This is a genomic window from Paenibacillus sepulcri (assembly GCF_042647105.1).
In the GTDB taxonomy this organism is placed as follows: Bacteria; Bacillota; Bacilli; order Paenibacillales; family Paenibacillaceae; genus Paenibacillus_Z; species Paenibacillus_Z sepulcri.
Genome location: NZ_JBHRUP010000001.1, coordinates 2,945,024 through 3,800,000 on the forward strand (window position 1 = coordinate 2,945,024; position 854,977 = coordinate 3,800,000).

The window sequence follows — 854,977 nt, forward strand, 5'->3', positions numbered from 1 at the left end:
TTCAGGGGAAGGCCATTCTGGTCGTTCAAACGAAGCTGACCGATTGTGGTCACCGCGTTAGCGTCAGGCGCTGTATCCACGCGGGTATAAGCACTTTCCCTTATGGCATCCGTATGCGTCAAATAGACATAAGAATGATTGCCGGCATCGTTGAAGGTCAGAGCAAAGGAACCGTCTGCAGACGCAGTCGTTGTTCCGGCAGATGTGATGGCACCATCATCAACAACATATGCTTTAACGTTTGACGATCCAGGTACGGACCCTGCCGCTCCTGCTGCGGTCGCTGTTCCGCCCGCATTCGCAAATGAGATTTTGGCGGAATCGGGCTGCGCCATATACTTCGAGTTTCTAATAATAATCTCTTTCGGGTCTTTGGAATTGCCTGGAATGTTCATGACAAAATTCTTGGAATTATCCTTCGTGAAATAAGTGTCATTCAATCCCAGAGCGCCGCGCGGATCAGATCCGATTTCCGTCTTGCGCAGCATTGAACCGCTGGCGATCAATGATGTGAAGAACGGGGTTCCCCAATGCGATGTATCCAGCTTGAACGTTGAAGTACCGTTTCCGAATACGGCAAGATCTATCAAATCAGGATCCGTATCGCTTGTAACTGCCGTCGTCTTGTGGGCCAGAATAAGATGCCCCCCGGCGGTCGCGCTTGGTCCAAGAGATGAAGACTGATCTGCGGGCACAGGCAGATCAAGCGGAGCAGCTGCCGTGGTTGATCCTGAAATCAAATAATATCCATGTGCCTTGATAACCCCCGTCAGTGGAGTCGTATTGCTGGCAAAAGAAGTTGCAGTCGCAGAGCTGTACGCCAGGCTCCACTGTCCGCCAAAGTTAATATCATGATCGGTTGTATTGTAAAGCTCAAAAAACTTCTGCTTGTAAATGGCGGAGGCGGTCCCATTCACATAAATCTGGCTGAAAATGACGTCGCCCGGATTGTATACGGTGCCGTCAGCCATATTAACGATCGTCTTGTCGCTCTCCAATTTGCCCATTTGCTTATCGGTAACGCTGATTTGAGAATCATGGCCGGCATTGGATATCGTCAGCTCAAAAGCCCCATCAGCTCCGGCCGCGGTGGTGCCTGCAGCAGTGCCGTCATTGTAATAGGCGTAAACCGCCGAATTCGCGGGTGCCGCGCCCGGCAGTCCCGTTACCTTCGTATAATCGGTGAACGAGATTTTGGATGCATCCGGCTTGGTGCTCTTCGGAATAGAGACCGTAATCTTATCGCTCTCCTCTTTCGCCGCATCCTTAGCCGAAATCCGGATGCTGGTGTTGTGGTTCGGGTTCTCGATGCTCAATCCGAACGCGCCCAATTCATTTGCATTAACCGTACCAGCCGAAGTGCCGTCTGTGTAATAGGCATATACCGCCGCACTGACAGATACTGCTCCGGCCGCTCCGGTTACTGTTGTGTAATCGTCGCTGAAGGTGATTGCGGACGTATTTGGAGTGGCCGTCTTGCCTTCCGATGGATCGGGATCCGGTTCCGTGGTGCCGTCGGTAGGATCGCCCATCACCACGATATCCGCGATTCTGCTATTTCCTCCAGACCCAGTTGTCGCACCGCTGATGGACGCCGCAGAATAATTCAGCCATCTGATGTATACAACAGGCTGATTATCGACTGCACTTGTCAAAGAAAGACCATTAACCGCAGATGCAATCGAGGTCGTTTGAACAAATGTCCCATTGGGAACATCCGTGAAGTTCTGCCCGTCCAGACTGTATTGAATTTTAAAGTCTCTTGGACCGGTACCTGTCCCATAGTTTTTAGAGGAGAGAGTCAGATTGGTGAAGCCTGTGGCATTGATTTCCGCCTGCCAGTAACCTAGTGGATTATCCCAGCCATTTGTATAGATCGTATTGCCGGTTGTACTGTAAGTTGCTGTCCGGCCACCGCTTAGAGTCAACTTGCCATTGCTTAAATTGTCGGCAGTTCCGCTGGTTGCAGGGAAAGAGTTCCCAGTTGCTGTAAAAGACCATCCGGCAACGGTTTGCGAAGCCGCATATGCTTTGTCAATCAAGCCGGATGGGACAACCAGCGTAATCAGGATGACCGCAGCCACGGCCATACTGACCCATTTCTTATATTTTCCATACCATTTTTGCACGCAGTATACCTCCATAAATACAATTCTTAAGACTTTCTCGTTCCTCATTGCTCTTCCATAGAAAAATTGCTAAAGTTAACTGATGACCATCTTATTGAATGGGAAATAAACCCAATCACAAGGTTGTCGCACAACAAGCCGTCTATTCATGCGCCTCGCCAAAAGCCATAGAATAGACGGTATTTATTTGTAGTCTTCTATTTCATAGATCCCCACCTTTACTGATGCATCTCTCTTGGGCTATCAATTATTTAAAAAAATGTCGCATTTGCACGGAATCAGCTTTAAAAAATGGACATTTGTTCAAATTGATGTGAACAAAAAGAAAAATATGCCTGTACTGGTTACTATAACATCGGTTTGTTTTGCCACTGTAAAGCGGTCCAAAATATTTCTGAAGGCGAAACACACACTTCCATCTCAGTCGCGGTGCGAAGCGTAAACAAACCTGATTGACTTGTTCCTGCTCCTCATTCGGCAGCTTGCGCTCATGAATCCTTCACTGCAAACCTCACTCATCGTATGGGTGCAGGCATACACAAATAAGGGGAATGCCTGTTATCCAGGCACTCCCCTTTCTACTAAAACTATTGCCGCTCCGCTTTCTCAATCACAATCAAGCATGTACTGTCCGGCAGCGGAACCGCATTGCCGTGCTCATCCGAAATCTCGACTTTGCCCGCCAATGCCTCCGTATATCCCTCCTGCAGGTAACTGCGGCGTTTCAGAATGACCGCCTCTTCTCCCAGCTCCGCTGCAATAAATCCGGTATATTCAGATAGCGTGAAATAACCGAATTGTTCCTGAATCTCATGTACATAGGCCTCTTCTCCCCATGTATAGGTATACAGAAACTCCATCGCATCGTTTACCGGCAGAAGCGCCTTATCCCCGGCAAGCTTCTCGAACTGGATCCGGCGTCCCGCAAAATCCTTGCTGTACCGCTCCAGCCACTGCATCCCGTCCTCCCTCAGAAAACGGATGATCCGCTTCTGCTCCGCTGGCTCCGTCATGATGCCGTCCCGGATAATGATGCGCCCGCCCTCTGACAGCACATCGAATGCGCTGCGCAGGGCCGCTGCGATCGTATCCCGGTTAAATTTGCGGCCACCCATCGGAATATAGGAATACAGCTCGTGAAGGATTGAGGAGAAAATAACCGTATCGATGGTGCCCGGCTCCACATATTCCTTGAGATTCAGCGCATCGCCCTGCATAACCTCCCAGCGGCGGCTCTCCAGCTGCTTCTTGCGGTTTAAGGCTTCTACGACATTCGTGGAAATATCGATGCCGACCGGCTTCACGTCCGGCAGTCGCTCTTCTATCAGATCCAGCAGCACACCCCCGCCCGGTCCAATATCCAGCAGCCGTTCTCCGACGATATCCTCCAGAATCACGCTTTTGTAACCGGCTGTCCGATTCATATCGCTCAGATAAACATCCTCATTATGAAAACGGTCATACGCGTCGCGGCGCAGCCCGAACAGATCAAACAACAGCAGCACAGCCTGCTCGTAAATGGCCGACTTCTCCGCCTCCACGCAAAATTCAATCAGCTTCCCGGCTGCAGGAGAAAATACGAATTCAAAGAAAACCGTATCCGGTATCCCCTTCTTCCTCCCCGCATGATGCGCCAGATGAGGATTATCCAGGGTGCAGTGTCCGCTTTGGAGCTCTGTCCACTCCAGCCCGCTCAGGTATTTCTCAATAATACGCTTCTTGTAAATATTGATTTTCTTGGCGCCTTTATAGTCGTAATACATAGCATTCATCAGCTTCTCGAAGCTGATATGCTTCACATCCCCATGCTTGCCCGCAGGCAAGGTGAGCGCCATTACTTTCAGAAACTGCTCCAGCGAGAAATCCTGCAGCGCTGGCTCCGCATACCAGAAGGTCGTACCGGAGAGAGGAGAGAACAGCGCATCAAGATCATACAAGCCCGCAAGCTTGTCATATTCCGTATCAAAGTCTTCGCCGCGCCCGATGGACAAGGACCTCATCCGTCTGAGCCGGTCGGCAAAGACGGCTTCCCCGTTCATATAATTGTATGCCACCTGATGGATGCGCTGCTTCACCTCATCCTCCACCTCTCTCCAGAGCGGCAGGGAAACAGCGCCAATGACGCAGGCATTCAAAGTGACCAACAGGCTTTGCAGCTCCTCGCCCGTGATCCAATCCCCGTTCACGAGGCTGGACAGCAGCACGCTTTCGGAATCCGGCACTTCGCCCCGTATTTGCTGGCCGATCAGCCCATGCCCCTCAATAAGCCGGTGAATGACAATGGTTCTGCTGTCGGCCGGATTGACTGGGTCATGGCCGGAATCGGAGTGATGCCGCAGATACAGCTGCGCGCTGCCAATGTTGTGGACGTAGCAGTTGATCCCCTCGGACTGCCAGCGGATACGCTCGCGGGACGTTCCCCCTTTGGCCGTCTCGGACCAGATCAGGACTTCCTCCAGCACATCCTTCATCCAGAAGGAAACTCCCGATGCGTCCAGCAGGCGAAGGCTTCTCTCCACATAATCCAGCACGGGATTGGCATGCGTCAGCTCCTCCAGCGAATCAATCCGTTCCATATTGACGATCCGCTCTTCGGCCGAGACGATATAATGCAGCCACGGATAATCCTCCGGATCAATCATCTTATCCTGGCGGTAGTTTTCAATAGCGAGCAGTGATTTGAGCATGCCGGACCTCCTGTTAGCAGGTTGTAAATAGACGTATATCTATATAATGAACATACCGTTTGGCGTTTTATGGGTATTTCTATAATCAAATGGGAGAGATGCAAATAATGTCATTTGGTAACACCTTTAATGTTCAACTTCCACGATACATGGATGAGTGGTGCGCTCCCGTGCTGCCGAATAAATCGAATGCTGATTATTGAATATATAGACATCCTTCTGCCAGACAAATCCAAGCTTCTCCGCAACCCGGATCGAAGCCGTATTACGGGGGTGAATAATGCTGATCAGCCGCGGAAGCCCCAAATGCCCAAAGCCGTAATCCCGGCAAGCCAGGGCTGCCTCCGTCGCATACCCTTGCGACCATAATCCCCGCTTGATATGATAGCCGATCTCCACTTCAGGTCTGCCATCAATTTGCTGGGCAACCAGGCCGCAGTCGCCAATGCAGGCGTTGGTCTCCTTCAGGCAGACTGCCCATAGCCCGTAACCATCCTTAAGATAACGGGTCTGATTGCGTTCAATCCAGCTCCTGGTCTGACTCCTTGTGAAAGGAGCCGGATAGAAGCTCATCATGCCCGGCTCCGCGAATATATCATGCAGTGCAGGCAGATCCTCATCCTGATAACATCTAAGAACCAAACGCTCTGTTTCGAGAATGACCGCACCGGCATCGCCCACGCTTTCCACCCTCTCTTCCTCATTCGGATTATCCGAATCCGCCCATAAAGACAAAAAGACCAAGGATTTCCCCTGATCTTGTATCCTGCTTCATCCAACACTGGAAAACAAACCGTTAAATAACCCAATCGGCGATGAATTCCTGAATAAATTCCCGCGGCGTATGGCCTTTAAAGACCAGCTCCGGATTCTTCACGCTAACCCGGGTCCCCACCGGAACTGATGTGGTAATGAATACATTACTGCCGATAAGCACGCCTTTGCCGATTACGGTCTCTCCGCCCAGGATCGAAGCGCCGGAGTAAACCGTTACCTCATCCTCGAGCGTAGGGTGCCGTTTGACGCCGCGAAGGGTCTGCCCGCCTCTGGTTGACAGAGCGCCGAGGGTAACCCCCTGATATATCTTCACGTGATTGCCGATCGTTGTCGTTTCCCCGATAACCACGCCAGTCCCGTGATCGATGAAGAAATAACTGCCGATCGTGGCTCCTGCATGAATATCAATTCCGGTTACGCTGTGCGCATACTCCGTCATAATTCTTGGCAGAAGCGGAACGGAAAGCAAATATAACTCATGGGCCATACGGTAGATGCTTACAGCCAGAATCCCCGGATAAGAAAAAATGATTTCGTTGGTATCCTTGGCGGAAGGGTCGCCGTCGAAGGCTGCCTGGACATCCGTGGCCAATACGGTCCGCAGCTCCGGGATTTTGCTCAGGAACGCATAGATGATCTCATCTGATTTTTTCCCGATATCCGGGCACAAGTCGCCATCCTGGCTCTCCTGCAGCTTAAGGACGCAGCTTAGCTGTTCATGAAGCTTCTCGTGAATATTAATCAGCATATCGCCAATATGGTATTCAATCGTAGCGTCACTAAGCTTCTGCTTGCCAAAATAGCCCGGGAACAACAAGCCTCTGAGCAGGTGGATAATCTCAATAATGCTGTCTCTATTGGGAAGGTCAGCCGAATCAAGCGAAATGGTCTGGGGGTGCTCTCGATGACTGGCAACAATATCTTTGACTAGACTGTCGATCTGTTTATGAAATATTTGGCTCATGATATCTCCCTCTATAATGAGTGCGTAAGCTTCCAAATTGAATGTAACAGGGCCGCGCATGGGCGTTGAAAAAACCGGCAACCCCTGTTTGCCTAGTTTATTCCCTATTGCTTCAGTTGTAAAGCATGTTTGGATGCATCATTTAGATGGAGGGGGTGAAAAGGGATTTATGGCTGCAAACCGGCAGTCCGAAGATAATGCCGGTATTCCTCAGGGGTATCGATGTCCCGGGGCGCATCCTCTGGCGTATCGACATATACTACCTGCTCCTTGTATTTGCGGAGCAGGGATTTGGCTCCGATATCCTCATTGAGGGCCAATAGCTCCGGGAACAGAGACGCATCGAACAGAACGGGATGTGCGGGCCGGTTCACGTAACGGGCCTGGACAATCAACCCGCCGTTTTCCCGGTAAACCTCGCCGACCCTTCTGATCATATCGCTCTTCATGTCAGGCTGGTCGGCAAGCAGGACGATAAGGCCCTTGGGTGCATGCTTCGCTGCCAGAATTCCCAGTCCGGCGGCTAGCGAAGCGCCCAGACCCAGATGCGAGCGGTCGGTCTCCAGCCATTCAACAGGCAGATCCCCCGCATGCTCCCGTTTCACCGGGCCATGCTTCGCCGCAATGACGGCTATCCGGCAGTTTCCCGCTGCACGTGCCCGAAGGACGGCCTGCTTGAGCAGACTGCCCTCAACAGCCGGAAGAAGAAGCTTGGGTTCGCCCATCCGTCTCGAAGCGCCGGCGGCAAGAATCAATGCCCATATCTGCTCAGACATGATGGGACTCCTTCACCGGGAGAATGGGCGGGAAATGATGGGCAGCGGCGGACAGCCCCAACCCCTTGCTGCTTCGCAGGGATCCGCCGGATCGGCCTTTGCGGCAGGCCGTGACCTCTGCCATGATGCTCATGGCGATCTCCTGCGGCGTCTCCGCCCCGATATCAAGGCCCACCGGCGAATACAGCTTGTCGAGCAGTCCGCTGTCAAAATTCCGATCCTGCGCCCGTATATGCGCAAGTATATGCTCCAGCCGGTATTTGGAGCCCACAAGCCCCAAATAGACCACATCCCCAGTCAGCAGCTTCCTTACCGCCTCGCGGTCCAGTTCAAGATTATGGCTCATGACCACGACATATTTCCCTCTGATATCCGCCTGTTCAAAGCCCAGCCGCGGAATGATCCGGATGTCATCCGCTTCCGGGAATCTCTCTTTGCTTGCTTTGTCGGTCAAGTGGTACAGAATGCTGACGCGCCATTGAAGCATCGCCGCCATGCTGCACAGGAGCCGGGCATCGTCGCCAACCCCGACAATGATCAGCTCCGGGCGCGGCGTGATGGCTTCAACCAGCAGCTCCAGCCGAACGCCATTCAGTGATACGGGCACAACCCCTGCCTTGCGTCCTTCGCCCAGAGGATTGTCGGCCGTTCCATCGGGACGGGTCCAACGTGTGCCCGGAGGGCAGAGCTGCGGATCGGATGAGGTTACAACCGTTACGGCTTCATAGGGCAGCCGCGTCTCCGCGCGCTTCTGCAGGTCCTCCAGCAGATCGCGGGCTGCATCCGGATAACGGATGGGATCGAATGATTCGAGCCAAACGGTTATGGCCCCGTTGCAGCCGATGCCGGTTCCCCAGACATCGTCTTCCCCCGCGCGGAAATCGTAATAGACTTTGCGCGACACGCCGGTTCGCATGACTTCGCCGGCATAGCCGCGCAGGTCCTCCTCGATACAGCCGCCGCTGAGAATGCCCGTCACTTCCCCTTCCTCCATGATCAGGCATCTTGCGCCTTCCCGGCGGTACGCGGAGCCTTCCACATCAATCACAGTCGCCACCACGCACGATCTGCCCTCCGCCTGATAATTCAGGAGAGTACGGTGGATCTCCTCCATGTCCGTTGTCACCTCCGCCCCTTGTCTTGTCTTCTCCTGCTGCCCGGCGTGCGCGAGGGCTGGAGAGAATAACGTCACCTAAGAATGCAGCGATCTCCAGACCCGTTCCGCCGATAACGGCAGCGCATAACCGCGTTTGCCCGTTGCATGGGCAATGGCGTTGGCAATCGCCCCGGGCACAGGGTCCAGCGCCACTTCGCCCAGCGATTTGGCGCCCAGCGGTCCATGAGGGTCTGCATCCTCGATAAAAGCAACCTCGATCTGCGGAATGTCCTTCGCCCCCGGCATCCGGTAATCCATCATCGACGGATTCATCACGCGGCCTTCCTTCACAATCAGATCCTCCATCGTCACCCAGCCGATGCCCTGGGCTACTGCCCCAAGCACCTGCCCCTTGGCCATTACCTCGTGGATAATCGTCCCGGAGTCATGAACAGCCCAATAACCGACAACCTTGGTCCGGCCGGTATCAGGGTCCACTTCCACCTCCGCGACATGCGCGGCGAAGGGGTAGTTCGGTGATGGATGTCCGTAATAAGTGGCGTCCGGCATCTCCGTATCCGGGATATAGGTTTCTCTGACGGCCATTTCCTCGCCGGCGTGGCGGGCGCGGTACCAGGCCGATATTTCGCTCAGTGGGTAAATGCGCCCATCATGGATTACGGAGCCGCCTTCGAATACCGCTCCTTCTCCAAGAACCGTCCTTGCCAAGTCGGCAATCTGCTTCAATAAGGACTCGGCCGCCTTGTTCACGGCATTGCCGCCGATAACGGTGCTCCGGGAGGCCAGAGTTCCAATGCCGAACGGATAACGTCCCGTATCCCCCGATTTGATCAGGATCTCCGTCTCGGGGATGCCCAGCGTACGGCTCGCAATCCGGGCATAGGACAGCGACATGCCCTGGCCAAGCTCAATCTCGCCGGTCTCGATCTCCACCTGCCCGTCGGACTTCAGGCGGGCAACGGCTGTTGAGCCGTCAAATCGGGGATCTATGGCGCGGAATCCGGACACATGGTTCGCTACCCCCAGCCCCAATCCCCGGTAAGGCGGCAGCTCGCTGCGCCGGCTCCAGCCGGATATCTCCTTCACCTTCTCGATGCACTGCTCCAATTTGCATGTATCGAGGCGGTAGCCGTGGATCGTCGTATCGCCTTCGTGAACGATATTTTTCAGGCGAAGCTCGGCGGGGTCCATGCCCAGCTCCAGCGCGATTTCATCGATGACGCTTTCCACCGCGAACAGCATCTCGGCATTGCCGAATCCCCGCATGCAGGTCGTCGGGCTGTTGTTGGTATAGCACAGATACCCTGCCGACTTCACATTTTGAAAATGATAGATGTTATCCGCCCGCGTGCACGCCGTCGAGATCACATTGGGACTCCAGTATACCCTCGCCCCGGCATCGGCATATACAGTCAGGTCTTTGTATACAAAATGGCCTTCCTCATCCGCCCCGATTTCGATATCAAAGGTCAATGGAACGCGGGGATGCGCAGTAATCATATCCTCGTAACGGTCAAGAATTATCTTGACGGGCCGATTGGCCGCCATTGCAAGCGCCGCAGCGATAACATGCACCTTGAGCACATATTTGGAGCCGAACGATCCACCAATCGGCGGCACAATAATGCGCACCTTGTCCTCAGGCAGTCCGAATCCGGCCGCGTAAGTCTCTCTGGCCCGGTACGGAATATGAGAGGGCGCCCAGATCGTGATGCCTTCCTCCTCCGACCAGCTGGCAAGGACGCCAATCGGCTCCAGATGCCCCTGATAAATGCGGTTCGACAGATAGCGGCCGCCTTTAACGACCGCAGCCCGCCGCTTCCCGTCCTCTATATCTCCCCGTTCCAGTGCGATCTGCATGGGACGGTTGAATTCCACATCGTCATGCAGCAGAATAGCCTCCGCTTTCATCGCTTCCTCGGGATCGAACACGCCGGGCAGCTGCTCGAATTCCACCTCGATCGCAGCCAGCGCCCGCTGCGCAGCTTCCCTGCTCTCAGCGGCTACCGCGGCAATCTCGTCGCCGATAAACAGCACACGGTCCTTCGCAAGAATATTCCAGTCCTTGAATTTGGTCGGACCGTATTGGTGATGAGGAACATCATCAGCCGTGATTACCGCTACGACTCCCTCAACTTCCCTTGCCCGGTCCACATTGATCCGGGTAATCCGGGCGTGAGGGTAAGGGCTGCGGTAGATGGCCCCGATCAGCTGGCCGGGAAAATTCATATCATGCACATATTTCGTATGTCCTTCAAGCTTCAATTTCAAATCGGCGGGAGACTTCTTCATGGCTGGCTTGACAGTGTTCATCGCGCCGCTCCTCTCGCTGCTACGACCTGCTCCGCTGCGTTGATGATGCCAAGATAACCGGTACAGCGGCATAAATTGTTCTTCAGCGCGGCTCCCACATCTCCGCCAAACAGCCCGGGATTCTGCATCCATGCCCATAAGGTCACCATAACCCCCGGGGTGCAAAAGCCGCACTGGACGCCGCCGTTGTCCTGCATGGATTGCACCAATGACTGGAATTCACTCTTCAGCGACAAGCCTTCGATCGTTTCGATCTTCTGCCCCTGGGCGGAAGCGGCGGGAATCAGGCAGGATACGACCGGCTGGCCGTCCAGCAGAACGGTGCAGGCTCCGCATTCACCGGTGCGGCAGCCTATCTTGGTTCCAGTGAGTCCCTGGCCTTCGCGGATCACATCCGCAAGCGAATCTGTCGCCTCTCCGTGCCAGACGGTATCTTGTTCGTTAATCGTCAACTTAATCGGGCTATCGGTTCCACCATTCATTCTGACGCGCACCTCTTCCCATCCTTATGTGTCCAGTACGGATGCATGGAAAACCTCTTCCAATGACAGATCCCGCTTCAGAAGACCGTCTTCCTGCAAATAAGTAATGAATTGCCGGATCTGTCCCCAATTCTTGTCCGTACCGTAGGGCCAGATATCTCCGTTCATAAGCTCCATGGATTGCTCAACTGATTCCCAGACAAACGGATTCGATGTATTGTTCTTGATCGTCTCCAGGAGTCCGCCAATCCCCTCGTTCTTGATTTCCTGCATCAGCTCGTACAGCTGCCGGGGCAGTTCAGGGTGACGGGTGCTTGTTTCCTCCTTCATCGAGACCAGGTGCATAATTGGAAAAATCCCGGTGCGCCCGTAATACTCCCGCTCCACATCCCATACGTCAGGTATCAGGCGGCGAAGAACTCCCCCTTCTCCGGAAGCGGCAAACAGCTTCGCGGGAGGACGGCGGGCCGACATAATCGCATCGACCTTTCCTTCCGCCAGCGCCTCGAATATATCCCCTTCCGTCAATACAGCCGGAATGTCGACAGGAACGCGCTCCGGACGGAAGGTGAACCACTGGATATCCTCATTGCCGATGCCCCACTCATGTCTGAACATGCCTCTGACCCAAACAGCGGCGGTCATTTGAAATTCGGGGAAACCGAAGCGGCGGCCTTTCAGCTCGGAGGGATGCTTGTACGGGCTGTCCGAACGGACATAAATCGCATTGTGCCGGAATGAACGCGACAGAAATACGGGAATGGCTGTCAGCCGGGTGTCCCCTCCGCCCTTGGCAATCAGATAAGATGCCAGCGAAAGCTCGGACACATCGTATACAGCCCGGGATATCTGATTGACGAATATATCCTCGATGCTTTCCTGCTTGACCTCCAGGTCAAAACCCGGTATGCGCTTGGCTCCGGTCAACAGCTTAAGGGTACGGTCGCTCTCGGACATCGCTATCGTTAATTTGTTCTCTGTCATCCTTTTTCTCCTCCCACCTATATCTACAGGTTCCCTGCCAGCAAACGGGCAGCCCGTTTAATATGCGTTCCAACCAATGAGCGGCGGTATTCCGCGCTTGCTCTTATATCCGTAATCGGCGAGCTGCGGCGCGAATACAAATCGCCAAGCTGCTCCAGCTTGTCCTCATTCAGCTCCCCGTTCCACAAATGCTCTTCTTCGGCATTCAAGGTGAACGGCTTGGGCGCTGCTGCGCCAATGGCGGCAGTAGCCCACTCGACCTGTCCTGCGCTGCCCTGAAGCACCAGCGCTACGGAGACGATTGAGATATCGGTCGCCGCACGCTGATCATAGCGCAGAAAAATCTGCGGAATACCCAGCATCCTCTCCGGAATGAACAGGGAAGTGATGATCTCCCCCTTGCGCAGTCCGGTCTGCTTCGGTCCGGTTATAAATTCCTCAACCGGCACGCTGCGGGAGCCGTCAGCTCCAGCCAGCCTTACCTCGGCCCGGTATGCAACCAGCGGCACCACCATGTCGGCTGCGGGTGAAGCATTAGCTACATTGCCGGCCAGCGAGGCCCGGTTCTGGATCTGCCAGCCGCCGACGATCTGTGCGGCCTGCTGCAATGCCGGAACGATGCTGAACGTATCGCTGCCCCATATCTCGGCAGCTGTAACGGCTGCGCCGATCTCCAGGCCGTCCTCATGACGGCTGACCTCTCTCAGCTCGGCCACATTCCGCAAATCCAGCCAATCCATCCCCGTCCTCTCGGACTCTCTTCTCTGCCCGTTAACAAACAGATCTGTTCCCCCGCATGCGATGCGGGGCTTGCGCTCCTGAAGCTGCTCCAACGCTTCGGTCAAGCTGCGGGGCTGAAGCCAGGCCATAGTTTTCCTCCTCAACGTATGATGAATGCACGGTTGACGGCAGCCTCGCCGGAAAACCCGGCAAGAGTCCGGCTATTCCAGCGAAGTAGCCAAATCCTTGATCCACGGGAGTGCAGCCAAGGGCTCAATCGTGACCTCGCTGCCCGGCACCGCGCGGATGCTGCAGAGATAGCCCGCCTTGCCGCCCACAATCGCCGAGCATTCCTTGCAGGCATTGGCGGAGCGGCAGGAATACCTTACGGAGAGGGAAGGATCCTTATGCTCCCGTATCCAGAAAATCGCATCCAGCAGGCTCATTCCCTCCCGATAAGGGACCTCGAAATGCTCCAGGGAAGCCCCTGTTGCGGCATCGCCCCGGACCACGTTCAAACTGACAATCGACATGTGATTTCTCCTCTCATGTTATTCAAGCTTTAACAGGCAGTTCAATTTGCCCGATTACCCATTCCCCGTCCCCATCCAAAGTGAAGGTGGAGCTGAAGGGAACGTCCAGCATATCTTCAAAATCCAGGCGGACGTGAGCGCCGCGGGATTCTTTTCTGTCCAATGCGCCCATAATGATCGACTCGCCGATTTTCAGCAAATTGGCAGCCTCCAGCTTCTCGACCAGCGTCAGGGCATATGTCTGCTGTTTGGCCAGCGAAATCGCCTGCAGCTCGGCGCGCAGCCCGCGGACCTGCTCCAGCGCTTCAAGCAATCCGCTTTCCGTACGCAGCGGACCTGCTCCCTTCCACATCACCTGCTGCAGCTTGCGCTTGAAAGCCTGCAGCGAAGCGGTGTCCCGCTCCACCGGATGCGGATGCCAAAATTGCGCCAGACGCGCAAGCTCCGTATCCAACGCCTGCCTGACAGCGGCCGGATTCGTGCCGCCCCGTTCGCGTGCTGCCGTCTCTCCGGCGATGCGCCCTGTGACAAGCGCTTCCGTGATGGCATTGCCCGAGAGACGGTTCGCGCCATGCATGCCATAAATCAGCTCGCCTGAGGCAAGAAGACCCGGGACGCGGGTTCTCATGCTGTCGTCGACCTGAATCCCGCCCAGCATGAAATGCGCCATCGGCGCCACCTCAACCATATCCTTGGTCAGGTCCACACCCTGATCCGCCAAAATGCCGATGACCGGCCCGAAGGCTTCCCTCAGCTTTTCCTCGGGCACCATGCGGAAATCAAGGTAGGCTCCGCCATGCGGAGTTCCCCTTCCCGCTTCAACCTCCCGGAAAATCGCCAGCGTCGTCTGATCGCGCGCGGCGGTATATTTTCCGGCAACCTCGCCGTTGTACTTGTCCATGAACTCTTCGCCGTTCCCGTTCAGGAGCCGTCCCCCCAGCTTGTAGCGGAAAGGATCCCACATGATAGGGTCGATTCCGACAAGCGGCGGAAACAGATGCGCAATCGGGAAGAACTGCACCATCTCCATATCTCGCGCTTCGGCTCCCGCCTCTACGGCGAGAATGTACCCGTCTCCGGTCATATTGGTGGAGGCGCTGTTGCGTTCATACACTTCCGTCAGACCGCCGGTTGCCAGAATGACGGATGAAGCCGCGATGCTTACCGGACGGTAATTCTCCATTTCAAAACCGACTGTCCCGACCGCGCGTCCCTCTTCAATGACGATCTTCGTAATCATGATGTTCTTCAGCCGCTTGATCTTCGCGTCCTTCCAGATCGCTTTCTTCAATCCGGCAGAAGTCGCTCCGCCCGTATTGAGAATATCCACATAGACGCAGCGGGCTTTGGAATGGCCCGGAGCGAATGCCTGCGAATGCTTGCCATCCGGCGTTCTGGCCCATTTCACGCCATAACGCTCCGCTTCCAGGATGACCTCCGGCCCTCTGTCCACAATCGCGCGGACGATCGCCGGGTCAGCCATTCCACGGCTGCCCTTCATCGTATCCTCGAAATGAACATCAGGATTGTCTTCCTCGGCTTCCCCCAAAGCAACAGCTACGGTCATCTGGGCCAGTATGGTGGCACCGCCCCGGCCGATCAGGCTTTTATCCGTCAGAATGACGTCGGCGCCTTCATCGGCCGCCGCTCTTGCCGCCATCATGCCGGCTGCGCCGGCCCCGATAATCAGCACATCCGTTTGTAAATGCAATGTTTCCACTTGCGATTTGCTCCTCTCTGTCTGCTTAAGCTCACCGGCTCGGCGTTGCTCCCGGCGGCTGGACGGTTATGCCCGCTGCCGTTAATGAACGGTTGATTTTCTCGGCAAATTCTACAGCATGGATGCCATCCCCATGAACGCAGATCGTATCCGCCTGTATGGCAACATCGGTCTTCTGCTGGGAAAGCACCTTCCCCTCGGATACCATCCGGATCACCTGATTGAGCGACCGCTCGTCGTCGGTGATGACCGAATCAGGAAGCCTTCTGGAGGTCAGCGAACCGTCAGCCTGGTAGGTGCGGTCCGAGAATACCTCGCTCGCCGTCTGCAGCCCCGCCTTGCGGCCGGCTGTGATCAGCTCGCTGCCTGCAAGCCCGAACAAAATAAGCTCAGGATCGACTTTGTATACCGCTTCGGCAATCGCCTCCGCCAGTGCGGCATTGCGGACCGCCATATTATATAAAGAGCCATGCGCCTTCACATGCTGAAGCTTTGTGCCTTCCGCCCGAACGAAGCCCCATAATGCGCCAATTTGGTAAACGACGATATCATAGGCTTCTTCCGGCGAAATATCCATGTCCCTGCGTCCGAAGCCGATCAGGTCCTGAAGTCCCGGATGAGCGCCGATGGCTACGCCATGCTCCAGACACAGCTTGACCGTGCGGCGCATGGTGGCCGCATCGCCGGCATGAAATCCGCAGGCGATATTCGCCGAGGTTACAAATTTGAGCACCTCGGCGTCTCTTCCCAGCTTGTATGCGCCGAAGCTCTCCCCCATATCGCAGTTCAAATCCACAACCTTCATTGTTTCTTCCTCCCCGTTCTTTTGTCAGTTTGCGTTCCGCCCGCATGAAACAGGGCAGCCTCAAACGCATTCGGCAGAACCGGATAACAGCCGGTCCGCCGCGTCGTTTGAGGCCTAATAAAGCTTATATTGCAGCTGAATGCCTTACAGCCACTTGTCTTTCTCTTCCTTGTTCAGCTCGCGCAGAGCCTGCAGATCGGCAAGCTCCACCTGCTCCCGCGGCACAACCGCCCGTTTGGGGAATATGACCGGTGGGGCCGGCTTGGTTGCATCGACGATGACCGCGCTGGACATGCGCGGGGTATTCTTGCCCTCCGCGTTATAATCCCAGTTCGTCGGCAGCAGGCCGCCCGGGCCGTTCCATTTGGGAATGACCAGCAGGTCGCGCTCCGCGTCAAAACGGGTTCCGATGGCCCAGGCCACTTCCTCGCCGTTGAAGACGTCAATATCCTCGTCCACGACGACAATATGCCGCAGATTCTCCGGCTCGGTATTCAGGGCGGCGAACGCCGCCTTTTTCACGTCCGCATCCCTCTCTTTATGTAAAGAGATATAGCAGTTCATCCGGCTGTAGAACGGTACGTTGACGGTTTTCAGGCTGGGTACAACCTCTTTGACCGTCTGATAAATACTTCCGGAGCGGGGCACTCCGCCCACGACAAGATGCTCGCGGCTGGACGCGACGATATCCTGGAAAATCGCATTTTTCCGGTGCGTGATGCGGGTAATGCGGATCGTCGGCACCGAACCGCCGCCCAGATAGTGGCCCGGCCATTCGCCGAACGGTCCTTCTTTGTGATCCTCATCCGGAAGAATGACGCCTTCCAGTATGATTTCCGCATGCGCAGGCACAAGCAGATCAGAGGTTTCGGCCTGAACCAGCTCCAGAGCCTCGCCCATAAGCGCGCCCGCCGCTTCATATTCGCCGCCGATCCCTTGTACGCGGGAAACGGAGCCCATGACGAAGCCGGGATGATGGCCAATCGCGATCGCGATCGGTGCAGGCTTGCCCTGCTTCTTGTACTTCTTGTAAATCAACCCGCCGTGATGAGCGCCGAGGAACCATACGCCCATATCGCGTTCATTGAAGATTTGGTGGCGGTAAATTCCCGCATTGATAAGTCCGGTGTCCGGGTCGCGAATAATCATGACGCCGGCTGATAAGTAAGGTCCGCCATCCATCTCGTTGTGGACAGGGATCGGAAGCTTGGAGAGATCCACTTCCTCCTCGGAAATGATGGTTTCTTTGACCTTCGCCCGGGAACGGTCAATCTCGACGGGATCAATCGGCTTTTGCAGCTTCTCGCCGTAGACGCGCGGAATATCCTGCACCTCGCAGCCCAGATACAAGGCAATGCGCTCGTAAGAGGTCAGCAGGTTCGAGACGCAGGAAAGACCGGAGCCCTTGACCTGGTCGAACAGCAGAGCCGAATAGTCGCCTTTCTCCGCCAGCGCCGCAGCATACGCGGTTATCCCGAATTTCGGGTCCACTTCCTTGTCCACTACGCGAATGCTTTGGGAATCGTATTCCGATAGCTGTCCCAAATATGTTCGTAAGTCTTTAGCCATTTCAATTACCTTCTTTCTGCTCGAACTTATTAAGCTTTTCTTTTAAGGGGTTGTTGTTGGAAGCAAAGACATATCCACCGCTTGTTCGAATGGAATCTTCTCGGTAAGAATGCCTTGATCAAGCTGGGTTTGCTGTACGATTTCCGCACCTGCCTCGGAGACCTTCAAGCCTGCGGGAACCTTCGCCAATTGATTTTTGACCGCAGACTGCATGACATCCTCCGGTATTTGATCAAATGTTTTCAGCATGGCCGCTACAGCAATGGATGGATCTTTTTGCACACGTTCATTAATTTCATTGTTGACTGCCAGGAAACGCTTCATGGTTTCCGTGTTCTTCTCTACCCAATCCGTCTTGGCTGTAATGATAATGCCTGCGTATTCGAACGGCGGATCATACAGGACCCGGTATTCGCCTGTAGCGAGCATTTGGGATATCGTCGGCTCCGACACCATTCCCCCGGCGACCTTGCCGCTCTGGATTGCCGCAAGCATCGTTGCCCCGCTGCCTCCGTTAATGATTTGAACGTCTTTGTCCGCATCGATATTGGCCTGCTTCAGACCTTCGCGAAGTCCCGTGTCCGACAGACTGCCTACCTTGGTGACGGCAAGCGTCGTGCCTTTCAAATCCTCCAGCGATTGATACTTGGAATCCTTCTTCACAATCAGGGTGTAGCCGACGCCATTAAAAATCTCGCCGTAGGCTTTAACATCCAGACCGTTCTTTTGCTGTCTTAAAATATGCTCGTAGGATCCCAGGGTAATATCCAGGCTTCCTCCTACCAGGGCTTGGACCATATCGGCGCCAGCTGTGAAATCCTTCTCTTCAATGTGGATGCCCGCTTTCTCGAAGGAGCCGTCGCTGATGCCGATTTGCGTAATAATCGGAGTCATCCCGCCGCCTACAAGGCCCAGACGGATCGTGACATCCTCCTGTGGAGCGTTGGCACCGGTATTCCCGCCTTCGCTTCCTGTGTTGTTTGTTCCTGAACCGGCATTATCGGCCGGAGCATTATTCTCTGGCGCATTATTGCCGCCGCAGGCGCTCAATACGATCATGATCAGAACGAGCAGTGCGGGTATTGCAAATTTTGATCTTTTCACAGCTGTTTCCTCCCCTTTACGGTTAAGTTATATTTGAATCCCCAATCTGTCCTCTAGGATTTGATTGGATCGTGATGCCTAACGGTATTTCAGCAAACGCCGCTCAAGCTGGATAATAATCTGCTCGAGCACTACGGCGATGATCATAATGAGCACGAGTCCGGTGAAAATCCCCGTCGTATCCAGCATGTTCGACGAGTAGGAGATATAGAAGCCCAGACCTCTGTTTGCCCCTACCAGCTCGGCAATGACGGAACCAATCAAGGCCATTCCGATATTCAGCCTTAAACTGGTCAATATCCAGACGGTAATGGAGGGAAACACCACCCATTTGAGCTTGTGGTTCCATCTGCCCTTGAATGTACTCATCATGTCCAGAAGGTCCTTGTCAATATTCCTTACCCCTTCATAGGCGTTATAGAAAGCCACGAAGATGACCATGGCGACAACCATCAGGATTTTGGAGGACATGCCGATGCCGAACCATACGATGAAGAGCGGGGCAAGCGACACCCGGGGCAGGCTGTATAAGGCCATGACATAAGGATAAATCCATTTTTGAAAAATACCGCTGAAGGAAATGAGAATACCGAGCAGCGTTCCTCCAACCATCCCGATCAGAAGTCCGACAATCGATTCCTGCAGCGTGACGCTCATATGGAACCATAAATCACCGTCGACCGTCATATCATAAATCCGCTTGATTATAAGCGAAGGCTTGCTGACCCAGAAGGAATTGAAGGCTCTGCCTGACAGAAGCTCCCATAGACCCACAGTCACGATGAATACTGCGATTCTCCCCAGCCAAATGGCGGTATTGCCAGCCTCGCCGCGCCTTGACGAGCGGGGTCCGGGAGTAACGACTTTGGATTTTGATGACATGTTCAAAGCCTCCTAAAAATTTTACGTAGCTTGACTTGCATTCCCGGTAGCGAGGCTTATATTTCGTTGGACATTTGATTCCAGATTTCCCTCTGCAGCTCCTTGAATACGGGATCGAAGCGGATATCGTAAAAAGGGCGGGGGCGCTTCAGATTGATTTTGAACTCGGCCTTGATGCGTCCGGGACGGGCAGACATGACGATGACCCGGTCGGATAATGCGATGGCTTCCTCAATATCATGGGTAATAAACAATACGCTTTTGCCGACCTTCTCCCATATCTTCAGAAATTCTTCCCCGATCTTGACGCGCGTCTGCGCATCCAGAGGGCCGAACGGCTCGTCCATCAAATAAATATCCGGATCATAAGCAAAGGTGCGGGCCAGCGCCACCCGCTTCCTCATACCGCCCGACAGCTGCTTGGGATGATAGTCCCGGAATCCTTCCAGTCCGACCATCTTAAGCAGGCGCTCCGCCTCCCTGATCTGCTCGTCCCTTGGCAATCCTTTGATTTCCAGCGGAAGCCGGACATTGTCAAAAGCCGTCTTCCATGGCAGCAGGGCGTCGTTCTGAAACACCATCCCCACTTGATCGGGAACACCCTGAACCATCTGACCGTCAATGTAGGCCGCTCCCTCAGCCGGCTGGAGCAGGCCGGATACAACCTTGAGCAGCGTTGATTTGCCGCAGCCGCTGGGTCCTACCACCGAGACGAATTCCCCGTCCGCCACCGACAGCTGAACCTTCTCCAGAGCAACTGTGGTTTGGGTTTTTGTATAATATTCTACCTTTAAATCCCGAATCTCAAGTTTCGGACGATTGCTGTTCTCCATGCGTGATGACCTTCTCCCCTACTGATTTCTCTACCCTTGCCGGTCCCTGAGGGGACTGCAGTTGCTCCAGTCCGCTGCGCAGCGTCTGGATAGCAAGCTCGCGAAGCCTGTATTGTTTCTGCGCTTCTCTTAGCGAAATCGCCTGAAAACGCACCCTGCCGCCAGGATTGACCTGGGCCAGCAGCGGCAGATCTGTAGAGATGACCTGCGCGATCTTCGGATAACCTCCGGTCGTTTGGCGATCGGCCATTAGCACAATCGGATTCCCATCCGGCGGCACCTGAACCGTTCCGAACGTTACGGCTGCGGATATCATCTCCGCCTTATTCTTAAGCTCCAGCTTGCTTCCTGCAAAACGGTAGCCCATCCGGTCGGATTGCGGCTGAACCGCATAGGGCTCGCTGAAGAAATTGGACAAGCTCTCTCCTGTGAACAACTGGTATTCCTCCCCGACGATCACCTGCACCGTCGGATCCGGGGAATAAGGCGGGAGGATATCCGGCGTCACCGACCAATGGCTGACAGCGCCGGATTCGTCCGCTTTGGGCGCCAGCAGGTCCAGCATGCTCAAACTGCGGGCGGACATGCTGCCAATGGGAAGCTCGTCTCCCAGGCGAAGCGCGCGGCCTTGGAAGCCGCCGATTCCCGCCCGCAGATAAGTCGAACGGCTGTTCATCTCAAGCGGCACATCCAGTCCTCCGCCAACCGCGAGATAGGCGCGGCAGCCCCGACTCATCCTGCCGAACTTCAGACGGCTTCCCTCCGGCGCGTATATCGTTCTCCACAATGGAAGGGGCGTGCCATTCAGCGTTGGGGACAAATCGCCGCCGCATATGGAGATCAGAGCCGGACCTTCAAATCGGATTTCCGGACCGATTATAGTAATCTCCAGACCCGCGTCCGTCTCCTCGTTGCCCACCAGCAGGTTGGCCACCCTCAGGGCGAAGGAATCCATGGCCCCGCCTACGACAACGCCGTATTTTTGAACGCCGAATCTGCCGGAATCCTGAACCGTAGTCAACAGCCCGGGTTTGTTTATCAACAGACTCATGACTTATGTTCCTCCCATTGATCGAACTCCATGCGCGGAATCGGATAAAAGCGGACGATGTCACCCGCTTTTAACAAGGTTGGCGGCATAAGCTCCGGAAGAAACAATCGTGTAGGGGTTCTGCCGATCAGCTGCCAGCCTCCCGGCGTTTCTATGGGGTAAACCCCTGTCTGGTCTCCCGCGATTCCTACGGTTCCAACCGGTATCGACAGTCGCGGGGTTGACCTGCGCGGGGTTGCGATCCGTTCCGACATGCCGCCCAGATAAGCAAAGCCCGGGGCAAAACCGAGCATGTACACCAGATAATCCGCAGATGTATGAATGCTTATCACCTCTTCGGGCAATAATCCATTATGATCTGCCACCGCATCCAGATCCGGTCCAAGATCGCCGCCGTAGCATACCGGTATATTGACAATCCTCTCCGGCTCGTCGGAAATATCCTTCAGCTGCAAGATAATGTTATTCATTAATGCGGCAGCGATTTGAAAGGGGAAATCCCTATCTTCCTGCCCCACCTCATCCGCATATTCCGTCATCAGCGTCAAGCCTTCGTAATAGATGGTAACCGACGTGAACGCCGGCACGTATTCAATCAGCCCGTTAAAAGGATGGCGCTCCAGATAGTCGGATAGCTGTCTGACCCGTTTGTGGGTCTCCAGACTTATGACATCCCCTAATTTAACAATCAGCCCGGAATCGCCGAGCGGAACGATCTTTACTTCCCCTGAAGGGGTCAGTCCGCTGTTCATCATGCCGGAACGACACCTCTTCGCATATTAAACCCATCCTTGCCGGTCGGGAATAATGCCCTGCCCGGCAGCATCGGTGATAATCTCAATGATTCATAACGATTAGTGTTGTATGTCATGAACAACCTCCTGAAGATTGAAAGCAAAAAGATAATCGTAACTCTCTTCCAATTCACCGCCTTTTGTCATTCGGGTAGCCATATTATATAATTAAATTCCGAATTTCGGTATCTTATATCCGAATTTTGAAACCCGATATATACGATCATTATAGTAGGTAATCAGCAAAAATCAAGAGGAAATTAATTTTTTGTCGATTTATGTTATGTCAACCAGGCATGATTCATTCTCCCAGCCATTTTGGTGTATACTGGATAGGCGATATTTTGAATATGGAAATGAATAAGCAGCGCGCAGCACAGGAGGAAAAAGTGTTAAATAAAAACAAAACCATCATCCGGTCCATGGATCTGCTTAATCTTTTTTTGACCCATACGAGACTGACCATTAATGAAATCTCGCAGCACTCCGGCGTGCCCAAAACATCCGTCCACCGGATGATCGGATCGCTTGAAGAGATGGGATTTCTGCATAAAGATAAGAACGGACAATACTCACTTGGCCTTATGTTTCTGCAGTTCGGGAATTTGGTCGCGGAACGGCTGGACATCCGGCATATTGCCCTGCCGGTCATGCAGAAGCTGCGCGACGATGTTGAAGAAGCGGTCCATCTCATCCTGAAGGATGGCCATGAGTCCATCTATATCGAGAAGCTGGATACGGATCATCCCGTCAGACTGTTCACAAAAATTGGCAGGAAGGCTCCACTGTATGCGGGGGCGTCCTCGCGGATTTTTCTAGCTTTTATGCCGGAGAATGAGAGAGAGGCGTATCTGGAAGAGGTCGAGCTGAAGCCGATCGGCTCAGGAACTATCCTGAGCAAGGAGAAGCTGCGCGAAGCGCTGGAGCTGTCCAGACTGACAGGCTACAGCTTCAGCCGCTCCGAGCTTGAGAACTATACGGCAGAGCTGAGCGCGCCTATCTTCGACCATTCGGATCAAATCGTGGCGGCGATCAGTATCGCGGGGCTTAATGTACGGTTCGGGGAAGAGCAAATGCCCGCCCTGATCCTCAAGGTGAAGCATGCAGCGGATGAAGTGTCCCGCAGGCTTGGCTGCACGACTCCTGTTGGCCTTACCCGATAGCGGATTCATTGAACAGCAGAAAAAGAGGATGGCCCGCGCCGTCCTCTTTTTGCTTAGGAGTATGTTCGATAGAGCCAATTAATCGGATCAGCTCAGAATAGGATCGGACCATTCATTGAATAGGAATGCCTGCAGCTAGTCGCGGGTCGAATAATGATAATCTCTGTATTCCTGAGGCGTGCAGCCGACCCATTTTTTAAACAAGTAGATGAAATAGGCCGAGGTTTGAATGCCGACCCTCTCCGTGACCTCATACACCTTGATACCGGGATCCTGCAGCAGCTCCTTGGCAAGCTGGATGCGGGTTTCCTGGACAAAATCGGAGATGGTCTTGCCCATTTCCTTTTTGAACAATACGCTGAGATAGCTGGCGTTCAGATTGAATTGCTCGGCAAGCTGCTTGACGGTCCAATTCTCCTGCACCCGTTCCCCGATAAAGCTGGCTACCTTCCGGATCAGGTTGTGCTGCTGGTTGCTGTGCTCCTTCTTGTCGATCAGCATATATCGGTCCACATGCTCGATCAGAAGCTCGATAATCTGCCCTGTGCTGCTGCAGTCCAGCAGCCGGCGCCACATCAGAATATTCAATTCCCCGTCGGATCCGCTGGTTGGCTTAAGGGTCCGAACGAGCTCGCTGAGAAAATTCATGCCAAACGCCTGCACATAAGAGAAGGAAAACGTCTCCTGGGCCTGCAGCAGATCAAAGATCTGATTCATATAATCGCCGACCGCCTTCACGTCGCCCGATTCCATGAGTTTGACGACATTGGGCATAAACTCCTCGCGCAGGCGGAAGTCCTTGAATTCAGTCGAATCCCTGTTCTCATGCCGGATAATTTGTCCGTCTTCAATAAGACGCGCCTGCGCCATCATGAACTTGACTTCCTTGTAGAACAGCGGCACCTCGTTCCACTGGCTCCCCATCCGGCTGCAGCCGATCGTAACCGTGGAGCTGTACTGCTCCAGCATCATTTTCTGGATAAACTGCAGCTGCCTCTCTACCCGCACACGCGCCTCTGGAGTCGGATTCAAATGCAGGACGGCTATTTCATCCGGGGCAATCTGCGCCATGTAGAGCTGCTCCAGATCGGACAATCCAACGTCTACGGTTTTTCTGAAGCCGCTTCCAAGAAGCACTCTGTCTTTGGCTTCCTTGCCTGAAGACAGAAAATAATCAAGTCCGATAACCATGATCCATAGACCCCGGATTCTTCCCGGCAGCTCCATGAGGCTGCTCCAGGAAGAGAGCATTTCCTCGGTCTGGGGGATCTCCGCAATCAAATCGCTGACGAAGCGCTCCTTCACCAGCCGGAGACTTCCCGATACCTTTTTCTCCAGATCGCTGGTCTGCTCGACAACACTCCGCATCTTATCCAATGTGATCTTAAGCGCAGTCAGCCGGCTTGACACTTCATCAAGCTTGAGCGGCTTTAACACATACGCCTGCGCGCCGACATGAATGGCATCCTGGACAAATTCGAATTCATTATAGCCGCTGATCATCAGAACCTGAATTTGCGGATAAAGCGTCTTGGCCTTCGCTACCAGCTCAATGCCGTTCATACCGGGCATCGACACATCGGAAATAAGCACATCGAAGGACGATTCGCCCATCAGCTCCAGCGCCTCTTCCCCCGATTCCGCCGAAACGGGATCGTCATAGCCCAGCTCCTGCCATTTGATATAGCGGACAAGCCCTATAATATTAGAAGGCTCATCATCGACAATCAGCACTTTGAGCAATTTACTGTTCCCTCCTGATGATCGGCTGCTCCGGGCAAACCGGAAATACGATAGAAACCAAGGTCCACTCGCCTGCCGCGCTTTCCATAGTGAACGTTCCGTTTTCCCCGAAATAGAGAGCAAGCCTTTCCTTGATGTTGGACGTCCCGAACCCGTTGCCCTTCCCTACATGCGTTCCCTCTTCAATCGCGCTCAGGATATCCCCGGGAATGCCCTGGCCGTTATCATAGACGGACATCCGGATATTCCCGCCTTCTCTTGAAACGGAAATGCGAATGACCGCATTCTTCCTGCGTGTAATGGCCCCGTGCAAGTAACAGTTCTCCACAATCGGCTGCAGCACCGTCTTGATCGTATAGAAGTCAAGCACAGAGCTGTCGATATCCCATTCGATCTGAATCCGGTCCGGGTACCGGAGCTGCTGAATATCCAGGTAAGCTTTGACATGCTCCAGCTCTTCGCGGATCCGGATGACGCTGATCTTGTTATTCAAGGCCAGCCGGTAAAAGGTCGTCAGCGCGTCGATGATCACAATTTGCTCGGAATCCTGCACATCGAGCGCCCGCCAGCGGATCAGGCTGAGCGAATTGTAGATGAAGTGGGGATTGACCTGCGCCTGCAGCGCCTTAAAGGCCTGCTCCTTCTCCTTCAACCCGGCCCGCGTGATGCCCTCCACCAGCTTCCCGAGCCGCTCCGACATGGAATTGAACATATTCTCCAATTCGCCTACCTCATCTTTCTCATGATTGCGGACGTTCACTTCAAATTCGCCCCGGGAAAGATCGCTCATCCGGCTGCCCAGCTTGCGGATGCGCCGGACGATGTTTTTGACAATGGTCATCATGAGGAAGATCGACAGCAGCAGGAAAAAGAGCGTGATGCCGACAATCAGATACAGCACCGTCCTGTTCTGACTGCCCATATATTTCATATGAACTAATGCCACCACGTTCCAGTGGGAGGAGAGGGGCTTGGTAATCAGCAGCTCCTTGACCTGGGTCAAATCATAAACACCCGCCTCATCCCCATCCTCTCCGGCGTCCGGCCATTCTTTTGACAACATAAGGCTGCCGATCCTTGCCTTGTCCGACGCTGCGAGAATCCTCCGCGATTCATCCACAATGTACAGGCTCCCGTCGCCATTGAAGGGATGGTCAAGCAGTTCGCCGAAAACGGCATCATAATTAAGCAGAATATAGACCATCCCGAGCACATTCCCCGAGGCGCTGATGATTTTGCGCGTAATGACGATCTGCTTCGGATTATCGCGTGCATTGCTCCATTGAAGCGGACTCGACGATTTCATTGCGTCGTTGTACCACGAACGCTCGTCTCTGCCTGCCAGCATTCTCTCCTCCGGCCGCCACAGCAGCTGCCCGTCCTGGACCAGCGTCTCATTGGTATGATAAATGCGGAAATCAGCGATACCGGGCAAATATCTGCTCGTAATCAGGAATGTGCGGTCCACATAATTGACCGTATCCACAATCTCGGGCATATCCATATATTCCCGTTCGAGCCGGGCGATCAGCTCGCCGTCGGTGGCCGTGCGGACGGCAAGCAAATCATAGCTTTGCTTGGCGAAATCGACATTGCGGGCGGTTTGCCGGACTGTCTCGTCGAGCGTAACCAGATAGCTGTGATGGAAGCTGCGGATCACCAAATAGATAGCGCCGCCGCCAAGGACAAGTGTGGGCAGCAGCAGGATCAGGCCGTACAGGATTAAAATTTTGCTGCGCAGATTCATCCCGCGGGTGAACCCGATGATCATTCTTTCCAACCACAATTTCAAAGCACTGCACTCCTTTCACATGCACCAACCATATCATATGCATGGTGAAGCACGCATAAACGGGAGCCGTCCTTGTTGGACGGTTCCCGTTTCCTGATGAGCTAAAATGATGTCCGAGCTTCATCGGAAGCAGCCCTTCAAGACTGCTTCCCTTATTTCAACCGGACCTTTTGCGCTAGGCTTTTGCTGTTTCCTGCAGCGTCTGGTTCCATTCTTCCTTGAGCTCGCTCCAGTGCGCGCGCTTCTCGATGGCGGCCTGGAAATCCTTCCAGGCTGACTCGAATGCGGCGTCGTCCTTGGCCATGATCAACTTGGCCTTAAACTCCTTGCGCACATTTTCCAGCTCAGGCAGGTATTTCTCCCATAGGCCTCCCGCCTTCGCCTTCACCATATCCTGCGGCTCGGCGATGCGGATTCCGCCCATCTTGCCGATTTGCTCAGAGAAGTCGATTGTTTTCTGACGGCCCTTCGGCTCGGTTACGCCGTAGTTCCACCACGGATACCATTCATTGCTGTAGGAAGAGGCCATATACAGACCGGGATTCGTGCTCGCGACCTTCGCCGCGTCCCCGGAATCGTGCAGCTCCTGGTAGTTTTTATCGGTGAAAACCCATAGTCCGAGCGGCTTATCCACCCAGTCCCAGAATACGCCGGCTGGTCCTTCGGCGGCAACCTGCTGCTGCTCGGGATTTTGCGTCAGCGTATAATCGAAGAATTTCAGAATGGCTTCCAGGTTTTTCGTGTCTTTATTAATAAATACATCATCGGCCGGATACGGATTGACGATCTGATTGGCGCCGATGGCGCTCACCCCGTCGACCTGCGGGTATGGAACGGCCTCATAGTACCATGCCGGCTCCGTCGGTCCATCCAGAACCTCCCACAAATGCGCGTCCATATTGAAGAATCCGCCGGCGTTCATCGCGATGCGTCCCGTTTTGTTTTTCTCCTTGTAGCGCTCGCTCTTGTCCGTGATCGCCTCGTGATCCAGAAGATTCGCACGGTACATCTTGTTCATCCATTGGTAGGCGGCTTTATATTGGGGATTATCATAAATAAATTCGTAGCCGTCACCCTTTTTCTGAACCGGAATGACGCCTCCCGCAGTGGCGGTCGACACCCCGAACGTACTCAGAATCACGTTCTCGTCATTCGCATCCGAGAGGAAGCTCAGCGGAATGAGCGGCTTGCCCGATTCATCCGTCTGCTTCGCCGCGAGTTCCAGATATTTCTCCACGCCGCCGATCGTTTTGAGATCGTCTACGGTCAGACCGGTTTTCTCCAATACGTCGGAGCGGACGAACCAGCCAAGGGAGGCCCAGCCCGGCCACGGATCTTCGGGATTCTGGTCGAACCATGTCGGAATCGACCAGATATGGCCGTCCTTATCCTTCATCGCGTCCAGATACAGCTTGGGGATCGCCGCGAGTCCGGGATATTTGTCAGGCATATCAAAATATTGCTCAAGCGGAAGAACCGTGTTTGAGCGGATCATGGCCGACGTAACCACATCGCCGCGGGCAAAAATTGCCGCGTCATCAAAGCCTCCGGTGTTCAGCTTCAGATTAAGCGCTGTCATGGCATCGCCCTGCGTAGCCTCCAGCTGCACGTCGATGCCCGGCTCATTCTCTCTCCAGTAAGTTTGTACCTTACTGTCATTGTTGATCGTTGCCGTCCAGCCGAGCCACAGCTTGAAGGCTTTGGACCCGCCGGCTCCCTCAGCGGCATTCGTTCCGCCGTCAGCGGCTGAGCCGCTGCCGGAGTCTGCATTGCCATTCGAACCTCCGCTGCCGTTCGAGCATGCCGCCACCAGAAACATAAGCAGCGCAAGGGTCATGACCCCCAGCCATCTTGCTCTCTTTTTACGTATAATCATGAATTGCTTCCCCTTCCCTTTTCTCGTTTGGTATTTGATGTTTCCTTATACCCGCCGCTTTTCTCTTACCCTTTGACAGAGCCGATCAGGACTCCTTTGACAAAATACTTCTGCAAAAACGGATAGATACAAAGAATCGGAAGCGCGCTGACCATGACGGTTGCCATTTTGATGGACATCAAGGTGACATTGGAAATCATCGAGCCTCTGGCCAGCGCCTCCTGATTATTATTCGAGCCAAGAACCGCCGATATGTCCTGCGCGGACAAAAGCTGCTGCAGAAACGTCTGGACGGGGATGAGATTCTGGTCCGAGACGTAGAAGGCCCCGGCGAACCAGTCATTCCAGTGCCAGACTGCGGTGAACAATCCGAGTGCCGCCAGCATGGGCTTGGAGAGCGGTAAAATAATGATAAGCAGAATCCGGAAGGGATTCGCGCCGTCAATTTCCGCCGATTCGGTCAGCGCTTCGGGAATGCCCTGAATGAATTTCATCATGACGAACATATTCCAGGCTGAGAACGCGGATGGAATAATGTACACCCAGAACGAGTTGAGCAAAGACAAATCGTTAAGCTGGATATATAAAGGGATCAATCCGCCGCTAAACAGCATCGTGATCAGGATATAGCTGAGAATAACCTGCCGAAACGGCAGCTGCCGGTAAGACAAGCCGAACGCGACCAGAATCGTTACGAGCAGTCCAATGATCGTTCCAATAATGGTACGGGCGATCGTAATCAGATAGGCATGCTGGATGACGGAATTGCCGAGAACCACCTCGAAGTTATAAAGCGTAAATTTCCGCGGCCACAGATAAACGCCGCCTTTGGCCGCATCACTCCCCACATTAAGAGCAATGGAAAGCATGGACATGAAGGGATAGATGACCGATGCACACAATAGAAGCATCAGCGCAATGATAATAATCTGGCTGATCTTGTCGCCTGCTGAACGTTTCATTCCTTACCAAAGCCCCTCCCCGTTGAATTTCCGTGACAGCTGATTCGTACAGAGCACCAGGATCAAGCTGACGATGGAGGAAAGCAGCCCGACTGCCGTTGCCATACCGAAATAACCTTGCTGCAGGCCGCTGCGCAGAATGTACGTGTCCAGCACATCCGCTACCGGCTGATTGGCCGGATTCATAAGCGGATAGATCTGATCCATCCCGACGGCTATGAGACTTGGCATACTCAGGATCAGTACGATGGAGATCGTGGGCAGAATGCCGGGCAAGGTAATGCTGCGCATTTGCGCCAGCTTGCCGGCTCCCTCTACCTTGGCCGCTTCATAGAGCTGCGGATCGATCGTGGTGATGGCCGCCAGGTACAGAATCGTATTCCAGCCGACTTCCTTCCACAAGCCGCTCGCCACGATCATCGGACGAAACCATTCCGTCGATCCGAGGAAGAAGACCGGCTCGCCGCCCATATTGACAATCAGCTGGTTGACGATCCCTCCGTCCAGAGTAAGCAGGGATTGCAGCATATAGGCGACGACGATCCAGGAGAAAAAGTGGGGCAGATAGCTGACAGACTGGACGAACCGCTTGAAGCCGGTATGTCTCAACTCATTAATGAGGAGCGCTAGAATAATGGGTGCAGGGAAACCGAAAACAAATTTGAGCACGGCGATATAAAGCGTGTTGCCTACCACAACCCAGAACTGGTCATCCTGCAAAAAAGAAAAGTTTTCAAATCCGACCCATGGACTGTTCCACATCGTAAGGCCGATATGAAAATCTTTGAACGCTACTTGAATGCCGACCATCGGAACATAGCTGAACAAGAACAGCAGGACAACGGCCGGTACAATCATCGTGTACTGCCAGCGGTATTTTGTCAGTCTCGCAAACATTATGTCACCCCTTTGCACTCATTATAGGGTTTGAATGTAAGCAGTTCCATATCACAACGATTGGATTTCCATCGTTTTGATTGGAGAAAAAAGCAGGCAAGGAAATCGCATAGGGCAGCTGTCTGAGGAAAAAGCTCTCTATTTGGCTTTGGGTGCTGCAGAGTTTTTTCGGGGAATGCTATCCTTTTTACTATAGGATTCTGTTCCAAAGGTTTGCCTAAAACAAACCGTTTTGGTAAGTTTAAATCTACTTATACCTCGGGGAGGTCGGGATATGCGCTACTATAAGCCCCATGAGATTGCCAGAGAGCTTCATATCAGTACGAGCGCTTTGCGCCATTATGAATCCTGGGGAGTGGTGCCGATCCCCGAACGAGCCGCGAATGGTTATCGGCTTTATACGGTGGTGCATCTGGCTTATTTCCGCTGTCTCCGCACCATGTTCGCCGGCTTTGGCGTTGCCGTCACCTGTGACGTGCTGCGCCATATTCAGAAATCGGATATGGACTCCGCCTTCTGGCTGGTCAACAAGGAACAGGCAAGTCTGCATCATGAAAAAGAAGTAGCCGACCAGACGCTTGCGCTGCTGCAGGATTCCGAGCTCGCCATCCTGGCCGGCAAGAAGCTGAAAAACAGGATGAACATCGGCGAGGCTGCCGCTCTAACCGATGTGCAGGCCTCGGCTATCCGGCACTGGGAGAAGGAAGGGCTGCTGACGCCGGACCGGGATCCCGAGAACGGTTACCGGGTTTTTACGTCCACGCATATCAGACAAATTCTGCTCATCCGCACCTTGAGGCGGACCGTCTATTTTCTGGATAATATGAGGGAAATTGTTCAGGCTGTGGAGCATCATAGCATGGAGAAAGCCAAAAGAGTCACAGAGGATGCCCTGTTAAGCATCCATGAGCGCAACCGCCGGCAAATCTATGGGGTTCATCAATTGGTAGAGCTTTGCAAAGAGGCAGGGTTGGAAACGCAGAGGTAATGCTACTCTTTCATAGCTACAAGGCAAGAAGAGTCGGAACGTACGGACTTTCCTTATTTTCTGCTGATCAAGCGGGCTGTGCGATGCGGTCAAGCCTTCGCATTATTCAATTATTGTCAGAATACTTGTGAGCTTATATTTTTTCATTTTCATCTAAATTATATATTTTATGTAAATATATTACTATTATTCGGATATTCGGGGAAAGCTTAGAAAATCTGATCCTGTAATCCGGCTCATGTTTCATATTACTAGTTGGAATTATCTTCTGTGAATGTTTGAGCCGGCCTGTCGGTTCGTAACTGCCTTACTGGAGCGTTCCTCGGCACCGGATGGGCGCTGCAGCGAGCTTTTTCCGGCTTGCGTGCCCGGAAGTGTGTTAAGTGGTAGTTGACTAATAGGCAACTGCAGTTGCCCCTGAAGTGAATAATAATTGAACATAGTAGAAAGACAAACAAAGCACCTTCAGAACCACTACTGAGTGGGGTCTGAAGATGCCTTGTTTTCATAAAATGATGACAGGGCAGGGGCTGAAAACCATCTTTTGAAATGGCCCCTTTCCTTATTTAAAAGTTAACAGGGCATCAAACCCGCCGAAGCGTTCGGCAAGTTCCAAGGTTTCTCGCGTTAGCTTGTTCTAATATGAACGCCAAAGTACTGCATTGGCGTTCATGATCGAATAAAGCGATCGCTGGTTCCCCATGGCCAACAAGGGATCTTCCATCAGCTTTAAGCCGAGCCATTCACTATTAATCTTAAAAGTTGATTTTTTCCTTTTTTTGATGAAGTTCTGCTTTTAGCCTGGCCGCTGCTATAGCGCCGTAAGCGCCGGCCTCATTCCCAAGTGTCGCCAGTACGATATTCACCGGCAGCGGCGTCAGCTTGGAGGCTCTGTCTCTTACTTCGTTCACATAATAATCCCCGGAGTCTACCACCCCGCCCCCGAGTACGACAACCTCGGGATTGAGCAAAGAAACGGCATTTGCGATTCCTACAGCCATATAATTGAGCGGTCTGTCCATAATCTTCTTCGCAGTCTCATCGCCCTCTGCTGCTGCAGTCACAACATGCTTGGCCTCGATCCGCTCCAGTATTCCGCCTGCCATTTCGAGGATCTTCGATTTGCGGCCGCCTTGACTGAGATAATCGCGCGCCGCAATGCCGATTCCCGTACCGGAGGTGGCCTCTTCGAAGGGGCCGAATTTCTCTCCTTTTCCATGATCATTGTTGATCAAGCAGGAATCGACCACCCAATTCCCGATTTCGCCGGCTGCATTATTTGCTCCTTTATACAGCTCCCCGTTGAAAATAAACGCGCTTCCGATTCCGGTGCCGATAGTTATCATCATCACATGTCGCTTGCCCTGGGCAGCGCCCATCCAATTCTCGCCCCAGGCCGCCATGTTGACATCATTGTCCAAATAAACAGAGCCTGTATAATATTTGAGGATAATCGGCCTTACGTCAATGGCAGGCCATCTAAAGGCAGGCGCATTCGTCAGAATGCCCGCGTTATCTCCAATAACTCCCGGAAATCCAACTCCGATGCCGGAAAGATCATATACTTGCAAACCCCGTTCAACCAACAAAAGAGCAAGCTCTTCGAACAGCCAGCGAAAAAAACTCTCGGGATCAGATTCTGTTGGGGTGCGAAGTTTACTTTTAATAACCGGATTGCCTTGAGGGTCGGCTACACAAACAAATACCTTCGTCCCCCCAACGTCAATTCCTGCCGTATATCCGCTCTCTTGTGTTCTACTCATGGTCATACCTCCATACCGAATCTTACAAATCTTTCAAACTATCCGGGCAACCGTCAGCTTCCCCCTACTCCATCAGCAACTATATCCCCCAACTTCACTTCATCCTCCCTTATTTCACAGTGACAGCCCCGTGATCGGGTCTCCGGGGCCTCACTGTTCATATTTTTTTAAATTTTCAATCCAGAATTACTCTGCGACCATAAGATCGATCAGATTCAACAATGCTTGTGCGGCTTCCGCACGGGTAGTGTTTGATTTCGGAGCAAAGTTTGCAGCCGATTGACCGCGCATTAGCTCAAGCTCAAGCGCTTTGCTAATGTCTGCTTCTGCCCATGACGATACCTGATTATGATCTTTGAAGTCTGCAAGACTGCTGGCATCCATCTGTTTCTTACCGTTCTTATACTCATAAGCACGAACGATCAATACAGCCATTTGTTCCCGCGTAATTGTCGCATTAGGCGCAAATTCCGTGTCCGACAGGCCTTGAATCAAGCCTGCGTCGAAAGCTGCTGCCACATCGGCTGCAAACCAGTCCGATGCCGTCACATCCGCGAAAGCGGTGCTGCTGCCAGTCGCGTCAAGACCAATCGCTCTTACCAATAATGCGGCAAATTCAGCGCGCGTCGTCAGAGCGGACGGCTTGAACTGCGTATCGGACACTCCGTTAATCAGATGCTTGGCCGATAGGATCTGCAGTGACCTGTAAACCCAATGCTTGGATGGGACATCTATGAACGTTTTATCATACTGCATCACTGCATAGGTACCAAGATGAGATACTTTCACGGCTGCGGTATCGTTCGTTATATCGATATCGCCGCCGACGTAATCCCATTTGCCGGTTGTTTCATTGAACGTATAAACTCCCAGCAAGGCTTCATCAAGATCGGATGGATAAGACAATACGATCTCTGCCTGTTCCGTCAATGATGCAAGCTTGCTTTCTTTGCCGTCTTGATCCACGAGAACGAGCTCCAGGTTGTAGGACGATCCGCCAAGCTTGTAGCCTGAGTCAACCTGACCCTTCTCTTCCGGATTCATTCTTACGATAATCTGAGCCTTATCAGATTGACCCTCCAGCTGACCGGCCAATTTCTGAATGACTGCTGCCGGAATCGTCAGCGTTACGCCGGATGCCTGAACCTCCAACGCATTTCCAGCCAGAAGCTCTCCTGCGTTAATCGGGAGCACAGCTTCCGTTTTGCCGTCTTTCAATTCCAGTTTCACTTTGCCGTCCTGTACATGGGCCAGCTCTTCTTTGCTGAATGATTGCTGTGATTCCTTCCCGTCTGTACCAGGAGTCGAAACTGGAGGTGCAGGATAGTAAGGGATTGAAGTATTCTGCCCGCTAATCGCGATCTTCAGTTCTCCCACGACGCCTGAACCGTCATTTGCCGCTGCTTTCACGAGTACATCGCCATCGCCGGCTGCCGTGAGCAGCCCTGTCTCGCTGATTGATGCCGAACCGCCCATTCCAGAGACCGACCAGGTTACTGAAGGATCGCTCGCATACGACGGCGTTACCTCGGCAGTTAACTGAAGTGTGCCTTGGTAGCTCATAATCGAGGTACCATCGCCATCCGCTTTAATGACGATGCCTGTTACCGGGCTAGCCACTTTGTTCGACAGAACAATACCTTCTGAAGCGGAGCCATTCCCGTTTAACGCCGATATTCGGAGACTATAGCTGTCGCCGGAGTTCAATCCGCCGAGAACGAAGGATTGCACGCCTTTGTCCACAATAACCGGTTCAATATTCGCCGGGGTATCTACTGTAATCTTGACTTTACTGAATACAATGTCATCCGGATCCTTCCAGGTCACCTTCAATTGCTTTCCTTCGCCGTCATATTCCGCTTTGGCATTTTGAACCTCGGCAGAATCACGGAGCACCAGCTTCACAGCCTGATTTTTAACTTCAGGGGCTGAGACGAGACTTGGTGACGGGAAGCTTAATGACGCCCCAGTCAGCGTAAATTCTGCATTCCCGTTGTCAATTGAAGCAACATCCTTGGCTTTGAACTGAAGCTTCACGATCGTATCGCTCAAGCTCGTTCTCGGACCTGAGGCCGCCAGCTTCAACTTAACTGTGCCTGGAACGCTTTTATCCACTTTCGATACGGACACTGTTTTTTCTGCAGATACGGCAGATACGAAGTCAAACTTCGTGCTGTCGTAGTTGACATTGACATCTTCCCCGAATACGGAGCTTGTCACGTTCTGCAGTCCCAGATCCAATGAATACGTGCTGCCGGTTGTTGCAGATGCATCTCCGGTCAGTGTTGCTGCCGGTCCATACAGCTCGAATGCGGCAAGATTGAAGCTCGTTGCCGGGTTCGTTGCTGCAAGGCCGGTTACGCCTTGACCCGTCCCTCCGGAACCGATCTGAGGACTGCCCGGACGTTTGCCTTCCATCGTAACGCGGATATACCGCTTGGTGACGGGAGCAAACTGCAAATCGTTCATGGCTGAACCATTGCTGTTTGTTGCGATAAGAACCTTTTTCCAGTTCGTATTGTCATCAGATACTTCAACAGTCAAATTCTGCGCATAATTCGCATAATCCCATCTCATGACTGCCCGGCTGAAGGTTGTGGGTGCTCCCAGATCAACCTTGTACCACTGCGGGTCGGCTCCGGTTGCAGCATTCGTGGAGCTCTGCCATTTGGTAGTCAATGAGCTGCTGTCCAGCGCATTATTCGCGTTATTCGAGCCTTGTGTTGTGGACGCTGTTGCGGTTGTCTTTTTGAATACAAGATTCGTAGAAGTCGGAAGCCCTTTCTGCGGTACAACGATATTGTTGTAGCTGCTGATCTCAACGACAGGAGCAGCATTCCCCAGATCCGACACCTTGTATTGGGCGGTAAGGGTTCTCTCTTCTCCAGGCAGCAGCATGAAGTAGTTATCATCCATCCGCACCGGAGCAACCAGATCCCCGCCCTCGCCTTTCCTGATTTTGGCGAATACCGAATAAGCGATGTTGCTGCCATCATTCTTGATGGTATAGGTGAGCGTCTCCTCAGCGCCGTTAGTTACAGCAGCAGGTGTGCCTGCAATCGACAGCTCAGCCGGTCCCAGCTTCTGAAGATCCGTATAATCCGCATACTGATTTTGCGGGGTTGCATTCCAGTTGTGGCTTGAGTATTTGACCACATCCTTCTTCAGCGATTCCGCATAGGAGTTCACGCTCACAAGATTTCCTGCGTCGTCCCTGAGCTCCAAGCGGATAAAGTAAGTCGGCGATAGGGTGAAATCAGCCTCGTCGATCTGATCAACCGTTGTAATGCCATAAGCCTCGTTGATCTTCCCTCCGAAATCAATATCCTGATAGCCGACCGTTTTCGGAGCCCCGCCCTCGGCTGGTGCAGCCCCGTCTGGCGTAACTGCCAATTGGTTGAAGGTTTTATCATATACTTTCTTGCTGTCAATATTGTAGATTTGCACTTTCGCATTCAATCCGGAATAGGCAGTTTGCGTGCTGTTGACGATCTTGACCTGCTTGGTGCCGTAATCAAATAGAATATGAAGCGGCTCGTTGGCGATCTTTGTTCCGAAATAAGAGCTGTTCGGGTTCAGATAGTAGTCGAACATATTCCAGTACAAGCTCGGCCATGCATTGTTGAGCATCCACTGCACCCAGCCGGACGCATTGGTGTACTTGTTCACCTGGAGCGCTTCATACTGCGCCCGGAATGCGTCGTACTGCTGAACCTGGGCCTTGATATTGAATTCTTCAAGACTGTTGGACTCCCCGTAGTGATTGTCCAAAGCTCTGTTGAAATTCGCAAGATCCTTGAAGCTTCCTCTGGCCGTATGGTAATTCCATTGGGCGAAATTGTCGCCGCCCACATTGTAAGGCCACAGCGTATTCGCCGGCAAAATCTTCTTCATCGTCTCGATCACCGGAATACTCGGGCCCGGACCCGCTTCCGAAGTAAAGCCGAATGCGCCGCCGTCATTCATATCCTCGAAATACATCGCTGGCGGAGCGTAATCATACGTGGCATCCATATGCATGCCGCTGTACGTACCCGTCAATTCCGCCTTCTTGGCGGAGCCGCTGGAAATAATGGCACCATATTCATCCCAATGGATTTTATGCTCCAGATCCAGGAATGCCTGTTCGACCTGCTTGCCCCGTTCGATCGTTCCACCATTTGGCAGATCGTCTCCATAAGAAGGAGGATTGTCGCTTCCGTTCAGCCAGGCAATCATGCTTGGATGAACGCGGGCATTTTGAATTTGCGCCTGCAAGGAATCTTTTACAATATCCAGCTCTGCATCGCTGTAGGCTGCCGGCTGCTGCCATCTGCTGCAGCATACCCAGCCGGTCATGTAGAGAATCCCCTTCTCATCCAGAAGGTCGAGCAGCCGATCATCGAAGAACATGCCTTCGTCGCGGATCGCGTTGAGTCCCATATCGTCAATGTACTGCATGATGGCAACGTTGTTCTCCTGATTGCGGCGGAGTAACAGATCCGTAGGGGAATAACCTCCCGCTTTAATCAGAATCGGCTTATGATTGACATAAAATTGCACCATATCCTTAAGACTGTTTTCATCGGAAGGCGAAACGTTCATCTCCGTATTAATTTCACGAATCCCGAATTTTTGCTTGATCACGTCTGTGACCACATTGTTGGAAGTGAATTTGAATTCAATGGAATACATCGGCTGACCGCCCATATCCTTCGGCCACCAAAGCTGAGGATTTGCGATGTTCAATTCGGCATACTTATCAGAGCCAAAATTAAACTCCTGATCCTCCACCCCTGCGCCCAGCGTAACAGGCTGCGAAACAGCCGCTACCGGTGCACCGCCGGGATCTGTAATCGTTGCAGATAAGGTTCCTTCGATCTCGGAGCTTGTCTTGTTGCTCAGATCGACATAGGCGTTGAGGCTCGCCAGGTTCAGCTCATTATTCACCTTGGAACCGACATATGGGTTGCGCACCTCAACCGAATCGGTCGTGGTAATGAAAACATCCCGCCAAAGTCCCATATTATTGTCGGCCGGTCTTGGCACCCAATCCACCCAGTAGATGGAAAAATCTTTTCCGTAGTCGGATCGCTCTACTGATACGGCAAGGGTATTTTTCGTCACGCCGTCGGCAGTGACATAATCGGTAATATCCAGCTCATACGTCCGGAAGCTGCCTACAATGTTGGAGGAGTCGGCAATCTGATGGCCATTGACCCAGATATTCCCTTTGTACGCAATACCCTGAAAGTTTACGATGATTCTTTTACCCTGCTCCGATTGGGGCAATGTAAAATCTGTGCGGTACCACCAAGGTACTTTAAACTGTTCTTCGTCGATTTTGGACATTCCATCCCCGATATACGGATCTGCTGGAATACCTGGAACACTTCCGTCATTCACGAGGGCGCCCAGTACGGTGCTCGGTACCTGAGTATCGTACCAGCCTGAGGTATCATAACCCGTCGTGGAGATATTTCCGCCGTATGCCGCCTGAATGACGGTTGTACCGTAGGTCGCCTTGGTGGCCGACTGGATTTTCCAGTTGTCTTTGAGCGGATAGACATTGCTTAACGTGACGGCCTTGCTCGAAGAGCCTGGCAAAGGGCCATTATCAACCACTGGTGCTGCATTAACCTTCGTGCTGAGCGGATTGTTAAAGCCGGTAAATATAAGCAATACAGCCATTACAATGTGGTAAGCCTGCTTGAATGATTTGCTTTTTACCATTTCCTGCTTCCTCCTCATTATGGTTCGTGCAAGAGTGCCAAGCCTGCATGCGGGATTATTCCTTCACTCCGCCCGCCGTCATCCCGGTTACGATATGCTTCTGGAAAATGAATGAGATCAGAATTGGCGGCAGGCAAGCCAGCACCCCGCCGGTTGCGATCATTCCATAGTCCACTCCGTTTTTCCCGCTGAATTCAGCAATGGCCACGGGCACGGTTTTGGCATCGAGACTGGACGTAAACAACAGTGCAAAGAAAAATTCATCCCATGCCAGCAGAAACGCGAATATGCAGGTGGACAAGACGCCGGGACGAATAATCGGAAAAATAATAAGCCTGATGGTCTGGAACCGGCTGCAACCGTCCATATACGCAGCTTCATAGAAATCATTTGACAGAAATTTCAAATAACTCTGCATAACCCAAATGACATAAGGAATGACAAAGGTTAAATCCAATAGAATCAAGGTCCATCTGGAATCCATCATGCCGAATTTATTCAGCATCGAAAACAACGGAATCACGATAACGACGGACGGGATCATGTAAGAGAACAGGAACAGGTACAGCATCTTCTGCTTGAATCTGAACCGGTATCTCGCGAAGCTGTGCGCAGCCAGTCCTCCGATAATCAAGGCAAGCAGTGTTGTGCATAAGGCGACAATCAGACTATTGCCCATGGAAAGCCGGAACGTGTACGCCATATCGTTGTCCGAATTTACGAAGATATCGATATATCGCTGAAACGTGACATGGCTTGGAATCCAACGCAGCGGCACCGCTGTCAGATCGACCTGATATGAGATGCTGGAGATAAACAGCCAGAGAAAGGGAGCCAGCGTGCAGAAAGCAACCAGGATCCCGAAAAGATACTGCACCAGCCTGAATCGTTTGCCGCTCCTCATGCCGACTCCTCCTCTGCCTTCAGCACCTTGACGTAGACAAAGGTGATAATGCCGATAATCAATGCAATGAGGAACGAGATCGTCGCGCCTTGTGAAAAATGCATGTTGTTGAATGCTTTGATATAGGCTTGATAGGTGAGCACCTTGGTTCCGTCCGAAGGTCCTCCCATAGTCAAAGCATAGATCAGGTCGAACACCTTGAACGATTCCATCGTCCTCATGACGATCAGGACGAGTATAGTCGGCTTCAGATGGGGAAGCGTCAGAACGAAAAACCGCTGCAGCCGCCCCGCTCCATCCACGCTTGCCGCCTCATACACGGATTTGTTGCTCATTTGCAGCGATGCCAATAGAAAGATTACGACAAGCGGCGTCATCTTCCAGACATCGGCCAGAATGACCATGTTCATCGCAAGCCAGGGCTTGCTGAGCCAGGATTGATAATGCGGAATAAGGTGCAGCTGCGTCAGAAAAGCATTCAATGCCCCGTATTCCGGCTGATAAATCCATTTCCACATCGCCCCGTTCACAATCGTCGGCACGGCCCAGGGCAGGATGATGATGGTGCGCAGGAAAGCAATTCCCCGGATCGGCTCGTTCAGCAGCAGCGCAATCAGCATGCCAAACACCATCTCAAAGCTGATCGAAACGAAAGAGAAATAGAATGTTCTGCCTGCGGATTCCCAGAAACTCTTATCTGTAAGAATCTCGTAGTAGTTTTTCAATCCTACATAATCGCCCATCGATTCAACATTTAACGACATATCATGAAAGCTTAGGATGAACGTATAAATCAATGGGAAGAGAATAATACCGAATACCGCCAGAACAGCGGGAGTGATATTAAGCCAGACGTAGGTTGTATCACTCATTCTTCTCATGGCATTGCCCTTTCTTGACAAATATTAACTCTCTTGAGAAATATCAGTGGCTTTTTTCTGCAATTCATCCAATGCGCTTTGCGCCGTTTTCGACCCGTTCAAGGCCTCGCTCACCGCAACCTGGGCTTCTGTGGAGAATTCTCCGTACCAAGGTACGATTGCACGGTTGACCAGATAGTTGTATTGCGTTTTTGCCAAATTAACAAGCTCAGGATTGGTTGCAACGACATCTTGATCTTCATAGAGAGATTTCCAGATCGGCAGTGCATCCTTGGCATATTTCTTCTGGAAGTCTTTATCCGCGAGGAATTGAATGTACTTCCAGGCCGCATCGGCATTTTTACTGCCTTTGGTTACCGCAAGCCCCATGCCGCCATTTACCGTCGCACTTACCGCTTTGGAAGTTCCCGGGCTGAGCGCAATGCCAACCTTGCCGACAACCTGCGATTTTTCCGTATCATTGTTCGCTGCGTTAAACATATAGGTCCAGTTCAAGGCAAAGGCCGCTTTGCCGCTTGAGAACACGCCTGTTACGTCATCCTCCAAATATTCGAGCGAGTTCGGATTCGTCAAACCGTCTTTAATCGATTGCGCCATAAAATTAATAGCATCCACATTGGCCGGATCGTTAATCGTAATATTTCCGTCTTTTACCAGATGTCCGCCGAACGATTCCGTAATCGAAGTCACGTCGCACACCAGCGCTTCGGATTGCTTCCAGGTTGCAACGAGCGGATAATCCACGATCCCTTTCTCTTTCAGAACTTTGGCCTGGGCCAATAATTCATCCCATGTTGCAGGAGGTGCATCGAAGCCTGCTTTCTGCAGCATTTCTTTGTTATAGAACAGGTAACGGGTATCATTCAGCCACGGCATTCCGTACAATTCATTCTTGTAGGTTACGGAGTCTAGCGCCCCTTGGAAAATATCTGACCGTTCTTCAGCCGGGAGCTTGTCCGAAACGTTCTTGATGATTCCCGCTTCCGCGAATTTCGCAGTCCATGGAGCGTCAATCAGGACGACATCATAGCTGCTTCCGCCGGTAATGATTTTCTGCTCAAGAGATTCATAGGCAACGAAGGTTGGCTCTACCTTGATCGTCGGATTCAATTTCATGAACTCATCCGTCGCTTCCTGAGTCGCCTCCTCGCTGTATCCGGCTTGCTTCATGAAAATGGCCTTCAGTGTGACTGGCTTGTCTGAACTCCCCTCATTGCTGCCTGCATTGGTGCTGGTGTTGTTGGTTCCAGTTGCGGCCGTATTGTCTGCGCTGTTGTTGCCGCTGCTGGAGCATCCGCTTAAAATCCCCACACCTAACATGATTGCGGTTAAAGCGATACCAAGCTTCCTCTTCATCTGACTTCCTCCTCTATTCATTTCCTTGTATTTGTTGAAAAGCGTAAGCGATCGCACCCATCGCACAGGCTTCCTTACCCAGGAGAGCCAGTTCTATCGTGGTCTCAATCGGTGTGGAGATGCTCACTCTTTTCTTGATACCGGGCAAAAAAGGACTTAACCATTCGGAAATTTCTCCCCCAATGATCACTTTCTCAGGATTCATGAAGCTTACAATATTGGAAATGACCGCAGACAAATGCACCATGAAATCATCCACGATCGGAATCACCCGTGTATCGCCGTTAGCATACAGGCTGAAGATCTCCTCTGCGCCATATCCGCTCTTGGCAAGTGCGGTTCCGGAAACTTTATGCTCCAAAGTTCCGAACTTCTCCGCTTCGTTTATCACACCGCTTCTCACTTCGTCCGGCGTAATGAAATAGCCAATTTCACCTGCTGAGAACCGGTGTCCGGTAATAATCGTGCCATTGGCAATAATCGCGCTGCCGAGCCCGTCTCCAATGGAGATGAAGACGATATTGCTTTCATTGGCCCCGGAGCCTGACGCGCTTTCTCCGAACGCTGCGCAATTGACATCATTGTTGAAATACAGCGGGAAAGAAAAATGCGGCTGGAATACCTGCTTCAAATTGACATTCTTATATCCGAGCGCAGGCGAGTCATTGATAAGAATTCCGTTCTCGGCGTCAACCGTACCCGGCAGACCCACTCCCATGCCGATAATTTCATCCTGGCTGATATGCGATCTGTCAATGCACGCCTGAATGAGAGCGACGATCTCCGGAAGCTGCTTCGGAACCGGATGATCTTCTTTGAAGACGATCTCCCCATCCAGATCCGTTATGCGAAGGAGACACTTGGAGCCGCCAATCTCAACCCCGACCCCATACGCCGATTTAGGATTAAATCCAAGCTTCATGCCCCGCCGTCCGCCCTCGCTGGTCGAGCTGCTTAAGCCAAGCTCCGTGACAAATTTCTTATGTATCAGCTCCTCCACGATCAGAGATACGGTGGAACGGCTCAAGCTCAATACCTGTGCTATTTTCGCCCGGGTAATTGGCTGCTTCTCACGAATAAGATTGAGCACAAGCGAGCTATTCACCTGTTTGATCATCTCTAGATTCCCTTTTTTTACCATATGCATCCCCTTTTTATTTGTTAGTTCGTTTGTTTGTTCGATGACAAAACTAACTGGTGACATCAGTATAAAGTCAAATCAAGGAAAGTGTCAACAGAAATTTCGTTTGTTTGTTATGTTTAATAACATCAATCCGAGGATCCAATGAATCATTGCGTAAGAAAAACTAACACCAAATACGACATTAGGCTAAAATATGACAAATCGAAGAGAGCCACCCGCCGTCCTTGGGCAAAAATGGAGGTGGCAACTAATCTATTAGATATCCATTTTTAACTTGTATTTATGTTCATAATTTCATATAATCAGAATGTCGTTTTTTGACATATTTTGTCGCAGTTGATGGTTACATCCATTTCACCCATCAAATTTGTTCGGAGATTTCATGGCATAATTTTTCGCCTGAATATAAATAAATAATCAGGATGGTGTGTAATGGTTACTCAGAGAAGTGTCGGATTGGCAGTTATTTTGTCATTGATCACATGCGGGATCTATGCAATCTACTGGTTTATTGTTTTGACCAATGAAGCGGGCGAACTAAGCGGAGATTCCTCGTTTACAGGGGGCAAGCATTTTCTTCTTAGCCTGGTGACTTGCGGAATTTGGAGCTTCGTCTGGGCCTATCAGGTAGGCAAGCAGGTCGGAGAAGCGCAGCGGCAGCGCGGCTTGATGGTTTCGGATAATTCGCTTATTTATCTGATTCTCACATTTGTCGGCTTGGGAATCGTAGTCTATGCTTTGGTGCAATCCGATGTTAATAAAATGGCATATCGGGCTTAATCCGACAAGGTATCCCAAACTTGCGTGGGGTGCCTTGCTTGGCGCCGGGGGATTTATCTACCTGAAGATATGGCTGCCTGCGACAAATCTCGGGGTCCCGTGCGTATTTCACGAGCTGACGGGGCAGTATTGTCCGGGATGCGGAATAACGAGGAGTGCACTATCCTTGCTGCAATTGGACTTTAATCAGTCTTTCAGATACAACCCCTTGATTTATTTCATTATGCCTCTGTATGCGGCTTATTTGGTCGCAAACAAGAAACAAAAGCCCCGGATAAGCAAGACAATAATGACTGTTATGCTTACGGTAACTGTGGCTTTTGGTATAGTAAGGAATATCCCTCTATTCGATTGGCTGGCCCCAACGGAAGTTTGATGAACATCTTAAAAAGAAAAATAGAAGCTGCTCTTAAGTCATGAATGACTTACGGGCAGCTTCTTCAATTAATCTCTTAAATGGCAGCACCTGTTTCAACTATTTAATCTCCGCGGCACCGCTGGACTTACTTGTGCAAAAATTATTCACTCAATGTGAAACTGGCATTATCGAAATTTCCGATGTACTTAAAGGTCGAACTTCCCGTACCGGTAAGTACAAGATAGACATTTTGAAGTCCGCTCAGCGTTTGGGTCAGCTTGCCTGTTACGGTCTGATACGTGCCCCATCCGTTCGCTGTCGGAGGTGTTGCGATCTTGCCCACTAAAGTACCGTTGGGTCCACCCAGGCGAACTTCAACTGCCGCGTCAGCCGGGCAGCTCGCACTGTTGCCCGAATACTCGACGGACAACTGATTGACGCCCTCGCTGCCGAAATCCATTCGCTTGTAGGCCAGCCATGCGCCATTGAACGTATTGGCGACCTGCTTTCCCAGTCCGCCTTTACCATTTTCCGTTTTCAGCGGCGTGTTGTTATTAAACGTATTGGTTGCCGTTGTCCACTCGTCGTAGCTCTCCAGCTCCAGCTGGGCAAAGTCCGCTCGCGTACTCAACGAAAAGCTGGCATTGTCGAAATTCCCGATGTACTTAAAGGTCGAACTTCCCGTACCGGTAAATACAAGATAGACATCCTGAAGTCCGCTCAGCGTTTGGGTCAGCTTGCCTGTTACGGTCTGATACGTGCCCCATCCGTTCGCTGTCGGAGGTGTTGCGATCTTGCCCACTAAAGTACCGTTGGGTCCACCCAGGCGAACTTCAACTGCCGCGTCAGCCGGGCAGCTCGCACTGTTGCCCGAATACTCGACGGACAACTGATTGACGCCCTCGCTGCCGAAATCCATTCGCTTGTAGGCCAGCCATGCGCCATTGAACGTATTGGCGACCTGCTTTCCCAGTCCGCCTTTACCATTTTCCGTTTTCAGCGGCGTGTTGTTATTAAACGTATTGGTTGCCGTTGTCCACTCGTCGTAGCTCTCCAGCTCCAGCTGGGCAAAGTCCGCTCGCGTACTCAACGAAAAGCTGGCATTGTCGAAATTCCCGATGTACTTAAAGGTCGAACTTCCCGTACCGGTAAATACAAGATAGACATCCTGAAGTCCGCTCAACGTTTGGGTCAGCTTGCCTGTTACGGTCTGATACGTGCCCCATCCGTTCGCTGTCGGAGGTGTTGCGATCTTGCCCACTAAAGTACCGTTGGGTCCACCCAAGCGAACTTCAACTGCCGCGTCAGCCGGGCAGCTCGCACTGTTGCCCGAATACTCGATGGACAACTGATTGACGCCCTCGCTGCCGAAATCCATTCGCTTGTAGGCCAACCATGCGCCATTGAACGTATTGGCGACCTGCTTCCCCAGTCCGCCTTTACCATTTTCCGTTTTAAGCGGCGTGTTGTTGTTAAACGTATTGGTTGCCGTTGTCCACTCGTCATAGCTTTCCAATTCCAGCTTGGCAAAGTCGGTTCTAACGGGTTCATCTCCTGGCTCATCCGGTTCACCGGCACTTAACGTAAAACTGGCATTATCGAAATTGCCCAGGTACGTATAAGTGCCATCGGTCGTGCCGGTAAGTACGAGATAAACGTCTTGAAGACCGGTAAACGTCTGGGTCAAGTCGCCTGTTGCCGTTTTGTAGGTACCCCAGCCGCTAGCTGTCGGAGGTACGGCGATGGTACCGACTAATGTGCCCTCTTTGCTGCCCAAACGAACTTCAACAGCTGAGTCGGGCGCGCAGTTTAAGCTGTTGCTTGAATACTCGATGGACAGTTGATTGACTCCCTCGCTGCCGAAGTCCATCTTCTTGTAGGCCAGCCATGCTCCATTGAAGGTATTCGCAACCTGCTGTCCGCTTTTTCCGCCTTCTGTTTTCAGCGGACTGTTCTTAGCCGGATTAAGTTCCGTCGACCATTCATCATAAGTCTCCAGCTCCAGCTTGGCAAAGTCGTTTCTAATCTTCACGTAATCAAACGTAAAACGGTCGAAGTTGCCGATGTAAGGAAGTGATTGGGTCGTATTTCCATTCATGACAATATACAGATTCTGCTTGCCGGTTAACGTTTTGTTCAATTGCGCATCCGTTGTTTTGTAGGTTCCCCAGCCGCTGCCCGTATTCGGCAGATTGACCGTTCCGACCAGTTCGCCATCTTTAGCTCCCAATCGGATATCAAGCGTGCTGCCTGCAGGTACTTTCGTCGAAGGAGCATCATACTCAACGGTAATGTGATTGGCACCTTCGGTTCCAAAATCGACATTGTCATAAGCGAGCCATGCTCCGGTGAACGTGTTGCTGACAGTCGTGCCTCCATTGTTTTGTTCGGTTTTTAACGGACCCTGGTTAAATTGATTCAGCTCCGACGACCGATCCGTGCTGCCTTCGAACTGAATCGTCAGTCCGTCCTCACCAGGCTCTTCGGGCTCATCCGGTACGTCCGGTTCATCCGTCGGCAGCGGAATCGGCTCCGGAAGCGGTTCTTCTTCGCCCGGCGGCTTCGGATCCGGATCGGTCACCGGCTCCGGCTTCGATTCAATCGGCTCCGCCAACCATAGCGAATTGTAGATGTTGCCGTCGTACGCATCTACCAGGTAGACATTCACCTGATATTTGCTTGCATTGACGTTGAAAATATTCGAAAGCTCGAAGCTTCCGGTGTCCACAGGCACAGCGCTGGACATCAGGGCCTTCTCATCCTGATCCATCAATTGAAAGACCGCAACTGCCGAATCGGCATAGCCGCCCTTCAATGTGCCTTTAATATCTACAACCATGTTTCCGTCCCGTTTGATATCGGCCTGGAGATCAAAAACATCCCACTTGACGTCAGAAGTATAGGCGGCGTCCGATACCAGCACTTGTCCGGCCGTTTGACCCAGGTCTTTATTGGCCTTGACTCTTACCTGAATCTTGCCTGCCTCGAAATCCAGCGGACCTACGGTCAATGGATTCGCAGCAGCCTGTTTCCAGGTTAAGCCTCCGTCGGTGCTGTATTCGTAATCGCCTGCCTGTTCGAATCCAGGAACAAACGTCCATCCGAAGGTATTGGCTTTATCGTCCACTACAGGAGCGGTCGGCGCAGCCGGCTTCGCCATTTGCTTAGCCGCATCGAGACTGAATTCGAATGCGATATCCGAGCTGTTCGCAGCAGCCTGGTGAACCTCTGCGGTCAATACATTTGTACCCTCCACCAGATAGGACGGATCTATGATATAGCTGTTCCGGTCCCGTTCGTCATTGACGGTCGCATTCGCTATGGTGCCGTATGTCGCATCGCCCAGCGGCATATTCGTCCGGATAATTTCATGTCCATTCAAATATACAACAGCTCCGTCATCGCGGATGAGACTGGCATCCAGTTCGGTGATATCCTTCACATCTGAAGCCTCAAAGGTTTTGCGGAAGTACGTGGTCGTATACTTGTTGTTCGTATCCGGACCGTAGCTTACCTTGGTCTTCACTTTATTGTAGTTATCGTAACCGAGCATCGCCGGCCCGGAAGCCCAGGCGCTGTCGTCATAAGCCGCAGTTGTCCAGCCATTGCCGGCATACTGGCCTTGATCGTAATACTTCCATTCCGATCCCTCGGAAATGAGCTCTTGATGAGTCAGCGTATCATCAATATCTGCCGAGAAATCCGTTGTCGGCGGAGCTGCGCTGGCTACAGCGCCCCAGCTCATATTCGGCTGCGAACCCATTTGGAATTCAAGGGTGCCGCCTGCCATAATATCATCGTAGTTGATCCAGGCTTGATTGAAGTTCTTGCCGCCAAGCGCAGCGGACTGGATAAAACGATTGTCGCTGGACACATTGTTGGCCTTGATCGTAAAGCTTTTGCCATTGTCCAGATGCAGTGTCATCTCGGAGAATATAGGCGAACCGATCAAGTAATACGGGTCTCCCGGATTTCCGGGGTACAAGCCCATGGCGCTGTACACGAACCAGGAAGCCATTGCTCCTGCATCATCATCCATTGATTGGATATACCCTTCCGGATCATCGCGGTAAATACGGGTATTCATCGGATAAGCGTACAACCCGTGGTTATGGTATTTCTGGGTAACCACTTCCGTCGTATATTCTCTCGCATAATATTGGGTCAGATAAGGATAACCCAGATAATCGAACATATACGGCACATTCAAATCCGTTTCATTGACAGCCATGTATTCATCGATGTCGAAGAAGTGCTTCAGCTCCTTCGCCATCTCCGTCTTGTCGCCGATCAGATCGGCGAGCCCGTTGAAATCCTGCGGAACAAACCAGCGGTATGTCCAGAGATTCCCTTGGTAGGCATATTTGTCAACCTGGGTAATATCCCCTTTGTTGACCGTTGTCGCGTTAGGCGTGAAGAAACCGCGTTTAACGCCTTTCTCGTCCACTTGATCCGGATTCCAGAGATCCTTGTAGGACAAGGCAATATCCTTATATTTCTCATACGTTTTCTTATCTCCGGTCATGGCGGCAAGCTTCATCGGGAAAGAAGCGCTGAACGCTTTTTCCATTCCGCTGGAAATATCACCGTTGTTTACCGCGTAGTTGTCGGTATCCACCGCCATTCCTTTAAGCGCTTTGGACACGTCGAAATCATCAAGACCTTTCGAGTAGGCATCGAGGATTACGGCGCCGTTGAACTCGTTTCGTACAGTCGGACTCGGCCAGTATCCGTCACCCCACTGCGTATAGGAGCCCCTTGTATCGTACACATCCACCATGGACTTCACCATGTTCTGATATTTCTGCGGGTCAAGCAGCGAATACAGGGAATATTTGCGGAAATCATCCCAGGTGGACCAGCCGTTGTAGTATTCGAAGTCGTCGCCGAGCTCCGACGCCTGGCGGATCGTGTTCTCATCCCTTCCCGCACGGAATGTTCCATCCGAGCTGGTTACATTATTCGGGTGAAGGAAAGAGTGGTACAGCTGGGTATAAAATACCGTTTTGTTCTCTTCATTGGAGTCCGTGATTTCAACCTTGTTCAGCACGTCGCTCCAAATGTTTCGGGCTTTCTCATGCTGGGCATCGAAATCCCAGCCTTCAACATCGTGATCGCGTTCGTATTTGGCCTGATCGACACTGATCGTCGACAGACCTACTTTCGCTTGAACCACTTTGTTGTCTGCCGTATTGAAGTTCACCCAAACTCCGCTGTTCGAACCGGTGCGCGTAGGCACGGCTCCCGTCGCGTCGCCCTGCCAGGACGTGTAGGAGTCAAAATCGTGATCGAACTGAATGGAATAATACATGGTGTAATACCCATGTCCGCACACATTCTTCGATTGGATCATACCGGAAATCTCGTTGTTGCTCGTAACGGTCAGGTTGGCATCTACCATCCCGGCATAAGAGTTTGAGAGGTCAACCAGCACAGAGCCGGTATTGTTCTCAGGAAACGTATAACGGTGAAAGCCGACGTTTTGCGATGCAGTGAGTTGAACGTCAATTCCGGACCCAAGCTTCACGGCATAGTAGCCGGGAGAAGCTTCCTCGCTGCTTTTATCATACGGCTGTTTATACTGATTGCTGTCTTTCGTAAAAGCCCTTGTTTCCGGCATCATCAGGATATTGCCTCCTGCGCCGCTGCAGCCTACTCCGCTGAAGCGAAGGTGCGAGAATCCTTTGATAGCTTTATCCTGATAGTAGTATCCGCTGAACGCTCCTCCATCACTGTCAGGGCCCAGCGAAACCAGACCGAAAGGAGTGGTTGGACCCGGATTCGTCTGTCCGTTGTCGCCCAGTGTGTTAATGAAGGGGTCCACGTAATCCACAGGCTTGAGGTTAGTCGCAGGATACGCGGGCGACTGTCCGGATTCCACCCCGTATACTTCCAGTTCATACAACCGGACTGTGTTATTGTCATATGCCGCCTTATCGATATAAAGTCTGACGTACTGGGCAGAGAACGCCTGCTCTCCCGGTAAATACCGGTCGACGATCGTCTGCACATTGCCCGTCACGACATCAACATCTTCCCAGGTCTCGCCGTCCGTACTCTTCTGCAGACGAAAATCCTTCGTATTCCAGAACGGGCTGTTGGTATTCTCGCTGATTCCGGCGTTCTTCATCACCCATTCGTTAATCGTATAGACCTGGCCCAAATCCAGCTCCAGCCATTTCTTGGCCGTTGTGGAATTGTCGCACCACTTCGTGTTCGCCTTGCCGTCGACAGCGAAGCTTGCAGCCTCATTAGCGTTGCACTGCCCTGAAGATGTGGCGGTCGCATTCAAAGCCACGTTCCTGGTCTCAACTGCCTGCGCATCAACAGGCGCCGCCGAAACGGCGCTCCAGGTTAACGGCTCCAGCATGCCATACAGGAACAACGCCGTCATTACAATTGAAATAAGCTTTTTCCACATTGCGATTGGGTCCTCCCGCTTTCGTTTTATAAAGAACCGTTCGGCAGCAGCCGATTGATCATGACCGCCACTTCAGCACGAGTTACCGATTTCCTCGGATTGAAATGAGAGCCGTCTCCCTGGATCAATCCTTTCGACCAGGCTTCATTAACAGAAGCAGCGGCCCAAGCGGCGATCCCGTTCACATCCGTAAAGGAAGGCTTTCCTTTGTCCGATCCGGCAAGGTCAAAATACTTGGCCGCACGAACAAGCGCTACAACCGCTTCCTGACGCGTAATCTTTGCATCCGGTCTGAATGCTCCGCCATAACCCTCGACAATGCCAAGCGATGCCGCGTTTGCAATCGGTTCGCTGTAGTATTGATTGGCTGCCACATCCGTGAACGGATTGGCTTCGGCTTTGACCGTCACTTTGCCCGTCCACTCAATCTCCCTCATAATCATGGTGGCGAACTCTGCGCGGGTGATGCTCCGGTTCGGCTCATAATGGTGCTCGTCCACACCATTGACAATATGCTTGGCAGTGAGCGACTTTACAGCTTGCTCCGCCCAATGCCCCGCCAAATCCAAAAAGATTTTGTTATATTCAAGAATCGTATAATACGAGAAATGCTCTGCCGTGAACGTGAACATGCCGCTGCTGAGGGTGCCCCCCACATATTCAGCTTGATCGCCATTCACATAATAGACGCCGGCAAGATCGGAAGAGATCGATTTCGCCTGTTCGTCCGTCAGCTTCATCGTGACGACAGCAGGCTTGTCCAGGTCATGAATATCGACGACCTTCCCTCCGGAAATCACTTCAATTTCGACGGAGATGACAGCTCCAGTCGAAGTATAGTCAGGATTGGACTGAAGCGACTGTTTAATCATGTTTTTAGCCTCATCCGTCTCAACCGTGTTCAGCACAATGCGGACCCGCGACAGCAGCTCGTTCGAAGCCGCTATGGAGCCGGCCGGGAAACGGACCGTACGGTTGCCGGATATGACGATCAAATCCAGGTTTTTATCCTTCAGATCCTGTAAGGATCTTGCAGGAAACTCCAGAGCACTGCCGGCTTCACCGGCCGATGCTGGCAGCTGGATCGTTACAGAGTCAGCTGCCTGCTGTATCGCTTTGGTCATTGTATCGCTGCCAACCACATAGCGCCCGTCTTTATCCAGCACCGGTTGAACGGTGGAGCCAGCCGCAGTGCCTGCATCGGACGGGATAGTAGCACCCGTCGGAGCGGTACTGCCATTTGAGCCGCTTCCCTGATTTCCGTTATCCGGTCCTTCAGGGTCGCTCGGTCCTTCAGGGTCGCTCGGTCCTTCAGGATCGCTCGGTCCTTCGGGATCATCCGGTTCATTTGGATCACCAGTTCCATCCCCAAGCTTCTCGACTACCGAGAACGTCTTGGTTTCCGTCAGGCCGCCGCTGCCGGCAACTGCCTTATAGACGCCAAATGGAGCAAGATCCGCGTCCTTGGGAATCGCCACCTTGACGGAATAGCTGCCATTCACAGGAGTTATAACATCAATATAAAATACCGTCTGATTGGGAGTTACTATCTTAACCACAACATCGTTCGCATTGCTCGAAGCCATCCCGGAAAGCGTGATTTCACCGCCGCGAAGGACTTCATTCCCGCTCAAGTTGAGCGAGAATGAAGCCGCTGCGTAGCCTGAAACCGGTGAGAGCGCGAAGAACAACGCCACAATGGCCGCCAAATATCTTTTCACCGTATCCAGTCCTCTCTATTCTATCCGTTATTGAAGCACAAGAGGCTTCGCCAATCGTTCCGGTTTGGCAAGATCACTGTTGAATTGATTAAATACAAATACCTTCACCTTATATTCCGATCCGGTTTTGTTGAAGTATTGGGAAATTGTCGACTTGGTCTGCTTAAGCGGGACGGCATTGATCAGAACCGGCGTTTCTCCATTTAGCAGCTCAAACACCACATAAGCGTCCCCGCTGTACTCGGCCACCTTCTCCACCTCAACGCTGACCTGAATTTGATCCCCGGTTCTCTTGGTGTCGCCTGTCAGTGTATAGGTGCCCTCCATGCTGCTTACCGTGAACGGCTTATTCGAAGCAAGCGTCAGACCCGCGGCAGTGCCTGCGGCTTCGTCCGCCGCAACGCGCACCACTACCGAGCCCGCGGCATAATCATGATCTCCAACCGGCTGCGGATTTGCAGCTGCAGGCTGCCAGCTTGCTCCGGCATCCACACTGTATTCGTAATCTGCCGGTTCGGCAAATCCGGGGACGTTCGTCCAGCCGAATGTATTATTTAAGTCATCCACCACCGGAGTAGTCGGTGCCATCGGCGTCTGGCTTACGATGCTTGCTTCCGAATTATCCCGCTTGTCGACAGCGGTCACTGCGAACTTGTAGACTTGTCCCGGATCTGTGCCCTCTACCGCATATTGATAGCTTTCCTGGCCATCAACCGCCGGAATGTAAACACTCCAGTTCCCCAGCTTGCCGTCGGCCTCATAAATTCTGTAGCCTCTGACCGCGTCCTCCGCGCTCACATTCTTCGGTTTGTCCCAGGAGAGGACCGTCTTCCCGTCATCGTTCTTGACCGCGGTCAATTTCTCGACCGGATCAGGTCTGCCGTCATTCCGGACAATGGTATACGTATCGAACGGGTTGTCCTCGCCGGATTTGTAGGAATCGATGGTGATGCTGTTCTCTGTCATCCGGATGCCCGAATAGATCGCGATTCTCGGCTGCTCAAACTTCGCCGCGTAATAGCGGTCAACATTTGGCATGACATCGTAAAACTTGGTAGCCGCGGAATTGTTGATCATATACAGCGTACCGCCTGGATTCAACGGGTTGCCATTCTCGTCCATATCAATATCCGCAACGGGCTTGTCCCCGTACATCTGATAGGATCTCATGAAAGTATGGTCATGCCCCTGAAGAACCACATCGATCCCGAGCTCGTCGAAGACAGGGTAGAGCATCTTTCTCATCTCCAGAATATCGCTGTCTTTCGCGTGGTTGCCGACCGAATAGATCGCTTTATGGAAGGTTACGATCTTCCATTTTTTATCTGTTTCGGCCACTTCTTTTTTCAGCCATTCCAATTCCTGCCGGAACGACTCCTTCTGCCTGTCATCCCAGGCGATATCCATCGTGTTGAGCACCATGATGTGGGCGTCGCCGTAGTCGTACGAATACACGCTGCCCGGCGGCAATGGATTTTTGATCGAATCGTTCGGATAATTGAAGTGATAGTAATAGTTATCGTTATAAGGCCCTTCGTGGTTGCCCACCGCAGCCATCAACGGCAAATTCATCAGCATATCCTGCGGCTTTCCAAAATAATCGAGCCACTGGGATTCCAGGGAGCCGGCATCCACCTGATCGCCGGTCATCACCAGAAACTTCGCATTCGGGAAATCCTCCAGGCCATTCTTTAAGGTGTTGGCCCAGACTGTATAATCCTGCGAGTTGGAGCCTTGCGAATCTGTCATATACAGAAATTCATAGCTGTTCTCGTTATCCCCTTCGGTCGTGAAGGTTCCGGCCGCGCTCCAGTTGCCGTCGCTTCCCACCCGGTACTTATAGGCCGTTCCCGGGGTCAGGCCGTCCGCCAGCACCTTGTGGCTGATAAACGAGCCGTTCGTCGAATTGGTGATTTTAAGATTCAAGGCTTTGGTTTCCTCCGGCTTGCCGGTGAAACGGAGCGCCTTGGCCGAGTCGAAATCCTGATCGGCCGGCACAACCTCCACAATGCTGTCCATAATGTTGGCCGGCGCGTTTTGCGGTACCTCATAGCTCGTATACCAGGCAAAAGCGCGGTTCGTCATCGGACTTCCATTGAATGACATCGCGATGGCGATCGGCGAATAATCCACCAGCTCGGACAGATTGACCGGAGCAAGCTTGAAGCTTCCGGCAGCCGTTCCATCGGCGTATTGCAAGCCGCCTTGTCCGTCATACTCCAGGCTCACGGCCTGATTGGGCTTGATCGCTTCCGCCAGATGCAGCCTCAGCTCGGACGGATCCGCCCCCTGCTCCGCGCTTTGAATCGGAATGGGCTGACCGTCGGCCGTTGCAGTAAAGTGCTGCGGCAATGCGCCAGGAAGTGCATTCAAATTCGAGCTCATGGAAAGCAAAATGTCGAGACCGTCCTTGGAGACGCTGGCCGCTGCCGGTCCCGTGTAATCCGCCGGCAGATAGAACGCCGAGCTTGGCACAATATCCTTGGCCATGCCTGGCGCGGACCAGCGCAGATACAGATTGGAACCGCCCGAGTATTCGAAATACTCGATTTTAAAATTGTATTTCTTCCCGCCTTCCAGCGATATTGGAGTGCCCGTCTGCTCCAGATCCCAATCATTGACCCAGTGATCAATAACAAGCTGATCGTCGACCCACAGACGGAAGCCATTGTCGCCGATCATGTAGAACGTATAGTCGCCCGTTTGCGGCGGCATAATTTGGCCCGTCCAGCGGGCATTGGAATGATCCGCCTGTCCGGTCCAGTTCTGCAGCACCGGATCCAGATTGGTAAAGTTGATCTGCGGGTCTATCGTCTTCGCCTTCAGATCCTTGAAGCTGAAATCTTCGTTGCCTGTATAATATTCACCGATCAAGCCATGATTTTCACCAGCGGCAAGCGGCGCAGCCTCGGCAGCGGCAGGTTCGGAACCCGTGTGCCCAATGGCCTGAAATTCATAGATATTGGCGGCATAGAGAGCGGTCGACGAATCCGCCTCTCCCGGATCGGTGATGCTCAGCTTGAAATATCTTGCCGTAACCGGAACATCCAGATCATGAGTCGTCATGCCGTATGTATTATCTGTAACGGTTACTGCAGGAGTCCAGCTCTCATCGTCATCACTGGTCTCAATTGTATAATCCCGTGTATTGTAGCTGTCCGGTTCTCCTGCCGCGCCCGCATGGGCGAGTACAAACTGATGAACCGTCACTTCTGCGCCAGCGTCAATTTTCAGCCAATAAGGGTTTGCCTCACCGGGCAGATTCTTGTCACCCTCGAACATCCATTTGCCGCTCTCCATATCGCCGTCAATTGCACGGGATGGTGCGACCTCCTCCGACATGTATCCATTCGCGGTTGCCGTTACCCCGGCTTCAGCAAAGACATTCGTTGAGGAAGGCTCCGCATTTGCCGGGCCATACAGAAAATAGCCTGCGGAGAACAACGAAGTACAAAGCATGATGGCTGCAAGCACGCGGGTTGTCAGCGCGAAACTCCTTTTCACTTCTCTTTCCCTCCCAATAAAAATATATTGATTCCAATAGATCAATATAGGGATTCATACCGATACTTTCAATTCATGTTGTGTTAAGCGAAAGTCAATTCTATGTAAACTGGGGAAGCTCCATCTCCCGCAGATTGTAAATTTTTTCTTGCTGACAACCGCCTCATGGCCTCAATTCTCCTTATATTTGTAAGAAAGAAAATTCTTTTGTATAAATAGTCCCACCCCTGCGGGCTTTGTGGTATTTCTATTGCTTTCAGTCGCGCGGGCAATGGTATCGCTTTACCGAAATCTTGCGAAGGATGCGTCAGGAAATTAATGGTTGTCCGGGTTTTGTTAGCTCTGTGTAAAAATTAACTGGAATTTACCCCCTTTTTTGGAGGCTCGCCAGCAGAAAAATATGATTTTATTTTTGTAAATATATCGTTTTTGTGAATTAAATGATCATAAAAAAGACATTTTTAATCAAATCGGATTGAAAGTCTCTTTATAGTTGGATTGCGGGAAGAATCGGCTATCATCCTCCCGGCGCCTTTTGCATAGCAAAAGCAGGCATCTTTTGCACCAGATAAGTGTGCAAAAGATGCCTGCTTGATTTCGTTCCTTCCCGAAATCCTGCCAATGCCGGGAGGACACTTTATAAGCGCCCCAGCTTATCCGGGTTGCGGATCATATAAATATTGCGGATCAAATTACCCACGACATGCATAAGTCCAACGGCTTCGATGCCTTCGCCAGAATGGACAACAAGCCCTGTTTGGCCGTTGATATCCCTTATCTCGATACGCATGCCTCCCTCATAATGGGGAGCCTTGCGAATGAGACCGAGAAGGAATCTTGCGACAAAATCGCTTGATGCGATCGGGTGGACGGCGGCGAACGCTTTTCCTCCGCCATCGGAAACCAGCACGACATCCTTGGCGAGCATGGCTATGACCGAATCCACATTATTCTGCTCGAGGGCCTCCAGAAACTGGCGGACCCACTCTTCGCCTGCAGCTTCAGAATGGACCGTCTCATCCGGACCTATTCCCATCTTGCCGCGCGCACGGCTGAGCAGCTTGCGGCAGTTCGCATCGCTTTTGCCCACAATCCCGGCAATATCGGGATATCCGAGGCCGAGCGCTTCACGAAGCACGAACACCGCCCGCTCCGACGGAGACAGCTTTTCAAGCAGCACCAGCATGGCATAAGATAACAGCTCACCGCGGACAACCGATTCGAACATTTCATCGTCTGTAGGAATGGGCTCAGGGAGCCATTCTCCAAAATACCGCTCCCGCCGCTTGCGGGCCGACTTGTTCAAATCGCGGGCTCGGTTCGTTACCATTTTGCACAGATAAGCTTTCGGCTCCTCAGCCAAACCTTCCGGCTTCACGTCATACACCTTCACGAATACATCCTGCACAACGTCCTCCGCATCGGAAGCCGATCCGGTCAGCTGATAAGCAAGCGCAAACAGCAGCCCTTTATACTGCGCATATAACTCCTGCACCTTACCACTTCCAATCTGGTCCTCTACAGCTGATTGCCTTATTTTATCACTCGCCGAATCCGAAGTGAATGTTCTCATGGGCCAGCCAAGCTTTGCCGATCAGAATCACCTTAAATCAGTTTGCATACACAACGATTTACGGTTTTTTTTGTGACAGTCTTTCATTGGTAAGGACCGCCGCGTCGAATCTACAGTTTGAACGTCCAATATGGTAAGATTGTGCTATCCGCAACTTCCCCCCTGATTCGACTTTTTCAGCCCTGCCAATAAACTATAATGATAATGGGGAAAAAGATTATGGGATCCCAAATTACGATGTATATTTCGTTGATCGCGACTTCGGGCGTACTTTGCATTTTTCTAGGCTTCTATGCGTTTTTCAAAAAACAGGAAATACCCGGTGCGCGTACGTTTATCATCTATATGACGGTACAGGCCATTTATATATTCGCTTACGCCTTCCAGATGTCAAGCACCACGCTCGCAGCGATCAAAGGGTGGACGATTGTAGAGTATATCGGAATCTCGTTCGCCCCTGTGATTGGCCTGATGCTTATCCTGCGATACATAGACAGGCCGATTTCACGCATGACCGCGGCGCTGCTGTTCGTTATTCCCGTCATTACGCTTGGGATGGTGGCAACCAACGACTTCCACCATTTATTCTATAAATCTCTGGAGCTCAGAGCAGGTTCTCCGCTTCACGCAACCGATGTGGTCATCGGAGAGTGGTATATTGTGCATGGGGCTTTCACATTCGGATGCTTGCTCGCCGGAGTCGTGCTGCTTGCCAGGGAATGGAAAGCAACCAAGAAAGCCTACCGCAAGCAGCTGGCGACGCTCATCTGCGGACAGTTCATCCCCATGATATCCGCTTTCATCTATCTTATGGGGCTGACGCCCGAGGGCATGGACCCTGTACCTCTCGTTGTCTGCATCACGTCCTCGATGTACATATGGGCGATCGTAACGACGAGGATGCTGACAATTGTGCCGATTGCCAAGGAAAGCATTTTTGAAAGTATGCGGGAAGGGGTAATCGTTCTGGATTCAGCGGAGCGGCTTATCGATTTCAATGGCGCCGTAAGCCGAATGCTTCCGGGGCTGAGCATCGGGATGATCGGCAGAAAGCTGGATGAAGGCTGGACGCGGCTGACAGGCTCGCCTTTTCCGGATATACAAAGCACGGACAGTGTGCAGGAAGCCAGCATCAGGACGGAGGACGGCACAACCGCTTACTACCAGATCCGCTCCTCCGTGGTCAGAAGCCGCGGCGGCGAACGGGCGGGAAGCCTGCTCATGCTGATCGATGTGACAGAACAACGGCTGCTCCAGGACCAGCTCAAGCAGCTCGCTTACTACGATGGCTTGACCAGAATCTATAACCGCACGCACTTTATCCAGCAAAGCAAGGAAATCCTGCTGCAGGCCCATCTCCAGGATCAGCCCGCGTCATTTATATTGTTTGACATCGACCACTTCAAGCAGGTCAACGACACCTATGGACATGAAACCGGCGATCAGGTGATCGTGCATATGGTGACGGTCTGCCGGCGGGTGATCACGCAGGATATGCTGTTCGCCCGTTACGGGGGCGAAGAATTCGTGCTGGCTCTGCCCTCCTCTACCCTTCAGGAAGCCGGCTGGCTGGCAGAGCTGGTCCGGACCAGTCTGGAGAACGAGCCCCTGGTCACGAATCACGGGACGATTACGGTGACCGCCAGCTTCGGCGCCGCGCAATCCTTCGAGCACGGCGATACGCTCGAATCGCTGCTCAGGGCCGCGGACGCGGCGTTGTACGAAGCCAAAAGAGGCGGACGCAACCGGGTAGAATTGGCGCAGCAATCCTCCCCCGTGTCACTCTGGTAGATTGGCTGTAGCCGTTCGTTCAGATGCATCTCCCCTGGCAATCCGGGTGCGACGCTCGTTCCATGGCTCATTCTATGCTGATGCGAGATCACAGCAGATCCACATATCGATCTTATCCGAAGCTTGGGTTTCCACAACCAAAACGCCATATGCGATCCAGTGCTCCGCTCCGCGGGATATTCAAGCTGTCCACACTGATCATGGAAGCTGGATCTGCCCCGTGCTGCGGGTGGCCGCCACGATCTGCCATATTGATACGATCCGGCAATCGCGAAGCGTTCATGCCGCTTAGAATAATGATTGCGAGCAAGGCGGCAATGGACAGACTTACGATTGCCGTTCTCACAAGCCTCTGGCGATGCGATTGGATTGGCGGGAATGCTCCACTTGCGGCTATACGTTCATAGACTCTCGATTTCTTATACCATAGAATGGCAGCACAGACCCCGAATCCGCTCCATATCAAAAACAATGTTCCAAACCGGAGCGGCGATTGCGAGAAGAGCAGCATATGCAGGCAGTTGACGACAGAGGCTATAAAAGCCGCGGCGAACGGAATGGTAATAACCGGATCGAAAAGCCGCAAACGAAGGTTTCCCGGCAGCAGCCCTTCCATGGACGGGGCGGAGTCGGCAGCCGCTGCATTAATGAACGGCAGCGAGAATGTGAAAATGGCGGCAATGGATAACAGAAACAGCGGAAGCTGGATCATAATTTTATCCTCCACGTATGCCCAATCCGTCGACCACAGCATAATGGCCGCCCCCGCTTTGATCCCGGTCATCGCGATCGCCGTGTACAGCCATAGATGGACCTTTCGGATATTGGAGCGCAAAGCGGCCTCTGTTTGCGAACGAAGCAAGCCTTTGGCTTTTGCATAAGCCATCCACCAAAAAAACACAAGTAAAAAAGTCATCTCATATTCAATCAGCAGCCAGATTCTCATAGCGGTTGTTCTCCTTCGTTTCGGTTTGATCATTAGTGTACGAGACGAATGTGTAGAACAGTTGGAGAACTCATGCTTTTTGTATGGAGGGACCGTATTAGACCGTTTCTATCGCGTTGGCACGAGAGAACGGAAGTCGTCAGGAGCGGGACTTAAGTCTTGCGATTGCCCGGCAAATCGTGATTGCCCACGGAGGGGGGATTGAAGTCAAGAACGCCGTCGGAGGCGGCGCTGAATTTGCGGTGTTGCTTCCGGAGAAAGTCTGCTTTGTCACAATCAGGCTTTAATTAAACCAGGGATGCGGCACTCCCAATATAACGACCAAATCGTGACGGCCGAGAGTCAATGGTCCATTCATGCACCGGCACTTCGTCTCAGCCTGCTTTCGGCAGAAGAATAATAATCTCTGTCCCAATGTTTTTCTCGCTGGTTACCCGAACTTTGCCGTGAAAGGACCGGATTATTTGAAAACTGATCATCATGCCTAATCCTGTTCCGCTTTTTTTCAGGGAATAAAAGGGTGAACCAAGCCTGTCAATCTCCTGTTTTGTCATACCGATCCCTTGGTCTTTAATGCTGATTTGTATCTGTCCATCGCCCGTTGGGGCACAGCTTGCCCAGACCGTTCCCCCATTGGGCATGGACTCAATGGCATTTTTCAAGATATTGACCAAGCATTGATTCAATTTTTGGGGAACCGCATTTGTCCAGCAATCATCATTGATATCCGTAGTGACCGCAACATTTTGAGATGTCGTGTAGCTGTCGAGTATATTCAGGATACGCTGCAGCAGATTTCCCACATTTACTCTTTCCGTGCAGTTTGTTGAGGGTTTTCCGAATAACAGCAGGTCATTGATAATTTCGTTCGCACGGTCCAATTCTTCAATGGATAACCGGATATATTTCTTCTTTTGATCCGTTAGATCAGGCTCGTTCAGAAGCTGAAGAAAACCGCGGGTAACCTGCATGGGGTTCCTTATTTCATGTGCGAAAACACTGGTTAAATCACTGATGACCTGCAGCTTCCCCGCGTTTTGCACCTCTAATCGGAGCTGATGAATCTCTTTCATATTTTCGTTCAAGGTGGTGAAGAACCAGATCACGAGCAATATAAAAGCTAGGTGAACAGCCTGTACGCCAAGGCTTTCCCACGAAACATTTCTAAGCGTACAAAACCAGGTAATGCCAACAAGCGTATAGAAAAGAGAAAGAAATATGGCAATTTTGACCTTCTTGGCTTTTTTTGCTTTTTCAAAGGGCTTTTGGAAATATAATATGACCGGCATAGTGGTTAGCAGAGCAAGAACTGTCGTATAAAACCCGGTGTCAAATCCAATATAAAGCCGATATAGGATGACAAGAACTGCCAGGATTACACCTGTTCCAAATCCACCGTATAACGTCCCCATCAGCAGAGGAACGATCCTTAGGTCCAATCGGTAATTTGAAGCAATCGCGGGAAAGGACATGCAAAATATAAGCGAGAGTCCCCATAAAGCTGACAATACCAACCTCTGAGTTTTATCATTCTTTAGCCTGTCGTTGACAAATGTATGGTAAATAAACATAGGCAGTGCTATAAGCGTCAGCTGCAGCACAAAATCCTTTATTATCGTCATGTTCTTTACCTGCCATATTCTCGAGTAATAAAACTCAGTTCTTCTATCTAAGTTTAGATTTTCAACATAAAGAGGCATATCTCCTGCATTTACAGGCGTAAAACTATCAATTCTATAAGGTCAAAAAAAATGCCCATCAGGTCGATCAAGACCTGACGGGCAGCCTCTGCTCCTCATCATCAATTTAACGCGGCATACTGCCGTCCCACGGCAGCCCGAATAATGCGGTAAGTGCCGGCAGCAGCTCATAGAACTCCGATTATCGATGTCTGTCTTAAGCCCCTCATATCCGGACAGAAATGAAACCCATGACAGATAATGGTGCACTTCCTCTGGCAAAGGCAAGCCCGTTCAGTCATACCGCTTCTCATACTTGCTGAATTCTCCCATGGAATTGGAGGCCAGCCCTATATATTCATAACCGCAGCTCCGGTAGAACCGGTTCAGCACCGGATTATTCGCGATGCAGTCCAGTCGGATACGGTCCTTGCCCGCAAAATGAATGCCGGAGCCGGCCCAGCGTACGATAGCTTCGCCCAGATTAGTACCCGCAGCTTCCCGATTGATATTAAGGCGGTGCAGATAGACGGAGGATTCATGACCCTCCTCCCCCCACAGCTCCCGGTCCCAGGCGCTCTCCTTCAGCATAAGCATGACCATGCCCGCCAATACTTCTCCCTGCATGAAAATATAAACCTCGCCGCGCTTGATAGCCTCCGGTGTCCGGTGGGAATCCTCGCCCTGCAGCAAGCCGCTCCACTGCGTGGAATTTTTGCTGCGCAGCCATTCGGCCGTGCGGACGAGCAGCTGCAATACATCCTCCGTATCCTCCGATTTGGCCTGGAAAACATTGATGTTCCCTTGAATGACTCCGATTGAATCCGTACGCGCAAATGATGGCACCGTCATATTCCTCCTCTTAAAGCAAGCCTGATTATGGCTTCAGTTTATCAAAATAAACAGGTTTGCGTAATGCTCTGTCCTTACCATTTATCCCCTCTGCCCAATCATCCTGTCGAACCGGAGTTCCTCCAGCAAAAAAAAGAGCGAATTGCAGCACTGATTCCGTCAAGCATGACGGGCAAAGACAAATAAAAGCCGGACATCAGGCTGCCGCAGCAGTCCAAGTCCAGCTCTAATGGTTAACTCCAATTCTACTCTATCAGTTGACCATCTATCTTCCGGACCGTTTCCAGGAGCGTTCGGTCATCCCCTACGTTTCCAGGGAAGACGATATAAGGGACTCCGGAAAATTTCGCTTCTTCACCGGTCAGCCAGACCGGCACGCCCGCAGACACTTGACCGAGCACTCTCGCTTTGCGGATGTTCAATCCTTTCGTCGCGACATCGCTTGCTGTAATCCCGCCTTTTGCGATGATGAATTTGGGGATGACCTGCAGGGAGCGCACGATCTCCACGAGGGCCGCGGATACCGCCTGGCTGATTTTCAGGTTCTCCGCCTTGTTGCCCGCTGCTACGAGTTTGCGGCTGCTGTATACCGCGACATTTTGCCCCTGAGCCAGCCGCTGGTTCGCCTCGGAAATCAGCCGGCCCAATTCGCCCACCCGCTCACGAGGCTGCAAAATCCGCCCCACTTCCATTTCCAACGGGAATATGTCGGTGCCGCTCAGCAATTGCACCAGCTGGCGCGTGGTCTTCTGCACATAGGACCCGACAACAACCAACCCGCCACGGGATTCCTGTCCCTTCGCCGTCAGCCGCTCTCTTGGCAGATAGTCCAGATGCCCGATGCCCCCGTACGATTTAACGAAAGAGGCTCCGGTCCGGAAGATGAACCTTTTCCCCTGCTTCTCTGCCTGCAAGAGCGCCACGGAAAGAACATCGAGATCCTCATAGGACATGCAGTTGATGATCACCGGCACATTTCCTTCAACCCGGAGAAGAATCTCTTCTACTGCGGCGGGCCCCCGGCGAAGCTGCTCCAAGGTGATGACCGTACAATCCTCCGGCTGAATCCGTCCCTCTGTTTTTTCCGCGACCCATTCCGTCAAATCCCCATGTTCATAGCCAAAGACCTTGTCTTGGGCAAACTCGGTTTGATGAACCGGAATCAGCGTGTCACCTTCCAGAAGGAAATGGGTATTCTGATAGGTTACGCGCCCGCCCTCGAAAAAGGCCGGAACCAGCAGATGTCCATCATAAGCTTTGCCCGTTAAGCGGTGTATCTCCGAAGATAAAACATCGATCTCCAAGGGGTAATATCCGCGCAGGGTGGAGTCGCTCCGGCTGACGAAAACAAAACCCTTTCCCGTTTCATCCGCCACCTCCTGCACATGCCGGGCAATTTCGCGGTTTATTCGCTCCGCTTCGCTCGCTTCTACGCCGCGTGTATTGGTCAGGATATAAAAGACCGTCTCGGGATTATTAAACGCCTCGCGCAGCAGAGCCTTGTCCCACTTCGTCAGGACGTCAATATTATGAACGGTTTGAACGCCTGTCGGATCGTCATCCAATACAATAATCTTCCGATTGCCGGATTGATTGGCCTGCATGATTTGCTCCCGAAGATTATCCCCCTGCCATACCGGCGGCAGCTGCGAGTGGATCGTGGAATAGGACAACCCGTTACCCTCTATCCTCATTGCCGCTCCTCCGTACCGCTTACGGTGACGTTCGCCAATCTCTCATAATACTGCACGATGCCCCCATGATCATGATGGGCTTTGCCATCGACCTTTAAGGCATGGAAGATCTCCAAAAGCTGACCTGTCAGGGGCAGCGGAACACCAATTTCATGGGCGGTTTCCATCACATTGGCGATATCCTTCAAATTAATATCGATTCTTCCGCCTGCAACGAAATTCCTCTCCAGAATCAGCGGCAGCTTCGCATCCAGGACAGCGCTTCCAGCAAGTCCTCCTCTAATGGCCTGATACATTTTATTGATATCGATTCCGGCTTTTGCAGCCAGCACGAGGGCTTCGGACATGGCGGCAATATTCAAATTCACCATGACTTGATTCGCCAGCTTCGCCGTTGCGCCCGCACCGTTCCCGCCTACCAGAATCACATCTCGTCCCATCACGTTCAACACATCTTTTACATTCTCGAAAATATCCTCCCGGCCGCCCACCATAATGGCCAAGGTTCCATCTATCGCTTTCGGTTCCCCGCCGCTCACCGGCGCGTCCAGCATATGCAGGCCGCTCCCGGCCGCCTCGCCGGCAATTTCCCGGGAAGCAACGGGCGTAATCGAGCTCATGTCAATGATGACCGCTCCTGCCTTCGCTCCCTTGATAACCCCGTTATCCCCCAGCACCACTTCTCTGACATGCCCCGAGTTTGGAACCATGGTAATGATAATATCGCTGTTTTCGCCAACCTCTTGGGGAGAATCCGCCGCCGCGGCGCCGGCAAGAACCAATTGATCTATCGCTTCCTGATTAATATCATATACAGTCAACTGATAGCCTGCCTTGATCAAGTTCAGGGACATCGGCCTGCCCATAATGCCTAATCCGATAAAACCAATCCGCTTGTTCATTATGCTTCCTCCCTCAGACGATCACTTTTGCACCTTCGTACGATTCATCGCAGCCCGGATCTGTTCAAGAAACCCGCGGACTTGATCATAAGGAGGCCCGGAGAGCGCTTTGGGATGATTCGCATCCGAGTTCGCCCATATCGTCTCCAATGGAATATGGCCTCTATAACCGCTGAACCGGATTCGGGTAAAAAGCTCGTCCAAATCCGTCACGGTCTCCGTATGAAGTCCGCCGGGCAATTTCTTGACCTGGAAGTTATACGTGTAGGGGAGAACGGCTTCAATGTCATCATACCAGGCATAGCCTTCACCGGTGGGTGCTCCGAACGTTTTGTAGCAGCCCGTATCGTTAACCACACCCAGATTGGGGAGATTGGCCCACTGCAGAATCCGGATGACCTGATCGGCAGTCGAGGTGATATCTCCATGATTTTGCATACCGATCCTGATTCCCCGCTGCGCACCGTATTCGGCACACTCAATCAGAGCAGGGACAATTCTTTCCTTTGCAACCGCTTCCCAATCCGTGCTTAGAATATCTGCGGGGATTTCACCGTTGAACACACGCATGACAGGCGCCCCCATCACGACCGCCACATCCATCCAATATTTGATGCGCTCAATGTCCATAGCCCGTCTCTCGGCGCTGGGATCGGCAAAATCGTTCTTGATTCCCGTACCGCTTATTTCAAGGCCCAGCTCATCGCATAGCTTTCTAATAGTTCGGGCATATTCATAGATTTCCTCATCCGGTCTGGATGGCAGCGTGAAATTCTCATAGCCGGGGATGAAGTAGCAGGTGATATCCACCGAGTCGAAGCCCGCCTCTTTGGCATACCGAATCAGCGACATTGTATCGACGGGAGGCGCGCCATCCGTCTTGCCCTGCAGCCATGAAAACAAATTATGGCTGAAGCTGTATAAGTTAAGGCCCAGCTTGTAATCTCCTGTGTAATACGGCCCTTTATGACACTCTGTCAAATAGTGGCTGGTTGGAATTTGTTCGTATACCTTGGTTAGCGATTGTTCATTGATTTGGACGTTACTCATTGACTTGGCTCCTCTCAGGCAGGCACCTTTAGAAAAATGTAGGGCACCCGAGGGTACCCTGATTCAGGAAACTAAATCTTACTAGTTCACGCGCAATTCACACTTCTGTTCCGGCACGGTATGCTTCAAAACGGAGGCGAGTAGATAAAATCTTTGCTTATATCATCGAGCGCTTGCAGAACGTCCGCAGAGAGATCGAGGTTTACCGCGTTCAAATTCTCGTCGATTTGCGATTCACGGGTCGCGCCGGCAATGACGGTGCTTACCGCAGGCTGGTGCATCAGCCAGGCCAGCGAGAGCGCTGTTGCAGATGTTCCGATCTCCGCCGCGATCTTGGCCACCTGCTCGCCTAGCTGCACCCGTGCGGAGCTTACCCGCCCTGCAAAGTTTGGATTCTTGTCCAGCTGCGAGCCGTCTGGAACGGAGCCTCCCGAATATTTGCCGGTCAGAATTCCACCTGCCAGCGGAAAATAAGGAATGACCCCGATTCCCTGATCCACGCAGAACGGAATCAGCTCCCGCTCCACGCCGCGGTCTGCCAGCGAATAGCCGGGTTGAACCGATATATACTTGATCAGATGCTGACTTTCGCTGATCGCCAGGGATTTCATCATTTGCCACGCGGCATAATTCGAAGCCCCGACGTATCTCACTTTTCCGGATGTAACCAGATCATCCAGAGCGCGGAGCGTTTCGTCAAGCGGAGTCTTCGGATCAAAAACATGGATCTGGTACAAATCCAGGTAGTCCGTCCGCAAGCGGCGCAGGCTTTCTTCAAGTTCCTTGAAAATATGCTGACGCGAAGAACCCCTGGTGTTCGGACCTTCTCCGCGCTTGATGCCCACTTTGGTCGTAAGGATCACCTCATGGCGCCGTCCTTCGAACGCTTCGCCGATAATCTCTTCCGATTTGGTGCCTGTATAGATGTTGGCGGTATCAATAAACGAGATCCCGTTGTCAACAGCGTGATGCAGCACCCGAACCGATGTTTCCTTGTCTGCCCGTCCACCGAATGCATTCGTTCCCAATCCCAGCACCGAAACTTCCAATCCGCTTGTTCCCAAATTCCGATATCGCATACCATATTCCTCCAATCTATTCATTTTCCCGATTAGTATAGCATGGAAAGTTCTTTTACGCTGTCGAATAGAGTCAAAAGCTTGCTCCTTAAAGCCCGGTGAAAAAGACAGGCTGCGCATGGGAAACGTCTTTTCGATATTTTGCAATTGCTACAAGCAAGCTAGTGCGTTGTCATTTGTCGAGGAAGCTGTTGTGTTTTTTTGTCTTATTGAACGAGCTTTGCGCCCCGAACCATCGCGGGAATAACGCGAAGCCAGCCGGCTATCTATTCGTAAGAATGCCATTTTTCCCCTCTCTTGATAATTAGACTAAGGTCCTTTTCTTTGTTAGAAATTGTCGTAAAATAAACGTTTTAGTCACACGACATAAAAAGCCACTCTGTATGAGCGGCCCCAATTATACGTATGCGTTATTTTTTAACAGGCACCTCATTTATCCAAAATACATAGTTTTTTTCCTTACTGAAGTCCTGCTCTGCTGGTTCAATCCAAAAGTAAGCTGTTTTGCCAGGCCTTATTGTTATCGGACTAGCGGGACCATCATTTGGGCCAAGTGATTTTTTATAAACATATTGACCTTCTTTGTCGGGTTCAACCAATAAATCCCCCAATCGTCCATCAGGCAATTGATAATAATCAACTGAAGCAATGTCCATATCATATTGTAGGCCAGACGGAGAATACAGCCATGGTTCGATTGCAATATCATGATCTGTATTGTTCGTCCATATAAATGAATCGACATCCCAATAAAAACCAAGATAACCCATAAAGAATTCATTCGACTTAATATGATACCCATAACCAATAAAGTAATGAACATCTGTCGTTTCGAGAGTTGAAGCAGGAGCTGCAGATACTGACTGTGAAGCAAAGAGTATTGATACAACTATAGCCATTGCAATGATAGATTTCCGAATCCGCATAAATGAATCCCTCCAATTTTTTCGAGATAGCGATTCGTATCCATCATGCCATGGTTCCCTCATTTTGCCAATACTTTATTACCCGAGCCCTGATCATGCAACTGGCGTTTTTAGTGAAGGCGGCATATTCCGGTGTCCTGCTTTCTTAATCGCCGCCAGCGCCGCGGATGCTTTCCAGTTTAAGATCGCTACCCGCTAATTCCGATCACTCAAATCACATCATCGTAGGCTTGCTCAAGAATATGCAGGTAGTCCCCGGCGCCAATCGGGCGGATATTGCTGGGCGTTGAATTATTCTGCACAGCCAGCTCGACGATTCGGGGAAAATCCTCTCTCCGCACGCCCGGCAGGTCCTTCAGCTTCGGAATTTCGAGCTTAGCCGTAAACTCCCGGATTCCGGCAATCATTTTATCAATGGCGGCCTCGTCATTATCCGACTCTGCGGCAAACCTCATGATACGCGCCAGCGAGGCATGGATCGGCTTCTCTTCCTGCGTGTTGAACTTCAGCACATACGGCAAAAATACCGCGTTCGCCACCCCATGAGGGGTATCGTACAATCCGCCAAGCGCCTCGGCCAGGCAGTGGACAGCCGCAACATCGCTGGAGCCAAAGGACAATCCCGCGAGCAGACTGCCCTCCAGCATGCTATAACGGGCCTGTTCATGTGCCGGATCGCTGAAGGCGGTCGGCAGAGCAGCAACAATCGTCTGCATCGCCCTTGCGCCAAGCGCCTGCGAGATCGGATTGGTCACTTTGCATGTATAGCCTTCAATCGCATGAACCAAGGCATCAACACCCGTTGCCGCAGTGACGGACTTCGGCACAGTGAAGGTCAATTGCGGATCAAGAACCGCAAGCAGCGGCCGCAGCGAGGCATGCTTAAGCGTGAGCTTGCGATGCGTGGAAGACTCGGTAATGACCGAGGAACGCGTCACTTCCGATCCGGTGCCTGCCGTGGTCGGGATACAGATGATCGGGGCGATATTGGTGTAAGCCCGTCTTCCCTCACAATAGTCAACCGGGGTGCCTCCATTCGGACCCAGCAGGGCAATCGCTTTGGCCGTATCCATCGCGCTCCCGCCGCCAATGGCAACGACAGCATCCATGCCCTGCTCAGCGAACAGCCTGGCCCCGGCAAGACATTCCGTATCCCTTGGATTTTGCGAGAGGGAATCGAACAGAACAACCCGGTATCCTGACGCTTCCAGCGCATTTTGAATCGGTGCGGATAATCCCGCCCTCACGACGCCCGGATCACTGACCAGCAGAATGGATGAACCGATCTGCAAGGATTGCAGCAGCTCGGGCAGCTGGCCGGATTTGCCCATCCCCATCTCGATTCTCGTATTACAATAGTAGCTATAATCCGTCATCAATGCTTCCCCTATCCTTCTAAAGCTTTGATCATCGAGCCTCTCGCTTTCTCCCGGTACAGCACAATTCCGATCATGAGCAAGGATAGAGCTACCAGAGCGCTCGGTATGAAGAAAATGTCCGGCGTTATGCCCTCAATGAACAACGGCAGGAAATATCCAATGAGAGACGCCGTCTGTGAGATGAACACGTACAAGCTTGCCCCGAAGCCTGTCCGGCTTAGGAACATCCGCTGCACATATCCCATGGCCACCCCGTACAGAATGGATACGAAGAATGAATAGAGCGGCTGTACGGCAAAGAAAACAGGAAGCGCGGAGCTGCCCGTATAAATCAAATAAGTGGCGAGCGCGAAGCAGCCGCCGACAAAAATAATTTTCTTACTGCCGTACCGTGCCGCCCAATATCCGCCCAGTGTCATGAACAACAGCTCGAATACCGCCTGTGCGCTCCATATGTAGGACATGATCTCCGGCTTGCCGAACAGCTTGAGTACGACAAGCTGCAAATATAATCCGCGGATGGCATCGGCGCAGGAGAGCATCAATAGGGCAATCAGCATAATCAGGGAGAACGGTTCTCCCTTGACCACATGTTTTACTCCCGGTTCTTCTGTCGTTTCCTTAAACAACAGCAGCAGAACCACCAGACACACATAGCCTGCCAAATTGCCCCACAGCACGCCTTTAAACGTGGCAATGAGGAAGATGTTCGCTCCGAGCAGCAGCCCCGCAAAAAATCCAACGCTGTAGGAGGCCCGAAGCCACAACTGGGCCATCTCCACAATGTCGCCGGCAGTGCGGGAGAAATGATTGCGGGCCATGCCAAAAAGCTGCCCCATGATCAATCCCGATGGTGCGACCGTAATCGTCATGCCGATGAGCGCACTCCGGAAGTCCGTGGCGTTCATATAGATGAACAGCCCGATCATGCACAGGAAAGCCGCCAATACCGGGAGCCGCTTCTTGTTCTTCAGACGGTCGCTGATCCAGCCGACTGTAATGGTGATAGCCATGTTGCAGAACAGGGATACCGCGAAGACGGCAACGATCTGTACTTTGGAAAGCCCGATGCTCTCGTCAAGATATACAGCGTTCATGGGAGCCAAAATGCCGGTTCCTATACCGTAGAGAAACAACATGGTGAGCAGCGTCCCCGCTCCGGGGATCACAACAAACTTGCGGACGTCACGAATGATTTGCATGGATACCTCTCGTTATTCCTGTCATATCTATTACAATACCATAGATTCATACAGCTGCATCTGTTGATTTATAGAGCTGACAATGGGAACTAGTAGAAAGATCCTGAAATAACGTGCTTAAGCCCCAGCCCGAGGATTAACGGGAATTCCGGCTCAAAACCGATATCGGTGCTTGACCAGAGGAGTAGATGCGAGTGCATAAAAGCGGGCGAAAAATCTAATGGTTGTGAGCGACACTTTTTGGGTGAAAATAGAGATTTACAAAATGTAACGGTTGCCAGCGGGCCTATTTCCCCTTTTTTCGTAGGCAGAGGGGCTGTTTCGTCCAAATAAGCGCGCATACAACCGTTAGAGAAGAAACCTCCGTTTTTTGGGCCGATTAAGCGCTATGACAACCGTTAGCTTAGCAATGTTCCAAACAGGTCACTCGTTCGAGGCTAACCCGTTGGTCAAGCACCGATTTCCAGGTTGAGCCGGAAATTCTCCAGCTGATCTCTTGTTATTCGCAAGCCGATGTTTTATATTGACATAATAGTAGGTCAAAAATAAAAGAGGTGAACGGACGAGATGACTCCACGCACGAAGGAACAAAACGAAGATATCCGGCTGCGGCGTCTGGCGCAAATCCGTAAAGCCGCTGCCGATGTGTTTTTGAATAAAGGGCCTTTACTGGAAATCCGCGATGTGGCCGCGCAGGCGGGACTCGGCTATGGCACGGTATACCATTATTACAGCAATAAGGGCGATTTGCTCCACGATCTGTTATGGGATGCGTTGGAGCGGGCCGGGGAATGGCTGGAGGCCCCGCTGGAGGTCCCGCGCGCTTCGGCTTCGGGGGAGGTGCCGGCGGGCGGGCATTTCGGCTTGGCTGCTGCGGCGGACACCGGGAACTCGGCTGCCGCGGATTCCCGAAGCGGAAGCCGCGAAACGGCCGCTGCCGCAGAGCTTGGCCCCGCCGCCGCCGCCGCCCGGCTGCTGCAGCTTTGGGCGGAGGACCACGCCCTGTACCTGCTGCATAAGCTGGCCGGTGAGGGCTTTGCCTCGCTGCCTGAAGCTCGCTCGACCCCGCTCTCGGACGCCTTTCGCAGGGAGGTGCTCGCGCCGCTTGCCGCGCTGCTGGAAACCGGGCGTGCGGCGGAGCCGCCGTATCGGCTACAGCGCGCGGAAATGCTGCTGGCCGCCTTGGTCGGCTGCGCCTCGCTTTCGCTTCGCCGCGGAAAGCTGCACGAGGAGGCCAGGGATATCGTCCGGTTTTTAAAATTATAGAATTAATAAGGAGCGAATAAACAAAAGATGATCATTTTAAAATCACCTAGGGAAATCGAAGAGATGAAGCCTGCGAGCCAAATCGTTGCGGACTGCTACCGCGAGGTGGCCAAACTGATCAAGCCTGGGATCACCACCCGGGAAATCAATGACTTTGTTGCCAGACACATCACCAAGCTGGGCGGCAAGCAGTTTACGAAAGGGTACAACGGTTTCCCCGCCGAAACCTGCACTTCGGTCAACGATGTGGTGGCCCACGGCATTCCTTCGAACCGGGCGCTTATGGACGGCGACTTGCTGAAGCTCGACATCGTCGTGGAATACGGCGGATGGTTCGGCGATTCGTGCTGGTGCTATGCGGTGGGCAATATCCGGCCGGAGGCGCAAAAATTAATGAAGGTGACAAAGGAATGCTTGGATCTGGGGATCGCCCGGGCGCTCCCCGGGGGCCGGCTCGGGGACATAACGTCGGCGATTCAACAGCATGCGGAAGCGAACGGGTTTTCGGTCGTACGCGATCTGCTGGCGCACGGGATCGGGCGGAGCCTGCACGAGGAGCCGAACTACGAGCATATCGGCGTAGCCGGCAAAGGCATTCGGTTAAAGGAAGGCATGGTGTTTACGATTGAACCGATGGTCAACGAAGGTACGTTCCGTATCACGATCGACGACGATCAGTGGACGGCGAGAACGGCCGACGGCAAGTTGTCGGCGCAATATGAGCATACGATCGCAATCACGCCGGACAGACCGCTGATTTTAACTGCCTAATAAGAATAGAGGCGAAAACGGACAGGAATGCGTCATTTTAGGAAATAAGTCGCCAACCCGGCCTGCTTGGCCTGACGAAAGTTCGTAATCCGAAACGACGAAAAGCGCTGAGCCCAGCCTGGGACCAGGGAAGCTTTTTTTACATGGTTTGCAACTTTACAGATTTACGAAAAAGCGCGTTGTTATGCGGTTTTTTATTATGAATTTGGTATCAAATTTGTAACCTTTATGGAAAAGGGTGTAAAAGTCGAACGAATCTTAGTGCACAATTCATCCACGCTTTTGCCTGATGCCGATCTGGAATGATAGAGGCTTTACTTGACGACAAACGGGCCGTTGTCCCGGGGTTCGGGTCAACGGCCATTCTTTATCGGATATTTATAAGTCAATGCTCACAAGGACGATCAACGGGTTGCCTGGAAGGAATCCAGCGTTGTCCAGCCGTCCTTTCTTGCGCCTTCAACAGCCAAGCTAACGCCCGGAAGTCCGGTGTCCGGATCGAGAATTGCGATGGCCAATGTGTATTTTCCCGGATGCAGATTACGCGGCAGTGTATAGCTGACATTAACATCGCGACGACCCGGGAGCCATTCGGTCACGTCCTCCGACCCCACTCGCTGAATGCTGCCCGATACCAGCTTTCCTTTGGAATCGACAAGCGCGAGCGCAAGCGGCCATTCAAAGTAAAACGGAGCCACTCCCTTGTTGTTCCATTTCATGCGGATTCCCAAGGATTTACCGGCCTTGGCTTTCTTGTCATGAGCGACCGATTCAAGCACAAACCTGTACCCCATGGTGTTATGCATCAAATCGATATTGGCTTGTTGGCCTTCCGTTATGTCCTCGCCAAGCTGATACCTGGCTGGTGAAGAAGGTCCCAACCAGGAGGTATGGCTTGCCCTTGTTTCACGCAATGTCTCCATGATTGTATCATCGCCCAGGGACAATAACGGATTTCCGTTATAAAATTCCCCGCCGGAATAACCGTGTTTCCAGAAATCCGGCATCTTCGATGCGGCTTGCACAGCAGCCGGATCTTCGCCTTCCTCCACATACGGAGCGATCTCATTCCAGCCGTCGACGGTCCAATTCACCCAGGTGTCGGTTGCCCCTTTGCTGCCGAACACATCGTTGAACAGTCCAAGCTGATTGGAGGCGGCGATTGGGTATGGCTTTCGCATGCCGATTTTCTTATGAGGGAACGCGTCGATGTATTGCTGCACATATTGATCCGACACCTTCACGCTCGGAAATTTACCGGATACTTCTTCCGGCCAGTTGTGAAATTCCCCCCAATGGCCGAGACTCCCAATCACAATAAATGCGATAGTCGGGTCATTATCGTAGCGTTTGCCCCATTCCTGGAGAACCCGTCCATGCTCTTGAATGAGCAGCGGACTGCTGTAGTTTGGCGCAAACCCTTTACCGACCACAGAAGACGGAGTATCGTACCATTTGCCGGCGCCGCTCTCGCCTTCCGCTTGAACCAATTCGTCATACAGCCATTGCGGAATATCCATCTCCGGATCGTTGCCGGGATCGTCCAGCACGAGTCTTAGTATCAACCGGTCGCCCTCGGCGCGCCACTTGGCGAATTGGAACTTTTGCTCCACCCCGACCCAATCGAAGGTGCCTTTCACCGGTTCCAAATCCCGCCAGTTAATGTTCGCGTACACGAGCTTGTGTGGCTGTGGCAGGGGCTCCGAAGTATCGCCCCATCCGGCCCAGCCCATGAAGGGGTTATCCAGGACATCGAAACGCTCCTGTGGCACAAAGTCATCGTTATGCTTCTTGACCGGTATCTCCTCTTTAAGGGCAAGAGAGTGGCCTCCCGCTGCGGGAAGATGATAGACTTCCTTGCCGGTATAGCCCATTTTCAAAGGCTTGGCACTTTTTCTTCCAATTTGATCCTGATAGAAGTAAATAAGAGCGTAGCTGTCGTTTATCTCCGCACGCACGGGACCGGCGTCGTTCCATTGCCCGTTCTTCTTGTTGTACAGGTACAGCTTGTTATACATGATTTTGGCGTCTGCCCCCAGATCATCCCAGCCTGTTCCGCGGAAGCCTGTTGCAGCGTTATTGTCGGTATCCAGATAAAACATGTTCCGGGTATCCACGGCATCGTTGTCAATGAGCAGGTAAACCTTGGAATCATCCTGAGCCACTTTTGCTTCCAGGGATTCACCCGTTCCGGCAACTGAATTATCAATGGATGCCCAATCGCTTGCCTCGCCGTCGATCACGATCGGCGCGCCGCTGCCGCCGGAAGCCAGAGCATACTCGCCATCGGAAGATTTGGACGGCGCATAGTTCTCACCGACGCCTATCGCCACACGCATCGATTTGCCGGCATTGGGATATGCGGACAGGTCGGCGTGAGCTTCCAGGCTACGGAATCCTGAAGCGTCAGCCGTATCCGACACTTTCCAGTCCACCTGACCGATCTCTTCCCATGTCCAGCCTGGGCCGGCGCTGCGAAGCAGCTTGCCGTTCTGAATCAGATAGTCGGCCCCGGTGCGTTTGAACTCCCAGCCGAGGTATCCGGTATCCGGATCATTATCGCTATTAATGAATACGTTCGTTTCCACATCGAAGGATGTGGCCTGGGCCAATACATACAATTGCTGGTCCTTCACAAACGCCTTCATCGCGGAGACAGATGCTTCCCCCTGGGCCGTCACAGGCAGTAAACTCCACTCTTCGGAGCTGCCGTCCACCGTTATTTTGGGAATCGGAGGGGCCACAAGCGGGGCCAGAAGAGTTCTGTCCGGTACCGTGATGTCATTGGACGTAAAACCAATCGAGAATGCCTTGGGCCCTGTCAATCCGATATTCGTAAACGGAATGCGGTACTCCACCGTCTTGATCCCGTTCTCATCCTTCTGCTTGTACTCCAGAACCGCGTCGTTGACTGGCGCCCAGTTCCAGCCTGCTCCTGTGCTTTGGAACAGCGCACCGTTCTCAATCAGCCAATTGCCGCCAAATTCAGGCCATCCCACGTCGGTGTATCCGGTGTCCGCACTGCGGTCGGTATCCAGATAAATGTCGTTGAATTCCGCCATGTTGCCTGTCACCAGCAGCACCAGACTATTGGCATCTTCTGCCGCGTACAGCGAAGTTAGGCCGTCAGCGGACATGGCGGCTGGCTCTACACCCGACCAATCCGATGCATCCGCATCGACCGTCACGTTCACATCCGGTCCGAACACGTTGCCGGACGGCGGCGGAACAGTCAGCATCAGTTTCCCTGGAGCCGGCAAGTATTGATCGCCTGCCAAGGCGAAGCCTACCCTTATATTAGCGGGTACTCCATCGCCCAGAACGCTCAATTCAGCCTCTGTTTCCAAGACATCGCCTTTTACAGTTTGCTGAACCGTTCCGACCTCATTCCAGCTCCCGTCAACGGCACGCCATATCTTTCCTTCCGAAATTTTCGCATCGATTCCGAAGCTGTTGTTCCATATCGAAACGGCCGATCCGGTCTTGTCGTTGCCATCCGTATCGATATACCAGACGCTCTGGCCCTCCAATCCGGGCCCTTGCACCAGCAATTGCAGCTTTCCATCCTGTTGTACAGCTTTAATCTCTTGCAAGGATTGCGTTAAACTCGTGGAAGCATGAGGCACGCCTGCCCATTGTTCCGGTCTTCCCTCAAAACCTGTACCAGCTCCGGCCGAAGCATCGGGGGCTTGCGCCCAAACTCCTGTAACAGCCAGAGAAGACACGAGAACAGCCGCTAATGTTGAGCCTAGCCACCGCCGTACGTGGATCGTTGTGAACATTGTCATAGCCTCCCTTAACCTCCCATTCGATGTAAGCGTACTCAATTCTGCGAATCGACAAACGTTGGCTTGCTCTAGCTGTCTTCTACTTATGTAAGTGTCCTCGCCTGTTGGTGTTATTTGTTATTGGGTGGGTAGTGAATATCTATTAGAGCGTATCTCCTCCTTCCGGATTTGCGTGCTGCTTGGCGGGAACGGCTTATGGGAATTCCATGCCTCCGACGCTGGCAATAACCAAATCCATACGCTTGGCCTTGCTGCTGCTTCAACTCGTTTGTGCAAATTGTTAATATTTGCAGCAAATTCTGTTCTCAATTTACGCAATTTTCCGCAAATTGTCAACGATTAATTTGCGCAAAACTTCCGACTTAATTGAATATTTGCCGCAAATAATGATTGCCGCGCATACCCATGACTGTGAAGACAAATAAAAGCTGGACAAAAGGCTATGTGATAGCCCCAAGTCCAGCTCTTATCGTTCATCCCATTCTACTCTGACAGCTTCTTAACAAACTTAATATCCGCGGGGGCAAAAGTAAACTCCTGCAGTTGGCTAGGTATCACCCAGTAATACTCGTCGTGATCCACAAGCCGGATCTCCCCGCTCACGAGCCTCGCCCGATAAGCTATCAACCGGATATGCGTCTGACCATACCAATGTTCATTCTCGTTAAAATACAAATACGGCTCAATCTCAATATTCATCTCTTCCCGAAGCTCCCGCCTTAGGCACTCCTCGGCGCTCTCATCAAGCTCCAGCTTCCCGCCCGGAAACTCCCACAGGCCCTCCTGGGATTTCCCCTGCTTCCTTCTGGCTATCATGATCTGGCCATGTTCATTCTCAATAATCGCTGCGGCTACTCTGATCATATGCTCACGTCCTATACAATAACCTTGTTTGCTGCCGGGACCAAGGATGGCGGCATTTCTTCCTTCAAGCGCCATACGAAGCTCATCGGTTTATGGCCTTCATGCTTCACATATTCAGCTTCACCCAGGAATATAAAAGGCGACGTATAGTTATTCTCGTCCTTGTATTCGCGAACGAATAAGACGATGCGGTTCCCGGTCTGCCGATGATGGATATACCTCTGCGCGGTGTTGGTTTCTTCGCCAATCCGGCTTTGCGTCTGCCAGTGGAACAAGCGCTCATTGACCGCATAATCCTCATACAGCGTGGAAGGCGAGAAATCCTTGTCCGATTTGTTCAAGGTAATGAAGAAAATGTCCGTCTTCTTATCCTCGAAGTACTTAACTCCTCGCGGAAAGCCGGGGCCTTCTCCCCATTCCAGAACCCGAAAGCCGCCAGAATCTGATCCGTAGAGTACTTGCAATGGACATCCAGCGGACATGAATAAGGAAGGAGAGGGTGGCTTAATACTTTGAGAATCAATTAGAACAGGTGCATACTTGTTGATATAAATTGTCAACAAATCAAATCAATAAGGTTGAATATACAGGAGTAGAAAACAGTCTCCTCATTCGAAATAAGATTGTAATGCCGAAATGGGCTTTGCCCTGTCCGACATTAAAAATATTCTTTTCCGCATTATGATATTTGCTTAATTCGTTTCACCAATATTTTTTCGATTTCTCCCGTATCCAATGTATCTAAAAGCGTAACACCACCGATATTGTTCAGATGCTGGAGTAAAGGGCGGTAGATCTTCCGATTGTTTATCGGTTTTCCCTTGCGCTCCATCTCAGCGATCACATTAATGATCCCGCGGGTTACGTTTGGATTCCAGGACAAACTGCGTTCAAGCACGTTATGTGCGAGGTCTTGCCTGGAAACCAGATACTTGGTCAGCTCAAATCGGTCCTTACGGTTCTCATCGTAAGTGAGATAGCCGAACCACCATAGTCTGGCAATGCCATTACGTGTTTCGGGTTTGTTTTTGATAAAGAAACGATCATAAGGATCTTTTGCTCTGAAGATTGTACGTTCGGGAGGCCATCTCTCCTTCATATACTGCCAGCATGTGAAATGAGTCAGATAAGCCCAGAAACCTTCTTCTACGGCTTGTGCCGGCGTTAAATCCTGCAGAGCTGTGTAGATATGAGTCGCGTTTTCGACATCGAAATTTTGACGACTACTGACGGGCATCTTGAGGTTAATATCTTCTCTAAGCGGCACCCGGGACGGAGCTGCCCATGAATCATGCCCGAAGTATTCGCTCAGCCAAGGTTTATCTTTTTGATACCACTCCGCATTGTGTAGTAGGTTGTGTTTTAATTGGCTGAGTGCGGTTTCTTTAATGAAGAATGTTTTCATGCCGTAACCTCGCCTTCTTCGGAAGTGGTTTCTGTAGCCAAAAGTCTGGATAGCGAGAGAGTCAGCGGATCGCCTATTAGCTCCTGTGCGATGGCAACAACGCCTTTTTCATACTCCTCTAGCTTGCTCATGTCGTAATTTTTTGCTTTCATCCGTGCTTTGAGCGATTTATACCAACGTTTATCTTCATAGAGCACAAAATCACCATAGCTGTTCTTAATCTTCTCAAGCAGGGAACTGAGTACTGGGGTAATAATGAGGGCGGCAAGGACATATTCATAACCGCCTGCACGCCTCATTCCGTTATAATTGTCGAAGTTTTCCCGGGATAATCTTATGACGATTTTGTCTTCGGAATAAAGATAGTCAAGTGCAGGAGCTTTTCTATCATCATTTCTGATTACCTGAAAGATGGAGGATATATGCCCGACAGGCTGGATTTTTTTGATTGCATGGAACTCTTTTTCCAGCGCGATAGCAAGTATATCGCCTTTGATAACCTTGAAGCTGAATCCTTCATAGTCCGTGTGGAAATTTGTGTTGCTGTAGTGGTCCATAGTAGCATTGGCTAAAATGAAAAACCTGATAACTACTCTTCCGTTAACGAAATCTCCTGGGATATCCACAGTAAACTGCTCGTCAGTTGTGGTGAGCATATTACGATATCGCGTCTCAGAGCACTCGAAATGAGCCGCATAGAATGCTTGTTGCGAAGAGACTAAAGCCCTGAGTTCGTCATTATTCGTTGAAAAGTGAATCTTGAAGCTGTAGCTACCAGCACCACTTGAAGATACCGATTCCATTACTGCAATAAATTCACTTTCTGTAAAGTTATCGTTCAGGTGATACAGTACAGGGTGCGGAAAATGCCTTGAATTAAGCTTCATGAATAGAAACCTCCAGAGCATAACGGTATTTGTCTTTCAGTTCGATTTGTAGCAGGCTCTTTTCGCCTGCTTTCATGGTAATCGGTCCTATAATTCCGTCTGCACGGACTGGAACCTTTGCTCCGTTGCTCTTCATGACCGCCGACTGGATTTCAGCCGCATCTGCTTCATCTTCTCCCACGATACCAATTTTGAGCATCACTTCGCCATCCCCGTCCGGGATAACCGAGACTTGATAAGTTCCTGTGTCGGGGTTTGTACAGAATGCCCGGGATTCTTTCAACTTAACAGGCTTTCTTTGGCTTACCTGCTGGCTTCTGAATCCTGCAGGGTTATCCGCGGGGGCCTGTCCTGGATTTGGTGCATTACCCAGCCTGCTACCGGGCTTGTCATTAGGCTTTGGTTCTCCTTCTTCCGGACGGTCTTCACCATCAGGCCACTCAGAGCTCGGCTTTTCACCGGGTCTCGGTTCTCCTTCATCTGGGCGATCTTCACCGTCTGGTCGCTCAGAGCCCGGCTTGTTTTTCTCATCCGCAACAGACGACTCAAAACCGGTTGCCACTTCCTGCACGGCGTAGGAGACAGGATCTAACGGTTTACGGACAATGTCCTTAATGTTAACCGGCAAGGGGTCCGTCTTTTCGCCGTCGGAACCGCCTGCTGCATCTGGTGCTTGTTCCTGATCTTCATCTGGAAGAAACTGATTCATCAGGTCGACATCCAGTGCCTCGGATGTTTCTAGTGAAAGCAGTTTATTCACGTTTTCGTTGATCCATTTGAAAATTGCATCTTTAACTTTTTTCGCAAGTTTCGGATCTACCTCGTAAAGGTCAGGGACCCAGTTGCGGTGATCCGGGGGTTCCATCCCACGAAGTATTTCATTGAGTCTACCGCCTTCGGCAACAAAAATGCCGGCAAACTTAATCGGGATTTGAAAACCTCCCTTGTCGAATATCTTCATCCCTGTTTTCCGGACCATTGCTACTCTCTTGGGGAATTCTTTTCCCTCGAGAAGGTGGAGGCGCACTTGGCCCATATTCATAATGTCATTCTTGATGACTAAGGGGGAGCTCAAAGCTTTGTAGTAATGATACGCATAGTATTTGGCATTCCCCTTTAAGTGCTTTTCCAGGAGATAAGGAAGCGAATTCGCATCGATCAGCGTATCTTCAACCTTTACTACCAGTCGGTTATCTGCGATCGCCAGGAAAAAGTTCTCCAGAACGGAATTAATAACTTCTTCGATCCAGTCGAGTTCATAGGAAAACCCCGCGATATATAGATCAGTTCCCGGTTCATTTCGGTTGTATAAGGGTGGCAGTTCGGAAAGGCATAGAGGAAGATTATCCTGCGCATTGTGGTACCATCCCGTGCCTCTCGTTAATTCCCCTTGTTCATTTCGATGCGAGACGAGCATCGATACCCCTTGGAAGGCAGTTACATTTTCTTTTTCAGAAAGAGTTCCGTAAAATACACAATGTAGATCGGAACAAGCGAAGGGAGCATGCTTGCCGATTCCGTATGAACCGCCGTCACCACTCGGCTTATTAGAGACCCCCGTTGATTTTACAAGCGAATCCCAGTCACCGTCCTCGATAGTTGAACCATCAACTCCTTTTGTGCCGTAGTCGCTGATTTTCAGCATCTTGATTTCGGCACCAGCGATGGTCTGCAGTGATTTTTCGAAGAATCTTAATGCTTTTGCGTTATTAAGACAAGCTGCCTTACATTGTTCCAGAATGCATTCAAACTCATCTCTTCTCGGAAATTCTGAGGCAGGCAGAGTGTGCATTTTGAATTCAACCCTAACTGGCCCATCAATATTTGGGTTCTTGGCATCTGTTGAATTTTGTATGGTTTCCCGGGCTAAAGAGTCCCATTTTGAGGTTTTAAAATGATACATCCCCGGGTTATTAAAGCCGTCTTTTGAACCGCCATTATTCAAAGGAAAGTTCCAGTTCACTGATGAATTGTAGGCCACGATTTTTTCCTCCTATCGATTTTTTTTGAAAGAGAATGAATACTGCTCTGAAGATGATTCTTCTTTAAAGCGACCCTTTAAAGACCGCAGTTCTAGATCCAAAGTATCCAGAATTTGTTTCACATGCTCGTCTGTGTAATCATAGTTGTTTTTGTTAGCGAGGTTACCTATCAAACGCAACTTATGAATGACATCAGTTACTCTTTTTTCAGCGAGCCTTTCGAAGCGTTCTCTTTTTTCTTCCAAGGACTGTTCCTCCTACCAAGTTTCCTTTTCCTTACTATAATTCCATATCGATTTATAGTCAATATATTTATAAAATATAGTACTATATATTAAAAATGTAGTTAATTTTTATTGCGTATGATTCATTAGATAAAATTAAAAAAGGGATATTCATTTTCAATGTAAATTAGGTTAATTATTATTCAAATATATTTAATATAGAGCAATAATCTTTAAAAGGCTAAACAGACTGCCGTAGTAATTCGGCAGTCTGTTTAGCCTCTGAGCAGAGAGGGGGAAGACATTTTAACCGACACTTCGGTAATGAGTCCCCCAGCGTTCTCATATTGGAAGTCAGTGTCATTTATATTCAGAAGTGCCCACGAAAATGTGTAGGAATTCTTGCATATGATCGACAAAGGATTGTAAACGTTCTTGTTCATATTGAAAGGACAGTTGCTTTCCCATTTCGCCAAGTGTATTATTCCTATTTTTCAATTAGGGCCATCCATTTATAACATCGGAAACCAATGTTTGGTAGTTTCCCCTTGGCTTATATCCTTCTATATACGGTAAGCCCTTCTCAATCATAGCTGCACTGATATTACAGTGTTTAAATTCAATTGATCCTTGAACGATCGGATAACATTGGCTTAAGACTATCGGCATTTACCGTTTTATTATAAGTTTCCCTTTTAGTTCTGAGATCAGCATACTCATATAGTCTGTAACTATACTTCATTTTTAGACCAGTCTTTCAGCAAGATGAACGCTCCAATACTTATTTATGTGACGAATTGTCAATCTAAGTTCGACAGTTCACCCACGAAAGATTCGTAAGCACACTTCCACCCATGGCATTTACAAGATTGATGAGGCGGACGGCCTCCGCCAGTTCCTCGTCCGAAACCGCAGCCAAATCATAACCCTTGGGAAAAAATTCCGCAGGAGGCCATTTCCGTTCTCGTTAGAAACTCGCAGCTAAGAGGAATACGGGTCTGCAAAATAAACCTTGATGCAGTGAACGTTCTCTAGCGAATCATAACAGGCAAATTCTTTCCGCGATCAGTTGTTGCCGTCTGAAAGTGAAACTCAAACTCTCTTCTCATTCGTTTCCAATCATTACCAGATAATGATGATATGGCCTGGCCTTTACAGATAAATCTTAAGCCAAAAATATCCAATCAAAGCTTAGACATTAAATCTTTAGTATTATAATTTCCTCTTCAATTTTATTTTGTGGTAATATTCTGGATCCTTGTTGCTAAACACAGTGCCTTAACAAGCTCCAACTTTAACATTCCTATCCCGTCACCCAGCATGCAAAATATTGGCTCCGGCTCAGATACGGTATAGATATTTATTCTTGATGAATTTACTGCAATACAATTGTCAAAGCAACAGCTACTGTATAATCTATGTCTCTCAAAGATTTGATAAAATTCTTAGGATTAACTATTTCGGTGTCCATTAACTGCCCCTCATCTTTTTCTACATTTTCGAATATAAGTTATTTATCCTATTTATTCGACATATATTACAATTCCCTGCGAAATAGAAACTGTTAACTGAATCTTCCAGTAAATTAATTGACCTCAACAGCTTCTAATTTAAAGCTCTTTCTCTTAAAATAAAATGTATCAATAAGATATAATGCTAATACAAATAGCAAGGTTGTGACATCATGAATAAAGCAACTGATTTCTTTTGGGTTACCTTAATGAAATGGTTTAATAAGAATCAAAGATCCTATCCTTGGCGTTTTTCAGATGACCCCTACCATATTTTAATTGCTGAGTTTTTACTCCAACAAACACATGTTAGAAAAGTAGAATCTATTTATCATCTGATGCTGACTACATTCCCAACAATCGAAAAACTTGCGGGTTCACCTGAATCCAAAGTTGTTGATATTATTACTCCAATTGGATTAACTTACCGAGCGGAACGCTTAAAGAAAACAGCTCAAACCATACTCACTAGCTATAACGGCAAGGTTCCCGTTTATTACGATGAGTTAATCAAACTATCAGGTGTTGGAGACTACATCGCTAATGCAGTCCTTTGCTATGGATATCTTCAAAGGACAATTCCCATCGATACCAATGTAATTAGATTATTTTGTCGATATTTCGGTTTGACGTCTGATAATCCACGCCCTAGAACTGATAAACTTCTTGCTTCCCGCATTAGAGAACATTTCCTACCGGAACTACAATATAAAGAAGCAAATCTTGCAGTTCTCGATTTTGCCGGTTTGATATGTACTGCAAATAGACCTAAGTGCTTTGAATGTAATCTAAATGATCAGTGCTTGTATAATAACAAATAGCCTCTTACTCATAGTGAGTAGAGGCTATTTTTGCTTTAAGAATATAGAATTATTTCCTGTGGTTTAACAATACTCTCCAACTGTTCATTGATTGGAGAATTAAGATATTTTAACACTTGCTCAGCTACTGCCCTTCCCAAAAGAGGAGGTACCGCATTGCCAATCTGCTGGTACTGTGAGTCTTTAGAGCCTTCAAACACAAAATCATCAGGGAAAGTTTGTAGCCGCGCCGCTTCTCTAATACTTATAGCTCGATTTTTATGGGGGTGTATCCACATTGACTTCCTAACGTTCAAAACAGTTCCGGAAGGAGTATTGTAATTAAGCCTCAGATATACAGTATTTTGAGTTCTACCCGGATTAGAATATGTTTGTTTATGCGACTCATCTAGATGATGAAAGTTCTGACCTGGTTCTAAAACCTTGAATCTTTCTAAAGCTGTCGGAGTTGTCTCTGTCATAACGTGATTCTCAACTCTTTCAACATTTCCACTTAGATATTGAAGAAGTGGATTATTATTATATTTAAATAATGGTTTAATAATAGGCAGATTAACTTCCATTGATGTGAATGGTTCAATTTCTTCAAGATCCTCAATCGCATGTTTTACAGTATAAAATTGATTTGGATCTTTAATAATCGATTCTGGTAGTTCTACAGAGTTGTCCCCCACGAACTCTTTCTTGACTCCAATTAGAATGAGACGTTCTCGAAGTTGGGGTGCACCAAAATGTGCTGCATTTAAGATATGTTCTTCGTTAATAGTATAACCAAGCTTTTTAAACTTTGAAATTAAAAAATCCAGAACTCCATATGTCTGTACTTCAATATATACATTCTTATGCTCATATCCAATATTAGTTATCTCAATGTTATTTGCTTTAATTTCATTCATTCTCATTAATATCTTTTGGATCTCTATAATTTCATTTAAACTTTTGAAAAGAATTGCTTTCGATGAGTCGGTGTGATCTTTCATTTTTATCAGATCCCCGAGCCTCATCCATTTTTCTTGATAACTTTCATTCAAATAAACCTCATGCTGCTCCATCCAAGTAGAAAGGTACTTTTGTAAAGCTTTTTCAGCTTTAACGAGATATACATGAGCTTCTTTCTCTTTTCTGCAAACATGACTTAACTTAGAAAATAAATTTTTATCGGTTATTGTATATGCAGAGAGCTCAGCGTGTTGAGGTGATTCTTGTAGAAAAAGAATCAAATCATCAGCCAGATCCGTTGTTTTTCCTAATATAATTTTCTCAGGTAAAAGATTAAGTCCTAGTTCCTCCACTACTTCTTGGTGATCTTTGGATGAATAGAAGAATTTATGTTTGGATGATTTCATTGCTTTGACATTTTCCATTACAAAGGCTTTTGGGTCCAATTCCCTTATTGCTCTTACATATTCTTTGACCAGCTGGTTATTAGTTGAAATGAGTTCACTCTTTTGCCGGTTTGCATTTGAGAAACCCTGACACGGAGGTCCTCCAAAAACGAGATCTATTTTCTTGAAATCCTTGATTATTTGCTCCTTAAAGTCTAGTTCTTTAATGTCATCAAAATATTTTATATTTTGGCTGCTCTCTCTCTTATAACGTTCATGATTTCTTTTATAGGTTCTTTGAGCAGATTCATTATTCTCTACCGCGGCTGCAATTTCTACCTGCCCAGTTTGTAAAAATCCTAAACTTAATCCTCCGGCTCCGGAAAACAAATCAACCGCTAAAAGCTTTCTGTTGCTCATTATTTATCCACCCCTTGCCTACGAACATTCGTTCCTTATATAAGCAGCTTAACATCTCTTAATATAATTTTCAAGTGCTTCGTCGTAAATTACTAGACTACTACATTTCAACAGAACATGCTATAGAAAAAATAATAATCCCACCCATTTTGGGATGAGTGGGATTATTATCAAGCCAACACTTCAATTTTTTTCCTAACAAGCTCCTCCAGATCCTCTCGATCCAAGGTATCTAATATTGTCACTCCTCCAAGCTGATTGATGTACATCATCAGACTCCTAAAGTTTTCACGATCAATAAAGGAAGAATCTTGTTCTTTTTGTTTTAATACGGAAAGAACCGCTTTCGTTATATCAGGATTTCTGGAAAAACTTCTTTCAAGAAGGCTTTGGGCAATGTCAAGTTTAGAGAGGAGCACCTTAGTTAGTTCAAAGGGATCTTCTCTATTTTCATCATAAGAAACATATCCGTACCACCATAATCGTGCAATACCGTTTCGTATCAAAGCTCTATCACGATTGGCCATGAAGAAATATCGTTCTTTAATTGTATCTACCGGTTTGTCCTTTTCTAAATATGACTCTACAGGCCATCTTTTTCTCATATAATTCCAGAAGGTGGTATGAGTTAAATAAGTCCATAATCTTTCGTCAGTAGCTTGTATAACCGAAAGTCCCTTTAGTGAAGTATATATTTTTTTTGTGTTCTCGAAATCAAAATGAAGTGTACTGCTCTGTGGCATATGTAGATCTATGTTCTCAATTCTAATGTTTGATGTGAAACTCCATGCACTTCCTCCAAAGAATCGATCAAGCCAAACCCCATCTGATTTATACTTATCGAGGTTGCTTAAAATATTAACCTTTAACTCTTCAAGTGAACTTTCGTTAATATAATTTAATTCCACAACCATACACCTCAGTCTTCATCCTCAAAATTTACAAGAGCTAAAAGCGATACAGTTAGCGGATCCCCGATAAGCTTTTGTGCAATAGCTAGAGTAGAGTCGGAAAATGTGTTTTTATTTTCAACATCAATTCCTAACTCCTTAAGTCTGACTTTAATTACTTGATACCATCTGCATTCTTCAGGATCAAAATCCTGATCTTCTGCATTCTTGATAATTTCTAATATGGATACTAACGCCGGCATAATAATTAATGAGGATAGCAATGGCTGTAAATTTTGATTTAATGAAATTGTCTTGTAATGCTCAAAATTATCTTCAGAGAGCTTAATGACAATCTTATGACCCGAAGAGTCCATGTCGAAGGGCAGTGCATTCTCATTGCGATTAGGTTGAACAGAAAAAATAGAAGGTATCCTTTTTAAAGGATCAATCTCTTTTTCAGCAAAAAATGTTCTTTCCGCATCTATAGCTAATACATCACCCTTCTTTATAATAAAGGAGTGACCTTCATAGTCTGGGTGAAACTCAGGTAATGAGTAATTATCTATATTTTCTGCAGCTAAAATAAAAGAACATATCTGCACTTTCCCCTCTATTGAATCAGCAGGGAGCTGAAAAGTAAAATTAGATTCAAATGAGGCAAATACTTTACGAAAGCGAGTTGTTGAACATTCAAAATGAAGGGCAAAGCGGGCCTTTTTTTCTGCTATAAGCTGATTGATCCCATCGCAGCTAGTTACACAGTAGGTCTCAAAAATATAAGTATTTTGGGTTTTAGTGCTTTTAAGTGATGCCTGAAAATCACTATCAATAACATCATCAGCGAAATATGATAGAACCGGATGTGGGTACTGACGATAGTTAATTTGCATGAATCGCAACCTCCAAAGCACACCGAAGTGGTTCATTCAACGTGACTATTAAATCGCATTTTTTGTCTTTATAAAAAGATATCGGTCCGATCCTTCCATTTCTCCCTAGAGATACACTCTCTCCGGTTTGCTGAATGGCAACAAATCGAACAGGAGCTGCTTCACCGCCTACTTCGCCTATGACTTTAATCCCGATATATCCTTCGCCATCAACATCTGTTTGCATTGATACTTTGTAAGTTCCAGCAGTAGGATCAATACAGAATATACGCGAGCGTACCAATTGCAATTTTCTTCCCGGTGTAGGAGTATTATTATTTTTACCTTTAGTCGAATTTCCTTCCCCGGAATCAGTTTGATCATTCTTATCATTTCTGTCTGGTGTCCTATCGCTTCCTCCGCCAGATCCCTTTTCTGTCCCTTCAGCCCCACCGTCTTCGCTTCCATGTGATTCATCTTCTGATCCAGTGGCAGTTTCCTGATAAACAGCAGCGCCTTCATTAACTCCAACAACTGTCGTTGGCTTCATTCTTCGATGATTAATTTCTATTTCAATATCTTCGTGAGCTGTCTTTTCACCTTCTAAACTGTTTTGAGCGAGCTCCAGCCGAGCCTCAACTTCTACCGAAGCATCGTAATTATCAGGTAGATATTGACTTAATCCCTCTACGTCCAATTCCTCTACATTATCAGTAATTGAAATGGTACGAACTTTTTCGTTTATCCAGGCATAAAGTTTTCTTATGATGCCTCTAGCGTCTTCCGGATTCTCGTGTCGTTCCGGTTCCCAAGCGCTGTGTGTAGGGGGCTCGATTTTTCTTAAAAAATCGTTTAACTCTTCCCCCCTGGCAATCATTACACCTGCAAATTTAAACGGTGTGCGGAAATTCCCTTTATCATAAATTTTCATACCAGTCCCTCTGACCATAGCTACACGTTTAGGAAGGGCTTTTCCCGAGAGTACAAACAAGTCAATTTCACCAAGCCCCAAAAAGTCATTTTGAGAAAAATGGTGTCTGTTGGAGAGAGTATAAGCCTCATAATAATGATAAGAAAGGCAATCAGGATCATCTTTTGTATATTTTTCTAACAGACCCGATAATGAATTAGCATTAATGCTTGTTTCCCCTACTTTGACAATCAACTTTTCATTTAATATAGCAATAAAGAAATTCTCAAGAACAGATTTAATTACTCTTTCTTCCCACCCGTTTTTTTCATTAAAACCAGCAACGTATATATCTGTCCCAACATTTGTTCTTCTGAATTGCTCATATACATCCTCTACTGCTAATATCGGTTTGTTTTTCTCAACTTCACCAAAATAGCCTGTGCCCTGAGTAGGTTCCCCGTTTTCATTAGGATGAGTTACCAGCTTAGCCACACCTTGAAATGCCTCTGCTCCATTTCCTACTTCTTTTGTTCCGTAAAACACCGTCCTGAGGTCAGAACATGCAAAAGGAGCGTGCTTACCAATTCCAAAAGATCCCCCTGACTGTGAATCCTTATCCGATGATCCAACTGATTTTATCAGATTATGCCATCCACCTCTCTGTTCATCAACTGCGCCTGTTAATCCAGTTGTATTATAATCACTAATTTTTAGAAATGGGATTTGATTTAATTCCATAGTTGAGAGTGCATTGTCAAAAAATCGTGCAGTTTTACTATTATCTTTCCAGTATTCCTGGCAGGATTTAAGAATGCTTATAAAACTATCTTTTTTCGGAAAATGGTTAGAGGGAATATAGTTTAATTTAAAATGAACCTCTACCGGTCCAAGGTTATCTTTATCTTTTGCATCGCAAGAATTTTGGATGATTTCCCTTGCCAAAGAATCCAAAGGATTCCCACGAAACGTTTCAATTCCTGCATCGTTTAATCCTGTTACCTGGCCATAGTTATTAGATGGAAAATTCCAATTAATCATAACGCTCTCCTCATTTTTGTAAGCTGTCTAATTTTTTCAGACATTCTGCTGCTAGCTTTTGTACAAGATCGACCGTAACAGCATTGCCGATCTGCTTATACTGTTTCGATTTTGGCATCCCTTCCGGAAATGAAAATTGTTGATCTTTAAAACCTTGAAGACGGACACATTCTCTGGGTGTCAGTTTTCTTATCCCCCAATCATCCTGTATAACAGGAACGTTATGGCCACCTTCACCCATGTTTGCTGTAAGCGTAAAAGTACAATCACTTTTATTCTCTCTGACGTATGCTCTCCGCAATAAATAGACGGAATCTCTATTACCTTCTGCCATTTTTTCCACAAACATTTTACCGTATTTAGAATTCACATCGAAGTAGAAATCAGGATCTGCCTCGAAATCCAAATCTAAAAACTCCCTGACATCTCTTAGCCCTGATTCAGACTCTGGGAACTTAAATTTGTTGACTTTGAAAAAATCCTGAGAAAAAGCAACCATATATAGTCTTTCTCGGTTTTGAGGTATATCTGTATGTTCCCTAGTATTAAGTATCACTGCATTGCTTTTATCCGATATTAGATTTCCTTTATTGTCTAAGGGAACCCTGAACCAATATCCTGCTCTCTTTATTTCTTCTTCAATAGTATTAATTGTCTGCTTATTATTGTGGTAAATTAAGTTTTTTACATTTTCAAGAACAAGTATCTTAGGTCTATTTCTTCCGAACTCTTTAAGCAATCTTATTATTTCAAAAACAAGTTTACCTCTCGGGTCTTCAAAACCCAGTTTATTTCCTGCAAGAGAAAAAGATTGACAGGGGAACCCCGCAGTAAGGATATCTACCGGTTCCAATCCATCGCTTTTAACCGATAAGTCCTCAATAGATTTCTCATAAAGTTTCGTCTCTGGATAATTATGTCTGTATGTATCACAGGCATGAGGATCTAATTCATTCGCCCATTCCACTTTAAAACCTTCATTTTTAAATGCTCTACAAAAGCCACCAATTCCTGCAAATAGACTTCCTATCGTATATGTATGCTGAATATTATCTCGATTCAATTTCTTCCAACTCCATAGGTACTATCTAAAGTACGGATTATCTAAAATATTCGCAATAATGTTGTTATTATCTCTATAATTATATTTCGACGAAAACTGACGGACTCCTTCATATTCACCTTCAGCCATCATGCATTTTCATGAACATTAGGACCTAGTCATTCCTCATGTACCCTCTTTGCAGTTAAAGCACTTCATTTAATGTTTGGTGCAATTTATCAACCGACTTTCCCGATACCGGGATAACAATGGAACCAATCATTCCCAATGGTTTTAACACACGTAATGTCGAATCAAACAACCAAGCTTTGTTCAGATTGACTATGGTCCCCCGGTCCACCCGCAAGAAGCCCACCTTATGCAGTAATGAGGCCCACTCCTCTACCCTCCGGATCGATTGATATGCCCCATGATCCGTATGGAATAGAAGGTTCCCACTTTGATCGGTCTGCATAAACAACGTGTCCTGAGAAACATGGAGTAATTGAATATTTCCTTCCGCGTCTTTAACAGGAATGTACATGTTTAACCCCTTAATATTGGCAAAATTTATTATAGAACAGAATTATACGGAACCGCGCCAGCCTCCACCACTCTTGGTGATAGTTGACATAAGAAGAAATCTGATTTGCCAAACAAAATTTTTGTCTGTTCCTCAGAAGATTCATAAGTCATTTTCATATCGGATGTATGGTATTGCAAACAAATGGCGTTTGGGCACCTATAAATACCTGCGTTTATATTAGCAAGTAAGTGGGCATTACTTATCCAGACATCGGATATATGTGGAATTTCCGGGAGAATACCGTTCTCCTTTAAATAAAAAGCTTTGAGCATCGCATTTACAGCCATACCTGCAACTGACTCACATTGCTCATACATTCCATGATTCAAAAAAATTGCAGCCGAATCCATGTATCTTTGAGAGATGTCATGCCAATATTGAGGGCTTAATAACAAGCTTTGTGATAAGGAAAACCATTCATCCAATCGTTCCATCCTACAGCCTCTTTTCGCCAGTCGCTTATAGTAAGGAAATGAACTCTTCTACCATCGGATAGACTGATTGCTCAAATGAAACTGAACTGTTCCGGTTCTAGCTTAGGAGACACATTTTCATCTGAAGTTCTTAACAATAACATGCACGTTTTGTTGTTAGTGACCTGAATGGTCTATACGAAACCAATCAAAGCTCCCATAACCCTTGAAATAAAATGTTATTTTATTACTTTTTGTTGAATACTTTATCTGTTCTAGCTAGTATAGCAGATTGATAATGATCTTAAAAGGAGTAATTTTCCTTGAGCGAACAGCCCATTATCATTAAACAAATCATCGGAAAAACCGTTAAAGCCATACGTATGAAGCAAGGATTAAGTCAAGAGGATTTGGCATATGAATGCGATGTAGATCGTTCCTATATCTCAATGATTGAAGTCGGTCGTAACGAACCTTCTGTTACGAAAATATTCGACTTGTGTAAAGGCCTCAAAATAAAGCCCTCAGACTTTTTTAAGATAGTAGAAGGTGAATATCAGAGGACATTTGAACAGAGCTAATAAAAAATAAGAGCGGGACGCAGGCTTCTCCAGCCTGGTCCCGCTCTATTGTTGATACTTCATTCAGGGAGACGCGAAAAGATCACACTAACTCCCCCGGATACCCGCAATATGCAATTGATCATTGTCCCTATGAGGAGCAGAGGCAGATAAGATAATACCGTACAGCACAAGACAAGCAATAGTAACCAACGCTATACCATATAATACACAATAGACGCTTTTCGGCTTGCTAGGTTCCTGGAACTCAGTTAATGCCCCCTCTACCCCCTAACCCCATCCCCCCACACAATCCGCAGAACCCGCTCCGGATAATTCGTCGTAATCCTCATCCCCGGATACTCCCTAATAATCCGCTCGAGAATCTCCGGCTCATCCACCGTCCACACACCCATATCAATTCCTAGCCCAGCCATCTCGTCCACGAGCTCCCGCGTCACAAAAGCATAATGCATTGACACGATCGACGCCCCCGTATAACGAAGCTGCTCTGCAAGCAGTGTCGGCTTGCCCAGGAAGATCAATCCCGTCGGGATGGAGGGGTCGATCTCGTGCGCCCGCTTCATGGAATCGTGATTGAAGGAGGAGAGCACGACCTCCTCCTGCATGCCATGCTGCTGAATCAATGAGATAACCTTCTCCTCAATGCCCTCATATTCATCGCCAAGCATCTTCAGCTCCACATGCAGCTTGCAGCGACCTTTCGCAAGCTCCAGCACTTCGTCAAGCGTCGGGATCACCTCCGCCGCGAACTCGGGAGCGAACTTGCTGCCCGCATCGAATTGGCGCAGCTCCGCAAGCGTGTAAGCGCGGATCATGCCTGTCCCGCTTGTCGTCCGGTCCAGTGTATGGTCGTGAATAACGACAGGAACTCCGTCTCTGGACAGGTGCACGTCAAGCTCAATAATCGCAATATCCGGCTCGGCCAGAGCCAGCTTGAACGCCGCCATCGTATTCTCGGGCGCGTCTCCCGAACAGCCGCGGTGTGCCACGATCGTAATCATCGTTTCATCCATCCCTTCGGTTCTATTATTTCACTCCGTTATACACGAACGCCTTGATAATCTGCCGCTGCGATAAGAAGAACACAACCAGGATCGGCGCGACCAGAATCAGGTTGCCGGCCATCAGGATATTCCAGGTCGCGACGCCTTCCACTTCGCGGATCTTGGCGATGCCGAGCGGCAGCGTTCTCGCGGTTTCGTTGGTGGTCATGACGAGCGGCCAGAAGTAGTCGTTCCAATGGGCAATGAAGCTGAACAAGGCGAAGGTGACCAGCACCGGCTTCACGAGCGGCACCATGATCCGCAGGATGATTTTCCACTCGGCCGCCTGATCCAGTCGCGCCGCTTCGAGCAGCTCATCGGAGATCTGCATGAACGCCTGCCGCAGCAGGAAGATGCCGAAGGCGCTGGACGCGAATGGCAGGATAAGGCCTAGATGCGTATTGAGCAGCTTGAACGCGCTCAGCTCCAGGTAAACAGGCAGGAAGATCAGCTGGGCGGGAATCATCAGCGTCACCATGACGATGCCGAACAGGAAGCCCGAGCCGATGAATCTGTACCGGGCAAAAGCATACGCGGCCGGAATAATCGTCAGCATCTGCAGGATCAGGATGCCGACTGCAATGATGATGCTGTTTGTGAAATAACTGAGAAACGGTCCCGTATTCCAGGCATCCGCGTAATTCTGCCAGACGGGATTCGTCGGAATCCACACCGGCGGGAAAATCATCGTCTCCGGCAGCGTCTTGAGCGATGTGGAGACCATCCAGATGAACGGCAAAGCGAAGATCAGCACCAGCGCCAGCATGCCGGCAATATTGAATACGCTCAGTATGGCGGATATCACCTTCTTGATCGTCGTTTTGCGGGTACGGACATGGCTCAACTGGCTGCCGGCAGTGGCAGTCCCAATCGGGGCTCCGCCGATCGTATTGTCTACAGCTTTCAAGAGCTTCACCTCTTCCTAACGGTAATGAACGCGATTCGACAGCAGTTTGAAGTAGATAATCGTAAGTACGCCGACAATGACCAGCAGGATAACGCCTGCCGCGGAGGCATAGCCGATCTTGAAGAACCGGAAGCCGTATTCATAGATGTAATACACCAGGGTGTTGGTGGAATTGACCGGACCGCCCTGGGTCATGATTGCGATGGTCTCGAATACCTGGAACGATCCGATCATGTTGATGACCACCAGGAAGAAGATCGAGGGCGACAGCATGGGCAGGATCAGCTTCGTGAAGGTCGTCCAAGGCTTGGAACGGTCCAGGGAAGCCGCTTCGTAGATATCTGACGGGATGCTCTGCAGCCCCGCGATGAACACAAGAGCGTTATACCCGAGCCCTTTCCATACGGCCACAATGACCAGCGAGATGAGCGAGGTGCTCGGATGGGACAGCCAGTCCAGCTTGCCGAAGCCCACGAGCCCGATCACCCAGTTGAGCAGCCCGTATTCGGGATCCATCAGCCAGCTCCACAGCAGCGAGATGGACACGAGCGAAATAATATGCGGACTGAAGATCGCCCCCTGCACGAAGCCGTGAAAGAAGCTTTTGCGGTTCAGCCACAGCGCGAGCAGCAAGGAGATTCCGGTCGTCAGCGTCACCGTGAGCAGGGTGTAGATGGTCGTATTGGTGAGCACCTGCCGGAAATCCGGCTCTGTCAGCAGGTCCTTGAAATTCTGGAAGCCCACGAACGTCTTGGTCGGGCTGACAAAATTCCAGTCGAACATGCTCAGGTAGATCATATAGAAGATCGGATAGATGAAGAACAGGGAGAAAATGATAATGGCCGGAGCGACCATGCTGTACGGACGCAGCTTTTCCCATACGGTCATGTCATCTTCCTCCAGCCGCCACAAGACGCTTCGAGCTTGCCTCGACGCCGCGCAGCCTTTCCCCGTTCAGCCCGAAATAATAGAGCTGGTCATGCGGAATCGTCACCTTCACGCGCTCGGCCGTCTCCAGAGGCGCAAGGAAGGTCTTGACGAAGAAGACGCCGGTCCGCGACTGGATCTGATAAATATTTTCCGCTCCCAGACTCTCGCGGGTCAGAATCTCGCCTTCTATGTCATACCCTTCGACTTCTGCTCCTACGCCAATAAGCGCCTGCTCCGGACGGAACCCTACATAGCCGATAGTGGCGGCTGACCGGATATCCATCCCCTGCACATCCCGCATATTCATCATGTTCATGGCCGGTGTTCCGATGAACTCCGCAGTGAACTGGTTGGCCGGATCGTGATAAAGCTTCATCGGCGTATCCGCCTGCTGGATGACACCCTTGTTCATGACGACGATCTCATCGCCCATCGACATGGCTTCGACCTGATCATGCGTAACGTAGACGAAGGTGGTTCCAAGACGCTTGTGAAGCTGGATCAGCTCCGTTCTCATCTGGTTGCGCAGCTTGGCGTCCAGATTGGACAACGGCTCGTCGAGAATGAACACCTTCGGCTTCTTCACCATCGCCCGTGCGAGCGCCACCCGCTGACGCTGTCCGCCGGACAGATTCTGCGGCTTCTTGTTCAGATGCGGCGTCAAGCCGACAATCTCGGAAATATCCGTGATCAGCTTCTCGCGCTCGCTCTTGGCAATGCCTCTGTTCTTGAGCCCGAATTCAATATTGCCGCGGACGGTCATGGTTGGATACAAGGCATAGTTCTGAAACACCATCGCGACATCCCGCAATCCGGGGGCCGTATCGTTCACGCATTTGTCATCGATCCATATCTCGCCGCTCGTCACCTTCTCAAGCCCGGCTACCATGCGCAGTGTCGTGGATTTGCCGCAGCCCGACGGTCCGACAAGAACGGTGAACGAACCGTCCTTGATGGTCAGGTTCAAGTTCTCAATAATGGTCTCATCCTTGAATTTCTTGCTTATATGCTTCAGCTCGATCTTCGCCATCCGATATGTTCCTCCTTGTGATGGATTCCTGAATCGCACGCATGAGCTGCTCCAGCTCTTCCAGATGGTTAAGCCGCAAATCCCAGACCTCCGGATCGCTGCTCGGGTAAGGGGAAATAAAGCAGGTTCTGCCGCCCAGCCTCTTGGCCGGATGCAGATCATTCCACGGGTTATCCCCGATCGACAGAATTTCATGAGCCTGGTAACCTTGCGCAAGCAGCGATGTGAAATACGACTGGAGGCCAAAAGGCTTATTCGCGCCGTAAACCACATCCTCGAACAAATGGCGGATCTGCATGTAGCTCATGAACTCGACGCCGGATTCGAGGTGGGTGTTGGTCATGAGGCTTTTTTTCTCGACAGCAGTAAGCTCTTCAATGGCCCGGAACAGGTCGCTGTGGCATTCGAATTGATAGGGGGTGAGGACCATCTCCTTGCGGACACGATCGAACGCCGATCTTAATTTCTGCTCGGTAAGCTTGTATTTGTGGCTGAGAACCGTCGCAATTCCCCACGGGTCGCCAATATGAATCAGATGGGGCGCCTGGGAGGATAAAGGTCCATAAGCGCAGGCATGTTCATCGATTGCAGCCCCATCCCAGGTAAAGCCCTGGACGAAACGGTCCCCCTCGCGCACCAATCCGAGATCATCCTCTGTATGATAGAAATGGCCGAATTGGATCGCATGCTCTCCTGCCAGAATGGCTCTTCCTATGCTCATAGCCGCTTCGGTTTCCCCTTCGTGCTCCGTTTCCTCCAGCAGATAACGGATATACCGCTCGAGGAAGGTATCTTCCTGGTAGAGCGTTCCGTCCATATCGAAAATAATAACTTTGATCGCGGACAACCAATTCTCGTTGTACATAGGGTGTAACCTCTCAGCTCTTATGATTGGAAGGAGAAGACTTCCGACTTCCGATGAAGCGGAAGCTCCTCCATGTTTAAACAGTTACTTCAGTATTCAATAGCTCCCAGCCTATACTAGTGATGGTGCATGATGCAGTCGAAGCGTATGGCGGGATGTGCAAAAAATTATTTGCTAAGCAGCTTGTTGGCTTTCTCCGCCGCTTGATTGAGCGAATCCTGCGGAGACACCTTCGGATCCAGAATCGCCTTCTCAATGGCTTCCTTGATGATCTTCGCCACTTCCGGATACGCATTCTCCATCGGACGCGGTCTTGCAAATTCCAATTGATCGACGGCTACCTTGAACTGCGGGAACTCGGCAAAATGCGCCTTCAACTCATCGCTCTCTACGGCAGACAGACGGGTCGGCAGGTAACCGACATGCTTATGCTGGTAAATCGTGTTTTCCTTCGACGTCATCCATTTGAGGAATTCCCAAGCCGCTTGCTTCTCTTCATCGCTGCTCTTCGACGTAATGACAAGCTGACAGCCGCCTGTCGGAACGCCATAGCTTACGTTGGAAGGCATGAACGACGTTTCCATTTCAAAACCATTGCCTTTGGCAATTTCCAGGCTTCCGGTTACGCCGGCCGTGGAAGCGAATTTGAAGGCCGACAGCTGGTTGGACCAGTCTTTATCCGCGGTTGGTCCCGCTTCGTCGCCCATCGGGATCTTGATCAGTCCTTCGCTGGACAGCTTCTTCCAGAACTCTACCGGCGCCACGCCCTCAGGCGAATTGAACGCAGCCGATTTGCCGTCCTCGCTCAGCATTTGGCCGCCGCTCTGGGCAACGAGACCTTCGTAGAACCAGATATCTATGGGCACGGTCATGCCGACTTTGCCCTTCTCCTTCAGGACGCGGGAATATTGCTCCAGCTCATCCCATGTCTTCGGACCAGCCGGGTCGAGGCCGGCATCCTTGAGCATGGTGACATTTTTGTACAAGATCGGGGTGCTGCGCATGAAAGGAAGGCCGTACAGCTTGCCGTCCACATAGGCATTTCCCATCAGGCCGGGATTGAAGTCATCAATCTGCAGCTGATCCTTGTCGCGCTCCGCATAGGTCGTCAGCTCTTCCAGCATGCCCGAGCGTGCGAATACGCCGGTTGATGCGATCTCGAGGTCGGTTACCGCAGGTGCGTCTCCGGCTGCGAATGCCGCCTGTACTTTGGCGTGAAGGTCGTCGTAGTTGCCTTGGTGCTCGGCCACCACTTCGATTTTGTCCTGTGACTCATTGAATTCCTTGACCATGTGCAGCTTCGCTTCCTCAATCTTCTCACCGAACGCGTACCAGTACTTGATGACAACCTTCTTGGATGCGTCGGCTTCTGCCGGCTCGGCTGCAGCCCCGGTTGTTGCGTTGTCCGTGCCTGTGTTTGCGTTCGTGCCGGTGTTGTTCGTGTTCGCGCCGCCCGCTCCGCAAGCCGAGAGCACCCCCGTCATGAAAATCGCCAGCGTTAATGCAGTAAGCTTCTTAACCATTGTCTGATCCTCCACCTTTTCTTTTCCTGAGTTACAACCGGGGCGCAAAAAAAGAAACCTTAATCCTGCCGAGGACATTTCATGTCCTCCAGCGGATAAGGTTTCTCCAATACTCCAACCGATTGCTATTTACTTTTCATATCGAATGATACGTGATGTTTATTAAATCTATGTTATCTGATTGCTAAGATTATATGAATTTTCATAGATTCGTGCGGAGAATAAAAGCAGGCTGCGCAGGCGGAAACGTCTTCCGATACTCGCAAGTGTTACAAGCGAGTTAGCCGCTTGTCACTTGTCGAGGAGCTGTTGTACCCCTGAATTTTTTTTATTTTGGATACCTTTGGTGCAAAGCGATCCACAATCAACATCGTGAATCGCTTTGTCACCTGTATCTGATAAATTCGGGGTACAAAGGTCGTAAGTAGATGCTTCCGAAGCAGCTTTCTTACGAAAGCTTTCAGCTTACGCTTCTCCAGACTATTTCCGCCTGCTCCGCCGGTTAGTCACCGGCTTACTATTCAGGAGGGGGAGGAGCCTAAATAACCTGCCGGTCCTTGGACTTGTCAGACAAGGGGCCCGCGCCTCTTCACTGCTCGGGCTTGGCGGTAAAATTCGATGCAGCTTTTCAGCTTACGCTTCTACAGACTATTTCCGCCTGCTCCGCCAGTTAGTCACCGTCCATTAGATTCACTAATAGAATGACTTATCATATAACCTGCCGGTCCTTGGACTTGTCCGACGAGGGGCCTGCCCCTCTCCACAGCTCGGGCTTGGACGTGGAGATTGCTGTCGCTCCGTACCTGAGGCATTCCTCCGCCTGGCTCTGCTCGTACAACAACCCCCCTGTAATGATAGGCAGCGAGGTGAATGCCTTCACCTTGCCGATCATGTCCGGGATGCGGGCAGGCATGACTTCGATGATATCCGGCTCGCTCTGGCAGAGGCTCTTGGCGATGTTGTCCAGGCCTTCGCTGTCGACGAGGAAGAAGCGCTGAATAGTGATCAGACCCATTTTTTTTGCGGTTTTCACCACATTCGTTTTCGTCGAAATAATGCCGGTCGGCTTGATCACCTTCGCCAAATAATCCAGACCGTAATTGTCCGTGCTGAGGCCGCCCATCTTCTCCAGATGCAGGAAGACCGGGAGCTGATGCTCCTTGAACACGTCCACGTAACCCTTCACAACGCCGATGTGGCCGGTCAGCAAGAAGATGCCGCTCAACTGGCCGCGCAGCGACAGGGCGATCTCAATATGCCTCGGATCCTTGATCGAAGCGATCAATCTGTGCGCGGCGAGACCCTTCAGGAACGCGGCATGGTTTACGTCGTTCTTCATTCCTCTAACCTCCACTATTGGGGCTGTGCCGCTGTCGGCAAGGAAATTTCGAACTGTCGGTCGGCGTCTAGGCCGCGAGCGTTGGGATTGTGGTGAAAATGCGACATATGCCGGTGCATCGTAGAAGCATGCTCCAGCATGGCTTCGTCCATCATATCCACAGCGGAGATGCGGATCTTCTCGCCCTCAAGCTCAATAATCCGGAAGCCGGGTTGATCCAGACAGGCGGCAAGCTGTACGAAGGTCCAGTTATTCTGGGCCACAATCGAATTCACATGCGTATGACCATTGAAATAGACGCCTGCCCCGTTTTTCCGGTTCAGAATGCGCCACATGTCGATGCTCGGATGAATGGAGCCTTTGTCCATCTCCGATCTTGCCGTCGTCTGATAGACGGGGTGGTGGCCGAAGACGAGCAGCGGCTTCGTACCGGACTCCTCCACCATGGCCTCCAGCCAATGCAGCTGCTCTTCGTCGATCCAGCCGCTCCAATCGGCGGTGTCCATCTCCCTGGCCGTATCCAGAAAGACCAGGAAGGCCGAGTCCGTGTCAATCGCGTGATAGCGCTGCTGCCCTGTAATCTCCAGCACTTGATTGCGTGTCTGCGAGTAGACATCATGGTTGCCCAGCACGTGAATGAATGTCCGTTCCTCACGATGCAGCAGCTCATAAACCTCCTGCAGCTCCGAGGGTGATCCAAAATTTGTCAGGTCTCCGAGCGATATATGCAAATCGGCATCCGTATTCAGAAAATGTTCCAGCAAGGTGTGATAGAAAGCAGTCCTAGCCTCCGGCAGTCCCGGAATCGTTGCATCAATCTCGTGATAATGCAAGTCGCCCATCAGAACCAATCTCATTACTTTTCTCCTCCTGGCTTAAACCAAATTTGTAACTCACTCCCTCATGCTATAGAGCAAGTATTGATTATCCGTTAAATAGGGATGGAGTTTTTGTAAAGGTATATGAAAACCGTAAGAGAGATTATGCCGAGAAATTGCTGTCAGCCACAACCCCGGACTCCGGTTTCCGCTTCAGATTATACCGCCGGTTGATCAGATACCCGAACAGCGAAGCTAGCGATTGCTGGAACAGCATCCCGAGCACGACAGGAAGGGCGACCGGTGCGGCAAAATACGACACGGCCATTACGGCTCCGGCGCTAATATTGCGCATGCCCCCGTTGAAGGTGAGGGCAATGACCAGATCCTTCTCCCAGCCCAGCAGCCTGGCTATGAGCCAGCCGAGTATGTAGCCCAAGCTGGCCAGGACAAGCGTCGTGCAGGCAATCCCCAGGATTTTGGCGTTGAAGTGACGCAGATAGGGGGATACGACCGAGCTGTTGATCGCGACGACGATGCCCATCGCGATTTTCGAGAAAGGGCTCAGGCGCGGTCCCCAGTGATCCCGGATGCCGCCACCCGTCCATTGATTCAGCAGCATTCCCAGCATGGACGGCAGTACAATCATCAGCAGGAGCCCCCGCATCATGGCATAGGTGTCCATCTCGACCTGGGTTCCGACAAGAAGCGACAGCGTGTAAGGTACGACCAGCGGCGACAGAATCGTATCGATGAGAATAATCGACAAAGTAAGCGCTGTATTTCCTTTGTAAATGGCGACCCACACGAAGCTTGAAATACCGGTCGGGATCGCCATGGCCAGAATGAAGCCAGTCATGGTAAACGCGTCCTGCGCGTAAAACAGATGCCCCGCTCCCAGGGCGACCAGCGGCATAATGATATGGAGAATGAGCAGCGTAATGAACAGTGGAACGGGCTGCGTCAGTACTTTAATAAATTCCTTGAAGCTGGAGCTGATGCTCCCCGAGAAGGTCATGAAGGCGAAGATCCAGGTGGACAAGAAAGTAAAACCCGACAAATGATTCCCCAGCAGCACTCCGATCAGGACACTGGTAGGTGTAAGCAGCGGCAAGAAACGCTCTAAGCGGCGGTTAAACTGCTGAAGCATGGTCACAGGACTCCCTTTTTTTCACTCCAAGCACCACATGGCAGGTGGAATTCTATACTCGTATTCTACCAGATGCCTGCCGTACTTACATCCTATTAAGTGGATTTTCTCTTTCGTTGCGGCGGGAATTATCTCAAGTCCGGGTATCCATTCGGTGTGAAATATATCGATTTCGATTATAAACATGTGGATAGAGAGCGATTCTTGGAATTGGAAAGTCGTAAAAAAAACAGCCGCTGCCGGCATGAAGCGGCAGTGGCTGTTCTGGTGTGCTAGTCGATCAGCTTCGTTTCTTTGAGCAGTCTTTCCATCAGTGCAGCCGTTTCCGCGCGCGTCATCGTCGCTTGCGGATTGAGGTGCTGTCCGTCCATCCCTTGCAGGATGCCGTCCTTGATGAGCAAAGCTGCGGACTCTCTTGCATATCCGGAGAATTTCGCCGAATCGCCGTAAGGAGCGAGGATCTGACTGATCTCCGACTCACTCAGAGCGATTTGCGGCGCAATCAGATTGTAGGCACGGGCTATCATCGCGATGCCCTGTTCTCTCGTAATCTGCTGCTCGCCGCGGAACGAGTCGTCATCATAACCTTTAATGATGCCAAACTCACTCGCAATTGTGACGGCATCGTGATACCAGATCGTGGATGCCACATCACCATAAGGACTTTCCGTCACACCCTGACGCATCAGGCCGAGTCCGGAAGCCACAATCGCAGCAAATTCGGAACGGTTGATATTGCGGCTTGGAGAGAAGGTGTTATTGCCGGTTCCTTCAAGCTGCAGTCTGGCCGCAATATTGTTGACGCTCTCCTGTGCCCAATGGCCCTTCACATCATCAAAGTCCTGCGGATCCCAGATGACGGAATAGCTTCCCTGGCTGCGCAGGTCGTTGATTAGTGCAAAATACCGGTTGTTGATCTGGGTCACAACCGTCGGCACATGGAACACGGTGCCATCCGGGTTGACTACGACTCCGGTCGTAATCTTGTTTGGATCAATGCCTTCCGGCAGGGCGATATACCGCGGTGCGTAGCCCGTCAATTGATCGGGCGCAACCGTTTGGTCTTGATACGTGAAGCTGAGGGACAGATCAACCGGGTTCACCAGCAATTCATAACCAGCTTTTGCCGCCTGTTCGCCGGCAGCGGTTTTCAATGCATCCGGGGAATGCTTGATGTCGATATTAACCGCAATATCGCCAAGCGGAGCGCCGTTCCACTGCGACGTAATCGAACCCAGGTCCAGCTGTTCTCCAGGAATCGGATAAATCGCCAGCAGATTCTCGATATTCAGCGTGGAGCCGGTATCCGCCAGCTGCTTCACCGTTGCTGCGGTCAGACCTTCAACCTTGATGCTGCCTTCGCCCGGCACACGGACGTTCAACTGCTGTCCGTCTTCCCTGGCAAGTATCTCCGACAATTGATCGTTGTCAATGGTTACTGTCGTACCCGCATCCGTTGTCGTTCCGCTGGCGAACGTGCTGTCCGCATCATTCACAGTCGTTTCGATAGCCGATGGCGGTGTAGGAGTATCGCCGCCGCCCCACCCGTATCCAGAGGCATCGCGGGTAACGGTGATAGTGTATTCCTTCACTTGACCGTCCGCATCAGTGACTCTGACCGTAACCGTGTTCGTTCCGACATTAAGCGGCAATTCAGGGCTGATCGCTCCGCTGGCTGTTTGCTGCCAGCTGCTGCCATTGACGCTGAATTCGATTTTCGCATTCGGATCGAGAGCGGTCGGCGTCCATTGGATGTTCGAAACGCCGTTGCTCACGCTGAGCGAGTAAGCCGTTGTATCCGAATCAAAAGCCGGGCTCAGGCTTCCCGAGGAAGACGCGAGGCCAACCAGCTTGTTCGTCGTGCGGATAATCTCGATTTCATATTCATTCAGAAGCGTTCCGTCCTTGGCATAGACGCCGACTTTAATCAGGTTTCGGCCCTCGACAAGCGGCAGGCTGTCCCAATCGGACGGATCGATCTGTTCGCCGTTCAATGTCACCTTGACATCCGTATCTTCCGAGACGAATGCGGCCGGAGCAATGGACAGGCTATACGTAGCGCTTGTTACAGTTGCTTTATAAAGCGAATATACATCCGGCGAGAACGCCGGAGCCAAGTCAATGGCTGCATCTCCGTCAGGAGTGTGGCCCGCGAGGTCAAGATCAGCCAGCTGGCCTCCCGCTTCTGTCTGAACCTTGAGCGTCTTGCTCTGGGTCGTGGTACGGCCATCCTTCTCAGAGATCACGTCCACCGTATAGGTTCCGTCGGTCAGGACCGCATCCGGTGTAAAGCTCCAGCTGCCTTCTTCGTCCACTATTGCTGTCCCTCTAGCGATCGTATCTCCATTTTTATTCTTAATGGTATACGAGATAGCAGCGCCGGGTGTCGTCGTACCTTCGAATGTCGGCTGCGTGATGTTCACTACGCTGCCGGCCGGCTGCACGATGGCCAGCTCCGGATCCGAAACGGTCACCAAACCGTCTGCAGCTGTTGTCAGCGCCGCCAAAGCAGCATCCACTTCTTCTTGCGTTGCGTCTGGTCTATTCAGCACGTCTTGTGCAGCGTCCAGCGCGTTTTCAAATGCCTGCCAGCTGTCCGGCTTGTAATCGCCGGCGTTCAGGCTCTCAGCCTCAGCCGCTTTTTCCGCCAGGGCCGATTTGTCTACTAACCCGTCATATGCAGCTTCCAGTGCTGTCAACGCAGCATCGATGTCCGCTTGCGTTACAGCCGGATTATCCAACACGGCTTGAGCATCCTGCCGCTTCTCCAGATAAGCTGCCCAGCTTGCCGGCGTGTAATCGTCTTCGTTCAAGCCTTCGCTCTCATCTGCTTTGTCTTGAAGCAGCGTCTTGTCGAAGAAATCGAAGGTGAAGCTGTCGACAAAAGTATCATTCGTTCCTTGCAAGTCGCCTTTGTCTGCATCGTATGCTACTGAAACCTTATGAGCATCCGTCAGATCGATCTCGTCCGGCAATTTAAGCGTCACTTTCGTACCGTTCACTGAAACCGCGTCACTCGTCAGTTCAAAAGTTTCCCCATCTATTGTGACGGTGAATCCGTCACTTGGGTTCTGAACCGCTCTATCGAATGTGAGTGTAATCGTATTCCCGTCCTCTTCACTGCTCCCAAGCGCTGCACTTGCAAGCTCAGGACTTGGCAGGACGACGGCAACCGTCTTGGCTGCACTAATGTTGATCGTTTGATCATCAGCAGCCAATCCGCCGTATTCGACGACGTAACCGCGAACGGTATTATTAGTCGGAGAGTAATCATTCCATTGTCCCGCTGTGCTCCCTGGTCCAAAAATATGCGCGACGTATTCTCCGTTGCTGTTATTCGGTTCTCCGGTAACCCAGTTCGAATACCCGCCGTCTACCGTTCCAGCATCTGCAGAAGTTGATCCCGATGTGTAGCCTTTCCAGAATGGCGTGCCATTCCCAGCATCCTCCGTTCCTTCAGGTCCTGTCACCCAACGCCAGTCTCCAGTGACGATAGGCTCTCCATTTTTCCGTTCAATATCTTGCGCGCCAATCCAGCCAAGACCCTGTGTTTTTTGTGCCACAAAGTCATTTTCCTGTTCGTCCATTATGGTTACGAGATAGCCTTGGCGACCGAAATAGTCCCGCAATTCGGCTTCAGCCTTTGCTGCGTTCCATGTAAGGTTTGAAGCTTTGACGATATATTCATAAAAATGGCCATTACTATAAGGCAGGGCGCTGCCAAGTGTAAATGAAATGTCTCTGTCGCCCGCCAAGTTAACGGATGTAGTTGAAAACTGAACGCTTCTTAGCGCTTCTTCGTAGTCTGCAACAGACGCCTCGCCGGTTAGTGTTAAAACGCCATTAGCGGAATTATAGCTTCCAGTAATGCCATTCTGATTAACAAAGTGGAGCGCATCGCCATTTTGCAATCCGCTGTTAATGACAACCGTGGCGCCATTTATTGTTTCATAGTCAATAAGGTCAATAATGTTTAAGTTCTCATCAACCTTTACGAGGGATCCGTCATTCGATGTTGTATCATCGGAAGAAGTAAATAATCCACGCGAACCTGCCTCGGGCTTCACACGCGCAAATGTGAAGTAGTCGCCGTCATTCAATGTGACATTATCAGCCACATAACTGCCAGATTCATGCTGCATATCCGTTAATGTGTAGTCGCTGAATGCCGGGTCGTGACTGACAATCAGTTTTGCATCATCCGCAACAGCTTCATCCGGAACGGAAATTTGCACAGCGCCGACGCCGTTCGTATTCTGTACATTCCAGACCCGCTGCGCGCGGTAAACATTGCCGGCAACGGATTGGTCAATGGTCTCAGGCGAGAGCTGCTGCCCATTGTCTCCCCAGATCAGGTATTGATTGTCCTGCGTGAACGCAGCCTGGTTCCGGGAATTTGTTTCCTCAATGCTGCCCAGGCCGACAGCAATCTGCGGTATGCCTGAATTTACGCTGCGGCTCTGTTTCTGGTTCAAACCACCTGCGTCATCGCGGGCAATACCGGCGATATTGTTGGAATAAAGTTGGTTATCTTCGTTCGTATCCCATACAATATTACCGTTCGAAGACAGATAATTGCTGTTTGCGCCTTGCTGTGCATCAATCGTATAGCCGTATTTGAGCGCAAGGTAAGTGCTGATCCTCTGACGCTCTTCCGGCATAAGCTCACGATTGTATACAATGACGTCCTCGATCTTGCCATTCCAATATGAATCTTCAATTTGCTGGGGGGTTCCAACTACACTTCCAATTCTGGCACCATTATCCTGGCCGGTATCCCAGTTCTTTGGAACATCTTGTCCCCATGTGCTGTCCTGCACTTGTTTCATTTTGCTGAATAAATGGGCAGCATTATTGGTCGCTCCGCCCCAATTAATAAACAGCTCGAACGGATCGGTTGTGTTCACCAATCCATCGGGACTATACATCGTCTGGCTCTGAGTGCCATTCGCAGGGGTTAAGCCCCCCCTGGTTCCATTTTGAATCATACTCATGTTGGAGAAAGCATTTGTATCATTTGTGCCCCATGAAATAATATACCGGGTGGAGTGTGCTGCTTGGGCCACTCCGTCTATGTTGGATTTGGCCACTGTAATAATGGATCTTGGGCTCGTATTTTGCGGTAGATGACTTACATCGAGATCAAGATACGTTTCTTTGGGAACATTGGGTTCGGCTTGATGATCCAGCTGGGTTCCGTAAAACTCCACTACCGGATTAAAATTGATGTTATGCTCGGCGTCATCCCAATAGGCGGGCTGATTGTCCACGTTGCCCTGGGTTGCCTTATTCGGGTTTCCGCTCTGGCTTTGATCTGCCCATTCGGACACTTTACTTCCACTGGTTGGATCATTCACGCCTGCATCGGGACGCAACCACAAAACGGCACCGGCAACCCCGCCGGGACCTACTGCCCCGCCCGGACCTGGATCAGCATTTACGGGCTTGGCATAGCCTGCTCCGGCAATAGCGGAGAACACTAGCGCGGTGCTCAGCGCTTTCGCTATCCCGGAACGAATCTGTCTGTTCATTAGTAACATTCTGAAATCCTCCTCATATCTTCGAATCGTTCCTGAATGCTCAAATTTGCCTAGTGAACGATGGATGTCCAGCCTCTTGGATGGATTCGTTTCCTCGAAATCCTCTCTACCAATTCACAAGCCAGACTGCTTCCATACATGTATCATCATTTGAACAGGAACAATTAGATTAATTTTACATTTCAAATCTATACAAAATCTGAACATTGCTATAAATAAGATTAAAAAAACACTTAAGCACTCCGTTATTTAGCGGAATACATAAGTGTTTTCACTTCCAAAGTCTGTTATAGAAATTTTATTCTCTATTTTAAATTTATTTCGTCTATTCCAATACTATAATTTACATTAATAAGTGTTTAGCGATCAGACGGACATCTTCTGTAAATACGCTTCGAGCCGGTCAAGATTTTGCTCGTTGGCTGGAAATGCGATTTTCTTGACCACAATGTACTTTCGCGCTCCCCGCTACCGAATAGCCAGTCCCAATTCCTCCGCCCGCTTCAGCGACTCGGGAGTGAACTTGTTCTTCCTGTACTTCGTCTCGATCTCTTCCCTGGTCACGGGAATCCATTTAAAATCCTTGTTGATATAGATCATCGTCTTGTTGCCCCAATCCACATGCACCGTCCGGCCCGTTACTTTCTTGACCTGGCCGATTCGGGAGACGGCATAGCCGATCATCACGATGCAATATTTGTCCAGAATGCTGTTGTTCAATTCTTCACTCCTTAGAGCCCTGCCCGATGGAACCAACGCTCATATTTTTGCCGTAGAAAATTTCGTCCATCTCCATCTTCAACTGCTCCGTAATCTCCTGCTCTTCCCCCGGGCCCAGCTTGTCCTTGGTGTAGCCGAACAAATAATTGTTGAGATCGAACTGCTTGAGCTTGCATTTGGTATGGAAAATATTCTCCTGATAGACATTGACATCAATCATATCATACATGCTCTTGATTTGATCCGGAATATAATTCTGAATCGAGCTGATATCGTGGTCTATAAACAATTTATGGCCGTGGATGTCGCGGGTAAAGCCGCGCACGCGATAATCGATCGTCATGATGTCGGTATCGAAGGAATGAATGAGATAATTCAGCGCCTTCAGCGGAGAAATCTCGCCGCAGGTCGACACGTCCACATCCGCGCGGAAGGTGCTGATGCCTTCGTCCGGATGGTATTCGGGGTAAGTATGGACCGTAATATGGCTTTTATTCAAATGCATCACCACGGATTTGGGCAGCGGCCCAGGAGACTGCTCGAACGATTCGGTCGGAGCCTCCTCCACAGGACCCTCGGAAATCAGGAAGGTGACGCTGGCCCCTTGCGGAATATAGTCCTGCTTGGCGATATTGAGCACATGGGCGCCTATGATATCGGTAACAGATTGCAGAATCCCCGTCAGCCGGTCGGAGTTGTACTGCTCGTCGATATATTCAATGTAGGCCTCTCGTTCTTCCTTGGTCTTGGTATAGCAAACATCGTACATATTGAAGCTCAGGGATTTAGTCAGATTGTTAAAACCGTGCAGCGTGATGAGCTGCTCTGGTGTCAATTTCATCGTGGAATACCTCTCTTTTGATGGTTTCAGAGCCGTTCTTCCTCCGGCAGCACCCTTATTCTTCTAATATATTACCCATTAATCCATAACTAAAGCCAAGTGATGAACCCCGCCCCTCATCCCAAGCCGTCCCTAGCATTATCTCAGATTCGTTCTATTCAGGCTTGAGTCCGCAAATAAATCTTTTGTAAATAAAATCCATTCACGCGCGGCACGCGACAAATAGCCTTCCCGCCTCCATACCATAGCCAGCTGCCAAGGGATGACGGGACTGACAAGCGGAACCGAGCATATCTTGTCCTTATCAAAGAACCGGCAAATCGTATCCGGCAGCATGGCGATACCCAGATTCGCCGCTACCATTTCCCCGATGAAATCCCACTGCGTGCTTTCATATTCAATGCGCGGCGTATAACCGACCGCGCGGCATTCCGCAATAATGCGGTTATGCAGGGCAAAATCGCTGTTGAACAGAATAAACCTCTCCTCAGCCAATTCGGCAAGCTCCACCCGCTGCTTTCCAGCAAGCGCATTGGACGGGTGCATGATCACCCTAAGCTCCTCCTCAATGACGGGGAAGGATTCAAACAGCTCATCATCGACCGGGGTCAGCACGACGCCAACATCCAGCTCTCCGCTTGCGACGCTCTCTTCCACTTTAACGGAACCCTCCTCCACCATCCGGATGGCAATCCCGGGGTAAGTCTCCTGGAAGCTTTTGATTACAGAGGGAAAGAAATTCGCCCCTGCCATAGGCGGCAGACCCAGCGAGATATGCCCCTTGTTCAAATAGGTCAGATCATGAAGCTCCGACTGCAGCTGATCGAACAGCTTAAGAATGGGACCGGTATAATTCATGATGGCCTGTCCCGCATCCGTCAGCTTTATAGCCTTGCCGTCACGGACGAACACTTCAACGTTCAGTTCGTTCTCCAAATTCTTGATGGTCTTGCTGATGGTCGGCTGCGTGAGATGAAGCGTTTCGGCGGCTCTGGTGAAGCTCTTCTGGCGTACAATTTCGGCGACGACCTGCAAATGGCGAATTTCCATGATAGCTATAGCCCCTGCCCCTTCTCACATAGACGAATGGAATGTAAACAATTCATTATATTCATTTTACTCATGAAAGGTGACTTCGTATACTAGCATTACAAACGAAGGAGAGAGAAGGCCATGAAATCATTATTTAACCTGATTCTGCAGATCCTGTTCTTCATATTAATGGCTCAAATCGCGGATCATCTCGTGGAATGGCTAAATCTTCCTGTCCCTGGCAGCATTGCGGGCATCCTGCTCACACTCGCTCTGCTCAAGCTGAAGCTCGTCCGCCTGAACTGGATTGAACGGGGCTCCAGGTGGCTGCTTGCAGAGATGCTGCTGTTCTTCATTCCGGCCACGGTGGGGATTATGAATTATACAAGTCTGATCGTGCACAGCGGCTTCGTCATCATGCTTACGATCGCCGCGAGCACAATTGCCGTTATGCTGTTCAGCGGACTGATCGGTCAATGGATATCCGGGAGGCAAAAGAGGGAGGGGATGAGCTGATGGAGGCATTATTCTGGCTTGGCTGCACGATTGCCATCTATTGGGCAGCGAAACGGTTCTACCGTACGTTCAACAAAACGTATCTGACGCCGCTGCTCATTACGCCGATTATCGTCATCGCGGTTATCTGCTTAAGCGGCGTCACCTATGCGGACTATGATCAAGGCGCGGGCCTTCTCTCCGATATGGTGGAGCCTGCTGCGATTGCGCTTGCCGTCATCCTCTACAAGAATGTTGATCTATTAAAAAAGAACGCCGCGGTCATCCTCGCCAGTGTCGGATGCGGCGCTCTTGCTGCGATTGTGACTTCTGCGGGGCTCGCCCATTTGTTCGGACTGTCTGATGAAATCGCCAGCAGCCTCGCGCCGCGCTCGGCAACGACTCCGATTGCCGTCTCGGTGTCCTCGATGATCGGAGGGGTCCCCGCCATTACGGCTGCCGCTACGGTCATTACGGGACTTGTGGGAATGATTATGGGGCCGCTGCTTGTCAAATGGCTCCGCATAAGGCATCCCATTGCCCGGGGACTGCTGCTTGGTACCGGTGCCCACGCGGCCGGAATCAGCAAAGCATTGGAGTACGGTGCGGTATCCGGCTCGGTGGCCGGAATTGCGATGATTTGCACCGCCTTCATTACCTTATGCGCAGCTCCCTGGCTCATGGGTTTATTTCAATAAGGTCGGTGTTGCCGCCATAGACGAACTGCTCAATTAGCGACAGTCTCTCATGATCCAATGATGCGGAATTGTCATAATGAAGCACGGACGAAGCTGGCAGCCTCCAGCGGGTATGGCGGGGAGCAAGAGACTGGCTGAACGCGCTCCAGTTCGCAAGCTTCCAGGCATCCAGAATGGAGCCTCTGCGCTGGATCCGCTGGCGATAGAGCTCCTCATTCTGCAGCTCAACGAAGATGACCTTGACCTCCACATCCTGAAGCGCCGCTCCAATGCCGGCAAGCTCCCGCTCCAGCCACAGCGGATCTTCGGTCTCCTTGGTGAAGGGTCCGATCACATAAGCGTCGCTGCCCAGATCCACATTCTCCAGCGCGGCGTCCATCGTGATTCTGTACCCCAGATCGCGGCAGAGCGTCTTGTAAACAGGGGAATCGCGGTCGTTCGGGTCAAGGCCGGAAAGCCTCATAATCGCCTCGGACGCCGGCCTCGACAACGTATCCATATCGAATAAGGGTGCATGCCGCCTGGCCGCCAAAGCTTTGGCCACCGTTGTTTTCCCCGCCCCGGCGCCCCCGATAAAAAAGACCAGCTTGCGCATATTTTGTTCCTCCATCCTGTATTCATGTCTATCCTGTATTCATCGTCTCTCCAAACACGATCTCGATTCCAATTGAAGCGTAATTGCTACTCCTATTTAAATACGCGCAGAAGGAAAAGACAAGGCTGCGGGAGAGAAGCATCCCTTTCACCTTGTCTTTGAATACCGCAATTCGAGCTAATTTTCCTTGCGGCTGCAGCAGCCGGCAGGGACTTGATCGGCCAGCCAGACTCCGCTGCCCGCATAATAGAATACGACTAACGTAAAAAAGCTGCGGACCGTCTTGCCAGGGTCCACAGCTTCACAAGCAGCTTCATTATCTAAGCTTCACCGTTCATACGCGTAAAATCTTCTTTAATGCCCACAGAGCCCGTCAGAGGGCCGTGAATGGACTTCCCTTGCCTATTTGTATAAAACGGTTGGTATGCGGTCATATTCATCGGCCTCCTCTCATTAATTTTGTCTATCATAATGCCGTCACCCAGCATTTGTCAACGTATTCTTTCTGTACCGGCCGCATATAGCGTCGCCTGAATTCAGCTATCGTCAGAGCACCGCCCTGTTTTGCATAATCCTGTACCAATATGGTTAAGCTTGTTTGAGTATCAGCGCGCCGAATACAAGCACCGGAAGCCCTAATTCCGTCTAAACCGATAAACTTTATATAAGGAGAATCAGCCGGCATGGAAGCGAAAAAGAAATGGGATTTGCTCTCGATAGCTTCAATTCCCTTAACCATGACACTGGCCAACTCCATGCTCATTCCCATTCTTCCCGCTATGCAGAAGGCTTTGGGCATCAGTGCATTCCGGGCCAGTCTGATCATCACTGTCTACGCGGCGGTGGCCATTCTGTTCATTCCGCTGGCAGGCTATTTATCAGACCGGTTCAGCCGCAAAGCGGTTATTCTTCCCGGCCTTATTCTGGTCTCGGCTGCCGGCGTGGGAGCTGGCCTCGCGGCATTGTGGGCCAATCACCCCTACGGGCTGATCATCGTGGCTCGTCTGGTCCAGGGACTCGGTTCTGCAGGATGTTTTCCGGTTGTCATTCCGCTGGTCGGAGATCTGTTCAAGAAGAAAGAAGATGTCAGCAGCGGGCTGGGTGTGGTGGAGACCTCCAATACCTTCGGCAAGGTGCTTAGCCCTATTCTGGGCGCATCACTGGCGATTTGGGCATGGTATATTCCCTTTTTCGCGATTCCATTATTCAGTATGATTTCATTCGTGCTGGTCCTTCTTCTGGTCAAATCCCCTTCCAAAGAGCGGGAAACAGCCGACACCGGCCTGAGGACCTTCCTGAAAACCACCGGCTCCCTGCTGCGGTCGAAGGGCAAATGGCTGTACGGCATCTTCGCGATTGGCGGCATCTGCATGTTTGTCATCTTTGGCAGCCTGTTTTATTTGTCGGAGACCCTGGAGGACCGGGGGCTGAATTCAATCATCAAAGGGCTGGTGCTCGCTGTTCCGCTCGCCTGCCTTTGCCTGACTTCGTATCTGAGCGGCAAATGGATCGGCGAGAATAAAGTTGTTATGAAATGGTCGTGCTTCACCGGATTGGTTGTTGCGGCCGCAAGTCTGTATATACTCGGATGGCTGCAGTGGAGTCATACGTGGTGGATGGTCGCTATGCTGGGTGTCTCCTCGACCGGAATCGGCGCTGCGCTGCCAAGCCTGGATGCCCTGATCACGGAAGGCATAGAAAAGGAACAAAGAGGTACAGTGACCTCTTTGTACAGCAGCATGCGGTTTATCGGGGTTGCGGCAGGACCGCCGGCAAGCGCACTACTGATGGACCGGTCGATGGTACTGCTTTTTACCATTATCGCATCGACGGCGCTCGCCTCCGCTGTCATCACGCTCATTACGATTCGCCCCGGGGCGAAGAGTCGGCCAAACGGCTCGAGGAGTGGCGCTGGGCGGCGTTCGCCAGCGCGTTGAGCTGTTCGAGCAGATTGCCTCCTCCTGTCAGCGAGATCGTTCCGACCTTCTCGCAGATCTTTTCCAGAAATTCAAGCTCCTTCAGACGGTAGAGCGTGTGGTTCTCATCCATGAGCTTCGCCGTATTCAAGAGGCTGCGGGTCGACGCGGTCTCTTCCCGGCGGGTGATAATCATGGCCTGCGCCTTCTTCTCCGCAAGCAGAACCGTGTTCATGATATCCCGGATCTCGCCGGGCAATATGATATCCTTCACACCGGCCGAGATAAACTGCACGCCGTACTGGCCGCTTTTCTCGTTCAGGCGGGCAAGCACGAATGCGGCAATTTCCTGCTTCATCCGGAGCAGCTCATCCAGCTTCAGCGTGCCGACGTATTCACGCAGAATGAGCTGCAGCACAATATAAATCTGGTCATCGAAGGACTTGATGGCCATGATTTTCAGCGGATCCACGATCCGGTATTGGCAAACAAAATTAAGCCGCAGCGTCACCTTATCCTCCGTCAGCATCTCCTGCCCGGTCATATCCAACTGCTGCTGCCGCAGATCTGCCGGCTTCGCCGTAACGGCAACGGGGCCGCGCCAGAAATAATATTTGCCTGGATGCAGCTCCCGCTGCAGGACATTGTTGAAGTAAAGCAGCGCTGATTCGTAGCTCGCAACTTCAATCGTCTGCACATACCCGTTCAGCCTGGGCAGAATGGCGGCATCCACCTCGCCCGTTATTTCCGGCTTTCCAGTATCCACATGCGTAAAGCTGTGTTTCTTCCATGCCTTCCAGTAGGCGTATACGCCTGGTTTCAGGATAGATATGAACTTGCCGTCCGCGTAATGCAGCGCGTATTCATGATCCGCCACATCCACGACCGCCAATTCCTCAACAAGCTGGCTATCCTGCAAAAACAGCTGCAGCTCCTTGCCTGCCACATCAAATGGCTTCGCCACATTCATAATCGTTATGGTATCGTCGGAAAAGACGGATGTCCGGTATGTACCGGGCTGAAGATGTTTGGCATAGCTGCCTTTGCGAAACAGCAATCCCCGCTCATCCGCTTTTATGATCACTTTTTTCAACATGTTTGTTTGCACCTCTTTTTTCGTTTGTTGCCTTTACGCTTGGGAAGCCTCCTGCAGCTTAGACGGAATCGGGCTTGAGAACAGCGCCCTCCTCGGGTTCGGTGTCTTGTCAAACTGCCGTTTACTTGCGATGGTTCCGCCTGCTCCCCGCACCCTGTCCTGACAGCCGGGACCTAGAGAATGGCCGCTGGTTCGGTATCCGCCCCATTGCATAGCCGCTGCCGCAGCGACAGGGCACGAATGCCCGCCATGAGACTTCCTCCTTGGTAAAAGCTTCAGATTTGCAGTTCTCGATCCTCAGTCGAGTGCTCTACCACTTGAGCTTAATCGCCCAGTTGGGGACGATAGGGGATTCGAACCCCTACAGATGGTGGGATCCGCGCCGGTACGGTCGTACAGCATACAAGCACATAGCATGTGCAGGCACTGCGGGATGAATGAGACATCCCAGCCAAGGTACGCCGCCCATTTCACGAATCCAATCTATTATTGATATTATCTTTAATAGCGCTGATGATTGATGCTGTTAGCTGCATCTAAAGTCAAATGCCTTTGATAGCCGCCATCGGCTTGCATACGGCGACCACCTCGGCAAGGGATGCCCCGACGATGCTGTCGATGATTTGATCCACATCCTTGTAGGCTTGCGGGCATTCGTCCAGAATCGTCTGCAGGGATGGATGGTTGACCAGAATCTCTTCCTCTGTCCCTACCTTCAGGGACTGCTGGAATTGATCGACCGTGACCAGCTCCTTCGTCGCCTTCCGCGATCTTGCCCGCCCTGCGCCGTGGCAGATGGAGTAGAAGTTCTTCAGGCCTTCCTCTTTTCCCACCATGATATAGGAGGAGGTTCCCATGGAGCCCGGGATAAGGGCGGGATGGCCCGTAGCCTTGTAGGCCGGCGCATTCATAAAATGCTTCGGCGGCAGCGCCCGGGTCGCCCCTTTGCGGTGGACAAGCATGGGCTGGTTGCGGTGAAATTCCTGCAGCGCATAATTATGCATCAGATCATAGAGAACGGGCATCTGCAGGCCCGACCCGAACACCTCCCGGAAACCCTCCTGTACGCCGAAAGCAATCATATGCCGGTTGCTGACAGCAAAGTTCAGAGCGGAGTACATCAGGTTCAAATAGGTTTGCCCTTCTTGGCTTGCGATCGGCGCATAGATCAGATTCGGATCGGGATTGCTGACTCCCCACAAATGCATCGCCTGCTTGAGAATCCGGTTGTATTCCCGTCCAAGCATCGCACCCCAGGCCCGGGAGCCGGAATGGATCATCACAACCACCTGTCCGTCGAACAACCCCCACTGGGCAGCAAGGTGCTTTTGGGACCCGCTAATTTCCAGGACCTGAATTTCTATGAAATGGTTGCCTCCGCCAAGAGAACCCAGCTGCCCGTGGGCGTTTCTGCGGATTTTCGGGGGAAGCTGCTCCAGATAAGCATGATCGTATGAAAAGGTGGACTCCTCCACATGCGTCAACCACTGCGCATCGGGAATATATCGGGCCGGCAGCCCCTTCAGACCGTTGCGGACCACGTTCATAATTTCGATATCCGCATAATTCGTGTTGGTGCGTTCATTGGTGGGCACATATTTCTCGATAGCGGCAATCAAGTCGCGGCGGACCGCTTTATCCTGAATATCCTGCTTGCGCAGCTGCGTCGTATGGACGCGCATGCCGCAGCCGATGTCATCCCCGACAATGGAAGGGGAAACGCAGCCATCTCTCATATTCCATACCGCCGTTGTTCCAATGCATGTTCCAACGCCAATATGCGCATCCGGCGTATAGCTCATATATTGATTGCGCGGGATGCGCAGATTATTATCCGCCATCTCATACATATTCGAATGGAAAGATTGAAAAATCTCTTCATTGGCATAGACATGAAGCTTGCCGTGCGCAAGCTCCATTTCGTGATGATTGTTTCCGTGAAAGCTATAATTCCTATTCATGATTTGCTTGATCCTCCAATGTTCTCATGCTTCAAGTTCAGCGCCCCGCGCTCTCTCTGATGTGTCTTATCTTCGCTTATTACAGCGTGTGCGAACATGGTGAAAGTATGGCGACAAGGAGAAATTTGAGAAAAATGGACACTCATGGAGCTGACTGTTGGGCCTCAAGCGGCCCGCATCTGCGCTGCAGCAAGGTTTATCCGGTTTACAGCGCCGGATACCGGTGCTGGCGAGCATGTAAGCCGATTTTTCCTTGCTGGGGATGAATTTCGGGCCTCGAGCGGCCCACATCTGCGCTGCAGCAAGGTTTTTTCGGTTTACAGCGCCGGATACAGGTGCTGTGGCGCTTGTAAACCGATTTTTCCTTGCTGGGGATGACTTTTGGGCCTCGAACGGACCCATCTACGCTGCAGCAAGGTTTTTCCGGTTTACAGCGCCGGATGCCGGTGCTGGCGAGCGTGTAAACCGATTTTACCTTGTTGGAGCTGACTATTGGGCCTCGAGCGGCCCCGATCTGCGCTGCAGCAAGGTTTTTCCTGGTTTTCCGGCTTTCATCGCCGAATGCCCAGAACCCCGTCAAAATAATTCCAGTCTAAACCTATATTTCTAAAAACAGGACGGGGTATTGCCATCTTGGCCCAAACCAGGTGAACAACCTGTAAACCAAGCACCCTAAGGGTCAACGCAATTACACATGAAAAAAAGACTGGGCGGCACATTTTCAGTTGTGCTCCCAGTCTTTTTGTGTTGTAAATCCCTAATTCCAAATTTTTAATTATATTTATTATAATTTAATATTAGTTTTATATTGATAATTATTATCATATAATTTATAGTTAAAAACATAATCAAACAGAAGAGGTGATTGAACGATGACCACAGATAAAAATAAGCTTACCACAAGCTGGGGCGCTCCGGTTGGAGATAATCAGAACTCCATTACGGCAGGCTCCCGCGGACCGACTCTGATCCAGGATGTCCACCTGCTCGAGAAGCTGGCTCATTTCAACAGAGAGCGCGTTCCGGAGCGGGTCGTTCATGCCAAAGGCGCAGGTGCGCACGGTTACTTCGAGGTTACAGCGGATGTTTCGAAATATACGAAAGCAAGCTTTCTGTCCCAGGTGGGAAAACGCACCCCCATGTTCGCCCGGTTCTCTACCGTTGCCGGCGAGAACGGCTCTGCCGATTCCGTGCGGGATCCGCGCGGCTTTGCCCTGAAATTTTATACCGAAGACGGCAATTATGATCTGGTCGGCAATAATACACCGGTTTTCTTCATTCGCGACGCCATCAAGTTCCCGGACTTTATCCATACGCAAAAGCGCCACCCTGCCACACATCTGAAAAATCCGAACGCGGTATGGGATTTCTGGTCCCTCTCCCCGGAATCGCTGCACCAGGTCACGATTCTGATGTCGGACCGCGGCATTCCCGCCACCTACCGTCATATGCACGGCTTCTCCAGCCACACCTTCAAATGGGTGAATCAGGAGGGAAACGCCGTTTGGGTGAAATACCATTTCAAGACGGAGCAGGGCATCCGCAATCTGACCGAGGAGGTCGGCACCCAAATAGCGGGAGAAAATCCCGATCATCATACCGAGGATTTGTTTAACGCCATTAAGAACGGGGATTTCCCGGCATGGAAATTATTCGTGCAGATTATGCCGCTTGAAGATGCGGATACGTACCGCTTCGACCCCTTCGACGTGACGAAGGTATGGTCGCAAAAGGATTATCCGCTCATAGAAGTCGGGCGGATGGTTCTCGACCGGAATCCGGATAATTATTTTGCCGAGGTGGAGCAGGCTACCTTCTCGCCGGGCACGCTCGTGCCGGGCATCGATGTTTCGCCTGACAAAATGCTTCAGGGCCGCTTGTTCGCTTATGCGGATGCGCATCGTTATCGTGTAGGCGCCAACCATCAGGCGCTGCCGATCAATCGGCCGCGCAATGAGGTGAACAACTACCAGCGTGACGGCCAAATGCGGTTTGACAGCAATGGCGGAGGCTCCGTCTACTATGAGCCCAACAGCTATGGCGGACCTGCAGAGTCCCCGGAAAGCAAGCAAGCCGCGTACCCCGTATCCGGCCTCGCGGCAAGCGTCGCTTATAATGAGCATGATCATTATACGCAGCCGGGAGACCTGTACCGCCTGCTGAGCGAAGAGGAACGGGCACGCCTCATCAAGAACATCGTCGGCGCCATGGCTCCCGTTGAGAAGGACGAGATCAAGCTCCGCCAGATCGGCCACTTCTACAAAGCGGATCCGGAATACGGAAGACGCGTTGCAGAGGGGCTTGGACTGGAAGTTCCGCCGGGGCTTTAAGAGCTGTAAGAAGCTTGGCTGAAGCGAAGAATGAGACTAATCAAGTGCTGTCAGTTCAGGAAGATACACCTTACGTATCTGGCTTATAGAAGCGAAATATATATGTTCTAAAAGGTCGGAAGAGCCGGCTCTAGCCTTCCTCCGTCGGCAAAGCCAGTTTCTTCGCTTACCCTTAATGGCAATTATAAAGGTGAAACTTATATATGCTGTAAAGTTAAAAAAATACTCTTTCCCCTTATGGGCGAAAGAGTATTTTTTGCATATTTACACACAAATTCACTCCTTTACATGCGCACATCCCAGGTTGGGTATAATGTCCGTTGGCCGGCATCTATCAACGATCCGATCACATTCCCCGCTTTTTCTCCAGGCGCAATTTTTCTATTCAACCAACCTCTTACGAAGGTTGGCTCAAAAGCTGCGGGAGCATGGCCAGCAGCATGTCCCTTGTAATCGGATCATCGAAATTCCATTTGGCATCCGTCACATGGTACCGGGCGGCTTGGACGGCAGGCAGCTCCTGCCAGAGCCTGCTGCCAGTCAGCTTGCGTGCCTCGCTCTGCGACAGCCCGTCTTCGCCGATCAGAAGAAATATCCGATCCCCGGCGTAAGCCGGCAGATCCGCAGCCGCTATCGCGAGAAAGGGAATCCCGTCCCCGATCATAGTTTCCACTTCTTTGGCCGGTCTGAATGTCAACGGGTGATAAAGCGTTAACGCGATTCCGCGGTTCCCCATTACAAAAAGCTGCTCCTGCAGCTGCAAAATAACGGCTGCCGTTTCCCTGACCGTTCTGCCTGAATCGTAATTCCTCCAAAAGTCGTTTTCTTTGCTCTCGTATCGGGCAATCCAATTCTCCGCCTGCCGCTTCTTCCCGAATAATTCCGCCGTCAGCCGCAGCCGGTCAAATAAGTTTTCACTCCTGCGGATACTCACCGTCGGCGCAATATCCGAGAAAATTTCAAGCGATTCATTCAGATCGCTGCTGTGCAGAATCAGATCAGGCTGAAGCTCGCGAATGCGTTTGGGATCTCCCACAGTGCCCACATCCGAAATGCTGCCCAGCTTGTTCCGATAGACTACCTGCCGTCCGATAACGGTCAGATCCGCGCCCAGCGGCTTGATGCCCAGGGCAATCATCTCCCCGAGCGCATAGCCGATGGCGACTACCCGTGCGGGGTGGAGAGGAATTTCGATTTCCCGGCCGCGCCAGTCTTCTCTTCTGACGCCATGATTATATGCACGCGCATACTGCTTCGGCGGGAATCCCATCGTTTGGCGGAAACGCCGGTTGAAGTAGTATTCATCCTTGAAGCCGCTGCTGCGGGCAATTTCCCTCAGCGGATCATTGGAGAGCAGCAGCAGCTCCTTGGCCCGCTTCATCCGCAGCTCCGTCAAATAATCAAGCGGCTTGCGCCCCGTCAGCGTCTGAAATATGGAGGTATACTGCCAGCGCTTCAATCCTGCTGAACGAGCCAGCTTCTCTACTGTGAGGTCCTCCCGGTAATTCTCCACCATATAGGCAACCGTCTGCTGAACGGCCGCTTCCTTGTCCAATCGGTCAGGGTTGGAGCGGCGGCTTTCGAGCAGAAATACAAGCAGCTCCTGAAGGGCAATCTGCTGTTTGAAACGGTTCAAGTCAGCACTGCCCGGCTGCACATCTTCCTGATTCATCATCCGCTCCAGATAATCGTGAAGCCTGGAGAAGGGAGCTGCCGCAACGGGTTCGCCATATGGAAGTAGTTCATGGAACTGGACCGGCCTGCCCTCCCCGATACGATAGATACTGAATGTGATTTGATAGCCACTGGTTGCTCCGCTTACACTGCTGATCCATGCCGCGCCGCTGCCCGGCTTCATGAAGAAGCCGGTTCCCTGCCGGTAAGGAAGCGATTCGCCGTCTATCGTTATCATCCCTTCCCCACAGGTAATCGCGAGGATCGAATGAGTAGAAGCTATTTGGATTTTCTTCGTCTCTCCTGCCGGCAACCCGCTGAGCTTGTTAATGGCTTCGATGGAAAAAAGCAGCGAGTGAAGCACGGAGTCCTGCGGATTATGCGTGTTCAACAGCTTTCCCCCCAGCATATGCAGATAAATGAGAATGATTATCAATATAATCCTTTTTATTGTAATCAAAAAAAAGAAGCTTATCAACGTATTGTTGAAAGCCTCTTTTCTCACCGGGTGTGCAGTAGACCATCCCAGTCATTTTTTCATGATAACAGGGAGTTCTGTCAATAGACGTTTCTTCGTCTCGGGATCGTCGAAATTCCATTTGGTGCTGACATAAAATACTTGTCCGTTCTTGACGGCGGGAATCGATTTCCATAACGCGCTTGCGGCGAAGGAATCAGCCTTGGCTCTTGCCGCATCGTCTTCATCGGTCAGGACATACAGCCGATCACCCATAAAATCAGCCATCACCTCATCCGATATTTGGGCGAAACGCTCATTCTTGTCGATCAAATCCGATTTCACCCTCGCCGACGGCTGAAACTTGAAATTCTCATAAAGCGTCGCGGCAAAACCGCTGTTGCCCATGACGTATAGTTCTTTGCCCAGCTGCAGGAGAACGGTCGCCGTCTCGCCTGACTTGACCCCGATCGCGCTGGTTACCTTCCCGACTTCAGCATTATAGGAACTGATCCACTCCTCGGCCTCCTGCTGCTTGCCGAGAATCTCGCCGAACACGGTCAGCCGTTCATTCGTTGATAATCTGTCATAAGCGACTGTCGGCGCAATTTTGGCCAGCAGATCGTAATCGCCATCCTCGTAATAACTGCCCCCCGCATCCATGAGAATCAGATCCGGCTCAAGCGATGCTATTTTCTCGGGATTGCCCATCAGGTCGCCCACATCCCCAATACCGTCAAGAAGCTCCGGATAGGCAACCTGATCTTTGATGACGCCAAGCGCCGCGCCAACGGGCTTAACGCCCAATGCCAACAGGTCTCCGGGCTCGCCTCCGGTGTAAATAATCCGCTGGGGGTGAACCGGAATCTCGACCGAATGGCCTTTGGAATCCGTATAAGAGCGGGATGCCGGTTCTTCGGCAGTGTCTGCACTTGCTTGCTGCTCTTTTTCCGGCTGAACGCTGGCTGTCCCCGCTGAACCTTCTGTTTCATTCTTGCCTGACCCGCAAGCCGCAAGCAATGTCCCCATCAATGCCATTATGCCTGCCATCATAAAAAATTTCTGCCACGTCTTCATAGCCTGTTCTTTTCCTCCAGCATCATAGCCATATTCGATAATGATTATCATTATCGTTATAGCTATAATAATGGAGATTCGTGTTTCTAACAATGGAGAAACGTCAGGCGGATTTGGGACAAACCGCCGAAGCCATCACCGGGAAGCCGGATAATCCACCTGGAATTGCGCGGATTCCACCCAACTGCCTGATGCGAAGTCCCGGCCTTTCACCAGCACCTTATCTGCGAATACTTCCACGTAATAGCCTTGACTGCCCGCAAGATGCTCGTCCTCATCCGTCCAGAGATAGGCGACCGAGGCCGCATTAAACATGGTTGCCGCAGCCCCCCGGCCATCGAACATCGTATGTCCGGCTTCCAGCTGCCAATGCGTATGCCCGCTGAACATAATCGCTTGCGGATGCTTGCCCAGCACCTGCTTCAGCTCGCTGTCCTGCACAACGCCGTACCACCCCTGAGCCTGCAAAGAGCCTGCCACCGTGTCCATAAGCGGCTGGTGCAGGAAAACAAATACCGGCCGGTCCGCGGAGGCTTCCTCGCCCAGCTTCATATCGAGCCACTCCAGCTGCTCCTGCGTCAGATGACAGAAGTCCTTCAGCCCCTGCTCCGTCCCCAGAAAGATAAAATGATACCCGTCAATCCAGTGATCATGATAGGCGCCCGTCATACCGCTGTATGCGGTGTAATTCCCTAGCCTCGAAGCCCATTCGCCAAAAGCGACATCGTGATTGCCCGCCGCAAACCGGATTGCGGGGAGCCCTTCTTTATTCGCTTCTATGATTTGGTTCAGCTGCTCGTATTCCTTTATAAAACCGTGATCCGTCAGATCGCCGACATGCATAATACCGCTGCTGCCCATACTATTGGCAATAATATCCTTCAGCGCTCTGTCCAAATTCCGGTTGTGTTCATGATCGGCATCTGCAGTCACATGAGTGTCTGTTATGACCTGGAAGGTAACCAGCGGCTTCCCCGCTTCGTTATGATCGTTTCGCCTCATTGGAATGCCCGCACTCCTTTTCAAATAGGCTGCTTTGCGGATGTGCATCTTTCGCATTAGCTGCTTTTCATGTGTGCATCTTATTGCATAAGCTGCTCACTTCGAATATGTCCCTGTATATTTACCGCCGTTAATGAACCTTGGAGCTGATATTTAATCCGATTACACCAATGACAATTACAATAATCCATATAATAGAGGAAAGCGGAAGCTGCTCATTGAACAGCTTCACGCCCGCAAGCGAAATCAGGACGATGCCGATACCGGACCAAATCGCATAGGCAACGCTCATATTCATGTAATGCAGCGCATAATTCAGGAACGTAAAGCTCGCACCGTAGAAGAGGAACATCAGCACGGAAGGCCACAGCCGGGTGAACCCTTCGGACATTTTCATCGATATCGTGCCTGACAGCTCCAAAGCAATCGCCAGGGCAAGAAACAGCCAGCCTATACTGCTCTCCGTCTTCATGCTGCTCCTCCCCCCGGCCGAAGCTCCCTATAATCGCCAATGATGATATCCGCATCGGGAAAATCGTCAGCCCGCGCATTCTCGGAACCGGCTTCGCCAAGCCCAATGCAGAGCCTTGCTCCTGCGGCCCGGCCCATCCGCATATCGCCGTTCGTGTCGCCAATCAGCGCCGCTCCCCGGGTGTCAATGGATAGCTTGCGGCAGGCAAGCTCCATCATATCCGGGAAAGGCTTGCCCCGCTCCACTTGATCCGTGCCGACTACAGCGCCGAAGTATTGCCGGATGCCCAGCCAATCCAGATGCTTCTCCGCCGCCTGTGTTTCATCGGCGGTTACCACGCCAAGCGGGATACCCTCCGCATGGCATGCCGCAAGAAATTCCACAATCCCGGCGATCGGCCGGGCGGGACGAACCCGCTCCAGCTCCTCGTCCGCATCCAAGCGGCATAATTCAACCAACTCCTTGGACTTCGCCCATGACAGGCCGAGGCGGTAGCCCTGCCAGATCAGCAGGGCAAACAGCTCCTGCATCGTCCCCATGGCCAGTGGGCCGCCCCGGTCATAGCCGCTGATCGAGCCATCCGGCCTGTGGATCGTCCCCCACAGGGAGGGCTCGATCGCCGGCAGCTCCAGGCCCTGCTCCGCAAGCCGTCTTCTGAAGCTGTCCATCATATGCCCGCTCCAGCCGCCCCACATGGATATGAAGTCCAGCAGGGTTCCATCCTTATCGAATAAAATGCCCGTTATACCATAGCTGCGATGATGGATCATGAGTTCAGGCATTTTACAAGTCACTCCTATTTCAAATTATCCAGCGCTTTCTGCGCGGTTTCCTTCGCTTCCTTAAGCGCCTTCTCCGCCGGTACATTCTCGATCTGCACCTTGTCGGCCGCAATCTTCAGCGCATCGTTGATTTTGCCTCCCGTTGGATCCTGGAAAGGAGCGGAGCCATGCGACGCCTGCATCAGCGGGATTTTGCTTTGCGGATTCTGCTCGCTGTAGGCCACAAAATCGGGATCGTTAAGCGCAGATTGACGGACGGCGATGTAGCCGGTGTTCATCGACCAGAATGCCGTGTTTTTGGCATTGTTGAAGAACGCGAACCATTTGAACGCCGCCTGCTGCTCTTCCGGGCTTGCTTTTGCCGGAATGCCTGCCATAATCGCATTCGCTACAGGCTTGCCTTCGCCAACGCCCGCCCAGCCCGGCTGCTCCATTGCCCCAAGCTGCGCAAAGTCGAGATCGCCCTGGTCGCCGCTTGAACCGGTATAGCCGGCCGCCTGGCTTTTCATCACATCGTCGATCGTCTTGTACCAATATTCCCAGCCTTGTCCGCCGGAGTGAATGCTCATAATGCCGTCCTCATGAATCCACTTGCCGAACAATGACCAGGTATCCACCCATTCCGGGGAATCGATCATAACCGTCTTGCCGTCCTCGCTGAGAATGCGTCCGCCCTTGCTTAATACGGCATCAAGCATATTCTCGTAGCCCCACATCGGCTCCCAGCCGTATACGGTTGTTTTGCCATCCGCCTTTTGCGTCATTTTCGCGGCTGCGGCTGCAAGGTCTTCCCAGGTCTTGACTTCCTCGGGCTTAATGCCCGCCTTCTCGAACATATCCTTGCGGTAGTACATGACCTGGGTTGTGCCGTACATCGGAATGAAATACTGCTTGCCGTCCACCTGTCCCTGCGTCAGGAAGGTCTGCACGAAATCCTCTTTGTTATAATCCGGATACTGGGCGATCATATCGTCCATCGGGGCAAAATAACCTTTGCGCGCCCAATCTACATTGGAAGCCAGAACGGCGGCCGGCACCTTGCCTGCGGCGATGGCAGCCTGAAGCTTCTGCTCGGTCTCCGCGTAATCGGCCTGGACGATTCCCTTCACAATGACTTCCTGCTGGGACGCGTTGAACTCGTCGATGAGCGTCTTCATATGTTCGCCCAGCTTGCCGCCCAGCCCGTACCAGAACTCGATGGTAACCGGCTCCTTGACTTCCGGTTCCTCCGGCGCTGCAGGCTCGGTGTTCACCGCTGTCTCTGCCTCATTCCCGGCCGCTGTATTGGCCGTATTATTCGTTTTTTCCCCACCGGTACCGCATGCCGCAAGCAGGATAAAGCTCATTACCATCGTGAACAGCAGACCCTTTTTGAATACTATCATGTTCATTTCCCCCACTCCATTCGTTTTGTTAACCCTTGTTGACTCCCGCGGATAAATTCACACTTTGCATAATCGTCTTCTGCGTCAGCAGAAACAGCAGCAGTAACGGCGCAATCGTGAATGAGCTGGCTGCCATAATCAGCGGCCATTTCAAGCCATAAGCACCCCCCTCCACGAAGAAGCTGCGCAGACCCGCCGATACCAGCTGCAGATCCGGATTCTTGGTGATGAGCATGGGCCAGAAATAATTGTTGTACTGCTCAATGAACGTGATGAGCACCAGTACCGCAAACGAGGAACGCACAAGCGGAATAAGAAGGGTCCACAATATGCGCGAATGCCCTGCCCCGTCGATTTGCCCGGCCTCTACGATCTCATGGGATACCTGCAGGAAAGCCTGTCTGATCAGAAAGATCGAGAACACGCTGACGCAGTTGGACAAAATCATGCCTGCGTAGGAATCAAGCAGATTCAGCTTGGCCAGCACGATGTAGCTGGGCAGATATACGGCGGTGCTCGGCACCATATAACCAAGCAGGATCACGGCGGTCAAGAGACCCTTCAGCCGGAATTTCATATGGGTCAGCGCGTAGGCCATCATGCCGGAATTGATCACCTGAATGAATGCGATCGCACAGGCCACGCCGATGCTGTTGGTCATATAACGCCAGAAGGGCGCCGCCTCCCAGGCCTCCAGGAAATTGCCCCATTTGGGGGCATCCGGCCAGAAGGTTGGCGGGAACTGCCAGATCTCGTCATTGGTCTTGAGACCGCTCGTAACCATCCAGTAGAAAGGAAAGGCCATTACGGCGCCGACCAGCACCAGCAGCAGATGCCTTGTGAGGGCAGGCATTGTTTTTCTCTCAGTCATGGGTGTGCTCTCTCCTTCTCCCTTGATTATTAATGGTAATGCACGCTTCGCCGGCTGACTGTGAACGAAGCCAGCGAGAGCAGCACGCAGCCGATGACAAGCACCACCGCTACAGAGGACGCTTCGCCAATATTGTAGGATTCGAACGCCGATTGATAATACATGTACAATAAGGTCCGCGTGGATCCGGAAGGTCCGCCCTGCGTCATGACATTAATCTGATCGTAGGCCTGCACGGACTGGATAATCAGAACAATCGACAGGAAGAAGGTAGTGGGAGAGATGAGCGGCACCGTAACATGGATGAATCTGCGCCAGCTTCCCGCTCCGTCAATCCCGGCCGCCTCCAGCAGATCCGGCGGAACATTGCGCAGCGCCACGAGATAGAAGACCATCGCCCAGCCGACAGCTTTCCAGATCGTAACGATCAGGATGCCGGCGAGCGCCCAATCGGGATCATTCAGCCAGCCGATGCCATCCGAGCCGAATACCCGCAGCACATTGTTGGCAAGACCGACCTCCGGCTCGAAAATCCACGACCATACTATGGAGACCGCGACAGTCGGCGTCACCCACGGGGAGAAGATAAGCGCCCGGTACAGACCCGAGAACCGCAGCTTGCTATTCAGCAGCATCGCAAAGGCAAGTCCGCCGATCAGGGTCGGCACCACGCTTCCGGCACAGAACAGCAGCGTTACCCCTAGCGCCTTGTAGAAGAGCGGATTGCTGATCAGCTCCGTGTAATTATCAAGGCCGACGAACAGCTTGTCCGGGCTCATGAAGTCCCACTCGGTGAAGCTCAGGTAGAAGGCGTACACAAGCGGACCGAGCCAGAAAACCGTGAGCGGAACCATCGCCGGCAGGGTGAAGAGCAGTGCCTTTCCGTCTGCGGCAAGTTTCGATTGTTTCAAATCTGCCCCTCCTAATCGTTCAATATATTTTTAACATTAACAAGTAACTTTCTCGTTTTTCCCCCTCACTCCGCATAATCAAGTGGGTTCGTTCAAAATTTATTGTACAGTTAAAAGTGTAGAGTTTGGTTTTCTTAGTGTAAAATAGAATTTAAGATCATGTAAAAAAGGATAAATGCCGCATGTTCATTCCTGTGCTTAAAACGTATAATGATACAAGGAGAACCATGATGAATTCAATGCGATTGCAGGTGAACTTATGAAACAAACGGCTTCGGATGGGGAAGAGCGCTCGCCGCTGCAGCGCGGGGAGCTTCGCCGCAAGGTCATTGATGCGATAGCGGATACCATGGATTTGTATGGCGCTACCCATTCATTCGGCGAGCTGTATGGCATTATGTATTTCGAGGACAAGCCCATGACACTCGAAGAGATGAAGACCCATATGAATATGAGCAAAAGCAATATGAGCTATGCGGTCCGTTCGCTGATGGCCTCCAAAATGGTTACCAAGCTGGATGAGAAAGAGGACCGCAAAGATTTGTATCTTGCGGAGACTGATTTCTTCCTCGCGTTCCAGAACTTCTTTACGACCAAGCTGCAGCGCGAAGTGGATGTGATGACGGAGGCGATCAACGGGGTTCTTCCGGATCTGACGGAGCTGATTCTGGCGATGGATACGCCGGAGGAGGAGCGTCAGCTGTGCCTGAAGGATCTGCACAAGCTTCGGCATGGGCTCAGCTATTACACATGGCTGCAGGAATTCGTCAACAATCTCCAGGCCGGGCGGTATTTTAGCGAGTGACCGGGGGCGATGACGGAATGCTGCCTGCCGCGGCATTAATTGAAGCTGACGCGGTTATTCCTAATGCGCGCCTTCTACGGCGTTTCGTCCCGGGCGGCCACACAGCGGGCGGGTTAGAAGCTGTTGCTGTTGAATCCGGCAAATAGGGAAGATCCCGGAGGTTTCCAGTAGGGTGGGATCCCGCAGAAACTGCAATATGGTAAATGCTTGAAAAGGCCCTGATCAGTCCGCCGACCAGGGCCTTTTCGTATGGACACAGCGCTTCACGTGCAGGTTCTTAATCCAGGTCTATAAACCGGACCAAACATTGCGGGAAACGGCAAAAACCAACCGCCCTTCAAGAGGGAGGTTGGTTTTTGGTGGTCTTTCTTTTACTTATTCAACATCATCCGCGATGTTTTTCTCCCAGGTTTCGCTTCCGTCTGAATTCCGGACGGATTCATGAGATACTGTCGCTTCCTGCACATCTCCGAACGCCCAATGGCTCTCCGGTACATCCGGGAACATGGCACCCAGGCCGTTCAAAGGTCCGCGATACAGCATGCGGTTAATCAAGGTAACCGCTTCGGAACGGATAATGCTGTTGCGGGGCTTGAACGATCCATCCGGATAACCAGCGACGAAATTGCTGCGATACAATTCTTCGATCGCAGACGCCGCCCAGTGGCCAATAACATCGTTGAAATGCAATTCCCCAGGCTTGCTTACATCAAGCTTGAGGAAGCGCACCATAACCGATGCCAGTTCCCCTCTTGTTACAGCAGCGTCCGGACGGAATGTGCCGTCTTCGAAACCGCTGAAGTAGCCGTGCTTCGTTGCAATTTTAATATAGTTTGCCGCCCAGTAATCGGCCGGCACATCGGTAAAGCTGAGCGTATCCTCCAGCTGATTGTTTTCCGTCAGACGGGCAACGATCGCCGCAAGCTCCGCACGTGTAAGCGAGCGGTTCGGTTTGAACAGCCCATCCGGGTAGCCCAGAATGTAACGCTGATGCTCCAGCTTTTCAATGGAGAATACTTGAATTTTCACAGCCGATTGCGCCTTTACAGGAGCGGCTGAATTATTGTTCACAGTAAACTCGCCCGATACGTCGAATGACGCGTCCTTCGCATCCAGCTGAGGCCATTTCACAACGATCTTGAAGCTTCCCGTTCCTCCTGCCGCAAGCTCCTTAACCGGCCAAGTAATCGTGCTGCCTTCTACTTTGCCGCCACTTGCATCAATAATTTCCACGCCCTCGGGAAGCGTTACTTTAATTTCTCCCGCAGCCAGTTGGGCTGTGGATTGATTTTTGTAATCGACTGTAATCGTCGATTGGCCGCCTGCTTCCACAAGGTTCTTGTCCACGGAAAAATTCAGCGTTACATCAGGTGCGGCCGGCGGAATGTAGACAGGCCCAGGCCCTGGGGTAACCGGAGCCAATTGCAGATCATGCTTCACGATATCCCGTTCAACCGAGATTGTTGGGCTTGTATAGCTGTCGTAGCCGTCTTTTGTAACGGTCAGATAATAATCCGTCTCCGGGAATACCATGTACGCATAGAAGCCATGCTCATCGCTGAGCTGTTCCGGGCTCGCGTTGTCGTTCGGATCGAAGCCCACAAGGAGAGGCAGTGTAACCTCGCCATTCGGCGTTCTGCCCTTGTCTTTGTTGCGCTGCGTGTCCGCAAAATGCAGAACGACTTTTGCACCTTCAATCTTGGCTCCTGTCACCGCATCCGTGATCGTACCGTACGGATCGACCAGTTCCTCGGTAATGTTCATTTCGCCGTTGGCCTTAACGCCTACAGTGCCGCGGCTGATAATGATTTCCTGGCCTGGAGCAAGCTCGTAGCTGACTTCCAGCGTGTAGTCGCCTACCGCCAACCCATCTGCATTAAACAGACCTTGGGCTTGCAGCTCGAATGCTTTGGGAACGCCATTCTCGGAAACGTAATTTCCGGCGGCATCCTTAAGATATACTTTCGTTTTGCCCAGCATTTCATCGCTGATCAGGCTGGTTTTGCCATCCGGCTTCTGGAACAAAACGATACCGGTTACGGTCTTCTCGGAATCGAAGCTCTCATCCTCACTGCCGGTAACCGTACCGACATGAGCTTTCTGATTAAAGGTTACCGGCGTCTCAACACCGCCGACAATCACGGTTTGCGTAACCTCCAGATCGTATTCCGCATCGCCCTTGGGAACAGGAATCGAATAAGCGCCGTTGGCGTCGGTTACGACCGTTCCGTCAAAGTCGACGCCGGCTTCGATCTTGCCGTCTCCGTTCAGATCAAGCGTCACTCTCACACTGGCGCCGGGAACAGGCTCGTTCGTATCGCCTTTGGTGATGACCCCTTTGATCGTAGCGGGCTGGAAGGTCACCATAATTTTTTCTTGGCCGCTCAAGCCCTTTTCTGGATCATAGACTGTAGCCGTAACCGGAATCTGCTGCTCGTCGATGCCGGTAATTTTGGCCGACTTGTAGGTTACGACAGCTTTACCCTGCTCATCCGTAACGGCTTTATTGGATCCGACAAACTCTCCGATTGGTGCGTTGAATTCCACCTCAACGCCGGAAAGCGGATTGCCGTCTGCATCCTTAAGCACAGCGGTCAGCTCGGTAGTCGACTTGCCGTCTCCCACGATTTTATCCGGGTTTGCGGTTAGCGCAAGATCCACTCCGACAACCTCGAACTTATTGTCGGCCAGCTTGTTCTCCGGCTCGGCCGGCAGCAGGGAATCATCGGATTTTCTCGCCTCGAAGGCTACCGTGTATACGCCGGTTGCCGTCTCGGACGGGAGAACGAAATTGTTATCCATCCATGACTTAAAACCATCCAGAAGGTACGTTTCGGGGTTCGCGAGTGTCAGCTCAACGGGCTGTCCATTCACAATCGCTGTTACCGAATCAGCCAGCAGCGAGCTTACCGCTGACAGCAGAAGCGGCTCCCCGGGAATCGCCTTAACGACGTTCGGGTCCCCCAGCCCCTTGAAGCCAACCCAACCGTCAAGAGCCCGGTGAATCTTGATGGTGACTTCGGCAGGGGAGCTTACCTGATGATAAGTATCGTCCGTTACTGTAAATGAGAATGCGTCTTCTCCCCATTTAAAGCCTTCATTCGGCGTATAGATCCAATGTCCGGAATCTATCTGCTGCAGTCCGCCTTTGTCCGGATCAACCGTAATACTATAAGTCAAAGGCGAATTTTCCGCATCTTCCCCGATCAGCTCAATCGGAATGGACAGCGTGCCTTCTTCCACATTTACTGTTTGCGGTTTGGCGATCGGGATACCGTCATAAGTAATGACAATTGCGGCAGGTGCTTCGGAATATTGCTTGCCGTCATACCCTTCCCACTCAAAAGTAACCAGCTCATCAATAGTCAATCCCGGATCCGGAATAAAAATCAGATTGTTCAATTCATTGAAATCAATTTCATTATTAACCGGAATGTCGATATACGTTGCATCAGTGACCGTATTATACTTCAGCGTTCCCTTGTCACTGCTTGGACCTGTTATACGGATTTTGGTCAATACATCGCCGTCATTGTCCACATAACCCAAATCGTTCTTCGCAATGGCAACATTTTGCCCTTCAAGTCCCGTTTCAGCTACTGCATTAACGACCGGCGGCGTGTTGATTTTGATGGTGACCGTCGCAGGTGTCTGCGCGTACTGCGTTCCATCCGATCCATTCCATTCGAAGGTTACCGTTCCGGATTGGCCTTCGTCCGGAATGAATTTCAGAGATTCCAGCTCGTCTGCAGAAATAATATCTCCGTCTGTGACAACCTTTTCTTCTGTATCTCCATCAGGAAGATATACCAATTTGCCGGACGTCGGCACATGGACGATCTTCACTTGTTCCAGAGGTTCGTCAGGAACAGTAGGATCGGCATAAGCATCTGAAATATTTTCACCCAAAGGAATTTCTTCAGTACCCTTGTTGACCGGTATTACCGTATTATCAACCGTTGGCGCCAGATTAGGCGTGATGGTAACATCAGCGTCGAATTGGGCGTATTTCCCTTGATCAGGGTCATACCCATTCCATTTGAATGTGACCGGCTCATCGAAGCTGCCATTCGAATTGGGGATAAACTGCAGCTCGTCCAATTGGTCATAGTCGATATCCATTCCCTCGGTGACAGTCGCTGCTCCAAGCTTGAGGACGCCAAGTCCCGGGTCCGGCAGCGTAACGATTTTCACCTTTTCCAGATCGTTGTCTGTGGCGCCATTAATTTTGGAGAATTTGCTTTTGAATTCCTCTTTGGCAAATGCAGTCGGCTCATACTGGCTGCCGGATTTCGCTATGTTCGACACCATTGGATCAAAGGTCGACAGCGAGTAAATATGCTCCGCCTTGCCGGGGTCGAAGCTTTCGTCATCCCTGTTATCGAACAAAATAATATTTACGGTATATTCTTTACTTGGATCAATATTTGGATTTGAAAGCGCAATAGGCTGGTTGGGGGATTCAGGTTGACCTTGCTCTGCATCCGGGAAAAATTCCTGCCCCGTTACAAGATTCTGCTCAACGGTATCTCCACCATTTGTTACTTCTTCAATAACGTTGATTTCCATTGCAAAATCGCCGTTATTCTTCGGCAAAAATTCCGGGTCGACAGTGATCTTGCCATTTTCAACCTTGACAATTGCACTTGTTATTTCCCCGGTAGTGCGGGATCCGCCGTCAATTACAAGCTGGCCCCAGTCAACATTAACGATCCACGATGAGAAAGTAGTTTCTGCCCAAAGATAGTGATGGGTGGAAATGCCAACAAAGTTATCTCCCGTTTGAATCTTACCAAAATCGTCGGGATCAATTTTCAGCACTGTTGTATTCCACTTATCGTTGTTACCGGAAAGAGCTCCCACATAAGCATTCTGATTGAACTCTCTTTTATAAGTCGCATTTTGACCTTTCAAGCTGCTGTTCGGACTTTGGTTCCAATCGGTGTACGGGGTTCCAAGAACAATTTCCCCGGGATCGGAAGATAAATAGGCACGATCCCATTCCCCCGTACCGCTGTTACCATCATACTCGTCCACATCAAGAGCACGAATTAACAGATAGGCGCTTTTTGCCGGAAGCTGATCAACATCTTCAATCTTGAATTCAATGGGATATTTGGCATCGCCATTTCCAATTTTAGAAGGAAAATCAAGATCCGCGTCGACGGCATTATCGCTGCCTTCGGAATCCAGTCCACCCCAATTGTCAGTGTCGGTAAAATAAGTAGCACCGCCGGAAACCTCAGGTACTCCTCCCTCCGCCGCAAATGAAGGCGTGACCGCTCCCAGCAGCAGAAACAAGGCCATTACAAGCGAGACTATACGTTTGCTCGTTGTTCTCTTTCTCAAAATTTGTTTTCTCCTCTCGGTTGACTTTAATTGAATATATGACATCAAACAGTGAAACCTTCTCTACCAGAAGCAGCCTCGCTACCTCCGCCTCCTCATGCAATCCCTCCATGTCGATTCTGATAGACATAGTTCTTTAAACCTAGTCTTACAGAATCATTTTATTCTAAATCATCTGAACTTTTTCTTATAAACTCACAAAAAAACAACTACTTCGACAATCCATTTTCAAAAAGAATAGAAAAAGATGACGAAACAGAATGTTTTATAGGTACATCGGTTCAGATGTTCAAAACTATCATACAGGTACATTCTGAACAAAATCTGAACTTGATGGAGCGCATCCAAAGCATGCGCCAGCCCATATCAATTTCAGACAAAAACATGCCGGTTGCAACCATTTCCACAAGACGGATTTGCAGGTATCGTAAAGAGGCAAGACTAATCCGATATAAGGGAGTGTGCCTGCATGAATATGTCCACATCGACTGACCGCTTGACCCCGCTTACCCGGGAACAGCTTCAATTTTATAAGGATAACGGCTATCTCATCCTGCGCAAAAGCGCCAGCGACGATTTGATCGACGCCTTCAATGCTCATATCCGGAGCATCCGCCTGTCTGAGGATATGCCGGAATGGGCAAAGCCCAGGAGGGGACAGGATGTTGTGGAAGACAAGGACCGTTTTTCCCTGCGTCTCTTTAATCCTCATCTGCACGATGGTTTCGCCAAGCAGATGATGAAGCTTCCTGTTATCCGCGGCGCTCTTGCCCAGCTTCTCGGGGATGAGGCGGCCGGCGTTCAGAGCATGTATTTCTACAAGGAGCCCGGAGCGCCCGGTCAGGCCGCCCATCAGGATTATTACTATATCCGCAACGAACCCAATTCGCTCACGGCCGCTTGGGTGGCGATGGAATACACGGACGAGGAGAACGGCTGCCTCTACGTCATCCCCGGCTCGCACAAGATCGGCATTCTTCCGCATGGCAAGGTGAAGAATCTGGAGGAGCACGAGGCCTGGACGGACGAGGTCGAAGGCGTTGACCTGAGCCGGGAGGCTGCCGTCGTGCTGGATAAAGGGGATATCCTGTTCTTCGACAGCCTGCTGATCCATTCGTCGACCCGCAACCGCTCTAAGCGCTGGCGGCGTTCCTATGTCTGCCATTATATCCGCCATGATTCCAAAATTGAGCGGGAGGATTTGAAGAAAAAATATTCTCTTGAATAGGATGAGCGTTATTGAGCCACGATGAAATGCCGACCGCTTCATGGTTTGACGTCCGCCGTGCTGCTGCGGGTTCTGTCACCTACGCGCCCGGCGGCACCTTCGGCCCGCGCGTGCAGCAGGATCTCCAGCTGGTGCTGGTGATTACCGGCTCCATGACCGTGTCGATCGATGGCCGTCCTTATGCGGTACCTGCAGGCCACACCGCCTTGCTGAAGCCGAACCACCATGAAGCTTTTCAATTCGATACCCATCGGAATACCCTGCATCTATGGATCAACGTCAGTCCTGACGGTCTGCCTCCTTCCCTGCTGGACGGCTTCAACGCGCTGCCGTTAGCCCTGCCGCTGTCCGATGAAATGAACCGGCTGGCGGAGCTGATGCTCGCCCTGCAGCGCAGCGGCTCCGCTCCGGAGGCGGACGTGATCCGCACGCTGGGATGGGCCGCCATGCAGCTCTTCCTGGAGGAGCATAGGCGCATTAGCGCCAATGTCCGGAAGCATCCCTCGGTATTGGTGACGAAGGATGAAATCCGCATCCGATACGCAGATAATCTGAGCTTGAATGACCTCGCCCGCGCCGCAGGCCTGTCGCCGGAGCATCTGATCCGGCTGTTTCGCCGGGACGAAGGGGTAACGCCGATTCAGTACCTGTGGCGCTACAGGCTGCAGCAGGGACTGGGCCTGCTGCGCAGCACGGGTCTGTCGATCAGCGAGGTATCCGGGCAGGCCGGATTCAAGACGGTCTACCATTTCACCCGGATGATCAAACGGCAGACCGGCATGACACCAAGCGAGATCAGGCGGGAAGCCCTGTTACATGAATAGAAAAAAGGCGTCCGCCAAGCCAGAATCCGACTTGGTGGCGCCTTTTGCTGCCTGCTTTTGCCTTAATTGACCGTAAAATCTTTCACGCCTATTGCCAGATTAAACTGCCTGATTCTTGCAAGAGGCCTTTCCTTAAAGGGGAAGCTCCTTAAGCCGCCGAACGTGAGCGCCCCGGCAAGCGGTTCATGCCTGCTTATTTCATCGACAGCCGCCAGTCTGAGCCTTGCCGTTATCTCAGGATACAGATCCGCCAGCTGGTTCAGCTCGTTGGGGTCTTCCGTGAGATGGAACAGCTGCTCACGTCCGCCGTTCGACATGTAGATGTACTTATAATCCTGATCCCTGACCATGACTTTAAAGTTCGGGGTTCCCGGCTTGCCGTACCAGCCGAACAGCAATTCCCGGGGAGCCGCCTTGCCGGTTACGCTTCCCAGCACATCGACCCCGTCCCTCGTCTGAAGGTCCCCGCCCGCATGCGTGACGATGGAGAACAGGTCCGTAAGGCAGACGAGCTCATCTCTTCGTTCCCCCTTCGGCAGCCGCGCCGGCCAACTGACCATGAACGGCACGCGGGCCGACGCTTCGAAGAAGCTTTCCTTCTGCCAGGCATGATGGTCGCCCATATGGTCGCCATGGTCGCTGTAAAAGCAAATAAGCGTTTCATCCGCATCGGGTCTGCTCTCTACAGCATCGAGGATCCTGCCCAGACATTGATCGATGTAGGTAATCTCCCCGTAATAACGCGCCTTCAGCGCCCTGGCGCGCGGATCGTCGATATTCTCCGCCCAGATAAGATGATTCATCCAGCTGAGCTGCTCGTCCATGAAATCCGTCTCCAGATCCCCGCGGATAGGACTTGGCATCGCGTCGGGATTGTACATGCGATTGAACGGAACGGGAGGAGCGAGCGGCGGATGCGGGCCGATGAACGAAACGTACCCGAAATAGGGCCGTTCGTCCGCTTCTGCCTGCAATAGCTCAACCGCCCGGTCCGCTACCCAAGCCTCCACCGTCAGCTCAGCCGGAAGCGGACTGGTCTGGGGCATGTAGTACATTTCGGTCCTTTCGCCGTGCAGCTGCTCGATATGACTGTACTCCGGATGCTGCTCGGCGATAAATCTGGCGTAGTCGTCTCCCCGCAGCTGATCCTCGGTGTCCATCAGCTCTTCGGTTCGCAGCTGAACCTCATACCCCAGATCTTCATTCCATGGATCCGTATGAAACTTGCCGACACCAAACGTCCTGTAGCCCATGGCTTTCATCGTGCGCGGCAAGTAATCCCCGCAGCGCTCCTCGGGGCCCCGGGGCTGGCGGTCCGAAAGATGCAGACCGCCGTTATCGTAATACCCGGTATGGTAAGGCTCCCTTCCCGTCTGGATCGTATACCGCGCGGGCACACAGACCGGACAGGTGGAATAGGCTTTGTCGTAGGTAAGTCCGCGTGCAACCAGCCGGTCCATATTTGGGGTCTTCACAATGCCGTCCCCGAGCGCGCCGATGGCATCCGCACGCAGCTGATCGCACATGATCAGCAGAATATTGGGTTGTTTCATTAGATCCGCTCCCGCCTTGCGCTCCTGCGCTATTCGGCCTTTTTCATGCCGTAATCGTTCTCTTTCGTCCAATCATTTGTCGTCTTCGCGTTGTCCATGCCTTTTTTCCACTCCATATTCAGTTCCGTCGTCAGCTTGGCAACATCTACCGAACCGCCCAGATAAAGCTGCAGCGATTTCACCAGGAAATCGGAAAATTCCTTGATTGTGGCAGGTCCGGTGTAATTCGCCCTGCGGATGTCTTCATTCTGCATCACGAAGCCCTGCAGCTTCTCAGGCAGATTGGCATTGTTGATCGTCGGCAGGTAGCTCAAGGTTTCTCCAAGCTTGCCCTGAATTTCCGGCGATGTCAGGTACATGATCAGATCTGCGGCTGCGTCCAGCTTCTCGTCCTTGGCGCTGCTGGAGATTGCCCACGATTCGTTCGCGGCTCCGCCCAGCATAACGGATTTGCCCATCGCTTCCGGGAACTGCTCCTTCGTGATAACCGGAATCGGCATGCCGCCATATTCGAAATTCCGGCCTTCCATATCTTCCACAAGCGACAGATCGGCGGAATTCAGCGGAAGCATAGCGGCTTTGCCTGTCAGCCAAAGCTGCTGGGCCGTTTTCTCGTCGATGCCGTTAAAATCCGTATTCCAGTACTGCGAGAAGTCCTTGAACAGCTCAAGTCCGTCCTTGAACGGATATTTCGTATAGTCGACCAGGCCTTCGTCCGTAGCGCGCGCCAGTTCGTTTTTGATAACCTGGTTGTCTCCGTCCGTGTCCATTTTTTTGCGGAGCTGCTCATCAAGCTGACCGAATATTGAGGTTAAGAACCAGCTCATATGGCTGTTGGATTGTCCCGACATCGCCATCGGAGTAATGCCCGCTTCCTGGAGCTTTTTGCATGCGTCAATGAATTCTGTCCAGGTTTCCGGAGCTTTGGCAATTCCCGCCTGCTCGAACAGTTCCTTGTTATACAGGATCCGGATCATGGCAGTAAACGCCGGAGCGGAGTTGATGATCCCGTTAGCCGGGTTGATGCTGTCTTTGTAAAAGGACGGGAGGAACGTTTCTTTCCATGGCTTCCCCGGATTGTACGGCGATTCCTTGTCCATATAAGGCGTCAAATCCAGAACCTGCTGCTTGGCAAAGTCTTCCCAGACCCATGCCATCCGGGTCAGGACCACCTCCGGCATGCTGTTGGCAGCCTGCTGCGTAACCATCCACGTTCTGTAGTTGTTGTCCGGAATGAAGGTGAATTCCACCTCTGTGCCCGTTTTCGCTTTGTATTCGTCGAATATTTCTTTGTACGTCTCTTCGACCTTCTGCGCGGTGGCGAATTCGGCGCCCCAATAGGCCACGGTGATTTTGGCTGCTTCGCCGCCCGTGTTCTTTGCTTCCCCGGCTGTCGAAGCTTCAGAAGAATTCACGTTGGCATTGTTCCCTCCGCATGCCGATAATGCGGTTAGCGCGATGATGAGGCTCACCGCCAGAAGACCCGACTTTAGTTTTTTATGCATCCTGCAATACCCCTCCTGATGATCATGATTCAATTTGGATGGTGATTATATATAAGCCTTTCCCGGAGGTTGACCTCTCGGGCAGGGTTATTTGGCTAACCTTTCACGGCTCCCTGGGTAAGACCGGACACGAACGGCTTCGTGGCCGCGAAGAACAGGATCAGGAGCGGCAGCGATGCGATGATATAACCGGCCAGCTTCACTCCGTCGCCTTGATTTACGCCTCCCGCAATTGTGGTAATCGCCAGAATAACCGGCTTGACGCTGTCGCCCGAGGTCACAACCAGGGACCATACAAAGTTGTTCCAGATCTGCAGACCCGACATAATGGCAACGGTTGCGAGAATGGGCTTGGAGAGCGGGATGACGATTTGCGTGAATATCCGGACATCCCTGGCTCCTTCCATTTCAGCAGCCTCGTACAGGCTTTTGGACAGACCCTCGAAGAAGGTGCGCATCAGCAGGACCCCCATCGCCGTATAGCTCGCTGCCGGCGGAAGCGCCTGGCCGATCAGCGTATTGTACATGCCCAGATTCTTGATATTGATAAACTGCGGAACCAGGATAACGAAGCCCGGAATCATCAGCAGCATCACGATGAAGGTATAGAAGAAATTTTTGAACGGGAATGAAAATTTGGCAAATGCATAGGCAGCCGTCGATGACGCGGTCAGCGTAACGACGATGCCGATGAGCGTGATGATGACCGAGTTAACGATCGGACGCGAAATTTGCTCAAACGCGCTCGAGAAATTATCCATATGCAGCGGCATCGAGAAAAACCAGGGATTCTCGTAAATTTGCATCTGATGCTTGAATGCCGAGACCAGCATCACGAAGAACGGATATAGAGACAGAACGAGAATGGCAACGGCGGTCAGGTTGATTCCCAAGCTTCCTTTTTTCATGCTGCACCCTCTAATCGATTTTTTCTGTATTTTTGATAAGCTTCTGAATGACGAAGGTCAGAATAAGCAGCACCGCGAACAGCAGCACCCCTATGCTCGAAGCATAGCCGAACCGGCCGTAGTTGAAGGCCTGGTCATAGATATGCAGGGATGGCGTGATGGTGGAGATCCCCGGCCCCCCGTTCGTCAGGATGTAAGGAGCTTCGAATACCTGGAAGGCCTGAATGAGCGAATACATGAGCACAAGCCGGATCTGACTGGCCATGAGCGGAAGCTCGATAGAGAAGAACCTCTTGATCGGGCTTGCCCCCTCGATCCGGGAGACTTCGAACAGATCCTCCGATATCCCCTGCAGACCTGCCAGGTAAAGAAGGAAAGGCAGCCCGGCAACCCAGGGGAACCCAACAAATACGATGGCCCAGAGCGCGGTTGAGGGATCTCCCAGCCAGGAATGCTTCAGGCTTTCGAGTCCCACGGTATCCAGCAGCTGATTGATCATTCCAAAATCGCCGGAATACATCCACCTCCACAGCAGGACGAGCACCATCATCGGGACGACAAGCGGCACGATGAAGCCGATTTTGAGGAAATTCTGCAGGGCAGCGTGCTTCACGCGAAACACAAGCAGGGCGACGATCATCGGAATCGTCAGATTAACCAGGATGGTGGCGATCGAAATTTTGAATACATTCGCGAAGGCGACCCTTATTTTCTCGTCCCTGAGCAGTTCGGCATAGTTTCCGAAGCCGATGAATTTATTGATATTAACTCCGTTCCATTCGAACAGGGATTCAAATATGGCTGTGAAGAAGGGATAATACTTAATCGAGGAAAGCAGCAGTAAAGCGGGTATGAGGAAGATATAAGCGGTTCTGTGTTTCCATATCCGGTGGAATAACCCTTTCCCGCGAGGCTTGCTGTAAGCGAATTCATTCATGGGTGCCAGTCCCTTCTATATCCAAACTCTTCTGAGTTTATTATAGAAGGGGCCGGGATTCCCGGGCAATGCGACAGATTTATGCGCTTGGGTGTACTTTTTTACTCTGAGACTGCGGGGATGCGGACGATGACCTCCGTTCCGCTTCCCTCTACGCTGCTGAGCGTAATTCCGTAATGGTCCCCGTAATAAAACCGGATCCGGTCATGCACATTCTTGATTCCTACTTTGCCGGAAGCGTGGTCGGACTGGTCCAGACTGGAATGGTCAGCCAGACGTTTGTTCAGAGCGGCAAGCTGTCCGGTTGTCATGCCTACCCCGTCGTCCCGTATGGAGAAGACGAGATCCTCCCCTTCTTTGCGCGCCCCGATGATGAGCTCGCCCTTGCCCCGCTTCACTTCGATGCCGTGAAATACGGCATTCTCCATAATCGGCTGAAATACCAGCTTGATCATTTTATAGGCAAGCAGCTGCTCGGGAATATCCAGCCGGAATGAAAGTTTATCCTCAAAACGGATCGACACAATATCCAGATAATTCCTTATATGCCTGATCTCTTCAGCCACGTCAACCTTAATACCCCCGGCCTTCGTGCTGTAGCGGAACATATCCGACAAAGCCCTGGCGATTTCGCTCACCTTGGGCACGCCTTCTACGGCGGCAATACTGTTGATGGTCTCCAGCGTATTGTACAGAAAATGAGGATTGATCTGCGCCTGCAGCGCGTTCAGCTTCGCTTCCCGCTCATGCAGCTCCGCCTGATACACCTGCTCGATCAAATATTTGATCCGGCTGATCATCTCATTGAAGTACCGTCCGAGCTCCCCGATCTCGTCCTGGGACAGCCTGCTTGTCTGTACGCTCAGATAGCCCTGGCTTACTTTCAGCATGGCGTTCTTCAGGCGCTTAATGGGCGTGACCAGGCCGACGGACAGAAACTGCGAGACGACTACAGCCAGACCGAAGCTTGCCAGCACGAACAGCAGCGTGATATCCCGCATCCTGCGGCTGTCCGACAGCAGAATGGCGAGGTCATTCTTGCAGTAGACGTTCCAATCGACCATTTTGAGCGAGGAAGCGGTAACCAGATATTTCTTGCCGTTCTCCGGCACGACCATATAACCCTCCTTATTGTCATCCGAAACGCTAAGCGCGGCGGATATCGGACGTCCGATCTGCCGGGAGTCGGTATCGTAAACGATTTTTCCCTCCCCGTCCGCGATGATCATGGAGCCTGAGGAGTCGAGCATAAGCGGCTCAAGAAATTTTTGCACTTCCTTCAGGCTGAAGTGGAGCATGATGTACCCGAGAGCCTCCTGCGGCCTTTGTAGATCCGAAACCTTTCTTATATAGGTCAAATGAAAGTCCTCGACGTCCTTCTCCTCCGGGACAAGACTCTCGGGCAGCCATGCCTGCGTTAAATACGGACCGATCAGCTTATCGCTGCTGCGTCCGCCGCGCATTTCCAAGAACCATGGCTCATTGCCGAAAGGATAGGTGGGATCTACCGTTTCCTTGTTCTGATAGAATACGTAGCCCTGTTCATTCAGCAGCGTGACCGATTGGATGATTCCGCGAAAATTATAAAATTCCTCCTGCCTCAGAAACAGGGCATTCATCTCCAGCTGATTGCGGATCCTGCCAAAATTATCCGCGGTCCGGCTTGCTTTCCAGAGCTCCTGAAAATTATCCTGATAGGCCGTATACGAGTACTGCTCAATCTGAATAAGCAGCTGGTCCATATCCGCCGTGACCGTCTGCATCAATTTGGCGTTATATTCCGCTGTCCGGTTCTCCACCAGATCGGCATACCAGCTGTATGAGAACCAGCCCAGCAGCGCAAGAGGAATGAGGCTGACCGTCATAAAGCTGAGCAGCATCTTGGTCTGGATGCTCCTGCGGAACGCGGGCAGCCGTATCATGCTTCGTGCTGTCCGTCTGCCGGTGAAGCCGGAGGGCTCTGCCGGTACTCAGACGGCATCTGTCCCGTGTGCTTCCTGAACAGCCTGCTGAAATAACGGCTGTCCGCATAACCGACCCTCTCGCCGACCTCAGCGATCTTCATGCCGGAATCCGTCAAATATTCCTTCGCTTTCTCCATCCTGGCACCGGTAAGGTACTCGATGAAATTCTCCCCGATAATTTCTTTGAACATGCTGCTGAAATAACTGGAGGTCACATGGAATTGTGTTGACACGGAATTCAGGCTGATCTCTTCCGCAAAATGCTCCCGGATGTACTCGGCTGCAAGCAGGACGCTCCGGTGGACATCGCCCTGGGAGGAGCCAGCCATGAAATCGCTGATTTTCCCCAGGAAGCCTCTGAGCCATCCGGTCATCCCGGGCAAATCGTCATAGCTGTCTATCCCCAGGCAGAAGTCGAAGCCGGCCTTGACGATATTCTCATCGAATGAAGGCTTGGTCAGCATAAGCTTGACGGCATCCGACACAACGGACAGGAAAAAACTGCGCGCATGCTTGAGGGAAGCCCCTTCCGTGTGCAGGTAGTACCCTTCGATGTCGGCGATAATGCCCTCATAGGCGTCCGTGTCATCCCGGATCAAAGCCTCGTTCAGCTTCTTCTGAAGATGCAGCGGATATTTGTAGGAGAGCTGCTCTTCCTCCTCCCGCGAATACGGGATAATATCCTCCGGCTTGCTGAAGGCATGCCTCTCCGATACGCTAAGCGCCTCTTGATAGGAGCGGCTGATCAACTGCATATCCGAGAGCGGGACATGATGGCCGAGAGCGCCCCAAATGCCGGAGACGTTTTGCTTTTTGAGCGCCCACCAGATGTTTTTGGCATACTTGTGGACAGCCGTTCCATTCTCGCCAAGAACGACTGCGCTCAGCCGCTGGGGACTCCGTTCCCATATAATAAGACGCCTGCCGGCCGTGCCCCAGGCAGCTGCGGCCCGTTCTAACAGACCCGTTATCGCCTGTACGTCATATTGATCCTCGTCATAATGGATCAACAGCGCCGCCGCTTCTCCCGGCTCAATGCCCTGCAGCTTCAGCGCTTCGCAGAACTTCCGGGCAGAGGGCAGGTCGCCGCAGCGGCAGATATCCCCTGCAAGTCTCTCGAGGACGACCGCTAAATGGCCGCTTGCCGTTTTCTCCTGCATTTCTAAGCTCAGCTTCGCGGCTGCCTTCTCGATCGTCTTGTTAAGCTCCGCAGGGTTGATCGGCTTCAGAATATAATCAATCGCATCCAGCTGGATGGCTCGTTTGGCATATTGGAAATCGCTATACCCGCTTACGATAATTACCTTGAGGCGGGGAGCGATTCTGAGCATTTTCTCCGCCAGGCGCAGCCCGTCGATCCCCGGCATCCGGATGTCCGTAATCAGAATATCGGGCATGCGCTCCTCTGCCATTTGAAGCGCTTCCAGTCCGTCGACCGCCTCGCTGTCGCATTCCAGATTCAAGCGCTCCCACTCGATCATGGCTTTTAAACCTTTGCGGATCCAGGACTCGTCGTCCGCGATCATCACTTTAAACAAGGGGTTCACCTCCGGCCGTTGTATTTCCTATTATAGTCAATATGAGGAAATAATCACGAAATAGATTGAACGCCAAGCGATAGATTCCTAGAGCCAGCTCAGAGAAAAGACGACCGTTCCTCTGATGATTATCAGGAGCGCGGTCCTACGCTGTATTTGATTTTTTGTACTGCCGGTATTGGTGGGTGCGATAATGCATGAACAGCAAGAAACCCTGTTATGGATGAGGGATCCATAACAGGGTTTCTTTATGCCAATATGCGCTTAATTATTCAGTGCGGCCTGCTGCTGCAGCTCCCGCCACACGGTTTTATTGCTGTAGCGTTTGCTCTGGCTGATATCTTCGCCGAACCAATCCGGAGCCTCAAACTGCAGCGCTTCTTCGATGGAGTCGAATTCGACTTCTACCACCAGCAGCTCCAGCTGATCATACTCGTCGATTTCGATAACATTCGATCCCAAGTCGGCCGTTGTCCGCTCTTTCGTTAGCGGAACCGCTAGAAAGGCTTGGGTGAGCTGCTCATACAGGCCCTCCGATATGGAATATTCAATCTCCTCGCGGCTAATCCCATGCCCCCGCTTGAACGTTTGCGTATATTCAACGTCACCGGTGACCAGATCGGTAATTCTTCTGACCCTCAGCTCCTGCGTGTCCTCAATCGCCAGATAGGTCTGCTCGATCCGCCTTCGGGATCGTACGGCAAGCTCCCCGCTCTTGATAAGAGCTTGCGGATACTCATGAAGCAGAAACTTTCGCTCAATTTCCAAAGCCATAGGATTGATTCTCCTCTATATGTAAGGGTCCTTTTCAAGACCATCATATCACAATCATTCCCGGTTTCTAAATTCAAACAATTATTTACAAAAGCTCCAGAACAACTGCGGATTTATCGTCCGATATCTTATGCCGCGGATATTTCAAGCATAAGACATCAAACTCTTCCTGCAGGGTAAGCTGGTCCATAAAGGATTCAATCCCTTGTTCCTCCAGCTGTACTGCAAATTTCTGCCACTTGTCCGGATCATCGTCATTTTCGATAAAATGGAACATGCCATCGGAAACAGCATAGATTTTATGTATGTCGCCCTTGGGAAAACGGCCCGACTCCATACAATCTGCAAGTGCCGGATCTCCATTCATGACGGAGTAGCCGTCCGGAGTATTGGCTTTATTCCGGTTCTTCTTGAACAGCGGCTGCAGCTGCTGAACGATTTCCTCATCCGTCAGCCTACCGGATTCCGCCAGCTGCCGTTTGGCATCCAGCGTGATCCGGTCGAATGCGGCCACTTGATTGCGGGTAAAGGCCCGCACGCCGCCATCCCGGTATTTAGCCAGCAGCATGCAGTCTCCGCTTTGTACGAATTCAATTTCGCTATCGTGGATTTTGATGACGGCAAAGACAGCCCCCCACAATGCCCATTTGTCCGACAAACCGATGCAGGCTTCCCGCATCCGTTTATTCAACTGCGCGTTAGCCTTGAGAACCGTCTCCTTCAAATTCAAATCCGGACTCCCGGTCTGCAGCACTTCCGCGAGCAGTTGGGCTGCGAGGTAGCCTCCGGTAAATCCCAGATCGCTCTGATAGGAAGCCAAGGCGGATACTCCGTCAATAACGCCATAGACATCATCGGAAGGATTGAAGACAAGCGCGTCTTCATTCATCTTCAACGGATTTCCCGGTCTTGTGCCGGCTTGTACATCAATATAGGCGTCACGATGATGAATCGCGTACATCTCATCAGCTCCCTTCTCCAAATGTTAAACGCAAGCTGCGGTAGACGTGCCTCCATCGTTCCTGAAGCTCCGCTGTTCCGGCTTCGGGATGAAATCCCAGCTTCAGGTAAGTCTTGATCGCTGGAATCCGAAAATCGTCGGTCTCCAGAACGACCTCCTGCCTGCCGTCTTCACGCATTTGCAGCATAGCCGCAAGGCTGACCGCATACCCCAGGCCCTGCCCGGCATACCATGAGTATGCGCCGACCATATGCAGATAACCGCAAGCTTCCCCCCACTCCGGCTTATACCAGGCTCCGGCAGTCGCGATTGGTGTTTCCCCGTCGCAAACAAACCACACCCTCTCCGGTTTAAAATACGGATGCGATGACATATGTTGCTGAAAGTTCCGCTGCCATCCGAAGGCCTGATCCACAATGGACTCCCACTGATCCTCGTCTCCAGGCTTGAAATGCCGCAGCTGGAGGTTTTCAGGCAGAACGACCTCAGGCAAATCGGACAAAGCCGGCCTTCGCATAACCAATTGGGGCAGCTTTCTGTCTTCTGTCATCGCAGGGCCCTCCGAAAGTCTGGAAATACGACAGGCTGTCCGTTTCTCGCGGCGGACTCCATAGATAAGGGAAAAATACTGCTCCAGGCGGCCGCATCATAGACATCAATGAGCGGTTTCCTCTTGCCGCGCACTGCCGCGGCGAATTCCTCCAGCACCAGAAAATCCCCTCCTCCGTGACCGGATGCATACGCCTGCTGCCCCCACTGCTTCCAGACGGGGTGATCATACCTGGGCTGATAACGGCTGAGCGGTTCCCACATTTCCTCAACCTCGCCGTCAGACGGCTGTCCGGGTATAGCCTCCTTGAATGGGGACCTGCCCTTGATCCAGAGCAAATCATCCTCCCCGTCGAAGCGGCCGGACAGGTAGGCGCCTTCCGTCCCTTGGAGCGCATAGTGGCGCATATTATGCGGACGCGCTGAGGTCCAGTCCACACGCAGCACAATGAGCACGCCCCTGCGGGTTGTAATGGTCGTAACAGCCGAATCGCCCTGCTTCCAGTATCCTTCCTGCGCGGCGGGATGGCCGGTTCCGAACATATCAGCAAAATAATGGCGCAGCGAGCGGGAATTTGAAACAAAGGTGGACATCCGCTCCATCCGGTCTCCGCCTTCTTCGTTCAGACCCAGCCACTTCGCAATCGGGCCGATGGAATGCGTCGGATAATTCATCCCGTTATAGGTATGATGAAGGTCACCCCGCCATGTCGGGGAACCATCCTTGTGATGAACGCTATGCCGCAAATCGTGGATATATCCCCCTTCCGCGTAGGTGATTTCTCCGAACAGCCTTTGTTCTGCCATATGCTTCACCGTGAGGCTGGAACGTTCGAAGCAGTAGTTCTCGGCCATCATGTAGACCATGCCCGTCTTCTCAACAGTCTCGACGAGCTCCCAGGCATCTTCCACCGTGTGTGCTGCAATGACCTCGCTGAGCACATGCTTGCCGGCACGCAGAGCGTCAATCGACTGGCGTGCGTGAAGCAGCATGGGACTTGCCAGCAATACCGCATCAATCGTTGAGTTCTGAAGCAGCTGCCCGTAATCCCGATACAGCTCGATCCCCGGGTAATCCTGCTTCCATTGATGGAGCATTTCTTCGTTAATATCGCAAATAGCCGTCAGCTGAATATGTTCAGCCAGCGCAGACAATGTTTGCTTGAACCGGCTTCCCCGATTCCCGCCTACAATGGCGAGGCGCAGCGGTTGATGAGTCATTGGAAGCACCTCCGGATTTCTGATTGATTTTATTTGACCGAACCGATGACAAGTCCTTTTCTGATATAGCCCTGCAGCGCGATATAAATGATGATCGGCGGAACCGAGGTCATGAACAGCCCGGCAAGCAGCAGGGGATAATCGGTATCGAACCGTTTGAGAATCGTAGCCACCGCCAGAGTCATCGTCTTCATCTCGTCGGACTGCAAAAATATGAGCGGCGTAAACAAATCATTCCACCAGCCTGTAGTATTGAAAATGGCCAAGGTGATAATGCCGGGCACCGACAAAGGAATGACAATGCGGCTGATGGTCTGAAAATAGCCGATGCCGTCGATTCTGGACGCCTCCAGAATTTCGCCCGGAATGCCCCGCATCAGCGATACAAGCAAAAAAACATTGGATGGAATGCTTGTAATGGCCCACATCAGGATGACAGAGCCCAAATGATCCACGAGTCCCAGATGGGACATCAAGAGAAAATTCGGAACAATAAACGTAATGCTCGGTATCGCCATCGTGGCAATAATAAGCATCAGCAAAGCGGAGCGGAGAGGAAATCTCAGCTTGGCGAACGCATAGGAGGCCGGTATGGAGATTGCCATCGTCAGCAGAAAAGAAGCAATAGCGCTAAACAATGTATTGCCGAGCAGGCGAAGCACATCAAACCGCAAGTACAAAGCCTTGAAATTAATAAAATCCCAATGCCGGGGTAAACCGCCGGGGTTTTTGAAGAAATCGACGGCGGACCGGGAGCTGTTCAGAGCCATATAGACAACCGGATAGAAGTCGATAATGGCAATGGCGATAAGAATGATATAAACGATGCTCTTTGCCATAAGCGATTTTTTATTAGCCATAGCGTAAACGCCTCATTCCTGAAATCGGTTGGACAAGATGAGCTGAACCCAAGAAACCAGAAGCACAATGACGAACAGCACAATCGATAATGCGCTGGCGTAGCCGAGCTGGTCGGGCGATTGAAAAGCTTTGATATAAATCATATAGTCGATCGGTGTCGTCTCAAGCCCTGGCCCTCCCGCTGTCACGGAGTAAACGAGCGAAAATAATCCGATGAAGCAGTACACCGTATTGGTTATCGTAAAGTACACAATGGCAGGAATGAGAGACGGGATCGTAATATGGAACAGACGCTGCCACCAATTGGCCCCGTCAATGCTTGCTGATTCAAAAATTTCCGTTGAAATGGAAGAAAGGCCGGACAGAAAAATAAGCGCGCCTTGTCCGAGCGTTTGCCAATAGAAGCAAAAAATCAATACCATAAAGGCAGTTGGCGTCTGCGAGAGCCATTCCGTCTTTCCGCTTGACAGTCCAAGCGTATGCAGGAACTGATTGACCACGCCCGACTGGGCGAACATCGTTTTCATTAATAAGCCAACTACGACGGAAGACAGAATCGTCGGAATATAATAGAGCGACCGGAAGAAACGCCAGCCGGGAACTTCTTCAAACAGCAGCACAGACACGATCAGCGAAAGCAGCAGGATGCCCGGAATCGACAGCAGAAAGATGATATTGTTGCGGATAAGCGTCCATAACTCGCCATTGGTAAATATGAAGCTGTAATTTCTCAGGCCGATCCAGTGCGAAACAGCGCCGTCCCACTTGGTAAAGCTGTGATAGAAGGTACCTGCCATGGGGTAAAACACAATCACGGTCAAAGCGAGGAACGCCGGCAGAATGGACAGGTAGCCTGCAATCATTTCTCTGGTACGGTAATGCATGGAGATATCCCTCTCCTTAACTTGGAAAATAAGGCCTTCACAGGGGATGCCTATGAAGGCCTGCGGAACTTGAGATTACTTCTGGGCCAATATTTCATCGCGTTTCTGGTCCAGCTTGGACAGAAAATCCTGGGTGGAAAGCTGCTGCTTGATGACCAGCGTATTCATGGAACTGATATAGCTGGACAGCTCCGACGGATAGATATTGTCAGGCCAGAAGATCGTGCTTGGCTCGCTGGCCCACTCCTGCTGCTTCACGATAAGCGGATCCTCCGTCAGGCTGCCTACGTCGGCATCCTTCATATTAAGCAGTTTGCCGTAGCCGTCCTTGAATCGTGCGCTTTGTTCTTCTTCGCTGACCAGGAAGAGAATGAATTTCACCGCTTCCTCTGGATGTTCGGAGGATTTGGAGACGACGAAATCCGCTCCGGTTCCTCCCACTCCTCCGCCTTTCACCATGACAGAATCGTTAAAGTCGGGAATTTTGATCATCCCGAGGTCGTCTCCAAGCGCAGCGCGCGCATCGTTGATGTAGCCGAACCCGCCGAAGATCATCGCCACCTTGCCGTTATAAAACTGCGTCTGCGGCTGATCGTTCAAGACATACCCGTCCCTATACAGCTGCAGGTAGCCGTTCATAACATCAAGCAGCTGGGGGGTATTGAAGTTCATCTTTCCGTTCACGATATCGTTAATGCCTGCCGTTCCGACTGTCTGCGCAAACCAGTAGTCGAGGAAATAAACGAAGTCTCCATCCTCCTCCGACCCGATCGGCGTCACGCCGGTTGCCTTGATTTCCCCCAGCATATCCATGAATTCCTGCGCGTTCCGGGGAGGGCTCTGCTCGGGATCGACGCCTGCGGCGGCAAGCAGCTTCTTGTTGTACAGAATGCCGATCGTACCGTCGCTGCCGTCGGGAATTCCATAGATCGTGCCTTGATCGGCAAAATTCTCCGTCACGGAGTTCCACCCCGTCGTGGCATCGATGGCGCTTTGATCCAGATACGAATTAAGCGGCTGGATGTACGATTTCAGATCAAGCGTATAATTTCCCGACCACAGATTGGTAATGTCCGGGCCGTTATTGGCGATGCCGGCCGTTTGAAACTTCGTCATAGCATTCGCCCCGTCCGGAATATCCTGAATATCGATCGTCACATTGGGGTTGGCTTCTTCATACCGCTTGATCGCCTTGTAGATATAGAAATCTTCTTTTTTCTTCGTTTTGTCGTTCTCGTCGATGGTCGGATAAGACGTATTCCAGAATACCAGCTTGATCTTCTTGTCCGGACTGCTGTCGTTTGCGGCGGCGGATGACCCATTGTTCGTATTGCCGCTTGAGCATGCAGCCAGCAGCCCAACGCAGAGAGCCAGCGTCAGTGCGGCCCATGTTTTTTTTATTGCCATCTGATTCACTCCTTGGTTTGTCTTCATATGTCATTTGCAAGCATCGCCGGACCTGCCGGATCTACTCTCCTTGCAGCATGCCGTAATAACGTCCCATCCAATAGGGCAGCGTGAACCATGTTCCGCTCTGGATCGAACCTGAGCTGTAATCGACATTGTTATAAGCGGTAGGATTCACCTTATCGTTCGTGCCTGTATGGGCCGTGAACGGATTGGAATTGAATTTGATGTTCAGACTCTCGTCAAAGGGGAGCGCCCGGTTTACAGATTTTGAACCTTTATCGCGGTAATTGAAGTAATCGATCAGGAACAGGTCCTTGCGGCTGGAATTGTTCACCGGAAAGTTGATCCGGTACTGCGGCATGCGCTCCAGCATCCAGGCTGCCGAGCTCAGGTCGACGTCCGTCTTCTGCGGATTGGCATACTGGTACAGGAACGTATAGAACGGATTGTTCTCGCGCTTCATGTTCGTCCACCACTGCTCAAGCACGCCTCTCAACGCTGCAACTCTGTCGGAGTTCGGGTTTTCCTGCATTTCGATATCAATGAGCGGCAGGAAGGACATGGCGAACAGATTCTCATCGGAATAGTTGACGACCAGCGTCCAGTCTCCGCTTGCATGAATGATGCTGTTGATGTCCTGATAATCGTCGAAGTCGCTGGAGATAACCTCTTTCTTGCGCTTGATGTATTCCTCCATCACGTGAATATAGCCTTTGCCATTTTCTGAATCGTCATAAATGCCCTTCCATTCGCCCCACATATCCTCATAGACGCCTTGGAATAGCGCATGGTCCTCGCTGTAGGCGGCATCCAGCGACGTCAAGTACGCCGCCACTTTCACGAAGCTCATGATTTCTGCGGCATTGAGCGTCGCATCCTCATATCCGCCGGTATATTCGCCCGGAGGATTTCCGTTTACGTTCAGCGTAGGATCAATCGACTCCGCAAAATAAGAAGCGTACCATCTGGCCCATTTGGTCGCATTGCCGTGCGCATCGACGAAGCGGAAGCCGTTGGTTACGATATGCTTCACCAGCTTGTCGCCAAGCTTGATGGCCAGCGCCTTCAGCTGCCCATCCTCAGTCCCCGTACCGTCAAATAAATACTTGGCCGCAAAATACAGCAGCGACATTTGTCCCGTCACTTCATCGGAGGACGTGTCCGCTTTGTAGATCACGTCGGAATCCGTATAACCCATATCCGTATACAACGAGGCAAGGAGCGGATCCACATCCTCATGAATGACGGATTTCAGACGCCAGACGGCGTTCGAGGGATTTTGCTTGTCCAGCACAACAGGGTACACATCAACAATCGGCGCTCCGTCCGTGTCGAGAACGGGATTGTTGTCGTCATCCTTTTCGCCAAAATCGCCGCCCCAATCCGTATCGTAGCTCCTGCCGGTTGCCGCCACATAAGCAGCCTTGGCTTCGGCAATCTGCGCGGGATCCCGGACAATAAAGTTATCTTTCTTGCCCGTGGAGGCGTCTCCCGTATTAACCGCCAGCGCATATTTATTCCCATCCGCGTCCACACCCGGCTGTTTCTCGAACCATAAACCGTTAGGCTGGCTCTCAACGCCCTTCAAAATATAGGAGCGCGCCAGAAATCCGTCTCCGCGGCCGGAAATTTGCGCAAGCAGCATGACTGCTTTCGCCGCATGGGTCGCATCCGTCTTGGCAGCAGCCATTTCGGCTGTGTCTCCCGTTTGCTTGGCTGCCAGATAGCGGTAAATTTCTCCCAATGCATACTCACCCGTCCACAAGCCGTCATTGTCGTTTGATTGCGGATTTCCCGTATACTGACCGTCTGCAAGACTGTAACCGATATCCTCGGCAACCATGCCCCGGCGCTCGTTCACGCTCTGCGTCATCTGCTCGTAAGTATCTGCCTTTTGCTTCAGCGTCTTAGCAGTCATGATAATATGAACGATACCCTTGCTGTTCTCCACCCACACGCCGTTGTCGCCGTCAGCATATAGACCGGTTACCTGATCGTCTCCGTTATACAGATAGCGTGGGCCTGCCAGATACTCCGTATAGTTGCGGGGATCCTTCTCCTTCAGATTAACGCGCTGAAGCCCTGACTTGGTTCCGATCCACAGCGTATCCCTTTCGCGGGTAAAAGCCGTTACATTGTCAGCTCCAATAACATTCAATAATTCCATATCTCCCGGAATGGTTCTTGAAGCTGCCAGTCCAGCCTGAATGGCTGTTTTCTGATCGTCCGTCAGATCGGCAGCGGAGGCAAACTGACTGGAAGCGTAATAGACCATTTGTTTCTGGAAAGCCGCCTCAAGGGCGACAGGCGCATAAGCTGTCTGCACCGGGTTGATGGAATCCGCGAATACCTGCAGCGGCGAGCCGATTGCGACCAACAAGGCAAGCGGAACGATTTTCATAACCTTCTTCACTGTAAACATCGCCATCCTCCTGATTCCTCGCGATTATTGGTAACGGATCCGGGATACGCTTTGGTCAGTCAAGACCCACATATATCCGCCGTCCACCAGCAGAGCTTTGATTTGTCCTTTAACATATGTCTCCTGGGCAAATAGTTCGGTTTGGCTTTTATCCATCGAATACGCGTCAAAGCGTTTGAGCTCCGTACCCGATCCCACCCACATTTTGCCGGCCTGGTCGAAGCAGGAGACAATGCCTCCGCTGCCTACGGCCAATACCGAAGCCCGCATCGTAAACGCGGCGTCGATTTTCTTGGTTCCGGCCAAAATCTGGTCGTAATCGCCCAGTACCTGCGGGATCGATGCGTCGTTCTTCGAATAGAACACGACGCTGCCAACCCCTCCGTTATCCGGGCCGTCACCATTATCCCCAGTACCGCCGCCGTTATCCGGGCCGTTACCGTTATCCCCAGTGCCGCCGCCATTATCCGGGCCGTCACCGTTATCCCCAGTACCGCCGCCGTTATCCGGGGCGTCACCGTTATCCCCTGTGCCGCCGCCATTATCCGGGCCGTCACCGCTATCCCCTGTGCCGCCACCGTTGTCGCCCGTGCTGCCACCGTAATTGGAAGCGGGCGCTTGTGAGGACGTATCTACAGTCTGAACAGGCTGCTTCTCGAACGATGTGCCTTTCGCATGTTCGCTCAAGGTCGCTTTCTCAATCATGCCCTGGCCCAATACCTTGACGATCGCGTCAAGAACCATGGATACGATCTTCGCATCCGTTCCGACGTTGAGTGACAAGCCCTGCGCCTGGCTTCCTGCCGTCAGCTGGTCAATCGAGCCTTGCGGCACGCTGACTTCGATTTGGCTGGAGGCAATCGTAACGGAATCGAATTTCCCCTTCAGTGTTACCGCAGAATGGGCAGGCAAAGCATTGGCAAGACTGACGGCAGTGAATCCCGCGCCTGACAGACCGGCTGCTTCCTCCAGCACAGCCGGGGATTGAATATCGACAGCGGCAGCGCTAGTCGATCCTTCAACGACGATTCGGACCGTACCGGTCTTCTTGTCGATGATAATCCTGGCCATAACAGAATCAGCGATATGAATGCTGTGTTCTCCGCCGCCTTGGACCCTCGTATCACCTTGAACGGTCACATGGTTCAGGACTACGTCCCCCTCTCCGATGCCTTCCGCCAAAATCAGCTTTCCTTTAATGTTCATATTCTGCAGCGTAACACCTGCCGCATTAATCACAACATCGCCCTCAAGGGCGGTCATTTCATTAACGCTGCCATAGATACCCGGCTTGTCATAAACGGCCGGGGCCGCAGAGTGCAACGTCTTCATCGCATTGTCCAGCATTACAACCGCTTCCGCCCGCGTGACAAAGGCTTTCGGCTTGAACGTGCCGTCGGGATAACCGGCAATGAGATTGCCGCCAACGAGAGCACTCACGGCCGCCCTGCTCCAGCCCGCAATCGAAGCTGTATCCGTAAAGCGGCTTGCGGCAGCTCCATCTGCCTTGGAATCCAGCCCGAACATACGGACGAGCATAACGGCCGCTTCCTGTCTGGATATGCTGCTTCCAGAACGGATCGTTCCGTCCCCGTAGCCGATTATGTATCCGGCCTTCACCGCTTTCCGAGCATCCTCATACTCCCAGGCCGAAGGGGATAAATCCGAAAAAGCAATGTCGCTCGTCGCGCTGTAACCTTGAGCCCTATTGGCAAGAGCCATCCATTCTGCTCTCGTCAGCAGCCGGTCGGGCTCCACCCTTCCGTCCGGATAGCCTGTAAGCAGCCCGTCCTTCAGCCACTGCTCCAATTGCGGCTCCGCCCAATGACCGACCAGGTCGGACGGTGCCCCGGCAGCCGATCCGAAGGCATAATTACCCGCCCCAAGGCCGATCAAGGCTATCAAGAGTACAGCAGTGATTACAACCCTCACGTTGTGCATGGCAAATCTGCCGACATTCATTTCCATTCCTCCCGCTTCCTAAGGTCTTATATCTCCTGCTTTTTAAGAATAGAAGATGGGACGGTTACCGGACACTACAGGATTTGACCATAAGTTTATCTTTCGCGTCCTCATATGTCGGTATTGAAAACAAAAAAGCCGGCTCTGTTAGCGAATTGTTAATTCGCCGCCGGCTTTTATCTGATTGTATCTTACGGTTTATCATTGGATACCGGATTAACTTCATACTGAATCCAAATAACGGGATGGCGAAGCTCCACGGACCTTCTTGAACATGCGGGTAAACGAGCTCAGATTCAAATAGCCCAGCTTCTCGGAGATTTCAGTCAGGCTTTTGCCGTTCTTCATCATCACGATGGCCAGCTCCGTTTTCTCGTACAGCACAAATTCGGTGAAGCTCATGCTGCTGACCTCCTTGAAGAGCCGGCTCAAGTAATTGCTGCTTATATAGAAGGTATCCGCAACCTCCTGCAGGGTAATTTCCTGCTGCAAGTGGGTCTTGATATATTGCGTAATGAGGACAATAATTTTGCTTTTGTCTTCCAGGGTATGGGTTAACGAGGAGAATCTGTCCATCTCCTGAATGATCAGGGAAACCGTCTGCACGAGCCTCCGCGTCGTGTACAGCTGATCGACCAGCTGATGGTTGGCCGTCTGCTTGCCGCCCTCCAGCTCTTCGCAGGCCGTCCACGTGCGGAACAGAAATTCCGTCAGCATATTTTTGACAACGCTTGGATGAAGGCGGGGCAGGCGCTTCAATTCATCCTGCATGTCCCTGATCTTCTGTTTGGCTGCAGCGAACTGGAGCGATTCGATGCAGTCGAAGATGTCCTTTTTCAGTTTTTGCACCGCTGGCGGCATTGCCTCCTGAATCTCGTGAAGCTGATTTCCGGCAAAATAAATGCCGCTCTCTTCATCGTAATAGTGATGCTGGAGAATCTCCGCGGCTTTCCGGTCATTTAACGCCCATTCATGGGGCTCGGAGAATGGGGCGCTTACGGCCAGAGTCACCGGCATTCCGGCGCGGCCGGCTATCGCTCGGAGCCAATGCAGGAGCTGCGGCTGCGCAGAATCGCCGGAGAGAATGAAGTGCCACCGCCGGTTCCCCGCATCCTCCACCCCGCCGATCATGAAGGGACTGTCATCTTGCGACATAGGCGGAGACTCTGACTCCAGATCCAACTGAAGGACACAGGCCTGATAGCGGCCTGCTTCCGCCATTCCCATTCTTGCAAGCTGATGGCGAATTTGATTGGAATCCATGGCACCGCTCTGCCAGTTCCTCATAAACTCCTGCATGGTCAGATCCACCGGTATGCTGAGCAGCTTCTTTTTCTCCGCGTCGCCCCGCTCAACCGCCATCGCAAAGGAAATATTTTGCAGGATATCGCATAATTCCTTCATGTCCAGCGTCGACTTCAATAGAAAGTCGCTCACCTGAAGTTGAATGGCTTCCCGCGTATATTTCATATCCTGATGGCAGGTCAGCACAATGAAGCGCGACTCGGACCGATGGGATTTGGCAAAGCGGATAAATTTCAGCCCATCCATTTTGGGGAGCTCAATATCCACCAGCACAATATCGGGGAGATGCTGCTTGAACATTTCGTAAGCTTCGGCCCCGTCCTTTGCTTCGCAGACCAGCTCCATCCCCAGACTTGTCCATGGAATGGCCTTTCTGAGACCAAGCCTCACCAGAATTTCATCCTCGACAATCATCACCTTCATGACGCATTCCCTTCTTTCTCGTTGTCTGCCGTTTGATAGGGGAGGATAATTGTAATTTCCGTGAATTGCGCAGGCTCGCTTTCAATTGAAATGCCGTAAGGCTCCCCGTATTCCAGCAGGAACCGCTGCTGCAAATTGATCAGGCTGAGTCCGGAAGACTGCCGGGTCTGCCTCTGCCTGCGGTGGAACAGCTTGCCAAGAGCAGCGGAATCGATTCCGTTCCCATTGTCCGTTATGCTGACGATCAACCGGCGATCTTGAAGACGTGCCGTGATGCGAACCAGCGGTTCTCCCTCGAACGGAGAGGCGAATCCATGCATAATCGCATTTTCCACAAGCGGCTGAATAGTAAACTTCGGAATGAGCGCATCGAGCGACAGCTCGTCCAGATCCAGATCAACCCGAATCCGCTGCATGGACCGGATCTCCTGGAAGCGGACATAGCTCATCGCGTAGTCCTTCTCGCCCTCCAGCGTGCTGTACAGCACCTCGGCGTTTTTAAGCGTGTAGTCCAGCATCTTAGACAGAGAAAGAATGGCTTCCGACATCGTATGGTCACCATGCAGAACAGCCAGAAACCGCAGGGAATTCAACGAGTTATGCCAAAAATGCGGCCGCATCTGTTCCTGCAGCATGTGGAGCTCCAGCCTCATCTTTTCGCCTTCTCCCCGTTTAATCGTCTGCACCTGCTGCTGAATTTCGTCAATAAACTGAAAAATCCCCAAATTCAAGGTTTCAATTTCCTTAAAACCTTTGTACGAATATCTGATGGGGGGCCGGCCATCCCCTGCGCTGCGCACGATTCTCGACAAATGCTGAACCGGAAGTGTGACCTTCGTATACAGAATGAAAAAAAATAAAAGGATGAACAAAAAGGATACTCCCATCATAATGGCGGTGATCCGCCAAATGCCCGTGCTGCCGGAATGCAGCAAATACGAGGGAATGAGGGACACCATCGTCCAGGGCGTCGATGATACCTGCTTGTACAGAAGGCGGTAATTCTGCCCCGACAGCTGGATGTCCATCGACCCGGCATCCTGATTCTGAAGCTTTAATTTCATCTCCTGATAGTCATCGCGGAGCGGACCCGAATCCTCGCTCAGAGGAGAGGGCACATGATCGCTGTGAAACAGCGTCTGCATGTCACCGGAAAAGATGAAGATCGGATTCTTGTCGTCAATCCGGGCCCGGTTCAGCATCCGTTCGATGGATGTTCCGTTCAGCTCCATGACGAGCAGACCAAGCGAATGATCGTTCAGGATGATGTTTTTACTCACATAAAGAACATTTGAAGAGGATTGATTGTGAAAATCCGGAGCTACGTTCCAGTGCAGAAAGCTGTTGTCCAATACGATCCGTTGCTCGAACCACGGGAACGTCGAAACCGCCGCCTTCAAGCTGCTCTCTTCCGACAGATTCAGGGAGGGATAGGCAAATATATCGTCCTGGTCGTTGAAAACCTGAATATTCAAGGGGAGCCGCAGATGGTAATATTCCGAGAAAAGCCGAATCTGTTCTTCCGTCTTCTGTTTGGTGCCGGTATCATGATGCTGCAGCACATTCAGCAGATCGGGGTTATTGGACAGCGTTCGGGCAAAATCATCAATATAGTTCAAATAATTCGACAAGTTGACCGAAATGGAATTCATATTTTCAACAATGGTCTGATAATATTGCCCTTCGATCGTTTTGGTCGATTCCTTGCTGACAACATAACCCTGGAAAGAAAGCAGAAATAAAATCAGCAGCGAAATCAATATGAACATCAATAGCTTCCACCTGGTGAATATGGGATTTATTCTGTCTTTCCAGCGCATATGGGCATTCTCCCAATCTATGATTACAAAATAAAGTAAGAAGCATGCTCATTATAGTCCCGCTTTATTTTCGTCATATTAAAAAGGATTTGGAAGAAATTTATATGGGAAACAAAAAATCCTCTGAACGTTAAAACTCTCTCATATCGTTGACAGTAAATCCCTCTCTCCCTTATCATTTCTATGACGGCTCAATGCAGACTAATTCAGTCTGCTTTAAACCCGACTGAATCAGTCATAATTGAAAAAGGAGAGAAATGATGAAAATTTCCTCAAGAGGGGAATACGCGCTGCGGGCGTTGATTGTATTAGGCCAAAGCTATCCCCATCTGTATGCGATCAGCGAGCTTTCACAAAAAACGCTCGTAACGGAGAACTATCTGGAGAAGATTTTGCTACAAATCAAAGGTTTGGGTTATGTGGAAAGCAAAAGAGGCCATCAGGGCGGCTATCAGCTGGCCCTTCACCCCAGGGATATTGTCGTCGGGGATGTGATCCGCAAGCTGGAGGGGCCTCTGGCGCCGATGGGCTGCGCAAGTGTTACGGCCTATGAGCCATGCGAGCTCGAAGGGAGCTGCATGCTGAAGCCATTGTGGGTGCTGATTCGCGAGGTCATCGCTTTCGTTCTGGAGCAAACGACTCTGGAGGATCTGATTACAGGCAATCTGAAGAAACCAGGCAGCTTTCATTCTATAAGCGGGGATGTGGCTTTAACATGACCAGAGGCTCAGCTTTTCTGAACAGCCTGAACGATAACCGGAACGTCTGGATGAATGGAGAACGGATCGAGGTGGGCAGCCATCCCGCATTCCGGGGAACGCTTGCTACCATTCGTGAGCTGTTCGATATGGCGGATCATCCCGATACCCGGGAGCAGCTCGCCCATTACGATTCGTCGACGGATAGCTATGTACATCACGCTTTTCTGGTGCCCCATAATAAAGAGGATCTGGACAAAAGGTCCGCCGCCGCCCGAATCTGGTCGGAAAGCACGTTCGGAGTCATGAGCCGCCTGTCGGATTATGCCCGCTCCCGCTTGACAGGCTGGTATGCGACACGTCAGAGCTACACTTCCTTCGACAAGCAGTTCGATGGGAAGATCGCAGCCTATTATACGGAAGCCAAGGCCAGGGATCTGTTTCTTACCGCTGTCCAGCGGGAACCGCAGACCGACCGGTCGAAAGCGCTCGGCGAGGATCCCGACGCCATTCTGCGCATTATCAGGAAAACCTCGGAGGGCGTAATCATCCGCGGAGCCAAAATGATCGCGACAGCCGGGCCATACGCCAACGACTTTATCGTCTACCCTGTCCAGAAAATCCCGCAGTCGCATCCGGAATGCGCCAACATGCTGATTGTTCCGGCAAGCTCGGCCGGGCTGCATATTTTATGCCGGGAATCCTTTGCCGAGAATCATCCCAATGAGGATCACCCGCTGGGCTCCCGGTTCGACGAGATGGATGCGATCCTGTTCTTCGACGATGTCCTTGTCCCATGGGAAAGAGTTCTCCTGTATGACAATCCGGAAGCGTTGTGGAAAATAAGGACGAACCAGGCTTCGAACAGCCTCGCCTATCACCAATCGATTGTCCGCTTGCAGACCAAGCTGGAGTTTGTCGCTGGCATCACGTTCTTCATTGCCCGCGAGATTGGCGTGGACGGCTATATTAATGTGCAGGAGAAGCTGGGCGAGCTTGTCTCGCAGATCGAATCGATCAAAGCGCTCATCATCGCCTCCGAGGTGGAAGCCAGGCTGGACGAATTCGGGAATCTGATTCCCAAATTCAGCTACATTGAAACGGCGAGAAACCTTGGCACCCGCTATTATCCCCGGGCCATTGAAATTCTGAAAACAATCGGCGCGGGCGGCTTCATCCAGGTCCCATCCAGCTGTGCGGATCTCGAGAGTCCCATTGCCCACCTGATCCGGAAGTATCTGAACGGCACAACGGTCAATGCAGATCAGCGGGTGCGGCTGTTCAAGCTTGCCTGGGATTTGATCGGCAGCCAGCTGGGCGCCCGCCATGAGCTGTATGAGCGCTTCTACGCTGGAGATCCCACGCGGAATTTTGCCAATCAATATGTGAATTTTGATAAAACGGGGTTATATGCGAAGGTCTCCGCTTTCCTGGATCGAACGGACAAGCTTAGGGCGCAGCCATCACTGTAGAGGTTCTGAAGACAACAAAAAAAACCTTGCAGATACAAGGAATTTTGGTTATTGCATTATGGTCGGGATGACACGATTTGAACATGCGACCCCCTGGTCCCAAACCAGGTGCTCTACCAAGCTGAGCTACATCCCGTTATGATGGCGCGCCCTGAGAGATTCGAACTCCCGGCCTTTTGATTCGAAGTCAAACGCTCTATCCAGCTGAGCTAAGGGCGCAACCTGATTGGTGCGGACAATGGGCACGGTGCCCATAACCCTCTTCTTGCTTCAAATACAATCATGGTGCCGTCGAGAGGACTTGAACCCCCAACCTACTGATTACAAGTCAGTTGCTCTACCAATTGAGCTACAACGGCACAGTTGTTAAGGCGTGAATATTTAGGGCCTAGAACAAGAATATAACATGTCTCCAGCTATTTTGACAAGCCCTCTTCAGAAAAAAATTTGGACATGTAGTTACCTTCAGAAGCAGCGGGAAATCCCCGGCTGCTTCTTTGTCGTTTTGTGTATTTATTTCCGCTTCATCACGAAGAACTTTTCTATAATCCTTCATGATGTCAATCATTCTCTATTCGTCCTCGCTTTTCAAAAGCATATGATCCTCTTCATTGTCGCGGATTGTTTTTTGCAGCACCAGGCAGGCAACGATCAGGAAGGCGCCGCCGATGGCATAGTAGCCTTTCACATGGAAGGGTTCTTCCAGCGTATACAGCCCGATATACTCAGCCAGGATGGCGATTATGAAACCGGCCCAGGCCATAAAGGTAAAGGCGGAGGTGTTGCGGCTTCTGTAATTTGGCGATTGATCCTTCAGAAATTTATCCTCATCGTTATCTCTGGCAACCTTCTGGAGAAGGAACGAGGTGATGATGATCAGAAACCCGGTAACCGCATAATAGCCTTGTACCGACAGCGGTTGCTTCAAGGTATAGATCCCGACGAACTCGAAGCCGCATGCCAGCAGGAATGCCGACCAGGCCATAAAGGTATACGTGGGTGTATTGCGTCTGCGGTAAAAATTCATCGTTTTCCGTGATTGTGTCTGTGCTTGCGGCTGCTGCTGCATGGTCTCCATGTGAAGCCCTCCCGTTTGTTGACTCGTTATTCTTGATGTCCTTATCTTATAAGGAATACCATGATTGCATAAGTACCATCTTTTTATAGTACCTGCTCTTAATTCCCATCGAATGCTTCAAGTCCATCATCCCATCAGTTTCAAGACAGCACAAAGAAAAAGCCCGGCTACTTCCGGACGGATCCGGATGAAGCCAGGCTTTTGGACAATCAGGTATGGGTTGCAACCTCGTCCCACTCCTGATCCATATAGGTCGTGAGCCAGTTCAAGGCGCGGTGCCTCTCATAGACGACGCTGCTGTCCAGACCGGCCGGGACCGGTTTGTTATGGAGCCGGGCGTCCACACATGCCCAGTCAATCCTGTAGATAAGATCGGCCGCATCCAGAATCTCGCTTTTCGGCCGCATCCTTGCATCTGCCAGAAAAGCGTCATAGTTATCGTATCGGTGCAAAATCGACACGGCAGCCTCTACATCGCATATGCCGGTAGGCGTATCCAACTGATCCACATACCCCAGAGCCCACAGCATGACCCAAAATCCTTCATAGCACCAGGCGAACTGCACAATCTCCGTTTGATCCGGATGATCCTTCCCGATGAACAGGCTCTCCCGGGGGGAGAAGCAGGATGAAGCATTAAACTGATTCATCACCTGATTGATCAGCGAGCGAGTCTCCTCAGGCGTATAATCAGTGCCGCAGCACTCTCCCTTCAAGGCGACAATGCACAGTGCGATCGCACGTCTGGCGGTTTCTTCTCTGCTTCGGAGCATGACAGCGTCTTCAGACGCAAAGACCGGCAGGCTTTTATTGAACGGTATGCCCTTTTGCGTGAGCAGTCTTTCGGATTGTTTCTTGCGCTGCAGCGCGGGATCCGTAACGTGAAGGTCGTTGTGCAGATAGCTGGTGTGAGCGGTTACTGGCATGTCCTCGATTTGGGAGCGGCCGTCGATATCCATAATGAGTTCTCCCTTTTCATTCAACAGTCTGCGGTCATCCATCAGGATCATGCCGTTTAACTGCTGCGTGATGTGGAGGAGCTCCGAGTAGAACGGCTCCGCTATCTTCTTCTCGGCTTTGACGCCAATGACCATATTAAGCGATGAGATCTGTAGCAGCAGCTTCTTATGAAGCGTTTCATTCCCGGCTCTGATCCTGCTGAAGAAATATCCGATTTCATCGACCATTACAGTAAATGCTTCCGGGTCGGCCCGGCTGGTCAGCACCGTAAACGTATTTTCAGTTTTACTGAGCCATGTTTTATGCAAAACTTTGATTTCCGTCTTATCCACATTCATTTGTATAGACGCCTTTGGATATAGACTCTCGATGATGCCGGCAACCTGATCCACATTAAACTGAGTACTGTATATGGCACAATTTTTCACAAATGATCACCTTCTTTTGTTGTGTGGGGGGTGATCACAATTATATTTGCTTTTTACGATTCCTTAAAGTTAATTTTTTGCAATATTGCTGCCAAGGCATCTGCTGCTGGTTCCGATGACAGTTATCTGGTAGGATAGAATGAAAAAAACGAGGTGGAGCCAAGTGGCGAAGAAAAATAAAACAAAGCCGACCCCCAAGGCGGAGGCCCAGGATAAACCGGCAACGCTGAGGGATCTGCTGCGCCCGGATGTTCTGGAGCAATTAAAAGCGCAAAGCGATGCTTTGAAGGCCGATGAGGCCAAGGCGAAGGAAGAGCAGCGGCTCCGGGCGGAGGAAGCGGCCAATGCCGAGAAGAAACGGCTGGAGAATGATTTTGGACATCTGCTGAAGAACAGCAGCATGGACTGGCGGAAGCACAAATAAGCGATGGAGGCCTGTCCTCCACCGCTCACTGCTTATGACCGTTCAAGACGAATGCAATCCATTGGCTGCAGAACGTTACGCGCCGAAAGGCTGTCCCGTTGGAGCCGGACGATTGGACATTCTGGCCGGCAGCTGCCATGCCGTCAGCACCGCAAGCAAGACAAAAACAATATCCATCCCGCCGAAGAACTCAGCGAAATGTTCACTGAATAAGGTAATCACCTCATTATCGAACATTCCGATCACGCCGCCATTGATCATGTAGCCGAACATAAAATATTTGCCCAGCAAAATCCCGGCCAAGCTGCCGATAACCGCAATTGCCTGATGTCCCCGATTCGCTTGTCTGCCTGCAAACAAGGTTACCCAATACCCGGCCAAGCCTCCGATAGCCCATGCGACAAGGCCAATTTCATAGTCCGTGAGCACCACGATAACCGCCCACAGCACCCCTCCGATGACGGCAGCCAGCAATGCGCCTGTCAGAGGCAGTATGATTCTGTTGTTCTCCACTCGCAATCCCCCTATAACTGCTATTATTCTCTCTATTTCTTGACTTTAATTCATTTATATTATCATAGAATATTCCTGTTTTCGACATATTTTACTAAATGTTTAAAGAGGGGCCAGACCGGCTGCATGATATTCGAAGGCAGGATTTGTTTGCACCCGGAACGTTTATTATAATAGGTCTAATAAACCGAAGGGGCGTTAAGCGTTGAAGAATCTTCTGGTGACCGGCTACCGCGCGCATGAACTGAATATTTTCAACCAAAAGCATGTGGGCATTCCCTATATCCAAAAAGCCCTGACCCGGCGCCTCTTCCCTCTTGTTGAAGAAGGGCTGGAATGGGTCATTACACCCGGCCAGTACGGTGTGGATTTGTGGGCCTGCGAGGTCGTGATCGCATTGAAGCATACCTATCCGCAGCTGAAATTATCCATTATCGCGGCCTTTCAGAATCCCGAGGAGAAATGGAACGACGCCAAGAAGGAATATTACAATGAAATCCTTAAGGGCGTGGATCATTACGCCAGCGTCAGCAATCAACCGTACAGCGGCACCTGGCAGTTCGCCGCCAGAGACGATCTGTTATTCCGCAAAACAGACGGCATCCTGCTGGTCTATGACGAGGATGCCGGCGAAGGAAGCCCCCGCTTCTACAAGGAACGGGCGCTGAAGAAGCAGCAGGCGGAGGGCTACCGCTATATCAACGTCAGCTCGGAGGAGATCCAGGATATCGCCAATGAAGAGAGCTACGAGGACTCTTCTTGGAATGGAATGGCTTGAGCCGGGTCAGCGATTGACCGGCCGGGAGGACAGCCCGGAAGCAAAAAAAGAAACCTGCCCTGCCGCCTGCAGCGGCGGAGCAAGTTTCTTTTTTTACATCAAAGCAGGATGTTCATCCTCGACAGCGCTCCCTCGAATGAGACATCAATGGTGTCGTCACCCGTAACATAGCGCCACAGCTTCGCCCGCGCCACATGATCGAGACGCCCTTCGTTGCCCTGCCAGATCTCATAGCCTCTATAGATGATGTTGGATACTTCCTCGTCCCGGTAGCCCTCCGTATTGAACAGCCCCCGCTGCTCCTGGCCGGGGCGCAGCCGCAGCTTGAACACATAACGAGTGTCGTCCGTATGGTTCGGCTGGGCGCAGTGCCAGATTCCTTCGTGAACGAAGAACATGGTGCCTGCCTTGGATACCATCCGCTTCTGTCCGACGATGTTCTTGTACCGTCCGATGCTGGAGGTGTTGACCCGCCGCAGATGCGAACCCGGCAGCACCAGGGTCGGCCCCATCTCGTCAGGCGCATCGTGGGCAAAGTAGAACGCCTGAATGTCAAAGCCGTACTTGCGCGTGTTGATGATCGAATCGGCATGCCATTCCTGCGCCTTGAGATGCTTCGGCTGCACGATATGCAGGGCGGAATGGTCATAAACCGGATAATGGCCGACCAGGCTTTGGATAATCCCCTTCACCTGCGGCAGGTTGAATACCTGCTGCATGTACTGGGAATTCTGCCAATACCCCCGCTGCTTGACGCGTCCGCTGCGCTGCTCCTCATCCACCAGCCTGTTCAGCTCATCCGGCACAAGGTTCTCAATATGCAAATAACCGTCGGTGACGAAGGAGGCCATTTGCCTGGCTGTCAGCAGATGCTCCAGGCCCACGGGCTGCGGCTTCTGCTCAGACTTCAGCTCGCTTCCAATGATGTTCATGATACTGCAACTCTCCTCTCAAGCACATATTCATAGGGCAGATGACCGCTCTCATGCTCCGCTCCCCTTAGATAAGTGGGGGCAGGAGCCAACTGAATGACAAACCAGCCGTTTCTCATGGCATCAATGACCGATTTATAGGGAGGCTCATTCTGATCCCCCGTATTCATCTGCAGCTGGCCGGCAGGCAGCGCGCCGTCGTATAACGCCCAGGCCACCGTATGGGAATCCAGATCGGGCATAGCAAGATGAAGAATCAACAACTGTTGTCTTTCATTGGCCATAATGTGTATATCCTCCTCTATGGGCAATCCCCAGGCATGGGGGACTGCCGCCTTATTCAAGTTGCAATTATGCAAAAAATGATCTTGTAACGATCATATGCCTGCACTTCTGGTTGTATCCTTATTTCGTGCCTTCGTAAGCGGTCTGCATAAGCTCGAGGTAGCGCTTCAGGTTCAAGTTGTCCAAGCCTTTGACGTAAGCATCCCAATCCTTGTCGAGATCCTTGGCTCCCGTGACGAATTGCAGGGCGTTCTGATCGATATAATCCTTAATGTTCGTCTTCATCATCGCCACTTCATCGGCTGTCGCGGGATCGATCCAGATTGCCCAATGCGGGAACAGATTCTCCGGCTGCTTGCCGTCGTAGAGTTCTGTCGCCTGCTGCAATCTGCGCTCATAGCCTTCGGAGGAATAGATATCATCGGCAGCTACCCAGCTGTCCCTGTACTCCTTCGGATTGTAGTACTGCGCCATCGCACCCCAGTTGGTGTTATGCGGCTTCTCATCCTTCTTGAGCGGAATGGTGGTGAAGTAAGGAGCAACTGCATCATTAATGGCTTTCTCGCTCTCGGCAGGCTTTCTCCAATCCACCCCTTCCTCGCCAAAGTTGGCACGAAGATTCCCTTCCGGCGTCATCATGTAATCGACTAATTTAATCGCCGCGATCTGGGCTTCTTCGCTTGCCTTGTTCGTCAGCACGAAGGTTGCGCCGGGATCGCTCGGATAGTTGTAGGTGGCAAAAGAAGCTTTGGGTCCCTGCAGCGGTGCCACCGGATCGTAATCCGCGCCGTAAGGGGCATCGTTGCCCGTGGTCACGAAGATGCCCGGATGCATCGCCTCACCGGCGCCAAGGATTTGAATCTCCGCATTGTCGCCGATTTTTTTGTAGGCTTCGCCATTCTGCGTAAAGGCTCCCGGATCGATCAGACCCTCGTCATACATCGACTTGACGAAAGCAAGGCCTTCCTTCCACTCGGGCTTGTTGGCCGCAATATCCACTTTGTCGTTGTCCAGCAGCAGATAGGTTCTGTCGTCGTCATAGATGAAGCCGTTCATAAAGTAAGGAATAATATGCTCGCCGGACTCTCCGTTGGCGCCGCTAAGCGGCACTTCATCCGCCTTGCCGTTGCCATTGGGATCCTGCGTTTTGAACGCTTTCAGCACGGCCTTGAACTCTTCGGAGGTCGTCGGCATCTCAAGGCCAAGCTTATCCAGCCATTTGGTATTCAGCCACATTTTGTTCGGGAAGGAACAGTGGTAGCATTCGATCAGCTGGGAAAGTCCGTAAATATTGCCGTCCGGCGCAGTATTCATCGCCTTGTAGAACGGATATTTATCCATAGCCGCTTTGATATTCGGGGCATATTTGTCAATCAGATCGTTGAGCGGGAGAACGACGCCCTGCTGGGCGAAACGAAGCAGGTCCGTCTGCGAGAAGCGGTCTACCCACGGAATCAGCATGTACAGGTCGGGATAGTCGCCGCTGGCAAGCGAGATTTGCCTTTTCTCAGCCGCACCGTCATACGGAATGGTCTGCCATTCAAACTGGATGTTGAACTGCTTTTCCGCTTCTTTGGTGAAGGAATTGGTTGTGAAATCCGTTTCGGGGTTTTGTTGGGCGAAAATCGAAATCTTTACCGGAGCCGCCGCCGCATCGCCACTGCCGGTATTCGCATTGCCTTCCGCAGCCGTACCGCCTGCATTGGCGCCATTTCCGTTATTGGCGGCGCCACCGCCGTTTTCCTTGGAGCAAGCAGCCAGCACCAGCGTACAGACAAGCATGAGTGACACGATCAAAGCCATCTTCTTTTTCAATCTAATCCCTCCCGTTTGTGTAATCATAAGTCCCCCTTTACACTTACATACAAACTCCCCCTCTCAAGGCCATTCGCCTGATTCGTCAGCCCTTAACGGAGCCGATCAGCATGCCCTGCACAAAGTAGCGCTGAACGAACGGATAGATGATGAGCACGGGCAGGCTGGCGACGACAATCAGGGAATATTTCATCAAATCCGCCATCTGCTGGCGTTTGAGCATTTCCGAAGCCTCCATATTGCCGGTAGCGGTATTAAGGATCAGAATGTTGCGCAGCACCAGCTGCAGCGGATGAAGCGCTTGCGACTTCAAATAGATCAGGGCGTCGAAGTAAGCATTCCATTGACCCACGGCATACATCAGCACCAGCACCGCAATGATGGGCTTCGACAGCGGGATGACAATACTCCACATAAACCTCAGATCGCTGCAGCCATCCATCTCGCTCGCTTCCACCAGCTCGTCCGGGATGGAGGATTGGAAGAACGTCCGGGTTATAATGACCTGCCACACCCAGATGGCCTGGGGAATAAGCAGCGCCCATCGGGTATCGATCATGCCGAGCTGCTTGACCACCAGATACATCGGGATCAGTCCGCCGGAGAAAAGCATGGTGAACACAATGAAAATCATCAGCGCATTGCGCCCGAAGAACGATCTGCGCGACAGCGGATATGCCAGAACAACCGTGAGCGACACGCTTATGAGCGTCCCCGCGATGACATAGAACAGGGAATTCCCATAGCCCGTAAGCACCTGGGAGTTCTCCAGAACCGCCTTGTAGCCGACCAGGGAAAAGTCAATCGGGAACAGCCATACGCGGCCGGACGATACGGCATTCGGACTGCTGAGCGATGAGCTGAAGATATAAATAAGCGGATACAACACAACGAGCAGTACGGCTATCAGCAGGATATAGACGATTGTCAGAAAGATCCGGTCCCCTAGAGATTCCCGGATGCGGACTCGGCTGGTTTGCATCTTTGGATACTCCTCTCTCTTACCAGAGACTATTATTGGATATACGCCGTGCCAGTGCATTGACCAGCACAAGCAGTATAAGATTGATGACGGAGTTGAATAATCCGACTGCGGTAGCGAAGCTGAAGTTGGCATTGAGCAGCCCGATTTTGTACACATAGGTGGCGATGATCTCGGATGTGCTGGTGTTGAGCGGATTTTGCAGCAAATAGATTTTCTCGAAGCCGATCGCCATAATATTGCCGACGGACAGGATCAGGATAATGACAGCCGCCGGCAGCAGCCCCGGAATGTCGATATGAAGGATTTTCTGCATCCTGGACGCGCCGTCAACCCGGGCAGCCTCGTAGAGCGCAGGGTCCACACCCGCAAGCGCCGCCATATAGATGACTGCGGAATAACCGGCCGTTTGCCATACATCCGACCATACATACACCGACCGGAAAATCCCGGGATCACCCAGAAAGTTGACCGGCTCCATTCCCATGTTCTGCATGAGTATATTGAGAATGCCAAGCCGCGGGGATGTCAGAAGCATAATAATAGAGACCATCACGACGGTAGAAATAAAATAAGGCGCATACGTTACCAGCTGCACGGCGCGCTTGAAGAAGCCGCTGCGAATTTCATTAAGCCCCAGCGCCAGCAGAATGGGAATCGGGAAGGCAACAACCAGATGATAAAGGCTTATAATCAGCGTGTTTCGGATCAGCACCCAGAAGACCGGATTGTCAAAAAACAGCCTGAAATGCTTGAACCCGGCCCATGGGCTTCCCCAGATTCCTTTAACAATGCTGTAATCCTTGAAAGCAATGACCGCATTAAGCATGGGGACGTACTTGAATATGATGAAGAAAAGTACAGGGGGGATAATGAGCAGGTAAAACTGCCAATGTCTTCTAAAGCTTCTTCTGGCGTCAGCACGAAGCTTTGCCCCTCTTAAGGCGGTCGTTTTTTTTCCAGGCTGCACAGCCCTAACCGTTTCCATGGATTCCCTCCTCATCGTCTTTTTCGTCATCGTGCATACCGTTTTTCATAGATAATGGCGGGCAGTTGGAAGGCATGCTGCAACCCGCAATTCCAATCGAAATGGTAGCGCTTTCTTTACGCAAATATTACGGGTTAGCAAGCACCTGCGTAAAGGTACAGTTGAGAAATCGGGGTACAGCAGCATACTGTACCCTGATTTTTCCAGTGTACGTATTGCTGAAAGATGCGGCTGCAGTCTGCCATGGCGGCACATGACCAGACTTGTGACGGACCGCATGCCGATGAATGGGGTCATGGGCAAGACCATCACGTGGAGCCGGAATACCCACTGTTAACCGGATGAGGCTTGAGGCTTCATCCAATTGAGAAGCAGGCATATAAACCATTCGGAGCTTTGCAGGCGGGCATTGGCAATAAGTCAATCTTGCAGCGCTGCAGCACGGTTTTTCCTGCTTGCGGGGCCCTCAGCCCGGGCAGGGGGACATGCAAGCAGGTTTTTTCTTGCTGGGGCAGCCGTTTAGGCCTGGCTGGTTCCGGATCCGCGCCGCAGCACGGTTTTTCCTGCTTGCGGGGCCTTCAACCGGGGCAGGGGGACATGCAAGCAGGTTTTTCCTTGCTGGGGCAGCCCGTTTAGGCCTGGCTGGCTCCGGATCTGCGCCGCAGCACGGTTTTTACTGCCGTACGATCATCAATGCAGTGGGTTCATTCTTAACCGTTTAAGAAAAAAGCCCGACCTGATGGGGTCGGGCTCGCGATAAGGAATGGTTATTCATTTGTGGATTTGCGGTATAGACTGGGGGAAACGCCCAGAACGCGCTTGAACGCCCTGCGAAAGGAGTGAGAGCTGTTATAGCCGACCTGAGCAGCAATCTCATCAATTGTCAAATTGGAGTCAAACAGCAGGCCGGAAGCATGCTTGATCCGGACTTTCTCCAGATAATCCGAGATAGGCTCACCGGTCTGCTCTTTATAGAGCTGGGAAATATATTTCTCCGGCCTGCCAACCGAGTCGGCGATCTGGTATAGTGACAGATTGGCGTCTCCGTACCTTGCTTCAACGGATTTTCTTATTTTGTCCACCGTTTCATTTTCTTTTTCGGTCTTCTTCCTTACGATGAGCTCGCAGATTTGTTCAATAATTTCTTCCAGCTCGCTGCGCACCTGCTCGACGCCTTCCGACAGCATGATCTGAACAGTCCGGTTCTTCAGGTGCTCGGATTCATCCGGATCCTGAATCACCTTCTGATCGATCAGCTTCAGTATCGTTCCTTTGATCTCCCCGATGAGCTGCTGCGACATTTCCGCGGACAAGCCGCGCTCGGCGAAGTTCTGTACGAAGATCTGATCCACGATCCGCTTGGCTTCCAGGGTTTCCCCAACCTTCAAGGCGCTCAAGAGACGCATTTCCTGATCAATCGGATAATAATAGGTTGTGGTTTCCTTCCAGGTCTCGTGATACCAGGTAATGCTGCCGTCACTGCTTGCGGCGGCCCCGTAATCCATCGCCCGTCTTGCCTCCTCGAACGACCGGCTGATATCGGAGAGGCTGTGGAAGGAGGAGCCTACGGAAACCGAGATGGATATGCGGTATTCCGTTTCCAGAATCGCTCTGAGCCCGGCGATCTTCTTCTCGTAATCCTTCCGCTGCTCCGTGCCCGGCTCCGAGGCAAATGTGCTGATCACCGCGATTTTGTCGGAATCCATATCGGTTATGGCTGCTGCGGCATCAATCGTACGCATGGTTTGTGTAATCAGGAGACGTGCGGCCTGCAGCTCATTAAGAATCTCTTCCGTATTCATGCCGCTGTAGCCGTTAATCCGGATCATGCCGACATAACCGTAATCGCCTTGAAATTCCGTGCCCGACTGCGAAGAGGCGGCCCGGATTTCGTGCAGCGAATGGAATTCTCCCCGGAGAATCCGCTTCATGAAGGCATCCCGCACAAGCGGAATCTGCCGGTTCAATTCTGTCTCCAGCAGCCGGTTGTCGCTTATCAGACTCGATATATTGCCGTGCAGGAAATCATAATCATTGTAAGCGACATACGAGTCTTGACCGATTTGCTCCCGCACAATGCGGACGAGCCGGTTGATGGGCGTGCTGTTGCGGTAAGCCAGGAGCAGACAGATCAATAGACCAATCACAAGCGCGACAACCGTAACCGTCCACGTAATATGCTGAATCTTGTCGGCCTGCTCCATCAGAGCCTTTCGCGGAATGCCGGCAACGTAGACCCAGCCGTTGCTCTCCGAGCGGACGGTTATCCGCAGCGTATCATCGATGAATTCCTGGGTCTCCATCTCCTCAGGCGTCGTCTTTAGCCCCAACTGGTCAATCTGCTCATTGTCGATTCCCGCCGAAGCGAGCGGCTTCCCATCCTTGTCCGTTATATACGCCCAACCGCCGTATTGGCTGGAGAAGCTCATCAGCATGCTGCTGATCTTGGACTCATCGATGACCACCACTACCGTTCCGCTCGGTTTGGTGAAGCTGTTCAGCGGGAGGGATTGAATATAAGTCATGACGAAGGATTCCGTCTTGTTGCGGATATACGAGCGCAGAGGCAGAATCGTATCCTGATGGCTTGTCTGAATGATCGTCTTCTTCCAATCATCGAACGAGAGACCGCTGTAATAATTTTGCTCATAATAATGAAGCGGACGGTAATAGATGGTTGCCGGGGTCAGCACAACGTCATAATTGTTCAGATAAATATAATAGTTTTGCAGAAAATCATTGGTCTTATCGTAATAGGATACATCCCGCCAGGTCTTCCATAACCCATAAATATTATAAGAGTCCTTCTTTACATTTTCATTCATGATCAGCGCGATATCCTGGTTGATGGCCAGCTGTCTGGTGAAATTCTGCACCTCGGCCATCCGTCTCTCCAAAATATCCTTGCTTTGCTTGAGCAGCAGCAGGCTCGTGTCAATTGAATTCTTCTCAGCGGCGTCAATAGAAGTCCGATACGTGATATATCCCGCTATATTCGGAATGATCAGAATGATGAGATAGGATAACAGAAATCTTCTGAACGTTTTGGAAAACCTGGTTTTCATCATTTAGCCGCCCCTTATTTTTGAAAGCGATTCCATTTTCATGGTCAATGGTGGGTCTTCCCCGCGAGGTTATAAATTTACTTTACAACAGGTTACGGAGCTAGGCAAATACGGCTTAACCCCGCCACGCAGCGCCGCATCATGCTCCTGCAGCTGAATTTCTGGCATCGTCTGGCTGGCGCATAAGAAAAACTCCCCCGGCCAGGAGGAGGTTGAGTCAGTAACCTTTCATCCTACACGGTCAGCACAAGCTTGCCGATGTTCTTGTTCTCTTCCATACGCCGGTGGGCTTCGCCAACCTCCTCCAGCGGATAAACGGTGTCAATAATGGGTTTCAGACTCCCGTCGGCAAAAGCAGGCAGGGCATCCCGGACAAAATCGCGCGTTAGCTGCGTCTTATATTCGACGCTCCGCGTGGAGAGCAGCGTTCCGATGATGGTGATCCGCTTGGCGTAAATCGCCGCCAGGTCTACATTCTCCACCTTGGAGCCGCCAAGCGAGCTGATCAGCACCATCCGGCTGTCGACAGCAAGGCTGGCGATATTCCGCTCCCAGTAGGAAGCGCCGATAAAATCAAGAATGAGCTGGACTCCCTGTCCCCCTGTTGCCCGCTTAACTTCCTCGTCAAAGGAAGATTGCTTGTAGTTAACCGCAATGTCGGCGCCCAGGCTCCGGCAGACCGCCAGCTTCTCGTCGGTTCCCGCAGTGACAATGACCTTGGCCCCCTTATGCTTGGCCAGCTGAATGGCAGCCGTCCCCACTCCGCTTGCTCCTGCATGAATCAGCACCCATTGACCGGCCGCAAGCCCGCCCTGCCAGAACAGGGTTTGATAGGCCGTCAGGAATACTTCGGGAATGGCCGCCGCTTCCTCGAAGGACAGCCTGTCAGGGATGCGCATCGCCATCTCCCCTGGAATGACGGCATATTCCGCATATCCTCCGCCGGGAAGCAGCCCGAATACGCGGTCGCCAGCCTTCCAGCCTTCGCAGGCTGCTCCCGCCTGCTCAACTACCCCCGACATTTCCAGACCCAGAATCGGGCTTGCGCCTGCAGCTGCCGGATAAAGTCCCCTGCGCTTGAGAATATCCGCCCGGTTGATGGCCGTGGCTTTTACGCGGACCAATAGCTCGCGATCCGCGGGAACCGGCTTCGGGTACTCCCCTGCCTTCAATTGTTCGATCCCTCCGGGCTGTTCAACTATTATTGCTCTCAATAGGACATCCTCCTTGATTCATAATCGGGACATATCGATGCGTTATCCCCCGTGTCGAGCCTCATCGTGCTTGAGTGTTTTCTTTTTTAGTTTAGCACTCAAGTATCGACGACTCAATTTTCCCTGGGAAACTTGACCGCCCCTGACGGACGGGCAAATCTTCATCAAACAAGAAGAAACGGCCTGAGCAGGAAGAGAATCATCTCCCGCTCAAACCGTTTCTTTGATTAACGTGATTGACTATTAAGACCTTGAATGATTTCTTTGTTAAGCCAGGACAACAGCTTTATCTGAATATCCGGCTGCACGTCGACGGAAGTTGGACCGTCTGGAAGGGCTCACCCCAGCTCTTGATAAAATTTCCTGAATTTCCCTGGAGGACAGCCTACCTGGCGGCGAAATAAACTGGAAAAGAATGTAGGGTCCTCATAGCCCACCAGAATCGCAATCTGAATGACCTTCTCATCGCTTTCCATCAAATATTGTTTGGCCCGGTTAATGCGGATTTCATGCACACGCTCCGTGAGCGTCTGTCCTGTTTCTCTTTTGAAAATACGATTCATTTGGCGCGTGCTTATATTAAATAGTTCGCATATGGAGGATATGGACAATTTTTCGGCATAGTGATGCTCGAGAAAGCCGTTAACCCGGCGTGTTAATATCCGGTTGTGACTACTCCGCTGGAGCCGGGGTTCCGGCTGGAAGGATGTATTCTGGCTTTTGTAGCGCGACAACAGCACCAGAAGCTCCAGCACCAGAATTTTAATCAGGGTATGATGGTTGGCTTGCTTGAATTTCCACTCCAGCTGTATGCAATTCAGCAGTGATATGGCGCGCATGCTATCCTGCTTTTTGAGATTCAACCGATTATAGCGGCGCTCCCCTTTGTTCAACAAGGAGTGAACATATGAACCGTCCATTAAGGTTGTGATTTCCAGCTGCCGCAATAAACTCTCCTGGATGAACTCCGAGTTAAACTGGCATTTGATCATTTCAAATGGTTTGCCGTGCCCTACCTCATACCTGTGAGTTTCACCCGGATTGATAATAATGACATCACGAGTATGGATATCATAACATTCCCCTTCACAAATATACCTTGCATCGCCCTGTACGATAAAAACCAGCTCAACACAATCATGCTCCTGCATCGATGGACTATTATGTTGGTCCAGAAAAACACGGGAGATCGAGAAGGGTAATTTATGTTCATCCAAATATGAATGATTCGAGTAATTGAGCATGCCAACTCCCCTTTGCATAAGTATGCTGAAGTTTGAGTAGTGAACACTCACCCGGATTGTACGATCACTCCATTAATTGAATGACTTGAATCTGCTTGCCTCTTAGTTGATTTATTATATCCGGACTGGTCTTGGCATCGGTGATCAGATGATGAATACCCTGCCAGCCGTTTACAGAAACGAAGGACTGAATGTCGAATTTGCTGTAGTCTGCCAATACATACACTTCTTCTGCCATCTGCATCATTTTTTTCTTGATCCTCGCCTGCATTTCATTGGATTCGCTGATCCCGCGTTCCAGATGCACACCCTTGCAGGAGATAAAGGCCTTATTCACATGGAAATCATCCACTGTTTTTTCAGCGATCGGACCTACGAAGGACAACGAATGCGAGAGCATAGTACCGCCTGTATTGAAGACCTGAATATTCTTCTTCATGCTGAGCTCCAGACTCACCTTGAGCGAGTTGGTGATGACGGTTAACGGAATGTCAGGCAGCTTCGATGACATGTACCAAGCCGTTGTGCTCGCATCCAGAACGATTCGCTCATGAGGTGCGATGTGCTGGATAGCCGCTTCGGCAATTTTGCTTTTTTCCTTGATATTGGTTATCTCCCGTTCCTTGTAGGAGATTTCCGGCGTATACGTTCGAATGCCAAGCGCTCCCCCGAAGCTGCGGTAGAGTCTGCCTTCGCTTTCCAATCTGCCCAAATCCCTGCGGATCGTTTCCTCCGTTACCTGGCATAATTGGCTGAGCTCCGTTACCCGGACACTCCCGCGCTCATTGACCAGGTCGACAATCCGCTGGTATCTCACAGCAGCAAGCATGATTTCATCACCCCTTGATCTCCTCTGCATTCATGGCCGTCCGCTTATTTCTGGTGTAATAAATCAGGGATATCCCGACACCTCCAATGCAGATCAGGATAGTCCAGCCCAGCGCATCCATTATCACGGATCGAACAAGGACGGAAATCAGCCGAATAACAGACCATATGAGCATCTGGATGCCGATCACGAGACAAACGCGGCGGAACAGGCAGCCTGCCAGGTAGCTCTTGTGATAGACATGCTGCACAAAGAATACGCATGCGAGCCATAGAATACCCAACAAAAGAAAGGAAAAGTTGTCAATAGCACGCCATGCTGAAGGATTGATATTGAAGACGATCAGCAAACTGGAAATCAAATCACGCAGCTCGAACCACAGATAAATCCCCAGAGCACTTGTCGCGAAGGACAGCAAATAAGAATAAATGCCCGCCTTTGCCTGCCTGTTACTCCTTTTCAAAAACTCATCCATGGGAGGATTGATCCTCCCACTTCATTCTGACCGAATCGAGCAGCGTAAGCGTATAGGCTCTTGTTTCTTCACTATCGACAAGCCGTGTTTTTCTTAAATACAGGGAAAGCCGCCTCAGTCTTCTTACATAACTTCTTTTTGCCGCCTCCTGCAGCTTCCGGGATTTCACATGGTCCCCTCGCTGATGCAGCTTCATAATCCGTTCGTTATACTTCGCCTTCCATTGCTCAGGAATATCATTCAGCGTTGCTATCCGCTCCAGCTGCTTATGCTTGCTGACGACGAGCACGCCGGTTATGGCTCTGAGGTACCATAGCAAACCTGCCATGGTCAGTCCCAGAAGAATAAGAAAGCCAAGGATGGTAATTAGAATTGGCGTCATAAATGATCAACTCCCCTCAAGCTGAGTTCTCCAGCGAAATGACAGGCGGAGTAATGACCCTCATCCACCTTGACCCAGGGCGGACTTTCCTTCTTGCAAACATCCTGGGCATAGGGGCAGCGCGGATGAAAGTAACAGCCGGACGGAGGATTGGCGGGATTAGCCACTTCCCCTGCAAGGATAATCCGGTTGGATTTCTTCCGGGGATCCGGTATCGGTTTGGACGACAAGAGCGCTTCCGTGTAGGGATGCATGGGACGGTTGAACAGCTCCCTGGTGCCGGCTGTTTCCACCATCTTGCCGACATACATGACGCCGACCCGATTGGAAATATGCTGAATGACACCAAGATCATGGGAAATAAACAAATAGCTTAAATTCAGTTTGGCTTGCAGATCCTGCAGCAAATTAATGATTTGAGCCTGTACGGATACATCAAGGGCGGATACCGCTTCATCACACACGATAAACTTGGGATTCGTCGCCAATGCACGGGCAATACCGATCCGCTGCCTTTGCCCTCCGCTGAAAGCGTGGGGATATCTCTCCATGTGGCGGCTGTTTAGCCCGACAAGCTCCATCAGCTCACGAACGCGTTCCTTCAGTTCGTCTCCGCTGGCCAGGTTATTGCATACCAGGGGCTCCCCTACGATATTCAGCACGGTCATTCTTGGATTAAGCGAAGAATAGGGATCCTGGAAGATAAGCTGCATATCTCTTCGTATCGCACGCAGGCTCTTGGTATCGAGCTTTGTAATATCGACCATTTGCCCATTGCGCTTTTGAAACTGCGCTTCGCCCGAGGTCGGTTCAATAGCCCGCAAAATACAACGGCCCAGGGTTGTTTTACCACAGCCCGACTCCCCGACCAAACCAAAGGTTTCCCCGGGACCTATAGACACGCTCACATCGTCAACCGCTTTGACATAGCCGACAGTCCGCTGAAAAAAGCCTTTTGTAATCGGAAAATACTTCTTCATCCCCTTGACGTCCAGAACCCGTTCCAATGTTTCCACAGCTGCCTCATCTCCTTTATTCCAGGTTTACTTCAGCCAGCACACATCTGACGCGATGCCCTTCCTTCACTTCAATCAAGGGAATGTCCTCCCGATTGCATACCCCATCGATCGCATGCTTGCACCGTGTATAAAAACCGCATCCCGCCGGAAGATTCATCGGAAAAGGTACCGTTCCTTCGATGGATTCAAGCCTCTCATTTACTCTATTAATGGTTGGTATGGAATGAAGCAGGGCCTTTGTATACGGATGCTGCGCTCCATGGAATAAGGTATCGACATCTGTATATTCCACAACCTTGCCCAGATACATGACCGCCACATCATCCGACATCTCGGCAATGACCCCAAGATCATGCGTGATGAAGACGACAGACATATTATTCCTGGCTTTAAGCTCATTAATTAAATACAGAACCTGCGCCTGTACAGTCACATCCAGCGCAGTTGTAGGCTCATCGGCGATCAATATCGAGGGCTTGCAGGAGAGCGCCATCGCGATCATCGCCCGCTGCCTCATTCCTCCTGATAATTGATGGGGATATTCGTTCATCCGCTGCTCCGCATTGGACATCCCGACATTTTTCAGGGTCTGAATAGCAATTTCTTTAGCTTCCTCCTCATTATTGGTAATATGAAGCTTTATGGCTTCCATAATCTGATTCCCAATCGTATGAATGGGCGAGAACGCCTTCATCGGTTCCTGAAAAATCATAGCAATTTCGCCGCCCCGAATATCGCGGATATCCTTTCCCACGGGATCAAGCTTGACCAGATCCGTAACTCTGGCCTGATCATGATCCTTCTTCCTGTTCAGCAGAATTTGTCCTTCTACTTTTCCCGGCTTGGGTACAATGCGTAATAATGCCTGGGAGGTCACGCTTTTCCCGCAGCCGCTTTCACCGACGATCCCGAGCGTTTTCCCCCGCTTAATCGTTAAATCCACGCCATCCACTGCTTTCAGAATACCCTCATCCAGATGAAAATGTGTGGTAAGATCCTTCACTTCCAGAACGATATCTCCGCTAACAACCATGGAAAGCCTCCTCTACTTGTAGGGATCTGCCGCATCACGCAGTCCGTCACCCAGAAAATTGAACATTAGTACGGCAATGACAATGAAGATAGCGGGTATCAGCAGCCATGGATGATGCGCAAGCGTCTCCAGGTTCTGCGAGTCCTGCAGCAGCACGCCCCAGCTGACGACTGGCGCCTGAAGCCCCAATCCCAGAAAGCTAAGCGATGTTTCCCCGATAATCGTCGCAGGAATCGATAGCGTTGTACTGACAATAATATAACTGGCAAAGGACGGAAGAAGATGCTTGCGGATAATGCGTAAATCCGTAGCGCCCGAGAGCCGGGCCGCCATTGTAAAATCCTCTTCGCGCAGGGATAGAATTTTCCCCCGCACCACCCGGGCAAGACCCGTCCAGCCGATAACGGAGAAGATGATGATCATCCCGAAGTAAATTTGCAGCGCTGTCCAATCCCTCGGCAGCGCCGCAGCGAGCGTCATCCATAAGGGAATGGTGGGAATACAGATTAACAAGTCAATCGTCCGCTGAATGATGGTGTCGGTAACCCCGCCCAAATAACCGGAGAATCCGCCCAGGAGCAGCCCCAGGATAAGGGTAAATACAATACCCAGCAGTCCGAAGGAAAGAGAAATTCTGGATCCATAAATAATCCGCGACAACATATCCCGGCCAAGCTGATCTGTACCAAGCGGAATGAATGCCTCGTTGGAATCCTGAAGGCCGACCAGATGAATATCCGATTGAATAAACCCCCACATTTTATAAGGCTCGCCTTTGACAAAGAAGGAAATCGGGTACTTCCGCGATGTATCCTCAACAAAGGTGCGGCGGAAGGTTTCCACATTCATTTCTTCTTTGAGACCATAGACGAAGGGCTGCAGGCTGAAGCCTTCCCGCTTATCGGTGAAATGGATTTTTTGCGGCGGAGCATTTTTATATTCAGGATACCGTAAGGCCGGAACGCCTGGCGCCAGGAATTCACAGAAGATGGCTGCCAAATAAAAGAGCAGAAGAATAATAGCTGCAGCGACCGCCATTTTATGCTTTTTAAATTTCCACCACATCAGCTGCCATTGAGAGGCTACTTCCACATTTTCAAGCCTGCTTTTTTTGTCGGGCCTTGGCTTCCTGTTCCTCCGAAATCTGCTCGATAGCTGGGTGATCGCGCTCATTCAGTGCCTCCTCCATATCTAATCCTCGGATCCAACGCCGCCAGCAGAATATCCGAGAGAAGCGTCCCAATTACGGTCAATACACTAATAATGAGCAGGAAGCTGCCGGCCAGATACATGTCCTGGAACATCAGCGCCTTGAGCAGCATCGGTCCTGTTGTAGGCATATTGAGCACGATGGAGACAATCGCTTCACCGGAAATCAGCGCGGGAAGAGTCCATCCTATGGTACTGATTAAGGGATTAACCGCCATACGGACTGGATATTTAAACAGCAGTTTACGTTCAGAGACGCCTTTTGCCCTGGCTGTGATCACATACTGCTTGCTGAGCTCATCGAGCAGCATTCCCCGGGTGACACGGATGAGGCCTGCTGTTCCGCTCATCCCGATTACAACGACGGGCAGCGCGAGTCTTGGGAGCATATTCAACACTTTATCGATACTCCAGGGCGCATCCTGATACTCCGGCGAGAACAACCCCGTTATGGATATCCCGGTCTGGGCAAAAACCGCATAAACAATGATCAAGGCGATAAGAAAACCGGGAACGGCAAGACCGATAAAGCCGATAAACGTAAATATATAATCCATAACCGAATATTGCCTTGTTGCTGAATAAATGCCAATCGGTATGGCGAGGATCCACACGAAAATAAGCGAAATAATGGATATGGTCATGGTCAGGGCCAACCGCTCGCCGATCACCTCCGTTACCGGCATGTTCCATTGGAAGGACCGCCCTAAATCTCCGTGCAGAATGATATTCTTCACCCATACCAGATACTGCATGTACATAGGCTCATCAAGACCATACTGCAGCTTCAAATTAAGAATGGCACTGTCATTCACATCCGTACCGGACAGCTTTAAATTGGCAATGTATGTGGTCAGGAAATCGCCCGGCGGCAGTTGAATGATGACAAAAACAATAATACTGATGGCGACCAGCAGCGGAATAAGTTGAAGAACCCGATAACCGATATAATTTAACAAGCACTTTCCTCCTTCATGCCAAGCATTCCTGCCTCTTGTTATTCCAGGTAAATGTTTGAGAGAACCCAGCCCCTACTAAAACCCGCCGGGCTCTCTCATGCGGACATCTGCCTAGTTGCCGAACCAGAACTGCTCCCCGCTAAAGTTTGCGGCAATAGCAAAGGACTCCTCGGTTGGAATATTATGCAGCTTGTCATTGACGATCAATGGCTGCTTCACTTCTTCAATCGGGATGAAATACCAGTTCTTCTCAACAAAGTCCGCCTTGATTTGCGCAAAAACTTTCTGTGCCTCTGCCGGCGCAGCGGCCGCCGCGGTATCAATTTGAGTGAATAGGGCTTTTACTTCGGCCGGCGGCTCCACACCCTCCTTGCCGCCAGTTGTCCGCCATCTTTCCCAGGCTGGCGCCCAGTTTCCGATACCCCAGTCGCCCATATACCACAGGGGGGTATGCGTCCAGATCATGGTCGCCCGAAGCTCATTTGCAGTGTTGCGGGTGGTCCAGAGGGCTTGGTCTATGGTTTTCATCGTTACATTCAACCCCAGCGCCTTCCACATTTCTACAACAAGCTGTGTCATGGGAACGATATCCGGAGCCTGTGCCCCTACCTCAAAGGGAATCGTAAATTTCTTGCCGTCCGGGGCCGTGCGGATTCCGTCAGCACCCTTCTTCATCCCCATCTCATCAAGCAGTTTATTTGCTTCATCGACATTGAAGGTTGGATCAGCGATAACGGACGGTGCGGCAAAGCCATAATAGATGGCATCGATAATCTCATCCCGGTCCAGAGCCATATTGAGCGCTTTGCGGAAACGTACATCCTGCACAACGCTCTGCCAGGATTTATCATCGAAGGTCATGTTAAGGAAAATATCCGTTGGCGTGACATGCATATTGGCAAGTAAAGCCTTGTAGCCGCTCTTTTCATTTTCCTTATACAAGGGCATTTTGACCAATGCAGCCGATTCACGGGAAAAATCCACTTCGCCGGCAATGGTTTTCAATGAGACCATTTCAATATCCTGCACCATGGTGCTCACAATCTTATCGATGTATGGAAGCTGATTCCCTGCCGTATCTACTTTGAAATAATAAGGATTTCTCTCGAAAGTAGCGGTTGTCTCAGTACTTTTCACAAAAACCCACGGATACAAGACAGGAAAGCCGATGGCCTTCTTGCTAGTCAGCTCCCCGCTGGTAATGTCCTTTTCATTGAAAAGCTTCGCCCACTCGCCAGGCTGGAATCCCGCTTTTTTAATTAAGGGCTCCAATTTATCAAGCGGTGTGTATTTGGTATGGAACTGCTTCAGATAATGTGCCGGCTGCAGCAGTTCGGAGTAGCCTCTCCAGCCCTGAATGGCAAGACGGATTGCAAGACCGCCATAAGGCCTGTCAAAAACCAGCTTGAAGTTATATTGGTCCGCAATCTCAAGCTTGAACGGCGCGCCTTCGGGAACACCGCCCCCACGAAGATAAACCGGAAAGATGGGTGTTATGTCCGTATTCAACAGAACATCCTCAACTGTGAATTTGACATCATCCGTTGTAACGGGCTGGCCATCCGACCACTTGAGTCCCTCACGCATAACAAAGCTGAACGTCTTTTGGTCTTCGCTCATCTTGAAGTCCTTCACCACATTGCCTGTTATTTCTTCTCCAAGGATACCGGGCGTGTTGATGAGAGGCTCGTCATTCATAACAAAAACATCGGCATCCCAGTCTACGGCAGAGGTAATGGTTCTTAAAGTGCCGCCATAGGTGCCATTCTCATATTTCAGCAGGCCTGCCGGCATCTCATTGGTAATCTTGTAATCCTTGGGAAGGCGGTCTTTGACAGGCGGCAGGGATTTGTCATTCAGAAAAGGAGATTGGTTGAACTCGGTAATCTCCTTCAATTCAGCCGTCTCTGCCGGTTCTGTCGCTACAGGTGTCTGTTCCGTGTCGGCATTGTCTGAGGGGGTCTTGTTCTCTTCGGCTGCTGGGGTATTGACAGTCGTTGCAGAATCCTCACAACCAGCTAATAATACAATAGCCGCGAGTATTATTGAGAGGATGATCAAACTCGTTTTCCTCATCTTTTGCCCTCCATTTTTGAAAATGTTTGAGTTTTTTTATTGCAGCCTTACACTATTCCACTATAAAATTTGATTATTTATCCTTCTTCAACCTCCCTCCATTCTCCTAAAATAAGTATAAATTTACATGTAAACGTTTTCTTTTTGCCTATTTTAGAATAAGGGGTTGAAACGTATCTGACATCGTCTACTAAGACATTTTTATAGTCTATTGAGACAACTTTTAACATTTGTCTTGTCCCATAAACGGAAATAATCGGATATAATCGGAATCCGCAGAAGGATACCTTGAGCTTGGGGTCATGGATACGAGGCTCCTGAGGGGGGAGGAACAATGGCATTTCATTGAAACTTATAAATTTTATAAGGATAAAAAAAGCCCATGGGACGGTGTCATCATGACAACCATTCCATGGGAGAATCAAACGATGGAGTACAACAGTTAAGCTAAACACGGTGAAACGTTATTATGGGGGAAGTGCATCCGCATGAACCGCTCCATCCTCGCAAGCGCCTCATTCAGCTTCGGCAGTGAAACCGAGTAGGAACAGCGGATGAAGCCTTCCCCTCCCGGTCCGAACACGCCGCCTCCTACGGATGCAACTCCGGCTTCCTTCAGCAGACGCAGGGCAAACTGCTCCGAGGTGAGTCCCGTGTGTTTAATAGAAGGAAAAGCATAGAAGGCACCCTGCGGTTCATGACAAGGCAGTCCAATCTCCCGCAGCCCCTGGACGAACAAGCCCCGCCGCTCCTTGAACGAGCTGATCATGCGGTCCTTCTCCGCTAGGCCGCTGCGCAGCGATTCGATTGCGGCAATCTGCCCCAGCACAGGTGCGCACATGGCGGTGTACTGATGGATCTTGAGCATGGCGGCAATAAGCTCCCGGTTGCCGCAGGCATATCCAACCCGCCAGCCGGTCATTGCAAATGCCTTGGAGAATCCGCTGATCACGATCGTCCGATCCTTCATTCCCGGGAGCGATGCGATGCTGAAGTGCTGCCGGTCATAGGTCAGCTCCGCATAGATTTCATCGGAGATGACAATCAGATTGTTCGCGATCGCAAGCTTCGCAATGGGCAGCCAATCCTCCCTGGACATGACGGCTCCGGTGGGATTGTTCGGGAAGTTCACGATGAGCACCTTGGAACGGGGCGTAATCCGCTCCTGCAGAGCCTCCGCCGTCAGCTTGAACTGCCGCTCGGCCGATGTCTCCACCTCGACGACGACTCCGCCATGCAGACTGGCAATCGGCGAATACGCAATATAGCTGGGGGCGCTGAGAAGAACCTCATCGCCGGCACCGATCAATGTCCGCAGGGCCAAATCAACCGCTTCACTGCTTCCAACCGTCACCAGCACCTCGCTCGCGGGGTCATACCGAAGCTGAAAGCTGCTGCCCAGATAACCGGCTATTTCCTCGCGCAGCTCCAGGAGACCGGCATTGGGCGTATACATCGTTCGGCCTTCCGCCAATGCCCGCATGCAGGCCTCTCTGACATGCAGAGGCGTTACAAAATCCGGTTCCCCCACGCCAAGCGATATCGTATCGCTGCCTGCCTCCAGTTCAAAAAACTTGCGGATCCCCGAAAGGGGTATATCCCGTACATGCGGCGTGATAAAATCATTCATGCTCATCGTGTTAACTTCCATTCTCAAACGCTCCCCTTCAGCTCATCATTTGTTTGGCCGTCCCGCCGATCATCCGGATTCCCCTGCCGATATCCTCATCGGATACCCGGGAGAATCCGATCCTCATCGTATTCTGCCCTCCGCCGTCCGTGAAGAAAATATCGCCCGGCGTAAAGATAACGCCCTGCTTCCGGCATGCATCCAGCAGCTCCCTTGTGCTGAAGCCCTCCGGGAATGTGACAAACAGGTGCAGCCCCCCGTCTCCGGAAAGCGAGGTATAGGGAATATGCTCCCGGCAGCAGTGCATCGTCCATTCGTATTTGCGTTTATACTCGGCTCTCGCTTTCTTCAAATACTTCTCCAGATTGCCGTTGTACAGATACTGGTACAGAATCGACTGATCCAGCGTAGAGGTATGAATGCTGCGGGCCCGCTTGACGCTTTCCAAATAATAGATCAGCTCCCGGTCAGCCAGCACCCAGCCTACGCGCAGTCCCGGAAACAGCACCTTGGAGAAGCTGCCGATATAAACCACATTGTTGCCCTGGCCGGCCGCTGCAATGAGCGGCGACACATGAGAGCCCGAGTAGCGCAGCTCCTCGTTGAAGCCATCCTCTATAATCGGAATCTGATAGCGCTCCATCAGCTTCATCAGCGCAAGCCTTTTCTCCGGCGACATCACAATGCCCGTGGGATTATGATAAGACGGAACGAAATACGCGCAATCATAGGCACGCTGCGCAAGCGCCTGCTCCAGCTCCCCGAGGTGGATCCCGTCCCGCTCCATTGCGATCCCGGTTATGTCGAACCCGTGCAGCTTGAGGTTCTTGAGCGCCGTATGGTGAGTCGGATTCTCGCAGATTACGGAGCCGCCCGGCCTGCTCAGGGCCGATAATACAATGTCGAAGCCCTCCGTAAACCCGTTCGTGATGAGAATATCCTTGCCTTTCAGATCGACTCCCTTATGATCCATGTAGCGGAGCAAATAGTCCATCAGGGGCTTGTAGCCTTTGGCATAACCGTAATTCAGCAGCACATTGCCCTCCACTGACATCCGGTCCAGAAAAGCCCGCTTCACATTATCCAGATCAAACAGCTTCTCGTCGGGCGCAATGCTGGTGAAGGAAATCGTTCCCCTGTCCGCCCGTATGCCGTGCTTCATCAGATCCAGCTCCTCGGCCAGCCGGGCATTCCCGTTCAACCGGGCCGTCCAGTCCATCTGCCAGGATGGAGCTGCCGCACTGGCGTTATCGGCAAGCGCTGCCACGTAGCTGCCTTTGCCCTGGAGCACATAGACGAAGCCGTCCGCCTCCAGATCCGCATAGACCGCCATCACCGTATTGCGGCTGACCTTCAGCAGCCCGCCAAGCTCGCGCGTGGACGGAAGCTTCTGCCCCGCCTGCAGGGCGCCTTTTATTATTAATCGTTTCATGTAGTCCTTTACTTGAATGGCTACCGGACGTTCATCTATGAGTTTAAAATCCTTAAACACGGTTCATCGCCCCCATAGCTATCATGGCACAGAAGGAGGGTTAAAAAAAGAACCACGGCCCTGGATTTTTAATCCGGTCGTGGTTCATGCGGTTTGTCTTGCTGTATCAACGATAATTGTGCGAGCTCCGCTTGCGCAAACGTCTTCCGATGCTTCGCAGGTGTTACAAGCGGGTTATCTGCTTGTCACTTGTTGAAGAAGCTGTTATACCCAGCTCTGCCGGTTATTCGCCATTATAGCGAAATAACATAGCCTGAACCGCTGGCAGTCGGGAAGGACAGCGTATCTCCCGATAACTCATATTCGACCTGCGAGCCTGTCGACTGATCGGTGACAGATGGTTGGCGATGTGCAAAAGAAGGATGCTGAATAATCGCCAGCTGCCCTTTCCTTGAGCGGATTACCGCTTGCTTCAGCGTCCCCTGCTCCCACTCCATATCAATTACGAAGCCGCCCCGGGCTGCCAGACCATGCACATGCCCGCTTGGCCAGGCGTCCGGAAGAGCCGGCAGGAGCTGTACCGCATGCAGATGGCTTTGCATCAGCAGCTCGTTGACAGCCGAGACCGCCCCGAAGTTGCCGTCGATCTGAAAAGGCGGGTGGGCGTCGAACAAATTCGCATAGACGCCGCCCTGGCTGGCATCCATCGTCACCTCGGATACCGTGGTCACTCTCAAGGCATGGGTCAACAGCCGGTAGGCCCGGTTTCCGTCCAATAGACGCGCCCAGAGATTCATTTTCCAGGCAATGCTCCAGCCGGTCGAGAAGTCGCCCCGCGCCTCCAGCGAAACCTTGGCCGCATCCGACAAAGCGGGATCCAGCGAAGGAGATATCTGCCTGCCGGGGAATACGCCCATCAGGTGGGACACATGGCGGTGCGAGTTGTCCGGATCGTCCTCCGTCATCCTCCACTCCCGCAGCTGCCCCCAGCTGCCAACCTTCACGCCGGGATCCAGCTTGCCCAGCTTCGTCTCCAGCGATTCCCGGAATGCCGCATCCTCATCCAGCGCCTTGCTTGCCTCAATCGTATTGCTCAGCAGATCCCAGATCAGCTGCTGCGCATAGGCGACGCCATCCTCGTCAGGGCCATGCTCCGGCGACCATTCCATCGGCGCCACCCAGCTGCCGTCCGGAGCGAGGACCAGGCGGTCAAGCCAGAATTCGCAAGCGCTCTTCATGACGGGATAGGCGGTACGCGCCAGATAATCACGGTCAAGCGTATACCGGTAATGCTCCCACAGCTGCATGCACATCCATGCGTTGGCGGGATTATTCAACCGCCAATCGGAGTAGCCGAAAATGTTCATCTGCGTATAAACGGTCCAGCCCCTTGCGCCCATCGACTGCGCCGTGCTGCGCCATACAGGCTGAACAATGGCCTGATTATAGATAAAGTCCAGGTAAGGCTTGTCCATCTCGGACAGATTCGCGGATTCGGAAGGCCAATAATTCATCTGTACATTAATATTCGTATGGATATCGCTTTGCCATGGCGGCGTGTTGGAGTTATTCCAGATTCCCTGCAGGTTCGCGGGAAGCGGCAGCCCCCGGGAAGAGCTGATCAGCAAATAACGCCCGTACTGGTAATAGAGTACTTCCAATGCGGGATTAAGCTTGCCTGCGGAATATCCGGCCAGCAGCTCGTCTGTCGGAATTTCCGGTTTCTGTTCATTCAGACTGAGCTGAACCCTGCCGAACAGCGCCTGGTAATCGTCCCTATGCCGCTCTAATAGCAGCTCGTACGACTTGGAAGCAGCTTCATTGATTTTCTCCGTAAGCGCTGTGGATAGTCCCGTTCCCGTATAACTTGGGGAATGGGGGTCATAATCGGTTCCCGCCGCCGCCAGAATCGTAACGGCATTGGCATTGCTTACGATAATTCCATTCTCGTCTGAAGTAATGGAACCGCCTTCACTTTGGATGAGAAACTGTGCTTCATAGGAAAGAACCGTCAGTTTCCCTGTCAGCGAGGCCCGGTTTCCCGAATAGGCAATAATTCCATCCCGGCTGTCAACCAGCTTGAAGACAAAACTTATTTTATTCGCTTCGCTGCTTGTAAACCGGGCCACAATCACATCATCCGGGCTGCTGCTGAAATATTCCCGCTTGAACCGCGCTGCTCCGATGCGGTAGCTGACGCGGGACACGGCCTGTGCAAGGTCCAGCTCCCTCCGGTATTCCGCTGCCTCTTCCGCATACGGGAACGCCAGATAGATATCCCCGAAGCTCTGGTAATTGCCCAATGATTCCGCCGACCCCGTCCAGAGGGTCTTATGGTTGAACTGGATATGCTCCCGCTGCATTCCACCGAAGATCATGGCTCCCAGCATCCCGTTGCCGACCGGCAGCGCCTGCTGCATCCAATCCTCAGCCGGCTGTCTGTACCACAGGCAAAGCCTGCTATCGGGGGCACCGGATAATTCTCCTGCTTGTTCCCCCGGATTATTGATACGATTTTCCATCATTTTGACCACCTTTCTAACGCCGTTCCTTGGCTCCTGAAGCAGGTTTCTTCATCTTCGTATGATTTGGATAAAAAGCCCTCCCTTGACAAGAGCGGGAGGACTTACGATTTAAAGGATATCATATGGGATGTGATCATGGAAGCAGAGGCTTCATATTGAAACAAAGCCCCCGCTCCGCAAATGAAAGCTTATTTAAATGAAGCGTCATACGCCTTTTGCATGATTTCCAGATAACGGCCAACCTTCAAATCTTCCAGCCCTTTGACATAGGAATCCCAGTCTTTGTCCAGATCCTTGTTGCCGGTGATGAACTGAAGCGCGCTCTGATCGACATAGCTCTTGATGTTCGTCTGCAGAATGCTCGCTTCATCCGCATCCGCCGCATCTACCCACAGTGCCCAAATCGGGAAGAGCTCCTTCGGCTCCTTGCCTTCGTACAGCAGCGTCGCATTGTACAGTCTGCGTTCATAACCGTCCGGCGCATAAATATCCGTGCCTTGTACGAAGCTGTCACGGTATTCTTTGGGCTGGTAGAAATGTCCCATGCCGCTCCAGCCCGCATTGGAAGGAGCAGCTCCCTCTACCGCAGGAATCAGCGTAAATTGAGGCTTCACATCCTTGCCCAGCGCCTGCTCGCCTTCCACCGGATCCTTCCAGCCGATGCCCTTCATACCGTTTGATGCATTGGTTTCGCCTTCCGGCGTGAACATGTAATCAACCATCTTGATTAAAGCGATTTGCGCTTCCTTGCTGGCCTTGTTCGTAATGACGAATTTCGCGCCAGATGAAACGCCGCCGCCATCATGAGTCGCATAGGAAGCATGAGGTCCGGTCAGCGGAGGAATCGCATCGTAATCGCTGCCATTCTTATTGCCCGCATCGGTATTCACGAAGATCGCCGGATGCATGGCTGCCGCCGCACCCAGAATTTGCGCGTCGGCATTCTCGCCGATTTTCTTGAGCGTGTCGGCATTTTGCGTAAACGCGCCCGGATCGATCAAGCCCTCGTCGAACAGGGATTTAATATAAGCCAGGCCTTCCTTCCACTCCGGCTTGTTAGCCACCGTGTCCACTTTTCCGCTGGCAAGACTCAGGTAATTCCGGTCGTCGTCATAAATGAATCCATTCATCAGATAAGGGATGACGTGAACGCCGAAATCCTCTTTCGATCCGCTAAGCGGCACTTCGTCCGCTTTGCCGTTGCCGTTTGGATCGTTATTTTTAAACGCTTCCAACACTTTTTTGAAATCCTCGGTCGTTTTTGGCGTTTCCAGGTTCAACTGCTTCATCCATTTGCTGTTCAGCCACATCTTGTTGGGATATGAACAGTGAAAGCATTGGGTGAAAGCAACAAGTCCATAAATATTGCCGTCAGGCGCTGTGTTATACGCTTTCAAATCAGGGTATTTTTCCATGGCTGCTTTAATATTCGGCGCATACTGGTCAATCAGATCGTTCAAGGGAATAAGCACGCCCTGTTTGCCATACTTCAGAACATCGCCTTGCGAGAATTGGTCGATGTAAGCCGTCAGCATATACGCTTCCGGATAGTCTCCGCTGGCAAGGGAGATTTGACGTTTTTCTTTGGCGCCATCGTAAGGGATGATCTCCCAGTTGAATTTGGCGTTGAATTTCTCTTCAAGAAATTGCGTAAATTTATTCGTCTTGAGATCCGTGCCCTGCTCCTGCTGGGCAAATAAGCTGATCTCTACCGGCTTCGCGCCCGCTTCCCCTGTCCCCGCTCCGGCTGCGGCATTGGATGCCGTTCCTGTTGTATTATTCTTCTCCGAGCATGCTGCCAGGAACATGCTGACCATCGTGACGATGATGAATAAGCTTACCAATCTCTTTTTCAACTTATTTCCTCCCCTATGAATAAGTAGCCTGAAAATACTAAAAGCTCATGATTATGGTTGTTTTGGCTCGGGTTCTATACTACATAAAAATCACCCCTTTCATCAATGGGGATAAACCCCAGTTATTATCCCTTAACCGAACCCACCAGCATCCCCTGGACGAAAAAGCGCTGCACGAACGGGTAGATGATCAGAACAGGCAGCGTTGCTACGACAATCAACGAATATTTGAGGAGCTCGGCGAGCTGCTGTCTCTCGACCATTTTCATCGCGTCCATGGAGCTTGCGCTGTTGTTCAGCACGATGATGCTTCTGAGGATCAGCTGCAGCGGGAACAGCTCCGCCGATTTGAGGTAAATCAGAGCGTCAAAATAAGCGTTCCATTGGCCGACGGCATACATCAGCACGAGCACGGCAATGATCGGCTTCGAGAGCGGGACGACTACGCTGCGCATGAAGCGCAGATCGCTGCAGCCGTCGATTTCGCTGGCCTCCACCAGCTCATCCGGAATGGAGGATTGAAAGAATGACCTGGTAATAATGACCTGCCACACCCAGATGGCGTTCGGAATGAGCAGAGCCCACCGTGAATCGATCATTCCCATTTCTTTTACAACCATGTACGTCGGAATCAAGCCGCCGCTGAAAAGCATCGTGAACGTAATCAGCATCATGAGCACATTGCGCCCGTAGAAGGTTTTGCGCGATAACGGATAGGCAATCATGATGGTCAGCAATACGCTGATCAACGTTCCCGCTAACGTATAAAACAGGGAATTGCCATAGCCCTGCATGATTTGCGGGGTATGGAACAAGGTCTCATACCCCTTGAGCGAAAAATCGACGGGCCACAGCCAGACGCGCCCGGATGTGACGGCCGACGGGCTGCTGAACGAGCTGCTTACGATATAGATGAGCGGATATAAGACAATTACCAGCACAAAAGCCAATGCGACATAAATCGCTGTCAAAAATATTTTATCGCCTGTTGAATCCCTGATCGCTGTTTTCATAGCCGACATAGCTGCACTCCCTTTTTACCAGATACTGTTGTTGGATACCCGTTTCGCAATCCCGTTGACGACTACCAGCAGAATAAGATTGATGAATGAGTTGAACAGGCCGACCGCAGTCGCAAAGCTGTAGTTCGCATTAAGCAGCCCGACCTTATACACATAGGTCGCAATAATTTCCGAAGTGGATGTAGTAAGCGGATTCTGCAGCAGATAGATCTTCTCGAAACCAATCGCCATAATGCTTCCCACATTCAAAATGAGCACAATCGTGATCGTGGGCAGTATCCCGGGCAGATCCACATTCAGTATCTTCTGGAAACGCGTCGCTCCGTCTACCTTGGCCGCCTCGTACAGCACGGGATCAATGCCGGCCAGCGCCGCCAGGTAGATGACGGCCGAGTAACCGGCTGTCTGCCAGATATCGGACCACACATAGATGGAGCGGAACATTCCCGGTTCGCCGAGGAAATTGATGGAATCCATGCCCATGGCATTCATCGCTATATTGACAAAACCCAGTCGCGGAGCCAGAAACAGCATAATGATGGAGACCATGACAACCGTAGAGATGAAATAAGGCGCGAAGGAAACGAGCTGGACAAGCCGCTTGAACCTTCCGACACGTATTTCGTTCAGGCCCAGGGCCAGCAGAATGGGAATCGGGAATCCGGCGAGCAATTGATAGCCGCTGATGAGAATCGTGTTCTTGATCAGCGTCCAGAACATCGGATTATCAAAAAACAGTCTGAAATTGTCGAATCCGACCCACGGGCTGCCCCATATGCCCTTCATTACGTTGTATTCCTTGAAGGCAAGAACCGCGTTGAGCATCGGGTAATACTTGAATATAAGGAAGAACAAAGCCGGCGGAAGCACGATCATATACAGCTGCCAATGCTTCTTCAGGCTCTTCCCCGCGGCTTCCGCGAAGCCTGCCCTGCCGCTTCGCGGAAGCGTCCTTTGATTGGTTAGTGTGTCCGTATCCAAAACAATACCCCCTAATGTATCGATGCCTTATGAAAGGTGACAGCGCTTTCTACACCACTGATTGTATGTGATTATTCCGGGCAATGAATAGGTACATCTGGGGCGTTTTGCGTACAGATTTCCTTGTTTCGGAGGTCCATTTGTCCGCAGCAGCGTCCTCTAATCCCTTGTATATCAAGGAGAAAGGGCATCTGCGCCTTTTCGCGAAGCGGGATTTGGGAGGTACCGGGCATTCAAGGGAGCAGCAGCGTCAGGAGGATGTATTCGTCTGCGCAATCGTTAGAAAAAAATCCCGGCTGCACGAGGCAGTCGGGATTTTCATTCACCGGCAGATTGTCTGTACGAGCTTGGGGAGACTCCCATGACCCGTTTGAACGCTCTGCGGAAGGAATGCGAGCTGTTATAGCCGACACGGGAAGCGATATCGTCGACGGTGTAATCGTTCTTCTTTAATAATACGGCAGCATGATCCATCCGCACCTTCTCCAGATGATCCGATAAATTCGTTCCCGTCACATCCTTGAACAGCTGGGAGATATATTTCTCGGGACGCTCCACCTTCTCGGCAATGCGGTAGAGATTCAGATCCGGGTCCATGTACGTCTTGGCAATGTACAGCGTAATCTGCTCGATGGTTCTGGTGTGGACATCATTCCTCTTGCTTGTGATAACCCCGCACAGGGCTTCCATAATGCCATCGATCTCGCGTGTAACCGGCTCGATCGCTTCCTTGGCCTGAATGCCGATAATCCGATTCTTGACATTCTCGAACACCTCGGACTCCATGAAGGACTTCTGATCCAGCAGCTTAAGCAGCGTTCCCTTCAATTCCTCGATCAGCTGCTGCTTCATATCGATGGAAAGCTCCCTGTTCTCCACATTCTGCGAGATGACAGAGGCGACAATCCGCCTGGCTTCCTCGATATCCCCGCTGCTGATCGTGCTGATAAGGCGCAGCTCAATATCCAGCGGATAATAATAGGTCGCACTCTCCATCCGGGTATCGCTGAACCACAAAATCCCTTTCCGGTTCATATAGGCCGCATACTCCAGCGCCTGCTTGGCCTGCTCGAAGGAATGGCTGGCCTCCATGACGGAAGGAAAGCTATCGCCCAGGGCGACGGTTACGGTAATGCGGTATTCCTGAAGCACGAAGTCAGCAAGCTGTTCCAAAAGGTGCTGGATCTTGGCTCTGCGGCTCTCTTCGCCCGGCTCCTCTTCCCCCGATGTGAAAACAAGCACCATGCGGTCGGAGCCCAGATCCGTCATCTGGATATCGCTGCCGCTGTCTTGCAGAGCCTGCTTGAGCAGCAGCCTGGCGGCGCTGAGCTCGTTCAGGATTTCCACGCTGTCCATGCCGGAGTAGCCGTGAATCTGCAGAATGCCGGCATAGCCGCTGTTCATGCTCAGACCGGTGTCTGCCTGACCGGCCGCAGCGATAATTTCCTCCCGCGATTGGAATTCGCCGGCGATCAGCCGTTTGAGAAAAGCGTCCCTGACCAGGGGCATCTGGCGGCTCAGCTCGGTCTCCAGACGCTTGTTATTGATCAGCATATTGGATATATTTCCCTGCAGAAAATCATATTCATTGCGGCCGGCCGGAACTTCATCCTTGCCGAAATTCTCCTTCATGATCCCCAGCAGCCGGTTGATCGGCGCGCTGTTGCGGTAAGAGAGCAGCAGCCCGACCAGCAGCCCGAGCACCAGCGCAATGCCGGTGACCCACCAGGTAATAAGCTTGATCTTGTTGGCATTCTCCATCAGAACATGACGGGGGATTCCCGCCTGATAGACCCAGCCGTTTGTTTTGGAACGGATCGTGATGACCAGATCGTCATTATAGAATTGATTGACCTTGGATTCATCGAACTTGGGATCCGCCGCTAAAGTGTCGATTTCCTGCTCCTTGATCCCTTGTATGCTGATCGTCTGTCCATCCGCATCGCTGATATGAGCCCAGCCGTTATAACGCTCAGTCACGCCTGACAGCAGGCTGTTGATCAGCTTCTGGTCAATGGTAATCACCACGGTCGCCGGCGAAGAATCGCTGAAGCTATCCAGTGGCAGCGATTGCATATAGGAGATGACGGAGGTCTGCGCGCCGTTATCCATATAGGAGCGAAGCGGCATGATCTGACTTCGATGCGTTTCCCCGAGCACCGTCTTCTTCCATTCCTCCAGAGACATATCGGTATAATGAGAGGTCTCATAGTAGTATTCCGGCCGAAAATAGGACGAACCCAGCGTCAGGATCGCATTGTAGTTTTTCAGATAAATGAAAAAATGCTGCAGGAAATCATTGGTCTGGCTGACCGCCATCACATCCCGCATGACCTTCCATACCCCGTATACATTCGTCTTGTCGCCTTTCATATCCTCATTCATCAAGACGTTCAAGTCCTGGTTCAAAGCCAGCTGTCTCGTATAGCCCTCGACCTCAGCCATTCTGCGCTCCAGAATCTCCTTGCTCTTCTGAAGCTGCATGACGCTGTTATCGATGGATATCGACTGCGTAACATTGATGGAAGTGCGATAGGACATATAGCCGGCCGCACTTGGAATAATCAGAATGACAATATAAGAAATCAGAAATCTGCGAAATATTCTTGAATGCTTAAGCACCAGCCCGCTTTCTCCCTTCCAATAATGACAGCGCATTCAAGTTGACAGCTTGAATGCGCTGAAGTGAGTTCCTTTAATCATAAACGATTTTACGCTTCCATGTTTCTTGTTTTTGTGAACTCAGGATGGCGATTTAAGGCGTTTGCCTATCAGGCCTGCTCTCCCTGCACGAAAGGAATGGTCAGCGGCCCCTGCGGCATCACGGCCACCGTCATCTCCTGGCCGTATTTAGCCGTCAAGCCCTGCAAGGCGGCATCCACGCTGTCCGTCGGGGTCATCATGGCAGCCCGCACATCCTCTTCAGACAGTGTCGAGTATACTATAATATCGGCCCAGACTTGAATGACCGCCTGCTTCTGCACCTGCCATTGATCGAACAGACGGAACTTGGGATCATTAATCATGTCCAGGATCTCCCGGGGCGTTGGACGCATCCGCAGGATATCGGCGTAGTTCCCATGAGACGGAATCCCGTCGGAGCATTCCGCCGCACAGATGATGGTTCCCCCCTGCTTGACGATTTTGTGGGCGGCGCTCATCCCCTTGACCGCCTGGTATAAATTCTGATCGAGCGGATAGCCGGAATTGGAGGTGATGACCACGTCGAAGCGCTCCTTGACCGGCACCATCGTGTGCTCCGTCACATAGGCGCAGCCTATTGCGTGGGCAGCGAACAGCTCGCCGGCGAACACCGCGGTAATCGCCTTCTCCTTGTTCAACGTAACATTCAGCATAAAATGCGGCGGGCACATCCGGTTTACCTCCGACGTCATTTCCTGCAGCGGATTTTGGACCATATTGCCCCATGTCGACCGGGGATCGCCGATCATTCTCGCGTTATGAAAGGTCATTATCGTTTCGATACCGGCTATTCCCGGCATAATGCCCTTGGGCCCTCCGGAAAATCCGGCAAAGAAGTGCGGCTCTATGAAACCGGTTACAATTCGGAAATCAGCCTCCACATATTCCTTGTTCAGCCATACCTCACAGCCGAAGGAGCTCGTACCGACATGGGTCAGCTCCTCCTTCTCATGGCAGTGATGATTGATGATCCGAATCCGGTTCACCACATCCTCCCCCAGCATCCGGACAAACTCCTCGCGGGTCTGGTCCCGGTGGGTTCCCGTTCCGTTGATAATGACGAACTGCGCCTCCGGTACAAAAGACAGCTCCTCCAGTATCCAGGGAATCAGCTTCTCATTGGGGGTAGGTCTTGTGATGTCGCTGATTACGATGGCAATCCGGTCAGTTGGCCGGACCAGCTCCCGGAGCGGAGGCAGACCTTCCGGTCTGCGCAGCGCCTCCGTCACGGCTCCCTTCTCATCGGCAAGTCCAGCCTGGGCCGCCGGCTCAATAATGACCGCATGGTCCGGGACCTCGATGCTCAATCCGCTTTTGCCGTAAAGCAGCTCCGCTCTCATTTTCTTTCGCCCCCTGAACTATTCATATAATTTATAGAGTGCCTGCGTCCCGCTGTTCTCCTCGCCGGATGCGGCCAGCCGCTCATACAGCGACTTGGCAAGGCTGAGGCCATGCGCCTGCAATCCCATCGCTTCCGCCGATTCCAGGGCGATCCCCATATCCTTGATAAAATGCTTCACATAAAAGCCCGGATCGAAGTCTCCCTTAATCATCCGCGGCGCCAAATTGCTGAGCGACCAGCTGCCTGCCGCTCCGCTTCCGATGCTTTTCAGAACGGTATCGGGATCAAGCCCCGCCTTCTCCGCATAACGGATGGCCTCGGTCACCCCGAGCATGTTGGAGGCAATGGCGATCTGGTTGCACATCTTCGTATGCTGTCCCGAGCCCGCCGGTCCCTGATACACAATATTCGTGCCGATCGCTTCGAAAATAGGGCTGATGCGCTGGAATACCTCTTCTTCCCCGCCGACCATAATGGACAGCCGGGCTTCACGCGCGCCGATATCTCCGCCCGATACGGGGGCATCCAGACTGAAGCACTCCTGCCCGCGGGCAGATTCCTCCAGCCGCTTGGCCAGCTCCGGACTTGAGGTGGTCAAGTCCACCAGCACCGTGCCCGGCTTGGCGTGCTTCAGCAGCCCTTGTTCGCCGTAGTAAACTTCTTCGACATCATGCGGGTAGCCCAGCATCGTCATCACCACATCGGAATGCTGCGCCAATTCCGCCGGATTATCATGCCAACGGGCGCCTTCCTCCAGGATGTCCTCCGCCTTGGACTTGGTCCGGCTGTACACATGCAGCGAATACCCGGCTTTCATTAAATTGCGTACAATGCTTTTCCCCATCACGCCGATCCCGATAAAACCGATGGCTGGCTTAACCTGATTTGAGCTCATTATTATTCCTCCCGCTTATTCGTACTTGGCTTCATTGTAAACAATTCCGTCCCGGCAATAAACAGAAAATATTTGTGCTAGCTTATTTATACCGCTCTCCGGAGGGGATGGCAAGAAGCGGCCATGCCTGTCCGGCATGTTTCAACCGCCATCTTGCAACGCCGCACCGCGCGCTGGCAGCTAGTTCGCAGTGCGAAATAGACACGCGAACGCCAGAGCAATCCCCGCCGCGGCCCGCCATGGATAAACGGGGGATATTCCTTGCAGGATACGCTTGCCGCATTGTCGAAAGGACATAGAACAGATAGGCGTTGGCGGAAGGGAGTCGTACAGATGGCTGAATTGACTGAGCTCAAACGGGTGAATATCTATCTGGTGGCGGGCATTCGTACGGCGGAGCCGGTGTTCCGGCCGCTCGCGGATGCGCTGCGCAACCGATTCGGGCAGGAAAATCTGAATGTGACCATTCGCATTCTGTTTCCGTATGGAGGCGAGCATAACAGCACCATGAAGCAGATCCGGTCGGCGCGCCGGGATGTCCGGCTCTATCCCGAGCAGGTGCAGCAATCTGCCGGGGGACAGCAGGTCAGAACGCTTGTGCGGACGCTTGGCGCACGCGATCCCATTCTGCTTATCGGCTACGGCATCGGAGGAGCCGCGGCCTATCATGCCGCCGAGCTGCTGGAGCAGGATGGCTGCGATATCCGCTTCATTGCCCAGGTGGGATCGCCAAAGGTGCCGATCGGCAGACATTTTCAGGGGAGAGTCGGCTACATCGTCAAGAAGGGAGCGTGGCTGGAAGGCGATCCCCTGGCCTGGCAGGGGAGCTGGTCCCATGCCAAGTACCGCTTCGCCTCGCACCGATACCCCGGCCTGCTGTATAACTCGCAGGAGAAGGGGCGCCGCTATTACGCGCCAGACAATGTCGCCATGCTGGATATGGAAGGACAATCGCCGAACTATTTCTCCCCCAGAGCGGGGAGAGGCGCCGTATCGAATCTCGCGAAGACGATGAATATGATCTGGAATTGGTTCTATGCCTCTTCTGCCGTCCGCTAACAGTCCAGTGAAAAAAATCCGGCTGCGCCTGTTCATCACCGGACTTCTGGATTACGCTAAAACGCCCGGAAGCGAAGCCTGTCAGGGGGCTGCTTTCCGGGCGTTTATTTAAAGCGTTGCAGCGTTAAAGCATCAGGACGGGTATATCCGCTCAATTTCGACGGGACCGTCTTTACATGCCAACCGGTTTGACCTCCTCCGCGGGCGGCGCGTGGCCGTTCGCGCGCTCCTTGCCGATTGCCGTCCCTTTATTATCAGAGCCGCGCGTCCGCAGCTTCCATTTCATCGAGGTATAGGCGGAGAAGCCGAGCATTGTCGCAACCAGGAAGCCCCCGCCGGCGTAGAAGGCGATCGTCAAGCCGAACCACTGGCCGAGCACCCCGAACATCGCGGGACTTAGAATTTGCGAGAAGCGGTTCATGATCAGCCGCAGCCCCATGATTTTTCCGCGGTCGGAATCCTTCGTATCGTTAACCACAATCATAATGCTGACAGGCAGATTGATGCCTACCGCACCGCCCATTACGAGAACTAATATAATCACTCCCGCGATATGAAAACCGGCAATCGGCGTAAACACGACACATACAGCAGCGGTCAGACCGGCGATCAGCAGAATCCGCTCCATATGCGTCCTGGCCATCAGCCAGCCGAGACCGTAGCGCGACAGCATGCCAGCCAGTCCATTGATTGAAATAATGATAGAAATCAGCAGGGTCGTGTAGCCCAGCTCATTCAGATAAATCGGCATAAAACTCATATACAGCGACTGAATGTACATAATGAGGAACGTTCCGATCAGTCCGAACTGGACGGAGCGGATTTTGGTCAAATGGAAGCCGCTCGCATAGCTGTCAGCGATGCCTTTTATCTTGAGCAGCTCTTTGGGATGCGCAGCTCCGTCATAGGACGTGTTCCGGTAACCTCTGGCTGTGACCATCAGCACAATGAAGAAGAGAAGAGAGGCGGCGCAGGCCACCCCGAAGGAAAACTTGTAGCCGAACAGGGCATTGGCGAAGAGGGAAGTCAGTCCGCCGCCGATAAGCGGTCCCAGCATCCCGCCGCCCGACATCCACATGGAGTATTTCTTGATGCTCTCGTTCCGCTCTGTTTTCTCCCCCTCCGATACCAGCACCTGAAAGGAGGAAGCCATGATGATGACGCATGCGCCCATGAAAATCTGCGACAGGCTCAGCATCCACAAGCCCGTAGCCATCGTATTGATGAATAGCGATAGAATGAGCAGCACGCTGCCGTATTTGAGCATCCGGATGGGACCGATGGAATCGATGAGCTGGCCGATCGGCATAGCGATGAAGATGGGAAGCAGCGACCGCAGCGTCACCATGAAGCCGATCGCTGCGGTCGAGGCGCCAATTTCCTGCGCATAAAGCGTAAAGAACGGCTGCGCCATTCCCGTAATCGTGAAGAAGAGTCCCCCGCCATAGATGCCGAATTTCCGGTAAAACTCAGGAGACAGCATGGCAGGCGACCTCCCGGCGCTGCATATGCCCTTTCAGCTTCGGCTTGGCCGAGGTGCACACATCGGTCGCATGCGGACACCGGGAGCTGAAGGCGCATCCGGACGGCGGATTGGCGGGACTTGGCAGCTCCCCTTTGAGCAGCTCGATGCTTCTGGCTCCTTCAATTTCCGGATCGGGAACCGGCACGGCGGCAAGCAGCGCCTGCGTATACGGATGCGCCGGGCTGACGAATATCTCCTCCGCCGGGCCGTATTCCACAATCTCGCCCAGATACATCACCGCAATCGTATCGGAAATATAGCGGACGGTGGACAGATCATGTGAAATAAATACGAAGCTCAGGCCCAGCTCTTCCTTCAAATCGCACAGCAGGTTGATGATCTGTGCGCGCACGGACACGTCGAGCGCCGAGGTCGGTTCATCGGCCACCACGACGGAAGGGTTCAGAGAGAGCGCCCTGGCGACGCCGACACGCTGGCGCTGCCCGCCGCTCAGCTGGCTCGGATATCTGTCGAGATAAGACGGGTCCAGCCCTACCTTCAGAATCAGCTCCCTTACCCGCTGCTTCCGCTCCTCGCGTGTGCCGATCTTGCGGACATGCAGCGGTTCGGCAATAATATCCGCGATTTTCATCTTCGGATTGAAGGAAGAATACGGATCCTGAAACACGATCTGGATACTGCCGTTCCTGTCGATCCGGCCGCTTGTCGGTTCATCCAGCTGCAGCAGCATGCGGGCGGTCGTGCTTTTGCCGCAGCCGCTTTCCCCCACGATCCCGATGGTCTCGCCGCGCTGCAGCTTGAAGCTGATGCCGTTGACGGCCCGGATTTCCGAATCCTTCTTCCACGGCAGCATCGAGGTTTTGGTGAAATGCTTATGCAAATCGGTAATTTCCAGCACAACATCGGAAGCAGCTGCAGAAGCTGTATCGCCTGGGGCTGCTTCGAAGGTCATAGCTCCGCTGCCGGGTTCCGCTTCGCCGCGAATGACAGCATTCATGGATCCGGAATCTGCAGCAGCCGCTGCCGTCGGTGCAGCCGCCTTATCGGCAGGCGCAGGCTTCTCCCCCCTGCTGAGCATGGCGGTGATGCTCTCGTATCCTTCGGTCATAAGCCCTTCCTCCAGCCAGCAGGCTGCTGCCTGCTGGCCCTGACGGGGCATTAATTCCGGCGCATCCAGGTAACAGCGCTCCGATGCGGCAGGGCAGCGCTCCTTGTAGGAGCAGCCCTTGACGGGAAGCTTCATATCCGGCGGAAAGCCCTGGATTTGGAGAAGCCGCCTCCGCTTCTCGCCGCTGATGCTCGGAATGGTCATCAGCAGGCTTTGGGTATACGGATGCCTGGGCGAGCCGAAGATTTCGCCGACCGTGCCGAATTCGACGATTTTGCCCGCATACATGACTGCGACCTTCTGGGCAAACCGGGCGACAAGTCCAAGATCATGCGTTATAAACATCATCGCGCTGCCGGTCGTTTCCGTCAGCGTCTTCAGCAGCTCGACGATTTGCGCCTGGATCGTCACGTCCAGCGCTGTTGTCGGCTCATCGGCCAATATCAGCTTCGGATTGCAGGAGAGCGCCATCGCAATCATGATCCGCTGCCGCATGCCGCCGCTCATTTCAAACGGATAGGAGGAAATCCGTTTGGCCGCATCGGGGATTCCCACCCGGCTCAGAAGATCCACCGCATGGCTGCGCGCTTCTTTGGGTCCAAGCTTCAGATGCATGCGGATAGGCATCATCATCTGGTCTTCAATGCGCATGACAGGGTCCAGCGAGGACATCGGGTCCTGGAATACGGTTCCGATGGCGCTGCCTCTAAGCTTGTTGAGCTCCGGCTCGCCTAAGCCGACGAGCTCCCTGCCATCCAGCTGCACGCTGCCGGACACAAGCTTGCCGGGATAGGAAATGAGTTGAATGAGCGACATGGCCATTGCGCTTTTGCCGGAGCCGCTTTCGCCTACGATCGCCAGCCGTTCTCCGCGCTGAAGCTCGAAGCTGACGCCGTTGACGGCTTTCACGACGCCGGAGTTGGTGAAGAAATGGGTGTGCAGGTCGCGGACCTGCAGCAAGGGCTGAGAAGGTGAAGCCGTAATGTCGCTTGGGCGGTTTAGCGTACCCGCTGCTGCCCCGTTATTCATGGCTGTCAGCTCCTTTTACATGGTTGAAGTCATCGCAGCATACCGAATGTAAACAGCTACTTGCGGGCTCTTGGATCAAGCGCTTCGCGAATGCCGTCGGACAGGAAGTGAAGGGAAATGGCGATGAGGAGAATAACGACTCCAGGCAGCGTGGAAATCCACCATGCCTGCTGCAGATACATCTGGCCATCCTTGATTATGTTGCCCAGCGACGGCTCGGGGGGCAGAATACCCAGACCCAGGAAGCTCAGGCTCGCTTCGATCAGAATGGCGTTGGCGGCGGCAATACTGGCGGCGACGAGCAGCGGAGCGATGGTGTTGGGCACAATATGCTTGGCCATCAGCCACAGCTGGGGAGCCTGCACCGTTCGGGCGGCGTCGATGAAGGTCCGGGATTTCAGACTCAGCACGAGCGACCGCTGCAGCCGGATAAAGCGCGGCACGTCGGCCAGCGCAATCGCACAGATGACCGGCACCGTTCCCGCGCCAAGTATCGCAACCAGGCCGATAGCGAGCAGCAGCGACGGGAACGCCAGGAAAATATCGACGACACCCATAATGATGCGATCGGCAGCTTTTCCGAAAAATCCGGATATTGTGCCAAGCACAATGCCGAACACCAGGGCGATCAGCGCGACCGTGAAGCCCACGAGCAGCGACACCTGAATGCCGGACAGCGTACGGCTGAGGACATCGCGGCCCAGCTTGTCGGTGCCGAATGGGTGATCCAGCGATGGAGGGTTCAGGCTTACCCGGATATTGCTCACAAGCGGCGCAGGCAGCGGAAGCACCGGCGCCAGAAAGGTCAACAGCAGAATGGGCAGCAGGATGATCATCGCCCATTTGGCATTTTTGTTGACATAGAGAAAGCGCAAATAAGGGAGCTGGATCCGGGTTCGCGGCGGTGCCGCTGCAACCGGCTGCCGGGCCGCACTGACTACAGCATCTTGTTCCACGTTTCATCACTCCTAAGGTTTTTGCGATACTTCATATTCAGATTCGGTCGCCCATGCTTTGTGCTTTCGATGCACCGCAAGCAACCGAGCTTTAGAACTGGACGCGCGGATCAACCTTTTTGTAGACCATATCCGTAATGAAATTAATGGCGACAAAGACGAACGCGTAGAATAAAATGACATTTTGCACAAGCGGGTAATCGCGGCTGTTGATGCCGTAAACCAGCAGTGTGCCGATGCCCGGAATAGAGAAAATAAATTCAACGATGACGGTGCCGTTAAGCAGATTGCCGAAGCTCAGTCCGACGACGGTAATGATCGGGAGCATGGCGTTCTTGAGCGCATGGCGGAACACGACCACGATCTCGGACATTCCAAGCGACCGCGCGGTGCGCACATAGTCCTCGTTCAGCACTTCAAGCACAGCTGTCCGCGTGATGCGCGCAAGCGTCGCGACCTGGGAGATGGCCAGCACGATTACAGGCAGCGCAATGCGCCTCAGCATAAGCGCCGGATCGTCGAAGGAAACCGCTCCGCTTGCCGGAAGCAGCCCCAGATTAAGAGACAGGAACAGCATCAGGAGAAGAGCCGTCCAGAAGGCCGGCATCAGATCGACGATCATCGCCGTCCAGGTGATGGCGTTATCGAGCGTTTTCCTGCCTTTGTTCGCCAGAAATGCAGCCAGCGTTCCAAGCGGTATGGCCAGCACCACCGCAAGCAGTACCGTCAGTCCCGCAACCATAAGCGTAATCGGCAGCGCCTTGAACATGAGACCCGCAATCGGCAGCGATGTGGTAATCGTGCTGCCAAAGTCGAAGCGGACCACACTGAGGAGATAATCCGTATACTGCTGCCAGAGGGGGGCGTCAAGCCCCAGCCTCTGGCGGAATTCTTCAAGCGCGGCGCCGGACAGATTATCGCCGGCCATCGCCGCCGCAGGATCGCCAGGGATCATGCGGATGGCGAAGAATACAAGCGTAACGACGCCAAACATGGTGACAACCAGCTGCAAAATCCGTTTCATCGTATAGCTCAGCATCGCGTTTCACCTCCACTATCGTGCTTTATCAAAAATGGAGTTGCCCGTTATTTGATATCAACGCCGTAGAAATTGACCTGCGCCAGCTTGTTGATGACAATGCCCTCAATGTTCGCCTTGCTCGGCCAATAGACGTTGCTCGCGTATGTCGGCAGGTAGGGCAGGTCGTTCATGACAATCTGCTGCACCTCTTCATACAGCTTCAACCGTTTCGCCGAATCCGTCTCGGCACGGGCAGCTTCAAGCTTCTGCGTCAGCTCGGGATTGTTGTAACGGGCGCCGTTCAGCCCCTTCGGAGCAATATTGTCGGGATGCAGGTAGCTGAACAAAATCGTGTCCGGGTTCACCGCAGGCAGCAGCCGTCCGGATACATCGAAATCCCCGCTGTTGCGCTTCTCGTTGTAGGTCGGCGTGTCGACCAGATCAAATTCCAGATTGATGCCGACGGCTTTGAGGTATTCCTGCTCCAGCTGCATCTGCTCGGTAACCCCTGTCGCCGAAGTGCCGTCCTGCTTGATCGTAAAGCCGTCCGGGTAACCGGCTTCCGCCAGCAGCTGCTTGGCCTTCTCCGGGTCATAGCTGTACTGCGTCGCGTTCTCGCTGTAGCCCTCCATCCAGTCCAGCAGGATGCTCTTGGCTCCCTTCTGCAGCCGGGGGGATACGCCTTCAGAGATGGCATCGAAGTCCACAGCATAGGCCCAGGCCTGACGGACCTTCAGATTGGCCAGAATCGGATTGTCCAGATTGAAGACCTTTAATGAAACCGCATAATTGTCCACATGATTCAGTTTGAAGCCGGCTTTCTCCAGGATATCCAGATTTTCCTCGCGGTTGGCGCGCATAATGACATCGATCTCGCCGTTCTGAAGCGCGATGTTGGCTGTCGCTTCATCCTTGATGATGCTGAAGATAATCTTCTGAATCGGCGCCGGGCCCTGATAATATGCTTCATGCCGGACGAGAATGATTTCCGAGCTCGGATCGATTTTCTCCACTTCGAACGGCCCGGTTCCGACCGGATTCCATTTGACCTGATCTCCGAATTTCTCAATGGCTTCCTTCTTCACGATCTGTCCCTGATGATAGTTCGCCACCTGATGCAGGAAGTTGCCGTCCGGCGTTTTGAGCTTGATCACCACGGTGTATTTATCAGGCGCTTCGATGCTGTCCACGTTATTGAACTCGGCAGCGTATGGCGAAGCGGTGGCCGGATCGAGAATCCGGTTGTACGAATACAGCACGTCGGCGGAGGTGAACTCCCCATAGCCCTTCTGCCACTGGACACCCTGCCGCAGCTTGAAGGTCCAGACTTTGTTGCCTTCGGTCTCCCAAGATTCCGCGAGATCCGGTATGATTTCCCCCGTATCGGAGGCGTAGCTGGTGAGTCCGCTGAAAATATTAAAGGCGATGTTCTCGTTCTCGATGCGGAAAATATTGGCCGGATCAAATCCCGCGGGATCATCGTAGAACCGGACCTTGAGCACCTTGGGCTCACCGGCTGCGGCCGTGGCGGTATCGGCATTCCCGCTTGCTTCATCCCCGGAGGCGGAGGCATCGGCGGGCGGCGCATTGTCCGCAGATGGATCTGCGCTGTTGGAGCAAGCAGATAACAGAAGTACAAAAGCGATCCAAATGCCTAGATTCAGCTTCCATTGTTTTTTCATATGGTTTCTCCCCCTGTGATCATACATTTACCGGCAGCAGCGTTATCCTTTTTTACGCTACGCGTGGATTTTCTGTTTATTGGCCGCTCCGATGCCGTTAAAATACGCCTTGGCATCTTCCAGGAACACGACATCGGCATATTTGTTATGCATATCGTACAGGTTCATATAATGGGAAGACTCTGTCCGGTCGAAAACGCATTCCGAGACGACGCCCATCCGGAACCGCTGGGTAGCTCCATCTACGACAGATGCGCGGACACAGCCGCTCGTGGTTTCCCCTGCCACAATAACCGTATCGATGCCGAGGCTGACCAGCTGAAAGGTTAGCGGCGTGCCGTGGAATGCGCTCGGCGCAGCTTTTTCGATCACAAGCTCATTATCCAGAGGCTTCACCTCGTCGACGATTTGCGTGCCCCGATGCCGCATTTCCGGCGACATCTCCACCTGCTTGCGTCTTCTCCTGCCCCAGTGGTTCACTCCGCTATGCAGTCCTTTGACATGAATGACCGGAATGCCATTCTCGCGGGCTACCGCCAGCAGCTCAGCCGTTTTATCGACCGCCTCCCAGCCTTCCAGCCCCGTACTGCTTGGCCACATCTGCATGGATTCGAAGATCGGCTCCCGCGTGAGGCCCAATACACTGTAGTAAATATCGATCAAAACCAGAGCGGGCTTGCTTCCGAAGCCATACAACTCCTTCTTGCCCCATAGCTTGTCGTGTTCCTTGTCCCGCTCGCTTAAATACGTTTCCCATCCATACATGTCCATGACCTCCTGAAATTTGATTTTCGTTTTACGCTCTGCACTTGGCTTTGATTAATAGTGGTCATCATTTGGCACCTAAACCGTTACCTTGGCGCCCACCTTGCGGAAGTAGTCTTTGACGGAATCCAGCATCACGACATCGGCATATTTCTGATTCAGGTCGTACAGATTCATCCAGTGGGAGGCTTCCGTCCGGTCGAACACACACTCCTCAACGACACCCATCCGGAACCGGTGCGTGGCGCCATCCACGACGGAAGCTCTGACGCAGCCGCTGGTCGTTTCGCCGCAGCAGATGACCGTATCGATGCCGAGGCTGATTAACTGAAACAGGAGAGGCGTGCCCTGAAATGCGCTCGGAGCCGTTTTCTCAATGACCAGCTCGCCGCTGGCCGGCTTTACCTCGTCCACAATCTCGAATCCTATGCTGCGCTGCTCCTCCGTTTGGGCCGATGGACGGGATTTGCGGTGAATCCACGGGGTGATGCCGCTCTGCATCCCTTTCACATGGATGACCGGTATTCCGGCCTCCCGGGCTACAGCTACAAGCTCCGCGGTTTTGTCCACGGCGGCCCAGCCTTCCAGCCCTGTGCTGCCCGGCCAGGAGCTCATCGATTCAAAGATCGGTTCTCTCTTCGTTCCCAGCACGCTGTAATAAATGTCGATCAGCAGCAGCGCCGGTTTCTCCCCGAAGCCAGCCGGTTCCTTCTTGCCTGTCAGTCGATTGTGCTGCTTGTCACGCTCCGAAAAATACTTTTCCCACCCTTTTGAATTCATTCCTACTCCTCCTCTTAATTTTACGGCTATCCTCATCAAACATTTTGCGTTATAAAATCTAACTCGAAACTAACTTCTCTCTTATTCGTTCTTGTGATGACCTCATCATACAGTTGATTATTGGAGGGGTAAATAATCGGTTTTGAATGGTTTTATTCATAAAACGAATGATAGCGGATACATAAACGAATTTTCTGACTATTATACAGTGAATTCCATTGTTTATATGTTGTAATTTTGTTAGACTTGCGTTAAGAATACTAACAATAAAATACAGGAGGAATCCGGGATCATGAACTTGGAGCAAATCTCAACGTTTCTGACAGTCTATCAAAGCGGAAGCTACAAGAAGGCAGCGGAATTGTTGTATCTGCCTCAACCGACTGTTTCCCACCGGATCAACCAGTTGGAGAAGGAGCTGGGCAAGTCGCTGCTCATTCGCGGCAAAGGCAAGGTCAGGCTGACAGAGGAAGGCAAGGCATTCCTGCCTTACGCGCGGCGTATTCTGGGGACGTTGAAGGAAGGACAGGAAGCCGTGGAACGGGTTGGCGAAGGATTGAAGGGCAAGCTGTCCATTGGCTGCAACAATTCCTTCGCCGCTTACATTTTGCCCGATGTGATGGAATCCTTCAGCAAGGATTATCCCCATGTATCCATTAAGGTGTACACCTATGCCTCCAGCGAGCTGGTCCGGCTAATGAAAAACCAGCATTTTCAGCTGGGCATCACCCGTTACACAAGCAATGACAGCAACTTGACGTACCGTCCGGTCCTGAGCGAGAAGGCGATGCTGTTCGTGTCGCCGGAGCACCGGTTTGCCAAGCGCAAGTCGGTTACGCTGGAGGAGATTCTGCAGGAGCCGATACTGACTTATCCGAAGGAAACCCAGTACCGCAACATGATCGATGTGACGCTGAACCAGTTTAATCTGACTTATCAGGCGAAGCTGGAAACAAACAACCTTCAGCTCATCAAGCATTTTCTCAAACGCAATGCAGGCGTGTTTCTGTCCGGCAGCGCTTATATGCTGCAGGAGATTAACGACAAGGAGCTGGTCCAGCTGGAAATTGAAGACAATCCTTTCCCGCTCAGCCAGGTGTTTGTCACCTACCGCGAGAATGAGCTTCACAGTCTGGATTATTTGTTCATCAAGCATTTCGAGGACCGGATCAACTGGAAGCCCCAGACAAGCGCCGCTCTCGCGGCTTTCCACAAGACAGGCGCAAGCTGAAGCTTGCGGTCAACGCTCCGGCGCCTGCCCCCGTGAAGCTATGCGCTCAATCGCATCAAGCTGCGCGCCTGACAGCCTGGTATCGGCATACTGAACAGCCTGCCGGATATGCTCCGGCCTGGATGCCCCCACAATCGCAGCCGCGACTCCCTTCCGGGCAAGAACCCATGCGAGCGCCAGCTGCGGCAGGCTCATATTCTCCAGTTCCGCATAGGCCTGCAGCTCTTCGACAATACGGAAATTCTCCGGCTCATCCAGCAGCCGCATGAGCGCACGATCCCCCGCCGCCGCTCTCGTTCCGGATGCAGCCTCCTGGCCCTGTTGGTATTTGCCGGTCAGGAGGCCGCGGGCCAGCGGACTGTATACGATTGCGCCGACGCCTTCCGAGGCGCAGAACGGAAGTAGCTCCTCTTCGATACCGCGGCTGAGCAAGCTGTATGGTGGCTGAACAGAAATGAATCGATGCCAGCGATGCACGGCGCTGATGCCATGCGCTTTGGCTATTTGCCAGGCGGCATAATTGGAGCAGCCGATATAGCGCACCTTGCCCTGCGCGATCAAATCATGCAAGGCGCCCAATGTCTCTTCAAGCGGGGTATGCGGGTCAAAGCGGTGCACTTGGTACAAATCGATATAATCCGTCCGCAGCCGCCGAAGGCTTGCCTCAATGGCGCGAAAGATGTGAAACCGGCTCAGTCCAGCATCATTAACCCCTATGCCGGTACGGCCGTTCACCTTCGTGGCGAGCAGGATCTGCGGTCTGCGGCCCTTCAATATGCGGCCTAAAATCGTCTCCGATTCCCCCGAATCAAGCGGGTTGCCGTTGTCCATCCCTTTGCCGTAAATATCCGCCGTATCGAATAGCGTAACACCCACCTCGATCGCTTCATCCATTACCGCTTCGGATTCCTTCTCTCCGATCCAGCGACCGAAGGCCATGCATCCCAGCGAAATTTGCGACACGCGCAAGCCGCTGTTCCCAAGCTGCCGATGCTCCATTGCTGTTCCCGCCCCTCTGAAAGTCCCTAAAATACCCAAAGGGACGCACCCATCCTGCCCAAGGATGAAGCACGCCCCTTTCTTCAAGCTTACACTGCGAATCAGGCCGTAACGGTTTGTTCGCTCCGGCTGCCGATCGTATCGAAATATTGGGTGGCATAGCCAAGATCCACGACATCCGCATATTTCTGGTGCATATCATACAAATTCATATAATGCGAGGATTGCGTCCGGTCGAACACGCACTCTTCCACAACGCCCATCTTAAACCGGTAGGTGGCACCATCTACCACCGAAGCTCTTACGCAGCCGCTTGTCGTCTCGCCGCAGGCGATAACCGTATCGATGCCGAGGCTGACCAGCTGAAACAGCAGAGGCGTTCCGTGAAAGGCGCTCGCAGCCGCCTTCTCGATGACAAGCTCTCCCGGCAGCGGCTTGACCTCTTCGACGATCTCCCGTCCCTTGATCATCATTTCCTCCGTCAGCTTGGAGAAATCGCGGCGTTTCTTGCCGCCCCGCGACCAGGTGTTGACGCCGGTATGCAGACCCTTCACATGAATGACGGGAATGCCATTCTTGCGCGCCGATGCCAGCAGTGTGACCGTCCGGTCCACCGCTTCCCAGCCCTCGAGGCCCGTGCTCATCGGCCATGTCTGTACGGACTCCATAATCGGCAGCCGCTGAAAACCAAGCACGCTGTAATAGATGTCGATCAGCACCAATGCCGGCGTCTCGCCGAATCCGGCGAGCTCTTTCTTGCCGAGAAGCTCATCATGTGCTTTGTCCTGCTCGGTCATAAAATCGTACCAACTTAACTTGGTCATTACGCATCCCTCCGAGTCATTTAGTTTCAGCTTTATCGTAATCGACTGGAAAAAGCGTGTAAATGTGCGGATTTGAATGTGGTTTGCGGTTTTTTGAATGAAAGCGAATTCATATTCGTTATTTCAGCTGATTAAATAACATAGAGCTCAAGCCGAATCCGGCTTGAGCTCTTGTTTTTGCGTCAAATAATCCCTCGCCGGCACTTACCTAAAGGCAGCGGCCTGACCATTATTATACAGCAGCATGCGCGCGCACCGGGAGTGATGCGCGCTCGCGAATGCCGGCTATTTTCCCTACAGCGAAGACGTGCGCAGCTCCAGCTCCGGCAATGGATCCGGCTCCTTGTTCATATTCGCATGAATATAGAACATGAGCAGCGCGGCAATGGAAGCGATGGTGCCGATCAGGAACACCGGAACGATTCCCCATAAATCGAACGCATGGCCGAACATCAGCGGACCGACCATACGCCCCAGATTGGCGAAGCCTCCGGCCAAGCCCATATAGAACGGCGCGTAAGCTCCCGTCCGCTCCGAGAAGAAGGTCGGGATGGTGGGCAGCAGCATCATTTCTCCCAAAGTGGCCAGAATCATGCCGACGACCAGATAAATATAGTATTCGTGGAAGACGAGCACAAACGAGAAAGCCGACACGGTAAATATGGCGCTGATGACCATCTGCCTCACGATATCCGGGGCAGCATGCTTCTTGATCCAGCTGGTGAGCGGCTGACCCACCAGGATGACGACGCCGTTGATCGTCCAGAGCAGGCTGTAATACTTCAGATCCAGCCCTTTCTGGTCGATATAAGGAGCCACTCCGGTCGACCACTGGGTGAACGACAGCCAGAAGAACATCGACCCGAAGGCCAGAAACAAATAGATCCGGAAATTTTTGAGCAGCTTTATCCGATCCATCTCAATCGGGCCGGATGAAGCGCGACGCGATCTCCGCCCGGGCTTACCGCCATCTCCCGCATCGGCAAGCAGGTCAGCCGGAGCGCTTTCTTTCATAAAGAAGAACAGAAACACAGCGAACAGAAACGTCGTGCCTCCCGTCAGCATGTAGGTGAAGGAGAAGGAAATCGAGGCAATCAGCCCGCCGACCATCGCGCCGATCGATAAGCCGAAATTATTGCACACGTACATGACATTATAGAGCTTGCGCCGATGCTCCTTCCAGCGGAACCCCACATAGGCGTTCATAGAGGGCATGGAGATCCCGTTGGATATGCCAAGCAGGCAGACAAGCACCATATAGAGAGGCCAGTTATGTGTAAAGGCAATTGTAAACAAGGCTGCTGAGGAAACGGTGAAGGCTGCCGTGATCAGCGTTTTGGGCCCGACGCGGTAATACAAATTGCCGCCGATGAATTCTCCGACTACACTTGCCAGCGCCTGATACAGCAGGATCAAACCCGCTTCCCCGTACGACTTGCCCATGACATTATGCACGTACAGGGTGGTGAGCGGCCACATAATGGCCTTTCCGGTCGAATTGACGAAGCTTGCCATGAGGAAGAACAAGGCATCTCTCGGGAATGTCCGCAGGACGGACAAGGATTGAAACATTAGCAGGTTAGGCTTCATGTTGGACCACCATTTTTAGAATTTAAGGTTATTTTCACCCCGTATTAAGCGTTGATTTTCTTCGGGTCCATGGCATCGCGGATGCCGTCGCCTATGAAATTGATCGAGAGCACCGAAATCACAATAATCACACCTGGCGGAATCCACAGCCAGGGCTGGCTCTGCAGGGCCGTGATGGATTGGGCGGCATTGAGCATATTGCCCCAGCTTGCAGTGGGAGGCTGAACCCCCATGCCCAGGAAGCTTAGCGAGGATTCGGACAAAATGGCCGCTGCCGCGCCAAACGTCGCATTGACCAGAATCGGCCCCATCGCATTCGGAAGAATATGACCGAAGATAAGCCGCGGCGTGTTCAGCCCCAGCGCAACGCCGGCCTTGACGAATTCCGTCTGCCGCAAGGAGAGCACGCTGCCCCTGACAAGCCTCGCTACAGCCGGCCAACCAAGCAAAGCGAGTACAATAATAATATTGGACAAGCCCGTACCCAGGACCGTAACCAGCACCAATATGACCATCAGGCTGGGGAAAGACATAAACACATCGATGATCCGGTTGATCACCATATCCACCCATCCGCCCACATAGCCGGCAATCGCACCGATAATAATCCCGACCGCCATATAGATGGCAACGGTAACTACACCCACTGTCAGAGATACCCGCGTCGCATAAATGAGACGGCTGAGCACATCGCGTCCTACCTGATCCGTTCCGAGCAAGTGTGCTGCGGATGGAGCGGCAGAGAAGGCATTGCCGATTATATTGGGATCATGAGGCGCGATCCAGGGAGCGAAGATGCCGATCAGAATCAACAGGGCGAATACGACAAGCCCGGCTACGGCCATTTTATGCCGGACGAACCGCCTTGCAATCAGCTTCATATAACTGTCGGACTTATACACGACCGGCTCGGGCTTCAGAAAGGCGAGCAGAGAATCCGGCGCGTTCATTTCCTTTTGCAGCTCAGGCGTCATTTTGTTTTCCTCCCTTCGCGTGAGAATTAATCGTATTTGATTCGCGGGTCTACGACCGCATACATCACATCCGACCATAGATTGGCGGTAAGCACCGTCAGAGCCGCAAGCATATTAACCCCCATCAGCAGCGGGAAATCGCGGGAGAAAATCGCCTGGATGGTCAGCTGCCCCATTCCATTCCATTGAAAAATGCTTTCCGTAATCACGGCGCCGCCAATCAGAATCGGAATATCCAGTCCTGCGATCGTAATGACGGGGATGAGGGCATTCTTGAGCGCATGCTTGTTAATGACCTTAAATGCGCTGACTCCCTTGGCCCTTGCCGTCCGGAGATAATCCTGCCCCAGCACCTCCATGACGCTTGAGCGGACATACCTGACCATCCCCCCGGCTATGCCGGTTCCAAGCGTGACCGTCGGGAGAATCAGATGCTTGAGCGAATCCCAGAAGCCGCCCGTTCCGCCCATGGTATTCATCCCTCCGGTCGGCAGCACGCCAAGCTGGACGCCGAATACATAAATCAGGCCAAGCCCCAGGAAGAAGCTCGGAATCGATACGCCCATGAAGGAACCGGCGGACATGAGATAATCAAACTTTGTATTCTGCTTGACCGCGCAGTAGATTCCAATCGGAATGGCGATCAAATAACCGAACAGGATGGATGCTCCCATCAAAATCAGTGTCGGCAGAAGACGCTCGGCGATCATCTGGGTGACCGGCTGAAACGAGCTGAAGGAATGTCCGAGATCCCCGTGGACCAGCAGCCACAGCCATTTGACATAACGCAGCATAAAAGGATCATTCAGTCCGAGCGCCGCCCGGCGGATCTCCTTATCCGCTTCCGATACATCCGGATTGACATACATGTCGACGGGGTCTCCTGGCGCCATATTAATGAGGACAAAATTCAGGAAGGTAACACCAAGCAGTACCGGAATCGAGATCAGCAGCCGGCGGATAATATAATTAACCATGGGCAGCAGCTGCAATCCGGACGGCAGCATCATCCATTAGCGGATAGTGGCAGGCGACAAGCTCCTGTTGTCCTGTCAAAGCGGGCTCCTGCTCTCTGCACTGCTGCGTAGCCATCGGGCAGCGGGTGTGGAAGCTGCAGCCGCTTGGCGGGGAGGCCGGACTTGGCACATCTCCCTCCAGAACGATGCGCGGCTTGTTTCTTGAATGCGGGTCAGGCACGGGATAGGCATCCAGCAGCGCTCTTGTATAGGGATGCTTAGGCGCGTTAAATATCATTTCCGTCGGGGCAAGCTCGACGATCTTCCCCAGATACATCACGGCAATCCGGTCGCTCATATATTTAACCGCCCCCAGTCCATGGCCGATAAACAGGTACGTGAGATGGAACTGCTTCTGCAGGTCCTTCAACAGATTCAGAATTTGCGCCTGAATGGACACATCAAGCGCGGATACCGGCTCATCGCATACAATCAGCTTCGGCTTCAGCCCCACCGCCCTTGCGATGCCGATGCGCTGACGCTGGCCGCCGGAGAATTCATGCGGGTATTTGCCCAGGCTCTGGGCGGACAATCCCACAACCTCCATGAGCTCGGCCGCCTGGCGCACGGCGCCCGATTCACTGAGGCCAAGCAGCAATTTCATCGGCTCGGTCATCAGATCCACAATCCGTTTGCGCGGGTTCAAGGATGAATAAGGGTCCTGAAAGATCATTTGAATGTCCGTGCGCAGACTGCGCATTTGCGACATGCTCATGGGCGCCAGATTTTGCCCCTGATAGAGAACGCGGCCCTCCGTTAATTCCTCCAGCTTGATAATGCTCCGCCCAAGGGTCGATTTGCCGCAGCCCGACTCCCCGACAAGCCCTACGGTTTCACCGGGATAGATGTTCAGATCGATGCCGTCCACCGCTTTGATCTGGCCAACCGTCCTTGAGAACACGCCCTTCTTGATGGGGTAATATTTCCTCACGCCCTCGAGCTTCAAAAGAGGCTCTGACAAAGCCATTTCCGGTCTTATCGTCGTCAGCATCGCAATTCCCCTTTTCCCGTTAAAGTTGTACGACCTGCTTGAAGTCGTGATGCGTCTTCTTCCCGTTTGCGAACCAACAGCGTACCTTATGTCCTTCCCTCACCTCGACAAGAGGCGGGGCCTCCCCGCATTTCTCGGCTGCCATCGGGCATCTCGCCTGATAACGGCAGCCGGCCGGCATGTCGCGCAGCGAAGGAACCGTTCCTGGTATGGAGCTCAGCTTCTCATCGCTTAACTCTATATGCGGAATGGAGCCCATCAATCCAACGGTGTAGGGATGCTTGGGCCGGTCGAAAAGCTCGAATACATCCGCCTCCTCCACCACCTGGCCGGCATACATGACAATGACCCTGTCCGCCATCTCGGCAACGACTCCCAGATCATGCGTGATGAGCATAATGGAAGTGTTCGCGTCCTTGCGGATCGTGTTGATGAGCTCCAGAATCTGGGCCTGGATCGTAACGTCCAGGGCGGTTGTCGGCTCGTCGGCAATGAGCAACTTGGGCCGGCAGGCCAGCGCGATGGCGATCATGACACGCTGCTTCATCCCGCCGGAGAGCGTATGGGGATACTGCCCCATCAGCTCCTCCGCCCTTGCGAATCCCACTTTCTTCAGAAGCTCTACAGCCAGCTTCCTGGTTTCCTTGCGGTCAAGCCCCAGATGCAGCCGGATCGACTCCGTCAGCTGATTGCCGATCGTGTATACCGGATTCAGCGAAGACATCGGATCCTGGAAGATCATCGCAATATCCTTGCCGCGGATCGCTTCCAGCTCCTTCTCGGACAAAGCCGCAAGGTCCTGGCCCTGGAACATGACCGATCCGCTCTTGATGTAACCGTTGCGTCCGAGCAGCTTCAGAATGGACAGCGAGGTCACGCTTTTGCCGCAGCCGGATTCCCCTACGATTCCCAGAATTTCACCCTGCTCGAGGGAAAAGCTCACATCATCCACCGAGGTCACTTCCCCGTCCTCCGTGCGAAAGGCCGTTCGAAGCTGCCTGACTTCCAAGAGATTGCCCATTTGCCTCACCCTGTTTTCGTTATTGGTTTAACGGGACCATTCATTCACGTCATAATGCATGCCGTCCACGACGCCACCCTTGCCTTGAACATCCTTAGACAGCGCCATGAGATTAAATTCCGAATAGATCGTGATAAGCGGCACTTCTTCCTGAATCAGATTTTGCAGCTCGGAGTACAGCTTGAAGCGCGTGTCTTTATCCGTCTCTTTCATCCCCAGATTGAACAGCTCATCCACCCGTGCATTCTTAAATCTCATATCGTTCAGAGCTGCTGTCGAGCGGTAGACGGTAGCGGGTCCATCCGGGTCCATGATGCTCCCGAAGCTGCTGAGCGTCAGATCGAATTCACCCTTGATCAGATAGGAAACTGTCGTCGGAAAATCATAATTGGTCTGTTTCACCTTAAGCCCGATTGCCTGCAAATTCTGCTGTATGATATTTCCCGCCATTTCGCGTGTACGGTCGCCGGTAGGCACGATCAGCTCGATCTGCTTCTTCATATCAAAGCCCGCTTCCGCCAGCAGCTGCTTCGCTTTCTCGGGATCATACCCGTAGCTCTTCACATTCTTGTCGTGATACGGATGGGAATTCGCGTACGGACCGTCCTGAAGCTCGCCGGCTTCCGGCATTAACTGGTCCACGATCATCTGGCGGTCGATTGCGTAAGCAAGCGCCTGTCGGACCTTCTTATCCGGGAAGCGCTCCGTATTGATCTCGATGGAGTTGTAGCGCCGCGTCTGTTCCTCGCTTGTTTTGAGGTTCGCGAAGGTCTTCACCGTCTTCCATTCCGCGGCCGGAATATTCCCGGTTCCCTGCGCGGCGTTCATATCCAGCTCGCCGGACTGAAGCTGGGCGACGATGTTCGCTGCCGGCATAATTTTGATGAACACCTTCTCGATTTTCGGCGCGCCTCTGTAGTAATCCGCATTGGCAGCCAGCTCGACATAAGCCTTATTCTCATATTTCACGAATTTATAAGCGCCCGATGTGACGTTCGGATTCCTCCAGAACGGATTCTGGTTCAGCTGGGCCGGATCGACATTCTCCAATACATGCTTCGGAACGATTAACACATCGGAGAACCGCTCATAAATCAGATTAGGATCGACCGGACTCGCCGTCTTGATCTCCAGATGCTTGTCGTCAATGACCTTAACCGAGCTCAGCTTCTCTTGGCCTTCCGGCAGCATCCCCTTCTCATTAAGTCCATCCAATGCGAAGATTGCAGAACGCTGTGTCGTGATGGTAGCGGGATTGGCAATCAGATTCAATGTAAATTCAACGTCATAAGCCGTTACCGGCTTGCCGTCCGTCCAGTTCGCATTCGGATTAATCGCGATGCTGAAGGTCTGATCGTCCTTGGTGTCAAAGGATTCAGCCAGCATCATCTTGAAATCGAGCGGCCCGACGGTCTTGACCAGGGAATCGAAGAAGTAACGGTACGCGAACACCGCTCCGCTCGAGCCGCTGCCGTCCGAATCAATCGGGTTGAACATAAGCGGGGGATTGGTAATCCCGATATTCAATTGGTTTTTGACTGCGGCTGCTGTACCGCCGGCATTACCCGCGGCGGGCGCAGTTCCTTCAGTCTTACTGCCGCCTGAACTGCAGCCGGTGACCAGCAATGCAGTCAATAGCGATAACACGGCCCATTGTTTATATAGTCTCCTCATCCATCTATCCCCTTTTGTGTGTGAACTGCCTCACCTGATCCGGAAGGCCCCCGCGAATACCCGAAGACGGATACGCGCGGGCTGCCAGGCTTTTCACCGGTCTTCTACACCGTAATCCCGCTTTGCAGTTCAGTCATGCTGTCCATGCGCCGCCTGACTGCCAGGAGGCTTACAAACTCAAACGCAATATTAGCCGCATTCAAGGCTGTAATCTGATTCGAATCCCTATCCGGCAGCACCTCCACCAGATCAAAGCCGATAAAGTCCAGACCAGCCAGACCCCGCAGCATCTGCTGCGCTTCATAGGTTGTGAATCCGCCGACCTCCGGCGTACCTGTACCCGGAGCATAGACAGGATCAAGGAAATCAATATCAAAGGTCAGGAACACCGGCCTGTCGCCCACACGCTGCTTAATTTTCTCGCACAGCTCCGGTATGCTGAGCTGCCGGACATCGTCGGTCGTCATTACCTCGAAGCCCATCTCTCTCGCATCGTCCAGCCCGCTTGCCTTGAAGGTGCTTCCCCGCATGCCCATCTGGATGGAATGCTGGGCATCAATTAATCCCTCGTCAACGGCGTAGCTGAATACCGCGCCATGCGACCACATCCGCTCAGGGAACTTGGAGCGTCCCGTATCGGAATGGGAGTCAAAGTGGACCAGACATACCGGACCATGCTTCTTCGCAGCCGCCCGCAGATGAGGCAAGGAGATCGAATGGTCGCCGCCGAGCATGATCGGCACAATGCCTTTTTCGAAGATAGGAGTCAGCTGTTCTTCTATAATTTGATAGGATTGTTCAATGTACCCCGGATACACCTTCAGGTCTCCATAGTCGATACCCGAGAGGTAATCGGAAATATTAATGTCATGAACGACCGATATCGGCCGGATCCGCTGCGACATGGTGCGGATCGAGGAAGGGCCGAAGCGGGCGCCTACTGCATAGCTCACGCCGGTGTCGAACGGCACGCCGATTACTGCAAAATCTACATTTTCCAAGGTCTGTATATGAGGCAAATGCATAAAAGTATGAATGCCGGCGAACAACGGTCTACCCATTTCAATTTGAGGACGATACAAGTGGATCCTCTCCCTTATGTTTTTTTGGATCATGCATGTGATTCGACTTTCGCTTGCTATAGGGCCGGGGCTTCCTCCTGAATCCCCGAAGCCCCCTCAAGGCGCCGTCTGACTGCCAGCAGACTGACAAACTCAAACGCAATATTAGCGGCATTAAGCGCCGTGACGCTGCTGGAATCCCGGTCCGGCAGCACTTCTACCAGATCGAAGCCAATGAAGTTGATCCCTGCCAGGCCCCGCAGCATTTGCTGCGCTTCGTAGGTGGTGAACCCGCCAACCTCCGGCGTGCCCGTTCCCGGTGCATACACCGGATCGAGGAAGTCGATGTCGAAGGTGAGGAATACGGGCCGATCCCCAACCCGCTGCTTGACCTTCTCGCAGAGCTCCGGAATGCTGATGGCACGCACATCATCTGTCGTCATGACCTCGAAGCCCATCTTCCGGGCTTCATCCAGATTGCCTGCCCGATACGCCGTACCCCTCATTCCCATCTGAATGGAGTGCTCGGCATCGAGCAGCCCCTCGTCCACGGCATAGCTGAACACCGCGCCATGCGACCACATCCGTTCGGGTGTATCCGAGCGCCCCGTATCCGAGTGGGAGTCAAAATGAACCAGACATACCGGACCATGGGCGGCAGCGGCAGCTCTCAGATGGGGCAATGAAATCGAATGGTCGCCGCCAAGCAGGATCGGGACGATTCCCGCTTCGAAGACCGGCTTCAGCTGTTCTTCAATAATCGTGTAGGATTGTTCGATATAAGCCGGGTAGACCTTAAGATCACCATAATCGATACCCGACAGATAGTCGGAGGTATTAATCTGATGATGCCTGGATATCGGCATAATCCGCTGCGACATGGTGCGTATGGCGGAAGGACCGAAGCGGGCGCCGACCGCATAGCTGACGCCCGTATCGAACGGCACGCCAATTACTGCGTAATCTACATTCTCCAGCGTTTGAACATGCGGCAGGTGCATAAACGTATAAATCCCTGCGAACTGCGGCTTACCTGTACCAATCTCGATTTGCGGGCGGTACTTCATCCCCATCACTCCATCCTTGTTTTCGCAATATTCAGAAAGGTTAAGATGCAGCCTCACCCTTCTGATGTTTTCGTGTGGAAGAAATCTGCTTTAACAGTCAGAGGACCGCGTCAGCCGTTTCTTCTAATAAAAGACAAAAAGAGGCCCTTCTTTGAGAAGTGGCCTCTTTGCCTTTACAAATCCCCACCGGGCGGGAATTTGTGATATGCAGTTGTTTGATATGGCTAGTATAGGAGATTTTTTTGGTAATGTCAACATATTTAACATATAAATTACGCCGTTAATGGAATCAAACTTTCCCAGCTGCATAATATTACATCGATGTTGACATTCCTATAGAAAATGGTCGATACTTAACACATATATAACTCGTTTATTATTATCCTATGCCCGAGGTGATGATTACGATGAAGACTAGAGTGCTGCATGTACATGATATCCCGACCCCCAAGTGCCGGGTTGATCAGAAATTGAAGGAACTGAATTACAGGGTATCCTCTATTGAAGCAAATGCGATGGATACATTAAAATCAACCCGGTTCGAATTCATGGTGCTCGACGTCCCGGCCTGCCGGCTCAAACAGTGGCTTTATGAGGCCAATAATCACTATAATGTGCCGCTTGTATGGTGGTGCGAGGAGAGGAAGCCTGCAACAGCCGTTCCCCATGACAAGATCGACGGGGTGCTCTGCTGCGGCATGAACGATAACGAGCTTCAATGGTCGCTGCTGGTCAGCATCAAAAACTACCAACGGCGGCTTCATCTCGAGCGGGAATATTCCTTCCTGGCTACCAAGTTCGAGGAGCGCAAGGTGGTAGACAATGCCAAGATCATGCTTAGCACCATTAATAATATGAGCGAAACCAAGGCCTACGAGATGATGCGCACCCAAGCTATGGCAGAAAGAAGAAAGCTCGTGGATGTGGCCCAATCCGTTCTGGCAGGCGTTCAGGACAGCCGGCGTCCCATGGAGCGGACACCCTCGCGAAGGAATGGCTAGCATCCCTATTAACCCGTTCAGGAGGGAGACCCTTTGCAGCTAATCGCAGAATCCCCATACTTGTCCCATTATGTAGAGGAATCAGAAGAAGTCGATTATCATCACCCTGAGATTGAACGATTAGTCAGCAAATTGCATGCAAACGGGGATGAGGATGAATACTCCCGGATCAGGACCGCTTATGAATTCGTGAGGGACGAAGTCTCGCATTCCTGGGATATCCAGAGCAGCCGCATCACCAGGAAGGCTTCGGAGGTATTGTTCCACCGGGAGGGCATCTGTTACGCAAAATCGAATCTGCTGGCCGCACTGCTCCGGCTGCAGGGGATTCCGGCAGGTTTCTGCTATCAGAAGCTGACGATTGGCGATACGCCGGAGACCGGGTATTGTATCCATGCCCTGAACGGCGTATATCTTACGGCGCAGCAGCGATGGATTCGTCTGGACGCCCGCGGCAATAAGGCTGGCGTCCATGCTGCATTTTCCATTACGGAAGAAAAGCTGGCCTTCCCAGTCCGGGCGGAATATGGCGAGGAAGATTATCCGTTCCTGTTTGCAGTGCCCAACCGGAAAACGATGGATGCCCTGAAGAGGAATACGGATTGCTTGCGGATGTATCTTTATGATTTGCCGGTAGAGCTGTGATCGTCCCGGCGCCTCTTGGCCCATGAACCCATTGTTAATCCTATCAAGAATCTGCTAAATTAAAGAACGCTGCAATAAAGGAACGATGAACGTTTTGTACGCTTCTGCTTGTACCTTCAACTGCGGACGGACATGCCACATATGAATACTGTCAACATTGTCATTCCGGTGTTTACCAATCCTTGGAATACCGGATTTTTCCACGCTTAACAAGTCGAATACCTCCCGCTTTCTTTTATTCAGCAAGCTATGTTCCTTCAGTGACCAGCCAACCCAATTGCAAACGTAAGTTCCGGCCGACATGGAATGAAGATCCGTTTCAATAACTTTGATGTAACTCCCCTTATTCTTGAGCTCTGAATATAACTTTAGCGCTTTATCGAGATTGCCGCATCTCAGGTTAAAAAGATTTTCAATGCGAACAACTCCTTCATACCCGGGAAGTGCCTGATACATAATTTCGCAAACTGCTTTCATTGTTTGATCGAGGGCAATCGTTCCTGTAACGGGGGAGCCGTCTTGGCAAAGCAAATTTGTCCATTCCTCTTCATCGGATAGCCGCGATCCGCCTGGATTCAACATAGTGAGCTTGATTTTCTTACCCGATCCATTCCCAAAGCGCAGTTCTGCTGCCGTCCTGAAAATATGTTCGTTTACTTTGATAAACGTACCGGTCGCCTGAACGTGATTCATCGAACAACCTCCTCAAAACGCTAAAGCCTAAACTCTAACCAGTCTTAAATAAAGGGAATTCAAATGCGAACAGATTCTATGCAGCTCCAGAAGGTTTATTGCCCGTTTAAAAGCAAAAAAGAAACATCCTAAGCATCTTTGCAGGTTGTTTCTTTCTCTCGCCAGATCAAATATTCATTTTCAACGCCTTATCCTATCCACGGTTAATCATCAACTCTTGCCCTTCGCTCCATCAGCCCCGCTCCCGCCTGTACCGCCATCACTTTTCCCGGCTTCCGCCGGTTTCCCTTTGCCTTTGCCTTTCCCAAAAACCTTCACGGCGCTCTTCGCCTTGGCGCTCTTGTCCCATCGGGTCCAGCCCTTGCGGTCTGTCCCTCTGCCTGTTCCGCCTTTACCCTTAGCCATATGACCACTCCGATCTATTATCGTTCATCCCATTAATATGGCCCACATAAGTGGAGCCCCTTCGTCCAATTCGGGCATCCGGGGCTCAATCACTAATTGTTATCACTTCGCACCAGTAATGAAAACCAGTATAACCTACACCAACAGCTTCTAACAACAGCGCTGCTTATCAAATTTCGCCGATTCTATCGACGCAACGAGCCTCCCCCGCTTGACCAGCACCTTCAATTCGACAGCTCCATCCATATTTCCAGAAGCTCATCCAACTGCGATTGCCTCTCTTCCCGCTCACGCCATCTCGCTTCAAGCAGGACAGCATCGCCCCTGGGATCGAAATGGTGCAGCTCTTCATCGGTACGGGCCAGCTCCGTCTCCAGCGCAGCAATCTCAAGCTCCAGCTGCTCGCGTCTCCGCTCGACCGTCCGGGACGAGCCACTGCTTGCTGCGACGGTTCCTGCTCCCGGCCGCTGCCGATCAGCGGATGCCGTCTTGGCTCCCTGCGTCTCTGCACGCGGCGGTGCGCTCTCCTGAATATGCGGTTCCCCACGCTTTTCTTTAAAATCATCATAATTACCGAGATACGCGGTAATCCTGCCCTGATGCAGCTCCCATACGCGCTTCGCCAGACGGTTAATAAAATAACGGTCATGGGAAATGGCCAGCACCGTTCCCGGAAAATCCTCCAGCGCTTCCTCCAGCGCTTCACGTGATGCCACATCAAGATGATTCGTCGGCTCATCCAGCAAAAGCAGGTTCGGCTTCCGCCTCACCAATAATGCCAGCCGCAGACGGGACCATTCACCGCCCGAGAGCATGTTCAGCGGCTTGAAGACGTCCGCGCCATAGAACAAATATTTTGCCAGCACATTTCGCGCTTCGCCCTCCTCCAGTTCGCCCTCCGTGCGAAAAAACTCCAGTACCGTCTGCTTGTTCTCTCCCAGCGGCTCCTGCTGAGCCAAATAACCGATCTCCACACGCGCTCCCCGCACGATCTCGCCTGCATCCGGCTCAGCTTCGCCCAAAAGCAGCTTGAACAGCGTCGTTTTCCCCGAACCGTTATCCCCAAGCAGTACGGCCTTCTCACCGTAGAGGAGACTTCCCCCGGTACCATCCAAAATCACCCGATCTCCGAATTGCTTCACCACACCTTCGAATGTGATGACCTTACGGCCCGAACGATCAAGGGGAGACAGCTCGAAGTCTGCCGTTTTCCGCTCCAGAACGGGACGCTTTACGGCCTCCATCCGCTCCAATGCTTCTCGCATCGAGGCTGCCCGTTTGAAGAATTTCTCGTTTCCGCCGATACGCCCCCATTCCTCAAGCTGGCGGATCGTCTCTTTCATCTTTTTCATCACCTTCTGCTGCTCTTGATAATGCGCGAACTGCTGCAGTAGCCTCTCTTCCTTCTCCTTCATATACCCGCTGTAGTTGGTGAGATACGTATGGGCTTCGCCGTCCTCCAGTTCGATCATTTTCGTGGCTACAGCATCAAGAAAATAACGGTCATGCGATACGATGACACATGCGCCGCCATAGCGCTGAAGGAACTGTTCCAGCCATTCGATGCCCTTGAGATCCAAGTGATTCGTCGGCTCATCCAACAGCAGCAGATCGGGATGGACGACCAGCTGGGATGCCAAAACAATCCGGGTCTTCTCTCCGCCGGACATACTGCCGAACCTTCGCCGGTCGTGGCTTCGATCGATTTGCAGGCCGCTCGCCACCTGATCAATGGCCGTATCCATTTCATAGCCGCCAGCCTGCTCGAACCGTTCTTGAAGCAGCGCATACATCTTGAGCAGCCGCTCCATCATTTCCGGATCGGCAGCCGCTTCCGGGCTGGACATCTGCTGCTCCATCACCGACATTTCCTGCTTGGCGGCCGTGAGCTCCCGATAGCCATAGGCCAGCACTTCATATACAGTCAGTTCCTCAAACTCGGCCGGAATTTGCGGCAAATAGCCGATTTGCAAATCCTTCCGGATGGTCAGCAAACCCTCATCTGCCTGCTCAAGGCCGGAAATTAACCGGAGCAGCGTGGATTTTCCGCTCCCGTTGCGGCCGATCAGACCGACTTTCTCACCTTCATGGAGCTGCAGCGTAATCCCGTCCAGCACCAGGTTTGCCGCATGGTATTTTTTTATCTGTTGAACATTAACAATAATCATCATTAAGAGCCTCCTGTTGGATGAAGACCCCAGCTTGAATACACAAAAAGAGCCGCGGCAACAAGCCCGCGACCCTTAGGATGGTAAAGCTATCCGTGTGGTTAAGGTAGGCGTCTTCTCGCGAATGGTTCAAACGTATAATCTTCATTGGACAGACTGATCCCGTTCGCGGAAAATGCATGAACAATGCCAGCCATAGCAATCGGCAGCTGGCTAATACGGTTGTTAACCATTTCGTGATTCACCTACCTCACCCCCTTCATTATTCGTAAGTTAAAAATAACACAGACCGCAGGGGTATGGCAAATGGGACCCGCGGAGAATCTGATAAACGTATCCCTATTTCTCAGAAAAGGAAGCTAACTCTGCTTTTTTAATTTGGCTGCTGCCGCTTCTATATTCTCAGCCACTCTAAATTGAACGATTCTGCTTATTAATTCATAAGGCAGCGGCTCATCCAAAGGGAATTGTATGGACCCTTTTGCCCCTTTGTATTTCGATAACTCCTGCTTGAATGCAACAATGCCGCTTGGCGCCGGATAAAATCCTATATGGTTCTTATATGCTGCAAAATGCACCAAATTCCCATGCTGCGCGTATGTAGGCATTTGGTAGCTTATCTTCTCCTTTGCGTCCGGCGCCGCCTCTTGGATCACTTTTCTTAACGCTTCAAGCAAAGCCTGAATCTCGGAGGGGAATGTTGAGATATATTCATCAACAGATTCATACGTGATTTTGTTTCCGTCCATAATTTCTCCTTTCTTGACTCCTTTTCGTGACGTTAATTGAATTTCTGCGTGATTATGGTGTTAGCTGGTAATCCGGCTCTCTTCGATAAACGTGATACCCCAAACTTTAAATAGATCCTTCAATTCATTTGATGTTTGACTGATAAAATTCTTAACAGTCTCTGGATGAAAATATGCCGGTTTTATCTTTGGCTCGTTATCATTATTTTGGAGCCAATTTAACTTATTATCCCGATATTGATTTACTTCCAGTAGAGTAACAAAAGGCTCTATTGTATACGCCTTAGCTTGTGTCAATCTTGAAAAGAGATTATCCACATTGTCCATTGACCTCAAGAGATTAAATTCTATCTGGCTGACTTCGTTATTATAGATTTTCCTAATCTCATTTTTATCTCCATGGTAATCGTTCTCAAAGCCGCTATAAACCGCCTCGGTCCATCTCAAATCAGTATAGATATGGGTGAAGTATCCCAAAATGTAATCCTTCCATTCGACCTCTGAATGAATTGATAAATATTCCAGACATTTCTCCATAATTAATTCTTTGGCTGGTAATTGATTGTCACGCACCAGATGAGTAATCCCCTTCTCTTCCCTGGATATATTCCCTCTCATATGTACCGCATCCGGGGCAATACTGCCTATTAATAAGTTTGGCGAAGGATTTGCGAATGAAATATTCGTAGAAAGTGCAAAATGTACCATTGGCCAAGGCAATTGAATGTTTCCTCCCCTTTGTCTCATTCATTTATATTTATTTCAATAGTTGTTTAATTCGCTCTGAATTGTCAAATATCTTTGAGATCCCAGCTTCGATCCGGATGCCATTAACACTACGTACCACTCAACCAATACCAATGGTCGTTATATTTCTTGACTTCAATAAATTTTGAGCCAATCAACTGTTGATCAAGTGCATTACCATTGCTTGTATATACAAACAATCCAAAGTCTATTCTTCTGTGGCCAATAGGATTCGAAACAACCGAATTTGTAACCTCATAGGTAATAATTGGTTTCACCCCTTTACTAATACTCTCTTACTACCGGAAAGACTATCTCCTAAAGAAATTATTCATTATCCCTAAGGATTTGATGACCATTATATTTCCATTCTGATCTTTGAACGTATCTTTTATTTTCAGGTAAATACCTGTATTCGTTTTTGCTCTTGAAATCCAATCCAGTTTTTTATTCTGAATTGTGCAATCTTCCGTTATTTTAGCACTGGCACATGAAATCTGGTGTTCCTCAAGAAGCCAGTTGAGATACCTCTTGTCATTTGGAATACTAATATTCAAAACAATAATGATAAATAATAAAGCCAATAAAACTCTTACTACATTCTTATTCATATCTATCCTTTCAAATACGGTATGTTCTTGACTGCCCCATCCTAGAGCAGATATCATGTCATACTTTCTTAGTCTTTGATACAAAGAGTAACCATCTATAAAAATATCAGCAAAGATTGTATTTTTATTACTTTCTCTATTAGGATCAGATTCATCAAATCTTTGTGAAAGCCTTGTTTCTATGTAATTTATTTTCATCTTTTTTCTCCAGTCTTTGCAGGGACTTCACCTAAAGTTACTTTCAACACACTATTTTTCAATTTCTTTCAATTTAATTAATTCGATCAGCTTCTGCCTTAGTTTCTCGATCACTTTCCACGTCTTGTGTAGCTGCTCATACTCTGAAAAATCATATGGTTCAAGAAACTTGTACTTTGGAAACCATTCAAAAAATGATTTATTTAGCCATTCCATTGTTTTGTATCGTTCTAATGGATCTTCAAGTTTCTTTACTATTCCTCCAGATGATAATCCATAAATAAACATCATGTATGTATTAAAGTCCGCTGTAATCAGTTCATGTGAGGCATTCCTTCTGAATTCTTCTGTAAAATCATATTTCAATTGTCTAAAGTCTTTATACGGAAACGGACCTATTGTTTCATGATGATATATTTGTACAATCTCATCAATCAGCTTCTTCAAGAACTCACCTCAAGAAAAAATTTTTGTTTCATTTCAGATAAAGTTCTTATATTCACTTCTATTGCTAGTAAAGTCATTAAAAACATCTACGCTTTCTTTTTATCTTTTGCAGTGGTTGTCTGGGTGGAATCCAATCCCCTGCCCTATACATTCTACCAATACCAGAATATTCCTTCTTCAACTATGGCTATAGAATGCTTTAGCATGGAACAGAAAAAGGAACAGTCTTCCCATATGGAAAAGACTGTCCGGTTGCTTCCGGGTGTTCAAATCTGCACGCTCAAATAGTTCCATATAATGTTAATATATCTACATTTACCCCTTCAATTATATGTCATCCATACTGTATCTCCCAAAACCTCAAACCCCTGTTTAAACCAGAAGTTCCGCGATTTATCCAGCGTGTATACGTACATTTTTTTATTGGGATATTTCTCTTTAAGCCAGTTCATAAAAAAAGCGGCATATCCCTTGCCTTCAAATTCCTTCAGAACATCCAACGCTTCAATAAATATAAAATGGGTTCTGTTTTTGATATCAATATAGAAGTCCCTCTCCAGATACTTTTCATCATCATTAAAATAATCCTTTTCCGCCTTGCGGATTAACTGTTTCCCGTTATCGTATTCCCATACCACGCCGTACCCGATCATAGCGGTATCCGCTTCAATGATATAGATGTCCTCCGGTAATTCCGACTTGTCTTTCTTGCTCAATTCTCCTGCATGATAGCCGGATTTCAATTCGCTTAACAGGTTCTGCATACCTGGATCAAATGGTTTTGCGCTAATGGTTGGCATCTGTGAACTCCCTTTGCTGTTTGTTTTTAAAGCGTCATATTATGCCCGTGCCTGGCCAGATACTCTTCCTTCTCCTTATAATCCGGCATCACGCTTCCTACCCGCCGCCAGAATGAACGATCATGATTCATATGCGTGAGATGACACAGCTCATGGATGATCACATAATCGATAACTTCAATTGGAGCCATGGCCAAACGATAATTAAAGGTTAATTTTTTATCCGAGCTGCAGCTTCCCCACTTGGTTTTAGATTCGACGACCTCCATGGTTTTGGGTTTTACTTTCAGCTGTGCCTGATATATTTTGATCCGTTCCCCCACAATCTTCTTGCAGCTTGCGAAATAGAATCTCTTCAGACTGCTTTTAAGCTCTTCTTCATTTAAATCCCCGGTCTCTATTAGCTCGTGAAGAAAATAATAGTTGCCAAGATGCAGGAACTTCCCGTTGTCTTGATAATCTCTTATCCCTGAGGTATCCCGAGCCTTCGCAATGGATTGTAATTTATCCAAAATCCTTCGCCCATGATGTTCCACAGCCCTCTTAATTATTTCATCACCTGTATGATTAGGAGCCCTAACGGTTATGTGGCCCAAAGAATCGATTTGAATCGAAATCTTTTCTCTGCTTCCATATTGAACATTAAATTCGATTGTATGAGCTTCAAAATCAATCTTCATAATCACCATCGTTCCTGTAGGGTTATTTCTCATGTTTCCCTTTTTCTCTTTCCCCTATTATATCAAGACCTATTCTGTTTAGGCAGGCTTATATCGGCGGAGTGGCAGGTTGGGTAAAAAAACAGGCGGTCACGCCCGGGTGGGAGCGACCGCCTGTTTTCGATAACAGGGTAAACTTATTTAAGATGAATGGGCACCGAAAAGGTTTTTCCGTTATTAATCTGGAAGGGTTCTTCTACATGAAGGGTTACCACTAAGTCATACAAACCTGGAGCAAGTTTTTTTGTGTCCAGATTATACATATATTTTTTGCCTGCAAGGCGGAAGGTATTCCCTGCCAGAACTTCAGTGCTGGATAACTCGGCAGGTACGACTACATTCGGATCATCGCCTTTGTAGACAATGGACAACGTAGCAGCTGCATGACTGACATTCTTCCCTGAAGCGTCAGTCAACTCGAATTTTAACGGGATGACACGGCCCTGATGATACGTATCATTTGGCTTCACCGGAGGCAGGAAGCCGCTGAACCTTAAGGCGCTGTCCGCCACAACGACTTTTAAGGGAACAACCGTATTCTCACCATCTAAAGTAAATTCAACATCAAATCCGTATTCGCCGACAGTCAGAGAATCAAGATAATCCCTGGCAAGATCTATCCGGACCTGGTTTAATATATAATCTTGTCCTTCAACCAATAATTCACCGTCAAGCTTGATGCCGCTAAAGTCATGGCCGTTTTTCTCAAGAAAAGCTTTGGTAGAAGTATTCCTGTTCAGCGCAGCCTTATCATACTTAATGGTGTCTATATGAAGAGCAGGCGCTGTCGGAGTGCGGTCATAAAGGGCAGCATCGTTAAACGGCAATGATCCCGCTGCAAGACTGGAGGTCACATTCAACCTGAAATAACGTCCTGTAACATTATCAAAGTCCAGCGTATAATCACGGATATTGACCAGGGCTCCGCTTTTGATAACTGTCCAGTTAACGCCGTCAACCGAGTAGTCCAGGAAGTAATTGCCGATTCTTGCCTCCTGTTGATTGATCACGAACCGCCCGAACGTTTGCTGCTCTCCCAGATCAAAGGTGATGGTTGTCGGATTGCTTGCCGTAGGCCTTCTGCTCGCCGTTTGCCAGCGTGTATCCAGGTCCCCGTCAACCAGATTGGCGATATTCTCGCCCTGGAGAGGATGAGATACCGAGATCGCAGATGCCGTCAGATCCGATACCAAATTCCCCGGCCTCGCATAGCTTAATTGCGGCTGATAATCATCAACTACAAAATCCTTCGGGTCCGTGAAGCTGCCTGTCTGAACTTCATGAATACCTATATCGATTCCACCATCTCTATACAATGGATTCCCGAAATAATCTACGGTGCCTGATTGCTCCACATATCTTCCGGCATTAATAAGCGGGGAGGTTTCCTTGAGCTTATAGCTATTCGTTCCTTCATAAAGCCCGGTCGTATAAACGGTCGGGTCGCCGGCAAACTGTGGATCCGCCGTTACTTTGTACAAATCTACGGGCTCAAAAGCTCCCCGTTGTCCACTCGCCTCATAAATAGCGTTATTCTGGAACTTCATGTTCTGGATACCGGGAATGCCGCCGGACACACGTCTTGCCCATGTGGTAGGGGTTGTTTCATTATAATTGTAGAAAATATTGTTGTAGAGATACATCGCTGATTTTATTTCCTCATCGTGAATCTCCATCTTGGCCCCGTCATAAACAAATACATTGTTTACAAAATAGGCAGGGGACTTGTTGACATGAAGCTGATTCTTAATTAATACTCCATTATCGTTCACGCTTAAGTTGTATCTTGCGACATTGCCAGCCGCATTTCCCATATAAGACATCCAGCCTGCCGGATTATCGTGCGTATAGTTGTATTGATATTTCACGTTATAGCTGGAGAATTCAAAGTCGAACGCGGTTCCATCGTAGAAAGCGGAAACCCCGTCATAAACCTCGTTAAACTGCTGGGTTACGTCTGCGCTTGCCCATGAGTATAATCCGGCCGATACAGAGTCATATCTTTTGAGAAAGCCGTTTACAACATTGTACTCCACAAGCATATTCTTGGTATCAGCCAGTTGAATGGCACCCTGCCCGATATTTTCAGCGTAATTATGTCCAATATACACGTCCCGATTGTAAAGGTCCTTGTCCTTTATCCAACCCTGCTCCCATTGTCCAAGATCATTGAACCAGTTAAATCCGAATTGAATGGCATGGAGCTCTGTCTTGATTATAGAATTATTGTCGATTCTGACATCCTGAAAATAGTTGGCGCCATCCGCATATTCCGTATAAGGCTTTTCACCGAAAATCTGAAAGTTGATTCCGCCGTAATGTATTTTCTGCCAGGTTGTTACCCCGTCAATATCATGAATGTCATTGTTCGTGATTCTAAAGTAGTTCATGATCTTATCATCCGATTGAAGCTGGTCTGCATTAATGGATATGCTGATACCGTCTCTTACGACCTGTCTCTCGGTTCCCGGTACGTTAATGTCGACGTCAAAATCATCATCATTCGAGATTTCAAGATTATGAATCTCCCAGTACTGCTGATTGATCAGAATTACGGCTCCTGTCTTTCCTACTAAATCCATATCTTTATACCATACATTCCCTTCATTATAGACAGGAGTAGGCACATTGCCGTTTACAGCGATATACGGCTTGCCCAGACCCGGATCGCCATACCGGTCAATAATGATCGGCTTTCCTGCTTGTCCGCTGCCTTTAGGCCAAAGCTGCTGATCCTCCCACACCTCTCCCGCCTTCAGCAGAATCCGGTCTCCCGGCTGAAAGGTCTTTGCGTTGACAGGCGCAAAGGTTTGCCATGCCGAATCGGGCGATGTTCCATCATTGCTGTCATTGCCATGGGTAGCATCAACATGATAGTCGGTGCCGGCAGTGTTCGTTTCTTCCGCTGATGCGCTGGGCGAAAATACCACCAACGATGAAAACGTTGTCAAAACCATTAAAAACGATAAAAATTTCTTCATCTCATTATGCACTCCCTTTCAATTCGTAAATATGAATTCGATGGTATCTGTTACCATCATACATAGGTTGATCAGCGCGCAACATAGAAGATCCTTGCTTATTCATGGACATTTCTCATGATTTTAGAAGGTTGTTTTATTATAATTTTTTTCGTTTATTTTGATTTCCGCTTTTTTAATCAGCTCCTTGATATAGGCCTCGTACTTCTCGTCAATGACCATGCTCTTTACAGCATTCTTATTTTGTGCGTAGGCCTCTGGTTCTCCATTTTCTTTGCTTGTTAACATAATCAGGTTGTAACTGCCGTTGTCCTCCAGAATCTCCTTGCTGTATTCATTGATTTGCAAAGATTCGGCAGCTGACCGCAAGTTAAAGGCAGACCGTACATCCGAGCGGTAAGAATCCTGATTGAAGGTTTGAGTGAGTATCTTGCTGCTCTCATTATATTTTTTGGAAGCGTCATCGAAGCTCATTCCTTTATCCAAATCAGCAAGCGCATTTTGCGCTTTGCTGTACGCATCCTCCATATGCTCCTGAGTACGGTAAGGGATAGAGATCTTAAGGATCTTATAGGAAACATCCTTGCTTGACCAACGATCCTCGTTATCCAGATAGCTGCTTCGGGCTTCATTCTCGGTAACAAAAAAAAGATCCTTGTCTGACCTGCTCAGTAAATCCTTCAGATTAAGGCGTAAATTGCTCATAATGTGATTATAATATTCGCTTTCGCTATAGGCCCCCGGTCCGTAAACGACCTCCCCCTTCGCTATTGCCGATTTTCTTCTCCCGTTCTCGATTTCCAATTGGTTCAGCATATCCTTGTAGGAGCTAAAATCGACCAGGTTATGTTCCTTTGCCAGCAATAATTCTATTTTTCTTCTGACCGCTTCATCCAGCGCCCGTTCTCTAAGTATTTTCATTGGATTCTCGCCGTTAAAATCGCCGCTCCAGAAATCAGCATTTATTCTTGCATCATACTGGACTCTAAAATAGTTCTGGACATCAGGTTTTAACCTCTTCATCTGCGTTTCCAGTTCTCTTGCTGCAATGGGTTCACCATTCACTGCTGCAACCTGCTTAAAATCCGTTTCACTTAACGTCGATACAGCAACGGCCGCCGTTCCCAGTACTGCAGCTATTACGGATAATAACAGCAGGATAAATCTTTTCTTAACAGGCATGGCGGCGTGATTCTGTGCGGCTTTTGTTTTTATGCTTTTTCTCTTAGTCACCCTATCACCTCCATCAAAAGTGGTATTATATTCTATTATATGGCCACATCGGCGCCGTTAACATTGAGGATCTTCACTAGAAACTGGATATTCTTTTCTTTTTAATGCTATTGTCCAGTTTTCAAGGCCAACGCATAAAGAAAGCGTCCTGGCACAATGCTGCCCTGACGCTTTCTCGCGGTTTACAAATCTAATTCTCAATTTTCATAGAGTCCGGGTGGGACCGCTCCTGTACACTTCAAAACGGCTGATTGTCGGATACCAACGTGATTCCGATATGATAAGACGGACATGCCTGGCCCGTACTTCGTCAAAACGGCAAATTTTCTTATACCCAATGACAGAACCTTCGCAGAGCGGCCTCCAGTCCTGCCCGTCCCGGTATTCAATGTGGAAACTCTCTACGCGTTGGCCCTTCCTGATATACTCGGCTAACAGGATTCTATCGAAAGCCTGTTCGCTGCCAAGATCGAATTCGAGCTCCGCTTGCTCCACTCCTTCAGGCGGACACCAGTACGTCAGAGAATTACCGTCGGTGGCCATCTCCGCACGATGCGGGTCGTCCTTGGCCTGTGAAGCCACCGCGCGGACTCCGGCTGCCAGATTGGTTTGATAAGCTTCCCGGATTCGTTCGCCAAGCTCCCTCATTCTGCGGGCGTCATTCTCATGGATGAGCCCTCTTTGGTCGGGAGGCAAATTAAGCAGAAAAGCGGAATTGCCGCCGACGATCCGTTCGTACAGGTCCATCAGCTCGTCAAGCGGTTTCACAAGGTCATCCTCGGACGAATGATAGAACCAGCCCGGCCGGATCGAAGTGTTCACTTCAGCCGGATACCAGGCGACTTCATCCGTATCAGCCAGTATCCTCCGGCTGCCCAGATCATCATTCTCCGATCCGACCCGTTTGGCGAACTCCCGGTCATCCGCCTGCTGCGAATTTGCCTGAATTTTCTCATTGTCCTTCATGCTGGCCGGTACGACACTCCACTCCGCTGTCCGGGTATGGCCAGCCTCATTGCCGCACCACCGTACGTCCGGGCCGCAGACGGAAATGACGGCATTCGGCTGATGCTGCCGGATGATCCCGTAATAGGCGTCCCAGTCATAAACCTGCCGCTTTCCATTCGGCCCTTCCCCGCATGCACCGTCGAACCAGACACAGAACAGCTCCCCGTAATTCGTGAGCAGCTCCCTCAGCTGATTGACAAAGTAAGTATTATATTCCGGGGAGCTGCCGTAGCTCGGCTCGTGACGGTCCCACGGTGATACGTAAATACCGAATTTCAGGCCGGCTGCACGGCAGGCATCGGATACCTCCCGGACCAAATCTCCCTGACCGTCCTTCCACGGACTGCTTTTAACCGAATGACCGGTATACGCGCTTGGCCACAAGCAGAACCCGTCATGGTGCTTGCAGGTCAGGATAAGTCCCTTCATTCCTGCCGATTGGCACACTTCCACCCATTGTGCAGCGTCCAGCTCCCTCGGGTCGAATATGGACGGACTCTCATCGCCATTGCCCCATTCCTGATCGGTAAACGTGTTGACCGTGAAATGAATAAAGCCGTAAAATTCCAGCTCCTGCCATGACAGCTGCCGCTGCGACGGGATTGTCCCGGCGGCCTCCCGAATCGATACTCCCACTTAAGAACACTCTCCTTCTTCTCCGCTGGCTATTATCCCAAATCCGCCTTGTCCGTCAGTCTGACTACAGAATCTATCGTACCGTGAAGCTCAAATACGATCAATTCATTCTTGCCTTCCTTAAGCAGCGGGGCGGGTACGTACAGCGTACGTGCCGGCCCTTCCTCCCAATAGCGCCCCAGGTTAAAGCCGTTGAGGAAGACGCTTCCTTTGCTCCACCCGTCCAGACGGAGGAAAGTATCAGCCCGGTCATCAACCTGGAATGTTCCCCTGTAGAAAGCCGGAAGCCGATCTGTTCCGGGCTGCCTCTGTCCGATTAGCGTTTCGAAGGCAAGTCCCTCCAACGAATCCAGGGGCAGCGGATAGATCGTCCAATCGTATAGAAACTGGTTGTCCAGCCTCACGCCCTCGGTGATGCCTTTGGCATCACGCATCAGGGGGCCATAATTAACCCGTCCCATATTTTCAACCAGGATGTCAAGCCGGACGCCGTCCGGCGGAACTTCGAGCGGGAGGGCGAGCGGATTCCAACGCTCCACCGCACCGGCATACATGCCGTCCGCGAATACGAGCGCCCGATCGCGCACCTCTTGAAGCATCAGCTGCATCCCGCTTCTCGGCCCGGTTATGCGCGTTGAATATAAGATAAAGCCGTATTCTTGACCAACCGTCTCCATCGGGTCCGGGCATGTCCGCCCAATCGGGGATGACAGGCGGTCCAGCTGATCGAACAATCCGGCAGTTTGGTCCAACCGGACTTCTCCATAGGCCCGCTTGGGGACAGGCTCGGGCAATTGCAGCTTGGGCAGATCCACATAGCGCTCCAGCACTTTTCGCACGGCATAAAATTTTTCCGTCGGCTCCCCCGACTCGTCCAGAAGGGCGTCGTAATCGTAGCTGTTCACCGTCGGCTCATACTGCTTGATATGGTTGGCGCCATTGTAGAAGCCGAAATTCGTGCCGCCATGGAACATATAGAAGTTAACCGAAGCTCCCTCCCGCATAATGTCCTCGAATACCTCCGCCACCTCCGGAGCCGGGCGGGACTGATGCTTCTCCATCCAATGATCGAACCAGCCGATCCAGAATTCCATGCACATCAAGGGACCATCCGGTTGATACTCGCGCAGCTTGCGGAAGGCTTCCCCCGCCCGGGAGCCGAAATTGACCATCCCGAGCACGCCCTCGACCATTCCGCCCTGCAGCATATGGTCCTCCGGTCCGTCCGATGTGAACAGCAGCACGTCCATGCCGCGCTTGCGCATGGCATCCCGGATATATTCCAGGTATTTCTTGTCGTTGCCGTAGCTTCCGTACTCATTCTCGACCTGCATCGCGATAATCGGCCCGCCGTTCGTACTTAACAACGGCTTTAAGCGGGGCAGAAGCTCGTCGAAATAAGCATCCACCTTGTCCAGATAAGCCTTGTCGAAGCAGCGCAGCCGCATGCCGGCGTCCGCCAGCAGCCAGGCAGGCAAGCCGCCGAACTCCCATTCCGCGCATATATAGGGGCTTGGCCGCACGATCACATGCAGCCCCAGCTCCCCCGCAAGCCGGATGAAATTCTCGATGCCGGCGATGCCTTCGAATTGGAATTGGCCTTCCTTCGGCTCATGCAGATTCCACGGCACGTAGGTTTCCACCGTGTTCAATCCGCAGGCCTTCAGCTTGAGCAGCCGGTCCCGCCAATACTCGGGAACAACGCGAAAATAATGGATCGCCCCCGACAAGAGACGGATAGCCTTGCCGTCGAGGACAAATTGATTCCCTTCTACTCCGAAAACAGCCAATTCAGCACACCCTTCCCTCTTATCTGTTCTTTATTATCCTTTCACTCCACCCAGCATCATGCCTTGCGTGAGCCTCTTCTGGAGCAGCGCGTATACCAGTATCGTCGGTACGAGGACGATGACCAGCCCGGCGAACAAAGAACCCCAGTCCGTGGCATACTGCTGGATCTGCATCAGGTTGGACAGGCCGATCGGGATTGTTTTCTTCACGTCGTCCGTTATGAAGGTCATGGCCAGCACATATTCGTTCCAGAAATCGAAAAAACTGAATACGATCAAGGTAATGATTCCCGGGCGGGCCATCGGGATAATGACCTTGAACAATGTGCCAAAATAGCCGCAGCCATCGATCATGGCCGCTTCTTCATAATCATGCGGAATGGATTTCATGAATCCCGTCAGCAGGAAGACGGAGAAAGGCAGACTGCCCGTCGCGTAGACGGCACTGAGCCAAAAACGGTTGTTAAGCATATTAAGATCATTCATCATCAGGAAGAGCGGTACGATAATATACACGCCGCCGATGAACAAGCCAGCCATGTAGAAGTTGGTCAGGAAAGAACGGCCGCGGAAATTCATCCTTCCGAGCACGTATGCCGTCGGAACAGCCGTAAACAGCAGCACTGCCATCGACATGGCGACGACGAGCACGGAGTTGACCATATAGTCGCCAATCCTGGCCGTTGTGAACGCCCTTGCGTAATTACCGAAATGAAGGGCGGAAGGAAGGGACCATGGACTTTCCATGACCTCGGCATTCGTCTTGAATGAGGCGAGTACGTTCCAGACTAAAGGGTATAAAACGATCAAAGCCTGCAGGATCAGGAAGATGCGCAGCACAAGCTTGCCGATACCCCTGGATGATTGACTTCTTGCCTGGACGGTCGAAGGATAAGCGGACATGTTTAGTTGGATCCCCTTTCCGTTAATTTGTTGCTGATCATGGCAAGCAGAAGCGAAATAACGAAAATAAACACGCCGATTGCCATGGCATAGCCGAAATTCGAGTTCGTAAACGCCTGGCTGTACAAGTAGGTCATCACAACTTCCGAATGGCGGTCCGGACCTCCGGCCGTCATAATGGACACGATGACGAAGCTGATCGAGAGAACGCCGTTGATGCTGAATACAATCGTAACGCGAATGATCTCCCAAAGCATCGGAATGGTGATATAGAAAAATTGCTGGATTCGGGTCGCGCCGTCCAGGTCCGCTGCTTCATATAAGTCGGGAGAGATGCTGTCAATCCCGGCCATGTACATGACCATGTAATAACCGGCCGCCTGCCAGATGAGCGTAACTGCCAATGCCCAGAGCACCGTGCGGGAGTCGCCAAGCCATGCCATCGCCCAATCGCTCAGGCCGAGGATTTCAAGACCGGAGTTGACGAATCCCATCGTGGGATGATAGATGAACGACCACAGAATGGCGATGACGACGAACGACAGAATGCTCGGGAAGAAAAAGACCGTACGGTAGAAGCTGATCTCCTTCAGCTTCGATTGCGTCAGCAAGGAGGCGTTGACTAGCGCAATAAGAAGCGTGAGCACCGGTACGATAAGCATCAGGAAGCCCGTGTTGCGGAGCGCGAGCAGGAAGGTATCGTCGTGAAACATATCCACGAAATTTTTCATGCCGATGAATTTCATATCGTCGCCGACGCCGGTCCAACGAAACAGCGATTTATGGAAGATCTGAATGGCCGGATATACTTTGAACAGGGAAAATAGCGCCAGCCCCGGAATCAGGCAGGCTGCGATGAAAAGCCCCCGTCTCGTTTTCATGCTCATATTCATGGATTAAAGCCTTCCTTTCTGCCCTCAAGATGCAGGAAAACCTGCCGGGTTCATCCGAACGCGCGGCAGGTTTCCGGAAAAATAGGAGCCTTATTATTGATCTCCGTTTTCTTTCAACTCAGTTTGAATGTTGGTGTAGACCTTGTACAGCTGGTCACTGTACTCATCAAGGCTAAGCTGCTTGTTCATAATGGATGAGATCGGCTTGTAGATTTCGTCGCTCGGGTTGTATTTGCTTCCTTTGGCTACCGATCTGAATGCACCGTTAACCGTACCCATTCCGCTATCGACCGCTTTATACACATTGTAAGTCGATTCGGAAATAAATGCCTTCGCCATGTCCGGAGCGCCTTTGACGGCCAGCACCCCTTTCGATTTCTCGGCGTTCAGCTTGACGCTTTTGTCGCTATACAGGTATTTCAGGAATTCTTTAGCCAGTTCAGGGTTTTTCGCTTTTGCCGGAATGACCAGCTGCTCAACGTTAGTCAATGCGATCACGGGCTTATCCGCCTGGAAGGCCGGCACTCCAAGGAAGCCGAACTGGAAGCCGTCCTCGCGTGGCGCATCTTTCATTTCATCCTCAAACCACGTTCCGTTCGGAATGAACATGGATTTGCCCTGCATGAACGCCGTCTGCGATTGCGTATGATTCAACGCGATCGTACCCTTCATCAGCGCGTTATCCTCATTTGCGATTTTCTCGAGCACACCCCAAACCTGCTTGAAGGTATCGCTTTTCCAAAACTCGGGATCGAAGTTGTAGAACTGGTCGAGCGCTTCCTGACCTCCGACGCTGTAGATAGTAGGAACGATCATCTCTTCAAGATAACCGGGATATAAGCCTTGATAAGTAAAGAGCTCGCGGCCGTTTTCCTGGGCAGTGGCATTAAGCGCGAAAAACTCGTCCCATGTCTTTGGAGCCGCAATGCCTTTTTGGTCGAATAAGGCTTTGTTGTACCACAGGCCCATAACGCCATAGTTGTAAGGCGCCATGTACACTTTTCCGTCGCCGTATGGAGAGCTCGACCTGGATTCCAGTACGCCCGGCAGGATCTTGTCCTTGAGCGGCGCTCCTCCGTCCTCTCCAGGGCTGTTGAATACGTCGCTAAGATCGGTAAGCGCTTTGTCTTTAATTAATCCGTCAAGGATCGGGGTATTATCGCTGCCCGCAATATACATGAAATCGGGCGGGTTGCCCGCGACGATCTTCGGCCGGACAAGCTCGGCGATTTTCGGGCTTGCGGTAATGGTAATCTTCGTACCCGGATAGTCGCTCATGAAATCCTCAGCAATCGTATCCCAGTATTCCCGGCCGTAACCGCCCTGGAACACGGCAACGTTCAATTCGGTATTTTCGAATTGCTTCCCGCCTTCAGAAGAACTGTTCGCCGTGGATGGCTCATTAGCTGTGGAAGACCCGCCACTCGAATTACCGTTGTTCGAACCGCATCCTGCCAATATCGAGAATGCCGTGATGGATGCAGCAATCGTCATTAACCATTTTTTGTGTTTTATTTTTATGACCCCCTCATCCTGTGTTGGTATTATTATAAGCTCCAAGGGATTCCGCACAAATGAACAAAAGACATGATGTTCATGGATAATTTTCATCCTGACTCTCCATCGTGAAGACAGGAACTGGACATTTTGTCGATGGCATTATAGGATCGTACAGGAATCCGGCTCCCGGCCCGCTTCCTACTTCACATGCTTCGGTGCGATTCCATAACGCTTTTTAAACAGGCGGTTAAAGTAGAACGGATCGGGAATTCCGACCTCGATGGCCGCCTGCTTGACCAGATATTTGCCGGATGCGAGCATCTCGTAGGCCTTGACCATGCGAATTTCGTTAAGGGTGGTCAGTATGCTCTGTCCGGTCTCTGCTTTGAATACCTGGCACAAATACGGCCCGGACAAGTTGACATGGGCGGCAACGTCCGCAATGGAAACCCGATCCGAATAATGCTTCTCCAGATAGAGCAGCGCTTCTCTCACTTCTTCCCGTGCGCCAGGCAGCGCCGGAAACTTCCCAATGGATTCGGAGACTTCCTCGGCAAGCTCCCGGATCGTTTCCATCAGCTGTACGTCCGTATCCGCTGCTTCCACCTTCTTAAGCCACGGCTTCTCGTCCCAGGCATAACGGATTCCGAGCTCCTCCGCGTTGGCCACGCTCCATATGCCTCCACTCAAAGCCCGTTTCAGCACGCGGGGATGGATATGCCGCTCGGCTGCAGTCTCGACAAGTCTCATTGCGCTCTCCGTCCATAGATCGATCGCGCCGCTATTCGGCTTTCGCAGGCTGTCGCGCAGCCTGGCCTCCGCACCCCGGAATTCCTCGTCATCTTCTATCGTGGCCAAGCGGTTCGAAATGCCCCCTATTCTCGGCTGCGAATAGAAAAGCAAGCCCTCCGCCTGCCGGTTCCGGCTCATTTCTAGAGAGAGCTCCTCCACTCCCGCTGCCACCGCTGCATAGACCACACCGATCCGCACGTTGTAATACATAGTGACCAGGCTCATCATCCGGCGTGCCAGCTCTTGCGGATCAGCGGAGAGCTGGTCTGTCTGATAAGCGGTGACCAGAAGGAACCGCAGTTGACCGGTGCGAATGACATTCGTCCAGCGGTTGCCCGGAAACAAGCCGTCCGCCAGCTTGACCAAGGTCTCCTGGAAGCCGCCCGACTGGCGGAGCCCCCGTTCATCGCCGTGCAGCAGGACGACGAACGAATAGATGCGCAGCCCTTGTTCCAGAGAGAAATCCTCTTTCGCATGGGCGGGCAGCCGCAGCGGCAGCCCGGCTTGAACCGAATCCATTTCCTGAAGCATCGTGCGGATCCGATCCTGTGTCCCGGAATGGCTTGCAGAGGCTTTCGGCGCAGTTTGACGCTTCGCCCTTCTGCCATCCAGCTTCGAGGCCATCTCCTCCAGCGTCTGCATGAAGCTCTCTGTCTTCAGCGTCAGCTTGAGCATGTAGTCGTGCGCCCCGCGTTTCAGAGCCTCCCGTACGAGATCAAAATCGTTATAGTTGCTCAGTACGAGCACTTCCCCGTCGAACCCTTCGGCAGATAGCCGTTTGATTAGCTCCAGTCCATCCATTTCCGGCATCTTGATATCCGTAATAATAATATCCGCGCCCGTCTTATGGGCCATCTCCAGGGCGGTCAAACCGTTGGCGGCGGAACCGGCATAGGCGAAGCTCTCCCATTGGATTAACGTTTTGACGGCATGGCGGACGATCATTTCGTCATCCACAATAAGTATCTTATACATGTTCCTGACCTTCCTTCGTCAGAATAGGCAGCGTAATAATGGTTTCCGTTCCTGTGTTAACCTCGCTCCGGGTGATCAATCCGTATGCGGTTCCGAAATGGATGCGGATCCGTTCATCCACATTGGCCATTCCTATCCCGGACAGCTTGGCATGCGACTTTTCCCGGGCCTGTACATCTTTCATGTCAAAGCCTTTACCGTCATCCTCAATCCTTATCCGAAGGAAAGGACCATCCTTGAAGCCCTCTACTTTGATACCTACTCTTCGTCCGTCCTCGCTTCCCGCGTGAAGAATGGAATTCTCGACGATGGGCTGCAAAATGAATTTGGGTACCAGGCAGGTGTACAGCTCTTCATGGCTCATTCCGCAGGAAAGCTTGAACGAATCCCCATATCGGATGCGCTGAATCGTTGCGTAGTGAAGCAGGTTCTCTATTTCGCTCTCCAGCGGAATAAGCTCTTCCTTGACGAGAATCGTATTGCGCAGCAGCTCGGACAAGGATTCGATTCCCTGCTTGACGGATTCGTTGCCGCTCATCATAGCGCTCCATTTTAACGAATTCAGCGTGTTGAACAGGAAGTGCGGATTGATCTGCGCCTGGAGCATCTTGAGCTCGGCATCCCGCTTCGCCTGCTGCCCGGTCTTGACCTGATAGATCAGGAGCTTAAGCTGCTCAACCATCCTGTTGATCGTCTCTGTCAGCTTGCCCATTTCGTCCGGGTGCGACGTCCCGATCTTGGTCTCCAGCTGGCCAAGGCGAATCTGGTTCGCGTACTGCAGCAGGGATCGCATGGGACTGCTGATGCTGAAGTAAATCCACAAGGCCAGCATGCCGGAGAGCAGCAGCGTGAGCAAGCAGATAAATACGATGTCACCCCGCATTTCGGATAATTCCGACACGAGAAAAGCGTGGGGGACCAATCCGATCAGGTACCAGTCCGCAGACCGGATGTAGCTGCTCACCACCAGCGTCTTCTTTCCGCCAACGCGGGCATAGAAGGCTTGCTCCTTGAATTGCCCGGTTACCTTGTCGAATACTTCGCTCTTCTCGAACAAGGTGCCCTGGGGAATTTCCGGGGATACGGAGGACACGACCATTCCGTTCGCATTGGAAATGTAGATGCTGCTGCCCGCTCCCAAATCGACTTGTCTATATGTATTTCTGGAGAACACCTTCTCATCGATCAGAATAATGAGAAATCCGAGCCGCTCATTCATATTGTCTTCCGCGTAAATCATCCGGCTGAGCGCAATCCTATTCGTCCCCCGATTGGAGCGGATATACGTCCAATATGCATTGCCGGGCGACGTGTCGACAGCTTCCGCCAGCTTGTTCAGCTGATTGTCCGGGTACCATTCGTAGCCCAAATCGAATACCGTTTGTCCGTCGTTCGTGAGGATGACCACGTTGGATAAATTGCTCAGACGGAAAATTTGCTGACCCAACTCATTTTTAATCCGGGTCTGAAGCCCGTTTTTCTCATAGTCGGTCATTGTCCCGAATGCCGGCAGGCCGCTTTGAATCGATCCGTTGATAATAATGCCTTCGCTCAAGGTTTCATACTGCTCCAGCTCACGCTTGGCGTTCTGGGCCAGTTCCGTGAGTACTTGCACGGAGGAGGCGCTGAGCTTGCCCGAAATCGATGCTTCATACTTCATATTGGAATACAGGGCAACGAATAAAACCGGCAAAAGGGAGGTAATCAGAAAAGCCGCAAGCAGCCGGTGCTTGATGGAGAGCCGCCTGAGCAGCGGTGAGGAATTCCTGAAACTTGAATGATGGAGTCCTTCGGACACAGATGGCACCTTCTCTGTTGTGTATGGATTAATTATTAAGATTATCAGTTGGGTTGCGCATTGACAAACACTTTTTCCCCCGATTTTCTCTTGTAATTCAACTTGAGCTTGCGGATATACCGCGGTTTTTCCATGGTCAAAGCTGAACAAAGAGTGCATATGCCACAGATACGTGACACATGCACTCTTATTGGTCCCCTATCCATTTCAGCCTTTCACACTGCCCAGGACGATCCCTTTCACAAAATACCTCTGGAGGAAGGGATAGACGAGTAAGATCGGCAGCGAGCCGATGAAGATCTGTGCCGCCTTGAAGGTACGGTTGGACACGTCCGCCATCGCGGCAGCCTGGTCAGCCGTCATATTCGACAGATTCTCCTGTACAATGACGGTCTGCAGGTAACTGGATAACGGGTAATTGTCCGGTGAATTCATCAGGATCAAGCCGTCGAACCAGGAATTCCAGTGGCCCACAATCGTGAACAGCGTAACGGTGGCCATCGCCGGCAGAGACAATGGCGCATAGATGCGCCACAGGCTGGTCCAGTAATTCCCGCCATCCATGAAGCAGGACTCCTCAAGCTCACGGGGCAAGCCCCTGAAGAAGTTCAGCAGCAGGATGACATTAAACACCGGCACCGCGCCAGGAATAACGAGTGCCCAGATATGGTCGATGAGTCCCGTATCCCGAATCGTCATATACCAGGGAATCAAGCCGCCGGAGAAGAGCGTCGTAAATACAAAATACCAGGCAAAGGCGGTGCGAAATCTGAACTGGTGGTTTTCCTTGGACAACGGATACGCCACCAGCAGGGTCAGGAGCATACTGATTGACGTTCCGAGCACCACCCGCTGCACCGTCACCCACATCGATATGAGGAATTGCGGTTTATTTAATACATACTCGTAAGAGCTCAGCGTGAATTGAACCGGCCATAGCTTCACCAGCCCCGCGGTAGCCGCGCCTTTGGAGCTTAAAGAAACCGCCAATATATGAATGATGGGCAGAAAACACAGCAGCGCCAGCCCAATCAGCATCACATTATTGACAGTGAGAAACAGTTTGCGTCCTGGTGTGTCATGATGCATAATGCTCCCCCCTATCAAAATATCCGGTAGTTGGCTAATCGCGATGCCAGCGCATACGATGTCAAAATAAAGACCAGGGAAATGACTGATTTGAATAACCCGATTGCCGTCCCCACGCTGTACTGCGCACCTTGCAGACCAATACGGTAGATGAAAGTATCCAGGATATCCCCGCTCTCGTAGACCATCGGGCTGTACATATTAAAAACCTGATCGAAGCCGGCATTCAGGACATTGCCCAAGCTCAGTGTCGACAGCAGAATAATAATCGGCAGCATGCCCGGCAGCGTTACATGCCATGTCTGCTTCCATCTCCCCGCCCCATCCACGGTCGCCGCTTCATACAAGGAAGGATCGATCGAAGTCAGGGCGGCGAGATATACAATGGTGCTGAAGCCGAATTCCTTCCAGATATCTGTCACTACAAGCGTATAGGGAAACCAAGTATTACTGCCAAGGAAGAAGATTGGCTCGATCCCGAGCAGCCCTAAGATCTGATTGAAAATCCCTGTAGCGGGCGAGAGAATATCAATAAATATCCCGCCCAGAATGACCCAGGACAAGAAATGCGGCAGATAAATCAATGTCTGCACACCGCGTTTCACCAATGTGCCGCGTACTTCATTTAACAGAAGCGCGATCATTACAGGAACGATGAGTCCCCCGCCAATTTTCATAAAGGCAATAAACACGGTATTCCAGATGACCTGCCAGATGTCAGGGAGGGCAAATAAATATGTGAAATTATCCAGCCCCACCCACTCGGATCCGAACAGGCCTTTGAAGGGCGTAAACTTCTGGAAGGCCATAACAATCCCCGCCATGGGCCAGTAAGCATAGATAAATACGATTATGCATCCAGGTAGAATCATAAGATAGAGCGGCCACTGCCGCTTCAGGCTTTGTCCAAGCATGGCAATCCTCCTAGCTGTGCGAATTCTGCTCTCTTCGCTGATGGCGTCCTTCCTTTGTTGAACTGTCCAGCAGGCCGCTATAAGAAAGAAAAGCTCCTAATGGAGCCTCTCTTCTTGAATATCATCGGGTTACTTGCCTGCCTTCCATTCATTGACTTCCTCCGTGATCGTATCTCCGCCAAGCTTCTTCCAGTCCGCTACAAACTTGTCGAATGCTTCAATGGGAGCCTCTCCGATAATAATCTTGGTGAACGTCTCCTCCTCCATCCGGTCCAGCGTGGCTTTCTTCTCAGCCATCGTCTCGGTTGGCGCGCCTACAAAGCCATTGCTGAGCACCTTATGGTTGTCATTAAGCGTCCGCAGCTGCTTCATGGAGCCCTCCGGCCCGCTTGCTTTGTAGCCGGACCAACCTGCGGGATTGCTGCCATCCAGAAAACCTTGAAATTCCTTGAACATGATTTTGGTTTCGGCGCTTGAAATATCTGCATCGCTGCCGTTCTCCAGGGCCTTCTCCAGCTCCTCCTGACGAATCAAATCCTTGTTTGGATTCACAACCTCTACCAGGGAGTATTTATTGACGCCAATGGATTCGTCAGCCGTAACGACCTGTCCGTATGTATCAAACTCTGCTTGCTCACTGTATAATTTCTCGTAATACAGGTTGGCCAGTTTCACGATGACCTCAGGATTGCTGTAATCTTTCTTCATGACATAGTAATGGGAGACCGAGAACGGCATCTGCACCGTGGCTTCCCCTCCGTCTACAGAAGGGATCGGATAGGATACCCAATCAACAGCATCATTCTCCTTCACCATGTCCCAGAATGGCCAGGCCGGGTACCAGCTTGGTCCAATGATCATCCCGATCTGATTGCTCGTGATGGATTCGAATACCTTGACGGTATCCTTGACGCCAAACTCGGGATCGATTAGCTTGGCTTTGTACATCTCCTGAAGCTTGACCAGCGCCTCCTTCATCTCTGGCTGGATACTGCCGTACTGCAGCCCGCCGGAGCCATCCTCCACCCAGATCCGCGGATAACCGCCGTATCCGTTGAACAGTCCGATGGAGCTGGCGTTACTGCCTATATCCTTGGTCAAGGCAATCCCATACTTCCCTTCTTTAGCGAAGGCCTCAGCAATTTTCACCACATCATCCATGGATTTTGGAGCTTCCAGCTTCAGCTTCTCCATCCAATCCTGCCTCACCCACAGCAGCGGAGCCGAGCCACCAATTACAGGCTGGGTGGATGGAATGGCCAGCAGCTTGCCATCAAAGGTGGCCGATGACAAGGCATTGGCATCGATGTTCATGACGGCCTTAAGATCATCACTGGCATACTGATCGAACGCTCCGGTCAGATCAGCCAGCTGGTCCGCATCTGCGAGCTGGCGCAGTTGAATCTCATTGACCTGCATGAAGTCCGGCAAGTCGTTGGATGCAATTGCAATATTGAGCTTGGAATCGTACTGCTCACTGCCCGTTACGATCCATTTATAGTTCACGTTGATGCCCATTTCCTTGTACAATTTGCTCCATACATTGCTTTCAATATCATCACCCTGCGGAAACTTGACCTCTTCTCCGACATATCGAACCGCATCGATGGTAATCGGCGGATCATAAGCTCCAAGAGGACTCGTGTCCGCGCCGGCTTCTTCCTGACCTGACGGCTGATTACCAGCCGGCTCGGCCGCCTCTCCCCCGCTCCCGTTACCATTGTTTGAGCTGCAGGCGCCAAGAATAAGAGCGAACATGACTGTGTAAACAAGCAGCATCATGATACCTGACTTCTTCCTGTTCATTCGCGTCACCCTCCTGAATTTATAACTGCTCTTTCTCTAAAAAGTATAGATGACGGCAAGTTGAGGCATCTACTTCAATCTTTTGACTTTACTATCTTTTGTTTACGTATTTATCATCTCCCGGTATTCCTGAGGGGTAATCCCGGTCGCTTTCTTAAAAAAACGATAAAAATACGGAGGTGAGACGAAGCCGACAGCCGCAGCGATCTCATGAACCTTATCATTCGTCTCCTGCAGGAGCTGCTTCGCCTTGCCAAGACGCGCGCTGTTTATCGCTTCGGATAATCCTTCACCGGTAACTTGCTTATAGAGTCTGGACAAGTAAGACGGGTTGTGGCCTACGGCCTCCCCGATATGAGTCAGGGACAAGTCTCCGGAGAGATGCTCATCGATTAACAGCTTCACCTTCTTGATGACCTCATGCTGCTGCTCATCCTTCCCTTTCTCCTGCGTAGAGAATATGACAGCCGTCAGCTCCTGCAAATAATCCGCAGCCTCGTTCCATGAGCCATGCCCGTCATGGCGCGTCAGCTTGTCCAGATCGACGAGATGTCCATTCTCTCTTGCGCTGTAGGTCTCTATCGATGATATATAGGGGAGGTACAAGGAGACCAGACGATAATAGAGCATCATATTAAACAGATGATCGGTCTGCTCCGCCCGAAAGGAGGTGCTCAGCATATGGGACAGCGTGTAATCGAAATCCTCTCTCTCCCCGTTGTCCAGGCAGGAGCGCAGCATATTCAGCCTCTTCTCCGATAATTGCATACGCTCCGGCTTATCCTTCTCATTCGCCGTTTGCTGCTGCGGATTCCCGGTGAGAAGGGATTCCTCCCCAATACCAAGACCGCTGCTGAGCAGCAGCTTGAGCCTCTCAAACGAGTAAGGGAGCTGCCCCCAATCCACCCATTCGCTGGCGGCAGCCAATGAGATTTTGAGATGATCCAGCGTTTTGCAGACCTGCTGGATCTGCTCCAGCGTACCGTGAATGAATCGCATCGCCCGTTCCTGCACCTGCTCCTTCGAGTCTTCTTCCAAAGAGGAATCATGCTTGACCTGCAGCAGCCACACGATCTTGGAACGATCATATTCCAGATGCATTAATGAAATGCTTGGACTAAGCAGCTCCTCCACAACATTCTGAATCATGTAGAGATACAGAGAACGGGATGTAGGCGTATTCTCCCTAAACTGATCGACGCGGCAAATCAGCAGCATACAGGGACGGTCAAAACGCAGCTCCATCTCCACTTCAGCAAACCATCTCTTCAGATCCTTCAGGGCAACGGAGTCCCCTTCGAGCAGATCCATCAGATACTGCTTCTGCAGATAGGGCAAGGCTTTTTTCGTTTGCTCTGCGGCTCTCTCGAGAACGCTGTCCATCGCCCTCTCCTCATCAAGCAGCTGCAGCGTCCTCTCGAGGGCCAGAAGAACGGTATCATTCCCCTCGGTCTTCAAAATATAATCCACGCTTCCTGCGCGGAACGCTTCCTGAATATAGTCAAAGTCATCATAGCCCGTCAGAAAAATCACTTTGCAGTGCGGCCACTGCTTCTCAATCTCCTTCTGCAGCATAAGTCCATTCAGCCCTGGCATCTTGATGTCCGAGAGAACAATATCGATCTTGACTCTTCTGAGCCATTCCATGGCCTGGGCCGAAGAGGCCGCCGTGTAGATTTCAAGCTCCAGATGCTCCGCGTCTGCGCATAAGCTGGCCAAACCTCCAACGATGAAGGGTTCATCATCCACGATCAATATTCTATACATCACGCACCTCCGGGCAGAATTATTTTGACTTGCAAGCCTCCAATTGGACTCCTCGAGAATGCCAAGCCTCCAGTATGGCCATACTTCAGCTGCAGCCGGCGATGGACATTATACAGTCCCGTCGTTTCACCCACATCCACTGGCTGCTCCAGCTTTTCTATCATGAGGTTCAATGTCTCATCCGTTAATCGCTCGCCGTTGTCATCGATGGAGATATGCAGCTGCCCGTCGATCTCTGTCATCCCGATGGCAATTTCTCCTCCCCTCTCCTTCTCTTCGAGTCCATGTCCATAGGCATTTTCCAGCAAGGGCTGGAGAATGAGCAGGGGCACCTCGCGATGCTCCCATCCGGGAGGGACGGCATCCCAGCTGGCGGCAATCCGTCTCTGAAACCGGATGGACTGAATATCTGCATAGGACTTGGCATGCTCCACTTCCGCAGAGAGGGATACCTCATCCGAGGCATTCCTGGTGATGAATTTGAAATAAGAGCCCAGATGCTTCGTAAACAGCACAATATGGTCAAAATCATACATCTGTGCCATCTGGTGAAGGGTGAAGAAGCTGTTGTACAGGAAATGCGGGTTGATCTGCGCCTGCAGCTGCTTGAGCTCCGAGCGCTGCGAGCGGATTTTCTGCTCATAGGCTTCCTGTATGAGAATCCGAATGCGCCGAACCATCTGGTTGAACTGTTCATACAGATAGCGAAATTCATCCTCGTGACTGTGGTGAAGCTCAATCTGCTGCAGGTTATTCAGATCCATCTTGCGGAACGTCCGCACCATCCGATGCAGCGGTTGATGAATGCGGTTGTAGATCCAGTAGGAAAAAATAATAATGACAAGCAAGGAGAACCCTGATAGACCAAAGAAGATGACCCGATGCTTGGAAAGCGGTCCCAAAAATTCATGGGCAGGCACATAGACAATAAGAACGGTATCCAGATAAACGGATTTCTCCATATTGATCCAATAACGCGTCCCCTCAAATTCCAGCTGGGTCTCATAGGAGGAGAAGTCTGTCGACATTTTCTCATTCAGCTCAGCCGCAATCTGCCTTGCCGATGCTTCTGACCCATCGTTCCACACCGACAGGCTCGAGTCGATCCCCACCAGCGCCGCACCGCCTCCGCCAGCGCCGACCAGTTTGTCCAGCGAATCCTGCAGTTTGCCCCTATTAAGCTCGGTTAATATCGCAAAATTCGGCGCTTTATTTTTACGGGGGTAATCCGGATAGACCGTCCCCATCTGGAGCCTGCCATTCCATTCCACCAGAACACCATCCGATTTGCGCTCCAATGCATCGATCTGCTCCTGCGGTAGCGCCGTTAGATAGGAGGTCTCCTGGATCGTCTTCTCGATTAACGGGATGTAGGCCTCCGCCGTGGTGATATATTGATTGGAGCTTTTCAGGAGACGCATCTTGTTCTGAATCCGGTCAAAGGCCTGGTAGTATTCCAGACGGGACATGGCCGGCGCAATCGTACTGAGCTTCTGCATGTCGCTGTCCTGCGACAAGTCATGGATCAGCAGATCCGTGCTGCGTAGCTCCTGCTCGAAGGTGTGCATGAAGAAATTCGAGCGTGCGCTTAATGACTGTGAGATTTCATGCTTGACACTTTGCGATCCCAGCTCATTCATGAAGATACCGGCGATGTACATCGGAACAATGGCGAGCAGGAAGCCGCCGACCAGCTTGGCGAAGATCGAACTCATGATTATCCGCATCATCGCTTTCATTATTTTTTCCCCCTGTTCTTTTATTCAAAAAAAAAGCAGACACGCCTTGTTCCGCGCAACCGCTTTCTCACTTGTATGGCATGTAGCTGCTGCAGCGTCTTTCTGGTTATTCTATGGATACCATACTTCCTCCTGTCATAATGCCGCTAATTTTTAAGTTTTTGTTAAGCGGAGCAATTGCGGCTCTACCAAAAAATACATCAATTTCTTCTGCAGGAATTCTTATCTAAATGATTGTTCCCATGACCCTTTATAATTGGAACAATCATGTTCCTGGATATCTCAAACTTTTTTTTGGAATCTGTCGATTTTACCCTATCTCATTCGTTGTCTTCATAGAGGCTGACAAGACAGTCCAAACCAAGGGATGAAAGGATGTTATGAGATGGCAAAACACACCACTTATATTATGTCGGAGGACGCAAGAGCTCAAGCTGAGTTCTACACTCATGCGCTCGGTGGAGAGATTCTGTCCGTTATGACGCATGAGCAGCTTCCTGAAGCAAGGGAAGAGCTCAAGGACAAAGTCGTTAACTTGAGTCTGATGGCAGGAGGAATTAATTTCTTAATGTCCGATTCCGTATTTGAGCCGATCATTCGGGGAAACGCCATAAATTTGAGTCTCGAGTTTCCAACAGAAACCGAAGCCCGCGAAGCCTTCGATAAACTGGCTGAGGGCGGCAATGTGAAGTGCCCGCTTGAGCCGGCATTCTGGGGAGCCTTATTCGGACAAATCGAAGACAAGTACGGCATCATGTGGATGATCACCACCGCGGAACCGACTGCCTGAAGATACAAGCAAGCGCAAAAGCCCTCCCGAAAATAATATCGGGGAGGGCTTTTTGGGGGTTCGGCGTTTATGCGTAACTCACGTTAGATCGTCATTGATAGCTTTTATATTTCCAAGAGCAGGATATTCAGCTTATACCTTGAAAATCATTTACCCGCCGCCTCTATTTTGTCAATTCTTCAAATCATTGTCCATAATTCTTTGCAATCGATTTGCACCCCATTCAATGTCATAGCCCACTTCTTTAAGAATCACTGTATTGTATATTTCTTCTAATCCAATGCGGAGCATATAGCAATAGATTCGTTCTTTGGACTCGGGAGACGCAATATACCGTTGAGTAATTTGTTGAACAAGCGGCTGAAGCTTATCTTCATTCCAGAACAAGATATTTGCCTTGTCATACAAATGGTCTCCATATAACGCAAGACTCCAATCTATAATTCCTGTAATTTGATCGTCTTTTGCCAACAAATTGAATGAGCCCAGATCCCCATGAACCATATTTTTTTTCTTTAATGTGACACTGCTAATATGAACCTTTAGTTCCTGAATGGCATTTCTTACTACTTCCGAGTCTAATCCATTATTCTCCAAGGCCGACCAATTATAAATATTTTCGTTATAGACTGCCTTAATAAAATCTAACCACGAGGGATAAGTCGCATATCCCGTTTTGTCAAAACGTCCATATCCTTCCGACTCAGTCACATCAACTTTTTCCAGAGCTTCCAAGGTTTTTATTACGGCAGGAACAATATCAAGTAACTCCTGACTGTTTAAATCAAACAATTTGTTTCCTTCTATAAATTTTGAAAAGGAGTAAACAAGCTCGTTCTCAGTCACGTGTACCTCCAACACTTTGCGTACCGGGAGAATGGTATGAATATTTTTATCGATCCATTTTTCCTTTTCATATGCTTCCAAGCTATTTCCTGCCTGGAAAATCAAGCGATTCTCGCCTTCCTGAAAGGAGTAGGTTTGTGAAACCAGCCCGCCGTGAAGCTCTCTAATATTTAATGCAGCGGGATAATGTTTTTTGATCAAAGCCCCAATTTCCACTTCAGCTAACTTCTTTATCATTGGAAACGCTCCTTTAAAAAAGATTTTTCCTAACAGCAATTCGTCTAAGGAGAGCTCATAAATATGGCTTAGCTTAATGATGGAATCAATGTCAGGATAGTTTTTACCGACTTCCCAATTCGACAGCGTTTGTCTTGTGATATTCATCTTTTCTGCTATTTCTTCCTGGGTATATCCTGCTTTGCCTTTAGCTTTTCACCAATATTCATAGCATCTTCTCCTTAAGTAGATTTTCTCATGTCTGATGGAAAAAACCAGCAAGGGATTATTGCTTATTTAATTTTTAAAACCTGAATGGAGACCTGTTACTCAATATTACAATTACCCCATTGAACTGGTTCAACGGGGTCTTTTGCTGCCCACAGGTTCTTCGCACGCATGCCAGTTCAATCTCTTATAACACTTCCTCTAAGCGGTCTGCGGTAACCCTGCAGCGAAGGCTGCCGGTCATCGGCAGCCTTCTTCATGACGCTATCGCAATCCGTACCGCTGAAAGTCTTACTATCATAGGCTTAAGCCGTTTCCCCTAACATTATTCACCATACACTAATCTGTACTTTACCCTTTTAATGAAAGGAGCCTCTTATGAAAATTCCTGTATCCGGATTCGTATTGAACTCCGGAGATGATGACGATACTCATCATTCACACAAGCTTTATATAACGTCTTGGAATGGCAATCCTGTTCATGTTCATTCCTTGTCCGGTATAACTTCTATAAATAACGGACATTCCCATCAATATGCAAGCTGGACTGCCCCTGCCCCAACCGGTGTTCCTCACGTACACGGCTATAATACCGTTACTTCCTTGAATCAAGGCCATACCCACCACATCCAGGGAACTACCGGCCCCGCCATTGCTCTTCCCGGCGGTGGGCATTATCACTTATTTGAGGGGTTTACGACAATAGACGGCAGTCGTCCCCATTCGCATGCCTACAGCGGGCGGACAGGTAATGAAATCAATAGTCGATAAGTTGTTTTCCAAACATGAAGGACATGATCTTGGTTTTTCTCCAATACGTCCTTCATGTCTGTACGATTGACCAGAATACATGGCATATGTTGTTGCCGTAAATCTGCTCGCCATTCACCAAAAGGCTGTTTTCTAACATTTCTTCTTTGGACAGGCTTCTACAGAACCGCTTCTTAGAAAAACCCGGCCTTATTCGTTGGGACATTCACCCGCTCTGGCCGCAATAATGACGGATAAATAATCCTGGATCATTTCCCGGGTAACATTCATTTCGATCAGATATAAGTCTGCCAGTGTTTTCTTAAAATGCAGAAGGGTTTCCCGATCATTCGCTTCTGCAGGAACAGGCGTATATTCCACCAAAAAAACAGTTCTTGCAACATCGTACAAAAAATCTCCGCGGCACACATTCATGAAGTCTATCACCACGGTATCCCCATTAGACAGCAATATATTTCCTGGATGAAAATCACCATGACAAAGCGTATTTCCTTCTTTCAATTTATCCAGGATTTCTAATGCTCCTTCCTGTTCCATTAAATGAGGCGGTTGCGCGTTTAATATATTGGATTTTAAAAATTCCTTGTAATTCGGTACATTACGGGCATTGTTCTGAACGATTGTCCTATGCAGCCTCGCCATATATTCTGCACAGCCCTGAAGGTCGCCTGTTTTCAAAACCCAATCCTGCAGGGATTCGCCCTCCACTCTGTCATAGACAATACCCGTTCGCTCTTCGCAGCTAATAATTTCATATGCCTTTGGCTTTGCAAAGTTCATATCATTAATTGCCTTGGCGTTTTGAAACTCTCTTTCCACCGCATTTTTTGGATAGCCCTGAACGAAAAGCTTAAGCACTGTACCTTCTTCCCATTCATATACAGTTGCCGTATTGCCTTCACCTATTATTCTTCCATATTTCATACATGTCACCCTGCCTTTAATAGCATTAATGGTAGGTAATGTTAAGATTTACTTCTGAGTTCACATCGTCCCGTCGTCTATTATTCACAATACCTCAGCGTCCAGTGATCGGGATCTCTATCAGATTACCAAACTTTCCCAAGAAAAAACAAGCATCCTGTTTAATCCCTCACCTGTAAAGCAACCGCCTCCACGTTTGTTGAAGAGGCAGTTCCAACATATATGATAAGCAATTGTAGGGGACACCTAAACCCCATATGCTGCTCCAACGGACAGCTTCGGGAACAGAATAAGCCAGCTTTCTTGGTCTTATGTTTTTTTTAAAAATCTGGAAAATAGAACCATACGTCGCAATCCCTCACCGTCTTATTGACAATAAAATTAAATTCTTTTAAGGTTATATTCGGATTTAATTATATAAACATACAATATGTTTATTATTGGAAGGGGATTACTGTTCCATGAGTACTTTCGTATTGGTTCATGGATCATGGCACGGAGCATGGTGCTGGGATAAAATTACCCCTTCGCTGCAAAATGCAGGACATCGAGTCATCGCCATAGACTTGCCTGGACATGGATTAGATACAACACCGGTACAAGAGGTTACCTTTAAGGACTACACGAACCGCCTTTGCAGCGTTTTAGACAACGAGTCTAAAAAGGTAATTTTGGTAGGGCACAGCTCGGGTGGATACGCCATCTCCCAGACAGCCGAGTACCGCCCGGAAAAAATTCAAACGCTTGTGTATCTATGCGCGTATCTTCCAAAAAATGAGCAGACCCTACTTCAAATCGCTCAAAGTGAGCAAAAAGATACAACTTCCGAAACGCCTTCTGCCGTTGTGCTTAGCGACGATCAGACGTACATGTCACTCAACGGAGATCTCGTCAAGGCGAGCTTTTATGACGATTGCTCAGATGAGGATGTTCTTTTTGCCAAAGAAAGGATTTGCCTTGATCCGATGGGGCCTTTCATCACGCCTGTCCATCTAACGGACGATAATTTCGGATCGATTCCCCGGGTATATATTGAAACCCTCAAAGATAAAGCGATCTCGATTGGTTTGCAAAGACAAATGTACGCTCAGTCTCCTTGCAAAGAAGTCATCACCATGGATACGGCTCACTCGCCGTTCTTCTCGCAGCCGGAAGTTCTAACCTCTCATTTGAATCATATAGCCCAAACTTCAAACGAGTAGGTAACGGCGCCGGGCATGATCGCACAGCGGCTGGCAGCCCCCCGGTCAGCCCGATCGAATCCGCTGCAGCGCAAAAAGCCGGCTGCTCTGAATAATCAAGGCGCCCGGCCATTATTTGTATGAGAAGGGAATGTCGCAGGATACGGCGTTCCCTCATCCTTTTGAATATTATTAGCGCAGCGCAAGCTCCGCCGCGATCACCACTGGGCAATTCAGAGGCGTGGCTGCAACGCCCATTGCTGTGCGTGCGTGCCTGGCAATATCCTCACCGAATAATTCGGTGAGCAGCATGGAGCTGCCATTCACCACATTGGTCGTTCGATCAAAGCCCGGTGCAGACAGGACAAAACCGTCAACCCGGAGCCAAGCGGCAATATGGTCCAAATCGCCAATTGCGCGTTTAACGCTCCCCAGCATGGCCAGTGTTGCAAGTCTCGCGGCCTCTGTAGCTTGCTCCGGCGTAACCTCGGCTCCTACCCGGCCGAACGGACCGATTACACTGCCGTCAGCCGCTTGCGGGCCATGTCCCGATATATACACCCTATTGCCGTGGACGCGTGCCCATGCAAAGTGGATGCGGACATCCGGCGGAACTTTAGCAGGCTCCGGCAGATACAGTCCCAATGCCTGGATTCGATTTTCAATTTCCATATCTTTAGCTCCTCTCATTTATTGAATATCTTACCATATGCTATTATCTCGTAGTCAAATTAACGAATGCTCCGCGATCTCCAGTGTGTTGTACACTGTTGCCAGCTAATTGCATAGCTTTCAAATCGTTATATAGAAAAAAAGTTATCCCGCAAACGTCTCAAATGAGCGCTAACTGGCATGAAAAAACCTCCAGATTGGAGGTGAATGAGTTATTTATTTTCATAACGTACTAAGCCGTAGTTCATAAAAATACTGCACAATGGGATGCTTTAACTTCATCTTTTCTGTCATGTTTAAAATTCGCTTTTTTCCCACTCGTCTGTCCACCAAAGCTAGAATATTCAATAAGATATCATTGCTCTCTAAGCTTTCCTCAATAGAAGCGGATAAAAACTTATTAGCTACAACGATAAAATTTGATTTACTTAATGATGACTGTGCTGACAAAAGCTCCTTTGCATATTCTGATATTTTTCTACTTCTTGCAATTACTTTTAGACGATCCTCCGGAACTATCCCCTTGGTATCTTTTCTGACCGCTTCAATTTCTTCATTGTTGATAGGAATTTGGATATCTGAATCATTCTTAATTTCCAGCTCCGTCTGATACCATCTGATTAAGGTAGTTATGTCACTCATATTGAGTACGTTCTTTTTATCTACCGTAATATAACAAAGTCCTGCTTTATCGGGTAAATAACGGTAGCTGGTTGCACGGTATTCGACCCTTCCATATAACGCAGGACAGAGAAAACTCTCCAGATGTTGCTTCAATTTGCTCCAGGACATGTATCCTCCTATGTTCTATATTATAAAAATACCTCTATTGAGGCAGTCGCTCTATTATCCATAATACAATAACCAACACATTGATCATACTAAATACAAGCACCTTGCGTTTCTCAATTTTCTTCTGAATTCGAACCCCTATCTCTGAGTATATGTTCGCATGAAAAAAACCTCCCGATGAGGAGGAAGATAGGTGTTTGGAACGCATGTATGGAGCCTTCGTTTAAATGCCTCAGCTGCTTATTTACCTCATTCAATTCCTCTTTAGCATGCGTAATTTTCACATTTGCTCGTTAAGACTTTCTGCACTAGATGGTCATATATTTTACGAATCGTTGCCGCTCCCTAAATTGAAGCCTCACTCACTTTAACTGTCCGTCAACGCCTACCGCTGAACCGTTTGATCGCTTCCTCGGTCACCGGCTCGAAGAGGTTAACGAGGTTGCCGTCGGGATCGCGGAAAAGCACAGAACGGTTCCCCCACGGCATCGTGGTCGGTTCCTTTACCCAATCATCGACAAATGGCTTCAAGCGCGCGTATTCGGCTTCGACATCGTCGACGCGGAACTCGATGATGACAGTGTGATTGTTGGCCGCCACTACGGAACCAGCGCCGAATAGTTGTGCCGTCTGGGAGTGGCCGATTGCCAGGGTGCATGATGGCACAACGAGTTCGGCAAAAACGGGCGCGGGGCGCTCCGCCGAAACACCCATGACTTTCTCATAGAACTCGACGAGACGATCCACGTCGTCGGTAATGATGCGCACAGAAGCGAAATTCACAAGACATCATCCTTCCTATAATAAATAATAGAATACCGTATCATATCGTGGGCCAGAACCAGCGAAGCTTCCTTAAGGGGCATAGTAGCTGTAAAAAACAGATTGGCTATGTCCCCCAACCGATGCAAGACGTACTTCGCATTTATCTCACCACTCCTTTACGTTTACATACCCGATTATAAAACAACGCTACTGACAACGTTATGTCAGTAGCGTTTTAACATTTTTTGGGCTTCCTCACGAATCCAATTTCGGAATGATTCAGGTTCCAATACGATCACACCCGCTCCCCAGCCAAGCACCCATTGCAGCAATTCATCCAGTTGACGAACGCGTAAGACCACATGCAATCCATCTTGATGCTCTTCCATATCCTCCATGTAATGATAGTTCGATTCCTTCACCTTATCTGCGATCTCATGGTTAAATCGAAGGCGAACCCGCAAGTGGCGATCATCCGGAGGGGTATACTCCCTTAAGTTAAAATGCGCCGGTAGTTCGAATCGTTCTTCCAGATCGATAAGTTCGGTCATTCGGGACAAACGGAAATGGCGAATGTCTTGGCGTAGATCGCAACGGGCCACGAGCATCCAAGATCCTTCCACGAGTACCAGGCCATAGGGAGCGACGGTACGATCACTATGGTGATTCCCCTTGGAATCCCCAATCCCTTTCGAATAATGAAATCTGATCTTTCGTTCATCTAATATCGCTCGACGGATCTTTTCGAAATATTCCCTTTCTTTTGACAGCGCGACCCGTTTACCGGGAGAGAGCAAGCGCAGCGTCTTGCGCACACGAGAGGTCTCATTGCGAACGCTCTCCGATAGAATGGCCTCGATTTTCCTCCGAGCGCCTTGAGCCCTGACACGATACTCATCATCAAATCGTTGCTCGATAAAGTCCGTTCCTATAAGCAAGGTTACGGCTTCTTCTACCGTGAAACTGATCGGCGGCAGAAAATAGCCTTTCATCAAAGAATATCCTGTGCCTGGGGCACCTATAATCGGTACGCCCGTTTCACTAAGTGCCTGAATGTCACGATAGATGGTCCGCACGCTGGTTTCGAATAGGTCCGCCAAATCTTCGCCCTTTACCACTTCTCTGCTTTGCAGCTCCAGCACGATGGCTAATAAACGGTCTGTTTTGTTCATTGGCTGCCCCCCCTTGAAACTTAATGCTGTTCACCAAAAACTTGCCATCACTTGTGGCAAGGTTCACCGCGATTTACCTTAACTGCTCGTTTGTCTAATAATACACCTAAGTGTACAGAGACATTAAAATCAATGCATTTGAGCGATACTGTCACATCTCATTTTCGAACCATCAATATTAAGCACGTATGCTGAAACATTCTGACCTGGGATGTTATCTGTTGCAATCCGCTGCAACCTTGATATGACGAGCTCCTGGGTCGCTTAAGCTCTTTACAATTATATAGAATGTTGGCACTATCTGTCAGACCCTTAGCGAGCCACGAACCCCTCTTGCAGCATAGTAGGAATCTGCTCCGTTGTGGTATACAAAGACAGTATCGTAGCGACGATCACAAAAGATGGCCCCGCCGAGCTTTCTAATATTGGCAGGTGTTTTCACCCAACTTGATGTTTTCGTATCGAAATTTCCAAGTTTCTGCAGCTCCCGGTATTGTTCTTCCGTTAAAAGCTCAATGCCCATGGCAGCAGCCATATCAATCGCGTTATTCTCCGGTTTATGTTCTTTCCTTGACTCCAGCCCTTCACGGTCGTAACAAACACTTCTGCGGCCTTTGGGACTTTCCGCTGAACAATCACAAAAAATGTATTCGCCTGTCTCATTATCATGACCAACAACATCCGGTTCTCCTCCAGTTTTTTCCATTTCATTGAGCGACCTCAATTTTTCAATATTAGCTTCAAGCTTTACTAGTATTTTTGTCCATTCAAGACTTTTATGGCGGTTCATGTATTTATCAAAACGGGTTTTCAATGTTCGGAGTAGTTCTTCTTGTTGTTCTGGTGACAACTTTTGTTTATTGCTGACTTCACTTTTCTTGGTCATGTTAGTTTCCCCCTTATTGTTTTTACTTTGTTACATCAATTTTACATTAAATACTTAACGAATTAAACGAAACGTTCGCGATGAACTAACCCCACTGAGCCATCGCCTGCATTCTTCAGCCATTTACTTGAATTGCCGGCCCACGACCGCCGAAGATACCAGATCCCGCCCGAATGAAGTTATCCACTCAGGCGGGATTGAACTGCATATGACGATTGGATCAGTCGATCATTCCAAGCTGATGCAGCGTACGAATGAATACGACCGCCGCCTGAGCGCGTGTCGTTACGCCCTTGGGACTAAAAGTATCCTCGCCTGTGCCTGTCATGATCTGAAGCTTCACCATCAAACGAACGTTCTCCAGATAGGACGCGTCCACACTTCCGATACCCTTGTAGCCGTCCAAGCTCACCCATTCTTTAGTGATCAGCCAGCACCTCTTTAAGGGCAATCGCGGCGGCCAGCATACTCGCCATTTCCTCGCGGGTGAGCGGTTGATCCGGCTTGAAGCTGTTCCCGCTCGCGAAACCTAACAGTCCAAGCTCCTTCGCTGCTGCCAGGACTCCAAAATACCATGCTCTGGATCTACATCGTTATAAAGTTCTATACTGCCGGTGGAGGTGCCCCGTCCCAAAGTCCGGACGAGCATGGCGGTAAACTCCGCTCTCGCTGCGAACAATCGTCCAAGGTTATATATCAGAGAAAGGAATTTTCTTTTGACTGCAGGCGGCTTGCCCATCCCGCCGGCTCGCGCTCCGAGCCGCACACGACTTTATCGAATCAGCTGCATGGCCGGGACAAACAAAGCGCCGCGCATCCGTCTATCCAGGATGCGCGGCGCTTGTCGCTGTTCATTTTTGCGCAGCTGCGACAGGACGCAATGCCACGAACTGAAGCAGCTTAACAGGCTATGAATTGATAAACTGCATATACTCCAGCAATCGTTTTAGCATGACTGCACTTTCTGCGCGGGAGGCATTCTTTTTCGGCGCAAAAGTATGCTCGGTCATTCCCCGCACGATTCCCGTCCCGGTCAGTTGCGCAACGGCATCCCGGGCCCAGCTTGCGATGTCCGTTGTGTCGGCGAACGATACCGAGCCGGCGTCCGCCTTCGGTGATTTCCCTGCGTATGCCATCGCTCTCTCAATCATCGTCACCATCTGCTCGCGGGTGATGGTGGCATTCGGCCGGAATGTTCCGTCCTCGAACCCTCCGATCAGGCCTGCTTGCTGCGCAGTCCCGATCGCCCCGCCATACCAATCCGCCGCATCCACATCCGCGAAAAATCCATCTTCGCCCTCCTCGGGCAAGCCGAGCGCACGCACGAGCAGCGCTGCGAATTCGGCTCGAGTGATGGGAGCGTCCGGTGCAAATCCTCCGTCCGGCAGGCCGTTAACGATCAGCTTGTCCGCCATCAGCTCGATATCATTCTCGGCCCAGTGCGTTTGCACATCCGCAAATGTCCGATCCGACTCAATAATCGTATACAGGCCGTCTTGCGTCGATTGAGTCGTCACCGTCATGCCGTCGTCGGCGAATACGGCCGGGACGAAATGCAGCGTATCGTTCTCGTCAATCCATACGGCCGTTGCGTGATTCGTAACGGCCGGTACGGTCAGCACCATTGTCCGTTCCCGGTAAGAATCGTCCCAACCTTCAATGGCCCGATGGTCCGCTTGCAGCGTAAATTCGATCGGGCGCTCGAGCAGCGCTTCCGCCCCCGATCGGCCAATCGAGCTGCGAAGCGCTTCGCTTCTTGCCGACGCAGCTTTTCCGATCGACACTTCCACAATCGCATCCGCCTGCACGGCTTCCACGGCAGTAAGCGGAATGCGCAGGCCGCTGCCGTCCACGATGACTTGCAGTTGCGCGTTCGGATACGAGTTCAACGCGTCAAGAAGCGGTTTTGCCGGCAACTCGACCGTTACCGTATCGCCGAGCCCGGCGACCTCGATGACCGCCTCATCCGAAGCGGCGAACAGTTCCTCTGTCTGCTTAACCGTAAGCCGCAGCCGTGTCACGGTCCGGCCGTCGCTTGCCGTTTCCGATATTGCTTCTACCAAATTGCCGACTCCGTTGATCGTAATGCTCAAGCGGTTTGCAGGGTTAATGACGGCAGGAGGAACGATTACCGCTCCTTCGCCGCCACCGCTACCTCCACCGCCACCGGCACCCCAAGGGGGGAGTGGGACACTATTCACCGTCACCGTTCTAACCGTTTCCGCCGATTGGCCGATTGGATTGTGCACCTCGTAATGCAGCGTGTACACGCCGGGCGTGTCCGTATCGACCGCTCCGCTCACCGTGATATGGCCGGTCAGGTCTCCGTAATAGCCATCCGTCGCCGTCGCCCCCGGATCGGCAAACGATTCGCCTGCCTCGATCGTAATCGCAGGCAGTCCCAGCAGCATAACGACCGGTGGCGCAATGACATACACCGAGCGTGTTACCGTCGGCGCCACGTTCCCTGCACCGTCCATCACATCGTAAGTCAGGTAATAAGTATTCACCGTATTCGTATAGACCGCTCCAGTAACCGTGATCGCATCCGTCAGATTGCCTTCCTGCGCGTCATGTACCGTTGCTCCCGGATCTGTGAACGTACTGCCCAGCGCGATGACCATCGGATTGTCGCCGTTCAGACGTATCAACGGCTGATCGCCATCGTATACATAAACGCTTCGAGTTACCGTCGCGACATTTCCCGCCCGGTCGCCCGCCTCGTACCGGACCTCAAAGCGGCCCAGACGGTTTGTATCCACATCCCCGCTAAATGCAATCGCATTTGCATCCAGCGCCCCGTCGATGTTGTCCGTCGCCTCCGCACCCGGTTCCGCATATGGCGCTCCCGCCGGCACGTAAAACGGATTGTCACCGACCGGAACAATGACTGGTGCGGTATTGTCCAGCAAATACGGACCGGATGTTGCATCGGCTGCATTTCCCGCTTGGTCGATGGTGTGAATATGCAGATACCAATCTCCGTTTCCACCGCTCTGGATCAGCGTGCCGCCGTTTGAGAAGGGCTGCCACTCCAATGCTTCAACTGTAGGGGAAGCCTCGCTTGGTGTCCATACATAGGATAGCGTGGGCAGATAGACCGCATCCGTCACCGTCACGGTCGTTTCCACCCGTTGCTTCGGATCGGCGCTGCCGGCAGGGCTAAAAATGATAGACGGCGCACTGGCGTCATACGTCAGGCTTAACGGCGCCGCCGCCGTATTTTCGTTCCCCGCCGCATCTTGCGCGACGGCTTCGGCCACATCGACCGTGACCTGCCCGTCTGCCGTCGGCGTCACCATGAATGTATACCTCGTTCCACTTATCGGGTCGAAGCTGTCCACCATTCCGTTATCTACCGTAACGTCTTCCACCGTAAATCCCGTTACATTCTCGTCGAACTCCACCGTCACCGTAAACGCCGCATTCGTCGGGCTTCCTGCCATCGTTGACAAGGTCACGGACGGCGAGGTCTTGTCGTAAACTCGGCTGAGCTGCTCCGCCTCCGTATTCCCGTTCCCTGCCGCGTCGACTGCGACACCACCGGCCACATCGACGGTGACAGACCCGTCCCCCGTCGGCGTCACCACGAAGGTATACTTCGTTCCGCTTATCGGATCGAAGCTACCCACCGTTCCGTTACCCACCGTAATGTCTTCCACCGTGAATCCCGTTACGTTCTCGCTGAATTCCGCCGTTACGGCAAACGCCTCACTCGTCGGACTGGCCGCTGTTGTGCTGAGTATTACGGCCGGCGAGGTCCCGTCGTAATTCAGGCTGAGCTGCGCCGCTTCCGTATTCCCATTCCCCGCCGCGTCTATCGCGATGCCGTCGGCCACATCGACCGTGACCAGCCCGTCTCCCATCGGCGTCACTACAAAGGTATACTTCGTTCCGCTTACAGCGCTGAAGCTGTCCGCCGTTCCGTTCCCTACCGTAACGTCTACCACCGTGAATCCCGTTACGGCTTCGTCGAACTCCGCTGTTACGGTAAACACCGCATTCGTTGGATTCACCGCCGTTGTGCCGAGTGTCACCGTTGGTGTCGTCTTGTCGTAATTCCGGCTGAGCTGCGTCGCCGCCGTATTCCCGTTCCCCGCCGCATCGACTGCGACACCGCCGGCCACATCGACCGTAACCAGTCCGTCTGAACTCGGCGTCACCACAAAGGTATACTTCGTTCCACTCTCTGCGTTGAAGCTGCTCGCCGTTCCGTTCCCTACCGTTACGTCACTTGTGGCAAAGCCCGTCACGGTTTTACTGAACTCCGCTGTCACCGTAAACGCCGCATTCGTCGGATTCACCGCCGTCGTGCTGAGCGTCACCGTTGGCGCGGTCTTGTCATAATTCAGGCTGAGCTGCGCCGCCACTAAATTTCCATTGCCTGCCGCGTCTACCGCGACTCCTCCAGCCACGTCAACCGTAACCGGCCCTTCTGCCGTCGGCGTCACCACAAAGGTATACTTTGTTCCGCTCAACGCGTTGAAGCTGCCTACCGTTCCGTTCCCTACCGTTACATCGCTGGCAGCAAAGCCCGTCACGGTTTCGCTATACTCCGCTGTCACCGTAAACGCCGCATTCGTCGGATTCAACGCCGTCGTGCTGAGCGTCACTGTCGGCGCCGTCTCGTCATACACCAGGCTAAGCTGCGTCGCCGCTGTATTTCCATTGCCTGCCGCGTCGACTGCGACATCGCCAGCCACATCGACCGTTACCGGCCCGTCTCCCGTCGGCGTCACCACGAACGTATACTTCGTTCCGCTCAACGCGTTGAAGCTGCCTGCCGTTCCGTTCCCTACTGTTACGTCGTTGGCGGCAAAGCCCGTCACGTTCTCGCTGAACTCCTCCGTCACCGTAAACGCCGCATTCGTCGGATTCAACGCCGTCGTGCTAAGCGTCACTGTCGGCGCCGTCTCGTCATACACCAGGCTAAGCTGCGTCGCCGCTGTATTTCCATTGCCTGCCGCGTCGACTGCGACATCGCCAGCCACATCGACCGTTACCGGCCCGTCTCCCGTCGGCGTCACCACAAAGGTATACTTCGTTCCGCTCTCCGCGTTGAAGCTGCCTGCCGTTCCGTTTCCTACTGTTACATCACCGACGGCAAAGCCCGTCACGTTCTCGCTGAACTCCGCTGTCACCGTAAACGCCGCATTCGTCGGATTCAACGCCGTCGTCGACAACGTCACCGTCGGCGCCGTCTTGTCATACACCAGGCTGAGCTGCGCCGCCTCCGTATTCCCGTTCCCCGCCGCGTCTATCGCGATGCCGTCGGCCACATCGACCGTGACCGGCCCGTCTCCCATCGGCGTTACCACAAAGGTATACTTCGTTCCGCTTATCGGATCGAAGCTACCCACCGTTCCGTTACCCACCGTAATGTCTTCCACCGTGAATCCCGTTACGGCTTCGTCGAACTCCGCTGTTACCGTAAACGCCGCATTTGTTGGATTCACCGCCGTCGTGCTGAGCGCCACCGTTGGTGCGGTCTTGTCATAATTCCAACTGAGCTGCACCGCCTCCATATTCCCGTTCCCTGCGGCGTCTACCGCGACATCCGCGGCTACATCGACCGTGACCGGTCCGTCTGCCGTCGGCGTCACCACAAAGGTATACTTCGTTCCGCTCAACGCATTAAAGCTACCTGCCGTTCCATTGCCCACCGTTACATCACCGGCGGCAAAGCCCGTCACAGTTTCGCTAAACTCCGCCGTTACTGTAAACACCGCATTCGTCGGATTTACCGCCGTCGTCGACAACGTCACCGTTGGTGCCGTCTTATCGTAATTCCGGCTGAGCTGCGCCGCCGCTGTATTTCCATTGCCTGCCGCGTCGACTGCGACGCCTCCAGCCACATCGACCGTAACCAGACCGTCTGCCGTCGGCGTCACCACAAAGGTATACTTTGTTCCGCTTACAGCGCTGAAGCTGTCCGCCGTTCCGTTCCCTACTGTAACGTCTACCACCGTGAATCCCGTTACGGCTTCGTCGAACTCCGCTGTTACCGTAAACGCCGCATTTGTTGGATTCACCGCCGTCGTGCTGAGCGCCACCGTTGGTGCGGTCTTGTCATAATTCCAACTGAGCTGCACCGCCTCCATATTCCCGTTCCCTGCGGCGTCTACCGCGACGTCCGCGGCTACATCGACCGTGACCGATCCGTCTGCCGTCGGCGTCACCACAAAGGTATACTTCGTTCCGCTCAACGCATTAAAGCTACCTGCCGTTCCATTGCCCACCGTTACATCACCGGCGGCAAAGCCCGTCACGGTTTCGCTGAACTCCGCCGTCACCGTAAACGCCGCATTCGTCGGATTCACCGCCGTCGTCGACAACGTCACCGTTGGTGCCGTCTTGTCATAATTCCGGCTGAGCTGCGTCGCCGCCGTATTCCCGTTCCCCGCCGCGTCGACTGCGACACCGCCGGCCATATCGACCGTAACCGGCCCGTCTGCCGTCGGCGTCACCACAAAGGTATACTTCGTCCCGCTTACCGCGTTGAAGCTGCTCGCCGTTCCGTTCCCTACTGTTACATCACTGGCGACGAAGCCCGTCACAGTTTCGCTAAACTCCGCCGTTACGGTAAACGCCGCATTCGTCGGATTTACCGCCGTCGTCGACAGCGTCACCGTTGGTGCCGTCTTGTCGTAATTCCGGCTGAGCTGCGTCGCCGCCGTATTCCCGTTCCCCGCCGCGTCGACTGCGACACCGCCGGCCACATCGACTCTAACCAGCCCGTCTCCCGTCGGCGTCACCACGAAGGTATACTTCGTCCCGCTTACCGCGTTGAAGCTGCTCGCCGTTCCGTTCCCCACTGTTACATCACTGGCGACGAAGCCCGTCACAGTTTCGCTAAACTCCGCCGTTACGGTAAACGCCGCATTCGTCGGATTTACCGCCGTCGTCGACAGCGTCACCGTTGGTGCCGTCTTGTCGTAATTCCGGCTGAGCTGCGTCGCCGCCGTATTCCCGTTCCCCGCCGCGTCGACTGCGACACCGCCGGCCATATCGACCGTAACCGGCCCGTCTCCCGTCGGCGTCACCACGAAAGTATACTTCGTTCCGCTTACCGCGTTGAAGCTGCCTACCGTTCCGTTCCCTACCGTTACATCACCGACGGCAAAGCCCGTTACAGTTTCGCTGAACTCCGCTGTTACCGTAAACACCGCATTCGTCGGATTCACCGCCGTTGTGCTGAGCGTTACCGTTGGTGCCGTCTTGTCATAATTCCGGCTGAGCTGCGTCGCCACTAAATTTCCATTGCCTGCCGCGTCGACTGCGACGCCTCCAGCCACATCGACTGTAACCAACCCGTCTGCACTTGGCGTCACCACGAACGTATACTTCGTTCCGCTCAACGCATTAAAGCTACCTGCCGTTCCATTGCCCACCGTTACATCACTGGCGGCAAAGCCCGTCACGTTCTCGCTGAACTCCGCCGTTACCGTAAACGCCGCATTCGTCGGATTCACCGCCGTTGTGCTGAGCGTCATTGTCGGCGAGGTCCCGTCGTAATTCAGGCTGAGCTGCGCCGCCGCTGTATTCCCATTGCCTGCCGCGTCGACTGCAACACCGCCGGCCACATCGACTCTAACCAGACCATCTGCCGTCGGCGTCACCACGAAGGTATACTTCGTTCCGCTCAACGCATTGAAGCTGCTCGCCGTTCCGTTCCCTACTGTTACATCACCGGCGGCGAAGCCCGTTACAGTTTCGCTAAACTCCGCCGTTACTGTAAACACCGCATTCGTCGGATTCACCGCCGTCGTCGACAACGTCACCGTCGGCGCCGTCTTGTCGTAATTCCGGCTGAGCTGCGCCGCCGCTGTATTTCCGTTCCCCGCCGCGTCGACTGCGACACCGCCGGCCATATCGACCGTAACCGGCCCGTCTGCCGTCGGCGTCACCACAAAGGTATACTTCGTCCCGCTTACCGCGTTGAAGCTGCTCGCCGTTCCGTTCCCTACCGTTACATCACCGGCGGCAAAGCCCGTCACAGTTTCGCTAAACTCCGCCGTTACGGTAAACGCCGCATTCGTCGGATTCACCGCTGTCGTGCTGAGCATCACCGTCGGCGCCGTCTTGTCGTAATTCCGGCTGAGCTGCGCCGCCGCTGTATTCCCGTTCCCCGCCGCGTCGACTGCGACACCGCCGGCCATATCGACCGTAACCGGCCCGTCTGCACCCGGCGTCACCACGAACGTATACTTTGTTCCGCTCACCGCGTTGAAGCTGCTCGCCGTTCCGTTCCCTACTGTTACATCACTGGCGGCAAAGCCCGTCACAGTTTCGCTAAAGTCCGCCGTTACTGTAAACGCCGCATTCGTCGGATTCACCGCCGTTGTGCTGAGCGTTACCGTCGGCGCCGTCTTGTCATAATTCCGGCTGAGCTGCGTCGCCGCCGTATTCCCGTTCCCCGCCGCGTCGACTGCGACACCGCCGGCCATATCGACTCTAACCAGCCCGTCTCCCGTCGGCGTCACCACGAATGTATACTTCGTTCCGCTTACCGCGTTGAAGCTGCCTACCGTTCCGTTCCCTACCGTTACATCCCCGGCGGCGAAGCCCGTCACGGATTCACTGAACTCCGCTGTCACCGTAAACGCCGCATTCGTCGGATTCACTGCCGTCGTCGACAGCGTCACTGTCGGTGCCGTCTTGTCATAATTCCGGCTGAGCTGCGTCGCCGCCGTATTCCCGTTCCCCGCCGCGTCGACTGCGACACCGCCGGCCATATCGACTCTAACCAGCCCGTCTCCCGTCGGCGTCACCACGAATGTATACTTCGTTCCGCTTACCGCGTTGAAGCTGCCTACCGTTCCGTTCCCTACCGTTACATCACCGGCGGCGAAGCCCGTCACGGATTCACTGAACTCCGCTGTCACCGTAAACGCCGCATTCGTCGGATTCACTGCCGTCGTCGACAGCGTCACTGTCGGTGCCGTCTTGTCATAATTCCGGCTGAGCTGCGTCGCCGCCGTATTCCCGTTCCCCGCCGCGTCGACTGCGACACCGCCGGCCATATCGACTCTAACCAGCCCGTCTCCCGTCGGCGTCACCACGAATGTATACTTCGTTCCGCTTACCGCGTTGAAGCTGCCTACCGTTCCGTTCCCTACCGTTACATCCCCGGCGGCGAAGCCCGTCACGGATTCACTGAACTCCGCTGTCACCGTAAACGCCGCATTCGTCGGATTCACTGCCGTCGTCGACAGCGTCACTGTCGGTGCCGTCTTGTCATAATTCCGGCTGAGCCGTACCGCCGCCGTATTCCCGTTCCCCGCCGCGTCGACTGCGACACCGCCGGCCACATCGACCGTAACCAATCCGTCTGCCGTCGGCGTCACCACAAAGGTATACTTTGTTCCGCTCAACGCGTTGAAGCTGCCTACCGTTCCGTTCCCTACCGTTACATCACCGGCGGCAAAGCCCGTCACAGTCTCGCTAAAGTCCGCCGTTACTGTAAACACCGCATTCGTCGGATTCACCGCCGTCGTCGACAACGTCACCGTCGGCGCCGTCTTGTCGTAATTCCGGCTGAGCTGCGCCGCCGCTGTATTTCCATTTCCTGCTGCGTCGACTGCGACACCGCCGGCCATATCGACCGTAACCAGACCGTCTGCACTCGGCGTCACCACGAACGTATACTTTGTTCCGCTCTCCGCGTTGAAGCTGCCTAGCGTTCCATTCCCTACTGTTACATCACCGGCGGCAAAGCCCGTCACGTTCTCGCTGAACTCCGCCGTCACCGTAAACGCCGCATTTGTCGGATTCCCTGCTGTTGTACTTAACGTCAACGTCGGCGGACTCACGTCAATCCAATGTGCGTAGAGGGTTATATCCTCGCCGATGACGCTCGACTCTGTCCATTGATCGCCGCCGTTAGATTCCGTAAACCATCCTACGAAGCTGAGTCCCGCAGGGGTAACAGGAGGCAGCAAGGTCACGCCCGCCGATTCCATTGACGTAGCCAAAACGCGAACCGAGGACGGCGGTGTTCCCCCTGCGCCGTTTAAGTCAAAGCTCAGAACAAACTCATTTCCGATTACGACGGGAGCGGAACTGCCCAGAACGGAACTGTCGATCGTACCTGTGTTATCGATCGTGCCCGAGCCGCTCAGTTTTCCATTCCCATTGATCGTTCCCGTATTCGTGATTGTAACGCCCTCCGGAATAATTAACTGCTGTCCCCCCGGAATCGTAATCGTGCCGGCGTTATCCAAGCTGAATGAATTGTCGGCCGCTCCCGATCCTGCACCGATGACCGAAACCTCATTCGGACTTCCTGAGGAAGGGATGACTGTTCCGCCTTCTATCGTAATATCGCCGCCGGAGCCTTGTAAACCGCCGCCGATTCCCGCCGCCTGAAGGCCACCATTTGCTGTTATATTCCCATCCGTGATGGAGATCGTGCCGCCGTCACCTTGCTGACCGCCGCCGATTCCTGCTCCATAATAGCCGCCGCTCGCCGTTATTGTGCCGCCTTCTATGGAGATCGTTCCGCCGTCACCCTGATAACCGCCGCCGATTCCTGCTCCAAAAAAGCCGCCCGTCGCCCCCACCGTTCCACCTTTTATCGTGATCTCGCCGCCGGTATTTCCAATACCGCCGCCGATTCCTGCTCCATTAGAGCCGCCCGTCGCCTTCACTTCTCCGTCCGTAATGGTGATCATGCCGGCGGATCCGTTCGCTCCGCCGCCGATTCCCGGCGCCTGATTGCCGCCCCACGCCGTTACTTTTCCACCATTAATGGTGACCTTGGTATTGGGAGCATCTCTCCCGCCGCCGATTCCTGCTCCATAATCGCCTCCCGATGCCGTTACCGTGCCGCCCTCTATCGTGATCTCGTTGCCTGAACCTCGCCAACCGCCGCCAATTCCCGCTGCCTCAAAGCCTCCCGTCGCCGTTACTTCTCCGCCTGTGATGGTGATGGGGCCGGCGGAACCGCCGGAACCGCCGCCACCGTACCCGCCGCCGATTCCCGCTCCATAATCGCCTCCCCTCGCCGTTACCTTGCCGCCCGTAATGGTGACAGGGCCGCCGTTGGCATTCGAACCTCCGCCAATTCCTGCGCCGGCACTGCTGCCTGTCGCCTCCACCGTGCCGCCCGTGATGGTGACCGTACCTGCGGATTGGCTAATCCGGCCGCCGATTCCTGCGGCGCCATTCCTGCTGCCAGTGGATACTGCAATCAGCCTGCCGCTTTCCGCCTCGCTCGTGTCCTCGATAATGATGGCCGCTCCTACTTCCACCTGGACGGCAGGACCAGCAGAAGCCGTAATCGATAACTCTTTTCCCGCAAGGTCCAGCGTCAGTTCCTTCCCGACAGGGACAATGAGCGTCCCGTCCGCTTGGGTTATATCCTCCTTCAAGTGAACGATCGAGCCGTTTTCACTGTTCGCAAACGCCGAAGCCAACGAAGCCCAGTCATTAACCTCGACCGTACCCGCCGCCTGTGCCGGCCGTTCCCCGGCCGCAAACACTATTCCACTGATAAAAATTGGGATAAGTGCAGTGCGCACCCCCTTGTTCCATTGTTTCCACGTGGCCGATCGCCGCCAACCTTCTTTCATCTTCCTCTCCCTTTCCGAAAACTGATTCGAACAACGAACGATGTACCGGATGCCGCATTTTTGCTCGCGCAGAGCCCTTGTTGTGTAGTTGCCGCATATCAAGTCGAGTTCATTGCCGAATTAGGTGTATTTTAAGTGCTTGTCTGCCATGGTTCAGATGTCCAGGTATTAAAAACGGATATGAAGAAGTAGCAGGACTAACGAACCATGATTTTCATTTTTGGGGCTATTCAAGCGTTCTGCGCCGCCAAAACCCAGTTCCGAGCCGCTTATGGCGCTTTTCATAGATTTCTGACTTTGCTGATGTAACGATAAAATGTTACCTTAGTAGTGGAAGCTCAAATCTATGACATGATTCCAGGGAAAACTCGAGTGCAATAAGTCCTATATGATTATTTCGACATTATTCCTTCGAATCATTATATGACCAGCCAAAAAAATCTTAGTCTCCACCTTATCGTGGAGGTAAGGTCTTCTCGGACTCTATCAACCGAATTATAAGAGGTATCGATATCCTGATACTTCCCAGGATTGCTTAGTGGAGCGAAGTTTTATCGTCGAAGCGAAACCCGCTGACGCTGTTCCCCAGCCATACCGGCGTATGCTGGCGTCCCGTACCGGTGTCGGCGACGCGATTGCCTTCGCCCCATTTCATCGTGAGCGCCCTTACCTGTGGTTTCGACAGTTAATTAAGAAGAATGGATTTCAGTATATCCGATTTCACGGTCTGCGCCACACCTCCGCTACGCTCCTGATTAACCAGGGCGTCCATGCTAAGATCATTTCTGAACGGCTCGGGCACGGCAGCATATCGACCACGATGAACATTTACGGTCATGCGCTCCAGTCAGCTGACCAGGCTGCAGCGGATAAGTTCGAATCTCTGTTTTCCAATTAAAGCAAAAGCACAAAAATAAAGACGCTCGAGGATACTCCTCCCGGCGTCATCATTGTAATCTATTGTGTCGAATTATCTCTGTTTATATTTATTAGGTTTTTCACATCATATTCACATCAACGGACATTTCTGAAAGCTGTACCATAGTGAAATAACAGCCTGTACTAGAGCCAAAAACCCTTGATATATAAGGCTTCCCAGCATACTGGCGGCCGACTGCGAATCGAATGCGATTCACTAATATCGCCGCGGCAACAGGCTCTACTTCTGCCGCATTGTAAATTTCGCCAGGGAGCCCCAGTACGGTCGATCCATAGGATAGCATTAAGCATCATTTGAATGTCCTTTGGAGGTCTTCCCCCTTGTTTCTCGTCCAGTGGAAGTAGGTTTTTTATAATTTCCCATTGAGCATCGTGAACTAGATTGCTTTTTTTAAAAGCTATCCGTTATATTGAAATAAATGATCAAGCATTTAATCATTTGATCTGGAGGTGGTGCGTTGAAGGAACTAAAGCAAAGCAAACTGTTGGAAAAAAAGAAAGCTCTCCTTCATGAGATTCGTCAGTCCACAGATATTTTCAAAGCACTTGCCGATCCCGTAAGGCAGGATATTCTAATGATGTTTATGTTGTCTAAACGAATGAATGTTGCACAAGTTGTGGAGCAATCGCATTTATCCAGACCGGCAATATCTCATCATCTAAAAATACTTAAACAAGCAGGCATCTTAATCTCCTCAAAGGAAAGGACAGAAGTTTATTATAGTCTTACCTTTGAGAACTCGGTTATTGAGCAGCTTAAAGCAATCATTCTTGCTGCCGAAAGCCTATCGAATGACCCTGCTAAAGCGCTTGAATAACAGACATGACTTTCTCGCAATCAATGAAGAAAGTCCTTTTTTTAAATCATAATGATTAAATGTTTAAGCATTTAAAATAATAAACGGAGGTAATACAAATGAACTATTCAAAGAAGACAGCCTTGGTAACAGGCGCATCATCCGGAATAGGGGAGGTTTTCGCAAACGAGCTTGCCAAAAAAGGATGTAACTTAATATTGGTTGCCCGGTCAGAGGATAAACTCAAACAAATTGCACATGAACTTCAAGAAACGCATTCGATCCATGCGATACCTCTTTCGGTTGATCTTTCTTCAGTCAACGCTGCGGAGAAAATAGCCCAGGAAGTTGAAAATCTCGGCTTGACGGTTGATGTTCTTATTAATAACGCCGGGTTTGGAACTTTGGGGGAGTTTAATCAAATCTCGCCGACTCGTGTTCATCAAGAAATTCAGCTAAATGTAGTATCCCTGACTGAATTAACTCACAAATTCATTGGTTCCATGATTGAGAGGAAGGACGGCATTATTATCAATGTTGCTTCAATGACAGCGTTTCAGCCAGTACCGTACATGGCTGTGTATGGTGCCACGAAAGCTTATGTTCTCTCTTTCACGGAAGCGTTATGGGCCGAGTATAGAGATAGCGGCGTTCAAATCGTTGCGTTATGCCCTGGAGAAACGAAGAGCTCGTTTCATGCAGCATCCGGTTCGGACAATTTGAAAAGTAAGCGCATGGAGCCGATTGATGTCGTGAACGCGGCGTTTAAAGCGGTAGAAAGGAATCGCAGCCACATCATAGTTGGACGAAATAATTATATTACGGCTCAGCTGCCGCGTTTACTGCCTCGGAGCACGGTCGTAAAATTCGCTAAACGAATATTTCAGCAAGCCTTGAATATCAAGTGACATCCTAGGCTCAATATGGGGAGGTTGTTACATCATATAAAACCACTCTTTTATCCGCTGAAGCGGGAAACGGAGTGGTTCATTTTCCCTTGCGTATTCGCTTAAGTAGGTTAAGCGATGTATATCGACCACGATGAACATTTACGGTCATGCCCTCCAGTCAGCTTGGCCAGGCCGCAGCGGATAGGCTCGAATCCCTGTTTTTCCATAAAGCAAAAGCACAAAAATAAAGACGCTCGAGGATACTCCTCCCGGCGTCATCACTGTAATCAATTGTGTCGAATATCTATTAATCAGGTTTTTCACATCATTTTCAGATCAACGGACATTATAGCCAGAACCCCTTGATATATAAGGACTCCCAGCATCCTGTTTAATTCCTCACCAGTGATACAACCGCCTCCACATGTGTTTTCTGGGAAATAGGAACATGGATCACTCGCTGTATATCATACGGCTGCAATCACTTCAAATATCTTTTTTCAACCTGTTCAATCCAACTAGGAAGTGGATCCATACGATGTACAATTGAACCATGGCTTATCTGAAGCACCCTATCACCTTCATCGCTGCTGTTATCAATGACAATTAGATGATCGATAAGGTGCAAATTGTTAAGTAAATTCTGAATTGAAGTGTCATGTCTTCTAACAATATCCTCAGTTGGAATATGATGCCCGCCATTTTTAACACGCACTGCAACTCGCTCTATGTTTAAATGATAATCACCTAAACCTACATAAAACATCGTGATCTCAAACTTATAAGCTTTAGCATCTTGAATGAGACGAATGCCATTGCCTCCTGCCAATGTAGTTTCAACCGAAAAATCTCTACCATGACGAATACAATCTCTGGCCAACTTGATGGCCTCTTTGCCCGCCGATACTTTTCGGCTTTCAGGACGCAAAGAATCAATCCCTCGTGCCAAAGCATCTGGATCAATATTCACACTGATTCCTAGCCGATCAACGATCAGGTTTCGAATCGTACTTTTACCGCTGCCATTATTACCGGCAAATATATACATAATCGGCATTTGTTCATGCATGAGAACTATCCGAGTTGGCAATGGGAACAATATCCCCGTTGTTATATTCCTTTACAATTTGGCCTTCAACGGTTTTATATACGATATAAGTGTCATTGGCTTTTGCATCCAACTTTGCACGATCTCCTGTAAGCTTAATAAGCTTTTCTAAATCTTTGAATTTATCCACAGGCCTCACCTTTCCACCACTAGTATCTACATTTACTTACAATTATAACACAGCAAAACGATTCGACGTCACACATTGGTTCCATCTCAGCATTTTCAACCCACGATTCTACATGAAATAATCTTCTTAAAATTCTGGTTTTGATAAAGTTAGTTGAAAGATGACTCCTGATGAATCCAGAAGCCATCTTATTGCATCATAGATTCTTTTTATAATGTGCATAATTTGGGCTACAGTTCAAATTCGAAGTTTCCTTCATTATAGTTACTTGGATTAAATCCATTTGAAGCCTCATATGGACATTTTTCAATGTGCCCATATGAACGGCTAGCGTTAAAGTATGATGCGGAAACCCCTTCAATATTACATATATGCATGTGAGCATCACAACTATGGTTTGGACAATAGTAGCGGTTACCCTTGTCTTGTTTCTGAGCATTTTTTGCTAATAATTTCTCTGTTCTAGCAGCATCTTTATAGACATACATTGCCATAGCTCTTCCTCCTCCCAAAATTGACTACATTTCAAACACTATTCAGTTATCAATTAAACTTTCCTAAACACAGGCTACTCTCATACAATTTGGAATGTGCTTGGATCAACACCATATACATCTCTAAATTGATTACGTACCCAAGTAGTAACCTCTGAATTTGAATATTTCGATGTTAACCAAGAAAAATTATACTCAAAATGTCCCTCTTGAATGATCCATTGCCTCGTCATATCATATGTCATATTCCAAAAATAGAACGAATTAAAGGTGTTTTGAACAGATTGCTCATCTTTATCTGGAAAAGTACTCGGGTAAATATCTCCATCAATACCATCACAAAAAAGGGCTTTGTGCTCTTCAAACAACTCTCGAGCATTCTCTAACGAAATACCTGCTTTTCTTTCACCAACAGACCAGATCCCCGGCCAGCAAAAAAACTCAGGTGTAGTAAATTTATCCTGCTGAAATCTTAAAAATCTAGCGAAAAGCAATCGAACAGGTAGGTTTTCAGAACCAAACTCAAAAGAATTATCTTCTTCCATTAATTCCTTACAGTTAGTACTTGCCCAATCACTTAATTTTTCAGAAGCAGAATAAGGCGTTTTACAACTGATATAGCCACAAAGGATTTCGGAAACTTCTAAATATTCTTCCTTTGTGTAGCCATGAATCGAATTCACTAAATTTGGACTCTTTTTCTTTATTGACTCACATAACATTAAAAATCTTATCCCTGGATCTACTGAAAAAACAAATGACGGAAAATGATATAGGTCAAAAGGAAAACCGTCAGTTGGGTTAATAGCAAGATCACATACTAACAAAAATAACCCCACTACCGAATCTTCTGGTGTACCGGGCCAAGGTGTGTCAAGAATTTTGAGGAAAATATCGAACGCCTCTCTATATAGTTGACTGAGCATTCCTGCGTGCTCAAAGTCATCCCAACTCATCTTCCTGCCTGATGAGAGATACAAATACTGTAATTGCGAAAAACGAGCTTGCCCTTCGAATATCTCTCTTGCGCCTATTGGGGATAGTCGAATATCAGAACCGTGATAGTAACCAAACACTTTATTTTTATTAAGTTGCTCAAACTCCCTCTCCCACTTCCTTGCATCTGGTAAAAACACCAAATTACTATCGAATGTGGATGAAAGCAGCCATAGTACAGAACCCCAAGCCATATTATATGAATGTCCAACACTCTCAAAGTATGGAGAGTTAATTATATGTGAGGCTTTTTTAGGATCAATTGCAAGCCGCATAAAAAATTCAATATCATGCCAGTTATTTAACACACGATTTATTCTACTACCTGTTTCATTTTTCAAAGAACCCTTATGTACGGCATCATATTTCAAAATTGATTTAACAGGCCCGATATCCTGAATTAAATGCTTAAGATCCCTGTTGTTGATATGAGCTTGGGCCGGATATATAAGGCTTAACATTAAACCTAGCGTCGAACCTACATGCTGCCACCAATGTATAGTTTCATGAAAATATGTGGAAAAAGCTTGAATTTGTTGAAAGCTTAACTCGCTATTGGATCTGATCCCTGGTTCTATTGACTGAAGTTCAAGATGAATATCTGGTCGAAGCCTCAACACAAATTGAGTTGGGCTGTACAATCCCCTTACATTCCAACAAGAGTGTAGTCCGGCAGGAAGAATCCATCCTTCTTCTTTTTCAATAAGTAATTTTTTATCAAGAAACATTGTCATAGTTCCTCCAGTCTCACAGACAAGTGTGGATTACAAAACAGTGCATTGTGTATCCATTTTATACCATTCACCAAATAATTGCTTCAGTTCGACAACGACATTCGCCAAAAACCTACAACAGAAAAGAACTCAAGTAACGATCATCAAACGATCAACTTGAGTTCTTACTTTAGGTAAATGTGATCAAGATTATTTCCTCACCAGCATTTCACATGTCTTTATTTTATGCGAACCTGCCACATCTCATTTTCGAACCATCAATATGACCGACTCACATGCCTTGAGTAGATAATAATGATGCTCTAAAAAGCTAGTATACCATTGGTGGAAGATGTTTATCTCAATCTTATCAATAAATACTTCCTTCAACCTATTAGACTATAAAATCTGCATACAAACTGTCATTACATTTTGTAATCGCTACTTTTGAGGGAAAATTACTAATCCCCATGTTTGCTAGAGCTACACAGTCCATTGCCCACGCATATAATTCTTGGGGCAGCTTATAGCAAAAAGGAACCTCACTTTCACTAACTGTAATCATTGGAGTCCCGTCCTTCATAAAACCAACTGATAAAACATCCAAAGTGTTGGAACCTTCATTTATTCTTAATGGCGGTTGCTTACTCGAATCAAAGAAGACTTTTCCTCCTCTTTGGTTAAAAAAATAATCCTTATCAGTCTCTGCTATCGGATCAAGCTGCAATTTTGATCTCATATCATCATAATGTTTTGCTAAGCGTTCACATACCAGTGTATTAAAGTATTCGCCATGCATCTTTTTATCAATGGCTCTAACATCATCAATTGTCCTGTAGCTACTCATATAATCGAGCAAAGAAATAATAGCAATCAGGTCATCTGAGTAATTTCCTGAAAAAGCCTTATACCACGCATTATTCAAACGGCATATGACATGTAACAATCGTTTATATAAATAAAGTTGACGATCATTTAATTCAAACCACTTTTCTCCTAATATTTTCTTATTGACTCCATCTTCAAAGGAATCATATTGCAATTCAGTATGTAAAGATTTAAGCAATTTAGAGATTATACCAGCCAGAATATCCGCCATCCTAACCCCTACATGTTCTTTTGAATCAACCTCTGTAACAGGGGAGAGTCCTACTTGTTTTGCCGCTTTCAGCGTATCACTATCATCACCTTCTTTATCAATAAACAGCGCATATTTAGAAATATTTTTCTCTAACAAATATTTTTTAAAACCATCAAAAGCAATTTGATAGTTCCAATTAATATCCCTGTGCTCATTAATATCTTCAAGTAACCTTACTATTTGCGAAAAAGCTGATGTTTCGTGCCTCTTCAATTTTGTGTTTGCTCGATTCGCAGTGATTCGTTTATGGAAAAATGCTTTTAATAACTGAACCAATTCTCCTGTGTTTTCATACATTCCACTAATAATTTCCTGCGGTCTATACATCACTATTGCCTTAACGATTGAATACTTCAAGGCATCCGCATTTATAAATACACTATTCTTATAATTTAGAAAGAGTTGGTTTACGATATATTCTATTTTGCTTGTTACAGAAAAATACAAAAAGATGCGATTGTCAAACACATCTAAAAAGTCATGAATAAATGCTACATTGTCGGAGCTTAAAGAAGCCAATCCATTTTTTAACTGTTTTGTTTTCAATGTCGCGCTTTTTAACTCTCCATTTGATTTGCGGTCTGAATGCTTCTCTTCAAACTCGAGATATCGTTGAAATATAGAATTTTCATCTTCTGTACGCCATCCAACAATTGTTGTAACAAAATTATCGTAGTAATTATCAGAAACAACTGTAGAATGATTAATTTTTCTACTATGCTCAGATTCATCATAATAAAAATTAACGTTGTTTTCCATAAACACTATACCCCCTTGTAGTATAGGAAGTACTATTCCATTTACACCATGCAGTAGTAACTTGATCACAAGAACTAAAATGATTCACAACTCACTTTATAAAACATAAAAATACTATTATACCAATAAATATAGCAAGGTCTCCTTTACTTTATACTTGAGCAGTACTGTCACATCTCATTTCGTACCATCAATAATAAGGCTTGAGTGTGCATTAACGACCCATTACTGGCTTTTAGATCTCTTCCTATATATCGCTTAAAACTTCATCAATCTGTTCTCGTTCAATACTTCGTCTCCATGCTTCAATTGATCGTTCAATTCTCTGTTTGTGATTTAAATACGTCAATCCATTTAAAGCTGGAAGCAGTGATTCCAAGAATGATATTCTTGCTTCCATATACGGAATCATGCTCACTACTCCGCCATAACCTCTTGGTTCTAATTGAATTTCATCAAACAATAGCGGATTCGTATTTAACTTAATAAAGTGCAAAATGTGCTTTTTTCGACGCTCTGGTGAAAACTCAGCCTCGGAAATTGCTGAGAAAATTATTTTCATAAACTCGGCATCATTAAAATTGACCTCGATAAAATGTGATATCCATTCATCTTGGCACGCAATTATTGTTTCAGAATTATTTTCTGTCATAAAAAGGTGCCCTACATACTCCGCAATTCTCCAATTGAGTAGATTTTCATTACAACAATACGCTTTAAAAATATAATCGGCGTACTGAATATACTTGTCACAATTCCAAATCGCAGCTAATCGTTTTTCCTCATTCCAAAGTGCATCATCATCCTTCAAAGTAAATTCAATAAACTCATCAAGAAATGAAATTTCGTTCTGCACAAAATAAACTAAATATCGCCCGTCATTGTCTGTATGTTTATCATAGGAGATCAATTTAAGATAGATTTCTTTGAGTAAGCTAAAACCGTTATTGAATCGATCCATTAGTATGTCCGGATTAGTACCATGACCGTAAGGACTGAACATTGAATGAAAATACAACGAGAACATAAATAGAGAGTATTCATGCTTACTCAAAATTATATCGCTCGCTTTTACAAAAACATCATTGTCAAACTGCCTATACTTATCTAGAAATTCAATCTCTCTGTATGGTGACGATGTAATATTCCGCTCGTTCTCTGACAAAAAATCGTATAACTGTTGAACCATTTTCTCTGAAATAGATTCAAACGGAAGATTTTTAAAGAAAGAAAACTGCCAAGCATTCTTCTGATCGAATTCATAATTATTAATAATTCCATAGGTTTGCTCAGTACCAACCAATTCAAACAACTTATTAACTATAGTGTCAAGATATAAGTTAATCGGTGTGTTATGAGCTAGATACATATTAACTGCATACAAAAAAAGTTTTTTATTTGTTGCCAGTTGAATAAAGGCATAGGATAACCCTTCATTAATATCCCAAACATTTTTACTATTGTAATCCTGATAAATTGAACATATTTGAATTATTCTAAGAATCTTTTTTTCTGTACCGTCCGATAATAATCCTTGGATGTCAGCCTTCTTAAGTTCTTGTTCTTTCTCCCAGTCAAACTCTTCTAAGTGACGCTCACCTTTTAAAATCTTATAAATGAGAAAATCAGAGCTATTAAGGTAATCGGATAGATATGGCTGTACGTCGAGAGCGATACGTTTTAGTTGATCTGTTACTATTTTTGCAATAATACAATGTGAAAGCTTATTTGAAGAAAACAACTGACTAAAGAACCAGATTATGAACTGCGAATCAAACTGAACCAGTTCTTTCTCAACCTTATCCCCGCTGAATTGTCCATACTCTTTAATTATTTGCTCGATTTCCGACTGATGGGATTCATTATTACAATATAGTTGAAATAAACTGTTCCAGATTAGTTCTCGATATTTTTTAGACCCATCACTTAATTGAACTGGTATCTGATACATTATGAATGTACGTCCTCTTCCAGCCTCCGTAGGTGAAAAGTGCAGTTTAAGAAGCTTAGCAGAAACTTTAATAAAAAGGGTGCTAACATACTGATTCTCCCATTCATCAGCATGCTCGATAAATTTACTTATTAATTGAGTCTGTGTCCAATAGTCATAACGATGAGAATCCTTTCTAATACCCAACGAGTCTATTATCGCATGAAAAACATTCATAAAATTTTGCGGTGCCTTTTTGTAATACTCAAACAATAAATCCAGAGCCACTGGCAGGTCACTTCTATCATTAAACCCACCTAAAATGATTAAAATATCGTCATTTACACTATGATTACGACTTTCCTTGTCAAAATCTATTAAATTAATATCCAGACTCCCTTGAGGTAAGATATCAATTCTTTCTTTTAACATCAGCAGCGTTTCAGTAGGTCTAATACTATAAAATACTTTTACAAAATCGAAGAACAAAGGGCTATGCGAATTTTCGAATTCATCCCAAACTATGCTAATTTCTTTTTCGAGTTGTTGGTGCATATCCTTAGAAGCAAAAATATTAGCAAGAGTATTGACTGCGTTTATTGCACGCGGCTTATAGCTTCCAAAACATACTTTTAACATAACTGATAGCGGAATGATTCTTTTTTTCATAAATACATATGAAAGCAGATAATTGCCGAGACATTGATCAGATATTTTTACAGCTTTATCATTGTAAATGTCAACCAATTCTAGTTCGTGCAACTGATGAGCGCATTTAACAAACAAACTACTCGAACTATTTAATTGATCGAGTAGTGGCATCAAATTCTCAAGATGTTCGAGGTTAACTGCTGTTAGAAAAGCAATTATGCCCGCCACTGCACACAAGTCTCTATTCCGATCAAAAATATTACTTTGTATAAATTTTTCATAATATCCTTCATACAGTTGAGTTGCGTCATTAATACTAGACAATGACTGTGTTTCAATCGCAAGTTTTCCCGCAATGATAGCAAGCCTTGCATTTCCCTCAGCAATTCTGACAATTTTATCAAGATAGGTTGAATTTAATATCTGCAAGTTAGCCTCTAATAGCTTCTTTATTTCATCATCCGAAAATGTACTGATTGTGCAGATCTCTGGAATTGTAAAATTTCGAATATCTTGAATTGTTGTTAGCTTTGCGTAGTCCCTCACTGTAATTACGATTTTCACATCGTAGCCTTGACTATGCTTTGTAAGATACTGAAGAATATGTTGTAAACCCGTAATTTGGTTCGCATCATCAATTAACAAAAGATATTTATTAGGAGTATCTAAGTACACTTTCAAGTCTTCATATATTGGAAGTCGATTACTTTGAATACAGAAGAATCTATAATTATTTTCAAACGCGTATTTTTGACAACACTCCAAGGCTAACCGTGTTTTCCCTACTCCAGCAGGCCCTGTTATCACTGTTACCTTAGTATTTTCAATTTTAGTTAATGCTTCGATGACCTCTTTCTCTCTAAACTGAAAAATAGTTGATAATGGAGCAGCCATACCATTCGAATCATAAACGGATATGAACTCTTTAACTTCAAAGATCTGTTCGGTACTAATAGATATTCCTAAAAAGTCTCTTGATATTCCATGCAATCTAGTAAATATGTTACTGGCGATTTCATCTATCCCGTTCAAGCGAAGTAATATGTCACTAGCCGAGCAAAAATCCCGCAACTCTTTGCTTTTCCCTGCGGACAAATTAGACGAAGTATGGCAATAAATTATTTCCGTTATTCCTTGAATTGGTACTCCTGTTTTCTCAGGTTTCAAACAGTCACAAATATCTTCATATATCTTTTCATATATGTTTGATTGCTGAGTAGTGTACATAACAAAAATATACTTTTCACTGGGGTCAAGAAAGTATGTATCCGGAATTCCCTTCGTAGTCTTCGTGGTTCCAGCTTTTGTTCCTAATGACAATATATTCTCATATCCCAACTTAAATAAATATGCATCGCACAGCTCTTGAAAAGCCCCGCCATCAAGTTGTAAGATTTTTTGTTTTATATCTGTCAATTTTGACATTGATAATTACCTCCCAAAGTTTATTCCACATCATTCAGTTCTATCCTCGTTTAATTCTTTAATTACTTTCAAATAATCCCCAGGCAAATATATTTTTCATTATCTCTTATAAAGTTGCTGCTGAGTAGTGCGTAAGTATTACAAGCCAATACAGATTAGATATGCACAATGAGAATATAAAAAAGTCCAAGTGATATACACCTTGGACGAATGAAAAATCATATTTATTCAGCGAACCTGCCACATCTCATTTTCTAACCATCAATATGACCGACTCCACATGCACCGTCCACGGAAACATATCCACCGGTTGAACCTCAACCGTCCGGTACCCGCCATCCTCCAGCACGCGCAGATCTCTCGCCAGTGTCGAAGGATTACAGGACACATACACGACCCGCTCCGGCCGCATCGCAAGAATGGTCTCCAGCAGCGCTTCGTCGCAGCCTTTGCGCGGCGGATCGACTACGATCACATCCGGCACGATGCCTTCCTGCCGCCAGCGCGGAATAACCACTTCCGCCGGACCCGCCTCGAACTCGGCATTGCCGATTTCATTCAGCGCGGCATTGCGCCGCGCATCCTCGATCGCCTCCGGCACTATCTCCACGCCATACACTCTGCCCGCCTGGCGGGCCAGAAACAGCGAGATTGTGCCGATCCCGCAATATGCGTCAATGACCGTCTCCGATCCGGTCAGCCCCGCATACTCTACCGCCTTACGGTACAGCTCCACCGTCTGCACGGGGTTCACCTGATAGAACGAGCGGGCCGAAATCGCGAAGCGGATCCCGTCCAGTTCGTCATAGATCACATCGCTGCCCCACAGGACGCGGGTTTCATCGCCGAAGATCACATTCGTCTTGCGCGTATTGACGTTCTGCACGATACTCGTCACACCCGGAATTGTCTCGCGAATACGCTCTACCCAGCGCTCGACCTGCGGAATCCGCTGTCCGTTCGTCACCAGCACGACCATGGCTTCACCGGAGACAAAGCCGACCCGCGCCATCACATGGCGCAGCAGCCCGCGGCCTGTCTCTTCGTCGTACGCCGTGATGCCAAGCTCACGGCCGACGGCCTTCACCTCGGCCACAATCTCATCATTGACCGAATGCTGGATCAGGCACTGATCCATATCGATAATACGGTGGCTGCCCCTCGCGTAAAATCCCGCAACCAGCCTCATATCCCTGACGCTTGCCGAACCATCAGCCGCTCTGCCCGCTTCCGGCACCATCCCGATCGGAACCTGCGCCTTATTGCGGTAATGCCAGGGCTTGTCCATCCCGATAGCAGGATGCACGATCACATCTCCGCTATCTCCGCCCTCACCCGCGGCAACACGCAGCTTGCCGATCCGCTCCAGATTATCCACCACATGCTGCCGCTTCCAGCGCAGCTGGGCGTCGTAGTCCATATGCTGCAGCTGGCAGCCGCCGCACTGCATATAGATCGGACACGGCGCCTCGACACGGTCGGGGCTGGCCGCAACCAGCTCCTGCAGCTTGGCATAGCCATACTGCTTCTTGACCTTGAGCACTCTGGCGCGCACGCGCTCGCCGGGAAGCGCTCCCTGTATAAAAAGGGTAAAGCCGTCTGCACGGCCTACCCCTTCTCCCTCATGCGTCAAGCCGACAATGTCGACGACGACTTCATCATTTTTGCTGACTGGAACACTCATTTGCCTTCGATCGCTCCGTTATTCTCTAGTTTACTTATAGGTTGTATTGCCCTCTTCATCCACGAAGATTTCCAGATGCGACGGCAATATATTAAACGTACAAGGCAGCGTGCCGCCGTATTCGCCATCCAGATTAAGCTGAATATAATCCGGCGTCGTTACCTGCAGCGCACGGGTCTGAAAATGAACCACATGCGGATCATGCAGATGCTCGCCGCGCAGGGCAAGCGAGGCAATCCGGATGAATTCGCCGAGATTGCATTTCTTCAGCACGATGACGTCGAGCAGCCCGTCGTCAATCGTGGCATCCGGCGCGAGCTTCTCGAAGCCGCCGACCGAATTGCTGTTGCAGATGAGGAACAGCATAATCTCCTCGTGCATTTCGCCAATCTCATCGGCCTGAAGGATCAGCTCGGTCGGGCGCAGACGCGTCATTTTCTCAAGGCCCTTCATATAATAGGCCAGCTGCCCGATCATCGTTTTCAGCTTGCTGGGCACCTCATAAGTCAGCTCCGTCAATGAGCCGCCGCCCGCAATATTGATAAAATACCGCTCGTTTGCCTTCCCAAGATCGATTGGACGCTTAAACTGCTGGATGATCAGATCGCAGGCGGACTCCCACTGCTTGGGAATACCCAGTCCCCGGGCAAAATCGTTGGTTGTGCCCAGCGGCAAAATCCCGAGCGGCGGCCGCGATTCCTTGGTTGCCAGACCGTTGATAACCTCATACAGCGTTCCGTCTCCGCCTGCCGCAATGATCATGTCAAAGCCGCGGTCCGCCGCTTCCGATGCCGCTATGGTGGCGTCCCCTTCGCTCTCAGTAGCATGGCAGCTGGTCTCGATGCCGCCCCGTTCAAGCCGCTGCAGAATATCCGGCAGCCGCCGCTTGATCTCTTCTCTCCCCGAGGTCGGATTATAAATTAATCTTGCCCGTTTAATTGACATTGTGGCCACCTACGGCATGTTCCAACCGTGCAAGCGCCGCTCCCGCGGCCGCTTGGCTACAAGTGAAACCGGCCTGTTACCCTTCCCCTTATCATATATCTTTACTTCTATCGATTAAACCAATCTCCGGCCCTGCGAATCGCCGGCAGCCGATCCGATTCTAACCCAACCCGGCAAGCCATCCGTTGATCTGCCGCTCCATCCAGCCGGCCAAGCTGGAATGCGGAAGCATTGCGCGTCCGTTATACCGGTAAACCAGTCCGCCCAGCCTTGACGGAATCACCGTCCGGGTGAAATATCCCTCACTCAGAAACAGCGGCACCACAATAACCGCCTGATCCGGCCGCTTGCGCAGCATCGCGTCCAGCCTGCTTGCCGCCTGATCCGGCAGCAGCATGGCAATATCCCCGCCAGCGAAGCCGCCAAGCTGCTGCAGCCGCTGCTGCAGCTTCGTCATGCCGCTTCGCCAGCGGTCATGAAAGACCGCTTCGCGGGAGCCATGCGCCACCACCAGCAGCCGTTCCCGATCCGGCGCCTCCGACAGCCCGCGGATGTTCGCGAGCAGCAGATCGGCGATCTGCGGATCATCGTCGATCGGCACGCCGAACCGGATACGCGTCCCCGGGTTCCAGCGAAACCGTTCCAGCTCGCCGGTCCGCGCCGGGGATACCGGCGCCTGGCCGAAGGCCTGGGCGATGTCATCCACATGCGTGCTGCCGGACGAGACAAAGAGCGGAAGGACGTAAATATCCGTCACACCTTCCGCTTCCAACTTGTCAATGCCATCTTGTATTAGCCGCCCTTCGACAATCTCCAGAAAGGACGAAACGACCGGAACCGTCTGTCCGCCAGAGGCAGCAGCCATCTCCAGCCGCTTCCCGGCCGCCGTTGAAAGTGATGAAGATCCTTGTACGATAGGTGATATTCCTGCCTGCGTTTGACCGCTCGCCAAAGGCTGCTTCACAAGCGAGGCTGCCGACTCCACCGCGTCATCCACCAGCCGTACCCAATCCGCTTCCCGCGAACCGTGGCTGATGACCAGTACCCCCGGCTTCATCGATTAGCGTCCTGCGCGCTCCAGCGCCATTTTGTACCCGTCATTGCCGTAATTCAGACAGCGCTTCACGCGCGAAATCGTCGCCGTACTTGCGCCGGTCTCCGCCTCTATCTGATTATATGTGGAACCCTTGCCTAGCATTCGCGCCACTTCAAGGCGCTGCGACAACGATTGAATCTCATTCACCGTGCACAAATCGTCAAAAAAAACATAACATTCCTCAACTGTTTTGAGCGTCAATACCGCTTCAAACAGCTGATCGACCGTTTTATCGTTAAGCTTCTTAAGCTGCATCGTTTGCTTCCCCCTACCCGAACTAATATTCTCATTGTATCGGTTTCAGGCTTACTTTTCAAGCGTTACCGTATTCACGCATTACAGGATAGAAGAACCGTTCGGCTCGCAAATACCCGCACCTGCGGAATTTTTTAAGGCAAAACCGGGCATTCGTCCAATCCTTATGTTTGCCTATGCCATAGACTATAAACAAAACGGAAAAAGGTTGTGATCCGCGTGAAATACCGCTACGATCCGTCCCATAGAAGCTTTCAGCAGCCGCCTCTCGGGGGGCCGGGTCCCGGCCCCTTTCCGGGCATCTCCGATCCCTTCTTCGGCGGAGGAAATATGGGCTTTAACCAGGGAGCTCCCTTCAATCCCGGGCAGTTTCAGAACCCCGGTCCGGGCGCCATCGTTCCGCTTGCGGAGACGATTACCGAAGGCGTAACGGCAGTGCCGGCCAAAGTAGGCGGCTTCTCGCTGCCTACCAGCCTGAGCGATATCAAAGGAATTGTCGACCGGATGGGCGGCATCGAGGGTATTGTCAGCACGATGACCAAGGTGCAGAAGGTTGTCGGCAGCATTACCCAGATGGCCCCGCTGATCAAAGTGCTGGCAGGCTCCTTCGGCAAAAAAGACGCAGACGAAGAGGATGATGCGGCAATAACGCGGCGCAGGAAGCGCCGGCGGCCAAGAGGGGCAGGTTCCGGCTCCAAGCGCAAGCGGCGCCCTGTTAGCAAGAAACGGAAGCGTTAATAAATCGCAAACGGCCTGGGGGCACTCAACCTGTTGGGATGCCCGACATTCAAGAACATTCTATGGGATAAAACGAACTTGAGTGAGCAAATGTAACCAACATTGAACAAGAAAGGCTGGATGTCAGAAGCCGCTGGACGCTTGATGCGCCTGCGGCATTGACAGCCAGCCTGTTATCATTCACGGGAAGCTACATAAACAGCAGCATAATCTGATAGATCAGTGCGGATAGAAGCACCGTCACCGGAATGGTTACGATCCAGGAGACCACGATCCGCCCGGCAAGCCCCCACTTCACAGCCGAGAAGCGCTTCGCGCTGCCGACGCCCAGAATCGAGGAGGTAATGACATGCGTGGTGCTGACCGGCAGATGCGTAAGCGTGGCGGTCAGGATAACCGATGCCGACGTGATGTCTGCCGCAAAGCCGTTGATCGGCTCGATTTTGAAAATCTTGGTGCCCATCGTTTTGATGATTTTCCAGCCGCCGATGGAGGTGCCAAGCGCCATGGCGGTTGCTGCGGATATTTTGACCCACAGCGGTATATGCTCGATGTTGTCCTGCAGGCCTGCCGTCACCAGTGCGAAGGTCATAATTCCCATCGCCTTCTGCGCATCGTTGGTGCCGTGCGTGAACGATTGGAAGGCAGCCGTTATGATCTGCCCCGTACGGAAGCCTTTGTTGATCTGATGCGGGCTGGATTTGGCGAAAATCTTCTTCAGGAGCCACATCACAATAAAGCCGCCTGCAAAGGCAATTAACGGCGAGAAAATAAGTGCTTTTACTATTTCGGTGAAGCCGCCCTCATTGAGGGCGCCAAATCCGTCCGCGCTAACAACCGCACCGGCAAGCGAACCGACCAGAGCGTGCGAGGAGGAGGAAGGAATGCCGAACCACCAGGTGACCAGGTTCCAGATAATGGCGGATATCAGTGTGGCGACGATAACCTGTACCCCGTTGTCAAGCGTGGCGGGGTCGGCGATGCCGCTGCCGATTTTTTTGGCTACGCCGGTGAACAGCATGGCTCCTGTGAAGTTCATGACGGACGCAATGACGATCGCCATACGCGGCGAGAGCGCTCTTGTCGATACGGACGTTGCGATGGCATTGGCCGTATCGTGAAACCCATTTATAAAGTCAAATGCCAAAGCGAGAAAAATGACTGCTCCAACCCAGATGTACATCATATCCATACCCGCTCGTCACCTACTCCTTAGCTGTTGCGCATGATGATGGTTTCGAGTGTGTTGGCAACGTCTTCGCAGCAATCGGTCGTTTGCTCCAGCCGCTCATAAATTTCCTTGCGCTTGATCAGTTCAATGGGATCCTTCACATTGGCAAACAAACTTTTGATGCATACCCGCAGCAGATCATCGGCCTGGTTCTCCAGTTCATTAATCGAGATAGCCGGCTCCCGGATTGCCAGAAGCTTCTTCTCCGACAATAGATAGATCGCCTTCTTGATCTGCTGGGCGCTGCGGAGCAGAATTTCGGCGAACAAGGTAATATACTCATCGGGCTCCGTGACATTGTACATCTCAAAGCGCGATGCAGATGCTTCAATACCGTCCAGCACATCGTCAAGCGATGTGGTCAGCGCCATGATATCCTCACGCTCAATCGGCGTAATAAACGTTTTGTTCAGCTCTGTCAGGATTGTATGTACATAGCTGTCGCAAGTGGTCTCATACTCCTTCATATCCTTTGCGAACTGGGTAACATCCCTGATTTTCGCGACATTGACCTCAAAATATTGAACAGCCTCAAGAATCGTATCTGCCATCGCTTCCAAAGTCGTAAAAAAAATGTCCTTTTTCTTAAACATCGGTATTCCCCTTCGCCCTTATCTTTATTGTGAAAAACATGCACTTAAGTGAACATATGAAACCGACAATAGCTTAACATAGTTTACCTTGCAATTGTTAAGGGATTGTAAAGGTTTTATGACTTTTTATGAAAAACAGCAAAAATAAATTTTCCAGCTATTTTTTTCGGTCCTTTCAAGGAGAAAAGGATCTGCCGCCTAAGATTCCGGAATCGTTTCCTGCCCGAATACCCCTGCATGACTGAAGTAAAAATCCAGCCCGCACCGCTATTGTTTTCCTTAACCGCTTAAAATAACCAGTCTTGTGGACATTCGGTGCAAATGGGCATAGCCGCATCATCATTGTGTATCTGCTGAAGGCCATCCCCGCTGCCAAGGTAAACCGGATATTTCCGGCTTAACTGCGCCGCACGGAATAACCCAGCCGGATGCTCCCGATTGACCGGATACACAAGAAAACCGGGTCAGCATGTCAGCCGCCCGGTCACTCGTCTTTATCTGTCTGAAACCATGCCTTAAGCATGTGAAATGATCAGTTGTAGCTCAGATGCTCCTCAAACGAGGGGGTCATCGGCACAATGTGATAGAACGTCTTGCCCGGGACAAATGGCAGCTCGCGCCCGTCCTTCATCAGCCTGATCGCTCCGTCATCGGCCCGCACCCACTCGCAGTCGACCGCCTGCCCCAGCTGGAACAGCACCGCCGGGCCGCCGGACTGCAGATCAATTTCCAGTCTTCCGTAATCGTCGTAGGTGTGGTGCGCAGCCCCGATAATAACCAGATTCGTCGCAGTCAGCTGCTCCTCCGTGGTCAAATCCGTATGCGGCTTGTCGTTGATCGACCGTGCATAGATCTTCCTGGCTTCATCGAATGCATAAGAAACCTTGTAATCCTTCAGCAGAAAATGAATTTCTACCTTCGTGGCGGCCATCCCTCCGACCGTCGCACCTACATCGGAGAACGGATAGGTCGGTATCGTGACCGCGTCCTTGTATTTCTTGTGGGCGGCGCCTTCCCGCAGTTTCTCGATGTTGGAATATAAATTATGCGGCGCCTTGCGGAACGACTCCCGCCAGAAGTAGCTGCCCGCATTGGAGATTTCATCGAGATAGGCCTTGCCCTGATGCTGCAAAATATCGTAACCGTCCGTGCTTGCCCCGGCATGCGCCAGAATCGCGTTGAAGGTATCTCCGATTTCAATCAGATAGGGGCGGTTGCTGCGGATCGGACCGATCGGATCCTTGAAATCATCGCTCTGAAAAATCGCCACCAGCCGTGTGATTCCACCCTCTGCCAGCACCTCCCACACCATATCGGCATGGGGCAGACCGGACTGGGGCCGAGCCAGCGCCATATTATTGACCATAACCGCTATCGGACGCTCCAACGCTTCCTGCTCAAGCGGCAGTCCCGTAAGCGACGCCCTGAAGGCAGGGACGGGGTCCGGCTCCGGCTCCGGCTTGGGAGTAGGCTCCGGGATGGGGACAGGCTTCTCCTCGGTGAGCGGCTTGGGATCACTATTCAGCTTATCGGCTCCACTGCACCCGGAGAGACTGCCCATAAGCAGCAGGAACAGGGCAATCAGCCCGCTGCCTGCGATGCGCCGAAAGGTTGTACGGCCTTTATCAACCATGAGTAAACCACCTTTTTGCTTGTGATGACTGCCTTTTTCCTATTTCCTTATTAAACCATACGCAAAGGAGGATTGTCTTGTTTTTCATGGATGTCCGCCTGGCCGAACAAGGAGCGTCCGTTCTGGAGAGAGGATATCATTGGGCAGAACAGAGATTAGTATGCAAATGGAATTGATGTCAATTGAGCGAGTCTGAGCAGGCAGGGGATACCGCCAATTTCGTGGGTATACTGTGTCACTAAGTTTCCATACTACTTAAGACCTGTTCATTTCCTGCGGGAAGAAATATCAGTAAAGGACAAGTCAACTTTAATGCTTTCTGATGTTTCAAAAAAAAGGAGCTGAAGCATAATGCCCCAGCTGATTGAATGGACGGGCCGCCACTGGCTTGTCATCGTCCTGATAATAGGAGCAGCGGCGGCTGTTGCCTACATATTCGCGAAGCGCAAATCCCTCTTTTATAAAGAATAACAGCCCGCTCCCTTTAGATGCCGGGCTCTTCCGGAGACGGCGGCTCCTGGACCGCGAGCGGGAGACGGATGGTCACCGTTGTGCCTTCTTCCCATACACTGTCCACGCGAAAAGCCCCGCCATGAAGCTCCACGATTTCCTTGCAGATGGCAAGCCCCAGACCGCTGCCCATCTTCTGGCTCCCGCCCTTGTAGAATTTGTCCAGTACATGGGGCAGATCCTCCGGCGATATGCCGCAGCCCGTATCCTGAATGGCAATACGAGCCCAGCCGGGTTCCTGCTCGGCCGATACAACCACGCTTCCTCCGCTCGGGGTGAATTTGAAGGCGTTGTCCAGCACATTGATCAACACCTGCTTCATCCGGTTGGCATCGGCTTCCACCAGCAGCGGCGGCGTATTCCCGAAGTTTGCCGTGAGGCGGATTCCTTCCCTCTGGACGCGCGCATCGAACTGGCGCATGGTCTCCTTGACCGGCTTCAGCAGGTCCACCGATTCGGGATGCAGAATGATGCTCTTGGCATAAAGCTTCGAGAAATCAAGCAGATCCTCCACAAGCCCCGACAGCCGGTCGGTCTCCCGGTCAATAATCGTCAAGCCCATCTGAAGCTCCTCCGCATCGGAAGGGTCGCCTGCGAGCGTTTCGCTCCAGCCCTTGATCGAGGTCAGCGGCGTCCGCAGCTCATGGGAAATGGAAGAAATAAAATCATTCTTCAGCTTCTCCCGCCGGGTAAGCTCGGAGGCCATCGTATTGAGCGTCTCCGCCAGCCGCCCGATCTCATCGTGATCATGCGGGGTGGCTCTGCGCGACCAGTCTCCTTCCGCCATCTGCTCGGCTACCCGCGTCAAATTACGGATCGGCCTGGCAATCCGGTTCGCCAGCAGCACGCTCATGGCAAAGAACAGCAGCACCACAATGAAGCCCACCAGCACCGTGATCCACAGCATATTGCGGACTGTTTCATCCACGCTCACCAAGGAGGCCGTGTAACGGAACATGGCGACAATATGCTTATCCTGTTTGACCGGCAGCGTGACAGCCGCAATACGCTCATTCGTCACAGGATCCACTCCGCGCCAGACGCCGCGTTTGCCTCCCATCGCCTCAAGCACATCGGGCGTTTCAACCACTTCCCCGTTTCCCGGCAGGCCGTCGCTGTCCACCACCAGGTAGCCCGTGTAGTCCAGCAGCTGCAGATGCGCGGTGCCCTCGGACATATTTTGCAGCATATAGCTTGCCTTATCCTCCATGGGCTGGTAGGAAATATTGCGGTTATGAAGGGCTGCCTCCGTCTCCGCACGCTGGATGACGGAACCGACGGCGCTTCCATAATAATAATTCCATACCAGGGTAACGAACATGGCGCCGAGCAGTACCACAACAAGCGTAATGAGCACCCCGTAGCTCCATACCATGCGAGTCCTCAGGCTGCTCATCTAAAATCCGCTCCGTTTCCAGCGGTATCCAAAGCCCCAGAGGGTCTCAATATATCGCGGGTCGGATGGCTCGTCCTCAAGCTTTTGGCGGATCCGCCGGATATTCACATCGACGATTTTCAGGTCGCCGATAAAATGCCTCCCCCATACCGCATCCAGAATATCGTCGCGGCTGAGTCCTTCCCCTTCGCGCTCCATGAGCAGCAGGACAAGCGTCCACTCTGTCGGCGTGAGCACGATCTCCTCGCCGCCCTTCCACAGACGCCGCTCCGCCGCCGACAGCCGGAACGGTCCTGATCGCAGCTCGCCTGCACGCTCGCCGGTAGATTGCTGCCCCGCTTGAGCCGGCGTGCTTCCGCTCAGCATGCCTGGGCTTTCTCCGGCAGACTGCCCCATATCAGCTGCCGTATTTCCCGCCGCCGCTTCCCCCGGATGAGGCGAGCCGGGCTGCCTGCCCTGCCCGGCTCCCTGGGCAGCGGAACCGCCAGCACCTGTGCTTCCGGCTGCGTCATCGGGCGCTCCAGCTTCGGCAATGCCGCCGCTGCCCGCCGCCGCCCGGGCATCCTGCGAAGTCAAGCCGCCCGGCATCATCCGCCGGTGCAGGGCGTTCAGCCTGGCGATCAGCTCGCCGGGGCTGAACGGCTTCTGCACATAATCGTCGGCCCCCAGCTCCAGGCCGCGGATTTTGTCCTCCTCCTGGGACTTGGCCGTCAGCATAATGATTCCCATGCTCGGAAATCTCCCGCGCAGCTCGCCGCACACTTCAAAACCGCTGATCGTCGGCAGCATCACATCCAGCAGCGCCACGTCAAAAGGAGGAGAAGCCGCATAGGCAAGCGCCAATGCGGTCTCTCCATCTCCGGCTTCCGTTACATCCATTCCGTTGCGTTTTAAATTAATGCGGATAAAACCGCGAATGGCTTCCTCGTCTTCCAGCAGCAATATTCGCATATATGGCTTCTACCTCCCGACAGCGGCGGGCCACCCGGGATAAACCTTGAGCGGACCGTCCATTTGATGCAACGACTACCTTTATAATTAATCCCATGAATAATTAATGCTGGGGAATCAGCTTGAAAATCTGCTTCAGCGTCACTTCATCCAGCTGCAGCTGATCATAATCCTGCTTGCTGTCAGCGGTCCAGTCCTCCGGAGCCTCCGACCAGACGACAGCATACACAAATCCGCCAGCTTCCGTCAGCACCGTCACTCTTCTGGAATCATCCTTCAGCTCCTGCTCTTTATCGCTCCAGTCCGCCAGAGGCACCGGTTCAATCGCGAACAGCTCCGCCCGGTCCTCCGTCTGCTGATTGTAATAATCAACAGCCAGTTCTCTCACATCGCTGCCATTGGTAAGATGCACCGTATATTTCTCACGCCATTCCGCAGGAAACCGCAGCTCATAACCGTCCGTTTCGTCCACATATCTCTCCTGCACCACCTGGAACTGTTCCCCGCCATCCCACTGCTTATATTGTTCGAGCCAGAGAAGATCGCTGTACGGCAGGTTCGGAGCTTGTCCTGGAGCCTCCAGCGTCACGTTAATGTCCAGAATGCCGTCTCCGTTCCCGTCTCCGCCTACGGTCTGCCGGGAATTATTCTCTACGACCTCGCCGTTTGAGGTAGGCCTGGGATAAATTTTGCTGAGCTTCCCTTCATTCCAGGCCAGCATGACTGTACTGGAGGAGTGTGCCCCCAGACTGGCGTCAGCCAGGATGCCATAGCGGTCTGAGGCGATTTTGCCCACTACGATATTATAATACCCGTTCACATTGCCGTTCAAAGGGGCCGAAGCGATTTCCTCCACCTTGCCCTCATGAATGCGGTGCAAATGGGCGGAAGCCTTCATCTGCTCGCGGTCCAGCTGGATCAACACCAGCTCCGAGCGGCCATCGCCATCCGCATCGCCAATGCCAAGCGAGTCATAGGGCAGCTCGGCAATGGGGCCGGGCAGACTATCGCCGTTATACGACTCATTAATATGATAGACAGCCAGACTATGCTGAGGCTCGCCGTATTGATTCCAGCCAATCAGCACCTCCGGCAGCCCATCCTGATCCAGATCGGCCACCTGCAGCAAATCAATGCCGTAGCTTGAAGACTCGTCGAATGTGAACCATTTTTTCCAGCGGTCATTCTGCTGCTTCAGCACCATAACCTGCTCCGTATCATTCTCCGTGACGAACGTGACAATCGCTTCCTGCTCCCCGTCGCCGTCAATATCCGTTTTGTTGACGGCGGCATTCGATGCTTCCTGAACCGGAAGCGCAAGCTTGGCCCGGACCGGAAGCGCGTCGCGCACCGCTGAAGCCAGCTTCGCGTTCTCCGGCGTCGATTGCGGACTGAGCAGCAGGTCTGCCGGTGTAGTCGTGTATTGGCAGCCTGAAAGAACGAGCATACCGATCATGATTAACCCCGGCATCCAGCCGGGGCGCCCCCTTTTATATCGTCGCTTCATCTGTTATTGCCCCGTCCCTTCCGGTCGTCATAACCGCTGCAGGAGAAGACATCCGCTGTATCATTCTAAAAAAGCTTCTTCGGCAAGCGGCAAGCGGCAAACTCGCTTGCAGCACTTACGAAGGGTAGATGTCTTCTTTTGTATATTGTGCCATTCTCTGTACGCAGCAGCAAAACTGCTTTTATGAATGAACGACCTATGGCATTCCAAGCCTCATGCTGTATGCAGCCTAATGCTTCTTCGCAGCCAATAATTGATCCACGGTTACAAAGGTATAACCCTTCTTCTGCAGGTCCTTGATCACGCCGGGCAGTGCGGCAACGGAGTTCTTAATATGGCTGCTGCCGAAGGAGTGCATGAGAATAATACCGCCCGGCTTCGTATTTTTGTTCACGTTGGCCCTGATGCTCGCTACCGATTCGCCCGCCCAGTCTCTCGTATCGACCGTCCAGCCTACAAGATCGCGTTTGCTGCCGGCGATCATTGCATCCAATATATTGTTAGTCGCGCCGTAAGGCGCCCGGACCAGACGGGGCACGAATCCCACCGCCTTCTGAATCAACGTGTCCGTCCACATGATTTCATTGCCGATATGCAGGCTGTCAAGCTTCGTCAAATCCTTATGATGATAGGTATGATTGCCGATTTCATGGCCTTCCTTAACAATGCGTTTCATCATATCGGGGTATTTCTTAACCTGCGTGCCTACTGTGAAGAAGGTTGCCTTGACGTTGTATTCCTTCAAAATATCCAGAATAGCCGGTGTGTAGTGGTTATCCGGCCCGTCATCAAACGTAAGAGCCACCAGCTTGCTCCCAGTCTTTGCTGTATATTGTACAACCGGGAGAGTCGGTTTATCCAGCTTCACTGCCGCTGCACCACCCGGGTCATTCGTCTTCTGCACCGTATTGCCGCCCTCAGGCGCTTTCTGAATCTGACCGCTTGCCGTATTCTTGCTGCCAGCAGTCTCCCGGACTTGCGCCTCCGATTGCGCCGCTTCCGCTCCATCGTCCCTGCCTGCTGCCGACGCTACATTACCGCCTTCATGGGATGCTGCGTTCCCCGCTCCGCCAAGAGCCTCAGTGCCTTCGACGGCGCCCTTCACTCCTTCATCCGCCCACAGCTCCCATGCAGACTGGGTATTGTATCCCGCAATAAAGAAAATGACGGCTATCGAAATAATGAGCAGCACAAACCGACGACGTGTCTTTCTGTTTCTGGCTGTGACTGTTTCTCTGGGTATCATATCGCTCTCTCCCTGTTCATTGCTATACCTTTATGGTAAAGGAGCGATGCTAATAAGTCGTTACAAAAGTGTAACATCGGATATGTATTTCAAAAGAGAGCTGTGTTGGCACCTTGCGCGGGGTGTGACGGTGCGTGACGGCTGTCAGCCTCGCTCAAGCATAGGAATTAAGTGAAATAGAGCTTTTTATGGTTTAAAGAACAGGGGAGGCGGCAGACTGGGCAAGATATAGCCCATTTTTAATCCGGGGGACGTACCTTATAAGAGTGTGCTTGGCATACGTCCAGGAATTATCGCGCCATATGGCGGACAATACGGATGAATGGGGAGAAATGACAGTTCAGTCGGCCAATACGATATCCCAACCATGGATTTTCGTATCGGCGCGCGCGCTGTATTGATATAACGTACGGATCGCGCTTCACCCGAATCTCAGCTTCTTCCCATGACTGGCCCGAGAGATTACGAGACCTCCCTCGCCATCGGTGAATCGGAGCCATTGGCCGGCAGCATACCGGCTGCCGGCGCCCGTTCATAAATTACAGATGCTCCTGACGAGAAGCTATGCTCTTCCCGGCATCCTGCATTGGCGGAAATACCGCAAAATGCTTCTGTATTCCCGCCTGCCGAATCATTCGAATTCCGGAAGAACGACACCCGGGTTCGATACACGGCTGAATATACCGTCTTCGAACACTAGCTTCTCATTTCCACCGATACGTATGGGAAATGCGATCCCTTCGTATTCCACAATGCCTTCCACCTCGCGGGCAACCATGCCTGCAATCGCTTTCAGAGCTCCCCGACGGTCCGTGATCACCCTGATTCCATACGGGAACCGGCAAACGAGACGCTCTTCGACGTAAATGTCGGCCTGCTCTGCGTTATTGACCAGCTCCATCATCCTCCCGTCGACTAGTCTGCAATAGGCCGTTTCTTCACCGAGTCTGACACCGTGGTCCATGGGATACGGCAGCAGTCCCGTAAACCAGAGCTCCCCCTCAGGCGTCGGAACAATCCCGCACAGACGCTCGATGAAATCCAGCACGCATAAGATCGCCGGCGAATAGGATTCGGTATAGCCTTCTTCACCGGTCCAGGGACTCAGGCATTGTCCGAACCTCGTAAGGCGCGATATCGCGGAGACAATAGGCGTCAGTATCCAGGTCAGCTCGACGAAACGTCCGTGATATTCGAACGCGTGCGCCGCCCGGATCAGGCTGAGGAAATTAACAGCGCCGGACCAGCTGTTGTACGACGAATGCGGGTCAAAGCGGGGATCGTCCATCGCCACCGAGGTGAATGGATATTTGGCAAAAAATTTACGCGTGTTCAGCAGATACCTCCGCAGCGCAGCGGCGAAAAACTCATCGTCCCCCACCTCGCAGGCCAGCACGCGCAGCAGGACATCGGTCTGTATGCGGACAAACCTCCCGCTGCGGTCCACATCATAGAAGAAGGAGTCGACCGGATCGAAGCAGAACGACATCAGACTTTGAAGCGACTGTTCCGCTTTGCCCGCCCACCGGTCTGCCGGCTCATTCAATTGCCCCGCCATTAAAATGTAATATTTACGAGAACAGTATACGTTTGCCGTCAAATCGGGTGCAAGGAACGGGACAAGCGGAGAGTCGGGATGAAATCGCCTGGGGTCGTCCAGATGCGGCGTGTCCGCCACATGCCAGAACCGTGCGGAAAGATCATGTCCCGTATCGAAGGTGCAGAACGCTTCCACGCAGCCGCTTCCTCTCGTATTCCGGTATTTCTCCAGCCAGCCGTCGAACCGCGTCATGGCGTCGTACATCTTGCGCAGAAACCGGTCGTCCCGTCCGTTGGACAGATAATGGTTCCACACGCTTCTGGCCAGAGGGGTAACCAGCTGAATCTGTTTGAATACCGGACCGTCTGCCGTTATTTTATAGGGAAGCAGCCCATCCCCGCGCTGGTAATCGGCGAACTGCTCGTACGTTGCCCGCGACACGGAGGGCAGAAAACGCGACAACAGCTCCGCATTGATCGTACCTGTGCTTTCCAGCCAGCAGCCGTGGTATACGCCCCCCTCCTGCAGGATTCCGCCGCCTGCTTCAGCAGCAGCGATGCAGTCCGGCAGTCTCCTGACCGCATCGTAATAAACATCCTCAAGCCTCCCGGACGAACCGGAAGATACGGCGAATTTCACGCCCGAGCGAGTGAACTCCGCTATCGCATCATAGCCGGAGACTTTCTTGTCACGCCCGATACGGCCGTTTATATCGAGCGTCCGAAGCCTTTTCAGTACGGATTCCAATCCGACTTCACCTCTTCTTTCGTTTTATGCCAAACGAACATTCCGCGCGTGCGGGACAGCTTGCTTCCTCGTTGGCAAAGCTTCTCATTAGCAGCAGCGGCACGTATCCGCTTGTCCCGGATTACTCGGTAAGCTTGTAATATTCGGAGGGGCTGACGCCCGTAATCGATTTGAACACCTGGCTGAAATAGGTGGGGTTTTGGTAGCCTACCAATTCGCTGACCTCATAGATCAGATTGTGTTTCCCCTGCAGCTTTTCCTTCGCCCTCTCAATCCGGTACTTGTTCAGATAGGTGACGAACGTTTCGCCTGTCACCCGTTTGAACAGCTGGGACAGATAGCTGCGGTTGACGAACAGCTCATCGGCAATATCCGCAAGAATGATTTCCTGATCGTAGCAGTTCTGAACATGCTCCTTCACCTTGCGGATCAGCATGTGGCTCCGCTTGCCCGTCAATTCCTCCTTCGCCTGCCGGAAGCTGTCCTGCAGCTTCTGCCTCATCCAGAGGCTCAGCTCCTTCGTTGTCGGCTGCGAATAGATTTGCGAGACGATTTCAGACATCGTTTGGGAATCTTCCTTGAGCTGATGATCCGGAACATGTTCGATCATCAGCGCGCTGAGCGTGCTGATGCAAATGTTCTGGGTTATAAACAGCGGAATATTCTGATCCTTCAGCAGATCCTGCTCGAACTTTCCCCAAATTTCTCCTATCTGTTCGTATTCTTTCCGGTGAATGGCATCGTGCAGCTCCTTTAGCAGATCCAGCGGATATGCATACCTCACCGCCTGCTCCTTGCCGTAAACCTCCTCGAAAGTAAATACCTTGTTGATTTCCTGATAATCGGCCGCCTCCAGCGCCCGCTGGCTTTCCAGATAGGAATCGATAATCCGGTGGATCCCCGCTTTCTCTCCGCCAATACCCGCGGACAGCGACAGCCTCAGGTAGAGCAATATATTGTCCAGTATTGCCTTGGTAAACTGCTGGCTGATCGCGGTCAGATCCTCGCCCTGCAGCTTGGCGAAGAAGACGAGCACGAACGTGGAATCGGAATAGTCGACGACATGTATATCCGCCTGCCGGGTGACTCCCTTGTCGGCTGCCAGCTCCTTGATAATATTGCCCGAGCCGAATTTCAGCAGCTGCCAGTCCCGCTCCTTCGATTTGGTCAAATACGGCGGGCGGATCAAATTGACCGTTGCCACAATGACATTGGTGTGCTGGGAAAGCTGCAGCATCGCCAGCTTTTCGGTCGGAATATTGGAACGCCTGTAGCGTGTCGTCAGCATTTCCTTGATAAAGGCATCCTTGACGTACGCAAGATGCTCCTTCATATGCTCGTTGTACCGGCTCAGAAGCTTTTTCTGCTTCTCCTCCACTTCGATATCCCGCAAAATCTCCGACATGACCGTCTCGATATCGCTTACGGCAGCAGGCTTCAGAAAAAAGTGCTGTACTCCGAAGCGCATGGCGCGCCTCGCATTATCGAAATCGTCGTATCCGCTGTGAACGATAATATAGACGGCGGGAAATTCCTCGCGGATCGTCCGGATCAGCTCCAGTCCATTCATCTTCGGCATATAAATATCCGTGATCACGATATCCGGGGGGCATGATCTGATTTTGAGCAAAGCCTCCTCCCCGTTGCGCGCCGAATCCGTTACCCGCAGATTCAGCTTCTCCCAGGAGACATGGCGGGACAAGCCATCAATGACGTTCGTATCGTCATCCACGATCATAATCGATTTCATAAAGATTCGTACCTCCCTCCGGATTAATCGGTCTCCTTCTCCAGCCATTCCTCCAGCTCTGCCGCATGGCGCAGAACCGGCAGCCTGAGCCGAACCGCGGTCCCGCCCTCCGGACGGTTGGAGAACGAGATCCCGAAGGCCTGCCCGCAGTACATCCGGATACGCTCCTGCACATTGCGGATGCCGATGCCCCTGACCTCCTCCAGCTTCCAGTCCTCCGGCAGCCCCGAGCCGTTGTCGGAGATGACGATCTCCAAATACTCACTGCCCTGCTCGGTGACAAGCGCCGCAGAGACGGCAACCTCTATCTTCTCGCCGAAGCCCTCCGCGTAACCATGTCTCATGCTGTTCTCGATAAAGGGCTGAAGAATGATCTTGGGTACGTAATAGGCCTTGATTGCGGCGGATATCTTCACCTCGTACTCAATCGTCCGTTTCTGGCAGGCCCGCTGAATGAGAATATAGCATTTGGCATGCTCGAGCTCCTCGTGCAGCGGGATGAACTTCCGGCCTCCGCTCAGGCCGATCCGGAACATCCTGCCGAGTTGGCTGACCATAAGGCTGATGTCTTCGGCCTGATGATCCATCGCTTTCCAATGGATCGTATCGAGCGTATTGTAAAGAAAGTGCGGCATAATCTGGTTCTGCAGCAGCCGCAAGTCGGCATCCCTGCGGGCACGGTTATCCTTCTTCATCTGTTTGAGCGATTCTTCAAGCTGTGCGCTCATGTAATTAAACGCAGTAGCCAGCGTATCGTATTCTTCGATAAAATGAGGCCCGATCCGCACATCGAAGCGACCCTTTTCCACCTTCCGGAGCCCTTGGATAATTCGGCGGATCGGCACGATGATCCGTCCGCTCACCCAATACGCGAGCGGAACTGACAGGAGCAGTCCGCAAACGCCAAGCAGCACGACAAACCAGCCCAGCGCCCGGGTCTTCGCGTACAGCGTGTCGACAGGAATGAGATGCACAAGACGCCAACGCTCATAGCTCGGCTCGGAGATGAGAAGCAGGTATCTCTGATCGCCCTGCTTCACGATTTGATGATGATTGGAGAGAGCCTCATACTCCGGATCCAGCATATCGTACAGCTCGGACGGCTTGGAAACGGTAATGGCGTCAAGCACGCCCGGGCCTTCCGGGGAATGCGCGCGCGCGATGACCCTCCCTCCCGCATCAAGCAGCAGCAGCGGCTCCTCCGTATGGCGGTAGAGCTCGTCATCCGCTATATTTTCAAAAAGTATATCCGACGACACGTCCACCTTCACGTAGCCCACCGTCTTCCCCCAGCTGCTTACCAGCCTGTGGACATAGCTGATGACGGACTGCCCAGAGGGGGAGCTCCGCTGTGGAATCCAGCCGTTGTCCATTTTGTCGAACAGCTTGAACCAGGGCTCCTTCTTGATTTCCTCCATCGGAAATACAAGACCTTCCTGTAGCCGGGGGTAGCTCTTGTAGCGGTCCGTATAAATTTCGATCGATTGGATCGATCGCTTCAGGCTGACCATATTGGCCACCATCTCGGTCAAATCGCGCTGTTCGACAATGGCATCGTACGTGTCCTCGACATCCTTGGAGAAGGTCTCAATGACAGAGCGGTTGACCGCGATATAGATGGCCGCCTCGCTGACGCTGTTGTTGAAATTGGATACCTTCTTGACATCCTCATTAAGCAGCGTCAGACGCGCTTCGCTGACTTCCCTGGAAGTAAAATCGAAAAAAATGTTATACGACATCATGCTGACGCCTGCAAGAAAAAGCGCGTTGAACGCGACAAAGCTGATCACGATGATGGTGGTTAGCTTTCTGAACATAGGATCGGCCCTTCTTCCAGCCCCGTGAAATGTGTACCCCTATCCTACCCTTTAATTCCTGTGGTCGCAATGCCGTCGACGATATACTTCTGGAAGACGAAAAAGACGATAATGACCGGAATCATGGAGAGCACGGACATGGCAAACACCGCCCCCCAGGACGAAGCGCCCTGCGAATCGAGGAACAGCCTCAGGCCAAGCGGAACTGTGAAATGATCGACCGAATTCAGATACAGCATCTGGCTGAAAAAATCGTCCCAGGTCCAGATAAAGCTGAAGATCGCCGTGGTAATCAGCGCCGGGACTGACAGCGGCAGAATGATGCGCCAATAGATCTGCACCGGACCGCAGCCGTCGATCGTCGCGCTTTCGTCCAGGTCTTTCGGAAGGCCCCTGATAAACTGGACCATCAGAAAAATAAAAAAGGTGTCGGTCGCCAGAAACTTGGGCACCGTCAGGGGCAGGATCGTATTTACCCAGTCCAGATAATGAAAGATGGCATACCGCGGAATGAGCGTCACGTGGGCCGGCAGCATAATCGTCGTCAGCATGCAGGCGAACCACAGCTTTCTGAAGCGGAAATTCATACGGCCGAAAGCGTAAGCCGCCATGGAGCATGTGGCCAGATTGGCAATCACGCACAGGCTGCTGATGATGAACGAGTTTTTGAAAAAGGTGGCGAACGTCTGGTCGCGGACGACATGCCATCCCTTGACATAATTTTGCAGAGTGGTTTCATGGGGCAGCAGCCCCGGCTGGGAGAAGATATGCGATTCCGGCTTAAACGAGCTGGAGATCATCCACAGCACCGGGTAGAGCATGCAGAATCCGAATAAAATAATGAACAAATGGGTCAAGAGCCGTTGCAACCGGATCGGGCGCGCCATCAGGATCTCCCCCCATCCTCGTAATAAACCCAATATTTTGAAGTGAAGAATACGAAAGCCGTCATGGCGCCCAGCACGATGACCAGCACCCATGCCATGGCAGAGGCATAGCCCATTTCGAAAAAGGTGAATCCCTTCTTATACAGAAGCATGGTATAAAACAGAGTCGAGTTGACCGGCCCGCCTGTTCCTCCGCTGACGATGAAAGCCGAGGTGAACGCCTGGATCGATTTGATCAGCTCGATGACCAGATTGAAGAAAATAACCGGTGTGAGCAGGGGCGTTGTAATGCTGGCGAATTGTCTGAACCGGCTGGCCCCGTCCACCGAAGCCGCTTCATAAATCTCCGCGGGTATCTGCTTCAGGCCCGCCAGAAAAATAACCATCGAGGCGCCAAACTGCCAGGCTGCCAGCAGAATAAGCGTATACAGGGCATAATCCGGATGCGCGACCCAGCCCCTGCCCTGAATGCCGAAGACGGCCAGCACATCGTTGATGGCGCCGTCCATTCCGAACAGGTTCTTCCATAGCAGGGCGATGGCGACGCTTCCTCCGAGCAGGGAGGGGATATAGTAAACCGTGCGGTATATGCCCAGCCCGCGCAATCCCTTGTTGAGCAGGACCGCGACGAGCAGGGCGGCGACCATTTGCACCGGAACGCCAATAAACACATAGGTCAGCGTAACCCGGACGGAATCCCAATAGTCGGAGTCGTGAAACATGTCGATATAATTCTGAAAGCCGGCCCACTGCGGCGGCGAGAGCAAATTGTAGTGGGTGAAGGACAAATACAGCGAGCTGATCATCGGTCCCAGAACAAAGGTAAAAAAACCGATGAGCCACGGAAGCAAAAACATATAAGCGATCAGTCCGCTGCCCGAACCTTTATTGCGGCGTTTATTCATTGTGAGCATCCCATCCTTCGCATTAACGCGGGAGGATCGACCTTGAAGACCGATCCTCCCTTGAATTCAATTTACGGTCTAACTGGCTGCGTTCATTTTATCGATGATTTTTTGCAGCTCCGCGTAATATTCCTCGGCCGCTTTATCTACCGTTTCCTGCCCGAAAGCGACTTTCTCGCTCAGCTTCTGGTAGAGCGCCTGATTCTCGTTGAAGCCCGGCGGATTCGGTCTGTAAGGGGCATCGGATGTCTTGCTGACCTCATCGATATAAGAGAAGATGGCCTGATCCGTTTCATTGGCGGATTTAATCAGATTCTCCCGCACGTCGGAATTGACCGGAGCTCCCCGGTCGTTGCCGAGTATCGCCGTGGCCTCCGGATCGTTGACCATAAAATCAAGAAACATGGCCACCTCCTTGGGATGCTCTGTCTTGGCATAGCCGGCCATGAACTGGCTCGGTCTCAAGGCGATCCCGTTCTTGCCGTTGTCGTACGGATAGATGTGCATTACCAATTCGTCCTCCGTGGCGTTGCGGTAAGCGCCAAGCTGGTTGCTCGGGATGAGCTGCATGGCAACCTCCCGTTTAATCAGCATCGACTGCTCGGGCGTGGTGGAAGCTGCCGCCTGAATTTCCGGTGGCACGATCCCTCCGCTCTTGCGCATATCCGCCCACATCTGGAACCAGTTCTTCGCATCCTGAACATCGAATCCCGCCTTGCCGTCGACATACTCGCTTTTCCCGCGCTGCTCCAGGTAAATCGAGAAGGCGTTCTGCTGAAAATCCTCGGTCCCGTACACATTGCCCAGCGCTTTGGTCAGCTTGGCCGCGGTATCGGCAAATTCCTGATAGGTCCACGTATCGCCCGGCAAAGGCACATTGGCCTGCTCGAACAACGTTTTATTAAGCAAAATGCCATAGGCGTTCGAGCCCAGCGTGACCCCATAGAACTTCCCGTCCATCGTGGCGGCGTCCACCATGCTTTGATCATGCTTGCTTAGATCCAGCTCCTTGCCCACAAAGGGGTTCAGATCGAGCACGACGCCCTGCCCGACATAATCGTTCAGATTGCCGCCGTATTGAATAATGTCGGGAGCGTTGCCTGCCGCAAACTGTGTCGACAGCTTGTCGAAGTATCCGTCAAGCCCGGAATACTCGGCCTCGATTTTAATGTTGGGATATTTCTTCTCGAACAGATCGATGACCTTCAGCGTCGCGTCATGCCTCTCCTGCCCTCCCCACCATGTAGCACGCAGCTCTACATTCTGCGGCTTCCCGTCCGCCGCCTGATTCTGTCCCGGCGCTGCCGTCCCGGGCTCATTGCTGCCGGATTTCGAGCTGCATGCCGCCAGCAGGAGCGTTAGAGAAACCAGCAGGATCGATACCATTTTCTTGTTCAATTCAAATGCCTCCCTTGTTTGATCTGATTCCCAGTATAGATTGAAAGCCCTTTCAGTTGAATCAACAAAAATAAGGATTATTATCATAAAAGTTAGAACTTCACCAGCCGAAGAACCTAATTTTTGTTACGGAATCACTAACTTTTCTTTATTTCTTTCGCTCATGTCTGCCCTTAACATTTATTTAGTATAGAGATATGGCCGCCTGCTATTCATAATCGCAAATCCGGTTCGGGAGGAATATCCAATGAAAATTGTCAGTATCGAATCTTTCACGACACGCCATCTGTGCATTGTCCGTGTCAAAGGCGACGACGGCAGCGAGGGCTATGGCCAGACGGCCCCCTTCCATGCCAACATTACGGCACTTGTGCTGCATCAGCAGGTTGCCCCAGCGATGATCGGCGCGGAAATCGGCGAGCCCGGCGGCATCGCCGATTTTGCCGAATCGCATATCTCCAGGCATTATAAGTTCGCCTGGTCCTACATCTGCCGGGCCGTCGCGGGCGTGGAGACAGCGCTCTGGGACTTGTCCGGCAAGCGCAGCGGCAAAAGCGTCTGCGAATTGCTGGGAGGCGCTCCGCGGCCCCTGCCGGTATACGGCTCCAGCATGAAAAGGGACATTTCGCCCGAGGATGAGGCCGCGCGGCTCGTCTCCTTGCAGAACCATAAAGGGATCGACGCCTTCAAAATCCGCATCGGCTCCGGGCTGGGGGACAATGCGGACGTATTCCCCGGCCGGACAGAACGGGTGGTGGAGGTCGTCCGCAAAGCGCTTGGGGAAGGGACCTCCCTCTATGCTGACGCCAATGGCGCCTACAAGCCGGAGAAGGCGATCGAGGTCGGACGCATGCTGTTGGACCGGGGAGTATGCCACTATGAGGAGCCTTGTCCGTTTCCCGAGCTGGAATGGACCAGACAGGTTACGGAGGCGCTGTCTATTCCCGTGACCGGCGGGGAGCAGGATAACGACATGGCCCAGTGGCGCCGCATGATTGCGATGCGCGCGGTTAATGTCGTGCAGCCCGATATCGGTTACGTCGGAGGCTTCAGCCGGGCGCTTGAGGTAGCCAGACTGGCCCGCAGCGCAGGCATCCTCTGCATGCCTCACGCCGCGAACAAATCGCTGCTGACCGTATTTACGGCCCATCTGCTTGCTTCCATTCCCAACGGCGGAGAACGCATGGAGTTCAGCATCGAGAACGAAACAATCACGAAGGGACTGTTCAACGAACCGCTCGATGTGCAGGAGGGACATTACGTGATGCCCGAGGGTCCGGGCTGGGGCATATCGGTCAACCCCGATTGGCTGCGGGAAGCCGAATATGCGGTGACGCGATGAATGCCTTACATTCGGGACGGAGGCGGGGCTGATGGGTAAATCGGATTGGCTGCGCAAACGGAATCTGAGCGTATTCATGACCCCGCGCGATATCGACGTGCCGGGGCTTGATGCCGAGCGACTGGCCAGGGATTTGCACGACATGAACGTGACGATGATTTCTTTTCTGGTTGGCGGCTACATTGCCAACTATCCCACTGAGCTTCCCATGCAGCGCAAGGTGCCCGGACTTGGACAACGGGATCTTCCGAAGGATGTCATCGAAGCCGTTCACCGCTACGGCATCAAGGCCATTGCCGCCATCGATCTAGGCGTCCTGCCGGCCCATGCCGCCGAGGCCCATCCGGACTGGTGCGCGACGGATATCAACGGTAAGCCCTACGTTATCGTGCCGGGAGAACTGTACAACGCCTGCCTGATGGGCGGGTATTATACCGATTACGGCTTCAGGATGGTCCGTGAAATTCTCGGACGCTACGACGCCGACGGAATACAATTGAATAATTTCGGCTTCACCGGCAAAGGCATTTGCTACTGCCCCGGATGCCGCAGCGATTTCCGCAGGGTATGCGGAGAAGAAATTCCCGAACGCAAAGACTGGAGCGACCCCGTATTCCGCCGGTTTATGCGCTGGAGGGAGATGAAAACGAACGAGGGCGCCCAGCGGATGCGCCGGATGGTCAAGAAAGTCGATCCGGAGCTGCCCTTCATGGGCAACAGCGCCTGCTTCGGCGATGCCGACTGGGTGCTCGGATCTTCGATCGACAAGGAAGGCGTAGCCGAGTTCGAGGATATCGTCAAGGTGGAAGCCCAGACCCGGATCAAGTCGAATATCGAGCAGGACAACCCTGATTGGCAGTGGATTCACTGGACGGCAGAGGAAGCGAGCTTCCTGACCTCGGTGATCGACGACAAGCCGGTTTATGTCGTCGCCTCCTATTTCGTGGCGTGGCCCTGGCGCAGAATCGCGGTCCCGCCCGCGGAGCAGAAGGCCTATTTTGCCCAGATTGTGGCTAACGGCGCCTGGCCGGCAGTGAATCTCTCCGGCGGCGCGCCCGCCACCCATGACGACAAACGCGGCTTCCGGGCGATCGGGGAGCTCTATGGCTTCGTCAAAGAGCACCGGGAGTTTTATGACGACGAATGTTCGGCGGCTGGCGTGGCCATCGTTTACTCCCAGCCGACGCTGCTGTTCTACGGGGATGGACGCGCCCGTCACTATGTCGAGGCGATCCGGGGCGTGGAGCAGAGCCTCCAGGAAGCGCATATTCCATTCGATATCATTTCCAACCGCACGCTGCTCAGTGTGGAGAAGCTGAAGAAATACCGCACGCTTATCCTTCCTTCAATGGCCTGCATGTCGGAGGAGGAAGCGCAGGCGGTCTCCTCCTTCGTCCACGGCGGGGGCGGACTGATCGCCTCCTTCGAAACCTCGCTTTACGATAAGGAAGGCAACCCTCATGGCGGTTTCCTGCTGCGAGATCTGTTCCGCGCCGATTACGCCGGGCAGACCCTTCCGATGAATGACGGGGATGTCCTGAAACGGCAAACCTATATGACCATTGCCGGCCGGGAGCATCCACTCGTCGCGGGCCTGGAGGAAACAAACTTCCTTCCCCTGGCCGGCTCCTACTGCGCCGTCGAATATGATCCGGCCGACGTGGATACGCCGCTGATGAGGGCGCCGGCTTACCTGCTCAATCCGGAGGGCTTCGCCTATCCCCGGCAGACCGAAGCCGCCGGTCCCATGTCGCTGCTGTCGGAACACGGGAACGGCGGCCGCGTCGTCTATTTCAACGGCCAGCCTGACCGGTATTTCTGGAAGGTGGGCTTCCCCGACCTGGGAACCCTGATCGCCAATGCCGTGGCATGGACGGCAGGCGGGCAGACCGTTGCCATCGACGCTCCGCCGACCCTGTATACGACCTTTCGCCAGCAAACAAACCGGAAGCTCGTTCATATGGTCAATCTGACTGGCGGCAGGCGCTTCTTCAACAGGCTCGTTCCGCTGCGCGACATTGCCGTCACACTCAAGACCGGTCCGGACCGGCCGCTGCTGCGGGCATACCTGGCTTCCGACCGGCGGGAGCTGCCCTTCTCTATGGAAGAGGGCGGCTGCAAGGTCATCGTTCCCCTCCTGACGGATTACGACATACTCGTATTCGAGTTGTCCGCCCCTTGAGGAAGGAAGCGCGGCAGATTGCCGCGACAAATTGCATTCATAACGGAGGAATCGACGAAAATGAGAAAGCTTACAGACGGACATTCGCTTTATATCGTAGACAAGACGGAATCGACGGGACCCGCGGCGTTCGGTACAAGCGAGCTGTACCGCGTCCTCTCCGAACGGGGGATCCGGATTGAACGGATTCCCCATTGGTCCTCAGCCGGCTCTTCCGGCTGCCTGGTCATCGGCACAATGGAAAACAGACAAATCCGGGTGCTGCTGGAGCGGCAGCAGGCGGATATTCCGCACAAGCCCGAAGGTCTGATCTATCAGTGGTGCGCTTACGGCGGCCAGCCGGTTCTGGTTGCGGCCGGTACCGACGGGCGCGGACTGATGTACGGACTGCTGGAGTTGGCCGAGCGCATCCAATCCGGCGGAGCAGAAGCCTTGAACCGCACGGAGAATGAGCTGGCAAATCCGGATCATGCCGTCCGCGGTCTGGACCGGTACATTATGGGTCCGCATGACGACGAATGGTTCTACTCCGCCGAATTTTGGCATTATTATTTCAGCCGGCTGGCATACAGCCGCTATAACCGGTTTGTACTGATCACCGGATGGGATACCTCCCACTTCTCGCCGCCCTATCCTTTTTTCGTTGAGATTCCGGGATTTACGGACATGACAGTCGCAGGCTTCTCCGCGGACGACCGGGCGCGCAACCGCGACCAGCTGCGTCAGATCGGCGCTTTATGCCATCAGTACGGGCTGGATTTCTTCCTGGGCATCTGGCAGCAGAAGCCCTGGACCGGCTCGCAGGAGGTGCTGCTGCAGGGCATACCTGAAGACGAGCTGGCCTTCTCTTCGTATTGCGCCGCCGGTCTCCAGGCGATGATTAATCAGTTCCCGGACATTGACGGCTTTCAATTCAGGGTCAATATGGAATCCGGTATCGGAAAATTCAAAGATACGAACAACGATTTCTGGAACACCTGCATTCAGGGCATCGCCAAGGCTGGCCGAAAGGTCAAGCTCGATCTTCGGGCCAAAGGCGCTACCGACGAGATGATTCAATACGCCGTGGAGACGGGACTCGATGTAACCGTACCCACCAAGTTCTGGTGCGAGCATCTGGGCCTGCCCTATCATCCGACGGAGCTGAGGCATGAGGAATTGGCCGATATCGGCAATCCGAACTCCAGCCGCCGCTACAGCTACGGGGATATGCTCAGGAAGCCGCGAGGCTATGATGTGATTTACCGGCTGTGGAATTACGGCAGCTCCACCTTGTTCCTGTGGGCCGATCCGGATTATGTCCGGCGGTTCTCGGAGAGCTGCAGACTAGGAGATGCCATGGGCTACGAGGTGTCTGCGCCTCTCAGCCTGAAGGGCGGCCATGCCACCGTCCAGAAGCAGATGGCTCCCTGGAAGCTGTACAAGGAGCCGGACCAGGACCACAGATGGGAGGATGAGCGGTACTGGCTTTGGTACAAGCTGTTTGGGCGTCTGGGGTACTCCTCTGCTGCCGGCAGTGAAATCTGGATGCGGGAGCTCGAAGCGCGCTTCGGGCACGAGGCAGCAGCCGAAATGGAACATCTCTACCAGCTGTCGGGCAAAATCCTGCCATTGATTACCGCGTTTCATATGCCTGTCCATCCTTCACTATGCTACTGGCCGGAGCTGAGCACCGGCGGCGCCTTGTTTGCGGAGCACAATTATACGAAGGATTATAATTACAACTCCAAGGTCCAGAAAAATGTTACCTATACGGATACCGAGCCCAGCGATCCGGGATTGTTCTACCGGATAACCGATTTCGTCCAGGACACGCTTGATGGTCGCCTGAAGGCCAAATATACACCGCTGCAGGTTCGGGATTGGCTGCTGGCCCTCGCTGACGGTATTCATCAAACCGCAGAACGGATCAACGGGCTTCCGGAGCTTGCGGAGCATCTAGAGTGGAAATCGTCCGCGCATGATTTTGCCATGCTGGCCTGCCTGGCGGAGTATCACGCAGACAAAATTGCAGCCGCGATGGAATACCATTTGTACACGATCGGGCAGCAGGCCGCTCATCTCGAGCAGGCACTGCGGTTCATGAAGGAAGCCGAGTCGAAGTGGCGGCACCTTGCGCATCTGGGCGGCAAATTCCAGGACAATCTGGTATTTAACGCCGGGGCGGGATCGGGCCTTGGACGAAGCGGACATTGGCGCGACCGGCTGGCTGAAATCGAAGCCGATATCCGCAGATTGGAGCAGCTTGGGGCCGATCAGTCGTCAACGACTGCGGGAGAACAGCGCTTGTCGCCCCGGCTTGTCATCGATTACAACCGCCCGCCGCGATGGGTCAAGCCGGCTTCCTTCGGAATTGACGTTCCCGCCGCGTGCAGCCCGGGCTCCGATCTGGAAATCCGCCTGCGAAGCGGGGAGAACGGACGGCTGCCCGAAGAAGCCGTCCTTCATTACCGCAGGGCGGACCAGACCGAAGGGGCCTTCCTCGCAGCCGCGATGACCCGCACGGAAGACGGCTTCCAGGGGACCGTACCCGGCGGTTACATCTCGCCGGAATGGGATTTGATCGTGTATTGCTCCACCCGGGACGAGGCCGGAGAACCCTTATTGTATCCCGGCATCTTCCATCCGGAGCATGCATTCCCGTACTTCGTTATCGCCGTATGCCAGCAGGGCTGATGCCTTCGGAAGGGCGAATGCCATTAGATGGAGGTGTGTCAGACCATGAAAATAGTTTATGACGGCTCCGTCGAACTGCTCCGGTTCGGTGTCGGGCAAATCAAGACGAGTCTTGCGCGGCGGGGCCTGTTTTATGTGGAGCAGTGGGTTTCCCATCCGCCGGAAGTCCCGCCGGACGAAGGGATTGTCGTGGCCCTCTCCGTCCGCAAGGATCCGCCGCGGGATGAGCCTGCGGCGCAGTGGGAGGAGCAGGCCTTCGCGATTCATCGCCGGGGCGGCGTTCTATTTATCGAAAGCGGCGATATTCGCGGCTTGTTCTACGGCTGTCTGGAATGGGCGGAACGGATCGGCCGCAGCAGGGAGCTGGAGGATGGGGAGAGCATCCGCGTTGCGCCACGGCTCCCCATGCGCGGCGTCAAGTTCAATTTGCCCTACGCGCCTTTCGAATATGGGGAGCCGTTCACCGCGAATCTCGATACGTGCATGGATATCCGATTCTGGCGCGACTATCTCGACATGCTGGCATTGAACCGGTACAACTGTCTGAGCTTATGGTCGGAGCATCCGTTCCATCTGATGGTCGTATCCCCGGCATTCCGGGAAGCCAATCCGTTTGACGATACGGAGATCGACAGGAATATCCGCTTCTGGCGCGAGATGATGCGCCATGCCGCTGACCGCGGGATCGACGTTTACCTGTTCACCTGGAATATTCGCCTTATTCCCGAAGTGGCGCGCGGCCTCGGACTGCCCGAACAGGTCGGAGATTTCGCCCCGGATGCTGCGGACCGCTCACGCAGGATTGGCTTTCCGCTGAACCGGTTCAGACAAAATTCGGAGCTTGTCAAGCGATATATTCACGAAATGGTGCTGCAGCTGCTGCTTACTTATCCCGATTTGAAGGGTTTGGGCACCTCAGCCAGCGAATGGATGGACGGCGACGGTTATGACCGCGAGCGCTGGATTTACGATACGTACGTGCAAGCCATCCGCCAATCTGGACGGGATATTCCCTTTATCCACCGTACGAACACCCAGAGCGCGGGGAAGGAAATCAAGGACGTGGTGCTAAAGCATTTCGAACCTTCCCGGTTTTATATCAGCTGGAAGTATTCCAATGCCCATGCCTACTCCCACCCCCGGCCGCAATTCGAGAGCCTCTGGAACGCATGGGAGGGTATCGATCTGGACCGGACGCAAATTCTCTTCACGGTCCGCAATGACGATGTGCACACGCACCGCTGGGGCGACCCCGAATACATCAGGGAGTATATCGAGGGCATGGCGGCCAAGCCCTACGTCAAAGGCTTCTACTGGGGAGCCGACGGGTACGTCTGGGGCATCGATTTTCAGCATGCCGATCACGGGCATAAGACGTGGAAGTACGATTTCGAACGGCATTTGTATCAATTTCAGCTGTGGGGGCGGCTTTCCTTTGATCCCAATACGGATGACGGGACGTTCCACTGGCTGCAGTCGGATACGTATGGGCCGCTGCATACGGGGGAATTTCTGCTGGGGCTGAAGCATGCTTCCGCCATCATACCGGCCGTCAACCGCCTCTTCTGGCTCAACTATGATATGCAATGGCATCCGGAGAGCTGCTTGTCTCATCCCCGGCACGGAGGCTTCAAGACGATCAATGATTTTGTGCATGCCTCGCCTATGCCAGGAGCGGGGGTAGCGGGAATCCGGGAGTTTGCCAGGGCGGAGCACAGCGGAGAGCGGGAAGCGCTGGCCGCCTTGTACGACGAGACACCAGAGGACATTATCCTCAAGCTGAAGCAGGCCGCAGCGGAAACGAAAGCGGCTGCCGACAAGCTGGCGGAATCGTTGGGCGTGCATCTGGCGGGGCATCTGGCCTGCACGCTGTATGATTTGTACGCATACGCGGAGCTGGGCGGCTACTATGCCTGCAAATTTTCCGCCGCGCTGGAGTTGAACCGGTATCACCTGAACGGAGACGGGACTCATCGGGAAGCGGCCGTTTCTCTGCTGGAACAAGGAAGCGCGCATTGGAAGCGGTTGGGCGAATGGTGGAGCCGTCACAACAAGCCGTATTTCATGGCCCGGATAAAAATGACATTCGGGTATCCGCTTTACTACGATCATGTGCTCCAGGACATCGAGATTGCGCGGCGGTATAAATAAAAAGCGGGTACTTCGTCCGCTCGGCCTCCCTTCCAGGCGGGCAGGAGGCAGCGCCTGGCTTCGGCCATACACTCATTCCACAATAGCTTTATACTGCCCAAAACATACAAACAAAAACAAATGCCGATATTTTTGTAAGAAGAAACGGCTCTCGCCGTCCTTTGGCGGCACAGCAACTTTCTTCCCTTAGAAATAGAAGCAAAGTATGGAGGTATTTTATACTTTCTTATATTTTCATAAAAAGACGCCGGAACAGCAACCGTTCCGGCGTCTTTCATCTTCATCCGCTCTATAAAATGCCTTCCTTCATCGCTTTATACACGAGCTGCGAGAACAGGCTGTTTGACCAGACGAACCAGTCTCTCGTGTACACGCCAGGGTCATCGGCATGAAAGCCTTCATGCATATAGCCCGTATCCGCATCGGTCGCCTCCAGCATGGCGATCATCGCCAGCTTCTCCTCATCCGATGAGGCGGTCATTCCCTGCATCGACAAAGCCATATGCCAGATGTAACCCGGAGGCGTGTGCGGGCTGCCTATTCCCCGGGCCGCACTGCCCTCGTAATAGTAAGGGTTGCTGCGGCTCAGAGCGAACCTTCGCGTATTCTGATACACCGGATTGTCGGCGGTCGTATAGCCCAAATAAGGAATCGACATCAGCCCCGGCGTGCCGGCATCGTCAGCCAGACAGTAATTGCCGAAGCCGTCGGTCTCATACGCATAGATCGAGCCGAATTCCGGATGACGGTAGATGCCGTACAGCTCAATGCCGTGGCGGACATCCGCCTCCAGCCTGCCAAGCTCCTGCACGAGCGCGGAATCCCGGAACACCCACTCGGCAATTTCGCCAAGCTGGGCCAATGAGACCGCCGCAAACATATTGGCAGGCACATTATAGTGAAAATCGCACGCATCATCGCTTGGCCGGAAGCCCGACCAGATCATTCCCGTGTAATTCACCGGCATCCCGGCGCCGTCATTGCGCAAGGTATCGGTTGCGACGCCGTTATTGCGCGTGAAGCGGTAAAATGAAAGCTCGTCATGTCGCTGCTCGGTTCTCCACAACTTCACAATGACTTTCATCGCCGCCTTGAAATTCGCATCGAAGATGTCTGTCAGGCCGGTAGCCTTCCAATACATATGGGCCAGCCGGACCGAGAAGCAGATGGAGTCGAGCTCGAACTTGCGTTCCCAGACCCACGGTCCCATCTCCGTCTCATCTGTGGCATTCCAATGCCAGTCATTCGCCGATTCATTGAACGCATTGGCATACGGATCGATGATAATCGATGCCATATGACGTTTAATCAAGCCGCCGAGAATCCGCTGCAGATCCGCATCTTCAGCGGCCAGCGGCACATAGTGGATGACCTGCTCGACGGAATCGCGCAGCCACATGGCCGGAATATCGCCGGTTAGGATAAAGGTGGTATCGTCGTCCATCAGCTTCGTTGCGGTTTCCAGCGTATTGGGAAAACAGTTTCGGAACAGCTGGAGCAGCTTGGGACGATGGGCCAGCTTATCCTCCGCCTCATCCAATACTGCCTGAACAGCGGCCGGAAGCGGAAGCTCCGGCAGAGTGATTTTCGGTAAACGGAACTGCTTCATCTCTTATGTCCTCCCGCATCCCCACGGGGATATGATCATCATTTAAATATAAGTTCAAAACGTTCTACTTTTAGCACCGAGAAGATCCGTTTCCTGGTAATCTTCGCGATCGAAGTCGGACGTTTTGAACATCCTATACATTTATTCTTTTACCGCGCCGATGGTCAGGCCCTGCACAAAATACCGCTGGAAGAACGGATAAGCCAGAATGATCGGCCCTGTCGCCAGGACCACCATCGCCATACGCGAGGTTTCCTGCGGCATATCCTGAAGCATGCCTGCGTTGAAGTTATTGGAATTTTGCGTAATGAACTGCATGGTGGTTTCAATCCGCATCAGCATCGACTGCAGCGGAACGAGGTCCGGATTTTCGATATAGAGCAGGGCGTTGAACCAGTCATTCCAATAGCCCAGCGTGCTGAACAAGCCGATCGTCGCAAGACCCGGCAGAGAGAGCGGCAGAACCAGACGGATGAACGTCTGCAGCTCCCCTGCTCCATCGATCCGGCCCGATTCAATGATCGCGTCCGGCACCATCGTACTGAAGAAGGTGCGCATAATCATAATGTAGAACGCATTAACCGCCATCGGCAGAATAAGCGCCCAGATATTATCGCCCAGGTGCAACAGCTGCGTTACGACGATATAAGTCGGGACAAGTCCGCCGTTAAACAGCATCGTGAAGAAAGCCAGAAAGCTGAAGAAATGGCGGTACTTGAAGCTTTTGCGGGAAATCGCGTAAGCATACAGGGTGATAAAAATCAGGCTGATCAGCATTCCCACGACGGTGATGAAGATCGTGACGCCGTATGAATGAAGCAGGGAATCGCCTGTTCTGAATATATACCGGTAGGCATCCAGGCTCCACACGTCCGGAATAATCGCATAGCCGTTGCTGGCCAGCGTAAGCTCATCCGTAAATGAAATAATCAGCACGAAAACAAAAGGAAATACACAGGCAAAAGCGAACAACGCGGCGATAATGTTGAACACCACATTGGCCGGGGGAGACAACCGCTGGAAATCGCGGGACTTGCTTCGAGTCTTCGACATGACCGCTTCTCCTTTCTGATTAGAATAAGGCGTTGTCTTTGTTGAATTTGCGTACGATCCAGTTGGATGAGATCACCAGGATGAAGCCGATTGCCGATTGGTACAAGCCAGCCGCCGTGCTCATGCCGATCTCGCCGGTCGTTTTAAGTCCACGATACACATAGGTATCGATAACATTCGTCGTTGAATAAAGCATGCCTGAATCGCGCGTAACCTGGTAGAACAGGCCAAAGTCCGCATAGAAGATGCGTCCGATTGCAAGCAGGGTCAAGATGGTCATAAGCGGCGTAAGCATCGGAATCGTAATATGCCGGATCTGATTCCACTTGCTTGCACCGTCGATCATGGCCGCTTCATACAGGGATTTGTCGATCCCGATGATGGCTGCCAAATAAACAACGCTGCTATAGCCGATGGTTTTCCACAAGTTGATAATAACAAGCAGGTAAGGCCATTTGTGAGGTTCCGCATACCAATTGATCGGATTCATGCCAAAGTAGCCCAGAATCTGGTTCAGGAGCCCTTTGTCCGCGCTCAGAAAGCTGAACACGAAGTAGCCGACAATAACCCAGGACAGAAAATAAGGCATGAAAATAGCCGTTTGATAAATTTTGGACAAGCGTTTATTGACGATTTCCACCAGAATGATGGCCAGACCCACTGAGAATATCAGGCCCAGAATAATAAAGGCTACATTATAAAGCACGGTATTGCGCGTTATGACGTAAGCATCCTCGGTGCTGAACAGAAATTTGAAGTTATCGAGGCCCACCCACTTGCTCTGCAGAATGCTGGCCAGAAAACCTTCCTGTGTAAAGCGGTATTCCTTGAATGCGATAATGGTGCCGGCCATGGGCAAGTAGGAGAAAAAGAAAAACCATACCGTGCCCGGAAGCACCATGAACAGCATCGCTCTATTTTTGGCAATATCCTTCAGAATTCTCCCAAGCGTGCTCATTCTATCCCTCCTTATCCGGTAACAAAAGGAGGGGCGGACGCATGCATCCGCCCCCTCCTGTGTGATTCATAAAGCTTTATTTTTGCGTTGCTCTCCATGCGTCCAGTTGGGACTGGGCCTCAGCGATGATTTTGTCCAGTCCGGCCGCTTTGAATTTCTCGATCGCCTGCGGCAGGTATTTATCCGGATCAGCGGTTCCGGTCATCAGTGCTGGCCAGAATTCGCCTTTCACGTTCTGAATGGCAGCCAGTTCATTGACCACCTTGGAGCTGTCGAAGTTGAAGCCGAGCGTCGGAGCAGCTTTGCCGGCATCGTTATAGGCTTTGAATTGCTCCCATTTGTCAGCAGGATCTGCGGCGCTCAGGTAAGTCAGCATGATATTGCCCAGTGCAAAGGTAGGCATATCGTAGTTTTTGGCGTCAGGCAGGTTTTCCATGTGCGTATCATCGATTTTTTTGTAATGTACGCCTTCGATACCGGAATCCACCATGTTGCGCAGTACAGGATCGGTGTTAAGCAGGTTCAGGAACTGCATCGCTTTGTCCGGGTGTTTGGAGTTCGCCGAGATTGCTTGCATGGAACCCATTACCGACCAGTTGTAAATAACGGAATCGTTAGCCGGTTTGGAAACAACCGGATAGCCATAGCTTTGCGACCAGAGAATGTCGGCAAAAGGCTGGGAAGACGCGCGGTCCAGGAACCATTTGCCTGATTTCGTCAGGTCATCTGTCGAGCTGATCGTTGCCGCTTCCGGAGAGATGTAGCCGGCTGTATAGTATTTGTGCATCGTTTCCAGCGCTTGCTTCATTTCAGGCGTTTCAAGCACATCGACGATTTTGAAATCCGTCGTATCCAATTTTACCGCCATCGGCAGGTTTTGGATAATATAGTCATAAGGTACAACTGGAACATGATCTTTGTTGACCGCGAACGGTGCAACCTGCGGCTCTTTTTCCTTGATTGTTTTGAGCAGCGGCTCCAGGCTTTCAAGCGTATTCACGTTTGAAATGTCCAGGTTGTATTTGTCGACCAGGTTTTTGTTGAAACGCCATACTTCTTGAGTAGGCAGCTCTTTGTTGGCCGGAACGCCGTAGTTATGGCCATCGACCTTGGAGCCTTCCAGGAAGGCCGGATCAAGCTCATCCACAATACCTTGACCGTATTGCGTAAGCAGCTCGTCAATCGGTGCGAAAGCGCCTTTGCGGGCATTCTGCACATAATCAAAAGCCCATGAGCAGGAGAAAAGGATATCCATTGGCGAACCAGATGCGGTAAGGACCTTCATCTTCTGGTCATAGTCGCCAAAATCGATCATTTTCATCGTTACGGTGACGCCGATTTTCTCAGCTGTATATTTGCTGACCTCAGTCATAACCTTGTCCATATCTTTTTGCGGAGCACCGATCGTATACCAGACCAGGTTTACCGGTTCTTCTGTGCTGCCGCCGCTATTTCCGGCGGTGCTGTCGTTCGTGCTGCCGCCGTTATTTGCTGCTGTATTGCCGTTATTGTTCTTGCTGCCGCAGCCGCTCAGGACCATAGCAACAACCAGCATCAGCGCAAGCGCCAGACCAACGCTTTTTTTTGTTCTTGTCATTTTTGTTAACCCTCCCGTTTAATGATTGCTTCTTTCATGCCTCTTAGGCTCTTCTTTACATTAACTGATGAAAACCGTTACAAATAGAGCTTAAACTAGACATATCGTGTTCAAAATAAACAAAGAAGGACTTTTCTCCTCCTAAGTAAGAATGATCCTTCACCGTCGTTTGCGACCGGTGCAGGATCATCTTCTTCAACTGAAAGGCCATCAAATAAGCCCTTTATAATCCGTCGGCGAGATTCCCACATATTTCTTGAACTGCTTGTGAAAATAACCCGTTTCCCAATATCCGACGCCGCGGGCGATTTCATGCACCTTCAGATTGGTTTCCTTGAGCATTTCCTTCGCTTTCTGGACCCGGTATTTATTGATATAATCCGTGAAGGTTTCGTTGGTTTCCTTATTGAACAGCTTGCCCAGGTAGCCCGGATGAATGTTATATTTGCGCCCCAGCGATTTCAGGGACATTTCCTCCATATAGAACTCATGAATATGGTTCAGGACCTGTTTGACAATCGGACTTCTGTCATCCTGTCCCAGAATATCGATCATCATCCCCGCCGCTTCCTGTACGAGCGAGACCAGCTCCGCCACGTCAGAAGCAAGGGCCGCTTTCCCGAACACATCCTTATAAAGTCCGCTGACCATAGCCTGCGCCGATTTCAAATCGTTCAGCTCCATCTTCAGCCGCAGCATCATCTCGATGGCCAGACTGCGCAGCAGCGCGGGAGTGACTCCCTCCTGCTTCTGCGCCTGCTGGAACTCCTCCTCGATCCGGGTAAACAGATTCTCCTTGTCCTTGGCCACCATCAGCTTGCCGAGATCGGACCAATCGACGGGAATTTGCGTCAGCTGCGCATCGCGGTCCGGAATAAGCGTTTCATATTCAGCGATGTCCGTCCGGCCAAGCATCAGAAAATATTCCTGCGCCCGCCGCGCCTGCTCGTAGCTCTGCCGCTGCTCCTCCCCCATGCGCTTCACGGTGCCGAGCGAAATCCGCGACCGGTAGGATTCACCCAGCTCATCGCGCAGCCTGGTCAGAAGGTCAAGGGCCGCTAGCTTGCAGGCCTCCGGACTATCGCCCATAAAAACAATGACAATATCCCCTTCCAGATTGGTAAAACAAACGGTGGCGCGGTCCGCAGCCACCCGCTGCTTGATCTCGCGCCTCAGCTCCAGCACCATCTGCTCATCCTCATCGTCGGGCCTGACGATCGACGCCAGCAGATAAGGCCATTCAAAGACGATGCCGAGAAGTCTCGCCCGCTCCGCAAGCTCGGCTGGCGCAATCTGGCCGGTCATCCAGCGGTATAGAATATTATCCCTCAGGATACCGATCTCATCATCGGTGAAAGCGGGAATCAGGGACTGCGAGGCAGAGGCGTTCAATTTCTCCACCGTGTTCTGCAGGGTCTCCGTCAACTCGGTAAAATTAATGGGCTTAAGCAGATAATTCTCAATGCCCAGCCTCATGCCCTGCTTTAAATAATCAAACTCGTTATAGCCGCTCAGGATAATGATCCGAAGCTCCGGATACAGCTGCCGCGCGGCGGAAATCAGCTCAAGGCCGTTCATTACCGGCATGGTGATATCGGTGATCAGAATATCCACCGGAACCTCCTTCATCCGCTCCAGCGCCTGCTTCCCGTTCTCTGCCCGGCCGGTGAGCTCGAGGCCATACGAGGACCAATCCACCGCATCGTACAAACCATCCAGAATAAACGGCTCGTCATCGACCAGAAATGCCTTATACATATCAGCTTTCCCCCTCTGATGTGTTTGGAAACCAGATTTTCACCGTTGTGCCCTTGCCGGGCGTGCTTGCAAGCTCAACCCCGCATTCGTCCGCATACACCAGCTTCAACCGTTCGTATACGCTTCTAAGCCCCAGCGATCCGCTTGTTTCGTCGTCCTCCGGGAGCAGGAACGAGCTGCGGATGCGCTCCAGCTTGTCCGGCGCAAAGCCGGTCCCGTTATCCGTAATTTCAATATGGATAATGCCTTCCCGCTCCTCTGCACGCACAGCCAGCACATTATCCGTATCATCCGCGCGTATGCCGTGAACAATATAATTCTCGACTATGGGCTGCAGCGACATTTTGATCATTTTCCGGCTGCCAAGCTCCGGTTCATACGCAATCGTGTAGCTGAACTTGTCCTTGTAGCGGATGCGGAACAGCTCCAGATAACGGCGGCAGTTCTCCATCTCCTCCTGAAGCGTGACCACGGTCTGCTGCTGTACGAAGCTCTTGAACAGCACAGCCAGGCTGTAAATCATTTCGCTCACATCCGTCACGCCCTGCGAGATGGCCCTCATCCGGATGACCTCCAGCGTATTGTAGAGAAAATGGGGATTGATGCGGGCCTGCATCGCCGTAAGCTCCGTATGCTTCTGCTTGATTTCCGCTTTATAGACACGGTCGATATGACGCGTCAGCTCCTCCAGCATTTGATCGAAGCTGCGCGAGATCTGTCCGAGCTCATCCTCTTTGGTGTCCTGGATTCGCACCGACGTATCGCCGGTTTCAACCTTGCGCATGGAGCGGATGATCCGGTTTGTGCGCTTGGCGAAATTAATCACAACGAGCGAAGGAACGATGACCGCAACGAGAATGCACGCCGCGCTGACAAACAGAATCAGATTGCGGAGCGTCCTGTAGGACTCCGCCACCTCCTGCTTGGGAGCCACGCCTACCACAACATAACCCAGATTGTTTGGCGTCAGCGTGGAGATATAAGAATCCTGCTCCAGCTCGCCTGAGATATTCAGTGAATTGAGCTTGTCCGCATAAGGATAGGTGGTCCCGTAATAGTTGCCCGACGAGTCGAAAATAACGCCGCCCTCCGATGCCAGAACGAGAATATAACCGTGAAAATCCTTCTCGTAGCCCGAGATCGCTTGCAGGATGCTGTCGGAATTGAAATACACGATTAATTGCCCGACCGCCTTCAATGTGCCGAGATCGTTAATGGAGCTCTGAACCGAATACAGCCTCGTGTCCGGTTGATTGATGGTTTTGCGCACCCATTCATTGGGCACCGAGATGTTCCCGTTCTGGAGCGCCATCGCATCGGGGATGAAGGACCTCGACGGATTCGTTGTGATCAGCCGGGACGTATTGCGCTGGCTTTGTACATAGAGAAACTGCTTCTCCGTGCTGTACAGCAATAAATTTTCCATATCCTGATCGTCCTCAATCATATTCTTCAAGTAGGCAATGCCGTCGGTCGAGCTGTTCTGACTGCCCATAAACTGATCCAGGCGGCGGTTCACGTACTCCTGAAAGGAATGCTTGAGCAGGTAGGTCATATTATCTGAAAGCTGCTGATCCCTGTAAATATTCTGAACCATCAGCTGAACCGAATCATGCTTGGCCGCGATATAACGGTCGACACGTTCCATCGCGTTCTTCTGATTCGTAAGCTCGCTTTGCACAATCGAGCGGGACATGAAATAAAACGTAAAATAAGAGAGCGTCATGATGGTAAGAACCGCTATTGCGGAGAAAATCAGGATCATTTTCACGAACAGATTATTGCTGACGTAGTTGCGATATCCTCTTCTGAGTCCCATTGGCGCCCCCTTCCGCGTCTGCCGCTTGTCCATCCACATCCCTTCATCATAGCGCTCTGTATCCAATTAAAAAAGGGAGAGATTAATGCAGTTCTGTCCAAAATAAGATTTTTATTAGGAAGTATTCTCTTCCATGAGGAGGCCTATCCTGTCCTGATTACCCTATGGGCCTTACTCCCCGCACAGATGTGCGAAATCTGGTATCATAAAGGCTGTACGCCCATGATAACCAATCACAGTTCACACAGAAGAAAGGATCAGAAGGCCATGAGCATTTCGCTGACCCACAGGGTCATTAAATTGTTGTGCGGCCAGATCTCTTACGATAGAGGAAAAGCCTATTACCGTTCCGGCAAAGTTATGCTTCAGGATTTCGATCCCGGGATTCCTGTCTATGAGGCCATCGTCAAGGACAATGGCAGTTGCCAGGTCAGCGTCCAGATCGATGGCGGCGGCGAAGTGCATGCGACCTGCAGCTGCCCGGCTCTGCCTTCCTATGACAAATACTGCAAGCATATCGCAGCCGTGCTGCTCCATCTCCATGATCTGCAGCAGGATGGCCGCATATCTGCGCAGGCGTCAGCGGCTTTGCAGCCCGCAGATGCCTTCCCCCGCGAATCCGGTCATCTTGTTCAGCGATATGACGGCTCGGCATCCCATTCCACAGCAGACGCCAAGCTCGTAAACGGCATGCTGGGGCTGTTCGGAGACAGGACGCTGCGGCCTGTCCGTACTTCAAGACCTCTTTTCAATAACCGTACCGTTCTGCAGGCCGAGTTTGTCTGCAAGCCCTCCGCTTACGGCTATGACAAGCATATGCTCGGCCTCGAGATGAAGGTCGGTCCCAAACGGCTGTATATCGTACCAGACATAAGAGATTTCCTGGACCGCGTTGACCGGAAGGAACCGTATAGGTTCTCCCGGCATTTCACCTATGACCCGCAGCTTCACTGCTTCCAGCCTGAGCATGATGCCGTCCTTGGGCAGCTGATCCATATTTTGAATCATGAAAGGCTGTATCGGGAATCATCCGGCGCCTACTCCGCCCGTGCCAACCCCACAGGCGGCGACCGTACCCTGCTCATCCCCCCTGTCTCCTGGGAAACCATGCATCCCTTGCTGGCAGCAGCTCCATCTGTGCGGTTTCAGCAGGACGGGCAGATCGTAGACGGGGTTGGCATATCCAATGAGGCGCTTCCCCTTGAATTCGGGTTCAATGAGGGGGAGGATGGCGGCTTTCAACTGGATATCCAGGGGCTGGATCCATTGATCGTCATGGAATCATATGGGCTTGTGCTCTCGGAAGGCAGAATGCTGAGGCTCCCAGCCGATCAATGCAAACGCCTGTCCGATCTGAAGCAGATGCTCAGCGCCTCCGGGAAGCCGCATGTGCAGATATTACCGGAGCAGATGGAGCCTTTTATGGAGAAGGTCATTCCCGGATTGATGAAGCTGGGCGCTGTTCACATCTCTCAGGCGGTATCGGAGCGTATTGTGCAGACCCCGCTCAAGGCAAGGCTTTATCTGGACCGGGTGAAGAACCGCCTGCTTGCCGGACTGGAATTTCAATATGGGGATATTGTGATCAACGCCTTGGAGGGAACCGGAGAGAAGCGCGGCGAAGGCCGCATTCTTATGCGGGACGGAGAGCTGGAGGGACAAATTCTGTCGCTGATGGAGCAAAGCGCGTTCACCCGGACGGAAGCCGGTTATTTTATGGATGATGAAGAAGCTGAATATGAATTCCTTTATCATGTCATACCGCTGCTGGAGAAGCTGCTGCAGGTCTATGCGACCACAGCGGTGAAGACCAGGCTTCACACCGGACATGTCCCTCCGAAGATCAGGGTCGAGCTGGATGAACGGACGGATTGGCTGGAGTTTACCTTCGACATGGATGGAATTCCGGAAGCGGACATCCGCAATCTGGTTCAGGCCATCGAAGAGAAGCGCAAATATTACCGGCTGCCAAGCGGAGCGCTGCTTCCCCTCGAGAATGCGGAATACGAGGAGATCAGGCGCTTCATCAACGAAACCGGACTCATCAGGGAGGATCTGAAGGGAAATCAGTTTCGTCTTCCGGTTGTCCGCGGCTTGCATATGATGGATGCCGAAGCAAATGGACAAGTCAAGCTGGGCAAATCCTTCCGCAAGCTGCTGGAGAACATGCGGAATCCCGATAATCTGGATTTTCCTGTGCCGGAAAGCCTGGAGCCAGTGCTCCGGGATTATCAGAAATATGGCTACCAATGGATGAAAACGCTGGCCCATTATCATTTCGGCGGCATTCTGGCCGATGACATGGGGCTGGGCAAGACGCTGCAGAGCATCGCTTTTCTCGTTTCCGTTCTGCCTGAGATTCGCAGCCAGAAGCTGCCTGCGATCATCGTATCTCCTGCCTCTCTGATCTATAATTGGCAGAACGAGCTGAAGAAATTCGCTCCCGGGATCCGCTGCTTGATTGCTGACGGAAGCAGAACCGAACGGATTGCCGCTCTGAAAAATGATTCCCGGGTGGATGTTTTCATCACCTCCTACCCGCTCCTTCGTCAGGATATTGACACGTATATCAAGCTGCCCTTCCATACGCTTATTCTGGATGAGGCGCAGACCTTCAAGAACCACGCCACCCAAACCGCGCAGGCAGTGAAGGCGCTGCAAGCCCGGTACCGGTTTGCGCTGACCGGAACCCCTGTGGAGAATACCCTCGAGGAGCTGTGGTCGATCTTCGATGTGGTGTTTCCCGAGCTGTTCCAAAGTGTGCGGGCATTCCACGACTTATCGCGGCAGGCGGTTGCCAGGCGGGTCAGGCCATTTATACTGCGCCGGCTGAAGACGGATGTGCTGAAGGAGCTGCCGGACAAGATTGAGTCGGTTCAGGCTTCCGGGCTGCTGCCCGAACAGAAGAAGCTTTATGCGGCCTATCTGGCCGAGCTGCAGCAGGAAACCTTGAAGCATCTGAGCGAGGACAGCTTCCAGAGGAACCGGATCCGAATTCTGGCCGGCCTGACCAGGCTTCGCCAGCTATGCTGCCATCCCGCCCTGTTCATTGAAGGCTACGATGGAGGCTCCGCCAAGTTCGAGCAGCTGCTCGACATTATTGAGGAATGCCGCAGCTCCGGAAAAAGGATGCTGATTTTCTCGCAGTTCACCCGAATGCTGGACCTCATCGGGCGGGAACTGGGTTACCAGGGGGTGCCGTTCTTCTATCTGGATGGACAAACGCCTGCAGCCGACCGCGTCGAGCTGTGCAGCCGCTTCAATGAGGGAGAGCGGGATGTGTTCCTGATCTCCTTGAAAGCAGGAGGCACCGGATTAAACCTGACCGGAGCCGATACCGTTATTCTGTACGATCTCTGGTGGAACCCCGCTGTCGAGCAGCAGGCCGCGGACCGTGCCCATCGCATCGGGCAGAAGAATGTGGTCCAGGTCATCCGCCTCGTAACGCAGGGCACCGTAGAAGACAAGATGTACGAGCTGCAGCAGAAGAAGAAAAATCTCATCGACGAAGTGATCCAGCCTGGCCAGGAGGCGTTGTCTACGCTGACGGAACAGGATGTACGGGAGATTTTGATGATGGGATGAAGAAGAGCCTTGATCGGTGAGCGACTTGGCTCAGCAATCAAGGCTCTTTATTGGAACAGCGAGGCTCGACCACCGTCATGCAACGCCACACCGTGCGCTGGGAGCTGCGCGCGGTGCTCGAGTCAGACCCGCAGTTTGGCAATAGTCCCATAAGAAAATCCACTTTTCAGCACTCTAATAAGGGTTATCCAGCCTTCAGCGCTGTATCCCACTTTTCAGCACTCTAATAAGGGTTTTCCCGTTACAGCTCTATGTCCGCCTTTTCAGCACTCTAGCAAGAATTTTCCCGTTACAGCATTATGTCCACCTTTTCAGCACTCTAGTAAGGATTTTCCGGCTTAAAGCGCTTTATCTCCGCTTTCCAGCGCTATAACAAGGAATTTCCGGTTTGCAGCCTCATTTCATGGCCAAAATTGCCACTTCACTTCCTCTAGTGAGGAAAATCCCGCATACAGAGGCAGTATTCGTGGCTGGGGTACATCTAAGAAGGACTTTCCTTACTAGAGATACCGATTAGACTTGGCTGGCAATTTTTCGTGCCGCAGCAGAATTCTACCCGCTTCTACAAAGCCAATAACATATCCATGGCCGACGTGCATGCAAGGACTTTCAATAACAGTAGTAGAGGTCTCCCCTCCTCATCTTCGATTCCTTTCTCTTTGTTCCCCTGTTAACCAACCAGCTATTAAGCGCAGAAACGCCGCCTCCTGTTTAAGGAAGCGGCGTAAATGCATCAATCTTCACAAGGCAGCTCATATAGCTTTGAACGTATGAATGAATGCTTTATAAAAATTCCTGCTATTTGTTAGTTCTTCAGCGCTTTAGCCCCAATATCCGTGCGGCTGTGCATTCCGTCGAAATGGATGGTCGAGACCGCTTCATATGCGCGGGCCCGTGCTTCGGCAATATCCTTGCCGCGTCCCACGATGCCGAGCACCCGTCCGCCGTTCGTCACAATTTCCCCGTCCTGCTCGGACGTGCCGGCGTGGAATACAAGCGCTCCCTGCGCTTTGGCAGCTTCCAGGCCTGTAATAACGCGGCCCCTTGGATAAGCAGCCGGGTAGCCTTCCGAAGCGGCAATGACACAAACGACTGCTTCGTTGCTCCAGGTGATATCGATTTGATCCAGCCGGCCGTTAAGCGAAGCCAGAATGATATCCACCAGATCCGTTTCCAGCCGCGGCAGAACAACCTGTGTCTCGGGATCGCCCATACGCGCATTGAACTCGATCGTTTTCACACCGTCCTTGGTGATTATCAGGCCGGCGAATAACACGCCGCGGAACGGGCAGCCTTCGCTGACCATTGCCCGGGCAGTCGGCTTGATAATGTTCTCGATTGCATCCTCCACCAGCGCCGGATCGATATGAGGCAGCGGCGTATACGTCCCCATGCCTCCGGTGTTCGGGCCTTTGTCGTTATCGAAGACCGGCTTGTGGTCCTGGGCCGGCACCATGGCACGAACGGTTTCGCCGTCCACAAAGGCCAGAATCGACATTTCCTGTCCTTCAAGAAATTCCTCGATGACGACACGTCCGCCTGATTCCCCGAACACTTTGCCGACCATCATGTCATGCAGAGCCTGCTCCGCCTCCGCAATCGTATAGGCTACCGTTACGCCCTTGCCTGCTGCAAGGCCATCCGCCTTGACCACAATCGGTGCCGTTTGCCCGCGAAGATAGGCAAGCGCTGATTCATGATCCGTGAATGTCTCGTATTTGGCTGTTGGAATGCTGTATTTCTTGAGCAGATTCTTCATGAAAATTTTGCTGCCTTCAATAGCCGCGGCATTCCTGCGCGGACCGTAGATGGGAATGTTCTGCTCCTCGAATGCGTCCACAATACCGTCGGCAAGCGGATCGTCCGGTCCAACAACGACCAGATCGACCTCATTATCGCATGCGAACTGGATCAGATCGGCGAACCGGTTAACCGCAATCGGCACGCACTCCGCAAGCTCCGCAATTCCGGCATTGCCCGGAGCGCAGTAGATTTTCTTCACTTTATCGCTTTTATTCAGCGCCCAGACGATGGCGTGTTCACGCCCGCCTCCGCCGATGACCATAATCCGCAAAGGAAACCCTCCCCAAAGTTTAAAACGATAACCAATCCCCAAGTTTAATGCTTGAAATGACGGACGCCCGTCAGCACCATCGCAATATTGTTGGCATTGGCTGCCGCAATGGATTCCTCATCCTTGATCGAACCGCCTGGTTGAATGATGGCCGTGATTCCGGCTTGAGCTGCCAATTCGACTGTATCGCCCATCGGGAAAAAAGCATCCGATGCAAGCACTGCACCCTGGGCCTTCTCCCCTGCCTGCTCAATAGCAATACGCGCTGCGCCGACACGGTTCATCTGGCCTGCGCCGACACCGATTGTCATGTTGTCAGCCGCCAGCAGAATGGCATTGGATTTGACATGCTTCACCACTTTCCAGCCAAACAGCAGCTGCTTCAGCTCTTCATCAGTCGGTTTGCGGTTGGTTACGACTTTCAGATCATCCGGCGATAAGCTGTGAACGTCGCTCTCCTGTACGAGCATGCCGCCGTCTACGCTGGTCACGAGCCATTCCGGCTTGCGCTCCGCAGCAGCCTGCAGCTCGCCAAGCTTCATGAGGCGAATGTTCTTCTTCTTCGTCAGTACATCCAGCGCCTCGGGCGTAAAGTCCGGAGCGATGATGATTTCCAGAAAAATCTCGCTGAGCAGCTGCGCGGTATCCAGCCCGATTGTGCGGTTCGCCGCGACGATGCCTCCGAAGATCGAGGTAGGATCGGCGGCATAGGCTTTTTGATAGGCTTCATGGATGTCCGCTCCGATACCCACGCCGCATGGATTCATATGCTTGACCGCTACGACAGCCGGCTCATTGAATTCCTTCACAATGGCAAGCGCCGCATTGGCATCGTTGATGTTGTTGTAGGACAGCTCCTTGCCGTGCAGCTGCCGGGCTGTTGTGATATTGCCTTCAGCCGCCAACGGCTTCCGGTAGAAAGCAGCCTGCTGATGAGGGTTCTCCCCGTAGCGGAGATCCTGAACCTTCTCGTAGGTGACCGTGTAGCGCTCAGGAAGCGGGTCGCCGCCCAGCTTGGAGAGGTAATCGCCGATCAGCGCATCATAAGCACCCGTGTGGCGGAATACTTTTGCCGCCAGGCGTTTGCGTGTGTCAAGGCTTGTATCGCCGCCAGCTTGTATTTCCTCCAGCACTCCGGCATAATCGCCGGCATCTACGACAACCGTCACAAAAGCGTGATTCTTAGCAGCCGAACGAAGCATAGTCGGGCCGCCGATATCGATATTCTCAATGGCATCCTCATACGAAACATCCGGTTTGGCAATTGTAGCCGCGAACGGATACAGATTGACCACGACCATATCGATATAATCCAAACCGAGGTTTTTCATCGCCTGCTGATGCTCTTCATCGTCGCGAACGGCAAGCAGTCCGCTGTGCACAGCCGGATGAAGCGTTTTTACCCGTCCGTCGAGAATTTCCGGAAAACCCGTCACGTCGGAAATACCGACAACCGGAACGCCTTCCTTCTCCAGGAGACTTGCTGTCCCGCCTGTTGAAATAATTTGTACGCCAAGTCCCGCAAGTGCCCGCGAAAACTCAACAATGCCCGTTTTATCCGATACACTGATCAATGCCCTGCGAATAGCCAAAAGGGTACCCTCCCAAAAGTTTTATTGTTAACTATGAATTGAGTTTACTGTTATTGCCGCCTTGGTTCGCTATCTCTGCTTCTCTTCGGTTCCTGCTGCAGCATGCATGCCTTTAATTGCAACCTGCCTTCCGTCAAGGGCGACTGCGCCCGCTGCAATGCGTCCCACAACCCAGGGAAGCAGCTCTTGCTCCGCCGCGTGAATTCGCGGGGCAAGCGTTGCTTCCGTATCGCCATCCTGCACCTCCACAGCCCGCTGTGCAATAATCGGCCCGCTGTCCATGCCGCCGTCGACATAGTGGACCGTGACGCCCGTCACCTTCACCCCATAGTCAAGAGCCTGGCGAACCCCGTTCACTCCGGGAAAAGCCGGCAGCAGCGCCGGATGCACATTAATCATCCGCCCATAAAAGGGCTCAACCAGCACGGGGGTAATAATCCGCATATAGCCGGCAAGCACAATGAGCTCGATCCCGCGCCGCTGAAGCTCCTCAAGTATTTCCTGCTCGTAAGCTTCACGCGAGGAATATTCCTTGGGTTGAAACAAAAGCAGATCAATGCCTGCCCGCCGTGCACGCTCCACCACGGGGGCGAGCGGCTTGTCACATACAAGAAGCTCGAGGCTTGCGCCCTCGAGCCGTCCTTGTTTGGCCGCATCTGCAAGCGCCTGGAAGTTCGTCCCCTGCCCCGATGCAAATACGGCCATGCGTAATTCCGCCATTAGACATCCGCTCCTGTGAAGGTTACGATGCGGCTTCCTTCCGTGACACGTCCAATGCGGTAAGCCTTCTCGCCCAGCTCATTCGCCGCCTGCAGCGCTTCTTCCGCCTGCTCGGCAGGGACGACAACAATCATCCCGACGCCCATGTTGAACGTTGTAAACATATCGCGGTTCGTGATATTGCCTTTCTCCTGCATCAGCTGGAAAATCGGCTGAATCGGCCATGAGCCGTATTCCACTTCCACATTAACGCCTTGAGGCAGCACCCGCGGAATATTCTCGATAAAGCCTCCGCCGGTAATATGCGCCATGCCTTTAACCTTCACGCGTTTGATCAGCTCAAGCGCTGATTTCACGTAGATGCGCGTCGGCTCCAAAATAACGTCGCCCAGCTTTTGTCCATCCAGCTCAGGCAGTGCCTGGTCAAGCGAATATCCGCTTTTCTCCAGCAGCAGCCTGCGAACCAGAGAGAAGCCATTGCTGTGAATGCCGCTGGATGCCAGGCCAATCACCACATCGCCTGCGGCGATTGTCGACCCGTCGATAATATTCTTCTTATCGACGATCCCTACCGTGAAGCCGGCGATATCATATTCATCGCCCTGGTACATGCCGGGCATCTCCGCAGTTTCGCCGCCGATCAGGGCACAGCCGGACTGCAGGCAGCCATCGGAGATTCCTTTGATGATCGCTTCGATCTTCTCCGGCTCTACTTTGCCGCAAGCCAGATAGTCCAGGAAGAACAAGGGCTCGGCGCCTTGAACCACAATATCGTTGACGCACATTGCGACTGCATCAATACCGATCGTATCGTGCTTGTCCATGGCAAAGGCGATTTTCAGCTTGGTGCCGACACCGTCGGTTCCCGAGACCAGCACCGGTTCCTCGTACTTGTCTTTATTCAGTCCGAACAGACCTCCGAAGCCGCCGAGCTCGGTCAGTACCTCCGGGCGGAACGTTTTTTTCACATGCTTCTTCATCCGTTCGACCGCTTCGTTACCTGCCGCGATGTCAACGCCGGCTTCTTTGTAAGCTTCTGCCACCAGGGTCACTCCCTACGCTTAGTCAATTAATCCCGCAAAGGGCTAATTCTATTTATAATACATGACATAATTTCGAATCCTGTTCTGTTAAACCACTCACTGGCCTTATCCACCTGATGGATTTCTAGCAGCTGCAGCTTTTTTCCGATTTCGGATCAACCGGAGTCGGATAATCATTGTCGAAGCAGGCCATGCACATGCCGCGATTGTATTCCCCATCATTCCCGCCTACTGCGTCAATAAAGCCATCATGGCTGAGAAAGGTGATGGAATCAGCATTAATCGCCTGCCGGATTTCCTCAACGGATTTCTGGGAGGCAATCAGCTCTTTCCGGTCCGGCGTATCGATGCCGTAGTAGCAGGGATTCATGAATGGAGGCGATGTGATCCGCACGTGCACCTCGGTCGCTCCCGCTTCACGCAGCATGTTGACGATACGCAGGGAGGTGGTGCCGCGCACGATGGAATCGTCAATCATTACCACACGCTTGCCCTCCACTACCTTGCGGACGGCAGACAGCTTCATCTTGACGCCCTTCTCGCGAAGCTCCTGGGATGGCTGTATGAACGTACGGCCGGTGTATTTGTTCTTGATCAGGCCCAGCTCATAAGGAATACCCGTCTGCTCGGCATAGCCAATCGCAGCGGAAATACTGGAGTCCGGGACCCCCGTGACGATATCCGCATCGACAAAGGATTCCAGAGCAAGCTTCTGCCCCATCCGTTTGCGGGCCGAGTGAAGATTAATGCCATTAATGTCGCTATCGGGCCGGGCAAAATAAATATATTCCATCGCGCAGGTCGCGCGGCGCTCCAGCTTCTCGAAACGGTCCAGACGAATGCCGTCGCTGTCCAGGATGATCAGCTCGCCGGGCTGTACGTCACGCTCGTAGACGGCTCCGCAGGTTTCCAATGCGCAGGTCTCGGAAGCAAACACATACCCTTGGCCAAGCTTGCCCATAACGAGCGGACGCAGCCCATGAGGATCGGATGCGACCAGAAGCTTGCCGTTGGTCATAATAAGAAAAGCAAATCCGCCGATTATACGCTGCAGAGCATCCTTGGCGGCTGATACAAAATCCTTATTGGAGCGCGCAATCAGATGGGCGATAACTTCCGTATCGCTGGTCGTCTGAAAAATCGAGCCCTGACGCTCCAATTCCTCGCGAATCGAAGGGGCATTCACGATATTGCCGTTCGTCGCAATAGCGAGATCGCCATCACGATACTTGAAGATGAGCGGCTGGGCATTCGCCAGCTTGCTGGCGCCCGATGTCGAATAACGGACATGCCCGATCACACGGTCTCCAGGCAGCGCATCCAGGCGCTCCTGGTTGAATACTTCCTTGACCAGTCCCATACCGCGGTGGTAGTTGAAGTTCCCGCCGTTCCTGGAATCCACGGAACACATGCCGGCACTTTCTTCGCCACGGTGCTGCAGGGCATGAAGCCCGTAATAACCAAGAGAAGAGGCATGAGGGATATTGAAAGCCCCGAACACGCCGCACTCCTCGCGCAATTTATCAAAAATGTCGTCCCGTCCTATACCCTCATTGTAATGAGAGCCTGCCCACAGCTTAGAAAGCTGCATTACTTCATCAGACATGGAATCGCATCCTTCCAGACCTTCTCCAGTTGCTCAACCGGTGCGTTGACGCCCGGTTTGCCATTGATGTTAAGGGTCAGCCCGCTATCGCGGACAACGCCGATAATTGCGTTTGGTACGCCTTGCTCCGTTAGGTAATCCGTCAGCTTAGCCGCTTGCTCCGCACTTGCAGAAAGCAGGATACGTGATTGTGTTTCACTGAATAAAGCAGCGTCGGCACGAAGATCCGTCGTGATGTTCACTTCTGCTCCCAGCTTGCCGCTGATGCAGGATTCCGCCAGCGCCACGGCAAGACCGCCCTCAGCGAGGTCATGGGCCGAAGCCACAAGTCCCTGCTGAATTGCGCCAAGCACAGCGCCCTGCAGCTTCTTCTCTACACCCAGGTCAATCTGCGGCGGACGTCCTTCGGCTTTGCCGTGAAGAACGTACTGCAGCTCGCTGCCGCCCAGCTCATTCTTCGTCTCGCCAAGCAAGACGACTACATCGCCCGCATGCTTGAAGCCCTGTGTCGTAATATGATCAATATCATGCACCAGGCCGACCATCCCGATAACCGGGGTTGGATAAATTGCGCCTTTGGCATTCTCGTTGTACAAGCTGACGTTGCCGCCAATGACAGGCGTATCCAGAATCCGGCAGGCTTCGGAAATCCCGTCGGCTGCCTTCTCGATTTGCCAGAACACTTCCGGCTTCTCGGGATTGCCGAAATTCAGATTATCGGTAATGGCCAGCGGTTCGGCACCGGAGCACACGATATTGCGCGCCGCTTCCGCAACGGCAATCTGCCCGCCAACCTCAGGATCAAGGTAAACATAACGTCCGTTGCAGTCCGTTGTCATCGCAAGCCCTTTGCGGGTACCGCGGATAGTGACAACGGCTGCATCGGATCCCGGCTGCACGGCTGTGCTCGTACGAACCATGTAGTCATATTGATTATATACCCATTCCTTGCTTGCTACAGTCGGAGAAGCCAATACTTGTTTCAGCGCATCCGTCAAATCCGTCACTTCCGGATAGGCAGTGGTGTCCACTGACGCGTTCTCCCCGTAATAAGCAGGCTCCTTGGAAGGCTTGTTGTACACCGGACATTCGTCGACGAGCGCCGTAACCGGCATGTCTGCAACTTCCTGCCCTTGGTGGAACAAGCGGAGACGTCCATCATCGGTTACTTTGCCGACCTTGGCGCAAATAATCCCCCAACGCTCGAAAATCTCCCTCGCCTGCGCTTCATGCTGCGGCTCGACGACGAACAGCATCCGCTCCTGGGATTCCGAGAGCATCATTTCGTAAGGGGTCATGCCCGTTTCACGCTGCGGCACTTCATCGAGATACAGCTCCAGGCCATTGCCGGCTTTGGATGCCATCTCCGCGCTGGAGCAGGTCAGCCCTGCCGCGCCCATATCCTGAATCCCGAGAACAATGCCAGAGTCGATCAGTTCCAGCGTCGCTTCCATAACCAGCTTCTCCATGAACGGATCTCCGACCTGAACCGCTGTGCGTTTCTCCTCGGATTCCTCGGACAATTCAACGGAAGCGAAGGTAGCGCCGTGAATGCCGTCGCGGCCGGTGGCGGGGCCTACGTAAAATACCGGGTTGCCTACGCCCTTGGCGACGCCGCGCTGGATTTTATCATGATCGATCAGGCCCACGCACATCGCGTTTACGAGCGGATTGCCTTCATAGCTTTCGTCGAAGACCACTTCGCCGCCGACTGTCGGAATCCCGATACAGTTGCCGTAGCCCGCGATGCCGCTGACTACATGCTCGAACAAATATTTTGCCCGCGGATTCGTAAGCTTCCCAAACCGCAGGCTGTTCAGCAGCGCGATAGGACGGGCTCCCATGGAGAAAATGTCGCGGATAATGCCGCCAACGCCAGTCGCCGCACCTTGATAAGGCTCAACCGCAGAAGGATGGTTATGCGATTCGATCTTGAACACAACCGCTTGATTGTCGCCAATATCGACGATTCCCGCTCCTTCCCCCGGTCCCATCAAGACGCGCGGTCCGGTAATCGGGAACTTCTTCAGAATCGGCTTGGAGTTCTTATAGGAGCAGTGCTCGGACCACATGACGCTGAATACGCCAATTTCGGTATAGTTGGGTTTGCGCTCAAGAAAGCCGCAGATCAATCCGTATTCCTCGTCCGTCACGCCGAATTGCGTATAAATCCGCTGCTCCGCGATTTGTTCCGCCGACGGTTCCTTAGCTGTTAACTGCTGCGCCATGCTGTTCCCTCCATGCGTTCAAAATCGATGTAAACATCCGTTTGCCGTCTTCCGATCCCAGCAGCTGGTCCACAGCGCGCTCCGGATGCGGCATCATGCCGACGACATTGCCGCGGACATTGCTGACTCCGGCGATATCTTCTGTGGAGCCATTGGGATTCGCACCCGCTTTGTAGCGGAATACGATTTGATTATTGGCTTTCAGTTGTGCAAGCGTCGCTTCATCACAGTAGTAGTTGCCTTCGCCATGAGCAATCGGAATGTCAATTATCTCGCCTTTGGCATATTGATTTGTGAATGAGGTTTCGTTGTTCACCACTTCCAGCAGCGTGGAATGGCAGCGGAATTTCATGCCCGTGTTGCGAAGCAGCGCTCCGGGAAGGAGGCCCGCTTCCGTCAGGATTTGAAATCCGTTGCAAATGCCCAGAACGAACTTGCCGGCTTCGGCCGCCTTTTTCACTTCATTCATGACAGGGGCAAATGTCGCGATCGCGCCGCAGCGCAGATAGTCGCCATAGGAGAACCCGCCGGGAACGAGGATGGCGTCGAAGCTGGACAGATCCGTCGCGGTGTGCCAAACATATTCAACCTGCTCGCCGATTGTGTCCTCAACCGCCTTGAAGCAGTCAATGTCGCAGTTCGATCCTGGAAAAACGAGTACCGCAAACTTCATCGTTTATCCCTCCAATTCAAAGCGGTAATCTTCGACTACCGTGTTGGCCAGCAGCTTCTCGCACATTTCCTTCAAACGGGCTTCCGCCTGAGCGCGATCGGTTGTATCCAGATCAAACTCCAAATACTTGCCGATTCGCACCTTGGCTACTTCTTCAAAGCCCATGGAGTGAAGCGCGCCTTGAACGGCGCTTCCTTGCGGATCCAGTACGTTTTGCTTGATGGTCACGTAAACCTTTGCTTTCATGTCGATGGTTCGCCTCCTGAATTCTCTGTTGCTGATCACGTTTTATCGCCGGCTGTATGACGTTCGCAGGATTAGGGGTGCGGGACATCTTTGCTTGCCCCGCGGGTCATGTGGTATGACTTTAGCTTATAAAGCTTTAATCTTGTTGACTTTATAGAGAAGAGCCGGTCAGGCGCTGATAAATGTCAAGATAACGGCGTGTTGTTTCTTCAACGACATGCTGCGGAAGCGGGTCGGGCCTGCTTTCCTTGTCCCAGTCCGAATCAAGCAAATACTTGCGGACCGGTTCCTTGTCCATGCTGTCGATTTCGATATCGTACTCATAATTTTCTTTTGCCCAGAAACGGGAAGAGTCCGGTGTGAAAATTTCGTCGATCAGAATGATCTGACCATCAATAAGACCAAATTCAAACTTGCAATCTGCAAGAATAATGCTCCGCTCTTCGCAATAGGCCCGGGCGAATTCATACAACCGGATGCTGCGGTCGCGAAGCTCGACAGCAAGATCTGCGCCTATCAGCTCCTGCATACGCTCGAAAGGAATATCTTCGTCATGGCCCACGTCGTTCTTCGCGGCTGGCGTGAACAGAGGCTGCTCCAGCCGCTCATTCTTGCGCAGCCCTTCCCGGAGCTCGATTCCGTTAATTGCGGATGTTTGAACATATTGTCTCCAACCACCGCCGGTGATATAGCCCCGTACCACACATTCCATATCGATGCGCTCCGCTTTGCGGGTGACCATAATCCGGTTCTTCAGCAGCTCCGGTTCGGTCACGATATCGCCTAGCTTGTAAACATCGGTATGTACAACATGATTGGGCTGGATGGCTGCCGTTTCCTCAAACCAGAAAGCCGACAGGCGGTTCAGTACATTGCCCTTCTCCGGGACAGCCGGATCGAGTACATAGTCGAACGCGCTGATGCGATCCGTTACCACGATCAGGAAATGCTCGCCCAGATCGTACAGCTCCCGCACTTTCCCTTTATAGACCAGCGGAGCTTTAACGTAATCTGCAGCCGTTGACAATGCAGGTGATGTCATTGGTTATCTCTCCTTGGTACTGCAACCGTTAGCTGCATATTTCGGCAGCTCGGTTGTCAGTAAATGTTGTGCTGCTGTTATCAGTAATCGTTGCGCTGCTGCAACTATTAGCTGCAAGTTCATGCAGCTTCGTTATCAGTGTTAATCCGGCAGTAAGCCTCCGGATCAGATCAGTTCAAGCCTTTTGAAAATGGTGTCCACATGCTTCAGATGCCAGGTCGGATTGAAGGCATCGTCGATATCCTCGGGCCCCAGAACCGCCGTAATTTCCGGAGTGGATTCGATAATTTCGCGGAACTGACGCTGTTCTTCCCATGCCTGCATGGCGCGGGGCTGCACGGTGTCGTAGGCTTGCTCGCGGCTGAAGCCGCTGTCGATCAGCTTCGTCATCACGCGGCCGGAGAAAGGCACGCCGTATGTGCGCTGCATATTGCGTTTCATATTCTCAGGGAATACGGTCAGGTTCTTGATGATGTTGCCAAGACGGTTCAGCATATAATTGAGCAGCATCGTCGCGTCGGGCAGGATCACCCGTTCGACGGAGGAGTGGCTGATATCGCGTTCATGCCACAGCGTAACGTTCTCGTACGCGGAAATCATATGGCCGCGGATCACGCGGGCCAGACCGGAAATATTCTCGCAGCCGATCGGATTGCGTTTATGCGGCATGGCCGAGGAACCCTTTTGCCCCTTGGCAAAAGCCTCTTCCACTTCGCGGATCTCACTCTTCTGCAGAGCGCGGATCTCGGTGGCGAATTTATCAAGCGATGTGGCGATGAGCGCCAGTGTCGCCATATATTCCGCATGACGGTCGCGCTGCAGCGTCTGGGTCGAGATCGGCGCCGGCGAGATGCCAAGCTTGCGGCAGGTAAATTCTTCTACGAAAGGATCGATATTTGCATACGTTCCAACCGCACCGGAGATTTTGCCGAACTGCACGCCATTCGCCGCATGGCGAAAGCGCTCCAGATTCCGTTTCATTTCCTCGTACCAAAGCGCTACCTTAAGACCAAATGTGGTCGGCTCGGCATGAACGCCGTGCGTACGCCCCATCATCGGGGTATCTTTATATGCAACCGCTTGTCCGCGGAGGATTTCAATGAAGTTCGTGATGTCGCGCTCCAGAATTTCATTTGCCTGAAGCAGCAGGTAGCCAAGCGCCGTATCAACCACATCCGTGGAGGTCAGACCGTAATGAACCCATTTGCGCTCCGGACCGACCGTCTCGGATACGGCGCGGGTGAAGGCAATGACATCATGCCGCGTCTCCAGCTCAATCTCGTTGATCCTGTCGATGCTGAAGCTTGCTCCCTTGCGAAGCGCCTCTACATCACCGCGTGGAATGACACCAAGCTCAACCCAGGCCTCGCAAGCGCAAAGCTCAACTTCCAGCCAGGCTTTAAATTTATTCTCTTCGGTCCAAATGGCTCTCATTTCCGGTCTGCTGTAACGTTCTAACATGAATTTTAAACCCTCCAAATGTTTGTTTCGGCGATCCAGGCAAGCGCCGTATCGACGTCATCCGCCAATACGTTGACATGTCCCATCTTCCGTTTATGCTTGGCTTCATGCTTTCCATACAAGTGAACCTTCGGTGCGACGTTCAGCCACTCAGCGGCAGCATCATGCTCAGCCATACGCTCGACAAGCGGCTGCATATGCTCACCAAGCACATTGACCATGACCACAGGAGTCAGCAGCGCTGTATCGCCGAGCGGCAAGCCGCAAACCGCTCTGACATGCTGCTCGAATTGTGAGGTCCGGCAGGCCTCCATCGTGTAATGACCGCTGTTGTGCGGCCTTGGAGCCAGTTCATTAACGAAAAGTTCCCCATCCCCGGTAACAAACAGCTCCACAGCGATCAGTCCGACAACGCCGAGCCCTTCGGCAATCTGCGATGCCAGCTGCTGCGCCTTCTGCCGAACAGCCTCATCAATTCTCGCAGGGACGATCGACAGATGCAAAATGTTGTCCACATGAACATTCTCCGAAATCGGGAACGTTCGGATTTCGCCCTGCGGGCTTCTTGCGGCGATGACGGATAATTCTTTGTCGAATGAGATAAACTTCTCAAGAACGAGCTCCGTCCTTGCCTGCTTCAGCGTCTCATATGCCTCGCCGATTTCCGCTTCGCTGCGGATAACCCATTGGCCCTTGCCGTCGTATCCGCCCGTTGCCGTCTTCAGCACGCAGGGAAGACCGAATTGGTCCACAGCCGCTCTCAGCTCATCCACGCTGCGGATCTCGCTGTAGGGTGCGACACGCACGCCGGCCGCTTCGATCGCCCGCTTCTCGCGAAGACGATGCTGCGTGGTGTACAGCAGCCCGCTGCCCTGCGGCACATAGGAGGTCTCCATGAGCATCGCAGCCACATCGGCATCGACATTCTCAAATTCGTACGTAATGACATCGGCCCTCCGGGCAAGCTCCGCTGCCGCCTCACGATCGTCATAAGCGGCAACTATTTGCTGAGCGACCTGGCCGCAAGGCGCATCAGGCGTCGGATCGAGGGCGACAAACCGGTAACCCATCGCGCTGCCGGCCTGTGCCATCATCCGGCCCAGCTGGCCTCCGCCCAGAATACCGATCGTGGATCCGGGCAAAATGACCTGCACCGGCGGGGAATCAACAACAGCTTGCTTCTCCGCCGGCTCGCATCCGTCTATGCCGCAGCTTCCGAGTCCGCCCTCGATACCTTCCAGGTCAAGCGGCTGAAGAATAGGGACCTGCTTGTCTTGACCGCTCATAACGTCTCACTGCTTTCCATTACCTCGCGCTGTACCCGGTCACGCCTTGCCTGAACGCGGGCTTGCACTTCCGGCTCGAAGGCCCCGATCATTTGCGCTGCCAGAAGTCCTGCATTCGTCCCCCCTGCGTTACCAATGGCAACGGTGGCGACCGGTATGCCGCCAGGCATCTGCACAATGGAAAGCAGGGAATCCAGACCGTTCAAGGTCGAAGACTTGACGGGCACGCCAATAACCGGAAGAATCGTCTTGGCAGCGACCATACCGGGCAGATGTGCAGCTCCGCCAGCTCCGGCAATAATGACTTTAAGTCCCCGGGATGCGGCGGTTTCCGCGTATTCAAACATGAGATCCGGCGTGCGATGCGCCGATACAACCTTTTTCTCGTAAGCGATTTGAAGCTCATCCAGAACGTCACAGGCTAATTTCATCGTCTCCCAATCGGACTTGCTGCCCATTATGACGCCTACCTTCGCTGACATGCGATTGATAACCACCTTTTATATAAAATGTTGTTCCGTTATCCTTGTCTCTTGCTTTAAAGCTGCCTGAAAGAAGAAAAAAAGCCCCTCAGCACCTGTTCCAATTTTGGAGGAAGGCTTCGGGACATGAACAACCATGGAACCAAGAAGCTTTATCTCATCTCATGATTCCGGCAGCATGGCGTCCTGCAAGCAGGCGCTGCAAACCGGATTGGACTGGATAAAGACAACATCAGGCTGCCCCTGATAGGCGGCAACCTGCTTCTTTTGTTTCATGAGCTCATAGTCCGAAAATTAACGGTCTTCGGGTAGGTACTCTCAGGCCATATTCCCAAGGATATACGAGGCATCAGCAATAATCGACAAACCACTTTCAAAGCTCTTCTAGTGTAACAATCCCATGTCAGATTGTCAACGAAGAAAGACGAACATTAACCTTCATTTTAATAAAATAGTTCGTGTTTATAATGTGATTCCCATATATACCCTGTACATTTGCTAACATGACTAAACCAGTCTGCTTAATTACGAACCATTGTGCACGATCGTGATAAAAGAGTTGGCAGTACCCGGCATATCGCGCTGATCTAGCCCGCGCTTCCAATAAAGGCATACCTGGCAATAATAAGAATCGCCAAAACCCACATCAGCCAATGAATCTTGTATTTAACATCGCTTTTGCCCGACAAATTAGCCACAGTCGCGAGCAGGACATAGGTGACGATACCGAACGAAACGCCGTTGGCGATATTGTACGTGAACGGCATCATCGCAATGGTCAGGAACGCCGGGATGGCATAAACCATATCCTTGAAGTCGATTTCCTTCACCGACTGCACCATCAGCACCCCGACAATAATCAGCGCAGCGGCCGTTGCCGAGCCCGGTATGAGCGCGATAATCGGCCACAGGAACAAGGCAACCAGAAAGCCTACACCCGTCGTAACGGCTGTAAGGCCTGTCCGTCCGCCCTGGGCAATACCTGCGGAGCTCTCCACGAATGCTGTGACCGTGCTCGTTCCAAGCATTGCTCCGCCGCTTACGCCAACTGCGTCGACGAACATCGCTTTACCGACCCGTTTCTTGCCCTCTACGGGGTCTTTCATGATACCTGCACGGTTGGCCGTACCGACCAGCGTACCGAAGGTATCGAACAATTCAACGAACGTAAAGGTCGCAATGACAGAGATCAAACCCGTTTGCCATACGCCCTCGAAATCAAAATCCCAGAAATTCAACTCGCCGAATCTCGGCGCCCATGTTTGCCCTTCGAGCGCTGCACTTACATTCACATCGCCGGTGATAATCGCAATGACTGTTGTTGCCAAAATGCCCCACAGTATCGCTCCCGGTACGCGAAGCACCATCAACACGGCTATCAGGGCAAGTCCTGCCAGCGTTAAATAAACGGTTGGATTCTCCAGGCTGCCCATATGAATAACCGTCTCAAAGCTAAGTACATCGGTGAATTGGGCTTTCGGAATGTCCGTTGCCGTATTTTCCACGCCGATTGTGAGCAGCCCGCTGTTCTTGAGCCCGATAATCGTGATGAACAAACCGATTCCGACCGTAATCGCATGCTTCAGGCTGTCCGGAACAGCGGTGATCAGCATTTGGCGGATTTGCGTGAGCGTCAGAATCAGAAAGATGATACCCGAGATAAATACGGCCGTAAGAGCCATCTCTGGAGAAATCGGTGAATTTGTGGCTTGTGAAGCCAGAACAGTCGTTGCAAAATAAGCGTTGAGTCCCATCCCCGGCGCAAGCGCGACCGGAAAATTGACGAACAAGCCCATCGCAATGGTAAAAATACCGCCCGCGAGCGCAGTGGCAAGGAATACGGAATATACGCTCAGCCCCGTTCCGCCGAGAATACTAGGGTTTACAGCCAGAATATAAGCCATCGTCATGAAAGTCGTGAGGCCTGCCATAATCTCTGTCCGTACATTTGTTCCGTTTTCCTTTAGTCGAAAGAAACCATCCATTTTTTAACCTCCCCAAAAAATGTGTGCAGAACAACAAGAAACCTGAGAAATATATGCCTATAAGTCAGCATCTTCCCCAGGTTCCGGGTAAAACAGGAATCAGGACTGCCGCTGTCCATGTGACAGCATGACAGGCGCGTGGCGGACCGTTATCACACTTTCCTTCTTCCTGCTTTTCGTAGCCAGATCATTTACGGTGACCTCGCAAACGACTCCCAGGCCGATTCCTGGGATTATACGAAAAGTTGTGCAATTGTCAAAGTCAAACATGACTATACATCATTTTAAGGACGTTGCCGCAAAACTGTCAATTAAAAAAATAAACAGCTTCATAGAGGATTGGCGAAGCCTCAATTGTTAAAAAGAGCCTGGAACCCCATCAATCGAGGAGTCCAGGCTCTTGAAATTTATTCCCACTCGATCGTCGCCGGCGGCTTCGATGTAATGTCATAAACGATGCGGTTGACGTTGTCCACCTCATTGACAATCCGGACCGAAATTTTCTCCAGCACATCCCAAGGGATGCGCGCCCAGTCCGCCGTCATGCCGTCGATGGAGGTAACGGCGCGAATGCCTACAGTGTAGGAGTAAGTACGCTTTAATAGAGTAAATTACTATTCAATTATCCAGTTGTTTTGTAACACAATCGTAGCAGGTAAAAGCAGTATTTTCAATCCATTTTGAGAAAGAATCACCATTTTGCAGTATACACATTAGCCATCTTGCCTTGACCTTCTTCATATTGATAGCTTGGAATCATTGCTTTCACCAAAACATGCTTCTCGCCTTTTAAGAGGTCGTTGAACAGTTCTTCAAAATCCTTACGCGAGAAATACAAAAACCATCCATCAGAATATGTACCATCGTCAGGTATTATGTATGTGGAGAAGTTCGTCTCTTCCTCTTCAAATCCATAATTAAAGTAATCATCCAACTCAATTATTCCACTTAATACAAAGGATTTACCTAAATTGTTCGCCATATCATACTGCACAGTCTTTGCATCGAGGCTTATCTGATTTTCTTTTTTGAACAACTCAATTGGCGTACTCTCTGACTCCTGTTCGTCCCATTTTAATTGATCACTAGCTACTGTTAGCATCAATGCTTCTAATTTCGTAGCATCATAATTCGAATAATCAAGTTCCTTTTCCCCATAAAAACCTTCAACTACCTTCAAAGCCTTGAAGTAAGCTTCGTTGTTCTCTACTCCTTCTCCAAAAATTCCGTAGAACAACGACTGCTGAAAAAGTTCACCAACTGCTTCTACCAATTGGACTTCACTCTCTACAGCATCATCTCTATGCTGGTATCTGCTATACGTACCAGATACATGCGCTAACTCTTTTAATTCTTCTTTCATACCTTGGTCTACATTATGCTTAACGGTTATAGCGATTTGCTGACCTTCATCCCATATTTCCTGTCGTATATCTTTTGGTCGTTCATTACCCCCTCCTGCATCGCAAGCTGTAAGTACTAACACAAGCAAAAATACACATAAAATGGTCTTCACTTCATCTTTCCTCCACTCATGTAACCATTCTCCTATTCCGTTATACATACATTCAATATTAGTTCTTATAAGTAAAATATTCAACGATAAATAATTCGATAGTTATCTGTTTACAATTAAAAAACTAACCTAACCTTTTGTTTAAGGTGGTGGTTATCATATCAGATTTTTCATTTTCTGTTGGAAATCGTATAAGAATATTGCGTAAGCAACGCGGCTGGACGCAGGAACAATTAGCCGAAAAAGCAAATTTACATTATAGCTACCTTTCGTCAATGGAAAGAGGTACAAGGAATGTATCCATTGAATCTCTTGAAAAGGTCATCAATGCCCTGGATATTAACCCAATGCAGATATTCAATTTTGCTGATACAGAAGTTTTAGAAGGAACAGCGGATAAGAAAGCAACATTAGAAACGATCAATGCTCTTCTTCAAGACAGGAATGCAGAAGAAGTTAAAATGATTTATCGAATATTGAAGGATATGTTTGAAATATTCGGTGGGAGCGGGAATAACAAAGAAAACAGCACCTAGTCAATGGACTACGTGCTGTTTTCCTCTAATGCTATCCATTTAGTATTATTTTCTTTTTAATACTCTCAAGTAGTTGTTCTATGCCCTCCTTCTCGTTATTTTTGATTGATTCAAGCATTGTAATAATATCTTGATCGTCTAAAGGAATAATGAGTCCTCTATCATCTTTATAAGTGTCAGAACATCTTTGATATAACAAATCTTTATTTTCAATTGTTCTACACATTAAAATCCCAAACTTCCCTTTATTAAAAGCAAATCTACTTGATAATTGGTCTATTTCAGGATTAGCAATGTCCTTCCCATAATTTTTACATTCTATAAAGATATAAGGACAAAAGATTTTATTTATCTCTTGTAGTCTAAAAAAGAAACCTTTCTGAGTAATATTATTCATAACTATATCTACTCTTTTTCTGCCCTGATGTATTTTTTCTTCAATTGTTGGATTATTAAGATGAGGGTAGAAAAGAATTTCCAATATAGATTTTATGAACTTGTGATATTCTGAAGCCGTTTTTGTACCTATTGGGATATTACCTAAACTAACTATAAGAGCATCAATAATATTATTTATGTCCTCAAATCCAGTAAACTGCATAATTTCATCATTGGAGAGGGATTTTACTGCTCCTGATCTGGTTTTCCTAAATCTTTCGAATAGTTCAGGTTTTCTTTGTGTGTATTTTCTTAGGAAATCTTTTCTACTCTCAAATTCGCCATTTTCAATCCTTCTACCTATATCCTTATCTACAACCGTTTTAGGAAGATAGTATTCCTCTCTACCGTTTTTATATTTTTTATACCTAACAAGTGTCGATCTTCTTCTTAGTTGTTCTTCTCTTTCATCACTTACAACATAATGCCAGCCATATTTCTGTGCATTATATTCTGAAATAAATGTTACAATTGCTTTTGGTACTAATAATAGCTCTCGTTCTTTATAAAAAAGCGGCTAAACCCCCGTATTATGGACAACACACCTCTTAATCGATCTCGCCCGTAGTCTTTCTCTAATTCGCAACGTCTTACGCTCAATTAGACCTTGATCTGCTTTGGTGCTACTGTCCCTTGCTTAACAGCCTGCATGTACTCGTATGGAGACAAGTCGTAGATACTGCCGTGGATTCGAATACGATTATAATCCTGGATAAACTGACTAACGATTTCATATGCCTGTGGATAGGTCTCAAATTCATGGCGACGATAACACTCTGCTTCCAGAATGGAATGAAACGATTCGATATGAGCGTTCTTGTTCGGCGTCCTTGGCGGTATGCGCTCGTGGATAAGGTTGAACGTATCACACGCCTCTTCAAACCGGTGGCTTATGAACTGTGGACCGTTGTCCGATCGGATGACTGGCATGTTCGCTTTATCAAAGCGCTGACGCTTCATTAAAGCCTCCTGCGTGATCTGCACCAAATGCCTTGCTTCACAGGTTAAGCCAATGTGATAGGCGATAATAGCACGATCAAACACATCGATGATGCTCATCAAGAAAAAGAATCGCTGCTCGCCGTGGAGCCAACCATACTTTATATCGGTTTCCCAAAGCTGATTAGAACCTGTAATCACGCGATTGTTAGCCAGTCGTCTGGGATATTTGATCTTGAACTGTCGCTGCGGACGAAGGACATCCATTCGCTTACAAAGGCGGTAAACCTTCTTTTTATTGATCCGTAGTCGATGCCGCCTTCTAAGCAGCACAGTGAGCTTCCGGTAGCCATACGACGCGCCCTCGTCTGCCAGAAACTCCATGAGCCATTCGCAAATTTGCTCGTCACTGACCGGATTTCCATCTTGCGTGTACGAAAGGCCCGGCACGGGACGAGCGCTGCTGTGGATAGTTGCTGGCGTTGCTTGCTGCTCCCGTTTTACATGGGCATAGTAGGTTGATCGCTCCACTTCGAGCACGCGAAGGACGAAGCTAATGCTGTTTCCCAATGTAATATACTTCTGGGCAATCTCTATTTTATCCGCAAGTGCGGGTTCGTTTTTTTTAGTAGGTCTTTAAGAATGTCCCTCTCCAGGGCTTGCTCAGCAAAGAGCTTCTTAAGCTTCTCATTCTCTTTTTCCAGCTGTGCATAATCTTCGGCTGTTGGAACGAACTTCGATTGCTTGACGCTTGTCCCGTCCAACTGATCGAGATCGTTACGATTCATTTCTCTAGCCCACCGGAGCACCATCTTCGGGTCCAATTCATGTTGCCTGGCTACTGCGGTCATGTTGCCAATCTCTTTCCCTTTGGCTACTACCATCTTCTTAAAATTCAGATCATACTGCTTCTTCTTCATTTTGTTCCCCTCCGCCTCAAAATAATTGTACCGGAGTAAGGGGTGTACTGTCCAAATTCATTTGGGGGCTAAAAAGCTTTGACTGTGTAACTATATTTGGAGTTCATCCTTGCTTTACTTACTTTCAAAACGATAATTTCCTTACTTATAGACTCAACTTTCGCAGAGCCAGAATTGGCAAAGCAGCTGATGTAGCATAGGCTTGAAGGCAATTTGTTAGTGAGCTTGACGGAATAGAAAAACACCCCTTCGTCTGGTAAAGTGAGAGTGTCGAGCTACCACTACCACACAGAAGAGGTGTCTTCTCTATGATAGATCAACAAGGGTCACTTGATCAACTGCCAAACGAAATCAAATCGGCTTTTCAGGAACTGAATGTGCTGAAACACTTGCGTGACGCGGGTTTCAAGAAGAAATTTGGTTTTACCTGCGCCTACTTATTCCGCCTTGTGTTCCTGTTGCTCTTTCACCAGAAAAACTGGTTTCGGCTGCTGGAGAGCAAGAAAGCTGAAGCTGGCCCGGCCAACGATGCGGTTTACCGCTTCCTGAATCATAGCAGCTATGCGTGGCGGCGTTTTTTATTATCGCTTAGCGGCGAAACGATCGCACGAATGGAAGCTTTGACTTCGGTGACCCGAGAGACCGCGTTCATCTTCGACGATTCCATGTTTGAGCGCAACCGGAGCAAAGCCGTAGAGATGCTGGCGCGGTTCAAGGATCATGCAACTGGCGCTTTCTACAAAGGCTTCCGCATGCTGACCATGGGCTGGTCCGATGGCCATTCTTTTGTCCCTGTGGACTTTGCGCTCCTCAGTTCTTCGAAGTCTGCTATCAACGGCATGGCGGATGGGATCGACAAGCGCAGTCACGGGTACAAGCGTCGGCAGGAAGCGTTGTGTTCGGCTCCGCAAGTGATCGCAGCCATGCTGGATCGTGCGCTGCAAGCGGGCCTTTCGGCCTCGTATGTCTTGATGGACAGCTGGTTCACGCATGCGCCGTTGATTGCGGAGGTCGTCCGGCGTAAGCTGCATGTGATCGGCATGGTGAAAAACGATAACAAACGCTACTTGGTGAACGGAGAGCGCCTGAGTCTGAAGGAACTCTACGCCGTCGCACCGCGTGTGGAGGAGAAGAACCGCAATATCCTTCGCCTGATCCGAACTCAGCTCGCACCGGGAATTCCCATGGTGATCGTGTTTGTTCGTCATCGCTCTGTGAAAAACGAATGGCTGGCCTTGCTTTCGACCGACCTGACGCTCACCGCCCAAGAGATCATCCGGACTTACCGGATGCGCTGGGACATCGAAGTTTTCTTTAAGTGCACGAAGACGCTGCTGCGTTTGCAAAAAGAGTTCCAAGGCCGCTCATACGATTTGCTCGTAAGCCACACCACCGTTGTGTTTTCACGCTACATCCTGCTGGCTTGGCAGCACCGGCAGAGTACGGACTCGCGCACGTTTGGCGGTTTGTTTTATTTGCTGTGCGACGAAGTGGGCACGCTCGATTGGGCGATCGCTTTACAACAGTTGCTCGAGTTGATCCAGGAAGTCGCTTCGAAGGCGAGCAAAAAGCTTTCATCCCTCATTCAACGTCAACTCCAGCAATGGATTGCCGCTTTACCCAGCTACATCAAGGCTTATCTACCGATTTCAGGCTGCGAAAGTTGAGTGATTAACAAATACAATTTTAGCGGAAAATAAAAAGGTGATGATGTAGACTGAAATAATTCTACACCACCACCAATGCAATTCTGTTCCTTTAGAATGAGACTAAAATATTCTGGTGTTTAACCGCTATTTTAGTTTTATTAGATCTTTCCGCTTACTCCCTTAAACTTATCTACAAAGGGCAGAGATCTTCTGAAAAACACTCTGCTGATAATAAACCTCCCTACCGCGTAGCGGTTTAAATTAATTAAGTTATTACAATCACTAACTCAGAATCGCCTGCAAGATTGTCGCTCTTGCCTTCATAGCATGTTGTTCATCCTTTAAAGCGGTATTGCTCATCTGAAACGTATCATCATCGATCAGCTTACGAGTCATAGCGCGCGAACCAATTTCTAACTGCTCTTATTGAAGTTGCTGTGTTTTCCTGCAGAAAGCATATTTGCACATCATTCAAGAGTTAGAGAATCAAGATAACGATAAAATCGTACGGCATTTATCCGAGCTCATATAAACATCCTTTGTAAATACGCCGCCTTTAACTGTCGTAGCTGCTCAAGTTTAGCGGTTTGGGCGGCGATTTGCTCGTCGAAATTCTTGAAAAAGTCAATGATTCTGTTTTGTTCAGAAATTGTGGGTGCTAAAACGATTATCTTTAAAAAATCCCTTTCGTGTATGCGCCACTGTCCGTACATTACACCTTGTCGATAATGAATCATTTTATTAATGAAGTCTTTCCGTTTGGATAGTAATCCAACAAATAGACTCTCTGAATCGTTGCTTGAATAAAAAATGCTATATACGGGCGATATTACTGCCTTGCCTGTTCTATTAAAACCAATAGACCCAGTTTCTAAGTTGTTTGAACTGTATATAAAGTCATTCAGTTCGGTTTTTTTATATTTTTTTCCATCACCTTTTACCAAAAAACTTCTGTCATACTGTTCCCCCTTGGGTACAACACCAACATTCCCAACGAACGACATCAATGGGTAATCTTCCGATTCCTCAAATTGCTCATTTCTTTCAGTAAGCATTTCTTCCAGCCGCCGCTCTTCCCAATTACCTGTAAATCCTGCGAATCTTACTCTTGGCATGACTTCATTGGCTGCCGGGAACATTTGCTGTAGAAATCCGTCCTTCAGCGTTACGAGCCCATCCAGCTTACGCTGATGAAGGGTGATGAGGTGATCGAGTTCTGTGAAAAACTCACTAATTTTCCTTTGTTCTATAACATTAGGGAATATAAATGGTGCAGCATTTGCAGGTTTCAAAGTGAAATGTTTTATTGTTCCACCTGCTGATGAAATATCTATATATTTTGTCATCCGATGAGTACTAAAATATACATTAAGGTAGCCACCCTCTACATCTTTTGATTGTGATGTGCGAGCATATAAAATTGCTCCACCTTGTACATAAACCGGCGTATCATCAGTCTTTAGTAAAGATAATCCTATTTTACCTCCACTATTAAACAATACATCACCACGCTCTGGTGCACCTGTCTTTGACTTATAATCTTCATATGCACCAATAGAGATAAACAACGCACCATCTCGTCCACTATTCTCCAAATCACTTGAACGCAAATACCGAACACCAGACTTTGCCCATAATTCGTTAGGTACTCTAGCACTATCTTTTATTTGTACAACTTCCCCCAACTCACGCTGTTCCCAAGTGTCAGTGAAGCCATTAAATCGAATTGCTGGTACTAACTTCTGTTTGTTTTCTGTCATCACCACCACCACCTCACATAAACATCCGCTTTGTAGCTTCGATTATCTCTTTTGTTTCGTCAGTCATAGCAATCTCATCAAGCAAGGTTAAGAAATCCGTTTCTTTTTGTTTTATTTGCAAATTTAAGTCCGACATTTCACGCCCAAGTGCTTGAATGTCGATTTTTCCTTCTTCCTCGAAGGTATCTACATAGCGAGGAATGTTGAGATTGTATTCATTCGCCACGATCTCATCAAAGTTTGCTAAATGTGCGTATTTTACAATGTTCTCACGCCTTTTATAGGCATCCACAATTTTCAGAATATCTTGCTGACGTAAGTTGTTTTGATTCTTCTGCTTTTCAAAATCATTAGAAGCATCAATGAAAAGCACATCACGACTTGCACGGTTTTTCTTCAAGATAAGTACAACCGTTGGTATGCTTGTTCCAAAGAAAATGTTAGCTGGCAGGCCAATTACAGCTTCTATTGCACCCATTTCAAGAAGCACCTTGCGAATGACCCCCTCGGCAGCACCACGGAACAGAACACCATGCGGCAGTACAATTCCCATCGTACCACTGTCTTTTAGGTGGTAATAGCCATGTAGCAAGAACGCAAAATCGGCTTTAGACTTCGGTGCGAGTTTTCCATAGCGTTCAAAACGTGGGTCACTTAAAAACTTATCGGAAGCACTCCAATTCGCAGAATATGGAGGATTCATAACAACAGCGTTGAATAGGAAAGGCTCGTCTGACGGCCAGTCTGCATCTAAAGTATCGCCATTATTGAGCCGCATTTGCTCACGGTCAACGTTGTGTAGAATCAGGTTCATTCGAGCAAGGTTGTAAGTGGTGGTGTTTAGCTCCTGTCCGTGAAAATATACCTTTTCGGGATTGCTTAGAAACTGGCGGATATTCAACATCAGCGAGCCTGAACCCATAGCGGGGTCATAAATATGGAATGGTGCTAGTTCCTCTTGCCCGATACTAACAATCTCTGAAATGATTTTCGAAACAGCTTGCGGGGTATAGAACTCTCCGGCTTTCTTGCCTGCGCCTGCGGCAAATTGGGCGATAAGGTATTCATAAGCATCGCCAATAACGTCACCTTCATGCCCAAACAAATCTATCTCATCTAAAGTTTTTATAACTTCCATAATGGTTGTGCTTTTTTGCTGTGCGTGTGATCCGAGCTTCGTAGAGTTTAAGTCAACATCATCGAACAAGCTGATAAAACTTTCGCCTTGACGAGAAAGCTCGATAAAGGCAGTCTGCAAGTCATCAATTTGAAATTCATATTGTGACGCTTTATTGCGGAGCATGTAAAACAGATATTGCGGCTCTATGAAATATCCGAGTTTGCGGCGCATGGTGTTCTTTAGCTCTTCGGCATCATCGTTATACCAATCCGTAAGCTCGGCAAATTGTATATCACGGGATGGGTATTCTTTGGGCTTTCCGTTTGCTTCTTCGTACACAGCGCGCAACTCTAAATCGGAAAGATACTTATAGAAAACAAGACCGAGCAAATAGTTTTTATATTCGCTCGCATCCATTTTCCCTCTAAGAATATCGGCGCTTGCCCATAGTTGTTGCTCTAAACGACTCATATATTTACTTCCTTCCTGTTGACAGATTATTTGAAAGTTGGTTGCAGACACAACCACTAATTTGTACTTACATTATTCGTAGACCAGTTGAATTTCTGTGCGGCACTTTTTAACTCTTCTTTCTGGGTTACATTATCTAACACGCTTGTGACTAATGTATACAGCGCCCCGAAATATTCAAGTGCATCTTCCTCACTTCCATCGCCATGTATTATTTCACTGAGTTGGCTGAAGAGCTTATATCTATTTGCCGAGAAAGACACTGGGATAATTGAGTGCTGCTCATCCACCACTTTCAGTATGTCAGAAAAAGAGCGTCTGCTTCCATTCCCCCTATAAAGAGGAATGTTATTGGCATTTGCAATGCTGTAGGTTATAGATTCATATACCTTTCTTAGATAAATAATTGCACCTGAACCAAGTCCATCTCTGTGTGCTCGGTTTGCTTTTTCGAGCCATTCGCTAAACTCACCGTATTTCTCAGATTGTAATTTCACACGTTCGGTTAACTTTTCTCTAAAATGCAATATGCGTACTTTAGGTGACTGATACCGAATATCCTCTTCGGCTTCGACTAAATACCAAGTATGGACAACTGAACCACAATTGCATTGCAAAATGCAATCAATGCTAATTACTTGTTTATTTACAATAATTCCTCGAAGCCCTTGCCCTTTATCAGAGTTAAAAGTGCGTAAGTCCTCACATTCTGTGCAGTAGTAGTTCAAAGATACTTGTCCAGCCTCTAATATTATATGTTGCCCAATTAGCAGGGAGGTATCATCATTTTCATCACTATATTCATAGTCTTCCCATTCTTCTGGAAACCAGAACGTGTCAACTTGTTGGTAATCCTCCGCTGGCGGTTTTCTCAATAATTTACTCAAATCCATATCATCGCCACCCTAACACTCATCTTTTAGCGGTATTAATTTTTCATCTAAAACAGTTTTCCAATACTGTTCTATAACGAGAAGACGCTTTCGGTATTTTTCGTTAAACATAGCTTCAAAATCTTCTTTGCTTAACCCTGATGCTTCGCTTATTACATTGATGAAAGGAACAACCCCGCTATTCGGGCGATATTCGTTAAAGCTGGTTTGCAGGTTAGCGACAGGCACTTTCAATATTTCAGCAGTATTCTGTAGTATATAATCAATCTCATCAGCGAAATAATACGTCCAATCCTTTGTCGGTCGATTGTTGTCAATGTCGTCTAAGATGGCATTATATATTGCCTGAACGGATGCGGGCTTTGTATTAATCTCTTTCATAATTTTTCCGCGCAAATCATATTTATCTGTTTTGTCCGAAGACTTCTGATATCTGTTCAGAAGCTGATTTATGTAGAAGCTATCAATGCGTTCCTCATGCACAGCCCTTTGTCCGCTCGTAAATTCGATGTCTTGGAGCAAGCTTTCCATCTCATCCCCAGTTTGATCCTCTAACTCGGCTCGAATTTCAGCTTTTAGATTTTCACAATGTCCTTTTTCTTCGGGAAGAACCTTCACAATATGTTCAAATTCCTCAAAATCTTCTTGATAATTCTCATAGCTTTTCATGGCTCTTTGAATTTTTTCAAGTTTTTGATAGGCTCTTACTTGTGCAATCTTGTTTTTTATATTATTTGGGTCGTCTTCCAGATCGTCTTTTGCTTGTTGAAGTTCTTCATGTGCCGTTAAAAATGCGGCTTTCACCTCAGCATATTCTTGTGGCACTAAGGCTTCCCAATTTTGCTGTTGGTTCGTAAAAAGTCGAATGGCATCCTCTACATTTTTTCGCATAGTAGCAGGTTTTCGGAACGATACCACGATGCCATGCTCTTTGCCAAGTGCAATACGATTTGTGCGTGAAAATGCCTGTAGCAGCTTTTGATATTTCAGTTCTCGGTCAACATACAAAGTCTGTATCGTAGGCGCGTCAAATCCTGTCAGCAGACGGTCAACTACAATAACCATATCAAGCCATTTTCCGTCCTTTTGATATTGAGCGTCTTTTCTTGCTAAACGGTTATTAATATTTTTGTTAAACTGATCGGTATCTGTGTAATTCGTACCAAAAACAGTGTTGTATTCCTGCATAATGGCATTGACTTCTGCTTGCGCTTCGTTCATCTCACCTTGAGTTTCGCTAGTGGAATAAGTGATTGTCACTCTCGGAAAATCAGGGTCACGAAGCGTGTGGCGTTCATCTAACTCTCGCCCATTTAACAAAATTCCACTACTTCTCATTTCTTGTAGCTTGTGATAAATACGCTTAGCTTGAGCGATAGAGTGTGTTGTTAAAACAGCACTCATAGTCGGGTATCCGTTTATCACCTTGAAACGCTCTATCACGGATTGGCGCTTGAATATTTTTTTAAGCATCGCTTCAATATATTCATCACGCACAAATAACTCTCTGTCTTGCAGCTCCTCTTTTTCAATTTCTGTCATGTCGGCAAGTTTTTTGATAGGATCAAGCTTCGGGTATTTTCCTTTTACCGTTCTATACAAAAATTTTGCTTTGCTATCCTCATCTAATAGGCAATGGTACTCCACTTGGAAGTTCAAAACGGAGTTATCGTCCATAGCATTTTTCGTTGTGTAGGCATGGAGTAAGTTTCCATACTGTTGTTGTGTTGTTCTTGCGAATGTTCCGTTTTCTTGTTTTTGGTTTTCCTCAAAAATTGGCGTGCCAGTTAAGCCGAACCATGTTGAGTTAGGCAGGAGCTTTTTAATTTCTTTCATCTGCTCATCGCTAACTGCACGATGGCACTCATCCACCACAAAAACAATATGTTCGCTTTTCAGCTTCTCGAATTTATTGTTTTCCGTTTCTTTAGCACCTCTGACGGCCGCACTCAATTTTTGAATGGTTGTGACGATAATGGTGTTGTTATTTTTATTGCTTAATAGGCTATTGCTAAGTTGACGTTGATTATCAACGCCGACAATAAGCGCATTATCTTTAACATTGCCCGATGCCAACCCTGTGTGGAACTCAGATGCAAATTTACTAAACTCATCTTTGGTTTGGCTGTCTAAATCTGTTCTATCAACAACCATAACGGTGCGGTCTACGCCGATGGATATCTGTGCTAAAAGTTTGGTTGCCACAAAACTTGTTATTGTTTTCCCTGAGCCGGTGGCGTGCCAAACAAAACCTCCCTCATGCTTCGCCGCTTGACCGATAATCTTTTGAATAGCGTGGACTTGGTACGGTCTTAGAACCATTAAAAACTTTTGGCTTTTCTGATCGTCCACTAAAATAGTGAATTTGCTAATCAATTCGTGGGCAGAAGGGATACTCAAAACCTGCCTTGTGAAATCGTAAAGATTTTCGATAGGCTCATTATCCGACGTTCTCCAGTTGAACAGGAATTTCTTTGCCGCTTCAAAGGCTTTAGAAGTGTTGGCTCCAGGACGTGCAAAGTATTTTGTAGATACTTTGTTACTAACTACAAAAATTTGGGTGGTCGCAAAAATGCCATCAAAAAATCCAGCTTCTGCATACCGTTGTATCTGCTCGAACGCTTGCATATAACCATCTTTGGCAGATTCAGCTTTTAATTCAACATGAATAATCGGCAAGCCATTTATCAATAGGGTTACATCGCCACGCATATCAGTAGTTGTATCTGGCTTAATTTGGTTTACAACTTCATAGCTTGAAATGCCGCCAGCAATATCCTTATTGCTGAATAGCACAAGCGACACCCTACCACGTTTCACATCTTCTCGCTCAACATGAATGGCGGCAACACCATTTTCGCCTCGTAGCCATTGAGAAGCGTTAAAGGGAGTAGCTGTCAGTCTCATAAATTCAACTTTTAACTGTTCGAACTCTTTGTCTGTAAGCGGCACACCGTCCAGTCGCGCCAAGTTAATACGATTGATATGTCTTCGCAAATTATCCCACAGAGCAGCTTCGGTCTTTATATCATCACGATATGTCCATTGGTTTTCCCTTTGAGTTAAGATTTCAATGAAACTCTTTTCTGTTTGGGCTTCGTGGTTCATTTGCTTAATCCCCCGTAATTAAGATTTTTCCTGAATTCTTCACCGGCAACAAGATTATCGAATAAGGAATAATAGTGTTATGCTCTTTCGCTATCCCCTCATGTTCTGTAAAGTTGGGAACATTACCCTAAATTAGAAAGTTGGGCTTATGGTATCTCAAAACTTTTAATATGTGGTAAAACAAGTTCCCTGACTTTTCATTTTAAAACCGTTTTGTTCACCATCCTTTGAAAACGGTTGACAAGGAAACCCCCACTTTTATTTTTCTTATATCCCCATGTGTCTCGATATCAATGTTTCTAGCGTGAAAAACGTATGTATGTCCTAGGCTACTTAAGGCTAGAGGAATGCCACCAAGCCCAGCAAACAAATCTATTAATCTCATATGTAATTCCCCCGTTTCCAAGAAGCTCGTTTCTGTCCAAAATATTGGGAGTAATTAAATTAAGACATAACCTCTCTATAATACGACTAGTGTACTACAATGAGAGCTAGATGTGGATATTTTGTTATGGAAAATGCAAATATATGGGATTTGATGTCGAGAAAAAGAGGTAGTGCACCTTGCACTCCCCCTTCAGATTTACTCATTATCGAACACACATCGATAAGTTAAGCGAACTTGCCACATCTCGTTTACGAACCATCAATATGACCGACTCCACATGTGTCGTGACTGGATTCGACTTGCATTTTTGTCATCTGTATACAATACTTCATTAGATCCTTCTCCTGCAATCACATGTCTCCAACCTGTCTACATTTTCAGCCATAATCAGAACCACCCGTCCAATGAACTGCACCTTCAATAGTTAGATAATGTCTATCTTTAAGGGATCACTTCAATAGCAGGTGGTTTTATGTTTCGCGCATTTCAAGCACTCAACCAGCTAAAGCCTAAATAAAAACTCCCACCGACAATCATTCGGCGAGAGTTTTTGGCGACAATCTTGGAGACAATTCAAAAGAATTTTGGACTCAGAAAGTCATATGAGTTTTACCTAAACAGCGTAAAATCAACGTTTTTCAGTGTATAGAGTGTCGCTTGATTATTCCCACTCGATCGTCGCCGGCGGCTTCGATGTAATGTCATAGACAATGCGGTTGACGTTGTCCACCTCATTGACAATCCGGACCGAAATTTTCTCCAGCACATCCCAGGGAATGCGCGCCCAGTCCGCCGTCATTCCGTCGATGGAGGTAACGGCGCGAATGCCGACCGTATACGAATAGGTGCGCGCATCGCCCATAACGCCAACGCTTTTCATATTCGGCAGCGCCGTGAAGTACTGCCAGATCTCGCGGTCAAGGCCCGCTTTGGCAATTTCATCGCGCAGAATGGCATCAGATTCACGGACGATCGTCAGCTTCTCTTCCGTTACTTCGCCCAGTACACGGATGGCAAGTCCGGGACCCGGGAACGGCTGACGCCATACGATAGCATCGGGCAGTCCGCATTCCTCGCCGACCTTGCGCACTTCGTCCTTGAACAGCGCTTTGAGCGGCTCGACCAGCTTGAATTTGATATCCTCCGGCAGCCCGCCGACATTGTGATGCGATTTGATCGTTTGCGCCGTTGCCGTGCCGCTCTCCACAATATCGGTATAAAGCGTGCCTTGGGCAAGAAATTCGAAATTCTCGAATTTATCGGATTCTTCCTGGAACACATAGATGAACTCGTTGCCGATGATTTTGCGCTTGCGCTCCGGGTCGTCAACGCCGGCCAGCTTGCCGAGGAAACGGTCGCGGGCGTCGATTTTGACCACCTTCATGTCGAATTTGCCGACGAAGGTCTCCATGACGCTGTCCGCTTCGCCCTTGCGCAGAAGACCGTGATCAATGAACATGCAGGTGAGCTGGTCGCCGATCGCCTTGTGCAGCAGAATCGCCACAACCGAAGAATCAACGCCGCCCGATAACGCGCACAGTACCTTGCCGGTGCCAACCTGGGCGCGGATATCGCGGATTGTATCGTCAATGAAAGTTTCCATGCTCCAGGTGCCTTCACAGCCGCATACATTATAAAGGAAATTACGGATCATTTCATTGCCGTAAACGGAGTGGCGAACCTCCGGATGGAACTGAACGGCGAACAGCTTGCGCTCGGCATGACTCATCGCAGCGATTGGCGCATGGTCCGTGCTGGCATCGACGCGGAAGCCTTCCGGCAGCTCCACGACATGATCGCCATGGCTCATCCAGACGGTTTGACGGCCTTCCAGTCCTTGTACAAGCGTGGCATCCATAACGAAGTCCACATCGGCCTTGCCGTATTCACGCTTGCCTGCCCGTTCGACTTTGCCGTTCAGTTGATGAGACATAAGCTGCATGCCGTAGCAGATACCGAAGATCGGCAGACCCAGATCATAAATAGCGGGATCCACAAGCGGCGATTTCTCCTCATAGACACTTGCCGGTCCTCCCGAGAACACGATGCCTTTCGGCTGCAGTTCGCGGATCCGCTCCACCGGCGTGTTATAAGGGAGCAGTTCGCTGTATATGCCCAGATCCCGGATACGTCTTGCGATTAATTGGTTGTACTGTCCCCCGAAATCAAGGACGATAATCATTTCATTTGGCTTGTCCATGCCGTGCCTCCTCAGGATTTTTTGCTATACTTCGGATATCTGATCCTGCGAGCCAAACAATCCCGCTTCGGAAGCATATACTAGAAATCAATGTGATCATTATATATAACGTCGTTTGGGACAGTCAAGGCATAGTAAAGGCGATTGTTGAGCGCCGTCCGGAATCGGGGAGGGAATGCCTGTCAGGGCATACTGTTCACGAAATGCTTCAGGCAAAATAAAGGGATGGCGGATGCCGCCAGCCTCCGGCAAAAGATTGACGGGTGCTGCACGTTGAGAAATTTCAAAACGCTGCGAAACGACGAAAAAGCCCGTTGGGAAACTTCAAAACGTTGGCGAAACGACGAAAAGCTGTGGAACTTTGAACCGTTGCGGAGCTTCGAAACGTTGTGGAACTTCAAAACGCTGCGAAGCTTCAAATAAAGCCTGGGCGCTTGAACGCCCAGGCTTAGTTGTTTCTTCGTATCCTAAAAAGCTTCCGCCGCGAAAGAAAAGGGCAGCTGGGCGGGAATGAGGTTGATGACCATCATGCACCGTCACACCCCGCGCGGGGATCCGTGCGGGGTGCCGAAAGTTATTTGGCTGCCAGTCTCCGCTGCAAGGCCTGCTGCGATTGCACGGCTTTGCCAAATGCGCCCGGCTGCAGCGCGCTAATCAGCAGCTGAAGCTGCTCCACGGACGGCGGCTCGCGCCAGTCGTCGCCGTAGCGGGCTTCTTCGTCCCAACGGACGAAGTCGGCGATCAGCCGTGCAGTGTCCGGCGGCAGGTTCAGCGCCGCCGTATATTCGCGCGCCGTGCGGCCGGTTCCCCGGGCGCCGCAGCCAGCCTGCAGCTCGCGCCAGCACGCGTCCGCGAGCGCGAGGAAATACGCGCGGGCCGCTGTGCGCCGGCCAGCTGCTAGAGCGCTGCCATACTTGTGCAGCGCTGTGGCGAACGCATGGCGTTCGCTCCTGCGCCACGCCGCCGCCAGCAGCACGGCGGCGGCTGTGGCGCCTGCGGCCAGCGCGGCCACGGCCCATGGCCTGGCCGCCACTGCGCCGCGAACCGCTTGCGCGAGGGCATCCGCCTCGCGCAGAGCGGCATCGGCGGCCCGCACCGCGGCCGCCTGCAGCTGAGCTGCCGCGCGCATAACGCGGACCGGCGCGCCAGCGGCACTTCCCTCTGCGGCGGCATCGCCCGCCTGCGCGGCAAGCCCCTGCTGGGCAGCATCGGCCGAATCAGCCGATGCTCCTCCGCCGGCTTCGCCAATCGGCGCCGCAAAACCTGGCGTCGGCTCAAAAGCCACCCAGCCGGCGCCAGGGAAAAACACCTCTACCCAGGCGTGCGCGTCGCTTGCACGCACGTTGTAGCTTTGCAGCTTCGCCGTTTCCGCGTTCCCGACGCTGACTCCTTGCCCTCCACTCTGCTGCCCTTCTGCCTGACCGGTATCCGAATCCGTCTCCCCGGATGCCGCAAATCCCTTCACATAACGGGCCGGAATGCCCTGTGTACGGAGAAGCACGGTCATGGCCGTGGCAAAATGGACACAGTACCCCTGCTTCTGCTCAAACAGGAACTGATTAACGAAATCCTCCCCTTTTCGGGGAATCGCCGTATCCTTGAGCGTATACGCATAATGGCTGCGCAAATAGCTTTCGACAGCCTTTGCAATTTCATACCTTCCGCCATCGGTTGCGCCTGCAATGTTTCCTGCGAGCTGGCCGACACGAGGCGGCAGGGATAAGGGCAGCCGGGTATAGTCGCGTACAATATCTTCCGGGTCCAGCAGCCCTGGCTTACCCGCTTCAGATGATATGGCCTGCAAATCCGGCAGTGTGGTTTCCACTGTATATTGATAGATTCGCTGGCTGGCCGTCTCCGGGTATAAAGCTCCGGTTGCCGTATCGGCCCGATAGCCCAAGACGTCGGCATCACCATGGGCAGCAGCCAGCTGCAGCGACAATACTTTGGCGTCCGCCCCTGCACTGAACAGCGGCCAGCCCTCCGCGGGATAAACGGCCGTGACGGTCTGGCGGAGCAAGTCCCCCTCCTGCCCGGCTTCTCTGGCGGTTGGACCGGCGGAGAGGCTGGCCACATGAACAGCGCCGCCATCACCGGCTATCAAGCCACCGCCGGCGACTGCCCGCCTCTCCAGACGCTGTTTGCTTTGAATCCACCCCTGTCCGTCGTAGGTATCCTTGCTCTCTCCACGCAAATAAGTCGGCTGCGGAGTGAGCACCTTAAACAATATAGTGTCATCCGGGGAAATCGGCGCGCCCAGGGAGCGGTCATCGAAGCCGTAGCCGGTCAGCGCGCCACCGCCCCAATCCGCGCCTGTCTGCAGGTCTCCGGGCATTTGGCCGCTCATTGCCCCTTGCGAATGTTCACCGTTCAACCGGCTGGTTCCCCATTCGACTGCTTGCTCTGCCCAAGGCGCCTGCTTGCCTGAAGACTCCGCTCCCTGCGCCGCCCATAATCCGCCTGCCATCAGCAGCACAGCTGCCCAGGCTGCCGCGCTCCACCAGCCTGACGGCCATCCCGCCAGAAGTCCGCCGCGCCCTTTGTAGGCATCGATCGGTCCAAGGGTTCTCTCCACGCGCGGCAGGGTCAGCAGCATGCCCAGCACCAAGCCCTCCAGGCAGGTACGAATCAGACCAGGCAGCACATCCACGCCGAGAAATGCGGATAGGGCCACCAAATATGCGGCAGTCAGCACCGCGAGACCGATCCCCCATTGACGAAGCCATACCAGAGATTGGATTGCGGCGGCCATCATGCCAAGTCCGGCAACCAACAGCAGGGTGCGCGTCTCTCCGCTAAGCTGCAGATTTCCTTGCAGCAGCCCCAGAGCGTCAGCTCTCAGCGCCTCCACAAGCTGCACAAAAGCATCCGTCAACGAAGGAGTTTGGACACCGAACAGCACCAATACCGTTGTCAGGCATACAAGGCTGCTCAGCGTCAGCGAAACCCACAGCGGGGGCACAAAAAGGCCGATCGCCAAATAACAGCCGATCGCCGCAATAACGGGATAAATCCGGTAAAGCTCGGTATAAGCCTTTAACTGCTCCAGGGGCAAAAGCCACTCCGACAGGAGACCGAACAGCAGCAGACTCGTTATAAAACGGCGCGGGAAGCTGGCAAAAAATCCGCTTTCCTTCTCGATGGCCAGCATATCCTTATTGACTCGGGCCGGTGTATCAGATACGGACACTGGCATAGCCGTCTCCCCCTTCCAGAATTTCAGGCTCCCTCCGGTAAGCAGCGGGAAGCGGGAGCAGCACCGCCCGGCAGCCGCGCTTAATCAGTTCCTCCATATACAGCCGTTCGCTATCTGCAGCATCCCCCGCGCATGCCAGCAGCATATGCAGCTTGCCCCGGCGGGCTGCGGCCAAACGGGCGGCATAGGCTGCCCTGTCCCTGCTCTCCGGCTCTCCGCCATTCATAGAAGCTTCGCTTGAAGCATGCGCCATATAACCGGAACCACCTGCTGCCTGTACGTGGGCACTCTGGCCTGTTCCCTGTACAGCGCCTGCCGTCAGTGCTGTTCCGCCGACTGCCCTTTTGCCGCCGCTGTGCGCCTTTGTCAAACAGATGACAGCTGAGCCGTGCGGGAGGCGGGCAATGATATTCCCAAGCTGGTCGAAAAACGGTTGGCGGCCGGACGGCTGCAATCTTAAAAGCCGTTCCTCTGCAGCCTGCAGGCTCCTGTAATCCAGGGCATGAACATGGAGAACCTCCTCTTCATGGCCCGTCATCAGGAGCGTTATACCGCTTCCTGCCGAGAATGCGCGGCGTATCACCTGGGCCGCCCGCCCGCAGTTGGCGTCAAACAAGCGCCCGTCGCCGCCATACGAGCTCAAATTCCCATCCAGCACAACAATGATATCACTGGGCGCATCATTGTCATGCAGCCGGGTTTGCATGCCAAGCCCTCTGGCCATCGCCCGCCAATCAATGCGCCAAAGCGGATCTCCAGGGATATAGCCGCGAGACTGCGAGCCTGCCCCCGATCGGCGGCGGGCAAATTTGGCAGCCATGCCCGTCGCGTCGATGGGTCGGCGTTCATAGGTCCGGCTGCGCCCCTCCATAGAAGCAGGCAAGCCTTCCAGCTTCTCTCCCTGCGGGGCATCCGCCCCTACCGTTACGCTTCCCTGTGCAGGGATCGTGAAGCTCCGTATGCTTACTCCAAGCAAATCGCCTGCGCTGATCTGCACCGGACGAAAACGCCATTCTCCCCTGTGCAACCCGCTCACGGAATATGAAAAAGAATGGCTGCGCCGCAGCCAGGGAATTTCCAGCGTCCGCCGCTGGAGCGATGCGCGGCCATCTCCATTGGAGGCGAAACTATTCTCAAGCTCTTCATGTACCGAAATCCACATTAACGGAAGCGGCCTTGTCGTCTTGACGGTCACTTCGACCTGTATCGTTCCCCCATCGGAGAGAGTTCCCTTCTCCTTGATGGTCCGTACAATCTGAATGCTGCCTATAGCCGCATAAGGGATGATGAGGCACCAAACGGCGGCAGCACAAACAACTGCGGTCAGCAGCCACTCCACAGCACCTCCCCGCGATTGCAAAGCAAGCAGGCAGACAATGACCAGCATAACGAGCATAAGCCGTGCAAGATGGCGGCTGCGCGGCTTGGTTCCCAACTGTTTCACAGTAGTCGGGGCCTCGGCCAAGGGATTGACCCCTCTTCCGGCCGCTTGTTCAGCCGTCCCGCCGATCCCCCTTGTGCTGCTCGTTGACTGAAGATTGGAGTTCAATCCTCCAAACCTGTCCCCGGACCGGATCATCGGGTTCGGCCGCCATCCGAGGTTGGAGCCGGTATGGGGGTCTCCTCCAGAATCCGTCTGAGCACAGCGGCTGCGGAATGCCCTTGCGCAAGCGACTCATCCCTAACAATGAGCCGATGTGCCAGAACGGACTCGACTGTCGCCTTCATGTCATCCGGCACGACAAAACGGCGTCCCGCCACATAAGCGGTCGCCCGTGCGGCGCGAACCCAGTCGCGGGTGGCCCGCGGACTTGCTCCAAGCAGCAGCTCCGGCGCACAGCGCGTGGCATGGATGATCATTACAGCATAGGTCAGCAGAGCCGAGTGTACATGCACCGACTGGGCATCCTTCTGCATGCGCAGCCATTCCTCCGGAATAATAACCGGGCGCAGCTCTTCGGCTTGCAGCCGCCCCTCGCCGGACTCCAGCATGAACAGCTCATCCTCCGCGGACGGATAGCCGACCGACAGCCGCATCATGAAACGGTCCAGCTGCGCCTCCGGCAGCGGATAAGTCCCGTCGTCGCCAAGCGGGTTCTGGGTCGCCAGCAGCATGAACGGTTTTGGCAGTCGCATGGTCTCTCCATCGGCTGTTACGCCCCGTTCCTCCATCGCCTCAAGCAGCGCGGATTGGGTACGCGGCGGAGTACGGTTGATCTCATCGGCAAGGACAACATTCGCCATAAGCGGTCCCTTCCTGAACACCAGCTCTCCGCGCTTCCCGTCCCACACCATACCTCCCACTACGTCTGCCGGCATCATATCGGAAGTGAATTGAATACGGCGGAAATCCCCGCCCATCACACGGGCCAGCGCCTTCACCAGCAGCGTTTTGCCAACGCCCGGCACATCCTCCAGCAGCACGTGACCCCCGGCGAGCAGCGCTGCCATCACTTGAACGACAACTTCGTTTTTGCCTACAAAAACACTATTGATTCTGGCAATCATCAGCTTCAACAGTCCGTTGGACGCTTCCGGCCAGCCTTCAGGCTCCCCATAATTTTGAAAAACCGAAGATTTCAGCTCATTTGCCGTTTGATTCGGAATCACTGCGCATCACAATCCTTTCATCGCTTTCGCTCGCGATCTGTCTATCAGCTAGCATTTCCACATCCTCTCCTGTTTAGTCTCATAGTTTGCGAGAAGCCCCAGCCTGATCAATCGGGGTTTGTACGATAGTCCAGTCATTATCGGCTATTGAAAATAAGCACCCTTGAGGACGGGCCTTACTAAGTCTGGAGACAGAGCATAAAATCATGCCGGAGACCGCATGGATTTCATCCTTACGCCTATCACGTCAAGACCACCCCTCCTTATAAGATAAGAGTAACAATTTTATAAGAAGGAAGGGTGTTTAAGGAGTGAAACAAACAATGGCAAGAACGGGTACGGGAGCAAGATTTTTTGAAGGGGAGAAATGGCTGGTGCTTACCGGGCTGCTGGGTTTTGTGCTTGCAGGGGTATGTGCGGTATGGGTTCTGCTATACGGAGGTCCTGTAGCCCCGAATGGGGATGTCTCCAAAGCCATTTCCTTCGATGCGGCGCTGGGATTATTCTTGCTGTCGACAGCCGCTATCAGTCCGTTATCCGGGATGGGGACGCGAGGGAGAGCTTTCTTCCGTTGGTTTTATATCGCGCTTGGGCTTTATTCATACGGGGCGGAAACGATCCAAAACTTCCGCGGGGTCAATCCGAGATTCGTAGAGGGCGGTTCGAGCTTTGATGTCGCGGTCGGTTCCGGCTTTGCTTTCGTTGCCCTGCTGCTTGTTTTGTTCTATCTGTTCCTGGGCATTCAATATTTCCGCAGGAAAGCCTCCGGACTTCGTCCTGAGCTGGTGCTGGGAATCCGCTATGCGATGATTGCCGTCCTGCTCTCTTTTGCGGCCGGTATCTGGATTTCAGTCAATCAAAGCCGATTCGTCGGGATGAGCGGCAATATTATCTGGCTGCACGGCCTCGGCTTCCATGCGCTGCAGGCTGTACCCCTGGTTGCATGGTTGACGGAACGCTCATCCCTTAACAGCCAGAAACGCAGAAGATTGATCCATATCACGGGTATCGGTTTTATACTTGGATTAGGCGCCATCGGTTGGCAGACCGTTAACGGGGCTTCCATTATGGAGTTTTCGGTCCTTCCGATTCTTGCGTCCTGCTTCTTTCTTATCTCACTGGTGCCGCTTGCTCTGCTTGTCCGCAAACAGGAGGTCTATGCCGCAAGCGGCAGATCACATGTTCATTAGGTCAGTACTGCTGCCAAGGATGAATGGAGCTCATAGTACCGTCATGGCCGGATAATCTGTACAGTTTAAAAAAGCTCTCGTCTGCTTTGGCGGCTTGCACAAGTCGCTTCACATTTTATAGAGGTTAGGGCTTGGCTGGCCCCGGGCCAGCCAACGCAGTAAGGTTTTTCCCGCCTACAGCGCCGGAAATCGAGGCTGGTATGCATGTAAGCAGGTTTTTCCTCACTGGAGCCGTCATTAGGGCTTGCCTGGCCCCGAAACGGCCACACAGTAAGGTTTATCCCGCCTACAGCGCCCGGAATCGAGGCTGGCCTACATGTAAGCAGGTTTTTCCTCACTGGAGCCGTCATTAGGGCTTGCCTGGCCCCGAAACGGCCACTCAGTAAGGTTTTTCCCGCCTACAGTGCCCGGAATCGAGGCTGGCCTGCATGTAAGCAGGTTTTTCCTCACTGGAGCCGTCATTTGGCTTTGTTAGCGCCGGATCCCCATTCAATTATTACCGGCACAAATAGTTTGCAAAAATAGAATATGCCGTATTGCCCTCACCGGCAATACGGCATTTCTTAACCCGCCCATATAAACTTCGCATCTGGCATGCCTGCCTGCACCGGTTAAAGGCTTTGCGCCGCTTCCAGCACCTGCTGCACATGCCCTTTAACCCGAATATTGCGCCATTCACGGACCAGTTTGCCCTTTTCGTCAATCAGGAAGGTCGACCGGACCAAACCCATATATTCTTTGCCATACAGCTTCTTCAACTGCCAGACACCGTACAGCTCGCAAACCTCATGCTCGGTATCGGCAAGCAGCTCGAAAGGCAGCTCGTGTTTGGCTGCGAAGCGCTCATGCCGCTCTGCCGTATCCAGACTGATCCCGAGCACAGCCGTCCCGCTCTCGCCAAATCCGGCATAATTATCGCGAAAATCGCAGGATTCCTGTGTACACGCTGGAGTCATATCCTTTGGATAAAAGAATAGCACCACCTTCTGACCGAGATAATCGCTCAGCTTCACCCGGCGCCCGCCAATGGTCTCCAGAGAGAAATCCGGTGCCGGTTTTCCAATGCGCGCCTTTGCTTTTTTTGCCGGCATTGTTCGCTTCTCTCCCTTCCTCGTTTGATTTCCATATAACATCCAGGTCAGGCTCAGCCTAAGAGCCCGCCCCGCGGTAGCGCTTGACTCCGTAGTTCCAGACCATGAGCCCAATTGTCAGTACGACAATTCCCATCACCGGCGTCAGCAGCGACAGCGTGGACAGCCCGTCTTCCTTGCGGTCGAGAAAATAAGAAGCCGGGATGACACCGACGAAGGCAAAGGGCAGCAGCCACGTCAGGAGAAAACGGATGGTTTTATTATAAATGTTGACGGGATACCGTCCATAGTTCTGGATATTGTACATAAGCGGCAAAATACCCGTCGGCGCATCCGAGAAGAAGGAAATGGCGGTCAGCGCAATATACAGACCAGCGTAAATAAATACAGCGCCCAGCGTGAAGACCACCAGCATGAGCGCATCGAGCAGCTCGAACGGAAGGCCCAGCTGCGACCAGCTTATTGCCATAATGACCGCGCCGACAATGGAGCCGAACAGGGATGGCGGGTCCATATTTTCCAGCAGTACCTGATACAGGTTATGGGCTGGACGGGTCAATATGCGGTCCATCTCGCCCTTGACTATATAACGCTCGCTGAAGCCCCATAGATTAAAGAAAATCCCGAAGATGCCCGATGGCACCATGAAGAAGCCATAGACGAACACCACCTCGGCTTCCGACCAGCCGCCCAGCGATGCGGTATGCTGAAACACGACGAGAATGAAGATCAGGTTCACGCCCTGGAACAATAAATCCGAAAGCACCTCGACCCAGAAGTCCATCCGGTAAGTCAGTCTGGTCTTGACATAATTCTTCATGTATTCCGCGCATAATGACCAATAGAATCGCATTGCGCCTTAACCTCCTTGAACGAACAGCCGGTAACGCGCCTGCCGCCATACCCATGCGATCGGGATGAGCAGCACGAGAAACCAGATTATTTGGACGCCCAGCACCCGGATCGCCTCGAAGCCCGCAACCCTGCCGGTAAATACCGAGCTCGGCAGGTAGGTAATCGCCTGGAAGGGCAGCCATTTCATCGTCACGGCAAGCCACCCGGGAAAGAACGAGATCGGTACTACAACGCCTGAGAACAGGTCAACCAGGACGCGCTTCATCCGCAGCATCCCTTGATTATTTTCCACAAAAAAAGCAAACAGCCCAGTCAGCATATTAATCTGAGTGTTGATCAGAAAGCTGAGCACCAGCATGACAAAATAAAGCGCCCATACGCCGGGATCCGTAGGCAGCTTGACCGGGAACAGCAGGCAGGCTATCGCAAGCCCCGGAACCATGAACAGCAGCAGGCGGAAAATCCCTTCCCCGAAGCCCTGCATCAGCTTTACGATCAAATAATTATAAGGCCGGATAAACTGGATCGCTACGCTGCCGTCCCGGATTTCATTGGCTATCTCCGTATCCAGATTATTGAAGTAGAACGCTCTGGCCATCCAGGAGACGGCCACATAGGTGGTCATCTGCCCAAGCGTAAATCCGCCAAGCACCTTCTGATCGCCAAAGATCGCTTCCCAAAGAAAATAATAAGCTCCGATATTAATGGCATAAATAACAATACCGCTGTAATAGTTAACGCGATAAGCGAGCATCATCAGGAAACGGATCCGGATCAGATCCAGATATGCGCTACCCATGATGTACCGGCTCCTTCTCGCTGCTGCTGTCCTTTGTTATTGGAGCGGCTGTCCCGTCAGAGCTTTCCGGTGTCCGTTCCCCCATATATTGGCTGAGCTTATCCGCCGTCTCCTGCGAAGCCGAGCCGGATTTGTAAATTTCACGGACAATCTCGTCTGTATTGGTCTCCATGATTTTGATATCGCGGATGTCTGCGACTCCTCCGACAACACGCGAGAGCGCATCGGAAACATTGATTTCATGAGGCAGGAACATAGTCGCCGTTACTTCATTGTCGATGGACCAGCTCACTCCGCTTAAGCCTTCCGTTTGCTGCTTCAGCACACGGATATCCGGCTGTTCGCCGAACTGGAATTGAATTTCACGCCCTTTGCTCCAGCGCGACTTCAGCTCATCCAGGCCGCCATCGTAGATGATTCTGCCATCATCCAGCATAATAACCCGCGTGCAGAGCGCTTCGATATCCTGAAGGTCATGCGTGGTGAGGAGTATGGTCGTCCCCTGCTCCCGGTTGATTTTCTTCAGGAAATCCCGGATTTCAGTTTTTACGACAATATCCAGCCCGATAGTGGGCTCGTCCAGGAATAGAATGGAAGGATTATGAAGCAGCGACGCAACCAGCTCGCAGCGCATCCGCTGACCGAGACTGAGCTTGCGTACGGGCCGGTTCAGCAGATCCCCGAGCTGCAGCCGCTCCACCAGTTCATTCAGACGCTTGCGGAATTCCTCCTCCGGAACACGGTATACCTTGCGCAGCAGCTGGAAGGACTCAATAACTCCGATATCCCACCACAGCTGGCTTCTTTGACCGAACACGACTCCGATTCCATTCACAAATTTCTCACGGTCTTTGAACGGGACGAAGCCGTTAACCTGAATATGTCCGGAGGTAGGAACGAGGATGCCGGTCAGCATCTTGATGGTTGTTGATTTGCCGGCCCCGTTCTCTCCAATATAACCGCATATTTGACCTTGAGGTATTTGGAAGGAAATATCCTTTACAGCTGTAATTTCATTATATTCACGCTTAAACAGATCCTTCAGCGCCCCGCCGAGTCCTTCGCGGTTTTTCTGGACACTGAACTGCTTGCGCAAATCTTTGACATCAATCGCTAGCATTGCGGAAGCTTCCTCTTTTCTCTTCGACATTTCCTGGGAAATGTTCGGTTTTTTTCGATTTCTCTATCTATTTATACGCCGTCAGCCAGGCGAGTTCAAGCAGGAAAGTCCTCCTTTTTTCTCCATTGCGGCGTTTTTCACGGGGTTTTTCGGGGTCCTTTACAAAGATTTCTTAAACAAAGCCAATCTTCGGTTTCTATAATTTTCCTTTATGAGTACTGAAACCGTATAGTAAAGTTTTCATTCCATCTCACAAGGCTGGCCGAAATGAGCCGTTTCAGCTTTATTTTCGACATTTTATTGTATTAAGTGGGCTTTTTAACGACCAATACACACCAAATACAAGATAAAACTTGCTTCTGCATGTCAAAACATTTTATAATTTTATGATGAAGAACAGCTTCACGGAAGTTCTTCTTTCAATCAAGAAGAAATCACCAGTACCTTTCATCATTCGTTAATCCATGCAGACAATTCCAAAAACAAACGTGAATCATACCAAGGAGGGGAACAAAAAAGGATGCCGCGGGTGAAATCAAACAAGAAAAGACCATGGCTAAAACCGCTTATTATTGTCTTGTCCATCCTGTTTGTTGTCGTGGGAGGCGTTGGCGCCTACGCAGCATATCAAGGATATGGTATATATAATCAACTGGACACCCTGCAAAAACCAAAAGAAGAATCCCGTTTCGGACAGTTTGAAGTGAAAGAAGAAGAAAAACCGGTTGAATGGGAAGGAACGGAACGCGTAAACATTCTGCTCATGGGCGGCGACAACCGCGGGCTGGAGAAGAATGAAGCGGCACGATCTGATTCCATGCTGGTCGCATCTATCGATCCGGTAACGAAGAAAGCTCATTTGTTCTCCGTTTTGCGCGATACGTATGTGCCGATTGAAGGTCATGGCGAGGGCCGGATCAATACCGCGCTTGCGCTCGGAGGACCGAATCTGGCCATGAAGACGATCGGCGGTATGCTCGGACTTGATATTCAATATTATGTGTATACAGATTTCGAAGGCTTCAAATCGTTGATCGACGCCATCGGCGGAATTGATTTTGACGTTGAGAAAAACATGAACTATGTCGACAATGCCGACGGCAACCGCTACGACATCCATCTCAAAAAAGGATTTCAGCATCTGGACGGCGAGCATGCGCTCATGTATGTGCGCTTCCGCCATGATGCGATGAGCGATTTCACACGGACTGAGCGGCAGCGCAATTTTCTGGATACTGTTGCAGACAAGCTCAAGAACGGATGGAATTTGTTGAAAATGAAACAAATTCTCGAGAGCGTCAATCCTTATATCGAAACGAATCTGGATATTTCCGATATGCTCAAGCTTGCCCAGCTCGGAGTGAAGACGCAGCTGGCCGGTCAAGCGCAGGTTCCCCCGATGGATAACATCGGTGACCGCAAGGTCTCCGGCGCTTCGGTGCTCTCTATCCGCGATGATGATGAGCTCCTGACATACGTGCAGGAAATCCTCACAGAGGACTCAGCAGTACCGGATGCAACGGCAAGCGGTACCGGCAATGCAGACGGAGCAAGCGCAAATACTTCCGGTTCAGGCAATACCGGTTCAAGCACGAATACAGGCAATACAAGTTCAAGCTCCAATACCGACTCAAGCAGCAAAACGAACGAATAACCGGTAACATCATAAACAAAAGGGTGAATTCGCGAGCGGATCGCCCTTTTGTTTTGTTATCCGGCGGATAAGCGAAAGCCGTTTCCGTAAGAAGTACATAATAAAGTAAATTCGACAGGAGGCAACAACATGTCTTTGAATCATACCCGTTCGGAGGCGCTCTACACCGAGGCTCTGGAGCATATCGTCGGAGGTGTGAACAGCCCTTCGCGCTCGTTCAAGGCGGTCGGCGGCGGTGCCCCTGTTTTTATGGAACGCGCACAAGGCGCTTATTTCTGGGATGTTGACGGCAATCGGTATATTGATTATCTTTGCGCTTACGGCCCCATTATTACCGGCCACGCCCATCCTCATGTTACGGATGCCATTATCCGTGCGGCGAAGAATGGGACCCTGTACGGCACGCCGACTGAGCTGGAAATTCAGCTTGCCAGGATGCTGAAGACCGCCATTCCCTCGATGGACAAGGTCCGTTTTGTCAATTCGGGCACAGAAGCGGTGATGACGACAATCCGCGTTGCCCGCGCTTATACAAAGCGCAATAAAATAATCAAATTCGCGGGCTGCTATCATGGCCATTCCGATCTGGTGCTTGTGGCTGCCGGCTCCGGTCCCTCCACGCTCGGAATTCCCGACAGCGCCGGCATTCCGCCCAGCATTGCCAGTGAAGTCATTACGGTTCCTTTCAACGATCCGGATGGACTTCACCAGGCTCTGGAGCGTTGGGGCGAGGATGTGGCCGCTGTGATGGTAGAACCTATCGTCGGCAATTTCGGCATGGTCATGCCCGCTCCCGGCTTCCTGGAGCAATTATGCCGGATGACGCGCGAAGCAGGCGCTCTGGTCATCTACGATGAGGTCATCAGCGGCTTCCGCTTCCACTACGGCAGCGCCCAGACCTATGAGGCTTTTCCCGATCGGCAGGCGATTGAGCCCGACCTTACCGCACTGGGCAAAATCATCGGCGGAGGTCTGCCAATCGGCGCTTACGGCGGGCGCAAGGACGTGATGGCCCAGGTTGCGCCGCTCGGGCCTGCCTATCAAGCGGGCACGATGGCCGGCAACCCGGCCTCGATCTCGGCAGGTATCGCCTGTCTGGAAGTGCTTCAGACTCCCGGCGTTTACGAACAAATGAGCACTCTCGCCCTCAAGCTCAGCGCAGGACTGCAGCAGTTGGCGGATGATCAGGGTATCCCCCTTACGATCAACCGCATCCGAGGCTCATTTTCGACTCATTTCTGCACAAATCCCGTGACGAATTATGAACAGGCCCAGCTTGCCGACGGCGAGCGGTTCGCACGGTTCTTCCGGCTGATGCTGGAGCAGGGAATATGTCTGGCGCCTTCCAAATATGAAGCCTGGTTCCTCACTACCGCGCATACCGAAGCGGATATTGACCAGACCCTGGCTGCTGCCCGGGTCGCGTTCCAGACGATGGGCCAGGATTAATTTCAACCCGGCGCGGCGGTTTACCGTTATCCTTACTCCTGTTTCATCATCCTATGCATAGAAGCCGCCAAAGGCCGTCCACAGCTGGACGGCCTTTTACGCGATTTCTCATATAATACTGCTGCTGTTCTGAATTCCTCTAAAGCTTCATGTTAACAAGAACGCTGGGAGCTTTGACTACTGATACATCTGCAGGCATAGCATGCTCACAGCTCCAGTACCATCAAGTCAAGTGTCCAATATGGAAGTGATCAGCACGATAACAAGCAGAATCAGCAGTATACCTCCAAGAACAACCCAACTGACCGGATGAGCCATGTTGAACGTCCACCCCATCCCGTACCGCTTATTCACGATAAAGGATGGATCCTCCGGATTATGATAAAAGAAGCCGCCCTTCCAGTGACTGTCGTCGCTTACCCCGGCAGCTAAGACCTGATCGATGCCTTTACTCCTCAAATAAATGATTAATCCAATAGAACATCCGATCAGAATAAGAGGCAGAAACAGCGATGTCAGCATGAGCAGCTCAGCGGACCAGCCATAGAGTATCGTCGCCTGAATATAACTGAACAACGCCACAATGAACAGGGAGAGAAAATAAAGAAATATCGAGTTGATGCGGCGAAACTTCTGCTGCTTGATCATGGATTCATCCGGTTTGGCTGGATCCAGCTGTTGTTTGGCCGCACGGATGACAAAATTCGTAAATAGAAATATTCCGATCAGCAGGAGTTGGGTAATATTCATCATAAACACGGAGCTGAAGCTCTTCTCAGAGAAGCCGTCCGCTTCAAAGCTGGCATTATAATGAGTGGTTAAGGTATCGGGAATGCTGTCCCATTGAACAGCGGCGCCAATCACTGAAATGATGATGAGCAGCAGATGAACGAGATACCAGCGATCACGGATCGTTAGAGGTCCTTTCCGAAAATTCAAATTGGCGACCCGCTTGGTGCTCTGCGGCGGCTCCCATCCCTTTTCCAGCTTGATGCGAAGCGCCCTGCGATGACTGGCCGCGAGAGACAGGACGAATCCGATGACTTGAACCAGTGTGGCGCTGAGCAATACGGCTTCGGACATCCCCTTCATCCACCAGCCCACCAAGCCGCCTGCAGCTGCAGCGCATACCATAATGAACACAGACATTCGGATGTAGCTTTTGCGCACAGCTGTTACGGCCTCGTCATCCCGCATAGGCTCGGGAACAAAAACACCGAACAACAAAACACGTGTGCTTATCAATGGCACCAGCATAAACACAATCCCCATCATGACATACATTACAATCGAAAAAAGCCAAATCCCCCATGTCGGATCCATACGCCCCTACTCCCCTTCCTTCGTATTCTTCCGGTTGAAAGCATCCTGGCAGAGCCTCAGAAATTCCTCCTCAGCCATGCCCCTGACGATTCCTTCAGCTGACAAAGCGCGGAGCTGTCTTTGCACTTTATCCTTGAACCCGGCGGTCACGCCAGGCATTTCACCAGGCTGTACGACGACCCCCTTTTTGCGGTGGACCTGGAGAAAGCCCTCCTGCTTCAAGGTCTGGTAGGCTTTATTAACGGTATGCAAATTAATGTCCAGGTCTGCTGCCAGACTGCGGACTGACGGGAGCGCATCTCCCGGCTTCAAATCGCCCTTGGCGATGCCCTCAATAAGCTGCTCGGCAATTTGCGTGTAAATCGGCGACTCCGATTGCAAATCCAACTCCATAAACATGATGATTCATCTGCCTCTCCTGGCCCTGCCTCAATCTGTCGATGACTGTGTTATCTTGATTGTCTGTTATACATCGAATATAACAGATAGTCAAATTTCATGCAAGGAGCATTTCCAAAAGCACAGGAAAAAAGGCGTATTCCCCAAGTCATCTTGACCATGGCAGGAATACGCCTTTTACAATTTTATTATGCTGTTGCAAAACCAATTCTCTCGATATCGCTGCATATCCGTTCAGAGAAGCCCTGTTGCTCTGCACATCAGCAGACATATGACAGCTTCTCTTCCTGATCTAGCCTGCAGCTTCCACTTTCTTAAGCTCGTCTACAAGCTGCCCATGAATCGCTCCATTAGTCGCTACAACATTACGCACTCCCAGTTCATAGGGGCTGCCCAACATGTCGGTGACTTGCCCTCCGGATTCAGAGACAAGGAGCGAGCCCGCTGCCAGATCCCAGGAATTCAAACCGATTTCCCAAAAGCCGCTGAGCCGTCCGCATGCCACATACGCCATATGCAATGCCGCCGAGCCGCCGGAGCGGATATTGCGCACCTGCGGCGCAAGCGCCTGCAGCCCCTTCATATTGAGCGGCAGCGCGTACTGCTGATCGGCCGGGAAACCCGTAGCCAGTAGGCTCTCGCCAAGCTGGCTTTCCGTGCCTACCTGCATAGGCTTGCCATGCACATAGGCGCCCTTGCCTTTCTCCGCTACGAATAATTCATCCCGCATGGGATCATACACGACGCCTACAATGACCTCTCCCTTGTGCGCCAGAGCGATCGACACAGAGAAGAAAGGGAAGCCGTGCACGAAGTTCGTCGTCCCGTCGATTGGATCGACCACCCATAAATACTCGGCGTCACGCACATTATTGAGCGCTTTTGCAGAGGCCTCCGGCCCCGGCTCCACGCCTTCTTCACCAAGAAAGGAATGATGTGGAAAATGCGTCTGCACCAGGTTGCGGATCATCATCTCAGAACCCTTATCCACTTCGGTTACTAGATCGGTAGGGGAGTATTTTAAAGACAAGCTTGTATGATTTCCCAGTTTGGTTTTGATCCATTCACCCGCTTTTGCCGCGCAATTGATTGCCACTACGGTAAAGTTTTTGCCCCCTATTGCAGGTGTATTGTTGCTCTCGTCACTCACGGTTCTATCACACTACTTTCCTATGAGTTGCTATATGCTTATTAGTATACGTTACCATATCTTCAAAGTTTCGCCCAGTTCTTGCAGGAAACCGTCTATAATTTCGCTGCTCCTTCAATAATTAATTCAACAGCCAGAAGGCCCAGCGTAATGCGAAGGAGCCACATAAGCCCTCTGCCGCTCATCCGGGTTGCGACGTAAGCGCCGAACTTGCCGCCGATCCATGCCCCGGGAACAAGCGCCAGCACAATGCGCCAGTCTACTTCGCCGAGCCATATATGTACGCTGCTGCCCAATGCAGAGGAGAGGAAGATCACGAACATCGAGGTAGCCGTGGCAAGATGGGGCGGAAACCGGAACAGGAGCACCATCACCGGAACAAATAACGAACCTCCGCCAATGCCGAACAAGCCTGAGATGAGTCCGACAAAAAATCCGATGACCAGGGCTGGCCCTACGGCATAACCATAGACATGCCCGACCCCGTCCTGATCGGTATAGAGCCGCTCCACAGGCCACTTTCGCGTGATCGGCCTGATATAATCCCTGGCAACCAGCAGAGCGGCCATTAACAGCATAAAGATTCCAAATACGAGCTGGAAGCTGCCATCCTTCAAATAACCGGTCAGAGCCGAGCCGACCATAGCTGCAGGCCCGCTCGTCACGAACAGCAGCCATCCGCTGCGGAAATCCACTCTTTTCTTCTTGGCGTATGAAAGCGTGGAAGCAAGCGCTGTCACAATTAACGCGCACAGCGAGGTGCCCACAGCCGTTGTATGGCCGATTGGAGACCCGGTCAGCTGCGGCCCAAGAAGAACCAGGGTTGGAACGATGATAATTCCCCCGCCCAAACCGACAATGCTTCCGAACATTGCGGCGATCAGACCCAGAAGGAGGAGAAGGACAATCTCAAGCACGCCGGTCACCTCGCCTGATACTTAATGACATCTATATTTTACCCCGATTCCTCGCATGCAAGACTCCCTTGCCCTCCCATAAGGCAATAAAGCCCCCCGGGCGGTTGTCCGGAGAGCTTATGCTATATTCAGCGGCAATACCGGACTGCAGTTGAATCAGTTCACTTCAATGCTTGCTCCATTGATGATCCGTATGCCTTGTTCGTCCTGTGCCAGCCGGCGCAAATCCTCCATCAGCCTGAACAAAGCCAGATCCTTGCCCTTGGCCTCCAGCATCACATCCAATTTATCAGTCGAACCAGCCGTTTCCTGCAAAAACCGCAGGAGCGGAGCCGGCTCCACATAGTCGGCATGACCGCGCGGGTCCCGTTCGCTCTTGGGACTGGATACGTGGAGCTTCGGCGGAAGAGGTCTTGAAGGTTGTCCGCCAGGTATAAGCATGGCTCGCTCTGCGTCAGAGACTTCTTCAGGTTCAGAGTCCGCATCAGGAAGAGCGCCACCCCATGTCCGTAAAATGCGCGGCCACAGCTCGCCGACAAGCGTTGCGTTGCTCTCGTTCCCGTTATTGACAGCGTGATGATGAATATCAAGCACCATGGGAACGCCCGCAGCTTCGACCGCGTCCAGCGTCTCCCGGACGGTAAACGTCTTGTCGTCATTCTCAAGCGTTATCCGGTTCCTGATCTGCCCAGGCAGCTGCGAGAACTGGCGGACAAAACGCTCAGCTGATGAAGGCTTGTCCCCGTATGCTCCGCCTACGTGAATATTGCATTTTACCTTTTCGTCCAGTCCCATCGCTTCCAGCATATGCAGGTGGTAGCGCAAGTCCTCTTCGGACTTTACAAGCACCTCTGGACGCGGCGTGCTCAGGACGCAGAAATGGTCGGGATGGAAGGATACGCGCATCCCCTTGTCCTTCACGAACGCGCCAACAGCGGCGAAGCCTTCTGCAAGCGCCGGCCATGGCGACCAGTCCTGAAGCTCCTCGTGCGTAGCCAGCGGAATGAGCTTGGAGGACATGCGGTAAACCTTGATATCATGGGCATGACAATGGCGCAGCAAACGCAGCGTATTATGCAGATTTTCTTCGGCGATGCGCTCCAGTCTGCGCAGAGCTGCTTCACGATCCGGCAGCTTTGAGAAGCTGGTGTAGGTCATGGTGCGGGACGGCGAAGCATTCTCAAGCTGCAGACTCATCGCGACAAAGCCAAAGCGGACAATCATGCATGCTCTCCGAAGAACATTTCATAGGCAAGGGCGGTTTGCACGCGCGCCTCCTCCTCTGTCAGCTTTCGGATAAGCTCCATTTCAACCTGCGTAATCTCCTCGCCCTGAAAATTAATCTCCGCGATCGACACCAGAATGCGGACAATCGCAATCGCTTCATTATTGGGCGTGTATGCAATAACCTTCTGTCCGGTAGGATAAACGCGAAATCCGTTCTTGACTATTTTGCTGCGGCCGTATTCAAGCAGCTCGTTCAGCTCATTGTCATTCTTGAACTTGCAGACCGAATTAAACTCCGTTTCGAACCCCATATCATTTCCTCCAGCAATTATATTGTGGCGTATTTCTTGTCCTCAGGAGCTAGGCCTGAAAACAATCAACCAAGTTTTGCCAACAATCATCGAAGAAACAGACTCCGGTCCTGTATCAGACCGGGTCTCCTCCCCCATACTCGATACGCTGCTTCTCCGTGTGGCGGGCAAGCGCAAGTCCAATCAACGTGTCCAGCAGATCCGTGTAGGAGACTCCGCTTTCCTTCCACATCAGAGGATACATGCTGTAGGGCGTAAAGCCCGGCATGGTATTGACCTCGTTGATGAAAAGCTTTCCGTCGCTTTTGCGCAGGAAGAAATCGGCGCGCGCAAGGCCAGAGCCGTCAATCGACAAGAAAGCGCGGATGGCCATTTCGCGGACGGCTTCCGCTGTTTCCGCCGGAATATTGGCCGGTATATGCATCATCGATTTGCCGTCAACATATTTGGCTTTATAATCATAAAATTCACTGGATGACGTGATTTCGCCCACCACGGAAGCACGCGGCTCGTCATTGCCGAGCACACTGACCTCAATCTCCCGGGCGTCGACAAATTCCTCCACAATTACTTTGCGGTCAAACCGCAGCGCATAATTGATCGCCGTGATCAATTCCTCGCGGTTGCGGGCCTTGGAGATGCCTACGCTCGATCCCAGATTAGCCGGCTTGATGAAGCAGGGATAGCCCAGTGCAACCTCGATCTCCATAATAAAAAAGCCGTGATCCTTTTCCCACTGGGTACGGTTAAAATACCGGTACACGCACTGCGGCAGTCCGTCCTGGGCAAAAATTTTCTTCATCGTGATCTTGTCCATGCCGACTGCCGAAGCCAATACGCCCGCTCCCACATAGGGGATACCCGCCATTTCCAGAAGACCCTGTATCGTACCGTCCTCTCCGAACGTGCCGTGCAGCAAAGGAAAAACAACATCGAGAGCCGGACCAGCCTCAGCAGGCGCAGTATCCAGGGCAGCGGCGGTTTCCGCCGACAAAGCGTTGAAAACCGGCATAAGCGCTTCCGTTCCGGAGGCAGCTTGAGCGCCAACAAGCCGGAGCGGCTCCAGTTCATCAGGCGGCGCCAGAAGCGTCTGTCCTGCACGCCACTTGCCTTCTTTTGTAATATAGAAAGGAATAATTTCGTAACGGCTGTAATCAAAAGCTTTCATGACTGCAAGCGCAGTCTGCAGCGATACCTCATGTTCGCCCGATCGGCCCCCGTAAACGAGTCCGACGCGCACTTTCTTCCCCATGGCTAATCCTCCGGTTACGAATAATTTCCCACATCAGGATATAATCATGCATCTGACATGCATCCTTAAAGGAATAATGCTTAAAATTCATCGGCAATATGAAAAAAGCGATACTTGGTACGTTCGGTCCACGCATAAGAATCTTTATAATCCCAATAGCGGTGGCGGCTTGGCACAGTGTTGGCATTGACAAGCGGCATGCCCGCCGCGTCGAAAGCGGTCACGATGGTGCTGTGCTGAAAGCGGTTGTCTCCGCTCCAATCATAAATAATGACATCGCCCAGATCCAGCTGATCGGCTGAATCCACGACCGTCGCCCGGAGGCCGCTTTGGCGGGAGCCCGACAGGAATAGCTGCAGCGCACCGGCAACGGCCCAGCTGTAGCTCCACATTTCGCGCCCTGCGCTTCTCTCCCGATACCACCAGCCCGAATCCCTTTTACCAGTATAGTTCATAGGCGCGTGGCCTGCAAAGAGGCATTGAGATACATAATTCGTACAATTGACATCGAAGGTTTCATAAGCCGGATTGCCTTCGTTCCACCACCGATCCGCATAGGCAGCGGCCAAGTCCCGGCGGTAACGAATTCCAGCGCGGCCATGTTTGAAACGCGATAAAACATCATAATTTATAAAAGGTATGGATGTCGGCTTATCTTCCATTTCAACTTGCTGCTCGGCAGACAGCTGTGAAGCGAAGGAATCGGACATACTATATCTGGGACGCCGTTCCATGACGAGCGGCTCCACACGGTTAATCCGGTAGCTCTCGCCGTCCAGCGACAGCCACAGGCGCTCCCGCTCCCGCCTGTCCTCCGTATAGGTGCGGCCAAGCTGCTGCATCGTCCGCTTGATCTTCAGCTCGATCAGGGCCGTCGCCTCAGCCAGAGATTCCGATTCACTGATCCGCAGCAGCTCCGCGCTCGTCTCGCTGCGCAGAGGCAGAACGCCGCGCAGCAGCTCCTGCTCGCGAAGTCGTGAAAGCTTGCGCTGATAGCGGGACAGATGGTCCACATCGGTCACGATACCTTCCGATTCCGGCGTAAAGCGGTCAATCTCGGCCTGGTTAACCAATTGAACATAATGGTGCACGCAAGCTTTCCACCCGCTTGGCTCCGGCTCCTTGAGGCCGGTCGCCTCCTTCGCCCTGGCGGTCCCCCGGCTGCTGCGCACTGCGGGCCTGCTTGACGTTTGCACCCCTTTGCGTTTTCTTACTCCGGTCCGCGTTCTCGCTTGAGGCATCACTATTCCCTCCCTGCAGTTTTTGTGCCTGACAAAGTTGGTTCATTATATGAGACCAACGGCAAATTCATGTGAGGAAGAGAAAACAACCTGATGCAGAAAACGCTCAGCAGATCAATTCCGACTGATTGAAGGGACTGTAATTTCCAAATGGATAAGAGGAAATGATGGGTTCCACCTGTTGGATGCACAGTTAGTTTCTTCCTTTTTGAGATATAAGCAAAGTATAGGGCGAATTTATACTTTCTTATATTTACGAAAAACGTTATACTTAAGAAAAGCAGCGATTTTTGAAATCGTGTTTTACAGAGTGAAACAAGAAAACCATTTTCAAAATATCACATGGTTATCTTCATGCCATTTTTCTTTGATATTTTTGAGGGGGAAATACCTTGCTGCACTCCACAAACAGCATCGAACCATTTATTTTTTACCCAATTGTACAAGGAGGCGTCAAACGTAAATGACATCAAAGAACGATTACTCTGTCCGCGAGTCGCTTGAAGTCGGAGGTAAACCTTATGTTTATTACCGCCTGCAGGGTCTTGAAGACCAAGGATTAGGCAATATTTCCAAACTGCCTTTCTCCATTAAAGTACTGCTGGAGGCAGCGGTTCGGCAGTTTGACGGCCGCGCCATCACGTCTGAGCATGTCAAGCAATTGGCAAACTGGGCCGACGGCCGCGAGGACAAAGAGATTCCTTTCATTCCTGCCCGTATCGTGCTCCAGGATTTCACCGGCGTTCCGGTTGTCGTTGACCTTGCCGCCATGCGCGACACCGTCAAGAAATCAGGCGGCGATCCGAAGCAAATCAACCCGCTCGTGCCGGTCGATCTCGTTATTGACCACTCCGTTATGGTTGACGCATTCGGCAGTCCCGAGTCGCTTGAGTACAATATGAACATTGAGTTTGAGCGCAACGAAGAGCGTTACCGTTTCCTCCGCTGGGCGCAAACAGCTTTCGATAATTTCCGCGCCGTACCGCCGGGAACGGGTATCGTTCACCAGGTAAACCTGGAGTATCTGGCATCGGTTGCCGCAACCAAAACAAAAGACGGCGAAACCGTTGTCTACCCGGATTCATTGGTTGGAACGGATTCCCATACGACAATGATCAACGGACTTGGCGTTGTTGGCTGGGGCGTAGGCGGCATCGAGGCGGAAGCCGGCATGCTGGGACAACCGCTTTATTTTGTAATGCCAGAGGTTATCGGCTTCCGCTTGACGGGCAGCCTGTCGGAAGGCGCTACGGCGACTGATCTGGCGCTGACCGTTACGCAGGTTCTCCGCAAGAAGGGCGTTGTCGGCAAATTTGTTGAATTCTTCGGTCCCGGCCTGTCCAACATCGGACTGGAAGACCGTGCGACTGTTGCCAACATGGCTCCCGAGTACGGCGCAACCATCGGCTTCTTCCCGGTCGACTCCGAAACGCTGCGCTTCCTGCGCAACACCGGACGTACAGAAGAACAGATCGCTCTTGTCGAAGCTTACTATAAAGCACAAAACATGTTCCGCACCGACGATACGCCAGAGCCGGTTTTCTCCGATATCGTGGAGCTGGACTTGTCAACGATCGTACCGTCGCTTGCAGGTCCGAAGCGTCCTCAGGACCGCGTCGAGCTGACAGCGATGAAAGAAGAGTTCAATGGCATTATCCGCACTCCGATCGACAAGGGCGGCTATGGCCTGTCCGACAACAAGATTGAAGAAATGATTGAAGTGAAGCATGCGAACGGTTCTGTCAGCAAAATGGGAACAGGCGCTGTCGTTATCGCCGCCATCACCAGCTGTACAAACACGTCCAATCCAAGCGTTATGATGGCTGCCGGACTTGTGGCCAAAAAAGCGGTTGAGCTTGGCCTTAAACGTCCTGCTTACGTCAAGACTTCTCTTACGCCGGGCTCGCTGGTCGTTACCGATTATCTGGAGAAGGCCAACCTGCTCAAGCCGCTTGAAAAGCTGGGCTTCTACGTTGCAGGCTACGGCTGCGCAACCTGTATCGGCAACTCCGGCCCGCTGCCTGATGAAGTAAGTTCGGCAATCACGGATAACGACATGACCGTAGCTGCCGTGCTTTCCGGTAACCGTAACTTTGAAGGCCGCGTTCATGCCCAGGTCAAAGCCAACTACCTGGCATCTCCGCCGCTTGTTGTGGCGTACGCGATTGCCGGTACGGTCAATATCGATCTGGCTAACGATCCAATCGGTTATGACGGCAAGAACCAGCCTGTATATCTCAAGGATATCTGGCCATCATCCAAAGAAATCTCCGACGCGATCGGCGTTGCGATGAGCCCTGAATCCTTCCGCGAGAAATATGCCAATGTCTTCACGCAAAACGAACGCTGGAATCAAATCGATGTGCCGCAGGGCGAGAGCTACGAGTGGGACGACAAGTCCACTTATATTCAAAACCCGCCGTTCTTCGAGAACCTGGGTCCCGATATCGACGATATCAGCGAGATCAAAGGCGCAAGTGTGCTTGCCCTGCTCGGCGACTCGGTAACGACCGACCACATCTCGCCAGCCGGCAACATTAAAGCCGACAGCCCTGCAGGCGAATACCTGATCAAGCATGGCGTCGACAAAATCGATTTCAACTCGTACGGCTCGCGCCGCGGCAACCATGAAGTCATGATGCGCGGTACGTTCGCCAACATCCGTATCCGCAACCAGGTTGCTCCAGGCACTGAGGGCGGCGTGACCACTTACCTGCCGACAGACGAGGTTATGTCGATCTATGACGCTTCGATGCTGTATCAGAAGAAAAACAAAAACCTGGTCGTTATCGCCGGTAAAGAGTATGGAACAGGCAGCTCGCGCGACTGGGCAGCCAAAGGTACCATGCTGCTTGGCGTAAAAGCCGTTATCGCCGAGAGCTTCGAGCGGATTCACCGTTCCAACCTCGTCGGAATGGGCGTGCTGCCGCTGCAGTTCCAGGCAGGACACGGCTGGAGCACGCTTGGGATTACAGGCCGCGAAACCTTCGACATTATCGGGCTAGACAATGACGTGAAGCCCGGTCAGGAAGCTCATGTCGTCGTCACCCGCGAAGACGGCACCACGTTCGAATTCCCGGCGATCGTTCGTCTGGATTCCATGGTGGATGTGGATTACTACCGCAACGGCGGTATTCTGCAAGCTGTTCTGCGCCAAATGATTGCCAATCAATAATAATGAGCCGGATATTGGCTGATGTATAGACAGACGGTCCCCTCCTGGATGGAGCGGGACCGTTTTTTTTTGAAATATCGGCAAGCAAGCGGATCAAACACGGATCCAAAGTCAAAAAAAACAGCGGGGCCGCTTCGACACATAGTCGGGCTGCACCGCTGTTTTACATGGCTAAACATTAACTGCATTCATATTGCCCGCCAAGGCACTACTTCAGCATGGCTCCAATATGGTTAGCCGCTTCAATAACAGCCGAAGCCTGCTCGCGCATCTTCTCCGGCGTCAGCCGGTTCGCGGGGCCGGAGACAGACAAGGCGGCAACCAGCTTTCCCGCCCGGTTGAAGATCGGTGAAGAGACTGCTGCAGCGCCCTGTTCCCGCTCTTCAACACTTGTAGCGTAGCCCAGTCCTCTTATCTCCTCAATCTGCTTGCGGAATTGCGCCTTGTCGAAATAGGCAGGCCATGATTCGTCATGGAGCAGCTCCTCCTGTTTTTGCGGCTCCTCAAAGGCAATAAGCACCTTGCTGGACGCTCCCACATAGAGTGGCAGACGGACGCCTACAGGAGCGACTCTGCGCACTGCCTGGCTGCTCTGAACGGCTTGTATGCGGATCCGCTCATTCCCGTCGCGTAAATAAAGGCTGATGGTCTCGCCAAGCATATTGCGCAGACGTTCCATCTCAGCCAGTCCAAGCACAGCCGGATCGTCCGTGCCGGACATATTGGCGGAAAGCTCCCAGATGCGAAGCCCCAGCCTGTAGCGCTCGGAAGCGGGATCGCGAATGACAAATCCTTTGTCCTCCAGCGTCGCAAGCATCCGGTGGACCGTGCTTTTATGCAGGCCGACACTGTCCGCGATCTCCGTCATCGGCCATTCACTCTTGGTGGTGAAGCACAGCAATATATCGAGCGCGCGCTCAACAGCGCGAACGGTTGATTTTCCATCCTCGGACATGTGATCCCACCTTCTCCATCAGTTTCATTCAATGAAACTAAGTTACAACCAGTATAACTCATGACCCGGCATTAGTAAAAGCGGGTGGAGATAATTTCATTTCAGTTTACAGGTAGATTACAAGTTGATAACAATACGCGTATATCCATTGACAGGCCGTTGTCCCCACATCTATCATAGGAATATAGGACTATAAAGCGTTTTCATATTTTTCCATCCTAAGGGGGATTCCATCATGAGCACATCCGTCACTCCGATGCTGCCTGCAGGCTTTACGCCGCAAGGCTTTCTCCCTTCCCCCGGGCATTCTCTCAAGCCTCCCGGCAGGACGATTGGCAGGACGCGCCGCAGACATGCCGCGATTGCTGTCGTTTCCGCATTTATGGCGCTGCTGTTTGTCACGCTTATTGCTTTTCACGGCTATGTGGCCTGGATCGTCGCTCATCCTTATGTCGCACCTCTGACCTCTAATCCCAAAATCGCCAAAGGCCTTGATTATACAGATGCCGTCTTTCCCAGCAAAAGCGGCCGCACCACCGTTCATGGCTGGTATATCGCTGCTGACGCAGCCGCTTTGCTGCCAGCTAAAACAATCGCCGCAGCAGCAGGCGGAGATGATCAAGCTGCAGCCGCTCCTGTTGCCTCTGACCGGACCGTTGTATTCAGCCACGGTTACGGGGCCAATCGCGAAGAGACCTGGGTCCCGATGTATGATCTCGCCGCTCTGCTGCACCGTTTGCATTACAACGTCCTGATGTTCGATTACGGTTATGCGTCCGAAGCTGACCGGTCTCCGGCCACGGGCGGAGTCGAAGAAGCGCAGCAGCTGCTCGCAGCTGTCCAATATGCCCGCAGCCAGGGGGCAGAGCAGGTGGTCGTATGGGGCTTCTCCATGGGAGCTGGAACCGCCCTGCAGGCAGCGCTGCAAACCGACGCATCCGATGATATCGACGCCCTGATTCTCGACAGTCTGTTTCTGCCGAGTCCGGAATCCTTGTTCAACAATGTCAGGCAGTATCTGGATCTGCCGCGTTTTCCATCCCTGCCGCTTGTTCAGCTGATGCTGCCATTCTGGACGGGAACCAGCTTTAACCAGATCCCTGCCCAGCAGGTCATGCAAACCTCTTATACGATTCCGACCTTTATTATGCACGGCACCGACGACGTCAAAGCGCCGATTGCCACCGCCGAGCATATCGCATCCAGCCAGTTGAACCCATTATCCAGGGAGTGGGTCGTCCAAGGGGGCAAGCATGAGCTGTTATTCCAGACACGTCCGAAAGAATATATTCAGCGCGCCGCCTTGTTCCTCAGCCAGGTGGATGCGGACTGGAAGAGCAATCAGCCGACCTTGACGGCGAGTGCGACATAGGAAAAGCCTGATCCGAATACATCTAGATTATGGATGCCATCGGATGTAAGAGGATAAAGAGCCGTCCGGATTGCCGGACGGCTCTTCCTTTATGCCGCAGAGCAGACCCATTCCTGCCGGAAGCGGTTGATGACCGCATCCTGCGACGCCACACCGCCTCTGGCTGCCACCGTCACGCGACAGCCACACCACACGCTGGCTGTCACCGTCACGCGACGCCACACCGTGCGCTGGCAGCCACCGTCATGCCGCTCGCTGGACGCGCCAGGAGAGACAGGTTTTTGTGTGAAAAATAAGCGACATTTTTGCTTTTAGTAATTCGTGAATAAGAGGGAAGCCGAAATCTGTGCTGTTTGTTTATGGAGGCTATATGCCCTTGAGAGTGCTGGAGGAGATTCAGTTCTGGAAAACGCAGGAGAAGGAGCATACCGCCGTTATCCGGGAGATTATTCCTCACCTGGAACCGGCCTATGTCCAGCTGCTTCAGGCGTGGGAGCCCATATTTGCCCGTACGGAGCAAATGGCGGAGAAGCTGCTCATGGCCGCGCTGGCAAACCCCGAGGACATTCCGCCTGATCTGGTCAAGAGCAGTGAGGAATTGCTGAAGGTATCCGCCCTGCAGTCGCGGAAATTCGTCGCACAGCTGACCAAGATGCTGGAGGACAGCGCGGCAGCAGCTTCAAGCCCGTTCGCAGGGATCGTCATCCGCCATATTATCCGCGAGTCGGACTATTTTCTATGTGTTCTGGAGTCGCTGCTTCATCCCCGCGATGAGCAGATTGAGGAGCGGCAGCCCGGTCCATCCAGTAAGACGGCAGAGGATAACGGGATAGAAGAAATCGTCAAACTTCATGATTATGAAGAAAAGCAACTCGAGGAAGAGTTCGACGTCTCCGTGCCCACACAGCATTCGGGCGGGGATGGGGAGCCCGGGCAGGTGCATTTGCCCGAATTCGGCAGCCGCCGCGCCGCTTCGTCTGTCCCTATCGGCGGGCATACGCTTCCCCCGCTCCCTTATGCGTATGATGCGCTGGAGCCGCATATCGATACGGCTACGATGCGGATTCATCACGATATCCATCACAAGAGCTATGTGGATGGACTTAATCAAGCGGAGAAGGAACTGGAGACAGCCAGGAAAACGAATAATTTTGACTTGGTTAAGCATTGGGAGCGGGAGCTCGCCTTCCATGGGGCGGGGCACTATCTTCATACTTTATTCTGGCCCGTCATGTCGCCCAGAGGAGGAGAGGAGCCTACCGGTACGCTGGCTCAGCAAATCGAGAAGGACTTCGGCAGCCATGACGCCTTCAAGAGACAATTCAGCGCAGCAGCGGAGAAGGTTGAAGGCGGCGGATGGGCGATTCTGGTATGGAGTCCGCGCAGCCGGAGACTGGAAATTCTGACCGCCGAGAAGCATCAAAATTTATCCCAATGGGATGTCGTGCCCCTGCTGCCCCTCGATGTTTGGGAGCATGCCTATTATCTCAAGCATCAGAACAAGCGGCCGGATTATATCCGGAACTGGTGGAAGGTCGTCAATTGGCCCTACGTCAGCGGCCGTTTCTCCGAGGCCAGGAAACTGGTTTGGGAGCCGTACTAAGCATGCCAATGCAGTGGAGTTCCAAAAGCTGAAAAAAGATTGCCGGTTCCCTGTTTTGAATGAGAGGGAACGGCAATCTTTTCTCAAAAATCAAAAAGCTTTACTGCGTACGGTACAATCGGCAGCCTCGCCCTATGACTGCTTCAGCAGCGACAGGAACTCCGAACGCAGTGCTGCGCTCGTACGGAATTCACCCCGCACGGCCGAGGTTACCGTATTGCTGCCGGTCTTCTTGACCCCGCGCGCGCACATGCACAAATGCTCGCCCTCCACGACCACCATAACGCCATGGGGCTGCAGAACTTCCTCCATGATGTTGGCGATCTGCGAGGTAATGCGCTCCTGCACCTGCAGGCGCCGCGTGACGGCATCGACCAGCCGAGCCAGCTTGCTCAGACCGGCAATCTTCCCGCTCGGGATATAGCCGATATGGGCTTTTCCGAAGAACGGAGCCATATGATGCTCGCACTGGCTGTAATATACGATATCTTTTACAATTACCAGCTCTTCGTGCTGCTCATCGAAGGTGACCCCGAGCACTTCCCGCGGATCAACCTCGTAGCCTGCGAAAATTTCCTCGTACATGCGGGTTACGCGCGCAGGCGTTTCCTGCAGTCCCTCGCGGTCGACATCCTCACCGATGAGACTTAATATTTGCTTGATATGATATTCAATCTGTTCACGGTTATCCGAAACGACAGAATTGACGTAGTCTTTCTTGCCCGCCATCCTTCTTCGTCCCCCTTCCCTGCAAGCGACGCGCTGATTATCGGCGTCCGCCGCCCGGACGTTGATTTTTCATCATGCTCTGTGCTTTTTGCAGCTGCGATTTGTTCATATTGTAACCCATTTGCTTCGCCATCTTCTGCAGCATTTCCGGATCGTTCTGCATCTTCTCAAGCTGCTTGCGCAAATAGAAGACACCGATAAAAAATCCGCCAACCGCTCCCAAGAGGAGCGTTACAATCGGAATAATAATATTCCACATGCCCGTCTCTCACCCAACCTTTATCTGATCGTTATGAATGTACATATTGCAACCTATCATAGCATGTACGGGTGCCTACCGCAAACCCCGGATTCGACAATAAAATCAACCCATTACCTGCTCAATGAACACCGTGTTTTCCTTGGCCAAATCGATCTCCCGGCTGCCGATGGAATCGTCGCCCTCGCGCTCCAGCAGCCGCACAACCGGCCGACCCGGCAGTCCGCGATGCTGCCCGACCACTACCCCGGCTTCCCTGGTGGACAGCCGCACCGATACCCCGTTGGGATAGATCGAGACCACGCGCATGAACTGCACGACGACCGCATGGTCGAGCTCTTTTCCCGACATCGCCAGCAGCCGCTCGCAGGCTACGTGCGGGAGCATTCTTTTACCGTTATCAAACTCCTGCAGCAGGTTGTCGTAGGCATTGGCCACGGCAACAATCCGCGAATAGAGATGAATCTGCTCGCCGGCGAGGCCTCTTGGCTCTCCGCTGCCGTCGATATGCTCATGATGCTGCAGCGCAACATGGGCAATCAGCAGGCTGAACTCACGTCTGGCCTTGAGCAGCTGGAAGCCTCTCCATGTGTGATGCATGGCCATCTTCTTATTCTTCGCGGCTTCATCATCTGCGGGCTCAAACTCGAACTCGGACTCTTCGAGCGGTTTGCCAAGATCATGCAGCAGCGCGCCGATGGCGAGCTCCTTCTGCTGGACCTGATTCAGGTTCATATGAATGCCGAGCAGAGCGGAGATCATGCAGACATTCATCGCATGGACGAAGGCAGCATTATCACGCGTGCGGATATCATTGAGATGGATGAGCACGTCTTTGTTGCGCAGCACATCCTCGAGCATATCCTCCACCGAGAGGCTGACCGAACGCGAGTTGAAATCCTTGCCTGAACGGATCGAATCCATCGTTTCCGACATGGTGCGGATCAGCGTCCGCTTGGTCTCCTCCGAGAGCAGCTCTTCCTCGATCTCAATATCCTGCAGCCTCGGATCCGTAATATATAAATTCGTAACCCCGATTCGTTTCAACGTGCTGATCATAAATACCGTAATCTGGACTCCTGCCGACAGCAGAATCGTTCCATTCGTCGCATAAATCGTCTTTCCCAGCAGATGGCCTGGCTCAACGGATTCCATATCAATGTATCTCATGAGGCTCCCCCGCCTTCCTTCTGCCGTTCAAGCGCAAGCAGGTAGGTTTTCGCATCCAGTCCGCCTCCATAGCCTACCAGGGCCCCGCCTGCCCCTATAATACGGTGACAGGGGACGATCAGCGGAACGGGATTGCGATTGTTGGCCCCGCCGACTGCCCGGACCGCCTTCGGCTGTCCAATGGCTTCCGCGATATGCTTGTACGACCGGCTTTCCCCGTAAGGAACATCCAGCAGCGCCTGCCACACCTTCGTTTGAAAAGGAGTCCCCCGCATGTCCAGCTTGACGGTGAACGCTTCCAGTCCCCCTGCAAAATAACGCTCCAGCTGCCCGGCAGACTCGCTGATCATGATGTGCTCATTCGGCTTCACCTGCACCCACTGCGCGTCGCCCGTAAACCAGGTCCGCGTCCAATTGCGCAGCTTCTCTTCCCGCAGGGCAAAATCGCCGAATTCAATGCGGCACAGCCCGGCATCGGTTGCCAGCAGCACAAGCGGCCCTACAGGCGACTTCAATTCGGTCCAATAGATGGTCTCGCTCATCCTCTAAAGTCCCTCCTTATGTTTTGTTGCCGTTATGGATTTGCAGACTTTGGCCATGCCGGATATGGCTTATGGCATGCCAGCTGCAATCAAAACATATATCGGTTGACAGCCGCTTCCTGTTAATATTTAAGCAAAATCGCGCAAATCCCAGCATGCTGCATGACCGCTGCCAGAAGGATGGATTTCGAACCTCCCTTTGGCACGCCATGCTGCTACAAGCCCTTAGAAGCCCCTCTGAAGCCTCAAAACCATGTAAAGCATTATTCACGCTTCACCAATCCGTCATCCTCTCCAGGCGCTCCTAACGCTTCCTGGGCGGCATCCCGATTGCCGGGGCTGCCGGCCGCCAGTGCAGCGGATATGGCTTCCAGAACGGCCTCCTCCCGCTCAAGCTTCAATGCCTGCTCAAGCGCATCACGCGCCGCCGCGCCGCCAATTCGGCCCAGCGACCAGGCCGCAGTCGCCCGCAGCTCGAACCGCGGATCGCTCCGCAGCACATTCGCCAAGGGCTGCACCCCGCTCGGGTCCTTGAAATTGCCCAGCGCGATTACCGCGTTGCGCTGGATCGGTTTTCTGCCGCGCCAGGCCGAGGACGTCTGGCCGTAAGCTTCCTTGAATTCGCGATTGCCCATCGTCAGCAGCGGGACAAGCAGGGGCTTGGCCTTCTCAAGATCCGGCTGCAGCTCCGGCTGATGGGTCCAGTTTTTGCCCCTGTTTTTGGGACAAACCGTCTGGCAGGTATCGCAGCCATAGAGACGATTGCCGATCTTGCGCATGAGTTCGTCCGTGACAAGCCCCTTGGTCTGCGTTACAAATGAAATACACCGCTGTGCATTCAGCTGCCCGGGCGCCACCAGCGCGTCCGTCGGGCATGCATCCATGCAGGCGGTGCAGTCGCCGCAGCTCTCCGCAACGGGTTCATCCGGAGGCAGCGGCAAATTCGTGATCATTTCGCCCAGGTATACCCATGAGCCCCATTCCGGTGTAATAACAGAGCAGTTCTTGGCGCTCCAGCCGATGCCGGCACGCTCGGCAACCGCCCGATCCGAGAGCGCGCCAGTATCAACCATGCTCTCCGCCCGCAAGGAAGGAACGCGCTCCCGCAGCCAATCCTCAAGCTTGCGCATTCTGTCGCGCAGCACCTTATGATAATCCTCGCCCCAGGCGGAACGCGACATGATCCCGCGCCGCGCTCCCGGCTCGGATTTCGGGGGATTCTTCAGCTTCGACGGATAGGCCACCGCGATTGCAATAATCGACTGCGGATTCTCGAGCAGCAGCGAGGGCTGCGTTCTTTTGTCCAGATCCGGCTCCTCGAAGCCCGACTCGTAACCCAGCTCACGGTGGCGGATCAGCCGCTGCTTCAATTCAACGAAGGGATCCGCCGAGGCGATCCCGATTTTATCAATTCCAAGGCCGGCCGCCGCAGCTTTCAATTCATGCTTCAGCTTCTCCCAGGATGTCACATTGTCCACTGCGATAGCCTCCTTCCAGCTTGCACTATTTCTCAAACAGCAGCTTCTTTACAGCGTATTCAGCTTGGTAATCGGCCACAGAATATAATCCGCCCGCCCGCGAATCATCGAAGCAGGCACGGTACCGAATGAGCGGCTGTCTCTGCTTGCACGCGCATGACGATTATCTCCCATGACAAAATAACGGTCATTCTCCACCACAAAGGGTCCATAATCGATATCCTCAATCGCCGTGTCCGTAAACCGCTCCACCACCAGCTCCCCGTTGCGGTACAGCTGACCTGAGCGAATTTCTATCTTATCTCCCGGCACTCCCACAATCCGCTTGACCAGAAACTCTTTCTTGTCTGTTCCCGCGGAAGGATCCTTCAAAATGATCACATCTCCCAGATGAGGAGATCCAAAGCGGTAGGAATACTTATTCACGAACAGCCATTCCTTCTCGTAAAGCGTCGGTTCCATTGAATGACCTTCTACCGTGGACAGGTTGAACACAAAGAAATGAAACAGCAATACGACCGCGACCGCGACGATCAGCGTACGGGCCCAATCCCATAATTCCTTGCCCCAGCTCGTATGTTCTCTGGAGGGTTTCTCCGGTTTGTCAGGCTTCCCTGACTGCGCCTTGTTCCTCGATGTGGAATGGGAGCGTTTGCGGGAACCGATAGAGCCAGGCTCTGTTTCTTGCATTGAATCCGAAAAATTGTCCATGCTGCTGCTACACCTCGCCCGTCTGTTTATTCCATGTCTCGAAATAAGCGGCGACTTGATTGTTGTTGAACGGTGCCTTCCCGGATTCCACCCGATCCAGCAGACCATGAAGCCCCTCTTGTACTTTTCGGTCAACTTCCTTCGAATAATGATACATCGCCTTATGAAGTTCATATTCCTCGACATCCACAACATGAACCGATCTATCCTGCGCGACAATCACATCCAGGTCATAATCAATATAGGTCAGCACATCATCCTGAAAATAAGGCGGCGAGGCCACATTGCAATAATAACGAATCCCCTCGTTCTCCAAGAGAGCAACAATATTATACCACTGTCCGGGGATAAAGAACGAAACAGCCGGCACGCGGCTCGTCCACATCCCGCCATCCGCCTCCTGAATAGGCGTCTGCCGGTTAATCAAAATATACATGGATTCCGCTGCATGTTCAGGTGCCGTCAGCTGATCCGGAAGCAGGGAATTCTCCAGCCACATCCGATGCAGCCGGCCGTTATGCTTGAAGCTTTTGATCACACTTGGGCGATAATTGTCCATATGCGAGCTCTCCCGTGGAAGTCTGAATGAATCGCTGCCTGAATCTGCTTAATAAGTTAAGAAAAGCATATCTCGCCGCCAAAATCAATGACGTTCGAGATATGCTTGTCCATGATGACAATGTATTCAAATAGGGCGTAAGAGTTATCCTGCGACGATGCTAAGCTTCTGAAACGACCGGAAGAAATCCGATGCCGCATAGCCCAGCGACTCATAAAGCGACAAAATCGGCTCGTTATGCTCGTCCGCCGATATCAAGATCTTAGTTACATTCTTCTTCTCAAAACGCTGCTGAAGCCCGCGAATCAACGACTTGCCAATACCTTGACGCTGGTAATCCGGATGAACGGCGATACGGTAGTAATAACCCTTATTATTATCGATTGTGCCAATTACGATACCCGCAACAACATCGTTCACCAAAGCTACAAGCACTAGCTCGCTGTCCCACGACAGCTGCCGGCCAAAAGCCTCCATGGTCAATTCGTAGCATTCTGCCGATAAAACCGTTTCGAGCAATTGGGTGACAGGTCGATAGTCTGACAATTGGAAAGTACGAACGTCCATAACTAAAACCCCTCTATACGCAGTATAAAAAAATTTAGGTAAAGTTAATAATACGACAAAATCATGCGAATTCCTTCTAAAAAGTTAAAAAAACCTTAAAAAGTTCATTAAATCTTTGTTTTTCTCATGTAAGCGCTTTATAGTAAGCGTTTTCATTAAAATGAAGCAATTTTCACTCTGTTTTGATGTCGAAGATTATTTTGATGATTGTACTATATATATTTTGATGTCTAGATTCTTTTGCTGACCCAAAGGGTCTTGGACACAAGCAAAAAGCTCCAGATTGTATCCAGAGCCTGACGATTATTGAAGGATTAGAGCTTTACCTAACGCTTGCCACTGATTACACGGACATCCCTTTTCCCTTGACTCCGCTTTCGGCGTTCAACTTGTCCCAAATTTTGCGGTGCATGCTGAATCTGACGCAAAGTCCGTTTGGCAGGCTTCGGTAACGCTTGCCCAGCTGGTAGCCCAGGAGCTTGGCTGCCGATTCAGCGAACAAGCGCGGCATCCAGTGCCATTTGCGCTGCCGGTGCAGCTCGCTCAGCTGTGTGCGTACGAGACGCGAGCCCTCTTTGCCCACGGCCGAGTACTGGAAGACCCAGTCATTATTGCGCATGGATACGCCATTGTCGAAGAAACGCCTGAACTGCTGAATGAGCGTATAATCATGGGAATGCACGACCCGGGCTTCAGCTGCGTAAGCAACCGTGTAACCCTGGAGAATGCATTTTGCCGCGAAGAAAAGATCCTCGTTAAAAATAACCGGCTCCGGAAAGCGGCCAACCTCCATGAAGACGTCCTTGCGGATGGCTGCGCACACATTGGAGCAAAAGAAGGTCTTGATTCCCAAGCGGGGGATATCCGTCTTATCCTTGGTGGAAGACTGCTCCGGATAATTAAATCCGCGGGACAGCCGTTCCAGCACATTCGCCTCCGGCCTTGCCAGCTGCCTGGCATAGACACAGGATATCTTCCCGTCCTGAAATGGTCGCACAAGCTCCTGCAGCAAGAACTCATTATCCGGAAGCGCGTCCTGTGTCATGAACACATATATATCGCCTGCCGCCAGACTCACTGCGTAGTTTCGGGTTCCTCCATGGTCGAATTCGCTTTGGAGGATGGTAAATACACGAGCCCCTGCCCGCCTCGCTCTCTCAGCCGTCCCGTCAGACGACGAGGAATCAACCACGATAATTTCATGGGGTGTGAGCGTCTGGCTCTGCAGCAGGCCAAGGAGCCCGTCAAAAGCGGGACCGGCGTTGTAGGTTGGAATAATAACGGACACACGGGGTCCGCCTGATGTCATCACTGCTGTGTCAGTATGCATTTTTATTAACAAGACCTTTCGTTATCGTCTTCACGATGATTTTGAGGTCGAAGAAAAAGGTCCAGTTCTCGATGTAGAACAGATCATGCATAATGCGGTCCTGAATGGATGTATCGCCGCGCAAACCGTTGGTTTGCGCCCAGCCGGTAATGCCGGGACGAATATGGTGCTTCACCATATATTTCGGAATTTCCTCTTTGAACTGCTCCACGAAGAAAGGGCGTTCCGGCCTTGGACCGACGACACTCATATGTCCGACAAGCACATTGAAGAACTGCGGAAGCTCGTCCAGACTCGTTCTGCGGATAAAGCTGCCGAAGCGTGTCCGGCGCGGATCATTTTCCACCGTCCACTGCGTATCCGAGGTGCCGGGGTCCGAGATATGCATGGAGCGGAACTTGTACATATTGAATGTGCGCCGATCCAGCCCCATCCGCTCCTGCTTGAACAGGACAGGCCCGGGAGATGTCAGCTTAATGCCGATATATACCATGAGCATGATCGGCGAGACGATTGTGATGGCAAACAGGGAAAACACAATATCGAACGCCCGCTTCAGAAGCCGGTTGCTCAGCTCATCAAGCGGGATGTCGCGAACATTAATCAGCGGGATACCCGCAAAATTGTCGAAGAAGGGACGCGCCGGGAGCATATCGAAGAAATCGGGAATAATGAGCGTCTTGACGCCCGTTTTCTCGCATTGATCGATAATCGTCGCATATTTCTTATGGGCCTTGAGCGGCAGCGCAATGATGACCTCATCGATCATAAACTTATTCAGCATTTCATCCAGCTGGTCTGTAGTCCCGATAATGGGCTTCAGCCCGCTGTGCTCGGCCGCATGCTCAGTCTGGAAATCATCCAGGAAGCCGATCGCCTCATAGCCGAGCTCGGGATGCTGCTTCAAGCTGTCGTAGAAGCTGCGCCCCACCGAGCCTGCGCCGAGAATGAGCACATAACGTCTGTTGAACCCTTTGCGGCGGAGACGGGTCAGAATGCTCTTCACGGCATAGCGGTAAAGGATCATGCCCATAATATTGGCAGCGATGAAGATGGCCAGAAACTCACGCGATATATGAACTTCTTTGGCAATAAACAGCAAGCTGAGCAGGCCAAGGAAGCTTAAGCCATGTACCTGGAAGATTTTGAGAATGTCGTAGGAGAAGCTCTTGCGGCGACGCGGCGCGTAGAAACGCACGTAAAAGCCAACAAGAATGGCGGCGAATGAATAGATGGTGCCCCAGAGGAGATAGCTTTTGAGTGGGAGATTATTATAATGCGACAGGAGCCCGCTGTTGAACTTCAGCCAGTATGCGGCCAAGAACATAATCAGGGTGCACAAGAGATCCGCGAGTACATATATTTGAGTCAGAAATCGTTGGTTCTGTCGGATCATAAGTCTCTCAGTCCTTACTATCTAGTATTCGAATGACGAATCTACCAGTATTGTATCAAAAAAACGAGAGGGAACCAACCTTGAGATTTGTTAGGTTTTACCTTTTCTTTCAGCAATTCGGCGCCAGAGAGCGCTCCGCTGCCTGAGCAGCTCCGGCATGCGGCGGAGAATTGTCGCCCAGCACCGCAATAAGCCCTGCTCCAACAGTAATATATACCCGACTTGAACGAATTCAAGACCGATTAATCGGGGAATCGACAGAAACATTTTCCAGCCCGCAGGTTCATTCTTAATGATGGTAAATATCCGGTTCTGATAAGAATGTCTTCTGAGAAACAGCGGGATCTGCTTGCGGCTGCGGCGTCCCTCATACTTCCAGCCCCGCTCATGAAGCGCTTTGGCCTCCGCCAGATAATACGACTTCCAGCCCAGCAATTGGGCCCGCCATGCCACGTCAACGTCTTCCTTGTAAGCAAAATAGGACTCGTCATAGAACTGCCCGTCCATGCTGATATCCTCCACCATCCGACGCCTGTAAACCGATGCCGCACCGGATACCCCAAAAATATAACGGGACTCCTCCCACTGCGCAGCCGGTTCCCCGCCGCCGAGATCCCAGGCTCTGCGCGTGCCGCCCATGTTAATGCCGGCGCTGTCCATGATGTCCGGACGGGCCGCCAGCACCAGCTGGCCTGTCACGCTGCCAACCTCCGGGTGCTGCTCCATAAATTCCACAATACAGGCTATGTAGTCCGTTCCGAGCTCCACATCAGGATTCAGCACAAGCACATAATCGGAATCCGTCTGCCTGATGGCCTGGTTCTGGCCGGCAGCGAATCCGACATTATCGCGGTTGGCGACAAGCCTGACTGTCGATTCCTGGAAACCGCGAACAATGTCGCAGGTATTGTCGGTTGAGGCATTATCCACAACGACAATTCCTGCGACCGGATGCGACTGCTGCAGGACAGCCTGAATGCATCGCTGGATATCGGAAGCACTGTTATAGGTTACGATGCATACACTGGCAGTCGCCGCAGCTGGGCTCATTACTGATCATCCTTTAGAAAATGAATTAACGCCTCCCGCCAAGGCCGCAGATCAGTCAGGCCGTTCACCCGAATGGATGAATGATCCATCACGGAGTAGGCAGGTCTGGGTGCGGGACGCGGGAAATCTTCTGTCGTGCAGGGCTCAAGCTTGATGGCGGAGCCGCTCTCCTCGAAGATCGCCGCGGCGAAATCGAACCAGGAGCAGATGCCTGTATTGGAGGCATGATAAATACCGTAGCATTCCGTCCGGACAAGCTCCAGCAGAAAATGTGCCAGATCGAGCGTATACGTAGGCGAGCCGATCTGGTCGTGCACCACCTTCAGCAGGTCCTTCTCGCTGCCAAGCTTGAGCATTGTTTTCACAAAATTATTGCCGTATTTGCCGTACACCCATGAGGTACGGACGATAAAATAGCGGTCATGCAGAGATGTGACCGCCTGCTCACCGGCAAGCTTCGACTTGCCGTACACGGTACGGGGGTTCGTATTGTCGATTTCATTGTAAGGAATCACGCTTGTGCCGTCAAACACATAGTCGGTGCTGATGTAGCACAGCTTGGCTCCGATTTCTCTAGACGCAATGGCCAAATTCCGCGTTCCGGCCGCATTCACGCGAAAGGCCTCGTCCGGTTCGGACTCGGCCTTGTCAACGGCGGTATAGGCGGCGCAGTGGATAACAGCATCCGGTTGGAATCGGGCCAGCACCTGCCGGCACTGCGCCAGGCTCGTGATGTCAAGCATATCACGGCCATAGCCTTGAATGGTGAAGCCTTCTTCAGAGAGATGAACGAGCTCTGCGCCCAATTGACCATTAGCGCCGGTGACAAGAATCTTCAGGTTCGGCGCTGTTGTCATGACTTTGTCCCCAGGCGGTCGCCGTACTGCGTTTTGAAATAATCCTGGTAGGCACCGGAGAGAATTTGCTCCATCCAGTCGTTGTGCTCCAAATACCAGCGAACTGTTTCCTTGATGCCGTTCTCGTAGTCGTATTTCGGCTTCCAGCCCAGCTCATTGCGGATCTTGTCGGCATCGATCGCATAACGCCGGTCGTGGCCAAGGCGGTCCGTAACATAAGTGATAAGCGATTCCGTCTTGCCCAGCTCAGCCAGAATCGTTCTGACCACCTGCAGATTATTGCGCTCATTATTGCCGCCAACATTATAGACCTCTCCTGGACGTCCTTTATGCAGCACCAGGTCGATCGCGCTGCAGTGGTCCTCCACATACAGCCAGTCACGGACATTCAGACCATCGCCGTATACGGGGAGCGGTTTATCATTAAGGGCGTTCTGAATCATCAGTGGAATAAGCTTCTCCGGGAATTGATACGGCCCGTAATTGTTGGAGCACCGCGTAATATTGACATTCATGCCGAATGTTTCATGATAAGCGCGAACAAGAAGATCCGCGCCTGCTTTGCTGGCAGAATATGGGCTGTTCGCAGCAAGCGGCGTCTCCTCCGTGAAGAGACCTGTGTCGCCGAGTGTGCCGTACACCTCATCGGTGGACACCTGGACGAACTTGGTGATGTTATACTTCTTCGCCAGATCGAGCAAGGTCTGGGTTCCCATAATATTCGTGCGGACGAAAATCTCCGGATCCAGAATACTGCGGTCCACATGCGATTCCGCAGCAAAATTCACAACAACATCAAGCCCCTCTGCAAACAAAGGCTCCAGCGCTGCGCGATCCGCGATATCCGCTTTGACGAAGCGGTAGTTCGGGTGCTGCTCGACCGAACGAAGATTTTCCAGGTTACCCGCGTAAGTCAGGGCATCAACATTAATGATCGTATAGCCGGGATAATTCTTGGCCATATAAAGCACAAAGTTGCTTCCAATAAAGCCGGCACCGCCGGTGATTAACAGTTTCATGACGTTATAACTCACCCTTCGTAAACAAAATTCATCTCGGCATCAGCCAGCAGCGGATGCTTCGTATCTTTCTCGGATAAGATCGGTGTTGACGTCGGCCAGTCGATTCCAAGTGCCGGATCATTCCAGGCGATGCCGCGGTCATGCTCGGGAGAATACAAGGCATCCACCTTATACTGTACTTCACTATTGGGGACAATTGTGCAAAATCCATGAGCGAAGCCTTGAGGAACAAGGAGCTGGCGTTTGTTGGCTGCGCTGAGGATAAATCCCTGCCACTGCCCAAAGGTTGGAGAATTCTTGCGAATATCTACGATAACATCGTAGATGGCGCCTGCCGTTACGCGTACAAGCTTGGTTTGGGCTTTCGGATTGAGCTGGTAGTGAAGTCCTCGCAGTACGCCTGTCTCAACGGAAAGGGAGTGGTTGTCTTGGACGAAAGCATGCAGAATACCGTTGGAATGAAAAGTGGCTTCATTGTAGCTTTCCGTGAAAAAGCCCCGGTGATCACCGAACACAGCCGGTTCAATCAGCTTCACACCAGGTAGCTTGGTTTCTATGATTTTCATTTGAGTCACACCTGCTTTTTACAATTTAAGCTTGCCGAATTCTTCGCCCAAAATGATATCCTTAGCCAGTTCATTGGCTTTGGTGAGGGATGAATGTGTCCCAGCGTCTGTCCACCAGCCTTTTAGGATATCATAAGAAAGTTCGTTGTTTTTTATATATGCGTTATTCACATCTGTAATTTCTAATTCCCCTCGACCGGAAGGCTTCAATGTTCGAATAATCTCAAACACACGGCTATCATACATATATATTCCAGTTACCGCGTAACTGCTTTTAGGTTTTAGCGGTTTTTCTTCAATAGAGAGAATTCTGTCCCCGTCCAAATCAGCTACGCCATAACGTTGAGGATCGTGAACCTCTTGAATGAGGATCTTGGCCCCTCTGTTTTGTTGACGAAAGTTATCTGCAAATGTTGCGATGCTATCGTCAAATACATTGTCACCCAAGATGACAACCATTTGGTCGCCGTTGACGAATTGCTCCGCAAGACCCAGAGCCTGAGCGATTCCGCCTGCTTCGTCCTGGACTTTGTAAGTGAAGGACATTCCAAATTCATACCCGCTGCCTAGAAGATTGACTACGTCACCCATGTGGTCTTTACCAGTTACGATAAGGATGTCCTGTACTTCTGCTTCTTTGAGCTTCGCAATTGAATAAAAAATCATAGGGTATTTTCCCACGGGTAATAGATGCTTATTTGTTACTTTCGTTAATGGAAATAGACGCGAGCCTGTACCTCCAGCAAGTACAATACCCTTCATTTTTATACCTCCAGTTAAGCCTATATATTGTTTTGGCAATTTTTTTTGTAACCGCCACAAAAGATCAGATATTTGAAATTTTAAATTAGTATTCTTCTGTATGAAGACTCTTCAAAAGATAAAGCCCCCTCTTATCGTATGTCAACAGTAGTTTCGGGCACTTTGGGGGTGAATACTCTCTTCAAGGCTCTTCTTAAAGGCGGTTCAATATATATGACTACAACAGCCGCTAAAATAAGTGAACTAAATATAGCTATTAACACAACAAGTTGGTTGTTAATAATGGAAGTTGCTCCAGGAAATTTAGCAAATAACCATCGGTCAGTCATTGCCCTGATAAAAAATCCAAAATCAGCATGTAGCAAATACAATGTGTAGCTCATTCCTCCAAGCAAAGCTAATAACTTTGAATTGATTGGAACAGTTTTTATGCCAGATACATAATAAACAAGTGCAATACAAATTGGGGCAATTAAAAACGTACCTATATCGGAAAACGAGTACTTAAATGTTCCACCGATCCAACTCTCAAAACCCACACAGTGGTTCCAAATCAATATTCCAGACAATAGAAATCCTAGAGGTGTGAAGGAATTTTGTTCTCCTCTTCGAATCTGATACAATAACATCCCTGCTACAAAGTGACCAGTATATTCTGTTATAAGAAAATCTTTCAAAAAAAGGTTGTGAAGATAAAAAACATTAATTAAAGATATAATCAACCAGACAGGAATTATTACTGAAAATTTATATGTACTCCAAACTCTAAATGCAAGAAACAATGCAACTATTACATAGAATTTAAGTTCGATTTGGAGGGTCCAATAAACGCCAGAAATTGACTCTAGCCCAAACAATTGTGGATAGAATGTCAAACTTGCAAGCCATCTTATAAAAATTTCAGATGCAGCTACTCCTGGCAATAATGAAGAAGAGATTGCCGTAATTATTGAACAAGCTACAAAAGCTGGCATAATCCGAATAAATCGCGCGACAGCAAATTGATAAACTCTTCTTCCTTCTGCAGATATGGAAATTACCAAACCACTTATAATAAAAAATACATCCACACCAAAATCTCCAAAGTGAAACAATGAAAAAAATTGGTTGATTGGCCAGAATCCTTGTAAAGGACCAATAAAAAAATAGTGATAGAAAAGAACACTAAATGCTGCTCCAAATCTAAGAAGGTCAAGGCCTTCAATTCTGTTAGTTATTACCTTGGTGTTCATTCAAAATCTTCTCCCCCATTATCTAATCATTTCTTTTATTTTAAAACTTAATTGGCTTTTCTTGAATTTGAGATATAAACATTACGGTGATCTGGGGGTCTTGATCTACAATTTTTTGGAGTATGAATAAAGGAGAAGAATTATAAAAATTCAAAGTGAATGTTTGACTATACACTTAAGTTCTTTAGGTTTCCTTCGTAAACTAAATAGATTTTTCAATTTCTACATATGTAATATAAGAAATCGTCAGAGTCATAGGAAAATCACTAGTACTAAATTGATAATCGCACTTTGAAAAAGATTTACCATCCTTTTATTACTAATAACTTGTGCAACAATGAAATGTATTAGCTATATTGAAAAAAATTACTTAATTCCCTAAAAGAAGACCCTGAAGATTAATCCTGAATTTCTTTAAGATATGATATTAATAACAAGGCCCAGAATGACCCTTCAATCGCAGGCCAGACTAGTTTCCATGTTACCGTCCAACCCCAAGTTTAAAGATAATAGCATGGCTATAATAAGAAGCTTTGAAGTAGGCAAAAGGGTTATCCACAACTTTTTCTATTGGTTAATTTCTATAAACATTTTCGCTTCATCATTCCGATTATAAGCAATCGATTCTTCCAATAATACTCTAATAAGAGAAATCTCAAATGTTAGCTCCAAGCAACAGTGCAATGAATCTAAAAGTCAAGCACTGTTATTATTTTTAGCCACTATTTCTTCAAATTACTAATTATCTTTGTAACTAGAAATTTTATTTCCCCCTCAGAAAGATAATGCTTTCCCTTTGTCCAGTAATAATTTATTTTACTAAGTTGTTTAATATTTAACGATTGGCTCTTTCCATTAGAAACAACTGGATCTTTGCAGAATTGAATTAAAGGTTGCACACAGTTATCCCAGTGATAATCCTCTATTAATTTACCATATTGTTCATTAAGCTGATCCGAATGAAGTATCATTTCAATAGCCGCTGCTAATGCTTTCTCATCTTCTGGTGGGACAACTGCGCCTATATTATACTGAGCTATTAAATCAGAAAAACCATCACCATAAGTCCCAATGATCGGTAATTGACAACGAATATAATCTAGCATTCTAGTTCGAAAAGAATACCTCGTTTCTAAATGATTATAATGCAAACTTAAACCTATATCTGATTCCAAATAATAATTATATCTATCATTATAATCAGCCCAATCGTTGAAGAATACAAATCGATTGGTCAATTGTAGCTCATCGCTAAGCTTCATTACTTCATCAACAATTTTCATTGAAGATATATTTGGATTAGGATGTTTTGTACCCATAAAGAAAAGTTTGATATTATGGTGCTTCTCTGCCAAAAGCTTCATCGCCTTTACAGCCGTAAGGGGATCCAGCCATGGCCAAATACCACCGCCCCATAGTATAACCCTATCCTCTTCATTAATCCCTGGGACTACCCCTTTCATAACACTCTTCGTATGAACAGGCATTTCAGCGTCTAAACCAAATGGTACCACATTAATAAGAGATGATAAATCCTTACTTATATGATATTCGACTGGATTAACACGATTAATAGCTGCAAGCATCCCAATCCAAAAGTCCTTCTGTTTCTCTGAGGCACAGATAAAATAATCGCCAAATTTTAATTGATCTATCAAAACTGATAATCCAACTTTATGAAGCGAGTCCTCGTGCTTATTCTGTTTAAAAGTTTCTAAATTTTCAAGGATAAAAGGATCGTATAAATCAATGATAACAGGTATATTATATTTTTTAATTATAGGGTATTCCCATAAAGTCATACCCTGTACCAATACAGCATCAGCCTTTTTCAGCGCATTTGCTAGCGTTTTTTTGTCTAACGTTTCGATTTGGAAATCTGCGTTTATTTCACAGAGATTCGGGGTAAATAGTATAACATCAAACTCTTTCGTCATTTCCTTAGCAAAGTTCCAGTATCTAATCCCAGGACCTGCCATTTGCTTCCCGATATGGTCAGGTGAAATTATAACGATTTGTTTCATCCTTCAATCACACCTTAACCATTTAGTTTATGTCGAAGCTTTTCCTCAAGCACATTTATTAGATGATCACGTTCTTTAATTAACTTTTCCATTTCCATCATCGAATTATATCTTTCTTCTAACAATTTCCCCTGTTCTTTGATCGTAAGATCTCGTTCTTTGATCATAGCTTCCATTTCCATCATTGCTGAGTATCGCTCACCTAACAATCGATTTTGATCTTCAACTTCATTCTGCAGATTAACCAGATCAGAGCTCCCAGTATTAATAATGCCATTTGTCGATTGAAATAGTTTACTCATGTGCTTATTGTAATAACGATTCAGTAAATCCAGCCCTTTATATATAAGCAAGCCCTGTGGCCAAGAAGAATTTTCAATAAACTGTTTTAATTTCCTTCTATGGTTTTTAGACACTACAGCCATCAGAGTGAGCAAGTATGGAAATTTCACTTTTTTTTCAACATATTTCCCTAGCCCGAACGTCTCATTGTGTGCCAATTCAAAGAAAGCTGCTGTCAATATCTTAGGGGGTTCCTGTAAAAGAAATTGCAATGTAGTAACGGATTGTTTTTTTAGATCTTGTGAGGTAAGAGCATGGTTTTTAACTAAATGAGTTAATTCTCTTCCAATACTCAGCACGCCGTCCTGGAAATATTTAATAAACTGCATATGAACGGAATCTTCTGCACGATCATTAACCTTTTTTACTTTGATATGATTTTCGTTGAGTTCATAGCTCACAACACTTCCGCTAGGTGAGTTACACATCATCTCGAACGGTGAAACAAACCTTAATACACTATTCATCACTTCTTTAGCAATAAAGCTTGTCTTCGTTGTATTAAATGGCTGTTTATTAATGAAGTCGTATAAACCAACATAATATCCATCAACTATCGTTTCATTAAATATATTTGCTATATTATCTTGTATCGTACCGCGCCATCCAATATCCACGAGAAATATCCGTTCCGTATTCTTTGTAATCCCCTTCTCAGCAAAATACTTCAGAAGCAAACTTCTTTTTCCTTCTAATTCTTCTTTAAGCTTGTCACAAAAATTAATATCATGAAATAATGATTGTATCTTTAAATTTAACCATGGATATTGTATTTCTTCTTTTGAATCGATAGAATAGTCATCAAGAAACTGCGCAAAGTTCTTTATATCAATATTTAATGATTGAAAGAACGCATCCATAGATTGCGTTGAATATTGATTCCAGAGTCTCATAAATTCCTCAAGTGTAACATTCTGAATAGAAGGAGCAAAAGTAGCAACTCTACTTACTTCCAGTATTTCAGATTCAGGCAACTTCAATCCATAGAGATTGTTATCTAAGATAACATCATGGATTTTTTTGAAAAACTCTCCTTCTCGAGTTAAATAATATATTTTTGAGTATCCTTTTTTAACAGCCTCTTCAATGATTTCCATAACAAAAGTGAAAAATATGATTCCATTTTCTCGACCTATTTCATTAAGTTCTTTATAGGAATTCTCTTGCAAAACAATTGACTCATTTGCTTTTGAAATATTGATTTTGAATCCCTTATTGGCCATTCTTTGTTCAAACTTAATACGGTTATTTTCACGCTTCTTTTCTTCCACTTCATGAAAATAATGAATTGTATTTATTCCCAATTTTTGAGGTGATTCTACATCAGCAATTAAGCTATCACCAATATGAATATGTTCATCCGCATTAATCGATTGTTCTGTATGAAAATATTGAAACAGTTTTCCAGATCGTTTATTGAGACGAACTTCACTAGATACATAACCCCCACTATACTCAACCTTAAAACCAACATGAGCAAGCAGTTCTTCAATAAACTTTTTATTTGAGTAAAAGTCTGAGACAAAGAATATTCTCTTCCGCTGCTGAGAATGAATTAAATCTTCTATTTCAGAATCGAGATAGGTAACGTACTTTTCTTGTTCAAGTTCAATTTTTATGAGTTCGCCTATTACATCTTCGCTCTCTGGAATCGTTCCATCAGATATTTGATTAAGTAGTGCCCGAAATACTTCTGAGTGCATATATTCATCATCATTACCAGATAATTTACTTTGACTTCCTATTTCACCTTCTAGTTTACATCTTTCAAAATAAATATCGTAATAATCTCTATACGATGTGTTAAGGTAGCGATTAAACTTTAAATATATATAACGAGATACATATAATTTTATTTCATCAGGGTGGCATGCCCTTCTAATCACTGTATCCCATATATCGAAGCTAAGTACGTTAGATTGAGACAAAACAAATCAACCTCAATTCTTTATTAATCGTTTAATAGATCGTTTTACCTTTCGTAAACCCCTATATAGTATACTTCGCCTTATACTCGGCACCGATTGGTTCGAAAGAATAGCAATATCCTTAGACTTGCTTTGTAAGAATACATCCGCAATAACAGGAGGAGCTAGATACATTCTATCAATGGACGTATTACCTGTATAATTCGCCTCAAACATTTTATCTACAGCTTCCACAAATTGTTTAAAACCTGTTTCAAGATCTTTATTCTCCATAAACTTAACACCTTGATCTGACATTTCCTGTTGTTGTTCTTCATTAGAAATTATATTTATGATAGCTTCAGCTATGGATTCCGGAGTCTGATCCGCTAGTAGAACACCATTGTCTGGCATATCATAAAGATTATTTTCTTTGTGAATATCAACCACCGGTAGACCTGCAGCCATCATTTCAAAAGGAATTCTAGAGGGGTTTGATGAACTGATACACAAGCCAACCATACACTTATTATATAATTCATTACACTGCTCAATATTTATGAGCTCAAGATTAATATGATCGAACCATACATTCGTTTTTTGTTTTGAGCCATACAAGTATACTTTAACATCTGGCATAAGATGTTTGACAATACCTAATGCTTCTATTCCAATAATGTTACATCTTCTTGGTTTCTCGGGTTGATATATAAAGCAAACAGCTTTTTCCTTATTGCTATTAAGCTTCTTATAGACTTTGTTATCCGCACAAAAATCAAAATAATTTGATGGAGTATTGAATTCATTAATCATTTTATTTGATAGCCACTTTCCGATCGTCACTGGCATCAAGCCATAACGATAAGAATTTTCAGCTAATAAATACCCATCACCCATCGGGTTGAAATACGCTTCAAAATCTTGTATAAAGTATGCTTTCTTGCAGTTTTGATTTACATCTCTAACAAATTTTGCAGTGTACCACGCTGTAGCAAATATTAAATCGTACTGTTCTTGAGGTTGAAATCCTAGATACACTTTTGCATCTATATTTCCAAAATATTTATGGATTGAACTTTTTAATTGATTAGGCGTTTCTCCAGAACCGATATCTTCAATATATGCGTGACACTCATAACCACAGTTGACTAGGGCCTGAAGGTTCTGAAATATTGTGCGATGGCCACCTGAGCCTTCAGTTGGATAAGGGATAAACCAAGCTATTTTCTTCAAAGTTAAATCTCCTTTATATCAAATACTATCATTTATTTCCCTCTGCAAGTAAATTCAATGAATTATCCCTTTCCTTGATCATTTGTTCCATCTCAAGCATTGCCACATAGCGTTCTTCCACTAATTTTTTTTGAGCATCAATTACTTCATCTCGCTCTTTTATCATCTGTTCCATTTGCTGTATGGCTTCAAATCTTTCTACACTCAACACCTTTTGTGATTCAATTATTTCATCCCGTTCTTTTATCATCTGTTCCATTTGTTGCACCGCATCATAGCGTTCTTCAACAAGTACTTTTTGTGATTCAATTATTTCATCCCGCTCTTTTATCATCTGTTCCATTTGTTGCACCGCATCATAACGTTCTTCAACAAGTACCTTTTGTGATTCGATTATTTCATCCCGCTCTTTTATCATCTGTTCCATTTGCTGCATAGCTTCAAATCTTTCAGTTGCCATGCTCTCAAGATCATTTACTTTGATACTATTCAGTCTGTTTTCCGCCTTGAAGTAATACAAAACGATTTTATCCATCATGTTCTCATTTAACATCTTTTGATACCATTGATCACCTTTGGGAAATAATACTCCCAATCCCCAACTCTGTTGAAATTCAAAAGAAGGGTATAATTTGCTGATTTCTTTCCAAAATATATTTGATCCGTAACCAGTATAATCCGCAGTATCATGAAATAACATAATACCCTCTTCTTTTAACTTGGGCAGCCATATATTAAAGTCCTCAGAAACAGCTTCATACGTGTGTAATCCATCAATATGAAGAAGATCTATCGAATTATCAGCAATATCCTTTGAAGCCTCTTGGAATGTCCTGCGGTCTAGGCTAAGCTTTACTTCAGAGAAAAATTTGCTTTTTGTTCTTTTCACAAGTTCGAGTACATTCTGCTCATAGAATCCAGCTTGGGGATCCCCCTCCCAGGTATCTATTGCAATTACTTCAGAATTTATCTCATAGTCTTTTATCGACTGACAGAAGGAAAAAAGTGAACAGCCAAAGTGAGTTCCTAATTCCACAATTCTATTGGGCTTCATAAAATTAACCAGATCATAAGCAAAATTCCTATGGCCAGACCAAGGTGATACCCCAAGCTTGGAGTTTAATTCATCTGCCTCGAACACTGGGTTTGCTATTGTCCATCTCTTCATTATTGCACATCCTTCTAAGTCCCGATTTCTAACAATTGTACATCCTTAATTTTATTATTGAATAGACAATGTATAGTTTTTTTTGGTGTAATACAATCAAATTTATGCACGTTATGCGCCCAGCATTGAATAATATGCTGCAATTCATGTTCTCCCTCACCAATACCAAGAGTAAGAAAGTATTCACCTTCCTTAATTTCAGGCCAAGCAATTTGCATCGTAACAACAATAGATTTATTTTTCTTCAAAATTAATGATTTGAACCCTGAAGTAACGGTATTCTCACCAAATATATTATTGCCGAATTTATCGCTAATTATATATCCAAAAATCGCAGAATCAATGTCCTTTTCAGTTACAACAGAAAATTGTATTGAGATTTCGTCGCCTTCTTGAATATAGCCCTTATATAATTCATCATTGACTTCGATTAAATATTTATCGATTCTGACTTCTAAAGCCCCCCCAAGTTTATCTCTATCTACTTCATTCCACGAGGCAAGTATCTCTGACGTTTTGTCAGCATTCGATAGAATATTGACCTCATCTTTTACCGTAGATCCAAAAGTTTCTGTATGCAAGCTTTTAATATAATATTCAATTGATTCTAATGGTTCTCCTTGAAATACAACTTGCCCTTTATCTAGAACGAAGCATCGGTCGGCAAGATTTGCAATACTATTCATATCGTGAGTTACTAATAGTTTTGTTGTGTTTTTCATGTTATTTTTCATGTACATATTGCATTTCTGTTGAAAAAATATATCCCCAACAGACAACGCCTCATCCACAATTAATATATCAGGATCTAGATGAACCATCACAGAAAATGCAAGTCTTGCAAACATACCGCTAGAGTATGTCTTAACTGATTGGTGGACGTATTCGCCAATATCAGCAAAATCCAAAATGGATTTCATTTTCCCATTCATTTGTTCCTTTGAATATCCCATAATAGTTCCATTCAAATAAATATTTTCGATACCAGAATACTCTGGATTAAATCCTGCCCCGAGTTCTAGTAACGATGTCACTTTACCATGTACGAAAACGGTCCCGTTTGTCGGCGAAAGAACATCAGCCAGTATTTTTAAAAGTGTGGACTTACCTGAGCCGTTTTTTCCTATTATACCCACAGTTTCGCCGCGCTTGATCTCTAAAGATACATTTTTCAATGCAAAATGATCTTTATGATATTCTTTAGTACCGAATACTGAGAACGCTTCTTTGATTCTGTCTTCTGGTTTAGCATAAAGTTTATATATTTTCGAGATATTGTTTGCTTTTATCACGATTTCCTGCTCCACAATACTTCCTCCCATTTCTATATAACATCAGAAAATTGAGAGCGTAATTTGCGAAATACAAACACTCCCACAATTAAAAACAGGCAAGTCTCACACCAGAACAAAATAAAAGACGGCATGTCACTCCAGAACCATTTATGATATAAAAACGAACTTCTGTAACCTTCAACGATATAAATCATTGGATTAATCTTAAAAAAGATCTGATATTTCTCAGGAACCATACTGAATGTCCAGTAAACAGGCGTTACCCAAAACCCTAAAGAAATAATTATTGTTACCATTTGTGCAGTATCTTTGAAAAAAACATAAATAGCTGATGTAAACCATGTAAGTCCTAATAACAAAGTAATTAGACAAAACAAATAATATAATAACTGTAGGAGATACACAGTTGGTTCAAATCCATAGCACCAATTAACAATAACTACAAAAAAAATAAAAAATATATGGATTGCTAGAGCCGACAATATCTTCACAATTGGGAGCAGACTCACCCTAAATGCAACCTTTTTAACTAAAAAACTATTATCTACAATCGATCCTGTACCGTTTCCAAGGCTTTCCGTAAAAAAGAACCAAGCGATAATACCAGATATGAGCCAAATCACAAAAGGATAATCATTAACAGGAACTGACTTAAAGCCGAATTGAAAAACAAGCCAAAAAACAAGAATTGTTACTGTTGGATGAATAAAAGCCCAAAAAATCCCCAGATATGAACCTAAATACTTGGCCTTGAAATCATTTTTAGTCAGTTCCAGAATCATTTTATGGTTTTTAAATAAATCAGATATGAAAGACATTATAGATATTCCTTCCTAGATAACAGAAATTAGTTTTGTGAATATTTAAGCTGCTTTTCTAATAATTTCACTTGTTTTTTCATTTTAAAATAAATAAATAAAAGTGCTAGCAACAAAAATCCCATTAAAACAATGATAACAATAAATGCTGTTTGAAAAACGCCTGAACTTACAGTGTTATTCAGTTTGTCATTTATTTTCTCATTATTTAGAAATAGGTCACCATTAATATAGGTCCCACCGTAATTATCCATCAGCATGATTTCTTTCGATCCATCCTTTGTAATGAATCGTGTCCCGCCTTCGCTTGATTGAATATTTAGCCAGTCCTGGTTGTCCTTGAATTCTGGGCTGCGTTTCCCTTCAAATATCTTGCTGGTTGTAGAATCAGCAGCGAATGTATGTGGTTGAATCAATAAAAAACATCCGAAAACAAGAATTATTGCAATGATCTTATGCATGAGGTATACTTTCAGTCCTTTCCAAGCTTTGGTTTTTAACAAGTTTATTTAAATATTCCAGAAGATCAGGCCCTATTTCTTTATTGCCCAGCGCGCATTCAATGGTTGTTTTTATAAATCCTAATTTTTCTCCTACATCATAACGTTTTCCTTCAAAATGATAAGCCCAAACCAGTTCTTTACAATTCAATTCATTTATCGCATCTGTTAATTGTATTTCCCCACCAGTTCCTGCTTCTTGATGAGTCAATATACTAAAAATATCTGGAGTGAGTATATACCTGCCCATGATCGCAAAATTTGAAGGAGCATTTTCTAAAGTTGGTTTTTCAACCATACCTTTTACCTGAATGAGCCGCTCATTCCTATTTTCAAATTCGACTATTCCATATCTGGAGACTTCTTCATTACCTACAGGTTGAACTCCTACGACTGAATTTCCAGTATCCTCGAAAACATTCATCAATTGTTTTATACATGGTGTTTCTGATTTAACAATGTCATCTCCTAATAATACTGCAAAGGGCTCATTCCCTATAAACTTTCTAGCACACCATATCGCATGTCCAAGTCCCTTTGGTTCTTTTTGCCGAATATAATGGATATCAGCCATTTGCGATGATTTCTGCACCTCATCTAACAGCTCGAACTTACCTTTTTCACGAAGATTATATTCCAGTTCAAAACTACTATCGAAATGATCTTCGATTGCCCGTTTCCCTTTTCCAGTGACTATAATGATATCCTCAATTCCAGACGCAACTGCCTCTTCAACAATATATTGAATAGTTGGTTTATCAACGATAGGCAGCATTTCTTTTGGCATCGCCTTTGTAGCCGGTAAGAAGCGAGTACCTAACCCGGCCGCGGGTATAATTGCTTTTCTTATTTTCATTAATCCCTATATCCTCCGATATTTCGCCAAATTTCTATTGCTATCTTACCAAAGAATGATCAGAATTGTAATAAGTATACACTATCCTAAAATGGCAACTTAAAGACAGTAGTTTCAACTTCTTGTCAGTCTTGTTTATATAGACTTCAATTTTGTAAAAAAGTTCTTCTATACTATGAGGTATTCCAATCATTTACTGACTCAAGTAGATTTACATATTATGATTTGCTAAAATAGGACTGCATGATCAAAGAATCCAGCATGTCTACACAAAGGAGCAGCACAATGGAAAAGAAAGGCACGTCAAGATCCAACAAAAATCTCAACTCCGAAATTTCATTACTTCAATGGGCAATATTAATTGGTACATGTCTATTCCTTTTCATCTTCCCCTTTCAAATCGCATTATTTAATGGATTTCAGTTAACCTTCGAAGGTCCGCTGCTAGAATCCATGATTTACGCTTTTATTCTTTTGGTGATTGTTGGAATTCGCTACTTGCGAACGTGGCAGTTGAATGACTATAGATCTATTCTGTCCATTACTGTAATGCTTCTTCCGATCATGTATTTAATATCATCCATTAATGCAGCATCCTCTTATAATGCCAAAATAATGCTGCAACTCGAGTTTATGTATGCCGCCTTTTTCATAATTGGCTTATACATTGCCTCAAGTAAACTTCATCAAGGAATAGTTGAGTTATCTATTCAAATATCCTCTTATGCTATCGTTATTTTTGGATTCATGAACTTGTTCGGCCAAACCTATTTCAATAATGCTTTATGGCTTGCAGATAATGGTTACCGGCTGACTTCAGTTTTTCAATATTCTAATTCCTATGCGGCATTCCTTGTTGCTATTTTTCTAGGTGCTTTATTCTCAGCAACGCATACAAAACAATGGTATTGGCGTGCCATTCATAGCTTTATGCTGGTTCCCATCTGGATTTCACTCATGTTAACTTATTCGAGAGCAGCACTTGTCTTTATTCCTATATTGGTTCTGATTATTCTTCCCTTCATGAAGATTGGCAAACAATTATCTTTCTTAATATACATGTTTCTGGCCATTGTTTCATCTTTCGCCATTCTGAGTAAGATTACAGTAGCAGCTGATAAAATTTCCAAGCTGTTGGATCCAGCATCCCAATCCGGTAAAACATTATCTTTATGGAATTCCATTCCTCTCGAGGGTTGGGGTCTGCTTTTGGGTGTATCTGTAGTTCTTATGTTACTTATCTCCTTTTTTCACCACAAACTCTCCCACTTGTTAGAAACCAGCACAATTAAATTCGGACAAACCAAATGGTCATTTTTTGCCGTTCCAATCCTTTTCATTATAGTTGGAGCATTAGCAGCGGTATTAGTATTCTCCAGCAGTGGAATAAGAGGTGTCTTACCCCAAAGTATTGCCGACCGAATCGAAAGCATCAATCTCGAACAGCATAGTGTTCTGGAACGCGAGACCTTCTATAGAGACGCATTGAAAATATCCGCAGATTATCCTCTTACAGGTGCAGGTGGTGGCGCCTGGTCCGCACTTTATGAAAAGTACCAGAACAATCCATACAGCAGTAATCAGGAACACAGTTTTTTTTTCCAGACCTTGATTGAAATTGGCTGGATCGGGGTTGTAATCCTTTTTGGCTTTATTATTTGGGTCTATTATCTATTTATTAAAGCTTACATTCGAAATCCGGAACTAAGAGGCACCAATCTTTTATTCTTTATCATTTCTTTATCTATTCTGGCACATAGTATCGTTGATTTTGATATGAGCTACGGCTATTTATCTGTACTGGTATTCCTTTGCCTGGGCTGTATGCTTGCACCTTTGCATAAAGAACTTCTTATTCCGGCATTTGAAAATTATAAAGATATGAAGTGGCGCATTATTTACCCTATTTCCATTTCTTTATTGGCTATCGTGCTCTTCACTATGGTGTACAGAGAGTACGATGCCAATCTTAGTTATCAACGTGCTTTGACCATGGCCATTGAAGAAAAGAAACCACTCAATGAATTATTGCCCACCATTGATCACGCTATTTCCATTGCTCCCGATAATCCTGAATATACATTAAGAAAAATGAACTGGATGGATCAAGCTTTTAATTCTTCCCAGGATCCAGCTTATCGGCAGGAATTCAAAAGATTGATGGATCAACTGAAACCTTTTGCCCCTTACAATCGTTCGTTATTGTTAGAGGAGTATAAGTACTACAAAAATGTTGGTGATTCTGCAAAGGTACTTCAAGTGCTCGATGAAGCTATTTCTAAATCCCCTTGGGATATGAACTTCTACGAAGCTGGTATTATGGAGTATTTTATAGCTGGCCAGCAGCAGGGGGCAACCGATTCAGAGGACTCAAATATCAACTGGAATCACTCCCTGGATTTGTATAAAGAGGTGCTTGATCATATCGAACACCTCAAGTCACTTCCCGCGGGACAGCTGCAAGGACACGACTTTACCGTTACTCCTTTAATCCGACAAGCAATTGGACAAATTTTTTACCGCAACAAAAGCTATGAAGATGCGTATAACCTTTTGAAAGAAGATATTGCTGGAGATTTGAGCAACGAAACGGTACGTATTAATGTTAGATTTTACCTCGCCTCATTGCATGCAATAGGCCAGAATGATGAGGAATTACTAAACAAATTGATAGAATCTGACGAAAATGAAAAGACAGCTGTACAGCAGCTTATTGACAGCCAATAAATAACTTGATATCATAACCCAGTATTTCACTTATATTTAAATACTAACTAAATACTATTTCCAAAAATGATGCTTTCTTTCCTATCAGTCATGATATATAATTGTTCTCCGATAGGTTGTCTCATCCTTTTCAATGAAAGGAGGTGAAAACAAAAAATGAAAAAGATTTTCGCAAGCAAAATTTCAGCTCTTATCGCTTCATTGATGATCGTGTCAGCGTTGGTGCCTGTCTTGGCTTTTGCTAACTCTTTCGAGGGTGTTCCTACTTCATTGTCTGGAACTACTAATGTTACAGGTCAAGTTTATGTTACAGATAGCGTATACACAACAGGTAAGACAATTCCTGTCTATGTATATGGAGAAGATAATAAAACGGTTGTCGATGTGGTTTACGCTACATACGCAAGCAATGGCCGTTATGATATCGACTTCGATGTACCTTCTGTAACATACTCTACCTACTACTACTTGAACTACCACAATGTAACTCAAGCCGTATACTATAATCCGTATTACGGTGGTGGTGGATTCCCTGGATTCCCAAGTGGTGGCGTTATTGACGGCAACGGCAATGTAGATGGTACGCAATTGACTAATCTCTTTGCAACCGATAAGAACCCTACTATTACATCAACTTCCGATGTAGTAACAATTCCTGCTGATGCATTGATCAAAGGTGAAACTCTTACGATCAAACTGGAAGATGGTACATCCATCACCCTGCCGATCGCTGCTCTGAAACTGGAAGAGAAGGCTAAATCCCTTGGGATTGAACTGAGCGCTCTGGACATCAAGGTAGAACTTAAGAAGCTTACTGGCGACGCTGCTAAAGCGGTATCTGATGCTGTATACGGAATTGATGCGAAACCACTGGCAACTCCAGTTGATTTCAAAATCATTGCTGTTGGTGGCGGTAAAGAGGAACAGTACACTAAACTGGATGTTTACTTTAAACGTACGCTTCCGGTAATAGGCTCTGTTGACTCCGACAAAGTAACTGGTGTTGTGTATAACCCGGATACGAAAGAGCTGAGCTTCGTCCCAGCTACATTCGCAACTGAGGGAGACAAAACAATCGCTACTTTGCTCCGCAACAGCACAAGTATCTACACTGTCATCCAACTGGATAACGTATCCTTCGCGGATCTCGCTAACCACTGGGCGAAAGAAGATATTGAAACTCTTGCTGCGAAGTTGGTTGTAGAAGGTACGGGCGCTAACAAGTTCGAACCAAAACGCAACATTACTCGCGCTGAGTTCGCGGCTCTGATCGTTCGTTCACTCGGTCTTGATGCTACTGGAACCACATCTAAATTCTCGGACGTAAGTTCGAGCCAATGGTACGCTGGCGTTGTAGCTACGGCTGCAGAAGCTGGTATCGTACAAGGTGATGACAAAGGTAAATTCAACCCGAACGCTAACATCACCCGTAAAGAGCTGTCGGCCATGGTCGTTCGCGCCCTTGGTTATGCTGGTAAGGAAGTAACGCTTACTGATGCGGAAGCATCTGCTGCGCTGGCTGCCTTCACTGATGCAAGCAGTCTCGGCTGGGCAAAAGCTGAAGTCGCTGCAGCAGTTAAATCCGGTATTGTTCTTGGCCAAACTACTACGAAAGTGGTAGGTGACGCTAGCGCAAGCCGTGCTGAAGCTGCTACAATGGTAATTCGTTTGCTCGGTAACGCTGGTTTTATCAACAACTAATCCAGTGACTTAAAAACGATCCTTCGGGGTCGTTTTTTTGTTATCCGGAATGTATAGATATTTCATTATTGATCATCCTATAGTTGATGCAAATATATCCATGAATACAGACTTTCTAAACATTTTTGTTGATTTATTATTAGAGAAGATGGATAATGGGTAATGGATAGAGACATTACATATAATAGGAGGTTTTTTGAACATGGCACATCAACTACCAGCTTTACCGTATCCGAACAACGCACTGGAGCCCCACATTGATGAAACAACGATGATGATCCACCACGACCGTCATCATAATGCTTATGTAACGAATTTGAATGCTGCTCTGGAGTCCGCTCCTGATCTGCAAAGCAAATCGGTCGAAGACCTTATTGCTGATCTTAACAGTGTACCTGAAGCCATCCGCACTGCCGTTCGCAACAATGGCGGCGGACATGCTAACCACTCCCTCTTCTGGGAAACCATTGGACCAAACGCTGGCGGCGCTCCAAGCGGAGCACTTGCCGATGCGATTGCAAGCGAGCTTGGCGGATTCGATAAATTCAAAGAGGATTTTGCTAAAGCAGCTACAACCCGTTTCGGAAGCGGCTGGGCCTGGCTTGCAGCTGATAAAGCTGGCAAATTGAAAGTGTACAGCTTGCCTAACCAAGACAGCCCGGTCATGGAAGGCGATACACCTCTCCTTGGTCTTGACGTTTGGGAGCATGCTTACTACCTGAACTACCAAAACAAACGCCCTGATTATATCGCAGCGTTCTGGAATGTTGTGAACTGGTCGGAAGTTGGCAAACGTTACGAAGCTGCGAAATAAGCTTTGGAACAGTTAAAAACAGGACGAAGGCAAACTTGCCATCGTCCTGTTTTTTTATGCTTTTCAAGCTTAGCTGCTCTGTAGTCTGATTGTAATTCCTTCTCACCGAATAGGCGATTGCCGCATAAGCTTTATCATGATATCGACCTATACGCTCTGATGAAGGAGACGAATATGCATGTGGTATAACTTTTACACTCCCGTCCACGTTCAGGATGGATATAGCGTTGCCTATATCCCCCCTGCTCCGGCAGGCCGGGATTGCGGTTGTGGCGGCGGACCGCGTGGAATGATGGGTAGCCCCGGTGGCGGCCTGCAATCCGGGCCCGGACTGGGACTTTTCCCGCCGGGCCCAGGGCCGTTCCCACCCGGACCGGGACCGTTTCCGCCGGGCCCAGGACCGTTTCCACCCGGACCGGGACCGTTTCCGCCGGGGCCAGGGCCATTCCCTCCGGGACCAGGTCCATTTCCACCTGGACCAGGACCGTTTCCGCCCGGGCCGTGGCCAATTCCGATCCCTATCCCTATCCCTATCCCGATTCCCGGGCCACCAATATTCCCTGGCTTCGTGACAGCGGTCATTAATGGAGGACGTTTCTTTCCTCAGATTACTCAGGCCTATACCGTGCGCCATTTTCCGGGGATGACTGTTTATCAGGCTTTGGCCGGGACAGGTGTTGTTCGTTTCAATAACTTTGGCCAGATCATCTTTGTCAGCGGCATAGCTATAGTTGGAGATATTGGAACGATTCTGCGTCTGAATGGACGACTGATTGCGGAGTCCCAGCTCTATCTGCCCATACAGTCAGGGGATACAGTCGGACTCGAGCTCATTCTGACAGGCGCTGGCGCAGTCATACCGAGGAGCATCCAGGATGCGGGGACTGCATTGCCTTACAATTTGCAGCTGGAAAATAATTATGATCTCATCACCGACGATTCGGAAGATGACCTTTAAACAAGACGAAGGATGATGGTCCGATTACTCCAAATCTCTTGCGTTGATTATGCTCCTTTGAAATTCCTCAAAGAGCCGGCTTCCGCCGTCCATTTAGTGACGCAGCAACTTCACCTACAAGAGTTGATCATCCTCCCATGAGATGCCACCAAGAATCGGCTTCGCTGTCACCTTGGTGGCGCAGCAACTTCACCTATAAGAAAGGAAATATAAACTTTCTTGTATTTAAATGAAGAAGGCCCGACTACAGCGTCATCATTGACGCCTGATCGGGCCTTCTATTTACTCCTTGCGCTTAGTGGGCGCTGGCTTGTTCTTTAATGGCCTTTAGCCGTTTCATCACATCATTGGCGCCACGGCCGAAGTAGTCGTGAAGCTGATTGTACTCCGCGTACAGCTTATCATATACCGCGACGTTAGCCGGAATCGGCTTGAACGTCTCCTCCCTCACGCGGGCCATTGCGGCCGCCGCGTCGACAACATTGTCGTAGCCGCCTGCTTCCGCACCGGCCGCCACAGCGCCGAACATCGCCGCCCCCAGCGCAGGCGTCTGCCGGGAGGCCGCGATTTTGATCTCGCGGTTGGTCACATCTGCGTAGATTTGCATGAGCAGACGGTTCTTTTGTGGGAGGCCCCCGCAGGCGTACAGCTCATCCACAGCCACACCGTTGCTGTGGAAGGCTTCCACGATTTTACGAGTGCCGAAAGCCGTCGCTTCCAGCAGTGCGCGATAGACTTCATAAGGCTTGGTCAGCAGGGTAAGACCAACCATCATCCCTGTCAGATCCGTATCGACAAGCACGGAACGATTGCCATTCCACCAGTCGAGCGCGAGCACGCCGGATTCGCCGACATTGAGCTCTGACGCTTTCTTTTCCAGCCACTCATGGATGCTGATGCCTTCCTGCTTGGCTGCCTCGACGACATAAGCCGGAACCGCCTCATCCACATACCAGGCGAAAATATCGCCAACGGCCGATTGCCCGGCTTCATAACCGTAATAGCCCGGAATGATGCCATCCTCGACAACGCCGCACATGCCTTCAACCTGCTTCTCTTCCGAGCCGAGCAGCATATGACAGATCGAGGTCCCCATGGCCATTACCAGCTTGCCGGGGGTGACAACACCTACTGCGGGAACCGCTGCATGCGCATCGACATTGCCGACCGCAATTGCGATACCTGCGGTTAGGCCCATGCGCGCAGCCATATCCGCCGTCAGCTCGCCCGCTTTGGAGCCAAGCGGCAGAACATCGCCGCGGAGCTTCGTATCCGCAAGATTTTCCAGCCTTGGATCAAGCGCTTTATAGAACTCGCTGCTTGGATATCCATCCCGCTTGTGCCAAATGGACTTGTATCCGGCCGTGCAGCTGTTGCGCACAATGTTTCCCGTCATCTGGCCGACAACCCAGTCGGTTGCTTCCACGAATTTATCCGCAGCCTCATACATCTCCGGAGCTTCGTTCAGAATCTGCCATGACTTGGCCAGCATCCATTCGGAGGATATTTTGCCGCCGTAACGGGGGAGGAAAGACTCGCCGCGGCTTGCCGCGATTTCATTAATGAGGTTCGCCTCATCCTGTGCCGCATGATGCTTCCACAGCTTCACCCAGCTGTGCGGATTGGCTTTGTACGCCTCATTGAAGCAGAGCGGCTGCCCCGCCCCATCGATCGGCAGCATGGTACATGCGGTAAAGTCGATGCCAAGACCGATGACCTCGCTTGCCGCAATACCGGATTCCTTCATAACGGCAGGCACCGACGTCGTCAGCACCTCAATATAGTCGGCCGGATGCTGCAGCGCCCAGTCATGCTCCAGCTTGAGACCAGACTCCGGCAATTTCTCATCAATAACATTGTGACGGTAGGGCGTCACATGCTCGGCGATTTCCGCACCATCGCTCAGACGCACCAATACCGCGCGGCCGGATTCCGTTCCATAGTCCACGCCAATTGCATATTTGCTGCTCATGATTCAGGGATCCCCCTTTGAAATGTAGTCCTTGTAAACGATTACTTTTGTCCATAATAAGCATTTTTACCGTGCTTGCGCAAGTAATGACGATCCAGCAAATGCTGATCCATCGGCTGTATATTCGGATTTAACTGGAAGGTGTGCAGCGCCATCTTGGCCGCTTCCTCCACAACAACCGCATTATGCACCGCATTATGCGGATCCTTCCCCCAGCAGAAGGGCGCATGGCTATATACGAGCGCAGCCGGTACCTGATTGGGATCGATGTCCCCTTGAGTGAAGGTCTCAATAATGACGTTGCCTGTCTCCAGCTCATAAGCGCCTTGAATTTCGGCTTCTGTCATTGGACGTGTACAAGGGATTTCACCGTAAAAATAATCCGCATGCGTCGTTCCAAGCGCGGGAATCGGCCGTCCGGCCTGCGCCCAGCTCGTGGCCCATGGAGAATGGGTATGCACGATCCCTCCAATGCCATCAAAAGCGCGATACAAAGCGACATGCGTCGGCGTATCCGAAGAGGGCCGAAGATTCCCTTCGACAACATTCCCTTCCAGATCCACTATGACGATTTGCTCAGGCTTCAGCTCATCATAAGGAACACCGCTCGGCTTGATGGCCACTAGACCTCTCTCCCGGTCAATGCCGCTTACATTCCCCCAAGTAAAAGTGACAAGGCCATACTGGGGCAGCTCCATATTGGCTTCCCATACGGCTTGTCTTAAAGCATCCAGCATAAAATAGTTCTCCTTTCGCCGCATTCATCCATAGCAGCGCGGCAGCTTGGCTATTTATTCATAAACCTGAAAATAGATTCCATAGAATTTCATTCGCTATTATTATAACTTGTACGTACAAGTGTGTCACGATTAATTTTTTATTTCTTCTCCATCCGGGGCGGTAGACTCCCTTACAATTAATCGCGGTTCATATATAATATCCGCCTCCGGCTTGCGGCTGCCGCCTTGTCCCAACAGACGAATAAGCAGCTTCACGGCATCCTCACCCATTCGTGTCTTGGGATGCTCCAGTGTAGTCAGCTTCACTTCCGTTGCTGTAGCCAATGTGGCATCATCAAATCCCACCATGGATAGATCCTCCGGCACCGTCAAGCCCTTCCCCCGCACCACATCAAGCAGCTTCACAGCCAGCTCGTCGTTATAGCAAACAATCGCCGTCGGACGCTCCCCGGCTGCCTGGCCAAGCAGTGCCGACAGCTCCGCAGCAGGCTTGACCAGCTTCTCCTCGGTAGTATACCGGACGAGGTGCTCGGAACGCAGCGTCAGTTGATGCTCGCGCAAAGCACGCAGAAAACCGCGCATCCGGTAAATCCCCTGAAAATCATCGGTCTTAAAAAATCCGGCAATCCGCCGGTGGCCGAGCCTGATCAAGTGCTCTGCCGCGCGGAATCCGCCAAGCTCGTCGTCAACCTTCAGACAAGGCGCATCCAGATCGCTGTATCGCTCGTTAAGCATAACAAACGGAATTCCTCTGGATTCCAGCGACAGATAATAGTCGAGATTAGGGTTTCCCTCCGCACTCTTGGTCGGCTCGATGATCAGTCCGCTTGGCTGCTGCTGCAGCATGGATTCCAGACTCTCCCTTTCCTTGTTCTTCTCATTGTCCGTGCTGGCCAGCAGCAGCCTGGCCCCATGCAGGCGAAGCGCCGATTCCACCCCGCGCACGATCGTCGGGAATATATAGTCGGAGATATGCGTCGTCATCAATCCGATGGTCAGCCCCTGCTGGGCCGGATGCTTGCCGGCAGCCGCAGACCCTGCGTCAGCTACGAATGTTCCTTTTCCCTGTGAGCGATAAAGCCAGCCCTCCGCTTCCAGTTCCCCAAGCGCCTGCCTGACAGTCTGGCGGCTCAGGCTGAACGTTGCGGCAATCTCGTTCTCCGAAGGAAGCTTGTCATGCGGCTTGAATTGTTCCGCCGTGATCCAGGTCAAAATCTCTTCCTTTAGTTGCATATACTTGGGCGGAAGCTGTTCCTTCACGATGCACCTCGATTCCTGCATTCAGCTTGTATGTTTGATATTATATCATGCGCTTAACTTGTACGTACATACTCGCGGGTTGCTCCATTATTTTCAGCCTGCAAGATTGTTTTGACAATAAACCGGATTATCCCTAACATATGGATCACAGATATATAGAATTGAGATATACAACATAAGGGAGGTATGGACGATGCCCACAAACCAGGCTGATCTGGAGAATCAGACTGACGCCGAGATCAAGGCCAAGCAAACGGGAGCAAGTTATATCCGGCTGGCGCTGTTTTTGCTTGCAGCGGTCTTCGCCGTATGTGTCGTCATGCAGGTATTCCTGGCAGGAATGGCTTCATTCGTCGATTCGTCGCATTGGCAGGATCACCGGTCGTTCGTTCACTATTTCGAAATGATCCCACTGGCTATGCTCGTATTAACCTTTATTGGCCCAACCGGCCGCACCATCCGGTTTTTGGGATTTGGAATGGTCATTCTGATCATCATGCAGTACCTAACGGCTCATATGGGAGGCCGGATTCCCGAGCTGGCCGCGCTTCATCCTGTGCTCGCTTTGCTGCTGTTCTGGATCTCAATGATCGCAGTAAAACGCGCCTTCAGCGCCTGGAGGAGCGGGCGGGTCTGATTCAATTTTCAGTTGTCTCCTGCCTGGCAGCTAAAGAAGTAAAAAAAAGCCGTCTGCCAAGGATCGTGCCCTGGGCAAACGGCTTATAAAGCGTTCCTTATTTCGTCACCCAAAAGCCTCTTACGTCTCAAGACGTTATGACGGTGTTGGGTGCACATGCTGGCAAAGAGAGAATCTGCTTACGGCGGGGCGAGAAAGTCAGGCGGCGCATGCGGAATCGTTCTTATGTTAGTTGCAGGTTACAAAGTCGATCGACTGACACTTCGGCAGACTGCTTTCCGCCTGCTCCGCCAGGCAATCTTTTAAAGCAGTTCATTATTTACTTCATTAATTATAAACCTCAATTATAAACCTCGCTTAGCGTACACCTGTCCCAAGGCGCTCGATCATAAATGCCCTTACCTCTTCCGAGAGATCTTCTCTTTCCAATGCCATATCAATCGTAGCCTGTACAAATCCCAGCTTATCGCCGACGTCATGCCTCCGGCCCTGGAAGCGGAATGCGGTGAGCGGCGATTCCCAGTTCAGACGCTGCAGGCTGTCGGTGAGCTGAATCTCGCCGCCTTTGCCGGGTTCGGCCCTCTCCAGCAGCGCGAAGATTGCCGGATCAAGAATATATCGGCCTACTACTGCGAGATTGGACGGCGCTTCGCCGGGCAGCGGTTTTTCCACGAGTCCCCTGATACGGCCCTGCTCCGCTTCACGGTCCAGCTCGACAATACCGTACTTATGCGTCTGGTCCCACGGCACTTCCATAACGGCCACGACAGAGGAACCGTTCGTTTCGTAAACGTCGATCATTTGCTTCAGGCAAGGCGGCTCCGACAGCAGAATGTCATCCCCAAGCAGCACTGCAAAGGGCTCGTCCCCCACAAAGCTGCGCGCACATAATACGGCATGTCCGAGTCCGAGCGGCTCGCGCTGGCGTGTATAACAGATATCCGCCATATGCGAGATGCCTTTGACCAGATCCAGCATTTCGGCTTTGCCGTGCGCCTCAAGCTCAGCCTCCAGCTCCACCGACTTGTCAAAATGGTCCTCAATCGCCCGTTTGTTGCGGCCCGTCACAATCATGATGCTCTCGATTCCGGAGGCGACTGCTTCTTCTACAATATATTGTATGGCAGGCTTATCAATAAGCGGCAGCATTTCCTTAGGCTGTGCCTTGGTAGCGGGCAGAAACCGGGTACCCAGTCCCCCCGCCGGAATAATGGCTTTGCGTACGCGTTTTCCCATCATCATTTTCATATCCCCCATAAGCGTTATTTATACTACTTCCATAATACTCCCATTCGGACAATCGCACCATGGTAAAATAGGCATCAGGTCCCGGTTTGACATCCCTCCTGCCTCATGACACACTTGAAAACGATGGATATTTCCGCGTATTACTCGTATAAAGGAGGACTAATCATGCTGATTACCCGATCGCTGCGCACGTCCCGGCACGATGAGATGATGGATATTACCCGCGAAATCGCAGCCATTGTCAGTCAAAAAGGGATAGAAAACGGCCTCGCCGTCATTTATTGCCCGCATACGACCGCCGGAATTACGATTCAGGAGAATGCCGATCCCGATGTGAAGCATGATGTGCTGATGCGTCTGGATGAGGTATACCCGTGGGAGCACCCGAAATACCGGCATGGCGAAGGCAATACCGCCTCCCATCTGAAGGCCATGACGACCGGCACCTCGCAAACGGTCATTATCGCAGAGGGCCGTCTCCTTCTGGGCAGATGGCAGGGGATTTATTTCTGCGAATTCGACGGGCCCCGCTCACGCGAATATTATGTGAAGCTGATTGCAGACTGATAGTGCCCAACCACCAGGAACTCGACTGCCCCAGCGGCAGAAAATGCCTGCCTTCTTGCAACGCCAGACCGCAAGCCAGCCAGTTATATTTGATGCACGAGATCCATGATACATGGCCATAGCAACCCTAAGCACGCAGTGCTTACGGCATTCCTCCATCTCACAAGAGCTGGAAATGACCGCCTGCAGATTGCGTGTTTTTCATTATTTCAAAATGCTATTGACAACTTTCCTTATTTATAATAATTTTAATGTAGAAATAATTATCGATATGGTTCAAGGTGAATCGGCTTGGTTAATGAGAGGAGAGAAACGATATGGAAAACATCACAATAGTAGGTACCGGGCCCGCCGGATTAACGGCTGCCATCTATCTTGCACGCGCCGGCTTCAGCCCGTTGGTTCTGGAAGGACCTCAGCCGGGGGGACAGCTGACTACAACTACAGAGGTCGAGAATTATCCCGGTTTCCAGGACGGCATCCTCGGTTCCGAGCTGATGTCCAATATGCGCAAACAGGCGCAGCGCTTCGGGGCCCGTTTTCAGACCGGCTGGGTGGATGAGGCGGATCTCTCCGAGAGACCCTATAAATTGAAGCTGGAGAACGGCAGTGAAATTTTTACGAAATCTGTGGTTATTTCCACCGGCGCTTCGGCAAAATATATGGGAGTGCCCGGGGAACGCGACAACGTTGGCCGAGGAGTCAGCACCTGTGCGACTTGTGACGGATTTTTCTTCCGCGGCAAAAAAATTATTGTTGTCGGCGGCGGCGATTCCGCTATGGAGGAAGCTTCCTTCCTGACCCGATTCGCATCCGAGGTCAGACTGGTTCACAGACGCGACGAGCTTCGCGCTTCGAAAATCATGCAGGACCGGGCCAGAGCCAATGATAAAATTGTGTGGAGCCTGAATGTAACTCCGCAGGAGGTAGTTGCGGGGGATCAGGGGCTGAGCGGCCTTCGCGTTCATGATAATGCAACCGGCGAAGACGTACTGCTTGAAGCAGACGGCGTATTTGTAGCGATTGGCCATACGCCGAACACCGCTTTTCTGGGCGGGCAGGTCACGACTGATGATCAAGGCTACATCGTAGTTCAGCCGGGAACGTCGAAAACCAATCTGCCGGGCGTATTCGCCTGCGGGGATGTTCAGGACCGCCATTACCGCCAAGCCATTACCGCCGCGGGGAGCGGATGTATGGCTGCGCTGGATGCCGAACGGTTCCTGGAAGATGCGGATGCAGCTTTAATGAGCTCGGATCTGGAGCTCGTTACACAGGAAATCGCCTTCGGAGACTGAGCAGCTTTAGCATAATGCCCCTTAACTTAAGCGTTGATAATTTTCCGGCAAGGCCGGAGGTTCATCAAATAGATAAGAGAAATCAACTTTTAAGGAGCGTGTTTTCAATGACGAAGCTGCATGATATTTTAAACAAGCAAATTTCCACCTGGAGCGTTCTTTATGTGAAGCTGCATAATTTCCACTGGTATGTGAAGGGCAACCAATTCTTCACCTTGCACGTGAAATTCCAGGAGCTGTACGAGGAAGCGACATTGGTGGTGGATGATTTTGCCGAGCGCCTGCTGGCGTTGGAGGGCAAACCTGTAGCTACGATGACGGAACATCTGAAGCTCTCCAGCGTAAAGGAGGCTACCGGCAAAGAAGAAGCGACCCAGATGGTCGATTCGCTCATTGATGACTTTACCGTAGTCGCCGGCGAGCTGAAGGAAGGCATGGAGGAAGCCGAGAAAAAAGGCGACGAAACGACAGCCGATATGCTGCTTGCCGTTCATAAATCGCTGGAAAAGCATCTGTGGATGCTGAAGGCTTTCAACGGCCGTTAAACCTTTCAGCCCTTCGCGAAGAAGGCTTGATCTCCTTGTTCTTCTTAACAACTAAGAAGAAGCGCTATCACCCGATTATGGCGAGAAGAAAGCTTCTTCACCTTACGAAATACAAGCCTTGCAAAAACCAAAAAAAAACTTTCTTCTATTATATAGGAATGAAGCGCCTGTTTCCCGAAATCGGGGAGACGGGCGCTTTTTCATTCTTACTCTTTAATGTACGCTCAGAGCCGGCTCCGGCTGCGCCTCTTCCTTCCCTCCCCATTTTTTGTGGCGCTTGATTTCCTCCAGCATTCTCACATAAATATCCGGTCTCCAGTCCGGCAGGCCCGTAATCGGATTGTCGTTGAACAGTGTCAGCAGCTTGCGCGCTTTGTCGGCGAGGGACAGATCAAGCGTTGCCACCAGCAGTTCTTCGTGCTGCTCAACCGGCTCTGCATAGTATCGGGTGGACAGCATATTCACGGATGGGCCGATGATCATGCTGCCTCCGGGAAATTTCAGACTGCCCAGATCCGGTCCGACCAGATTGGAGCTGACGAGGAAGGTTCCGTTCTCGATCACCCGCGATTTCAGTGTCGTATAATAGAATTCCTGCCAGCCCTCTATCTCCGAGACTGCGGTCGGATTCAGATAGAGCCGCGAGCCGAGCGCCGAATAATGCCGGGTGAGCTCGGGGAAACAGTAGGAATCATAGCATATGCCCACACCCACCGGACCCCATGGCGTATCGAACATCAGCGGCTCGCTGCCTTTCTTCGCCCACATCGACTCTTTGCCGGCCGGATGAATTTTGCGGTAGGAGCCGATCACTCCCTCAGGACCCAATACCAGGGCGGAATTGTAGATAAGGGCAGGATCTTCCGCATCCTTCTCTATCATGCCGAGTACAACATAGAGGCCAAGCGACTTCGTCAACGCTGCCAACCCGTCTGAGGCTGGTCCGGGAATGGTCTCCGCGATTCCAACCTGCATCTCGATGGAGTCGCCCTTCACATCGTACCCGGTAAGCGCCGTCTCGGGAAACAGGACGATCTTCGCGCCGCGGTCTGCCGCCGCCTGAATATACCCTTTGATCCGCTCCAGATTGCCTGCTTTATTGCCCCATTCCGCATTAAAGTTCACACTTGCGACCGTAACGATATTTTCATACCCCATTGTTCATCCAACCCTTCCATATTTGAGTTTATGAGAAAACGTGATACCTCTATTAAGCCGGCATACTCTCCTGAAGCAGCAGACAAGCCGCTTCATGCCCGGGCGATACCTCCTGCAGAACCGGTGTCTCTACTGCGCAGCGATCTGTCGCCAACGGGCAGCGCGTACGAAACCGGCAGCCGGATGGCGGATTCAAGGGACTTGGCAGCTCCCCTTTCAGCACAGGTTCCCCGTTTCCTTTGTGATGCTCAAACGCCGTTTCCAGAGAGGGGGCAGAGGCAAGCAGCGCCTGGGTATACGGGTGGGCAGCACGGCCGAAAATCTGCGAGGTTGGCCCTTTCTCCACCACACGCCCGAGATACATGACCATGACTTCATCGCTCATATACTCGACCACATGCAGGTCATGAGATATGAAGATCATCGACAGCGACAGGTCCTGCTTCAGATCCTGGAACAGATTCAGCACCTGAGCCTGAACGGATTTGTCCAAGGCGGAGACCGCTTCATCGGCAATGACGATATCCGGGGCCAGAATGAGCGCGCGGGCAATCGCTACACGCTGCCTCTGTCCGCCGCTGAGACTGGCCGGAAGCCGCCCGGCATGCGTACGGGACAAGCCGACCGATTCCATAAAATGATGGGCCTTCGCCCGGGAAGCCGCTTTGCTCTCACCGCTCGCCCACAGCGGGAAAGCGATGTTATCGATCACCGGCATTTGCGGATTAATCGAGGAATAAGGATTCTGGAACACCATCTGGATGCGCTGGCGCATATTTTTGAGCGAAAGGCCCTTCAGATCCAGAATGTTCTGCTCGCGATATTTCACTTCACCCTGGTCCGGTTCGATCAATCGCATCAGCAGACGGGCAAGCGTGGATTTGCCGCATCCGGATTCGCCGACGATGCCAAGCGTTCCCCGTTCGCCCAGCTTGAAGGATACCCGGTCCACGGCAGACACGCCGCCCTTCGTACGCCCGAAGAAATTGCGGATCGGGAAAGTTTTGCCCAGTTCATTAACCTCAAGTATATGCTCCATACCGATCCCTCCGTTTATCGCTTGATTTCTAGTGCGTCACTGAGCGCATCCGATACCAGATTGAGCGACAGTGAGGTAAGGAAAATGAAAACCCCGGGCACGATGGTGACAAGCGGGTTGATAAAGATCAGCTGCTTCAAATTATTGAGCATGAAGCCCCACTCCGGGGTTGGCGGCGAAACGCCCAGTCCCAGGAAGCTGAGGCCCGAAGCCAGCATGAGGCATACGCCGATCTGCGATGTGCTGAATACGAAGACTTTGCTGAATATATTGCTTAAAATATGCGAGCGGATAATGAGCAGATTACCGGCTCCGCTGGATTGGGCCGCTTCGATAAACTCCTCCTTGCGGACCTCCTTCACTGCGCTTTCGGCAATCCGGGCGATCGGCGGAATAAAGACGACCGTCGCGGAAATGATAATATTGCTAATTCCCGGCCCAAGCGCTGCGGATATCCCGATGGCAAGCAGAATCGCGGGGAATGAAAATACGATATCCAGCGAGCGCATAATAATCGTATTGATCCACCTACCAAAATAACCGGCGATAACTCCAAGCCCGCCTCCAATCACGACTGCGAGAATCACAGGCAGAATCCCGGATAACAGGCTGAGCCTTCCGCCATACAGGATTCGGGACAGCAGATCCCGCCCCTGCTCATCCGTACCCAGCAAATGTCCGGCAGAGCCAACCTTGAGCAGACGGTCCTGGACATTTCCGTTAACGGGATCATAGGGAGAAACAACGGGCGCCAGCAGACAGGCGAGAATAATGATCATAAGCAGCACCAGCGCACCGACGGCCACTTTCCTCTTCGTGAAAGCACGCCATATATTGGCAAGCCGGGAAGGTTCCCGGCTCGCACCCGGCACCAATACCGCATCACGTACCGTCTGAACATTGGTGGACATTGTTACCGCCTCCTTAAAAGATTTTGCGCTGCTTCTTGAAGCTGCTCCCTGATAAGCAAAAACCCGCTTCGAAAGCATAGGCCTTGAGTTTGCTTACACTTGACGAACACGGGGATCCATCGTCGCATGAATGGCGTCCACGATCATATTGATCATGACGAATGCAATCGCAATGATCAATACGCCAGCCTGCACAACCGGGAAGTCGCGCTGCCCGATCGCCTGATAGATAACCTGACCGACGCCCGGCCAGGAGAATACCGTCTCTACCAGCACGGAACCGCCGAGCAGATAACCAAACTGAAGTCCCGTTACGTTAAGAATGGTCGGCATGCCATTGCGGAGAACATGGCGCAGCACTGTCAGCGAGCCGCTTCCCTTGGCCTGCAGGGCAAACACAAAATCCTGCTGCAGCAGACCGGATACTGTGCTCCGTATCATCCTGGTCATGACGCCGACTGTCGACAATACCGTTGCAATGGTCGGAAGAATAAGGTGGCGGAACAGGTCCGCCGCCCCTCCCTGCCCAACGGAAGTCATCCCCGAGGAGGGCAGCCACCCCAGCGTGACGGAGAAGACTCCGATCAGGATCAGCCCGGCCCAGAAATTCGGCAGTCCGATACCCGCAAGGCTGAGTCCATTCACGATGGAAGCGAGCCTGGATTTGGGATAATAGGCGCTGAAGACACCGATTACCAATGAAATAATGAAGGATATGACTGCTGATGCAAGGGCGAGAATCAATGTATTCTTCAGTGCCGGCAGGAGCAGATCCGTCACCGGCAGCCTTCTGACAATGGAGTCGCCCAGATTGCCCTGCAGAATACGTCCCAGCCAATCCACATACTGAATGGCAATCGATTTATCGAGGCCGAGCTCGGCTCTGATGACCGCGCGCTCCGCTTCGGAGGCGTCCGGCGGAAGGATGGAATTGACGGGATCGCCCGGAACAATTTTGAGCATCAGGAAGACGACGACGGAAACGCCAAGCAGTGTCGGAATCATGAGCAGCAGTCTTTTCCAGATGAATGAACCCATGGCGCGTGCCCCCTTATCTATTCAATGAAAATCGTGGTCAAATCGGCGAACCAGGATTGCGGCTGCACAAAGCCTTTCACTTTCGGCGCCAATGCGCGAAGGTTCATGTCATGGACCACAAAGATCCAGGGCGCGTCGTCGGCAATGATGGCGGAAGCCTGGTTAAGCAGGGCCGTTTGCTCCGCGGGATCGAAGCTCGCAGTCGCTTTGTTGATTAATTCATCGTAAGCAGGGTTGGAGTAGCCGCCCAGATTGATCCCGTTCGGAAAGATCGAAGACGTTGCGAAAAACTGAGAATAGAAGGATGGCGAGATCGTCGGAAGCGAGATATTGTAAGCTCCCACCTCTTTATCCTTGGGAAACCCGGACAGGAATTGCGTCAGCAGCGTCTGCCATTCAATCGATTCGAGCTTGACGTTGATGCCGACATCCTTGAGATTCTTCTGAATATATTCATTCATCTGCATCGGCCACATATTCCCTGATCCGCTGGTGGGAACGACGAAGGTCGTCGTGAAGCCGTCCGGATAACCCGCTTCCGCCAAAAGCTGTTTGGCCTTCTCCGGATCGTAGGTGTAGGGCTCGCCTTTATCGCTGAACCAGGCATGGCCTTTATACATCGGCTGTGTAGCCGGAGCCGCTGCGCCACCGAGCAGAGCCGTACTTAAGCCGTCACGGTCGATCGCATAGTTGGCCGCCTGGCGGACCAGCTTCTCTTTCCATGGACCATCCTGCAGATTGAGCACATACGGCCAGATATGCGGGTAAGGATTCGTCAATACCTGGAAGCCCGAGCTCTTCAGCAGCTCAATGGATTCGGTCGGCGGCACTTCCGCCCAATCGACCTCGCCGGATTGCAGAGCCGCCAGACGGGCAGACGGATCGCTGATCGGACGAAGCACGATTTTATCCAGCTTCGGCGCGCCGTTCCAGTAGTTCTCATTCTTGACCATGGTCAGCTCCTGCCCCTGCTTCATGCTGTCAAACTTGAACGGGCCGGTGCCTACGGGGTGATTGACATAGTCGGCTCCGCTTTTCTTAATGGCATCGGGACTGCCGATCAATAAACCGGACAGGTCATACAGCAGGAAGCTGTAAGGCCCCTTGGTCTTGATCGTGACCGTACTGTCATCAACCTTGGTGTACGATTCGACATACCGGAATGCGCTGGCGCTGGTACCTGCCAGCTGTGCGTTGTAATATTCCGATTTTGGATTCATAATCCGGTCAAAAGCAAAGATGAGCGCATCCGCGTTAAAAGGAGTTCCATCATGGAAGGTCACATTCTGGCGGAGATGAAAGGTCCACATCGTGGGGTCCGTTGTTGAGGTTTCCCATGATTCCGCAAGCCCGGGAACCAGCTCGGCCGGTTTATCGCCCTGCTTCAGATCCCAATTGACCAGCGCATCATATAATTGATAGCCGACAAACCGCATACCCTCGTAGCCCTCTGTCGGGTATGTGTCGGGAACCGGAATATTGGCCGCTGACATGCCGATGATGAGCGTCTGCTCCTTGGATGATCCGGAGCCCGAGTCGGTTCCGCCGCTTGCAGCGGCATTGCTTCCTCCACTGCCGCCATCCCCGCATGCGGTGATCATCACCATTGCAGCAATCAGGAGAAATCCTGCTAATTTTCGTGCCGACATGAATCCCAGTATGCTTCTCATCTCATAACCCCTCCATGATTTGGCGCTTCTTGCGCCTCTTTATTTTCTGATTATTCTGTCTATTTTAGCTCCAGCAACCCTATTCTCATCACCTTACCGATTATTGAGCGATCGGCTGCTCCTGATCCAGCAGGAAGCATGCAGCGCCATGGGCTTCGCCGTAGTAAGTAAACGAAGGGGCTTGCTCACGGCATGAGCTTCGGGCAAGCGGGCAGCGGTCCGCGAACGAGCAGCCTTCAGGCATGGCGGTAATCAGCGGAGGCTGCCCCGGAATAGTCGAAAGCTTGCCCTGCTGGCCCCGTCTCGGTGTCGCAGCGATAAGCCCGACCGTGTAGGGATGTGCCGGAGCCGAGAGAATCTGGCGGGCTCTGCCGTACTCCACAATTCTGCCTCCGTACATCACCGCAATATCATCCGCCATTTCAGCCGCTACCCCGATATCGTGAGTGACAAGTACGACCGACATACCATATTCCGCCTGGATCTCTTTGAACAGCCGGAGGATTTGCGCCTGTATCGTCACATCAAGAGCCGTAGTCGGTTCGTCCGCAAGCAGCAAATCCGGCTTGCAGGCGAGCGCCATAGCGATGACGGCTCTCTGCCGCATCCCGCCGCTCATTTCATGCGGGAAAGCCCGCATTCTCTCCTCCGGCGAAGGGATTCCCACTTTTCCAAGCAGCTCGACGACCTGTCGTCTGGCTTCATCCTTTTTGATGGATTGATGCGTAAGAAGAGTCTCTGCTATCTGGTCGCCTACCCGGTACAGCGGGTCCAGAGCCGACAAGGCACCCTGGAAAATCATGGATATCCGGTTGCCGCGAATGCGGTTCATTTCCTTCTGCGATTTGGTCAGAAGCTCTTCATCACCCAGCTTGATGGAGCCCGATATCGCAGCCCCCGACGGCTTGAGGCCAAGAATCGAACGAAGCATCACGCTTTTCCCCGATCCCGATTCCCCAAGAACAACAAGCGTCCTGCCCTTCCGTACCTCTAATGACACGCCTCTGACAGCAGCCACCTTGTTACCCCGAATGGAAAACTCCGTAACCAATTGGCTCATTTTCAGCATCTCTGACATATGTGCTCCCTCCTTGCGATTAGGTGCGGAACTCTTGATGTCATAAATACTAACACATAAATTATCCTAACAGGCTATCAAAACATTCTATACCCTCCCTTCCGTCGTTTTCAAAGAATTCTGTGTTATATTTCTTACCAATAAAACATCATCACGCCTTGAACAGTCTTTTTGAACTATCAAAAAGTGCAAAATTCGTTGTCCTTTTCTGATATTTCTGAAGGAAGAAGCTAACTTTGCCGCCAAAGGACGGCGAAGCCGTTTCTTCTTATCTATCAAAATGTTCATTGCGTTATGTTTTATGACAATCCGAGTCAAGGAGGAATTAATAAAATGAAAACCATCAACCCTCAGCTCTCCTTCTCCACCATCCACGAGCTTGGCGATCAGATCCGCACGCGCGAAGTCTCTCCCGTGGAGATTACGGAGCAGCTGCTCCAGCGGATCGAACAGCTCAATCCGCAGCTGAATGCCTTCGTCACCTTAACCGCCGAGCTCGCAATGGATGAAGCCCGTCAAGCCGAGAACGAGATTATGAACGGCGGATACAAGGGACCGCTTCACGGTATTCCGATTGTACACAAGGATCTTTATTATACGAAGGATATCCGCACCACAGCCAGCTCCAAGATCTTGAGGGACTTTGTCCCGGATTATGATGCCACGACCGTTGCCAAGCTGCATGAAGCGGGCACCATTCTGCTGGGCAAGGTTCAAACTCATGAATTCGCCTCTGGCGCAACGACGCAAAGCCCTCATTTTGGCCCATGCAAAAATCCGTGGGATCTCGAGCGCGTGCCGGGAGGCTCAAGCGGCGGCTCCGGTGCGGCTGTTGCGGCAGGACTCGCCTATATGGGAACGGGTTCGGATACGGGCGGTTCCATCCGGATACCGGCGGCCTGCTGCGGAGTCGTCGGAATGAAGCCGACCTATGGCCGGGTCAGCCGTTACGGCATCTTTCCAATGGCCTGGTCGCTTGACCATGCAGGCCCGTTAACCCGCAGCGTCAAGGATGCCGCCCTCTGTCTGGAGGCGATGGCCGGGTTCGATCCCAAGGATGAATCCACCGTGGATATCCCCGTTCCACGCTATGCCGATTCCTTGCTCCCCTCGCTTAAGGGCCTAAAGATCGGCATCCCTGCTACCTACTATTACGAAGAGCTGGACCCGGAAGTGGAAGCCGCGCTTCACGCCGCTATCGCCACTTACAAGGAGCTTGGCGCAGAAATCATCGATGTGGAGCTGCCGAAAATCGAGTACGCGGCCTCCGCCTTATCCGCTGTTCTGTTAGGGGAAATTACAGCGATCCACGAACAATGGATGGATTCGCGCATAGAGGATTACGGCACGGATGTCCGGCTCATGCTGGAGAGAGGACGCAATCTTCCCGCATCCACCTATCTGCAGGGACAGCGCGCGCGCCATCTGATCGTGCAGGATTTTCTGAATGCCTTTAGCAAAGTGGATGTGCTGCTTACCCCTGCCACTCCCCTGACTGCACCGCGTGCGGATGATATTGCGGGAGGAATGAGACTTGCCAGGCTCACCGCTCCCACCAATCTCACCGGACTCCCGAGCCTGTCCATGCCATGCGGTTTCTCCAGCGAAGGATTGCCTATCAATATGCAGATCATCGGCAAGCCCTTCGATGATGCCGGCGTACTCGCCGCAGGCTATGTGTACGAGCAAAATACGCCCTGGCACAGCCGTCATCCCGAGCTTTCCTGATACGGACAGCAGCATTCCATTCATAAGGAGGATAAAAAACATGACAGAACAAAAAAAGACTTCCGGCACGGAAGCCCTGGAAACAACCGTTGATATTCAGACCACCAAGGAGGATTCGGCTATCGACGCCTTCGCCTCGCAGATAAAGCGATTGAAGGAGCTGGATCTGACCGGCATCGAGCCGCTCCTGCCCCCCACCTGGAAGGCAGAGCGCTATTCCAGGGATTAAGCGCCGTCATCCCTTTATCTGATAGGCATTGGGGAATAAGCAGCTGACGCGTTCGACCAGGCTGCTGTGAATGCGACGGGCGATTTGTTCGGTGGGATGTGCGGATGTGGGGGAAGCGGAGTAGGTGACCAGAACCGGCAGATTGACGAAATCGTATTCGACCAGAACCATATTGAAGGGGAGCGGTTTTCCGATCAAATGCGCGATGCTGGTCGCCGGCAGGAAGGTGTGCCCGAAGCCGCTTATGACAATATCCAGCGCCGCCCCCACATCATTGACGATATGGAAACGCTCCGGAACGCCGCCAAACATACTGATCAGCATGCGCTCTGTCATCTCATGGTAACTCAGCAAGGGCGAATTCTCGAACAGCACGAACGGCATGCTGCGCAGCAGCGGCAGATTGCTCAAGTCGGGCGCGATGACCGGATAATTCTCCTTGGGCGTAAGCACGACCACTTTATCTCTCATCACAAAAAGAGAGTCCTGACGGGCAAAGCTGTCCGTCGGCGTATGGATGCAAATATCAAGGCTTCCGCAATCCAGCAGATGCTGCAGCACTTCGGAATGCTTATGAATAAACTTGCATTCGATCTCCGGCGCAATCTGCTGAATCCCTTCGATGATCGGAGACATGAAAGCGGGATGGAAGAAGGACTCGACGCCGATCCTCAGCCTCCTGGCATCCGTGACTGCTTCGAAGGGGCCCTCAAGCTCCCTGTTCTCCTGCTTGCGAAGCAGAGCCGAAGCTTCCTCCAGCTCCTGAAACAGCTGAACGGAGTAAGCCAGGAAGAAGCGCCCCTCCTTCGTCAGGCGGATGCCGTCCCAGTTGCGCTCCAGCAAAGTGACGCCAAGACCGTCCTCCAGCTTGCGCAGACGGGCGCTCAATGTGGGCTGGGTCACATGCAGCAGCTGAGCCGCTTTGGAAATGCTTTTCTCACGGGCAACGACAATGAATGAATGCAGGCCTTCCATATCCATCTTTCCTCACATCCCTTCGTTATCATAAGTGGAAGTCTGATAATTCCGAGAACTATATGTCATATTCTATTACATGATTATGAAATAAGAAAGCGGATATGCTTTTATATGGCTGGTCAGCATCCAATTTCCTCACATGAGAAACTATAAAAAGGAGTGATTCACTATGAAACATTATTTGAATCCACAGGATACCGCTTTAGTCATTATTGATATGCAGAACGATTTCTGCCATGAGGAGGGCGCTTCCGCCAAAATGGGGACCGGGGATATCAAGGCCTTTCAGGCCGCTGTGCCCCCGATTAACGCGCTGATCGATCAGGCGCGCGAAGCCTCTGTACCCGTGATTTTCGTCATGATGACGCTTGAAGAGAGCACGATTTCCGAAGCATGGTCCAACAAGTTTCCCGGAGGCTCCATTGTCGTCAAGGACACGTGGGGAACAGAGTTTTACAAGCTGCAGCCGCAGAAAGGCGACTACATTGTGGAGAAGCACCGCTTCAGCGCCTTCATCGGCACCAATCTGGATCTGATTCTGCGCTCTCTTGGGCGCAAATCCATTGTCCTGACCGGCGTTCTGACGAACGTCTGCGTGGAATCGACGGCAAGAGACGGCTTCATGATGGATTACAACATAACCCTCGTCTCCGACGCCTGCGCCGGATCAAGTCCGGCCGCCCATCAGAATACGCTGGATATGATTAATATGGTATTCGGCCAAACCACCGACTCCGCTAGCGTCGCCGATTATTGGAAGCAGGCGATGAGCATAAGCCAATAGACCTTTTTTCTGCCATAGAACATCAAATGTTCAAACCGCGGTTCTCCAATGAGTCCGGTTTGAGCATTTATGCAAGATTACACAGAACCGCCACGGGGGATTGAGCAGCGGAGCTATGAAGCCCCGCCTTATTAAATATAAGCGGTACTCCGACCAATATTTATTGCATTCCGCGTTATAAATAAATGAAGCGCCCGATCTCCAGAACCGGGGAGACGGGCGCTTTCTCATGATTTGCCTTTTATGAACGCTCAGAAACGGCTCCGCTGCTTCGGCACTTCCCCTTCTTCCTCCGCTAAAAAGCGACAGGAAGGGTGGCTAACCCCTGCGAGCTCAGCGTGAAGCTCCAGACCACACTTTCTCGAGGGATATTAAGCCGCAGGTCAGGCATCCGCTTCAGCAGGGTGGTAAACGCAATATCTCCCTCCAAGCGGGCCAGCGGCGCCCCCAAACACATATGGATGCCTTGTCCAAAGGCGAGATGACGATTGATGGTGCGCGTAATATCCAGATCCTCCGACTGCGTAAACTGGTGCTCATCCCGGTTCGCTGATTTCAAAACGGGAATGACGACATCACCCTTCTTGATCTGCTGCCCGGCGAACTCGATATCTTCAGTGGCGTAACGCGGTCCCGCGATGGTGGCAGGCCCATTGAAGCGCAGCAGTTCTTCGACGGCCGAAGGAACCAGACTGAGGTTGGCTTTGAGCTTTTCCAGCTGCTCGGGATGATCCAGCAACGTGAAGGTGCCTGTTGCGATCAGGTTCGAGGTTGTCTCGTGGCCGGCAAAGATCAATAAGGTGATCATCGAGATCAGTTCTGCTTCGCTGAGCCGATCCCCCTCCTCTTCGATCGCGACCAACTGGCTAATCAAGCGACCATCAGGATGGCGGCGCTTGTCGGCCACAAGCTGCGCGGTATATTCGCCGAAGGCGCGCATTTGCTCCTCGACCCCCGGCTCTCTCCTTCCGAGGCCCAGGCCGTGCGCGATCGTCGCGGACCAGGCATGGATCTGTTCCCGGTCTGCTTCAGGTACCCCGAGCATGTCGGAAATGACGTTGATCGGCAATGGATAGGCATAGTCCTTGACGAGGTCCATCTCGCCTTGAGCCTGCACCCGATCAAGCAATTCGTCAGCAATCTCCTGTACGCGAGGGCGCAAGCTTTCCATATATCTGGGCGTGAAGACTCTGGACACCAACCTGCGCAGCCGGCGATGATCGGGTTCATCGACAGAGAGCATGGATTTTCCGGTAAAGAAGGTAGGGGGAGCGGATGGATCCGCATTGACGCCAATTGATTGTCTGATGTCGCTGTGGCCGTCGATGGTGCTCGCATCTACAGTAAAGCGGGCATGATCCTTGAGTATCTGCGCCGCCTCTTCCATACGCGTGACCATCCAGGCTTGGCGGTCGGTTCCACCCATCGGAAACGGGATAGAAATAATGGGTCCCATAGCCCGCATCTGCGCGAATACCGAAAACGGGTTTTCATCGCTTTCACCGCTAAACAGGCTGAGTGCCGCCTTCTTGGATACGCTTTGATCCGAATTATTCATGATAACCATCCTTTCTCAAGAACCCTTTGCTTTTTTAAAAAAACGGGGATTGAGCTTTCAAAGTCACATGTCTGGATGCCGAATTCAAGATAGAGAACCACGCAGCCCGTCCAGAAACAACCTCAGCGGCGGAATCAATACAGCGTTTTCACTTTCTTACATTGTCAATTGCCTCTGCAACAAAGTATAATGTCACTGAGTGACAAATGTCAATGAAGGAAGAAATGATATGGATAACATAGAATCTTTACAATACGAGGAAACACAGCAAGCGGGCTTGCGGGAGCGTAAGAAGCGTCAGGCTCAAGCAGCGATTGAAGAAGCAGCACTCCGGCTCTTTCAGCAAAAGGGTTACGAACAAACCTCTATCCAGGATATTGCCGATGCGGTCACGATGTCTCCACGCACCTTCTTTCGCTATTTTGCGTCCAAAGAGGAGATTCTCTCCGGGCTCATTCGTACAATACAGCGTGATGGTATCCGCTCCCTCTATCACGTTGAGTCAACGGCATCGCCGCATAATGCGCTGCGGGAGCTCTTTGGCTGTCTGGCCAGCCGGTATCAGCAGCAGCGTTCCGGTCTTTTAATCCGATATCAGATCGCAATGCAGACCCCTTCGATCGCATCCTTGTTTCTGTATGCCCTGCTGGAAACAGAGCCTGCCATCTGTGACGCGCTTTGCTCCCGCCTCGAACCTGCGGCAGACCGCAATGAGATGCGCTTCCTGGTGGCCATCTATATGGCTTCATTGCGTGTCGCCATAGGGGAGTGGCTGGAATATGAGGACAAGCTTGATCTTGTCTCCCGGCTGTACAAGCATCTTGACTACTTTTTGACCATACCCCTTGGGAACAAACAAATGAAATGATGTGAATGATTTATCACCTTAACGATCAATGAGCGGCCGGCCGCTCCTGATCGGGCAGGAAGCATGCTTACACTAACCTCGGACAAACGGGCAGCGAGCGAGCAGCCTTCGGGCATGGCGGTGATCAGCAGCGACTGTCCCGGTCCGGGGTCCTTACGGAGCAAATCGTACATGTGCAGAACTCGCAGAATATAGGACAATAGGTTCCAAACAAAAAAAACTTGCCCCGATAGAACTATCGAAGCAAGTTTTTTATCGTTAACGGCACACACTCTAATAAACCTTTTGGGTTTATTTTTTCTTGCTCTGCGCGATCCGCTCATCCAGCTCATTTAAGTAAGTCCAACGATCCATCAAGTGCTCCAGCTTGGCTTCCAGCTCCTGCCGCTGGGCAATCAGCAGCTGCAGCTGGGCCGAATCGCTGGACGCCGCTTCCATCTTGTCCGTTGTAGCTTCCAGCTCCAGCTCCGCTTTCGCGATATCCTCGTCGATTGTTTCGAACTCCCGCTGCTCCTTGAACGACATCTTGAGCGGCCGTCCGGAACCTCCCTCCTGGGAGGATTCATTTGCCGGGCTGCCGCCCTTGTCAGGCACCGGCTGCCCGCCGATCTTCGCGTCCTCTCCATCCGAACCGCTGCCGCGTCTTGCGCTTCCCTCCGCGGATACTCCGCCGCTGCGGCCAGTCCCCGTTCCGCCAGCCGCCGCGGCGACCTGCTCGTAATCGGAGAAATTGCCGACATGCTGGGTAATGACGCCGTCACCCTCAAAGGCAAAGATGCGGTCGACGGTGCGGTCCAGGAAATACCGGTCATGGGAGACCACGAACACAACACCGGGAAAGTCATCCAGATAATCCTCCAGCACGGTTAAGGTGCTGATATCCAGATCATTGGTCGGCTCATCAAGCAGCAGCACATTGGGCGCTTCCATCAGCACGCGCAGCAGCTGCAGCCTCCGCTTCTCTCCGCCCGAGAGCTTGGCGATCGGCGTCCACTGCTGGGTGGGAGGAAAGAGAAACCGCTCCAGCATCTGCGACGCGCTTACGGTTGAACCATCCCCTGTCGTCACGCGTTCCGCGCTTTCGCGGATATACTCGATGACGCGCAGCTGATCGTTCATCTCCTCCCGCTCCTGCGAGAATACGCCGAGCCGAACCGTGGCTCCCAGCGATACCGCTCCGCTATCCGGCTCAAGCTTGCCGGCAATCAGCTTCAGCAGCGTCGACTTGCCGAGCCCGTTGCGGCCCACAATTCCCACCCGGTCCTCCGGAACGGCAATATAACTGAAGTCGCGAATCACTGTCCTGCCTTCGAACGATTTGTTCAGCTTCTCCAGCTCGATAATTTTCTTGCCCAGCCGCGAGGACGCGACGGACACCTCAAGCTTGCCATTCGCTTTCTCCGGCGCAGCATCCTGCAGTGCTTCGAAGCGCTGAATGCGCGCCTGCTGCTTGGTCGAGCGGGCCTTGGCACCCCGGCGCATCCATGCCAGCTCATTGCGCAGCAGATTTTTCCGTTTGGATTCCGTCGCCGCCTCCCGCTCCTCGCGGTCGAGCTTCAGCTCCAGAAATTGGCTGTAATTGGCCGTGTAGAAGTACGCCTTGCCCCGGTCAAGCTCCAGCGTCCGGTTGCTGACACGGTCAAGGAAATACCGGTCATGGGTAATCATCAAGAGAGCGCCCTTGCGCTTCTGAAGCATGCCCTCCAGCCAGGCAACGGATTCGTTGTCGATGTGGTTGGTCGGCTCATCCAGCAGCAGCACATCGGCAGGCTGCACAAGAGCGGCCGCCATGGCGACGCGTTTGCGCTGACCGCCGGACAAGGTGCCCAGCCGCACATCGAACCTCGCAATGCCAAGCTTCGTCAGCGCAGTCTTCGCTTCGCTCTCCAGCGTCCATGCATCCAGCTCATCCATCCGCTGGTTGGCCCGTACCAGCTGCTCCTGCAGGCCGCTGTCTCCGGGCATCTGCTCCAGCGCATGAAGCGCCTGGATCGAAGCGCGGACGGCGCGCATCTGCTCCGAATCGCCGCTCAGCACATGCTCCAGCACGGTAAGCTCCGGATCGAATACCGGGTTCTGCGAGAGCATCTGCACAGTAGCCCCGCCGGCAACAAGAATAGAGCCCGAATCAGGGGGCTCTATTCCTGCAACAACATTCAGAAAAGTTGACTTGCCGGTGCCGTTCACACCGATAATCCCGATCTTGTCGCCTGTCTCAACGCCAAACGACACATCATCAAACAATATTTTCTCACCATAGCTTTTGGCAATGTGATCAATCGTTAATACATGCATACCTTAATCCCGCCTAACATGGAGTCGATCGCAAAGAATTCACGCATGTGCATTCCCTGTCCTCTATCCACTTTAAACGATAAGCTAAGCTTCAATCAAATCTTTCTTTGAATAGGCGGCTGCGGACTGCTCCGCCTTGAAGGCAATCGCGGCCATCGTACGCACCGCTTCCACCGGATAAATGCCTGAAGCCGTCTCCCCGGAGAGCATCACCGCATCGGTTCCGTCCCATACCGCATTGGCTACGTCGCAAGCCTCAGCGCGTGTCGGACGCGGTTGGCTTTGCATGGATTCCAGCATTTGCGTCGCCGTAATGACGAACTTGTCCGCTTTGTTGCAAGCGCTGATCATCAGCTTCTGGGCAACCGGAACATCCTCGAGCGGAATCTCCACGCCCAGATCGCCGCGCGCCACCATAATCCCGTCGGAAGCCTCGATAATGGCCTGCAGCTCCTCAAGCCCTTCCTGGTTTTCGATTTTGGAGACGATCTGAATATGTCCGGCGCCCTGCTCAGCCAGCATCCGCTTCACCTCAAGCACATCCTCGGCGCGGCGCACGAAGGACATGGCGATCATTTCCACATTCATTTCAACGCCGAACCGGATATGCAGCTTGTCACGTTCCGTTACGCCCGGCAGACTTGTGCGGATACCCGGCAAGTTGACGCCCTTGCGGGATTTGATGATGCCGCCATTCTTGATGACGCATTCGACCTCAGAGCCTTCAACGGAGACAACCCGCAGCTCAATCAGACCGTCGTCAATCATAATGCGCGAGCCCGGCGTCACATCCTGCGTCAAATCATACGAGACGGAGATCCGTTTGTCCGTGCCGGTGATCTGTTCTGTCGTCAAGGTCAGCGTTTCTCCGGTCTTCAGCAGATAGGAAGGCTCCTGCAGCAAGCCTGTGCGGATTTCCGGTCCTTTGATATCCAGCATCGTGGCGATCGGCATATTCAATTTCCGGGCAACCGAGCGCACTCTCTCAATACGTTCGCGGTGATCGTTCAGCTCGCCATGAGCCAAATTCAGCCTGGCAATGTTCATGCCCGCTTGAATCATCTCTTCCAGAAGCTCATCGGTATTGCAAGCCGGTCCCATTGTACATACAATTGTTGTTTTTTTCATCCGTGTCACTCTCTCTCCTTGTATATATCTCTATTCTTCTATTATAGAAGAACCCTTGCGGCAAGAGGACTCACTATAGTACAGTAATTGTATTATAGTATGACAGAAACCGGTGATAAGCATGTTCCACATCTTTGAGATCTCACAGGACCGGGGAATTCCGGCAAGAGAGAGAAGGCCGATCGGCAGTGACTGCTACACGCTGATCTGGGTGCGCTTCGGGCAATGCAACTATGAATACAGGGGCAGCATCGCGCTTTGCCGCAAGAACGAGCTGCTGCTGATCCCCGCAGGCGTGCCCGCCGCCGAGCTGCGCGGAGCCGGCGGTATTCGCGAGAGCATCACCGTCAGGTTCAGTCCGGCCAGCAGCGGGGCAGCAGGCCTGCTTCCCCTGCTCGCGCGGAGGGAGCCGCTGCGCTGGATGACGCATATGCCGGAGCTGCTGCTGGATAAGCTGCTCCAGCTGGCCGAGCATTGGAGCGAGCGCGATCCTTATTTTAGCGTGATGTGCGGCGCATTGCTGACCGAGCTGATCGTGACCGTCAACCGCGAAGTCGATGAAGGGGAGCAGGCTCCCTCCTCCATCCGGCATATTGAACGTATGAAGCATTATATTGAAGATCAGTACCGCAGCCATATTACCAAGGTCGAATTGGGTGCCTGCATCGGCGTCAGTCCCAATTATGCGGCGGCATTGTTCCGCAAAATGACGGGGCTGACAATTAGCGAATATGTCCACCTCAAGCGGATGAAAACCGCCCAGTATATGCTGCTGCACTCGCAGCTGTCGGTGCAGGATATCTCCGAGCATCTGGGCTACAGCGATCCTTCTTATTTTAACCGCGTGTTCAAACGGATCGTCGGCAAGCTGCCCTCCGTGCTCCTCGCCGAGCGGGATGGGACAGGAAGAGAATAATATCTCAAGGAGGACGAGTACTTGAAAAACAAACCGAACATCCTGCTGATTACAAGCGATCAGCAGCATTGGAACACGCTCGGAGCCTTTAACCATGAAATTTCCACTCCCAATCTGGATCGGCTGATCAGAGAGGGCACTACCTTCAAGAACGCCTATTGCCCCAACCCGACCTGCACCCCGAGCCGCGCCTCCATCCTGACCGGCAAATACCCGAGCCAGCATGGAGCATGGACTTTGGGAACGAAGCTCCCGGAGGATCAGGATACGATCACGAATAACCTGGGCAAGGCAGGATATAAAACAGGGCTGATCGGCAAGGCTCATTTTCAGCCGCTCGTTTCCACCGAGGACTATCCGTCCGTGGAATCATACCCGCTCATGCATAATCAGGAATTCTGGAAGCAATTCAACGGCCCCTTCTACGGCTTCGACCATGTGGAGCTGACGCGGAATCATACCAACGAGGCCCATGCAGGGCAGCATTACGCCCTCTGGCTGGAGCAGCAGGGCTGCGCCAACTGGCGGGACTATTTCCTGCCCCCAACCGGAACGATGGATTCCTCCATTACCTACAAATGGCCGATTCCGGAGGAGTACCACTACAATACTTGGATTGCGGAGCGCACGATTGCCAGGCTGGAGCAGCATGCCGGAAGCGACGAGAGCTTCTTCCTCTGGTCCAGCTTCTTCGATCCCCATCCGGAATACCTTGTTCCGGAGCCGTGGGATACTCTGTATGACCCTGACAAGCTGACGATCCCGTCTATTTATCCCGGCGAGCATGACCGCAACCCTCCTCATTTTGCCAAAACCCAGGAGGAAGCGCCCGACTTCTCGGACCTTCGCGAAACCGGCTTCGGCATTCACGGCTATCGCTCCCATCTTCATTATGGATACGGGACGGATTTTCCATTAACGGATGCGCATCGCAAAAAGCTGGTGGCTGTCTATTACGGGATGATCAGCATGATGGACAAATACATCGGGCGCATTCTGGATAAACTGGATGAGCTTGGGCTCACCGACAATACGATTGTTGTCTTCACCACGGACCATGGACATTTCTTCGGCCAGCACGGCCTGCAGTTCAAGGGCGGATTTCATTATGAGGATCTGATCAAGCTTCCGTTCATCGTCCGATATCCCGGCCATGTACCTGCAGGGCAAACCTCCCAAGCCATACAGTCGCTGGTCGACCTCGCCCCTACTTTCCTGTCCTTCAGCGGACTTGCGGTTCCTCTCCCCATGACAGGAGTCGATCAGCGGGAGGTGTGGCTCGGCCAGCAGGCAAAAGCGAGAGACCATGCTATCGTGGAGTTCCGGCATGAACCTACCACCATTCATCAGAAAACCTATATCAATGAGCGCTACAAAATAACCGTTTATTACAATCAGACTTACGGCGAGCTGTTTGACCTGAAGGAGGATCCCGGAGAAATTCATAATCTGTGGAATGAACCGGAGCATGAAGCCTTGAAGCAGCAGCTGCTGCTCCAATATATATGGGCCGAGCTTGGCAAGGAGCCGCTGGCCATGCAGAGGATCGCCCATGCCTAGAAGACCTGCGATAAGCCGGCGGAGCAGGCGAATATATTCTGCAATAAGCATCCGCCTTTTGTATCCGCGCGCGGCATCAAGCCGGCATCTAAGGTGTATTTGATATTTGATAGCAGCCGCTAAACGACGTATTGGCCTGATTCAAAAAAATTCCCGTATCCAGGATGGCGGTCATCCGCTGAAGCAGCGGAAAGCTTGCCATCCGGTACGGGAATTTTGCTTGTCATTACAGCTTAAAGCGGTGGGCCAGCTCCTGCATTTCCTTGGACATGCCGCTTAGTGATTCAGCGGAAGCGCCAATCTCCTCCATTGCGGCCAACTGCTTCTCCGTAGAATCGGAAATGCCGTGAGCGAGTGTATTGCTTTGCTCCGATATACGGTCTATTTCCTGCAGCGAGGCGGCAATTTCCTGCGAGCTCGCGGACATCTGCTCTGCGGCGGCCGAGCTCTCCTGCACCTGATCCACAACACTTTGCGTCGCATCCAGAATCCGCGTCAACGCTTCGCTGGTATGCTGGATCGACCTTGTTCCCTCCCGGACTTCCCGCTCGCCCTTCTCCATCGCAACGCCCGCTTGTCCGATATCGCCCTGGATCGTTTGAATCAACTCCGCGACCTGCTGCGCCGATTCCTTGGAACGCTCGGCCAGCTTCTTGACCTCACCCGCCACGACCGCAAAGCCCTTGCCCTGCTCACCAGCGCGCGCCGCCTCTATGGAAGCGTTCAGCGAGAGCAAATTCGTCTGCGTCGACAAGTCGGTGATAACCTCAACGATCTCGCCGATCTGGTGCGAGCGCTCACCGAGCCTGGTCACGATGACAGCCAGCTCATCGACCGTCATATTCACAGCTGCCATCTGCTCCGTGCTTTGCTCCAGAAGCAGATTGCCCTGCCGGGCCTCTTCCAGCGTCAAGGTCGAAGACTCGAATGCCGCGGCAGAGGTTGAGGCCACACGCTGAATGCCTGATGCCATCTCTTCCATCGCCATCGAGCTCTCCTTGATGCTTCGCGCCTGCATTTCGCTGCTTGTCGCGCTTCTTAGCACCGACTCGGCAATATGATCCGTCGCCTGTGTCGTCTGCTCAATCGCATCGCTTAATTCGCGGGAGGAAGCCGACAAAGAATCCGAGCCCTTCAGCAGCCCCGAAGCCAGCTGCCGCAGATTGGTATACATCGCCTCGAACGATGAAGCAAGCTCACCCAGCTCGTCTTTGTTGCCTACCTTCAGGTCTGCTGTCCGCAAATCTCCGGTTGAGAATACTCTGGCCTGTGCAGCGAGCTTTCGAACCGGCCGGGAGATATGGCGGGCAAACAGTGTCATGACAACAACGCCCGCTACCCAGCAGCACAGCAGCGTAATAATAATCGTATCGCGGATATGCTTTTGGCCGCTGTTATAATCCTGCATATAAGACCCTGCCGCAATAATCCAGCCCCATTCGGGACTTGCCTCGGCGTAGACGATTTTCTCCGCTTCCTTGGCAGAATTCGGGAGCGGCCACAAGAAGGTCGAGAATCCTCCGCCGCTCAGTCCCTTCTGGATCATATCTTTTATGTAAAAGAATCCGTCGCTCGTTTGCTTCTCGGCTATATTCTGGCCTTCCAGCAGGGGATGCGCCAATAAGTCCCCGTTCTCATTAAGCACGAAGAAATAACCGTTCTCCCCCATATCGATATTGGCGTTAATCGGCCGCGTATCGCCTTCCTTCGGCCCCAGCAGCAGCTGCTTCATGTTCTCCTCAGCTTCTTCCTGCGTCATGCCGCCTTGTTTCACCTGCTGTGACAAGGCCTCCGTCATTTCAATAGCCATGTGGACGCTATTGCTCAGGTTTTTTTTAATCAACAGATCCGCTTCCTTGAACGAAACCTGATAACTGATAATGCCCAGCACAAGAACAGGAGTCAGCAGGAGCAGCAGCGAAACCAGAATTAATTTGACCCGAATCGATAAATTCCTTTTTTTCTTTATCGGAATCATGATATTCTCCTCCTAATGGACGGTATATAGATCTCATGTCCTATATATTACTATTTATTTCGATTAATTTCGATATTTTTCGCTATAATTTGGTTAGAAACCATATTATTTTATACTGCCTTGGCGGGAATGCGGGAACAAGCTGCGGCTTCTCATGAAAAACGGCTTGAAAAGCGCAGGCTCAGCTGCATCTTTCAAACCGTTTTTTTAGAATATTAAATAATTAATTCACGGAGGTCGCCCACAATCCGGACAGGCTTATGAATGGCGTCCTCAGGATTACCGCCTCTCCGGTTGAGCCATATCGCGCGCCAGCCGGCAGCAGTTGAAGCTGTGACATCATTCACCCAGGCATCGCCGATGTACAGGCAGTTTGCCGGAGGCTGACCGATGATACGGCTGATATGATGAAATACCTCCGGGTCCGGCTTCGCGATTCCCAGTGCATCGGACACAAAGATCCGATCCTCCGGGATCATAAGATCCAGCCCTAATGCCCGGATTTTGCCCCATTGATGCCCGTAAGGCCCATTGGTCATAATGCCCGTATCGATTCCCTTCTGCTGCAGGGCTCCGATAAGTTCCGCCGCTCCGTTGGACAGGCTGATATGTTGCTGCCGGTGTTCATAGTCTCTCTGCAGCAGCGAAGCTTGCTCATTATCCAGTCCGAGCCCCAGCTCATCGAAGGCAAGGGTCAGCCGCTGAATTCTTACATCCTCAAGGCTGAGCTCCCCCGCCTTGTACTTGTCCCATAGGCGGTCGCTGTAATGACGTACCCTGCGAAATAAAGTTTCCGCTGCTGATTCCTCCATTTCCAATTGCGGCAGCGTATGATGCACCGCATCGCGAAAAGGCTGCATCTGATCATACAGCGTATCATCAAGATCAAAGAACACCGCCTTGATCCCCCGTAAAGCTGTTTCCATTGCCTGTTCTCCTTCTTCATGCACTGACTGAGTACATTATACAGGACAAGGCAAGCCCGGCACCAATGGTACGGCAGGCCTGCCGGCAAACAGCGGAAACGGGTAAGTGCTGCCTCACTTATTCATTCAAGTAGGTGGTGACCTTGCCTTGGATAGCGCCTGCGGTTTCCTCCGCACTCTTCTGTCCCTTGAAGAATGGACCGGTCTCGCCTGCAATCAGCTCGGCGATTTTGCTGTCTGTTTCCTGAACAGCATTAATACCGGTCATGTAGCTCTCCAGCTTGTCGATTTCCTCATCTGTCGGCGGTTCAATCACAATCGATTGTCCGTCCAGCGTCTTCTTGCTCGTGGCACCGGTGTTTTCCTGCTGCTTGAGCGCCTCCTGAAGGCCGTGGAATGCCTTCTTGCTTACGGGCATACCTCTCATGCCGCTCCTTGAGCTGTTGGATTGAATTTCATCAGACAGTATGAATTTCAAAAATTCCCACGCCGCCTCCTTGTTGGGCGACTTGTCATTAATCGAGAGGGTCAAATTAGAGCGGAAAGCATATCCGGGGGCTGCGCCCGGAGCTCTGTAAACCGCCCCCTCCGCACCCAGCATCACTTGAGGAATCGTGATGAGATCGCTCAAATACCGGAAGGGATAGGGCAAAAACAAATTCAAATTGGTCCCCGCATCCGGGGCGACCATACCATCATCAACCATCTGCTTCGCCTGCTTGAGCAAATGGATGAATGCCTCCCCATCGAATGAGGCCTTCCTGGCCTCTTGATCGACGAACTGTCCGATGCCGGGGTTCAGCATCGTTTGCAGCAGCGTATCTGCCGGCATCTGGCTGATGGCCGAACCCCCTGACGGAACGAGCGGCTTGACCCGGTCGATAAATTGCTGCCAGCTCCAATCCTTGTCGCCCACATCGCTCTGTCCGATGGCCGAGCTGTCGCCGATCCACAGGTTGGTGAACTGCACCGAGGTTGGAATCGTCACATATTTACCGTTATATTTCAAGGTATCGAACACATTGGCATAGTAATCGTCCAGCTTAAAATCGGGATCGCTGTTCATCATTACGCCGATATCGGCGAGCATATTCTTGTCTGCGTATTTCTTATAAGGCAAATAGTTCGTAACCAGCATATCCGGACCTTTGCCGCTGGCCAGCTCCGTCGTGACCGTCGATACGAATTTATCCATATCCCGCTGAATCTGCGCTGATGCGCCTGCGGCGGTTTTATCGCCCGGCATCGCGACATACTCTTTGAAATTTACCTCGATTCCCGGATGGGAAGCTTCGAATGCCGCTTTCAGCGAGTCAAAAAAAGGCTCATTCGACTGGACGGCGATCGTCAGAACAATGGGGTCCGCCGATACCGGTCCCGTTGTGTCCCCGGCGGGTATCGTCGGTTCATTATTCGCTGTACTGCATGCTGCTGTCAGAAGCGGGAGCAGCAGCACAACCAAACTCATGGCAAGTTTTCGCAAGGTTATAACCATTGGACTGGACATCCTGAATTACCACTCCTTCTTATTCGTTATAATTTGGTGATGCCCGGTAACACTTAGTAACCATCCCCATAAAATGATCGGATCGTGAGGGGATATTATGATATCAATATTCGCCTGCCTGGCTGCAGCGAGCATAACCAGGTGCGCTGCCAGAATGTAAAGGAAGATTCGAACGGCCATGCTGCCGCTGCCGAGTCCGGCAGATCTCCATAATTTGATTCCGATCCATGTAAAAGGCAAGCCTGCCAGCAGACCGGCTGCTGCAAGGCCGCTAACCAGTTCATTGACCCGCTGCCGCATCAGCGTCTGCCCATCGTGCGAGGCCGCTCCCGCCTGATTGGCAACAGCCAGAAACCGCTGGCCGACCAAATCCCGAAAGAACGATAAATCGATCCAGCGGTCGGGAATCATTTCAGCCGGCAGATAGAGGGGATAACGGATCAGCAGCCACATCATGCCGATACCTGCTGCCAGAGCTAAAACAATCAAGGTTCTTCCAAGCAGCCATAAACGGTTGCTCCGCAGCACATCCATCCAATCGTCCTTGGCCAATGACGCTTGAATTCGCCTGTAAGCCTGGCTCAGCTGGAGAATCAGGACCCTCGCGGCAGCAGCCATGGCTCCAACTCCTGCAGCAAACAGCAGGAGCTGTGTTTTTTGCGCAATCCACCGATGCTCCTGCACGTCACTGTCGATCACAAAGGAATCGGATCGGCTGCCTGCTGCTGCAAGAAGCTGTCTAATCCTGTCTTCGTCGGCGATCCAGGACCCGCTGTCAGCAGCAATGCGCATCTCTTGTATGGAAAGCCCCGGGTAAAGGTCAAGCAGGGTGGTAACCGGTACGATTATGTCCGGTCTGCTGTCATTCGTCATACTGCGCAGCAGTGAAGAGGACTCCTCAAACACACCGACGATATGGAATGCAGTACCGCCGATCTCAACGCTTTTCCCTGTTACATCGGTAGAGCGGAAGAGCATCTCCGCCATTTCCGTACCAAGCACCGCCACTCTGCTGTGCCCCGTTAGGGCTGTTTCCGTAACCGGACTGCCGGATCTGATCCATCTCTGCGTGAACAGGCCGTCATCCTCGCTGACGCCAATCACATCTCCGGTCACCGACACTTGCCCATAGGCAATCGTATCGGATCTGCTTGCCGACCAGGATGAAGGCAAAGGCGCCCAGGCAGCGGCGATGCGCTCCATTTGCCGAAGCGTCCATCCGGCGGAGCCCGTTGGATCGGCAGAAGCCGCTGAAGCGGATTCGGGATTAACCCGAACAGTTAACCTGTCAAGCTTCTGTGTTCCGTTTGCCTCTTCCCAGCTGCGGATTATGGCAGTGGATAATCCCGCACCTGACATCAGGAGCAGCACTCCTGCAAAAACAATCCAAGAAGCCAAGCGTGTACGGCGCATCGCGTGGGCCTCCTTTCCATAGTCATCCCGCATAGCCCTTCGCTCTGCGGTCCGCGGGCTACTCCGCAGCAAGCACCCTGTCGCCGTCTGCCACTGGCTTACTGCTCGATACGACTACTTGGTCCCGGGGAGTGATTCCTTTGACCACGATTGTCTTTGTTTCATCCTGATCTCCGGTTTCCACAGCTGCCTGCTGCAGGAAGTATTCGCTGCCAAGCGGACCGTTTCGTTCCTTCAGCAGCAGCACAAATTCTCCGTCGGCATCCTCGCGAATAGCACCGCTGGGCAGAAGCATGGCGGACGGCTGCATCTTCTTCACAAGCGTCCATTCTCCGGTTTCTCCACCCTTCAGCCGCTCGTCCTTCAATGTGAGGACAACTTCCTTCCTGCCGCTCGCGGGCTCTGCGGCAGATCCGGCCGTTCCGTCCCCGGAAACGGGGGGAGCACGGACAATCGCTACCTCTGCGGGAATACGCGCATTATCGAGCGATTCAAAGACAGCCTCCGCCTGATCGCCGACACTGATCCGGTCGGCTTGACTTGAATCGAGCAGAAGCGTAATGCGCTGGCCAGCGGCGGGATCGGCCAGCCGGACCGCCGCCATCCCTGCCTGAACTGCAGCGCCTCTGTCCGCATTCAGCTCAATGACAATTCCATCTATAGGAGCCTTGATGACGGAAGACTGCTGAAGGGAGTCCTCCTGGCGGGATATCTGCCTCTCCATCATCTCCAAATCAAGCTGCATGCTCTTGATGTCCAGCGAAATCGTTCGGATAAGCTGTCCATCCGAGCTTCTTTGGGCTTCGATATACTGCTCCTGAAGCTTCTCAAGCGCGATCTGCCGCTGCTCATACCGCGTCCGGTCGTCCTCCAGCGCCTCCCTGGCCGACTTGGTATCGAATGTGACAAGCGTCTGCCCGTTTTTGACCTGGTCGCCGGTCTGGACATAGACCTTACTGACCGGCCAGACCGAACTCGTATACAGATCATGAGTCTGCGCCGCTTCCACAGCTCCAGAGCCGGAAATCACATATTGAAGCGCACCTGGCGCCGCTTGCTGCAGCGTAACCTGCGGAACCGAGTAATTCAGCAGCGTGTTTGAGAACAGTGTAAGCAATGCAATGCCAACGATGAACAAGAAGATTACCTTGCGCAGGTATCGTTTGCCAGACCGTCCGGGCGATGCCGGGAGTGGACCGGCTGTTTCCGGCAGCTGCATATTGAACCTCCTTCGATTTTGCACGGGGCAAAATCATTACTCGTAAGCTTAACCCCCGCTTTGCCCGGCAAAACGTTGCAAGCATAGGTTTGAAAAACAACCCGGCGACAGAGGTTACCCTTTAATGCCGGACAGCTGGATGCCCTCCACCAGCTCCTTCTCCGCGTACAAGGCCAACAGGAGCATCGGCAGCATGTAAATAGTAGAAGCGGCGAATGCGATACCGCGTTCTTCCGCTCCAATGACGGACAGATAAACGGACAAGGGCTGCTTGATGGCATCCTGCAAAAAAATAAGCGGCTGCTCCACCATGTTCCAGTTGTCGACAAACGCGAGAATCGCAAGCGCCGCCATCCCGGGTCTGCACATGGGCACGATCACCCGCCTGAAGATGATCCAGTGTCCAGCCCCATCCACTCTGGCGGCTTCGGCATACGCATGGGGGATCGAGCTCATATACTGCCTGAGCAGAAATACACCAAATGCGCTGAATATTCCAGGAAGCACGATAGACGAGTATGAATTCAGCAGGCCCAGTCGGTCGGCAACGATGTAATTGGGTACAAGCGTGACCTGAAAAGGCATCAGCATCATCACAATGTACAGGAAGAACAGCGGTTCCCGGCCGCGGAAGCGGAAACGGGAGAACGCATACCCTGCAAGCGAGGCTATGGCGATTTGTCCGGCAATAATCGGCACGACGATTCTCAGCGAATTCCAGAACATAAACAGAAATTGCGGCTTCTCAATCAGAACGGTATAGTATTGCGACAATGTGATCCGGTCGGGTATGAACTGCATGCCCACAAATCTGTCTCCGCCCGAAGAGGAGTCATCCAGGACCGCTGCGCCGCCGGATATCGCGGAATAATGCGCGGAGATTTCATTTTCGGTCATCAGCGAATTCGTAAAGGTCAACAGCAGCGGAATCATGAATGCCACAACCACCGACGCCAGGAGAATCGTGCGCAGCATGGCCCCCCATCCGCCGGCCCATACCGCAATCCGACGCTTCCAGCGCTTTTGCCCCGCAATGATGATGATCCTATGACCAGCTGGGTCCGCCTCCAATTTCCCCACGTTCGCACCTCCTCTAACCGATCGATTTGCCAATGCGGCGTTCCGCCAGAAACAGCAGCAGCACGAGAAGCACAATGATTACTGCCATTAAGAACGCGGCGGAGGTTAGCTTCTGATAATCCAGTGATTTGAACATATTGTTCATGAAATGCTGCAGCATGTAAATGCTCTCATTCGGGTAATCTCCAGCGATCAGATACGTTTCCCGGAATACCTTGAACGAGTTGATGATCGACATGATGAAGACAAGGAACGTCGTCGGCGTCAGATACACAAGTGTAATGGATCTCCATTTTTTCCAGCTCCCCGCACCATCCATGGACGCCGCTTCATAGTAATCGACGGGAATGTTCTGAAGCCCCGCCAGAAACAGCACCATGTTGTAGCCGATGTTCTTCCATAAATAGACGACGATCACAACGGCCATCGCCGAGCCGCTTTCCATCCAATCGCGGGGTTCCAGCCCGTATCCGGCAAGGATGCCATTGAGGGAGCCGTTCAGATCGAACAGCATCTGCCAGACATACACAACCGAAGCGACAGGAACGACGAGCGGTATCAGAAATCCGATCCGCAGCCAGTTCCGGGCATATAACTTGCGGTTCAGGAGCATGGCAAGGCCCAGCGACAACAGCATATTAAGCGGAACGCTGATGCCTGTGAAGAGGAGCGTATTCCGGGCCGCCTGCCGGAAGACGGGATTAGCCAGCAGGTCAAGATAGTTCTGTATGCCGACGAAAGAACCGTCAATAGGACTGTCAAACAGCGAATAACGGAAGCCAACCATAAAGGGGAAGAGATAAAAGACCGAGAAGCCGATCAGACTGGGTGCCAGAAACAAATTGACCGCGACAAATTCCTTTATCCCCCGGCTCCGGCGCTGTGCCATAAGCAATCACCCCCTTTCCTGCTGCGACTACCCACAGCTTATCCGCCGTTTATGAAACAACCATGAAAAAACGGGGCCGCACGTGAAACTCACGCACAACCCCGCTGTTTGTTTGCTTATCCGGGCAAAATAACGGTGAACCGGCTGCCCTTGCCGTATTCACTTTCCGCCGTGATTCTTCCCCCGTGCGCTTTGGCAATCCATGCCGCAATCGACAAGCCGAGTCCCATTCCACCTGTACTGCGGGATCGTACCTTATCCGCCCGGTAGAAGCGCTCGAATATAAGCGGAAGCTCATCCGCGGGAATGCCGGTCCCGGTATCCGACACGGTCAGCTTCCAGCCCTCGCTGCCGCCCGCCTCCAGCCGGATCATGACTGTTCCCTCCTGCCTGTTGTATTTCAGCGCATTGTCCAGCAAAATGATCACAAGCTGCTTGACCCGAGCCTTGTCTCCATGAAAGCTGCTTGAAGCACCCGCTGCAAGCTTATCTTCAAAATACAGCCGTACCCCTGCGCCAAGCGCAAGCGGGCGCATCATTTCTACCGCTTCCGCCACAATCGCTCTTAGCTCGAACGGCTCGAGCAGCAGCTGCGGATATTCGGAATCGCTGCGGGACAATGTCAGCAGTCCCTCAACCAACTGAGTCATTCTGCTGATTTCCTCCTCCATCTTCTGCAGCACATCCTGTTGAAAAGGCGGCAATCTGTCCCTGTATTCCCCGATTACCTCCACAGACGAATGAAGGACGGCAAGCGGCGTCCGCAGCTCGTGGGAAGCGTCCGCCGAAAATTCCTGCTGCCGCTTATATGCCTGCCGGATCGGAATCATCGCCCGTCCTGCGAATACATAGCCGATTCCCGAAGCGATGACAAGCAGCCCCGCACCCAGAATGATCATAATCATCCGCATTTGATTGAGCACATATTGATTGCTCGTGACTTCCTTGCCCGTGAACAAATAGCCGTAATCCACCGTGCTCTTATCCAGCGGTACAAGCATCGTGGTGAAATCCCTGCCTTCCGGCGTATGATGATCCGTGAGCGCATTCAAACCGCCACTGGAAATATCTGTTTTGGACCATGCGAGAATGTCTTCCGTCGGTATGCTTCCATTCGTGCTCTGCTTATAAGAAGAAGTCAGAAGCTGTCCGCTGGAATCGACCATGATGCAGAATTCATCCAGCTCAAGAAAGCCCCAGTTGAATGCCACCGTCTTGGGATAAGTCAGTTGCAGCAGCTCCGGGATACTGAGACCCGTCTTGAGCGATACCCCTTCGAGCTGACCCGATACTTGTGTAAAAACCTGCTTCAGCTGCGTGGACACATTGTTCTTCAAGGTGTGGCTGAGCAGCAGGTAATAAGCCAGCGCTACAATGATGAGAATGATAGCGATAATGCCCCCGTAGCTGAGCGCCAGCATACTGCGTGTTTTCTGGAACATGGCAGCCCCCTGGTTAACATTTATTTGATCAGCCGAAAACCGAAGCCGCGGATGCTTTGAATTAATTTGGATTCATAGGGTCCGTCGATTTTTTTGCGCAACAGCTTGACGGTCGCGTCAACGGCGTTGGGCGTTATATCTGCGGACAAGCCCCACACTTGATCCATGATTTGCTGCCGGCTCAGCACCTGTCCGGCGTTCATCACCAAATAAGCGAGCAGCTGAAACTCCCGTCTGGTTAATGTAACCGGGATATCCTGACGGAGCACCTCGAAAGTCTGCATATTGACAACCAGGTCGCTGATCCGGTAAATTCCGCTGGTCCAATCCGTTTCTATTCGCCTCGCGAGCACCTGAATGCGTGCGAGCAGCTCTTCGAATGCGAAGGGCTTGACCAAATAATCATCAGCCCCGGACAGCAAGCCGCTTACCCGGTCCGGTACGGCGTCCCGTGCCGTTAGCATAAGAATCGGCGTATGCAAATTCCGGCTCCGCGCTTCCTGGCAGAGCTCCAGACCGGTTTTTCCCGGCAGCATCCAGTCCAGGATGAACAGATCATAGCGGGCGGCCTCCATATAGTCGAGAGCCATACCTCCATCCGTAACCCAATCAACCGAGTGAAGCTGCTTGGCAAGCTTGTACTCCACCAGAGGCCCAAGCCTGATATCGTCTTCAACCAGTAATATTCTCAAACGCTGCACTCCTCCCTTACGTCAGTCCATTCCATGCCTGGCTCCAGTATAATAGCCTGGCCCATAATAGGGACACAGACGCAATAACAAGATGGTCATGCCGGCCCAGGTCAGGCTCTTCTTGCACTCAGCTTACAGGAGAATACTGAAATTTATATGAAAAAAAGGCCCTCCCCTTCTACAAAATGCAGAAGACAGAGAGCCTGATCTATGGCGGCAATACGCTATATAACCTCGGGACGCGGAGAATCAAATTCGACTTTGTCGCTGCCCGTGGCAGAAAGCGGAATGCTGAGCATGCGCATGACGTCCATGGAGCGGAGCATAGGATGCAGCGGCGAGAGCTCTACCCCATCCTTTTTCAGCCATTTATCCATATCCTCCTGCTCCAGAATTGCGGGCATAAGCTCCTGATATGGAGAAACAAGGGCGTTGGCACGGGTCATGAGCAGGGTGCAGGTGCGCATCTCCCCACCGGAGGCTGAGCGGAATACATCATACAGACCAGCGATCCCGAATGTCCCGCTGCGCATCGATATTTTGACTCTTTCCGTCTCCTTGCCAACCGTTCTGCTCAGGTAGAAGCCATTGCATGGAATGACGCAGCGCTGTTTCTTCACAACACGGTCGAATATCGGCTTCCACAGCATGGTCCTGCTGTCCATCCATAACGAATCCTTGGCCCAGAAAGGCATCAGCCCCCAGCGGCACTCATCCATGACCCGGTTTTCCTTGTGCTCGAATATGGCGGAAAGCGATTCTGTCGGTCTGATTTCACGGCGGTTTGCCGTATGGTAAATCACCTGATCGATTTGAAAGCGATCCGTCAGTTCAGAAGCGTCAGCCATAATGGAAATAGATTGGCACATGCAAAATCACCTACCTCTTCATGTTTTGACTAGTATTTGCCTATATCCCCCATTCCATGTACGAAAACATGAAAATTTGCTGTATCGCACAAAAGAATTCTTCATGTTTCAAAAGTTCGGTCGATATAATAAAGGACAACTATTGAAGGCATGCAAAGGTTTGAAGCAGTTATTGGCGGGGGTGGGCAGTGATGAATTCTCCATACGGCAAGCGAGGATCAACGTTCATTTTACTACTCGGTTTGGGGCTGATGATGTTTTTATGGCGGGGTGATGCGGCCAGCGCCGCCGGCGATTCTGCGGCCACTATCCAAGACTATGAGAAGAAGCTGGGAGCCGCGATGCTCCGGAAACCTGCCGCATACAGCATCGTTTATACGGGCGGCACCTTGACAATGGATCAGCTGGAGAGCATCCTCCAACGGATTCACAATGCGAACGATTATCTTCACTACAGCACCAGGCAATACCGGTACGCCGCCTCAACCGACGGCCGCAAGACAACCGTAGGCTATACGTTTGAATATTGGGAAACCCAGGCCCAGTCCAATCAGGTGAGCTTGAAGGTCAAGGAGGTTCTGGGCAAAATCATTACCCGGAATATGAATGATTTTCAGAAGGAAAAAGCGATCCACGACTGGATCGAATCCAATCTGTCCTATGATACGACACTCAGGCAGTACTCCGCGTACGCCGGTCTGTTTGGCAATAAGAAGACAGTCTGCCAGGGCTATGCGCTGCTCGCGTTCAAGATGCTGTCGCAGGCGGGCATTGAGAATAAAATTATCGAAGGGAATGCGGGGGGTCAACTGCATACGTGGAATCTGGTCAAGCTGGACGGGAAATGGTACCATCTGGACACCACATGGAATGACCCGGTTCCGGATAAGCCCGGACGAATTATGTATGATTATTACAACCTGACGGATGCTCAAATGAAAGCCTCGCACACCTGGAACAAATCCGCCTCCTATCCGGCTGCCGTTACTTTGTTCGAAACCACACTCGAAGCGAAAAGGAAATCGGATGCCGGCAATGCGGCTTTCTATCAAAATCTGAAAAAAACGCTGGGCCTGCATTATATGGAAGCCGCCCATACAGCCGTTAATGCCGCCGATCTATCGGGCTTTATCGCGAATGCCATCAAAGCAAATCAGAACAGCTTCACTATTCGCTATCCGAACAAACGAACGCTCGCCGCCGACATCAAGAAGGCGTTCAACGGTACGAACAACATCTCCAGGTATAGTTATTCATACTCCGACTATACAAGAAGTCCTTCAAGCGCGGATGTTCTGGTTACCGTCACTCTGACCAGAAGGAAATAACCGGAAATGACAGGAGACTGATGGATTCACAGCTTCAACGCGAGCACCAGCGCCCAATCCACCCATGCGATTACCAGGAATACAGCGGCGGGCTGCTTTTGCCCTGCTGTATATAAGGCCGCTGCCGCCAGTGTGAATACGATAATCTGAAGCGCGGCGCGCAGCGGCGGAGTGACAGGAATGGATGCTTTGGGGGCGATGAACAATCCCCACAGGATGGCAACCGCCAGCGGAGCGCCGATCCCCGCAACGATTTTCACGAGTATCCCTTTGTCGATATGAAAGCCCCAATATCCGAATGCGGCCAGAGCACCCAGCTCTACCAGGAACGCCACAAGCAGCAGTACAGATTGAATAATGATCATAAGAGCAGCCTTCTTTCATTTGAGATGGACGTTTGTTGGCACAGGTTTAATAACCATTGGTAATAATATAACCAATGGTTATTAAACCGTCAATAACTTTCTGCCGGCTGCCTCGGTCTGAAGACCGAGAAGAAATCATCCTAAAGCATATTTTTCAATAAAGATATCTATGGTACGATCTAGGAAGCCTAATAAAACGAACGGAGGAAAAGATTATGTCTAAAAAAGCACCACTCGGCGCACTGCTCGTTCTGGTCGGAATATTCCTGTTCACAAGCCGGGACAACGTCATGGGACCAGGCAAGGTCATGGCTTACTTCTGGCCAAGTTTATTCGTTATTCCGCTTGGGCTGCTGTTTCACTGGATGTATTTCTATGCGACAGAGCGCAGGGGGATCGGCTTGCTAATTCCGGGAGGCATTTTGTTCGGGGCCGGCATCGTCTGCCAGATCTCCATGCTGTTCGACGGCTGGGCTTATATGTGGCCGGGCTTCCCGCTGGCTGTAGCGTTCGGACTGTTTGAATTCTACTGGTTCGGCAAAAGAAACCGCTGGATGCTTGTGCCGGTTTTCATTCTCGGGAGCGCCTCCATCATCTTCTTTGTCGCCTTCACGCTGGGAACAATCTTCAGCTTTCACTTCATTGGACAAACGACAGCGGCTGTCGCCCTGGTTGTAGCCGGTGTTCTGTTGATGCTGAAAAAAAAATCCGACGACAACTCCACCTATTGAAGCTTGCCGGCTCGTGATTATTTGAAAAACCGGGTGCCTGCCGCCCTGTCGATTAATCAAGAAGAAACGGCTTCGCCGTCCTTTCGCGGCACAACAAGTTTCTTTCCTCGGAAATAGAAGCAAAGTATGGGGAATTCTAACCTTTCTGATATCTCGACGAAAAGAGACTGCTCCGGAATGTCATTCTCATGACACCCTGGAGCAGTCCCTTTTTTTGTTTCAATCCTCGATTCAATCATTCAGCTCTGCAATCGCTTCTGCTTTCTCGCTGCTGGCGACGACCAGCAGAACCGCAATCAAGCAGCCAATGATAAGTGAAACACCCATAGGACCTCTCCTCTTCGACATCGGATGTTCTATCCTATGTCAGTGAGTCTAGCAATATGAATAGTTTCACCATGCGAGAGAACAATTATACGCGGGTACCTACCACCGTTTGCCCGGCTTCCCTTTGAAATCAATATCGTCAAGCGTCCCGAGCCGCTCATAGGTCTCCTTATAAATCCGGATCAGGCTCTGCACCTTGTTGAATTCATTATCCTCCGGCCCATAGCCGTCCATATACATCCGCTGTATAATATCCTGAAAAAAAGCGATGCGCTCCTGCACCATCTCCTTCTCCAGCTGGAGGACCTCCTCAAAGCTGTGCGCTTCGATAAAATCAGTCTTCTCATCCCGCCCCGGCTGGGGGGAAGGCTTGGTGTATTCATCCGAGCCCTCCGGCCGCAGATCGATTGACGTTCGGAGCGCGGACAGCGTAATATTCTCACGGGCCAACAGCACATGAAAATCCTTGTTCTTCAGCAGATCCGTTACCACGATCGCGCACATTTCCTTATTTTGCAGCAGAATGCCGTCAAAAGGGTGCAGCGTCCACTCTTCATCGCGCATAAACAGAGTAAAGATAAATACAGTGCTCCCGTATTGATAATGGATATTAATAATGGAATCGTCTATCAGCTCAAAAGAAAAATCCAGCATCGGACTTCTCCCCCTTTATTCACATGGTATCTTGTCACTTATTCTACCAAAATGATCCACATAAATACAGCAGGGACAAAGGGGTAAAGGGAGAGAACCTCCGCCATCCGTTCCCGGTCAGCCGCACAAAAAAAGCTCGCCCTCAAGAGCCGGGCAAGCTGCAGTGAAAGTGGATCAACCGCGGCGGAAAGAAAGGATGAAGCGAGCTGCGCCGCCATCCGCAGAATGCGGTTTTGCCGCACTATTCAAGAAAGCTGCTCGCCTCTTTGGACGCAGCAATATCTTTGACGCCGCCTGGTACGGGCGCTTCCCCCTGAGACAGACCGAGACGGTCGCTTAGTTGGCCATTGATGGCTGTCATGCGTGTGGTGTAATCATTACAGCTGTCAATAATGCGGCGGTTCGACTGCTCCGAGGCATCCAGAGCCGCTACAAGGTCGCCAATCGCCTGATTGACGGATTCCATCGACATGGCAGGCTTGGACAAGAGCTCAGTCGTCTTCTCCGTCGTCGCCCTCAGCAGCTTGGCATTTTCCTTGAACTGCTCCTCTATCGTCCGGTTGGTGGCGTCCACCGCCGCAATGACCTTCTCCTGGTCATTAAGGGCGAGCGCTATCATCGCTGACACCGTGATCAGATTAACGGTCTTGTCGATGGCATTGCTCACGGAATCGATCAGCTTGTCGTTATTGTCGTTAATGATATCCGTTGCGGCAATCGCCTGATTATAGAGCATGATCATCTCGGTCATCGATTGAATCCGCGTGACGACCTTGCGGAGCCCGCGCTCCAGCTGCGGCTTGCGCGATTCGCGCGCAGGGTTGGCGATTTCCGCTTCAAATAGATGCTTGAGCTTGTTGCCAAATGCGATCTTGGTCTGGAGATTGTAAATCTCCGCGATCGCCAATTTCTTCAGCTGGCGCATATTGATAATATTTTCCTCCAGCGAATCCTTGCCGTCCCGCAGACCGGCGACGATCGTGTCGACATTGGTGCGGACGCTCTGGTATTTGTAGACATAATTTTTGAGCGGGCTCTTGCGCAGCAGCTTGCCGAAGAGGCTGACATTCTTGCTCTGCTGCAGGCTTTCGCATTCACTGCGCAGCTTCAAGATCATGTTCGATACTTCGGCGCGGTCGCCGGACATCAGGTCATTAACCGGACGGTCCAGCATTTTCAGCGTTTGCCCGGCCTTTTCCTGCGTTTTGGCTCCCAGCTTGCCAATCTCGTCCATCAGGGAGTCCAGCTCCAGCGTATCCGTATGAGCGACCTTCTGAATCAGCAGCGACGCTTCCTCAGCAACTTTCTGCTGGTCTTCTTTTTTTAACTCTACAAGTTGAGCAGCCATTCGTTAACCCCTCCTCTTATAATTCGGAACTGCTGTACCGCTGGTGAATGAGCTCTGCCTTGGTCTGAAGCTCAAGCAAATCCTTGTGCTCGATGGTGGAGACAATATCGGAAATTTTCGTATCCACTTCCTTAATGCCGTTAAGCAGCATCCTCCGGTTGCGGGTCTTGGCTTCGCCGCCCAAACGCAGAAAAGGATTCAAAATGCCGTTCAAATCTTTGAGAATCAGTCGCTTGACCGTATGGTTCACGTTGCTGTCCTTTAGCTCCTGCAGAAGCGGGATAATCCGCTGCAGTCTGGCGAACAGGGCGAGAGATTTCAGGACGATCTCATCGTCCAGCGCGTTCTTCTGGCCTTCGGATATAACCATATCCTCCAGTACCTCCAGGTACTCCACAACAGGGGCAAATTCGGGACTGATTTCCTGTCTATGTCCTCCACTTGCGGCAGCGGACTGATCAGATAAGGGTGACGGTGCGGACGCGCGCGGTTCCCCGGAGGACGGTTCACTGCCAGCCTGACGGACCGGGGGTTTGGAGGGAGAGTCGCCCGGCTTCAAGGAAGCATCAGGCAAAAATTCGGGAGAAATGGCGGGATTGTGGCTCCGCTTCTTCCTCTTGGGCAGCAGGCTGCCGATGATTGCGGCTATAACGGGAATGAGCAGCGACGCCAGCTCCGGAACGAGCGGACTGGTTACAACAGCTGCGACGTAACCGATCGCTGCAGCAATAAGCATATTGGATCTGAAAAGCATATACCGTAAACCCCCTTCGATAAGGACTGGCTTATCTATATTGTAGAAATACAGTGGAACGCTGTCAACAAAGCAGGCTTCCTGTAAAATATTACACCTGCTTATCGCGTCCTTTCGCGGTCATGTTCCTTGAGATCTTACAGACATTCATAGAAGTGAAACTTCTAAATGCTGTCAAGCCAAGAGAACCGGCTGATGCGGTCCTTTGCACAGCAGGCTTCATCCTCTCAGAAATAAAAGCAGCGTATAGACAGGATTTATTCTATTTTATATTTGCATAAGAAAGAAGAAACGGCTCATCCCGTCCTTGCGGGCAGGTTCGTTTTTTCCCATAAAGATATCCAGAATAGCAGCAGCCAAATGTCATTCTTTCTGAATATGCAAAAAAGCCGCCGACTGCATCACACAGTCAGCGGCTTTCTCAGAATCAGTGGCATCCCTTACGACCAATCCGCCATACGCATCGGCTGCTCGATATGGCTAGCCAGAATGTCATATTCCGGCGCAAGCGGGCCCACTTCCCCGCCGAGAGCTTCCTTCACGGCGAGATAGGGGAAATTCACTCCCGACAAGCAGGTGACATGCAATCCGCCGGACATGCGCGGATTAATCTCGAGCAGTTTGGGGGTGTCTCCGTTATATTTCATTTGAATATTGAAGTTGTAGGGAATCCGGTACGTCCTGGCTACATTATTCGCTATGGCCAGCAGCTCCTCATTGCGCTCCAGAAGGCGCAGACGGCCCCCTGCTTTGCGCCGGGGCACGGCCGCCAGCAGCTCCCCTTCTTTGCTTGCGAAGCAGTCTATGCTGTACTCAAGTCCCGGGAGATGCTCCATGACCATCAGATTCGGGAATTCATGTACGGTGCCCAGGGCTTGATAAGCATCGCGGAACGAGACCAGTCTGGTCGAGACTCCGAACAACTCCTCCAGCGGATCTCTGGTATCATCAATGATCCGGAAGCCAACTCCCCCTTCGGAATTAGTCGGCTTGAAGCAGACGCGGTGACCCAAAGCGGTTAATCTATCGTAGGCGCGCTTGAAGCCCTCCGCATCGTTGACCACTTCGTAATCGGGAATGACCATAACCCCTGTCTTTTCGACCGATTTGTAGAAATGATCCTTCTCCATCAGCATCTCAAGCAGCCCGGTATCCCGGCATACCACAACGCGGGTGCCAATTTCCTCGAAAAGGTCGAGATGCCTGGCAATATCGAGCATATGCAATCGGGGGATGAACACATCGATTTCATGCTTCCTGCAGAATTCCACGCAAAACTCGACATATTCCATGCCTTTGAGCGCCGGTTCCGTCTCGGCATGATCGCAGGCCTGCAGCGACATATGCCGCGGGTCGGGGTGGGTGCCGAATAGTTTGACCTCCAGCCCGTCCGCGTTATTGCGTATCAGGTTCATATAATGATACGCAACAGAGAACCAGCGATTGAAATAAATATGGACCTTCTTCTTCATAGAGAACCCTTCACCGCTTCCTTCGTCTGATAAACCGCATGAACATAATCCAGAATTTCATCCGCTGCAAAAATCCCCGATTTCGCTGTGAAGCGCTCCGGTATCGAGTCCGGATTACGCTGCTTCTCGCGGAACAATTCACCGTGGCTCGGGGCAATCGCATAATCGGCTATCTCCAGCAGGCATTGATCCAAAAGAGAATCGCCGGAGGCGATCAATTCGCTGACTCCAAGCCGCCTGCGGACTTCATGAACCGCATCCGCCTTATTGACGGCAGCGGGGACCAGGTAGATTTTCCTCCCCTGAATCGAGACCTCCCAGCCCAGCGCCTTCACCTGTTCGGCCTTCTCCAGAACAGCCTCAAGCGGCATCCGGTCGCGCTCTATAACAAAAGCATAGAACAGCTCATCGCAGAACCGCTCCCCTACAACCCACTGCTCATTCATAATCGGTTCAAAATAACTCCGCGCCTCTACGGCATCGGCTGCAAGCAAAGATACTTTCCCGCGGATCATCGACCGCCAATCCTCATCCACCCTGCCGTGCAGCAGAATATTGCCCCCATTGCTGGTGACGGCATAACCCGGCACAACATGATCGCGGAAGACATGAATCCGTTCATACTGCGCCACCGTGCGGGTAGTTACGGGAACGAATTCCATTCCCGCGGGCAGTCCCTGAAGCAGGGACAGCGTATACCTCGACATGTAGGATACGATCTTTCCGCTCACGGTCTCTGCCGGCAGGATATCCGGCGATTCGAGAGGAGCGCCCATGGAACGGGTTGAATAGATCAGGGTTTGATCCAAATCGCTGGCGTAAATCATTCCGTGCCGCCTTTCAGCGGCTTGATGATGCCACAGCAGGAATAGGTCAGACCCGGATATACCTCAACCGGCACGCCGCGGTCCTTGGCCAGCAGCAGAATATGCTGCAGGAACGGGTTGTCCATCCGGTCCACGAGAATACGCCAGGGAACCCTGCGCAGCAGCACTCGCGTCGTCTCGCCTACGCCCGGCTTCACCAGATTCACATCGTCGATGCCGAAGGCCTGCTGGATCGCCCGAATATCCGCGAGTCCTTTCCAGGACACCTCCGCCTCCCGCTCCGTCATCGCAACCGCCTGCTGATACGCAGTCTCCGCGACAGCCGGGAAGAAATCCGATACGGTATCCACGAACAGATTGGACAGATCGTTCTCCAGCCATTCCCTGTAAAATTTGGCTCCGTGGAATTCATCCGGACCGATCAGATCATCCCGCAGCACCGTGCGGCTCATCAGGCCGGATACCGTAGAATTCAGACATGCGCTCGGGATCAGGAAATCCTCGCGCGTTCCGTAGGTTTCGCAGCAGAAGCCGGGATCGGCCAGCACAGCCAGATCATCATCCAGCCGGTAGCCGTATTTTTCCGCAAAATCATTGGAGGCCTGCGTCAGCACCTGACGAATGGCGCCCTTGCCTGTCCAGCCGTCCACAAACTGGAGATAACTATCCAATCCATGCTGCTGCAGCATATAAAGCACCGCATTCTCGTCTATGCCCTTGCCGCGGATAATGGAAATGCTGTAATGCGGCATATCTGCGCCATAGCGGTAAGCAATATACCGCTTGATCAGAATGCCGATCGGCGTCCCTGCACGCGCCAGGGAGACCAGAACCCCTTTGAGCCCCCGCTTAAGAACGATCCGCTCCGCGACTACAGCCGCCGCAAGCGCCACCTTCCCCGCCGACTCTGTCAGCGTGCGGTGAAACAGCTCGATATATTCGGCTGTCGGCTGATATTCAACCGGCAGCATTTCCGAATAATGCACGCCCGACTGGATGGCTTCTTCCCGATCCTCGGTGGGCCGCTCCAGCTGAACCCCGCTCAGATCCTTGAGCAGGAATATGACATCCGACGGCGCATAGCTGCCCATAGGCTCTGGAGAAGCAATGCGCGTCTGACTGAGTTGCCCGGTTATCGTCTGCTTCATGATTCGAATGTCTCCCATCCATGGACGTTTCCTGAGAAAAATACCGCAAACACTTTCCTGCCTGCCAGCTGCCGCAGAATGTCCAGCATCGGCTTCACGCGCGAGGGCGGCATATCCCGCTCGAACAAGACGAAAATCTCGTCGTATTGCCCGGGTGAAATATTGTAGATGAAGTTTCTGACCGATTCGTCCTCCGGCGAGGGATACGGATATCCGCAGGCAACCGCATAATCCGGCAGATCGGCGGAATAGATCGGACTTCTTGTCGTGGATTGATAGCTGATGCCGTCGCCCATCCCAGCGGCGATTCTCATGGGAACGTACATAAATTCTCCCGTTCCCAGGACAAGCGTACTGGAGCTGCCGCGGCATGTCTTCAGCCACTCGGCCAGCCCGCTGATATGGTAATCGTCAGCCGCATGGTCCTCCGACTGTATTCCGAAGCGGCCGGTTTGTTTCATATAAGGCGCCGGATTCAATTCGCCGCCGGAATTGGCGGATACGGCATCTATGCTTTCAAGAGTCTTCGCATGATGCATAACAACCAGATCGGCAGCCTTTTTATGGGTGATCAATGTAAATGCATTCTCGGCCGCAAGCCTTGGTGCGCCATCAACCTCCATCTGTCCTTTAAGCAAATAGACCGATTGGATGTCAATATCAAGCTCATTCTGCAGCTCCCGCACCTGCTGCTCGTTATCGGCTGTCCGCCAATCCAGCAGAGAAGCAATTACATATTGTTTTCGTGGAAATTTGGACTGGATATCGCGAATAATGTTCAAGGCTGTTTGACCGGTTGTCATTTCATCATCCACCAGCACAATGGGCTCATGACCCGAGAAAAGTTCGGGATCTAAAGCATAGCAGCGATGAGCTACCGCGTGGGAATGCTCTTCCTCGAAATTAATCAGCGAGTTCAGCTGCGGTATATACTCACGTGTCGTATGGATGTAAGAGGCGCCGTCCGCGAAAGCATGGAACACGCTGTGTCCAAGCGCAGTCGCCGTCTCTGCAAAACCAATGCAGAGTATGGACTCCGGCAGCCGGGGCTTATCACGCATCAGGCGGCGGTAAGCCTCCTCGGCCCGGGATGGGTCTCTGAGACCGGACAGCAATTCCTCCAGCAGGGGTTCAATGACCTTCCTGGTTGATTGAAACAGCCGGGCATGTATCAACAACGCCAGCGCCGCTCCACTCAGAAGGGGGGTATAGGGATGGACCGGAATATGCTTGCCCAGCAGCTTGCTGACAAACAGAAAGGATCGTTTCTTATTGATTCGTGCCGCCATGGAAAACAAAAGCTCCACGGGCAATTGGAAGGGGTTATCGGTCTCGGCAACTTTGATCTGCAAATCCTCAAAGAGCTTATACGTATGCACGTTCGTTCCCTTGGAGGAGGGTGATGAAATGCTGTTGTTCATGTAACACCCCATATACTTGTGATCGGAGCAGGATTCGTCTTGCCCAGTTCTGATGCGGCTTCATTTCATTCATTTTATTGGCATACTGGCTTTTGAGCACGCCATGATGGCCATCATTAAGAGCAACAATACTGGTGGCGTCGGCATATTCCTCATGCGTGACCGCATAAAGCGCCTGTACAGGCTTGATATGGGTGGGGTGAATAATGGTTTTTCCGATAATGCCGTTTTCCTTGTCCATAATAACCTCGCGGATCAGTCCATCCATGGGATCCTTAGTGAATCTGGATCTCAGATCGTGACCTGTGCTGCCGAAGGCTTCCTCAAAAGGCGTAACCCGCAGCTGCGGCTTCATTACCCGCTCACGCTTGGCGAAGTATTCCCAGACCGAACCGGAAATCACATAGCCTGCTTCTACCCGACCAAACACATTAATAATATCCGCGATGCAGTCCCGGATCGGGGCAATCTCATAAATAGTCATGTCGGGGCTCCTGCGCAGACCAAACAAACTGGAGAAGTCCGTGGCGCCAACCCTTACATTAAGTACGTAGTCGTGGTAGTCATCGAGAATCGCTTTGATCGCAAGCAAGGAGTCCAATCGGCTTTCGCGGTAAATAACAGAGGAGCTTTCCAATATCGGCAGACCGTACAACACCGGGGCAGAAGCAGCCCTGTTCTCGTTGTAATCCGCAATCTGCTGAAAATAATCGCGTCCGTTCTCCTGCGTGAACTTGGGAAGGACAAAGCCGGTAATCAATGTAATCGTATCGGCCAGACGTACGAGCAGACGTTTCAATTGCGCGGCGGAGCGTACCCTGATAAGCAGAAGCGGCACTTCCGATTCCAGCAGGGTGCCGATCTTGATATAGGAGGCAATCAGGAACAACTGCTGCATTAAGGATTCTTCCGCCAGCTCCACCTGTTTGTCGCCAATGGCATCTTCAAGATCCATGACGGCGGTGACCAATCCTTCATTCTTCCCGGAAATAATATCATCCGCAATATGCGGCCTGGTTGCCGGCATGTACAAAGCAGCCCCCACCGCATGGGCTAATAATTCCTTATCGGAGGAGTGATTAAATGAAATCGGCGGGCTGAAAAACAACGACTTTTCTTCTTCACGCGATAAATAATTAAAGTATCTCAGCCTGATCTCCTCCTTCCATCCCAAGCAAATCTGTCTCTACTACTTTCCTAAAATAATCAGGCCTCCGGCTGAATTCTTGCCCTGCCTGAAGGCCTGGCATGCATCAGGACTTGCGCAGCGCTTCTTTCTTTTGTCGGTTCATGCTGTAGATAATCGTTCCGGCAAACACCGCGATAATAATGGCAAAAAACCAGACATGCGGCAGATGATAGTCGAACGCACCAGCCAGCATCTTCGCTGCAATGATGGCGATCAGGAAGAAGGCTGCCCGCTCCAGCTCCGGAAATTTGTCGATGAGCTTGAGGAAAACCTGGGCAACGCCCCGCATCATCAATACGCCCAGAATACCGCCGACGAACAATACCCATACCTCGTTGCTTATTCCGAATGCGGCTACGACGCTGTCTATACTGAAAGCGATATCCATCAGTTCAACAAGCAGAACGGTCTTCCAGAAGGAATGACCTTTATTGACCTTCTCTTCTCCTGCTGCTTCCGATTTCTTGAAGATACCGGTGTAGGCAATGTAGAACAGATAGGCAGCGCCAAGCACTTTAACCAGTGTAAATTTGACGAGAAAGGTTCCCAATCCGATCGCAATAAACCGGAAAATATAGGCACCCAGGAGACCGTAGAACAGGGCCCTTTTCTGCTGCTCTTTGGGCAAATGCTTGACCATGACCGCCAGAACCAGGGCGTTGTCAGCAGACAGCAGCCCTTCCAGCAGCACGAGGCTTGCAATGATTCCCCAGCTCACGGGATCCGATAAGGTATTGACAATTGAATCCCAAGAGAAGAATTGCCCATAGCTATCGCCGATATTAGTAAAGAAATCCATAAACCAATCCATTTAATGCCGCCTCTCAACCGATTTATTTACTTCCCGCTTTCCATCTCAGGCCCCAGGAATAAGCCTCATCGACTTCTCTGTGGCCGTTGAAAAATTGTACAAGCCGTTCAATGCTGAAGGTTTCGTTATTCACATTCGTAATCATGGCAATGGCGCACATTCCCTTGCTGTTGTCATGCTCGTTCATATGAACAACGATCTCCGGGCCGCCGGCCTGCTTGATCGTAATAACGCCATCGGCGTCAGACCAGTTCTTGACTCCTTCATAAATAAACGTAAACACGACAATGCGCTTGATATCCGCTATCCGGGCGCCGTTAATCCTCATATTCTCGCCGGTCGATACCGTACCGGTGCGGTCATCCCCATCCAGAGCGATAAAAGGAGGCCTGTCCAAGGAGCCAAATGAGCTGCCCAGCGCCTGGACGACGCCTTTATCGCCGTTCTTAAGCTCGAACAGGCAAGCCAGATCCAGGTCAACCCCTTTGCTGCGGCCAAATAATCCAGTTTTGCTCTTCTTCTGATTCCAGTTCAGGTTGATCAGAATTTCACCAAGACCGCCTGCTGATTTCTTCAGGTTGATGGTGTCGCCCTTCTTCTTCAGCTCAATCTTGGTCAGATTAAGCGGAGCCGGAGCTGGCGTCGGGGCTGGAGCTGGGGTTGGAGCAGCCGCCTGCGGTGCAGGGACTGGCGCAGTGGCAGGCTTGGATGCTGGCGGCGTTGGTACCGGAGCAGGCGCGGCCTCGCTGACCTCAATGCCGAAATTTCCGCACAGGGCGTCCAAACCGCCCGAGAAGCCTGCGCCAATCGCATTGAACTTCCATTGACCATTGTGCCGGTATAATTCCCCTGCCACAATGGCCGTTTCAACGGAGAAGTCATTTGCCAGATCATACCGGAGCACTTCCGTACCGTTCTGATTATTAAGGAATTGAATGAAAATGCCGCTGGTCTGGCCAAAGTTCTGCCGACGCTTCTCGCCTTCATAGATCGTCAGGGTGAAGGCGATTTTCGCTATATTCTCCGGTACCCGGTTCAGCTGGATTTTGAATTGCTTCTGGACAGGAGCAGCTTGTCCATCCTGATAATTAATGAATGCGGTGGAAGCATTGTTATAGAAAATAAGATCATCATCGCTGGAAACTTTTCCGTTTACTCCCAGCAAAAAGGCGGAGGTATCCAGCTCAAGCGATGCTTGCGCGTTCCATCCGATTCCTACAGTGATGTCCTGCAATCCTGGTACCGCAGTGGTCAGATCCGCCTTCTGCCCCTTAATTACCGTGGTGCCCATTAAGCGTCCTCCTTAAGGGTTGATAAAGATGAAGAAGAAAGGATGGCCGAAGTCATATAATGACCTGCCACCCTGGAGCCTGGAGCGTTAAACGTCCAACCCGTAGTTTCGGCAAAGAGCGGCAAGGCCTCCGGAGAAGCCGCTTCCGATCGCCTGAAACTTCCATTCTGCCCCGTGACGGTAAAACTCGCAGAATACAACAGCGGTTTCCGTAGAGAAGTCTTCCCCCAGATCAAAACGCAGAACTTCACGGTTTGAGGCTTCATCCACTACCCGCACGAACGCGTTCGTCACTTGTCCGAAGTTTTGGGCGCGGGCATCGGCATCATGGATCGTGACCGTAATCCCGATACGATGAATGGCAGCCGGGATTCGGCTCAGATCGACAAGAATCTGTTCGTCATCCCCGTCGCCTTCCCCCGTACGATTGTCTCCCGTATGAACAACGGAGTTGTTTCCGCCGCTTTTATTATTGTAGAAAACAAAATCGTCGCTGCCCTTGGCCTTGCCGTCCTCATAGAGCAGAAAAGCAGATGCATCCAGGTCAAAATCCTGGCCGCCGCTGTATTTGTTCGTATCCCAACCCAGACCGGCAACCACCTTGGTCAAACCCGGGTTTGTTTTGGTAAGATCAATCCGTTGTCCTTTTGAAAGATTAATTGACATCGTATGCTCCTTCCCGGCTGTTTACCGTTTCATCGTTCATAAAGAATACAAGACCGCCCGTGTCAGGCGGCCCTGCAGTACTTACAGCTTATTAAGCAAGTCCATAATCGCGCGTCAATCCGGCAAGACCATCCTTGTAGCCGCTGCCGATCGCGTTGAATTTCCACTCGCTGCCATTGCGGTACAGCTCGCCGACAACCACGCCTGTTTCGATCGAGAAGTCTTCGCCCAGATCAAAACGGACCAATTCTTCCTGATTGGCATCATTGACAATGCGCGCATAGGCACGGGAGACTTGTCCAAAGTTTTGATTGCGCTCAGGTGCTTCATAGATCGTGATCGTGAAGGCAATTTTCTCAACATCGGCAGGTACGGAACCCAGATCCACTTTAACCTGCTCGTCGTCGCCTTCACCCTCGCCGGTAAGATTATCGCCGGCATGCACAACCGATCCGTTTTCATTTTGCTTATTGTTGAAGAAAATAAAGTTTTTGTCGCTGGTGACTTTACCTTCCGCATTCGTCAGAAACACGGAGACGTCAAGGTCAAAATCTTTGCCGCCATCGTATTTATTGGTGTCCCAGCCAAGTCCTACAGTGATTTTGGAAAGTCCCGGATTTGATTTTGTGAGATCGATTTTTTGACCTTTGGATAAGTTAATTGCCATCTGATAAAGCACCCGCTTTCGTCATTTTAAGTATAAGGGTCGAGCAATTTACTTGTAGCGTGCAGCCAAGTCGTTGATATGAGGGGAGTGGGTACCTTCGCCGATAGCGGCAAATTTCCATTCCGTTCCGTGACGGTAAAGCTCACCGCAGACCAAAGCCGTCAAGCCGGCATAGTTGTCGGAAAGATTGAACTTGGTCAGTTCGTTGCTGCCGGATCCGTCCAGAATGCGGATATAAGCGGATTGAATCATGCCGAAGTCCTGCTTGCGGTTCACGCAATCGTAAATATTGACGACAACGAGCACTTTATGCACATCTGCGGGGACCTTGGCCAGGTCGATGAAAATCTGTTCGTCATCGCCGTCGCCTTCACCGGTAATGTTGTCACCCGAATGAACCACGGAGCCGCAAGGACTTTTCTTATTATGAAAACAGATAACCTGATTATCGTTCGCAAGTTTGCCCTCGCTGTTCAAGAGAATGGCCGATGCATCGCAGTCGACATTCTTCTTGGCGCCGCCGAAGAATCCTTTGGATTTCACCGGATCCCAGCCCAGTCCCACAACAACCTTCGCCAGGCCGGAATTCCCTTTGGTCAAGTCAATCTTTTGGCCTTTAACCAAACTTATGGAAGCCATTTGCTTACGTCACCTCCTTCCCAAATTTGTGATGAAGTCTATCAGATAATGTAGAAAAATGAAGATACTAGACTGTACGCATCACATGGATAAAGAGTTTCATTAGATTAATTAATATATTTGAAGGGTTTAATGATTTACAGGCTGAATTCACTTGGGCTGAGGCCCAGAACGTTGCAGATATCGCGCACTACCGCCTGCTCCTGGAGGTCAAAATCGCCGTCAGCCGCCCCGATTGCGCTGCAAACGCCAACAATGACGCGTCCAACCTCTGGCTTGCTTTTGAATTTTGCGATTGCCTTCAACGCTTCCTGCTTGCCGATCTCTGCGGAAAATTCAAAATTATTGACATAGAAATTGAAACGGTCAATGACATCAGCCATATTGAAAACCTTCAATTCCTGGCTGAGATTGATATACCCCGCCATTTTGTTCTTTTCCTCCACATCTACTTTGCCATCCGCATAGGCTACAACGGCGCATCCGGCCGCGACCGCATCCATAAAATCCTTATTTTTGAATTTTTTCACCTGATCGCCCAGGTTTTTTTTGGAATTGTTCAGCCAATTTTTAAAATTACTCATACTTCTCCTCCTTAAGTTCTCTTCCAAAGTTGAAACACCGTTTATATTAACCATCTTAATAGTACCGCAAATGACAGGAGATTTCACATCATTAGACAAGAATTTATATTCATTTAATGTTTGAGCAGGTGTAAATTCGCAATAAATGTCGGATCCTGGTACTTATCCATCTTTTTATTACCCTGTCCGGGCTGCCTTGCACCTCATTTTTTGCTGTTTTGATATATTTTGATACTTCCAGAACTTGCACGATAAACACAAAAAAGCCTTGACCCGAAAAATATGGGCAAGGCAGATAGTTGACCTATTTTAGCTAACTGAAGACCGAAGCCTTCCCATCTCATGATCGACCACCATAGTCAGCTCGTCCTCGTATCCGCCCATGATCCGATACTTGCGGATATAATCCTTTACAAATTTTCGTGAATCCTTGGGTTGAAAAATCCTCGTCAGTTCCTGTAGGCTTTCTTTGACTTCATTGTGGCTGCGTTTAGCCATGAAATCCCCTCCCTATCATCGGTTGGTGGTCCTAACACTTCATGTACGAGAGCGCACACGGTTCAACGGAATACCCGTGCGGCTGGCACCCCATCTGTATCGAACGATCCGGCTGATTTGAGGCGAGCTCATAGACTGAAAAAGATTGATTTATCAGTTAATTATAACAGTTCTGAATTCGTATGGAAAGCGAACAGTATATACAATTTCTGTTAAGAATTTTTAATCTGCATGAGGCATTTCTTTAATTTATTCTTGTTTAAGGTGTATTGTGCTCATCCTTTAAGGGGGCTTGACCCGACTCGGGCCGGGCGGTTGAATCATTTACAGTCTCAATCGTCTGCTGGGGCTGCTCCGGCGGAGGGGAGGACGTCCAGGCGATTTTTTTGTACATACGCAGATAGGCAACCACGCCGATAACGGCGATAATCACACCAAACGCAATAACACTTATGGTTACCCATTCTTTAACCACTTTCCGCCCTCCCTAATCTTAAAATAGTGAAATCAATATCTAGGCTAAGTATAGGGGATAGGGAGAACGCTTTCAATCCAATGGACAACTTGCTACAAAATTGTAACATTGTAATATTTGCCATACCTGCTAATCTTATTCCAACCTTGCGGCGAATAGAACCGGGTCAATAAAAAAAATCCCTCCGGGAAACCGGAGGGAGCATTGTCGGCAAAAGAGTAAAATTCTTCAGGTAGACCTGAAGGAGCGATTGTCTTGTCAATAAAACCCTTCATGCAAACTGGAAGGAGTCCTTATTGGTTATAGAAAGGAAGGTTTCATGTAAACGGCTTTTCTGGAAAAAACGACGATGCCTTCCTTATCGCCATCCGTAGTCGGAACAGAGCCGACAGCCTGCTTCTCCCGCCTGAGCGGCGCATTGGATCCATGGACGGTATAAACAGGTATGCCTTTCGCGCCATTCTTGCGGTCGAATGATCTGTTCATGCCCAATCCCCTCCAAATAAATGATGTATGATTCCCATAAGTCCCTGATTCTGTTGAAACAACCGTTCAAAATCATCGGGACTAACCGGTGAATGCCCCGTGATGTGAATGCTGATTACATGCGAACTGCTAATAGGATAGCACAGCAAATATTCGTTTACAACATCCTGACCGATCTGGATGAACTCAATTTTGCTGTTCAGGTAGGCATCCACCACAAGCTTGCGCGGCTCTCCTGCTCCCAGCTTATTATTGGCCTGAATGGAGTATATGCGCTCTTTACCTACATTACCCGCAATTTGCCGGATTTCATCAGAGCTTGCCTCCCAGAGGGCGGCGCCTTTTACTTTATAGTGGATGCAGCTTGCTTCATAGGCATTGCGGACGGCATCGATAAGCTCGTTCTCATGCCTGTCCCTTTCCAGAATTCCCTTGTTGAAATCCCGGTAGAAATGAACGACGGAGCGAAGAAGAGTCAACTCCTGATGGGCTGATTCCAATTCTTTATCCGGTGTCAGGAAGAACCCAAGCTCATGAATGCGGCCTATCAGGAACGAGCATGCCTGGTTGACTGCCGCGATGCGGTTGGCGTCCGTCCGGTGAGCCTCGTATTTCAGCACCGTCAGGCCTTCCAGATCGCTTGCCAGATGATACTGATCCACTTCCTGGCCGTCCCTGCCGGATTGAACCTGATCCGGAATCATGAAGAACACACGCCCCCGCCGGAGCTTGCCCCAGAACAACCCCATTTCGAACATCGTATTGTCCCGTGCAATAAAATAGGTTTTCCCCCGCATTCGGATGACGTCATCGGGGGATAATACAAATACGGCAAAATCATTGGATTCCAGCTGTCTCTCGAGCGCTTCCATAGGGTAATCATTCCCCCGAAACACGCCGGCATGCCACGGGGTGACTTCTGCGCTGAATGATAATTGATCGTGAATGGCGTTCACATAAGCCATCGCTTCCCGTGAAGAACCGATAAAAACCTTGGGTTTAATTGTCACCGCAATACTCCTTTTCTATAACAGCAGCTGATGCGTAACAGTCTCATTTCCGGGGGCGGGCACAAAACCAAGAGTCTGGTAAAACAGGTCCGCGGCCGGATTTTCCGTCCGCAGAGCCAGCACCGAAACATAGGGGCGGGCATGCTCCATTATCGCCTCCATCAGCAGCTTGCCGGCCCCGAGTCTTCTTGCTCTCTGCAGGACATAAACCCGACGCACGCGGCCGACCCGGCTTGGGCCTCCCTGCTCTGCCGCAAGCAGATTCAAGCCGCCGACTCCGATAACGCTTCCATTATGAAGAGCTGCAAAAAGAGCTTCGCCCTCCCGGTCGAAACGGTTGCTTCCGTCCGCGTAATCCTGCAGCAGCCGGCTCACATGCCGGAACCCTTCCTCCATACTCTCCTGAAGCATAGAAGACAAATCATATTCGTTCAAATCCTTCGCTTCACGCACCACTATGCTTGTCAAATGCTCACCTTGCTCTCTTGTGACAGGTTAGTCACTCTTCATGTTAACAGATACAGGGGTCCGTTTGATTTGCTCCGTTCCCATTTGCTCCAGCTTGTTCATGATCTTTTGCTGCTGTCGTCATCTACCTCCGTTTGTCGATTAAATTGAGTTCCGGTACATTCCTTGCTTACCAGCCCTTCCGCTGACGCAGCGAGGTAATATGCGCGATATGGTGACGGTTGTGCCAGGCAAAGAAAGACAGTGCTTCATCCAATGACCACAGACCGTTCTCAGGATGATTGTATTGGCGCGCATAGCTTCCGGCAGGCGTCGACTTCAGCAGCATCACCCAGCGGCGGTGCAGCCGGTCGTGCAGCGTCAGAGACAGCTCAATCGGCACGCTCTTCGCATCCGGCAGCTCCGCCCAGCTCTGCTCGTCAAACGTCTTCACCATGGGCTGATCTTCCGTGAGCAGCAGCTTGGTGCGGATATAGCCGTTCATACTCGCATCCGCCAAATGATGGACCACCTGTCTCACTGTCCAGCCATCAGGCCGATAGGGAGTATCCAGCTGCTGCTCCGTTAGTCCCGATACGGCTTGTCCCAGTAAGGCCGGCGCTTGTGCCAGCACGCCGATCAGGCTTGCCCGCCGCACTTCATCCAGCGCGTCCTCACGCTTGAACGCTCCGATCGGAAATCGCAATTGTTCCATTTGGGGCACCACCCTCTCGATTCAATTATTTGCCATCATTATAATCCATAATTATTTAAAACTGAACTATAATAAGAGGAGAGCCCATATTTAGACAGGCTGTTCCTCTTTAGAATCGTGATTCAACCGTTCCCATTGAGGTAAATGCATTCCATACCTGTTTGTAAGCAAAGGAGCGTTTCATACCATGCTGAATCACTATCGGTTAAACAAGCGGGAGACGGTCAGGCTGAGCAGCTTCGATCCCGAAGACACCGCGTCGATCGGCAGTAAAGATGATATCAGGGAAGAATTCGAGCGTCTGAAGGAAGAGCTTCAGGACGAGCAGGAAAAGCTGTTCGCAAGCAAAACAAACGGCGTGCTGGTTTTATTCCAGGGCATGGACTGCAGCGGGAAAGACGGGGTTATCAAGAAGGTGCTGGCGAACCTGAATCCCCAGGGATTTCGGGCGGAAAGCTTCAAGAAGCCGACTACCGACGAGGCGGCGCATGATTTTCTCTGGCGCACACACAAGGTTACACCGGCCAAAGGCTACCTGACTTCATTTAACCGCTCGTATTACGAGGATGTGCTGATTACCCGTGTCCACGGATTGATTGACGAGAGAGAGGTCAAGTCCAGACTGAAGCATATCCGCCACTTCGAGAAGCTTCTGCAGGGCAGCGGAATTGCCGTAATCAAAATTTTTCTGCATATTTCCCGTGATTTTCAGTTGAACAAGATTAAAGACCGGCTGGAAAATCCCGAAAAGCTGTGGAAGTTCGATCCGACCGATCTGGAAGAACGCCGGTATTGGAATGACTACCAGCAGGCTTACGAGGATGCCTTCGCCGCAACCGGCACGAAGGACTGTCCCTGGCATATCGTGCCGGCCAACAACCGCTGGTTCCGCGACTATCTGGTGCTGAAAATTATCGTCAAAGCGGTGCGCGACCTGAAGCTGTCTTATCCCAAGGTCGATCTCGACGCTTCCAGCCTGTTCAATCTCGAAGAAACGCAGAACTGATCTTTATCTTCGCTGTACGTACAAGCCGCTGTCCTCCGACCATTCCGCATAGACGACGTCCGCCAGTCTGGTTATGCCTTGGGCCTGCAGCTCCCCAAGCAGCCAGGCTTCGTCGCGGCCGATCGCATGAAGCTCATCCTTCTCGACAAAGCCCTTATCAATGAGGATACGGCTCAGATATACAGGTTCCTCAGGAAGCTTAAGATCCTTGCGTGTGATATTCTCCGCAGCAGACGATTTGAGCACGCTCAAATTGCCGTTGGTTTCGAAGATCGCATAGGCCACATCCCGCAGGCTGAATACCTCCTGCTCCCGCAGCAGCATTCCGACCTGGTGCATATCCAAATTATTGCGCTTCATGGCCTTCTCGTCAATTTTTCCATCCCGTATAATAATATCCGGTCTGCCGCTCAAAGTTGTGGCCAGCTGCGGGAAGATCTCCGCGACTTTTTCCAGCGCAAGCGATAATACCATCCATAGGGCAAGAGCGAACAGCAGCTCCCCATAGCGGACTTCCCTGTCATAAATGGTGTTCCCGACAAGCTCGCTCAACATCAGGGACGAGATAAAGTCAAAAGGCGTCAGCTGTGAAATTTCCTTCTTTCCCAGCAGCTTGGTCATGATCCATAATCCAACAAATGCAGTGACCAATTTGACCGCAATATACGTATAATCCATAGCGCTTCCCCATTTCAGAATATCCCGTTTATGCATCCTATACCCGTTAGGGGAACGGGGTGAACCGGAACACGGCTTGAGATCATTTCCCACCTTAATAAGAAACGGCGGAAGACGACCATTGACGGTAAAACCAGTGACTCTCACAGAAACATCGGAAAAGGAAAACTCATTTTATACGTTCTGGAATTTCAAAAAACAGACAGAGCCTTGAACCAGTGCGTTCATACCCTGTCTGCTGTCTTTTATTTGGTTATGGCGCGCTGCCGGAGTCCCCTGCCGCTTCTTTCACAGTCACATCCAGGCCGGTGACTCCAACCTTGTACCCGAGAGGCTCAAGCGTCCGCTTCAGCGGAAGCATCACCATGGAACGGTAGCGGGGAAGATAATTCATATAATGATAGCCTGCCCAGATCCGTTTCTTGCCGGAGCGGACCTGTACGGACTGCTCTCCTTTGCTGACCTTGACCGCGGCGCCATCCTGCTCAAGACGAAGACCAAGCGTGCGCGTAAAGTACGTCTGGTCGGCATATACCTCATCGCCTTTACTGTAAATAAGCCCTCTGTAAGTGAAAAGCTGCTCGGTCTTCGTGCCCTGAATGCTATGCGGTTCAACCTTGCTTAAATATTTCGGACCCGTGATCGTCCCGCTGTATGCGGAAAGCACATCCTTCTCCGTCGTCACCGAATAATCGTTAATCCGCCGATCGGCGTTGTATTCGGCTGTATTGTTGACATCGAAGTAGAAGACCGCCTTTACGCGGGGGTACTTGTCCGGCAATTCGCGGTAGAAGCGGCTGATCTTATCCGCAGCGAACGCGAGGTCAGTCTTCTCGTCGGTAACCGAATAATGCGTCGCCCCGTATTCCGAGACCATTATCGGCTTGGTGCGGCTGAAGCGGTTATAGACGAAATTGAGGAGATCGAGCGGATCCTCAAAGTCGGAAGAATGAAGCCGGCTGTCGTTATGGTATTTAACGCTATAAATATTAACTCCGACCCAATCGACATAGTCGTCCCCCGGGTAGAAGCTCTCTATCGTTTCCTCGGGGACCAACAGGACGGCCCAGACCATGACAATGTTAGGCGCCCTTTCCTTGAAAATACCCTGCACCAGCTTCCACTTCTCCATATATTTCTGCGGATCGCCGCTGTAGGCCGTCCACGTCCCGTTCATCTCCGAGGCGAACCGCATGAATATGGGCACGCCGGCCTTGCCGGCTTCATCGGCAAAGCCCTGCAAATAGACATCATCGAGCACTTCATCAAGCCCGCCATTGGGCTCGAATGCGATATGCGGCACAGCGCCGATTGACTTCACCTGCTCCACCCATTTGGCCGGGAACGGCTGGCCGTATCCGACATATTTGAAAAAGCTGGCGTGGGGGCGGCCTGTCCGTTCGTTAAACGTCTTCATGCTGAATTCGATGGCGGGGTTCTGCAGCACATAGCCCCCCAGATAAATACCTTCGACCGGCTCTGCCTTGGCAAGCGGGTAATCGCTAAGGCTGGTGCGGATTGTCCAGTCCTTCTTATCTACAACCCGGTATTGGTTATAGCCTACATATCCGAACATCGCCAGCTGCATCAGCATGACAATCCCGCACAGAATCCACAGCCAAACCGGCCGTTTACGGCGCTTTGTGTCTGTTACAATCACAGTTTGTTTCCCTCCAACGCAGCTTTCTTGGATCTATGTTGTTGCGCACTCCTGCTGAACATTGCGATGTAGACCACAAGTCCGAGTATTCCTCCGATCAATGCCCCTGTCCATGAGCGGGTCAGGGAAACCGCAAGCGGGGAATGAATATGCGTGAAGGTATTCATCATGGAGCAGAGGCCGATCGCCGCCACCGGAAGAACAATGGCGCCCCTGTTCCGATAGGCGAGCAGGCATGCGGCAGCCATGAGCAGCGGATGGCCGATCAGCCATTCCTTCGTCCGCGGACGGATGCCGAACCAGTCTGTCAGCTGCTGGCGCAGCTCCGCTTCAAAGGGAAGCACCAGATCGCTGTTGCCCGTGCGGGCAAGCAGGAAGACCAGCAGCACCGCGGCGGCAAGCACGGCGGCTCCGCCAAGCCACAATCTGCGTGGCTTCAAGGAGCCGCCGCCCTTCAGAGCTGTGGAAGTACGTTTGGGCCATATGCCGCGCCAGCCGCCATCGACCAGCAGGCAGGCCGATATAAGCGCAATCGGTCCGACATACAGCAGTTTGACGCCGCGGAACAGATCGACATACGCCAGATAGGAGATATCGCTTAGAAGCGCAGTTACGTAGACGATGCCGGCCAGGGTGATGGCCAAAGCACCGATATATGACGCAATCGCCGAAACGATTGGACTTTGCGGCCGCTCTCCCGGCTGCCGATCCGCAGCCGAAGCGCAATGGAAGCTGCGCAATCTTCCGCGAAGCCACAATACCGCAGCCGATGGCGCCGATACGGCGCCCCACAAGGCGATGACGCTCTCTATCCGGCCATCCCAAGGCGCAGGCGCGAATAACCATGCCGCCAATAGAAGCAAAGTCGCCGCGGCCACGACGAACACGACAGCTCTCTGCAGTGTCCGCGTTAAAGCGCCGAACAGGCAGCTGCCCAAAAGCAGGAACAGGGCTCCTATTCCGATAACCGGAATGGCTCGCGGCAGCTTGCCGGGAGCCTCCATATGATCGGTAATCGGCTTTGCCCCGCCAAAAGCAAATTCGGGACCGAGTTCTGCCCGCAGCGTCTCTATGATGCTTTGAGCATGGTCCTGATATGTACCGGAGGCTTCTCCCCCATTATCTTGCAGACTGCCTGGCGATTCAGGCATATATGTAATAAGGCGGATTCCCCGTTCACGGACGCCAAGCTCAAAAGCGTCGGCAGCTTCTCTGACCGTCATTGACGCAAGCTTCGGCATGTCGAAGAACAAACTGCGGATTGACAGATAACCGCTTTGCCGCGAGAGCTCAAGCGCCCCTCTCTGGCTTTTCACCAGAACGGAATGGAGCCCATTGTCCACAATGCTACCTGCAAGCGCCCCCAGCTTGTCCGGGTAGCCCGGAATCTCCATTCCCGCGAACTGGACGCGGTCAATTCCGGCATCCGCGAGCCCGCGGAACAGCTCCTTTATTCGCGCCTCATCCTCGGGAACAGCCTCCGCACGGACATAAGCGGCAACCTGCAGGCCCTCCTGACGCAGCGCGGCTGCCGCAGCGCGATACGGCTCAGGCAGCTGTCCATCCGGGCTTGCCTGTTTCCCCGGCAGCAAGGCTGTATCCAGCATAACGGTCGTTGCTCCCGCCTGTTTCCAGCGTTTCGCCTTCGGCCCGTCCGCTTGTCCCTCAGCTCCCAGGACCCAGGCTCCGGGGACGGCTATTTCCAGCAGGCGGTCGTTATGCTCAGCCTTCCAGCGCTCCGCAAGCAGCGGCAGAGAGCCCAGCACGGTAACAGCCAGCAGGGCAAACGTTATTATTTTTACAATCTTCGACAAAATCACACCTCAAATTCGCAAAAGTATTCCTTATTATACCATAATCCAACAGGCCGCTTACGGCTGATTCAGCTCTTATCCGGCTCGTGGGTTACGGTATGCTTCTCCGACAGCACGCCCTTGTAGCGGAAATGCTGCGGGGAGACACCATGGATATGCTTGAAGAGCTTCGAGAAATAAAAAAGCTCCGAATAGCCGACGGCTTCCGCTATTTGCGTGATGGTCATCGAGGTTTCGGCCAGCAGCACCGTCGCCCGCTCCATACGGATCCGGGTGATAGACTCCTTCAGCGAAATTCCCGTATACTGCTTGAACAGCCTGCTTAAATAACGGGGGGAGCATTCGAAGACATCGCCTATTTGCCCGGGAGTAAGCCGCTCGCGCATATGCTGGCGCATGTAATCGGTCACCTTCTGTATCCGCTGACGGTTCATCCGGGAGACAGGCGTCTCCTGCTCCTGCAGCTCCGTCTCGCGTATAAGACGGATCATGATCAGCCTGAGCAGCAGGTCAAACTCTTCTTCCTTCCATTTGCTCTCCCAGCGATCCACCTCCAGCACCCGCAGCAGGTACATTTCCAGCCACTGCGGGTCCTCCAGACGCAAATAGCGGGGCAGCCCGGATTGTCCGGGGGCAAGCCCTCCTTCCGGTTCAAACTGAAAGTGAACATAAATGACCGTCAACCGGTCATCCGGCTCGTGGCGGGCCTGGATGACGTCCCCCGGATAGAGGAGTACAAAGGTGCCCCTGCTGACGGGATAAGCCGTTCCGTTGATCTGGATCATTCCCTGCCCTTCCATCACGTACCAAATGTCATAATCCTCCATGGGGGCAGGAGGGTCCCAACGCCACTCCGGTTCGCATACCGCTTTGCCGCAAGCGCCCGCATTGTTGAAATGCCAGCTTCCTATATCCTCCATACCAGGCTCCATCACTTTTCCCCCATTTCTTGCCCTTATGCCGTTTCCTACAAAAATAAAGCCTTTTCCGCCATTTGGATCTGCCCCCTGATCGGTTAAATTGGAGATAGAAACCAACCACGAAACGGGAGTTGAAGCAGATGAGAAAAGTTGCCGTCAATCCGCAGGAAATCAACGAACGGCTGTATCCGATCAAGACTGTACACACTCCGCTGGCCTCAGGAGCTGAATTCACCGGAGAGCATATCAGACAGTTCTACGAGCAGGGCTTCCTGGCCATTGAGAACATGCTGTCGGATGCGGAAATCCAATCCGCTGTGCAGGCAATCTCGGATATTATCGGCGATCCCGACACGGGTGCGCAAGTGGAATTCGTCAAACCGCGGAGCGAGCTTGCACCCGGAGAGGAGATGGAGCTTGCCGTCCGCAAGGTCCACAACTTTGTCGATGTGGAGCCGCGGCTGCGCGTCCTGGCCGGGCATTCAGGTATTCTTGCCATCATTGAGCAGCTGCTGGGAGAAGCATCGAAGCTGGCCCAGGACATGGCTCTGCTCAAGCCTCCGCACGGCGGCGGCGAGAAGCCCTGGCACCAGGACATGGCTTACGGTCCGCTGGCCTTCGACAAGCCGGTGATCGGCGTGTGGATTGCCTTGGACGAGGCGGGTATTGATAACGGCTGCATGCATGTGATCCCCCGCTCCCATATGATCGGCGCGACGCCTCATTACGCCGTCCGCGACTGGCAGATCTGCGATACCAATGTCCCTGTGGACCGGGATGCTGCCGTACCTCTGAAGCCAGGCGGCATTCTCTTCTTCCACGGCCTGACCTATCACGGAACGCCGTACAACTTCTCGGACAAACGCCGCCGCGCGCTTCAGTTCCATTATGCCCCGGAATCGGCGGTCAAGCTGAGACCGCAGGAGTATAAACGGATTTTCACCAATGAAATGACCAAAGCGGAGTGCTGAAGCGACCCAAGCAGGGAAATCAGCGGCGTGACAGGGGAACTGCTGCACAAGCAGCAGGAAGAAACGGCTGAGATTCGTCCCCTGGCGGCTCCCGCAAAAAGCTATTCTCTCTGAAATATCGGAAAGGACAGGATAAAATTTATACCTTGCCGGTATTTTTAGAAGAAACGGCTTCGCCGTTTTTTGGCGGCGCAGCAAGTTTCTTCACTCAAAAATATAAGCAAAGTATGGAGGAGTTTATACTTGTTGCTTATATTTCAAGAAGAAACGGCTGTCCCGTCCTTTTGGCGGCAGAGGGGGGGGGGTCTTCCCTTAGAAATATAAGCAAAGTATGGCAGAGTTTATACATTCTATATTTTGAAAAAGGGTTTATGGACGCTGCAGATTATCGTCTGCAGGCAGCCATAAACCCTTTTCATGTGCCTCCACAGCTTCGAGCTCCCGCAGACTGGCGGACTCTATTGCTCCGCTCCGTAGAAGAGGATGCCTTCATCCCTGCCGACGGCAGTCAAATGATCTCGGGCCTGCGCGTACTCCTCAACCGTGTGGAGATGCTCGAGCAGCAGCGGGATTTCGCCCGGCAGCTTGTTCAGCTCGCGCAGATATGTTCCGTAATCCAGGTTCCCCGTTCCCGGCAGCGTCTCATCAAGGTGCAAAGACAGCTTGTTGCCCAGCTTGATATCTTTGGCATGACAGCTCACGATATATGGGCCCAGCAGCTCGAAGCAGCGTTTGATCAATTCTCCGTTACTGAAATATTGACGCGGCGTCAGAATGATATTGACGGGGTCCAGATGCGCGGCAAACTGCGGCCGGTCCACAGCCTTGATCAGATCGAGGCAGGCCTCCGGACTGTCCGGCAGCACCCACTGCATAAATTCCAGCGCAAACCTGGCTCTCTTCGGCTTCACCGTATCGATCACGCCGCGGACGGTATCGACCGCCAGCTCGAAGCCTTCCGGCGACAGATTGAACGGGTGCGGGTCATACTGCGTATTCGCAGCGGCGGAGCCGATATATGTAATGCAGCACAGCGCGCCGACCTCTTCCGCCAAATTCAAGCGCTCATAAGCAAAGTTGAGGTTGCGCCTCCTCCGGGCCTCATCCGAGTCTACGAGATTGGACCAGCAGCCGACCTCCGCGATCAGGATGTCCTCCCCGGCGAAGGCATCCCGTATGCTGCGGATGCCCGCCGAATCGCTTGCTTCAACCTCCGGACAAATCGCGGCGCGATAGCCGAATTCACGATATGCCCGGGCCAGCTGCTGCGGATCTCCGCCAGCTCCAGGTATGGATCCTCCAAGTCGAATCATGGTTCTCCCCCTTAATCTACGGTAATCGTATCATGCAGATGAACGATCACTGCCCCCCTGCCGGCAGCTTCATACTGCTCCAGATGCCAGGCATGCAGGACGCGCTCATAGCCCTTGTCCGCAATCCACTTATGCAGCTGCTCATAGGTTTGGAATATTTGACTGATTTGTCCCCGATGATCCGTAACCGCATACGATTGCGGCGGCACTTTCACCGCTTCCATTCCTTCTGGGACAGACAAAATATCCTCCACCTCCGCGCAGGCCCAGTAGCCTTCCTCCTGCTCTGTTTCGCTGCTGACATAAAACGCGCCGTACAGCTTCTCCGGCTCCACTCTGCCGGCAATCTCCTCCCGCCGTGCCCGCAGCCGTTCAAAGGCTGGCGGAATTTGCTCCGCGTATCCCGCGGCATCTGCGGCCGCCACACGAATACCGATCAGTTTCAGCTCCGGCAGCACAACCACCTTCACATCCCGCTCCTTCAACGGAAAATAGACCTCCGTCCTGCCCGAGAGCTGCAGTGCCTCCCTCATTATTTCAAAACGCGGCTTTTCAGTATCCAGATGATAGCGTGCGAGATTCTCCGGTTTGCCGAAAAAATCCCAGAATGCCGCGGCCTGGCCGGCTTCAAAGCTGAACGATACATACTCATCCCCCATGAGGGTATAGCCCATCATTCCATCAGGAACATCCGCGATGCTCGTCACAGGCACGGCTGCGAGCAGCCCCCCGGGGATAATGACCAGATACTCGTCTTCCCCGGTGCGGTTTGCAATCTCGGCCGCCCTCGCACTCAATTCCCCGCGCAGCTCCGGCTCCTTCTTCAGCCCGTCCCGACTCAGCAGACCGACCAGATGGATCTTCTCAATCACAACCGTTCTAACCTGCATGGATGGTTCGGTTTCGCTTTGCCTCGTCACTTCCGGAATCCCCCTTAAACGTAATTATGCATGTTCGCTTCTGTTAGATTGCTCCAAAAGCGGCGAATACATCATGAGTGCATGATTTTCCGTAATATATTCATCGTCATGCAGCTCCCCATCGAACCGGTAAACCCGCCGGTGAAGCACATTATGTCTGACGTAGCTGCCCCAGAATTCCTGTGTAATCCAGTGATCCTTCTCGTATACCTCATAGGTGTACACCTGCTGCTCCGTCCCGCGCCATTCGCCCTTTAATTGATGGTCTCTAACCTCAACCTTAAGCTGATACGATGATTCCGTCGGATTATGAATCATCAGATCCAGATAATTATAAGCGCAGGTTGCGCCGCTTCCGAACGGCTGCGTCCAGTTGGAATCCGGGAACACATCGTAGCTGTGGCGGTGACGTTCAATGACGGACAACGGTGTATGCAGCGTCATCCAGTAGATCAGATTGGAGAGCTGGCATAAGCCGCCGCCGATGCCCGGTTTGAAGCCGCCGTAGAACAGCACCATTCCCGGCTTATAGCCCTTGCGCTTGCTGGGGCTGCCAATCAGCCGCCAGTAAGACATCGTCTCGCCGGGACGGAGAATCAGCCCGTTCAGGCGCTTTGCAGCCAATTGCAAATTCGTTTGCTTGTTATGCTGCAGCCACATGTCGACATCCTTCAGCTCCCGCAGGGTTGGCGTTTCGTGCCGGAAAATGCAGTGCGCCAAATCCATCTCCGAGAATGTCCTGGCGAATGCTGTGCGGTCCAGCACCCACTGCAGATACCTTTTCCACATAAAATAGGTTCGTCCTGCCGCCAGTCTCATTCTTGATCGCGGTACGGGTCTCTTCATGATTTCACCGCCTCCACGGATGAGCTACTTACTACTAACCTCATGGAGCAGGAAGGAAGCAGCCGGCGGCCTCCCTATTGATCCGGGTCTGTCTGTTTTGCGGCATTGCGCGCGAAGAAGGCCTCAATTTTCTTGCTTACGAGGATGGAAGCCGCAAGGAACACAACCACATACAGCACTTGAACCGGATGCTCCGCATAACGGGACAGGTCGTAGCCGATATAGGAAACGGCGAACACCATAATGGCTTTACCGATTGCAAGCGCCGCCGCAAACGACCGCAGGCGCATTCCGGCCAAGGCGGCGGCAATGTTGATCACAACAAAAGGACCTACCGGAAACAGGCTGAGCAGCATCACATAGCTGAACGCATTGCGGCGGGCCCATTCCATGCTGCGTTTCACTTTGGGCTTATCCGCAAAACGCTGCATGTAAGGGTGGCGGGCAATTCTTCTGACAATCAGGAAGGTCGCCGTGCAGCCCAGCATGAGGCCCAGCCAGGAATAGAAGAAACCAAGCCACAAGCCGTACACGGCAGCGTTGACTCCCACGATAACCAGCGTCGGGAGCGGAGGGATGAAGGATTTCAGAAACGTCAGGAGGATGCCCGGAAGCGGTCCGAATGACCGGTAACGCTCCATTAGATCCTGCAGATTGTCTTCCGTAAGCAGCGACGATATATCCATCTATGAGCACATCCTGTTTATCGTGTTGGCGATTCTTTCTTCATCTTACCAAATAAACCCTCGGAATACGCAGGCAATCCGGATATTCTTGTGAACCGCTCCATACAGCAGCAGGCAGCCCAAGGAAAACTCCCGGCTGCCTGCTTGTTTATCCAGGACGATTAACCTCGTCCATCTGTCTTAGTTATTCGGGGCCGGCATCAGAAACATGAGCAGCACAATCGCCACTACAATGACTCCGACTATAATATATATGCTGTTTTTCACGATATCACCCCTTTGCACGAGCCGGACTTGCCGTCATTGAATTTCTTTCCGGCGGAAAATATAGATCCCCCATAACGCAAAGACCGCGAATGTTGCGGCCGGCATGACAATGGACAGGAACAGATCGCTGTTATCCATTCTGAATTCGATCGTCGCCGTGAACAGCTTGAAAAGCGAGTAATCATACACCATCTTGAAAAGAGGCACGTAATTACCCAAAGAATGGAGAATCTGATCGACGAAAAGGAAAAAAAGGATGGAAAAGCCGATTGTTTTGCCATTGTCAGCCAGGATAACGGCAGCAAATGCTGCGATGGATGCGAAAGCGGCGGCAAACAGGACGGTAAACCCCAGCGTTCTGAGCACATACGCTATCGTGGAAATTCCCGTGGGCTGCCCGAATCCGGACAGCAGGCCGGCTTCGCTCATCAGAATTTCGATGACGACGCTGAGGACAGGAGCCAGCAGGGAGGTCAGGCCCACACCAAGCGAGTAAATCATAAGCTTCGAAACATAAACCTGCCCTCTGCTTTTCCCGGCAGATACGGTTCTCTTTAACACGCCGGAGGAATATTCGCTGGAAATGAAAAACCCCGCCAGAAGGCCAAGCGAAATTTTGAGAAAAAATTGATTCATCATCATCGCGTTCACATACATTTCGATTCCGGTGAGCGTGATGCCCGATCCCCCGTCCTTCGGATAACTCCAATAAGTAAACAACGGAAAAATGACCGCCGCCGCAACCATAAAAAAGCAGATGATACGGAACAGGCCGTTCTTCCTCAGCTTGTACCACTCCGACGCTATCAAATGGCTCATGCCCCGCACCCGGCGATCCGCTGGACAAAATAGCTTTCCAGATGCTCGCCCGTCGGCGTAAACTGCTCGATTTCGAGACCTGAGGCTGCCAGCATGGATGAGATTTTGCCCGGATGCTCGACAGGGTTGAACAGCCGGATGATGCCATCCGGCATCACTTTGAATTCGGCACCCTCAAGCTCCCGCCGCATCACCTCGGCAGCCCGCCCGGAATCGTCCACTTTGATATGCAGATACTGCCGGCACTTCCCGCTCAGCTCTTTCAATGTCAGCTGCTCCAGCAGTTTTCCTTGATGAATGATTCCATAATGCGTGGCCAGCAGATGAAGCTCGCTCAAAATGTGGCTGGAAATCAGGATAGTTATCCCGCTCTCACGGTTCAGCCTCTTTAACAGCCCCCTTAGCTCTACGACGCTCATCGGGTCCAACCCGTTCGTGGGCTCATCGAGAATAAGAAATTCCGGTTGTCCCAGCAGTGCGATGGCAAGGTCAAGCCGCTGTTTCATTCCCAGGGAGAAATCTCCCGCCAGCTTCCTGCCGGTCTCCTGCAGCCCGACCATCGCAAGGGTTTCCTCAATGGCTTCCTTATCCCTGATTCCCTTTTGCAGCCGCTGTACTTCCATGTTCTCGTAAGCGGTCATGAACGGGAACAAGGCCGGGCTTTCAATGGTTGTGCCTATGCGCGATCTGGCCCCCATGATCTCCTGCGCTCCGCTTTTCCCGAACAGCTCGATCGAACCGCTTGTCGGGAAGGCGAGTCCGGTTACAATCCGCATAAGCGTCGATTTGCCCGCTCCATTTTGCCCGATAAAACCGTAAATGCTGCCTCGGCGGATGGAAAGATCGACATGGTCCAGCGCGTTATGACCCCCGTATTCCTTGGACAGCTGATTCGTTCTCAGAACGTAGTCGCTCACTCTGACGGCATCTCCTCTCTTATTGATGGTTTCGATCATTCCACTCCTGATCCTCACCCCGGCCTTCATATTAGCTTGTCAAGGTTAAGAACCAGGGGCGGCGCGTTTAAATTTGGGTTAATTTTCTCCGCTCTATCCGCGTACAAAAAAAGAGGCTGAAACCCGCTTCAGCCCCTTTTGCTCCTGCATTCATTTTTGGATCCATATTTTCGTTCCGTGCTCATTGGTTTCAATTTCCCAATGAAGCTGCATTTCCTGCAGCATCAGACCCGCTATCGACAGACCGATCCCGGCTCCTCCGGCAGATGATTCAACGTGCATCCCCGGTCCGCGGTCTTCAATGATAATCCGTTCCAGCTGCGCATCTGCGCTTATCCCGATATATTTTCCCTGTTTGGCATGAAGGTTAATATTCTGATAAAGGTTGTCCAGTATTCGTTCCATCCATTGGGGGTCGATCTCCCAGTGAAAAGCGGTTTCCGGCCATTTCAATTCAATGCAGAAGCCCATATTTTCAAAAGCGGGGTACCAGCCGGTAAAGGAGGCCTTCAGCAGGCGGATCATATCTGTCTTCACCGGGCGGTACGGGTACTTTCCCGACGTCAGCAATGTATAGGAGAGGAGATTTTCGAGCAGCTGCCCGAGATGACTGATTTTATGATCGATGGCGTCCAGCGACTCCCGCCCCTTCGGACTTAAAGATTCTTTCTTCAACCGATAGGCGTGACCTCTGATCGCAGTTAGAGGCGTTCTTAAATCATGGGACAGATTGGAAATCAGCTGCCGTCTAAGCGCCTCTTCCTCTTTTTCGCGATGACGGCTGATTTCAAGCTCATGAACCATTTTGTTGAAGGAATCCCCCAGCTGGCCAATCTCGTCTCTCTTGTCAATGCGGATTGGAAGAGGAATGCCATTGCCGGCCGGCTTGGCCATCGCTTCCTGCAGATGCATCAGTCTTTTTCTTATTTTGTAGAAAAACAACCAGGAGATCAGAATAAAGACACCCAGGATCGTTACGATTGCGATCATATAATTAAGATAAGGATTGTATTCGCTGAAGTTTGGAAAAACACCAACGGACACTACCAGAATCAGGATTGGCAAAAGCGTCACCGTCAAAAAATTAATCAATAAATAGGGATTCAATAACGATTTTTTCGGTTTCATTGCTTTACCCTGTAACCCAGGCCGCGGATTGTCTCCACAATTTCGGGGGAGCCCGGATTCAGCTCCAATTTTTCCCGAAGATGCCGGATATGGACCAATAATGTCTTATCCCCTTCGATATAGGGCTCGCCCCAAACCGCTTCATAGATTTGTTCTTTCATCAGAATCTGATTCGGATGGCGTAGGAAATACATCAATATTTGATACTGCTTGCCTGTCAGTTTGATTTCCTCGCCCGTCCGGTCGTCCCTGACCGTGTTCTCGGACAGGTTGACGCGAATATGCCCAAGAATGACCGTATTCGAAGGTACCGAACCCGACCTCCTCAATAAAACCTCCACTCTCGCAGCCAGCTCGTCGGGATGAAACGGTTTGGTCAAATAATCGTCCGCAAACTGCAGGCCCTGAAGCTTGTCGTCTACAGCCGATCGTGCGGACAGCATGAATACGGGTATTTGGGGAGATTCTTTTTTCAGGCGCTGTCCAACCGTGAAGCCGTCCAGGCCGGGCAGCATGACGTCAAGGATAACAAGATCATGGTTGCGGCCTTCCTTGTCCGCCCCTTCGCCCGACATGAGCCATTTCACTGCAAACCCCCTTTGCTCCAGCTCTTCCACAACCCAGCTTCCGATTTCCGGATCGTCCTCTATGTACAATATCTTTTTCATTATTCATCACCTTGGTTTATCGTATCATACAATCCACTCATCGCCCATTCCGCGCTTCGCTGGACGCGAGCCTCTCCCCTTATGTTTCGATAGAAAAAAAAGACACCCCCAAAGGTGCCTTGAGATGTCTTATTCCGCCTGGCTGCCGTTACCGCAATCATCAAGCCGGGCTTACGTTCTGAGGCGTCTTCTGGCCATAAACTGTTTGTACTGAAAATAGACCACGCAGCCGATGCAGGCTCCCAGCAGCGCAGCTCCGGCGGCGATCACCAGCAGCGCGGTAAACGCATAACCCGCAATGGTCCAGCCAAGAGCAAATGACGCCAGCGACAGTGTAAGGAACAAGACCGCCAGGGTGTTGTTGAACCTTTGCAGCTCCAGGGCTTGCGTTTCCCGGCCAGCCACGGTCAGGAACGGCTTCGCGATCCGGACAAACAGATTCCATTGTCCCCCAAGCAGCAGACCTGCAGTCTGAATTACCCAAAGCGCGGCAATGATCCATGGCTCCTGAAAAATAAAAGCGGCAGCAGCCAGCAGCACAATTCCCGCCTGGTTGGCCTTAATATAGGGCATCGGCACTTCTTTCACCGTGCCACCTCCCCTGTTCGTTCAGATAATTCCAACTTAACCGATTTAAATTATTAATTCAATACCTGTTTATTGGGGGAATAAAGGAGAAGCCCGGATATTCGACGACCGGCCATTTCTCCTTGCGCAGCGCATCAAGCAGTTCCGGTCCGACATGCAAATTGCTCTCCACCAGCTCGCGGGGCGTCAGCGCCATCCACTGGTTGAGCGATACGTCAACAAAGCGGTCACTCTTGAACATCTCCAGAAACCATAAGGTCTGAGTACCTGTGTTCTGGATATAATGCCCGTATGCAAACGGCACATAGCCCACATCCCCGGCTCTGTAATCGAAGGTCCGGGCGATCCCGTTGCCGGCAAAAACGGTCATGCGCCCCTGCCCGGTGAGATAATACTGCCACTCGTCATTATTGGGATGCCAGTGAAGCTCCCTCATGGCTCCCGGTTCAATCTCTACCAGAGAGGCAGCGATCGTTTTGGCCGCGGGAAAATTGCTGGAGTCCACGATCCGCACGCTTCCGCCCGGCGTCTTGAGCGGCGTCTGGGCCAGGAGCTTATGGGTGAAGCTTTGCGGAACGGTTCCATACGGCGACTGGACCGCCTGGCTTTCCAGCGAGCCTGGAATGCTGCCCTGATAAATGTAGACCTGCCCGGACGGAATAGCGTCAAAGGCATGCTCCGGCACGCCGAAATTCGCGGAAAGCACCTCTTTGGGCGTGTGCGCGAACCAATCGGATATCGAGAGGGTATTCAGATCGGAGAAGCTGCCGTCGTCAAAGACCAGCAGAAATTCGCAGCCCTCTTCCAGCCCCTGAATGGAATGGGGAATTCCGGCGGGAAAATACCAGAGGTCCCCCGGCCCGACATCGGCAATGAAATTGCGCCCATTCTGGTCAACCGAGGTAACCCGCGCACTACCCCACAGCATATACGCCCATTCCGCCTGCTGATGCCAATGCAGCTCGCGAACGCCGCCCGGAGTCAGGCGCATATCCACGCCCGCAAGCGTAGTCGCAATCGGAAAATCCCGGACTGTAATTTCCCGCGACCATCCTCCTTGATTCAGCTGCATATGGGTATCGGAGAATGAGAATTTCATATTCGGCAGAAGACCTGAATCCGTGACTGGAGGAACAAGCATATCCGGGTTCTCCAGATCGCGCATAATATCGCGCGGCCCCGGGTCCGTTGCCCCAGCTCCATCACTGCGGCGTATAGGCTCCGGTATTTCGACTTTTTTGCCCCTTAACTGATTCGGTGTATCTTCCATAAACAAATTCCCCTCCTGTTCAAATTGCGCATTTTGCCCCATCATCCATCTGCAGCTTATATGTTGTCTCCGGTCAGGTATCGGGTTCACATTTAATTAATTTATGAGGCGGGCTCCAAGGTTATGTGCCCCGCCGATGCCATTCTCAAATAGATAACGGCGATTGCCGGTTGACAAAAACGCTCGCGCGGGAGTATAACAATAATAATCCGAAATCCTGAGAAATTCGCTGATGGGAACAGGTGCGTTTGAGCCGGGCAATCCCCAGAGAGTTGGCATGCCGCTGAAAGCCAACGTTTGCCGTCAATTGACATATCCTCCCGAAGAAGCCTTGCTGAACATTCCTTAGGGTGCTGCGCCTTGGCGCACCAGCCGGTCCTGTAATAACGGGACGCGAGGGAAACAATAAGCCCGGACGGAATCCGCCGTTACACGGAGCGCGTATGCTGGTACGCGACTAAGCGCCGGTCGCAAGCTCCATGAGGGCTGACGACGGAACTAGGGTGGTAACACGAGATGCATCTCGTCCCTTGAGGGACGGGGTTTTTTTGTATATTTGGCGTATTTTTATATTCATAGCTGGAACAAGAAAGCGAGGCGAGGCGCAAATGGCAAATGAATCCCTTCACACGAACAGCTATACCGTGGGCCTTACCGAGATTGCACAGGCCCAAATGCATGTCAAGGAGGTTGCAGCAAGAACCCCCCTCCAGCATAACCGCGTGTTATCCGCCCGTTATGGCTGCACGGTACTGCTCAAACGCGAGGATCTGCAGGTGGTGCGCTCCTTCAAGCTGCGCGGGGCGTACCATATGATGAAGTCGCTGCCTGCCGAGCGGCTTGCCCGCGGCGTTGTGTGCGCCAGCGCCGGCAATCATGCGCAGGGAGTAGCTTACTCGTGCCATGCGCTCGGGATTCCCGGCAAGATTTATATGCCCAGCACCACGCCGCGGCAGAAGGTGAACCAGGTCGCTTTCTTCGGCGGCCCCGATGTGGAGATCATCCTGACCGGAGATACCTTCGACGATGCCTTCAATGAAGCGATTGAAGCCAGCCGCAAGGATGATCTGGCTTTCATCCATCCCTTCGACGATCCGAAGATCATTGCGGGCAATGGAACCATCGGCAAAGAAATAATGGAGTCAGTCGAGGCGGCGCCGGATTTCATCTTCCTTACGATCGGCGGCGGCGGTCTTGCCGCAGGCGTCGGAGCTTATGTCAAGACGGTATCGCCGGGGACAAGACTGATCGGCGTTGAGCCGGAAGGCGCTCCATCCATGCGGGTATCGATGGATGCCGGCGAGGTGAAGACGCTTGAGACGATCGATAAATTCGTAGACGGGGCTGCTGTCAAACGGGTCGGCAGCCTGACCTTCCGCATGTGCCGCGAGCTGCTTGATGATGTGCTGCTTGTGCCCGAGGGCAAAGCCTGTACGGCGATGCTTGATCTCTATAACGAAAATGCCATCGTCGCGGAGCCTGCCGGCGCGCTGCCGATCGCCGCGCTGGATCTGTACCGCGATCAGATTGCCGGCAAGACGGTCGTGTGCATCATCAGCGGCGGCAACAATGACGTGGACCGGATGCAGGAAATCAAGGAGCGCTCTCTTATATTCGAAGGATTAAAGCACTATTTCATGGTTAATTTCCCGCAGCGCGCCGGGGCTCTTCGCGAATTTCTTGATGAAGTGCTCGGTCCGGAAGACGATATTACAAGATTCGAATATACGAAGAAGCACAACAAGGACAATGGTCCCGCCCTGGTCGGCATTGAGCTCAAGCACCGGGAAGACTATGAACCGCTGGTCGAGAGAATGCGCCGGAAGGACCTGCAGTTCCTGGAGCTGAACAAGGATCCGCTGCTGTATAATCTACTAATCTGAGAATAGCTGCAGCGGCTGGCCGTCCTTCAAATAAAGAGGCCGCCGGGAGCGAACCGTCAAGGACGTTTCGCTCCCGGCGGCCTCTTTTTAACATTTCGACAGAATAATCTTGCAGGATGAACGGTCTTATTGGCTATTATTGAAGAAATTGCATCTTTTGTCCGCTGACGCTCGTTTAATAAGTTATCGGCTCCCTGCCTGACGGATGCCCTCTTCTTGGACTTTTGCCCCAACTTGCATATAATGGGAGGAGCACATTCGATCCTTATAGGAGTGAGTACGATTCGCAAAACATGGTTTGGACCGGAGATCATCCTGTTTTCGGCGATTCTGTTTCTGGTGGAATTTATGCGAGGGGCCATGCTGATCAGCTTCCTGCCGATTTTCGGAGAGAAGCAGCTCGGCCTCACGCTTGATATTATAGGCATCGCGATCACAGCCCACTACCTCATTGATACTCTGCTGAAAATGGCGATCGGGTATCTGCTGGACCGCTTCTCCATCCGTTTTGTTGTCCATATCGGTCTCTTGTTCTCGCTGGTCGGCGTGCTGCTTTTTCAATTCGCCTACCAGCCCTGGATTTTCATTGTGGCTGCAGCCGTCTATGGGGTAGGCATCTCCCCGATATGGATCGTCTGCCTGACCAAGGTGTCCGACGATCAGCGCGCTACCCAAATGGGCTTTCTGTACACCATCTGGTTTATCGGTCTCGGCTCCGGCCCCATCGTGTGCAATATCCTGCTTGATTACAGTACGAAAATACCCTACTACCTGCTGCTGGGACTTTCATTTGCCGCCTGGATTCTGGCTATGTTCATCAGCAACCGTCAGAACAGCACAGTGACTTCCCTGCCCCTGCGTGAGCAATTCGCCATTCTGAGAGACCGGCTGCGCCACATGCGCCTCCTGCTGCCGGGCATGGTGCTGCAGACGATGGGAGCCGGCATGCTCGTGCCGATTCTGCCCAGCTTCGCCGAGGACCATCTGGGGATGAGCGGCACGCAGTATTCGTTTCTGCTGCTCGCCGGAGGCGCATTTACCGTGATCAGCCTCATTCCGCTTGGCCGTTTGTCGGACAAGCTAGGCGGGAAGAAATGGTTCCTCGTGCTTGGCTTCGGCGGCATCGGACTTGGTCTGTATTTGATCGGGCTTGCTCCGCCCTTATGGGAGAGCATCCTGCTGGCCAGCGTGCTGGGGCTTTCCTATGCAACGCTGCTGCCGGCATGGAATGCGCTGCTCGCCAACTATGTCCCGCCCAGGCAGCAGGGCCTTGGCTGGGGTATCTTCTCGACCGTTGAAGGCATCGGGGGTATGATAGGTCCTGTCGTTGGGGGCACACTTGCCTCCTGGCACGGCGAGTCGCTTGTCATATGGGTCAGTGCGGTTATGTTTCTGATTATTGGATTCTTCTATATATGGTTCCCGTTCCGTGCGTTCGCGGATAATGGCGCCCGTGTGGAATAGCAGGAGGATTGGAATCAATGAGTCAAATACAAGAATGGATTCAGCAGATGAAGCAGATCGATCTGGAGCATCTTCAGCGCACACTGCGGAGCTATTCTGCATATGGGCCGCTTCCGGGGATTTTTCTGCCGCTGCTGGAATCGTTTATTCCCGTTCTGCCGCTGCTGGTCTTCGTGGCGGCTAACGCCAATATTTACGGATTCTGGCTGGGTTCTCTCTATTCATGGATTGGCGTGTGCAGCGGATCGATGCTGCTCTTCTGGATTGCCCGCAAGCTGGGGAAACGTTTTGGCAGCTGGATCCGGAGACGCTTTCCCAAAAGCGTCCGTTTCTTTGACTGGATCGAGCAGAAAGGCTTCACCCCTATTTTCTTTCTCGCCTGTTTCCCGTTCTCGCCTTCCGCACTTATTAATATTGTTTCCGGACTCAGCAACGTTTCCTTCCGCTCATTCATGCTGGCGATTATGCTGGGCAAGGCGGTTATGATTCTCAGCGTCTCGCTCCTGAGCTTCGACATCAGCAGCATCGCGCAGGAGCCCTGGCGTCCTATCCTTACAGTCGCTCTTATTCTGGGCATGTGGCTTGGCGGCAAAAGAGTCGAGGCCCGTTATCACCTGAAATAATGCAAACGCATATCGGAAATGTCCCAAGAAGGCGGGGGAGTGGGCTTTGAAAAAGGGGATGTTCCCGCTTGTAAGCATCATGGGCGGGCTAGCTACGGCGGTCGTGCTGCTGTTTACAGCGGCGCTGGTAGGGGGAATGCTCTTCCTTATCCGGCTTATGAGCGACGATTCGGACAAGTACAAGCAAATGAAGGAATATATGGAGACCGTTTTCGGCACACCGGCTCATCTGCGCAGCGGAGGGGACGAGCCCGCTGCCGAAGAGGATGAGACAAGCACGTTGGCCAGCCCGCTGAAGCCCTTCAGCGAGCTCTGTCCCGCCTGCGGCGAGCCAGTCACCCATGAGCATCGGGATTGTCCCGCTTGCGGCCTGCGGCTGCTCTAGGGCTGTGTCCTTCCTTGCGGCAGTCTTGATTGCAATCACCTCGACGCGTTTCCATGATGCTGATGAACGCTATAAAACCGGACAGAGCCCCGAATGATCCTTCTGATCATCCGGGGCTTTTTTTCATGATATCCCGAGCAATACTTGCCTCCTTATACATAGTTTGCCTGTTCCCGCGGCATGCTAAAGAAGAATTCGGAGTTAGCTGCGCTATCTCATACTGAAATTATGAGGAAAGACCGATCTATAATGACTCTGCAGGAGGAAAACAGCAATGAGCGATGAGCGTCATAAAGAGATGGACCCGATGTCCGGTGAACGCGTAGAAACCGAAGGCGTCTACCGCAACCAATGGGGGCGCGAGGAAAAGCTTGAACGCGGCGACCTGTTTCCCGCCGATCCGCAGCTTGGCACATCGGAATGGGAGCTTGTCGAGCTTGATTTTGACAATCACCATGAAGGACGTACCGACAAGAGGCTGGTGCCCAAGAAGGAAATCACCCAGAAGGAGGCGCATCTGCAGCATCCGCGCCGCCATCCGGACAAAAAAGAAGAGGACTAGGAACGAGGCGGGTTCTTTGGCGGCAGCACAGTTGCTTCCGCATGCCCGCAGCAAAGGCTGGCAATTGTACCAGCCGTTCAACGAATTGAAAACGCCCATGCCGCGCAGATCTCTCATCTGCCGGTCATGGGCGTTTCGCTTTTTTCACTAATGCCCCAGTACCGGCGTCTCCTGCTCTTCCCGCTCAATAACCTGCTCCGCCAGCCTGTCCAGCCGCCGCAGATGATAGGCATATTCAAACATCGAAGAAGCGACAAATACCAGCCGTTTATGCTCATTCAGATCATCGCTGAAGTAATCCGTCAGCTGCTTCACCAGGCGCGCCTCCCGCTCCTCTTCAGGCTCGATATCGGCACCGGCTTTCATCTTTCCTTCCAGCTTCAGCAGAATTTGCTCATGGTACTTCGTCAGCTCCTCGATCTGCTGATCAAACCGCTGCGCCCACTCTCTTGATCCCGGCGCGGCAAAATAATGCTCTTCCACAACCTCAAGCAGATCCGCTCCCTGCTGCAGCGCTCTTATCATCTGCTTGGAGAGCAGCAGCTGCCGGATACGCGCCTGCTTGCGCCCGGGGAGCAGCGACCGTTCTTCTTCAAACAGCGTATAACGCTCCTCCAGTTTGCGCAGCGTGCCATGCAGCTTCTCCTTCTCCTGCCGGTGGATATCCTCTTTCATCTCATTGGATATCGCCATCCGCAGCAGCAGCGACAACTGGCCGAAGGCGTCATGGACCTGCCTGACGAACTGCTTGCGCGGCCTGGGAGGAAAGACGAGCACATTCACCAGAAAAGCCGCCCCCATCCCGGTAAGGACCATGGAGAAACGTTCCAGCGCATACAGCCAGCTCCCTCCATCCGCTTCCATGACTGCTACTACAGTGACAAGCGTCAGTCCGATCGTCGCTTCCATCCGCAGCCGGATACAGCACAAAATAACGATAATGCATACCAGTCCCAGCGAAATCGGCGTATTGCCGAATAAACGAACGGCTGCAAGCGCGATAGCTGCGCCCAGCACATTGGTCTGAAGCTGGTCAAGGATCTGCTTCCATGAACGTGAAATTGAAGGCTGAATCGTGAAAATGGATGAAACCGCTGCAAGGATCGGGGATGAGAAACCAATCATACCGCTTATATAAACGGCCAGTGCAACCGCAAGGCCTGTCTTCATCACGCGTGCGCCGATTGTCATGCTCCGCCTCCTTCCGCAAGCGGCCGCAGCTCTTCTTCCACAAGCAGGTCAAACATTTTTCTCAAAGATTGTGCCATTTCTTTATTACCGCCTCCTCACGCTATTATAGCCGAATTCACCAAGAAGAAACGACTACCCCGTCCTATCGCGGCTAAACCAATTTTCTCCCCTTGGAAATATAAGCAAAGGTTGATGGAATTTTATCCTTTATTATAGTTCAAAAAAGCAGAGGCGCGTTTTCCCTCTGCTTGGTTAAAGCACAGTTCCTGCTAGAGCTTCCCCTCATCCGTCCGGCTCCGGCGAATCCGCGTCACCTTGCCGGGGCCGCCCTCCGCTTCTGCCGCAGGTTCGAGATAAGGCAGCACGATCTCAAAGGTCGTCCCTTTTCCCAGCCTGCTGGTGACTTGAATGCTGCCTTGATGATTGTCGACGATCTTGTAGCTGACCATGAGGCCAAGCCCCGTGCCTTTTTCCTTGGTAGTGTAAAAGGGCTGACCGATCTTGGCCATCTGCTCCTCCGGAATGCCCGGTCCGTAGTCCTCAATCCGTACCATGATCTGGTCGTCTTCCCGGATGCAGCGGATCAGAATCCTGCCCCCATCAAGCATGGCTTCAATGGCATTCTTAATCACGTTAATGAACACCTGCTTCAGCTGATTCTCAACGCCGAGCACCCACAGCGGCTCTTGGCCGGGGCTCCATTCCATCTCGATGTTGTGCAGAATCGCCTGGGCTTCCAGCAGGGTTATGGTATCATTCATAATCTGGCGGATATCCTTGTGGGACAGCTCATAAATTTGCGGCTTCGACAGCATAAGCAGTTCGCTGACGATCGATTCGATGCGGTTCAGTTCCGATTTCATAATATCAAAATAGTTTTTATTGTTATGCCTGCCGGAGGCGAGCAGCTGCAGGAACCCCTTCAGGGAGGTCAGCGGATTGCGGATCTCGTGCGCGATGCCTGCCGCCAGCTGCCCCGCGACGTACAGCTTTTCCGAGTTAATGAGCAATTCCTCATTCTTCTTGCGCTCCGAGATATCTCTGACAATGACTTGAAAGACGGGCTTGCCCGACATTCTCGTGCTGGTCTGGACCACCTCCGTGAACAGCGGCTTGCCTTTGACCGTGTTCCATATCAGCTCCGTCGGCCCCTGTCCCAGACCCTGCGCGGTTACCTGCAGCATCCGTTTCATGTCCGAATGGCATTTGGTCTGCAGATGCATATAAATCGACTTTCCCAGCAAATCCGACTCATTATCCGTTTCGAACATCTGCAGGCCCGAGTCATTGATATATTCCCAATATTCATCGCGGATAATCGCGATCATATCCATGGAATTCTCCACCAGCAGCTTATAGCGTTCATTCATGGCATTGTAGCGACGCTCAACGAAGCTCGCCAGCAGGCTGAAGGCAAAGATGACCAGGGTGGTAATTCCGAGAATGACAGCAAGCAGCCGCATGTATTCGTTCAGCCGGTCCGTTGTCAGCACAATGGAATAGAGGATGGTTATCGCAAGCAGGCCGATCAAGTGCGTAGCAAACCCTGACAAGCCGAGCATCAGGCCCGGCAGCATCAGGTAGGTGCCGTTCTTTTGCTCGAACAGATGGAAAGAGTAGGCCGTTCCCAGAAAGCTCAAGACAAAGGCGAAGCAAACCAGCCCGGTGTGGACGCTGTAATCCTGGACCTGGTCGCTCAGAAGACTGGCATAATTCAAGAATACGGTCCCGGCCGCCATAATCAGGCTGCTCAGCAGCAGTTTGATGACGAAGATCCGGGCCGAGCCAAGCAGCCATAAGGAGAAATAAGCGCAGCACATGATACCAAACAGGTTGATGACGGATGTCCAATCAATCACAATCATATTATCCGTTGCAATCAGAACAATAAAGTGGCAAACCCACAGCCCCAGCGCATATACGGCAGCCCCGCTCAGCAGCCAATAATGCCGGAGCTTTCTGACTAGCTTGAAATGACCGATCATATTGTACATTGTAAAAGAGGCAAATAGATTGATAGCTAATGCCAAAAGCAGGTACATCCATTTGTCCGAAACGATCAATTCGCTCATACCTATCCTCGATTACCTAGAAATTCTGTTATATTCATGTGACAATTCGACATTTTTCCAAATAATCCTTTTTTCTGTGACATGAAATGTGGGATTAAAGCATGGGACGACGCTTTTTTTGCGGTGCGGCTTTACGTTATAATAGAATTCAATCGAGAGATCAGCAGCTCAAGGAGAGGATTTACCCATGATGAAGATTTTAAAGGAATTTAGGGAATTTGCGGTTCGCGGCAATGTGCTCGACCTCGCAGTCGGTGTCATTATAGGAGGCGCATTCGGTAAGATTGTCACTTCGATGGTCAATGATATCATCATGCCGCCAATCGGCAAAATACTCGGCGGAGTGAATTTTAAGGATTTGTTCATAAATTTATCTCTGAACGAGCATTTCGACACATTGGCTGATGCTCAGGCTGCTTCCAAACCGGTGATCGCTTACGGCAATTTTATTAATGTCATCCTCGACTTCACCATTGTCGCATTTTGCGTTTTTCTGATCGTGAAGGGCGCGAACGCGCTGCGCCGGCTGAACGCCAGGGAACCGGAATCGGTCACGGAGCCCACGGAGAAGGTATGCCCGTACTGCCTGTCCAAAATTCCGATAAAAGCAACCCGCTGCGGCCACTGTACCTCCCATTTGAAAGATGAAGAGCTTGAGGGCGTGCAGGAGGGCCTGTCCTAGCATGGCGGCCCATGACGACAAGCGACCCGCCGCCGAGGAATTCTTCGATATTTATGACAGCTCAGGCGCGCCGATCGGCACAGCCAGCCGCAGCGAGGTTCACGCCGCCGGTCATTGGCACCGCTCGTTCCACTGCTGGCTGGTCCGCCGGGAAGGCAGCCGGCGCCTTGTGCTCTTCCAGCAGCGGCAGTCCGGCAAGGATACCTTCCCCGGCTTCCTGGATATTACGGCTGCCGGCCATTTGGCTGCCGGCGAGACGATGGCGGAGGCTGCCCGGGAGCTTGAAGAGGAGCTCGGCGTCCGCGCGCCGTTCTCCGAGCTTATTCCGCTCGGCACCGCCCGCAAGGAGGCGGAAGGCACGGCGCAGGGCATCCCCTTCATCGACCGGGAAATAAGCGACGTCTTCGGGCTGGTGTACCATGCCCCCCTGGATTCGCTGCGGCTGCAGGCCGAGGAGGTGGCAGGGGTTTACGAGGCGGAGCTTGCCCGAATGATCGATCTGTTCGAAGGACGCTGCAAGAGCCTGAACGCCGAAGGCGTCGCAGCCCTGAGCGGCGGCCAGCTTCAGCGCGTTTCCCTGATTGTGGAGGCCGGGCATTTTGTACCGCGGCCGGCGCCTTATTATACGGATGTGTTTCGCGCCCTGCTCTCCCAAATCTAAGAAGAGAGGGGTGCCGCCATCCTTCTCGGATCCCCTAAGCGAAAATTGTGATATGCCGCCTCCGGCACATCCCCTTCGCGGAACATTCCCTTACGGTCCCGCTCCCGGGTTCTTATCATAGGCATGCCAGGTTTGCCGGCTCGGGAAGAGGTTCCTCTAGCCTTTCTCCTGCGGGCTCATGCCGTTCTGCCGACGCCATGGGCTTGCTCCGTTCCTGGCCGGCCGGTGCCAGGGCGCAGACTGCCGGCGGCTGGACGACTGCACCAGCTTGCCTCCCGCTTTGCGGGGAAGCTTGCCTCCGGCGGAACGCCGCACGGACTTGCTCCTGCCGCCCGATGCTGCGCGCATACTGCCTGGTCTGCCCGCTTTTCCAGCCGCCCGCACACTGGCTCCGCCGTTCCTGGCCGCGTTCTTCAAACGCATGCCCTTCGCGCGCTCCCAATTCTGGTACCACTGATCGATCATGCTGTGTATGTTATAAAATATCGTATTCGCCGGAGCAAGGTCAAAATCGTTCAAATCCGGCTGCCCATAGAGCTTGGCCGCTGTCTCGTGGATACAGCCGTGCAAATTGGACGCTTCCAGAAACAAGCCGAGCTCATCCGCAGTCGCAAACGATTCCGGATTATTGCGGATCCGCATCTCGGCATTCCGATCGTAGCACGGGGCGCTGCGAATCTCCTCCGGCACTTCCTGCCAGGGCGCAACAAGGCGCATATCATACCCCTGCCGTTCATACCACTGAAGAGCCTTGGCGATATATTGCCGGTGGAACTGCAGAAATTTCTCCCCATAGCCAGGCGGCAAGTTTGCCGGATTGCTGTGATGGTTTGTATGATGCCAAAGACGGTGCTCCTCCAGGAGCGCCGCCGGAAAATTAGGAATAATGGGCATTACTGTTCCCTCCTGCCGTACATCCGTTTATGCTATTTTATGCGGGTTGCCGCTATTGGTTCTTTTCCCTGCCGCATGCAGCACAAAAAAACCGTCCGCGCATAAAGACGCAAGACGGTCCTTTGCGGCCTGAAGCCGGATAGGTGAAGGGGGCTGCGGTCTTACAGGATATTGCATTGGCCATTCGATACGCAAATATCGAAGGTAATACGGACGTCGCAGCATTCTCCAAAAACACAGCTGATCCGTACGCAAGAGCTTCTGCCTTGATTGAAGAAGCAGACCACGCTGCAGTTATCCCCGATAATGCTGTCTACCACTTTACGGTTTTTACAGCGAATGGCGCGGACAAGTGCGGCTGCGTTATCGGCATCCTTCAGCTGGCAGAACAGCTTGCACAGATCACGACCGGCTTCCTGGATGCCTTCGACGGCACTGTCTGTTTTTTTGCAGCAGCTGTTGGAAGAAATCCGCGCACGGCTGCGGGTTTTCTTCGCAACTTTAATATTGGCAAACTTCATTTTGGCTGACATCTGTCTTCCCTCCTCTCGGATGTACATAATCCAATTTATGAGGAGGACATGTAAAAAGCATGGACAAGAATGCCCCGTAACCCGCATATTCTTCAATCCGCTGTTCCCGCATAGGCGTCAGTAGCCGAAGACAAATATACCTCCAGGGTAATCTTTTACGCTAAGGAGCTCTCCTTCAATAGGGGCTGCTCAGCGGATCTTCATGAATCGAAAAAATCATGATCTTCTGCTTCCAGCTCGGCACCCTCGACATCGGAGAGCCTGAACCAGTCCCCATTGACCATAAACTGGCCGCCCCGCTGGTCAATCCGCTCCACAATCCCGATTACGGACAGCTCCTCGAACGCATCGAACAGCTTGACGCGAATCTCCTTGTGCCGGTGCAGCGACTCGCTGAAAAGCATGGCAATCTCGCTCCACCGCGCTTCGTCCAATACCTTCTGCTCCCGGCGCTTCAGATTCTGCTGATGCCGGTTATGCTCCAGCTTGTGCTCGGGCAGCATCATCCGGCTGTCCTCCCACATCCAGTTGCCGCCTGGTGTCAGCTTCTTTGTTTTGCCCATCGCTTGCCCCGCCCTCCTATTTGTAGTGGCCGCCTATCTTGCTGGCCCGGTCCGCCGCCTGCCCGGCCGGTGTTCCCGAGACGGCGCGGATAATGACATCATCGCCGTATTTGTCCTTAAGCCGGTCTGTCACTGCCTCCAGAGCGCCCATGCGCTCCCTCGTATCGTCCATGACAAGCTGGTACTGCTCGTCGCTCTGGAAGCCGGTTACCGACACCCCTACCCTGCGGACGGGCAGGCCGTCCCAGTGACGGTCGAACAGCTCAAGAGCATGATAGTAAAGGTCATTGGTCACATGGGAGGGATAGGGCATCGTCATCTGTCTGCTGAAGCCGGTCGGCCTATCAAAATCAGCTCCCCGGCAGTTCACCGACAAGGTCCGGCCCATCTTGCCGATCGACCGGCAGCGCCGGCCCACCAACTCGCACAGCTCCAGGATGATCACCTTGATCTCATCGCGTGCCGCATAATCGCGCGGCAGCGTCATCATGTGGCCGACGGATTTCTCCCCGGCATGTGTGCCCGGCAGAACCGGCGAATCGTCAATTCCATTGGCGATTCGCCAGCACACCTCCGCCTGAATATCGCTGTTCTTGCCGAACTTGCTGCGCAGCCTGCGCTTCAATTCAGGAAGCGGCATCCGGGCGAGATCTCCGATCGTATGAATGCCCATGCGGACAAAATGGTTCGTCATCCTGCCGCCGACCATAAACATTTTGTTGATCGGCAGCTGCCACAGGGAATCGGCCAGTTCCCCGCGGCGCAAAACATACAAGCCCGAGTCATTTTTCTTGGCGTAATTGTCACAGGCCTGCTTGGCGAGAATTTTGTTATGGCTGATTCCAAAACGCGTATATATGCCGGTTAAGGCCAATACTTCCTGCTGCATCAGATGGGCGGTGGTTTGCGCATCGCCATACAGGTGAAGGGAGTCGGTCACATCGATGAACTGCTCATCGATCGAATAGGGTTCAACGAGGCTCGTGTAGGTTTCATAAATCTGCGTGATTTGAAGAGAGACATCGATGTAGTGCTGCATCCGCGGCCTGACGACAACCAGATCGCGGCATTTGCCAAGCGCATCGCCAAGCCTTTCGGCTGTCGTAACACCCCTAGCTTTGGCCAGCGGACAGGCTGCCAGAATAATTCCCGAGCGCCGCGCAGGATCGCCTGCGACCGCTACCGGCTTATCGATAAGCTCCGGATTATCCGCCTTCTCCACACTGGCATAGAAGCTCCGGCAGTCCGCGAGGAAGATGGTTCTCTCTTTAGATGGCATGGCGTCTCGCCGGAGCCGGGACAATGGCCAATACCTGATCGCTTTTCAAGGTGCGGTAGGCTTTGGCCCTCAAGCAGAATACGCGCACATAGCTATCATTCTGTGAATACACGAACACCCGCCGCTGCGTTATGTTATTTTTGGCATCCTGATAAATGATTTCCGCATGCTGCCCGACATATTTCTTGAAGTCCATTGCAACCCCTCCATCTGCGAACGTATATTCTTATTATATACAAGAACGCTTGTTCGCAACACAGGAAATATGTGGGGTCCATAAAAAAATCCTGCATCCGCTAACCAGCCGCGGACACAAGGATCTTGATGTGAAGAGGAGGACCTTGTCCTATTCATTAAGATAGGTCGTCACCTTATTCTGAATCAGCCTGGCAACATCCTCCGCCGATTTCTGGCCGCTGAAGAAAGCCTTGGACTCGTCGGTGACGAACTGCGCGACCTGATCGGATCTGAACAACGCGGGATGAATCGCCCCTTCCAGAAAGCTCTGCAGCTGGTCAAGCTTCCCGTTGTCGACTTTGACCGGCACACCCTTCAGCGGCCCCTCCTTAACCGTTGGAACCGACCCATCGTCCTTAAGCTGGGCAAGCTCCGCGGCGAACGCCTTCTTGTTAATGGGAAACCCGGCGGTATTGGGAGGGGTAGTGATCTGATCCGACATCATGAACTTGAGGAAATCCCAGGCCTGCTCCTTCACCTGCGACTTCGCGTTAAGCCCGATGGTAAGGTAATTCATGAAATAGCCCCCGGCAGCCACTTCCTCCGGATGCGGCATAATGAGCAGCTTCATATTCTTGGCGAGGAATCCTTTGAGCGATGTCATATAATCTCCGGGAGAATTGATTTGGATAGGATAGAAATAAGGACGGCCCTCGCCGATGATACCGTCATCGCCCATCCCCTTCACCTGCTGCATCAGTCCGATAAAGGATGGCGAATCGAAATTCGCCTTGCGGCTTGCCGCGTCGACGAACTGGGAGTAGTTGTCGGACACCATCTGCGCCAGCAAATATTCCGGAGTGCTGTTAAGCACGTTCTTGTAGGGGCCATCCTCCGCCAGCTTCTTCGTAGCCTTGGCAAAATCGCTCCAGGTCCAGGATTTGTCGTCAATCTGCACGCCTGCCTGCGCGATGGCATCCATATCGCCGGCGAAGCCGTAGAGGAAGAAGGAGAGGGGCAGGCCGTAGAGCCCTCCGCCGATTTTGGCATTGTCCAGAATGTTGCTGAAATAGTCTTCTTTCTTAAATGCCGAATCCTGATCCATCATCGTATCCAGGTCGACCAGCAGCTTCTGCTGTACGTAGCTGGCTACGGGCAGTTCTTTCATTTCCAGCAGATCCGGCCCCTTACCGGCCAGCATAGCCGTGTTCATAGTCGTTGCGTACTTCTCCAGATCTGCTTCCACATTCGCATTGTCGGTCGGCAAATCCGTAAGCTTGATCTCGACATCCGGATGCAGCGCCTCATACTTTTTCTTCGCCTCCTGGAAACGGGCATCCGGCCAGAACGTCGAGAACGTGATTGTCGTCTTCCCTCCCTTGGCAGGGGGAGAATCTTTCCCGGGCGCATCGGCGTCCTTCCCCTGCCCGGGGGCAGTTGTTCCGGTATCGGCGGCGGCTGTTCCGGTGTCGCTTACCGCCGATCCCTGCCCTGGAGCCGTTCCCCCGCTGCCGGAGCCGCCGCTGCGGCAGGCAGCCAAACTAACCAGAAGCACAAACCCCAACAACATAATCATCATTTTTCTCATCGTTGATCACCTTTCCTGCCGGAGAACTTGGCGTATCCGGGCCCCCTCAGTCTAAGGCGAAGATGTCAACATAACTTCACTGACTTGTAAACAATTTATCTCCAATAAGAAGAAACTAACTTCGCCGTCCTTCAGCGGCAAAGTTAGTTTCTTCCTCAAAAATATCAGAAAAGTAGAGCCATATTGTATACTTTCTGAATGATTTTAAGAAAAAACATCCTGATGAACAGCCGACAGGAACACCAAAAGTGTTCCTGGCTCTCCAACAAGATGCATCGGGTACTGCAGCTGCCGCCGCTTGGCGGGCGGTTCATTCAAATTCGATAATAAAGGATTGATTATCGTGCAGCGGGACCAGGTCAGAAGGCACAGTACTAGGCGCAGATTGCGTAGGCTGCGCAGGACCCGCCTCTCGCGCATACACTTTCTGTCCTTCAATCAGAAGTCCGCTGTTGTCCGGATTCCATGCCATCTGGAAAGGAACGACTCCCTGATAAACCGCTGTTTCGTTCAAGATGTTGTTTCCCTGCAGCTTGCCCGCATAAATTCTCATATCCTTGGTTGTCGAACCCTTGCCCTTCCAGTACGCGATATATTTCCGGTCCGGAGACAGCTGAAAGCTTCCGACCCGCCCCAGCAGGACGGTTACCGCCGCATTGCGCAGATCGTACGCATACAGAGATCCATCCGGCCCTATATAAGCGATCTGATCCTTATTGATCCAGTCGGCCTGGCTGCTGCCGCCCACCCAGATCGCCGAACTGTCGCCGCCAAGTTCATGCTCGTATTGGCTCACAAACCCGCTGCCGCTCCAGGCGCCGACGCTGAAACTGAGTCGGCTGCCCCCGCCCTTGACGATCAGCACGCGCTGTCCGTCATCCGAAAGCTTAATGGAGTAGATGACATCGCTCCTCTTCCACTCCGGCAGTGAATAACGCTTCGCGGTTCCGGTCTCCGTATCGATGACGCCGATGCTGCCCTGGCCATTGTCGGAAAGCATATACGAGACGTATCGGCCGTTATCCGACCATGTCAGGTTTTTTGATACCAGCAGCTGCTTGGACGTAAGCGTATCGGTAATCTTCGCCTGCTGGTCGGACGTTGAAATCAGCGTAATCGTATAGACTCTGTCGGCAAGCGCAATCGTGCATACATACCGGCCATCCGGCGACAGTCCGGCAAATAAGCTATTCCCGCCCACATCGCGCAGCTTCTCCGGCGTCTCGTATGGGGAAACAAGACGTTCAATGCTCAGCTCCTGCCTTGCTTCCCCGAACAAGCCGATAACGGTATCCCGGCCGAGCCAGCTGATGTGGTACAGGTTCTCCGCAGCCTGGGCGGGCAGCCGGTAATAGGTCTTGACCTTGAACGGCCCGCTGGCCTGATCAACCGCGCTGTCTTCTTCCGTATCAGGTATGATGATCGTCTCGGACCGCAGCTGCCTCATGCATCCGGACAGAAGGACGCCCAGAAGCACAAGCGCTGCGCACAAGACCGCAATCCGTCTGCTCATAATCGCTACCTCACCGCCTTCATGTACGGTATTTCCACATAGACGCCCGTTTGCCGGTTCTCGCTGATCATGCGGATGCTTCCACCATGATCTTCAACAATGGCCTTGGCAATGCCCAGACCCAGGCCTACACTGCCCGCTTCCTTGGGTCTGTGATCCGCCAGATGGAAGGACTCGAAAATGTTCGCCAGATGCTCGGGCTCTATCGTTTCTCCGGAATTAACGAAGGCAAAACGGACGGTTCCGAGGTCAAGCAGCGCCTTGACTCCGATCTCCGAATGAGCGTCGCCATACTTGATCGCATTGTCAAGCAGATTGATAAAGAGCTGTCTGAGCCTGTCCGAATGTCCGTGAACGAAGAGCCCCTCCTCCGTGTCGCAGCGAATCGTCTTGTTATAGCGCTTGGCCTTGAAGGCCATCGCATCGCATACATCGTGCAGAATCCGGCCTGTCTCGACGCGCGCGAATTCATCGCGGCTGACCGGTCCTTGCGATACCTCCAGCATCCTCAGCACCATTTCGTGCAGACGCTGGCTCTCCTCCACAATATGGTTCATTCCTTTATCGAAGAAGTCGCGGTCGCTCTCCCCGTTCTCCCGGATGATCTCCGCATACCCCAGAATGGAGGTCAGCGGAGTCTTGAGCTCATGGGTGACATTGTCGAAGAAACGCTTGCGCTGCCGGTTCAACCCCTCGAGCCGGTCCCGGTCCCGCTCGATTCTGGCAATCTGGCTTCTGATCTGCTCGATCATATCGTTGAAATTGGCGGTCAGCCGGCCGATTTCATCCTTTCGCCGAAAGGCGATGCGGATATCCAAATTCCCGTTCATCACCTCCGTGGAGGCCTTGGCCAGCTTGACCAGAGGGATCGTAATATGCCGGGAGAGCATGTAGGAGAACAGGAAAGCTGCAGCGAATACTGCCAAGGCAATATAGAAAATGATATCCAATATATGCCCGCTTTGCTCATAGAGCAGCGTAAAATCCTTGGAGAAACGCAGAATCCCCACCTTGACCCCGCCGATGATGACCGGGTACGAATACAGAACGGATGCAATGCCGTGCTCGTAGGAGATGGTGTAGGCCGTTTTGCCCTGAAGCGCTTGCTTGAGATCATCGTCCGTAACGCCTGAAAAAGCGCCCTGATCGGATGAATACAACAACACGCCGTCAACTGTATAGGCCGTGACATTGCTGGAGGTCGCATGCTGCAGGTCGCCTACCATTTCCTCTGCCATCTGCCCAAAATAGAGATCGTCGTTCGTAAAGTGGTTGATCATAAACGCCTGCTGGACATAGACATTGCTGTTCTTCTTCAAGCCGATCAAATCGTCGGTGATGATATTCTGGTTGCTGGTCTGGATGACACGCGCGACGATCTGATTAAGCAGCAGAAAGGAGAGGCAGAAAATCAGGAAGAAGCCGATGATGAATTTGGCTCTGATTGTACGGATCATTCCGGCTTGTCCCCCCGATCGGTTGGCGGCCTCCGGATAGCAGCGCCGTCAGTCCACCTGTTTGTCAAATTTGTAGCCCACGCCAAAAACGGTCAGGATCACATCATTAATATCCAGCTTCTTGCGCAGGCGCTGGATATGGATATCGACGGTGCGGGTGTCTCCAAAATAATCAAAGCCCCAGACCACATCCAGCAGCTCCGGTCTGGAGAAGATTTTGCCCCGGTAATTGTTCAGGGTCATCAGCAGATCGAATTCCTTGGGCGTCAATTCGACCACTTCATTATCCTTTTTTACCAATCGCTCTTCTTTGATAATTTCGATATTTTTAAAACGGATGCTGGATGCCGGCTGATCGCCGGAAGGGCGTGCCGCCTGGGGCAATCTGCGCAGGACCGTTCGAATCCGGGCGATGACCTCCCTCAGATCAAACGGCTTGGTAATATAATCATCCGCTCCGAACTCAAGGCCCACAATTTTGTCGGCGATGTCCGATTTGGCTGTAATCATAATGATTGGGATATTGAGGGTCTCCGTCACTTTGCGGCAAACATCCAGTCCGCTCACATCCGGCAGCATCCAATCCAGCAGCAGCAGATCCGGTCTGAACTGCTCCACCAGCCGCAAGCCATGCGCCCCGCTGTTTGCGGTGATCGTATCGAAGCCTTCCCTGTTCAAGCCATAGGCAAGCAAATCCGCAATCGCTGCTTCATCTTCAATAATCAGGATCTTGGCTTTCTCCATGCGGTTCACCCCATTCTAACGACATGGTAGCACAACCTGTGGGTTCATTCAAACCATGAATCATGGCACCGGTTGAGGCAAAACTCCTTATTGAGGTTCAGGCGTGTCCATCCCTGCATAAACAAAAACCAGTCCAAACACCATTAGTGTCCGACTGGTTTCTTGTTGTTTTTCTCTAACGCAGATTAGGGAACTGCAGCTTTTGCTTTTGCAAATATTCGATCAGTTGAGGCAGCGCCTGCACCGTTTGCTTCGATTCATGCAGGAGCAGGATCGATCCGGATAACTCGGTGTGCCTGGTATAATTCATAATCGTCTGGGAGCTGGAGGCCTTCCAGTCTTCCGAATCTTTGTTCCAGAGAACAATCTTCATTCCGTTCTTCTCGACAAGCTGCGAAAGCGCGTCATCCGTAGCTCCATAGGGCGGGCGAAAAAGCACCACGGGCTCTGACGTGACCGCTTCGAGCAGCTGGTTGGTACGGGCAATCTCAAGCTGCCGCTTGTCGGATGTCAGGTCCTCAAAATCCGCATGCGTCATGGAATGATTGCCGATCGAAAATCCATGGTCATCGGCATATTTTACATATTCGGGGAATTTCCTGACCTGCGTCCCCACGAAGAAGAACGTTCCCCCGACCTTGTGCTTCTCCAGAATATCGACAATCTCCCGGGTATACTTGGATGGCCCATCATCGAAGGTAAGCGCAACGGAGCCTTTGGGCAGGCTGAAATTGACCAATCCGCCCAGCTTAACCTCAGGGACAGCAGCGGATTCAGTTACAACCGCGGGTACGACGACGGCCTCCTGGGCAGGAGCCGGGACCGGCTCGCTTCTCGCCTCGGCAAGCTGCTGTGTGAATGACGTTCCCTTTTGCTGCGTTCTCTCTTCCAATACCGATGTATCGACCTTGGCCAGCACCGCCTGATTGGTAGAGGGGTAGTCGGGAACAAAGATCAGGAAGAAGGCTGCGACCACGAACGTAGCCGCCAGAATTCTCAGCGCCCGTCCGGGAAATGCAGGCTTCCATGACAAGCGTTCAAGCACCGTCTTCGGATTAGCCGCTTGTTCATGGCATTCGGAAACATCCTCCGTGCAGATAAAAGAAGATAATCGTTTTATTTGGGACAAGTCCTGAATCTCCCGCAAAGCGGCGAGCTCCTCAGCAAATTGCCGGGAACAGGGAAATATGCTTTTTTCACTCGAGCCCCGGTCATATTTGGTAAGCGAGCCGGAAGGATGGTTGTTCAAGGCATTCCAATTGCTATGTAAGGACAATCTATATTTAGCCGTTTCCACGGATCCGATCAAGGCGCGGATATGATAGGCCGTATAGGAATCCAGCTTCCATTTGAGATTCATGGATTGTTCCAGATTTAATTGTATATGAATGCAGTGGCTCTCGGATCCATTCTCTACGGATAGGACCTCCAGCCATTTCCCCGTATAGGATGCCATTGTGGATTCCCCCTTTCAATCCCTTCTCGCTGACAAAAAATCACTCAGACGGGGGAGATAATGAGAAGGCCATACGTGCTGTAAAGTCGGTGACGGACTGCAGCAGTTTCGTTTTTTCTTCTGTGACCTTCTGATATTGGCTGGCCAGCTGCAGGTTCTCCGCTTCCGCATCTCTGAGCTTCTCTTCCAGTTCCTTCGTTCTCTGCAGACTGTCCTGCTGAAAACGGTGCGAATCCTCATGGAGCTTGGCGTATTTATTTCTTTCCTTCTCCAGTTGGTACTTCAGATTATCGATACCCGAATTGGAGGCGTTCTGGAACTCCTTGTAGTCCTCCAGAAGCTGGTCATAGCCCATCTGCTTCGCAGTCAGCTTATCCTCCAGCAATTTGAACTCCTGCTCCCTGTCGGCAATGAGCTGTTCTTTCTTCATCAGGTCGTTTTTGAGACGACTGATATCTTCGTTCGCATTGGCAAGCTGCTGCTCGATATCTTTGCTTTTGAAGTGGATAAGCTGACGGTCATTCAAGAGATTCTCGACCGCAACCACAAGGTCCAGGGCTGCCTTGTCCTGATCCAGCAAGGAAATTTCGGATGCCGGGTGCTCGGCGAGCGATGACTGTATTTCTGCTTCAGATGAGAATTCCGCCTCACGATAGCTTTGGGTGCGCGCTGTCAACGCATTTTTCAGCCACCCTTTTGCTTTGCCGGCAGAATGGGGTCTATCTGTCATATCGACATCTCCTTAACACACAGTATCTATCTACTAATATCCACTATGATATATTATCGGTATTAGAGACTCAGGGATATGTAGTACTTTGATACTATTTGCATGAAATTGTTATAGGAACATTGATCGATATCTGCAGGAGGAGATACGGAAATTCAAGTCTACACAACGGCTCCAAAACAACGGGGTTGAAGCATCAGGCACAATACCCTGCCCAAGAAGGGGCATGGAAAATTATGTAACGCCAAATAAGAATCCCCGATAGCCACAAGGCATAGCGGGGATTCTTAATGACAGAACCGTTTAACATCGTTAATCATAATTGGAGTGCCGGCCTCCTGACAAAAGCCGAAACTGCAGCCAGCCTCTATACCTCAGCTATGCCGGTTCTTGAAGACCGGCTTATTTTGCTTGCGTTATGCCGGCGGCTGCGGCTTCCGGCCTGTTCGTTTCGGTCAGGCGATGGGCCAGCATGGCAGAGCCCGCCAGAAGCGCTCCGGTAGCGGCAAAGATCACATGAGTTGTAAATGCCGCCCCAATCGCTCCGCCGATGCCCGGTCCGATCATATTGCCGACTTGAGACGCCGTATTGTTAAGCCCGAACGCCCGCCCCCGGAAATCGCTCGGAGTATTGCGGACCAGCATGCCGTTCAACGCAGGAATGACCGCACAGAAGAACGCGCCGTACACAAAGCGGACAATGGCAAAGCCCCAAATATTGTGAAAGGCCATCTGAAACAAGTTTCCCGCCGCACCGCCTGCAAGTCCGATGACCAGGACGTGTCGGAAGCCGACCTTATCCGCCAGCCTCCCCCAGAAAGGCGCAAAAATAATGCCTGCAATGCCCACGAGGGAAAACACGAAGCCCGCGAGCAGCGAGGCATCTCCTGCCGCCCCGCCGATTTCCACCACATACAGGCTGATTACCGGCTCGATGGTCATCACCGAAATTGAGACAAAGGCGGTCAGGATCAGGATCATGGAGAAGGAGCGGTTGGACGCTGCGATTTTGAACGCTTCGAATACTGAGCTCCGCCCTTTGGATTCGCCGATTTTCTCCTCCTTGACCAGCAGGATAACCAGCAGCGTGGATAACAAAATGAGAACTCCGGCGCTCACGAACGCCGCGCGGTTGTTGAACAGATGCGCTATCCCGCCTCCCAGCAGAGGACCCATGATGCGTCCCGACGCCGTTGCCGTAGATATCGTAGTCAGCGCATAGCCGACCTTATTTTCCGGCGTGTTGGTGCCGACAAGCGCGATTACGGCAGGAATATATCCGGCCAGGAGGCCGTGGAGCACCCTCAGGGCCAGCAGCTCGTACGGATTGGTTACCATTGACGTTAAAGTGAACACGACGAACAGAACAATGCCTGCCCGGATAATCATTTTCTTCCGGCCGAATTTGTCAGCCAGCGAACCAAGATACGGAGATGACAGGGAAGAAGCCAGGAACGTGGAGCTGAAGAGCAGCCCCGCCCACATCTCCGTATTGTCCCTCACGCCAATATCGATCAGAAACAGCGGAAGGAACGGGATCACCATCGTCAGGCTTGCCGATGCGACAAAGGTGCCAAACCATAAAACCCAAAGATTTTTCTGCCAAATTTCCATAGCCCGCTTCCTTAATATAAATGACATGCAACCCATTGTTCCGGCATTATCTCCTGCAGTTCGGGACGCGCTGCCCGGCAAATACTCATCGCTTTGGGACAGCGGGTATGAAAAGCGCAGCCCGAAGGCGGATTGGCAGGATTCGGCACTTCTCCCGCAAGCACGATACGTTCGCGCTTCGCCCTGCGGCTTGCCTCCGGCGCTGCGGAAAGCAGCGATTGGGTATACGGATGGAGGGGCGCGCCATATAGATCGGATTTGGGCGCGATCTCCACCATTCTGCCCAGATACATCACTCCGACCTTATTGCTTACATGCTTGACGACGGATAAATTATGAGAAATAAAAAGATAAGACAGGCCGAATTGCCTCCGGAGATCGTCAAGCAGGTTAATGATTTGCGCCTGAATGGACACATCGAGCGCGGAGACGGCTTCGTCCAATACCATCAGCTTGGGATTCAGGCCAAGGGCCCGGGCAATGGCAATCCGCTGGCGTTGGCCGCCCGAGAACTCATGCGGATGCTTGAAGCCGGCCTCCTGGGGCAGCCCGACTACCCGAAGCAGATAGGCGACCCGTTCCATGGCTTCTTTTTGCGTCATTTTCGTATTTACAATCATCGGCTCCGCTATAATGGCAGCGACGGTCATCCGCGGATTCAGCGAGGAGAACGGGTCCTGAAAAACCATCTGAAAATTTTGCCGCAGCTGGCGGAGCCGATCGCCCTTGATTTTCGTAATATCATGCCCGTCGAATATAATCGAACCCTCCGTCGGTTCGTAGAGCCGCATAATGACCCTGCCCGTCGTCGACTTCCCGCAGCCGGATTCGCCGACGAGTCCCAGCGTATCGCCTTTCTTGATGGAGAACGAAACATTATCGACCGCCTTGACCTCGCCTGTCTTGCGCTGCAAAATGCCGCCGGTAATAGGGAAATACATCTTCACGTTGCGGACCTCCAGCAAATTATCGCTGCCGCCCACGGCCCCTCCGGCTTCTGTTACGGTCTGCTCTGCAAGTGTCATTGGCAAGCCACCTTCCATTCGAGTTCTAGATCAGAGCGCAGCGGACATAATGTCCGGGACTTATCTCGCGCAGCTCCGGCATACTTGTGTGACAGCCGGAGCTTGCGATAGAGCAGCGCTCGGCAAATCTGCAGCCCGGCGGAAAATCGGCGGCGCTCGGCACCGTACCGGGAATGGCGATCAGCCGCTCATTATCCTCCGTCATTGAAGGAACGGAGCCCATCAAAGCCAGTGTATACGGATGCATCGGCTTGTCGAACACAATATCGGCGGAGCCCGATTCGACAATCTGACCGGCATACATAACCGCCATATCATCAGCCATCTCCGCCACAACGCCGAGATCGTGGGTGATAAATATGATCGCCGTACCCGTCCGGTCCTTCAGACTGCGCATCAGGTCAAGCACCTGCGCCTGTATAGTGACATCCAGAGCGGTTGTCGGTTCGTCGGCGATAAGCAGTTTCGGCTCGCAAGCCATCATCATGGCAATCATGACCCGCTGTCGCATGCCCCCGGATAATTGATGAGGGTACGAATGCACGATCGTTTCCGGCTGCGGGATGCCGACGCTGCGGAGCTGGGAGACCGCTTTGGCGTGAGCCTCCCTTCTGGAAAGCTTGCGGTGGCGCATCAGCACCTCGATAATCTGCTCCCCGATTTTGAACAGCGGATTAAGCGCGCTCATCGGCTCCTGGAAAATCATCGCGATCTTGTTGCCCCGCAAATCCGACAGACGGGCTTCGCTCAAGCCGACCAGATCTTCGCCGTCGAACAATACCTCGCCGTCCACAATGCGCCCGTGAGGACCCGGCACCAGCCCCATCAGGGACAGGGAGGTCATGCTTTTCCCGCTGCCCGATTCGCCGACGATGCACAGTACTTTGCCGCTCCCGACTTCAAAATCGACGCCGTCGACCGCTTTCACCACTTTGTCTGAAGAGGTGAACCATGTTCTCAGGTTGCTTACCTTAAGCAGGGTTTCCATTATGGTGCCACCGCCTTTACCCGGGATAATTCGCTGATATATATCAGGATTACACAAAGCTCGCCGCAGCAGCCGTGAGGCTGGTGGAAAGCGCGGTAAACGCCTTCGACCTCATGTTGTGCAGGGAGCCTTCCAGCACATGCGCCGGAGATGTCGTAGCCGTACAGTCCATCAAAAGCACATTGTCGTAGCCCAGATAAGCGGCATCGTGGACAGAGTCCATGACGCATTGGTCGGTATTAACTCCCGCGAAGAATAACGTGGTGATGCCGTTCGAGCGCAGGATCGGGTCGAGCGAGCTGCCCGGGAACCCGCTGATCCGGTACTTATCAACCCAATAATCGTCCGCTTCGCGCAGCTCCTCCAGATCGCCCGTCAATGCGGCAGACCAGGAGTCCTTGATCAGCGTCAGCCCGAGATCGTCCGGCAATGGCTGGCCGATGCCCGGCCGTCCGCTGCGCTGCCAACCGTACAGCAGGCTCGGAGGCAGGTTGGCCGTATCGGGGCGGTGTCCCCAATTCACCCATATAATCCGCATCCCCAGCTGCCGGCTGCTTTTGATGGCAGAAGTGATGGCGGGCACCAGCTTTAACGCGCCTTCCGGGCGGTCCAGCAGAGGAGAGCAGAAATAATTTTGCATATCGATAATGATAAAGGCCGACCGCGCGGGATCGAATTTCAACGTGCGATTCTCATTCATGTCAATGGTGACGGCTTTGGCCGCTCCTCTGCTGACATCGAAATCATCGCCTTCCACGATCCAATAGTTTGCTCCGTTTCCAAATTTCATCGATAACCCTCCATCAGTTAAAATTATGTTCCCGCTCTAGCCTGACTTGACCTTGGAATGGGGATCGAACTCGTCCCGTATGCCTTCTCCGAGCAGGGTGAAAGCAAGCACCAGCAGGAAGATCGCAAGACCCGGCGCAAAGGAAATCCAGGGGGCCATCGTCAGGAACGTCGTACCGCTCTGGAGCATTTCTCCCCAGCTCGGGAATGGCGGCGGTGTGCCGAGGCCCAGATAGGACAAGCTGGCCACCACCATAATCGCATGGCCCATATTCAGATTGCAGGCCACCGTAAGCGATGTGGATGCGTTGGGCAGAATATGCCGCAGCAGAATCCGCCAGGTACGCACGCCGTGGCTCCGGGCCGCCTGCACGAATTCGCGGTCCCGGATGCTCAGCACCTGTCCCCTGGTTATCCGGATGAATTGCGGCGCCATGATTACAGCCACGGCGACAGAAGCGTTAATAAAGGACGGCCCCATAATAAAGGTAAGCGCCATGGTGAGCACCAGACCCGGAAAAGCCAGCCATGTATCAACGACGCGCATCAATATTTCGTCCGTCCAGCCGCCGTAAAATCCGGATATGAGTCCCAGCGGAACGCCGATCAGAAAAGCCAGCGCGACAATAAGAAGTCCCGATGCGAGCGACTCCCTCGCTCCCCAGACGACCCGGCTGAACACATCGCGTCCCAGATTATCGGTGCCCAGGAGATGGGACAGGCTCGGCGGCTTAAGCGCAGCGGTATAGTCGGTGGCAAACGGCGAATACGGGACGAAGGACGGCAGAATGAGAGCCACAACAGCAAAGCCGAGCACCATCAGGAGTCCGGACATGATCAGTCCGTTTTTACGGATTTTGGCCAGCAGCTTGCGGGCCCGGTTCCTCGGCTTGGCCTGAAGATGGCCAAGCTCGATTTCCCTTCTTGTCAGATCCATGGACATCGTGCTGCACCCCTTTCCATCAGGAATAACGGATTCTTGGGTCCAAGAATGCGTAAATAACATCGACCAGCAAATTCGTAAACAGAATGGTACCTCCCATAAACAGGACGGTGCCGTTGACCACCGGATAATCCCTTTGCACAATCGCATTCAGCACCAGCTGGCCCATCCCGGGGAGGGAGAAGATGGATTCGATCAGAACGGCCCCTCCGAGCAGCCCTCCCATCTGCAGCCCGATCACCGTGATAACCGGCAGAATGGCATTTCGCAGTCCATGCCGCAGCAGCACCGCCTTCTCGCGCATTCCTTTGGCGCGGGCTACCTGAATGTAGACCTGACTGAGCACCTCGAGCATTTCACCGCGCAGCATTCTCGATTCCATAGCGGCGAGCGGAAGCGACAGGGCAATGACCGGCATCACCAGATGGTACAAATTGGAGCCGATACCCTCCGACAAAGGAACCCATCCCAGCGCCGGGAACCACCGGACAGTGACGGATAACAGGAAGACCAGAATGAGCGACACCCAGAAGGTAGGCACGGCCGCTCCGGCGAGTGCGATCAGGCGCCCGGTATGATCGATCCAGGAATTCGGGCGTCTGGCCGCCAGAATGCCCAAGGGCAGCGAGATGGCCAGCGACAGCAGAATCGCCAGGACGGAGATCTCAAGCGTCACCGGCAGCCGGGTAATGATCAGCTCCAGCACCGGCTGGCTGCCGTAAAGCGAATGGCCGAAGTTGCCCTGCAGCGTATCCGACAGATAATCAAAGAATTGAACTGATAGCGGCTGGTCCAGACCGAGCTTGGCTTCCAGCAGCCGCACGGCGTCCGGACTCGCCTCCTCGCCCAGAATGGTGTGTGCCGGATTCCCCGGTACCAGATGGATCAGACTGAAGGTGAAAATAATCAGGAGCAAGGATACCGGGATAAACCACAGAAGCCGACGTCCCACATAACTGGTCATTGAAGCGTCCCTCCTTTACTTGCTGATGGTAGTCTTATGCAGCCGCAGCAGCTGGTCCGGGTATACCTCGAAGCCCTGAACCTTGTCGGTCCAGACATCCACAACCGGCTGATAACCGGTGAACACGCCAGGTACCTCCTCCAGAAGAATGGAAGCTACCTGTGAATAAATCTTCTTTCGCTCCTCGGTTGAGCTGGATTCGCGCGCCTGCTGCATCAGCTTGTCGACTTCAAGATTGCTGTATTTGCCGTAATTGAAAGGCGCATCGGTGACAATGAACGCATAGCTGTTCTGGTCGGGATCGATCATACCGCTCCAGCCGCCGCCGGTCGTCTGCCAGTCGCCGCTGTTGCGTTTCTCGGTGATAGCCGTGGAGTCCAGCGCTTCGATATTCATCTTGATCCCTACCTTGGCCAGCTGGCTCTGGAAAAGCTGGCTGAGCTGCAGCGTCTGAGGATCATTGGCGCTGAGCAGCGTGAAGGTGAAGCCATCGGGATTGCCGGCTTTCTTCAGCTCTTCCTTGGCCGATTCCAGGGAATAATCGATTTTTATGTCCGGGTCGTTGGCAAAGCCAGCCGGGGAGAAGAAGGAGTACCCCGGAACGAATTTGCCGAAATAGATCAACTGGTTGATTTCGTCCCGGTTGATGGCATAGTTGACCGCCCTGCGGTTGTTGACGTTATCGAACGGCGGTTTCTGCAGATTGAACGATAATCGGGAATAACCGAAAGAGGTGAGCGTTCCAAGCTTGAGATTCGGCGTATTTTCCACCTTGGGTATGTCCTGGAAGGGAATCGAATCCACCAGATCCACCTGTCCCGCAAGCAGCGCGTTCAACTTCTGCGATTGATTGACGATCGGCATAAATTCGACTTCATCCAGCTTGGGCTGGTCCTTTTCCCAATAGTCGGGATTCTTGCGGATGGTTAGATGGTCATTTTTATTCCATTCCACGAATTGGAACGGCCCCGTCCCTACCGGATTCATCTCGTATTGATCGCCGTATTTCTCCCTCGCGGTCGGAGACGCAATCAAACCGGTACGGCCTGTAATCGTGGCAATGAACGGCGTGAACGGCGTTTTCAGCTTGACCACCAGCGTATAAGGATCGGGGGAAGACAGCTCCTGCACCAGCACCAGATCGGAGCTGCGGGGAGAGGCATTCGCCGGATCCATAATCCAGTTCCAGTTATCGATAACGGCCTGCGCATTAAAGTCGGTGCCATCATGAAATTTGACACCTTCTCTCAATGTAAAGGTATAGGTCTTGCCGTCATCGCTGACCTTCCATTCCGTGCTCAGACCGGGAATGAATTTGCCGTCGGGGGTCAGCTTGACCATCGGATCGTAAATATTGTTGTAGAGTTCTTCATCGATCAGCCTGGTGGATCTCGCAGGGTCCAGTGTGCCGAAATCGGAGATCGTGCCGACTCTCAGCTTTCCTCCAGCCGCTTCGGCGGAGGTCTCCGGCACATTCGACACAGGAGCGGCCTCCCCGCCGCAGCCGCTTAACAGGAATGTGATCATGACAGCCAGCAGGATGGGAATTAAGATCCTTTTATCAGGATTTATCCTTGATTTCATACAAGTCCTCCTCTAATAAAAAGCTTACTTGTAACCGTTGATCCGTTCTTTCATACCGCCCTGTTCCATGACGCTTTCAGCAACCCTCATAATTATTTCTGAATATTCTGAATTTAAAATCCGATGAACACCGCCGCCCCCTCGCATCCTCTCTATGTAATATAAAATTACGTATATATGGCATTTCTATGTTGGTACCCCTATAATAAGTCCGTATACTTGACTCGTAAATAACGTATTCTGAATGTTCAGATCAGATATTTGGATGTAAACGCATTAATTGGCGATATGATGTCATCTATAGTTACTTGAGTGCTGTGAAAATAAATCGCAATATTCCAGCATAGTGACATAAATTCTGACCGAGGGGTGGACAAATTGACATTTGAGCAGATCACGACGTTTTTGGCTATCTATCATCTGGGGAGCTACAAGAAGGCAGCCGAGCATCTATATTTGCCCCAACCCACCGTCTCCAACCGGATTAAACAGCTTGAGCAGGATCTCAACAAGCTGCTCTTTGTCCGCAGCAAAACAGGGATCCAATTAACCGAGGAGGGATTCGCTTTTCTGCCTTTTGCGAGGCGGGCGGTGAACTCAATCGAGGAGGGCCGCCGCGCAATCGATCAGCTGAGGCTGGGGCTCACCGGCAAGCTGTCCATCGGCTGCAACAATTCTTTCGCGGGCACGCTGCTGCCCTGGATACTGACCGAATTCAAAGACCACTATCCGGAGGTTTCCGTATGTATTCTCGGTTATTCCTCACGGGAGCAAATACGCAAAATAACCGACAACGAATTTCGGCTCAGCATCAGCCGTTATGCCTTGAACGTTCCAGCCCTGACTTTCAAAAACATCTATCAGGAGGACGTCCGCCTGATTGTTTCGCGGGATCATCCGCTGGCCGCCTGCGGACTCATCACGATGGAGCAGGTCGCAGAGACTCCCCTTATCACCTATCATTCCGACACGCTCTATCGAAGAATGCTGGAGCTTACTCTCGGCAATCTGAACCTGCGCCATGAGATCAAATACGAAAGCAACAGCCTGTCCCTCATCAAGCATTGGATCATGGAAGGAAGCGGGGCATTCCTGTCCGGAGCGCTTATATTCCGCGACGAATTGATCCGCCGCGAAATGGCGGCTATTCCCATCAAATCCAACCCCTTCCCGCCCGAGAATGTGTTTCTTATGTATAAAAAGGGGAGCCTGAACAGCCTGGACCAGCTGTTTGTCCAACACACAACAAGACTCATGCAGCGTGAAGCCGCAGCGGGAGCGTTAGCCTATCTCGAGGGGGCGCAGCCCGGCAATCCAGCCAGGCGGATATCGACCGATTAGTCAACCATAGGAGTGGGGCCGGTTATCGAAAAAAACAAAAAAAGCGCGGTTCCCGAAATTCGGAAAACCGCGCCGTTATTGGCATTGTTCATCACCCGCAGGCAACGAAGCTTGCTCGATTCAAACCTTGTCTTTATCCATTCAGTTATTCATTGATAAATTGCAAATATACCAGCATCCGCTGCAGCATGACGGCGCTTTGCGCGCGGGAAGCATCCGCTTCCGGCGCGAACGCTGCGCCGGCCATCCCTTGAATGATGCCCGTCGCAGCCAGCTGGGCCGCCGCATCGGCAGCCCAGCTCGCGATGTCTGCACCGTCGGCGAACGGCTGCAGCGCAGCAGCATCCGGCTGCGGCGATTTTCCGGCAAAAGCCAGCGCTCTGGCGATCATTGCCGCCATTTGCTCGCGCGTGATGCTTTCGTTCGGCCGGAAGCTCCCATCCCCGTAGCCGTCGATCAGGCCCGCTTGCCGCGCCGCCCCGACAGCGCCGGAATACCAGCTGGCCGAATACACATCCGAGAACGGCCGATCCTCGCTCTGTTCCTTCAATTCCAGCGCCTGCACGAGCAATTCCACAAATTCGGCGCGGTTAATATTATCGTCCGGCGCAAATTGGCCATCCGGCCGTCCTTCGACGATCCGTTTGTTCGCCAGCAGTTCAACCTCTTGCTTTGCCCAATGTCCCGACATGTCCGCGAAGGACTCGTCCGACTGTATGACTGTATAAAGGCCGTTCTGCAGTGATTTAATCGTAACCGTCGGTATTTCGCCCTTCGCGGCGCCCGCAAAAACGGATGGCGCAAAGTGCAGTCCGCCCTTTGCATCGATCCAGACCGCCGTCGTCTTGTCCGGGTCGGCCGTCGCGGGCAAGGCGATTGAACGCTCTGCGTAGCGGCCGTTATCGATCCACCGACCATCCGCATCCAATGCGAAAGCAATCGGATGCTCAAGCAGGGGGATCGCCCCCTGCCTGCTCAACGCTTCTTTCAGAGCTGCGCTTGCCGCGTCCGATGCTTGAGTGATCGTCACCGAAACGTTCGCCGTTTCCGGCAAGTTTCCGATCGCGCCAAGCTGCAGAAGCAAGCTGCGGCCATCCACGCTCACCCGGATGGCCGCGTCAGACCGAGCCTGCAGCGCATCCAGCAGAGCTGCCGCCGGCATGCTTACTTTGACCGCCGGACCAAGCCCCTCGATCTCCAGCAGCGCCTCCCGGCGATCGGACGCAAACGCCAAAATGACTTGCTCTGCTGTCAGCAGAAGCCGTTCCACAGTCTGCCCGTCGGCAGTCGTTTCCGTCTTCAGACGTGCCGCGGTACGGATTCCGTTGATCATGATGTCCGCCGTGCCTGAAGCGTTGTCCTGTCCATCGTCGAAATAAACGGGGCCGGTCGGATAATCCGGACCGCTGCCGGGATTGCCCGGGCTACCGGGGTCATCAGACCCGCCGGGATCATCCGTCCCTCCCGAATCGTCGGCGCTTACCACAGTTACGGTCCGGGCTGCCGTCGCCTGTTGGCCGATTGCATTTTGCACGTTATATTGCAGCGTATAGAGGCCCGGCCGATTGACGTCGACCGTTCCGGTCACCGTAATTGCCCCGGTCAGATCGCCAAAATAGGCGTCAGACGCCCTGGCGCCGGGGTCGGCGAACTTCTCGCCCGCCGTCAGCGTAATCGCCGAAAGGCCAAGCAGCGCAACAACTGGCGGTGCGATTACGTACACCTCTCTTGTTACGGTCGGCGCCGCATTGCCCGTACTGTCCATTACGTTGTAATCCAGATAATAAAAGCTTACCTCTTCCGTGTAAACCGCACCCGTTACCGTAATAGCCCCGGTCAGGTCGCCCTCCTGCTTATCCTGCGCCTTCGCGCCGGGGTCGGCAAACGCACTTCCCACCGCGACGGTCAGCGGATTCGGCCCGTTCAGGCGAATGACCGGCGCATCACTGTCATAGACGTATACGCTTCGCGTCACCGTGACTGTATTTCCCGCCCGGTCGTTAGCGGCATATTGAAGCTCGTAATCGCCCAACGCCGCGGTATCCACGTCGCCGGTAATGACGATTGAGGAGGTCGGCAATTCACCGTCAAGGTTGTCCGTCGCCATCGCTCCGGGTTCCTCATACGTTTCTCCCTGCGGTACATAGAAAGGATTATCGCCGCGCAATTCGATCACCGGCACCGTATTATCGAGAACAAAAGGTTCCGATACCCGGCCGCCGACATTGCCCGCTTCATCGATGGAGTGAATGTGCAAATACCATTCGCCTTCCCCGCCGGTTTGCCTGAGAATGCCGCCGGTTGCGAAAGAAGTCCAGTCTTCGGCGTTTTCGTCAGGCGCAGCCGCGCTTTGCGTCCACATATATTTCAGAGACGTCAAATGGGAGCTTGCCGCGTCCGTCACCGACACTGTTGTTTCCGCGGTTGTTGCCGGATCGGGGTTACCGTTCGGGCTAAACGCGACTGTCGCTGCCGTCCTATCGTAGGTCAGACTCAATACTGCCCCGGCCGTATTCTCATTGCCTGCAATATCCTCGGCCACACCGCCGTACACGACTACCGTAACCGGCCCATCCGCAATCGGGGTCACTTCGAACATGTACAAATCTTCGCTCCCGTCGATGGTTCCGGCGGTGCCGTTCGTCACCGTCACGTCGCCGTCCGCAAAGCCGCTTACCGCTTCGCTGAATTTCGCGGTCACTGTAAACGGCTGGTTGGTAATGCTCGCCGCCGTCGTAGTGAGCGTCACTGCCGGCGCCGTATGATCGTACGTGCGCGTCAAGTCTGCCGCGGCCGTATTCCCGTTGCCCGCGGCATCCAGTGCCGCGCCGCCCGCCACTTTCACCGTAACCGGCCCATCCGCAATCGGCGATACCTGGAACGTGTACGTGTCCCCGCTTCCTTCAATCGTTCCCGCGGTACCGTTCGGCACCGTCACGTCGCCATCCGCAAAGCCGCTTACCGCTTCGCTGAATTTTGCAGTCACTGTAAACGGCTGGTTGATGATGCTCACCGCCGGCGTTGTCAGCGTCACCGTCGGCACCGTATGATCGTACGCGCGCACCAGGTCTGCCGCGGCCGTATTCCCGTTGCCTGCGGCATCCAGTGCCACCCCGCCCGCCAGCTTCACCGTTACCGGTCCGTCCGCGATTGGCGAGACAAAGAACGTATACGTGTCCCCGCTTCCTTCAATCGTTCCCACGGTACCGTTCGTCACCGTCACGTCGCCATCCCCGAAGCCGCTTACCGCTTCGCTGAATTTTGCGGTCACTGTAAACGGCTGGTTGGTAATGCTCGCCGCCGTCGTAGTGAGCGTCACTGCCGGCGCCGTATGATCGTACGTGCGCGTCAAGTCTGCCGCGGCCGTATTCCCGTTGCCCGCGGCATCCAGTGCTGCGCCGCCCGCCACTTTCACCGTAACCGGCCCATCCGCGGTGGGCGACACCAGAAACGTATACGTATCCGCGCTTTCTTCAATCGTTCCGGCGGTGCCGTTCGTCACTGTCACGTCGCCATCCCCGAAGCCGCTTACCGCTTCGCTGAATTTCGCAGTCACTGTAAACGGCTCGTTGGTAATGCTCGCCACCGGCGTTGTCAGCGTCACCTTCGGCGCCGTATGATCGTACGTGCGCGTCAAGTCTGCCGCGGCCGTATTCCCGTTGCCTGCGGCATCCAGTGCCGCGCCGCCCGCCAGCTTCACCGTTACCGGTCCATCCGCGATTGGCGAGACGAGGAACGTGTACGTATCTCCGCTTCCTTCAATCGTTCCTGCGGTACCGTTCGTCACTGTCACATCGCCATCCTCGAAGCCGCTTACCGCTTCGCTGAATTTTGCAGTCACTGTAAACGGCTCGTTGGTAATGCTCGCCACCGGCGTTGTCAGCGTCACCGTCGGCGCCGTATGATCGTACGTGCGCACCAGGTCTGCCGCGGCCGTATTCCCGTTGCCCGCGGCATCCAGTACCACGCCGCCCGCCACTTTCACCGTAACCGGTCCATCCGCGGTCGGCGACACCAGAAACGTATACGTATCCGTGCTTCCTTCAATCGTTCCCGCGGTACCGTTCGTCACTGTCACGTCGCCATCCTCGAAGCCGTTTACCGATTCGCTGAATTTCGCGGTCGCCGTAAACGGCTCGTTGATAATGCTCGCCGCCGGCGTTGTCAACATTACCGTCGGCGCCGTATGATCGTACGTGCGCACCAGGTCTGCCGCGGCCGTATTCCCGTTGCCTGCGGCATCCAGTGCCACGCCGCCCGCCAGCTTCACCGTTACCGGTCCATCCGCGATCGGCGATACCTGGAACGTATACGTATCCGCGCTTCCTTCAATCGTTCCGGCGGTGCCGTTCGTCACCGTCACGTCGCCATCCCCGAAGCCGTTTACCGATTCGCTGAATTTCGCGGTCACCGTAAACGGCTCGTTGATAATGCTCGCCGCCGGCGTTGTCAACATTACCGTCGGCGCCGTATGATCGTACGTGCGCACCAGGTCTGCCGCGGCCGTATTCCCGTTGCCTGCGGCATCCAGTACCGCGCCGCCCGCCAGCTTCACCGTTACCGGTCCGTCCGCGATCTCCGATACCTGGAACGTGTACGTGTCCCTGCTTCCTTCAATCGTTCCCGCGGTGCCGTTCATCACCGTCACGTCACCATCCTCGAAGCCGCTTACCGCTTCGCTGAATTTCGCCGTCACCGTAAACGGCTGATTGGTGCCGGTCCCCGCCGGCGCAGTGAGCGTCACTGTCGGCGAAGTATGGTCGTACGTGACCTTCAATATCGAAGAGGCCACAATCCGGTTGCCTGCGGCATCTTCACCGCTGTCTCCCTGTATGCTCACCTGCACCAGTCCATCCACGCGCGGCGTAACCTTGAACGTTACGGTGCCGCTGCCTGTAAAGGCTCCTGCGGTGCTGTTAGATGTCAATACAGTATATCCGTTCACCGCTTCGCTGAACTTTGCCGTCACTATAAACGGCTGATTGGTAATGCTTCCCACAGACGATGTGAGCGTCACCGTCGGCGGCGTATGATCGTACGTTCGCACCAGGTCTGCCGATGACGTATTGACGTTGCCCGCGGCGTCTATGGCCACGCCGCCCGCCAATTTCACCGTAACCGGTCCATCCGCGGCGGGCGAGATCAGGAATGTGTAGGTGTCCCCGCTTCCTTCAACCGTTCCCGCGGTTCCATTGGTTACCGCCACGTCGCCGTCCGCGAAGCCGCTTACCGCTTCGCTGAACTTGGCCGTCACCGTAAACGGCTGATTGGTGCTGTTACTCGCCGGTGTAGTGAGCGTCACCGCCGGCGCCGTATGATCGTACGTTCGCACCAGGTCTGTCGCGGCCGCATTACCGTTGCCTACCGCGTCCAAAGCCACGCCGGCCGCCAATTTCACCGTTACCGGTCCATCTGCGGTCGGCGACACCAAAAACGTGTAGGTGTCCCCACTTCCTTCAATCGTTCCCACGGCGCCATTCGTTACTGTCACGTCGCCATCCTCGAAGCCGCTTACCGCTTCGCTGAACTTCGCGGTCACCGTGAAAGGCTGATTGGTGCTGCTTCCCGCCGGCGTAGTAAGCTCCACCATCGGCGGAATCAAATCTTCAATCGAATGCGCATAAAGCGTCATGCTGCCGCTGATTACGCTTGTTTCCGTAAACTGCTCTCCGCCGGCAGGCTGCGTATACCATCCGTCCAGAATATAACCTGTAAGCGACAAAACCGGCAAGGTTTTGCCCGCCGCTGCCAATGACGCCGTGTAAATGTGCACGGGGGCCGGATTCGTTTGAGGCACGCCGTTCCAGTCGAAATTTACGGTAAAGTTATTTCCGGCAATATGGTCGGCTCCGTCAATCGCCCCGTTGATCGTTCCGGTGTTCATAACCGTAACATCCGATGGAATCGATATCTGACTTCCGCTCGCAACCAGAATCGTTCCGGAGTTGACTAAGGAACCGAAAGGAGTGCCGCCGATGGCCGAACCTTGTCCGCTGCCGGATACGGTCACAGTTCCTCCCGTGATCGTCACATTGGCTCCCGGAGACTGGTAAGCGCCGCCGATACCCGAACCGCCAAATTTACTGGTTGCCGATACATTCCCGCCGTTGATCGTTATCGTTCCGCCGGTGCCGCCGCCAATGCCACCCCCGATACCGGCTCCGCCGTTGGTGGAGAGAGCCGTCACATTCCCGCCGTTGATTATTGTCGTTCCGCCGGAACCGCCGTCCGATCCCCCGCCGATACCCGCTGCGCCGTTGCCGCTGGTGGCCGTTACATTCCCGCTGTCGATGACGATCGTCCCGGCGCCAGCTTGATAATCGCCCCCGATGCCGGAGCCGTAAGCGGCGGATGCGTCGGCCACCAACATTCCGTTGCCGCCGGAGTCTCGAATCGTCAGAGACGCTCCGACAGGAACTTGAACTGCGGCCAATCTCCCGCCGTACACCGCATGCACGGTCAGCGTGTATCCGGCCAGGTCGAGTATGAGGCTTTTCCCCGACGGGACGGAGAGCGAACCGGACGATTGTTGGATGTTGCCGCCCAACGTGATGACGCTACCGTTGCCTTCGTTGGCGAACGCATTCGTCAATGTTTCCCATGTCAACACCGTCGCGTCTGCATGTGCCGGTCGGCCGCCGACTACAGACAAGAGTCCGAACAAGAGCATCAGGCAGATTGCTCCGTGTATCCCTCTCCTCCACAATAATCGCGCCGCCCGCCGCCGAAATCTATATTTCATACCTCACTTCCCATCGTCGCGTCTTCCGCATACCGCGACCGGACGCCGGTCAGTCCAAGCAAAAGCGTGTTGCCCAAAGCATATTGTCCGGTTCTCGCGGCTGAACGCCGCACCCTTTCATCCATTCCACTCTTCCTTTCCAAATCACAGCCGCTAGCATGACTCATCTTCCTGAACTTCAATCAAGCGCTAAATATTTTTCATGCCAGTATGCTCCTTTCTATAGATAGTGGGTTATTATAGGTCTTCCTCCTACATTTTATCGGAATAAAGACTCCTATAGTGAAGAAAATCAGACCAATAAGCGCAGGTATTTGCATGATAATCTTTTGTTCTCATTTGTTGATCGCCCTGCCACGGCGACAGGAGTAAGTTAAGACCTGTGGCGGATGCCCTCGGGAATCGGAACAAGTTCTTGTCATCGGAAATGGACAAGAACTTGTCAAAGCTTGATGTCCGGGACGAGGATGAGTTGGGTGCATTCCTTCTTGCTGCCGAGCGGGAACGATATTATATTGTCTACGAACTGGCAGCATCTACTGGAATGCGAACGAGCGAAATTCTGGGACTGCGTTGGGTAGATGTTGATTTACACTCCGACATCACCGTTACACTGGATATCTGCTCTCATGTTCTCCCCAATCTTCAAGAAGCCGTGTTAAAGGGACTGGGCGACTCCATTGTCAGGGGCAGAAATGAGAACGAAATTCCGCTTTGGCAAACTAAAGGGTAGATGAATGGTAGATGAAACAAAAAAAGCGCGGTTCCCGAAATTCAGGAAAACCGCGCCGTTACTGGCATTGTATGGTGCTGATGAAGGGAATTGAACCCCCGGCCTACGCATTACGAGTGCGTTGCTCTACCCCTGAGCTACATCAGCATATTGCGCGTCTTAAGCGACGCGACTTTTATAATATATCGCAAAAACAAATCATTAGTCAAGCCTTTTGGGGACCGCGCAGCGGGGGTAAATATGACCTTTTTTTACAGCTCTGGCGAACGCTCTACAATGGGTAATATCCATCAATGCTGCGGCTGTTAATCGGTCTGGACAGGCGGGCGCACGGGAATATGCAGAGTGAATGAGCTGCCTTTGCCCTTCTCGCTTTTCAAGGTCAGCGTACCGCCCAGCAGGCGGGCCAACTGCAGGCTGATGGAGAGTCCGAGCCCCGTGCCGCCGTATTTGCGGTTGATGGCGCCGTCCTCCTGCTGGAAGGCTTCGAAGATGACCTTCTGCTTCTCAGGCTCGATGCCGATTCCGGTATCATGCACCGTGAAGGCCACCCGCTGAGGCGCAATCGGCCGTGCTGCAGGGCGCACCCAGGTGGCGGGATTCCAGTTGAGGATGCGCCGCCTTCCCTGCGGTCCCGGCTCGATAGAAGGGGCACCGCCCTCCAGACGCACCGCCAAGCGGACCGTACCCTCTTCAGTGAACTTGAACGCATTGACCAGCAGGTTCCGCAGAATCTGGTTCACCCGCAGAGCATCGGTTTGCAGGCTGGCCGGCACATTTGGCGCGATGTCCAGCTCGAAGGATACTTTGTTCTGATCCGCGATCGGCATAAACTGCTGGTGCAGCATCTGCACCAGATCATGCGAGGACACAGGCTCAAAGACAATATCCATCTTGCCGGCCTCGACTTTGGACAAATCCAGAATATCGTTAATGAGCTGAAGCAAATCATTGCCGGCTCCATGAATCAGATCGGCGTACCGCACCTCGTCCCCTTCATAGCGCTCATCATCATTATCCCGTATAAACTGGGAGAGCAGAATGATGCTGTTAAGCGGCGTTTTCAATTCGTGGGACATATTGGCGAGAAATTCCGACTTGTATTTGGAGGCCAGCAGCAGCTCGCGCGCCTTCTCCTCCACCTCGCGCTTGGCCTGGCGCAGCTCGCGCGTCTGCCGTCTTAAGAGCATATTCATCGTGCGCAGCTCGTCGACACGGATTTGTTCCTTCTGAAAATCGCGGATAATAAAGACCAGCAGGCCGCTGAAAACCATTCGGATCGGCAGGGCATAACCGCCAATCTCACGCCAGTACTCGTAAGCATCCATCGTATCGGAAACGCACATGATGACGGTTGAATTAATGGAATACAAGAGATTCACGACAACGACAACCAGAGCGCTTTTCCAAATAAAACGCCAACGCAGCTTTCTCAGCCAAATATTCAGAGCCGTACCGACAAGCCCGATAACGCCCATACTCAGAGCAGCCATCCAGCTGTGGGGATCGTAATCGATGAAGAGGCGTCCCGCGCCGATACCGACCCCGATGAAAGCAATCCAATATGGATTCGGCATCACCAGAATAGCGATAATCAACGGTACAAAACGCATATCAACCAGCGCCGTACCCGCCATTTTGCTGCCGAACACCATCGTCAGCCATCCGGCTATAATAAACACGGCAACCGTCAGCGCATATTTCACCCTCACGGAGGCGTGCTGGAAAATATATTTATACCCCAGATTAAACAGATAGGCCAGGGCAATCAACAGACTCAGATTAGCAAAAAAAACTTTGGCAAACATCATGCGCGATTCCTCCTGCCATAGTCGGGTACGACGGCGGCTTCCTTCCGCTATTTGCATGCGCGCACACAGCGTTCTTTTCAGATGATCGTCCCGCATACCTATTAGAAAGAATACCATATACGGGATATGCTTGTGTGGGGTGCTCATCATTTTCAAGGATCCCGCTGTATCATGCCCGAGCCCGGCCTATACGAACACACTTCCATAATGCCGTGCAAGAATATGCACCAATATGTTCAAAGTTCCGCCCCGATGCTTCAGGTCTGAACAACTAATTCGCCGCCTTAAATGTAAATGACATAGGGTCAATTACCCTTCTTTATATCCGGTGACTCATGACGCCTGAGCCTTCGGCGGCGACCCCTGTGCGCTGTCGTTTTTATGCCTCATGCGAATGTCCGCCCATCTCCGAACTGCCCATTATTCTACATGAAACTCCATAAACATCCAGTTTCTCGCAAAAAAAGCAGCGCTAATGTGATCTAAACCGACAGGAAAAGGGTAATATAAATTGTTAGACCGGCATTAGCAAAGCAAACATGTACCTCATGTCTCCTTTATAAGCGATTAAATATTTTGGGGTATACTAAGTTTAATTCAAGATCGGAGGTGGTTACCGCAATGACTAAAATCATTACCTTTAAAAAACATTCCGTTCCCGTTCATTACCCTTCCGAGCAGATCAGCTACATTGAGCTCCTTCACAATAAATTGCTTGAGATGGAATACAACTTTGACTTTCGCAAAAAATGGAAACGTATATCGTCCGTGGAGATGATTCGCGACGTGGCGATTTTACAATATAATGACGGCACAAAGCTATACATGGAAGTTTGTTGAACTTATCTGAAAAAAAAGGACAGTAGCACGTTCCCGACCAGGCGGATAACATGCAGCTGTCCTTTGTTGTATCTGCAAAACAAAAACTTACTGCAGGGCGCTGCCGGTCTTGACCTGACGCTTCTCCGTGCGCCCGGCCCGCATCAGCGATAGCACGCAGGCGATGACCATCAATGCGGCCATAACCCAGAATACCGCATGCAGGCCGTGGATGAATCCCGCAAGCGACTGATCCGGGTTGGCGAGACCCACCTGGGTACCCGAGAAAATCGCCAGCATGGCTTCGCGGGGAATACTCTGGGTCACAAGCGGAATCGTAAAGGCGACGCTCAGCATCATCCCCAGATTGGCGGTCATGGAGCGGATTCCGGAAGCTTCTCCGCGAAATTTGGGGCCAGCGGCATTCATAATACTGCTGGAATTCGGCGAATTGAAGAGTCCTGAGCCGATGCTCATCAGCGTCATCCAGAAGGCAAGCTGCCAATAAGGCGTATGAAGGCCCGTATCCATCGCCAGCCCGACCAGGCCGACAAAGCTGAAAATAATGCCGACCGTTGCCGGCGTCGTTTCGCCGAAACGGTCTCCGAGCCAGCCGCCGACAGGCGATACCACGAGCATGCCTGCAGCAAGCGGAATCGTCAGAATTCCGGCCATCAGCGCGTCATAGGACAGCGCGCCCTGAAAATAAAAGATCAGCATAAACATAACGCCCATGCGTGCAAGTCCATTCAGTGTAGCGGTGACGATGCCAAGTGAGAACACGACGTTTTTGAACAAAGGCAGATGCAGCAGCGCAGAAGCCTGACGTCTCTCCGTTCGGATAAACAGCGGAAATCCGATAATGAAGGCAAGAAAAGAGATATAGACAACCGGGGAGTTCCAGGTCTGGATAGGGCCCCAGGTTAGTCCAAGCAGCAGGCCGGTCATGAAAATCATGTACAGCACCGACCCGGCAAAATCGAATTTCTTCGCGGCAGCCGTGCTCTTCACATCCTTCATTCCCATAGCCCACATGCCCCAGGCAATAGCGATTATGCCAAAAGGCACATTGAACCAGAAGGTCCATTCCCACCCGTACTCGGTTGTAAGCCACCCGCCAAGCACAGGGCCGATGATCTGCCCGACGGCGACCACCATGATATTCACGCCCAGCGCACGTCCGAGCTCCTCCCGGGGGAAGGCATCGGCGACGAGAGCGGTACTGTTCGCCATAACCATGGCTCCGCCAATCCCCTGCAGAATGCGAAATACGATCAGCATGGGCGCATTGGACGAGAACCCGGCAGCGAGCGAGAAGATCGTAAAGATGATCATTCCCCACATATACATGCGCTTGCGTCCAAAGCGGTCAGCCAGACTGCCTGCCATGAGCACAGCAACGGTCTGGGCAACCATATAGGCGAGCATAACCCACATGGCCTGAAGAACGGATGCGTGCATGCCCTTGATTAAATCCGGCAGAGCAATAATTAATGTGCTGAAATTAAGCGCCGAGAGCAGCGCGCCCAGACTGGTTACCGATAGTATCCACCATTTCCGGTCATTCATATGCTTATCATTCCTTTGCAAAGTCATTCGTCTTCGCGGGCTGCTTGGCTTCTACCCGCTGAAGCCGTTCCTGAAATCGTTGCTTCATCTCCAGCATTCCCTTCACCTTCTCATCGATCAGGGATATTTGCCGGTTCAGCAGAACAGCAGCCTGATCCAGAAGGCTTGAGCGGCTGGAGTCCGATATTTCCTGGCGGTAGGTTTCCCGCAGAGCCGTCAGCTGCTGTTCGGCGTCGAGAATCGTCCGGATTTCCTGCAGCGAGCAGCCGAGGACATTTTTCAACCGCAAAATATGCTCCATCTCCTCCGCTACTTCCTCGGAATAGAGACGGTGGCCTCCGCCAGTCCGCTCGACCTCCCCGATGAGGCCGATTTCTTCATAATAATGAAGGGTTCTCGCTGTTACGCCCAGACGTTCCGTAACCTCTTCAATGCTGTATTTCTTATTCTGCATTTCAACTCTCCTCATTATATACCTAACGTTTACGTAAAGGTATGGTTATTTTTTACCCTATAAACAAAAAAGGCCCTTATCCGCCGGTTTGCGAAATAGGCCACAATTACAATTTGAAATTTACCCGTCAGACTCCGTCATATATTTATACCCGACACCCCATACTGTACGAATATATTTGGGCTCTTTGGCATTCTGCTCCACCTTGCGGCGGAGATTGACGATATGTACATCAATGGCCCTGTCGGTTACGAAGGAATCGAATCCGCGAATCGCATTGATCAAATCCTCCCGGCTGAACACTTTTCCCGGATGCGAGAGAAATAATTTCATCAGCTCAAATTCGGAGAATGTCGTTTCGACCATTACTCCACGGACAAGCAGAAGCCGGCGGTCCGCATCGAGCAGGATCTGCTCTTCCGGCAGTCTTGCTTCCGGGACCTCCGGAGAGGCAGCTCTCGCGGGAACGGCCTGCACCATTCGCGTCCTGCGGATCAAAGCTTCCACCCGCGCAGTCAATTCGTGCATGCTGAACGGCTTGCACAAATAATCGTCAGCGCCCGCGCGCAGAGCCTGTACCCGTTCGGAAACCTCGGATTTCATCGACACAATCATTATGGGGACACCCGAAGCTTGTCGAATCGTAGAACACAGCTTCATGCCGTCCCAATCGGGCAGCATCAGATCGAGCAGAACCACATCGGGTGGATACAACTCCAGCAGTTTGAGCCCGCAGTCGCCAGTGGCCGATTGCTTAACGGAATAGCCCTCTTCCGACAAATACATCGCTAACATATCGCTCATCATGACATCATCTTCGATTACGAGTACCTTATTCAATGATTTCACCTCGGAATGGAAAAGAAATTGAAGATGGCTTCTTTCGTCAACGTTATATCCAATATACAATAAGGTTCGACCCGTCAACAATAGATTGTTAGAAAAATGTTAGGGGAATTTGTCGAAATTGTTATTTCTTGCGGTTGAGCGCCGATATCATCGGAGTCAAAACAATTTGGACACATGCGGCAGCCGAAGCGATCGCCAGCGGTTCGCGGGACTCCACAGGGGCCTTCAGCAGCGTTTCCAGCTGATCGGCCATGGCCGCAAGCTCCGCCGCGGACAAATTGCCGGCCACTCCCTTCAAGGTATGGGTCATCCTTCGCGCCAGACCATAATCCCCGCTTTGCAGCGCTTCGCGCAGCCGCACCTCGAATTCGGCATAATCACGGGCAAACAGCTTGAGCATATGGCCCAGAATATCCCTTTTGCCATTCACCCGCATGATGGCGGCGCCCAGATCCATTCCTGGAACCTCGTAAGGAAGCTCCTCTTCATGGCCCAAAATCGGTTCATATGCTTCACGCTGGCTCTCTCTGCTTGCGGAGGCAGCGCCGAGCCGGTTCTCTCTGCCTGCAAGCAGCCATTTCTCAATCATCTGCAGCATGCTTTCAGGCTGAATCGGCTTGGTCAGCACATCATTCATACCGAGCTGCATGTATCTCTCGTGATCCTCCCGGATTACATTCGCCGTGAGCGCAATAATCGGCATCCGGTCGTATTTGGAGTCCGAGCGGATAATGCGCGCCGCTTCATCCCCGTCCATCTCCGGCATATGAATATCCATCAGCACCAGATCCCATCGCTGCTCCTCCAGCTTGCTTAGTACCTGCAGGCCATTCTCGGCGACCTCCACGATAAAGCCCCACTCGCGCAGCTGCTCCAGCGCCACGAGCTGATTGATTTTATTATCCTCGGCAAGAAGGACCGTTCCGCTGGGCGGCTTTGTGATTTCCACGGCGGAAGCTGTCTGGGCCGCGACGGATACATCGGATGACCGCTGGCATACCGCGAGCAGCGACTGGTACAGGCTGATCCGGTCTGCCGGCTTCACGATGATAGCATCGGGCCGGTCTGCCTCCGGCAGCTTGAGCAGCTCCTCCCGGCCATAAGCCGTTGTCAGCGCAACCGTGGGAACCCCTCTTTGCGTTGCGGTTCTATGGAGGGTGCGCCAGGTATCCTCGCCGAACATATCCGGCATTTCAAAATCCAGCAGGAGCACGCTGGGAAGAATGCCGATGCCGGCCCGCAGCAGACGCTCGTACACCGATCTCCAGGATCCGTGCGCAATCGCCGAGAATCCCATTACTTCCAGCTCGGCGCATAGATGATCGCTCATGAGCGAATAGTCCTCGACCACCCAAGCCGACAGCTCACCGGTGCGGCTTATTTTATACCGTTCCTCATGCGCCCCGGCCGTAACGGGCAGCTTCAGGGTAAAGGAGAAGCAGCTGCCCTCTTCCTCGCTGCTGTCGACCTCAATCAAGCCGCCCATCATGCCTACCAGGCTTTTGACGATGACAAGTCCAAGGCCGGTTCCCCCGTACTTCCGGCTCGCCGCGCCATCCACCTGCATAAAAGGCTCGAACAGCTTGTCCAGCTGTTCCCGGGACATGCCGATTCCTGTATCCTCGACGAGAAAACGGATCTCCGCCCGGCCTTCCTCCGTTATCCTCACCAGCTCCAGCTGCAGCCGGACATGCCCCCGGTCCGTGAATTTGATCGCATTGATGCATAAGTTAAGCAGAACCTGCTCCAGCCTCAGGGAATCCCCCGCCAGCATCGTGGGCATATCCTGATCCATCTCGATAATGAACTCGAACTGCTCCTTGCCGCCAACGAAGACGGCAAGCAGATCCGCGAACCGGTGGATCATTTCCCATGGATCAAAAGGCACCTCCGTCAGCTTGATTTTGCCCGCCTCCACTTTGGCAAAGTCAAGGATATCATTAATAATGCGGAGCAGCGCTTCGGATGAGGCGCGGGTCTTGTCCAGATAATCCTGCTGAAGACTGGTCAGCTCCGTCTTCTGCAGCAGGCCCGTCAGCCCGATAATCCCGGCAATCGGAGTCCTGATCTCATGGCTCATGCGGGCCAGGAAGTTGCCCTTGGCGGTATTGGCCTCCTCGGCCTCGCGTTTCGCCTGCAGAAGATCGGATTGCGCTCTTTTCTGCTCGGAGATATCGCGCGCAATGCAGGAATAGAACGTATCGCCCGTCCGGCTGTCCCGGTGCGCCACCACAATCTTGGAGACGGGAACACTCTCTCCTTTCATCGTTGTCAGAAGCGCCTCGCTCTCATGAAAGCCCAGCTCCTTGGCAATCGCAAGACCGTGCAGCAGCTCCTTGACCGTACGCTGCGGAACAAGCTCCTTGGGCGATGTGCCGGCATAGAGATCCACGCCCAGCAGCAGCCGGCCCGCATTGTTCATATACAAGAGACGCCCCAATTCATCGAAGGTGGCGATCAGATCCTTCGCAGCCCCCATGACTTCAAGCTGCTGGCTGCGGGCCTTCTCCGCCTGCTTCTGAATCGTAATATCACGGGCGACGCCCGCCTCCCCGATGAATCTGCCATCCTGATCGCGGATGCCGTTGGAGCTATAGGCTACCGGGAAGCGGCCGCCGTCCTTGCGGACATATATCCACTCCCGGTCATAGGTGAATTGTTCCCGCCTCAGCTCGCGAAGCACGGACAGATCGGGGGGAACGCTGCGGAGCAGCCTGCGGCTCAGCCTTCTCGCTTCCGCCTGCAGGTCATCCGGGTCAATAAAAGTGATGGCGGTTGCCTTATTGACCACTTCCTCTGCCTTATAGCCAAGCATCAGCTCGGCGGCCTTGCTGAAGTAAGTGACCCGGTACTGATCGTCAAGCACGATAAAAGCGAACTGATTCTGATTGATAATGGCCTCCAACCGGCCGAACATGTCACGCAGATGCAGCCGCATGTCGTTGACGGAATGGGAAAGCTGCGAAATTTCGTCCCCGCCGTTTTCGGCGACCGCCTTGACGTCAAAATCTCCCCCCGCAGCAGCCTCCGTCGCTTTGAGAACTTTCTTGATCCGCATCACAATCCGGTTCATGAACAAGAAAAGCAGCACAATCATGACCACTTCCGCTATCGCGATCAACAGGACCGTCCGCAGCAGAATAGAGCCCAGCGGCTTCTCGATTTCATTCAACGGCACATGCATGGCAATCCGCCATGTCGTGCCCGGCACCTTCGCGAAAAAAACGAATGAATCTCCCCCCGGTTCCTGCAGCTGGATGTAGCCGCTCTCACGGCCGAGGAGGTCTTGGGTCTCCGATCTGAACAGAAAAGGCCTGGACATGACAGAGCCCTTATCTGCTGCTTCAAGATCCGGTGATTCCAGAATATCTCCGGAATCGGTATACAGGAAAATATTATCCGATTCGGCTATATGAAAATTAAGATGCTCCCGGTAAATCCGGTCAGTCAGGATAGCGGCGCAGACGACGCCGATTACCCGGTGCGCCTCGTCATTGACCGGAATCTGGAAGACCACAATCCGGTTTTGGGTCCAATCGCTGAGGAAGGGGTCTGTGACTATCGTCTCTCCGCTCATTGCTCTTTTGAACGAGGGATCTTCCCCAATATTGATCCGCTTCTGGCTGGAGAGCGTCAGATCCCCGTCCGGATCCGCAAATCCCATCGTAACAAATGCCGAATCGACCCGCCCCGTCTCCTTGCTGAAATAGTTCAGGCGTTCGGCATCCGTCCCGTAGCGGACAATATCGGTGCGGCTCATCAATTCAATTTCCGTGCTTCTGGCCTTTACCCACTCGGCCAAATTATCCGCATTGTTCTTCACCTTGGCGAACGCATTGTCCGTGATCGCCGTGAGCACCGTCTTCTTGGTCATTCTATAATTGTCGTAGCCGACAATAGACAGCGGAATGGATGTAATGAGCACGACAAGAACCAGAATTTTGGTACGCAGCGATATCGTTTTCACCCCGGGTATACCCCTTTCGCAGCAGCAGGCTTTATTGCATCTATTATACCGTTCATGCCAATAGCTTCATAGACGGACAAGATAGGGACCCGGACGTAAAAACAGGAGTAGAACCGGGGCAGCCCAAGAGGGAACATCCTATTCTTGAGCTATCAGAACGTATGAACTCTATCCTGTCTTTTCTGATATTTCCGAAGGAAGAAACCAGCTTTGCCGCCATAGGAGGATGGCAGCAAGTTTTTTCCTATATGGTTCGCGCGGCGGAGGATCTGTCCAATGGTAGATAAGACATCTGAGGAGGAGCCCCCGCTATGAACAAAAAAATCATCTTCTACGGTATTATCGGCTTTATACTGACAACCTTGATTATTTCTCCGTTCGTCTTTGCCCAGGTGCTGCCCGGCATAGCGACTGAAGCCTCCCTTATAGTCTCCGGGAAGGAAACCGCCCCGGTAGCGATTCAGCCCGCTATCGAAAGCATGCCTTATGATTGGGTGAATCAGGAGCCGCTGATCTCCCATGCGCTGGGAGGCATAGGCGGATATTCCGGGACAAACAGCATCGAGGGGCTGAAGCGGGCCTATAACAGCGGGCTTCGCGTGTTTGAAACGGATATTACCGCAACCTCCGATGGCCATCTGGTACTGAGGCATGACTGGGAAGCCGGCACCTACATGGTGCTTGGACAAGCCATTCCGGACGCGCGCCCCCTGGAGCCGATGACATTAGCCCGGTTCAAATCAACGAAAATTCAGCAGCAGTACACTCCCATGACCTTCAAGGAGCTATGTGTCTTCATGTCGGAGCATCCCGATATGCTGCTTGTCACCGATACGAAGGAAGCCGATTCAACCAAAGCGACCCAACTGTTCAAACAGATCGTCAGCGAGGCCAACGGGGTGGATGCGCAGGTGCTGCGCCAATTCATTCCGCAGCTGTACAAGCAGGATAATTATGACGCGGTCAACCGGGTATATCCATTCAGGCAGTACATCTATACTTTATATATGAACGGGGACTCCATGAAGGATGTGGTCAACTTTGCCAGCGGGAAAGGAATCGGTGTTGTCGTAATGGACGAAAACCGCTATACGCCAGAATTTGTTCAAGCGCTGCTGCAAAAAGGAATTTATACGTATATTAATACCATTAATGATGTCGGCCGGATTCACACCCTGTTCAGCACAGGGGTAAAAGGCGTTATGACCGACTTTGCCGTTCCTGGCGATCTATAGAATCGATCTATAGAAAAACCTCCGGTTCCATAAGCGGATCGGAGGTCATTAAGCTTACTTGTTATGCTTGATTTGCAAGGTCCAGACTTGTTTCGTCAGGAAGTCTGCTTGACGAGCTTAAGGGTGCGGGCGCTGCCGGAAATCTCCTCGAAGAAGTCGACATCATCCTGCGCCAGGCGAACCCACGCCTTGACGCACTTCGGATCAAAGTGCACTCCGCTGTCCTTCACGATAATCGCCATAGCGTCTTCATGCGACATGGCCCTCCGGTATGAACGGGACGAAGTGAGCGCATCATAGACATCCGCAACCGCCGTAATGCGGGCCAGCAGCGGAATGTCATTTCCCGCCAGGCGGTCGGGATAACCCGTGCCATCCCATTTCTCATGATGCGAGCGGATGACTGTCAGCTCATCCTGCAGGAAACCGAGCCGCTTGCACATGTCATAGCCGGAGACAGGATGAAGCTCAATGATTATGCGCTCCTCCGGCAGCAGCTTGCCGGGCTTGTTCAGAATGGAATCCGGCACCTTCAGCTTGCCGACATCATGGACAACGCCTCCCTGTGCGATGGCGCGAAGCTGCTCCGTGGTCAGCTCCATTTCTTCCGCCAGCCGCAGCGCATAGAGCGCAACACGCATATTATGGCCGGCAGTGTAGGCATCCCTGACCTCAGTTGCCATAATCAACGCCCGGACACTCGGTGTCATGCAGGCTTCCAGCCAGACGCGGGGATCCGATTGAAACAATACCTTCAGAGATGAGGTGAAGGATCCTCTGGAGAAGTATTGGCGGATCAGGCCGCCGATCATGATCATCATCGATCCCAGCAGCAGCCCGTGATAGAGCCACCAGCTGAGCTTCCATGTGATTCCGGTTACGATAATATATTGGGTAACCAGCAGCCAGCCCGAGCTGTATACAATTGCCTGCTGAAGCGGAAAGCGCGCAGCCCGGTATGAATGCCAGTAGCGGTACATCGTCCATATGCATCCCGCTCCGGTCAAACCGGCTGCAATCCAGTTATAGGGCTGGTTCGCGAGCATCAGCCTATCCATCAGATCAGGACGAAGGAATGTAAACAGGGTAAAGGCAGCAAGCAGCAGCACCCAGCCGGGGATTAACCATCGGCGCCATCTGGCGAGCAGCCGGACAAGAGGATGATCCGAAGACGCTGCCGACAAACAAAGCCACATGACCGCCAGCATGACGCTAAGCTGTGCGGCGATTCCGGCTATATGCTGCTCATGCATCAGGAAGCCGGGAGTGGACAAGCCATGCAGAACGAATATTTCAGCCATCGACACATAGGACAGGGACAGAAACCCGACCTTGATATTGCGCAGCCGATGTCCGGTGTAGCCGACCGCTACCGCTACAATGAGGGCAAGCGCGGCGATGGCGCTCACAATGTAGAAATGTCCTGTAGGAGCGTTCACGGAAATGTCAGTACCCTGGAACGAACGAAGCAGCTCATAAACCAGCAATGGCACTATCGTAATCGTCAGCGGCCAGATAATCGACTTCCCCTTATCCTGCATGAAGCTTCCTCCCGTTTCCCTGATTAAATACGCAAAACGAATTTCATATATGTGGCACCAGGAAGCAATGGACTTCACTGTCCTGGAAGAAAGCTCTTTTTCTCTATATCGGCTTTTCTTAGCCAAGAATTTAGGTCTATAGTCACAAATATCAGTCAAATTTTGTCGTAATATATCGTTTTAATTTGGCATTCTGCAAGGTCAAAAAACCGGCTGCAATTCCTCCCGCAAATTGCAGAAGCGAACACAGCCGGCTGTTTGTAATCATCAATTCAGGTCCTGCATGAACACTTGATCTTTACCGTTCTCCAATCGTTAAATTACCTGATCCTGTCTCGACGCTCACCAGGATGCCGCCATCACCGAATACTACATTTTTCTCATCATCGTCGTCTGTTGACTGCACTGCGCCATCCCAATGATTGCGCAGGTCTCCAGATCCGCCGTCGAATTTGAATCTGACCGATTCCGGCCTTGCATCCGTATTAACGGTAACATCGCCGCTGCCGCTTGACAGCTCCATGGGGCGGGTAATCGCACTTTGCTCCACGCGGATGTTGCCGCTTGAGGTCTTCGCCTCCAGCTCGGCATCCACGTCGTACAGCTTGATATCTCCGCTGCCCGCTTCAGCCGACAGCTCCCGGGCCTTCAGCTTCTCGACCGTGATAACCCCGGATCGCATATCCAGCTCCGCCGTGTCGGCCGTTACATCGGTAATTGTCGAATTCCCGCTGCCTATATCGAGAGAAAGCTTGCCGACGGTCAATTGGTTGAACTTCACATTCCCGGAGCCTGCTTCGACATCCAATGTCTGTGCAGCCAAATCCGTTATGCTGGTGTTGCCGCTGCCGCTGTCCAGAGCGAGGGAATCATACTGCTGCTCTGGCAGTTCCAGCTTGAGCTTGGCGTTAAAAATGCTCACTCCAAAGGAAAATCCGTTTTTCGCATCAACACCGACCGTAACGGTATCGCCATTCCGAACGACTTTCAGTTTTGTGGATTTCACAAATTTCTCGCTCACCTTGCCGCTGAGAGAAGCCTTGATTTCATTCGTCGGGCCTTTCACGACCGTTACATCCATACTTTCCATCGAAAGGATAATATTCTTCGCGCCTGTGCCGTCAACTGCCTGATTCTGAGCGATATCGACCGTTCCGAAATTCCAGAATCCGTCCCTGCCCATCGTTGCGCCCGTACCAATTATTCCGACCACCAGCAGAATTAAGGCAATAATGATCCAGTTTCTCATTGTTTTTTCACCCTTATCATTCTCGAATTGAATTTCAGATACTGCAGGGTCCCTTTTGATACCGCACCGGTCAGCCATTTCGTGAACGCCCCGAGCAGCATGCCTACAGCCAGCAGCGAGATAGCGATGAAGACGGACTGAATCAGTGTGAACGTCCCGCCGATCGTCCCTTCGTAAATGGCATACAACGAGGCTATTCCGATGGCGATGGAGGATGCCCACAAGGCCAGCAGAACGCCTAGAAGTGCAATGTAAGGGCCAAGTACGAATATGAGGTTAAAAAATCCCAGACTTACCGCGGCAAGCACCGCGCGAGACACATGGGTAATGCCTCCGTTCCTGCTCTCGGCCTGTTCCACACGGTATCCCAGCAGCATTTCTTTGGCTATAAGGCGCGGATCCCCCAGCTCGTGGGCAGCCTCCTCCTCGCTGCGGCCATGCTCGGCAGCCTGCCGGAAATGCTCCTCATAATCAAACATCCATTCACGGCGCAGCGGTTCGGGAACCGGCGCAAGCAGGTCCCAGAGATGCTGCAAATATTGTTCTCTTATCATCGTTCCACACCTTCCTTAATCAATTGGTCCACGGATATGGAGAAGGACCGCCATTCCCGGATCAGATCCATCAAATGCTCATGGCCATGCGGTGTAAGCTTGTAATACTTGCGCGGCGGACCCTCAGTGGACTCTTTCAGGTAGGTGGAGAAATATCCCTCCAGCGTCAGCCTGGCGAGCAGCGGATAAACACTTCCCACCGCCACTTCGAATTTGGAGGAGATCGATACGGCAAGCTCATAGCCGTAGCGGTCTTCCCAGGCGGTCAGAGCGAGCACGCACAGATCCAGGACGCCTTTTTTAAACTGTACATTCATTCACAGCGCTCCCTATGATACATTGTATGGTATTCATCATTATAGAATAGCGAGGCAAAAAAATAACCTCCTGCAGCTATAATATATCACCTGCTATTCAATTATGCAATATAGTGGAGCAGTATTTTTTTAAAAAAGGCTTAGGTCGTCATTTTGCCGGTTAAGCCAGCTTTATTCCATCAGAAAGATAAGCAGCGCATAGACCGGATTTGATACGGTCATATATTTTTGGAATCGGCCTCCCGCCCTGTCTTGTCCGCTCGTGAACAAGCGTAATTTTCAAGGTGGAAGGCCTCTCATCCTGCCTGCTTTACGTCCTACATGCGAATGTCGATGCTTCCGCCCAGATGGGGCTGTACGCTGCGCTCCATCATCTGAACAAGCGACTGCGCGTTCTCCTGCTGCGAATCAAGCTCTTTGCCCAGAACAGCGATTCCAACTTGCTGCTGCAGAGCGCTTGACGACTGGCCGGTTACCAAAGCTCCAATTCCTCCGATGTCCATTAACGGTTCATCCTCCATTCTGTTGTATGCTCTCTCCCGCTATACCAGCCGGTACTGCTAATATCGGTTGGGATGCCGATCCGCTTTAGTGAACAGGCGCAATATGATATGCTTTGTTTAAACTATGAATGCGATGTGGAGGCATGAACATGAGCAGCAGCTATGAAGTCGATGTGAAGCAGGATGTCTACACCCTTTATACACTCAAAGAACCGGGCACGGACTCATCGGTGACGGTATGTCCGGAACGCGGCGGCATCGCCATCAGCTGCCAGCTGAAAGGCGAGGAGCTGTTCTATCTGGACCGCGAATCCTTCAACGACCCAGAGGCCAATATCCGCGGCGGCAATCCTGTGCTGTTCCCTATCTGCGGGCAGCTTGAAGAGGGCGTGTACGAGCTGGATGGCGCTACATATACGATGCGCAACCATGGCGTGGCCCGCAACCGCGCATGGGAGGTCGTCTCGACCTCGGAGGAAGGCGAAGCCTCAGTAACACTGAGGCTTCAGAGCGGCGAAGGCACGCGGGAGCAGTTTCCTTTTGAATTCGAGCTGCTGTTTACCTACGCTCTGGTCGACGGCGCGCTGCATATCCGCCAGAGCTACCGCAACTTATCGGACACCGCCATGCCGTTCTACGCCGGCTTTCATCCTTATTTCAAGAGCACCTCAAAAGCGCTTGTCTATGACACCGATGCAACGCGTTACCTCGATTATAACGATAATGAGGTTAAGCCCCTTCGCGGGGCCGTCGATCTGGGCGGACTCAAGGAATCCGTCGCCCTGCTGGATGCGGACAAGCGCGAAATTGCCTTCCCCGGTCCGGGCGGCACCGGGCGCGTGCACATGTCCTATAGCGATGTGTTCAAATATGTGGTGCTGTGGCAGGTGAATGATAAACCGTTCGTCTGTGTGGAGCCATGGATGGCGCTGAATGCCGAGTTCAACCGCAAGGATGAGCTGTTTATGCTGCCCGCCGGCGAAACGCTCAAGGCGCAGTTGTCGATCGGATATACCCGCTGATAAGGTTCGTATATGTAAGAAGAAACGGCTGCAGCCGTCCTTTGGCGGACTACGTTCTATACGGTCAAAAAAATTCCACTTTGAAAGCAGGGGATGTTCATGGCGGAAGGTATATTGCGTTCGCTCGGCGGATCGGATCTTGCGCTCTCGCCGCTTGGTCTGGGCTGCTGGCAGTTCAGCAAGGGGCGGGGCCTCGTCGGGAAGTTCTGGCCTGTTCTGGAGGACAGCGTCATCCGCGATATCACGCGGATCAGCTGGGAAGGCGGCATCAACTGGTTTGATACCGCCGAAGCTTACGGCGGCGGACAATCCGAGGAAATGCTGGCCGATGCGCTGAGCGCGCTCGGTGATGCAGGAAAAGGCGCACACGTCGCCACAAAATGGTGGCCGGCTATGCGGACTGCCGGCAACATTGGAAAGACGATCGATGAACGCCTGCGCCGTTTAAAGGGCTGGACTATCGATCTGTATCAGGTTCACCAGCCGTATTCCTTCTCTTCCGCCTCAAGTGAAATGAATGCCATGGCGAAGCTCGTGGAGCAGGGCAAGATCAGGCATGTGGGCGTCAGCAATTTCTCGGCCGCGAAGATGGTGGAGGCAGACAAGACGCTGCGCCGGCATGGCTTGCGGCTTATATCCAATCAGGTCAAATACAGCTTGCTGGACCGCCGCATTGAACGCAATGGCATTATGCAGACCGCCAAAGAGCTTGGCGTTGCGATTATCGCCTACTCCCCTCTGGAGCAGGGGATTCTGAGCGGCAAATTCCACAGCAATCCTGAGCTCGTCAAGCAGATCAGCGGCCCGCGCAAATGGTCCAGCGGCTTCAAGCCGGATGCCCTGAAGCGCACACAGCCGCTCATTACGCGGCTGAGCGAGCTTGCCGGCAAATACGGAGCCTCCCCCAGCCAGATTTCGCTCAACTGGCTCATCCATGCGCATGGCGAAACCGTATTCGCCATCCCCGGCGCATCGAAGCCTCACCATGCAACAGAGAACGTCAACGCGATGCGTTTTGCGCTCGAAGAGGAGGAAATCCGCGAGCTTGCCGAGCTTGCGGACCACAGCAAACGATAGAAACCGCTGCAGCGGACGAGAAGGAGCATGGCGTCAGAACTGACGTTATGCTCCTTTTCTGCTGCGCTTCCCGGTGCGCACAACGGCTTCAGGCACCTGGTTCGCCTTGTCTCATCGTTCCCCAAGAACCGGCGGTTCTGGCTCTCGGCTGCAACTGACCGATACTCCGTCCGGTCCAAATAAGAAAATTGCCCTAATCTGCGCCCGTTTGAAGATAAGTACGGAACACAATATCCTGGTTGTAGTTGCCGAAGCCTTCCCCGTAAATCGTCAATCCGCCCACATGGACGGCGTTCTCGGGCACAGCCAGCTTGAGCATCCATTCATTGCGGGTCATTATGATATCCTCAAGCCTCACATTCGACAGCCGTTGGCCGTCCAGATACGTCCCCTCCCTCGTAACGCGTATGATTTTGAGCCAGCCATACTGGTTCACCGTCCACCACGAGGGCGTAAGCATACCCCGCCCCTCGCCGGAATCGCCTGGACTGGTCCATACGCCAAGCAGCGTATCGTTCAGGTAGAAGTGGATATCCGAAGGCCAATCCGCCTGAACGCCAGGCGCCTCCGATCCGATTTCAAGCGAAAATTCGATTTCTTCAAGCTGCTGGCTGCTGAGCACATAATTCGGAATGCGGTATTCCACATACCCTTTGCCGAACCACAGAATGCGGGCATGCATCCGCTGCGGCTCATGAAAATAACGGGGGTCGTCATATTGGCCGATGATGCGGTCCAGTGTCGCCAATCCGCAGGTCGGATGGACCTCGAAGCTCGAATAGTGGCCAACCGGTACCGAGACCTCCTGATATTCGCGCTGCTTCTCGCCCATCTGCGGTATATTCAGCTCCACCCGGCTGACGGCAAGGGAACAGATCTTGTGCGTCCCCCCGCCCCTGCGGACCAGTTGGGTATGGATAAGCCCCCCTTTCTCCAGTTTCTTCGTATGCATCGTCACGATCGCACTGCTTAGTCCCAGCGCGGATGCAAGCTCCTTCACATTCATGGGCTGACCGGCCAGCAGCTCCAGAATATGCAGCCGGACCCCGCTCGCCAGAGCTTCGTATAAAGGCAGCCATTTACGGTCTGTATTTGCGCGTATCATTCCATTCTCCCTCTATCCCGATTAACAAAACCATTAATTCATCAAGATTGAAAATTAAAGCTTGTAATGGGTTTATTGTTCGTGTTTAATAATGATGCAGGCAACTATTCAGGTTAATTGATTTATATATTTGTTAATTTAACATGAGGTGATGACCATGTCAAACAAAGCCAAAATGGTAGTGGACAAGGATTTCAAGATCGGTGAAGTGGACAAACGGATCTATGGATCGTTTATCGAGCATTTGGGAAGAGCCGTCTATGGCGGCATCTACGAGCCGGGTCATGAATCGGCAGACGAACAAGGCTTTCGCAGCGACGTTATGGAGCTGGTCAGAGGCATTGATGTGCCGATCGTCCGTTACCCGGGCGGCAACTTCGTCTCCGGTTACAATTGGGAGGACGGGGTCGGTCCGGTCGAATCCAGACCGCGGCGGCTGGAGCTGGCCTGGCGGACGGTTGAACCCAATCTGTTCGGCCTGAACGAATTTATAGACTGGTGCCGCAAGGCGGACACGGAAGCGATGATGGCCGTCAACCTCGGCACGCGTGGACCTGATGAGGCCAGACAGCTGGTGGAATATTCGAATCATCCCTCCGGGACCTATTTGAGCGATCTGCGCATTCAGCATGGCTACAAGCAGCCCCATAACATCAAGACCTGGTGCCTCGGCAATGAAATGGACGGCCCATGGCAGATCGGCGCCAAGACAGCAGCCGAGTACGGAAGAATCGCCAACGAGACGGCCAAAGTGATGAAATGGGTCGATCCCTCGCTTGAGCTTGTCGCCTGCGGCAGCTCCAATCTTGGCATGGCTACCTTCCCCGAATGGGAAGCTACGGTTCTTGACCTTTGTTACGCCAATGTCGATTATATTTCACTGCATCAATATTATGGCAACCGCGACAAGGATTCGGCCAACTTCCTGGCTCAATCGATGGGGATGGATTCGTTCATCAATACCGTTATCTCCACAGCGGATTACATCCAGGCAAAGAAACGCGGCAAGAAGAAAATCAATCTTTCCTTCGACGAGTGGAACGTCTGGTATCATTCCAATGAAGCCGATAAGAAACTCGAGCCATGGACCGTCGCTCCTCCGCAGCTCGAAGACATCTACAACCATGAGGATGCGCTGCTCGTCGGCTGCATGCTGATCAGTATGCTCAAGCGCGCGGACCGGGTCAAAATGGCCTGTATCGCCCAGCTGGTCAATGTCATTGCCCCCATTATGACAGCAAATGGCGGTGCGGCGTGGAAGCAAACGATCTACTATCCTTACATGCATGCCAGCATCTTCGGACGGGGGACGGCTCTTGTGCCGCTGATACAGTCACCGAAATACGATGCCAAGGACTATACCGATGTGCCTTATCTGGAAGCCGTTGCGGTCCATAATGAAGAGCAGGGCGAGGTCACGATCTTTGCGGTCAACCGCAATCTGACCGAGTCCCTGCCGCTCGCCGCCGATCTGCGCAGCTTCGGTAATTTCAGCCTGATCGAGCATATCGTGCTGGAGCATGAGGACCTGAAGGCAGCCAATACATTGGAGAGGCCGGATCACGTCACTCCGCATAACAAAGGCAGCGCGGTTGTTGCCGGCAGCTCGATAGAAGCGTCGCTTGGCAAAGCCTCGTGGAATGTCATTCGCCTCAAGCTGGCCTGATCCATGCAAAACGAAGGGTACCCGCTCATTTGGAGCAGGTACCCTTTTCCAATCATATAGGAATGGTTATGACTGGGCCTCTCGCCCCATCGGCGTAATCAACCCATCCATGCTGAAGGTGTTTTTCTCCTTGTGATAAGCTGCAAGCTTCTCAACATCCTGCTTTTCCGCCCACAGCTTCAGGGTGCTTCGTTCCCCTTCGTAGGTGAAGAAGGGAACACTGTAGCCGCATGAGGTTTTCACCGACTCAACGGATACCGATACGATCTGGCGGGCACCCGGAAGCAGTTGAAAATGACCGATCTTCTCCTGCCATTCCTTCGACCCGGAGAGAATGATGCGGCCTGTTCCGTACAGCCTGAGAATCATCGGCGGACCTTCCACCGCTATGAACATAAGCGTAATCCTGCCGTTCTCCAGCAATGCGCGCTCGTTTCATTGCCGCTTCCGGTAAGGTCGAGATAAGCCACCTCGGTCGGGGAGAAAATACGCAGCACATCGTAGCCCTTTGGTGAAATATTGACATGTCCGTCCCCCTGCAGCGGAGCTGAGCCTACGAAGAACATATGCTGTTTTCGGATAAAGGCCTCATGCTCCGGCAGCATCGCATCAAACAATTTTCCCATTTCGCTTCACCTCGTCAGGAATAGTCATATCTCTATTATGACTGAAATGGCTCGCATAATGAAATATATTAATCTTAAATACTTTATAGACATAAACTATAAACCACTGTAAGAAAAAAAGACTGATGCGGTACACTGACGGCGCTGCACCTATCCTTCTTCCGCGCGTATAGAAATCTATCGTTGGAAAATGTTTATGAATTCTATAAGATTCAAAGTAACCACCAAACGGCCGGGCATGTCTTCTCACTTTTGGCACCTCGCGGGGCTCCCCCCGCGAGGTATGACGGTGCATGATGGCTGTCAATCTCACGTATGTCCTAAGCCACCTGCAGCACGACGCTGAATTTTACGCCCCGGGGGGTATTCTCGATTCCGTAAGAGGCGCCATGGGCATCGAACACCTTGCTGACGATATACAGTCCAAGACCGCTGCCCCCCGTAGCCCGGTTCCGTGATTCCTCGACGCGATAAAAGGGCTCGAACAGCCTGGGCAGCTTCGCTTCATCCAGCTGCGCTCCGGTGTTCACGACCTCCAGCTTATACTGGCGTTTCATCCGGCCGGCCTTCGCATCCGCCCCGTCCTGCTCCATGCCTGCTCCCATCCCTGAGGTTACGCCCCTGCCAGCAGCAGAGCTCAGAGGAATGAACGCTTCTCCGGCCTGCGGCTCCTTCATCTCCGTAATGCGCACGTAAACATGCTCGCCATCGCCGGAATATTGTACGGCATTGCCGATGATATTGGATACGGCCTTGGCCATCAGCCGCTCATCGGCGGCAATGACGGCTTCCTGCGGCAGCTCGCATTCAATCGTCATATCCTTAACCTCAGCCAGATAACTGATGTTTTCGACCGACTCGCGGACAAGCTCAGCCAGATCGACCTGCCGCATCAAGGGCAGAAAATCCCGGCTCTCCAGCTTGGACAGGTCCAGTATCTCGTGCACCAGCTTATCCATGTCGCGCATGATTTTATAGGACTGTCTCAGGTAGGTGTCACGGTCCCGGTAAGCGCCGACATTGCCGATCATCGCCTCCAGCTGGCCGCTCACCGCCGTAATCGGCGTCTTCAGCTCATGCGAGATCGTCGCCACGAATTCACGCCGTTTCTTCTCCTGTTCGCGCTCTTGTTCGATATCATCCTTCAGCTGGGCATTCGCCTCCTGCAGCTCCGCCATGGTCGAACGCAGGTTGGAGGCCAGCTTGCTCAAGCTCTGGGACAGCTCTCCAATCTCATCACCCGACTTCAGCGGATTCGCCGCCGCGGAGAAATCCAGCTTCGCCAGCCTGCGCGCCACATTGTTCAAGCCAAGCAGCGGACGGGCGATCAGGCGCGAATAAAGGGCCGCTCCGCCGACAGCAATGAGCAGGATGGCGATCAGCATGTAGGGAAGGAACCGCAGAATAACCTCGGAAGCTTCATCAATCGGCTGGAGCGGAGCGTTTACCGAAAGCGTAAAGGACTCCGCGCTTTCGGCGAAATGAATGGTCCGGTTCACCGTCAGCGTATTCGGACCTGCCGTTACCGCTGGCCTTGCCGGAACGAATCGGTCCGGATTCTGCCTCAGCTTGCGGAAGCCCGGCAAATCAATGCTGCCTCCGCCGCCTTGAATGAACCACATCAAATCAGCGGGCAGCAGCATTTGACCGTTCACATCCCGCACACGCAGCATCGCGTTATGTTCCTCTCCGAACTTTATAATCAGCGGAATGGCATCCGCGTAATTCTGTCCGTCGACAGCAGCAACAAGCTCATTCACACCGCTGTCCAGCCGGGCTTGCTTGATGGACTTGTAGTAGCCGGGCAGCATGAAATACAGCGTCAAATAGATCAGCAGCGCCGACACGACAAGCAGCGCCGCTGTGATGGTGAATATTTTAAACGTGACGCCCCCGCGCCTCATCCTTCCTCTTCCGCCGGTTCGTTCTCCCATGCGTATCCGACTCCTTTGACTGTTCGAATCACCGAGATAACACCCAGCTTCTTGCGAATATTTTTGATATGGGCGTCGACAATTCTGGAATCGCCGAAGTAGTCATAACCCCATATTTTATCAAGCAGCATATCGCGGGTCATAATCCGGCCGGCGTTGCTGAGCAGCACGCTCAAGATATCAAACTCTTTGGTTGTCGTATCGATCAATTGACCGTCAACATACACTTTATAGGCATCCGGATCCAGCCGCAGCCGGCCGCCAAACAACATCCCGCCCGGCTTCACTTTGCTTTTGGTCCGGCGCAGCACCGCCTCCACCCGCTTCATCAGCACCTGGAAGGAGAATGGCTTCACGACATAATCATCCGCATGCATTTCGAAAGCGCGCAGCTGATCCTTCTCTTCGCCAAGCGCCGTCAGCACGATCACGGGCATGTCGGATTGCTCCCGGATCATCCTGCATACGGTAAATCCATCGAGATGCGGCATCATAATATCAAGAATAACCAAATCGTAGGGCTGCTGCCGAATCTTGTCCCAGCCTTCCCGTCCGTCGCTTGCGACCTCCACCTCATACTGCCGGGAGCGCAGATACTCCGCTATCAGCTCTTGAATATATTGATCGTCCTCTATGACGAGAATATGTGCCGGCATAACCGCAGCAGCCCCTTGTTACTGGAATAGGCCTATTATAAACGGTGAATATGAAATTAAAATGAATGCCGCATGAAGCGGCAGGACAGAAAAAAGGACATCCGTCTCTATGGAATAAATTCGGTTTTTTTCTGCACCGAATATTACTCGCATAAAGAAGATGTCCCGCTTTTCTGACGAAGCCCCGTTTCACCGGCAATTATTGCCGCGGTTCCTTCACCAGCTGCTCCTGCGCCATCCGCACCAATTCCCGGACCATCGATCCGCCGATCCGTCCACCCACATGCCCGACAGACTCCGTGGTCAAACCGCCATTATAGCCATGTTCCATAGGTACGCCAAGCGATTTGGCAACCTCGTATTTCACATCGTCGGGCCTGTTCGGGTCCACTGCATAGCCCTCGCGCCGCATCACTTCCGCCTTAAAGGCGCTCATCTGCTGGCTTACGCCAGGTACAACATGCGTTCTTCTGCCTCTTCTGGCCATTGTATAACTCACTCCTTTTGCCCATCCGGATTTATCTAGGCATAGGTTGCCCGGTGCGGTACGGAATCATGCGCATCATAAAAAGCATCCGTTTAATCCCCGCTTGTTGCGGCGACTAAACGGAGCTTTTGAAATCATTTATCTACTGCCAAGTCAGTCAAACCATCCTTTGATCTTAAACCAGGCGAACATGCCGCCACCGAGAAGAACCATGACAGAGAGGACTCCAAAATAACCGCCATGCCAGGCCAGCTCGGGCATATTTTGAAAATTCATCCCATAGACGCCGGCGATAAAGGTGAGCGGCATGAAGATGGTGGTAATGACGGTCAACGTCTTCATGATCGTGTTCATCCGGTTGGAGCTGAGCGACATATAATGATCCCGCATATCGGAGGTCATGTCGCGGTTGGAATCCACCATCTCCGACAGCTTCAGCAGATGATCGTGAACATCGGTAAAAAACAGCAAATAATGGCTCATCCCGTCAATACGCTGCGTATTCACAATCCGGTATAACAAATCCCGCATCGGCACGATCGTTTTGCGCAGCTTCAGCAGCTTGTTGCGGATTTCAAATACGTCGCTGAGCTTCCCCTGCACCTTAAACTCAAGCTCTTCCCCCTCGAACTCCAGCAGCTGGTCCTCAATCGCCTCCACGGCCGGAAAATAATGATCGACCAGCTCATCCATCACCAGATATGCCGTATACAAGGGGCCTTGCTCTTCGAACTGCGGCTTGCGCAGGAACTTGGACCAGGCTTCTTCCATCTCCTGCAGCGGTTTCCAATGGAAGGTGACCACAAAGCCGGGACCGACGAACATATCCACTTCCACCGGCCTTCGGCCCTGCTCCTCCATCGCATGCAGAACGAAGAAATGGACATTATCGTAATGATCCAGCTTCGGACGCTGCAGGTGCATGAGGCAGTCTTCAATCGCCAGTGGGTGAAAATGAAAATAGCTGTCGAGCAGCTCCACTTCCTCCTCCGTAGGCTTGCAAAAATCAACCCAGATCCATTTTGCCTGCTCACGGTCGATCTCAAGAAGCGGCGTATGCTCAATCAGCTGTTTGTCCTTCGTGATGACTAACGTACGAATCATAATCCGTGCTCCATCCGACTTTTCTTTTCATTGTAGCATTGGAGATTTCAGGGAGCAATTTTACCCGGACTTCATCATCTCCAGCACGCTCTTCCGATTGCTCTCGTAAATCAATCCGGCCAGTTTGACGTTGGGAAATCCCCGTTCCAGCAGCTTCAAGCCTCCGGCCGTACAGGAGAGGTGATGATGGAATTTGTAGAAACGCATCCGGTTTGGATCAAGCCCGCTCCGCTGCAGGTACCGTTCATACTGCCCGCCGAAGCGGAACTGCATGAAGCTGTGCTCATGCTCGATATCAAAATATTCGGCGCCCTCAATATCGATGAGATACGGCTCATTCCGTTCATTCACCAGCACATGATCGGGGCCCAGCTCACCATGGATAAAGCCATACTGCTCACGCGGCTGAATACCGGTCATCAGATGTTCAAGATGCTTCATAATCTGATGCTCCTTCCATTCGCTTTGTTGAATACGCGGCACCGTGAAAGCAAGCTCCCTAAGCGCATGGTCATATATCTGTTTATGGCAGGGATTAGCCGGTGCTTGATGATGCGCTTCTCCGCCGGGCTGCGCCTTTCCCCACGCCTTGCCGCAGCTGCCGTGCATGGCTTGGAGCATCTCTGCCAGATCTCCATAAATTCCATCCCTTTCCCTCACATCCGCCGTTGCCTCTTCACAGGCCTCCAGATTCATGCCGGAAACATATTCGACAATGGCATAATCGAAAGGGTAGCGTCTCCTCTCCCTGTTGATATAACGAATCGCAGGCACGCGAACGCCAATTTGGCTCAGCAGGCGTGTATTGGTCTCGAATTGGAGTGCCCCGTAAGACGCATCCGTTACCCCTCCCTCCCGCAAATCCTGCTCAAAATAATTCGCCGACAGGTCCCAAACAAACAGAATCAAGCACAGTCCTTCCGTACAATTCAGCTTGTAGACCGCTTTCTGCGCGCCCCTATCACTGATCCGGCTAATGTCTTTCAGACGATACCGGTTTCCTCCAATCTCCCTGATATGCTCCTCCAAATCCGCCTGGCTAATATGTCCGCTGCTGTTTTGCGACATGATGCTCCACTCCTTCTCTTGAGTCTGTCCTCGAGCCCGGGAAGAGCTGCAGTATCTCGGGAAAATCTGCTCAAGCCCGAATGCTTCCGGACTATCGTAAACAAAATACCGATAAAAATATAGACTGTTTCGAAACCGTATGTTATGATGTCGAATGAGTTCTGTATAAAAACATCCATACGATCCGGAAGAAACGGAAAGCCGTTTCTGCTTCTGACGGATTCAAAAAAGCCTTGGGACAAATGGGTCCCAAGGCTTTCCTATTGTAAGCTGGATGTGAAAGATGATTCCGCATGCGCAGCCTGTCGGTTTCACCGAACCCTAATGAAGCTGCTTTAGTAAAATCAAACTGGCCGGTTGGCGATCCGCTTGACCTCCATCACGCTGATGCGCTGATCCATAACCTCGTGGAACAGCGTATCCTCCGTGACATGATCGATAAATAAAATACCGTCCAGATGATCCACCTCATGCTGGATGCATCTGGCGAGGAATCCTTCTCCCTCGATCACCACTTGATCTCCGGCCCTGTTCAATGTCCGCACCGCTACGGTTTGTGCCCGCTTGACAATCCCCGCATATCCCGGGTAGGAGAGGCAGGCCTCAGGCCCGGTCTGTTCGCCGCTTGCACGGATGATTTCCGGATTGATCAGCTCAGTCAAACCCTCACCACAGTCCATCACCACGACCCGGCGCAGAATTCCCACCTGTGGAGCAGCCAGGCCTGCCCGTCCATCGGAGTCGTGCAGCGTCTCTGCCATATCCTCCAGCAGCTTGATAATCCTGGGCGTGATCTCCTCGACGGGTTTGGATTTCTTGCGCAGGATCGGATCGCCGAACGGCAGGATTGCTTTGATGCTCATGCTTTAAGCTCCTCTCATTTGATGATTGGGGGTGTGCACCCAAAGGTCATTCGGCTTGCATTCCAGCGCTGTACACAACGCATCAAGCGTGTCAGCCTTCATCTGTTTCGGAGCTGCCGTCAGCAAAGCGCTGATGGAAGGCGCGGACAGACGGTAGCCTGTTTTTTCATGCAAAAGACGACCCAGTGCCGCCCCGGACCAAATGCCCCGCTCAGCCATTACTTGTCTCAACATCCATTCGAGCATATCTCCACTCCTCTTCAGCCGATTAATTAGGCAACACTTAATTTATTAAGGCAATACCTAATATTATACCAACAGCAATCGAAAAGGCAACGGCGCGGTCAGCCTTTTTGTCCATTCTATTTCTGAGGGAAGTTACCTGCAGCGCCGCCAAAGGATGTCGACAGCCGTTTGTCGCTTGTGTAACTTTTATGTTCTTGCTAACGTGGTACTAAGTGAAGCATCAAGCAGTGGTGTAAGGAGGAAAGCGCTTGTGACAGCGGGCTTGGATGACTTATACCGCCAGCATATGAATGACATTTACCTTTATCTATATAAACTATCTGGAGACAGGCAGACCGCTGAGGATCTCACCCAGGAAACTTATTTTCGCGCTTTCCGATTTCTGGATTCCTACACCGGAGGCAAGGTCCGCCCATGGCTGTTCAAGGTAGCGTATCACGCTTTCATCGATTGGCACCGCAAGAAAGCCCGACGCCGCGAGCTTCCCCTGGTTATGCAGCCTGAAGCCACTGGTCCGCCAGACAGCGATCCCGAGAGCAGAATGCTTGAGCAGGAATTGCATGAGCAATTCGAGACTCTTGCCCGGGAGCTTCCGCATAAACAGCATCAGTCGCTGCTGCTGCTTTACTATCATCAGCTTACCTATGAGGAAATCGCCCAGGTTCTGGGTATCCCGCTGGCCGATGTCAAGATTTCGATCTACCGCGGCAGACAAAAATTACGTCAGTTATGGAGGAAGGATAACGATGACCCAGCCATCCGATGAACAATTGAACAGCAGGATCGCGGCTTATTTGCGGGGGGAGCTTACAGGGGAAGAAGTCAATCTTCTGCGTAGTGAGCTGGAACAAAACGAGACCTTTGCCGGCCAACTGGAGCTGCTGCTGCTGGGACCGCCTCCCGGCGAATCGGAAAAGCCGGAACATGGCGGCATGCCCATTGCCATGCAATCTAACATCATCCGCCGCAGCAAGTTGCAGAGCCGGTTCTCGGTGGTTTCGATCACCTTTACAACGCTGGCCGCCATTTTCCTTGTATCTGTTTTGTATGGGTATTCCAATGTTTTCTTCGCCACCCGCTGGTTTGGTCCGGATGCCCATGCCATGATCCGGGTCACCAGCGATGTCATTTCATTCACGAAGCCTGGCATCAAGGTCGGCAATTCAGCAACCGGAAGCGCGCTGCTCACGTTCACAAGCGATTATGAGCTCCGGGAGCAGGTGGGCAGAGGCGAGAATACCGTCGGCTATTACCGGGAAAATTGGTTTTTTGCCAAGGTATCGAGCCGCTATGACTGGTCAGGCGGCCAGCATGCCCTTCCCTTCTTTTTCCGGTACCCGGCAGAAGGCACCGACCTGGCTCCTCAACCTTCGAGCGGGAATGGATGGCTGACGCTGGAGAAGCTTCCGGAGGGAACCGTCTCCCAGCTTGCCGTCTCGTTCCGGCATTTGCTGACACATGACGAATATTTCGCGATCATCAAAAAATACGACCTCGACACCATCTGGTTCGCCGTCGATACAGGGGTGGAAAGCAAGCTGTCCGCAAGCAATCCGTTCCTGGGCTCGGGCCTTGTGTTCGGTTATGCTCCGGATGCGCTGCCGTACGGAGATGAGGATAACCCGGGCAGCTATACCATAGAAGACAACGCGGAAGGCGAACGCCGCGCACAGACCTATTTGAGGGAGATCCGTTATCTGCTTGACCACGGAAGGCTGACAGAGGCGCTGCTGCGCAATAATGCACAGAACCCGCAATTCAAAGCAGCGAACCTGGAGGACCGCTACAGCTATTTGATGAAAAATGGCGTCAAGCTGTACGGCGCCGTATTGACCGGCCCGACCAAGGAACTGCTCAAGCTCAAACAGGAATCCGAGCTCGACACTCCCCTGGTGGGGTCTACGGACTGGTGGAACTGGGACCAGCAGCAGGCGAGCGGCGTGGAATACAGCCATTGATTAATCCAGCCAGCCATTCTTCCGGGCAATTCCGATCGCATCGATCCGGTTTTTGGCCTCCAGCTTCTGGATTGCCTCCGACAAATAGTTCCGTACCGTTCCGGCTGTCAGAAAAAGCTTGCCCGCCATATCGACCGCCGATAACCCTTCCGCGGCAAGCTTCAGCACCTCGCGCTCGCGTTCGCTGAGCGGGTTCTCCGCTTCCCAGAATGTCATAGCAAGCTCGGGGCTGACTGCCCGGCCGCCTTGATGGACGCTGCGGAGCGCTGCGCCCAGCTCATCGATCGGCGAATCCTTGAGCAGAAAGCCCTGTACACCGGCACGCATCGCGCGCTGAAAATATCCGGCCCGCGAGAAAGTCGTCAGAATGACCACCCGGCAGGAATGCTTTTGCGCCTTCAGGCGTTCGGCCACGTCGAGCCCTGTCAGCTTCGGCATCTCAATGTCCAGGATGCACAGATCCGGTACAAGCGACTCGATCATGGAGAGCGCCTGCTCGCCATTTTCCGCCTGGCCGATCACCTCAATATCGTCCTCCAGATCAAGCAGCGCGCTGAGTGCCCCGCGCAGCATGGCTTGATCCTCCGCCACAATGACTTTCATGGTTATTAACCCCCTTTATTCCATCGATTTGGTAACCCGCGGCACTGTGAAGGTTACAGAAGTGCCGCTGCCTTTGAATGGCGCGAAGCTCAAGTCGCCCTCGACCAGCTTAAGCCGCTCCTTCATGCCGTTCAGCCCGTTCCCGTCAGTGACCCCCGCAGCGGGGTCGATGCCGCGGCCGTCATCGGAAACTTTAAGATGAAGCAGATCCGGCTCCCCCCTCCACTCCACCGTGCATGTTCTCGCCTTGCTGTGCTTGACGATGTTCGTGACCGCTTCGCGCAGGCACATGCCCAGAATATTGTCGGCAAGCGGTGATGCCATGCTTTCCGCAAGCTCGCCGCGAACCTCAAGCACAATATCTGCCGCAGCCAATATTTGTTTCGCGTTTACCAGTTCGTCCCGGACCGTTACGGCATTCATCCCGGATACCAGCTCCCGCACCTGCTTCAGCGCCGCCCGCGAGGTGGCGTGAATATCCTTGACCTCCTGCGCGGCGCGCTCCGGATTCTTCACGATCAGCCTCTCCGCAAGCTCGCTCTTGAGCGTGATAAGCGACAGGGTATGACCCAGCGTATCATGCAGATCGCGGGAGATCCGCTGCCGCTCCTCGTTCTTGGACAACCGCGCAATCTCCTCGTTCGCCAGATTGAGCTTTTCCCGCAGCTCAAATGACTTTTGCCCCAGCCGCAGCGCAAAAGGCAGGAAGAGCATCACCAGCATCGCAGGTACAATCTGGATCATGTCATTAGCGCTCAGGTACAGCTGATAGTACAATCCCACGGCAATGAACAGCGCAACCATCGCGCCCATTCCAACGTACATCTGCTTCCTCGACGATATCAATCCGATGATGGGGGACGGATAGAAGGCCATATAAATGAAGCCCGCATTATACCGGTAGCAGAACAGCCCTATAATGATAAGCTGCAAAAAAACAGAAATAAGCCTTCCCCGGTTCACTTTGGAGCTGTAGAGATACAGGGCTGTAAATACGGCAAGGACAAGGAGTCCGATCACAAGCTCCCCAACGGGACGGCTAAACAGCTCGGTGAGCGGAAACGCCAAGTAAAACAAAAAAACAAATGAAAAGTAAAGGGGCGGCCCTTTACGGGGCCGCACGGCCGATCGCTTCATATTACACCGCTTCCCGCTTTTTAATGATATAAGAGGATAATACCATAAATACCAGCACATACGCTGCCAATATCAGCACGCCTCTCCAGTCGAGGGAACCTCCGGCCACCAGATTCCAGGCTCCCTGGCCAAGCCGGAAGGTCGGCGTGAATTGGGCCAGATTCTGCAGCTCCGCCGACATCGTGGAGGTCGGCATCCACAGACCGCCCAGCACCGAAAGCCCCATATACACGATCATGCTGATCACCTGTACGACATCCGCATTCTTGATCGTGCCCAGCAGCGTGCCAAGCGCCATGAAGGAAAAGCCGCCGATCCATATCCACAGACCGCTTTCGATCCAGACGGCCGGGGATAAATCGATGCCCTTGGCAATCCCGCCGATGATGAACATCATGGCAATAATAATCAAATTAATGAACGCCTGCGCCGCCACCTTGGAGAAGATATAGGACCATGATGGCAGAGGGGTAATATGCAGCAGTCTGATCCATCCTTGAGAGCGCTCCTTGGAGATCCGCTGGGAAAAGGACATGAGGCTTGCCCCGATAACCCCGTATACCGTCATGGACATGAGATAGTACGAGCTGAAATCCACACCCCCGACCGTTGTATCGCTTCCCATCGCACTGGTGAAGATAAAGAAGAAAGCTACCGGCATGATGACCGAGAAGAAAACAAACCGTTTATTCCGTGCCGTGCGAATCAGCTCCGCTTTGCACTGCGCCCATGTCGCCCGCATACTTGTGTTTTTCATTATCAATCTCTCCTATCGTTGGGTAGTTTGCTGAACAAGCGCCTGGAAAGCATCCTCAAGTCCGCCGCTGGCAATTTCAATATCGCGCATATCGATCCGTTTCTCTACAAGGGCGGCGATCAATCCGTCCGTATTGCCGCTGAACAGTCTGACCTTCCGTCCGCTCCACTGGATATCCGTGACTCCCGGCATTGCCGCCAGCGAATCCGGGGTGACGGAGGCTCCGGCAGTGAACGTTATTACACGGCCTGTTGTTTCCGCCTTGATCTCGCTTGGCGTGCCATCGGCGATCAGCTTCCCGTTATTGATGACCACAATCCGGTCGGCTACACTGTCCGCTTCCTCGAGATAATGGGTCGTCAGCACAATAGTCCGGCCTCTTCCCGCCATGGCGCGAATCGTATCCCAGAAGAGCTGGCGCGAGGAGACATCCATCCCGACTGTCGGTTCGTCGAGAAACAGCACCTCAGGATCGCCTGCTACAGCCAGCGCGAATCCGAGCCGGCGCTGCTGTCCGCCGGAGAGCGCCGTTGCCATCTTGTTCTTCTCCTTCTCCAGGCCGGAAATCCGCAGCAGCTGCTCAAGCGGCAGCGGCTTCTCGTAATAATGGCGGAACAGCTCTATCGTTTCATTCACTTTCAGATTATCGATGACGCTGACATCCTGCAGCATCGCGCCGATCTGGTCGCGGATCCGCGGGTCCCGGGGGTCTCCCCCGAGCAGCTTGACGCTGCCGCTGGTCGGCTGATGGAGGCCAAGTATCATGGAGACCGTTGTTGTCTTGCCTGCGCCGTTGGGGCCAAGAAGCGCCACTACGCTGCCTTTCTCAATCGTCAAGGATAACCCGTCGACTGCTTTCTTCCCTTTATAGATCTTCGTCACCTGATCCAGCTGTATGGCTGCTGTCATGGATTCCCACCCCTTATTCCTTGTTTGCAGTAGGCCTTGTGCTGCGGCCTCTTTGTTGATTTCATCTTACCAAGACGTGATGCCGGCAGGTATTCACGAATGTAATGTCTTGCGCATGACAAATGTCATACAGGTTGGATCCATCAGGGAGGGAAGCAGTGCGGTCAGGGAGACGCGAATTTCTTTGAATGGAATTTGACATTATTAATAGAATGTGATATATTATAAATCTATATGTAGTGTAACCTCATGGTTTTCCCCGATTTAGTTTTAGTTAAGATGGTTATCCTCCCATCCAGTTAACACATTCCTTTTATCACGGCTGCTTTAAGGAACACGGATTCAAACTGGCGCGGTCATTGGAACCGCAAGGACGACTGAGAGGTAAGGGCTTTCGTTGTTTTCGTGCAAGTGAATCGAAGACCACTAAATGTTACGCTATTATATACATCGCATATGCGCTCCGCTGAATCGATCGATCGGTTTGACGGCGCAGGCTAAGCGACTAATACAAATGACCCCCGCTGATTAATCAGCGGGGGTCGACTAATTTTCAGGGGCTTCATCCTGATGATGAAGGGCCAGGGCGGAGAATGGCTTAGCGATTCTCCGCCAAAGGATGCCTGATCCATATCGTAAAATCCGCGTTCTCCCAGGTCCGGGAGTCCGTCCAATAGAAAGTGAACTCCACGCCCGTCAGCTTGTCGCTGGCGGATAAGGGGATATCAAACCAATAAGTCCCGAACCCGCTGCCCCGCATCTCATCATCATGTACGGTGTGCCAATTATCCATGCTCCAGTGAATGCGCGCCTGAGCCAGAACCTCGATCCGCAGAGGCTCGCCCACATTCGTCGAGCTGACCTTATGATTGAAACGCCAGACGTTGCGCAGCGCAGGCGGCCCATCCTTATAGCGCTCGGCAACGATCGGCACGCGGTCGAATAATTGATCATCCTGCAGACTCCGCAGCAGGTTGAGATATTCCGCATGAGCCCATACCAGCGGCATAGCGGAGCCAGTCGGCTTGCCCCTGTGCAGTCCCTTGTCCGGAATGTCCGGAAGGGTCCACAGCTGTTCGGGCAGCAGTTTATTACCGGCGGCGAAATCCTCAAGGGCGCGCGCCAGACGCTCCGCCTCCGCTTTATTTCCCGCTGCCAATTCATAGTGCGCCCGTTCTCCCGTAAGCAGGGGCCATGCCTGTCCGACCCCGTAGCCCTGGAAGGGATCACCGTTCTCATGCTCGCCGTAGCCGTCATGATTATACCGGTACCAGCTCGGCCCGGCAGGCAGCTCCACTTTAATTACCTTATCCACCACCTGCACAGATTTCAGGATATGCGGATCATGGGGCGGGCGTATGCCGTAATCGACCAGCTGCAGGAATCCCGCATCCACCACATCATCCACCGGGAACTCGCTCTGCACATCCGGCGCCAGATTGCGGATCGGGATTTTGCCTTGATGGAGACTATCGTGATCCGGATTGCCGACCACAACCGTGTTCAGCCGCTCGTAATGGGCAGGCAGCTCCGGATCGAGCAGGCTGTTCGTCGTATAGGTCCACGCATCCAGATTGCTCGCCCACCAATCCGCAACCTCTGTCAGATAGACGGAATGCTCCCGTTCGCCTTGTGCATCAGCCAGATCGGCAGTGCAGATCAGCGCCGTGATCATGGCCGCCAGCGTCGAAGGGGAATACCCGCCGTCCTCTTCCCACCGCTCCTGCCCGGTCACCGGCCCCTGCCGGATCAGAAAAGCCGCTGCTTTGAACACCATCGGCCAAGGGTCGAAGCCCTCCAGCGCATTTCGTTCACTCAGCCGCCAGGCGAGAATAACCGGAAAAGCCGTCTCATCCAGCTGAATGCCATCCCAGAAAGGGCGTCCGTCAATCCAGTTGTTCTGATGCCAGCCTCCGCATTCCTGCTGAATTCCGGCCAGGTAGAGCAGGATCGCCCGGGCGCTCTCCACATCGTCAATCGCCATATGGCCCGTTGCCGTCTGTACCAAATCCCGCGGCCATACCAGATGGTAACCGCCCGTCTGACCGTCCGCCGTGCTTGTCTCCCCCCACGGGAAGGAAAGCGAAGCGATCGTCCCGCCGGGATGGAGCTTGTCCTGATGGCTCAGCAGCACTTGGACGCTTGAACGGAATAATGCCCCGTCATCCCCCGTACAGGCGGATAAATTACGAATAGGCTCCGTTCGTTTTTTCCACTGATCCACGTAGGCCGTGTAGCAGTTCTCATAGCCTGCCTCTATCGTGGCATAGGCCTGGCCTGCCGCTTCCTCCTCCGTCTTCCCGAAGCCGAAAACAAGCGTAAACGCCCCATCCTCCGGCAAATCGATCTGTCCTGTGAGCACAACATTGCCGTTCGGGGCCGAATCAAACTCATTCGTCATTCTATAGTTTGCGGCGATATCCTGCCAGCCGCCGGAGGTACCGGCATATCCGACCGAGCGTTTGCTGAAACCGGAGGAGCACATAACGGCAAGCGTGATGGAGCCGGAGGAAGCGAGCAGCATAGGATTACCCCGATATTCGCCGATCCGCGCGTCATTGTGGTAACCCTGATTTCCGATATGCGGGGAGGTCAGCGCGAACAGCGAATAATCCGCAAGCTTTCCCTCCAGGGGAATGAAGCGGACCTGCTGAATCAGCGTATTTCGGGAAGGGTCCGTGATCACATCCTTGGTAATCTCATACCGTCCCGAGAGGCAGGTGTTCGTAATCCGGAAAGCGGGCGCCCACAGATCCAACCGCTCCATTTTATGCCTGGTACCCGACTTCTCCTCAGAGAAAAATCCATCTCCCGCCACCACGAACTGCGCATCTTTTATATTTGCCGTATCGACCTGCGGATAATAAACCTCATTCATTATCCCTTGCGAAAAAGTGAACCATACCAGCGATTCGGGACTTGCCGCGGTACCCACACCGGATTTGGCCCCTGTCGTCCAGGTCGGACGCTCCCCGGGTCTGCCGAAGGCTTCATTCATCTGCAACAATCCCCCTGTATTCTTATTGTTGTCCGTGCACATGCCACTAATGATTATATTTTACCCCTGCAGGGCGGCCGTAAACTGCCCGTCCATGCTGCGTGAGGACTGCTCATTTTAGCATCGACAAAAAAAAGCGTCCTGATCGGACGCGCGCTTGGAGAACAATTTAAGATAAAAAGCAGCTTCAGCCCTCTTCGAATCGAAACATCACACGGCAGGACAACCTAAGTGAGCAAACGCTTGGCGCGCCGGTTCGTCAACCGGCAGGAAAACTCCGATTCCCGGATACATGCTGCTGCCGGCGGAAAGAAAGACTTGCCTGTAACGGATCGGAACTAACCCGCCTGCGCTTTCCGTTCTGGCTAATATGATTCTGGAGTAGTTTTCTTGGTGTTCCGGAGTCTTCGGCTCCATATTCCAATACTTATCGGTATCGCCGTATTGATGGAATTTTCGAATCAATCTTTGATACCAGTCATCGTGCCGGGAAAGCAGATGGTTCCTCTTGAAAGTTTGTATCCCATTGATGGCATGCGATTCCCACTGTTCGAACGATGCTGCATCGTAAGTGGAGCGAGCCCGTATGGGAAGATCGTAATTGAAATGAAAATCGATTAGATTCATACGGTTCTCATAAAATAATTCGCGGGGAATATCAAATAAATCGCGGAATGGTTCATTAAACTCCTTGATATCCAACGTCGGGGTTACGATCATGGCTGGAAGAGATAAATTTGCCATCAATTGATGCGCCTGCTCCAGAGCAAGCTCCAGGGATCGTCCCGCCATTTCGGGCAGGATCGGAAGATATCCGGCAGCTGCGAGCAGATCATTGCGCTCATCGGAGGTGCATTCAAGATATTCGGCAATACGAAGCATCGTTTGACGGTCCGGCAATCTGTGCGAACGTCCAACCAGCAGGTTTTTATACGTCAGGCAGGCCTCGTCGTTCAGCTCCTGCTGCGTGAATCGTTTTAACGAAGGATGGGATTGATCGGCATATTGACGCTGGCGCTTCATACGAAGCGTTTCGATTTCTCCCAATGCGGCTTTCAGCCATTTATGCTGCGGGCTCCGGTTTCCATGCACGACTTTCCCCCCTCATTCAGGTCCAGGTGTAGTTTTACACTTGGGCTAAATGTTTTACTAAAGTATACTTCTCCATAAAACCGAGGTCAATTTACGCTCACTGGAGCATGGATGACTATCGGATAAAGACGTATTCTCTATTGTTAGATCAGGATAGGAGGAAGCAATATGAAAGCGGTCGTTATGGTCGATTACGGGACTCCCGAGGTTCTGCAGGAACAGGGAACAGCCAAACCGGAGTTGAAAGAAACGGAGGCGCTTGTGGAAATGTACGTAACGACGGTCAATTCCGGGGACCATCTTATCCTCTCAGGGGCGTTCCGGAATATCATTCCTCTCCGGTTTCCGCATGTTCTTGGTATTGAAATCGCCGGCGTGGTGAGAGAAGTCGGAGAGAAGGTTAAGCATGTGAAGCAGGGCGACCGTGTCATAGGGCTGACTGCAGCCGGCGGAGACTATGCGGATTATGCGGCAGTGGATGAGAGGGGACTCGCAGTTATCCCGTCTATGCTTTCGTTCGAGGAAACCGCCGCGTTACCGGCTGTCGGGTTGACCGCATGGCAGTCGTTGTTTCAGTACGGCGAGCTGCAGCCGGGACAGCGCATTCTGATTCACGCAGGTGCTGGGGCTGTGGGTCATATTGCCGTTCAACTGGCCAAGCGGCACGGGGCTTACGTGATTGCCACGGCGCGTGGCGACAATCAAGAATTTGTACGGCAGTTGGGGGCTGATGAGGTGATCGATTACGTCACAACCGATTTTGCGGAAGCTGTCAGCCCGGTAGATATCGTGCTCGATATGGTGAGGGACGGCGGAGAAACGGAGCGGAAAAGTTACACGGTCCTGAAGGACGGAGGCAAGCTTCTATCCCTCGTATCCCCGTCAATCAGCAAGAATCCGCGCATTCGCGGCATCGAAGCCCAATTTGTCCGCCCAGAGCCGAACAGCAGCGATTGGTCATCCCTTATGCGCAATGTCCAGGACAAAAAGCTGAAGGTGCATATTGAGCGAATTTTTCCATTCAGCGCCGAGGGAATTGCGGAGGCGCATCGCGCGAGCGCAGCCGGCCGTAAGAAAGGTCAGCTCCTGATTGCACGGAATCCGTAACCGCTTGAACTGTTCATGCCCTGGTCAGCTTCGATTCCGGCTGATTGCCAAATGAAGAAAACGGGAACAACAGCATGTACTCCCGCCGCCAGGTGGGAGCTATTTGACGCTCATCTTAATTCCACATCATATAACCGGCTCATCAAAATATTTTATAATGTCGACGACGCCTGGCAGACCAGGGAGGACAACATCTCGGCATCGATCGCTTGCCCCTGCCGCAGCTTGATCGTTTTCCTCTCCGGCGGCCCGTCGAAGCCTGCAGGAAGCGCAAGCTCCGCGGTGTTGAAGATCGTGAAGCTTACCGCATCCTTCGACGTCGAGATGACAGCCGCATATTTGCCGTTTTTCAAGAAATGGGGCTTCTTATATTGAATCCGCTCATGAACATCCGGAATCGCCCCGTGCACAACCTCGCGCAGACTGGCGCATAGCTGCCCCTGCCACGGCTCCTTCACCGCTTCTATAAAATCCGTTACTTCCTGGTTCATTTGAGACTCTCCTCTGCAAGATGTAATGGGTGAATATTTCTTACCGCCAGGTAATCAGCCGCTTTCACTAATGTAGTTAAAGAGTTGTTACCTGCTAAAATCCGTCTCCTATCTACACAACGAATGAAAAACCGTTAAATCGACAAAACCGGAAAAATAATGTTTTAACTTTTTTTCAGCATGTCGATCTGGCTGTGCAGCTCGTCCTCCAGGACCCGCATTCCCGGATCCTGTGCCGGTGTCCTGCGGTCAAAGAGCTGGCGCAGCTCGATTACACCCTCGCCATAGCCGTGAGGATCCGGGACACGCAAAGCCCATTCAATCGCTTCCTCTTCGGATTTCACTTCGATGAGCGTAAATCCCGCCACCAGCTCGTTCACCTCTGCCAAAGGCCCCGAGGTTACGGAGGGTTGGCCCCCGGGCCTGGAAAACGACATTCGCAGTCCGCTTGAGCTCGGATACAGCCGCTCGGCAGCGAGCAGCACGCCGGCTTTCTCCAGCTCCTCGTGATAGGCGTTCATTGCATCGATGCTTTCGCGGCTTGGCCGGACACCCGCCTCCGAGTGTCTGGTCGCTCTCGTCATCAGGATAAATCTCATAAGTATCCTCCTCCCATTATCCTCCCGATTCGCATTCAGCGGCACGCCTAAGCAGCAGCTCGCGCTCGCGTTCATTTCTCGTCAGCGATGCCGCGCGCTCAAACTCTTCCCTCGCTTCCTCCCGGCGCCCCAGCTTGACCAGGAGATCGCCCCGAACGCTCGGCAGCAAGTGGTATTCCTTTAATGCCGGCTCGGAAGTCAGCTCATCGACGAGCTGAAGGCCGAATGCCGGCCCGAACGCCATCGCAATGGCCACAGCGCGGTTCAGCTCGACCACCGGCGACGGCATCACCCGCGACAGCGCTTCATAGAGCGCGGCAATTCGCGCCCAATCGGTCTCCCCGGCATTACGCGCTCTGGCATGGCATGCGGATATCGCTGCCTGCAGCGCATAAGGGCCGAGCGGGCGGTCGAGCATCTGGGCACGCTTGAGCGCAGCCAAGCCGCGGCGGATCAGCAGTTGATCCCACTGCGCCCGGTTCTGGTCCATAAGCAGAACCGGCTCGCCTGTGGGGCTCACCCGGGTTTTGAACCGCGACGATTGAATTTCCATGAGGGCAACCAGGCCGTGAACCTCCGGCTCCGCTGGCGCAAATTCCGCAAGGACGCGCCCCAATCTCAGCGCTTCCTGGCAGAGCAGCGGGCGTATCCAGCTGCTTCCCGACGTTGCCGCATAGCCTTCGTTGAACAGAAGATAGATGACCTCCAGCACCGTCGCAAGACGTTCCTTGAGCTCACTGCCGGATGGAACTTCGAATACAGCCCCGGCTTCCCGGAGCGTCCGCTTCGCGCGGACGATCCGCTGCGCGATGGTCGGTTCAGCAGCAAAGAAGGCCCGTGCAATTTCATCGGTTGTAAGCCCGCCCAGAAGGCGAAGCGTCAGAGCAATCCGAGCCTCGCGGGACAGAACCGGATGGCAGGTCATAAAAATGAGACGCAGGAGATCGTCGCCGATCTCCCCGTCCTTCGCAGCTTCCAGATCATCTTCTGTGTATAAATCGGCGCTGCGTCCGACCTCCTCATATTTCCGGTCGCGCAGCTTGCTCCTCCGCAAAAAGTCGATCGCCCGCCGCTTGGAAGCAGCCATAAGCCAGCCGCCGGGGTTGTCCGGAATTCCGGAATCCGGCCACCGTTCGAGGGCGATGACGAGCGCATCCTGCGCGAGATCCTCGGCGAGTCCCACGTCGCGCACCATTCGGGTCAATCCCGCGATAAGCTTCGGCGATTCAATACGCCATACAGCATCGATTGTCCGGTGGGAAGCGGAGTGCGTCACGGCCTGCTGCGCCTCTCCATTTCCTCACGCAGCGCATCATGATCCGCCAGCAGCTCCGGATTTTCCGTCAGCTCCGGGCCCTCGAATACTTGGCGAAGCTCGATCTGTCCCTCGCCAAAGCCGTGAGGATCCGGCATGCGCATCGCCCATTCAATGGCTTCTTCCCTCGATTTGACCTCAATCAGCGTGTAACCGGCGATCATCTCCTTCGCCTCGGTGAACGGTCCGTCCAGCACCTTTGGCTTGCCGCCCGGCTCCGGATAAGAGATCCGGATTGCGCTTGAGCTCGGATGCAGACCATCGGCAGCAAGCAGCACGCCGGCCTTTACCAGTTCCTCGTTATACCGCATCATCGCTTCGAACAGCTCTTCGCTCGGCATTGCGCCGGCTTCTGAATCCTTTGTGGCTTTGACGATCATCATAAATCGCATACGTGGTATGCCTCCTCTTATTTTGCTAAAGCCTGCTGCACCACCCGATTCGGGCGGTTTAACCTGCCTCTATATAGACGACGAACGAAAGACGAACGGATCGACATGCGGTTTAATAAATTTTTTTCGGCGGAAAGCAGCGGTCATACGTCACGGGTACGCGGCAGCTCAAAGATTGCGGTATTCGGCTATGATTTTCACCTGGGCAAACAAACGAGCGCCTCGTTACGATGGGATCGCGTACGAGGTCATTGCCTCAAAAACCCATCCAGGAGGTCGCTCTACTATAAGTTTAAAGCGCAGGACAACCAAAATCAATTCATTGAAGTCTTTTAACATATTTTTCAAGCGCATAAAAGGCAGCAGTACGAGACAGGCCTTATTTTAGAAATCTGTATGTTCTTCTTCAGTCAGTCCCTGCCGGATTGCCTTCGACTGTTCCTTCCGGTAGAACAGCTCTCTTATTAAAGCCCCGAGAGTGCCTGAAACAACTACAATAAGAAATAACTGAATAATCTTCACGAAGAGAAAAGGAGATCTAATAACAATGAAACAAGATAGTACAATTACTATTGGATAAAATATTAGACGGAAATACAGTTGTTTGTTCGATTGTATGACTCCACCTCCTTTGTAACTATTATCCTTGTTTGTAATAGTACCTCTGAAAGGAGCCTGAATGATATTTATTTTTATGGAGGAACAGAACCCGAGAATCTGAACTTTTCATTCTATGATGAAAAAGCCGTACCTTACTCAGCAGTGATATCTGTTGTTGATGATTCTCAGCTCATGCGGGAACATGAACCTACGGAACCTCGGCGTCCGTCGTCCGATACTGCCCGACGAAGCGATCTCTAAGCAGGAAATTCCGGCCTGGAGTGTGAATCTGCCATTGATCGGAGGCTCCAGCAAGGTAAAACCTGACTACCAGCCAGATATCTCATAACCCGCCACTCGAAACAATCTCCAAGCGGGAATTTCCTGCTAACAGCATATATCCGCCGCCGGCTGGACTCTCCAGCAAGGAAGAATCTTACTGTATCGGCTCCTCAATGCCGTCAGAACTTAAGGTGATCATAACTGCCCCGACTTGAGCCGGGTATGCAAGAAGAAACGGCTGTCGCCGTCCTTTTGGCGGCAGAGGGAGTTTCTCCCCTTATTAAGGGAAGAAAAGTATGGAGAAGTTTTATACTTTGTTATATTTTAAGAAGAACCGGCTGTCGCCGTGCTTGGCGGCAACGCTATTTTCCCCCTAAACGATCAGAAAAGGATGAGACATCCTTTCCTGATCGTTTAGAAAAAAGACCATAGAAGCCTATCGCTTCCATGGTCTTTCTCGGTCCTGCCGCCCTATGATGGCCTAACATCACTGTGGCGGTGTGGCGTTGCATGACGGCTGTCCGACCACATGTCCGCACGATCAGCCCAGCATGATCTCCACACCGGCCTCCTGAAAAACACCAGCCAGTTCTCCCTGCGGCAGCTCTTCGGTAATAATGCGGTGCACTTCGGTAAAAGCCGCGAAGGATACCAGCTCCTTCTCCCCGAATTTGCTGTGGTCGAGCACCACATTCACCTCCGCGGATTGCCTGATCGCAAGCTTCTTGATTTCCGCTTCGTACATATTGGAATTGCTGAAGCCATGAAGCAGACTGACGCCGCTTGTCCCCAGAAAAGCGCGGTCGAACGCCATGCCGGCCACCGTTCCGGCAGCGATCGGGCCAACCAGCGATGCCGTCGCATCAAGCAGCGTTCCTCCGGTGACAATCACCGGAATTTGCTTGCCTGTAAGCTCGGCCGCCACATTGAGGGCGTTGGTCACGACCGTAATGCCGGCGGCGGACTTCAGATAGCGAGCCACCTGCAGTGTTGTGGAACCGCCGTCGATAAAGACCGACTCGCCGGGCAGAACCCGCTCGGCTGCCCGTTTTCCGATCCGGCGCTTCTCCTCGGTCATATAGCCTGCGCGTTCCTGCAGCGCAATGTCATTGCCGAACACAATGGCCCCGCCAAAGGTGCGCTTCGCATGTCCGGCCGCTTCCAGCTTCTCGAGATCCCTGCGGATGGTCATTTCCGTCACAGCGAATGCTTCCCTGAGCTCGGCGATTTTCACTTCGCCTTCAGCGTTCAACCGCTCCAATATTTGCTGCTGACGATCATTAAGCGTGATGCTCATCGTATGCGGTCCTCCCGCCAAACGGCTTTGTCTGATTTTTATCTATTATTCACGATTTCCAGGCAAGGTTCAACTCCAGCTTGTAAAGGACCGACTCACCTGGTTCAAGCTCGCGGTAACAGCCTGGGCCGCGCACGCCGTCCACCGTACAGTTGGCCGGCTCCAGACCCAGCACATGCTCGCCCGCCCCGGGCATCCGCCACTGCAGCAGACGGGGCAGCGAGTCCACCGACCAGCGCAAGCTTGCGCTTATCGGCTGAGAGCCTGCCCCGACGGGGAAAACCGGGCAATGAATCACGGCTTCCGCCATCCCCTGGCTATCCGCCGCGTCCTCCGCCAGATGATGCTCATACACATGTTCGGCTGCAGCCGGATCGGGCTTCTCCCAACGGTCATAGCCTTCAACCGGAATTCCCTGGGTGACGGGTATCACTTCTGCCTCGGGAAACGAGATATGCGTCCCTTCGCCAAGCAGCGGGAAGCCGAAATTGAAATGGTACAGCATCATATGCGGGCAGCTGGCGAAGCCGGCATTTTCCACCCGGTCCTCAATGGCGATCCGGTTCTGCCCCAATCTGCTGGTGATGGTGCGGACCAGCCGGAGCTTCGTGCCGAACATGGCCGTCTCCTCCACGGTTCCGGAAACGATCAAATCCAGCTCGTCTTCGTTCCAGACGGCGGCCGCATTGACCTGACTGGCCGGGGTATGATGAACCCGGCCGTGCAGGCCGTATCTTCCTCCGCTGTCTTCGGCCGGCGAGCCCACATGGGCAAGACCACAGGTCATCAGCAATCCGCCGGAAGCAGTGCGCAGCCATCCAGTGCCTTCCGCTTCATAATACGCCGGATGAACATCCCCATTGGGAGACTGCCAGCTGACCGGCATTCCCCCAAGCTCTGCAAGCGATATATCAAGACCCTTGGAGGGTATGACGTAATAAGTCAAGCCGGCGCCGGTCCGCACCTGAATGGCTTCGACATCCCTCTCCTTGCCTTCCGTCAGCTGCATCCTCCGTACTCCACCGATCTGGCTGATGCTTCCAACGCGCGCTTCCAGCTCCCGGCGGGTCCAGCTTCTTCCGTATAAATGCATTCGAGCTCATCCTCCCAAAGTACGTTCGGAACCGGATTTCCAGCGTAACAGACCGCCGTCATGCAAGCCTGACGTCTACCGCCGGCAACTGCCCGCGGTTCGGGCCGATACCGCTTCCCTGGATGCAATCAGGCTTCGTCTTCCGTAATGACGGGCATCCGTTGAATCGCCGGATCGGTGAAGATATCGTATTCGTCCCGGCTGGTGCTGGAAAATTCGGATACGATCGCACCTTCATTCCCTCCCTGAAACCAATGCCTGGTGCCCGGGGCAATCGTATACTGCTCGCCCGGATTCAGCTCCACCTCGTGAAAAACCGTATAATACGGGCTGCTGCCGAGCGGCACTATGGCCGATATATTCTTCGAAGGCTCGCCTTCCACATAAAGGAAAACCTTGCCCCAGCGGCAGCGGAAGGTCTCCATTTTCCCCGGCTCCCCGTTAATGGGGGGGTGAATATGCTCCGGACAGGTCTGCCGCGGAAATAACACAAGCTCCTTGGCGCAGTAGCGGTCTGTATTCACATAAGTAACAAGCTCGAGGCCCTGCGTTTCCAGCTGGCCGAGTCCAAAACCCGCAACTTCAATTCCAGCTTCCTCCTCCGGCGCAAGGGTAATGCCTGCCTCTGCGAACATCGCAGCCGCACGCTGCTGCGCTTGCCTCACTTCGCTTCTCAACATAAGCTGATGACCTCCCTCAATGATATCGCTCAAACCTGTAAGAATGTTACCCGAGAATCTTCATTCGCCAATCTGTTCCCCAAACGCATGCCGGGAGAAGCGCAGGTTATGAAGCCTGCACCACAATCCGGCCAGGCGCGGGCCAATTCGAAGACGAACCGCTTATTTCGACCACACGCCCTTTGGCGCATCATAATGCCACCCCGGGAGCATCAAAGTGACGTCCCGCTGCTCCCAGCCTGCCTCGATGCGTCCGCGCACCGCTTCCCACGGCGGGATGCCGCTTGTCGCATCGGGCTGCTCTACATTGCAGGCCCCGACGCCGACGGCGCTGCGAAGCGCCTCTTCAAGGGATAATCCCTTGACCATGGCGGTCAGAAAACCGGCAATCGTGCAATCGCCCGCTCCAGTCGTGCCCGCTGCCTTCACGGCATAACATGGCGCCAGGAGCTCGCGGCCCAGCCAGTCCATCAGACTATCCGTATCCGGACCGCATCTGCCCATGACGGCAAGCCTCCCGGCATCCCCGGTCGTCTTCACATACAGCCCATGCTCGCCCAGCTTGATAGCGGCGACGGCCGTGCCCATGCCCAGCATCTCGTCCGCCAGCGACGAGAGCAGCCCGCCGTCCGCATAACCAAGCAGATCTCCCGTGCTGTTATCGCTTTCAAACTGCTCGTAGGTATCCCGCCGCAGCATATAGAGGATTTCCTCGAAGCTCGGGAGGAATACGTCCACATGGGGCAGCGCAAGCGCCAATATCGCCTGCCAGTCGGCTTTGCCCGCGTCGGAATCCGGATCGGGCTTCGCCATATCGAGGGAAACCGTCAGGCCTTCCGCTTTGACCCGGGACAGAAGCCCGGCAAGCTGCCCGCCGCCATTGCTGTACATGCTGCGCATCAGGGGCGGATAGCCGAAATGAAACATTCGGGCGCCCTGCAGCGCCTCCGCTCTTACATCTGCCGCTTCGAACGTATCGTTCGTACCCGTGCAGTGCAGGAAGGTACGGTCCACGCCGGGCGGACTGATGACGATCGAATAGGAGCTGTGGCCGCCCTCGGAGCGGATCATTCCTTCCGTCAACACAGAGCCGTAGCCGGACAGCACCTCCAGAATGGCTTTGCCGAACCAGTCATTGCCGATTTTGCCCATCAGACGGGCAGCGACGCCAAGCCGGTGCAGCGCGAGTCCGGTGTTGGAAACAGCCCCTCCTGTCGATATGACAGCCGGTCCGACATCGACCAGCTTGCCGGGTACGAGAATGCTGCTGTCCTTGGCATGCAGGGCAGGAATCAGGTCCAGGCAAATATGCCCTGCGACAACAACCTCAGCCGCTGGCCCGCTCAAATTAATCCCTCCAATCAATCGCGACCGTTTGTCCGGTACGCTGCGACTCCAGCGCCGCGGTGAACACGCGATGGCTTCCCGCCGCTTCTTCCGGCGTTGCGCAGTGGAAGGGCTGCTTCATCTCTGAGCCGCCGGTCAGCTCATCGCAGAACGCCGCCCACATTTGCAGGATGGAATCGGAGAAGCCGAATTCGAAGATTCCGCCTGTTATTGTGCCGTAGGCGGATTTGTACGGCGCGTCAGCGACATGCCATGCCTGCACGCCCCCAGGGGAGTAGGGAAGCGAAGCCACCTGCTTCGGATTCTTCGTCGAGAATTCAGCGGAGAATTCCGTCCCCTGAATACGGATAAACCAGGTATTGGCGTGGCCTGGCGCAATGCGCTTGGTGGACAGCACCATCGGGAACTTCTGATCCGCCGTTTCGACTTCACAGGCCAGAATGGCATTATCCCAAGTCTCGCAGGCCGCTTGGCCGCCCCGGCCGTCGGGGCGCTCTTTCACAATCTTGGACAGCAGCGCCCGTACATTGGCAGGCTTCCAGCCAAAGCGGATCGGCAGATGCAGCACATGCATGCCGAGATCGCCCATGCAGCCATACTCCCCATTGGTTGCAATTCTCCGCTTCCAGTTGATCACCTTGGTGGGGTCAAGGTCGCTGGAATGCCAGAAGCCGGCTTCCACTTCAATGATCCGGCCGAACCGGTTCTCATTCACCCACTGCACAATTTGCTGTGCGCCGGGGAAGAACGGAAATTCCGAGGAGCAGCGGACGATAACGCCGGGATTGTCGCGCACCGCCTGCGCGATCAGGGCATTCGCCTCCGCATCGATGCCGAACGGTTTTTCGCCGAGCAGATGCTTGCCTGCCCGGATAATATCCACGTAAATTTGCGCATGCAGATTATGGGGGACGGCACAGTAGACGGCGTCCACCGACTCGTCAGCCAGCAGCTCTTTATAGTCGGAATACGCGGATTTTACGCTAGGCACCTGCTCGGTGAACCACTCCGTTGCGGCAGGATTGGCATCGCATACCGCCACAATGCTCGGCTGAAAATCTACATCCGCGAGATGGCACCAGCGCGCAGCTGCGCTTGCGAACTCCTTGCCCATCAGGCCGCATCCGATGACGCCGAAGCGTATTGGCTTTTTCCCCATTATTGCCCTTCTCCCTTCAGCAAATCAAGTGCAGTCTCAGCCGAAGCCCCGTGATGCACAATCGCCATCAGCGCATTGGTCATCCCCGCCGGGTTCGGGTGCTGGATCACATTGCGGCCATATACGATTCCCGACGCGCCCTGATTCATCAGCTCCACAGTCCGGCCCACGATTTCCTCATCGCTCGCTCTGCCCCCGCCGCGCACCAGCACCGGAACGCCGGATGCCACCTCAATGACACGATGGTATTGGGAGACATCGTCGCATGGATCGGCTTTGATCACATCGGCGCCGAGCTCGACGCCCTGACGTACAAGCGCCATAATTCTGCGGATGTCGCCGTCCACCATGTAGCCGCCTTTTTGCTCATTCGGCAGCATGACGAGCGGTTCAACCATGAGCGGCATGCCATATTTCTCGCTTTCGGTTTTCAGCAGGGCGATGTTCCTCACGCATTGATGATGAAGCTCGGGCTGATTGGGAAGCAGCAGCAAATTCACGCATACGGCAACCGCGTCCAGGCGGACTGCCTGTTCGATCGCGCGGTCGATCAGCTCGCTGAACAGAAAGCCCGGCAGCTCCGAGCCATAAATATTCGCCGCATCCGTGCGAAGCACAAGTCCCGGCTTCTGCTTGCCGGGGATGGTCTGAAGCAGGCGCGCCTGCCCGGTGCTGAGCTGAATGCAATCCGGACTCGCTTCCACAATCGTCCGGATCGCCTGCTTCATATTCTCGATGCCCGATAGAAATGAGAACTCGTTAAAAAACCCATGATCGATTGCAACATCAAAGCATTTCCCTTGTCTGCTGAACATTCTGTTCAAACGCGGGGTTACCGACATCATTACCAGCTCCTTATAATGTTTAAAAATAACATATAATGTTCTTTTATAACTCATATATTAGTATAAAGCTGTTGCGTTGTCTACGGCTTTGCAGCGGGAATTGAGGGATCAGAGGCGAAACAAGCTTCAAATAACAGCATAAAACCGCCCATGCATGCGCAGCGGCGGTTTTATGCTGTTAATTCTTCATGATCTTCACTTTTTATGATGCGAACCCTCTAACTCCATAACAAGGGCTGCTCCGCATTCCTCAAAGCACGCCGGCTTCTGCGGCCTTGGCCAGGGATGGAAACACCGGCATATAGCCGAGCTCGCTCTGAATGCGGGAAACATCGACAATATGTTCCCAAGGGCGCTCAAGCGTCCGCTCATAGGCGCCCTCGTCAAGCTTTTTCCCCAAGAGCGCGATAATGTCAGCGGCGGCAGCCGGCTCCAGGTCGGCGGCATTATAGATACGGCCATCGATGCCGGTCCTGTCGGCAGCAAGCATCATCGCCTGCGCCGCATCTGCATGATGGATCATATGAATCCGTTTCGCCGGATGCCATTGCCCGAACCATCTCATGCCTTCCTCCAGATGCGGATCCCCATCGCCGTAAACGAATGCCAGCCGTATGATACGGAGCCCCAGCCCATGCGTACGATGCAGCTCCATAAGCGCCTGTTCCGCCTCTATTTTGCTTGCCGGATAGGGAAACGCCGGGGTGAACCTGTCATCTTCACGCAGGGCGCGCCCTTCCAGACCTTCGTACACCAGATTCGTGCTGGCGAATACAAATCTCTTCACCCCGGCTTGTACTGCGGCATGAGCCAGAGCAAGCGTCCCGGCTGTGTTGACAGCCTTCATTTCCGCCTCCGATGCTCCCCGGAAGAAGGCGGCCAGATGAATGACGGCCTCCACATCCCTGACCGCGTCAGCCAAGGTATCCGGCTGCTGCAGATCCCCCACCGCCACTTCCGCTCCCAGCTCCTGCAGCGGTTGTGCGGTCTGCCGGCTACGGACAAGTATGCGTACCTTATCCCCGCGTTCCAGCAATCTGCGAACAAGCCTGCTTCCTACGCGCCCCGTCGCTCCTGTAACAAGTATATGCATGGTTTTTCCCTCTTTCCTGGCGTTTTCTTATGCTTCGCTCCAACCGGGGTCTATTTTCATAGCTGCCCGCGAATTGATACAATACCAGTATGATGCATGCCTGAAGAGGCATCCACATGCCCGTTATCGTAGGATGCCGAGTGTCAGGATAAGGAGGGGCTTCTGATCATGAACGAGAATTTGCAGAAGGATGAGGAGAGGCGTCTGGCGCTCGCCGATTTCCTGCGTACGCGCCGCGCGCGGCTGACGCCGGCGGACGTTGGCCTGCCCGAGAGTACGCGCAGACGCACACCGGGACTCCGGCGTGAGGAGGTTGCCGAGCTCGCGCATATCGGGGTTTCCTGGTATACCGCCCTGGAGCAGGGAAGAAATATTCAGCCCTCCGTTCAAGTGCTAAACAGCCTGGCTCAAGCGCTTCATCTGACTCGTGCCGAACAGCAGCATCTGTTCACATTATCCCGGGAACCCTTATTTATCGATCCGCCATTCCCAGCCGAACAGGCGGGACCCGCTCTGGAGCGGATGCTCCGCTCCCTGCAGCCCCACCCTGCTTATGTAATGGGAAGGAGATGGGATCTGCTTCACTGGAACCTGGCGGCGGAGACCGTTTTCAACCTTTCGCAAATACCGGGACCCCATTCGCGAAATATGCTGTGGCGCGCTTTCGCCATGCCGGAGCTGATGAAGAATCCGAACTGGTCCAAGATGGCTCAAGGACTGGTAGCCCAATTCCGCGCAGATTATGCTTTGTACCCGGGTGATCCCTGGTTTGAAGAATTGAAGCATGATCTGGAGGAGGCAAGCCCGGACTTTGTCCGCTTCTGGTCGGAGCATCAAGTGATGGAAATGCCGGATTGCCATAAGGAATTCAACCACCCCGAGCTTGGCGATCTGGAATTTGAGTATGCGGCATTTCAAGTCACAACAGTTACGGGAATGAAGCTTGCCGTCTACACGGCCTCCCCCGCGACTGCAGTCAAGCTTGCGGGTGACGGAACTTCCGCAGGCCCGCCGCAATCCGTTCTTTATCCACTGACTGCTTCTGACAGGGGAGATGGATTATCCTGACCTGGACAACATTTTCAGGAGGGAACATAACATGATGGATAAGCTTGATTTGACGAAAGCGGACAAAACCTATTACGGCGCAGTAAAGACGCCGCAGCTTATAGAGCTGGGGGCCATTAGCTATTTGACCTGTACGGGAAGAGGAGAACCGGGAGGTGAGGTTTTCAGCCAGGCGGTCGAGGCATTATACAAGGTCGGTTACGCCATTAAAGCCATCTGCAAGAAAGAAGCACGGGACTTTACGGTCGCCAAGCTTGAAGGGCTGTGGTGGTTTGATTCCGATCTGCCTGCGGCTTCGTTCCCCCGCGTAGAATGGAACTGGAAGCTGCTGATCCGCCAGCCGGATTTCGTCACTTCCGGCAACGTAGAGCAGGCCAGAAGCCAGGTGGTCTCCAGGCTTTCATCCGCCGGCCAGGTCAGCTATGAGGCATTGTCGGAAGGAAGCTGCGTTCAAATGCTGCATATTGGCCCGTACAGCGAGGAGCCGGCGTCAATAGCGCGGATCCATGCTTTTATGACCGAACAGGAGCTTCGGCAAAACGGGCTGCATCATGAAATTTATTTGTCGGATTCGCGCAGAACGGACTCTTCCGTCTTGAAGACAATCCTGCGCTTGCCCGTAACGGATGTGCGGCAGAACCACAAATAGAACATGCGGGTAATCCAGAATGTCACCATTACGCTTATCCATGTCCAATACCACTGCCAATGCAGATACACAATGAGCTGTGTATGATACTTGAACCATAGCTCCGGCAGGACGATAGCCATAGAACTGCCCATGTAATAAGCTGTCTGCATGGAAGCCCGGGAGCCTGCCGGATAGAACAGATTGAAATAGACGGCAATGACCGGATATGCTATATATTCGAACGTAAAGCTGGTATGGTTGGCCATGGGAAATTCTCTGACCGGGTAAGCCAGCAGCCCCCATTCTACTGCCATTATACCCAGTATCCAGGTAAAAAACTGGTGGAACAAGAGGATAATGTGCGTCTCCCGCCGTCTCTCCCGGGGGGCCAGAAGAAAGGCGATGATGCATAAGGCATTAATCGCCATAAGTATATAATGCTCAGCTCCGATCCCCATCGTGGAGGCCTCCTTTTGCAGGCAGCCGGTAAAACCATTGATAATATTTGAGAGTCGCAAAAAATCCGGCCAGATAAATAAACGCTCTCCATATCCATGGAAAATGGTCAAAACGGATTAATAACGTATACCGGGCGACAATGTAAACAAACAGGCATGATACTCCTACGTACGCCACAGTATAGGCCAGCTTTCTCCATATGCCCCGCAGCGGATAGAAGCAGACGAAGAACACGGCAGTCGTCGGAAAAAACACAAAGTTGAAGCTGAAATTGGCTGCCAGCGCCCGGGGAAATTCCCTTACCGGATTGCTTACGGCTCCAAGCTCCGTAATAATCAGGCTGAGCAGCCATGTGACGGCCTGATTGAATAAGAACAGCAGTATAACCTCCCGGTAGCGCTCACGCGGGAATAGCAGCAGAACAGGAATGCAGACGATCCAGACTCCCGCCAAAATCAGTTGTTCAAGCTTCAATTCCCCACCCCTCCCGAAGAACGCTGTCACTTATAAATATGACTGTATTCCTCCCAACTTAAACCTGCCGCTTCGAATAATTCGATGCTGCCGGCACAGACCGGGCAAACAGCGGGTCAAAGGAGAGAAACCAAAAAAAGCGCCAACCGCATAATGCGGCAGCGCCTGGACGGGAACATTTTTATGATGAAGGAACCTTGAGGCTTCTCGCGATATATAAGACCGGCGTCGACGCTGCGGAAATAACGAATTTAATCAGGTAGGTCGTCAATAAAATCTCCAGCCACACTTCAAACGGATATTCGCCGCCGAAGGCAATCGCGCAGAAGATGAGTGAATCCACCAGCTGGCTGATGCTTGTGCTCCCGTTATTGCGGATCCACAGCTGGCCCGGCCTCGGAAATACCCGCTTGAGGAACGAATAGATCCGCACATCGAGGAACTGGCTGGTGAAATAGGCGCATAAGCTGCCAAGCGCGATCATGGGCAGCAGGCCGAAGATAACTTCCAGCGGCTCCTGGCCGAAGTCGCCTTCCTGAGCCTTGAAGATCAATGCCATCTGCATTACAACCATCGACATGATCATGAAGAAAAAGCCGAACCAGACCGCCCTTTTTGCATCCTTCTGTCCGTATTTCTCATTCAGAAGATCCGTTGTCAGGTAAATCGTACCGTACATCGTATTGCCCAGCGTCGTGGTCAGGCCGAACAGGTCAATCGTCTTCACCACCTGAATATTGGCGAGCACCGTTGCCACACCTACCCAGGCATACAGTCCATTCTTGCCGAACATGCGGTAGCAGAGCAGGAACAACGAGAAATTGACAAGGACAAACAAAACTCCCCAAGAAAAATTAAACATGCCCCATACAGCCTCCTAGTTTTGATAACGCGGGAGTTTCCCGAACCGCGGCTCACGCCTGAAGACGCGAAGCGTTTTTACCTTATATATCGGCTTCTATTTGCCAGTAGCGCTACACGCGGCGGGAGAACAGCTCCATCGCCCACCGGCACCACGAGATTTCTTCGCGATTGATCTGGAGCTGCCGCTGAAAAACGAGATAGCGTCCGAAATGCCTGGAATCAAGCTCCGTCAGAGCCTCTGCGTACTGTTCCTTCATGCGCTGTATTTCCTCTTCCAGGTAGGCGAGCGCTGCGGTGAGACTGGATATGCGGTCTTCAAATAAACGAAAAGCCGTCTGCGGCTCGGCCAAGCCGATTGCATAGATTTTGATGATGAACTCATCCCGGTTGACCGGCGCTGCCGGCGGTTGGTTGGCTATCCAATCCTGCAGGGCGGCTATGCCCTGATCCGTGACGGTATATATTTTTTTATCCGGCTTGCCTGTCTGCCCCACGACCTCGAAGGTGGCCAGTCCCTCCTGAACCAGCTTCGCCAATAACGGATAGATCTGACTGTGCTTGGCCTGCCAGAACAATTCCATCAGCTTCTGCAGCTCGTAGCCCGTGTAAGATTTACGGACAAGCATGCTAAGCAGCATATAAGCCAAAGCGTTCATAGCGTTTACCCCCTGAATATATTCCGCATACGCAGTATTACAAGTATTCCCCTATTTCAAAAGCTGGACAATACGATCCTCGAACTTGAGCGGCGCGGTCATCGGGGCGAACCGTTTGACGGGTTTCCCCTCCCGGTTGACGAGAAATTTGGTGAAATTCCATTTGATCGCCGAACCCATGAGCCCTCCGGTCGCTTTCTTCAAATAGACAAATAACGGATCGGCATCCGGTCCGTTCACCAAAATCTTGGCAAACAGCGGGAATGTGACGCCAAAATTAATCCGGCAGGCTTCTTCAACCTCATTATTGCTGCCCGGTTCCTGATTCTGGAACTGGTTGCAGGGAAAGCCGAGAACGGTGAAGCCTTGATCCTTATACGTCTCATACAGCTTCTGAAGCTCGTCCAGCTGCGGGGCGAAACCGCATTTGGTGGCGGTATTCACGATGAGCAGCACCTGCCCGCGATAATCGGCAAGCGGCTGCCGCTCGCCATGAATGGTCAATACGTTAAAATCATAAATACTCAAGGCCCATCACCTCATTCTATCGTCTTACCTTCCATTATAACCGCCGGACCGTTGAAAAGCCCGATCGGGTATTTGCTCGCTTATATAAAAAAAATGGACATAAATAAACCCCTCCGAAATGCGGAGGGGTTACGATAAAAAGCTCTATATTTGTCCTACCGTCAATTTATCATTCAACTGCTCCACCAGCTCAAGAAACTCCAGCGGCTCGCTTACCGTATAATCGGGATGCTCGTTTTCGTCGGCCGGAGTATGGGGATAGCGGGACGTCCAGCTCAGAAAAACGCTGGTGATGCCCAGCGCATTCGCGCCTTTGATATCGCGGCTCAGATTGTTGCCGATCATGACGACCTTGGCGTAATCCGCCTCGGTCAGCTCGATGGCGCCCGCCGCCGCTTTGAACATGCGGGGACTGGGCTTGCTGGCTTTAATATTTTCGGAATAAATCATGGCTGTAAAATAATCATAGAGATTGTTTTGCTTGAACACGTTCTTGAAGGATTGCGCATCGCCGTCGGCGACCAGGACCAGCGTGTACCCCCTCTCGAAGAGGGTTTTCACCATCACATCTGCGCCCGGAATGACGCTTGCACTAATTACGATGCCTTCTTCGTCTCTGATCTCTGTGGATTCGTCAATAATGGTGTCTCCGCTATCCAGAAACAGGATAAGCTTCTTCTCATTCATGGAGCATATCTCCTTACTATGAATAGGAGCGAACCTTTGCAGAGGCTGCAGCCCGCTCCCTTTTGTCGTTTACATTTCTGCCGGCTTCGAGGTGGACTCCCGCAGAATCAATTCAGGCTGCATGACAATCCGCTGCTTGAGAGAGGCCTTGTCCCCCAGGTTGCTGATCAGCAGCTCAAACACCAGCTTCACCATCTGCTCCATCGGCTGGGCAATGGTGGTCAGCGCGGGATTGGTGACGGTAGAAAGAATCGTATTGTCGAAGCCGATAATGGAAAGCTCGGCCGGAACCGCCACTCCAGCTTCCCGGGCGGCTTGAAGCGCGCCGATCGCAAGCAAATCGTTGCAGCAGAACAGCGCTGTCGGCCGCTCAGCCCGGCGAAGGAGCTCGCCCGCCGCACGCTTGCCGTCCGCAATACTCGATTCGCAGGAGACAATACGATCCTCCTCTATGCCCTCACCCGCCTCAAAAAGCGCGAATTTGAATCCCTTCACCCGCTCCATGCTGCTGCTTACCTTGAAGTTCTCCGACAGCACGGCGACCTGCCGGTGACCGAGCTCCAGCAGATGCCCGGCCGCAAGCGCGCCGCCCTTGAAATCGTCCGTCAGTACGCTGTGCACCGACAAGCCGGAGACCTCCCGGGCGAACATGACAATCGGGACGGATTTCTCGGCAAGCTGCATCAGAATATCCGTATTCTCCACACCGGTTCCGATAATGATGCCGTCGATACTCTTCTGCTCCAGCAGGCGGATATATTTCTCCACCCGCTCATCTTTATTGTCGGTGCTGCATGTAATGACGCTATAGCCCGCGTGATGGGCCAAATCCTCTACGGAGCGTGCAATTTCGGAGAAGAAGGGATTGGATACATCCGGAATCAGGAGCCCCAGTGTATAGGTTTTTTTGCCCATCAGGGCGGAAGCGATCACACTCGGCTGATACTGCAGGCGCTCCATCACTTTAAATATTTCTTCCCGCTTCTTCTTGCCTATTTTCCCCTTGCCGTTAATGGCATTGGAGACGGAGGCGATGGAAACGCCCGCCTCCTTGGCGACATCATAGATCGTGGTTGCTTTCATGGTTAAACCTCATTAACAATCGGATTGAAAGAACGGCTTACCGTCATATCTTGATTTATTATCCGTTGTTTCCCGGAGCAATGCAATATTCCCCTATTCCTCACGTTTCCCGGCAAGCCTCTTCATAATCCACTCATGCGCCGGATCATTATGAAACTTCCATACGCGGGAAGGTCCCGCCATCACGTTCAGGTAATAGACATCATAGCCCGCAGGCGCGCCAACCGGATGGTAACCCCTCGGCACAAGCACCGCCTGACCGTTCTGGACGGCAAGCGTCTCATCCAGCGAACGGTCGTCCGTATAGACGCGCTGCATCGCAAAACCCTGCTCGGGCTGGACGCGGAAATAATAGGTCTCCTCCAGCAAGGACTCGTCCGGCAGCGCATCACGGTCATGCTTATGAGGCGGATAGCTGGACCAGTGTCCTTCCGGCGTGAATACCTCCACCACCAGCAAGCTGTCGGCCGGCTCCTGCTCCGGAAGGATATTATGGACCAGCCGCTCGATATTCCCCTGTCCGCGAACCTCTACACCAACGGCGTCGGGACCGATCAAACGGGCTCCATGGCTGCCGTAACCGGGAGCCGCGCATACCGCCAGCTCCAGCTCCGTCAAGGCTTCCAGCTCATAACGGTTGTCATTCGGCACGTACACCGAGTAAGGCGGTATCCGTTCGAACACGCTCATCCGCTGTCCGATATTCCGCCACTCCTGGTCTGCCGTCTTGACGTTTGCCTTCCCGCTGAGCAGGACCAGACAGACCTCCTTGTCCCCGGTTTCCCGGCTCAGGGTCTGGCCGGCCTCCAGCCGGTACACTTCAAATCCGACATAGGTCCAGCCTGCTGATTCAGGCGTAATCGACATCAGCATGCCGTCTTCCAGCGGCTTTTGCCCGGGACTAACTATCAGCTGTGACAATAGTTTCACACTCCTTATTTAAGGTCCTCAATCTCCGAGAGCTTCACAACCCGCTGCTGCTGGTGGGACAGCTTGGCGGCCAGAGCGATGCGCTCCGCCTGTCTGCCGTCGTTTCCATTCACCGGTACGGGTTTTCCATTCAGCAGACAGTCAATGAACTGCTCCGTCTCATCCATATAAGCGCCTTGATAACGCTCCAGAAAGAAATGCAGCGGCTTATCGCTTCTGAGGCCGTTCTCTGTCGTAAGGACAGCTGTGTTGGGATGATCGTTGGTGACGGATACGGCCCCTTTCGAGCCGAATACCTCGGCACGCTGATCGTAGCCATATACCGCCCGGCGGCTGCTGTCAATGAGCCCCAATGCGCCGTTCTCAAACCGCAGGGTCACAATGGCCGTATCCACATCTCCGTATTTGGAGAAAACCGGATCGATCAGGACACTGCCCTGGGCAAAGACCTCCTCGACCTCGCTGCCGGAGAGAAAACGCGCCATATCAAAGTCATGAATCATCATATCCATAAAGATGCCGCCCGACACCTTGATATATGCCTCCGGCGGCGGCTCGGGATCACGCGAGGTGATCTTGATCAGATGGGGGCTGCCGATCTCTCCGGCCTGTACATGCTCGCGAACCCGTTTGAAATTATGGTCAAATCTGCGGTTGAACCCGACTTGCAGCTGTACGCCTGCCTTGCGGACCTCTTCAAGCGCCTCTTCCGTCAGGCTGATGTCCATGCTGACAGGCTTCTCGCAGAAGATATGCTTGCCCTCCTGCGCCGCTCTCTTGATCAGCTCCACATGCGTGTCCGTGGACGAACAGATAAACACCGCGTCAATGTCCGGGTTGGACAGGATCTCTTCGCTGTCCTTCGTGACGATCCCGATCCCTCTGCTCCCGGCCCATTCCTGCAGCTCTTCACCGGCAAAAAGATCGCTGACCGCGACAATCTCGGCTTCCGGAATTCTCCTCAAATTATCGACATGGATCTTCCCGATCCTTCCTGCGCCGATCACACCTATTTTAATCTTCTTCATGCTCATCGTCCTCCGCTCCATCCGGGCTGCTTTATATAGGTGTGACTGCCCCTGTTACCAGCGGGCGGTCACCATTTTTTTGCGGGTATAGAATTCAACGCCATCCGTTCCGTTGGCATGCAGATCGCCGTAGAACGAATTCTTCCAGCCTGAGAACGGAAAGAACGCCATAGGGGCGGGAACGCCCAGATTAATGCCCAGCATGCCGGCCTCAATCGTCTCCCGGAATTGGCGCACGCTGCTGCCGTTCTGTGTAAACAGGCAGGCTCCGTTGCCAAGCTCCGAGCGATTGGCAAGCCCGATGGCTTCATCCAGCGTATCGGCCCTCATGACAGAGAGCACCGGCGCAAAGATTTCGTCCTTCCAGATCTTCATGCTTGTATTGACCTGATCGAATACGGTAGGTCCGACAAAATAGCCTTGGCCCGCTGCCGCAGCGTCCTTGCGTCCATCCCGGACCAGCACGCCGCCTTCGCTTTCGCCGGACTCGATGTAGTGGAGCGTCCGTTCCTTGTGCGGTCCACGGATCACCGGCCCCAGGAACGTTCCTTCGTTCAGGCCGTTGCCTATGGTCAGGCTGTCTGCCGCATCGGTCAGCCTGCGGACAAGCTCGTCCCCGATCTCGCCTACCGCGATAACGACGGCGCAGGCCATGCAGCGTTCTCCCGCCGACCCGAAAGCGGCGTTCACGATTTCCTTCACGGCCAGGTCAAGATCGGCGTCAGGCAGAACGATGGAGTGATTCTTCGCTCCTGCCAATGCCTGCACCCGTTTGCCATGCCTGGAAGCGGTGGTGTATACATACTCGGCAACCGGCTGGGAGCCGACGAAGGAAACCGCCTTAATATGCGGATGCTCCAGGATGCCGTTCACGACATCGCGGGCCCCGTGCACGATATTCAGAACCCCCCCCGGCAGTCCCGCTTCGTGGAACAGCTCTGCGAGCCGGTTCGCCAGCTGCGGCGTCCGCTCGGATGGCTTCAATACAAAGGTGTTGCCGCAGGCAATGGCCAGCGGGAATATCCAGCAGGGCACCATCATCGGGAAGTTGAACGGGGTAATGCCCCCTACAACGCCAACCGGGTAACGGTACATGCCCGACTCCAGATTGGTCGCGATGTCCGGCAGCTGCTTGCCCATCATAAGAGAAGGCGCGCCGGCGGCAAATTCGACGCATTCAATGCCCCTGAGCACTTCGCCGTAGGCTTCGCCATAGCTCTTGCCGTTCTCCAGCGTAACCAGCTTGGCGAGCTCTTCCCAGTTCTCCACCAGCAGCTGCTGGTATTTGAACAATATCCGCGCGCGGCGCGGTACGGGAGTTTTGCTCCATGCCGGGAAAGCCTGCTTTGCCGCTTGGACCGCCAGATCGACATCCACCTGCGAGGACAGCGGGACCTTGACGAGCACTTCCTCCGTTGCGGGATTATAAACATCCTCGGTTTCCGTAGCAATTGCGGCGATCCATTCGCCGCCGATCCAGTTTTTCAGCGTCTGTGTCATATAGGTCTCCTCATTCTAAAAGACTGGCGATAGCTGGCTGCGCTTGCGAAAAAGTCTTCCGCTGTTCGCGGGGAGCTTAACTTTCGGTGATAGTTATCCCGCGGACTTTCAAAGAGCGGCCATTCGGTTTCCGCCCGCTTCACCAGCCAAATCCCCAGTCTCTTTTATGTTTTATGATGCAAAAGGTGGTTCCAGCCAGCCCGACAGGAATGACGGGCACTGCCTCACCCCGCTGTAATTTCACCGCGGTTGCAGCGTTCGATGTAGTCCTCCACTTGTTCCACAGAAGGCATCGCATCCGAGCAGCTGTGGCTTGAAATCACGATACAGGCCGCAGCGCTGCCGAATTCCATGCTCCGCTCGATCGTCCAGCCGGACAGGATGCCGTGCAGGAAGCCGGCCGCGTAGGAATCCCCTGCGCCGAAGGTCTTGACGACCTTGGCCGGATAAGATTTGGCCTTATGCTCCGCGCCATCGCGGGTATACGCAATGGAGCCTTCCTTGCCATGCTTGATAATAACGATGCCAGCCGCATAATTGAACCATTTGGAGGCCGTAAACTGATCGCTGCGCTCGGGATTTTGCTCGAATCGTTCCATCATATCGAATTCTTCCCGCGTACCGACAATGATGTCGCATTTTTCAGCAGCCAGATTGTAGTAAGTGGCTGTTTCCTCTGCGGAAATCCAGGTGTACGGACGGTAATCGATATCGAATACGACCGTGGTTCCATGCTTTCGCGCATAATCCAGTGCCAGAAATACAGCCTCGCGTGAAGGGCTTGCCGCAAGCGCGGTACCGGAGATGAGCAGCACCTGGCTCGCCGCAATCAGCTCCTCGCTGACCTCTACGGGAGTCAGCTTCAGATCGGCAGCGTTATCCCGGTACATCAGAATGCTGCAGTCGGTGGGACTTTTGATTTCCGTAAAAGCAAGCCCCGTTACCGCTCCCGTGTTGTCCGTGACCACGTTTCGGGTGTCGATGCTGTTCTTCTCCAGATAACCGGTGATGAACCGCCCCATCGCATCGTCCGCTATCTTGCCGATGAACGCCGTTTTGTGGCCGAGTCTGCTCATGCCGATGGTGATGTTGGCCGGAGAGCCGCCGACATATTTGGTAAAGGTCATCGTCTGCTCCATCGGGCGGTTGATCTCGTTGGCGTTCAAATCGATGCACAGCCGTCCGATCGCCGTGAAGTCAAAGCTTCTTCCCGAGGGAAACGTCACATAGGTCATGCTCTGTCACCTGCCCCGCTTGTCAAAATGGACTGCATATGAGATTGCAAATATGCGATCGCTTTCTCGGCATACTCTCGCGCAGGATGCGCAGCCGGGTCCTGCTCGCCTTCAAGCATTGCCCAGCCCCTGTAATTTCGGCTGACCAGCTCCTCCAGAATAGGGCGGAAATCAATAACGCCGTCTCCCGGCACCGTGAATACCCCATTGCGGATGCAGGTAATGAAATCCGACTGCTCCGCTCTGGCCTGCTCAAGCTTATTCAGGCGCACATCCTTCAGATGAATATAGGCGATCCGGTCGTAATGCTTGCGCAGCACGTTCAGGGGATCTGCCCCGCCATACATCGCATGTCCCGTATCGAAAAGCAGAAACACGGCTTCCGGATCCGTCAGCTCCATCAGCTTGTCGATTTCCTCCGGACGTTCCACAACGGTGCCGCCATGATGATGGTAAGTAAGCTTCAATCCGTATTCCCTGGCGATTTCGCCTGCCGCGTTCAATCCTTCCGCCAGGCTGCTCCAGCCAGCTTCATCCAGCCGCAGCACCTCGCGCTCATTGGGCGAGCGCCTGGGGTCAAAATGAAGGGAACCGCCGACTTCGCAGGTGCTGATCACCGTGCTGCCCAGCTGCTGCAGGAACCGGGCATGCTCCCGGAAGGCATCCAGCTCGGCTTGGCGATAGCCGGGATCAGAGAACAGAACGGATTTCCACTGGGAAACCAGCTGAATATTCCGCTTGGACAGCTCTTCCTTGAGCAGCGCGGTGTCCGTAGGATATTTGCGCCCCATCTCCGTGCCCGTCAGACCCAGCGACTGCATATCGTCCAGAATTTGCTCGTAGGTCGTGTCGTCCCCGTGCTCTTTGACGTCCTCGCCAACCCAATTGATGGGATGAGCGCCTAATTGAAAAGGAAATTGTACCATTATGCCCTCCTAATAATTCGTGTTCAAACATTCAGCTGTTTGAACAACCTTTAGTAAGCTTTCGCCGTCTGCAGCCGTTTTTGCATCTCCGCATGCGCTTCAAGCACCTTGCCGCTCTCCGACACGGCTGGTACGCCGACATTCCACCAGGACTCGTAGCCGTCCGTATTGGTTCCCGGCACGACCGGGATCTCAATTAGCGTCGTCCTCGTCTCCTGCTTCGCCTGAACAATCGCCTCGCGCAGCTCTTCCGCCGTATTGGCCTTATAGGACGCCGCCCCAAGACTGCGGGCATGAGCAGCAAAATCAATCGGCATGAAATCGCCGGTATAACGGCCTGTCTCCGCCTCGCGGTAGCGGAATTCATTGCCGAACCCGTCGCTGCCGTTGCCTCTTTGCAGGTTATGAATGCATTGATATCCGTGATTGTCGAACAGCAGAATCGTAAGCTTTCTTCCTTCCTGGAGGCTTGTGACGAGCTCCGAGTGAAGCATCAGGTAGCTGCCGTCTCCGACAAGAGCGTACACATCCCGGTCCTTCTCGGCCAAAGCCGCGCCGAATGCGCCGCTAACCTCGTAGCCCATACAGGAAAAGCCGTATTCCATGTGATAGCCGCCCGGTTTGCCGACTCTCCACAGACGCTGCAGATCGCCCGGCAGGCTTCCTGCGGCGCAAACCACAACAGCATCTTCGCCAATCGTTTCGTTAATGACGCCAAGTGCGCGGGTTTGCGCAAGGCCGCCTTCCCATTCCAGTGCGTACAGCCTGTCGACTTCGTTCTCCCATTCCGTTCTCAGCCTGGCGACCTCACCCCCATAGCTGCCGGAAAAGCTGATATCCGCCAGGCTGTCCTTCAGCATAGCCAGCGTTTCTTTCGCATCCCCGGTCAAGGACAGTCCGCCCAGCTTCGCGGAATCCATTCCGTTGATGTTGATATTGAGAAACTGCGCTTCCGGATGGAGAAAGGCCGATTTGGATGCTGTCGTAAAATCCGAATACCGAGTCCCTACGCCAATGATCAAGTCTGCCTCCTTGGCCAGCTTGTTCGCGGCAAGCGCTCCAGTTACCCCAATGCCTCCGACATTCAGAGGATGCTTCCAGGATATGGAGCCTTTCCCCGCCTGTGTTTCCGCTACCGGAATACCCAGTGCCTCCGCGAATGCCTTCAGTTCATCCGATGCGGCGGAATAACGGACGCCGCCTCCGGCGATGATGATCGGACGCTTCTTGGACTTGATTAATTCGACCGCTCTTTGAACGGCATCGCGGGCCGGCAGGCGTCTTTCAACATAATGAACGCGCTTACTAAAGAATGCTTCGGGATAATCGTAGGCTTCGGCCTGGACATCCTGCGGCAGCGCGAGCGTAACCGTGCCGGTGTCCGCCGGGTCCGTCAATACCCGCATTGCGTTAATCGCAGCGTTCATCAGCTGCTCGGGGCGAACGATACGGTCCCAATATTTGCTGACCGGCTTGAAGCAGTCGGTCGCCGCTACCGTATAGTCGCTGCTGACTTCCAGCTGCTGCAGAACCGGATCTGGCTGCCGCGATGCAAAATTGTCGCCCGGCAGCAGCAGCAGCGGGATGCGGTTGACGGAAGCCGTACCGGCCGTCGTCACCATATTCAAGGCACCCGGGCCTATGGAAGAGGTACAGGCGAAAATCTGCCTGCGGTTCATCTGCTTCGCGTAGGCGGTCGCCGCATTGGCCATGCCCTGCTCGTTCTTGCCCTGCACATATTGCAAACTGCCGGGACTGCGCTCCAGCGCCTCGCCGATTCCCGTCACATTGCCGTGACCGAAAATCCCCATAACCCCGGCAATAAATTTCGTTTCCTCGCCATCGATCGAGATATACTGATTATCCAGAAACCGTAAAAGAGCCTGTGCCATCGTTAACCGGATTGTACTCATTTTATCCTCCTCAGCAATTGGATTAAGCGCTTTTTCTATTTAATGATATTAATAACTAATACCATACAATAATAATTAGGTGAAGCGCTTAACTTATTATAGGTCTGAACGAGCAGCGAATCAACCTATTTCTTTGATCCGCATGTGGTCGGACAGCCGTCATGCAACGCCGCACCGCGCGCTGGGAGCTGCACGCGGTGCGTTTTACAATAATATTTTCGAACTATCTATGATACTGGACAGCGCAAAGTTCCAACGATTAAGAAGCCAGAAGATCGGCCTCAGCATCGGATGTGTCCTGCTTGGATTTATGCAAAGTGACGTTAAGATCGCCTTTGTTTGCCTCTCTTGACGCAGAAAAAGGGGCTGCTCTCTCAGGTCCGTTTTACGACCTTTTTGGAACAGCCCTGATCCTTTATTGCAGTTATGGGAAAGCAAGTACATCGCGGCCGGTTAACGCCGGGTTTACTTTGGCAGCGCCTGTTCGCCGTTAACGAGCGCGTCGACTACAACTCCCAGCGCTTTGCTTCGGGCAAGCGGAAAGTCCGTGCGGAAAAACCAGTCGGGAACGCGGTACACATGATTGTTTTGCACAGCCTTCATATTTTTCCACAATGAGCTCTGCTGCAAATCATTGTACAACGCTTCGCCCTGCTTGTCGCCGCCCTGCACAATGGCGCCTACATCCAGTAAAATATAGTCCGGATTGATCTCAGGCAGCGTCTCCAAGGAAATCGTTTGGTTAACCCCTTCGATTGCCGACACCTGCGGAGGCGCCTTCAACCCGAGATCATGATACATAAGCGTTCCAGTCAGCTGCCGTTCTCCATACAGCCTGTATTCCTTTTTGAGCACGCGAATGAACATGACAGTCTCGTCCGGTCCGATCCGCTCGCTCATCTGCTTCTTCGCCTCTTCCACCTTCGCCGAATATTGCGCGATCCATTCGTCGGCCTGACTCTCCCGGTTCAGCATTTGTCCCAGTTCCCGCAGCGCGGTCTGCCAGTCTTTCGGCGTCACCGATACAATGATGGTCGGAGCGATTTGGGTCAGGCTGTCATAATCGAGCTTCTGCACATCCGTCCCTATGATCAGATCCGGCTGGGCAGCCAGAACCGCTTCCAGGTTCGGCGTATCTCCCAGATTTATGGCCTCTTTCAGTGGATTGCCGTCCATATAAGAAATTTCCGTCGTACCGGCATAGCTTCCCGTCGCAACGGGCTTGATTCCCAGGGCAAGCAGCGAGTCGGCCACCCGATAGTCCAATGCGGCAATCCGTTTGGGTTCGGCCGGGATCGTCGCTTCCCCCTTCAGATGCTTGACCGTCCTTGTTGCAGGCGTTGTATTGTCGGTGGTTCCCTTGCCCGATTCTCCGGCTGGAGCGGCGGCTTGATTTTCCGAAGCACCGCACCCGCCGAGCAGACCGATGATCATTACTGCTGCAAGGAGCAGTGCCGGAAATTTGCGTTTAAATATGTTCAAGTTATAAACCCCTCCGAATCAAATATATGATAACGATTCTCATTATCAAATATTCAGGCACCTCATGTCAACCTTTTTCTGCATTTGAATCTGGAGAAGCGGCAACGATCGCCTTTGTACCCCGAATTTCAGCTTTGTGCGATCCAAATTCAGAAATTGAGGGTACAAGATCAATCGGAAGATCATTGCCGCCTAGCGTCATTGATCGGCTCATGGTTTTAATAGATGGAGATTTTGCTTTTTGGCGCTAGCCGATAACCGGCAAGCTCTGCTCCGGCGACACCGCCAGCGTATCCCGTTTCATATCCTGAATTCGGATATGTTTATGGTCCGCTCCACCGCCAGAGAACGAATTATCGGCAATTGTCACCTCACTGCAGGCCCTCAAGCGAATTATATCCGGGATAGCCGATGATTCTCCTATTAAGGAAACTTCATTATGCGTGAAGCTTAATTGGCGTGTGCTCTTGGCACCCAGAACCGCTGCGTCAGCCGTCAGAAAATAATTGCCTTCTACACGGATATTGGCATGGACAGGCTTATCCGCATGAACTTCCGTGTTCTCAGGCGCGATATAAATAACGGGATTGCTGCTGCTCCCGCACTCGATAAAACGATTGCCGCGAATCGCAATATCCTTCACCCTGCCGGATTCATACCAGCTCTCTGCATCATCGGCAACCAGCACGCCGCTCATGGTCATGCGTTCAAAGTGATTATTTTCGATTACAACCCTCCGACGCGTCGTCACAAGTACGCCCCGGGTGGGAACCCGTGCAAAATAATTATTCGTAATTTCAACCTCAGGCGTCCAGGTTATATTTTCCACAACATCGCCAGGCATTATCCCCTCCGGAGCAGGCTCGCTTAAGGTAAGCAGGATCTCCCGGGGATTGACGGCCTTAACAGCCTTTACTACATTCCCGGCATAGGCGGCAAGCGAGCTGCTTCTGACAAATTCAATTTCATCGTCGGGAAAGAAAGCGTCAAAGCCGTAGCTTTGCGGATGCATGAACTGCAGATGCAATTGGTCAGGCGCAGGCGTACCGATAATCTGCAAATGCGTGCCATGCACATTAATTGGATCGTCATGCCCGCCGATGAACCGGCTGCTGCTGATGCTCACGCTGCCCCGGCAGCCTGACAAGTGGATAAAATCGGCGAAGGCCGCGACCGTTCGGCCGGTTTCCGGACGGGGAGCCAGATTCAGCCGGTCAAAGCTCAGATTCTCGCTGTACTGGCATACGATGCCCAGCCCATGCATAAAGTGCATGCCGACATTTTCCCAGGTTATGTCGCGGCTCTTCAGAATAAAAGCTCCGACCTGATCGCGCAAGCCGTCGCGAACCTGCAGAACCCGACCCACAACCTGATTCGGGGCAGCCTCCATATGCAGCCGCAGCCGGTAAGGCTCAAGCTCTTCAACACGGACGGCCTTCTCCATCAGATTATCGATCCTCCAGGTCTTGTCGATAACCGGATCATATTCCTGCATGGGACCTTCCCGGAAACGCCAGCCGTCGCCAAGAAAATACAGCCTGCCCGCTTCAAGCTCATAACGGAAATCGGGATGGATCCTGACATCGAAATAATCGCTCCCGCTTTCCTCGATGGTCATCTCCGCGACAGTCGGCCTTTCGTACTCTGTATGGACACAGCTGATTGTGACATTCTCGCAGGAATCGATCACAATCATCGTCTGTTTGCCATGGAAGACGAACAGAGAGCCGTTCCCTTCCATTACTATATCCTTCATGCCTTTGAACAGGATCCCGATCGTCTTGGTCACATCCGGATTCTCTTCCTCACTGGCCGTGTTGGAAATGTAATAAGGCGTTCTGGTCGCGTGCTCCGGGTGAAAATCATACCGCCCTGTCTGGCATTCCAGCATGACTGGCCCTTCAATTCGGGAAGCAGCCTCAATCGCACGCTGCATCGGAACCATGGCATCCGCCCCGGAATCCGGCAGCACGCCATAGTCGGTAAGCTGGATGACTGCGGCAGCGGGAAGTGTTCCCTTTTCTTCAGTTGGCATTCTATGAACCATCCTTTGTTTGATTGTATATGTTCTGTGAACAGGCCGGGGAGCCGGCGCTTGACGAAATAAACCAAGCTTGAAAAATTAATAGGGCCGTTTTTCAACAAGGAGCTGGCCGTTTTCGTTCCGTCACATCGATGACAAGCATAATCAAAATACCACCCTGGTCACCGTTTGCGAAGCTGGAAATCCGCCATTGATTTGAGATTGTAGCTCCAGGACAATAAGAAGGATTCCGCATATGATAGGCGGAATCCTCCCTTAACGAAAATTATTTATTGATTTTCGCCATTTCGGCGTTTACTTCTGTAATCGCCTGCTGCAGCCCTTTGCTGTCGTAGCCCTTCAGGGTTTCCTGCCACATTTTGACCGGATCGTCCTTGCCGAGAATCACTCTTGTGAAATCATCGTCGAAGTTGATGCCAGAGAGCTTATCCTTCGCCGGCGTGGACATCGTATAAATTTCAAAAGCGGTTGGAATCGGCTTGGCGTTCGTCATCTGCCAGTTCAATTCGTCCTGGATAAATTGCACCGATTCATCGCCGAATGCCGCTCTGTTCGCCTCGCTGTCCTCCAGCGTGCTTGCATTTCTCCAGGCAGCCAGCTGCGAGATAATATCCAGGGACGGATACTCCTCCTTCAGATCAACATATTGGCCTTTATCGTCTTTTGGACGGGTAATCGTATATTTGTCGCCATCCTTCGTGTAATCCTTGCCTTCGATGCCGTAGTTGTACAGATCCTGGGCTTCAGGCGAAAGCAGCCAGTCATAGATGCGCAGGATGCGGTCAAGCTTCTTGTCATCGACATCGGCGTTAATCATCGTTTCAGACCACCATGTGTTTGTCGTATGACGGTAGATATTGCCGTCCGCCGCAGGCCACAGATGAAGCAGCTTGACGTGGTCGTCGAATTTTTCACCCGGATTGTTCTTTTCCCACTCTGCCTTAACGCCGGTTGCGCCTTTGATGGAATCCACATTAAGCGACAAAGCGCCCGCTTTGTTCTGGTAGAACTTCTGGTTGGCTTCTCCTGCCTTCTCAACCGCAAAATCCTGATCGAGTCCGCCGTCCGTATATAATTTGCGGGCCTGTACCATAACCTGCTCAATCTGCTTGGAGGCATAGAACGGAATCCATTTGCCGTCTTCCTTCACCCAGCTTGAATTGTCGAACTGCGGGAATGTAGGGATAAATACATATTTAAAATAGCCGAGCGTATTCATAACAACACCGGTTGTATCGTTCTTGCCGTTGCCGTCCGGATCCTGATCCGCAAACGCTTTCATCATGGCTGCAAATTCGTCGAAATTTGTTGGATCCTTAATGCCCAGCTTATCCATCCAGTCTTTGCGGACGTAAAGCGCGCGGTCAACCGCCCACATATCGGTGTTCGGATAAGTCATGCGCGGAATCGCATACAGCTTGCCGTCTTTATAGATTCCTTTCACGTCTTCCGCCTTGGCAACCTTCTCCACATTCGGGTAAGCGCTAAGGTCGTCCGGCAGCGCATGAATCAGCTCCTGATTCACCCAGTCATTGTACGTAGCCGGATTATCGTTGGTGATGCTGTGTGTAATGATATCCGGAAGCTGTCCGGCTGCCGCCCACACCTGGGATTTCTCCTTATAGTTATCCCATCCGATATCCATTGGCTTCAGAGTAACGTTGAAATCCTTTTCAATCTTTTGCAGCACCTCGTCATTCTTCCCGAAGCCTACGCCGATCCCCCACCAGGACAGGGAAATATCCATATGCTCCGCAAACGGATTATCTGCGGCAGCCCCCGTATCCGTATGGTTTGCGGCATTTGACGAATTCGACGCATCTGCCGCCGGCTGATTATTCCCCTTGTCATTGCTGCCGCAGCCGGCAATGAGCGTAACCATCAAGGCGGCGATTAAACACAACAGGACCTGCAGTTTTGCTTTCTTCATGTTCTACGTATCCCCTTAATCTTATTTTTTTATAATAAAAGCCTTGCGCTTCTATCATCCCTTGATCGAGCCGATCATGACGCCCTTGGAAAAATATTTCTGCAGGAAAGGGTACAGGCAGACAATCGGCAGCACACTGACGACCAGAACCGCCATTTTCAGCATTTCCGGACGAAGCTGCGAATTTTGCGCTACAACCGAGCTTACATTGATCCCTGACAGCAGCTGCTGGTAATTGGTCAGCAGCTCCCGCAGCAGCGCCTGAAGAGGAAGCAGCTGCACATCGGTCATGAACAGGACGCCGTACCACCATTCATTCCAGCGGTCCACCGCATAGAAAAGCGCGATGGTGGCGATCATGGGCTTGGATATCTGCAGAATGATTTTATAGAGAATCTGAATCTCGTTGGCACCGTCGATCTTGGCCGATTCCTCTAGTGCTGCCGGCAGCGTCCGGAAAAAAGCGATACAGATGATCAGATAGAAGGTATTGACGGCCACCGGTAAAATCATGACCAGGAGATTGTTGATGAGGCCGAAATTTTTCATCATCAGGTAGAACGGAATCAGGCCTCCGTTGAAAAACATGGTGAACAGGATGGCCGACATAATAAACTTCCGTCCAGGAAATCCGTTTTTGGAAAGCACATAGGCGCCCGACACGGTGACCAGCATGTTTAAGGCCGTGCCTGCTGCAGTCACGAACAGCGTGACGTAGAAAGCTTTCAGAAACCTCGGCTCATGAAAAATATAGCTGTAGGCCGAGAAGTCGAAGGTCGTCGGGATCAAATATACGACCTGCTTGGAGATCGCAACCGTGTTGCTGAACGACATCAGAATAACATTGTAGAACGGAAATATCGTACAAAGAGTCAGCAGCATCAGGATCGCATGGATAATCATATCCGCCGCATTCAGTTTGCCCCGTCTTTGCGCCCATTTTGCATGATCCACAACCGGTGCCTTGCTTTTTTGATTCAATGCCGGTTCCATTACACCAGCCCCTCCCCACCCAATCGTTTGACAATAAAGTTCGCGAAATACAAGAGTGCGAAATTGAGGACAGCCTTGAACAGCCCGACCGCCGTCGTAACCCCGAAGCTTAAGCCGTCGCCGAACGCGGAGCGGTACACATACGTATCGATGATATCGCCTGTTTTATAGACGCCGGGATTGTAAATGTTGAAAATTTGCTCAAAACCGCCATTCATCGCATTGCCCACAGCAAGAATGAGCAGGATCGCCGCCGTACCGCGGATAGACGGCCATGTGATAGCCTTCAACTGCTGAAACCGGCTTGCGCCGTCCACGTATGCGGCTTCATACAGCTCCGGGTTGATGCCGGCAATGGCAGCCAAATAAATAATCGCGCTCCAGCCTACTTCCTTCCACATATTGGACAGGAAGACGATCGGCCGGAACAATCCGGGATCGGTCAGAAACGTATGCTTCTCAAAGCCAAGCGCGGAGATGATCTGGTTCAGCACGCCCGATTCGCCGAGAAAGTTAAGCATAATCCCGCTTATAATAACCCAGGAGATGAAATGCGGAAACGTATATACCGTCTGGTAAAATTTCTTCAGCTTCTCCTTCATCACTTCATTGATGAGCAATGCCAGAATGATGGCCGCCGGAAACTCGATGACGATCCTTCCCAGGCTGATGATGATGGTGTTGTTGAACGCCTGCCAGAAATCGCTCTGTTTGACCAGCTCTCCGAAGTTGGCCAGTCCCACCCACGGGCTTTGCAAGATGCCCGCTTTGATATGAAATTCCTTGAAAGCGAGCAAAATTCCATACATCGGAAAGTATTGAAAGAGCAAATAATAAAGTACGGTAGGAAGGAGCAGAATGTACAGGAACCTGTGCTTGTAAATGCCCTTCCCTAATAATTTTTCCATCTCGGACCTCCTCGTAAGCGTTACCATGATCTCGTCATTTATTATCGCCCCTGCCGGCCCAATGCGTCTATGCACGCAATTTATGGTTTTGGAGCCGAAAATAAAGCGCTCACAAAAAAAGAAAACTTTCCCGGAAAGTTTTCTAAAGATAATCCATATGGATTCTAAAAATAATGCATAGCCGGGGGCGTCACTCCCGGTCATTGCGGTATTGGCTGGGTGTTGTCCCCGTCATTTTTTTGAAAATGCGGGCAAAATAAAAATAGTCCTGATAACCGATTTTCTCGGCAATCTCCTGGATGGAATATTGTTCATGATCCAGCAGCTCGCGTGCGTAAGCGATGCGCAGTCTGGAGATATAGGCCGTGAAGGTTTCTCCGACCTCTTTCTTGAAGAGCTGGCTGATATAGCTCGGATTCATAAAAAACTGATCCGCCAGGCTTTGCAGCGACAGCTCCTGGGTGAAATGGTCCGTAACAAAGCGGAGAATGGCGTTGAAGGTCCGGTTCTTGGTTTCGACAGACAGCGGGTCGGCGGTGCCGGAATATCCGGTGGCGAGCGATTCCAGTTCATCCAGCATCGCAAATACATGCTCATATGACTGGACCAGCTGCTCGTAGCTGTACAGAATGCTTTCCGTCTGTCCCAGCTTGAACAGGAACGAAACCGTCATATTATACACCTGAAAGGCATGCCGGATAGACAGAGCCTGCGCTCTGAACAGCTCCCCAATCCGTTCAAAAACGAGATGAATGGCCGGATTGTCCTTGTCGCGGACGGCGGTGCTCATATCCACCATATACCGGTTCAGTTCCTGATCCCGGAACGGCTGCTGATCATAGACCGCGGGCTTCCCGGTAACAAAAAATTGATGCGCAAGCATATCGGCGCCTGAGATCGCTTCTCTGATCTCGCCCAAATCCGTTATTTTGCCGCTGAAGCCGATTCCTCTGATTCCTTGCGGGACGCCCGTCCTCCATTTGTCCCTGAGGGCTGCCGCCTGACGCTCTTGAAGCAGGAAGGCGGTTTTGGCGGTGCCGATTTTCAGCTTGATGACGGGCCCCTGGATGCTTTCAAGCTCGGACGAACCGACGGAGACAACAGCTGCAATGCCTGCGCTGCTCCAATCGGAGAACCCCTCCTTCTCCAGCTCCTCCTGCAGCTTCAGCTGATTCCCGGCGTTTGGATCCTCCAGCAGATGGATAAGAGAAGAATCGCGCGCAGGACTTGCGACCGCATGCATCCGGCTTATTTTCGCCAGCACGCCGTTGATCTCGATTTCATCAAAGGGCTTCAGGCAATAAGCCAGAGCCCCGTGCGTCAGCGCTTTCTGCGCATAGGCAAACTCGGCGTAACCGCTTACGACGACAAAATGGATGGGAAAGGCCAGGCTTCTGGCCCGCTGGATCAGCTCCAGGCCGTTCATTTCCGGCATCCGGATATCCGTAAAGACGACATCGGGCTTAAGCCTGTTCATCGCCTCAAGCGCATCTACCCCATTGTAGGCCTGGCCGACCACCTCGAAGCCGTGGCTCTGCCAATCGACCATATCCTTCAAGCTTTCCACGACCCAATTCTCGTCATCGACAATCAGCACTTTAAGCATTCAGCTCTCTCCTCCCCGCAATGGTCAGCTCGATGGCTGTTCCGCTGCCAAGCGTACTCTCCACACGCATGCCGCATGCCTCTCCAAACATAAGCCTGATCCGGTTATTGACATTGACCAGCCCGATGCTCCTCTGCTCCTCGTCTTCTTCCGCAAGAGCGGACGGCGGGGCCGCCAGAAGGGCGCGCAGCTCCGTAAGACGGACAGGATCTATGCCCATGCCGTCATCCACGATTCTGACGACAAGACTTCCCTGCTCGTCGACGAATCCCCGTATCTCCAGAAGCCCGTGCTTCAAACGGGGCTCAAATCCGTGATATACCGCATTTTCCACGAGCGGCTGCAGAATCATCTTCGGAACCCGGTACGCCAGAGCCTCTTCCGTACATTCATAATCGACGGAGAAACGGTCCTTGAAGCGGATCTGCTGAATGCTGACGAACGATTTGATGATGCCCAATTCCTCGCTGAGCGGAACCATGCCTGTTCCCTTGATGCTGTAGCGGAAAATACTCGACAAGGCGCGCGTCATCGTTTTGATCTGGTTCTGCTTGTTGACGACGGCGATCCCCGTAATCGCTTCCAGCGTATTGTACAGGAAGTGGGGATTGATCTGGCTTCTCAGGAAAGCAAGCTCGGATTTCTTCTTCTCCAGCTCGATGCCATACAGCCTGGTATTGGTCTCGATCAGACGCTGCGTCAACTGGTCGATTTCGTCCAGCATGCTGTTCAGCTCGGAGGCCATGATGCTGATTTCCATATAGCCCTGAAGGGAAATTCTTTTTTTGAACTTCAGCAGGTCCCCGCGCTTGACGGTGGTCATGAAGAACATCATTTTTTTCAGCGGCCGGAGAATATTATTAATAATAAACATGAAGGGGATCGCCAGAATCAGCAGACAGATGGCCAGAATTAGCAGCTCCTGCCTGCGGATGTCGAGCAGATCGCGCAGCAGCTCATCCTTGGGCGCCATGCTCAGAATGCTTCCGTCGATGTCCGGAAGACTTTGCCTTTGCATCACATAGAGCTTGTTGTTCCATTGAAGCGCTTTATCGCTTCCGTCTGAAGTGCCGCTGGGCAAACCCGTCAACTGGGTGCCTACGCTTACATTTTGCAGATTGCTCGTAATCACCTTCTGGTCCCGGTCCAGCAAATAAATTTGCGTGTTGGTCTGCTTGGAGGAATAATCCTGCTCGCCGACCAGCGCCTTCGGATCCACGATGAAGAACATCGTGCCGACCCGCGTGTTGAACAGCTCGCCCTGCTTCATGTAGTAAATGCTGGTGGCGAAGACCAGTCCCTCTTCCCCTCCGAATAGCGTTCCGAACCGCTGGACACCCGAGTAATAGGCATTTACCTTGGGCGGAACGGCATCTCTGAGTGCGGATACATACTTGTTCCCGCCGTACAGATCCACCCACTGCCCGTTATTTCCGGAGAGGACGATATCCAGAATGCCCTCCTTCAGCTCTCGTTGGCTGATGAACAGCTTGTTTAATTTTTTGAACATGTCGTATTTGAGCAAAGCGTTCTTCTCCACCAGGTAGTTCTGGACTTCCTCATTGTAGGATATATTTTGCATCAGCCTGTAGATGACATCCTTGTTGGAGGTTACATTCTTCTGGATCTCCGATATCGTCTGCTTGACATATTCCTCATGATTCCGCGTAATCATCCCGGACATGGTGGAGTAGCTGTGAAAAATAATAATCAGGATCACAATGATGAACGAACCCGCCAATATAAACAATTGTGAGCGGATCGACAATCTTCTCAGGAAGGCCAAGCCCTCATCCCCGTCCTTGTAGAGTAACTATTGCTTTTATATCGCCTATTATTACGTTAAGCGGCGGACAACGTCAATCCATCGGAAAAACAAGGATATGAAGAAACGGTTAATGCCGCGTCTATGGCGGCTGAGGCAAATATTATCAGATACACGACACAGATGCGAAAACCCGAGTAAGAAAGAGCGTTTCACCATTCATTGGAATGCCTTGGTATCACATTGATATGGACTGCCGTTACTAACAGATTCCGCTTCCCGCTTACCCGTCAGTTGGCCGATGCTCGGCGTATCTGTCTGAAACGCAGACTTCCCGGCTGAACGAACCGCTGGACTAGACTGCTGCCCGAAGTTATACCTTTCACACCATGCGCATCCCGGCGCGCGGTGCGGCACTGTATGAACCTTGGCCCGATCACATGCTAATCCGGGGATTCAGTTGAAGGTTCATTCAAAACAGGGAACCCTGAAACACGGACCGATTCTGCCCTTGGCAAGCATTTGAGAGCAGCGAGCAGTTCAGTGCTGCAGCAAGCTTTTTCCTGCTTGCGGGGCCTCGTTCCAGGCTTGGTGTTAATGCAAGAAGGCTTTTCCTTGCCGGGGCTTCATGTTGGGGCTGGCAAGAACCAAGTCAGTCGGTATTGTCCATACTAAGGGCGTGGTTGGCACAAATAATTGACTTTGTGCCCGGGTCGGACGGCCGCAATGGATAACTGGTCAGCATCCAAGCATCCAAGTGTCGTATGAGTCGGCGTACGTTCCGGACTAAATAGAAAAAAGGTCCGGCGAGGCCGCCATACCGGCAGCCTCATCCGCACCTTTTTCTTATCCGTTATAGTTGCAGCGAGCTGCTGAACTAACGCTCCCCTTCCTCCACCATAGCCAAAGCCCGCACCGGCGAACCGTCCCGCCCCTTGATTTTAAGCGGCGCCGCCATGAAGAAGAAGCGGTTATGGGGAATATGCCGCAGGTTGGCCAGTCCCTCCACGATGACCATCTCCGCGCCAAGCAGCGCCTGGTGCACAGGGTCAAAATCGACCGGATTCGGCGTGGGCACATCCATGCCGATCATGCCGATTTCCCGGGAGGCCAGCCACTGGGCCAATTCCAAAGTCATATAAGGAAAGTCCGAGAAATAATGCGGATTCGGAAATTGGCGGTCCCAGTCTGTCTGGTAAATCACCCTCGCCCCCTTCACAATCCCGGCCTCAAAGGGCAGAAAATCCTCAACCCGGAGCGCCTCCTTGGGCTGCTTATGGGACAGGTCGATGAGCAGCGCTTCTCCGATGCATTTGTGCAGATCCAGCTGCTCGACCGTTTTGCCTCCCCGCACAAAATGAAAAGGGGCATCCAGATGCGTCCCCTGATGCGTGCTCAAGGACAGCCGGGTCATATTGTAGCCCAAGGAATCAATGGTATGATAGGCTTCGACATGGCATTCCGGGTCATTGGCGAACGTAGGCGCGCCCTCGTAGATGTCCAGCGACAAGTCGATAAACGTGTTCATAACATTTCAACCGCCTCTCCTGTGGGTTCACTCTGGCGATGGCGCCAGAAAAATTTTGCTTACATCCGCTTTGCCGTCGACCAGCTCCCTGAAAGCGGCTGGCCCCTCGGACAGCGCCAGCTTCCGGGTCCAGCCCTCAGACATAATGCCGCCCGCCGTGATCAGCGCAAGCGCCTGCCTGAAATCAAGATCGGAATACGTGTAGGAGCCCAGCAGCGCAACCTCCTGCCTGACCAGATCATTGACCGGCAGACTGCTCACCTGCTGCCCCAGGCCGACCATGATGATGCGACCGCCTGGATTGATCAGCCTCACAGCCTGCTCTCGAGTCGGCTGAACACCGACGCAATCGATCATGACGTCCGTTCCACGCGGAAACAGCCCGGACCACCGGTTCGCAAGCTCGCTTGCGTGAACAGTCCTCGCCCCGAGCTTCGCGGCATGGGCCAGCCGGGAAGGCTGAAGGTCCACTACGGTGATTTCCCCTGCACCCATATGGCGCGCCGCCTGGAGGGTCAGCAGGCCGATTGGGCCCGCTCCGAAAATGAGCAGTTCCTCCAGAGGGTGAAGGCCCAGCTTCACCGCATGTATGGAGACAGCGAGCGGCTCCGCCAGAGAGGCCAGGGAGCTGTCCAGCTCCTGCGGGACCTGCAGCACATTGGCTGCCGGCACGGCAACGAACCGGGCGAAAGCACCGGGACGGTGAATGCCGATAATTTGTCTGCTGCGGCATACATTGTGTTTTCCCGCCAGACAGCGGTCGCAGCTTCCGCAGGAAATAAGCGGATTGACGACTACCTTATCGCCCACGGACAGATTGCCGGCCCCCGCTCCAAGCTCCGTAATATGACCGCAAAACTCATGCCCCATAACCAGCGGAGGCACCCTGATGCTGCTGTGTCCCAGGAATCCCTCCAGCTCGCTGCCGCAGATACCGACCGACTTCACTTCAATCAGAACCTCATCCGCTCCCGGAACGGGCACTTCCAATTCCTCCAGTGTGATCCGCTCCGGCCCTTGATAGACTAACGCTTCCATGTAACATCACTTCCTTGCCTCCAGAATTTTCATTGGCGCGAGATTGGCCGGACTTGATGTAAGCTGTCTGCCCGCTTTACAGCCGAGCTTCAACGCCGTTGACAATATGCAGCGGCCGCTCCCCGCTAAACAACCTCTTGATTTCCAGAGCGGCATATTCCTGCAGCCGCATCAGGGAATCCTCGGAATACCAGGCGCAGTGGCTGGTAATCAGGCACTGCTCCAGCTGGAGCAGAGGATGAGCGGGATCAATGGGCTCGTTCTCCAGCACATCAAGCGCTGCGCCCGCAATCATTCCCTCCTGCAGCGCCGTGACCAGATCATCCGCCCGGAGAATGCCTCCGCGGGAGGTATTGATCAGAAAAGCCGACGGCTTCATCAGCCTGAAAGAAGCCATCGACATGATCCCCCGCGTTTCGCTTGTGAGCGGCAGGTGGAGTGAGAGAACATCACTTCTGCGAAGCAATGTCTCCCAATCCACCCTTTCTACCCCAAGCTCGCGGAATGATTCCTCCGGGGCGTAGGGATCATAGGCGATCGCTTGCAGTCCGAAGGCTTGGGCCCGCCTGATAACGGCTCTGGCAATATTGCCGAAGCCGGCTGTGCCGATCGTTCTTCCCTGCAGCCCCATAATTGGTCGGCAGGGTGCAATCTGCCACTCGCCTGCACGAACCTGCGCCACGATGCGGGGGATTTTCCGCACAGAACCCAGCATCAGCGCCAGCGTATGATCAGCCACCTCGTGGACGGCATAGTCGGGAATATTCACGACCGGAATATTCCGCTCTGCCGCTGCCTCCAGATCCACATTGTCGACGCCGATTCCATAACGGACGATAATGCGGCAGCGCTTGAGGGCGTGAATCGCCTCTGCGGTCAGCGGCGCCCACTGGGTCAGAATGGCATCCGCGTTCCCGCATAATGCCGCCACCTCCTCCGGCGTTCGGCATTGTCCCTTGATGAATGTGAAACCCATGGGACTCAGGATCGCTTCCTCCTGATCCAGATTTGGAAAACCGTAGTCGGTCACCGCAATGGTTAACGCTTGTTCACTCATTGGCCTGCCTCCCTCTCCATATGTTGCAGCCATCCTCCCGATCTCCTCCTATCTGGCCAAATATCCGCCGTCAGCCATAAGATCCTCCCCCGTAATGAAGGAGGCGTCGTCCGATGCCAGGAACGCCACCGCGCCTGCGACCTCCTCCGGTCGGCCCTGACGCTTGAGAATATGGAGCGCGGATACCCGCCCATTCTCCTCCTCCATATCAATTCCAAGCGCGATGCAGCTGTTCTCGAACGCCTGCGTCCATATATAGCCAGGGCAAACGCTGTTCACCCGGATGCCGAAACCTCCCAGATCAACGGCCCAGCATTTGGTCAATCCGCGTATGGCAAACTTCGTGGCATTATAGGTGGCAAATTGGGACTGTCCTATGAATCCGCTTACAGAAGACATATTGACGATAGCGCTGCTGCCTGATTTCTTCAGCAGAGGAATACAGTTCTGCGTCACAAGCGAGGTGCCGATCACATTGACGCTGAGGATTTTGTTCCAATCCTCCGGCGTGGCCTCAACCCCTTTGAACAGGAACAGCGCCGCAATATTCACCAGAATGTGCACGGACTCATGCTCCGAGCCGATTTTTGTGAAAATGTCCTTCACCTGGACCTCATCGGAAATATCGACCCTGGCACTGAATACGGCATTGCCGGTGGCGCGTCCAATGCGCTCTGCCGTCTGGTCCACCTCGCTTTGCAGATCCAGCAGCCAGACGATGCAGCCTTCCTCGCTCAGCCTCAGGGCAATTGCTTCCCCCAGGCCCTGAGCCCCTCCTGTGACAATCGCGACCTTGCTCTTGAGCCCCCTCATAACCCACCTCCAGTTGTCTGGCCTTCCTGTGTAAATCTTATTTTCTTTCTGGTTATATGTCAATATATCCGATTAACATGACTTTTTTATATCCAATTATTCATGCGCTCATTCTCTGCGATTACAGCTTTCATTCTCGAGCTTGCATCCTCTGGGGCTGCCTGTTTTGGCTGTCCTTGGACCATCATCAGGTCTCCCTCAATTTATATTCGAAAGCCGCCCTATGAAGACAAAAAGCCCCGCATATGCAGCCTGGATGCCTGCACGCGGAGCTTCCCTTTTATCGTTAATCTGATAAATCCGGTTTATAGTCTCACAATGATTTCATTCCCTTGTCTGATGCAATGCTTTTGATTTCCACCAGCCTCGGATCCAGCCGGATATGCCTGGTTTCCACAAAACCCGTTATCTGATCGACGACCAGCTGCGCCGCCCGGCTTCCCATCTCCGAGGGGGATTGATCAATATAAGCGGAGGGCAGCATGCCGTCCGGCGCAAATCCGGGCTCGTCAAAGCAAATCAGGCTTAATCCGCTCCTGTTAAGCTCATGAAGCGCTCTCCCAATATAGCGCATCAGATGGGCATCGACAGCCGCTATAGCTTCGAGATCCGCATTTTGCCGCAGATATTCGATTATCTCCACAGGCACGTCCTCAGGAACCAGAGGCTCCGAGCCTTCAATAATACCGGAGGAGACCGTCAGATACCGGCTGCCGGAGACAGGCGGAATACCCCGTTCCACCAAAGCGGACTGAAAGCCGAACAGCCTTTCCTTCACGCCCTCCGTGTAGGTCGGGGGATACGTAATCAACCCGATTCTCCTGTAATTCTGTCCTGCCAAATACTCCCCCATCAGGCGGCCTGCCTTCTCCGTGTCGCAGTAAACGCGGCTCGCCTGATAGTCGCTGACATACTTCTCGACGAAGACGAGAGGGAATTTATCCAGAATCAGCCGGATCATGTCATCATGAAAGTATTCCCCCCGTGTAGCGACAATGATGAGGCCATCGACCGGAATATCAAGAAACCCGCGCAGCGCATCGGAAGCCTGCCGGTCAGCCTCACCGATACGCTTGAATACAAGATGATAGCCCATTTTGCCGAGCTCGGCTTCCACCCCGGAGACCAGGCGGGCGGCATATTGAAATTCCATCCAGGGCATGATCAAGCCGATCAGCCTCCTGGAGGAGCCTCGTTGAGACAGAGCGTCAGCCGCTTCCACGGGCAGGCTATCCTGAGTATAATCTCCCGGAACGCTCTGCCCGGAAACGAAGGTGCCTTTGCCTCGCATCCGATACAGATAACCCTGCGTTACCAGACCCAGAATGGCGTTCTTGGCCGTAATCCGGCTCACCTGAAACTGCTCGGCAAGCATCCGTTCTGCCGGAATCCGGGTATGCGGCTCCCAGGTCCGGGAATCGATTTGGCCGAGGATATAATTCTGAATCTGGGCATACAGAGGGATTAATTTGGTCATTCTGTCAGCAGGCTCCTTATGTCTTTCATGTACAAAACAAAATTGGATATATAGAGCATATCCTATCCGCTCTCACCCAGGCAAGAGAAGCCTGATGACGGACAGATGACTCCACAACCGCTTGAAGCGAGTTGTTTTAGCGGATTAAATATGTGGACCAGCTTACCATCACCTTAAGTCGCACACCATGAGAGACATCTGTTTTGAAACCGGCTTCACACCCTAGCTTCTCCTATTGCTGTGCTGCCGCATAGCGCAAGCCAGCGCCGCGTGCCATCTTCCCCCTACTTGAGGCTTTTCGGCTGCGGAAAAGCCAGCAGCTTGCCTTTGGTCTGCACAACGATCATCCCGTCTGCAGCAAAGGTCGGCCCGAATACGCGGCCGTAGGTCAGCAACTGCTCGACTGGTTCGGCTTTGAGCAGGTCGATGGCAATCAGACGCCCGTCGGTCTGGGCGACATACATGCCGCCTCCAATCAAATCGATGCGGGCAATAGGATTGGAGAGGCCCCCATTATAGAAGACTGGCCCCTTGTTGGCCAGCTTGACGCCAAGAATACTTTGACTGTCCGAGAAGATCAGCCGCCCTTCAAAGGGGCCAAGCGCATAACGGACATCGCCGGCTGCCGGAGACAGATAGGTCTGCTTCACGGCTTCGGCGGGAACCTCATTCCGGGGATATGCGTATACCTTCATCCCCACCGCGATATAGACTTGATTGCCGCTGATCCAGGCTGTCCCGGGAGAATAGAATTCCTCTTTATCCAGATCGATATTTTCCGGATTATAATCGACGGACTTTATCGCCTTCCCGTCCTCAATGCCCAGGGTATCGAGCGTGACCAGCATGCCTTTATCGATAATGGTCTGCTGCCGCTGCACAATAATCGTATCGTTCTCAACCGCAATCGGAAAGCTCTTGTTCATCTTCTGCCAGGCCTCTTTGCCTGTTTCTTGATTGAAGGCATGGAGCACTTCGTAGGAATACGCGCCCGACTCGATGTTGGACGCGAATATGCGCTCCCCGGCAAATAACAGTGGCCCCGGCAGCGGCTCCTTATAGTCATCGCGCCACAGGAAGGAGCCGTCTGAGACCTGGTAGGCCTGGATGTCTCCATTCAGTGCGTACAGCTGTTTCCCATTCACATACAGCTGCGAAGTGCCTTTGCTCGGCACGGCGGATGTCCACAGCTTCTTGCCCGAAGCGGCGTCAACCGCGTACAGCACGCCGCTGTTCGACACGACATATACATGTCCGCTCTCATACACAACGGTTGTTTTCAGGCTGCTGCCGAAGGACCACAGCTTCTTCCCGGTTGTGGTTTGCACCGCCAGCAATTGGCCTCCCTGGATCAAAAACAGCTTGTTCTCCCCGGAGGCCACCACGCCGCCGCCCATGGACTCATCATCCACAGGCTTATCCATGGCGATTGCCCAATAATCCTTCACAGTCTTGGTCTGTACAGGGGTATCGACGTTATTGCCCACATAAGAGGTATGCGGATCGACGCCCGCATAAGCAGCGGAGCCTGCAAGCATAGAGATGGAAACTGCAGCCGCTGCCAGTGTTAAAATGGTTCTCCTCAGCAGCGATTTTCTGATAGAAAGCATTCTATTCGCTCACCTGCCTTATCCTAGTCATCTGGCGGAAATACGATTTCATTCATTTTAACATAATTAAGTACCTCCTGAATGAATCTGCATATAAGCGGAGCATGAAGGAATTTTAACCTTTCTCATAGTAGAACAAAAAACGGCAAGGGCTCCGCAGTCTGTAAGACAACGATACCCCTGCCGTATATTATGATGAAGCTCATCTACCCGGAATAACAGGTTAAACATTAACCCTGCGAATGAACCAGCTGATTGATGATTCGCACCGCCCGCTCCGATCCCGAACGCTGCTCTTCCAGTCCTTCGTACTCCACGGACAACCAGCCGTCGTAACCCGTCTCCGCCAGCTTGCCCACAAGAACTGCGGCCGGAACATCGCCTTCGGTAGGAACGGTTCCCACATAAGGATCGCCGGCGATGGAGCGGTACACACCTTCCGTCTCTTCCGGTCCAACCTTGCGGAAGTCCTTGGCATGTACATGATGAATGTACGCGGTTACCTGATTGAGGGCTTCCACGGGCTGTTCGTCAACAAGCAGGAAATTGCCCATATCAAAGGTGCTCCGCAGTGCGGAGGAGCCGACTGCTTCAATCAGCTCTACGACCTGGTCTCCCCTGCCTGCGAAGATGCCGTGATTCTCCAGACAGAGCGTGACCCCTTTGGATTCAGCATAATCCGCACCCTGCTTCAGACCGTCCACAATCCAGCCTTTTGCCTGCTCGTAGCTGATGCCATCCCTCTTGTCGCCCGCGAATACACGTACGACCCTGGCGCCAAATTCCACCGCCATATCGACGGAGCGCAGGATATCCTGCACCTGTGCCTCTCTCGCGGCGGCATCGGTCTGGACAAGATTGTTGCAGGCACCGAAACAGGCAAGCTGGATGCCTGTACGGGCAAGCGCATCGCGGACAGCAGGAATATCCGTCTCCTCATTCCAAAATACGCTGAGCAGTTCAACCCCCTGCGCACCCGTAGAGGCTGCAAAATCGATAAAGTCGGCATTGGTCCATGATTTGTCAAACAAATATTTGTGGCAGCTCCAGACACTAAGCGATGTTTTCATAGGTTTCGTGCAGCTCCTCTTTCGTTTCTTGGGGAGAACCGGCGCTAACGGTAGGCGTTGATAAAATCGACGGCGCGGCGGATATCCAGCTCCGGCTTGTCGCCAACCTCGCGTTCAATCGTCAGATAGCCGCTGTAGCCGATTTCCTGAAGCGCGGCAAAGTAAGCCTTGAAGTCAACCATGCCTTCGCCAAGCGGCACTTCTTCAAAATCCGCGCCTGAAGCAGCCATCTCGGCAATATGCTCATGGCTCATGGCGTCGTAGCCAAGAAATCCGTAGACCTTGCGCGGGTCCACGATACGTAGCCGTTTGCCATCCTTCACATGCGTGTGTACGATGTAATCCTTCAGCGTATGGACGCCCTGAACCGGATCATCTCCTGTCACCATGACCATATTGGCAGGGTCGAAGTTGACGGAAACGCCGTTCGTGCTGAGCGTGTCGAGAAAGCTCTTGAGATGGGCCGCAGGCTCCGGTCCGGTCTCAATCGCAAAATAGGCATTCATGCTTTTCGCATAACGGCCGAGCTCGTCGCAGGCTTCCTGCATCGCCTCATAGATTGCGCCGCTGCCTTCATGCGGCACAATGCCGATATGGGTGGTGACGATATCCGTGCCAAGCTCGACCGCCAGATCGAGAATGCGCTTGGATTTCTCAATTTTGACCGCATTGGCTGCGCGGTCCTGGAAGCCATGGCCGCCCAGATCGCCGCAGAGCGCGGAGATATCCAGCCCCAAGCCGCCGATCATGCTGCGCAGCTCGCGCCTGTCCTCAGCGGACAGGTTGGCAGGGTCCATTTCGCCGGAAACGGCATAAATTTGCACGCCTTCCGCCCCGACCTCTTTTGCTTTCAACAAGCCATCGCGAACGCCAAGATTGAAGCTGTCCACAATGACGCCGATTTTATTCGTTAATTTCACCATGGTCTCTCCTTTCATGTAGAGCATCAGCCAAAATGAATTTCTTTGCCCTGGCCCGCCGACTCATAGATCGCCGACAGCAGCTTTGTAATTTCCACGCCGTCCTGCACCGGACTGAGCGTCTCCGCCGTGCCCAGGCAGCTGTTGATGAACGTGGCGATTTCCTGGCTGAAAGCCTGCTGGAAATCAAAGCCCAAATGATCGACCTGTGGCGCGATATTTACGATGGTATTGTGGCTTTCCGTCATAATCGCAAGCTCCGGCTCCAGTTCTGCGCCGCCTTTATCGCCATAAAGCTTGACCGTCAGCTCATCCTTCCTGGCATGCAGCGTAAAGCTGACGTCCACGAACAGCGACGCGCCGTTCTCGAAACGGATCAGCGCATTAGCCATATCCTCGACATCATTGCGCTCCGCGTCGTAATCGGCAGCTTTATAGAAAGACAGATTCTGTACATTCGACCGGTTGCCCAGCTTGCGGTAAGTGTTGCCGCTGACGGATTTGACCTTCGGCTTGCCCATCAGATACCAGCATACATCGATAATATGGACGCCAAGATCGATAATCGGCCCGCCGCCGGAGCGTTCCTTATCGGAGAACCAGCCTCCCGGATTGCCCAGCCTGCGCAGACATGAAGCTTTGGCATAATAAATTTCGCCAAGATCGCCGGCATCAATGAAGCGGCGCAATACTTCCGTATTGGAGGCATAGCGGCGGACAAAACCGACCTGCAGCAGACGGCCGGACCGCTTTACCGCTTCCTCCACTCGGAGCGCGTCGGCGACCGTCTTGCACAGCGGCTTCTCGCACAGGACATGCTTGCCGGCTTCCAGCGCAGCGATGCTGATCTCGGCATGCGTATTGTTCCATGTACATACGCTGATGGCGTCAATCTCCGGATCGGCCAGCAGCTCCCGGTAATCCGTGTATATTTTCTCAGCCCCGTATTTGACAGCAGCCTCCTTCGCCCGTCCTTCATTCAGATCGCAAATCGCAACCAAACGCGCGTCCGGATTGGCCGCGTAAGCCCCCAAATGCGCGCTGGAAATGGAACCTGCACCGACAACACCAATATTCAACTTCGTCTTCCGAGCCTGAATTGTCATTCATTCCATCCTTTCACCCTGGTTTGAAACCGGATATAATAAGTTCATGAACGTCATGATTAATTCATCTGCATGGGACGCTTGTAATAACGTTCACCTTAATCCTTACGATAACACGGCTTCGGCGGAGGGAGAATGCACGTTATGCCAACATACATGGATTATATGATCAGCCCGCTGCCGATCCGGATATTCCAGTGCATGGTTGACCACAGCAAGCTCAGCGTCAAATCGCTGGTGATTCTGCATGCCGGCCATCTGCCGGGCCGGACGCTGCAGCGCAACGGAACCACCTTCGACCATTGGGCCTTCGTCTATATCGGAGCCGGACGCGGTTATTACCAGGCCGGAGACGGTCCGCGCCAAACGGTAGAAGCCGGGACCATGTTCTGCCTGTATCCGGGCACGACGTTTCATTATGGGCCGGATCAGGACGGATTTTGGGACGAGTATTATTTTACCCTGGAGGGGGAGCGGGTGCAGGAATGGCTGGCCAACTGGTGCCATCAGCCGGAGACCGTCAAGACGATCGGCATTGAGGAGGCTTTTTTCAGCAAAATGGAGATGGTATTCATGCTCATGGAGAGCGGCATACCGGCCAATCAGGACCGTGCGTCGCTGGCGCTTGAAGCGCTGCTCTACGAGATGGCGGACCGTGCGCGCCAACCGGCTGCCACCAGCCGCAGCCTGTTCGTCCACAAGCTGATCGGCGATCTGACCGATTCGGTCTACCAGCCGCTGGACAGTGCGGCGGTCGCTGCCCGCCATCATATCTCGATCCCGACGCTGCGGCGTATGGTGCATGAATACACAGGTTATCCTTTGGGCGAGTTCGTGCATCGGCTGAAGGTCGCCGAAGCGAAGATGCTGCTGCTGCGGACGGACAAGACGCTCAAGGAAATTGCCGCCATGCTGGGATACGCGGACGTCTTCTATTTCTCGCGGCTGTTCAAGAAAGTCGCCGAGGTGTCTCCGAGGACGTACCGCGCCCGCATGGGGTGAGCCTTTTTTCTTAATCCCGCTCTTCCAGATTCCGCTGCAAATATTGCTCCAGCGTGTTGGTGATTTCGAACACCGTGTGCGCCAGATCATAGTTCTCAAAAGCATGCTCGCATCTTGCTTGCGCGATCATATCTGTCTCATAACGGCCCAGGCGCTGCTCGATGACCTCCCCGCCGATTCCCTTCTGCTGCTGGCGCTGTTCAACCGTCTGACGATCGGCGTAAATGAACAAACGGATCAACTGATTGCCATAGGTCTGTTTGAGCATTTCCGCACCTTCGGGATTAAGCACCAGGTAGACGCTTCCATTATTTTTGAAGCTGCGCTGGATATCACTGCCCCGAAGTCCATAGAGATTCGAATTTATCGTCACACTTTCAATAAAATCACCGCTTGCATCCAGCTCTTCGTACAGCTCCGGAGTAATGAAATGGTAATCCTGACCGTTGACTTCCCCTGGTCTGGGCTTGCGTGTCGTATACGACAGCACCTTTGTCAGACCAAGGGTAGAACCTACGCTATCTGCAATTGTTTTACGCCCCGATCCATCCGGTCCGGTAAATACAAATATAAAAGCGCGATCTTGGGAATCTGCCATCCTCATTACCTCCTTTGACTCTATATTACCTATATTCAGCGAGGAGCTGGAAAATCCTTCATTTTCATGGAGAAGAGGATAACGGTCCCGCCATTGCAAGGAATACATTCATATTTCACACATTCATGGAGCCACTCGCCGCGAATCATAAAAAAAGCGTGTTATCCAGAAGCTCTGGACAACACGCTCGAATATTCTGGTGATTCTTTTCTCAAGTCCCCGGATTGGTAAGCGGATCGGCATTCGTTAATTCATTGACCTCTTCGAATGCGATTTGGCCGTTCTCTCCGATTGTCATTTCAAACACAATCCAGTAGATTTCACTGCCGGTGCCCTCCGGTACTGTATAGACCTGTGTCGGTTCAGTCACAGCGCCTCTGAACACTTCAATCCTGGCGCCGGATGCTCTCAATGTGCTGGTACCTGAGAAATGATGGACATAGAACTTGTAGGTTCCATTGATATCCCTGCGAATTGTTGTCGTTTCCGGTCCATAGGAGCTGACATCATCCAAATCCAGGTCAACAATGGTTTCACCTTCATGCTCATACTCCTTCTCCACGTACCAGGTATGGAATCGTCCGCCATCCAATGTTGGCCCAAGAAGATGGGAATCAAGATCATGGGGATCTTTTCCCCATGTCAATACAATTCTCGTCTCCGAAGCATTAGGTACTCCGATTGCGGTTTGATCCTCATCTGTGTTTTTCACATTAACAGCTGCTACCCCGATCAAATACGTTTTAATATATCCGGTTCCTTCTCCCCCCAGCTCACCTGTATAGATGCCTGGCTGCAGGTATATGAAATAATTACCGTAAGCATCCGTTGTTGCAGTGCCGGCAATGTCGCCATCCGTCTTGTCCAGGCCCTTGCGGAAAATAATATCAAGTCCTGCAACCGATTCTCCGGCAACATTCTTGATATGTCCGCCAAAGCCGGTCAATTTGACCGAATCGCTCTGACTTCCCGCAAATCTTGTTTTATCCGCATTGGATTCCACTGTGATATACAAGGTCGAGCCATAGCTGTCCACCGGATCAAACGTGAATTGTCCTTCAGTGTACTGCAAATTGTTCAGCTCATAATCCGTACCATTCAATACAGCCGTTACGGCAAAATCAGCCGCAGTCTCATCAGCCACATCACCGTTAAAATCAACATTGATGGTTCCGTTCGTTACATGAATGGATGAAAGGGTTGGATAAGCCTCTCCGGGTTTATAAACAGAGACCGTGACCGGCACCTGAATATGAAAGTCGCCGTAATCGGCTTTAATATAGGTGATTCCGTCGCTAACAGCTTTAACATCCCCATAAACCACCTGCGCCACAGAAGGATCGTCGCTGCTCCACCCTGCGAAGGAGGTGATGTCTTTATTTCCGTCATTTTTAACGCCGGTTAATACGATTTGACGGGTTGCTCCCACAGCAGAAAGGGAAAACTCCGCTGGCGTGTATGTGGTGCTGATGACCGTCGGGTCTGCTTCAATGACAGGCTTGCCGGATAGTCCGTCGAAGCTTATGCCGTCCACATTCAATTGTGCCGACTGGACCGAACCTTGTCCGGTAAAGGAAACAATCGCATCCGCGATCAAGTGCGAAACTGTCGAGCCTTCTGCCAGATGGAAAGAAGTATTCAAAGCCTGCTCGAATACATTCAAGTCGCCGACAGTGGATCCGGCAGCAAGAGTAATGGCAATTTGCTCCGCATGAACCATGACCGAATCAAACGCTCCATTCAACGTAACTGCGGCATTATGAGGAATGGATCTGCTGATGTCCACTGGGCCGATATCGCCTACAGCTGCTGTCGTTTCAAGAATAGCGCCGGAATCAAGCTGGATTTGTTGTACGTTTGTTCCATCCTCAAGCACAAGACGGATGCTTCCGTCACTCTTATTCACGAAGACAGTAGCCAGAATCGAGTTGGCTACATGAATACTATTCGGGCCGCCGCCTTCAACCCAGGTGTTGCCTGTTACTGTGACATGGTCAAGCGTAACATTGCCGCTGCCGATATCGCCAAGAAGCCAAAGATCCCCGTCAACGGTTGTGTTCTTCAAGACCACATCCTGCGAGCTGATTGTGACATCGCCGGTAACATTGCCCAGTGAATATTCACCTGGTGCTGTAATGTCCATCGCTGCCGGTTCGTCACCGTCATCGTCACCGTCTTGGTCGCCGCCGTTATCACCGCCCTGGTCGCCGCCCTGGTCGCCGCCGTTATCGCTGTCATCGTCTTTGTCCCCGCCATTGTCCCCTCCGTTGTTGCTGCCGTCAGGTTTTCCGTCATTGCCGCTGCCGGGGCCCCAATAAACAAAACCGGAGTCGTCTTTGACTTTGGGTGGCGCAGTTTCGTCCGTTGTTGTGTCCTCAGGCTTATCCGGGTTCAAAAGCAGAGCTTTGTCCGCGTAAGCCGCTTTATTCACGATAAACTCGAAAGCCAGCCGCGCCAATGCCTGACGGTCGGCAATACCCGAAGGGTTAAAGCGGAACGAGCCATCCTTGCCCGCAATCCCCTTAATGAATCCGATCTGATAAGCAAAGGACACCGAGGCTTGAGCCCAGTCCGACACCTTGGCCAGATCTGACAGGCTCTCATCCAGCTTCAATGATTTGGCAGCTGTCTCCCAGCCGAAAGCACGGATAAAGAAGACCGCCAGTTCCTCTCTGGTTACTGTTTTGTCTGGAGAAAAAGAAGTGGCGGAGGTCCCCTGGGAAATCCCCGAGTTCACCAGTGCTCCCACATAACCGGCATACCATTTGGATGCTGCGACATCCTTGAATCCTGCAGCTGCCGCTGCATCCTCCTCCAGGTTCAGCGACAGCGACAAAATCTTTGCCAGCTGCGCCCTTGTGACAGAATCGGCGGGCTTGAAGGTTCCATCACTAAAGCCGGAGATGATCCCCCTGTTAACCAATTCGGTGATCTCGGCTTTTGCATAAGACTGATTGATATCTGATAGTGTCCCGCCGCCGGATTCAGCGGCAGCAAATGCATAATGAGTGGAAATGATAGACAGGATCATAGCGTAAACAAGCACAGCGGAAATTTTCTTATGTAATAATCTTAGTCCCAATTTCATTCTCTCCCTTTATTTCTATCTGGTTGTTGGATTGTAAAATGCCCCGCTAACTAACTCTGACTAGACTTCAGAAACCACCCCTTATAGCAAATTAGTTAGAAGTAGAGCGTTTTCAATAGGCTAATATTACCATGTATGATGTTATTTCCAACACGATTCTTGCATATTTTAGATGAAATTTAGAATACTATGTCGATATACCCAATTTTATAGTGTCTTACAGCCTATGCCTCCGGCAAAGAAAGACGAATGAGAACTTGTACAGCGTCGGAAGCGGGATACCAGCCGGGGCTTTATCGGGCCAGCCTGAAGTCAAATTCGGCGTATTGCAGAGGACCGCCACTGAAGCAAATGAAAATCAATCCTGATTCCATCTGAATGGACCACTGCAGCTGCCGCATAGCTTGTGAAATACCAAAGAAGCCCGTTGGCAGCCCGAGCTTCTTTATGTATATATAGGGACAAACGATACGTCCAGATTATTGCAGCGATTTCAGAAACCGCTCCACGCCCGGAAGCCCATCCTGCTCCAGCACATGAAGAAGCTGCGTCCCAATGATGGCAATGTCGCATTTCCCCTGCAGGAAAGCCACATCTGCGGCGCTCTGAATGCCGAAGCCGACAGCGATTGGCGTCTTCGCATAGCCGTTGACCCGCGACAGGAAGTGATCGGTTTCCCCGCCAAAGGATGTCTTCGAGCCGGTAACACCCTTGCGCGCCGCGCAGTACAGGAAGCCTCCCGTCTGCTCCGACAGATAGCGCAGGCGGTCAGCCGATGTGTAAGGCGTTGCGATCAGAACAGGCTCCACGGCATGTTCGCGGCAGGCCTCCAGGAAGGATCCGCTTTCCTCCGGGCAGGCATCGGGCACGATCAGACCGCGAATGCCCATATCCGCACATTCCTGCACAAATGCCTGCGTGCCGTATTGAATCACGATATTATAGTAGGTCATGATCAGGAAGGAGATATCCGGGAAATCCGCCGCCACGCGCCGGGCAAAGTCCATGCACTGCCGGGTCGTCGTGCCGCTTGCCAGTGAGGCCTGATTGGCTTTGAGGAATACGGGACCGTCGGCGATCGGCTCCGAGAAGGGCAGCTGAAGCTCGACCAGATCCACGCCGCTCTCATGGAACAAACGGATCATTTCGTAATTGGCGTCAAAATCGGGATAGCCCAGAATTTGATGGGTCATCAGCTGGATTCCCTTGTCAGCGCGCCCCTGGATGATCCGTTCAGCAAGACTGGTCTTCAAGGCCGCTGCTTTTCCGCTTGATAAAAGCTTTCCATTCTTCATCCTGCAATCCCTCCGCTATGTTAAAGATGTCCTTGTCGCCTCGTCCGGACATATTGATGATGAAGATGTCCGATTTCGAGGTTTCGGCAATATCCCGGAATGCCCCGGCAAAAGCATGGGTCGACTCCAGTGCCGGAATCAGCCCCTCCGTCTTCATAACCAGCTGCAGCGCCTCCACCACTTCCGCATCGGTCGCAGCCGTGAAGCGCACGCGCCCCTTCTCGGATAAATCAGCCAGAATCGGCGAGACCCCGACATAATCAAGGCCAGCGGCAATGCTGTACGTATCGTTCATTTGGCCGTCTCCATTTTGCAGAAACATTGTCTTATAGCCCTGCGCAATCCCGGATTTTCCTTCGCCGTAAGCAATCCGGGCAGCGTGTTGGCCCGATTCCTTGCCTTGGCCCCCGGCCTCCACACCGACAAGCTTCACTTCATCATGAGGGAAAAAAGCCTGAAATACCCCCAGCGCATTGGAGCCGCCGCCTACACATGCATACACACGGTCCGGCAGCCGCCCCGCTGAGCGCAGGATTTGCTCCTTCGCCTCAATGCCGATGATCGATTGAAAGAAAGCGACAATAGCGGGAAACGGATGAGCCCCCGATGCAGTGCCCAGTACATAATGGGTCGTCTCAAAGCTTGATACCCAATCCCGCAGCGTCTCATTAATGGCATCCTTCAAGGTCCGGGAGCCATAATCGACACCCACCACCTCGGCTCCCAGCCGCTTCATCCAGAAGACGTTGGCATACTGACGCTCCATATCCTCGCGCCCCATATAGATGGTTGCGGACAAGCCCAGCTTCGCCGCAACCGTTGCCGTCGCCACCCCGTGCTGTCCCGCTCCCGTCTCCGCAATGATGCGCGTCTTGCCCATGCGCTTGGCCAGCAGGGCCTGACCGAGCGCATTGTTGAGCTTATGCGCCCCGGTATGATTCAGGTCCTCCCGCTTGATATAGATCTTCGCCCGGCCAAAATGCGCGCTCAGCCTGTCCGCATAGGTCAGCGGCGTTGGCCGTCCGGAGTAATCGGCCAGAAGCGCGCAGTACTCCTGCCAGAAAGCCTCGTCATGCCGGATCTGTTCAAAATGCCGGTTGATCTCCGCGAAGGCCGGAACCAGTATTTCCGGGATGAACGATCCGCCATAGGAACCGTAATAGCCGTTCTCCGTGAACAGAGAATTGGCCGCTTCGGGTATAGAACCCGCTGCATGCTTCATCATTTGAATTCATTTCCCCTTCCTGCTTCCTGTGCTCAATGCTTGTGATGAAACTCCATAACGGCTCTTGCCGTCGCTGCGTCCGTCACCAGAATATCGATCCATTTGCCGCGCAGCACAGCTGTAATCGCTTCGACCTTGCTCATGCCCCCGGCAATCGCAATAACATTGGGAATGCCTCTTAGCTCGCCGGCAGACAGTCCGATGAACCGGCCTCTCCCGGGAAACAACATCTCCTGTCCATCTCCATCCAGAAAAGAACCGCACAGGTTTGCCGCCGCACCACTATTCCGCAGCTCTGTCATGTCTTCCGCGCTGAAGCTGCCCGAGGTGACCATGGTTGCCTGCCTGCCCACTTCGCCAATGCTGACAACCGCGACACGGGAGCGCCGCGCAAGCTGGAGCACCTTGTCGATTTCCGGTTCCTGCCGCAGGAGCCGGCCTGTCGCTTCATTGGCCACAACAGCGGGTGCATGCATAATCCAGTATTTGGACTTCAGCTTCCCCGCAAAAGCCATCGTGTTCGAGCTGGCATGCCATGAAGCGCCTGCCGGACCCCAACCGCCGACGAGAGGCACAAACTGCAGTTCCTCACGCGCAAAATAATCCATCTCCTCCGCAGCGCTTGCAACCGTTCTGCCAGCCATCACGCCGACGATATCGCCGTCCTTCAGCACCGACTCCATCAAGGCAGCGCTTGTTCGGCCAAGCTGCGCATACAGCTTATCCCCTTCCGCTTCCGCCGAATCGACAATGAGCGCATCGTGGATACCGAAGGTTTCGATAAAAGCCCGCTCAAGCTCCTGCTCCGTTGAGAAGGGGTTGTTGATGGAGATGCGCACAATACCTTCATTCCTGGCAGCCGTCAGCATCCTGCTGACATGCGGACGCGAAATACCAAGCCGTTTGGCGATTTCCTGCTGGTTCAAGCCATCCTCATAATAGAGCTGACATATCTTCACCAGCAGCCGAAAACGTTCATGATTGATCTCCGACATTTGTCTTCGATGCCTCCTGATTGAATGCTGTGTACATTTGTTCATGTAATACACTTATGTACATGCAAGTATACCGCTGTATCCGCCGGTTGTAAACCCGGACATTAAGCAAGAAAAAACCTTGCCTCCTCTCAGTGACCGTGTTGAGTTTTCTCATCCCTGAAACCTGACAGGCATTATAGGGCCAGTTACGTTTGCATGTTTTAAGGACAAAAAACAGCCTCGAGAACCCCTTTATCAGAAGAAAAAGGGGTTCCTGAGGCTATTCTTGGGGACGTTATGGCAGAAGAATGATTAAACAAACACCAACCATCCGAATTTGCCCGGCATATGAAAATTCACTTTGCCCGTCGGCTGCCATGCGCTGAACTCACGTACGCCATCCGGCTTGTCGTCAATCCGGTAAAAGTTCACCCGCCATTTCATTCCGGCAGCTATCGGCCGCTTGAAATTCCGCATCGGAATATGGATATCATAGAGCGTCCATCCGCCCTCCTGGGTCCTCACACTATTCACCAAGCCATCGAAATGCCATTCCGTGCGGGCCTCAATCTTACCCTTCAGATCATTGGTGATATAAGCATCGAAGACAATATTATGCGGGCTGACTTCCAGCTCCAGATATTCCTTGCCGTCCCCCTCCTCGTCGATAAACACTTCCACCACGTCCTGCTCATATAACGGCTCATCATGCTGCGTGAAGTCGGAAACCACATAATCATCCTGACTTGTGAAGCGTATGTACAGCCCCTCAGCGTTCCAGTGCATCTGCACATAAGTAAGTGCCTGGGGAACCCCGCCTGATACGACATCCGACAGCGCAATCCGCTCTATCTTCTCCCAAACCACCCCGGATTCTCCGAGCTCCTGACAGCTGTACGAATTTTGCGTTTCCATTATTCATGCCCCTCTCCTTGGTTGATTTCCAATTCAGTTGATCCCATCATGCCAGATCGCGCGCCTGGCTGTAAATGATAAATTTCTCCTCGTGTGCCCCTTGAGTCGGATAGGGTCCCCGACTTAAGCCCAGCATGAAAAACCGCCGCAGGACTGTTTTAGACATTCCGGCGGGGAGCTACAATAAAGCTATCGAAAGAAGAGAATCTTAAATCGCCTTTAAAATAAGAAAGGAGTTTGTCACACATGAACAAACTATATCTCTCCAGAACAGATCGGAAGCTTGCCGGATTATGCGGGGGCCTTGGCCAATATTTGCGCATTGACCCCACGATTCTCAGAGTCATCCTGGTTGCGGCGGCATGCTTCAGCGTCGGCACCATCTTCCTGATCTATCTGCTCGCGAGCTTTATCATTCCAAAAGAGCCCGAGAATCCGATCATGAACATGAACCACTTTCATTACAATCCATACAACTAAGCAGAGGCGATCGGCAAGAACACCGGATTTCAAAACCAAACATGATAAGGGAGTGTATGAACAATGGGAGTTTTAAACAGACTATTTGATATGACAAAAGCAGCAGCGAATGAGCTGATGGATAAGCTGGAAGAGCCGGGCATGATGCTGAATCATTACGTACGCAATATGCAAAGTGAAATCGACGGCCTGCAGGCAGAGCTTCACAAGCAGGAGGCTGCGGTCCGCGTGCATGGACAGCAGGCGGAAGAGGCCGGCCGGATTGCGGACATGTATGATGCGAAGGCGCTTGAAGCGATGACGAACGGTTATGAGACGGCAGCCCGCGAAGCCCTTTCGGCAAAGCTGCATTATACGGAGAAGTCACATGAGGCCGCAGCGTGGCAGGAAAATGCGAAGGTCCGGATTGCCGAGCTGAAACCGCGGCTGGAAGATGCCAAGGCTGAGCTGAAAGTCATGCAGAAGAAACGCGACGATCTGGTTGCCCGCATGCAGCAAACGCAGGCCAAATCCCATACATCCACGCCAAGCTTCAGCAATGGCTTCGAGGAAGGCACCGCTGCGCGCGGCTTTCAGCGGATGGAAGACAAAATCAATCAATGGGAAGCTTATTCCCAGGTGAAAAAAACACCTTACGGCTATGCCGGAGCAGCAGGCGCCGCAGGTTCATATCCTTCGGAATCCGAGGAACAGTCGACGAAGGATTCACTCATCAATGAGCAGCTGGAGCAGCTTCGCAAGAGAACGCAGGCTTGACGAATCGTCCTCTTGAAAACGCCTAAGACCCCGAGGCGTGCATACTCCGCTATAATTGCAGTTATAGCGATCATATAGAAGCGGTAAGGAAACAGCCTCCCCCGGAGAAGCACAGCAGTCATCGTGCACCTCCGAAGGGAGGCTTCGTGCATGTTACGCATGCATAAAGTGTAGCAACATCCCATCACAGCATGTAAAATAGAAGAACCAGCGTAAGCGGTTAATCAATCTATCATCTTGCGGGTACCAAAACACGCGAACGGGGGAACTGTTGTCTTATGATCGGGGAGGTCGAGTATGACATGAATATCATCTATAAACGAAGCTTCATCTCGGTTTACAGCAGCATGATGTACCGAATGAACACCACCATCATTGAAACACATGATCTGGTGCTGCTCGTTGACCCTGGCTATCTGCCCTCCGAAATTCAGGCGCTGCGCCATCATATTGATGAAATCAGGGATTCCCGGCCGCTTTACCTGCTTTTCACCCACTCCGACTTTGACCACATCGCCGGATATGGAGCCTTCACGGATGCCATTACGATCGCCGGACAAGCCTTTGCCGAGCAAACCGATCAGGAACAGGCGATCCGGGATGTCCAGCTTTATGACGATGAAGCTTATTTGGACCGGCCTTATGAACTGCTTTACCCTCCTGTTGATTATGTCATCCGCGAAGAAGGTCAAACTCTGCATATCGGCAATACCCAATTAACCTTCTACATCGCACACGGTCATAATCCGGACGGCATCCTGACCGTTGTTGAACCGCTGGGACTGCTTATCGCCGGAGACTATGCCTCTGACATCGAGTTCCCTTTTGTCTATTACAGCTTCCCCGAGTACCGCGAGACCTTGAACACCATGCAGCGTCTGGTTGCGGGCGGATCGGTCCGCGTCATGATTCCGGGTCACGGCTCCGTGACGGAGAAACAGGCCGAGATGGAGCGGCGCGTGAAAGCTTCCCTCGCCTATCTGGATCTGGCTGAAGCAGAGGCGGTTTCCGGCAGCCGGCAGCCTTTTGAACGGTTTGTGGAACGGCAAGGCTACCGCTATTCCTTAAGTCTGACCCGCCGGCATGAGAACAACATCAAGCTGCTGCGCGAGTGACCGGCGGCAGGCTGCCTCTTTCAGCCGCTTGTTTAAACGAGACAAAACAAAAAGAAACTTGCTCGCCGTCCTTTTGACGTAGCAGCAAGTTTCTTTTCTTGAAATATAAGCAAAGTAAAAGGAATCTTCTACTTTCTTAGATTCTAAAAAGAAACGGCTGTTCCCGTCTTTTGACGGAGCAGCCGTTTCTTCCCCCGGAAGTTGTAGCAAAGTATCATGGAACCCCTATTTGAGCTTCATACACCGGGCTTTTGGTCCCTTTATGACGGCTCGAAGCCTTCCTCTTGCAAATACTGCTCCGCTTCATCGTAGGTTTCAAAAACCATTTCAAGATTCAGTCCGGCATAGACATACCACAGATCGTCCTCCAGCCTCAGATCCAGAGTTTGATCATCCGGCCCCTTCCAGCTGCCCGCCTGCCCGCTTTCTTGGCTTGCCGCAGCCTGCTTCCTTCGGCTTTTGGGCTGCGGCGCCTGCGGCACTTTCATGGACATCGAATGGATCGACTCGTCTATCAGGGAGCGCAGCTCCTCCGCCGAGCTCTCGCGGATATTCGCGAAGCCCCGTTCATCGGTCTCATAACCCCTTAGCAGTCCCGCATAAACAAACCCGTTGCCGCCCGGATGCAGATGATAAACAACGATCTTCTTGTCATGGACGCTTTCTTCAAAGTGGAAATTCACACGTCCCAGCGAGACGTTTTTTCGCTCCAGCTGGGGAAAGGATTCAATTATCGCAAGCTTTTCTTCAAAACTAAGCATTCCATTACAGCCTCCAGGATCACGGTTCAATTTTGCTTGTAAGTATAACACAGAGCCGCGTTCCTACGAAAGCCTGCATGGCGCTCCTGCTGCTTGAGTTGCAGTTCTTATTCCCTCATCCGGCCCCGGGCAGCCTCCGCATTTTTTCCGCACCGCAAGCAGCTCCCCGCACGCGGTGTGGCATTGCATGACGGCTGTCCAACCACTTCACCGGAATGACCCATGGATGCAGGCCCTTCATACACGGTGGCAATAATGGCGCAGCTTACCGTTTATCCCGGCTGACGACGTCCAAGGGACACTCAGCTCCACGTGTCCTTGACGCTGGTAGCCATGTGCGGTCACCTGCGGACGCTTCATGGAACCAGCAGCACTTTGGACACATGGCCGGGTTGGTTCAAGAGGGTTTCGTACCACTTGGCCCCTTCGCCAAGAGGCGCTTCGACAACGCCGTCCGCAAGACCCATCCGTCCCTCATGCACCCAGCTCAGAGCTGTGCGAAAATTAAGCTGCGAATAAGCAAAAGACCCTGTCAGCGAAATTTCGCTGCGGATCGCCACATTCACCGGCAGCATCGATTCGTCCTCATGCAGGCCTGTAAACACAACCCGTCCGCCCGATGCGCATGCGAGCAGGCACTGCCTGCGCGTCAATCCCGCTCCTACCGCATCAATGGCTGTATCGACGCCTGCTCCGCCTGTAAGACGCTTGACCTCTTCCAGCGTATCGGTCTGCGACGGGCAGATCAGGTGCGCTGCCCCAAGCTTGCGCGCAATCGCCAAACGTTCCTCGTTCATATCAACGGCGATAATCTCTCTTGCGCCGTATTGGAGCACGGCTTGCAGGGTAAGCAGGCCGATCGGCCCCATGCCCAGAATCAGCACCGTCGATGCCGGCTTCGCATCGGCCAGCTCTGCGGCCCTGACCGCGCATGCGGCGGGCTCGACCATAGCCGCCTGCTGAAGGCTCATTCCGCCAGGCAGCGCATGGAGGAAAGCAGCCGGAATTTTCACATATTCCGCATTGCTCCCCGGAAGCGCGGCGGACAACAGCTTGCGCGACACACACAGCTGCTGCCTGCCGCTCAGGCATTTCCCGCACTGTCCGCAGGTGACTAGCGGGTTCGCCGTTACACGCTGGCCCACAGCCCAATGACCGGATGCCTCAACCCGGCTGCCCAGCGAGGCGATGGTGCCGGAAAATTCATGGCCGAATATGACGGGAGGCTTGCGGAGCGAGTTTTTGCCCAGATACCCGCTTAGCTCCGAACCGCAAATACCCGAAAAGGCAACCCGGATCAAGACCTCGTCCTCACCGGCCACGGGCTCTTCCGTTTCTCTCATATTCATCAATCGGGGACCTTCATAGATAAGTGCTTGCATTCGATTATCTCCTTCCTTCGAGCAATCCGTATCAACATCCCGTTCAATATTTAAAGTATGCGTGAGTATGCCCAATAAACAACAGGGTTACAAGCTCATTTTCGTATTCGCCGGTCAAAACGTGACAGACAACCCGCCGTCTACCGGCAGGACCGCACCGCATATGTACGAGGCGTCCTCCGACGCGAGAAAAGCTATGACTCCGGCGGCTTCCTCCGGCTGCCCGGAACGTCTTTGGATGATTTTGCCGCGTGCGGCATAAATGGATTGGAACCATTCCGTCTCATGCTCCTTAACCCCATCCACGACCGACATCGGCGTGTCAATGAAACCAAGCGCGACACCGTTCACGCGGATGCCCTCGTCCATCAGTTCAAGCGCCGTGCTGCGGGTTAATTGGTCCATCGCGATCTTGGCGGCATTGTAGTGCGACGATTCCTCAAGCGCACGGGCGCCATTGATGGAAGAGACATTGATGATGCGGCCCTGAATACGGTTGGCTATCATCAGCTGGGCCGCTGCCTGCGTGCAGAAATAGGTGCCGTCTACGATAATGTCGAACACCTTGCGCCAGGCGGCCCGGTCTGCGCCAAGAAAACGGATTGGCTGAAACGCCGCTGCATTGTTCACCAGAATATCCAGCCTGCCGTAGGATCGCTCCACATGGGTAAAGATGCCGCTCACCGACAGCTCATCCGAGACGTCTCCGGCGGTATATTCCACTGCGAACCCCTGCTCCGTCAAAGTCCGGGCGGCCGCTTCGCCAAGATCAGCGCGCCTGCCCGTAATAACAACCTTTGCCCCTTCGGAAGCAAGCCGGCTGGCCGTGGCGTATCCGACTCCAGTCGCTCCTCCCGTTACGAGCGCAACCTGGCCTTCAAATCTGCGCATATTCGCCATCGCCCTTGTCGCCTCCCTTACTTCACACGGTATTTCTCGACAACCGCTTCATCCACCGTAACGCCAAGCCCCGGAAGCTTCGGTACCTGCACATAACCGTCTTTGAAGACAATCGGCTCCGCAACCAGCTCCCTCGAAAGCGGAGAGGTGGACACCGTGTGCTCAATCATGAAGCCATTGGGTATCGAAGCTGCAAAATGCGTGCTTGCCGCGACCAGAATTCCTGTCTTGAATGCATGCGGAACGACTTTCTTGTGACGCTCATGCGCCATATAGGCAATGCGTTTGCCTTCCGTCAGACCGCCGCAGCGTCCGAGGTCCGGCTGAACGATATCCAGATGCCCGTCCTCTATCAGCCGGCGGAAGGCGGCAACGCCGCTCTCCTGCTCGCCGCCGGCAATATGCAAATGAGTGCGGTCCGACAGCGCCCGGTAGCCCGCGATATCCTCGGGGTGAAGCGGCTCCTCCAGCCAATACACGCCGTATTTCTCATAGATTTCGGCCATCTTCAGCGCACCCTTCAAATCCCAGGCAAGCCCCGCGTCGATCATGATATCAATATCATCGCCTACAGCTTCGCGGATGGAGCGGATCTGCTGCTCGTCGAATTTGGCATCGCGGCCGATCGGCCCCCAGCCAAACTTCATCGCCCGGTAGCCTTGAGAGACAAACTGGTCGGCGAGACTGACAGCTTCCCCGATCGTGTCCGGCATCAGCGAGCTGGCATAGGCTTTGAGCTGTGAGCGGTACGTGCCGCCAAGCATCTCGGAGACCGGTCGGCCCGCGTGCTTGCCCATAATATCCCATAGCGCCATATCAATGCCGCTCATCGCATGAATAGCCGGTCCGCTGCGGCCAAAATAAATCGTTCCCCGGTACATTTTATCCCAGAGCCGGTCGATTTCCAGCGGGTTCTCCCCGATAAGCAGTGATTTCAAGCCCGTTGCAATCGAATGAGAAGGCGGAGCGTCAATTGCCGCTTTCGCTACGAGTGGAACAGAGTCAACCTCGCCCAGTCCCGTTATACCCTCATCCGTGTGGATACGGATCATTAATGTATCCTGTGTGCCGTCGCATTTGCTTGCGTCCAGATCAGGAATTCTCAAATAAATGGATTCAACCTCTGTAATTTTCATGGATGCTCACCGCGCTTCCTTATTTGGGATGGATGACTGGCTGTAAATATCAAGAGATAAATTATTGATTACGGATTAACTATTAATGCCCTTACCTGTTTGGCGGATTAATCTTATGACCCTGACCAGATGTTAATCTGCTTGCATAGAACATTTTTATCCATTGTTATTATATTAAGTCCTCTATTTAAATATTGTCAACAATATTTAGTTAACTACATTTGCGGCGTTGTTGACAATTTTCAACCTCGTGATTTTTTCCCGGTTTCGAAGTATACTACATGTTATCCGATCATTTTGTTGAAAATTAGAAGGGAATTTACTGACATGGCTGAATTCACGTTCAAACAGCAAGCCAATACCTCATTGCGGGAAAAAGTGACCAACGACCTGCGGGAAGCGATCCTGAACGGGCATCTTCAGCCCGGCGCGCGAATCAAGGAGATGGATATTGCCGAGCAGATGGGCGTCAGCCGCGGTCCTATACGTGAAGCGATCCGGCAGCTAGAGCGGGAAGGGCTGCTGATTTCTTTTCCTTATAAAGAAACCGTCGTCGCCGATCTGGATGCCGAAGAGGTTCAAAATATTTTGATTCCCATCCGCTTCCATATTGAATCGTTCGTCGTCCGGCGCTATCTGGATAAAATGGATGATGCCTTCTTTGCGAAACTGGAGGAGATCATTGGCGAGATGCGCGATGCTGTGGAACAAGGCAAGAATTCCCGGCTCGTGGATTTGGATCTGCTTTTCCACCAGACCATTCTCGACATGGCGACAGAACGTACCGTAATGCTGACCTGGCAGAGCATCGTCAACCAGATCCGCCTGCATTTTTCCAAGAATCTTCCTTTTTATGAATTGAGTCATATCGAAAGCGATCATCAAGCCCTTCTGGATGCTTTCAGAACCAAAGATCCCGAGCAAATCCAGCAGGCGGTCCTCAAGCATCTGGAGGGCGACGAAAATTTGCTTTGTTTTACGAAGTGAAATGGCCCAAGATTGGCTGACTGTGTAGTCTTCTGCTAACCGTTTCTTCCTCTTTGCAGCAATGAATGCTGGATTTTTCTCAGGAGAGTTAACTCATGTATTTATGCAAATCAAAATCAACCTTGAATATAGACCATCTATGATGCGAATAATCAAAAAGAACCTCCAACCCATCTATACGATGGAGCTGGAGGCTCTTGGTGCTGCCCTTGAAGCGAAAAAGGGGGAGCATTCGCAGATTCCCGGGTCGGAACGCCGCTTTCACTGGCTTATAGCCTGCATCGAAACAGCAGCCATGCAAGAACCGGTTACCCGTTCCCGCCCGGTGTCATGTTCTCGTACAGAAAATCAACCAAATGGACGGCCTGCATTTCCTTGTCCAATCCACTTTTGCTGATACCCAGCTTCATCTGCAGGAGGCAGCCGGGATTGCTCGTGATCATGTAGCCGGCGCTTGTATTCTTCGCATGCTCCATTTTGTGGTCCAGAATTTGATTGGCCATATCCGGCTGCGTCAAATTGTATATGCCCGCCGAACCGCAGCAGCGGTCCGACTCCACCATTTCCACAAACTGCGCGCCATCCACGCTGCGCATCAGCTTGCGCGGGGCGTCGGAGGATTTCATGACATTGCGCATGTGGCAGGAGTCCTGATAGGTGATGCGGGCAGACTCATCCTCTTTCAGCTCGAACTTCGGCAATCGGCCGTGCTCGACAATGAGGCGCGCGACATCCACCGAGTGCGATGCGAACCAGGCCGCATCCTCCTTCCACTGCGGATCATGATGCAGCAGATGGTCGTACTCGCAGAGCAGCGCCCCGCAGCCTCCGGCGTTGGACACAATCCACTCCACGCCCGCCTCGCGGAATACGCGGATATTGGTCATCGCCAGCTTCTGCGCGCCGCCAGCCTCGCCGCTGTGGGCATGGAGCGCCCCGCAGCAGGTCTGCTCGTCAGGAATGACAACCTCGAATCCTGCCTCCGTCAGAAGCCGTACTGTGTTCACATTCGTCTTTGTGAACATAACGTCCATGATGCAGCCCCGGAAGAGTCCGACGGTTGCGATCCGCTCGCCCTTGGCTGGGTGGCGGACGCCAATTTCCTTGACGACTCCGGCGCTTGAGGCTTCAGGCAATATGTTCTCCATATTCTTCATATGGTCGGGGAACATGTTCATCACTCCGGTGCTGCGCGTCAGCTTCTGCAGGCCTGACTTCTGATAGACCTTCAGTGCGCCGCCAAGCAGCCGCATCCGGCGGGGATGCGGGAACAAGCCTTCGAATGCCAGCTTGCGCGCCGACTTCACCCACCAGCGGTGACGGACCGTATGGTCCTCCACGGCATCGCGTGTCTGCTCGATCAGCTGCCCGTATTTTACGCCGGCCGGACAAGCCGGCTCGCAGGCGCGGCAGCCCAGACAATGATCCATTTGGGTCTCAAAAGCATGATCCGGCTCCATGACGCCGTCCACTACGGCCTTCATCAGAGCAATCCGGCCGCGCGGCGATTCCGCTTCAAGCCCCGTCTCCCTGAAAGTGGGACAGGCAGGAAGACAGAAGCCGCAGCGCATGCAATTCATCAATTCATCGTAATCTAGCTTCTTCTGCAGGGATTCAACAAGGGAAACGGTCATTCCCGGTTCCGTCAGCTGCTTAGCCATGCTCGATCACCACCCGTTTACGCGCCGCTTTGGCGAACATTTTGCCCGGATTCAACAGTCCATCCGGATCGAAAACCTGCTTGATGCCGCTCATGACGGTCATTCCCACGGAACCGACCTTCCACTCCAGGAACGGCGCCTTGACCAGTCCTACTCCATGCTCCCCGGTTATGGTGCCGCCGAGGCGGATCGCCGCTTCGAAGATATCCTCGAAGGCCGCTTCCACGCGGTGGATCTCATCCTGATCGCGCGCGTCCGTCGTCGCCGTAGGGTGCAAATTGCCGTCGCCTGCGTGGCCAAATGTGCAGATCTGAACCTTATGCTTCTCGGCAATCCTGTTAATTTCCAGCACCATATCGGCGATCCTGGAACGCGGCACAGTAGCGTCCTCCAGAATGGTCGTCGGGCGAAGACGGGCAAGGGCGGTGAAGGCGCTCCTTCTGGCCGTCAGCAGCTTCAGCGCCTGCTCTTCATTCGCCGCGATTTCCGTCCGGTCCGCATTCTCGGCGCGGCAAATCTCGGATATCCGCTGAATATCCCGCTCGACGGTCTCTTCGTCGCCATCCTGCTCGATCAGCAGAATCGCCTCCATATCCAGCGGCAGTCCCAGCTTGGCGAAATCGTCCACCACGCGGATCGTCGGACGGTCAAGAATCTCCAGGGTCGCCGGTATGATCCGGTTCTCGATGATGCTGGACACGGTCCGCGCCGCGTCGTAGATATCCTTGAACATCGCCAGCATCGTTTTCTTGTACTTGGGAGGCGGAATCAGCTTGAGCGTCGCCTCCGTAATGACGGCGAGCGTCCCTTCCGAGCCGACGAGCAGCTTCGTCAGATCATAGCCCGCCACATCCTTCATCAGCTTGCCGCCGGTGCGGATGATTTCGCCGCTCGGCAGAACCGCTTCCAGCCCCAGCACATAATCCTTGGTGGTGCCGTATTTCAGACCGCGGAGCCCCCCGGAATTCTCGGCTATATTGCCGCCGATAGTAGAGATTGCCATACTGCTTGGGTCCGGCGGATAAAACAGCCCCAGCCCCTCGATATGCGTGCTGAACTGCTTCGTATTCAGTCCCGGCTGCACAGTCGCCGTGAGATTCTGCAGGTCAACCTCCAGAATTTTGTTCATCCGGTGCATGACCATCACAACCCCGCCATTCACCGGCACGGTGCCGCCGCACAGATTGGTGCCCGAGCCGCGGCTGATCACCGGAATACGGTGGCGGCTCAGCACCTTGAGCGTCTCCGAAACATGCTCGGTGCTGGCCGGATAAATCACGCCATCCGGAAGCGATTGCAGCATCGGAGTGCCGTCGTACGAATGGGTGACGAGCGCTTCCTTGTCGTCCCTAACCCACTGGTCGCCCATGATGGCCTGCAGTTCCTTCTTGACTGCTTCAGCTAGCATTTAACCACAACCTCCCAAAAAACATTTAACAGCATTAAAATAATTGATCAGGTCATCTGATGACTTAATTACTCGAAAGTATACCATACCGGATCAAAAACGGGTACAATAATTTGTAAGCGCAGGTTTCGGAGGGCTCGTGCGTCCCTCTTCAGGAGAATTGAACGACACTTGAAGGGTCAAAGCGCGGATCAACGCCTGCTTATTATTTAAGAAGCAACGGGAAGGACTACATACAGGTGACAAATACAAGACCGCTGAAAAGCAGCGAATGGGTCATGAATGATCTGAAAGCGCAAATCGCCGCCGGAGAGTGGAAGCAAGGCGACAAGCTGCCTTCCGTCGTGGAGCTTGCCGCGTTGTTTGGCGTCGGCCGCTCTACCATCCGGGAGGCGCTCAGCGCGCTGAAGGCTGTGGGCATGCTCGATATCCGCCAAGGCGGCGGCACCTATATCAGGGCCGAGGCTCCTGAGCCGGCACCGCCTCCGGATAACGCTGCCGAATGGATGTCCCGCGCGGAATCTCTGCGCCATATCCTTGAGGTGCGCAAGGTGCTGGAATCCGGCTGCGCCGCTCTCGCCGCCAAGCACCGCTCGGAGAACCATCTGCAGCTTTTGCGGGAAACGCTTGAGGACATGAGAGAGCACTTGTCCGATGAACAGGCCGGCGAGCAGGCCGATGTCCGGTTTCATCTCCAAATTGCCGAGGCTGCGCAAAATCCGGTCCTGACCGACCTCGTCCGCTCCTTATCGGAGAAGCTGCATGACAGCATGAAGGATACGCGCGCTTTATGGTTTTATGCCGAGCTTCGCTCTGCGGAGCGGCTGCTTACCGAGCATACCGGCATCTATGAAGCGATTGCCAACCAGGACGAGCGCCTCGCCGCGCAGCTGATGGAATCTCATATCGCCAAGGTGGAACGGGTGCTGTATGAGAAGACCAATCGGTCCTGAGTATACCACGGCCAAGATTGCTGCCGCTTTTTTTGGGGTAAGTTATTACCATCACATACAGACAAGGTGGCGAACCCCCATGAACAAGAAGAAACCGGAGCATGAAATTACCAATCCTGACTATTATAATGCAACCTCCAATACAGAGGCAGGCATCAACACGCCGAGGGATCGCGAGGACATCGCGGTTACCGATATGATAAGCGAAGCCGTCGGGGAAATGGTCGATAACATTCAGCATAGCTTTGAGGGAAAGCCCCGGGTGGAGAAAGACAAACGGGAGCGGCAGGAATAAACAGACGCAGACTCCGCATTCCACAAGAAGAAGCGGCGATCTTTGGGGGCGCCGCCAGGTTTCTTCCCTCCAAAAATATAAGCAGCGTATAGTGGAAACCTGGCCTGTCTTATATTTTAAGAAGGAGCAGCGCCCATCCTCCGAAGGCACCGCATGCAGCAACGGGCCGTAAAGAGTAAAAGCTTCTCGAACACAAACAGCTCCAACCTCGACGGTTGAAGCTGTTTGTGTTATTTTCAGACCAATATTGCCCAATCTCTTGATTTCACCGCTCACCCGCGTTTTAAAGCGGATTGACGCGGACTGACGCCTGCTTGCCGCTGACCTGAATGCCGGTATCCTTCTTGCCGGAGGCAGCCAGATCCTTCAGCATCCGCTCAAGCAGCTCCTTGGCCTTGGGGCCTTCCTTCCCTTTCAGGCGGATAACCAGCTGCACAGCGTTCCCCGACGAGAGCAGCTTTTCGCTCTGGCGCAGCTTGGTATCGTAATCATGGTCCTCGATGGCCGCCGTCAGACGGATCTCCTTCAGCTTCGCCGGCTGATTTCTGGTGGACTCACGCTTGTCCGCAGCAGCTGCCTGCTTGGCCAATCCCCGGCTCATCAGCTTGCAGGGCGGCGGACTGCTCATCAGTGAGGTGCATACCAGATCCACCTTCAGCTTCCTGGCCATGGCCAGCGCTTCGCTCGTCGGCACAACTCCCAGATCCTCGCCCTTTAAGCCGGTGAGCTGAACTTCAGCCGCTTTGATTTTCTCATTCACAATCATGTACCCGGTCGCTCCTTCTCCATTTCAGCATCCTTATGACTATTATAGAATGGATCGGAAGCGGCCCGCAAATGATTACGGCGGTCTTGAATACACTCAGCTCCCCTTCCCCATTGGGGTTAAATCCGTATCCAGCGCGAATTCATCCTTGCCCGGATGGTCCACCGGATCGTAGAAATTATAATCATCCAGATAAGGCGAGTATGTTTTGACGTAGATTTTATTGGTTTTCACGCTGAACTGGAGCAGCCGGATATAGCCAAGTCCCCCTTTCAGGGCATTCTGGTAATCCGCCAATATCTGGTATACCTTCCGGTCAGGCACGCCATCCCCGTTATCGTCAATGGCATTAATCAGTTGTTTCGCAGCGTGATAGTGACCGGATAATACGGCAAATACATTCTTGTTCGGCTTTACAACCCGCTCATACACTTCATCCGCAAGCGGTGATCGGCTGCCGGAGATCTGCAAATATTCATGAAGATTGAGTATGGCCCTGCGTCCAGGATACCGCTTGATTACATCATCCATCCAGACGATCTCCGGCTCCCCGATCCCCCAGCCCATGTAAACCAGAATAAAATCGACGCCGCCTGCAGAAATCAGATCATAATGGCCGCGGTTATTCTGGTAGGAGCCGCTGAAGGCAGGCTGCTTCTTGAACCGGCGTTCGCCAAAATATCTCCGGTACTGCCGGTAATCGCCCTTGCGCTGCGACACGTCATGGTTACCGGCCAGTATGCCGTACGGAATGCCTGATTTCTCCAGGACTCTCATGTTCTTGTCGGCTTCAGCCCATTGTTTTTTTTTGCCGGCATCGTCGACGATGTCGCCGGTATGAATCACATATTTGATCTTCATGTCCTGCCGGTGACTCACGATCCAGTTAACGATACCTTTGTAGATGTATGGATAGCTCTCGGAATAATACTGGGTGTCGGACATCCATACAAAAGAGAAATCGTAAGGCTTCTGTTCCACGGCTTCCCGTGACATTGAAGAAGAATTTCGTGCATAAAAGTGAAAATGGGATGGCCAGCCCTCACTATGGCCCGCCAGTTCTCCGCCTGCCTCCGCATAGACGGCGTGCGTCAAAAGCCCGGCCAGCATACAGCAGATCAATAATGCCGAAAACCGTCTCTGTACTGTTATTAACCGCATAAACGATAAACCCTCCTTAATAAAGGGGTGTATGCTTTAGCTTTATCCATCCTCCCGGAAACTATTACTGTCCAGCTGTCCTATTCTTCCGGAGCGTAATGTTCTGCGGGCATAAAAATACCGTCCGGCAGCTACCGGACGGCAATCGCATATGGCGGTCATTTTAATCATAGACGACGGCTCCAGGAAGCCAGGAGATTATATCGTCGCTTTGCGCAGGAGCAGATAAGACGCAGCCGCGAATACAACGATGAAAGGAAGCATCCACAGGATATAGTCGACAGCGGTCTGGTTCCCCATCCACTCAAAGATGGCAGGATACCAGTTCAGATAATTGGCCAGAAACCCCAGCACGGTGCCCGCTACCAGCAGAATGCCTGAAACGATAAACATGCCGTTTTTCCCCGTACGCTTGTGTACCGCAGCAATCAGGATCCCCAGATAGTGCATGAACAACAAGATGACAAGCGGCACCGTTAATTGATTAATGAGCGGACCATCGGTGATATACGGCAGATGGAAGAAATTCAGATCGCTCCCCCAGTCGTCCGTCCATCCTTCCGCAAGACCAAGAAGAAACAGCATAATAGCGGATCCGACGCTAGAAAGAAGGATCATGGCCGAGGTTCCGAGAAAGTAATCCGTTCGGCTTACACTCATGCCAAGCGCGAACGGAAATGTCTGTGCCAGCGTAATAATACCGGCTACAAACATATAAATGTAAATGGAGGCAAGCCCACCGGTCTTGAGAGGTTCTTCAATAAAAATACTGATACCCAGATTGACTATGAAGCTGGAAAGCATGACCAGCCAAGGGACGATAAACCACGACCATTTATCCCTGCTGTGCATTTTCACAACGCTTGCGACTCGGTTCATCAGACTTCGACCGCCTTTCTTTGCGTTTTGCCATTCGTCAGATAGATAATCAGCTGCTGGAGAGATACGGGAGCAAGCTCAAGTCCCAATGCTTCTGCCTGCCTGCGTTCCCCGGAATCCCAATGGCCCATTACGGTTGCTGTGACCAGGTTGCCGAAAGGCTCCCGATGGATGACTTCCTTGCCGGCCGTGAAGGATTCAACAGCAGCTTTTGGCCCGGCCAAGGTGAATGCCCGGCCGCGCAGCGCCTCGGCATCCTCATCAATAATCAAGTTCCCGTTATCGATCACCATCACATGCTCCAGAATGCGGCTTACTTCATCGATGAGATGCGTGGACAGAATGACCGTCCGGGGATGCAGCGAATAATCTTCAATCAACCGGTCGTAAAACAGGCTGCGGGCCACCGCATCCAAGCCCAGGTAAGGCTCATCGAATATCGTGAGCGGCGCACGGCTTGCAAGACCGACAATAATGCCGACGGAGGAGAGCATCCCTCTGGAAAGCTTCTTCATTCTCCGTTTCAGCGGGAGCCGAAACTCCTCGGCAAGCGAAAGCGCATAGTTGTGATCCCAGTTGGGAAAGAAGGACGCAGATATATTCAGCACGTCGATAATACGGTAAACATCGGGATATTTCTGGCTTTCCTTGATAAAACAAATCTGGCTGAGGACGCGGTTATTCTCGTAAGGATCTTCCCCGAATACTTTAAGCTCCCCGCTTGTGGCGAACAGCTGGGCGGTGATCATATGCATGATCGTGGTCTTCCCGGCCCCGTTCCTGCCCAGGAGTCCGTAGATCTTCTCTTCGTCCATGGAGAAGCTGACATTATTGACTGCCTTCATATCTCCATAAGCCTTAACCAACCGGTTCAACTCGACTACTTTACCCATCATGCATTGTCCCCTTTCCGGATCATGTCCGTTAACTGTTCGGCCGTGATCCCAAGCTTCTTCGCTTCCCGGACCATTGTGACCACAAACTCTTCGAAAAATTGTTCCTTCCGCTTCTCAATCACTTTCGCACGAGCGCCCTCTGCCACAAACATGCCAATCCCCCGCTTCTTATACAAAATCCCATCGTCAACAAGCATATTCACACCTTTCGCCGCTGTTGCCGGATTTATCTGGTAAAAGGCGGCAAACTGGTTCGTCGAAAGAACCTGCGACTCCTCGGGCAGTACGCCCTCAATAATGTCATCTTCAATCCGTTCTGCGATCTGAACAAATATCGGCCGGCTGTCATCAATCAAAAATGCCATTTCCTTATCACCACCAAACTGGTTAACTACTCATGTAACTAACTATATAACTGAAAGATGATGCTGTCAACAGATTTTCAAAAAAATAGGCTGCTTCCGGTCTTTCACGCGGGTGCTATAAAATAATCTCCCCTTCCAGGCATGGCTTCACAGCGGATACAGGCCATAAAAAGAGAGGACAGCGATTAGCCCGCCGTCCTCTGCAATTAAAGAATATATCAGGATTTTCTCCTCATTTATGATTGGACATTTGACCACAAAAAAAGACCGGTAGATATCATGTCTGAACTGTGACCCGTAAGATGGACACTTTGAAAAAAGTGCCCCTCTTACGGGTCATTTTGTGTTTTAATCGAACTATATAACGACGAGCGAGGTATGGGATCATGGGAAAAGCTAGGGGAGCATCAAGAACCTTTACGGAACAAGAGATGAGGCAGCTGGAGTTAAATCCGAATGTACGCCGTGTATCGGACACCACCATCACGTACGCTCCAACATTTAAAACCGCTGCTGTTCAGGCCTATCTGGAGGGGCAGACGCCCATGGAAATCTTCTACGCAGCCGGTTTTAATATGGACGTCATCGGGCATGAGAAACCCAAAAAGTGTCTGTTACGTTGGCGACAGGTCTACGCCTCTCAGGGTGAAGCTGGCCTATTGGAGGAAAAGCGTGGAAAAGAAAGTACGGGGAGAACAACTGCCGGGGAATTATCGGTTGAAGAGAAACTCAGACGCGCGGAAGCCCGAATTAAGCTTCTTGAGGCCGAAAACGATCTTCTAAAAAAGCTCGAAGCGCTCGAAAGGCAAACCAATAAGGCCTTAACGTCTTCCGGGCGCTTTCAGATCATTAACCAAACCATTCGTAGGCATAGCTTGCGGCGTTTAACCCGCTTTCTGTGTCAGGCAGCTGAGGTCAGTACAAGTGGCTATTACCGCTGGTGCAGAGCCGAAGAAGAGCGTCAACTTCGAGAGGTTGTAGATGAATACGATGTGCAGCTTATTCAAACCCACTTTAACCAGCTCAATGGCAAAGCCGGTGCATTGGGGATTAAAATGCGGCTTGAACGACTTAACGGTGTTGTCATGAACCACAAGAAAATTCGTCGTTTGATGCGAAAATTCAAGCTAAGGGCCACGGTACGTCAAGCCAATCCTTATCGCAAAATGGCCAGAGCGACGCAAGAACACCGGACGTGCGAAAACCTTTTGAAACGGCAGTTTAATCCGGGCGAACCCGAAAAGGTGCTGCTCACAGACATTACCTATATGCGTTATGGTGGAGGCCAATGGGCGTATTTGTCCTGTGTGAAGGACGGAGCAACAAAACAGATCCTGGCGCATTGCTTATCTTCGACCTTGGAGCTTTCTATTGTGGAACGAACGCTGGAAAGATTGCAAACGCGATTGGATGGAACCCTCCACCCCGAAGCCATCCTTCACTCGGACCAGGGCATGCACTACACGCACCCTAAAATCCGCCACCTCATCCAGCAGGCGGGCTTCCAACAGTCGATGTCCCGTAAGGGCAATTGCTGGGATAATGCTTCTATGGAGTCCTTCTTTGGCCATATGAAAGACGAGCTCCTGTACAGCGACTGTCAGACGTTAAAGGAACTACGAGTACGTGTGAATGAATACATCTTGTACTACAACTCCGAACGCTATCAGTGGACATTAAAAAAAATGACTCCTGACGAATTCAGAAGTCACCTCTTGACGGCTTAGGGTTATAGGTCTTTTTTCAACATGGTCCATAAATCGGGTCACAGTTCAGTCCAGATATCTTCCGGTCTTTTCCTCACGCGCCGAGGCATCTCCGCTTGCCGATCTTGACCGGACTGCGCCGCGGCGCTTCTCCGATGCGTTCGTTTATTCCCGTTCAGCCGCCGATTTCGTCCATATTGGCCAATTCATAAATCGCCCGGGCATAAATAGCTGTCGCCCGCAGCAAATCCTCAATCTCCATATACTCGTCCGGCTGATGCGCCATGTAGGCTCTTCCGGGAAACAGCGGGCCGAAGGCGACGCCGTTCGGAATCTGGGAGCCATAGGTTCCGCCCCCGGTGGATAGCAGCTCCGGCTCCAGACCGGAAGCTTCCTGATATACTCGCTGCAAAATCGGGATCATGGGATGATCAGCCGGTACCGCATGCGGTTTCTTCAGAATTGGCTGATCGACAATAAACCCGTAGCGGCCTGCCTTTTCCGCGATTTGCCGAAGAATCCAGGCATCTTCCCCGCATGCGGGATACCTCAGGTTCAAATGGAAGAAGGATTCACCCTCCGGATCAAATATCATAATGCCTGTATTAATGGTGAGAGAACCCGTGATTGCATCCTCCATCTCCACTCCGAATTTACGCCCGAAGCTGTCGTGGTACATCGAATCGTCCACACAGGCGACGAACGACTCCGCATCCGGCTGATAACGGTATCCGCGCAGAAAATGCAGCAGCTCAAGGCCCGCATTGACGCCCTTCTGAGGCTCCATGCCGTGAGCGGATTTCCCGGCCATCGAGAAAACCATCTCCCCGCCGCTGCTTTCAGTTCTGCCGGTCAGCCCCTCATTGGAGCAGTAAACCTCATAAGCTGCCGCCATCGTTGCCAATTCTTGTCTCTGCCCCCGCACGGTGGCTTGGGCAGCTTCTGGCACCATATTGGCGATGCCGCCCGCATCGAAACGTACCAGCTCGAACATCCCTGCACCCGGCTCTGAATGCTCACCTGCACCCGGCGTTCGTTCCGATCTCTGCAAAATCAGCCTGGTGTTGATCTGCCCCTTCTCCGCATTGACGATCGGGAATTCGGCGTCCGGCGTAAATCCGCACAGCGGCGGCGGTTCCAGCTCCCGATAACGCTGCATGCACGAGCTGGCATGCTCCTCGTCCGTTCCGAAAATCAGACGGACATTATGCTTCAGCGGCAATCCCAGGCGCTTTACAATGACAAGCGCGTAGAAAGCGGCCATCGCCGGCCCCTTATCATCAATTGCGCCTCTGGCGAAAATCCGGCCGTCCCGGATGGACGGCTCGAAGGGAGGAGTTGTCCATGCACCCGTCGCCGGAACAACATCAAGATGGCTCAGCACGGCAATATAAGCCTTAGCTCCGGGAGCGGAAGGCCCGTACTCCGCATAACCGGCGTAGCCTTCCAGATTGCGGGCGTGGAATCCTTCCCCCGCGGATAAATCCAGCATAAACTGCAGCGCCTCGGAAATCCCTTTCCCCATGGGCTTTCCCACAGCGCTCGAACCCGGATCCTTCACACTTTCGTAGCGCAATAAAGCAACAAGATCGGCCAGCAGCCGATCTTTGCTCCGCATCACTTCATCCATCCAATCGATGCCGGAATTATTGTTCATCGCTTGCCTCCTGCTTCAGGCGGTTCTGTGCCATCTCTCCATCTCCATACAAATGGCAGGCTACCCAATGGTTCGGACGCGCCTCCCGCCACTGCGGCACCGTCTTCGCGCACTCTTCCGTAGCGAACGGACATCTCGTGCGGAACCGGCACCCGCTCGGCGGATCGATGGGGCTTGGCAAATCACCCTGCAGCAGAACCCGCTCTTCACGGCTTCGTTCCAGATGAGGGTCGGGCACGGGAATCGCGGACAATAGCGCCCGTGTATAAGGATGCAGCGGCTCTTCGAATATTTCATCGCTGTCCGCCAGCTCCACCATATTGCCCAGATACATAACGCCGATGCGATCGCTGATATGCTTGACCATCGACAGGTCATGCGCGATGAACAAATAAGTCAGACCCAGCTCGCGCTGCAGCTTGCGCAGCAGGTTCACGACCTGCGCCTGGATGGACACATCCAGCGCCGAGATGGGCTCATCCGCTATAATAAACTCCGGATCTACCGCAAGCGCGCGGGCAATGCCGATCCGCTGCCGCTGTCCGCCCGAGAACTCGTGCGGGAAGCGTTTGGCATGATCCTTGTTCAGTCCGACCAGCTCCAGCAGCTCGATGACCCTATTATGACGCTCCGTGCGGTTCTTCGCCAATCCGTGCGCATCCATGCCTTCGGCTATCAGATCCTCTACCGACATCCTCGGATTCAGGGATGCATAGGGATCCTGGAAAATCATCTGGACGCTGCGGCTCAGCTTCTTCAATTCAGCCTTCGATTTCTTGCCGTGGACCGGCTCCCCCGCGAACTTGACGGAGCCTCCCGTCGCTTCATACAGGCGGATCAGCGTCCGTCCAAGCGTGGACTTCCCGCAGCCTGATTCTCCGACCAGTCCTAGGGTCTCCCCCTTGTATATGTCAAATGTGACGTCTTCAACCGCCTTCAGCGTCTGTCCGCCGCCCACGTGAAAATATTTTTTCAAATGATCCACTTCAACCAGAACTTCTTTATCCTTCGGCATTATTGCTCACCTCCTGCACTTGCCGGACGGGCAACCTTCGGCGCTCGCGGGTCCTGCAGCCAGCATGCCGCCCGGTGCGTGGGGGAATGCTCCGTCTGCTCCGGCATATGGGCAAAGCAAACCTCCATCGCATGTGCGCACCGCGCGGCGAACGGGCAACCCACAGGCGGATGCATCATATCCGGAGGCGTACCCGGGATTGATATCAGCTCGTCCGATTTCTCATGGAGCTTGGGCATGGATGCCAGAAGCCCCCATGTATAAGGATGACGGGACTCGTAGAACACTTCGTCTACCGTTCCGGTCTCGACAATCTTTCCCCCATACATGATCGCGACCCGATCCGCCATATTCGCGACGACACCCAGATCATGCGTAATCAGAATGATCGAAGTTCCTGTTTCCCTCTGCAGCCTGCGCATCAAATCCAGAATCTGGGCCTGAATCGTAACGTCAAGCGCCGTGGTCGGCTCATCTGCGATCAGCACCTTCGGATCGCAGGCAAGCGCCATGGCGATCACGACGCGCTGTCTCATCCCGCCGGACAGTTGATGCGGGTACTGCTTCATCCGCTTATCCGGATTCGGAATTCCGACCAGGGCAAGCAGCTCCATGACTCTTTGGACCGCATCGCTCTTGCCGAGCTTCCGGTGCTTCTGAATCACTTCCAGGATCTGTTTGCCGATGGTTAGCGTCGGATTGAGCGAGGTCATCGGGTCCTGGAAGATCATCGAGATCTCCGAACCGCGGATCTCCTGCATTTGTCTCTCCGGCAGGGAAGCCAAATCCTTGTCTTCGAACCGGATTTCCCCCTGCTTGATGCGGGCGGAGCGGGCCAGCAGCCCCATGATGCTTTTCGAGGTCACCGATTTGCCCGAGCCGGACTCACCGACAATTGCCAGCGTTTCACCCTTCTCCAGAGAGAAGTCGACTCCCCTGACCGCATGAACTTCACCGATATAGGTATAGAAGCTGACTTCCAAATCTTTAACCTGCAGCAATGCACCCATGGTATTCCTCCTCTCCGCCTTTATTTTCTCATTCGTGGATCAAGCGCATCGCGCAGGCCGTCTCCGAGAATATTAAATGTTACCATCAACGCCACAATAACAACGACAGGCATCATCAGCAAATAATAGTGCGAGTTAATCATTTGGAAGCCGTCTTGAATGAGGACGCCAAGCGATGCTTTCGGCGCCTGAAGCCCAAGTCCAATGAAGCTCAGGAACGCCTCCGTGAAGATCGCGGTCGGGATGGTGAACATCGTATTGATGACAACGATCCCGATCGTGTTGGGAATCATGTGCTTGAACACGATCCGCGTCCCCGATGTGCCGAGCGTCCTTGCAGCCAGCACGAATTCCTGCGACTTCAGCTTCAGCACCTGCGCGCGCACCAGACGGGCCATGTTCACCCAGCCTGTAATGGACATCGCAATCATAATGGTAAATATATCCGCTTTCATGATCATGAGCAGCAAAATGATGATGATCAGGCTTGGGACGCCAATAAGAATTTCAACGATACGCTGCATGACGTTGTCTACTTTGCCGCCGGCAATAGCGGAGATGGCGCCGTAGGCCACACCTACGATCAAATCCAGCGCGGCTGCGAGTACGGCGATAAGCAGCGATATCCGGGTTCCGTACCAGACTCTCGCCCATTGATCGCGGCCGAATTTATCCGTTCCGAACCAGTGCTCGGCATTGGGCTTCTGGAAGGCAACGGAGTAGTCCGTCGCAAAATAGCTGTAAGAGGTCAACCATGGTCCAATAATCGCCAGAATGACCAGTATGGCAAGAATGAACAGGCTGATCATGGCTGCTTTGTTCTGCTTCAGGCGTATCCAGCTGTCCTGGAAGGCCGATAAAGGCGGGCGGGAAATCTTCTCCTGATCCTCCGCCTTCGCCTTGGCGGGAACAAACAAGCTGTCTATATTGTGCTGCAAGCTTCACTCACTCCTTTCCTCCCGCAAGACGGATGCGCGGATCGATCAGACTGTAGAGCACGTCTACAATCAGCATAACAAGTACATAAAAGGCGCTATAAAAAATGGTAATTCCCATAATCGTCGAATAGTCGTTCATCTTGATGGAATCGACGAACAAGCTGCCGATGCCGGGAATTCCGAAGATGTTCTCAATGACAAGGGAGCCGGTCAATAAACCGACGACGATCGGTCCCAGAACGGTAATGACGGGAATGAGCGAATTGCGCATCGCGTGGCGGAACAGCACCGTCATCCGGCCAAGCCCTTTGGCCCGGGCTGTCGTAATATAATCCTGCTGCAGCACCTCGATCATCTCTGTCCGGACGAACCGGGCAATGACCGCGATGACCCCGACGGACAGGGCGAGCGAAGGAAGCACGGAGCTTGAATAGCTTTCCCAGAAGGCGACGGGAAACAGCCCCCATTTGAGACCCGCATAATATTGAAGCAGCGCAGCGAGCACGAAGTTGGGAACCGATACCCCAAGCACAGCGACAACGGTCGTGAAGTAATCCCATATCGTATTATGGCGATAGGCTGCAATCATCCCGAGTATCAGACCCAGCGCAAGCCCCAGTACAATCGCCTGCAGTCCAATTAACGCGGACGGGCCGATGCGGTTGAAGATAATGTCTTTGACCGGCTGCCCCGTATAGAAGAAAGAGGTGCCCAGATCGCCTTTGGCGACATTGCCCACATATTTCACATACTGCACCATGACCGGATCATTCAGGCCATACCGCTCATAAATGATCTCACGCTGCTCGACAGGAAGCTTGGCCAGCTTCTCCTCATCGAACGGCGTTCCCGGCAGCTGCTTCATGAGGAAGAATGTAGCCGTCAGAATGATAAATAAAGTCAGAATCAAATAAATAATCCTGACAACGAGATACCGCTTCATTTGTTCACCCCTTTGCACCGAATAATGGGGAAGGAGAGAATCTCCCCCCTTCCCTCATAATCCTTTGCGCAATCCTTATTTTTTCGTTACATATTTGAATTCAACCGGGTTGGCATATGGGTGGTAAATCAAACCTTCCACATCGGGTTTAATCAGCTGCGCTACCCCTCTGTGATAGATCGGAGCCGTAACCACATCGGTTTGAACCAGCAGCTTCTCGGCTTGAAGCAGAAGATCGGTACGTTTTTTATCATCCGTTTCACTTTTGGCGGAGGCAATCAACTCGTCATACTGCTTGCTCTCGTAGTTGCCGCGGTACGGCGAATGATTGCTCCACAGATCCAGGTAAGTCATAGCATCATCGTAATCGGCGCCCCAGGCGGTGATCCCGAATTGATAATTGCTGTTATCCATCAGCTCGTTGCGCGCTTTTACGGTTTTGGTATCGATGGCAACATCGATGCCGAGGTTCGTTTTGAATTCGCTTTGCAGGAACGTAGCGACGTCTCTGGTCTCCGAATCATCCGCTACGAGCAGCGTAAGCTTCGGCGTTTTACCCAATTCCTTCACGCCTTGCTCCCAGTAGGTTTTCGCTTGCGCGGCATCCACCTTGAACAGATCGCCTTGAAGCTCGCGGAAGGTTTTCTCGCCATCGCCGCTCATCATCTCGGGAACCATGCCGACTGCGCCTTTAGCGCCGTTCTTCAGGACATTATCAGCCAGCGAGCTCGTATCGTAAGCAAGCTCCAGCGCTTTACGGATATTCACATTGGAAACGCCGTCCGCCTTCAGGTTGAACTGCAGATAGGTCGTCCGGAAATTAATCAATTGGGAGAACTCCGCATTATCCTTATTGCTGTCCACATCGGTAGCGCTGAGCAGGACACGGTCCAGATCTCCGGCTTTGTATGCGTTCAGCGCCGTGCTTTGTTCTTTAATCACGCGGACATTTACACTATCCAGATGGACATTTGCCGCATCCCAATAATCTTTGTTTTTCTCAAGGGTCGCTCCGGAAGCCGGATCGAATTTCGTCAGAACGAACGGTCCTTGATACAGCACGCTTTGCGGATCCAATCCGTAGCCTGCTCCTTTGGACTTCACGAATTCTTCATTCAGCGGGAAGAAGACCGACATCGTCGTCAAGCGAAGGAAATAAGGAGTCGGTTTTTTCAGCTGAACGACCAGGGTTTTGTCATCTTTGGCCTGAATGCCCACTTGATCGGCGCTGCCCTTGCCGCTTGCGTATTCTTCGCCGCCGGTGATGTAATCAGTCATGATAAAAGCATAACCGTTCTTGGAGGTTTCGGCGTTCATTTCAGCCAGCCATGCATATTTGAAGTCAGCCGCCGTAATCGGCGTGCCGTTGCTCCATTTGAGACCGTCCCGGAGCGTGAACGTGTAAGTCAGCTTGTCATCCGAGATGCTGACTCCTTGAGCCAGCGCCTCTACCGGATTATTATCTTTATCCAGACGGTACAGGCCTTCTCCGACATTGTTCAGAATCGTCCAGGAAATATCGTCGGAAGCGGACAGCTGGTTCAAATCCTTCATTTCGTTCTCGACATACACATTCAAGGTTTGAGCCGCGGCAGGCGGCGCAGCGTTCGTATCATTCGTATCCGTTCCTGTGGACGGCGAATTCGTATTGCCTCCCGAGAAATTGCAGCCTGTCAAAACGACAGTAAGAATCAGTATAAAGCTGAGCGAAGCTAACCATTTGTTCTTCTTCATCCCGTTCACCTCATGATGTTTTTTTACAGCCGGAAGGCCGCTTTATTCTCGCCTACTATAATGCCGTTATCATTGCGGATTTCTAAAGGGGTTAGTTTATACATCCGGCGGATCGTCTCTTTGTTCGAGTATCCGATTTGCTCCAGAATTGAAGCGACGATGATCGGCCAAGGGTTCTCCGAGCCGTCAATGACCTTGAGCGCGAAAGCGATCCGCTCTTTTTTGAGACCGAAGGCATAGAAGCCCTTCGCTCCGCCTTTCGCTACAATATTGGGATCCCGCAGCAATTCGGAACAGATGAAACCGTGACTTGCGACCATATCCGGGTGGGCGTTCATATAACCCGTAATTTGAATAGCCGCCTCGCGGACCGATTCATCGGCAATCAGATCCGGACAGGCAAGCTTCAGATAGGCGCTTGCGCTGAATTTCAGAGGCAAGGCGAATACGGGAAAGCCGCATCCGTCGACAGCGATATGAATATCTTCAACCGGACATCCCGATAATTCGGACAAAACCTTCAAAATGCGCTGCTGCACGGGATGCTGGATGTCTCCGTAATTTTCGGTCGGATATCCCATCACTTTGCATAAGGCAAGTATGCCCAAATGTTTGCCGGAACAATTGTGGCAGATGCGCCTTGGAGGCAGCCCCTTCATCAGGTAATCGAGCTTCGGCTCGTCGTTCAGGGGAATCGTGGGGTGGGTAATCAATTGCGATTCCGATATGCCCGTTTTCCGGAGAATGGACTCCAGCGCGCTTATCTGGTATTTCTCGCCTCTTTGCGAGGCTGCGAAGAGCGCCGCCTCTTCCCCGGCCAATCCGAATGTCTCGACAACCTTGCCCTGCATAACGGGAATGGCCTGGAACGGTTTGGCGGAAGAGCGGAGAAATGCCGGATGGTCCGCATTGCCGACCTCGTACAGGACTTCACCAAATTCATTCACGCCGCAAAGAACACCCATATGAACATTTTCCAGTACGCTGCCGCGGTACTGCTCGACCAAAGCGCTCAATTTCATTTTTCTCACACTTTCTTTAAGGTTGTTTGTCTAACTGTAAAGCGAGTGCGCCGGCTCCCATCACGATCGCCTGCCCCGCAAGCTCGGAAGCGATCACCTTCAGCGAGTCCCTGAACTGCTCCCAAATCACGGTCCTGCACTGTTCCTGAATCAGCTCCAGAATTTCTCCGTAATTCTCCACCAGGTCTCCGCTGATAATGACCGTGTCGGGGTTGTACAGGCAGACAATATTATTGATCGTGATCCCGATGTAAAGCGATGTGCGGTGCATAATTTCCATTGCCCACGTCTCTTGGGCCCGCGCGGCTTCAAACAGCTGCATAATATCCTCGATCGGCTTGATTCTGCGGGCTTCGGCGAGCAGAGCGGATTCCTCGATGTAGGTTTGCAGACAGCCCCTTTTGCCGCATGAGCACAAGTTGCCGTTCGGATCCAGGGTTGTATGGCCCAGCTCCCCGGCGCTGTTGGAACCCCCGCGGAAGATCTCTCCGTTAATAATCAGGGAAGCCCCGATCCCGGTACCGACATTAATCAGCACGGTCTTATCCAGGCCTTTGGTTGAGCCGAACAAGTACTCCCCCAGAATCTTCACCTTCAAATCGTTGTCGATCACGGTATTGAAGCCGGTTGCTTCAAAAAGCATCGCCGACAAGGGAATGTTCCTCCATCCCAATGTCGCGGACAGCAGGACAATGCCTCCGGCATGATCGATCACCCCGGGCGTCCCGACCCCGATGCCGGCAACCTTGGAGCGCTCTATTCCCCGATCCTCCAGACACTGCCGGACGGTCTGTGCGATAAGCGCAGCCGTTGCTTCAGGCGCAGCCTCCTCGGCGGTATGGACGACCTGCTCCTTCAATACGAGCTTCTCGCTGAAGTCCATAACGCCGATCAGGATGCGCTTTTTCTGGATATCCACACCAATGGAATATCTTCCGCCCGGTTCAATGTCCAGCTTGATCGCTTTGCGCCCTACGCCGGTAGAGGTGAGTGACGTCTCTTTAACCAGACCTTCCCCGCTCAGCTCGTTCACGATGCGACCGATCGAAGTGGCGCTCATTTTTGTTGCCTTGGATATCTCTGCGCGGGAGATAGGCCGGTGTTTGCGGATGACCTCGAGTACCAATTGCTTGTTATGCAGCTTGATTACCTCTTGGTCCTGCTTCACCATTTGCTTTATATCCACTCCCAAAACAACCTCCATCCATTTAATAACACCGTGTTATTAATTAGGCCGAAAAAAAATATATTTCCACAATAAACCGATTTTTTGCCCCCCCTGTTGGACAATCACAGAGCATGTTTGCTAATAATTAATAACATCATGTTAATAATGCAATAGTAACAGCCCTATTTCCATTCGTCAATTCCTTTTCTTCCATATGTAATATTCATGTTATATATTTTTTAATTTAGCGTTAGTTTATATGACACTTTCTCTCAGGAACGTCTAACCGCATCGAACGATAATCGTATGAAAAAGCAAAAACCGGCCGCCTCACAGGCTGCCGGTTCCTCCGCCGATTACGATTGCCGCGTGTTCCAGACCACGGGCTGGACTACGACTGAAGCGCCGCCGGCTGTTCCGCCGGCTCCACCAGCGCCTGTTTCTCCCAGGCTCTGCTTCTCCATCTGAACCACATAATGATGCCGCGGATCCATTCATCAGCCGCAATGGCCAGCCATACGCCTGGCAGGCCCATATCCAGCTTGAACACCAGCAGATAGCCAAGCGGCAGGCTCATGCAGACCATGGACAGGAAACCCATATATACGGTGAATTTGGCATCGCCCGCAGCCCGCAGCGAGTTGACGAGAACCAGGTTAAAGGACCGCCCGCTTTCCAGCACCATGCTGAAGATGATGACCTGCGAAGCCAGCAGGATAATTTGATGGTTATCGGTAAACATTCCCACGATGGGAACGCGGAAAATAATGACGACCACATCCACCAGCAGCGTAATCGCCACACTCCATTTCAGGCTGCTAAGAACTCTACGGTACGCATCCTCCTGCCGTCTGGCTCCGATAAGACGGCCGACTACGATGGAGGTGCCCATCCCGATCGCAATACTGAACAGGAACACATACTGCGAAATCGACATCGCATACTGCCTGGAGGCCAAAGCGTTAGAGCCCAGGAAGGTAACATAATAGAGAAATACCATCTGGCAGCAGTGGTAGGTAATCTGCTCCACCGCCGCCGGAATGCCCACCTTGAGCATTTTGCGGATATATTCCCTGGAGAACGTCAGATAGTAGCGAAAAGCGATTCTGACCTCCATCACCCGGTACAGCATCCAGATAAACACAACGAGCGCGAATGCACGGCTGGCCACCGTGGATACCGCTGCGCCAGCGACACCCATCTCCGGAAAACCAAAGTGTCCGAATATGAGCGCATAATTGAATACGATATGCAGAACATTCATGCCGAGTGAGACCATCATGGATTCCTTGGTGAATCCATACGTCCGGATCACACTGGAGAACGCGTTAATGAGCGCCTGCACAAAAAGAAATCCGCCGACAATGCTCATATAGGTCTTGGCATGGACAAGCACCTGCCCGTGCAAATTCATCTCACCCAATATCATCGGACCAAACAAAAACAGGCAAGAACTGACCGCAAGCCCCACTAACAGATTCAGCGTAATGGACAGTCCCGCGATTTTGGAAGCCTCCGCCATTCTGCGCGCACCGATATATTGAGCCACAACAATGGAAGCTCCGTTGCCGATCACTTCCATGATCAGAATGCAGATAAACATATATTGGTTCACAACCCCGACCGCCGACACCGCATCGTCGGAGACGCCGCTCAGCATTAACGTATCGGCCGTACCCATCAGCATAAACAAAAATAATTCCAAAAATATCGGCCATGTCAGCTTGAACAGCTTCATACCGGATTCCATATCATCACCTGGTTCTTTCCTAAGGAGTCATTCATTTCAGCAATCGCTATCGTATCACAATTCCGGCTGAAATAGTGATGAGAATTTGTGTATAATAATGGGCAAAGTCATCAGCACATAAAGGGAGGGAATGCGCAGCTATGATGGAGCCCGATCTTGCCGCATTGCATCCGGAGGAAATGATGGACAGGCACGCTTGCTTGCTTAACCTGCCTAAACATTCATCGAGCCGGAGATTGTTCTCTTCCTTCAGATATTTCGCGTATTCCAGATAAACTTCATTATCCACATTAACGATTCCAAAGCAGCTGCTATTGCGGAAGAGCACTGGCTGAATGTCCATCGCGAGTGAAGCGAGCGGATCAGCGGACTTGACGAGGAGGATCTGATGGATCTGGATTATGCGGTCGCCAAGATCACCAGGATCTTCGGCAAGCTGGATTAATCGAACATGTTCGCGTATCTTTTCCAGTCATGCAGGCTCATAGGAAAAAGAGGCCGCCCATGAAGCAGGAATTTTCCCGCTTAAGGCAGCCTCTTACTATAGTTTTGCAAATGTAATCCCGCCGGCGCCTAATGGAACGGCTCAATGACCGGGAAGCCGATCTTCTCAAACCGCAGAAGCTTGCGGGCGCGTTCCGGGAGATTCTCATAGGTGTCTGACGGAATCTGGATCGTTCCGCTGTGCTTCCCGTTCGGCGCAGGCGCATAGATCATCGCGATATTCGGCCGCGGCCGGTCCGAGCGGTTCGGCGTACCGCGATGCCACATCCGGTCGTCGCGTATCATGATCGAGCCGGCAGGCATAAGCGCCTTGATGAAATGCATATGCTCGGCCAGCTTCTCTTTGCTGTAGGCGCTGCGGCTGTAGCGGAAATCCGGATGAAGATGAGTGCCGCCGGGCCAGATTTCCATGGGTCCGTTCGTTTCGTCCGTATCGACAAGCGGGAAATTGACGACCAGATTGGAGATCGGCAGGTTCACCCCGCAGCGGTCGCCGAAATGCGCGCTTGTGTCGGCATGCACCGGCTGACTGTTGCGTCCGCCCGGCAGCGACGTGTTGGTCGCCAGATAATGCAGAATGCAGTCCTCTCCCAGCAGGCGGTCCAGCACTGCCGTAACGAACGGATGCGCGATGATGGATTCGTCGATGAAGGGCTGCTCGAAGGGCAAATACAAGCGGATATGGTTCGTTCCGTCATTGAAGCCGTTGTTAGGATTGTAGACTTCCTCGCCATGCTCCTCCAGATAGGGCTCCAGAATCTCCATGTAGCGGGTATACAGCTTCTCCACCTTCTCGGCGTGCATTACCCGTTCGAAAATGACATATCCGTTGACTTCAATCAGATTGACGGCAAGCTCCACCGTTTCCGGCAAGAGGCGGCCGCTGTCAATCTCGGCTTGGCTGATTTTCATCGTTTCATTACCACCCTTTGAATGAAATGAGGTTTGTAAGGAGGATTCCGACCCGCGTGATAAGCTTTCCTGGCCGTTAACAAAAGTTGGCCCGGTGTACCTGCAAATCCTACAGATCCGACAAAGGCAGCGGCTCAAAGGTCGTGGTCAGCACCTGGGTCTGCCCGGTCTGCGCCGCCCTGTAGCCTGATTCGATAATATCGATTACATGCCGCGCATGCTCGGCGGAAGCCACGGAAGGCACGTCCTCCTGTATCCAGTCAACTAGCTGCATAATATCCTCATAGACATGCGCTTCGCGCAGACCGTTATGCGCGTTGGATACATGCGGCAGGCGATCGTCCTCGCGCTTCAGATCCGTATCGCCGAATTTGGAGCCGATGATCGCCCCCTTGGTTCCATAAATATTGGGAGTCCACTCCGTGACGGAGCCGGCAATCGTCGCGTACACAACGGCGTGGAATGCATGGCCGAAATCAATCAGCAGGATCGTAGAGTCATCCATCTCCGTCAGGATCCGCTCCCCGCCGAACAAATGCTCCGGTATGCCGATACCCGACAGGGCGGTGACGCGCTTGGCCGGTCCGACAATCCCCGTCAGATCATGCAAGGGATAGACCGTGGCGTCATACATCGGTCCGCCGCCCGGCTTGCGGAAATACCAGCCGGGATTCACATTGCTGAGCACGTCGTCGCCTGTGCGGACCTCTTCGCTCAGATGATAGGAGCCGTCTCCCATCGCGGTGCCCGTAATCGCCCAGGACAGCTGTCCAAGCGCCCCCTCCAGATAGAGCTTGCGCTTGCGTCTGGCCGCCGGATTGATCATCATCCCCGGCGAGGCCACGATCCGCACATTCCCGGAGGCCGCCCGGCGGATCAGATCGTCCGCCTCCGCTACCGTCGTCGTCATCGTTTTATTGAAATGAACATGCTTGCCTGCCTCGATCGCCTGAACGCCCTGCTCGTAATGAAGGCCGATCGGGCTGCAGATCGTTACCAGATCCACATCCGGGTCCCGCAGCAATTCCTCATAGCTCTCATATCCTGCAGCTACCCCGAATTTGGCCGCAGCCGCAGCCGCTCTTCCCGGAACAGGGTCGCATACGGCGGCAAGCCTGACTTTCTCCGCCGCATCCGGCAGGCCGAGGTGCGCCATTATTCTTGTCGCAATGGCTCCCGCACCGACAACGCCGATACCGAGTGGTCTACTCATCCTTTCGTCACATCCTTCTCGATTCTTCTCGATTCTTCTCTACTGTCACAAACAAGGTTCATCCGGGTACAAATCCTATCCTTTGACAGCGGAACCGACTGTCAGCGCCCGTTCTACCTGATCGCTGAAGAACAGGAAGACAATAACCATCGGCAGACTCGCAATCGTCATGACGGCGCCCATTCCGCCCCAGTCGGTGCTGTACTGACCCTGGAAGAAAAGCAGCCCTAGCGGCAGCGTCTTCATCGCTTCGTCGGAAATCAATATATACGCCAGCAAGAATTCATTCCACGCCCCCAGAAATTGAAAGATGGCGATGGTCGCGACTGCCGGCTTTACGATCGGTACGATAATACGGAAAAACGTTCTGTAAATGCTCGCTCCATCCATACACGCCGATTCCTCCAGCTCCACCGGAATACTCCGCATGAAGCCGTAGAAGATAAGCGACGAGAACGGCAGACCGAAGGCGATATACGGCACGATCAGAGCGCCGTACGTGTTCGCCAGGTGAAAATTCTTCACCAGAATGGCCAGCGGAATCATAATGACCTGCAGCGGGATGAACATCCCGATCAGCATATAGATGCGCGCGCTCTCCCGCAGCCTCCACTCCATCCTGGCCACCGCATAGGAGAACATCACCGACAGGATCAGAATGCCGGCGGTGCTCACCGTCGAGACGACCAGACTGTTCAGAAAGTAGCGGGGCACATTAAACTGCGTCCACGCATTAACATAGTTCTCCAGATGAAGATGAAGCGGTATGCCGAACGGGTTCGTAACAAAGATTTCATCGTTATTTTTAAGCGAATACGAAACCATCCAAAAGAGCGGATAGACGGAAATCAGAAAATAAATCCACAGCAGACTCTGCAGCAGCGTTTGTCCGGTCCTGATTCTGGTAAGCATGAGATTGCCGTCAGCCCCCTTCTCCCGAATTAGTGGGTTATTCGTTCTTGTTGGAATAGCCGGTTGATGATGACGGTGGCAAGCAGGCTGATCGCAACCAGAAATACAGATACCGCACAGGCATAGCCATAATCGAATTCGCTGAAGGCGTAGCGGTAAATCATGTACGTCAGCGTGTAGTTGGTTGTTCCCGGCCCTCCGCTTGTCATGATAAGCATCTGGACGAATGCTCCGATCCCTCCCGTAATGGCAACGATCAGACAAAATTTGAACGTTTCCGCCATCAGCGGAATCGTGATTTTGCGGTGCGCCTGCCATTTCGTACAGCCGTCGATAATCGCAGCCTCCATATACTGCTCCGGAATCGACTTGATTCCCGCATAGAGCAGGCTGAATTGATAGCCCATGAACTGCCATGCGTTGACGAAGGCAATCGCGATTATCGAGACGGATGGCGAGGTGAGCCAGTTTTGACGGTACGAAATCCCCAGGATATCGAACAATCGGTTGACCAATCCGTTGGTGGGATCATAAATAGCGATCCACAGCTGGCAGACCACTGTGACGGACAGCACAACCGGAATGAAGTAGCCGACCTTCAGCACCTTCCGTCCCTTGACTTTGATATCGGAGCAGACCAGGGCCAGGATAGTGCCCAGCCCGATCTGAAAGACAACCAGCACCAAGGCGAACAATCCGCCGTTCCGGAGCGAGGTGACAAGCAAAGGATCGTTGAACAGCTCGACGTAGTTGCTCAATCCGTTGAAGGTTCCCTCTCCGATCCCGTCCCAGTCGTAGAAGCTCCGGTACAGGGTTTGCGCCACCGGATAGGAGACGACCAGCGAATAGAGCAGCAGCGCCGGCAGGGCAAATGCGGCAATCGCCCATTTGTTACCAAAATAGTTTCTCATCGTTGCTCATTCCAATCTATTGGTTAGTTCCCCCGTTATTTATTGGCGTCAGCCAGTACCCGGTTCAAGTTTTTCGTGAAATCCTGGTCGCTGAAGCCTTTGACGATCAAATTCTGTGTATTATCGTCGATAGCCGTATTGATCTTGATATTCTCATTCAGCTTCGCGAAGTTCTTGATATTCGGCAGCGTTTCGTCGATCAGACGCTGCATCATGGCAGGGGGCTTGGCGACGATCGGTTTGTCGATCTTCACCGAGACGATCGGATTGCCAAGCTGCGTATACTTGTATTCCGCGTATTTGCGGGCCAGGAACGCGGCAACCTCAATTGCGGTATCCTTATTCTTGCTCGTCGGCGCGATGGAGAATCCGCCTGGCTCACCTGAACCGTCCATATTGAATTTGGCGGCGGCGTAGGTTGCCTCATCCTTGGCCGGCCAGTACATCCAGTCCACGTCTGCGCCGAGGTTTTTGTCAGAGCTGTAGATTTCCCATTGACCATTAACGAACATTGCAGCCTTGCCGGTATAGAACATCGAGGATGCCTGGTCATAGTTCGTGTTCGTAGCATTCGCATCGAACAGTCCGGCTTCCTTCAGCTCGTTGAACTGCTGCGCCGCAAGCTTAAAGGAATCCGGCAGCTCTGTCCCGGTGAGTGCGGCGTAGCCCTGCGGCTCTTCCCTTGTCAGAAGACCCTTGTAGAAGGAATTGCCGATCCATTTCTCTTTGGAGAAAATGGCCATTGGCACGATGCCCTTCGCCTTGAATTTTTGAATGGCGTCTTTCCACTGATCGTAAGTCTTGATTGGAGCTTCTACGCCCGCTTCGGCGAACAGCTTCTTGTTGTAATAAAGCAATTGGAATTCGATGCCGGCAAACGGATAGGAGTAGATATGTCCGTCCGGGGCTATCATAATCGGCTCATTGCCCGGATTCAGGTCGCTCTTGAACTGCGCAGTCGGTGCAGCGTTGTCGAGCATCTCGATATTTTTTGACTCTGCGAACGCTTTCATTGTCTTGAAATCGGCTTGGAAAATATCCGGCATATTGCCCGAGGCCGCGTAGGTCCGCAGCTTTTGTCCATCATCCTGCATGGCCGGGTCCAGTACCAGCTCGACATTCGGCATCTCTTTCTTCAGTTCCGCTACCGCGTAATCGTAAGGCTTCTTGGTGTCGTCATCGAAGTACGCAGCATAGATTCTCAGCTTGACTGGTTCATCCGCCGCAGGAGCAGCCGGGTCGGCCGGTGCCGCCGCATTGTCCGGTGGGGGCGTATTCGTGTTCTCCGCCGCCTTCTCGCCGCCGCTGCCGCAGGCGGATAGAGAGAAAGCGAGCAGCAGCATGGCTGCTATTGCTAATGCTTTGAAACGTTTGTTTCTCATATCGTTTCCCCTTCTTCCGTTTGAATTGTAAAAGCCAGGAGTATTCCAATCATGCAAGCGGTTTCATCGGCTTTTTCCCATTATAGAATCTGGACCTCAGGGAGAACACGGAATAATCGGGCCGAATCTGTACAAAACGGGCCAACTCACCCGCTGCCAGTGGTCACCGCCGTTTCCTGTTCTCGTACTCGGAAGGCGTCACACCGAAATGCTTCTTGAACCATTTGCTGAAATAGCCGGCTTCGCTGTATCCGACCTGCTCGGCAATGACCGTGAGCTTCAGCTCTCCAACGCCGATCAGCTCCTTTGCCTTCTGCATGCGGACATAGGTCAGGTAGTCGGACACCGACATGCCCCCTTCCCGTTTGAATACTTTCCGCAAATAGCTGGAATCGATATACAGCGCTCCGGCGACCGCGTCAATGGACAGCTCGGAGTCGGCAAACCGCTCATGAATGAGCCGTTTCGCCGCCTCGTAAAGCTTATGCGACTTTGAAGACCGTTGGCCGAAGCTCGACTCCATGACACAGCGGTACAGCTCCGTCATCCACTCCCGGCACTGCCCGATCGTCGCCATGCGCCGCAGCTCCCGATAAGGCGCGAAGCCGGGCCCAAGCAGTTCATCGATTTCCTGACCGGATTCGATGGCGAACGAGAGGATCAGCGACACCAGCCCCATCAGTCCGGTAAGCGCGTTATCCACCGTCACCCGGGCTCTGCCCAAATCGGCGAACGCCTGGTCAAGACCCTCCTCGACCCCCGCCCGGTCCTTCATCCGCAGATGATAGATCAGCTTCTCCTGCAGCTCCACGGAGAAGAATTCGAACCGTCCCGGATCGCCGCCCAGCCGCTCATGCCAGATGACACCGCCCTGGCCCGCTGTCAGCTTGCTGCGAATAGCAAGGAGAGCATCGCGGTAAGACTGGCGCAGCTCCATGTAATCGTCGGTTAACCGACCCAGACCAACCGTAACCGTAAATTTGAAATGACGCTCGACCATCTGCCCAAGCCTCTCGAAGGGCTGTCCGTCGAAGGCTCTGCCTTCCGCGTCGTCGTCGAAGACGATGATCGAGACGCTGCGGCCCTCGGCATCGTGGAACAGATAATGCTCGCCGCAAGCCGCAACCAGCTCCCGGAGCATATTGTCCACCGTATGCCTCCACAAGGACTGGTCCTCCGGATTGTCCGGTCCGTGTGGACCCGCCGCCGTCATCCCGGCCTGAGGCGCGCGCCACCGGTCAATCTCGGTCACGGCAACAAGGCAGCGCCCCGGAGGCAGAGATACCCGCAACCGCGCCATTGCGGTCTCGATTTCCTCCCGCTTCATGTCGCTGTCCCGGCTGATCAGCTTGAGCAGGAAGCTCTCGCGCAGCAGGGCGGACTGGTCCTGCGAACTGACCTTCTCCTCGCGCGCCGCCTCCATGAAGCTCTTCACCTTGCCCAGCGTTACCACGAACTCCTCCTCGTCGAAGGGCTTGAGCAGATAGTCTCTGACCCCCATCCGGATCGCTTGGCGGGCATATTCGAATTCATTGTGTCCGGTCACCAGCACAATGGATATATCCGGATAACGCAGCTTGAGCTGTTCGGACAGAGCCAGCCCATCCATGAAGGGCATATTAATATCGACCAGCGCAATATCCGGCCGGTGCTCCGCCGCCAGCTCCAGCGCCTCAATGCCGTGTCTGGCCTCGCAGACGACGGTCATGCCAAGTGCCGTCCAATTGAATTTCTTCTGCAAATATTCCCGAAACAGCGGCTCATCATCGACAATTATGACCTTATACAATCCAATCCCTCCGGTTTCTCTCCATAGGTATCCGGATTCTGACCTCGGTGCCCAGATGCTCCCGGCTCTCGATAGATACCCCATATTCCTCGCCAAAATAAAGACGGATCCGCTCATGCACGCTGAATATGCCGAACGAGACCGGCTTGTCGTCTCCGGTGGATCGGTTCCAGATCTCGCCCAGCCTGCTCTCCGGCATGCCGACGCCGTTATCGCTGACGACGATTACCGCCGATTGCCCGTCGCGGAATCCTCCGATCCGCAGATGCCCCGGACTTCCCTTCAGCTTGAGACCGTGATAGATCGCATTCTCCACTAGAGGCTGAATCGACAGCTTCGGAATCATCGTCCCCAGCATATCCGGAGGCAGGTCGATATCAAAGTCGAACACATCGGGATAACGGGCATGTTGAATGGACAGATAATCTCTGGCGTTCCTGATCTCCTCGCCGACCGTGATCATCTCGCTGCCTTTGCTGAGCGCGACGCGGTAGAAGTCCGCCAGCGATTTGGTCGTGTCGCGCGCCTCGCGGCTGCGCCCCAGGTCATTCAGCAGATAGATCAGATCCAGCGTATTGTACAGAAAATGAGGCTTGATCTGGGCGTGGATAAGCGCCAGCTCATATTCCTTCTTTCTCCGCTGCTCCTCCTCCACCCGCTGGAGCAGTTCCTTCATACGGGCGATCATGGAGTTGAAGACCGACGCCAGCAGGCCGATCTCATCCGCCGTATCGATCCGTGCCGAGACGTTCAGCTCGGCTTCCCTTACCCGGCGCATCGCCTTCGCCAGCTTCTGCAGCGGTTGGACAATCATCCGCGAGAGAATGCCCGCTCCCAGCAGGGCGAAGACCAGACATACCGCGCCGATAAGAACCGTCATCCGGCTATTTTTGCGGATGTCCGCCGTAATCGCCTTCTGCGGCACAATATTGATGAGCTTCCAGCCCATTTTTCCGTAATCCGTAGTCGTCACGAGATTCTTCCCTGTCTGTGTGCGGAGCGTCTCCGAGAACGAATCCCTGGACAGAACAAGCTTGCGCAGGCGTTCATCCTGCATCGGCTTCAACAGCTCCGACTTGTCGGACGAGGAAATGACCGTACCTTGAGTGTCAATAATCATATAGCGCTCGTTTGCGCTCTCGCCCATATCGGCATATACGTTGGAAATGGCGCTTTCCTTGATGTTCACGATCAGAATGCCGATCGAACGGCCGTATTTCAGATCGATAATCTGCTTGCCAATCGAGAGCACCGGGACGTCCGGGTCGGTAACCAGATAGTCCCGGAGCTGCATGGGAAACCAGTTGTTGGTGCCATAACCCGGCAGATCGTCAATCTTGTCGAGCAGGCCGCTCGTGAATACCTCCTTGTCCTTCTCCCTGGACGGGAAATATGAGGTGTAAAGCCGGCCATGCGTATCGATGAAGGCGGCCGAATCGATATCCGGAAAATTGAGCAAATCAACGCCGAACTGCGACTGGATTTGAATACGCAGCTGATTTTCCTCAAATGGAGTTGCGGCGGCGGAGTAGTTCTCATAGATATGATTGAAATCCTCCATCATAATGTTGGCGCTGCTCTCCGAATTGTGGATCATCGAATCGATGCGGATCAGAATCAGTGCGGATTCATCCCGTACATTCTGCTTCGTCTTGTCGATCAGGGAGCCGGTAAACAAATGGCTGGTGAAGTACCCCAGCGCAAACAGCGGAACAATGATCAGCGGAATATAGACCGCGATAATTTTGTTGCGGATCAGCAACCCGCGAAACGGCATCGCCAGCAGCGACCATAACCTCATCATTGTTCTGCCTCCTAGCAATATTTCGGGGATGATGGATCATACACAAAAATGATAGCGCTTGCAGTTCTGGAATGCAATCGCCCAATATTTCCATGGAAGATCCGCTAGTACTTCGGGTCTCCTCCCGTGATTTCCTTCTTTAACCACGTTAAATTCGAGTAAAGGGCCGTACACCCGTGGCCCTTTCACCCGATCATACGAGCAGCATTTGCTTGATATGTTATTTAAGGGCATTAGAAGAAACGGCTTGGCCGCCATTTGGGCGCCAAGTTAGTTTCTTCCAAAAACGCCACCGTCCTTTTGACGGCACAGCAGGTTTCTTCACACTTGCTGCCCGGCAGGTTATATATCGGCGCTCAACACTTTTTCCTTACTATGCAGGCTAATATTTGAGATCTAATCTTTCAAACCTGCTCACTCCTCCATACTTAGAAATTCATTCGTGTTTATCATTTTCAAGTATGACCTGCTCCGAATTGCGGAATTTGGCTGCCAAAAGTGGCCTGTGGGAACTTCCGCTTGAAGGAGCTCGAGCGACGTGTTCATGGAAGAAGAGCCGAAGAAGCAACTTTATCATTCGTTCGATCGACGAACACTGAAAAAAACGATTTTATGAGCTTGATTCATCTAAATATCTTGACGGGGACTCGCGAAGTCATGCATACTAGATTGGAAAATATTACATTATGAAAGGTTTCAACAAGTTTCTATGTCTATTAATTTATATACTATACGTAATGTATTTAACTATATGAGAACAACTTGCAATTACGAGGAGGGAATGTCTTGAAGAAAAATAAGTTTCGATTGAAAAGAGAAGCGACGTATCGAATGCTGATCGAAGCAGGGTGGCATTGCTTCGCGGAAAAAGGATACGCGGCTACAACGCTTGGAGATATCGTGGCGCGAACCGGCCATACGAAGGGCGCGTTTTACGGTCATTTCCAAAGTAAAGAAGAGTTGTTTTTTCATGTGCTGGATTATCAAACTGAATTGACAGAAGGTTGGTGGAACATCGCGGCAGATTTCAGCCCGGCGGACACAACGCTGGAGCAAGTGATTGAACATACGCTGAAGAGGCTTGGCCAATTGCTGATGGGCATAGACAATTGGATCGTGGTTCTTGTCGATTTCTACCAGCAAACGAAACAAGATGCGGAGATTCAAAGAGTGCTCAAGGAGAAATATCGTCAATGGATAGCCGGTATCGAAAGTCTAGTCCTATCCTTGCAGGAGCAGGGCTGGATATCAAAAGACAAAGATCCCGGTCCGATCGCCATGCAAATTATCGCTTTTAACGAAGGTTATACGATTTTTTCCACATTGTTCGGAGGCGCTAATCCCCAGGTTCTCGTTCAAGGGTTGACCAAGCTCATGCAGTAGAATACATAAGTTCAAGGAGAGAAAGTAAGATGAGATTAAAAAAAGTTACGTTCATGCTTCTCGTCACGATGACAGTGTCACTGATTCAGAATTTGGTGGCACCTGTTCGCCAAGTAGCCGCAGAAGACATCACTTGGACGCTTGTCAGCAGCGCCGCGGAGCTCGATGATATTCGATTGAATTTGGCTGGCCATTACAGGTTGACGCAAGATATCGACTTGACGGGATATAATAACGGGGATGAAAAAGGATGGAACCCGATAGGGGGAAACCCGGCTGGGTTTACGGGATCACTGGACGGAAATGGATTTACGATCCGTAATATGACCATTAACCGGCCTAACGAAAATGATGTCGGATTATTCGGGGCAACCGAGAATGCGACCATCACCCATTTACGCATGGTGAATGCCCAGGTTGTCGGCTATAGTTATGTCGGCGGGATAGCCGGCGATTTCATTGCTTCTTCCCTTTCCAATTCTTCCGTTGAAGGAAGGATTACGGGGAACGAAGCCGTAGGCGTGCTGGTTGGTTACAATGATTACTCAAACCTGTCGGACAGCTATGCCAAAGGACAAACGATCATCGGTTCTTCACCCCTTGACAGCTTCGGCGGGTTGATCGGTTACAGCTCAGGCAACAGTTCCGGCTCGATTACCAGAACCTATTCCACGGCTGAGGTCGGAACGGGCACCGCCTCCGGCGGGTTGATCGGTGATAAAACAGGTGCCGCACCCGTGACTTCCTCCTATTGGAATAGAGAGACCAGCGGACAGACGATATCGGACGGCGGGGTTGGCAAGACCACTGCCGAGATGCTGCGCAAGGAAACGTATCAGGGTTGGGACTTTACAGGAAGCGGCACGACGGATCCGACATGGGGCATGATTGAGGAAGCCACGTATCCGCTCCACTACAGGGATTATGAGAAGGTGGCGCTGGCATCGCTTACCGTCACGGATATTGACGGTGTGCCGCAACCGCTCAATCGCGACTTTGCGAGCGATTACGGAGTCTATTCCGCACAAGTCGTTAGTAAGACGGATCAGCTAATCGTATCGGGAACGCCGATAAATACCGGCTCTGTCGTTTCCGTTGAAGGCGGTACAGCTGCGAGCACGTTGGCTCTTAATCCGGGAAAAAACGAGTTTGAGATCAAAGTAAGCTCCCCGATCGATCCGACAAGCTTGAACGCGACCTACAAGCTGACCGTTTATCGGGATGCAGGCACCCCGCAATATCCGCACCGGATCACGACCGCCAGCCAGTTATCCAAGATTGGCGATGCGGCTGAAGGCTACGGGATGGAGCATGCCTATGAGCTGGATGCGGATCTCAATCTGTCGGCTTTCGGCGCAGGTGCAGGGTGGACACCAATCGGCAGTCAGGCGAACCCGTTCCAAGGCACCTTTGATGGAAACAATCATACCGTTTCGCAAATGGCCATCAATCGTCCGGGATCGGATGATACGGGTTTGTTCGGGTTCACCGATGGTGCGGCTGTTATGAATATCTCTTTGTTTGAAGTGAGTGTATCAGGGGATCAAAATGTCGGCGGCTTGATCGGCCAGGCGCAAAACACCGCAGTAAGCGGAGTGTCGGTAACCGGAGCCGCGTACGGCACAAGCGGTGCAGGCGGCTTGATCGGATCTGCGGATGCCCAGACAACAGTCGCCGAGTCCTACGCGGCAACTGTTGTCACTGCCGAAGACAGCGAAGCCGGGGGCTTGATTGGCACCGGGGCAACCTCCGGCTCGGTCACCCAATCGTTCTGGGACAGCGAAAGAAGCGGGCAGACTTCCTCTTTGGGAGGGGGAATTCCCAAGAGCACCGCAGAGATGATGCAGAAGGGCACTTATACCGATTATTCTGGCTCCATTTGGCAGTTCGGCAGCGGCAATCGATGGGGTATTATTGAAGGCACGACTTATCCGATGCCTTATGCCAGCTACCAAGGGGTGAGTCCGGCTTCGGTGACGGTCACAGCGCCGGGAACGACAGTGTCAACAGCACCCTCCTCCTTCGATCCCGCAACAGGACTTTACGTTACGACACTTGCCGCGCCGGTTGCTCAAGCGAAAGTGACGGTCACGCCAGCCGCGGGCCAGTCGGTATCGATTAATCATATTTCCGGAAATGAATTGGACGTGGATTTGGACCTGGGTAATCAACCGGTCGAAATCGAGGTGACGGGAGCCGATGGCCGGACAGGCGTTTACCGGCTAACGCTTTCGGTGCCTTCGCCAGCCGCGGCACTCGAACAGGTTCCAGCGTCAGGAAAATACGGGATCGGTGACGCATTGGATTTTATCGTCGCGTACGATTATCCGGTGGATGTCGATTCTTCCGACACGCCTGAATTACCGATTGAAATGGACGGCAGCACCGGAAAAGCGGCATCCTATATCGGGATATACGGCGGCGATCCGAAGAAGCTGCAGTTCCGTTACACCGTGCAATCCGGTGACAAGGACATTAACGGAATCGGGATCGGGGATGCCCTGGCCGCTTCGTCCCCCTCGGCTGTAACCATTATTGGAAACCCTGTATCGTTGAATCTGGCAACCCCGCTGCCGGATACGGGCGGCGTCCTGATCGACGGGGTGAATCCCGAGATTGAACTGACGCCGTCGCCGACAGGTCCGGTTACCGGCGAGGTCACGGTCACGGTAAATGCGGACGGTACGGGAACCGGCATTCAACAACTCAAGTGGGCAACAGGCACACGGGACGTATTGTATTTTAACGGCACGGGGACCGGGACCGTCATCTCCGGGACGACGTTTTCCGTGAATGAGAACGGGAGCTATACCGTATATGCCTTGGATGAAGCCGGTAACGAGCAGGTCGAGACGATCGCGATTACGAATATCATCTCGGAGGCGCCGACTGTCATCCTGGATTACAATCCCAAGACAGCAGTTCGAACGGGGGTCGATGTGACGATAGCAGCTTCCGTATCCAGCGGCGTTGCGGGAAACGTGATCAAGACGTTGAAGTGGGCGGCGGGTGAGCGAACAACGACGGATTTTGCCTCTCCTACATTTGGCACGGATGTGGCGGTCGGAGGAACGTTTCATGTAACAGCGAACGGTACTTATACCGTATATGCAGCGGATTCGGCAGGAAATGAAAAGACAGAAACGATCGTTATTGCCAATATCGTTGCGGGAGAACCGGTAATTTCACTAGATTACTCCCCGAAGACCCCGACGAATGCCGGAGTGGACATTACGGTGACAGCTGCTGTTTCTGATGATGCCGCCGCCAATGAAATAGAGACGTTGAAGTGGGCGGCGGGTGAGCGAACAACGGCGGATTTTACCTCTCCTACATTTGGCACGGATGTGGCGGTCGGAGGAACGTTTCATGTAACAGCGAACGGTACTTATACCGTATATGCAGCGGATTTGACAGGGAATAAGAAGACGGAAACGATCGTTATTTCTAATATTGTGATGGGAGAACCGACGATATCGCTTGATTATTCTCCGAAGACTCCGACGAATGCCGGAGTGGACATTATGGTGACAGCTTCCGTTTCTGATGAAGCCGCAGGCAATGAAATCGAGGTGTTGAAATGGGCAGCAGGAACGTTAACCGAAACGGACTTCGACTCACCAACTTTTGGCACCGATGTGCCTGCTTTCAATAAATTCCATGTGTCCGCTAACGGGACTTATACGGTCTACGCAGCTGACTCGGCAGGCAACGAAAAGATTGAGACGATTGAAATTACGAATATTATCGTGTTTTCGGGAACGACAAGCGGTCCTCCTCAAGATGCGATACAAGATCCAACGCAGTTCTCCCTTGTACCCGGCAAGGAATATACCCTAAAGGTCCCTGGACTCACTTTGCAAATTCCGGCTGGTGCAATCGAGAAAGCTACGACGATAACCATTCGGAAGGTGACGAGTGATCTTTCCGGTTTGATGCAGCCTGGTCAGCTGCTGATCAGCGGCGTTTACGAACTGACGAAAGACGTTCCGGGCAAATTTATTGTTCCGGTTCGCCTGAGTCTTGCTTTGACAAGTGACAGATGGGACGACAACCAGAATCCGGCGTTAGTCTATTATGACGAAGAGACGGGGGAATGGGTAGAACTCGGCGGCACAGTCACGAACGGTATCCTGACTGGCGAAACCGATCATTTCACCAAATTTGCAGTAATGCCGATCGCTAACGAACCCGAAGTGGAACCGCATATCGTTCTGACCGATATTGCCGGACACTGGGGCGAGACCCTAATACGAGAAGGCGTCGACAATGGACTTATGGAAGGTTATCCAGATGGAACATTCCGTCCGTACCAATTCGTGACCCGGGCAGAATTCGCTTTAATGCTCCATCGGGTATTCGCATGGCCGGAAGGCAAAGGACCGTTATTCCAGGACAAGAGGGATATTCCCGAATGGGCGAGCGGGGCGGTTGCGGCGGCCGTTCAAGCCAGCGTTATAAACGGTTATCCGGACCATACGTTCCGTCCGGGCGCGAACATCAACCGCCTGGAAACGGCAGTCATGATCGCCAAAGCTGCAGGTTTGCAAATTCAGGATGCCCATAAAACTCCGTTCGCCGATAATTCTGCGATTATGGAATGGGCATTGCCCTATATTCATGCAGCTTATGAAGCTGATCTCATACAAGGGAATACGGGCAACCGGTTCCGTCCGCTTGACTTCACGACCAGAGCAGAAGCGATCGTGCTGCTGCTGCGGGTTGCGTCCTATATCCATACTGCTTAAATGGTTATATTTTGAATCCATTTCATACATTCAAAGCCTTATGGGGTTCTGTTTTCCCGGCAATCTAAGGTTGTTCAATACAGTTTCTCACGCTGCTCCCCGCAGTGTGAGAGCACTTTGGCGGCGGACTCCTTTGCATACGCTGCATGAGGCCGCCGTTCTCCACAATTCAAAGTCCGCTTCCTTGGGAAGCGGACTTTGAATTGCAACAAATATGCTTTCGTCTACGAGGAACGTAACCCGAATCCGTTAGATATCCGAGCCCTCCTCGTAACTTCTTACTCGATGCGCCAGCGGTCCGAGTGAAGGAAAAACCGTACAGACTGAGTATCTAAGCCGATACTGGGAGCGGGTGCTCCCACGGCATGAAACCAGCGGCAATCCCGTCAAGCTTCTGTGGGATTGCCGCTGGTTTCGGTTGTACGGAGAAACCGGAGCGGCCGGCCTTGGTGCGGTTCGGAGGATTCCAGCGCGTTTTGCAACATTTAAGTATTATTGGTATCACGCCGGATCGCCAATTCGAAATCGAAAATATAGTGACACTTGGTGAGACTTGAGCCGGATAGCTGCTCCTTACGCCTTGACGGCGTACTTCTTGCGGGCCAATTCGGTCGCCTCAACCATATTGCGCAAAGCTGCGACCGTCTCTTCGTATTTGCGCGTCTTGAGGCCGCAGTCCGGGTTGATCCAGAATTGGGCAGGGTCCAGCACCCGCAGGGCGCGGTCGATCATCGAGCCAATCTCCCCGACCGACGGCATGCGCGGACTGTGAATATCGTAGACGCCAAGGCCGATACCTTTGTCATACGTATACGCCTCAAAGCTTCCAATCAATTCACCATGACTGCGTGACGTCTCAATCGAGATGACGTCGGCGTCGAGCGCGCTGATCGAGTCGATAATATCATGAAATTCACTGTAGCACATATGCGTGTGAATTTGCGTCTCGTCCTTCACTGTTGAGGTGGACAGACGGAATGCCCGCACGGCCCAATCCAGATAATCGGCCCACTGCTTGCGCTTGAGCGGAAGCCCTTCGCGCAGCGCAGGTTCATCCACCTGGATCATGCCGATGCCCGCTGCTTCGAGCGCCTCCACCTCGCCTCGGAGCGCCAGCGCAATTTGATAAGCCACCTCTTCGCGCGATTTGTCGTCACGGACAAAGGACCAGTTCAGAATCGTGATCGGACCTGTCAGCATGCCTTTGACCGGAACCTCCGTCAGCGACTGGGCATAGACCGTTTCTTCGACCGTCATCGGCGTTACCAGTTCCACATCTCCATAGATGATGGGAGGCTTTACGCAGCGGGAGCCGTAGGACTGCACCCAGCCGAATCCAGTGAAAACGAAGCCGGCCAGCTTCTCGCCGAAGAACTCCACCATATCGGTCCGCTCGAATTCTCCATGGACGAACACATCCAGTCCCAGTTCCGCCTGAATGTCGATCCACGTCTTGATCTGTTCCTTGACGAACGCCTCGTACTGTGCGCCGCTCCATTCCCCTTTGCGCCATTTTTGCCTGGCGCTGCGAACCTCGGGCGTCTGCGGGAAGCTTCCGATCGTGGTCGTCGGCAGCAGCGGCAGATTCCATCTCTTCTTCTGCACCTCGCTCCGGACTTCAAAGCTGCTTGGCCTTGCCGACGGCTGCGATGCCAGTGCGGCGATGCGTTCATGCACCTGCTTGCGGGCGCGGGACGGCGACTGCTGCAGCGCCTTGCGGCTGCGGTCCGCTTCCGCCAGCTCGGCAGCAATCGCTTCAACGCCCTCATTGCCCGCCTTGGTCAGCAGCACAATCTCTTCCAGCTTCTCATCGGCAAAGGCAAGCGCTTCGCGCAGCGTCTGCTCAAGCCCGCTCTCCTGCGCAGCACTAACAGGAACATGCAGCAGACTGCTCGAAGGCTGCACAAGAATACGGTCGGTTGACACGGCTTCGCCAAGCGCCTTCAACGTCGCCAGCTTGGCCTGCAGATCGGCTCTCCAGATTCCTCTGCCGTCGATCAGGCCCGCGCCGAGCACCTTGTCCGCAGGGAAGCCATGCTCGCGGACAGCTTGCAGATTACGCCCGCCATCATGCACAAAATCCAGACCGACGCCGTGAACAGGTAGCGAAACGACGGTCTTGTAGTCGTCGACGGACTCGAAGTACGTCTGCAGCAGCAGCTTGATGCCTGGCACCTCTTGTGTGAGCCTTTCATATATGCGGGCGATATGGTTCAGATCCGCCGGCTCAAGCGTTGTGGACAAAATCGGCTCATCGACCTGAACCCACTGCACGCCTTCCGCTTCCAGCTCGCGCAGCACCTGCGCGTACAGCGGCAGCAGACGGTCGATCCAGCCGTCAAGCTCATTCCGGGCATAGCCCTTGGACAGCTTCAGAAAGGTGAACAGGCCGACGAGGACCGGTCTTCCTTCGATGCCAAGCTCCGACTTCGCCTCGCGGTAAGCATCCAGGAGACGGTTGCGGGTCAGAACAGGTTTGATATCCGTGAGCTCCGGTACAATATAGTGATAGTTCGTATTGAACCACTTTGTCATCTCACAGGCCGTAGCCTCGCGATTGCCGCGTGCCATGGCGTAATAGGTGGACAGGCTCAGCTCTCCCTCCTCATAGCCGAACCGTCCGGGAACGAGGCCGAACATAGCCGCCGTATCCAGCACATGATCGTAATACGTGAAGTCCCCGACAGGAATGACTTCGATTCCCCGGTCCTGCTGGGCCTTCAGATTGCTTAGACGGATCGCTTTCAGCTCCGCATGGAAAGCCTCTTCCTCCAGCATGCCGGACCAATAGGCCTCCAGCGCTTTCTTCCATTCCCGACCCCGCCCGATGCGGGGATAACCCAGATTGCCGCTTTTCATAAGATTTGTTCTCTCCTCTCGATACGAGAAAGATAACATACCTTTCCAGCTATAGCGTAACTCCCATTAACTATAGCTGGCTATAGCCTGAAGCTATACCAAACAATTTTACTCGGATATGGTCTGATGCAGCGCTTCGATATAAGCGGAGGCGAGCTTCGAGAGCGCGGCATTCTGGTGGCTGATCCATCCGACATGGAGCGTCTCGTCGCTTGCCAGCGGAACAGGAATAATCTCGTTGCCATTCAGATCCGCGCTCAGCACCCCTGTGGAAATCGTGTAGCCGTTCAAGCCGATCAACAGATTGAAGAGGGTCGCGCGGTCATTTACACGAATGCTTTTTCGATGCGACAGCGTACTTAGAATTTCCTCGGAAAAATGAAACGAATTATACTCCCCCTGTTCAAAATACAGGTACGGATAGTCCTGAAGCTGGTCGAGCGTAACCATGGAGTGCTTGGCCAGGGGGTTGTTAACGCTGATGAAAATATGCGCTTTGGCCGTAAACAGGCTGGTGAACTTCAGATTTGCGTCCTTGAGCAGCCTGCTGATGACCTTGGCATTGAATTCATTAATATACAAAATGCCGATCTCGCTGCGCTGGCTTTTGACATCCTGGATGATTTCATGCGTCTTGGTCTCTCTCAGCGCCAATTCATATTCATCCTGTCCATACTCGCGAACCAGCTTCACAAAAGCGTTCACTGCAAAGGCATAATGCTGGGTGGACACCGAAAAATGCTGCGGCGAGGGCTTGGCATTGAGATACCGGTTCTCCAGCAGCTCGGCCTGCTCGATAACCTGGCGGGCATAGCCGAGAAACTCCGCCCCCTCCTTGGACAGCGAGATGCCCTTGTTGGTGCGCTCGAAAATCGTAACATGAATTTCCTCCTCCAGCTCCTTGATGGCGTTGGAGAGACTGGGCTGGGATATAAACAGCCGCTTGGCGGCCTCATTCATGGAACCGCGGTTGGCAACCTCAATCACATACCTCAACTGCTGCAGCGTCATCGGTCTTCATCCTTTCATTCATTACTGGGTACCTCTATTTTACCGCGGTTTCCGTTGTCTTACACTCTTCCCATCTTCAAGGGAAGAAGCCGGCGCAGAAAAGAAAAAGAAGCCTCTTCCGGAGGGAATGGCTCCATTTGGCCGCGAATGCCTTTGCTTCTTAGAGCCCCAGCTCCCGCTCGCTCCATGCCCACAGACGCTTGGCCGCTTCCGGATCGGCCGCTTTGGCTGTCAGCCGGACCGGCTTTTTGCGGTAATAATACTCCCCGCTTGTCGACATAACCTTATCGCTTGTCGCCAAATATACCGCCGTCTCCGCCCCCTTCTCCGGTGTGAGGAAGAATGGCTTCATCATGGCCAGTATGCGCCTGCCAAAGCCGGTATTGCGGTTCACGCCAATCTGTGTCGCAACTGCGCCGGGATGCAGACAGTTCGCCGTTACCCTCGTCTCCTTCAGCCGCCGCGCCAGCTCCTTCGTGAACAAAATGTTGGCCAGCTTGGACTGCGCATAGCTTCTCCAGAAAACATAGCCCTTCGTCAAATGCGGATCGCTCCAATGGATATGGCCTGCTTTGTACGCATTGGAGGAGACCACCACGACTCTCCCTTGCGGGGCGCGGGCAAGCGCATCCAGCAGCAGATGCGCCAGCAGAAAATGCCCCAAATGGTTGACGCCGATTCCCAGCTCAAACCCGTCCGCAGTGGTCTCCCGCCTGATCGGAAACACCCCTGCATTATGGATCAGTCCGTCCAGCTGCTCATATCTGGCCAGAAAAGCCCGCGTAAATTCGCGGATGCCGGCAGCCGAGCCCAGATCGCAGATCATAAGCTCGATATCCTGCGAGCCGCTCTGGCGAACCGCATCCTGGAGCGCAGCCTCTCCCCGCTTCCGGCTGCGGCACGCCATAATGACGCGGATGCCATGGCGGGCCAAGGCGACAACGGTCGCCAGCCCCATACCGGAATTGGCCCCTGTAACAATCATAACCTTCTGCTTTGTCTGCATATGATTGATCTCCTTCGTTCCCGTATCAATCTCTTGCAGCTACTATACCATTAATCCCATGGTCCGAGTATCAGAAAAGTCAAATGTCGGATACCCGTGATTTTGCACCCAATTGCAGTCTTTATAGGGCTTTTCCTTTTCCTGACGCACTTTTTGTTGCATAATGATAAAAAAAGAAAAATATAACGCTTTCATAGCTTACAAAGGATGTAATCCTACTACATTTTATAAGACCGGGGGAGTACATTTGATCAGGTTACCGATCCGCAAGCTGTCCGGATTTGCCCCAGGCCGGATGAACTGGAATTACTTCAAGTCCAAGCTTCTGCTGAATTATGCCTTGTCCTACATCCTTATTTTCTTGATTCCGCTCACCGGAGTAACCATCTTTGTATACAAGAATGCCGTCGACAATCTGCGTTCGGAAATCGAGCAATCCAATGTGAACCAGCTGAATCAGGTGCGGATGAACATTGACGCGCGGATGGCCGAGCTTCAGGAGACCGCAAGCCGGATATCCTTTGACGTGCATCTCACACCTTACATGGTGCGCCATCCCTACTACAGCAAGGAAGCGATCGACACACTGGCCAATTACAAAGCCAACAGCCAAATTCTCGACAATCTGTTCCTGTACTATCACGACGATTCGGTGATTTACTCCTCGGAGGGGATGACGGATGTCGGCACCATCTTCAGGCAAAAATACAAGTTTGCGGATTGGCCTGCCGCTCAGGTGCTGCAGGATCTCAATAATGCGGAGCATCCGCTCATGCGTCCCGCCGGGCAGGTAATTGTCAATTCCAGACAGGAGTCCATGCTGGCGCTTCTGGTGCCGATCAAACCGAATGACCCCTATCCGTACGGCACCGTCGTTTATTTGATGGAAGAAGAGAAGCTGACCGGCGTGATGGACTCCATCCTCAATAAATTTTCCGGCAACAGCTACATTTTCGATGATCAGGGCCGGGTGTTGACGAAGAACCGGCGCGGTGAAGCCATTCCGGGCAATGAGTTAAGCGTTCTTTCCTCTCTTGATGCAGGTATCCACAGCCTCATGCTGGACGGCAAGCAGCAGTCGGTCGTCGCCGTGCAGTCGGAAGAGAATGGCTGGACCTATGTGACGACGATGCCAAGCAGCCAGTTTTTCAGCCGCATCTTTCATATCCAGACGCTCATTCTGCTGGTGTTCTTCATCGTGGCGCTTACTGGAATTACGGCGGCTGTCATGCTGGCAAAGCGCCAGTATCATCCGGTCAAGGACCTGATGGAGTTTACGCGGCTTAAGACAGGCTCCAGGACGTCCGATTCCGCCAAATCGACCAGCGAATGGGACTGGATCAGGCAAACCATCCATGATTACAGCGCCCGCATCCAATTTCAGGAGCCTTATGCGCGCACCCAGTTTCTGATGATGCTGCTCAAGCACGGGAGTCCGAATGACCACGACCTGGAGCAGCTGATCAAAAGTGTTGGCCTGGAGCTTCCCGGAACGCAGGGAGAGTATTGGGTCATGCTGCTGAAATGGGATGCATTCTCCGGCACTTCCACCGCGGGCCCGGACCGCAGAGACATCCACCAGCTGCTGCATGACCTGGATATGCCGCAGCTGAAAGCCCGTGCTTACGGCATCGATTTTTCACCGGCCGATCAATTTGCGGTCATGATCAGTCTTGCACCCGATGCCGCCCGCAGCTCACAGGATCGCATAGAAGAAATTGTGGACCACATCCGCGGCAGTATCCTTCAGCGGTCATCTCTTCAGCCATCCATTGGAGTGGGGTCGCCGTACGGCAATCTCGGGGAGCTCAACCAATCCTTCATCGAGGCAGCAACGGCACTGGAGTTCCGCATGCTGGGGGAGCTTGGAAGCGTTACTTATTTTGAGAAGCTTAGCGCCCCGGAGTCCGAGACCTTCTGGATATCCAAAAAATCTTTGCTGAAGCTGGAGCAAAGCCTCAAACAGGGTAATGAAACGGTGGCGTTTCAGATGATTCAATCGATCATCGCGGATCTGCGGACTCAGACGCTATCGGCTGCCCTGATGCGCTGCATATGCTTCGATGTGCTGAACGCGCTGCTCAAGAACGCCTCTGAGCTCGGAATGAACGGCATTATCCACGATATTCCGAACCTGACCGCTTTTGAAACGCTGGAGGAGCTGGAACGCAAGCTGGAAGCGTTGGCTGCCCAAATTTGCGGACAGGTTGAGCGTCAAGCCGAAATCCAGCAGCATTCGCTGCTGGACGACATCGTCTCCTATGTCGACCGGCAGTATGCCGACTACACGCTCAGTCTGGAGCATTTGGCGTTGAAATTCTCCATCTCGGCTTCGTACTTAAGCCGCAGCTTCAAGGACAAGACGGGCTCCACCTTCTCCCAGTACATCTGGCGGCTCCGCATGGAGGAGGTGATGCGTCTATTGGTCAGCAGCGATGCTCCCCTGAAGGATGTCATTGAGCAGGTCGGGTATCTGGATACGCCCAATTTTATCCGCAAGTTCAAGAAGGAAACCGGATATACACCCGGCCAATACAGGAAGCTGAGAACAGGTGAAGACGGCTGAAGCCTGCCGCTTACCGGTAAGCGGGTATCCTTGAGGGGGATGAAATCTTTACATTTTATAAGGCTCAAGAAGAAACCGCTGCCGCCGTCCTTTTGGCGGCGCAGCTGGTTTCTTCCCTTAGAAATAGAAGCAAAGTATGGAGGAATTTTAACCTTTCTTATATTTTAAGAAAGCCAGCTCCTTAGCCTCTGGGCAGAGTCTAGAGAGCTGGCTTCTTCCTTGCATTTCGGCTAGTTCGCTTTCCAGCGGTCGTACGCCGTTTGATACACTTCGGCCATACGTTCGCCGCCCATCTTCCGGATCGTCCCGATATAGGAATCCCAACTGCTCAGCGGCTCCTGTCCGGTAACGAACCTGGCCTCCATCTGCTCGACATAAGTGTCAAGATCAGACTGCAGACTGGTAACCTCGGCCTGCTCTTCCGGCGTCAGGAACAAGACAGGGAAAGGAATGCGCGCTCCGCGGTCAAGCAGCTTTTCCTTGGACTCTTTCTCCACCCATCTGTCAAAATCCGTCGCAAGGCCTTTACCGATCTCTCCGGTCATCATGCCGGGAGTCGGAATCCCATAGTTTGGCGTAAGAGTGGCACGGAAGTCTTCCCGTTCGATTCCGCCGGGAACAGGCAGCCATTCTTTGGTGTGTGCAGCTTTATCGGTATATTTCCAAAGCGTTCCTTCAGGACCCTTGTCAAACAATACGGCGCCATCGTAAGCGTACATGTAGTCCACCCAGCGCAGACTGGCTTCGGGCGATGGATTGGTGTTGGTAATGGCGTAAGCGCCGCCTGTAACGCCCTTATTCCTGGCGATGGCAGGCTTATCGACGCTGTCGCTCCTGACCGGGCTGAACATCGGATCGTCGGTGCTTGGCTCTCCGCCAAGGGTGAAGTAAGCATGCCAGTCCGAGAAGAGCGCGATCTGATTGTTACCGGCTTTTGCCTTTTTTTGATCCGCGGTTTGGGAGAAGGTCTCGTGGTCCAGCAGCTCCTCGCTCCACAAGCGGTTCAGATAGGTCAGATAGGCCTTGTAGCCTTCCTCCATCGGGGTATAATGCACTTTGCTCTGATCGTCGACATAAATTTTGTCCTCATAGATGCCGAAGGCGCCGAGCAGCCATGCGCGGATTTCCTTAAGCTTGACCAGAGACAGCGGAATCTCGTCCTGTTTGCCGTTTCCGTTCGGGTCTTCTTCCTTGACGCGCTTCAAATAAGTGTACAGCTCCTCGGTCGTCTCAGGCAGCTTATCGATCTTAAGCGCCTTCAGAAAATCGCCGTTGTACCAGAGCGGATTGCGGTACCACGGCTGAGCCAGATCAACCTTCGGCAGCGAGTAGATATGTCCATCGGGTGCGGTAATGGATTTGCGGATATCAGGATTGTCCTCGAGAATTTTGTTCACGTTCGGCGCATACTGAGGGATCAAATCCTCAAGCGGAATGAGGATGCCTTGGCTTCCATAATTCAGCTCTTCCGCGGGAGTCAGACCGGCGGCAAAGAAAATATCAGGGTATTCACCGCTGGCGAACACCAGATTTTTTTTGGTCTCGAAGCTGTCTTTGGGCGCATTCTGAAATTCCAGGCGGATATTCGTCAGCTTCTCCATTTCCTGAATAACAGGCATATCCTTCCAGTTCTGAATCCCTACGTCGGGGGCCATCATCGTTAAGGTTAATGGATCATCCACAATAGGGAAGCCTTCCTTGTGAACCAGCTCCGACTCTTGCGAAGCCCCTCCGGTCTCGGAATCCGATGAGCTGCAGCCGGCCAATGTGATGATAAGCGCAGCCGTTACGATCAGAATTGTGCTTTTTTTAAATGCCCGCATACTTAAACCCCTCTCCTTAAACATATGTGATCTGGCCAAACTGCTTAAGCATAAAATAACTCCCTGGCAGCCGTCATTCATCTCCCGGCCGGTGCCGGAGAGGATGGTCCGGGCTAGCCTTTTACCGAGCCGATCATCACGCCTTGAACAAAATAGCGCTGCAGGAAAGGATAGACCGCTATAATCGGCAGCGTGGACACAACAATAGCCGCGTATTTCACCAGCGAGGCTACCTCGGCTTTATTGTTCATCGCTGCCGCCATATCTCCGCTGACCGCAGCGCCGGTTGTCTCGGCGGACATTTCCTGAAGCACGAGAATCTGGCGCAAAATAAGCTGCAGCGGATATTTGGACTCCGTGTTGAGGTAGATCAGGGCATTAAAATAGCTGTTCCAATGCATGACGCCATAAAACAACGCCATCACGGCAATAATCGGTCCCGACAACGGCAGGATGATGCGCAGGAACAGCCCCGTGTTCGTACAGCCGTCGATATGGGCGGCTTCCTGAAGCTCTCTTGGGACCGTGGTCTGGAAAAAGGTTCTCGCCACGACAATATTCCAAACGCTTGCGGCAGCGGGCAGAATCAGGGCGCCCATCGTATTCATCAGGCCGAGACTTTTCACCAGCAGATAGGTGGGCACCAGTCCGCCGCCGAAGAACATCGTGACCAGGATCAGGCCCATGAACAATCCGCGGCCTGCGAAATCGGAACGGCTCAAGGCGTATGCCGCAGGCAGCGTAACAAACAGATTCAGCGCTGTTCCGAGCACGGTATAGATCACGGTATTCAGGTAACCGCTCCAGATTTTGGAGTTTCCGAATACCCGGCTGTACCCGTCCAGATTCAGACCCTTGGGGAGCAGCCACATTTCGCCCGAGCTGACATATTTCGGATCGCTGACCGACGCGCTGATAATGAACAGAACGGGATACAGCACCACGATCAGCGCAATGAACAGATAGATGTAGTTCATGAGGACGAACAGCTTGTCGGCTCTTGTTTCTTTTACACCTGAAAGCATGCTTCAAACCTCCTCCTTTACCAAAGACTTGTTTCGCTGGTACGGCGTGCGATCCGGTTGACGGCAATAAGCAGGATGGCGTTGACCACCGAATTGAACAGCCCTACAGCCGTTGAGAAGCTGTATTGGGCGCTAACCAGACCCGAGCGATAGACAAAGGTGGATATGACATCCGAAGCGCTCATATTAAGCGGATTTTGCAGCAGCAGAATTTTCTCGAAGCCAACGCCCAGAATATTCCCCATATTCAAAATCAGCATGATCGTGATGGTTGGCACAATGGTCGGAATGTTGATATGCAGCATTCGTTTAAAACGGCTTGCGCCGTCCATGATGCCCGCCTCATGAAGCTGCGGGTCAACGCTGGACAAGGCGGCAAGATAGATTATCGTACCCCAGCCTGCGCTCTGCCAGACTCCGGAGAGGACATAAACCGTCTTGAACCATGCCGGGTCCGTCAGAAAATCAGCCGCCTGGAAACCAAGTCCCTCTACAATACGCACAATGATGCCCGAGGTCGGCGACAGGAAGGTAATGATCATTCCGGCCATTACGACGACCGAAATGAAATGCGGCGCATAAGTAATCGTTTGCACAGATCGTTTGAAAAACCCGCTGCGCACTTCGTTGAAGGCCAGCGCCAGAATAATGGGAAGCGGAAATCCGATTGCCAGCTCGTAGAGGCTGATGCTGAAGGTGTTCCACAGCAGGTCCCGGAAGTAATACGAATGGAAGAAGCGTTCAAAGTGATCGAAGCCGACCCATGGACTTCCGGCAATCCCCTTTGTGGGAATGAAATTTTTGAAAGCGATCTGAATGCCGTACATGGGTATGTAATGAAAAATAATGAAATAAAGCAGTGCGGGAGTCATAAATAAATACAGTTCCCAGTTCCGCAAAATCCGGTTCCGGTTTCGTCTGTTCAGCTGCCCCGCATCGAGCGGGAGAACTCCCTTCTTGGGAGCGGCGGTCTCGAACGCGAGAGCATCCTGGTCATTTCGTTTCATGGCATCCATCCCCTCGTTTCTAAATTGATCCTGTGTGTCATGTACTTCTGCCGGAATATATACCTGCATCGCACTGATGCCGGCAATCAAATTGTAGACAGACCGGCCAGGGCCGGTAAATATGTAGAATATGAATTGTCATGTCCAAACACACGCGAAGCCATATGGCATAAGGATTATTGAGAGCGCTTTATTAAGATGGAATGTGTAGAATTTACGGCATAAACGATGTATTCATATTTGACATATTGCACTGCGGCACAGGATAAGTAAACGATTCCAGCGTATTTTGCCGCTATTTTTGAATTTTCTCAAGGTTCAAACGCTCCCCTTCATCCCAGGATAAAACAGCTGGTACGCCTTTGGCGGATAAGTCAAGCTTCTTCATCTTAGAAATAAAGCAATTTCCCCCGGTCCATGAAGCGTAAAAATATGCGCGCCGCGGACTGTGCCACACAGAAAAAGGACATCCCGCAGGATGCCCGATTTGTAATATGTTAAGTTTCGATATCCGTTAATAGCTTTTTGCGGCCAGTTGATCCAGACGCTTGAAGGTGTACCCCTGTACACGGGCATCGTCTATGATTTTGCCCAGCGCCTTGGCGTTATCCTCCGACACGGTATGCAGCAGGATAACTGCGCCCGGGTGAAGCTGCGACATGACACTGTCATAGGCATGCTTCCAGCCCCTTTGCGCTTTCGTATCCCAGTCCTTGTAGGCCACAGACCAGAAGACACTGATATAGCCCTGCTCCCTGCTCGCTGTGAGCACGCGCTCGCTGAAGATGCCGCGAGGAGGGCGAAGATAATTCATCTCCTCCTGCCCTGTCAGCTCCGTCACGCCCCTTTTCACACGCGCGAGTTCATTTGCAATCTGCTCGCTTGTGATCGTGCTCATATCCGGGTGGCTCCATGAATGGTTGCCGATCAGATGCCCTTCAGCAGCCATCCTTTTGACCAACTCAGGCTGATCCTTAATATAGTGGCCGGTGACGAAGAAGATCGCCGGCGTCTGCTTCTCTTTCAGCACGTCCAGAATTCCTGCCGTATAGCCATTCTCATAGCCGTTATCGAATGTAAGATACAGCTCTTTCTTCGCTGTATCCCCCAGGAAGATGGCATCCTGCTTTTGAAGAAGGCTCTGAAACCCTTCTTCCCTGATGGAAGGCAGCGCGCCTTTTACACTTTTCTTGAAGCCAAAATGGAATGTTCCGCCCGGTGCGGCGGATACGGCTCCTATGCTTGCAAAGAGAACAATGGCTGCGATGAGAAAAGCGCCTGCACCTGCTGCATATCGTTTTGTCATGAAATCCCGCCTTAATGAACAGGCCCGTGAGGCTGTCCGTATGGTATGTACAGCGGTATTATGCCACGGCAGCCGGAAAATATGCCCTCCTCCAACATAGAATAGCCATCTGTACCTGCTTCTGGATCCGGAATCTTAGCTGCAAAAAGAAAAGGAGCTGCCTCGAAGGCAGCTCCCATTCTTTTAAAACAAACATATCTTACAGCAGTTCCAGCATTCTGTTGATAATAACTGCCGCTTGAGCACGATTAGCAATGCCCTTAGGTGTAAAGGTGTCGGCTGTTGTGCCGTTGATGACACCCGCCTCTGCCAATAGTGCAATTGAATCCTTGGCATACGAAGCAATTTTGCCATTGTCTTTGAATTTGGACAATACAGCCGCCGCATCGCCTACAGCAATGTTTTTGACATTATTCAGCACGTTAGCTGCCATAATTGCCATTTCTTCGCGGGTAATTGGACGGTTAGGATCAAATTTACCGTTTCCGACCCCATTAACCACGCCTGCATTGACTGCTGATGCTACGAAGCTGTAATACCAGGCTTCCGGTTTCACATCGGTGAAGGATACCGTCGCCTTCTCATCCGTCAAATCGAAAGCACGGACAAGCATGGTCAGGAATTCTGCTCTTGTCACTTGCTTGAGCGGAGCAAAATTCTCTTTGTCCACTCCATTGATGATGCCTTTGGCAGCCAGGTTTTCGATCGCGCTTTGCGCCCAGGATGCTACAGGTCCGAGATCCTTGAAATCCGGAACGTCAACAGGCTGCGTTGGTTCGACAGGTGTTGTCGGTTCAGTTGGCTCTGTTGGTTTCGGATCAGCCGGTTTCGGTTGATCAGGCGTTGGAGTTACAGGATAGTATGGATAGTATGGAATGTCTCCGTTATCTCCATCGTCACCAGGCTCTACCGGAGGATCCACTGGCGGGTTCACCGGTGGTTCTACCGGCGGTTCTACAGGTGGTTCCGGTTGTTCAGGTGTCTCACCATTTCCATCATCGACTGATCCAGGGTCAGCTGAAGGAGCTGCCGTAAAGATCGAATTCGACAGCAGGCGGAATTGGGCCTGCGGATGTGCACGGTTCGTCAATTCATTGGCGAACACCGTCACATTGACCAGATCTTTTTTATAGGTGAAGCCCATTGTTTGGCCCTTAATCACTTCATGTTTCGGCCACCAGCCGGCGATGAAGAAATCTTCATCCGAGCTTGCAGTTGCGAGTACATTTGCTCCTTCAGGAAGAGCTGTGATATAAGATCCCGATACGGTGTACAAATAATCTATCTCATCATAAGGAGCCGTAATCGGGCTGTTTTGCGCCAAGATGGATTTGAACAGACCTTCATGCGCATTGCCGGTCGTTGCAAAATTGAAACCAGGCAGCAAACCGGAGCTTTTCAATCCATTCATGGCCGTTCTTCCATAGCCGATATATGGTTTCCCTGCGCTGATCAGACTGTTGCTTCCAGTTGAATTTACGAGGACGTCACTTGCTGCAGGGTCAGTGGAAACATTAAACCCAAGACCTTTGAGCGCGAAAGCAGGAACGCCTGTTGCGGCTACAGTCACCGGTTTAAGCACCTTGCCGTCTTTATTGCCTTTATCGTCGAACGGCACGACATCCAGCAGGTATTTCTCCTTCACGGTTTTAAGGTTGGAATAGGAGACAAGGAAATCGCCCATTTCATAGCCTTCTCCGCCGTAATTCAGCAGGGTAACTGATTTTCCTTGGCCGATCAATTCGTTAACGGCTTGTACAGCCTCGTTATTGGTGTTGCGAATGACATAATGAGATGTATAGCCAGGAACTGTCGTCGACGGAATTTCCACCGATTCTACTTCATCTGTTTTTCCAGTGAATACACCTGCATCACGGACAATATAGCGGTCGAAGCCCCTCATATAAGAGAAACTCTGCACGATATCCGCATACATCTCGCTAAAATCGGATACGTCGATGCCGTCATACAGAACCAGATTGGCATAACCCCGTTTGGCCTGATGCATGTTGACGACAAAGCTTCCGGCAGGATATACCTTATCCCCTACTGTAACCGGGGCTGTAGATTTTTCTACCTTGACGCTGTTATGAAGCAGGTATTGCACCATTTTGTAGGTTTCAAGCGAATTCTTTTGCAGTTCTTTGTCTACTGGCAGTACATAATATTCAGGGAAGAAGTTCTCTTCACCGTTACGTGGTCTGCCGATTTCTTCGTATTTTGCATTCACCAAATATTTGTCAACCGAATAGCTGTCCGTTCCTTCAATGCCGCGTTTGTACACTTCCAGTTGATTGAGGAACAGCTGTTTCTTGTTGTCCATTACATATTTGGTTGACGCCAAAGCAGCAGAGTAGAGTGCAGTTACCGAGTCTTCATTAAGTTCAGGAATTTCAAGTGTATGACCAAGAGCTCCTTGATGCATCGCGAATACGGCGGTATAGGCAGGAGAAGCATCATCCCAGCCCGTTGCATTGGCAATTGGCTTGTAGTTTGGATCCTCGGCCTTTTTCCGGGCTTCTTCATACGGAATATGGTACTTTGGAATTCTATTGTCCGTACTGGCAACACCCGCCCGGCCCATGGCGTTAGCTTGGTCGACCATGCTGTTGATCAGCAGATCGAACTCGAAGTTCGGATCATGCGGAGGCGTACAAGGCTCAATCAGAAAGTCTTTGACAAAACCATGGAAATCCAGGAAGGAAAGCGGAGACCATTTTGCGATTTCACTGGCCACGATTTGCGTTTCCGGTTGTGTTTGGTAGGAATTGTCCCGGTTCAGGTCAAAGCCGTTGGCGTTTTGACGGACATTGTGGTAGCGGCCATCCGGATTTTCCGTATAGTTCATGAGGAAAATGACATTGTCCAGCGCCTGGTCCACATTAATCGTTACTGTTTGTGGTTTACCCGCGACATCGGTTGTTTCATACTCAACCGTGTCTTCTTTTGACATCGTTCTAAACATATTGAGGATAGCATCAATACCTGGCGCTTCATCCGGATGAATATTATTCAGCCAAATCGGCACCTTGTAGTTGGTCAGCTTGCCGCTCTTGATTTTATTTTGAAGCTCAGCGGGTTTTTCCATCATGTCGTGAAGCGTCTCATTCACATATTGGTCGACAGAAGCTTTATCTTTAGCCAATATCGTGAAGTAAATATCGCGGCCTTCAACAGACTTGCCCAGTACACGGGTTTCAATGTAACGGTCTGATTGAGCGGCTGCGGTAATGGCTTCAATCTCCGGTTTAATCTCATCATACGTATGATAAGATTCATACGGATTTAATTTAATTGGTCCGCCTGCGATGACATTGCCCATTGGACCTTGAACAGCCAGGTCATTTGTGGCAATCATCTCAGGGTATCTTGAGCGGAACGTGCCGGAAAGATTGGTCGTTCCATAAAGCACATCGAATGCGATTTTGGCTTTGACGGTATTTCCTTCAACAACAGGTGTTCCTTCCAGATAAATAAAAGGATCTCCATTGTATCCGGCAGGAGCAACTGTGCTCCATTTCTTCCACTCGGAGAGCGGTTTTCCTCCGTAAGTCCACTGCAGGTCATTAACTGTAGTATTGATAGGCAGATCGAACTGTACGTCAATCGTCGTCTTATAGGTCATTGACGCGACATTTGAGCTTAATTTAAGCTCTTGAGGCTCCTGGATTTCCATCAACAACGTTGAGAGCACTTGGGTAAAAGTACTTAAATGCTGTTCAATCCTGCCAGGGTAGGTTTCAATAATATGATCAAGCTTGTCTTTACCGGTATGCCAAACTTCTCCCTCAAGCGCGGTTTGGGTATAGCCATCCAAATCGCCAAGGGTCCAGTTCGTCGCTTCCAGGTAGCCGTAAGGAATACCTGCGTCTTCGAATGCAGCATGGTCACTCCAGTCGCCGGTTGTCGTCGCCGGATACTCCGGGTTCAGACCAGGATTGGTTTGCATTTCCAGGCCCAGGCGCTTAGCAATAGCCAGACCCTGGTCACGGGCAAAACCCGAAAATCCTGCACTGCCGTACATATACATATAATCGCCGACAGCAAGGCTATCCATGTTGATCATGACGACTGTGTTCTTCTTCTCATCGTCCGTCATTTGGGATACATAATAATTGGAGCCCCTCAGGCCCGCTTCCTCTGCGCCAAATGCGATGAATTTAATCGTGTAAGGCGTATCCTTCAGCGCTACCGTCTTGGCAGCCTCCAATAAAACCGCAATTCCCGATGCGTTATCATCCGCGCCCATGCTTCCGCCTGAGCTAACCGAATCGTAATGCGCACCGACGATTACCGTTCTAGGGGATATCCCCTGTTTGACGGCAATGATATTGCTGGTATTAACGGTATTTCCTCCGCGAGTGTAAGTGAAAGGTTGAAGGGTTGTCTGCAAACCGATTTTCTCGAACTCGCCTTTAATATAATCACGAGCTTCTTGGTCCTTCGGGCTGCCTGCAGTACGAGTACCGATGGTTGTCGCCAGGTAAGTCAGATATTGTGAAGCCGCATATCCTGGCTGTCCTTCCGGTATGTTAAGCACTGGCGCCGCCAAAGCCTTCAACTGCTCTTCGTCTGCCTGTTCGTCTGCAATTTCATCCGTTGGTTGGTCAACAGGCTGTTCGGCTTGTTCATCCGTCGGTACATCAACCGGCTGATCCTGTGGCTCATCCTGCGGTTGATCCGTTGGCTGGCCCTCAGTCTGCTCCGCTGGTACACCGTCCGGATCCACCGATGGATCTGTAACCGTGTCACCTGGATCCGCCGAGCTATCCGGATCACCCGATTCCGGATCGGTGACAGCGTCAGGATCAGCTGCAGGAGTATCTTCTCCGGCTGGAGTTTCGCCAGAATCAACGACTACTCCAGGTTCCCCGCTGCCTGTTTCTTCTGCAAATGCGGCTGCCGGCACAAGCGCCGAGATCGCCAGCATGAATACCAACAGCAGAGAAATCGTTCTTTTTGCTAGCATCTTTCGAAACATGGTATTCCTCCTTTTTTCTACAAAACGGATGAAAGATTCATAGACTCGAAACGTGCACAAAAAATGCAAGCCTTCAATCGACGAACCATTGCAACGAACCTGTTCGTTTCTGTGCCGCCTTTGATCGAAAACTTCCCCCAGAAAACATCGCTGCCCTCATGTCCGCTAAACATCACTCCATTCGCTGCCTGCCTGGCTGTTCTTCTACTCTTAAGCCAGATAGGTTTCTTTTAATTATGTATACAATATACATAACACAATATATTATATTCGTTAAGTATTATAACATTGACCTTGAAACCTCACAACATATTTTTGGTAAAATCCCGTAGATTTATAGAGAAAAATGCATTTCCTTCCCTTTTATCTGACATGATGTGTGCATTCAACCAAAAATTCGAGATTTAATGTCATTAAATATTACACAAGAGTCTCAAAAGGCCTGCCTTCTACACTCTGCGTGAAGTCAGCTTCGCTTGTGTAAACAGAAGCAAATAGTCGTGACCACCGGCTTTGGAGTCGGTGCCTGACATATTGAAGCCGCCAAATGGATGGACCCCTACAAGCGCCCCCGTACATTTGCGGTTGATGTACAAATTCCCGCAATGGATCTGCTCCAGCGCCGTTTCAATACGTCCTTCGTCAGTTGAGAAGAATGCTCCCGTCAGGCCAAATTCCGTATCGTTATAGATGCGGATCGCATCCTGCCAATCCTTGGCCTTGGCGATAGCCAGTACCGGTCCGAATATCTCCTCCTGCATAATTGCCGCATCAGGCTCCACGTCCGAGAACACCGTCGGCTGAATGAAATAACCGCCTTCCGGTCCGCGTCCTCCGCCAACGAGGAGCTTTCCTTCCGCTCTGCCCGTCTCGATATAGTCCAGAATACGCTCGAAGGAGCTCCGGTCGATGACAGGACCTATTGGCGCGTTATCTTCAGGACTGCCGATGGCCAGACGGCCTGCCCTTTCCGCGATTTTGCCTGTCAGTTCGTCATAGACGGATTCCACGATAATGGCACGCGAGCCCGCAGAGCACTTCTGTCCCTGAAAACCGAAGGCAGAAGCTACAATGGCGTCAGCCGCAGCATCAAGATCCGCGGTCTCATCCACAACGATCCCGTCCTTGCCTCCCATCTCCGCTACGACCCTTTTGATCCAAATTTGTCCTTCGGATTGTTCGGCAGCCAGCTTGTTTATGCGGAGCCCTACTTCTTTCGAGCCTGTAAAGCTGATAAATCGGGTTTTGGGATGGCTTGTCAAATAATCGCCAATTTCCGCGCCGCTTCCCGGTAAATATTGAATGACATCGGCCGGGAATCCCGCCTCCACCATCAGCTCGTAGAACTTGTAGGCAATGACCGGCGTCGTGGAAGCAGGCTTCATAATGATCGTGTTCCCCGAGACAACTGCCGCTGAAGCCATTCCCGCGCAAATCGCAAGCGGAAAATTCCATGGCGGAATGACAATGCCTACCCCAAGCGGGATATAATGCAGCCGGTTATCCTCGCCGGCCATCCTTACCAGCGGCTGCCTGTCGTTGGTTTGCGCCAATTTGACCATTTCACGCGCATAATACTCCATAAAATCAATCGCTTCTGCCGTGTCCGCATCAGCCTCCGCCCAGTTCTTGCCTGATTCCATAACCAGCCAGGCCGAAAACTCATGCTTGCGCGCGCGCATCCGGCCCGCTGCCTGAACCAGCAGTACCGCCCGTTCCTCTGCAGGCGTCTGTTTCCACGATTCGAATGCCCCCAGCGAAGCCTGCATCGCCTGTTCGGCCTGTTCCCGGCTCGCCTTGCTCACCGATCCGATAATTTGGCTGGTATCCGCAGGATTAATCGACACAGTTCTCTCGGCCGTCAATATCGCTTTCCCGCCAATATGAAGGGGATACTCCTTTCCAAGCTCCAACTTCACGCCTGCAATCGCCTCCGTGATGGCCCTGCGGTTCTCCTCCTGACTGAAATCCGTCAACGGTTCATTGACGAACGGTGCAAACAACTCATTTTTCGGCATACTGAAATCCCCTATTTCCACATATTTTTTAATACAAACCAGACATTCGCGGGCCTCTCCGCCAGCCTGCGCATGAAATAGCCGAACCAGTCTCCCCCATAGGGCACATAGATTCTGACCCTGAAGCCCTCCTTGGTCAACTGATCCTGCAGGTCTTCGCTGATTCCGTACAGCATCTGAAATTCAAAACGATCCTGATGAATATCATTTGCTTTTATCCAGGCGGCAGACGCTTTAATAACTTCCCGGTCATGGGTGGCGATTGCCGCGTATCCATACTTCAGCTGTTCGCGGATCAGCATCACGAACTGCTTATCCACCTCCGATTTCTGCGGGTAGGCGACCTGCTCCGATTCCTTGTAGGCACCCTTCACCAACCGCAAATTAGATGCCGATGCCTCCCCAAGCTCACAGATATCCTGCCCTGACCGCCGCAGATATGCCTGAATGACAATCCCCACATTCCCGTATTCCTGCCGGAGCTCCTTATATAAATCAAGCGCGGGCTGACAATGGGCATAATCCTCCATATCGATCCGCACGAAATTCCCCAGGGATGCCGCACGATTCAGGATGAGCCTCATATGATGGCGGCATAGCTCCGGACTCACATCCAGCCCCAGACTGGTCAGCTTCAAGGAGAGATTCGACTGTACGCCCGCTTCGGCAATCGCATCAAGCGTTTGCAGGCACATATCGGCCGCAATGGCCGCTTCTTTCTCATCTCCTACGAATTCGCCGAGATGGTCCAGTGTCGCCAGCTTCCCCTGCTCGTTCAACCGCTTCACGGTTTCGACCGCCTCCCGGATGGTCGCGCCCGCCACAAACCTGCGCGCACCCATCCGTAGTCCATACCTTGCGGCCAATTGCCCGGCCCGTCTGCTGCGGCCAAGCGACAAGAAAAAATTGCGCATTAACGCTTCCATCCCCTGCCCATCCTTCCGTGCTTACAGGATTCGCTTGCCAAGCAGAGAGGAAGCCAGCTCCACCGCAAGACGTGCCGTACGCCTGTCATAATCAAGAAGCGGGTTCACTTCTACGATGTCCATCGATGTAACCCGCTGCGATTCCGATAGCAGCTCAAGCGCAAAATGCGCTTCCCGGTAGTTCAGCCCGCCCGGCACAGGCGTGCCGACTCCTGCCGCCTCCTGCGGATCAAGACAATCCATATCAAAGCTGAGATGAATGCCGTCCGTTCCATTCCCGGCAATTTCAATGGCTTTCTTGACGACCGTCTCAATACCCATCCGGTCAATCTCATGCATCGAGAAAACAGTAATTCCTTCCGAGCGTATAAGCTCCCTCTCGCCTGGATCAAGATCCCTTGCCCCGACGATGACAATATTCTCCTTCTTGATCAGCGAGCCTGCACCTGGAATATCCGTAAGCTTAAAATTGGATTTTCCGATAGCCACTGCGAGCGCCATCCCGTGCAGATTTCCCGAGGGTGTCGTTTCCTCTGTGTTCAAGTCGCCATGCGCGTCGAACCAAATGACGCCGAGATTGTTGTAATGGCCCGTCAAGCCTGCAAGCGAACCAATGGCGACGCTGTGATCTCCGCCCAGAATAAGCGGGAAGGAATCATTAATGGCAGCGCGGTACACCTGTTCGCCAACAAGTCCGCTCATTTCCATCACTTCCGGAAGGTATTTTATTTTGGACGGCGTTCCTTGCGAAAACGGTTTAATCGGACAATCGACCTCATGTTCACTCTCCAGGTGAATATCCATACTGCGGATTTTACGCACAAGCCCGGCTTTAATAATGCTTTCGGGCCCCAGCTCCGTTCCGGCACGGCCGCTTCCCAGCCAGAATGGAACGCTGATAAGCCTCACTTTCTTATGTTCACTTCCAGAGCCTTGCTTCTGCGAATTCATTGAAGGCCGGTTCAGGTTCAATTCCATCGTAATCTCACTCTCCTTATGGCTTGAGCATGTTGTGCTTCAAGTTTATGATTTATGTCAATACAAGTTCGATATGTTCCAGGGCCCAGTCAATCTCCTCTTTCTCAATGGTCAGGGGAGGGGCAAAACGGATGGTCGTCTCATGGGTCTCCTTACAGAGCAGTCCATGCCGCATCAGCTCCTCGCAGAACGGCCGGGCGGCCGTGTCCAGCTCGACTCCGATAAACAATCCCCTTCCACGGATTTCACGGATATGCGGGCTATTGATCGCAGCAAGCCTTTCGGCAAAATAGCTGCCCAGGGACGCCGAGCGTTCAACGAGCTGTTCCTCTTCCAGAACCTCAAGAGCCGCAATGGCCACTGCGCAAGCAAGCGGATTGCCGCCGAAAGTCGAGCCATGCGAACCCGGTTCGAATACGTCCAATATCTCATTGCTTGCGGCAACGGCGGAAATCGGCATTACGCCTCCCCCCAGCGCCTTGCCCATGATGTACATGTCCGGTACGACCGATTCCCAATCGCAGGCGAAGCGCCGGCCTGTTCGTCCGAACCCCGTCTGGATCTCGTCGGCGACAAACAGAACCCCATGCTCGCGGCACAGTTGGCTGGCTTGCGACAAATATCCGGCAGGAGGAATTACAATTCCCGCCTCTCCCTGAATAGGCTCAACCAGAAATGCAGCCGTATTCGGCGTTATCGCTTGTTTAAGCGCATCGATATCCCCATAAGGAACAAGCTTGAAGCCTGGCGTGAACGGTCCAAAATCCTTCTTGTACTCCTCCGAGGACGAGAAAGAAGTGACTGTAATGGTGCGGCCGTGAAAATTACCCGCGCACACGATGATTTCCGCCTGATCCTGCGGCACGCCCTTATGCCGGTAAGCCCAGCGCCTTACAGCTTTGACCGCCGTTTCCACGGCTTCCGCACCCGTATTCATCGCTAGAATTTTCGGTTTCCCGGTATAATGGGCAAGCTTCTCGTAGAACAAGCCCGGCGTGCTGCTGTGAAAAGCCCGGGAGGTCAGTGTTACTTTATCTGCCTGCTCCTTCAGTGCCGCTATGATTTTGGGGTGGCGATGACCTTGATTCAGCGCCGAATAAGCGCTCAGCATATCCATATAACGGTTTCCTTCAGGGTCCTCCACCCATACCCCGCGCGCATGTGAAATAACAATGGGCAGCGGATGATAATTATGTGCCCCGTAGCGATCCGACAGCTCCATTACGGCCTGTGATCCCTTGGTCTCCATCTGATTGTTAGCCCCCTTGTATTATGTATACAAAATACTATATTCATATATTCTTTCAAAAAATCCCGGATTGCGGCATCACTCTCCAGGATTATGGCAATTCTTCAGCTATGTCAAAATCAAAGCACCTTGGACAAAAATTCCTTGGTCCGCGGGTGCTGCGGATGTAGAAGCACTTCCTTCGGAACGCCCTCTTCCACGATTTTCCCGCCATCCATAAACAACAGCCGGTCCCCCACTTCCCGGGCAAAGCCCATTTCATGGGTAACGATTGTCATCGTCATGCCGCCCTGCGCCATCTGCTTCATAACATCCAGCACTTCTCCGACCATCTCCGGGTCGAGGGCCGAGGTCGGCTCATCGAACAGCATAACATCCGGCTGCATCGCAAGCGCACGGGCGATGGCAATCCGCTGCTTCTGTCCGCCTGACAGACTATCCGGATACGCGCCGCGCTTGTCCTCCAGCCCCACCCGGCGCAGCAGCTCAACCGCAATGCCTTCGGCTTCCTTTGGTGACATCTTCTTAAGCTTCCGCGGCGCAAGCGTCAAATTGTCCATTACGCTCATATGCGGAAACAGATTGAAATGCTGGAATACCATCCCCATCTTCTGGCGGATCGCATTCAAATCCGTCTGCTTTCCGGTAACCATCCGGTCCTCAAACAGAATTTCTCCGGAGGTCGGCTCCTCCAACCGGTTCAGGCAGCGCAAAAACGTGCTTTTTCCCGAACCGCTCGGACCGATGACAACGACGACCTCGCCCTTGTGAATCTCTGTATCGATGCCCTTGAGGACTTCATTCTTTCCAAACGATTTGCGTAATCCCTGTACCTTGATCATTGGTTTCTCAGCCTTCTTTCCAACGCGCCCAGCAGCTTGGACAACGTGAATGTCATGACAAAGTAGATTGCAGCAGCTACAAGAAGCGGCTCCATCGGCTGGAATATAACACCTTGAACCGTTCTTGCGCTGTACATCAGCTCTGCAATGCCGACTGAAGAAATCAACGAGGAATCCTTAATGATGACAATAAATTCATTGCCGATCGCCGGCAGCATATTGCGAAAAGCCTGGGGGAGCACGATCAGACGCATCGTCATGCTCCGCGTCATTCCAAGCGACCGTGCCGCCTCTGTCTGTCCTTTGTCAATCGCCTCAATACCCGCCCGGAAAACCTCCGCCATATAGGCGGCACTGTTGATGGTCAAAGTAACAATACCGGCAATAAAGGGAGACAGGTTTATACCGAATTCCGTCAGACCATAATAGATGATAAATACCTGCACCAGCATCGGCGTTCCCCGGATGATTTCAATGTAAGCCGATGCCGCGAACTTCAGCGACCAAATGCGCGAAATGCGCATCAGAGCAAAGCCCACGCCAAGCAAGGTTCCGAGGAGAACGCCGAAGAACGACAGCTGGAGGGTATACCAGGCGCCATGCAGATAAGTCCGCCAGTGGTCCGCCAGAAATGAAAAGTCAAAATCCATTTAACTTCGACTCCGTCCGTTCGTTATTCCCCGACAAGCTCATTCGCTTCAACGACGAAACGATCAATATCGCCGCCATCCTTCAAACGTTTAATCGTGGCGTTAATGCTGTCAACAAGCTCCTGGTTGCCTTTCTTAACCGCGATTGCCGCTCCGGCTTCTTCCGCAGACTGTTCAATCTTCACGTCAGAGACGATTATGTCGGATTGTGTCAGAACATATTGGTCCGCAACGGGCTTCTCAAGGATAACCGCGTCTACGCGTCCGCTCGTCAATTCAAGAATAATTTCCGGAATTTTGGCCAATGATGTAAGCTTTGCTCCCTCAATCTCTTGGGCGATCCCTTCTTGAATAGAACCTTTTTGAACGCCGATTTTTTTGTTTTTCAAGTTATCGAGCGTTTTATATTGCTCGGCCTGATCCTTTTTCACCAGAATGCCTTGCTCGGCCAAATAGTAAAGATCAGAGAAGTCCACATTCTTCTTACGCTCTTCCGTTGGCGTCATACCTGAGATAACCATGTCCACCTTGCCTGTGTCCAGAGCCAGCAGCAAACCGTCAAAATCCATATCCGAGATCTCCAGCTCCGCATTCATATCCTTGGCAATTTCGTTGGCAATGGAGATATCGAATCCGACAATGGTATCTTTGCCGTCAATCGTTTTATGAAATTCATATGGGGCATAGTCGGCGCTTGTTCCGAGTACAATCTTCGTTTTCTCTTCTGTTGGGGCAGGAGCGGCATTACCACCGCTGGCATTGGTCTCTCCGGAAGCATTTCCGGAAGTATTTCCGTTCCCGGTTCCATTTCCGTTCTGTCCGCAAGCGGTTAGAACTACCATGACCGTAACCAGCAATAACAGCATCTTCTTCATTCTCTCATCTCTCCCAATCTTTGTTTGGCTCTGCTCGATATGTCCCCCGTCAGGCTCAACATTTAAATTTGTATACAATATACATTGCACAATATACGTTGTTTACGTAAACTATTATAACACCAGTCTTTTATGTCCACAAGATAATTTTTCGCCCCTCCCATTAGCAGGATTTACAACGCTTACAATGTTATGATACCTTACATATTGCGGGGGCAAGGTTGCTTGAACAACTAGGAAAGCAATGATAAGATATAGGTAAATATTGTTTCATCCCTTCCATCTTTCGACCCAATTACCTATAATTCGATTAAATGCTCCCTTGGCGGGAATTGGGTATATTGCTTCTTGACAGCATAATTGGTTCTTGCAGATCCATGTGCGTTTTCCATAGAAAATCTCTGCTAAATGATATCCATAATAACCTAGACTGTTGGATGAAATCTTGTGGAGAGACTTATCTCGGTCGAAAAGGAGACTGGCATGCAAGCGCCAAAATATCAATCACTCAAAGATCATGTGTACAATTACATTGCCCAAAAAATACAGGACGGCACGCTGCTCCCCAACCAAAAAATCAATGAAGCGGAGATCTGCAAGAAGCTGGATATCAGCCGTACTCCGACACGGGAAGCTTTATTTCAGCTGACTTCCGATAATCTGCTGGAGTATCTGCCCCGCAGGGGCTTTACGGTAAAAGCCTTTGATTCCAAAAAAAAGCTGGATTTCTCGCGCATTATCGGCACCCTGGATGCACTTGCCGCCACACTTGCCGTAGATCATCTGCAGGAATCCGATCTTATTGAGATGGAGAAGCTCGTGAATAAAATGGATCATGACATCAACCGGCTTGATTTCACCGATTACCATGCGGACCAATACCAATTTCATGAAATCTACACCCATAAATCCGACAATCCAATATTGATCGATATGCTGGTATCCCTGAAGAACGGCTTCGTCCGGCAATCATACTCCAGCGAAGACAAGAAGAAGCTTGCTGCGGTAATGAATGAGGTAAACTCCGAGCACCGCAGAATCGTCGAGCTGCTCCGCCTCAAGGATAAGGAGCAGCTGGAATGCACCCTGAAATACCACTGGCGCATTATCGATACCGATATGCTGTGATGATCGGGACTTGATCTAATCCCGGAAACCTTACCCCGGATAAAAAAATGAAAACGCAGCTTCTCTTGCGCAGAGAGGACTGCGTTTTCTTTTCTCCGATAGCGGCTCCTGTCTGGAAATTATTACAATCCGGTAAGTGTCCTATTCCGATGCCGGCCACGCTTTCATCGCATGTCCTACAACCCGGTTCAGCTTTTCGCGGGAAGCCCCGCTGGCAGCTTCTACAGCCAAGCCAAAGAGTACCGTTGAAAAGTAATGGCCCAGATCTACAGTATCGGTGCCGTCCGGCAACTCGCCTTCATCCTTAGCACGCTCAATGCGCAGCCGGATCACAGCCTCGGTTGCCGCACGGCGCTGAATCAGTTCCTTACGGATCGGCTCCGCTTCCTCTCCGCAGGAAAGCGCACCGTGAACAGTCAAACAACCTGGCGGGTGGCTGTCCTCCGTAAACGTCACAATCGCACCGTACAATGCTTTCTCTATGGCATCGCGCCCTTTCGCTTCACGAAGCGCCACCAGAAAGACACCCGATGTTTCATCCACATAAAGATCAACAACTTTATAAAACAGTTCCTCTTTGTTGCCAAAAGCGGCGTACAAACTGGGTCGGTTGATCCCCATAGCTGACGTCAGATCAGATAACGTCGTGCCCTCGTAGCCCTTCTCCCAGAACAAATGCATAGCTTGTTCCAGCGCTTCCTGCATATTAAACGCGCGGGGACGTCCCTTGGCCATTGCAAGCTCCCCCTCACTGATTTTATTTTTGTACCAATGAGTAAATTTTATTGGATATCCATACTTATGTCAAGGATGTCAGCGTAGATCCGCAGCTGTGACGCCACCCTTAAGAAAGATCCAGCTTCCTGAAATATTCCATTTTGCTGTTAATGAATCCATTATCAAAGTCGGCTGCTCCTATAAATTCCGATTCACTGAAGCATAAGCCAAAGAGCCAGAGCTGTCGAAGCGCAACAAATATCGGGACGGCTTTCACGTCATTCCCGCTGATTGACCTGATGTCTCTGTAGCCGTTTATGCGTCAATTTCCCATCGTCCGTAAAAGCCGTATTGGTATTGCCATGCAAGTCCCATGACATATTCCCCAGTCCAGCCCTACTTTAATATGCTTTATTGCCTATTTCTTCTGTCGGCACGGTAAACCCTGAACATATATTTGGCATGTATCGCTTCCACGATATAAGTATCGTTCATTCCTCTTAGAAAATACTGCAAAGAAACAGGCTCCTGAAACTTATAATGATCTTTGATATGCGACAGCAGAGCTTCTTTTGACAAAAGCGTATAAGCCGCAGGAACAAATTCACTTTTACCCCACCTTTTTAAAATTGCATATCCGCCAATAACTATACCATATTCTGGCGGGCTGACTTCCTAAATTCACCTTCCCTCCTGACGGACTGTCCGGTCATTCTTGCGGTAATCGAGCGGCGTTAAACCGACATGCTCCGAGAACAATCTGGAGAAGTATCGTGAATTCGGAATACCAACGCGTTCAGCAACCTCATACACCTTCAAATCCGTCGTTCTCAACAGCCCTCTCGCCTGATTCAGACGGACCTCCTGGACATAGTCATGGAAGCTTTGCCCGGTTTCCGTGCGGAAGAGCGCGGCGAACCAGCTGGGGCTCAGACTTACGCGCCTCGCGGTCTCCGCCAGTTCGATCCGGGCATAATCGCTTGCTATCAAGGAAATGGCCTTACGGATCTCCGTGCGCATATGTCCGGGAGATGAAGCAGAGGGGCGGCACTGAAGCAGCCTGTCGGCGATTTGTCTTGCTGCACCAATTAAAGCGGAAGCATGCAGCGCCGTCTCGGCCGCCTGCTTGAATCTCTCCGGCAGCGCTTCGCTGCCCGTCTCCCCAAGCTGCTCCCACCCGAAGGCTTCCAGCTGCGCATGAATGGCCTGTGCCATCTGTCTGACCTGGCCTGGCGCAGGCCGGAACGTGGTACCGATCTGGTCCCCCCACTCTCTTAGCAAAATTCCGGCCTGAGGGCCGTCAACCTGGCGGGCGGCATTGCCCATTTCCGCCAGCAGCACACGGAAGCGCTCCTGCGGAAAACATGTGAAACCAACAGCCTCCTCTTCCCGGACAATTTCTCTTGAAGGAGCATAGAAGCCCCTGTCGCATAGCGCCAGCCCCTGCTGATACGCGCGGGGCAATTCACATGGCCTGTGATAAACCGCCCCGGCAGCGACCACATAATCGCCGAAACCCGGGCTGCTGTGAAGCTTTTCTTCGATCCGGCTGCACTGCCTGCTGTACCATCCGTAGAAGGAAGCATCATTTTCACGCTGCGTGGAATAAAAATACAAGCACCAAGTGTCCGGTGTCATCCGGACCGGAAGGTACCTCCTCTCTTGATCCCCCTCCTCATGCCCGAACAGCTCCTCTGACCACGCCTCCTGTAGCGGCAGCGCCGTCCGGATAACGGCAACCGCATAAACGGGATGGACAAAGCCCGCCTGCTTCAAGCTCAGCAGCATTTGCTCCGAAGGGAACAACAACAGCTCCTGCAGCTGGATGCGCACAACAAGCTCGGTCTCCACATGCTCTTTGCGAAGCGAAGCAGCTGTCCGCTGAAGGGTACCCACAAACTCTTCCTCGCTGAGCATCACCTTCGTCAAATAATCCCCCGCCCCAAACCTCAGCGCCAGCTGTACCTTGTCAAAATCCTCATAACAGGTCAGCAGCACCACCTTCGGCGGCGAGGGCTGCTGCTGAAGCTGCCGGAGCAGCTCCAGTCCGTCCATAACAGGCATGCCGATATCCGTAACGACAATATCCGGCTTCAGCCGTTTCACACATTGGAGCGCCTGAAGCCCGTTCTCCGCTTCACCCACAATTTCGAAGCCGCGCGAGGCCAGTTCAAATCCGCGAATCCGGCGGAGCGCAAGCGGTTCATCATCAACCAGCAGTAATTTGACGGTTTGGTCCACCTGGTCCATCCTCCGTTTCAATCATCCTCAGTCTGACAGTCACGATCGTGCCTGCTGCTGAATCGCTCTCGATCCATAATCCGTAACCGTGGCCATAGTACAGCTGCACCCGTTCATGCACATTGCGGAACCCGATATGATTGCTGCTGTTTTGAGAAGCGCCGTCTGCCCCGACTCCTTTTCTCAGCAGACCGTCGATCTTCTCCTTGCTCATCCCTACACCATTATCCGCGACGATGATTTCCAGATCCTTGCCTGATTGTCTGACCGTGACCGACAGCTTTCCCTTTCTGTCCATGAGAGGGCGCAAACCGTGAAAAACCGCATTTTCCACAATCGGCTGCAGCACCAGCTTCAATACCGGTACAGCGGCAAGCTCCCGGGACGGATCTTCCACCGAGAATTCGAAGCGGTCCTCGTAACGGACGGACTGGATGTACAGGTAATCCTTCACATAGGTCAGCTCCTCGTCCAGCCGCCGCAGAACATGGGTGCGGTCCAGTCCGTATTTGAGCAGGCGGATCAGGACCGCCATGACGCGGTGGATATCGTCCCTGCTTTTGAAATCAACCATAATATCGATCGTATTAAGCGTGTTGTACAGAAAATGAGGGTTGATCTGCGAGAGCAGCATTTGAAAATCTGCCTGCCTCTTCTGCTCCTCCGTCTGCTTCAGCGTCACGATCAGCTCTTGAATGGTGCGCATCATCCGGTTGAATTCCCGCGCCATTTCCCCGAATTCATCCTGCCGCGCAACCTCGAATTGATGATCCAGATGGCCTGTGGCAATATGCCGGATGCCCTTCGTGAGCGATGTAATGGGCTTCGTAAACCACCAGGAGACGCCGATATATAGAAAAATAAGTCCTGCCGAGCCAAGCAGCAGAATCATGATCGCGAATTGAACGATCGGCCTGTATTTATTTTCGAGCGTCTTCACGTCGCCGACGATGACAACCTTCCAGAACGGAGCCTGATTCATGTCGGAGATGACGTAATATTCCCCGTTTCGCTCAAAGTTCGCCTTGGCTGCTGAAAGCGTTTGCGTATTTCGTTCTGCGTATTCCAGCGTTTCATAGCTGTTGCGCGCTACAATCGTGATGGAATAAATCAGCCTGTCATTGCGGTCATAAAGCAGCGTGCGCGTGTCATAGCTGCCGGCAAAAGCGGCGCTCCGCTGCACGATGCTGGTCACGTCGGTGACAAAAGCCAATACCCCTTCCTGCTTGCCGTCCTCATCAATAACCTGCTTGGTTACGATGCTGACGAGGCTGTTCGGCCCCGTTGAACCCATGGTTGATGTAAACGGCTCCGACCAGACGACGCCATTCCTGGAATCCGTGCTTTGTCCCCGGATAACGCCTATTTCCTTCTGCCCGAAGCTATCCCAGAAATACTCCGGATAACCGGCAATCAATCCGTCATGGCGAAGATAGACAACGCCCCGGACCAGCTCCGGCCTAGTCTGTGCGGCAGCCTCCATGGACCGGATCCAGTCCGCCGGCCCCTTCTCCCCATACAGGATGTCATTCTCAATGCCAAGCACATTGAGCACCAGATCATTCATCTGGCTCTCCATTAACCTTACCGACTGCACGACCATACCGTTCAGAGCGCTGTCCTGCGTCTGACGCAGAAAGGACGTTGTATTGGACTGCGCGAGCAGGATGACTGCCGCCTCCAGAATGAGACTCGGCATAATCAGCCAGATGAGCAGCTTGGTCCGCGCCCCGATTCGTCCGCTTCGCCGCATGGCCTGCACCTTCTTTCCTTCAGACTGACACCGCCGTACAATCAAAGTATACCTGCCGCCGCCCGGTGGTCAAGGCGTTGGCAGGTATCCATAGAAGTCCGATGATAAAGTCAGCTGTGCAGGAGGAACCGGTTAAACGCCAATCCTCTGAAAGTCCGGTGATTAACTGGCGGAGCAGGGGGAAATGCATGCGCAGCCGGATTTTTTTACCGGACCTTTAAAGTATGCACTGGTTGTGCCTGGTCCGATAAGACTTCAGACTACGGCTTCTCTACCCCCAGCTGCCCGGCAGCCTGATCAATCAGCATCTGGCCGCCTGCCTTCTTCCATTCCTCCACATATTGATCCCAATCATCAAAGCTCCGTTTGCCCAGCACGAAGGAAATCTCATTTTTCTGCACAAAATCCTGCAGCCGGTTCGTGGTTGGCCCATCCAAATTGAGCAGCATATCGTAATTGGTCACACGCGGATATGCCCGGACTTCATCCTGGTATTTGTCGCCCGGTTCGTTATACGGGAATTCGGCGGAATACTTGTGACGCTCCCAGATGAGCGTATAACCGACCGACTGCCAATCCATCATGCCCTTGAGCTCAGGCTTCATCTCGTTCTGCAGCTTCACCATATCGGAGTCATAGAAATAAGTGCCGTCGTCATTCTTGGTCACCTTGGTGTAATCCGGCCAAATTTCCGGTCCGCCTCCCTGGTTGCCGACCCAATAATATTTGTTCGGATACTGCACCGCATCCAGGAAATGCGCGATCCGTTTCATTTTGCCTGGGTCGTCGCCAACCTTCTTCGAGACGATGATAATGCCCCCTGGCGTACCGCCCGGTCCGAGCTTGCCTTCAGCATTCATGTCTGAGGTGAGCGGCGGAATCGGCGCCCAGTTCTTCATCGTATCCGCATTGTTCTGCGAAGCGGAGTACTGCTCCTGCAGCAGGTTCCAGCCTGGATAATTGACCATGCCGATTTTGTTCTGGAGGGTATACGACTTGAACTGCTCCCATTGAATCGTATACCAATCCGGCGCCAGCAGCTTATTGTCATTGAGCTTCTTGGCATATTCCAGGAATGCCTTCGTTGTTCCGTCAAGCATCGGATGATTGATTTTGCCATCCTTCACATTCCAGCTGCGGTGACCGAACATGTCGATGAGACCGGCCATCATGCCCCAGCCCTGTCCCGCGCCGGCAGCGCCCATGAACCAGGTGTCCGCCTTGCCGTTGCCGTCGGGATCCTGCTCGGTGACCGCCTTGGCGTAAGCGAACAGCTCATCCGCCGTCTTCGGCATTTGCATGCCCAGCTTGGCGAGCCAATCCTGGCGGATAAAGTTGCCCCACACATCCGGGAATGTCGGCAGACGCGGGATCCCGATCATTTTGCCGTCGTCGGTTGCCCATTTCCTGTATTCCTCCGTCACATAGTTCATCATTTGCGGCATGTAGGGAAGCATCTGCGTGGCGTCAAGCAGCTGATCCTGTTTGAACAGCGCCTGGGCGATCGGCCTGTCGCCCAGCAGCACCACGTCCGGCGCATCGCCCGACGCGAAGCGGACATTGGTCTTGTTGACCAGATCCTCCTGCGCCAGATTCGTGAAATTAATCTTCACATTGAAGGTTTTCTCATAGAACTCCTTGATCATATCCTTGGTAGCCGGCTGATTAATAAAGCCCTGAAGCATAATATCGATCGCATAGGATTTGCTCATATCGTCATACGCATAGCTCTTGTCGTAATCGACCGGAGCGGGGACATCCGGGAATGCTTCGGGATACTTGAGATCCTCCGGCTTGACTATACCTTCTTCAGAAGCGCTGCCTGCCGCGCCCTCATTGCCTGTTTCATTTGCCGGTTTATCGCCGTTTCCAGTGGATCCATTGGTCGTGCCAGTAGATGTCGAACCGTTATTCGAATTGCTGCTGCATGCTGCCAGCAGCAGCGTCAGAACAAGCAGCAGCGAGATCGTGATGGCGGTTGTTTTTCTGAACATGCCATATCCCCTTTTCATTCGTAAAATAGTGGTTGTCATCTATGCCAAGAAGCCCGCGGTGCTTCACCAGCAACTAATTATATGAATGGGCGCCTTCGCGAATCAGCCTTTAACGGCCCCCATGTAAACACCTTTCACAAAATACTTCTGCAGAAACGGATACACCATCAGGATGGGCAGCGTTCCCACGATAACCGTAGCCATTTTCATCGATTCCGGCGTTACGGCGCTTCCGTTGATGATCAGCGACTGCATCGCATCGCCTGAAGCGGCTGTCAGCATATTTTTGAGAATAAGCTGCATCGGGAACAGGCTTGCGTCATTCAAATAGACCATCGCGTCAAACCAGCTGTTCCAGTGGAAGACGATATTGAACAGGCCGATGGCGGCCAGCGCCGGAGCAGCAAGCGGAATGACGATGCGCACAAGCATCTGCAGGTCGCCAGCCCCGTCAATCTTGCCGGCCTCGATCAGCCCATCCGGCAGGTTCTCGATGAAGATCTTGATCACCAGCAGGCCGAAGCTGTCAACCAGATAAAGCAGAACAAGCGACCACAAGGAATCGATCAGCCCCAGCTGCTTGACGACCAGATAGGTCGGGATCAGACCGGCATTGAAGAGAATCGTCGAAACGACGAGGAACAGCATAATGGTGCGGCCGGGCAGCGTGCGGACCGACAACACATAAGCGCCGACGACCGTCAGAAGAAGCATCAGACCGGTGCCTGCCACGCTGCGGAAGATGGATACCCCGAAGGACTTCCAGATCAGCGGCGACGAAAGAATACGCTCATAAGCGGCGAATGTCGGATCATGCGGAATGATTACAAAGTAGTTGCGCCGCATCATTTCCACCTGACCGGTGAGCGACATGCCAAGCACATAAAGGAGCGGAAATACCGCCGACGCCACGATGAGAATGACGATGACATGGATGATGATCTGATAGGTTCTCTCCGCCTTGGATTTATACATGCTTCGTCCTCCTCAGGATTGGTGCAGAGCTTGCAGGGCAGTTTGTGTATCTGCGGCGGCAGACGGGCGGAATCAGCAGCAACCCGGCTTGTTTAAGGGCTACCATATGCCGCGCCCGGACAGCTTTTTGGCAAAATAATTGCAAATCACAACAAGCGCAAGCCCAATCACCGATTGGAATAATCCGACAGCGGTAGCCAGACTGAACTGGAGTCTCGCCAAGCCTTCCCGGTACACCCAGGTATCGATGACATCCGCCGTATCGAATACGGCATCATTGTAGAACAGCAGGATTTGCTCCCCTCCGGCATTAAGCAGAAACCCGAGATTGATGCACAGCACGAAGGTCATGACCGGCATAATGCTTGGCAGCGTGATATGCCGCATGCGCTTGAGCGGACCCGCTCCATCGATAACCGCCGCTTCATACAGCTGGGCATCGACAGTCGACAGCGCAGCCAGATAGATGATGGTGCTCCAGCCGATTTCCTTCCACAGCGCGGAGCTGATCAGAATGGGCCGGAACCAGGAGGAATCCAGCAGAAACTCATGACGCTCGAAGCCGAAGGCCTGCAGCATATTGTTAATGAAGCCGTATCCTACCGAGAAGAAACCGAATACGACGCCAAACACGATGACCCACGAGAAGAAATGCGGAATATAAATCAGAGTCTGCAGCCATTTTTTCAGCCGCTTGCTCATCATGTCGTGGAACATAATGGCCAGTATAATCGGAGGGAGAAAGCCAATAACCAGCCGCAATACACTAATTTCGACCGTGTTGCGGATGACGCCGGGAATTTCCTGCGACAGGAAGATATCCTTGAAATTCTGCAGGCCGATCCAGGGACTGGCGAAGACGCCCGAGCCCAGCTGCAGATCCTTGAACGCTACCACCCAGGCCAACAGTATCGGCCAGTATTTGAATACGACGAAATAGGAGAAAACGGGAATGAACAGCAGGTATAGTGTCCGATGCTGCTGTATGCGTTTCCACAATGAGGTTTTTAGCCGCCCCCCTGCAAGCTTGGCGTCTGCCGGTTGCGCTGCCGGTGCCGCAATTGCGGCTCTCCCCGTCTCGGGCTCTATCTTGGACATACGATGTGCCTCCCTTGCATTTGCAGTTCATGATAGCGCTTTCTGTTTTTATTCTAACATGTCTGTTTTGGCGAAATGTTCATTGTGTGATTGAAAATGTATACGGTGGAACTTTTCATAAAAAAATAGCACCTCCCGCAGAGGTGCTATCAGTAATTTTATTGTTGTATTTGGAAACAGCAACAATCAGGTATAATAAAACAAAGCTGAATTTTCCGAAAATCCGAGAGGAGCAGGCACATGGAAAAGTCACATCAACAGGTCCACGAAACGCAGGCAGCCCCTGAGGTCCTGTATCAAGAAGGATATGTGGACGAGAAACTGCTGCCCATCCAAAGAATTGAAGGAGGCGAGTCGCCCAAACAGGTCAAGATGCAGAACCTGCCGGTTCCCATACGAATGATCGGCTACTGTTTTTTTGGAATACTTGTGTGCATGATAATTATGTCGCTGGTGGTCAGTTTGATCCGCTAGCTCCTGCTTCGCTTTTCAATCCTCTTTCAGCAGCTTCCCGGGGTACATTGAATATTGAATTCAAAGGGCTCTGACGACAGCTTGAAGTCTTTTCGCTCTCCACCGCTCAACTCAACCGAAAAAGACGCTGTTCCTACCAGTTTATAATTTCCGGGAGTGTCGATCTTGATCAACCTCTTCCCGCCATTAAACGCGCTGCTGTCGGGGTTGTAAACGGCTCCCGGCTTTAATGTGCCCATTATGCCGATATCATTCGTAAGCAAGGCATTAATAAGCGGTTTGTTCTGTTCATCATAGATTTGGACCTGAATCAGCGGCGAAGCGTGCAGGAGCTTTATATTATGCCCGGACTTATTTGTCAATTCCGCAACAACCTCAATATTCTTGTTGATTTTCAACGTTTCGTCCATTATTTTCACTTTCACCTCGAAATCCTCCTCTTTGGGAGCTTGACCGGATTGTGCCTCAGGCTCCGCTTCCAAAGCCTGGCTGCCAGACTGTTTTTGATCTGCCTTCACACTGTCGGCGTTCGACGGCGGAGCAGGGTCGGGAGCTGTTCCAACGTCAATCATGTTATTCCCGCATCCGGACATCAATAAGACAAGTGAAAGCAGTATAAGCATTCCTATTCGCATATACTTGCGCCCCCTTTATAATGGCAAATCGGGTGTTTATTATTCATGTTAAAAACGTGTTCTTTCCAAATTTTGTTGCATCTTGGCACTCAGGAAAAAACGGCTCGCCAAGAACCGGATAGGAGCAGAATCAAGCCGCTTATGGCTCCTATGCCTCCTTCATTCTAATCATCGACTTGTATTCACGCAGGGCAGCGGCATGAGGAATTCGCTCCAATTAAGAGCTTGACACGCGCCGCTGACTTAACGTATAGTCGAACTACAACTTTTATGAAGTGTAACTCTTACAGCGGAAGCACCGGTAAGAAAAGGCGTTCAGCCTTTCTTGCTGGTGCTTTTTTTGTTGTCCTTATGGGCGCTGTCACCGCCATAAGCGCAAGCAAGCATGCCTGCCGAGGGACTATTCTGGCTCCTTGGCCATAAAATTTTAGGGGGTATTGTATTAATCATGTTAAAGAAAATGCTGATTCTGTTATTAACCGCAGGGCTACTATTAGCCGTGCCCAATGCCGTCATGGCAGCAGCCTTCAAATTGTCCGCCACCGCCAAGACCGCTATGGATAAGCTTGCCGCCTCGGACAAAACATCAGGCGGTAAAATAACCAGCCAATATAATGAGCTGCTGAAGGTGCAGGCGGAAACAAGCAAGACCGAGAGCGCGGTTACCCTTTTGCACAAGGCCAACAGCGACGCGGAGGCGCTGGTCCGCAAGCAGATCACGGCTATCAACGCCGTTAAACGAAGCCAGCTGGAGGCGCAGGTGAAGCAGACCCGGGATAAATATGAGCCGCTCTTCACCATGTATACGGCCCTCAACAAACAAATCTCAGCGGCACGCGCCTTGAACAGCAAAACATACAGCTCCATCCTCCGCTCCCAGGCTGATATCGTTCAATCCGCCGTACAGCTTGCCCGCGCCGATATCAAAATCAAGGAATCCGCGTTGAAGGCCGTCAAGGACAGCACCTCGCAGACAGCAAAAAAAATCCGCGCCACCCTCGATGAAGCGGATCCCCTGAGAGCGCGCATCTCAGCGGAGAAAAGCGCCATGTCCACCCCCAAGAAGCTGATCACCGAATTTGGCAAAAACCTGAACCAGGCGATCAAACAAAAATCGGCAAGCGGCGTGCTGGCTTCGCTTAATTCCATGGTCACGACAGCGCGCCAGCTCGGGGAGCAGAATAAAAAAATTCTCGATCTGGAGAAGAAAGTATCCGACGTGATCGCCAAAGCCAAAGGGCAAATTCCCAAGCCATAATCCGCTCCCTTTCACAGATTGGCTCGCAAAAGCACTTTGTTTATCGAACGGACACTACCTTTGTCGTCCATGCAGGGAGAACCTGTACACAACACGAATACCCTATAACTAAGCGAAAACGGGGTGATCGTAATGGATGTTTTAAAGACGAAGGATGCAGCAGCAGCGCTCGGAGTCAGCCAGACGACCGTGAAACGATGGGTCTCCATGTTCCCTGCCCATTTCATAAAAGACCGGTTTGGACATTATATTTTTACCGATCAGGATATCTCACGGTTGCGTTATATGAAGGAGAGGATCGATCAGGGGGAAAGTCTCGATCAGCTTGAACTGGAAAGTGCGGCCTGTAAGGAAGCTGTTGAACCCGAATCCGTTATGGACAGCGCGGCCGGGTATAGCGATGAGGTGCTGCTCCGCATTCAGCAGGTGGAGCACCTGCTTTCGCAGAAAGCCGATGATGTCGTGTCCATGCAGGTACTGCAGCACCGCAAGGAGCTTGAGGATCTGAACCGGATTGTAAATCAGCTCATGGAATCTGTTCAACAATTGGAGAATAAATGGACCAGATCTCGCCCGTTGGACAAGGAGATCCATCTGCCGGATCTTCAATCCCACCGCAAAAAACGCAGCCTTCTGCGCTCCTTGTTTCAGCTTTGGTAAAGCTGATGTCGGACAATCGGACGCGAAGAGAGAAGACCGTCATGAACCGGCGGTCTTATCCAGCATGCGTTATTGGGGTTGTTCAGCTCATCGGTTTGGTCAACGTGATCGATTGGTCCGATTTTTGATAATGGACATCCCAGCCGAGCAGTTCGCCAATGAAGCGGAGCGGAATGGCTGTACGGCCATCCTTCACGATGACTTTCGTGCCAACTGATTTATTAACGCCGTTAACGGTCATATAATCCTTGCCGACCCAGAACTTCAGCACATCCTTATCGGCTTTCACCGTAATCATGCCTGTTTTGGCATCGAATACCGCTTCGGCGCCGATCCCGTCACTTAGAAAACGGAGCGGGATGAATGTAAGGCCGTTCCATACGAAGGGAGTCGTATCCATCTGCGAGACGATACCATTCAGCTTCAGTTGTTTACTGTTTACCTTCATCCAGATCGTAGTCGCGGCAGGTGACGACGGCACAGGGTTTGGATCCGGAGGAGTGACAGGCATATTTTCAGCATACTTTTCATTAAATTGGAGAACAATCACACTGCTGAGCGACTTGCCTATGCCAAACATGAATTTGAACCCTTCGCGGCTTGTTTTGGCGGCACCTTTATAATTGCCGGCCGCATATTGATCGAACACCTGCTGTACCTGGCCTTCATGCTTGCGCAGCGCCGCCTGTCCCGCAGCCAATGGCAGATTCTTATTGGTGGCGGTATCCAGGAAGGCAGCCAATTCGGTCGTGCTGTCATCGATTCGCGACTTTATATTCTCTAAATTCGGAGTATTGTTGTTTTTCACAGCGTTCACATAATCGCTTTGAGCATTAAGATGATTAATGACCCAAATTTTCTTAAACGCAATGCCGTCAGCGGCACCATATACGGAAGCCATGGCCACGTTCAAGTCCTCGGTATTGGCGGCTTCCGCAATAAGTAAAGCATCGGACGCGCCTCTTGTATCGAACTGCTCCTGCATTTGCAAAGTAGACAGCGCAAAATGCTCGGATAACAAGCGGCTGAGCAGGGATCTCAGATCTGCTGCTTCTGTGTCTGCACGAGTCTGCTGATATTTATCCGGCATTTGAGCTGCGATCGCAGAGGACAGGACCTTGCTGAGCTTGAACACCTCATAAATGCCTTCACGGTATGCCTTGTAAGCATCCTGGTAATCTCCTGCCGCATACTCATCAAAGGCTTTCTGAACCTTATTCTCATGAAGCTGGAGCATCTCTTCCGCGGTCTTTCTCGGGAGCTTGGCGGCAGTGACCGCGTTCAGGAAAGCGGCAAATTCCTTAACAAACTTCGCTGTTTCTCCTTCCACCTTGCCGCGAAGCGCTTTGTCATTATTTCGGGAGGATTTAATCAGGTCATTGGTGTATGTATTATGTTCACGGAAGATGCGTACAAATTCAGCCGCCCGGGCAGCCCCATAGATCGATGCAATCACAGGCTTCATATCTGTCACGTTCTGGTCCAGCGCTTGATAAGCCTCTGCCGCGTCCTTGGATTTGCTATAGCCTTTGGTCAATGCATTGACCGCCAGAGTGAAATGTTCGGAGAGCAGGTAATCCAGGGTCGCCCGGAGCTCGGCTGCCGGCGTGTTGACCGATGCCTTGATCGGGGAAACCGGAGCGGCCGCGGCACTTGTAATTGCAGGCAGCAGCAGGGATAAGCCCAGCACGGAAACGAGCAGTTTCTTCATTTTCAAAATCGTTCACTCCCACTTTATCATTGGTTTTTGACTCATTCTTGATTCATACTGATAAGTTATAACGCCCGCCTGCCTGTCTTGAATCACAGGATTAGCCGGGATCGCCAAAATAAAAAAGCAGCATAATCGCAGGCTGCATTTCATCTACTGTAATCATACTTCAACTGTATGCGTATAGCATGAATATAAAGTATGATGTTAATGAATCTTTTAGGTATCTTTAAATAATTGTTCAGCTTGTCTTAAGGTATGGGGACTACAATGATCTTGTCACCTTTATAGCTCATTCATCAAGAAGAGCTGGAAACGAGGATAATCAAATGAGTCCGAAACGTTTTATCTTAGTGGGCACCATGGCATTCGCCATCTCCGTTGGAAGCAGCCTCTGGAGCAGCGATACCAGCAGTGCAGACCCCCTCGGAGCGATCGGCACCAAAATGAAGTACCCCCCGCTGGCTGCGCCCAAGCAGGCGTCAGCAGCAGACGATCACTTTCGCAAGCTTCTAGGAGCGACCTCCGATGAGGAAATCTACGAAGCCTTATACAATGGAAATTCACTGGCCGACATAGCAGCAGCCCACGATGCAGATGTTCAGCGCATCATCGATCTGCAAATCGCCGAGCTGACGGAGCAATTGGATGCCCGCCTGGAGCGCGGAAGTCTCACGCCTGCAGCCTATCACGCACAGAAGCAGGAGCTTCCGGAAATCATCGCAAACAGCGTGCACGGACACATATAACAAGCGGAACAGCCATCCTTTCCAATCCGAAAGGATGGCTGTTCTTGTGCTGTTTCCTGCTGCCTGCTCTCACTGGACGGGCCTCTTCCCATTCACAGCAGGTTATTGTACTATCAAGGGAGGGCTTACTGTAAGCTGATTGCAGCACCCTGCCCCAAGGAGGATCAACATGCACGACAAAGTAAATCGCATCAAGAAAATGCAGCTTCCGCCTGTCCCGCCCGAGCTTGCCCACCGTCTGCCGCCAGGTCAGGTGCTGACCGACCGGTTTCCCATTTTGCATGAAGGGGATGTTCCAAGCTATGACATGGACACCTGGACGCTGCGCATCTTCGGAGAAGTGAATGAGGTTAAGGAAATATCGTACGCCGAGCTGATGAAGCTCCCCAAAACGCAGATCAAGGCAGATATTCATTGCGTCACACGCTGGTCGAAATTTGATACGGAATGGGAGGGCATCTCTGTCCGCGACTTATTAAAGACGCTTGACGTGAAGCCCCAGGCGGAATTTGCCATGATACACGCCGACCATGACTATGAAACCAATCTTCCTGCCCAAACCCTAATGGCCGATAACGCCCTGCTGGCCTACAGCTTTCAAGGGGCACCGCTTACGCCCAAGCACGGCTGGCCGCTGCGGCTTGTTATCCCTTCTCTCTATTTCTGGAAAAGCGCCAAATGGATCCGCGGCATTGAATATATAACCGAAGACCGCCATGGCTACTGGGAGCGGCTTGGCTTTCACAATAAGGCGGAGCCCTTTGCGGAGCAGCGTTTCTCCGGCGAAGATCTGAATATCCCCGATGATGAATGGCATCACAAGGATTTCGATTGAGCAGCGTTTAATTGAAAAAGGCGTCTATCCGCAAGTTGCGGATAGACGCCTTTTTTTAAATATCAGAGAAGGTAACACTTGGTCTCACCTTTTCTGATATTTTTAAGGAAGAAACGAACTACGCCGCCAATGGGCGGCGTAGTTCGTTTCTCCTTATAGTCATATTAGCTGGCTGTACTGTAACGACGCGAAGAATCTCCCATCGTCACTTCCTTGACGAGCCCCAGCCTGTTGAATACCCGAAGATGATTATATACCGTTGAAGCATTCAAATTGCGATATTTGCCAGCAAGTGATCTTGAAATATCCTCCACTCCGGGATAGTCTTCGGCGGAGTATAAATATTCCAGAACGGCGAGACGCTGCGGAGACAAATGAATGTTTTGCTGTTCGAGCTTCTTGAGCGCTGAATTCAATTTGTTGTTGGTCATGAGTCTTACACCTCCATTAGTATGAGGAGCATGAATTAAATAATAATAATTATTAATTTATAATTAGTATAATATTTATTATAGAATTGTTGATAATGATTGTCAACTACAGCTCCTTCATCTCCGTCCGACATAATATATCTTCTCAGTGAAAACTATTGTTTGACTGAAAAATGAAGTGTTACACTGGGGGAAAGGCCGGAGGAGGCATCAGCTATCATGAAGCAGAACAAATACGATGATTCATCATTCTATGCAAAATACAGTCAAATGTCCCGTTCCATTGGCGGACTGGAGGCCGCAGGGGAATGGCCGGCTTTTCGTGCCATGCTGCCCGAGCTTCAGGACAAGAGAGTGCTCGATCTGGGCTGCGGGTTTGGCTGGCACAGCAGATATGCGCGCGAGCAGCATGCCCGCTCGGTAGTGGGTGTAGATCTTTCGGAGAATATGCTGGCGAAGGCAAGAGCCAGCACCAGCGATCCGGGGATCGAGTATCGCCGCCTCGCGATTGAAGACATCGATTTTGCCGCGGAGGAATTCGATGTCGTGATCAGCTCGCTAGCACTCCATTACGTCGAGCGTTTCGACAACGTCTGCCGGAGGATTCATCACTGCCTTGTGCCGGGAGGAGCTTTCATCCTTTCAGTCGAACATCCGGTCTTCACTGCGCTTGCGGCGCAAGACTGGCACTACGGCCCCCAGGGCGAGAGAATGCATTGGCCTGTCGACCACTATCAGAATGAGGGACTGCGGCAGGCCAGATTTCTGGACAACGATGTCGTCAAATACCATCGGACCGTCGCCACTCATATCAATGCGCTGATCGACGCAGGCTTCAGCATTATGAGACTGTCCGAGCCGCAACCGACTCAAGAAATGCTGGCCCATAACCCTGCCATGCAGGATGAGACCCGCCGCCCTATCTTCCTCCTGATCGCGGCCGTCAGGAACTAGCTGTATCTTCTTCGCCCGCTTCGAAAGCAGCATGGCTGCTGCAAATAAGAAAAAACTAACTTCCCCGTCCTCAGGCGGCTAAGTCAGCTTCTCCTTGAAACCTTATAATGCCATAAGTTCAAAAAAAAAGGCGCCTCGGAAAGAGGTGCCTTTCATTCCTATCTTATTCTACACGCCGCTACATAATCCGCATGCAGAAACTAACCATTGCCAATAATTTCATCTATTTCACTTTTCAGCAGAAGATACCTATGAACGCTTCGCATGATCGGAACCTTGGTCAGCTTATTTTTGTCGACATACACCTTCATTTGGTCCTTGGAAAGACCTAACGTATTTCCAGCTTCCGTAAGCGTGAGCACGACTTCATTGCTTGTTGCATTGAATGTCCGCTTCACTTTCATATTATGATCTTCAAATCCATTCATGTGCCGGCAACCTCTCTACATTCATGATCAATTTGCATAGTTATTCTCATTATACCACAAATCGATGCCGTATATGAGGAAAAGCTCATCTATGCTAGCCGCTACACAATATCGAGAGGCATTTTGCGGGAAGGCGGCGGGAACGCACGGTCCAGCCTTGCCAGATCCGCATCCGTGAGCTTTACCAGTGCCGCAGCCGCATTCTCCCGTACATGATCCTCGGTTGAGGCTTTGGGAATGGCGATTACGCGAGCATGCCGGATGCACCACGCAAGCAGCAGCTGAAAGGGCTTGATGCCATGGTGGTCCGCGATGTCCCGAACCGCCTCGCTGCGGAGCAAGCCATCCCTCAGGGTGCCTGCTTGAGCCAGAGGGCAATAGGCCATAACCGGTATTCCGTTATTCTGCGCATGCGGCAGCAGATCAAACTCGATCCCCCGCGACCCCAGATGGTAGAGCACCTGATTCACGGCGCATTCGGTACCGTTCTCCAGTGACAGCAGCTCCTTCATATCGCGGGTGTCGAGATTGGAAACGCCCCATCGGCGGATTTTCCCGGCTTCCTTTAACCGCTCCATCCCCTCAATCGTCTCGCCAAGCGGAACATTTCCCCTCCAGTGAAGGAGATAGAAATCCAATGAATCGGTTCCGAGCCTCTTGAGGCTGTTGTCGCAGCTTCTGGCGATATGCTTCAGACCGGCATGATGCGGATACACTTTGGATACCAGAAATACCTGCTCCCGGATTCCTTGAATCGCTTCACCGATCAAGGATTCGGAGCGTCCGTCCCCGTACATTTCAGCCGTATCGATCATTTTCATTCCAAGCTCCACGCCCAGCCTTAAGCTGCGGATCTCCTCTTTCCTCCGGGACGGCTGATCCCCCATATGCCAGGTTCCCTGACCGAGCTTCGGAAGCACGGTCCCGTCCTTCAGCCGCACGCCATCCCCGGCATCGAATTTTTTCGACAAATCCCGGTCATCCCCGTTAGCCTTCGACATCACGCATCCCCCAATTCCTGTCGATTATCAAATGCCTCTACTTCCTGCCATAATCCGCTTTAATCTCGCCCCACTCCTTCGTCTGCCATTTGAGCACTTTATTGTCGTATTTATTGGTTTTGAGCCAGCTGACCGCCCGGTCCACCAACGTCCATATTTCCGCTGTGGACTCATCTCTCACAAGTGTGGAAGACACTTCCTTCTGCTTCACCCATTTGATCGCGTTCACCGAGTCGCTGTACACGACCTTGCTGCTGCCAAGCTTCTGCAGATAAGCCAGGCCATGGACAATAGCCAGAAACTCGCCAAGGTTGTTCGTTCCCCGCTTGATTGGGCCGTAGGAGAAAATAACCTCGCCTGTCTGCGTGTCCACCCCTTTATACTCCACCGGGCCGGGATTGCCGCTTGTACCGACATCTACCGAGATGCTGTTATAGTCAATCTCCCCTACGGCATACGCCGTACGCGGGGCAGATGAGCCCTTGCCGCTTCCCGCCGACTTTCCTTGGCCCCAATGCTTCTTCCAGCCGGCTTTGAAGGCCTCCTCGGCTGAAGCCTTCGTCTCGAAGGATTTGTATTTTGCATCCTCAAACTGATTGATCTGATTCTGACAATCTGTCCAGCTTGTATACACGCCCGGTTTTCTTCCAACCCAGACGACGTAAAATTTTTGTTTTGCCATCTATGTACTCCTTATGTCTCCTTGGCGGGAGACGTTTTTATCGGGTTACAGCAGAATCATTATTTTACCACAATTTTTTCGGACGAACTGCTTCGCGCAACCCTTATCTTCGGACAGGCTCGCTAGCGTCATGACCTTTTTAAGTCCACGCCCAGAAAAAACCGTCCCTATCCCACGCCACCTTGCCGCCGTGCAGCTTGCGGAAGGCTTTCTTCACATCCTTGGAGAGCGAGGTGTTGCCCTGCTCATTCACAAAAACATGCTCCTCGCCAAAATGGGTCCGGACATGGGTTATCGCATCCTCCTGCCGGAGACTGCCTTTGAATTTAATTTCCTCGATCATCCACTGCGCCGCTTCCTGTGCTGAACCTTCCATGCCTGATACCCTCTCCCTACGATATAATAATTTCCACCCTGCAGGCGGAAACCCTTGTTTTTCCTTGAAATCATCGTCCACGCAAAAAGCACCCGCAGAAGAGGTGCTCATGTCAATCAAAGTTTCCCTGTTTATCCAGGTTATCGCTACCGCTTCCAGATATCCTGATATTCCTTACGCCGCTTGAACTGGGCCAGTGCATAAGAGCAGGCGGGAACAATCATTTTATGATTTTCCCGGGCATGCTCCACGACCCGTTTGACCAGATCCTCCGCAATTTTCTGACCGCGCAGAGCTTCGGATACATAAGTATGATCGATAATATACGTATCTCCGCTTGGCACGAACGTGATTTCCGCTACGGATGCGCCATCATCCCTCACGACAAAACTATTGCCTTCCATCACTGTTTCCCTCACTTGCAATCGCCTCCGTCCTATTTGAATCCTTCCAGGTTCATGCGTATTATTACCGCAAAGGATACTACTTTACCCAAGGCAGCCGTTAACACTTCCTCATTCTAACCGTACAGGGCCTTGGCTATGGTTTTCTCGTCGACCTTGGCCCGGTTCCGGTCTGGATAACCTATTCTTTTTCCGCGGCGCTGCTTTCGAGCTCTTTCAGCAGAGCATACAGATGATCAACGGACCTCATCGTATATTCAAAACGGACCGGCTCGCCCCCGCGCAGCAGAACCAGACATGGGACGCTTGATATTTTCCAGCTGTCGCGCAGGCCGGGCGCATAATTAATATTGACCTTATGAACAGGGACGGTTGTCCCGACCGCCTGGACGATTTCCAGCATCCGTTCCGCAAGCTTGCAGGTTCCGCAAAACACCGTATGAAACAGCACCGCTTCATAGCCGCTATTCCCGCTCAGGCGCTGCAGCAGCTCATCCTCCCGCAATTCCCCGATGGACATGTCATGGCTCCTTCCGGTCTACATCATCCATTTTCTATATAGGCTATTATACCTCCGCAAACAAAAAGAGACATCCCGCAGGATGCCCTCATGCATACAAAGGAATAAAAAGAAGCCCGGCCAGCAATAGCAGCCGGATGGGCTTCTGACACCGGGACAGGCACGCTTCCTGGCGAAACGTCTCCCCGACGGTCCTTAATTTCATGAACAAGGAGGAGCTCGCCCCCGGGATCCATTGCGGTCGAAGGCTGCGATTTCCATGGAGCAAACGGCACGCAGCTCCGCAAAGAGTGGTTTTACGCCACGGCAATAAGAACAATCAGCGCCACCAATGCAGGCAGCGCCTGGAAAACGAGTATGGAGCGCTTCACCGTAATGCCCCCGAATAATCCTGCTGCAAGCACGCAAATCAGGAAGAACATTTGAATATGCCGTCCCGCCGCTTCATCCGGATAGCATAAGCCCCATATCAAGCCTGCCGCCAAAAAGCCGTTGTACAAGCCTTGATTGGTCGCAAGCTGCTTCGTATGATCCGCAACCTGCTGGGTCATCCCGAAGGTCTTGAGTCCCTTGGGCGTATTCCATAAGAACATCTCCAGATACAGGATATAGATGTGAATAAGCGCAACAAGACCTACCAGAACGGCACTGATTACTTCCTGGGTATTCATTGTGATTCATCCGCCTCATCTTATGCATTTGCTTATAGAATAACAGGAAACATAACGGGGCGCATTACATTTTTATACCGCCTGATCCTGCAGCAGACGGTCAATGATGCTTTTGTAGGCTTCTCCCGGACGCAGCCCCACCAGCTTGTCAACAGGTTCTCCGTCGCGGAAGACAATGACTGTCGGCATGCCCATGATGCCGAAGGAAGCAGCAAGCTCCGGGGATTCCTCGCAATCGACCTTCACAATCGAAGCGGATGACCCGTAACCGGCCGCCAGCTGATCCAATATGGGCAGCAAGGTTTTGCACGGAGGGCACCACGCCGTTCCAAATTCGATGGCCACTACCCCTTTCTTCGCCATCATTTCCTCATATTCCACTTTATTGATCGTCTGCAGACTACTCATGATCGATCGACACCTCCGTTATTTTCTTTGTGAATGGACGCAATCCTCTCCGCCAGATTTGAGCGGATTGCTGTGAGCTGCTTGATCTGCTCATCAATTTCTGCGAGCTTCCCCTTATAGACAGGCAGCACTTCCCTGCAAAATTCTTCTTTATTCTTCATCACACAATGCAGAAAGCCCGCAACCTGCTCCGTACTTATACCAAGCGACAGGTATAACTGAATCGTTTGCACTTGTTCGACAGCCAAGCGGCTGTATTCCCGGTACCCGTTCTGCAGTCTCGCCGGCGCCATCAGACCCTGCTGCTCATAATACCGGATGGACCTTATACTCGCCCCGGTCTCTTTCGACAGCTCGCCTATCTTCAAGGAAACACCTCCTGTATAACCTGCTGGCATTATTATAAACCCTGCCATTAATGTCAGGGTCAAACGATATTTTTTGAAAATGACGCACCGACCACATTTATACTTTCTTAAATTTAAAAAGACACCCGCAGGGTGCCCATTATGGTTTCGTATATTCATGCCGATCAATCCGAATCCTGGTCTAACGTTTCATTTAAGTAAAACCCAATACAGAGCGGTCGCGCTGCTCATCCGTTTCAACATAGGTCACATTATTCAAATAAATGATTTTGCCATCCAGCTCCAGCCAGCCGCTGGTTTGCTTCTGGATTTGAGCGAGCGTGTCATCCACATCATTCGTTCCGATCACAACTTTGTCTCCGCCGTTAAAATGGACAATAATACGGTGCGTCATTTTCTCTCCCAAAATTGTCACCTCCTTGAGCTTTCCTTAAAGCTTATTCGGCGTTTCAATCAATTTCCCCTTCCAGCCTCGATATTATACCCATAATTGGATAAAATTCTTTTTTGTCGCCTTATGTGATTCCAGATAAAAATAATAGTCGGCATATAATCCGATACAATTAAAACATTTGCATATTCACAACTAATTTATTGGACATTCACTTGAAAGTTACAGCCTCAGCAGACTCGCTATTTTTATTGGATTTCATCGCGTTTTTCCACGATTTGTACAGATCCCATGCCGCCCCATTATCCAATATGGATTTGCATATATACAACCCTTCTTCTACCGATTCGCAGCGGCCTGCAAGCTGAAGTCTGACGGCGGAATTGAGCAAGACTTGATTGAAAAAGGCGAGATGAGCGCCGCCCTGGAGGACCGCTTCAGCGGCCTGGAGCTGCCCGGCAGCCGTCCATTCCACATCCGGAACAGGGGTATCAAGACCATAGGTTTCGGGATCGATGACATGAAGGTGAGCTTCCCCGTTTTCGACGAGGTAAGTGCGGGTAGGCCGCTCGATAAAGAGATCCTCGGAGCCCTCGCAGCCCTGTACAATGAGGGCTTTGCTGTAGTCGAGATGAAGCAGCAGCTTCGACATCCGCTCGAAGACCGTATTGTGGTAAACTCCATAGACCAAAAAGGGGGAGCAGGCGTAATCAACAAGCTTCTCGGCCGTATTGAGCACCGTGCGCATGCCAAGTTCTTCGCGCAGCGGACGCAGCGCCTTGAGCGGCGGGCACCACTGTTCAGCCGGTACGAACAAGATCCCGGTAAGAGAGGCTGCCTGCGTAATATGCTCACGCGACAACCCCGCGGCATCAATCCCCGCTTCGAGGAGAAGATCCTGAAGGGTTGCGCCCCATTTGGGAGGGAGAGAAGCCGTGCCGTGCAGTGTGACCGGCAGACCGGCCGCAGCAAGAACGAAAGCGGCAGGAAAGGTGGCGAAGAAGGTCTTCTTCCGTCCATCATAGGGACCGGCACAATCAATTCCCTGCTGGACCGGCGAGCGGTAAGCATGATTGCGGCATACGGCCACGAAGGCTTCCATTTCCTCCACGCTCTCCATCTTGATGCGCTCCGCCATGAAAAATGCGCCAATCTGCGCAGGAGTAGCCTCACGGTTCATAATCCACTCCGCTGCCTGATAAGCCTCATCATAGGTTAAATCGCGGGCTCCACGTTTTCCCCGTCCGACTTCCTTCAGCAATTTTGTGATCATAAGTAAAGCCCCCTTATTTTTGCTCCTGCAAAAGTTGATAGACCTTGACGATCGATGTCGCAACGTCGACCAATCGTTTGCGTTCATTCATGGCCTGTTTGCGCAGCAGTTCATAGGCTTCCGCCTCGGATACTTTTTTGATGTCGCACAGGATTCCCTTCGCCATGTCGATCCATTTGCGTTCCTCAAGCCTGGCCTCCAGCTGCTTGCGTTCGCTTTGCCACTGCTGCCGCTCGATGCACTGCTTGGAGCCGAAATGCAGCGCCCAGTGCAGCTCGCGCTCGCTCATGGAGGGAGTCAGAATGCCGTCAACCGGCACATCGTCCTCGCAGAATGCCGCGGACAAAAAAGAGGTAGAAGCGCCGCACCACCAGAATATTGGCAATTTCCTGGAAGCGGACAGCTTTGGGAAACATGCTTTGATATCTCCCAGAGGGATATGCAGAACAATGGCATCGGCATTCCCCATCTGCCGCATGGCTTGTTCTTCAATGCGCGCATGCAGAATATAATAGCCGTTCGCTTCCAACACCCTATCGGGAAGAGGCTCGCCGATGGCCGTATCCAATTGATCCGGCACAACCGGCATCGCCTGGTTATTAATCAGCAGCAAAGAACGCATGCATGAATGCTCCTTTCTATGCGACACTTGACGATTATCAGCTTCTTCAAGGTTATTGTGAATATTTATAACATAACCTCGACGGAAATGTCGATAATGAATATGTGCCAATATTTTATGTCAGGTATATTGACATGGAGATCAAGACCGTTGTATATTTAGATTATCGACAACCTAAAATTATTCCCGGATACAACGATGTGTTCGGTTGAAGCGGCAATGAAGCCTGTCTTCGTTTTTCAAAGGAGCGTACGTATGTCCTTTGGAGCGGAGCAGGCTTTTTCTGATTTTTTTAACCCTTAGACCAAGACTGAGAGGAGAGCGGCACAGATGACCACTCCAAAAAAATTAGTGCTTATCGGAAACGGAATGGCGGGAGTCCGCGCTATCGAGCATCTGCTGAAGCTTGCTCCGGAAGCCTATGAAATAACGATTTTCGGTGCAGAACCCCATCCTAATTATAACAGGATTATGCTGTCCTCCGTACTGGCAGGCGGCGCGGATATGAAGGAAATCATTATCAACGACTGGGACTGGTACAAGGACAATCATATTCAGCTGCATACCGGCCATAAAGTAACGAGGATCGACACGCAGCGCAAAAAAATAATAACGGATAAGGGCTTGGAGACGGATTATGACGCCGTTGTGGTCGCCACCGGCTCAAATCCCTTCATGCTGCCGATTCCCGGAGCGGACAAAGAAGGCGTGATCGCGTTCCGGGATATCCGCGACTGTGAAATGATGCTTGATGCTTCCAGGAAGTATAGGAAAGCCGCCGTCATCGGCGGAGGCCTGCTGGGACTGGAAGCCGCCAGAGGCCTGCTGCATCTGGGAATGGATGTATCGGTTATCCATATTCACAAATACCTGATGGAGCGGCAGCTGGATGAGCCGGCCTCGAGAATGCTGCAGCGCGAGCTGGAAGCGCAGGGAATGAAGTTTCTGCTGCACAAGCATTCGGCATCCATTACAGGCAGACGCCGGGTGAAGGAGCTGCAGTTCACGGACGGCAGCAGCGTCGACGCCGATCTGGTTGTCATGGCGGTTGGCATCCGGCCCAACATTGCCCTGGCCAAAGCCTCAGGCATCGAGATCAACCGCGGCATTGTCGTGGATGATTACATGCGGACCAATATCCCCGATGTCTATGCTCTCGGGGAATGCGCGGAGCATAGAGGCATTGCCTATGGTCTTGTTGCGCCTCTGTATGAGCAGGGAGCCGTGCTTGCCAAGCACCTGGCGGGAGTAGAAACCTCGGGATATGCAGGCTCGGTCACATCCACCAAGCTGAAGGTTTCCGGTGTCGACGTATTCTCGGCAGGCCGTTTTGCGGAGACGCCGGGAACGAGGGCGCTGCGGATACAGGATGATTTGGCCGGCACCTACAAGAAGATTGTCATTGAGGATGGCAAGCTCGTTGGCGCGGTATTATTCGGCGACATTGCGGACGGCGCTTCATTATTCGCTTCCATTAAGAAGGGCGAGTCTGTTGCAGGCCGGGAGAAGGAGCTGCTGCTCGGTATTTCTTCGGATATGCTGGGGCAGTCGTCTGGCGGCGGAAGCAGGCTTGCGGACATGGCCGACGACGAAATCGTCTGCGGCTGCAATGGTGTATCCAAGGGAACCATCGCCGCGGCGATTCAAACGAAGGGCTGCAGCACCGTGGGCCAAATCAAAGCCTGCACCAAAGCTTCCGCTTCCTGCGGAGGCTGCAAGCCGGAGGTCGAAGGACTGCTGCATCTTTACGCAGGCGACGCTATCAGCGAGCCTGTCAAGGAAGGCATCTGCGGCTGCACCACGCTGAGCCGCGATGAGATCGTTGAGGGAATCAAAACGATGCGGCTCATGAGCGTCAAGGAAGTGATGCATGTGCTGGATTGGGATAACAAGGACGGCTGCTCCAAGTGCCGGCCGTCGCTGAACTATTACCTGGGCATGCTCTGGCCTGAGGAATATGTGGATGAGAAGGAATCCCGCTTTACCAATGAGCGTTACCACGCCAACATTCAGAAGGACGGCACGTATTCCGTTGTCCCCCGTATCTATGGAGGCGTTACTTCTCCGGCGGACCTGAAAAAAATCGCCACCGTTGCCGAGAAATATGACGTGCCTATGGTGAAGTTCACTGGCGGTCAGCGCCTGGATCTGCTGGGCGTGAAGAAGGAAGATCTCCCGAAGATCTGGGAGGAGCTGGACATGGCATCCGGCCATGCCTACGGCAAGACGCTGCGGACGGTCAAAACCTGCGTCGGCTCGACCTTCTGCCGCTTCGGCACGCAGGACGCCATCGGCATGGGCATCCGCCTGGAGAAGGCTTTTGAGCGTTTGAATACGCCGGCCAAGGTGAAGCTCGCCGTATCCGGCTGCCCCCGCAACTGCGCCGAAGCGACGATCAAGGATCTAGGGGTTGTGGCGATCGACGGCGGCTGGGAGCTGTATGTCGGCGGCAACGGCGGCGTGAAGGTAAGGGCCTGCGATCTGCTGGGCACCGTGAAGACCGAAGACGAGGTCATGGAATGGACCGGCGCTTACCTGCAGTATTACCGCGAGAATGCCCAGTGGAACGAGCGGACGGCTGCCTGGCTGGAGCGTGTCGGCTTGGCGTCCATCAAGAAAGCGCTGGAGAACAAAGAAGACCGGCTTGCGCTTGTTGCTCGCATCGAGAAGACGCTCAGCCTGACAACCGATCCCTGGAAGGAAATTGTGGAAAACGATCATCTGCGTAAAAATTTCGAGCCGATTTCCAGTGTACAGCCGGTGCAATAAAGGCCCGGTCCCTTATGCAAGCTGAGAGCGTCAGAGGCTTGCTGCCGCTGACGCTCTCTCTGTACGGCCACTGCCCGTTTGACATCAATCACATAAACATTAGGGGAGGTTCATCCATGACTAAGGTGCTGATTGGCCAGGTATCGGATATTGATGAGAGAGGCTCGCGCACGATCAAGGTGGAGGATACGGAAATTGCTGTATTCAGGCTGACGGACGGCAGCGTGCTGGCTGTAGAGAACCGCTGCCCGCACAAGGGCGGACTGCTGTCGGAGGGAATGGTCTGCGGTGCGGTCGTTCATTGTCCCCTCCATGATTGGAAAATCGATCTGAACAGCGGGTTGGTGAGCGAGCCCGATGATGGCTGCGTCACCACGTACCCGACTGAAATCGATCAAGCGAGCGGAGCCGTTTATATCACGGTTTAGGAGGACAACAGGAATGGCTTACATTAAACCCGCTGAAGTTCTCGAGGCGATGATCGATTCCGGTACAGCCAAAGCAAATTTGACTGTGATGCAAATGCTCATCCGCGGCTTTCTCGGAGGCGCCATACTGGCATTTGCCACGACATTGGCTTATACAGCTACAACTCAAACGTCACTGGGCCTTGTGGGCGCTCTGGTCTTCCCGGTTGGTTTCGTGATTATTGTGCTGCTTGGACTGGAGCTTGTGACAGGCAGCTTCGCGCTCATTCCGCTATCCGTTATCGAGCGCAGGACAACCTTCCCCCGTATGCTGGCCAACTACGGCTGGGTCATCGCCGGCCATCTGATCGGGTGCGCCGTGTATGCCGCTTTGTATGGCATGTCGGCCACCAGGATGGGGACGGATATGGACAATCCACTTGTCCAGCTGCTCATTAAAACGAGTGAAGCCAAGACGCTCGGCTATAAAAGCATGGGTGCTCAAGGCATGATTCTGGTGGCGGTAAAGGCGGTCCTCTGCAACTGGATGGTGACGCTCGGCGTAGTGATGGCCATGACCTCCAAGTCCACCATCGGCAAAATCGCGGCCATGTGGCTGCCTGTATTGACCTTCTTCGCGCAGGGCTTTGAGCATGCGGTGGTCAATATGTTCGTCATCCCCGCAGGGATGATGCTGGGCGCCCATGTAAGCATGGCGGATTGGTGGCTATGGAACCAGATCCCGGTGCTGGTCGGCAATCTTGCGGGCGGCGTGCTGTTCACCGGCGTACTGTTTTATCTGTCGCAAAAGCCCTTCAAGCGTCCTTCGTATTCGCCCGTATCAGCCGTCAAGCCCGAAGCGGCGGCTCAAATATCCGCCGAGAGAAGCGGCGTATAGCCGGCGTTGGGTGAAGCCGGGTTTTCCAGACCCTATCTATAAGAAGTGTTCACGCTCTAAAACAACAAAGTACTGAATTCCAGGCATCATCCCGGGAATTTCAGCCCCTCATTATACGCATCATTGCATTATGAAAAAGCACCTTCGTCTCCACGCATGAATAGTGGCACGAAATGTGCTTTTCTTCTGTTTATTTGGAGTCGGCTCAATAAGCCTTAAATGCCCTTGACCGAACCGCCATCAATCAACAGGGAAACACCCGTCGTATACGAGGAAGCGGCGGAAGCAAGAAAAGCGACCGTCCGGCCGAACTCCTCCACCTGGCCATCCCTTCCCAGAGGGATGCCTTTATGCGCTTCCTCCGCAACCTGATCGACCGTCTTCCCCGTCTTCTTCGCCTTGTCTTCATCCAGCTCTTTGATCCGATCGGTTGCGATCCTGCCGGGCGACACGGTGTTGACCAGAATATTGTAGGGAGCAAGCTCCAGAGACAAGGTTTTGGCGAGTCCGACAATGCCTGTTCTGAATGTATTGGATAATAGCAGTCCCGGGATCGGCTGTTTGACCGAGGATGAGGCCAGATTGATGATTCTGCCGCTTTTCTGTTCCTTCATATAAGGGAGAACCTCACGGATAAAACGGATGTAGCTGAGCAAATTCAATTCAAACGAGTTGTACCACTGCTCATCGGTCAGCGACTCCACACTGCCCGGAGGCGGCCCTCCTGCATTGTTAATCAGGATATCGATCCTGCCGAATCTTTGAACGGCAGCTTCAACGGTACGGGTAATATCCTCGCTTTTGGTAATATCGCATACGAGATACTCCACCTCTCCTGCGAGTCCCGCCATTTCCTGCTTGGCCTTCTGCAACTCTGCCTCCTTGCGCCCGGTGATCATGACATGCGCCCCTTCACGCGCAAGCTCCACCGCACAAGCTTTTCCCAGCCCTTTGCTGGATGCCGCGACGAGAGCGACTTTGCCGTTTAATCCTAGATCCATCCTGATACGCCTCCTTTGAATACTACTTATGCCAATATGACTCCCTACATTATAGCCCTATCCGCCTCCACAAATCATTAATACCCGTATTTCGGGCTGGTCCACCATTTGTCAATACTGCATTCTTATGTTAGAATCAACTTACTTAAAATGGAACGGAGGGTTACGTGTGATAGATTTTATCCGGATTTGGTCTTTAGGCGCAGCTGGAATTGAATAGTGCCAAAGGCTCTGCCTGTGTGCAGAGAACTCCGGATAGGTCTGTCTTTTTTCAAGGTAACCCCTATATACGGCACAAGGAAGGATCTGCCCCGTGCCGCCTGCTGCGGCATACGGCTGGCCGCCGTCATACAGCGTTATACCATACGCTGGGATGATGGCAGCCCTTTGCCCGATACATTCAGAAAAGGCTGCTTGCGAGCGTTGGCTTTTTTTGAACATCGGAGAAGCAAAGGCCGGCTGAAGCCGTCTTATCGGCGGCCGGAACCCCTTTCCTTGCGCAACCTTGGAAAAACTTCATAGGTAATGGTTGGCGGCGTGACTGCCATTCGTGGATATAAGACATTTTTTGTTTCCACGATGAGAGGTCCCCCTCTCACCCTACCCGAAGACCAGTAATCCATCAGGCGGGGAGCTTCGTCTCCCTGCGGGCTTACCGGAGTTCTCTTCCAGTTACTGAAAACACAGGCAGCTTTATGCCTGTGTTTTTATTTTGTTTTCAATTTGGAGGATGATGAAAAATGAAACGATACGAACAAGAAGCCGTCATAATCGGCATCCATTTGCAGAACCAGCCGGATTTTGCAGCGGCTATGGAAGAACTGGGCAGCCTCGCTGCCGCATGCGGGATTGAGGTGGTCGGGGAACTGAGCCAGAAGGCCGCCCGCCCGAGCCCCTCCCACTATATGGGAAAGGGCAAGCTGGAGGAGCTGTCCGCTCTGCTTGCCGGGCATGAGAATGCCATCGTCATCTGCAATGATGAGCTGTCGCCCTCCCAGATTCGCAATCTGGAAGCGGCTCTGTCGCGGAGAGTACTCGACCGCACCATGCTCATCCTGGATATTTTCGCGAAACGCGCAAAAACGCGGGAAGCCCAGCTTCAGGTGGAAATCGCCCATCTGCAGTACATGCTTCCGCGCCTCAGCGGAATGCGGGAATCGCTGGGCAGGCAGGGCGGCGGCTCGGGACTCAAAAACAGAGGCTCCGGTGAAACCAAGCTGGAGCTGGACCGCCGGAGCATTGAGGACAGAATTACCGCCCTGCAGCTGGAGCTTGCGAAGCTGGTCGCCCGCCGCAAGACGCAGCGCAAGAAGCGGCAGAAGAACGAGCTTCCTGTCGTCTGTCTGGTCGGTTACACCAATACGGGCAAATCAAGCTTGATGAATGCCCTGCTGGAACGCTACAATCCGCAATCGGATAAACTGGTGCTCGCCCAGAATATGCTGTTTGCTACACTGGAAACGTCCGTAAGGCGCATCGAGCTGCCGGATCACCGGGCTTTCCTGCTGACCGATACGGTAGGCTTCGTCAGCCGCCTTCCCCATCACCTGGTCAAAGCGTTCCGTTCTACGCTGGAGGAAGTGGCCGAAGCGGATCTGCTCATTCATGTGGCGGATTATGCGAATCCTTCCTATCCCGAACAGATTGCCGTTACAGAGGATACATTGAAGGCACTGGGTGCCGATCAAATCCCTGTTATTTACGCCTACAACAAGACCGATTTGACTATTGGAGGCACTCCCTACCCCGATCAAAAGGATGCCGTGTACCTCTCCGTGAAACAAAAAAGCGGGATTGACGAGCTCATTGCGCTTATCCGCGGCCATGTGCTGACGGATTATATTCAATGCGAGGTGCTGATCCCTTTCGATCAAGGTCAGGTCGTTTCCTACTTTAATGAGCATGCCTGGGTTCAATCGACGAGCTATGAGGAAGAGGGAACGCGGCTTAAGCTGGAATGCACAACGGCGGACTTTGAGAAATATGGCAGTCCTTTCTTATCCCGATAGCAGGCCGCTTTGGAAGAATCGGCATGCCTGCACCCTGATCAATGAAACCAGAAGAACGGAGGGTTACGTGTGGTAGATCAATACTTTCGAGTTCGAACCTTGCGCGGCTAATTGAATATGCCAAAGGCTCTGCCTGTGTGCAGAGGACTCGAAAGTGGTCTGCCCTATTTTCAGGTTCTGGGGAAGAAGCATGTCCAGCCGCCATGGGCGGCGGTTGATGTTTCTTTCCCGGTACGATTAGAGGGAAGGAACCTGTACGCCCTAATAAGGCGGTACAGTGCGCCTTATTAACGATACGAGCATTGACACGGAAACGATAAACTTATCGGATTTATGAATTTCATTTTTATAAATCTCTGTATTTCTGAGGGAAGAAGCTGCCCTGATGCCGTCCTCTGGCGGCTGCAGCAAGCTCTTTACTCGAATTTTAGGGAAATTTATAAGAAGTGGAATATAGTTAATTCTATAAGGCTCGGAAAGCTGGCATGACCCGCCTTCTTCCCGGCATCATCTTATCCGTTCTCCTCGTAAAAGACCAGAATACGGCAGGCCAGGCGCTGATAGCCTTGCGCTTATTCTGCCGTCATATGACCTTTCGTTTACCGAGAACACAGGCAGCAGTCAGCCTGTGTTTTTTATTTTATACGGTAACGGAGGATGACAAATGAGCAGACGAACCGAAAGACATCCCGGAGTACTGCGGAAGAAGGCAGTCCCCAAGGCTCACGGGCAGCATTTTCTGCAGGACAAACGGGTAATTGGGGAAATGATCGCAGTGGCGAAGATAGGGGCCGGCGATACAGTGGTGGATATCGGAGCCGGAGCCGGAGCCATCACGATACAGCTGGCGGAGCAAGCCCGCAGAATTCTGGCGGTTGAGAATGACCCCCGGCTTGCACAGATCCTCCGCAGAAGATTACAGAATCACATTCATATAACGGTCATTGAGAAGGACTTCCTGCAAATACGGCTTCCGCGGGAGCCTTATCAGGTTGTGGCGAATATCCCCTTTTTTCTCACGACCCCCATATTGAAGCTGCTGCTTGATCCGCAGAGCAGCTCCCTGCAAAGAGCCGTGCTTATTATGGATAAAGGGGCAGCCAAGGGATTAACGGCGCAGACGATCCGCCATCCGCGGGTTCTGACCTGGAGAATGTGGTATAAGATGGAGCTTGTGGGGATCGTGCCCAGAAGTTTTTTCTCGCCGCCGCCAAGCGTAGACTCGGTCATCTTCAGCATTCGGCGGAAACCGGAGCCGTGTCTTCACCACCAGCATTGCGGCCGGTTTGCGGCGCTTGCGGAATATGGGCTTAAGCATCCGGAGCGGTCCATTTACGATGCGCTGACCGGCATCTTCACGCCGCCGCAGCTGAAGCATCTGGCCGCGAGACTCGGCGTTGACCGCGGCATGCCGGTATGCCGGTTGAACGAGCGGCAGTGGGCGATCGTATACGATACGATGGTGAAGCATGTGCAGCGGTTTCGCTGGCCCGGAAGATAGGGTAAAACATTGTGACCTGCTTAGTGTCTTGCCTATTCTCTTTCCAAAGTCTAGAATAACTGTAGGCAGTCCAGCTGTATGTTTTGTTCGATTACAGAGCCGTTCTTTCATGATTATGCAGGAGGAGATGCACACGATGAAATACAGAAGACTGGGCAAGACAGATTTGCGCGTATCGGTAGTTGGCGTGGGCACATGGCAGTTCGGAGGCGAATGGGGCCGTAACTATGACCAGAATGAAGCTAACTCCATTCTCGACAAAGCAGGCGAGGTCGGAATCAATCTGATCGATACCGCTGAATGCTACGGCGACCATACGTCGGAGCGGTTCATCGGTCAATATTTGGCTGATCACCGGCGGGAGGACTGGATTGTCGCGACAAAATTCGGACATCATTTCAACCGAAATTTCGACCGCGATGACAAATGGTCCGTCGGCGATGTGCTGAAACAGCTGGAGGAGTCGCTGCGGTCGCTGCAAACCGACTATATCGACCTGTATCAATTCCATTCCGGACCGGATGACAAGTTCGATAACGACGAGCTTTGGACGACCTTGGACAAGCAGGTGCAGGCAGGCAAAATCCGCCATCTTGGCATTTCTATAGGCAGCAATAAAAACATTCATCAAACCTCCCGGGCAACCGGGGTCGGATCAAGCGCCATTCAGGTTGTTTATAACCGTCTGGACCGCGCGCCGGAGGAAGAAGTATTCCCTTCCTGCATCCAGCAGGATCTCGGCGTATTGGCCCGCGTCCCGCTCGCAAGCGGCTACCTGAGCGGCAAATACAAGCCGGGGGCCTCGTTTGCAGACAATGACGTGCGTAATCGGCATGATGTCGAGAATCGCGAGCGTCTGCTCCGCGAAGTGGAGGAAATCCGCAAGAATGAGGTTCCCGCCCATGTGAATATGGCATCCTGGGCTCTGGCCTGGTGCCTGGAAAATCCCGCGGTGACGACGGTTATTCCCGGCTGCAAGGATGCTGATCAGGTCATCGCCAATGCGGCTGCCGTTGACTATGTATCGGATGATCACCCGCAGGCCTGGAAAGCGTAGCTCAATTTAACCTTTCCTAAATTTTGAACAAAGGACCGTCCCTTAAGCCATAAAAATGGTCAAGGGACGGTCTCTTTTTGTAGTTGCAGCATTCAAGTTGTCGGATATCTTCTCCAGCTGCCAGGTACTTCAGAAAACTGATGGATTAACCATTAAAAATGCAATGCTGGATGCGATCATAGAATTATCCTGGCCGGTACCCGAGAATACTTTTATGAGCAGTTGAAACGATATATGAAATAGAGAAGGAGCTGCCTAGGGCTGCTCCTTTATAGCTTTGAATTCTCCTCATGAACGTTGGTTATTACAGCCGCCCGGATACTAACTGCAAAACCTCTCTAAGTACTTGCATCCAGCTTCGCGACGGACTTCCTGGAAATCAGCTCGACCGGCAGATTGATTCTGCGGAAAGGACGGTTCTCTTCCTTCTTCTCGATGCGCTCGATCAGCAGCTGGGTCCCGAGATACCCGAATTCATAGGCTTGCTGGGCAACCACAGTCAGGAACGGGGAGATCTGCCAGAAAGGCCCGAGATCGTCGAAGCAGGCGACTGAAATATCCTCCGGCACCCGCAGGCCGCTTTCCTGAATCGCCCGGATCGCTTCGACGGCAAGCACGTTATTGCCTGCCATAATGGCTGTGGGACGCGGAGTCAAGCTGTCGAGCCAATCCATTATCCCCGACAGATCCGTCCGGGAGCCGTAGCCGAAGGCCAGATGATAGTTTTCGTGCAAGGGAAGATCATTCAGCTTATGAGCCTCGATGTAGCCTTGATGCCGCAGGCGCGCGCTGGATATGCTGGGAGAGCCGTTAATAAGCGCGATGTGCCGGTGCCCGTTCTCGATAAAATGCTCAACAATGCGCCTGGCCCCTTCCCGGCTGTCCCCGATCACCGCATCGCTCTCGATTCCCGGCACTTCCCGGTCCAGCAGGACAAAGGGCACCTTGTGGCGCTGAAGCGTCTCCAGATGAGAGGCAGACTGGTCCCCCGCAGGCGAGAACAAGACCCCGGCGACCCGATTACCAAGAATAATCTCCAGGTACTCGCCCTCTTTCTCAATATTCTCATCGCTGTTTCCAAAAGAAAGGCGGTACCCCTTCTCCTTGGCGGCATCCTCCGCTCCTCTGGACAGCGTCGTATAGAACGGATTATTGATGTCCGTAATCAGCAGGAACAGCTGCCGCGTCTGCTGGAGCACAAGACCCCTCGCCATCTGATTCGGCACATAATTGAGCTCTTCCATCACCCGCTTGATCCGGGCTTTCGTCTTCTGGCTGATGCTTCCCGTATTGTTAATGACCTTGGAAACGGTCATGGCCGAGACATTGGCTTTCCTGGCTATATCATATATGGTCGTCAAGCTTCTTTACTCCTTCTTAACGTTTGTCTATTTTTATCATAACGAAGAAAAGGGTTGACAGCAAGTAAGCTTGTTGCTAATTTAAGGTTATCGGTAACCTTAACGATTTTATTCAGGAGAGGAATGGTTTAATCATGACTTTGGATCACAGATGGAAAGATGGATTCCCTAAAATAGGCATTCGCCCGACGATCGACGGAAGACGCAGAGGGGTTCGCGAATCCCTTGAGGATCAAACGATGAATTTAGCGAAAACGGTTGCAGAGCTGCTCTCGTCCGAGCTCCGTTATCCGAACGGCGAGCCGGTTGAATGTGTCATTGCCGATACCTGCATCGGTGGCGTAGCAGAAGCGGCTGCAGCTGCGGATAATTTCAAAAAGGCCGGTGTAGGGTTATCGATAACCGTTACACCATGCTGGTGTTATGGCACCGAAACGATGGATACGGACCCTTCGCTGCCCAAAGCGGTATGGGGCTTCAACGGAACGGGACGTCCGGGAGCCGTCTATCTGGCAGCTGTATTGTCCGCCCATGCGCAGAAGGGCCTCCCCGCTTTCGGCATTTACGGGAAAGACGTTCAGGACGAAGGCGATTCGGTCATTCCGGAAGACGTGAAGGAAAAATTGATTCGTTTTGCCAAAGCGGGACTTACCGTCGCGAATATCCGCGGAAAATCCTATCTGTCCATGGGCTCGGTATCGATGGGCATCGCTGGCTCCATTGTGGATGACCGTTTCTTCCAGGAATACCTTGGCATGAGAAACGAATATATTGACATGACGGAATTCGTGCGCCGCATCAATGAAGAGATCTATGATAAAGAGGAATTTGCGAAAGCGCTTGCCTGGACCAAAGAGAACTGTATTGAAGGCCCGGACAACAACCCTGAGGCCATCCGCACCTCGCGCGAGCAGAAGGATCAGGACTGGGAAACGGTCGTCAAAATGACGATTATCGCAAGAGACCTGATGATCGGCAATCCGAAGCTTGCAGAGCTTGGCTTTGGCGAGGAAGCCAATGGACATAATGCCCTTGTCTCCGGATTCCAGGGCCAGCGTCAATGGACCGACCATTTCCCTAACGGCGACTTCCTGGAAGCGATCCTGAACAGCTCCTTCGACTGGAACGGCATCCGCTCGCCATTTATGGTCGCTACGGAGAACGACAGCCTGAACGGCGTCAATATGCTGTTTGGCTATCTGCTGACCAATACGGCGCAAATTTTTGCGGATGTCCGCACCTATTGGAGTCCGGACGCCGTCAAACGCGTAACCGGCCATGCTCTGGATGGCAAAGCCGCTGGCGGTCTGCTTCACCTGATCAACTCAGGTTCTGCTACGCTTGATGGAACCGGGGAGCAGCAGCGGGACGGCCAGCCTGTCATGAAGCCGCACTGGGAAATCAGCGAAGAAGAAGCGCAGAAGTGTCTGGACGCTACATCCTGGCGGCCGGCGTCGGTTGAATATTTCCGCGGAGGCGGGTATTCCAGCGACTTCCTGACGCGCGGCGGCATGCCGATGACGATGTCGCGGCTTAATCTGGTCAAGGGCCTCGGACCTGTACTGCAAATCGCGGAAGGCTATTCCGTCGATCTGCCTGAAGATGTTCACAAAACGTTGGATGACCGTACAGACCCGACCTGGCCGACCACCTGGTTTGCGCCGAATCTGACCGGCGAGGGCGCGTTCACCAGCGTCTATTCCGTAATGGATCATTGGGGAGCGAACCATGGATCGATCTCGTACGGCCACATCGGCGCCGACCTGCTGACGCTTGCTTCGATGCTGCGCATCCCGGTCAGCATGCACAATGTATCGGGGGATCAGATTTTCCGTCCTCGTACATGGGGCATGTTCGGCACCGAAAGTGTGGAAAGCGCCGATTTCAGAGCGTGTGCAACTTTTGGACCGCTTTATAAATAAGCACGGATAGGGGATTTACGACATGCAAAACATGGAAACACGCAATGAGCTTTGCAAATATGCCGTGAAAACGGTTGTGAACGGACTGGTTGTGGGACCGGGCGGAAATATCAGCGCGCGCGCCGGGGACAAGATGTATTTGTCCCCGAGCGGCTTCGCCATTGAGGAAATCACGCCGGAGCAGTGGGTTGAGGTTGATATTCCGACAGGAGAGATTACAGACAATGGACTTCGTCCGTCCTCCGAGGTGCTGATGCATCTGTTCTGTTACCGCAAGAATCCGGCCATCGGCGCTATTGTGCACACACATCCTTCTTCCTGCATCGCCTTCACCCTGGTGGAGACCGAGCTGCCGATCATGTTCCCCGACCAGGCGGCGCTTGTCGGCAAAACCGCATATGTTCCTTATGTCCTGCCGACAACGGATCTGCTCGCTGTTGCCGTTGCCGATAAGGTGAACGAGGCCAGCTCCATTCTGCTCGGCAATCATGGACTGGTCACAACCGGACGCAATCTGCGGGAGGCTTACTACCGGACGCAGGTCGTCGACGAAAGCGCCAAAATTTACATGAGCGCAAGAGCCGTCGGTCCTCTGAAAGTATTGACGGATGAAGAATTCAAGGAAATTGCCTCGCTTGAGAGCGAGGACTACCGCATCAAGCTGCTTCAGCAGATGAAATAAGCATGAATCGGTCAGTTACTCTTGAAGAAGGCGGTGACCTTGTATGAAGAAGCCCCCTGCGGCGTTGGCCTTTGATCTGGGTGCGAGCAGCGGCAGAGCGCTTGTCGGCGAGCTGGTCACCGGGGAGAACGGCCTCCAGCAGCTGCGGATTACGGAGATCCACCGGTTCGTCAATGAACCGGTGGAGGTTGGCCCCCATCTGCACTGGGATATTTTAATGCTCCTGAAGGAGCTCAAAACCGGCATACTCAAAGCCCGCCAGCAGGGCTTTGAGCCGGCAAGCTTCGGAATCGACACATGGGGTGTGGACTTTGGCCTGCTGGACCGCAATGGAGAGCTGCTGGCCAACCCATACCATTACCGCGATCCGCACACGACCGGACTGATTGAGGAAGTATGCGGATTGATCGGGGAAGATAAGCTGTTCCGCAAGAGCGGGCTGCAGCTGATGCCTTTCAATACGATTTACCAGCTGTACGCGATGAAGAAGGCAGGGTCTGTCGCTCTGGAGCATGCAGAGACGCTGCTGCTGACGCCGGATCTGCTGAACTATTTTCTGACCGGACAGAAGGCCTGCGAGTTCACCATGGCCACGACAACCCAGCTGTTCCGGCCGGCTGAACGTGCGTGGAATACGCCGCTGATGGAGCGTCTGGGCATCCCGTCGGACCTGTTTCTGGACCCTGTTCACCCGGGTACGGAGATTGGCCGTTTGACGGATGCGATCTGCGAGGAGCTTGGCGTTCCATCCATGCGGGCGATTACGGTCGGCTCGCATGATACGGAATCCGCCGCGGCGGCTGTTCCGTCCGATTCGGCGTCATTTGCATATCTGATCTGCGGGACGTGGTCCCTGCTTGGCACGGAGCTTCCGGACGCCCTGCTCACGCCTGAGGTCAGGGAGCTGGAATTTTCCAACGAAGGCGGAGTCGGCCATACGTTTCAGCTGCTCAAAAACATTATGGGCCTGTGGATTCTGCAGGAATGCAGGCGCAAATGGATCAAAACAGGCTCGGATATCTCATTCGCGGAGCTGACGAAGGAAGCCGGGAATGCCGAGGCTTTTCGCAGCCTGATCAATCCCGATGATCTTCGCTTCATGAATCCGAAGGACATGGAGCTGGAAATCCACCGTTTCTGTCAGGAAACGGATCAGCCTGTCCCCCGGGACAAGGGCGAGACGGCGCGCTGTATTCTCGAGAGCCTTGCTTTGCGGTATCACATCGTGCTGGAGCAATGCGAGCGGCTGACCGGCAGGCATTTCTCCGGGCTGCACATGGTTGGCGGCGGCATTCAGAATGAGCTGCTTTGCCAGCTGACTGCCAATGCCATCGGCCGCCCGGTATGGGCAGGTCCGGTCGAAGCCAGCGCCATCGGCAATCTGCTCGTTCAGTTCCAGGCTGGCGGCGAAATCGGGAGCATTGAAGAAGGCAAGGAACTGGTCAAACGATCCTTTCCGCTTCAATCTTACGAGCCGGCCGAGGCCGATAAATGGCAGGAAGCGATCGCAAGATACAACGGACTGGTGAACAAACCGAATGAAATTGCGTAACAATAACGTCCGAACGGCGTTTTTTCTCTGCGCGTGTACGGTCAACCGGAAAGCCTGCGGCTCGATTACGTCCAGATCAGAACACCGACAGACCTTCCATGAATAAGGCTGTCCGCAAACAATAAGAAGCCAGCCGGCCGAGAACGTCCACAACATGCAAAGACGCCTCCATAACCACTGTACAGGTGGAGATGGAGGCGTCATTTTTGTAAGCAAATCCACATCAGAAGCCCGGCAATTACTCTTAAGCCCTCTTCTCATTTCAACACTGACTTCATTTCCCGTTCGCCGCGCTACCCGCTGACACGTTTGGCAAATAAAAAACGTTCCTTCCACGAATTATCGAACTCCGATATCGTCACCCCAGGGTCGCCATAGCTCTGGATAATCCGGTTGCCGCCCATATAAATGCCCACATGTCCTACGATACGGTTCGTGTCGAACCGCCCGGGCGTATAGAAGAACATCAAATCCCCCTGCTGCAGCTGACTGGCCGGCACGGTCTGCCCAATCTCCGACTGCTCCTTTGCCGTTCTTGGCAAATCAATGCCAAAATGGCCGTATACATACTGGACGAAGGAAGAGCAATCGAATTTATGGGTTTCGCTGTAGCTGCTGGAGCCAAAATCGTAAGGCGTGCCCATATATTTTTTGGCATATTCAATTAAATCGCTTTTATTGACCGATACGGAGAAGCTCTTGATCTGCTCCCGCCGCGGGGCAACCTGCTTGAGTGGAATTCGGGTGCGGTCGTCAATGGGTGTGATGATGATCTGCGATCCCTTTTCATTCCAATTCACCGGAGTTTCCAGCAATGATGATAACGCATCTGTCGTGACATACGGCTTGCCATTGAATAATTTGGGAGCCTGCGGCAGCGTTATGATGTTGTCTCCGGAGAAAGCTTGTTTGTCATTCACCTTCAGCCAATAGGCAGCATCCGTATTCCCCAGCGCCAGACGGCCGCCCAGTTTATGCACGTCAAGACTCATGGACGCTGCGCTTTCCTTCAAGGGGATCCAGACCAGCCCACCGGTTTCTCTGTATACAGGAACATGCGTGAAGGTGGAATGATTCGCCACCCGCAGATTGGCTGCCCGGACGGTCAGCCCCGGCGCACTGGCGGTATCCATCCCCAGATGCTCTTTGGCGCAGCCTGTCCCCCACGCGATCAGGATTGTCATGCTGACAGCCAGGGCGGCCCGGTATGACGTTTGTTTGCGAAGCATGCGAGAGATACCACCTTTTCCATTATTTATGGATTAGGTTCTTCTGCATGGGTGGAAATTATGCGAATCGGGGCCGGTTGATAGCCGAGTATTTGGGACTTTCATATCCGTCAATCCTGAATAACCGTCAGCAGCTGCTCCAGGGGCGTTCTGGGCTTGGGACGGGGGGTTTTGTCGAAATAACCCAGATGCAGCGTGCCTATGATTCTTTCCTCCGGCATGAGGCCGACCGCTTTATGAAATTGGGGATCCCAATTGTATTCATTCGTTTTCCAGACGACACCGATTTCCCGCTCCCATGCCAGCAGCTGGATGTTCTGGATAAGCGCAGCCGCGGCTGAAAATGCGTCTTCCCAGTATTTTTGCCGGGGATCGGCTTTAATGACGACCAGCAGATGAGCCTGCATCAGATGGCAGTATTGCTTCTTGGCCCATTCTCCGTATTGGTCCACAAACTCCTTCGGAATAGGTCAGCTTCACCGCTTCGGCAAACTTCCTGCGCCCCTCCCCAAGAAAAAGGATAAACCGCCAGGGCTCCTTCCTGGAATGAAAAGGCGCCCAGCCCGCTTCGCGTAAAAGCTCCATCACCACTTCCTTCTCCAGCTTCATGCCATTGAAGTCACGTATGGTTCTCCGCTCACGGATCGTTCTGCTCAGATTATGCAATGTGGTTACCTGCCTTTCCCCGCCGACAAACCCTCCCCGCACCGGAGGAGCTGCCGGCTCCTTAATCGGCCTGCCCCTTGGTTAACATACCGGCAGCTTCTTTCATCGTCTCGCGGATGGTCGTTATATCCGATCCGTAGTACTTGTCCGTATCAATAAAATAGAGCTGTTTATTCTTGACCGCGGGAAGGCTCTTCCAAAGGGCCGACTGCTCTATTTCCTTGAATGCGCCCTGATCGTCGCCTTCCGTACGCACAATAATAAACATATGGTCAGCGGCAAATTCCGGCAGCTTCTCAAGCGATATCTCGACGGCGGAGCCATTCTTGTTTTTCTCGATTTCGGCCAGCACAGCCTCCGGGGACTTGACCTGCAGCCCGCTGTGAAGCATATATCCGGCAAAGTTCCGGTTCAGATAGATGCGCAGCCGCCCCTTTTCAATTCGGAAAACAGAAACAGTCTCATCGCCGATCGCGGCATGAACCTGCTCGCGTGCCGTTTGAGCCTCTTTCTCGTAGCTCTCAATCCACGCCTTCGCCTCCTGCGATTTCCCGACCAGGTCGGCCACCTTGGGAAAAATATCAAAGATGGGATCCTGATCAAAGGAAATATAGAAAATCGGCGCGATTTTGGATAACTGCTCAATCGCCTCCGGGTATATTTCCGGAAAGATGGTCGGTGCGATGATAAGGTCAGGAGCAAGCTCCAGGATCTTCTCAACATTGGGTGGATCGCCGATTGGCTCCACCCCCTCCATCTGGCTTTGTGTGAACACGACTTTGAAATCATTATGTCCCGCCCCCACAGGCTTCACGCCGACCGCCATCAGCTCGCTGGAGAATTCTGAGGCTATGATCCGTTTCGGGGAGACGGGGATCTCCACCTCTCTGCCCAGATCATCCTTGACGATCCTTGTCTCCGGCTCTTCTTTCTCAGCCGGGGCGGCGGGGGGACTTTCTTGCTTGCTTGCGCCTGCATCATCCGTTCCTTGCGATTGCGGTGACTCAGACGGCTTCGGCTTATCCGACCCGCAGGCAGTCAGCAGCACAATCAGCATGACGATGCTGACCCAAGTGAAAATAGTCTTTCCGGTTGTATTTGCAGCTTGTTGCATAACGCCCTCCCAAATGATAATGATAATTAATATCATTTAGTATTGTAGCGCACCCGATCCCTCTAATCCATACACTTGTATTGCGCGGATGATGGATTATTATGACGTCACCCGTTAATGCCCAAGCAGCAGCGCAGCCGCCTCATTCATCTGCATCTGGATCGAGACGGGATCGAACGCCAGCCAGCACCGGACATCCAAATGATAGATATGTCCGCTGCGGGCGGCGGGAAACGCATTCCATGCCGGCGATGAACGTACCTTGTCCCACATCCGCTTCGCACCCGCATCAGGCTGAAGAACGACAAAAACATGGTCGGCCGAATAAAAGCGCAATTCCTCCAGCTCGATCACACTGGAGTGAAAATAAGCGTTGCATTCCATCTGCCACTGGATTTTAGCCGGGGGCTTTAATTGAAGGGAGCGATACAACGGATACCCCATATTCATGACTCCGTACATCTGCAGGAGTCCATCCCGGACTCTAAGGACAGCTACCGTTCCGCCGCAAACAGCAGCAGCAACTTTCTCCCGCAGCAGCGCCGCCTGCTCCTCATAAGCGCTCACCCAATCCAGCGCTTCCTTCTCTTTGCCCAGACATCCGGCAATCAACACAAACTGCTCATGAATCGGGTCCTGATTCATACCGACAACAACGGTGGGCGCCAGGTCAGAGAGCTGCTCCAGGAATTCCTTCCTTGAGGTGAGGATCATATCCGGCTTCAGGGCTGCGATTTGGGCCGTTTCGAAGAATGGCTCATCCGCTCTTCCGACATGCTGTGTCCGGGCAGTCCAATCGGGAAAATAGCCACTGACATCCCGGACATCCGCCCCCACCGGTTCAATTCCAAGAGCCCGGCAATGGCCGTAATAATCCAGTGTAACGATTCGCCGCTGCGGGCTTTTCATATAATCAGAAGGCGCAATGCCGGCCATTTTCTTGAACCTGCGGCTGAAATAATAAGGATCTCCGTAGCCGACCTGCCGGGCAATCTCGCGAATGGACATCGTTGAACGCAACAGCATCTTCTTCGCCTGCTCCATCCGCAGCTCCGTCATATAATCAACCGGGCTTGAGCCAGTATATTTTCTGAACATCCTGGAGTAATGCTCCGGATTCAACCCAACATGAGCAGCCAGCTGCTCCCGGGAGATATTCTCGCCCAGGTGGTCCTGCATATACATAATCGTTCTCTCAATCTTGACCTTGGCCTCCTTCACAACCGGCAGACTGCGCGGATGGAAGCTGGCGCTACCAGGCTTATCGTTCATAGGATCGCCTTCTATTCATTGAGAATTATTATCATTTACATTCAGTATAGTCTACTTCAGTTACAGCTTACAACTGCAGGCTGATGTCTGCTCGCCCTTGTCTGGAATTCGCTGTTCTCCCGCATAAACTGTATAAGAAAAAAGGTAATATTACCAACAATGTTTGACACAGTTGATACAAATACAATATAGTCAGTATATGATCTTGCGAGGAAGAAAGGAATTATATGTCGAATTATCCGTACTCCCGAATCAAGGATGATATCAAGCGAAGAATCATGGAGGGGGAATGGCTCGGAGATTCACGCTTGCCCTCCAGCCGCGATTTTGCCCAGGCATACAAATCAAGCGTCAACACGGTAGAGAAAGCAATCAAGGAATTATCCGCGGAGGGACTGCTCAAGCGGGACAACCGGAGAGGCACCTTCATCGAGAACGGAGTCGTCTCCCAGCTCGGGCATAACCGGTCCGGTCTTGTGGCTGCATCCGTCATTGGCATCGAGAATCCGCTGTGGGCGACGGCGCTCAGAGGAATTGAGGACGTCCTGCACCTGCACGGCTTCCATCTGCTCAGCTACAGCGACGACCGGAGTCTCGACAAGCTGGAAGCCCTGGTCAAGGGAGCGGTAGCCAAGCGGGTGGATGGCGTGATACTCAGTCCGATCTATGGCAAACATCATGAGGAACGCAATCAGAGCCTCTACCATCTGCTGACCAGCAGCGGCATCAAGGTCGTTTTTCTGGACCGCCATCTGTACAACAGCGACATTCCTTTCGTGACCAGCGACAACACGGCCAGCGCCTACAAGCTGACGAAAATGCTGATCGATAAGGGACACCGGAGGATTTTGTTCATCCGCAATTCCGATGTCAGCACATTCAACGAAAGGCTGCTCGGGGTCAGGCAGGCTTTTCTCGACTCCGGAATTGAATTTGACCCGGACCTGGATGTGCTGCTTCAGACGGAATTCGAGAACTTCCAGGAGGAATTCGAGTCCTACAGCTCCAGAATAGCCGAGAAAATCAAGGAAATACCCTGCACGGCCATTTTCACGGCGAACGACCAGATCGCAGAAGCCGCTATTGATGCGCTTGACCGGCTCAGCATCCGTTTTCCCGAGGATATGTCCCTGGTGACATACGATGCCCTGAACCTGAACCGCAAGCTGAAGCTTGACGTCACGGGTGTCAATCAGCCCTTCTATGATATGGGGAGAACCGCCGCCAATCAGTTGATGAATCTGCTGAATGGCAAGGATCATCTCTCTGTATTGGGGCAAATATGCAGCGCTGAGATCAATTACGGCACTTCTGTCGGCCACCCTGCTGCAAGCGCAACAAACGCAAGCTAAGCCTGCTTGATAGAAGAAATGGCTTTCGCCGTCTTATGCGGCGCAATAAGCTTCTTTCCTCAAAAATAGCAGCAAAGTATAGGTCAAATTTTGTACTTTCTTATATTTCAAGAAGAACCGGCTGTTGCCGTCCCTTGGCAGCCAGGCCAAGCTTCTTCCCTCCAAAATAATGGCTGCGAACAGCCAATTTTCTTAAATAAAGAACCGGACTCTATCGCCCGGTTCTTTATTTGTGTCATCTGTATTAATTCAATATGAAATATCAATTGATGTATTGACACAGATAATAAATGGAGCTATTATTATGTTGTAAAAGTAATACAGATTATTGATTTATGTATCAAATAATTGATACAGTCAGATGAATTATGGCTAAATACTGCCTCAAGCGATTTCTTAACCGGCATGATTGTAAGCGCTAACGTCCGCAATTATGCGGCGCAGCTCTGCAATATATTTTATAAGGGGGATAACATACGTGAGAAAATGGTTTGGCAAGCTGTCGCTTGTATTATTGACTGCCGTATTAACGACGGTTGTAGCCGCCGGATGCGGAAATAATTCAGCAGGCACAAACAATGGAAATTCCGGTCCGGCTCCGGCGGACGGCGGTGCGGCTCCATCAGGCAAGAAGGAGAAGCTGACGTATTACGGATTCTCGGAATGGGTTACCGATCCGGCTTATGCGCCCGTCTTCGGAGAGCTGAAGACAAAATTTGAAACCGAGAATCCCGGCTTCGAGGTCGAATTCCAAAGCGATCCGTACGGCACATGGGAGACGAAATATAAAGTCATGTTTGCCAGCGGCAACGCGCCGGACCTTTTCATCGTAAACAATCCCGACTTCCCGACCTTTGCCAATTCCGGCTATTTGCTCGATATGGGCGCGACGCTTGGCGAGGATTACTTCAAGGACTTCTTCCCGGGCATCCTGTCCATGTACAAGTGGAACGGCAAAAACATGGCGCTGCCGTATACCACTGATGCACGGGTGCTCTGGTACAATAAGGACATCTTCAAGCAGGCCGGACTGGACCCGGAGAAACCGCCTGTGACATGGAGCGAATTGAAGGCTGACGCCGAAACGATCACGAAAGCGACGGACGGCAAGGTAGCGGGCTTCGGCCTGGATCTGGGTCTGAAGGAATTCCCGGCCCAAAGCTTATACACGGCTTCAGACAGCTCGATCATTCAAGTTGATGACAGCGGCAAAATTACTCCAACCGTCAATGCGCCGGTATTCAAGGATTATCTTCAGCTGCTGAAGGATCTGAAACCATCGCTGGAGCCCGATTATGCCACATTGGATCATTTGAAGCTGGGTACGCTGTTCGCACAGCAGAAGGTTGCGATGGTAATCGCCGGAACATGGGTTACCGACCAGAATCCGGATATCCAACCATTCTACGGCCAGGCACTTGTGCCGAAATATAATGAGAGCGCGCCGGACGGCTCCTTCGGAGGCGGCTTCGGGATCGCGGTATCCGCAAGCAGCAAGCATCCGCAGGAAGCGCTTAAGCTGGCGCAAATGCTGACGTCGGTCGACTTCAACTCCCGTACAATGAGCGATGTGCCTGCCAACAATGCTTCGCTGGCTATATCCAAATTTGCGACAGACCCGGCCTACAAAATTTTCATGGATCAAATCAAATCCGCCCGTCAATCGCAGCCGAAGACGCTGTTCTACAAGGATATCGATTCCTCCGTTTATGATACGGTATCGAAGGTGCTGCTGAAGGATCAAGCGGTCGATGACGCCGTGACCGAGCTGGAAAGTGCAATCAACAAAATTACGACACAGAAATAAGCCTAGCGGGGGCGGAAGGTTCTTCTGCCATCTGCCCCTCTTCGCATAATGAACAGCCTGGGAGATATGAGGATGACTCGTAAACGATTTTTTCGAAATGCGGTTCCCTACCTGTATTTGCTGCCTTCCATAGTGGTCATCGCAAGCCTGCTTGCCTATCCGCTTGTCTACAATTTATATGTGAGCGTTCACCGCTGGCAGTTAAGCCGGCCCGACAAACCCTTCATCGGACTGGACAATTTCAGGGCGGTTCTGACCGACGATCTGTTCAAAACCGTACTGCTTACCACCGTCATCTGGACGGCAGCCGGCGTCGCCCTCCAAATGGCGGTTGGTCTGCTCTCCGCACTTTATGTGGATGAACGGCGCCGAAGCCAGGGGCTGCTCAGATCATTGCTGCTCCTTCCCTGGGTACTGCCGGGCGTTGTCACCGCGCTGATGTGGAGCTGGATGCTGCAGTCTGATCTTGGGATTGTGAATGAAATTTTAAAGTCCCTTCATATTATCGACCATGACGTCTCGTGGCTGAGCTCCGAGCATATGGCGCTTGGAACACTGATTTTCGTCAATACGTGGAAAGCGTTCCCGTTCTGGTTTCTCATGATGCTTGCGGGGCTGCAGGATATTCCGAACGATCAGGTGGAGGCGGCCCGAATCGACGGCGCCCGCTGGTTCGGCATTGTGAGGTATGTGAAAATCCCCCACCTGAAATCCATTATTGGGGCAACTGGAGTTATCACCACCATATGGACGCTTAATTATTTCGATTTGATCTGGGTCACAACCAAAGGCGGCCCGATGGACGCAACCTCCACGCTGCCTATCTATACCTACCGCCTGGCCTTTGATTTCTTTGACTTTGGCAAATCGTCCGCTATGGCGCTTATCAGTCTTGTTATCATCGGAATCATCTGCTCGCCGTATATGCGGGCCATGCTGAAGTCTATTAGGGAGTGAGCATCAAGTGAGAGGCATACGTCTTGGGAGCCATGTTCTGATCCTGATCGTCATTGCTATTGTTATTCTGTTTCCCTTGTACTGGCTGCTTGTGACCTCGGTCAAGCCGTCCGCAGAAATTTTCGCCGATCCGCCTACCCTGTTCCCCAGGCAAATCAGCTGGGAGCATTATACCAGCGTGTTCCGCGGTTCGGAAATTCCGACGTATTTTTTCAATTCCATTCTGATTACAACGGTAACCGTCTTCGTCGTATTGGCTATCGCCAGCCTCGCCGCCTACAGCATGACGCGCTACCGGTTCAAGGGCAAGCTGGCGTATTTCACCATTATTCTGTTCGCGCAGATTATGCCCTTGACGACTCTGATTGTTCCTCTCTATATTATGTGGGGCAAGCTCCATCTGCTGAACACCTATACGAGCATTATTCTCACGTACTGCGCCATTTTGCTGCCGATGGCGATTTGGCTGCTGACCGGCTACTTCAAAGGCATACCGAAGGATATTGACGAAGCCGCCACGATCGACGGCTGCTCCTCGTTCGGCATACTGCTGCGCATGGTGCTGCCCCTCGCCCGTTCGGGACTGGTAGCGGTCGGGTTGACAGTCTGCATCACGGTATGGCAGGAAATCCTGATTGCGATGACGTTCGTCAGCACGGATTCCATGAGAACGCTGCCGGCGGGAATCAACACGTTCATCACCAAATCCGGTATTCAGTGGGGACCGCTGAACGCCGCAGGAATCGTCACAACGCTGCCCGTTCTGCTTATCTTTATTTTATTCCAGAAGGCCCTTGTCAAAGGGCTCACGGCAGGAGCGACCAAGGGGTAAGAAGTGCCTTGTTTTGCCCTGCCCTGCTGCTATCCGGGATGCCTGGACCCGGCGCGATGAAACGACACCGGGTGGCCGACCGCCGTCATGCAACACCACGCCGCGAGCCGGGAGCTGCGCGCAATACAAAAAGAAGCTTATCAAACAACACGGAGGAGCCTGACATGCAATCAAAGGAATGGCTGTACCATATTGAGAAATGGCTGAAGGAAAAAGACGCCTGTCTGTATCGTCCAATTGGCGAGGCGGAATTCGACTATTATATAACCGATTCCCTGCTGCCGTACGAGGAAGCGGTCCAGGGCCCGTTCACGCCGATTGCGCCGGGCGCACAATGGGGGGACAAATGGCTGTACGGCTGGTTCCGGGGCAGCTTCGAGCTCCCCGCCGATGCCGCGGGCAAGCGGATAGAAGTGCAGCTGAATCTTGGCGCGGAGAGCACGGTCTACGTCAACGGCCGGCTGGCCGGCGCGAAGGATGACCGCCACCCTTCGCTGACCCTGACCCGCAGCGCCGCAGTGGGGGATTCCTTCGGCATCGTGGCGGAAGCCTATGCAGGGCATGACCGGGAGCTGCCGGTCTACCGGCATGCGCAGCTGGTCGCCGTGAATGAAGAGCTGTATCAATTCTTCATCGACCTGAAGGTCCTGCTCCAGCTGCGCAATGGCCTTGCGCCAGGCTCGCTTCGCGTGTCGGAGATCGACACCGGATTTCTGAAGCTGATCTCGGCTCTGGACTGGAACGAGGCGGCGTCTGCTCCGGAGGAATTCGCCCTCGCAGGCCGTTCCATCCTGAAGCCCCTGCTGGACTGTGTGAACGGCTCGACGGCGCCCAAGCTGTTCATGATGGGACAGTCCCATCTGGATATCGCCTGGCTGTGGCCGATCGAGGAGACCAAACGCAAAATCGCCCGCACATTCTCTAATCAGCTGGCTCTCTTGGACGAATACCCCGAATACCGCTACATGCAGAGCCAGCCGTATCTGTTCCAGCTGGCGAAGGAGCTGCATCCCAAGCTGTATGGAAGGATTAAGCAGTATGTCGCGGAGGGAAGAATCATCCCCGAAGGCGGCGCATGGGTGGAGCCGGATACGAATATACCAAGCGGCGAAAGCCTGGTCCGGCAGTTTCTGTACGGCAAACGGTTTTTCCGCGAGGAATTCGGCGCGGAGTGCGAGATGCTGTGGCTGCCGGATGTATTCGGCTATTCAGGCAACCTGCCGCAGATTATGCGCAAATGCGGCATCCGCTATTTTGCTTCCGTGAAGATGTACCAGACATATGACAATATCGTCGATCCTTTCCCGTATAATACGTTCACCTGGGAAGGCATCGACGGCTCAAGCGTGCCCGTTCATCTGCTCGACTACGGCCCATTCCCCAATCCGGCCGATGTCTCGTATGCGCTCTTCCAATGGAACGAGCGGATTCAGAAGACTGGCATATCGACCCGTCTTGTGCAGTTCGGCTACGGGGACGGAGGCGGCGGCGCGAACCGCGACGATCTGGAATTCCTGCGCCGGATGGGCGATCTGGAGGGCGTTCCGCGGACGGCTATCAGCGCGCCGCGGGAATACTTCGAGGATCTGGAGCAGCGCGGAATGCCGGACTCGCATTACGTCGGCGAGCTTTATTATCCGGCGCACCGCGGCACGCTGACCTCGCAGGCCAAAATGAAGCAGGGCAACCGGAGAGGTGAGTTCGCCCTGCGGGAAGCGGAAATATGGAGCGCGCTGGCTGCGCTTGGCGGCAAAGCGCCGTATCCCAAATCGAAGCTCGACGCCAATTGGTACAAACTGCTGCTGCTGCAGTTTCACGATATTTTGCCGGGCACGTCGATTACGCGGGTGCATGAGGAAGCCGAGCGGGAGTTCGACGAGCTGCTGCATTCGGCAAGCGGGCTCGTACGGCAGGCGGCTTCCGCGCTGACGGATAGCTCCGGAACCGGCGAAGGCATTACCTTCTTCAACTCCCTGCCATGGGAGCGCGCAGCGGTTGTTGAGCTGCCGGATAATTGGGAGCACGCACGTTATGCCGCGGCTGAACAGTCCGCGCAGAACGGTCCGCTCTATGTGCAGCCGCAGCAGGAGAAACGATATGCCCGCGTAACCCTTCCGGCGATGGGATGCATATCGTTGGAACCGGCAGGCAGTGAACCGGAGACAGCAGTTGAGGCGGATGCGAGTACCACCGGAGTGAAGGCGACTGCCGGATCACTGGAAAATGAGCACCTGAGGATAATGCTCAACGAGCGCGGTGAGCTCACAAGCATCTGGGATAAAGACACAGAGTCGGAATGGGCCAAGGGACTTTGCAACCAGTTCCTGATGTTCCGCGATCAGCCGTCGAACTTCGATGCCTGGGAGATTGACCGCCGTTATGCCGATGCGGAGTTGGCACTCCCTGAGAGTGCGAGTATCACCGTCCTCGCCGAAGGCCCCTTGTATGCAGCCGTTCGGGTCGAGAGAATACTGAACCAGTCCACTGTCATTCAGGAAATCCGGCTGGAGACGGGGAGCAGACGGGTCGAATTCCGGACGCGGGTGGACTGGCGGGAGAAGCATAAGCTGCTGAAGGTCGGCTTTGATGTCAATCTTCATTCCCATGAAGTTTTGAACGAAATCCAGTTCGGCTACGCACGGCGGCCCAATCACCTGTCCCGCCCGCATGATGCGGACCGGTATGAGGTCAGCCAGCACAAGTGGTCAGCGCTGGTAGAAGGCAACCGCAGCTTTGCCCTGCTCAACGACGGAAAATACGGGCTGAATGCTGAGGGCAGCCGGATGAACCTGACGCTGCTGCGTGCGCCGACCTGGCCGGATGAGCGTGCGGACGAGGGCTTGCATGAATTTTCATACGCGCTGCATGTCTGGAACGAAGGGTTCATGAGCAGTCCAGTCATTCGCGAAGCGTACGAGCTGAATGCTCCGGTACTGTCGGCTCCCGGCATAGCGGAACCATCTGCCGGACTAGCCTCATGCGACCGGGACAATATCATCATCGACACGGTCAAGCTGGCTGAGGACGGCTCGGGCGATCTCGTCCTCCGTCTGTATGAGGCCAAGGGTGCGTCCAGACGCAGCCGGCTCCGTCTGGGCTTCGACATCATAAGCGCAAGCGAGACCGATATGCTGGAGGAACGTGTAATCGCGGATCTGCAAGATTCGATAGATAAACGTGAGATTGCTTTGTCATTTACTCCATTCGAGGTCAAGACCGTGCGCTGCAGTCTGCAAGCCTAAACGGGTTGCAGACTGGCATTAGCGGCAGCCCAGGGCATGCAAGTGCTCCGGGACTGCCGCTGCCATTCCTATGGGGGATAGCGTCAACGTACGTCTGTTATCATGTTCCGATGTCGCTCGGAATTCAGGAAAATTGAGGCTGGGCAGCAGACTGCGGCCTCATACTCATCGCAAGCCAAATACATTGAACAAGGAGAAGGAAAAGAACGATCAAATCATAACCCATTCCGGTAATTTCATTGCCGGGGAACTGGATGAGATTATGCAGAAAATGGAATAGGATCAACTGAAAAGATATTATTGTTCTTCACCATCAGCAGAGCCAGGGCGCAACCGACCAGGTGGGCATATACCAGCTGTAAAATCGTCTGCTCCGTGCTTTGACCTGACATTACATTCAACATATGTGTAATCGAGAACAGGATGCTGGAGGTGATGGCCGCCGACTGTACACTTTTGTTCAGCAAGGTCTTCAGAATCAGCCCCCGGCAAACGGTCTCCTCCACGAACCCTACCAACAAGGTGAAAAGAATACATCGCCTGCCGTCGCGGCCTTGAAGCCTTTGAGACTGATTACAATCAGCACAAGGACAAGCGGAAAATAATCAATTCAATTACGTTTCGGGATATTGGACCTTCCGGGAAGCGGAGGGAAACAAGCATCCCTAAGAAAGGACGTGACCCGGCCAGCGCATGGCTGCCGGCATCCCGTCCTTATTCTTTGAATATTCACCTTTAAACATCTATGGCTTTACCGGCCCGCCGGCCGTCTCACCGCTTGATCAGGGAGAACAAGCTCCGCAGCCTTGCCATCGTAGCGCACCTCTACCGTGCCTCCGGGGACAGCGATGCGCAGATGAAACGGCTTCATACCCGGAGGCAGCTGCGGCTCGAACGAAACCTCTCCCCATCCCGGCCGCGCCGGCTTCAGGCCGATGATATCCTCGATGACCACGGGAATCGGCGCGCTGCCCCAGGCATGGCACAGACTGGTATTCCATTTCTGGTCCTTGCCCCAGGCCTCAAAGCAGGTGGTCGCTCCCTCACGAAGCATCTGGCTCCAGGAATGCTCGTCATCTCCGGTAATCAGCTCATAGATCAAAGGGTATTCTCTCACGCCGGCCAGCGCCTTCAGTACAAAATAAGCCATATAGACGCCGCAGCTGAACCGTTTGCGGCGGATTTCGGCAACGAGCGCAGTCACTGCTTCCTCCGGCGCCAGTCCGAACAGCAGAGGGAACACAACCGCATGCAGCGAGCTGTGCCCGCTGTTCACTGCATCCGTGAACAACCTGCTCTCCGGCCGGTAGAAAGCTGCGAGAAACGCGGTTTTGAATCCCGGGAGCGCGTCCTCATACTCCATCTGCAGCTCATCCTTGATCTCCTGCACCGACTTCATGCAGCCGTAATAGAGCGCGTTGATCACATTATGGCAGCCGTCTCCTGCCGGACGCGTCAACGGAAAGTCGTAGCCATCCCGCAGATTATCGGGCCAATCGACGAGGTTCCATTTGTCCTTGACATCGGCCAGCAGACCGTCCGCACGGCGGTACTTCCGGAAATATTCGACGATGCCTTCGGCATAAGGCAGCATCTCACGTAAGAATTCGGCATCCCCTGTATGCCGGTAATAGGTGAGCAGCTGCATCGGCCATTGACAGGAGAAGTCTGCAATTTCCTGCATGAAGTTCCCCGGCGCCACCGCCATCATACCCGGACATACCGCCGTGCTTAAGGCAAAGTCGCGAAGCGCCTTCCGGACCATACGCGAATCGCCGCTCAGATACAGATGCGCATGGCCGGTAATGGTATTGTCCCCGAGATACTGCCCTTTCTCCCGGCTCGGACAATCCACGTAAGATTCCTGAGCGCAGTTGCGGACGGCCCGGCCGCAAATATCCCAGATGCCGCTTAACAAGCGGTCCTCCGAGCGGAAGCTGCCGCTCTGCGCGTCTTTCAGCGGATAATGGCGCACGACAGCCGCGAACGTCTGCTCGTCCAGAGCCCCGTCCGGCCCGATGACCTCCACATAGCGGAACGCTTTATATTCGAAAGGCTCCAGCTCGTCCTCGTGCCCGGACAAGGTCCATTGTTCCCGGTAATTGCAGTTGCAGCGCATTTCATAACGTACATGTCCCTCATCATCCTGTTCTTCTCCGCAGCGTATTTCAACGACCGTTCCTGCTTCGCCGCGGGCCTTCATCGTGAATTGGCCTGTAATCTCCTCTCCGAAATCTACCAGATAATGATCATCCCCGATCCGCTGCACCCGGGCTGGATTCTTCCGGTATACCTCCACGGGAGGCGTAGGCTGCTCGAAGAGCATGTAACCGGTATGCTCCAGCCCGAGCGCGGCTGGCGTCAGCCAGCCGGAGTCGTCATAACTCGCCGCGCGCCAGCCGTGGAAGGCAAGTCGGCTGTCGATATGCTCGATATATTGGGTGTCGTAGCCGGTCGTGGCTGCGTCCCCGGCGCCATATTCCATCGTGCGCGCACAGCGCCAGCTTTCGTCCGTTTCCGCGAGCGGCTCTGGTTCGCCCGCCGTCGTCAGCTCGGCAATCAATCCCTGCCGCAAATCCCCGCTGTTGTAAGCCCGGTTCACCAGCCCCTGGTAATATACATGGACGGCGATGACATTGCGTCCGACCGCCATATAAGGAGTGACATCCAGCCGGTTGTAATGATAATGGAACGGATATCCCTGGGCCGGACCCTGCGCGACAAATATTCCATTGATATAAAGCTTGTAATAATCGTCCGCGCTGATATCCAGCCGCAGCTTCTCCAGTTGCTCCGCTGCCAGGTCAATCTCTTTGCGGAACAGGGTATGATGATGCTTCAGCTCCGGAGGGTGCACGCTTCCAGGCTGTGGATCTGCCTCCTTGTGCAGCAGCCCGATCGGGGCGATGCCTTGAAACTCCGGATGCCGGATCCAGTGCGCCTGCCAATGTTTATTCATGTATGCCTCCTATCGGCCTTCCAGTTCTGACGCTGCGCTTCTGCGGTATTCGCCCGGCGTCAGGCCCATTAATTTTTTGAATACCCGGTTAAAGGAAAAGTAATGCAAATACCCCACCCGTCCCGCGATATCCTGGATGGAATCAACGGTCGTCTGCAGCAGCTCCTTCGCCCGCAAAATCCGGATGCGGGCCAAATAGTCGACGAAATTCTCGCCGATTTCCTCCTTGAACAGACGGCTCAAATTGCTCTGATGGATGCCGTATTCGGAGCTGAGCAAGCCCAGAGATAAATCAGGACTGTGATAATGAGCTTCGATGTAAGCTTTGACATTGCGAATCAGTTCCTGATTTTGCTTGCCGGGACGGAGTTGTTCAAACCGTGCGGCTGCCTCGTCCAGCAGAGCCTCAAGCCGCTCCCGGACGTCCTCCAGCGTGTCGAAGTCCTTCAGCACGCCGCTCAGCTCCGGGGTCACCCGGTCCCATGCCTCTTTGTAAGGAACGGGGAGGTCCCATACCTCCTTGGAGATATGAAAAATCATGTATTGCAGCAGATTGACCATATCCTGGCGCAAAAACAGCCGGCTTCGCATATGATCCACCAGCTCGGCAAACTTGATCTTCCAGTCTGCATCTCTCAGCTTGAAAGAATCTGCAATGCTGCGGATCAGCTGCAAATAAACAAACGAATCCAGTTGAAAACCGCGCTCAGTATCGCTATAAGCAATGATCCGGTTCATACCCGCAGAGGATTTATAGGTCAGTGCCTCCTCGGCTTCATCGAAGGAGCGCGGAACGTCTCCCAGTTCCTCCACAACTGACCCGATCCCGATTGTCACCGTATACTCCAGATTATCCTGAATCCAGAGCCGGATTCTGTCGCACAAGACGGCAACCTCCGAGCGGAGTCCAGGCTCTGGCTCTTCCGTGCGGAACAGCACGGTCAGCCGCTCGTTCTCCAGCCATTCCGACCAAACGGCTACTCGCATCTCGGCAGCCGTTTCCTTCACGACGCTTGAGATGACGAACTTGATCAGATTCTGATCCTGATAGCTGTAAGCTCCGCAGAAGCCGGGATATTTATCGATATCCAGAATGCCGATCCCAAGCTCCCGGTAACCGGCCGTCATTCCGAATCTTCCAGTCTCTTCTTCCCAGGCAGAAGCGTCGATTCTCCGTTCCCCGCCAACCAGCTCGATGAAGAAGGTTTTTCTGCGGTAAACCAGATTCTCATGATGAACATCGGTGTACAAATTCGCCATTTCCAGCAGATGATCGAATGCCGTCTCGAAGAACTGCGGCTGGCCGCTGGCCATCACCGCCAGCTCCTTCGATCTGGATTTGGAGTAGGACTTGATGCGCCGGACTATGGCGTCAAGCGGCGAGGTATAACGCCGGGTAACGAACACGATCCCGACCGTTCCGAGCAGAATCACCGCAAAGCCGAGCGCAATCCAGCCATAGAAGAAATTCAGGATTACCCCGTATGCCGACCCGCCGATAAGGCCGGTCCGCACCTCCCACATCATGTAGGAGGATTTCACCAAAGACATACCCTGCAGGTTGTCGTTGACCGAACCGACAATCGCCTTACCCAAAGCATCATATACCCCCGTGGAGCCGACATTCTGAGTTGCCATCTCATCCACCATGCCCCGAATTCCACTGACCGAGACATTGATGACGAGAAACCCCCGGCTCTCGTACTGCAAAGGCACCTTGCGGACCAGCGAGACGACCGAAGTGAGGGGATCGAAGCTGAAAAGCCTGTAATCGCGCACTCCCGTCCATGTATAGGGAGCTTCTCCGCCTGCCAGCTCCTCCGCGAACTCGTGATCGCCGAAGTTGTCGCTGGACATGATCGCATTGGAGGTCAGTACCCGGCGGTCCGAGTCACGGTACAGATAGATGGAGTGGATCAGCGGGTAGCTGACTCCCATGGTTTTAAACTTGTTCGCCAGCCGGCTGTTGAGCAGGTATTCGCTTTCGCCAGTGTCCTCTTTGCGGAACAGGAATGCCTGGATATCGGGATCGGTATCGAGTTCCCTGTAGAATACCCGGTCGATATTCTGCAGGGCAGACTCCAGCGCCTGCATGACATATTTGGCATAGCTGTCGTTGGCTTTGGCCGTTTGCTGGCGCGACATCTGGCTGACGGTCATGAAGAATACGAAGATCAGGAAGAAAATGACCAGGTAAAATATCGGCAAATACGTGGACAGCAGCCGTTGAAACCACGATTTTGTTTTCATCGGCATCCCCCTTCCTTCCGAGCCAATCTCCGGTAAAGGCGAAGATCCTACCGGTATCGCGTCATACGCAGCCGGTAGGGAAGGTCCTTCATTCCATTAAAATTTCATATCGTAAAGATCTTTGGTGAATACCCAACTGTCTTTATTGGCCGTATACCAGTCGGCATACCACTTCTCCAGCTTCTCGCCGTCGGACTTTTTCCACAGCGATTTCGCATCGGCGGCGGCCTGCTCCACTGTATAACCTTTGCCGCTGACAATCGCCTTGTTCCACAGGTCGGTTACCGGCTGGTTCACGTTGTTGGCGATGAACAGCATGTCTGCGGGCAGACCCGGCATATAACCGTCCATCGTAATCGCCGGTATAGGCTGATCCTTGGAGATGTAGAGACTGTAGGCTTTTTTCATCATGTCATAAACATCCTTGTCCAGCGGCTTGGACTGGTCGAGATCCTCCAGATATTTGGTAAATTCATTGATCAGATGCTGCGATCCGACCATCCGGAAATCGCCCAGCCAGCTGATCTCCTTGTCATATTTATCTTTGTCGAGGGTGACTTCCTTGCCGTTCTCCATTTTGTAATGAACGCCCTCGAGGCCGTACTTCATCGTTTTGACTGTGGATGCGCTGCTCAGGAAATCAACAAGCTGTATCACCCCCTCGGGGGAAGCCGCTTTGGCATTCACAACACCGGACATTTGTATCGGCGCATTGAAGCCGGGGCTGAACTGGCCGTATTTGCTGCGCGGAACGGCGATAACCGTCAGTCTGGCATCGGGATTATTGCTTTTGAACGTCTGATACTGGGTATAAATCAGATGCACGTTACCCGTCGCTCCGTAGATCCCGGTCTTACCCTGGAGGAAATCCTGCTCCGATTTCTTGCCGACATTGTCCGTCAGATAATCCTTGTCGACGAGTCCTTCTTCGAACATCCTCTTCTTGTAGGAAGCTGCCGCTTCGGCCCGCTCCCAGTCCCTCACCAGACTGCCGTCATTGATAACCCAGGAAACATTCTGGAACATGGTGTCGACCCAGCCGCCGCCGGCGCCGCTCAGATTGGCACCGAACGTATCCGCTTTTCCGTTGCCATCCGGATCCTTGTCAGAAAACGCTTTCATGATCTCGAAAGCTTCTTCATCGGTCTCCGGCACCTTCAGACCCAGCTTGTCCAGCCAGTCCTGGCGGATGAACAGAAAGTTGCCGGGAATGTAGCCAAGCACCCGCCCGATTCCATAAAGCTTGCCGTCCGGCTTCGTTCCTAGCGTCCGAAGCAGCGGATATTGCTCCAGCAGCTGCTTATAGTCCGTGCTGTATTGATCGATAAGATCATCGAGCGGCATAATCTGCTTCTGCGTGTACAACTGGTTGAGGAAGTTCGTGTCGTATTCCAGTATCAGGTCTGGCGCCTGGCCTGCGGCCAGCAGCGTGTTGAATTTCTTAACGGAGTCGGATCTGGGCACCGGAATGAACTTCACGTTGACCCCCGAGTTTTCGTTGACCCACTTGGTCCACAGATTATTATCCACCGTACCGATATCCTGCGGAATATTGCCGCGGTCATACATCGACACGGTAATCGACGGTTTCGATTTCCCGGCCCCGCCGGTTTCGCCCGAGGCGGAAGATGCCGGCTCATCCTTGGAGCAGCCGGCTAGGATGACCGTCAAAGCAAGCAGACCCGACAATGTGCAGCCTGCCGTTTTTCTCATATAACCTTTCATGAGACACTCTCCCTATTCAATGAATTCTCCTGTTAAACGGTTTTATCCTTTAATAGCACCGATTAAAATCCCTTTGATGAAATACCTTTGCAGGAAAGGATAAAGGATCAGCATCGGCACAATCATGACCACAACTCCCGCCGATTTGATGGACTCCGGCGTAATCGAAGCGAAATCCTCCGGAGACATGGTGCCGATCTCCTGAAGCAGCGACTGACTTTGAATCATCTGCTGGACGAGCACGGCGAGATTGAATTTTTCCGGCGAATTGATGAACATCATGACATTGAAGAAGGAGTTCCAATGGCCGACGCCATAGAACAGACCGAGCGCCACGATGACAGGCAGCGACAGCGGAAGGAATACCCGAAACAGCAGCCTCCACTCCCCGCAGCCGTCGATTCGCGCCGCCTCCACCAGTTCCTCGGGAATCCCCATGAAGAAGGTGCGCATGACAAGCATATTGTATACGCTGACCAGACCCGGCAGCCAGAGCGCCCCGTAGGTATTGATCAGTCCCAGCGACTTGACCAGCAGATAACCTGGGATCAAACCGCCGGAGAACAGCATGGTGAAGACGATAGCCAGGGTGAAGAAACGTCTGCCGTACATATAACCCCGCGACAGCGGGTAGGCGCATAGCAGCGTAAACAGCAGATTCAGGAACGTGCCGACCAGCGTAATCTGAATGCTGTTTCCGAGTGCTTTCACAATCTGGGTACCATTCACCAGCTTGTCGTAGGCGACAGCCGTAAAGCCGACCGGCCACAGCGATACCAGCCCCGACACAATCGCATCCTGGTTGCTGAACGACAGGGCAAGCAGATGCACCATCGGCAGAATGCAGCTGAGGGCAAACAACGACAGAATAATGGCATTCAGTGAATAAAATAGTTTCTCTCCTCGTGAATCTCTCATCTATGTCCCACCTGCCTTACCATAATCCTTGATTGTAGCGCCGGGCGACCCAGTTCGTTACCAGCACCAGTGTCAGCCCAATGAGTGATTCGAACAGGCCAAGAGCCGTCGCCAGGCTAAATTGCCCCCCGTTGATTCCGGATTTGTAGCTCCAGGTGGAGATAACCTCCGATATGCTGGATACGACCGAGTTCTGAAGCACATACACCTGATCAAAGCCGACCTCCATCACGCCGCCGATCGTCAGGATCAGCTGGATCACGATGGTCGGGATGATCGAAGGAAGCGAAATATGCCAGATATGCCGCCATTTACCGGCACCATCCATACTTGCCGCCTCATACAGGGACGTATCGATGGCCGCGAGCGCCGCCAAATAAATAATCGCTCCCCAGCCGGCTCCCTTCCAGATACCGGCCCCGACGAAGATCGAGATCCAGGAGCCTTCATTGTACAGGAAAGCGTAAGGTTCGCCGAACAGCGCCTCCACCACCGTGTTGACGATGCCCGTCTGCTGGGAGAAAATCGTAATCACGATCTGCCCCACGATAACCCAGTTCAGAAAGTGCGGGACAAAGACCGCGGTCTGGACCGTTTTCTTGAACCACAGCTTACGCGCCTCATGAATGAGCAGCGCCGTCAGAATGGGAAACGGGAAGCCGACGACGATTTGCAGAAGACTGAGGATAAACGTATTGCGCAGGATGTTCTGCATATTCGGATTGGAGAACAGCAGCTTGAAATGGTCCAGTCCCACCCAGGGACTTCCCCATATCCCGTCGGTGAAATTATAGTCTTTGAAGGCAATCACGAGCCCGAGCATCGGGATGTACCTGAATACGAGGAAGTACGCGATGATCGGGATAAACATCACGAATAAAGGGACGTTTATGAGAAGACGTTTTCGGTCGAACAGTCTTCGGCGGTCTTTCGCGCGCCTCCGGGCCAGTGTATTTTCCATTTTTCGTTACCGCCTTTATGCAAATCTCTTTCGGCTGCAGCCAACTCCCATGCTAAAGCAGGCGGGGAATGCCCACAAGCCACAACTTTTTTAGAACACACATCTTTTGTAGGGCCCAGTCAGGACGCGGCCTCCCGGGCCCTACACATATATCCTGGCGGAGTATACCCGGCTTGTTGGCCATGCAGCTAACGTCAACTAACTTCTTAGCTATGATACTGCACGCAAAAAGGAGCGCCCCCCGACAGGAAGACGCTCTTCTTTTCAAACAGTGATATCCGGATCCATTGCTCACAGCTTACTGCTCCAGCTGTCCATGAAACAGCTCGCTGTACAGCCCCTCCTGGCCCAGCAGATCTTCATGAGGTCCCTGCTCCACCAGACGTCCATCCTTGAGCACCAGAATGCGGTCGGCCTCGCGGATCGTGTTCAGCCTGTGGGCAATGACGAAGCTCGTTCGCCCCTCCATCAACCGCTTCAAGCCCTCCTGGATTTTGATCTCGGAAACGGTATCGATGCTGCTGGTCGCCTCATCCAGTACGAGAATAGCCGGATCCGCCAGAATGGCTCGCGCGATGGCAAGCAATTGGCGCTGTCCCTGACTAATGCCGCTGCCATCGGCAATCAGCACCCGGTCATATCCGCCGGACAGCCGCATAATGAATGAATGGGCATTGGCGAGTCTGGCGGCTTCCTCCACCTGGCTGTCGGTGGCATCCAGCTTGCCATACCGTATATTGTCGCGGATCGTGCCTTCGAACAGAAAGGAATCCTGCAGCACAAAGGCCATATGGGAGCGGAGGCTTTCCCGCCGGACCGTCCGGATATCCCGCCCGTCTAGCGTGATCGTCCCCGCATTCGTATCATAGAAACGGGAGAGCAGCTGAATAAGCGACGTCTTGCCGGCTCCGGTGGGACCGATGATCGCTATCGTTTCGCCAGGCTTCGCTTCAAAGCTGATCTCCTTAAGCGTATTTCTCCCCTCCTCATAAGCGAAGGACACCTTATGGAAGACAACCGCGCCTGCCACGGCATCAAGAGCAACCGCCGTACTCTCGTCTATATCTTCTTCCTGTTCGTCCACGATTTCGAATACCCGCTCTGCTCCAGCAATGGCGGACAAAAGAGTATTCCACTGGTTCGCCAGATCGTTAAGAGGCCTGGTAAACTGCCGGGCATACTCGACAAAAACGATAATAACCCCAACGGTTATGGCCCCGCGAATAGCCAATATTCCGCCGACACAGGCAATAATCGCAAAGCTCAGATTGTTGAGCCCGTTCATCAGCTTGGGAATGAAGCCCGATATGGTCTGCGCCCAGAAACCCGAATGCTTGATGCGCACATTGCGTTCATGGAACTCTTGAATAACCCGTTCTTCCTGGGAGAACGCTTTAATAATCCGCTGGCCGGACAGCGTTTCTTCCACAAACCCGTTCAATTCTCCCAGATTTCGCTGCCGCTCCCTGAAAAGCGCGCCTGTCCGCCGCGTAATCCACCGCATGCCGAGCGCCATCAGCGGAACCACCAAAAAGGTGAGCAGCGTAAGCAGCGGACTGAGCAGCAGCATGACAATGACCGTGCCCGCCAGCATCAGCACGCTGGATAACAGCTGGATCGCCGAGCTGTTGAGCGTGGAGCTCACGCTGTCGATATCGTTGGTCATGCGGCTCATGAGATCGCCCTGCCGGTTTCTCCCGAAGAACGGGATCGGCAATCGGTGCAGCTGCGCGAAGAGATCGGTGCGCATCCGCAGCACGGTTTCCTGGGCGATCTGGATCATCCAGATATTTTGCAGCCAGCCCACAATGGACTGAAGCACGTAGACACAGGTCAATCCAAGCAGAAACAGCAGCCATGGCCTGCCTCCCGGTCCCTCCAGATAATCGTCAATCGCCATGCCGATCAGATACGGACCAAGCAGCGTGAGCCCGCAGCTTACAATAACCAACAGCATGACCAGTGACAGCCGTCCCCTGCGGTGGGACAGATAATGCCATATCCGTCTGAGCGTTCCCTGCCAATCCTTTGCCTGGGCTTTGGCCCGCTTGCCCGCTGGAGAAGCGTCAGGAACGGCATCTGTCACGCGCGGCCTGGGATACCGGAAGGGTTCACTTAAAGCTTCCCACATGCGCTGCCCCCTCCTTCCCGAATTGGGATTCATAAATACGCCGGTACAAGTAGTCGCTGGCCATCAGCTGTCCGTGGGTTCCCTGTGCAATGAGACTGCCCTCATCCAGCAGCAGAATCAGATCCGCCCCAATCGTGGAGCTGATCTTCTGCGTAATCAGGAGCGTCGTGCAGGACATCCCTTTGAGCGCCTGCAGCAAGCCCGCTTCCGTTCGTACATCAAGAGCGCTGGTGCTGTCATCCAGCAGCAGAATAGCCGGCTTGCGGATCAGGGCGCGGGCGATGGACAGCCTTTGCTTTTGCCCTCCGGAGAGATTGATGCCCCTCTGTCCAAGCAGGGTATCGTACTGATCCGGCAGCTTCTCGATCGTCTCGTGAATTTGCGCCAGCCTGGCTGCCTCCATCACCTGCTCCATACTGGCGTCCTCCAGGCCCCAAGCGATATTATCGCGTATCGTGCCCGAGAACAGCAGCACCTCCTGGGACACATAGCCGATGGAGCGGTGCAAAAATTCCATATCCAGCTCGCGGGCATCCCGGCCGTCGATGCGGATGACCCCGGAGGTTTCCTCATAAAGGCGCAGAACAAGCTGCATCAGCGAGGATTTGCCCGAGCCTGTAGCCCCCAGAATCGCTACGGTGTCGCCCGGACGGACCTTGAAGGAAATGTCCACCAGCACGCGAGCCTCCGATTGCGGGTATTGGAAGGAGACATTCTCGAACTCCACGCCCCCTTCACACAGCCCTTCGGGCTTTCGGCCCGACCTGGCCGGCGCTTCGCTGTCCGTATTGAGCGCTTCATCAACCCGCTGGGCAGACGCGCGGGCTCTGGAGAAGGCCGCCACAATCATGGAGAAGGCCGACAGGGCACCCGCCGTTCGGAGCGAATAATTCACAACCGCAACCACCTCGCCCGCAGTCGCAGTCCCCATGCTTATTTGCTTATGCCCGAACCACAGCACGGCAATAATCCCTGCATTCATGATCAGCAGAATAAAAGGCATGGTAATCTCCGTCAGACGCAAAGCGGAGACCGTGCTCCCCATTAATTCCTGGCTCAGCCGTGCAAAACGGCCTGCTTCTTCCTTGCGCCGGACAAACACGCGGATCAGCCGCATGCCGGTCAAATTCTCCTGCATCACGCGGTTCAGCGTATCCAGTCTCATCTGGACTCTTTTGAATAAAACGGAAGCTCTCTTCATGATCCAGATGACGAATACGAGCAGCGCGGGAACGGTCAAGGTGAGCAGGAATCCCAGCTGTACATGCACGACAAGCGCCATAATGATGCTCCCGATGACCACAAGCGGCATGCGCAGCATGAACCTTAGTCCCATGAATACCGTATCCTGAAGCTGCGTGACATCATTCGTTAACCGGGTAATGAGGGAAGAGGTGGCAAAGCGGTTAAAAACCGGGTATGCGAATCCCTGCACCTTGGTGTAGAGAGCCTCCCGGACATCGAACGCAAACCCCTGACTGGCATGCGAGGCAAAAAAAGAGCTCAGAATACCTGCGATGAATGCGGCAACCGAGCCTCCAACCAATATTCCGCCCCACAGCAGCACCACCGATGTATCCTTTTGCGAAATACCTTCATCAATAATGACCGAAATCAGATAAGGCTGAATCAGCTCCACCGCCAGCTCAACCAGCACCATAACGACAGCCATGCCGGCTGCAAGCCTGTATTTCCCCAAAAAACGCAAAATGTTGGTCATGCCGTGTTCCTCCGCCAAATTATGAACTCTTCACTTGTCCAGTCGTATTTCCAGCGTTATTCCACCATTGCCTCGATGTCAGCTTTCTCTGGGCGGTCAGCCCCTGCATTCGTTTCTTTAGATCATTATATACAAGTTATATGCCTTAAGGCGATTGGCAAATCGATAAACCTGCGGTCAGCAGACTGATCCCTCTCCCGCCGCGCTTGCGCACATCCAAGGAAATCCCGCATAATGACAGGCTTTTTCGCCAGAGACGGTTCTCCTTGATGGTCTATAAAAAATAAGAGACCGGGGACCGATTCCACTGAATCAGAACCATGCAAAAGATAAAACGGCTCCTGCCTTCCCCTAGCGACCAGGTGAATTTCTTCCTTCAAATCCAATATAGATTTATTGGAGCGAAGCATCATGCGCTCTATGGGGCTTGAGGAACAATTGCAATTTCGAACCGCCACTCCGAGCTGAAGTTATATGCAAAAAGACGCCCCCGCACCCACTGACATTAGTGGTTTTGGAGGCGTCTTTACCTGCTGCGATTCCATTCAGGAAGCCCGTTCAACGAACGCTCTTCTAAAACGGCAGGGCTCACATCGCAACTGCACAGCTTTTATGCTCGCGCGGGCTTCTTCATTCTTGCCGCATATTCGGCCGCGAGGAAGCCGAGTCCCCCGATTAATGACACCACAGCGGCAAAATAATACATGCTGGAGCCGCCGTAGTTGTCGTTCAGCCAACCCCCTACGGTAGCGCCCGTCATACCGGCCAGACCGAGAAAGACCATCGCGAGCAGCGATTGGCCGGTGGCGCCCAGCTGTCTGGGCAGCACGCGCACCGTATAATGTACTGCGGAAATCCAGAAAATCGCAAAGGTTACGGAAGCACCCGCCTGCAGCAGCAGGATCTGCCACGGCTCTGAAGCCCAGGCGTAGAACAGCCAGCGGATGGAATAGAGAATGCCGACAATTCCAATAAGCACAAATTCATGAATACGCTTCAGATACCGGCTGAGCAGCAGGAAGGCAGGGAGCTCCACGATGGCGGAGAGCGCGAATCCCCAGCCGACCTGCGTATCCGATGCGCCATTTTCTTTCATGTACAACCCAAACATGGCATCGTTCATGCGATGGGGAATTGTAATGACAAAGACCAGAAGCAGGAATAAGAGAAACGACTTGTTTCCGAAGATTCCCTGGATCGAACGCAGCGTCATACGTTCTCCCTCGGCGGGCTCGTCCTTCAGACGAAACAGCAGCAGAATGGGGATAATCCAGACTCCCCAGAAAAGGTAGCCCAGCTGCTGAATTCCACCCATAGCCTCCAATATATAGCCCCCTGCCACGGCGATCGCCGTGAAGCCCAGCGAACCGAACAGACGAATCGAGCCGTATGTCGCTCCCCGCCGTTCGACCGCCTGTATCGTGATGCTGTCCAGCAGCGGGAATGAGGGCTGGAAGAACACATACATCAGTATAATGAACATGAACGTCATGGCATAGGCCTCGGAGACGAACAGGCCGATGCTGAAGAGAATTGTCAGAATCCAGAGAAGGAAGACCACCTTCTTAACGGTCTGCATCCTGTCGCTGACATAACCCCAAATCGGTTGAAAGAAAATAGCGATCAGCGGCCCCGCCATCAGCATCGCCCCGATCTGGGAAGAGGAGTAGCCCTTCTCCGCAAAATAAAGTGGCAGGAACGGCGTTGCCACGCCGCTTGCCGCATACAGCCAAAATTGCAGTCCCCGAAGTGTCCCGAGCTGTTTGTCCACGATCATTCTCCCTGCCTTAAAAATAGCGTGATGTGTAAGCCATCCTTCATGACGATTTGCTTCCCTGAAAACATAAAGCAGCCTTTCCTTGACTACAGCGCCGGCTGTACACATCCACTCGCTCGAAGTTAGTTCTAAGCGGGTTTTACCCGCTTGCAGCGAGTCACTGCCGCTTTTCAGACGCTCCAGCACGGATATACCTGACTACAGCAGCCGCTGTACTCACCCAACCCGCTCGAAGTAAGTTCAAAGCGGGTTTTACCCGCTTGCACCGCCTCACCGCCACTTTTCAGACGCTCCAGCACGGAATAACCTTACTGGAGCAGTGGCGGAGCGCCCCCGGATAATGTAAACGAGTTACTTTATTCATTAAACAAAGTACGGCTGAATCTCAATCCTGTCTTATATTCACGCAAGATCATCCTGATTTCCATATATTCAAGCCCGTACAGTTATCACTTTGGTCTGAATCATTTTAACTAAATTCAGCGTAAATTAATACCCTCTGAAATAATAAATTATGGATCAGACGAAAGCTTATCCATTCTGAATTTGAATAACCGGCTGCACCGTATTTCGGGCATTGTTTCAAAGCCCCTCTGCTTGAAATATCAGGAGAGCGCGCAGCTATAAAAGAAGGCCAGTCCACGACAGGACTGACCTTAACATGAAACTACCGGATGACTCTTTGCATCGTAAAAGTTTCAACTCTTTGCATCTAAATTTTAACCGTTTCAGCCCAGATGCCGAATTTGAATATTTGAAGTATCGCGCGACTGATATTGCTCCTCAAATACCTTCGCAGCCGCGTGGTCCAGCACAATATCAACATCCGGATGCAGCTGCACCAATGTGGCCGGAAGCTCCGTTGTGATAGGCCCAAGGAGCGACCTCGCGACAATATCCGCTTTGCCCTCGCCGACCGCGACAAGACAAAGCTTGCGCGAGCGCATGACCGTGCCCCAGCCGAATGTTACGGCATGCGTTGGTACGGCTTCGAGTGAACCAAACAGCGGCGCGTACAGCTCCCGGTTCACTGGAGCGATCGGTGTCACGAAGCTATGCGAAGGAAGGGAAGGAGCCGGCTCAATAAAGCAGATATGACCATTGGTGCCAAGTCCGGTCAATTGGTAGTCAATGCCGCCGGAGGATTGGATAAACCGTTCCATCCTCTCACACTCCTCATCGGGGTCCGCTGCCGTTCCGTCCGGAATGAAGCGCTTCTTGGCAGCATGCGTGATCGAGTCAAAAAAATGCCGGTTCATATATGTGCTGTAGCTCTCGGGATGATTCCGGGCAATGCCGATCTGCTCGTCAGGATTCACAAATACGCATGGCCGAAAATCCAGGCTGCCCGCATTTTCTCTGCGGACCAGCTCCTGATATATCCCCGTTGTAAGCGGGGTATTTCCCGTGGTTAAGCCAATGACGGCAGCCGGCTTGGCTGCGAGAAGCTCCTGAAACCGATCCGCTACAAAAGATCCGATCCTGGATGTTTGCATCCTATAGATGTTCATGCCTGCTGCTCCGCCTTTCTGACCTCCGCCCAGAAGTGGTCCAGCTCCTTCTGGGCGATTTCGCGCACAAAGCCAAGGGGCTCACCCATCAGATCAGGCGCCCATTTGCGGCCCAGATTGGCATGCACGATTTCGTCTGCCCAGTCGTAATCCTGAAACTGCGTCATCAGCGGATGCTTGGCCTCATCGCGGCACCATTCATATTCCTTTTTCTTCCCAAGGCTGATCATGGCCCCCTCCTCAATCCCGATGCTGAGCCAGGCGTACTTGGCGGCAGGGATTTTCTCGGCATTGATGTCATAGTCGGAGGTATACTGCGGGCGGGTCATCCATTCGTAGCCGTCCTCCTCCAGCGCAGCCTGGCCGAACATCGCATGACGGGCCTCGTCCCAAATATGACGGGCAAGATCGTAATAGAAGCTCCACGGCATGCTGCTCTGGGTGTAGAGCACGCCGGCAATCAGATCGCAAGCCGTCATCTCCTCCTGCCTGACGCGCATTTTGATGACCAGCTCGTTCAGAACGGGATCGGCAGGAGGATTCTCGACGCCAGTGCGGACCAGGGTAGTCGGTCCCATCCGGCGCGGGTCCCGTCTGGACTTGCCCGGGATCGCATACGGGGTGCCCGAGCGCCAGCGTCTGGGCACATCTGCAGAGCGGGGCAGATCGCCTGCTACTCCGCCTGCTGCCAGGAGCATGGTGCGCAGGACGCCGCAAAATTCCCGCTCCTCCCCTTCCTGCTCCGCTTGGGCGCGCAGATCTGCCAGAAGAGCAGCGGCCCATTCCAGCTGGGCTTCCAGATCGGCAGCCGCCTGACGCAAAAGCCGGATCGTAGGCTGATCTACGATCTGCTGCGTATTGTCCAGATGGAAGCGGAATGCCTCAAGCATCGCCGGCTTGATCACCTCATAAACCGCGCTTGCCCACTCCAGATCGGTCCTGGCCTGGACGAGCTCCTCCATCAGCAGCGTCAGCCGCGGATCAGGCTCCTTGCTCAGCACGGCGGAGGATGTCCGCAGCTCGGGAATGCGCCGGCGGAGCAGATCCGCCGCCTCGGCGTCCTCGTATAAATGCTTGCACATGCACATGCGCAAGTTCCAGTCCTCGCGGCCCGGCAGCTGTCCCGCGGCGGCCCGCAGCAGCCCTTCATGCAGATAGCGGTATCGCTGAAGCACGGCTGCATTTCGTTCCACACTGTAAGCGCCCACATGATATGGATTGGCAATTCCGGCAAACTTGATCACATCCCAGCTCCCCTTCCGTGATACGGATATCATTGATGAATCTAATGATGCCAAAGTCGGCCCCGCACTGTCGATAGAACGAAACGAACATATCATGGACAAATTTGACCATCCCTCATTTATTTAAGGCTATGTTAAACATACGAACTAATGTTCTATAATTAGGGTAATATCACTGTTCGGAGATGATTTACCCATGGATTTAAAGGAACTGAAGAGACTTGCTGATGCATTGGACGATAATGGTAAGCGAGAGCTTATCTACTTTTTGCAGTCCCGAACCAAGGACGTGGCGGTTCCAGTTCGAGCGATTGATGAAATTCAAGAGCAGAAGCATAAAGAGGGACTCGTTTGCCCGCATTGCAAAAACCATTCTGTTGTGCGATTTGGGAAGTACGCTGTAAAATCCCGTACTGGAGAGGTTAAACGTCAACGTTACCGTTGTAAGTCCTGTCGCCAAACGTTCAATGACCTTACAAGTACCCCTCTGAAACGAACGAGGAGACCTCATATTTGGATTCGCTTTATTGAATGTATGATTGAGGGTTATTCACTGAGAAAATGTGCAGAGCAGTTAAATGGTGAAGTCACGCACGTCACCTTGTTTTACTGGCGACATAAGATTCTTGCCGCTCTGAAGCAGATTCCAACTGAAGCGTTCCAAGGAATCGTTGAAGTGGACGAAACGTATTTCTTATTCTCCGAAAAGGGCAAACGGAATATTGCCGATCGTAAGCCACGTAAACGCGGCGGAAAAGCCAAATATCGTGGTATTGGTAATGACCAAGTATGTGTACTCGTTGCCCGTGACCGTCAGAAAATGACTTACTCTGGCGTACTTGGGCGTGGACGTATTCGGACTACAAAATTGGATGAAGCGATTGGTGGTCATATATCTGACTCAAACGTGCTTTGCACTGATTCGTGGAGAGCATTCAGTTCCTATGCGAATTCAAAGGGCTTGGCTCATTACCGATTTAAGTCCGACGGAAAGCAACGTGTAAAGGGCGTGTACCATGTCCAAAACGTAAACAGCTACCACAGCCGCTTAAAAAAGTGGATGGATCGCTTTACCGGCGTTGCAACTAAATATTTGCAACATTATTTGGCTTGCTTTCGTTACTTAGACAGCAAGGAATATGAGAATATAGCATCGAATAAGAAAAATATGTTGGTGAAATCATGCCTGTTTTCTGTTCATGAACTGTGACAAGATGTTAATCGTTTGGAAGGAATTAGTAATTCTTGATAGAATAAATATGAAGATGATCAGGTAATAAATTTGTACACAAAAGGAGATAAAACTATGGCAAAAAACAAATTACTAAGAATGGACAATGTTGGCATCGTTGTAGAATCCCTTGATGACTCAATCTCTTTCTTCGAGGAGATTGGCTTGAAGCTCGAAGGGCGAGCTACTGTCGAAGGTGAATGGGCTGGTCGCGTAACCGGGCTGGGTTCACAGTGTGTAGAGATTGCTATGATGGTTACCCCAGATGGCCACAGCCGACTTGAACTATCGCGATTTCTCACCCCGCCTACTATATCAGATCACCGAACTGCTCCTGTAAATGCCCTCGGTTATCTACGCGTCATGTTCACCGTTGAAGACATTGACGAAATGGTATCCAGACTCACTAAGTATGGTGCTCAGCTCGTTGGCGAAGTGGTTCAGTACGAGGACTCGTATCGGCTCTGCTACATTCGTGGAAATGAAGGACTTCTAATCGGTTTGGCGGAACAACTCGGTAATAAATAAGTAACGTTTAAAAGAAGACTTAACTGAAATATACATTACTAGAGTAAAATAGAAACAGAAAAGCAGTGTGAAAGTATCTCGAAGAAGTCGGGTGCATCATATAAACACCGCATTCACGCTCCGGGTCTGGGCGACCAAATTAAAGGGACTCAAATAACGGGTACGATAGCTCAATAAGCCGCCTCTTCAACGAGGCGGTTTTCTTATCGTAAAGATCAACATCAGGATTTAACATAGCCATTTTTAAAAAAAGCACCGTCGTTCATGGCGCTCTTTCTTATTTACCATCGTATATGTTTAATCAGCTTAATCATGATTTCCCTATCGTCAGGATACGCATGCCACTGCCGGATCTCACTGATGATCCGTTCCAGATTCGTATATCCTTTGGCCAATCCGTTCAAGCGGGCCGCAAGCGTCGAGTTGGCCAGATCCGTCCCTGAAGGATAGAGCGTGCCCAGCTTTTCCATGGCATCCGGGTACCTTTTCAAATAATATTTCTGATGTCTGTCCTCAGCAAGGTGAAACCCGGAGTACGGGGCAATCCCGGTATCCGGCTCACCTTTTCCCTGCCCCTTGCGCTTCTCGAGGACCTGCCGGATCGTTTGTCTCTCATTCTCATCGTTATAGAATAAGAGGGACATGTACTGGCGGCCTTTATAATCGTTAATATTCATCGGATTATGGTTGTTCCAGAACGTATCCAGGATTTCTTCGAACGGGAGAATCGCAGGATCATAATCAATTTGCAGCGTTTCGGTATGATCCCCCATCTGGCGGTACGAAGGATACTCCGAAGTGCCTCCGGCATAGCCAACGCGCGTCCTGACGACGCCGGGCAGATGGCCGAATAAGGCTTCCGGCCCCCAAAAGCATCCCATTGCAAGCGTTGCAGTCCGGATATCCTCATTCGAAGCAGCTGCAGCCAATTTCCTTCCCTGCACATCCCGATGATCCATTTGATCCATTCCGCTGCCTCCCTTACCCTACGGATTTTAACTGCCCACCTTGCCGCGTTTCCAAAGTATTGGCTTCGCAGCTGTCCAATATGCGGCTTCGCTCTTATTTTCCAAGGGTACCTGATATAATAGAGAAAATAGTTGCCTACCAGACTATACTCTTTATCAGGAGATTAATAAACCATGAAAACAACCGGTACCATAGATGACCTGCAATGGGAGCAGCTCATTCAGAACACCGCCAAATATTTTGATGATATCACGATCAAACGCGGGTTCCAATATTTCAAACAGCAGCGCGTCCTTGATTTTAAAATGCCCGACGCCGTGCATATTCAAGCCGTAGTTGAGGGAACCGAGGATTATTACGTTAAAATCAACCTGGACAGCTTGTCGGAAAGCCGCTGCGATTGTCCGGTCAACGGCAGCTGCAAGCATATGGTAGCCGTGCTTCTTCAATATGCCGACCTGCAGGATAGACCGATCCCTGCACTCGCGAATGCGAGATCGTTGACAGCGTCGGCGCAAACAGGGAAAGCTTCTGCCGCTGCAGCCGGCCGCAAACCGAATCCGCCCGATGACAGAAAAGCCCAGGCCAAAGCCAAGTTAATGGAGCAGGCAAGCCGTATTGACAGCATGTCCGTTCCGGAGTGGCATGAGCTGTTTGAGTTATGTACCGCGGAGCTGTCAGACAATACCTATACCAGTCAATATGTGAAGGACGCATTGGCTTCTATCCGTAAAATAAAGCCCCCGCTTCCCCCGTTTGTAGAGCAGCTGTTAGGATTGCATGCCCACTTGTTCGTGCTTGGCAAGCTGATCAAGCAGTCGCAGAGCCAGTGGTCCGCCTACTATATGGGATTTCACACTCATGTTGCCGCTGATGATGTACAGGAAGCGATTGTGCGCATCCTGTCAGGCGAGCTTGCCGGCACGGCCGGGCAGGAGCCGCAGAGTGGAATGGCAGGGACGCTGGCCTATCTGCGCAGGCAGATGCTGACGGAATCCCCGAAGCTCCATTACTATTCCAGACTCTACGATCTGCTGTGGAGGAACTGGCTCCACCCGGCCCGGGGCGATACGAAAATGTATGCAGAGGAATTAGATGCCCTCCAGGCTGCCGCTCCCGAGCTGGGCGCTGCCCTATCCAAGCTTCCCTGGATGCTGGCCCGGTGCCGGATGCATTTCCTGATGACCCAGGATCAGGAGGCTTGGGAGCTGCTGCGCGAGGCATCATCCGGCTTCGATGTCCGTCCCGATGATTTGTATCCTTTCCTGAGCGATCTGGCCGAAGCGGAGCAGTGGCAGCGCCTGGTGGATTGGCTGGCCGAAATCAGCCCGCTGCTGACCGGCTACCGCAGGGATGGCCTGACGCAGTATGCGGTCTACTGGGAGACGGCTCTTGAGCAGCTGCCCGATTCGGAGCCGTTGATGTGGCAGACGCTTGCCGGCATGCTTCCGTATTCGCGGGATATCTATGAAGAAGCTCTGCTTGCGCATGCCAAATGGCGGGAGTGGATGGATTATCACCTCAGCGCCGGCAGGGAGCCGCTGGATTTTCGCGTCAGCGTGTTTCAGCCCATTGAGAAGCATGCCCCGGAGATGCTCCTGCCCTTCTACCATCAGGCTGTGGAGCGATATATTATACAGAAGAACAGAGACAGCTACAAGGCAGCGGTGAAGCTGCTCAAGAGACTGTTCAAGCTGTACAAAAAAACGAAGCAGGAATCGCGCTGGGAACTGTTTCTCACCGCATTCACCGACCGCCACAGCCGTCTTCGGGCGCTGCAGGAGGAGCTTCGGAAAGGAAAACTGATTCCATGAGCATCTATATGGACACCATCACCATCCAGATCAGCTTGAGCGCATATGGAGATGCGGTTATTTACGGGTCAAGCGGCAATCATGATTTTATATCCGGTTTATCCCTGAAACAGCGCTTGTTCGCCTGGCATGAGGCTTCCTTCTATGGAACGGAGCTGTCCGTCCAGACCGTTCAGGGGATCGAGCTTGTGCTCCTTCCCTCCGAGTTTGTGATTCCCTTCTTTGCCGAACGCGAGCTGCTGGCACATATCGAGTGGGTATGGGAGGGCGATGCGGCGCAGCTGATTGAGCTTGCCCCGATGCTTGCCGCCTGCATCGAGGAGAAGAAATATATACCGGGCTTATCCGCCTTCCAGGCTGGCAAGCTCAATTGGACCTGGGATCAGGAAGCATTGGATGAGGAGACGCAGTCGGCGCTTGGGCAGATCAGCGCCGATAACGGCTTCAGGGACGGACTGCGCGCCTCGTTCTCTTCCGCGGTATTTAACCGTTATTATGGAACCGAAACGACTGCGGCCGATTTGCGCAGGGAATTCCCGCTTCTGTTCGCCAAAGACCGCGCGGCCGGCTCCGGTCTGGACGAACGGGCGTGGCTGATTGCCATCGGCTGGAAGGCGGATACCGCGCCATTCCGGCCTTTATTGCAGCTGCTTGAGCCGGAGGATGACATGGACGACGCCTCATGGAGTCTCAAGCTTGTCCTGCAGGACAAGGAGGATCCGTCGATACTCGCGCAAGTGCGGCTGACCCGGGATGGCGAAGCGCTCGGATCCTGGCCGGCTGCCTGGTCGGCTCATGTCTCTGACCGCTCGGCCGGCTGGCTGGCGCGTCTAAGCGCTATCCTGCCTGCGGAGCGGCTATCCGGCAGCAGCGACGACCTGTTGAACAGCCCGCTTGCCGATGAAGCGGCCTGGCAGTTCCTGACGGCGGAGAGCCAGCAGCTGCTCGACGCCGGATGGCAGGTGCTGCTACCCGCCTGGTGGGAAGCGGCCAAGCGGAATAAGCCCCGGCTCCGCGCCAAGGTCCGCTCCGGCGCAGGCAGTACAGGCGGCTCCTTGTTCGGTCTTGACTCGATTGTCGATTTTGACTGGCGCATCGCGATCGGCGACGCCGACCTCACCGAGGCGGAGTTCGCCGAGCTCGTCGCCCGCAATGAACGGCTGGTCCGCTTCCGCGGACAATGGGTCCCGCTGGATCCGGCTCTGCTGGCCCAAATCCGCAAGCTCATGGCGGGTGTGGACGGCAAGCAGGGCTTGTCCTTCCAGGATGTCATGCAGCTGCATTTATTGGGAAGCGGCGGCGGGGAGCAGGACGGCGAAGCGGAGGATCAGCCGGGAAATGCGGAGCGGGTTCAGCTTGAGGTTCAGCTGAATGAGCATCTTATTAAGCTCATCAGTCAGATCAGCCGGCAGTCGCAGTGGCCGACACTCGCCGTGCCTGCGGGCTTACGGGCGGAGCTGCGGCCTTACCAGCATGAGGGCTACGCCTGGCTTGCTTTTCTGCGGCGCTTCGGGCTTGGCGCCTGTCTGGCGGACGACATGGGCCTGGGTAAAACCGTACAGTTTATCGCTTATCTGCTGCATCTCAAGGAAACGACGGCCGATCCTGCCGACCACAGGCCGTCTCTGCTCATTTGCCCCACCTCGGTAATTGGCAACTGGCAGAAGGAATTAAGCCGTTTTGCTCCGTCTCTGCAGGTCGTGCTTCATTACGGGGGCAGGCGGCTTGGAGGCGATGACTTTCATGATGAAGTCAGAGCGGCGGATATCGTATTGACCTCCTACGCCACGTCAACGCTGGATCAGGAGCTGCTGCAATCCTTCACCTGGTCGACGATCTGTCTGGATGAGGCCCAGAATATCAAAAATGCCCAGACCAAGCAGTCCTCGGCCGTCCGGAGCTTCCCGGCCCGTCATCGCATTGCGCTTACCGGGACGCCGATCGAGAACCGGCTGTCGGAGCTCTGGTCGATTTATGATTTTATCAACCCGGGTTATCTGGGCAGTCCTCGGAGCTTTAACGACCGGTTCGGCAATCCCATCGAGAAGGAGCGGGATGAGCAGCGCACCGTGGAGCTGCAGAAGCTGGTCAAGCCCTTCATGCTCCGCCGGAAGAAGAAGGACCCGGCCATCCAGCTGGATCTGCCGGATAAGAACGAGATGAAGACTTACATCCACCTGACCACCGAACAGGGGGCACTGTATGACCAAACCGTCAACCAGCTGATGGAACGCATGCAGGAGCTGGAGGGAATTGAACGCAAAGGCGCCATTCTCGCCGCACTGACGCAGCTCAAGCAGCTCTGCGACCATCCGATGCTGCTGACGAAGGAGACGCTACCGGAGCTGTCTGCCGCCAAAGCCGGACAATTGGACACGGAGACCTTGATCAGCCGTTCTTCCAAGCTGGAGCGTCTGCTCGCCATGGTGAGGGAGGTTCGGGAGGAGGGCGAGCGCTGCCTGATTTTCTCCCAATATGTCGGCATGGGGCAGCTGATGCAGATGGTGCTGATGCAGGAGCTTCAGGAGCCGGTGCTCTATTTGAACGGAAGCACGTCCAAAACCGCCCGCGACCGCATGATTGACCAGTTCCAGTCCCGGACACTGCCAGTTGAAGAACAGCCCAATGTGTTTATTCTATCGATCAAGGCGGGCGGGGTCGGCCTTAATCTGACGGCGGCGAATCATGTCTTTCATTTTGACCGCTGGTGGAACCCCGCCGTTGAGAATCAGGCTACGGACCGCGCCTACCGGATGGGCCAGACCAGGGATGTCCAGGTGCACAAGTTCATCTCTTTGGGAACGCTGGAGGAGCGCATCGACGAAATGCTGGAGAACAAGCAGCAGCTTAGCGATAATGTGATTACTACCTCCGAAGGCTGGATCACCGAGCTGTCGACCGATGCGCTGAAGGATTTGTTCACGCTGCGGCGGGACTGGATGGGCGGATAAGGCGGAAGAAGCCGGTTAGTGAAAGCAAAGCCATGCCTGGAATCAGGCTGGCTTTGTTTATTCCTTCATGGAGAAGCCAGCTTTTCATTTCTCTTCCAATGCACTTTTTATATATTGGGGCAATACAAAGGACGCCTGGAAAATCTCAGGGTTTATATATTTCGCATCCTGCCACTGCAGCCCGTTCAAATCCGCCTCCAGGGGATCCCATTTTTTTGAAGCGATCGTGAAGCTCCATATTCCGCCGGGAAACGAGGGGATCGAGCAGATATACGTGTGCACGATGGGGAACAGCTTTCTCAGGCTGCTGCTTGTCTTCTTTAGAATACCCGAATAGTAGGGAGAACCGGACTGAAATACGGCAATCCCGTCATCAGTCAAGCTGTCATAAACATATTGATAAAATTGCGGCTTGTATAGACTGACTGCCGGGCCATAGGGGTCCGATCTGTCCACCAGAAGCACGTCATACATATTTTTTTGCTCCTGAATCCACTTATATCCGTCCTTTAATACCGTTCGAATAAGCCCTTCCCGCTCCTGGCCAGTCTCTTTTGTCATCCATGTCCGGCAGACTTCAATCACTCTCGGGTCAATTTCGACCACATCGATCTGCTGCACACTTTCATACTTCAGCGCTTCGCGGGCCGGCCCGCAGTCTCCGCCTCCAATCATGGCCACTTTTTGGGGTTTAGGATGCGCGGCCATCGCGATGTGCGTAATCATTTCGTTATAGATAAACCCGTCTTTGGCTGTAACCTGCGGGGTCCCGTCCAGAACGAGCATACGCCCGAAGGCTTTCGTCTCGACGATACTGATTTCTTGAAACGGGGAATGCTCATAGTGGAGCAGCGATCCGACCTTATATCCGATTTCCATATCGAGCTCGGGAAGATCGTCCCATAACCACAGCTCCTCATTCTCTTCTTTGTGATAGCCGGTCAGCGAATACTTATGATTCGTCATTCTTTCATCTCACCCCTCTCATTTTTTCATGCGATCCAGCAAAAGCCCGTCCGATCCGTTGTTTTCACCCGTAACAAAGTCCTTCATATAATACGAAAGGTATGTGCCATATCCGGTATCTGTTTGATGCAGCAGTTCGTCCACAAAATAAACACCATCGGGAATATCATCAAGCAGCATCGCGGATATGGCCCCATAAATCCCGCATGCTACCTGAAAATAAGTGGCATTTGTCTTGTATTCGGAAAAAATGCCGGCATTGCTCATGACATTGTACATGTATTGTTCCTTATTCTTATAAACAAGCAGCACGCCTACCAGATCTTCACCCTCCAGCTCGGCATCCAAAGGGTCCAGCACCTTATGGTTCCAATTCCATAAATCGTTCGCATTGTCGAGATTGGCACGGATCAGGTCCGTCGTATGGTCATTCACCCGGTAAATGAAGCCAACCTCCATATCGTAAGCTTTCCCAAGCGTGATAACCTCTTCATGCGGCATCAAACAGCCGTAAAATTGCTTGCTTCCAAGCGCCACTTTAAACTCCAGCTCGTAAACAGCGTTATAGAGAATAAGGGGCATATGCTGCTTCATAAACATCGGATAGTTCAATATCGCCTCGTCCAAAAAACATTCGGGGGACCATGTGGTATAAACCGTCTTCTTCTTCACCTGCGTCAAATCGCTATAGAACGAGTTGTCATGCTCAACGATATAGCAGCCGAGAGGCTCTTCGCCAGGATTCTGCTTCATCATCTCGAGGGCCATCCACTGCACGACACCTGGATTCATTCCGGAGCCGATGATCGCCTTCATATTGGTGAACCGCTCTCTATTTTCCTGGAAAATACGATACCGCTCCAACAGCGTAAATCCTTCAAGCTCTTCGCTATCGTCCACCATTGTATTTTCAAGCGCGGTGTTGATATATCGAATGCCCATTTCATTGCAGCAATCCAGCATTTCGACTGTATCTGCCCAGGAAATATCAACGACGAGCGTCGTCTTCGTCTGGATCAAATGCTGACGGAACAGACTCAAATCCTTCAAATCGAACTGATGCAAGGTAACCGCGTGTTTCAGATGAGGAATGAATGGCTCGTAGTACTCCATTTCCTTTTGCTTCAGATCGATCAAATGAATATGAACGCTGCCGATAAACGAGTGGATGGGATCATCGGCGTCCCGAAACGATTTGTCCAATATAGCAAGAATGGATTTGGCCACACCTCCGGCGCTGCCAAGCAAGCTGAGAGTTAATTTCTCCAAATCTATCAACTCCTTTTAAACCAAGATATTCCTGTTTAATAGAAGTCGATCCAATCCAATACCCATTTCATGAATTTATTTTTGCGGCCCGCCGGGATACAACCATATCCGCATGAAAAAGGCTGCCCTCACGGCGTTCTTGCGAACACGGAAGGGCAGCCTTTTTTTGCTAATGGTTCCGGGAAGATAAAAATAATATAATGGCCATTTCGCACCTACCCGTTTCGGCGCTCCGGCGACCCGATGAATTTAGGCTTCGTTTTTTCTGGATGTCAGTTTGGACTGAGTAAATTGAAGCAAATAATCGTAGCCGCCCGCCTTGGAATCGGTTCCCGACATGTTAAAGCCGCCGAACGGGTGAACGCCTACCAAAGCGCCCGTACATTTGCGGTTGATATACAAATTTCCGCAGTGCATTTCTTCAAGCGCACAGGAAATCCTCTGCTCTTCGCGTGAAAAGAAAGAGCCAGTCAAACCGTATTCCGTATCGTTATACATGCCGATCGCTTCTTTCCAATCCTCCGCTGCCGCAATCGCCAGAACGGGACCGAATATCTCCTCCTGCATGATACGCGCTTCGGATTTGACGTCCGCGAACACGGTCGGTTGAATATAGAATCCGTTCCCTTCCGCCTTTTCTCCGCCGACGACCAACCGCCCTTCCTCCTTGCCGATTTCAATATATTCCAAGATCTTGTCATAGGATTTGCGGTCGATAACCGGACCTGCGGGGTAATTGTCTTCCGGAAGCCCGATTTGCAGCTTTCTCGTCAGATCGGCTACTTTCTCCAAAACTTGATCATAAACGGATTTGACGACGATGGCGCGCGAGCCTGCCGAACATTTCTGTCCCTGGAAGCCGAAAGCCGAAGCGACGATAGCGGAGGCGGCTTGATCCAAATCCGCCGTCTCATCCACAACGATACCATCCTTCCCGCCCAGCTCGGCTACGACGCGTTTAATCCAGATTTGACCTTTTGCCGTCCCGGAAGCAATATGATTGATTCGCAAGCCAACTTCCTTGGAGCCCGTAAAATTAATGAATCGCGTTTGCGGATGAGAGGTGATATAATCGCCCACTTCCGCCCCGCTGCCCGGAACGAAATTGATGACGCCCGCAGGCAATCCGACCTCTTCCATTAAAGTCACGAACTTGTGCGCAATAACCGCGGTAGGACTTGCCGGTTTCAGCAGGACGGTGTTGCCGCATACGACCGCCGCGGATGTCATCCCTGCCAGGATGGCTAATGGAAAGTTCCATGGAGGGATAATGGCGCCGACCCCCAGCGGAATATACGTTAACCTGTTTGTTTCCCCACTGAGCTTCGTCAAGGGCCGAAGCGTATTGATTTCGCTCAAGCGAATCATTTCTCTTGCGTAAAAATCCAGAAAATCGATGGCTTCCGCCGTATCGGCATCGGCTTCCGGCCAGTTCTTCCCCGCCTCCAATACCATTAAAGCCGAAAATTCATGTTTTCTCAGGCGCATTAAATCCGCTGCGTCAAAAAGGTATTGCGCACGCTCGACGGCAGGCGTCTTTTTCCAGCTTTCGAACGCCGCAACCGCAGCGTTCATAGCACGCTCGACCAATTCCACCGAAGCTTTGCTCACATGCCCGATGACCTCATCCAGATTGCCCGGATTTATCGACACGTTTTTTTCTGCTGTCATCACCTTTTCGGCACCGATGAAAAGCGGATATTCGCCGCCCAGCTGTCCCCTGACTTTGTCCAGGGCGGCTTTCATCGCACGCTGATTTTCCTCTAATGAGAAATCGGTAAACGGTTCGTTGACAAAAGAAGTACTCATGCTGTTTTTCATCTTCCCACGCTCCTATTTTTGAGGATTGTATAAACAAAATGATTAGGATAAATCAGATTATGCCGTCCGACTATAGACTGTTCAGTATATGTCCTATATTGAACATTTTTGTATCTTTATTGTACATTGACGTACAATATTTGTATATGAATTTGTTTGACCGCTTTCTATAAAACCGCGGCCGCTAGGTTGTCTTCCCACGACGTGAGGAGACTTCCATCCTTTAGTCTATGCCCTGCCAAGCGCAAAAAAGCCTGCCCCCTTTTCGAAGGCCACTGAAAAGGTCCTTCTGAATAAAAAGGCACATCCCCTCATTTTTTTGAGGAGATGTGCCTTTTTTTCTTGTATAATTTAAGTATCATTGCGAGAGGGTGAACCCATTGTTCCAGCCTCAAATCTCATTTGCGTTTAGCCCTTATACAGCGTTGTATGACCTCATTGTGCCGAAAGATAACATGCTACGCCAAATTAATGAGCTGGTAGACTTCTCCTTTGTCTACGATGAATGGAAAGCGAACTACTGTCTGGATAATGGCCGAAACGCCATTGACCCCTTGCGGATGTTTAAATATCTACTTCTTAAAGCCATTTTCGAGGTGTCGGATGTCGATTTAGTCGAACGCTCTCGGTACGACATGTCATTCAAATACTTTCTTCAGATGGCACCGGAAGAGCCGGTCATGGACCCGAGCTCGCTCACAAAGTTCCGCAAAATTCGGTTGAAAGACCTCAATCTTTTGGATCTGTTAATCGGCAAGACGGTCGAACTGGCTATCGCACAGGGAATCCTAAAGAGCACCGCCAAAAATACGGTGGATACGCTCGAGGCCGAGATCGACTATTGCCAGAAACTCATTGAGGCCACCGAAACGAAACTTGGCATCGCTCAACTGCCTAAGATCACGGAACCGCTGAACATGCTCAAAGAAACCGTTGAAGATGACGTGGAGCAACTGCGCATTTCACAAGATCAAGACGCCCGCGTCGGACATAAGAGCGCAGACTCTTCGTTTTTTGGCTACAAGACGCATATAGCTATGACCGAGGAACGAATCATTACAGCGGCAATCGTAACAACAGGCGAGAAGAACGACGGAAAACAACTGCAGGCCCTTATCGAGAAAAGCAAAGCCACGGGTATGGAAATAACGACTGTGATCGGCGATACGGCGTATTCGGAGAAGGACAACTTAGCGTACAGCAAGGAAAATGAAATCGAACTGATTTCAAGGCTTCACCCGCAAATTTCGCAAGGTATGCGCAAGAAGAAAGACGAGTTCGAATTCAACAAAGATGCAGGCATGTACGTATGCAAAGCCGGCCATATGGCGATCCGCAAAGCAAGGCAAGGAACGAAGGGCAAAGGAAAAAACCAGACGGATACCTACTATTTCGATGTGGAGCTTTGCAAACGGTGCCCCTTCAAAGTGGGATGTTACAAAGAAGGATCCAAAACCAAAACGTACTCCGTAAGTATTAAATCCGGGGAACATGCGGAACAGATGGCCTTCCAGGAAAGTGAGTATTTCAAGGTAAAAGCAAAAGAACGCTACAAAATTGAAGCGAAAAACAGTGAGCTTAAACATCGGCACGGGTACGACGTAGCGTCGTCCTCGGGTCTGTTAGGGATGCAAATACAAGGAGCTATGGCGATATTTGCAGTGAATTTAAAACGAATCATGAAGTTAGCGGACTAAGAAAAAACAGAGCAATACCACATAAAAAGCGACACCTACCCGCGGGGTAAGTGTCGCTTTTTTTTAAATATAACTTGGGTTACTGGAAAAGCTTAAGTTCTTCAGTGGCCTCCCTCTAATGAGCGAGTCTTTTTTAACCATGCCTTTAATCCTTCTTTCTATCAAATGGAGCTTATTTTCTTTTCTTGTGTAACACAAAAAAACGCACCTAGAATCAATCTCTCAGGGAAGAGATTAACTCCATCCCTAGTTCGAATCAATATCTTTTTCATCCCCAAAGCCTTCATCGCTTTACGTTCAAACGTACGAATCTTTACGAAAAGCGACAATAGTATTCCTATCCCTCGTAACATCAATCATTCTGAAAGTCAATGACATCCCCCACAGATTTACACCTATGCCGTGACTAAAAAACTACCTCATTCACAACTTACGATCGATCCCGCGATAGGCTTACTTAAAAAAAGGAGCAGCTGCTGTGGCAGTTGCTCCATACTATTGTACCCAGATAGCTTAATAAACTCTTCTTCTCAATCCGTATTAAAATTATGCTACTCCGAATTTTTCATTGTTTATACCGGTGCCCGCGTCGATGAACTGCTTAATATCAATATTAATTTTATTATTGGTAATTCATTTCTATGTAACTTTGGGCTCTACATTTTCCAGCTTTTGATTTCGAATTCGAAACACCTGATCACATAGCAGATCGATATCTTCCTGATTATGGCTTGTTAGGATGATGGTCTTCCCGTCTTGCTTGTAATTTAGGAGCAACTCGCGAATATTCTTTACACTATCGATATCTAGTGCATTAAATGGCTCATCCAGAATCAGCACATCCTGATTCTCCATAATTGCTTGGGCAAGCGCAATTTTCTGCTTCATTCCTAACGAATAGCTTTTCAACTTTTGGCGAGCGGCAGGATCTAATCCGACCAGACGCATCGTACTCTGAATCTCTTGATCACTAATCTTGTGCTGAATGTCTGCCCACCTCTTCAAATTTTCAAATCCTGTCTGACCCGCTATATAGCCTGGCCGATCAATAATTATCCCAAAGTTACTTGGAAAATCAGATTGCTTATTGCGATATTTGGGATGAATATGCACTTCTCCCTGATCTGGCTTGATAAACCCACAGATTAGCTTGAATAAAACGGATTTCCCTGAGCCATTCGGACCTGTAATTCCATATATTTTTCCTTGTTCAAAGGTAGCGTTTGCATGATTCAGCAATAGGTTTCCTTTGAAAGATTTGCTAACATTCACAACCTCGATCAGCTTCATCACATCATCTCCAGTCCTTATTTGTTATAGTATTTCGCTTCATTTAACTATATTAATAAAATGCTATATTTTTCTTCCTAAACAAATACAAAATTACGCCGAATTCGATTAGGAGATATATGACAAGCACTCCTGTAATCCTTAGTAAATCCTCCCACTGTCCGCTAACGTAACCCATACTATTGAGCCCTGCCGGTAGCCAGCCCCCCACATTAATCATCGGCAAAGCTGCGAGTACCAACACGCCCAGCGTTATAAGACTATAGGACGCATCCTTAAATAACCAGGCAGTGATAAATACAATCATGATTCCACTTATGATTTGCAACCAGCCATTGAACAGAAACTGATACAAGACTTGACTGAAATTCAAATCAGGCAGTATCGTAACTTTCGGCTCAAGGGTTTGACCGGAGATCAGACCCACGATCACTGTCAGGACAACCAATACTACAAGCAATGCAACAGCACCCAGTCCGATTCTGCCTCCTAAACGGGCCAACCAGCGGGGCAATGATCGATATCGGATAGCAACATAATAGAAACGGCCCGATAAATATTCCGTAATGTACACCTGAAACAGATACACAAAACCCATAAATACAATAACATAAAACAGAAAAGACAATAACGAAACCCCACCTTCTGGCGAAACACCGGAGAAACGAAGATATAGAGTATCCCATACCGTAACCGGCTTCACCCCCGGATTAAGATACGGGCTGGTGATGCCCAGCAGACATAGCAACGCATAACCTAAGTACGGATAGTGAGCTTTAATCCACATTTTGATCGTCGGCAACCGCCATTTTTTTAGCAAAGGTACAAGAAAGATACAGATTATTAGGATTCCTACTAAGATCATAAATGCTGGATAAATTTCACGAAACGTTCCGTAACTTGAGGGGAACGTCATATAGTTAAAAGCTATCAACTGCGGTAACTCTGGGAAATATCTAAAAGATACCAGAGCGTATAATAAAATGGTGAAACTGATAATTCCTAAATATATGAGATTGGAAAAATACAGATATAGAGCCGCAATAAAAGCATGTACTACTAGCATAAAAATAATAAGTAAACATAGTTGAAGAAAAAGGACCACGTAAGGCGACAAGTTAGATTGCATCGAAAATGAACTCATATAGTTAAAAGTAGAGAGGTCTGCTGAACTAAAGGCACTCCATGTTGTTTCATAAGGTAACCCCGCAGTTAGAAGAACTGAGGTAATCAACAATATCGTTGTAATGACCACAACAATTGGACTAAATAATTTTACCGAATACATAACCCATTTCGACCAGCTTTGCACACGTACCAAGTAGGTTATATCAAACGTTTCCCTTATGGATACACAGGATAAGAGAAGCAACACAGGGAGAATTAGGTAAAGCAGCATGAAGGGGTCACCGGAAATGCCAATGAGAATATCCCACTGATTTAATCTCGATTGAATGAATATGGAAGAATCAATAACATTTTGACGCTTACTCCAGCCAAAAATAAACATAAGAATAAAAAGAAATGACCATTTCCAAGTCAACCATTCATCTAAAAGCTTTTTAAAATACATCATGTGAGGCTATCTACTTTAGACGTATTTCGCTTTACATATGTGGTCAGCCAGAAAAGGCCAACAGTAAGAACGAAAAATGGTACAAATGCAGTCCAAATCGGATTTTGTAAATAGTCGAAAGGGAAGATAACATAGTTGGGCCGATAAGTTTCTATACCCAATGAAGCGAGCGTGAAGCTCACAATTAAATAAACAATATAAGGCAGAGTTAAAGCCAGGAATCGATTTTTCATGATCAATACTAGAAAAAAACCAATTGATGAATATACGGCTGCATTAATCCCTACCCAGAGCGAGTATAGAATGCCGTATGTAAAAGTGCCATATTTGAGGAGCTGTGTAAATGTATGACGCGTGTAGGTATCTGCTTTTATATTATCTTTTGTTAGCCCATACCCTTCTGGGTCATATTCTGCAACGCCCAAATGAGGTTCAATATAATAAGCAAAGAGGAAGGAAACAAAAATTAGAATAAAAAAGAATAAACACGTTAGTATTATATTAGCAGTTAGTTTGATGTACACGGTATCCATTATTGGTCTACGCATACGGCTATAGGTCAAAAAACGATTTTTTACTTCCCCCGAAAATGAAGCTACAAACACCAAAATGGCTATAATCGGAAAAGTAATTGGTAATCCTCCATCCAGAATAAATGTAAAATAATTCAACGAATCTCTTAATTGATAATTCTGACTTCTGTACACAGCAAAAGAAATCAGAGCGATTGTCACTAAGATAGAAAAAAATAGAAACATTGGCGTTATTTTACTTTTAATTTCCCGCATTACTTCTCTGAGCATTATTTTCATCCTTTCTATTATACTAATATACTAATTTGGCTATTCCTCAATCAGATCACTTTTGACTGTTCTCTCAATTTTAGATCACTTTTATATACGAACAAACATTTGTTTTGATGATCCCATTCGTTCGAAGTAATGCGAGAGAATAACCAACGATACTGATTGAACATTCAGAAGAGCGCTGTCAGGAAATAGTATTCCATACTTTGTAAAATTAACCCCCTTTCATTTGTTTACCCAAGAAGATTTGTCTGGTTCACTCTCCCTAGACTATATAAGCACCCGAAGACTTATTTAAATGAGTTCTTTATCACTTCAATCTAAACTTTGATGAATCGGACTCTCGGACATCTCATGTCCTTATTCATTTCTTCTATCGGTGTTCTAAGCTAGTGATTGATAGTCATATAACTAATTCTATTCTCAATCAACTATTCAAACAATACAAAAATATCCATTTCCAAAAAAAAGTATAACACCAAAATAAACATAGCGCAAATAATATAGCACTAATAAATAATATAAGATAGTCCTTTTTTTCCGTTTTTAACCATGTATAATAATGGATGTAAGGAAAAAAAAGGAGATGATGTAATAATGTTTAAGAAGAAATTTTTGGTAGGAAGCCTGACCACTGCTTTATTATTAACTGGTGGTATTTCTGCTGCTTTTGCTAGTGATTTTCAAGTTTTAGGAACTGATTACCAATCTTTTAGTTTAGTAGTACCCGGAAATAATGTTAATGATTCAAGGGGTGAAACTGGGTCTCAAACAAAATCTACTTCAGGTGCACAAGCGGGTTTGCAGATGAACTCTACAGGTGGATCATCTCTGGATGTACGAACAGAATCTCCTAATGGAGATGGTAGTTGGAAAGATGGCGTAACATCTAGTGAGACTTATGCTATCAATAGCCCACAACTATCAGGGTCAGATGTACACCTACAATTCAGCACAGGCTTATTGCAAGGCCCCGTTACTGTTACTGGTAATTGGAGAAGCAACTAATTGGACTTATGATATTTAATAAAGAAAGCCTTGAGCTAAGTGCTCAGGGCTTTCTTGCTTTTCCATTATACACATACAATGACATCCATTGTTCTTTTTTATTTTGGAAAATTCCTTTCCTATTACACTGCATTTCGCACTTAAATTAAGAAAAAACAGAGCAATACCACATAAAAAGCGACACCTATCCGCGGGGTAAGTGTCGCTTTTTTTTAAATATAACTTGGGTCACTGGAAAAGCTTAAGTTCTTCAGTGGCCTCCCCTTTTCGGGGCAGGCTTTTTTTGCCGGAACAAGCATAAGCTTACATTCAAAACTTGATTCCGTATTCCTTCATTTTGTTATAAAGCGTTCCTCTGGAAATACCAAGCAGCTTTGCGGCTGCGCTTTTATTCCCGTAAGCCTTGTGCAGCGCTTCGTAAATGATCGCATTCTCTTCCTGATCGGTCAGTCTCGCTTTCAGGAAGATATCTCCCTCTTCAATCCTGCCGTTATCGTGCTGGAGCTCCGAGACCAAGCCTTGGGGCAGTTGTTCTACCGATATGGCGCCGCCATCCCCGAGTACAACAATTCGTTCTACGACATTGCGCAGTTCCCTTATGTTACCGGGCCAATCGTAATTCATCAGCGCAGTCATGACATCCTTGTCGGGTTTGGGAATAAGCTTATTGTACTGCAATGAAAATTCACGCAAGAACGCCTGCACAAGCTCGGGAATATCCTCCATTCGTTCACGGAGGGGCGGCATTTCAATCCCCATCACATTTAATTTATAATACAGCTCCTCCAGAAAGTAACCCTCCTCCATCCGGGATTGCAAGGAGGCGGATGCCGTCGCAATGATTCGAGTATCCGCTCGGACGGCTTCCTCCCCGCCGATCCGGAGGAAGGAGCCGCTTTTTATAAATTGCAGCAGCTTCAGCTGCATGTGAGGCGGCATCTTGTCGATATCCTTCAGCAGGAGGGTGCCTCCCGCCGCCAGTTCGAGCTTGCCCGCTTTCCCTTGGTCGCCTTGACTGGTAAACGCTCCTCCCTGATAACCGAACAATTCGGTTTCCAGAAGTCCTCCCGGAAGCGCTCCGCAATGAATGGTAAGGAAGGAAGCGTCCTTCCCCCCTGCTCCGTCATGGATCGCCTGCGCCAGCATTTCTTTGCCAGATCCCGCTTCGCCTGTCAAAAGAACGGGCGTATGAACGCGGGTGAATTTCTTCGCAAGCTCCAAAACGCGTTTAAACATAATCCCCGAGCCGATAATGGCGGCAAAAGACCGGTCCTGCTCAACCATTGCGGGAACAGCGGAATAAAGCTCTTCGTTCAAACGGACAATTCGGGTAATGTCCTGTTCCGTGGCGATACCGCCAATGATCCTGCCGTTTTCCATGATAGGGGAAGCGCTGATCAGCACATGGGTATCGGGGGTCGGCTGATGATAGACCTGGCGGACGGGGCGCCCCTCATCCAATACCCGTTGGAGCATAATCGACTCCTGGTCAAAATGCTCGCCGATCTTCCTGCCGATGATCGTTTCCTTGCGAATCCCGTAAACCTGTTCTGCCGCCTGATTCCAATAGATCACTTTTCCTTTTTGGTCAACTGCCGTTACAGCTTCATTAACCGTCTCGACCAATGCGATAAAATATGAGGTTAACCGCCGCTTCTCATCTATCAGGCATTCTGCGATCCTGCGGGCAGTTGTCACGCCCCGAATCTCCGACGGATTTTCTCCTATCAGGACAGGCCTGTCCGAAGTCAGTTCCAGCTCCATAAGGCGATTCAACGGACAAATGGGCGATCCGGGAGATTTCGTGAATTTGATCCATTCCCGCAGCTGCATCTTTGGATCCGATAGTTCCAGCAGTACGGATTCACTGTCAGCTACAACATACGCGAGCTTATCTATAAAGACGACAAAACGGTTTTGTTCCAGCAGCACCCGCACTTCCGCCAAGGAAATCTCCTTCTCGATCAGGGCAAAAGACGAATCAATATACAACTGTTCAAAATTGAACATGTTCGATAGTATCCTTTCCTTCGTGACTCTCTTTATTAACTTATCACAGAAGGGAAATCAATTCCAACCCGATATGCTTGAAGAAACCATTCCGCAACTCTAATCCTTAAGAAGCGAAAACATGCCGTATGCGTTCCACCGCCCATTGCAAATCAGCCTCCGAAATCACAAGCGGGGGCGCGAGACGGATAACCTTCTCATGCGTCTCCTTGCACAGCAGCCCGGCCTGCTTCAGCCTCTCGCAATAGGGACGCGCAGGGCCGGCTGTCTCAATCGCGACGAACAAGCCCCTGCCTCGGATATCAATGATGTCGGGGTGATGAAGCTGTCTCAGCTTTGCAAGCAGATCTGCACCGAGCGATAAGGATCTATCCGCCAGCTGCTCTTCCTCCGTTACCCGCAGCGCCGCAACCGCAACCGCGCTGGCAAGCGGATTGCCGCCGAAGGTCGAGCCGTGCGAGCCCGGTTCGAATACGCCGAGGATGCTGCTGTCCGCAGCAACGGCCGATACCGGGAACACGCCTCCTCCGAGAGCTTTGCCCATGATGTAAACGTCGGGAACGACCTCTTCCCAATCGCATGCGAACCGCTTGCCGGTGCGGCCGAAGCCTGTCTGGATCTCGTCCGCCATCAACAGTACGCCCCGCTCCCGGCACAGCGCCGCCGCTCCACGCAAATAGCCGTCCGGCGGAATAACGATCCCCGCTTCCCCTTGGATGGGCTCGACCAGAAACGCAGCCGTATTCGGCGTGATCGCCTTCTCAAGCGCCTCCAGATCCCCATAAGGAATGATCTTGAAGCCGGGAAGGAACGGACCGAAGTGCTCACGATATGCAGGCTCCGAGGAGAACGAAGTGGCGGCGAGCGTCCTTCCGTGGAAGTTGCCCTCGCACACGATAATTTCCGCCTGGTTATCAGGAATCCCCTTCACCCGGTATCCCCAGCGGCGGGCTGCCTTGACGGCAGTCTCAACCGCCTCCACTCCCGTGTTCATCGGCAGCATCGTATTTTTGCCGGTCAGCTCTGTCACCAGCTCCATCAGCTCTGCCAGCGGCTCATTATAGAAGGCACGCGACGTTAACGTAACGAGATCGGCCTGACGCTTCAAAGCTTCGATAATCCGCGGATGCCTGTGCCCCTGATTCAGCGCGGAGTAGCCGCTCAGCATATCCATATACCGCCGCCCTTGCTGATCCTCAACCCATACGCCCTCCGCTTCGGCAATGACGATTGGCAGCGGATGATAATTATGAGCTCCAAGACGCTCCGTAATGGAGATTATGTCCCTGGCTTGTTTCATTGTCGTCCCCTCTTCCTTACCTTATTGAATTAATGTGCACGTCCTGCTTGCTTACCTCTTCCGTCTTACTATATGTGTAAAATAAAGACTTGAGACAGAATAATAAGCAAGACGAACCGGCTCCGCCGTCCTCTGAAGGCCCCGTTGGTTTCTTCCCTTAGACTTTATAGAACAAGCATAGGAGTGAAGCTTATAAACTCTATAAGCTGCAAAAAAAGGGACGCCTGTTCGGCATCCCTTTCGACCAATCGGTGGCAGCGTACATGTGATACATTCCCTAAGAATTATGCCCGGACAGCAGGCATCTGCTTGTTAGGGACGCCAGCGCTCAGCTGGACTTTATCTTCTTATAATGAAGAGAGAGGCTCAGTCGATCAACCGGTGCTGATACCACTTCTTCCCGGCAAACCGCCACAGGAAGATGGAGCCGCGCACTCCCCATTCACAGTTCATAGCAAGCCAGATGCCGATAATTCCAAAGTCCAGCACAATGCCCAGAATATAACCCAGCACAATCCGGAACAACCACATGGACAGCATGGCGACGATAGATGTGAATCTTGAATCGCCCGCTGCCCGAAGCGCTGACGGCATGATGAAGCTGATCGACCAGAGGGGGATTTGGGCAATGATATTGATCAGCACGATCGTAAAGATATCGTCCACGATCTCGGCAGGCGGATGAAACAAACTGACAAGCGGCCCAAACAAGGGGAGAATGATCAAACCCATCAGGATAAAGGCAAAAGACGACAGCCAGAGGAACGATTTTGTGAATTTGCGGGCGTCCTCGATATTGCGTCTCCCCATGCATTGACCGACCACTGTGATGAGCGTAATGGTCAAGGCATTGGAGGGAATTTGGGACAAGCCGGCGAATGAAGCGCTGATGGCATTGGTCGCGATGGCGAAAGTGCCGAGACCGACAATGAACACCTGGGTTAAAATTTTTCCGCCATTGAAAAACATCTGCTCCGCCGCAAAGGGAAGACCGACGAACAGGATCCTCTTGAGCATGACCGCATTCACATGAAGCATATCCCGAATTTGAATATGCAGGGTGGTGCTCATCTTCAACAAGAAGAGGATCGCGCAGACTGCAGCCAGATAACGGGCAATGTTCACCGCAATGACCATCCCGTGGACACCCATATGCAGGAAGTTGATAAAAACAATATTGAGCAGCACGTAAGACAAGTTCATGAATAAGGAAAGGCCCAGCGAAGCCCTGCTCTTCCCGATCCCCCTGAGCGCGCCGCAGACCGCCTCCACGATAGCAATTCCAACATAGGACATACTGCTTCCAACCAGATAAACCTTGGCATTGGCGAATACATCCTCTGAAGCCGCTCCGAACAGCAGATTCAGAACCGGATGGTGAAACACGATGATAAACAGACTGATGGCCAAGGCCAACAACGAAACCGAGGACACGGAGCTGGCTGCAGCTTTGGAAACCATCAAATCATTGCCGTTTCCTTTATACTGCGCAACCACAACCGTTCCTCCGGTCGATACGGCGACGAAGACCCCGATCAGAAACATATTGAGCGAATCGATCATATTGACCGCGCTGATCGCCGCCACGCCTGACGAGCTGATCATAGCGGTATTCACCAGACTCAGAGATACGATGAAGGCCTGATCAATCAGAATCGGAATGAAAAGGGCAATAATTTGACGATAATCGATTGATTCTCCGGACAAATGTTTCTCCAGGAATCCCTGCGTCCGGATTTTCAATTGGGCTTGATTCAACTCATCACATTCTTTTTGTTGGATTAAGAAGAAGCTTGCTGGCGCCCGTGCCCGTTCTGGGCCGCTTTGCACTTTCTTCCCTCGTGATACGTGCTTATATTTAAAAAAACCCTTCACGTAGAAGAGCTGCGCTTTTAGGCAATATGCAGGAATGATATAAATACCGATGCGTGACCCGCGCACGCTTTTTCCTCTGATAGATGCTATCACTGGGTGAGAAGTCTGTCAACGTAAAATATGCTCCTCTTTTGGAAATGAAATACGGCCCGTTTCTTGAATGGGCTGCAGGACAGCTTCCTGACTCCAGCCTGCCAGCTCATATATACATAGAAAAAACGGAGCTGCACTTTCACAGGACTCCGTTTTTTCACCGTTTATATCGATACCTTGTCTATCCTAGCACTTCTGCAGCGATTGCAGGGCAATCAGCGCCGCCCCATAGGCCGCATTGCGGGCAGGCTTAAGGACCGTGATCCGGGGAAACTCCGCCTGGACGAGCTCCGCAAGCCTCTCATACACATAATGAATATGAGTGAAAACACTCCCGTTTGCCACAAGCGTTATGTCCCGATCCTTAAAATGGAGCGTATGAATGAGTGTTGCCGACATCAAATAAAGCTCGTTCACCGCATCATCCAAAATCCGCTTCGCCCTACCGTCCCCCGCCAGATGAGCCTCGTACACAACTTTGGCCAACGAGGCAATCTGCGGCTTGCCCGCGGTCTTATACACATATTGAAGGAATAGCTCTGGCCGCTCGATGCCAATCTCCTTCATGATCATCGGGAGCAGCAGGGTCGGAGCCTCACGGCCATCATAGCTGCGGATGGCTGCTTTAATGGCAGTAATGCCAATGTCATAGCCGCCGCCTTCATCTCCGATCAGATGCCCCCAGCCGCCGGCACGCGCGCGGTTGCCGCTCAAATCCCGGGCGAATCCAAACGATCCCGTTCCTGATACGAGCGTGATTCCCTCTTGCTTCCCGCTTCCGGCAACAAGCACAGCCTCTGCGTCATGGGTAATGGTAAGACTGCCCGTCACCCCGCATTTTTCAAACACGCCGCTTAATACCTGCTTCTCATAAGGGCGGTCAACACCGGCACTGCCAAGACAAAGCGCGGCACAATCAGCTATACTCCGTCCCGAGATCTCCGCCGTATGGTCAAGCAGCTCGCTCAGCTCCCGCTCAACCTCTTCCACGCTGGTCGCATATATATTAGTCGGCCCGCCCTGCAGTTCAAACAGCTGATTGCCGTCCAAATCCATCATATGCAAAATGCTCTTGGTCCCTCCGCCATCAATTCCAATGACGTATTTCATTTGTCCATCCACCTACCTGCCCTGCGCCGACCGGGCTCCTGCAATTGCTTTGGTGACAAAGCCATTCGCCTCCTCAAGATACCGAGACGCCTCCGGCTTGCTTAAACCCGTTTCTATCATCACGATTGCGGTCTTCACATGATTGCCGGCATCAAGCAGCTTGCGCTCCGCCTCTTCGGCCGTTGCGCCTGTTGCCTGCATCAAGATATTGCGCGCCCTCTCTTGCAGCTTCTGGTTGCTCACATGAAGATCAATCATTAAATTCTGATAAACCTTGCCTCTTTTGATCATCGCTGTCGTGGTCAACATATTAAGAATCATTTTCTGAGCGGTTGCCGCCTTGAGACGCGTGGAGCCGGTCAGAACCTCAGGCCCGACCTCCACTTCAATGGCGATATCCGCATACTTGCCCAGGATTGAGTTCCGGTTGCAAGCCACCGCTGCGGTAAACGCACCAATTTGCCTGGCATATTGCAAGGCGCCTTTGACATAGGGCGTTCTCCCGCTCGCGGCCAATCCGACCAGAATATCTTTTGCATTCAATTGTCTGCTCTCTAAATCAAGCGCGCCTTGATGCTCATCGTCCTCGGCCCCTTCGACGGCAGTCACGAATGCCCCTTCTCCGCCGGCAATCAACGCCTCAACGGTTTGAGGATCGACGCCAAAGGTAGGCGGAATCTCGGAAGCGTCAAGTACGCCCAATCTCCCGCTTGTTCCGGCTCCAATATAGACCAGTCGGCCGCCCTGCTCCAAAGCCTGCACAATCCTGGCGATTACGGCCTCTATCTCAGGCAGTGCTTGCCGAACCGCTTCAGCAACCTTGCCGTCTTCATCATTCATGATATGGATAATCTCTTTAATGCTTAGTTCGCTTAAGTCAAGCGTTCGTTCATTGCGCTGCTCGGTCACAAGATGCTGCAATGTGTCCATAAAACATTCCTCCTGTAGTCTTTCCCTGTCGTTGTGTCTACTTGACCGCACCAGCCGTCATCCCGTCCATGAATTGCTTGGATGCAATGATGAATATGACAATCATCGGCAGCGAAGCAAGCGTAAGCCCTGCGAATAAAGTGCTCCAATCGGAAGCATATTCACCGAACAGGGACATCATTCCCACAGGAATCGTCTTCTTCATCTCACTTTGGATAAAGATGAGCGGGAAGAAGAAATCATTCCAGGCGGTTACAAAATTAATAATCATGACGGTGCCCAGTGCCGGACGCATTAACGGCAAGATAATACGCCCCAGAATTTGCATATCGGTACAACCATCGATCTTGGCCGCTTCCTCCAGCTCCCTGGGCAGCGTTCGAAAGAATCCCGTTAGAATCATAACGCCAAGCGGAATTCCCATAGCGCTGTATATCGAGATGAGCGACCAGGACGAATCGATGAAGCCGATATCCCGCATCAATAAAAATAAAGGTACAATCCCTAATTTGATGGGAATCATCATGCCCAGCAGAAAAATAAACATTAGCGCCCCGTTCCATTTAAACGACGTTCGCGCAATATAATAGGAGGCCAACGAGCATGAAATCAGAATAATAATGACACTGATTCCCGAAACGAAAATACTGTTCCATAAAAACCTGCCGAATGGAAGCTGGTCAAGCAGATTCGCATAAGCGGCAAAAGACAGCTTCCCGGGAAATGCCAAAGGTTTCTTGAATATCTCAATGGTCGTCTTTAATGAGGAGGAAACCATAAGAAACACCGGATACAGACTCAGGAAAGCAAACAGATAGCCGATTCCGTACTGTACAACTCGAAGCGATACGCTTGGTCTCATACCTGGTTCACCTTCCTTGTCAGAGCCAGGAAAGCGGCTGAAATAATAGAAATAATCGCGAACATGACAACAGCAAGCGCTGAACCAAGTCCGATAGCGACCGAGTCGCTGGATGAGCCCCCGAATGCCGTACGGTAGAAGAATACAGCCATTGTATCGGTTGAATAGTACGGTTCTCCCATCGAGCCCTGCATCGCATAGATAAGCTCAAAGGCCTCGAAGGATTGAATAAAGGTAAGCACCGTAATCATAATAATGGGTTGAATCATCAAAGGAAGAACGATGGTGCGAATCATTTTGAGTCCTCTGACGCCGTCCAGACGGGACGCTTCCATCACCTCGACAGGAATCGATTGCAGGCCCGCCAGAAAAATAAGCAGAGACAACCCGACTCCGAACCAGGAGTTTACGAAAATAATCGAGAGCAGAGCGGTGCCCGGATCGCCCAGCCAGGCCATTGTCCATGAATCCAAACCCAATTTATCAAGAAGAACGTTAACCGTTCCATATGTCGGATTTAAAATCAATTTCCACAAGAATCCCACCACAATGACGGATAACAGCCTTGGCAGGAAATAAGCCACTTTGAGAAAGCCCGAGCCTTTAATCTTCTGAAACACAAGATAGGCAAGAAGGAAGGCAATACCGTTCTGGACAACCATCTGTACGACAAAATAGATGACATTATGTTCAATCGCATTCCAAAACATCGTATTGAAAGGCTCAAGCGTAAATAAGTTTTTAAAGTTCTGAAGTCCAATAAAACCAAGCCGCTGAATGCCTTTCCAGTCATACAAGCTGTACGAGAACGCTGCGCATATAGGATAGATAATGAACAGCAAATAAATGGCGAGGGCTGGAATCGGGAACAGATGAATGGACCATCTGTTTCGTTGAAGTCGTTTCGGTTTGTCGGCCATAGAAAAGCTTACACCTCGCTAACATGAATAGAACAAGCGGCAGCCCCGAAAAGTAAACACCGCCAGCGGACGAATATCCCCACATGTCGGGACTTTAACTTCCGGGGCTTGCCGTCAATGTCGAATCAGATGGTCCGGTTTACGGTTTAAACCAGGTATCCGCGTTCTTCTGAAGCTCTTCCGCTACTTGCTCTGCATTCAATTTATCCAGATATAAGGCCTGCATAGAATTCTCAAGCGTAACCTTGGTTGTCGGGTTGCCGCTGTTGAAATTTGTAACCATCATATACGGAGTCGAAATCGTACCGGCATATTCAGCGAACTGGGCGATGATCGGATCATCGGCAGTTACCCCGGGAATCGGACTGACGCGTTTCATTTCATTAGCGAACAAATTGCCAAATTCGCTGCTTGTTGCAAATTCGAGGAATTTTTTCGCTTCCTCTTTATGCTCTGATTTCGCATTGACCGCATAGGAGCCATCTACATAAGTCGATACGGTTGGTTTACCGCCGGCCGCTATGGGAGGAACCGGAAACACTCCTAATTCCAGATCAGGATTCATCGATTGGATTACCGCTACGTCAAAATCGCCCATAATATACATCGCCGCCTGCTCCGTTACGAACAGGGTTCTCATATCCTCGTAGCTTATACCCATGAATTTATCAGGGAAAAACGGGGTCAAGTCTTTCATTAGCTGCAGGGATTGCACATATTCCGGATCCGTAAATTTCTTCTCGCCTTTGAGCAGCTTGCTTGTAAAGTCGTTACCGCCATATCCTGCAGGACCCATTACACCTTGTGTAATCGAGAGAATCCAGCCATCCTTCCCGCCGAAGCCGAATGGAATCACTTTCTTGTCCTTCAGGGTTTGGGAAACCTTAATCAGATCATCCCAAGTTGTCGGCACTTCAATGCTATTGTCTGTAAAGATCTTCTTGTTGTACATGATTGCGACTGTGTTTAGCGCCATAGGCACACCATAGATACTGCCGTCTTTCCCCGTAGATGCCGCCAGTACGTCAGCCGGGAACGCATCCAGGCCAGGCAGGCCGTTTATCGGCTCAATGAAACCGGAATCGCCGAGCGATGTTCCGGCCGCATATGGACGCAGATGAATGATGTCCGGACCTTCTCCGGTTTGCAAGGCAGTGCTCAACACCGTATTGTATTCCGTGCTTTTCGTTGGAGCGAATTCAATTTCAATATTCGGATTCTGTTTGTTGAATTCCGCAAATACTTTCTCATAGACAGCCTTGTCTTCTGTTCGCCAGCTTCCCATGGTCAGCTTCACTTTTTCGCCATTGGATGATCCCGAAGATGCCGCAGCGTTCTCGGACGATGGGCTATTTGCGTTATTGCTGCTGCCGCAACCGGATAGAATAACAGACGTGGTAATGAATAATAGGGTTACCAGGCTAAATAAACGTTTCATCTTCATGCTTCCTCTCCCGCTACCTAGTCTATTAATGAGGCCATTACTGCTTCATGAAGGATGGGTCTCAGCTGTTTAATTGGATTATCCCTGCCGTAATGAACCGCATTTGTAAGAAATACAACGGTAATCTCCCGAACAGGATCAATCCAAAGGCTGGTTCCGGTAAAACCCGTGTGCCCGAAGCTCCCGATCGGCCAGGCCGGACCGCAAGCGAGTGTCGAATCCCGGCCGTCCTGGACCTGCCAGCCAATGCCCCGCCCCTCAAATGGGGATTTCGTACAAGATTCTACCCAACCCCTGGTTAATAACGAATAGCGTTCAGGGTAAAGCCAGCACTGGGCATAAAGCGATAAATCCCCGGCTGACGAGAATAACCCTGCGCTTCCGGATACTCCCCCGAGACGATAACAAGTTTCATCATGCACTTCACCTGCGATGTACTTGCTGCCGTCCCATTCCGTTGGAGCAATCCGATCCTTCCAGGCCGCTGGCGGATTAAAGCAGCTATCAGCCATGCCTAATTTTTTGAATATTTCGTCTTTTGCAAATACATCCAGGCTTTTTCCGGATATGCGAGAGATCATCCATCCGGCGAGTATCATTCCGAGATCGCTGTATTGCACACGTTCGCCTGGTTCAAAATCAAGTGCTTGAGACAAAATTTCCTGCCTGACATCTCTTGCGGCATACCGCTCCCGGTAACCCGGCAGCGATGAAGGCAGCCCTGAAGTATGCTGCAGACAGTGGCCGATTGTAACCTTCTCATGCCGGAACTCCGGAATATACTTCTGTACCGGATCACTCAGCGACAGCTTTGATGCTTGGAGCAGGTTCATAACAGCCGGCAGGGTGACGACTACTTTCGTTAGCGAAGCCACATCATACAGTGTCGTTAATTCAGCACTTCCATAAGAAGCCTGAACCCGCTGCCTGCCCTTGAACCGAATATCCAGTACAGCGCCTGGAATCCGGTTGTCCTGAACCCACCGGTTAATTAATTTATTTATTGTTTCCATTGCGCTTAGAGCGGCTCACCGCTTTTCTCGTTCTCTCCAGCAATTCTACCGTTTCGTCATACTGCAGCTGAGCGATCCCCACAAACAGGATATCGATGACATTTAATTGCGTAATTCGAGACGCCATCGCTCCGCTTCGTATGCTCTTCTCTAATGAACTGGTAAACAGCCGGACATCCGCCAGATCAGATACGGGATTGCTGCCGAACTTGGTTAGTGTAATAATCGTAGCTCCGTTCTGCCGTGCAATCGAGAGCGAGCCGATAATATCTTCCGTCTGCCCCGAATACGAGATACCGAACGCCACATCCCCCGCTCTCAAATTCGCCGCCAAAGTCGCCTGCGAGTTAAAATCATACGCAGCCTCGCACCATCGGTCGATACGAGTCAGTTTTTGCATAAAATCCTGCGCAATAACAGCTGATGCGCCAACGCCGAAGATGCAAATTTTTCTCGTCTTGCCGATGGACTCTATAGCTTTCTCCACTTCCTGGACCGACAGTACCGACAGCGTATCCTGAATGGACTGGGCATTGTTGTGTGAAATAGAGTCAATTAAAGCGGATACTGAGCTATTAGGTTGAATTTCCTGATAAGTATCTGTTTCCTTTGAAGCCTGCGCGGTTTGAGCCAGGTCCGCTACAATCCGCATTTTCAAATCCTGAAACCCTTTGAATTGCAATGAACGTGACAATCTGACAATGGTAGCCTCGCTGACACCCGTAAGCTCTGCAAGCTTCTGAACAGAGAGATTCACGATTTGTTCCGGATGCTCCAGTATGAAATCGGCCACTATCTGCTCCTGAGGCTTTAACAAATGAAGAGCCTCCTTAATGCTTACAAGTCCACCATGCATGTAAACCCCCACTTTCAGTAACTGCGTGTTAAAAATTGATAAAAATGACAATCGTTGTTTACCGGTAACAACTCTTGATCACATAATAAATTATTATTTCATAAATATCAATCGATTTATAAAATATTATTTCACGTTTCATGTGAGGTTTACCCTTTTTGACATTTAATCTGACAGAATAGTAACCTTAATGTTACTTGAGCTGCACCAACTAATATGTGGCAATCAGAAGAGGCTATGACAATCCGCCTTCTGGGGAACTGTCATAGCCTCTTCTGATTTTTTTCAACTCCGTAAGGGTATCCCTGCAAAACCCGGAATCCGGGTTCATTTACAGCCTCGGATCTATCTCTTTCTCCTTCGCAACCTCAAACAGCAGGTTTGCCACGGCTTCCCTATAGTCTTGGTTAGTTTCTGTAATCTCGTCAAGTCTTACCGCCAGCATCCGATTCCCCAAGCGATGTTCACTGGCAGAGGTCCGAAGCTTCGAGCTGATATTTTTCTGCTTCATGAGCTTGGCATACTTGTACGGGAACTTGTAGTCATATCCATAGATAATCGACAGATAGCTCGCATTGCGGACCTTCAGATAGGGTACCGTCCTACTGTCGATCTTCTCAGGTTTAATGACGACACCTTCCATATGGTTCTCAAGCGTCAGCCTCGAGAAATATTGTTCTGCCCTCTCATAGCTGTGCGGCTCCGCCAAATCAAGCACCAGGCATTCATCATCCGACAGTAAGCGGTAGATCTCTGAGGTTTTCCGGTCGGGCAATCGTTCTTCCCCGTTCCGGTAGATCTCTTTAAGCAGCGCAAACGGTTTATATGCAAGCTCTGCATCACCGGAATACAATTCCATCTGCCGCTTGTAGATACGGTAAGCCTCCTGATGCTGTGCCAGCGGCACAAACTTCTCCAGAAGCTCACGAACGTATTTGTAATTCTGATACATTCCCGCGCCATACTTGTCGCTTAACACAGCCTTGGACAAATGGTGCTGATCCTTCTCGAACCCGCTTTCCCGGCAAGCTTCCGACAGCTGGCCAAAGGCTTCCTCAAAACCATTCTGCCGCAGGAATTCGAGCTCGGTCTCCAACGCCTTCCCGATCGGGGTGAATTGTCTTTGAATCAATCCGTCCCCCATTGCTTTCCATGGCAGCAGTTCACCATCAAGAATCAGCATCTCGATCTGTTGTTCCACCATATATGTGCCTAACTTCCCGAGCATTTGCTCGTAAACAGGCGCGAGATCTACAGCATTGACCTTGTAGCCGTTGCGGCTGACCGCATAGCACTGCTCGATGTCTCTGTGCAAATAGATATTACACCTGGATCCCATATACTTGGGCTGCAGCACGATCTGCGTCACACCCCGCCCCGCAAAATAATCAAGCCCCCGCCTCAGCGATTCCAGTTCCCCCGTACCCTCATCCTTATCCGCTGGCGACATCGTACCGGAGATGTAATTGATTTTATTCTCTGAGCAGTAATGCAGCCTGCGGACCGCCTCGTCATCCAATTCCTGCAGCGATACCTTCTTCTCTTCCCGAAACAATGTCGGCAGATCTTCCTGGAGAGCCGTTTGCCGGGACTTGTGGCTTTTGAAGAAGGGCCTGAATGAAATCTCAACCGCGGTCAGCATATTGCCATGGACGCTCCCCGTATCAAGATGGATTTTATTTTTGATCCGGAATGCATTTTTCGCAGCCACATGTCCGAAAACATGGTAGGGATGGTTCCCCACCGCCTCTGCCCTCAGAAAATCCAGCTGCCCCTCAATCGGCGCATCACGGTCTATTCGAAAACTGCGCTGATGACGCAGAGAATTGGAATCCAGTTTGCCAATGTACTTGCTGCGGCATGGTGCATGGGTCACATAGAAGGAAGGCCCGCTATTACCATTTAGCCGATAGAAGGGTTTGGATACCGACACAAGCTGATGGAACTTTTCAAGCAGCCCTCCATCGCGGGACAGCACCTGTGTCGAGTCAAAGTACGTATTCAGGAGTTCCTGATCCGCGCCTTGAATTTCGCCTTTCATATACTTGTCGACGAAGTTCTCATGATTTCCTGCGACAAGCAGGAGGTGTTCCTGATTCTTATGCAGAAACTCAATGACTGCACCGGTTTGTTTGCCTTTGTCAATCCAGTCTCCGACAAGGATCACTTTGGTATTCCGTACCTTATCCGTCGCCACCAACTTTCCCGCATCGACCCGATAACCGTAGCTCACCAAGAGACCCTGAAGCTCCTGTACACATTCGTGGACATCCCCGACGATGATGTACCTCTGATCCTGCGGCAGAAACATCGACAGGTAGGTCTCCCAATCCTGGACCACTATTTTATAATCCGGATTCGTCCTGCTCAGCTCCGCTGAATAGAAATCTTTGGCCCGCACTTTATGAATCCTCGCGTAACCTTCACGGGATAGCACCGGCAGAACATCCTTCCGCAGCCGGTTGATATGGTTCGTGATAAACTTCCTGGAGCGTTCCGAGGCGTAGTAATCCTCCCGCTTGCGGTAATCGAACAGGATGACCTCCAGATTGTAATTGTTCTCCTGGGCAATCTCGCGGACCTTGGTCCGAAAATCCTCGTTCAAGCCAATCGTGTCCACCACAACAAACTCTGCATTAATCGGAAAAGACGTCACCATCTTCAGCCTCTCAAACAACAAATGAAAGGCATGCGAGCTTGCTTCCAGCATGATCTGATCGTATTTGTCATACTCATAACCAAGCACTTCCTGGCGAATGCCGTCTGACGAAAGATACTGCACGTTCGTCTTCACATTCCGGTCCCGCTCCTCCAAACTTAACTGAGGGATCAGCAATTCCTTGGCAAAGGTCGTTTTACCGCATTCCGTCGTACCGACCATCATGAAGATGGTATGAACTTTTGTCAGCATTTCCATGCACTAATCCCCCTTCCTGCGGACAATGATTCCTTGAGTCGTCTGAACACCATTAACGCCATCGCCCATCCCAACCCATTCCGCCTCTACATCCATCCCTTGAAACACTTGAGCAAGCCACAGCCTGAACGCTTCCTTACCCAACTCCCATTTATGATCCTCGTGCCTGAATCCGTCCAGCTCATAATAGTGGTTAAAGTCGGCGTTAGGCGTCGTAATGATCAGCCGCTCGAAATTCACCTGAGCGCAAATTTGGCGAATCAGCGCTTCGGCCTCCTCGAGACTCATATGCTCGATCACTTCCGTCAAAATAACATCCACTTGCTCACCGTTATAAGACTCCAGAAAATGATCGATTGTCCGGTGTGTCGCAATGTTATCCACCTGCTTCGTGGTTGCCTTGCGTGTGACAACCTCCAACAAATCCTCATTGATATCGACTGCATAGTAGGTGTTCTCGATTTTACCCGCGAACGGAATTGCATAAAATCCTTCTCCGCAGCCTATATCCAGAATGGATTTGTTGAACGGCAGATGGCCTGAGATAAAATTCCTTCGCTGCATCGCGGTACCGCCGTACTGGAACGAAATATCATACCGGCCGGTTTGTTCGATTTCAGCCTTGTATTTCTTGAAGCGCTCCCTGGAAGACAGAAAGTTCCTCACGAACAGGCTGCGGATGTAGAACGGCGCATCAATGACAATGAAGCTTCGGAGGTATTTGTCCAGAATCGAATCCGAGATATCGATATATTCGTTGCCGAACATGGACAGGAACAAGCAAAGCACACTTGCGGCATGAAGCAGATGGTATAAGCTTTTCTGCGTCGTAATGGTGAGCGAATAGCTTTTATGCGCTTGATGCTCGATAGTGAAGGTAAAATCCTTCAGATGTTTTTCGAAGAAATCGATGTAACGAACACGCTCGATATGAATCATATTGATAAAGAAGGTATGCTCGTATCCCTCGGCGTCTCGCTCAACCTGCGACTTAAACGGAGTGGCAAAAAACTCGTTAATCGCATTCAGCGGGAACAGCGGCGTGTTGTAACGGGAAACATTCAAGTATTCAAAATTCTCGTTCTCATCCTGTTTATACGAGATCTCATTGTCCGCATCCTTGAAATAAACATTGAAGGTTGCTTCGTCGGTATACCAGCCGTAAGCCATTCCTTTGCGGACACTTCTTAACAGCATGCCTGTCCCCGGATTCTTCTTAATGAGAAAGGAAAACCTCGGGTTCGTAGATTTTAATTGTACAATAGCCAATTCCATCTTCCCCTAACCAAAGTCAATTCGAGAGAGAGTAATCTTAACTCAACCTGAACTTATCTTCGCTCATTAGCCGGTTAGTGAACATGGTGAAAGTATGGCGACATAGAAATATTTTCATAGAGAGCAAGGCCGTAATAGGAGTATATATAAATTATTTCAATAAAATATTACATGACGCAAGATCAATCGTGTGCATTCGTTTGATGAACTGAACTGGTCCATTATTCACAAACATTCCGTTTGGCCTAATTCGCATAACCAAAAAGAGTACCGCACGTTGCTCTTTTTTCATTGTGAAGGCATGTCCAGACAAGCCCAAGATTTTCACTGTTGAAATATTGCATAGTAAATACAGCCTAATTTTTACAATAAGATAGCAAATCTCGAATAGACATGAATGTCAAATTTTGCGGAAAATTTGTGAGTTTAGTCTCACTTTTTTTTCACAAATAGAAGGAATTTGTATTATTTACTCGAATTCATAATCGTTGTGGTAAAATATAACTAAAGAGGCGGGAAGAAATGGCTGATATTAGGCATTGTGAACTATGTGATCGAAATGTGGAACCGACAAAAAAATTCAACTGGCTTGTCTTTATTTTCTTGTGTGGGATTTTTTACATGCTTTATTACCCGTTTAAAGCGAAAAGATGTCCAATCTGTGGCACTACACACCTTTCGGCTCCAAGGCCTCCCCAACGTGTTTAATAATGTATTGCCCAAATAAGAAACCAAGCTTTTGGTACATCTTTTTTTCTCATCATCCTTATTGTCAGTTGAATAGGACGCTACGAATTTCGTTTTTCGGGAGAACAATTTCTCTCTGTACTCGCTGCACTGGTCAGTACAGTATGATGTTTCTTTACTTGGCTTGGAGTATGAAAATCAAAATTACTGAACCTGCTATCGTTATATACCTCCTTCCCTTACCGGCAACTATAGATTGGTTGACGCAAACTCTTAAATGGCGTGAATCGACGACACCGATTCGATTGCTTACTGGTGGACTTTTTGGTATATGGCTGGCAGTGGTCGTAAAACAGGTCATTTATTGGGACCCACAACTACTTCTCCAAATACTCTATCAAATTCTAATTTACATATTTGCCGTGATGACTGTACTTCTTGCAAAAAAAGGCTCTATTGATGATTATTTGCAACCATACGAAGATTTTATTGGTGAATATCAACTCCAGCGAAGTAAAAAAACCAGTTGAGTTCTTCGTTGTAAATACGGAAGATTTGTATGAAATGAAACCAGGTTCTCTAAAGAGCACTTCTTAGAATAGACATTGGTCAAACCTTCGGGGTTCCAGTGAAAATCTAAGGGGTGCCTTTTTATGGCCCGCCTTCAAAACAGGTGAAGTAAGTATGTTATACCGTTATACTCTCCCAATATATAGGAACCCACCGCATTTGATTCCACCAAATGTATGATTCATCGTACTGTTCCCGGTCAGATGGAAACTTCTGAGAGATGATTTTGGGTTAATGACAATCAGCTGACAATACAATTAAATGCGTAAGCCTTGATAACTACCGTTCTAATGTGTCACAATCAATATAGGATATGCAGAATATCCACGTGAAGCTTACATAGATCCCGGACGCGAGTCACCATGCAAAATGAGGAGGAAATTCATTCATGAAAACAATGAAACTGGGAACCAGCACTCTGGAGGTGCCGGTCGTAGCAGTCGGCTGCATGCGTATTAATTCACTGGACAAGCCCGAGGCGGAACGCTTTGTCCAAAAAGCATTGGAAGAGGGTGCGAATTTCTTCGACCATGCGGATATTTACGGCGGTGGAGCATGCGAGGAAATATTCGCGGATGCCATCCATATGAACGATGATATTCGCGAGAAAATCATCCTGCAGTCCAAGTGCGGCATTCGCAAGGGGTCGTTCGACTTCTCCCTTGAGCATATTTTGGAATCGGTGGACGGTGCCTTGAAGCGGCTTAAAACCGATTACCTGGACATTCTGCTTCTTCACCGTCCCGATGCGCTGGTGGAACCGGAAGAGGTGGCAAAGGCTTTCGATATTCTGGAAAGCTCAGGTAAAGTCCGTCATTTCGGCGTTTCCAATCAAAACCCGACACAGATCCAGCTGCTCAAGAAGTTTGTGAAGCAGCCGCTTGTGGCCAACCAGCTGCAGCTCAGCATCACCAACGCCAACATGATCTCCAATGGCGTGAATGTGAACATGGAAAATGAGTCAGCTATAAACCGCGATGGCAGCATACTTGATTTCTGCCGGCTGAACGATATCACCATCCAGCCTTGGTCGCCTTTCCAATACGGATTCTTTGAGGGCGTTTTCCTCGGAAGCGAGAAGTTCCCTGAATTGAATAAGAAGATCGATGAAATCGCAGGGAAATATGATGTCAGCAATACAACCATCGCAATCGCGTGGCTTCTGCGTCACCCGGCACACATGCAGCCGGTCACCGGTACGATGAACATAGAGCGGCTGATTGATTGCTGCAGAGCAAGCGAGATTTATCTGACGCGCGAAGAATGGTACGAAATCTATCGTGCGGCAGGCAATGTGCTTCCTTAAACATACAGGCATAAGCCTTGTAGCCCAGCAGCCTCATGTCCTTTTAGACAGAGGCTGCTTTTTTCTATCCTTCAGTTTGCAGAGGTGTTCCTCGATTTAATTTGGATTGATAACTGAGCTCTTGATAATCGTCTGACAGGAATGTACCGGTGCAAGCTGCTCAAGGTCTCCCCTAAAAGAAAAAGCAGCCATCACAAAAGATACTCTGCGGCAACGAACCGTGGATCAGCAAATTCACCTTATTTTATAACGCATTTCAACTCAATATTTAAAAAGTAGAGTATATTCTATAGTTCTTCTGGTAAAACGTTTTAAGCATACACGATATAATAAAGCTCTGGAAAGGAGAACCAGACCAAGAAATGTAAGCGCTTAATATGATTAAATAAATTATTGTAGGGGGAATGTAATCCAATGAGTAGAAAGCTCAAACAGTTCTTCTCGATCTTACTCGCTGCAACCTTGCTTGTCCCTTCAGGCTGGCTCGCGCCGATCGCGGAAGCCGCAGCGCCGGAAATACCCGTAATATTGTATCATCGGATTGTCGATAATGATGCGACGGACGACTGGACTCATACAAGTGCGGATCATTTCACGAAACAGATGAAATACCTGAGCGACAATGGTTACGACACTTTGTCTGCAGAACAGTATGTCAATATCCTCGAAGGAACCGAAACGACCCCGGATAAGCCGATCCTGCTGACATTCGACGACGCGACTCCTGACTTCATTACCCATGCACTCCCGGTGTTGAGGGAATATGGAATGAAATCCGTTCAGTTCGTTGTCAGCGATTGGATCGACGGCAATTACAGCATGACGACGGCGCAATTGCAAGCGCTTGCGGCAGAGCCCGGCGTCAGCCTTCAGAACCATTCCCAGACGCATAACGGCAGCGAGGATAACTCAGCCGGAGAGATTTGGACGGGAAATATCACCAAGGAGCAGGCTGCAGGCGAGATTGCCGCCGTGAATGCATATCTGAAGAATATCACGGGCAAGGACCCTGTTCTCTTGGCTTACCCCTACGGTTCCTTCAATGCGAACGCAGAGGCAGCAGCACAGGAGAACAGCATCAAGTATGCCTTTAAAGTAGGTTATCCGAATCAAGGGAACTACGCTATGGGCCGCCACTATATGATGAGAAGCACGACCCTGGCCCAATTCGCTGCAATGGTTGGCGGACCTGCACCGCAAGAACAATCAGATACGGTTTATCACGAAACCTTTGCAAGCGGCACGGGAGCTGCAACGCAATCTGGCAATGCCAGCCTGGCGCAGGCCACCGGTAAAGTATTTGCCGGCAATGCGGACGGAGCGGCTTTATCTGTAAGCAACAGAAGCAACGACTACGATGCGGCTGATTTCAAATTCGCCGACATCGGTCTGTCCAACGGCAAAACCTATACGGTAACCGTTACCGGCTATGTTGACGCTGATGCGGTCGTGCCTGAGGGCGCGCAAGCTTATCTTCAAACGGTGAGCAGCTACGGCTGGTTGGCGGGTGAAGATTTTGCAGCCGGAGAAGCTTTTACCTTAACTAAAGAGTTTACGGTGGATACCGGCAAAGATACGAGCCTGCGCGTTCAATCCAACTCTGCCGGGGCCGCTGTTCCGTTCTACATTGGAGATGTATTAATCACCGAGAAGGCATCTTCAGGCGGCGGTGAAGAGGAACCTCCCAGACCGCCTGCTTTAGACTTCACCACAATAGATTTCGAGGATCAAACAGCAAGCGGCTTTGAAGGCCGTGCAGGCACCGAAACGCTTACCGTCACCAATGAAGCCAATCATACCGACGGCGGTTCATACGCTTTGAAAGTAGAGAACAGATCCGATGCCTGGCATGGGCCGACACTGCATGTGGAGAATTATGTCGACATAGGCTCCGAATATAAAATTTCATTCTGGGTTAAGCTGATCTCCCCTACCAGTTCGCAGCTCCAGCTGTCCACCCAGGTTGGTCAGAACAGCCCCAGTTATATTAACCTTACATCAAAAACAATCAGCACCAGCGACGGCTGGGTTCCGTTCGAAGGAACATACCGTTATACAAATGCAGGCAACGAATTTTTGACCATCTATGTGGAAAGCTCCAATAATAGAACAGCATCCTTCTATATCGACGATATCAGCTTTGAACGTACAGGTTCGGACCCGATCGCCATACAGAAAGATCTAACTCCGATCAAGAATGCTTATCAAAACGAGTTCCTGATCGGAAACGCGATATCGTCGGATGATCTGGAAGGCGTCAGACTTGAGCTTCTCAAGATGCATCACAATGCCGCCACAGCAGAAAATGCCATGAAACCGGATCAGCTGCAGTCTGTGAAGGACAACTTTACCTTTACCTCCTCGGATGCGCTTGTGAATACAGCTCTGGCCGAGGGATTGCAGATGCATGGGCATGTGCTGGTATGGCATCAGCAGACGCCTGCTTGGATGAATACGTCCAACGGTTCCCCCTTGGGAAGGGATGAAGCTCTCGTCAATTTGAGGACCCATATCAAAACGGTCATGGAGCATTTCGGCAATAAGATGATCTCTTGGGACGTCGTCAACGAAGCGATGAACGATAACCCTCCCAACCCATCGGATTGGAAAGCCTCACTGCGTCAATCCCCTTGGTATACTGCCATCGGACAGGATTATGTGGAGCAGGCGTTCCTGGCGGCAAGAGAGGTGCTGGACGCGCATCCGGAATGGGATATCAAGCTTTATTACAATGATTATAACGAAGATAATCAAAGTAAATCTCAGGCCATTTACAGCATGGTCAAAGAAATCAATGATAGGTATGCGCTGTCTCACCCTGGCAAACTCCTCATCGACGGCGTCGGCATGCAGGGGCACTACAATGTAAACACGAATCCGGACAATGTTAAATTGTCCCTGGAGAAGTTTATTTCCTTGGGTGTAGAAGTAAGCATAACCGAGCTTGACATTCAGGCAGGCAGCAGCAGCCAGCTCCCCGAGCAGCTTGCGAATGCCCAGGGCTACTTGTACGCTCAGCTGTTTGAAATCTTCAAGGCCCACGCGGCAAGTATCAAGCGGGTAACATTCTGGGGAATGGATGACAGTTCAAGCTGGAGAGCCGCTAACAATCCGCTGCTGTTTGATAAGGACCTGCAGGCCAAACCGGCTTATTACGGTGTAATCGATCCGGTTAAATTTATGGAGGAGCATCCGCCTGTATTGGCAGAAGCCAAACAATCCACTGCTAATTTTGCTACACCTTCAATCGACGGTACTGTTGACGCTGTCTGGAGCGAAGCGGCCGAAATACCGGTTAATCGCTATCAAATGGCGTGGCAAGGTGCGACCGGAGCAGCAAAAGCTCTCTGGGATAATCAAAACCTGTATGTTCTGATCCAGGTCAGCGACGCGCAGCTTGACAAAACTAACGCAGCTGCCTATGAACAGGATTCCATCGAAATTTTCCTGGACGAAAACAATGCAAAGACATCGTTCTATCAGGATGACGATGGACAATACAGAGTTAACTTCGACAACGAGACTTCATTCAATCCGACAAGCATCGCAGACGGTTTCGTATCGGCAACCAAGGTTTCCGGTACAAATTACACGGTTGAAGTGAAGATTCCGTTCAAAAAGGTAACGCCAGGAACCGATAAGAAACTGGGTTTTGACATACAGATCAATGACGCCAAAGACGGCGCCCGTCAAAGCGTTGCCGCATGGAACGATACGACAGGCAATGGTTATATGGACACTTCCGTGTACGGCGTACTGACCCTCACTGGCAATCCCGGCAATCCCGTTGATCCCGTTGATCCCGTTGACCCCGTTGACCCCGTTGATCCCGTTAATCCGGGCGGCATAATTGGCTACGGATCTAACCCGTCGACAGGAAGCGTTGAGGTCAAAGACGGCAATGTTACGATCCACCCTGAAGTGAAAAACGTGGGCGGCCAAGTAACAGGCGTCGTTTCCGCCGAAAATTTGAAAAGCGCGCTTGAACAGGCTGCTCCAGCAGCAAACGGCAAGAAACATATCGTAATCGAAGTGCCGAAGCAAGCGGACGCAAATTCATATGAAGTCCAATTGCCATCTCAAAGCTTGAAGGGTCAAGAAAACTTCGTGCTGTTGATGAAGACAGAACATGCAACGATTGAAATTCCAGGCAACATGCTGTCCAATGTGACAGAGAATCCGGAGCAAGTATCCATCCGCGTAGCCAAAGCTTCGACAGTCAATCTGGTTGCAGCTGTCCGAGAACGGATCGGTGACCGTCCGGTACTGGATCTGAGCGTGGTAGCCGGTGACAAAGTCATCGCTTGGAACAATCCGAATGCGCCTGTAACGATCTCTGTTCCTTACACGCCGACAGCAGAAGAGCTCAGCAATCCGGATTCGATTGTCGTTTGGTACATCGCTGACAATGGCGAAGTGACATCGGTCCCGAACGGCCGATATGAGGCAGCAACCGGAACAGTTGTATTCCAAACGACCCACTTCAGCACCTATGCTGTGACCTCCGTCATCAAAACCTTCGGAGACCTGAAGAATGTCCCATGGGCAAAGCAAGCGATTGACGCCATGGCAGCCCGCGAGGTCATCAAAGGAACATCCGCGGACATCTTCTCTCCTGCAGCTTCCATCAAGAGAGCGGACTTCATCGCCCTCCTCGTAAGAGCGCTTGAATTGCAAGGTACAGGCAAGAACGAAGCGATGTTCAGCGATGTCCAGAAAACCGCCTATTATTATGATGAGCTGGTCATTGCGAAGGAGCTGGAAATCGCCACTGGCTTTGAAGACAATTCGTTTAAACCAAGCCGCAATATCTCCCGTCAAGATATGATGGTGCTGACGACACGCGCGCTGGCGGCAGCCGGCAAACAGCTCGATGCCAACGGAGCTTCAGACGCTTATCCTGACGCGGCAAGCATTTCCGATTACGCCAAAGACAGCGCTGCAGGTCTGGTAAAATCCGGAGTTGTGAACGGCAGGAACGGCATGATTGCGCCAAACGAGTCGCTCACCCGCGCTGAAGCGGCAGTCATCCTGTACCGCATCTGGAATCTGTAATCGCAGCCAAGAAAGCTGATCAAGCAGGAGGGGGCGCAGCCCCTTCCTCTCACCCATGAAAACACGCGTGTAAATAAAGTTTTAGCTCGCAAGTGTAAATAACAAATGAGCCCAGCCGTCTTACAAATGGCTGGGCTCATTTTGTTTTTTCTCTTTAATGCCAAATAAGCTTCACCGTGATCTTACTTACGCTTTTGCGATTAATCGACTGATGAGTACATTCATCCTTCAACTGCTCGATGATCTTGTTGGGCGAAACAGCGATGGGTTTTGATCGTTGCCTGGATTTATTAATCATGGATTCCCACTCGGACAAATACATACCTCCCCTAATGCCAGAATAGATCTTTAATTATAAGGTTTTCTGTAAAGGAACTGGGGGGCATTCTGGAAAACTCCCTCTTTTAAAAATCTAACTTACATTTACCTCAACTTTATGAGAAAATTAAAGAAATGTTCTTATTTTACATTATAGGGAATAAATTAAAATTTTGGTTGAGGGGTGGTCATCATTGACTTATATGTTATTTGCCTCGTCATAGGTGTGCTTCTGGTGGCATTAGGCTTATTCGGATTTGAATTAGGCAATCACATCGGGGTGGAAACATTCTCTCTCGCTTGTCTCTTTGTCACCTTCGGAGGGCTGGGATTGATAATAGAAAATTGGATATTAACTTCGACAATATCGTTAGGCTTCACTATTATAATCCATTTTTTGGTTATAGCCCCATTGAGAAAGGTACAAAGTTCCACATCAATCTCTCGTACAAGTCATGTGGGTAGTATTGCTACAGTAGTTTCGCTTGTACCTGCCAAAGGATTTGGTGAGATTCTTATGAATGCGAAGCTTGCCAGATCCAACCAGATAGCATCGAGTTTTGACGGTGAAGACTTACCCGTAAATACGAGAGTAGTGGTTGTAAGTATCACTAGTGAAGGTGTTTATCAAGTAAGTAAATTAAATTGATTATGAGGAGGTTTTTTAATGTCGATGCCTATTCTTATTGGTGGTGGGTTAGTGGTTCTAATTCTTGTTGTGGGGTTTTTGACTTTTATTTCAAAATACAAAACAGTCTCTCCAGACCAGGCTCTGATCGTAACAGGTAGCTACCTCGGCAATAGAAATGTTATTTCATCTGATCCCGATTCTACAAATCCACGTAGGGTGAAGATCATAAGTGGCGGTGTTTCGACTCCTGAAGTCTACACGGAGGAAGGGGTGCCGATCATGGCGGATGCAACCGCTATCATTAAAGTCGGCGGGACAATGGAAGATATCTTCTCGGCGGCCGAGCAATATCTTGGTAAACCCGTTGAGTCACTCAGACTTGAAGCGCAGGAAGTTCTAGAGGGTCATCTTCGCTCGATTCTTGGATCAATGACTGTTGAGGAGATCTACAAAGACCGCAAGAAGTTTGCTTCTGAGGTGCAAGAGGTAGCCCACATCGACTTGAAAAAAATGGGTCTTACCATTGTCTCTTTCACAATCAAGGATGTGCGGGACAAAAACGGCTATCTTGATGCCCTTGGTAAACCCCGTATTGCAGCTGTCAAACGTGATGCACAGATCGCCGAAGCGGAGGCCAATAAAGAAGCTGCTGTAAAGAGAGCGCAAAATGATGAACATGCTCGTCGTGCGGAGATCACAAAAGAAACGGCTATTGCTGAAGCTGAAAAGGATATGGAACTGAAAAAAGCAGCGTTTAAAAAGGAGCAGGATACGGCAAAAGCTGTAGCAGATGCAGCTTATGGCATTCAGCAAGCTACTTCGGAACAGTCCGTCATTGAAGCGAAGATGAAAGCGCAGCAAATCCAGAAAGAGAAAGATATTGAATTGGCTGAAAAGGAGTCCCTCCGCAGGCAGAAGGAGCTGGAAGGGACGATAATGAAACAAGCCGATGCAGACCTTTACCGGCGTACTAAGGATGCCGAAGCCGCTCGTATTGAGCAAGAAACAAAAGCCGCTGCTGATGCCGAATCACTGCGTTTGCAGGCTGAAGCAGACGCCAATGCCAAAAAAGCCCGGGCGACTGCTGAAGCAGAAGCAGAACGGGCTAAAGGAACCGCAGCCGCTGATGTAGAACGCGCGAAAGGTAAAGCTACCGCTGATGCTGAGATCTCCAAAACGGAAATCCTCAAAGCACAGGGCGAGATGGAAGCCGCAGCTGAAAAAGCCCGTATCGATAACTTGAGTGCTGAGGGTCAAGCAACAGCATTCGCTATCGAAGCTAAAGGTATTGCAGAAGCGAGGGTTTTCGAGGCTAAGGCTAAAGCCGAGGTAGAAAAAGAAATGGGTCTTGCTGAAGCAGCTTTGAAACTTGGCCAACTTCGCTTCGTCGAACTTATTACTGCCGTTCTCCCAGAAATCGCTGGTAAGATTGCCGAACCAATGGGCAACATCGATAAAATCACGATTATCGACACCAATAGTGAAGGTGGAGGTGGTATGGGGAAAATCACAGGTCAAGTAACAAACCTCATGAAATTCCTACCTGAAGTTGTTGAGGATATGACTGGCATAAAATTGTCCGATGTACTCTCAGGATTAACAAAAGGCCGTCTTAGTGGGGAAGCCTTCGATCCGGTCAGTTTTCCTAATCTCCTGAAAAGTCTCGAAGGGGTAGATTCGAAGGCATTAGAAGCTGTTCTGAAAAATTTCAATCCAAATAAAGCTGAAGGGCCTGAAGTTGAGTAGGCATAAAGGGATGTATACAAACAAAGGCTGACTTCGTCACCGCTTTTGATTTGTACGCCCAGCTTGGACGGACATTTCTACGCTGATAGAAATAAATATTATATAGAGACGCGTAATAAGTTCTTTGCTAACCCGTCTATATCTTGTTAATGCAGGAGAACGAGAACATGTATGCATCAGGAAACCGGGCACTGCAGGGCTAATGCTACATGTTCTAGTCCAGGGTTCAAATGGCAAACCGTAAAATATTGCGAAACTTGACCTCCCACCTTTGCTGCGGCTCAATGCTAGCGGCGCTTATATCATCGGTGTAAGATACATGTCTGCGAACTGCTTCGATACCATTGTGACGCTCCAAATCTCCTGAAGCATCTGATATCGGGTTTGTGAATCGGTACTTCGTGAAGCCAGTTACCCCGATGGATGAATCTCTATTTACGGAAATCTTCTCTAATCATAAATTCACAGTCCAGTGTATGATCATTTACCATTCCAGAGGCTTGCATAAAAGCGTAACAAATCGTCGACCCGACAAATTTGAAACCTCGCCTTTTCAAATCCTTACTCATCGCATCCGATTGCGTTGTAGTCGCCGGAACCTCGCTTTTGTTGCGCCAATGATTACGAATCGGTATGCCACCGACGAACTGCCAAATGTACGCATCAAAGCTGCCGAATTCCTCGCGCACCTTCAAAAAGTTTTGAGCATTTGTGATTGCCGACTGAATCTTCAAGCGATTGCGGATGATCCCCCCATCTTCCATCAACTCCTCCACCTTGTCCTGATCATATTCTGCCACTTTGTCCGGATCAAATCCGTCGAAGGCTCGCCGGTAGCCCTCGCGTTTCTTCAGTACTGTATACCAGCTTAAACCAGCCTGCGCTCCTTCTAACAGAAGTAACTCAAAGAGTTTTTGATCATCATGGACCGGTACTCCCCATTCATGATCATGATAATCCATATACAACGGATCTTCATTGACCCAAGCGCAACGTACAGACATCCATTCCACCTTCCTTTCCTAAAACCAACTATAAGATACGGGCTACGAGCGAGTGAAATCATATAAAATAAAATTTGCTCTAGAATTAAAAACTCTAGGGCATTCTTGTTAAAGTCGAGAAACCTTATGGACATATAACAAGGCATTCTGTATCTCCTAAGAAATTCTGAAATTCATTGCTGTTATATTGCAATTTTATATATGTATGTAGGACCAGTTAATACCTTAGCTCTGACATTCACTCTTGAACCTTCGGTGCAAGTTGTTGTTCGACATGGGCAAAGTTATGATTAAGCAAAAACCCAACCTCTTGCGGTCGGGTTCTACATTTGGTGGAGGCGAGGGGATTTGAACCCCTGTCCGAAAATAACGCCACATGTATTTCTACGGGTGTAGTCACAGTTTTGATGTCACCCGAGTATCGTCCCGTTTATTATTGACAAAGTTTATTTGAAATGATAAGTTGGCGTAATACCCATTTTATGGGTCATATTATAAGGGGTGCTTTGTATGTTTTTACCTGTGCATGAACGATTCATAAATCAAGCAAAGGAAAAGCTCAGTCAAGATCAACGAGTTCGGGGCCTCCTTGCAGGCTGTTCCATGATGACGAAGACCATGGATGAGTATAGCGATTTAGACCTTATCATCGTATACGACTCCGCCTATCAGGAGCAAGTCATGAATCAACGGCTTGATATTGCAGAAGGATTGGGCAAGCTGCTTTCTGGTTTCACAGGTGAACACGTTGGTGAACCTCGTGTGGTTATTTGCTTATATGGACCAGAGCCTCTGCATGTCGATCTTAAATTCGTTACATTGGAAGAGCTTAATATACGGATTGAAAACCCTCTTATTTTATGGGAGAGGGATCAGGAAATCAGTAGAATTTTTGAAGAAACCTCCCCCTCACATCCATATCCAAGTGCACAATGGATAGAGGACCGCTTCTGGGTCTGGATCCATTACGGCGCAACAAAGTTAGGAAGAGGAGAATGGTTTGAATTAATCGATCATATTACATTTATTCGCGGTACTGTATTAGGTCCTTTGGTGTTGATGCGTAATGGCCAACTTCCCAGAGGAGTTAGAAAGCTGGAACAGTATGGCGTCAGTGAAATAGCAGAACTAAAAAAGACGATCCCTTTACACAGTTCCGAGAGTTGCTACCATGCGTTAAAGAGTACTATCCACATCTATAAACGCTTGCGTCAACATTCTGATGGACTCGTATTAAAAGAAGAGGCGGAACATGTATCTATTGCTTACCTTGAGAAAGTGTATGCTTCGTTGATTAATTAGAATGCAAAAAGAGCACCTGGAACGCTGCTCTTTCTCATGGTATTGGTGGAGGCGAGGGGGATCAACCCCCTGTCCGAAGACAACGCCACATGTGCTTCTACGGGTGTAGTCACGCTTGCGTATTATAACTCTTCATGCGTTTTTGGATCCTGCCCCCATAAGCGTCCGTCCTCACTACTGAACGCTGAGATTGCTTTCATTTCCTCTTCCGACAATTCGAAATCAAAAATATCCAAATTCTCAGTCTGGTGCTTTAAAGAACTAGCCTTCGGGATCGGAAGCGCTCCAAGTTGGATATGCCAACGCAAAATCGTTTGTGCGTTTGTCTTCCCATGAGCCGCAGAAATTGCTCCAATCTTTTCATCCTTCAGCATGCTATGACCGCGGCCCAGAGGGCTCCACGATTCCGATACGATACCTAATTCAGCATCTTTCGCACGCTGATGCTCTTGATTGAAATAGGGATGGAGTTCAACTTGATTTATACTTGGTGCAACCCCGGTCTCCCGAATCAAACGTTCGTTGTACTCCGGCAGGAAATTGCAGACCCCGATGGAACGGATATAGCCCCGCTTCTTAGCTTCAATCATCGCCTGCCAAGCTTCCACATATAAATCAATTTTGGGATTAGGCCAATGGATCAAATATAGATCGTAATAATCCAGCCCTCCTCTATATAATGACTCCTCAATCGTTACAATGGCTTCCTGATAAGCTTGTCGACGCCCAGGCAGCTTCGAGCAGATCAACAGTTCTTCTCTCGCTACAGAACTCTGGCGGACAGCCTGTCCAACAGTCCCCTCATTCTCATAGTTGAACGCTGTATCAATCAGACGGAATCCTGCATCTATCGCGCTTTCAATCACCTTCACTCCAGCTGCACCCCTAAAACCACCAGTGCCAAATCCAATGACTGGTACTCTCAAACCATCGTTCAATAGCTTTTCCGGAATAGTCTGGTTCAAATAAACAACCCCCTTTACCTTCTTAATAAGAAGATAGCATAGCTTCGCCGCTTAAGCAAAATTCTACCAGCCAGTTTTGTTCTATAACAGTTAAATTAAGGAGAATCTTCCGATGAATAAGGTGATGGACATGGAACGAGAAGGAGAGTTGCTACCATGCGTTAAAATAGTACTATCCACATCATTAAGTGCTTGCGTCAACATTCTGATGGGCTCGTATTAAAAGAAGAGGCGGAACATGTATCTATTGCTTACCTTGAGAAAGGTGTATGCTTCGTTGATTAATTAGAACGCAGAAAGAGCACCTGGAACGCTGCTCTTTCTCATGGTATTGGTGGAGCCGAGGTGGATCAGCCCCCTGTCCAAAGGCAATGCCACATGTGCTTCTAAGGGTGTAGTCACTGTCTTGATGTTACTTAAGAGTAATAATAACGACCTGACTTTCCATTGCTTCCAAATCACTCAATACATGATTATCCATCTAGGAAAAGCGCAAGGCTTGTCTTCTCATCCACATCGTTGCAACCCACTTTTCCCCTTTGATCACTGGTGTACCTGCATGCAAGGTCAAATCGTTTAATTCATGACTACTGTAGAAATATTCGAAGTAGACCGCCATGCCTTTGTTAGGAATAACAGAAATATTAAGCAAAGGGAATGCCGTTTCTCCGCCTTCCTCCACATCATTCAAATACATCACGAGCGTACTAATTCGATTATTGGCACTTGCTCGACTCGTTTCTGCGAAGAAATCATAATGAGGACGATACTCTTCGCCTGGGGTATACAGCAGAACTTGCAAGCCATCACCATGCTCGATAGGAATATTCATAATTTGAGAGAAACGCTTCTCGATTCTTGTAATCGTCTCATTCTCCTCACAGAACACCCCGCTGCTCGTTCTAATTTGATTGACTACATGGTCCCCGCCTATTTTTGAACGTTGCAATTGTTCTCTGGAATGTTTAATCAGCTCATCGCATTCCTCATTGCTAAGCACATTTCCTAGTACGACAACCAGAGGTTCCTCATACTTGGCAAGGATTCGAATCTCTCGATCTTCTGTCTTGATCGTATTTCCAGTATGATCAAATATCGTCCGTTCGTTCTCTTTCGTATTCCCTGTCATCTTTTACAGCCCCTAATTAAGACATCCATCATAAACGATACCATAAAATGGAACTATTTGCCCAACTAAATTCAGAAAAATCAAAATAATCAAGCTGACTGATAACCTAAAATAGGATGAGAAAACAAGAGAACCCCGCAGCTAAAACTTTGTTATAAAAAATTATAATCGTGTTTTAAGTTGGCGACACAATTTAAAGCAATAGAAAAACCCGACCTCTTGCGGTCGGGTTCTGCATTTGGTGGAGGCGAGGGGATTTGAACCCCTGTCCGAAAATAACGCCACACAGGCATCTACGGGTATAGTCACGGTTTTGATGTCACCTTAGCAAGCACCCTGTGAATCATCTGTCTACAGAATGTTCTTTCAAAATATATGCAACAGTCTCCAACGAACATATTCCTTTTGCAATATCTACAATAAACTCCACTGCATATTCACGTTCCATTCTTAGATGTTTTCCATTTAACATAAGGAATGATTTTGTAACCAGATAGGCTGTCCGTTTATTGCCATTGTGGAAGCAATGATTCTTCACTAGAGACTCTAGTAAGGCTGCAGCTTTGTCATATAAATTTCGATAAGCATCTTCCCCAAAAACACTTTGCTGCGGTCTATGTACCGCAGATTCCAGCAGGCCGTGATCCTTCACACCCGCTTGGTCTGCGTCGTTCATTTTTTTCATCATGAAGTAGTGGGCTGAAATAATCTCTTCTTTGGTCAGAAATGTTGTCATATCATCGGTCTCTTAAATCCTCTAGGATACCTTCGTCCTCTTCAAATACGTCAAAGAAAGCTTCAAGAACCTCTGGTCTTACATTATCGGGGAGTTGACCTTGCCTCGCCTTTTTCAATACCACTTCACCACGATCATTCTCAATAAATTCGATCTCATCGCCTTGTGAGACATTTAACTTTTCAGCAAGCCTTTTCGGCAAGCTTACTCCCAGGCTGTTGCCCATTCGCCCTATTTTGCGGGAATAACGCATCACATTCGGTTTATCATTTGTCACTTTGACCACACCATTCATTGATTTTCCCCTCTCTATAAGTATACCCTGCACTCAATAGGTTATACCTTATAACTGTTATAACTTTTATAACGGTATGTACATACTAGCAAATTTCTGCTCAATTATAAAGCAAAAACCCGACCTCTTGCGGTCGGGTTCTACATTTGGTGGAGGCGAGGGGATTTGAACCCCTGTCCGAAAATAACGCCACACAGGCATCTACGGGTATAGTCACGGTTTTGATGTCACCTTAGCAAGCGCCCCGCAACAGGCTATCGCCAAGGTCAGCCTGATTGTCTTCTTCAGCTCACCGCAGGCGGAGATGAGACAGCGTATTCCACTATATGTTAGCCCCTATCCCAGTCACATGGACGATGCTGGGTAGAAGCACGCCAACAGTTTCTTAGGCTGCTAAAGCGTAGTTGTTTTGAGTTTTGCCATTTAATAGGCTTTAGCGTTGATAAAGCGGACGCGTCCCCACTACCCGCAACCCGTGCTCGAACTATCCCCGTCGAATCCATAAACGCCCCCAATGTTGCATAAACGGCATCGTTGCCACCGTCTAGCAGGTGAGACGCTCAATAGACATGTCGCCGATCAATCATTACATCAGCTTCAACGCTTCGAGCAAAAGTTAATCATTCGTTAATACTTCTATAGTATAACACATTTGATCAGGAAAGATCAGATGTCTTTCTGGAAAGCTTGGCTTCCGCCGCCATATTAACCAGCAGCCGCTACCTTGCCACCTTCTGCTTCTCGCGCAACGCCCGTTGAATATCCCGCTGAGCATCCCGTTTGGCTGACGTCTCGCGCTTGTCATACTGCTTCTTACCTTTACCCAGCCCAATCAGCAGCTTGGCATATCCATTGCGCACATAAATCTTGAGCGGCACAATTGAATATCCATCCTGCTTCGACAGGCCCAGCAGCTTGTGAATCTGCGCTTTATGCAGCAGCAGCTTGCGCGCACGCGTCGGATCGGTCGGATTATACCGGTTGCCCTGCTCGAAAGCGCTGATATGCATGTTGTGAATGAAAATCTCGCCGTTGCGGATGGTCGCAAACGCATCGCTTATGTTTGCTTTTCCCAGGCGCAGCGCCTTGATCTCGGTTCCCATGAGCACAATGCCCGCTTCAAACGTATCCTCGATGAAATAGTCATGGGAAGCCTTCTTGTTCTGGGCCAGTTGTTTCCCGTCACTCTTCTTGCCCATGCCAATCACCTCTTTACTCAAGATACAATCATGTCCTTCGGCTGCAAAATGAAACTCCTGACAGCCTTTAGTCAGGAGTCCATTGTAGCAACTTTACCGGCTGAAATCAAGAACTGCCAGCAGCTGCTTTAGCCGGTTTCGGCTTTAATTTTCGTTATTCTTGGCAACAGCTGCCGGGCCGCCGCCTTCGTTCTTCTTCTTGGCCGGTCTGCCGGCATTGCCTTGCGGGCTGCCGCTTGGGCTTGCTGCGCTCGCGCCGCCTGCACTCCCCGCCGGTTTCTTAGCCCGGGGTCCTCCGGACCTGCCTGCTGAAGACTGGTTCCGTCCAACGCGAGTCGTGGTAGGGCCCATGCCCCGCCCGCCGCCCGAACGGCCATTCCGGCCTGAAGCGCCTCCGCGGCCTCTCTTGCCGCTACGGTCATCCGGATCTTCACCATCATCAATAATGCCGCCCGTCCCGCGAATCGGGAGGCCCCACATATCATTGCGCACCGGGCGCGCAGTCGCGGCATTCGAATCAATCTGCTCCGCCGCTGCTGCTATTGTTCCCTTGCTGTTATCTTCATTCCCCAATATTCGGTCCAAGTTATAATCATCCTCCGGTTTCCAGGCGCGTTTGTCGCCTTTGCTTCTGTTTATCTCACTGCCTTCTCCAGCTCCGCCGGCACGTCTTGCCTTACGCGGCTGAGCGGCTGGTTCCGATTGACCTCTCCCACGCGGACCTACACTGGCCGTTCCGCCTGCTGCTCCGCGTCCGCGTCCGCCCTCGGCCGAACCACGGCCTGCCGCTTCCGCGCCGCGCGGTCCGCGGTCTGCGCCCGCTTCACCGGGCTTGCGCCCGCGTTTCGCTTTCACGCCGCCTTTGCGCCCGCCACCTAGTGCCGCCGCGCCAGGCTTGCGCCCACGCTCGCCGCCGCGGGCATCCGCTCCGCCGCTCTTGCCGCCCCGCCCGCTGCGCAGACCACCGGCAGCCGTGCCTTGACTGCGTTTGCCGCGTCCGCCGCCCGGCAGCGCGTCTGTGAACTCGCGTCCGCGGCCGCCGCGCTCCACGCTTTCCGCTTTGCTCTCCACAATAGCGAAATCGATCGTGTGCTCGATCATGCTTACGGCATCAACACGGACGCGAAGCTCGTCGCCGATCCGGTACATCTTCGATGTCCGCTCGCCGATAAGCAGCATATGCTGCTCATGAAAATGGTAATAATCATCGTTCAGGTTGCTGAGACGAATAAGTCCTTCAACGGTATTGTCGAGCTCCACGAATATCCCGAAGCTTGTCACGCCGCTGATGATGCCCTCGAATTCCTCGCCGATTTTGTCGAGCATATATTCACATTTCTTCAGCTTCTCCGTATCGCGCTCCGCATCGACCGCGACACGCTCTCGCTCGGAGGACTGTTGGGCAATATCCGGCATGCGGGCCGCAAGCGCCTCAATCCGTGATTCCGGCAGCGTACCGCCATTCTCCAGCACCTCGCGCATGACACGGTGGATGACCAGATCGGGATAACGCCGGATAGGCGATGTGAAATGGGAATAGAATTCGGCGGCAAGCCCAAAATGGCCTAGACTCTGGGCATCATATTTGGCCTGCTTCATGGAGCGCAGCATAACGGTGGAAATAACCGTCTGCTCTTTCGTGCCGCGGATATCCTCCAGCAGCGTCTGCAGCGCGCGCGGATGAATTTCACTTCCGCCTTTGCCTTTCACCGTGTAACCGAAATTCGCCGCGAACTGCACAAAATGCAGCAGCTTCTCGGAGTCCGGATTTTCATGAATCCGGTAAAGGAAAGGAACCTTGAGCCAGTAGAAATGCTCCGCAACGGTCTCATTGGCGGCGAGCATGAATTCTTCAATGATCTGCTCGGCGACCGAGCGTTCGCGCTTCACAATGTCGACAGGCTTGCCTTCCGGATCCACAATGACCTTGGCTTCCACAAAATCAAAGTCGATCGCTCCCCGCTTCATCCGCGTGGAACGCAGGCGCATGGCAAGCTCCTCCATCAATGTGAACGTATCCACCAGCTCGGCGTAGCGCTCCATCACTTCCGGATCCTTATCCGCCACGATTTTGCGCACATTGGTGTACGTCATACGCTCTTTGGTCCGGATGACGCTGGTGAACACATCATGCCTGACCCGCTTCAGCGTAGTGGCATCGAACTCCATCTCGCAGGACATCGTTAGACGGTCCACCTGCGGATTCAGCGAGCAGATGCCGTTGGAAAGCCGGTGCGGAAGCATCGGAATCACCCGGTCCACGAGATAGACGCTGCATCCGCGGCGGTATGCCTCCTGATCCAGCGCCGACTTCTCGCGCACATAATAGCTGACATCAGCGATATGCACGCCCAGCAAATAATTGCCGTTCTCCAGACGCTCGATATTAACCGCGTCATCCAGATCCTTGGCATCCTCGCCGTCGATCGTGACAATCACTTTATTCCTTAAATCCCGGCGTCCCTGCTGCGCGATTTCTTCATCGCTGATGGATTCAGGCGCGGCCTCCGCTTCAGCGAGTACATCCTCGGGAAAGCCTTCGGGCAGCTGATGCTTGCGGATGATGGATAGAATATCCACGCCGGGGTCGTCTTTATGGCCGAGCACCTCGACAATCTCGCCTTCTGCAGCCGAGCGGCCCTCCGGATAAGAGATGATGCGCACGACAACCTTTTGGCCCGAGACCGCCCCCTTGAACTCCCCTTTTGCGATAAAAATATCGCGGTTGATCCGCTTGTCGTCCGGCACCACGAATCCGTAAGCCTCGTGACTGTCGAATGTACCCACCACCTGGGTTACAGCGCGCTCCACAACCCGGTTGACTTCACCCTCCATACGCCCGCCGTTCTCGCTCCTGGAGGTGATTTTGACCAGAACCGTATCGCCATTCATGGCGCTTTTCAAATCATTGGCACCGATGTAGACATCCGGGTGCTCCTTGTCCTCCGGGATCAGAAAAGCAAACCCCTTCGCATGCGCCTGAATTCGGCCGCGCAGCAGGTTCATCCGCTCGGGAACGCCATAGCGGTCCTTGGGGGTACGGATGATTTTTCCTTCATCCTCCAGCCGATTGAGCAGAATCAAAAAAGCTTTGAAGGATTCGGCATCGCCGCCGCCCATATGCTCTTCGAGTTCTTTATATGTCATCGGCTTATACGCGGGCTCGTGCATAAAATCCAAAAGCTGCTGCTCCGTCGCCATATTCCTCTCACCTCGTGTACCGCTTTGCCGTCTATATGAGTATGCAGCAGTCGGTTGATAGATTTCCATATACTATATAGTATACACGAAAGTGGCCGCTACCATCCGCAGTCGTTTAGGGCAAATAAAAAAAGCGGGGGTCATCCCGCTTTTCGCTGCATAGCTTTAACTTATTTGACTAAGTAAGCAACAACCAATGCAAGCACAAAGAATCCGACAGCAATGCCGATTGTCAAGCGCTGCAAAAATAAATCCAGACCGCGAGCCTTTTGCTTGCCGAACAAATGCTCGGCACCGCCAGAGATCGCACCCGATAATCCTGCGCTTTTACCTTTTTGCAGAAGAACTACAGAGATCAAGCCCACTGCGAAAATAACAAGCAAAATTCTAAATGTAATTTCCATGGTTCCACCTCCCAAACAAGGAGCATCATTTTGCCGCTGCCTTGTCGTTACACGAGGACAAGACCAGTAAAACAGCATTTTTATTATATCACGGCAAAAATTTTAATACAAGACGGACAGCGGGCAGGGCCCTTATTTAAAACCCGTTCTCGCGGAAAAATTCCAGACAGATCTTCGCGCTTTCAAGCGACGAGGAATTGAACTCTTCCTGCTCTACAATAAAGTATTCAATTCCGGCCTGCTCAGCTACACCAAGAACGCTTTTCAGATCGACCACACCTTTGCCGATCTCCGTATCGCGGGTTCCCTCGCCGAAATCCTTGAAGTGGGCGAGCGGCACACGTCCGGCGTACCGGTTCACATAATCGATAGGCTTCTGTCCGCCCATATGCACCCAGCCCAGGTCAAATTCGGCAAACAAATACTCAGCCGGCACACGCTCCAGCAGCAGGTCAATCAGGGGCCGGCCATTCACCAGCTTGAATTCAAAAGCATGGTTGTGATAACCGTATCTCAGACCTGCCTCATTCACCTGTCTGCCTGCGGCCTCCAGAATCGCCGCGAGGCTGTTCACGTCTTCCTCCGCCGGATTCTCCGGCAGCGGCGCCCAAGGCGTTACGATGTACTTGAGGCCGATTTCCTGAGCATATTCAATTTGCTTCGCCAGATCTTCCTGAATCTTGTCCGGGGAGGAGAAGTTCAGACCCACATGAGCAGAAGGCGCTTCCAATCCTGTGCCGTCAAGGACTGATTTCAGCTCTTTCGCCGGCGTATTGAAATAACCTGCAAACTCAACCGCCTTATAGCCCATATCGGCCACCTTGCGGATCGTGCCCAGAAAATCCTTATCCGTCAAATCACGCAGCGTATATAACTGTAGTCCAACCACCGGTTTTGCCATATCATCCACCTCGTTCAATTTTTTTGTGAAGCAAAATAACATATAACACTGGAAAGCACACACTTCTTTTGGCATCGCAAATAACATACCTTCGAAGGTTATGCGTTTTTGCTTTGCTCCAATTTCCCCTGCCAGCAAAAAAGAGGAGATCAGGCGGTCCAAAGCCCCGCCATCTCTCCTCTTATTATAACGAACATCCTAAAGGTTACTACTGCGCCTTTTGGGACATTCTTTTGCCATTTTGGCTTTATTGATGATTACTTCTTGAAGTTCTTCAAGTTGTAGAATGCGCTTTTGCCTGCATAGATCGCAGTTGAACCCAATTGATCCTCAATGCGAAGCAATTGGTTGTATTTCGCTACGCGGTCCGTACGGGACGGAGCGCCTGTTTTGATTTGACCGGCGTTTGTGGCAACCGCTATATCAGCGATCGTGCTGTCCTCGGACTCGCCGGAACGGTGGGAGATAACAGCTGTGTAACCAGCGCGTTTCGCCATTTCGATCGCGTCGAAGGTTTCGGTAAGCGAACCAATCTGGTTCACTTTCACAAGGATCGAGTTGCCGATGCCTTTCTCGATACCCGTGGACAGACGCTCGGTGTTCGTTACGAACAGATCGTCGCCGACCAGCTGTACTTTGCCGCCCAATTTCTCGGTAAGCAGCTGCCAGCCTTCCCAATCGTCCTCGGAGCAGCCGTCTTCGATCGTAAGGATCGGGTACTTGTCCGCCCAGGAAGCAAGCAGGTCTACGAACTCAGCAGGCGTAAACGATCTTCCTTCGCCCTCGAGGTGGTATTTGCCGTCTTTGAAGAATTCCGTGGAAGCCACGTCCATACCCAGGAATACATCGACGCCTGGCTTGTAGCCGGCACGCTCGATGGCCGAGATGATGGTTGTGATCGCTTCTTCATTCGAGCCGAGGTTGGGAGCGAAGCCGCCTTCGTCGCCGACAGCGGTGTTCAGGCCTTTGTCCTTCAGAACCGATTTCAGGTTGTGGAAGATTTCAGCGCCAATGCGAAGCGCTTCTTTGAAGCTTTCTGCGCCAACCGGCAGAACCATAAATTCCTGAACATCAATGTTGTTGTCGGCATGCTCGCCGCCATTGACTATGTTCATCATCGGAACCGGAAGCGTCTTGGCGTTGAATCCGCCCAGGTACGTGTACAGAGATACGTTCAGAGCGTCAGCAGCTGCGCGGGCAACGGCCATGGAAACCGCAAGAATTGCGTTTGCGCCGAGTTTGCCCTTGTTGTGCGTGCCGTCCAGGGAGATCATTTTGCGGTCTATCAGCACTTGATCCAGTGCGTCCAGTCCGATAATTTCCGGTGCAATGATGGTGTTGACGTTCTCAACGGCTTTCAGAACGCCTTTACCGAGGTAACGTCCTTTGTCGCCGTCACGAAGCTCAACCGCTTCGTATGCGCCAGTGGAAGCGCCGGAAGGAACGATTGCGCTGCCTTTGCCGCCGGACTCCAGGGATACTTCTACTTCTACAGTCGGGTTACCCCTTGAATCAAGCACTTCGCGAGCATATACATCAGTGATAATAGACATGTACCAAACACTCCTTTAATAGTTAGGATAGGTCGAGCGCATTCATTTATAACACATGCTGCTGCCAAGAAGAAACGGCTTTGCCGTCCTTTTGGCGGCTTAGCCAAGTTTCTTCCCTTAGAAATATAAGCAAAGTATCGAGAAATTTTATACTTTCCTTATATTTTAAAAAAAGCTTCTCTTACTATACCATATCCGTTATTCCTGAATCATGGATTTTCCGGTCATTTCGATAGGCTGGGAAAGCTCCATCAAGCTTAAAATGGTTGGAGCGATATCCGCCAGAATACCGTCACCGCGGAGCGTAACACCCGGTTTGGTCACGATAAAAGGAACCGGATTGGTCGTGTGTGCGGTAAAGGGAAGCCCATCCTCGTCGATAACCATATCCGCATTGCCGTGATCCGCCGTAATCAGGCAGACGCCGCCCTGGGCCAGAACCGCTTCTACAACCTTGCCCAGACATTCGTCGGTCGCTTCAATGGCTTTGATCGTCGGCTCCAGCATGCCGGAATGACCTACCATATCCGGATTTGCAAAATTAAGAATAATGGCATCCTGATTGCCTGCCTCAATTTCCTTAACTGCCGCTTCCGCAACCTCGTATGCGCTCATTTCCGGCTTCAGATCGTAGGTCGCCACCTTCGGCGAGCCGATCAGTATCCGCGTTTCGCCGGGAAGCTCCACATCGCGCCCGCCGCTGAAGAAGAAAGTCACATGCGGGTACTTCTCTGTCTCGGCAATACGAAGCTGCTTCTTGCCGTTCTGCACCAAAACCTCGCCAAGCGTGTTGTCCAGATTCTTCGTCGTGAAGGCAATATAGCCTTCGACCGTGTCGCTGAACTTGGTCAGACAGACGAAATGCAGTTTTTGTGGCTCCCTGGAGCCTCGTTTGAAGCCATGGAACTCTTTATTGGTGAAAACCTGCGATAATTGAATGGCCCGATCGGAACGGAAATTGAAGAACACAACCGCATCCTCATCTTCTACAAGACCGACAGGAGCGCCATTCTCCTCTGTAATGACGGTTGGAAGCACGAACTCGTCCATTACGGATTGCTCGTAGGATCCCTTGATCGCCTGAAGGGGATCCGTACTCTGCGGCCCTTCGCCATATACCATCGCACGATAGGACTTCTCTGTACGCTCCCAGCGTTTGTCGCGGTCCATGGCATAGTAGCGGCCTTGCACCGTTGCAATCTTGCCGACGCCGACCTGTTCGATCTTGGCAATCAACTGCTCCATGAAGCCAAACGCGCTGTCAGGCGCAACATCCCGGCCATCCAGGAACGCATGGATATACACCTCGAAGAATTCTTCCTTCTTAGCCAGATCAAGCAGCGCGAATAAGTGCTGGATATGGCTGTGTACGCCACCGTCGGAGAGAAGACCGAACAGATGAAGCTTCTTGCCGTGCGCTTTGGCGTATCGAACCGCTCCGACCAGTGTTTCATTGTCGAAAAAATCGCCGTCGCGGATCGATTTGCTGATGCGGGTCAGCTCCTGATACACAATCCGGCCAGAACCGATGTTCAGGTGGCCGACCTCGGAATTGCCCATTTGACCTTCGGGCAGACCGACTGCTTCACCGCAGGCCGTCAGCGTTGTATGCGGAAAGCTTGACCAGTAACGGTCGTAATTCGGCTTATTCGCCTGTGCGACGGCGTTGCCCGTCACATCATTGCGAAGGCCAAAGCCGTCGAGAATAATAAGAGCGACCGGTTTTGGAGCAGCCATCTTACTTCGCCCCTTCCACGAGTTGAATGTAAGAAGCGGCCTCCAAGCTTGCACCGCCTACCAGCGCGCCGTCTATGTTCGGTTCAGCCATATACTCGCTGATATTGTTTGGTTTTACACTGCCGCCATACTGGATGCGGACAGCATCCGCGACGGAAGCATCATACAATCCGGCAACCACGCCGCGGATGAAGGCAATGACGTCTTCGGCGTCTGCGGAAGTGGAGGATTTGCCTGTTCCGATAGCCCAGATCGGCTCGTAGGCAATGACGACTTCAGCCGCCTGCTCTGCCGAAAGACCCTGGAAAGCTGCAACGGTCTGCAGGTTGCAAACATCCTTGGTTTGACCCGCTTCGCGCTCTTCCAGCTTCTCGCCTACACAGACAATCGGAGTGAGGCTGTGCTTGAATGCGGCATGAACCTTCTTGTTCACGATTTCGTCCGTCTCCAGGAAATAAGCGCGGCGCTCGGAGTGGCCGATAATGACGTATTGCACGCCAAGATCCTTAAGCATCACACCGCTGATTTCACCCGTGAATGCGCCGCTGTCTTCAAAATGAAGATTTTGGGCGCCAATTGCAATCGTTGTCCCTTTCGCTGCTTCCACAAGTGCAGGAAGCGCCAGGTAAGGCGCGCAGATAACAGCTTCGACGCCGTCAATCTCGGCTTTGCCCTTCACATCGGCGAAGAAGGATTCCGCTTCGGAAATCGTTTTGAACATTTTCCAGTTGCCCGCAATAATCGGTTTACGCATACGTCAGCTCCTCAGGCTTTGCGAAGCAAAGCTGCTTCGAAAGCGTTACTTGGGCTTTGCGAAGCAAAGCTTGCTCCGCAAAGCGTTACATTCGGGCTCTGCGCCAAGCCATGCTTGATCCGCAAAGCATCTTAACCAAAGAACCTGCCAGACCTACTTATCGTTCAATGCAACAACGCCCGGGAGCGCTTTGCCTTCCATGAATTCAAGCGAAGCTCCGCCGCCGGTGGAGATGAAGTTCATTTTGTCGGCGAGGCCGAATTTCTCTGCTGCAGCTGCGGAATCGCCGCCGCCAATGACCGTATAAGCAGACGTTTCCGCGCAAGCGCGGGCAACGGCTTGGGTACCGTGGGAGAAAGGCTCGATTTCAAATACGCCCATCGGTCCGTTCCATACGACCAGCTTCGAGTTTTTAATGACATCCGCGTAGATTTCGCGGGTTTTCGGTCCGATATCAATGCCTTCCCAATCTGCCGGAATGCCATCAATATCCACGATATTGGTATTTGCGCTTGCGCTGAAATCATCAGAGATCACGATGTCCACCGGCAGCAGGAACTGCTTGCCGAGCTTCTTCGCTTTTTCGACAAACTCCTTCGTAAGCTCAAGCTTGGAGTCATCGCACAGCGATTGACCAATCTCATGGCCCTGCGCCTTGAAGAATGTATAGGACAAGCCGCCGCCGATAATGATATTATCTGCGATTTCGATCATTTTGTTGATAACGTCAATTTTGTCCTTAACCTTCGAGCCGCCGACAATTGCCGTGAACGGACGCTCAGGGTTCAGCAATGCCTTGCCGAGCACATCAAGCTCTCTCTCCATCAGCAGACCGGATACGGCCGGCAGAAAATGAGCAATGCCTTCGGTCGATGCATGGGCGCGGTGGGCGGCGCCGAATGCGTCGTTGACGAACAGGTCAGCCAATTCGGCAAGAGCTTTCGCAAGAGCCGGATCATTCTTCTCTTCGCCCGCTTCGAAGCGGACATTCTCAAGCAGCAGCACATCGCCGGCCTGCAGCCCGCTGATTTGAGCCTTCACGGCATCGCCGACAACCTCATCGGCTTTAAGTACCTTCTTGCCAAGCAGCTCGGAGAGACGAGCAGCCGCAGGCGTCAAACGCAGATCTTCCACAACTTGTCCTTGCGGACGGCCCAAATGGCTGGCCAGAATGATCTTTGCGCCATTTTCAATCAGATAGTTGATTGTCGGCAGCGTTTCGCGAATGCGCTTGTCGTCCGTGATTACACCGTTTTCCAGGGGTACATTGAAATCCACGCGCACAAACACGCGCTTGCCGGCTACCTCAACATCACGTACACTTTTTTTGTTCATCCCGTAACCCTCCTAAGTAACCTTTAAATCTTTCCCGTCCTCAAAACTCAGGGAACATGATAAAGGTTCTTAAATCTATGCAAAGCTCTCCAAATCCCTATCCATCCCGCAAAAAATGCCTCACTTACACAGTAGCGCAGGTTATCTATCTCTATTATTCCCCCAAAATGGGGGAGCAAGAACCTATATCAAAAATATGTTTCGTGTTTGCTCACATCTTTCACGCTGCTGCGCACTCGCGTTAAGCAGCTCTATCTTTCGGTTTAGTCTAGTCGCATAGGAGCGCCGCAGCAGAGCTGGGTCCCGGAACAACCCGTTAAGGGTTGTTCCATGGACGTAAAGCGGGCCAGCCGTAAACCGCCGCGAAGGAGCTGCCACAGGCAACTCCTTCGCGAATATGGGGTGTCCAGAGGGGAACCCTTGGGGTCCCCCTTTCCAAGGGGGATTTAGGGGGATAGTATCTTACAACCCTTTGGACGCAATATAAGCAGCGAGGTCAACTACACGGTTCGAGTAGCCCCACTCGTTATCGTACCAGGAAATGATTTTGACCATGTTGCCTTCAACAACCATCGTTGACAATGCATCGATTGTGGAAGAAGCAGGGTCGCCGTTGTAGTCGCTCGATACAAGCGGCTCTTCGGAATAGTTAAGGATGCCTTTCAGCTGTCCTTCGGAAGCTTCTTTAAGAGCACTGTTTACTTCTTCAACGGTGACATTGCTTTTTACTTCAACAACCAGATCGGTAAGGGAAACGTTTGGCGTTGGAACGCGCATAGACATACCGTTCAGTTTGCCTTTCAGTTCAGGCAGAACCAGGGAGATTGCTTTTGCAGCGCCGGTGGATGAAGGAATGATGTTCTCAGCGGCTGCGCGGGCGCGACGCAGGTCTTTATGCGGCACATCCAGAACGGATTGGTCGTTGGTGTAGGAGTGAACGGTCGTCATCATACCTTTGACGATTCCGAATTTTTCGTTGATAACCTTGGCAAAAGGTGCCAGGCAGTTCGTTGTACAAGAAGCGTTGGAGATAACAGTGTGTGCGGAAGGATCGTATTTATCTTCGTTAACACCCATAACGATCGTGATATCTTCGTTCGTAGCAGGTGCCGAGATGATAACTTTTTTCGCTCCGCCTTTAAGGTGAAGCTCGGCTTTTTCCTTAGCTGTGAAGATACCTGTGGATTCTACAACGATTTCAGCGCCTACAGAAGCCCACGGCAGGTTCTCGGGGTTGCGCTCTGCAAATACTTTGATTTCGCGTCCGTTAACGATCAGGGCGCCTTCTTTTGCTTCAACTTTTGCGTCAAGCGTACCATGAGTCGTGTCATATTTAAGCAGATGAGCCAGTGTATTCGTGTCTGTCAAATCGTTCACAGCCACCACTTGAATTTCCGGGTTGTTCAGAGCAGCACGGAAAACGTTACGACCAATACGACCAAATCCGTTAATACCTACATTTACCATTGTTGTTTCCTCCTAGGTTTGATTTTAATTTATATCTTAAGACGTCTGCTTCAGCAGCCGGTCAGCCGCCTGCAACCGTCAAGATCTCGCTTATATGTGTTTGCTTTACTGCTGTTCTTCATCAAGCATTGCTACAATAACCAGGGCCGCAGCTTCATCCGTCACGAGAATATCATCATGCCCGAATCGCATCACAGCGGCGATCGCCTCGCCCTTGCTGCTTCCGCCCGCAATGGCTATTACCACTTCCGTCTCCATAATATCCTCCAGGCGCAGTCCCGCCGTCGGCATCTTATGAACAACCGCGCCAACACGGTCAAAATAATACCCAAAGGATTCGGCAAGCGCGCCTTCAGTAGTCATGGCTGCAATAACTTCCTCATTAACCCGTCTTCGCCGTGCCATGACCATAGCGTCTCCGATGCCGTGGATGACAATGCGGGCGCTGCGGATCACATCGACAATCTCGCGAATATTCGGTTCCTGCATGAGTGTCAGATAGGCTTCCTCACCCAAATGATCGGGTACATGCAGCAGTCTGTACTGGGCTCCTGTACGTTTGGCCATTGTGGAAGCAATCGTGTTCGCCTGATAATCCAGACTCTCGCCCAATCCTCCGCGCGCCGGTACGAACCAGTTTCCCTTCAAAGGTGTCTGAGTGGTTAATTGATTGGCCACCGAAGCGAGCGTCGAACCGCCGGTTACAGCGACGACATCGTCCTTGTTCATCATCTTGCGGAGTGCGGCGCATCCGGCCTTCCCAAGCTCGCGCTTGGTATGCACAGAGGAATCCGAGTCACCCGGGACAATCCACACATGCTTGAGTCCAAAATACTTGCGAAGCCGCTGCTCCAGCTCCGTGAGGCCGAACATCTCCTTATAGAAGGGCTCCATATCCTCCAGAAGCCGTCTTCCGGAATCGCTGATGCGCATGCCTGCCGTTTCGACGTGAAGCAGGCCCTGCTCCTTCAGAAAGTCCGTCTCGGCTCTCAGCACACGTTCCGACAAATCCAGCGATGCGGCAAGCGTCCGCCGGCCAATCATGTCGGATAACATCACCTGCCTGAGAATGAGATATCTTTTTTTCATGACGGCAAGCAGATCCGGCAGCAGCTGCTGCTGAATTTCGATGAGAGATTGCATCTTTCAACATCAACTCCAGTTGCGCCGAATTCGGTATCCGGTTCTCGTGGACATTTTTCGTCCCGCATGATCATTTTAAGTCCCACCGTTATTGTACTCCAAAAATTTATGAGGGGCAAGTCAGGTTTAACGGAAGAAACCGCTTTCCGTCACGATTTACACAAATTTATCTTTGCATAAGCCCTTGCTTTTCTTCCAGCAATCACATATACTTATTTTCGCTATCACATTTGCGCCCGTGGTCCAATGGATATGACGTAGGCCTCCGGAGCCTGAGATCGAGGTTCGATTCCTCGCGGGCGCGCCATAAATAACACATCTGCCGGCATCTGCCGGTTTTTTAATACCACTAATTTGACCATCTTTGACTTTTAAAAAACAATGGTTTATGATGTGGATATACAGCTGATCTAACAAGCCGATGTTTTGGATACGGGCCGTGTGTCCGCGAAAAAGCTAATACAGCAGAAGAGCAGCGCATAACACTTATTAGGAGGGAATTACTTTGGAAATGAACTTTGTACCTATGGTTATTGAGCAGAGCAACCGCGGCGAGCGCGCTTACGATATATACTCCCGCTTGCTGAAAGACCGCATTATTTTCCTTGGCACTCCTGTGAATGACATTGTCGCTAATTCCATCATCGCACAGCTGCTGTTCCTGGCTGCGGATGATCCTGAGAAGGATATCTCGCTTTACATCAATAGTCCTGGCGGCTCGGTCTCTGCAGGTCTGGCTATCTTTGATACCATGCAGTTCATCAAACCAAGCGTATCCACCATATGTGTTGGTATGGCTGCTTCCATGGGCGCTTTCCTGCTTGCTGCCGGCGAAAAAGGCAAAAGACATGCGCTGCCCAACAGCGAAGTCATGATTCACCAGCCGCTGGGCGGAGCGCAAGGACAAGCGAGCGATATTGAAATCCGCGCCAAGCATATCTTGAAAACCCGCGATACCTTGAACAAAATCCTGGCCGAGCGTACAGGTCAGCCGCTTGAGAAAATCGAGCGCGACACCGATCGCGATTATTTCATGTCTGCTGCCGATGCACAGGCTTACGGTCTGGTCGATAAAGTTATTGAGAAGCTGTAAGGTTTCCTAAATCCGATACCGCTATTCCGGTTATTCCCTTATATAACGAAAGAGAAGAGTGCCGATCCAGAAAATGGACCTGCACTCTTTCTTTATCCTTAGGCATAGCTTTATTATCACAGTATTTGACCAATGTCAAGAAAAATTCGGCGCGTTGAATTGGTAACGACTCCATTAATTTTTCATGTTAATATGTACTAAATGATTCCAGATTCACCGACACTTAGGCTGTTATTGAAATCTAACAAACGGAGTTGCACACGCATGAAACTATCAAATCCTTTCGCAAGCGTGCGAAATTTCATCCGTCCCAGTGAACCTGGTTACATTTACAACCATTTCACGCCAGCATTTGATCGTTCCTTTGATCAATCTGTTACCCTACATGAAAATCGCAAATCTTATTTGCCGATGCAGGATAAATCCCTTCTTTTACGACCGCTCAGCGACGTACATTTGATCGAAGTCTATCAAGAAGCCAAAGCGATGCGGCTCTCGGAAGAGTTTATTTCTTTAATCGAGCAAGCCATCGAGCAGCGTGGTTTATCCGAGTCTGATTAGGCTCGCTCGTCCTACCTGACTAACGCTCTCAACCCAGCGTCGTGCCGCTATCCTTTAGGATGGCGGCACGACGCTTTCTATCCATTTCACAAAGAAAAAGCGGAGCCGCTTGGAAATCCAAGCACTCCGCTTCTTTTTATCCCTGCCCATGGTGCGATTGTTATTCCATTTCGTAAGAGACCTGTACATTAGCAGACAGCGTAATTTCGCCGGTCTGTATCGTTGTGGAAGCACTATCCGCCGCGGCCTGAGGAACAGCTGACATCAAGCCTTTGTTGTACACGGGAATGCTGCCTGAGCTGGATTGTGATATATTAACGGCTGCCTTCAATTGTTTGCCTGCTGCTTTGGCTAATGTCTCGGCTTTGGCCTTTGCGTTGGCCATTGCCTTCTCCAATGCCTGAAGCTCGTATTGATCCTGCTTCTCCGTATCAAATTGCACGCCATCCATCCGGTTCGCGCCTGCAGCCGAAAGGTTATCCAGCAGTTGACCGATATTAATCAAGTCTCTTGTAGTGATTTGGATGCTGTGGGTAGCCACATAACCGGTAACTTTGTTCGTGCCGTCTTTTTCGTTATACGTATACTGCGGCTGGACATTAAAGTTCGTCGTCTTTACGTCCTTCTCGGCCAACTTGCTTTTTTCGAATAGAACGGTCTGAAGAGCGGCAAACTTCGTCGCATTGCTTGCTTGCGCTTCCTTGGCTGTCGCTGCCCGAGTTTCCACGCCTACATTGACGTAAGCCACATCTGGCGCCGCTTGCAGCTCCCCTTGCCCGCTAACGGTGATAATCCCCTTCTGCACCTCTCCAGCCTCCCCGGCAGCATATACGTCGCCTTTGCCTCCGTTTGCCCCGATGACAGCTCCAATTCCTACAGCGACAGCGAGCGCAGCCGTTAATACCCACTTCGAGCGGCCTCTTGGTTTTGCCATCCGATTCGTTTCTGTCCCGGTCTGAGTTTGTTCGGTCTTCTTCTCAACCATTACAATCATCCCCTTTGCATAAAAATTGGTTACATTTTCTATAACGTCATAGTCGGCCGGGATGTTGCAGTTATCTGTATCCACAGCCTTTTTGACACAGAAAAAAGCCCCATCCTGGGACTTCTCTGCTTCGAAAGAACTTCTATTGCCTCAACTGGAGGCACCAGTTCATTTCTTATTGTTTATTGGTTCTCCAGCTCTTCTTTGCTGACCAAATTGACTAAAGCGGTTACAGCTTGGTCGGCATCCGAACCTTCCGCGCTAATGGTTACTTCCGTCCCCGAGCTGATCGCAAGACTCATAATCCCCATAATCGATTTCGCGTTCACTTTTTTTTCGTCTTTCTCGACGAACACCTCGGAAGAAAACTTGTTCGCTTCCTGAACAAAAAGTGCGGCCGGTCTTGCATGAAGACCTGTCTTCAGTCGAACGACAACCGGATGCCTTGTCATGGAAACCTTACCCCCTAAACTTAATTCAATCGTGCGATTGAGATTGCAAACGTCATTTTATTCTCCATTATACCACTTTTGCTGCAACTTAACTAGCCTTATGCTACCCGTTCCTTAATTTTTCCGCAAGTTCGTCGAGTTTTCTCAATCTATGGTTCACGCCTGACTTGCTGACCTTCCCTTTGAGGATCTCGCCGACTTCCTTTAAATTGATATCCGGATGCATGAGGCGCACCTCTGCCACTTCCCGCAGCTTCTCGGGCAGATTCTCGAGGCCCATTTCCCTTTGGAGCAGTTTAATATTGTCAATTTGCCTGACAGCAGCACCGATCGTTTTATTAAGATTCGCTGTTTCGCAATTAACAATACGGTTCACCGAATTGCGCATATCGCGCATAATCCGGACATCCTCGAACTTGAACAGCGCCTGATGGGCACCAATGATGTTCAGAAGCTCGATGATCTTCTCGCCTTCCTTCATGTAGAAAATGAACCCTTTTTTACGCTCGATGCAGCGGGCGTTCAAGTCGAACTTGTTCGCCAAATCCACCAGCGCCTTGCAGTGTTCCTCGTACATGACGGCAATTTCCAGGTGATATGAAGAACCTTCCGGGTTATTGACCGAACCTCCGGCCAGAAAAGCCCCTCGCAGGTAGGAACGCTTGCAGCAGGACTTGCGGAGCATTTCTTTGTCAATCCCCTGATTAAACATAAACCCTTCGGAAACAATACGCAAATCGCTCAGGATTTCCTGAACCTTGGCCGGTATGCGGACAATATACACATTGTTCTTCTTGAGTCTCATTTTCTTGCGGACAAGCAGCTCTGTATGGACATCGAACTGCTTTTTGATAAGAGTATATATCCGTCTGGCAATGGCTGCATTTTCGGTAGAGATATCGAGAATGACTTTGCGGCTGGATACCGACACAGATCCGTTCATCCGAATGAGGGCAGACAATTCCGCTCGCTCACAGCAGGGCTCCGACTCTATAAGGGTTAGTTCTTTTTTCGTTTGGGCCGCAAATGACATCGTTCTCTCACCTCTTTCGTTCCATCCAGTTTTCCACCAGCTGATAAATATGATGGCTTAACTGTACTGCATCGTGACGCAAATAGGTGCGAAACAGCACAAGCCGGTCGGCGATGACTTTATACCCGCGGCGTTTCACTTCATCCAGATCCAGATGTACGGCCTTGGCCCCAAGCTCCGCGTATTTCAGCTGCACCTGAGGTGGGATTTCACCATTATTCACGATAACATAGTCAAACAGATGATGCCCGACATGGGCATGAACGGCCGCCAAATGATCGCTGACCGAGTAACCGTCCGTCTCTCCAGGCTGAGTCATGACATTGCATACAAACATTTTGATCGCGTCCGAGTCCATAATGCTCTGTGCCAGCTTGGGAACCAGCAGATTCGGGATAATGCTGGTGTACAAGCTTCCCGGACCGATCAGGATGGCATCGGCGTCCTGAATCGCTTCAACCGCTTCCTTCAGGGGCTCCACATCAGCAGGCTCGATGAACACCCGTTTGATTGGCTGTCCCGCCTTAGGGATATTCGACTCCCCGGTCACGATCGTGCCGTCCGCCAATTCCGCGTGCAGCACGATCGCCTGCCCGGCCGCCGGCAGAACGCGTCCGCGAACCGCAAGTACCCGGCTCAGTTCTCGAACAGCGGATACAAAGTCACCTGCGATGTCGGTCATCGCGGCCAGCATCAGATTGCCAAGGCTATGGCCGGCAAGGCCAGTACCATTGCTGAAGCGGTATTTGAGCAAATCAGACAGCAGCGGCTCCACATCAGCCAAGGCAATAAGCACACTCCGGATATCGCCGGGCGGCGGCATTTGCAGCTCGCTGCGCAGAATGCCCGAACTCCCGCCATCGTCGGCAACCGTTACGATAGCTGTAATATCGAGCGGCTTCTCTTTGAGTCCCCGCAGCATTACAGATAGTCCCGTGCCGCCGCCGATAACAACGATACGGGGCAGTCGTTTTTTGTTGGCTTGTTCAGTCATGGCCCACCTCAGTGCCGATCACGATCAGCATCCCGATGGCTGACCCGAATCAGCTCTGTATCGCTGCTGCCCAGCGTACGGCCCAAATATTCAGCAAGAGCCACGGAACGATGCTTGCCGCCTGTACAGCCGATCCCAATGACAACCTGACTTTTGCCCTCTTTGCGGTAAAGCGGAATCAGAAACTGCAGCATATCCAGCAGCTTGGCAAGAAAGGTCTGCGTCTCCGGCCATTTCATGACATATTCATAAACCTCGGGATCCTGCCCCGTGTTGGGCCGCAGATGCTCCACGTAATGCGGATTCGGCAGGAAACGGACATCGAAGATCAAATCCGCATCAATCGGAATGCCGTATTTGAAGCCGAACGAAGTAATATTAATGGATATTATGCTCAGATCGGCATTGGCAAACCGGGACATGATTCTTTCCTTGAGCTGGGCCGGCTTCAGATTGCTCGTATCAATGACCTGTGTCGCCCAGCCCTTCAAATCCTCCAGCATTCTGCGCTCCAGCTTGATGCCTTCCAGCGGGAGGCCTTCTGGAGCGAGAGGATGGCGCCGCCGGCTTTCCTTATATCGCTGTACAAGCACACTATCGGTAGCATCCAGGAACAAAATTTCATAGCCGATTGTAAAATGGTCCTTCACATAGCTTAGTGATTCCGATAATGCCGTAAAGAACTCGCGTCCCCGCAGGTCGATAACAAGCGCCACTTTACCTATTTTGCCATTAGATTGCTCAATTAACTCGGCAAACTTCGGAATCAGAACCGGCGGCAAATTATCGACACAGAAATAGCCGAGATCCTCCAGGCTCTGCACTGCAATCGTCTTTCCGGCCCCGGACATGCCCGTGATGATGACCAGCTTTGCCATCGCTGTTCCCGCATCCATCGCTTATTCCTCCCAATCACTGCAACCTTTAATCGCAGTTTTTCGCGATTCGGTTGTCAGTACCACTGCAACCGTTAATCGCAGTTTTTCGCGATTCGGTTGTCAGTATCACTGCAACCGTTAATCGCAGTTTTTCGCGATTCGGTTGTCAGTACCACTGCAACCGTTAATCGCAGTTTTTTGCGATTCGGTTGTCAGCACCACTGCAACCGTTAATCGCAGTTTTTTGCGATTCGGTTGTCAGCAACCCTGCCAACCTTTAACTCCAAGTTCAGGTATATTAACGTGCGTCTACTCAATCCCATATTACACAACGGGCACGATATTTATTCGGTCAGTTTGGAAGCTTTTAAGAACGAATGATCAAACCGGCAGCCCCTACGACTCCGGCATTGTTGCCAAGGATAGCCGGCAGGATTTCGACACCCTCCTGGGCCATCTCCGGTGTCAATTTGCTGAACACTTCCCGAATCTGTTCGAACAGGAATTCGCCCGCTTTAGACACTCCGCCGCCAATAATGAAACGCTGAGGATTCAGAATGACTGCAACGGCAGCCATGGATTTACCTAAATAGAATGCGGCACGATTAACGATCCGGATCGCCACTTCATCGCCTGCTTTCGCAGCATCCAGCACATCCTTCGCCATAATGTCCGGTACAAAGGATAATGATGTACGGTCTCCACGTTCTACAGCATCCTTGGCCATTCGAATAATGCCAGTTGCTGAGGATACGGTCTCCAGACAGCCCATTTTGCCGCAGTTGCATTGAATGGCTTCCAGATCGGGCACCACAGACATATGGCCAAGCTCCCCGGCCATTCCGCGGAAGCCTTCGACGATTTTACCGTTAATGATGACCCCGCCGCCAACACCGGTTCCCAGCGTGTAACATACGCAATCGGATATCCCGCGTCCTGCGCCGGCCCATGCTTCGCCAAGCGCCGCAACATTCGCATCATTATTAACGAGGACCTTGGTTTGCAGCTTTTCTTCCAGGATTTCCTTCAGAGGCACATTATTAAAATAAAGATTTACCGATAATTTCACGATTCCTTTGGGTATATCCAGGAAACCGGCGATACCAACGCCCACGCCTTCAACCTGATCCCAGCTGAATGGGGATTGCTCTACGATTAAACGGGCGTAATCCGCAATATTTTGACATACAATATCCGAGCCGTTCTCAACACCTGTCGGCCCTTCATACGTATGGAGAAGCTCGCCTTCACTACTGCAAATTCCTAATTTAATCGTAGTTCCGCCGATATCAACGCCAATTACAATCTTCTCAGACATGAATAGGACACCTCAATAATATAGGGATGGGGGGCTTCTGTGTTCAACTATAAGCGAACGTTACCAACTGGTCAAGCATCTGGAAAACGTTGAAAAGCCTAAAGATAGCCCCCTGCTTGCCGGAGGCACTCACCTCGGAAGCCTTACATGAAGCGACGCCGTCCATGCTGGGTGGACAGCGTCTTTTTATCATCATATTGCATCAGGATCTGTCTGATGAACTTTTTTTTGCAGAGTCGATTAATCCTGATTAAGGATTTCGCTCCAGTCATGAACAGCGTGACCCTCAACGAATTTCTCGCAATCCAGAGCAGCCATACAACCGCTCCCTGCTGCTGTAATCGCCTGGCGGTACTTATGATCCTGCACATCACCGCAAGCGAATATACCCGGTATATTGGTCTCTGAGGTTCCCGGCTTCACAATCAGATAGCCGGTTTCGTCGGTTTCCAATTGCCCCCCAAGAAACTTGGTGTTCGGCGTATGGCCGATAGCGACAAAAATACCATCCGTTTCAATAATTTCTTCGGCGCCCGTTTCATTATTGCGCACTTTCAAGCCGGTTACGCTGTGCTCGCCAGCCACTACCTCAAGAGGAGTACGGTTCAGAGACCACTTGATTTTGCTGTTCTCGCGAGCGCGGTCCTGCATGATTTTGGATGCGCGCATTTCCTCACGGCGGTGAACGAGTACGACCTCGGAAGCGAATTTGGTCAGGAAGCTCGCTTCCTCCATTGCGGAATCGCCGCCGCCGACCACGATTATTTTTTTGCCGCGGAAGAAAAATCCGTCGCAGGTAGCGCAGGTGCTGACACCGCGTCCGACATTTTCCCGTTCATTGGGAATGCCCAGATATTTGGCCGATGCTCCAGTCGAGATAATAAGCGATTCAGCCTGCAGCTCGCCTTGACCTTCAACCTGGATCGTGAACGGACGTTTGGACATATCAACCGAGTTTACCCAGCCTGTGCGGAACTCCGCTCCGAACCGCTCTGCCTGCTTGCGCATATTGGCCATTAAGTCCGGTCCCATGATTCCGTCAGGGAAACCGGGGAAGTTCTCCACATCTGTGGTGGTTGTCAGCTGTCCGCCAGGCTCCGGCCCTTCAATGACAAGGGGGTTCATGTTGGCGCGGGCCAGATAGATGGCTGCCGTCAGTCCGGCAGGTCCTGTTCCGATAATGATTGATTTATACATACAAAATTCCTCCTTCACATTCGCATGTTCTTATTCTTGGTGATCTGCAGTTAAAGCGGGAAAAATCATTTTCATTTTTTCCTTGATACCGCATACTTCATCAATGCGTTTGGCGCATTTGCTTACGGTCGCAATGGACGTTCCATAACGCTGGGAAACCTCATGGTACGAAATCGCCCGCCGGTGCATTTTGGCAGTTAAATATTCCAATGCGGCTGCCCAGCCCTCGACCTTGCCGAGCTTGGGCACGTCCGGATAAACGCGTGACAGAAATTCAATCCAGAGTGTCAGCAGATCATGCTGCTGCACCAGATCATAGTGCTTTTTCATACGGACAAGCGCAGCTTCAAGCACAGCCTGCCACTTATCCTCCCAGACCGGAAGACGGGAAGGCATGCGGCTGTGTTCAATAACCGTATCTTCCCCTTCCAGTATCGCATGGAGGGAATCATGGACGCCAATGGACCGAAGTACAAAGATCGCGATTCTTTTCAGATAATCCTCTTCCTGCGGCTCTATTATAAATTCACGCAGCGCATCTTTAACCTCATTGTCTGCAATTAAACCAAGCGCCTGAATGACTTGAAGCTTCGTATGCCGATCACCGTGGCGCAGCGCCCAGAAGAATGAGGACCGTACGAGCGGATCCCGCTTCAGATGATCAGGAATTGCGTCGGTTGACTTCTCCCAGAGCTTGAACTGCTCCTCGAAAGGCAGGTGATAATGGTAGTTGATGGGGGCAGGATGCTTCCCTGCACGCACACTGGCAAGCTGCTCCAGATAATAGCCGGGAACATTGGATGTCGGATCCATTTTGCCAGCCTGCAGCCACAAACGCTCTGCCTCAGCGAATCTGCCTATATTGCTTGAGGCAACAGCCGTGTAATGATACAAGCAGGCATCCGATTGCAGCGAGCTGTCCTTGAGCAGCCTCGTGAAATGCCGATAGGCTTCCCCATGCTCGCCAAGTATGCCCATCGTTGTCGCCAGTTTAAACACATGCTCTTCATGAAAAGGCACCGTCTTGCCCAGCAGCTCGACGAGAGGCTTCAATTGAACCTGATCGTTGGAATGCTGATAAAAAATCGCCAGATTGCACAGCGCATGCAGATTGCCCGGCTCAATTTCCAGAACGTCTCCGATCGTCGCAAGCGCCTTGTCGAACAACCCCATATAATAGTAAGCCAACGCCAGATTGTTGCGTGCAGCCAGAAAGTTCGCGTTCTTCTCCACGATGCTCTCTAGCAGCCTCACCGCTTCTACAAACTTGCCTTCCTCCAGTAGCGAGCGTGCCTGATCATGCTCGTAGACACCCTCTCGCGCCTTGATAAAGGCAAGCTTGGTGGGCCGCTCCAGCTCATAATGAAGCAGCTCCATCATCTCTTCGGATTCTTCGAGGAACTGTCCTTCCTCGTCCCCTTCCAGATAACGGACCAGCGCTTCCTCTGCCGCTTCATACATCTCCATATTGGCAAAATTATTCGCCATATAAAAATGGCATTCCGTCATTTCGGGATCCATCTCCTCCACGATCATACGGAGGATATCGTTAGACCCTTCATAATTGCCCATTTCAGACAAAATGCCAGCCATATTGCAATGGTTAACCGGATTATCCGGTTCGTATTCGACCGCACGCCGGAAATACTTCAGTGCCTTGTCATAATGATAACGATCCAGCGAGCGTACAGCTCGCTCGAAGAAGAACGTAGCATCCCATTGAATCGGTATAACTTTCGTTTTGTTATTCACGGCCGCACGTTTCTTTTCTTTCATCCGCAAGGCACCTCCCCGGTACTTCAAAGTTTCTACGATTATACCATAGCGCGGCCTATCCATACACGAAAGAAATGTGGCAAAATCGCGGACTGCCCGCACTGACAACTAACCGCTTCCAATAAAAGGGCGATTAATAGGAGTGGGGAGCACACGCGATTCAGGGGTAGGTGCTGCCGGATAAGGCAGTCATATATAGAGCAATTTGCGATCAGCCAGAAGAAAGAGCTCTTCTATTATCCCGCAAAAAGCGCTGTTTGCCAAAAGCTACACGCCCGCGTTTTTGAACAAGGTGCTGATCGAGCCGCCTTGCGTAATGATACGGGTTGCTTCTGCAAGCATTGGCGCAACCGACAGCAATGTGAACCGGTCGGAGCGATTGTCAGGCAGAGCGATGGAATCCGTCACGATGACTTCTTTAATATTGGGATGATCCAATCTCTGGAGGGCAGGCCCGGAGAATAACGGATGCGTAGCGCATACGTATACATCTTCTGCACCGCGTTCCTTGAGGCTTTCCACAACATTGACGATCGTCGTTCCGGTATCAATCAAATCCTCAATAATAATCGGCGTCTGACCTTCAACATCCCCGATAACATGGGTAATGATGGATTCATTATGCGTGGGACGTTTCTTGATCATAATCGCAAAAGGCGAATCCAGATAATTAGCCAGCTTCTCAGCGGTGGAGGCCCGTCCGGCATCAGGCGATACGACAACCGGATTCTTGATATCCTTGCCCTTCAGATAGTCACTGATCAGGTCAAGCGCAGTCAGATGGTCAACCGGGATATTGAAGAAGCCCTGGATGGCCGGCGCATGCAGATCGATGGTGATAACGCGATTGGCCCCGACGGTCGTCAAAACATCCGCAAGCATTTTGGCCGAAATCGGTTCACGCGGTGCGGCTTTCCGCTCCTGGCGCGCATAACCGTAATAAGGCACGATGATGTTGACGGTTCGCGCGGAAGCGCGTTTGGCAGCATCGATCATGACAAGCAATTCGACAAAATGATCATTGATAGGATGAGAAAAAGACTGCACGATGAAGACGTCGCAATTGCGGATCGTTTCTTCATAATGGACATAGATCTCGCCGCTTTTGAAACGGGACAATTTGACTTTACCGAGGTGCAGACCAAGCTCCTCGCTGATCCGTTCGGTAAGCTTCGGGTTCGAGGAACCCGAGAAAATACGCAGCTTGTCGCTAAACATGATACCCTCCTGAGCGATTAAACTACTGAATTTGCATCTGCCTGATGCATCATTCATTCATACGTTTCTGTAGTTCGACAAGTTTCATTATACATGGAAACGGCAATAATTCAAAAACAAGAAGAAACTTCCCGCCGTTTTGTTGCGGCGGATTAGTTTCTTCCCTCAGACCTTATAGATATTAATTTCTTATATTTGGATCATATGCCTTTTTCGGCCATCAAAGGTCGCTAATTGCGTAATCCCGCACTCTTTCAACAACGCCCGCGCATCGTCCAAATATTGGCCAAGCCGCTCCGGTTGATGGGCATCGGAGCCAAGCGTAATGGGGATCCCCAAATCGCGAGCCCGCTCAAGCATCCGGCGGCTCGGAAACATCTCTTGAGCAGGTGTCCGAAGACCAGAAGCATTCAGCTCAAGCGCGCCATCATAGCGCTTAACGGCCTCCAAAGCAGCATCCTCAAGATGAGTGACACTGCTATCCGGCTGATAGCCGAAGCGCTTGATAACATCGATATGCCCGATATAGTCATACAGCCTGGAGGCCGCGGCTTTTCCGATTGCGTCATAATACTGCTCGTATACGGCAAGGCGGTCACGGCCTTCCCAGCCTTGTGTCTGGCGGAAATCGGTAATATCCCAAGTGCCCAGAAAGTGGACCGAGCCAATCACATAATCCCATGGATAGGCAGTCGTTATGGCTTCAATCTGTTCTTCCCAGCCTTCGATATAGTCGCCTTCGAGACCGATGCGAAGATCAATTTGACCTTTATATTTGGATTTCAGCTCGAAGCATTCCTCCACATAACGCGGCAGCTCATCCATCGGCATCGCCATCTCCGGCAAATAGGTCGCCGGGTCGACGTGAATTAACGGCATGTGGTCGGAAAGCCCAAGCTGGTCCAGCCCGATCTCGATCCCCTTGCGCACGTATTCCTCCAGCGTACCGACGGCATGTCCGCATCTTTCATGGTGGGTATGGTAGTCAATCCGCATAAAGAGGTTCACCGCCTTCTTTAGTCTTGAATGCTGCAGCCGCCCGCCTAGAAAAATGTTACGAGGATTGCTTCGATTTATTGTGACGGTGCCCCAGCTCTCTCATAACATCATCCAGCGGCATGCCGCGTTCGCGCAGCAGCACCATCAAGTGAAATATAAGATCGCTGGTCTCACAGCGCAGCTCGTCATTATCTTTATTTTTGGCCGCGATGATCACTTCCGCCGTTTCCTCGCCGACCTTCTTCAGAATCTTGTCGACGCCCTTCTCGAACAGATAAGTCGTATAGGCCCCTTCCGGACGCTCCGCGTAACGCTGAGCAATAACGGCCTCCAGCTGGTTCAGCATGGCAAAACGGTCACCGGTCGGTTCCACTTCGATTGCGTCAGCCCCGGAAATTCCCTCCACTTCATTATAGAAGCAGCTGTAACGGCCGGTATGGCAAGCCACGCCTTTTTGTTCCACTCGGACAAGAAGCGTATCGCCGTCACAATCGTAATGCATCGAGACAATGCGCTGGGTATGCCCGCTCGTTGCCCCTTTGTGCCAGAGCTCACCGCGTGAGCGGCTCCAGAACCAGGTTTCTCCCGACTCCGCTGTTTTTGCCAGCGATTCCCGGTTCATGTAGGCCATCATCAGCACTTCCTTGCTGATGGCATCCTGTATGATTGCCGGCACCAGGCCGTCATCATTCCACTTGATTTGTTCCGCTGCCGCCTCTATTCCCTTATTGCTGCTGCTCATCGAACTTCGACTCCTTTTTGCCGCAAATCATCCTTCACATCGCGGATCGTCATCTCTTTGTAATGAAAAATAGTCGCCGCCAGCCCAGCATCGGCGTGTCCCTGCTCAAACACATCATAGAAATGCTCCACCCGGCCTGCGCCCCCGGAGGCGATGATCGGAATGCCCAGCGTATCTGACACGGCCTGCGTCAGCTTAAGGTCAAATCCATCCTTCGTGCCGTCCGCATCCATACTCGTCAGAAGAATTTCTCCCGCGCCGAGCAGCTCAACCTCCTTCGCCCAGGCCAAAGCCTTCATCCCGGTTGCATTTCGTCCGCCATGCGTATAGACTTCCCATTCTCCCCATTCCGGATTGAATTTCGCATCTATTGCTACAACAATGCATTGAGAACCGAATTTACGCGCACCATCCTTGACGAGGGCGGGGTTTTTGACAGCCGCAGTATTAATGCCAATTTTATCAGCTCCTGCGCGAAGCAGACGTTTCATATCGTCGACATGGGCAATTCCGCCGCCAACCGTGAATGGAATGGTAATTTCACCGGCTGTTCGCTTGACCACTTCCACCATCGTGGCCCTTCCTTCATAAGAGGCCGAGATATCGAGAAATATCAGCTCGTCGGCTCCCTCTTTATCGTAGGTCGCCGCAAGCTCTACAGGATCCCCAGCATCGCGCAAATTGACGAAATTGACCCCCTTAACTACCCTGCCATCCTTCACGTCCAAGCAGGGGATAATCCGTTTAGCCAACATACGCCATCCCCCTTTATGTGTACCGATTTGAACTATCGCCGATTAAGCCACCATTAAGCTCGCATTCATTATAATTACACTTCTTGACAGCAAGCTTTTATATTTTTCCCCTCCGGCAAGAAAGTTCAGAACCCGAACTTCCGCTCCTATAAAGCCTGCCGGCTCCATGAATCCATCCGCTATAACCGTTATTGGCGGACCACCTGACGGGACGCAGTCAACGCAAGAAAATTACCCAGCAGCTGCATGCCCAGATCGCCGCTCTTCTCCGGGTGGAACTGCATTCCGTACACATTGTCGCGTCCCACAATGGCGGTCACCGGCTGATGATAATCAGTCGTGGCTAGCAGATCCTCCGCCTGCACTGGTCTGACATGAAAGGAATGCACGAAGTAGACATGTCCCTCCTCCAACCCGCCGAGCAGCGGACTCTCTCGATGAAACGTCAGCTTGTTCCAGCCCATATGCGGAACCTTATAGTCCCCCTGAAAACGAACGACCTTCCCAGGCAACAAGCCGAGCCCTTGATGCTGGCCGTACTCTTCGCTTTCGGTGAACAAGAGCTGCATGCCCAGGCAAATACCTAGCAGAGGCTTGCCTGAAGTCGCATAGAACTTGACGACATCCTCAAGCTTCGTATTCTGCAAATTCTGCATGGCATCGCCAAAAGCCCCGACGCCCGGCAAAATCGCACCATCCGCCTCCATTATCTCTTTCATGTCCGCCGTGACCAGCACCTCATAGCCAAGACGCTCCACCGCTTTGCTGACGCTGTGCAAATTGCCCATGCCGTAATCGATGACAGCAATCATCTACAGCACTCCTTTCGTTGAAGGGACTCCTTGCACCCGTGGATCAATGCTTGTTGCTTCATCAAGCGCACGGCCGAGCGCCTTGAAAACAGCTTCAATCATATGGTGGGTATTCACGCCGTAATGAGCAATAACATGCAGGGTCATCCTCGCTTCAAGGGCCAGCTTCCACAGAAACTCATGGACCAGCTCCACCTGAAAACTCCCGACCTGGGCGGAAGGATACTGAGCCCGATATTCAAAATGCGGACGGTTGCTCAGATCAATGACCACCTGCGCCAACGCTTCGTCCATAGGAACGAAAACAGAGGCGTAACGCTTGATGCCGCGTTTATCGCCCAATGCTTCGTGAATGGTTTGGCCAAGACATATGCCGATGTCCTCCACCGTATGATGATCATCAATATCGACATCGCCGCGCGCCTCGACATTCAAATCAAAGTGGCCATGCTTCGTAAACAGATCCAGCATATGATTCAGAAACGGCACATCCGTTTCGATCTTTGCCTGTCCGCTGCCATCAACAGCAAACGCCAGCTTAATATCCGTTTCGTTCGTTTTCCGCGCCACATCGGCTGCGCGAATGACATGATCCGCCATAAGAGATGCCCTTCTTTCGCTCTCGAGGATAATAATTACATAGATACTTTACTTGCCTATATACCTAATACCACAGCTGCTTATTCCCGTTCCTGCTCCAGACGGATCTCAATGGCTCTGGCATGCGCTTCCAGACCTTCATGCCGCGCAAGCGTCATAATTTTATCCGCATTGGCCAGCAGCGCGTCCTTACTGTAATAAATCAGGCTCGACTTCTTGACAAAATCGTCGACGTTCACAGGCGATGAGAATCTTGCCGTCCCGTTGGTGGGCAGAATATGATTCGGTCCCGCAAAATAATCCCCGACCGGCTCCGAGCTGTAGGGGCCAAGGAAAATCGCCCCGGCATTCTCGATGCGGCCAAGCAGCGCCATCGGCTCCGCCACCATAATCTCCAAATGCTCCGGCGCCATCCGGTTGATTACCGCAATTGCTTCTGCGATAGAGTCCGCCAGCAGCACCGCCCCGTGGCTGTCGATTGATTGGCGGGCAATGCTTTGCCGAGGCAGGCTTGCCAGTTGGCGCTCAACCTCTGCGGAAACAGCCTCTGCCAGTGTCTTGGAGGTCGTGACCAGAATGGCGGATGCCATCTCATCATGCTCGGCCTGCGAGAGCAGGTCGGCTGCCACATAAGCAGGGTTAGCCGTATCATCGGCCAATACAACGATCTCGCTGGGTCCGGCGATGCTGTCGATATCTACAGCGCCGAAGACGGCCCGCTTGGCCAGTGCCACATAGATATTGCCTGGCCCGCATATTTTGTCCACAGGCTGAATACTTGCCGTTCCGTAAGCAAGCGCGGCTATGGCCTGCGCCCCGCCGACGCGGTACATTTCCTTGACGCCAGCCTCGGCAGCCGCTACCAGAATATAAGGATCGATGCCCGATTTTCCGCCGGTTGCCGGGGGCGTCACCATCACAATCTCCGGTACGCCAGCCACCTGAGCGGGTATGACATTCATAAGCACGGAGGAAGGATATGCTGCCTTCCCGCCAGGGACATAAACCCCTACCCGCCGCAGCGGACGCAGGAGCTGTCCCAGCATCGTCCCATCGGGCTGCACATCCATCCACGATTGGCGCACCTGCTTCTCATGGAAGGAACGGATATTCACGGCCGCCTGCCGAATGGCCGTCAAGAATGCCTCGTCCACAAGGTCGTACGCCGCATGAATTTCTGCTTCCGTCACACGAAGCGACTGCGCGTCCAGCCTGACACGGTCATGCTCCTCCGTATAGCGCAGCAATGCCGCATCTCCCTCAGTCCGGACATCCTCCACGATTTGCCGGACAGTCTCGTTCTGCTCCGGTGTCCCGTATTCCACCTCGCGGGTTAAACCATACTGCTCCGCGCGCAGCATACGCATGACGCATCGCTCCCTTCATCATACTGTCACCTAAACTGTGCAGCGTCTCTTTAGTCCCGCTTGCCGCAGGCTGACTCCAATCCCAAACCCATCGGGGATACCTCGATTCTCCAGCCAACGGCTCTGTGGAACCGGCAATCGTTAGGATTACATCAAGCTTCCGCTTTGGCCGCAATCGTCTGCTGCAGTTTGTCGCACAAGCTCTGGATCGCATCATTCTTCATGCGGTAGCTGACGCGATTGGCAATCAGCCGGCTTGTAATGCCGAAGATCGTTTCCATCTCGATAAGACCATTCTCACGCAGTGTCTGACCGGTCTCGACCATATCGACAATCCGGTCGGCAAGACCGATCAGCGGCGCCAGCTCGATGGAGCCGTTCAGCTTGATCACTTCGACCTGCTGCCCGCGCTCACGGAAATACTGCGAGGCTACACTTGGATATTTCGTGGCTACACGCGGATGAATAACCGGCTTCCAATCCGGCAATCCGATAACCGACATGCGGCATTTGGCAATGCCCAGATCGAGCAGCTCATAAACATCCTTGTTTTCCTCCATCAGCACATCCTTGCCGACAATGCCGATGTCCGCCACACCATATTCCACATAAGTCGGCACATCAACCGGTTTGGCCATAATAAACGACATGCCCACCTCGGGCATCTCGATAATCAGCCGCCTCGTATCGTCAAAATCGCTGGGAATGGGAAGACCGGCCTCACGGAAAAGCTTCGACGCCTGCTTGTATATACGTCCCTTTGGCATGGCTACCTTCAACAGATCACCACCAGAGGAGGTCCCTTCGGTCAGGCTCGATGCTCCATTCCACAATCCAACCTGCAAGCTCATCATGCGCGACCTCCTCTTCCGAAAAATGTCAGCAGCCTTGAGAACGTTATACCCTTATACACGATCTCCTGTTTGCTCCCAGCATCAGCGGCTGCAGCAGCAGCCTTCTGAGCGTCCTGATCCATCTTCTCTGTGACAATCACTGCCGAGCCTTCCTCACGCAGACGCTGGGCTTCCAGAAGTGCCTGCTTTCTTCCTGCCGCATCATAACCGATTAATATCCGCTCTGCAGGTCCTGTCGCTGTACTGTCACCGATTAACTCCAGAATGCGCGTCGTCTTTAGCGCAAATCCCGTTGCCGGAGCAGGTCTGCCGAACTGCTGCAGCAGATTGTCATAACGGCCTCCGCTTGCTACCGGTGAACCCAGATCAGCAGCATAGCCCTCGAAGGTCATTCCGGTATAATATTTAAAATCCCCGATCATCGTTAAATCAATGAGCACATGCTCGCAAACACCGTAAGCCTCGAGCACATCCCATATCTCACGCAGATGATGAATCGCTGCCCGGGCTGTCTCATTGGCGCCAAGCTGCAGTGCCTGTTCGCATATCTCCTGACCGCCGCGCAGCCTCAGAATGCCTTCAAGCTCCTTCTGAACCGGCTCAGCCAGCGACAGTGCGAGCAGCCGTTCACGGTAACCGACATAATCGCGCCCCAGCAGGCAGGCCTTCAGCTCTTCCTGGGCTTCTTCCCGTCCTTGGAGCGTTTCCTCGAACAAGCCATTCAGGAAGCCTACATGACCAATCGCGATCTTGAACCGGTCAACTCCCGCCGCTTTTAGAGAAGCGATGGCAAGCGCCACAACTTCCGCATCAGCATCCGCCGATGCGTCACCTACGAGTTCCACTCCAGTTTGGAAAAATTCCGCTTCGCGCCCCGCTTCTTCCTCGATTGCCCGGAACACATTCGAGTGATAAGATAAACGAAGAGGAAACTCGGATTCCTTAAGCAGGGAAGCAACGACCCTGGCGATCGGCGCCGTCATATCCGAACGCAGGACAAGCGTCGTTCCCCGGTTATTCAGCAGCTTGAACAGCTTCTGATCCGAGGTGGAGCTTGCCACGCCCACCGTATCGTAGTATTCCATGGTTGGCGTCATGATCTGCTCATAGCCCCATGCGCTCATACAGGCGAGCACCTGGTTTTCAATTTGCCGCAGTCTGGATACAGCATGCGGCAGGTAATCTTTAACCCCGATCGGCTTCTCAAAACCTTTTGGTTTGGACATGTATATTCACCCACATACGCTTTAGTTTATTAACGTGCTACCAAGTTACCATACTGCCAAAATAAAGTGATTAGACGTAATGATATCACGCTCATTTCCATTCGTCAAGAACTCGAATGGGCGCCTCCTCCAACAAAAAAACGACCTTCAGACTGGAAAGGCCGTTCTTTTCGAATGCCATAACCCTTACTCCGACGGTTTAATTTCCCTTAAAGGATTGCCGCCTACAAAAGCCCCGGCAGCTACATTCTTATGCACCACCGAGCCTGCAGCCACCACAGCGCCATCTCCGATGCTCACCCCTGGCAGTATCGTGGTGTTTGCGCCGATCAGGACATCTGAGCCGATAACCACATCACCCAGTCGATATTCCCGGATCAAATACTCATGTGTCAAAATCGTGGTGTTGTACCCGATAATCGTATTATCTCCGACTTTAATCCGTTCCGGAAAAAAAACATCAACCATCACCATAAGCGCAAAGGCCGTATCGCGCCCGACCTTCATACCCAGTATGTGCCTGTAGATCCAATTCTTCATGGGCAGAGACGGACAATATCGCGTTATCTGTATACATATGAAATTACGCACAGCCTTGAACCGGCTGACTGTATGATACATTTGCCATAAGGCATTCGGCCCTTCAACCGGATAGCGCTCCACGTTCCTCAATTCGACTACAGCTCCAATCCGACGAGCGCGTAGAGATCGCGCATATCATGAATGATGTGACGCGCCCCGCTTTCCGTCAGCATGGCCTCGCCTTTGAGCGACCAGGCAACCCCAACAGAGATGACTCCGGCAGTTTCGGCAGATTGAATATCCACAATACTGTCACCCACCATCATCGTTGTTTCCGGCTGCGCGCCCAAAGCTTCCATTGCCATGAGAACAGGCTCTGGATGAGGCTTGGGATGCGTCACATCATCAATCGTAACAATCGCATGGGGCTGAATGTAATCATACAGGCCTGTGTATCGAAGGCCCCGCTCTGTCGTCAGCCTCATTTTGGTTGTGACGATTCCGATCTGAACACCTGCTTCATGCAGCCTGGCCAATACCTCGTTTACCCCTGGAAATGATTTCACATACTCATCATGCATCCTCAAATTGATCTCACGGTAAGCCGCAATAAGATGAGATACCTCTTCCAGCCCTGAGAATAACTGCATCTGGTCCTGCAGTGGCTGCCCCATACTCGGAATGATATGCTCTCTTCCGAATTGCGGCGGTACGATATCACGCAGCGCGTGCAGAAAAGAATGAATAATCAATTCATTCGTATCCAAAATGGTTCCGTCAAGGTCAAACAAAATGGTTCGTATTTTTAAAGTCATGATCAGCCGTTACCCCTTTATGCCTTCATCCTTGTGCTCCGGTGTATCTTTGCGGTCGGCTTCACGCGGTTCGATTATCGTTTTCTCAGCAATATCCGGAGCCGCTGCTTCTGCATCGGGATCAACGCCGGGTTTTACCCCCGCTGGCAGACCCGTACGACGGTTGATAATAGGATCCGCATACCGCTCGGATGCGGCTCCCGTAACACGACGGATGATAATGATCGCGATCGCAGCGATAATTAACAAAACAGCCAGCAGCTGGGAAATACGGACATCACCATAGGCAGCGTCAAGATTGCCAGGCTCAAACGCAACGGTCATCGGTGACCACAAACCATTCATAATTGAGACCAGCCAAGCCGGTCCGTCAAAAGCCAAGCTGTCCGTTCTCAGACCTTCGATAAAGAAGCGTCCGATGGAATACCAAATGAAATAGGTCATGAGCATCTCCCCGGCCCGCATAAATGCGCGGCGGCGCAGCACGAACAGCAGAATAATCCCAATCAGATTCCATAAGGATTCATACAGGAAGGTCGGATGATGGAAGCCACCGCCTACATTCATTTGATTGACGATCCAATCGGGAAGATGAAGGGTATTGCGGAGTGTACTCTCGTCAACAGGTCCTCCGTAGGCTTCCTGATTGACAAAATTGCCCCAGCGGCCAATAATTTGTCCGGCAATCAGAGAAGGGGCGCAAATATCCAAAATCCGCCATGGGTTGTAGCCTTTATAGCGGAAGTAGAGGATACCGCATATCATGGCGCCAATTAAGGCGCCATAGATGGCAATACCGCCATTCCATATTTTAAACACGTCCAGGAAATTGTCCTTGTACTCGTCCCACTTGAAGGCGACAAAATAAATCCGCGCCCCAATAATCGCAGAGGGAACACCGAGTAAAAGCAGATCCATAAAGAAATCCGGCGACAACCCGTATCTCTTTCCTTCCTGAACAGCCAGCAGCAATCCAACAAGCGCTGCCGTGCCCAGAATAATACCGTACCAATGGACACTAATCGGCCCCAATGAAAAAGCGATTGGATTTAAAAGCAATTCATACATCCACAACGGCTCCTTTTATCAATCAAAATCATCCGAATCGTCAGCAATGGTTTCGGTCAGCTTGTTCGTAAACTGAAGCGCCGCGTTATAGCCCATACGCTTGAGCCTGAAGTTCATCGCGGCCACTTCGATAATAACCGCCAAGTTGCGCCCCGGCCTCACCGGAACGGTTACAAGCGGAACATCGGTATCGATAATGCGCGTCGTTTCTTCATCCAGGCCCAGACGGTCATATTGTTTGTCCGGCTGCCAGTTCTCCAGCTTAATGACCACACTAATCCGCTTCATCGTACGAATCGCACCGGCACCGAACAGGGTCATCACATTAATAATCCCAAGTCCCCTAATCTCAAGTAAATACCGGATCAGCTCTGGGGCACTTCCGTGGAGCTGTCCATCCGATGTCTGTCTGATCTCCACAGCATCATCCGCAACCAGACGATGGCTGCGTTTGACCAGTTCCAGCGCTGTTTCGCTTTTGCCAATGCCGCTGCCCCCGGTGATCAGTATGCCAACTCCATATACGTCAACCAGTACACCATGAATCGTAGCTGATGGCGCAAGCTTGCGTTCCAGAAAGTTTGTAATGCGGCCAATCAGAATGGTGGTCGCAACATGACTTCTCAGTACAGGAATTTGTTTTGCGTTTGACTGTTGAATGAGTTCAAGCGGCGCTTCAAGACCACGAGTTATGATAAAACAAGGCGTCTCATCATCACAAAGCCGCTCTATCCGGTCCATCCGCTCTTCATTGCTGAGCGTGTCCATGAATGCAAGCTCCGTTTTACCCAGAATTTGCACCCGTTCCTTAGGGTAATAATGAAAATAACCAGCCATCTCCAAGCCTGGTCTCGACAAATCATCGACCGTTATGCTGCGGCGCAGACCATCTTCCCCACTGACAATTTCAAGTTGAAATTGTTGGACAAGCTCCGACACCTTAACTTTTTTAGCCATTGTCCGGCCTCCCTAATCGCTTCCCTTGCATCTGCAATTGCTATGTACATTTCCAATGTAATCATCGTATAGGAAATAAGCGCTGAAATCAACGTCTCCCATGATCTTCAAGACATTTTAGTCTGTTTCGTCAATTTCAAACCAGCGCTTCGGTCATTATCGGCCTTGATCAGGCAGGCTATTTCCGCTGCTGGCGTCGTTCAATCACAGCTTCACCGCGCATTGCGGCGCAGTCAGGGACAAACAAAAAAACAACCGCCCCTCGCAGGACGGTTGTTCGAAAGGCTAAACGTCTTATCTTATACTTCAAACAGGTTCAATTCAGTTTCTTTATCAAACACATGAACTTTGTTCATATCAAGCGCAAGCTTCACGTTCATGCCTTCTTTCAAGCCTGAACGACCATCTACGCGAGCGATAATGGTGTCTTTACCAATTCCGTTCAGGTACAGGTACATTTCATGACCCAAGTTCTCGGAAACCTCGATATGAGCGTTTACGATAGAATTTGGCGATGCTTCCAGGAATACCGGCTCTTCATGGATATCTTCCGGACGAATACCAAGAATGATATCTTTGCCAATGAAGTTTTTGTCGCGCAGCAATTTGGCTTTGCCTTCCGGAATGATAACATCAACACCCGTTGTTTTGAAAAGAACGGCTCCGTTTTGCTCTGTCAGCGCGCCTGTGATGAAGTTCATCGAAGGAGCTCCCATGAAACCGGCCACAAACAGGTTTACAGGGTTGTTATACAAGCCTTCTGGCGAATCCGCTTGCTGAATGATACCGTCTTTCATAACAACGATACGGTCACCCATCGTCATGGCTTCGATTTGGTCATGTGTTACATAGATGCAAGTGGTTTCAAGACGTTTAACCAGTTTGCTGATTTCCGCGCGCATTTGGCCACGAAGTTTAGCATCCAAGTTGGAAAGCGGCTCATCCATCAAGAAGACTTGCGGTTCACGAACGATTGCACGGCCGAGCGCGACACGTTGACGTTGTCCACCGGACAATGCTTTTGGTTTACGCTCAAGCAGATGCTCGATATCAAGAATTTTAGCGGCTTCACGAACACGTTTCTCAATATCCGCTTTTTTGAATTTACGAAGTTTAAGGCCGAAGGCCATGTTTTGATATACGTTCATATGTGGGTACAAAGCGTAAGATTGGAATACCATCGCGATATCGCGGTCTTTAGGAGCGACATCGTTTACAAGACGTTCGCCGATAAACAATTTACCTTCGGAAATCTCTTCCAGGCCAGCGATCATACGAAGCGTGGTCGATTTACCGCAACCGGACGGACCTACAAGAACAAGAAACTCCTTGTCTTTAATGTCAAGGTTAAAGTCCTTAACCGAAGCAAGATCAGTACCAGCGTATTTTTTGTAAATATGTTCTAAGCGTACACCTGCCATTTGTATTTCCCCCTAAACGGATATTGTTCATCACTACTATATACATCTTATATCAGCACAGGCTATATGACTATGCACATACTTTACAAAAAACTCACTTTCTTTTCGTCACTTTGTACAATAGTAATATGATTTTCACCAATACCGCATCCCGGAACAAACGCACATCCAGTTCTGTTTCCTGTTTCAGCTTGTCCAACCGGTAAAGCAGTGTGTTTCGATGGATATATAGTTTTTTTGCCGTTTCGCTGACATTGCAGTCCAGGGAGAAGAACGTTTCCAACGTTGTCAAAATCTCCGTCTCCAGAAAAAAATCGGTCCGCTTCAGCGCCTGTTCCACAAACTTGGCCCGCTGAGCCTCAGGAATTGTATTCAGCAGTCTTTCCAAATGCAGAAGCCATGGCAGATGAATATTCGAGCCCACATGGAACGCTCGGCCCAGATGAACAGTCTCACGCAGCAGCGCAGTCGTGGCCACTATCGAATTTGCCGGAGATATTGGCGGTGCAACCGCCAGGTGACATTCCCCCAGCCATTCGCTGGCCAGCATCTCATGCAGCCCGGATGCAATCGGTTCCAGGCTTTCTTCGACCGATTCCTCCGCTTCCTCGTCACGCTCCTCTGACTGCGCATCGCGAATCAGCGAGATAGGTCCCAGTACCAGCCATTCCTGTTCCTTTAAAGGTATCAACATCATATCCTCGGCCAAAAACGTACGCAGCAGCTTCTCCAGATCAATATAGCTTGTCCTGCCGACATCTACCTGTTCCGACACGAGAAGGAAAGGAATCATATTAGAGAACAACCGGCCTCTTGCCATTAGTCTGTCGGGTATCGATACCTGGGATTCGCTGGTTTCCAACTGCTCCACAATCCAGGCACCCAACTCACGCGCATAACGCTCCGACTCCGTCACGCCTTCGAAATTTTTCACGTTTGAGGAACGAATCTGCGTTAATGTCCATCCAATCAGCTTCATTTCCTTATCCGAGAGCTTTGCGCGTTCTACTTCAATATAATCGACATACTCGGAATCACTGCCAAGGGCAAACCATAAAGGCCCTTTGGAAACAACCATATAATCTCCAGGAGTAACCGCACCGGCTGAACAAAAAAAACTCAGAGCGCTTTCACTTTCATCGACATGCGCTTTCCATTGCTGCACAGGTAGCTGGAGTTGGCGCACCGGGCAATCGAGTATCGTTTGCAACTGCTCGATCCATTTTGCTTCACTCATCGGCTGGCCCCTATCCGTAGAACGCTCACTGCGTCCTTTTTTTAAAATATAAGAAAGTATAGATTTCAACCTACACGTTGCTTATATTTTTGAGGGAAGAAACTTGCTGTGCAGCCAAAAGACGTTGACAGCCGTTTCTTCTTGAAATCCAAAATATAGTTGCGGTCAAAGCTACAAACAACTACGGACAACAAAACATAAGACAGCTTGCTTCTGCGTCATTGTATCATACATCCCACAGGATTTCAGCTTCATGCATAGCTGGTGGCGCCTAACAAAAAAATCCATGGACATCTTGTCCATGGATTCTGATATATGCTGTTCATCATCAAAAGTGTAGAAATGGTGAGCCATGAAGGACTCGAACCTTCGACACCCTGATTAAAAGTCAGGTGCTCTACCAACTGAGCTAATGGCTCTTGCAGAATAAGGAATGGTGGAGGGCGATGGGTTCGAACCACCGAACTCGTAAGAGAGCAGATTTACAGTCTGCCGCGTTTAGCCACTTCGCTAGCCCTCCACGTCATAAAACAAAAGCAAGTCTGTACTGAAAAATGGTGGCTCGGGACGGAATCGAACCGCCGACACGAGGATTTTCAGTCCTCTGCTCTACCGACTGAGCTACCGAGCCACGTTTATTTTGGGTTCCCTAAAAGTAAAAACAAGCTCTTTACATTATTGGGATGAATGGCGGAGCTGACGGGATTCGAACCCGCGGTCTCCTGCGTGACAGGCAGGCATGTTGGGCCACTACACCACAGCTCCGTATGTAACATTCATGGTGGAGGCTGACGGGATCGAACCGCCGACCCTCTGCTTGTAAGGCAGATGCTCTCCCAGCTGAGCTAAGCCTCCATAATAGGTGTGGTAGCGGCGGAGGGAGTCGAACCCACGACCTCACGGGTATGAACCGTACGCTCTAGCCAGCTGAGCTACACCGCCACACAAAATGCCCCAAAACTGCTTGTCCTTTACAACGACTGGGGTCAGCCGGCAAAGTCAGGAACTCGACAAATTAAAAAAATGTCGTGTGTATAAA

General features: G+C 51.8%; 681 protein-coding genes, 11 tRNA genes, 1 other RNA gene, 11 pseudogenes and 2 riboswitches (1 of these 706 only partly in view). Of the genes and pseudogenes, 127 read left to right on the forward strand and 577 right to left on the reverse strand.

Annotation, left to right across the window (positions count from 1 at the left end; translation table 11 throughout):
- The 19 genes from ACFOLF_RS13230 to pxpB all read right to left on the reverse strand — a co-directional run.
- Window positions 1–2,129 carry the 5' portion of an S-layer homology domain-containing protein gene (locus ACFOLF_RS13230; RefSeq protein ID WP_210046300.1) on the reverse strand. 7,309 nt of this gene lie to the left of the window's left edge, so the window shows 2,129 of its 9,438 coding nt (coding positions 1–2,129); its start codon is at window positions 2,127–2,129; its stop codon lies off the left edge, out of view.
- A 587-nt stretch (window positions 2,130–2,716) separates the two neighbouring features.
- Entirely contained in the window at window positions 2,717–4,816 is a 2,100-nt protein-coding gene (locus ACFOLF_RS13235) for a class I SAM-dependent methyltransferase (protein ID WP_210046301.1), read from the reverse strand.
- Between the two features lie 126 nt (window positions 4,817–4,942).
- Window positions 4,943–5,497, reverse strand: coding sequence for a GNAT family N-acetyltransferase (locus ACFOLF_RS13240; RefSeq protein ID WP_210046335.1), 555 nt, complete (start codon window positions 5,495–5,497; stop codon window positions 4,943–4,945).
- Window positions 5,498–5,612: 115 nt separating this feature from the next.
- Window positions 5,613–6,557 carry a serine O-acetyltransferase gene (locus ACFOLF_RS13245; protein WP_210046302.1) on the reverse strand — a complete coding sequence of 315 codons (945 nt, stop codon included), beginning with the start codon at window positions 6,555–6,557 and terminating at the stop codon, window positions 5,613–5,615.
- A gap of 167 nt (window positions 6,558–6,724) precedes the next feature.
- Window positions 6,725–7,333 (reverse strand): nucleotidyltransferase family protein, encoded by a 609-nt coding sequence (locus ACFOLF_RS13250; protein WP_210046303.1) that lies wholly within the window; start codon window positions 7,331–7,333, stop codon window positions 6,725–6,727.
- Window positions 7,326–8,447 carry an XdhC family protein gene (locus ACFOLF_RS13255; protein WP_210046304.1) on the reverse strand — a complete coding sequence of 374 codons (1,122 nt, stop codon included), beginning with the start codon at window positions 8,445–8,447 and terminating at the stop codon, window positions 7,326–7,328. The genes ACFOLF_RS13250 and ACFOLF_RS13255 overlap by 8 nt, the downstream gene beginning before the upstream one ends.
- A 78-nt stretch (window positions 8,448–8,525) precedes the next feature.
- A complete protein-coding gene (locus ACFOLF_RS13260) occupies window positions 8,526–10,763 on the reverse strand; it encodes a xanthine dehydrogenase family protein molybdopterin-binding subunit (protein WP_210046305.1) in 2,238 nt (745 codons plus the stop codon).
- Window positions 10,760–11,245 (reverse strand): (2Fe-2S)-binding protein, encoded by a 486-nt coding sequence (locus ACFOLF_RS13265; protein WP_210046306.1) that lies wholly within the window; start codon window positions 11,243–11,245, stop codon window positions 10,760–10,762. Before ACFOLF_RS13265 ends, ACFOLF_RS13260 begins: the two co-directional genes overlap by 4 nt.
- Before the next feature lie 24 nt (window positions 11,246–11,269).
- Window positions 11,270–12,229 (reverse strand): 4,5-dihydroxyphthalate decarboxylase, encoded by a 960-nt coding sequence (locus tag ACFOLF_RS13270; protein ID WP_210046307.1) that lies wholly within the window; start codon window positions 12,227–12,229, stop codon window positions 11,270–11,272.
- Window positions 12,230–12,252: 23 nt separating this feature from the next.
- Window positions 12,253–13,098 carry an FAD binding domain-containing protein gene (locus tag ACFOLF_RS13275; RefSeq protein WP_210046308.1) on the reverse strand — a complete coding sequence of 282 codons (846 nt, stop codon included), beginning with the start codon at window positions 13,096–13,098 and terminating at the stop codon, window positions 12,253–12,255.
- A 72-nt stretch (window positions 13,099–13,170) separates the two neighbouring features.
- The gene (locus ACFOLF_RS13280; RefSeq protein WP_210046309.1) at window positions 13,171–13,482 is read right to left on the reverse strand and encodes a 2Fe-2S iron-sulfur cluster-binding protein; all 312 of its coding nucleotides are present in this window, start codon (window positions 13,480–13,482) and stop codon (window positions 13,171–13,173) included.
- Window positions 13,483–13,504: 22 nt separating this feature from the next.
- Window positions 13,505–15,202: an FAD-binding protein gene (locus ACFOLF_RS13285; protein ID WP_210046310.1), complete on the reverse strand. Its 1,698-nt coding sequence runs from the start codon at window positions 15,200–15,202 to the stop codon at window positions 13,505–13,507.
- Window positions 15,203–15,233: 31 nt separating this feature from the next.
- Window positions 15,234–16,007: a LamB/YcsF family protein gene (locus tag ACFOLF_RS13290; RefSeq protein ID WP_210046311.1), complete on the reverse strand. Its 774-nt coding sequence runs from the start codon at window positions 16,005–16,007 to the stop codon at window positions 15,234–15,236.
- 144 nt (window positions 16,008–16,151) lie between these two features.
- Complete coding sequence (locus ACFOLF_RS13295) at window positions 16,152–17,576, reverse strand: UbiD family decarboxylase (protein WP_210046312.1); 1,425 nt, start codon at window positions 17,574–17,576, stop codon at window positions 16,152–16,154.
- A 42-nt stretch (window positions 17,577–17,618) separates the two neighbouring features.
- Window positions 17,619–18,680 (reverse strand): ABC transporter substrate-binding protein, encoded by a 1,062-nt coding sequence (locus ACFOLF_RS13300; protein WP_210046313.1) that lies wholly within the window; start codon window positions 18,678–18,680, stop codon window positions 17,619–17,621.
- 78 nt (window positions 18,681–18,758) lie between these two features.
- The gene (locus ACFOLF_RS13305) at window positions 18,759–19,562 is read right to left on the reverse strand and encodes an ABC transporter permease (RefSeq protein WP_210046314.1); all 804 of its coding nucleotides are present in this window, start codon (window positions 19,560–19,562) and stop codon (window positions 18,759–18,761) included.
- Window positions 19,563–19,618: 56 nt separating this feature from the next.
- A complete protein-coding gene (locus ACFOLF_RS13310; RefSeq protein ID WP_210046315.1) occupies window positions 19,619–20,395 on the reverse strand; it encodes an ABC transporter ATP-binding protein in 777 nt (258 codons plus the stop codon).
- A complete protein-coding gene (locus ACFOLF_RS13315) occupies window positions 20,367–21,446 on the reverse strand; it encodes a 5-oxoprolinase subunit C family protein (RefSeq protein ID WP_210046316.1) in 1,080 nt (359 codons plus the stop codon). The genes ACFOLF_RS13310 and ACFOLF_RS13315 overlap by 29 nt, the downstream gene beginning before the upstream one ends.
- A complete protein-coding gene (gene pxpB / locus ACFOLF_RS13320) occupies window positions 21,443–22,201 on the reverse strand; it encodes a 5-oxoprolinase subunit PxpB (protein WP_379113569.1) in 759 nt (252 codons plus the stop codon). The genes ACFOLF_RS13315 and pxpB overlap by 4 nt, the downstream gene beginning before the upstream one ends.
- A gap of 428 nt (window positions 22,202–22,629) precedes the next feature.
- On the opposite strand from pxpB, the gene ACFOLF_RS13325 reads away from it, so the two are divergent.
- Window positions 22,630–23,403 (forward strand): IclR family transcriptional regulator, encoded by a 774-nt coding sequence (locus ACFOLF_RS13325; RefSeq protein ID WP_210046317.1) that lies wholly within the window; start codon window positions 22,630–22,632, stop codon window positions 23,401–23,403.
- Window positions 23,404–23,538: 135 nt separating this feature from the next.
- On the opposite strand, the gene ACFOLF_RS13330 is transcribed toward ACFOLF_RS13325, so the two are convergent.
- The 5 genes from ACFOLF_RS13330 to ACFOLF_RS13350 all read right to left on the reverse strand — a co-directional run bounded on the left by ACFOLF_RS13330 (window position 23,539) and on the right by ACFOLF_RS13350 (window position 30,673).
- Window positions 23,539–25,137 (reverse strand): response regulator transcription factor, encoded by a 1,599-nt coding sequence (locus ACFOLF_RS13330; protein WP_379113576.1) that lies wholly within the window; start codon window positions 25,135–25,137, stop codon window positions 23,539–23,541.
- Window positions 25,138–25,147: 10 nt separating this feature from the next.
- Window positions 25,148–26,938: a cache domain-containing sensor histidine kinase gene (locus ACFOLF_RS13335; protein ID WP_379113567.1), complete on the reverse strand. Its 1,791-nt coding sequence runs from the start codon at window positions 26,936–26,938 to the stop codon at window positions 25,148–25,150.
- Window positions 26,939–27,113: 175 nt separating this feature from the next.
- On the reverse strand, window positions 27,114–28,814 hold the full coding sequence (locus tag ACFOLF_RS13340; protein WP_210046319.1) for a hypothetical protein: 1,701 nt from the start codon (window positions 28,812–28,814) through the stop codon (window positions 27,114–27,116).
- 65 nt (window positions 28,815–28,879) lie between these two features.
- Entirely contained in the window at window positions 28,880–29,776 is an 897-nt protein-coding gene (locus tag ACFOLF_RS13345; RefSeq protein WP_210046320.1) for a carbohydrate ABC transporter permease, read from the reverse strand.
- Between the two features lie 3 nt (window positions 29,777–29,779).
- Window positions 29,780–30,673: an ABC transporter permease gene (locus ACFOLF_RS13350; RefSeq protein WP_210046321.1), complete on the reverse strand. Its 894-nt coding sequence runs from the start codon at window positions 30,671–30,673 to the stop codon at window positions 29,780–29,782.
- A gap of 274 nt (window positions 30,674–30,947) precedes the next feature.
- Between ACFOLF_RS13350 and ACFOLF_RS13355 the strand changes: the two genes are divergently transcribed.
- Entirely contained in the window at window positions 30,948–31,661 is a 714-nt protein-coding gene (locus tag ACFOLF_RS13355) for a TioE family transcriptional regulator (RefSeq protein ID WP_210046322.1), read from the forward strand.
- Between the two features lie 755 nt (window positions 31,662–32,416).
- Here the strand turns inward: ACFOLF_RS13355 and ACFOLF_RS13360 are convergent.
- The 6 genes from ACFOLF_RS13360 to ACFOLF_RS13385 all read right to left on the reverse strand — a co-directional run bounded on the left by ACFOLF_RS13360 (window position 32,417) and on the right by ACFOLF_RS13385 (window position 43,394).
- Window positions 32,417–33,424, reverse strand: coding sequence for an ROK family protein (locus ACFOLF_RS13360; RefSeq protein WP_210046323.1), 1,008 nt, complete (start codon window positions 33,422–33,424; stop codon window positions 32,417–32,419).
- A gap of 186 nt (window positions 33,425–33,610) precedes the next feature.
- Complete coding sequence (locus tag ACFOLF_RS13365; protein WP_210046324.1) at window positions 33,611–39,136, reverse strand: S-layer homology domain-containing protein; 5,526 nt, start codon at window positions 39,134–39,136, stop codon at window positions 33,611–33,613.
- A 55-nt stretch (window positions 39,137–39,191) separates the two neighbouring features.
- Window positions 39,192–40,040, reverse strand: a complete 849-nt coding sequence (locus ACFOLF_RS13370) for a carbohydrate ABC transporter permease (protein ID WP_210046325.1) — start codon at window positions 40,038–40,040, stop codon at window positions 39,192–39,194.
- Window positions 40,037–40,921 (reverse strand): carbohydrate ABC transporter permease, encoded by an 885-nt coding sequence (locus ACFOLF_RS13375; RefSeq protein ID WP_210046326.1) that lies wholly within the window; start codon window positions 40,919–40,921, stop codon window positions 40,037–40,039. The genes ACFOLF_RS13370 and ACFOLF_RS13375 overlap by 4 nt, the downstream gene beginning before the upstream one ends.
- A 24-nt stretch (window positions 40,922–40,945) precedes the next feature.
- The gene (locus ACFOLF_RS13380; protein WP_379113565.1) at window positions 40,946–42,277 is read right to left on the reverse strand and encodes an extracellular solute-binding protein; all 1,332 of its coding nucleotides are present in this window, start codon (window positions 42,275–42,277) and stop codon (window positions 40,946–40,948) included.
- Window positions 42,278–42,290: 13 nt separating this feature from the next.
- Complete coding sequence (locus ACFOLF_RS13385; RefSeq protein ID WP_210046327.1) at window positions 42,291–43,394, reverse strand: ROK family transcriptional regulator; 1,104 nt, start codon at window positions 43,392–43,394, stop codon at window positions 42,291–42,293.
- 459 nt (window positions 43,395–43,853) lie between these two features.
- Here ACFOLF_RS13385 and ACFOLF_RS13390 point away from each other — a divergent pair, with 459 nt between their 5' ends.
- Window positions 43,854–44,201 carry a DUF4234 domain-containing protein gene (locus tag ACFOLF_RS13390; protein ID WP_210046328.1) on the forward strand — a complete coding sequence of 116 codons (348 nt, stop codon included), beginning with the start codon at window positions 43,854–43,856 and terminating at the stop codon, window positions 44,199–44,201.
- A complete protein-coding gene (locus ACFOLF_RS13395; RefSeq protein WP_210046329.1) occupies window positions 44,173–44,577 on the forward strand; it encodes a DUF2752 domain-containing protein in 405 nt (134 codons plus the stop codon). The genes ACFOLF_RS13390 and ACFOLF_RS13395 overlap by 29 nt, the downstream gene beginning before the upstream one ends.
- Window positions 44,578–44,719: 142 nt before the next feature.
- On the opposite strand, the gene ACFOLF_RS13400 is transcribed toward ACFOLF_RS13395, so the two are convergent.
- The 4 genes from ACFOLF_RS13400 to sigJ all read right to left on the reverse strand — a co-directional run bounded on the left by ACFOLF_RS13400 (window position 44,720) and on the right by sigJ (window position 57,700).
- The gene (locus ACFOLF_RS13400) at window positions 44,720–50,980 is read right to left on the reverse strand and encodes a GH92 family glycosyl hydrolase (RefSeq protein ID WP_379219464.1); all 6,261 of its coding nucleotides are present in this window, start codon (window positions 50,978–50,980) and stop codon (window positions 44,720–44,722) included.
- A 26-nt stretch (window positions 50,981–51,006) separates the two neighbouring features.
- Window positions 51,007–52,701 (reverse strand): S-layer homology domain-containing protein, encoded by a 1,695-nt coding sequence (locus ACFOLF_RS13405; RefSeq protein WP_210044624.1) that lies wholly within the window; start codon window positions 52,699–52,701, stop codon window positions 51,007–51,009.
- Window positions 52,702–52,728: 27 nt separating this feature from the next.
- Window positions 52,729–56,205, reverse strand: coding sequence for a PA14 domain-containing protein (locus ACFOLF_RS13410; RefSeq protein WP_210044625.1), 3,477 nt, complete (start codon window positions 56,203–56,205; stop codon window positions 52,729–52,731).
- 637 nt (window positions 56,206–56,842) lie between these two features.
- Window positions 56,843–57,700, reverse strand: coding sequence for an RNA polymerase sigma factor SigJ (sigJ, locus tag ACFOLF_RS13415; protein ID WP_210044626.1), 858 nt, complete (start codon window positions 57,698–57,700; stop codon window positions 56,843–56,845).
- A 297-nt stretch (window positions 57,701–57,997) separates the two neighbouring features.
- Here sigJ and ACFOLF_RS13420 point away from each other — a divergent pair, with 297 nt between their 5' ends.
- Window positions 57,998–59,569 carry a histidine kinase N-terminal 7TM domain-containing diguanylate cyclase gene (locus ACFOLF_RS13420; protein WP_210044627.1) on the forward strand — a complete coding sequence of 524 codons (1,572 nt, stop codon included), beginning with the start codon at window positions 57,998–58,000 and terminating at the stop codon, window positions 59,567–59,569.
- A 112-nt stretch (window positions 59,570–59,681) separates the two neighbouring features.
- Here the strand turns inward: ACFOLF_RS13420 and ACFOLF_RS13425 are convergent, their stop codons facing one another.
- The 10 genes from ACFOLF_RS13425 to ACFOLF_RS13470 all read right to left on the reverse strand — a co-directional run bounded on the left by ACFOLF_RS13425 (window position 59,682) and on the right by ACFOLF_RS13470 (window position 71,278).
- Window positions 59,682–60,515: a hypothetical protein gene (locus ACFOLF_RS13425; RefSeq protein WP_210044628.1), complete on the reverse strand. Its 834-nt coding sequence runs from the start codon at window positions 60,513–60,515 to the stop codon at window positions 59,682–59,684.
- Window positions 60,516–60,889: 374 nt separating this feature from the next.
- Window positions 60,890–62,137 (reverse strand): ATP-binding protein, encoded by a 1,248-nt coding sequence (locus ACFOLF_RS13430; protein WP_210044629.1) that lies wholly within the window; start codon window positions 62,135–62,137, stop codon window positions 60,890–60,892.
- A gap of 351 nt (window positions 62,138–62,488) precedes the next feature.
- Window positions 62,489–63,040, reverse strand: coding sequence for a GNAT family N-acetyltransferase (locus tag ACFOLF_RS13435; protein WP_379114643.1), 552 nt, complete (start codon window positions 63,038–63,040; stop codon window positions 62,489–62,491).
- A gap of 251 nt (window positions 63,041–63,291) precedes the next feature.
- On the reverse strand, window positions 63,292–64,740 hold the full coding sequence (locus ACFOLF_RS13440) for a four-carbon acid sugar kinase family protein (RefSeq protein WP_210044630.1): 1,449 nt from the start codon (window positions 64,738–64,740) through the stop codon (window positions 63,292–63,294).
- Window positions 64,737–65,642 carry a 2-hydroxy-3-oxopropionate reductase gene (gene garR / locus ACFOLF_RS13445; protein ID WP_210044631.1) on the reverse strand — a complete coding sequence of 302 codons (906 nt, stop codon included), beginning with the start codon at window positions 65,640–65,642 and terminating at the stop codon, window positions 64,737–64,739. The genes ACFOLF_RS13440 and garR overlap by 4 nt, the downstream gene beginning before the upstream one ends.
- 21 nt (window positions 65,643–65,663) lie before the next feature.
- On the reverse strand, window positions 65,664–66,692 hold the full coding sequence (locus ACFOLF_RS13450) for a sugar phosphate isomerase/epimerase family protein (protein WP_210044632.1): 1,029 nt from the start codon (window positions 66,690–66,692) through the stop codon (window positions 65,664–65,666).
- Between the two features lie 125 nt (window positions 66,693–66,817).
- A complete protein-coding gene (locus ACFOLF_RS13455; protein ID WP_210044633.1) occupies window positions 66,818–67,771 on the reverse strand; it encodes an aldo/keto reductase in 954 nt (317 codons plus the stop codon).
- A gap of 410 nt (window positions 67,772–68,181) precedes the next feature.
- Window positions 68,182–68,697, reverse strand: a complete 516-nt coding sequence (locus tag ACFOLF_RS13460) for a hypothetical protein (protein ID WP_210044634.1) — start codon at window positions 68,695–68,697, stop codon at window positions 68,182–68,184.
- Window positions 68,698–68,906: 209 nt separating this feature from the next.
- Entirely contained in the window at window positions 68,907–70,073 is a 1,167-nt protein-coding gene (locus ACFOLF_RS13465) for an iron-containing alcohol dehydrogenase (protein ID WP_210044635.1), read from the reverse strand.
- 11 nt (window positions 70,074–70,084) lie between these two features.
- Window positions 70,085–71,278: an MFS transporter gene (locus ACFOLF_RS13470; RefSeq protein ID WP_210044636.1), complete on the reverse strand. Its 1,194-nt coding sequence runs from the start codon at window positions 71,276–71,278 to the stop codon at window positions 70,085–70,087.
- A gap of 567 nt (window positions 71,279–71,845) precedes the next feature.
- Here ACFOLF_RS13470 and ACFOLF_RS13475 point away from each other — a divergent pair.
- Window positions 71,846–72,544, forward strand: coding sequence for a TetR/AcrR family transcriptional regulator (locus ACFOLF_RS13475; protein WP_210044637.1), 699 nt, complete (start codon window positions 71,846–71,848; stop codon window positions 72,542–72,544).
- 27 nt (window positions 72,545–72,571) lie between these two features.
- The gene (map, locus tag ACFOLF_RS13480) at window positions 72,572–73,315 is read left to right on the forward strand and encodes a type I methionyl aminopeptidase (protein WP_210044638.1); all 744 of its coding nucleotides are present in this window, start codon (window positions 72,572–72,574) and stop codon (window positions 73,313–73,315) included.
- A gap of 404 nt (window positions 73,316–73,719) precedes the next feature.
- Here the strand turns inward: map and ACFOLF_RS13485 are convergent, their stop codons facing one another.
- The 8 genes and pseudogenes from ACFOLF_RS13485 to ACFOLF_RS37995 all read right to left on the reverse strand — a co-directional run.
- Window positions 73,720–77,097 carry a DUF4832 domain-containing protein gene (locus tag ACFOLF_RS13485; RefSeq protein WP_210044639.1) on the reverse strand — a complete coding sequence of 1,126 codons (3,378 nt, stop codon included), beginning with the start codon at window positions 77,095–77,097 and terminating at the stop codon, window positions 73,720–73,722.
- A 489-nt stretch (window positions 77,098–77,586) separates the two neighbouring features.
- Complete coding sequence (gene mutT / locus ACFOLF_RS13490; protein ID WP_210044640.1) at window positions 77,587–77,967, reverse strand: 8-oxo-dGTP diphosphatase MutT; 381 nt, start codon at window positions 77,965–77,967, stop codon at window positions 77,587–77,589.
- A gap of 11 nt (window positions 77,968–77,978) precedes the next feature.
- Window positions 77,979–78,457, reverse strand: a pseudogene (locus tag ACFOLF_RS13495) (DUF3427 domain-containing protein); the annotation flags it as partial.
- A 189-nt stretch (window positions 78,458–78,646) separates the two neighbouring features.
- On the reverse strand, window positions 78,647–79,372 hold the full coding sequence (locus ACFOLF_RS13500) for a DUF6339 family protein (RefSeq protein WP_210044641.1): 726 nt from the start codon (window positions 79,370–79,372) through the stop codon (window positions 78,647–78,649).
- Window positions 79,369–80,259, reverse strand: a complete 891-nt coding sequence (locus ACFOLF_RS13505; RefSeq protein WP_210044642.1) for a hypothetical protein — start codon at window positions 80,257–80,259, stop codon at window positions 79,369–79,371. Before ACFOLF_RS13505 ends, ACFOLF_RS13500 begins: the two co-directional genes overlap by 4 nt.
- Entirely contained in the window at window positions 80,249–82,240 is a 1,992-nt protein-coding gene (locus ACFOLF_RS13510) for a hypothetical protein (RefSeq protein WP_210044643.1), read from the reverse strand. Before ACFOLF_RS13510 ends, ACFOLF_RS13505 begins: the two co-directional genes overlap by 11 nt.
- A gap of 12 nt (window positions 82,241–82,252) precedes the next feature.
- Window positions 82,253–82,486, reverse strand: coding sequence for a hypothetical protein (locus ACFOLF_RS13515; protein WP_210044644.1), 234 nt, complete (start codon window positions 82,484–82,486; stop codon window positions 82,253–82,255).
- Window positions 82,487–83,265: 779 nt separating this feature from the next.
- Window positions 83,266–83,550: pseudogene (locus tag ACFOLF_RS37995) on the reverse strand (IS30 family transposase); the annotation flags it as partial.
- Window positions 83,551–84,149: 599 nt separating this feature from the next.
- Here ACFOLF_RS37995 and ACFOLF_RS13520 point away from each other — a divergent pair.
- Window positions 84,150–84,797 carry a hypothetical protein gene (locus ACFOLF_RS13520; RefSeq protein ID WP_210044645.1) on the forward strand — a complete coding sequence of 216 codons (648 nt, stop codon included), beginning with the start codon at window positions 84,150–84,152 and terminating at the stop codon, window positions 84,795–84,797.
- A gap of 35 nt (window positions 84,798–84,832) precedes the next feature.
- Here ACFOLF_RS13520 and ACFOLF_RS13525 read toward each other — a convergent pair whose 3' ends face one another.
- The 7 genes from ACFOLF_RS13525 to ACFOLF_RS13555 form a co-directional block, all read right to left on the reverse strand.
- On the reverse strand, window positions 84,833–86,542 hold the full coding sequence (locus tag ACFOLF_RS13525; protein WP_210044646.1) for a DNA cytosine methyltransferase: 1,710 nt from the start codon (window positions 86,540–86,542) through the stop codon (window positions 84,833–84,835).
- Window positions 86,543–86,712: 170 nt separating this feature from the next.
- The gene (locus ACFOLF_RS13530; protein ID WP_210044647.1) at window positions 86,713–87,456 is read right to left on the reverse strand and encodes a DUF6339 family protein; all 744 of its coding nucleotides are present in this window, start codon (window positions 87,454–87,456) and stop codon (window positions 86,713–86,715) included.
- Window positions 87,457–87,461: 5 nt separating this feature from the next.
- Window positions 87,462–88,325 (reverse strand): hypothetical protein, encoded by an 864-nt coding sequence (locus tag ACFOLF_RS13535; protein ID WP_210044648.1) that lies wholly within the window; start codon window positions 88,323–88,325, stop codon window positions 87,462–87,464.
- Window positions 88,315–90,255: a hypothetical protein gene (locus tag ACFOLF_RS13540; RefSeq protein ID WP_210044649.1), complete on the reverse strand. Its 1,941-nt coding sequence runs from the start codon at window positions 90,253–90,255 to the stop codon at window positions 88,315–88,317. Before ACFOLF_RS13540 ends, ACFOLF_RS13535 begins: the two co-directional genes overlap by 11 nt.
- A 10-nt stretch (window positions 90,256–90,265) precedes the next feature.
- On the reverse strand, window positions 90,266–91,318 hold the full coding sequence (locus ACFOLF_RS13545) for a DNA cytosine methyltransferase (RefSeq protein WP_210044650.1): 1,053 nt from the start codon (window positions 91,316–91,318) through the stop codon (window positions 90,266–90,268).
- 184 nt (window positions 91,319–91,502) lie between these two features.
- Window positions 91,503–91,841 carry a LytTR family transcriptional regulator DNA-binding domain-containing protein gene (locus ACFOLF_RS13550; protein WP_210044651.1) on the reverse strand — a complete coding sequence of 113 codons (339 nt, stop codon included), beginning with the start codon at window positions 91,839–91,841 and terminating at the stop codon, window positions 91,503–91,505.
- Between the two features lie 29 nt (window positions 91,842–91,870).
- On the reverse strand, window positions 91,871–92,317 hold the full coding sequence (locus ACFOLF_RS13555) for a HEPN domain-containing protein (RefSeq protein WP_210044652.1): 447 nt from the start codon (window positions 92,315–92,317) through the stop codon (window positions 91,871–91,873).
- Window positions 92,318–92,619: 302 nt separating this feature from the next.
- Between ACFOLF_RS13555 and ACFOLF_RS13560 the strand changes: the two genes are divergently transcribed.
- Window positions 92,620–92,877 carry a helix-turn-helix domain-containing protein gene (locus ACFOLF_RS13560; RefSeq protein WP_379114645.1) on the forward strand — a complete coding sequence of 86 codons (258 nt, stop codon included), beginning with the start codon at window positions 92,620–92,622 and terminating at the stop codon, window positions 92,875–92,877.
- A gap of 263 nt (window positions 92,878–93,140) precedes the next feature.
- Here ACFOLF_RS13560 and ACFOLF_RS13565 read toward each other — a convergent pair whose 3' ends face one another.
- From ACFOLF_RS13565 to ACFOLF_RS13625, 13 genes are all read right to left on the reverse strand, one after another.
- The gene (locus ACFOLF_RS13565) at window positions 93,141–93,881 is read right to left on the reverse strand and encodes a glycerophosphodiester phosphodiesterase (RefSeq protein WP_210044653.1); all 741 of its coding nucleotides are present in this window, start codon (window positions 93,879–93,881) and stop codon (window positions 93,141–93,143) included.
- A 25-nt stretch (window positions 93,882–93,906) separates the two neighbouring features.
- The gene (locus ACFOLF_RS13570) at window positions 93,907–94,689 is read right to left on the reverse strand and encodes a carbohydrate ABC transporter permease (protein ID WP_210044773.1); all 783 of its coding nucleotides are present in this window, start codon (window positions 94,687–94,689) and stop codon (window positions 93,907–93,909) included.
- Window positions 94,690–94,845: 156 nt separating this feature from the next.
- A complete protein-coding gene (locus ACFOLF_RS13575) occupies window positions 94,846–95,718 on the reverse strand; it encodes a carbohydrate ABC transporter permease (RefSeq protein ID WP_210044654.1) in 873 nt (290 codons plus the stop codon).
- Window position 95,719: 1 nt separating this feature from the next.
- Complete coding sequence (locus tag ACFOLF_RS13580) at window positions 95,720–96,790, reverse strand: ABC transporter ATP-binding protein (protein WP_210044655.1); 1,071 nt, start codon at window positions 96,788–96,790, stop codon at window positions 95,720–95,722.
- Window positions 96,744–97,655: an HAD family hydrolase gene (locus tag ACFOLF_RS13585; RefSeq protein ID WP_210044656.1), complete on the reverse strand. Its 912-nt coding sequence runs from the start codon at window positions 97,653–97,655 to the stop codon at window positions 96,744–96,746. Before ACFOLF_RS13585 ends, ACFOLF_RS13580 begins: the two co-directional genes overlap by 47 nt.
- Window positions 97,656–97,822: 167 nt before the next feature.
- On the reverse strand, window positions 97,823–99,178 hold the full coding sequence (locus ACFOLF_RS13590; RefSeq protein ID WP_210044657.1) for an ABC transporter substrate-binding protein: 1,356 nt from the start codon (window positions 99,176–99,178) through the stop codon (window positions 97,823–97,825).
- 709 nt (window positions 99,179–99,887) lie between these two features.
- Window positions 99,888–100,517 (reverse strand): glycerol-3-phosphate responsive antiterminator, encoded by a 630-nt coding sequence (locus tag ACFOLF_RS13595; protein ID WP_210044658.1) that lies wholly within the window; start codon window positions 100,515–100,517, stop codon window positions 99,888–99,890.
- A 14-nt stretch (window positions 100,518–100,531) separates the two neighbouring features.
- Window positions 100,532–101,374 (reverse strand): metallophosphoesterase family protein, encoded by an 843-nt coding sequence (locus ACFOLF_RS13600; protein WP_210044659.1) that lies wholly within the window; start codon window positions 101,372–101,374, stop codon window positions 100,532–100,534.
- A gap of 124 nt (window positions 101,375–101,498) precedes the next feature.
- Entirely contained in the window at window positions 101,499–102,485 is a 987-nt protein-coding gene (locus ACFOLF_RS13605) for a bile acid:sodium symporter family protein (RefSeq protein WP_210044660.1), read from the reverse strand.
- Between the two features lie 272 nt (window positions 102,486–102,757).
- Window positions 102,758–108,025: an S-layer homology domain-containing protein gene (locus tag ACFOLF_RS13610; RefSeq protein WP_210044661.1), complete on the reverse strand. Its 5,268-nt coding sequence runs from the start codon at window positions 108,023–108,025 to the stop codon at window positions 102,758–102,760.
- Between the two features lie 468 nt (window positions 108,026–108,493).
- Window positions 108,494–108,745, reverse strand: coding sequence for a hypothetical protein (locus ACFOLF_RS13615; RefSeq protein WP_210044662.1), 252 nt, complete (start codon window positions 108,743–108,745; stop codon window positions 108,494–108,496).
- Between the two features lie 4 nt (window positions 108,746–108,749).
- Window positions 108,750–109,586, reverse strand: coding sequence for an adenosylmethionine decarboxylase (speD, locus tag ACFOLF_RS13620; RefSeq protein WP_210044663.1), 837 nt, complete (start codon window positions 109,584–109,586; stop codon window positions 108,750–108,752).
- Between the two features lie 138 nt (window positions 109,587–109,724).
- On the reverse strand, window positions 109,725–110,636 hold the full coding sequence (locus ACFOLF_RS13625; RefSeq protein ID WP_210044664.1) for a LysR family transcriptional regulator: 912 nt from the start codon (window positions 110,634–110,636) through the stop codon (window positions 109,725–109,727).
- Between the two features lie 123 nt (window positions 110,637–110,759).
- On the opposite strand from ACFOLF_RS13625, the gene ACFOLF_RS13630 reads away from it, so the two are divergent.
- Both ACFOLF_RS13630 and ACFOLF_RS13635 read left to right on the forward strand, forming a co-directional pair.
- Window positions 110,760–111,134 (forward strand): CidA/LrgA family protein, encoded by a 375-nt coding sequence (locus tag ACFOLF_RS13630; RefSeq protein ID WP_210044665.1) that lies wholly within the window; start codon window positions 110,760–110,762, stop codon window positions 111,132–111,134.
- Complete coding sequence (locus ACFOLF_RS13635) at window positions 111,134–111,811, forward strand: LrgB family protein (protein WP_210044666.1); 678 nt, start codon at window positions 111,134–111,136, stop codon at window positions 111,809–111,811. Before ACFOLF_RS13630 ends, ACFOLF_RS13635 begins: the two co-directional genes overlap by 1 nt.
- Here the strand turns inward: ACFOLF_RS13635 and ACFOLF_RS13640 are convergent.
- The gene (locus tag ACFOLF_RS13640; protein ID WP_210044667.1) at window positions 111,792–112,406 is read right to left on the reverse strand and encodes an AAA family ATPase; all 615 of its coding nucleotides are present in this window, start codon (window positions 112,404–112,406) and stop codon (window positions 111,792–111,794) included. The genes ACFOLF_RS13635 and ACFOLF_RS13640 overlap by 20 nt on opposite strands.
- A 683-nt stretch (window positions 112,407–113,089) precedes the next feature.
- Here ACFOLF_RS13640 and ACFOLF_RS13645 point away from each other — a divergent pair.
- Entirely contained in the window at window positions 113,090–114,343 is a 1,254-nt protein-coding gene (locus ACFOLF_RS13645; protein WP_210044668.1) for an MFS transporter, read from the forward strand.
- Here ACFOLF_RS13645 and ACFOLF_RS13650 read toward each other — a convergent pair.
- Both ACFOLF_RS13650 and ACFOLF_RS13655 read right to left on the reverse strand, forming a co-directional pair.
- Complete coding sequence (locus ACFOLF_RS13650) at window positions 114,267–115,418, reverse strand: slipin family protein (RefSeq protein WP_210044669.1); 1,152 nt, start codon at window positions 115,416–115,418, stop codon at window positions 114,267–114,269. The genes ACFOLF_RS13645 and ACFOLF_RS13650 overlap by 77 nt on opposite strands.
- Window positions 115,419–115,960: 542 nt before the next feature.
- Window positions 115,961–117,379, reverse strand: a complete 1,419-nt coding sequence (locus ACFOLF_RS13655; RefSeq protein WP_210044670.1) for an RtcB family protein — start codon at window positions 117,377–117,379, stop codon at window positions 115,961–115,963.
- Window positions 117,380–118,251: 872 nt separating this feature from the next.
- On the opposite strand from ACFOLF_RS13655, the gene katA reads away from it, so the two are divergent.
- On the forward strand, window positions 118,252–119,709 hold the full coding sequence (gene katA / locus ACFOLF_RS13660) for a catalase KatA (RefSeq protein WP_210044671.1): 1,458 nt from the start codon (window positions 118,252–118,254) through the stop codon (window positions 119,707–119,709).
- Between the two features lie 397 nt (window positions 119,710–120,106).
- Here the strand turns inward: katA and ACFOLF_RS13665 are convergent, their stop codons facing one another.
- The 8 genes from ACFOLF_RS13665 to ACFOLF_RS13700 all read right to left on the reverse strand — a co-directional run bounded on the left by ACFOLF_RS13665 (window position 120,107) and on the right by ACFOLF_RS13700 (window position 128,283).
- Window positions 120,107–121,774 carry a helix-turn-helix domain-containing protein gene (locus ACFOLF_RS13665; protein ID WP_210044672.1) on the reverse strand — a complete coding sequence of 556 codons (1,668 nt, stop codon included), beginning with the start codon at window positions 121,772–121,774 and terminating at the stop codon, window positions 120,107–120,109.
- Window positions 121,775–121,912: 138 nt separating this feature from the next.
- Window positions 121,913–122,917, reverse strand: coding sequence for an ABC transporter substrate-binding protein (locus ACFOLF_RS13670; RefSeq protein ID WP_210044673.1), 1,005 nt, complete (start codon window positions 122,915–122,917; stop codon window positions 121,913–121,915).
- Window positions 122,918–123,052: 135 nt separating this feature from the next.
- The gene (locus ACFOLF_RS13675; RefSeq protein ID WP_210044674.1) at window positions 123,053–123,919 is read right to left on the reverse strand and encodes a metallophosphoesterase family protein; all 867 of its coding nucleotides are present in this window, start codon (window positions 123,917–123,919) and stop codon (window positions 123,053–123,055) included.
- A gap of 130 nt (window positions 123,920–124,049) precedes the next feature.
- Window positions 124,050–124,391 (reverse strand): DMT family transporter, encoded by a 342-nt coding sequence (locus tag ACFOLF_RS13680; RefSeq protein WP_379114647.1) that lies wholly within the window; start codon window positions 124,389–124,391, stop codon window positions 124,050–124,052.
- Window positions 124,388–125,173 (reverse strand): HAD family hydrolase, encoded by a 786-nt coding sequence (locus ACFOLF_RS13685; RefSeq protein WP_210044675.1) that lies wholly within the window; start codon window positions 125,171–125,173, stop codon window positions 124,388–124,390. The genes ACFOLF_RS13680 and ACFOLF_RS13685 overlap by 4 nt, the downstream gene beginning before the upstream one ends.
- 14 nt (window positions 125,174–125,187) lie before the next feature.
- Window positions 125,188–126,558 (reverse strand): ABC transporter substrate-binding protein, encoded by a 1,371-nt coding sequence (locus tag ACFOLF_RS13690; RefSeq protein ID WP_210044676.1) that lies wholly within the window; start codon window positions 126,556–126,558, stop codon window positions 125,188–125,190.
- A 28-nt stretch (window positions 126,559–126,586) separates the two neighbouring features.
- Window positions 126,587–127,429 (reverse strand): carbohydrate ABC transporter permease, encoded by an 843-nt coding sequence (locus ACFOLF_RS13695; RefSeq protein WP_210044677.1) that lies wholly within the window; start codon window positions 127,427–127,429, stop codon window positions 126,587–126,589.
- A 29-nt stretch (window positions 127,430–127,458) separates the two neighbouring features.
- Window positions 127,459–128,283 carry a carbohydrate ABC transporter permease gene (locus ACFOLF_RS13700; protein ID WP_210044775.1) on the reverse strand — a complete coding sequence of 275 codons (825 nt, stop codon included), beginning with the start codon at window positions 128,281–128,283 and terminating at the stop codon, window positions 127,459–127,461.
- 316 nt (window positions 128,284–128,599) lie between these two features.
- On the opposite strand from ACFOLF_RS13700, the gene ACFOLF_RS13705 reads away from it, so the two are divergent.
- On the forward strand, window positions 128,600–129,145 hold the full coding sequence (locus ACFOLF_RS13705) for a GbsR/MarR family transcriptional regulator (protein WP_210044678.1): 546 nt from the start codon (window positions 128,600–128,602) through the stop codon (window positions 129,143–129,145).
- Between the two features lie 375 nt (window positions 129,146–129,520).
- Here the strand turns inward: ACFOLF_RS13705 and ACFOLF_RS13710 are convergent, their stop codons facing one another.
- Window positions 129,521–134,494 carry an S-layer homology domain-containing protein gene (locus ACFOLF_RS13710; protein WP_210044679.1) on the reverse strand — a complete coding sequence of 1,658 codons (4,974 nt, stop codon included), beginning with the start codon at window positions 134,492–134,494 and terminating at the stop codon, window positions 129,521–129,523.
- 469 nt (window positions 134,495–134,963) lie between these two features.
- Here ACFOLF_RS13710 and ACFOLF_RS13715 point away from each other — a divergent pair, with 469 nt between their 5' ends.
- Both ACFOLF_RS13715 and ACFOLF_RS13720 read left to right on the forward strand, forming a co-directional pair.
- On the forward strand, window positions 134,964–135,722 hold the full coding sequence (locus ACFOLF_RS13715) for a phytanoyl-CoA dioxygenase family protein (RefSeq protein WP_210044680.1): 759 nt from the start codon (window positions 134,964–134,966) through the stop codon (window positions 135,720–135,722).
- An 11-nt stretch (window positions 135,723–135,733) separates the two neighbouring features.
- Window positions 135,734–136,546 carry an AraC family transcriptional regulator gene (locus ACFOLF_RS13720; RefSeq protein ID WP_210044681.1) on the forward strand — a complete coding sequence of 271 codons (813 nt, stop codon included), beginning with the start codon at window positions 135,734–135,736 and terminating at the stop codon, window positions 136,544–136,546.
- A gap of 62 nt (window positions 136,547–136,608) precedes the next feature.
- On the opposite strand, the gene ACFOLF_RS13725 is transcribed toward ACFOLF_RS13720, so the two are convergent.
- The 17 genes from ACFOLF_RS13725 to ACFOLF_RS13805 form a co-directional block, all read right to left on the reverse strand.
- A complete protein-coding gene (locus tag ACFOLF_RS13725) occupies window positions 136,609–138,099 on the reverse strand; it encodes a sulfatase family protein (protein ID WP_210044682.1) in 1,491 nt (496 codons plus the stop codon).
- A gap of 29 nt (window positions 138,100–138,128) precedes the next feature.
- Window positions 138,129–139,604, reverse strand: a complete 1,476-nt coding sequence (locus ACFOLF_RS13730) for an ABC transporter substrate-binding protein (RefSeq protein ID WP_210044683.1) — start codon at window positions 139,602–139,604, stop codon at window positions 138,129–138,131.
- A 95-nt stretch (window positions 139,605–139,699) separates the two neighbouring features.
- Window positions 139,700–140,512 carry a carbohydrate ABC transporter permease gene (locus ACFOLF_RS13735; protein ID WP_210044684.1) on the reverse strand — a complete coding sequence of 271 codons (813 nt, stop codon included), beginning with the start codon at window positions 140,510–140,512 and terminating at the stop codon, window positions 139,700–139,702.
- Window positions 140,513–140,522: 10 nt separating this feature from the next.
- Complete coding sequence (locus ACFOLF_RS13740; RefSeq protein ID WP_210044685.1) at window positions 140,523–141,449, reverse strand: carbohydrate ABC transporter permease; 927 nt, start codon at window positions 141,447–141,449, stop codon at window positions 140,523–140,525.
- A gap of 101 nt (window positions 141,450–141,550) precedes the next feature.
- Window positions 141,551–143,371: a cache domain-containing sensor histidine kinase gene (locus tag ACFOLF_RS13745; protein WP_210044686.1), complete on the reverse strand. Its 1,821-nt coding sequence runs from the start codon at window positions 143,369–143,371 to the stop codon at window positions 141,551–141,553.
- Window positions 143,368–144,942 carry a response regulator gene (locus tag ACFOLF_RS13750; protein WP_379114677.1) on the reverse strand — a complete coding sequence of 525 codons (1,575 nt, stop codon included), beginning with the start codon at window positions 144,940–144,942 and terminating at the stop codon, window positions 143,368–143,370. Before ACFOLF_RS13750 ends, ACFOLF_RS13745 begins: the two co-directional genes overlap by 4 nt.
- Before the next feature lie 273 nt (window positions 144,943–145,215).
- The gene (locus ACFOLF_RS13755; protein ID WP_210044688.1) at window positions 145,216–145,725 is read right to left on the reverse strand and encodes a CYTH domain-containing protein; all 510 of its coding nucleotides are present in this window, start codon (window positions 145,723–145,725) and stop codon (window positions 145,216–145,218) included.
- Between the two features lie 85 nt (window positions 145,726–145,810).
- Window positions 145,811–146,686 (reverse strand): protein phosphatase 2C domain-containing protein, encoded by an 876-nt coding sequence (locus tag ACFOLF_RS13760; protein ID WP_210044689.1) that lies wholly within the window; start codon window positions 146,684–146,686, stop codon window positions 145,811–145,813.
- A 4-nt stretch (window positions 146,687–146,690) separates the two neighbouring features.
- Window positions 146,691–147,236, reverse strand: coding sequence for a GNAT family N-acetyltransferase (locus ACFOLF_RS13765; protein ID WP_210044690.1), 546 nt, complete (start codon window positions 147,234–147,236; stop codon window positions 146,691–146,693).
- Window positions 147,233–148,456, reverse strand: a complete 1,224-nt coding sequence (locus ACFOLF_RS13770; protein ID WP_210044691.1) for a Gfo/Idh/MocA family protein — start codon at window positions 148,454–148,456, stop codon at window positions 147,233–147,235. The genes ACFOLF_RS13765 and ACFOLF_RS13770 overlap by 4 nt, the downstream gene beginning before the upstream one ends.
- 29 nt (window positions 148,457–148,485) lie before the next feature.
- Window positions 148,486–149,316 carry a carbohydrate ABC transporter permease gene (locus ACFOLF_RS13775; protein ID WP_210044692.1) on the reverse strand — a complete coding sequence of 277 codons (831 nt, stop codon included), beginning with the start codon at window positions 149,314–149,316 and terminating at the stop codon, window positions 148,486–148,488.
- Between the two features lie 12 nt (window positions 149,317–149,328).
- On the reverse strand, window positions 149,329–150,201 hold the full coding sequence (locus tag ACFOLF_RS13780) for a carbohydrate ABC transporter permease (RefSeq protein WP_210044693.1): 873 nt from the start codon (window positions 150,199–150,201) through the stop codon (window positions 149,329–149,331).
- 75 nt (window positions 150,202–150,276) lie between these two features.
- On the reverse strand, window positions 150,277–151,608 hold the full coding sequence (locus tag ACFOLF_RS13785; protein WP_210044694.1) for an ABC transporter substrate-binding protein: 1,332 nt from the start codon (window positions 151,606–151,608) through the stop codon (window positions 150,277–150,279).
- A 61-nt stretch (window positions 151,609–151,669) separates the two neighbouring features.
- Window positions 151,670–154,033, reverse strand: a complete 2,364-nt coding sequence (locus ACFOLF_RS13790; RefSeq protein WP_210044695.1) for a hypothetical protein — start codon at window positions 154,031–154,033, stop codon at window positions 151,670–151,672.
- A gap of 24 nt (window positions 154,034–154,057) precedes the next feature.
- The gene (locus ACFOLF_RS13795) at window positions 154,058–155,995 is read right to left on the reverse strand and encodes an S-layer homology domain-containing protein (RefSeq protein ID WP_210044696.1); all 1,938 of its coding nucleotides are present in this window, start codon (window positions 155,993–155,995) and stop codon (window positions 154,058–154,060) included.
- A gap of 222 nt (window positions 155,996–156,217) precedes the next feature.
- On the reverse strand, window positions 156,218–157,723 hold the full coding sequence (locus tag ACFOLF_RS13800; protein ID WP_210044697.1) for a response regulator: 1,506 nt from the start codon (window positions 157,721–157,723) through the stop codon (window positions 156,218–156,220).
- Window positions 157,720–159,492: a cache domain-containing sensor histidine kinase gene (locus ACFOLF_RS13805; RefSeq protein WP_210044698.1), complete on the reverse strand. Its 1,773-nt coding sequence runs from the start codon at window positions 159,490–159,492 to the stop codon at window positions 157,720–157,722. Before ACFOLF_RS13805 ends, ACFOLF_RS13800 begins: the two co-directional genes overlap by 4 nt.
- A 311-nt stretch (window positions 159,493–159,803) precedes the next feature.
- Here ACFOLF_RS13805 and ACFOLF_RS13810 point away from each other — a divergent pair, with 311 nt between their 5' ends.
- Together ACFOLF_RS13810 and ACFOLF_RS13815 are read left to right on the forward strand one after the other, a co-directional pair.
- Window positions 159,804–160,262, forward strand: a complete 459-nt coding sequence (locus tag ACFOLF_RS13810) for an RrF2 family transcriptional regulator (protein ID WP_210044776.1) — start codon at window positions 159,804–159,806, stop codon at window positions 160,260–160,262.
- Window positions 160,259–161,713, forward strand: coding sequence for a 4-hydroxyphenylacetate 3-hydroxylase family protein (locus tag ACFOLF_RS13815; RefSeq protein WP_210044699.1), 1,455 nt, complete (start codon window positions 160,259–160,261; stop codon window positions 161,711–161,713). The genes ACFOLF_RS13810 and ACFOLF_RS13815 overlap by 4 nt, the downstream gene beginning before the upstream one ends.
- Window positions 161,714–161,772: 59 nt before the next feature.
- On the opposite strand, the gene ACFOLF_RS13820 is transcribed toward ACFOLF_RS13815, so the two are convergent.
- From ACFOLF_RS13820 to ACFOLF_RS13845, 6 genes and pseudogenes are all read right to left on the reverse strand, one after another.
- Window positions 161,773–161,849 (reverse strand) — tRNA-Pro (locus tag ACFOLF_RS13820).
- A 6-nt stretch (window positions 161,850–161,855) separates the two neighbouring features.
- Window positions 161,856–161,932 (reverse strand) — tRNA-Arg (locus ACFOLF_RS13825).
- Window positions 161,933–161,996: 64 nt separating this feature from the next.
- A tRNA-Thr gene (locus tag ACFOLF_RS13830) sits at window positions 161,997–162,072 on the reverse strand.
- 212 nt (window positions 162,073–162,284) lie between these two features.
- Window positions 162,285–162,476 (reverse strand): YiaA/YiaB family inner membrane protein, encoded by a 192-nt coding sequence (locus ACFOLF_RS13835; protein WP_379114679.1) that lies wholly within the window; start codon window positions 162,474–162,476, stop codon window positions 162,285–162,287.
- 84 nt (window positions 162,477–162,560) lie between these two features.
- Window positions 162,561–162,791: pseudogene (locus ACFOLF_RS13840) on the reverse strand (YiaA/YiaB family inner membrane protein); the annotation flags it as partial.
- Window positions 162,792–163,000: 209 nt separating this feature from the next.
- Window positions 163,001–164,179, reverse strand: a complete 1,179-nt coding sequence (locus ACFOLF_RS13845; RefSeq protein WP_210044700.1) for a DUF4272 domain-containing protein — start codon at window positions 164,177–164,179, stop codon at window positions 163,001–163,003.
- A 163-nt stretch (window positions 164,180–164,342) separates the two neighbouring features.
- Between ACFOLF_RS13845 and ACFOLF_RS13850 the strand changes: the two genes are divergently transcribed.
- Window positions 164,343–164,603 (forward strand): YqkE family protein, encoded by a 261-nt coding sequence (locus ACFOLF_RS13850; protein WP_379114649.1) that lies wholly within the window; start codon window positions 164,343–164,345, stop codon window positions 164,601–164,603.
- A gap of 75 nt (window positions 164,604–164,678) precedes the next feature.
- Here ACFOLF_RS13850 and ACFOLF_RS13855 read toward each other — a convergent pair whose 3' ends face one another.
- Window positions 164,679–165,116 carry a hypothetical protein gene (locus tag ACFOLF_RS13855; RefSeq protein WP_210044702.1) on the reverse strand — a complete coding sequence of 146 codons (438 nt, stop codon included), beginning with the start codon at window positions 165,114–165,116 and terminating at the stop codon, window positions 164,679–164,681.
- 205 nt (window positions 165,117–165,321) lie between these two features.
- Here ACFOLF_RS13855 and ACFOLF_RS13860 point away from each other — a divergent pair, with 205 nt between their 5' ends.
- Complete coding sequence (locus tag ACFOLF_RS13860; protein ID WP_210044703.1) at window positions 165,322–165,894, forward strand: DUF1273 domain-containing protein; 573 nt, start codon at window positions 165,322–165,324, stop codon at window positions 165,892–165,894.
- A 98-nt stretch (window positions 165,895–165,992) separates the two neighbouring features.
- Here the strand turns inward: ACFOLF_RS13860 and ACFOLF_RS13865 are convergent, their stop codons facing one another.
- The 25 genes from ACFOLF_RS13865 to ACFOLF_RS13985 all read right to left on the reverse strand — a co-directional run bounded on the left by ACFOLF_RS13865 (window position 165,993) and on the right by ACFOLF_RS13985 (window position 198,787).
- Complete coding sequence (locus ACFOLF_RS13865) at window positions 165,993–166,826, reverse strand: phytanoyl-CoA dioxygenase family protein (protein ID WP_210044704.1); 834 nt, start codon at window positions 166,824–166,826, stop codon at window positions 165,993–165,995.
- A complete protein-coding gene (locus ACFOLF_RS13870; protein ID WP_210044705.1) occupies window positions 166,823–167,110 on the reverse strand; it encodes a hypothetical protein in 288 nt (95 codons plus the stop codon). Before ACFOLF_RS13870 ends, ACFOLF_RS13865 begins: the two co-directional genes overlap by 4 nt.
- Window positions 167,111–167,231: 121 nt before the next feature.
- Entirely contained in the window at window positions 167,232–168,926 is a 1,695-nt protein-coding gene (locus ACFOLF_RS13875; protein ID WP_210044706.1) for an extracellular solute-binding protein, read from the reverse strand.
- Between the two features lie 85 nt (window positions 168,927–169,011).
- Window positions 169,012–169,908 (reverse strand): carbohydrate ABC transporter permease, encoded by an 897-nt coding sequence (locus ACFOLF_RS13880; RefSeq protein WP_210044707.1) that lies wholly within the window; start codon window positions 169,906–169,908, stop codon window positions 169,012–169,014.
- A 19-nt stretch (window positions 169,909–169,927) separates the two neighbouring features.
- Window positions 169,928–170,896, reverse strand: a complete 969-nt coding sequence (locus ACFOLF_RS13885; RefSeq protein WP_379114651.1) for an ABC transporter permease — start codon at window positions 170,894–170,896, stop codon at window positions 169,928–169,930.
- A gap of 767 nt (window positions 170,897–171,663) precedes the next feature.
- Window positions 171,664–173,964, reverse strand: coding sequence for a helix-turn-helix domain-containing protein (locus ACFOLF_RS13890; protein WP_210044708.1), 2,301 nt, complete (start codon window positions 173,962–173,964; stop codon window positions 171,664–171,666).
- A 230-nt stretch (window positions 173,965–174,194) separates the two neighbouring features.
- On the reverse strand, window positions 174,195–175,175 hold the full coding sequence (locus ACFOLF_RS13895) for an NAD(P)H-quinone oxidoreductase (protein WP_210044709.1): 981 nt from the start codon (window positions 175,173–175,175) through the stop codon (window positions 174,195–174,197).
- A gap of 338 nt (window positions 175,176–175,513) precedes the next feature.
- Window positions 175,514–176,419 (reverse strand): helix-turn-helix domain-containing protein, encoded by a 906-nt coding sequence (locus ACFOLF_RS13900; protein WP_210044710.1) that lies wholly within the window; start codon window positions 176,417–176,419, stop codon window positions 175,514–175,516.
- Window positions 176,420–176,483: 64 nt separating this feature from the next.
- Window positions 176,484–177,248, reverse strand: a complete 765-nt coding sequence (locus ACFOLF_RS13905) for a DeoR/GlpR family DNA-binding transcription regulator (protein WP_210044711.1) — start codon at window positions 177,246–177,248, stop codon at window positions 176,484–176,486.
- Between the two features lie 7 nt (window positions 177,249–177,255).
- Window positions 177,256–177,723, reverse strand: a complete 468-nt coding sequence (locus ACFOLF_RS13910; protein ID WP_210044712.1) for a hypothetical protein — start codon at window positions 177,721–177,723, stop codon at window positions 177,256–177,258.
- A complete protein-coding gene (locus tag ACFOLF_RS13915) occupies window positions 177,716–178,105 on the reverse strand; it encodes a hypothetical protein (RefSeq protein ID WP_210044713.1) in 390 nt (129 codons plus the stop codon). The genes ACFOLF_RS13910 and ACFOLF_RS13915 overlap by 8 nt, the downstream gene beginning before the upstream one ends.
- The gene (locus tag ACFOLF_RS13920; RefSeq protein WP_210044779.1) at window positions 178,102–179,085 is read right to left on the reverse strand and encodes an ABC transporter ATP-binding protein; all 984 of its coding nucleotides are present in this window, start codon (window positions 179,083–179,085) and stop codon (window positions 178,102–178,104) included. The genes ACFOLF_RS13915 and ACFOLF_RS13920 overlap by 4 nt, the downstream gene beginning before the upstream one ends.
- 52 nt (window positions 179,086–179,137) lie before the next feature.
- Complete coding sequence (locus ACFOLF_RS13925; RefSeq protein WP_210044714.1) at window positions 179,138–180,157, reverse strand: ABC transporter ATP-binding protein; 1,020 nt, start codon at window positions 180,155–180,157, stop codon at window positions 179,138–179,140.
- 12 nt (window positions 180,158–180,169) lie between these two features.
- Window positions 180,170–181,330 (reverse strand): ABC transporter permease, encoded by a 1,161-nt coding sequence (locus ACFOLF_RS13930; protein ID WP_210044715.1) that lies wholly within the window; start codon window positions 181,328–181,330, stop codon window positions 180,170–180,172.
- On the reverse strand, window positions 181,327–182,325 hold the full coding sequence (locus ACFOLF_RS13935; RefSeq protein WP_210044716.1) for an ABC transporter permease: 999 nt from the start codon (window positions 182,323–182,325) through the stop codon (window positions 181,327–181,329). Before ACFOLF_RS13935 ends, ACFOLF_RS13930 begins: the two co-directional genes overlap by 4 nt.
- 111 nt (window positions 182,326–182,436) lie before the next feature.
- The gene (locus tag ACFOLF_RS13940) at window positions 182,437–184,401 is read right to left on the reverse strand and encodes an ABC transporter substrate-binding protein (RefSeq protein WP_210044717.1); all 1,965 of its coding nucleotides are present in this window, start codon (window positions 184,399–184,401) and stop codon (window positions 182,437–182,439) included.
- Between the two features lie 442 nt (window positions 184,402–184,843).
- Window positions 184,844–186,052, reverse strand: coding sequence for an aminotransferase class I/II-fold pyridoxal phosphate-dependent enzyme (locus ACFOLF_RS13945; RefSeq protein WP_210044718.1), 1,209 nt, complete (start codon window positions 186,050–186,052; stop codon window positions 184,844–184,846).
- A gap of 16 nt (window positions 186,053–186,068) precedes the next feature.
- Window positions 186,069–187,523: an aminotransferase-like domain-containing protein gene (locus ACFOLF_RS13950; protein ID WP_210044719.1), complete on the reverse strand. Its 1,455-nt coding sequence runs from the start codon at window positions 187,521–187,523 to the stop codon at window positions 186,069–186,071.
- Between the two features lie 233 nt (window positions 187,524–187,756).
- Window positions 187,757–189,988, reverse strand: a complete 2,232-nt coding sequence (locus ACFOLF_RS13955) for a glycoside hydrolase family 95 protein (RefSeq protein WP_210044720.1) — start codon at window positions 189,986–189,988, stop codon at window positions 187,757–187,759.
- 188 nt (window positions 189,989–190,176) lie between these two features.
- Entirely contained in the window at window positions 190,177–191,844 is a 1,668-nt protein-coding gene (locus ACFOLF_RS13960; RefSeq protein ID WP_379114653.1) for an ABC transporter substrate-binding protein, read from the reverse strand.
- Window positions 191,845–191,969: 125 nt separating this feature from the next.
- Window positions 191,970–192,866 carry a carbohydrate ABC transporter permease gene (locus ACFOLF_RS13965; RefSeq protein ID WP_210044721.1) on the reverse strand — a complete coding sequence of 299 codons (897 nt, stop codon included), beginning with the start codon at window positions 192,864–192,866 and terminating at the stop codon, window positions 191,970–191,972.
- A 15-nt stretch (window positions 192,867–192,881) separates the two neighbouring features.
- Window positions 192,882–193,742 carry an ABC transporter permease gene (locus tag ACFOLF_RS13970; protein ID WP_210044781.1) on the reverse strand — a complete coding sequence of 287 codons (861 nt, stop codon included), beginning with the start codon at window positions 193,740–193,742 and terminating at the stop codon, window positions 192,882–192,884.
- Window positions 193,743–194,165: 423 nt separating this feature from the next.
- Window positions 194,166–196,469 carry a helix-turn-helix domain-containing protein gene (locus ACFOLF_RS13975; protein ID WP_210044722.1) on the reverse strand — a complete coding sequence of 768 codons (2,304 nt, stop codon included), beginning with the start codon at window positions 196,467–196,469 and terminating at the stop codon, window positions 194,166–194,168.
- Window positions 196,470–196,618: 149 nt separating this feature from the next.
- Complete coding sequence (larA, locus tag ACFOLF_RS13980) at window positions 196,619–197,890, reverse strand: nickel-dependent lactate racemase (protein ID WP_210044723.1); 1,272 nt, start codon at window positions 197,888–197,890, stop codon at window positions 196,619–196,621.
- 18 nt (window positions 197,891–197,908) lie between these two features.
- Window positions 197,909–198,787 carry an NAD(P)-dependent oxidoreductase gene (locus tag ACFOLF_RS13985; protein WP_210044724.1) on the reverse strand — a complete coding sequence of 293 codons (879 nt, stop codon included), beginning with the start codon at window positions 198,785–198,787 and terminating at the stop codon, window positions 197,909–197,911.
- A gap of 333 nt (window positions 198,788–199,120) precedes the next feature.
- Here ACFOLF_RS13985 and ACFOLF_RS13990 point away from each other — a divergent pair, with 333 nt between their 5' ends.
- Complete coding sequence (locus ACFOLF_RS13990) at window positions 199,121–199,846, forward strand: hypothetical protein (protein ID WP_210044725.1); 726 nt, start codon at window positions 199,121–199,123, stop codon at window positions 199,844–199,846.
- A 172-nt stretch (window positions 199,847–200,018) separates the two neighbouring features.
- On the opposite strand, the gene ACFOLF_RS13995 is transcribed toward ACFOLF_RS13990, so the two are convergent.
- The 7 genes from ACFOLF_RS13995 to ACFOLF_RS14025 form a co-directional block, all read right to left on the reverse strand.
- Window positions 200,019–201,329, reverse strand: coding sequence for an MFS transporter (locus tag ACFOLF_RS13995; RefSeq protein ID WP_210044726.1), 1,311 nt, complete (start codon window positions 201,327–201,329; stop codon window positions 200,019–200,021).
- Complete coding sequence (locus ACFOLF_RS14000) at window positions 201,316–203,469, reverse strand: dipeptide ABC transporter ATP-binding protein (protein ID WP_379114655.1); 2,154 nt, start codon at window positions 203,467–203,469, stop codon at window positions 201,316–201,318. Before ACFOLF_RS14000 ends, ACFOLF_RS13995 begins: the two co-directional genes overlap by 14 nt.
- A 56-nt stretch (window positions 203,470–203,525) precedes the next feature.
- Window positions 203,526–204,425, reverse strand: coding sequence for an ABC transporter permease (locus tag ACFOLF_RS14005; RefSeq protein WP_210044727.1), 900 nt, complete (start codon window positions 204,423–204,425; stop codon window positions 203,526–203,528).
- A 91-nt stretch (window positions 204,426–204,516) separates the two neighbouring features.
- Window positions 204,517–205,464: an ABC transporter permease gene (locus ACFOLF_RS14010; RefSeq protein ID WP_210044728.1), complete on the reverse strand. Its 948-nt coding sequence runs from the start codon at window positions 205,462–205,464 to the stop codon at window positions 204,517–204,519.
- Window positions 205,465–205,511: 47 nt separating this feature from the next.
- Window positions 205,512–207,128, reverse strand: coding sequence for an ABC transporter substrate-binding protein (locus ACFOLF_RS14015; protein ID WP_210044729.1), 1,617 nt, complete (start codon window positions 207,126–207,128; stop codon window positions 205,512–205,514).
- Window positions 207,129–207,185: 57 nt separating this feature from the next.
- The gene (locus ACFOLF_RS14020; RefSeq protein WP_210044730.1) at window positions 207,186–207,893 is read right to left on the reverse strand and encodes an isochorismatase family protein; all 708 of its coding nucleotides are present in this window, start codon (window positions 207,891–207,893) and stop codon (window positions 207,186–207,188) included.
- Window positions 207,894–207,971: 78 nt separating this feature from the next.
- Entirely contained in the window at window positions 207,972–208,673 is a 702-nt protein-coding gene (locus ACFOLF_RS14025; RefSeq protein WP_210044731.1) for an isochorismatase family protein, read from the reverse strand.
- A 292-nt stretch (window positions 208,674–208,965) separates the two neighbouring features.
- Between ACFOLF_RS14025 and ACFOLF_RS14030 the strand changes: the two genes are divergently transcribed.
- The gene (locus ACFOLF_RS14030) at window positions 208,966–209,904 is read left to right on the forward strand and encodes a LysR family transcriptional regulator (RefSeq protein ID WP_210044732.1); all 939 of its coding nucleotides are present in this window, start codon (window positions 208,966–208,968) and stop codon (window positions 209,902–209,904) included.
- Window positions 209,905–209,913: 9 nt separating this feature from the next.
- Here ACFOLF_RS14030 and ACFOLF_RS14035 read toward each other — a convergent pair whose 3' ends face one another.
- The 10 genes from ACFOLF_RS14035 to speB (ACFOLF_RS14080) all read right to left on the reverse strand — a co-directional run bounded on the left by ACFOLF_RS14035 (window position 209,914) and on the right by speB (ACFOLF_RS14080) (window position 221,121).
- Window positions 209,914–210,903, reverse strand: a complete 990-nt coding sequence (locus ACFOLF_RS14035) for an aldo/keto reductase (protein WP_210044733.1) — start codon at window positions 210,901–210,903, stop codon at window positions 209,914–209,916.
- Between the two features lie 101 nt (window positions 210,904–211,004).
- Window positions 211,005–211,727, reverse strand: coding sequence for an isochorismatase family protein (locus ACFOLF_RS14040; protein WP_210044734.1), 723 nt, complete (start codon window positions 211,725–211,727; stop codon window positions 211,005–211,007).
- Between the two features lie 294 nt (window positions 211,728–212,021).
- A complete protein-coding gene (locus ACFOLF_RS14045; RefSeq protein ID WP_210044735.1) occupies window positions 212,022–213,317 on the reverse strand; it encodes an MFS transporter in 1,296 nt (431 codons plus the stop codon).
- 44 nt (window positions 213,318–213,361) lie between these two features.
- The gene (gene opp4C / locus ACFOLF_RS14050) at window positions 213,362–214,291 is read right to left on the reverse strand and encodes an oligopeptide ABC transporter permease (protein WP_379114657.1); all 930 of its coding nucleotides are present in this window, start codon (window positions 214,289–214,291) and stop codon (window positions 213,362–213,364) included.
- 26 nt (window positions 214,292–214,317) lie between these two features.
- Window positions 214,318–215,268: an ABC transporter permease gene (locus tag ACFOLF_RS14055; protein WP_210044736.1), complete on the reverse strand. Its 951-nt coding sequence runs from the start codon at window positions 215,266–215,268 to the stop codon at window positions 214,318–214,320.
- The gene (locus tag ACFOLF_RS14060; protein ID WP_379114659.1) at window positions 215,261–216,298 is read right to left on the reverse strand and encodes an ABC transporter ATP-binding protein; all 1,038 of its coding nucleotides are present in this window, start codon (window positions 216,296–216,298) and stop codon (window positions 215,261–215,263) included. The genes ACFOLF_RS14055 and ACFOLF_RS14060 overlap by 8 nt, the downstream gene beginning before the upstream one ends.
- A gap of 19 nt (window positions 216,299–216,317) precedes the next feature.
- The gene (locus ACFOLF_RS14065; protein ID WP_210044737.1) at window positions 216,318–217,319 is read right to left on the reverse strand and encodes an ABC transporter ATP-binding protein; all 1,002 of its coding nucleotides are present in this window, start codon (window positions 217,317–217,319) and stop codon (window positions 216,318–216,320) included.
- 27 nt (window positions 217,320–217,346) lie between these two features.
- Window positions 217,347–218,993, reverse strand: coding sequence for an ABC transporter substrate-binding protein (locus ACFOLF_RS14070; RefSeq protein ID WP_210044738.1), 1,647 nt, complete (start codon window positions 218,991–218,993; stop codon window positions 217,347–217,349).
- Window positions 218,994–219,097: 104 nt separating this feature from the next.
- Window positions 219,098–220,075: an agmatinase gene (gene speB, locus ACFOLF_RS14075; protein WP_379114661.1), complete on the reverse strand. Its 978-nt coding sequence runs from the start codon at window positions 220,073–220,075 to the stop codon at window positions 219,098–219,100.
- Window positions 220,076–220,131: 56 nt separating this feature from the next.
- Window positions 220,132–221,121, reverse strand: a complete 990-nt coding sequence (speB, locus tag ACFOLF_RS14080; RefSeq protein ID WP_379114663.1) for an agmatinase — start codon at window positions 221,119–221,121, stop codon at window positions 220,132–220,134.
- 407 nt (window positions 221,122–221,528) lie between these two features.
- Between speB (ACFOLF_RS14080) and ACFOLF_RS14085 the strand changes: the two genes are divergently transcribed.
- Window positions 221,529–222,122 carry an ANTAR domain-containing response regulator gene (locus ACFOLF_RS14085; RefSeq protein ID WP_210044740.1) on the forward strand — a complete coding sequence of 198 codons (594 nt, stop codon included), beginning with the start codon at window positions 221,529–221,531 and terminating at the stop codon, window positions 222,120–222,122.
- Between the two features lie 33 nt (window positions 222,123–222,155).
- Window positions 222,156–222,767, forward strand: coding sequence for a transglutaminase-like domain-containing protein (locus ACFOLF_RS14090; RefSeq protein WP_210044741.1), 612 nt, complete (start codon window positions 222,156–222,158; stop codon window positions 222,765–222,767).
- A 54-nt stretch (window positions 222,768–222,821) separates the two neighbouring features.
- Here the strand turns inward: ACFOLF_RS14090 and ACFOLF_RS14095 are convergent, their stop codons facing one another.
- From ACFOLF_RS14095 to ACFOLF_RS14205, 23 genes are all read right to left on the reverse strand, one after another.
- Window positions 222,822–223,460: a hypothetical protein gene (locus ACFOLF_RS14095; protein WP_210044742.1), complete on the reverse strand. Its 639-nt coding sequence runs from the start codon at window positions 223,458–223,460 to the stop codon at window positions 222,822–222,824.
- Between the two features lie 210 nt (window positions 223,461–223,670).
- Window positions 223,671–223,865, reverse strand: coding sequence for a DUF3934 family protein (locus ACFOLF_RS14100; RefSeq protein ID WP_210044743.1), 195 nt, complete (start codon window positions 223,863–223,865; stop codon window positions 223,671–223,673).
- Window positions 223,866–224,089: 224 nt separating this feature from the next.
- A complete protein-coding gene (gene abc-f / locus ACFOLF_RS14105) occupies window positions 224,090–226,033 on the reverse strand; it encodes a ribosomal protection-like ABC-F family protein (RefSeq protein ID WP_210044786.1) in 1,944 nt (647 codons plus the stop codon).
- Between the two features lie 359 nt (window positions 226,034–226,392).
- On the reverse strand, window positions 226,393–226,782 hold the full coding sequence (locus ACFOLF_RS14110) for an iron chaperone (protein ID WP_210044745.1): 390 nt from the start codon (window positions 226,780–226,782) through the stop codon (window positions 226,393–226,395).
- A gap of 60 nt (window positions 226,783–226,842) precedes the next feature.
- Window positions 226,843–227,502 carry a hypothetical protein gene (locus tag ACFOLF_RS14115; protein WP_210044746.1) on the reverse strand — a complete coding sequence of 220 codons (660 nt, stop codon included), beginning with the start codon at window positions 227,500–227,502 and terminating at the stop codon, window positions 226,843–226,845.
- Between the two features lie 338 nt (window positions 227,503–227,840).
- Window positions 227,841–228,338, reverse strand: a complete 498-nt coding sequence (locus ACFOLF_RS14120) for a hypothetical protein (protein ID WP_210044747.1) — start codon at window positions 228,336–228,338, stop codon at window positions 227,841–227,843.
- A 51-nt stretch (window positions 228,339–228,389) separates the two neighbouring features.
- Window positions 228,390–228,785: a YxiJ family protein gene (locus ACFOLF_RS14125; protein ID WP_210044748.1), complete on the reverse strand. Its 396-nt coding sequence runs from the start codon at window positions 228,783–228,785 to the stop codon at window positions 228,390–228,392.
- Between the two features lie 323 nt (window positions 228,786–229,108).
- The gene (locus ACFOLF_RS14130) at window positions 229,109–229,585 is read right to left on the reverse strand and encodes a GNAT family N-acetyltransferase (protein WP_210044749.1); all 477 of its coding nucleotides are present in this window, start codon (window positions 229,583–229,585) and stop codon (window positions 229,109–229,111) included.
- A 26-nt stretch (window positions 229,586–229,611) separates the two neighbouring features.
- A complete protein-coding gene (locus tag ACFOLF_RS14135; protein ID WP_210044750.1) occupies window positions 229,612–230,265 on the reverse strand; it encodes a M48 family metallopeptidase in 654 nt (217 codons plus the stop codon).
- 176 nt (window positions 230,266–230,441) lie between these two features.
- On the reverse strand, window positions 230,442–233,285 hold the full coding sequence (locus ACFOLF_RS14140) for a discoidin domain-containing protein (RefSeq protein WP_210044751.1): 2,844 nt from the start codon (window positions 233,283–233,285) through the stop codon (window positions 230,442–230,444).
- Window positions 233,286–233,408: 123 nt separating this feature from the next.
- Window positions 233,409–234,518: a peptidylprolyl isomerase gene (locus tag ACFOLF_RS14145; RefSeq protein ID WP_210044752.1), complete on the reverse strand. Its 1,110-nt coding sequence runs from the start codon at window positions 234,516–234,518 to the stop codon at window positions 233,409–233,411.
- Between the two features lie 204 nt (window positions 234,519–234,722).
- Window positions 234,723–236,162, reverse strand: a complete 1,440-nt coding sequence (locus ACFOLF_RS14150; RefSeq protein WP_210044753.1) for an alpha-L-fucosidase — start codon at window positions 236,160–236,162, stop codon at window positions 234,723–234,725.
- 32 nt (window positions 236,163–236,194) lie between these two features.
- A complete protein-coding gene (locus tag ACFOLF_RS14155; protein ID WP_210044754.1) occupies window positions 236,195–237,952 on the reverse strand; it encodes a glycoside hydrolase family 35 protein in 1,758 nt (585 codons plus the stop codon).
- A 33-nt stretch (window positions 237,953–237,985) separates the two neighbouring features.
- Window positions 237,986–238,855, reverse strand: coding sequence for a carbohydrate ABC transporter permease (locus tag ACFOLF_RS14160; RefSeq protein WP_210044755.1), 870 nt, complete (start codon window positions 238,853–238,855; stop codon window positions 237,986–237,988).
- A 2-nt stretch (window positions 238,856–238,857) separates the two neighbouring features.
- Entirely contained in the window at window positions 238,858–239,748 is an 891-nt protein-coding gene (locus ACFOLF_RS14165) for a carbohydrate ABC transporter permease (protein ID WP_379114665.1), read from the reverse strand.
- 93 nt (window positions 239,749–239,841) lie between these two features.
- Complete coding sequence (locus ACFOLF_RS14170) at window positions 239,842–241,242, reverse strand: carbohydrate ABC transporter substrate-binding protein (protein ID WP_210044756.1); 1,401 nt, start codon at window positions 241,240–241,242, stop codon at window positions 239,842–239,844.
- 204 nt (window positions 241,243–241,446) lie between these two features.
- Window positions 241,447–243,015, reverse strand: a complete 1,569-nt coding sequence (locus tag ACFOLF_RS14175; protein WP_210044757.1) for a response regulator — start codon at window positions 243,013–243,015, stop codon at window positions 241,447–241,449.
- The gene (locus ACFOLF_RS14180) at window positions 243,008–244,813 is read right to left on the reverse strand and encodes a cache domain-containing sensor histidine kinase (RefSeq protein WP_379114667.1); all 1,806 of its coding nucleotides are present in this window, start codon (window positions 244,811–244,813) and stop codon (window positions 243,008–243,010) included. The genes ACFOLF_RS14175 and ACFOLF_RS14180 overlap by 8 nt, the downstream gene beginning before the upstream one ends.
- A 207-nt stretch (window positions 244,814–245,020) precedes the next feature.
- Window positions 245,021–245,902, reverse strand: coding sequence for a carbohydrate ABC transporter permease (locus ACFOLF_RS14185; protein ID WP_210044758.1), 882 nt, complete (start codon window positions 245,900–245,902; stop codon window positions 245,021–245,023).
- 14 nt (window positions 245,903–245,916) lie between these two features.
- Window positions 245,917–246,816 carry an ABC transporter permease gene (locus ACFOLF_RS14190; protein ID WP_210044759.1) on the reverse strand — a complete coding sequence of 300 codons (900 nt, stop codon included), beginning with the start codon at window positions 246,814–246,816 and terminating at the stop codon, window positions 245,917–245,919.
- A 129-nt stretch (window positions 246,817–246,945) separates the two neighbouring features.
- The gene (locus ACFOLF_RS14195; protein ID WP_379114669.1) at window positions 246,946–248,622 is read right to left on the reverse strand and encodes an extracellular solute-binding protein; all 1,677 of its coding nucleotides are present in this window, start codon (window positions 248,620–248,622) and stop codon (window positions 246,946–246,948) included.
- A 102-nt stretch (window positions 248,623–248,724) separates the two neighbouring features.
- Window positions 248,725–250,389, reverse strand: a complete 1,665-nt coding sequence (locus ACFOLF_RS14200; RefSeq protein ID WP_210044760.1) for a response regulator — start codon at window positions 250,387–250,389, stop codon at window positions 248,725–248,727.
- Window positions 250,389–252,128, reverse strand: coding sequence for a sensor histidine kinase (locus tag ACFOLF_RS14205; RefSeq protein WP_379114671.1), 1,740 nt, complete (start codon window positions 252,126–252,128; stop codon window positions 250,389–250,391). The genes ACFOLF_RS14200 and ACFOLF_RS14205 overlap by 1 nt, the downstream gene beginning before the upstream one ends.
- Window positions 252,129–252,513: 385 nt before the next feature.
- Between ACFOLF_RS14205 and ACFOLF_RS14210 the strand changes: the two genes are divergently transcribed.
- The gene (locus ACFOLF_RS14210; RefSeq protein ID WP_210044761.1) at window positions 252,514–252,918 is read left to right on the forward strand and encodes a VOC family protein; all 405 of its coding nucleotides are present in this window, start codon (window positions 252,514–252,516) and stop codon (window positions 252,916–252,918) included.
- 171 nt (window positions 252,919–253,089) lie between these two features.
- On the opposite strand, the gene ACFOLF_RS14215 is transcribed toward ACFOLF_RS14210, so the two are convergent.
- Together ACFOLF_RS14215 and ACFOLF_RS14220 are read right to left on the reverse strand one after the other, a co-directional pair.
- Window positions 253,090–254,001, reverse strand: a complete 912-nt coding sequence (locus ACFOLF_RS14215) for an aminoglycoside phosphotransferase family protein (RefSeq protein ID WP_379114682.1) — start codon at window positions 253,999–254,001, stop codon at window positions 253,090–253,092.
- A gap of 36 nt (window positions 254,002–254,037) precedes the next feature.
- Window positions 254,038–254,184 (reverse strand): annotated as a pseudogene (locus ACFOLF_RS14220) (helix-turn-helix transcriptional regulator); the annotation flags it as partial.
- Between the two features lie 402 nt (window positions 254,185–254,586).
- On the opposite strand from ACFOLF_RS14220, the gene ACFOLF_RS14225 reads away from it, so the two are divergent.
- Window positions 254,587–254,979: a YmaF family protein gene (locus ACFOLF_RS14225; RefSeq protein ID WP_210044762.1), complete on the forward strand. Its 393-nt coding sequence runs from the start codon at window positions 254,587–254,589 to the stop codon at window positions 254,977–254,979.
- 189 nt (window positions 254,980–255,168) lie between these two features.
- Here the strand turns inward: ACFOLF_RS14225 and ACFOLF_RS14230 are convergent, their stop codons facing one another.
- Window positions 255,169–255,903 (reverse strand): phosphotransferase family protein, encoded by a 735-nt coding sequence (locus tag ACFOLF_RS14230; protein ID WP_210044763.1) that lies wholly within the window; start codon window positions 255,901–255,903, stop codon window positions 255,169–255,171.
- A gap of 461 nt (window positions 255,904–256,364) precedes the next feature.
- On the opposite strand from ACFOLF_RS14230, the gene ACFOLF_RS14235 reads away from it, so the two are divergent.
- Window positions 256,365–257,105 carry an alpha/beta fold hydrolase gene (locus tag ACFOLF_RS14235; protein WP_210044764.1) on the forward strand — a complete coding sequence of 247 codons (741 nt, stop codon included), beginning with the start codon at window positions 256,365–256,367 and terminating at the stop codon, window positions 257,103–257,105.
- Between the two features lie 171 nt (window positions 257,106–257,276).
- Here the strand turns inward: ACFOLF_RS14235 and ACFOLF_RS14240 are convergent, their stop codons facing one another.
- The 8 genes and pseudogenes from ACFOLF_RS14240 to ACFOLF_RS14275 form a co-directional block, all read right to left on the reverse strand.
- On the reverse strand, window positions 257,277–257,756 hold the full coding sequence (locus tag ACFOLF_RS14240; RefSeq protein ID WP_210044765.1) for a RidA family protein: 480 nt from the start codon (window positions 257,754–257,756) through the stop codon (window positions 257,277–257,279).
- Between the two features lie 222 nt (window positions 257,757–257,978).
- Window positions 257,979–258,548, reverse strand: a complete 570-nt coding sequence (locus tag ACFOLF_RS14245) for an SF0329 family protein (protein ID WP_210044766.1) — start codon at window positions 258,546–258,548, stop codon at window positions 257,979–257,981.
- 378 nt (window positions 258,549–258,926) lie between these two features.
- Entirely contained in the window at window positions 258,927–259,331 is a 405-nt protein-coding gene (locus tag ACFOLF_RS14250; RefSeq protein WP_147946840.1) for a VOC family protein, read from the reverse strand.
- Between the two features lie 206 nt (window positions 259,332–259,537).
- On the reverse strand, window positions 259,538–260,485 hold the full coding sequence (locus ACFOLF_RS14255) for a helix-turn-helix transcriptional regulator (RefSeq protein ID WP_210044767.1): 948 nt from the start codon (window positions 260,483–260,485) through the stop codon (window positions 259,538–259,540).
- Between the two features lie 304 nt (window positions 260,486–260,789).
- A complete protein-coding gene (locus tag ACFOLF_RS14260) occupies window positions 260,790–261,371 on the reverse strand; it encodes a DUF4256 domain-containing protein (RefSeq protein WP_210044768.1) in 582 nt (193 codons plus the stop codon).
- Between the two features lie 220 nt (window positions 261,372–261,591).
- A complete protein-coding gene (locus tag ACFOLF_RS14265) occupies window positions 261,592–261,777 on the reverse strand; it encodes an S-layer homology domain-containing protein (protein WP_210044769.1) in 186 nt (61 codons plus the stop codon).
- 13 nt (window positions 261,778–261,790) lie between these two features.
- Window positions 261,791–261,937 (reverse strand): annotated as a pseudogene (locus ACFOLF_RS14270) (S-layer homology domain-containing protein); the annotation flags it as partial.
- A gap of 342 nt (window positions 261,938–262,279) precedes the next feature.
- A complete protein-coding gene (locus tag ACFOLF_RS14275; protein ID WP_379219468.1) occupies window positions 262,280–272,944 on the reverse strand; it encodes an Ig-like domain-containing protein in 10,665 nt (3,554 codons plus the stop codon).
- A gap of 649 nt (window positions 272,945–273,593) precedes the next feature.
- On the opposite strand from ACFOLF_RS14275, the pseudogene ACFOLF_RS14280 reads away from it, so the two are divergent.
- Window positions 273,594–273,842: pseudogene (locus ACFOLF_RS14280) on the forward strand (site-specific integrase); the annotation flags it as partial.
- Window positions 273,843–274,006: 164 nt separating this feature from the next.
- Here the strand turns inward: ACFOLF_RS14280 and ACFOLF_RS14285 are convergent.
- Window positions 274,007–274,285 carry a transposase gene (locus ACFOLF_RS14285; protein ID WP_210043705.1) on the reverse strand — a complete coding sequence of 93 codons (279 nt, stop codon included), beginning with the start codon at window positions 274,283–274,285 and terminating at the stop codon, window positions 274,007–274,009.
- Between the two features lie 56 nt (window positions 274,286–274,341).
- Here ACFOLF_RS14285 and ACFOLF_RS14290 point away from each other — a divergent pair, with 56 nt between their 5' ends.
- Together ACFOLF_RS14290 and ACFOLF_RS14295 are read left to right on the forward strand one after the other, a co-directional pair.
- Window positions 274,342–274,701, forward strand: a complete 360-nt coding sequence (locus ACFOLF_RS14290) for an ArsR/SmtB family transcription factor (protein WP_210042309.1) — start codon at window positions 274,342–274,344, stop codon at window positions 274,699–274,701.
- A 98-nt stretch (window positions 274,702–274,799) separates the two neighbouring features.
- Complete coding sequence (locus tag ACFOLF_RS14295) at window positions 274,800–275,588, forward strand: SDR family NAD(P)-dependent oxidoreductase (protein ID WP_210042317.1); 789 nt, start codon at window positions 274,800–274,802, stop codon at window positions 275,586–275,588.
- A gap of 463 nt (window positions 275,589–276,051) precedes the next feature.
- Here the strand turns inward: ACFOLF_RS14295 and ACFOLF_RS14300 are convergent, their stop codons facing one another.
- From ACFOLF_RS14300 to ACFOLF_RS14345, 10 genes are all read right to left on the reverse strand, one after another.
- The gene (locus ACFOLF_RS14300) at window positions 276,052–276,639 is read right to left on the reverse strand and encodes a zeta toxin family protein (protein ID WP_210042326.1); all 588 of its coding nucleotides are present in this window, start codon (window positions 276,637–276,639) and stop codon (window positions 276,052–276,054) included.
- On the reverse strand, window positions 276,632–276,808 hold the full coding sequence (locus ACFOLF_RS14305; RefSeq protein WP_210042328.1) for a hypothetical protein: 177 nt from the start codon (window positions 276,806–276,808) through the stop codon (window positions 276,632–276,634). Before ACFOLF_RS14305 ends, ACFOLF_RS14300 begins: the two co-directional genes overlap by 8 nt.
- A 230-nt stretch (window positions 276,809–277,038) precedes the next feature.
- A complete protein-coding gene (locus tag ACFOLF_RS14310; protein WP_210042330.1) occupies window positions 277,039–277,302 on the reverse strand; it encodes a hypothetical protein in 264 nt (87 codons plus the stop codon).
- An 80-nt stretch (window positions 277,303–277,382) separates the two neighbouring features.
- Entirely contained in the window at window positions 277,383–279,026 is a 1,644-nt protein-coding gene (locus ACFOLF_RS14315) for a hypothetical protein (protein WP_210042338.1), read from the reverse strand.
- A 379-nt stretch (window positions 279,027–279,405) separates the two neighbouring features.
- Window positions 279,406–280,911: a DUF3800 domain-containing protein gene (locus tag ACFOLF_RS14320; RefSeq protein WP_210042340.1), complete on the reverse strand. Its 1,506-nt coding sequence runs from the start codon at window positions 280,909–280,911 to the stop codon at window positions 279,406–279,408.
- A 247-nt stretch (window positions 280,912–281,158) separates the two neighbouring features.
- Entirely contained in the window at window positions 281,159–284,917 is a 3,759-nt protein-coding gene (locus ACFOLF_RS14325) for an AAA family ATPase (protein ID WP_210042342.1), read from the reverse strand.
- A gap of 247 nt (window positions 284,918–285,164) precedes the next feature.
- On the reverse strand, window positions 285,165–286,601 hold the full coding sequence (gene rlmD / locus ACFOLF_RS14330; protein WP_210042344.1) for a 23S rRNA (uracil(1939)-C(5))-methyltransferase RlmD: 1,437 nt from the start codon (window positions 286,599–286,601) through the stop codon (window positions 285,165–285,167).
- Window positions 286,602–286,631: 30 nt separating this feature from the next.
- Window positions 286,632–287,546 (reverse strand): diacylglycerol kinase, encoded by a 915-nt coding sequence (locus ACFOLF_RS14335; protein ID WP_210042347.1) that lies wholly within the window; start codon window positions 287,544–287,546, stop codon window positions 286,632–286,634.
- 160 nt (window positions 287,547–287,706) lie between these two features.
- Entirely contained in the window at window positions 287,707–288,603 is an 897-nt protein-coding gene (locus tag ACFOLF_RS14340) for a sirohydrochlorin chelatase (RefSeq protein ID WP_379114191.1), read from the reverse strand.
- 3 nt (window positions 288,604–288,606) lie between these two features.
- Window positions 288,607–288,897 (reverse strand): YerC/YecD family TrpR-related protein, encoded by a 291-nt coding sequence (locus ACFOLF_RS14345; protein WP_188996801.1) that lies wholly within the window; start codon window positions 288,895–288,897, stop codon window positions 288,607–288,609.
- Window positions 288,898–289,107: 210 nt separating this feature from the next.
- On the opposite strand from ACFOLF_RS14345, the gene ACFOLF_RS14350 reads away from it, so the two are divergent.
- Window positions 289,108–289,635, forward strand: coding sequence for a hypothetical protein (locus ACFOLF_RS14350; RefSeq protein ID WP_210042349.1), 528 nt, complete (start codon window positions 289,108–289,110; stop codon window positions 289,633–289,635).
- A 190-nt stretch (window positions 289,636–289,825) separates the two neighbouring features.
- On the opposite strand, the gene ACFOLF_RS14355 is transcribed toward ACFOLF_RS14350, so the two are convergent.
- The 14 genes and pseudogenes from ACFOLF_RS14355 to ACFOLF_RS14420 form a co-directional block, all read right to left on the reverse strand.
- Window positions 289,826–290,827: an inorganic phosphate transporter gene (locus ACFOLF_RS14355; protein WP_210042351.1), complete on the reverse strand. Its 1,002-nt coding sequence runs from the start codon at window positions 290,825–290,827 to the stop codon at window positions 289,826–289,828.
- Between the two features lie 20 nt (window positions 290,828–290,847).
- Window positions 290,848–291,459: a DUF47 domain-containing protein gene (locus tag ACFOLF_RS14360; protein WP_210042353.1), complete on the reverse strand. Its 612-nt coding sequence runs from the start codon at window positions 291,457–291,459 to the stop codon at window positions 290,848–290,850.
- 532 nt (window positions 291,460–291,991) lie between these two features.
- Window positions 291,992–293,092, reverse strand: a complete 1,101-nt coding sequence (locus ACFOLF_RS14365; RefSeq protein WP_210042355.1) for a DUF3048 domain-containing protein — start codon at window positions 293,090–293,092, stop codon at window positions 291,992–291,994.
- A 484-nt stretch (window positions 293,093–293,576) separates the two neighbouring features.
- A complete protein-coding gene (locus ACFOLF_RS14370; RefSeq protein WP_210042357.1) occupies window positions 293,577–294,998 on the reverse strand; it encodes a sensor histidine kinase in 1,422 nt (473 codons plus the stop codon).
- Window positions 294,999–295,589 (reverse strand): winged helix-turn-helix domain-containing protein, encoded by a 591-nt coding sequence (locus ACFOLF_RS14375; RefSeq protein WP_379219624.1) that lies wholly within the window; start codon window positions 295,587–295,589, stop codon window positions 294,999–295,001.
- Window positions 295,581–295,949: pseudogene (locus ACFOLF_RS14380) on the reverse strand (response regulator transcription factor); the annotation flags it as partial. The gene ACFOLF_RS14375 and the pseudogene ACFOLF_RS14380, both read right to left, overlap by 9 nt.
- A 103-nt stretch (window positions 295,950–296,052) precedes the next feature.
- Complete coding sequence (locus ACFOLF_RS14385; RefSeq protein ID WP_210042359.1) at window positions 296,053–297,420, reverse strand: FG-GAP repeat domain-containing protein; 1,368 nt, start codon at window positions 297,418–297,420, stop codon at window positions 296,053–296,055.
- Between the two features lie 265 nt (window positions 297,421–297,685).
- Complete coding sequence (locus tag ACFOLF_RS14390; RefSeq protein ID WP_210042361.1) at window positions 297,686–298,702, reverse strand: polysaccharide deacetylase family protein; 1,017 nt, start codon at window positions 298,700–298,702, stop codon at window positions 297,686–297,688.
- A 631-nt stretch (window positions 298,703–299,333) separates the two neighbouring features.
- Window positions 299,334–300,989 (reverse strand): MGH1-like glycoside hydrolase domain-containing protein, encoded by a 1,656-nt coding sequence (locus ACFOLF_RS14395; RefSeq protein ID WP_210042363.1) that lies wholly within the window; start codon window positions 300,987–300,989, stop codon window positions 299,334–299,336.
- 121 nt (window positions 300,990–301,110) lie between these two features.
- Window positions 301,111–302,739, reverse strand: coding sequence for a response regulator transcription factor (locus ACFOLF_RS14400; RefSeq protein WP_210042372.1), 1,629 nt, complete (start codon window positions 302,737–302,739; stop codon window positions 301,111–301,113).
- Between the two features lie 23 nt (window positions 302,740–302,762).
- A complete protein-coding gene (locus ACFOLF_RS14405) occupies window positions 302,763–304,556 on the reverse strand; it encodes a cache domain-containing sensor histidine kinase (protein WP_210042380.1) in 1,794 nt (597 codons plus the stop codon).
- A 44-nt stretch (window positions 304,557–304,600) separates the two neighbouring features.
- Complete coding sequence (locus ACFOLF_RS14410; protein WP_210042382.1) at window positions 304,601–305,443, reverse strand: carbohydrate ABC transporter permease; 843 nt, start codon at window positions 305,441–305,443, stop codon at window positions 304,601–304,603.
- Complete coding sequence (locus tag ACFOLF_RS14415) at window positions 305,443–306,348, reverse strand: carbohydrate ABC transporter permease (RefSeq protein WP_210042398.1); 906 nt, start codon at window positions 306,346–306,348, stop codon at window positions 305,443–305,445. Before ACFOLF_RS14415 ends, ACFOLF_RS14410 begins: the two co-directional genes overlap by 1 nt.
- Window positions 306,349–306,426: 78 nt before the next feature.
- Window positions 306,427–307,746, reverse strand: coding sequence for an ABC transporter substrate-binding protein (locus ACFOLF_RS14420; protein ID WP_210042400.1), 1,320 nt, complete (start codon window positions 307,744–307,746; stop codon window positions 306,427–306,429).
- A 217-nt stretch (window positions 307,747–307,963) separates the two neighbouring features.
- Here ACFOLF_RS14420 and ACFOLF_RS14425 point away from each other — a divergent pair, with 217 nt between their 5' ends.
- Genes ACFOLF_RS14425 through ACFOLF_RS14440 form a run of 4 tightly spaced genes read left to right on the forward strand, consistent with a single transcriptional unit; the run spans window position 307,964 to window position 316,097 of the window.
- Window positions 307,964–309,088 (forward strand): mandelate racemase/muconate lactonizing enzyme family protein, encoded by a 1,125-nt coding sequence (locus ACFOLF_RS14425; RefSeq protein ID WP_379219626.1) that lies wholly within the window; start codon window positions 307,964–307,966, stop codon window positions 309,086–309,088.
- 31 nt (window positions 309,089–309,119) lie between these two features.
- Window positions 309,120–311,270 (forward strand): beta-galactosidase trimerization domain-containing protein, encoded by a 2,151-nt coding sequence (locus tag ACFOLF_RS14430; RefSeq protein WP_210042410.1) that lies wholly within the window; start codon window positions 309,120–309,122, stop codon window positions 311,268–311,270.
- Window positions 311,271–311,330: 60 nt separating this feature from the next.
- On the forward strand, window positions 311,331–313,946 hold the full coding sequence (locus tag ACFOLF_RS14435) for a hypothetical protein (protein ID WP_210042412.1): 2,616 nt from the start codon (window positions 311,331–311,333) through the stop codon (window positions 313,944–313,946).
- A 45-nt stretch (window positions 313,947–313,991) separates the two neighbouring features.
- Window positions 313,992–316,097 (forward strand): hypothetical protein, encoded by a 2,106-nt coding sequence (locus ACFOLF_RS14440; protein ID WP_210042414.1) that lies wholly within the window; start codon window positions 313,992–313,994, stop codon window positions 316,095–316,097.
- Window positions 316,098–316,386: 289 nt separating this feature from the next.
- Here the strand turns inward: ACFOLF_RS14440 and ACFOLF_RS14445 are convergent, their stop codons facing one another.
- The 6 genes from ACFOLF_RS14445 to ACFOLF_RS14470 form a co-directional block, all read right to left on the reverse strand.
- Entirely contained in the window at window positions 316,387–317,706 is a 1,320-nt protein-coding gene (locus ACFOLF_RS14445; protein WP_210042416.1) for a glycoside hydrolase family 125 protein, read from the reverse strand.
- Between the two features lie 141 nt (window positions 317,707–317,847).
- Window positions 317,848–318,759: a carbohydrate ABC transporter permease gene (locus ACFOLF_RS14450; protein ID WP_210042418.1), complete on the reverse strand. Its 912-nt coding sequence runs from the start codon at window positions 318,757–318,759 to the stop codon at window positions 317,848–317,850.
- Between the two features lie 19 nt (window positions 318,760–318,778).
- Window positions 318,779–319,717 carry an ABC transporter permease gene (locus ACFOLF_RS14455; RefSeq protein ID WP_210042420.1) on the reverse strand — a complete coding sequence of 313 codons (939 nt, stop codon included), beginning with the start codon at window positions 319,715–319,717 and terminating at the stop codon, window positions 318,779–318,781.
- 76 nt (window positions 319,718–319,793) lie between these two features.
- On the reverse strand, window positions 319,794–321,314 hold the full coding sequence (locus ACFOLF_RS14460; protein ID WP_210042422.1) for an ABC transporter substrate-binding protein: 1,521 nt from the start codon (window positions 321,312–321,314) through the stop codon (window positions 319,794–319,796).
- Window positions 321,315–321,524: 210 nt separating this feature from the next.
- Window positions 321,525–323,072, reverse strand: a complete 1,548-nt coding sequence (locus ACFOLF_RS14465) for a response regulator (protein ID WP_210042430.1) — start codon at window positions 323,070–323,072, stop codon at window positions 321,525–321,527.
- 1 nt (window position 323,073) lies between these two features.
- Window positions 323,074–324,891, reverse strand: coding sequence for a sensor histidine kinase (locus tag ACFOLF_RS14470; RefSeq protein ID WP_210042432.1), 1,818 nt, complete (start codon window positions 324,889–324,891; stop codon window positions 323,074–323,076).
- 267 nt (window positions 324,892–325,158) lie between these two features.
- Between ACFOLF_RS14470 and ACFOLF_RS14475 the strand changes: the two genes are divergently transcribed.
- Window positions 325,159–328,476: a DEAD/DEAH box helicase gene (locus ACFOLF_RS14475; protein ID WP_210042440.1), complete on the forward strand. Its 3,318-nt coding sequence runs from the start codon at window positions 325,159–325,161 to the stop codon at window positions 328,474–328,476.
- An 805-nt stretch (window positions 328,477–329,281) separates the two neighbouring features.
- Here ACFOLF_RS14475 and purD read toward each other — a convergent pair.
- The 15 genes and pseudogenes from purD to ACFOLF_RS14550 all read right to left on the reverse strand — a co-directional run bounded on the left by purD (window position 329,282) and on the right by ACFOLF_RS14550 (window position 346,430).
- A complete protein-coding gene (purD, locus tag ACFOLF_RS14480) occupies window positions 329,282–330,550 on the reverse strand; it encodes a phosphoribosylamine--glycine ligase (protein ID WP_210042442.1) in 1,269 nt (422 codons plus the stop codon).
- A gap of 44 nt (window positions 330,551–330,594) precedes the next feature.
- On the reverse strand, window positions 330,595–332,142 hold the full coding sequence (gene purH, locus ACFOLF_RS14485) for a bifunctional phosphoribosylaminoimidazolecarboxamide formyltransferase/IMP cyclohydrolase (protein ID WP_210042444.1): 1,548 nt from the start codon (window positions 332,140–332,142) through the stop codon (window positions 330,595–330,597).
- 69 nt (window positions 332,143–332,211) lie between these two features.
- Window positions 332,212–332,862: a phosphoribosylglycinamide formyltransferase gene (gene purN, locus ACFOLF_RS14490; RefSeq protein ID WP_210042446.1), complete on the reverse strand. Its 651-nt coding sequence runs from the start codon at window positions 332,860–332,862 to the stop codon at window positions 332,212–332,214.
- Window positions 332,862–333,905, reverse strand: a complete 1,044-nt coding sequence (gene purM / locus ACFOLF_RS14495) for a phosphoribosylformylglycinamidine cyclo-ligase (protein WP_210042448.1) — start codon at window positions 333,903–333,905, stop codon at window positions 332,862–332,864. Before purM ends, purN begins: the two co-directional genes overlap by 1 nt.
- A 124-nt stretch (window positions 333,906–334,029) precedes the next feature.
- Window positions 334,030–335,511 (reverse strand): amidophosphoribosyltransferase, encoded by a 1,482-nt coding sequence (gene purF / locus ACFOLF_RS14500; RefSeq protein WP_210042450.1) that lies wholly within the window; start codon window positions 335,509–335,511, stop codon window positions 334,030–334,032.
- The gene (purL, locus tag ACFOLF_RS14505) at window positions 335,496–337,739 is read right to left on the reverse strand and encodes a phosphoribosylformylglycinamidine synthase subunit PurL (protein ID WP_210042478.1); all 2,244 of its coding nucleotides are present in this window, start codon (window positions 337,737–337,739) and stop codon (window positions 335,496–335,498) included. The genes purF and purL overlap by 16 nt, the downstream gene beginning before the upstream one ends.
- Window positions 337,717–338,412, reverse strand: coding sequence for a phosphoribosylformylglycinamidine synthase subunit PurQ (purQ, locus tag ACFOLF_RS14510; RefSeq protein ID WP_210042480.1), 696 nt, complete (start codon window positions 338,410–338,412; stop codon window positions 337,717–337,719). The genes purL and purQ overlap by 23 nt, the downstream gene beginning before the upstream one ends.
- 3 nt (window positions 338,413–338,415) lie before the next feature.
- Window positions 338,416–338,658 carry a phosphoribosylformylglycinamidine synthase subunit PurS gene (gene purS, locus ACFOLF_RS14515; RefSeq protein WP_210042497.1) on the reverse strand — a complete coding sequence of 81 codons (243 nt, stop codon included), beginning with the start codon at window positions 338,656–338,658 and terminating at the stop codon, window positions 338,416–338,418.
- A gap of 151 nt (window positions 338,659–338,809) precedes the next feature.
- Window positions 338,810–339,700: a phosphoribosylaminoimidazolesuccinocarboxamide synthase gene (locus ACFOLF_RS14520; RefSeq protein ID WP_210042499.1), complete on the reverse strand. Its 891-nt coding sequence runs from the start codon at window positions 339,698–339,700 to the stop codon at window positions 338,810–338,812.
- 165 nt (window positions 339,701–339,865) lie between these two features.
- Window positions 339,866–341,161, reverse strand: a complete 1,296-nt coding sequence (gene purB / locus ACFOLF_RS14525; RefSeq protein WP_210042508.1) for an adenylosuccinate lyase — start codon at window positions 341,159–341,161, stop codon at window positions 339,866–339,868.
- Between the two features lie 5 nt (window positions 341,162–341,166).
- Complete coding sequence (gene purK, locus ACFOLF_RS14530; protein ID WP_210042522.1) at window positions 341,167–342,447, reverse strand: 5-(carboxyamino)imidazole ribonucleotide synthase; 1,281 nt, start codon at window positions 342,445–342,447, stop codon at window positions 341,167–341,169.
- Window positions 342,444–342,929 (reverse strand): 5-(carboxyamino)imidazole ribonucleotide mutase, encoded by a 486-nt coding sequence (purE, locus tag ACFOLF_RS14535; protein ID WP_210042537.1) that lies wholly within the window; start codon window positions 342,927–342,929, stop codon window positions 342,444–342,446. The genes purK and purE overlap by 4 nt, the downstream gene beginning before the upstream one ends.
- A gap of 263 nt (window positions 342,930–343,192) precedes the next feature.
- Window positions 343,193–343,294, reverse strand: a riboswitch (purine riboswitch).
- A 222-nt stretch (window positions 343,295–343,516) separates the two neighbouring features.
- A complete protein-coding gene (locus tag ACFOLF_RS14540; protein WP_210042539.1) occupies window positions 343,517–344,914 on the reverse strand; it encodes an NCS2 family permease in 1,398 nt (465 codons plus the stop codon).
- A gap of 159 nt (window positions 344,915–345,073) precedes the next feature.
- A riboswitch (purine riboswitch) is annotated at window positions 345,074–345,175 on the reverse strand.
- 146 nt (window positions 345,176–345,321) lie between these two features.
- Window positions 345,322–345,513: pseudogene (locus ACFOLF_RS14545) on the reverse strand (GMP synthase (glutamine-hydrolyzing)); the annotation flags it as partial.
- A 92-nt stretch (window positions 345,514–345,605) separates the two neighbouring features.
- A complete protein-coding gene (locus tag ACFOLF_RS14550; protein ID WP_210042541.1) occupies window positions 345,606–346,430 on the reverse strand; it encodes a hypothetical protein in 825 nt (274 codons plus the stop codon).
- A 200-nt stretch (window positions 346,431–346,630) separates the two neighbouring features.
- Here ACFOLF_RS14550 and ACFOLF_RS14555 point away from each other — a divergent pair, with 200 nt between their 5' ends.
- Window positions 346,631–346,966, forward strand: a complete 336-nt coding sequence (locus ACFOLF_RS14555) for a helix-turn-helix domain-containing protein (protein ID WP_379114189.1) — start codon at window positions 346,631–346,633, stop codon at window positions 346,964–346,966.
- A 31-nt stretch (window positions 346,967–346,997) separates the two neighbouring features.
- On the opposite strand, the gene ACFOLF_RS14560 is transcribed toward ACFOLF_RS14555, so the two are convergent.
- The 3 genes from ACFOLF_RS14560 to ACFOLF_RS14570 all read right to left on the reverse strand — a co-directional run bounded on the left by ACFOLF_RS14560 (window position 346,998) and on the right by ACFOLF_RS14570 (window position 349,263).
- Window positions 346,998–347,567 carry a hypothetical protein gene (locus tag ACFOLF_RS14560; RefSeq protein ID WP_210042543.1) on the reverse strand — a complete coding sequence of 190 codons (570 nt, stop codon included), beginning with the start codon at window positions 347,565–347,567 and terminating at the stop codon, window positions 346,998–347,000.
- A gap of 437 nt (window positions 347,568–348,004) precedes the next feature.
- The gene (locus tag ACFOLF_RS14565) at window positions 348,005–348,913 is read right to left on the reverse strand and encodes an IS3 family transposase (RefSeq protein WP_210042545.1); all 909 of its coding nucleotides are present in this window, start codon (window positions 348,911–348,913) and stop codon (window positions 348,005–348,007) included.
- Between the two features lie 23 nt (window positions 348,914–348,936).
- A complete protein-coding gene (locus ACFOLF_RS14570; RefSeq protein ID WP_210042553.1) occupies window positions 348,937–349,263 on the reverse strand; it encodes a transposase in 327 nt (108 codons plus the stop codon).
- A gap of 308 nt (window positions 349,264–349,571) precedes the next feature.
- Here ACFOLF_RS14570 and ACFOLF_RS14575 point away from each other — a divergent pair, with 308 nt between their 5' ends.
- Window positions 349,572–350,930, forward strand: a complete 1,359-nt coding sequence (locus tag ACFOLF_RS14575) for an IS4 family transposase (protein ID WP_210042555.1) — start codon at window positions 349,572–349,574, stop codon at window positions 350,928–350,930.
- Between the two features lie 506 nt (window positions 350,931–351,436).
- On the opposite strand, the gene ACFOLF_RS14580 is transcribed toward ACFOLF_RS14575, so the two are convergent.
- The 9 genes and pseudogenes from ACFOLF_RS14580 to ACFOLF_RS14620 form a co-directional block, all read right to left on the reverse strand.
- Window positions 351,437–352,672 (reverse strand): restriction endonuclease subunit S, encoded by a 1,236-nt coding sequence (locus tag ACFOLF_RS14580; protein WP_210042557.1) that lies wholly within the window; start codon window positions 352,670–352,672, stop codon window positions 351,437–351,439.
- A 13-nt stretch (window positions 352,673–352,685) separates the two neighbouring features.
- Window positions 352,686–354,263, reverse strand: a complete 1,578-nt coding sequence (locus ACFOLF_RS14585; RefSeq protein ID WP_210042559.1) for a type I restriction-modification system subunit M — start codon at window positions 354,261–354,263, stop codon at window positions 352,686–352,688.
- Between the two features lie 56 nt (window positions 354,264–354,319).
- Window positions 354,320–355,156, reverse strand: a complete 837-nt coding sequence (locus ACFOLF_RS14590; protein ID WP_210042561.1) for a hypothetical protein — start codon at window positions 355,154–355,156, stop codon at window positions 354,320–354,322.
- Between the two features lie 12 nt (window positions 355,157–355,168).
- Window positions 355,169–358,264 carry a type I restriction endonuclease subunit R gene (locus ACFOLF_RS14595; protein WP_210042563.1) on the reverse strand — a complete coding sequence of 1,032 codons (3,096 nt, stop codon included), beginning with the start codon at window positions 358,262–358,264 and terminating at the stop codon, window positions 355,169–355,171.
- Between the two features lie 165 nt (window positions 358,265–358,429).
- Window positions 358,430–358,507: pseudogene (locus ACFOLF_RS14600) on the reverse strand (hypothetical protein); the annotation flags it as partial.
- An 806-nt stretch (window positions 358,508–359,313) separates the two neighbouring features.
- A complete protein-coding gene (gene guaA, locus ACFOLF_RS14605; protein ID WP_210042572.1) occupies window positions 359,314–360,852 on the reverse strand; it encodes a glutamine-hydrolyzing GMP synthase in 1,539 nt (512 codons plus the stop codon).
- 574 nt (window positions 360,853–361,426) lie between these two features.
- The gene (locus tag ACFOLF_RS14610; RefSeq protein WP_210042581.1) at window positions 361,427–364,048 is read right to left on the reverse strand and encodes a transglutaminase family protein; all 2,622 of its coding nucleotides are present in this window, start codon (window positions 364,046–364,048) and stop codon (window positions 361,427–361,429) included.
- Entirely contained in the window at window positions 364,029–365,627 is a 1,599-nt protein-coding gene (locus ACFOLF_RS14615) for a DUF58 domain-containing protein (protein WP_210042588.1), read from the reverse strand. The genes ACFOLF_RS14610 and ACFOLF_RS14615 overlap by 20 nt, the downstream gene beginning before the upstream one ends.
- Window positions 365,624–366,658, reverse strand: coding sequence for an AAA family ATPase (locus tag ACFOLF_RS14620; protein WP_379114187.1), 1,035 nt, complete (start codon window positions 366,656–366,658; stop codon window positions 365,624–365,626). Before ACFOLF_RS14620 ends, ACFOLF_RS14615 begins: the two co-directional genes overlap by 4 nt.
- Before the next feature lie 323 nt (window positions 366,659–366,981).
- Between ACFOLF_RS14620 and ACFOLF_RS14625 the strand changes: the two genes are divergently transcribed.
- Window positions 366,982–367,848, forward strand: coding sequence for a hypothetical protein (locus tag ACFOLF_RS14625; protein ID WP_210042590.1), 867 nt, complete (start codon window positions 366,982–366,984; stop codon window positions 367,846–367,848).
- A gap of 611 nt (window positions 367,849–368,459) precedes the next feature.
- Here ACFOLF_RS14625 and bcp read toward each other — a convergent pair.
- The 4 genes from bcp to ACFOLF_RS14645 are packed head-to-tail and all read right to left on the reverse strand — an operon-like array spanning window position 368,460 to window position 371,713.
- The gene (bcp, locus tag ACFOLF_RS14630; RefSeq protein ID WP_210042592.1) at window positions 368,460–368,939 is read right to left on the reverse strand and encodes a thioredoxin-dependent thiol peroxidase; all 480 of its coding nucleotides are present in this window, start codon (window positions 368,937–368,939) and stop codon (window positions 368,460–368,462) included.
- A 58-nt stretch (window positions 368,940–368,997) separates the two neighbouring features.
- On the reverse strand, window positions 368,998–369,792 hold the full coding sequence (locus tag ACFOLF_RS14635; RefSeq protein WP_210042600.1) for an ABC transporter permease: 795 nt from the start codon (window positions 369,790–369,792) through the stop codon (window positions 368,998–369,000).
- A gap of 6 nt (window positions 369,793–369,798) precedes the next feature.
- Complete coding sequence (locus tag ACFOLF_RS14640) at window positions 369,799–370,593, reverse strand: ABC transporter permease (protein ID WP_210042609.1); 795 nt, start codon at window positions 370,591–370,593, stop codon at window positions 369,799–369,801.
- A complete protein-coding gene (locus ACFOLF_RS14645; protein ID WP_210042611.1) occupies window positions 370,586–371,713 on the reverse strand; it encodes an ABC transporter ATP-binding protein in 1,128 nt (375 codons plus the stop codon). The genes ACFOLF_RS14640 and ACFOLF_RS14645 overlap by 8 nt, the downstream gene beginning before the upstream one ends.
- A 520-nt stretch (window positions 371,714–372,233) precedes the next feature.
- Here ACFOLF_RS14645 and ACFOLF_RS14650 point away from each other — a divergent pair.
- Entirely contained in the window at window positions 372,234–373,367 is a 1,134-nt protein-coding gene (locus ACFOLF_RS14650; protein ID WP_210042613.1) for an LCP family protein, read from the forward strand.
- 129 nt (window positions 373,368–373,496) lie between these two features.
- Complete coding sequence (locus ACFOLF_RS14655) at window positions 373,497–374,816, forward strand: glutamate-1-semialdehyde 2,1-aminomutase (RefSeq protein ID WP_210042628.1); 1,320 nt, start codon at window positions 373,497–373,499, stop codon at window positions 374,814–374,816.
- Between the two features lie 228 nt (window positions 374,817–375,044).
- Here the strand turns inward: ACFOLF_RS14655 and ACFOLF_RS14660 are convergent, their stop codons facing one another.
- The 8 genes from ACFOLF_RS14660 to ACFOLF_RS14695 form a co-directional block, all read right to left on the reverse strand.
- Entirely contained in the window at window positions 375,045–376,139 is a 1,095-nt protein-coding gene (locus tag ACFOLF_RS14660) for a DUF1648 domain-containing protein (RefSeq protein ID WP_210042630.1), read from the reverse strand.
- Window positions 376,140–376,145: 6 nt separating this feature from the next.
- A complete protein-coding gene (locus ACFOLF_RS14665; RefSeq protein ID WP_210042631.1) occupies window positions 376,146–376,538 on the reverse strand; it encodes a GntR family transcriptional regulator in 393 nt (130 codons plus the stop codon).
- Window positions 376,539–376,830: 292 nt separating this feature from the next.
- Window positions 376,831–377,688 carry an inositol monophosphatase family protein gene (locus ACFOLF_RS14670; protein WP_210042634.1) on the reverse strand — a complete coding sequence of 286 codons (858 nt, stop codon included), beginning with the start codon at window positions 377,686–377,688 and terminating at the stop codon, window positions 376,831–376,833.
- 95 nt (window positions 377,689–377,783) lie between these two features.
- Window positions 377,784–378,560 (reverse strand): sulfite exporter TauE/SafE family protein, encoded by a 777-nt coding sequence (locus tag ACFOLF_RS14675; RefSeq protein WP_379114201.1) that lies wholly within the window; start codon window positions 378,558–378,560, stop codon window positions 377,784–377,786.
- Between the two features lie 201 nt (window positions 378,561–378,761).
- Complete coding sequence (gene uvsE / locus ACFOLF_RS14680) at window positions 378,762–379,829, reverse strand: UV DNA damage repair endonuclease UvsE (RefSeq protein ID WP_210042638.1); 1,068 nt, start codon at window positions 379,827–379,829, stop codon at window positions 378,762–378,764.
- A complete protein-coding gene (locus ACFOLF_RS14685; protein WP_210042640.1) occupies window positions 379,826–380,143 on the reverse strand; it encodes a hypothetical protein in 318 nt (105 codons plus the stop codon). Before ACFOLF_RS14685 ends, uvsE begins: the two co-directional genes overlap by 4 nt.
- A gap of 115 nt (window positions 380,144–380,258) precedes the next feature.
- On the reverse strand, window positions 380,259–381,395 hold the full coding sequence (locus ACFOLF_RS14690; protein ID WP_210042643.1) for a D-alanine--D-alanine ligase: 1,137 nt from the start codon (window positions 381,393–381,395) through the stop codon (window positions 380,259–380,261).
- Window positions 381,396–381,475: 80 nt separating this feature from the next.
- On the reverse strand, window positions 381,476–382,636 hold the full coding sequence (locus ACFOLF_RS14695; protein WP_210042645.1) for an amidase domain-containing protein: 1,161 nt from the start codon (window positions 382,634–382,636) through the stop codon (window positions 381,476–381,478).
- Between the two features lie 463 nt (window positions 382,637–383,099).
- Between ACFOLF_RS14695 and acnA the strand changes: the two genes are divergently transcribed.
- On the forward strand, window positions 383,100–385,811 hold the full coding sequence (gene acnA, locus ACFOLF_RS14700) for an aconitate hydratase AcnA (RefSeq protein WP_210042647.1): 2,712 nt from the start codon (window positions 383,100–383,102) through the stop codon (window positions 385,809–385,811).
- A 208-nt stretch (window positions 385,812–386,019) separates the two neighbouring features.
- Here the strand turns inward: acnA and ACFOLF_RS14705 are convergent, their stop codons facing one another.
- Window positions 386,020–386,766, reverse strand: coding sequence for an IclR family transcriptional regulator (locus ACFOLF_RS14705; RefSeq protein WP_210042655.1), 747 nt, complete (start codon window positions 386,764–386,766; stop codon window positions 386,020–386,022).
- A gap of 235 nt (window positions 386,767–387,001) precedes the next feature.
- Between ACFOLF_RS14705 and ACFOLF_RS14710 the strand changes: the two genes are divergently transcribed.
- Complete coding sequence (locus tag ACFOLF_RS14710; RefSeq protein WP_210042671.1) at window positions 387,002–388,138, forward strand: alpha/beta hydrolase; 1,137 nt, start codon at window positions 387,002–387,004, stop codon at window positions 388,136–388,138.
- 370 nt (window positions 388,139–388,508) lie between these two features.
- Window positions 388,509–389,741, forward strand: a complete 1,233-nt coding sequence (locus ACFOLF_RS14715; protein ID WP_210043716.1) for a Fe-Mn family superoxide dismutase — start codon at window positions 388,509–388,511, stop codon at window positions 389,739–389,741.
- 132 nt (window positions 389,742–389,873) lie between these two features.
- On the opposite strand, the gene folE is transcribed toward ACFOLF_RS14715, so the two are convergent.
- From folE to galU (ACFOLF_RS14835), 24 genes are all read right to left on the reverse strand, one after another.
- Window positions 389,874–390,470 (reverse strand): GTP cyclohydrolase I FolE, encoded by a 597-nt coding sequence (folE, locus tag ACFOLF_RS14720; protein WP_210042673.1) that lies wholly within the window; start codon window positions 390,468–390,470, stop codon window positions 389,874–389,876.
- A 37-nt stretch (window positions 390,471–390,507) separates the two neighbouring features.
- Entirely contained in the window at window positions 390,508–390,729 is a 222-nt protein-coding gene (locus ACFOLF_RS14725) for a YneF family protein (RefSeq protein WP_210042675.1), read from the reverse strand.
- A gap of 105 nt (window positions 390,730–390,834) precedes the next feature.
- Entirely contained in the window at window positions 390,835–391,899 is a 1,065-nt protein-coding gene (locus tag ACFOLF_RS14730; protein ID WP_210042683.1) for an HD-GYP domain-containing protein, read from the reverse strand.
- Window positions 391,896–392,441, reverse strand: a complete 546-nt coding sequence (locus ACFOLF_RS14735; protein WP_210042685.1) for a methylated-DNA--[protein]-cysteine S-methyltransferase — start codon at window positions 392,439–392,441, stop codon at window positions 391,896–391,898. Before ACFOLF_RS14735 ends, ACFOLF_RS14730 begins: the two co-directional genes overlap by 4 nt.
- 263 nt (window positions 392,442–392,704) lie before the next feature.
- Window positions 392,705–393,919, reverse strand: a complete 1,215-nt coding sequence (gene queG, locus ACFOLF_RS14740) for a tRNA epoxyqueuosine(34) reductase QueG (protein ID WP_379114185.1) — start codon at window positions 393,917–393,919, stop codon at window positions 392,705–392,707.
- Between the two features lie 48 nt (window positions 393,920–393,967).
- Complete coding sequence (lepB, locus tag ACFOLF_RS14745; protein WP_379114183.1) at window positions 393,968–394,630, reverse strand: signal peptidase I; 663 nt, start codon at window positions 394,628–394,630, stop codon at window positions 393,968–393,970.
- A gap of 7 nt (window positions 394,631–394,637) precedes the next feature.
- Window positions 394,638–395,189, reverse strand: a complete 552-nt coding sequence (locus ACFOLF_RS14750) for a DUF402 domain-containing protein (protein WP_210042687.1) — start codon at window positions 395,187–395,189, stop codon at window positions 394,638–394,640.
- A 144-nt stretch (window positions 395,190–395,333) separates the two neighbouring features.
- Entirely contained in the window at window positions 395,334–395,756 is a 423-nt protein-coding gene (locus ACFOLF_RS14755) for a GNAT family N-acetyltransferase (RefSeq protein ID WP_210042696.1), read from the reverse strand.
- Window positions 395,757–396,099: 343 nt separating this feature from the next.
- Complete coding sequence (locus tag ACFOLF_RS14760; RefSeq protein ID WP_210042698.1) at window positions 396,100–397,044, reverse strand: glycosyltransferase family 2 protein; 945 nt, start codon at window positions 397,042–397,044, stop codon at window positions 396,100–396,102.
- Window positions 397,045–397,075: 31 nt separating this feature from the next.
- Complete coding sequence (locus ACFOLF_RS14765; RefSeq protein ID WP_210042709.1) at window positions 397,076–398,482, reverse strand: undecaprenyl-phosphate glucose phosphotransferase; 1,407 nt, start codon at window positions 398,480–398,482, stop codon at window positions 397,076–397,078.
- Between the two features lie 90 nt (window positions 398,483–398,572).
- A complete protein-coding gene (locus tag ACFOLF_RS14770) occupies window positions 398,573–399,532 on the reverse strand; it encodes a glycosyltransferase family 2 protein (protein ID WP_210042711.1) in 960 nt (319 codons plus the stop codon).
- Window positions 399,532–400,371 (reverse strand): dTDP-4-dehydrorhamnose reductase, encoded by an 840-nt coding sequence (rfbD, locus tag ACFOLF_RS14775; RefSeq protein WP_210043721.1) that lies wholly within the window; start codon window positions 400,369–400,371, stop codon window positions 399,532–399,534. Before rfbD ends, ACFOLF_RS14770 begins: the two co-directional genes overlap by 1 nt.
- Before the next feature lie 14 nt (window positions 400,372–400,385).
- Complete coding sequence (rfbB, locus tag ACFOLF_RS14780) at window positions 400,386–401,408, reverse strand: dTDP-glucose 4,6-dehydratase (RefSeq protein ID WP_210042713.1); 1,023 nt, start codon at window positions 401,406–401,408, stop codon at window positions 400,386–400,388.
- A gap of 11 nt (window positions 401,409–401,419) precedes the next feature.
- Entirely contained in the window at window positions 401,420–401,977 is a 558-nt protein-coding gene (gene rfbC, locus ACFOLF_RS14785) for a dTDP-4-dehydrorhamnose 3,5-epimerase (protein ID WP_210042716.1), read from the reverse strand.
- 18 nt (window positions 401,978–401,995) lie between these two features.
- Window positions 401,996–402,739: a sugar phosphate nucleotidyltransferase gene (locus ACFOLF_RS14790; RefSeq protein ID WP_210042717.1), complete on the reverse strand. Its 744-nt coding sequence runs from the start codon at window positions 402,737–402,739 to the stop codon at window positions 401,996–401,998.
- A 131-nt stretch (window positions 402,740–402,870) separates the two neighbouring features.
- Window positions 402,871–403,971, reverse strand: a complete 1,101-nt coding sequence (locus ACFOLF_RS14795) for an acyltransferase family protein (RefSeq protein ID WP_210042720.1) — start codon at window positions 403,969–403,971, stop codon at window positions 402,871–402,873.
- A gap of 722 nt (window positions 403,972–404,693) precedes the next feature.
- Window positions 404,694–405,995, reverse strand: coding sequence for a glycosyltransferase family 4 protein (locus ACFOLF_RS14800; RefSeq protein WP_210042722.1), 1,302 nt, complete (start codon window positions 405,993–405,995; stop codon window positions 404,694–404,696).
- Between the two features lie 14 nt (window positions 405,996–406,009).
- Window positions 406,010–408,265, reverse strand: a complete 2,256-nt coding sequence (locus tag ACFOLF_RS14805; protein ID WP_210042724.1) for a hypothetical protein — start codon at window positions 408,263–408,265, stop codon at window positions 406,010–406,012.
- Window positions 408,266–408,277: 12 nt separating this feature from the next.
- Window positions 408,278–409,477, reverse strand: a complete 1,200-nt coding sequence (locus ACFOLF_RS14810) for a glycosyltransferase family 4 protein (RefSeq protein WP_210042727.1) — start codon at window positions 409,475–409,477, stop codon at window positions 408,278–408,280.
- Between the two features lie 28 nt (window positions 409,478–409,505).
- Entirely contained in the window at window positions 409,506–410,645 is a 1,140-nt protein-coding gene (locus ACFOLF_RS14815) for a class I SAM-dependent methyltransferase (protein ID WP_210042728.1), read from the reverse strand.
- A 14-nt stretch (window positions 410,646–410,659) separates the two neighbouring features.
- The gene (locus tag ACFOLF_RS14820; protein WP_379114199.1) at window positions 410,660–411,877 is read right to left on the reverse strand and encodes an ABC transporter ATP-binding protein; all 1,218 of its coding nucleotides are present in this window, start codon (window positions 411,875–411,877) and stop codon (window positions 410,660–410,662) included.
- Between the two features lie 92 nt (window positions 411,878–411,969).
- Window positions 411,970–412,758 carry an ABC transporter permease gene (locus tag ACFOLF_RS14825; RefSeq protein WP_210042733.1) on the reverse strand — a complete coding sequence of 263 codons (789 nt, stop codon included), beginning with the start codon at window positions 412,756–412,758 and terminating at the stop codon, window positions 411,970–411,972.
- A 29-nt stretch (window positions 412,759–412,787) separates the two neighbouring features.
- Complete coding sequence (locus ACFOLF_RS14830; protein WP_210042735.1) at window positions 412,788–413,174, reverse strand: hypothetical protein; 387 nt, start codon at window positions 413,172–413,174, stop codon at window positions 412,788–412,790.
- A 37-nt stretch (window positions 413,175–413,211) separates the two neighbouring features.
- Window positions 413,212–414,114 (reverse strand): UTP--glucose-1-phosphate uridylyltransferase GalU, encoded by a 903-nt coding sequence (gene galU, locus ACFOLF_RS14835; protein ID WP_210042736.1) that lies wholly within the window; start codon window positions 414,112–414,114, stop codon window positions 413,212–413,214.
- A gap of 285 nt (window positions 414,115–414,399) precedes the next feature.
- Between galU (ACFOLF_RS14835) and ACFOLF_RS14840 the strand changes: the two genes are divergently transcribed.
- The 4 genes from ACFOLF_RS14840 to ACFOLF_RS14855 all read left to right on the forward strand — a co-directional run bounded on the left by ACFOLF_RS14840 (window position 414,400) and on the right by ACFOLF_RS14855 (window position 420,314).
- A complete protein-coding gene (locus ACFOLF_RS14840) occupies window positions 414,400–416,841 on the forward strand; it encodes an O-antigen ligase family protein (protein ID WP_210042738.1) in 2,442 nt (813 codons plus the stop codon).
- A 156-nt stretch (window positions 416,842–416,997) separates the two neighbouring features.
- Entirely contained in the window at window positions 416,998–418,542 is a 1,545-nt protein-coding gene (locus ACFOLF_RS14845; protein WP_210042740.1) for an S-layer homology domain-containing protein, read from the forward strand.
- Window positions 418,543–418,744: 202 nt separating this feature from the next.
- A complete protein-coding gene (locus tag ACFOLF_RS14850; protein WP_210042742.1) occupies window positions 418,745–419,356 on the forward strand; it encodes a superoxide dismutase in 612 nt (203 codons plus the stop codon).
- Window positions 419,357–419,999: 643 nt separating this feature from the next.
- Window positions 420,000–420,314, forward strand: coding sequence for a hypothetical protein (locus ACFOLF_RS14855; protein WP_210042743.1), 315 nt, complete (start codon window positions 420,000–420,002; stop codon window positions 420,312–420,314).
- Between the two features lie 295 nt (window positions 420,315–420,609).
- On the opposite strand, the gene ACFOLF_RS14860 is transcribed toward ACFOLF_RS14855, so the two are convergent.
- The 3 genes from ACFOLF_RS14860 to ACFOLF_RS14870 all read right to left on the reverse strand — a co-directional run bounded on the left by ACFOLF_RS14860 (window position 420,610) and on the right by ACFOLF_RS14870 (window position 424,286).
- Window positions 420,610–422,286: a ribulokinase gene (locus tag ACFOLF_RS14860; RefSeq protein WP_210042752.1), complete on the reverse strand. Its 1,677-nt coding sequence runs from the start codon at window positions 422,284–422,286 to the stop codon at window positions 420,610–420,612.
- A 41-nt stretch (window positions 422,287–422,327) separates the two neighbouring features.
- Window positions 422,328–423,023, reverse strand: coding sequence for an L-ribulose-5-phosphate 4-epimerase (gene araD / locus ACFOLF_RS14865; protein ID WP_379114181.1), 696 nt, complete (start codon window positions 423,021–423,023; stop codon window positions 422,328–422,330).
- A gap of 132 nt (window positions 423,024–423,155) precedes the next feature.
- Window positions 423,156–424,286: a GntR family transcriptional regulator gene (locus ACFOLF_RS14870; protein ID WP_210042761.1), complete on the reverse strand. Its 1,131-nt coding sequence runs from the start codon at window positions 424,284–424,286 to the stop codon at window positions 423,156–423,158.
- A gap of 193 nt (window positions 424,287–424,479) precedes the next feature.
- Between ACFOLF_RS14870 and ACFOLF_RS14875 the strand changes: the two genes are divergently transcribed.
- Complete coding sequence (locus ACFOLF_RS14875; RefSeq protein WP_210042770.1) at window positions 424,480–424,923, forward strand: DUF6220 domain-containing protein; 444 nt, start codon at window positions 424,480–424,482, stop codon at window positions 424,921–424,923.
- A gap of 357 nt (window positions 424,924–425,280) precedes the next feature.
- Here the strand turns inward: ACFOLF_RS14875 and galU (ACFOLF_RS14880) are convergent, their stop codons facing one another.
- Complete coding sequence (galU, locus tag ACFOLF_RS14880) at window positions 425,281–426,165, reverse strand: UTP--glucose-1-phosphate uridylyltransferase GalU (RefSeq protein ID WP_210042779.1); 885 nt, start codon at window positions 426,163–426,165, stop codon at window positions 425,281–425,283.
- Between the two features lie 171 nt (window positions 426,166–426,336).
- Between galU (ACFOLF_RS14880) and ACFOLF_RS14885 the strand changes: the two genes are divergently transcribed.
- The 3 genes from ACFOLF_RS14885 (at window position 426,337) to ACFOLF_RS14895 (ending at window position 428,581) form a co-directional block, all read left to right on the forward strand.
- Window positions 426,337–426,738 carry a secondary thiamine-phosphate synthase enzyme YjbQ gene (locus ACFOLF_RS14885; RefSeq protein WP_210042794.1) on the forward strand — a complete coding sequence of 134 codons (402 nt, stop codon included), beginning with the start codon at window positions 426,337–426,339 and terminating at the stop codon, window positions 426,736–426,738.
- Between the two features lie 317 nt (window positions 426,739–427,055).
- A complete protein-coding gene (gene trxB / locus ACFOLF_RS14890) occupies window positions 427,056–428,036 on the forward strand; it encodes a thioredoxin-disulfide reductase (RefSeq protein ID WP_210042796.1) in 981 nt (326 codons plus the stop codon).
- 107 nt (window positions 428,037–428,143) lie between these two features.
- On the forward strand, window positions 428,144–428,581 hold the full coding sequence (locus ACFOLF_RS14895) for a Dps family protein (RefSeq protein ID WP_210042798.1): 438 nt from the start codon (window positions 428,144–428,146) through the stop codon (window positions 428,579–428,581).
- Window positions 428,582–428,794: 213 nt separating this feature from the next.
- Here the strand turns inward: ACFOLF_RS14895 and ACFOLF_RS14900 are convergent, their stop codons facing one another.
- The 6 genes from ACFOLF_RS14900 to ACFOLF_RS14925 form a co-directional block, all read right to left on the reverse strand.
- Window positions 428,795–429,739, reverse strand: coding sequence for a carbon-nitrogen hydrolase family protein (locus ACFOLF_RS14900; RefSeq protein WP_210042807.1), 945 nt, complete (start codon window positions 429,737–429,739; stop codon window positions 428,795–428,797).
- Between the two features lie 52 nt (window positions 429,740–429,791).
- On the reverse strand, window positions 429,792–430,778 hold the full coding sequence (locus tag ACFOLF_RS14905) for an ABC transporter ATP-binding protein (RefSeq protein ID WP_210042820.1): 987 nt from the start codon (window positions 430,776–430,778) through the stop codon (window positions 429,792–429,794).
- A 14-nt stretch (window positions 430,779–430,792) separates the two neighbouring features.
- On the reverse strand, window positions 430,793–431,689 hold the full coding sequence (locus ACFOLF_RS14910; protein ID WP_210042827.1) for an ABC transporter permease: 897 nt from the start codon (window positions 431,687–431,689) through the stop codon (window positions 430,793–430,795).
- 93 nt (window positions 431,690–431,782) lie between these two features.
- A complete protein-coding gene (locus tag ACFOLF_RS14915; protein WP_210042834.1) occupies window positions 431,783–432,727 on the reverse strand; it encodes an ABC transporter permease in 945 nt (314 codons plus the stop codon).
- A 17-nt stretch (window positions 432,728–432,744) separates the two neighbouring features.
- A complete protein-coding gene (locus tag ACFOLF_RS14920; protein WP_210042836.1) occupies window positions 432,745–434,397 on the reverse strand; it encodes an ABC transporter substrate-binding protein in 1,653 nt (550 codons plus the stop codon).
- A 100-nt stretch (window positions 434,398–434,497) separates the two neighbouring features.
- Window positions 434,498–435,475: an ABC transporter ATP-binding protein gene (locus ACFOLF_RS14925; RefSeq protein ID WP_210042838.1), complete on the reverse strand. Its 978-nt coding sequence runs from the start codon at window positions 435,473–435,475 to the stop codon at window positions 434,498–434,500.
- 333 nt (window positions 435,476–435,808) lie between these two features.
- Here ACFOLF_RS14925 and ACFOLF_RS14930 point away from each other — a divergent pair, with 333 nt between their 5' ends.
- On the forward strand, window positions 435,809–437,203 hold the full coding sequence (locus ACFOLF_RS14930; protein ID WP_210042840.1) for an amidase: 1,395 nt from the start codon (window positions 435,809–435,811) through the stop codon (window positions 437,201–437,203).
- Between the two features lie 40 nt (window positions 437,204–437,243).
- Complete coding sequence (locus ACFOLF_RS14935; protein WP_210042843.1) at window positions 437,244–437,432, forward strand: hypothetical protein; 189 nt, start codon at window positions 437,244–437,246, stop codon at window positions 437,430–437,432.
- Window positions 437,433–437,438: 6 nt separating this feature from the next.
- On the opposite strand, the gene ACFOLF_RS14940 is transcribed toward ACFOLF_RS14935, so the two are convergent.
- A complete protein-coding gene (locus ACFOLF_RS14940; RefSeq protein ID WP_210042845.1) occupies window positions 437,439–438,413 on the reverse strand; it encodes a LysR family transcriptional regulator in 975 nt (324 codons plus the stop codon).
- 166 nt (window positions 438,414–438,579) lie between these two features.
- Here ACFOLF_RS14940 and ACFOLF_RS14945 point away from each other — a divergent pair, with 166 nt between their 5' ends.
- Entirely contained in the window at window positions 438,580–439,194 is a 615-nt protein-coding gene (locus ACFOLF_RS14945; protein WP_210042847.1) for a cysteine hydrolase family protein, read from the forward strand.
- Between the two features lie 295 nt (window positions 439,195–439,489).
- Here the strand turns inward: ACFOLF_RS14945 and ACFOLF_RS14950 are convergent, their stop codons facing one another.
- Complete coding sequence (locus tag ACFOLF_RS14950; RefSeq protein WP_210042849.1) at window positions 439,490–440,752, reverse strand: cytochrome P450 family protein; 1,263 nt, start codon at window positions 440,750–440,752, stop codon at window positions 439,490–439,492.
- Window positions 440,753–440,981: 229 nt separating this feature from the next.
- On the opposite strand from ACFOLF_RS14950, the gene ACFOLF_RS14955 reads away from it, so the two are divergent.
- Window positions 440,982–441,620 (forward strand): TetR/AcrR family transcriptional regulator, encoded by a 639-nt coding sequence (locus ACFOLF_RS14955; protein ID WP_379114179.1) that lies wholly within the window; start codon window positions 440,982–440,984, stop codon window positions 441,618–441,620.
- A gap of 291 nt (window positions 441,621–441,911) precedes the next feature.
- Here ACFOLF_RS14955 and ACFOLF_RS14960 read toward each other — a convergent pair whose 3' ends face one another.
- Entirely contained in the window at window positions 441,912–443,915 is a 2,004-nt protein-coding gene (locus ACFOLF_RS14960; RefSeq protein ID WP_210042851.1) for an ABC-F family ATP-binding cassette domain-containing protein, read from the reverse strand.
- Window positions 443,916–444,011: 96 nt separating this feature from the next.
- Window positions 444,012–445,043 (reverse strand): annotated as a pseudogene (gene pyk / locus ACFOLF_RS14965) (pyruvate kinase); the annotation flags it as partial.
- A gap of 121 nt (window positions 445,044–445,164) precedes the next feature.
- Between pyk and ACFOLF_RS14970 the strand changes: the two are divergent.
- On the forward strand, window positions 445,165–445,959 hold the full coding sequence (locus tag ACFOLF_RS14970) for a helix-turn-helix transcriptional regulator (protein ID WP_210042860.1): 795 nt from the start codon (window positions 445,165–445,167) through the stop codon (window positions 445,957–445,959).
- A gap of 21 nt (window positions 445,960–445,980) precedes the next feature.
- Complete coding sequence (locus ACFOLF_RS14975; protein WP_210042861.1) at window positions 445,981–447,519, forward strand: sulfatase family protein; 1,539 nt, start codon at window positions 445,981–445,983, stop codon at window positions 447,517–447,519.
- Window positions 447,520–447,745: 226 nt separating this feature from the next.
- Here the strand turns inward: ACFOLF_RS14975 and ACFOLF_RS14980 are convergent, their stop codons facing one another.
- The 10 genes from ACFOLF_RS14980 to ACFOLF_RS15025 form a co-directional block, all read right to left on the reverse strand.
- Entirely contained in the window at window positions 447,746–449,497 is a 1,752-nt protein-coding gene (locus ACFOLF_RS14980; protein ID WP_210042869.1) for a methyl-accepting chemotaxis protein, read from the reverse strand.
- Window positions 449,498–449,712: 215 nt separating this feature from the next.
- Window positions 449,713–450,423, reverse strand: a complete 711-nt coding sequence (locus ACFOLF_RS14985; protein WP_210042871.1) for an HAD family hydrolase — start codon at window positions 450,421–450,423, stop codon at window positions 449,713–449,715.
- A gap of 118 nt (window positions 450,424–450,541) precedes the next feature.
- Window positions 450,542–451,918 (reverse strand): ABC transporter substrate-binding protein, encoded by a 1,377-nt coding sequence (locus ACFOLF_RS14990; protein ID WP_210042881.1) that lies wholly within the window; start codon window positions 451,916–451,918, stop codon window positions 450,542–450,544.
- 18 nt (window positions 451,919–451,936) lie between these two features.
- Window positions 451,937–453,343: an ABC transporter permease gene (locus tag ACFOLF_RS14995; protein ID WP_210042883.1), complete on the reverse strand. Its 1,407-nt coding sequence runs from the start codon at window positions 453,341–453,343 to the stop codon at window positions 451,937–451,939.
- 58 nt (window positions 453,344–453,401) lie between these two features.
- Window positions 453,402–454,562 (reverse strand): efflux RND transporter periplasmic adaptor subunit, encoded by a 1,161-nt coding sequence (locus tag ACFOLF_RS15000; RefSeq protein WP_210042885.1) that lies wholly within the window; start codon window positions 454,560–454,562, stop codon window positions 453,402–453,404.
- A 114-nt stretch (window positions 454,563–454,676) separates the two neighbouring features.
- Window positions 454,677–455,642 carry a carbohydrate ABC transporter permease gene (locus tag ACFOLF_RS15005; RefSeq protein ID WP_379114177.1) on the reverse strand — a complete coding sequence of 322 codons (966 nt, stop codon included), beginning with the start codon at window positions 455,640–455,642 and terminating at the stop codon, window positions 454,677–454,679.
- A gap of 13 nt (window positions 455,643–455,655) precedes the next feature.
- The gene (locus ACFOLF_RS15010) at window positions 455,656–456,531 is read right to left on the reverse strand and encodes a carbohydrate ABC transporter permease (RefSeq protein ID WP_210042887.1); all 876 of its coding nucleotides are present in this window, start codon (window positions 456,529–456,531) and stop codon (window positions 455,656–455,658) included.
- Window positions 456,532–456,647: 116 nt separating this feature from the next.
- The gene (locus ACFOLF_RS15015; RefSeq protein ID WP_210042890.1) at window positions 456,648–457,973 is read right to left on the reverse strand and encodes a sensor histidine kinase; all 1,326 of its coding nucleotides are present in this window, start codon (window positions 457,971–457,973) and stop codon (window positions 456,648–456,650) included.
- Window positions 457,974–457,993: 20 nt separating this feature from the next.
- Window positions 457,994–458,665 (reverse strand): response regulator transcription factor, encoded by a 672-nt coding sequence (locus ACFOLF_RS15020; RefSeq protein ID WP_210042892.1) that lies wholly within the window; start codon window positions 458,663–458,665, stop codon window positions 457,994–457,996.
- Between the two features lie 224 nt (window positions 458,666–458,889).
- The gene (locus ACFOLF_RS15025) at window positions 458,890–459,534 is read right to left on the reverse strand and encodes an SOS response-associated peptidase (RefSeq protein WP_210042894.1); all 645 of its coding nucleotides are present in this window, start codon (window positions 459,532–459,534) and stop codon (window positions 458,890–458,892) included.
- 191 nt (window positions 459,535–459,725) lie between these two features.
- Here ACFOLF_RS15025 and ACFOLF_RS15030 point away from each other — a divergent pair, with 191 nt between their 5' ends.
- Window positions 459,726–460,862, forward strand: a complete 1,137-nt coding sequence (locus ACFOLF_RS15030) for a transglutaminase domain-containing protein (RefSeq protein ID WP_210042896.1) — start codon at window positions 459,726–459,728, stop codon at window positions 460,860–460,862.
- Between the two features lie 26 nt (window positions 460,863–460,888).
- Here the strand turns inward: ACFOLF_RS15030 and ACFOLF_RS15035 are convergent, their stop codons facing one another.
- Complete coding sequence (locus ACFOLF_RS15035; RefSeq protein WP_210042898.1) at window positions 460,889–461,227, reverse strand: YrdB family protein; 339 nt, start codon at window positions 461,225–461,227, stop codon at window positions 460,889–460,891.
- A 215-nt stretch (window positions 461,228–461,442) separates the two neighbouring features.
- Between ACFOLF_RS15035 and ACFOLF_RS15040 the strand changes: the two genes are divergently transcribed.
- Entirely contained in the window at window positions 461,443–461,958 is a 516-nt protein-coding gene (locus ACFOLF_RS15040) for a hypothetical protein (RefSeq protein WP_210042907.1), read from the forward strand.
- Window positions 461,959–462,384: 426 nt separating this feature from the next.
- Here ACFOLF_RS15040 and ACFOLF_RS15045 read toward each other — a convergent pair whose 3' ends face one another.
- From ACFOLF_RS15045 to ACFOLF_RS15140, 20 genes are all read right to left on the reverse strand, one after another.
- Window positions 462,385–462,939 (reverse strand): hypothetical protein, encoded by a 555-nt coding sequence (locus ACFOLF_RS15045; RefSeq protein ID WP_210042908.1) that lies wholly within the window; start codon window positions 462,937–462,939, stop codon window positions 462,385–462,387.
- Window positions 462,940–463,180: 241 nt separating this feature from the next.
- The gene (locus tag ACFOLF_RS15050) at window positions 463,181–464,287 is read right to left on the reverse strand and encodes a toxic anion resistance protein (RefSeq protein WP_210042921.1); all 1,107 of its coding nucleotides are present in this window, start codon (window positions 464,285–464,287) and stop codon (window positions 463,181–463,183) included.
- A gap of 16 nt (window positions 464,288–464,303) precedes the next feature.
- On the reverse strand, window positions 464,304–465,041 hold the full coding sequence (locus ACFOLF_RS15055; protein ID WP_210042929.1) for a hypothetical protein: 738 nt from the start codon (window positions 465,039–465,041) through the stop codon (window positions 464,304–464,306).
- A 440-nt stretch (window positions 465,042–465,481) separates the two neighbouring features.
- A complete protein-coding gene (locus ACFOLF_RS15060; protein ID WP_210042938.1) occupies window positions 465,482–466,513 on the reverse strand; it encodes an ATP-grasp domain-containing protein in 1,032 nt (343 codons plus the stop codon).
- Window positions 466,510–467,340, reverse strand: coding sequence for a hydrolase (locus ACFOLF_RS15065; protein ID WP_210042947.1), 831 nt, complete (start codon window positions 467,338–467,340; stop codon window positions 466,510–466,512). The genes ACFOLF_RS15060 and ACFOLF_RS15065 overlap by 4 nt, the downstream gene beginning before the upstream one ends.
- Window positions 467,337–468,488 carry a cysteine protease StiP family protein gene (locus tag ACFOLF_RS15070; RefSeq protein WP_210042948.1) on the reverse strand — a complete coding sequence of 384 codons (1,152 nt, stop codon included), beginning with the start codon at window positions 468,486–468,488 and terminating at the stop codon, window positions 467,337–467,339. The genes ACFOLF_RS15065 and ACFOLF_RS15070 overlap by 4 nt, the downstream gene beginning before the upstream one ends.
- Complete coding sequence (locus ACFOLF_RS15075) at window positions 468,485–469,909, reverse strand: phosphoribosyltransferase family protein (protein ID WP_210042950.1); 1,425 nt, start codon at window positions 469,907–469,909, stop codon at window positions 468,485–468,487. Before ACFOLF_RS15075 ends, ACFOLF_RS15070 begins: the two co-directional genes overlap by 4 nt.
- A complete protein-coding gene (locus ACFOLF_RS15080; protein WP_379114197.1) occupies window positions 469,854–471,059 on the reverse strand; it encodes an HpcH/HpaI aldolase/citrate lyase family protein in 1,206 nt (401 codons plus the stop codon). The genes ACFOLF_RS15075 and ACFOLF_RS15080 overlap by 56 nt, the downstream gene beginning before the upstream one ends.
- Before the next feature lie 103 nt (window positions 471,060–471,162).
- Window positions 471,163–471,909, reverse strand: a complete 747-nt coding sequence (locus tag ACFOLF_RS15085) for a TerC family protein (RefSeq protein ID WP_210042952.1) — start codon at window positions 471,907–471,909, stop codon at window positions 471,163–471,165.
- A gap of 22 nt (window positions 471,910–471,931) precedes the next feature.
- Window positions 471,932–473,200: a TerD family protein gene (locus ACFOLF_RS15090; RefSeq protein ID WP_210042971.1), complete on the reverse strand. Its 1,269-nt coding sequence runs from the start codon at window positions 473,198–473,200 to the stop codon at window positions 471,932–471,934.
- An 87-nt stretch (window positions 473,201–473,287) separates the two neighbouring features.
- The gene (locus ACFOLF_RS15095) at window positions 473,288–473,866 is read right to left on the reverse strand and encodes a TerD family protein (protein ID WP_210042973.1); all 579 of its coding nucleotides are present in this window, start codon (window positions 473,864–473,866) and stop codon (window positions 473,288–473,290) included.
- Between the two features lie 91 nt (window positions 473,867–473,957).
- Window positions 473,958–474,533, reverse strand: coding sequence for a TerD family protein (locus tag ACFOLF_RS15100; RefSeq protein WP_210042980.1), 576 nt, complete (start codon window positions 474,531–474,533; stop codon window positions 473,958–473,960).
- Window positions 474,534–474,581: 48 nt separating this feature from the next.
- Window positions 474,582–475,172: a TerD family protein gene (locus ACFOLF_RS15105; protein WP_210042982.1), complete on the reverse strand. Its 591-nt coding sequence runs from the start codon at window positions 475,170–475,172 to the stop codon at window positions 474,582–474,584.
- A gap of 137 nt (window positions 475,173–475,309) precedes the next feature.
- The gene (locus ACFOLF_RS15110) at window positions 475,310–475,756 is read right to left on the reverse strand and encodes a tellurite resistance TerB family protein (protein ID WP_210042984.1); all 447 of its coding nucleotides are present in this window, start codon (window positions 475,754–475,756) and stop codon (window positions 475,310–475,312) included.
- A 309-nt stretch (window positions 475,757–476,065) separates the two neighbouring features.
- Complete coding sequence (locus ACFOLF_RS15115) at window positions 476,066–476,254, reverse strand: hypothetical protein (RefSeq protein WP_210042986.1); 189 nt, start codon at window positions 476,252–476,254, stop codon at window positions 476,066–476,068.
- A 259-nt stretch (window positions 476,255–476,513) separates the two neighbouring features.
- On the reverse strand, window positions 476,514–476,729 hold the full coding sequence (locus ACFOLF_RS15120) for a hypothetical protein (RefSeq protein WP_210042988.1): 216 nt from the start codon (window positions 476,727–476,729) through the stop codon (window positions 476,514–476,516).
- Window positions 476,730–477,029: 300 nt separating this feature from the next.
- Complete coding sequence (locus ACFOLF_RS15125) at window positions 477,030–477,215, reverse strand: hypothetical protein (RefSeq protein ID WP_210042990.1); 186 nt, start codon at window positions 477,213–477,215, stop codon at window positions 477,030–477,032.
- Window positions 477,212–478,225, reverse strand: coding sequence for a TIR domain-containing protein (locus ACFOLF_RS15130; protein WP_210042992.1), 1,014 nt, complete (start codon window positions 478,223–478,225; stop codon window positions 477,212–477,214). Before ACFOLF_RS15130 ends, ACFOLF_RS15125 begins: the two co-directional genes overlap by 4 nt.
- A 15-nt stretch (window positions 478,226–478,240) precedes the next feature.
- Window positions 478,241–478,693 (reverse strand): GNAT family N-acetyltransferase, encoded by a 453-nt coding sequence (locus ACFOLF_RS15135; RefSeq protein WP_210042999.1) that lies wholly within the window; start codon window positions 478,691–478,693, stop codon window positions 478,241–478,243.
- A gap of 169 nt (window positions 478,694–478,862) precedes the next feature.
- Window positions 478,863–479,387, reverse strand: a complete 525-nt coding sequence (locus ACFOLF_RS15140) for a YfiT family bacillithiol transferase (RefSeq protein ID WP_210043002.1) — start codon at window positions 479,385–479,387, stop codon at window positions 478,863–478,865.
- Between the two features lie 187 nt (window positions 479,388–479,574).
- On the opposite strand from ACFOLF_RS15140, the gene ACFOLF_RS15145 reads away from it, so the two are divergent.
- Complete coding sequence (locus ACFOLF_RS15145) at window positions 479,575–480,393, forward strand: PPK2 family polyphosphate kinase (RefSeq protein ID WP_210043004.1); 819 nt, start codon at window positions 479,575–479,577, stop codon at window positions 480,391–480,393.
- Between the two features lie 3 nt (window positions 480,394–480,396).
- Here the strand turns inward: ACFOLF_RS15145 and ACFOLF_RS15150 are convergent, their stop codons facing one another.
- The 4 genes from ACFOLF_RS15150 to ACFOLF_RS15165 form a co-directional block, all read right to left on the reverse strand.
- On the reverse strand, window positions 480,397–481,071 hold the full coding sequence (locus tag ACFOLF_RS15150; protein WP_210043006.1) for a DUF421 domain-containing protein: 675 nt from the start codon (window positions 481,069–481,071) through the stop codon (window positions 480,397–480,399).
- A 253-nt stretch (window positions 481,072–481,324) separates the two neighbouring features.
- On the reverse strand, window positions 481,325–482,731 hold the full coding sequence (locus ACFOLF_RS15155; protein ID WP_210043008.1) for a glycoside hydrolase family 26 protein: 1,407 nt from the start codon (window positions 482,729–482,731) through the stop codon (window positions 481,325–481,327).
- Window positions 482,728–484,545 (reverse strand): DUF5693 family protein, encoded by a 1,818-nt coding sequence (locus ACFOLF_RS15160; protein ID WP_210043016.1) that lies wholly within the window; start codon window positions 484,543–484,545, stop codon window positions 482,728–482,730. The genes ACFOLF_RS15155 and ACFOLF_RS15160 overlap by 4 nt, the downstream gene beginning before the upstream one ends.
- Before the next feature lie 68 nt (window positions 484,546–484,613).
- Window positions 484,614–485,477 (reverse strand): helix-turn-helix transcriptional regulator, encoded by an 864-nt coding sequence (locus ACFOLF_RS15165; RefSeq protein ID WP_210043018.1) that lies wholly within the window; start codon window positions 485,475–485,477, stop codon window positions 484,614–484,616.
- Window positions 485,478–485,605: 128 nt separating this feature from the next.
- Here ACFOLF_RS15165 and ACFOLF_RS15170 point away from each other — a divergent pair, with 128 nt between their 5' ends.
- Complete coding sequence (locus tag ACFOLF_RS15170) at window positions 485,606–486,436, forward strand: phytanoyl-CoA dioxygenase family protein (RefSeq protein WP_210043020.1); 831 nt, start codon at window positions 485,606–485,608, stop codon at window positions 486,434–486,436.
- A gap of 458 nt (window positions 486,437–486,894) precedes the next feature.
- Here ACFOLF_RS15170 and ACFOLF_RS15175 read toward each other — a convergent pair whose 3' ends face one another.
- The 10 genes from ACFOLF_RS15175 to ACFOLF_RS15220 form a co-directional block, all read right to left on the reverse strand.
- Entirely contained in the window at window positions 486,895–487,749 is an 855-nt protein-coding gene (locus ACFOLF_RS15175; RefSeq protein WP_210043023.1) for a sugar phosphate isomerase/epimerase family protein, read from the reverse strand.
- 11 nt (window positions 487,750–487,760) lie between these two features.
- On the reverse strand, window positions 487,761–488,669 hold the full coding sequence (locus ACFOLF_RS15180; RefSeq protein ID WP_210043025.1) for an effector binding domain-containing protein: 909 nt from the start codon (window positions 488,667–488,669) through the stop codon (window positions 487,761–487,763).
- A 24-nt stretch (window positions 488,670–488,693) separates the two neighbouring features.
- Window positions 488,694–489,515, reverse strand: coding sequence for a VanW family protein (locus ACFOLF_RS15185; protein WP_210043027.1), 822 nt, complete (start codon window positions 489,513–489,515; stop codon window positions 488,694–488,696).
- 74 nt (window positions 489,516–489,589) lie between these two features.
- The gene (locus ACFOLF_RS15190) at window positions 489,590–490,201 is read right to left on the reverse strand and encodes a TVP38/TMEM64 family protein (RefSeq protein WP_210043029.1); all 612 of its coding nucleotides are present in this window, start codon (window positions 490,199–490,201) and stop codon (window positions 489,590–489,592) included.
- 300 nt (window positions 490,202–490,501) lie between these two features.
- Window positions 490,502–491,287 carry an ABC transporter permease gene (locus tag ACFOLF_RS15195; RefSeq protein ID WP_210043031.1) on the reverse strand — a complete coding sequence of 262 codons (786 nt, stop codon included), beginning with the start codon at window positions 491,285–491,287 and terminating at the stop codon, window positions 490,502–490,504.
- A complete protein-coding gene (locus tag ACFOLF_RS15200) occupies window positions 491,284–492,204 on the reverse strand; it encodes an ATP-binding cassette domain-containing protein (RefSeq protein ID WP_210043046.1) in 921 nt (306 codons plus the stop codon). Before ACFOLF_RS15200 ends, ACFOLF_RS15195 begins: the two co-directional genes overlap by 4 nt.
- 189 nt (window positions 492,205–492,393) lie before the next feature.
- Window positions 492,394–493,371: a HAMP domain-containing sensor histidine kinase gene (locus ACFOLF_RS15205; protein WP_210043055.1), complete on the reverse strand. Its 978-nt coding sequence runs from the start codon at window positions 493,369–493,371 to the stop codon at window positions 492,394–492,396.
- Window positions 493,368–494,042, reverse strand: coding sequence for a response regulator transcription factor (locus tag ACFOLF_RS15210; RefSeq protein WP_210043748.1), 675 nt, complete (start codon window positions 494,040–494,042; stop codon window positions 493,368–493,370). Before ACFOLF_RS15210 ends, ACFOLF_RS15205 begins: the two co-directional genes overlap by 4 nt.
- A gap of 168 nt (window positions 494,043–494,210) precedes the next feature.
- Window positions 494,211–494,627, reverse strand: coding sequence for a DUF4395 domain-containing protein (locus tag ACFOLF_RS15215; protein WP_210043057.1), 417 nt, complete (start codon window positions 494,625–494,627; stop codon window positions 494,211–494,213).
- A gap of 58 nt (window positions 494,628–494,685) precedes the next feature.
- Window positions 494,686–495,897, reverse strand: coding sequence for an oxalate decarboxylase family bicupin (locus ACFOLF_RS15220; protein WP_210043059.1), 1,212 nt, complete (start codon window positions 495,895–495,897; stop codon window positions 494,686–494,688).
- 608 nt (window positions 495,898–496,505) lie between these two features.
- On the opposite strand from ACFOLF_RS15220, the gene ilvA reads away from it, so the two are divergent.
- The 5 genes from ilvA to ACFOLF_RS15245 all read left to right on the forward strand — a co-directional run bounded on the left by ilvA (window position 496,506) and on the right by ACFOLF_RS15245 (window position 500,814).
- A complete protein-coding gene (ilvA, locus tag ACFOLF_RS15225) occupies window positions 496,506–497,780 on the forward strand; it encodes a threonine ammonia-lyase IlvA (protein WP_210043069.1) in 1,275 nt (424 codons plus the stop codon).
- Between the two features lie 273 nt (window positions 497,781–498,053).
- The gene (locus tag ACFOLF_RS15230) at window positions 498,054–499,244 is read left to right on the forward strand and encodes an MFS transporter (protein WP_379114170.1); all 1,191 of its coding nucleotides are present in this window, start codon (window positions 498,054–498,056) and stop codon (window positions 499,242–499,244) included.
- Between the two features lie 17 nt (window positions 499,245–499,261).
- Window positions 499,262–499,867: a TVP38/TMEM64 family protein gene (locus ACFOLF_RS15235; RefSeq protein ID WP_210043074.1), complete on the forward strand. Its 606-nt coding sequence runs from the start codon at window positions 499,262–499,264 to the stop codon at window positions 499,865–499,867.
- 46 nt (window positions 499,868–499,913) lie between these two features.
- Complete coding sequence (locus ACFOLF_RS15240) at window positions 499,914–500,252, forward strand: zinc ribbon domain-containing protein (RefSeq protein ID WP_210043083.1); 339 nt, start codon at window positions 499,914–499,916, stop codon at window positions 500,250–500,252.
- A 274-nt stretch (window positions 500,253–500,526) separates the two neighbouring features.
- On the forward strand, window positions 500,527–500,814 hold the full coding sequence (locus tag ACFOLF_RS15245) for a transposase (protein WP_210043085.1): 288 nt from the start codon (window positions 500,527–500,529) through the stop codon (window positions 500,812–500,814).
- Between the two features lie 147 nt (window positions 500,815–500,961).
- Here ACFOLF_RS15245 and ACFOLF_RS15250 read toward each other — a convergent pair whose 3' ends face one another.
- A complete protein-coding gene (locus ACFOLF_RS15250) occupies window positions 500,962–502,005 on the reverse strand; it encodes an FUSC family protein (protein WP_210043096.1) in 1,044 nt (347 codons plus the stop codon).
- 269 nt (window positions 502,006–502,274) lie between these two features.
- The gene (locus ACFOLF_RS15255; protein ID WP_210043098.1) at window positions 502,275–504,077 is read right to left on the reverse strand and encodes an ATP-binding protein; all 1,803 of its coding nucleotides are present in this window, start codon (window positions 504,075–504,077) and stop codon (window positions 502,275–502,277) included.
- A gap of 187 nt (window positions 504,078–504,264) precedes the next feature.
- Here ACFOLF_RS15255 and mscL point away from each other — a divergent pair, with 187 nt between their 5' ends.
- Complete coding sequence (gene mscL / locus ACFOLF_RS15260) at window positions 504,265–504,759, forward strand: large conductance mechanosensitive channel protein MscL (RefSeq protein ID WP_210043100.1); 495 nt, start codon at window positions 504,265–504,267, stop codon at window positions 504,757–504,759.
- 1 nt (window position 504,760) lies between these two features.
- Window positions 504,761–505,420, forward strand: coding sequence for an NUDIX hydrolase (locus tag ACFOLF_RS15265; protein WP_210043102.1), 660 nt, complete (start codon window positions 504,761–504,763; stop codon window positions 505,418–505,420).
- 156 nt (window positions 505,421–505,576) lie between these two features.
- Here ACFOLF_RS15265 and ACFOLF_RS15270 read toward each other — a convergent pair whose 3' ends face one another.
- From ACFOLF_RS15270 to ACFOLF_RS15355, 18 genes are all read right to left on the reverse strand, one after another.
- Complete coding sequence (locus ACFOLF_RS15270; RefSeq protein ID WP_210043112.1) at window positions 505,577–506,314, reverse strand: hypothetical protein; 738 nt, start codon at window positions 506,312–506,314, stop codon at window positions 505,577–505,579.
- A 161-nt stretch (window positions 506,315–506,475) separates the two neighbouring features.
- A complete protein-coding gene (locus ACFOLF_RS15275) occupies window positions 506,476–506,847 on the reverse strand; it encodes a hypothetical protein (protein WP_210043114.1) in 372 nt (123 codons plus the stop codon).
- Between the two features lie 200 nt (window positions 506,848–507,047).
- The gene (locus ACFOLF_RS15280) at window positions 507,048–507,410 is read right to left on the reverse strand and encodes a YolD-like family protein (protein ID WP_210043123.1); all 363 of its coding nucleotides are present in this window, start codon (window positions 507,408–507,410) and stop codon (window positions 507,048–507,050) included.
- Between the two features lie 16 nt (window positions 507,411–507,426).
- Window positions 507,427–508,689 carry a DNA polymerase IV gene (locus tag ACFOLF_RS15285; RefSeq protein ID WP_210043124.1) on the reverse strand — a complete coding sequence of 421 codons (1,263 nt, stop codon included), beginning with the start codon at window positions 508,687–508,689 and terminating at the stop codon, window positions 507,427–507,429.
- Window positions 508,679–508,885 carry a hypothetical protein gene (locus ACFOLF_RS15290; RefSeq protein WP_210043126.1) on the reverse strand — a complete coding sequence of 69 codons (207 nt, stop codon included), beginning with the start codon at window positions 508,883–508,885 and terminating at the stop codon, window positions 508,679–508,681. Before ACFOLF_RS15290 ends, ACFOLF_RS15285 begins: the two co-directional genes overlap by 11 nt.
- Window positions 508,886–509,035: 150 nt before the next feature.
- Complete coding sequence (locus ACFOLF_RS15295; RefSeq protein ID WP_210043137.1) at window positions 509,036–510,454, reverse strand: ABC transporter substrate-binding protein; 1,419 nt, start codon at window positions 510,452–510,454, stop codon at window positions 509,036–509,038.
- Window positions 510,455–510,764: 310 nt separating this feature from the next.
- Complete coding sequence (locus ACFOLF_RS15300) at window positions 510,765–511,967, reverse strand: hypothetical protein (RefSeq protein ID WP_210043139.1); 1,203 nt, start codon at window positions 511,965–511,967, stop codon at window positions 510,765–510,767.
- Window positions 511,968–511,972: 5 nt separating this feature from the next.
- Window positions 511,973–513,424, reverse strand: coding sequence for a sensor histidine kinase (locus tag ACFOLF_RS15305; protein ID WP_210043141.1), 1,452 nt, complete (start codon window positions 513,422–513,424; stop codon window positions 511,973–511,975).
- 48 nt (window positions 513,425–513,472) lie between these two features.
- A complete protein-coding gene (locus ACFOLF_RS15310) occupies window positions 513,473–514,168 on the reverse strand; it encodes a response regulator (RefSeq protein WP_210043143.1) in 696 nt (231 codons plus the stop codon).
- Between the two features lie 175 nt (window positions 514,169–514,343).
- Window positions 514,344–515,624: a polysaccharide deacetylase family protein gene (locus ACFOLF_RS15315; RefSeq protein WP_210043145.1), complete on the reverse strand. Its 1,281-nt coding sequence runs from the start codon at window positions 515,622–515,624 to the stop codon at window positions 514,344–514,346.
- Window positions 515,625–515,664: 40 nt separating this feature from the next.
- Window positions 515,665–516,354: a hypothetical protein gene (locus tag ACFOLF_RS15320; RefSeq protein ID WP_210043147.1), complete on the reverse strand. Its 690-nt coding sequence runs from the start codon at window positions 516,352–516,354 to the stop codon at window positions 515,665–515,667.
- Between the two features lie 402 nt (window positions 516,355–516,756).
- Window positions 516,757–517,968, reverse strand: coding sequence for an MFS transporter (locus ACFOLF_RS15325; protein WP_210043150.1), 1,212 nt, complete (start codon window positions 517,966–517,968; stop codon window positions 516,757–516,759).
- A gap of 11 nt (window positions 517,969–517,979) precedes the next feature.
- The gene (locus ACFOLF_RS15330; RefSeq protein WP_210043151.1) at window positions 517,980–518,993 is read right to left on the reverse strand and encodes an ABC transporter ATP-binding protein; all 1,014 of its coding nucleotides are present in this window, start codon (window positions 518,991–518,993) and stop codon (window positions 517,980–517,982) included.
- 25 nt (window positions 518,994–519,018) lie between these two features.
- Window positions 519,019–519,981: an ABC transporter ATP-binding protein gene (locus ACFOLF_RS15335; RefSeq protein ID WP_210043153.1), complete on the reverse strand. Its 963-nt coding sequence runs from the start codon at window positions 519,979–519,981 to the stop codon at window positions 519,019–519,021.
- Window positions 519,982–520,030: 49 nt separating this feature from the next.
- Complete coding sequence (locus ACFOLF_RS15340; protein WP_210043155.1) at window positions 520,031–520,771, reverse strand: cysteine hydrolase family protein; 741 nt, start codon at window positions 520,769–520,771, stop codon at window positions 520,031–520,033.
- Window positions 520,772–520,807: 36 nt separating this feature from the next.
- The gene (locus ACFOLF_RS15345) at window positions 520,808–521,713 is read right to left on the reverse strand and encodes an ABC transporter permease (RefSeq protein ID WP_379114167.1); all 906 of its coding nucleotides are present in this window, start codon (window positions 521,711–521,713) and stop codon (window positions 520,808–520,810) included.
- Between the two features lie 19 nt (window positions 521,714–521,732).
- On the reverse strand, window positions 521,733–522,677 hold the full coding sequence (locus ACFOLF_RS15350; protein WP_210043157.1) for an ABC transporter permease: 945 nt from the start codon (window positions 522,675–522,677) through the stop codon (window positions 521,733–521,735).
- A gap of 15 nt (window positions 522,678–522,692) precedes the next feature.
- Window positions 522,693–524,261 (reverse strand): ABC transporter substrate-binding protein, encoded by a 1,569-nt coding sequence (locus tag ACFOLF_RS15355; RefSeq protein WP_210043174.1) that lies wholly within the window; start codon window positions 524,259–524,261, stop codon window positions 522,693–522,695.
- Between the two features lie 378 nt (window positions 524,262–524,639).
- Here ACFOLF_RS15355 and ACFOLF_RS15360 point away from each other — a divergent pair, with 378 nt between their 5' ends.
- Window positions 524,640–525,602: a LysR family transcriptional regulator gene (locus ACFOLF_RS15360; protein ID WP_210043190.1), complete on the forward strand. Its 963-nt coding sequence runs from the start codon at window positions 524,640–524,642 to the stop codon at window positions 525,600–525,602.
- 145 nt (window positions 525,603–525,747) lie between these two features.
- Here the strand turns inward: ACFOLF_RS15360 and ACFOLF_RS15365 are convergent, their stop codons facing one another.
- Together ACFOLF_RS15365 and ACFOLF_RS15370 are read right to left on the reverse strand one after the other, a co-directional pair.
- On the reverse strand, window positions 525,748–532,344 hold the full coding sequence (locus ACFOLF_RS15365) for an Ig-like domain-containing protein (RefSeq protein WP_210043192.1): 6,597 nt from the start codon (window positions 532,342–532,344) through the stop codon (window positions 525,748–525,750).
- The gene (locus tag ACFOLF_RS15370; protein ID WP_379114165.1) at window positions 532,341–532,469 is read right to left on the reverse strand and encodes a hypothetical protein; all 129 of its coding nucleotides are present in this window, start codon (window positions 532,467–532,469) and stop codon (window positions 532,341–532,343) included. The genes ACFOLF_RS15365 and ACFOLF_RS15370 overlap by 4 nt, the downstream gene beginning before the upstream one ends.
- 257 nt (window positions 532,470–532,726) lie before the next feature.
- Between ACFOLF_RS15370 and ACFOLF_RS15375 the strand changes: the two genes are divergently transcribed.
- Entirely contained in the window at window positions 532,727–533,077 is a 351-nt protein-coding gene (locus ACFOLF_RS15375; protein WP_210043194.1) for a tyrosine-type recombinase/integrase, read from the forward strand.
- Window positions 533,078–533,149: 72 nt separating this feature from the next.
- Here the strand turns inward: ACFOLF_RS15375 and ACFOLF_RS15380 are convergent.
- Together ACFOLF_RS15380 and ACFOLF_RS15385 are read right to left on the reverse strand one after the other, a co-directional pair.
- Window positions 533,150–533,224 (reverse strand) — tRNA-Thr (locus tag ACFOLF_RS15380).
- A 158-nt stretch (window positions 533,225–533,382) separates the two neighbouring features.
- Window positions 533,383–534,888 (reverse strand): sensor histidine kinase, encoded by a 1,506-nt coding sequence (locus tag ACFOLF_RS15385; protein WP_210043203.1) that lies wholly within the window; start codon window positions 534,886–534,888, stop codon window positions 533,383–533,385.
- A 621-nt stretch (window positions 534,889–535,509) separates the two neighbouring features.
- On the opposite strand from ACFOLF_RS15385, the gene ACFOLF_RS15390 reads away from it, so the two are divergent.
- Window positions 535,510–535,728: a hypothetical protein gene (locus ACFOLF_RS15390; RefSeq protein ID WP_210043205.1), complete on the forward strand. Its 219-nt coding sequence runs from the start codon at window positions 535,510–535,512 to the stop codon at window positions 535,726–535,728.
- An 87-nt stretch (window positions 535,729–535,815) separates the two neighbouring features.
- Here the strand turns inward: ACFOLF_RS15390 and ACFOLF_RS15395 are convergent, their stop codons facing one another.
- The 4 genes from ACFOLF_RS15395 to ACFOLF_RS15410 form a co-directional block, all read right to left on the reverse strand.
- Window positions 535,816–537,276: an MFS transporter gene (locus tag ACFOLF_RS15395; protein WP_210043214.1), complete on the reverse strand. Its 1,461-nt coding sequence runs from the start codon at window positions 537,274–537,276 to the stop codon at window positions 535,816–535,818.
- A gap of 7 nt (window positions 537,277–537,283) precedes the next feature.
- Window positions 537,284–537,730 (reverse strand): MerR family transcriptional regulator, encoded by a 447-nt coding sequence (locus ACFOLF_RS15400; RefSeq protein WP_210043216.1) that lies wholly within the window; start codon window positions 537,728–537,730, stop codon window positions 537,284–537,286.
- A gap of 120 nt (window positions 537,731–537,850) precedes the next feature.
- Window positions 537,851–538,570, reverse strand: coding sequence for a response regulator transcription factor (locus ACFOLF_RS15405; RefSeq protein WP_210043218.1), 720 nt, complete (start codon window positions 538,568–538,570; stop codon window positions 537,851–537,853).
- A gap of 130 nt (window positions 538,571–538,700) precedes the next feature.
- Window positions 538,701–542,546: a response regulator gene (locus ACFOLF_RS15410; protein ID WP_210043220.1), complete on the reverse strand. Its 3,846-nt coding sequence runs from the start codon at window positions 542,544–542,546 to the stop codon at window positions 538,701–538,703.
- A gap of 311 nt (window positions 542,547–542,857) precedes the next feature.
- Between ACFOLF_RS15410 and ACFOLF_RS15415 the strand changes: the two genes are divergently transcribed.
- Entirely contained in the window at window positions 542,858–543,781 is a 924-nt protein-coding gene (locus tag ACFOLF_RS15415) for a phosphatidylinositol-specific phospholipase C/glycerophosphodiester phosphodiesterase family protein (RefSeq protein ID WP_210043222.1), read from the forward strand.
- A 95-nt stretch (window positions 543,782–543,876) separates the two neighbouring features.
- Here the strand turns inward: ACFOLF_RS15415 and ACFOLF_RS15420 are convergent, their stop codons facing one another.
- The 5 genes from ACFOLF_RS15420 to ACFOLF_RS15440 all read right to left on the reverse strand — a co-directional run bounded on the left by ACFOLF_RS15420 (window position 543,877) and on the right by ACFOLF_RS15440 (window position 547,945).
- Window positions 543,877–545,322, reverse strand: coding sequence for an HD-GYP domain-containing protein (locus tag ACFOLF_RS15420; RefSeq protein ID WP_210043224.1), 1,446 nt, complete (start codon window positions 545,320–545,322; stop codon window positions 543,877–543,879).
- Window positions 545,323–545,620: 298 nt separating this feature from the next.
- Window positions 545,621–546,571 carry a DUF4097 family beta strand repeat-containing protein gene (locus ACFOLF_RS15425; protein WP_210043239.1) on the reverse strand — a complete coding sequence of 317 codons (951 nt, stop codon included), beginning with the start codon at window positions 546,569–546,571 and terminating at the stop codon, window positions 545,621–545,623.
- The gene (locus tag ACFOLF_RS15430) at window positions 546,568–547,125 is read right to left on the reverse strand and encodes an HAAS signaling domain-containing protein (protein WP_210043241.1); all 558 of its coding nucleotides are present in this window, start codon (window positions 547,123–547,125) and stop codon (window positions 546,568–546,570) included. The genes ACFOLF_RS15425 and ACFOLF_RS15430 overlap by 4 nt, the downstream gene beginning before the upstream one ends.
- Window positions 547,122–547,442 carry a PadR family transcriptional regulator gene (locus ACFOLF_RS15435; RefSeq protein WP_210043243.1) on the reverse strand — a complete coding sequence of 107 codons (321 nt, stop codon included), beginning with the start codon at window positions 547,440–547,442 and terminating at the stop codon, window positions 547,122–547,124. Before ACFOLF_RS15435 ends, ACFOLF_RS15430 begins: the two co-directional genes overlap by 4 nt.
- A gap of 317 nt (window positions 547,443–547,759) precedes the next feature.
- Window positions 547,760–547,945 carry a YjfB family protein gene (locus tag ACFOLF_RS15440; protein ID WP_210043245.1) on the reverse strand — a complete coding sequence of 62 codons (186 nt, stop codon included), beginning with the start codon at window positions 547,943–547,945 and terminating at the stop codon, window positions 547,760–547,762.
- Window positions 547,946–548,094: 149 nt separating this feature from the next.
- Here ACFOLF_RS15440 and ACFOLF_RS15445 point away from each other — a divergent pair, with 149 nt between their 5' ends.
- Both ACFOLF_RS15445 and ACFOLF_RS15450 read left to right on the forward strand, forming a co-directional pair.
- Window positions 548,095–548,967, forward strand: coding sequence for an aldose epimerase family protein (locus tag ACFOLF_RS15445; RefSeq protein WP_379114163.1), 873 nt, complete (start codon window positions 548,095–548,097; stop codon window positions 548,965–548,967).
- Window positions 548,968–549,066: 99 nt separating this feature from the next.
- Entirely contained in the window at window positions 549,067–550,044 is a 978-nt protein-coding gene (locus tag ACFOLF_RS15450; RefSeq protein WP_210043258.1) for an aldo/keto reductase, read from the forward strand.
- Between the two features lie 193 nt (window positions 550,045–550,237).
- Here the strand turns inward: ACFOLF_RS15450 and ACFOLF_RS15455 are convergent, their stop codons facing one another.
- Window positions 550,238–551,149, reverse strand: a complete 912-nt coding sequence (locus tag ACFOLF_RS15455) for an ArsR/SmtB family transcription factor (protein ID WP_210043275.1) — start codon at window positions 551,147–551,149, stop codon at window positions 550,238–550,240.
- Window positions 551,150–551,306: 157 nt separating this feature from the next.
- On the opposite strand from ACFOLF_RS15455, the gene arfA reads away from it, so the two are divergent.
- A complete protein-coding gene (gene arfA / locus ACFOLF_RS15460) occupies window positions 551,307–552,815 on the forward strand; it encodes an arabinosylfuranosidase ArfA (RefSeq protein ID WP_210043277.1) in 1,509 nt (502 codons plus the stop codon).
- Window positions 552,816–552,881: 66 nt separating this feature from the next.
- Here the strand turns inward: arfA and ACFOLF_RS15465 are convergent.
- The 8 genes and pseudogenes from ACFOLF_RS15465 to ACFOLF_RS15500 form a co-directional block, all read right to left on the reverse strand.
- Window positions 552,882–553,441 (reverse strand): annotated as a pseudogene (locus ACFOLF_RS15465) (pyridoxamine 5'-phosphate oxidase family protein).
- 320 nt (window positions 553,442–553,761) lie between these two features.
- A complete protein-coding gene (locus tag ACFOLF_RS15470) occupies window positions 553,762–555,375 on the reverse strand; it encodes a sensor histidine kinase (protein ID WP_210043279.1) in 1,614 nt (537 codons plus the stop codon).
- A complete protein-coding gene (locus ACFOLF_RS15475) occupies window positions 555,342–556,031 on the reverse strand; it encodes a response regulator transcription factor (protein ID WP_210043281.1) in 690 nt (229 codons plus the stop codon). The genes ACFOLF_RS15470 and ACFOLF_RS15475 overlap by 34 nt, the downstream gene beginning before the upstream one ends.
- A gap of 199 nt (window positions 556,032–556,230) precedes the next feature.
- Window positions 556,231–556,518, reverse strand: a complete 288-nt coding sequence (locus ACFOLF_RS15480) for an alpha/beta-type small acid-soluble spore protein (RefSeq protein ID WP_210043283.1) — start codon at window positions 556,516–556,518, stop codon at window positions 556,231–556,233.
- A gap of 153 nt (window positions 556,519–556,671) precedes the next feature.
- Complete coding sequence (gene corA, locus ACFOLF_RS15485) at window positions 556,672–557,622, reverse strand: magnesium/cobalt transporter CorA (RefSeq protein ID WP_210043302.1); 951 nt, start codon at window positions 557,620–557,622, stop codon at window positions 556,672–556,674.
- Window positions 557,623–557,682: 60 nt separating this feature from the next.
- The gene (locus tag ACFOLF_RS15490) at window positions 557,683–558,690 is read right to left on the reverse strand and encodes a phosphotransferase family protein (protein WP_210043312.1); all 1,008 of its coding nucleotides are present in this window, start codon (window positions 558,688–558,690) and stop codon (window positions 557,683–557,685) included.
- 344 nt (window positions 558,691–559,034) lie between these two features.
- A complete protein-coding gene (def, locus tag ACFOLF_RS15495) occupies window positions 559,035–559,553 on the reverse strand; it encodes a peptide deformylase (protein ID WP_210043321.1) in 519 nt (172 codons plus the stop codon).
- A 3-nt stretch (window positions 559,554–559,556) separates the two neighbouring features.
- Window positions 559,557–559,799: a helix-turn-helix domain-containing protein gene (locus ACFOLF_RS15500; protein ID WP_210043323.1), complete on the reverse strand. Its 243-nt coding sequence runs from the start codon at window positions 559,797–559,799 to the stop codon at window positions 559,557–559,559.
- A gap of 250 nt (window positions 559,800–560,049) precedes the next feature.
- On the opposite strand from ACFOLF_RS15500, the gene ACFOLF_RS15505 reads away from it, so the two are divergent.
- Together ACFOLF_RS15505 and ACFOLF_RS15510 are read left to right on the forward strand one after the other, a co-directional pair.
- Window positions 560,050–560,565 carry an RNA polymerase sigma factor gene (locus ACFOLF_RS15505; RefSeq protein ID WP_379114160.1) on the forward strand — a complete coding sequence of 172 codons (516 nt, stop codon included), beginning with the start codon at window positions 560,050–560,052 and terminating at the stop codon, window positions 560,563–560,565.
- Window positions 560,546–561,757 (forward strand): anti-sigma factor, encoded by a 1,212-nt coding sequence (locus ACFOLF_RS15510; RefSeq protein ID WP_210043327.1) that lies wholly within the window; start codon window positions 560,546–560,548, stop codon window positions 561,755–561,757. The genes ACFOLF_RS15505 and ACFOLF_RS15510 overlap by 20 nt, the downstream gene beginning before the upstream one ends.
- Here ACFOLF_RS15510 and ACFOLF_RS15515 read toward each other — a convergent pair whose 3' ends face one another.
- The 6 genes from ACFOLF_RS15515 to ACFOLF_RS15540 all read right to left on the reverse strand — a co-directional run bounded on the left by ACFOLF_RS15515 (window position 561,758) and on the right by ACFOLF_RS15540 (window position 569,184).
- A complete protein-coding gene (locus tag ACFOLF_RS15515) occupies window positions 561,758–562,360 on the reverse strand; it encodes a response regulator transcription factor (protein WP_210043336.1) in 603 nt (200 codons plus the stop codon).
- Between the two features lie 15 nt (window positions 562,361–562,375).
- Window positions 562,376–563,497 carry a sensor histidine kinase gene (locus tag ACFOLF_RS15520; protein WP_210043346.1) on the reverse strand — a complete coding sequence of 374 codons (1,122 nt, stop codon included), beginning with the start codon at window positions 563,495–563,497 and terminating at the stop codon, window positions 562,376–562,378.
- Window position 563,498: 1 nt separating this feature from the next.
- On the reverse strand, window positions 563,499–564,254 hold the full coding sequence (locus ACFOLF_RS15525; RefSeq protein WP_210043348.1) for an ABC transporter permease: 756 nt from the start codon (window positions 564,252–564,254) through the stop codon (window positions 563,499–563,501).
- A gap of 12 nt (window positions 564,255–564,266) precedes the next feature.
- Entirely contained in the window at window positions 564,267–565,163 is an 897-nt protein-coding gene (locus ACFOLF_RS15530; RefSeq protein ID WP_210043351.1) for an ABC transporter ATP-binding protein, read from the reverse strand.
- A gap of 598 nt (window positions 565,164–565,761) precedes the next feature.
- Complete coding sequence (locus ACFOLF_RS15535) at window positions 565,762–568,161, reverse strand: glycoside hydrolase family 15 protein (RefSeq protein WP_210043353.1); 2,400 nt, start codon at window positions 568,159–568,161, stop codon at window positions 565,762–565,764.
- Between the two features lie 210 nt (window positions 568,162–568,371).
- Window positions 568,372–569,184 carry an MmyB family transcriptional regulator gene (locus ACFOLF_RS15540; protein ID WP_210043758.1) on the reverse strand — a complete coding sequence of 271 codons (813 nt, stop codon included), beginning with the start codon at window positions 569,182–569,184 and terminating at the stop codon, window positions 568,372–568,374.
- Window positions 569,185–569,421: 237 nt separating this feature from the next.
- On the opposite strand from ACFOLF_RS15540, the gene ACFOLF_RS15545 reads away from it, so the two are divergent.
- Window positions 569,422–570,360 (forward strand): NADP-dependent oxidoreductase, encoded by a 939-nt coding sequence (locus ACFOLF_RS15545; protein WP_210043355.1) that lies wholly within the window; start codon window positions 569,422–569,424, stop codon window positions 570,358–570,360.
- A 152-nt stretch (window positions 570,361–570,512) separates the two neighbouring features.
- On the opposite strand, the gene ACFOLF_RS15550 is transcribed toward ACFOLF_RS15545, so the two are convergent.
- From ACFOLF_RS15550 to ACFOLF_RS15600, 11 genes are all read right to left on the reverse strand, one after another.
- Window positions 570,513–570,851: a DUF1801 domain-containing protein gene (locus ACFOLF_RS15550; RefSeq protein WP_210043362.1), complete on the reverse strand. Its 339-nt coding sequence runs from the start codon at window positions 570,849–570,851 to the stop codon at window positions 570,513–570,515.
- 164 nt (window positions 570,852–571,015) lie between these two features.
- A complete protein-coding gene (locus ACFOLF_RS15555) occupies window positions 571,016–571,450 on the reverse strand; it encodes a YciI family protein (protein WP_210043364.1) in 435 nt (144 codons plus the stop codon).
- A gap of 16 nt (window positions 571,451–571,466) precedes the next feature.
- Window positions 571,467–572,726, reverse strand: coding sequence for an RNA polymerase sigma factor (locus tag ACFOLF_RS15560; protein WP_210043374.1), 1,260 nt, complete (start codon window positions 572,724–572,726; stop codon window positions 571,467–571,469).
- The gene (locus ACFOLF_RS15565; RefSeq protein ID WP_210043376.1) at window positions 572,723–573,157 is read right to left on the reverse strand and encodes a YciI family protein; all 435 of its coding nucleotides are present in this window, start codon (window positions 573,155–573,157) and stop codon (window positions 572,723–572,725) included. Before ACFOLF_RS15565 ends, ACFOLF_RS15560 begins: the two co-directional genes overlap by 4 nt.
- A gap of 1,423 nt (window positions 573,158–574,580) precedes the next feature.
- The gene (locus tag ACFOLF_RS15570) at window positions 574,581–575,336 is read right to left on the reverse strand and encodes a DeoR/GlpR family DNA-binding transcription regulator (protein WP_210043378.1); all 756 of its coding nucleotides are present in this window, start codon (window positions 575,334–575,336) and stop codon (window positions 574,581–574,583) included.
- Window positions 575,337–575,385: 49 nt separating this feature from the next.
- Window positions 575,386–576,429 (reverse strand): DUF4432 family protein, encoded by a 1,044-nt coding sequence (locus ACFOLF_RS15575; RefSeq protein ID WP_210043379.1) that lies wholly within the window; start codon window positions 576,427–576,429, stop codon window positions 575,386–575,388.
- A 128-nt stretch (window positions 576,430–576,557) separates the two neighbouring features.
- Window positions 576,558–577,109 carry a D-lyxose/D-mannose family sugar isomerase gene (locus ACFOLF_RS15580; RefSeq protein WP_210043380.1) on the reverse strand — a complete coding sequence of 184 codons (552 nt, stop codon included), beginning with the start codon at window positions 577,107–577,109 and terminating at the stop codon, window positions 576,558–576,560.
- A gap of 162 nt (window positions 577,110–577,271) precedes the next feature.
- A complete protein-coding gene (locus ACFOLF_RS15585; protein ID WP_379114158.1) occupies window positions 577,272–578,456 on the reverse strand; it encodes a carbohydrate kinase family protein in 1,185 nt (394 codons plus the stop codon).
- 1 nt (window position 578,457) lies between these two features.
- The gene (locus ACFOLF_RS15590; protein WP_210043382.1) at window positions 578,458–579,615 is read right to left on the reverse strand and encodes a Gfo/Idh/MocA family protein; all 1,158 of its coding nucleotides are present in this window, start codon (window positions 579,613–579,615) and stop codon (window positions 578,458–578,460) included.
- Complete coding sequence (locus ACFOLF_RS15595) at window positions 579,615–580,460, reverse strand: class I fructose-bisphosphate aldolase (RefSeq protein ID WP_379114156.1); 846 nt, start codon at window positions 580,458–580,460, stop codon at window positions 579,615–579,617. Before ACFOLF_RS15595 ends, ACFOLF_RS15590 begins: the two co-directional genes overlap by 1 nt.
- A 250-nt stretch (window positions 580,461–580,710) precedes the next feature.
- Window positions 580,711–581,553, reverse strand: coding sequence for an NAD-dependent epimerase/dehydratase family protein (locus ACFOLF_RS15600; protein WP_210043384.1), 843 nt, complete (start codon window positions 581,551–581,553; stop codon window positions 580,711–580,713).
- Window positions 581,554–581,721: 168 nt separating this feature from the next.
- Between ACFOLF_RS15600 and ACFOLF_RS15605 the strand changes: the two genes are divergently transcribed.
- Together ACFOLF_RS15605 and ACFOLF_RS15610 are read left to right on the forward strand one after the other, a co-directional pair.
- Window positions 581,722–582,621 (forward strand): helix-turn-helix transcriptional regulator, encoded by a 900-nt coding sequence (locus ACFOLF_RS15605; protein ID WP_210043386.1) that lies wholly within the window; start codon window positions 581,722–581,724, stop codon window positions 582,619–582,621.
- A 31-nt stretch (window positions 582,622–582,652) separates the two neighbouring features.
- A complete protein-coding gene (locus ACFOLF_RS15610) occupies window positions 582,653–583,270 on the forward strand; it encodes a GyrI-like domain-containing protein (protein WP_379114154.1) in 618 nt (205 codons plus the stop codon).
- On the opposite strand, the gene ACFOLF_RS15615 is transcribed toward ACFOLF_RS15610, so the two are convergent.
- From ACFOLF_RS15615 to ACFOLF_RS15755, 29 genes are all read right to left on the reverse strand, one after another.
- Window positions 583,180–583,710, reverse strand: coding sequence for a CBO0543 family protein (locus tag ACFOLF_RS15615; RefSeq protein WP_210043388.1), 531 nt, complete (start codon window positions 583,708–583,710; stop codon window positions 583,180–583,182). The two genes, ACFOLF_RS15610 and ACFOLF_RS15615, sit on opposite strands and share 91 nt — an antisense overlap.
- Complete coding sequence (locus tag ACFOLF_RS15620) at window positions 583,694–584,185, reverse strand: CBO0543 family protein (protein WP_210043398.1); 492 nt, start codon at window positions 584,183–584,185, stop codon at window positions 583,694–583,696. The genes ACFOLF_RS15615 and ACFOLF_RS15620 overlap by 17 nt, the downstream gene beginning before the upstream one ends.
- 181 nt (window positions 584,186–584,366) lie before the next feature.
- Window positions 584,367–585,047, reverse strand: a complete 681-nt coding sequence (locus tag ACFOLF_RS15625) for a queuosine precursor transporter (RefSeq protein WP_210043409.1) — start codon at window positions 585,045–585,047, stop codon at window positions 584,367–584,369.
- 112 nt (window positions 585,048–585,159) lie between these two features.
- The gene (locus ACFOLF_RS15630) at window positions 585,160–585,705 is read right to left on the reverse strand and encodes a PadR family transcriptional regulator (RefSeq protein WP_210043411.1); all 546 of its coding nucleotides are present in this window, start codon (window positions 585,703–585,705) and stop codon (window positions 585,160–585,162) included.
- 51 nt (window positions 585,706–585,756) lie between these two features.
- On the reverse strand, window positions 585,757–586,233 hold the full coding sequence (locus tag ACFOLF_RS15635) for a glutathione peroxidase (protein WP_210043413.1): 477 nt from the start codon (window positions 586,231–586,233) through the stop codon (window positions 585,757–585,759).
- Window positions 586,234–586,377: 144 nt separating this feature from the next.
- Entirely contained in the window at window positions 586,378–586,920 is a 543-nt protein-coding gene (locus ACFOLF_RS15640; RefSeq protein WP_210043422.1) for an HAD family hydrolase, read from the reverse strand.
- A 69-nt stretch (window positions 586,921–586,989) separates the two neighbouring features.
- Entirely contained in the window at window positions 586,990–588,003 is a 1,014-nt protein-coding gene (locus tag ACFOLF_RS15645) for a LacI family DNA-binding transcriptional regulator (RefSeq protein ID WP_210043424.1), read from the reverse strand.
- A 93-nt stretch (window positions 588,004–588,096) separates the two neighbouring features.
- A complete protein-coding gene (iolB, locus tag ACFOLF_RS15650; protein WP_210043433.1) occupies window positions 588,097–588,924 on the reverse strand; it encodes a 5-deoxy-glucuronate isomerase in 828 nt (275 codons plus the stop codon).
- Window positions 588,925–588,938: 14 nt separating this feature from the next.
- Window positions 588,939–589,961 carry an inositol 2-dehydrogenase gene (iolG, locus tag ACFOLF_RS15655; RefSeq protein WP_210043435.1) on the reverse strand — a complete coding sequence of 341 codons (1,023 nt, stop codon included), beginning with the start codon at window positions 589,959–589,961 and terminating at the stop codon, window positions 588,939–588,941.
- 54 nt (window positions 589,962–590,015) lie between these two features.
- Window positions 590,016–591,461, reverse strand: a complete 1,446-nt coding sequence (locus ACFOLF_RS15660) for a CoA-acylating methylmalonate-semialdehyde dehydrogenase (protein ID WP_210043437.1) — start codon at window positions 591,459–591,461, stop codon at window positions 590,016–590,018.
- 224 nt (window positions 591,462–591,685) lie between these two features.
- Window positions 591,686–592,696 (reverse strand): 5-dehydro-2-deoxygluconokinase, encoded by a 1,011-nt coding sequence (iolC, locus tag ACFOLF_RS15665; protein WP_210043439.1) that lies wholly within the window; start codon window positions 592,694–592,696, stop codon window positions 591,686–591,688.
- Entirely contained in the window at window positions 592,693–593,622 is a 930-nt protein-coding gene (iolE, locus tag ACFOLF_RS15670; RefSeq protein ID WP_210043448.1) for a myo-inosose-2 dehydratase, read from the reverse strand. Before iolE ends, iolC begins: the two co-directional genes overlap by 4 nt.
- Window positions 593,623–593,672: 50 nt before the next feature.
- A complete protein-coding gene (gene iolD, locus ACFOLF_RS15675) occupies window positions 593,673–595,535 on the reverse strand; it encodes a 3D-(3,5/4)-trihydroxycyclohexane-1,2-dione acylhydrolase (decyclizing) (protein ID WP_210043459.1) in 1,863 nt (620 codons plus the stop codon).
- 465 nt (window positions 595,536–596,000) lie between these two features.
- Complete coding sequence (locus ACFOLF_RS15680; RefSeq protein WP_210043461.1) at window positions 596,001–597,017, reverse strand: iron-hydroxamate ABC transporter substrate-binding protein; 1,017 nt, start codon at window positions 597,015–597,017, stop codon at window positions 596,001–596,003.
- A gap of 247 nt (window positions 597,018–597,264) precedes the next feature.
- Window positions 597,265–599,052, reverse strand: coding sequence for a right-handed parallel beta-helix repeat-containing protein (locus ACFOLF_RS15685; protein ID WP_210043463.1), 1,788 nt, complete (start codon window positions 599,050–599,052; stop codon window positions 597,265–597,267).
- A gap of 274 nt (window positions 599,053–599,326) precedes the next feature.
- Window positions 599,327–600,991: an extracellular solute-binding protein gene (locus tag ACFOLF_RS15690; RefSeq protein WP_210043468.1), complete on the reverse strand. Its 1,665-nt coding sequence runs from the start codon at window positions 600,989–600,991 to the stop codon at window positions 599,327–599,329.
- Window positions 600,992–601,045: 54 nt separating this feature from the next.
- Complete coding sequence (locus ACFOLF_RS15695) at window positions 601,046–601,984, reverse strand: carbohydrate ABC transporter permease (protein ID WP_210043470.1); 939 nt, start codon at window positions 601,982–601,984, stop codon at window positions 601,046–601,048.
- Entirely contained in the window at window positions 601,984–602,892 is a 909-nt protein-coding gene (locus ACFOLF_RS15700) for an ABC transporter permease (RefSeq protein ID WP_210043472.1), read from the reverse strand. Before ACFOLF_RS15700 ends, ACFOLF_RS15695 begins: the two co-directional genes overlap by 1 nt.
- Before the next feature lie 190 nt (window positions 602,893–603,082).
- Window positions 603,083–604,498 carry a helix-turn-helix domain-containing protein gene (locus tag ACFOLF_RS15705; RefSeq protein ID WP_210043480.1) on the reverse strand — a complete coding sequence of 472 codons (1,416 nt, stop codon included), beginning with the start codon at window positions 604,496–604,498 and terminating at the stop codon, window positions 603,083–603,085.
- Window positions 604,491–606,284 carry a sensor histidine kinase gene (locus tag ACFOLF_RS15710; protein ID WP_210043482.1) on the reverse strand — a complete coding sequence of 598 codons (1,794 nt, stop codon included), beginning with the start codon at window positions 606,282–606,284 and terminating at the stop codon, window positions 604,491–604,493. The genes ACFOLF_RS15705 and ACFOLF_RS15710 overlap by 8 nt, the downstream gene beginning before the upstream one ends.
- An 856-nt stretch (window positions 606,285–607,140) precedes the next feature.
- Window positions 607,141–607,791 (reverse strand): cyclase family protein, encoded by a 651-nt coding sequence (locus ACFOLF_RS15715; protein ID WP_210043484.1) that lies wholly within the window; start codon window positions 607,789–607,791, stop codon window positions 607,141–607,143.
- 27 nt (window positions 607,792–607,818) lie between these two features.
- Complete coding sequence (locus ACFOLF_RS15720) at window positions 607,819–608,829, reverse strand: zinc-dependent alcohol dehydrogenase (RefSeq protein ID WP_210043517.1); 1,011 nt, start codon at window positions 608,827–608,829, stop codon at window positions 607,819–607,821.
- Between the two features lie 76 nt (window positions 608,830–608,905).
- The gene (locus ACFOLF_RS15725) at window positions 608,906–609,886 is read right to left on the reverse strand and encodes a C-terminal binding protein (protein WP_210043519.1); all 981 of its coding nucleotides are present in this window, start codon (window positions 609,884–609,886) and stop codon (window positions 608,906–608,908) included.
- A gap of 48 nt (window positions 609,887–609,934) precedes the next feature.
- Window positions 609,935–610,699: an SDR family NAD(P)-dependent oxidoreductase gene (locus tag ACFOLF_RS15730; RefSeq protein ID WP_210043521.1), complete on the reverse strand. Its 765-nt coding sequence runs from the start codon at window positions 610,697–610,699 to the stop codon at window positions 609,935–609,937.
- A 313-nt stretch (window positions 610,700–611,012) separates the two neighbouring features.
- Window positions 611,013–612,176: a GntR family transcriptional regulator gene (locus ACFOLF_RS15735; protein ID WP_210043523.1), complete on the reverse strand. Its 1,164-nt coding sequence runs from the start codon at window positions 612,174–612,176 to the stop codon at window positions 611,013–611,015.
- 284 nt (window positions 612,177–612,460) lie between these two features.
- Complete coding sequence (locus tag ACFOLF_RS15740) at window positions 612,461–613,786, reverse strand: outer membrane protein assembly factor BamB family protein (protein ID WP_210043526.1); 1,326 nt, start codon at window positions 613,784–613,786, stop codon at window positions 612,461–612,463.
- Window positions 613,787–614,016: 230 nt separating this feature from the next.
- A complete protein-coding gene (locus ACFOLF_RS15745) occupies window positions 614,017–614,856 on the reverse strand; it encodes a sugar phosphate isomerase/epimerase family protein (RefSeq protein WP_210043528.1) in 840 nt (279 codons plus the stop codon).
- 44 nt (window positions 614,857–614,900) lie between these two features.
- Window positions 614,901–615,779 carry a sugar phosphate isomerase/epimerase family protein gene (locus tag ACFOLF_RS15750; protein ID WP_210043550.1) on the reverse strand — a complete coding sequence of 293 codons (879 nt, stop codon included), beginning with the start codon at window positions 615,777–615,779 and terminating at the stop codon, window positions 614,901–614,903.
- Between the two features lie 23 nt (window positions 615,780–615,802).
- Window positions 615,803–616,882 carry a Gfo/Idh/MocA family protein gene (locus ACFOLF_RS15755; protein ID WP_210043559.1) on the reverse strand — a complete coding sequence of 360 codons (1,080 nt, stop codon included), beginning with the start codon at window positions 616,880–616,882 and terminating at the stop codon, window positions 615,803–615,805.
- 144 nt (window positions 616,883–617,026) lie between these two features.
- On the opposite strand from ACFOLF_RS15755, the gene ACFOLF_RS15760 reads away from it, so the two are divergent.
- Complete coding sequence (locus ACFOLF_RS15760; protein ID WP_210043568.1) at window positions 617,027–617,884, forward strand: helix-turn-helix domain-containing protein; 858 nt, start codon at window positions 617,027–617,029, stop codon at window positions 617,882–617,884.
- A gap of 10 nt (window positions 617,885–617,894) precedes the next feature.
- Here ACFOLF_RS15760 and ACFOLF_RS15765 read toward each other — a convergent pair whose 3' ends face one another.
- The 6 genes from ACFOLF_RS15765 to ACFOLF_RS15790 form a co-directional block, all read right to left on the reverse strand.
- Complete coding sequence (locus ACFOLF_RS15765; RefSeq protein ID WP_210043570.1) at window positions 617,895–618,482, reverse strand: guanylate kinase; 588 nt, start codon at window positions 618,480–618,482, stop codon at window positions 617,895–617,897.
- Between the two features lie 211 nt (window positions 618,483–618,693).
- The gene (locus ACFOLF_RS15770) at window positions 618,694–621,564 is read right to left on the reverse strand and encodes an S-layer homology domain-containing protein (RefSeq protein ID WP_210043580.1); all 2,871 of its coding nucleotides are present in this window, start codon (window positions 621,562–621,564) and stop codon (window positions 618,694–618,696) included.
- A gap of 485 nt (window positions 621,565–622,049) precedes the next feature.
- On the reverse strand, window positions 622,050–622,865 hold the full coding sequence (gene trpA, locus ACFOLF_RS15775; protein WP_210043582.1) for a tryptophan synthase subunit alpha: 816 nt from the start codon (window positions 622,863–622,865) through the stop codon (window positions 622,050–622,052).
- The gene (trpB, locus tag ACFOLF_RS15780) at window positions 622,804–624,090 is read right to left on the reverse strand and encodes a tryptophan synthase subunit beta (RefSeq protein ID WP_379114152.1); all 1,287 of its coding nucleotides are present in this window, start codon (window positions 624,088–624,090) and stop codon (window positions 622,804–622,806) included. Before trpB ends, trpA begins: the two co-directional genes overlap by 62 nt.
- Window positions 624,091–624,122: 32 nt before the next feature.
- Window positions 624,123–625,085: a sugar-binding transcriptional regulator gene (locus tag ACFOLF_RS15785; RefSeq protein ID WP_210043584.1), complete on the reverse strand. Its 963-nt coding sequence runs from the start codon at window positions 625,083–625,085 to the stop codon at window positions 624,123–624,125.
- A 294-nt stretch (window positions 625,086–625,379) separates the two neighbouring features.
- Window positions 625,380–625,982, reverse strand: coding sequence for a carbohydrate-binding family 9-like protein (locus ACFOLF_RS15790; protein WP_210043586.1), 603 nt, complete (start codon window positions 625,980–625,982; stop codon window positions 625,380–625,382).
- A gap of 246 nt (window positions 625,983–626,228) precedes the next feature.
- Between ACFOLF_RS15790 and ACFOLF_RS15795 the strand changes: the two genes are divergently transcribed.
- The 3 genes from ACFOLF_RS15795 (at window position 626,229) to ACFOLF_RS15805 (ending at window position 628,333) form a co-directional block, all read left to right on the forward strand.
- Complete coding sequence (locus tag ACFOLF_RS15795) at window positions 626,229–626,462, forward strand: PspC domain-containing protein (protein WP_210043595.1); 234 nt, start codon at window positions 626,229–626,231, stop codon at window positions 626,460–626,462.
- A 63-nt stretch (window positions 626,463–626,525) separates the two neighbouring features.
- Window positions 626,526–627,218, forward strand: a complete 693-nt coding sequence (locus ACFOLF_RS15800) for a PspA/IM30 family protein (protein ID WP_210043606.1) — start codon at window positions 626,526–626,528, stop codon at window positions 627,216–627,218.
- Between the two features lie 302 nt (window positions 627,219–627,520).
- On the forward strand, window positions 627,521–628,333 hold the full coding sequence (locus ACFOLF_RS15805) for an MBL fold metallo-hydrolase (RefSeq protein ID WP_210043608.1): 813 nt from the start codon (window positions 627,521–627,523) through the stop codon (window positions 628,331–628,333).
- Between the two features lie 260 nt (window positions 628,334–628,593).
- Here ACFOLF_RS15805 and ACFOLF_RS15810 read toward each other — a convergent pair whose 3' ends face one another.
- From ACFOLF_RS15810 to ACFOLF_RS15825, 4 genes are all read right to left on the reverse strand, one after another.
- Window positions 628,594–629,094 (reverse strand): hypothetical protein, encoded by a 501-nt coding sequence (locus ACFOLF_RS15810; RefSeq protein WP_210043610.1) that lies wholly within the window; start codon window positions 629,092–629,094, stop codon window positions 628,594–628,596.
- A gap of 356 nt (window positions 629,095–629,450) precedes the next feature.
- Window positions 629,451–630,476, reverse strand: coding sequence for a zinc-dependent alcohol dehydrogenase (locus ACFOLF_RS15815; RefSeq protein WP_210043621.1), 1,026 nt, complete (start codon window positions 630,474–630,476; stop codon window positions 629,451–629,453).
- Window positions 630,477–630,590: 114 nt separating this feature from the next.
- Complete coding sequence (locus ACFOLF_RS15820) at window positions 630,591–631,376, reverse strand: SDR family NAD(P)-dependent oxidoreductase (RefSeq protein ID WP_210043629.1); 786 nt, start codon at window positions 631,374–631,376, stop codon at window positions 630,591–630,593.
- Between the two features lie 17 nt (window positions 631,377–631,393).
- Complete coding sequence (locus ACFOLF_RS15825) at window positions 631,394–632,512, reverse strand: mandelate racemase/muconate lactonizing enzyme family protein (protein WP_210043631.1); 1,119 nt, start codon at window positions 632,510–632,512, stop codon at window positions 631,394–631,396.
- Window positions 632,513–632,839: 327 nt separating this feature from the next.
- On the opposite strand from ACFOLF_RS15825, the gene ACFOLF_RS15830 reads away from it, so the two are divergent.
- Entirely contained in the window at window positions 632,840–633,499 is a 660-nt protein-coding gene (locus ACFOLF_RS15830) for a GntR family transcriptional regulator (RefSeq protein WP_210043633.1), read from the forward strand.
- 308 nt (window positions 633,500–633,807) lie between these two features.
- Here the strand turns inward: ACFOLF_RS15830 and ACFOLF_RS15835 are convergent, their stop codons facing one another.
- Window positions 633,808–635,160 (reverse strand): (Fe-S)-binding protein, encoded by a 1,353-nt coding sequence (locus ACFOLF_RS15835; RefSeq protein ID WP_210043635.1) that lies wholly within the window; start codon window positions 635,158–635,160, stop codon window positions 633,808–633,810.
- A complete protein-coding gene (locus ACFOLF_RS15840; RefSeq protein ID WP_210043659.1) occupies window positions 635,153–636,568 on the reverse strand; it encodes an FAD-linked oxidase C-terminal domain-containing protein in 1,416 nt (471 codons plus the stop codon). Before ACFOLF_RS15840 ends, ACFOLF_RS15835 begins: the two co-directional genes overlap by 8 nt.
- A 239-nt stretch (window positions 636,569–636,807) precedes the next feature.
- Here ACFOLF_RS15840 and ACFOLF_RS15845 point away from each other — a divergent pair, with 239 nt between their 5' ends.
- Both ACFOLF_RS15845 and ACFOLF_RS15850 read left to right on the forward strand, forming a co-directional pair.
- Entirely contained in the window at window positions 636,808–637,521 is a 714-nt protein-coding gene (locus ACFOLF_RS15845) for a FadR/GntR family transcriptional regulator (RefSeq protein WP_379114149.1), read from the forward strand.
- Window positions 637,522–637,600: 79 nt separating this feature from the next.
- Complete coding sequence (locus ACFOLF_RS15850; protein ID WP_210043667.1) at window positions 637,601–637,816, forward strand: hypothetical protein; 216 nt, start codon at window positions 637,601–637,603, stop codon at window positions 637,814–637,816.
- A gap of 283 nt (window positions 637,817–638,099) precedes the next feature.
- Here ACFOLF_RS15850 and infC read toward each other — a convergent pair whose 3' ends face one another.
- From infC to ACFOLF_RS15875, 5 genes are all read right to left on the reverse strand, one after another.
- Window positions 638,100–638,582, reverse strand: a complete 483-nt coding sequence (gene infC / locus ACFOLF_RS15855; RefSeq protein ID WP_210043669.1) for a translation initiation factor IF-3 — start codon at window positions 638,580–638,582, stop codon at window positions 638,100–638,102.
- A gap of 96 nt (window positions 638,583–638,678) precedes the next feature.
- Complete coding sequence (locus ACFOLF_RS15860) at window positions 638,679–639,743, reverse strand: metallophosphoesterase (RefSeq protein ID WP_210043671.1); 1,065 nt, start codon at window positions 639,741–639,743, stop codon at window positions 638,679–638,681.
- A gap of 198 nt (window positions 639,744–639,941) precedes the next feature.
- Window positions 639,942–640,622, reverse strand: a complete 681-nt coding sequence (locus tag ACFOLF_RS15865) for a hypothetical protein (RefSeq protein ID WP_210043673.1) — start codon at window positions 640,620–640,622, stop codon at window positions 639,942–639,944.
- Window positions 640,622–641,515 (reverse strand): ABC transporter ATP-binding protein, encoded by an 894-nt coding sequence (locus ACFOLF_RS15870; RefSeq protein WP_210043790.1) that lies wholly within the window; start codon window positions 641,513–641,515, stop codon window positions 640,622–640,624. Before ACFOLF_RS15870 ends, ACFOLF_RS15865 begins: the two co-directional genes overlap by 1 nt.
- Complete coding sequence (locus tag ACFOLF_RS15875; RefSeq protein ID WP_210043703.1) at window positions 641,515–641,883, reverse strand: GntR family transcriptional regulator; 369 nt, start codon at window positions 641,881–641,883, stop codon at window positions 641,515–641,517. Before ACFOLF_RS15875 ends, ACFOLF_RS15870 begins: the two co-directional genes overlap by 1 nt.
- Before the next feature lie 386 nt (window positions 641,884–642,269).
- Between ACFOLF_RS15875 and ACFOLF_RS15880 the strand changes: the two genes are divergently transcribed.
- Window positions 642,270–643,610, forward strand: a complete 1,341-nt coding sequence (locus tag ACFOLF_RS15880; protein ID WP_379219474.1) for an IS3 family transposase — start codon at window positions 642,270–642,272, stop codon at window positions 643,608–643,610.
- A gap of 154 nt (window positions 643,611–643,764) precedes the next feature.
- Here the strand turns inward: ACFOLF_RS15880 and pepV are convergent, their stop codons facing one another.
- From pepV to ACFOLF_RS15960, 16 genes are all read right to left on the reverse strand, one after another.
- The gene (gene pepV, locus ACFOLF_RS15885) at window positions 643,765–645,246 is read right to left on the reverse strand and encodes a dipeptidase PepV (protein WP_210044953.1); all 1,482 of its coding nucleotides are present in this window, start codon (window positions 645,244–645,246) and stop codon (window positions 643,765–643,767) included.
- On the reverse strand, window positions 645,236–646,261 hold the full coding sequence (locus ACFOLF_RS15890; RefSeq protein WP_210044954.1) for an ABC transporter ATP-binding protein: 1,026 nt from the start codon (window positions 646,259–646,261) through the stop codon (window positions 645,236–645,238). Before ACFOLF_RS15890 ends, pepV begins: the two co-directional genes overlap by 11 nt.
- The gene (locus tag ACFOLF_RS15895) at window positions 646,261–647,271 is read right to left on the reverse strand and encodes an ABC transporter ATP-binding protein (protein WP_210044955.1); all 1,011 of its coding nucleotides are present in this window, start codon (window positions 647,269–647,271) and stop codon (window positions 646,261–646,263) included. The genes ACFOLF_RS15890 and ACFOLF_RS15895 overlap by 1 nt, the downstream gene beginning before the upstream one ends.
- A 20-nt stretch (window positions 647,272–647,291) precedes the next feature.
- A complete protein-coding gene (locus tag ACFOLF_RS15900; RefSeq protein ID WP_210044956.1) occupies window positions 647,292–648,209 on the reverse strand; it encodes an ABC transporter permease in 918 nt (305 codons plus the stop codon).
- A 7-nt stretch (window positions 648,210–648,216) separates the two neighbouring features.
- Window positions 648,217–649,152 (reverse strand): ABC transporter permease, encoded by a 936-nt coding sequence (locus ACFOLF_RS15905; protein WP_210044957.1) that lies wholly within the window; start codon window positions 649,150–649,152, stop codon window positions 648,217–648,219.
- 75 nt (window positions 649,153–649,227) lie between these two features.
- A complete protein-coding gene (locus tag ACFOLF_RS15910; RefSeq protein WP_210044958.1) occupies window positions 649,228–650,886 on the reverse strand; it encodes a peptide ABC transporter substrate-binding protein in 1,659 nt (552 codons plus the stop codon).
- A 23-nt stretch (window positions 650,887–650,909) separates the two neighbouring features.
- Window positions 650,910–651,908 (reverse strand): asparaginase, encoded by a 999-nt coding sequence (locus tag ACFOLF_RS15915; protein WP_210044959.1) that lies wholly within the window; start codon window positions 651,906–651,908, stop codon window positions 650,910–650,912.
- Window positions 651,909–651,924: 16 nt separating this feature from the next.
- Window positions 651,925–653,094, reverse strand: coding sequence for an ROK family transcriptional regulator (locus ACFOLF_RS15920; RefSeq protein WP_379113758.1), 1,170 nt, complete (start codon window positions 653,092–653,094; stop codon window positions 651,925–651,927).
- A 373-nt stretch (window positions 653,095–653,467) separates the two neighbouring features.
- Window positions 653,468–654,826, reverse strand: a complete 1,359-nt coding sequence (locus ACFOLF_RS15925; RefSeq protein ID WP_210044960.1) for an MATE family efflux transporter — start codon at window positions 654,824–654,826, stop codon at window positions 653,468–653,470.
- A gap of 573 nt (window positions 654,827–655,399) precedes the next feature.
- Window positions 655,400–656,242 (reverse strand): phytanoyl-CoA dioxygenase family protein, encoded by an 843-nt coding sequence (locus ACFOLF_RS15930; RefSeq protein ID WP_210044961.1) that lies wholly within the window; start codon window positions 656,240–656,242, stop codon window positions 655,400–655,402.
- A 109-nt stretch (window positions 656,243–656,351) separates the two neighbouring features.
- Window positions 656,352–657,455, reverse strand: a complete 1,104-nt coding sequence (locus ACFOLF_RS15935) for a Gfo/Idh/MocA family protein (RefSeq protein ID WP_210044962.1) — start codon at window positions 657,453–657,455, stop codon at window positions 656,352–656,354.
- A gap of 75 nt (window positions 657,456–657,530) precedes the next feature.
- Window positions 657,531–658,367, reverse strand: a complete 837-nt coding sequence (locus tag ACFOLF_RS15940; protein WP_210044963.1) for a carbohydrate ABC transporter permease — start codon at window positions 658,365–658,367, stop codon at window positions 657,531–657,533.
- 29 nt (window positions 658,368–658,396) lie between these two features.
- A complete protein-coding gene (locus tag ACFOLF_RS15945; RefSeq protein ID WP_210044964.1) occupies window positions 658,397–659,278 on the reverse strand; it encodes a carbohydrate ABC transporter permease in 882 nt (293 codons plus the stop codon).
- A 35-nt stretch (window positions 659,279–659,313) separates the two neighbouring features.
- Window positions 659,314–660,660, reverse strand: coding sequence for an ABC transporter substrate-binding protein (locus ACFOLF_RS15950; protein WP_210044965.1), 1,347 nt, complete (start codon window positions 660,658–660,660; stop codon window positions 659,314–659,316).
- Between the two features lie 163 nt (window positions 660,661–660,823).
- On the reverse strand, window positions 660,824–662,449 hold the full coding sequence (locus tag ACFOLF_RS15955) for a response regulator (RefSeq protein ID WP_210044966.1): 1,626 nt from the start codon (window positions 662,447–662,449) through the stop codon (window positions 660,824–660,826).
- A complete protein-coding gene (locus ACFOLF_RS15960) occupies window positions 662,442–664,253 on the reverse strand; it encodes a sensor histidine kinase (protein ID WP_210044967.1) in 1,812 nt (603 codons plus the stop codon). The genes ACFOLF_RS15955 and ACFOLF_RS15960 overlap by 8 nt, the downstream gene beginning before the upstream one ends.
- Window positions 664,254–665,039: 786 nt before the next feature.
- On the opposite strand from ACFOLF_RS15960, the gene ACFOLF_RS15965 reads away from it, so the two are divergent.
- Together ACFOLF_RS15965 and ACFOLF_RS15970 are read left to right on the forward strand one after the other, a co-directional pair.
- The gene (locus ACFOLF_RS15965; RefSeq protein ID WP_210044968.1) at window positions 665,040–665,636 is read left to right on the forward strand and encodes a TetR/AcrR family transcriptional regulator; all 597 of its coding nucleotides are present in this window, start codon (window positions 665,040–665,042) and stop codon (window positions 665,634–665,636) included.
- A 29-nt stretch (window positions 665,637–665,665) separates the two neighbouring features.
- Window positions 665,666–670,384, forward strand: a complete 4,719-nt coding sequence (locus ACFOLF_RS15970; RefSeq protein WP_210044969.1) for an S-layer homology domain-containing protein — start codon at window positions 665,666–665,668, stop codon at window positions 670,382–670,384.
- A gap of 573 nt (window positions 670,385–670,957) precedes the next feature.
- Here ACFOLF_RS15970 and metE read toward each other — a convergent pair.
- The 3 genes from metE to ACFOLF_RS15985 all read right to left on the reverse strand — a co-directional run bounded on the left by metE (window position 670,958) and on the right by ACFOLF_RS15985 (window position 675,260).
- Window positions 670,958–673,243 (reverse strand): 5-methyltetrahydropteroyltriglutamate--homocysteine S-methyltransferase, encoded by a 2,286-nt coding sequence (gene metE / locus ACFOLF_RS15975; RefSeq protein WP_210044970.1) that lies wholly within the window; start codon window positions 673,241–673,243, stop codon window positions 670,958–670,960.
- 108 nt (window positions 673,244–673,351) lie between these two features.
- Window positions 673,352–674,254 (reverse strand): LysR family transcriptional regulator, encoded by a 903-nt coding sequence (locus tag ACFOLF_RS15980; RefSeq protein ID WP_210044971.1) that lies wholly within the window; start codon window positions 674,252–674,254, stop codon window positions 673,352–673,354.
- 160 nt (window positions 674,255–674,414) lie between these two features.
- On the reverse strand, window positions 674,415–675,260 hold the full coding sequence (locus ACFOLF_RS15985; protein WP_379113760.1) for an SDR family oxidoreductase: 846 nt from the start codon (window positions 675,258–675,260) through the stop codon (window positions 674,415–674,417).
- Window positions 675,261–675,507: 247 nt separating this feature from the next.
- On the opposite strand from ACFOLF_RS15985, the gene ACFOLF_RS15990 reads away from it, so the two are divergent.
- Entirely contained in the window at window positions 675,508–677,826 is a 2,319-nt protein-coding gene (locus ACFOLF_RS15990) for a helix-turn-helix domain-containing protein (protein WP_379113762.1), read from the forward strand.
- 230 nt (window positions 677,827–678,056) lie between these two features.
- Here ACFOLF_RS15990 and ACFOLF_RS15995 read toward each other — a convergent pair whose 3' ends face one another.
- The 12 genes from ACFOLF_RS15995 to ACFOLF_RS16050 all read right to left on the reverse strand — a co-directional run bounded on the left by ACFOLF_RS15995 (window position 678,057) and on the right by ACFOLF_RS16050 (window position 695,506).
- A complete protein-coding gene (locus tag ACFOLF_RS15995; protein ID WP_210044972.1) occupies window positions 678,057–679,649 on the reverse strand; it encodes an extracellular solute-binding protein in 1,593 nt (530 codons plus the stop codon).
- Between the two features lie 113 nt (window positions 679,650–679,762).
- Complete coding sequence (locus tag ACFOLF_RS16000; RefSeq protein WP_210044973.1) at window positions 679,763–680,674, reverse strand: carbohydrate ABC transporter permease; 912 nt, start codon at window positions 680,672–680,674, stop codon at window positions 679,763–679,765.
- A 17-nt stretch (window positions 680,675–680,691) separates the two neighbouring features.
- A complete protein-coding gene (locus ACFOLF_RS16005; protein ID WP_210044974.1) occupies window positions 680,692–681,681 on the reverse strand; it encodes an ABC transporter permease in 990 nt (329 codons plus the stop codon).
- 514 nt (window positions 681,682–682,195) lie between these two features.
- Window positions 682,196–682,987: a delta-lactam-biosynthetic de-N-acetylase gene (gene pdaA, locus ACFOLF_RS16010; protein WP_210044975.1), complete on the reverse strand. Its 792-nt coding sequence runs from the start codon at window positions 682,985–682,987 to the stop codon at window positions 682,196–682,198.
- A 199-nt stretch (window positions 682,988–683,186) separates the two neighbouring features.
- Window positions 683,187–687,968 (reverse strand): M20/M25/M40 family metallo-hydrolase, encoded by a 4,782-nt coding sequence (locus ACFOLF_RS16015; RefSeq protein ID WP_379113764.1) that lies wholly within the window; start codon window positions 687,966–687,968, stop codon window positions 683,187–683,189.
- Window positions 687,969–688,417: 449 nt separating this feature from the next.
- Window positions 688,418–689,986, reverse strand: a complete 1,569-nt coding sequence (pruA, locus tag ACFOLF_RS16020) for an L-glutamate gamma-semialdehyde dehydrogenase (protein ID WP_210044976.1) — start codon at window positions 689,984–689,986, stop codon at window positions 688,418–688,420.
- Window positions 689,987–689,997: 11 nt separating this feature from the next.
- Window positions 689,998–690,912: a proline dehydrogenase family protein gene (locus tag ACFOLF_RS16025; RefSeq protein ID WP_210044977.1), complete on the reverse strand. Its 915-nt coding sequence runs from the start codon at window positions 690,910–690,912 to the stop codon at window positions 689,998–690,000.
- A gap of 21 nt (window positions 690,913–690,933) precedes the next feature.
- Window positions 690,934–691,890: an arginase gene (rocF, locus tag ACFOLF_RS16030; protein ID WP_379113766.1), complete on the reverse strand. Its 957-nt coding sequence runs from the start codon at window positions 691,888–691,890 to the stop codon at window positions 690,934–690,936.
- A 52-nt stretch (window positions 691,891–691,942) separates the two neighbouring features.
- Window positions 691,943–693,139, reverse strand: a complete 1,197-nt coding sequence (locus tag ACFOLF_RS16035; protein WP_210044978.1) for an ornithine--oxo-acid transaminase — start codon at window positions 693,137–693,139, stop codon at window positions 691,943–691,945.
- A gap of 119 nt (window positions 693,140–693,258) precedes the next feature.
- On the reverse strand, window positions 693,259–693,981 hold the full coding sequence (locus tag ACFOLF_RS16040) for an amino acid ABC transporter ATP-binding protein (protein WP_210044979.1): 723 nt from the start codon (window positions 693,979–693,981) through the stop codon (window positions 693,259–693,261).
- Window positions 693,978–694,631, reverse strand: coding sequence for an amino acid ABC transporter permease (locus tag ACFOLF_RS16045; protein WP_210044980.1), 654 nt, complete (start codon window positions 694,629–694,631; stop codon window positions 693,978–693,980). The genes ACFOLF_RS16040 and ACFOLF_RS16045 overlap by 4 nt, the downstream gene beginning before the upstream one ends.
- 23 nt (window positions 694,632–694,654) lie before the next feature.
- Window positions 694,655–695,506 carry a transporter substrate-binding domain-containing protein gene (locus ACFOLF_RS16050; protein ID WP_210044981.1) on the reverse strand — a complete coding sequence of 284 codons (852 nt, stop codon included), beginning with the start codon at window positions 695,504–695,506 and terminating at the stop codon, window positions 694,655–694,657.
- Window positions 695,507–695,989: 483 nt separating this feature from the next.
- On the opposite strand from ACFOLF_RS16050, the gene ACFOLF_RS16055 reads away from it, so the two are divergent.
- Window positions 695,990–696,634, forward strand: a complete 645-nt coding sequence (locus tag ACFOLF_RS16055) for a GntR family transcriptional regulator (RefSeq protein ID WP_210044982.1) — start codon at window positions 695,990–695,992, stop codon at window positions 696,632–696,634.
- A 141-nt stretch (window positions 696,635–696,775) separates the two neighbouring features.
- Here the strand turns inward: ACFOLF_RS16055 and ACFOLF_RS16060 are convergent, their stop codons facing one another.
- From ACFOLF_RS16060 to ACFOLF_RS16085, 6 genes are all read right to left on the reverse strand, one after another.
- A complete protein-coding gene (locus tag ACFOLF_RS16060) occupies window positions 696,776–697,369 on the reverse strand; it encodes a TetR/AcrR family transcriptional regulator (RefSeq protein WP_210044983.1) in 594 nt (197 codons plus the stop codon).
- 663 nt (window positions 697,370–698,032) lie between these two features.
- On the reverse strand, window positions 698,033–699,592 hold the full coding sequence (locus ACFOLF_RS16065) for a response regulator (protein WP_210044984.1): 1,560 nt from the start codon (window positions 699,590–699,592) through the stop codon (window positions 698,033–698,035).
- Complete coding sequence (locus tag ACFOLF_RS16070; RefSeq protein WP_210044985.1) at window positions 699,561–701,345, reverse strand: sensor histidine kinase; 1,785 nt, start codon at window positions 701,343–701,345, stop codon at window positions 699,561–699,563. The genes ACFOLF_RS16065 and ACFOLF_RS16070 overlap by 32 nt, the downstream gene beginning before the upstream one ends.
- A 260-nt stretch (window positions 701,346–701,605) precedes the next feature.
- The gene (locus ACFOLF_RS16075; protein ID WP_210044986.1) at window positions 701,606–703,339 is read right to left on the reverse strand and encodes an extracellular solute-binding protein; all 1,734 of its coding nucleotides are present in this window, start codon (window positions 703,337–703,339) and stop codon (window positions 701,606–701,608) included.
- 102 nt (window positions 703,340–703,441) lie between these two features.
- Entirely contained in the window at window positions 703,442–704,314 is an 873-nt protein-coding gene (locus ACFOLF_RS16080) for a carbohydrate ABC transporter permease (RefSeq protein WP_210044987.1), read from the reverse strand.
- Between the two features lie 99 nt (window positions 704,315–704,413).
- On the reverse strand, window positions 704,414–705,412 hold the full coding sequence (locus tag ACFOLF_RS16085) for an ABC transporter permease (RefSeq protein WP_210044988.1): 999 nt from the start codon (window positions 705,410–705,412) through the stop codon (window positions 704,414–704,416).
- A gap of 240 nt (window positions 705,413–705,652) precedes the next feature.
- Between ACFOLF_RS16085 and ACFOLF_RS16090 the strand changes: the two genes are divergently transcribed.
- Window positions 705,653–705,886, forward strand: coding sequence for a hypothetical protein (locus ACFOLF_RS16090; protein WP_210044989.1), 234 nt, complete (start codon window positions 705,653–705,655; stop codon window positions 705,884–705,886).
- A gap of 26 nt (window positions 705,887–705,912) precedes the next feature.
- On the opposite strand, the gene ACFOLF_RS16095 is transcribed toward ACFOLF_RS16090, so the two are convergent.
- Window positions 705,913–706,521: a hypothetical protein gene (locus ACFOLF_RS16095; protein ID WP_210044990.1), complete on the reverse strand. Its 609-nt coding sequence runs from the start codon at window positions 706,519–706,521 to the stop codon at window positions 705,913–705,915.
- Between the two features lie 448 nt (window positions 706,522–706,969).
- Here ACFOLF_RS16095 and ACFOLF_RS16100 point away from each other — a divergent pair, with 448 nt between their 5' ends.
- Window positions 706,970–707,779, forward strand: coding sequence for a hypothetical protein (locus tag ACFOLF_RS16100; RefSeq protein ID WP_210044991.1), 810 nt, complete (start codon window positions 706,970–706,972; stop codon window positions 707,777–707,779).
- A gap of 132 nt (window positions 707,780–707,911) precedes the next feature.
- Window positions 707,912–708,439, forward strand: a complete 528-nt coding sequence (locus ACFOLF_RS16105) for a MerR family transcriptional regulator (protein WP_210044992.1) — start codon at window positions 707,912–707,914, stop codon at window positions 708,437–708,439.
- An 82-nt stretch (window positions 708,440–708,521) separates the two neighbouring features.
- On the opposite strand, the gene ACFOLF_RS16110 is transcribed toward ACFOLF_RS16105, so the two are convergent.
- Complete coding sequence (locus ACFOLF_RS16110; protein ID WP_379113783.1) at window positions 708,522–710,150, reverse strand: copper amine oxidase N-terminal domain-containing protein; 1,629 nt, start codon at window positions 710,148–710,150, stop codon at window positions 708,522–708,524.
- A 329-nt stretch (window positions 710,151–710,479) separates the two neighbouring features.
- Between ACFOLF_RS16110 and ACFOLF_RS16115 the strand changes: the two genes are divergently transcribed.
- Entirely contained in the window at window positions 710,480–710,899 is a 420-nt protein-coding gene (locus ACFOLF_RS16115; RefSeq protein WP_210044994.1) for a hypothetical protein, read from the forward strand.
- Window positions 710,900–711,068: 169 nt separating this feature from the next.
- Window positions 711,069–711,734 carry a sulfite oxidase-like oxidoreductase gene (locus ACFOLF_RS16120; RefSeq protein WP_210044995.1) on the forward strand — a complete coding sequence of 222 codons (666 nt, stop codon included), beginning with the start codon at window positions 711,069–711,071 and terminating at the stop codon, window positions 711,732–711,734.
- Between the two features lie 164 nt (window positions 711,735–711,898).
- Here the strand turns inward: ACFOLF_RS16120 and ACFOLF_RS16125 are convergent, their stop codons facing one another.
- Complete coding sequence (locus ACFOLF_RS16125; RefSeq protein WP_210044996.1) at window positions 711,899–712,165, reverse strand: Fur family transcriptional regulator; 267 nt, start codon at window positions 712,163–712,165, stop codon at window positions 711,899–711,901.
- 219 nt (window positions 712,166–712,384) lie between these two features.
- Between ACFOLF_RS16125 and ACFOLF_RS16130 the strand changes: the two genes are divergently transcribed.
- Complete coding sequence (locus ACFOLF_RS16130) at window positions 712,385–713,119, forward strand: class I SAM-dependent methyltransferase (RefSeq protein ID WP_210044997.1); 735 nt, start codon at window positions 712,385–712,387, stop codon at window positions 713,117–713,119.
- A 200-nt stretch (window positions 713,120–713,319) separates the two neighbouring features.
- Here the strand turns inward: ACFOLF_RS16130 and ACFOLF_RS16135 are convergent, their stop codons facing one another.
- The 12 genes from ACFOLF_RS16135 to ACFOLF_RS16190 all read right to left on the reverse strand — a co-directional run bounded on the left by ACFOLF_RS16135 (window position 713,320) and on the right by ACFOLF_RS16190 (window position 720,263).
- Window positions 713,320–713,547, reverse strand: coding sequence for a DNA-binding protein (locus ACFOLF_RS16135; protein WP_210044998.1), 228 nt, complete (start codon window positions 713,545–713,547; stop codon window positions 713,320–713,322).
- A gap of 101 nt (window positions 713,548–713,648) precedes the next feature.
- On the reverse strand, window positions 713,649–714,548 hold the full coding sequence (locus ACFOLF_RS16140) for an aldo/keto reductase (RefSeq protein WP_210044999.1): 900 nt from the start codon (window positions 714,546–714,548) through the stop codon (window positions 713,649–713,651).
- Window positions 714,549–714,585: 37 nt separating this feature from the next.
- A complete protein-coding gene (gene rnhA, locus ACFOLF_RS16145; protein ID WP_210045000.1) occupies window positions 714,586–715,230 on the reverse strand; it encodes a ribonuclease H in 645 nt (214 codons plus the stop codon).
- 139 nt (window positions 715,231–715,369) lie between these two features.
- On the reverse strand, window positions 715,370–715,606 hold the full coding sequence (locus ACFOLF_RS16150) for a DUF6953 family protein (RefSeq protein ID WP_210045001.1): 237 nt from the start codon (window positions 715,604–715,606) through the stop codon (window positions 715,370–715,372).
- 146 nt (window positions 715,607–715,752) lie between these two features.
- On the reverse strand, window positions 715,753–716,025 hold the full coding sequence (locus ACFOLF_RS16155; RefSeq protein WP_210045002.1) for a GNAT family N-acetyltransferase: 273 nt from the start codon (window positions 716,023–716,025) through the stop codon (window positions 715,753–715,755).
- Between the two features lie 166 nt (window positions 716,026–716,191).
- Window positions 716,192–716,530, reverse strand: coding sequence for a thioredoxin family protein (locus tag ACFOLF_RS16160; RefSeq protein WP_210045003.1), 339 nt, complete (start codon window positions 716,528–716,530; stop codon window positions 716,192–716,194).
- Window positions 716,531–716,826: 296 nt separating this feature from the next.
- A complete protein-coding gene (locus tag ACFOLF_RS16165) occupies window positions 716,827–717,201 on the reverse strand; it encodes a DUF1304 domain-containing protein (protein ID WP_210045004.1) in 375 nt (124 codons plus the stop codon).
- Between the two features lie 72 nt (window positions 717,202–717,273).
- Window positions 717,274–717,609, reverse strand: a complete 336-nt coding sequence (locus ACFOLF_RS16170) for a thioredoxin family protein (RefSeq protein WP_210045005.1) — start codon at window positions 717,607–717,609, stop codon at window positions 717,274–717,276.
- Window positions 717,606–717,977, reverse strand: a complete 372-nt coding sequence (locus ACFOLF_RS16175; protein ID WP_210045006.1) for a MerR family transcriptional regulator — start codon at window positions 717,975–717,977, stop codon at window positions 717,606–717,608. Before ACFOLF_RS16175 ends, ACFOLF_RS16170 begins: the two co-directional genes overlap by 4 nt.
- Window positions 717,978–718,170: 193 nt before the next feature.
- Window positions 718,171–718,383 (reverse strand): hypothetical protein, encoded by a 213-nt coding sequence (locus ACFOLF_RS16180; RefSeq protein ID WP_210045007.1) that lies wholly within the window; start codon window positions 718,381–718,383, stop codon window positions 718,171–718,173.
- Between the two features lie 196 nt (window positions 718,384–718,579).
- On the reverse strand, window positions 718,580–719,641 hold the full coding sequence (locus ACFOLF_RS16185; protein ID WP_210045008.1) for an anthranilate phosphoribosyltransferase: 1,062 nt from the start codon (window positions 719,639–719,641) through the stop codon (window positions 718,580–718,582).
- Between the two features lie 13 nt (window positions 719,642–719,654).
- On the reverse strand, window positions 719,655–720,263 hold the full coding sequence (locus tag ACFOLF_RS16190) for an ANTAR domain-containing response regulator (RefSeq protein WP_210045009.1): 609 nt from the start codon (window positions 720,261–720,263) through the stop codon (window positions 719,655–719,657).
- A 330-nt stretch (window positions 720,264–720,593) separates the two neighbouring features.
- Here ACFOLF_RS16190 and nirB point away from each other — a divergent pair, with 330 nt between their 5' ends.
- The 3 genes from nirB (at window position 720,594) to ACFOLF_RS16205 (ending at window position 724,337) form a co-directional block, all read left to right on the forward strand.
- Entirely contained in the window at window positions 720,594–723,032 is a 2,439-nt protein-coding gene (nirB, locus tag ACFOLF_RS16195; protein ID WP_210045010.1) for a nitrite reductase large subunit NirB, read from the forward strand.
- Window positions 723,033–723,148: 116 nt separating this feature from the next.
- On the forward strand, window positions 723,149–723,460 hold the full coding sequence (gene nirD / locus ACFOLF_RS16200; RefSeq protein ID WP_210045011.1) for a nitrite reductase small subunit NirD: 312 nt from the start codon (window positions 723,149–723,151) through the stop codon (window positions 723,458–723,460).
- A 13-nt stretch (window positions 723,461–723,473) separates the two neighbouring features.
- Complete coding sequence (locus ACFOLF_RS16205; RefSeq protein ID WP_210045012.1) at window positions 723,474–724,337, forward strand: formate/nitrite transporter family protein; 864 nt, start codon at window positions 723,474–723,476, stop codon at window positions 724,335–724,337.
- Between the two features lie 215 nt (window positions 724,338–724,552).
- Here ACFOLF_RS16205 and ACFOLF_RS16210 read toward each other — a convergent pair whose 3' ends face one another.
- Window positions 724,553–725,338 (reverse strand): SDR family oxidoreductase, encoded by a 786-nt coding sequence (locus tag ACFOLF_RS16210; RefSeq protein WP_210045013.1) that lies wholly within the window; start codon window positions 725,336–725,338, stop codon window positions 724,553–724,555.
- Between the two features lie 740 nt (window positions 725,339–726,078).
- Between ACFOLF_RS16210 and hflX the strand changes: the two genes are divergently transcribed.
- The 3 genes from hflX (at window position 726,079) to ACFOLF_RS16225 (ending at window position 729,905) form a co-directional block, all read left to right on the forward strand.
- Complete coding sequence (gene hflX, locus ACFOLF_RS16215) at window positions 726,079–727,347, forward strand: GTPase HflX (protein WP_210045014.1); 1,269 nt, start codon at window positions 726,079–726,081, stop codon at window positions 727,345–727,347.
- A 664-nt stretch (window positions 727,348–728,011) separates the two neighbouring features.
- A complete protein-coding gene (gene erm / locus ACFOLF_RS16220) occupies window positions 728,012–728,848 on the forward strand; it encodes a 23S ribosomal RNA methyltransferase Erm (protein ID WP_210045015.1) in 837 nt (278 codons plus the stop codon).
- Between the two features lie 136 nt (window positions 728,849–728,984).
- The gene (locus ACFOLF_RS16225; protein ID WP_210045016.1) at window positions 728,985–729,905 is read left to right on the forward strand and encodes an aldo/keto reductase; all 921 of its coding nucleotides are present in this window, start codon (window positions 728,985–728,987) and stop codon (window positions 729,903–729,905) included.
- Between the two features lie 338 nt (window positions 729,906–730,243).
- On the opposite strand, the gene ACFOLF_RS16230 is transcribed toward ACFOLF_RS16225, so the two are convergent.
- Window positions 730,244–731,266, reverse strand: coding sequence for a LacI family DNA-binding transcriptional regulator (locus ACFOLF_RS16230; RefSeq protein WP_210045017.1), 1,023 nt, complete (start codon window positions 731,264–731,266; stop codon window positions 730,244–730,246).
- Between the two features lie 134 nt (window positions 731,267–731,400).
- Between ACFOLF_RS16230 and ACFOLF_RS16235 the strand changes: the two genes are divergently transcribed.
- The 3 genes from ACFOLF_RS16235 to ACFOLF_RS16245 are packed head-to-tail and all read left to right on the forward strand — an operon-like array spanning window position 731,401 to window position 735,422.
- On the forward strand, window positions 731,401–733,188 hold the full coding sequence (locus ACFOLF_RS16235) for an L-fucose isomerase (RefSeq protein ID WP_379113769.1): 1,788 nt from the start codon (window positions 731,401–731,403) through the stop codon (window positions 733,186–733,188).
- 22 nt (window positions 733,189–733,210) lie between these two features.
- Window positions 733,211–733,870: a class II aldolase/adducin family protein gene (locus ACFOLF_RS16240; protein WP_210045018.1), complete on the forward strand. Its 660-nt coding sequence runs from the start codon at window positions 733,211–733,213 to the stop codon at window positions 733,868–733,870.
- 43 nt (window positions 733,871–733,913) lie between these two features.
- Window positions 733,914–735,422, forward strand: a complete 1,509-nt coding sequence (locus ACFOLF_RS16245; protein WP_210045019.1) for a rhamnulokinase — start codon at window positions 733,914–733,916, stop codon at window positions 735,420–735,422.
- A 293-nt stretch (window positions 735,423–735,715) separates the two neighbouring features.
- Here ACFOLF_RS16245 and ACFOLF_RS16250 read toward each other — a convergent pair whose 3' ends face one another.
- The 5 genes from ACFOLF_RS16250 to ACFOLF_RS16270 form a co-directional block, all read right to left on the reverse strand.
- On the reverse strand, window positions 735,716–736,651 hold the full coding sequence (locus tag ACFOLF_RS16250; RefSeq protein WP_210045020.1) for a C40 family peptidase: 936 nt from the start codon (window positions 736,649–736,651) through the stop codon (window positions 735,716–735,718).
- A 110-nt stretch (window positions 736,652–736,761) separates the two neighbouring features.
- Window positions 736,762–737,103, reverse strand: a complete 342-nt coding sequence (locus ACFOLF_RS16255; RefSeq protein ID WP_379113771.1) for a nitroreductase family protein — start codon at window positions 737,101–737,103, stop codon at window positions 736,762–736,764.
- On the reverse strand, window positions 737,030–737,260 hold the full coding sequence (locus ACFOLF_RS16260) for a nitroreductase family protein (protein ID WP_379113785.1): 231 nt from the start codon (window positions 737,258–737,260) through the stop codon (window positions 737,030–737,032). The genes ACFOLF_RS16255 and ACFOLF_RS16260 overlap by 74 nt, the downstream gene beginning before the upstream one ends.
- 118 nt (window positions 737,261–737,378) lie before the next feature.
- Window positions 737,379–738,431 (reverse strand): ABC transporter substrate-binding protein, encoded by a 1,053-nt coding sequence (locus ACFOLF_RS16265; RefSeq protein ID WP_379113773.1) that lies wholly within the window; start codon window positions 738,429–738,431, stop codon window positions 737,379–737,381.
- Window positions 738,432–738,545: 114 nt separating this feature from the next.
- Complete coding sequence (locus tag ACFOLF_RS16270; RefSeq protein ID WP_210045021.1) at window positions 738,546–739,703, reverse strand: helix-turn-helix domain-containing protein; 1,158 nt, start codon at window positions 739,701–739,703, stop codon at window positions 738,546–738,548.
- Window positions 739,704–739,930: 227 nt separating this feature from the next.
- Here ACFOLF_RS16270 and ACFOLF_RS16275 point away from each other — a divergent pair, with 227 nt between their 5' ends.
- From ACFOLF_RS16275 to ACFOLF_RS16295, 5 genes are all read left to right on the forward strand, one after another.
- Complete coding sequence (locus ACFOLF_RS16275; protein WP_210045022.1) at window positions 739,931–741,055, forward strand: GntR family transcriptional regulator; 1,125 nt, start codon at window positions 739,931–739,933, stop codon at window positions 741,053–741,055.
- Window positions 741,056–741,533: 478 nt separating this feature from the next.
- A complete protein-coding gene (locus tag ACFOLF_RS16280; RefSeq protein WP_210045023.1) occupies window positions 741,534–742,862 on the forward strand; it encodes an ABC transporter substrate-binding protein in 1,329 nt (442 codons plus the stop codon).
- Between the two features lie 72 nt (window positions 742,863–742,934).
- Window positions 742,935–743,819 carry a carbohydrate ABC transporter permease gene (locus ACFOLF_RS16285; protein WP_210045024.1) on the forward strand — a complete coding sequence of 295 codons (885 nt, stop codon included), beginning with the start codon at window positions 742,935–742,937 and terminating at the stop codon, window positions 743,817–743,819.
- A gap of 7 nt (window positions 743,820–743,826) precedes the next feature.
- A complete protein-coding gene (locus ACFOLF_RS16290) occupies window positions 743,827–744,651 on the forward strand; it encodes a carbohydrate ABC transporter permease (RefSeq protein WP_210045025.1) in 825 nt (274 codons plus the stop codon).
- Between the two features lie 164 nt (window positions 744,652–744,815).
- A complete protein-coding gene (locus ACFOLF_RS16295; RefSeq protein WP_210045026.1) occupies window positions 744,816–747,893 on the forward strand; it encodes an alpha-mannosidase in 3,078 nt (1,025 codons plus the stop codon).
- Window positions 747,894–748,153: 260 nt separating this feature from the next.
- Here the strand turns inward: ACFOLF_RS16295 and ACFOLF_RS16300 are convergent, their stop codons facing one another.
- The 11 genes from ACFOLF_RS16300 to ACFOLF_RS16350 form a co-directional block, all read right to left on the reverse strand.
- Window positions 748,154–748,399, reverse strand: coding sequence for a CPBP family intramembrane glutamic endopeptidase (locus ACFOLF_RS16300; protein ID WP_379113776.1), 246 nt, complete (start codon window positions 748,397–748,399; stop codon window positions 748,154–748,156).
- Window positions 748,400–748,644: 245 nt separating this feature from the next.
- Complete coding sequence (locus ACFOLF_RS16305) at window positions 748,645–750,852, reverse strand: family 78 glycoside hydrolase catalytic domain (RefSeq protein ID WP_210045027.1); 2,208 nt, start codon at window positions 750,850–750,852, stop codon at window positions 748,645–748,647.
- Window positions 750,853–750,861: 9 nt separating this feature from the next.
- A complete protein-coding gene (locus tag ACFOLF_RS16310) occupies window positions 750,862–753,102 on the reverse strand; it encodes a helix-turn-helix domain-containing protein (protein WP_210045028.1) in 2,241 nt (746 codons plus the stop codon).
- A gap of 96 nt (window positions 753,103–753,198) precedes the next feature.
- The gene (locus tag ACFOLF_RS16315; RefSeq protein WP_210045029.1) at window positions 753,199–754,827 is read right to left on the reverse strand and encodes an extracellular solute-binding protein; all 1,629 of its coding nucleotides are present in this window, start codon (window positions 754,825–754,827) and stop codon (window positions 753,199–753,201) included.
- 42 nt (window positions 754,828–754,869) lie between these two features.
- Window positions 754,870–755,745: a carbohydrate ABC transporter permease gene (locus tag ACFOLF_RS16320; RefSeq protein ID WP_210045030.1), complete on the reverse strand. Its 876-nt coding sequence runs from the start codon at window positions 755,743–755,745 to the stop codon at window positions 754,870–754,872.
- Window positions 755,746–755,761: 16 nt separating this feature from the next.
- The gene (locus ACFOLF_RS16325) at window positions 755,762–756,706 is read right to left on the reverse strand and encodes an ABC transporter permease (RefSeq protein ID WP_210045031.1); all 945 of its coding nucleotides are present in this window, start codon (window positions 756,704–756,706) and stop codon (window positions 755,762–755,764) included.
- A 298-nt stretch (window positions 756,707–757,004) separates the two neighbouring features.
- Entirely contained in the window at window positions 757,005–758,837 is a 1,833-nt protein-coding gene (locus tag ACFOLF_RS16330) for an ABC transporter ATP-binding protein (RefSeq protein WP_210045032.1), read from the reverse strand.
- Window positions 758,818–760,557, reverse strand: coding sequence for an ABC transporter ATP-binding protein (locus tag ACFOLF_RS16335; RefSeq protein ID WP_210045033.1), 1,740 nt, complete (start codon window positions 760,555–760,557; stop codon window positions 758,818–758,820). The genes ACFOLF_RS16330 and ACFOLF_RS16335 overlap by 20 nt, the downstream gene beginning before the upstream one ends.
- Window positions 760,558–761,167: 610 nt before the next feature.
- Complete coding sequence (locus tag ACFOLF_RS16340; protein WP_379113778.1) at window positions 761,168–762,328, reverse strand: MFS transporter; 1,161 nt, start codon at window positions 762,326–762,328, stop codon at window positions 761,168–761,170.
- A gap of 734 nt (window positions 762,329–763,062) precedes the next feature.
- The gene (locus tag ACFOLF_RS16345; protein ID WP_210045035.1) at window positions 763,063–763,845 is read right to left on the reverse strand and encodes a glucosamine-6-phosphate deaminase; all 783 of its coding nucleotides are present in this window, start codon (window positions 763,843–763,845) and stop codon (window positions 763,063–763,065) included.
- Window positions 763,842–765,089: a hypothetical protein gene (locus ACFOLF_RS16350; RefSeq protein ID WP_210045036.1), complete on the reverse strand. Its 1,248-nt coding sequence runs from the start codon at window positions 765,087–765,089 to the stop codon at window positions 763,842–763,844. Before ACFOLF_RS16350 ends, ACFOLF_RS16345 begins: the two co-directional genes overlap by 4 nt.
- A 196-nt stretch (window positions 765,090–765,285) precedes the next feature.
- Between ACFOLF_RS16350 and ACFOLF_RS16355 the strand changes: the two genes are divergently transcribed.
- Both ACFOLF_RS16355 and ACFOLF_RS16360 read left to right on the forward strand, forming a co-directional pair.
- The gene (locus tag ACFOLF_RS16355) at window positions 765,286–766,299 is read left to right on the forward strand and encodes an IS1595 family transposase (protein WP_210045037.1); all 1,014 of its coding nucleotides are present in this window, start codon (window positions 765,286–765,288) and stop codon (window positions 766,297–766,299) included.
- A 96-nt stretch (window positions 766,300–766,395) separates the two neighbouring features.
- On the forward strand, window positions 766,396–766,848 hold the full coding sequence (locus tag ACFOLF_RS16360; protein ID WP_210045038.1) for a VOC family protein: 453 nt from the start codon (window positions 766,396–766,398) through the stop codon (window positions 766,846–766,848).
- Between the two features lie 281 nt (window positions 766,849–767,129).
- Here the strand turns inward: ACFOLF_RS16360 and ACFOLF_RS16365 are convergent, their stop codons facing one another.
- Window positions 767,130–767,816, reverse strand: coding sequence for a peptide-methionine (S)-S-oxide reductase MsrA (locus ACFOLF_RS16365; RefSeq protein WP_379113780.1), 687 nt, complete (start codon window positions 767,814–767,816; stop codon window positions 767,130–767,132).
- A 174-nt stretch (window positions 767,817–767,990) separates the two neighbouring features.
- Here ACFOLF_RS16365 and ACFOLF_RS16370 point away from each other — a divergent pair, with 174 nt between their 5' ends.
- Both ACFOLF_RS16370 and ACFOLF_RS16375 read left to right on the forward strand, forming a co-directional pair.
- The gene (locus tag ACFOLF_RS16370) at window positions 767,991–769,631 is read left to right on the forward strand and encodes an SWIM zinc finger family protein (protein ID WP_210045039.1); all 1,641 of its coding nucleotides are present in this window, start codon (window positions 767,991–767,993) and stop codon (window positions 769,629–769,631) included.
- On the forward strand, window positions 769,628–772,582 hold the full coding sequence (locus ACFOLF_RS16375) for a DEAD/DEAH box helicase (RefSeq protein ID WP_210045040.1): 2,955 nt from the start codon (window positions 769,628–769,630) through the stop codon (window positions 772,580–772,582). Before ACFOLF_RS16370 ends, ACFOLF_RS16375 begins: the two co-directional genes overlap by 4 nt.
- Before the next feature lie 84 nt (window positions 772,583–772,666).
- Here ACFOLF_RS16375 and speE read toward each other — a convergent pair whose 3' ends face one another.
- The 3 genes from speE to pruA (ACFOLF_RS16390) form a co-directional block, all read right to left on the reverse strand.
- Window positions 772,667–773,548 (reverse strand): polyamine aminopropyltransferase, encoded by an 882-nt coding sequence (gene speE / locus ACFOLF_RS16380; RefSeq protein ID WP_210045041.1) that lies wholly within the window; start codon window positions 773,546–773,548, stop codon window positions 772,667–772,669.
- Between the two features lie 18 nt (window positions 773,549–773,566).
- The gene (locus ACFOLF_RS16385; RefSeq protein ID WP_210045109.1) at window positions 773,567–774,823 is read right to left on the reverse strand and encodes an S-adenosylmethionine decarboxylase related protein; all 1,257 of its coding nucleotides are present in this window, start codon (window positions 774,821–774,823) and stop codon (window positions 773,567–773,569) included.
- A gap of 243 nt (window positions 774,824–775,066) precedes the next feature.
- Window positions 775,067–776,638: an L-glutamate gamma-semialdehyde dehydrogenase gene (gene pruA, locus ACFOLF_RS16390; protein ID WP_210045042.1), complete on the reverse strand. Its 1,572-nt coding sequence runs from the start codon at window positions 776,636–776,638 to the stop codon at window positions 775,067–775,069.
- A gap of 380 nt (window positions 776,639–777,018) precedes the next feature.
- Here pruA (ACFOLF_RS16390) and ACFOLF_RS16395 point away from each other — a divergent pair, with 380 nt between their 5' ends.
- Window positions 777,019–778,335 (forward strand): transposase, encoded by a 1,317-nt coding sequence (locus ACFOLF_RS16395; RefSeq protein ID WP_210045043.1) that lies wholly within the window; start codon window positions 777,019–777,021, stop codon window positions 778,333–778,335.
- Window positions 778,336–778,974: 639 nt separating this feature from the next.
- Here the strand turns inward: ACFOLF_RS16395 and ACFOLF_RS16400 are convergent.
- From ACFOLF_RS16400 to ACFOLF_RS16410, 3 genes are read right to left on the reverse strand one after another with little or no spacing between them, the layout of a single operon-like run.
- Window positions 778,975–779,625, reverse strand: a complete 651-nt coding sequence (locus tag ACFOLF_RS16400; protein ID WP_210045044.1) for an ATP-binding cassette domain-containing protein — start codon at window positions 779,623–779,625, stop codon at window positions 778,975–778,977.
- A gap of 52 nt (window positions 779,626–779,677) precedes the next feature.
- Complete coding sequence (locus ACFOLF_RS16405) at window positions 779,678–781,201, reverse strand: hypothetical protein (protein WP_210045045.1); 1,524 nt, start codon at window positions 781,199–781,201, stop codon at window positions 779,678–779,680.
- Window positions 781,198–782,004 (reverse strand): hypothetical protein, encoded by an 807-nt coding sequence (locus ACFOLF_RS16410; protein ID WP_210045046.1) that lies wholly within the window; start codon window positions 782,002–782,004, stop codon window positions 781,198–781,200. Before ACFOLF_RS16410 ends, ACFOLF_RS16405 begins: the two co-directional genes overlap by 4 nt.
- A 600-nt stretch (window positions 782,005–782,604) precedes the next feature.
- On the opposite strand from ACFOLF_RS16410, the gene ACFOLF_RS16415 reads away from it, so the two are divergent.
- Window positions 782,605–783,015, forward strand: coding sequence for a hypothetical protein (locus ACFOLF_RS16415; protein WP_210045047.1), 411 nt, complete (start codon window positions 782,605–782,607; stop codon window positions 783,013–783,015).
- A gap of 309 nt (window positions 783,016–783,324) precedes the next feature.
- Here the strand turns inward: ACFOLF_RS16415 and ACFOLF_RS16420 are convergent, their stop codons facing one another.
- From ACFOLF_RS16420 to ACFOLF_RS16475, 12 genes are all read right to left on the reverse strand, one after another.
- Window positions 783,325–785,025 carry a sigma-54 interaction domain-containing protein gene (locus ACFOLF_RS16420; protein ID WP_210045048.1) on the reverse strand — a complete coding sequence of 567 codons (1,701 nt, stop codon included), beginning with the start codon at window positions 785,023–785,025 and terminating at the stop codon, window positions 783,325–783,327.
- Window positions 785,026–785,131: 106 nt separating this feature from the next.
- On the reverse strand, window positions 785,132–786,325 hold the full coding sequence (locus ACFOLF_RS16425; RefSeq protein WP_210045049.1) for an ornithine--oxo-acid transaminase: 1,194 nt from the start codon (window positions 786,323–786,325) through the stop codon (window positions 785,132–785,134).
- Between the two features lie 366 nt (window positions 786,326–786,691).
- A complete protein-coding gene (locus tag ACFOLF_RS16430; protein WP_210045050.1) occupies window positions 786,692–788,083 on the reverse strand; it encodes an MATE family efflux transporter in 1,392 nt (463 codons plus the stop codon).
- A 396-nt stretch (window positions 788,084–788,479) separates the two neighbouring features.
- Complete coding sequence (locus tag ACFOLF_RS16435; RefSeq protein ID WP_210045051.1) at window positions 788,480–789,403, reverse strand: BadF/BadG/BcrA/BcrD ATPase family protein; 924 nt, start codon at window positions 789,401–789,403, stop codon at window positions 788,480–788,482.
- A gap of 12 nt (window positions 789,404–789,415) precedes the next feature.
- A complete protein-coding gene (murQ, locus tag ACFOLF_RS16440) occupies window positions 789,416–790,333 on the reverse strand; it encodes an N-acetylmuramic acid 6-phosphate etherase (RefSeq protein ID WP_210045052.1) in 918 nt (305 codons plus the stop codon).
- Window positions 790,334–790,370: 37 nt separating this feature from the next.
- Window positions 790,371–791,195, reverse strand: a complete 825-nt coding sequence (locus ACFOLF_RS16445; protein WP_210045053.1) for a carbohydrate ABC transporter permease — start codon at window positions 791,193–791,195, stop codon at window positions 790,371–790,373.
- Entirely contained in the window at window positions 791,192–792,115 is a 924-nt protein-coding gene (locus ACFOLF_RS16450) for a carbohydrate ABC transporter permease (RefSeq protein WP_210045054.1), read from the reverse strand. Before ACFOLF_RS16450 ends, ACFOLF_RS16445 begins: the two co-directional genes overlap by 4 nt.
- 139 nt (window positions 792,116–792,254) lie before the next feature.
- Window positions 792,255–793,553 carry an ABC transporter substrate-binding protein gene (locus ACFOLF_RS16455; RefSeq protein WP_210045055.1) on the reverse strand — a complete coding sequence of 433 codons (1,299 nt, stop codon included), beginning with the start codon at window positions 793,551–793,553 and terminating at the stop codon, window positions 792,255–792,257.
- A gap of 23 nt (window positions 793,554–793,576) precedes the next feature.
- Complete coding sequence (locus tag ACFOLF_RS16460; RefSeq protein ID WP_210045056.1) at window positions 793,577–794,572, reverse strand: serine hydrolase domain-containing protein; 996 nt, start codon at window positions 794,570–794,572, stop codon at window positions 793,577–793,579.
- Entirely contained in the window at window positions 794,556–795,428 is an 873-nt protein-coding gene (locus tag ACFOLF_RS16465; RefSeq protein WP_210045057.1) for a MurR/RpiR family transcriptional regulator, read from the reverse strand. The genes ACFOLF_RS16460 and ACFOLF_RS16465 overlap by 17 nt, the downstream gene beginning before the upstream one ends.
- Window positions 795,429–795,759: 331 nt before the next feature.
- Window positions 795,760–798,345 carry a metallophosphoesterase gene (locus ACFOLF_RS16470; RefSeq protein WP_210045058.1) on the reverse strand — a complete coding sequence of 862 codons (2,586 nt, stop codon included), beginning with the start codon at window positions 798,343–798,345 and terminating at the stop codon, window positions 795,760–795,762.
- 3 nt (window positions 798,346–798,348) lie between these two features.
- On the reverse strand, window positions 798,349–799,614 hold the full coding sequence (locus ACFOLF_RS16475; RefSeq protein ID WP_210045059.1) for a class I SAM-dependent methyltransferase: 1,266 nt from the start codon (window positions 799,612–799,614) through the stop codon (window positions 798,349–798,351).
- 716 nt (window positions 799,615–800,330) lie between these two features.
- Here ACFOLF_RS16475 and ACFOLF_RS16480 point away from each other — a divergent pair.
- From ACFOLF_RS16480 to ACFOLF_RS16495, 4 genes are all read left to right on the forward strand, one after another.
- A complete protein-coding gene (locus ACFOLF_RS16480; protein ID WP_379113787.1) occupies window positions 800,331–800,837 on the forward strand; it encodes a DUF2085 domain-containing protein in 507 nt (168 codons plus the stop codon).
- Between the two features lie 428 nt (window positions 800,838–801,265).
- Window positions 801,266–802,183, forward strand: coding sequence for an aldo/keto reductase (locus ACFOLF_RS16485; protein WP_210045061.1), 918 nt, complete (start codon window positions 801,266–801,268; stop codon window positions 802,181–802,183).
- A gap of 414 nt (window positions 802,184–802,597) precedes the next feature.
- On the forward strand, window positions 802,598–807,238 hold the full coding sequence (locus ACFOLF_RS16490) for an endo-1,4-beta-xylanase (RefSeq protein ID WP_210045062.1): 4,641 nt from the start codon (window positions 802,598–802,600) through the stop codon (window positions 807,236–807,238).
- A gap of 985 nt (window positions 807,239–808,223) precedes the next feature.
- Window positions 808,224–809,933 (forward strand): flotillin family protein, encoded by a 1,710-nt coding sequence (locus tag ACFOLF_RS16495; protein WP_210045063.1) that lies wholly within the window; start codon window positions 808,224–808,226, stop codon window positions 809,931–809,933.
- 431 nt (window positions 809,934–810,364) lie between these two features.
- Here ACFOLF_RS16495 and ACFOLF_RS16500 read toward each other — a convergent pair whose 3' ends face one another.
- Entirely contained in the window at window positions 810,365–810,937 is a 573-nt protein-coding gene (locus tag ACFOLF_RS16500) for a DNA-3-methyladenine glycosylase I (RefSeq protein WP_210045064.1), read from the reverse strand.
- A gap of 510 nt (window positions 810,938–811,447) precedes the next feature.
- Between ACFOLF_RS16500 and ACFOLF_RS16505 the strand changes: the two genes are divergently transcribed.
- Window positions 811,448–812,239 (forward strand): oxalate:formate antiporter, encoded by a 792-nt coding sequence (locus ACFOLF_RS16505; protein WP_210045065.1) that lies wholly within the window; start codon window positions 811,448–811,450, stop codon window positions 812,237–812,239.
- Window positions 812,240–812,361: 122 nt separating this feature from the next.
- On the opposite strand, the gene ACFOLF_RS16510 is transcribed toward ACFOLF_RS16505, so the two are convergent.
- The 15 genes from ACFOLF_RS16510 to ACFOLF_RS16580 all read right to left on the reverse strand — a co-directional run bounded on the left by ACFOLF_RS16510 (window position 812,362) and on the right by ACFOLF_RS16580 (window position 829,058).
- Complete coding sequence (locus ACFOLF_RS16510; protein ID WP_210045066.1) at window positions 812,362–813,204, reverse strand: aldo/keto reductase; 843 nt, start codon at window positions 813,202–813,204, stop codon at window positions 812,362–812,364.
- Between the two features lie 481 nt (window positions 813,205–813,685).
- Complete coding sequence (locus ACFOLF_RS16515; protein WP_210045067.1) at window positions 813,686–814,333, reverse strand: 2OG-Fe(II) oxygenase; 648 nt, start codon at window positions 814,331–814,333, stop codon at window positions 813,686–813,688.
- Between the two features lie 343 nt (window positions 814,334–814,676).
- Window positions 814,677–815,069: a type II toxin-antitoxin system death-on-curing family toxin gene (locus ACFOLF_RS16520; protein ID WP_210045068.1), complete on the reverse strand. Its 393-nt coding sequence runs from the start codon at window positions 815,067–815,069 to the stop codon at window positions 814,677–814,679.
- A gap of 1 nt (window position 815,070) precedes the next feature.
- The gene (locus ACFOLF_RS16525) at window positions 815,071–815,364 is read right to left on the reverse strand and encodes an AbrB/MazE/SpoVT family DNA-binding domain-containing protein (RefSeq protein WP_210045069.1); all 294 of its coding nucleotides are present in this window, start codon (window positions 815,362–815,364) and stop codon (window positions 815,071–815,073) included.
- 147 nt (window positions 815,365–815,511) lie between these two features.
- Window positions 815,512–815,877, reverse strand: a transfer-messenger RNA (tmRNA) gene (gene ssrA / locus ACFOLF_RS16530).
- A gap of 206 nt (window positions 815,878–816,083) precedes the next feature.
- Window positions 816,084–816,563 carry an SsrA-binding protein SmpB gene (gene smpB, locus ACFOLF_RS16535; RefSeq protein WP_210045070.1) on the reverse strand — a complete coding sequence of 160 codons (480 nt, stop codon included), beginning with the start codon at window positions 816,561–816,563 and terminating at the stop codon, window positions 816,084–816,086.
- Between the two features lie 144 nt (window positions 816,564–816,707).
- Window positions 816,708–819,764 carry a ribonuclease R gene (rnr, locus tag ACFOLF_RS16540; protein ID WP_210045071.1) on the reverse strand — a complete coding sequence of 1,019 codons (3,057 nt, stop codon included), beginning with the start codon at window positions 819,762–819,764 and terminating at the stop codon, window positions 816,708–816,710.
- Window positions 819,765–819,934: 170 nt separating this feature from the next.
- Entirely contained in the window at window positions 819,935–820,168 is a 234-nt protein-coding gene (gene secG, locus ACFOLF_RS16545) for a preprotein translocase subunit SecG (protein ID WP_210045072.1), read from the reverse strand.
- Between the two features lie 136 nt (window positions 820,169–820,304).
- Entirely contained in the window at window positions 820,305–821,069 is a 765-nt protein-coding gene (locus ACFOLF_RS16550; protein ID WP_210045073.1) for a sugar phosphate isomerase/epimerase family protein, read from the reverse strand.
- A gap of 257 nt (window positions 821,070–821,326) precedes the next feature.
- On the reverse strand, window positions 821,327–822,622 hold the full coding sequence (gene eno / locus ACFOLF_RS16555; protein ID WP_210045074.1) for a phosphopyruvate hydratase: 1,296 nt from the start codon (window positions 822,620–822,622) through the stop codon (window positions 821,327–821,329).
- Between the two features lie 198 nt (window positions 822,623–822,820).
- On the reverse strand, window positions 822,821–824,359 hold the full coding sequence (gene gpmI / locus ACFOLF_RS16560; protein WP_210045075.1) for a 2,3-bisphosphoglycerate-independent phosphoglycerate mutase: 1,539 nt from the start codon (window positions 824,357–824,359) through the stop codon (window positions 822,821–822,823).
- Between the two features lies 1 nt (window position 824,360).
- Window positions 824,361–825,113: a triose-phosphate isomerase gene (gene tpiA / locus ACFOLF_RS16565; RefSeq protein ID WP_210045076.1), complete on the reverse strand. Its 753-nt coding sequence runs from the start codon at window positions 825,111–825,113 to the stop codon at window positions 824,361–824,363.
- A gap of 153 nt (window positions 825,114–825,266) precedes the next feature.
- Window positions 825,267–826,448 carry a phosphoglycerate kinase gene (locus ACFOLF_RS16570; protein WP_210045077.1) on the reverse strand — a complete coding sequence of 394 codons (1,182 nt, stop codon included), beginning with the start codon at window positions 826,446–826,448 and terminating at the stop codon, window positions 825,267–825,269.
- Between the two features lie 462 nt (window positions 826,449–826,910).
- On the reverse strand, window positions 826,911–827,915 hold the full coding sequence (gene gap / locus ACFOLF_RS16575) for a type I glyceraldehyde-3-phosphate dehydrogenase (RefSeq protein WP_210045078.1): 1,005 nt from the start codon (window positions 827,913–827,915) through the stop codon (window positions 826,911–826,913).
- Between the two features lie 105 nt (window positions 827,916–828,020).
- A complete protein-coding gene (locus tag ACFOLF_RS16580) occupies window positions 828,021–829,058 on the reverse strand; it encodes a sugar-binding transcriptional regulator (RefSeq protein WP_210045079.1) in 1,038 nt (345 codons plus the stop codon).
- Between the two features lie 232 nt (window positions 829,059–829,290).
- Between ACFOLF_RS16580 and ACFOLF_RS16585 the strand changes: the two genes are divergently transcribed.
- The 3 genes from ACFOLF_RS16585 to sda all read left to right on the forward strand — a co-directional run bounded on the left by ACFOLF_RS16585 (window position 829,291) and on the right by sda (window position 830,712).
- Window positions 829,291–829,365, forward strand: a tRNA-Arg gene (locus ACFOLF_RS16585).
- Window positions 829,366–829,569: 204 nt separating this feature from the next.
- The gene (gene clpP, locus ACFOLF_RS16590; RefSeq protein WP_210045110.1) at window positions 829,570–830,151 is read left to right on the forward strand and encodes an ATP-dependent Clp endopeptidase proteolytic subunit ClpP; all 582 of its coding nucleotides are present in this window, start codon (window positions 829,570–829,572) and stop codon (window positions 830,149–830,151) included.
- A gap of 264 nt (window positions 830,152–830,415) precedes the next feature.
- Window positions 830,416–830,712 (forward strand): sporulation histidine kinase inhibitor Sda, encoded by a 297-nt coding sequence (gene sda, locus ACFOLF_RS16595; RefSeq protein ID WP_210045080.1) that lies wholly within the window; start codon window positions 830,416–830,418, stop codon window positions 830,710–830,712.
- A 160-nt stretch (window positions 830,713–830,872) separates the two neighbouring features.
- On the opposite strand, the gene ACFOLF_RS16600 is transcribed toward sda, so the two are convergent.
- The 29 genes from ACFOLF_RS16600 to ACFOLF_RS16740 all read right to left on the reverse strand — a co-directional run bounded on the left by ACFOLF_RS16600 (window position 830,873) and on the right by ACFOLF_RS16740 (window position 854,880).
- Complete coding sequence (locus tag ACFOLF_RS16600; protein WP_210045081.1) at window positions 830,873–831,697, reverse strand: SIMPL domain-containing protein; 825 nt, start codon at window positions 831,695–831,697, stop codon at window positions 830,873–830,875.
- 182 nt (window positions 831,698–831,879) lie between these two features.
- Window positions 831,880–832,149, reverse strand: coding sequence for an HPr family phosphocarrier protein (locus ACFOLF_RS16605; protein ID WP_188999798.1), 270 nt, complete (start codon window positions 832,147–832,149; stop codon window positions 831,880–831,882).
- A 103-nt stretch (window positions 832,150–832,252) separates the two neighbouring features.
- Window positions 832,253–833,182, reverse strand: a complete 930-nt coding sequence (gene whiA / locus ACFOLF_RS16610; protein WP_210045082.1) for a DNA-binding protein WhiA — start codon at window positions 833,180–833,182, stop codon at window positions 832,253–832,255.
- Between the two features lie 7 nt (window positions 833,183–833,189).
- Window positions 833,190–834,176, reverse strand: coding sequence for a gluconeogenesis factor YvcK family protein (locus ACFOLF_RS16615; protein ID WP_210045083.1), 987 nt, complete (start codon window positions 834,174–834,176; stop codon window positions 833,190–833,192).
- 8 nt (window positions 834,177–834,184) lie between these two features.
- Window positions 834,185–835,072, reverse strand: coding sequence for an RNase adapter RapZ (rapZ, locus tag ACFOLF_RS16620; protein ID WP_210045084.1), 888 nt, complete (start codon window positions 835,070–835,072; stop codon window positions 834,185–834,187).
- 349 nt (window positions 835,073–835,421) lie between these two features.
- Window positions 835,422–836,372 carry an ROK family glucokinase gene (locus ACFOLF_RS16625; RefSeq protein WP_210045085.1) on the reverse strand — a complete coding sequence of 317 codons (951 nt, stop codon included), beginning with the start codon at window positions 836,370–836,372 and terminating at the stop codon, window positions 835,422–835,424.
- Between the two features lie 240 nt (window positions 836,373–836,612).
- A complete protein-coding gene (gene trxB, locus ACFOLF_RS16630; RefSeq protein ID WP_210045086.1) occupies window positions 836,613–837,569 on the reverse strand; it encodes a thioredoxin-disulfide reductase in 957 nt (318 codons plus the stop codon).
- A 30-nt stretch (window positions 837,570–837,599) separates the two neighbouring features.
- On the reverse strand, window positions 837,600–839,345 hold the full coding sequence (locus tag ACFOLF_RS16635) for a tetratricopeptide repeat protein (RefSeq protein ID WP_210045087.1): 1,746 nt from the start codon (window positions 839,343–839,345) through the stop codon (window positions 837,600–837,602).
- Window positions 839,346–839,612: 267 nt separating this feature from the next.
- Window positions 839,613–840,563: a ribose-phosphate diphosphokinase gene (locus ACFOLF_RS16640; RefSeq protein WP_210045088.1), complete on the reverse strand. Its 951-nt coding sequence runs from the start codon at window positions 840,561–840,563 to the stop codon at window positions 839,613–839,615.
- Window positions 840,564–840,752: 189 nt separating this feature from the next.
- Window positions 840,753–841,559, reverse strand: a complete 807-nt coding sequence (gene hisJ / locus ACFOLF_RS16645) for a histidinol-phosphatase HisJ (RefSeq protein WP_210045089.1) — start codon at window positions 841,557–841,559, stop codon at window positions 840,753–840,755.
- Window positions 841,560–841,617: 58 nt separating this feature from the next.
- Window positions 841,618–842,304 (reverse strand): bifunctional phosphoribosyl-AMP cyclohydrolase/phosphoribosyl-ATP diphosphatase HisIE, encoded by a 687-nt coding sequence (gene hisIE, locus ACFOLF_RS16650; protein ID WP_210045090.1) that lies wholly within the window; start codon window positions 842,302–842,304, stop codon window positions 841,618–841,620.
- On the reverse strand, window positions 842,301–843,059 hold the full coding sequence (gene hisF, locus ACFOLF_RS16655; RefSeq protein ID WP_210045091.1) for an imidazole glycerol phosphate synthase subunit HisF: 759 nt from the start codon (window positions 843,057–843,059) through the stop codon (window positions 842,301–842,303). The genes hisIE and hisF overlap by 4 nt, the downstream gene beginning before the upstream one ends.
- 188 nt (window positions 843,060–843,247) lie before the next feature.
- Complete coding sequence (gene hisH, locus ACFOLF_RS16660) at window positions 843,248–843,871, reverse strand: imidazole glycerol phosphate synthase subunit HisH (protein ID WP_210045092.1); 624 nt, start codon at window positions 843,869–843,871, stop codon at window positions 843,248–843,250.
- Window positions 843,872–844,471, reverse strand: a complete 600-nt coding sequence (gene hisB, locus ACFOLF_RS16665; RefSeq protein ID WP_210045093.1) for an imidazoleglycerol-phosphate dehydratase HisB — start codon at window positions 844,469–844,471, stop codon at window positions 843,872–843,874.
- Between the two features lie 80 nt (window positions 844,472–844,551).
- The gene (gene hisD, locus ACFOLF_RS16670) at window positions 844,552–845,838 is read right to left on the reverse strand and encodes a histidinol dehydrogenase (protein ID WP_210045094.1); all 1,287 of its coding nucleotides are present in this window, start codon (window positions 845,836–845,838) and stop codon (window positions 844,552–844,554) included.
- A 152-nt stretch (window positions 845,839–845,990) separates the two neighbouring features.
- Window positions 845,991–846,605: an ATP phosphoribosyltransferase gene (hisG, locus tag ACFOLF_RS16675; protein WP_210045111.1), complete on the reverse strand. Its 615-nt coding sequence runs from the start codon at window positions 846,603–846,605 to the stop codon at window positions 845,991–845,993.
- Between the two features lie 83 nt (window positions 846,606–846,688).
- Window positions 846,689–847,918: an ATP phosphoribosyltransferase regulatory subunit gene (locus tag ACFOLF_RS16680; protein ID WP_210045095.1), complete on the reverse strand. Its 1,230-nt coding sequence runs from the start codon at window positions 847,916–847,918 to the stop codon at window positions 846,689–846,691.
- A gap of 186 nt (window positions 847,919–848,104) precedes the next feature.
- Window positions 848,105–848,539, reverse strand: coding sequence for an acyltransferase (locus ACFOLF_RS16685; protein ID WP_379113789.1), 435 nt, complete (start codon window positions 848,537–848,539; stop codon window positions 848,105–848,107).
- 56 nt (window positions 848,540–848,595) lie between these two features.
- On the reverse strand, window positions 848,596–849,255 hold the full coding sequence (gene ppaX / locus ACFOLF_RS16690; protein ID WP_210045097.1) for a pyrophosphatase PpaX: 660 nt from the start codon (window positions 849,253–849,255) through the stop codon (window positions 848,596–848,598).
- Window positions 849,256–849,264: 9 nt separating this feature from the next.
- Window positions 849,265–850,323, reverse strand: a complete 1,059-nt coding sequence (gene lgt / locus ACFOLF_RS16695) for a prolipoprotein diacylglyceryl transferase (RefSeq protein WP_210045098.1) — start codon at window positions 850,321–850,323, stop codon at window positions 849,265–849,267.
- Window positions 850,324–850,341: 18 nt separating this feature from the next.
- A complete protein-coding gene (gene hprK / locus ACFOLF_RS16700; protein WP_210045099.1) occupies window positions 850,342–851,280 on the reverse strand; it encodes an HPr(Ser) kinase/phosphatase in 939 nt (312 codons plus the stop codon).
- A gap of 299 nt (window positions 851,281–851,579) precedes the next feature.
- The gene (locus ACFOLF_RS16705) at window positions 851,580–852,701 is read right to left on the reverse strand and encodes an ABC transporter ATP-binding protein (protein WP_210045100.1); all 1,122 of its coding nucleotides are present in this window, start codon (window positions 852,699–852,701) and stop codon (window positions 851,580–851,582) included.
- Window positions 852,702–852,795: 94 nt separating this feature from the next.
- Window positions 852,796–853,938 (reverse strand): PucR family transcriptional regulator, encoded by a 1,143-nt coding sequence (locus ACFOLF_RS16710; protein ID WP_210045101.1) that lies wholly within the window; start codon window positions 853,936–853,938, stop codon window positions 852,796–852,798.
- A gap of 343 nt (window positions 853,939–854,281) precedes the next feature.
- A tRNA-Lys gene (locus tag ACFOLF_RS16715) sits at window positions 854,282–854,357 on the reverse strand.
- Between the two features lie 15 nt (window positions 854,358–854,372).
- Window positions 854,373–854,458: transfer RNA gene (locus ACFOLF_RS16720), tRNA-Tyr, on the reverse strand.
- A 35-nt stretch (window positions 854,459–854,493) separates the two neighbouring features.
- Window positions 854,494–854,569, reverse strand: a tRNA-Phe gene (locus ACFOLF_RS16725).
- Between the two features lie 57 nt (window positions 854,570–854,626).
- Window positions 854,627–854,703 (reverse strand) — tRNA-Asp (locus tag ACFOLF_RS16730).
- 14 nt (window positions 854,704–854,717) lie between these two features.
- Window positions 854,718–854,793: transfer RNA gene (locus ACFOLF_RS16735), tRNA-Val, on the reverse strand.
- A gap of 10 nt (window positions 854,794–854,803) precedes the next feature.
- A tRNA-Met gene (locus ACFOLF_RS16740) sits at window positions 854,804–854,880 on the reverse strand.
- Window positions 854,881–854,977 lie beyond the last annotated feature (97 nt).

Bases quoted from the DNA above. Each gene is read 5' to 3' on its own strand.
- ACFOLF_RS13235 (WP_210046301.1), bottom strand. From the start codon at position 4,816: ATGCTCAAATCACTGCTCGCTATTGAAAACTACCGCCAGGATAAGATG.
- ACFOLF_RS13245 (WP_210046302.1), bottom strand. From the start codon at position 6,557: ATGAGCCAAATATTTCATAAACAGATCGACAGTCTAGTCAAAGATATT.
- ACFOLF_RS13250 (WP_210046303.1), bottom strand. From the start codon at position 7,333: ATGTCTGAGCAGATATGGGCATTGATTCTTGCCGCCGGCGCTTCGAGA.
- ACFOLF_RS13255 (WP_210046304.1), bottom strand. From the start codon at position 8,447: ATGGAGGAGATCCACCGTACTCTCCTGAATTATCAGGCGGAGGGCAGA.
- ACFOLF_RS13260 (WP_210046305.1), bottom strand. From the start codon at position 10,763: ATGAACACTGTCAAGCCAGCCATGAAGAAGTCTCCCGCCGATTTGAAA.
- ACFOLF_RS13265 (WP_210046306.1), bottom strand. From the start codon at position 11,245: ATGAATGGTGGAACCGATAGCCCGATTAAGTTGACGATTAACGAACAA.
- ACFOLF_RS13270 (WP_210046307.1), bottom strand. From the start codon at position 12,229: ATGACAGAGAACAAATTAACGATAGCGATGTCCGAGAGCGACCGTACC.
- ACFOLF_RS13275 (WP_210046308.1), bottom strand. From the start codon at position 13,098: ATGGCCTGGCTTCAGCCCCGCAGCTTGACCGAAGCGTTGGAGCAGCTT.
- ACFOLF_RS13280 (WP_210046309.1), bottom strand. From the start codon at position 13,482: ATGTCGATTGTCAGTTTGAACGTGGTCCGGGGCGATGCCGCAACAGGG.
- ACFOLF_RS13290 (WP_210046311.1), bottom strand. From the start codon at position 16,007: ATGAAGGTTGTGGATTTGAACTGCGATATGGGGGAGAGCTTCGGCGCA.
- ACFOLF_RS13295 (WP_210046312.1), bottom strand. From the start codon at position 17,576: ATGGCTAAAGACTTACGAACATATTTGGGACAGCTATCGGAATACGAT.
- ACFOLF_RS13305 (WP_210046314.1), bottom strand. From the start codon at position 19,562: ATGTCATCAAAATCCAAAGTCGTTACTCCCGGACCCCGCTCGTCAAGG.
- ACFOLF_RS13310 (WP_210046315.1), bottom strand. From the start codon at position 20,395: ATGGAGAACAGCAATCGTCCGAAACTTGAGATTCGGGATTTAAAGGTA.
- ACFOLF_RS13315 (WP_210046316.1), bottom strand. From the start codon at position 21,446: ATGAGTCTGTTGATAAACAAACCCGGGCTGTTGACTACGGTTCAGGAT.
- pxpB (WP_379113569.1), bottom strand. From the start codon at position 22,201: ATGATGAACAGCGGACTGACCCCTTCAGGGGAAGTAAAGATCGTTCCG.
- ACFOLF_RS13340 (WP_210046319.1), bottom strand. From the start codon at position 28,814: ATGATTATACGTAAAAAGAGAGCAAGATGGCTGGGGGTCATGACCCTT.
- ACFOLF_RS13345 (WP_210046320.1), bottom strand. From the start codon at position 29,776: ATGAAACGTTCAGCAGGCGACAAGATCAGCCAGATTATTATCATTGCG.
- ACFOLF_RS13350 (WP_210046321.1), bottom strand. From the start codon at position 30,673: ATGTTTGCGAGACTGACAAAATACCGCTGGCAGTACACGATGATTGTA.
- ACFOLF_RS13355 (WP_210046322.1), top strand. From the start codon at position 30,948: ATGCGCTACTATAAGCCCCATGAGATTGCCAGAGAGCTTCATATCAGT.
- ACFOLF_RS13360 (WP_210046323.1), bottom strand. From the start codon at position 33,424: ATGAGTAGAACACAAGAGAGCGGATATACGGCAGGAATTGACGTTGGG.
- ACFOLF_RS13365 (WP_210046324.1), bottom strand. From the start codon at position 39,136: ATGGTAAAAAGCAAATCATTCAAGCAGGCTTACCACATTGTAATGGCT.
- ACFOLF_RS13370 (WP_210046325.1), bottom strand. From the start codon at position 40,040: ATGAGGAGCGGCAAACGATTCAGGCTGGTGCAGTATCTTTTCGGGATC.
- ACFOLF_RS13375 (WP_210046326.1), bottom strand. From the start codon at position 40,921: ATGAGAAGAATGAGTGATACAACCTACGTCTGGCTTAATATCACTCCC.
- ACFOLF_RS13380 (WP_379113565.1), bottom strand. From the start codon at position 42,277: ATGAAGAGGAAGCTTGGTATCGCTTTAACCGCAATCATGTTAGGTGTG.
- ACFOLF_RS13385 (WP_210046327.1), bottom strand. From the start codon at position 43,394: ATGATCAAACAGGTGAATAGCTCGCTTGTGCTCAATCTTATTCGTGAG.
- ACFOLF_RS13390 (WP_210046328.1), top strand. From the start codon at position 43,854: ATGGTTACTCAGAGAAGTGTCGGATTGGCAGTTATTTTGTCATTGATC.
- ACFOLF_RS13395 (WP_210046329.1), top strand. From the start codon at position 44,173: ATGTTAATAAAATGGCATATCGGGCTTAATCCGACAAGGTATCCCAAA.
- ACFOLF_RS13400 (WP_379219464.1), bottom strand. From the start codon at position 50,980: ATGTGGAAAAAGCTTATTTCAATTGTAATGACGGCGTTGTTCCTGTAT.
- ACFOLF_RS13420 (WP_210044627.1), top strand. From the start codon at position 57,998: ATGGGATCCCAAATTACGATGTATATTTCGTTGATCGCGACTTCGGGC.
- ACFOLF_RS13425 (WP_210044628.1), bottom strand. From the start codon at position 60,515: ATGAGAATCTGGCTGCTGATTGAATATGAGATGACTTTTTTACTTGTG.
- ACFOLF_RS13430 (WP_210044629.1), bottom strand. From the start codon at position 62,137: ATGACGATAATAAAGGATTTTGTGCTGCAGCTGACGCTTATAGCACTG.
- ACFOLF_RS13440 (WP_210044630.1), bottom strand. From the start codon at position 64,740: ATGAGGATAGAGGGTAACGGGTTGTCCTATTCCACGATCCACTCGCAG.
- garR (WP_210044631.1), bottom strand. From the start codon at position 65,642: ATGAACAAGCGGATTGGTTTTATCGGATTAGGCATTATGGGCAGGCCG.
- ACFOLF_RS13450 (WP_210044632.1), bottom strand. From the start codon at position 66,692: ATGAGTAACGTCCAAATCAATGAACAATCGCTAACCAAGGTATACGAA.
- ACFOLF_RS13455 (WP_210044633.1), bottom strand. From the start codon at position 67,771: ATGCGATATCGGAATTTGGGAACAAGCGGATTGGAAGTTTCGGTGCTG.
- ACFOLF_RS13460 (WP_210044634.1), bottom strand. From the start codon at position 68,697: ATGCGGATTCGGAAATCTATCATTGCAATGGCTATAGTTGTATCAATA.
- ACFOLF_RS13465 (WP_210044635.1), bottom strand. From the start codon at position 70,073: ATGACGGATTATAGCTACTATTGTAATACGAGAATCGAGATGGGGATG.
- ACFOLF_RS13470 (WP_210044636.1), bottom strand. From the start codon at position 71,278: ATGCAAATCATTCGTGACGTCCGCAAGTTTGTTGTGATCCCCGGAGCG.
- ACFOLF_RS13475 (WP_210044637.1), top strand. From the start codon at position 71,846: ATGACTCCACGCACGAAGGAACAAAACGAAGATATCCGGCTGCGGCGT.
- map (WP_210044638.1), top strand. From the start codon at position 72,572: ATGATCATTTTAAAATCACCTAGGGAAATCGAAGAGATGAAGCCTGCG.
- ACFOLF_RS13485 (WP_210044639.1), bottom strand. From the start codon at position 77,097: ATGTTCACAACGATCCACGTACGGCGGTGGCTAGGCTCAACATTAGCG.
- mutT (WP_210044640.1), bottom strand. From the start codon at position 77,967: ATGATCAGAGTAGCCGCAGCGATTATTGAGAATGAACATGGCCAGATC.
- ACFOLF_RS13500 (WP_210044641.1), bottom strand. From the start codon at position 79,372: ATGAAAACATTCTTCATTAAAGAAACCGCACTCAGCCAATTAAAACAC.
- ACFOLF_RS13505 (WP_210044642.1), bottom strand. From the start codon at position 80,259: ATGAAGCTTAATTCAAGGCATTTTCCGCACCCTGTACTGTATCACCTG.
- ACFOLF_RS13520 (WP_210044645.1), top strand. From the start codon at position 84,150: ATGAATAAAGCAACTGATTTCTTTTGGGTTACCTTAATGAAATGGTTT.
- ACFOLF_RS13525 (WP_210044646.1), bottom strand. From the start codon at position 86,542: ATGAGCAACAGAAAGCTTTTAGCGGTTGATTTGTTTTCCGGAGCCGGA.
- ACFOLF_RS13530 (WP_210044647.1), bottom strand. From the start codon at position 87,456: ATGGTTGTGGAATTAAATTATATTAACGAAAGTTCACTTGAAGAGTTA.
- ACFOLF_RS13535 (WP_210044648.1), bottom strand. From the start codon at position 88,325: ATGCAAATTAACTATCGTCAGTACCCACATCCGGTTCTATCATATTTC.
- ACFOLF_RS13540 (WP_210044649.1), bottom strand. From the start codon at position 90,255: ATGATTAATTGGAATTTTCCATCTAATAACTATGGCCAGGTAACAGGA.
- ACFOLF_RS13550 (WP_210044651.1), bottom strand. From the start codon at position 91,841: ATGTACATTCCTGTTAAAGACGCGGAAGGAAATATTCAATTACTCCAT.
- ACFOLF_RS13555 (WP_210044652.1), bottom strand. From the start codon at position 92,317: ATGGAACGATTGGATGAATGGTTTTCCTTATCACAAAGCTTGTTATTA.
- ACFOLF_RS13565 (WP_210044653.1), bottom strand. From the start codon at position 93,881: ATGATTACGATCGTGGCACACCGCGGCTGTTCGGGAGACGCGCCCGAG.
- ACFOLF_RS13570 (WP_210044773.1), bottom strand. From the start codon at position 94,689: ATGCTGGCGCTGGTGCTGATCTTCGCTTTGCCGTTCATCTGGATGGTC.
- ACFOLF_RS13575 (WP_210044654.1), bottom strand. From the start codon at position 95,718: ATGACCGTATGGGAAAAGCTGCGTCCGTACAGCATGGTCGCTCCGGCC.
- ACFOLF_RS13580 (WP_210044655.1), bottom strand. From the start codon at position 96,790: ATGGCGAAGATCGAGCTGAAGCATATAAGCAAGAAATTCAAGGATGAG.
- ACFOLF_RS13585 (WP_210044656.1), bottom strand. From the start codon at position 97,655: ATGTACAACGAGAATTGGTTGTCCGCGATCAAAGTTATTATTTTCGAT.
- ACFOLF_RS13590 (WP_210044657.1), bottom strand. From the start codon at position 99,178: ATGGTTAAGAAGCTTACTGCATTAACGCTGGCGATTTTCATGACGGGG.
- ACFOLF_RS13595 (WP_210044658.1), bottom strand. From the start codon at position 100,517: ATGAAGAACGACGTAAACCATGCCGCGTTCCTGAAGGGTCTCGCCGCG.
- ACFOLF_RS13600 (WP_210044659.1), bottom strand. From the start codon at position 101,374: ATGAGATTGGTTCTGATGGGCGACTTGCATTATCACGAGATTGATGCA.
- ACFOLF_RS13605 (WP_210044660.1), bottom strand. From the start codon at position 102,485: ATGCTTCAGCAGTTTAACCGCCGCTTAGAGCGTTTCTTGCCGCTGCTT.
- ACFOLF_RS13610 (WP_210044661.1), bottom strand. From the start codon at position 108,025: ATGTTACTAATGAACAGACAGATTCGTTCCGGGATAGCGAAAGCGCTG.
- speD (WP_210044663.1), bottom strand. From the start codon at position 109,586: ATGAAATTGACACCAGAGCAGCTCATCACGCTGCACGGTTTTAACAAT.
- ACFOLF_RS13625 (WP_210044664.1), bottom strand. From the start codon at position 110,636: ATGGAAATTCGCCATTTGCAGGTCGTCGCCGAAATTGTACGCCAGAAG.
- ACFOLF_RS13630 (WP_210044665.1), top strand. From the start codon at position 110,760: ATGAAATCATTATTTAACCTGATTCTGCAGATCCTGTTCTTCATATTA.
- ACFOLF_RS13635 (WP_210044666.1), top strand. From the start codon at position 111,134: ATGGAGGCATTATTCTGGCTTGGCTGCACGATTGCCATCTATTGGGCA.
- ACFOLF_RS13640 (WP_210044667.1), bottom strand. From the start codon at position 112,406: ATGCGCAAGCTGGTCTTTTTTATCGGGGGCGCCGGGGCGGGGAAAACA.
- ACFOLF_RS13645 (WP_210044668.1), top strand. From the start codon at position 113,090: ATGGAAGCGAAAAAGAAATGGGATTTGCTCTCGATAGCTTCAATTCCC.
- ACFOLF_RS13650 (WP_210044669.1), bottom strand. From the start codon at position 115,418: ATGTTGAAAAAAGTGATCATAAAAGCGGATGAGCGGGGATTGCTGTTT.
- ACFOLF_RS13655 (WP_210044670.1), bottom strand. From the start codon at position 117,379: ATGAATAGGAATTATAGCTTTCACGGAAACAATCATCACGAAATGGAG.
- katA (WP_210044671.1), top strand. From the start codon at position 118,252: ATGACCACAGATAAAAATAAGCTTACCACAAGCTGGGGCGCTCCGGTT.
- ACFOLF_RS13670 (WP_210044673.1), bottom strand. From the start codon at position 122,917: ATGAAGACGTGGCAGAAATTTTTTATGATGGCAGGCATAATGGCATTG.
- ACFOLF_RS13675 (WP_210044674.1), bottom strand. From the start codon at position 123,919: ATGAGGCGAAACGATCATAACGAAGCGGGGAAGCCGCTGGTTACCTTC.
- ACFOLF_RS13680 (WP_379114647.1), bottom strand. From the start codon at position 124,391: ATGAAGACGGAGAGCAGTATAGGCTGGCTGTTTCTTGCCCTGGCGATT.
- ACFOLF_RS13685 (WP_210044675.1), bottom strand. From the start codon at position 125,173: ATGCCTGAACTCATGATCCATCATCGCAGCTATGGTATAACGGGCATT.
- ACFOLF_RS13690 (WP_210044676.1), bottom strand. From the start codon at position 126,558: ATGATAGTATTCAAAAAGGGTCTGCTGTTCACGATGGTAATGAGCTTT.
- ACFOLF_RS13695 (WP_210044677.1), bottom strand. From the start codon at position 127,429: ATGACTGAGAGAAAAACAATGCCTGCCCTCACAAGGCATCTGCTGCTG.
- ACFOLF_RS13700 (WP_210044775.1), bottom strand. From the start codon at position 128,283: ATGGTTCCGCTCACGGTTTTCTGGCTCGGTCCGCTTGTGTACGCCTTC.
- ACFOLF_RS13705 (WP_210044678.1), top strand. From the start codon at position 128,600: ATGAAACAAACGGCTTCGGATGGGGAAGAGCGCTCGCCGCTGCAGCGC.
- ACFOLF_RS13715 (WP_210044680.1), top strand. From the start codon at position 134,964: ATGAATATGTCCACATCGACTGACCGCTTGACCCCGCTTACCCGGGAA.
- ACFOLF_RS13725 (WP_210044682.1), bottom strand. From the start codon at position 138,099: ATGAAACAACCCAATATTCTGCTGATCATGTGCGATCAGCTGCGTGCG.
- ACFOLF_RS13730 (WP_210044683.1), bottom strand. From the start codon at position 139,604: ATGCATAAAAAACTAAAGTCGGGTCTTCTGGCGGTGAGCCTCATCATC.
- ACFOLF_RS13735 (WP_210044684.1), bottom strand. From the start codon at position 140,512: ATGAAAAAAGGAAGCTTGGGAATCAACCTGACCGCCGTTGCCATTCTC.
- ACFOLF_RS13740 (WP_210044685.1), bottom strand. From the start codon at position 141,449: ATGAATGAATTCGCTTACAGCAAGCCTCGCGGGAAAGGGTTATTCCAC.
- ACFOLF_RS13745 (WP_210044686.1), bottom strand. From the start codon at position 143,371: ATGATACGGCTGCCCGCGTTCCGCAGGAGCATCCAGACCAAGATGCTG.
- ACFOLF_RS13755 (WP_210044688.1), bottom strand. From the start codon at position 145,725: ATGGCTTTGGAAATTGAGCGAAAGTTTCTGCTTCATGAGTATCCGCAA.
- ACFOLF_RS13760 (WP_210044689.1), bottom strand. From the start codon at position 146,686: ATGTACGCGATTCATCATCGTGACGCCTATATTGATGTACAAGCCGGC.
- ACFOLF_RS13765 (WP_210044690.1), bottom strand. From the start codon at position 147,236: ATGACAGAAGACAGAAAGCTGCCCCAATTGGTTATGCGAAGGCCGGCT.
- ACFOLF_RS13770 (WP_210044691.1), bottom strand. From the start codon at position 148,456: ATGACTCATCAACCGCTGCGCCTCGCCATTGTAGGCGGGAATCGGGGA.
- ACFOLF_RS13775 (WP_210044692.1), bottom strand. From the start codon at position 149,316: ATGGCTAATAAAAAATCGCTTATGGCAAAGAGCATCGTTTATATCATT.
- ACFOLF_RS13780 (WP_210044693.1), bottom strand. From the start codon at position 150,201: ATGCATTACCGTACCAGAGAAATGATTGCAGGCTACCTGTCCATTCTG.
- ACFOLF_RS13785 (WP_210044694.1), bottom strand. From the start codon at position 151,608: ATGGCAATAAAAAAAACATGGGCCGCACTGACGCTGGCTCTCTGCGTT.
- ACFOLF_RS13790 (WP_210044695.1), bottom strand. From the start codon at position 154,033: ATGTTTACAGTGAAGAAGGTTATGAAAATCGTTCCGCTTGCCTTGTTG.
- ACFOLF_RS13795 (WP_210044696.1), bottom strand. From the start codon at position 155,995: ATGAATGTCGGCAGATTTGCCATGCACAACGTGAGGGTTGTAATCACT.
- ACFOLF_RS13800 (WP_210044697.1), bottom strand. From the start codon at position 157,723: ATGAAGGTGATGATTGTCGAGGATGAAATTCTGGTGAGGCTTGGTCTC.
- ACFOLF_RS13805 (WP_210044698.1), bottom strand. From the start codon at position 159,492: ATGTTCATATTGATTTCGCTGCTGATTTTATTTCTGCTTTCTTTCCAG.
- ACFOLF_RS13810 (WP_210044776.1), top strand. From the start codon at position 159,804: ATGAAAATTTCCTCAAGAGGGGAATACGCGCTGCGGGCGTTGATTGTA.
- ACFOLF_RS13815 (WP_210044699.1), top strand. From the start codon at position 160,259: ATGACCAGAGGCTCAGCTTTTCTGAACAGCCTGAACGATAACCGGAAC.
- ACFOLF_RS13835 (WP_379114679.1), bottom strand. From the start codon at position 162,476: ATGGCCTGGGCCGGTTTCATAATCGCCATCCTGGCTGAGTATATCGGG.
- ACFOLF_RS13865 (WP_210044704.1), bottom strand. From the start codon at position 166,826: ATGAACATCATTGGAAGCGAGCTGAAGTCTGAGCAGAAGCCGCAGCCC.
- ACFOLF_RS13870 (WP_210044705.1), bottom strand. From the start codon at position 167,110: ATGGCCAATGAAAGACAACAGTTGTTGATTCTTCATCTTGCTATGCCC.
- ACFOLF_RS13880 (WP_210044707.1), bottom strand. From the start codon at position 169,908: ATGCAAACCAGCCGAGTCCGCATCCGGGAATCTCTAGGGGACCGGATC.
- ACFOLF_RS13885 (WP_379114651.1), bottom strand. From the start codon at position 170,896: ATGGAAACGGTTAGGGCTGTGCAGCCTGGAAAAAAAACGACCGCCTTA.
- ACFOLF_RS13890 (WP_210044708.1), bottom strand. From the start codon at position 173,964: ATGATGAAAACCAGGTTTTCCAAAACGTTCAGAAGATTTCTGTTATCC.
- ACFOLF_RS13900 (WP_210044710.1), bottom strand. From the start codon at position 176,419: ATGCTCAATTACTCGAATCATTCATATTTGGATGAACATAAATTACCC.
- ACFOLF_RS13905 (WP_210044711.1), bottom strand. From the start codon at position 177,248: ATGCTTGCTGCTGTGAGATACCAGCGGATTGTCGACCTGGTCAATGAG.
- ACFOLF_RS13910 (WP_210044712.1), bottom strand. From the start codon at position 177,723: ATGGATGAGTTTTTGAAAAGGAGTAACAGGCAGGCAAAGGCGGGCATT.
- ACFOLF_RS13915 (WP_210044713.1), bottom strand. From the start codon at position 178,105: ATGACGCCAATTCTAATTACCATCCTTGGCTTTCTTATTCTTCTGGGA.
- ACFOLF_RS13920 (WP_210044779.1), bottom strand. From the start codon at position 179,085: ATGAAGAAGTATTTTCCGATTACAAAAGGCTTTTTTCAGCGGACTGTC.
- ACFOLF_RS13925 (WP_210044714.1), bottom strand. From the start codon at position 180,157: ATGGTTGTTAGCGGAGATATCGTTCTGGAAGTGAAGGATCTTACCACA.
- ACFOLF_RS13930 (WP_210044715.1), bottom strand. From the start codon at position 181,330: ATGAGCGCGATCACCCAGCTATCGAGCAGATTTCGGAGGAACAGGAAG.
- ACFOLF_RS13940 (WP_210044717.1), bottom strand. From the start codon at position 184,401: ATGAGGAAAACGAGTTTGATCATCCTCTCAATAATACTCGCGGCTATT.
- ACFOLF_RS13945 (WP_210044718.1), bottom strand. From the start codon at position 186,052: ATGGAAGTTAACACGATGAGCATGAATGATTTTATCACGCCGCATGTA.
- ACFOLF_RS13955 (WP_210044720.1), bottom strand. From the start codon at position 189,988: ATGATGGAAAATCGTATCAATAATCCGGGGGAACAAGCAGGAGAATTA.
- ACFOLF_RS13965 (WP_210044721.1), bottom strand. From the start codon at position 192,866: ATGTCGGCTATGAAAACAGCGATCAGGGATTCAACAGGCGATAAAATA.
- ACFOLF_RS13970 (WP_210044781.1), bottom strand. From the start codon at position 193,742: ATGATCGTGCTTCCGCCGGCTTTGTTCTTCCTTATATTCAAGTATTAC.
- larA (WP_210044723.1), bottom strand. From the start codon at position 197,890: ATGAGAGCGGAGCTGCTTTACGGCAAAAGCGGATTGAGCATCGAGGTC.
- ACFOLF_RS13985 (WP_210044724.1), bottom strand. From the start codon at position 198,787: ATGAGCTCAAATCAGGTTAAGCCAGCCATCGGTTTTATCGGGATCGGC.
- ACFOLF_RS13990 (WP_210044725.1), top strand. From the start codon at position 199,121: ATGGCTGAATTGACTGAGCTCAAACGGGTGAATATCTATCTGGTGGCG.
- ACFOLF_RS13995 (WP_210044726.1), bottom strand. From the start codon at position 201,329: ATGCTGTCTCCTGAGTTTTACCGGAAATTCGGCATCTATGGCGGGGGA.
- ACFOLF_RS14000 (WP_379114655.1), bottom strand. From the start codon at position 203,469: ATGAATAACGGGGCAGCAGCGGGTACGCTAAACCGCCCAAGCGACATT.
- ACFOLF_RS14010 (WP_210044728.1), bottom strand. From the start codon at position 205,464: ATGCTGAGCTATACGATGAAACGGATTTTGCAGCTGGTTGTCACCATG.
- ACFOLF_RS14015 (WP_210044729.1), bottom strand. From the start codon at position 207,128: ATGAAAAAACAATGGAAGCTGAATCTAGGCATTTGGATCGCTTTTGTA.
- ACFOLF_RS14020 (WP_210044730.1), bottom strand. From the start codon at position 207,893: ATGTATGGATGGGAAACGTATTTAAGCGAGCGGGACAAGGAACACGAC.
- ACFOLF_RS14025 (WP_210044731.1), bottom strand. From the start codon at position 208,673: ATGAATTCAAAAGGGTGGGAAAAGTATTTTTCGGAGCGTGACAAGCAG.
- ACFOLF_RS14030 (WP_210044732.1), top strand. From the start codon at position 208,966: ATGAACTTGGAGCAAATCTCAACGTTTCTGACAGTCTATCAAAGCGGA.
- ACFOLF_RS14035 (WP_210044733.1), bottom strand. From the start codon at position 210,903: ATGGAGCATCGGCAGCTTGGGAACAGCGGCTTGCGCGTGTCGCAAATT.
- ACFOLF_RS14040 (WP_210044734.1), bottom strand. From the start codon at position 211,727: ATGACCAAGTTAAGTTGGTACGATTTTATGACCGAGCAGGACAAAGCA.
- ACFOLF_RS14045 (WP_210044735.1), bottom strand. From the start codon at position 213,317: ATGAAGCCTAACCTGCTAATGTTTCAATCCTTGTCCGTCCTGCGGACA.
- opp4C (WP_379114657.1), bottom strand. From the start codon at position 214,291: ATGACGCCTGAGCTGCAAAAGGAAATGAACGCGCCGGATTCTCTGCTC.
- ACFOLF_RS14055 (WP_210044736.1), bottom strand. From the start codon at position 215,268: ATGGTTAATTATATTATCCGCCGGCTGCTGATCTCGATTCCGGTACTG.
- ACFOLF_RS14060 (WP_379114659.1), bottom strand. From the start codon at position 216,298: ATGCTGACGACGATAAGACCGGAAATGGCTTTGTCAGAGCCTCTTTTG.
- ACFOLF_RS14065 (WP_210044737.1), bottom strand. From the start codon at position 217,319: ATGGGCAATCTCTTGGAAGTCAGGCAGCTTCGAACGGCCTTTCGCACG.
- ACFOLF_RS14070 (WP_210044738.1), bottom strand. From the start codon at position 218,993: ATGAGGAGACTATATAAACAATGGGCCGTGTTATCGCTATTGACTGCA.
- speB (WP_379114663.1), bottom strand. From the start codon at position 221,121: ATGAAGTACCGCCCGCAAATCGAGATTGGTACAGGTAAGCCGCAGTTC.
- ACFOLF_RS14085 (WP_210044740.1), top strand. From the start codon at position 221,529: ATGAAGACTAGAGTGCTGCATGTACATGATATCCCGACCCCCAAGTGC.
- ACFOLF_RS14095 (WP_210044742.1), bottom strand. From the start codon at position 223,460: ATGAATCACGTTCAGGCGACCGGTACGTTTATCAAAGTAAACGAACAT.
- ACFOLF_RS14100 (WP_210044743.1), bottom strand. From the start codon at position 223,865: ATGGCTAAGGGTAAAGGCGGAACAGGCAGAGGGACAGACCGCAAGGGC.
- abc-f (WP_210044786.1), bottom strand. From the start codon at position 226,033: ATGATTATTGTTAATGTTCAACAGATAAAAAAATACCATGCGGCAAAC.
- ACFOLF_RS14110 (WP_210044745.1), bottom strand. From the start codon at position 226,782: ATGGACGGAAACAAAATCACGTATGAATCTGTTGATGAATATATCTCA.
- ACFOLF_RS14120 (WP_210044747.1), bottom strand. From the start codon at position 228,338: ATGAAAATAAATTACATAGAAACAAGGCTTTCACAAAGATTTGATGAA.
- ACFOLF_RS14130 (WP_210044749.1), bottom strand. From the start codon at position 229,585: ATGCCAACCATTAGCGCAAAACCATTTGATCCAGGTATGCAGAACCTG.
- ACFOLF_RS14135 (WP_210044750.1), bottom strand. From the start codon at position 230,265: ATGAAGATTGATTTTGAAGCTCATACAATCGAATTTAATGTTCAATAT.
- ACFOLF_RS14140 (WP_210044751.1), bottom strand. From the start codon at position 233,285: ATGAAGAAATTTTTATCGTTTTTAATGGTTTTGACAACGTTTTCATCG.
- ACFOLF_RS14160 (WP_210044755.1), bottom strand. From the start codon at position 238,855: ATGTCCGCTTATCCTTCGACCGTCCAGGCAAGAAGTCAATCATCCAGG.
- ACFOLF_RS14165 (WP_379114665.1), bottom strand. From the start codon at position 239,748: ATGAATATGAGCATGAAAACGAGACGGGGGCTTTTCATCGCAGCCTGC.
- ACFOLF_RS14170 (WP_210044756.1), bottom strand. From the start codon at position 241,242: ATGACGATTGCTGCATCCATCACGGCATTCTCGATATTGGCAGGATGC.
- ACFOLF_RS14175 (WP_210044757.1), bottom strand. From the start codon at position 243,015: ATGTATAAGATACTTATTGTGGATGACGAAATGATCGTCCGCCATGCC.
- ACFOLF_RS14185 (WP_210044758.1), bottom strand. From the start codon at position 245,902: ATGCATCATGACACACCAGGACGCAAACTGTTTCTCACTGTCAATAAT.
- ACFOLF_RS14190 (WP_210044759.1), bottom strand. From the start codon at position 246,816: ATGCTTGGACAAAGCCTGAAGCGGCAGTGGCCGCTCTATCTTATGATT.
- ACFOLF_RS14195 (WP_379114669.1), bottom strand. From the start codon at position 248,622: ATGAACAGGAAGAAGTCAGGTATCATGATGCTGCTTGTTTACACAGTC.
- ACFOLF_RS14200 (WP_210044760.1), bottom strand. From the start codon at position 250,389: ATGTATAGAATATTGATCGTGGATGATGAACCCTTCATCGTTGGAGGT.
- ACFOLF_RS14205 (WP_379114671.1), bottom strand. From the start codon at position 252,128: ATGAAAGCGATGATGCGGATAATCATGAGTTCGATCTTCGCCAAGCTG.
- ACFOLF_RS14210 (WP_210044761.1), top strand. From the start codon at position 252,514: ATGGCAAAACACACCACTTATATTATGTCGGAGGACGCAAGAGCTCAA.
- ACFOLF_RS14215 (WP_379114682.1), bottom strand. From the start codon at position 254,001: ATGATAAAGAAGTTAGCTGAAGTGGAAATTGGGGCTTTGATCAAAAAA.
- ACFOLF_RS14225 (WP_210044762.1), top strand. From the start codon at position 254,587: ATGAAAATTCCTGTATCCGGATTCGTATTGAACTCCGGAGATGATGAC.
- ACFOLF_RS14230 (WP_210044763.1), bottom strand. From the start codon at position 255,903: ATGAAATATGGAAGAATAATAGGTGAAGGCAATACGGCAACTGTATAT.
- ACFOLF_RS14235 (WP_210044764.1), top strand. From the start codon at position 256,365: ATGAGTACTTTCGTATTGGTTCATGGATCATGGCACGGAGCATGGTGC.
- ACFOLF_RS14240 (WP_210044765.1), bottom strand. From the start codon at position 257,756: ATGGAAATTGAAAATCGAATCCAGGCATTGGGACTGTATCTGCCGGAG.
- ACFOLF_RS14245 (WP_210044766.1), bottom strand. From the start codon at position 258,548: ATGTCCTGGAGCAAATTGAAGCAACATCTGGAGAGTTTTCTCTGTCCT.
- ACFOLF_RS14255 (WP_210044767.1), bottom strand. From the start codon at position 260,485: ATGAACAAAACAGACCGTTTATTAGCCATCGTGCTGGAGCTGCAAAGC.
- ACFOLF_RS14260 (WP_210044768.1), bottom strand. From the start codon at position 261,371: ATGACCAAGAAAAGTGAAGTCAGCAATAAACAAAAGTTGTCACCAGAA.
- ACFOLF_RS14275 (WP_379219468.1), bottom strand. From the start codon at position 272,944: ATGAAAGAAGGTTGGCGGCGATCGGCCACGTGGAAACAATGGAACAAG.
- ACFOLF_RS14295 (WP_210042317.1), top strand. From the start codon at position 274,800: ATGAACTATTCAAAGAAGACAGCCTTGGTAACAGGCGCATCATCCGGA.
- ACFOLF_RS14300 (WP_210042326.1), bottom strand. From the start codon at position 276,639: ATGCATGAACAAATGCCGATTATGTATATATTTGCCGGTAATAATGGC.
- ACFOLF_RS14310 (WP_210042330.1), bottom strand. From the start codon at position 277,302: ATGGCAATGTATGTCTATAAAGATGCTGCTAGAACAGAGAAATTATTA.
- ACFOLF_RS14315 (WP_210042338.1), bottom strand. From the start codon at position 279,026: ATGTTTCTTGATAAAAAATTACTTATTGAAAAAGAAGAAGGATGGATT.
- ACFOLF_RS14320 (WP_210042340.1), bottom strand. From the start codon at position 280,911: ATGGAAAACAACGTTAATTTTTATTATGATGAATCTGAGCATAGTAGA.
- ACFOLF_RS14325 (WP_210042342.1), bottom strand. From the start codon at position 284,917: ATGTCAAAATTGACAGATATAAAACAAAAAATCTTACAACTTGATGGC.
- rlmD (WP_210042344.1), bottom strand. From the start codon at position 286,601: ATGAGTGTTCCAGTCAGCAAAAATGATGAAGTCGTCGTCGACATTGTC.
- ACFOLF_RS14335 (WP_210042347.1), bottom strand. From the start codon at position 287,546: ATGTCAATTAAACGGGCAAGATTAATTTATAATCCGACCTCGGGGAGA.
- ACFOLF_RS14340 (WP_379114191.1), bottom strand. From the start codon at position 288,603: ATGAAGCCGGGGGTACTGGTCATCAGCCACGGTTCGCGGGAAGCGGAT.
- ACFOLF_RS14345 (WP_188996801.1), bottom strand. From the start codon at position 288,897: ATGCAGCTTAAGAAGCTTAACGATAAAACGGTCGATCAGCTGTTTGAA.
- ACFOLF_RS14355 (WP_210042351.1), bottom strand. From the start codon at position 290,827: ATGGATATGATGTACATCTGGGTTGGAGCAGTCATTTTTCTCGCTTTG.
- ACFOLF_RS14360 (WP_210042353.1), bottom strand. From the start codon at position 291,459: ATGTTTAAGAAAAAGGACATTTTTTTTACGACTTTGGAAGCGATGGCA.
- ACFOLF_RS14365 (WP_210042355.1), bottom strand. From the start codon at position 293,092: ATGGTTGATAAAGGCCGTACAACCTTTCGGCGCATCGCAGGCAGCGGG.
- ACFOLF_RS14370 (WP_210042357.1), bottom strand. From the start codon at position 294,998: ATGAGCAGCCTGAGGACTCGCATGGTATGGAGCTACGGGGTGCTCATT.
- ACFOLF_RS14375 (WP_379219624.1), bottom strand. From the start codon at position 295,589: ATGATGCCGGGCGGCTTGACTTCGCAGGATGCCCGGGCGGCGGCGGGC.
- ACFOLF_RS14385 (WP_210042359.1), bottom strand. From the start codon at position 297,420: ATGCCGGGGTTAATCATGATCGGTATGCTCGTTCTTTCAGGCTGCCAA.
- ACFOLF_RS14390 (WP_210042361.1), bottom strand. From the start codon at position 298,702: ATGATACCCAGAGAAACAGTCACAGCCAGAAACAGAAAGACACGTCGT.
- ACFOLF_RS14400 (WP_210042372.1), bottom strand. From the start codon at position 302,739: ATGAAATCGATTATGATCGTGGATGACGATACGAACGTCATTGATGGC.
- ACFOLF_RS14405 (WP_210042380.1), bottom strand. From the start codon at position 304,556: ATGTTCAGAAAGCTAACCACCATCATCGTGATCAGCTTTGTCGCGTTC.
- ACFOLF_RS14410 (WP_210042382.1), bottom strand. From the start codon at position 305,443: ATGGCGCGCCCGATCCGGTTGCAACGGCTCTTGACCCATTTGTTCATT.
- ACFOLF_RS14415 (WP_210042398.1), bottom strand. From the start codon at position 306,348: ATGAATAAACGCCGCAATAAAGGTTCGGGCAGCGGACTGATCGCTTAT.
- ACFOLF_RS14430 (WP_210042410.1), top strand. From the start codon at position 309,120: ATGGGTAAATCGGATTGGCTGCGCAAACGGAATCTGAGCGTATTCATG.
- ACFOLF_RS14435 (WP_210042412.1), top strand. From the start codon at position 311,331: ATGAGAAAGCTTACAGACGGACATTCGCTTTATATCGTAGACAAGACG.
- ACFOLF_RS14440 (WP_210042414.1), top strand. From the start codon at position 313,992: ATGAAAATAGTTTATGACGGCTCCGTCGAACTGCTCCGGTTCGGTGTC.
- ACFOLF_RS14445 (WP_210042416.1), bottom strand. From the start codon at position 317,706: ATGAAGCAGTTCCGTTTACCGAAAATCACTCTGCCGGAGCTTCCGCTT.
- ACFOLF_RS14450 (WP_210042418.1), bottom strand. From the start codon at position 318,759: ATGTCGAAGACTCGAAGCAAGTCCCGCGATTTCCAGCGGTTGTCTCCC.
- ACFOLF_RS14455 (WP_210042420.1), bottom strand. From the start codon at position 319,717: ATGAGCACGCTTGGGAGAATTCTGAAGGATATTGCCAAAAATAGAGCG.
- ACFOLF_RS14460 (WP_210042422.1), bottom strand. From the start codon at position 321,314: ATGACAAGAACAAAAAAAAGCGTTGGTCTGGCGCTTGCGCTGATGCTG.
- ACFOLF_RS14465 (WP_210042430.1), bottom strand. From the start codon at position 323,072: ATGTATAAGGCATTTCTGGTCGATGACGAGCCGTTTATTCTGGATGGT.
- ACFOLF_RS14470 (WP_210042432.1), bottom strand. From the start codon at position 324,891: ATGGGACTCAGAAGAGGATATCGCAACTACGTCAGCAATAATCTGTTC.
- ACFOLF_RS14475 (WP_210042440.1), top strand. From the start codon at position 325,159: ATGAGCATTTCGCTGACCCACAGGGTCATTAAATTGTTGTGCGGCCAG.
- purN (WP_210042446.1), bottom strand. From the start codon at position 332,862: ATGGCGGAATTACGCATGGCCGTATTTGCATCGGGGCAGGGGACGAAC.
- purF (WP_210042450.1), bottom strand. From the start codon at position 335,511: ATGTCTGATGAAGTAATGCAGCTTTCTAAGCTGTGGGCAGGCTCTCAT.
- purL (WP_210042478.1), bottom strand. From the start codon at position 337,739: ATGGCGCAGCAGTTAACAGCTAAGGAACCGTCGGCGGAACAAATCGCG.
- purQ (WP_210042480.1), bottom strand. From the start codon at position 338,412: ATGAAGTTTGCGGTACTCGTTTTTCCAGGATCGAACTGCGACATTGAC.
- purS (WP_210042497.1), bottom strand. From the start codon at position 338,658: ATGAAAGCAAAGGTTTACGTGACCATCAAGCAAAACGTACTGGATCCG.
- ACFOLF_RS14520 (WP_210042499.1), bottom strand. From the start codon at position 339,700: ATGACATCACCTGCATTGTCAACGGCTGCAGATTACGTTAAAGCTCCG.
- purB (WP_210042508.1), bottom strand. From the start codon at position 341,161: ATGTTAGAACGTTACAGCAGACCGGAAATGAGAGCCATTTGGACCGAA.
- purK (WP_210042522.1), bottom strand. From the start codon at position 342,447: ATGAGCGGTCAAGACAAGCAGGTCCCTATTCTTCAGCCGCTTGACCTG.
- purE (WP_210042537.1), bottom strand. From the start codon at position 342,929: ATGTCAGCGAAGGTAGGCGTCATAATGGGCAGCAAGTCCGATTGGGAG.
- ACFOLF_RS14540 (WP_210042539.1), bottom strand. From the start codon at position 344,914: ATGGATGGTTTCTTTCGACTAAAGGAAAACGGAACAAATGTACGGACA.
- ACFOLF_RS14560 (WP_210042543.1), bottom strand. From the start codon at position 347,567: ATGCAGTTTACTGGATTTGAGGACATAAATAATATTATTGATGCTCTT.
- ACFOLF_RS14570 (WP_210042553.1), bottom strand. From the start codon at position 349,263: ATGAAGAAGAAGCAGTATGATCTGAATTTTAAGAAGATGGTAGTAGCC.
- ACFOLF_RS14575 (WP_210042555.1), top strand. From the start codon at position 349,572: ATGATAGATCAACAAGGGTCACTTGATCAACTGCCAAACGAAATCAAA.
- ACFOLF_RS14580 (WP_210042557.1), bottom strand. From the start codon at position 352,672: ATGACAGAAAACAAACAGAAGTTAGTACCAGCAATTCGATTTAATGGC.
- ACFOLF_RS14585 (WP_210042559.1), bottom strand. From the start codon at position 354,263: ATGAGTCGTTTAGAGCAACAACTATGGGCAAGCGCCGATATTCTTAGA.
- ACFOLF_RS14590 (WP_210042561.1), bottom strand. From the start codon at position 355,156: ATGGATTTGAGTAAATTATTGAGAAAACCGCCAGCGGAGGATTACCAA.
- ACFOLF_RS14595 (WP_210042563.1), bottom strand. From the start codon at position 358,264: ATGAACCACGAAGCCCAAACAGAAAAGAGTTTCATTGAAATCTTAACT.
- guaA (WP_210042572.1), bottom strand. From the start codon at position 360,852: ATGGACAAGCCAAATGAAATGATTATCGTCCTTGATTTCGGGGGACAG.
- ACFOLF_RS14610 (WP_210042581.1), bottom strand. From the start codon at position 364,048: ATGCCAGTGTCCGTATCTGATACACCGGCCCGAGTCAATAAGGATATG.
- ACFOLF_RS14615 (WP_210042588.1), bottom strand. From the start codon at position 365,627: ATGATCCGGTCCGGGGACAGGTTTGGAGGATTGAACTCCAATCTTCAG.
- ACFOLF_RS14625 (WP_210042590.1), top strand. From the start codon at position 366,982: ATGGCAAGAACGGGTACGGGAGCAAGATTTTTTGAAGGGGAGAAATGG.
- bcp (WP_210042592.1), bottom strand. From the start codon at position 368,939: ATGCCGGCAAAAAAAGCAAAGGCGCGCATTGGAAAACCGGCACCGGAT.
- ACFOLF_RS14635 (WP_210042600.1), bottom strand. From the start codon at position 369,792: ATGCGATTCTATTGGTCATTATGCGCGGAATACATGAAGAATTATGTC.
- ACFOLF_RS14640 (WP_210042609.1), bottom strand. From the start codon at position 370,593: ATGGGTAGCGCATATCTGGATCTGATCCGGATCCGTTTCCTGATGATG.
- ACFOLF_RS14645 (WP_210042611.1), bottom strand. From the start codon at position 371,713: ATGCTAGCGATTGATGTCAAAGATTTGCGCAAGCAGTTCAGTGTCCAG.
- ACFOLF_RS14650 (WP_210042613.1), top strand. From the start codon at position 372,234: ATGCCGCGGGTGAAATCAAACAAGAAAAGACCATGGCTAAAACCGCTT.
- ACFOLF_RS14655 (WP_210042628.1), top strand. From the start codon at position 373,497: ATGTCTTTGAATCATACCCGTTCGGAGGCGCTCTACACCGAGGCTCTG.
- ACFOLF_RS14660 (WP_210042630.1), bottom strand. From the start codon at position 376,139: ATGGATCCGACATGGGGGATTTGGCTTTTTTCGATTGTAATGTATGTC.
- ACFOLF_RS14665 (WP_210042631.1), bottom strand. From the start codon at position 376,538: ATGTTTATGGAGTTGGATTTGCAATCGGAGTCGCCGATTTACACGCAA.
- ACFOLF_RS14675 (WP_379114201.1), bottom strand. From the start codon at position 378,560: ATGTTCGGAAGCATTGTCGGTTTGGGCGGGGGAATTATCATCGTTCCA.
- uvsE (WP_210042638.1), bottom strand. From the start codon at position 379,829: ATGATTGTCCGCTTTGGCTTTGTCGCGATGAGTCTGCAGCTTGAGAAT.
- ACFOLF_RS14685 (WP_210042640.1), bottom strand. From the start codon at position 380,143: ATGGGGTTCGAAACGGAGTTTAATTCGGTCTGCAAGTTCAAGAATGAC.
- ACFOLF_RS14690 (WP_210042643.1), bottom strand. From the start codon at position 381,395: ATGGGGAAGAAAGTGCGCGTCGGACTCGTTTACGGGGGCCGATCGGGC.
- ACFOLF_RS14695 (WP_210042645.1), bottom strand. From the start codon at position 382,636: ATGCCTCAAGCGAGAACGCGGACCGGAGTAAGAAAACGCAAAGGGGTG.
- acnA (WP_210042647.1), top strand. From the start codon at position 383,100: ATGACATCAAAGAACGATTACTCTGTCCGCGAGTCGCTTGAAGTCGGA.
- ACFOLF_RS14705 (WP_210042655.1), bottom strand. From the start codon at position 386,766: ATGTCCGAGGATGGAAAATCAACCGTTCGCGCTGTTGAGCGCGCGCTC.
- ACFOLF_RS14710 (WP_210042671.1), top strand. From the start codon at position 387,002: ATGAGCACATCCGTCACTCCGATGCTGCCTGCAGGCTTTACGCCGCAA.
- ACFOLF_RS14715 (WP_210043716.1), top strand. From the start codon at position 388,509: ATGCCCTTGAGAGTGCTGGAGGAGATTCAGTTCTGGAAAACGCAGGAG.
- folE (WP_210042673.1), bottom strand. From the start codon at position 390,470: ATGGCGGGCAAGAAAGACTACGTCAATTCTGTCGTTTCGGATAACCGT.
- ACFOLF_RS14725 (WP_210042675.1), bottom strand. From the start codon at position 390,729: ATGTGGAATATTATTATTCCGATTGTAACGCTCCTCTTGGGAGCGGTT.
- ACFOLF_RS14730 (WP_210042683.1), bottom strand. From the start codon at position 391,899: ATGAGATACATTGATATGGAATCCGTTGAGCCAGGCCATCTGCTGGGA.
- ACFOLF_RS14735 (WP_210042685.1), bottom strand. From the start codon at position 392,441: ATGAGCGAGACCATCTATTGGACCGAATTGAAGTCGCCTGTAGGGCCG.
- lepB (WP_379114183.1), bottom strand. From the start codon at position 394,630: ATGGACAATTTTTCGGATTCAATGCAAGAAACAGAGCCTGGCTCTATC.
- ACFOLF_RS14750 (WP_210042687.1), bottom strand. From the start codon at position 395,189: ATGGACAATTATCGCCCAAGTGTGATCAAAAGCTTCAAGCATAACGGC.
- ACFOLF_RS14755 (WP_210042696.1), bottom strand. From the start codon at position 395,756: ATGGACGTTCGTACTTTCCAATTGTCAGACTATCGACCTGTCACCCAA.
- ACFOLF_RS14765 (WP_210042709.1), bottom strand. From the start codon at position 398,482: ATGATCCGACAGAACCAACGATTTCTGACTCAAATATATGTACTCGCG.
- ACFOLF_RS14770 (WP_210042711.1), bottom strand. From the start codon at position 399,532: ATGAGCCCAGCTGCGGCGACTGCCAGTGTATGCATCGTAACCTATAAC.
- rfbB (WP_210042713.1), bottom strand. From the start codon at position 401,408: ATGAAACTGTTAATCACCGGCGGTGCCGGCTTTATTGGAAGCAACTTT.
- rfbC (WP_210042716.1), bottom strand. From the start codon at position 401,977: ATGAAAATCATAGAAACCAAGCTACCTGGTGTGAAGCTGATTGAACCG.
- ACFOLF_RS14790 (WP_210042717.1), bottom strand. From the start codon at position 402,739: ATGAAGGGTATTGTACTTGCTGGAGGTACAGGCTCGCGTCTATTTCCA.
- ACFOLF_RS14795 (WP_210042720.1), bottom strand. From the start codon at position 403,971: ATGAACACCAAGGTAATAACTAACAGAATTGAAGGCCTTGACCTTCTT.
- ACFOLF_RS14800 (WP_210042722.1), bottom strand. From the start codon at position 405,995: ATGAAACAAATCGTTATAATTTCACCTGACCATATCGGGAAGCAAATG.
- ACFOLF_RS14815 (WP_210042728.1), bottom strand. From the start codon at position 410,645: ATGAAGAGATGGACAATAGCAAACCCAGTGTTCGAGGCAGATGAATTA.
- ACFOLF_RS14825 (WP_210042733.1), bottom strand. From the start codon at position 412,758: ATGTCTTTCATATCTGATTTATTTAAAAACCATAAAATGATTCTGGAA.
- galU (WP_210042736.1), bottom strand. From the start codon at position 414,114: ATGAAAATAAGAAAAGCAATTATACCCGCGGCCGGGTTAGGTACTCGC.
- ACFOLF_RS14840 (WP_210042738.1), top strand. From the start codon at position 414,400: ATGGAAAAGAAAGGCACGTCAAGATCCAACAAAAATCTCAACTCCGAA.
- ACFOLF_RS14845 (WP_210042740.1), top strand. From the start codon at position 416,998: ATGAAAAAGATTTTCGCAAGCAAAATTTCAGCTCTTATCGCTTCATTG.
- ACFOLF_RS14850 (WP_210042742.1), top strand. From the start codon at position 418,745: ATGGCACATCAACTACCAGCTTTACCGTATCCGAACAACGCACTGGAG.
- ACFOLF_RS14855 (WP_210042743.1), top strand. From the start codon at position 420,000: ATGACTGTTTATCAGGCTTTGGCCGGGACAGGTGTTGTTCGTTTCAAT.
- ACFOLF_RS14860 (WP_210042752.1), bottom strand. From the start codon at position 422,286: ATGAGCAGCAAATATGCAATTGGCGTGGACTATGGAACGGAATCCGGC.
- araD (WP_379114181.1), bottom strand. From the start codon at position 423,023: ATGCTGGATGCTTTAAGACAAGCCGTATGGGAAGCCAATATGGAGCTG.
- ACFOLF_RS14875 (WP_210042770.1), top strand. From the start codon at position 424,480: ATGCCCACAAACCAGGCTGATCTGGAGAATCAGACTGACGCCGAGATC.
- galU (WP_210042779.1), bottom strand. From the start codon at position 426,165: ATGATGATGGGAAAACGCGTACGCAAAGCCATTATTCCGGCGGGGGGA.
- ACFOLF_RS14885 (WP_210042794.1), top strand. From the start codon at position 426,337: ATGCTGATTACCCGATCGCTGCGCACGTCCCGGCACGATGAGATGATG.
- trxB (WP_210042796.1), top strand. From the start codon at position 427,056: ATGGAAAACATCACAATAGTAGGTACCGGGCCCGCCGGATTAACGGCT.
- ACFOLF_RS14895 (WP_210042798.1), top strand. From the start codon at position 428,144: ATGACGAAGCTGCATGATATTTTAAACAAGCAAATTTCCACCTGGAGC.
- ACFOLF_RS14900 (WP_210042807.1), bottom strand. From the start codon at position 429,739: ATGGGGTATGAAAATATCGTTACGGTCGCAAGTGTGAACTTTAATGCG.
- ACFOLF_RS14905 (WP_210042820.1), bottom strand. From the start codon at position 430,778: ATGGAGCATATACTTGAGGTTAATGAACTGGGCAAAACTTTCCCGATC.
- ACFOLF_RS14910 (WP_210042827.1), bottom strand. From the start codon at position 431,689: ATGTCCACCAATGTTCAGACGGTACGTGATGCGGTATTGGTGCCGGGT.
- ACFOLF_RS14915 (WP_210042834.1), bottom strand. From the start codon at position 432,727: ATGGGTTCATTCATCTGGAAAAGACTGCTGCTCATGATTCCGACACTG.
- ACFOLF_RS14920 (WP_210042836.1), bottom strand. From the start codon at position 434,397: ATGAGAAGCATACTGGGATTCATGTCGGCACGAAAATTAGCAGGATTT.
- ACFOLF_RS14925 (WP_210042838.1), bottom strand. From the start codon at position 435,475: ATGTCAGAGATGCTGAAAATGAGCCAATTGGTTACGGAGTTTTCCATT.
- ACFOLF_RS14930 (WP_210042840.1), top strand. From the start codon at position 435,809: ATGAAAACCATCAACCCTCAGCTCTCCTTCTCCACCATCCACGAGCTT.
- ACFOLF_RS14935 (WP_210042843.1), top strand. From the start codon at position 437,244: ATGACAGAACAAAAAAAGACTTCCGGCACGGAAGCCCTGGAAACAACC.
- ACFOLF_RS14940 (WP_210042845.1), bottom strand. From the start codon at position 438,413: ATGGATATGGAAGGCCTGCATTCATTCATTGTCGTTGCCCGTGAGAAA.
- ACFOLF_RS14945 (WP_210042847.1), top strand. From the start codon at position 438,580: ATGAAACATTATTTGAATCCACAGGATACCGCTTTAGTCATTATTGAT.
- ACFOLF_RS14950 (WP_210042849.1), bottom strand. From the start codon at position 440,752: ATGAATAATTCGGATCAAAGCGTATCCAAGAAGGCGGCACTCAGCCTG.
- ACFOLF_RS14955 (WP_379114179.1), top strand. From the start codon at position 440,982: ATGGATAACATAGAATCTTTACAATACGAGGAAACACAGCAAGCGGGC.
- ACFOLF_RS14960 (WP_210042851.1), bottom strand. From the start codon at position 443,915: ATGCATGTATTAACGATTGATCACATTGCCAAAAGCTATGGTGAGAAA.
- ACFOLF_RS14970 (WP_210042860.1), top strand. From the start codon at position 445,165: ATGTTCCACATCTTTGAGATCTCACAGGACCGGGGAATTCCGGCAAGA.
- ACFOLF_RS14980 (WP_210042869.1), bottom strand. From the start codon at position 449,497: ATGATTCCGATAAAGAAAAAAAGGAATTTATCGATTCGGGTCAAATTA.
- ACFOLF_RS14985 (WP_210042871.1), bottom strand. From the start codon at position 450,423: ATGGAAACAGCTTTACGGGGGATCAAGGCGGTGTTCTTTGATCTTGAT.
- ACFOLF_RS14990 (WP_210042881.1), bottom strand. From the start codon at position 451,918: ATGGTTATAACCTTGCGAAAACTTGCCATGAGTTTGGTTGTGCTGCTG.
- ACFOLF_RS14995 (WP_210042883.1), bottom strand. From the start codon at position 453,343: ATGCGCCGTACACGCTTGGCTTCTTGGATTGTTTTTGCAGGAGTGCTG.
- ACFOLF_RS15000 (WP_210042885.1), bottom strand. From the start codon at position 454,562: ATGCAGCTGCCGGAAACAGCCGGTCCACTCCCGGCATCGCCCGGACGG.
- ACFOLF_RS15010 (WP_210042887.1), bottom strand. From the start codon at position 456,531: ATGGCACAGCGCCGGAGCCGGGGGATAAAGGAATTTGTCGCGGTCAAT.
- ACFOLF_RS15015 (WP_210042890.1), bottom strand. From the start codon at position 457,973: ATGTTCCAGAAAACACGCAGTATGCTGGCGCTCAGCTACGGGGGCATT.
- ACFOLF_RS15025 (WP_210042894.1), bottom strand. From the start codon at position 459,534: ATGTGCCAATCTATTTCCATTATGGCTGACGCTTCTGAACTGACGGAT.
- ACFOLF_RS15030 (WP_210042896.1), top strand. From the start codon at position 459,726: ATGAATTCTCCATACGGCAAGCGAGGATCAACGTTCATTTTACTACTC.
- ACFOLF_RS15035 (WP_210042898.1), bottom strand. From the start codon at position 461,227: ATGATCATTATTCAATCTGTACTGCTGCTTGTGGCGTTCCTGGTAGAG.
- ACFOLF_RS15040 (WP_210042907.1), top strand. From the start codon at position 461,443: ATGTCTAAAAAAGCACCACTCGGCGCACTGCTCGTTCTGGTCGGAATA.
- ACFOLF_RS15045 (WP_210042908.1), bottom strand. From the start codon at position 462,939: ATGCTGGATTTTTCTTTTGAGCTGATAGACGATTCCATTATTAATATC.
- ACFOLF_RS15050 (WP_210042921.1), bottom strand. From the start codon at position 464,287: ATGGCTGCTCAACTTGTAGAGTTAAAAAAAGAAGACCAGCAGAAAGTT.
- ACFOLF_RS15055 (WP_210042929.1), bottom strand. From the start codon at position 465,041: ATGCTTTTCAGATCCAATATGCTTATTGCTGCAGCGATCGGTTACGTC.
- ACFOLF_RS15060 (WP_210042938.1), bottom strand. From the start codon at position 466,513: ATGAAGAAGAAGGTCCATATTTATTTCAATCGCTGGTTCTCTGTTGCG.
- ACFOLF_RS15065 (WP_210042947.1), bottom strand. From the start codon at position 467,340: ATGATTTACGCCAGCGATTTGGATCAAACCCTGATCTATTCAACCCGT.
- ACFOLF_RS15070 (WP_210042948.1), bottom strand. From the start codon at position 468,488: ATGAAGCAGACGATAACCGGGCAACTCAGTCAGACGCGCATTGCTTCT.
- ACFOLF_RS15075 (WP_210042950.1), bottom strand. From the start codon at position 469,909: ATGAACAACAGCATTTCATCACCCTCCTCCAAGGGAACGAACGTGCAT.
- ACFOLF_RS15085 (WP_210042952.1), bottom strand. From the start codon at position 471,909: ATGGATTGGTTTATGGATTTCTTTACTAATATCGGCGATAGCTATGGG.
- ACFOLF_RS15090 (WP_210042971.1), bottom strand. From the start codon at position 473,200: ATGGGCACCACGGTAATTAAGGGGCAGAAGGCGGATCTGACCACTGCG.
- ACFOLF_RS15095 (WP_210042973.1), bottom strand. From the start codon at position 473,866: ATGTCAATTAATCTTTCAAAAGGACAACGGATTGATCTTACCAAAACA.
- ACFOLF_RS15100 (WP_210042980.1), bottom strand. From the start codon at position 474,533: ATGGCAATTAACTTATCCAAAGGTCAAAAAATCGATCTCACAAAATCA.
- ACFOLF_RS15105 (WP_210042982.1), bottom strand. From the start codon at position 475,172: ATGGCTTCCATAAGTTTGGTTAAAGGCCAAAAGATTGACTTGACCAAA.
- ACFOLF_RS15110 (WP_210042984.1), bottom strand. From the start codon at position 475,756: ATGAGTAATTTTAAAAATTGGCTGAACAATTCCAAAAAAAACCTGGGC.
- ACFOLF_RS15115 (WP_210042986.1), bottom strand. From the start codon at position 476,254: ATGGCTAAACGCAGCCACAATGAAGTCAAAGAAAGCCTACAGGAACTG.
- ACFOLF_RS15125 (WP_210042990.1), bottom strand. From the start codon at position 477,215: ATGAACAGATCATTCGACCGCAAGAATGGCGCGAAAGGCATACCTGTT.
- ACFOLF_RS15140 (WP_210043002.1), bottom strand. From the start codon at position 479,387: ATGGAACAATTGCGATTTCCGATCGGAGCGTTCAAGCGTGAGGACGCG.
- ACFOLF_RS15145 (WP_210043004.1), top strand. From the start codon at position 479,575: ATGCTGAATCACTATCGGTTAAACAAGCGGGAGACGGTCAGGCTGAGC.
- ACFOLF_RS15150 (WP_210043006.1), bottom strand. From the start codon at position 481,071: ATGGATTATACGTATATTGCGGTCAAATTGGTCACTGCATTTGTTGGA.
- ACFOLF_RS15165 (WP_210043018.1), bottom strand. From the start codon at position 485,477: ATGGAGCCTGGTATGGAGGATATAGGAAGCTGGCATTTCAACAATGCG.
- ACFOLF_RS15170 (WP_210043020.1), top strand. From the start codon at position 485,606: ATGAGAAAAGTTGCCGTCAATCCGCAGGAAATCAACGAACGGCTGTAT.
- ACFOLF_RS15175 (WP_210043023.1), bottom strand. From the start codon at position 487,749: ATGATTCGACTTGGAGGATCCATACCTGGAGCTGGCGGAGATCCGCAG.
- ACFOLF_RS15185 (WP_210043027.1), bottom strand. From the start codon at position 489,515: ATGAAGAGACCCGTACCGCGATCAAGAATGAGACTGGCGGCAGGACGA.
- ACFOLF_RS15190 (WP_210043029.1), bottom strand. From the start codon at position 490,201: ATGGATATATCGTCGCTGCTTACGGAAGACAATCTGCAGGATCTAATG.
- ACFOLF_RS15195 (WP_210043031.1), bottom strand. From the start codon at position 491,287: ATGAGCCATTTGATAGCGTCGGAGTGGTACAAGCTGAGGAAGAACGGC.
- ACFOLF_RS15205 (WP_210043055.1), bottom strand. From the start codon at position 493,371: ATGAAACCGAAAAAATCGTTATTGAATCCCTATTTATTGATTAATTTT.
- ACFOLF_RS15220 (WP_210043059.1), bottom strand. From the start codon at position 495,897: ATGGAAGATACACCGAATCAGTTAAGGGGCAAAAAAGTCGAAATACCG.
- ilvA (WP_210043069.1), top strand. From the start codon at position 496,506: ATGGCAAATGAATCCCTTCACACGAACAGCTATACCGTGGGCCTTACC.
- ACFOLF_RS15235 (WP_210043074.1), top strand. From the start codon at position 499,262: ATGAGTCAAATACAAGAATGGATTCAGCAGATGAAGCAGATCGATCTG.
- ACFOLF_RS15245 (WP_210043085.1), top strand. From the start codon at position 500,527: ATGAGCGATGAGCGTCATAAAGAGATGGACCCGATGTCCGGTGAACGC.
- ACFOLF_RS15250 (WP_210043096.1), bottom strand. From the start codon at position 502,005: ATGACAATCGGCGCACGCGTGATGAAGACAGGCCTTGCGGTTGCACTG.
- ACFOLF_RS15255 (WP_210043098.1), bottom strand. From the start codon at position 504,077: ATGAGCGAATTGATCGTTTCGGACAAATGGATGTACCTGCTTTTGGCA.
- mscL (WP_210043100.1), top strand. From the start codon at position 504,265: ATGATGAAGATTTTAAAGGAATTTAGGGAATTTGCGGTTCGCGGCAAT.
- ACFOLF_RS15265 (WP_210043102.1), top strand. From the start codon at position 504,761: ATGGCGGCCCATGACGACAAGCGACCCGCCGCCGAGGAATTCTTCGAT.
- ACFOLF_RS15270 (WP_210043112.1), bottom strand. From the start codon at position 506,314: ATGCCCATTATTCCTAATTTTCCGGCGGCGCTCCTGGAGGAGCACCGT.
- ACFOLF_RS15275 (WP_210043114.1), bottom strand. From the start codon at position 506,847: ATGTCAGCCAAAATGAAGTTTGCCAATATTAAAGTTGCGAAGAAAACC.
- ACFOLF_RS15280 (WP_210043123.1), bottom strand. From the start codon at position 507,410: ATGGGCAAAACAAAGAAGCTGACACCAGGCGGCAACTGGATGTGGGAG.
- ACFOLF_RS15285 (WP_210043124.1), bottom strand. From the start codon at position 508,689: ATGCCATCTAAAGAGAGAACCATCTTCCTCGCGGACTGCCGGAGCTTC.
- ACFOLF_RS15290 (WP_210043126.1), bottom strand. From the start codon at position 508,885: ATGGACTTCAAGAAATATGTCGGGCAGCATGCGGAAATCATTTATCAG.
- ACFOLF_RS15295 (WP_210043137.1), bottom strand. From the start codon at position 510,454: ATGAGAAAAATGATGATTATGTTGTTGGGGTTTGTGCTTCTGGTTAGT.
- ACFOLF_RS15300 (WP_210043139.1), bottom strand. From the start codon at position 511,967: ATGAGCAGACGGATTGCGGTCTTGTGCGCAGCGCTTGTGCTTCTGGGC.
- ACFOLF_RS15305 (WP_210043141.1), bottom strand. From the start codon at position 513,424: ATGATCCGTACAATCAGAGCCAAATTCATCATCGGCTTCTTCCTGATT.
- ACFOLF_RS15310 (WP_210043143.1), bottom strand. From the start codon at position 514,168: ATGGAGAAAGCCAAGATCCTGATTATTGAAGATGAAGCAGCGATTGCG.
- ACFOLF_RS15315 (WP_210043145.1), bottom strand. From the start codon at position 515,624: ATGGCATCCTATACGGGGAAATGGCTGGAGGTCCTATCCGTAGAGAAT.
- ACFOLF_RS15320 (WP_210043147.1), bottom strand. From the start codon at position 516,354: ATGACAGATAGACCCCATTCTGCCGGCAAAGCAAAAGGGTGGCTGAAA.
- ACFOLF_RS15325 (WP_210043150.1), bottom strand. From the start codon at position 517,968: ATGGAAATTTGGCAGAAAAATCTTTGGGTTTTATGGTTTGGCACCTTT.
- ACFOLF_RS15330 (WP_210043151.1), bottom strand. From the start codon at position 518,993: ATGACACTTGCAGAGCAGACCGTAACAGAAGCCGGAGGGGCCGTGGGC.
- ACFOLF_RS15335 (WP_210043153.1), bottom strand. From the start codon at position 519,981: ATGGAAACCCTGCTTAAGGTAAGCAACCTGAGAACATGGTTCACCTCT.
- ACFOLF_RS15340 (WP_210043155.1), bottom strand. From the start codon at position 520,771: ATGAAATTTGGAAACGGAGCAAACTATTGGATCGTGGAAGGCGATGAT.
- ACFOLF_RS15345 (WP_379114167.1), bottom strand. From the start codon at position 521,713: ATGTCCATGGATCTGACAAGAAGGGAAATCGAGCTTGGCCATCTTCAG.
- ACFOLF_RS15350 (WP_210043157.1), bottom strand. From the start codon at position 522,677: ATGACCAGTTATGTGGGACGTCGGCTTCTGTGGTTTATCCCGGTATCC.
- ACFOLF_RS15355 (WP_210043174.1), bottom strand. From the start codon at position 524,261: ATGAAATCAAGGATAAATCCTGATAAAAGGATCTTAATTCCCATCCTG.
- ACFOLF_RS15365 (WP_210043192.1), bottom strand. From the start codon at position 532,344: ATGAAATATAGATTTCGGCGGCGGGCGGCGCGATTATTGTGGAGGAGA.
- ACFOLF_RS15370 (WP_379114165.1), bottom strand. From the start codon at position 532,469: ATGGATGAAAGGGTGCGGCGTTCAGCCGCGAGAACCGGACAATATGCT.
- ACFOLF_RS15385 (WP_210043203.1), bottom strand. From the start codon at position 534,888: ATGATGTTTGCCAAAGTTTTTTTTGCTAATCTGAGTCTGTTGATTGCC.
- ACFOLF_RS15390 (WP_210043205.1), top strand. From the start codon at position 535,510: ATGACTAAAATCATTACCTTTAAAAAACATTCCGTTCCCGTTCATTAC.
- ACFOLF_RS15395 (WP_210043214.1), bottom strand. From the start codon at position 537,276: ATGAATGACCGGAAATGGTGGATACTATCGGTAACCAGTCTGGGCGCG.
- ACFOLF_RS15400 (WP_210043216.1), bottom strand. From the start codon at position 537,730: ATGCAGAATAAGAAATACAGCATTGAAGAGGTTACGGAACGTCTGGGC.
- ACFOLF_RS15415 (WP_210043222.1), top strand. From the start codon at position 542,858: ATGAACAAAAAAATCATCTTCTACGGTATTATCGGCTTTATACTGACA.
- ACFOLF_RS15420 (WP_210043224.1), bottom strand. From the start codon at position 545,322: ATGCAGGATAAGGGGAAGTCGATTATCTGGCCGCTGACGATTACGATA.
- ACFOLF_RS15425 (WP_210043239.1), bottom strand. From the start codon at position 546,571: ATGAGAAACTGGATCATTATTGCCTTAATTCTGCTGGTGGTCGGAATA.
- ACFOLF_RS15430 (WP_210043241.1), bottom strand. From the start codon at position 547,125: ATGATAAGAGAACAATATTTGCAGCATCTCTGGGACCTGCTTGCGCCG.
- ACFOLF_RS15435 (WP_210043243.1), bottom strand. From the start codon at position 547,442: ATGAATGTACAGTTTAAAAAAGGCGTCCTGGATCTGTGCGTGCTCGCT.
- ACFOLF_RS15440 (WP_210043245.1), bottom strand. From the start codon at position 547,945: ATGGACATCGGAGGAATTGGAGCTTTGGTAACCGGCCAGTCGTCAAGC.
- ACFOLF_RS15445 (WP_379114163.1), top strand. From the start codon at position 548,095: ATGAGCAGCAGCTATGAAGTCGATGTGAAGCAGGATGTCTACACCCTT.
- ACFOLF_RS15450 (WP_210043258.1), top strand. From the start codon at position 549,067: ATGGCGGAAGGTATATTGCGTTCGCTCGGCGGATCGGATCTTGCGCTC.
- ACFOLF_RS15455 (WP_210043275.1), bottom strand. From the start codon at position 551,149: ATGATACGCGCAAATACAGACCGTAAATGGCTGCCTTTATACGAAGCT.
- arfA (WP_210043277.1), top strand. From the start codon at position 551,307: ATGTCAAACAAAGCCAAAATGGTAGTGGACAAGGATTTCAAGATCGGT.
- ACFOLF_RS15470 (WP_210043279.1), bottom strand. From the start codon at position 555,375: ATGGGAGAACGAACCGGCGGAAGAGGAAGGATGAGGCGCGGGGGCGTC.
- ACFOLF_RS15475 (WP_210043281.1), bottom strand. From the start codon at position 556,031: ATGCCGGCACATATTCTCGTCATAGAGGACGATCAATATATTCAAGAG.
- ACFOLF_RS15480 (WP_210043283.1), bottom strand. From the start codon at position 556,518: ATGGCCAGAAGAGGCAGAAGAACGCATGTTGTACCTGGCGTAAGCCAG.
- corA (WP_210043302.1), bottom strand. From the start codon at position 557,622: ATGATTCGTACGTTAGTCATCACGAAGGACAAACAGCTGATTGAGCAT.
- ACFOLF_RS15490 (WP_210043312.1), bottom strand. From the start codon at position 558,690: ATGTCGCAAAACAGCAGCGGACATATTAGCCAGGCGGATTTGGAGGAG.
- def (WP_210043321.1), bottom strand. From the start codon at position 559,553: ATGAGCATCAAAGCAATCCTGCCGTTCGGCGATCCGATCCTGCGCAAG.
- ACFOLF_RS15500 (WP_210043323.1), bottom strand. From the start codon at position 559,799: ATGCTCGAATGGATGTTGAGACAAGTAATGGCTGAGCGGGGCATTTGG.
- ACFOLF_RS15510 (WP_210043327.1), top strand. From the start codon at position 560,546: ATGACCCAGCCATCCGATGAACAATTGAACAGCAGGATCGCGGCTTAT.
- ACFOLF_RS15515 (WP_210043336.1), bottom strand. From the start codon at position 562,360: ATGAAAGTCATTGTGGCGGAGGATCAAGCCATGCTGCGCGGGGCACTC.
- ACFOLF_RS15520 (WP_210043346.1), bottom strand. From the start codon at position 563,497: ATGAAGCGATCGGCCGTGCGGCCCCGTAAAGGGCCGCCCCTTTACTTT.
- ACFOLF_RS15525 (WP_210043348.1), bottom strand. From the start codon at position 564,254: ATGAAAAACACAAGTATGCGGGCGACATGGGCGCAGTGCAAAGCGGAG.
- ACFOLF_RS15530 (WP_210043351.1), bottom strand. From the start codon at position 565,163: ATGACAGCAGCCATACAGCTGGATCAGGTGACGAAGATCTATAAAGGG.
- ACFOLF_RS15535 (WP_210043353.1), bottom strand. From the start codon at position 568,161: ATGAATGAAGCCTTCGGCAGACCCGGGGAGCGTCCGACCTGGACGACA.
- ACFOLF_RS15540 (WP_210043758.1), bottom strand. From the start codon at position 569,184: ATGAAGCGCCAGCGTCAATATGCCGATCAATCCCATCCTTCGTTAAAA.
- ACFOLF_RS15545 (WP_210043355.1), top strand. From the start codon at position 569,422: ATGAAAGCGGTCGTTATGGTCGATTACGGGACTCCCGAGGTTCTGCAG.
- ACFOLF_RS15550 (WP_210043362.1), bottom strand. From the start codon at position 570,851: ATGAACCAGGAAGTAACGGATTTTATAGAAGCGGTGAAGGAGCCGTGG.
- ACFOLF_RS15555 (WP_210043364.1), bottom strand. From the start codon at position 571,450: ATGAGATTTATCCTGATGACGAGAGCGACCAGACACTCGGAGGCGGGT.
- ACFOLF_RS15565 (WP_210043376.1), bottom strand. From the start codon at position 573,157: ATGCGATTTATGATGATCGTCAAAGCCACAAAGGATTCAGAAGCCGGC.
- ACFOLF_RS15570 (WP_210043378.1), bottom strand. From the start codon at position 575,336: ATGAGCATCACGCTTAATGATCGTCAGCAGCAAATATTGGAGCGGTTG.
- ACFOLF_RS15575 (WP_210043379.1), bottom strand. From the start codon at position 576,429: ATGCATTTATACGGAAGAAGCTGGACCCGCCGGGAGCTGGAAGCGCGC.
- ACFOLF_RS15580 (WP_210043380.1), bottom strand. From the start codon at position 577,109: ATGTTGAGAAGCGAAGTGAGGCAAGCGCAGCAGCGTGCGGCTGCGATG.
- ACFOLF_RS15590 (WP_210043382.1), bottom strand. From the start codon at position 579,615: ATGGGGAAAAAGCCAATACGCTTCGGCGTCATCGGATGCGGCCTGATG.
- ACFOLF_RS15595 (WP_379114156.1), bottom strand. From the start codon at position 580,460: ATGATGTCGGTAACCCCGCGTTTGAACAGAATGTTCAGCAGACAAGGG.
- ACFOLF_RS15600 (WP_210043384.1), bottom strand. From the start codon at position 581,553: ATGCATATACTTGTTACAGGAGCGACGGGGCGCGTAGGAAGCAGGCTT.
- ACFOLF_RS15605 (WP_210043386.1), top strand. From the start codon at position 581,722: ATGAACGAGAATTTGCAGAAGGATGAGGAGAGGCGTCTGGCGCTCGCC.
- ACFOLF_RS15610 (WP_379114154.1), top strand. From the start codon at position 582,653: ATGATGGATAAGCTTGATTTGACGAAAGCGGACAAAACCTATTACGGC.
- ACFOLF_RS15615 (WP_210043388.1), bottom strand. From the start codon at position 583,710: ATGGGGATCGGAGCTGAGCATTATATACTTATGGCGATTAATGCCTTA.
- ACFOLF_RS15625 (WP_210043409.1), bottom strand. From the start codon at position 585,047: ATGTTTAATTTTTCTTGGGGAGTTTTGTTTGTCCTTGTCAATTTCTCG.
- ACFOLF_RS15630 (WP_210043411.1), bottom strand. From the start codon at position 585,705: ATGAACGCTTTGGCTTATATGCTGCTTAGCATGCTTGTCCGTAAATCT.
- ACFOLF_RS15640 (WP_210043422.1), bottom strand. From the start codon at position 586,920: ATGAATGAGAAGAAGCTTATCCTGTTTCTGGATAGCGGAGACACCATT.
- ACFOLF_RS15645 (WP_210043424.1), bottom strand. From the start codon at position 588,003: ATGAAAGCAACCACGATCTATGATGTCGCCAAGGAGGCGGGCGTTTCC.
- iolG (WP_210043435.1), bottom strand. From the start codon at position 589,961: ATGAAGAAGATTAAAATAGGTGTGATCGGCGCAGGAAGGATCGGGAAG.
- ACFOLF_RS15660 (WP_210043437.1), bottom strand. From the start codon at position 591,461: ATGACACAGACGCTGAAAAACTGGATCGGCGGCGAATGGATCGCCGCA.
- iolC (WP_210043439.1), bottom strand. From the start codon at position 592,696: ATGACCTATGTGACGTTTCCCTCGGGAAGAAGCTTTGACTTCACGGCG.
- iolE (WP_210043448.1), bottom strand. From the start codon at position 593,622: ATGGTACAATTTCCTTTTCAATTAGGCGCTCATCCCATCAATTGGGTT.
- iolD (WP_210043459.1), bottom strand. From the start codon at position 595,535: ATGAGTACAATCCGGTTAACGATGGCACAGGCTCTTTTACGGTTTCTG.
- ACFOLF_RS15685 (WP_210043463.1), bottom strand. From the start codon at position 599,052: ATGCCAACTGAAGAAAAGGGAACACTTCCCGCTGCCGCAGTCATCCAG.
- ACFOLF_RS15690 (WP_210043468.1), bottom strand. From the start codon at position 600,991: ATGAAGAAAGCAAAACTGCAGGTCCTGTTGTGTTTAATCGCCGCCTTG.
- ACFOLF_RS15695 (WP_210043470.1), bottom strand. From the start codon at position 601,984: ATGGAACCGGCATTGAATCAAAAAAGCAAGGCACCGGTTGTGGATCAT.
- ACFOLF_RS15700 (WP_210043472.1), bottom strand. From the start codon at position 602,892: ATGGAAAAATTATTAGGGAAGGGCATTTACAAGCACAGGTTCCTGTAC.
- ACFOLF_RS15705 (WP_210043480.1), bottom strand. From the start codon at position 604,498: ATGCTTAAAGTGCTGATTGTCGATGACGAGAATTGGGTCGTGGAAAGC.
- ACFOLF_RS15715 (WP_210043484.1), bottom strand. From the start codon at position 607,791: ATGAACACGTTTATCGACTTGTCGCTGGACATCTACGAGGGCGCGCCT.
- ACFOLF_RS15720 (WP_210043517.1), bottom strand. From the start codon at position 608,829: ATGGAAGCGTTAGTCTATCAAGGGCCGGAGCGGATCACACTGGAGGAA.
- ACFOLF_RS15725 (WP_210043519.1), bottom strand. From the start codon at position 609,886: ATGAGTGAACAAGCGTTAACCATTGCGGTGACCGACTACGGTTTTCCA.
- ACFOLF_RS15730 (WP_210043521.1), bottom strand. From the start codon at position 610,699: ATGAGGGGGCTCAAGAGCAAGGTCGCGATTGTCACAGGAGGGGCTCAG.
- ACFOLF_RS15735 (WP_210043523.1), bottom strand. From the start codon at position 612,176: ATGACCAAATTAATCCCTCTGTATGCCCAGATTCAGAATTATATCCTC.
- ACFOLF_RS15740 (WP_210043526.1), bottom strand. From the start codon at position 613,786: ATGCTTTCTATCAGAAAATCGCTGCTGAGGAGAACCATTTTAACACTG.
- ACFOLF_RS15745 (WP_210043528.1), bottom strand. From the start codon at position 614,856: ATGAAAACATCGCTTAGTGTCTGGAGCTGCCACAAATATTTGTTTGAC.
- ACFOLF_RS15750 (WP_210043550.1), bottom strand. From the start codon at position 615,779: ATGGTGAAATTAACGAATAAAATCGGCGTCATTGTGGACAGCTTCAAT.
- ACFOLF_RS15755 (WP_210043559.1), bottom strand. From the start codon at position 616,882: ATGACAATTCAGGCTCGGAAGACGAAGTTGAATATTGGTGTTGTCGGT.
- ACFOLF_RS15760 (WP_210043568.1), top strand. From the start codon at position 617,027: ATGCCAACATACATGGATTATATGATCAGCCCGCTGCCGATCCGGATA.
- ACFOLF_RS15765 (WP_210043570.1), bottom strand. From the start codon at position 618,482: ATGGCAGATTCCCAAGATCGCGCTTTTATATTTGTATTTACCGGACCG.
- trpA (WP_210043582.1), bottom strand. From the start codon at position 622,865: ATGAAGAATGGAAAGCTTTTATCAAGCGGAAAAGCAGCGGCCTTGAAG.
- trpB (WP_379114152.1), bottom strand. From the start codon at position 624,090: ATGATGAAGCATGCAGCGGGTTCTATACCCGAAGCGGCCAATTCTCTG.
- ACFOLF_RS15785 (WP_210043584.1), bottom strand. From the start codon at position 625,085: ATGTCGGAGATCAATCATGAACGTTTTCGGCTGCTGGTGAAGATATGT.
- ACFOLF_RS15790 (WP_210043586.1), bottom strand. From the start codon at position 625,982: ATGGAAACGCAAAATTCGTACAGCTGTCAGGAGCTCGGAGAATCCGGG.
- ACFOLF_RS15795 (WP_210043595.1), top strand. From the start codon at position 626,229: ATGAACAAACTATATCTCTCCAGAACAGATCGGAAGCTTGCCGGATTA.
- ACFOLF_RS15800 (WP_210043606.1), top strand. From the start codon at position 626,526: ATGGGAGTTTTAAACAGACTATTTGATATGACAAAAGCAGCAGCGAAT.
- ACFOLF_RS15805 (WP_210043608.1), top strand. From the start codon at position 627,521: ATGAATATCATCTATAAACGAAGCTTCATCTCGGTTTACAGCAGCATG.
- ACFOLF_RS15810 (WP_210043610.1), bottom strand. From the start codon at position 629,094: ATGCTTAGTTTTGAAGAAAAGCTTGCGATAATTGAATCCTTTCCCCAG.
- ACFOLF_RS15815 (WP_210043621.1), bottom strand. From the start codon at position 630,476: ATGCAAGCACTTATCTATGAAGGTCCCCGATTGATGAATATGAGAGAA.
- ACFOLF_RS15820 (WP_210043629.1), bottom strand. From the start codon at position 631,376: ATGGCGAATATGCGCAGATTTGAAGGCCAGGTTGCGCTCGTAACGGGA.
- ACFOLF_RS15825 (WP_210043631.1), bottom strand. From the start codon at position 632,512: ATGAAAATTACAGAGGTTGAATCCATTTATTTGAGAATTCCTGATCTG.
- ACFOLF_RS15830 (WP_210043633.1), top strand. From the start codon at position 632,840: ATGGCTGAATTCACGTTCAAACAGCAAGCCAATACCTCATTGCGGGAA.
- ACFOLF_RS15835 (WP_210043635.1), bottom strand. From the start codon at position 635,160: ATGGCTAAGCAGCTGACGGAACCGGGAATGACCGTTTCCCTTGTTGAA.
- ACFOLF_RS15840 (WP_210043659.1), bottom strand. From the start codon at position 636,568: ATGCTAGCTGAAGCAGTCAAGAAGGAACTGCAGGCCATCATGGGCGAC.
- ACFOLF_RS15850 (WP_210043667.1), top strand. From the start codon at position 637,601: ATGAACAAGAAGAAACCGGAGCATGAAATTACCAATCCTGACTATTAT.
- infC (WP_210043669.1), bottom strand. From the start codon at position 638,582: ATGATTGTGAATGAGAAAATCAAAGCGGCTGAAGTTCAGCTCACCGGC.
- ACFOLF_RS15860 (WP_210043671.1), bottom strand. From the start codon at position 639,743: ATGCGGTTAATAACAGTACAGAGACGGTTTTCGGCATTATTGATCTGC.
- ACFOLF_RS15865 (WP_210043673.1), bottom strand. From the start codon at position 640,622: ATGAACCGAGTCGCAAGCGTTGTGAAAATGCACAGCAGGGATAAATGG.
- ACFOLF_RS15870 (WP_210043790.1), bottom strand. From the start codon at position 641,515: ATGGGTAAAGTAGTCGAGTTGAACCGGTTGGTTAAGGCTTATGGAGAT.
- ACFOLF_RS15875 (WP_210043703.1), bottom strand. From the start codon at position 641,883: ATGGCATTTTTGATTGATGACAGCCGGCCGATATTTGTTCAGATCGCA.
- ACFOLF_RS15880 (WP_379219474.1), top strand. From the start codon at position 642,270: ATGGGAAAAGCTAGGGGAGCATCAAGAACCTTTACGGAACAAGAGATG.
- pepV (WP_210044953.1), bottom strand. From the start codon at position 645,246: ATGAACAATAATTCCGGCATCGATTGGATGGATGAAGTGATGCGGAGC.
- ACFOLF_RS15890 (WP_210044954.1), bottom strand. From the start codon at position 646,261: ATGCCGAAGGATAAAGAAGTTCTGGTTGAAGTGGATCATTTGAAAAAA.
- ACFOLF_RS15895 (WP_210044955.1), bottom strand. From the start codon at position 647,271: ATGGGTGCATTGCTGCAGGTTAAAGATTTGGAAGTCAGCTTCTATACC.
- ACFOLF_RS15905 (WP_210044957.1), bottom strand. From the start codon at position 649,152: ATGAAGCGGTATCTCGTTGTCAGGATTATTTATTTGATTCTGACTTTA.
- ACFOLF_RS15910 (WP_210044958.1), bottom strand. From the start codon at position 650,886: ATGAAGAAGAACAAATGGTTAGCTTCGCTCAGCTTTATACTGATTCTT.
- ACFOLF_RS15915 (WP_210044959.1), bottom strand. From the start codon at position 651,908: ATGAAATTGAGCGCTTTGGTCGAGCAGTACCGCGGCAGCGTACTGGAA.
- ACFOLF_RS15925 (WP_210044960.1), bottom strand. From the start codon at position 654,826: ATGGAATCCGGTATGAAGCTGTTCAAGCTGACATGGCCGATATTTTTG.
- ACFOLF_RS15930 (WP_210044961.1), bottom strand. From the start codon at position 656,242: ATGAAAATCAGCCAAGCCGAGATTGACAGCGGCCGCCTCTTGCCGGAA.
- ACFOLF_RS15935 (WP_210044962.1), bottom strand. From the start codon at position 657,455: ATGAGTAGACCACTCGGTATCGGCGTTGTCGGTGCGGGAGCCATTGCG.
- ACFOLF_RS15940 (WP_210044963.1), bottom strand. From the start codon at position 658,367: ATGCTTACCAGAATCAGGACCGGACAAACGCTGCTGCAGAGTCTGCTG.
- ACFOLF_RS15945 (WP_210044964.1), bottom strand. From the start codon at position 659,278: ATGAGAAACTATTTTGGTAACAAATGGGCGATTGCCGCATTTGCCCTG.
- ACFOLF_RS15950 (WP_210044965.1), bottom strand. From the start codon at position 660,660: ATGAGAAACAAACGTTTCAAAGCATTAGCAATAGCAGCCATGCTGCTG.
- ACFOLF_RS15960 (WP_210044967.1), bottom strand. From the start codon at position 664,253: ATGATGAGGTTATGGTCGCTGCTGGCGATGCCGTTTCGCGGGTTGCTG.
- ACFOLF_RS15970 (WP_210044969.1), top strand. From the start codon at position 665,666: ATGAGATTAAAAAAAGTTACGTTCATGCTTCTCGTCACGATGACAGTG.
- metE (WP_210044970.1), bottom strand. From the start codon at position 673,243: ATGAAAAGCGGCAATCTGGGTTATCCCCGCATCGGGCGGGGTCGGGAA.
- ACFOLF_RS15980 (WP_210044971.1), bottom strand. From the start codon at position 674,254: ATGACGCTGCAGCAGTTGAGGTATGTGATTGAGGTTGCCAACCGCGGT.
- ACFOLF_RS15985 (WP_379113760.1), bottom strand. From the start codon at position 675,260: ATGCAGACAAAGCAGAAGGTTATGATTGTTACAGGGGCCAATTCCGGT.
- ACFOLF_RS15995 (WP_210044972.1), bottom strand. From the start codon at position 679,649: ATGCGGGCATTTAAAAAAAGCACAATTCTGATCGTAACGGCTGCGCTT.
- ACFOLF_RS16000 (WP_210044973.1), bottom strand. From the start codon at position 680,674: ATGCTTTCAGGTGTAAAAGAAACAAGAGCCGACAAGCTGTTCGTCCTC.
- ACFOLF_RS16005 (WP_210044974.1), bottom strand. From the start codon at position 681,681: ATGAAACGAAATGACCAGGATGCTCTCGCGTTCGAGACCGCCGCTCCC.
- pdaA (WP_210044975.1), bottom strand. From the start codon at position 682,987: ATGACAAAACGATATGCAGCAGGTGCAGGCGCTTTTCTCATCGCAGCC.
- ACFOLF_RS16015 (WP_379113764.1), bottom strand. From the start codon at position 687,968: ATGTTTCGAAAGATGCTAGCAAAAAGAACGATTTCTCTGCTGTTGGTA.
- pruA (WP_210044976.1), bottom strand. From the start codon at position 689,986: ATGCCGAAAAATGAGTTGTTTGCACCGTTCGTCAATGAACCGTTGACG.
- ACFOLF_RS16025 (WP_210044977.1), bottom strand. From the start codon at position 690,912: ATGGAAGCGTTAATGCGCAATTTTTTCTTGTCGCTTGGCCGCAGCAGA.
- rocF (WP_379113766.1), bottom strand. From the start codon at position 691,890: ATGGAATTGAACCTGAACCGGCCTTCAATGAATTCGCAGAAGCAAGGC.
- ACFOLF_RS16035 (WP_210044978.1), bottom strand. From the start codon at position 693,139: ATGGAGACCAAGGGATCACAGGCCGTAATGGAGCTGTCGGATCGCTAC.
- ACFOLF_RS16040 (WP_210044979.1), bottom strand. From the start codon at position 693,981: ATGATCAAGGTACAGGGATTACGCAAATCGTTTGGAAAGAATGAAGTC.
- ACFOLF_RS16045 (WP_210044980.1), bottom strand. From the start codon at position 694,631: ATGGATTTTGACTTTTCATTTCTGGCGGACCACTGGCGGACTTATCTG.
- ACFOLF_RS16050 (WP_210044981.1), bottom strand. From the start codon at position 695,506: ATGAAGAAGATGCTGTTATTGCTGGTTACGGTCATGGTAGTTCTAACC.
- ACFOLF_RS16055 (WP_210044982.1), top strand. From the start codon at position 695,990: ATGCAAGCGCCAAAATATCAATCACTCAAAGATCATGTGTACAATTAC.
- ACFOLF_RS16060 (WP_210044983.1), bottom strand. From the start codon at position 697,369: ATGGCCAAGGGACGTCCCCGCGCGTTTAATATGCAGGAAGCGCTGGAA.
- ACFOLF_RS16070 (WP_210044985.1), bottom strand. From the start codon at position 701,345: ATGCGGCGAAGCGGACGAATCGGGGCGCGGACCAAGCTGCTCATCTGG.
- ACFOLF_RS16075 (WP_210044986.1), bottom strand. From the start codon at position 703,339: ATGTTCAGAAAAACAACCGCCATCACGATCTCGCTGCTGCTTGTTCTG.
- ACFOLF_RS16080 (WP_210044987.1), bottom strand. From the start codon at position 704,314: ATGTATAAATCCAAGGCGGAGAGAACCTATCAGATCATCATCCATGTC.
- ACFOLF_RS16085 (WP_210044988.1), bottom strand. From the start codon at position 705,412: ATGTCCAAGATAGAGCCCGAGACGGGGAGAGCCGCAATTGCGGCACCG.
- ACFOLF_RS16090 (WP_210044989.1), top strand. From the start codon at position 705,653: ATGGAAAAGTCACATCAACAGGTCCACGAAACGCAGGCAGCCCCTGAG.
- ACFOLF_RS16095 (WP_210044990.1), bottom strand. From the start codon at position 706,521: ATGCGAATAGGAATGCTTATACTGCTTTCACTTGTCTTATTGATGTCC.
- ACFOLF_RS16100 (WP_210044991.1), top strand. From the start codon at position 706,970: ATGTTAAAGAAAATGCTGATTCTGTTATTAACCGCAGGGCTACTATTA.
- ACFOLF_RS16105 (WP_210044992.1), top strand. From the start codon at position 707,912: ATGGATGTTTTAAAGACGAAGGATGCAGCAGCAGCGCTCGGAGTCAGC.
- ACFOLF_RS16110 (WP_379113783.1), bottom strand. From the start codon at position 710,150: ATGAAGAAACTGCTCGTTTCCGTGCTGGGCTTATCCCTGCTGCTGCCT.
- ACFOLF_RS16115 (WP_210044994.1), top strand. From the start codon at position 710,480: ATGAGTCCGAAACGTTTTATCTTAGTGGGCACCATGGCATTCGCCATC.
- ACFOLF_RS16120 (WP_210044995.1), top strand. From the start codon at position 711,069: ATGCACGACAAAGTAAATCGCATCAAGAAAATGCAGCTTCCGCCTGTC.
- ACFOLF_RS16125 (WP_210044996.1), bottom strand. From the start codon at position 712,165: ATGACCAACAACAAATTGAATTCAGCGCTCAAGAAGCTCGAACAGCAA.
- ACFOLF_RS16130 (WP_210044997.1), top strand. From the start codon at position 712,385: ATGAAGCAGAACAAATACGATGATTCATCATTCTATGCAAAATACAGT.
- ACFOLF_RS16135 (WP_210044998.1), bottom strand. From the start codon at position 713,547: ATGAATGGATTTGAAGATCATAATATGAAAGTGAAGCGGACATTCAAT.
- ACFOLF_RS16140 (WP_210044999.1), bottom strand. From the start codon at position 714,548: ATGTCGAAGGCTAACGGGGATGACCGGGATTTGTCGAAAAAATTCGAT.
- rnhA (WP_210045000.1), bottom strand. From the start codon at position 715,230: ATGGCAAAACAAAAATTTTACGTCGTCTGGGTTGGAAGAAAACCGGGC.
- ACFOLF_RS16150 (WP_210045001.1), bottom strand. From the start codon at position 715,606: ATGGAAGGTTCAGCACAGGAAGCGGCGCAGTGGATGATCGAGGAAATT.
- ACFOLF_RS16160 (WP_210045003.1), bottom strand. From the start codon at position 716,530: ATGTCCATCGGGGAATTGCGGGAGGATGAGCTGCTGCAGCGCCTGAGC.
- ACFOLF_RS16165 (WP_210045004.1), bottom strand. From the start codon at position 717,201: ATGAATACCCAGGAAGTAATCAGTGCCGTTCTGGTAGGTCTTGTTGCG.
- ACFOLF_RS16170 (WP_210045005.1), bottom strand. From the start codon at position 717,609: ATGAGTAGTCTGCAGACGATCAATAAAGTGGAATATGAGGAAATGATG.
- ACFOLF_RS16185 (WP_210045008.1), bottom strand. From the start codon at position 719,641: ATGATCACAAAATTGCTGAAGGAAGTCGGACGGGGAAAACGTGGAGCC.
- ACFOLF_RS16190 (WP_210045009.1), bottom strand. From the start codon at position 720,263: ATGCGTTCTTTGCTGCTGATTAATAACCAGGCGATGCCGGTTGTGCCG.
- nirB (WP_210045010.1), top strand. From the start codon at position 720,594: ATGACCACTCCAAAAAAATTAGTGCTTATCGGAAACGGAATGGCGGGA.
- nirD (WP_210045011.1), top strand. From the start codon at position 723,149: ATGACTAAGGTGCTGATTGGCCAGGTATCGGATATTGATGAGAGAGGC.
- ACFOLF_RS16205 (WP_210045012.1), top strand. From the start codon at position 723,474: ATGGCTTACATTAAACCCGCTGAAGTTCTCGAGGCGATGATCGATTCC.
- ACFOLF_RS16210 (WP_210045013.1), bottom strand. From the start codon at position 725,338: ATGGATCTAGGATTAAACGGCAAAGTCGCTCTCGTCGCGGCATCCAGC.
- hflX (WP_210045014.1), top strand. From the start codon at position 726,079: ATGAAACGATACGAACAAGAAGCCGTCATAATCGGCATCCATTTGCAG.
- erm (WP_210045015.1), top strand. From the start codon at position 728,012: ATGAGCAGACGAACCGAAAGACATCCCGGAGTACTGCGGAAGAAGGCA.
- ACFOLF_RS16225 (WP_210045016.1), top strand. From the start codon at position 728,985: ATGAAATACAGAAGACTGGGCAAGACAGATTTGCGCGTATCGGTAGTT.
- ACFOLF_RS16235 (WP_379113769.1), top strand. From the start codon at position 731,401: ATGACTTTGGATCACAGATGGAAAGATGGATTCCCTAAAATAGGCATT.
- ACFOLF_RS16240 (WP_210045018.1), top strand. From the start codon at position 733,211: ATGCAAAACATGGAAACACGCAATGAGCTTTGCAAATATGCCGTGAAA.
- ACFOLF_RS16245 (WP_210045019.1), top strand. From the start codon at position 733,914: ATGAAGAAGCCCCCTGCGGCGTTGGCCTTTGATCTGGGTGCGAGCAGC.
- ACFOLF_RS16250 (WP_210045020.1), bottom strand. From the start codon at position 736,651: ATGCTTCGCAAACAAACGTCATACCGGGCCGCCCTGGCTGTCAGCATG.
- ACFOLF_RS16260 (WP_379113785.1), bottom strand. From the start codon at position 737,260: ATGAAGCTGGAGAAGGAAGTGGTGATGGAGCTTTTACGCGAAGCGGGC.
- ACFOLF_RS16265 (WP_379113773.1), bottom strand. From the start codon at position 738,431: ATGCAACAAGCTGCAAATACAACCGGAAAGACTATTTTCACTTGGGTC.
- ACFOLF_RS16270 (WP_210045021.1), bottom strand. From the start codon at position 739,703: ATGAACGATAAGCCTGGTAGCGCCAGCTTCCATCCGCGCAGTCTGCCG.
- ACFOLF_RS16275 (WP_210045022.1), top strand. From the start codon at position 739,931: ATGTCGAATTATCCGTACTCCCGAATCAAGGATGATATCAAGCGAAGA.
- ACFOLF_RS16285 (WP_210045024.1), top strand. From the start codon at position 742,935: ATGACTCGTAAACGATTTTTTCGAAATGCGGTTCCCTACCTGTATTTG.
- ACFOLF_RS16295 (WP_210045026.1), top strand. From the start codon at position 744,816: ATGCAATCAAAGGAATGGCTGTACCATATTGAGAAATGGCTGAAGGAA.
- ACFOLF_RS16305 (WP_210045027.1), bottom strand. From the start codon at position 750,852: ATGAATAAACATTGGCAGGCGCACTGGATCCGGCATCCGGAGTTTCAA.
- ACFOLF_RS16310 (WP_210045028.1), bottom strand. From the start codon at position 753,102: ATGAAAACAAAATCGTGGTTTCAACGGCTGCTGTCCACGTATTTGCCG.
- ACFOLF_RS16315 (WP_210045029.1), bottom strand. From the start codon at position 754,827: ATGAAAGGTTATATGAGAAAAACGGCAGGCTGCACATTGTCGGGTCTG.
- ACFOLF_RS16320 (WP_210045030.1), bottom strand. From the start codon at position 755,745: ATGAGAGATTCACGAGGAGAGAAACTATTTTATTCACTGAATGCCATT.
- ACFOLF_RS16325 (WP_210045031.1), bottom strand. From the start codon at position 756,706: ATGGAAAATACACTGGCCCGGAGGCGCGCGAAAGACCGCCGAAGACTG.
- ACFOLF_RS16330 (WP_210045032.1), bottom strand. From the start codon at position 758,837: ATGTGGGAAGCTTTAAGTGAACCCTTCCGGTATCCCAGGCCGCGCGTG.
- ACFOLF_RS16335 (WP_210045033.1), bottom strand. From the start codon at position 760,557: ATGACCAACATTTTGCGTTTTTTGGGGAAATACAGGCTTGCAGCCGGC.
- ACFOLF_RS16345 (WP_210045035.1), bottom strand. From the start codon at position 763,845: ATGAACATCTATAGGATGCAAACATCCAGGATCGGATCTTTTGTAGCG.
- ACFOLF_RS16355 (WP_210045037.1), top strand. From the start codon at position 765,286: ATGGATTTAAAGGAACTGAAGAGACTTGCTGATGCATTGGACGATAAT.
- ACFOLF_RS16360 (WP_210045038.1), top strand. From the start codon at position 766,396: ATGGCAAAAAACAAATTACTAAGAATGGACAATGTTGGCATCGTTGTA.
- ACFOLF_RS16365 (WP_379113780.1), bottom strand. From the start codon at position 767,816: ATGGATCAAATGGATCATCGGGATGTGCAGGGAAGGAAATTGGCTGCA.
- ACFOLF_RS16370 (WP_210045039.1), top strand. From the start codon at position 767,991: ATGAAAACAACCGGTACCATAGATGACCTGCAATGGGAGCAGCTCATT.
- ACFOLF_RS16375 (WP_210045040.1), top strand. From the start codon at position 769,628: ATGAGCATCTATATGGACACCATCACCATCCAGATCAGCTTGAGCGCA.
- speE (WP_210045041.1), bottom strand. From the start codon at position 773,548: ATGACGAATCATAAGTATTCGCTGACCGGCTATCACAAAGAAGAGAAT.
- pruA (WP_210045042.1), bottom strand. From the start codon at position 776,638: ATGAAAAACAGCATGAGTACTTCTTTTGTCAACGAACCGTTTACCGAT.
- ACFOLF_RS16400 (WP_210045044.1), bottom strand. From the start codon at position 779,625: ATGAAGCTGATCGAGGTTGTGAATGTTAGCAAATCTTTCAAAGGAAAC.
- ACFOLF_RS16405 (WP_210045045.1), bottom strand. From the start codon at position 781,201: ATGATGTATTTTAAAAAGCTTTTAGATGAATGGTTGACTTGGAAATGG.
- ACFOLF_RS16410 (WP_210045046.1), bottom strand. From the start codon at position 782,004: ATGCTCAGAGAAGTAATGCGGGAAATTAAAAGTAAAATAACGCCAATG.
- ACFOLF_RS16415 (WP_210045047.1), top strand. From the start codon at position 782,605: ATGTTTAAGAAGAAATTTTTGGTAGGAAGCCTGACCACTGCTTTATTA.
- ACFOLF_RS16420 (WP_210045048.1), bottom strand. From the start codon at position 785,025: ATGTTCAATTTTGAACAGTTGTATATTGATTCGTCTTTTGCCCTGATC.
- ACFOLF_RS16425 (WP_210045049.1), bottom strand. From the start codon at position 786,325: ATGAAACAAGCCAGGGACATAATCTCCATTACGGAGCGTCTTGGAGCT.
- ACFOLF_RS16435 (WP_210045051.1), bottom strand. From the start codon at position 789,403: ATGAAATACGTCATTGGAATTGATGGCGGAGGGACCAAGAGCATTTTG.
- murQ (WP_210045052.1), bottom strand. From the start codon at position 790,333: ATGGACACATTGCAGCATCTTGTGACCGAGCAGCGCAATGAACGAACG.
- ACFOLF_RS16445 (WP_210045053.1), bottom strand. From the start codon at position 791,195: ATGAGACCAAGCGTATCGCTTCGAGTTGTACAGTACGGAATCGGCTAT.
- ACFOLF_RS16450 (WP_210045054.1), bottom strand. From the start codon at position 792,115: ATGGCCGACAAACCGAAACGACTTCAACGAAACAGATGGTCCATTCAT.
- ACFOLF_RS16455 (WP_210045055.1), bottom strand. From the start codon at position 793,553: ATGAAACGTTTATTTAGCCTGGTAACCCTATTATTCATTACCACGTCT.
- ACFOLF_RS16460 (WP_210045056.1), bottom strand. From the start codon at position 794,572: ATGGAAACAATAAATAAATTAATTAACCGGTGGGTTCAGGACAACCGG.
- ACFOLF_RS16465 (WP_210045057.1), bottom strand. From the start codon at position 795,428: ATGCATGGTGGACTTGTAAGCATTAAGGAGGCTCTTCATTTGTTAAAG.
- ACFOLF_RS16470 (WP_210045058.1), bottom strand. From the start codon at position 798,345: ATGGAAATGCTGACAAAAGTTCATACCATCTTCATGATGGTCGGTACG.
- ACFOLF_RS16480 (WP_379113787.1), top strand. From the start codon at position 800,331: ATGTATTGCCCAAATAAGAAACCAAGCTTTTGGTACATCTTTTTTTCT.
- ACFOLF_RS16485 (WP_210045061.1), top strand. From the start codon at position 801,266: ATGAAAACAATGAAACTGGGAACCAGCACTCTGGAGGTGCCGGTCGTA.
- ACFOLF_RS16490 (WP_210045062.1), top strand. From the start codon at position 802,598: ATGAGTAGAAAGCTCAAACAGTTCTTCTCGATCTTACTCGCTGCAACC.
- ACFOLF_RS16495 (WP_210045063.1), top strand. From the start codon at position 808,224: ATGTCGATGCCTATTCTTATTGGTGGTGGGTTAGTGGTTCTAATTCTT.
- ACFOLF_RS16500 (WP_210045064.1), bottom strand. From the start codon at position 810,937: ATGTCTGTACGTTGCGCTTGGGTCAATGAAGATCCGTTGTATATGGAT.
- ACFOLF_RS16505 (WP_210045065.1), top strand. From the start codon at position 811,448: ATGTTTTTACCTGTGCATGAACGATTCATAAATCAAGCAAAGGAAAAG.
- ACFOLF_RS16515 (WP_210045067.1), bottom strand. From the start codon at position 814,333: ATGACAGGGAATACGAAAGAGAACGAACGGACGATATTTGATCATACT.
- ACFOLF_RS16520 (WP_210045068.1), bottom strand. From the start codon at position 815,069: ATGACAACATTTCTGACCAAAGAAGAGATTATTTCAGCCCACTACTTC.
- ACFOLF_RS16525 (WP_210045069.1), bottom strand. From the start codon at position 815,364: ATGAATGGTGTGGTCAAAGTGACAAATGATAAACCGAATGTGATGCGT.
- smpB (WP_210045070.1), bottom strand. From the start codon at position 816,563: ATGGGCAAGAAGAGTGACGGGAAACAACTGGCCCAGAACAAGAAGGCT.
- rnr (WP_210045071.1), bottom strand. From the start codon at position 819,764: ATGGCGACGGAGCAGCAGCTTTTGGATTTTATGCACGAGCCCGCGTAT.
- secG (WP_210045072.1), bottom strand. From the start codon at position 820,168: ATGGAAATTACATTTAGAATTTTGCTTGTTATTTTCGCAGTGGGCTTG.
- ACFOLF_RS16550 (WP_210045073.1), bottom strand. From the start codon at position 821,069: ATGGCAAAACCGGTGGTTGGACTACAGTTATATACGCTGCGTGATTTG.
- eno (WP_210045074.1), bottom strand. From the start codon at position 822,622: ATGTCTATTATCACTGATGTATATGCTCGCGAAGTGCTTGATTCAAGG.
- gpmI (WP_210045075.1), bottom strand. From the start codon at position 824,359: ATGGCTGCTCCAAAACCGGTCGCTCTTATTATTCTCGACGGCTTTGGC.
- tpiA (WP_210045076.1), bottom strand. From the start codon at position 825,113: ATGCGTAAACCGATTATTGCGGGCAACTGGAAAATGTTCAAAACGATT.
- ACFOLF_RS16570 (WP_210045077.1), bottom strand. From the start codon at position 826,448: ATGAACAAAAAAAGTGTACGTGATGTTGAGGTAGCCGGCAAGCGCGTG.
- gap (WP_210045078.1), bottom strand. From the start codon at position 827,915: ATGGTAAATGTAGGTATTAACGGATTTGGTCGTATTGGTCGTAACGTT.
- ACFOLF_RS16580 (WP_210045079.1), bottom strand. From the start codon at position 829,058: ATGCAATCTCTCATCGAAATTCAGCAGCAGCTGCTGCCGGATCTGCTT.
- clpP (WP_210045110.1), top strand. From the start codon at position 829,570: ATGAACTTTGTACCTATGGTTATTGAGCAGAGCAACCGCGGCGAGCGC.
- sda (WP_210045080.1), top strand. From the start codon at position 830,416: ATGAAACTATCAAATCCTTTCGCAAGCGTGCGAAATTTCATCCGTCCC.
- ACFOLF_RS16600 (WP_210045081.1), bottom strand. From the start codon at position 831,697: ATGGTTGAGAAGAAGACCGAACAAACTCAGACCGGGACAGAAACGAAT.
- ACFOLF_RS16605 (WP_188999798.1), bottom strand. From the start codon at position 832,149: ATGACAAGGCATCCGGTTGTCGTTCGACTGAAGACAGGTCTTCATGCA.
- whiA (WP_210045082.1), bottom strand. From the start codon at position 833,182: ATGTCATTTGCGGCCCAAACGAAAAAAGAACTAACCCTTATAGAGTCG.
- ACFOLF_RS16615 (WP_210045083.1), bottom strand. From the start codon at position 834,176: ATGACTGAACAAGCCAACAAAAAACGACTGCCCCGTATCGTTGTTATC.
- rapZ (WP_210045084.1), bottom strand. From the start codon at position 835,072: ATGGATGCGGGAACAGCGATGGCAAAGCTGGTCATCATCACGGGCATG.
- ACFOLF_RS16625 (WP_210045085.1), bottom strand. From the start codon at position 836,372: ATGTCTGAGAAGATTGTAATTGGCGTTGATATCGGCGGAACTACGATT.
- trxB (WP_210045086.1), bottom strand. From the start codon at position 837,569: ATGTATAAATCAATCATTATCGGAACAGGACCTGCCGGACTGACGGCA.
- ACFOLF_RS16635 (WP_210045087.1), bottom strand. From the start codon at position 839,345: ATGAAAGAAAAGAAACGTGCGGCCGTGAATAACAAAACGAAAGTTATA.
- ACFOLF_RS16640 (WP_210045088.1), bottom strand. From the start codon at position 840,563: ATGTTTAGCGACAAGCTGCGTATTTTCTCGGGTTCCTCGAACCCGAAG.
- hisJ (WP_210045089.1), bottom strand. From the start codon at position 841,559: ATGCGGATTGACTACCATACCCACCATGAAAGATGCGGACATGCCGTC.
- hisIE (WP_210045090.1), bottom strand. From the start codon at position 842,304: ATGAGCAGCAGCAATAAGGGAATAGAGGCGGCAGCGGAACAAATCAAG.
- hisF (WP_210045091.1), bottom strand. From the start codon at position 843,059: ATGTTGGCTAAACGGATTATCCCCTGCTTGGACGTGAAGGATGGCAGG.
- hisH (WP_210045092.1), bottom strand. From the start codon at position 843,871: ATGATTGCTGTCATCGATTACGGCATGGGCAATTTGCACAGCGTCAGC.
- hisB (WP_210045093.1), bottom strand. From the start codon at position 844,471: ATGGCGGATCATGTCATTCGCGCAGCCGATGTGGCGCGGAAAACGAAC.
- hisD (WP_210045094.1), bottom strand. From the start codon at position 845,838: ATGCGTATGCTGCGCGCGGAGCAGTATGGTTTAACCCGCGAGGTGGAA.
- hisG (WP_210045111.1), bottom strand. From the start codon at position 846,605: ATGCCAAAGGGACGTATATACAAGCAGGCGTCGAAGCTTTTCCGTGAG.
- ACFOLF_RS16680 (WP_210045095.1), bottom strand. From the start codon at position 847,918: ATGTCCAAACCAAAAGGTTTTGAGAAGCCGATCGGGGTTAAAGATTAC.
- ACFOLF_RS16685 (WP_379113789.1), bottom strand. From the start codon at position 848,539: ATGTATCATACAGTCAGCCGGTTCAAGGCTGTGCGTAATTTCATATGT.
- ppaX (WP_210045097.1), bottom strand. From the start codon at position 849,255: ATGACTTTAAAAATACGAACCATTTTGTTTGACCTTGACGGAACCATT.
- lgt (WP_210045098.1), bottom strand. From the start codon at position 850,323: ATGTATGAATTGCTTTTAAATCCAATCGCTTTTTCATTGGGGCCGATT.
- hprK (WP_210045099.1), bottom strand. From the start codon at position 851,280: ATGGCTAAAAAAGTTAAGGTGTCGGAGCTTGTCCAACAATTTCAACTT.
- ACFOLF_RS16705 (WP_210045100.1), bottom strand. From the start codon at position 852,701: ATGGCAGGTGTACGCTTAGAACATATTTACAAAAAATACGCTGGTACT.
- ACFOLF_RS16710 (WP_210045101.1), bottom strand. From the start codon at position 853,938: ATGAGTGAAGCAAAATGGATCGAGCAGTTGCAAACGATACTCGATTGC.